General features: G+C 67.2%; 789 protein-coding genes, 18 tRNA genes, 9 pseudogenes and 2 riboswitches (1 of these 818 cut by a window edge). Of the genes and pseudogenes, 344 read left to right on the forward strand and 472 right to left on the reverse strand.

What is annotated here, in order from left to right; genetic code table 11:
- Window positions 1–507: 507 nt before the first annotated feature.
- The 4 genes from AC3IRM_RS08765 to AC3IRM_RS08780 all read right to left on the reverse strand — a co-directional run bounded on the left by AC3IRM_RS08765 (window position 508) and on the right by AC3IRM_RS08780 (window position 5,487).
- A complete protein-coding gene (locus tag AC3IRM_RS08765; protein ID WP_489205793.1) occupies window positions 508–2,484 on the reverse strand; it encodes an LTA synthase family protein in 1,977 nt (658 codons plus the stop codon).
- A 245-nt stretch (window positions 2,485–2,729) separates the two neighbouring features.
- Window positions 2,730–4,394, reverse strand: coding sequence for a phosphoethanolamine transferase (locus AC3IRM_RS08770; RefSeq protein ID WP_489202807.1), 1,665 nt, complete (start codon window positions 4,392–4,394; stop codon window positions 2,730–2,732).
- Window positions 4,391–5,068, reverse strand: a complete 678-nt coding sequence (locus tag AC3IRM_RS08775) for a phosphatase PAP2 family protein (protein WP_489202808.1) — start codon at window positions 5,066–5,068, stop codon at window positions 4,391–4,393. The genes AC3IRM_RS08770 and AC3IRM_RS08775 overlap by 4 nt, the downstream gene beginning before the upstream one ends.
- A gap of 71 nt (window positions 5,069–5,139) precedes the next feature.
- Window positions 5,140–5,487 carry a diacylglycerol kinase gene (locus AC3IRM_RS08780; RefSeq protein ID WP_489202809.1) on the reverse strand — a complete coding sequence of 116 codons (348 nt, stop codon included), beginning with the start codon at window positions 5,485–5,487 and terminating at the stop codon, window positions 5,140–5,142.
- 206 nt (window positions 5,488–5,693) lie between these two features.
- Between AC3IRM_RS08780 and AC3IRM_RS08785 the strand changes: the two genes are divergently transcribed.
- Both AC3IRM_RS08785 and AC3IRM_RS08790 read left to right on the forward strand, forming a co-directional pair.
- Window positions 5,694–6,374 carry a response regulator transcription factor gene (locus AC3IRM_RS08785; protein WP_489202810.1) on the forward strand — a complete coding sequence of 227 codons (681 nt, stop codon included), beginning with the start codon at window positions 5,694–5,696 and terminating at the stop codon, window positions 6,372–6,374.
- Window positions 6,367–7,647, forward strand: coding sequence for a sensor histidine kinase (locus AC3IRM_RS08790; RefSeq protein WP_489205886.1), 1,281 nt, complete (start codon window positions 6,367–6,369; stop codon window positions 7,645–7,647). The genes AC3IRM_RS08785 and AC3IRM_RS08790 overlap by 8 nt, the downstream gene beginning before the upstream one ends.
- 27 nt (window positions 7,648–7,674) lie before the next feature.
- On the opposite strand, the gene AC3IRM_RS08795 is transcribed toward AC3IRM_RS08790, so the two are convergent.
- The 9 genes from AC3IRM_RS08795 to AC3IRM_RS08835 all read right to left on the reverse strand — a co-directional run bounded on the left by AC3IRM_RS08795 (window position 7,675) and on the right by AC3IRM_RS08835 (window position 19,310).
- Window positions 7,675–10,173: a heavy metal translocating P-type ATPase gene (locus tag AC3IRM_RS08795; protein ID WP_489202811.1), complete on the reverse strand. Its 2,499-nt coding sequence runs from the start codon at window positions 10,171–10,173 to the stop codon at window positions 7,675–7,677.
- 52 nt (window positions 10,174–10,225) lie between these two features.
- On the reverse strand, window positions 10,226–10,849 hold the full coding sequence (locus AC3IRM_RS08800) for a cation efflux transmembrane domain-containing protein (RefSeq protein WP_489202812.1): 624 nt from the start codon (window positions 10,847–10,849) through the stop codon (window positions 10,226–10,228).
- On the reverse strand, window positions 10,846–14,070 hold the full coding sequence (locus AC3IRM_RS08805; protein WP_489202813.1) for an efflux RND transporter permease subunit: 3,225 nt from the start codon (window positions 14,068–14,070) through the stop codon (window positions 10,846–10,848). The genes AC3IRM_RS08800 and AC3IRM_RS08805 overlap by 4 nt, the downstream gene beginning before the upstream one ends.
- 9 nt (window positions 14,071–14,079) lie before the next feature.
- A complete protein-coding gene (locus AC3IRM_RS08810; RefSeq protein ID WP_489202814.1) occupies window positions 14,080–15,288 on the reverse strand; it encodes an efflux RND transporter periplasmic adaptor subunit in 1,209 nt (402 codons plus the stop codon).
- Entirely contained in the window at window positions 15,285–16,538 is a 1,254-nt protein-coding gene (locus AC3IRM_RS08815) for a TolC family protein (RefSeq protein WP_489202815.1), read from the reverse strand. The genes AC3IRM_RS08810 and AC3IRM_RS08815 overlap by 4 nt, the downstream gene beginning before the upstream one ends.
- 58 nt (window positions 16,539–16,596) lie before the next feature.
- Window positions 16,597–16,905, reverse strand: coding sequence for a hypothetical protein (locus AC3IRM_RS08820; protein WP_489202816.1), 309 nt, complete (start codon window positions 16,903–16,905; stop codon window positions 16,597–16,599).
- Between the two features lie 245 nt (window positions 16,906–17,150).
- A complete protein-coding gene (locus AC3IRM_RS08825; protein ID WP_489202817.1) occupies window positions 17,151–18,140 on the reverse strand; it encodes an arsenic resistance protein in 990 nt (329 codons plus the stop codon).
- Window positions 18,141–18,298: 158 nt separating this feature from the next.
- A complete protein-coding gene (locus AC3IRM_RS08830) occupies window positions 18,299–18,952 on the reverse strand; it encodes a histidine phosphatase family protein (RefSeq protein WP_489202818.1) in 654 nt (217 codons plus the stop codon).
- 10 nt (window positions 18,953–18,962) lie between these two features.
- Window positions 18,963–19,310, reverse strand: a complete 348-nt coding sequence (locus AC3IRM_RS08835) for a helix-turn-helix domain-containing protein (RefSeq protein WP_489202819.1) — start codon at window positions 19,308–19,310, stop codon at window positions 18,963–18,965.
- A gap of 80 nt (window positions 19,311–19,390) precedes the next feature.
- Between AC3IRM_RS08835 and AC3IRM_RS08840 the strand changes: the two genes are divergently transcribed.
- Window positions 19,391–19,720, forward strand: a complete 330-nt coding sequence (locus AC3IRM_RS08840; protein ID WP_489202820.1) for a hypothetical protein — start codon at window positions 19,391–19,393, stop codon at window positions 19,718–19,720.
- 39 nt (window positions 19,721–19,759) lie between these two features.
- Here the strand turns inward: AC3IRM_RS08840 and AC3IRM_RS08845 are convergent, their stop codons facing one another.
- Window positions 19,760–20,881: a hypothetical protein gene (locus AC3IRM_RS08845; RefSeq protein WP_489202821.1), complete on the reverse strand. Its 1,122-nt coding sequence runs from the start codon at window positions 20,879–20,881 to the stop codon at window positions 19,760–19,762.
- A gap of 2 nt (window positions 20,882–20,883) precedes the next feature.
- Here AC3IRM_RS08845 and AC3IRM_RS08850 point away from each other — a divergent pair, with 2 nt between their 5' ends.
- From AC3IRM_RS08850 to AC3IRM_RS08870, 5 genes and pseudogenes are all read left to right on the forward strand, one after another.
- Window positions 20,884–21,156, forward strand: a complete 273-nt coding sequence (locus AC3IRM_RS08850; RefSeq protein WP_489202822.1) for a hypothetical protein — start codon at window positions 20,884–20,886, stop codon at window positions 21,154–21,156.
- Between the two features lie 454 nt (window positions 21,157–21,610).
- Entirely contained in the window at window positions 21,611–23,380 is a 1,770-nt protein-coding gene (locus tag AC3IRM_RS08855) for a transposase (RefSeq protein WP_489202823.1), read from the forward strand.
- Between the two features lie 5 nt (window positions 23,381–23,385).
- Window positions 23,386–24,303 carry a TniB family NTP-binding protein gene (locus AC3IRM_RS08860; RefSeq protein WP_489202824.1) on the forward strand — a complete coding sequence of 306 codons (918 nt, stop codon included), beginning with the start codon at window positions 23,386–23,388 and terminating at the stop codon, window positions 24,301–24,303.
- Window positions 24,296–24,682: pseudogene (locus AC3IRM_RS08865) on the forward strand (TniQ family protein); the annotation flags it as partial. The gene AC3IRM_RS08860 and the pseudogene AC3IRM_RS08865, both read left to right, overlap by 8 nt.
- A gap of 57 nt (window positions 24,683–24,739) precedes the next feature.
- Window positions 24,740–25,168 carry a hypothetical protein gene (locus tag AC3IRM_RS08870; protein WP_489205969.1) on the forward strand — a complete coding sequence of 143 codons (429 nt, stop codon included), beginning with the start codon at window positions 24,740–24,742 and terminating at the stop codon, window positions 25,166–25,168.
- A 576-nt stretch (window positions 25,169–25,744) separates the two neighbouring features.
- Here AC3IRM_RS08870 and AC3IRM_RS08875 read toward each other — a convergent pair.
- The 5 genes from AC3IRM_RS08875 to ppsR all read right to left on the reverse strand — a co-directional run bounded on the left by AC3IRM_RS08875 (window position 25,745) and on the right by ppsR (window position 30,010).
- A complete protein-coding gene (locus AC3IRM_RS08875) occupies window positions 25,745–27,871 on the reverse strand; it encodes a M3 family metallopeptidase (RefSeq protein ID WP_489202825.1) in 2,127 nt (708 codons plus the stop codon).
- A 409-nt stretch (window positions 27,872–28,280) separates the two neighbouring features.
- Window positions 28,281–28,356 (reverse strand) — tRNA-Glu (locus AC3IRM_RS08880).
- A gap of 51 nt (window positions 28,357–28,407) precedes the next feature.
- Window positions 28,408–28,483, reverse strand: a tRNA-Ala gene (locus AC3IRM_RS08885).
- 95 nt (window positions 28,484–28,578) lie between these two features.
- On the reverse strand, window positions 28,579–29,088 hold the full coding sequence (locus AC3IRM_RS08890) for a DUF1249 domain-containing protein (RefSeq protein ID WP_489202826.1): 510 nt from the start codon (window positions 29,086–29,088) through the stop codon (window positions 28,579–28,581).
- Window positions 29,089–29,188: 100 nt separating this feature from the next.
- Window positions 29,189–30,010, reverse strand: coding sequence for a posphoenolpyruvate synthetase regulatory kinase/phosphorylase PpsR (ppsR, locus tag AC3IRM_RS08895; RefSeq protein ID WP_489202827.1), 822 nt, complete (start codon window positions 30,008–30,010; stop codon window positions 29,189–29,191).
- Between the two features lie 114 nt (window positions 30,011–30,124).
- Here ppsR and ppsA point away from each other — a divergent pair, with 114 nt between their 5' ends.
- A complete protein-coding gene (gene ppsA / locus AC3IRM_RS08900) occupies window positions 30,125–32,509 on the forward strand; it encodes a phosphoenolpyruvate synthase (protein ID WP_489202828.1) in 2,385 nt (794 codons plus the stop codon).
- Between the two features lie 123 nt (window positions 32,510–32,632).
- Window positions 32,633–33,505 (forward strand): mechanosensitive ion channel family protein, encoded by an 873-nt coding sequence (locus AC3IRM_RS08905; RefSeq protein WP_489202829.1) that lies wholly within the window; start codon window positions 32,633–32,635, stop codon window positions 33,503–33,505.
- Between the two features lie 33 nt (window positions 33,506–33,538).
- Here the strand turns inward: AC3IRM_RS08905 and orn are convergent, their stop codons facing one another.
- On the reverse strand, window positions 33,539–34,108 hold the full coding sequence (gene orn / locus AC3IRM_RS08910) for an oligoribonuclease (protein WP_489202830.1): 570 nt from the start codon (window positions 34,106–34,108) through the stop codon (window positions 33,539–33,541).
- A 100-nt stretch (window positions 34,109–34,208) separates the two neighbouring features.
- Between orn and AC3IRM_RS08915 the strand changes: the two genes are divergently transcribed.
- Window positions 34,209–34,676: a DUF2721 domain-containing protein gene (locus tag AC3IRM_RS08915; protein ID WP_489202831.1), complete on the forward strand. Its 468-nt coding sequence runs from the start codon at window positions 34,209–34,211 to the stop codon at window positions 34,674–34,676.
- Between the two features lie 44 nt (window positions 34,677–34,720).
- Here the strand turns inward: AC3IRM_RS08915 and tadA are convergent, their stop codons facing one another.
- From tadA to AC3IRM_RS08945, 6 genes are all read right to left on the reverse strand, one after another.
- Window positions 34,721–35,194 (reverse strand): tRNA adenosine(34) deaminase TadA, encoded by a 474-nt coding sequence (tadA, locus tag AC3IRM_RS08920; protein ID WP_489202832.1) that lies wholly within the window; start codon window positions 35,192–35,194, stop codon window positions 34,721–34,723.
- Window positions 35,191–35,964 (reverse strand): NYN domain-containing protein, encoded by a 774-nt coding sequence (locus AC3IRM_RS08925; protein WP_489202833.1) that lies wholly within the window; start codon window positions 35,962–35,964, stop codon window positions 35,191–35,193. Before AC3IRM_RS08925 ends, tadA begins: the two co-directional genes overlap by 4 nt.
- 68 nt (window positions 35,965–36,032) lie before the next feature.
- Window positions 36,033–36,581: an NADPH-dependent FMN reductase gene (locus AC3IRM_RS08930; protein WP_489202834.1), complete on the reverse strand. Its 549-nt coding sequence runs from the start codon at window positions 36,579–36,581 to the stop codon at window positions 36,033–36,035.
- An 81-nt stretch (window positions 36,582–36,662) separates the two neighbouring features.
- Entirely contained in the window at window positions 36,663–38,213 is a 1,551-nt protein-coding gene (locus tag AC3IRM_RS08935) for a cryptochrome/photolyase family protein (protein ID WP_489202835.1), read from the reverse strand.
- Window positions 38,206–38,400, reverse strand: a complete 195-nt coding sequence (locus tag AC3IRM_RS08940) for a DUF2256 domain-containing protein (protein ID WP_489202836.1) — start codon at window positions 38,398–38,400, stop codon at window positions 38,206–38,208. Before AC3IRM_RS08940 ends, AC3IRM_RS08935 begins: the two co-directional genes overlap by 8 nt.
- Window positions 38,401–38,524: 124 nt before the next feature.
- Window positions 38,525–39,418, reverse strand: coding sequence for a LysR family transcriptional regulator (locus AC3IRM_RS08945; protein ID WP_489202837.1), 894 nt, complete (start codon window positions 39,416–39,418; stop codon window positions 38,525–38,527).
- 352 nt (window positions 39,419–39,770) lie between these two features.
- Between AC3IRM_RS08945 and AC3IRM_RS08950 the strand changes: the two genes are divergently transcribed.
- From AC3IRM_RS08950 to AC3IRM_RS08975, 6 genes are all read left to right on the forward strand, one after another.
- Window positions 39,771–41,021: a thiamine pyrophosphate-dependent enzyme gene (locus AC3IRM_RS08950; RefSeq protein WP_489202838.1), complete on the forward strand. Its 1,251-nt coding sequence runs from the start codon at window positions 39,771–39,773 to the stop codon at window positions 41,019–41,021.
- A gap of 2 nt (window positions 41,022–41,023) precedes the next feature.
- Entirely contained in the window at window positions 41,024–42,061 is a 1,038-nt protein-coding gene (locus AC3IRM_RS08955; protein ID WP_489202839.1) for an alpha-ketoacid dehydrogenase subunit beta, read from the forward strand.
- A gap of 3 nt (window positions 42,062–42,064) precedes the next feature.
- Window positions 42,065–43,411: a dihydrolipoamide acetyltransferase family protein gene (locus tag AC3IRM_RS08960; protein ID WP_489202840.1), complete on the forward strand. Its 1,347-nt coding sequence runs from the start codon at window positions 42,065–42,067 to the stop codon at window positions 43,409–43,411.
- A gap of 3 nt (window positions 43,412–43,414) precedes the next feature.
- Window positions 43,415–44,827 (forward strand): dihydrolipoyl dehydrogenase, encoded by a 1,413-nt coding sequence (gene lpdA / locus AC3IRM_RS08965; RefSeq protein WP_489202841.1) that lies wholly within the window; start codon window positions 43,415–43,417, stop codon window positions 44,825–44,827.
- 11 nt (window positions 44,828–44,838) lie between these two features.
- Window positions 44,839–45,936: a branched-chain amino acid aminotransferase gene (locus AC3IRM_RS08970; protein ID WP_489202842.1), complete on the forward strand. Its 1,098-nt coding sequence runs from the start codon at window positions 44,839–44,841 to the stop codon at window positions 45,934–45,936.
- 252 nt (window positions 45,937–46,188) lie between these two features.
- Window positions 46,189–46,605 carry an H-NS histone family protein gene (locus AC3IRM_RS08975; protein WP_489202843.1) on the forward strand — a complete coding sequence of 139 codons (417 nt, stop codon included), beginning with the start codon at window positions 46,189–46,191 and terminating at the stop codon, window positions 46,603–46,605.
- A 34-nt stretch (window positions 46,606–46,639) separates the two neighbouring features.
- On the opposite strand, the gene AC3IRM_RS08980 is transcribed toward AC3IRM_RS08975, so the two are convergent.
- Genes AC3IRM_RS08980 through AC3IRM_RS09000 form a run of 5 tightly spaced genes read right to left on the reverse strand, consistent with a single transcriptional unit; the run spans window position 46,640 to window position 53,196 of the window.
- Window positions 46,640–47,542, reverse strand: coding sequence for a hydroxymethylglutaryl-CoA lyase (locus AC3IRM_RS08980; RefSeq protein WP_489202844.1), 903 nt, complete (start codon window positions 47,540–47,542; stop codon window positions 46,640–46,642).
- On the reverse strand, window positions 47,539–49,605 hold the full coding sequence (locus AC3IRM_RS08985; protein WP_489202845.1) for an acetyl/propionyl/methylcrotonyl-CoA carboxylase subunit alpha: 2,067 nt from the start codon (window positions 49,603–49,605) through the stop codon (window positions 47,539–47,541). Before AC3IRM_RS08985 ends, AC3IRM_RS08980 begins: the two co-directional genes overlap by 4 nt.
- Window positions 49,602–50,390, reverse strand: coding sequence for an enoyl-CoA hydratase-related protein (locus tag AC3IRM_RS08990; RefSeq protein ID WP_489202846.1), 789 nt, complete (start codon window positions 50,388–50,390; stop codon window positions 49,602–49,604). The genes AC3IRM_RS08985 and AC3IRM_RS08990 overlap by 4 nt, the downstream gene beginning before the upstream one ends.
- 23 nt (window positions 50,391–50,413) lie before the next feature.
- Complete coding sequence (locus AC3IRM_RS08995) at window positions 50,414–52,021, reverse strand: carboxyl transferase domain-containing protein (protein ID WP_489202847.1); 1,608 nt, start codon at window positions 52,019–52,021, stop codon at window positions 50,414–50,416.
- A gap of 11 nt (window positions 52,022–52,032) precedes the next feature.
- Entirely contained in the window at window positions 52,033–53,196 is a 1,164-nt protein-coding gene (locus AC3IRM_RS09000; RefSeq protein WP_489202848.1) for an isovaleryl-CoA dehydrogenase, read from the reverse strand.
- A gap of 131 nt (window positions 53,197–53,327) precedes the next feature.
- Here AC3IRM_RS09000 and AC3IRM_RS09005 point away from each other — a divergent pair, with 131 nt between their 5' ends.
- Window positions 53,328–53,942: a TetR/AcrR family transcriptional regulator gene (locus tag AC3IRM_RS09005; RefSeq protein ID WP_489202849.1), complete on the forward strand. Its 615-nt coding sequence runs from the start codon at window positions 53,328–53,330 to the stop codon at window positions 53,940–53,942.
- A gap of 244 nt (window positions 53,943–54,186) precedes the next feature.
- Here the strand turns inward: AC3IRM_RS09005 and AC3IRM_RS09010 are convergent, their stop codons facing one another.
- From AC3IRM_RS09010 to AC3IRM_RS09030, 5 genes are all read right to left on the reverse strand, one after another.
- Window positions 54,187–55,038, reverse strand: coding sequence for a hypothetical protein (locus AC3IRM_RS09010; RefSeq protein ID WP_489202850.1), 852 nt, complete (start codon window positions 55,036–55,038; stop codon window positions 54,187–54,189).
- Between the two features lie 79 nt (window positions 55,039–55,117).
- Complete coding sequence (locus tag AC3IRM_RS09015; RefSeq protein ID WP_489202851.1) at window positions 55,118–56,425, reverse strand: type II toxin-antitoxin system HipA family toxin; 1,308 nt, start codon at window positions 56,423–56,425, stop codon at window positions 55,118–55,120.
- On the reverse strand, window positions 56,422–56,805 hold the full coding sequence (locus tag AC3IRM_RS09020; protein WP_489202852.1) for a helix-turn-helix domain-containing protein: 384 nt from the start codon (window positions 56,803–56,805) through the stop codon (window positions 56,422–56,424). Before AC3IRM_RS09020 ends, AC3IRM_RS09015 begins: the two co-directional genes overlap by 4 nt.
- A gap of 304 nt (window positions 56,806–57,109) precedes the next feature.
- Entirely contained in the window at window positions 57,110–58,354 is a 1,245-nt protein-coding gene (locus tag AC3IRM_RS09025) for a DUF418 domain-containing protein (RefSeq protein WP_489202853.1), read from the reverse strand.
- 25 nt (window positions 58,355–58,379) lie between these two features.
- On the reverse strand, window positions 58,380–58,937 hold the full coding sequence (locus AC3IRM_RS09030; RefSeq protein ID WP_489202854.1) for a TetR/AcrR family transcriptional regulator: 558 nt from the start codon (window positions 58,935–58,937) through the stop codon (window positions 58,380–58,382).
- Between the two features lie 414 nt (window positions 58,938–59,351).
- Here AC3IRM_RS09030 and AC3IRM_RS09035 point away from each other — a divergent pair, with 414 nt between their 5' ends.
- From AC3IRM_RS09035 to AC3IRM_RS09050, 4 genes are all read left to right on the forward strand, one after another.
- Window positions 59,352–60,095 (forward strand): GntR family transcriptional regulator, encoded by a 744-nt coding sequence (locus AC3IRM_RS09035; protein ID WP_489202855.1) that lies wholly within the window; start codon window positions 59,352–59,354, stop codon window positions 60,093–60,095.
- Between the two features lie 154 nt (window positions 60,096–60,249).
- Window positions 60,250–60,396, forward strand: coding sequence for a benenodin family lasso peptide (locus AC3IRM_RS09040; protein ID WP_465074482.1), 147 nt, complete (start codon window positions 60,250–60,252; stop codon window positions 60,394–60,396).
- A gap of 48 nt (window positions 60,397–60,444) precedes the next feature.
- Window positions 60,445–61,122, forward strand: coding sequence for a lasso peptide biosynthesis B2 protein (locus tag AC3IRM_RS09045; RefSeq protein ID WP_489202856.1), 678 nt, complete (start codon window positions 60,445–60,447; stop codon window positions 61,120–61,122).
- Window positions 61,122–62,873 (forward strand): asparagine synthase-related protein, encoded by a 1,752-nt coding sequence (locus AC3IRM_RS09050; RefSeq protein WP_489202857.1) that lies wholly within the window; start codon window positions 61,122–61,124, stop codon window positions 62,871–62,873. The genes AC3IRM_RS09045 and AC3IRM_RS09050 overlap by 1 nt, the downstream gene beginning before the upstream one ends.
- On the opposite strand, the gene AC3IRM_RS09055 is transcribed toward AC3IRM_RS09050, so the two are convergent.
- Window positions 62,859–64,892, reverse strand: a complete 2,034-nt coding sequence (locus AC3IRM_RS09055) for an Atxe2 family lasso peptide isopeptidase (protein ID WP_489202858.1) — start codon at window positions 64,890–64,892, stop codon at window positions 62,859–62,861. The genes AC3IRM_RS09050 and AC3IRM_RS09055 overlap by 15 nt on opposite strands.
- Window positions 64,893–65,001: 109 nt before the next feature.
- Window positions 65,002–67,317, reverse strand: a complete 2,316-nt coding sequence (locus tag AC3IRM_RS09060) for a TonB-dependent receptor plug domain-containing protein (protein ID WP_489202859.1) — start codon at window positions 67,315–67,317, stop codon at window positions 65,002–65,004.
- Window positions 67,318–67,697: 380 nt separating this feature from the next.
- Between AC3IRM_RS09060 and AC3IRM_RS09065 the strand changes: the two genes are divergently transcribed.
- The 6 genes from AC3IRM_RS09065 to AC3IRM_RS09090 all read left to right on the forward strand — a co-directional run bounded on the left by AC3IRM_RS09065 (window position 67,698) and on the right by AC3IRM_RS09090 (window position 75,999).
- Entirely contained in the window at window positions 67,698–67,964 is a 267-nt protein-coding gene (locus tag AC3IRM_RS09065; RefSeq protein WP_489202860.1) for a helix-turn-helix domain-containing protein, read from the forward strand.
- Between the two features lie 92 nt (window positions 67,965–68,056).
- Window positions 68,057–68,308 (forward strand): helix-turn-helix domain-containing protein, encoded by a 252-nt coding sequence (locus tag AC3IRM_RS09070; protein ID WP_489202861.1) that lies wholly within the window; start codon window positions 68,057–68,059, stop codon window positions 68,306–68,308.
- Window positions 68,309–68,879: 571 nt separating this feature from the next.
- Window positions 68,880–71,705: a tellurite resistance TerB family protein gene (locus tag AC3IRM_RS09075; RefSeq protein ID WP_489202862.1), complete on the forward strand. Its 2,826-nt coding sequence runs from the start codon at window positions 68,880–68,882 to the stop codon at window positions 71,703–71,705.
- On the forward strand, window positions 71,702–73,000 hold the full coding sequence (locus AC3IRM_RS09080) for an ATP-binding protein (RefSeq protein WP_489202863.1): 1,299 nt from the start codon (window positions 71,702–71,704) through the stop codon (window positions 72,998–73,000). The genes AC3IRM_RS09075 and AC3IRM_RS09080 overlap by 4 nt, the downstream gene beginning before the upstream one ends.
- A gap of 1 nt (window position 73,001) precedes the next feature.
- Entirely contained in the window at window positions 73,002–75,212 is a 2,211-nt protein-coding gene (locus AC3IRM_RS09085; protein WP_489205887.1) for a DEAD/DEAH box helicase, read from the forward strand.
- Window positions 75,202–75,999 (forward strand): hypothetical protein, encoded by a 798-nt coding sequence (locus AC3IRM_RS09090; RefSeq protein ID WP_489202864.1) that lies wholly within the window; start codon window positions 75,202–75,204, stop codon window positions 75,997–75,999. The genes AC3IRM_RS09085 and AC3IRM_RS09090 overlap by 11 nt, the downstream gene beginning before the upstream one ends.
- A gap of 143 nt (window positions 76,000–76,142) precedes the next feature.
- On the opposite strand, the pseudogene AC3IRM_RS09095 reads toward AC3IRM_RS09090, so the two are convergent.
- From AC3IRM_RS09095 to folD, 6 genes and pseudogenes are all read right to left on the reverse strand, one after another.
- Window positions 76,143–76,610 (reverse strand): annotated as a pseudogene (locus AC3IRM_RS09095) (GMP synthase (glutamine-hydrolyzing)); the annotation flags it as partial.
- 76 nt (window positions 76,611–76,686) lie between these two features.
- Window positions 76,687–77,940 carry a HipA domain-containing protein gene (locus AC3IRM_RS09100; protein WP_489202865.1) on the reverse strand — a complete coding sequence of 418 codons (1,254 nt, stop codon included), beginning with the start codon at window positions 77,938–77,940 and terminating at the stop codon, window positions 76,687–76,689.
- Complete coding sequence (locus AC3IRM_RS09105; RefSeq protein WP_489202866.1) at window positions 77,937–78,182, reverse strand: helix-turn-helix domain-containing protein; 246 nt, start codon at window positions 78,180–78,182, stop codon at window positions 77,937–77,939. The genes AC3IRM_RS09100 and AC3IRM_RS09105 overlap by 4 nt, the downstream gene beginning before the upstream one ends.
- 184 nt (window positions 78,183–78,366) lie before the next feature.
- On the reverse strand, window positions 78,367–79,971 hold the full coding sequence (gene guaA, locus AC3IRM_RS09110; protein WP_489202867.1) for a glutamine-hydrolyzing GMP synthase: 1,605 nt from the start codon (window positions 79,969–79,971) through the stop codon (window positions 78,367–78,369).
- A gap of 247 nt (window positions 79,972–80,218) precedes the next feature.
- The gene (gene guaB, locus AC3IRM_RS09115) at window positions 80,219–81,676 is read right to left on the reverse strand and encodes an IMP dehydrogenase (protein ID WP_489202868.1); all 1,458 of its coding nucleotides are present in this window, start codon (window positions 81,674–81,676) and stop codon (window positions 80,219–80,221) included.
- Between the two features lie 117 nt (window positions 81,677–81,793).
- Window positions 81,794–82,669: a bifunctional methylenetetrahydrofolate dehydrogenase/methenyltetrahydrofolate cyclohydrolase FolD gene (gene folD, locus AC3IRM_RS09120; protein WP_310235217.1), complete on the reverse strand. Its 876-nt coding sequence runs from the start codon at window positions 82,667–82,669 to the stop codon at window positions 81,794–81,796.
- A gap of 194 nt (window positions 82,670–82,863) precedes the next feature.
- On the opposite strand from folD, the gene AC3IRM_RS09125 reads away from it, so the two are divergent.
- The gene (locus tag AC3IRM_RS09125) at window positions 82,864–83,190 is read left to right on the forward strand and encodes a DUF1244 domain-containing protein (RefSeq protein ID WP_489202869.1); all 327 of its coding nucleotides are present in this window, start codon (window positions 82,864–82,866) and stop codon (window positions 83,188–83,190) included.
- A gap of 217 nt (window positions 83,191–83,407) precedes the next feature.
- Here AC3IRM_RS09125 and htpX read toward each other — a convergent pair whose 3' ends face one another.
- Window positions 83,408–84,313, reverse strand: coding sequence for a protease HtpX (gene htpX / locus AC3IRM_RS09130; protein WP_489202870.1), 906 nt, complete (start codon window positions 84,311–84,313; stop codon window positions 83,408–83,410).
- A gap of 119 nt (window positions 84,314–84,432) precedes the next feature.
- Between htpX and gluQRS the strand changes: the two genes are divergently transcribed.
- The 4 genes from gluQRS to AC3IRM_RS09150 all read left to right on the forward strand — a co-directional run bounded on the left by gluQRS (window position 84,433) and on the right by AC3IRM_RS09150 (window position 87,837).
- Entirely contained in the window at window positions 84,433–85,368 is a 936-nt protein-coding gene (gluQRS, locus tag AC3IRM_RS09135; RefSeq protein WP_489202871.1) for a tRNA glutamyl-Q(34) synthetase GluQRS, read from the forward strand.
- A 52-nt stretch (window positions 85,369–85,420) separates the two neighbouring features.
- Window positions 85,421–86,161 carry an acetoacetyl-CoA reductase gene (gene phbB / locus AC3IRM_RS09140; protein WP_489202872.1) on the forward strand — a complete coding sequence of 247 codons (741 nt, stop codon included), beginning with the start codon at window positions 85,421–85,423 and terminating at the stop codon, window positions 86,159–86,161.
- Window positions 86,162–86,318: 157 nt separating this feature from the next.
- Complete coding sequence (phaR, locus tag AC3IRM_RS09145) at window positions 86,319–86,810, forward strand: polyhydroxyalkanoate synthesis repressor PhaR (RefSeq protein WP_310235209.1); 492 nt, start codon at window positions 86,319–86,321, stop codon at window positions 86,808–86,810.
- Window positions 86,811–87,090: 280 nt separating this feature from the next.
- The gene (locus tag AC3IRM_RS09150) at window positions 87,091–87,837 is read left to right on the forward strand and encodes a beta-ketoacyl-ACP reductase (RefSeq protein ID WP_489202873.1); all 747 of its coding nucleotides are present in this window, start codon (window positions 87,091–87,093) and stop codon (window positions 87,835–87,837) included.
- 73 nt (window positions 87,838–87,910) lie between these two features.
- Here the strand turns inward: AC3IRM_RS09150 and AC3IRM_RS09155 are convergent, their stop codons facing one another.
- Genes AC3IRM_RS09155 through AC3IRM_RS09165 form a run of 3 tightly spaced genes read right to left on the reverse strand, consistent with a single transcriptional unit; the run spans window position 87,911 to window position 91,171 of the window.
- Window positions 87,911–88,339, reverse strand: a complete 429-nt coding sequence (locus AC3IRM_RS09155) for a hypothetical protein (protein ID WP_310235204.1) — start codon at window positions 88,337–88,339, stop codon at window positions 87,911–87,913.
- Window positions 88,340–88,387: 48 nt separating this feature from the next.
- A complete protein-coding gene (locus tag AC3IRM_RS09160; protein WP_489202874.1) occupies window positions 88,388–89,311 on the reverse strand; it encodes a M48 family metallopeptidase in 924 nt (307 codons plus the stop codon).
- Between the two features lie 33 nt (window positions 89,312–89,344).
- Complete coding sequence (locus AC3IRM_RS09165; protein ID WP_489202875.1) at window positions 89,345–91,171, reverse strand: formylglycine-generating enzyme family protein; 1,827 nt, start codon at window positions 91,169–91,171, stop codon at window positions 89,345–89,347.
- Window positions 91,172–91,280: 109 nt separating this feature from the next.
- Between AC3IRM_RS09165 and rnd the strand changes: the two genes are divergently transcribed.
- Together rnd and AC3IRM_RS09175 are read left to right on the forward strand one after the other, a co-directional pair.
- Window positions 91,281–92,408, forward strand: coding sequence for a ribonuclease D (rnd, locus tag AC3IRM_RS09170; RefSeq protein ID WP_489202876.1), 1,128 nt, complete (start codon window positions 91,281–91,283; stop codon window positions 92,406–92,408).
- 16 nt (window positions 92,409–92,424) lie between these two features.
- Window positions 92,425–92,500: transfer RNA gene (locus AC3IRM_RS09175), tRNA-Ala, on the forward strand.
- A gap of 69 nt (window positions 92,501–92,569) precedes the next feature.
- Here the strand turns inward: AC3IRM_RS09175 and AC3IRM_RS09180 are convergent.
- Window positions 92,570–92,956, reverse strand: a complete 387-nt coding sequence (locus AC3IRM_RS09180) for a DUF6165 family protein (RefSeq protein ID WP_489202877.1) — start codon at window positions 92,954–92,956, stop codon at window positions 92,570–92,572.
- Window positions 92,957–93,167: 211 nt separating this feature from the next.
- Between AC3IRM_RS09180 and AC3IRM_RS09185 the strand changes: the two genes are divergently transcribed.
- Entirely contained in the window at window positions 93,168–93,722 is a 555-nt protein-coding gene (locus AC3IRM_RS09185; RefSeq protein WP_489205888.1) for a mechanosensitive ion channel domain-containing protein, read from the forward strand.
- Between the two features lie 15 nt (window positions 93,723–93,737).
- Here AC3IRM_RS09185 and AC3IRM_RS09190 read toward each other — a convergent pair whose 3' ends face one another.
- From AC3IRM_RS09190 to AC3IRM_RS09200, 3 genes are all read right to left on the reverse strand, one after another.
- Window positions 93,738–94,085 (reverse strand): RidA family protein, encoded by a 348-nt coding sequence (locus AC3IRM_RS09190; protein ID WP_489202878.1) that lies wholly within the window; start codon window positions 94,083–94,085, stop codon window positions 93,738–93,740.
- Between the two features lie 72 nt (window positions 94,086–94,157).
- A complete protein-coding gene (locus AC3IRM_RS09195; RefSeq protein WP_489202879.1) occupies window positions 94,158–95,198 on the reverse strand; it encodes an AI-2E family transporter in 1,041 nt (346 codons plus the stop codon).
- 81 nt (window positions 95,199–95,279) lie between these two features.
- A complete protein-coding gene (locus AC3IRM_RS09200; RefSeq protein WP_310235195.1) occupies window positions 95,280–95,543 on the reverse strand; it encodes a DksA/TraR family C4-type zinc finger protein in 264 nt (87 codons plus the stop codon).
- 117 nt (window positions 95,544–95,660) lie between these two features.
- Here AC3IRM_RS09200 and AC3IRM_RS09205 point away from each other — a divergent pair, with 117 nt between their 5' ends.
- The gene (locus tag AC3IRM_RS09205; protein WP_489202880.1) at window positions 95,661–95,999 is read left to right on the forward strand and encodes a VOC family protein; all 339 of its coding nucleotides are present in this window, start codon (window positions 95,661–95,663) and stop codon (window positions 95,997–95,999) included.
- Window position 96,000: 1 nt separating this feature from the next.
- Complete coding sequence (locus AC3IRM_RS09210; RefSeq protein WP_489202881.1) at window positions 96,001–97,251, forward strand: TIGR03862 family flavoprotein; 1,251 nt, start codon at window positions 96,001–96,003, stop codon at window positions 97,249–97,251.
- A 142-nt stretch (window positions 97,252–97,393) separates the two neighbouring features.
- Here the strand turns inward: AC3IRM_RS09210 and AC3IRM_RS09215 are convergent, their stop codons facing one another.
- The 4 genes from AC3IRM_RS09215 to AC3IRM_RS09230 form a co-directional block, all read right to left on the reverse strand.
- Entirely contained in the window at window positions 97,394–98,293 is a 900-nt protein-coding gene (locus tag AC3IRM_RS09215) for a pseudouridine synthase (protein ID WP_489202882.1), read from the reverse strand.
- Between the two features lie 15 nt (window positions 98,294–98,308).
- A complete protein-coding gene (locus AC3IRM_RS09220) occupies window positions 98,309–99,166 on the reverse strand; it encodes a PA4780 family RIO1-like protein kinase (RefSeq protein ID WP_489202883.1) in 858 nt (285 codons plus the stop codon).
- Window positions 99,167–99,251: 85 nt separating this feature from the next.
- The gene (locus AC3IRM_RS09225; protein WP_489202884.1) at window positions 99,252–101,405 is read right to left on the reverse strand and encodes a S46 family peptidase; all 2,154 of its coding nucleotides are present in this window, start codon (window positions 101,403–101,405) and stop codon (window positions 99,252–99,254) included.
- Window positions 101,406–101,751: 346 nt separating this feature from the next.
- Window positions 101,752–102,303, reverse strand: coding sequence for a YaeQ family protein (locus tag AC3IRM_RS09230; RefSeq protein ID WP_489202885.1), 552 nt, complete (start codon window positions 102,301–102,303; stop codon window positions 101,752–101,754).
- A 108-nt stretch (window positions 102,304–102,411) separates the two neighbouring features.
- On the opposite strand from AC3IRM_RS09230, the gene AC3IRM_RS09235 reads away from it, so the two are divergent.
- From AC3IRM_RS09235 to AC3IRM_RS09245, 3 genes are read left to right on the forward strand one after another with little or no spacing between them, the layout of a single operon-like run.
- Complete coding sequence (locus AC3IRM_RS09235; RefSeq protein WP_489202886.1) at window positions 102,412–103,260, forward strand: N-formylglutamate amidohydrolase; 849 nt, start codon at window positions 102,412–102,414, stop codon at window positions 103,258–103,260.
- Window positions 103,257–104,471, forward strand: coding sequence for a peptidase MATCAP family protein (locus AC3IRM_RS09240; protein ID WP_489202887.1), 1,215 nt, complete (start codon window positions 103,257–103,259; stop codon window positions 104,469–104,471). The genes AC3IRM_RS09235 and AC3IRM_RS09240 overlap by 4 nt, the downstream gene beginning before the upstream one ends.
- Window positions 104,468–105,532 (forward strand): ATP-grasp domain-containing protein, encoded by a 1,065-nt coding sequence (locus AC3IRM_RS09245; RefSeq protein WP_489202888.1) that lies wholly within the window; start codon window positions 104,468–104,470, stop codon window positions 105,530–105,532. Before AC3IRM_RS09240 ends, AC3IRM_RS09245 begins: the two co-directional genes overlap by 4 nt.
- Window positions 105,533–105,705: 173 nt before the next feature.
- Here the strand turns inward: AC3IRM_RS09245 and AC3IRM_RS09250 are convergent, their stop codons facing one another.
- A complete protein-coding gene (locus tag AC3IRM_RS09250) occupies window positions 105,706–108,036 on the reverse strand; it encodes an FdhF/YdeP family oxidoreductase (RefSeq protein ID WP_489202889.1) in 2,331 nt (776 codons plus the stop codon).
- Window positions 108,037–108,152: 116 nt separating this feature from the next.
- Here AC3IRM_RS09250 and AC3IRM_RS09255 point away from each other — a divergent pair, with 116 nt between their 5' ends.
- Window positions 108,153–108,332, forward strand: a complete 180-nt coding sequence (locus AC3IRM_RS09255) for a CPXCG motif-containing cysteine-rich protein (protein WP_159681730.1) — start codon at window positions 108,153–108,155, stop codon at window positions 108,330–108,332.
- Window positions 108,333–108,339: 7 nt separating this feature from the next.
- On the opposite strand, the gene AC3IRM_RS09260 is transcribed toward AC3IRM_RS09255, so the two are convergent.
- Window positions 108,340–108,546: a hypothetical protein gene (locus tag AC3IRM_RS09260; RefSeq protein ID WP_489202890.1), complete on the reverse strand. Its 207-nt coding sequence runs from the start codon at window positions 108,544–108,546 to the stop codon at window positions 108,340–108,342.
- A gap of 179 nt (window positions 108,547–108,725) precedes the next feature.
- Between AC3IRM_RS09260 and AC3IRM_RS09265 the strand changes: the two genes are divergently transcribed.
- Window positions 108,726–109,466, forward strand: a complete 741-nt coding sequence (locus AC3IRM_RS09265; protein WP_489202891.1) for a Crp/Fnr family transcriptional regulator — start codon at window positions 108,726–108,728, stop codon at window positions 109,464–109,466.
- A gap of 100 nt (window positions 109,467–109,566) precedes the next feature.
- Window positions 109,567–109,854, forward strand: coding sequence for a DUF3247 family protein (locus tag AC3IRM_RS09270; protein ID WP_489202892.1), 288 nt, complete (start codon window positions 109,567–109,569; stop codon window positions 109,852–109,854).
- A gap of 97 nt (window positions 109,855–109,951) precedes the next feature.
- Here the strand turns inward: AC3IRM_RS09270 and AC3IRM_RS09275 are convergent, their stop codons facing one another.
- Complete coding sequence (locus tag AC3IRM_RS09275; RefSeq protein WP_489202893.1) at window positions 109,952–110,728, reverse strand: hypothetical protein; 777 nt, start codon at window positions 110,726–110,728, stop codon at window positions 109,952–109,954.
- Window positions 110,729–110,941: 213 nt separating this feature from the next.
- Here AC3IRM_RS09275 and AC3IRM_RS09280 point away from each other — a divergent pair, with 213 nt between their 5' ends.
- The 5 genes from AC3IRM_RS09280 (at window position 110,942) to AC3IRM_RS09300 (ending at window position 117,332) form a co-directional block, all read left to right on the forward strand.
- The gene (locus tag AC3IRM_RS09280; protein WP_489205889.1) at window positions 110,942–112,210 is read left to right on the forward strand and encodes an MFS transporter; all 1,269 of its coding nucleotides are present in this window, start codon (window positions 110,942–110,944) and stop codon (window positions 112,208–112,210) included.
- Window positions 112,207–114,549 carry a glucosylglycerol-phosphate synthase gene (gene ggpS, locus AC3IRM_RS09285; RefSeq protein WP_489202894.1) on the forward strand — a complete coding sequence of 781 codons (2,343 nt, stop codon included), beginning with the start codon at window positions 112,207–112,209 and terminating at the stop codon, window positions 114,547–114,549. Before AC3IRM_RS09280 ends, ggpS begins: the two co-directional genes overlap by 4 nt.
- Window positions 114,550–114,904: 355 nt before the next feature.
- Window positions 114,905–115,321 carry an MliC family protein gene (locus AC3IRM_RS09290; RefSeq protein ID WP_489202895.1) on the forward strand — a complete coding sequence of 139 codons (417 nt, stop codon included), beginning with the start codon at window positions 114,905–114,907 and terminating at the stop codon, window positions 115,319–115,321.
- Window positions 115,322–115,422: 101 nt separating this feature from the next.
- A complete protein-coding gene (locus tag AC3IRM_RS09295) occupies window positions 115,423–115,818 on the forward strand; it encodes an MliC family protein (protein ID WP_489202896.1) in 396 nt (131 codons plus the stop codon).
- 209 nt (window positions 115,819–116,027) lie between these two features.
- The gene (locus AC3IRM_RS09300) at window positions 116,028–117,332 is read left to right on the forward strand and encodes a short-chain fatty acid transporter (RefSeq protein ID WP_489202897.1); all 1,305 of its coding nucleotides are present in this window, start codon (window positions 116,028–116,030) and stop codon (window positions 117,330–117,332) included.
- Window positions 117,333–117,380: 48 nt separating this feature from the next.
- Here the strand turns inward: AC3IRM_RS09300 and AC3IRM_RS09305 are convergent, their stop codons facing one another.
- The 4 genes from AC3IRM_RS09305 to AC3IRM_RS09320 all read right to left on the reverse strand — a co-directional run bounded on the left by AC3IRM_RS09305 (window position 117,381) and on the right by AC3IRM_RS09320 (window position 120,038).
- Window positions 117,381–118,751 (reverse strand): amidohydrolase family protein, encoded by a 1,371-nt coding sequence (locus AC3IRM_RS09305; RefSeq protein ID WP_489202898.1) that lies wholly within the window; start codon window positions 118,749–118,751, stop codon window positions 117,381–117,383.
- On the reverse strand, window positions 118,748–118,993 hold the full coding sequence (locus AC3IRM_RS09310) for a DUF2789 domain-containing protein (RefSeq protein ID WP_489202899.1): 246 nt from the start codon (window positions 118,991–118,993) through the stop codon (window positions 118,748–118,750). The genes AC3IRM_RS09305 and AC3IRM_RS09310 overlap by 4 nt, the downstream gene beginning before the upstream one ends.
- Before the next feature lie 141 nt (window positions 118,994–119,134).
- Window positions 119,135–119,311, reverse strand: coding sequence for a DUF1328 domain-containing protein (locus tag AC3IRM_RS09315; RefSeq protein WP_310235146.1), 177 nt, complete (start codon window positions 119,309–119,311; stop codon window positions 119,135–119,137).
- Between the two features lie 100 nt (window positions 119,312–119,411).
- Window positions 119,412–120,038: a DUF998 domain-containing protein gene (locus AC3IRM_RS09320; RefSeq protein ID WP_489202900.1), complete on the reverse strand. Its 627-nt coding sequence runs from the start codon at window positions 120,036–120,038 to the stop codon at window positions 119,412–119,414.
- 105 nt (window positions 120,039–120,143) lie between these two features.
- Here AC3IRM_RS09320 and AC3IRM_RS09325 point away from each other — a divergent pair, with 105 nt between their 5' ends.
- The 6 genes from AC3IRM_RS09325 (at window position 120,144) to AC3IRM_RS09350 (ending at window position 123,942) form a co-directional block, all read left to right on the forward strand.
- On the forward strand, window positions 120,144–121,190 hold the full coding sequence (locus tag AC3IRM_RS09325) for an ROK family protein (protein ID WP_489202901.1): 1,047 nt from the start codon (window positions 120,144–120,146) through the stop codon (window positions 121,188–121,190).
- Between the two features lie 159 nt (window positions 121,191–121,349).
- Entirely contained in the window at window positions 121,350–122,018 is a 669-nt protein-coding gene (locus tag AC3IRM_RS09330) for a class I SAM-dependent methyltransferase (protein WP_489202902.1), read from the forward strand.
- Window positions 122,015–122,317, forward strand: coding sequence for a YkgJ family cysteine cluster protein (locus AC3IRM_RS09335; protein ID WP_489202903.1), 303 nt, complete (start codon window positions 122,015–122,017; stop codon window positions 122,315–122,317). The genes AC3IRM_RS09330 and AC3IRM_RS09335 overlap by 4 nt, the downstream gene beginning before the upstream one ends.
- 13 nt (window positions 122,318–122,330) lie before the next feature.
- Entirely contained in the window at window positions 122,331–122,576 is a 246-nt protein-coding gene (locus AC3IRM_RS09340) for a hypothetical protein (protein ID WP_489202904.1), read from the forward strand.
- Between the two features lie 80 nt (window positions 122,577–122,656).
- Entirely contained in the window at window positions 122,657–123,457 is an 801-nt protein-coding gene (locus AC3IRM_RS09345; RefSeq protein WP_489202905.1) for an SDR family oxidoreductase, read from the forward strand.
- A gap of 119 nt (window positions 123,458–123,576) precedes the next feature.
- Window positions 123,577–123,942, forward strand: coding sequence for a glycine zipper 2TM domain-containing protein (locus tag AC3IRM_RS09350; RefSeq protein ID WP_489202906.1), 366 nt, complete (start codon window positions 123,577–123,579; stop codon window positions 123,940–123,942).
- A 77-nt stretch (window positions 123,943–124,019) separates the two neighbouring features.
- Here the strand turns inward: AC3IRM_RS09350 and AC3IRM_RS09355 are convergent, their stop codons facing one another.
- A complete protein-coding gene (locus tag AC3IRM_RS09355) occupies window positions 124,020–124,556 on the reverse strand; it encodes a DUF2058 domain-containing protein (protein ID WP_489202907.1) in 537 nt (178 codons plus the stop codon).
- Between the two features lie 29 nt (window positions 124,557–124,585).
- Between AC3IRM_RS09355 and AC3IRM_RS09360 the strand changes: the two genes are divergently transcribed.
- From AC3IRM_RS09360 to AC3IRM_RS09380, 5 genes are all read left to right on the forward strand, one after another.
- A complete protein-coding gene (locus AC3IRM_RS09360; RefSeq protein WP_489202908.1) occupies window positions 124,586–125,137 on the forward strand; it encodes a M48 metallopeptidase family protein in 552 nt (183 codons plus the stop codon).
- 131 nt (window positions 125,138–125,268) lie between these two features.
- Window positions 125,269–125,868 carry a nitroreductase family protein gene (locus AC3IRM_RS09365; protein WP_489202909.1) on the forward strand — a complete coding sequence of 200 codons (600 nt, stop codon included), beginning with the start codon at window positions 125,269–125,271 and terminating at the stop codon, window positions 125,866–125,868.
- Between the two features lie 72 nt (window positions 125,869–125,940).
- Complete coding sequence (locus AC3IRM_RS09370; RefSeq protein WP_489202910.1) at window positions 125,941–127,761, forward strand: DUF885 domain-containing protein; 1,821 nt, start codon at window positions 125,941–125,943, stop codon at window positions 127,759–127,761.
- Between the two features lie 83 nt (window positions 127,762–127,844).
- The gene (locus AC3IRM_RS09375; RefSeq protein ID WP_489202911.1) at window positions 127,845–129,446 is read left to right on the forward strand and encodes an AbgT family transporter; all 1,602 of its coding nucleotides are present in this window, start codon (window positions 127,845–127,847) and stop codon (window positions 129,444–129,446) included.
- Between the two features lie 89 nt (window positions 129,447–129,535).
- On the forward strand, window positions 129,536–129,946 hold the full coding sequence (locus AC3IRM_RS09380; protein WP_489202912.1) for an OsmC family protein: 411 nt from the start codon (window positions 129,536–129,538) through the stop codon (window positions 129,944–129,946).
- A gap of 63 nt (window positions 129,947–130,009) precedes the next feature.
- Here AC3IRM_RS09380 and AC3IRM_RS09385 read toward each other — a convergent pair whose 3' ends face one another.
- Both AC3IRM_RS09385 and AC3IRM_RS09390 read right to left on the reverse strand, forming a co-directional pair.
- On the reverse strand, window positions 130,010–132,139 hold the full coding sequence (locus AC3IRM_RS09385; RefSeq protein WP_489202913.1) for a M13 family metallopeptidase: 2,130 nt from the start codon (window positions 132,137–132,139) through the stop codon (window positions 130,010–130,012).
- Window positions 132,140–132,321: 182 nt separating this feature from the next.
- Window positions 132,322–133,389 carry a D-hexose-6-phosphate mutarotase gene (locus AC3IRM_RS09390; RefSeq protein WP_489202914.1) on the reverse strand — a complete coding sequence of 356 codons (1,068 nt, stop codon included), beginning with the start codon at window positions 133,387–133,389 and terminating at the stop codon, window positions 132,322–132,324.
- 145 nt (window positions 133,390–133,534) lie between these two features.
- On the opposite strand from AC3IRM_RS09390, the gene AC3IRM_RS09395 reads away from it, so the two are divergent.
- Window positions 133,535–134,539 carry an MBL fold metallo-hydrolase gene (locus AC3IRM_RS09395; RefSeq protein ID WP_489202915.1) on the forward strand — a complete coding sequence of 335 codons (1,005 nt, stop codon included), beginning with the start codon at window positions 133,535–133,537 and terminating at the stop codon, window positions 134,537–134,539.
- Window positions 134,540–134,549: 10 nt separating this feature from the next.
- On the opposite strand, the gene AC3IRM_RS09400 is transcribed toward AC3IRM_RS09395, so the two are convergent.
- Window positions 134,550–135,566, reverse strand: a complete 1,017-nt coding sequence (locus AC3IRM_RS09400) for a LysR family transcriptional regulator (protein ID WP_489202916.1) — start codon at window positions 135,564–135,566, stop codon at window positions 134,550–134,552.
- Between AC3IRM_RS09400 and AC3IRM_RS09405 the strand changes: the two genes are divergently transcribed.
- Together AC3IRM_RS09405 and AC3IRM_RS09410 are read left to right on the forward strand one after the other, a co-directional pair.
- The gene (locus AC3IRM_RS09405) at window positions 135,565–136,266 is read left to right on the forward strand and encodes a pirin family protein (protein WP_489202917.1); all 702 of its coding nucleotides are present in this window, start codon (window positions 135,565–135,567) and stop codon (window positions 136,264–136,266) included. The genes AC3IRM_RS09400 and AC3IRM_RS09405 overlap by 2 nt on opposite strands.
- A gap of 244 nt (window positions 136,267–136,510) precedes the next feature.
- Window positions 136,511–137,872 (forward strand): glycoside hydrolase family 16 protein, encoded by a 1,362-nt coding sequence (locus tag AC3IRM_RS09410; RefSeq protein WP_489202918.1) that lies wholly within the window; start codon window positions 136,511–136,513, stop codon window positions 137,870–137,872.
- Window positions 137,873–137,906: 34 nt separating this feature from the next.
- On the opposite strand, the gene AC3IRM_RS09415 is transcribed toward AC3IRM_RS09410, so the two are convergent.
- Window positions 137,907–138,866: a glutaminase gene (locus AC3IRM_RS09415; RefSeq protein WP_489202919.1), complete on the reverse strand. Its 960-nt coding sequence runs from the start codon at window positions 138,864–138,866 to the stop codon at window positions 137,907–137,909.
- 81 nt (window positions 138,867–138,947) lie between these two features.
- Window positions 138,948–142,058 (reverse strand): discoidin domain-containing protein, encoded by a 3,111-nt coding sequence (locus AC3IRM_RS09420; protein ID WP_489202920.1) that lies wholly within the window; start codon window positions 142,056–142,058, stop codon window positions 138,948–138,950.
- A gap of 256 nt (window positions 142,059–142,314) precedes the next feature.
- Here AC3IRM_RS09420 and AC3IRM_RS09425 point away from each other — a divergent pair, with 256 nt between their 5' ends.
- Window positions 142,315–143,277: a glutathione S-transferase family protein gene (locus AC3IRM_RS09425; RefSeq protein ID WP_489202921.1), complete on the forward strand. Its 963-nt coding sequence runs from the start codon at window positions 142,315–142,317 to the stop codon at window positions 143,275–143,277.
- A gap of 19 nt (window positions 143,278–143,296) precedes the next feature.
- Here the strand turns inward: AC3IRM_RS09425 and gloA2 are convergent, their stop codons facing one another.
- Both gloA2 and AC3IRM_RS09435 read right to left on the reverse strand, forming a co-directional pair.
- On the reverse strand, window positions 143,297–143,692 hold the full coding sequence (gene gloA2, locus AC3IRM_RS09430; RefSeq protein WP_489202922.1) for an SMU1112c/YaeR family gloxylase I-like metalloprotein: 396 nt from the start codon (window positions 143,690–143,692) through the stop codon (window positions 143,297–143,299).
- A 2-nt stretch (window positions 143,693–143,694) separates the two neighbouring features.
- Window positions 143,695–144,597, reverse strand: coding sequence for a dienelactone hydrolase family protein (locus tag AC3IRM_RS09435; protein WP_489202923.1), 903 nt, complete (start codon window positions 144,595–144,597; stop codon window positions 143,695–143,697).
- 206 nt (window positions 144,598–144,803) lie between these two features.
- Here AC3IRM_RS09435 and AC3IRM_RS09440 point away from each other — a divergent pair, with 206 nt between their 5' ends.
- A complete protein-coding gene (locus AC3IRM_RS09440) occupies window positions 144,804–147,599 on the forward strand; it encodes a TonB-dependent receptor (protein WP_489202924.1) in 2,796 nt (931 codons plus the stop codon).
- 275 nt (window positions 147,600–147,874) lie between these two features.
- Here AC3IRM_RS09440 and AC3IRM_RS09445 read toward each other — a convergent pair whose 3' ends face one another.
- Both AC3IRM_RS09445 and AC3IRM_RS09450 read right to left on the reverse strand, forming a co-directional pair.
- Entirely contained in the window at window positions 147,875–148,795 is a 921-nt protein-coding gene (locus AC3IRM_RS09445; protein WP_489202925.1) for a M14 family metallopeptidase, read from the reverse strand.
- 60 nt (window positions 148,796–148,855) lie between these two features.
- On the reverse strand, window positions 148,856–151,606 hold the full coding sequence (locus AC3IRM_RS09450; RefSeq protein ID WP_489205890.1) for an EAL domain-containing protein: 2,751 nt from the start codon (window positions 151,604–151,606) through the stop codon (window positions 148,856–148,858).
- A 283-nt stretch (window positions 151,607–151,889) separates the two neighbouring features.
- Between AC3IRM_RS09450 and AC3IRM_RS09455 the strand changes: the two genes are divergently transcribed.
- The 4 genes from AC3IRM_RS09455 (at window position 151,890) to AC3IRM_RS09470 (ending at window position 155,928) form a co-directional block, all read left to right on the forward strand.
- Window positions 151,890–152,459: an RNA polymerase sigma factor gene (locus tag AC3IRM_RS09455; RefSeq protein WP_489202926.1), complete on the forward strand. Its 570-nt coding sequence runs from the start codon at window positions 151,890–151,892 to the stop codon at window positions 152,457–152,459.
- A gap of 105 nt (window positions 152,460–152,564) precedes the next feature.
- Window positions 152,565–153,560: a hypothetical protein gene (locus tag AC3IRM_RS09460; protein WP_489202927.1), complete on the forward strand. Its 996-nt coding sequence runs from the start codon at window positions 152,565–152,567 to the stop codon at window positions 153,558–153,560.
- The gene (locus AC3IRM_RS09465) at window positions 153,560–154,150 is read left to right on the forward strand and encodes an IMPACT family protein (RefSeq protein ID WP_489202928.1); all 591 of its coding nucleotides are present in this window, start codon (window positions 153,560–153,562) and stop codon (window positions 154,148–154,150) included. The genes AC3IRM_RS09460 and AC3IRM_RS09465 overlap by 1 nt, the downstream gene beginning before the upstream one ends.
- A complete protein-coding gene (locus AC3IRM_RS09470) occupies window positions 154,150–155,928 on the forward strand; it encodes an ABC transporter transmembrane domain-containing protein (RefSeq protein ID WP_489202929.1) in 1,779 nt (592 codons plus the stop codon). Before AC3IRM_RS09465 ends, AC3IRM_RS09470 begins: the two co-directional genes overlap by 1 nt.
- 806 nt (window positions 155,929–156,734) lie before the next feature.
- Here the strand turns inward: AC3IRM_RS09470 and AC3IRM_RS09475 are convergent.
- From AC3IRM_RS09475 to AC3IRM_RS09485, 3 genes are all read right to left on the reverse strand, one after another.
- The gene (locus AC3IRM_RS09475) at window positions 156,735–157,982 is read right to left on the reverse strand and encodes an FAD-dependent oxidoreductase (protein ID WP_489202930.1); all 1,248 of its coding nucleotides are present in this window, start codon (window positions 157,980–157,982) and stop codon (window positions 156,735–156,737) included.
- 129 nt (window positions 157,983–158,111) lie between these two features.
- On the reverse strand, window positions 158,112–161,312 hold the full coding sequence (locus AC3IRM_RS09480; RefSeq protein WP_489202931.1) for a multidrug efflux RND transporter permease subunit: 3,201 nt from the start codon (window positions 161,310–161,312) through the stop codon (window positions 158,112–158,114).
- A 6-nt stretch (window positions 161,313–161,318) separates the two neighbouring features.
- The gene (locus AC3IRM_RS09485; RefSeq protein ID WP_489202932.1) at window positions 161,319–162,581 is read right to left on the reverse strand and encodes an efflux RND transporter periplasmic adaptor subunit; all 1,263 of its coding nucleotides are present in this window, start codon (window positions 162,579–162,581) and stop codon (window positions 161,319–161,321) included.
- Window positions 162,582–162,792: 211 nt separating this feature from the next.
- Here AC3IRM_RS09485 and AC3IRM_RS09490 point away from each other — a divergent pair, with 211 nt between their 5' ends.
- The 3 genes from AC3IRM_RS09490 to AC3IRM_RS09500 all read left to right on the forward strand — a co-directional run bounded on the left by AC3IRM_RS09490 (window position 162,793) and on the right by AC3IRM_RS09500 (window position 168,051).
- Window positions 162,793–163,566: a TetR/AcrR family transcriptional regulator gene (locus AC3IRM_RS09490; protein ID WP_489202933.1), complete on the forward strand. Its 774-nt coding sequence runs from the start codon at window positions 162,793–162,795 to the stop codon at window positions 163,564–163,566.
- A gap of 12 nt (window positions 163,567–163,578) precedes the next feature.
- Entirely contained in the window at window positions 163,579–164,781 is a 1,203-nt protein-coding gene (locus AC3IRM_RS09495) for an efflux RND transporter periplasmic adaptor subunit (protein WP_489202934.1), read from the forward strand.
- Window positions 164,782–164,871: 90 nt separating this feature from the next.
- Window positions 164,872–168,051: an efflux RND transporter permease subunit gene (locus tag AC3IRM_RS09500; protein WP_489202935.1), complete on the forward strand. Its 3,180-nt coding sequence runs from the start codon at window positions 164,872–164,874 to the stop codon at window positions 168,049–168,051.
- A gap of 112 nt (window positions 168,052–168,163) precedes the next feature.
- Here the strand turns inward: AC3IRM_RS09500 and bioD are convergent, their stop codons facing one another.
- Entirely contained in the window at window positions 168,164–168,850 is a 687-nt protein-coding gene (gene bioD, locus AC3IRM_RS09505) for a dethiobiotin synthase (protein WP_489202936.1), read from the reverse strand.
- Between the two features lie 132 nt (window positions 168,851–168,982).
- On the opposite strand from bioD, the gene AC3IRM_RS09510 reads away from it, so the two are divergent.
- The 9 genes from AC3IRM_RS09510 to AC3IRM_RS09550 all read left to right on the forward strand — a co-directional run bounded on the left by AC3IRM_RS09510 (window position 168,983) and on the right by AC3IRM_RS09550 (window position 180,846).
- A complete protein-coding gene (locus AC3IRM_RS09510; RefSeq protein ID WP_310150004.1) occupies window positions 168,983–169,465 on the forward strand; it encodes a GAF domain-containing protein in 483 nt (160 codons plus the stop codon).
- A complete protein-coding gene (locus AC3IRM_RS09515; RefSeq protein WP_489202937.1) occupies window positions 169,462–169,836 on the forward strand; it encodes a TfoX/Sxy family protein in 375 nt (124 codons plus the stop codon). The genes AC3IRM_RS09510 and AC3IRM_RS09515 overlap by 4 nt, the downstream gene beginning before the upstream one ends.
- Before the next feature lie 50 nt (window positions 169,837–169,886).
- Window positions 169,887–170,105: riboswitch (cobalamin riboswitch) on the forward strand.
- A 124-nt stretch (window positions 170,106–170,229) separates the two neighbouring features.
- Entirely contained in the window at window positions 170,230–172,101 is a 1,872-nt protein-coding gene (gene btuB / locus AC3IRM_RS09520) for a TonB-dependent vitamin B12 receptor (RefSeq protein ID WP_489202938.1), read from the forward strand.
- A gap of 186 nt (window positions 172,102–172,287) precedes the next feature.
- Window positions 172,288–172,995: a TorF family putative porin gene (locus tag AC3IRM_RS09525; RefSeq protein ID WP_489202939.1), complete on the forward strand. Its 708-nt coding sequence runs from the start codon at window positions 172,288–172,290 to the stop codon at window positions 172,993–172,995.
- Between the two features lie 41 nt (window positions 172,996–173,036).
- Window positions 173,037–174,746: a potassium-transporting ATPase subunit KdpA gene (kdpA, locus tag AC3IRM_RS09530; RefSeq protein ID WP_489202940.1), complete on the forward strand. Its 1,710-nt coding sequence runs from the start codon at window positions 173,037–173,039 to the stop codon at window positions 174,744–174,746.
- A gap of 5 nt (window positions 174,747–174,751) precedes the next feature.
- Window positions 174,752–176,818 carry a potassium-transporting ATPase subunit KdpB gene (gene kdpB, locus AC3IRM_RS09535; RefSeq protein ID WP_489202941.1) on the forward strand — a complete coding sequence of 689 codons (2,067 nt, stop codon included), beginning with the start codon at window positions 174,752–174,754 and terminating at the stop codon, window positions 176,816–176,818.
- Between the two features lie 3 nt (window positions 176,819–176,821).
- A complete protein-coding gene (gene kdpC / locus AC3IRM_RS09540) occupies window positions 176,822–177,448 on the forward strand; it encodes a potassium-transporting ATPase subunit KdpC (RefSeq protein WP_489202942.1) in 627 nt (208 codons plus the stop codon).
- A gap of 4 nt (window positions 177,449–177,452) precedes the next feature.
- Window positions 177,453–180,137, forward strand: a complete 2,685-nt coding sequence (locus tag AC3IRM_RS09545; RefSeq protein WP_489202943.1) for an ATP-binding protein — start codon at window positions 177,453–177,455, stop codon at window positions 180,135–180,137.
- Window positions 180,130–180,846, forward strand: a complete 717-nt coding sequence (locus AC3IRM_RS09550; RefSeq protein ID WP_489202944.1) for a response regulator — start codon at window positions 180,130–180,132, stop codon at window positions 180,844–180,846. Before AC3IRM_RS09545 ends, AC3IRM_RS09550 begins: the two co-directional genes overlap by 8 nt.
- A gap of 59 nt (window positions 180,847–180,905) precedes the next feature.
- Here AC3IRM_RS09550 and AC3IRM_RS09555 read toward each other — a convergent pair whose 3' ends face one another.
- The 7 genes from AC3IRM_RS09555 to AC3IRM_RS09585 all read right to left on the reverse strand — a co-directional run bounded on the left by AC3IRM_RS09555 (window position 180,906) and on the right by AC3IRM_RS09585 (window position 188,199).
- On the reverse strand, window positions 180,906–181,661 hold the full coding sequence (locus AC3IRM_RS09555; RefSeq protein WP_489202945.1) for an S-methyl-5'-thioinosine phosphorylase: 756 nt from the start codon (window positions 181,659–181,661) through the stop codon (window positions 180,906–180,908).
- 152 nt (window positions 181,662–181,813) lie between these two features.
- Window positions 181,814–182,374: a hypoxanthine-guanine phosphoribosyltransferase gene (locus tag AC3IRM_RS09560; RefSeq protein WP_489202946.1), complete on the reverse strand. Its 561-nt coding sequence runs from the start codon at window positions 182,372–182,374 to the stop codon at window positions 181,814–181,816.
- Window positions 182,371–183,357: a beta-N-acetylhexosaminidase gene (gene nagZ, locus AC3IRM_RS09565; RefSeq protein ID WP_489202947.1), complete on the reverse strand. Its 987-nt coding sequence runs from the start codon at window positions 183,355–183,357 to the stop codon at window positions 182,371–182,373. The genes AC3IRM_RS09560 and nagZ overlap by 4 nt, the downstream gene beginning before the upstream one ends.
- 204 nt (window positions 183,358–183,561) lie before the next feature.
- Window positions 183,562–184,065 (reverse strand): CYTH domain-containing protein, encoded by a 504-nt coding sequence (locus AC3IRM_RS09570; protein ID WP_489202948.1) that lies wholly within the window; start codon window positions 184,063–184,065, stop codon window positions 183,562–183,564.
- A 7-nt stretch (window positions 184,066–184,072) separates the two neighbouring features.
- Window positions 184,073–185,410, reverse strand: a complete 1,338-nt coding sequence (gene rlmD / locus AC3IRM_RS09575) for a 23S rRNA (uracil(1939)-C(5))-methyltransferase RlmD (RefSeq protein WP_489205891.1) — start codon at window positions 185,408–185,410, stop codon at window positions 184,073–184,075.
- A gap of 128 nt (window positions 185,411–185,538) precedes the next feature.
- Window positions 185,539–186,138, reverse strand: a complete 600-nt coding sequence (locus AC3IRM_RS09580; protein ID WP_489202949.1) for a YdbL family probable chaperone protein — start codon at window positions 186,136–186,138, stop codon at window positions 185,539–185,541.
- A 33-nt stretch (window positions 186,139–186,171) separates the two neighbouring features.
- A complete protein-coding gene (locus AC3IRM_RS09585; RefSeq protein ID WP_489202950.1) occupies window positions 186,172–188,199 on the reverse strand; it encodes a translocation/assembly module TamB domain-containing protein in 2,028 nt (675 codons plus the stop codon).
- A gap of 32 nt (window positions 188,200–188,231) precedes the next feature.
- Here AC3IRM_RS09585 and AC3IRM_RS09590 point away from each other — a divergent pair, with 32 nt between their 5' ends.
- On the forward strand, window positions 188,232–188,975 hold the full coding sequence (locus AC3IRM_RS09590; RefSeq protein WP_489202951.1) for a response regulator: 744 nt from the start codon (window positions 188,232–188,234) through the stop codon (window positions 188,973–188,975).
- A gap of 3 nt (window positions 188,976–188,978) precedes the next feature.
- Here the strand turns inward: AC3IRM_RS09590 and recO are convergent, their stop codons facing one another.
- The 10 genes from recO to rpoE form a co-directional block, all read right to left on the reverse strand.
- Window positions 188,979–189,695, reverse strand: coding sequence for a DNA repair protein RecO (gene recO / locus AC3IRM_RS09595; protein ID WP_489202952.1), 717 nt, complete (start codon window positions 189,693–189,695; stop codon window positions 188,979–188,981).
- Between the two features lie 18 nt (window positions 189,696–189,713).
- Entirely contained in the window at window positions 189,714–190,151 is a 438-nt protein-coding gene (locus tag AC3IRM_RS09600; RefSeq protein ID WP_489202953.1) for a GFA family protein, read from the reverse strand.
- 12 nt (window positions 190,152–190,163) lie between these two features.
- On the reverse strand, window positions 190,164–191,069 hold the full coding sequence (era, locus tag AC3IRM_RS09605; protein ID WP_489202954.1) for a GTPase Era: 906 nt from the start codon (window positions 191,067–191,069) through the stop codon (window positions 190,164–190,166).
- 64 nt (window positions 191,070–191,133) lie between these two features.
- A complete protein-coding gene (gene rnc / locus AC3IRM_RS09610; RefSeq protein WP_489202955.1) occupies window positions 191,134–191,817 on the reverse strand; it encodes a ribonuclease III in 684 nt (227 codons plus the stop codon).
- The gene (locus AC3IRM_RS09615) at window positions 191,801–192,181 is read right to left on the reverse strand and encodes a DUF4845 domain-containing protein (protein ID WP_489202956.1); all 381 of its coding nucleotides are present in this window, start codon (window positions 192,179–192,181) and stop codon (window positions 191,801–191,803) included. The genes rnc and AC3IRM_RS09615 overlap by 17 nt, the downstream gene beginning before the upstream one ends.
- Before the next feature lie 28 nt (window positions 192,182–192,209).
- Window positions 192,210–193,004 carry a signal peptidase I gene (lepB, locus tag AC3IRM_RS09620; RefSeq protein WP_489202957.1) on the reverse strand — a complete coding sequence of 265 codons (795 nt, stop codon included), beginning with the start codon at window positions 193,002–193,004 and terminating at the stop codon, window positions 192,210–192,212.
- Between the two features lie 60 nt (window positions 193,005–193,064).
- Complete coding sequence (gene lepA, locus AC3IRM_RS09625) at window positions 193,065–194,861, reverse strand: translation elongation factor 4 (RefSeq protein ID WP_489205892.1); 1,797 nt, start codon at window positions 194,859–194,861, stop codon at window positions 193,065–193,067.
- Window positions 194,862–195,050: 189 nt separating this feature from the next.
- Window positions 195,051–196,595, reverse strand: coding sequence for a Do family serine endopeptidase (locus AC3IRM_RS09630; RefSeq protein WP_489205893.1), 1,545 nt, complete (start codon window positions 196,593–196,595; stop codon window positions 195,051–195,053).
- Between the two features lie 96 nt (window positions 196,596–196,691).
- On the reverse strand, window positions 196,692–197,639 hold the full coding sequence (locus AC3IRM_RS09635) for a sigma-E factor negative regulatory protein (protein WP_489202958.1): 948 nt from the start codon (window positions 197,637–197,639) through the stop codon (window positions 196,692–196,694).
- On the reverse strand, window positions 197,636–198,262 hold the full coding sequence (rpoE, locus tag AC3IRM_RS09640) for an RNA polymerase sigma factor RpoE (RefSeq protein WP_489202959.1): 627 nt from the start codon (window positions 198,260–198,262) through the stop codon (window positions 197,636–197,638). Before rpoE ends, AC3IRM_RS09635 begins: the two co-directional genes overlap by 4 nt.
- Window positions 198,263–198,537: 275 nt before the next feature.
- Here rpoE and AC3IRM_RS09645 point away from each other — a divergent pair, with 275 nt between their 5' ends.
- Window positions 198,538–200,619: a 3-hydroxyacyl-CoA dehydrogenase NAD-binding domain-containing protein gene (locus tag AC3IRM_RS09645; protein WP_489202960.1), complete on the forward strand. Its 2,082-nt coding sequence runs from the start codon at window positions 198,538–198,540 to the stop codon at window positions 200,617–200,619.
- A 153-nt stretch (window positions 200,620–200,772) separates the two neighbouring features.
- On the opposite strand, the gene AC3IRM_RS09650 is transcribed toward AC3IRM_RS09645, so the two are convergent.
- On the reverse strand, window positions 200,773–201,351 hold the full coding sequence (locus AC3IRM_RS09650; RefSeq protein WP_489202961.1) for a TetR/AcrR family transcriptional regulator: 579 nt from the start codon (window positions 201,349–201,351) through the stop codon (window positions 200,773–200,775).
- A 78-nt stretch (window positions 201,352–201,429) separates the two neighbouring features.
- Between AC3IRM_RS09650 and AC3IRM_RS09655 the strand changes: the two genes are divergently transcribed.
- A complete protein-coding gene (locus AC3IRM_RS09655; RefSeq protein WP_489202962.1) occupies window positions 201,430–201,693 on the forward strand; it encodes a hypothetical protein in 264 nt (87 codons plus the stop codon).
- 44 nt (window positions 201,694–201,737) lie between these two features.
- Here AC3IRM_RS09655 and AC3IRM_RS09660 read toward each other — a convergent pair whose 3' ends face one another.
- The 4 genes from AC3IRM_RS09660 to mltG are packed head-to-tail and all read right to left on the reverse strand — an operon-like array spanning window position 201,738 to window position 204,865.
- Window positions 201,738–202,097: a PilZ domain-containing protein gene (locus AC3IRM_RS09660; protein WP_232134856.1), complete on the reverse strand. Its 360-nt coding sequence runs from the start codon at window positions 202,095–202,097 to the stop codon at window positions 201,738–201,740.
- Window positions 202,098–202,119: 22 nt separating this feature from the next.
- On the reverse strand, window positions 202,120–203,052 hold the full coding sequence (locus AC3IRM_RS09665; RefSeq protein WP_489202963.1) for a DNA polymerase III subunit delta': 933 nt from the start codon (window positions 203,050–203,052) through the stop codon (window positions 202,120–202,122).
- Window positions 203,049–203,690, reverse strand: a complete 642-nt coding sequence (gene tmk, locus AC3IRM_RS09670; RefSeq protein WP_489202964.1) for a dTMP kinase — start codon at window positions 203,688–203,690, stop codon at window positions 203,049–203,051. Before tmk ends, AC3IRM_RS09665 begins: the two co-directional genes overlap by 4 nt.
- The gene (gene mltG / locus AC3IRM_RS09675) at window positions 203,687–204,865 is read right to left on the reverse strand and encodes an endolytic transglycosylase MltG (RefSeq protein WP_489202965.1); all 1,179 of its coding nucleotides are present in this window, start codon (window positions 204,863–204,865) and stop codon (window positions 203,687–203,689) included. The genes tmk and mltG overlap by 4 nt, the downstream gene beginning before the upstream one ends.
- Window positions 204,866–204,996: 131 nt before the next feature.
- Between mltG and AC3IRM_RS09680 the strand changes: the two genes are divergently transcribed.
- Window positions 204,997–205,332 carry a hypothetical protein gene (locus AC3IRM_RS09680; RefSeq protein ID WP_489202966.1) on the forward strand — a complete coding sequence of 112 codons (336 nt, stop codon included), beginning with the start codon at window positions 204,997–204,999 and terminating at the stop codon, window positions 205,330–205,332.
- A 77-nt stretch (window positions 205,333–205,409) separates the two neighbouring features.
- Here AC3IRM_RS09680 and AC3IRM_RS09685 read toward each other — a convergent pair whose 3' ends face one another.
- From AC3IRM_RS09685 to AC3IRM_RS09700, 4 genes are all read right to left on the reverse strand, one after another.
- Window positions 205,410–206,759, reverse strand: a complete 1,350-nt coding sequence (locus AC3IRM_RS09685; protein ID WP_489202967.1) for an aminodeoxychorismate synthase component I — start codon at window positions 206,757–206,759, stop codon at window positions 205,410–205,412.
- Window positions 206,760–206,795: 36 nt separating this feature from the next.
- Window positions 206,796–208,682 carry an ATP-binding cassette domain-containing protein gene (locus AC3IRM_RS09690; protein WP_489202968.1) on the reverse strand — a complete coding sequence of 629 codons (1,887 nt, stop codon included), beginning with the start codon at window positions 208,680–208,682 and terminating at the stop codon, window positions 206,796–206,798.
- Between the two features lie 376 nt (window positions 208,683–209,058).
- Window positions 209,059–210,657: a protein adenylyltransferase SelO gene (locus AC3IRM_RS09695; RefSeq protein WP_489202969.1), complete on the reverse strand. Its 1,599-nt coding sequence runs from the start codon at window positions 210,655–210,657 to the stop codon at window positions 209,059–209,061.
- The gene (locus AC3IRM_RS09700) at window positions 210,654–211,328 is read right to left on the reverse strand and encodes a glutathione S-transferase (RefSeq protein WP_489202970.1); all 675 of its coding nucleotides are present in this window, start codon (window positions 211,326–211,328) and stop codon (window positions 210,654–210,656) included. Before AC3IRM_RS09700 ends, AC3IRM_RS09695 begins: the two co-directional genes overlap by 4 nt.
- A 212-nt stretch (window positions 211,329–211,540) precedes the next feature.
- Here AC3IRM_RS09700 and AC3IRM_RS09705 point away from each other — a divergent pair, with 212 nt between their 5' ends.
- On the forward strand, window positions 211,541–213,388 hold the full coding sequence (locus tag AC3IRM_RS09705) for a DEAD/DEAH box helicase (RefSeq protein WP_489202971.1): 1,848 nt from the start codon (window positions 211,541–211,543) through the stop codon (window positions 213,386–213,388).
- Window positions 213,389–213,676: 288 nt separating this feature from the next.
- Window positions 213,677–214,432, forward strand: a complete 756-nt coding sequence (locus AC3IRM_RS09710) for a type 1 glutamine amidotransferase (RefSeq protein WP_489202972.1) — start codon at window positions 213,677–213,679, stop codon at window positions 214,430–214,432.
- Between the two features lie 101 nt (window positions 214,433–214,533).
- Here AC3IRM_RS09710 and AC3IRM_RS09715 read toward each other — a convergent pair whose 3' ends face one another.
- From AC3IRM_RS09715 to AC3IRM_RS09770, 12 genes are all read right to left on the reverse strand, one after another.
- Window positions 214,534–214,755 (reverse strand): hypothetical protein, encoded by a 222-nt coding sequence (locus AC3IRM_RS09715; protein WP_489202973.1) that lies wholly within the window; start codon window positions 214,753–214,755, stop codon window positions 214,534–214,536.
- Window positions 214,752–215,501 (reverse strand): sulfurtransferase, encoded by a 750-nt coding sequence (locus AC3IRM_RS09720; RefSeq protein WP_489202974.1) that lies wholly within the window; start codon window positions 215,499–215,501, stop codon window positions 214,752–214,754. The genes AC3IRM_RS09715 and AC3IRM_RS09720 overlap by 4 nt, the downstream gene beginning before the upstream one ends.
- Window positions 215,502–215,740: 239 nt before the next feature.
- Window positions 215,741–217,318 (reverse strand): leucyl aminopeptidase, encoded by a 1,578-nt coding sequence (locus AC3IRM_RS09725; protein ID WP_489202975.1) that lies wholly within the window; start codon window positions 217,316–217,318, stop codon window positions 215,741–215,743.
- 300 nt (window positions 217,319–217,618) lie between these two features.
- Window positions 217,619–217,834: a hypothetical protein gene (locus AC3IRM_RS09730; RefSeq protein WP_489202976.1), complete on the reverse strand. Its 216-nt coding sequence runs from the start codon at window positions 217,832–217,834 to the stop codon at window positions 217,619–217,621.
- 127 nt (window positions 217,835–217,961) lie between these two features.
- On the reverse strand, window positions 217,962–218,327 hold the full coding sequence (locus tag AC3IRM_RS09735; RefSeq protein ID WP_489202977.1) for a DUF6164 family protein: 366 nt from the start codon (window positions 218,325–218,327) through the stop codon (window positions 217,962–217,964).
- Window positions 218,328–218,380: 53 nt separating this feature from the next.
- The gene (locus tag AC3IRM_RS09740) at window positions 218,381–219,010 is read right to left on the reverse strand and encodes an HD domain-containing protein (protein ID WP_489202978.1); all 630 of its coding nucleotides are present in this window, start codon (window positions 219,008–219,010) and stop codon (window positions 218,381–218,383) included.
- 3 nt (window positions 219,011–219,013) lie between these two features.
- Window positions 219,014–219,475, reverse strand: a complete 462-nt coding sequence (locus tag AC3IRM_RS09745; RefSeq protein WP_489202979.1) for a DMT family transporter — start codon at window positions 219,473–219,475, stop codon at window positions 219,014–219,016.
- A 29-nt stretch (window positions 219,476–219,504) separates the two neighbouring features.
- Window positions 219,505–220,800: an MFS transporter gene (locus tag AC3IRM_RS09750; protein ID WP_489202980.1), complete on the reverse strand. Its 1,296-nt coding sequence runs from the start codon at window positions 220,798–220,800 to the stop codon at window positions 219,505–219,507.
- A 224-nt stretch (window positions 220,801–221,024) separates the two neighbouring features.
- Window positions 221,025–221,474, reverse strand: a complete 450-nt coding sequence (locus tag AC3IRM_RS09755) for a PA2169 family four-helix-bundle protein (RefSeq protein ID WP_489202981.1) — start codon at window positions 221,472–221,474, stop codon at window positions 221,025–221,027.
- Window positions 221,475–221,965: 491 nt separating this feature from the next.
- Window positions 221,966–224,014 (reverse strand): alpha/beta hydrolase family protein, encoded by a 2,049-nt coding sequence (locus AC3IRM_RS09760; protein ID WP_489202982.1) that lies wholly within the window; start codon window positions 224,012–224,014, stop codon window positions 221,966–221,968.
- 270 nt (window positions 224,015–224,284) lie between these two features.
- On the reverse strand, window positions 224,285–225,082 hold the full coding sequence (locus AC3IRM_RS09765; RefSeq protein ID WP_489202983.1) for a spermine/spermidine synthase domain-containing protein: 798 nt from the start codon (window positions 225,080–225,082) through the stop codon (window positions 224,285–224,287).
- Window positions 225,083–225,087: 5 nt separating this feature from the next.
- A complete protein-coding gene (locus tag AC3IRM_RS09770) occupies window positions 225,088–225,993 on the reverse strand; it encodes a 5'-nucleotidase (RefSeq protein ID WP_489202984.1) in 906 nt (301 codons plus the stop codon).
- Between the two features lie 189 nt (window positions 225,994–226,182).
- On the opposite strand from AC3IRM_RS09770, the gene AC3IRM_RS09775 reads away from it, so the two are divergent.
- Window positions 226,183–227,298: an alpha/beta fold hydrolase gene (locus AC3IRM_RS09775; protein WP_489202985.1), complete on the forward strand. Its 1,116-nt coding sequence runs from the start codon at window positions 226,183–226,185 to the stop codon at window positions 227,296–227,298.
- A 6-nt stretch (window positions 227,299–227,304) separates the two neighbouring features.
- Here AC3IRM_RS09775 and AC3IRM_RS09780 read toward each other — a convergent pair whose 3' ends face one another.
- The 3 genes from AC3IRM_RS09780 to AC3IRM_RS09790 all read right to left on the reverse strand — a co-directional run bounded on the left by AC3IRM_RS09780 (window position 227,305) and on the right by AC3IRM_RS09790 (window position 234,567).
- The gene (locus tag AC3IRM_RS09780; protein ID WP_489202986.1) at window positions 227,305–228,093 is read right to left on the reverse strand and encodes an NAD kinase; all 789 of its coding nucleotides are present in this window, start codon (window positions 228,091–228,093) and stop codon (window positions 227,305–227,307) included.
- Between the two features lie 145 nt (window positions 228,094–228,238).
- Entirely contained in the window at window positions 228,239–233,239 is a 5,001-nt protein-coding gene (locus tag AC3IRM_RS09785) for an NAD-glutamate dehydrogenase (RefSeq protein ID WP_489202987.1), read from the reverse strand.
- Between the two features lie 179 nt (window positions 233,240–233,418).
- Window positions 233,419–234,567 carry an acyl-CoA dehydrogenase family protein gene (locus tag AC3IRM_RS09790; RefSeq protein ID WP_489205894.1) on the reverse strand — a complete coding sequence of 383 codons (1,149 nt, stop codon included), beginning with the start codon at window positions 234,565–234,567 and terminating at the stop codon, window positions 233,419–233,421.
- Window positions 234,568–234,821: 254 nt separating this feature from the next.
- Between AC3IRM_RS09790 and AC3IRM_RS09795 the strand changes: the two genes are divergently transcribed.
- The 4 genes from AC3IRM_RS09795 (at window position 234,822) to AC3IRM_RS09810 (ending at window position 241,129) form a co-directional block, all read left to right on the forward strand.
- Window positions 234,822–235,751 carry an ArsR/SmtB family transcription factor gene (locus AC3IRM_RS09795; protein WP_489202988.1) on the forward strand — a complete coding sequence of 310 codons (930 nt, stop codon included), beginning with the start codon at window positions 234,822–234,824 and terminating at the stop codon, window positions 235,749–235,751.
- Complete coding sequence (locus tag AC3IRM_RS09800; RefSeq protein WP_489202989.1) at window positions 235,748–236,845, forward strand: homocysteine S-methyltransferase family protein; 1,098 nt, start codon at window positions 235,748–235,750, stop codon at window positions 236,843–236,845. The genes AC3IRM_RS09795 and AC3IRM_RS09800 overlap by 4 nt, the downstream gene beginning before the upstream one ends.
- A gap of 103 nt (window positions 236,846–236,948) precedes the next feature.
- A complete protein-coding gene (gene metH, locus AC3IRM_RS09805; protein ID WP_489202990.1) occupies window positions 236,949–239,627 on the forward strand; it encodes a methionine synthase in 2,679 nt (892 codons plus the stop codon).
- 80 nt (window positions 239,628–239,707) lie between these two features.
- Entirely contained in the window at window positions 239,708–241,129 is a 1,422-nt protein-coding gene (locus tag AC3IRM_RS09810; protein WP_489202991.1) for an amidohydrolase family protein, read from the forward strand.
- Window positions 241,130–241,186: 57 nt separating this feature from the next.
- Here the strand turns inward: AC3IRM_RS09810 and AC3IRM_RS09815 are convergent, their stop codons facing one another.
- From AC3IRM_RS09815 to AC3IRM_RS09840, 6 genes are all read right to left on the reverse strand, one after another.
- On the reverse strand, window positions 241,187–241,942 hold the full coding sequence (locus tag AC3IRM_RS09815) for a transporter (RefSeq protein WP_489202992.1): 756 nt from the start codon (window positions 241,940–241,942) through the stop codon (window positions 241,187–241,189).
- An 8-nt stretch (window positions 241,943–241,950) separates the two neighbouring features.
- The gene (locus AC3IRM_RS09820; protein ID WP_489202993.1) at window positions 241,951–242,652 is read right to left on the reverse strand and encodes a DUF2058 domain-containing protein; all 702 of its coding nucleotides are present in this window, start codon (window positions 242,650–242,652) and stop codon (window positions 241,951–241,953) included.
- Window positions 242,653–242,663: 11 nt separating this feature from the next.
- A complete protein-coding gene (locus AC3IRM_RS09825) occupies window positions 242,664–242,891 on the reverse strand; it encodes a SlyX family protein (RefSeq protein WP_159678866.1) in 228 nt (75 codons plus the stop codon).
- Window positions 242,892–242,943: 52 nt separating this feature from the next.
- Window positions 242,944–243,711, reverse strand: coding sequence for a BamJ family beta-barrel-assembly machinery protein (bamJ, locus tag AC3IRM_RS09830; protein WP_489202994.1), 768 nt, complete (start codon window positions 243,709–243,711; stop codon window positions 242,944–242,946).
- 76 nt (window positions 243,712–243,787) lie between these two features.
- Entirely contained in the window at window positions 243,788–244,708 is a 921-nt protein-coding gene (locus AC3IRM_RS09835; RefSeq protein WP_489202995.1) for an FKBP-type peptidyl-prolyl cis-trans isomerase, read from the reverse strand.
- Window positions 244,709–244,793: 85 nt separating this feature from the next.
- Window positions 244,794–245,384, reverse strand: coding sequence for a glutathione peroxidase (locus tag AC3IRM_RS09840; protein WP_489202996.1), 591 nt, complete (start codon window positions 245,382–245,384; stop codon window positions 244,794–244,796).
- 132 nt (window positions 245,385–245,516) lie between these two features.
- Between AC3IRM_RS09840 and AC3IRM_RS09845 the strand changes: the two genes are divergently transcribed.
- The 7 genes from AC3IRM_RS09845 (at window position 245,517) to AC3IRM_RS09875 (ending at window position 250,519) form a co-directional block, all read left to right on the forward strand.
- Window positions 245,517–245,789, forward strand: a complete 273-nt coding sequence (locus AC3IRM_RS09845; protein ID WP_489202997.1) for a hypothetical protein — start codon at window positions 245,517–245,519, stop codon at window positions 245,787–245,789.
- A gap of 4 nt (window positions 245,790–245,793) precedes the next feature.
- Window positions 245,794–246,165 carry a GntR family transcriptional regulator gene (locus tag AC3IRM_RS09850; protein WP_489202998.1) on the forward strand — a complete coding sequence of 124 codons (372 nt, stop codon included), beginning with the start codon at window positions 245,794–245,796 and terminating at the stop codon, window positions 246,163–246,165.
- Window positions 246,162–247,037 carry an ABC transporter ATP-binding protein gene (locus tag AC3IRM_RS09855; RefSeq protein ID WP_489202999.1) on the forward strand — a complete coding sequence of 292 codons (876 nt, stop codon included), beginning with the start codon at window positions 246,162–246,164 and terminating at the stop codon, window positions 247,035–247,037. Before AC3IRM_RS09850 ends, AC3IRM_RS09855 begins: the two co-directional genes overlap by 4 nt.
- Window positions 247,034–248,080 carry a hypothetical protein gene (locus AC3IRM_RS09860; RefSeq protein ID WP_489203000.1) on the forward strand — a complete coding sequence of 349 codons (1,047 nt, stop codon included), beginning with the start codon at window positions 247,034–247,036 and terminating at the stop codon, window positions 248,078–248,080. The genes AC3IRM_RS09855 and AC3IRM_RS09860 overlap by 4 nt, the downstream gene beginning before the upstream one ends.
- A gap of 45 nt (window positions 248,081–248,125) precedes the next feature.
- Window positions 248,126–248,788: a hypothetical protein gene (locus AC3IRM_RS09865; RefSeq protein ID WP_489203001.1), complete on the forward strand. Its 663-nt coding sequence runs from the start codon at window positions 248,126–248,128 to the stop codon at window positions 248,786–248,788.
- Window positions 248,789–248,906: 118 nt separating this feature from the next.
- Window positions 248,907–249,761, forward strand: a complete 855-nt coding sequence (locus tag AC3IRM_RS09870; RefSeq protein ID WP_489203002.1) for a DUF4097 family beta strand repeat-containing protein — start codon at window positions 248,907–248,909, stop codon at window positions 249,759–249,761.
- A gap of 26 nt (window positions 249,762–249,787) precedes the next feature.
- On the forward strand, window positions 249,788–250,519 hold the full coding sequence (locus tag AC3IRM_RS09875) for a YggN family protein (protein WP_489203003.1): 732 nt from the start codon (window positions 249,788–249,790) through the stop codon (window positions 250,517–250,519).
- Between the two features lie 139 nt (window positions 250,520–250,658).
- On the opposite strand, the gene AC3IRM_RS09880 is transcribed toward AC3IRM_RS09875, so the two are convergent.
- A complete protein-coding gene (locus AC3IRM_RS09880) occupies window positions 250,659–252,071 on the reverse strand; it encodes a class II fumarate hydratase (RefSeq protein ID WP_489203004.1) in 1,413 nt (470 codons plus the stop codon).
- Between the two features lie 121 nt (window positions 252,072–252,192).
- Here AC3IRM_RS09880 and purB point away from each other — a divergent pair, with 121 nt between their 5' ends.
- The 11 genes from purB to AC3IRM_RS09935 all read left to right on the forward strand — a co-directional run bounded on the left by purB (window position 252,193) and on the right by AC3IRM_RS09935 (window position 265,631).
- Window positions 252,193–253,575 (forward strand): adenylosuccinate lyase, encoded by a 1,383-nt coding sequence (purB, locus tag AC3IRM_RS09885; RefSeq protein ID WP_489203005.1) that lies wholly within the window; start codon window positions 252,193–252,195, stop codon window positions 253,573–253,575.
- Between the two features lie 185 nt (window positions 253,576–253,760).
- The gene (locus AC3IRM_RS09890) at window positions 253,761–254,765 is read left to right on the forward strand and encodes a mannosyltransferase family protein (RefSeq protein ID WP_489203006.1); all 1,005 of its coding nucleotides are present in this window, start codon (window positions 253,761–253,763) and stop codon (window positions 254,763–254,765) included.
- Between the two features lie 137 nt (window positions 254,766–254,902).
- Window positions 254,903–256,123, forward strand: coding sequence for a JmjC domain-containing protein (locus AC3IRM_RS09895; RefSeq protein ID WP_489203007.1), 1,221 nt, complete (start codon window positions 254,903–254,905; stop codon window positions 256,121–256,123).
- Window positions 256,120–257,031 (forward strand): GNAT family N-acetyltransferase, encoded by a 912-nt coding sequence (locus AC3IRM_RS09900; protein WP_489203008.1) that lies wholly within the window; start codon window positions 256,120–256,122, stop codon window positions 257,029–257,031. Before AC3IRM_RS09895 ends, AC3IRM_RS09900 begins: the two co-directional genes overlap by 4 nt.
- 198 nt (window positions 257,032–257,229) lie before the next feature.
- The gene (locus AC3IRM_RS09905) at window positions 257,230–260,070 is read left to right on the forward strand and encodes a 2-oxoglutarate dehydrogenase E1 component (RefSeq protein WP_489203009.1); all 2,841 of its coding nucleotides are present in this window, start codon (window positions 257,230–257,232) and stop codon (window positions 260,068–260,070) included.
- 57 nt (window positions 260,071–260,127) lie between these two features.
- A complete protein-coding gene (gene sucB, locus AC3IRM_RS09910) occupies window positions 260,128–261,366 on the forward strand; it encodes a dihydrolipoyllysine-residue succinyltransferase (RefSeq protein WP_489203010.1) in 1,239 nt (412 codons plus the stop codon).
- Window positions 261,367–261,483: 117 nt separating this feature from the next.
- On the forward strand, window positions 261,484–262,920 hold the full coding sequence (gene lpdA, locus AC3IRM_RS09915) for a dihydrolipoyl dehydrogenase (RefSeq protein WP_489203011.1): 1,437 nt from the start codon (window positions 261,484–261,486) through the stop codon (window positions 262,918–262,920).
- A 116-nt stretch (window positions 262,921–263,036) separates the two neighbouring features.
- The gene (locus tag AC3IRM_RS09920; RefSeq protein ID WP_489203012.1) at window positions 263,037–263,630 is read left to right on the forward strand and encodes an LOG family protein; all 594 of its coding nucleotides are present in this window, start codon (window positions 263,037–263,039) and stop codon (window positions 263,628–263,630) included.
- A 251-nt stretch (window positions 263,631–263,881) separates the two neighbouring features.
- The gene (locus tag AC3IRM_RS09925) at window positions 263,882–264,175 is read left to right on the forward strand and encodes a GIY-YIG nuclease family protein (RefSeq protein ID WP_489203013.1); all 294 of its coding nucleotides are present in this window, start codon (window positions 263,882–263,884) and stop codon (window positions 264,173–264,175) included.
- Window positions 264,176–264,191: 16 nt separating this feature from the next.
- Window positions 264,192–265,184, forward strand: coding sequence for an acrylyl-CoA reductase family protein (locus tag AC3IRM_RS09930; RefSeq protein WP_489203014.1), 993 nt, complete (start codon window positions 264,192–264,194; stop codon window positions 265,182–265,184).
- A gap of 66 nt (window positions 265,185–265,250) precedes the next feature.
- Entirely contained in the window at window positions 265,251–265,631 is a 381-nt protein-coding gene (locus tag AC3IRM_RS09935) for a response regulator (RefSeq protein WP_489203015.1), read from the forward strand.
- A gap of 204 nt (window positions 265,632–265,835) precedes the next feature.
- Here the strand turns inward: AC3IRM_RS09935 and AC3IRM_RS09940 are convergent, their stop codons facing one another.
- A complete protein-coding gene (locus AC3IRM_RS09940; protein ID WP_489205895.1) occupies window positions 265,836–266,741 on the reverse strand; it encodes a DnaJ C-terminal domain-containing protein in 906 nt (301 codons plus the stop codon).
- A gap of 152 nt (window positions 266,742–266,893) precedes the next feature.
- On the reverse strand, window positions 266,894–267,400 hold the full coding sequence (locus tag AC3IRM_RS09945; RefSeq protein ID WP_489203016.1) for an Hsp20/alpha crystallin family protein: 507 nt from the start codon (window positions 267,398–267,400) through the stop codon (window positions 266,894–266,896).
- 140 nt (window positions 267,401–267,540) lie between these two features.
- Here AC3IRM_RS09945 and AC3IRM_RS09950 point away from each other — a divergent pair, with 140 nt between their 5' ends.
- Window positions 267,541–268,020: a peroxiredoxin gene (locus AC3IRM_RS09950; protein ID WP_489203017.1), complete on the forward strand. Its 480-nt coding sequence runs from the start codon at window positions 267,541–267,543 to the stop codon at window positions 268,018–268,020.
- A gap of 385 nt (window positions 268,021–268,405) precedes the next feature.
- On the opposite strand, the gene pbpC is transcribed toward AC3IRM_RS09950, so the two are convergent.
- The 12 genes and pseudogenes from pbpC to AC3IRM_RS10010 form a co-directional block, all read right to left on the reverse strand.
- Complete coding sequence (gene pbpC, locus AC3IRM_RS09955; protein WP_489203018.1) at window positions 268,406–270,838, reverse strand: penicillin-binding protein 1C; 2,433 nt, start codon at window positions 270,836–270,838, stop codon at window positions 268,406–268,408.
- Between the two features lie 60 nt (window positions 270,839–270,898).
- A complete protein-coding gene (locus tag AC3IRM_RS09960) occupies window positions 270,899–275,791 on the reverse strand; it encodes an alpha-2-macroglobulin family protein (RefSeq protein WP_489205896.1) in 4,893 nt (1,630 codons plus the stop codon).
- 396 nt (window positions 275,792–276,187) lie between these two features.
- Entirely contained in the window at window positions 276,188–278,899 is a 2,712-nt protein-coding gene (gene gyrA / locus AC3IRM_RS09965) for a DNA gyrase subunit A (RefSeq protein ID WP_489203019.1), read from the reverse strand.
- A 247-nt stretch (window positions 278,900–279,146) separates the two neighbouring features.
- Window positions 279,147–280,208 (reverse strand): S-methyl-5-thioribose-1-phosphate isomerase, encoded by a 1,062-nt coding sequence (mtnA, locus tag AC3IRM_RS09970; protein WP_489203020.1) that lies wholly within the window; start codon window positions 280,206–280,208, stop codon window positions 279,147–279,149.
- A gap of 188 nt (window positions 280,209–280,396) precedes the next feature.
- Window positions 280,397–280,801 (reverse strand): hypothetical protein, encoded by a 405-nt coding sequence (locus AC3IRM_RS09975; RefSeq protein ID WP_489203021.1) that lies wholly within the window; start codon window positions 280,799–280,801, stop codon window positions 280,397–280,399.
- A gap of 446 nt (window positions 280,802–281,247) precedes the next feature.
- A complete protein-coding gene (gene epmA / locus AC3IRM_RS09980) occupies window positions 281,248–282,213 on the reverse strand; it encodes an EF-P lysine aminoacylase EpmA (RefSeq protein WP_489205897.1) in 966 nt (321 codons plus the stop codon).
- 8 nt (window positions 282,214–282,221) lie between these two features.
- A complete protein-coding gene (gene ligA, locus AC3IRM_RS09985) occupies window positions 282,222–284,726 on the reverse strand; it encodes an NAD-dependent DNA ligase LigA (RefSeq protein WP_489203022.1) in 2,505 nt (834 codons plus the stop codon).
- A 244-nt stretch (window positions 284,727–284,970) separates the two neighbouring features.
- A pseudogene (gene fosX / locus AC3IRM_RS09990) lies at window positions 284,971–285,402 on the reverse strand (FosX/FosE/FosI family fosfomycin resistance hydrolase); the annotation flags it as partial.
- 49 nt (window positions 285,403–285,451) lie between these two features.
- Window positions 285,452–285,967, reverse strand: coding sequence for a nucleotidyltransferase family protein (locus AC3IRM_RS09995; RefSeq protein ID WP_489203023.1), 516 nt, complete (start codon window positions 285,965–285,967; stop codon window positions 285,452–285,454).
- A gap of 209 nt (window positions 285,968–286,176) precedes the next feature.
- A complete protein-coding gene (gene zipA, locus AC3IRM_RS10000) occupies window positions 286,177–286,929 on the reverse strand; it encodes a cell division protein ZipA (RefSeq protein ID WP_310234501.1) in 753 nt (250 codons plus the stop codon).
- A 79-nt stretch (window positions 286,930–287,008) separates the two neighbouring features.
- Window positions 287,009–290,521, reverse strand: coding sequence for a chromosome segregation protein SMC (smc, locus tag AC3IRM_RS10005; protein ID WP_489203024.1), 3,513 nt, complete (start codon window positions 290,519–290,521; stop codon window positions 287,009–287,011).
- Between the two features lie 368 nt (window positions 290,522–290,889).
- Complete coding sequence (locus tag AC3IRM_RS10010; protein WP_489203025.1) at window positions 290,890–291,987, reverse strand: ABC transporter ATP-binding protein; 1,098 nt, start codon at window positions 291,985–291,987, stop codon at window positions 290,890–290,892.
- Window positions 291,988–292,298: 311 nt separating this feature from the next.
- On the opposite strand from AC3IRM_RS10010, the gene zwf reads away from it, so the two are divergent.
- From zwf to AC3IRM_RS10040, 6 genes are all read left to right on the forward strand, one after another.
- On the forward strand, window positions 292,299–293,720 hold the full coding sequence (gene zwf, locus AC3IRM_RS10015) for a glucose-6-phosphate dehydrogenase (RefSeq protein WP_489203026.1): 1,422 nt from the start codon (window positions 292,299–292,301) through the stop codon (window positions 293,718–293,720).
- Window positions 293,717–294,715, forward strand: coding sequence for a glucokinase (gene glk / locus AC3IRM_RS10020; RefSeq protein WP_489203027.1), 999 nt, complete (start codon window positions 293,717–293,719; stop codon window positions 294,713–294,715). Before zwf ends, glk begins: the two co-directional genes overlap by 4 nt.
- A gap of 56 nt (window positions 294,716–294,771) precedes the next feature.
- Window positions 294,772–295,464, forward strand: a complete 693-nt coding sequence (gene pgl / locus AC3IRM_RS10025; RefSeq protein ID WP_489203028.1) for a 6-phosphogluconolactonase — start codon at window positions 294,772–294,774, stop codon at window positions 295,462–295,464.
- Between the two features lie 88 nt (window positions 295,465–295,552).
- Window positions 295,553–297,469 (forward strand): phosphogluconate dehydratase, encoded by a 1,917-nt coding sequence (gene edd, locus AC3IRM_RS10030; RefSeq protein WP_489203029.1) that lies wholly within the window; start codon window positions 295,553–295,555, stop codon window positions 297,467–297,469.
- Between the two features lie 4 nt (window positions 297,470–297,473).
- The gene (locus tag AC3IRM_RS10035; protein ID WP_489203030.1) at window positions 297,474–298,142 is read left to right on the forward strand and encodes a bifunctional 4-hydroxy-2-oxoglutarate aldolase/2-dehydro-3-deoxy-phosphogluconate aldolase; all 669 of its coding nucleotides are present in this window, start codon (window positions 297,474–297,476) and stop codon (window positions 298,140–298,142) included.
- A 312-nt stretch (window positions 298,143–298,454) separates the two neighbouring features.
- Entirely contained in the window at window positions 298,455–301,634 is a 3,180-nt protein-coding gene (locus tag AC3IRM_RS10040) for a discoidin domain-containing protein (protein WP_489203031.1), read from the forward strand.
- Between the two features lie 21 nt (window positions 301,635–301,655).
- Here the strand turns inward: AC3IRM_RS10040 and AC3IRM_RS10045 are convergent, their stop codons facing one another.
- The 9 genes from AC3IRM_RS10045 to AC3IRM_RS10085 form a co-directional block, all read right to left on the reverse strand.
- Complete coding sequence (locus AC3IRM_RS10045) at window positions 301,656–303,842, reverse strand: beta-glucosidase family protein (protein WP_489205898.1); 2,187 nt, start codon at window positions 303,840–303,842, stop codon at window positions 301,656–301,658.
- 171 nt (window positions 303,843–304,013) lie between these two features.
- Entirely contained in the window at window positions 304,014–307,271 is a 3,258-nt protein-coding gene (locus AC3IRM_RS10050; protein WP_489203032.1) for a discoidin domain-containing protein, read from the reverse strand.
- 302 nt (window positions 307,272–307,573) lie between these two features.
- Window positions 307,574–308,425, reverse strand: coding sequence for a carbohydrate ABC transporter permease (locus AC3IRM_RS10055; protein ID WP_489203033.1), 852 nt, complete (start codon window positions 308,423–308,425; stop codon window positions 307,574–307,576).
- On the reverse strand, window positions 308,422–309,300 hold the full coding sequence (locus AC3IRM_RS10060) for a carbohydrate ABC transporter permease (protein WP_489203034.1): 879 nt from the start codon (window positions 309,298–309,300) through the stop codon (window positions 308,422–308,424). The genes AC3IRM_RS10055 and AC3IRM_RS10060 overlap by 4 nt, the downstream gene beginning before the upstream one ends.
- Complete coding sequence (locus tag AC3IRM_RS10065; protein ID WP_489205899.1) at window positions 309,290–310,624, reverse strand: sugar ABC transporter substrate-binding protein; 1,335 nt, start codon at window positions 310,622–310,624, stop codon at window positions 309,290–309,292. Before AC3IRM_RS10065 ends, AC3IRM_RS10060 begins: the two co-directional genes overlap by 11 nt.
- Before the next feature lie 40 nt (window positions 310,625–310,664).
- Entirely contained in the window at window positions 310,665–312,332 is a 1,668-nt protein-coding gene (locus AC3IRM_RS10070; protein ID WP_489203035.1) for a glucoamylase family protein, read from the reverse strand.
- 87 nt (window positions 312,333–312,419) lie between these two features.
- A complete protein-coding gene (locus AC3IRM_RS10075; protein ID WP_489203036.1) occupies window positions 312,420–315,455 on the reverse strand; it encodes a TonB-dependent receptor in 3,036 nt (1,011 codons plus the stop codon).
- A gap of 213 nt (window positions 315,456–315,668) precedes the next feature.
- Window positions 315,669–316,709, reverse strand: a complete 1,041-nt coding sequence (locus AC3IRM_RS10080) for a LacI family DNA-binding transcriptional regulator (protein WP_489203037.1) — start codon at window positions 316,707–316,709, stop codon at window positions 315,669–315,671.
- 143 nt (window positions 316,710–316,852) lie between these two features.
- The gene (locus AC3IRM_RS10085) at window positions 316,853–317,152 is read right to left on the reverse strand and encodes a YciI family protein (protein WP_489205900.1); all 300 of its coding nucleotides are present in this window, start codon (window positions 317,150–317,152) and stop codon (window positions 316,853–316,855) included.
- Window positions 317,153–317,542: 390 nt separating this feature from the next.
- On the opposite strand from AC3IRM_RS10085, the gene AC3IRM_RS10090 reads away from it, so the two are divergent.
- The 5 genes and pseudogenes from AC3IRM_RS10090 to AC3IRM_RS10110 all read left to right on the forward strand — a co-directional run bounded on the left by AC3IRM_RS10090 (window position 317,543) and on the right by AC3IRM_RS10110 (window position 322,791).
- The gene (locus tag AC3IRM_RS10090; protein WP_489203038.1) at window positions 317,543–318,448 is read left to right on the forward strand and encodes a segregation and condensation protein A; all 906 of its coding nucleotides are present in this window, start codon (window positions 317,543–317,545) and stop codon (window positions 318,446–318,448) included.
- Between the two features lie 28 nt (window positions 318,449–318,476).
- Window positions 318,477–319,343: pseudogene (scpB, locus tag AC3IRM_RS10095) on the forward strand (SMC-Scp complex subunit ScpB); the annotation flags it as partial.
- Window positions 319,344–319,351: 8 nt separating this feature from the next.
- On the forward strand, window positions 319,352–321,016 hold the full coding sequence (locus tag AC3IRM_RS10100; RefSeq protein WP_489203039.1) for a pseudouridine synthase: 1,665 nt from the start codon (window positions 319,352–319,354) through the stop codon (window positions 321,014–321,016).
- Window positions 321,017–321,140: 124 nt separating this feature from the next.
- Window positions 321,141–321,590, forward strand: coding sequence for a PaaI family thioesterase (locus AC3IRM_RS10105; RefSeq protein WP_489203040.1), 450 nt, complete (start codon window positions 321,141–321,143; stop codon window positions 321,588–321,590).
- A gap of 88 nt (window positions 321,591–321,678) precedes the next feature.
- A complete protein-coding gene (locus AC3IRM_RS10110) occupies window positions 321,679–322,791 on the forward strand; it encodes an NAD(P)/FAD-dependent oxidoreductase (protein ID WP_489203041.1) in 1,113 nt (370 codons plus the stop codon).
- A gap of 92 nt (window positions 322,792–322,883) precedes the next feature.
- On the opposite strand, the gene AC3IRM_RS10115 is transcribed toward AC3IRM_RS10110, so the two are convergent.
- Window positions 322,884–324,017 carry a fatty acid desaturase family protein gene (locus AC3IRM_RS10115; RefSeq protein ID WP_489203042.1) on the reverse strand — a complete coding sequence of 378 codons (1,134 nt, stop codon included), beginning with the start codon at window positions 324,015–324,017 and terminating at the stop codon, window positions 322,884–322,886.
- Window positions 324,018–324,061: 44 nt separating this feature from the next.
- Window positions 324,062–325,150, reverse strand: a complete 1,089-nt coding sequence (locus AC3IRM_RS10120; protein ID WP_489203043.1) for a ferredoxin reductase — start codon at window positions 325,148–325,150, stop codon at window positions 324,062–324,064.
- A gap of 112 nt (window positions 325,151–325,262) precedes the next feature.
- Between AC3IRM_RS10120 and fabR the strand changes: the two genes are divergently transcribed.
- Window positions 325,263–325,940, forward strand: a complete 678-nt coding sequence (fabR, locus tag AC3IRM_RS10125; protein WP_489203044.1) for an HTH-type transcriptional repressor FabR — start codon at window positions 325,263–325,265, stop codon at window positions 325,938–325,940.
- A gap of 422 nt (window positions 325,941–326,362) precedes the next feature.
- Here the strand turns inward: fabR and AC3IRM_RS10130 are convergent, their stop codons facing one another.
- Window positions 326,363–327,160, reverse strand: coding sequence for an amidohydrolase (locus AC3IRM_RS10130; protein WP_489203045.1), 798 nt, complete (start codon window positions 327,158–327,160; stop codon window positions 326,363–326,365).
- Window positions 327,161–327,317: 157 nt separating this feature from the next.
- Between AC3IRM_RS10130 and AC3IRM_RS10135 the strand changes: the two genes are divergently transcribed.
- A complete protein-coding gene (locus tag AC3IRM_RS10135) occupies window positions 327,318–327,776 on the forward strand; it encodes a hemerythrin domain-containing protein (protein ID WP_489203046.1) in 459 nt (152 codons plus the stop codon).
- 141 nt (window positions 327,777–327,917) lie between these two features.
- On the opposite strand, the gene AC3IRM_RS10140 is transcribed toward AC3IRM_RS10135, so the two are convergent.
- The gene (locus AC3IRM_RS10140) at window positions 327,918–329,714 is read right to left on the reverse strand and encodes a DUF885 domain-containing protein (protein ID WP_489203047.1); all 1,797 of its coding nucleotides are present in this window, start codon (window positions 329,712–329,714) and stop codon (window positions 327,918–327,920) included.
- Window positions 329,715–330,251: 537 nt separating this feature from the next.
- On the opposite strand from AC3IRM_RS10140, the gene AC3IRM_RS10145 reads away from it, so the two are divergent.
- From AC3IRM_RS10145 to paoC, 4 genes are all read left to right on the forward strand, one after another.
- Window positions 330,252–331,286 carry an XdhC family protein gene (locus AC3IRM_RS10145; protein ID WP_489203048.1) on the forward strand — a complete coding sequence of 345 codons (1,035 nt, stop codon included), beginning with the start codon at window positions 330,252–330,254 and terminating at the stop codon, window positions 331,284–331,286.
- Between the two features lie 113 nt (window positions 331,287–331,399).
- Window positions 331,400–332,044: an aldehyde dehydrogenase iron-sulfur subunit PaoA gene (paoA, locus tag AC3IRM_RS10150; RefSeq protein WP_489203049.1), complete on the forward strand. Its 645-nt coding sequence runs from the start codon at window positions 331,400–331,402 to the stop codon at window positions 332,042–332,044.
- Window positions 332,041–333,000, forward strand: a complete 960-nt coding sequence (locus tag AC3IRM_RS10155; protein ID WP_489203050.1) for an FAD binding domain-containing protein — start codon at window positions 332,041–332,043, stop codon at window positions 332,998–333,000. Before paoA ends, AC3IRM_RS10155 begins: the two co-directional genes overlap by 4 nt.
- On the forward strand, window positions 332,997–335,198 hold the full coding sequence (gene paoC, locus AC3IRM_RS10160; RefSeq protein ID WP_489203051.1) for an aldehyde oxidoreductase molybdenum-binding subunit PaoC: 2,202 nt from the start codon (window positions 332,997–332,999) through the stop codon (window positions 335,196–335,198). Before AC3IRM_RS10155 ends, paoC begins: the two co-directional genes overlap by 4 nt.
- A 421-nt stretch (window positions 335,199–335,619) precedes the next feature.
- Here paoC and AC3IRM_RS10165 read toward each other — a convergent pair whose 3' ends face one another.
- Both AC3IRM_RS10165 and AC3IRM_RS10170 read right to left on the reverse strand, forming a co-directional pair.
- Window positions 335,620–335,925, reverse strand: coding sequence for a UBP-type zinc finger domain-containing protein (locus tag AC3IRM_RS10165; RefSeq protein WP_489203052.1), 306 nt, complete (start codon window positions 335,923–335,925; stop codon window positions 335,620–335,622).
- Entirely contained in the window at window positions 335,925–337,634 is a 1,710-nt protein-coding gene (locus AC3IRM_RS10170; protein WP_489203053.1) for an FAD-dependent oxidoreductase, read from the reverse strand. The genes AC3IRM_RS10165 and AC3IRM_RS10170 overlap by 1 nt, the downstream gene beginning before the upstream one ends.
- Window positions 337,635–337,933: 299 nt before the next feature.
- Between AC3IRM_RS10170 and AC3IRM_RS10175 the strand changes: the two genes are divergently transcribed.
- On the forward strand, window positions 337,934–339,646 hold the full coding sequence (locus tag AC3IRM_RS10175; RefSeq protein ID WP_489203054.1) for a sensor domain-containing diguanylate cyclase: 1,713 nt from the start codon (window positions 337,934–337,936) through the stop codon (window positions 339,644–339,646).
- Between the two features lie 32 nt (window positions 339,647–339,678).
- On the opposite strand, the gene AC3IRM_RS10180 is transcribed toward AC3IRM_RS10175, so the two are convergent.
- Window positions 339,679–340,605 carry a LysR family transcriptional regulator gene (locus tag AC3IRM_RS10180; protein WP_489203055.1) on the reverse strand — a complete coding sequence of 309 codons (927 nt, stop codon included), beginning with the start codon at window positions 340,603–340,605 and terminating at the stop codon, window positions 339,679–339,681.
- A 136-nt stretch (window positions 340,606–340,741) separates the two neighbouring features.
- Here AC3IRM_RS10180 and AC3IRM_RS10185 point away from each other — a divergent pair, with 136 nt between their 5' ends.
- Window positions 340,742–341,146, forward strand: a complete 405-nt coding sequence (locus AC3IRM_RS10185) for a RidA family protein (RefSeq protein ID WP_489203056.1) — start codon at window positions 340,742–340,744, stop codon at window positions 341,144–341,146.
- A 298-nt stretch (window positions 341,147–341,444) separates the two neighbouring features.
- Here the strand turns inward: AC3IRM_RS10185 and AC3IRM_RS10190 are convergent, their stop codons facing one another.
- Together AC3IRM_RS10190 and AC3IRM_RS10195 are read right to left on the reverse strand one after the other, a co-directional pair.
- Entirely contained in the window at window positions 341,445–342,869 is a 1,425-nt protein-coding gene (locus tag AC3IRM_RS10190) for a PQQ-dependent sugar dehydrogenase (RefSeq protein WP_489203057.1), read from the reverse strand.
- Entirely contained in the window at window positions 342,866–343,306 is a 441-nt protein-coding gene (locus tag AC3IRM_RS10195) for a DUF2231 domain-containing protein (RefSeq protein ID WP_489203058.1), read from the reverse strand. Before AC3IRM_RS10195 ends, AC3IRM_RS10190 begins: the two co-directional genes overlap by 4 nt.
- Before the next feature lie 365 nt (window positions 343,307–343,671).
- Here AC3IRM_RS10195 and AC3IRM_RS10200 point away from each other — a divergent pair, with 365 nt between their 5' ends.
- The 4 genes from AC3IRM_RS10200 to AC3IRM_RS10215 all read left to right on the forward strand — a co-directional run bounded on the left by AC3IRM_RS10200 (window position 343,672) and on the right by AC3IRM_RS10215 (window position 347,681).
- A complete protein-coding gene (locus tag AC3IRM_RS10200; RefSeq protein WP_489203059.1) occupies window positions 343,672–344,400 on the forward strand; it encodes a formate/nitrite transporter family protein in 729 nt (242 codons plus the stop codon).
- A 255-nt stretch (window positions 344,401–344,655) separates the two neighbouring features.
- Window positions 344,656–345,063, forward strand: a complete 408-nt coding sequence (locus tag AC3IRM_RS10205; RefSeq protein ID WP_489203060.1) for a DUF2946 family protein — start codon at window positions 344,656–344,658, stop codon at window positions 345,061–345,063.
- Window positions 345,064–345,174: 111 nt separating this feature from the next.
- On the forward strand, window positions 345,175–345,393 hold the full coding sequence (locus AC3IRM_RS10210) for a hypothetical protein (RefSeq protein WP_489203061.1): 219 nt from the start codon (window positions 345,175–345,177) through the stop codon (window positions 345,391–345,393).
- Between the two features lie 110 nt (window positions 345,394–345,503).
- Window positions 345,504–347,681, forward strand: a complete 2,178-nt coding sequence (locus AC3IRM_RS10215; RefSeq protein WP_489203062.1) for a TonB-dependent receptor — start codon at window positions 345,504–345,506, stop codon at window positions 347,679–347,681.
- A gap of 71 nt (window positions 347,682–347,752) precedes the next feature.
- Here the strand turns inward: AC3IRM_RS10215 and AC3IRM_RS10220 are convergent, their stop codons facing one another.
- The 12 genes from AC3IRM_RS10220 to rlmE all read right to left on the reverse strand — a co-directional run bounded on the left by AC3IRM_RS10220 (window position 347,753) and on the right by rlmE (window position 362,598).
- Window positions 347,753–348,946, reverse strand: coding sequence for a cation:proton antiporter (locus AC3IRM_RS10220; protein ID WP_489203063.1), 1,194 nt, complete (start codon window positions 348,944–348,946; stop codon window positions 347,753–347,755).
- A gap of 311 nt (window positions 348,947–349,257) precedes the next feature.
- Window positions 349,258–350,550, reverse strand: coding sequence for an adenylosuccinate synthase (locus AC3IRM_RS10225; RefSeq protein ID WP_489203064.1), 1,293 nt, complete (start codon window positions 350,548–350,550; stop codon window positions 349,258–349,260).
- Window positions 350,551–351,405: 855 nt separating this feature from the next.
- On the reverse strand, window positions 351,406–351,591 hold the full coding sequence (locus AC3IRM_RS10230) for a DUF2065 domain-containing protein (RefSeq protein WP_489203065.1): 186 nt from the start codon (window positions 351,589–351,591) through the stop codon (window positions 351,406–351,408).
- A gap of 13 nt (window positions 351,592–351,604) precedes the next feature.
- A complete protein-coding gene (gene hflC, locus AC3IRM_RS10235) occupies window positions 351,605–352,468 on the reverse strand; it encodes a protease modulator HflC (RefSeq protein WP_489203066.1) in 864 nt (287 codons plus the stop codon).
- Window positions 352,465–353,655 (reverse strand): FtsH protease activity modulator HflK, encoded by a 1,191-nt coding sequence (gene hflK / locus AC3IRM_RS10240; RefSeq protein ID WP_489203067.1) that lies wholly within the window; start codon window positions 353,653–353,655, stop codon window positions 352,465–352,467. Before hflK ends, hflC begins: the two co-directional genes overlap by 4 nt.
- Before the next feature lie 187 nt (window positions 353,656–353,842).
- Window positions 353,843–355,162 (reverse strand): ribosome rescue GTPase HflX, encoded by a 1,320-nt coding sequence (gene hflX / locus AC3IRM_RS10245; RefSeq protein ID WP_489203068.1) that lies wholly within the window; start codon window positions 355,160–355,162, stop codon window positions 353,843–353,845.
- Between the two features lie 18 nt (window positions 355,163–355,180).
- Window positions 355,181–355,456, reverse strand: a complete 276-nt coding sequence (hfq, locus tag AC3IRM_RS10250) for an RNA chaperone Hfq (RefSeq protein ID WP_310234610.1) — start codon at window positions 355,454–355,456, stop codon at window positions 355,181–355,183.
- Window positions 355,457–355,812: 356 nt separating this feature from the next.
- Window positions 355,813–356,730: a tRNA (adenosine(37)-N6)-dimethylallyltransferase MiaA gene (miaA, locus tag AC3IRM_RS10255; RefSeq protein ID WP_489203069.1), complete on the reverse strand. Its 918-nt coding sequence runs from the start codon at window positions 356,728–356,730 to the stop codon at window positions 355,813–355,815.
- Between the two features lie 74 nt (window positions 356,731–356,804).
- The gene (gene putP / locus AC3IRM_RS10260) at window positions 356,805–358,316 is read right to left on the reverse strand and encodes a sodium/proline symporter PutP (protein ID WP_489203070.1); all 1,512 of its coding nucleotides are present in this window, start codon (window positions 358,314–358,316) and stop codon (window positions 356,805–356,807) included.
- Between the two features lie 291 nt (window positions 358,317–358,607).
- Window positions 358,608–359,507, reverse strand: coding sequence for a dihydropteroate synthase (folP, locus tag AC3IRM_RS10265; protein ID WP_489203071.1), 900 nt, complete (start codon window positions 359,505–359,507; stop codon window positions 358,608–358,610).
- Window positions 359,508–359,988: 481 nt separating this feature from the next.
- The gene (ftsH, locus tag AC3IRM_RS10270) at window positions 359,989–361,914 is read right to left on the reverse strand and encodes an ATP-dependent zinc metalloprotease FtsH (protein ID WP_489203072.1); all 1,926 of its coding nucleotides are present in this window, start codon (window positions 361,912–361,914) and stop codon (window positions 359,989–359,991) included.
- Between the two features lie 51 nt (window positions 361,915–361,965).
- The gene (gene rlmE, locus AC3IRM_RS10275; protein WP_489205901.1) at window positions 361,966–362,598 is read right to left on the reverse strand and encodes a 23S rRNA (uridine(2552)-2'-O)-methyltransferase RlmE; all 633 of its coding nucleotides are present in this window, start codon (window positions 362,596–362,598) and stop codon (window positions 361,966–361,968) included.
- A gap of 81 nt (window positions 362,599–362,679) precedes the next feature.
- Between rlmE and yhbY the strand changes: the two genes are divergently transcribed.
- Together yhbY and AC3IRM_RS10285 are read left to right on the forward strand one after the other, a co-directional pair.
- Window positions 362,680–362,985, forward strand: a complete 306-nt coding sequence (yhbY, locus tag AC3IRM_RS10280; RefSeq protein WP_489203073.1) for a ribosome assembly RNA-binding protein YhbY — start codon at window positions 362,680–362,682, stop codon at window positions 362,983–362,985.
- A gap of 18 nt (window positions 362,986–363,003) precedes the next feature.
- Entirely contained in the window at window positions 363,004–363,399 is a 396-nt protein-coding gene (locus AC3IRM_RS10285; protein ID WP_489203074.1) for an Mth938-like domain-containing protein, read from the forward strand.
- A gap of 411 nt (window positions 363,400–363,810) precedes the next feature.
- On the opposite strand, the gene AC3IRM_RS10290 is transcribed toward AC3IRM_RS10285, so the two are convergent.
- The 4 genes from AC3IRM_RS10290 to surE are packed head-to-tail and all read right to left on the reverse strand — an operon-like array spanning window position 363,811 to window position 366,609.
- On the reverse strand, window positions 363,811–364,554 hold the full coding sequence (locus AC3IRM_RS10290) for a peptidoglycan DD-metalloendopeptidase family protein (RefSeq protein WP_489203075.1): 744 nt from the start codon (window positions 364,552–364,554) through the stop codon (window positions 363,811–363,813).
- Window positions 364,551–365,135 (reverse strand): YqaA family protein, encoded by a 585-nt coding sequence (locus AC3IRM_RS10295; protein ID WP_489203076.1) that lies wholly within the window; start codon window positions 365,133–365,135, stop codon window positions 364,551–364,553. Before AC3IRM_RS10295 ends, AC3IRM_RS10290 begins: the two co-directional genes overlap by 4 nt.
- A complete protein-coding gene (locus AC3IRM_RS10300) occupies window positions 365,135–365,830 on the reverse strand; it encodes a protein-L-isoaspartate(D-aspartate) O-methyltransferase (RefSeq protein ID WP_489203077.1) in 696 nt (231 codons plus the stop codon). Before AC3IRM_RS10300 ends, AC3IRM_RS10295 begins: the two co-directional genes overlap by 1 nt.
- Window positions 365,827–366,609 (reverse strand): 5'/3'-nucleotidase SurE, encoded by a 783-nt coding sequence (surE, locus tag AC3IRM_RS10305; RefSeq protein WP_489203078.1) that lies wholly within the window; start codon window positions 366,607–366,609, stop codon window positions 365,827–365,829. The genes AC3IRM_RS10300 and surE overlap by 4 nt, the downstream gene beginning before the upstream one ends.
- Window positions 366,610–366,732: 123 nt before the next feature.
- On the opposite strand from surE, the gene AC3IRM_RS10310 reads away from it, so the two are divergent.
- The gene (locus tag AC3IRM_RS10310; RefSeq protein ID WP_489203079.1) at window positions 366,733–367,299 is read left to right on the forward strand and encodes a Smr/MutS family protein; all 567 of its coding nucleotides are present in this window, start codon (window positions 366,733–366,735) and stop codon (window positions 367,297–367,299) included.
- 156 nt (window positions 367,300–367,455) lie between these two features.
- Here the strand turns inward: AC3IRM_RS10310 and lon are convergent, their stop codons facing one another.
- The 9 genes from lon to AC3IRM_RS10355 form a co-directional block, all read right to left on the reverse strand.
- Window positions 367,456–369,909, reverse strand: coding sequence for an endopeptidase La (lon, locus tag AC3IRM_RS10315; protein WP_489203080.1), 2,454 nt, complete (start codon window positions 369,907–369,909; stop codon window positions 367,456–367,458).
- Window positions 369,910–370,129: 220 nt separating this feature from the next.
- Window positions 370,130–371,416, reverse strand: a complete 1,287-nt coding sequence (gene clpX, locus AC3IRM_RS10320; RefSeq protein ID WP_489203081.1) for an ATP-dependent Clp protease ATP-binding subunit ClpX — start codon at window positions 371,414–371,416, stop codon at window positions 370,130–370,132.
- A 113-nt stretch (window positions 371,417–371,529) separates the two neighbouring features.
- Window positions 371,530–372,156: an ATP-dependent Clp endopeptidase proteolytic subunit ClpP gene (clpP, locus tag AC3IRM_RS10325; RefSeq protein WP_310234627.1), complete on the reverse strand. Its 627-nt coding sequence runs from the start codon at window positions 372,154–372,156 to the stop codon at window positions 371,530–371,532.
- A 59-nt stretch (window positions 372,157–372,215) separates the two neighbouring features.
- Window positions 372,216–373,523: a trigger factor gene (gene tig, locus AC3IRM_RS10330; RefSeq protein ID WP_489203082.1), complete on the reverse strand. Its 1,308-nt coding sequence runs from the start codon at window positions 373,521–373,523 to the stop codon at window positions 372,216–372,218.
- Between the two features lie 283 nt (window positions 373,524–373,806).
- Window positions 373,807–373,891 (reverse strand) — tRNA-Leu (locus AC3IRM_RS10335).
- Window positions 373,892–374,153: 262 nt separating this feature from the next.
- Window positions 374,154–374,229 (reverse strand) — tRNA-Lys (locus AC3IRM_RS10340).
- 75 nt (window positions 374,230–374,304) lie between these two features.
- Window positions 374,305–374,381, reverse strand: a tRNA-His gene (locus tag AC3IRM_RS10345).
- A 30-nt stretch (window positions 374,382–374,411) separates the two neighbouring features.
- A tRNA-Arg gene (locus AC3IRM_RS10350) sits at window positions 374,412–374,488 on the reverse strand.
- A gap of 35 nt (window positions 374,489–374,523) precedes the next feature.
- Window positions 374,524–374,600, reverse strand: a tRNA-Pro gene (locus AC3IRM_RS10355).
- A 157-nt stretch (window positions 374,601–374,757) separates the two neighbouring features.
- Here AC3IRM_RS10355 and AC3IRM_RS10360 point away from each other — a divergent pair.
- On the forward strand, window positions 374,758–375,519 hold the full coding sequence (locus AC3IRM_RS10360; RefSeq protein WP_489203083.1) for a Bax inhibitor-1/YccA family protein: 762 nt from the start codon (window positions 374,758–374,760) through the stop codon (window positions 375,517–375,519).
- A gap of 75 nt (window positions 375,520–375,594) precedes the next feature.
- Here AC3IRM_RS10360 and AC3IRM_RS10365 read toward each other — a convergent pair whose 3' ends face one another.
- From AC3IRM_RS10365 to grxC, 4 genes are all read right to left on the reverse strand, one after another.
- Window positions 375,595–376,926: a Na+/H+ antiporter NhaC family protein gene (locus AC3IRM_RS10365; protein WP_489203084.1), complete on the reverse strand. Its 1,332-nt coding sequence runs from the start codon at window positions 376,924–376,926 to the stop codon at window positions 375,595–375,597.
- A gap of 164 nt (window positions 376,927–377,090) precedes the next feature.
- Window positions 377,091–378,098 (reverse strand): isocitrate dehydrogenase, encoded by a 1,008-nt coding sequence (locus AC3IRM_RS10370; RefSeq protein WP_489203085.1) that lies wholly within the window; start codon window positions 378,096–378,098, stop codon window positions 377,091–377,093.
- Between the two features lie 165 nt (window positions 378,099–378,263).
- The gene (locus AC3IRM_RS10375; protein WP_489203086.1) at window positions 378,264–378,656 is read right to left on the reverse strand and encodes a carboxymuconolactone decarboxylase family protein; all 393 of its coding nucleotides are present in this window, start codon (window positions 378,654–378,656) and stop codon (window positions 378,264–378,266) included.
- Window positions 378,653–378,901 (reverse strand): glutaredoxin 3, encoded by a 249-nt coding sequence (gene grxC / locus AC3IRM_RS10380; protein ID WP_489205902.1) that lies wholly within the window; start codon window positions 378,899–378,901, stop codon window positions 378,653–378,655. Before grxC ends, AC3IRM_RS10375 begins: the two co-directional genes overlap by 4 nt.
- A gap of 213 nt (window positions 378,902–379,114) precedes the next feature.
- Here grxC and AC3IRM_RS10385 point away from each other — a divergent pair, with 213 nt between their 5' ends.
- The 7 genes from AC3IRM_RS10385 (at window position 379,115) to AC3IRM_RS10415 (ending at window position 389,266) form a co-directional block, all read left to right on the forward strand.
- Window positions 379,115–380,788 carry a M48 family metalloprotease gene (locus tag AC3IRM_RS10385; protein WP_489203087.1) on the forward strand — a complete coding sequence of 558 codons (1,674 nt, stop codon included), beginning with the start codon at window positions 379,115–379,117 and terminating at the stop codon, window positions 380,786–380,788.
- A 205-nt stretch (window positions 380,789–380,993) separates the two neighbouring features.
- Window positions 380,994–381,683 carry a phosphate regulon transcriptional regulator PhoB gene (gene phoB, locus AC3IRM_RS10390; RefSeq protein ID WP_232138165.1) on the forward strand — a complete coding sequence of 230 codons (690 nt, stop codon included), beginning with the start codon at window positions 380,994–380,996 and terminating at the stop codon, window positions 381,681–381,683.
- Between the two features lie 616 nt (window positions 381,684–382,299).
- Window positions 382,300–383,628, forward strand: coding sequence for a phosphate regulon sensor histidine kinase PhoR (phoR, locus tag AC3IRM_RS10395; protein WP_489203088.1), 1,329 nt, complete (start codon window positions 382,300–382,302; stop codon window positions 383,626–383,628).
- A complete protein-coding gene (gene ppk1, locus AC3IRM_RS10400) occupies window positions 383,625–385,757 on the forward strand; it encodes a polyphosphate kinase 1 (protein ID WP_489203089.1) in 2,133 nt (710 codons plus the stop codon). Before phoR ends, ppk1 begins: the two co-directional genes overlap by 4 nt.
- Before the next feature lie 80 nt (window positions 385,758–385,837).
- Window positions 385,838–387,382, forward strand: a complete 1,545-nt coding sequence (gene ppx, locus AC3IRM_RS10405; RefSeq protein WP_489203090.1) for an exopolyphosphatase — start codon at window positions 385,838–385,840, stop codon at window positions 387,380–387,382.
- A 176-nt stretch (window positions 387,383–387,558) separates the two neighbouring features.
- Window positions 387,559–388,749, forward strand: a complete 1,191-nt coding sequence (locus tag AC3IRM_RS10410; protein WP_489203091.1) for a glycosyltransferase family 4 protein — start codon at window positions 387,559–387,561, stop codon at window positions 388,747–388,749.
- Complete coding sequence (locus AC3IRM_RS10415) at window positions 388,730–389,266, forward strand: phosphatase PAP2 family protein (protein ID WP_489203092.1); 537 nt, start codon at window positions 388,730–388,732, stop codon at window positions 389,264–389,266. Before AC3IRM_RS10410 ends, AC3IRM_RS10415 begins: the two co-directional genes overlap by 20 nt.
- Window positions 389,267–389,537: 271 nt before the next feature.
- Here AC3IRM_RS10415 and AC3IRM_RS10420 read toward each other — a convergent pair whose 3' ends face one another.
- From AC3IRM_RS10420 to AC3IRM_RS10450, 7 genes are all read right to left on the reverse strand, one after another.
- A complete protein-coding gene (locus tag AC3IRM_RS10420) occupies window positions 389,538–389,663 on the reverse strand; it encodes a hypothetical protein (RefSeq protein WP_489203093.1) in 126 nt (41 codons plus the stop codon).
- A gap of 221 nt (window positions 389,664–389,884) precedes the next feature.
- The gene (locus AC3IRM_RS10425; protein WP_489203094.1) at window positions 389,885–390,778 is read right to left on the reverse strand and encodes a carbon-nitrogen hydrolase family protein; all 894 of its coding nucleotides are present in this window, start codon (window positions 390,776–390,778) and stop codon (window positions 389,885–389,887) included.
- On the reverse strand, window positions 390,775–391,383 hold the full coding sequence (locus AC3IRM_RS10430) for a GNAT family N-acetyltransferase (protein ID WP_489205903.1): 609 nt from the start codon (window positions 391,381–391,383) through the stop codon (window positions 390,775–390,777). Before AC3IRM_RS10430 ends, AC3IRM_RS10425 begins: the two co-directional genes overlap by 4 nt.
- 99 nt (window positions 391,384–391,482) lie before the next feature.
- On the reverse strand, window positions 391,483–392,859 hold the full coding sequence (gene creD, locus AC3IRM_RS10435) for a cell envelope integrity protein CreD (RefSeq protein ID WP_489203095.1): 1,377 nt from the start codon (window positions 392,857–392,859) through the stop codon (window positions 391,483–391,485).
- A gap of 84 nt (window positions 392,860–392,943) precedes the next feature.
- Window positions 392,944–394,371 (reverse strand): two-component system sensor histidine kinase CreC, encoded by a 1,428-nt coding sequence (gene creC / locus AC3IRM_RS10440; protein ID WP_489203096.1) that lies wholly within the window; start codon window positions 394,369–394,371, stop codon window positions 392,944–392,946.
- 1 nt (window position 394,372) lies between these two features.
- Complete coding sequence (gene creB / locus AC3IRM_RS10445; RefSeq protein ID WP_489203097.1) at window positions 394,373–395,053, reverse strand: two-component system response regulator CreB; 681 nt, start codon at window positions 395,051–395,053, stop codon at window positions 394,373–394,375.
- A gap of 65 nt (window positions 395,054–395,118) precedes the next feature.
- Window positions 395,119–395,526: a hypothetical protein gene (locus AC3IRM_RS10450; protein WP_489203098.1), complete on the reverse strand. Its 408-nt coding sequence runs from the start codon at window positions 395,524–395,526 to the stop codon at window positions 395,119–395,121.
- 151 nt (window positions 395,527–395,677) lie between these two features.
- On the opposite strand from AC3IRM_RS10450, the gene AC3IRM_RS10455 reads away from it, so the two are divergent.
- The 3 genes from AC3IRM_RS10455 (at window position 395,678) to mfd (ending at window position 400,908) form a co-directional block, all read left to right on the forward strand.
- Complete coding sequence (locus AC3IRM_RS10455) at window positions 395,678–396,535, forward strand: 23S rRNA (adenine(2030)-N(6))-methyltransferase RlmJ (protein WP_489205904.1); 858 nt, start codon at window positions 395,678–395,680, stop codon at window positions 396,533–396,535.
- 121 nt (window positions 396,536–396,656) lie between these two features.
- Entirely contained in the window at window positions 396,657–397,232 is a 576-nt protein-coding gene (locus tag AC3IRM_RS10460) for a GNAT family N-acetyltransferase (RefSeq protein ID WP_310234665.1), read from the forward strand.
- A gap of 157 nt (window positions 397,233–397,389) precedes the next feature.
- Entirely contained in the window at window positions 397,390–400,908 is a 3,519-nt protein-coding gene (mfd, locus tag AC3IRM_RS10465; protein WP_489205905.1) for a transcription-repair coupling factor, read from the forward strand.
- A 94-nt stretch (window positions 400,909–401,002) separates the two neighbouring features.
- Here the strand turns inward: mfd and AC3IRM_RS10470 are convergent, their stop codons facing one another.
- From AC3IRM_RS10470 to AC3IRM_RS10480, 3 genes are all read right to left on the reverse strand, one after another.
- Complete coding sequence (locus AC3IRM_RS10470) at window positions 401,003–401,491, reverse strand: NUDIX hydrolase (RefSeq protein ID WP_489203099.1); 489 nt, start codon at window positions 401,489–401,491, stop codon at window positions 401,003–401,005.
- A 60-nt stretch (window positions 401,492–401,551) separates the two neighbouring features.
- Complete coding sequence (locus tag AC3IRM_RS10475; protein ID WP_489203100.1) at window positions 401,552–404,887, reverse strand: PAS-domain containing protein; 3,336 nt, start codon at window positions 404,885–404,887, stop codon at window positions 401,552–401,554.
- Window positions 404,888–405,053: 166 nt separating this feature from the next.
- A complete protein-coding gene (locus AC3IRM_RS10480) occupies window positions 405,054–407,312 on the reverse strand; it encodes a TonB-dependent receptor (RefSeq protein WP_489203101.1) in 2,259 nt (752 codons plus the stop codon).
- A gap of 168 nt (window positions 407,313–407,480) precedes the next feature.
- Between AC3IRM_RS10480 and AC3IRM_RS10485 the strand changes: the two genes are divergently transcribed.
- Window positions 407,481–408,878: a GntP family permease gene (locus AC3IRM_RS10485; protein ID WP_489203102.1), complete on the forward strand. Its 1,398-nt coding sequence runs from the start codon at window positions 407,481–407,483 to the stop codon at window positions 408,876–408,878.
- Between the two features lie 6 nt (window positions 408,879–408,884).
- Here AC3IRM_RS10485 and trxC read toward each other — a convergent pair whose 3' ends face one another.
- From trxC to map, 6 genes are all read right to left on the reverse strand, one after another.
- The gene (gene trxC / locus AC3IRM_RS10490) at window positions 408,885–409,319 is read right to left on the reverse strand and encodes a thioredoxin TrxC (protein ID WP_489203103.1); all 435 of its coding nucleotides are present in this window, start codon (window positions 409,317–409,319) and stop codon (window positions 408,885–408,887) included.
- 57 nt (window positions 409,320–409,376) lie between these two features.
- A complete protein-coding gene (dapE, locus tag AC3IRM_RS10495; protein WP_489203104.1) occupies window positions 409,377–410,513 on the reverse strand; it encodes a succinyl-diaminopimelate desuccinylase in 1,137 nt (378 codons plus the stop codon).
- Between the two features lie 107 nt (window positions 410,514–410,620).
- On the reverse strand, window positions 410,621–410,980 hold the full coding sequence (locus tag AC3IRM_RS10500; protein ID WP_489203105.1) for a Spx/MgsR family RNA polymerase-binding regulatory protein: 360 nt from the start codon (window positions 410,978–410,980) through the stop codon (window positions 410,621–410,623).
- Between the two features lie 5 nt (window positions 410,981–410,985).
- Window positions 410,986–411,819, reverse strand: a complete 834-nt coding sequence (gene dapD / locus AC3IRM_RS10505; RefSeq protein ID WP_489203106.1) for a 2,3,4,5-tetrahydropyridine-2,6-dicarboxylate N-succinyltransferase — start codon at window positions 411,817–411,819, stop codon at window positions 410,986–410,988.
- Window positions 411,820–411,847: 28 nt separating this feature from the next.
- Entirely contained in the window at window positions 411,848–414,460 is a 2,613-nt protein-coding gene (gene glnD / locus AC3IRM_RS10510; RefSeq protein WP_489203107.1) for a [protein-PII] uridylyltransferase, read from the reverse strand.
- Between the two features lies 1 nt (window position 414,461).
- Complete coding sequence (gene map / locus AC3IRM_RS10515) at window positions 414,462–415,244, reverse strand: type I methionyl aminopeptidase (RefSeq protein WP_310234694.1); 783 nt, start codon at window positions 415,242–415,244, stop codon at window positions 414,462–414,464.
- A gap of 562 nt (window positions 415,245–415,806) precedes the next feature.
- Between map and rpsB the strand changes: the two genes are divergently transcribed.
- Window positions 415,807–416,625 carry a 30S ribosomal protein S2 gene (gene rpsB / locus AC3IRM_RS10520; RefSeq protein ID WP_489203108.1) on the forward strand — a complete coding sequence of 273 codons (819 nt, stop codon included), beginning with the start codon at window positions 415,807–415,809 and terminating at the stop codon, window positions 416,623–416,625.
- 131 nt (window positions 416,626–416,756) lie between these two features.
- On the forward strand, window positions 416,757–417,635 hold the full coding sequence (gene tsf / locus AC3IRM_RS10525) for a translation elongation factor Ts (RefSeq protein WP_489203109.1): 879 nt from the start codon (window positions 416,757–416,759) through the stop codon (window positions 417,633–417,635).
- A 347-nt stretch (window positions 417,636–417,982) separates the two neighbouring features.
- Here tsf and galU read toward each other — a convergent pair whose 3' ends face one another.
- From galU to cmk, 7 genes are all read right to left on the reverse strand, one after another.
- Window positions 417,983–418,885, reverse strand: coding sequence for a UTP--glucose-1-phosphate uridylyltransferase GalU (gene galU, locus AC3IRM_RS10530; RefSeq protein ID WP_489203110.1), 903 nt, complete (start codon window positions 418,883–418,885; stop codon window positions 417,983–417,985).
- A complete protein-coding gene (locus AC3IRM_RS10535; RefSeq protein WP_489203111.1) occupies window positions 418,882–420,792 on the reverse strand; it encodes a polysaccharide biosynthesis protein in 1,911 nt (636 codons plus the stop codon). The genes galU and AC3IRM_RS10535 overlap by 4 nt, the downstream gene beginning before the upstream one ends.
- Window positions 420,793–420,804: 12 nt before the next feature.
- Complete coding sequence (locus tag AC3IRM_RS10540; RefSeq protein WP_489203112.1) at window positions 420,805–421,800, reverse strand: MraY family glycosyltransferase; 996 nt, start codon at window positions 421,798–421,800, stop codon at window positions 420,805–420,807.
- A 6-nt stretch (window positions 421,801–421,806) separates the two neighbouring features.
- A complete protein-coding gene (lapB, locus tag AC3IRM_RS10545) occupies window positions 421,807–422,985 on the reverse strand; it encodes a lipopolysaccharide assembly protein LapB (RefSeq protein ID WP_489203113.1) in 1,179 nt (392 codons plus the stop codon).
- Between the two features lie 182 nt (window positions 422,986–423,167).
- Window positions 423,168–423,470, reverse strand: a complete 303-nt coding sequence (locus AC3IRM_RS10550; protein ID WP_096009334.1) for an integration host factor subunit beta — start codon at window positions 423,468–423,470, stop codon at window positions 423,168–423,170.
- Window positions 423,471–423,533: 63 nt separating this feature from the next.
- Entirely contained in the window at window positions 423,534–425,222 is a 1,689-nt protein-coding gene (gene rpsA, locus AC3IRM_RS10555) for a 30S ribosomal protein S1 (RefSeq protein WP_489203114.1), read from the reverse strand.
- A gap of 256 nt (window positions 425,223–425,478) precedes the next feature.
- Window positions 425,479–426,156 carry a (d)CMP kinase gene (gene cmk, locus AC3IRM_RS10560; protein WP_489203115.1) on the reverse strand — a complete coding sequence of 226 codons (678 nt, stop codon included), beginning with the start codon at window positions 426,154–426,156 and terminating at the stop codon, window positions 425,479–425,481.
- Between the two features lie 117 nt (window positions 426,157–426,273).
- Between cmk and ykgO the strand changes: the two genes are divergently transcribed.
- From ykgO to AC3IRM_RS10590, 6 genes are all read left to right on the forward strand, one after another.
- The gene (gene ykgO / locus AC3IRM_RS10565) at window positions 426,274–426,399 is read left to right on the forward strand and encodes a type B 50S ribosomal protein L36 (RefSeq protein ID WP_005913193.1); all 126 of its coding nucleotides are present in this window, start codon (window positions 426,274–426,276) and stop codon (window positions 426,397–426,399) included.
- A gap of 183 nt (window positions 426,400–426,582) precedes the next feature.
- Complete coding sequence (locus tag AC3IRM_RS10570; RefSeq protein WP_489203116.1) at window positions 426,583–426,924, forward strand: hypothetical protein; 342 nt, start codon at window positions 426,583–426,585, stop codon at window positions 426,922–426,924.
- Between the two features lie 4 nt (window positions 426,925–426,928).
- Entirely contained in the window at window positions 426,929–427,984 is a 1,056-nt protein-coding gene (locus AC3IRM_RS10575) for an agmatine deiminase family protein (protein ID WP_489203117.1), read from the forward strand.
- Window positions 427,985–428,199: 215 nt separating this feature from the next.
- Window positions 428,200–429,102, forward strand: a complete 903-nt coding sequence (locus tag AC3IRM_RS10580) for a carbon-nitrogen hydrolase (protein WP_489203118.1) — start codon at window positions 428,200–428,202, stop codon at window positions 429,100–429,102.
- A gap of 4 nt (window positions 429,103–429,106) precedes the next feature.
- Window positions 429,107–429,637, forward strand: a complete 531-nt coding sequence (locus AC3IRM_RS10585) for a GNAT family N-acetyltransferase (protein WP_489203119.1) — start codon at window positions 429,107–429,109, stop codon at window positions 429,635–429,637.
- Window positions 429,638–429,653: 16 nt separating this feature from the next.
- Window positions 429,654–430,874: a TraB/GumN family protein gene (locus AC3IRM_RS10590; protein WP_489205906.1), complete on the forward strand. Its 1,221-nt coding sequence runs from the start codon at window positions 429,654–429,656 to the stop codon at window positions 430,872–430,874.
- Window positions 430,875–431,641: 767 nt separating this feature from the next.
- Here AC3IRM_RS10590 and AC3IRM_RS10595 read toward each other — a convergent pair.
- Genes AC3IRM_RS10595 through AC3IRM_RS10605 form a run of 3 tightly spaced genes read right to left on the reverse strand, consistent with a single transcriptional unit; the run spans window position 431,642 to window position 439,349 of the window.
- Complete coding sequence (locus AC3IRM_RS10595) at window positions 431,642–434,725, reverse strand: efflux RND transporter permease subunit (protein ID WP_489203120.1); 3,084 nt, start codon at window positions 434,723–434,725, stop codon at window positions 431,642–431,644.
- A complete protein-coding gene (locus AC3IRM_RS10600) occupies window positions 434,722–438,228 on the reverse strand; it encodes an efflux RND transporter permease subunit (RefSeq protein ID WP_489203121.1) in 3,507 nt (1,168 codons plus the stop codon). Before AC3IRM_RS10600 ends, AC3IRM_RS10595 begins: the two co-directional genes overlap by 4 nt.
- Window positions 438,228–439,349 carry an efflux RND transporter periplasmic adaptor subunit gene (locus AC3IRM_RS10605; RefSeq protein WP_489203122.1) on the reverse strand — a complete coding sequence of 374 codons (1,122 nt, stop codon included), beginning with the start codon at window positions 439,347–439,349 and terminating at the stop codon, window positions 438,228–438,230. Before AC3IRM_RS10605 ends, AC3IRM_RS10600 begins: the two co-directional genes overlap by 1 nt.
- Window positions 439,350–439,600: 251 nt before the next feature.
- Between AC3IRM_RS10605 and AC3IRM_RS10610 the strand changes: the two genes are divergently transcribed.
- Both AC3IRM_RS10610 and AC3IRM_RS10615 read left to right on the forward strand, forming a co-directional pair.
- Complete coding sequence (locus AC3IRM_RS10610) at window positions 439,601–439,990, forward strand: c-type cytochrome (protein ID WP_489203123.1); 390 nt, start codon at window positions 439,601–439,603, stop codon at window positions 439,988–439,990.
- An 8-nt stretch (window positions 439,991–439,998) separates the two neighbouring features.
- Complete coding sequence (locus AC3IRM_RS10615) at window positions 439,999–440,424, forward strand: c-type cytochrome (RefSeq protein ID WP_489203124.1); 426 nt, start codon at window positions 439,999–440,001, stop codon at window positions 440,422–440,424.
- Between the two features lie 909 nt (window positions 440,425–441,333).
- Here the strand turns inward: AC3IRM_RS10615 and AC3IRM_RS10620 are convergent.
- Window positions 441,334–442,944, reverse strand: coding sequence for a hypothetical protein (locus AC3IRM_RS10620; RefSeq protein ID WP_489203125.1), 1,611 nt, complete (start codon window positions 442,942–442,944; stop codon window positions 441,334–441,336).
- A 28-nt stretch (window positions 442,945–442,972) separates the two neighbouring features.
- Window positions 442,973–443,566, reverse strand: coding sequence for an NfuA family Fe-S biogenesis protein (locus AC3IRM_RS10625; RefSeq protein ID WP_489203126.1), 594 nt, complete (start codon window positions 443,564–443,566; stop codon window positions 442,973–442,975).
- Between the two features lie 86 nt (window positions 443,567–443,652).
- Here AC3IRM_RS10625 and AC3IRM_RS10630 point away from each other — a divergent pair, with 86 nt between their 5' ends.
- A complete protein-coding gene (locus AC3IRM_RS10630) occupies window positions 443,653–443,994 on the forward strand; it encodes a 4a-hydroxytetrahydrobiopterin dehydratase (protein ID WP_489203127.1) in 342 nt (113 codons plus the stop codon).
- 67 nt (window positions 443,995–444,061) lie between these two features.
- Here AC3IRM_RS10630 and AC3IRM_RS10635 read toward each other — a convergent pair whose 3' ends face one another.
- A complete protein-coding gene (locus AC3IRM_RS10635; protein ID WP_489205907.1) occupies window positions 444,062–445,027 on the reverse strand; it encodes an RluA family pseudouridine synthase in 966 nt (321 codons plus the stop codon).
- Between the two features lie 400 nt (window positions 445,028–445,427).
- Here AC3IRM_RS10635 and AC3IRM_RS10640 point away from each other — a divergent pair, with 400 nt between their 5' ends.
- Window positions 445,428–448,721: an Rne/Rng family ribonuclease gene (locus AC3IRM_RS10640; protein ID WP_489203128.1), complete on the forward strand. Its 3,294-nt coding sequence runs from the start codon at window positions 445,428–445,430 to the stop codon at window positions 448,719–448,721.
- A gap of 144 nt (window positions 448,722–448,865) precedes the next feature.
- Here the strand turns inward: AC3IRM_RS10640 and AC3IRM_RS10645 are convergent, their stop codons facing one another.
- The 3 genes from AC3IRM_RS10645 to AC3IRM_RS10655 all read right to left on the reverse strand — a co-directional run bounded on the left by AC3IRM_RS10645 (window position 448,866) and on the right by AC3IRM_RS10655 (window position 451,443).
- Window positions 448,866–449,513 carry a response regulator gene (locus AC3IRM_RS10645; protein WP_489203129.1) on the reverse strand — a complete coding sequence of 216 codons (648 nt, stop codon included), beginning with the start codon at window positions 449,511–449,513 and terminating at the stop codon, window positions 448,866–448,868.
- A gap of 89 nt (window positions 449,514–449,602) precedes the next feature.
- Window positions 449,603–450,196, reverse strand: a complete 594-nt coding sequence (locus tag AC3IRM_RS10650; protein WP_489203130.1) for an SCO family protein — start codon at window positions 450,194–450,196, stop codon at window positions 449,603–449,605.
- A gap of 101 nt (window positions 450,197–450,297) precedes the next feature.
- Entirely contained in the window at window positions 450,298–451,443 is a 1,146-nt protein-coding gene (locus AC3IRM_RS10655; protein ID WP_489203131.1) for a pyridoxal phosphate-dependent aminotransferase, read from the reverse strand.
- A 72-nt stretch (window positions 451,444–451,515) separates the two neighbouring features.
- Between AC3IRM_RS10655 and AC3IRM_RS10660 the strand changes: the two genes are divergently transcribed.
- The 13 genes from AC3IRM_RS10660 (at window position 451,516) to AC3IRM_RS10720 (ending at window position 462,728) form a co-directional block, all read left to right on the forward strand.
- Window positions 451,516–451,998: a DUF3293 domain-containing protein gene (locus AC3IRM_RS10660; protein ID WP_489203132.1), complete on the forward strand. Its 483-nt coding sequence runs from the start codon at window positions 451,516–451,518 to the stop codon at window positions 451,996–451,998.
- 73 nt (window positions 451,999–452,071) lie between these two features.
- Window positions 452,072–452,713 (forward strand): heme ABC exporter ATP-binding protein CcmA, encoded by a 642-nt coding sequence (gene ccmA, locus AC3IRM_RS10665; RefSeq protein WP_489203133.1) that lies wholly within the window; start codon window positions 452,072–452,074, stop codon window positions 452,711–452,713.
- On the forward strand, window positions 452,710–453,396 hold the full coding sequence (gene ccmB / locus AC3IRM_RS10670) for a heme exporter protein CcmB (protein WP_489203134.1): 687 nt from the start codon (window positions 452,710–452,712) through the stop codon (window positions 453,394–453,396). The genes ccmA and ccmB overlap by 4 nt, the downstream gene beginning before the upstream one ends.
- A 136-nt stretch (window positions 453,397–453,532) precedes the next feature.
- Window positions 453,533–454,291, forward strand: coding sequence for a heme ABC transporter permease (locus AC3IRM_RS10675; RefSeq protein ID WP_489203135.1), 759 nt, complete (start codon window positions 453,533–453,535; stop codon window positions 454,289–454,291).
- Window positions 454,288–454,467 carry a heme exporter protein CcmD gene (gene ccmD, locus AC3IRM_RS10680; RefSeq protein ID WP_489203136.1) on the forward strand — a complete coding sequence of 60 codons (180 nt, stop codon included), beginning with the start codon at window positions 454,288–454,290 and terminating at the stop codon, window positions 454,465–454,467. The genes AC3IRM_RS10675 and ccmD overlap by 4 nt, the downstream gene beginning before the upstream one ends.
- Window positions 454,464–454,946 (forward strand): cytochrome c maturation protein CcmE, encoded by a 483-nt coding sequence (gene ccmE / locus AC3IRM_RS10685; RefSeq protein ID WP_310152918.1) that lies wholly within the window; start codon window positions 454,464–454,466, stop codon window positions 454,944–454,946. The genes ccmD and ccmE overlap by 4 nt, the downstream gene beginning before the upstream one ends.
- Window positions 454,947–454,982: 36 nt before the next feature.
- Window positions 454,983–456,908, forward strand: a complete 1,926-nt coding sequence (locus AC3IRM_RS10690; protein WP_489203137.1) for a heme lyase CcmF/NrfE family subunit — start codon at window positions 454,983–454,985, stop codon at window positions 456,906–456,908.
- Window positions 456,905–457,462 (forward strand): DsbE family thiol:disulfide interchange protein, encoded by a 558-nt coding sequence (locus AC3IRM_RS10695; protein ID WP_489203138.1) that lies wholly within the window; start codon window positions 456,905–456,907, stop codon window positions 457,460–457,462. Before AC3IRM_RS10690 ends, AC3IRM_RS10695 begins: the two co-directional genes overlap by 4 nt.
- Window positions 457,459–457,902 carry a cytochrome c-type biogenesis protein gene (locus AC3IRM_RS10700; protein ID WP_489203139.1) on the forward strand — a complete coding sequence of 148 codons (444 nt, stop codon included), beginning with the start codon at window positions 457,459–457,461 and terminating at the stop codon, window positions 457,900–457,902. The genes AC3IRM_RS10695 and AC3IRM_RS10700 overlap by 4 nt, the downstream gene beginning before the upstream one ends.
- The gene (locus AC3IRM_RS10705; protein WP_489203140.1) at window positions 457,902–458,912 is read left to right on the forward strand and encodes a tetratricopeptide repeat protein; all 1,011 of its coding nucleotides are present in this window, start codon (window positions 457,902–457,904) and stop codon (window positions 458,910–458,912) included. The genes AC3IRM_RS10700 and AC3IRM_RS10705 overlap by 1 nt, the downstream gene beginning before the upstream one ends.
- A gap of 103 nt (window positions 458,913–459,015) precedes the next feature.
- A complete protein-coding gene (metX, locus tag AC3IRM_RS10710; RefSeq protein ID WP_489203141.1) occupies window positions 459,016–460,158 on the forward strand; it encodes a homoserine O-acetyltransferase MetX in 1,143 nt (380 codons plus the stop codon).
- Between the two features lie 9 nt (window positions 460,159–460,167).
- A complete protein-coding gene (locus AC3IRM_RS10715; RefSeq protein WP_489203142.1) occupies window positions 460,168–460,773 on the forward strand; it encodes a cysteine dioxygenase family protein in 606 nt (201 codons plus the stop codon).
- A 119-nt stretch (window positions 460,774–460,892) separates the two neighbouring features.
- Entirely contained in the window at window positions 460,893–462,728 is a 1,836-nt protein-coding gene (locus AC3IRM_RS10720) for a DUF885 domain-containing protein (RefSeq protein WP_489203143.1), read from the forward strand.
- A gap of 13 nt (window positions 462,729–462,741) precedes the next feature.
- Here AC3IRM_RS10720 and AC3IRM_RS10725 read toward each other — a convergent pair whose 3' ends face one another.
- Window positions 462,742–463,284: a hypothetical protein gene (locus AC3IRM_RS10725; RefSeq protein WP_489203144.1), complete on the reverse strand. Its 543-nt coding sequence runs from the start codon at window positions 463,282–463,284 to the stop codon at window positions 462,742–462,744.
- Between the two features lie 121 nt (window positions 463,285–463,405).
- On the opposite strand from AC3IRM_RS10725, the gene AC3IRM_RS10730 reads away from it, so the two are divergent.
- Together AC3IRM_RS10730 and AC3IRM_RS10735 are read left to right on the forward strand one after the other, a co-directional pair.
- A tRNA-Leu gene (locus AC3IRM_RS10730) sits at window positions 463,406–463,491 on the forward strand.
- 108 nt (window positions 463,492–463,599) lie between these two features.
- Complete coding sequence (locus tag AC3IRM_RS10735) at window positions 463,600–464,400, forward strand: NRDE family protein (RefSeq protein WP_489203145.1); 801 nt, start codon at window positions 463,600–463,602, stop codon at window positions 464,398–464,400.
- 145 nt (window positions 464,401–464,545) lie between these two features.
- On the opposite strand, the gene AC3IRM_RS10740 is transcribed toward AC3IRM_RS10735, so the two are convergent.
- The 6 genes from AC3IRM_RS10740 to AC3IRM_RS10765 form a co-directional block, all read right to left on the reverse strand.
- Complete coding sequence (locus AC3IRM_RS10740) at window positions 464,546–465,028, reverse strand: hypothetical protein (protein WP_489203146.1); 483 nt, start codon at window positions 465,026–465,028, stop codon at window positions 464,546–464,548.
- Window positions 465,029–465,237: 209 nt separating this feature from the next.
- Complete coding sequence (locus AC3IRM_RS10745) at window positions 465,238–465,678, reverse strand: hypothetical protein (RefSeq protein WP_489203147.1); 441 nt, start codon at window positions 465,676–465,678, stop codon at window positions 465,238–465,240.
- Between the two features lie 8 nt (window positions 465,679–465,686).
- Window positions 465,687–465,884 carry a PspC domain-containing protein gene (locus AC3IRM_RS10750; RefSeq protein WP_489203148.1) on the reverse strand — a complete coding sequence of 66 codons (198 nt, stop codon included), beginning with the start codon at window positions 465,882–465,884 and terminating at the stop codon, window positions 465,687–465,689.
- A 28-nt stretch (window positions 465,885–465,912) separates the two neighbouring features.
- The gene (gene phaC / locus AC3IRM_RS10755) at window positions 465,913–466,980 is read right to left on the reverse strand and encodes a class III poly(R)-hydroxyalkanoic acid synthase subunit PhaC (protein WP_489203149.1); all 1,068 of its coding nucleotides are present in this window, start codon (window positions 466,978–466,980) and stop codon (window positions 465,913–465,915) included.
- 2 nt (window positions 466,981–466,982) lie between these two features.
- Complete coding sequence (phaE, locus tag AC3IRM_RS10760; protein WP_489203150.1) at window positions 466,983–468,542, reverse strand: class III poly(R)-hydroxyalkanoic acid synthase subunit PhaE; 1,560 nt, start codon at window positions 468,540–468,542, stop codon at window positions 466,983–466,985.
- Window positions 468,543–468,568: 26 nt separating this feature from the next.
- Complete coding sequence (locus tag AC3IRM_RS10765) at window positions 468,569–469,189, reverse strand: CDP-alcohol phosphatidyltransferase family protein (RefSeq protein WP_489203151.1); 621 nt, start codon at window positions 469,187–469,189, stop codon at window positions 468,569–468,571.
- Between the two features lie 118 nt (window positions 469,190–469,307).
- Here AC3IRM_RS10765 and AC3IRM_RS10770 point away from each other — a divergent pair, with 118 nt between their 5' ends.
- Genes AC3IRM_RS10770 through AC3IRM_RS10800 form a run of 7 tightly spaced genes read left to right on the forward strand, consistent with a single transcriptional unit; the run spans window position 469,308 to window position 472,972 of the window.
- Window positions 469,308–470,159 carry an SPFH domain-containing protein gene (locus AC3IRM_RS10770; RefSeq protein WP_489203152.1) on the forward strand — a complete coding sequence of 284 codons (852 nt, stop codon included), beginning with the start codon at window positions 469,308–469,310 and terminating at the stop codon, window positions 470,157–470,159.
- The gene (locus tag AC3IRM_RS10775) at window positions 470,159–470,500 is read left to right on the forward strand and encodes a hypothetical protein (RefSeq protein WP_489203153.1); all 342 of its coding nucleotides are present in this window, start codon (window positions 470,159–470,161) and stop codon (window positions 470,498–470,500) included. The genes AC3IRM_RS10770 and AC3IRM_RS10775 overlap by 1 nt, the downstream gene beginning before the upstream one ends.
- Window positions 470,497–470,688, forward strand: coding sequence for a type II toxin-antitoxin system antitoxin (locus tag AC3IRM_RS10780; RefSeq protein WP_489203154.1), 192 nt, complete (start codon window positions 470,497–470,499; stop codon window positions 470,686–470,688). Before AC3IRM_RS10775 ends, AC3IRM_RS10780 begins: the two co-directional genes overlap by 4 nt.
- The gene (locus tag AC3IRM_RS10785) at window positions 470,681–470,860 is read left to right on the forward strand and encodes a DUF4177 domain-containing protein (protein WP_489203155.1); all 180 of its coding nucleotides are present in this window, start codon (window positions 470,681–470,683) and stop codon (window positions 470,858–470,860) included. Before AC3IRM_RS10780 ends, AC3IRM_RS10785 begins: the two co-directional genes overlap by 8 nt.
- On the forward strand, window positions 470,857–471,684 hold the full coding sequence (locus tag AC3IRM_RS10790; protein ID WP_489203156.1) for a CPBP family glutamic-type intramembrane protease: 828 nt from the start codon (window positions 470,857–470,859) through the stop codon (window positions 471,682–471,684). The genes AC3IRM_RS10785 and AC3IRM_RS10790 overlap by 4 nt, the downstream gene beginning before the upstream one ends.
- A gap of 57 nt (window positions 471,685–471,741) precedes the next feature.
- Window positions 471,742–472,131: a DUF3887 domain-containing protein gene (locus tag AC3IRM_RS10795; RefSeq protein WP_489203157.1), complete on the forward strand. Its 390-nt coding sequence runs from the start codon at window positions 471,742–471,744 to the stop codon at window positions 472,129–472,131.
- A gap of 31 nt (window positions 472,132–472,162) precedes the next feature.
- Window positions 472,163–472,972 (forward strand): M15 family metallopeptidase, encoded by an 810-nt coding sequence (locus tag AC3IRM_RS10800; RefSeq protein ID WP_489203158.1) that lies wholly within the window; start codon window positions 472,163–472,165, stop codon window positions 472,970–472,972.
- A gap of 19 nt (window positions 472,973–472,991) precedes the next feature.
- Here the strand turns inward: AC3IRM_RS10800 and AC3IRM_RS10805 are convergent, their stop codons facing one another.
- The 5 genes and pseudogenes from AC3IRM_RS10805 to AC3IRM_RS10825 form a co-directional block, all read right to left on the reverse strand.
- Window positions 472,992–473,363 carry a DUF423 domain-containing protein gene (locus AC3IRM_RS10805; RefSeq protein ID WP_489203159.1) on the reverse strand — a complete coding sequence of 124 codons (372 nt, stop codon included), beginning with the start codon at window positions 473,361–473,363 and terminating at the stop codon, window positions 472,992–472,994.
- A gap of 214 nt (window positions 473,364–473,577) precedes the next feature.
- Window positions 473,578–474,732, reverse strand: a pseudogene (locus AC3IRM_RS10810) (polyketide cyclase); the annotation flags it as partial.
- A 441-nt stretch (window positions 474,733–475,173) separates the two neighbouring features.
- A pseudogene (locus AC3IRM_RS10815) lies at window positions 475,174–475,239 on the reverse strand (transcriptional regulator); the annotation flags it as partial.
- A 152-nt stretch (window positions 475,240–475,391) separates the two neighbouring features.
- Complete coding sequence (locus AC3IRM_RS10820; RefSeq protein ID WP_489203160.1) at window positions 475,392–476,033, reverse strand: response regulator; 642 nt, start codon at window positions 476,031–476,033, stop codon at window positions 475,392–475,394.
- 19 nt (window positions 476,034–476,052) lie between these two features.
- A complete protein-coding gene (locus AC3IRM_RS10825; RefSeq protein ID WP_489203161.1) occupies window positions 476,053–477,267 on the reverse strand; it encodes a sensor histidine kinase in 1,215 nt (404 codons plus the stop codon).
- Between the two features lie 178 nt (window positions 477,268–477,445).
- On the opposite strand from AC3IRM_RS10825, the gene AC3IRM_RS10830 reads away from it, so the two are divergent.
- From AC3IRM_RS10830 to AC3IRM_RS10850, 5 genes are read left to right on the forward strand one after another with little or no spacing between them, the layout of a single operon-like run.
- The gene (locus AC3IRM_RS10830; protein ID WP_489203162.1) at window positions 477,446–478,039 is read left to right on the forward strand and encodes a GNAT family N-acetyltransferase; all 594 of its coding nucleotides are present in this window, start codon (window positions 477,446–477,448) and stop codon (window positions 478,037–478,039) included.
- Complete coding sequence (gene minC / locus AC3IRM_RS10835) at window positions 478,039–478,818, forward strand: septum site-determining protein MinC (protein WP_489203163.1); 780 nt, start codon at window positions 478,039–478,041, stop codon at window positions 478,816–478,818. The genes AC3IRM_RS10830 and minC overlap by 1 nt, the downstream gene beginning before the upstream one ends.
- A gap of 24 nt (window positions 478,819–478,842) precedes the next feature.
- Window positions 478,843–479,652, forward strand: a complete 810-nt coding sequence (minD, locus tag AC3IRM_RS10840) for a septum site-determining protein MinD (protein WP_232137697.1) — start codon at window positions 478,843–478,845, stop codon at window positions 479,650–479,652.
- A 2-nt stretch (window positions 479,653–479,654) separates the two neighbouring features.
- A complete protein-coding gene (gene minE, locus AC3IRM_RS10845; RefSeq protein WP_310234822.1) occupies window positions 479,655–479,918 on the forward strand; it encodes a cell division topological specificity factor MinE in 264 nt (87 codons plus the stop codon).
- Between the two features lie 27 nt (window positions 479,919–479,945).
- A complete protein-coding gene (locus tag AC3IRM_RS10850) occupies window positions 479,946–480,425 on the forward strand; it encodes a hypothetical protein (protein WP_489205908.1) in 480 nt (159 codons plus the stop codon).
- 31 nt (window positions 480,426–480,456) lie between these two features.
- Here AC3IRM_RS10850 and AC3IRM_RS10855 read toward each other — a convergent pair whose 3' ends face one another.
- Entirely contained in the window at window positions 480,457–481,002 is a 546-nt protein-coding gene (locus AC3IRM_RS10855; RefSeq protein ID WP_489203164.1) for a hypothetical protein, read from the reverse strand.
- A gap of 159 nt (window positions 481,003–481,161) precedes the next feature.
- Here AC3IRM_RS10855 and AC3IRM_RS10860 point away from each other — a divergent pair, with 159 nt between their 5' ends.
- Window positions 481,162–483,156, forward strand: coding sequence for a M2 family metallopeptidase (locus AC3IRM_RS10860; protein WP_489203165.1), 1,995 nt, complete (start codon window positions 481,162–481,164; stop codon window positions 483,154–483,156).
- Window positions 483,157–483,226: 70 nt separating this feature from the next.
- Here the strand turns inward: AC3IRM_RS10860 and AC3IRM_RS10865 are convergent, their stop codons facing one another.
- Entirely contained in the window at window positions 483,227–484,480 is a 1,254-nt protein-coding gene (locus AC3IRM_RS10865; protein ID WP_489203166.1) for a multidrug effflux MFS transporter, read from the reverse strand.
- A gap of 340 nt (window positions 484,481–484,820) precedes the next feature.
- Window positions 484,821–484,926, forward strand: a riboswitch (glycine riboswitch).
- An 87-nt stretch (window positions 484,927–485,013) separates the two neighbouring features.
- On the opposite strand from AC3IRM_RS10865, the gene gcvP reads away from it, so the two are divergent.
- The 18 genes from gcvP (at window position 485,014) to AC3IRM_RS10955 (ending at window position 509,147) form a co-directional block, all read left to right on the forward strand.
- Window positions 485,014–487,902 (forward strand): aminomethyl-transferring glycine dehydrogenase, encoded by a 2,889-nt coding sequence (gcvP, locus tag AC3IRM_RS10870; protein WP_489203167.1) that lies wholly within the window; start codon window positions 485,014–485,016, stop codon window positions 487,900–487,902.
- Between the two features lie 190 nt (window positions 487,903–488,092).
- Window positions 488,093–490,150, forward strand: coding sequence for a putative bifunctional diguanylate cyclase/phosphodiesterase (locus AC3IRM_RS10875; protein ID WP_489203168.1), 2,058 nt, complete (start codon window positions 488,093–488,095; stop codon window positions 490,148–490,150).
- A 290-nt stretch (window positions 490,151–490,440) separates the two neighbouring features.
- Window positions 490,441–490,722 (forward strand): hypothetical protein, encoded by a 282-nt coding sequence (locus tag AC3IRM_RS10880; protein ID WP_489203169.1) that lies wholly within the window; start codon window positions 490,441–490,443, stop codon window positions 490,720–490,722.
- A gap of 399 nt (window positions 490,723–491,121) precedes the next feature.
- Window positions 491,122–491,850: a UMP kinase gene (gene pyrH, locus AC3IRM_RS10885; protein ID WP_159678555.1), complete on the forward strand. Its 729-nt coding sequence runs from the start codon at window positions 491,122–491,124 to the stop codon at window positions 491,848–491,850.
- 103 nt (window positions 491,851–491,953) lie between these two features.
- On the forward strand, window positions 491,954–492,511 hold the full coding sequence (gene frr / locus AC3IRM_RS10890; protein WP_310152824.1) for a ribosome recycling factor: 558 nt from the start codon (window positions 491,954–491,956) through the stop codon (window positions 492,509–492,511).
- A gap of 19 nt (window positions 492,512–492,530) precedes the next feature.
- On the forward strand, window positions 492,531–493,301 hold the full coding sequence (gene uppS / locus AC3IRM_RS10895) for a polyprenyl diphosphate synthase (RefSeq protein ID WP_489203170.1): 771 nt from the start codon (window positions 492,531–492,533) through the stop codon (window positions 493,299–493,301).
- A complete protein-coding gene (locus AC3IRM_RS10900; RefSeq protein WP_489203171.1) occupies window positions 493,298–494,137 on the forward strand; it encodes a phosphatidate cytidylyltransferase in 840 nt (279 codons plus the stop codon). The genes uppS and AC3IRM_RS10900 overlap by 4 nt, the downstream gene beginning before the upstream one ends.
- Before the next feature lie 34 nt (window positions 494,138–494,171).
- Complete coding sequence (gene dxr, locus AC3IRM_RS10905; RefSeq protein ID WP_489205909.1) at window positions 494,172–495,359, forward strand: 1-deoxy-D-xylulose-5-phosphate reductoisomerase; 1,188 nt, start codon at window positions 494,172–494,174, stop codon at window positions 495,357–495,359.
- Between the two features lie 9 nt (window positions 495,360–495,368).
- Entirely contained in the window at window positions 495,369–496,733 is a 1,365-nt protein-coding gene (gene rseP, locus AC3IRM_RS10910) for an RIP metalloprotease RseP (protein ID WP_489203172.1), read from the forward strand.
- 67 nt (window positions 496,734–496,800) lie between these two features.
- Complete coding sequence (bamA, locus tag AC3IRM_RS10915; protein WP_489203173.1) at window positions 496,801–499,359, forward strand: outer membrane protein assembly factor BamA; 2,559 nt, start codon at window positions 496,801–496,803, stop codon at window positions 499,357–499,359.
- A gap of 13 nt (window positions 499,360–499,372) precedes the next feature.
- Window positions 499,373–500,404 (forward strand): UDP-3-O-(3-hydroxymyristoyl)glucosamine N-acyltransferase, encoded by a 1,032-nt coding sequence (lpxD, locus tag AC3IRM_RS10920; protein ID WP_489203174.1) that lies wholly within the window; start codon window positions 499,373–499,375, stop codon window positions 500,402–500,404.
- Complete coding sequence (gene fabZ, locus AC3IRM_RS10925; protein ID WP_310234863.1) at window positions 500,401–500,856, forward strand: 3-hydroxyacyl-ACP dehydratase FabZ; 456 nt, start codon at window positions 500,401–500,403, stop codon at window positions 500,854–500,856. The genes lpxD and fabZ overlap by 4 nt, the downstream gene beginning before the upstream one ends.
- A gap of 1 nt (window position 500,857) precedes the next feature.
- The gene (gene lpxA, locus AC3IRM_RS10930) at window positions 500,858–501,643 is read left to right on the forward strand and encodes an acyl-ACP--UDP-N-acetylglucosamine O-acyltransferase (RefSeq protein WP_489203175.1); all 786 of its coding nucleotides are present in this window, start codon (window positions 500,858–500,860) and stop codon (window positions 501,641–501,643) included.
- 51 nt (window positions 501,644–501,694) lie between these two features.
- Window positions 501,695–502,918, forward strand: a complete 1,224-nt coding sequence (lpxB, locus tag AC3IRM_RS10935; RefSeq protein ID WP_489203176.1) for a lipid-A-disaccharide synthase — start codon at window positions 501,695–501,697, stop codon at window positions 502,916–502,918.
- Window positions 502,915–503,556: a ribonuclease HII gene (gene rnhB, locus AC3IRM_RS10940; RefSeq protein WP_489203177.1), complete on the forward strand. Its 642-nt coding sequence runs from the start codon at window positions 502,915–502,917 to the stop codon at window positions 503,554–503,556. The genes lpxB and rnhB overlap by 4 nt, the downstream gene beginning before the upstream one ends.
- Window positions 503,557–503,701: 145 nt before the next feature.
- Window positions 503,702–507,232: a DNA polymerase III subunit alpha gene (dnaE, locus tag AC3IRM_RS10945; RefSeq protein ID WP_489203178.1), complete on the forward strand. Its 3,531-nt coding sequence runs from the start codon at window positions 503,702–503,704 to the stop codon at window positions 507,230–507,232.
- A 191-nt stretch (window positions 507,233–507,423) separates the two neighbouring features.
- A complete protein-coding gene (locus tag AC3IRM_RS10950) occupies window positions 507,424–508,383 on the forward strand; it encodes an acetyl-CoA carboxylase carboxyltransferase subunit alpha (RefSeq protein ID WP_489203179.1) in 960 nt (319 codons plus the stop codon).
- Between the two features lie 89 nt (window positions 508,384–508,472).
- The gene (locus AC3IRM_RS10955; RefSeq protein WP_489203180.1) at window positions 508,473–509,147 is read left to right on the forward strand and encodes a DUF4919 domain-containing protein; all 675 of its coding nucleotides are present in this window, start codon (window positions 508,473–508,475) and stop codon (window positions 509,145–509,147) included.
- A gap of 6 nt (window positions 509,148–509,153) precedes the next feature.
- On the opposite strand, the gene AC3IRM_RS10960 is transcribed toward AC3IRM_RS10955, so the two are convergent.
- Window positions 509,154–510,215, reverse strand: a complete 1,062-nt coding sequence (locus AC3IRM_RS10960; RefSeq protein WP_489203181.1) for an NADH:flavin oxidoreductase/NADH oxidase — start codon at window positions 510,213–510,215, stop codon at window positions 509,154–509,156.
- A gap of 149 nt (window positions 510,216–510,364) precedes the next feature.
- On the opposite strand from AC3IRM_RS10960, the gene tilS reads away from it, so the two are divergent.
- Genes tilS through AC3IRM_RS10975 form a run of 3 tightly spaced genes read left to right on the forward strand, consistent with a single transcriptional unit; the run spans window position 510,365 to window position 512,867 of the window.
- Window positions 510,365–511,693: a tRNA lysidine(34) synthetase TilS gene (gene tilS / locus AC3IRM_RS10965; RefSeq protein WP_489203182.1), complete on the forward strand. Its 1,329-nt coding sequence runs from the start codon at window positions 510,365–510,367 to the stop codon at window positions 511,691–511,693.
- Between the two features lie 9 nt (window positions 511,694–511,702).
- Window positions 511,703–511,975: an exodeoxyribonuclease VII small subunit gene (locus AC3IRM_RS10970; RefSeq protein ID WP_489203183.1), complete on the forward strand. Its 273-nt coding sequence runs from the start codon at window positions 511,703–511,705 to the stop codon at window positions 511,973–511,975.
- Entirely contained in the window at window positions 511,968–512,867 is a 900-nt protein-coding gene (locus AC3IRM_RS10975; protein ID WP_489203184.1) for a polyprenyl synthetase family protein, read from the forward strand. The genes AC3IRM_RS10970 and AC3IRM_RS10975 overlap by 8 nt, the downstream gene beginning before the upstream one ends.
- A 195-nt stretch (window positions 512,868–513,062) precedes the next feature.
- Here AC3IRM_RS10975 and AC3IRM_RS10980 read toward each other — a convergent pair whose 3' ends face one another.
- From AC3IRM_RS10980 to pmbA, 3 genes are all read right to left on the reverse strand, one after another.
- Window positions 513,063–513,509, reverse strand: a complete 447-nt coding sequence (locus AC3IRM_RS10980; RefSeq protein WP_489203185.1) for a DUF4870 domain-containing protein — start codon at window positions 513,507–513,509, stop codon at window positions 513,063–513,065.
- Window positions 513,510–513,660: 151 nt separating this feature from the next.
- Window positions 513,661–514,071 (reverse strand): DUF4870 domain-containing protein, encoded by a 411-nt coding sequence (locus tag AC3IRM_RS10985; RefSeq protein ID WP_489203186.1) that lies wholly within the window; start codon window positions 514,069–514,071, stop codon window positions 513,661–513,663.
- Between the two features lie 90 nt (window positions 514,072–514,161).
- The gene (pmbA, locus tag AC3IRM_RS10990; RefSeq protein WP_489203187.1) at window positions 514,162–515,544 is read right to left on the reverse strand and encodes a metalloprotease PmbA; all 1,383 of its coding nucleotides are present in this window, start codon (window positions 515,542–515,544) and stop codon (window positions 514,162–514,164) included.
- A gap of 23 nt (window positions 515,545–515,567) precedes the next feature.
- Between pmbA and yjgA the strand changes: the two genes are divergently transcribed.
- The gene (gene yjgA, locus AC3IRM_RS10995) at window positions 515,568–516,176 is read left to right on the forward strand and encodes a ribosome biogenesis factor YjgA (protein ID WP_489203188.1); all 609 of its coding nucleotides are present in this window, start codon (window positions 515,568–515,570) and stop codon (window positions 516,174–516,176) included.
- Window positions 516,177–516,279: 103 nt separating this feature from the next.
- Here the strand turns inward: yjgA and tldD are convergent, their stop codons facing one another.
- The 4 genes from tldD to AC3IRM_RS11015 all read right to left on the reverse strand — a co-directional run bounded on the left by tldD (window position 516,280) and on the right by AC3IRM_RS11015 (window position 523,891).
- On the reverse strand, window positions 516,280–517,743 hold the full coding sequence (gene tldD, locus AC3IRM_RS11000; RefSeq protein WP_489203189.1) for a metalloprotease TldD: 1,464 nt from the start codon (window positions 517,741–517,743) through the stop codon (window positions 516,280–516,282).
- Between the two features lie 78 nt (window positions 517,744–517,821).
- Window positions 517,822–521,703 carry a YhdP family protein gene (locus tag AC3IRM_RS11005; RefSeq protein WP_489203190.1) on the reverse strand — a complete coding sequence of 1,294 codons (3,882 nt, stop codon included), beginning with the start codon at window positions 521,701–521,703 and terminating at the stop codon, window positions 517,822–517,824.
- A 51-nt stretch (window positions 521,704–521,754) separates the two neighbouring features.
- Window positions 521,755–523,275, reverse strand: coding sequence for a ribonuclease G (rng, locus tag AC3IRM_RS11010; protein WP_489203191.1), 1,521 nt, complete (start codon window positions 523,273–523,275; stop codon window positions 521,755–521,757).
- Between the two features lie 7 nt (window positions 523,276–523,282).
- Window positions 523,283–523,891 carry a Maf family protein gene (locus tag AC3IRM_RS11015; RefSeq protein ID WP_489203192.1) on the reverse strand — a complete coding sequence of 203 codons (609 nt, stop codon included), beginning with the start codon at window positions 523,889–523,891 and terminating at the stop codon, window positions 523,283–523,285.
- 119 nt (window positions 523,892–524,010) lie between these two features.
- On the opposite strand from AC3IRM_RS11015, the gene AC3IRM_RS11020 reads away from it, so the two are divergent.
- From AC3IRM_RS11020 to AC3IRM_RS11030, 3 genes are all read left to right on the forward strand, one after another.
- Complete coding sequence (locus AC3IRM_RS11020; RefSeq protein ID WP_489203193.1) at window positions 524,011–524,742, forward strand: SIMPL domain-containing protein; 732 nt, start codon at window positions 524,011–524,013, stop codon at window positions 524,740–524,742.
- Between the two features lies 1 nt (window position 524,743).
- Window positions 524,744–524,917, forward strand: coding sequence for a hypothetical protein (locus AC3IRM_RS11025; RefSeq protein WP_489203194.1), 174 nt, complete (start codon window positions 524,744–524,746; stop codon window positions 524,915–524,917).
- Between the two features lie 423 nt (window positions 524,918–525,340).
- A complete protein-coding gene (locus AC3IRM_RS11030; protein WP_489203195.1) occupies window positions 525,341–526,006 on the forward strand; it encodes an energy transducer TonB in 666 nt (221 codons plus the stop codon).
- A gap of 311 nt (window positions 526,007–526,317) precedes the next feature.
- Here AC3IRM_RS11030 and rlmH read toward each other — a convergent pair whose 3' ends face one another.
- The 6 genes from rlmH to leuS form a co-directional block, all read right to left on the reverse strand.
- On the reverse strand, window positions 526,318–526,788 hold the full coding sequence (rlmH, locus tag AC3IRM_RS11035) for a 23S rRNA (pseudouridine(1915)-N(3))-methyltransferase RlmH (protein ID WP_310234925.1): 471 nt from the start codon (window positions 526,786–526,788) through the stop codon (window positions 526,318–526,320).
- A 39-nt stretch (window positions 526,789–526,827) separates the two neighbouring features.
- Entirely contained in the window at window positions 526,828–527,241 is a 414-nt protein-coding gene (gene rsfS, locus AC3IRM_RS11040; protein WP_489203196.1) for a ribosome silencing factor, read from the reverse strand.
- 28 nt (window positions 527,242–527,269) lie between these two features.
- Window positions 527,270–527,932 (reverse strand): nicotinate-nucleotide adenylyltransferase, encoded by a 663-nt coding sequence (nadD, locus tag AC3IRM_RS11045; RefSeq protein ID WP_489203197.1) that lies wholly within the window; start codon window positions 527,930–527,932, stop codon window positions 527,270–527,272.
- A gap of 6 nt (window positions 527,933–527,938) precedes the next feature.
- Window positions 527,939–528,985, reverse strand: a complete 1,047-nt coding sequence (holA, locus tag AC3IRM_RS11050) for a DNA polymerase III subunit delta (RefSeq protein WP_489203198.1) — start codon at window positions 528,983–528,985, stop codon at window positions 527,939–527,941.
- Between the two features lie 31 nt (window positions 528,986–529,016).
- On the reverse strand, window positions 529,017–529,547 hold the full coding sequence (locus AC3IRM_RS11055) for an LPS-assembly lipoprotein LptE (protein WP_489203199.1): 531 nt from the start codon (window positions 529,545–529,547) through the stop codon (window positions 529,017–529,019).
- A gap of 66 nt (window positions 529,548–529,613) precedes the next feature.
- Window positions 529,614–532,367 (reverse strand): leucine--tRNA ligase, encoded by a 2,754-nt coding sequence (gene leuS, locus AC3IRM_RS11060; protein ID WP_489203200.1) that lies wholly within the window; start codon window positions 532,365–532,367, stop codon window positions 529,614–529,616.
- Between leuS and AC3IRM_RS11065 the strand changes: the two genes are divergently transcribed.
- Together AC3IRM_RS11065 and AC3IRM_RS11070 are read left to right on the forward strand one after the other, a co-directional pair.
- Window positions 532,358–534,172 carry a diguanylate cyclase gene (locus tag AC3IRM_RS11065; protein ID WP_489203201.1) on the forward strand — a complete coding sequence of 605 codons (1,815 nt, stop codon included), beginning with the start codon at window positions 532,358–532,360 and terminating at the stop codon, window positions 534,170–534,172. The two genes, leuS and AC3IRM_RS11065, sit on opposite strands and share 10 nt — an antisense overlap.
- A gap of 65 nt (window positions 534,173–534,237) precedes the next feature.
- Window positions 534,238–535,557, forward strand: coding sequence for a metal-dependent hydrolase family protein (locus AC3IRM_RS11070; protein ID WP_489203202.1), 1,320 nt, complete (start codon window positions 534,238–534,240; stop codon window positions 535,555–535,557).
- 103 nt (window positions 535,558–535,660) lie between these two features.
- Here the strand turns inward: AC3IRM_RS11070 and AC3IRM_RS11075 are convergent, their stop codons facing one another.
- From AC3IRM_RS11075 to AC3IRM_RS11085, 3 genes are read right to left on the reverse strand one after another with little or no spacing between them, the layout of a single operon-like run.
- Window positions 535,661–536,230, reverse strand: coding sequence for a hypothetical protein (locus tag AC3IRM_RS11075; protein WP_489203203.1), 570 nt, complete (start codon window positions 536,228–536,230; stop codon window positions 535,661–535,663).
- On the reverse strand, window positions 536,227–536,439 hold the full coding sequence (locus tag AC3IRM_RS11080) for a helix-turn-helix transcriptional regulator (RefSeq protein ID WP_489203204.1): 213 nt from the start codon (window positions 536,437–536,439) through the stop codon (window positions 536,227–536,229). The genes AC3IRM_RS11075 and AC3IRM_RS11080 overlap by 4 nt, the downstream gene beginning before the upstream one ends.
- Before the next feature lie 10 nt (window positions 536,440–536,449).
- Entirely contained in the window at window positions 536,450–537,097 is a 648-nt protein-coding gene (locus tag AC3IRM_RS11085; protein WP_489203205.1) for a hypothetical protein, read from the reverse strand.
- A 147-nt stretch (window positions 537,098–537,244) separates the two neighbouring features.
- On the opposite strand from AC3IRM_RS11085, the gene trxA reads away from it, so the two are divergent.
- Window positions 537,245–538,126 (forward strand): thioredoxin, encoded by an 882-nt coding sequence (trxA, locus tag AC3IRM_RS11090; RefSeq protein WP_489203206.1) that lies wholly within the window; start codon window positions 537,245–537,247, stop codon window positions 538,124–538,126.
- Between the two features lie 73 nt (window positions 538,127–538,199).
- Entirely contained in the window at window positions 538,200–538,682 is a 483-nt protein-coding gene (locus AC3IRM_RS11095; RefSeq protein ID WP_489203207.1) for a DUF4442 domain-containing protein, read from the forward strand.
- Here AC3IRM_RS11095 and AC3IRM_RS11100 read toward each other — a convergent pair.
- Window positions 538,649–540,139, reverse strand: a complete 1,491-nt coding sequence (locus AC3IRM_RS11100; RefSeq protein ID WP_489203208.1) for a hypothetical protein — start codon at window positions 540,137–540,139, stop codon at window positions 538,649–538,651. The genes AC3IRM_RS11095 and AC3IRM_RS11100 overlap by 34 nt on opposite strands.
- A 64-nt stretch (window positions 540,140–540,203) precedes the next feature.
- Here AC3IRM_RS11100 and AC3IRM_RS11105 point away from each other — a divergent pair, with 64 nt between their 5' ends.
- From AC3IRM_RS11105 to AC3IRM_RS11130, 6 genes are all read left to right on the forward strand, one after another.
- Entirely contained in the window at window positions 540,204–541,907 is a 1,704-nt protein-coding gene (locus AC3IRM_RS11105) for an NAD(P)/FAD-dependent oxidoreductase (protein WP_489203209.1), read from the forward strand.
- 148 nt (window positions 541,908–542,055) lie between these two features.
- Complete coding sequence (locus tag AC3IRM_RS11110) at window positions 542,056–544,137, forward strand: protein kinase domain-containing protein (RefSeq protein ID WP_489203210.1); 2,082 nt, start codon at window positions 542,056–542,058, stop codon at window positions 544,135–544,137.
- Window positions 544,138–544,248: 111 nt separating this feature from the next.
- Window positions 544,249–544,938, forward strand: coding sequence for a DUF502 domain-containing protein (locus AC3IRM_RS11115; RefSeq protein WP_489203211.1), 690 nt, complete (start codon window positions 544,249–544,251; stop codon window positions 544,936–544,938).
- Between the two features lie 75 nt (window positions 544,939–545,013).
- On the forward strand, window positions 545,014–546,894 hold the full coding sequence (locus AC3IRM_RS11120; protein ID WP_489203212.1) for a DUF885 domain-containing protein: 1,881 nt from the start codon (window positions 545,014–545,016) through the stop codon (window positions 546,892–546,894).
- Between the two features lie 474 nt (window positions 546,895–547,368).
- Window positions 547,369–547,785, forward strand: a complete 417-nt coding sequence (locus tag AC3IRM_RS11125) for a hypothetical protein (protein ID WP_489203213.1) — start codon at window positions 547,369–547,371, stop codon at window positions 547,783–547,785.
- Window positions 547,786–547,800: 15 nt separating this feature from the next.
- Complete coding sequence (locus tag AC3IRM_RS11130; protein WP_489203214.1) at window positions 547,801–548,679, forward strand: bile acid:sodium symporter family protein; 879 nt, start codon at window positions 547,801–547,803, stop codon at window positions 548,677–548,679.
- A 254-nt stretch (window positions 548,680–548,933) separates the two neighbouring features.
- Here the strand turns inward: AC3IRM_RS11130 and AC3IRM_RS11135 are convergent, their stop codons facing one another.
- The 3 genes from AC3IRM_RS11135 to AC3IRM_RS11145 form a co-directional block, all read right to left on the reverse strand.
- Entirely contained in the window at window positions 548,934–550,403 is a 1,470-nt protein-coding gene (locus AC3IRM_RS11135) for a M16 family metallopeptidase (protein ID WP_489203215.1), read from the reverse strand.
- 10 nt (window positions 550,404–550,413) lie between these two features.
- Window positions 550,414–551,835 (reverse strand): M16 family metallopeptidase, encoded by a 1,422-nt coding sequence (locus AC3IRM_RS11140; RefSeq protein ID WP_489203216.1) that lies wholly within the window; start codon window positions 551,833–551,835, stop codon window positions 550,414–550,416.
- A 139-nt stretch (window positions 551,836–551,974) separates the two neighbouring features.
- Window positions 551,975–553,270, reverse strand: coding sequence for a dicarboxylate/amino acid:cation symporter (locus AC3IRM_RS11145; RefSeq protein WP_489203217.1), 1,296 nt, complete (start codon window positions 553,268–553,270; stop codon window positions 551,975–551,977).
- Between the two features lie 218 nt (window positions 553,271–553,488).
- Between AC3IRM_RS11145 and AC3IRM_RS11150 the strand changes: the two genes are divergently transcribed.
- The 4 genes from AC3IRM_RS11150 to AC3IRM_RS11165 all read left to right on the forward strand — a co-directional run bounded on the left by AC3IRM_RS11150 (window position 553,489) and on the right by AC3IRM_RS11165 (window position 559,078).
- Window positions 553,489–555,189, forward strand: a complete 1,701-nt coding sequence (locus AC3IRM_RS11150) for an alkaline phosphatase family protein (protein WP_489203218.1) — start codon at window positions 553,489–553,491, stop codon at window positions 555,187–555,189.
- Between the two features lie 151 nt (window positions 555,190–555,340).
- A complete protein-coding gene (locus AC3IRM_RS11155; RefSeq protein WP_489203219.1) occupies window positions 555,341–556,126 on the forward strand; it encodes a 3-hydroxybutyrate dehydrogenase in 786 nt (261 codons plus the stop codon).
- Complete coding sequence (locus tag AC3IRM_RS11160) at window positions 556,123–557,301, forward strand: patatin-like phospholipase family protein (RefSeq protein ID WP_489203220.1); 1,179 nt, start codon at window positions 556,123–556,125, stop codon at window positions 557,299–557,301. The genes AC3IRM_RS11155 and AC3IRM_RS11160 overlap by 4 nt, the downstream gene beginning before the upstream one ends.
- Window positions 557,302–557,407: 106 nt before the next feature.
- Window positions 557,408–559,078 carry a GGDEF domain-containing protein gene (locus AC3IRM_RS11165; protein ID WP_489203221.1) on the forward strand — a complete coding sequence of 557 codons (1,671 nt, stop codon included), beginning with the start codon at window positions 557,408–557,410 and terminating at the stop codon, window positions 559,076–559,078.
- Window positions 559,079–559,096: 18 nt separating this feature from the next.
- On the opposite strand, the gene AC3IRM_RS11170 is transcribed toward AC3IRM_RS11165, so the two are convergent.
- Complete coding sequence (locus AC3IRM_RS11170) at window positions 559,097–559,555, reverse strand: CopD family protein (RefSeq protein WP_489203222.1); 459 nt, start codon at window positions 559,553–559,555, stop codon at window positions 559,097–559,099.
- Between the two features lie 139 nt (window positions 559,556–559,694).
- Between AC3IRM_RS11170 and AC3IRM_RS11175 the strand changes: the two genes are divergently transcribed.
- Window positions 559,695–560,285 (forward strand): class I SAM-dependent DNA methyltransferase, encoded by a 591-nt coding sequence (locus AC3IRM_RS11175; protein ID WP_489203223.1) that lies wholly within the window; start codon window positions 559,695–559,697, stop codon window positions 560,283–560,285.
- A gap of 96 nt (window positions 560,286–560,381) precedes the next feature.
- Window positions 560,382–561,722, forward strand: a complete 1,341-nt coding sequence (locus AC3IRM_RS11180) for a polyhydroxyalkanoate depolymerase (protein WP_489203224.1) — start codon at window positions 560,382–560,384, stop codon at window positions 561,720–561,722.
- Window positions 561,723–561,813: 91 nt separating this feature from the next.
- Here the strand turns inward: AC3IRM_RS11180 and AC3IRM_RS11185 are convergent, their stop codons facing one another.
- Together AC3IRM_RS11185 and AC3IRM_RS11190 are read right to left on the reverse strand one after the other, a co-directional pair.
- Window positions 561,814–562,755 carry a sensor domain-containing protein gene (locus AC3IRM_RS11185; RefSeq protein WP_489203225.1) on the reverse strand — a complete coding sequence of 314 codons (942 nt, stop codon included), beginning with the start codon at window positions 562,753–562,755 and terminating at the stop codon, window positions 561,814–561,816.
- A complete protein-coding gene (locus AC3IRM_RS11190; protein WP_489203226.1) occupies window positions 562,752–563,126 on the reverse strand; it encodes a PadR family transcriptional regulator in 375 nt (124 codons plus the stop codon). Before AC3IRM_RS11190 ends, AC3IRM_RS11185 begins: the two co-directional genes overlap by 4 nt.
- Window positions 563,127–563,247: 121 nt before the next feature.
- Between AC3IRM_RS11190 and AC3IRM_RS11195 the strand changes: the two genes are divergently transcribed.
- Both AC3IRM_RS11195 and AC3IRM_RS11200 read left to right on the forward strand, forming a co-directional pair.
- Window positions 563,248–564,186 carry a peptidylprolyl isomerase gene (locus AC3IRM_RS11195; RefSeq protein WP_489203227.1) on the forward strand — a complete coding sequence of 313 codons (939 nt, stop codon included), beginning with the start codon at window positions 563,248–563,250 and terminating at the stop codon, window positions 564,184–564,186.
- 5 nt (window positions 564,187–564,191) lie between these two features.
- Window positions 564,192–564,713 carry a GNAT family N-acetyltransferase gene (locus AC3IRM_RS11200; protein ID WP_489203228.1) on the forward strand — a complete coding sequence of 174 codons (522 nt, stop codon included), beginning with the start codon at window positions 564,192–564,194 and terminating at the stop codon, window positions 564,711–564,713.
- On the opposite strand, the gene speG is transcribed toward AC3IRM_RS11200, so the two are convergent.
- Window positions 564,714–565,286 carry a spermidine N1-acetyltransferase gene (gene speG / locus AC3IRM_RS11205; protein WP_489203229.1) on the reverse strand — a complete coding sequence of 191 codons (573 nt, stop codon included), beginning with the start codon at window positions 565,284–565,286 and terminating at the stop codon, window positions 564,714–564,716.
- A 106-nt stretch (window positions 565,287–565,392) separates the two neighbouring features.
- Between speG and AC3IRM_RS11210 the strand changes: the two genes are divergently transcribed.
- Window positions 565,393–565,689: a hypothetical protein gene (locus AC3IRM_RS11210; protein ID WP_232137791.1), complete on the forward strand. Its 297-nt coding sequence runs from the start codon at window positions 565,393–565,395 to the stop codon at window positions 565,687–565,689.
- A 7-nt stretch (window positions 565,690–565,696) separates the two neighbouring features.
- On the opposite strand, the gene AC3IRM_RS11215 is transcribed toward AC3IRM_RS11210, so the two are convergent.
- From AC3IRM_RS11215 to AC3IRM_RS11235, 5 genes are read right to left on the reverse strand one after another with little or no spacing between them, the layout of a single operon-like run.
- Window positions 565,697–566,479 carry a sulfite exporter TauE/SafE family protein gene (locus AC3IRM_RS11215; RefSeq protein WP_489203230.1) on the reverse strand — a complete coding sequence of 261 codons (783 nt, stop codon included), beginning with the start codon at window positions 566,477–566,479 and terminating at the stop codon, window positions 565,697–565,699.
- Between the two features lie 5 nt (window positions 566,480–566,484).
- A complete protein-coding gene (locus AC3IRM_RS11220) occupies window positions 566,485–566,946 on the reverse strand; it encodes a protein tyrosine phosphatase family protein (RefSeq protein WP_489203231.1) in 462 nt (153 codons plus the stop codon).
- A 16-nt stretch (window positions 566,947–566,962) separates the two neighbouring features.
- Window positions 566,963–567,376: a DUF6691 family protein gene (locus tag AC3IRM_RS11225; RefSeq protein WP_489203232.1), complete on the reverse strand. Its 414-nt coding sequence runs from the start codon at window positions 567,374–567,376 to the stop codon at window positions 566,963–566,965.
- The gene (locus tag AC3IRM_RS11230; RefSeq protein ID WP_489205910.1) at window positions 567,373–567,795 is read right to left on the reverse strand and encodes a YeeE/YedE family protein; all 423 of its coding nucleotides are present in this window, start codon (window positions 567,793–567,795) and stop codon (window positions 567,373–567,375) included. The genes AC3IRM_RS11225 and AC3IRM_RS11230 overlap by 4 nt, the downstream gene beginning before the upstream one ends.
- Before the next feature lie 11 nt (window positions 567,796–567,806).
- A complete protein-coding gene (locus tag AC3IRM_RS11235) occupies window positions 567,807–568,763 on the reverse strand; it encodes an MBL fold metallo-hydrolase (protein WP_489203233.1) in 957 nt (318 codons plus the stop codon).
- A 129-nt stretch (window positions 568,764–568,892) separates the two neighbouring features.
- Here AC3IRM_RS11235 and AC3IRM_RS11240 point away from each other — a divergent pair, with 129 nt between their 5' ends.
- The gene (locus AC3IRM_RS11240; protein ID WP_489203234.1) at window positions 568,893–569,540 is read left to right on the forward strand and encodes a peroxiredoxin; all 648 of its coding nucleotides are present in this window, start codon (window positions 568,893–568,895) and stop codon (window positions 569,538–569,540) included.
- Between the two features lie 26 nt (window positions 569,541–569,566).
- Window positions 569,567–569,845, forward strand: a pseudogene (locus tag AC3IRM_RS11245) (metalloregulator ArsR/SmtB family transcription factor); the annotation flags it as partial.
- 303 nt (window positions 569,846–570,148) lie between these two features.
- Here AC3IRM_RS11245 and AC3IRM_RS11250 read toward each other — a convergent pair.
- The 12 genes from AC3IRM_RS11250 to AC3IRM_RS11305 all read right to left on the reverse strand — a co-directional run bounded on the left by AC3IRM_RS11250 (window position 570,149) and on the right by AC3IRM_RS11305 (window position 585,976).
- Window positions 570,149–571,096: an aldo/keto reductase gene (locus tag AC3IRM_RS11250; protein ID WP_489203235.1), complete on the reverse strand. Its 948-nt coding sequence runs from the start codon at window positions 571,094–571,096 to the stop codon at window positions 570,149–570,151.
- A gap of 157 nt (window positions 571,097–571,253) precedes the next feature.
- Complete coding sequence (locus tag AC3IRM_RS11255; RefSeq protein WP_489203236.1) at window positions 571,254–571,961, reverse strand: DUF4349 domain-containing protein; 708 nt, start codon at window positions 571,959–571,961, stop codon at window positions 571,254–571,256.
- An 89-nt stretch (window positions 571,962–572,050) separates the two neighbouring features.
- A complete protein-coding gene (locus AC3IRM_RS11260) occupies window positions 572,051–572,395 on the reverse strand; it encodes a GFA family protein (RefSeq protein ID WP_489203237.1) in 345 nt (114 codons plus the stop codon).
- Window positions 572,396–572,422: 27 nt separating this feature from the next.
- On the reverse strand, window positions 572,423–574,237 hold the full coding sequence (locus AC3IRM_RS11265) for a carboxypeptidase regulatory-like domain-containing protein (RefSeq protein ID WP_489203238.1): 1,815 nt from the start codon (window positions 574,235–574,237) through the stop codon (window positions 572,423–572,425).
- Window positions 574,234–576,489 carry a hypothetical protein gene (locus tag AC3IRM_RS11270; protein WP_489203239.1) on the reverse strand — a complete coding sequence of 752 codons (2,256 nt, stop codon included), beginning with the start codon at window positions 576,487–576,489 and terminating at the stop codon, window positions 574,234–574,236. Before AC3IRM_RS11270 ends, AC3IRM_RS11265 begins: the two co-directional genes overlap by 4 nt.
- Complete coding sequence (locus AC3IRM_RS11275; RefSeq protein WP_489203240.1) at window positions 576,480–577,634, reverse strand: BatA domain-containing protein; 1,155 nt, start codon at window positions 577,632–577,634, stop codon at window positions 576,480–576,482. The genes AC3IRM_RS11270 and AC3IRM_RS11275 overlap by 10 nt, the downstream gene beginning before the upstream one ends.
- Complete coding sequence (locus AC3IRM_RS11280) at window positions 577,631–578,560, reverse strand: DUF58 domain-containing protein (RefSeq protein WP_489203241.1); 930 nt, start codon at window positions 578,558–578,560, stop codon at window positions 577,631–577,633. The genes AC3IRM_RS11275 and AC3IRM_RS11280 overlap by 4 nt, the downstream gene beginning before the upstream one ends.
- A gap of 8 nt (window positions 578,561–578,568) precedes the next feature.
- Window positions 578,569–579,570: an AAA family ATPase gene (locus AC3IRM_RS11285; protein WP_489203242.1), complete on the reverse strand. Its 1,002-nt coding sequence runs from the start codon at window positions 579,568–579,570 to the stop codon at window positions 578,569–578,571.
- Between the two features lie 52 nt (window positions 579,571–579,622).
- Window positions 579,623–580,321, reverse strand: a complete 699-nt coding sequence (locus AC3IRM_RS11290) for a DUF4159 domain-containing protein (protein WP_489203243.1) — start codon at window positions 580,319–580,321, stop codon at window positions 579,623–579,625.
- A gap of 578 nt (window positions 580,322–580,899) precedes the next feature.
- Window positions 580,900–582,234, reverse strand: coding sequence for a TldD/PmbA family protein (locus AC3IRM_RS11295; protein WP_489203244.1), 1,335 nt, complete (start codon window positions 582,232–582,234; stop codon window positions 580,900–580,902).
- A gap of 12 nt (window positions 582,235–582,246) precedes the next feature.
- The gene (locus AC3IRM_RS11300) at window positions 582,247–583,881 is read right to left on the reverse strand and encodes a TldD/PmbA family protein (protein WP_489203245.1); all 1,635 of its coding nucleotides are present in this window, start codon (window positions 583,879–583,881) and stop codon (window positions 582,247–582,249) included.
- Window positions 583,882–584,344: 463 nt separating this feature from the next.
- The gene (locus tag AC3IRM_RS11305) at window positions 584,345–585,976 is read right to left on the reverse strand and encodes a TldD/PmbA family protein (protein ID WP_489203246.1); all 1,632 of its coding nucleotides are present in this window, start codon (window positions 585,974–585,976) and stop codon (window positions 584,345–584,347) included.
- A 249-nt stretch (window positions 585,977–586,225) separates the two neighbouring features.
- Between AC3IRM_RS11305 and AC3IRM_RS11310 the strand changes: the two genes are divergently transcribed.
- Both AC3IRM_RS11310 and AC3IRM_RS11315 read left to right on the forward strand, forming a co-directional pair.
- Complete coding sequence (locus AC3IRM_RS11310) at window positions 586,226–588,037, forward strand: DUF885 domain-containing protein (RefSeq protein ID WP_489203247.1); 1,812 nt, start codon at window positions 586,226–586,228, stop codon at window positions 588,035–588,037.
- 372 nt (window positions 588,038–588,409) lie between these two features.
- Window positions 588,410–590,077 carry an alpha/beta hydrolase gene (locus AC3IRM_RS11315; protein ID WP_489203248.1) on the forward strand — a complete coding sequence of 556 codons (1,668 nt, stop codon included), beginning with the start codon at window positions 588,410–588,412 and terminating at the stop codon, window positions 590,075–590,077.
- A 197-nt stretch (window positions 590,078–590,274) separates the two neighbouring features.
- Here the strand turns inward: AC3IRM_RS11315 and AC3IRM_RS11320 are convergent, their stop codons facing one another.
- From AC3IRM_RS11320 to AC3IRM_RS11335, 4 genes are all read right to left on the reverse strand, one after another.
- Window positions 590,275–590,625, reverse strand: coding sequence for a DUF190 domain-containing protein (locus tag AC3IRM_RS11320; RefSeq protein WP_489203249.1), 351 nt, complete (start codon window positions 590,623–590,625; stop codon window positions 590,275–590,277).
- Entirely contained in the window at window positions 590,625–591,035 is a 411-nt protein-coding gene (locus AC3IRM_RS11325) for a fluoride efflux transporter FluC (RefSeq protein WP_489203250.1), read from the reverse strand. Before AC3IRM_RS11325 ends, AC3IRM_RS11320 begins: the two co-directional genes overlap by 1 nt.
- Window positions 591,032–591,436: a fluoride efflux transporter CrcB gene (gene crcB / locus AC3IRM_RS11330; protein WP_489203251.1), complete on the reverse strand. Its 405-nt coding sequence runs from the start codon at window positions 591,434–591,436 to the stop codon at window positions 591,032–591,034. Before crcB ends, AC3IRM_RS11325 begins: the two co-directional genes overlap by 4 nt.
- 277 nt (window positions 591,437–591,713) lie before the next feature.
- Window positions 591,714–592,790: a substrate-binding domain-containing protein gene (locus tag AC3IRM_RS11335; protein WP_489203252.1), complete on the reverse strand. Its 1,077-nt coding sequence runs from the start codon at window positions 592,788–592,790 to the stop codon at window positions 591,714–591,716.
- Window positions 592,791–592,997: 207 nt separating this feature from the next.
- Here AC3IRM_RS11335 and AC3IRM_RS11340 point away from each other — a divergent pair, with 207 nt between their 5' ends.
- From AC3IRM_RS11340 to AC3IRM_RS11355, 4 genes are read left to right on the forward strand one after another with little or no spacing between them, the layout of a single operon-like run.
- Window positions 592,998–594,683, forward strand: coding sequence for an OFA family MFS transporter (locus AC3IRM_RS11340; RefSeq protein ID WP_489203253.1), 1,686 nt, complete (start codon window positions 592,998–593,000; stop codon window positions 594,681–594,683).
- 52 nt (window positions 594,684–594,735) lie between these two features.
- Window positions 594,736–595,623, forward strand: coding sequence for a formate dehydrogenase accessory sulfurtransferase FdhD (gene fdhD, locus AC3IRM_RS11345; protein WP_489203254.1), 888 nt, complete (start codon window positions 594,736–594,738; stop codon window positions 595,621–595,623).
- The gene (locus AC3IRM_RS11350; RefSeq protein WP_489203255.1) at window positions 595,620–597,974 is read left to right on the forward strand and encodes an FdhF/YdeP family oxidoreductase; all 2,355 of its coding nucleotides are present in this window, start codon (window positions 595,620–595,622) and stop codon (window positions 597,972–597,974) included. Before fdhD ends, AC3IRM_RS11350 begins: the two co-directional genes overlap by 4 nt.
- The gene (locus AC3IRM_RS11355) at window positions 597,964–598,242 is read left to right on the forward strand and encodes a hypothetical protein (protein WP_489203256.1); all 279 of its coding nucleotides are present in this window, start codon (window positions 597,964–597,966) and stop codon (window positions 598,240–598,242) included. Before AC3IRM_RS11350 ends, AC3IRM_RS11355 begins: the two co-directional genes overlap by 11 nt.
- A 532-nt stretch (window positions 598,243–598,774) precedes the next feature.
- On the opposite strand, the gene AC3IRM_RS11360 is transcribed toward AC3IRM_RS11355, so the two are convergent.
- The 6 genes from AC3IRM_RS11360 to AC3IRM_RS11385 form a co-directional block, all read right to left on the reverse strand.
- Window positions 598,775–599,134: a VOC family protein gene (locus AC3IRM_RS11360; RefSeq protein WP_489203257.1), complete on the reverse strand. Its 360-nt coding sequence runs from the start codon at window positions 599,132–599,134 to the stop codon at window positions 598,775–598,777.
- A 77-nt stretch (window positions 599,135–599,211) separates the two neighbouring features.
- Window positions 599,212–599,649: a nucleotide triphosphate diphosphatase NUDT15 gene (locus AC3IRM_RS11365; RefSeq protein ID WP_489203258.1), complete on the reverse strand. Its 438-nt coding sequence runs from the start codon at window positions 599,647–599,649 to the stop codon at window positions 599,212–599,214.
- A 348-nt stretch (window positions 599,650–599,997) separates the two neighbouring features.
- Window positions 599,998–600,831, reverse strand: coding sequence for an aldose epimerase family protein (locus tag AC3IRM_RS11370; protein WP_489203259.1), 834 nt, complete (start codon window positions 600,829–600,831; stop codon window positions 599,998–600,000).
- Window positions 600,821–601,873, reverse strand: coding sequence for a glycoside hydrolase family 43 protein (locus AC3IRM_RS11375; protein ID WP_489203260.1), 1,053 nt, complete (start codon window positions 601,871–601,873; stop codon window positions 600,821–600,823). The genes AC3IRM_RS11370 and AC3IRM_RS11375 overlap by 11 nt, the downstream gene beginning before the upstream one ends.
- A complete protein-coding gene (locus tag AC3IRM_RS11380; RefSeq protein ID WP_489203261.1) occupies window positions 601,870–603,372 on the reverse strand; it encodes an MFS transporter in 1,503 nt (500 codons plus the stop codon). The genes AC3IRM_RS11375 and AC3IRM_RS11380 overlap by 4 nt, the downstream gene beginning before the upstream one ends.
- A gap of 201 nt (window positions 603,373–603,573) precedes the next feature.
- Complete coding sequence (locus AC3IRM_RS11385; protein ID WP_489203262.1) at window positions 603,574–603,957, reverse strand: hypothetical protein; 384 nt, start codon at window positions 603,955–603,957, stop codon at window positions 603,574–603,576.
- A 571-nt stretch (window positions 603,958–604,528) separates the two neighbouring features.
- On the opposite strand from AC3IRM_RS11385, the gene AC3IRM_RS11390 reads away from it, so the two are divergent.
- The gene (locus AC3IRM_RS11390; RefSeq protein ID WP_489203263.1) at window positions 604,529–605,563 is read left to right on the forward strand and encodes an endo-1,4-beta-xylanase; all 1,035 of its coding nucleotides are present in this window, start codon (window positions 604,529–604,531) and stop codon (window positions 605,561–605,563) included.
- 553 nt (window positions 605,564–606,116) lie between these two features.
- Here the strand turns inward: AC3IRM_RS11390 and AC3IRM_RS11395 are convergent.
- The 4 genes and pseudogenes from AC3IRM_RS11395 to AC3IRM_RS11410 all read right to left on the reverse strand — a co-directional run bounded on the left by AC3IRM_RS11395 (window position 606,117) and on the right by AC3IRM_RS11410 (window position 612,746).
- Window positions 606,117–607,817 carry a glycoside hydrolase family 43 protein gene (locus tag AC3IRM_RS11395; RefSeq protein WP_489205911.1) on the reverse strand — a complete coding sequence of 567 codons (1,701 nt, stop codon included), beginning with the start codon at window positions 607,815–607,817 and terminating at the stop codon, window positions 606,117–606,119.
- Window positions 607,818–608,000: 183 nt separating this feature from the next.
- A pseudogene (locus AC3IRM_RS11400) lies at window positions 608,001–608,393 on the reverse strand (hypothetical protein); the annotation flags it as partial.
- A gap of 160 nt (window positions 608,394–608,553) precedes the next feature.
- Window positions 608,554–610,470, reverse strand: coding sequence for a sialate O-acetylesterase (locus AC3IRM_RS11405; RefSeq protein ID WP_489205912.1), 1,917 nt, complete (start codon window positions 610,468–610,470; stop codon window positions 608,554–608,556).
- A gap of 71 nt (window positions 610,471–610,541) precedes the next feature.
- Window positions 610,542–612,746 carry an alpha-glucuronidase family glycosyl hydrolase gene (locus AC3IRM_RS11410; protein WP_489203264.1) on the reverse strand — a complete coding sequence of 735 codons (2,205 nt, stop codon included), beginning with the start codon at window positions 612,744–612,746 and terminating at the stop codon, window positions 610,542–610,544.
- A gap of 101 nt (window positions 612,747–612,847) precedes the next feature.
- Between AC3IRM_RS11410 and AC3IRM_RS11415 the strand changes: the two genes are divergently transcribed.
- Window positions 612,848–613,909: a LacI family DNA-binding transcriptional regulator gene (locus tag AC3IRM_RS11415; protein WP_489203265.1), complete on the forward strand. Its 1,062-nt coding sequence runs from the start codon at window positions 612,848–612,850 to the stop codon at window positions 613,907–613,909.
- A 90-nt stretch (window positions 613,910–613,999) separates the two neighbouring features.
- On the opposite strand, the gene xylA is transcribed toward AC3IRM_RS11415, so the two are convergent.
- The 9 genes from xylA to AC3IRM_RS11460 form a co-directional block, all read right to left on the reverse strand.
- On the reverse strand, window positions 614,000–615,334 hold the full coding sequence (gene xylA / locus AC3IRM_RS11420) for a xylose isomerase (RefSeq protein ID WP_489203266.1): 1,335 nt from the start codon (window positions 615,332–615,334) through the stop codon (window positions 614,000–614,002).
- A 76-nt stretch (window positions 615,335–615,410) separates the two neighbouring features.
- On the reverse strand, window positions 615,411–616,919 hold the full coding sequence (gene xylB, locus AC3IRM_RS11425; protein ID WP_489203267.1) for a xylulokinase: 1,509 nt from the start codon (window positions 616,917–616,919) through the stop codon (window positions 615,411–615,413).
- Between the two features lie 423 nt (window positions 616,920–617,342).
- On the reverse strand, window positions 617,343–618,107 hold the full coding sequence (locus AC3IRM_RS11430) for a 2,3-dihydro-2,3-dihydroxybenzoate dehydrogenase (protein ID WP_489203268.1): 765 nt from the start codon (window positions 618,105–618,107) through the stop codon (window positions 617,343–617,345).
- Window positions 618,108–618,249: 142 nt separating this feature from the next.
- Window positions 618,250–622,170: an amino acid adenylation domain-containing protein gene (locus tag AC3IRM_RS11435; protein ID WP_489203269.1), complete on the reverse strand. Its 3,921-nt coding sequence runs from the start codon at window positions 622,168–622,170 to the stop codon at window positions 618,250–618,252.
- Window positions 622,167–622,433, reverse strand: a complete 267-nt coding sequence (locus AC3IRM_RS11440) for a phosphopantetheine-binding protein (protein ID WP_489203270.1) — start codon at window positions 622,431–622,433, stop codon at window positions 622,167–622,169. Before AC3IRM_RS11440 ends, AC3IRM_RS11435 begins: the two co-directional genes overlap by 4 nt.
- On the reverse strand, window positions 622,430–623,065 hold the full coding sequence (locus tag AC3IRM_RS11445; protein WP_489203271.1) for an isochorismatase family protein: 636 nt from the start codon (window positions 623,063–623,065) through the stop codon (window positions 622,430–622,432). Before AC3IRM_RS11445 ends, AC3IRM_RS11440 begins: the two co-directional genes overlap by 4 nt.
- Window positions 623,065–624,714 (reverse strand): (2,3-dihydroxybenzoyl)adenylate synthase, encoded by a 1,650-nt coding sequence (locus tag AC3IRM_RS11450; protein WP_489203272.1) that lies wholly within the window; start codon window positions 624,712–624,714, stop codon window positions 623,065–623,067. Before AC3IRM_RS11450 ends, AC3IRM_RS11445 begins: the two co-directional genes overlap by 1 nt.
- Window positions 624,715–624,739: 25 nt before the next feature.
- Window positions 624,740–625,906, reverse strand: coding sequence for an isochorismate synthase (locus AC3IRM_RS11455; protein WP_489203273.1), 1,167 nt, complete (start codon window positions 625,904–625,906; stop codon window positions 624,740–624,742).
- Entirely contained in the window at window positions 625,903–627,111 is a 1,209-nt protein-coding gene (locus tag AC3IRM_RS11460) for an MFS transporter (protein ID WP_489203274.1), read from the reverse strand. Before AC3IRM_RS11460 ends, AC3IRM_RS11455 begins: the two co-directional genes overlap by 4 nt.
- Before the next feature lie 265 nt (window positions 627,112–627,376).
- On the opposite strand from AC3IRM_RS11460, the gene AC3IRM_RS11465 reads away from it, so the two are divergent.
- The 8 genes from AC3IRM_RS11465 to AC3IRM_RS11500 all read left to right on the forward strand — a co-directional run bounded on the left by AC3IRM_RS11465 (window position 627,377) and on the right by AC3IRM_RS11500 (window position 637,275).
- Complete coding sequence (locus AC3IRM_RS11465; protein WP_489203275.1) at window positions 627,377–629,653, forward strand: TonB-dependent siderophore receptor; 2,277 nt, start codon at window positions 627,377–627,379, stop codon at window positions 629,651–629,653.
- A gap of 125 nt (window positions 629,654–629,778) precedes the next feature.
- Window positions 629,779–630,810: an alpha/beta hydrolase gene (locus tag AC3IRM_RS11470; RefSeq protein ID WP_489203276.1), complete on the forward strand. Its 1,032-nt coding sequence runs from the start codon at window positions 629,779–629,781 to the stop codon at window positions 630,808–630,810.
- Window positions 630,807–632,132, forward strand: a complete 1,326-nt coding sequence (locus AC3IRM_RS11475) for a class I SAM-dependent methyltransferase (RefSeq protein WP_489203277.1) — start codon at window positions 630,807–630,809, stop codon at window positions 632,130–632,132. Before AC3IRM_RS11470 ends, AC3IRM_RS11475 begins: the two co-directional genes overlap by 4 nt.
- 98 nt (window positions 632,133–632,230) lie before the next feature.
- Entirely contained in the window at window positions 632,231–633,613 is a 1,383-nt protein-coding gene (locus AC3IRM_RS11480) for a Vgb family protein (RefSeq protein ID WP_489203278.1), read from the forward strand.
- 67 nt (window positions 633,614–633,680) lie between these two features.
- Entirely contained in the window at window positions 633,681–634,727 is a 1,047-nt protein-coding gene (locus AC3IRM_RS11485) for a heme/hemin ABC transporter substrate-binding protein (protein WP_489203279.1), read from the forward strand.
- Window positions 634,724–635,779, forward strand: a complete 1,056-nt coding sequence (locus AC3IRM_RS11490; RefSeq protein WP_489203280.1) for a FecCD family ABC transporter permease — start codon at window positions 634,724–634,726, stop codon at window positions 635,777–635,779. The genes AC3IRM_RS11485 and AC3IRM_RS11490 overlap by 4 nt, the downstream gene beginning before the upstream one ends.
- Entirely contained in the window at window positions 635,776–636,579 is an 804-nt protein-coding gene (locus tag AC3IRM_RS11495; protein WP_489203281.1) for a heme ABC transporter ATP-binding protein, read from the forward strand. Before AC3IRM_RS11490 ends, AC3IRM_RS11495 begins: the two co-directional genes overlap by 4 nt.
- 276 nt (window positions 636,580–636,855) lie before the next feature.
- Entirely contained in the window at window positions 636,856–637,275 is a 420-nt protein-coding gene (locus AC3IRM_RS11500; RefSeq protein WP_489203282.1) for a VOC family protein, read from the forward strand.
- A 54-nt stretch (window positions 637,276–637,329) separates the two neighbouring features.
- Here AC3IRM_RS11500 and AC3IRM_RS11505 read toward each other — a convergent pair whose 3' ends face one another.
- Together AC3IRM_RS11505 and purE are read right to left on the reverse strand one after the other, a co-directional pair.
- Window positions 637,330–638,475, reverse strand: coding sequence for a 5-(carboxyamino)imidazole ribonucleotide synthase (locus AC3IRM_RS11505; RefSeq protein WP_489203283.1), 1,146 nt, complete (start codon window positions 638,473–638,475; stop codon window positions 637,330–637,332).
- A gap of 79 nt (window positions 638,476–638,554) precedes the next feature.
- Window positions 638,555–639,058, reverse strand: coding sequence for a 5-(carboxyamino)imidazole ribonucleotide mutase (gene purE / locus AC3IRM_RS11510; protein WP_489203284.1), 504 nt, complete (start codon window positions 639,056–639,058; stop codon window positions 638,555–638,557).
- A 123-nt stretch (window positions 639,059–639,181) separates the two neighbouring features.
- Between purE and AC3IRM_RS11515 the strand changes: the two genes are divergently transcribed.
- Window positions 639,182–639,451 carry a Trm112 family protein gene (locus AC3IRM_RS11515; RefSeq protein ID WP_489203285.1) on the forward strand — a complete coding sequence of 90 codons (270 nt, stop codon included), beginning with the start codon at window positions 639,182–639,184 and terminating at the stop codon, window positions 639,449–639,451.
- Window positions 639,448–640,320: a carboxylating nicotinate-nucleotide diphosphorylase gene (gene nadC, locus AC3IRM_RS11520; RefSeq protein ID WP_489203286.1), complete on the forward strand. Its 873-nt coding sequence runs from the start codon at window positions 639,448–639,450 to the stop codon at window positions 640,318–640,320. The genes AC3IRM_RS11515 and nadC overlap by 4 nt, the downstream gene beginning before the upstream one ends.
- A gap of 50 nt (window positions 640,321–640,370) precedes the next feature.
- Here nadC and AC3IRM_RS11525 read toward each other — a convergent pair whose 3' ends face one another.
- Entirely contained in the window at window positions 640,371–640,550 is a 180-nt protein-coding gene (locus AC3IRM_RS11525) for a hypothetical protein (protein ID WP_489203287.1), read from the reverse strand.
- Here AC3IRM_RS11525 and AC3IRM_RS11530 point away from each other — a divergent pair.
- Entirely contained in the window at window positions 640,549–640,860 is a 312-nt protein-coding gene (locus AC3IRM_RS11530; protein WP_489203288.1) for a DUF3301 domain-containing protein, read from the forward strand. The two genes, AC3IRM_RS11525 and AC3IRM_RS11530, sit on opposite strands and share 2 nt — an antisense overlap.
- A 57-nt stretch (window positions 640,861–640,917) precedes the next feature.
- Here AC3IRM_RS11530 and AC3IRM_RS11535 read toward each other — a convergent pair whose 3' ends face one another.
- From AC3IRM_RS11535 to AC3IRM_RS11560, 6 genes are all read right to left on the reverse strand, one after another.
- Window positions 640,918–641,406 carry a ClpXP protease specificity-enhancing factor gene (locus tag AC3IRM_RS11535; RefSeq protein ID WP_489203289.1) on the reverse strand — a complete coding sequence of 163 codons (489 nt, stop codon included), beginning with the start codon at window positions 641,404–641,406 and terminating at the stop codon, window positions 640,918–640,920.
- A gap of 67 nt (window positions 641,407–641,473) precedes the next feature.
- Complete coding sequence (locus AC3IRM_RS11540) at window positions 641,474–642,094, reverse strand: glutathione S-transferase N-terminal domain-containing protein (RefSeq protein WP_310155478.1); 621 nt, start codon at window positions 642,092–642,094, stop codon at window positions 641,474–641,476.
- A 181-nt stretch (window positions 642,095–642,275) separates the two neighbouring features.
- Window positions 642,276–643,034: a cytochrome c1 gene (locus AC3IRM_RS11545; RefSeq protein WP_489203290.1), complete on the reverse strand. Its 759-nt coding sequence runs from the start codon at window positions 643,032–643,034 to the stop codon at window positions 642,276–642,278.
- The gene (locus tag AC3IRM_RS11550; protein WP_489203291.1) at window positions 643,027–644,286 is read right to left on the reverse strand and encodes a cytochrome b; all 1,260 of its coding nucleotides are present in this window, start codon (window positions 644,284–644,286) and stop codon (window positions 643,027–643,029) included. The genes AC3IRM_RS11545 and AC3IRM_RS11550 overlap by 8 nt, the downstream gene beginning before the upstream one ends.
- On the reverse strand, window positions 644,286–644,921 hold the full coding sequence (gene petA, locus AC3IRM_RS11555; protein ID WP_489203292.1) for a ubiquinol-cytochrome c reductase iron-sulfur subunit: 636 nt from the start codon (window positions 644,919–644,921) through the stop codon (window positions 644,286–644,288). Before petA ends, AC3IRM_RS11550 begins: the two co-directional genes overlap by 1 nt.
- Window positions 644,922–645,081: 160 nt before the next feature.
- Window positions 645,082–646,038 carry a lytic transglycosylase domain-containing protein gene (locus tag AC3IRM_RS11560; RefSeq protein WP_489203293.1) on the reverse strand — a complete coding sequence of 319 codons (957 nt, stop codon included), beginning with the start codon at window positions 646,036–646,038 and terminating at the stop codon, window positions 645,082–645,084.
- A 167-nt stretch (window positions 646,039–646,205) separates the two neighbouring features.
- On the opposite strand from AC3IRM_RS11560, the gene miaB reads away from it, so the two are divergent.
- The 7 genes from miaB (at window position 646,206) to AC3IRM_RS11595 (ending at window position 654,658) form a co-directional block, all read left to right on the forward strand.
- On the forward strand, window positions 646,206–647,621 hold the full coding sequence (gene miaB / locus AC3IRM_RS11565; protein WP_489203294.1) for a tRNA (N6-isopentenyl adenosine(37)-C2)-methylthiotransferase MiaB: 1,416 nt from the start codon (window positions 646,206–646,208) through the stop codon (window positions 647,619–647,621).
- Between the two features lie 78 nt (window positions 647,622–647,699).
- The gene (locus AC3IRM_RS11570) at window positions 647,700–648,686 is read left to right on the forward strand and encodes a PhoH family protein (RefSeq protein WP_489203295.1); all 987 of its coding nucleotides are present in this window, start codon (window positions 647,700–647,702) and stop codon (window positions 648,684–648,686) included.
- Window positions 648,683–649,171, forward strand: a complete 489-nt coding sequence (gene ybeY, locus AC3IRM_RS11575) for an rRNA maturation RNase YbeY (protein WP_489203296.1) — start codon at window positions 648,683–648,685, stop codon at window positions 649,169–649,171. The genes AC3IRM_RS11570 and ybeY overlap by 4 nt, the downstream gene beginning before the upstream one ends.
- A 73-nt stretch (window positions 649,172–649,244) precedes the next feature.
- Entirely contained in the window at window positions 649,245–650,114 is an 870-nt protein-coding gene (locus AC3IRM_RS11580) for a CorC family transporter (RefSeq protein WP_489203297.1), read from the forward strand.
- The gene (locus AC3IRM_RS11585; protein ID WP_489203298.1) at window positions 650,101–651,318 is read left to right on the forward strand and encodes a lipoprotein N-acyltransferase Lnb domain-containing protein; all 1,218 of its coding nucleotides are present in this window, start codon (window positions 650,101–650,103) and stop codon (window positions 651,316–651,318) included. Before AC3IRM_RS11580 ends, AC3IRM_RS11585 begins: the two co-directional genes overlap by 14 nt.
- 167 nt (window positions 651,319–651,485) lie before the next feature.
- Window positions 651,486–653,525 carry a glycoside hydrolase family 97 protein gene (locus AC3IRM_RS11590; RefSeq protein WP_489203299.1) on the forward strand — a complete coding sequence of 680 codons (2,040 nt, stop codon included), beginning with the start codon at window positions 651,486–651,488 and terminating at the stop codon, window positions 653,523–653,525.
- Window positions 653,526–653,641: 116 nt separating this feature from the next.
- The gene (locus AC3IRM_RS11595; RefSeq protein ID WP_489203300.1) at window positions 653,642–654,658 is read left to right on the forward strand and encodes a magnesium and cobalt transport protein CorA; all 1,017 of its coding nucleotides are present in this window, start codon (window positions 653,642–653,644) and stop codon (window positions 654,656–654,658) included.
- Between the two features lie 16 nt (window positions 654,659–654,674).
- Here AC3IRM_RS11595 and AC3IRM_RS11600 read toward each other — a convergent pair whose 3' ends face one another.
- The 7 genes from AC3IRM_RS11600 to AC3IRM_RS11630 form a co-directional block, all read right to left on the reverse strand.
- Window positions 654,675–655,310 (reverse strand): exopolysaccharide biosynthesis protein, encoded by a 636-nt coding sequence (locus AC3IRM_RS11600; RefSeq protein ID WP_489203301.1) that lies wholly within the window; start codon window positions 655,308–655,310, stop codon window positions 654,675–654,677.
- On the reverse strand, window positions 655,307–656,347 hold the full coding sequence (locus AC3IRM_RS11605) for an ArsA family ATPase (RefSeq protein ID WP_489203302.1): 1,041 nt from the start codon (window positions 656,345–656,347) through the stop codon (window positions 655,307–655,309). Before AC3IRM_RS11605 ends, AC3IRM_RS11600 begins: the two co-directional genes overlap by 4 nt.
- Window positions 656,338–656,619 carry a cory-CC-star protein gene (locus AC3IRM_RS11610; protein ID WP_489203303.1) on the reverse strand — a complete coding sequence of 94 codons (282 nt, stop codon included), beginning with the start codon at window positions 656,617–656,619 and terminating at the stop codon, window positions 656,338–656,340. The genes AC3IRM_RS11605 and AC3IRM_RS11610 overlap by 10 nt, the downstream gene beginning before the upstream one ends.
- On the reverse strand, window positions 656,616–658,286 hold the full coding sequence (locus AC3IRM_RS11615) for a carbon starvation CstA family protein (RefSeq protein ID WP_489203304.1): 1,671 nt from the start codon (window positions 658,284–658,286) through the stop codon (window positions 656,616–656,618). Before AC3IRM_RS11615 ends, AC3IRM_RS11610 begins: the two co-directional genes overlap by 4 nt.
- 270 nt (window positions 658,287–658,556) lie before the next feature.
- The gene (locus tag AC3IRM_RS11620; protein ID WP_489203305.1) at window positions 658,557–659,813 is read right to left on the reverse strand and encodes a DUF819 family protein; all 1,257 of its coding nucleotides are present in this window, start codon (window positions 659,811–659,813) and stop codon (window positions 658,557–658,559) included.
- 78 nt (window positions 659,814–659,891) lie between these two features.
- On the reverse strand, window positions 659,892–661,997 hold the full coding sequence (locus tag AC3IRM_RS11625; protein WP_489203306.1) for a dipeptidyl-peptidase 5: 2,106 nt from the start codon (window positions 661,995–661,997) through the stop codon (window positions 659,892–659,894).
- Window positions 661,998–662,069: 72 nt separating this feature from the next.
- Entirely contained in the window at window positions 662,070–664,037 is a 1,968-nt protein-coding gene (locus tag AC3IRM_RS11630; protein ID WP_489203307.1) for a S9 family peptidase, read from the reverse strand.
- Window positions 664,038–664,206: 169 nt separating this feature from the next.
- On the opposite strand from AC3IRM_RS11630, the gene AC3IRM_RS11635 reads away from it, so the two are divergent.
- Window positions 664,207–665,934: a peptide MFS transporter gene (locus AC3IRM_RS11635; RefSeq protein WP_489203308.1), complete on the forward strand. Its 1,728-nt coding sequence runs from the start codon at window positions 664,207–664,209 to the stop codon at window positions 665,932–665,934.
- 98 nt (window positions 665,935–666,032) lie between these two features.
- Here AC3IRM_RS11635 and AC3IRM_RS11640 read toward each other — a convergent pair whose 3' ends face one another.
- Window positions 666,033–666,557: a single-stranded DNA-binding protein gene (locus tag AC3IRM_RS11640; RefSeq protein WP_489203309.1), complete on the reverse strand. Its 525-nt coding sequence runs from the start codon at window positions 666,555–666,557 to the stop codon at window positions 666,033–666,035.
- A gap of 172 nt (window positions 666,558–666,729) precedes the next feature.
- Here AC3IRM_RS11640 and AC3IRM_RS11645 point away from each other — a divergent pair, with 172 nt between their 5' ends.
- Entirely contained in the window at window positions 666,730–667,728 is a 999-nt protein-coding gene (locus AC3IRM_RS11645) for a polyprenyl synthetase family protein (RefSeq protein ID WP_489203310.1), read from the forward strand.
- A gap of 338 nt (window positions 667,729–668,066) precedes the next feature.
- Here AC3IRM_RS11645 and AC3IRM_RS11650 read toward each other — a convergent pair whose 3' ends face one another.
- From AC3IRM_RS11650 to AC3IRM_RS11665, 4 genes are all read right to left on the reverse strand, one after another.
- Window positions 668,067–668,291 (reverse strand): hypothetical protein, encoded by a 225-nt coding sequence (locus AC3IRM_RS11650; RefSeq protein WP_489203311.1) that lies wholly within the window; start codon window positions 668,289–668,291, stop codon window positions 668,067–668,069.
- Between the two features lie 120 nt (window positions 668,292–668,411).
- Complete coding sequence (murD, locus tag AC3IRM_RS11655; protein WP_489203312.1) at window positions 668,412–669,824, reverse strand: UDP-N-acetylmuramoyl-L-alanine--D-glutamate ligase; 1,413 nt, start codon at window positions 669,822–669,824, stop codon at window positions 668,412–668,414.
- The gene (gene murL, locus AC3IRM_RS11660) at window positions 669,805–671,181 is read right to left on the reverse strand and encodes a UDP-N-acetyl-alpha-D-muramoyl-L-alanyl-L-glutamate epimerase (RefSeq protein WP_489203313.1); all 1,377 of its coding nucleotides are present in this window, start codon (window positions 671,179–671,181) and stop codon (window positions 669,805–669,807) included. The genes murD and murL overlap by 20 nt, the downstream gene beginning before the upstream one ends.
- Complete coding sequence (locus AC3IRM_RS11665; protein ID WP_489203314.1) at window positions 671,178–673,769, reverse strand: bifunctional aspartate kinase/diaminopimelate decarboxylase; 2,592 nt, start codon at window positions 673,767–673,769, stop codon at window positions 671,178–671,180. Before AC3IRM_RS11665 ends, murL begins: the two co-directional genes overlap by 4 nt.
- Before the next feature lie 109 nt (window positions 673,770–673,878).
- On the opposite strand from AC3IRM_RS11665, the gene AC3IRM_RS11670 reads away from it, so the two are divergent.
- Window positions 673,879–674,751: a PhzF family phenazine biosynthesis protein gene (locus AC3IRM_RS11670; RefSeq protein ID WP_489203315.1), complete on the forward strand. Its 873-nt coding sequence runs from the start codon at window positions 673,879–673,881 to the stop codon at window positions 674,749–674,751.
- A 247-nt stretch (window positions 674,752–674,998) separates the two neighbouring features.
- A complete protein-coding gene (locus AC3IRM_RS11675) occupies window positions 674,999–675,877 on the forward strand; it encodes a PhzF family phenazine biosynthesis protein (RefSeq protein ID WP_489203316.1) in 879 nt (292 codons plus the stop codon).
- 141 nt (window positions 675,878–676,018) lie between these two features.
- On the opposite strand, the gene AC3IRM_RS11680 is transcribed toward AC3IRM_RS11675, so the two are convergent.
- Window positions 676,019–676,453 (reverse strand): OsmC family protein, encoded by a 435-nt coding sequence (locus tag AC3IRM_RS11680; protein WP_489203317.1) that lies wholly within the window; start codon window positions 676,451–676,453, stop codon window positions 676,019–676,021.
- A 115-nt stretch (window positions 676,454–676,568) separates the two neighbouring features.
- On the opposite strand from AC3IRM_RS11680, the gene AC3IRM_RS11685 reads away from it, so the two are divergent.
- From AC3IRM_RS11685 to AC3IRM_RS11720, 8 genes are all read left to right on the forward strand, one after another.
- Window positions 676,569–676,979: a DUF2784 domain-containing protein gene (locus AC3IRM_RS11685; protein ID WP_489203318.1), complete on the forward strand. Its 411-nt coding sequence runs from the start codon at window positions 676,569–676,571 to the stop codon at window positions 676,977–676,979.
- 133 nt (window positions 676,980–677,112) lie between these two features.
- A complete protein-coding gene (locus AC3IRM_RS11690; protein WP_159678313.1) occupies window positions 677,113–677,517 on the forward strand; it encodes an HU family DNA-binding protein in 405 nt (134 codons plus the stop codon).
- Between the two features lie 273 nt (window positions 677,518–677,790).
- On the forward strand, window positions 677,791–678,432 hold the full coding sequence (locus AC3IRM_RS11695) for a tellurite resistance TerB family protein (protein ID WP_489203319.1): 642 nt from the start codon (window positions 677,791–677,793) through the stop codon (window positions 678,430–678,432).
- Window positions 678,433–678,537: 105 nt separating this feature from the next.
- Window positions 678,538–679,179, forward strand: a complete 642-nt coding sequence (locus AC3IRM_RS11700; protein ID WP_489203320.1) for a M23 family metallopeptidase — start codon at window positions 678,538–678,540, stop codon at window positions 679,177–679,179.
- Window positions 679,180–679,221: 42 nt separating this feature from the next.
- Window positions 679,222–679,767: a hypothetical protein gene (locus AC3IRM_RS11705; RefSeq protein ID WP_489203321.1), complete on the forward strand. Its 546-nt coding sequence runs from the start codon at window positions 679,222–679,224 to the stop codon at window positions 679,765–679,767.
- A 37-nt stretch (window positions 679,768–679,804) separates the two neighbouring features.
- On the forward strand, window positions 679,805–680,239 hold the full coding sequence (locus tag AC3IRM_RS11710) for a hypothetical protein (protein ID WP_489203322.1): 435 nt from the start codon (window positions 679,805–679,807) through the stop codon (window positions 680,237–680,239).
- A 71-nt stretch (window positions 680,240–680,310) separates the two neighbouring features.
- Window positions 680,311–680,871 (forward strand): DUF1439 domain-containing protein, encoded by a 561-nt coding sequence (locus AC3IRM_RS11715; RefSeq protein WP_489203323.1) that lies wholly within the window; start codon window positions 680,311–680,313, stop codon window positions 680,869–680,871.
- Complete coding sequence (locus tag AC3IRM_RS11720) at window positions 680,861–681,571, forward strand: hypothetical protein (protein WP_489203324.1); 711 nt, start codon at window positions 680,861–680,863, stop codon at window positions 681,569–681,571. The genes AC3IRM_RS11715 and AC3IRM_RS11720 overlap by 11 nt, the downstream gene beginning before the upstream one ends.
- A gap of 177 nt (window positions 681,572–681,748) precedes the next feature.
- Here AC3IRM_RS11720 and AC3IRM_RS11725 read toward each other — a convergent pair whose 3' ends face one another.
- Complete coding sequence (locus AC3IRM_RS11725; RefSeq protein WP_489203325.1) at window positions 681,749–682,243, reverse strand: SET domain-containing protein; 495 nt, start codon at window positions 682,241–682,243, stop codon at window positions 681,749–681,751.
- Window positions 682,244–682,427: 184 nt separating this feature from the next.
- Between AC3IRM_RS11725 and AC3IRM_RS11730 the strand changes: the two genes are divergently transcribed.
- The 8 genes from AC3IRM_RS11730 (at window position 682,428) to AC3IRM_RS11765 (ending at window position 691,824) form a co-directional block, all read left to right on the forward strand.
- Window positions 682,428–682,895, forward strand: coding sequence for an SUF system Fe-S cluster assembly regulator (locus AC3IRM_RS11730; RefSeq protein WP_489205913.1), 468 nt, complete (start codon window positions 682,428–682,430; stop codon window positions 682,893–682,895).
- A 16-nt stretch (window positions 682,896–682,911) separates the two neighbouring features.
- Window positions 682,912–684,369 carry a Fe-S cluster assembly protein SufB gene (gene sufB / locus AC3IRM_RS11735; protein ID WP_489203326.1) on the forward strand — a complete coding sequence of 486 codons (1,458 nt, stop codon included), beginning with the start codon at window positions 682,912–682,914 and terminating at the stop codon, window positions 684,367–684,369.
- A gap of 111 nt (window positions 684,370–684,480) precedes the next feature.
- Window positions 684,481–685,245, forward strand: coding sequence for a Fe-S cluster assembly ATPase SufC (gene sufC / locus AC3IRM_RS11740; protein ID WP_489203327.1), 765 nt, complete (start codon window positions 684,481–684,483; stop codon window positions 685,243–685,245).
- Window positions 685,245–686,489: a Fe-S cluster assembly protein SufD gene (gene sufD / locus AC3IRM_RS11745; RefSeq protein WP_489203328.1), complete on the forward strand. Its 1,245-nt coding sequence runs from the start codon at window positions 685,245–685,247 to the stop codon at window positions 686,487–686,489. The genes sufC and sufD overlap by 1 nt, the downstream gene beginning before the upstream one ends.
- The gene (locus AC3IRM_RS11750; protein WP_489203329.1) at window positions 686,486–687,769 is read left to right on the forward strand and encodes a cysteine desulfurase; all 1,284 of its coding nucleotides are present in this window, start codon (window positions 686,486–686,488) and stop codon (window positions 687,767–687,769) included. Before sufD ends, AC3IRM_RS11750 begins: the two co-directional genes overlap by 4 nt.
- Before the next feature lie 112 nt (window positions 687,770–687,881).
- Window positions 687,882–688,421: a GNAT family N-acetyltransferase gene (locus AC3IRM_RS11755; RefSeq protein WP_489203330.1), complete on the forward strand. Its 540-nt coding sequence runs from the start codon at window positions 687,882–687,884 to the stop codon at window positions 688,419–688,421.
- The gene (locus AC3IRM_RS11760; RefSeq protein WP_489203331.1) at window positions 688,418–688,753 is read left to right on the forward strand and encodes a non-heme iron oxygenase ferredoxin subunit; all 336 of its coding nucleotides are present in this window, start codon (window positions 688,418–688,420) and stop codon (window positions 688,751–688,753) included. Before AC3IRM_RS11755 ends, AC3IRM_RS11760 begins: the two co-directional genes overlap by 4 nt.
- Window positions 688,754–689,421: 668 nt before the next feature.
- The gene (locus AC3IRM_RS11765; protein ID WP_489203332.1) at window positions 689,422–691,824 is read left to right on the forward strand and encodes a TonB-dependent receptor domain-containing protein; all 2,403 of its coding nucleotides are present in this window, start codon (window positions 689,422–689,424) and stop codon (window positions 691,822–691,824) included.
- 121 nt (window positions 691,825–691,945) lie between these two features.
- On the opposite strand, the gene AC3IRM_RS11770 is transcribed toward AC3IRM_RS11765, so the two are convergent.
- The gene (locus AC3IRM_RS11770) at window positions 691,946–692,566 is read right to left on the reverse strand and encodes a HutD/Ves family protein (protein ID WP_489203333.1); all 621 of its coding nucleotides are present in this window, start codon (window positions 692,564–692,566) and stop codon (window positions 691,946–691,948) included.
- Between the two features lie 440 nt (window positions 692,567–693,006).
- Complete coding sequence (locus AC3IRM_RS11775; RefSeq protein WP_489203334.1) at window positions 693,007–693,363, reverse strand: ComEA family DNA-binding protein; 357 nt, start codon at window positions 693,361–693,363, stop codon at window positions 693,007–693,009.
- A 207-nt stretch (window positions 693,364–693,570) separates the two neighbouring features.
- Here AC3IRM_RS11775 and AC3IRM_RS11780 point away from each other — a divergent pair, with 207 nt between their 5' ends.
- Window positions 693,571–695,091 (forward strand): M20 family metallopeptidase, encoded by a 1,521-nt coding sequence (locus tag AC3IRM_RS11780; protein ID WP_489203335.1) that lies wholly within the window; start codon window positions 693,571–693,573, stop codon window positions 695,089–695,091.
- A gap of 105 nt (window positions 695,092–695,196) precedes the next feature.
- On the forward strand, window positions 695,197–696,192 hold the full coding sequence (locus AC3IRM_RS11785; protein ID WP_489203336.1) for a sulfate ABC transporter substrate-binding protein: 996 nt from the start codon (window positions 695,197–695,199) through the stop codon (window positions 696,190–696,192).
- Window positions 696,193–696,781: 589 nt separating this feature from the next.
- Here AC3IRM_RS11785 and AC3IRM_RS11790 read toward each other — a convergent pair.
- Window positions 696,782–696,857 (reverse strand) — tRNA-Phe (locus tag AC3IRM_RS11790).
- A 153-nt stretch (window positions 696,858–697,010) separates the two neighbouring features.
- Between AC3IRM_RS11790 and AC3IRM_RS11795 the strand changes: the two genes are divergently transcribed.
- The 5 genes from AC3IRM_RS11795 to dxs all read left to right on the forward strand — a co-directional run bounded on the left by AC3IRM_RS11795 (window position 697,011) and on the right by dxs (window position 703,340).
- Window positions 697,011–697,484, forward strand: a complete 474-nt coding sequence (locus tag AC3IRM_RS11795; RefSeq protein ID WP_489203337.1) for an LEA type 2 family protein — start codon at window positions 697,011–697,013, stop codon at window positions 697,482–697,484.
- A 52-nt stretch (window positions 697,485–697,536) separates the two neighbouring features.
- Window positions 697,537–699,327, forward strand: coding sequence for an acyl-CoA dehydrogenase C-terminal domain-containing protein (locus AC3IRM_RS11800; protein ID WP_489203338.1), 1,791 nt, complete (start codon window positions 697,537–697,539; stop codon window positions 699,325–699,327).
- 94 nt (window positions 699,328–699,421) lie between these two features.
- Window positions 699,422–700,081 carry an HNH endonuclease gene (locus AC3IRM_RS11805; RefSeq protein ID WP_489205914.1) on the forward strand — a complete coding sequence of 220 codons (660 nt, stop codon included), beginning with the start codon at window positions 699,422–699,424 and terminating at the stop codon, window positions 700,079–700,081.
- A gap of 100 nt (window positions 700,082–700,181) precedes the next feature.
- A complete protein-coding gene (locus tag AC3IRM_RS11810; protein ID WP_489203339.1) occupies window positions 700,182–701,354 on the forward strand; it encodes a hypothetical protein in 1,173 nt (390 codons plus the stop codon).
- Window positions 701,355–701,426: 72 nt separating this feature from the next.
- A complete protein-coding gene (gene dxs, locus AC3IRM_RS11815; protein WP_489203340.1) occupies window positions 701,427–703,340 on the forward strand; it encodes a 1-deoxy-D-xylulose-5-phosphate synthase in 1,914 nt (637 codons plus the stop codon).
- Between the two features lie 51 nt (window positions 703,341–703,391).
- Here the strand turns inward: dxs and AC3IRM_RS11820 are convergent, their stop codons facing one another.
- Window positions 703,392–704,588, reverse strand: coding sequence for a TraB/GumN family protein (locus tag AC3IRM_RS11820; protein ID WP_489203341.1), 1,197 nt, complete (start codon window positions 704,586–704,588; stop codon window positions 703,392–703,394).
- Between the two features lie 102 nt (window positions 704,589–704,690).
- Here AC3IRM_RS11820 and AC3IRM_RS11825 point away from each other — a divergent pair, with 102 nt between their 5' ends.
- Complete coding sequence (locus AC3IRM_RS11825) at window positions 704,691–704,858, forward strand: hypothetical protein (RefSeq protein ID WP_489203342.1); 168 nt, start codon at window positions 704,691–704,693, stop codon at window positions 704,856–704,858.
- A gap of 72 nt (window positions 704,859–704,930) precedes the next feature.
- Here AC3IRM_RS11825 and AC3IRM_RS11830 read toward each other — a convergent pair.
- From AC3IRM_RS11830 to thrS, 9 genes are all read right to left on the reverse strand, one after another.
- Window positions 704,931–705,007 (reverse strand) — tRNA-Pro (locus AC3IRM_RS11830).
- Window positions 705,008–705,065: 58 nt separating this feature from the next.
- Window positions 705,066–705,422 (reverse strand): MerR family transcriptional regulator, encoded by a 357-nt coding sequence (locus AC3IRM_RS11835; RefSeq protein ID WP_096209477.1) that lies wholly within the window; start codon window positions 705,420–705,422, stop codon window positions 705,066–705,068.
- Entirely contained in the window at window positions 705,415–705,726 is a 312-nt protein-coding gene (locus AC3IRM_RS11840) for an integration host factor subunit alpha (protein ID WP_232114670.1), read from the reverse strand. Before AC3IRM_RS11840 ends, AC3IRM_RS11835 begins: the two co-directional genes overlap by 8 nt.
- A gap of 22 nt (window positions 705,727–705,748) precedes the next feature.
- Window positions 705,749–708,124 carry a phenylalanine--tRNA ligase subunit beta gene (gene pheT, locus AC3IRM_RS11845; RefSeq protein ID WP_489203343.1) on the reverse strand — a complete coding sequence of 792 codons (2,376 nt, stop codon included), beginning with the start codon at window positions 708,122–708,124 and terminating at the stop codon, window positions 705,749–705,751.
- A gap of 88 nt (window positions 708,125–708,212) precedes the next feature.
- Window positions 708,213–709,208: a phenylalanine--tRNA ligase subunit alpha gene (gene pheS, locus AC3IRM_RS11850; RefSeq protein WP_489203344.1), complete on the reverse strand. Its 996-nt coding sequence runs from the start codon at window positions 709,206–709,208 to the stop codon at window positions 708,213–708,215.
- A 147-nt stretch (window positions 709,209–709,355) separates the two neighbouring features.
- Entirely contained in the window at window positions 709,356–709,715 is a 360-nt protein-coding gene (rplT, locus tag AC3IRM_RS11855; RefSeq protein WP_159678264.1) for a 50S ribosomal protein L20, read from the reverse strand.
- A 10-nt stretch (window positions 709,716–709,725) separates the two neighbouring features.
- On the reverse strand, window positions 709,726–709,923 hold the full coding sequence (gene rpmI / locus AC3IRM_RS11860; RefSeq protein ID WP_310154803.1) for a 50S ribosomal protein L35: 198 nt from the start codon (window positions 709,921–709,923) through the stop codon (window positions 709,726–709,728).
- 378 nt (window positions 709,924–710,301) lie between these two features.
- Window positions 710,302–710,850, reverse strand: a complete 549-nt coding sequence (gene infC / locus AC3IRM_RS11865) for a translation initiation factor IF-3 (protein WP_310154800.1) — start codon at window positions 710,848–710,850, stop codon at window positions 710,302–710,304.
- A 66-nt stretch (window positions 710,851–710,916) separates the two neighbouring features.
- Window positions 710,917–712,824, reverse strand: a complete 1,908-nt coding sequence (thrS, locus tag AC3IRM_RS11870) for a threonine--tRNA ligase (RefSeq protein WP_489203345.1) — start codon at window positions 712,822–712,824, stop codon at window positions 710,917–710,919.
- Window positions 712,825–713,222: 398 nt separating this feature from the next.
- Between thrS and AC3IRM_RS11875 the strand changes: the two genes are divergently transcribed.
- Window positions 713,223–714,260 (forward strand): LacI family DNA-binding transcriptional regulator, encoded by a 1,038-nt coding sequence (locus AC3IRM_RS11875; RefSeq protein ID WP_489203346.1) that lies wholly within the window; start codon window positions 713,223–713,225, stop codon window positions 714,258–714,260.
- Between the two features lie 63 nt (window positions 714,261–714,323).
- Here the strand turns inward: AC3IRM_RS11875 and AC3IRM_RS11880 are convergent, their stop codons facing one another.
- Together AC3IRM_RS11880 and AC3IRM_RS11885 are read right to left on the reverse strand one after the other, a co-directional pair.
- The gene (locus AC3IRM_RS11880; protein ID WP_489203347.1) at window positions 714,324–716,057 is read right to left on the reverse strand and encodes an alpha-amylase family glycosyl hydrolase; all 1,734 of its coding nucleotides are present in this window, start codon (window positions 716,055–716,057) and stop codon (window positions 714,324–714,326) included.
- Window positions 716,058–716,079: 22 nt separating this feature from the next.
- Window positions 716,080–717,567, reverse strand: a complete 1,488-nt coding sequence (locus tag AC3IRM_RS11885) for an MFS transporter (protein WP_489203348.1) — start codon at window positions 717,565–717,567, stop codon at window positions 716,080–716,082.
- Between the two features lie 198 nt (window positions 717,568–717,765).
- Here AC3IRM_RS11885 and AC3IRM_RS11890 point away from each other — a divergent pair, with 198 nt between their 5' ends.
- Window positions 717,766–719,382, forward strand: a complete 1,617-nt coding sequence (locus tag AC3IRM_RS11890; protein WP_489203349.1) for an alpha-glucosidase — start codon at window positions 717,766–717,768, stop codon at window positions 719,380–719,382.
- A gap of 6 nt (window positions 719,383–719,388) precedes the next feature.
- Here the strand turns inward: AC3IRM_RS11890 and AC3IRM_RS11895 are convergent, their stop codons facing one another.
- Window positions 719,389–720,321, reverse strand: a complete 933-nt coding sequence (locus AC3IRM_RS11895; protein WP_489203350.1) for an oxygenase MpaB family protein — start codon at window positions 720,319–720,321, stop codon at window positions 719,389–719,391.
- 318 nt (window positions 720,322–720,639) lie between these two features.
- Between AC3IRM_RS11895 and AC3IRM_RS11900 the strand changes: the two genes are divergently transcribed.
- The gene (locus AC3IRM_RS11900; RefSeq protein WP_489203351.1) at window positions 720,640–723,387 is read left to right on the forward strand and encodes a TonB-dependent receptor; all 2,748 of its coding nucleotides are present in this window, start codon (window positions 720,640–720,642) and stop codon (window positions 723,385–723,387) included.
- Between the two features lie 57 nt (window positions 723,388–723,444).
- On the opposite strand, the gene AC3IRM_RS11905 is transcribed toward AC3IRM_RS11900, so the two are convergent.
- The 4 genes from AC3IRM_RS11905 to uvrB all read right to left on the reverse strand — a co-directional run bounded on the left by AC3IRM_RS11905 (window position 723,445) and on the right by uvrB (window position 734,908).
- Window positions 723,445–723,669: a hypothetical protein gene (locus AC3IRM_RS11905; protein WP_489203352.1), complete on the reverse strand. Its 225-nt coding sequence runs from the start codon at window positions 723,667–723,669 to the stop codon at window positions 723,445–723,447.
- Window positions 723,669–732,404 carry a glycoside hydrolase family 94 protein gene (locus tag AC3IRM_RS11910; protein WP_489203353.1) on the reverse strand — a complete coding sequence of 2,912 codons (8,736 nt, stop codon included), beginning with the start codon at window positions 732,402–732,404 and terminating at the stop codon, window positions 723,669–723,671. The genes AC3IRM_RS11905 and AC3IRM_RS11910 overlap by 1 nt, the downstream gene beginning before the upstream one ends.
- A 337-nt stretch (window positions 732,405–732,741) precedes the next feature.
- Window positions 732,742–732,816, reverse strand: a tRNA-Val gene (locus AC3IRM_RS11915).
- A gap of 58 nt (window positions 732,817–732,874) precedes the next feature.
- Complete coding sequence (gene uvrB, locus AC3IRM_RS11920; RefSeq protein WP_489203354.1) at window positions 732,875–734,908, reverse strand: excinuclease ABC subunit UvrB; 2,034 nt, start codon at window positions 734,906–734,908, stop codon at window positions 732,875–732,877.
- Window positions 734,909–735,428: 520 nt separating this feature from the next.
- On the opposite strand from uvrB, the gene AC3IRM_RS11925 reads away from it, so the two are divergent.
- Together AC3IRM_RS11925 and AC3IRM_RS11930 are read left to right on the forward strand one after the other, a co-directional pair.
- Window positions 735,429–735,977, forward strand: coding sequence for a GspH/FimT family pseudopilin (locus AC3IRM_RS11925; RefSeq protein WP_489203355.1), 549 nt, complete (start codon window positions 735,429–735,431; stop codon window positions 735,975–735,977).
- A gap of 147 nt (window positions 735,978–736,124) precedes the next feature.
- Window positions 736,125–736,201 (forward strand) — tRNA-Asn (locus AC3IRM_RS11930).
- A gap of 59 nt (window positions 736,202–736,260) precedes the next feature.
- Here AC3IRM_RS11930 and AC3IRM_RS11935 read toward each other — a convergent pair.
- From AC3IRM_RS11935 to AC3IRM_RS11985, 11 genes are all read right to left on the reverse strand, one after another.
- The gene (locus AC3IRM_RS11935; RefSeq protein ID WP_489205915.1) at window positions 736,261–736,644 is read right to left on the reverse strand and encodes a type IV pilin protein; all 384 of its coding nucleotides are present in this window, start codon (window positions 736,642–736,644) and stop codon (window positions 736,261–736,263) included.
- 68 nt (window positions 736,645–736,712) lie between these two features.
- Complete coding sequence (locus tag AC3IRM_RS11940; RefSeq protein ID WP_489203356.1) at window positions 736,713–740,552, reverse strand: pilus assembly protein; 3,840 nt, start codon at window positions 740,550–740,552, stop codon at window positions 736,713–736,715.
- A 10-nt stretch (window positions 740,553–740,562) separates the two neighbouring features.
- Entirely contained in the window at window positions 740,563–741,066 is a 504-nt protein-coding gene (locus tag AC3IRM_RS11945) for a pilus assembly PilX family protein (protein WP_489203357.1), read from the reverse strand.
- Window position 741,067: 1 nt separating this feature from the next.
- Window positions 741,068–742,162, reverse strand: a complete 1,095-nt coding sequence (locus AC3IRM_RS11950) for a PilW family protein (protein ID WP_489203358.1) — start codon at window positions 742,160–742,162, stop codon at window positions 741,068–741,070.
- Between the two features lie 44 nt (window positions 742,163–742,206).
- Window positions 742,207–742,668, reverse strand: coding sequence for a type IV pilus modification protein PilV (gene pilV, locus AC3IRM_RS11955; RefSeq protein WP_489203359.1), 462 nt, complete (start codon window positions 742,666–742,668; stop codon window positions 742,207–742,209).
- Window positions 742,665–743,156, reverse strand: a complete 492-nt coding sequence (locus AC3IRM_RS11960; RefSeq protein WP_489203360.1) for a GspH/FimT family pseudopilin — start codon at window positions 743,154–743,156, stop codon at window positions 742,665–742,667. Before AC3IRM_RS11960 ends, pilV begins: the two co-directional genes overlap by 4 nt.
- A gap of 168 nt (window positions 743,157–743,324) precedes the next feature.
- The gene (ppnN, locus tag AC3IRM_RS11965) at window positions 743,325–744,713 is read right to left on the reverse strand and encodes a nucleotide 5'-monophosphate nucleosidase PpnN (RefSeq protein ID WP_489203361.1); all 1,389 of its coding nucleotides are present in this window, start codon (window positions 744,711–744,713) and stop codon (window positions 743,325–743,327) included.
- A gap of 106 nt (window positions 744,714–744,819) precedes the next feature.
- On the reverse strand, window positions 744,820–748,035 hold the full coding sequence (locus AC3IRM_RS11970) for a TonB-dependent receptor (protein WP_489203362.1): 3,216 nt from the start codon (window positions 748,033–748,035) through the stop codon (window positions 744,820–744,822).
- A gap of 256 nt (window positions 748,036–748,291) precedes the next feature.
- Window positions 748,292–748,894 (reverse strand): YhgN family NAAT transporter, encoded by a 603-nt coding sequence (locus AC3IRM_RS11975; protein ID WP_489203363.1) that lies wholly within the window; start codon window positions 748,892–748,894, stop codon window positions 748,292–748,294.
- Window positions 748,891–749,649, reverse strand: coding sequence for an SDR family NAD(P)-dependent oxidoreductase (locus tag AC3IRM_RS11980; RefSeq protein ID WP_489203364.1), 759 nt, complete (start codon window positions 749,647–749,649; stop codon window positions 748,891–748,893). Before AC3IRM_RS11980 ends, AC3IRM_RS11975 begins: the two co-directional genes overlap by 4 nt.
- Window positions 749,646–749,909 (reverse strand): glutaredoxin family protein, encoded by a 264-nt coding sequence (locus AC3IRM_RS11985; RefSeq protein WP_489205916.1) that lies wholly within the window; start codon window positions 749,907–749,909, stop codon window positions 749,646–749,648. Before AC3IRM_RS11985 ends, AC3IRM_RS11980 begins: the two co-directional genes overlap by 4 nt.
- A gap of 164 nt (window positions 749,910–750,073) precedes the next feature.
- On the opposite strand from AC3IRM_RS11985, the gene AC3IRM_RS11990 reads away from it, so the two are divergent.
- Window positions 750,074–750,661, forward strand: coding sequence for a superoxide dismutase (locus AC3IRM_RS11990; RefSeq protein ID WP_489203365.1), 588 nt, complete (start codon window positions 750,074–750,076; stop codon window positions 750,659–750,661).
- A 67-nt stretch (window positions 750,662–750,728) separates the two neighbouring features.
- Here the strand turns inward: AC3IRM_RS11990 and AC3IRM_RS11995 are convergent, their stop codons facing one another.
- Complete coding sequence (locus AC3IRM_RS11995; RefSeq protein ID WP_489203366.1) at window positions 750,729–751,967, reverse strand: putative bifunctional diguanylate cyclase/phosphodiesterase; 1,239 nt, start codon at window positions 751,965–751,967, stop codon at window positions 750,729–750,731.
- Between the two features lie 19 nt (window positions 751,968–751,986).
- Window positions 751,987–753,249: an HD-GYP domain-containing protein gene (locus AC3IRM_RS12000; protein WP_489203367.1), complete on the reverse strand. Its 1,263-nt coding sequence runs from the start codon at window positions 753,247–753,249 to the stop codon at window positions 751,987–751,989.
- Window positions 753,250–753,674: 425 nt separating this feature from the next.
- Here AC3IRM_RS12000 and AC3IRM_RS12005 point away from each other — a divergent pair, with 425 nt between their 5' ends.
- The 3 genes from AC3IRM_RS12005 (at window position 753,675) to AC3IRM_RS12015 (ending at window position 756,828) form a co-directional block, all read left to right on the forward strand.
- Complete coding sequence (locus AC3IRM_RS12005) at window positions 753,675–754,490, forward strand: aldo/keto reductase (RefSeq protein WP_489203368.1); 816 nt, start codon at window positions 753,675–753,677, stop codon at window positions 754,488–754,490.
- Between the two features lie 12 nt (window positions 754,491–754,502).
- Complete coding sequence (locus tag AC3IRM_RS12010) at window positions 754,503–755,822, forward strand: NTP/NDP exchange transporter (RefSeq protein ID WP_489203369.1); 1,320 nt, start codon at window positions 754,503–754,505, stop codon at window positions 755,820–755,822.
- A 64-nt stretch (window positions 755,823–755,886) separates the two neighbouring features.
- On the forward strand, window positions 755,887–756,828 hold the full coding sequence (locus AC3IRM_RS12015) for a DMT family transporter (protein WP_489203370.1): 942 nt from the start codon (window positions 755,887–755,889) through the stop codon (window positions 756,826–756,828).
- 195 nt (window positions 756,829–757,023) lie between these two features.
- On the opposite strand, the gene AC3IRM_RS12020 is transcribed toward AC3IRM_RS12015, so the two are convergent.
- Window positions 757,024–758,094: a GGDEF domain-containing protein gene (locus AC3IRM_RS12020; protein ID WP_489203371.1), complete on the reverse strand. Its 1,071-nt coding sequence runs from the start codon at window positions 758,092–758,094 to the stop codon at window positions 757,024–757,026.
- Window positions 758,095–758,293: 199 nt separating this feature from the next.
- On the opposite strand from AC3IRM_RS12020, the gene AC3IRM_RS12025 reads away from it, so the two are divergent.
- The gene (locus AC3IRM_RS12025; protein WP_489203372.1) at window positions 758,294–758,518 is read left to right on the forward strand and encodes an RNA-binding S4 domain-containing protein; all 225 of its coding nucleotides are present in this window, start codon (window positions 758,294–758,296) and stop codon (window positions 758,516–758,518) included.
- A 67-nt stretch (window positions 758,519–758,585) separates the two neighbouring features.
- On the opposite strand, the gene AC3IRM_RS12030 is transcribed toward AC3IRM_RS12025, so the two are convergent.
- Window positions 758,586–759,092: a DUF4019 domain-containing protein gene (locus AC3IRM_RS12030; RefSeq protein WP_489203373.1), complete on the reverse strand. Its 507-nt coding sequence runs from the start codon at window positions 759,090–759,092 to the stop codon at window positions 758,586–758,588.
- Window positions 759,093–759,268: 176 nt separating this feature from the next.
- Here AC3IRM_RS12030 and AC3IRM_RS12035 point away from each other — a divergent pair, with 176 nt between their 5' ends.
- On the forward strand, window positions 759,269–759,604 hold the full coding sequence (locus AC3IRM_RS12035) for a hypothetical protein (RefSeq protein WP_489203374.1): 336 nt from the start codon (window positions 759,269–759,271) through the stop codon (window positions 759,602–759,604).
- Between the two features lie 7 nt (window positions 759,605–759,611).
- On the forward strand, window positions 759,612–761,282 hold the full coding sequence (locus tag AC3IRM_RS12040; RefSeq protein WP_489203375.1) for a DUF2207 domain-containing protein: 1,671 nt from the start codon (window positions 759,612–759,614) through the stop codon (window positions 761,280–761,282).
- Between the two features lie 77 nt (window positions 761,283–761,359).
- On the opposite strand, the gene soxR is transcribed toward AC3IRM_RS12040, so the two are convergent.
- A complete protein-coding gene (gene soxR / locus AC3IRM_RS12045) occupies window positions 761,360–761,815 on the reverse strand; it encodes a redox-sensitive transcriptional activator SoxR (RefSeq protein ID WP_489203376.1) in 456 nt (151 codons plus the stop codon).
- A gap of 68 nt (window positions 761,816–761,883) precedes the next feature.
- Here soxR and AC3IRM_RS12050 point away from each other — a divergent pair, with 68 nt between their 5' ends.
- Together AC3IRM_RS12050 and AC3IRM_RS12055 are read left to right on the forward strand one after the other, a co-directional pair.
- A complete protein-coding gene (locus AC3IRM_RS12050) occupies window positions 761,884–762,915 on the forward strand; it encodes a quinone oxidoreductase family protein (RefSeq protein WP_489203377.1) in 1,032 nt (343 codons plus the stop codon).
- A gap of 101 nt (window positions 762,916–763,016) precedes the next feature.
- Window positions 763,017–764,849: an ABC transporter ATP-binding protein gene (locus AC3IRM_RS12055; protein WP_489203378.1), complete on the forward strand. Its 1,833-nt coding sequence runs from the start codon at window positions 763,017–763,019 to the stop codon at window positions 764,847–764,849.
- Window positions 764,850–765,338: 489 nt separating this feature from the next.
- Here the strand turns inward: AC3IRM_RS12055 and AC3IRM_RS12060 are convergent, their stop codons facing one another.
- From AC3IRM_RS12060 to AC3IRM_RS12085, 6 genes are all read right to left on the reverse strand, one after another.
- Window positions 765,339–766,613: a COG3904 family protein gene (locus AC3IRM_RS12060; protein ID WP_489203379.1), complete on the reverse strand. Its 1,275-nt coding sequence runs from the start codon at window positions 766,611–766,613 to the stop codon at window positions 765,339–765,341.
- Window positions 766,614–766,761: 148 nt separating this feature from the next.
- Entirely contained in the window at window positions 766,762–767,760 is a 999-nt protein-coding gene (locus AC3IRM_RS12065; protein ID WP_489203380.1) for an alpha/beta fold hydrolase, read from the reverse strand.
- Window positions 767,761–767,923: 163 nt separating this feature from the next.
- Complete coding sequence (locus AC3IRM_RS12070) at window positions 767,924–768,601, reverse strand: SAM-dependent methyltransferase (RefSeq protein WP_489203381.1); 678 nt, start codon at window positions 768,599–768,601, stop codon at window positions 767,924–767,926.
- The gene (locus AC3IRM_RS12075) at window positions 768,598–769,956 is read right to left on the reverse strand and encodes an APC family permease (RefSeq protein WP_489203382.1); all 1,359 of its coding nucleotides are present in this window, start codon (window positions 769,954–769,956) and stop codon (window positions 768,598–768,600) included. Before AC3IRM_RS12075 ends, AC3IRM_RS12070 begins: the two co-directional genes overlap by 4 nt.
- A gap of 227 nt (window positions 769,957–770,183) precedes the next feature.
- Window positions 770,184–771,119, reverse strand: a complete 936-nt coding sequence (locus AC3IRM_RS12080; protein ID WP_489203383.1) for a ribonuclease H-like domain-containing protein — start codon at window positions 771,117–771,119, stop codon at window positions 770,184–770,186.
- Window positions 771,116–773,545 carry a DEAD/DEAH box helicase gene (locus tag AC3IRM_RS12085; RefSeq protein ID WP_489203384.1) on the reverse strand — a complete coding sequence of 810 codons (2,430 nt, stop codon included), beginning with the start codon at window positions 773,543–773,545 and terminating at the stop codon, window positions 771,116–771,118. Before AC3IRM_RS12085 ends, AC3IRM_RS12080 begins: the two co-directional genes overlap by 4 nt.
- 157 nt (window positions 773,546–773,702) lie before the next feature.
- On the opposite strand from AC3IRM_RS12085, the gene AC3IRM_RS12090 reads away from it, so the two are divergent.
- From AC3IRM_RS12090 to AC3IRM_RS12105, 4 genes are all read left to right on the forward strand, one after another.
- Window positions 773,703–774,242, forward strand: a complete 540-nt coding sequence (locus AC3IRM_RS12090; RefSeq protein ID WP_489203385.1) for a type 1 glutamine amidotransferase domain-containing protein — start codon at window positions 773,703–773,705, stop codon at window positions 774,240–774,242.
- A gap of 20 nt (window positions 774,243–774,262) precedes the next feature.
- Window positions 774,263–774,655 carry an MAPEG family protein gene (locus AC3IRM_RS12095; protein ID WP_489203386.1) on the forward strand — a complete coding sequence of 131 codons (393 nt, stop codon included), beginning with the start codon at window positions 774,263–774,265 and terminating at the stop codon, window positions 774,653–774,655.
- Window positions 774,656–774,850: 195 nt separating this feature from the next.
- Window positions 774,851–775,087 carry a hypothetical protein gene (locus AC3IRM_RS12100; protein ID WP_489203387.1) on the forward strand — a complete coding sequence of 79 codons (237 nt, stop codon included), beginning with the start codon at window positions 774,851–774,853 and terminating at the stop codon, window positions 775,085–775,087.
- Window positions 775,088–775,597: 510 nt separating this feature from the next.
- Window positions 775,598–778,621, forward strand: coding sequence for a TonB-dependent receptor plug domain-containing protein (locus AC3IRM_RS12105; protein ID WP_489203388.1), 3,024 nt, complete (start codon window positions 775,598–775,600; stop codon window positions 778,619–778,621).
- Window positions 778,622–778,808: 187 nt separating this feature from the next.
- On the opposite strand, the gene AC3IRM_RS12110 is transcribed toward AC3IRM_RS12105, so the two are convergent.
- The 3 genes from AC3IRM_RS12110 to AC3IRM_RS12120 form a co-directional block, all read right to left on the reverse strand.
- The gene (locus AC3IRM_RS12110) at window positions 778,809–780,449 is read right to left on the reverse strand and encodes an EAL domain-containing protein (RefSeq protein ID WP_489203389.1); all 1,641 of its coding nucleotides are present in this window, start codon (window positions 780,447–780,449) and stop codon (window positions 778,809–778,811) included.
- A 396-nt stretch (window positions 780,450–780,845) separates the two neighbouring features.
- Complete coding sequence (locus AC3IRM_RS12115) at window positions 780,846–781,073, reverse strand: hypothetical protein (RefSeq protein ID WP_489203390.1); 228 nt, start codon at window positions 781,071–781,073, stop codon at window positions 780,846–780,848.
- A 136-nt stretch (window positions 781,074–781,209) separates the two neighbouring features.
- Window positions 781,210–781,989, reverse strand: coding sequence for a MauE/DoxX family redox-associated membrane protein (locus tag AC3IRM_RS12120; protein WP_489203391.1), 780 nt, complete (start codon window positions 781,987–781,989; stop codon window positions 781,210–781,212).
- Window positions 781,990–782,077: 88 nt separating this feature from the next.
- Here AC3IRM_RS12120 and AC3IRM_RS12125 point away from each other — a divergent pair, with 88 nt between their 5' ends.
- Complete coding sequence (locus AC3IRM_RS12125) at window positions 782,078–782,470, forward strand: MerR family transcriptional regulator (RefSeq protein ID WP_489205917.1); 393 nt, start codon at window positions 782,078–782,080, stop codon at window positions 782,468–782,470.
- 139 nt (window positions 782,471–782,609) lie between these two features.
- Window positions 782,610–782,981 (forward strand): DUF1428 domain-containing protein, encoded by a 372-nt coding sequence (locus AC3IRM_RS12130; RefSeq protein ID WP_489203392.1) that lies wholly within the window; start codon window positions 782,610–782,612, stop codon window positions 782,979–782,981.
- A gap of 93 nt (window positions 782,982–783,074) precedes the next feature.
- Here AC3IRM_RS12130 and AC3IRM_RS12135 read toward each other — a convergent pair whose 3' ends face one another.
- Together AC3IRM_RS12135 and AC3IRM_RS12140 are read right to left on the reverse strand one after the other, a co-directional pair.
- Entirely contained in the window at window positions 783,075–783,899 is an 825-nt protein-coding gene (locus AC3IRM_RS12135; protein ID WP_489203393.1) for a hypothetical protein, read from the reverse strand.
- A 117-nt stretch (window positions 783,900–784,016) separates the two neighbouring features.
- Window positions 784,017–784,619 (reverse strand): MgtC/SapB family protein, encoded by a 603-nt coding sequence (locus AC3IRM_RS12140; RefSeq protein WP_489203394.1) that lies wholly within the window; start codon window positions 784,617–784,619, stop codon window positions 784,017–784,019.
- A gap of 142 nt (window positions 784,620–784,761) precedes the next feature.
- On the opposite strand from AC3IRM_RS12140, the gene AC3IRM_RS12145 reads away from it, so the two are divergent.
- Window positions 784,762–785,874, forward strand: coding sequence for an alkene reductase (locus tag AC3IRM_RS12145; protein ID WP_489203395.1), 1,113 nt, complete (start codon window positions 784,762–784,764; stop codon window positions 785,872–785,874).
- Between the two features lie 53 nt (window positions 785,875–785,927).
- On the opposite strand, the gene AC3IRM_RS12150 is transcribed toward AC3IRM_RS12145, so the two are convergent.
- Together AC3IRM_RS12150 and AC3IRM_RS12155 are read right to left on the reverse strand one after the other, a co-directional pair.
- Window positions 785,928–786,314, reverse strand: a complete 387-nt coding sequence (locus AC3IRM_RS12150; RefSeq protein WP_489203396.1) for a hypothetical protein — start codon at window positions 786,312–786,314, stop codon at window positions 785,928–785,930.
- Window positions 786,315–786,421: 107 nt separating this feature from the next.
- Window positions 786,422–786,784 carry a hypothetical protein gene (locus AC3IRM_RS12155; protein ID WP_489203397.1) on the reverse strand — a complete coding sequence of 121 codons (363 nt, stop codon included), beginning with the start codon at window positions 786,782–786,784 and terminating at the stop codon, window positions 786,422–786,424.
- 325 nt (window positions 786,785–787,109) lie between these two features.
- On the opposite strand from AC3IRM_RS12155, the gene AC3IRM_RS12160 reads away from it, so the two are divergent.
- From AC3IRM_RS12160 to AC3IRM_RS12175, 4 genes are all read left to right on the forward strand, one after another.
- A complete protein-coding gene (locus AC3IRM_RS12160) occupies window positions 787,110–788,231 on the forward strand; it encodes a calcium/sodium antiporter (RefSeq protein ID WP_489203398.1) in 1,122 nt (373 codons plus the stop codon).
- A 233-nt stretch (window positions 788,232–788,464) separates the two neighbouring features.
- Entirely contained in the window at window positions 788,465–788,854 is a 390-nt protein-coding gene (locus AC3IRM_RS12165) for a BlaI/MecI/CopY family transcriptional regulator (RefSeq protein WP_489203399.1), read from the forward strand.
- A gap of 1 nt (window position 788,855) precedes the next feature.
- Window positions 788,856–790,658 carry a M56 family metallopeptidase gene (locus AC3IRM_RS12170; RefSeq protein ID WP_489203400.1) on the forward strand — a complete coding sequence of 601 codons (1,803 nt, stop codon included), beginning with the start codon at window positions 788,856–788,858 and terminating at the stop codon, window positions 790,656–790,658.
- Window positions 790,659–790,684: 26 nt separating this feature from the next.
- On the forward strand, window positions 790,685–792,883 hold the full coding sequence (locus AC3IRM_RS12175; RefSeq protein WP_489203401.1) for a M13 family metallopeptidase: 2,199 nt from the start codon (window positions 790,685–790,687) through the stop codon (window positions 792,881–792,883).
- Window positions 792,884–792,895: 12 nt separating this feature from the next.
- Here the strand turns inward: AC3IRM_RS12175 and AC3IRM_RS12180 are convergent, their stop codons facing one another.
- From AC3IRM_RS12180 to AC3IRM_RS12200, 5 genes are all read right to left on the reverse strand, one after another.
- Window positions 792,896–794,056: an AAA family ATPase gene (locus AC3IRM_RS12180; protein WP_489203402.1), complete on the reverse strand. Its 1,161-nt coding sequence runs from the start codon at window positions 794,054–794,056 to the stop codon at window positions 792,896–792,898.
- 34 nt (window positions 794,057–794,090) lie between these two features.
- Window positions 794,091–795,128 carry an SMP-30/gluconolactonase/LRE family protein gene (locus AC3IRM_RS12185; RefSeq protein ID WP_489203403.1) on the reverse strand — a complete coding sequence of 346 codons (1,038 nt, stop codon included), beginning with the start codon at window positions 795,126–795,128 and terminating at the stop codon, window positions 794,091–794,093.
- A gap of 75 nt (window positions 795,129–795,203) precedes the next feature.
- On the reverse strand, window positions 795,204–795,869 hold the full coding sequence (locus AC3IRM_RS12190) for a ChrR family anti-sigma-E factor (RefSeq protein WP_489203404.1): 666 nt from the start codon (window positions 795,867–795,869) through the stop codon (window positions 795,204–795,206).
- Complete coding sequence (locus AC3IRM_RS12195) at window positions 795,866–796,504, reverse strand: sigma-70 family RNA polymerase sigma factor (protein ID WP_489203405.1); 639 nt, start codon at window positions 796,502–796,504, stop codon at window positions 795,866–795,868. Before AC3IRM_RS12195 ends, AC3IRM_RS12190 begins: the two co-directional genes overlap by 4 nt.
- A gap of 439 nt (window positions 796,505–796,943) precedes the next feature.
- On the reverse strand, window positions 796,944–798,317 hold the full coding sequence (locus AC3IRM_RS12200; RefSeq protein WP_489203406.1) for an MFS transporter: 1,374 nt from the start codon (window positions 798,315–798,317) through the stop codon (window positions 796,944–796,946).
- A gap of 225 nt (window positions 798,318–798,542) precedes the next feature.
- Here AC3IRM_RS12200 and AC3IRM_RS12205 point away from each other — a divergent pair, with 225 nt between their 5' ends.
- The 3 genes from AC3IRM_RS12205 to AC3IRM_RS12215 all read left to right on the forward strand — a co-directional run bounded on the left by AC3IRM_RS12205 (window position 798,543) and on the right by AC3IRM_RS12215 (window position 801,261).
- Window positions 798,543–799,040 carry an RNA polymerase sigma factor gene (locus AC3IRM_RS12205; RefSeq protein WP_489203407.1) on the forward strand — a complete coding sequence of 166 codons (498 nt, stop codon included), beginning with the start codon at window positions 798,543–798,545 and terminating at the stop codon, window positions 799,038–799,040.
- Window positions 799,041–799,050: 10 nt separating this feature from the next.
- Entirely contained in the window at window positions 799,051–799,707 is a 657-nt protein-coding gene (locus AC3IRM_RS12210) for a hypothetical protein (RefSeq protein ID WP_489203408.1), read from the forward strand.
- A gap of 390 nt (window positions 799,708–800,097) precedes the next feature.
- Window positions 800,098–801,261: a zinc-dependent alcohol dehydrogenase gene (locus AC3IRM_RS12215; protein ID WP_489203409.1), complete on the forward strand. Its 1,164-nt coding sequence runs from the start codon at window positions 800,098–800,100 to the stop codon at window positions 801,259–801,261.
- Window positions 801,262–801,336: 75 nt separating this feature from the next.
- Here the strand turns inward: AC3IRM_RS12215 and AC3IRM_RS12220 are convergent, their stop codons facing one another.
- From AC3IRM_RS12220 to AC3IRM_RS12240, 5 genes are all read right to left on the reverse strand, one after another.
- Complete coding sequence (locus tag AC3IRM_RS12220; RefSeq protein ID WP_489203410.1) at window positions 801,337–802,314, reverse strand: hypothetical protein; 978 nt, start codon at window positions 802,312–802,314, stop codon at window positions 801,337–801,339.
- A gap of 92 nt (window positions 802,315–802,406) precedes the next feature.
- Complete coding sequence (msrB, locus tag AC3IRM_RS12225) at window positions 802,407–802,871, reverse strand: peptide-methionine (R)-S-oxide reductase MsrB (RefSeq protein ID WP_489203411.1); 465 nt, start codon at window positions 802,869–802,871, stop codon at window positions 802,407–802,409.
- Between the two features lie 68 nt (window positions 802,872–802,939).
- Entirely contained in the window at window positions 802,940–803,512 is a 573-nt protein-coding gene (locus tag AC3IRM_RS12230) for a hypothetical protein (protein WP_489203412.1), read from the reverse strand.
- 117 nt (window positions 803,513–803,629) lie between these two features.
- On the reverse strand, window positions 803,630–806,440 hold the full coding sequence (locus AC3IRM_RS12235) for a PAS domain-containing hybrid sensor histidine kinase/response regulator (protein ID WP_489203413.1): 2,811 nt from the start codon (window positions 806,438–806,440) through the stop codon (window positions 803,630–803,632).
- A 224-nt stretch (window positions 806,441–806,664) separates the two neighbouring features.
- A complete protein-coding gene (locus AC3IRM_RS12240) occupies window positions 806,665–807,312 on the reverse strand; it encodes a Pr6Pr family membrane protein (RefSeq protein ID WP_489203414.1) in 648 nt (215 codons plus the stop codon).
- Window positions 807,313–807,519: 207 nt separating this feature from the next.
- On the opposite strand from AC3IRM_RS12240, the gene copM reads away from it, so the two are divergent.
- Entirely contained in the window at window positions 807,520–807,966 is a 447-nt protein-coding gene (gene copM, locus AC3IRM_RS12245; RefSeq protein WP_489203415.1) for a CopM family metallochaperone, read from the forward strand.
- 83 nt (window positions 807,967–808,049) lie between these two features.
- On the forward strand, window positions 808,050–808,958 hold the full coding sequence (locus AC3IRM_RS12250) for an alpha/beta hydrolase family protein (protein WP_489203416.1): 909 nt from the start codon (window positions 808,050–808,052) through the stop codon (window positions 808,956–808,958).
- Window positions 808,959–808,981: 23 nt separating this feature from the next.
- Here the strand turns inward: AC3IRM_RS12250 and AC3IRM_RS12255 are convergent, their stop codons facing one another.
- The 3 genes from AC3IRM_RS12255 to AC3IRM_RS12265 form a co-directional block, all read right to left on the reverse strand.
- Window positions 808,982–810,451 carry an amidohydrolase family protein gene (locus tag AC3IRM_RS12255; RefSeq protein ID WP_489203417.1) on the reverse strand — a complete coding sequence of 490 codons (1,470 nt, stop codon included), beginning with the start codon at window positions 810,449–810,451 and terminating at the stop codon, window positions 808,982–808,984.
- A 501-nt stretch (window positions 810,452–810,952) separates the two neighbouring features.
- A complete protein-coding gene (locus AC3IRM_RS12260; RefSeq protein WP_489203418.1) occupies window positions 810,953–811,669 on the reverse strand; it encodes a hypothetical protein in 717 nt (238 codons plus the stop codon).
- Between the two features lie 369 nt (window positions 811,670–812,038).
- The gene (locus tag AC3IRM_RS12265; protein ID WP_489203419.1) at window positions 812,039–812,467 is read right to left on the reverse strand and encodes a bleomycin resistance protein; all 429 of its coding nucleotides are present in this window, start codon (window positions 812,465–812,467) and stop codon (window positions 812,039–812,041) included.
- 123 nt (window positions 812,468–812,590) lie between these two features.
- On the opposite strand from AC3IRM_RS12265, the gene AC3IRM_RS12270 reads away from it, so the two are divergent.
- On the forward strand, window positions 812,591–812,755 hold the full coding sequence (locus tag AC3IRM_RS12270) for a hypothetical protein (RefSeq protein ID WP_489203420.1): 165 nt from the start codon (window positions 812,591–812,593) through the stop codon (window positions 812,753–812,755).
- Between the two features lie 383 nt (window positions 812,756–813,138).
- Here the strand turns inward: AC3IRM_RS12270 and AC3IRM_RS12275 are convergent, their stop codons facing one another.
- From AC3IRM_RS12275 to hutU, 4 genes are all read right to left on the reverse strand, one after another.
- Complete coding sequence (locus AC3IRM_RS12275; protein ID WP_489203421.1) at window positions 813,139–814,281, reverse strand: hypothetical protein; 1,143 nt, start codon at window positions 814,279–814,281, stop codon at window positions 813,139–813,141.
- A gap of 132 nt (window positions 814,282–814,413) precedes the next feature.
- Window positions 814,414–815,022, reverse strand: coding sequence for a hypothetical protein (locus AC3IRM_RS12280; RefSeq protein ID WP_489203422.1), 609 nt, complete (start codon window positions 815,020–815,022; stop codon window positions 814,414–814,416).
- 233 nt (window positions 815,023–815,255) lie between these two features.
- Entirely contained in the window at window positions 815,256–815,939 is a 684-nt protein-coding gene (locus AC3IRM_RS12285) for a DsbA family oxidoreductase (protein ID WP_489203423.1), read from the reverse strand.
- Window positions 815,936–817,615 carry a urocanate hydratase gene (gene hutU, locus AC3IRM_RS12290; protein ID WP_489205918.1) on the reverse strand — a complete coding sequence of 560 codons (1,680 nt, stop codon included), beginning with the start codon at window positions 817,613–817,615 and terminating at the stop codon, window positions 815,936–815,938. The genes AC3IRM_RS12285 and hutU overlap by 4 nt, the downstream gene beginning before the upstream one ends.
- Before the next feature lie 277 nt (window positions 817,616–817,892).
- On the opposite strand from hutU, the gene AC3IRM_RS12295 reads away from it, so the two are divergent.
- On the forward strand, window positions 817,893–818,495 hold the full coding sequence (locus tag AC3IRM_RS12295) for a ThuA domain-containing protein (protein WP_489203424.1): 603 nt from the start codon (window positions 817,893–817,895) through the stop codon (window positions 818,493–818,495).
- A gap of 72 nt (window positions 818,496–818,567) precedes the next feature.
- On the opposite strand, the gene AC3IRM_RS12300 is transcribed toward AC3IRM_RS12295, so the two are convergent.
- Window positions 818,568–818,888, reverse strand: a complete 321-nt coding sequence (locus AC3IRM_RS12300; protein WP_489203425.1) for a hypothetical protein — start codon at window positions 818,886–818,888, stop codon at window positions 818,568–818,570.
- Window positions 818,889–819,049: 161 nt separating this feature from the next.
- On the opposite strand from AC3IRM_RS12300, the gene AC3IRM_RS12305 reads away from it, so the two are divergent.
- From AC3IRM_RS12305 to AC3IRM_RS12315, 3 genes are all read left to right on the forward strand, one after another.
- Window positions 819,050–820,327, forward strand: coding sequence for an alkaline phosphatase family protein (locus AC3IRM_RS12305; protein ID WP_489203426.1), 1,278 nt, complete (start codon window positions 819,050–819,052; stop codon window positions 820,325–820,327).
- 314 nt (window positions 820,328–820,641) lie between these two features.
- Entirely contained in the window at window positions 820,642–822,183 is a 1,542-nt protein-coding gene (locus tag AC3IRM_RS12310) for an AlkA N-terminal domain-containing protein (protein ID WP_489203427.1), read from the forward strand.
- A complete protein-coding gene (locus tag AC3IRM_RS12315; protein WP_489203428.1) occupies window positions 822,180–822,695 on the forward strand; it encodes a methylated-DNA--[protein]-cysteine S-methyltransferase in 516 nt (171 codons plus the stop codon). The genes AC3IRM_RS12310 and AC3IRM_RS12315 overlap by 4 nt, the downstream gene beginning before the upstream one ends.
- Before the next feature lie 18 nt (window positions 822,696–822,713).
- Here AC3IRM_RS12315 and AC3IRM_RS12320 read toward each other — a convergent pair whose 3' ends face one another.
- From AC3IRM_RS12320 to AC3IRM_RS12335, 4 genes are all read right to left on the reverse strand, one after another.
- Window positions 822,714–823,481, reverse strand: coding sequence for a LytR/AlgR family response regulator transcription factor (locus AC3IRM_RS12320; protein WP_489203429.1), 768 nt, complete (start codon window positions 823,479–823,481; stop codon window positions 822,714–822,716).
- Window positions 823,478–824,713, reverse strand: a complete 1,236-nt coding sequence (locus AC3IRM_RS12325; protein ID WP_489203430.1) for a sensor histidine kinase — start codon at window positions 824,711–824,713, stop codon at window positions 823,478–823,480. The genes AC3IRM_RS12320 and AC3IRM_RS12325 overlap by 4 nt, the downstream gene beginning before the upstream one ends.
- Before the next feature lie 4 nt (window positions 824,714–824,717).
- Window positions 824,718–826,361, reverse strand: coding sequence for a serine hydrolase (locus tag AC3IRM_RS12330; RefSeq protein WP_489203431.1), 1,644 nt, complete (start codon window positions 826,359–826,361; stop codon window positions 824,718–824,720).
- A 142-nt stretch (window positions 826,362–826,503) separates the two neighbouring features.
- A complete protein-coding gene (locus AC3IRM_RS12335) occupies window positions 826,504–827,751 on the reverse strand; it encodes a formimidoylglutamate deiminase (RefSeq protein ID WP_489203432.1) in 1,248 nt (415 codons plus the stop codon).
- 61 nt (window positions 827,752–827,812) lie between these two features.
- On the opposite strand from AC3IRM_RS12335, the gene AC3IRM_RS12340 reads away from it, so the two are divergent.
- Window positions 827,813–828,001, forward strand: coding sequence for a hypothetical protein (locus AC3IRM_RS12340; protein ID WP_489203433.1), 189 nt, complete (start codon window positions 827,813–827,815; stop codon window positions 827,999–828,001).
- A complete protein-coding gene (hutI, locus tag AC3IRM_RS12345; protein WP_489203434.1) occupies window positions 827,991–829,211 on the forward strand; it encodes an imidazolonepropionase in 1,221 nt (406 codons plus the stop codon). Before AC3IRM_RS12340 ends, hutI begins: the two co-directional genes overlap by 11 nt.
- Before the next feature lie 70 nt (window positions 829,212–829,281).
- On the opposite strand, the gene AC3IRM_RS12350 is transcribed toward hutI, so the two are convergent.
- Both AC3IRM_RS12350 and AC3IRM_RS12355 read right to left on the reverse strand, forming a co-directional pair.
- Window positions 829,282–829,464 (reverse strand): 30S ribosomal protein THX, encoded by a 183-nt coding sequence (locus tag AC3IRM_RS12350; protein ID WP_232134518.1) that lies wholly within the window; start codon window positions 829,462–829,464, stop codon window positions 829,282–829,284.
- A 106-nt stretch (window positions 829,465–829,570) separates the two neighbouring features.
- Window positions 829,571–829,966, reverse strand: coding sequence for a MerC domain-containing protein (locus AC3IRM_RS12355; RefSeq protein WP_489203435.1), 396 nt, complete (start codon window positions 829,964–829,966; stop codon window positions 829,571–829,573).
- A gap of 74 nt (window positions 829,967–830,040) precedes the next feature.
- Here AC3IRM_RS12355 and AC3IRM_RS12360 point away from each other — a divergent pair, with 74 nt between their 5' ends.
- The 3 genes from AC3IRM_RS12360 (at window position 830,041) to AC3IRM_RS12370 (ending at window position 834,211) form a co-directional block, all read left to right on the forward strand.
- Window positions 830,041–832,248 carry a TonB-dependent receptor gene (locus AC3IRM_RS12360; RefSeq protein ID WP_489203436.1) on the forward strand — a complete coding sequence of 736 codons (2,208 nt, stop codon included), beginning with the start codon at window positions 830,041–830,043 and terminating at the stop codon, window positions 832,246–832,248.
- A gap of 179 nt (window positions 832,249–832,427) precedes the next feature.
- The gene (locus AC3IRM_RS12365) at window positions 832,428–832,973 is read left to right on the forward strand and encodes a MarR family winged helix-turn-helix transcriptional regulator (protein WP_489203437.1); all 546 of its coding nucleotides are present in this window, start codon (window positions 832,428–832,430) and stop codon (window positions 832,971–832,973) included.
- A complete protein-coding gene (locus tag AC3IRM_RS12370; protein WP_489203438.1) occupies window positions 832,970–834,211 on the forward strand; it encodes an MFS transporter in 1,242 nt (413 codons plus the stop codon). The genes AC3IRM_RS12365 and AC3IRM_RS12370 overlap by 4 nt, the downstream gene beginning before the upstream one ends.
- A 34-nt stretch (window positions 834,212–834,245) precedes the next feature.
- On the opposite strand, the gene AC3IRM_RS12375 is transcribed toward AC3IRM_RS12370, so the two are convergent.
- Together AC3IRM_RS12375 and gltX are read right to left on the reverse strand one after the other, a co-directional pair.
- Window positions 834,246–834,746 carry a transcriptional repressor gene (locus AC3IRM_RS12375; RefSeq protein ID WP_232134513.1) on the reverse strand — a complete coding sequence of 167 codons (501 nt, stop codon included), beginning with the start codon at window positions 834,744–834,746 and terminating at the stop codon, window positions 834,246–834,248.
- Between the two features lie 745 nt (window positions 834,747–835,491).
- Entirely contained in the window at window positions 835,492–836,904 is a 1,413-nt protein-coding gene (gltX, locus tag AC3IRM_RS12380) for a glutamate--tRNA ligase (RefSeq protein ID WP_489203439.1), read from the reverse strand.
- Window positions 836,905–836,984: 80 nt separating this feature from the next.
- On the opposite strand from gltX, the gene lpxH reads away from it, so the two are divergent.
- On the forward strand, window positions 836,985–837,731 hold the full coding sequence (lpxH, locus tag AC3IRM_RS12385; protein WP_489203440.1) for a UDP-2,3-diacylglucosamine diphosphatase: 747 nt from the start codon (window positions 836,985–836,987) through the stop codon (window positions 837,729–837,731).
- Between the two features lie 90 nt (window positions 837,732–837,821).
- On the opposite strand, the gene AC3IRM_RS12390 is transcribed toward lpxH, so the two are convergent.
- The 7 genes from AC3IRM_RS12390 to AC3IRM_RS12420 all read right to left on the reverse strand — a co-directional run bounded on the left by AC3IRM_RS12390 (window position 837,822) and on the right by AC3IRM_RS12420 (window position 845,893).
- Window positions 837,822–838,652, reverse strand: a complete 831-nt coding sequence (locus tag AC3IRM_RS12390; RefSeq protein WP_489203441.1) for a ferritin-like domain-containing protein — start codon at window positions 838,650–838,652, stop codon at window positions 837,822–837,824.
- Entirely contained in the window at window positions 838,649–840,115 is a 1,467-nt protein-coding gene (gene purF / locus AC3IRM_RS12395; protein WP_489203442.1) for an amidophosphoribosyltransferase, read from the reverse strand. The genes AC3IRM_RS12390 and purF overlap by 4 nt, the downstream gene beginning before the upstream one ends.
- Window positions 840,116–840,187: 72 nt before the next feature.
- Window positions 840,188–841,201, reverse strand: a complete 1,014-nt coding sequence (locus AC3IRM_RS12400) for an SPOR domain-containing protein (RefSeq protein ID WP_489203443.1) — start codon at window positions 841,199–841,201, stop codon at window positions 840,188–840,190.
- A 55-nt stretch (window positions 841,202–841,256) separates the two neighbouring features.
- Window positions 841,257–842,528 (reverse strand): bifunctional tetrahydrofolate synthase/dihydrofolate synthase, encoded by a 1,272-nt coding sequence (gene folC / locus AC3IRM_RS12405; protein ID WP_489203444.1) that lies wholly within the window; start codon window positions 842,526–842,528, stop codon window positions 841,257–841,259.
- 14 nt (window positions 842,529–842,542) lie between these two features.
- Window positions 842,543–842,995, reverse strand: coding sequence for an energy transducer TonB (locus AC3IRM_RS12410; RefSeq protein ID WP_489203445.1), 453 nt, complete (start codon window positions 842,993–842,995; stop codon window positions 842,543–842,545).
- Window positions 842,992–843,636, reverse strand: coding sequence for a histidine phosphatase family protein (locus AC3IRM_RS12415; RefSeq protein ID WP_489203446.1), 645 nt, complete (start codon window positions 843,634–843,636; stop codon window positions 842,992–842,994). Before AC3IRM_RS12415 ends, AC3IRM_RS12410 begins: the two co-directional genes overlap by 4 nt.
- Window positions 843,637–843,805: 169 nt before the next feature.
- Window positions 843,806–845,893 carry a S46 family peptidase gene (locus AC3IRM_RS12420; RefSeq protein ID WP_489205919.1) on the reverse strand — a complete coding sequence of 696 codons (2,088 nt, stop codon included), beginning with the start codon at window positions 845,891–845,893 and terminating at the stop codon, window positions 843,806–843,808.
- A 237-nt stretch (window positions 845,894–846,130) separates the two neighbouring features.
- On the opposite strand from AC3IRM_RS12420, the gene tdh reads away from it, so the two are divergent.
- The 4 genes from tdh (at window position 846,131) to AC3IRM_RS12440 (ending at window position 850,055) form a co-directional block, all read left to right on the forward strand.
- The gene (gene tdh / locus AC3IRM_RS12425) at window positions 846,131–847,165 is read left to right on the forward strand and encodes an L-threonine 3-dehydrogenase (protein WP_489203447.1); all 1,035 of its coding nucleotides are present in this window, start codon (window positions 846,131–846,133) and stop codon (window positions 847,163–847,165) included.
- Between the two features lie 65 nt (window positions 847,166–847,230).
- On the forward strand, window positions 847,231–848,286 hold the full coding sequence (locus tag AC3IRM_RS12430) for a hypothetical protein (protein ID WP_489203448.1): 1,056 nt from the start codon (window positions 847,231–847,233) through the stop codon (window positions 848,284–848,286).
- Window positions 848,287–848,317: 31 nt separating this feature from the next.
- The gene (kbl, locus tag AC3IRM_RS12435; protein WP_489203449.1) at window positions 848,318–849,511 is read left to right on the forward strand and encodes a glycine C-acetyltransferase; all 1,194 of its coding nucleotides are present in this window, start codon (window positions 848,318–848,320) and stop codon (window positions 849,509–849,511) included.
- A gap of 148 nt (window positions 849,512–849,659) precedes the next feature.
- A complete protein-coding gene (locus AC3IRM_RS12440; RefSeq protein WP_489203450.1) occupies window positions 849,660–850,055 on the forward strand; it encodes an HNH endonuclease in 396 nt (131 codons plus the stop codon).
- On the opposite strand, the gene AC3IRM_RS12445 is transcribed toward AC3IRM_RS12440, so the two are convergent.
- The 4 genes from AC3IRM_RS12445 to AC3IRM_RS12460 form a co-directional block, all read right to left on the reverse strand.
- Window positions 850,015–850,785 carry a pseudouridine synthase gene (locus tag AC3IRM_RS12445; RefSeq protein WP_489203451.1) on the reverse strand — a complete coding sequence of 257 codons (771 nt, stop codon included), beginning with the start codon at window positions 850,783–850,785 and terminating at the stop codon, window positions 850,015–850,017. The genes AC3IRM_RS12440 and AC3IRM_RS12445 overlap by 41 nt on opposite strands.
- Window positions 850,786–850,843: 58 nt before the next feature.
- Window positions 850,844–851,344, reverse strand: a complete 501-nt coding sequence (locus AC3IRM_RS12450; RefSeq protein ID WP_489203452.1) for a hypothetical protein — start codon at window positions 851,342–851,344, stop codon at window positions 850,844–850,846.
- A 245-nt stretch (window positions 851,345–851,589) separates the two neighbouring features.
- On the reverse strand, window positions 851,590–852,663 hold the full coding sequence (locus tag AC3IRM_RS12455) for an OmpA family protein (RefSeq protein ID WP_489203453.1): 1,074 nt from the start codon (window positions 852,661–852,663) through the stop codon (window positions 851,590–851,592).
- Between the two features lie 305 nt (window positions 852,664–852,968).
- Window positions 852,969–853,898 carry a LysR family transcriptional regulator gene (locus tag AC3IRM_RS12460; protein WP_489203454.1) on the reverse strand — a complete coding sequence of 310 codons (930 nt, stop codon included), beginning with the start codon at window positions 853,896–853,898 and terminating at the stop codon, window positions 852,969–852,971.
- A 105-nt stretch (window positions 853,899–854,003) separates the two neighbouring features.
- On the opposite strand from AC3IRM_RS12460, the gene AC3IRM_RS12465 reads away from it, so the two are divergent.
- Window positions 854,004–855,023 carry a zinc-binding alcohol dehydrogenase family protein gene (locus AC3IRM_RS12465; RefSeq protein WP_489203455.1) on the forward strand — a complete coding sequence of 340 codons (1,020 nt, stop codon included), beginning with the start codon at window positions 854,004–854,006 and terminating at the stop codon, window positions 855,021–855,023.
- 174 nt (window positions 855,024–855,197) lie between these two features.
- Here the strand turns inward: AC3IRM_RS12465 and AC3IRM_RS12470 are convergent, their stop codons facing one another.
- The 3 genes from AC3IRM_RS12470 to AC3IRM_RS12480 are packed head-to-tail and all read right to left on the reverse strand — an operon-like array spanning window position 855,198 to window position 860,015.
- Window positions 855,198–858,008 (reverse strand): AAA family ATPase, encoded by a 2,811-nt coding sequence (locus tag AC3IRM_RS12470; RefSeq protein WP_489203456.1) that lies wholly within the window; start codon window positions 858,006–858,008, stop codon window positions 855,198–855,200.
- Window positions 858,001–858,723, reverse strand: a complete 723-nt coding sequence (locus AC3IRM_RS12475; protein ID WP_489203457.1) for a hypothetical protein — start codon at window positions 858,721–858,723, stop codon at window positions 858,001–858,003. The genes AC3IRM_RS12470 and AC3IRM_RS12475 overlap by 8 nt, the downstream gene beginning before the upstream one ends.
- A complete protein-coding gene (locus tag AC3IRM_RS12480; RefSeq protein WP_489203458.1) occupies window positions 858,720–860,015 on the reverse strand; it encodes a hypothetical protein in 1,296 nt (431 codons plus the stop codon). The genes AC3IRM_RS12475 and AC3IRM_RS12480 overlap by 4 nt, the downstream gene beginning before the upstream one ends.
- Window positions 860,016–860,033: 18 nt before the next feature.
- Between AC3IRM_RS12480 and AC3IRM_RS12485 the strand changes: the two genes are divergently transcribed.
- From AC3IRM_RS12485 to AC3IRM_RS12500, 4 genes are all read left to right on the forward strand, one after another.
- Complete coding sequence (locus AC3IRM_RS12485) at window positions 860,034–860,210, forward strand: hypothetical protein (RefSeq protein WP_489203459.1); 177 nt, start codon at window positions 860,034–860,036, stop codon at window positions 860,208–860,210.
- 92 nt (window positions 860,211–860,302) lie between these two features.
- The gene (locus AC3IRM_RS12490) at window positions 860,303–862,348 is read left to right on the forward strand and encodes an oxidoreductase (protein WP_489203460.1); all 2,046 of its coding nucleotides are present in this window, start codon (window positions 860,303–860,305) and stop codon (window positions 862,346–862,348) included.
- Window positions 862,349–862,720: 372 nt separating this feature from the next.
- Window positions 862,721–863,200: a cell wall hydrolase gene (locus tag AC3IRM_RS12495; RefSeq protein ID WP_489203461.1), complete on the forward strand. Its 480-nt coding sequence runs from the start codon at window positions 862,721–862,723 to the stop codon at window positions 863,198–863,200.
- 76 nt (window positions 863,201–863,276) lie between these two features.
- Window positions 863,277–863,891 carry a glutathione S-transferase family protein gene (locus AC3IRM_RS12500; protein WP_489203462.1) on the forward strand — a complete coding sequence of 205 codons (615 nt, stop codon included), beginning with the start codon at window positions 863,277–863,279 and terminating at the stop codon, window positions 863,889–863,891.
- 90 nt (window positions 863,892–863,981) lie between these two features.
- Here the strand turns inward: AC3IRM_RS12500 and prpF are convergent, their stop codons facing one another.
- The 5 genes and pseudogenes from prpF to prpB all read right to left on the reverse strand — a co-directional run bounded on the left by prpF (window position 863,982) and on the right by prpB (window position 870,559).
- Entirely contained in the window at window positions 863,982–865,178 is a 1,197-nt protein-coding gene (gene prpF, locus AC3IRM_RS12505) for a 2-methylaconitate cis-trans isomerase PrpF (protein WP_489205920.1), read from the reverse strand.
- Window positions 865,179–865,316: 138 nt separating this feature from the next.
- A pseudogene (locus AC3IRM_RS12510) lies at window positions 865,317–865,538 on the reverse strand (DUF559 domain-containing protein); the annotation flags it as partial.
- A gap of 89 nt (window positions 865,539–865,627) precedes the next feature.
- Window positions 865,628–868,225: a Fe/S-dependent 2-methylisocitrate dehydratase AcnD gene (gene acnD / locus AC3IRM_RS12515; protein WP_489203463.1), complete on the reverse strand. Its 2,598-nt coding sequence runs from the start codon at window positions 868,223–868,225 to the stop codon at window positions 865,628–865,630.
- Between the two features lie 233 nt (window positions 868,226–868,458).
- Window positions 868,459–869,619 (reverse strand): bifunctional 2-methylcitrate synthase/citrate synthase, encoded by a 1,161-nt coding sequence (gene prpC / locus AC3IRM_RS12520; RefSeq protein ID WP_394004264.1) that lies wholly within the window; start codon window positions 869,617–869,619, stop codon window positions 868,459–868,461.
- Window positions 869,620–869,671: 52 nt separating this feature from the next.
- Window positions 869,672–870,559 (reverse strand): methylisocitrate lyase, encoded by an 888-nt coding sequence (gene prpB, locus AC3IRM_RS12525; RefSeq protein WP_489203464.1) that lies wholly within the window; start codon window positions 870,557–870,559, stop codon window positions 869,672–869,674.
- A 128-nt stretch (window positions 870,560–870,687) separates the two neighbouring features.
- Here prpB and AC3IRM_RS12530 point away from each other — a divergent pair, with 128 nt between their 5' ends.
- Window positions 870,688–871,881, forward strand: a complete 1,194-nt coding sequence (locus AC3IRM_RS12530; protein WP_489203465.1) for a citrate synthase family protein — start codon at window positions 870,688–870,690, stop codon at window positions 871,879–871,881.
- Window positions 871,882–871,966: 85 nt separating this feature from the next.
- Here AC3IRM_RS12530 and prpE read toward each other — a convergent pair whose 3' ends face one another.
- From prpE to AC3IRM_RS12555, 5 genes are all read right to left on the reverse strand, one after another.
- Window positions 871,967–873,868 (reverse strand): propionate--CoA ligase, encoded by a 1,902-nt coding sequence (gene prpE / locus AC3IRM_RS12535; RefSeq protein ID WP_489203466.1) that lies wholly within the window; start codon window positions 873,866–873,868, stop codon window positions 871,967–871,969.
- A gap of 148 nt (window positions 873,869–874,016) precedes the next feature.
- Window positions 874,017–875,003, reverse strand: coding sequence for a malate dehydrogenase (locus AC3IRM_RS12540; RefSeq protein ID WP_489203467.1), 987 nt, complete (start codon window positions 875,001–875,003; stop codon window positions 874,017–874,019).
- Between the two features lie 68 nt (window positions 875,004–875,071).
- Window positions 875,072–876,271: an aminotransferase class I/II-fold pyridoxal phosphate-dependent enzyme gene (locus AC3IRM_RS12545; RefSeq protein WP_489203468.1), complete on the reverse strand. Its 1,200-nt coding sequence runs from the start codon at window positions 876,269–876,271 to the stop codon at window positions 875,072–875,074.
- A 115-nt stretch (window positions 876,272–876,386) separates the two neighbouring features.
- Window positions 876,387–877,169, reverse strand: a complete 783-nt coding sequence (locus AC3IRM_RS12550) for a hypothetical protein (RefSeq protein WP_489203469.1) — start codon at window positions 877,167–877,169, stop codon at window positions 876,387–876,389.
- 52 nt (window positions 877,170–877,221) lie between these two features.
- On the reverse strand, window positions 877,222–877,716 hold the full coding sequence (locus AC3IRM_RS12555) for a peptidylprolyl isomerase (RefSeq protein ID WP_489203470.1): 495 nt from the start codon (window positions 877,714–877,716) through the stop codon (window positions 877,222–877,224).
- A gap of 184 nt (window positions 877,717–877,900) precedes the next feature.
- Between AC3IRM_RS12555 and typA the strand changes: the two genes are divergently transcribed.
- The 4 genes from typA to AC3IRM_RS12575 all read left to right on the forward strand — a co-directional run bounded on the left by typA (window position 877,901) and on the right by AC3IRM_RS12575 (window position 881,370).
- Window positions 877,901–879,730: a translational GTPase TypA gene (gene typA, locus AC3IRM_RS12560; RefSeq protein ID WP_489203471.1), complete on the forward strand. Its 1,830-nt coding sequence runs from the start codon at window positions 877,901–877,903 to the stop codon at window positions 879,728–879,730.
- Window positions 879,731–879,789: 59 nt separating this feature from the next.
- Window positions 879,790–880,311 (forward strand): 2'-5' RNA ligase family protein, encoded by a 522-nt coding sequence (locus tag AC3IRM_RS12565; RefSeq protein ID WP_489205921.1) that lies wholly within the window; start codon window positions 879,790–879,792, stop codon window positions 880,309–880,311.
- The gene (locus AC3IRM_RS12570) at window positions 880,311–880,769 is read left to right on the forward strand and encodes a DUF2127 domain-containing protein (RefSeq protein ID WP_489203472.1); all 459 of its coding nucleotides are present in this window, start codon (window positions 880,311–880,313) and stop codon (window positions 880,767–880,769) included. Before AC3IRM_RS12565 ends, AC3IRM_RS12570 begins: the two co-directional genes overlap by 1 nt.
- 70 nt (window positions 880,770–880,839) lie before the next feature.
- Window positions 880,840–881,370: a hypothetical protein gene (locus AC3IRM_RS12575; RefSeq protein WP_489203473.1), complete on the forward strand. Its 531-nt coding sequence runs from the start codon at window positions 880,840–880,842 to the stop codon at window positions 881,368–881,370.
- Here the strand turns inward: AC3IRM_RS12575 and AC3IRM_RS12580 are convergent, their stop codons facing one another.
- The 53 genes from AC3IRM_RS12580 to lolB form a co-directional block, all read right to left on the reverse strand.
- Window positions 881,371–882,774, reverse strand: coding sequence for a class II 3-deoxy-7-phosphoheptulonate synthase (locus tag AC3IRM_RS12580; RefSeq protein ID WP_489203474.1), 1,404 nt, complete (start codon window positions 882,772–882,774; stop codon window positions 881,371–881,373). It abuts the gene before it with no gap.
- Window positions 882,775–882,842: 68 nt separating this feature from the next.
- Window positions 882,843–883,343 carry a disulfide bond formation protein B gene (locus AC3IRM_RS12585; RefSeq protein WP_489203475.1) on the reverse strand — a complete coding sequence of 167 codons (501 nt, stop codon included), beginning with the start codon at window positions 883,341–883,343 and terminating at the stop codon, window positions 882,843–882,845.
- A 130-nt stretch (window positions 883,344–883,473) separates the two neighbouring features.
- Complete coding sequence (gene rplQ / locus AC3IRM_RS12590) at window positions 883,474–883,854, reverse strand: 50S ribosomal protein L17 (RefSeq protein WP_159679865.1); 381 nt, start codon at window positions 883,852–883,854, stop codon at window positions 883,474–883,476.
- A gap of 268 nt (window positions 883,855–884,122) precedes the next feature.
- Window positions 884,123–885,121 carry a DNA-directed RNA polymerase subunit alpha gene (locus tag AC3IRM_RS12595; protein ID WP_310236754.1) on the reverse strand — a complete coding sequence of 333 codons (999 nt, stop codon included), beginning with the start codon at window positions 885,119–885,121 and terminating at the stop codon, window positions 884,123–884,125.
- Window positions 885,122–885,176: 55 nt separating this feature from the next.
- Complete coding sequence (rpsD, locus tag AC3IRM_RS12600; protein WP_159679869.1) at window positions 885,177–885,812, reverse strand: 30S ribosomal protein S4; 636 nt, start codon at window positions 885,810–885,812, stop codon at window positions 885,177–885,179.
- 14 nt (window positions 885,813–885,826) lie between these two features.
- The gene (gene rpsK / locus AC3IRM_RS12605) at window positions 885,827–886,219 is read right to left on the reverse strand and encodes a 30S ribosomal protein S11 (protein ID WP_096297427.1); all 393 of its coding nucleotides are present in this window, start codon (window positions 886,217–886,219) and stop codon (window positions 885,827–885,829) included.
- A gap of 11 nt (window positions 886,220–886,230) precedes the next feature.
- A complete protein-coding gene (gene rpsM / locus AC3IRM_RS12610; RefSeq protein WP_232134471.1) occupies window positions 886,231–886,587 on the reverse strand; it encodes a 30S ribosomal protein S13 in 357 nt (118 codons plus the stop codon).
- Window positions 886,588–886,972: 385 nt separating this feature from the next.
- Complete coding sequence (secY, locus tag AC3IRM_RS12615; protein WP_489203476.1) at window positions 886,973–888,349, reverse strand: preprotein translocase subunit SecY; 1,377 nt, start codon at window positions 888,347–888,349, stop codon at window positions 886,973–886,975.
- Between the two features lie 5 nt (window positions 888,350–888,354).
- Complete coding sequence (gene rplO / locus AC3IRM_RS12620; protein ID WP_430539740.1) at window positions 888,355–888,789, reverse strand: 50S ribosomal protein L15; 435 nt, start codon at window positions 888,787–888,789, stop codon at window positions 888,355–888,357.
- 5 nt (window positions 888,790–888,794) lie between these two features.
- The gene (gene rpmD / locus AC3IRM_RS12625; protein ID WP_310236752.1) at window positions 888,795–888,992 is read right to left on the reverse strand and encodes a 50S ribosomal protein L30; all 198 of its coding nucleotides are present in this window, start codon (window positions 888,990–888,992) and stop codon (window positions 888,795–888,797) included.
- Window positions 888,985–889,518, reverse strand: coding sequence for a 30S ribosomal protein S5 (gene rpsE / locus AC3IRM_RS12630; RefSeq protein ID WP_310236750.1), 534 nt, complete (start codon window positions 889,516–889,518; stop codon window positions 888,985–888,987). The genes rpmD and rpsE overlap by 8 nt, the downstream gene beginning before the upstream one ends.
- Window positions 889,519–889,685: 167 nt before the next feature.
- On the reverse strand, window positions 889,686–890,042 hold the full coding sequence (gene rplR, locus AC3IRM_RS12635) for a 50S ribosomal protein L18 (protein ID WP_310150831.1): 357 nt from the start codon (window positions 890,040–890,042) through the stop codon (window positions 889,686–889,688).
- Between the two features lie 29 nt (window positions 890,043–890,071).
- Window positions 890,072–890,599, reverse strand: a complete 528-nt coding sequence (rplF, locus tag AC3IRM_RS12640; RefSeq protein ID WP_310150828.1) for a 50S ribosomal protein L6 — start codon at window positions 890,597–890,599, stop codon at window positions 890,072–890,074.
- Between the two features lie 14 nt (window positions 890,600–890,613).
- Window positions 890,614–891,009, reverse strand: a complete 396-nt coding sequence (rpsH, locus tag AC3IRM_RS12645) for a 30S ribosomal protein S8 (RefSeq protein ID WP_310150826.1) — start codon at window positions 891,007–891,009, stop codon at window positions 890,614–890,616.
- 141 nt (window positions 891,010–891,150) lie between these two features.
- Window positions 891,151–891,456, reverse strand: a complete 306-nt coding sequence (gene rpsN / locus AC3IRM_RS12650; protein ID WP_232134464.1) for a 30S ribosomal protein S14 — start codon at window positions 891,454–891,456, stop codon at window positions 891,151–891,153.
- Between the two features lie 18 nt (window positions 891,457–891,474).
- Window positions 891,475–892,017: a 50S ribosomal protein L5 gene (rplE, locus tag AC3IRM_RS12655; protein WP_232115894.1), complete on the reverse strand. Its 543-nt coding sequence runs from the start codon at window positions 892,015–892,017 to the stop codon at window positions 891,475–891,477.
- A 10-nt stretch (window positions 892,018–892,027) separates the two neighbouring features.
- Window positions 892,028–892,345, reverse strand: a complete 318-nt coding sequence (gene rplX, locus AC3IRM_RS12660) for a 50S ribosomal protein L24 (protein WP_310150822.1) — start codon at window positions 892,343–892,345, stop codon at window positions 892,028–892,030.
- Between the two features lie 14 nt (window positions 892,346–892,359).
- Window positions 892,360–892,728, reverse strand: coding sequence for a 50S ribosomal protein L14 (gene rplN / locus AC3IRM_RS12665; RefSeq protein ID WP_055246849.1), 369 nt, complete (start codon window positions 892,726–892,728; stop codon window positions 892,360–892,362).
- A gap of 15 nt (window positions 892,729–892,743) precedes the next feature.
- Window positions 892,744–893,004: a 30S ribosomal protein S17 gene (gene rpsQ / locus AC3IRM_RS12670; RefSeq protein WP_150928979.1), complete on the reverse strand. Its 261-nt coding sequence runs from the start codon at window positions 893,002–893,004 to the stop codon at window positions 892,744–892,746.
- A gap of 10 nt (window positions 893,005–893,014) precedes the next feature.
- Window positions 893,015–893,203 (reverse strand): 50S ribosomal protein L29, encoded by a 189-nt coding sequence (gene rpmC, locus AC3IRM_RS12675; RefSeq protein WP_159679895.1) that lies wholly within the window; start codon window positions 893,201–893,203, stop codon window positions 893,015–893,017.
- The gene (gene rplP / locus AC3IRM_RS12680; RefSeq protein WP_232115896.1) at window positions 893,203–893,616 is read right to left on the reverse strand and encodes a 50S ribosomal protein L16; all 414 of its coding nucleotides are present in this window, start codon (window positions 893,614–893,616) and stop codon (window positions 893,203–893,205) included. The genes rpmC and rplP overlap by 1 nt, the downstream gene beginning before the upstream one ends.
- Window positions 893,617–893,618: 2 nt before the next feature.
- The gene (gene rpsC / locus AC3IRM_RS12685) at window positions 893,619–894,359 is read right to left on the reverse strand and encodes a 30S ribosomal protein S3 (protein WP_310236748.1); all 741 of its coding nucleotides are present in this window, start codon (window positions 894,357–894,359) and stop codon (window positions 893,619–893,621) included.
- 1 nt (window position 894,360) lies between these two features.
- Window positions 894,361–894,753 (reverse strand): 50S ribosomal protein L22, encoded by a 393-nt coding sequence (gene rplV / locus AC3IRM_RS12690; RefSeq protein ID WP_232134462.1) that lies wholly within the window; start codon window positions 894,751–894,753, stop codon window positions 894,361–894,363.
- Between the two features lie 10 nt (window positions 894,754–894,763).
- Complete coding sequence (gene rpsS, locus AC3IRM_RS12695) at window positions 894,764–895,036, reverse strand: 30S ribosomal protein S19 (protein ID WP_232115897.1); 273 nt, start codon at window positions 895,034–895,036, stop codon at window positions 894,764–894,766.
- A gap of 6 nt (window positions 895,037–895,042) precedes the next feature.
- On the reverse strand, window positions 895,043–895,870 hold the full coding sequence (rplB, locus tag AC3IRM_RS12700; protein WP_159679901.1) for a 50S ribosomal protein L2: 828 nt from the start codon (window positions 895,868–895,870) through the stop codon (window positions 895,043–895,045).
- Between the two features lie 10 nt (window positions 895,871–895,880).
- Window positions 895,881–896,180, reverse strand: coding sequence for a 50S ribosomal protein L23 (gene rplW, locus AC3IRM_RS12705; RefSeq protein ID WP_232134460.1), 300 nt, complete (start codon window positions 896,178–896,180; stop codon window positions 895,881–895,883).
- Window positions 896,177–896,782: a 50S ribosomal protein L4 gene (gene rplD, locus AC3IRM_RS12710; protein WP_310150806.1), complete on the reverse strand. Its 606-nt coding sequence runs from the start codon at window positions 896,780–896,782 to the stop codon at window positions 896,177–896,179. Before rplD ends, rplW begins: the two co-directional genes overlap by 4 nt.
- Before the next feature lie 11 nt (window positions 896,783–896,793).
- Window positions 896,794–897,447: a 50S ribosomal protein L3 gene (gene rplC, locus AC3IRM_RS12715; protein ID WP_310150803.1), complete on the reverse strand. Its 654-nt coding sequence runs from the start codon at window positions 897,445–897,447 to the stop codon at window positions 896,794–896,796.
- 10 nt (window positions 897,448–897,457) lie between these two features.
- On the reverse strand, window positions 897,458–897,769 hold the full coding sequence (rpsJ, locus tag AC3IRM_RS12720; protein ID WP_047137645.1) for a 30S ribosomal protein S10: 312 nt from the start codon (window positions 897,767–897,769) through the stop codon (window positions 897,458–897,460).
- Between the two features lie 541 nt (window positions 897,770–898,310).
- Window positions 898,311–899,501, reverse strand: a complete 1,191-nt coding sequence (gene tuf / locus AC3IRM_RS12725; RefSeq protein ID WP_489203477.1) for an elongation factor Tu — start codon at window positions 899,499–899,501, stop codon at window positions 898,311–898,313.
- A 94-nt stretch (window positions 899,502–899,595) separates the two neighbouring features.
- Window positions 899,596–901,722, reverse strand: a complete 2,127-nt coding sequence (gene fusA / locus AC3IRM_RS12730; RefSeq protein ID WP_489203478.1) for an elongation factor G — start codon at window positions 901,720–901,722, stop codon at window positions 899,596–899,598.
- Between the two features lie 183 nt (window positions 901,723–901,905).
- The gene (gene rpsG, locus AC3IRM_RS12735; protein ID WP_232115252.1) at window positions 901,906–902,373 is read right to left on the reverse strand and encodes a 30S ribosomal protein S7; all 468 of its coding nucleotides are present in this window, start codon (window positions 902,371–902,373) and stop codon (window positions 901,906–901,908) included.
- A 10-nt stretch (window positions 902,374–902,383) separates the two neighbouring features.
- Complete coding sequence (rpsL, locus tag AC3IRM_RS12740; protein ID WP_101924969.1) at window positions 902,384–902,758, reverse strand: 30S ribosomal protein S12; 375 nt, start codon at window positions 902,756–902,758, stop codon at window positions 902,384–902,386.
- A 256-nt stretch (window positions 902,759–903,014) separates the two neighbouring features.
- Window positions 903,015–907,289 carry a DNA-directed RNA polymerase subunit beta' gene (gene rpoC / locus AC3IRM_RS12745; RefSeq protein ID WP_489203479.1) on the reverse strand — a complete coding sequence of 1,425 codons (4,275 nt, stop codon included), beginning with the start codon at window positions 907,287–907,289 and terminating at the stop codon, window positions 903,015–903,017.
- 88 nt (window positions 907,290–907,377) lie between these two features.
- Window positions 907,378–911,565: a DNA-directed RNA polymerase subunit beta gene (gene rpoB, locus AC3IRM_RS12750; RefSeq protein WP_489203480.1), complete on the reverse strand. Its 4,188-nt coding sequence runs from the start codon at window positions 911,563–911,565 to the stop codon at window positions 907,378–907,380.
- Between the two features lie 243 nt (window positions 911,566–911,808).
- Window positions 911,809–912,180 (reverse strand): 50S ribosomal protein L7/L12, encoded by a 372-nt coding sequence (gene rplL / locus AC3IRM_RS12755; RefSeq protein WP_096297402.1) that lies wholly within the window; start codon window positions 912,178–912,180, stop codon window positions 911,809–911,811.
- 57 nt (window positions 912,181–912,237) lie between these two features.
- Window positions 912,238–912,777, reverse strand: a complete 540-nt coding sequence (gene rplJ / locus AC3IRM_RS12760; protein WP_310238738.1) for a 50S ribosomal protein L10 — start codon at window positions 912,775–912,777, stop codon at window positions 912,238–912,240.
- Between the two features lie 373 nt (window positions 912,778–913,150).
- A complete protein-coding gene (gene rplA, locus AC3IRM_RS12765) occupies window positions 913,151–913,852 on the reverse strand; it encodes a 50S ribosomal protein L1 (RefSeq protein ID WP_489203481.1) in 702 nt (233 codons plus the stop codon).
- 4 nt (window positions 913,853–913,856) lie between these two features.
- Window positions 913,857–914,285, reverse strand: a complete 429-nt coding sequence (gene rplK, locus AC3IRM_RS12770) for a 50S ribosomal protein L11 (RefSeq protein WP_055246815.1) — start codon at window positions 914,283–914,285, stop codon at window positions 913,857–913,859.
- A 201-nt stretch (window positions 914,286–914,486) separates the two neighbouring features.
- Window positions 914,487–915,059 (reverse strand): transcription termination/antitermination protein NusG, encoded by a 573-nt coding sequence (gene nusG / locus AC3IRM_RS12775; RefSeq protein WP_310150752.1) that lies wholly within the window; start codon window positions 915,057–915,059, stop codon window positions 914,487–914,489.
- 16 nt (window positions 915,060–915,075) lie between these two features.
- A complete protein-coding gene (gene secE, locus AC3IRM_RS12780; RefSeq protein WP_310151218.1) occupies window positions 915,076–915,456 on the reverse strand; it encodes a preprotein translocase subunit SecE in 381 nt (126 codons plus the stop codon).
- A gap of 84 nt (window positions 915,457–915,540) precedes the next feature.
- A tRNA-Trp gene (locus AC3IRM_RS12785) sits at window positions 915,541–915,616 on the reverse strand.
- 176 nt (window positions 915,617–915,792) lie between these two features.
- Window positions 915,793–916,983 (reverse strand): elongation factor Tu, encoded by a 1,191-nt coding sequence (gene tuf, locus AC3IRM_RS12790; protein ID WP_232148027.1) that lies wholly within the window; start codon window positions 916,981–916,983, stop codon window positions 915,793–915,795.
- Between the two features lie 79 nt (window positions 916,984–917,062).
- Window positions 917,063–917,138 (reverse strand) — tRNA-Thr (locus AC3IRM_RS12795).
- 35 nt (window positions 917,139–917,173) lie between these two features.
- A tRNA-Gly gene (locus AC3IRM_RS12800) sits at window positions 917,174–917,247 on the reverse strand.
- A gap of 63 nt (window positions 917,248–917,310) precedes the next feature.
- Window positions 917,311–917,396: transfer RNA gene (locus AC3IRM_RS12805), tRNA-Tyr, on the reverse strand.
- Between the two features lie 251 nt (window positions 917,397–917,647).
- Window positions 917,648–918,739 (reverse strand): redox-regulated ATPase YchF, encoded by a 1,092-nt coding sequence (ychF, locus tag AC3IRM_RS12810; protein WP_489203482.1) that lies wholly within the window; start codon window positions 918,737–918,739, stop codon window positions 917,648–917,650.
- A gap of 88 nt (window positions 918,740–918,827) precedes the next feature.
- Window positions 918,828–919,409 (reverse strand): aminoacyl-tRNA hydrolase, encoded by a 582-nt coding sequence (pth, locus tag AC3IRM_RS12815; protein ID WP_489203483.1) that lies wholly within the window; start codon window positions 919,407–919,409, stop codon window positions 918,828–918,830.
- Between the two features lie 45 nt (window positions 919,410–919,454).
- The gene (locus AC3IRM_RS12820; RefSeq protein WP_489203484.1) at window positions 919,455–920,114 is read right to left on the reverse strand and encodes a 50S ribosomal protein L25/general stress protein Ctc; all 660 of its coding nucleotides are present in this window, start codon (window positions 920,112–920,114) and stop codon (window positions 919,455–919,457) included.
- An 83-nt stretch (window positions 920,115–920,197) separates the two neighbouring features.
- Window positions 920,198–921,157 (reverse strand): ribose-phosphate diphosphokinase, encoded by a 960-nt coding sequence (locus AC3IRM_RS12825; RefSeq protein WP_489203485.1) that lies wholly within the window; start codon window positions 921,155–921,157, stop codon window positions 920,198–920,200.
- 76 nt (window positions 921,158–921,233) lie between these two features.
- Window positions 921,234–921,306, reverse strand: a tRNA-Gln gene (locus AC3IRM_RS12830).
- A 69-nt stretch (window positions 921,307–921,375) separates the two neighbouring features.
- Window positions 921,376–922,248 (reverse strand): 4-(cytidine 5'-diphospho)-2-C-methyl-D-erythritol kinase, encoded by an 873-nt coding sequence (gene ispE, locus AC3IRM_RS12835; RefSeq protein WP_489203486.1) that lies wholly within the window; start codon window positions 922,246–922,248, stop codon window positions 921,376–921,378.
- Window positions 922,245–922,746, reverse strand: partial view of a lipoprotein insertase outer membrane protein LolB gene (gene lolB, locus AC3IRM_RS12840; protein ID WP_489203487.1) — the 3' portion only. The gene runs 176 nt beyond the window's last position; 502 of the gene's 678 nt are visible here — the last part of the coding sequence; the start codon falls outside the window, past its right edge; it ends in the stop codon at window positions 922,245–922,247. Before lolB ends, ispE begins: the two co-directional genes overlap by 4 nt.

Consider the following 922,746-nt stretch of genomic DNA (forward strand, 5'->3'; position numbering starts at 1 on the left):
CGCATCAGTCAGATCGATTACCCTCCCCACGCTTGAACGGCCGCCAATTGGCGGCGCGTCAAATTCGTCGAGGCTGTATTCGCGAGACCAGCCCGGCTTACGCGCTCGAACTCGGACTCTTTGGCCCGTCTCGGCGCAAATGCGTCCGTGCCGTTTGCGGCATCTCGCCGCGCGGATTTCGACCTTTCATCAGATCTCTTTGACGTGCGCCCACCTCAACCTGTTGGATTTTCGCGATGACCTGCGTCTCCATACGCATCGGTCTTCTTGGCTGAGAGATGACACCGAAAAGCTGCCCGGGCGCCGTCGGATCAGCTAGGGGCTCCATCCGCAGGTCCCTTGAATCCTACTTGCCCCATCGGAAGTCGCTCATCAAGCAGCCGTCCTTTGCGTTCACTTCAAATAGACACCCCAAAGCAATTCCGCCCAGTTGAGTCAATCGCCCGACACAGATCGCGGCCCGCGACAGGTCGCGATGAACTCCTTCAAGAAGCCCTCTCAGAAGACCTAAGGCACGCTGATCTTCGTTTGCCCTCCAGTTCGATACCAGCCTCTCTCATAGGAAACCGTTCCCCACATCGCAATCTGAAAGGCATCCTTGGCAAGCTGCGCGTCGAATGAATCTGCGCGTTGAGTGCCGCCTTGCGGGGTGTACTGGAACTGTGTCGGAGCCTGGCCTGGCTGGAGGATTGCGACTGAACTCCCTCTCATCAATGCAAAGTTGTTGTCATACTGCATCATTGCTCGCCCAGGCACGAGCTTTTGAAGGTCGTTGAGATCTTGGCCGGTCATCGGCGTCTGCACGTCAATGCCGATCAGCGACAGGAGCGTTGGTGGAAGATCGATCTGGCTCACGATCCGCCCGTCTCGGCGCGGAGCAATGTCCGCCCCGAGGATCACGCCGGGGATGTGGAAGTTATCGATCGGAACAAGGTCGCGGCCAAAAGCGCGCGAATCGTGATCCGCAACGATGAGGAATACAGTGTCCTCCCAATAGCCAGCCGCCTTCGCCTGGTCGAAAAATTTGCCGAGAGCGTAGTCGGCATACTTCGCGGCGTTGTTGCGTGTGGCTTTGGGTTTTTCGTACAGATCAATTCTTCCGTCTGGAAACTCGAAGGGATCATGATTGCTTGAGGTGAAGACAAAGCCGAAGAAAGGCTTGCCCTCTTGGTGCAGCCTGACGAACTCACGATTCGCGTTGTCGAGCAGATCTTCGTCGGAGACGCCCCAAGATCCAACGAATGTTGGATCCTTGTAGTCCTTACGATCAATCACGCGTTCAAATCCATTTGACAGGAAGAACCCTCGCATGTTGTCAAAGTGGCTCTCTCCGCCGTAGTAAAATGTGGTGTCGTAGCCCTCTCGCTTTAGTGCATCTGCGATCGTGAAGAAGTTCTGCTGACTGAGCGGCTGCTTGACAACGGCCTGCGAGGGCGTCGGGGTGAAGCCGGTGAGTACGGCCTCGATCCCTCTGACGGAGCGAGTTCCAGTCGCGTACAAGCGCTCGAAGAACCAGCCCTCTGCGCCAAGTCGATCCAAGTTGGGCGTAAGTGGGCGCCCCCCAAGGCTACCGACAAACTGCGCGCCGAGGCTCTCTTCGAGAATGATCACAAGATTGCGAGGCTTCCCCTTGAAGGTGGGGGCGCGGCTAAAGAGGAGTGGCGGCGAGGATTGGGCTACAACCAAGCCCTGAGCGTTTGCTCGCTCGAGCGCTGCGGAGATCAGTTCCTCGTCACTCGCATCCCCATAGATACGAGCGCCCACATCCGATTTGAGCCAGTCTCGCATCGCAAATGCCACCGAGTAAAACGAGTTGAGTGGCAGAGTGTTGACCGTTGCGTTACCTGAGAACGCGAGCATCGCTGGATTCATCGGCCGGTGGCCTAGAGTGGATCGGATGCCCATGGCCACCAGAACAAGCAACGCAGCCGCCAGGATCAAACGCGCGATCCACGAAGTCTCCGCTGTCAAGCTGTGCGTCAGCACGCTCGCGGCCAGCCGCCAGGAGGCCCAGAAAGCAAGAAGCGTCACCAGCAGCACGATGATGCTGGATTCCAGGTGACCTTTGCGAAGGGTCGAAAGCACCTCTCTTGGGTAGATCAGATACTCGATAAAGGTTCGATTCGGCCGCAGGCCATACTCCTGCATGAAGGTCGGGGTAGCGGCTTCAAGAAGCACCAGAACTGTGATCGTCACTGCAAGCCAGAGCGTCATCGAGAGCTGGAACCACCTGCTACGGACGACCAGGTCTGGCAGCACCAGATACAGACAGGCCGCAATTCCCAAGAACATGCACATCGTCGCGACGTCCACGCGTAAGCCCTGCACTAGCACGCGCAGCCATCCTTCCGCTTCGCTGACAGCGCTTGCATGCCACACGGCGAGGCCGATGCGGGATAGAGAGAGCGAAGCCAGCCCCACCCCGAAGAAGATCAAGAACGGTGCGATCCGAAGCACCGTTGCCTTTCCTGTTTGAAGCAGCATCACGACTCCACTCGGTCTGCTGCTGCGCGCGACGTGCTCGCATTCCTCTGTGCCGACCGGACCGAAATGATCCATTCGGTCCGGTCGGAAGTAAGTCGGAATAAGGGATCGGAACCGTTAATCAGCCCACAGAGCCTCGCGACTCGCGCGCTACGCACCCGGTCTGCGATCACACTCGGCGACCCCAGATGCCCTATCGAGGCATCTTGGGCCGTGGTGTGGTGTCTGCCGTGTGCAGTCTCGCCTCAGGCGCCAGATCGCTTGCTTCTACAGCTCGAGAAGATGTCCTTCTCTTCTTTGTAAGCCGAGGTCTGGACGTCGAAGTAGCTGAGAACCGTATGGAACACGTTGTCGTGTGTTCGCGGCGCAGACGCCTGAGATCGAAGGCACTGCACATCGATACCGGTGCTCGTCTCGGCCCCCGGCGACATCCACATCACCATCGGAACATCTACCTGCTGCGAGGGCGCGATCGAGTAAGGGGCGCCATGCAGATACAGACCGTACTCCCCTAGCGACTCGCCATGATCTGACACATACAGAAAGGCGCCGTCGTGCGTGCTTTGTGACTGCACGACGTCCAGTGTCTTGGCGAGGAATGCGTCTGTGTAGCCAATCGCGTTGTCGTATGCGTTGACGATCTGCTCGCTCGTGCAGCGACTGAGTTCAGATGTCCTGCAAACAGGCTTGAACCGTTCAAACTCTGCCGGGTACCTCTCGAAGTAGTTAGGCCCGTGATTTCCCAGTTGGTGGAGCACAACGACCATGTCGCCTGGCGTCGCCTGAATTCGAGACGCCAGATCCCGCAACAAGATCTCGTCAAGACACCGACCGTTCGTGCAGAGCTCTGGAGCCATGGCAGCATCCATTCGCTCAATCCCAGTTCCATCGCAAACGCCTTTGCACCCCGACTGGTTGTCTCGCCACTGCACGGCGATGCCCACTCGCTTCAAAACATCGAGAAGCGACTCGGAGCTTCGGATCTTCTGCTTATCGTAGTTCTCGCGACCGCTTTCAGAGAACATGCAGGGGAGCGACACCTCAGTGCTTGTGCCGCACGCCTTCACCTTCGAGAAATTGATCACGTCGCGCCCGGCCAACTGGGGTGTGGTCTGCCGCGCATAGCCGCTCAAACCCCAATTTTCAGAGCGGACAGTCTCGCCAACAACCATCACAAGCAGCCGTGGCTTGCGGGAAGCTCCATCGTTCGCCACGCGCGCATCCTCAGCTATCCTATGCCGCTCGCTCGGCTGGCCATTTCTCTCCTCAGCAAGCGCGCGCACAAGAGAGACGATGTAGTTGCCTGGCGTAATCTGATACCGAAGGGCGTGATCGACCCGGACCATTGCGAAGATGCCCTGTGAGGAGATCGCAATAGCCAGCAGCGCCAGCAGGCCCATCGCACCGAGGAACACGGAGCGTCGCAAGAGCCCCGCTTTCAACGACCGCGGGCGCACTCGGATCCAGTTGATCAATGCCGCCGGGGCAACGCCGAAGATCGCGACGTGAACAAGCATGCCAAGCGAGATCAGTTCACGACTCTCGACGAAGTCAGTCTTTAAGACGTTGTTGATCATCTCAACGTCGAACAAGATCGCGTAGCGGCTCATGTAATAGGTCGCAAACCCCGTGGTGATCAGCAGGACCGTCAGAAGCGGCTTGATCGTGCGCCTGGTTGCGAAGATTCCGATGAGTAGCGCATGCAAGGCGAACACGGCGACGAAGAACGACGCCATGAGGCCTGGCGTCGCGCCGTTCTTGACCAGGCTTTGCCAGAACATGGTGTTGCAGGCAACCACAAAGTAAAAGCACACGATCGAAATCAGTGCTTCTGAGGAGATTTCGGGCCTATCAACGGGTCGCCCAAGCGTCAGAACTGAGGTGGTGCGCTTTTGAAGATATGCATTCATGGCGTGTGATTCACTGCAATGGGCTGGGTCATCTGATCGGCAGCCCGCACCGGATACGCGACTGCGGGAACCCGCGCGCGCATAAGCCAAAGACGCGCAGAGACCGACGCGACCGTCCAGCTGATCACCAGAGTCCAGAGGTCGTGGGAGAGAAAGTGAGCCCCACGCAGCTGTTGCGAGACGCCAAAGATCACGCCGAGGGAAAGGCCGAATCCGAGCCCCCAAAGCCGCCAGCGAGGCGCCGATGCTTGAAGGGCGAAGTAGAGAGCGACCCAGCCATAGCCCGCGCTGGCATGGCCGGCTGGGAAACATGCGGCCGCCGCCATCGAGGCGGGTCTCGTCGTGAGTAGGCCGATGTCGGCCCTGTCTCCGCCGTATCTGATCAAATCCCAAGGGCAATCTATCCCTGTCTGCCCTTTGAGTAGCGCAACGAGCAGAGCGGATAGGACAGATGTGGCGAGTAGGTATGAGAGCGGTTGTCGCCACTTTCGGTGCACCGCACCTGACCATGTCATTGCCCAAGCGAGCGCAGCCACAAGCCAGCACAGGATGCTAAAGCGCTTGCCCCACGTGTGGATCAGTGTCGAGGTCAGCCAACCATCACGCGCGCTCCACGTGTTTCCCTGAGCGCTGTAGAGAAGATCTGCGATTGCCTGATCGCCGCCAAGGAACATGAGCGGGACCGTGGCGAGCGCTGCCGCGCCTAGCACCAAGGCGATAGCCTGGGGCGAGGTGGATTCCAGTCTCACAACACGATGGCCCAAGTGGCCCCGTGGACCACGAGGCTCACAGTGACCGCGGCGGACCCGGCATCCTTCGCCTTTTTGCTGAGCGCGTGCCACTCGGGGCCGACGCGATCCACGACTGCCTCGATGCCTGTGTTCAGCAGCTCGGTGATCAGGATCAACCCGAGTGTCGCGACCAGCACTGCGCGCGCGAAAGCCGTGAGATCCAAAGCGAAGATCAAGGCAATGGCGACAATCGCCAGAACGATCTCCTGGCGGAACGCAGCCTCGCTGCGAAAGGTATCTACCAAACCATGCCAGGAGTTACGGCTGGCCAGAATGAGGCGCCTCGCGCCTGTCGGCTTCATCACGTGCATCGCTGTTCTCTCACCTGTGCTTTCCTTGGGCGGGCGCAGGATCCGGCGCTCAGCGTCGGAGAGAAGTCAGAAACAGGTTTGAAGATGATTAAAGGCCGAGCAAGCTCAGAAAGAAGCCTAAAAATCAGTCATTCTTAGCTGGCGGATGCCGTTCTGGAGAGGCATCCTGTGGCGGATTTCCCGCTTGGAGGTTGTGGATGAAGCTACTTGTCGTCGAGGACCATCAGCCGCTGGTGGCGAACCTCTTCAACTACTTCGAGCCACGCGGCTTCCATCTCGATGCGGCACCTGACGGCCTTGTAGGTCTTCATCTGGCGGTGAGTCAGGTCTATGACGTCATCGTCTTGGATTGGATGCTGCCTCGGCTCGATGGTCCGACTGTCCTGAGGTCCATTCGGGACAGAAATATTGAAACGCCCGTTCTGATGCTCACGGCGCGAGATCAGATACCCGACAAGATCGTAGGGTTCCGAGCAGGCGCGGATGACTATCTGACCAAGCCTTGCGACCTCAGGGAGCTTGAGGTGCGTCTCGAAGCCCTGGTCGCGCGCGTGCGCGGTCGAAGCAAGCCGCGTGAGCTCGTGGTGGGCGACCTGCAGTTCGATCTTCAGACTCTCGAAGTCAGGCGAGGCGGAAGATTGCTCCACCTTTTTCCGGCGTCACGCAAGCTGCTTGAGGTGATGCTCTTGGCGAGTCCTGCTGCGGTCAGTCGGCAGCAGCTTGAACACGCGCTGTGGGGCGACAGCCCACCAGATCGCGACATGCTCCGATCACATATCTACGAGCTTCGCCGCAGCGTTGATGGAGACAATCCCAAGAAGCTGATCCACACCATCCCACGTGTTGGTTATCGAATCGCGGTGTCCAATGATCCGTAAGCGCATGAGCTTGGAAAGACAGATCACGCTCGGCTTGATCATCTATAGCGTTCTACTCTCCGTTGCCGTTTTCGCGCACGGATTGCTTGTGAACGAACGCGCCGAGCGGTTGGTATGGGAGGCGATGCTGGATGTAGAGATGGACAATTTCGTAGCGCGCCAGGTCGAAGATCCCGGGCATCGCTGGCGAAACAACGGGAAACTCAATTTCTACGCCGACAACAGCACCGGCAACTCAGTGCCGCCATCTGTTGCTGGCCTAGACGTCGGTCTTCACGACAACGTCTTCTTCAACGAAAACGAATGGGTCGTACAAGTCAAGGAGCGCGCAGGCGTCAAGTATGTTCTCGCGCTGGACATTGACGGCTTTGAACACCTTGAGTGGCAGCTTGTAAAGCCCGTGATCGCTTCGTCCGTCATGATGGTCTTGATCTTGGCAGTGCTGACATTCATAGGCGCGAGGTTCCTCTCTGGCCCCTTGCGCCGAGTTGCGCAGAGCATCTCTGAGCTCGAGCCCGAACAGCGAGGACAACAGCTCGTGGTAGATCGCCGATCAAGCGCAGAGCTGCAGGTGATCGCGGAGTCTCTCAATGACTATTTGTCTCGCAACGATCAGTTCGTAGAGCGCGAGCAGATCTTCATCAACACCACCAGCCATGAGCTCAGGACCCCGATCGCTGTCATCAAGGGAGCTGCGGAGATTGCACTCGCGGATGGCGAACTGTCCCCAACGTCCAAGCTGCAGCTGCTGCGGATCGAATCCACGACGCGCGATGTCGAGCAGCTTGTGTCCTTGCTACTCGTTCTGGCGAAGGATCCAGACCGCGTTCAAAAAGCCAGCGAACGCTTCAGGTTGGATGAGTTGCTCCCTGTGATCGTCAACGATCACCGTTATCTGTGCGAGGAGAAGGACTTGGAGCTGTCCCTGGCACAACTTCCCAACTGCTCGATCGTTGGTCCCGAGATGGTCGTCCGTGCGTCGATTGGAAATCTGATTCGCAATGCAATCGAAAACAGTAATCGGGGCGTCATTCGTATCTCACTCAGTGAGTCTGCCGAAGTTCGGATCGAAGATCCTGGCCACGGCATGACCCCTGAGGAAATCAGCGCCATCTATGCGCGGGTTGCACGAGGGCTTGTATCGAGAGGCGGGGGCATCGGCCTGGCGCTCATCGCGCGACTCTGCAAGCACTTGGGTTGGACACTCACATTCCACCGCCTCCAAGGCCGGGGAACGGTTGCCGTCCTCGACCTGGGTTTGATGCAGAAGTAGTCGACCGGGCGCACGCAAATCCTAGATCTAACTTGCCCAATCTCGATCCTTGTAGGCAAGTAGGCGCAATGCGTTGAACACAACCAGCAGCGTCGATCCCTCGTGTATCGCGACTGCTGGACCGATCCCAAGTCCAAAGATCGTTGCGGGCACCAGGAACGCCACGATCCCCAAGCTGACGTACACATTTTGACGTATCACTCTGCGCGTCGTGCGGCTCAAACCGACTGCGAAGGGAAGATGCCGCAGATCGTCTGCCATCAGCGCGACATCCGCCGTCTCGAGAGCGACGTCCGATCCCGCCGCTCCCATCGCCACCCCCACGGTGGCGTTCGCCATTGCTGGAGCATCGTTGACACCGTCGCCGACCATCGCGATAGGCCCCTGTGCTCTGAGCTTCTTGACGGCCTCCACCTTGTCGTCGGGCATGAGACCACCGATGGCTTCATCCAAACCGACGTCGCTTGCGATCGCATCAGCCACCTTCTGATGGTCGCCTGAGATCATGATCATTCGCTTTAGGCCCATGTCGCGAAGACGATCCAGCGTCTCCGCGGCCCCTGCCCGAGCGGTGTCCAGCAGCCCGATGACGCCAAGATCCCGGTCGCCGATTCGAACTGCCATCGTGGTGCGTCCATTTTGGCGCAGACCTTCCAGCGACGCCGCTGTGCTTTCGGACAGCGCAGGGACGCCGCCCGAGCCAAACATCTCCGCCTTGCCGATCCAGACGGTCTGGTCTTCAATCGTCGCCGTGACGCCCTGTCCAATCAGGCTCCTGAGGTCCGTGGCAATCGGCAACACCTTCTCGCCTATCCGGTCGCGCCCGTCTTTCGCGATCGCTGCTGCCAATGGGTGGTCGCTCAATGATTCGACGGCGACCGCAATTGCAAGAAGCTCGTCTTCCGCAACGCCTTCCGCCGCAAGCACGTCAGTGATCCGAGGCCGTCCTTCGGTCAAGGTGCCTGTTTTATCGAAAGCAATGGACGTCAGTGAGCCAAGTTCTTCAAGGGGAGCGCCGCCCTTGATGAGCACGCCGCCACGGGCTGCTCTGGCGATGCCCGACAGAACTGCGCTTGGGGTCGCGATTGCCAAAGCGCAGGGGCTCGCGGCCACCAGCACTGCCATCGCTCTGTAAAAGCTGTCTCGGAAGGGCTCGTCAACAACGACCCATGCGAAGAGAAGTAGTCCCGCCAGAGCGAGAACGGCGGGGACGAAGATTCTTTCGAACTTGTCGGTCAAGCGCTGGGTCGGGGACTTCCTCGTCTCGGCCTCGCTCACCATTTTGACCACGCGTGCCAGCGCCGAGTCGCTGGACCGCCGCGTGACCTCGACCTCCATCGCACCGCTACCGTTGATCGTGCCAGCGAACACGCGAGCGCTTGCGTCAATCGAATCAGGCCTGGCACGGGCGGTTTCGGCACTGGCGACGGGCACTTTGTCGACGGGGATGCTCTCACCCGTGACCGGCGCCTGGTTCACGCTGGACGAGCCCAAAACAACAAAGCCATCGGCTGCGAGTCGCTCGTTTGGCTTCACCAGCACGATGTCGCCTACTTCGAGCGCATCTACATCGATCTCCATCGCTTGGCCGTTGCGTCGCACAGTCGCGACATCGGGCGCCAAATCAGCGAGCGCCTCGATCGCACGCTTGGCGCGCCCCATCGCATAGTGCTCGAGTGCATGACCCAAGCTAAAGAGGAACAACAAAAGAGCGCCCTCAGCCCATGAGCCGAGCGCAGCCGCACCTGCCGCGGCTACAAGCATCAGGGTGTCGATCTCAAAGCGCTTCAACCTGAGGTTCTCGATAGCCTCTCTCAGGGTGTAGCTGCCACCGAAGAAGTAGGCGACGATGAAAAGCGCAGTTGGGACCCACCCCGGCGCTGTGGAGAACTTCTCGATCAAGAACCCGGCGAGCAGTGCGGCGCCGCAGCTAAGCGCGAAGATGAGCTCGGTGTTCGCGCCCAACAGGCCACCGTGCTTGTGTGAGCGCTCAGCCTCGCCAGATGGATGCTTGTGGTCGTGATCTTCGGCGCGCTGAACAGAAGTCCGCGCAGCTTTCGGCTGCTGACTCTTCCCGAGTTCATCATTCATTGTGAGCACCTGCATCTTGGAAAGTGCTTCTAGAAGCTGATGCTCACTGACGAGCTCACGGTCGAACTCGATACGAACATAGCCGGCCGCACTCGCTTCAGCTTCGACGACCCCCTCAAGCTTTGAGAGGGCCTCCGATACCGTTATCGCTTTGCGCTGATGGGTAATGCCATCGACCGTCCACAGCACATGTCCGTAGCGCGCACTGATGGCCGCGCCCAAGGAGGCAACCCCTTTCTGAAGCTCTTCAAGGCTGATACTTTCGGGATCGAAATGGACGCAGACCTCGCGCGCGACCGCGCCGCTTTGAAGATGGACCTCCTTGACACCTCGGATTCGGCCGATCTCGGACAAAAGTCGCCGCACGCACCCATCATCTTCGTCAGCGATTGATGGCAGCAATACTTGAAGTTGAATTCTTAGCTTGACGGTCATGACACAGACTCCTCGGAGCTAGATTTCCATCCACTGGATGGGGCCGGATGAATTACTTGTTTCGCTCGTTGAAACCAGGTTGCTTGGGCGGAGCAGCACGCGACGCAGCCCCGCCTCGAACGCTGGCGATAATCTCGATCCCGCTATTCATCGCAACCGCCGCCACCAATGCGCTCAGGAGAAGATCTGGCCATGGCGAGCCGAGCAGGATCACAAGTGCACCTGCGACGAACAGCCCACTCGTTGATGCAAAGTCGTAGTAGCTGAACGTCATAGCCGCGCGGACATTGATGTCGTCCGATCGAAGGCTTTGAAGCTGCTTCATGCACCAGTAGTTGATCAGTGCCGCGGCCAGTGCAAATAGCATCATCACAGACCCCATGGGCTCGGTTCCAAAAAACCCTCGCCTCAACACGTCTGCGATGATCGCGCCTGCCATACCGAGCAGTGCGATACCTGAGAGCGCTGCGACGCGTCGCTTCCATATCCGGCGCTGATCAACTGCCAGCAGGCTCAGCAGGTAGATCGCTGAGTTCGAGAATGACTCCAGCGCATTGGCAAACAATGCACTGGAGTCCGACGCCCAACCCGCTACTCCCATCCCGGCGAACAGTGCGAAGTTCAGAAGCAGGACTCTCCTCAGGACCTGCTTCTGATGCGCCAGGGGAGCGCTCACGTCACATGGCGCTTTGGCCGATGTGCCGTAGCGCGTGCTGCGAACGTCGGCAAGACAAGCAGGGTCAGCACCGTCGCGGTGATCAGTCCGCCAATCACAACCGTGGCAAGCGGCTTTTGCACCTCAGCGCCGGCGCCGGACGCAATCGCCATCGGGATGAAGCCCACAATCGCGACAAGCGCGGTCGTCAGCACGGCGCGCAGTCTGCTTCCCGCACCGAGAATTGCGGCGTCGAACGGATTTTCGCCCGCAGTCAGCCGCTCCCGGATTGCCTGCATGAGCACAAGTCCGTTCAAGGTCGCGACGCCCGAAACCGCGATGAACCCGACCGCTGCGGACACCGAGAACGGCATCCCGCGCAAGAGGAGAGCAAGGGCACCGCCGACCAGGGCGAGTGGGACACAGGCAAAGACGAGGGCTGCCTCGCGTGCTGTGCCCAAGGCCATGTAGAGCAAGACCCCGATCAGCAGGAAGACCACAGGCACCACCAGCGCCAGTCGGGCTTCTGCACGCTGCAGATTCTCGAACTGTCCGCCCCAAGTGAGATAGACAGCTGGCGGAAGCGATACATCACCAACTGCGGCCTGCGCCTCTTGCACAAAGCCCCCCAGATCCCGCCCACGCACGTTGGCCTGCACCACAATGCGCCGGCTGCCGTTGTTACGGCTGATCTGGTTCGGTCCTTCGCTCACCGAGATCTGTGCAACCGACGCGAGCGGCACCACCGTGCCGTTTGGCGCCATGATGGGCAACGAAGACAAGCGGCTTGGGTCATTCCGACTCTCCTCGTCGAACCGAACCACAACGTCAAATCGGCGATCGCCTTCGAAGATACGACCCGACGAAGTTCCGCCGACAGCGGTTGCAAGTGCCTCGCTTACGTCTGCCGCTGTCAAGCCGTATTGAGCTGCCGCGGCATGATCGACGCGGACCGTCAATGTCGGAAGTCCAGACACCTGTTCGACACGCACGTCTGCAGCGCCATCTACGCTTCGCAACTTCAGCGCGACCTGATCGGCTACGCCTTGGAGCACTTCGAAATCATCTCCGAACACCATGACTGCCAAGTCGGTACGAACGCCAGAGATCAGTTCATTGAATCGCAGTTCGATCGGCTGACTGAACTCGAACGCATTGCCAATCTGCTCGCCCGCAATGCCCTCAAATCGCTGCACCAGCTCCTCTTTTGGCAAGCTCTTGTCAGGCCACTCGGAACGCGGCTTGAGCATAATCACGCTATCGGAGATGTTCGGCGGCATCGGATCGATTGCGGCCTCCGCTGTGCCCGTTCTCGAAAAGATTGTTTCGACCTCAGGCTCTTGGCTCAGGCGCTTCTCCAAGGCAAGCTGCATTGCGACCGATTGTTCGATCGACGTGGACGGAACACGCAGCGCCTGCATCGCAAGATTTCCCTCGTCCAGCTGAGGCATGAACTCGCGCCCCAGCGACATGAAGGAAGCAACGCCCACAGCAAGCATCATCAGCGCACCGACGAGCACCGCCATGGGCTGACCCACTGCCTTGCGGATAACGGGCTCAGTTCTCGTCCGCACGAAACGGATGATCTTGGTCTCATGCTCCCCGTCATGCGCGTCATGCCCATCCGATTTCGGGACGAACTTCGGCTCGCGCACGAACAGCGCGGCCATAGCAGGCACGAAAGTGAAAGAGAAGATGAAGGCACCCACGAGCGCCAACATGAAGGTCGCCGCCATCGGCTGGAAGGTCTTTCCTTCCACGCCTTGAAGCGTGAGGATCGGCGCGAACACCAGAAGGATGATGATCTGACCGAACGCGGCAGGCCGAGCCATCTTGCGGGCCGCTTTGATCGCGACGCCCAGGCGCTCACCCGCAGACAGTCGTCGTCCGAGCTCAGCCTGCTTTTGCCCAAGCATCAGCAGCGTCGCCTCGACTACGATCACGGCACCGTCAACAAGAATGCCGAAGTCCAGCGCACCCAAGCTCATCAAGTTGCCGCTGATGCCAAACCGATTCATTCCGATCACGGCGAAGAGGAACGAGAGCGGAATGACGAGCGCTGTGATTGCGGCTGCACGAATGTTGCCGAGCAGGAGAAACAGAACCACCACCACCAGCAGCGCACCTTCGGTCAGGTTCTTCGCCACCGTTTTGATGGTCGAGTTCACCAGAACGCTGCGATCGAGCACCGGCTCGGCCACGATGCTGGGTGGAAGCGATTTGTTGACCTCTGCCAGCCGCTCAGCCGCAGCCTGCGCGACTGTGCGGCTGTTGCCGCTGGCAATCATCAGCGCAGTGCCAAGGACCGCCTCGTGGCCGTCCCGGGTGGCGGCGCCAAGGCGAGGCGCGCGCCCGATCTCCACGCGCGCTACGTCGCCGACGCGGACCACGAGACCGTTGCGATTCACCACGGGGGCTTGCGCAAGGTCATCGACAGTTTCGGCCAGCGCATCGGCTCGGACGATCAGTCCCTCCCCTGCGCGTTGAACGAACCCTGCGCCTGCCTGCACATTGGATCGTTCAAGAGCAAGCACGAGATCGTTGACGCCCAGCCCATACGCCGCCAGCCGCTCGGCGTCGGGTCGAACCGCATACTCTTTGACGTATCCACCGACGGTGTCCACGCCCGCAAGTCCCGACGTCGAACGCATCTGCGGCGCGACGATCCAGTCTTGAACCGTGCGCAGATATGTGGCGCGCTCCTCGGGCGTGCTTAGACGATCGCCCTCTGGGGTCAAGTAGGTTTCATCTGCCTGCCAACCCGCGGCGCCGGGCTCTGCGACTGCTTTCGGGTCGAAAGGAGCAAAGTCGACCGTCCACATCAAAACCTCGCCTAGGCCCGTCGTAACTGGCGACATGACCGGCGTGACGTCGTCGGGAAGTTCCTCTTGGACTTCCCGCATTCGCTCGGCAACCTGCTGCCTCGCAAAGTAGATGTCAGTCTTGTCTGTGAAAATCGCCGTGACTTGTGAGAATCCGTTGCGGGACAGCGAACGGGTACTCGTTAGCCCTGGAATTCCAGCAAGAGCAGTCTCTAGTGGGTAGGTCACCTGCCGCTCGATCTGGCCCGGTGCGAGCGCAGGCGCGATGGTATTGATCTGCACTTGCCGGTTCGTAATATCCGGCACAGCATCGATGGGCAGCTGGCTGAGTTGATAGAGCCCGTATGACGCAATGAGCGCGGCTGTGAAGACCACCGCCCATCGAAATCGGACTGCTGTTTCGATCAGGATCTTGAACATTGGCAGTCCTCAGTGACCGTGCTCGGCTTCGCCCTTGGCGAGTTCCGCTTTGAGCAGGAAGGCATTAGTTGCAGCGATACGCTCATCGCCCGTCAGACCATTGAGAATCTCAATGCGTCCACCGGCGCGGCGACCCGCCAGCACTTGGGTCATGCGAAAGCCGTTGTCCTGCGACACGAAGACGACGGCGTTGCCCTCGACGGTTTGCACGGCGTCCGCAGGCACAGTCAACGCTTGCCCATCGCCGCTCGAGACCACGATTCCCGCCACGGGTGAGCCTGCCGGTGGCAGCGTCCCGGTCTCGGGTCGTGCTCGAATGACCGCCATACCGCCCTGCTCGTTCACATCTGCGGCCACGCCGGTAACGAGCGCGGTGAACGCCCCGGACGGACCACTGACATCGATGCGCGTCCCAGCGGTCACCAGCGTGGCCAGCATCGGGGGCGCAGAGAAGACCAGCTCGGTCTGGGAAGGATCGGCGACATTCGCGACGATCTCCCCTGCGTTCACAAACCCGCCAGGCGTCACCTGGACTGCGCTCACGACGCCGGCTACGGGACTGGTGATCGTGATGCGCCCATTCGCATCAGGCGTTCCAGCGGCTCGCGTCTGCGCCGAGGCTGCGCGAGCGGCGGCGTCTGCGGCGAGCGATCGTGCGCGTGAGCTTTCGAGCTCCTGACGCGCAACGACGCCTTGGGTGACGAGCGCTTCGTCGCGCTTGAAGACGGCCCTCGCAGCTTCAGCTTCTGCTCTTGCCGCATCAGCAGCCGCACGCATGGTCGCTGCCTCGCCACTGACCAGAACAGCCAGCGGCTGCCCTTCACTCACGCTGGTTCCCGGCGACACGATGACCCGCTCAACGCGCCCCCCGATTGCCGCAGCGACCGCGGCGCGTGCGCCAATGCTGGACTCCACACGCCCGCTCAATCGGGTTTCGGCACCGCCGCCCCGACCAACGCTGGCGACGGTGATTCCAGACGCTTCGATTTGCTGTGCCGTCAGCGCGACGAGACCTTCTTCTTCGGACTCCCCCTCTTCGCCATGATCTGCATGGTCATCTGCTGCGCCGGCCCTTTCTTCAGAGTGGCCATCGTCCTCGGAATGAGACGTGCCGCTTTCGGTCGGAATACCAGTGGTGACTTTGGCGATACCGAAACCTGCGGCAAGCGCAACGGCGAGAGCAGCAGCCAGAGTCAAGCGACGAGTGTTCGTGTTCATTGTGGTTCTCCAAACGGTGCTCGGCTTTCCAAGCTCGCGAGTTCAATTTCGGCGGAGACGCGCGCAAAGCGCGCATCCAGTGCGGAGTTACGTGCGCCCACCAGAGCCGCGCGCGTGCTTCGCAGTTCCAGCTGAGAGATTCGACCGGAATCAAATCCCAAGCGGGCGAGACGGTAGGCCTCCTCTGCCGCACGAACGCCATCGTCGGCCGCGCGCGCGCGGGTGGCGGATGCAGAGAGCATTGCTTCAGCAGCCAGGCGATCGGCCTGCACCTCTTGTCTTTGGGTCTCCAGGCGCGCTTCTGCAGCGCGCTGGTCAGCGAATGCCGCTCGAATTCCACCGCGATTCCGGTCAAACAGCGGGACAGTCAGGCTGAGCCCAACCGTCAACGCGCGCTCCCCACTCTCGCGCATGCGTTGCTGACCGAGCGACGCGTTGATGTCGGGCCGTGCGCGCCGCTGCTCAACGGTGATTTTGCGGGTCGCAGTTTCAAGCTCCGCCTGCGCAATTCGCTCGCTCAACGTCGTTTCCGTGTGCCGACCATGCGGCTCCAGTGCGCGATCGAGAAGACTGTCCTCAATGCGATCAACCGGCTCAATCATGGCAATGGTTGACAGTCGGGCGAACGCTGCCTCCCTGACCGCCTTGGCTTCATCCAACGCCGCCCGCGCGGCCTCGGCTTCACTCGCCGCCTGCACGCCTCTAAGGGCCGCCTCGCGCCCTGCCTCAACCAGCAGCGAGACAGCCCGGGCATCCTGCTCAGTCAGAGCGAGTGCTTCGACAGCCAGCTCATATCGGCGCTCAGCAGCTTCTGCCTGGGCGTAGACCAGCGCAAGGCGACCCGCCGCATTCCAACGCATCTGCTCACTTCGCAGCCCAATCGCGTCCGCCTCTGATCGCGCAGCACGCACCCGTGCACTGCGCTGTCCGAACAGCTCCAGCGGCTGAGACACAGAGAAGGTGGCATCGCCGTTTCCGGTCCCGCGATAAGGGCCAGAACCATAGATGTTTTCGACTTCTGCGCCAATCGTGGGATTGGGCAGAGCTCGAGCTTGATGCGCTCGGGCTTCCGCCGCGTCAGAGAGTGCGGACGCTTCAAGCGACGCAGGCATCTCACTAAGACGTAATGCAAGAACTTCATAAGAGGGCGCAGCCGTTCCGGTCTGCGAGGCCCAAACGGGCACAGCGCAGAGTGCGGCGGCCACGGCCAGTACGACCGCTTTAAGCGGTCGTCCAAGCAGCATGGACATGTGTCACTCCAGAATTGATTGAGACGTGGGATTGCCGGCAAAAAGCCGGTCGGTCACGTCACGCCCGGGGAGGGCGAATCAATCCGTCGGACACGTCAAGAAAGCGGCGGCTGTCGCCGTAGGACAGCAGCGATCCGCCCGAGAAGACCACGGGCATGCCTACCACGCCAATCGGGACACTCGCAGTCGAGTGATGGCAGTGGTTGTGGGCGCACGAAGCATGATTGCCGTCAGCGGAATCGGAAGCGTCGCCGGCGTCGACCACGCTGCTACCGTCTTCCAACGCCGCGTGTGACGGTGACGTCTCAAATGCACAGGTCAAAGCCTCGGACAGAGGCACGAGAACCATCACCGCGATGAGCAGCATGGCGATCGTGCGACTCATCTTGTGGAAGGCCCTATACATGTCTCCAAGTATTCTGATCAGGGAACAGGTACACAATTACATTTCGTCAGTTGCAGGTGAACCAGCCGACCCACGTCAACTTCTATTCAGCATTTGTAAATTTTGATCGTAACGTGGCTTTTATCCGCACCTGTTCATTTATCCACGCCTGTTCATTGTTTGGTTTCGGTCGAAAGCGGTGTGCTGCTCTCCGCGGTATAAATGCCTCAGCTGTACGGTGAGCGCGGCCGACTCACACTCGCGCCAAAACGTGGCAGCACCCTGATGTAAATCAGTTCGCTGATCAGCTCGACCACTGTCTGAGTGACGATTACGGCCGGGATCAATGGAAGTGCACCAGGTATGGCAAGTCCTAAGGGGAGGACCACGAGTGAATTGCGTGTGCCGGCACTGAAGGCGACAGATCGGCCTTGTTCTGGAGAGAGGTCTGATGCACGCGCGACGATCCAGCCGAGCAGCGGAGCTATGACGGCGTAGATCACATAGATCGGCACAACCTGCTTTACGGCGCTCAGCGCGGATCCGAGTTGCGGCGCAACCGCCGCAATGACCGCATACAGGACGACAGCGGTTGCCGGCACAGGCAGGATGCCCAGTCCCTCGACGACACGCGCACCGGCCCTCGTGCGCGTCCCCCATGCCTGGCAGATCGCCGCGAGTGCCAAGGGTGCTGCAATCAGCCAGATGAACGCATGCAGGAAAGGGCGCCACTGAACCAGTCCTTCCGCAGCGTCGCCCATGAATACCCGCAGGTACAATGGCAACAACAGCATCTGCAGTCCCAGCAACAGAGGTGTGGAGGCCAGCAGCGATTTCGCATCCGCCTTGCCCAGATGCGCGAAGGTTACGACATAGTCGATACAGGGCGTCAGCAGCACCAGAAGGATGCCGATCCGTACCATCGGGTCGCTCGGCAGCCACGGCAGCAGCACTGCGACGAACACAGGCACAACGAGAAAATTGGTCAGCAGCAACGCGGCGAGGAACCGCAAGTTCGAAAGCGCACGACCCAGCTCGATCAGTGGAACCTGCAGGAACGTCACGAACAGCATTACAGCCAAAAGAGGCTCGATAGCAGTGGAGAGTCCATCGGTATCGCTTCTCGCCCACGCGGTTGCACCAGCCATCGCTATCGCAAGGAAGTAGATCGCCAACTGGCGATCTTCAAGTGAGCTGCGAATGGATGTCAGATTCATGCGTTGCCATCGGCCGGGCCTAGCTAGCCCTTCAGAGAATTATCGCTATCTAGGCGACATCGAGCGAGGAGGTGGTTTTAGGTCTGCTTCTGGCCGAAAGCGGATATCCGCCCTACCCTCGACAAACATCCCCAATCATCGAGCACACGACCTAAATTTTAGGCGGCTCGACTTGGCGCATGGCCGGCTGGCTCCGCATACCCAAACACCCATTGCCCTGGCCTCAACTCGCGCACCACGTAAACAACACCGTTGGGCAAGGGAAGCCCGGATTGGAAGCGACGGAAGCTGCGCATATCGTCAGATGTGTTGAGGGGAAAGCCCAACAACTGCCAAGAGAGCATGCCTATCCAGATTCCGTGACCGAAGCAGACGCTGTTGTCAGGCAGCGATGTCAACGAGTGCGTCGTGAACGCTTTCACGCGGTCAGCGAAGGCGTCGAAGGTCTCCGCGTCCTTGCCCAACTGCATATGCGGATTGGCTTGGTGCCAGAATTTGTCTGCAATCGGCCTGCGTTGCGACTGATTCATTCCGGAAATCAATGTCGGATCGATCATGTCGAATTCGTGAAGGAGCGGTTGAAGCTCAACTTCAATTGCAGACCTATCAGCGTATGGCTTCGCGGTGTCAACCGCCCGCAGGAACGGAGACGACAGAATTCTGGCAGGTCGAGCCGGCAGACGATTGGCCAGTTCGATGGCTTGGAGGCGTCCTGCGTCCGTCAGTGGGATGTCCGCATGCCGCATTGTTATCCCGCCGGCATTGGACTGGCTTTCTCCATGCCGGACGAAAAAGACGCTGCGGGCTCCCATGGACTTCGAACTACTTGCCAGCAATGACCGGCTGCTCAGCCAGCTTCAACAGCTCCCGCTTTTGGGTCTTGCTGAGGCCGTTCCAGCGCAGAAGCAGCTTGGCGAGAATTTCGTCTTCGGTGTACAGAAAGGCAGGATGAACACCCAACGCTCCGGCGAGCTTTCGGACCGTTTCCGCGCGTGGTTCGTGGACACCGCGCTCGTACTGGTTGACGCGAGGGCTCGCCACATCGGGCTCCATACCGGCCAAAGCTCCAAGCTGAGCCTGCGACAGTCCCGCGCGCTTGCGGGCTTCAGCCAGTCTCCGGGCAAAGATTGGATGCGGGGATTCTGACACCGGGCCTCCTAGGGTTCGCACCGTAGGATGGCGTAAGCGTCTGCCCTTTCACACTAAGATACTCTTAGTATTGGGTCAAGAACCCGAGGATCCGACACTCCATGGGCTTGTATCTGGTGGACCCCGATCACGGCATTGCCATCGAAGTTCCCCTGCCAGGCTCGCAAGAGCGCGCTCTGGCCATGCAGTGGGATCGCCTGAAAGAACCTGATGCGCGTGAGCGCTTCAGCGCGAGATTTGCCAAGCATCTGACAAGCGCAATATCGGAAGCGATGGACTGGGACATCAAGGCACCGACAGGAGCGCAGTTGGCCTACGCTCTCGTCCTCTCGCGAAAGCTGCAAACCGAGATTCCACCCATTGCCATGTCTTCCCGGCTAGAGATGGCGCTGTTCATCGACAGGGCATCCGCCCGCCTCCGCGATGGTTGACTTGAATGCGGCTCAGGCAAGCTTCATGCGCCCGAACGCCTACCCCGGATTTCGGAAGACATGATCTGGCGGAAAGCGCACACACTTTCCGCTTCGCAGGACGGATCTGCCCCATTCGCATCTGACATTGTTCATCGCCACGAAATCGAGAGCAGCACTACCGGCTTCTTCAGGTGGCATGATCAGTTTGAGACGCGGCCCAAGGCCATACATCAGGTCAAAGCCGAAGTCGAACTCCAACAGCCGTCGTAGCTGACGAGTGTTGCCGACCAGAGAGAATCCCGGCTTGCCGGCAGCATGCTGCTGCAATGCTGTCCGTCTGAGCCAGACCGCCTGTTCGTGGAGCACACCGGCGTCGAGATCCATGGCGAACGCGCGATTTTCTGCCATCGGGAAGATATTCCTGATGAAAAATTCAAAGAGCTCGATTGCAATGAATTTCAACGGCGATCCCACTGCAGCCATCAAAAGGGTTCGGTGCAGCGACTGTCCGATGGTGAATGCTCGCGATCTGTCACCAGTCGCATGAGCATCGCGCAGCAAGACCACAGTGGCCGCCAACGAGTGCAGGCCCGCTTCTCCTTGCAGAATCTTCAGTGAAACTCCGAGGGATCGGCGACGCACGTACAGGCCTTTCGCCAGCGCTTCCCCCTCGAAAACGGCACTCTGGATCCTCGGGCGCAGGCTTCTCAGCACTGCGTCACCACCACCCCCTTCCAGTGATTCGGTGGCATCAAGTGCACGCCATGCCGGGCTCGCGATCATCTCCTCTGAGCCTGGAACCTTCATGGCACTCGCCCGCACCGTCTCTGGACCAGGCAGATGCCGGCCTGCGGCGTACTTCGCCCAGAGATTGTTGTGGTGAAGCCCCTTCTTGTAGGTGTTGGGCTGAATCAACTGACCGAGGCCGTATGCCGTCGCACATCCTAGCTGCGCACGCAATGCTTCGAACCATAGGCCGACTCGCAGTACATCGAGCGCCCTGCGCGCGGACTTGGGCTGGCCAGCATCAGCATGCCGAACTAGCTGCTTCAGACGTGTGTCACCGTAGAACTTAAGGCGATTCATTGGCTTGGACGCAGTGCGCGGGCGAAGAACTAGAGTAACGATGTCGCTCGTTGTTCCCTGTGGGCCGAAATCCTGGCAACGGTTACGCTCCATGCGTGACCGACCGTGACCAGCCAACAGATTCTCTCGCCATCGCACTGCAGCAGGACTTGTTGCAGCTCTACGGACCGGTCATCGGTCAAGACGATCTGCGCCGGGCGTTGGGGTATGCCTCCCTCGGCGGGTTCCGACAGGCGTTGGCCCGGGGCGTGCTCCCGGTACCTGTGTTCGCCATTCCTCATCGAAGAGGCAAGTACGCCCTGACCAAGGACGTTGCCTGGTGGCTCGCGGCGCTGCGGCGCCAGGCCTCTCCACCCGCGACTGCTTGAGACGTCACAGATGAACGCCACGGACGGAATGGGCGGGCATGTCGGCACATGCGAAAGGGGCAGCCCTCGGCAGGCCGGCTGACCGAATCAATCGAACGAAGAAGGAGCCGCCGATGAGCGAATGAAATCCCGTCGCTCAGAACAAAGTGGGCCCCGCACGCCAATGCGGGGCCCAGTTGCTGCAAACGGATTCGAGGCCGTTGCGGCCATGTTCCGAGCACCCTCCGACGAAGTCAAGTTCCCCTGTCCTGTCCATACAGGACGGGAGATATCCGATCACGCCGGTCGCTCGCCGAGAGGCCGGCAGGGAGAGCTCAATGCCTGTCCACACCTGCGCCCGGCATCTGCCGGACTCTTCAACGACCCCTGCAAGCTGGCAAATCCGGATCCGGCCCGGCGACCGCGCTGAAAACTTACGGCCAGCACGAGACGCCGACACTGAGGGAGTTGCCTAATGAGCCTCCTGTTGAAAGTGGGAACCGTCTGCGTGTCCAAGGGACGCGTAATCCAGATCGACGGTGTCAATTCGATTTCGCACGTCGACGCGCGGGACATGGGTAGCGGGGAGATGATCTCCGTTCCGATCTCCCAGATTGAATCACTACCCCTTCCTGCCCATGGCCGGGAGGCCGGAACAATTCATGAGGCCGAATGGCGGAGGTGCACCGAGCTCGCCAAGGACCTGAGCGTCTACGTCGACCACAGGACAGTTCCCCGCGCTGTACTGGCAAAGCTGGCAGAGCGGCATGGCATCAGTATTCGCCAACTCCAGCGCATCCGAGCTGCCTTCCAACAGGCTCCCCGCGCCAGCACCCTGGCCAGAAACTCCGGCGGGCGACCGCGTGGACTCAGTAGACTTGATCCTCGCGTCGACGCGTTGATTCGGCACGCCATCGCCAAGCACTACATGCTGCGCGAGCAGCCGCCCAAGGAGCATGTCGTGGTCCGTGTTCGGTCCATGGCGCGACGACTCCAGCTGCCGATACCTTCACGCAAGGCCATCTTGCTGCGCTTGAGCCAAGAGCTCGGTGTCGCCGCGGACATGGCGCGGGAAGGTGGCCCCTCCGCTCGACAGAAATGGCGGCCACGAACGGGTGGATTGTGTGTCGGCAAGCATCTTGACCTTATCCAGATCGATCACACCCGCGCCGACGTCATGGTGCTGAGCGAAGATCGTTGCGCGGTGCTGGGTCGTCCATGGATCACCTTGGCGATCGATGTCGCGACTCGCTGTGTACTTGGAATGTACATCTCGATGGACGCGCCCTCCTCCGTTTCGGTTTCGCTGTGCATCGAACATTCCGCGCTGCCGAAGCCTGAGAACGCCGGCGATCCCGGAGTCTGGCCAATGTACGGAAAGCCGAAAAAGCTCCTCGTCGACAACGGCAAGGATTTCCGCAGTCTGGCGCTCGAGCGCGGTTGCGACGAACATCAGATCGAGCTCGCATGGCGCCCTGTCAGGACACCGCACTACGGAGGACACATCGAGCGTCTCATCGGCACGCTCATGAAGATTGCGCACCTTCTGCCGGGCACGACTTTCAGCAACATCAGGGAACGCGGAAGCTATGACAGCGAGGCCAAGGCCACGCTCACGCTGGACGAGTTCCGGCAATGGATGACGCAGAAGATCTGCAGGTTCTACCACCAGCGCATCCACCGCACGCTCGGATTGCCGCCTATTGTCGCGTGGGAGCGCAGCCTCACTGACGCGGCTGGAAACCTCAGCAGTCCACCCTTGGTTGCGCGGCCGATGGAGTTCCGCATGGATTTCCTACCTTTCGAGATGCGGCTTGTCCGTCGAACCGGTATCGAGCTCCGAGGTTCGCGCTACTGGCACCATGATCTGGCGACGATGCTCAACTCGGACGGCCCGGTACGAGTGCGATACGACCCAAGAGACCCAAGATCAGTCTGGGTGAGACGTTCGGATGGGGTCCTGGTTACAGCAGACCTGATCGGTGGTCGTGCGACAGATCCTTCCTGCAACAGGCGATTGCATCGGGATACACGAGCCAGGATCGACGCTGAGACAGACAAGGGCTTTGAGGTCACCGACAGCATCGAGCTCAATGCCAAAGAAGCCACCAGACAGGCCCGCCGCGGCAAACGCCTGGAAAAGCCTTCAGCAGTCATGCGCGGTGCGCCCCTGATGGATCCGGCTCCGGCAGACCCTGTGACCCCACCCAACCGAGCCGCCATCCGACTCGAAGAGTGGGACTGACGAACATGGGCAACTTCCACCACCTCGATCCCAGTGCTCGCGATCAGCTCGATCTGCCTGCCGAGGAGCGGGCCGGCCGCATGCTTGTCGAACGCTTCATCATGCATGAGCGCCTCGTCCCGGTTCTCGACCACATCGAATTCCTCATCCGCATGCCGGCCCAGACGAGAGCCAACGGACTCGTAGTCTCCGGAAAACCTGGATCGGGAAAGACCATGCTCTCTCGAGCCATTCTTCGCAGGTACCCGCCAACACCAGCAGCAATCGGCAGAGGAGCTAGCCAACCCGTTCTGGCGATCAACATGACCAACGCCCGGGAAGCCAAAACGCTCTATAGCCGGATACTGGCCAGGTTCGGAGTTCCCGAGCCCAGTCGCTACTCTGGAAGCGAACGGGAACGCATGGTGCTCAAGCTCTGCCGTGCTGCGAATCTCAAGCTGCTCGTTGTCGATGAAATCCAGGACATCCTGACCACAACGGCACGTCAGCAGCGGATTGCGCTGGACACCATCAAGTTCTTGATGAACGAACTGTCGTTGCCGATCCTGATACTTGGGACATCTCATGCACCCGCGGCGATGCAGGTCGATGAGCACTTGAACGCCAGGTTCAAGTACCGAGAGTTGCCATTGTGGACGCGCGACGCATACCTGAAGAACTTCCTCGATGCGCTAGAGAAAGTACTTCCGTTGCGAAAGCCTTCCCATCTCTCGTCGCCGACTCTGTCGACAGAGTTGATCCGGCTCTCGAAGGGTATTCTTCAGGCGGTCGTACAACTCGTGACCCATGCGGCAGCACATGCCGTCGAGTCGGGTGATGACCAGATCACGACGGCCCTCCTGGAGCGGGCCATGTTCGAACCACCGCTGGCCGCCGCAAGGCAAGCCGCGGTGCAGGCCGAGCTAAGGCAGGTCGATGGCTGAGGTGGAGCCTGCCCTTCAGCGCTGGTGGATCCAACCTCCGTTGCCGGATGAAACATTGCGCTCGGTCGTTAACCGAGCCGCTGAGCTCTACGAATGTCCGCCCACGCGTCTCTGGGAATGCTTGAACTGGGACGATCCGCAACCCTTCGGCGAGGTCGAGTCGCCCTCTGTCGAAACGCTGCGCAGGATGGCTGCTGCGATCGGAATGCGGGCACCGGATCTCTCAGCACACCGTCTGCCCCACGCACCTTGGCTTCTGGCACCGCTGGCGGACGAGGTCTATTGCCCCATGTGCTGGGACGAAGACCAACGCCGAGGAGATCCCCTGTGGACCCGTCGCAGCTGGAGGCGGGTTCTGTGCACGCGCTGCCCGACTCATGACTGCGCGCTCCATCTCAGGCCTGAGCATCGGGCTAAGTGGTCTGCGCCCCGTGCCTTGGACCTCCCGGCCTTAGCGGAGCACGAGCAACGGATACTCGAGTTGATCGGGGCATTCGGCGAAACCTTGGAGCGCAGCCTCTACGCAGGAGAGCCCTGGCCTGAAGACCTGCGCGGTAGTCCTCACATTGCCCGCCAGATGCTCCTCAAGGTGAGCTTCAACATGAACACAGTTAGGGACCTTCCTCTGACCAAGTGTGTCCAAACCAGCGGGAACATGGCGAGGTATATCCACGGCCCCCTGCACAATCAGGAGCCCATCAAGGCGCTGCGATGGGATGCCTACCGGAAGATCGCCGACCCCGCGATTCGGCGCGCAAGTCTGTGGATTACGGCGTGGGAACTCATGCGCGAGCGTCCTGACGACCTCTCACCTGGTTGGAGCAGGCTCCCGTCCCATGTCGAGGACATGATCTGGCGCAAATAACGAACTCGTGACATCGGTGCGACTTTGTCGAGCTTTGCTTCCTCCGATACCACGGCGCGAACTTCGACCCTGCTCCTTAACCGCGACGCGGTCCGACATCTTGCAGCGTGAAGCGCTCGAACCGTCGAGCAATTTTCATCACAATTTCAGGAGGTTAGGTTGCCGGATCTCTCGGCGCCATGGTTAAGGGGTCGCCGACAGCGTTGCTGCCGCACCTCCGCTCGATCCAGCTGATCCAGAGTACAAGCCGCTGCTCCGGACCTGATCAGGTTCGCTCCTACGAAGCAGCCCGTGTGCGGTACCGGTGGTTCGCTGCGCACATCAAGGCTTGCGGTTGCCGCACGGATCTGATCACGTCGCTGCACATCGCCCCGATCGACTCTGCCGACTGCAGAAACCGGTGACCGCAGATCAGATCAGCCTGCGGTCACCAGATCCACGCGTTTCCGAAGATCGGGCCGGTTACGTTCGACCGGCCCGGGATTCGCCGCCCGTTGGGACTGCAGCACGGTGCGCAACGGGCGACCCGGAGTATCGGATCGCCCTCGCCTCACGCTTCGGCGAACAACGCCTCTGTCACTTCAGCCCGCGGTTGCGCAGCAGTGCGTCGGCGGTCGGCATGCGGCCGCGGAACGCCTCGTAGCTTTCGGCCGGGTCGCGGGTGTTGCCGACCTCGTAGACCTCGCGGCGCAGCTTGGCCGCCAGCGTCGGATCGAACACGTCGCCGGCTTCCTTGAACGCGTCGAAGCCGTCGGCATCCATCGCCTCGGCCCAGGTGTAGGCGTAGTAGCTCGCCGAATAACCGCCGTCGAAGATGTGGCTGAAGTGCGGCAGACGGTGACGCATGCCGATCTCCTCAGGCACGCCCAACTCGCGCAGCTGCGCGGCTTCCCACGTGCGCGCTTCGAAGTCCTGTGGCAGTTCGGTCATCTGGTGGAGGCGCATGTCCAGAATCGCCGACGAGAGCTGCTGCACGGTCAGGAAGCCCTGGTTGAAGGTCTGCGCCTTCAGCAGCGACTCGAGCATCGCCTCCGGCATCGGCTCGCCTTCCGCGTTGCGGGCATGCGCGCGGAGGATCGTCGGCTCGGTGATCCAGTGTTCGTACACCTGCGAGGGAAATTCGACGAAGTCACGCGGCACGGCCGTGCCCGACAGGCTGGGATAACGCGCCGTCGACAACAGCCCGTGCAGGCCGTGACCGAACTCGTGGAACAGGGTCTGCGCCTCGTCCAGCGAGATCAGCGCCCGCTCGCCGCTCGCCGGCGGCGTGATGTTCTGGTTGTTGACGACGATCGGGCTGTCGCCGAGCAGACCATTGGGTACGCGGATGCTGTTCATCCAGGCACCCGGGCGTTTGGTCGGCCGTGCGAACCAGTCGGCGTAGAACAGACCGACCTTCCGCCCATCGGCTTCGCGGATTTCGAACACCCGCACGCCATCGGCATACACCGGAATGTCGGTACGCTCGTGCGCGGTCAGTCCGAACAGCTTCTGCGTGGTCTCGAACATCGCATCGACGATGCCGTCGAGTGGCATGTACTGCTTGACCTCGCCTTCGTCGAGCGCGAACCGTTCGCGGCGCACCTGCTCGGCGTAATAGCGCCAGTCCCAGGGCTGGACATCGGTGACCCCGTCCTTCGCAGCCAGCGCTTCGATGTCGCGCAATTCTTCCTGCGCGCGCACCAGTGCCGGCTGGTACACCGCCGTCAGCAGCTCCATCGCGGCGTCGGTGGTCTTGGCCATCGAGTCCTGGAGCACATAGTCCGCATGGCTCGGCGCGCCCATCAGTTCGGCGCGCTCGATGCGCAGCGTGACGAGCTTGGTGATCTCGTCGCTGGTGTTGTTGGCGTTGTCGTTGTCGCCGCGGAACGTGAAGGCACGCCAGATCTTCTCGCGTGCTTCACGATTCGGCGCCGCCGTCAGGAACGGCTCGGCGGCCGAACGCGTCGCCGGGAACAGGTACTGCCCGGGCTTGCCGGCCGCTTCGGCCGCCGCAGCCGCGGCACCGGTCTGGTCGGCTGGAAGACCTTCGATCTCGGCCGCGCTCAGCAGCACGTCGTTGGCCTTCTGATCGGCGAGCAGCTTCTGACCGAACGCCACGCCCAGATTGGCGAGTTCCTCGTTGATTGCGGCCACGCGCGTGCGCGCCTCGGGCGACAGCGCGGCGCCCGCGCGCACGAAACGGCGGTGGGTTTCTTCCAGCAGACGCGTCTGCTCCGGTGTCAGCCCCAGCTGCGCGCGCGTGGTGTAGAGCGTGTCCACGCGCTTGAACAGCGCCTGGTCGAGCATGGTCTCGTTGGACAGGCGCGCCAGCTTCGGCGCCACGTTCTTCTGGATCGCCTGGTTGGCCGGCGTCGCGTCGGCCGAAGCCACGGTGAAGAAAGTGCTCGAGACGCGGGACAGCTGCCGCCCTGCACGTTCCATTGCCTCGATCGTGTTCTCGAACGTCGGCGCCGCCGGATCGTTGGCGATGCGCTGGCTCTCGGCACGCGCGTCGGCGATCGCCAGGTCGAACGCCGGCTCGTAATGCTCGGGCCGGATGCGGTCGTACGGCGGTACCCCGTCGGGGGTGTCCCATGCCGCCGTCAGCGGATTGGCGGCCTGTTCCGCACGTGTTTCGACGGATTGCGCTGCGCTCGGCAGGCTGCTGGCCAGAAGCGTCGCCGCGATCGCGGTGGAGAGAAGGCACGCACGTAGAACCATAGTGTTGCTCCGAAGCTGGACGTCACGAGTGGCATCGATCCGACAGCGCGGACCGAAGGTTATTCCTGTGAATTTATAACATTCTGTGTGCGCGACGCCATGTGCGCGTACTGCGGAACACAGTGGCGAGCTGGTGCCCCGCTGCCCTGCTCCCCGGACAGTTCGACGTACGAGCGCGCTGATGCGAGACAGGGTTGCGCATGCGATCGACTGAGTCGCGCGCAAGCACGCGCCTGCAGAACGTCAGGTCGGCGTATTCGCGCGGGCAGCCCGCACTTTCCAGTGGCGGCGGCACTCGCGCATGCACCGGCGTCGCGCCGGAGGGTGATCTGCGTCATCAACGCCGCATTCCGAAACACGCACACAGCAAAACGGGCAGCTCTTGCGAGCTGCCCGTGTGCTTGAAAAGTGGCGTCCCCACGGGGATTCGAACCCCGGTGTCCACCGTGAAAGGGTGGTGTCCTAGGCCTCTAGACGATGGGGACGCAGAAACCTGCATCATTCTATCGATCGGCCTTTGATCGACAGACAAATTGTGGTGGAGCCAGGCGGGATCGAACCGCCGACCTCCTGCATGCCATGCAGGCGCTCTCCCAGCTGAGCTATGGCCCCACGTTTGGGAGCGCGAAAGTGTAGTGTTCCGTGTCGGCAACGTCAACAGAATTTCGCACTTCCTTCGTTCGCTCCGATTCGTTCCGGGGAACGTCTCAGCCGGTGGCGCCGGCCTTGCTGCGATCGAGCCGCGCATCATCCTGATTTGGACGCAGGCTTGCAAGCCCATGTCCCTGATCGTCGAGATACTGCAGCCACTTTCCGAGGAAAGTGTTCATGCGTAGACGATGATCGACCACTTCCTCCGGCGGCGGAAACATGCCGATCACGTCCTGCCAGCGGCGGCCGACATAGCAATGCGTCGCCTCGACCTGCCCTGCATCCCGGTACAGACGCAGATGCGCGGACGGGTCGGGTTCGCCGGTCACCGGATCGAGCATTGCGTAGCTCAGGCGCAGTTGCGTCGTGTACGGATGCTGCTCGATGACGTCGAGAAACACCGGCAGCGCGCCTGGCACGTCGGACCGGAAGCGTCCGGGTGCGAGGCTCGCGGGATCGAACAGGCGCACCAGGCGCTTGTGGTTCTCCGCGTACAGCGCCATCAGCCAGCCGAACCGGCCCATCGAAGGGACGCGTGGGCGGCGGCGGGTCAGGACTTTTTCCATGGATCGATGCTACATCCGCAGCGATGAATCCGTCAGGATCGAACACAGTCGCTTGGGATGGGATTCGGGGCCTGCAGGCCCCATCTCCGGCGCGACCGCTTCAATACATCACGCGCTCGATGCCCAGTGTCGACAGCACCTTGCTCGAGATCTCCTCGATCGACGTGTGCGTGGTGCTCAGCGACGGCATGCGCTCGGCGCGGAACAACGCCTCGGCCGCGCTCACTTCGTGCTTGCAGGTCTCCAGCTTCGCGTACCGCGAGTTCGGCCGGCGTTCCTGACGGATCTGCGCCAGACGCACCGGGTCGATCGTCAATCCGAACAGCTTGGCCCGGTGCGCGCGCAGTCGCGGCGGCAGGCGGTCGTGCTCGAGGTCTTCTTCCGTCAGCGGATAGTTCGCCGCGCGCACGCCGTGATGCAGCGCCAGGTATACGCAGGTCGGCGTCTTGCCCGCGCGCGATACCGCGACCAGGATCACGTCGGCCTCGTCGTAGTTCGTCGCCATGCCGTCGTCGTGGGTCAGCGCGAAGTTCATCGCGTTGATGCGGCGATGGTAGGTCTCGAAATCGACCATGCCGTGCGCGCGGCCGACGCGCGATTCGCGTGTCTCCAGCAGCTCGCGCTCCAGCGGTTCGATGAAAGGCGCGAACACATCGAGCACCAGGGCCCCGCTCTCTCCGAGCACCAGCGCCAGGCCGGTGTCGACGCAGGAACTGATGACGATCGGGCGCACGCCCATCGCCTCGCCGCGCGCGCGGATCAAGGCCGCGACTTCGCGCGCGCGAGTCTCGTTGTCGACGAACGGAATCCGGTTGGTACTGAACTGCGTGCCGCTGAACTGGGTGAGCAGGCTGTGGCCGATGGTTTCGGCGGTGATGCCTGTGCCGTCGGACACGTAGAACACCGGGCGGGGACTGGACATGCGGGCTCCGGAAGTCACGTGACGAGCGCCGCGGCGCCCGGGAAGGCTAAAATAGCCGTTCGATGCCGGGCCTGCCCGACCTCCTTCTCGATCAACGCGACACGGAGTCTCACCTTGAGCGCCAACATCCTGTGGCTGCATGACCTGCGCCTGTCCGACCTCGCCCAGGTCGGCGGCAAGAACTCGTCCCTCGGCGAGATGATCGGCAACCTCGCCAAGCTCGGCGTATCGGTGCCCGGCGGTTTCGCCACCACGGCGGATGCATTCAAGGCGTTCATCGCCCACAACGACCTGCACCAGCGCATCTTCGATCGCCTGGCGCCGCTGGACGTCGAAGACGTCGGTGCGCTGACCGCGGCCGGCAAGGAAATCCGCGGCTGGGTCATCGACGCGCCGCTGCAGCCCGATCTGGATGCCGACATCCGCACCGCCTACGAGAAGCTGGCGGCGGAGAACGGCGGCGGCGACATCGCGGTCGCCGTGCGTTCGTCGGCGACCGCCGAGGATCTGCCCGATGCCTCGTTCGCCGGCCAGCAGGAGACGTTCCTCAACGTCACCGGCGCCGACGACGTGGTGGTCAAGGTCAAGGAAGTCTTCGCCTCGCTCTACAACGACCGCGCGATCGCCTACCGCGTGCACCACGGCTTCAAGCACGAGGACGTGTTCCTGTCATCGGGCGTGCAGCTGATGGTGCGTTCGGACATCGGCGCCTCGGGCGTGCTGTTCACGCTCGACACCGAGTCCGGCTTCCGTGACGTGGTGTTCGTGACGTCCAGCTTCGGCCTCGGCGAGATGGTCGTCCAAGGCGCGGTGAACCCGGACGAGTTCTACGTCTACAAGCCCACGCTGCGCGCCGGCAAGCCGGCGATCCTGCGTCGCGGCATCGGCAGCAAGCAGCTGCGCATGGTCTATTCCGACGTGCCCGGCGAGCGTGTGCGCATCGAAGACACGCCGGCCGACCTGCGCGATACGTTCTCGATCACCGACGAAGACGTGCAGGAACTCTCGCGACAGGCGCTGATCATCGAGGAGCACTACAAGCGCCCGATGGACATCGAATGGGCGAAGGACGGTGCCAGCGGCAAGCTGTTCATCGTGCAGGCACGCCCGGAAACGGTGAAGTCGCGCGCCAAGAACACCCAGATCGAGCGCTTCTCGCTCGAACAGCGTGGCGAGGTGGTCTGCGAAGGCCGTGCGATCGGCCAGAAGATCGGTGCCGGCGTCGCGCGCGTGGTGCGTTCGCTCGACGACATGAGCCGCGTGCAGCCCGGTGATGTGCTCGTCGCCGACATGACCGATCCCGACTGGGAGCCGGTGATGAAGCGCGCTTCGGCGATCGTCACGAATCGCGGCGGCCGGACCTGCCACGCGGCGATCATCGCCCGCGAACTCGGTGTGCCGGCCGTCGTCGGCACCGGCAATGCGCTGGAGACCATCGAAGACGGCCAGGAAGTCACGATCAGCTGCGCCGAAGGCGACACCGGTTTCATCTACAGCGGCATCCTGCCGTTCGAGCGCATCACGACCGATCTGACCTCGATGCCCGAGGCGCCGCTGAAGATCATGATGAATGTCGCCAACCCCGAGCGCGCGTTCGACTTCGGCCAGCTGCCCAACGCCGGCATCGGCCTGGCGCGTCTGGAGATGATCATCGCCGCGCACATCGGCGTGCATCCCAACGCCCTGCTCGAGTACGACAAGCAGGACGCCGAGACGAAGAAGAAGATCGACGCCAAGACCATCGGTTACGGCAGCCCGGTCGACTTCTACGTCAACCGTCTTGCCGAAGGCATCGCCACGCTGACCGCGTCGGTGGCCCCGAACCCGGTGATCGTGCGCCTGTCGGACTTCAAGTCCAACGAGTACGCGAACCTGATCGGCGGCAAGCGCTACGAGCCGGAAGAAGAGAACCCGATGATCGGCTTCCGCGGCGCCAGCCGCTACGTCGATCCGTCGTTCACCGAAGCCTTCGCGCTCGAATGCCGCGCGGTGCTCAAGGTCCGCAACGACATGGGCCTGGAGAACCTCTGGGTGATGATCCCGTTCGTGCGCACGCTCGACGAAGGCCGTCGGGTCATCGAGGTGTTGGAGAAGAACGGCATCAAGCGCGGCGAGAACGGCCTGAAGATCATCATGATGTGCGAGCTGCCTTCGAACGCGCTGATGGCCGACGAGTTCCTCGACATCTTCGACGGCTTCTCGATCGGCTCCAACGATCTGACCCAGCTCACGCTCGGTCTGGATCGCGATTCGTCGGTGGTCGCCCATCTGTTCGACGAGCGCGACCCTGCGGTCAAGAAGCTGCTGTCGATGGCGATCAAGGCCGCGCGCGCCAAGGGCAAGTACATCGGCATCTGCGGTCAGGGCCCGAGCGACCATCCGGATCTCGCGCAGTGGCTGATGGACGAAGGCATCGAATCGGTGTCGCTCAATCCCGACACCGTCGTCGACACCTGGCTCAAGCTCGCGAAGTCGAAGGCGAAGCAGTCCGCGGCCTGAGACGACGTGCTGTTAATGCCGCATCGGCCAGTCTGATGCGGTCCACGAGCCCCGCTCCGGCGGGGCTCGTGCGTTTCAGGGCCGCGGTGTACGGGCCCGCTCGACCCGAATGGAGGGAAACGCGTGTTTCAATTCGAATCCGTGCACTGGAACCAGTTGCTGGTCCTGTGGGGCCCCACGTTGTTGAAGGCCGCCGCGGTCATGCTGGTCGGCATGTGGCTCGCGCGCCGGCTCAGCGGCATGGTGCCTGCCGCCCTCACCCGCTTCGGTTTCGATCCGATGCTGGGCAATTTCCTGCGCAACATCGCCTACATCGCCGCCGTGGTGGTCGTGGTCGTGGTCGCGCTCGGTACGCTGGGTGTGCAGACCGCGCCACTGCTCGCGGTCATCGGCACCGCCGGCCTCGCGATCGGCCTCGCGCTCAAGGATTCGCTGTCCAACATCGCCTCGGGCGTGATGCTGGTGACGTTGCGTCCCTTCCATGTCGGCGATGTCGTGACGATCGCGGGCCAGACCGGCACCGTGCGCGAAGTGCGCATTTTCCAGAGCGTGGTGGAAGGTGCGGACCGGCAGCTGCACACCATCCCCAACAACCTGATCACCTCCGACGTGATCACCAATCTGACGACCCAGGGCATCCGTCGCGTGGAACTGGTGATCGGCATCGGCTATGGCGACGACATCGAGCAGGCGCGCACCGTGGCGCTGGAGCAGGTGCGCGCCGATGCGCGCGTGCTCGAGGAGCCGGGCGCCGATGCGGTGGTCTACGAACTCGGCGACAACGCCGTGAACCTGGGGATCCGCTGTTTCGTGAAGTCGTCGGACTGGTTCGGCACCAAGACGACCCTGCTCGAACGCATCAAGACCGCCTACGATGGGGCGGGCATCAGCATTCCCTACCCGCAGCGCGATACCCACCTGTATCTCTACGACGGCGACGGCAAGCGGGCGTCGCTCCCGGCGCCTGCGCTGCGCGACGATGCGGTCGTTCGCTGACGCGCTGTCCGGCTGACCCGGTGGTGCAGTCTGTCAGGCCGTCGGTGACGCCAGCGCCGCCATATGCCGGCGGTAGTGGCGGAGCTCGTCGATCGAATCGCGCACATCGCTGAGCGCGGTGTGCGCAGAGTGCTTGGTGAAGCCCGCCAGCACCTGCGGCGCCCAACGGCGCGCAAGTTCCTTGATCGTGCTGACGTCGAGATTGCGGTAGTGGAAGAACTGCTCCAGCGCCGGCATCTGCCGGTGCAGGAACCGGCGGTCCTGGCAGATCGAGTTGCCGCACATCGGCGACTTGCCCGGCGCGGCCCACTGCTCGAGGAATTCCAGCGTGCGCGCCTGCGCTTCGGCCAGTCCCACGCCCTGCTCCAGCGAGCGCTGCCACAGGCCTGAGCGACGATGCTGGCTGCGGTTCCAGTCGTCCATCGCTTCCAGCACATCGAGCGGCTGCACGATCGCCAGCTCCGGGCCTTCGGCGAGCACGTTGAGTTCGGCGTCGGTGACGATGGTGGCGATCTCGAGAATCCGGTCGTGGTCGGTATCCAGTCCGGTCATTTCCAGATCGATCCAGATCAGCCGGCCCTCGATGGCCTTGTCGGCATTCATGCGTGCATTCGCCTTACGCGGAGTGACGGCGCATGATATCGCAGCCGCCGCTGCCGCCAGGTCCGCAGTGTTCCCTTCCCAGATGCTGTCCAATCCCGCCTTGACGCACTACGCCATTCTCACTGCGATGCTCGCCCCGGCGTTCTTCCTGACCGCCACTGCCTCGCTGCTCGGATCCGCGAATGCGCGTCTCGCCCGTGTCATCGATCGCACCCGCTCGCTGCTGCGTGATCTGGCCGAAGACGAAGGCAACGATCCCGAAGACCGTCGCGTGCTCGAAGCGCGCATCGCGCTGCAGCGTCGGCGCAGCCGCATCATCCTGCGCGGCAGCCAGTTGCTGTACGTGGCGATCAGTTGCTTCGTCGGCACCAGCCTGACGGTCGCAGGCGATTCCCTGCTCGATCACCGCTTCGAACAGGCGCCGACCCTGCTCGCCTGCCTCGGCGTGCTGGCGATGTTCGCGGCCAGCCTGCTGCTGGCGCGCGAGGCCTCGATGGCCGTGCACGCGGTCAACGAGGAAATGGACGATGCGCATCGCAGGGCGAACCGGCGCAGTCCGTTGATCTGAGCGTGTTCTGCGCCTTCCCCTGCTCTCGGGGGAGGGCTTGAAAGTTACCGCGGCGGCAGGCCGCGCTTGCGGCGGAAATAGTTCGTCAGCATCGGTCCGGCGACATCGGCCAGGACGCCGCCGGTGACCTCGATGCGATGGTTGTGGCGCGGATCGCCGAGCACATCGAACACGCTGCCTGCAGCGCCCGTCTTCGGATCGAATGCGCCGAATACGACCCGCGCGACGCGTGCGTGGATCATCGCCATCGCGCACATCGCACAGGGTTCGAGCGTCACGTACAGCGTGCAGCCGATCAGCCGGTGATTGCCGAGCGCGCTGCCTGCGCGCCGCATCGCGACGATCTCGGCATGCGCGCTGGGATCGTGCTCGGCGATGTTGCGGTTCCAGCCCTCGCCGATCACGGCGCCATCCGCGCTCACGACCAGTGCGCCGACCGGAATCTCGTCGTCCTCGCGCATCGCGCGCTCGGCGAGGGCCAGGGCACGCGTCATCCAGAGTACGTCGGTTTCGCTCATGCGGGCTCCGCAAGGGGCTTCGCAAGACTGACGCGCCAATGCCCGCCCACTGCCTGTTCAAGCCGCAGCAGGTCGTAGGTGCGGAGCATGTCCAGAAGACCGGAGTGCCCGTACGACTTCGGCGAGAACGAAGGATCGGTTCGACGCAGATAGTGGCCGAGAGACCCTAGGTCAACTCTCCCCTCAGAGGTGTCACCCGTCATCAGAACCACGGCATCGACAACGAAGCGCGGGCGTCGCTTAGGAGGCGGCTTTGCGCTATTCGTCTCGGTCGAGGGGGATTCTGCCGTCGCCGCCGCATGTTCCGGCAGCTCCACCGAATCAGAATCTGTAATGCCCCCGTCGTTCGACGCCGACCATTCGGAAAAGTGGTCACTGGCATTGCGAAGCGCCTGCGGTGTCTTGGTTTCGCCGACGATGCTGACCATCGAGCCGCGCTCGCGCAATTTGCGGCACAGGTAAGCGAAATCAGAGTCGCTCGTGACGAGGCAGAAGGTATCCACCTTTTCGTCGAACAACAGTTCCAGCGCATCCAGTGCTAAGGCGATGTCAGCCGTGTTTTTGCCGCTTGCGTACTGAAATTGAAGACACGGCGTGAACGCCTGCTGCACCAGCTTTTCCTGCCAACGGTGATTCAGCGTCGCAGGATTCCCATAGCCGCGGCGCACGACCACACGCCCGAACTGCGCTGCAAATCGCAGGGCATGTTCGAGGATGCCGGGCGGCACGTTGTCGCAGTCAACGAGCACACCAACGCGTGATTCCTTCATTTCATGGGGTATGCCCAATTGCCGTCTCCCTTCAGCACCACCGTGGCACCACGTAACGATTGCGCGTTTCAGCCGATCGAGGCGGCGAAATCCGCGACGAAAGCAGCCAACTGCCCGCGGACTTTCTCGTCCTGCAGCGTGCCGTCTTCGCCAAAGGCCTGGCCCGCGCGCGAGACCAGCAGTCGACCGCCCGCCCACTGTCGGCACCCGAGCGTGCGCAGCACCGGCAGCCACGCGGTCTGCGCCAGGATCGTCCCGAAGCCGCCGAGCGACGCGCCGATGACGGCGACGGGGCGATCACCGAACAACGCGGGAATGCCGCTGCCGGGACGCGACAGCCAGTCGATCGCGTTCTTGAACACGCCAGGGATGCCGTTGTTGTACTCGGGCGTCACCAGCAACAGGCCGTCAGACGCGAGGATCTGCGCCTTCAGCGTATCGACCGCTTCGGGAATGCCATCGCGCGCTTCGACGTCCCCGTCGTAGAGCGGAATGCCGTGCAGCGTGGCGGCGTCGATGGCCAGGTCGTCGGACGCGAATCCCTGCGCGGCGCGCAGCAGGCCAGTGTTGTAGGAGGCGGCGCGCAGGCTGCCGGAAATGCCGAGAATCCTGACCAATTCGCACCTCGCCGTCGCGTTGGCGGCGCTGTGCCGCAGTCCGGCGGCGACTTTACCGCAGGCGCGATCGCAGGGCGCGGCTCAGCGTGAATCGCGGCGCCACTGCGCGGCTTCCTCGCCGATCAGATCGCGCTCCGCCGCGTCCAGCCGTTCCAGGCTACGCACCTGCTGCGCGGTACGCGGATTGGCGGCCAGCAGCGCTTCGTGGCGCAGCATGAAATCCCAGTACAGCCGCGTGTACGGACAGGCCTGCGCGCCGGTGCGCTGGCCCGGATCGAATGGACACCGGCCGCAATAACTGCCGGCGCTCATGCGTTCGATGTAGCGGCCGCTGGCGATGTAGGGCTTGCTCGACATCAACCCGCCGTCGGCGAACTGGCTCATGCCGAGCACGTTGGGCATCTCGACCCATTCCACCGCATCGACGTAGACGGCGAGAAACCAGCGGTGCACCTGCGCCGGCTCCACGCCCAGCAGTTGCGCGTACAGGCCGATGACCATCAGCCGCTGGATGTGGTGGGCGTAGCCGAGGTCGAGCGTCTGCCGCAGGGCGTCGGCCAGGCACGGCATCGGCGCCTCGCCCGTCCAGTAGAAGCCGGGCAGATCGCCGCTCGCCTGCAACGCATTCGATTCCGCGTAGCGCGGCATCTGCGTCCAGTACACACCGCGCACGTATTCGCGCCAGCCGAGGATCTGGCGGATGTAGCCCTCCGCCGCCGCCAGCGGCGCCCTGCCCGCGCGCCATGCGGCTTCGACCGCGTCGACGACTTCCCGTGGATGCAGCAGCTTGAGATTCAGCGCCGACGCGATCTGCGAATGCCACAACCACGGCGCGTCCGGCCACAGCGCGTCCTGCCAGCGGCCGAAGGCCGGCAGTCGTGCTTCGATGAAGTGCTCGAGCGCATGCAAGGCCTGCGCCCGGGTGACCGGCCAGGCGAAGGCCTCCAGACTGCCGGGGTGATCGGCAAAACGTGTGCGCACCAGATCGAGCACCTCGCGCGTGATCGCATCGGGTTCCACCTGCGGTGGTCCGGGCACGACGCCCGGCCCCTGCGCATCGAACGGCGCGCGATTGTCGGTATCGAAGTTCCAGCGGTCGCCCGCGGGCGCGTCGCCGTCCATCAGCACGCGATGCGTGCGGCGCATGGACCGGTAAAAGGTTTCGAGCCGGATTTCGGGCTGCCCACGCGCCCATGCGGCGAATGCGCGGACATCGCAATAGAAGTGCCGGTCCGGTTCGATGACCAGTTGGACGCCCGCGGCCGACGTCGCATCGCGGATCGCCTGCAGCACGCGCCAGTCGCCCGGCGCCGTCATCCGCACCGTCTGCGGCCGCAGGCGGGCGATCGCCGCGGCCAGTTCCGCGCCGAGGGCGCCGCGGTTCTCCGGATCGTCGAGCGTGCGGTAGTCGACCGTCCAGCCATGCGTACGCCGGTCCTGCGCGAAGTGCCGCATCGCGCTCAGGAACAGCGCGGTCCGCATCTTCGTCGACCACACATGGGTGGATTCTTCGGCGACCTCCGCCATCCAGACGACATCGCACGCCGGGTCGCAGCCATCGAATGCGGCCGCGGACGGATCGAGCTGGTCGCCGAGCACGACGACGAGATGGCGCAGCCGGGAATCAGCCATCGCGCGATGTCTCCGGCGTGATTGCAGCGCGCTTGTTGCGCCGGCAGCGCTCCGAGCAGTAGCGCACCTCGTCCCAGGTCTTCGCCCACGCGCGGCGCCAGGTCATCGTGCGGCCGCAGACCGCGCAGGGTTTGCTGGGCAGACAGGCCTTGTTGCCGGCGAACTCGCCCTTGCGCTTGCGTGACATCGCTACCCCGCCCTGTCCGTGCAACGACGCGATGGTGCGGAGTTGTGTCGCAGCGCCTGCGATTGACCGGGTGCCCGACGCTCGCACGCCGCGCCGCCGCTGCGGGTCGCTGGACCCTGCGTGCTCAAGCGCTGCATGCGAACACCAGGAACTGGTGCAGCGCTTCCGCCGGCGTGGACAACGCGTCGTCGGGCCGCCAGACCAGACCGACTTCCATCGGCGGGATCGAGTCGTCCAGCGTACGCACGTCGATCCGCCGCCCTTCCAGCGACCACGGCCGGTAGACCATGTCCGACAGGATGCTCACCCCGAAGCCATAGGCGACCAGCCCGCGCAGCGCTTCCAGCGACGAGGTGCGGAAGGCCACGTTGGGCTCGCGCTGCACCGACTGCCAGTAGCGCAGCGCCGAGGCTTCGCCCTCGTCCACCTTCAGCATGATGTAGGGATGCGCCGCCACATCGGCCAGCCCGATCACCGGCAGTGCGGCAAGCGGATGCGATTCGGCCAGCCACAGCTGCCGGCGCGAGCGGATCAGCAACTGCCGCTTCAGCGTGTAGGGCTCGACCATGTTGGAGATGATGCAGAGCCCGAAGTCGAGCGCGCCCTCGGCCACGCCGCGTTCGATCTCGACCCGGTCCATGTCGATCAGGTCGATCTCCACCAGCGGGTAGGAGCGCTTGAACCGGGCCAGCAGGCTGGGCAGGAAGTAGCCCAGCACCGTGTAGGACGCGCCCACCCGCACGGTGCCGGCCAGCGTGTTGGCCAGGAACATCGGTTCGCTGAGCGCGTCCTGCAGGGTGTCGAGGATGTGGCGCACGTGCTGGTGGAAGCGATGGCCTTCCGCGGTCAGCGCCACGCCGTGCGGCATCCGGTCGAACAGGCGCAGGCCCAGCAGGGTCTCCAGCTGGGCGACCGCGGTGGTGATCACCGACTGCGACACGTGCAGCTTGCGCGCAGCCTGGGAGAACTGCCCCAGCTCCGCGGCTTCGGCGAAGTAGCGCAACTGGCGAAGTGACATGTTGGCGGGAATCTGCACGGCGGCCTCCCTCGGACCCCGGGTATCTGAATAAACGATACCTCATAGTCAATTAAACAAATTTACGATGCAGGGTCGCGCCCGTAGACTTCACTGCTGGCGGACTGCGTCACCGTCCATGCCGCCTCGAAAGCCGCGGGCCGACGCCCGCACGACCGGGAGAAGCGTTCTTTGTACCGTGCCCCGTTCCGTCCCCGCCTGCGCGCGCAGCCTGCGCGTGCCTGCCCGACGCACGCGGCTCCGGCCCCTGCCCGTTCCGCCTTCGCCATCGCCTGCGCCCCCCGCCGCCGGCATGCCTGCAGCTCCATGACCCATGCCCAGCGAGGCCCCTGACATGTCCACATCCCAGAATCCGGCCGCGACCGAACCCTTGCGGTTGCACGTGCCCGAGCCGAGTGCCCGCCCGGGCCAGGCCACCGACTTCTCCTATCTGCAGCTCACCCCGGCCGGCAGCGTCGACAAGCCCGCGATGGACGTGACCGCCCAGCAGACCATGCCAATGACCCGGCAGCTGATCCGCGTGCTCGACGACAACGGCGACGCCGTCGGTCCGTGGGCCGCCGAAATCGACGACGACGTGCTGCTGCGCGCGATGCACGCGATGCTCAAGACCCGCGCATTCGACGCGCGCATGCTGATCGCGCAGCGCCAGAAGAAGACCTCGTTCTACATCCAGTGCACGGGCGAGGAAGCCATCGCGGTCGGCCAGACGCTGGCGCTGCGCGACGGCGACATGCAGTTCCCGACCTATCGCCAGCAGGGCATCCTGATCGTCAAGGACGTGCCGCTGGTCAGCATGATGTGCCAGATCCTGTCGAACGCCGCCGACCCGCTGAAGGGCCGCCAGCTGCCGATCATGTATTCGTACAAGGACGCCGGCTTTTTCTCGATCTCCGGCAACCTGACTACCCAGTACATCCAGGCCGTGGGCTGGGCGATGGCCTCGGCGATCAAGGGCGACACCAAGATCGCGACCGCGTGGGTCGGGGACGGCGCGACCGCCGAAGGCGACTTCCACGCCGCGCTGGTGTTCGCGCATGTCTACCGCGCGCCGGTGATCCTCAACGTGGTCAACAACCAGTGGGCGATCTCGACGTTCCAGGCGATCGCCGGCGGCGAGAACACCACCTTCGCCGCGCGCGGCGCCGCCTACGGCATTCCGTCGCTGCGTGTGGACGGCAACGATCTGCTGGCCGTGTACGCCGCCTCGCGCTGGGCCGCCGAACGTGCGCGCAACAATCTCGGCTCGACGATGATCGAGTGGGTGACCTACCGCGCCGGTCCGCACTCGACGTCGGACGATCCGTCCAAGTACCGCCCGGCCGACGACGCCCAGCACTTCCCGCTCGGTGATCCGATCGACCGACTCAAGGCACACCTGGTCAAGCGCGGCCTGTGGAGCGACGAACAGCACGAGAAAGTCCGCGCCGAACTCGACGCCGAAGTCTCGCGTGCGTTGAAGGAAGCGGAAACCCACGGTCTGCTCGGCAGCGACAACCGTCCCGGCGCGGCCGACATGTTCAACGACGTCTACAAGGAGCTGCCCGAACACCTGCGTCGCCAGCGCCAGCAGTTGGGAGTTTGAAGATGAGTGAGACCCAGACCAACGGCGGATCGCCGATGACGATGATCCAGGCGCTGCGCTCGGCGATGGACGTGATGCTGGAGCGCGACGACAACGTCGTTGTGTTCGGCGAGGACGTCGGCTACTTCGGCGGCGTGTTCCGCTGCACCGACGGCCTGCAGGCCAAGTACGGCAAGCAGCGCGTGTTCGACGCGCCGATTTCCGAGAGCGGCATCGCCGGCGCGGCGATCGGCATGGCGGCCTACGGCCTGCGCCCGGTCGCCGAGATCCAGTTCGCCGACTACATCTATCCGGCCTACGACCAGATCGTGTCCGAGGCCGCGCGCCTGCGCTATCGCTCGGGCGGCATGTTCACCTCGTCGCTGGTGTTCCGCACGCCCTGCGGCGGCGGCATCTACGGTGGCCAGACGCACAGCCAGAGCCCGGAGGCGATCTTCGCCCACGTGGCCGGCCTGCGCACGGTGATGCCGTCCAACCCGTACGACGCCAAGGGCCTGTTGATCGCCTCGATCGAGAACGATGATCCGGTGATCTTCCTCGAGCCCAAGCGCCTCTACAACGGCCCGTTCGACGGCCACCACGACCGCCCGGTCGTCGCCTGGTCCAAGCACAGCGACAACCTGGTGCCGGAAGGTTATTACAGCGTGCCGCTGGACAAGGCCGCCATCGTCCGCGAAGGCAAGGCGGTCACGATCCTGACCTACGGCACCACCGTGTGGGTGGCGCAGGCTGCGGCCGAGGACGCCGGCATCGACGCCGAGGTCATCGACCTGCGCAGCCTGTGGCCGCTGGATCTCGACGCGATCACCGAGTCGGTGAAGAAGACCGGCCGCTGCATCGTGCTGCACGAGGCCACGCGCACCTGCGGCTTCGGCGCCGAGCTGGTCGCGCTGGTGCAGGAGCACTGCTTCTATCACCTGCAGGCACCGGTCGAGCGCGTCACCGGCTGGGACACCCCCTATCCGCATGCGCAGGAATGGGACTACTTCCCGGGCCCGGCCCGGGTCATCGAAGCGTTGCAGCGCGTGCTGGAGGACTGAGCCATGGGACATCACGTCATCAAGATGCCGGACATCGGCGAAGGCATCGCCGAAGTCGAAGTGATCGCCTGGAAGGTCGAAGTCGGCGGCCAGGTCGCCGAGGACGAAATCGTGGCCGAGGTCATGACCGACAAGGCCATGGTCGAGATCCCCTCGCCCGTCGCAGGCACGGTCGTCTCGCTGGGCGGCAAGCCCGGCGAAATGATGGCCGTCGGCAGCGAGCTGATCCGCCTCGAAGTCGAAGGCGCCGGCAATGCTGCGTCGGCCGGCGCGCCGGCTGCGGCGAAGCCTGCCGAAGCCGCTGCCGAGCCCAAGGCCGAAGCGCCGAAGCCGGCTGTTGAAGCAAAGCCGGCACCGGCTGCAGAAGCCAAGCCCGCCGCCGCGCCTGCGAAAGCCGCAGCGCCTGCACCGGCCGCAAAGTCCGACGCGCGTGGCGCGGTCACCAACAGCGTGCTCGCTGCCGGCGAACAGCCGCTGGCCTCGCCTGCCGTGCGTCGCCGGGCCTGGGATCTGGGCATCGAGCTGCGCTACGTGCCGGCGACCGGTCCGGGCGGCCGCATCCTGCACGCCGATCTCGACGCCTACGCCGAGGCCGGCGGCAAGGCGCAGCCGGTCGGCGGTGGCGCGGGCGGCAGCAGCTACGCGCGTCGCACCGGCGAAGAGCAGGTGCCGATCATGGGCCTGCGCCGCAAGATCGCGCAGAAGATGCAGCAGTCGTGGTCGAACATTCCGCACATCACCTATGTGGAAGAGATCGACGTCACCGAAGTCGAGGTGCTGCGCGCCAGGCTCAACGACCGCTGGGGCAAGACGCGCGGCAAGCTCACCCTGCTGCCCTTGCTGGCACGCGCGGTGGTGCTCGCGGCACGCGACTTCCCGCAGATGAACGCCCGGTTCGATGACGAAGCCAACATCGTCACCCGCTACGAGGGTGTGCAGCTCGGCATCGCGACGCAGAGCGCGGTGGGCCTGTCGGTGCCGGTGATCGCGCATGCCGAATCGCTGGACCTGTGGCAGACCGCCGCCGAGATCGGGCGTCTCGCCGCCGCCGTGCGCGAAGGCAAGGCGACCCGCGATGAGCTGTCCGGTTCAACCATCACCATCAGCAGCCTCGGCCCGGTCGGCGGCGTGGTGTCGACGCCGATCATCAACCACCCGGAAGTGGCGATCGTCGGCGTCAACCGCATCATCGAACGTCCGATGTTCCGCGAAGGCCAGGTCGTCGCGCGCAAGCTGATGAACCTCTCGTCCTCGTTCGACCATCGCATCGTCGACGGCATGGACGCGGCCGAATTCGTGCAGGCGATCCGTCAGCGCCTGGAAACCCCTGCACTGCTGTTCGTGGAGTAATTGATGAGCCAGACCCAGACCATCGAAACCCAGCTGCTGGTCATCGGCGGCGGACCCGGCGGTTACATCGCCGGCATCCGCGCCGGCCAGCTCGGCGTCAAGACCATCGTCGTCGAAGGCGTCAATGCGGGCGGCACCTGCCTCAACATCGGCTGTATTCCGTCCAAGGCGCTGATCCATGCCGCCGAGGAATTCGCCAAGGTCGCGAGCTATGCGGCCGGCACGTCCCCGCTCGGCATCAGCGTGCAGGCGCCGGCGCTGGATCTGGTCAAGACCGTCGAGTGGAAGGCCGGTATCGTCAAGAAGCTCACCGGCGGCGTCAGCGCACTGCTGAAGAAGAACGGCGCGCAGTTGATCAAGGGCTGGGCGACGATCGTCGACGGCAAGACCGTCGAAGTCGCGGGCGCCGGTGAAGACGGCGGCGCGCTGCGCATCAAGTGCGAGCACCTGCTGCTGGCGACGGGTTCGGACGTCGTCGAGCTGCCGTTCCTGCCGTTCGGCGGCAAGGTGATCTCCTCGACCGAGGCGCTGTCGCCGACCGCGCTGCCGAAGCAGTTGATCGTCGTCGGTGGCGGCTACATCGGCCTGGAACTCGGCACCGCCTACCGCAAGCTCGGCTGCGAAGTCACCGTGGTCGAAGCACAGGACCGCATCCTGCCGGCCTACGACGCCGAGCTGACCAAGCCGGTCGCCACCCACCTGCAGAAGGCGGGCGTCAAGGTGCTGACCAGCCACAGCGTGCTGGGCCTGACCGATGGCGGCGCGCTGCGTGTGCGCGACCCCGACGGCACCGAGCTCACCCTCGATGCCGACCAGATCCTGGTCGCGGTCGGCCGTCGTCCGAAGACCGACGGCTTCAATCTCGAATCGCTGGGTCTCGATCTCGCCGGCAAGGCGATCAAGATCGACGACCAGTGCAAGACCTCGATGCGCAATGTCTGGGCGATCGGCGATGTCGCCGGTGAGCCGATGCTGGCGCACCGCGCGATGGCGCAGGGCGAACTGGTGGCCGAAGTGGTCAGCGGCAAGAAGCGCCACTTCATGCCGGCAGCGATTCCGGCGGTGTGCTTCACCGATCCGGAAGTCGTCGTCGTCGGCCTGTCGCCGGACGAAGCCAAGGCCCAGGGCATCGAGATCAAGACCTCGATGTTCCCGTTCGCGGCCAACGGCCGCGCGATGTCGCTGGAATCGACGGACGGCTTCGTGCGCGTGGTCGCGCGTGCGAACGATCACCGCATCCTCGGTTGGCAGGCGGTCGGCGTGCAGGTGTCGGAACTGTCGATCGCGTTCGTGCAGTCCATCGAGATGGGCGCGACGCTCGAAGACATCGCCGGTACCATCCATCCCCACCCGACGCTGGGCGAAGCCGTGCAGGAAGCCGCACTCCGCGCACTCGGCCACGCCCTGCACATCTGAGTGCCCCGCGCATGACTGACGCCACGTTCCCGACCTTCCGCCACGTCCCCTCGCAGCAGGCGCGCGCGCAGGCCGACCGCGAGAAGATCCTTGCCGATCCCGGTTTCGGTGTGCATTTCACCGATCACATGGTCGCCATCGACTGGACCGTCGAAGACGGCTGGCACGACGCGCACGTGCGCCCTTACGGCCCGCTGACGTTCTCGCCCGCCGCCGCCGTGCTGCATTACGGCCAGGAAATCTTCGAAGGCATGAAGGCGTTCCGGCATGCCGACGGTTCGGTATGGACCTTCCGTCCGGAGTCCAACGGCCGTCGCCTGCAGCACTCGGCCCGCCGCATGGCGCTGCCGGAACTGCCGGTGGACCTGTTCGTCGAATCGATCAAGCAGCTGGTCCAGGCGGACGAAGCCTGGGTGCCGGGCGGCGGCGAGTCGAGCCTGTACATCCGGCCCTTCATGATCGCCAACGAGGATTTCCTCGGCGTGCGCCCCGCGCGTCGCGTGGCGTACTACGTGATCGCCAGCCCCGCGGGCGCCTATTTCAAGGGCGGCATCAAGCCGGTCTCGATCTGGCTCTCGCGCGACTACGCACGCGCAGGGCGAGGTGGCACGGGTTCGGCGAAGTGCGGCGGCAACTACGCGTCGTCGCTGCTGCCGCAGCGCGAGGCCGTCGAGAACGGCTGCGCGCAGGTGCTGTTCCTCGACGCGGAAACCAATAAGTACGTCGAAGAGCTCGGCGGCATGAACGTGTTCCTGGTGCTCAAGGACGGCAGCGTCGTCACCCCGTCGCTGACCGGCAGCATTCTCGAGGGCATCACCCGCGACAGCGTGATCCAGCTGCTGCGCGATCGCGGCCACACCGTGACCGAGCGCCGCGTCGAGATCACCGAGTGGATCGAAGGCGTGCGCTCGGGCGAGATCGCCGAGGTTTTCGCCTGCGGCACCGCGGCCAGCATCTCGCCGATCGGTGTGCTCAAGGGCCACGATTTCAGCGTCGGCGATGCGGATGCGCAGCCGGGCGAACTCACGATGGCGATCCGCAAGGACCTGCTCGACATCCAGTACGGCCGCGCGCCGGACCGGCATGGCTGGCTGACGCGCCTGGTCTGATCCATCGCTTCATTGGATAAGAAAGCGGCCCGCATTGCGGGCCGTTTTTCTGTGTGGTGCGTGCGCCACCCGGGCACGTTCCCAAGCTGCCCACGCTGACCGGCGCGGTCGCGGCGCGGGCCTTCGAAGCGTGGTCGGAGCCCGGCTCGCGCAGGCGATCCAGCCGGGCACAGGATCGAGACTGTCGTGCGTGTCAGCTTCCACACGAATCATGTGTTGACAGCGCGACGGGGCGGCCCGAGGCTCGCCGGCATGAAGATCGATGTCGATGCACTCACCCTTCGCGAGCTCGATGCGCTGCTGGTCGCTGCCGAGCGACGGAAAACGCTGCTGGCCAGCCGTCGCCCCGCCGCCGTCGTGCGCACCGCACTGATCGCATATGCCGAGTCGCAGGGCTACGCGATCGACGAACTCATCGACGTCGCGTCGCCGGCGCCCGCCGCCCGCAGGCCCGCGAAGAAGCAGAAGCGCGCGAAGGCGGCGGTGAAGTATCGCGACCCGCAGAACAGGCGGAACACCTGGTCCGGTCGTGGCCGGATGCCGCGCTGGCTCGCAGAGAAGACGAAGCGTGGCCAGAGCGCCGCGGACTTCCTCATCCCGGGCCTCGCCCGACCGACTGCGAAGAAGCGCAGTCCGATCGGACAGCGGACCGTCTACAAGCAGGGCTGACCCCCGGCGACCCTGCCGCGGCAGGCCGGTCGGATCAGGCCGCCGCGTTCGCCAGGGCCACCGTCGCGAGCTTGCTGGCCGGCTTGCGGCCCAGTTCGCCGCTGATCCACACCGCGGTGTCGGTCACGGCCGGCAGATCGATGCCGGTCCGCAGCCCCAGGCCGTCGAGCATGTACAGCAGATCCTCGGTGGCGAGGTTGCCGCTGGCGCCCTTCGCGTACGGGCAACCGCCGAGACCGCCGACCGCGCTGTCGACCACGCGCACGCCGGCTTCCAGACAGGCCAGCACATTCGCCAGCGCCTGACCGTAGGTGTCGTGGAAGTGCACGGCGAGCTGCGCCATCGGCACGGCCTGCGCGCAGGCCAGCAGCATCTCGCGTGCCTTCGCCGGCGTGCCGACGCCGATGGTGTCGCCGAGCGAGATCTCCTCGCAGCCCATCGCGTGCAAGGCGCCGGCGACGCGCACGACATCGGCGAGCGGCACATGGCCCTGGTAGGGACAGCCGAGCACGGTCGACACGTAGCCGCGCACCGAGACACCCGCAGCGCGTGCCTGTTCGACGACCGGCGTCAGCCGCTCGAGCGAACCGTCGACATCGATGTTGGTGTTCTTGAGATTGAACGCGTCCGAGGCCGCGGTGAATACCGCGATGTGGCGCCCGCCGGCGGCCAGCGCCCGCTCCAGGCCCTTCGCGTTCGGCACCAGCACCGGATAGGCGATGCCGTCACAGCGCTGGATGCCGGCGAGCACCTCTTCGGCATCGGCCAGCTGCGGCACCCACTTCGGGCTGACGAAGCTGGTGGCCTCGACGACCTGGAAACCGCAGGCCGACAGCCGGTCGATCAACGCGATCTTGGTCGCGGCCGGCACAAGCGTTTTCTCGTTCTGCAGCCCGTCGCGCGGGCCCACTTCGACGACGCGGACGAAGTCACTCATGCCGCCGACTCCGCATCGCCTTCGACGAAATCGACCAGCACGGCGCCGTCGGCGACCAGATCGCCCTGTTTCGCGAGGAACGCCTTGACCACGCCGTCGTGCGGCGCCTGCAGCGTGTGTTCCATCTTCATCGCCTCCATCACCAGCAGCGGCGTGCCCTTGGTAATCGGCGTGCCGACCGGCGCCAGCAGTTCGACGATGCGGCCCGGCATCGGCGCGATCACGGCGCCGGCGTGCGCTTCGGCGCCCGCGTGTCGATGCAGCGGATCGACGTGTTCGAACATGAAACGGTCCTCGCCGCGATACAGCACCACCTGACTGCCCTGCACCAGCACGTCGACGTTGCGACGCACACCGTCGAGGGCGGCGGTCAGCGTCGGTGCGGACCATGCGACGGTCGCGCTCTGCATCGGTGACCCATCGAAGCCGACACTCAGGCCGTCGCGGTCCTGGCGCACGGCGAGCCGGCGGGTCTGTCTGTTCGCCGACAACTCGATGAAGCGTGCGGCGTGGGCGTCGAGGCGCCAGCCGTCGGCGATGGCCCAAGGGGAAGCCGCCCTCACCCCTGCCCCTCTCCCTGAGGGAGCGGGGTTGGAAGTCGCGTTGTCTTTCGCCGCTTGCGAGTGCGCCCACAGACCGAGCGCGGCCAGCATCCACGCCGCGTCGTCGGCTTCGGGCAACGGCGCCAGCAGCGTGTCGATCTCGCGTGCGACGAGGCCGGTATCCAGACGCGCGGCGGAGAAATCCGCCTGGCGCGCGAGGCGGCCGAGGAATACCGCATTGGTGGTCACGCCGACGACGCGCACCGCATCGATGGTCTGGCGCAGACGCTGCAGGGCGCGCGGACGGTCCTCGTCCCAGACGATCAGCTTGGCGATCATCGGGTCGTACCACGGGCTGATCGCGTCGCCCTGCTCCACGCCGGTGTCGATGCGCACATGCGCGCTCGTTTCGGGAAACTGCATGACCTGCAGCGTGCCGGTCGACGGCAGAAAACCCTTCAACGCGTCCTCTGCATACAGACGCGCTTCGATCGCGTGTCCGCGATGGTGGATCTGATCCTGACGCAGCGGCAGCGCCTGACCGGCGGCCGCGCGCAACTGCCATTCGACGAGATCGATGCCGGTGACCAGCTCGGTGACCGGATGTTCCACCTGCAGCCGGGTGTTCATTTCCATGAAATGGAAGTCACCGCCCTCGCCGACGATGAACTCGATCGTGCCGGCGCCGATGTAATCGACCGCGCGCGCGGCGGCGACCGCTGCCTGTGCCATCGCCTCGCGCTGCGCGTCGCTCAGTTCGGGCGCGGGCGCTTCTTCAAGCACCTTTTGATGCCGGCGCTGCACCGAGCAATCACGCTCGAACAGATGCACCACGTTGCCGTGGCTGTCGCCGAAGACCTGCATCTCCACGTGGCGCGGCCGCACGATGTAGCGCTCGATCAGCACGCGCGCATCACCGAACGAACTCTCGGCCTCGCGCTGGCAGGACAGCAGTGCCGCGGCGAAGTCCTCGCTTTTCTCGACCAGACGCATGCCCTTGCCGCCACCGCCGGCGCTGGCCTTGATCAGCACCGGGTAGCGGATCTCGTCGGCCTGCTGCTGCAGGAACGCGGGGTCCTGGTTGTCGCCGTGATAGCCCGGCGTCACCGGCACACCGGCGGCCTGCATCAACGCCTTGGCTTCGCGCTTGTCGCCCATCGCCTGGATCGACGACGGCTTCGGGCCGATGAAGACCACGCCCGCATCGGCGCAGGCCTGCGCGAAGGCGGCGTTCTCGGACAGGAAGCCGTAGCCGGGATGGATCGCCTGCGCACCGGTGCGGCGTGCAGCGTCGAGCAGCTTGTCGGCGCGCAGATAACTCTCGCGCGCCGCCGAGGGACCGATGTGCACGGCCTCTTCGGCCAGACGCACATGGCGCGCATTGCGGTCGGCGTCGGAATACACCGCCACGGTGCGGATGCCGAGCCGGCGACAGGTCGCGATGATGCGACACGCGATCTCGCCACGATTGGCGATCAGCACGGTGTCGAACAGCGCACCTTCGGAAATTCCAGTGGTCATCGGGCGTCCTTTGCGCGGCGCGCGGACAGAAACGCATCCAGTCGCGTGCGGGCTTCGTCGGTGGCGCGGATGTCGGCGATGCGCGCGGCGGTGTCGGCGATCAGCGCATCGCCGATGGTCTGGCCATCGAGATCGCGGATCAGCCGCTTGGACTGCGCCTGTGCATTCGGGCCGCCCTGCGCCAGCGCCTGCACCAGCGCGTCGATCGCGGCATCGAGCGCGTCGTCGGCGACGACTTCATGCACCAGCCCGATCTCATAGGCCTTCGCCGGCTGGATCAGTTCGGCAGTGAGGAAATAACGCGCAGCCTGGCGCGGGCCGATCGCGCGCAGCACGTACGGGCCGATGGTCGCGGGAATCAGTCCGAACTTGACCTCGGACGTCGCGAACACCGCCTTGTCGCTGGCAACCGCGATGTCGCAGGCAGCGACCAGACCCAGCCCGCCACCGATCGCCGCGCCATGGACGCGCGCGATCGTCGGCTTCGGCAATTCCGCCAGGCGGCGCAGCATGCGCGCCAGTGCTTCGGCTTCATCGCGATTGCGGGCCACGTCGTAATCGGCCGCGCGACGCATCCAGTCGAGATCGGCGCCGGCGGAAAAACTGCGGCCGCGGCCGGCCAGCACGACGACGCGCACGCTGTCATCGGTGCCCAGCGTCTGCAGGCCGCGATCGAGCGCATCGATCAGGTGTTCGTCGAACGCGTTGTGCCGCTCGGGGCGATCCATCCACAAGGTCGCCACGGCGCCGTTGCGTTCGATCCCGATGTTCGGTGTGTCGGTCATTGCGGTGTCCTCGTCGCGCCCGGTCACATCCGGAAGATGCCGAACTTGGTTTCTTCGTTCGGTGCGTTCAATGCCGCCGACAGGGCCAGCCCCAATGCGCGTCGGGTCTTGGCCGGATCGATGATGCCGTCGTCCCACAGCCGCGCACTGGCGTAGTACGGATGCCCCTGCTGCTCGAACTGTTCGCGGATCGGCGCCTTGAACGCGTCCTCGTCTTCCGCAGACCACGTGCCGCCCTTGGCTTCGATACCGTCGCGACGCACGGTGGCCAGCACGCCGGCCGCCTGCTCGCCGCCCATCACGCCGATGCGGGCGTTGGGCCACATCCACAAAAAGCGCGGCGAATACGCGCGGCCGTTCATGCCGTAATTGCCGGCGCCGAAACTGCCGCCGATGACGACGGTGAACTTCGGCACCTTCGCGCAGGCGACCGCCGTGACCAGCTTCGCGCCATCCCGCGCGATGCCGCCGTTCTCGTACTTCTTGCCGACCATGAAGCCGGTGATGTTCTGCAGGAACAGCAGCGGAATGCCGCGCCTGGCGCACAACTCGACGAAGTGCGCGCCCTTGAGCGCGCTCTCGGAAAACAGGATGCCGTTGTTGGCGACGATGCCGATCGGATAGCCGTGCAGATGCGCGAAGCCGGTGACCAGCGTGGTGCCGTAGCGCGCCTTGAACTCGTCGAAGCGCGAGCCGTCGACGAGTCGCGCGATGACTTCGCGCACGTCGTAGGGCTTGCGCGTATCGGCCGGGATCACGCCGTAGAGTTCTTCGGCCGGATACAGCGGTTCTTCCGACGGCTGCGTCAGCAGCTCGCCCTGCTTGCGCCAGTTGAGGGACGCCACGATGTCGCGCACGCGCGCCAGCGCATCCAGATCGTCTTCGGCGAAATGATCGGCCACGCCGGAGATGCGCGTGTGCACATCGGCGCCGCCCAGCGATTCGGCGTCCACTTCTTCGCCGGTCGCGGCCTTCACCAGCGGCGGACCGCCAAGGAAGATCGTGCCCTGTTCCTTGACGATCACCGTCTCGTCGCTCATCGCCGGCACGTAGGCGCCGCCTGCGGTGCACGAGCCCATCACGCAGGCGATCTGCGGAATGCCCTGCGCTGAGAGATTCGCCTGGTTGTAGAAGATGCGGCCGAAATGGTCGCGGTCCGGGAACACCTCGTCCTGCATCGGCAGGAACGCGCCGCCGGAGTCGACCAGATAGATGCACGGCAGACGGTTCTGCTGCGCGATCTCCTGCGCACGCAGATGCTTCTTCACCGTGATCGGGTAATAGGTGCCGCCCTTCACCGTCGCATCGTTGGCGACGATCATGCATTCGACGCCGCTGACCAGACCGATGCCCGCGACGACGCCCGCGCTTGGCACTTCGCCGCCGTACATGCCGTGCGCCGCCATCGGCGCGACCTCGAGGAACGGCGTGCCGGGATCGATCAGTGCATCGATGCGATCGCGCACCAGTAGCTTGCCGCGCTTGCGGTGCTTCTCGCGCGCCGCTTCGCTGCCACCCTGGGCGATGCGCGCGTGCGTGGCGCGCAGATCGTCGAGCGCCGTCTGCATCGCGGCGGCGTTGGTCTGGAAACTCTCACCGGCCGGATCGATCCGGCTCTGCAGGATGGCCATCGGTGCGCGCCTCAGCTGGTCTGGCGGAACAGTTCGCGGCCGATCAGCATGCGCCGGATCTCCGACGTGCCCGCGCCGATCTCGTAGAGCTTGGCGTCGCGCCACAGCCGGCCCGCCGGGTACTCGTTGATGTAGCCGTTGCCGCCCAGTGCCTGGATCGCCTCACCGGCCAGCCACGTGGCCTTCTCGGCGGCGTAGAGGATCACGCCGGCCGCATCCTGGCGGGTGATCTTGCCGGCGTCGGCCGCCTTCGCCACCGCGTACACATAGGCGCGGCAGGCGTTGTAGGCGACGTACATGTCGGCGATCTTGCCCTGCATCAGCTGGAAGTTGCCGATCGCCTCGCCGAACTGGTGGCGCTCGTGCACGTACGGCAGCACCGTATCGAGGCCCGCGGCCATCAGGCCCAGCGGACCGCCCGCCAGCACCAGGCGTTCGTAGTCGAGGCCGGACATCAGCACCTTGACGCCGCCGCCTACTTCGCCGAGCACGTTCTCGACCGGCACCTCGCAATCCTCGAACACCAGCTCGCAGGTATCCGACGAACGCATGCCCAGCTTGTCGAGCTTCTGCGCGGTCGAGAAGCCCTTGAAGCCCTTCTCGATGATGAAGGTGGTGATGCCCTTCGGGCCGGCGTCGGGATCGGTCTTGGCGTAGACCACCAGCACGTCGGCGGTCGGGCCGTTGGTGATCCACATCTTGTTGCCGTTGAGCACGTAGCGGTCGCCGCGCAGTTCGGCGCGCAGCTTCATGCCCACCACGTCCGAGCCCGCGCCCGGCTCGCTCATCGCCAGCGCGCCCACGTGTTCGCCGCTGCAGAGCTTCGGCAGGTAGTGCTGCTTCTGCGCCTCGCTGGCGTTCTTGCGCAGCTGGTTGAGGCACAGGTTGGAGTGCGCGCCGTAGGACAGGCCGATGCCGCCCGAGGCGCGCGAGATCTCTTCCATTGCGACCACGTGGGCCAGATAGCCGAGGCCCGTGCCGCCGTATTGCTCCTCGACGGTGATGCCCAGCAGGCCCTGCGCGCCGAGCTTGGTCCACAGCGCGTGCGGGAACACGTTGTCCTCGTCGGCACGCGTGGCGAGGGGCGCGATCTCCTGCGCGGCGAAGTCCTGCACGGACTCGCGGATCATCTCGATCTCTTCGCCGAGTTGGAAATCGATGGACGGAATACGCATGCTGGACTCCAGGTTCCCGGGGACGACGACCCGCAAGGCAGCACGCCTGCGCGGTGGTCCTGATGGCACAGGCTAGCGGGTTCCGGGCAAGAATTGAACTAACATTCAAGAATTGAACCGAGGATCACGTTTTGAGCTACCGGCGTTCGGACCTGATGGAAGAGCGGATGACCCGCAACCGTGAGCGGATCGTCCACGCCGCGCGCACGCTGGTGTCCGTGGGCGGCTTCCGCGAGGCCCAGGTGGCGGCCGTCGCCGCCGAGGCCGGCGTCTCGACCGGGCTGATCTACCGCTACTTCCCGTCCAAGACGGAACTGTTCGTCGAAGTGCTGACCGTCGCCATCGACGCCGAGATCGTGATCCTGCGCAGCGCGGCCGCCGGCCACACCGACGCCCGCGACCAGCTGGGCGCCGCCATCGAAGCCTTCGTGCGCCGCGCCCTCGCCGGCCCGGCGCTGGCCTACGCCTTCATCGCCGAGCCCGTGGACCCCGAAGTGGACGCCGAACGTATCCGCGGCCGCCGCCGCTTCGGCGAAGTCTTCCGCGACATCCTGCTGGCCGGCATCGAACGCAAGGAATTCCCCGCCCAGGACGCCGACGTCACCGCCGCCTGCATCGTTGGCGCGTTCACCGAAGCGCTGGTCGGGCCGGTGGCGCCGATTCTCAGAGAGAAGACGGCGGGACCGGCGCAGCTGGTGGAGTCGATCCGCGAGGTGTGTTTGCGCGCGGCGGGGACGGTCGGATAGCTGCGACCTTGACCGTGGCCTAGTTAACTCAAAAAAGTGAACCTGGGGCCGTTACTCGCGCCGGCGCACTTCAAGCAATCATGGCGATTGCGATCGCTAGGCTCTGATTGCCTCGCTGCGCCGAAGTGCGAGGTCGACGCCAGCAAGCGCTGTTTGACGTGTGAAATCTCAGGTTTTGGTTGGAAGTGAGCATTGATGGCGAGAGCGCCTCGTTGCGAGAGCGCAGCTGCCTGAAACGAGCACCTTACAAATTTCCGCAGTTCTCATAGAACTCGTCTTCCGTCATCTGGCGAGATCCAAACGCTCCGCGATACAGCGCATTCGCTTTTGCATCCGCTTCGGCAAACTCTGTCAGCGTCAAACCAGCGCCGTACTCGGCAGCGTCTTGAGCGAAGCCTGACCGAAAGTTCGGATCGTGAGCACCGAGCTCCATGAGTCGCGACCAGAGATAGCGGCTCTCCTTGGACAGCGTGACTGCGGTCTGCACTCCGTGATGCGCCCGCTGCGCGTTGTAAGCCGCCAGCACCATCGGCCAAGAGCCGTTCGCGATCTCGCGGTCGATGAAGCTACGCGCGTAGCGGGCGTAGTTGCGGTTGAGAAAGGGATAGACCGATCCTGGTATGTCGAGCGGGCTCCATGAGCTCGAGACAAAGCAAACCGCTGCCGTCCTGCTCCCGTCGAGCGCCGCCGCGAGGGTGGCGTTGTAGAACTGCCAATTCGCATCCGGTACCGAGACCTCGCGCATCCAGTGTTCGCAGCCGGCATCTCCTGCGGCGATGACCGCCTGGCTGCGCTCGAACATCCGTCGTTCCATCGGCGGCATCGCCGTCACAGCGCCCGGGTTGTTGAAAATGCTCCCGGGATCGTCCCGGTTTCGCTCGTAGTGCACCTTGAGCCGCCAATAAGCAGAGCAGCGCTGCAAGAACTCAAACTTCGCCCGCGTGGACCTCACGTCAGTGGGGAGTCCTCGCAGGTCAATCGCGCCGGTGAGATCTTCCTGCTGAGGCGGTACCGGTGGCCCGTCTGCGGCGACGCTTGCCCCGCCCAGCAGCACGCAGCAAAGAAGGGCGAGCCTCAGTTTCTTGGACAGCTTCATGCGTTGCTCTCTAGGCACGGACACAGGTGCATCTTGTGTCCGCTACAGCGGCAGGGAACCGATACTTCGGTGTGGGCCGTCATCGGCCCACGATGCCGAGCCGTAGGCTGCGCTGGATCGCCGCCGCCATGCGCTCGTCGACCCCCGCCTGCTCGGCGAACCGCATCCACCGGTCGACCTGCGCGTGCACCTCGTCGATCACCGCCCGCGCCCGCGGAGGTTTGAAGCCGCAGAACACGCCGAACCGCACCAGATCATCGAGCTCGAAATGATCGCGCTTGCCGTTGAGGCTCATCTGGTGCTGGTGGGTCCAGCTGCCGTCCGGGTTGTAGGCGTAGCTCACGTCGAAGGCCGGCGCCAGCCGCCACTCGCCCGCGCGGTTCATCAGGAAGGCGATGTTCTTGACGTGGTCGTCCTGGTTGCGGATCAACACGTTCAACACCGCACGGCGGAACTGCTGTTCGACATCCATCGACGGCAGTCCCAGCCTGCGAATGGTCTCCACGGCCTGCTCGTACGAGTAGGCGCCGGCCGCATTGAAATCGAAATGCCGCATCGCCGCCAGCGACTGCATATGCAACTTGCGGCCGCTGGCACTGCGGTCGAAGCGACGGGTCATGAAGTGCGCCCGCCCGCCCTCGCGGTGGACGCGGCATTCGCTCATGTCGATCCCGGCGGCCACGGCCAGCAGGTGGAAGCCGTATTCCACCAGGCCGAAGCCCTGGGGATCGGCCAGTTCCTTGTCGCGATTGCCGGAAATGCCGTCGAACTTCAGCAGCCAGTACGAGAACCCCTCCCCCGCCTTGACCTGTCCGGAGCGGAACTCCCCGCTCTGCGGGTTCCAGGCCAGGATCGCCTTGGCGCGCGCACCGCCTGCCGAGGTCCCCACGCGCAGGATGTCCTCCAGCGCTTCCTGGTCGTCCTCGCCGCCCAGCACGCCGGCCAGTTGCCCGCGGTGATTGAGCACGTCGTTGGCCAGGCGGGTGAGCGCATCGATGTCGACCGGGCGCGATCGCCCCGCCACGCCGGCCAGCATCGGATGGAACTCGAGCGCGCCCATGCCGCGGGTGCCGATGTAGCACAGCCGCTCGACCGGATTGAACTTGCCTGCCGCCCGGCCCTGCGCCACCAGCCAGGCATCGATCAGCGCATTGCCGAACTTGTCCGGCAACGCGTCGGCCAGCATGCCGGGCAGTCCCTTGAAGGCCTCCCGGGGCAGGCCCGGAAACTCGTAGGGTTCTTCACGCAGCGGCATCTCCACCGGCGCGAGCTGGATGCCGCTGTCGACGAACTCCGGCATGTACTGGAACGCCGCCACCCCGCGATCGGCCAGCCAGCTCACCGCGCCAATATCGCGCCCCCAGAGCCGTACGGTCGCATCGGTCACGCGCCCGTCTCCTCGGCGTCGCCATCGCCCTCGTCACCCCAGGCCCAGTCCGTCGCCTTGGGCGGCGTCTGCGTGTCGCGCGCACGGCGACGCTCGCGGCCGCCGTGTCGGACCCGCTCGACCGGCCGCACGGCCGGATCCGGCAGGCTGTCCAGCAGGCGCCCGTCCAGGCCGAGCACCGCGAGCACCCGCAGCAAGGTGTTCACCGAGGTGTTCTCACCCGACTCCAGTCGCTTGATACTGCTGACCGACGCCCCCGCCTCCCGGGCCAGATGTGCCTGAGTGAGGTTGCGGCCCAGCCGCAAGCCGGCCAGCCGTGCGCCGAGAGTGCGCTGGATCACCTCCGGTGATGGCATCACGTTTTTGGGATAGCGGCTCACATCAGGACCCTTGAGCGCGGAATTGCGTCCTCGGGATCATATAAGATCTTTTACTGAATATCATAAATAGTTCACATATGAACCCTTATAGGCTTTTCAGTAGTTAAGAGCTTAGATAAGAGCTAAATACTTCTGGGACCAAGGTCGCGCAACGCTCCGCTAACGCCACCATGTCCGACCCGCCGCGGACGCGTGGAGCGCGCCACGAGCGTCTTGCCGTTGACATTCGGCATCTACTTCAGCCGGCATCGCAGCCAACGTGACCATTCACGCAGCGAATCGTCACCGCGACGCGGGACCCACGCTACCGGCTCCGGACCTGTTCAGCCTCCGCCTCGGCCGATGCGAGCGCCGGCGGGCGATGGCGAATGCCGCCGTAGCTCAATCGCCGCCACAGCCACTCCACCGGGCCGATGCTGAAGCGCGCCAACCACCAGCGGCTGCTGATCACCTGCATAGCGAACAGCAGCACGCCCAGCGCCAGCGCCAGGTCGAGCGGCATCCGCCCGTACTGGCCCAGACCGAAGCCGTAGAAGATCCACGTGCAGACCAGCGACTGCAGCAGGTATTGGGTTAGTGCCATGCGACCGAGCGGCGCGAACACACCCAGCCACACGCGCCAGCGCGATCGCTGCAGCAGCAACAGGATGCCGGCCGCGTAGCCCAGTGTCAGCGCGAACTTGGCGAAGAAGAACGTCGCCTTGATCAAGATCCGCAGCGGCTGCAGTGCAAGCTGATTCACCCAGGCATGCAGCGCCTCCTGCGGCACCGCGTTGGCCACCAGCCCGAAGCTGAAGCAGATCACGAAGACCTGCCGCAGCCGGCGCCGATGCGCGTCCGGCGCGGAAAGCCATCCGGCCTTCCAGGCCGCAACGCCGACGATGAAGAACGGCGCCAGGATGACCAAGCGATTGGCGATACGCATCGGGCCGATGACATACAGCGTTTCCCACAATCGGTATTGCAGGGCCTCGAGCCACCCACCTTGCCCGTAGTGCTCGAGAGCAAGGGTATGGATTTGCGCAGGCGGCAGATCCGTTGCAAGCGCCAGCATCGGCCCGGCAATCACCGCCGAGACGATCAGCACCACCGGGATCGCCCACAGCACCCTGCCGGCCGGCAGCCGCAGGAAGGGCAGAACCATCAAGCTGATCAGTGCGTAGTCGAGCAGGATGTCGACGTTCCACAACAAGAACGTGTGCAGGCTGCCCAACAGGCCGAGCACCGCGCTGCGACGCAGTGCAAACGGCCAGAGCGACTGCCCCTTGTCGAACGCACGATCGGCCTGGATGGCGAGGCCGGCACCGAACAGGATCGACAGCAGCGCCGCCGCCTTATTCTCCAACAGCACCCTAACGAGGTCGCCGGCCCAGCCACCGAAGTCTCCCAGCGGATAGGCGACCCCGGCTTGCCGCGCCAAATCGGCACCGCAGAAGTAACCGATATTGACCAGCAGCACGCCGAACAAGGCCAGACCGCGCAGCACATCCAACTGCAACAACCGTTCGCCGCGAGCGACCGGATCTTGCGACGCAACTTTCGCAGACATAAAAACTCTTCAGTAAGACACTGACTCAGTTCGCCGGCGCGATGCCGAGCACGCGCGCCGCCATGTTTTTTGCCCGCGTGGCAGGGGTCGGATTTCCCTCGCGAACCGCGGTGACCACGGCCCCGTCGAACAGCAGCATGAGATCGCTGGCCGCGCTTTCGTCCAGCCCGGCCGCTCGCAACAAACGGGCGAAGTAGGCCTCAAAGCGGTGCTTGTGCGCAGCCGCAGCCCGATGCAGTGGGTGGCTGGGCGGCGGCGTCTCGGCGATGGTGTTGAGGAAGGCGCAACCGCGGTAGTCGGGGCTGGCCAGGCGCATCGCCAAGGCGTCGAACACTGCCAGCGGCCGCAGATTTGCATCGGGCGCCAAGCGCTCGACCTCCTGCTCGAACCAGGCGCAGAGTCGTTCGTCGCGCCGCTCCAGCACTGCCAACGCCAAACCTTCCTTTGACTGAAAGTGCCGATAGAAGCTCATGCGGGCGACGTCCGCGGTGCTGATGATGGCGTCCACGCCGACCGCCTGAATCCCCTGCCGATAGAAGAGATTTGTGGCGACATCCAGGATGCGCTCGCGAACCTTGCTCATGATCACTCCGGCGGTGGATGTGCCGCGGATGATATAGACCGATCGGTATCATTTCAAGTCGAGCGCAGGCCCACGACATAGCAAAGAGCAGGCGTGGCATCGCGTTTGGCTTGGCTGGCCCGGCGCCTGAAATCAGGCGGGTGACGCGCTGGTGGCAAAGGTCCAGGCCTTGGCGTGGATCGCGCTGATCCTAGCCATCACGGTGTACGCGGGGCCGGGCCAAACGTTTTATCGGTGTGCTGCTGCCCTTAGTGGCGGGAAGGGATGCCCAGGGTTGCGAAGCGATCAGTAGGAATCTCCTGAAATTCCATCTTTCGGGCGAGCTCTCGCAGTACTTTCTGAACTTCGTCTTCTGGCCGAAAGCGGACATCAAGCAGCGTGATCGAGAGTTTCCGATCGCGAATAAATCCCGACTTGCTGCCGAATGATTGCAAAACGGGAGCGAAGCCGAGGCTCCGACGGCGCGCGTTGCGGCATGGTCACGCATCTGTAATATCGACCGCAGGACCTGGGGTATCGCTGACATGGAGAGCCGCGATGATCGCGAGCCAGTCGAAAGGAGCGCGCCTGTACGGACAGATCCGTCGTGCGTTGCAATGCGGGCGCTTCGCGCCCGGTGAGCGGCTCGAGCCGGCCACGCTGGCCAACGAGTTCGGCGCCAGTCTCACGCCAGTCCGCTTCGCGCTGCATCAGCTCAGTGGCGAACGACTGATCGTTGACAGGGGACGCGACGGGTTCCACATGCCCTTGCCTACCGAGGCCGCGTTGCGCGCGCTCTACGAGTGGATGGAAACCCAGCTGATGGCGGCGCTCGATTACGGCGCGGTGCCCAATGGCACGCGGCAGCGGGACCTGGATACGCAGGACAGCATGGCAAAAGCCACCTGGCAGCTGTTCGACACCATTGCGCGGCGGACGCCGCAGCCGGAGTTGTACATCGCGACGCGGAACGCCAACGATCGACTCGCCCCGATCCGCACCGCGAAACGCACGCTCGTCGCTGACGCACGCGCGGAGCTGGCAGACCTCATCGATGCGTGGGAGCGTGCGGAGATTCCGCATCTGAAATGCGCACTGCGCGCCTACCACGCGCGTCGCCGCAAGCTCGTGCCGGCGACTGTGCACTTGTTGACCGAAGCACGCGACACGCTGCACTGACGCGTTCGCACCATGCACGAACGTGTATACGACGCGCCTCACACTTCCAGGTAATACAGAAAGTACACAACAAGAATCAATTGAAAATTACGTTTCCGCGTCTCGACACTCGGCTCGTCATGGAATCGCCATGACACAACCCGAGGAGACTGAGATGGATACGAACGACACCACCACCCGCACCGCGGCCCCGGTTGCGGTCATCGAGCTCGGCGTGGCCAGCATCGAGACCCAGGGCATCGTGGGCATGCAGAACGAAGAGTTGGGCTTCACGCCCGCACTGGGCATCTCCGCCGACTGACCGGCAGGGCGCGCCGAAAGGCGCGCCCTTTGTCTCGGATCGACCGACATGTCCTATCGAATTGCAAACGCAGTGTCGTACTGCGAGATCGACGGTCAGCTGATCTTCCTCGATCTCGAATCAGACCGGTACTTCCGTCTTTCAGAAGCGCTGGAGTGCAGGTTTCGAACATTCGTGCAGACCGGGGAAACGTCTTCGAAAGCACTCGCCGAACTGGCGAAACACCGGGTTCTGGTCGACGCTCAAGATGGTGAAATACTTCCCCAATCCTTCACTCTCGCAAAGCCGCATCGCAGCGCGCTTGAGCGGGACGATTCGTCTGGACGTACGGCTCTACTCGCAGTTCCCGAAGTCGCAGCAGTCGTCGCGCACGTGCGGGGTCAGCTGCGTTCCCAGCGCGTGCCGCTCCTTGGCCTGATTGCCAGAGCATCAGCGTATCGCCAACGCCACACGGGTCATCGGCGAGGCCTGAGCAGCGAGGCCGATCTCCTGCGCGCAGTCGCTGCTTTCACGCGTGCCCGCCTTCTCGTTCCCATCGAGCCGCGCTGTTTGTTGGATTCGCTTTCGCTCCTGCGCTTCCTCGCACGACGGGGCCTGCACGCGCATTTGGTCTTCGGCGTCTCGACGGATCCTTTCGCAGCGCATTGCTGGCTGCAAAGCGGCAATCTCGTCCTCAACGACTCGGTGGGCAACGTCATGGCCCACATCCCGATCCGGACAGTCTGATGGGATATCGCTATCACGCTTGCGTGACCGGCTCGGGTACCGAAGCGACCCGGCCAGAGACGAACCCTGCCGCCGCGGAAGCCCTCGGTCGCGCAGGCCTGCAGCTGCAGCATGCGTCGGAATCGGTCTCCATCTTCACCGCACCAGAGACGCCGGTCCTGCGTCTGCAGCAAGGCATAGTTATCGGCCACATCTTCCTGCGATGTGGTCGGCCTGCCACAGCCGACGACCTCCTGCATTCGCTCGATGCCGATGCCCTCGCCTCTTACTTGCTTTCGCAATGCTGGGGCGACTACCTCCTGCTGTGCCCTTCCAGCGACTCGCCACACCTGATGGTTATGCGAGAGCCATCGGGCGGCGTGCCGTGCGTCTACGCGAGCGGGAACGGGCTCGGAATCGTGACGTCCGACATCACGCTGTGTGGTGCCTTCGGCGTTTCGCGCAGTGAGATCGACTGGGATTTCATTGCGCAGTCGCTCGTCTTTCCACATGTCAAAACCGTGCGTACCGGCCTCAAGCACGTCAACGAGCTCCTGCCAGGCACATCTCTTCTGCTTACCCCGGATGCCGCGGCGGTGCGTGAAGTCTGGTCACCTTGGGCGTTCGTCGAGCGCGGGCATCGGCACAACGTGCTGGGAGATGCCGCTGACGATGTCCGTTCCGCTGTGCAAACCGTGGTGGCGGCCTGGGCAGATGCGGATAGGTCCGTGCTGCTGGAGCTCTCCGGCGGCCTCGACTCATCGATCGTGGCGACTTGCCTCCGCGACACGGATGCCGAGCTCATGTGCTTCAACCTCAGCACGCCCGTGCCCGGTGCGGACGAACAGCAGTACGCCGAACTCATGGCGTCCGAGCTGGCCGTTCCTCTGCGCCTAGGCACCTTGAGGTTCGAAGACGCAGCATTTTCGTTTGCCCTGCCCCCACACACCGCCAGCCCGGGTGTGGCGGCTCTGCAGCACGCTGTCGATCAGACCATGGAGCGCGCAGCCGAATTGTTCGGGACGGGTAGCTTCTTCTCCGGTGGCGGCGGTGACACCGTCTTCGGTTACCTCCGAAGCGCGGCGCCCGCAGCCGATGCCTACCGGGAACGTGGGCTTGCGGCAGGGCTCGCGGCGACCCGGGATCTTTCAAGGCTCCACCAATGCACGTTCTGGAAAGCGGGTCGCCTGACACTGAGAAAGCTGCGGCGTCCGCCGCGGTCGGCGCTCATGGAAGACAGAAGCTTCATCCACGCAAGCGTTGCCCCTGGACGCCCTACCCCGCACCCATGGACCGTGCCGCCGGCTCGCGCCTACGCCGGCGACATCGAGCGGATCAGCGACCTCGCGGGCACCCAGATTTTTCGGGACATCACACTCCGCGGCACCAAGCGTTGGATGCGGCTTCCCCTGCTCTCGCAGCCCGTCGTGGAAGCCTGTCTGCGGACGCCGTCCTGGATGTGGATCGCAGGCGGCCGGAACCGCGCTGTAGCTCGCGCCGCTTTCGCTGACCAGTTGCCAGCGTCCATCCTCGATCGACGCAGCAAAGGCTCGTTCGCTGCCTACTCGGGCGCGGTATACCGTCGCAGCAAGCAAGGGATGCGGACCTTTCTGCTCGACGGCCAGCTGCGCGAGCGCGCTCTGCTGGATGTGCCGGCACTTGAGGCCTACTTCGACGCCGAGCTCGCCGCCCGCGATACATCGTTCATGCGGATCTTCGTCCTGTGCATGGTCGAAAACTGGGTGCGCAACCGAACGTCACCGATCAGGTGAGCGATGCGCCACATGAGCGCGCGCCTGCGCTTCCCGCATTCCGCGCCAGATGGCGTACTGCGCAGCTTTTGCCGGCGCATCGTCTTCGACATCCAGCAACCAGAAGCGGAACCAGTCCAGATTGCGCTGGTACACCGCGAGCTTGTGACGCGGCTGGAACTTCTGGTGCGGCTCGTTGGGGAACACGTAGAGATCCGCCCGCTGCTCCCGAAGCAGTGGGACCGTGTAGTCCAAGGCGTACAGATATTCCTGCTCCGGGATCTGCATCAGCACCGGCGCGCGGATGCGATCGAGGTTCAAGGCTGGCGACAGCTGCGCCCAACGTCCTGGCGTCTCGCCCGGCGCGCCCAGTTGCCAGATGCCTTGCAGGCCGGCCGTAAACGCATCGCCTTTCAGGCTGCCCATCAGATAGTAGTTGTACGAAACCACCGGCGACGCCACTGAGACCGCCGATATCCGGTCGGAATGCATGGCCGCCCACAGCGTGATCGCGCTGCCGAGACTGAGTCCGCCCATCCCAATGCGCTCGGGATCGATCGCGCCCTGCGCCGCCAGCAGATCGATCACCGCTTCCACCGCGCCCAACGTTTGCTCGTATAGCGCCACACGGTCCGGCAGACGCACGTGGTGCTGGTTGATGCACAGCGCAGAGATGCCATTGGCCGCAAGCGACGCCAGCGGCCACTCGTCGCCCATGCCGCCGCGCAGAAAGCCCGGGCAGGTGTAGTACGCGATGAACAGCGGCGGCGGCCTGCCGGCCCGATCGGGCGCGGCAAACAGCTGGCCGGTAAACACGTCGCCGTGCGCATCGGTCCAGCGCAGCAGCGTGGCCGGCGTGCGCGCTGCGATGTCCTGGGCGAGTGCCAGATTGGGATCGAACAACACCCGCCGCGCGCCCGTCTCCAGATCGATCCGCTCCAGCCTCGGCGGCCGATCGGCTTCCGAGGTGACACACGCGAGCGTCCCGGTCGACGCCGCGCATTGGCTGCGGCTGTCCCGGCCGCCGCTCACCAGCCCGCGTGTGGCGACAACCTCGCGCACCTCATCACTGACCACGTTCCACGCGAAGATCGATTGCGCCAGGCCCTCGAGCGGATCCGTCACCGTCAACAGGATTTGGTCGCTGGCCGGACGCCATTGCACCGACGTGATCGCCTTACCTGTGCACATCTCGGTCTCGCAGATCAGCTCGGATCCGGCGCCGCGCCGCGGACGCATCGACAGCGCAACGCCCACCGCCGTGCGACGCAGCACTGCGATACGCGGGCCAACGCGTTCTTCGGCCACATGCGTCGGCACGCCCTCGCCTTCCGCCACGTCCTCAACCATGAGCGGCGCGGAAGGCGCTTTCGTGGGAGCGACCCCAGCGTCCGGATCCCGCAAGTCGAGCGTCTTCCATCGATCGGGGACCGTGGCCAGCAACCCGCCCCGATCGAACCAGACACCGCCGTATCGCTGCGTCGCTGGCCGGCCCTCCAGCAAGCCGGATCGGAACAGCGGCTGCCCCACCGGTACGGACGCATCCACACGGATGCCGAGGTCGTACTCACGTTGCTCGGCGTCGGCTACCGCCCCGCGTGTGGCGCCCACGCTGTACGTCAGCGTGGCGCCGTCCTGGCCCAGCATGAAGGAACGCACGTCGGCAGGATCGTGCGTCAGTGCCTGGCTACCTGCACCATCCGCGGCAGCGCGCCACACATCGATCCGGCCATCGTGCAGAGCGCGGTAGTAGATCCAGCGTCCATCCGGCGACCATGCGGCATCCGGTGGCACAGGATTGCCTGCCGAATCACGGAGCGGCACGCCGCCATCGGCCACACGCCGGGGTGGCCCGCCGTCCATCGATTGCACGTACCACGTGGTGTCGTACGTGTTGCGCTCGACGCTCGCCTGCTCGACGCGAAATGCCACGCGCGATCCATCGGGCGACATGACGGGCGTGCCGAAGTCGACGACTTCCAGCAACCTGCGCGGCGCGACGTCCGCAGCAAGTGCTTGGCCACACGCAGCAAACAGCACGCATGCCGCCCCCAGCCCGCGCCAATGGCGCCGAAGCGGTCGCCCAAGGGCGTGCCCAAACGGCGCGCCCCCGCCCAAACCGAAGCTTCCAAGCCTCTTCATCACCACCTCAGAAATGCTTGGAGACGGAGACGCTCACGAACCGACCGATAGCGGAGTAGTTCGTGGAGTCAAAGGGCACATGCAAGCTGTTGAGCGTTGTGTGGAGCGGCGGTGCGCGGTTGAGCAGGTTCTGCGCCGAAAGCGACAGCTCCAGCCCCGACCATGCGCCCGGCCGCTCGCTGGCAAAGCGCAGCGTGGCGTCCCAGGTGGTGAACGAGGCCGTCTTCTCGTCGTCCGCAGTGTTGGTCACGCCGCCGGTGTAGTTGGCGAACGTCGATGCTGAGAAGCCGCCCACCGCCCACACACCACCGAGCCGCGCATTGACCCTGGCCGGATTGAACAGCACGCCCGACAGCCCGTAGGCCGCCTGCCCTGCCGCGCTCTGCTGGGAACTGTCCAGCCAGCTGCCCGAGCCACGCAGCGTCAATCGCCCTGCGCCCAGGTCCATCCTGTACGAGCCCGACAGGTCCAGGCCGCGAATCCGCTGCCGCGCCACGTTGACGTATTCCGCGCGCACCAGTGCCACCACATTGCCGGGCACATAGGGCGCGCCCGCCACGTTGTAGAACGCATCCGCCGAACCGATGACCGCCTGCAGCTCGGCCGCACTCGGCGCACGCTGGACGAACTGGGCATACAGCGGGTTGCGTAGTGCCTGCGCGTAGTCAGTGACCGGCTGGACCACGCGGTCGGTGTAATCGATGTCGAACCAGGTCAGTTCCAACTCCAGGTTCGGTGCCGCCACAGGGTGGAACGCCACCGACGCCGTGAGCGTGCGTGCCCGCTCGGGATCCAGATCCGGATTGCCGCCGCCCAGCACCAGCGCGGTCGCGCCAGCAGGCGCACCCACCGCGCCCAGCGTCGGCGCCGTGTACAGCACCGCCTGCCGGTCCCAGTGTTGCTGGAACAGCGTGGGCGTCTTGAACGAGCGTCCCCACGACGACTTCAGCGTGACATCCGCGCTCGGCGCGTACACCAGGCCCAGCTTCGGCGTGGTCACCCGACCGAAGCTGTCGTAGTCCTCGCTGCGAAGCGCGGCCGTGGCCTCGAGCCGGCGCACGCCGGTGACCGCCATCGCCGGCCCGATGACAGGCAGGCTGAGTTCGGCATACGCAAACCGGCTGGCATCCCTCCCTTCCGTCGTCGCGGTGCCCGTGAGGTAGTTCGCATGCAGGAAGTCGTTCGAGCGGTACCCCGCCCCCACTGCCACACGCGCCTCGCCACCCCGCATCGCAAGCAGCGGCCCTTCCCCGCCCACCTCATACGCACGGCTTTCGTTGCAGTAGCAGTCGTTCGTCCTGAGCACCGCGTCGGCATCGGGGAACACACGCGTCTCGAACTGCTCGCGCTCATCCCGGCCCCACGTGGCGCCGGCCCACAGCGTCCAATCCCCCAGGCCGTGGAACTCCACCGTTGGTGAGAGCAAGTGCGCCGTCGTCCTCGGCGCAAACGCGTGGTAATAGTTCACCGCCGCTGACGGCCAGTTGGCGTAGCGCTGGTCGCGGCGCGTGCGCAGCGCATCCAAGCGCACATCCACGGATTCGCCAATGGACTGATGCAGGCTCAGCAGCCCGCTCTGCAGTTCACTGCCGGGATACAAGGTGGTGGGTGGGCGCAGCTGCCGGGTGTAGTCGCGCTCGGCCGCATGGATGGGATCGACCGTGCTGTCCTTGAACGCCGCGATGAACCCACCGCTCGACCACGCCGCACCCGCGGTGACGGTGTAATCCCGTGTGCCCAATCCACCATCCGCCGTGTCGCCATAGCGGGCACCCACCCGCACGCCCTCGTAATCGCGCCGCAGGATCACATTGCCCACGCCGGCCACCGCATCCGAGCCGTAGATGGCGGATGCGCCATCGGCCACCACTTCAATGCGCTCCACCGCCTCCACCGGAATGGCGCTGATGTCCACGGTCTGCACGAAGCCGCCGTAGGTCATGCGCCGGCCATTGAGCAGCGTGAGCGTGGCATCCGGACCCAGCCCACGCAGATTCAAGGACGAGCCTCCGGTGATGTTCTGGTTGGCCAGCCCACCCGAACCCGTGGACGCGCCCGCCGCCACGCCCGGGTTCTGCCCGCCGCCGAAGTTCTGCGGGATGCTGCGGATGACCTCGCCGAGATCCTTGAAGCCCTCTTCCCGAATGCTCTCGATTCCGATGGTCACGACTGGAGAAGGCGTCACACCGCCACGGATGCGGGTGCCGGTGACTTGAATCGTGTCGAGTTGAATCGCGTCGGCGTCTGTCGTCTCTTCTTCTCGCTGCGGGTCAAAAACGCTGGCCTGCTGTGCTGCCGCTGCAGGAGCGACGAGGACTGACATTGCCGCAACGATCGCGATCGTAAGTGCGTTCGGCTTCTGCCTGTCCTTCCATGGATATCCGTGCCCCAGCGATCGGTAATCAGGCAGTGCAGGCCATTTCAATGCAGCTACCGCCAGACGAATGCCCTCCCCCTCCGCTGTCTGCACTCCTGAGCCGAATCTTGAGGCGATCCCTCGCTTGTTACCCACCCTGTCCCAAAGCATGCGGCATCTCCGTTGCTGTCTATGCGTCCGCGCGGGCATCTGGAGGGCGCCATAAGGAATGCTCTGCCCGGCAAGTAGACACACGTCGGGACGCCCTGCGACGGATCGTATCCGTTTTTCGGATATTTGAAAAGCAGATATAGCTTCGGTGTGGCCTTCAACTTAGGACGCCACAAATGGGTAAGAAATCTGTCTATCGGCCAGAGAACAAAGTCCTCACCACGCTCCTTCGCGAAATTCGCAAAGAAGCCGACCTCGATCAATCGGAGCTGGCTGAGCTGCTGGATCGCCCCCAGTCATACGTGAGTAGCGTTGAACGAGGGCAACGCCGACTCGACCTACTACAGCTGCGGGACCATTGCATGCACTGTGGTCTGGACCTCGCGGCTTTCGTCGGAAGGTTTGAAGACGCCGTTGTTGAAGCGAACCAGCCGCTCCCATAAATCGAGCTCTACAGCGGCATCTATGCATCCGTTTTTCGGATAACGGAAAACCAGATATACGGTTCGTGCGGCCTTTCTATCTGTGATGCCGCATGTCTCCGAAGTCTATCCACAAGCCTGAGTACCAGGTGCTGCTTGAGTTGCTTCGGGAAATGCGGGTCAAGGCCGGCCTGACACAGACGGAGCTGTCAGTCGCACTGGATCGGCCTCAGTCCTACGTGAGCGACGTCGAGCGCGGTGTAAGGCGGCTGGATCTGCTTCAGCTGCGTGAATACTGCGCCGCCTGCAAGAGGGATCTCACCGGCTTCGTGCGGCGGTTCGAGAAGGACATCGGTTCGGTCTGATTTCCGTTTCCGGTTTCGGTCCAATTCAAAGACCTACGTAGACCACCCACGCCGCAGACCTCAACAGACAGAGCCCCGTTTCCGGGGCTCTGGTCGTCGGCCTGACTCAAAGCGACTGCCTCCAGGAACCCGGGGCGGTTCGCAGCCCTCTGACGAGCTCTTTCAAAAATTTCGCAACGGCCGCTTTGAGACTTTCAAGATGTTGGCGACAGGCATGCGCTGCGGGACTGGGTGAACCCAACCCTGGTCTATGATTGAGCTTCACGGATGGAAGCCGCGCTACCTAAGGCATCGGCAGGGGGAGATTGTGGCAAAGGGATCGTCGGGGGGCGGGCTTTTGGTGGTCGTCGCTGGCCTTGTTCTGATCGCGGCGATACCGACCGAGATTTGGATCGCGCTAGCCGCCCTGGCCCTGCTTGGGGTCGCATTTTACTACGCGCCGCGAATCTGGAATTCGCGGCCGAAACGCGCCCTTCGATCAGCGTCCCAAGCGAGGGAGCTGACCCTTGCCGAACTCACAGCGAAGAATGCAGTGTCCTCCCCCCGACGCCGGCCGCCGGCAGGTCTGACGATGACGATTCGCCAAGCGCAGTCCCAAGCGCTGCCATTGGCTGAGGAAATTCTTGGCCCCGAGAGCCTTTCTCGACCAACTGTGCTGGCGCCCAATGCGTTGGGCGAGAAAACGACTGTCGGCGAGGATGAGTCAGTCGCTCACAGGTCGTTGAGCGCAGCTTTGCGCGCGAGGGAGCAGCAACTGTCACGAGAACGAGTCGTCAGCGCAAACAGGCAGCGGGCCGAAGAAGCGCGAGCTGCTCATCCACAACGAATGTCCGTTTCTTTGGCACCCGCTCCCGCGTCGAAGTCCACACACCTGCATTCCGAATCGAGATCGGTCAATGAACTGTCGGACGTCGCGCTGGCGCAAATGGAACCTGATCGTCTCTGTACGGCAGATACCGACGCGGCAACACGGGCCATGTCCACGTGGGAACTTGCTCGGGAGGAAGCGGCCCGCTTGAATCGCCAGCGCGCTGCAGAGCTTCGCGCCAAGCTCCCGGTGGTGCCGATCATGGCAACGACATCCGCCGCGCCTCCGACTGAGGCCAAGCATCCACCGGCTTTGCCGTCTGAGCGATTGCATGCAGCTGTAGCTACGAGTGATCTGCAGGAGGAAACGGCGATCAAGCCGCACGCTGCCAACAGTTCGTCAACGGGCCTTTCCCTTCGTGGCGCCTTAGCTTCAATTCGAAGCGCGCTCGGCCCAGGCGTCGCCTCCGACCGAGCGCCCGATGCAGAAAGGCTTTACACCGCCAGGTCGACTGCGCCGGCCCCGCCCTCCTTCGCATTGCCAAAGCCGCCACCGGGTCTGGCTAGGACGCGGTGGCATGGCCCGGGCGAAGCCGTCAGCGTAGCCGGCTTCGATATTCCTGACGGCATGCTCTACGTGGGCACGCGACTTCATACAACCAACGGGAGAGTCGAGCCCGCCCTGATCGATCCAACGCTTCGGGTCGGGCGTAAACGGGCCGACGTGAACACAGCTTATTGGCCGAGCTACGACGAGCTGAGCCCAGAGGGCCGCTTCGGCTATCTCGACTGGCTCGCGGGCGGACGCTCTGATCCCGAGGGCGACATCAGCTTCGTACTGCTGTTCTTCTTCGGAATCGAGCGCCGAGTGCTTTTGGACGGCCGAGACCAGCCCTCCACGAAGTCGGAATGGCCTGCTCTCCTTATCGAGCTGCGTCGGCTGATCCAGCTCTACGGGGAAAAATCCGATCACTTCACGCGCTACGCCGCGGAGCTTCTGAGCTGGATGGAGCTCGACAGCGTGCCCGAACAGCTTTACGCCAAGCCCGTGCCAGAGTTTCCGCGCACTTATGAGTTGCCGCACTACCTGCGCCTTGCGCTCGGCCAAGCGTCGGTCGATCGACAGCCCATCCCCCCGCAGCTTGCCCTAGCTTGGATACGACTTAGTCCCGACGTCTATTTACGAACTGCAGCTACGCGATGCCCCGTGGAATTCACCCACCTGTTCGAGCTTCGCTATGCAGAGCGCATGGGCGCTGGACTCGTCCTACCGAAGAACCGCACCAAGCTGAAAATGGTGTATCAGCCCGCGTCGCGCGCCTTGTCTGGCGCTCGTGTGACGCGGGATTTTGGGGACATCCCGGACGTTACCGCGATGACCAAGCCGATGCAGCGTTTACGCGAAATTGCGGACGCCTGCACGGAGGAGCTTGGTTCATATAGCCGCTTAATCGGCAAGGACGCATCAAACGCCCATTCGCTTGAAGGGCGCCTCGCCCTGCCTCAAGCGCTTTGGCCTGAGTCCATCAGAGTGCGCCTCGCAGCGCTCAGAGCAGAGATGCAAGAGGGACGCGCGGCTAGGATGCTGAGCGAGGTTGCCGGCCTCCTCGGTGCCGCGCGACAACCTTTAACGCGCGACCGCGTCCGCGCGCTTGCCCGTGCTCTGGAGAGTGAAGGAATTGGCATGGAGCCACACGTCTTGGCTGGCGCGAAAGCCCCCGGTGCAGCCGATACGGTGGTGCTATTTGAACTCACTACGCACACGCCCGCGCAGGGACCCTGTGCGGAGTTTCAAACGGCTGCCCTGACCTTGCAGCTTGCGTCTGCGATGGCGCAGGCAGACGGAGAGTTCAATGCTCGGGAAGTCGCGCATCTGCGGGCTGAAATCGCAGCCTGGTCGCACCTTTCCGATTCTGACCGCACGCGGCTTGGGGCACATTTGGATTGGCTGGCGCTCGACCCTCCAACTGTTGCGGCACTAAAGAAGAAGCTTGAGCCACTTCCAGCCGACTCGCGCCAGACGATTGCGCGCTTCATGGCGACGCTTGCACAAGCGGACGGCTTTGTGTCGCCGGACGAGGTCAAACTCTTGGAGCGTGTTTACAAGCTTCTCGGCGTCGATGCCGGCCGAGTGTTTAGCGATATCCACGCCGCGGTACCTGGAGGAGCCTCAGCGCCACTGTCCACACAGCGTGCGGAGACGGAAGGCTTTCGCCTCGACCGTTCGCGTATCGAAGCGCTTCAACGCGACACTGAGCGCGTGTCGGCACTGCTGTCGACCATTTTCGTGGAAGAGGCCCCGCCAGCGCCTTCCCCGCCCCCGGAGGCTGAGCCCGAAGCGCTGACGCCTGTGAACGCGACCCTGATGGGGCTGGACGCTGCGAACGATGCTCTCCTTCGCCTTCTTCTCTCCCGCCCCACGTGGACAAGGTCGGAACTCGAAGATGCGGCTGCCGATCTCGACCTGATGCTCGACGGTGCGCTCGAACAGATCAACGAAGCCGCATTTGAAGCCTTTGATGAGCCGCTCATCGAAGGCGAAGACCCGGTTGAAATCAATCCACACATCTTGGAGCAGTTGTCCGCATGAGCACATCGATCCGCCCCAGAGAGCGAGACGCCGTGATCCAGTCCTTGCGCGCAGGCGTTGTGCCGCGCGCGGGTCAACATCTGATCCAGGTCGGGCGCGTCCGCGAGGTCGAAACGCTCGTTGGCGACATCGATCGCGTTGCCGACGGCGGCTCATCGTTTCGTTTTGTGATTGGCGAATATGGCGCCGGCAAGACCTTCTTTCTGAACCTCATCCGTGCAGTTGCCTTGGAGCGCCGGCTCGTCGTAATGACGGCTGACCTCAACCCTGATCGGCGGCTCCACGCCTCAGGCGGCCAGGCGCGCTCTCTTTACGCCGAGCTCGTGCGCAACACCGCGACGCGCACGAAACCAGACGGCGGCGCGCTGCCGGGCGTCGTCGAGCGCTTCATCGCAACTGCTAAGTCTGAGGGCACGGCCTCAGGCCGATCTACGGAGGACGTCATCCGCGAGAAGTTGGGTCAACTGACTGAGCTTGTGAACGGCTACGACTTCGCCGATGTGATCGCTGCATACTGCCGCGGGGTCGAAGAGGGTCAGGAGCAGCTCAAATCGGACGCCGTCCGCTGGCTGCGCGGAGAGTTCTCAACGCGCACCGATGCGCGAGCCGCACTTGGCGTGCGCTCGATCGTCGACGACGCTAGCGTGTACGACCAGCTCAAACTGATGGCGCGCTTTGTGCGGCTTGCGGGCTTTGGCGGACTTTTGGTGTGTCTGGATGAGATGGTGAACATCTACAAGCTCGCCAACTCCCAGGCCCGCAACTCCAACTACGAGCAGCTGCTTCGGATGCTCAATGACTCGCTGCAAGGCAATGCCGTGGGCCTTGGCTTCGTGCTCGGCGGGACGCCCGAATTTTTGCTGGACACCCGGCGCGGCGTTTACAGCTACGCGGCGCTGCAAGGTCGCCTCGCGCAAAACACCTTCGCCGTGGACGGCCTCGTCGATTTCAGCGGTCCCGTGGTGCGTCTGTCGGCGCTGACGGCAGAGGACTTTTATCTACTGCTCTCCAAGATCCGGCACGTTTATGCGGGTGGCTTGGCGGATCGCTACCTACTGCCGGATGACGCGGTCGAGGGCTTCATGGCGCACTGCGCGAGCCGCGTCGGGGACGCCTTTTTCCGCACGCCTCGCACGACAATTACGTCCTTCATCAACCTCCTCGCAGTGCTTGAGCAAAACCCCGGCGCGAACTGGGCGCAGATGCTCGGGCAAATCGAGGTGGAGGCAGACGGGGGAGCCCAACAGGACCTTACCGTTGACCCTGACGACGAACTCGCGTCCTTCAAGCTCTGACGTGGCCGCTTCCTCTGCATTTCTCCTGCTCGACGAGCGGATCCAACGCTTTCTATGGTCCGAAGGCTGGGGCGCGCTGCGCGCGGTCCAGGAACTTGCCATCCCGCCCGTTCTGGCGGCCGACCGCGACGTCATCATTGCCGCGAGTACTGCATCCGGCAAAACGGAGGCGGCGTTCCTCCCGGCACTGACGCGAATCCTATCGGAAAAAGATCCAGGGCTAATCGTCTATGTCAGCCCCCTCAAAGCTCTGATCAACGATCAGTTCTTACGACTTGACCGTCTTTGCGAGAACCTCGATGTGCCCGTCTGGCCGTGGCATGGTGACATTGGTGCCTCAGGCAAAAAAAAATTCGCTAAGGACCCCCAAGGCGTTCTTCTGATCACGCCCGAATCCCTTGAAGCGCTGCTCTGCAACCGCGGGACCGGCGTTGCAGGACTGTTTCGGTATGTGCGCTACGTGATTGTTGACGAGCTGCACGCTTTCATCGGCAGCGAGCGCGGCAAGCAGCTTCAGTCCCTCATACACCGCATCGAAACCGTGCTGGACCGCGCTGTACCGCGGATCGGTTTATCCGCCACGCTTGGGGATATGGCCCTCGCAGCGCGCTTTCTGCGCAGCGATCGCCCAGTCGATGTGATCGATGTTCCCTCGGGCGGCAATGAGCTCAAAGTCCTGATCAAAGGCTTTGAGGAAGCCGCCGTGCCCCCGAGTGAAGACGGTTCCGAGCAGGAGTCTCGCGCGCCCGTCGAGATTGCTCGGCATCTCTTTATCGCGCTGCGCGGCACCAACAACTTGGTGTTCCCGAACTCCCGGCGTGAAGTCGAGCGCTACAGCCACCTCCTCTCGGGCCTGTGCGAGGAACAGCGTCTTCCGAATGAGTTCTGGCCGCACCACGGCAACCTGTCGAAAGAAATACGCTTTGAAACCGAGGCTGCCTTGAAGCAGCGCGAACGTGCCGCCACTGCTGTGTGCACCAGCACCTTGGAGCTCGGCATCGACATTGGCGCTGTCAAAAGTGTGTGCCAGATCGGCACGCCCCCGTCGGTCGCCAGCCTGCGCCAGAGGCTTGGGCGTTCGGGCCGGCGGGAAGGTGAGCCTGCGATCCTGAGGGGCTACGTGATCGAAGAGGCGCTTGTGGCAAAGTCTCCGCTCGCAACTCAGCTGCGCCTTTCAACCGTACAGTCCGCCGCGACAGTCTCGCTCCTGATCGATCGGTGGTTCGAACCACCCAAGATCGAGGGCGCGCACCTTTCGACCCTGATCCAGCAGCTCCTCTCCACCATTGCTCAGTACGGCGGCCTGATGGCGGGAGACGCGTATCGTCTCCTTTGTGCCCCGCACGCGCCGTTTTCAAGTGTCTCCCCACAGGCATTCGCCGACCTGCTTCGACACCTCGGCACGCAGGAAATACTGATCCAGGACAGCTCGGGTCTTCTCCTGCATGGTCGTGTAGGCGACAAGCTGGTGAACCATTACTCTTTCTACGCGGCCTTTGCCTCTGACGAGGAGTTCCGCATCGTCTCGGGCAGCCGCACTCTCGGCACCCTGCCGATCAGCCAGATGCTGACGGCAGGGCAACGTATTCTCTTTGGCGGACGGACCTGGCTCGTTGAAAGCGTCGATGAGCCGCAGAAGACGATCTTTGTGGCGCCTGCGAAGGGCGGCGCGCCACCGCTGTTTAGCGGGGGCGCGGGCCGGGTGCACACTCAGGTGCGCCAACGGATGCGGGAAATCTACCTTTGCACTGCGTCGCTCGGCTTTCTGGATCAGGCGGCGCAACGGTTCGTCGACGAGGGGCGGTCGACCTTCACCGCGCTGGATCTTCCGCGCCAAGATGTTGTCGATCAGGGCGGGAGCATCCTGATCACCACCTGGCTCGGGGACGACGCGAATGAAGCGTTGGTCTGTCTGCTGGCGAAGCGCGGCCTCATCGCCTCAACCGACGCGCTGGGCGTTGAAATCATAAAGGGAGAGCGCAGCGCTGATGAAATCGAGCGCGTACTCGCCGAGCTCGCCCGGAGTGCGGTGCCGAGCATCGATGAGCTGTTGGAAGGCGCGAAAAACCTCTCGCGGCAGAAATGGGATTGGCTGCTGTCTCCATCCCTTCTCAAACTCAGCTATGCAACATTGAACCTCGACATGCCAGAGGCATATGGCTGGCTACGGGGTCGAACACAAGGCACGACGCAGCATGCCAATGTCCACTGATACCAATTCGGCAGACCAACCAGCGTCCGCCCCCGCTGCGTCACTGCAACCCGTGCGCGCCCCACGCCTTACGATTGCAGTCGAAATCCTCACCAAGCTAGTGCTTTTTGGAGGCCCGGCCTTCTACGTCATGGGGCGAATGTTCGCAGAGAGCTATTGGTCGACTCTCGGCATCCCCTCAAGCCTGATGGGCGCAAGCGCTGAGGACTACATCTACTTTGGTTTCTTCGTTGTAACGAAGGGTGTCTTGACCGCGCTTTCGCCGCTCGGGTCATGGACGGTGGTTGTATCGTTTCTCGCGCCGTTCATTGCGCTCGCGCTTCTAACCGGCGCGATATGGGTGTTCGAGAAGCTCAAGACTTGGGCTGCCAGGCAGGCGGAGAGAGCTGCGTCGGTGAGCGGGACGCTCTTTTCGAGGAAGGGCGATGATGCAAGCGCCCTGAGGAAAGCAGCCGCGATTTACGAAGTGATCAATTTCTGGCTCCTGATCTTCCTGGTCAGTTCACTCGCGCTACTTTTGCCGGTCGTCACGTCCCTGTGGGCTGGGAAACATAGTGCGCAGACACTCATTTCCAAGCTCGAGAGAGGTGATGGAAATTTTTTGACTGTTCTCATCCAGACATCAACCCCGCACCACGCCCGGCTGATCGAGTGCCGCGAAAGCTTCTGCACCATCTACCGAAATCGCAGCCTGTCAGTAGCACCAATGGACTCAATCGTCTGGCACGGTGAAGAACCAGTAAAGCTCGGCAAGCTCAAGCGAGAAAATCCAATGGTTTCTCGATAAACAGTTCGGTCCCGCATCTTTCTCTACGCGATCGAGAGAGAATTAATCGGGCAGGAGCGCCTCCGTCAAGCGGCCGGCCAAAGTAATCGGCTAGTTCGCGAAGAACTTCATCAGCAATGCGTTCCAGCAGGCGTGGTCTGCATCTACTCCCACTCAATCGTCGCCGGCGGCTTCCCGCTGATGTCGTAGACCACGCGCGAGACCCCGCGGACTTCGTTGATGATCCGGTTCGAGACGCGGCCGAGGAAGTCGTACGGCAGGTGCGCCCAGTGGGCGGTCATGAAGTCGATGGTCTCCACGGCGCGCAGCGAGATCACCCACTCATACGCGCGGGCGTCGCCGACGACGCCGACGGACTTGACCGGCAGGAATACGGCGAAGGCCTGGCTGGTCTTGTCGTAGAGATCGGCCTTGCGCAGTTCTTCGATGAAGATGTGGTCGGCCTTGGCCAGGATCTCGGCGTACTCGGCCTTGACCTCGCCGAGGATGCGCACGCCCAGGCCCGGGCCCGGGCCCGGGAACGGGTGGCGGTAGACCATTTCGCGCGGCAGGCCGAGTTCGAGGCCGAGCCTGCGCACTTCGTCCTTGAACAGCTCGGGCGGCGGTTCCACATGCTGCGTCTTCGGACGTGACGCGCCGTGTGACAAGCCGTCGCGCACGCACGCAGCCGCCTATGCGAGGAGACCACTATTTCAACTGCCGGGCCATATCCGCGATCGGCCCATGCACGATCTGACGCAACAGGCGCGCTTCGCCCGGCAAGGTGCTTGCTTCCGTTCGATCGAGCAACTGCGCCGCGGCGGGCAGGATTGCATCGACCAGCGTCTGCACGTGCCGGGCGGCCACACGTTCGGGCACGCCGAGTGCGGCCGCGAATGCCAGCACGTGCGCCCGCCGGATGCGTGCCAGTTTCTGCTCGCCTCCGGTGGGAATGACACTCTCCGAACTGCCCCAACCCCCTTCCACATAGATGGCGGTACTGAGCAGGTCGTAATGCGGTGCCAGCTCGATACCCGCCGAAGTTACCAGCGCGCTGAGATTCTTGAGGTGCGCGTCGCCGTTGCCGATCATCAGGTTGAAACAGTGCCAGCGCAGCAGGGCGAGACGCGTCGCGCCGGGACGCCTGCACAGATCGATCAATTCGACCAGACGCTCGACGCTTGCCTGCGAGTACTTGTAGATGCGATCGAGCGACAGCAGCTGGCAGGCATCGAGCGCGTGAAGCCTGCGCGCGTCGAGGCCGTCGCCCACCCGGTCAAAGCGGCGGACCAGATAGACGGGCTCCGGCACGCGACGCAGTGCGACGCTCGGCACCGGCAGACCGCAGGCATGAGCCAGCTGCATGCAGAACCATTCGTTGGCGGCGCTGTGCGGGTAATCGTCCCGGCGCTCGTGATCAGGCTTGAGCAGATGGCTGGAGGCCGCACGCCCAACCGGCTCCCACAGTTGCTCGTCGAGCTCGACCACCGGAAGCTTGTGCTGCGCGCCGGCCAGCGACATGCGCTTGGGTGCAGCATGGTCCAGCGGCACACGCGGCAGGTTGCGGATGCGCGCGGAAAGTTCGGCATCGGCCAGAGGCCTGAGTTGCGCTTCGGCGAGCGTCTGGCCGGCTGACAGCAGCGTCAATGCGCCGGCCGATTCCGGCCCGAAACGCGTCAGCAGCCCGAAGGCGTCTGCTGCATCGAGGCCTGCATCCCGAGCGAGCAGAGTTCGCGCGCCTTCTTCGGGCAACAGGTTGTCGAAGAACCATTGCACCGGGCGATGGCTCGCGCCGTCGATCAGTTCACCCTCCGCCCTTGGTAGGCCTGGCGCGAGGTCGAAGCCGCTTGCTTGCCACGCAGGGTCGTAGGCCAGTGCCCAGACGTTGCCCTGTTCGCGCAGTTCACCGACCCGGCGCTCGTCCAGCAGAAGCTCGAGACGGCGGGCTGTCCGTGTGCTCATGGCGATCCAGACTCGGGGGGCAGATCAAGTGGCAGGTCCACACGGATCTCGATGCCCAGCTCGCGTAACACCGCGAACAGCCGCCCCCACTGCACGGACTCCTTGCCGCGCTCGACATCGCCGAGGAACACATGGCTCGCCCCTACCAAAGCAGCCAGATCATCCTGCCGCATCCCCTGCGACTTGCGGACAGCCCGTATCCACTGCCCGATCTCGCCGGCCGTTTCCAACTTGATCTGCATCGCGCACCTCGAAATCTAAGCAGTAGCTTAGATTATGCAAAGGCGGCCCGGCCGGCGCAAGAAATATAAGCCGCAGCTTAGAACGCGCATCCAATCAGATGATTTGCGCGCAGTGGCGCATCGACGCTTTAGATTCTGGTGGCATGCGCGCCAGTGTGCATTCAGGGCGTTGTGGAACCTCGCCCTACTCCCACTCGATGGTCGCCGGGGGCTTCCCACTAATGTCGTAGACCACGCGCGAGACGCCGCGGACTTCGTTGATGATCCGGTTCGAGACGCGACCGAGGAAGTCGTACGGCAGGTGCGCCCAGTGGGCGGTCATGAAGTCGATGGTCTCGACGGCGCGCAGCGAGATCACCCACTCGTAGGCGCGGGCGTCGCCGACCACGCCGACGGACTTGACCGGCAGGAACACAGCGAAGGCCTGGCTGGTCTTGTCGTAGAGGTCGGCGCGCCGCAGTTCTTCGATGAAGATGTGGTCGGCCTTGGCCAGGATCTCGGCGTACTCGGCCTTGACCTCGCCGAGGATACGCACGCCCAGGCCCGGGCCCGGGAACGGGTGGCGGTAGACCATCTCGCGCGGCAGGCCGAGTTCGACGCCCAGGCGCCGCACTTCGTCCTTGAACAGCTCGCGCAGCGGCTCGACCAGGCCCATCTTCATGTGCTCGGGCAGGCCGCCGACGTTGTGGTGGCTCTTGATGACGTGGGCCTTGCCGGTCTTGCTGCCGGCCGACTCGATGACGTCGGGATAGATGGTGCCCTGCGCCAGCCACTTGGCATTGCTGAGCTTGTTGGACTCTTCGTCGAAGATCTCGACGAACAGGTTGCCGATGATCTTGCGCTTGGCTTCCGGATCGCTCACGCCTGCGAGCGCGCTGAAGTAGCGGTCGCGCGCGTCGACGCGGATCACGCGCACACCCAGGCCATGCGAGCTGGAGGCATCGGCGAAGGTCGTCATGACCTGGTCGCCCTCGCCCAGCCGCAGCAGGCCGGTGTCGACGAAGACGCAGGTCAGCTGTGTGCCGATGGCCTTGTGCAGCAGCGCGGCGACGACAGAGGAATCCACGCCGCCCGACAGGCCGAGGATCACCTCGTCGCTGCCCACCTGCTCGCGCACGCGCGCGATCTGGTCGTCGATGATGTTGGCCGCGGTCCACAGCGTGGCGCAGCCGCAGATGTCGACGACGAAGCGGCGCAGCAGCGCGAGGCCCTGCTTGGTGTGCGTGACTTCGGGATGGAACTGCACGCCGTACCAGCGCTTGGCCTCGTTGGCGAACGCGGCCACCGGCACGCGGTCGGTGCTGGCGGTGACGGTGAACTCTGGAGGCGCTGCGCTGACGTGGTCGCCGTGGCTCATCCACACGTCGAGACGCTGGGCGCCGGCGTGATCGCTGAGGCCTTCGAACAGGCTGTCCCTGGCGACGATGGCGACTTCGGCGTGGCCGTACTCGCGCGCGTCAGCGGCTTCGGTCTCACCGCCCAGCTGCTTGGCCATCGTCTGCATGCCGTAGCAGATGCCCAGCAGCGGCAAGCCGGCATCGAACACCTGCTGCGGTGCGCGCGGGGAGCCGTGTTCGGTGGTCGATTCCGGGCCGCCCGACAGGATGATGCCCTTGGGCGCGAATGCGGCGATCTCGGCCGGATCGTGGTCCCAGGCCCAGATTTCGCAGTAGACGCCCAGCTCGCGGATGCGGCGGGCGATCAGCTGCGTGTACTGCGCGCCGAAGTCGAGGATCAGGATTTTGTCGTCGTGGAGGTTCGGGGTCGGTGATTCGGAAACGCCGGTCATGTGTGCCTCAATTCAATCTGATGTTTGTCGAATCACGGATTGCTCAGCCTGTTTTGCCGTCATTCCCGCGCAGGCGGGAACCCAGGGACTTTTGTGCTGCACTGACGCAGTGCTGGACGGTGAATCAAGAGCAAAGTCCATGGATTCCCGCCTGCGCGGGAATGACGGGGCATAGGGAAGCGGACGGGCGACTGGATCTGCTTTTCCGAATCCCCTATCCCAACTCTCCAATCCCGCCAGGCGGGCCTCAACCCGCCTGGTAGTTCGGCGGCTGCTTGGTGATCGTGACGTCGTGCACGTGGCTCTCGCGCTGGCCGGCGCCGGTGATCTTCACGAACTTGGGCTGGGTGCGCATGTCTTCGATCGTCGCGCAGCCCACGTAGCCCATGGTCGCGCGCAGGCCGCCGGCGAGCTGGTGGATGATGCCGCCGAGCGCGCCGCGGTACGGCACGCGGCCTTCGATGCCTTCGGGGACGAGCTTGTCGGCGTCCGACGAGTCCTGGAAGTAGCGGTCCTTGGAGCCCTGCTCCATCGCACCCAGCGAGCCCATGCCGCGATAGCTTTTGTAGCTGCGGCCCTGGAACAGTTCCACCTCGCCCGGGGCTTCTTCGGTGCCGGCGAACAGGCCGCCGATCATCACAGTCGATGCGCCGGCGACGAGCGCCTTGCCGATGTCGCCCGAGTAGCGGATGCCGCCGTCGGCGATCAGCGGGATGCGGTCCTGCAGGGCCTCGGCGACCATGTCGATCGCGGTGACCTGCGGCACGCCCACGCCCGCGACCACGCGCGTGGTGCAGATCGAACCCGGGCCCACGCCCACTTTCACTGCGTCCGCGCCGGCATCTTCGAGCGCCTTGGCCGCGTCGCCGGTGACGATGTTGCCGCCGATCACCTGCACCTGCGGGTAGGTCTTCTTGACCCAGTTCACGCGGTCGAGCACGCCCTGCGAATGGCCGTGCGCGGTGTCGACGATGATCACGTCGACGCCCGCCGCGACCAGCGCTTCGACGCGCGCCTCGGTGTCGCCGCCCACGCCCACCGCGGCGCCGACCAGCAGTTGCTCGTCGGCATCCTTGGCGGCGTTGGGGTTGTCGTGCGCTTTCTGGATGTCCTTGACCGTGATCAGGCCACGCAGCGCGAAATCGTCGTTGACGACCAGGATCTTCTCGATGCGGTGCTTGTGCAGCAGCGCCAGTACTTCGGTGTCACTGGCGCCTTCGCGCACGGTGATCAGGCGGTCCTGCTTGGTCATCACGTTGCGGACCGGATCGTCGAGCTTGGTCTCGAAGCGCAGGTCGCGCCCGGTGACGATGCCGACCAGCTTGGTGCCGTCGACGACCGGCACGCCGGAGATGTTGCGCGCGCGGGTGAGGCGCAGGACCTCGGCGATGGTGGTGTCCGGGCCGACGGTGAAGGGCTCGCGGATCACGCCGGCTTCGAAATTCTTGACCTTCGAGACCTCGGCGGCCTGACGCTCGACGCTGAGATTCTTGTGGACGATACCGATGCCGCCGAGCTGGGCCATCGCGATCGCGAGGCGGGCTTCGGTGACGGTGTCCATCGCCGCGGAGATGATCGGCAGGTTCAGGCGCAGGTCGCGCGTCAGGCGGGTGGCGAGCCGTACATCCTTGGGCAGGATCAAGGAGTGGGCTGGGACGAGCGATACGTCGTCGTACGTGAGTGCTTCGGCCTGGATGCGCAGCATGTGGGGCGCCGGGGAGGAGAAGCGCGCCATTCTAGCGCGTTTGGCCCGTTTACGCTGGCAACACAGCGGTTCGTCGACGCGCCTGTGCGTGGGTCGCCAGGCCCGGCGCGGCCGGGATCAGTGCGCGGCTTCGGCGGCTTCCAGCGTGTTCTGCATCAGCGTGGCGACGGTCATCGGCCCCACCCCGCCCGGCACCGGCGTGATCCAGCTGGCGCGCTGCGCGGCCGCGGCAAAGCCCACATCGCCGACCAGGCGTCCATCGTCAGTGCGGTTGATGCCGACATCGATAACCACCGCGCCCTGCTTCACCCAGTCGCCCGGAATCAGCGACGGCCGCCCGACCGCGACGACCAGGATGTCGGCCTCGCCCACGTGCCGGCGCAGCACGTCCGGCGGGGTGAAGCGGTGGCAGGTGGTCACGGTGCAGCCGGCGATCATCAGTTCCAGCGCCATCGGGCGGCCGACGTGATTGCTCACGCCGACGATGGTCGCGCTGGCGCCGCGCACCGGGCGATCGGTGTAGGCCAGCAGCGTGGTGATGCCGCGCGGCGTGCACGGGCGCAGGCCGAACTGGCGCAGCGCGAGGCGGCCGACGTTCTCGGGGTGGAAACCGTCGACGTCCTTGCGCGGATCGATGCGATGGATGATGTGGGTCGCATCCGGAATGCCCGGCAGCGGCAGCTGTACGAGGATGCCGTGCACGGCGGGATCGGCGTTGAGCCGGTCGATCAGTGCGATCAGTTCGTCTTCGCTGGTGCCCACGGGCAGATCGAAATCGAAGGCCTGGATGCCGACCTTTTCCGCTGCCCGGCGCTTGTTGCGCACGTAGGACTGCGAGGCGGGATCGCCGCCCACCAGCACGACCGCAAGCCCCGGGCGCGAACCGCCGGCCGCGACACGCGCATCCACGCGCACGCGCAGTTGGTCGAGCAAGGTGTCGGCAATGCGCTTGCCGTCGAGGATGCGGGCCGGGGTGGGATCAGCGGCGGTCATGCGGAGGTCGTGCGGCGTGAGGGCGGCTATTGTCGCCGATTCGGCTGCCCCTTGTAGGAGCGCGCTCGCGCGCGATGCGGTGATGTCGGGAATGCCCTTCGCGCGCAAGCGCGCTCCTACAGGGGGCGTGGTGTTGCTTGCGGGGGCGCCGGGACGCCCCGATGCTGTGGGGCTTCCCGCACCTGGATTTCTTCATGGCCGATGCCACCCCCACCCTGTCCGACGACGCCCGCACCCGAATCGAAGCCGCCGCATTCCGGCGCCTGCTCGCGCACCTCAACGAGGCGCGTCCGGATGTGCAGAACATTGATCTGATGATCCTGTCCGGCTTCTGCCGGAACTGTCTGGCGGACTGGTACCGCGATGCGGCGAATGCCGAGGGCGCGGCGATGGACAAGGCGGCTGCGCGCGAGGCGGTTTACGGGATGCCGTTTGCGCAGTGGAAGTCACAGCATCAGAAGGATGCGACGCCGGAGCAGCTGGCGGCGTTCAAGGCGGCGCAGGAGAAGCACGCGAGCTGATCTGACGGCCCCCTACCGTCATTCCGGCGAAGGCCGGAATCCAGCGACTTGGGGATTGCCGCTGAAAGGCACTGGATTCCGGCTTTCGCCGGAATGACGGGTTCTGGGAATGACCAGCCCCTAACGCGCGCTTGGCCGGAATGAGCCAAACAAAATGACGGAAACAAAAAGCCCGCCTTTCGGCGGGCTTTCGCTTGGATCAGTGCGGACCGATGGATCAGGCCACAATCCCCTGACGCACCGAGTCGCGGCTCGGCGGCGCATTACGCAGCGCGGAGATGCGCTCGTCCAGTGGCGGGTGGCTCATCAGCAGCTTCTTGAGGCCCGTGCCCACGCCACCGCTGATGCCGAACGCGGCAATGGTCTTGGGCATCGTGCTCTGGCCGTAGGTCTGGGCCAGGCGCTCGAGGGCGGCGATCATCTTTTCGCGGCCGGCCAGTGCAGCGCCGCCTTCGTCTGCGCGGAACTCGCGGTAGCGCGAGAACCACATCGCGATCATCGAGGCGAACAGGCCGAAGATCATGTCCAGCACGAACACGATCGCGAAATACGCGATGCCGCCACCGCCATTGTCGCGGCCGCCGTTGAGGTAGCCGTCGATCGCGCGGCCGACCACGCGTGCCAGGAAGATCACGAAGGTGTTGAGCACGCCCTGCAGCAGCGTCATCGTCACCATGTCGCCGTTGGCGACGTGCGCGACCTCATGGCCCAGCACGGCTTCGGCCTCGTCGCGGGTCATCGAACGCAGCAGACCCGTGGACACCGCGACCAGCGCGTTGTTGCGGTTGGCGCCGGTGGCGAACGCGTTGATCTCGGGCGCGTCGTAGATGGCGACCTCGGGCATGCCGATGCCGGCCTGTTCGGCCTGCCGACGCACGGTGTTGACCAGCCAGCGTTCGGACTCGTCGCGCGGGTCCTTGATGACGTAGGCGCCGGTCGCGCGCTTGGCGGACCATTTCGAGATCGCCAGAGTGAAGAACGCGCCGCCGAACCCGAACAGGGCCGCGAACACGAACAGACCACCGTAGGTGGACGGGTTGATGCCGAAGATCGCCATGACGATGCTGACCAGCGCGAGCACGGCGAGGTTGGTGGCGATGAGAAGACCGAAACGCTTGAACATTGGGTACCTTGAGTCCGGATGACGCCTGCGCCAGGCGGAGATGGAAACGTGACGCGACAATCTGCGTGCACGGGCGTCCGATTTCAATTCGGCAGCGTGCAAGGCACAGTGGCGACCCCATGACAGTTCATGTGCCAGACAGTTTGACGCACACACGCGACGCGCCTGCGTATCGCGGGCGTTACGCGCCCTCGCCCACCGGTCCATTGCACGCCGGCTCGCTGCTGGCTGCGCTCGGCAGCTGGGTGATGGCGCGCCAGGCGCACGGGACGTGGGCAGTGCGCATCGAAGATGTCGATCGTCTGCGCGAAGTCGCCGGCGCGGCGCAGGGACAGCTGGCGACGTTGCAAGCGTTCGGCTTGCAGCACGATGGGCCTGTGCTCGTGCAGAGCACACGCGATGCCCGCTATGCCGCGGTCGTCGACGATCTGCTCGCGCGCGGCCATGCCTTCGTCTGCCATTGCAGCCGCGCCGATCTCGCAGCGACCGGCGGCCGTCATCTCGGCGTCTGTAGTGCAAGCGGCACGCGACCGGATCCCGCGATCCGCTTGCGTGTGCCGCCCGGCACGACGATCGAATTCGTCGATGCGATCCGCGGCCGGCAGCTGCAGCAAGTCGATGTCGACGTCGGTGATTTCGTGTTGCGGCGCGCCGATGGGTTCTGGGCGTATCAGCTCGCGGTCGTCGTCGACGATGGCGACCAGGGCATCACCGACGTGGTGCGCGGCGCCGACCTGCTCGACTCCACCGCGCGGCAGATTCTGCTGCAACGCATGCTCGGCCTGCCGACGCCGCGCTACGCGCACCTGCCGCTGCTGATCGATGCAGACGGGCGCAAGCTGTCGAAGTCCGAACAGGCGATTCCCGTCGATGCACAAGACCCGATGCCTGCGTTGCGATTGGTGTGGGATGCACTTGGACAGCAGCCGCTCGCAGCAGACGCGCCAGCGGATTTTCTCGCGCGCGCCGTCGAGCGTTTCGACAGCGCATGCGTGCCGATACACGACGCCGTGATTGCTGCGTCGCACAACACTGCTGACATCGACGGTGCATAGACTGCAAAACCCCGCTGCCGCACTGGCAGCACACCCCACAGACGAGGACGGCATGAGCGGACGCGTGGCATTGGTGACCGGTGGCACCGGCGGTATCGGAACGGCAATCGTGAAGCGACTGGCCGACAACGGCTATCGGGTGGCGACGAACTATCGCAACGCCGAGAAGGCGCAGGCCTGGCAGGCGCAGATGCGCGATGCCGGCTATGAGATCGCGATCGCCTCGGGTGACGTGTCGGATCACGAAGACGCGGAGAAGATGGTGCGCGATGTCGAAGCGCAGCTCGGTCCGATCGACATTCTGATCAACAACGCCGGCATTACCCGCGACGGCACGTTCCACAAGATGCACGCGCTGCAGTGGCAGGACGTCATCAACACCAATCTCAATTCGGTTTACAACGTCACGCGCCCGGTCATCGAAGGCATGCGCGAGCGCAAGTGGGGCCGGATCATCCAGATCAGCTCGATCAACGGCCTCAAGGGCCAGTACGGCCAGGCGAACTACGCCGCGGCCAAGGCCGGCATGCACGGCTTCACGATTTCGCTGGCGCGCGAGAACGCCAAGCTCGGCATCACCGTCAACACGGTGTCGCCCGGTTACGTCGCCACCGACATGGTGATGGCGGTGCCGGAAGAAGTCCGCGCGAAGATCGCGGCCGATATTCCGACCGGTCGCCTGGGACGTCCGGAGGAAATCGCGTATGCGGTGAACTTCCTGGTTGCCGACGAAGCCGCGTGGATCACCGGCTCGAATCTCGACATCAACGGCGGTCACCACATGGGTTGGTGATCCGGTCCGCGCATCGCGCGCGGCCATCCCGCACCGTACGTGCGAGGACGGTCCGCGGCGCGACGCGGGGGCGCCCTGTTCAGCCCCTGCGTCCAGTTGCGCACCCCATCACGCTACGCCATGCTGCGCGGCACCAAAGGATCAGAGTCTTGGCTTCATGAGCAATGCCGTGCGCATCATCAAGAAGTACCCGAACCGTCGCCTCTACGATACGGAAATCTCCAGCTACATCACGATCGAGGACGTCCGCCAGCTGATCGTCGACGGCGAGGACTTCGAAGTCCGCGACGCCAAGAGCGGCACCGACATCACCCGCTCGGTGCTGCTGCAGATCATTTCCGAGCACGAGTCCGACGGTGAGCCGGTCCTGTCGACCCAGCTGCTGAGCCAGATCATCCGCTTCTACGGCGATTCGATGCAGGGCTTCATGGGCAACTATCTCGAACGCTCGATGCAGACCTTCCTCGACCAGCAGCAGCAGTTCCGCCAGCAGATGGGCGGCCTGCTCGGCCAGACGCCGTGGACGATGATGAACCAGCTGACCGAGCGCAATCTCGAGCTGTGGAAGGAATTCCAGAAGACGATGGTCCCCGGCGCGGCGCCGAGCGCCAAGCCTGCCGATCGCGACCCGCCCAAGCGCGGGCGCTGAGTTTTTCTACCGCTTCGAGACGACAATCCAGGTAGTCATTCCCGCCCCGGCCGTCATTCCCGCGAAAGCGGGAATCCAAGGACTTGGCTCTCCGTTTGCATTACGTGCGGGTTTCTCCGCTACGTCTTTGTGAAGCGATGTTCCAACGCTCCATCGGCATTCTTTCGATCTGTACGAAAGTCCCTGGATTCCCGCTTTCGCGGGAATGACGGGGCCTGATGACGTCGTGATCTGAGGGCGAGACCCACCTACCGCCGCTCAAATCCGTCAGGACACACCCATGCACAACCCTCCTCGCATCGCCATCGTCACCGGTGGCCTCGGCGGAATCGGCCGCGCCATCTGCAAGCAGCTTGCCGAACGCGGCATCCAGGTCGTCGCAGCCGATCTGCCCGCGGATACCGCGCGTCTTGATGCCTTCGCAGCCGACATGGCCGGGCTGCCGGTGACCACGATCGCCGTCGACGTGGGTGATGCCGAGTCCTGCGCGGCCGCGATCCGGGACGTCGAGACGCGTCACGGCCGGATCGACATCCTGGTCAACGCGGCCGGCATCACCCGTGACGCGACGTTGCGCAAGATGGACGCCGCGCAGTGGGACGACGTGCTGCGCATCAATCTCGACAGCGCGTTCCATCTGTGCCGCGCTGCGGTCGAGGGCATGGTCGCGCGCGGCTTCGGCCGCATCGTCAACATCAGTTCGGTCAGTGGCCAGACGGGCAACTTCGGCCAGACCAACTACGCCGCCGCCAAGGCCGGCCTGCACGGCTTCACGATGTCGCTGGCGCGCGAGGTCGCGGCCAAGGGCATCACCGTCAACAGCCTGTCGCCGGGCTACGTCGAAACCCCGATGACCTCGAAGATGCCGCCCGAAGTGCTTGCCCGCACCATCGCCGGCGTGCCGGTCGGCCGCGTGGGCCAACCGGACGACATCGCGCGCGCGGTCGTTTTTCTGACCACAGACGATGCCAGTTACATCACCGGCATCAACCTGCCGGTCAACGGTGGTCTGCTGATGGGGTTCTGAGCGCACACCCGGGACTGTCAAGCGGGATTCCCGAAGGGACGGGAGTGCGTCTCGCGTTACTCCGTGCTCCCCTCTAAAACGCGTTCTCGACGGCGCTTGGGTCATAGGGCGAGCAGTCGCCGTCAAATGTCCCACCAGGGCCGGACACCCTGATCTCACCATGCACGCGATCTATTCTCACGCGTGTAGAGCCCCACAAGCCTAGCCGGTAGCCTGCGCTTATCTCCGATCTATCGACTTTGACGTCACGCAGGGGAACCCAGGTGGCGACCGGGTTGAATCCACCTACCATCTGGCGGGGGATCTGGATTTCAGCGCCGCCTTCGTTGATGTGCACGTACAGATGGGCGTTGTACCCCACGTGGTCGCTGCGAAGGCCGCTTCCCTCACACGCCAGGTTGAGAGCAAAGGGCTGCTGGTTGCCCGACTCCTGCGCTTGTGAGAACTGGGGGATTGCGAGGGCTGTCACGAATGTCGAAGCGAGCAGATAAACGGTTCTCATAAACGTTCCTTGTTGGTTGAGGTCTGTACGCGTTTTACGTCGTTGAGTTCAAAGGGCTGACACCGCACCGCCCTGCGCGTCTTCGCAGAACTTCGCGCGGTATTCCATCGCCTTGGGCATCAGCGAGTCCAGCGTCTGGATGCGGGTGCCGGGATTGGGATGCGTGGACGAGAATTCCGGCGGCGCCTGGCCACCGCTGGCCGCGGACATGCGTTCCCAAAGCGGCACGGCTTCGCGGGGATCGAAGCACGCGGCGGCGGCGAGCATCAGGCCGATGTTGTCGGCCTCCGTTTCGTGCTTGCGGGCATACGGCAGCAGATAGCCGTAGCCCATCGCGGCCATCGCCATCTGTTGCTGCTGCGGGTCCATGCCGCTCATCGCGCCGGCCATCTGTCCGACCTGGGTCAGCTTCTGCTGGGCCATGCGCTGCGCGCCGTGGCGCAGCAGGGCGTGCGCGATCTCGTGCCCCATCACGATCGCCAGCGCGTCCGCGTTTTCGGCCACGGGAATGAGGCCGGTGTAGACCGCCATCTTGCCGCCCGGCAGGCAGAACGCGTTGGCCTGGTCGGACTCCAGCACGTTGACCTCCCAGTCGAAACTCTCCGAAAACCGCGTGGGCTCCAGCCCGTGCTCACGGGCGAGCTCGGCCTCGACCACATCGACCTTGGCGATCAGGCGTTCGGCGATCAGGCGGACCTCTTTCGAGATCTCGCTGTCGGGATCGACCGGGCGCTCCTGGCCCAGGATTTCCTGGTAGGCCTCAAGGCCCAGCGCCTTCTCCTGATCCACATCGAGCGCGCGGTCGATCAGCACGGTCTCGCCGGTGACCGGGTCGACGCTCTGGTTGGAGAAGTAGTAGTACGCGCCGTAGCCCGCGAACAGCAACAGCACAATGAAACGCATGCCGAAGCGGCGACGCGGTGCGCGGCCGGGCTGGCGACGGTCACCGCCGCCGAAAGGATTCTGTCGCATGCCATCTCCCCAGGCCGGTCCCCCGGCACACAGTCAAAGTTCGCGCACCACACGGAAACCGAGTCGTGCGTTTGTCGTATCCACCTGCGCCAGCGCCCGCCAGCTGGTGCGGGTCTGCGCCGGTGAACTGGCCCACGACCCGCCCCGGATCACCTGGTTGCGGCAGCCCGGGTTCACCCAGGCAGAGCCGTCCTTGGGCGCGCGCCGGTAGTTCTCGTGCCAGCAATCGGCCATCCACTCGCTGACATTGCCGGCAAGATCGTGCACGCCCCACGTGTTCGGCGTGAAGCTGCCCACCGGCGCAGGTCCCCAGTAGCCGTCCTCGTAACCGGGGAACGCATTGCCCCAGCTGCGGCCACCGGGCGAGCGGTCCAGCGCGCCGGTCATGTTGCCGGCGCCATCGGGCGGCGTGCCCTCGCCCCAGGGATAGCGTTCGGCGGTGCCGTTGCGGAAGGCGTATTCGAACTCGGCCTCGCTCGGCAACCGGTAACGGCGGCCGCTCTGTGTCGTCAGCCAGTCGACATACGCCTGGGCGTCCTTGGCGCTGACGTGCAGCACCGGCATCGTGTCGCCGGCGGGACGGCCGATGTAGTCCGAGCGCCAGTCGACGTTGCTGCGCCGGAGGAAATTGCCGGTGCGTTCGTCGTAGGCCATCGAGAAGCCGCGGCGCACCGCGCGCGCCTGGTAGCCGGTGGCGTCGACGAACCGGCGGAACTCGCCGACCGACACCTCGCGCACGCCCATCGCGAAGCCGCGCTCGAAACGCACACCATGGCGTGGGGTCTCGTTGTCCTCGGCGTCGGCATCGCCGGGCAGCGCGCCCATCATGAAACCGCCATGCGGCAGCACGACCACCTGTGGACCGCGTGCGCCGCCTTCGAGCGCATCGGTGAAGACCTGGCCGGGGCGGAAGTCGCCGTAGTGCACGGTGCGGTCGATGCGATCGCGCAGATCGTTGACCACAGGGTCGCCCGGCGTTGCGATGCCGATGATCTGCGCCAGCCGTTCGCGGGCGATCGCCACGCCGCCGATCGCGGGCAGGGCCTCGACGCCCTCGTCCCGCAGCCGGCGGATGTGCGCCGCGCGCATCCGCTCGAGCCTCTGTTCGGCATCGCCGACGGTCGGAAACCCGGGCCGGATGGTGGTGGCATAGGCCAGCCAGCGCGTCGCGCCAGAATAGTCGGCCGCGTCGGCGGCGACTTCGGCGCGGCGGATCATCGCGCTCTCGACCGCGGCCATGCCCTGCAGGGCGCGCGGCTGGCCGGGGCGCAGCGCCGCCGCCTCGCGGAACAGGGCAAGTGCACCCCCACCCGTCTCGCCCAGCGCGCCGGCCTGCAGTTCGCGTTCTGCGGCGCGGTTGAGCTCCCAGAGCCGGTCGCTCTCGTCCACGCGTTCGAGATAACGCACCACCGGCTCGTCGCCTGCCGCGAGATAGCGCGCGACCGCGGCGAAGTCGTGCGCGGCGCGCATGCCGGCGATCGAGTCCAGTTCATCGGCTTCCAGCAGCGCTTGTGCGCCGAGCGCGAGCAGCCGGGTCTGTGCGCGGCGCAGGCCGGCGCGCGCCGCGGGTTCGCTGTCAGGGCGCTGGGCCAGTGCGAGATACAGCGGAATCGCCGACGTGGGTGTCGCGTAGAGATCGTCTGCCTCCAGCGCCGCACGCGCCTGCGCCAGGGCATCGGCTTCGCCGTCTTCGGCGATGGCCACCGGCGGTGGCGTCCAGTTGAGTTCCGGCACCGCCGCGTCGTCACCGGTGATGGTCACGCTGCCGTCGCCGGGCGTGATTTCGCTGTCGGAGCGGTCGCCCCTGCAGCCAGCCAGCACGAGCAGGCCCAACAGGCCGACGACGACAATACTGCGCAAACCGGGCTCCCTGGACCACATCGCGCCAGATTAAGCCATCGCGACCGTGGCGGCGATGCGACAGCGCTGGCGATTGCCGCCACCGGCCCGCGCCGCTAGGCTTCCGCGGATGTCATCTCCCAATTCCTCCTGGATCGACGATCCAGCGATCCTGCGGGCCCGCCTGCCCGACGCCCCCTGCCGAGTCGGCCTGGATACCGAGTTCATCCGCGAACGCACCTTCTGGCCGCAGCTCGCGCTGGTCCAGATCGCGATCGAGAGTGCCGACGGCATCGAGGTGCTGCTGGTCGATCCGCTGGCACCCGGCATCGCCGAGTCGCTGCGGCCGCTGCTGGCCGACCCCTCGATTCTCAAGATCATGCACAGCGCCAGCGAGGACCTCGTCGCCTTCGGCCACGCCTGTGGCGCGGTGCCTGCCCCGCTGTTCGATACCCAGATCGCCGCCGCGCTGTCGGGCACCGGCGCGGGCATGGGCTATCAGCGGCTGGTGCAGGAGACGCTCGGCGTCGCACTGGCCAAGGGCGAGACGCGTTCGGACTGGTTGCGTCGTCCGCTGTCTGCGACCCAGCTCGAATACGCGGTCGACGATGTCGCGCATCTGTTCGCCCTTCACGATGTGCTCGCCGGCAAGCTCGATGCGCTCGACCGCGCGGACTGGCTGGTCGAGGACTGCGCGCGACTCGTCGCCACCGCCGGCAACATGGACGGCGACCGCTGGCCGCAACTCGGCGGCCGCGCCGGTCTGTTTCTCGACGCCGACGCGCAGCGCCGTCTCGCGCGTCTGCTGCGTTGGCGCGAGACCTACGCACGTGCCACCGATCGGCCACGCAACTGGATCCTCGACAACGAGCTTGCCACCCTGCTCGCGCGTGATCCGCCTGCGGACACGTCAGCGCTGCAGCAACGGCTCGATGCGCATCCCAAGGCGCCGCGCAAACTCACCCAGGTGATCTGGCAGGCCCTGACCACCGAGCTCCCGGACGAAGCCGAGATGCCGCTGTCGAGCGGCGAAGAACCCGACCGCAAGCAGCTCAAGCGTCTGCAGCAGGCGGTTGCCGTGCGCAGCGCGGAGATCGGCCTGCCCGATGGCGTACTCGCGTCACGCAAGTGGCTCGAAGCGCTGGTCGAAGGTGCCGACTGGCCGGGCGCATTGTCGGGCTGGCGTCGCGGTCAGCTGGAACCGGCGCTGGCGCCGTTGCTCGACAGGGCTGGCGAGCCTGCAGCGGGGACCGTATAATCGCCACGCATCATGTGGGGCCATAGCTCAGCTGGGAGAGCGCGTCGTTCGCATCGACGAGGTCAGGAGTTCGATCCTCCTTGGCTCCACCACTCGATACCGCAGAAAAGCCAGGACCCAGTCCTGGCTTTTCTGCTTTCAGGACGCGGCGTTCGCGTCCATCAGGCGCGGTACTGCTTCTCTTCGACGAAGCGCGAGCCGGCCAGCCGGTTGATCGTGTTCTTGATCTCGACGCGGTCGCCGTTGTGCCGCGCGACCGCGCGTGCGAGCGCGACGAACTCGTCGCCGAAATCCTGCGCGGCTTCTTTTGCGCGCAGCGCGTCCTGCACGTCCCACATGCGGGTGTTGGCTTCGCGCAGTGCGGTCTTGAGTTCGACCATCTCGGGCTGTTTCTCCGCCAGCGGCGCCCACAGTGGCAGCAGGTCGTCGAGTTCGGTGCGGACGTTCGCCAGCTTCTGCGCGTCGCCGATGCGTTCGGACTTGATCTCGAGGATGGTGATCTTGTCGGCGAGTTCGCCGATCGACACCGGAACCAGAAGCGTGCTCACGGGATGTCCTCTTCGCGCAGGTCGGGGGCCGGACATGGTAACGCGGCGCTGAAGGCGCTTCAGCCAGAGCGCATACGGCGCAGGCCGGACCGCAGCGCATGCTGCGTCGCGTCGTAAACTTGGCGACGGCGCGATCGGCGTCGAACGTGGAACTGCCGTGCGCTTCGAGGACCGCCTGCCCGTGTGGCTGCATGACTGGCTCGACATCGTCATGCCGATCGGCCAGATCCTGCTGATCCTGCTCGCCGCCTGGCTGCTGCGGCTGCTGGTGCGCCGTGTCATCGAGCGCGTCGGGCATCGCTACACGTTGCCGGCCGAAGCCGTGGTCGGCGGTCGCCGCGTGGCCTCGTTCCTGATCTACGCGGGTGCGCTGCTGCTGATCCTCGAACGCATGGGCGTGTCCGGCACGGTGCTGTGGACAGCGTTCACCGGCTTCGCGGCGGTGGCGGCAGTGGCGTTCTTTGCGGCGTGGAGCGTGCTGTCGAACATCTTCTGCACGATGCTCATCCTCACCACGCGTCCGTTCCGGCTCTACGACCATGTGGAACTGCTGGAGAACGGCGAGAAGCCCGGCCTGCGCGGCCAGGTAGTCGACATCAACCTCGTCTACACGACGCTGCGCGAGACCGACGACGGCGACGGCGCGGGCACATGTCTGCAGATTCCCAACAGCCTGTTCTTCCAGCGTGCGCTGCGCCGCTGGCGTGGCGGCGCCCTGCCCGCGGCGCGCGGTCGGGGCACTGCAGGCGATGCGCTCGACGTCTGACGCGCCGGGGACTGCTCAGGCCAATGCGGCGGTCACGATGATCTCGATGCGCCAGCCCGGATCGGCCAGGCGTGCTTCGATCGTCGCGCGCGCCGGCGCCTGACCCGGCACCACCCAGCGGTCCCATTCGGCATTCATGCCAGCGAAATCGGCGATGTCGGCGAGCACGACCTGCGCCTGGAGGATCCGCGTCTTGTCGGTGCCGGCCTGCGCGAGCAGCGCATCGATGGCCTCCAGCACCTCGCGCGTCTGCGTGCCGATGTCGGCGCCACTGGTCTCGGGCACCTGCCCGGCGCAATAGACGATGTTGTTGCAGATCGTGGCCTCGGACATGCGCGGGCCTGCGTCGATGCGCTGGATCATGGGAGTGCCTCGGGTGTGGGGCACCCATGCTGGACGGCGCGCGCGTCGACGACAAGCCGCAGCGCGTTCGTATCAGCTGCGCTCACCCGGCACCGCGGTCTCGCCGCCGAGCAGCTCGCGCACGTAGAGCCGCTTGACCAGCACGTAGACGACCACGGTCAGTGGCGCCGCCAGCAGCAGCCCGGTCACGCCCTGCAGGCTGCCGAAGATCACCAGCGAAAACAGCAGCAGCGCGGGCGGCAGTTCGACGGCGCGTTGCTGGATCAGCGGCTGCAGCAGGTTGCTCTCCAGCTGCTGCAGCACCACGTACAGCGCGATCGTCGCGAAGCCCACCTGCGGGCTGACGGTGAACGCCAGCAGGATGCCGGGAATGGCGGCGACGATCGGCCCGATGATCGGCACGAAATCCAGCAGGAAGGCGATCAGCGCGAGGGCGAACGCGGCCGGCACACCCAGCAGCCAGAGGCCGATACCGGTCAGCACACCGACCACGAGCATCGCGACGAGCTGCCCACCGAGCCAGAGCCGAAGCGCGCGGCCGCTGGACTCGAGCGCATCTGTCGCCGCCGCCTTCGCCGATGGCGGCACCAGATGCAGCAGCCCGTTGCGGTACATCTCGGGCTGCGCGGCGATGTAGATCGCACCGACCAGCACCAGGAACATGTCGAGCGTGCCGCTGGAGACCGTCATCGCGATCGCGCCCGCACCCGTCGCGATCCGGCCCATGTTGTCGCGGACCCGATCGAGCTGCTCCTGGACCAGACTGCCCACGCTGGTCTCGCCGAGCCATTGCTGGAACTGCGCATATGCCGCCGGGAGGGTCTCGGTGAGCGTGGCGAGTTCGCGCGTGGCCTGCGCGCCGAACATCCACAGCAACATGCCCAGGCCACCGACCAGCACGACCAGCACGATCGCCAGCGCCAAGCCATGCGGCATCGGCACGAATCGGCGCAGCAGTCCCGACAGCGACAGCAGCAGCGCAGCGACGACGATCGCGCCGAACACGAGCATGAAAACCGGCGTCAGCGCCCAGCACAGCACCAGCACCGTGAGCAGCGCGAGGACGATCAGAACTTGACGGGTGAAGAACGCGAGATCCTGCGTCGCGGGCATGGTCGATCCGGTGTAAAGGGAAGCCGCGTCGCAACGCGGCGCCCTTTGTCCCATACCGTGCGTGCAAGCCCGGTGGAGCGCTCAGCGCAGTTGGCTGTCCTTGCTGCCGCGCCGGTTGTAGCCGCTGTGCGCATCGTCATCGTCGTGCGCGGCCTGACACGCCACGCACAGACGTACGCCGGGCACAGCCTGGCGACGCGCCTCTGGAATTGGCGCATCGCATTCTTCGCAGTGGGTGAGGCCCGGCCCGCTGCGCAGCTGGCTGCGGGCCCGTTCGATCGCGTCTTTCACCGTGGCGTCGATCTGGTCCTGCACCGCGCCATCGCCTGCCCAACCCGTGGCCATGACGGCCTCCTGCATGTCGCGTGTGATCAGTGCATCGACGCTAGCAGGCGTCGCGTTGACCCGGGATGATCGGCGGCCCCGGTCATAATGGCGTCGATTCCGCTCGAGGACCCCCGCATGGCCCTGACCCTGCTGCTGCGCTGCACCGATCTCGAACGCACGCGCGCGTTCTACGCCGGCCTGCCCGGCTTCACCGTCGCTCCGTCCGATGGCGACACGCTGACCGTGACCGGCCACGGCGCGCGCGTGGTGTTCACCGCCGCCGATCTCTGGCACCGCGCGCCCACATTGACCGGCACGCTGTACTTCACCGTTGCCGACATCGACGCCTGCTTCGCCCAGGTGCAGGGCCGTGCGCAGCTCGCGTGGTCGCTGCAGGACATGCCCTACGGCGCCCGCGAGTTCGGCATCGTCGACTGCAACGGCTACATCCTGGCGTTCCAGCAAGGCGCCTGACATGTCGGATGCACGTCCCCCGCGTCTCGCCATCGTCGGTGGCGGGCCTGCCGGCCTGTTCGCCGCGGAGCGCGCGCGGGCGGCGGGTCTGGATGTCGATCTGTTCGAAGCCAAAGGCTCGGTCGGACGCAAGTTCCTGATCGCCGGCAAGGGCGGCCTGAACCTCACCCACTCCGAGCCGCGACCCGCCTTCGATGCGCGCTACGGCGCGCGCGACACGGCGGTGGGTGGCTGGCTCGACCGTTTCGACGCGCAGGCGCTGCGCGACTGGGCCGCGGCGCGCGGCGTGCCGACCTTCGTCGGCAGTTCCGGGCGGGTGTTCCCCGAGGATCTCAAGGCCGCCCCGCTGCTGCGCGGCTGGGTGCGGCAGCTGCGCGAGGACGGCGTGCGCTTCCATGTGCAGCATCGCTGGACCGGCTGGGACGACAGCGGCGCGCTGGTGTTCGAGACGCCGGATGGCGGCGTGCGCCATGTCGCCGACGCCACGCTGCTTGCGATGGGCGGGGCCAGCTGGCCGGAACTCGGTTCCGATGGTCGCTGGCAGCCGGTGCTGTCTGCGCGCGGTGTCGACGTGGCGCCGCTGCTGCCGGCGAACTGCGGCTTCGATGTTGGCTGGAGCGCGCATCTCGCCGAGCGTCACGCCGGCGCGCCACTGAAACCGGTGGTGCTGCATTGGACCGGGCTAGACGGCACGCCGCATGCGCTGCAGGGCGAATGCGTGCTAACGACCACGGGCATCGAAGGCAGCGCGATCTACGCGATCTCGGGCACGCTGCGCGACACGATCGCGCGGGACGGCAGCGCGCTGCTCGAACTGGACCTGGCGCCGGGGCGTGATCTCGCGCGCCTGCAGGTCGATCTGTCACGCCCGCGCGTACGCCGCAGCATCGGCGAGCATCTGCGTCGGGCGACCGGGCTCGATGCCGCGAAGACCGCGTTGCTGTTCGAACTGCTCGATCGCGCCACACTCGATGATCCGTCACGCGTGGCGGCGGCGATCAAGCGTCTGCCGCTGCGGCTGCAGGCACCGCGCCCGATTGCCGAAGCGATCAGCAGCGCAGGCGGCGTGCGCCTGGAGGCGACCGGCGACGCGTTGATGCTCGATGCCCTGCCCGGCGTGTTCGTCGCCGGCGAGATGCTGGACTGGGAAGCGCCGACCGGCGGCTACCTGCTGACCGCGTGCTGGGCGAGTGCCGCAGTCGCGGTGGACGGTGTGCTGGCGTGGGTGCGGCGCGACGTGGGCGCTGCCTGAGCAAGGCTGGGCATGCCACAGGTTGAGCGGTTTTGCGTGTGCAGCCCGTTGGCGCGCAAGCGCGCTCCTGCAACGCCGGTTCCCTGCAGGCGCGGCCGTGGCCGCGATGCGTTCGGGTGACCGCGTGAGCCTGGTGGCCGATCTAATCCAGCGCGTCCAGAAGCCCGAATCCCGATTCGAAACGACGCGGACGTCCATCGAGCGGATCGTCGAAAACGAGCGCGCGCGCCAGCAACTGCAGCGGCGGCCGCGTTTCGTCAGCGTCGTCCTGCAGCATCGGATACCAGGGGTCATACAGGATCGGCGCGCCGAGTGCGGCCATATGGACGCGCAGCTGGTGCTTGCGTCCGCTGACCGGGGACAGCGCATAGCGCCAGAGTCTGGCGCCACGTTCGCGCACGTCGATGTGGGTCTCGCTGTTCGGCGCGCCGTTGGTCTCGCACATGCGGAAGAACGGGTCTCCGCGTTCGATGCGGCTGCGGCGCGTGAGCGGAAAGACGAGATCCGCCAATGGCGGCGCCAGCGCTTCATAGGTTTTGCGGATGCGCGACTCGCGGAACAGCGCCTGATAGCGTGCGCGACTCCGGGGATCGGCAGAGAACAGCACCAGGCCGGCCGTGCCGCGATCGATCCGGTGTAGCGGCACGAGATCCGGATTGCCGAGCGTCGCCACCAGCCGCGTCAACAGCGTCTGGGTGACGAAGGCGCCGGTGGGCGCGACCGGCAGACCGTGCGGCTTGTCGGCGACCACCAGATGCGCGTCGACATGCAGGATGCGTTCGGCCGCTTCGACCACCGGCTCATCGACGACTTCCCGGTAGTAGCCGATTTCGGCGCCGACGCGATGCGGCGTCTCCAGCGTGATCGGTTCACCCTGCGCGTCGAGCACCCTGCCCCGTGCGATGCGATCCCGCCACGTCGCAGCATCGACGTTCGGAAAGTGTGCAACCAGCGCATCGAACACGGTGCGCCACGCGCCCGGCGGCAACTGCAACCGGCTCGCCGGCACGCCGCCCTGCAGCGGGAACCGCGGGCGGCTCATGCGATCGCCGCGACGTCAGTCGGCCGCATCGGCCTCTTCGCGGCCCTGCTGGCGGATCACCGCCTCCTGGCGCGCATCCTCGATCGACCACAGGATCGCGCCCGTGTCGGCCTTGCGGGTATCGAACACGAACCGTCCGGTCAGCGGCGAATCGGCCTGCAGGTCGCCGGCCTCGTACAGCGCCCACATCTCTTCGCCGTAATGCGTATCGGCGATTTCCGGGGCGAAGCGCGCCAGCGTGTCGCGGATGTTGTGCACGTCGCGCAGCAGCATCTCCCGCGCGGAATTGTTGCCGGCCGCACTGACGACCTGCGGAAAATCGATCAGCACCGGGCCGTCGGGCGTCGCCAGCACGTTGTACTCGGACAGATCGCCGTGGACCATGCCCAGCACCAGCATGCGCACCACATCGCGCACCAGCATCAGATGCCACTCGCGGGCCTGCTCCGGCTCAAGGTCCACATCAGCCAGACGCGGCGCGCTGAAGCCCTCGGCATCGGTGACCAGATCCATCAGCAGCACGCCGTGGAAGAAGCCGTGAGGCTGCGGCACGCGCACGCCGGCATCGGCCAGCGCATAGAGGGCGTCGACCTCGGTGGTCTTCCACGCGGCTTCCTGCTCGCGGCGGCCGAACTTGGTCGCCTTGCCCATCGCACGCTGTTCGCGGCTGCCGCGGGCCTTGCGACCTTCCTGGTACTGCACGCGGGCCTGGAAACTGCGCTGCGCCATGTCCTTGTAGACCTTTGCGCAACGCACCTCGTCGCCGACCTGGACGACGTAGACCGAGGCCTCCTTGCCGCTCTTGAGCGGTCGCAGGACGGCATCGATGATGCCGTCCTCGATCAGTGGCTGCAGTCCCTGCGGGATCTTCATGGCACGGTGGGCTTTCTGGATTGGCCTGACATTGTGCGGCCTGCGCCGGTCGCGCGCCCGAACGTCACCCGACCGGAGACCGCCGTCATCGCGCCGGCAACCCCATTTCCTCGAGCAATGCCGGCGCCGGGTAGACCTTCGCCATCAGCCAGCGCATGTAACGCATGTCGACGTGGATCGCGCGCTTGTAGCGCGGGTCGAACCACCAGCTGGCGCTGACCGACTCCCAGTTGCTGTCGAAGTTCAGGCCGACCAGCTCACCGCGCGCATTGAGCACCGGCGAACCGGAGTTGCCGCCGGTGGTGTCGAGATTGGTCAGGAAGTTGACCGGCTGGGTGCCGAGCGAGGCTTCGGCGGTGCCTTCGAAATCGCCCCTGTCGATCGCATCGAGCAGCGGTTGCGGCGCGTCGAACGGTACCTGTCCAGTGTTTTTCTCGACGATGCCGGCGACCGTGGTCACCGGCGCGAACGCCACCGCGTCGCGCGGTGCCAGCGCTTCGACCTTGCCGTAGCTCACGCGCAGCGTGCCGTTGGCGTCGGGGTAGACCGCGCGCCCCTGCTGCGCGCGCCATGCGAACAGGGCGCGCATGTACGCCGGGCGCAGCCGCAGCTGTTCGCCTTCGCGGGTCTTGCGCGCATCTTCCGCATCGAGCTGGGCGGCGACCAGCTGCGCGGCCAGCGCGAGCAGCGGATCGTCGGCCAGCGGACGGCCGGCGCGTGCATCGGCGAAGCGCGAGAGCCGCTCGGTCTCCTCGCCCAATGTCGTGCGCGCATAGACTGTGTCCAGCGCCGCCTTCAGCGACTCGGGCGTGCGCCCAAACGCGGCATCGAAGGCCGGCAGGCGCTGCGCGTCCGGCAACTGCTGGTAGCGGCCGACCAGCACCGACAGCAGTGCCTTCTCCGCCGACGGCGCGTAGCGCCGCTGTGCCTGACGCAGCACGCCTTCGATCAACGCATGGTCGCGCTGCTGGTAGCCGGTCTCGCGCGCGGCATCCTCGCCCTTCGCCGATTCGATGCGCAGGCGTTCGAGCAGCAGCGCCGAGCGCAGCAGCTGGGTCTGGCTGGCGACCAGTGTCAGCAGCTGGTCGCGTGCGGCTGCGGCATCGGCCTGGCCGAGGATCGTCTCCAACGCGGCGATGTCGGTCGCGTCGTCGCCCGTGGTCGCGGCCAACATTGCAGTCTCGTCCTCGCCGCGCAGGCGTACCGCGTCGCTGCGCAGCAGACCTTCGAGTTCGCCGGCGGCGCGCTTGCGGTTGTTCTTCAGCGACTGCAGCTGCGAGGCGTAGCGCGTGCGGATGTCGGCGTCATCCGCGCCGGCGGTCTCGACCGCGTCGATCAGCGCATCGAACACCGCCACGCGCTGCGGCAATACGCGTGCGACCTGGGCGTCGAATTCGGCCGCGGTGCGATGCCGGAACGTCGTGCCCGGATAACCGGCCAGCATCGCGTAATCGCCTGCGTGCAGGCCGCCGCGCGCGATCTGCAGGTGCGCCGGCGGCGCGTACGGCACGTTGTCGGCGCTGTAGTCGGCCGGCTTACCGTCGCGGCCCACATAGGCGCGTAGCAGGGTGAAATCGCCGGTGTGGCGCGGCCACATGAAATTGTCGATCTCGTCGCCGTAGTTGCCGATCGCACGCGGCGGCGCATAGACCAGGCGCACGTCGCGCAGCTCCAGCTGGCGGATACGGTAGAAATCGGTGCCGTAGTACATGTTGGCGACGCTGCAACGCACCTCGCCCGACTGCTCACACTCGGCCACGATGCGCTTGCCGGCGGCGTCCACCGCATCGAAATACGCGCGACCGGTCTTGCCACGTGCTTCGGCCAGTACTTCGTCGGTGACCTTGTCGAAACCGACCGTCACCAGCACACGGAAATCGGGATTCGAGGGACGCTCGTCGGCGCGGCCGTCCGCGATGAAGCCGTCGTCGATGATGTTGCGCTCGGCGCTGCTGTTGTACTGGATCACGCCATAGGCGACATGGTGATTGGTCAGCAGCAGACCCGAATCGGACACGAAGGCGCCGGTGCCGCCGCCGACCTTGACCACGGCGCTGAGCGGCGGCGCGGTGACATCGGCCAATGCGTCGGCGCGACCGCGGAAGCCGGCGTCGCGCATCGGCTTGGCGATGTCGGGCAACTGGGTCGGCATCCACATGCCTTCGTCGGCGTGAGCAGTCACGGCAGACAGTGCGAGGCCTGCAGCAAGTGCGGCGGTGACGGGACGGCGAAGCGGCATGCGGGATTTCCTGCGAACGAGGCGAGACGCGACCTTAGCCATCGGCTGCGGCCGGGGCAACGGCCCGAGGTCATGGCGGCGCGCGTCCAGGGTGAGACGGGCTTGCGCTGCGCATGCTTTTTTTCCTTCCCCCTCCGGGGGAAGAGCCTGCCCCGTACTTGATACGGGGTGCCAGGAGAGCCTGCCCCCGCGAAGGCGGGGGGCGGATGAGGGTGCTTTGGGGCTTCACCTGTAAAGCCCCGCCCTCACCCGACGCGCTTCGCGCGTCGACCCCGGATCAGGTCCGGGGCAGGCTCTCTCCCGGAGGGAGAGGTGCTGGCATCGAGACAGCTGGAAAAGATGCGAATCAGCTCTCCGCCGGACGCACCCGCCAGACCGGCGTCATCGTGACGGTCTCCGACTCGCTCATCAGTTGCAGTTCGCCGTCCTGGATCATCGCAGTCAGGCGCATGCTCCGCTGCAGCAGGCCGACCGCCTCTTCGATCTTCGCCGGGTCGAGATCGACCACGGTGAGGTTCTTCAGGCGGGTCAGCGAATTCGCGATCCGGTCCCACCAGATCTGCGCCGCGTTGCCGCTGTAGTTCACCACCACGACCTGGCGCGCGCGTCCGCTGGCCTTGCGGATGCGGCTGTCGTCCGGCTGGCCGAGATCGATCCACTGTTCGATGTCGCCGGTGTAATCGCGGCGCCACAGATCGGGTTCTTCCTCGTTGCTGAGGCCGCGGCCGAATTCCAGACGTTCGTCGGCGAACAGCGCGAAGGTGATCAGCCGCACCATCAGACGCGCTTCGGTCTCCGATGGATGCTGCGCCAGCACCAGGTCGTGCGAGGCATAGTAATGCCGGTCCATGTCGGTGACCTGGAGTTCGGCTTTGTAAACGGTGGCCTTGGGCGCCATGAGGAAGGCTCTGCGCGAGGGAGGCGCGATTGTAGGTTAAACAGTCGTCAAGGCCGGGCACCGATGTGGTCACGACCGCATCATTCCCGGATTGCGAGCATGCGCGCCATGCCTGATTTACGCCGTCCCGCCCCCGCCCCGCTGTTCTCCGACACCACGCCGCCAGCGTTGCTCGAGCGCGTCGACGCCTGGGATCTCGCCGTTGCCGACGGTCCGGTCATCGCGACCGCGATCCACGACGGCCACGCATTGCGTCCTTCGCTGCGATCACGCGTCGCGCTCGACGACGATGCGCGCTGGCGCGAGGAGGACCCCCTCACCAGTCTGCTGACCCAGGTGGGCGACACCCGCCTGCGGGTGCGCCAGTCGCGCTTCGAGGTGGATCTCAACCGCGCCCGCGCTGAAGCCGTCTACACCGCCCCCGAGGCTGCCTGGGGCCTGGAGGTGTGGAAGGCGCCGCTCGAAGAAGTAGAGCACGAGACTTCGCTCGCGCTGCACGACCGCTTCTACGACATGGTCGGCGAGTTGATTGATCGCACCGTCGATCGTTGGGGCAGCGCGTTGCTGATCGACATCCACAGCTACAACCATCGCCGCGACGGGCCGGACGCGCCGCCTGCCTCGCAGGATGCCAACCCCGATATCGAACTGGGCATCACCACCCTCGATCCCGACCGCTGGGGCGATACCGCCCGGCGCTTCGCAAATGTGCTGCGCCGCCATCCGGTGCGCGGCGTGTTGCCGGATGTGCGTTGCAATGTGCGCTTTCCAACCGGCGGCCACTTTCCGGAATGGGTCTACGCGCACTGGGGCGATCGGGTCTGCACGATCTCGCCGGAATACAAAAAGATCTTCATGGACGAATGGAGCGGTCAGGCGGATATCTCCGCGCTGTACGCCCTGCGCGACGGCCTGTCACACGCGGTCGACGCCGTGCGTCCGGAGTTTCTCAAGTGAGCGCGGGTGTTGCCCGGCGGCCGGTCGCCCGACCGTTGCCGCCGGTGGCTGCACACGTGGACGCTTCGCTGGCCGCGCTCGATGCGCGTCTCGACTGGCTGCTCGCCCTGTCGCCGCTCGATGGTGTGGGCCTGTGGGATACGTTCGAGTCGTCCGGCCGCACGATCGAACCGACGCTGCGTTATGTCGACCTCGACACCGACTTGGTACAGACGCGTCAGACGCTCGATGCGCTGCCCGTCGCGGAGATCGAATCGCCTGCGTTGCAAGCCCTGCTCGCCGAGAAGCAGGGCGAACTCGGCCGCATGATCGATCTGGTCGAGCAGCGCGACCAGCCGGGCTTCGTCGACGCCAGTGAGGCGCTGTTCGGCGCAGTGGAGCCGGAGCTGGTCGATCTGGCGCAGCGTATTCTCGCGACCGTCGGCAGCAGCGAACCGCTGACTGCGGATTGCGGTATCGATGAAGTCCGCAGCCAGGTCGACGCCGAGATCGCCTGGTATCGCGCGCAGGCGCCGGACTTCCATATCGACGTCGTCGTCGATACCGACATCAGTTCGATGCTGATGGTCTCGCACGGCACGTTCTACATCGACGGCAACATCCGCCTGCCGAGGGCGCGCGTGCAGCCGTTGATCCAGCACGAAATCGGCACCCACGTGGTCACGCGGCACAACGGGCGACAGCAGGCGTTGCGCCAGCTTGAAGTCGGTCTGGCGCACTACGATCCGATGCAGGAAGGCCTGGGCGTGCTCGGCGAATTCCTCGCCGGCTATCTGCCCGGCGAACGCCTGCGCATTCTGGCCGCGCGCGTGGTCGCGACCTCGATGGCCGCGAACGGCGAGCAACTGCCGGCGATCTTCGCCTGCCTGCATGAAGCCCACGAAATGCCCACCGACGATGCCTTTGATGTCGCGGTCCGCGCGCGGCGCGGCGGCGGCCTCACCAAGGACGCGGTGTATCTGCGTGGCCTTCGCGATCTGCTGGCTTACCTGGAAGCGGGTGGAGAGTTCGACGCCCTCTTCCTCGGCAAGTTCGCGCTGCCGCAACTCGAGCTGCTGGAGGCACTGATCGACGACGGATGGATCGTGCCGCCCGCGCTGCTGCCCCGCTACACCACGCACGACGATTTCCGCAGCCGTCTCGACGCCTGCCGGCGCACCCCGATCGAACGCCTCTTCCACACACACCGCACCCCGGAGCACGCTGCATGACAGACGGACACCCCCTGCGTTTCGGCTTTGTCGTCAACGACGTCGATACCGAGCAGGACAACTACACCACGATCCGTCTAGCCCGCCGCGCCCTCTCGCGCGGCCATGAGATCGCACTGATCGGCCTTGCCGATTTCACCTATGACGCCGACGGCACCGTGCGTGCCTGTGCCCACATGCCCTGCGGCCAGGACTATGCCGACGATGCGGCATTGCTGGCCGACCTGCAGTCCGACGGCTGCCCGACCGAACGCATCTCCGTCGATGATCTCGACGTGCTGATGCTGCGCAGCGATCCCGCCGACGAGATGGTCGAGCGCCCCTGGGCGCCGGGCAGCGGCTTGCTGTTCGCGCAACTCAGTGCACTCAAGCGGGCGCTGGTCGTGAACGACCCGATGCATCTGACCGATGCGTCCAACAAGACCTACTTCCAGCATTTCCCCGAGGACGTCCGGCCGGTCACCTGCATCAGCCGGGATGTCGAGGAGATCAAGGCCTTCATCGAAGCGCGCGAAGGCTACGGCGTCATCAAGCCGCTGCAGGGTTCGGGCGGCCAGAGCGTCTTCGTGGTCACGCCCGAGAGCGGCGGTAACCTCAACCAGATGATCGACGCGGTACTGCGCGACGGCTACGCGATCGCGCAGGAATATCTGCCCAAGGCAAAAGACGGCGATCTGCGCCTGCTGATGCTCAACGGCCGCCCGCTCGAAGTCGACGGCACCTACGCCTGCATCCGCCGCTACAACGACAGTGGCGACGCGCGCAGCAACATCAGCGCCGGCGGGAAGTACGAGATGGCCAAGCCCGACGCCGACGCCCTCCGGCTGGCCGAGCTGGTCGCGCCCAAGCTGATCCGCGACGGGATGTATTTCGTCGGCCTCGACATCGTCGGCGACAAGCTGATGGAAGTGAATGTCGACACGCCCGGCGGCATCAACATGCTCGAAGAGCTGACCGGTCTCGATTTCTCCGGGCGCATCCTCGACGACCTCGAGCGCAAGCTGCGCCTGCGCAAGCACTACGGCAGGACGCTCAGCAACGTCGAACTGGCGATGCTGTAACTGGCGCGCTGCGCCTCAGATCCGGTTGGCGACCTCGATGAGGCCGCCACTCGGAATCACGGGCATGCAGCGACAGGATCGGCTGGACGCCCTTTCGCGTGGCGACGGCCCTTGTTCGGTGCGGAGCGGCCGCAGCGCAGCGCCGCATGTGCATCTGACGTGGTCGACGAGGCTCAACCCGGCGCAGGCCCTGCAGGCACCGGTGCGTGGCCGCCCCGCACCACACGCACCGGGACCGACTTGCCTGCGGGCACGTGACTGTCGATCGCATGGTGCGAGACCGGGATCAGCGGATTGCATTCCGGATAGTAGGCCGCGATGCAGCCGCGCGGAATGCGATATGGAATCGCGCGCAGTCCGCCGACCTCGCGGACCTCGGCATCCCCGTCAAAGTCAGCGGCGAGCGTGATCTGCTCTCCGTCGGCGAGCCCCAGCTCGGCGATGTCCTCGGCATTCATCAGGACAACGCGGCGGGTGCCATCGATGCCACGGAAGCGGTCGTGATACCCGTAGACAGTGGTGTTGAACTGGTCGTTGCTACGCACCGTCAGCAGGCGATAGCGCCCTGCCCGGTCTTCGAACCCGGTCGCGCAGAGTACGTCGGGCACATGGAACTCGGCCTTGCCGCTCTCGGTGGACCAGCGGCGTTCGCGCGCAGCGACCGGGCGCGGAAAACCGCCCGGCGTATGCAGGCGTGCGTTGAAGTCCCTGAACTGGTCGGGATAGGTCGCCTCGATCGCGTCGCGCACCCGCGCGTAATCGTCGACCCAGGCCTGCCAGGGCGCACAGGCCGCCCGCTCCGGCGGCAGGATCGCCTGCGCCAGTGCGGCGACGATCGCTGGCTCCGAGCGCAGCATCGGGCCAGCCGGCGGACTGTTGCCGAACGAAGCGTGGATGCAGGTCGTGCTGTCCTCGATGCTGACGTGCTGCGCGACCCCGCCCTGCACGTCCTCCTCGATCCGCCCCAGGCACGGCAGCAGCAGGGTCTCGCGACCGCACAGCAGATGGTTGCGGTTGAGATGCGTGGCGATCTGCAGGCTCAACGCGAGTCCCTGCCAGGCCGGTTCCAGCCGACCGGTATCGGGCGCGGCACGGGAAAAATTGCCGCCGAGACCGATGAAGGCTTCGACGCTGCCGTCGAGAATGCCCTCCACCGTCCCGACTGTATCGAGCCCCTTTTCGCGCGGCGGCTCGAAACCATATTGCGCGGCGAGTGTGTCGAGCGGCACGAGCTCGGGCTTCTCGGAAATACCGACCGTGCGCTGCCCCTGCACGTTCGAATGCCCGCGCACCGGGCAGATGCCGGCGCCCGGGCGGCCGACATTGCCACGCATCAGGGCGAGGTTGCAGACCATGCGTACGTTGTCGACGCCGTGGCGATGCTGGGTCAGACCCATGCCGTAGATCAGGATCGACGACTCGGCCCGGGCGTACACCCCGGCGACGCCTTCGATGTCGGCGCGCGACAGTCCGCTCTCGCGTTCGATCTCGGTCCAGTCTGCCGCCCGCAGCCACGCTTCGAATGCGTCGAAGCCGTGGGTGTGGGTCTCGATGAAACCGACATCGAGCACGCGCGCGCGCCCTTCCGTCTGCGCCGCATCGTCGAGATCGAGCAAGGCACGCGCCAGGCCCTGCATCAGCGCGATGTCGCCGCCGGCGCGTACCGGAAAGTAGGCGTTGCTGATCCGCGTCGACGCGCCGGTGACCATCGCCAGCGGTTCCTGCGGATTGGTGAAGCGCTCCCAGCCGCGTTCGTACAGGGGATTGAACGTGATGATCTCGGCGCCGCGGCGCGCGGCTTCCTGCAAGGGATGCAGCATGCGCGGGCTGTTGACGCCGACGTTCTGGCCGAACGAAAGGATGCAGTCGGTGTGCTCGAAGTCTTCCAGCAACACCGTGCCCACGGGCACGCCGATGCTGCGCGGCAGACCGACCGACGTGCTTTCGTGACACATGTTGGAGCTGTCGGGCAGATTGTTGTTGCCGTAGAGCCGCGCCAGCAGGCCGTACATGTAGGAGGTTTCGAGCGATGCGCGGCCGGACGCGTAGAACACGGCGCGCTCGGGTGCCATGCCGCGCATCACGCCGCCGGCGATCGCGAAGGCCTCGTCCCAGGACACCGGTACATAGTGATCGCTGGCAGCGTCGTATCGCATCGGCTCGACCAGCCGGCCTGCGGCCTCGAGATCGTGGTCGGCCCAGGTCAGCAGTTCGGTCACGGTGTGCTTCGCGAAGAACGCGGCATCGGCGCGACGGGTGTCGAGCTCCCACATCGTGGCCTTCGCGCCGTTTTCGCAGAACTCGGCGGTGTGCGGCTCGGCCGGCTTGGCCCACGAACAACTGACGCAGGCGAACCCGTCGATCTTGTTCTGGCGTTGCAGCTGCCGGGCGCCTTCGATCGTCTGCGCGCCATCACCGGTGCCGTAACGCAGCAGCGACTTCACCGACCCCCAACCGCCTGCAGGTGCCTCGTACGGCTTGAAGGTGGGGTGCGACTCGGTCATGACGGGCTCCTGCTTCAACGCTGGGAATCAAGCGCTTACCGTCGCCCAGCGCGCCTGCCCTCGACGTGAAGCCGTTGCTCACGGTGCCCCCACGCGGCCGTCCACATGATCGACGCATGCAGGATGTCGCCAAATTGCGCTGCCCCTGGTGCGGGGAACGGTTCGAAACGCTGGTCGACGCCAGCGTCGGCGACGCGGACTATGTCGAGGATTGCCCCGTGTGTTGTCGGCCCATCGAAATGCACCTGGCCGTCGACGACGATGGCATCCGGCTAGACGCCGGGCGCGAGGACTGACCTGCCTTCAGGCGTGATCGGGCCCGACAGGGGTCAGTTCCCAGAATGTGCGCACGAGGGGCGCCGCATCGTCCCAGTCCACCTCGGGATTGCGCCGCAGCCGGATCCAGCCCTCGCGCAACTGCGCCTCGCAGTCGCTCCAGGCGCGATCGCCCAGGTACTCCCGCGACATCTGTCCATAGACCCGGCACAACTCGACGTCATCTGCGTTCACGCCGATACCCCTGTTGAGCGTAGTGTTGCGAAGCCTCCTGACACCGGCATCGCGTCGACAGCATGTGAACGGCACGCATACAGGTCTGTTCGCTAACGCACGTAGTGCATTCAGCTGTATGCGCGTTGCCGTACATACGGCGCCGCATTCAGCCGGGAAAATCCATACTCGTTCATCCGATGGACCTTTCGCTGCGCATGAAGAAGAAAGCGCCCTGGGCGCCGCTCAATGGATTGCTGCAGGACCTGCCCGACGATGTCTGCGACCGCGTCGGTGACGAAGTCCAGCTGGTCGACATGCCGGCCGGCAAGGTGCTGCACGAAGCCAATGTGGCCCAGACGACCATCTACTTCCCGCGTGAGGGCATCGTGTCGCTGATGTACGCCCTTGAGAGTGGCGACACCAGCGAATTCGCGATGGTCGGCAACGAGGGCATGGTCGGCGTGGGCCTGCTGACAGGCGCGCGCAGCGTGCCGACGCGCGCGGTGGTCAAGGTCGGCGGCGAAGCGCTGGCCCTGCGCGGCGAGTTCGCGGTCCGCGAATTCCAGCGTGGCGGCGCGTTCCAGGAAATCCTGCTGCGCTATTTCCAGGCGTTGATCACCCATACCGCGATGACCGGCGTCTGCAACCGCCACCACACCGTCGACAAGCAGCTCTCGCGCTGGCTACTGCTGGTCAACGACCGGGTCGGCTCCGTCGAGATCAAGATGACCCAGGAGCAGATCGCGCATCTGCTGGGCGTGCGCCGCGAGGGCATCACCGAGGCCGCGCGGCGGCTGCAGGAAGAAGGCTGCATCCGCTACAGCCGCGGGGTGATCCAGGTGCTGGATCGCGAATGCCTGGCGGCACGCACCTGCGAGTGCTACGGCGTTGTGCGGACCGAGTACGACCGTCTGCTACGCCCTGCGCTCGACAGCTGAGTCGCTCGGGCGCCGGTGTCGGGGGCCTCTTGCCTTCCGTCCTCACGGTCTGTTGCGCGGGTGGCGCGAGCATAGGCGTCCGTCACCGGAGAAGCCGTCCATGAGTCAGACACCGCCACGCATCTTCACCAGCCGCGAGGATCTCGAAGCGATCGAGCGGCGCATCGTTCTGCTCGACGACGAGGCCCGGGTGCGGGTCACGCTGGACGACGGTGCCGTTGTCGAGGGCACGGTGTCCGCCCGGCCGACGCTGGAGATTTTCCGGAACAGCGATGGCGACGAAGGCCACAACGCGCGCTTGCGGCTCGACGATCTGGAACATCCGGACACCCCGCACTACCTCTGGGTGGGCGACGTGCGCGACATCGAGCAGCTGGGCGCAGCCTGAGGTCGTCACAACGCTGCGCGTGCGGGCCTGAAAGCAGCCATCGGCTGCCGGCGAATTGGGTCTGGGACACATGCACGCGCGTCAGCCGCGTTGACGTTCAACCCTCGCAGCGCACGCGGCGGGTGACATTGCCCGCCGCGTCCTCGACCAGCAGCACATCGGCCCCGTCGAGGGTCAGTGTCCGTGTCTCGTTCCAGGTGTCACCTTCGCCCTCGTACCGGCCTTCGAGGTGGACCGTGTCGGCATCAGGCGTCCGCACCATCACCGGTGTCACCGTGCTCTCGTAGAAGCGCAGCAACTCGGGCTCGATGTGCAGCACCAGGTCGCTGCCGTCCGATCCGCAGGCCTCTGCGCTGGCGTCCCAATGTCCCAGAAAGCGCGCAGGCATCGCGGTCGATGCGGAGGTGTCGCCCATTTCGTCCGGTGGGGTCGGCGGCGGCATGGACGCAGGCCGCGCGCAGCCGCGGAACGGGCCGCGACCATCGATCGTCAACAGGCCGGTCATCGGGAAGCGGGCTCCGGACATATCGTCTTCGCAGCGCATGCGGCGCACGATCACGACGATGTCGCCGGTCGCGTCGGCGGCATCCAGGCGCAGGCCGTCCGCGGTCATCGAACTGCGCACGTCCGGGAACAAGCGGCCGGCTTCGTCCGGACCGCTCAGCACGATCGCACCCCGCTCGAAGCGCGCCTGCCAGAAGGGTTCGTTGGTCAACACGACCACGTCCTCTTCTGCGTCTGCATCCGCGCGCGGTGTCGTGGGGCCTGGCGCAGGTATCGCGCCATCGGCGGCGTCCGCTGACGTCGCGTCGGGTTGGCAGCCGGCCATCAACAGCACGGCGGGCAGCAGCAGTCGGAACGCATGGATTCGCATGACAGGTCATCTCTCGGATCGGCTGCCACAGCTTCGCCCGACGCGTGTTCATTTTTGGTCACGTCATCCGTGACCGGGCGCAAGCGCATGATTGCAATAGGGTTTTCGCTGCAATGCAGCATCCGGACGAGCTGTCGATAACCGGTGAAAATATTCAATATTTTCAATATGTTATAGTTACACACCTTCGCTGCATGCCGTGGAGGTTCCGCCATTCCAGTCGTCCGTAATCTCGCCGCGCTGCTCGTCGGTGTCGCCCTGCTGCTGATGGGCAGCGGGCTGCTCGGGACGTTGCTGGCCGTGCGCGGCGGTCTCGAGGGCTTCAGTGACCAGACGCTTGGCCTGATCATGTCCGGCTACTTCGTCGGCTTCTTCCTCGGCACTTACCTCGCGCCTGGGCTGATCCAGCGCATCGGCCACATCCGCGCCTTCGCGTTCTATGCGGCGCTGTGCGCGGCGGCGATCCTGCTGCATCCGATCTTCATCGATCCCTGGGCCTGGGCCGCGCTGCGGGTGATCACCGGCATCGCGCTGGTCGGTCTGTACACGGTCATCGAAAGCTGGCTCAACGTCGAGGCGCCGCCGGAAAAGCGCAGCCAGGTCTTCGCGGTCTACATGGCGGTGAACCTGCTGGCACTGGCGGCCGGGCAATGGTTGATCGGCTTCCAGGATCCCGCGTCGTTCGCACTTTTCAGCATCGTCGCGATCCTGATCTGCCTGGCGGCGCTGCCGGTGGTCGCCAGCCGCATGACCCAGCCGACGTTGCCGGTCGTGCCGCGCCTGGCATTGGCCGCGCTGTGGCGCACCGCGCCTGCGGCGGCCACGGGCGCACTCCTGGCCGGTGTGGCGATGGGGGGCTTCTGGGGCATGGGCGCGGTCTATGCAGCAGGCGTGGGCCTCGATCTGCAGGGCATCGCGTCGCTGATGAGCGCGACGATCCTCGGCGGTGCGCTGCTGCAGTGGCCGATCGGTCGCCTCTCCGACGGTGGCGACCGGCGCACGACACTGGCCCTGATCTGCGCGGCAGCCGCGCTGATCGGTGTGGCGATGATGTTCGCCGGCGATCGTTCGCAGCTGGCGCTGTTCGGCCTGTTCTTCCTGTTCGGTGGCGTGGCGTTCGCGATCTATCCGATCTGCGTCGCGCACCTGCTCGATCACCTGCCGACCGAGGACACGCTGTCGGGCTGTTCCAGCCTCCTGCTGCTCAACGGCGTCGGCTCGGCGATCGGCCCGGCGATCGTCGGCTTTGCGATGTCGCGCTTCGGCCCGACCGCCCTGCCCGCCTCGTTCGCGCTGATTCTCGGGGCGCTCGCGCTCATCGCCGCCGGTCGCCGCCTGCTGCGCCAGCGCGACAACGACCATCCGTCGGTCTTCCATCCGATGCTGCGCACCACGCCGTCCGCGCTCGAACTGCTGCCTGAAACCGGCCCCGCACCCGAGGGCCCCGACCTTTCCGATCCACATCACAAGGACCCACATTGACTCAGGAAACGACCACACCCGACCTCACACCCGCCAATACCCCGTTCGTGCCGCGACTGATGCTCGCGACCGACCTCGACGGCACCTTTCTCGCCGGCTCTCCCGCGCACCGCCAGCAGCTCTACCGCCTGGTCGACCGCCATCCCGAGATCCGCCTGACCTTCGTCACCGGCCGCGGCCTCGAAGCCGTCATGCCGCTGCTGTCCGATCCCAGCCTGCCGCGTCCCGACTACGTGATCTGCGATGTCGGCGGCACCGTCGTCGACGGCCACACGTTGCAGCCGATCCAGCCCCTGCAGACGCGCATCGACCGTCGCTGGCCGGGCGAGCGCGCCGTGGCCGATGCGATGGCCGGCTTCGCCGGTCTTGTGCGCCAGGACGTGCCGCAGGAACGCCGCTGCTCCTACTTCTGTGAGCCCGAAGCGCTGGCCGATGTGCGCGGCGATATCGAAGCCACCGCCCGCAAGCTCGGCTGTTCGGTGCTGTATTCGGCCGACCGCTATCTAGACATCCTCCCGCCCGACACCGACAAGGGCCGCACGCTCGCCGCGCTCGCCGATCATCTGGAACTGCCGCGCGAGCGCGTGCTCGTCGCCGGCGACACGCTCAACGACCTGTCGATGTACACCTCCGGGTTCCAAGGCGTGTGCGTGGGTGAATCGGAGCCGGCGCTCGTCAAGGCCACCGACCAGCTGTCCAACGTGTTTCATGCCCAGGCGCCGGGTTGCGGCGGCATCCTCGAGGCGATCACGCACTTCGACCTGCTCGACGCCGACGATCCGCATCTGCGCAAGACCGCCGAGCCCGCCACCGGCCAGTCGGATCTGGTGATGGTCTATCACCGCTTGCCATACGAGGAATACGTGGAAGACGGCCAGCGCAAGCGCCGGCGCCCGACCTCGCCCAACGGCATCATTCCCAGCCTGCTCGGCTTCTTCGGCAGCGGCCAGAAAGGCTCCTGGGTCGCGTGGAGCGTAGATGACCCGAAGCTCGGCAAGTTCGAGACACGCACACCCGTCGATGCCGACGCCTATCCCAACCTCACCGTCGCCCGCGTGCCGCTGACCCACAGCGAGGTGGACGCGTTCTACAAGCGGTTCTCGAAGGAAGCGTTCTGGCCGATGCTGCACACCTTCTGGGAACGTGCGCGTTTTAACGAGGACGACTGGAAGATCTATCTGCGCGTGAACCGCAAGTTCGCCGAGGCCACCGCCGCCGAAGCCGCGCCCGGGGCGACGGTCTGGCTGCACGACTACAACCTGTGGATGGTGCCTGCCTACCTGCGCGAACTGCGTCCGGACGTGCGCATCGCATTCTTCCACCACACTTACTTCCCGTCCGCCGACGTGTTCAACGTGGTGCCGTGGCGCCGCGAAATCCTCGGCAGCCTGCTGCAGTGCGACTACATCGGCTTTCACATCCCGCGCCAGGTCGAGAACTTCGTCGACGTGGTGCGCGGCGCGATGCCCACTGAAGTGCTGAAGCGCGAAGGCTGCGCCCCGCGGTTCCTGACCTACGGCTGCGCGGTGGGCATGGACGAGATGAGTACGCGCATCCGTGTCGGCGACCGCGAAGTGGGCCTCGGCGCGCACCCGGTCGGCACCGATCTCAAGCGCATCGAGACCGGGCTGGCACATCCGCGGGTGCGTGTGCGGCTGGAGCAGATCCGCCGCGAATTCTCCGGTCGCAAGCTAGTGCTGTCGGTCGAGCGTCTCGACTACACCAAGGGCACGCTCGAGAAGCTGCTCGCCTTCGAACGCCTGCTCGGTGAACAGCCCGACCTGCGCGGCAAGGTCACGCTATTGATGGTGTGCGTGCCGGCGGCGAAGGAGATGACCGTCTATCAGGAGCTGCAGACGCAGATCGAGCAGGCGGTGGGCCGGATCAACGGCCGCCACGCGATGCTGGACTGGTCGCCGGTGCGGTTCTTCGCCCGCGGCCTGCCGTTCGAGGAAGTGCTGGCGCACTACGCGGCCGCCGATGTGATGTGGATCACGCCGCTGCGTGACGGCCTGAACCTGGTCGCCAAGGAATTCGTGGCAGCGCACGGCATCGAGGGCTCGTCAGGCACGCTGGTACTGTCGGAATTCGCCGGTGCGGCCGCCGAACTCAAGGGCGCGGTGCTGACCAATCCGCACGACCTGACGGATCTCGTCGCCGGCCTGCGGCAGGCGCTGTCGATGCCGGAGCACGAAGCCGTCGGCCGGCAGCGCCAACTGTTCGACATCGTCCGCTATTACGACGTCGAACGCTGGGGCCGTGATTTCCTCGAAGCCGTCGACACCGCCGGCAGCGGCGCCGACCAGCATCGCTACGCGATGCGCGGCCTCGCGGCCTGATCGGATGCAGGGGCGCTTCGTGCAGGCATGTACGAAGCGCGTTCGCGTGTTGCATCGGCATTCGCGCTCTTTCGTTGGCAGCGCATTCCAGCCCTGGCATCGCGTGCCGGAATAAACGCATGCATCCAGTACCTGTCCCTTCGAGAGAGATCGTCGGGTGCGGGATATCGAGAGGCAGTCGTCGATCGGCATCTTCGCGCGAACCTTTGACACGATGGGTTTCGTTGCGCTTTACCCATCCTCCGAGCAGCACAGGCCTCGCTTACGACAACGCCACCCTCCGTTCACCGCACCTTCCCTAGCCTGCAGTCACCTGTCGGCACCACGCCGTCGCCCGACTCGAAGAGGACGCCCTATGCGCGCAGCACCCGCAACCGCTCTCCTGCTCACGTTGGCCCTGGCCGCATGTGGCGGTGAATCGACACCCGCATCGCCGGCCACGGACACGCCACCGCCTCCTGCCGCTACCGCTGCGGAAGAAGCACCGCCCACCGGCTCGCTCGCCGCGCGCGAAGCCGAGACCGCGCCGTCGAACACGATCAACTACGACTGCGAAGGCACGCGCATCACGCTCGCGCAGGAAGGCGAAGGCGATGACGCCCGGGTGCAGTTCGTCGTCGACGGCGTGACATTGGATCTGCCGCGCGCGGAGACCGCACAAGGCGATCGTTTCGCCGATGCCGACGGCAACGTGTTCTGGAGCCACGGCACCGACGAGGCGCGTCTGACTCTGCAGGGCCAGCACGAACGCAACTGCGTGCGCGTCTACTGACGCATTCGCCCATTCATCGCCTCCGTGTGCCGGAGGCGATATCCTCGGTCTGCTCTCCCCGCCCCCACGCGTCGATCGATCCCCAAGGCAAGGAGACGACCATGCGCTGGTTTGCACCTGGATTCACCGTGGCCATTGGCCTGTCGCTGGCGGCCTGTTCGCCGGCCGAAGCACCCACCGTCGATGATTCGCCTACGCCGCCGGTGGCCGAGAATACCGACGCCGCGACGCCGGATTCCGGATCGCCCGCACCGCAGGTGATCCATTACGACTGCGAAGGCACGCCCGTGGATGCCACGTTCGATGGCCATGGCCAGGTCAGTGTCGCGGTCGGCGGCGACCACCATGTGCTGCGTACCGAAGACGGGCCGACCGGGACCAAGTACATGGACGAAGCCGGCGTGGTGTTGTGGACGCGAGGCGGACACGACGCGCTGTTGACGCGTCCCGATCATCCCGACCGCATCTGTACCGGCGCGCCCGCCGCACCGCTCTGAGCTGAAGGCTCGCGTGCGTGCATCCGCGCGCACGCGTTCGCCACGCCCTCTCTCGAGCGACGCGCACGGTTGAATCGCGCAAGCGTCTTCCTGCATCACGCACGACGCTTCGCACCGCGACGCGGCCGGCAGCAGTAGACCATCGTCCAGCAGGCATGCCGGTGCTGCACCGCTAAGCTGCGCGGTCGTTTCCCACGCCGGTACCCACCATGTTCCAGCGCGCCACGCGCCTGTCCGTTCGGCTCGTCGAACGGTTCCTGCCCGATGCCTACGTCTTCGTCCTGATCTTCACCGCGCTGGCCGCCATCGCCGCCCTGGCGATCGAACAGACGTCGCCGCTCGAACTCGTCCGCTACTGGGGCACCGGCTTCTGGGAACTGCTCGGCTTTTCCATGCAGATGCTGCTGGTCCTGGTGACCGGCTTCATTCTCGCCAAGACTCCGCCGGTCAAGCGCGGCCTGACGTGGATGGCCTCGCGTTGCCGCACGCCGAAGACCGCGATTGTCGTGGTGACCCTCGTCGCGATGGCCGCCAACTGGATCAATTGGGGTTTCGGACTCGTCATCGGCGCGCTGTTCGCCCGTGAAGTGGCGCGCTTCGTGAAAGTGGATTACCGGTTGCTGGTGGCGAGCGCCTATTCGGGCTTCGTCATCTGGCACGGCGGCCTGTCGGGTTCGATCCCGCTGACGATCGCCACCGAAGGCCATTTCATGCAGGCGGCCATCGGACTGATTCCGGCATCGGACACCATCTTCGCGCCCTTCAATCTGCTGATCATCGGGCTGCTGGTGATCGCGATCCCGCTGATCAACCGCGCAATGACGCCGAGCGATCAGGACGCGGTGCTGTTCACGCCGCCCGAAGACCCGGAACCGCCAGTGCTCGCGCGCGACTCGAGCCCGGCCGAACGCCTCGAGCACAGCGGGATCCTATCGGTCGCGGTGGGCATCGCCGGCCTGGTGTTCCTCGCCGATCATTTCATCGCCGGCGGCGGACTCAATCTCAACATCGTCAATTACGGCTTCCTGATGCTCGGCATCGTGCTGCATCGCACGCCGGCGCGCCTGCTCGCGGCGCTGCAGGAAGCGATCAAGGGCGGCGCCGGCATCGTGATCCAGTTCCCGTTCTATGCCGGCATCATGGCGATCCTCGTCGGCTCCGGGCTGGCGACGACAATGTCGGGATGGTTTGCGTCCTTCGCCAGCGCAGACACACTGCCTGTGCTGACGTTCCTGTCGGCGGGCCTGATCAACATGTTCGTGCCGTCCGGGGGCGGCCAGTGGGCCGTGCAGGCGCCGGTGATGATCCCGGCGGCGCAGGCGCTGGGCGCCGATCTGCCGCGCGTGGCGATGGCCGTGGCCTGGGGCGATGCGTGGACCAGCATGCTGCAGCCGTTCTTCGCCCTGCCACTGCTCGCCATCGCTGGGCTCAAGATCAAGGACATCATGGGGTATTGCCTGATGGTGCTGTTCGCATCGGGCGCGATCATCAGCCTGGTGTTTCTGCTGTTCTGATCGATCCGTGCAGGTCCGCCGCGCGACAGGCGCGCGGCGGGTCGCCGGTCACTCCGCGTGGCGCTCGGCAATCTCCGACAGGCGCGCGTCGAGTGCTTCGCGCGGCCACCAGCGACCGCGCGCCATGACGCCGAGCGGCGTCTGCGCATGCGACAGGTCCTCGCGCGGATCACCCGCAAGGAGCACCAGATCCGCACGACGGCCAACTTCGACAGTGCCGAATGCATCGGGCGTGCCCAGCGCCTGCGCCGCATTGCGCGTGCCGGTGACCAGCACGTCGTAAGGCGTCAGACCCGAGGCCTGCATCATCGCCATCTCGCGATGGATGGAGAAACCCGGCACGTTGAAAAACTGCGGGGCGTCGGAACCGAGCACGATCGGCGCACCGCCGTCGTGCAAGGCCTTCAGCAGCTCGCGGCGCAGCGTGACGAGTGCCTGCGCTGCGTCCGGCTGGAAGGTCTCGCGCGCCGCGTATTCGTGCTTGGCGCGGCGCCAGCGTTCGCGCTCCGACGCCGGCATGTAACGCATCTCCGGCCACTGCAGCATCGCCTCGGCCGTCTCCGTCGAGGCCATGTGTTCGACCAGGGTCAGCGTCGGCACATTCCAGGTCCCGGCAGCACGGGTCCACGTGACGGCGTCTTCGATCCGCCCACGCTCGACCCACTGCACCCAGCCGCTGCCGAACCAGCCCGCTTCGCGATCACCGGTGTCGGTCCCCGGCGGCACCAGGAATTCCACGTAGCGGTCGAAATGATCGATCGAGGCCTGCTTCGCGTCGAGCGCCACCTCGAGCGGCACGCCGTCCGGGATATGACCGGCGAACGGAATGCCTACTTCATCGGCCGTCTCGGCCATCCGCGGATACGCATCGGCAGGAATACTGCCGATCTTGACCAGGTCGAATCCGGCGGCGTGATGCGCGCGTACGTCCCGTGCAGCCGCGTCGGCATCCTCGCTGCGCAACCACGGACTGGCCACGACCATCGTCGGACCATTGACCTCACCGCGTTCGATGCGCGCGCGCAGTTCGGGATGCGAGACATCGCCCGACATGTTGCGCACCAGGGTCACGCCGTTGGCGAGATACAGATCGAGCGTGTCCTGCACATAGGCGGGATCGTCGCCGCCAGGCACGTGCCCATGGAACTCCGCCAGTCCGGGCATCAGCACCCGGCCCTCTCCGGCAATGCGCGTGGCGTCGTCGGGCACATCGACGCTGGCGCTCGGGCCGACGGCGACGATGCGTCCATCGCGGACCAGGACCGTCTGTGATTCCAGGCGGACATCGCGATCCATCGGCAGCACGTCGACATCGACGAATGCGAAAGCGCCTGCAGTGCCTGCATCGCCGGTCGACTGGGCGTGCGCGGCCCCCGCCAACAGCAACGTGGACGCGGCGAGACCCTGCAACCACCTCATGTGGACGGACGCGCGTGCAGCGCGACATTGAGCTGGTCGATCACGACGATCCAGTCGGCGTCCTCGATGCGCTCCTCGCGCAGCAGCTGCGCTTGCGACTCGGTCCAGAACGGCGCTCCTTCCAGTCGCATGTCGTCGGGCAACGGCCCATGCGCGGCGATGAAGGCACGGATCGAGGCCTCGTCGTTCGGGAGGCCCAGCTGGGCGAAGAGTTCTGAAAACGGATGGACGGTCGATTCCACGGTGCACTCCAGGTTGGTCGTGCAACGAGCCTAACGCGGCCCACGTCAACGCAGGCGCAGGCGCTGCTCGTGTGCGGATCCCGGAAACGCGAACCGCCCGGCAAGCGGGCGGTTCGGTCGACACAGATGAAGCTGCGCGGGCTAACGGACGACTTTTTTCGCCACCGTCAGGCCCAGCACGAACAGGACGACGGCGATGATGACCGCGGCCCAGAACAGGAACTTCGCAATGCCCATCGCGCCACCGGCGACACCGCTGAAACCCAGCGCGCCGGCGACGAGGCCGATGACGGCGAAAATGATGGCCCACTTGATCATGAAACGTTCTCCTTGCGGGGCGACGCGAGCACGCGTCGCCAGTGACGAAATCTTCCGCCGGGCCTGGTGCGCAGCACGTGAACGCAACACGCGCGTCGCTTCAGCGCAGACGCATCGCCAGCAAGCGCAGGACGCAGACCATCCAGCCGAGAATCAGCACGATCACGGACTTCTGCGCGAGCCCACGTGGTGCCTCGCGCCACGCAGCCAGGATCCACACCGACGCAAAACACAGCAACGCCCAAGGCAATGCCCAGCGCGCCGTCCGCCGCCACGCCGGATCGCGCAGGAACCCGAGCGCCTGGACCACCATGCCGGTCGTCGCGAACAGGAACGCGCCCTGCGCGGACACGCCATGGATCAAACCTTCCAGCGAACGGTCCACGCCCGGCATGTCCATCCACGCGTAGGCGGTGATCGACAGCGACATGCCCGCGAGCACGAACAGCAGCAGCGCCGCAACGCTTCGCGCCTGTGGTGCATGCGCTTCGCGCAGCGCCCAGCCCAGCGCGACCATGCCGACGCCGAGCGCGACGTAAGCGATCTGCAGCAGCGGACCCCAGTCGCCGATCAGATACAGACTCATCTGGCTGGCGACCGGATCGAGTTCGGGGCGCAACAGGTGCAGCGCGACCGCCGCGGTGACGAACACAGCGAGACTCGCGGCCGCGATGTGGTGCGCGCGACGGATCGCCGGGTGTTGCGTGGTGTCGGGGTGTTCGGACATCGGGAAACGGGGGTCTGAAGATCGCGACGCATGCTACCGGAGCCGTCACGTTCCGCTACCCGCCCAGCCGTGACGATGCGGGACACTCCGCAAGCCTGTGCCCCGATGCCGCGCGATACCCGCAACCGCCACGCCGCGATCCGCCTCCCCGATCTACGCATCGACAGCTGCAATCTGCCGTTGCGGGATCCAGACGGCGACGGATTCCTCGGCGATCGCGCGAGCCAGACGGCGTTCCGGCGCTTTCTCGACGCACGACGCCGGCACCACTTCACCGGACGCCGCGATCCCTTCGGCCGCACGGCGACGCACGCGATCCCGAAAAGCGAGATCGACCTGGTGCTGGTCGGTGGCGACGCCGATGCTGCGCATCTCGTGCATGCGGCGGTCGAGGATCACGCGCACCAGCTCGCGGGCGTGGTGCGTGGATTTCTGGCAACCGAGGAGTGGCACGGGGTGCGTCGCATCGTCATCGGCGGCGGTTTTCCGGGCAGCCGCGTGGGCGCGCTGTCGGCCCGCCGCGCTGCGCGTCTGCTCAAGCTCGCACGCAGCGGCGTGGACCTGTCGCTGCTGCGCCACGATGGCGACGACGCCGGGCTGCTCGGCTGGGTGCCGCTGGCACCCGCGGTGACGCATCGACACGACGCGTTCCTCGCCGTCGATATCGGCGGCACCAACATCCGCTGCGGCATCGTGGCGCCGCATCTCGATGAGCGCGACGACGGCAGCCGCGCGCGGGTCCTGGAGCGCAGCCAGTGGCGGCACGCCACCGAATCGCCGGATCGAGAGGATGCGGTGGTCCGCATGGCGGCCATGCTCAACGGACTGATCGCACACGCACGCACGCTCGGCCTGCGGCTCTCGCCCTTCGTCGGTATTGCGTGTCCGGGGCAGATCGACCTCGACGGCCGCATCCTGCACGGCGCGCAGAACCTGCCGGGCGACTGGGAGGCCGAGGATTTCCTGCTGGCGGATGCGCTGCAGTCAAGGCTGGACCGCATCGGCAACCGCGCACCGAGGGTGCTGCTGCACAACGACGCCGTGGTGCAGGGGCTCAGCGAGCGACCTCGCATGCTCGCTGTCGAGCGCTGGGGCGTGCTGACCATCGGCACCGGGCTCGGCAACGCCAGCTACACCAACCACCGCGGCTGAACCGGCCCGAGGCCCTTGGGCCGGTCCGGGGCGTCCGGATGCTATGCTCGATTCTCGGGCCGCGCCCGATCCGTGCGCTCCGCGCGACCTGAGCCGTCGCCCGCCTCGCTTTCTCTCCCGCGTGACCGCCCCTCGAGGGCTCCGCTCACAGGAAGCTTCGTGCCCGGTTACTCCACACGTATCGTGACCGTCCAGGTCGGTGGCCATGACTACCGCCTGCGCGTCCTCGGCGACCTGCAGCAGTTCGCCGATCCCGATGGTCATGGTGCGGATCTGGGGATTTCGTCGGCGCAGTGGTCGCTGTTCGGCCAGGTGTGGCCCTCCGGCCGCCTGCTCGCGCAGACGATGGAACGTGCGGATGTGGCGGGCAAACGTATTCTCGAGACCGGTTGCGGTCTCGCATTGTCGAGTCTGGTGCTCCAGCGTCGTGGCGCGATCATCGTCGCGTCCGATGTGCACCCGCTCGCCGAAGGATTTCTCGCCTACAACGCGGCGCTCAACGCGTTGGATGCGGTGCACTACCGGCAGATGCGCTGGGACGTCGAACTCACCACGCTCGGTCGGTTCGACATGATCATCGCGTCCGACGTGCTCTACGAACGGGCGCACGCGGCGCTGCTGGCGGATGTGGTCGAGCGCTATGCGCAGCCGATCGCCGAGATCGTGATCAGCGATCCCGGCCGCGGCAACAGCGCGGCCCTGAGCCGGCTGCTCGATGCGCAGGGCTTCTCGCTGCACGAGTCGCGCGCGGGCATCGACAACGACGCCGCCGCGTTGCCGCGCGGCCGCCTGCTGCACTACCGCCGCGGCATGGGGCGCCTGCAATGAGCGAGCGCGCCGACTGCGACCGTTGCGATGCCGTGTGTTGCCGCCTCACGGTGGTGCTGCAACCGGGCGACGCTGTCCCGGAACGTTTCACCGATGTCACCGACGCCGGACTGCCGGTCATGGCGCGTGACGAGGAAGGCTGGTGCGTCGCCATCGACAGTGCCCGCATGTGTTGTTCGATTTACGAAAGCCGTCCTGACGTCTGCCGACGTTTCGTCATGGATGGTCCTTACTGCCGCGACATCCGTGCCGATTACATCGAGCGTGGCAGTCGCGGTATCCCGCTGGCGATGTATTGACGGAGTCCACCGGATGTCCAGACCCAAAACCCCGAGTCCCCCGCAGTCCGACACGCGTCACCTGTTCGCAGGCGCACGCAAACCCAACGAGCGTGGCGCATCGCTGACCAGCGACCGCATCGCCGATGATCTGGCCTCGTTCCGCAAGTCGGGCGGCAAGATCGAAGTGCTTGGCAACACGCGCACACTGACCCGTATCGACGGACCTGCGGTGCCGCCGCCGGTCGAAGCCGCGCCGCGCAAGCGCCGCGCGAGCTGATTGCCGCGCCGTCGTCCTGACGACGGCGCGTCGATCCACGTGTCCCTAATGTGTCGGCCTGTCTTCCAGGAGCCGCCCGCATGTCGCTGACGCCGCCGATCCGGCCTTTCGATGCAACGCCCCTGCGCGATCGCGTGGTGCTCGTCACCGGCGGCGCGCAGGGCATCGGACGCGGCATCGCGCAGGCAGTGCTGGGCGCAGGCGGACGCGTGGTCATCGGTGATCTCGACCGTGATGCAGGCAAAGCCTGTCTCGCGGAATGGGACGTGGGCGATCGCGCACGCTTCCTGCCGCTCGACGTGTCGCGCGAAGCCTCGGTGCGGACATTCGCAACCCGAGCACTGGCGGCGTTCGGTCGCATCGACGGTCTCGTCAACAATGCCGGCCCGGCCGACCCGGTGATCGATGACGTGTCGACGCTGTCGCTGCTCGACTGGCGTCGGTTTATCGACAGCCATCTGACCGGCACCTTCCTGTGCAGCAAGCACGCCCTGCCTGCCTTGCGCGAAGCGCGCGGCGCCATCGTCAACATCGCCTCCAGCCGGGTGCTGCAATCCGAGCCACATACCGAAGCCTATGCATCGGCAAAGGGTGGCGTGGTCGGGTTCACCCATGCGCTGGCGATCAGCGAAGGGCCGCAAGTGCGGGTCAATGCGATCAGCCCGGGCTGGATCGTCACCGACGACTGGCGCAAGCCGGCGGCGCGACGCACGCCGAAACTCTCGAAGCGCGATCACGCCCAGCACCCCGTGGGACGTGCCGGCGTGCCCGGCGACATCGGCGCACTGGCAGTGCATCTGCTTTCGGACGCCGCGGCGTTCATCACGGGTCAGAACATCGTGGTCGATGGCGGCATGACGCGGACGATGCAGTACGCGTGACGTCGGCGTCACGCTGCGCCCCCGGTGCTGAACCGCTGCCCTGGGTTCCCACGTTTTTCACCTGCGATTGCCCGCACGGCTGCAAGGATGCAGGTCTGTCATCCGCACGGAGAACACCCATGAAGCCGATCCGCACCCTGCTCGCCCTTGGCCTGCTCTCACTGGCCGGCACGACGCTCGTCCACGCCCAGACCTATGGCCCCGAGGACGAGGGACGCCGCTTCAACGACGGCAGCCGTGTGGTCTGCGACGACGTCGAAGTCCAGCGCAACACCAGCGATCCGAATCGCGTCGGCGGCACCGCTGCAGGCGCCGTGATCGGTGGTCTGGTCGGCAACCAGATCGGCAGCGGCAGTGGTCGCAAGATCGCGACGGTGGGTGGCGCTGTCGCAGGTGGCGCGATCGGCCGCAACGTGCAGGGCAATCGCCAGGAAGCGAACGGCAATCGCGTCGTCGAAACCCGCTGCGAACGCGTGCGTCGCTGAATCTGGAACACGCGTTCTGGAAGTTCGATCACCCGGACGGGTCGGCCATATGCCGGCCCGTTCGCGTATGCGCCGTATTACCAGACCAGATCGTCCGGCACCGCGTACCTGGGATCGTCGTAGTCGTCGTCGCTGCCCTGCCCTGACGCGCCGTCCGCATGATCGAGCACGATCGCCCGAGGATCACGTTCGCGCACACGCGCCACGACGGCGCGCGGCAGCAGCACGAAGCTGCCGTCGAGCCGTGCGATCACCAGCGCGCCGCTGGCCAGCTGGCGCGCCTGGGCGTCATCGACCACGACGTTGCGGATGCCGCCGTCGACATCGAACCGGTAGGCACGCTCGCCGGTCGACCTGACCTGGTTGTCGACGATCAGTTGGCGCGCCTGGCTGCGACGCTCGCGTTCGCGCGCTTCCTCGTTGCGCGCCTGCGCGAGCGCGCGGTCGCGCTCGGCCTTTTCCTGCCGCACGCGCTCGACCTCGCGCTGCGATTCGGTCTTCGCCGTGGGCTGTTTGCCGTGTCGCGCCTTCGTCTGCTCGCGCGCGATTTCAGCCACCTTGCCCTTCTTGACCAGGCCGGCCTTCAACAGCTGTTCCTGCAGCGGATTGCGCATGCCTCATCGTCCACGGTGTTCGGACGTCGATGATACCGGCTGCGCGATGCCCGCTCCGGCGCTATGGTGCCGCGATGGATCCCCTGCCCTACCTCGCCGGCTATCCGTCCGACGTCCAGATGCGTGTGCGTGCGCTGCGCGACACAGGGCGCCTCGGCGATTATCTCGCCCGGCGCTATCCCGACCCGCACGCGGTCCGCAACGATCGCCAGCTCTACGACTATGTGCAGGCGCTCAAGGACCGGTATCTGCGCCAGTCCACGCCGCTGCACAAGGCGATCTACGACGGCAAACTGCAGGTGCTCAAACACGCCCTGGGCACGCATACGACGGTGTCCCGCGTGCAGGGTGGACGGTTGAAGGCGAATCGCGAGATCCGCATCGCCAGCGTGTTCCGCGAGGCGCCCGCCGCGTTCCTCGAAATGATCGTGGTGCATGAACTGGCGCATCTGAAGGAAAGCGACCACAACCGCGCCTTCTACAAACTGTGCACGCACATGTCGCCGGATTACCACCAGCTCGAATTCGATCTGCGGCTGTATCTGATGCACCAGGACACCGCTTCGAAGACAGCTGGCTGAACGCGACGCGCGACATGCGCGCGAATGCAACGATCCTTCCCGATTCTTCGGGTCGTTCCACCCATGGTGTGGATGCAGACTTGTGAACAGGCCGCCTTCGCGGCACCGATCCGTCCACCACGAGTCCGACCATGTCCAACACCTTCATCGCCGCCGCCACCCGTCGCCGTAGCCAGTACGCCCTCGGCAAGGCGCTGCCGCTGTCGCAGGCCGACACCACCGCGCTGATCCAGGAAGCCGTGCGTCAGGCCCCCTCCTCGTTCAACTCGCAGAGCTCGCGCGCCGTGATCCTGTTCGGCGATGCGAGCCTGAAATTCTGGGGCTTCGTCGAGGACGCGCTGCGCAAGATCGTGCCGGCCGATGGATTCGCCGACACCAAGGCCAAGCTCGACAGTTTCGCTGCCGGTGCGGGCACGGTGTTGTTCTACGAGGACACTGCGACGGTCCAGGCGCTGCAGGAGAAGTTCCCGCTCTACGCCGACAACTTCCCGGTGTGGTCCGAGCATTCGAGCGGCATCGCGCAGTACGCCGTGTGGACCGCGCTGGCCGAAGCGGACATCGGCGCGAGCCTGCAGCACTACAACCCGCTGCCCGACGCTGCCGTCGCAGCCGAGTGGGATCTCCCGCCGACGTGGCGCCTGCGCGCGCAGATGCCGTTCGGTTCGCACGAAGCCGGTTTCGGCGAGAAGACCTTCATCGACGACGCCATCCGGTTCCGCGTGCACGGCTGATCCCCGCCGTGCGCTCCGGTCATTGGCAGGCCCTGCGTAGAATCGCAGGGCCTTGCCTCGTCTGGAGTTCCGATGCGCCTGCCGATCCGTCCCGCGTCTCTCGCGCTTGCGCTGGGCGCCTGCCTGCTCACCGCATGCGCACCTGCGCCACGTGGTGAATCGAGCGATGCAAGCGCGACCGTCGAATCAACGACCCAAGCCGCAACCTTCTTCGAACGCTTCACCGACGAGTGGATGCGACGCCAGCCCTCGGCCTCGACCGCGAGCCGTTACTTCGGCGACGCCGAACAGGCGCGCATGGATCGCGAACTCACGCCGCAGACGCAGGCGTTCAGGGCTGAGACCCTCGCGCTCGCCCAGCGCGGCCTGACAGAACTGTCCGCGCTCGATCGCACGTCGATGCGCGACGTCGACCGCGTGTCCGCCGAACTGATGGACTGGCAGTTGCACAGCCTCATCGAAGGCGATCGCTTTGATGACTACGGCTTTCCGCTGCAGCAGTTCAGCGGCGCCAACGTCAATCTGCCGAATCTGATGACGGTCGTGCATCCGCTGCGCAGCGCCGCCGATGCCGACAGCTATCTCTCACGCCTCTCGCAGTTCGAGGCGCGGATGGACGAGTCCACCGCCCGCGCATCGGAACTCGCGGCGCGCGACGTGTTGCCGCCCCGCTTCATCGTCGAGGCGACCATTGCCCAGATGCGTCGCTTCATCGCCGATACGCCCGCGCGCAATCCGCTGGTGGCGACGTTCGACACGCGCCTGCAAACGGTCGAATCCATCGATGCGCCCACCCGTACGGCGCTCGTCGACAGAGCGACGGCGCTGGTGGAAAGCGGCGTGTATCCCGCGTGGTCACGCGCGATCGCGGAACTCGAACGCCAGCTGCCACGCACAACCGACGACGCCGGTCTGTGGCGTTTCCCCGACGGCGCGGAAGCTTACGCGTACCAACTGCGGCGTTTCACATCGACCGCGCTGAGCGCCGAGGAGATCCACGCGATCGGCTTGCGCGAAGTCGCGCGTATCGAAGCGGAGATGGACACCATCCTGCGTTCGATCGGCCGCACCGACGGCAGCGTCGAAGCGAGGCTCAGGCAACTCCGAATCGATCTCGCGTATCCGGATGATGACACCGGCCGCGCCGCGATCATGGCCGACATCGACACGATGATGCGCGACGCCGAACGCCGTAGCGATGCGCTGTTCGACATCCGTCCGCGCTCGGCGGTGATCGCCCAGCCCTATCCCGAATACCGCTGGGACAGCGCCGCCGCGAGCTACACCGCGCCGCCGCTCGACGGTTCACGCCCGGGCGTCTACCAGATGCCGTTGCGCAAGGACCGCCTGACCCGCTTCGGCCTGCGCACGCTGGTCTATCACGAGACCGTGCCCGGTCATCATTTCCAGGTTGCACTGTCGGTCGAAAATCCTGCGTTGCCGAAGTTCCGCCAGACCCGCGCGCTGGGCGGCATCTCCGCCTTCAGCGAAGGCTGGGCGCTGTACGCCGAGCGCCTCGCAGCCGAGGAAGGCTGGTACGAAAGCGATCCCGAAGGCCGCCTGGGCCAGCTCGATGCCGAGCTGTTCCGCGCCCGCCGCCTCGTGGTCGACACCGGCCTGCATGCGATGCGCTGGACGCGCCAGCAGGCGATCGACTACGGCATTCCCGCATCGGAAGTCGACCGCTACGTGGTCATGCCCGGCCAGGCCACGTCCTACATGATCGGCCAGCTGGAAATCGTGCGCCTGCGCGACAAGGCGCGTGAAGCGCTCGGCGATCGTTTCGATCCGCGCGCCTTCCACAACCGCGTGCTGCTGACCGGGGTCGTGCCACTGGAACTGCTGGAGCGCGAGGTGGACGACTTCATCGCGCAGGCGGCCGCGAGCGACTGAGGCCCGACGGACGCGCCCCGGCCTGCCGGGAGCGCGTCCGCAACGCTTGCTAGACTGTCCGGCCACTCGAGACGGCAGGCACGATGACTCCACGCAAGGCGGCTGGTTCCTCGTCTCCTCCTCCGCGCAGCGCCATCACGCGGCTGCTCAACGGCGTCGAGTTTCTGGGCAACCTGTTGCCACACCCGGTCACGCTGTTCGCGCTGCTCGCGCTGTCGATCGTGCTGCTGTCGGGGATTCTCGGCGCCTATGGCGTGTCGGTTCCCGATCCACGTCCCGTGGGCTCCAGCGGGCGCGCCGACGACGGGATCATCCGGGTCATCAGCCTGCTCGATGCCGAGGGGCTGCGCCGCATCGTCACCGGCCTGGTGACCAATTTCACCTCGTTCGTGCCGCTGGGCACGGTGCTAGTCGCGATGCTGGGCGTCGGCATTGCCGAGCGCTCCGGTCTGCTGACCGCTGCGATCAAGCAGCTGGTGCTCGGCGCGCCGAAGAGTCTGGTGACGGTGGTGGTGGTGTTCGCCGCGATCCTGTCCAACACGGCGTCGGAAATGGGCTACGTGGTGGTGATACCGCTGGCTGCGGCGATCTTCCACGCGCTGGGGCGTCATCCATTGGCGGGTCTGGCTGCCGCGTTCGCCGGCGTGTCGGGCGGCTACAGCGCCAACCTGCTGATCGGCACCGTCGATCCGCTGCTGGCCGGCATCACCCAGGAAGCGGCGCGGCTGATCGACCCCGCCTACGAGGTGCATGCGGCAGTCAACTGGTACTTCATGATCGCCAGCACCTTCGCCGTGACCGCGATGGGCTGGTTCGTGACCACCTACATCGTCGAACCCAAGCTGGGCGCCTTCGACCCGAAAGATCTCGATCCGGACGCCGAGCCGGTGAACATGGATCCGCTGGCCGCCCGGGAACGCCGGGCACTGATGTGGGCCGGTCTCGCGGCGCTGCTCGTCGCGGCAGGTATCGCCGCGCTGGTGGTCCCGTCGAACGGCGCGCTGCGCCTGCCGGGCATCGAGGACACGCTGGGCAGCCTGCGCCCGTTCCTGACCGGCATCGTGGTGCTGGTGGCGGTGTTCTTCGCGGTCGCCGGCATCGTCTACGGCGCGCTCACCGGTTCGATCCGCAACGATCGCGACGTCATCGACGCGATGGCGAAATCGATGGGTACGCTGAGCTTGTACATCGTGCTGGTGTTCTTCGCCGCGCAGTTCGTCGCGTTCTTCAACTGGACCCAGCTGGGCCAGGTGATGGCGGTGCTCGGCTCCAGTCTGCTGGAGTCGATCGGCCTGACCGGGCCGCTGGTGTTCCTGGCCTTCATCGCCCTGTGCGGACTGATCAACCTCTCGTTGGGCTCGGCCTCGGCGCAGTGGGCGGTGACCGCGCCGATCTTCGTGCCGATGCTGATGCTGGTGGGTTACAGCCCCGAAGTGATCCAGGCGGCCTACCGCATCGGCGATTCGGTGACCAATCTGATCACGCCGATGATGAGTTACTTCGGTCTGATCATGGCCTTCGCCGCGCGCTACAAACGCGACCTGGGCGTGGGTACGCTGATCGCGATGATGCTGCCTTATTCGATCGTGTTCTTCTTCGGCTGGACACTGTTGTTCTTCGTCTGGGTGTTCGTGCTCGGGCTGCCGGTCGGGCCGGGTGCGCCGACCTACTACACGCCGGGCTGAGCGCGGCCTTCGGCTGACGGTCTACCCCTGCGCGTGGCAGTCTGAGGCGACGACGGCCACGGCGGCCGTTTTGATCTGGAGCCCTGCTGATGACTGCGCGCGCCCGACTCATTGCACGCACCGACGGTGCCGGTTTTCGCATCGCGCTGGAAGACGAGGCCGGTCATCGGTGGTCGGCCGATGAGCCGGCGTCGCTGGGTGGCGACGATACCGGTCCGACACCCGATCATCTGCTGCTGTCGGCACTGGGCGCCTGCACCGCGATCACGTTGCGCATGTACGCCGCACGCAAGCAGTGGCCGCTGGAGGGCGTCGACGTCGCACTCGTGCTCGATCCGGATGGCAAGCCGATCGTCGGTGCCGACATCGCGCGTCGGATCACCTTGCGCGGGCCGCTCGATGCGGAGCAGCGCGAGCGTTTGTTGCAGATCGCCAATGCCTGTCCGGTGCACAAGCTGCTGACCGGCGAGGTCCGGATCGCGAGCACGCTGAACGACTGAGTCCGCATAAAAAAAAGGGCCGGAAATCCCGGCCCTTTCTTCTCGCTCAGCGATCCGCGTGGATCACCAGATGCGGACGCGATCTTCCGGTGCGATCCACAGTGCGTCCTGCGCGGTGATGTCGAACGCGTCGTACCACGCGTCGACGTTGCGCAGCGGCGCGAACGCGCGGATGTGCCCCGGCGAATGCGTGCCGTTGACCAGCTGCTGACGCAGTGCGTCGTCACGCCACAGGGTGCGCCACACCTGCGCCCAACCCATGAACAGGCGCTGCTCGCCGCTGAAGCCGTCGAGCTCCGGCGCCGGCTTGCCGTCGAGCGAACGGCGGTAGGCCTCGAGCGCGATCGTGATGCCGCCGAGGTCACCGATGTTCTCGCCCATCGCGACCTTGCCGTTGATGTGCATGCCCGGCAGCTGCGGGAACTCGTAAGCCTCGTACTGGGCGCCGAGCTTGGCCGCCTGGGCTTCGAACTTCGCCGCGTCCTCGGCCGTCCACCAGTCGCGCAGCACGCCTTCGCCGTCGGACTTGCGGCCCTGGTCGTCGAAGCCGTGGATGATCTCGTGGCCGATCACGCCGCCGATGGCGCCGTAGTTGACCGCCGGATCGGCATCGGGATCGAAGAACGGCGGCTGCAGGATCGCGGCCGGGAACACGATCTCGTTCTTGACCGAGTTGTAGTAGGCGTTGACGGTCTGCGGCGTCATGCCCCACTCGCCCTTGTCGACCTGCTGGCCGAGACGGTTGCGGCGGTAGTCCCATTCGAACGCCATCGAACGCTCGGCATTGCCGAACACGTCGCCACGCGCGACCTGCAGGCCGCTGTAGTCACGCCAAGTATCCGGATGGCCGATCTTCAGACCGAAGCCTTCCAGCTTCTTGTGCGCCTCGGCCTTGGTCTCGGCGCCCATCCAGTCGAGCTGGTCCAGACGCGCTCCCATCGCCACCTTCACGTTGGCGACCAGTTCGTCCATCTTGGCCTTGGAATCGGCCGGGAAATACAGCTGTACGTAGTCGCGGCCGATCGCCTCGCCCATCGTGTTCTCGGCGAACGACACGCCGCGCTTCCAGCGCTCCTGCTCCTCGGGCTGGCCCGACAGGAACTTGTTGCGGAATTCGAAGCGGGCATCCGAGAACGCCTTCGACAGCAACGGCGACGCGCTGTCGATGGTGCCGAACGCCTGCCAGGCCTGCAGCGTGGCGATGTCGGTCTCGCCGAAGATCGCCGCCAGCTTCGGAATGGCGGTGCTCTGGCGCACGACGGCGCGCGGCGCCTGCGGCACGCCGGCCGCGGCGAAGTACGTGGCCCACGGGAAGCCCGGCGCGGTGGTCTCGAACGCGGACAGCTCGACCGGGTTGTAGGTCTTGTCACGGTCACGGCTTTCGGCGCGCGTCCAGTGCGCTTCGGCGATCTTCGTTTCCAGCGCGAGGATGGCTTCGGCGTTCTGCTGCGGGTTCTCCCAGCCGCCGAGCTCGAGCATCTGCGCGATGTAGGCCTGGTAGCGCTCGCGCTGCGGCGCAAAGTTCTCGCGCAGGTACATTTCGCGATCGCCGAGGCCGAGGCCCGACTGGCTCATGTACAGCGTGTAGCGATCGGGATCGCGCTGGTCGTCGGACACGCCCAGGCCGAAGAAGCTGCGGCCGAAGTCGCCCTGGCTTTCGCCCATCAGGGTGGCGAGCGCCTCACGGTCGGTGGCGGCGCGGATCGCCGCCAGCTTCGGCTCGAGCGGCTTCGCGCCCAGCGATTCGATCGCCGACTCGTCCATGAAACCGGCATACAGTGCGGCGACCTTGGCCTGGTCTCCATCGGTGGCGGGATCGCCGGTCGGATACCCCTCGACCAGCTGACGCACGCGCGCCTCGGACAGATCGCGCAGCACGAGGAACGCGCCGTAGCTCGACTTGTCGGACGGAATCTCGGTGTTCTCGGCCCACTTGCCGCTGACGTAGCGGAAGAAGTCCTCGCCCGGCCGCACGCTGGTGTCCATGCCGGCGGTGTCGATGCCCCAGGTGCCCATGCGCTTGGCCGCGACCGTCGCTTCGGCGCTGCCGCCTGCGGACGTGTCGGCCTGGAACAGCGACTGCAGCTGGCACAGGTCGTCGAGGCAGGCGTGCTCGTGGTCGTGGGCAATAGCGGACGAGGCCGCCATCGTCAGCGCGACGGCGGTGGCCGCGGACAGCAGGGTCTTCTTCAAGGTCGATCTCCGGGAATTCGTTTTCGGGTCCGGGGCCGCAGTTGCACGCGAAACCGGTCACCCAGCATACCGGCCCGGGCGTGCACGCCGCCCTGACCTGGACCCAACGAATGGCACTCGCGGTAATGGAAATCGCGGGGTCGACGCGCGGATTTCACATCCGGAGAGGAATTCCCGAAGATTCAGCCGCGCGGCAGGACCCGGACGCGTTGGGTCAGGATGTGCGTCTGTCCAGGCGCCAGACGGACGATATCCGGTCCGGCGTTCGCAGCTTCCAGACACAGGAACCCGCGCCAGGCGCCGTTGTTCATGTCGCTGCTGCGTTCCGCTGACGCCTCGCCCGGGTTCCACACCACGAGCGTGCGGCTGCCCGAGGTCGTGAGCTCGATGCGCCGGTCGAGACCGGGATCGTCGAGGCTGTAGCGTCCGCCGGCACCGGCATAGATGTAGTCGCTGCGACCCGGATCACGGGTGTCGTCCAGCACCCAGTCGCCGATCTGCGTGTGCGCAGCGTAGCCATCGTTCTTGTCGAGGAAGCGCAGGCCGTCGAGGCTGTCGACGCGCACCTGCGCGACGTTCGACACGCGGAAATAGCTGTGCAGCGCCTGGGTGAACGCCACCGGCACATCGCCGGTGTTGGTGGTTTCGAGCGTCTGCTCGAGCGCGGCGCCGATGCGCAGATGCATGCGCAGGTCCAGGCCGAGGTCTGCGTAGCGCGGCGGCGCGAGCGTCAGCGACATGCTGCCGTCGGCATCGCGCGACACGTCGACGAGCTGCCAGCGGACCGTGCGGACGAACCCGTGCGACGGTACATCGTCGCCCTGCCCCTGGCGCCCGAAGAACGGCCACACCACCGGCACACCGCCGCGGATCGCGGCCGGCGCGGCGGCGAGCCGCGGCGACAGCCACAAGAGGTCTTCGCCGCCGGCCGGCACGTATGACAGCAGATGGCCGCCGTGGAGCGCGATCGCCGCGCGTGCATCCGCGGTCTCGACCAGCACCGCCGGATAGCCGGCGAACGTGCCGATCCGCACGCCGTCGACGTCCGGCGCTGTGATGTCTGTCTTCGGTGACGCGGCGGCGGACACTTGATCCGTGTAGCGCGCCGGCGTCGTGAAACGGGTTTCCGTGAAGGCTGCAGCGTCGGTCATGGCATCGGTGTCTGGCGGGGAGAGGGTCGAGCGGCCCGCCACGCACCCGGCGAGCGCGGCGATCAGGCAGGGCAGCAACAGGCGGATGGCAACGCGCATGGCAGGGCTCGTGGGAAACCGGCGCAGGGTAACGCACGACATGCGGCCAGCATCGCGGATCCGGCAACACGGTGTGCCGGAATCGATGCGTGGATGAGTGCCGTGGCGACCTAAGCTGCAGGTCCGGTCCTGCCGAGCCACCGCCATGACACTGCGCCCCGTTCTGCTGCTGAGCCTGCTGCTGTCCGCCGCCGTTCCCGCCTTCGCCGAGAACGGCGCGCCGAAGATCACCGTGCTCTACGACGCCTTCGGCGACGACGCTGCGCTGGAGAAGGACTGGGGATTCGCTGCGCTGATCGAGGTCGAGGGCCAGCGCATCCTGTTCGACACCGGCAACGATGCCGAGACGTTCCGCCGCAACGTCACGGCGAAAGGTGTGGATCTGGCGGATCTCGACATGGTGGTGATGTCGCATCGCCATGCCGACCACATGGCGGGTCTGTCGGTCGTGCTCGAAGCCAATCCGGACGTCGCCATCCACGCGCCGCAGGAGGGTTTCGGCATCTACGGCTCGTCGCTGCCGTCGAGCTTCTACCGCAAGGACGACTCCCTGCCGGCGCGCATGCGCTACTTCGACGGCACGCCGCCCGAGACCCTGAATTTCGGCAGCGCCTGGTCCGGCGCGAAGCTGCAGCCGATTGCGCAGACCACTGAAATCGCGCCGGGCGTCTGGGCGATCGCGACCGTCTCAGACGTACCCGGCACGCGCGAACTGCGCGAGCTGTCGCTGGCCGTGCGCACGCCGCAAGGCCTGTTGCTGGTCGTCGGCTGCTCGCATCCGGGGCTGCCGGTGATCGTCGCCGAGGCGGCGAGGCTCGACCCCGACATCCACCTCGTGATCGGCGGGTTCCACTACGTCAATGCCGATGACGCGGCGATTGCCGGCGTCGTCGAAGCGCTGGCCCCCTACGACATCGACTTCATCGCACCCGGCCATTGCACCGGCGAGGCCACGTTCGCGGCGCTGCAGCGGGCCTATGGCGATCGCTATCTCTACGCGGGTCTGGGTGCCACGCTGGTGCTCGACAGCGCCGCGGGCCCGGACCGTCCACGCGGCGCGGCGGCGGTGTTCGACGATGCGGCGCGGACCGCCTATCGCGCCCTCGCGCTGCGCGGCGACCACGTGCACGACCACAGCGCCGGACGCTGAGGCGGCAACGTCACTCACCCGAGGCCCACGGCGCCTGCGCGAGCTTGCGGGCGAGATGGTCGACCAGCGCCTGCACGCGCGCCGGTCGTCCGCGGCCGGGCGGCATGACCACATGCACCGCGATCTCCGGCGGCTGCCAGCCGGGCAGCGCGACCTCGAGCGCGCCACGGCGCAGTTCGCGCCACACCAGAAACTCCGGCTGCAGCGCGAGCCCGGCGCCGGCCAGCAGCGCCGGCGTCAGCGCCTCGGCATTGTTGGCCCGCAGCACCGACGGCACGCCCACGGAGTAATCGCCATGCCGCGCATGGTGGAAACGCCAGGCGGCGCCGGAGCGTGCATAGGCGTAGGTCAGGCCGCGATGCGCGCCCAGATCGCGTGGATGTTTCGGCCGCCCCACGCGATCGAAGTACGCCGGTGCGCCGACCAGCAGGATGCGCACGCCGCACAGCCGGCGCGCGACGAGGCTGGAATCTTCCAGCGTGCCGATACGCAGCGCGAGATCGAAGCCGCCGCCGACGATGTCGACGGTCTCGTCGCTGAGCGCGAGTTCCAGCGTCACGTCCGGGAATTTCGTCATGAAAGCCGGCAGCAGCGGTGCCACATGGGCGACACCGAACGACATCGGCGCGGCCATGCGCACGTGTCCACGCGGGCTGACGGCCTGCGCGGTCACGGACGCCTCGACCGCTTCGCCCTCGGCCAACAAGCGACTTGCACGTTCCACAGCCGCTTCTCCGGCCGCGGTCAAGGTCATCCGACGCGAAGTGCGGTGCAGCAACGGCGTGCCGATGCGTTTCTCCAGCCGTGCGATGGCTTTCGAGACCGTCGGCTGGGTGATGCCCAGCGCCTCGGCCGTCGCCGCGAACGAGCCGAATTCCGCGACGCGCGCGAAGATCGCCCAGGCTTCGAGATCGGGAAGCTGCATGACAACGAAAATGGAATGAATGGTGTTCCATTCTTTCCGTTCCCAGCATGATGCGCAAGGCGTAACGTGGCGCCATTCCCGACACGCACTGGAGATCGACATGATCGAACGCCGCCCCTTCGATACCCTCGGCGCCGCGAACCACGGCTGGCTCGACGCGCACCACCACTTTTCGTTCGCGAGCTACCACGAGCCGGCGCGCATGGGCTGGGGCGCGTTGCGGGTGTGGAACGACGATCTGATCGCGCCGCGCACCGGCTTTCCGCCGCATCCGCATTCGGACATGGAGATCATCACCTATGTCCGCGAAGGAGCGATCAGCCACAAGGACAACCTCGGCAATGCCGGCCGCACCGGCGCAGGCGACGTGCAGGTGATGAGTGCCGGCACCGGCATCCAGCACGCCGAATACAACATGGAAGACGAGCAGACCCGCATCTTCCAGATCTGGATCATTCCCGATGCACGCGGCGGCGCGCCGGCCTGGGGCACCAAGCCGTTTCCGAAGGATGCGCGCAGTGGTGACTTCATCGCGCTCGCCAGCGGCTTCGACGGCGACGACGATGCCCTGCCGATCCGCGCCGCCGCGCGCGTGCTCGGTGCGACACTCAAGGCTGGCGACACCGCCGAGTACGCGTTCGCCGATGGACGTCTCGGTTATCTGGTGCCGGCATCGGGCGCAGTCGAGATCAACGGCACGCGCATCGAGGCGCGCGATGGCGCGGCCATCCGCGACGAAACGGTGATCCGCGTGACGGCGATCGAAGACGCGGAGCTGGTGCTGGTCGATACCGCGCCGTAAGCGCGTCATCCGGTCTCACCGTGTCGCGTGTGCTGTGCGACGCCCTCGCCCACCGATGCTGCATCCGCAGCATCGGCGGTTCTGTATGCGCGTGATTTCACAGGGCGCAAACTTAATTCCGTGACTGCATGCCCCGAACGGCATATCGGCGCGGCGAGGTTTTGACAGCGTTGTCAATCGACGGCAGCGTCGGTACCGGTCCAGCGCAGGGGGTGGGCCACAACCCATCACGCAAGGAGCCCACATGGATCGCACGTCCCTCATCGCCCTTCCGATTGCCGCCTGCGTCGGCCTCGCCGCACTCGCCCTGCCCGCTTCCGTGCAGGCGCAGGCACCGGTCTGGGAAGAGAATTTCAACGGCAGTTCGATCGACGGCAACACCTGGACCTACGACGTCGGCACCGGCTGCCAGATCGGCATCTGCGGCTGGGGCAACAGCGAGCTGCAGTACTACACCAGCCGTCCGGAGAACGCGCGCGTCGAGAACGGCAATCTCGTCATCGAAGCGCGTCGCGAGAATTTCGAGGGCAGCCCCTTCACCTCGGCGCGCCTGAAGACCGAAGGCCGTGTGCACTTCAAGTACGGCACGCTGGAGGCGCGCATCAAGACGCCGGAAGCCGGCAACGGCCTCTGGCCGGCGTACTGGATGCTCGGCGCGATCGGCGTGTGGCCCGACCGGGGCGAGATCGACATCATGGAGATCGGCCACGTCGACGGCATCGCGGCCGGCATGGCGAACCGCCGGGTCGGCGGCGCGGTGCACTGGAACTACGGCGGCGGCCATGCCAGTCACGGCGATTTCGCGGATTTCCCGACGGATCTGCATGACGACTACCGCACCTACCGCATGACCTGGGATCCGGAATTCATCCGCGTCACGGTGGACGGCCTGCAGTACTTCGAGATGGCGATCTCCGACATCGAAGGCGCCTCGCTGCACGAATTCCACCAGCCGCATTTCCTGCTGCTCAATCTCGCGGTCGGCGGCACCTACACCGGCATTTCGGATCCGAACGGCATCACCGCGCCACTGCCCGGCCGGATGCTCGTCGACTGGATCCGGCTCTACCAGGACCATCCCGACAGCGAGCTGCAGATCGGCGGCGACAGTGCCGTGCCGGCGGGTCGCTTCGGTGTCTACTCCGAACAGGGCAGCCTGGCCGGCGCGCTGGATTTCGGCAGCGACGCGGACCTGTTCGTCTGGAACAATCTCGCGCCGATCAGCGCCGCGCCATTCGAAGGCAACGAGGCGATGGCGTTCCGCGCGAGCGCCGGGCAATGGTTCGGTCTGGGCATCCTGACCGAATACCGGAACATGAGCGCCTACGCAGGTGGTTCCTTGAAGTTCCATATGCGCACGACGACGTCGTCGACGTTCAAGATCGGCATCAACACCTCGTTCGGTGACAGCTGGGTCGACTTCGCTGCAGGCGGGGCGAACTACGGTCTCGTCCGCGACGGGCAGTGGCACGAGGTCACGATCCCCTTCAGTGCCTTCTACAATCTGGACCTGCATGCGGTGAAACAGATGTTCATGGTCGTCGCCGACCCGCCGGCGCAGGACGTCGAATTGTTCATCGACAACGTCTACTACCAGAGCCCGTGAGTCGCCCGGCCGGGCGCGGTACGCCGCGCCCGGCTTAGAACACCGACAGACCCGTCAGCCGGGTGAAGCGATGCAAGGCGTAGCCGCCGAGCAGTGAATTGCCCTTCTCGTCGAGCGCCGGCGACCAGACGCACAGGTTCAGCACGTGCGGCACCACCGCGACGATGCCGCCGCCGACGCCGCTCTTGGCCGGCAGGCCCACATGGAACGCGAATTCGCCGGCAGCGTCGTAGGTGCCGCAGGTCATCATCACCGCGTTGGTGCGCCGGGCGCGCTCGATGCTGGTCACCTGCTCGCCCGATGACGGGCATCTGCCGCGGTCGGCGAGAAACTGCAGGCTGCGCGCGAGATCGATGCAGTTCATCTTCAAGGCGCACTGGAAGTAGTAGAAATCCAGCACCGCCTGCACGTCGTTCTTGATGTTGCCGAAGCTGCGGATGAAATTGGCCAGAGCCACGTTGCGGTAGCCGCTCTTGCGCTCCGACTCCCAGATCTCGTCGTCGCGGCCGATCTCCGCATTGCCCGAGCGCTCGCGCATGAACTGCAGCAGCGCGGCCTCCGGATCGTCGTAGTGCGACAGGATCACGTCGGCGACGACGATCGCGCCGGCATTGATGAAGGGATTACGCGGGATGCCGCTCTCGTGCTCGAGCTGGATCAACGAATTGAACGGGTCGCCCGACGGCTCGCGGCCGACCCGCTTCCACAGGTCGTCGCCGGCCTTGTCGAGCGCAAGCGTCAGCGTATGCACCTTGGAGATGCTCTGGATCGAAAACGGCGCATGTGCTTCCCCGACGGTGTGGATGTCGCCATCGAGCGTCGCGACCGCCATGCCGAAGGTGTCGGGCGACACCGACGCCAGTGCGGGGATGTAGTCGGCAACCTTGCCCTTGTGCTCGCCGAAGCGTTCGCGGACTTCGGCGTGGATCGTTCGCAGGATCTCCGGAATGTCGTGGCGCCCAAGGTCATGCGGGTTCTGCGGAGGGCTGCGCATGTCGACTCGGCTTGAAATACGGGCGTGCAGCATGGCGATGCGGGTGTGACCGTGCGGTCACAGTCGCGCACCTCAGTCGGCTCACCACTCCGCTTCAAGCCTGCGGAACGTTGCCGGCAACGTGATGCCCTTCGCGTCGTAGTCGTGGGCTTCGACACCGTCGATGCGCACGAGTTGTGGCCGTGTGCGCTGCGGCCATGCGAGATGCACCGTGCTGCCTGCGCGCAATCCGTCGCCGAGTTCGATATCGAGTCGGCCGGCATCGCCACGCGCCTGCAGGGTCAGCGGTCCGTAGGCCGTCGGCAATGCATCGAGGCGCAGGCCTTCACCCGCCAACCAGTCGGTCGGCGTGCCGGGCAACAGCTGCAGCACGGTGTCCTCTTCGCGCATCAACATGCCGAACACCGCCCGCGCGTACTCCGCCCCGATCCAGGTGTGCGGCATGTCACCGAGATAGCGCGGGAACCGCAGCCGCGAATGCACCACCTCGCCCCAGACATGCCAGGGCTGTGGACGCCGGTCTTCGAACATGCGCGAGAGCATCTCCCAGGCCGCCTCCGGCTGGTCGAGGTGCACGAAGGTCAGCACATTGCGCAGTTCGTAGGGCGAATACGCATACAGCGCATCGGGTCCAGCATTGCGCCGGAAATCGGCGAGATAGCGATCGAACGTCGTGCGCAGCGCATCGGCCGGCAGCAGGTCCTGCTGACCGGTGGGGTCGAGTGCGATCGAGACGCTGGTCGGATCGTTGCCGCCCAGATCGGCGGCCGCCGGCACGGTGTCCTGACCACTCCATGCCATGGTCGCGCGGATCGATGCGGCCACATCGGTGCGCAGCGCGTCGTATTGCGCGCGCGCCCAGGCGGCGGTCTGCGCATCGCCCAGCTGCTCGGCGAGCCATGCGCCGTCGTGCCAGCCCTTGAGCGCCCAGTAGTCGTCCCAGTAGCTGTGTGTCGGACTGGAATAGCCCTCGTGGCTGATCGACGGCGCGATGATGCCGCGAAAGCGCGCCGGCGCCGGCGCATCGGCCATGTAACCGGGCACCAGCGTGCGTTCGCGCAGGGTCTGCAGGAAGCGCATCGCCGACGTCACCTGCGGCAGGTAGTCGCGCACGGTCTCGGGACCGCCGTCGAGGCGGGCGACATCGGCCACCAGCGCGATGTACTGGCCCTGCGCGTCGAACTCGATATCCGAGCCGTAGCCGGTGAACAGCGTGCCGTCGTCGTTGATGATCGGCGAGACCAGCCCCGATTCGCGCACCGCGTGATCGGTGTACCAGCGCAGGAAATCGCGGGCCACCTCGGCCTGCCCCATGCGCAGCAGCACGGCGGCTGTGGCGGCGCCGTCGCGGATGAAGGAGCGGTCGTAGTTGCGCGGTCCCGGCTGCATCGCCTGACCGGTGCGGTTGATCAGCATATACGCCGCCTGCGTGCGCAGCGCATCGATCATCTCGGTATCGGGCAAGGCGATGTGCACGTCGCCCAAGCGTGCGCGCCAGTCGTCGGCGACGCGCACGGCCAGTGCATCGAAGCTCGCGTCGGGTGTCGCCGCGACGCGTAGCGATGCCGGCACCAGCGCGGGCGCTTCCGGCAGCGGGCCGTCGTTGCGGTCCGTGCGCGTGATGCCCAGCGGAAACGCAATCACGACGGATTCGCTCGCACCGGGCGCGAGGCGCATGCGATAGCCGAGCAGCGAGGCAGCCAGGCCGGCATCGTCATGCGCGGACATGGCGTCAGGCGCGGTACCGGCCGCGGCATGCGGGGTGAGTTCCGTCGCCCCGTCTTCGCCGAACGGCGCCGCGCCCTGATGGGTCGGCGGCGTCAGCGATGTCAGCAGCGTGCGGTCGTTGACGCGGACTGCAGTGCCGAGCGGATCAGGTGCAATGGCGATATCGCGTATCGGCGACAGCCCACCGTTCTGCCACGGCGGATTCATCTGCATCGGTCGCACCAGCAGCGACAGCGTGCCGTCGACCGCGGTAGCGCCGCGATTCGTTACGCGATGCCGCAGCAACGTGACCGGCTGGCCGTCGAGCGTGGTGGTGAAGGTCTCGCTGCGCACCGCGATGTCCGGTGTCGCGGTCCACTCGACCGCCGGCATCGGCATCCAGCGCTCGCGCAGTGTGTGCACCGGCGTACCGCCCGCTGCGCTGGCCGCGCCGCGCGCATCGCGCCAGATGGCCTGGACCAGCGGCGCGCCCTTCCAGGCTTCGAGGTTGCCCCACTCGTCGAAGATCGATTTCTGCAGGCCACCGTGTACACCGACGACCGTCCAGTAGGTCTGCTGCATGCGCAACGACGGTGGAAACAGCGCAGCGGTTCCACGCGCGGCGGCGGCCTGGTAGGCGCGCATCGGTGTCATCACCTCGCCAGGACCGAGCAGGCGCAGTCGCGCGACGGCCGGGGGCGCGCCATCGCCGGCGGAGACGCGAACGCGGAGCGCACGCGCATCCAGCGCCACCGCACTGGCGAGCGTGGACATCCCGCCGTCGCCCGGAAACGGATCGCGCGCCACGACCTGCCACTCGCCCGCGGCATCGCGTGCCTCCAGCGTCGCGCCACTGCGCGTACCGGCCCATTCGACGCGCACACCGGCAGTGGGCTGCGGCGAGGCGAACGACAGTGAGACGATGCCGGCATTGCCGTTCATTGCGACCGGTACCGGGGCGCCGTCCTTGCGCCAGACGCGCGCATTGTCGGGATCGTCCAGGCCGGCGATCCGTGCGGCTTCGGCGACCGGCAGCGGTTCGAATTCGAAGACAGAGACGCCCCAGTCGGACGTTTTCGGCAGCGCCGCCAGCCGCAGCCAGCGCGCACGCACCGGCGCGAAGAACAGGGTTTCGACCCCGCCCAGCGAATCCGGCTGCACGTGCACGTCGCGCCAGTCACCTTCATGCTCGGCGGCCTGCAGCACGAAGCCTTCGGGATTGGCGAGATCCCATCGGATCCGCACGCCGCCGATGTCGCTCGCCCGGCCCAGATCCACCTGGAACCAGTGGCCGGCGCTGAATGCGCCGCCGGTCTTGGTCGCGAAATCACCGTCGATCAGATGCTCGATCGCCTCGGCCTGGACCTGCGTCGACGAGCTCGTCGCCGTCCACGCCGCACGCGGCGGCAAGCCCTCCTGCGCATGTGCCGACACGCCGACCAGCGCATACACCAATCCACACAGCCACCGCACCCGGTTTCGCATCGTCGCTCCGCGCTGTATCCGCACGCCCTCCCCAGGGTCGCGACGCCGGCACATGGGCCGTCGCGACCGGAGCGTAACCGTTTTCAGTCGCTATTTGCACAGCCCTGCCGGAGGGTCGAGGCACCGGATGAGCGTGTCACCAACAGCGTTGCACGGCGCGCTGCGCGCGCGCCCGGGGACATGGTCTTGACCCCGGATGCGCGAGTCTTGGCCATGGCGCGCGTCGCGCTGCAATCGCATACAGGACATCCACCACATGGGCATGCTGATCGAGGGACGCTGGGAATCCGATGACGACAAGCTCGTCGGGGACGACGGTGCGCTGAAACGGCCCGATTCGGTGTTCCGCAACTGGATCACGCCCGACGGCACGCCCGGCCCGACCGGACAAGGCGGATTTGCCGCCGAACCCGGCCGCTATCACCTCTATGTGGCGCGCGCCTGTCCGTGGGCGCATCGCGCGACGCTGTTCCGCGAGCTCAAGGGGTTGCAGCCGATGATCGGCCTGTCCGTCACCCACTGGCTGATGGCCGACGACGGCTGGACCTTCGCCACCGGCCCCGGTGTGATCGCAGATCCCCTGTACGGCGCCGAGACCGTCTGGCAACTCTACGTGCGCGCCGATCCCCACTACACCGGTCGCGTGACCGTGCCGGTGCTGTGGGACACGCAACGCGAAACCATCGTCAGCAACGAATCCGCCGACATCATCCGCATGTTCAACAGCGCGTTCGACGGCGTCGGCGCCACCCCCGGCGACTACGCACCGGCGGCGCTGCTCGGCGAGATCGATGCGCTCAACGACCGCATCTACGACGGACTCAACAACGGCGTCTACAAGGCCGGCTTCGCGACCAGCCAATCCGCCTACGACGCGGCGGTGCGGGGCGTGTTCGACACCCTCGACTGGCTGGAATCGCATCTGTCCGGACGCACCTGGCTGTGCGGCGACGTGCAGACCGAGGCCGACTGGCGGCTGTTCACCACCCTGCTCCGCTTCGACGCGGTCTACCACGGGCATTTCAAGTGCAATCTGCGGCAGCTCCGCGACTACCCCGGACTGCTGGCCTATACCCAGCGGCTGTATGCCGAACCCGCAGTCGCGCCGACGGTGGACTTCGATCACATCCGTCGTCACTACTACCAGAGCCATCGCCAGATCAATCCGACCGGCATCGTGCCGGCGGGTCCTGAGCCGGTATTTCCCGCCGCGTCCTGAGCCGGGCGCGCCCGCAGGTTCAGGCCACCGCCGGCACTTCATAGAATTCCAGCGGCAAGCCGTCGGGATCGGCGAAGAACACGAAGCGTCGTCCGGTGTAGGGATCGACGCGCACCGGTTCCAGCGCCACGCCGTGCGCGTTCAAGCGCGAACACGCGGCCTCGATGCCGTCGACGGCGAACGCAAGATGGCGCAGGCCGCGGGCCTCTGGCCAGGACGGCCGCGGCGGTGCGTCGGGAAACGAGAAGAGCTCCACCTGGCCGCCATCCGGCAGCGCGAGATCGAGCTTCCACGATCGCCGTTCCTCGCGGTAATGCTCGGCCAGCACCTGCAGGCCGAGCGTCTCGACATAGAACGCCTTGGAGACCGCGTAATCGCTGCAGATCACCGCGACGTGGTGGATGCCGCGCAGCATCGTCAGGCAGGTGCCTTGAGCGTGCGTGCGAACAGCGCCAGCATCTTCGACCAGGCGTCCTTGGCAGCGGCTTCGTCATAGCGCGGCGTGGTGTCGTTGTTGAAGCCGTGTTCGGTATCGGCAGGCTGGTGCAGCGCGAATGTCTTGCCGGCTGCCTGCAACGCGGCTTCATAGTCCGGCCATTGCGCGTTGACGCGCGCATCGTTGGACGCCAGTACCACCAGGAGTTCGGCCGCGATCTTCGGCACGTCCTCCAGCGGCGCCGCCGGTCCGTAGAACGGTACGGCTGCGCGCAGCGTCGGCAGCTGCGTCGCCAGCCAGTTGGCCATGCCGCCGCCGTAGCAGAAGCCGACCACGCCGAGGCGGCCATTGCCGCCGTCGATCGCCTGCAACCAGCCCGCGGCAGCCAGGAAGTCCTGCTGCGCCTTGTCCTGATCGAGCGTGGCGAACAGGGCGCGCGCGGCGTCTTCTTCGCCCGGGTAGCCGCCCTTGGCAAACAGCGCATCCGGTGCGAATGCGATGTAGCCCTCGAGCGCGATGCGGCGTGCGACATCCTCGATATGTGGGTTGAGTCCGCGGTTCTCGTGGACCACCAGGACCAGCGGCAGCGGACCGTCCGCTCCGGCCGGGCGCGCGAGATAGCCGCGGCCGCGGCCGTTCCCTCTGGGCGCGTCGAATTCGACGTGGCGCGTCTGCAGGCGCGCGTCGTCCGGTGCGATCTGCTGCGCCCGCGCGAACTGCGGACTCAGTGCGGCGAGCAGACCCGCCGCGCCTGCGGCGCCGGCGATGCGTCCCGCGCGGCTGAGGAATCCGCGGCGATCGATCGCCCCGTGCACATAGTCGTCGAACAGGGCGAGCACATCGGGATCGAAGTCGCGTGCGGTCTGTTTTGGCGGTGTGGCCATGGCGTGCTCCAGCGGTCGGGTTGGCCCTGGATGGTAATCGCCGCGCGTGTCGCAAGGCGTGCGACCGCCGTGACGCTGCGCTGCACCGCAACAAAACTTCAATACATCCTCGCTAGCCTCCGGCCCCGGTCGCACGTCGGCCCATCGCGTCGGGTGCAAGCGCACCGCGCGCGCTCGTCCATTCGTCTCCAAGGGGAACACCTGGCATGAAGTCCTTCCACCCGGCGCGCCGCGCGTCCGGGCCGCGCCCGCGCTGCCTGAGCCGCAGCATCCGTTTCCTTCTCGTCGGCGGCATGGCCGCCATGCCGACGCTCGCCCTCGCGCAGGACGCGCCGGCAGCCGACGACATCCGGGCACTGGACGCCGTCTCGGTCACCGGCAGCTACAGCCGCAGCCTCGAGCAGGCCGTCGACCTGAAGCGCGACAACGTGGGCTTCTCCGATTCCATCGTGGCCACCGACGTCGCCGATTTCCCCGAACAGAACCTCGCCGAGGCGCTGCAGCGCATGCCCGGCGTGACCATCGAGCGCAACAAGGGCCTGGGCTCGCGCGTCAACGTGCGCGGTCTGCCGTCCGATTACACCCACGTGTCGATCAACGATCTCGCCACGGCCTCGGGCAGCGGCGGCCGCGAGGTCGAGTTCGACATCTTCGCGTCCGAGATCATCCAGCAGGTCACAGTGCAGAAATCGCCGACCGCGGCCGACGAGGAAGGCGGCATCGCCGGCTCGGTGAAGATCTCCACCGCGCGTCCGTTCGACTACAGCACGCGCCAGCTGGTCGGTTCGGTCGAGGGCGCGCACAACTCGATCTCCGAAGAGATCGATCCCAAGCTCTCCTTCCTCGCTGCCGACACCTGGGGTAACTGGGGCGCGCTGGTGTCGTTCTCGACCGCCAAGCGCACCAATCGCACCGACGCGACCTCGGGCATCAACTTCCGTCCGATGTCGCGCTTCCTCGGCGCTTCCGGCGTGCGCGGCGAGCAGGCAGAAGCGGTGATCGAGCGCGACACAGGCCGCGAGATCGGCAACCGCAACGACACTGCCGAATCCAACCTGATCGTGTTCCAGGACAAGGTCGGCGACCGCGTCTTCCTCAACGAGCAGGACAAGTGGGGCGCGACGGGTTCGCTGCAGTTCAAGCCCGGCAACGATTTCAGCCTGACCTTCGACGCACTGGTCGGCGGCTACGATTCCAACGAGGACGAGTACGACGCGGCGGCGTATTCCGCTTCCAGCCGCAGCACGCTGGAAACGATCCACGAATACGACGACACCACGCTGGCCCAGCACGGCATCCTGGTGCTGCGCGACGTGTCGTACACCGCCACCCAGCACGAATTCCTGAGCAAGGAGCGGCGCAACGAGACCGATTTCCGCCAGTACAGCGCGGCGCTCGACTGGCGCGGCGACACCTGGACCATCGATGCGCTGCTCGGCTACTCCGGCGCGAAGAAGTCGCTGGACTACGCGAACCTCAAGCACGTCGCCTACGCGCCGTCGCGCACGCGCTGGAACGGCAACAGCGGTGAGACCATCCCGAGCGCGTCGTCGAACGGATTCGACATGTACAACTCGCCGGAACGCTATCTCTTCGAGGCCTACGAGACCACGCTCGAGCGGATCACCGACGACAAATACGCCGCCCAGGTCAACATCGCCAAGACGTTCGATCTTGCGTTCCTGCCGGCGCTGCGCAGCGTGCAGTTCGGCGCACGCCACACCGACAAGTCGAAAGCGCGCGAATACGGCGAAGCCAAGATCGGCGGGCCGTCGGCCGGCGACAACAGCTGGGTCAATACGCGCACGCTGGCCGACAGCCAGCTGCGGCCGATCGGCGACATCGTGCCCGGCGGCGCCTACACCGCGCGCGATCTCGACTGGCAGATGGCCTCCAACGCCTATGCGCGCGACACGTTCCGGTATGCGGGTTTTTCCACGCCGTTCGACGACGCCCAGTACTACCGTGTCGACGAGCGGGCCACGGCGCTGTACCTGATGACGGACGTCGCGTTCGATCTGGGCCCCGTACCGGTCGACATCAATGCGGGCGTGCGTTATGTCGATACCTCGGTGACGTCGTTCGGCTATCACCCGGTGCAGAACCCCGACGGCAGCACCGGCTACACCGACACGCCGATCTCGATGGACGGCAGCTACAGCGACGTGTTGCCGAGTGTCAACCTCACCGCCGAACTGCGCGACGGCCTGCTGCTGCGCGCCGCGGCGTCGCAGACGCTGATCCGCCCGGCGATGACCGACATCGCCTACAAGCGCACCGCGAGCTGGAGCTCCTATCGCTTCACCGACGGCAACCCGGCGCTGAAGCCGACCTATGCCGACCAGTGGGAAGTGGGTCTGGAGCAGTACCTCGACAATGGCGGCCTGCTGGCGGCGTCTTACTTCCGCAAGAAGATCGACGGCGTGGTGATCAACGCGCTGACCGGCGTGGTCGAGGATGTGCCGGTCTACAACGCCAACGGCACGCTCAACGGCATCTACGACTTCGACGTCTACCAGCCCGTCAACGCGGCGGGCGCGTACGAGGTCGACGGCGTCGAGCTCATCGCGCAGCTGCCGCTGACGATGCTGCATCCGGCGCTGGAAGGCTTCGGCATCAACGCCAACTACACGATGCTCGAAAGCTCGCTGGCCGGCGAATCCGATCTCGGCATCCAGACGTCGATGCCGGGCCTGGCGGAGAAGACCTGGAACCTCACCGCGTACTACGAGAACGACCGCTTCGACGCCCGCGTGTCCTACAACCACAAGAGCGAATACGTGGAATCGATCGGCTACAACATGTATCCGATCTACCGCGATGCCTACGGCCAGCTCGACGTGTCGATCGGTGTGCGTCTGGCCCAGAACCTCAAGCTGAGCCTCAAGGGCATCAATCTGACCGACGAGGCGACGACCGGCTACACCATGGACCCGTCGTTCCCGACGATGTACGAGCTGTCGGGCCGCCGGATCTCGCTGGGACTCCGCGCGGATTTCTGATTCGCTGGACGTATGCGCGGCACGAAAAAAATGGCCACCGCTCGCGGTGGCCTTTCTTTTTTTGCTTATTGCTCTTGAAACAAGTCCGGTTGATGCAGGAGGCGTGGAGGATCAGTCGAACCGGGCCGCATGGGAATCTGTTCCCTTCCCCCGCCGCGGGGAAGGTCTACGAAGCGCGGGGTGCTTTTTCAGACTGGGCGGCCTGGTGCCGCCTGCCTGCTCGCCTTCGGTACACCCGGAGTCGCACGACCGACACCGTCCATCCACTCCGACGCTCAGCGATGGGCCAGGGCGTAGTCCAATGCCGAGACGATCGAGGCGACCTGCGCGGCGTTGCATTCGGCCGGGGTGGTGCGGGGGCTGTCGGGATAGACCTCGGTCGTGGTCACGTAGCGCGCGCCGGTGATGCCGGCGCACAGGCCGAGCTCGGCGACCGGATACTCGATGACGCCGTGGGCGACGACGGGGGAGCCGATCATCTGGCCGTCGGCATCGGCCGGCGCGATATGCGTCACCTGCTCCACCGCGGCGATTACCGCCTGCTGGAATCCAGGCTGCGGGCGTTCGCTGTCGTCGACCAGATAGAAACCGTCGGGAATGCCACCCGGCTCGAACGCCACGCCATCGCGCGCGGCGAGCGCGGGCCGGAACTCGGATTCGTCGGTGTCGGTGGTTTCGTGCAGATCCACATGGACCAGCACCCGGCCGCGCAACGGGGCGAGCAGCGCGACCAGCGCCGCAGATTCCCGGGCCGGGCTGCCCGCGCGGAACGACCGGTTCGGATCGATCGCATCGATGTTCCAGCGCTGCACATGTTCGTAGCCCCAGGGACTGACGCAGGGCACGACCAGCAGATTGATCCGCCCGGCGTACCCGGCAGCGGACTGTTCGACGAATTCCAGCGCGCCGACGATGCCGCTAGTCTCGTAGCCGTGCACGCCGCCGGTGACCACGCCGACGGGCAGATCCCGGCTCCAGTCGCGACTGCGGATCGCGAGCAGCGGATAGCGGCGGCCGCCGGCTTCGAGCGTGTCGTAGGTTTCGATGTCGAAGCGATCGCGCAAGGCCTCGACGCGTGTCACGACATCGTCGGCGTGGCTGCGATGCCGGACATGACTTGCCCGCCACTGCGCGCGTTCGGCATCGCCCCAGGGCTGGCCGGGCGTGCCGATCGGATAGGACGTGGTCTGCTGCATGGCGTACTCCGGCGTTTGAAAAATCGCCGGCACTCTAGCACCGCATCGGCTCTGGTCCGATCAGAGCGGCGCGGGTCGCCCGTACAGATAGCCCTGCCCGTACTGGCAGCCGAGCTCGTCGAGCATGTCGCGCTGTGCCTGGGTTTCCACGCCTTCGGCAATCGTGTCGATGCCGAGCGTGCCGGCAAGCGCGAGGATCGCGCGGACCAGGGCCAGACTCTCGGCGTGCAGGTCGCTGCCCAGACCCTGTACGAAGCTCTGGTCGATCTTCAGCGCCTGGATCGGGAAGCGATGCAGATACGACAGCGCCGAGAAACCGGTGCCGAAATCGTCCAGCAGCGCCAGCACGCCCCGCTCGCGCAGCAGGCTGAGCATGCGCAGCGCTCGCGGCGCATCGTCGAGCAACGCGACTTCGGTGATCTCGATGCGCAGGCGCGACGGATCGGCGCCGGCCCCGTCCACCAGCAGCATCAGTCGCTCGACGAAATCGTCGGAGCGGAAATGGCGCGGCGAGACGTTGATCGACACATAGCCGGGCGCGTCCAGCGTCGCCATCATGCCGATGACCTTGCGGTACATCAGCCAGTCGACCTGTTCGATCAGGCCGCTGTCCTCGCCTACGCCGATGAAGTCGGCAGGCGGCAGGATGCCGTGGAGTTCGTGGCGCCAGCGCAGCAACGCCTCATGGCCGATCACCGCACCGTCGGACAGGCGCACGATCGGCTGGAAGAACGGCTCGAACGCATCCTGCAGGATCGCGCGACGCAGATCGGCCTCGAGATCCAGCAGGCGCGTGGCCTCGGCGCGCATGGCCTCGTCGAAGCGTTCGCTGCGATCACGGCCGCAGGCCTTGGCGCGATACATCGCCGCGTCCGCATCCCGCAGCAGACCGTCGCCATCGGCGCCGGGATGCGACATCGCGATGCCGATGCTGCCCGATGGATACAGCTCGCGTCCGGCGACCCACATCGGCCGTGCCAGCGTCGCCAGCAATGCCGCTGCCATCGTGTCGGCAACGCATGCGTCATCGACCCCGCCGAGCACCAGCGCGAATTCGTCGCCGCCGAGACGCGCGGCCATGTCCTGCGGCCCGAGCAGCGCGGAGATCCGCTGCGCGATCTCGACCAGCATCGCGTCGCCAGCCGCGTGGCCGACGCTGTCGTTGACGAGCTTGAAGCGGTCGAGGTCGAGGAACAGCACCGCGAATGGTTCCTGCCGGCTTTCGGAGGACGCGAGCGCGGCATTGAGGCGTTCGAGCAGCTGCACGCGATTGGGCAGCCCGGTCAACGGATCGTGCCGCGCCTGGTGCACCAGGCGCTGCTGCGCACGCACACGCTCGCCGATCTGCGCACGCAGTTCGCGGTTCGCCTCCTCCAGCTCACGCGTGCGGGCATCGACGCGGAACTCGAGTTCGGTGTGGGCGGCTTTGAGCGCTTCCTGCGCGCGCTTGCGCTCCAGTGCGCTGTCGATGTGGTGCGCGACGAAGGTCAGCAGGGCCTGGTCGCTGTGCGTGAACGCGATTTCCGGATCGTAGCTCTGCACCGCGATGGCACCGACCGGGCGACCATCCCGGCTCAACGGCACGCCCAGCCAGCACTGCGCCTGGGTACCGCGACTCTGCAGTTCGCCGCTGGCTTCCAGCAGCGCAATGCCCTCACGTCGTGCGAGCAGCGGCTCGCCGCTGTCGATCACGTATTCGGTGAGGCCGTTGGCCCGATCGCGCGGACGACGCGCGGCGTCCCGTTCGTCGACCGAATACGGAAACTCGATGCGCTGCCCGTCAGGGCTCAGCATCGCGATGTAGAAGTTGCGGGCGTACAGCAGCTCGCCGACGATCGCATGCAGGTCTGCATAGAAGCGCTCGACGCTGCCGGCAGCGACCGACAGTTCGCTGATGCGGTACAGCGCACGCTGCAGACGCTCGGCGCGCGCGCGTTCGGCGATCTGCGCCTGCAGGCCGAAGTTCGCCTCCTGCAATTCCTGGGTGCGCGAGTCCACCCGCCGCTCCAGCTCCGCATGCGCCTGCTTGCGGTCGAGCGCGGTGAGGATGTGCTGGGCGACGAATTCCAGCAGCGCCCGGTCATCCTGGCTGTAGCGGTCGGGCCGGTCGTAGCTCTGCACGACGATCGCGCCACAGACCCGGCCGTCGCGACGCAGCGGAACCCCCAGCCAATCGGCGCTGTCGGGCCCGTGCAGCAGGTTGCCGTCGTCGACACCATGCGTCCGTCGCAGCTGCGCCGACGGGCCCAGCATCGGCTGCCCGGCACGCAACAGCGCGATCGTCAGGCTGTTGGGCATCTCGCTGACATGCAGTTCCTGCTCGGGATCGGCGGTCCAGGGATCGTGCGCATCGACGAAATACAGGAACCGCAGTGTCTCGCTGAGGTCGTCATAGAGCACGATGTAGAAATTCTCGGCGGTCATCAGCGTGCCGACGACGGCGTGGATCCGCGCCAGCACCTCACCCATCTCCAAGGCGGAACCGGCAAGGTCGGCGATCTCGTACAGCGCCTGCTGCAGCCGTTCCGAGCGCTGCAGCGTCGCGACGATGTGCTCGGTGATCAGCGCTTCGAGCCCGCTGCGCATGGCGTCGGCGGCCAGTCGCGCCCACGCGTCGCGCAGCGCTTGGTCGGCAGCCGCATCGAAGGCGACCGCGATGCGCACGTCGCCTCGGACTGCGTGCTGCACGCCGATACCGGGGGCCATCACGCCTGGATCGTCGAGCGCAGCTGTTGCGATCTCACGCAGCACGCTGCCCGCGTCATCCGCATGGATCACCCCGCGGCCGCTCAAGGTGCACCGCCAAGCCATCGCGATCGCCAGGCCGGTCGGCGCGGTGGCCAGGATCTCGCGCGCACGCGTCGCCGCATCGACAGGCGGGGGGCGGGGAAAGTCGATGGCGTGGCGGCGGTCGGGCACGGGGCGTTGGCGGATCCTGGCTGACGCGAGCATAACCAAATCGTCACATCGACCCGCAACTTGACCCCATCGTCGCCCTCGGGACGTTCGCGTTTCCATGCACGCGACCGTCTCACCAGCGCTTCCTGGCCGACTGGCCTTCCCGGCCCCGTCCCCAGCACGTAACCTGCAGCGCATGCCCGACATCGCCAGCCAGCAGGAGCCGACCGGCGACGATGCCCTGATGCAGGCATGGGTCGCAGGGGATGTGGCGGCATTCGAGACGCTCTACCGCCGGCATCGCGAGAAGCTCTACCGGTTTCTCGTACGCCAGCTGCGCAACGGGGCGCTGGCCGACGAGATCTTCCAGGACATCTGGCAACGCGTGATCGCCGCGCGCGCCGACTGGCGACCCGATGCGATGTTCACGACGTGGCTGTATCGCATCGCCCACAATCGGCTCGCCGATCACTGGCGTGCGGCGCAGCATCGACCGCCGCCGCCCGAGGATGCGGACCTGCGCACCGCGCGGATCGTCGATCCCGATTCGCCCGAGCGGCAGTTGTCCGCCTTCGAACAGCGGCGCCGCTTGCAGCTCGCGCTGGCATCGTTGCCGGAGGAGCAACGTGAGGTCGTGCTGCTGCGGCTGGAACAGGAACTGACGCTGGAGGAGATCGGCACGATCACCGGCGTCGGCCGCGAAACCGTGAAGTCGCGCCTGCGCTACGCGATGGACAAACTGCGAGCACAGCTCCTAAGAGATTGATATGAATAATTTTTCTTATGAGGTGTGTGCCAGAATTTTGTATGTGTGCCATCGCCAGCGGAAACATCGTTATCCGATGGACAAACTGCGCACGCTGCTGAGCCCATGAACCGACCCGACCGCGAACCGCTGACACCCGAAGAACGCCTGCTGGCCGATCGCCTGTTACGCGACGGCAGTGCCGTGTCGCCGTCGGCCGCGCTGGACGCGGCGATCCTGGGTGCTGCGCGAAACGCCTCGGGCGCAGCGCCTGCGCAGACACGCGCCGCCATCGCGCACAGGACTGTGTCCCCGCGCCGCCGTCGTTGGCCGTTCGCGGCCGGCATCGCCGCATCGCTGGCATTGGCGGTCGGCATCGCATGGCAATTGCGCCCGGTGCCCGACAGCGAAATGCGAGCGGCGTCCGAGATACCTGCAGCTGCAGTTGCACCTGCTGCAGCCACCGCGCCAGCCCCGGAAGTGTTGCGGTCCCGCGAGGTCGCGCCACCGCCGCTCGCCGACTCCGCGCCGCTGCCCGCGCAAGCCACGACCGACGTTCCGGCGCCTGCAGCGCCCGCGGCCGACGAAACGCCCCCTGCCGCGTCGATACGCAACGAGACGGTGGCCACCGAGTCCGCGGACATCGCGTCTTCCGCTGCGGCTGCGAACGTGCCGGCACCGGTCGAGCGATCGACCGCGTTCGGCGCGGAGATGCATCCGGCCGTCTCGCCGCCACCACCGCCACCACCGCCGGCGATCCCTGCGTCCGCGCCCTCCGTGCCAGCACCGCCGCCGGCCCCACCCTCGCCGCCCTCTCCCGTGCAGGCGCCTGCCGAATCAGCGGCGCGTCGCGCGGCGCCGACTGCGCCGGCGCCGGCGGCTGCGCGACAGACGCGGGCGGACTCGCAGGCCTTGATGCTCGAATCGATCGACGACGGTCCCGACGACGGCGATCCGCCCGCGTCGGCCGATGCACCCGAAGTCCGCGCCGCATGGCTGGCCCGCGTGCGGGAGCTGCTCGATGCCGGCCGAATCACCGAGGCCAAGGCGAGCCTGGCCGAGTTCCACCGCCGGCACCCCCAGTCCGAACTGCCGCCGGACCTGCGCGCGTTGCTGGACTGATGCCGCTCGACACCCTGGCCGGGCCGGTCGACCACACGCTCGAGGTCAAACACAGTCGCTTCATCGCGCACGCGGCGCCGGTCGATGATGCCGACGGCGCCGCCGCGTTCATGCAGCAGGTGCATGTGGCCGATGCCACCCACAACTGCTGGGCCTGGCGCACCGGCGATCAATACCGCTCCAGCGACGATGGCGAGCCGGCCGGCACGGCCGGTCGCCCGATCCTTGCCGCGATCGATGGCCAGGGTTTCGACCGCGTCGCGGTCGTGGTCGTGCGCTGGTACGGCGGCATCAAGCTCGGCGCTGGCGGGCTTGTCCGTGCCTACGGCGGCTGCGCAGCCGAATGCCTGCGTACTGCGCCCCGCGTCGCGCTGGTCGAGATGGCGACGCTGCGCCTGCATGCGCCGTTCGACGCGATCGGCAGCGTGCACGCCGCGCTGCCGGGCGCCTTCGCGGTCAAACGCGAAGAAACCTTCGACGCTCACGGCGTGGCATTGGTGCTGGAGCTGCCGGCCGATCGCGTCGACGACTTGAAAACCCGCCTGCGCGATGCCACCCGTGACCGGGTCCGCATCGACGACAATGGCTGATGGCATTCCAATCCCCCCGCTCAACGCCTGACGCCGGCGAACCGAAGGCGCGCATCGGCGCGCTCAAGACCCTGTGGCCGTTCGTGATGCGCCAGCGCGGCCTGTTCGCCGCCTGGATGGTCGCGCTCGCGCTGTCGTCGGCCGCGACGCTGAGCCTGCCGATGGCGGTCAAGCAGATGATCGACCACGGTTTCACCGGCGGCGACCAGATCGACCAGGCGTTCGCGCTGCTGCTGCTCGTCGCGATCGCGCTGGCGGTGTTCACCGCGGCGCGGTTCTTCTTCGTCTCGCTGCTCGGCGAGCGTGTCGTCGCTGACCTGCGCAACCGGCTCTACGGTCATCTGCTCGATCTCGACCAGACTTTCTTCGAGCAGACCCGCAGCGGTGATCTGGTTTCAAGGCTGAGCGCGGACACCGAACTGTTGCGCGCGGTCGTGGGTTCGACGATGTCGGTCGCGCTGCGCAGCACGGTGATGGTGATCGGCAGCGTCGCGATGCTGGTGGTCACCAGTCCGCGGCTCGCGGCATTCACCCTGATCGGCATTCCGCTGTTCGTGCTGCCGCTGGTGCTGGGCGGGCGCAAGCTGGCGAAGATCTCGCGCCAGAGTCAGGACCGCGTGGCCGATGCCAATGCGCTGGCCAACGAGACGCTGACCGCCATCCGCACCGTGCAGGCGCATGCGCGCGAACCTTGGGAGCGCGGACGCTTCGGCGATGCGGTCGCGCAGTCGGTCGCCACCGCGCGTCGGCGGATCGGCCTGCAGTCGATCATCACCGCGATCGCGATCACGCTCATCTTCGGCGCGGTGACGGTGGTGCTGTGGTCGGGCGCCCACGACGTCATCGAAGGCCGCATGACCGCCGGCACGCTGGGCCAGTTCGTGCTCTACGCGCTGTTCGGCGCAGGATCGGTCGGCGCACTTGCGGAAGTGTGGAACGAGCTGCAACGCGCCGCCGGCGGCATGGGCCGGATCGGCGAGCTGCTGGTCGAGCACCCCGGCATCCGCGCGCCGGACGCGCCGGCCACGCTGCAGGAACCCGTGCGCGGCGAACTGCGCTTCGAAGACGTGCGGTTCCACTATCCCTCGCGCCCGGATGCGCCTGCGCTGGAGCATTTCAACCTACATGTCGCACCCGGCGAGACCGTCGCCCTGGTCGGCCCGTCCGGCGCCGGCAAAAGTACGGTGCTGTCGCTGCTGCTGCGTTTCCATGACCCTGCCGAAGGCACGGTGTCGATCGACGGTGTCGACATCCGCGGGCTCGATCCCGCCGCGCTGCGCGACCATCTCGCGCTGGTGCCGCAGTCGCCGACCATCTTCGCCACGACTGCGCGCGAGAACATCCGTTATGGCCGCCTTGATGCCAGCAATGCCGACATCGAAGCGGCAGCGAGCGCCGCGGAAGCCGATGCCTTCATCCGGGAACTGCCCGAGGGCTACGACGCCCAGCTCGGCGAGCGCGGCGCGCGGCTGTCTGGCGGCCAGCAGCAGCGCATCGCGATCGCCCGCGCGCTGCTGCGCGACGCGCCGGTGCTGCTGCTCGACGAAGCGACCTCCGCGCTCGATGCGCAAAGCGAGTTCGCGGTGCAGGAAGCGCTGGCGCGGCTGATGGAAGGCCGCACGACGCTGGTCATCGCGCATCGGCTCGCGACGATCCTCAAGGCCGATCGCATCGTGGTCATGGATCGCGGCCGCATCGTCGCCCAGGGCACGCATGCGGATCTGCTGGCGCAGGGTGGGCTTTACGCCGAGCTGGCGCGGTTGCAGTTCATCGATTGAGGTGTAGGAGCGCGCTTGCGCGCGATGGGCGTTCTGGGCAAGACCTCTTCGCGCGCAAGCGCGCTCCTACACGTGGCTTTGGCTTTGGGTTTGGCTTTGGCCTTTGCTTCTCGCGTTGGCTTTTGATTTGAATCGAGCCGTAAAGCGAGCCGAGCATCGCAGGGCGGCGGGGTCGAAGAGCAGCCCATGTCTGAGCGCAGCGAGTTTGGGCTGCGTGCCCCGTCGTCCGAGAAGCGCAGGGGACCGCCGCGGCTGTATCGCGGCGGATCGCGTCCGGCGAAGACGGTTTGACTCGCGCCTTTGGCGCTCGCCCTTCGGGCCGGCTTTGCCGTTCGCCAGTGCATTCGCACTGTCGTGCTTACTTTTGCCAAGACAAAAGTAAGCCGCGCGACAGCGCGGAAGCCCTGTACTTGATCTTCGCTCTGCGAGCGATTCGTCTGGCGAATATGGATATCTAACGCCAAGGCTGAAGCAGAGTGCAGGGCTTTCGCCTGCTGCGCGTGCGAGTCCCTTTTGGATGGACCCAAAAGGAACCAAAAGGTCCCTTCGCCGGACGCGAGCCGACGCGATGAAGCCGCGTCGGTGCCCTCCGCTCCTCGCCTGACGCGGCACGCAGCCCAAACTCGCTGCGCTCAGACATGGGCTGCTCTTCGGCCACGCCAGGCTCCGGTGCTCGGCTCGCTCTACGGCTCGATTCAAATCAAACGCTGAAAACCAAAACTAAAGCCAAAGCAGAAGCAGAAGCCCAAAGCCCAAAGCCCAAAGCCCAAAGCGTGCGCAACAACGAAAGCCAGGAAGAGGCGCAACTACTTCGTAGAAACCCCGGACACCCGAAACGCTCCCAACGCATCCACAAACGCCGGCTCCAGCGCCATCGACCCGAACACCCCCTGCTGCGTGCCACTGAGCACCCGCAGCATGTGCCCGCGCCCGCCCGGCAGATTCCCCATCGGCCGGAACGCCACATCGCGCGCCTTCGCGATCACGTCGCGCTCGGACTGGAACACCGGCGTCAGCCAGCGGCTCCAGAACTGGTAGATCGCCACGTGCCGGCGACGCACGCGGGCATACGTGCTCAACGCATCCGCAAGTGCTTCCGCGCGCAAGGCATCACGCAAGGCTTCGGCATCGAGCAGGGCCATGTTGACGCCCTGCCCCAGTTGCGGACTCATCGCATGCGCGGCGTCGCCGAGCAGCACCCAGCGGCCGCGATGCCACTGCGTCAGCGTGACATCGCGATAGGTCGCGCGCGCCAGTTGCGCATGCGTGGTGGTGGCGCTGAGCAAGCGCGACGCCTCGGGCCAGATCGATGTCACCGTGTCGCGCCAGTGGTCGAGCGCCGTGGACTGCCAGCCGTCGAAGGCCGCGACCGGCAGACTCCAGAAGAAGCTGAGCCGTGGAGTCGCATCGCCCGGGCGGGTGCCGACCGGCAGCAGGCCGATCATCCGGCGCGCGGCGACATAGCGTTGCCGGAGTTCATTCAAGTGTGGCCAGCCGTCGGCGTCGAGCAGGCACCACAGCGCACCCCAGGGATACACCACGTCGCGACGCACGCCACCGAGTCGGCAGCGCAGACGCGAGGCAGCGCCGTCGGCCGCGAGCACCAGATCGAACGGACCGTGCCGGCCGCCATCGGCGTCGCACAGCCAGCGGTCGTCGGTGTCGTCCGGACCTTCGATCGTGACGCCGGCATGCAGCCGCACATCGTCGCTGCGCGCCTGGTCGAGGATCGCGAACAGTGCACCGCGCTGCAGTCCGATGCCGCACAGGCGCGGGTCGAGACCCGCATATCGCATGTCCATGACCGAGCGGCCGCAGGGTGTTTCGCCATACAGGCGCTCGACGCGCGCGCCATGCGCCAGCAACGCATCGAGCAGTCCCATGCGCCACAGCACCTGCAGCCCGGTGGGCTGCAGCAGGAAACCGGCACCGACCGGTCCCGGCTCGGGCGCACGTTCGAAGACCTCGATGCGATGGCCGTCGCGTGCCAGTAAGACCGCCGCGGCCTGTCCTGCTGTGCCGTAACCGACGATGGCGATACGCAGTGGCGTCATGGGGGCTCCGTTGCGGGTCGTCAGCATACCGGGGCGTCCACAGATCCGGCAGCGACCGAAGCGCGCGCCACACATGCAAAGGGCCGCCCTGTTGCCGGGGCGGCCCTTGCAGATCGAACGGGGACGCGGTCAGTGCGCCGGTCGTTCGTCGCCATCCTTTTCCAGACGGTGATCGCGCTCACGGGCATCCGCGAGACGCGGATCCGGCTCGTCGAGTTTGTCGCCCAGAACGCGCCGGACGATGATGAAGAACACCGGGATCAGCAGCAGGCCGAGGAACGTGGCGAACAGCATGCCGCCGATGACGCCGGTGGCCAGTGCATGACGTGCGCTTGAACCCGCGCCGCTCGACAGCGCCATCGGCGTGACGCCCATGATGAAGGCGAACGAGGTCATCAGGATCGGGCGGAAACGCAGGTTCGCCGCATCCACCGTCGCATCGCGCAACGTCTTGCCTTCCTTGTACTGCTGCACCGCGAATTCCACGATCAGGATCGCGTTCTTCGCCGCCAGACCGATCACGGTCACCATGCCGATCTTGAAGAAGATGTCGTTCGACAGACCCGGACGCAGCATCGTGAAGACCACCGCGCCGAGGATGCCCAGCGGCACCACCAGCAAGACCGCGACCGGAATCGACCAGCTCTCGTACAGCGCGGCCAGACACAGGAACACCACGACCACCGACAGCAGCAGCAGCAGCGTCGCCGTGTTGCCCGCGATGATCTCCTGGTAGGACATGCCCGCCCAGTCGTAGCCGAAACCTTCCGGCAGTTCGTTCTCGACGATCTCTTCCATCGCCGCCATCGCTTCGCCGGTACTGCGGCCGGGCGCCTGCGAACCGACGATGTTGATCGCCGAATAGCCGTTGTAGCGCGTCAGCGACGGCGTGCTGGCGCCCCACTCCGGATTCACCACCGTGCTCAGCGGAATCATCGTCGGCGTGCCGTCGGCATTGGTCGACATCGCACTCGGCGTGTAGAAGCGGCCGATCGAGCCCGGATCGGTGCGGTACTGCGCGTCGGCCTGCATGTTGACGCGCTTGATGCGCCCGTCGGACACGTAGTCGTTGACGTATACCGGCGCCAGCATCAGCTGGATCGCACTGTAGATGTCGGTGACCGACAGCCCCATCGACTGTGCCTGCACGCGATCGACATGCAGCTGCAGCTGCGGCGCATCTTCCAGCGTGTTCGGGCGCACGCCCTGCAGGACGTCGGTCTTCTGCGCTGCCGCGCCCAGCAGCTGGTTGCGTGCCTGCTGCAGCGCTGCGTTGCCGGCACCGGTGCGGTCCTGCAGATACATGTCGAAGCCGCCGAACTGGCCCAAGCCCTGCACCGTCGGCAGGTTCACGACGAAGATCGTCGCATCCTGCACGCCCTGCAGCGCGCCGTTGGCTTCACCGAGGAACTGGTTGATGTCGGCGTCGCGGTCGGCCCAGTCCTTGAGCTTGATGAAGCCCATGCCGACGTTCTCGCCCTGGCCGACGAAGCTGAAGCCCGCGACCTGCAGCATCGCTTCGTACGACGGGTTCTGCTCCAGGCGCGCGCGCACATCCTCGAACACCGCGTTGGTGCGCTGCAGGGTCGAGCCCGGCGGCAGCTGCACGATCGCCAGCGCATAGCCCTGATCTTCCTCGGGCACGAAGCTCGACGGCAGACGGATGTAGAGGAACGCACAGACCACGCACAGCACCGCGAACACCGCCATCCAGCGCGGCGCGTGCCGCACGGCGCTGCCGATGTGGCCGACGTAGGTCCGGTTGACCTTGTCGTAGTACTTGTTGAACGTGCGCACGACGATGTTGCTCTTGCGCTCGCCCGGCGGCGCATGCTGCTTGAGGAACGTCGCGCACAACGCCGGCGTGAAGCCGAGGGCGAGGAACGCCGAGAAACCCATCGAAATCGCGATCGTGATCGCGAACTGCTTGTAGATTTCGCCCGACGCGCCGCCCTGCAGGGCGCTCGGAATGAAAACGGCGGCCAGCACCACGGTGATCGCGACCACCGCCCCGGTGATCTGGTCCATCGCCTTCATCGTCGCTTCGCGTGGCGGCAGATGCTCCTCCGCCATGATGCGTTCGACATTCTCGATGACCACGATCGCGTCATCGACCACGATGCCGATCGCCAGCACCATCGCGAACAGGGTCAGCTGGTTGATCGTGTAGCCCAGCATGCTCAGGCCGAGGAACGTGCCGAGCAGCGCGATCGGGATCACCAGCGTCGGAATGATGGTCGCGCGCAGGTTCTGCAGGAACAGCAGCATCACTAGGAACACGAGCACCACTGCCTCGATCAGGGTCACGATGACTTCCTTGATCGACAGCGTGACGAACGTGGTGGTGTCGTAGGGCTTGAACCACTCGATGCCCTGCGGGAACGAGGGCTGCAGTTCGTCCATGCGCGCTTCCACGGCCCCGGCCACGGTCAGCGCATTGGCGCCGGGCAGCAGCTGGATCGCGAATGCGCCGGTGGCCTGGCCGTTGTACTTGGTGTCGAAACCGTAGCCGGACGCGCCGATCTCCACCCGCGCGACATCCTTCAGGCGCACGGTCGCGCCTTCACTGTCAGCGCGCAGGATGATGTTCTCGAACTGCTCGGGCGTGCTGAAACGGCCTTCGGCCGAGACGGTTGCGGTGAACCCCTGGCCTGCCGGCGCCGGATCGGAACCGACCGAGCCGGCAGCGAACTGCACGTTCTGCCCGCGCACCGCGGCCATGACCTGGGTGGCCGACATGCCGTAGCCCTGCAGCTGGTCCGGGTTGAGCCAGATGTTCATGGCGTACTCGGAACCGAACTGCTGGGTGCTGCCGACGCCGGGCACGCGCGCGATCTGCTCGAGCACGCGCGAGCCGATCAGGTCGTTGAGCTGGTTGCGGCTGACCGACGGATCGTCCGATCGCAGACCCACCACCATCAGGAAGCCGGCGTTGGCCTTGGCCACGACGACGCCCTGCTGCACCACCTCACTGGGCAGACGCGGCGTCGCCAACGACACCTTATTTTGCACCTGCACCTGCGCGATGTCCGCGTCGGTACCGGTCTCGAACGTCAGGGTGACGCTGGCGCGGCCCGAGGAACTCGACGTCGAGCTGAAGTACAGCAGGTTGTCGATGCCGGTGAGCTGCTGCTCGATGACCTGGGTCACCGCGCGCTCTGTGGTGTCGGCGCTGGCGCCGGGATAGGTCGCCGAGACGGTGACCTGCGGCGGTGCGACGCTCGGATACGACTCCACGCCCATGTTCAGCAGCGAGATCACGCCCGCGAGCGAAATCAGGATGGAGACGACCCAGGCGAAGACCGGATGGTTGATGAAGAACTTGGGCATGGCGGATCAGTCCTGCGTGTCGTTCGCAGCGGGTGCCTGACCGGCGCCTTCCTGGGCCGGAGCCGCCGTGGCGGCTTCGCTCGCTGCGGGCGCGGCGGCCTCGCCTGCGGGCTGGGCCGCGGGCGCTGCCCCTGTCTCACCGCCGGGAACCGCGGGAGCCTGGGCCTGCTCGGGCGTCCACGGCTTCGGCACGACCACCGCATCGGGACGCGCCTTCGGCACGCCGCTGACGATCACGCGATCCCCGGCCGCCAGACCTTCGGTGATGACCCACTGGCCATCCTGCGCACGGTCGGTACGGACCGGCTTGCGGACCACTTTGTCGCCTTCGCCCGCCACCAGCACGTAGGCCGTGTTGGCATCACGCAGCACCGCAGCCTGCGGCACCAGATACACACCGCTCTGCTGGCCCATGTTCGCGCGCAGCGTCACATAGACGCCGGGCAGCAGGCGCCGGTCCGGATTGGGGACCGTCGCGCGCAGCTGGATCGCGCCCGATGCCGGGTCGACCACATCACCGGAGAAGTCCAGCGTCGCCAGCTGGTCGTGCACCGAGCCGTCGGCGAGGACGATCTCGACCTGGCCGCCACCGGCGCCCTGGTCGAGCGACATCGCGCGGATGCGATTGAACTCGGCGGCGCTGATCGAGAAATTGATGTACAGCGGATCGATCTGGTCGACGGTGGTGAGCAACGTCGAATCGCCCTGCCCGACCAGAGCGCCTTCGGTCAGCTGCTGTTTGCCGGCGCGGCCGGAGATCGGCGCACGCACGGTCGCGTAGCCGAGATTGATCTGCGCGGTCTGGGTGGACGCGCGGGCCGCCTGCAGGGCGGCTTCCGCGCTGCGCTCGGCGGCCAGCGCATTGTCGAGATCGGCCTTGGAGATGAAGTTCGTCGGCGCGAGCTGGCGGGCGCGGTCGGCGGCACTCTTGGCGTTGATCGCGTTGGCCTGAGCCTGCGCCTGCGCACCCTGTGCGGTTCCGAGCGCAGCCTGCAGCTGGGCAGGATCGATCCGGAACAACACGTCGCCTTCCTGCACGTCGCTGCCTTCCTGGTAGACGCGACGTTCGAGCACGCCCGGCACGCGGGCGCGCACGTCGGCACTGCGGAACGGCGCCAGTCGCCCGACCAGCTCCTGTTCCAGCGCAATGCTCGTCGGCTGCACGGTCAGCACGCCTACTTCCGGCGGAGGCGGCGCGGCCTGCTCCTCTTGTTGACCGCAGGCGGAAAGTGCCGCGGCGAGCACGGCAATGGAGAGAAGTCGGCGCATGGGGGATGACCTGGGAGAGGTGGGACGGGATTTACTATACCGGTCAGTATAGCTAATTCAGATTGCGCTTCGCACCGTGACGGAAGTCATTGGCGCCGTCGTCAGGCGCGATGCTCTGTTGCATGCGATGCGGGCCCGGTGAAATCGAACCTTGCTCACGGAATGAACCGGGTTCATAATCCGCGCCGCTCCCGTTCCATTCAGGTTCCAGATGACGCTCCTGTCCCCCGCCGTGGCACGTCGCCAGCGCGAGATTCTCGCGCGGGAACGCACCCTGCTCGACACCGCCCAGGCGCAGATCCAGCGCGACGGACTGCTGTCGCTGCAGATGGCACGCGTGGCGGAGGAATGCGGCTATGCGATCGGCACGCTCTACAAGCATTTCGCCAGCAAGGAAGACCTGCTGGTCGCACTCGCCACGCGCAACAGCTTCGACCGCGTCGAACTGTTCGAGCGCGCAGCGAAGTGGAACGGCCCGACGCGCGAACGCATGCTTGCAGTCGTGCTCGCCGACATGCTGATCATCCGCGAGCAACCCGAGCACTTCCGCCTTGCCCAGTTCGTCTGGACCGACGTGGTCTGGGGCGCGGCCTCGGTCGAAAGCCGGCGGCGTGCGCTGGCCGCTTGCGAGCCACTGGCCACGCTGATCGACGGCATCGTCGCCGAGGGACGTGCACGCGGTGAACTGCCTGCGTCGGCGCTGCCCGATGGCGCGCTGACGATGGGGCCCTGGATGATGACCGTCGGCATGCACGCGCTCGTGCAGCAGCAGGGCCTGGTGGACACCGCCGTGACCGGCGATCCCTACCGCCTGCTGATCCGCCAGCTGCAGTACCTGTTCAACGGCTACGGCTGGCAACCGCTCATCGACGCCGAGGACGATGCCGCGCTCGACGCGCTGATCGCTCGCGTCAGCCGCGCCGTCTTCGATACCGACTGGTCGAGCATCACGCCCGACCTGCCCCCTACCCTTCCTCTTTCCTGACGGAAACCGCCCATGTCCAGGACCGAAACCCAGCCCGCAGCGCGCAAACCGCGTCCCCGCTTGCGGATGATCGTGATGCTGATCCTCGTCGCCGTGATTTTCGGCGGGGTCTTTCTTGCCAAGGCCCTGATGGGCAAGGGCATGAACGACTTCTTCGACAACATGCCGCAGCCGCCGGTCGCGATCACGACCTTCGAGGCCGCGCAGCAGTCGTGGTCGACACCGCTGGAAGCGGTCGGCACGCTGGTCGCGGTCAACGGCACCGATGTCACGACCGAGGCCGGCGGCGTGGTCCGCAAGCTGTCGTTCGAGCCCGGCCAGCCGGTCAAGGCCGGCACCGTGCTGGTGGAACTCAACACCGACAACGAACTCGCGGTGCTGCGCTCGAGCGAAGCCGCCGCCAAGCTCGCCGTCGTGCAGCGCGATCGCTGGCGCGAGCTCGGCGAGACGCAGCTGGTGTCGAAGGCCGAGGTCGAGGAACGCGCGACGCAGGCGGCGACGTCGCTTGCCCAGGTCGAGGCGCAGCGCGCCCTGATCGCGCAGAAGACCATTCGTGCACCGTTCGACGGCGTGCTGGGCATCCGCAAGGTCAACCTCGGCCAGTTCGTCTCGCCGGGCACGCCGATCGTCAGCCTGCAGCAGCTCGATCCGATCTTCCTCGACTTCACCCTGCCCGAGCAGCAGTTGCCGTTGATCAACACCGGCGCTACGCTGCAGGCGGTCGTCGATTCGCTGCCCGGCGAACAGTTCGAAGGCACGATCACCGCGATCGAGCCTTCCGTCGACGCCGGTACGCGCAACTTCATGGTGCAGGCGACGTTGTCGAACGCCGATGGCAAGCTGCGCCCGGGTGCGTTCGCACGCGTCGGCCTCGCGGTCGGTGGCGAACAGGATGTCGTGGTGATTCCGCAGACCGCGGTGACCTTCAATCCCTACGGGAACGCGGTGTACGTGGTGTCCGAGCAGCCGGTCGATCCGGAAGCGCCCAGGGCCGAAGGCGAGGACGCGCAGCAGGGCCCGACCCTGATCGTGCGCCAGCGCTTCATCAAGACCGGCGCGACCCGCGGCGACCTGATCGCCGTGACCGAAGGCCTCAAGCCAGGCGAACGCGTCGCGACCAGCGGCCTGCTGAAGCTGCGCAACGATGCTGTCGTGACGATCAACAACAAGGTGCAGCCGAGCGCCGACGCCGCGCCGACGCCTGAGAACCGCTGATCGCGATCGCCGCTTCCTGATCGATGTGTCCGGGCGCCCTGCGTCCGCCCCGCTCCCTGACCCGCGCGACACCGCGCGGGGGAGACCGAGATGAAATTCACCGACATCTTCATCCGTAAACCCGTGCTGGCGATGGTCGTCAGCCTCTTCATCCTGCTGTTCGGCCTGCGCGCGTTCTCCGAACTCAACGTGCGCCAGTACCCCGAGCTGCAGAATGCGGTCGTCAACATCAGCACCACGTACTTCGGCGCCGACGCCGACCTGATCCAGGGCTTCATCACGACGCCGCTGGAACGCGAGGTCGCGAGCGCCGAGGGCATCGACTACCTCACCTCGACCAGCTCGGCCGGCGTCAGCGTCATCCAGGCCTACATCCGTCTGGACTACGACCCGAACGAAGCGCTTACGCAGATCGCGGCCAAGGTCAACAAGCTGCGCAGCGAACTGCCGGCCGAATCGGAAGACCCGGTCATCGACCTGCAGCAGGGGCAGCAGGTCGCGGCGATGTACGTCTCGTTCGCCAGCGACGCGCTCAACGACAACCAGATCACCGACTACCTCACCCGCGCCGTCGAACCGACGATCGCGACGATCCCCGGCGTGCAGCGCGCCGAGATCATGGGACCTGGCTCGTTCGCGATGCGCGTGTGGCTCAAGCCCGATCGCATGACCGCGCTCGGCGTCACCGCGAGCGACGTATCGACCGCGCTGCAGTCCAACAACGTGCTGTCCGCGCTCGGCTCCACCAAGGGCCAGATGGTCTCGGTCGACCTGACCGCGCGCACCGACCTGCGCACGCCCGAGGAGTTCCGTGCGCTCGTCGTGCGCGAAGCCGATGGCGCGATCGTGCGGCTCGGCGACATCGCCGATGTCGTGCTGGGTTCGGAGAACTACGGCTCGTCGGTCCGCATCAACGGCGCCGCGGCGACGTTCATGGGCATCTATGTCTCGCCGGATGCGAACGCGCTGGACGTGATCGCCGAGGTGCGCAAGGCCTGGGACAACGAGATCGTCCCGCAGCTGCCCGAAGGCATCGAAGCGACGATTCCCTACGACAGCACCGAATCGATCCAGGACGGCATCAACGAGGTCATCCGCACGATCATCGAGGCGGTGATCATCGTCATCGTGGTGATCTACCTGTTCCTCGGCTCGTTGCGCAGCGTGCTGATTCCGGCGGTCACCGTGCCGCTGTCGCTGGTCGGCGCGCTGTTCCTGATGCTGCTGATGGGGTTCACGATCAACCTGCTGACCCTGCTCGCCATGGTGCTGGCGATCGGGATCGTGGTCGACGACGCGATCATCGTGCTGGAGAACATCCACCGCCACATCGAGGAAGGCATGACACCGCACGACGCCGCGATCCGCGGCGCACGCGAGCTGGCGTGGCCGGTGGTCGCGATGACCACGACGCTGATCGCGGTGTACCTGCCGATCGGGTTCCAGGGCGGCCTGACCGGCGTGCTGTTCACCGAGTTCGCGTTCACGCTGGCGGGCGCGGTGTTCCTGTCGGGCATCATCGCGCTGACGCTCACGCCGATGATGTGCGCCAAGATCCTCAAGCCGCATGGCGAGCAGAGCAAGAGCCGGCTCGAGAAATGGCTAGACCGTCGCTTCGACTGGCTGCAGCAGGGCTACCAGCGCAGGCTGCACGGCGCGCTGCAGACGCGCGCCGTGATCCTGACCTTCGGCGGCATCGTGCTGGTCTCGTGCGTGTTCCTCTACATCGGCGCGCCCAAGGAACCGGCGCCGCCGGAAGACGAGGGCTTCGTGTTCGCGATCGGCAGCGCCGATGCGGCGAGCACGCTCGATTACGTGGAGAGCTACACCGAAGAGATGACCGCGGTCGTCGAGCAGATTCCGGAGATCAACGACTTCTTCCTGTTCAACGGCGGCATGGGCGGCATGGGTGGCAGCAACAGCGCGATGGGTGGCTTCGTCATGAAGCCCTGGAGCCAGCGCGACCGCTCGACCAACCAGATCCTGCAGCAGGACCTGCAGCCCAAGCTCGCCGAGATCACCGGTCTGAACATCTTCGCGCTGGTGCCGCCGTCGCTGCCGTCGGCCGGTGGTGACGGTGGTGGCGAGTTCCTGATCGGCGGTATCGGCTCGCTGGAGCAGTTGTCGGAAATCGCCGACGAAGTCGTCGCGCGGGCGCAGGCCAGCAGTCGCTTCATCTTCCTCGACAAGGATCTGAAGATCGACAAGCCGCGCGTGGAGGTACAGATCGACCGCGACAAGGCGGCGCTCCTCGGCATCGACATGCGCACGCTGGCCGCCGACATGAGCGCGCTGCTGGCCGGCGGTTACGTCAACCGCTTCGCGATGCAGAACCGCTCCTACCGCGTGATCCCGCAGGTGCAGCGCAGCGACCGGCTCAACGCCGAGCAGCTGGGCAACTACTACACCCGCACCCGCGACGGCGACCTGATTCCGCTGTCGACGGTGATCTCGTTCAAGGAGAGCGCGCAGCCACAATCGCTCAAGCGCTTCCAGCAGCTCAACGCGGTGGGCATCACCTTCGCGCCGCGTCCCGGCGTGACCAAGGGCGAGGCGCTGCGCGTGCTCGACGAGATCGCCGCCGAGGTGCTGCCGCAGGGCTACAGCGTGGACTACGCCGGCGAGTCGCGGCAGTTCAAGCAGGAAGGTACGACGATGCTGATCACCCTCGCCTTCGCGCTGGTGATCATCTTCCTGGTACTGGCCGCGCAGTTCGAGAGCTTCCGTGACGCGTTGATCATGCTGGCCACCGTGCCCATGGCGATCAGTGGCGCGCTGCTGGTACTCAATGCGCTGGCATTGCTGTCGGGCGTGCTGCAGTTCGCCGGCATCGAGGCATTCCCCGGCATGTCGATCAACATCTACACGCAGGTGGGCCTGGTGACGCTGGTCGGCGTGATCTCCAAGCACGGCATCCTGATCGTGGAATTCGCGAACAAGCTGCAGGTCAACGAAGGCGTGCCGAAGGCCGAGGCCATCGAACGCGCCGCGGCGATCCGTCTGCGCCCGGTGCTGATGACGACGGCCGCGCTGGTGTTCGCGATGGTGCCGCTGCTGATCGCCAGCGGTCCCGGCGCCGCAGCGCGTTTCTCGATGGGTCTGGTGATCGCCGCCGGCATGTCGATCGGCACCGCGTTCACCCTGTTCGTGCTGCCGGCGTTCTATCTGCTGCTGGCCCGCGACCACAGCCATGACCGCGATGCGACCGAGGTACAGCAGGCGGACCGTCGGGACGGTGACGATCTGGAACCGGCACCGCAGGGGCACTGAGTTCCGGCGACAGGTGACACGGACAAGGCGCGACTTCGGTCGCGCCTTTTTCTTCGGGTGAGTCGAGTTGGATCAGATGGCTTGATGGATCCGCTGCGCTTCGTGCAACTCGCTAGAGGGTCGCGACCCACGCCGCATCGAGCGACAACGTCGCAGGCGGATCGCGCCCGTCCGCGACGAACGGCAACACCCCCAGACACGGTGCCGGCAAGGCGTCCGTCAGCAGGCCGACGTAATCGTCCGCCCGCGCGAAGTCCGGATCGATGCGGTTGCCGATCCACCCGACCAGCCGGCAGCCGTCCGCCTTGATCGCGCGCGCGGTTAGTCGCGCATGACTCAGGCAGCCGAGCTTCAAGCCGACGACCAGCACCACGGCGCCGCCGAGCTGCCGCGCGAGATCCTGGTGTTCGAGTCCCTCGGCGAGCGGCGCATCCCAACCGCCGGCGCCTTCGACCAGTACCACGTCCGCATTCGATGCGAGCCGCGCATGCGCGGCATACAGCTCCGCGACGTCGACCGTCACACCGGCCGCGATCGCAGCCAACGTCGGCGCCGTGGGTTCGGGCAGTGCGACCGGATTGATGTCGCCGTAGTCGGGCCGCGGATGACTGGCCGCCTGCAGGGCGAGAGCGTCTTCGTTGCGCCAGCGCCCGTCGATCCAGTCGCATCCACTGGCGACCGGTTTCATGCCGACCGCGCGGAGACCGTTGGCGCGCAGTGCATGCAGCAAGGCCACGCTCGAATGGGTCTTGCCGATGCCGGTGTCCGTACCGGTGACCAGGACACTGCGCGCGCTCATGCGAATTCCGGCGCCATGCGCTGCATTCCGGGATGTGTGGCCTGCACGCCGCGCAGGCGGAGCCCGTCCGCATCGCGCGGCAGCGCTTCGAGTCCGCCAGGCCCCTGCGGGGCCGCTGCTACACTTCGCGGCATGTTCACTTCATCTCCCCTGACCGGCTCCAAGGCCGAACAGTATGCCGCGCTGGCGGCACAGGCACGGGCGCTGCTGCACGGCGAACGCGATGCGATCGCCAATGCGGCGAACCTGTCGGCGCTCGTCTATCACGCGCTGCCCGACCTCAACTGGGTGGGCTTCTACCTGTTCGACGGCACCGAACTCGTGGTCGGCCCGTTCCAGGGTCTGCCGGCCTGCGTGCGCATTCCACTCGACAAGGGCGTCTGCGGCGCCGCGGCGCGTACGCGCGAGACACAGCGCATCGACGATGTGCATGCGTTTCCCGGCCACATCGCCTGCGACAGCGCCTCGCGTTCGGAACTGGTCGTCCCGCTGTATATCGGCGAGCGCCTGATCGGCGTGTTCGACATCGACAGTCCGGTGCCGGCGCGTTTCGACGTTGAAGACCAGACCGGTATCGAGTCCCTCGCTGCCGCCTATCTCGAATCGATGCAATGACCGCACCGACGCCCCTGAAGCTGCGCAACATCGGCCCCAAGTCCGCGGCCTGGCTGCGCCAGGTCGGCCTGCGCACGCGCGAGGATCTGGAAGCGGCCGGCGCGGTGGACGCGTTCGTCAAAGTGCGGCGCGCGGGCTTCAAGCCCAGCCTCAACCTGCTGTATTCGCTGGAAGGCGCCCTGCTCGACTGCCATTGGCAGGACGTGCCCGAAACGCGTCGCGTGCAACTGGTCGAAGCCGCGGAGGCCGCGACCGCCCTGCTCCCCGATCCGCGCGCGCGCCAGGCCGCCGGACCGGTGACGACGACCGTCAGTGAAACGTTCGAGTCCGAGTCTCCGCTGGACAGCCTGTTCGACCGCCGCGACGACTGACCGCACCACCGGCGCGCACCGCCCGCGCCCGCAGCCCCGCGCTCACGTACAATCCGCGCCAGCTTCATGGTGACCCGCCGGCGCTCTGCCGTCCGGGTTGAAACGGGAAGCCGGTGACGCGCGTATGCGCCAGTCCGGCACTGCCCCCGCAACGGTAAGCGTGTTCAAGGCATCGCATCCGCCACTGTGCTTCGGCACGGGAAGGCGCGACGCCCGGGAGAACTCTCCCACGCGCGAGTCCGGAGACCGGCCACGAAGTCTTCCTCGATTGCGATGCGGCGGGCATTGCGGCGGCGTTCCGGACGGCTTGTGCGCGTCCGGCCGGCAGCCGTGTCCGTCCTCGCGATCTCCCGACACACCGCGTGCGTGGGTGCACGCGACCAGGAGACTGCAATGCCGTTCCGTACTCTGACCGTGGCGATCGTCGCCGCACTCGCATCCCCGATCGCCGCAGCGGCGACCGCCGCCGACGCGCGCGATCTCGACACCGTGCTCGTCACCGCCAACCGCGCCGAAAGCACGCTCGGCGACACCATCGTGCCAGCCCAGGTCATCGACCGCGCCGAGATCGAACGCACCCAGGCGCGGGACCTGCCCGAACTGCTGCGCGGCCGCGCCGGCATCCAGATCGCCAACCAGGGCGGTCCGGGCAAGCTCAGCTCGGTGTTCATGCGCGGCAGCGAGTCCGACCACGTGCTGGTGCTCGTCGATGGCGTGCGCATCGGCTCGGCGACCGCCGGACTGGCGTCGTTCCAGGACATCCCGGTCGACCAGATCGAGCGCATCGAAATCGTCCGCGGCCCGCGCTCCAGCCTGTACGGCTCGGAAGCGATCGGCGGCGTCATCCAGATCTTCACCCGCCGCAACACCGGTGCAGTCCGCCCGCACGCGCGTGTCGGGGTGGGCAGCCAGAACCTGCGCGAAGCCAGCGCCGGCCTCGGCGGCCGCACCGGCCGCGGCTGGTTCGGTGTCGACGCGGCGTTCCAGCGCACCGATGGCATCGACAGCTGCCGCGGTTCGGGCACGCTGTTCCAGGGCTGCTTCGTCGACGAGCCCGACCGCGACGGTTATCGCAATCGTTCGCTCAATGCACGCGGCGGCGTCGAACTCACGCAGGGTCTGACGCTCGAAGGCAACGTGCTCCATGCCGACGCGTTCAACGAGTACGACGGCAGCGTGTTCGGCGGCAACGAGGCGAACAACATCCAGCAGGTGGCCGGCGGCAAGCTCAGCTATGCGCCGTCCGAGGTGGTCACGCTGACCGCGCAGGCCGGCCGGGCCTACGACAAGTCGAGCACCTACTTCCGCGACATCGACGCGGGCACGCGCGTCGATGTCGGCCAGATCGACACACGCCGCGATACCGCCTCGCTGCAGGCCGACTTCGGTCTGGCGCCGACCCAGCGCTTCTCGCTCGGCTTCGACTGGATGTCCGACAACATCGAAAGCGATACCGCCTACGCCTTGACCGCGCGCAACAATTTCGCGGTGTTCTCCGACTACACGGCGCGTTTCGGCGCGCACCGCGTGCAGGCCGGTGTGCGTCACGACGACAACGAGCAGTTCGGCGGCCATACCACCGGCAGCCTCGGCTGGGGTCTGGATTTCGACCACGGCCTGCGACTCAACGCCAGCGCCGCCACCAGCTTCAAGGCGCCGACGTTCAACGATCTCTACTTCCCGTTCGGCAGCGGCAATCCGGATCTCGAGCCGGAGCGCGCGAAGACCGCCAACCTCGGACTCGCCCAGTACCGCGATACGTGGAACTGGTCGATCAATGCCTTCGAGAGCCGGGTCGACGATCTGATCTTCCTCGACAGCAACTTCGTCCCGCAGAACATCCAGCAAGCCCGGATCCGCGGCGCCGAACTGACGTTCGCGACCACGCTCGCCGGCTTCGACCTGTCGACCGAGCTGAGCCACGTCGATCCACGCGACCGCAGCGATAGCGCCAACAACGGCAACCTGCTTGCCCGTCGTGCGCGCAACAGTGGCCGTCTCGACATCGACCGCAGCCTGGGCGACTTCCGCATCGGCACCACGTTGCGCGCCAGCAGCAGCCGCTTCGACAACGCCACCAACACCGTGCGCGTCGCCGGTCACGGCACGCTGGACCTGCGCGCGGCGTGGGCATTCAACCCCGACTGGACGCTGGAAGCCCGCGCGACCAACGTGCTCGACAAGGATTACGAGACCATCGCGTGGTACTACCAGGCCGGCCGCGAGTACGGTCTGTCGCTGCGCTGGTCGCCGACCGCGCGCTGACCCAGCCGCGGCGCACGCCGCATTCGACTTGATCCCACACGGCCGTCGCATGACGGCCGTGTGCGTGTCAGGCCGCAGGTTTTACGGCGAATTTACGCTGCAGCCTGGAGCGTCGCATGGAGACTTTATGCGGCCCGGGCGGACCATGCGCGGCATCGGCGGAACGCTTCCGCCCGGGATACCCGCATGTCCACCCGTTCGTCCCTGCGAAGCGCCTCCGGCCTCGCCCTCTGTGCGCTGGCGCTGTCGACTGCCCCATCCGTGCAGGCCAGCGACTTCAGCGGCACCGCCGCACTCACCACCGACTACGTCTGGCGCGGCACTTCGCAGAGCAACGAAGATCCTGCTGTCCAGGCCGGCTTCAAGGTTGCCGGCGTTTCGGGCGTCTACGCCCAGGTCTGGGGGTCCAGCGTCGAATTCGCGCCGGAGACCCGCGCGTCGACCGAGTTCGATCTCGTCGCCGGCTGGTCGGGCGCGCTGTCCGATGCCTGGGCGCTGGACGTCAATCTGACGCGCTATGTCTATCCCTCGGCGACGGTCGATCTCGACTGGACCGAAGCCAACGCGACGGTGACCTTGCACGAGCGCTACTGGCTGCAGGTCGGGCATTCGCGTGATGCACTCGCCAGCGATACGGCCGGCACCTACGCCCAGCTCGGCGCGCGCTGGCCGCTGACCGACACGGTCCGCATCGAAGCTGCGGCCGGGCACTACTGGCTGGCGGGCGACAGCGGCTACGACGATTACGCGCACGCGCAGCTGGGCGCGGTGTGGGCGCTCGCGTCGCCTGTCGAACTGCGCGTGACGCTCCATGATACCGATTCGAGCGCCGTGCGCGCGTTCCCCGGTCTCGCCGGCACCTGCGTCGAAGCTGCGCTGCAGGCGTCGTTCTGAGCGCCGCGGCGCTTCTTCCTTTCCGCTGACGGATCACCGCCATGATCGAATTCTTCACCGTCCTCGGCCTTGCGCTTGCGCTCGGCTGGCCGCTGGGCCGTTATCTCGCCGCCGTACTGCGCGGTGGCCCGCTTCCGGGCGACCGCTTCTTCGGGATCATCGAGCGTCCGGTCTATCGCCTGCTCGGCGTCGACCCCGCGCGCGGCATGGACTGGAAGCACTACGCGCTGGCGTTTCTCGCCAGCAACGCCGTGCTCGGCGCGCTGGTCTGGGGTCTGCTGATGACCCAGGCCTGGCTGCTGCTCAATCCCAACGCGGCGCCCAACATGTCGTGGGACCTTGCCCTGCATACGGCGGTGTCGTTCCTGACCAACACCAACCAGCAGCACTATTCCGGCCAGGCGCAGCTGTCGTATCTCGCGCACATGGCCGGCATTGTCGGCCTGCAGGTGGTCACGCCGATGATGGGCCTTGCGCTGGTCGCGGCGACGCTGCGCGCGTTCTTCGGCGGACGCGATCGCGACGCACACGGCGTCGCGCGTGGCGGCGTGGCCGACGTCGGCAACTACTGGGCCGATGTCTTACGGCCGGCTGTGCGCGTGCTGCTGCCGCTGGCTGTGCTGTGGAGCGTGCTGCTGACCGGTCAGGGCGTGCCGGCGACGCTGTCGGGCGGGCCCGAGGCGACGCCGGTCGATGCGAGCGCCGGCATGGAGACGCAGAAGATTCCGCTCGGCCCGGTCGCGGCGATGGTCGCGGTCAAGCAGCTCGGCACCAACGGCGGCGGCTGGTACGGCCCCAACAGCAGCGTGCCGCTGGAGAACCCCACGCCGTTTTCCAACTGGCTGGAGACGCTGGCGCTTATCCTGCTGCCGGTCGCTGTCGCCTGCATGATCGGGCCGTTCACAGGGCGTCGGCGACTGACGCCGCTGGTACTCGGCACGATGCTGGCGATGTCGCTCGCATCCGCGGGCATGGCGGTGTGGTCGGAATCCGCGTCGCCGACGTCCACGGATGTCGCGCTGATGGAAGGCAAGGAAGTCCGCAACGGCGCCGCGCCCTCCGCGATGTGGGCGGCGCTCACCACGCAGACCTCGAACGGCTCAGTCAATGCGATGCACGACTCGCTGGCGCCGCTGACCGGCCTCGTCACGCTGTCGAACATGCTGATCAACGCGATCTGGGGCGGCATCGGCTGCGGACTGCAACAGTTCCTGGTCTATCTGCTGCTGGCGGTCTTCGTCGCCGGACTGATGACCGGACGCACGCCGGAACTGTTCGGTCGCAAGATCGAGGCGCCCGAGGTGCGCCTGCTCGCCGTGCTGGTGCTGTTGCAGCCGGTGGTGCTGCTCGGGCTCACCGCGCTGACGCTGGCGGTGCCGGCCTGGACCGGCAACAGCAATCCTGGCTTCCACGGCATCAGCCAGGTGTTCTACGAGTACGTGTCGGCGTTCGCCAACAACGGCTCCGGCTTCGAGGGCCTGGACGATGCGACGCGATGGTGGAACGTTTCGGCAAGCGCCGTGCTCGCGCTCGGTCGCTACCCCGCGCTGCTGCTGCCGCTGGCGATCGCCGCGATGCTCGGTGCCAAGCGCGCCGCGCCGGAAAGCGCGGGCACGCTGCGGATCGAGACACCGACCTTCGCGCTGACCCTGATCGCCATCGTCGTGATCCTCACCCTTCTCCAGTTCATGCCGGTCCTGGTCCTCGGCCCCGTGGCCGACCACCTCGCGCTGGCCGCCATTGCCGGATGATCCAGATGCCTCCTCTCGCCGACACCGCCGCGCCGACGCGCGGCACCAATCCCCGCCTGTTCGATGCAGCCATCCTGCGCAGCGCATCGGTCGACGCGTTCCGCAAGCTGTCGCCGCGCCACGCGCTGCGCAACCCGGTGATGGCCGTGGTCTGGCTGGGCACCGTGCTGACCGGCGCCCTGACCATCTTCGGCTACGCCGCGCCTGCGATGGGCGGCAGCATCACCGCGGTGCTCGCGCTGACCGTGCTGTTCGCGAACTTCGCCGAAGCCATGGCCGAGGCCCGCGGTCGCGGCCAGGCCGCATCGCTGCGGCGTGCGCGCCAGGACCTCGTCGCGCGTCGTCTGGCCGGCGAGGCCGAAGGCGCCGCGGAAACCCGGGTGCCCGCCGCGGAGCTGAAGCCGGGCGACCTCGTGGCCGTGTCGGCCGGCGAACTGATTCCTGCCGACGGCGAGATCCTGCGCGGCGTCGCCACGATCAACGAGGCCGCGGTCACCGGCGAGTCCGCGCCGGTGCTGCGCGAAGCCGGGACCGACCGCTCCGGCGTGATCGGCGGCACCAAGGTGCTGTCGGACGCGATCGTCGTGCGGGTCACGGTCGAGGCGGGACACAGCTTCCTCGACCGCATGATCGCGCTGGTCGAAGGCGCCAACCGCCAGAAGACGCCGAACGAGATCGCACTCGGGCTGCTGCTGACGACGATGACGCTGACGTTCCTCGTCGTCGTGCTGACGCTGCCGGCGATCGCGGGCTTCGTCGGCGTGCGGCTGGATCCGGTGCTGCTCATCGCGCTGCTGGTGTGCCTGATCCCCACGACGATCGGCGCGCTGCTGCCGGCGATCGGCATCGCCGGCATGAACCGCGCGCTGTCGGCGAACGTGCTGGCGAAGTCCGGCAAGGCGGTCGAACTGGCCGGCGACGTCGATGTGCTGCTGCTCGACAAGACCGGCACCATCACCTACGGCGACCGCCAGGCGACCGCATTCCATGCGCTGGCCGGCATCGATCCGGACGCCCTGCGCGATGCCGCATTGCTGTCGTCGCTGGCCGACCCGACGCCGGAGGGCAAGTCGATCGTCGCGCTCGCGCGTCGGCCCGGTGAGGCGATCGAAGCGCCGGCGGATGCACGCTTCGTCGCGTTCACCGCGCAGACGCGGATGTCGGGCGTCGATCTCGGGGACGCGGGCGCGCCGCGACGGATCCGCAAGGGCGCGCTCGATGCGATCCTCGCGCACGTCCAGGCGCTCGGCGGCCAGCCGTCGCACGAACTGCGCGCGCGCGTCGAACAGGTCGCGCGCGGTGGCGCCACGCCGCTGGTCGTCGCCGACGGGGCGCACGTGCTCGGCGTCGTCGAACTGTCGGATGTGGTCAAGACCGGCATCCGCGAGAAGTTCGCGCAGCTGCGGGCGATGGGCATCCGCACGGTGATGATCACCGGCGACAACCCGCTGACCGCGGCGGCGATCGCGGCCGAGGCCGGCGTCGACGACTACATCGCCGAGGCCCGGCCGGAAGACAAGCTCGCGCGCATCCGCAGCGAACAGGCCGCCGGCCGGCTGGTGGCGATGGTCGGCGACGGCACCAACGACGCGCCCGCGCTCGCGCAGGCCGACGTCGGCCTGGCGATGAACTCCGGCACCCAGGCGGCCAAGGAGGCAGGCAACATGGTTGACCTGGATTCCGACCCGGCCAAGCTGCTGCGCGTGGTCGAGGTCGGCAAGCAGCAGCTGATCACCCGCGGCGCGCTGACGACGTTCTCACTGGCGAACGACGTGTCGAAGTACTTCGCGATCCTGCCGGCACTGTTCGCCGCGGCGATTCCGCAGATGGCCGCGCTCGACGTCATGCGGCTGTCGAGCCCGGGCAACGCGGTGCTCGCGGCGCTGATCTTCAACGCGCTGGTGATCCCGATGCTGATTCCGCTGGCGCTGCGCGGCGTGCGTTTCCGCGCCGGCAGCGCGACCGCCCTGCTGCGCCGGAACATGCTGGTCTTCGGCCTCGGCGGCGTGCTGCTGCCATTCGCCGCGATCAAGCTCATCGACCTCGCGCTTGCCGCCATTTTCGGTTCCTGAGGAATGCCCATGTCCACCGTTCCCTCGCTTTCCCTGTCGGCATCGCGTCCACGCGGTCTGCTGCGCGCGGCTTGCGGTCTCGCCGCGGTCACCCTGCTCGGCTTCGGGCTGCTGTATTCGCTTGCTGCCACCACGCTCGGCGGACTGCTGTTCCCCGCGCAGGCGCAAGGCAGTCTGATTGAGCGCGAAGGCCGCATCGTCGGCTCGGCGCTGGTCGCGCAGCCGTTCGTCGATGCCCGCTATTTCATGCCGCGGCCGTCGGCCGCCGGCTACGACCCGATGGCACTCGCCGGCAGCAACCAGGCGCGCACGAATCCGGACCTGCGCGCGACGATCGCGGCCGCGGTCGACGAGGTCGCCGCGCGCGAAGGCATCGACGCGCGTGACGTCCCCGGCGACCTCGTGACCCGCTCGGGCAGCGGCATCGATCCGCATGTCAGTCCGGACGCCGCGCGCGTGCAGGTCGCCCGCGTCGCGCGGACACGCGGTCTCGCGGTCGCCGACGTCGAGCGTCTGGTCGACGCCCACACCGCCGGACCGCAGTTCGGCATGCTCGGCGCGCCACGCGTGAACGTACTGGCCTTGAACCTCGCGCTCGATGCGCAGGCCGGCGGGCGCGGCGCAGAATAGTGCGATGACCGACGACCGCGACGCCCGGGCCGATGCCCTGCTGGCCGATACCCGACGCCGCGAGTCGAACGGACGGCTGACGGTGTTCCTCGGCGCGGCGCCCGGCGTCGGCAAGACCTACGCGATGCTGTCGCGCGCGCGGGAGTTGCGCGCGACCGGTGTCGACGTCGTCGTCGGCCTGGTGGAAACCCACGGACGCGCGGACACCGCGGCGCTGCTCGATGGTCTGGAGCAGCTGCCGCGTCGCCAGATCACCTACCAGGGCCGCATGCTGGACGATCTGGATGTCGATGCCGTGCTCGCGCGTCGCCCGGCGCTGGTGCTGGTCGACGAGCTCGCCCACCGCAACGTGCCCGGCAGCCGCCACGAGCGCCGCTGGCAGGACGTCGTCGACCTGCTCGATGCCGGCATCGACGTCTGCACCACGGTCAACATCCAGCATCTGGAAAGCCTCAACGACGTCGTTCACCGCATCACCGGCGTGCGCGTCACCGAGACCGTGCCCGATGCGCTGTTCGACCGGCTGCGTGACATCCGGCTGGTCGACCTGCCACCGGCGGAGCTGATCGAGCGGCTCAAGGCCGGCAAGGTCTACCTGCCCGACCAGGCGACGCGTGCGCTGCAGGCGTTCTTCTCGCCCTCGAACCTCGCCGCGCTGCGCGAACTGGCGATGCAGACCGCGGCCGACCGCGTCGATGCCGACCTGCGCGGCACCCAGGCGGCACGCGGACTGCCGGGTTTCGCGCTGCGGCGCACGGTGCTGGTCGCGATCGATGGCCTCGGGACCTCCGAATACCTCGTGCGCGCGGGCCGCCGGATCGCCGAGCGGCGCGATGCGCCGTGGCGCGTGGTGACCGTCGATGCAGGCGGTCGCGGCGATGCGGCGCGCCAGCTCGAACTCGATCAGGCCTTCGCACTCGCGCGCAGTCTGGGCGCCGAGACCGACGTGCTGCACGGCAGCCGCATTGCCGATGCGCTGCTCGAACATGCGGAACGCATCGGCGCGTCGACGATCGTCGTCGGCCGCACGCGCGAGCGGCCGTTCGCACGCATGGTCAACCGCACGCTGACCCAGCGACTGCTGCAGCAGGGCGCGCGCCACGAACTGGTCATCATCGGCACGCCGGACGCGCGGGCGAAAGCGCGTCGGCGCCGACGCATCGGCGAGGCGGCCTTCGGCGCGCGCGACATCGGCCTGCCGCTGCTCGCGACCGCACTGGCCATCGGCTTCGGCTGGCTGGCGCAGCGCGTTGCCGGTCTCGACGACCTGTCGATGGTGTTCATCGTCGCCGTCGTCGTCGTCGCCGCGCAGGCGCGCATGGCCGCGGCGATGACCACCGCCGTGCTGTGCTTCGTCAGCTACAACTTCTTCTTCATCGAGCCGCGCTTCACGTTCCAGATCAGCGCGCACCGCGGCGTGGTCACGGTCGTGCTGTTTCTCGCTGCGGCCCTCGTCGCCGGGCGGCTCGCTGCGCGATTGCGCGAACAGGTGCTGGCCTTGCGCGCGGCCAACACGCACGCGACCGGCCTGCAGGCGCTGGGCCGGCAGCTGGCGGGTGCAGCCGATCTCGGCGAAGTGGTGGCGGCCGGACGCAACGCGCTCGCGCGGGCGCTCGATGCGGAGGCATGGCTGCGCATCGGCGACGTGGATGCAGCGGCCCAGTGGCCCGACGGTCTCGACCCGGCCGCGGTCGACTGGACGCTGCGACACGGGCAGCCGGCCGGCCGCTTCACCGATACGCTGTCGGCGTCGCGCTGGTGGCTGCTGCCGCTGCGCGCGGGCAGCGAGACCCTCGGCGTCGCGGCGCTGCGCTTCCCGGAGTCGCGCAACCGGCTCGGCCTCGAACAGCATCGACTGGCCCAGGCGATGGCCGACGACATCGCCCAGGCCGCGCTGCGCACGCGACTGGTCGCCGATCTCGAAGGCGCGCGTGTCTCGAACGAAACCGAGCGCCTGCGCTCGGCGCTGCTGTCGTCGGTGTCGCACGACCTGCGCTCTCCGCTGGCGTCGATGATCGGCTCGGCCAGCAGCCTGGTCGGCTACAGCGACACGATGGACGCGACCGATCGCCGAGCCCTGCTCGACACCATCGTGCTCGAGGGCGAACGGCTCGATCGCTACATCCAAAACCTGCTCGACATGACCCGTCTCGGCCATGAGGGTCTGGCGCTCAACCGCGACTGGATCGGCGTCGACGAACTGGTCGGCGCGGCCGTCGGTCGCCTGCGTCGCTATCAGCCCGAGATCGTGGTGAAGAGCGACGTGCCCGCGAGCCTGCCGCCGCTGTGGGTGCATCCGGCGCTGGTCGAACAGGCGCTGTTCAACGTGCTGGAGAACGCGGCGAAGTTCTCGCCGTCCGGCGCGCCTGTGCGGATCGAGGCGCGTCGTATCGCATCGCCAGAACCGGGCGATGCCCGCGACTGGCTGCGCATCGATGTCGTCGACGCGGGACCGGGCATTCCCGAGGACGAGCGCAGCCGGATCTTCGACATGTTCTACAGCGTCGAACGTGGCGATCGCGGTCGCAAGGGAACGGGTCTGGGCCTGACGATCTGTCAGGGCATGATCGGCGCACACGGCGGCGCCGTCTCGGCGCTGCGCGGCCCGGGCGGCACGGGTACGCTGGTCCGCATCGAACTGCCGATGCAGCGTCCGACCGGACCGGAGCATGACGCCCCCCATGAATGACGCAACGTCCGCAAGCGCCGCGCGCATTCTCGTCGTCGACGACGAGCCGCAGATCCGCCGCTTCCTCGACATCAGCCTGCGCGCGCAGGGCTGGCGCGTCGCACTGGCCGAAACCGGCGCACAGGCGCTGGACACCCTCGCCCGCGACGGCGCGGACCTCGTCGTGCTGGACATCGGCCTGCCCGACATGGACGGTCATGCCGTATTGCGTGCGATCCGCGACTGGTCGCAGGTGCCCGTGGTGATGCTGTCGGTGCGCAGCGACGAAGGCGGCAAAGTCGCCGCCCTCGATGCCGGCGCCAACGATTACGTGACCAAACCCTTCGGCACCCAGGAGCTCATGGCCCGCGTGCGCGCGTTGCTGCGGTTGCAGGCGCAATCGCCGGACGCGCTGCCTGTCTTCGACGACGGTCACCTGCGCATCGATCTCGCGCGTCGCGAAGTGGTCCTCGACGGTGCGACGCTCGTGCTCTCGCGCAAGGAATTCGCACTGCTGTCGCTGTTGTTGCGCAACGCCGGTCGCGTCATCACGCAGCCCCAGCTGCTGCGCGAAATCTGGGGGCCGACCCACACCGACGACGCGCACTACGTGCGCATCCTGGTCGGCAAGCTGCGCCAGAAGCTGGGCGACGACGCGGCGCAACCACGCTACATCGCCACCGAACCCGGCGTCGGCCTGCGCTTCGTCGAGTCCGATCGCCGCCCATGAAAAAGCCCCGCGCTTGCGGGGCTTTCGATCCGGGCACACACGTCGCGCAGCCCTGGTAGTCAGCCCGCGAGCACCGCCCGCAACAGCGGCGGAATGCCGGACGACGCGGCGGCAACATTGTCGAGCACGTCCTCGAAGGTGATCACCTCGTCCACCTGTGGGCCGGCGCCCGCCGCCCAGTTGGCGACGATCGCCAGGCACGCGTAATCGAGCCCCAGTTCGCGCGCCAGACCCGCCTCCGGCATGCCGGTCATCCCGACCAGATCGCAGCCGTCGCGACGCATGCGCGCGATTTCGGCGCGTGTCTCCAATCGCGGCCCCTGGGTCGCGCCGTAACAGCCGCCATCGACCAGCGTCACACCGACCGATGCCGCCGCATCGAGCACGCGCCTGCGCAGCGTCGGCGTATACGGATCGCCGAAGTCGACGTGCAGCACCTCGGTGCCCTCTTCCTCGCAGTAAGTCGACACCCTGCCCCAGGTGTAGTCGATCAACTGGTCAGGACACGCCAGCACGCGCGGTCCGAAGCGCTCGGTGATGCCGCCCACCGTATTGAGGGCCAGGACCCGCGTCGCCCCCAGCGCCTGCAACGCCGAAAGGTTCGCCCGGTAGTTCACCCGGTGCGGCGGCACCGAATGCCCCTCGCCATGCCGCGCGAGAAACGCGACGCGCTTGCCGTCGAGCGTCCCCACCCGCACCGGACCCGACAGCGCGCCGTAGCGTGTGACCGGCTGGTGCGGCTCCACGTCCTGCAGGTCGGCCAACTGGTAGAGGCCGGTACCGCCGATGACGGCGAGATCGATGTCGAGGTGCATGGGGGTTCTCGCAATGAGGATGGGGCCGGGACGAAAGTGTCCTCCGACCTACCTTAGAACGGCGGCAAAGGGCGTCAGACGGGCAAATCAATACTCGATTCCGAGTGTGACGCGGCATCGGCCAATGGCAAAGCCGCAATGCGCTCAGCCAGTCACTCCGCCAGAGCGTAGATCCCGGGCAGATTCCGGCCCTGCTCATGGAAATCCATGCCGTAGCCGAATACATACCGGTCCGGCACTTCGACGCCGACATAGTCAGCTTCGACGCCGTCCACGCCGCGGTCGTGGACCTTGACCGCGAGCACGGCGACGCGGACGTCAGCCGCGCCCTGGTCTTCGACCCACTGCCGCACGGCCTTGAGGGTGTGGCCTTCGTCGAGGATGTCGTCCACCAGCAGCACGCGGCGGCCCTGCAGCGCGGTCGCGGGGCGATGCAGCCAGGCGAGGCCCGAGCCGGTGGTGTTGCCGCGGTAGCGGGTGGCGTGCAGATAGTCGAACTCGAGATCGACTTCGTTCTCGCCGATCGCGAACGCGAGCTGCGTGGCGAACGGCATGCCGCCGTGCATGATCGTGATGTAGACCGGCGGCACGTCGTCATCGCCGTACTCGTCGGCGATCTCTTCGGCCATCGTCTCGATGGCGTCTTCGAGCGCGTCGCGGTCGAACAGCAGGTCGGCAGTGTCGATCACGTCGTCGAGGCGTGGGACGTTCATGCGATGTCTCCAGTGCGGGGGGCGGACGCGTCGCCGGCGAGCGCGCCGTCCCAGCCGAGCGGACCGCGTCCGATCAGGCCGGTCAGGGCCATGGTGTTGAGGGCGCGGCCTTCGACCGCGGCCAGCGATTCAGCAACGAGCTCCGGATGGCATACGAGCACGACATCGCAACCGGCGTCGAGGTGCGCATCGACGCGCGACTTGATGCCGCCAGCGGAAAACGCCGCGGCCATGCCGATGTCGTCGGAGAACACGACACCGCGGAAGCCCATCTGTTCGCGCAGGATGGTGTTGATCCACAGCGGCGAATAGCCGGCCGGCTCCGGCGCGACCTGCGGGTAGACCACATGGGCCAGCATCACGGCATCGGCGCCGGCATCGAGGCCGGCGACGAACGGCACCAGATCGTGCGCGCGGATGGCATCGAGACTACGGTTGTCGACCGCGTCGTCGAAATGCGTGTCCTCGCGCACCGAGCCGTGACCCGGGAAGTGCTTGAGCGTTGCGGCCATACCGGCCTCGTGCATGCCTTCGACATAGGCACGCGTGAGCGCTGCGACGATTCGAGGATCCTCGGAAAACGAGCGATCCCCGATCGCGAGATTGCCGTGGCCCACATCCACCACCGGCGCGAAGCTCAGATCGACGCCGCTGGCGCGCACTTCCTGCGCCATCAAACGCGCATGCGCACGCGACGCGGCCATCGCAGCATCAGGATCGGCGAGATACTGCGCGCCGAAACCGGCGAGCGACGGCAGTTCGGAATAACCGTCCTGGAAGCGCTGCACGCGGCCGCCTTCCTGGTCCACGCAGACCAGCTGCGGACGCGGGGCGGCCTCGCGGATCGCGGCCGAGAGTTCGGCGATCTGCGCGCGCGAAGCGAAGTTGCGCTTGAACAGGATCACGCCGGCGCAGGCATCGTGCTGCAGCCAGTCGCGCTCCTGCGCGGTGAGTTCGGTGCCGGCGACGCCGATCACGAGCATTGCGGACCTCTCCATCGAACACGCCCCATGGCGCGGACGGGCATTGTCGCAGATGCGGGCGCGCGTGCCGTCGAGCGAGGCGGCGTGTTCAGTCGCAGTCGGAGACTCGCGACGGATGCCGCTGCCCGCGCGCCACGCATCGCTCGGCGCGGTGCTTCAGCTCGGCTTCGCGCACCACCCAGCCGCGCGGTCCGAAGGCATCGGTCAGCCGCGTTCCGCCGGGTCCCAGCGCGAGAACGGATGTGCGGCCAGCGCGAGGTTGAAATAGCGCTGGTGCGCGGTGACTTCGGCGCCCAGCCAGTCGGGCCGATCGAAGGCTTCGTCGGCGTCGTCGAGTTCGATCTCGGCGACCACGAGACCGGCGTTGTCGCCGAGGAACTCATCGACTTCCCACAGATGCGCGCCGTGGCGCACGAGGTGCCGGCGCTTCTCCACCAGCCCACCGACGCACAGCTTCAGCAACGCCTGCGCATCGTCGACCGGCAGCGGCAGCTCGAACTCCTGCCTCGTGGTGCCGGCCTCGCGCGACTTGATGTTGAGGAAGGCAACATCGCCCTCGAGTCGCACGCGCACCGATGCGTTCTGCGCGCCACTGGCGATCGACGCGGCATCGTTGAGATAGCCCTGCGCCATCGGCACCACCATATGCGCGGCCGCGCGCCAGGCATCGGATGCGACGAGGAATTTGCGTTCGATCTCGATGCCCATGCGGTCCTCAGCGTTTCTCGAACAGGGCGATGGATTCGACGTGCGCGGTCTGCGGGAACATGTCCATGACACCCGCATCCGAGAGCGTCCAGCCACGCTCGTTGACCAGGTAGCCCGCATCGCGCGCCAGCGAGGCCGGGTGGCAACTGACATAAACAATGCGCTTGAAGCGTTCCAGCGGCAGCTGGCGCAGCACATCGATCGCGCCCGAGCGCGGCGGATCGAGCAGCAGTTTGTCGAAGCCCTGCCGCATCCACGACGCGCTGCGCTGGTCCTGGGTGAGATCGGCGGCATGGAACTGGGCGTTGAGAAGTCCGTTGTGCACCGCGTTCTCCTTCGCCCGCGCCACCAGACCGGCCTCGCCTTCCACGCCGACGACCTCGCGCACGCGGCGCGCCAGCGGCAATGTGAAATTGCCCAGGCCGCAGAACAGATCGAGCACGCGGTCGTCGGGCTGCACATCGAGCAGTTCGAGCGTGCGCGCGATCATCGTCCGGTTGAGGCCGGCATTGACCTGGATGAAATCCAGCGGCCTGAACTTCAGTTCGATGTCCCAGTCTTCAAGCCGGAACGACAGCGCCGGCGCTTCCGGCCACAGCGCATGCACGCTGTCGTTGCCGCCGGGCTGCAGGAAGATCGCCATGCGGTGCTGCTGGCCGAACGCGAGCAGCGCTGCCACATCGGATTCGATCAGCGGCTGCAGATGGCGGAACACCAGCGCGACGCCGTCGAAATCGGGACGCGGATCGCCGGCGATGAACTCGATCTGCGGGATCGTGCTGCGCGCGTCCATGCCGTCGACGAGCTGCGCGAGGGCCGGGATGATCGCGGCGATCGGCGCGATCACCGTGTGACATTCCTGCAGATCGGCGACGAAGCGCGGATCGCGCTCACGGAAGCCCACCAGCGTCTTGTCCTTCTTCTCCACGCGCTTGACCGAGAACCGGCCCTTGCGGCGGTAACCCCAGGCGCGATCGACCATCGGCGCCATCCACCGCTTCGGCGTGACGTGGCCGATCCGCTCGAAGTTCTCGCGCAGCACCCGGTCTTTCGCGACGATCTGCTGCTCGGCGTCGAGATGCTGGAGCACACAGCCGCCACAGGTCCCGAAATGCGGACAGCGCGGCGCGATGCGATGTTCGGAGGCGCGCAGCACCTCGAGCGTCACCGCCTCGTCGAAACTGCGCGAACGCGCGAAGCGCTGGGCGATGACCTGCTCGCCCGGCAGCGCGCCGGTCACGAACAGCGCCTTGCCATCGGGCAAGCGCGCCACGCCACGGCCGTCGTGGGTGAGGTTGAGGACTTCGACCTCGAAAGGGGTCTGATCGAGACGTTTACGGGCCACGTGGCGAAGGCTGCGGGCAGAGGGCCGCGTATTGTCGCAGATGCGGTGCGCGCCCCGCTCCTCGCCTGCGATGCCAGGAAACAGGCCGCCCGGAGGCGGCCTGTTCGAAGCAGGTGTCGATGTGCGCCTTACTTCTGCATCCAGCTCCCACCCTGCTGATACCACCAGCCCGGACGCGCACTCGAAATCCACTGGCGCGCGAACACGTCGCGGATCTGCGACTCCCACTCGGGATGGCCGTTGGCGACCGCGATCTCGCGATACACGGCCTGGCGGTCGCGATTGTCGTCGGCGACCGCGGAGTTCACCGCGACGCGATCCTTGATCGGCAGCTGCGAGGCGTCGCGCACGACGATCGTGCCGTTGCCGCCGAAGCCCAGCGCGCCGGAATCGAAATGGGGGCGCAGGGTGCCGTTGAAGCGCTGCTCCATGCGTGCCTGGATCGCCTGGATCGCCGGCGTGCGAATGCTGATATCGGGGGACTGTGCCTGCGCGCTGCCGATGCCGATCAACATCCAGGGATCGAAGCGCTGCATGGTCTGCGCCATGCCGCCGCCGGGCACGCTCGCAGGCGGCGTCTCGGTCGCGGGCGCCTGATCGCCGATCACGTTCTCGACGAACTCGCGCGCCGCTTCCTTGGCCTCGGCAGCGGGAAAATACACATTGATCGTCACGCAGGCGGTCAACGCCAGTGCGGCCACGGCCGGCAAACCCATCCAACGCGTCATCGACACTCTCCAGTCAGACATTCGGGGCGCCGGTCATTCGATGACCGGCGCGACATCACCACCTGCGGCGGCTGCGAGGCGCTCGACGAGCACAGGCCAGTCGACGTCCCGGTTGAAACCCACGACGTTCAGACGCGGCAGGCCGGCACCTTCGACGATAGTAAAGGCGTTGACCTCTGAACGCAGGCCGCCCATCCGGCAGACCGCGTTTTGCAGACGGCACGAAATCCCGATGCCGCGATAACCGAAATCGTCGAACAGCGCGATTGCCCTGCCCTGCAAGGTCGTCACGAACGACGCGTCGCCGACACTGGAGATGTCCTGCACGGCGCGCTGGCTGATGCGCTGGCGCACGCCCGGGGCGCGCTCGGTGTGCAGCTCTGCATCGAAAGCGGTCGCGTTCCAATCCACCAGACGCAGGCCGTTGATACGCCCGTGCAGGCGCCCCTCGATGCTGCCGAAGCCAAACACGCCGGTCAGCGCATGCAGATCCAGCGACGACAGGGCGAGATCACCGGTCACTGTCGGCAGGACGCCGAACGGTCGCTCGATGGCCAGCGACGACACATCGATGCGGCCGTCGAACAGGGTCATCGACAGCCCACCGTCGAAATCGATGCGGTTGTCGGCATAACGCACCGTCGGAATCACGCCGCCCAGCGTGCCTTCAAAGGCAGGCCAGTCGAGCGATTGCGCAAGTACGCCCACATCCAGCGCATCGAGGCGGAGCGCGGTCTGCATGCGCAGGCCGGTATCACCCGTCGGCGGCTGCAGCTGCAGCGATTCGAAACCGATCTCGCCGCCGAGGAACGAGAACGCGACCGGCTCGCGCAGGCGCAACATGCCGCCCCCGCTTTCCAGGCTCCAAGCCGCGGCGTCGAACGGCATGCCGTAGAGCGCCCCGCCGCGCCAGGCGAAAGCGCTGCGCACAGGGGTCGACGCGGAGTAGCGGACGGTGCCGTCGAGCCGGTCAAGCCGGAAGCGGCCGTCGGCGTCGCCGATATCGAGCCGGCGCAGTGCGATGTCCGCGCTGCGCAAGGTCGCGTCGTCGAGCATCACACCTGCACGAAAGCCCCCGGACAGCGACAGCCCCGGGACGCCGGCGAGTCCCAGCCAGCCGGAGAGATAACGGCCGGGCAACGCCGTGGCGTCGTCACTGGCCAGCGTGAGCGCCAGCGCGCCGATGCCGAAGTCCGGCGTCAGGCGCGCATTGCCATCGACGCGCAAGCTGTCTCCGTCGCGCCAGGCCAACCGCGACAGCGACCAGTCGCCCTCACCGACGCGCGTCATGTCCATGCCGATGCCGACCGGCGTCTCCGGCAACGACACGTAGGCGTTGCCGAACAGCAGTTCGCCGCCGCGCAGGCTGCCCTCGATGCGCGCATCCAGTGCGTCGTTGGGCAAGGACAGGCGCACTGCGAGATCGCCATCGATATCGCCGGCGGCGATGCTGCCGTCCTCGGTTTCCAGGGCCAACCCCGCGATCGCGAGGTCCGCCTCCACGCGCAACGGGCTGCCGGAGGGCGTGTCGATCCGGACCGTCCCGTCCAGTGTGCCGCCCGTCAGGCGCGCGGACGTCCAGCCTGCGCGCAATAACGCATCGACCCAGGCAGCCGGCACGCGCCGCAGATCGATCCGGGTCGCGTCGGGTCTTGCCGCGCTGCGCGTCAGGCCGACCCGCGCGCCGCCGTCCGACAATGCAGCCGAGGTGGTCGCCGCATCGAGCGAAATCGCCAGCTGCAGCGGCGCTCCACGCCCGGTGCGCAGCGGACCGTCACAGCGCCAACGGACATCGTCGCCTGCGACTTCGCGCCGTAACGGGCAGCGCCAGTCCACATCACGGAAGCGCCAGCCCAGGCCACCGGCATCGAGGTCCGCTGCCTGCAGTCGCAGCCGGCCATCCGGGGCTCCGGCCGGCCAGTCCAGCGTCAGGTGCACGTCGCGCAGTTGCATGCCGGCTGCTTCGACCTTCGCGATCCGCGCCTGCATGGACTGCGCGTGCGCCGCAACCGGCACACAGGCGAGAAACAGCGTTAGGATCGTGGTAACGGGGCGCGGCATCGCCGCAGGATACCCGCCACATCGAGGACGCGATGAATCGATTGCTGCTGGTCGAGGACGACCCCACAAGCCGCAGTTTCCTGCAAGCCGCAAGTGCCGCACTGCCCGCCGAAGTCGATACCGCCGATTCGGTCGAAGCCGCGTACGCACTGGCCACCGTGAATACCTACGACGCCTGGCTGATCGACGCCAACCTGCCCGACGGCACTGGAGGCGGGCTGCTGGCCCGTCTACGCGCCGAGGGTCGATCCACGCCTGCCATCGCGCACACCGCAGCACGCGAACGCCGGGAGCTCGACGCGTTGCGTGCTGCGGGATTTGCGCTTGCGATCAGCAAGCCCGTGGCGGCTGAGGCCTGGCTGGGCGCGATCCGCCGGGTGCTGGTCCCGCGCTCGGATGCGTCGCGCCTGGGCGGGGGCGCCGCGCCGCTGCCCGACGCGCGGCGCAGTGGCGAAGCCCCTCTGTGGAACGGCGAAACCGCGCTCGCCGCGGTCGGCGGCGACATCCGTAACGTGCGCGGCCTGCGCGATCTCTTCGTCGGCGAACTCGACACCACCCGCTCGCGGATTGCGGCAGCTGCGACTGTGGGCGATGCGTCCTCGATCCGGGGTGACCTGCATCGTCTGCGCGCCGGCTGCGGCTTCGTCGGTGCAGAGCGCCTCGGGCTGGCGGCGCGGGTGCTGCATATCGATCCAACATCGGCAAGTGCGCTGCAGAGCTTTCTCGAGACGCTCGACGCCACACGCACGAGCGCGAACGTGACGAGGCCTGCCTGACGCTCAACGCCGTGACAGGTTCGTGGCCAGCTCCCAGGATTTCAGCCCACGCGATCCGAGGTGGTGCGAGAGCACCGCGCGCAGTGCACGTCGCAGGCTGGCCATGTCGGCAGCCTCCGGCGCGATGTCAGCCGCGAGCGCCAGCAGCGCATGGCCCGTTGCGGCGGCACTGCGATCCGTGGCCTCCCCATCGCGCTGCAAACGACGCGGGCCATGCTCGGGATCCAGCCGATAGCGCGCAGCCGGCTCGATGTCGTTGCCGTCGCCATCGACATCGCATGCGAAACCCACACCGATCGCATCGAGCAGATCCCGCTCGAACCGGCGCAGCGTCCAGGCCAGGCCCTCCCCCGCGAGCCGCTGCCGCACACGCGAAAACGCCTCGTAGAGTTCCGGCGCCGGGTCCTGTCGCGGCGCGAGCCGCAGCACCAGTTCGCTGATGTAGAAACCCGCGAGCATCGCATCACCGGTGAGCCTGGGCGCCGCGTCGAGCGCTTCGGCCGAATGCAGCTGGGCCAGTTCACCGCGCAGCATCGCGGTCAGGCGGATGTGCTGCAGCGGCTGAAGCGCCGCACGCAGCACGTGCCTCTTCGGTCCCTGCACGCCACGGGCGACCAGTCCCAGGCGGCCGTGATCGAGGCTCAGCACCTCGACCAGCAGGCTCGTCTCGCGCCATGGGCGCGCATGCAGCACAAACGCCGGCTGGTCCTCGATGCGCACCGTCTGCCGCGACTCGCGTCAGCCAACGCCGATACGGGCGAAGAACGCCTCGCCGGTCAGATGTTCGTCCGCCCCGTCGAGTGCATACCACTGCGGCTTGGCGTCGATGAAGATTTCGGATTCGAAGTGCGCACCTGGAATCGCATCGAACAGACCGGCCGCGACGTAATGCTGATCGTCACCGGTGGTGCGGAAAAACAGACTGCTGCCGCAGGCGCCGCAGAATACGCGCTCGGCCCAGTCCGAGGATGCGAACCTGCGCACCAGCGCGTCACCGGTTTCGATCCGCAGGTCCTCGCCCGCTGGCAGCACCATCGCCGGACCGCCATGCCAGCGGCGACAGGCTCCGCAATGGCAGGCGTGCACGGCGTGCACATTGCCTGGCACGCTGAGCGCGACGCCACCGCACAGACAATGCCCGTGCAGGCGGCCGACGTCGTCGGCAGCTTCGCTCATGCGCGCGCGCTCCTAGTCACCGTAGCCGAGCGCCTTGAGCGCGGCTTCGTCGTCGGACCAGCCTTCGCGCACGCGCACCCAGGTCTCCAAAAACACCTTGGCATCGAACAGACGTTCCATGCCCATGCGCGCCTTGGTGCTGATGTCCTTGAGCCGGGTGCCGGCCTTGCCGATGACGATCGCCTTCTGGCCCTCGCGCTCCACCCAGATCACCGCGCCGATGCGCAGCATCGTGCCGTCGAGGGCGAAGCTCTCGATCTCGACCGTGGTCGCATACGGCAGTTCGTTACCCAGCTGACGCATCAGCTGCTCGCGCACCAGTTCGCCGGCCAGGAAGCGCTGGCTCTTGTCGGTGATCTCGTCTTCGCCGAACAGCGCGTCCTGCGCCGGTATCAGCGGAAACACGGTCGACTTCAGCTGTTCCAGACCCTTGCGCTTGAGCGCGGACAGCGGCACGACGCCGGCGAAATCGCGGCCTTCGGTGACCTTCTGCAGATACGGCAGCAGCGCCGTCTTGTCCTTGATCCGGTCGACCTGGTTGACGACCAGCACCACCGGCACGCCGGCCTCGTGAAGGGCGTCGAATGCCAGGCTGTCCTCGTCGTCCCAGCGGCCGGCGACGACCACCAGCAACGCGGCATCGACACCTTCCAGCGCACCGCGCGCGGCGCGGTTCATGATGCGGTTCATCGCCCGCTTCTGCTCGTGGTGGATACCGGGGGTGTCGACCAGCATCAGCTGGCCTTCCGGAAACGTCGCGATGCCGAGCAGACGATGGCGCGTGGTCTGCGGACGGTTGGAGACGATGCTCACCTTGGCGCCCACGAGGGCGTTGACCAGGGTGGACTTGCCGACATTGGGTCGGCCGATGACGGCGACGTAGCCGGCATGGTGGGGCGTGGTGTGGGGTTCGGTCATGCCGGCATTCTACGGAAATGCCGGTGGCGCGACGCGGAAACAGTGTCGGGCGTCTCGCGGACGGTCAGCCCGGACCTTCGAGCTGGCCCATCACCGCTTCCGCGGCCTGCTGCTCGGCCGCCCGGCGCGAACTGCCCTGCCCTTCGGCCGCGACGCCAGCGTCGCTGAGCGCGCAGCGGACCAAGAAGGTCTTGGCATGTTCCTCGCCGCTTTCCGACAGCAGTTCGTAGACCGGCAGGGCCTTCTGCCGCCCCTGCAGCCACTCCTGCAGGCGGGTCTTGGCGTCCTTGGCGACGCGGCCGCTGGCCAGCGCGACCATGGTCTTCTCGAACAGCGGCAGCACCACGTCGCGACAGGTCTCGAGGCCGGCGTCGAGATAGATCGCAGCGATCACCGCTTCGAGCGCGTCGGACAGGATCGAGTCGCGCCGGTGCCCGCCGGACTTGAGCTCCCCCGCGCCCAGCACCAGCCGCGCGCCGAGGTCGAGTTCGCGTGCCACCGCGGCCAACGAGGACTCGCGCACCAGCTCGGCACGGGCACGGGTGAGCGTGCCTTCGTCGGCAGTCGGCCAGCGGGCGTACAGGGATTCGGCGACCAGCGCGCCGAGCACGGCGTCGCCCAGGAACTCCAGCCGTTCGTTGTGCGGGGCGCCGGCGCTGCGATGCGTCAGCGCCTGGATCAGCAGGTCGGGATCACGAAAAACGTGCCCGGCGAACCGACCCTGCTGCCGGTCAAATTCCGTCGCCACCGCGGGTCAGCATCTGGGTCGCGTGGAACTTGCCCACGACGTCGAGGTTGAACACCAGCGGACGACGCACTTCGTACTGCACATCCATCTGCCAGCCGTTGTCGGCGCGGCGGATCTTCACGTTCTCGGGCTTCACGTTCTCCGAGTAGCTGATGTACAGCCGGCGGAAGAACAGGTCCTGGATACGGGCCGGATCGGACGCGGCGGTGCCCGGCTCGCTGGCCAGCCCCTTGAGCGCGGTCTTGACGCTGTAGTACTCCGAGTACATCGGAAACAGCTTCATGCCGACATAGGCGAAGAAACCGACGACTGCCAGGACGATGATGAATCCCAGCAGGGTGATGCCGCGTTGCGTGCGTTTCATGGACGTCCCCTCGAGCCGATGCCGTTGGTCACTTGATGCTCTGACCGATTCTTCCCCAGTCGACCCAGCCCGGCGCGGCGGTATCGACGTTCATCCAGATCAGGAACGCCTTGCCACGCAACTGGGTCTCGGGAAGCGTACCCCAGAAGCGGCCGTCATCGCTGCGGTCGCGGTTGTCACCCATGACGAAATAATGGCCCTGCGGCACGTGGAACGTGCCCTCGCCCAGATGGAACGGCGCGGCCTGGTCGATGTGCAGGATGTCGTGGCTGCGGCCCGGCATCTGCTCGGTGTAGAGCGAGGCGCCGGTCATTTCCGCGCCACGGCCCACGCCCTCGTAGGCGCCCACGCGCGTGTAGTCGAAGGACGTGCCGTTGACGAACACGACGTTGTCCCGGAACTCCACCGTGTCACCCGGCAGGCCGATGACGCGCTTGATCCAGTCCTGGTCCGGGTGCTGCGGCGGACGGAACACCACCACGTCGCCGCGCGCCGGCTCACCGATGTCGATCACCTTCTTGTTGGTGATCGGCAGGCGAATGCCGTAGCTGAACTTGTTGACCAGGATGAAATCGCCGATCAGCAGCGTCGGCATCATTGAACTGGACGGAATACGGAACGGCTCCGACACGAAGCTGCGCAGGATCAGCACGACGAACAGCACCGGGAAGAAGGCCTTCGCGTAATCGACGACGATCGGTTCCTTTTCCTCGAGCAGTCCGGCGCGGCGCGCGCGCGCCTTGGCCAGCACCAGCTTGTCGAGCAGCCAGATGACGCCGGTCAGCAGCGTCAGCACGACCAGGGCGGTCTCAAACCATTTCATGCAGCATCCTCGGACACGGGATCGGACGGCCGCGCTGGGCCGCCGCTATGAAAACACGAATCAGGACTCGCGCGACGTGCTCAGCACCGCAAGGAAGGCTTCCTGCGGGATCTCCACGCGGCCGACCTGCTTCATGCGCTTCTTGCCTTCCTTCTGCTTTTCCAGAAGCTTCTTCTTGCGCGAGATGTCGCCGCCGTAGCACTTGGCCAGCACGTTCTTGCGCAGCGCCTTGACCGTGGTCCGGGCGATGACCTGCGCGCCGATCGCGGCCTGGATCGCCACGTCGAACTGCTGGCGCGGAATCAGTTCCTTCATCTTCTCGGTCAGCTCGCGGCCACGGCGGTCGGCGTGGCTGCGGTGCACGATCAACGACAGTGCGTCGACCTTGTCGCCGTTGATGAGTGTGTCGACGCGCACGAACGGGCCGGCATCAAAGCGTACGAAGTGGTAGTCCAGTGAGGCGTAGCCGCGACTTGCGGACTTGAGCTTGTCGAAGAAATCGAGCACCACCTCGGCCATCGGCAGTTCGTAGCTGATCTGCACCTGGCTGGCGAGGTACTGGATGCCGATCTGCATGCCGCGCTTGTCTTCGCAGAGCTTGATGATCGCGCCGATGTAGGCCTCGGGCGTGAGGATGTTGGCGCGGATGATCGGCTCGCGCACTTCCTGGATCAGGTTCGCCTGGGGCAGCTTGGCCGGGTTGTCCAGCGGCATCACTTCGCCGTCGGTCTTGAGCACCTCGTAGATCACCGTCGGCGCGGTGCTGATGAGGTCGAGGTCGTACTCGCGCTCCAGACGCTCCTGCACGATCTCCATGTGCAGCATGCCCAGGAACCCGCAGCGGAAGCCGAACCCCATGGCTTCCGAGCTTTCGGGCTCGAAACGCAGCGCGGCGTCGTTGAGGCGCAGCTTGTCGAGCGCTTCGCGCAGGTCCGGGAAATCCTCGGCATTCACCGGGAACAGACCGGCGAACACGCGCGGCTGCATCTCCTGGAAGCCGGCCAGCGGCTTGTCGGCGGGCTTCGCGGCCAGGGTCAGCGTGTCGCCAACCGGCGCGCCGTGCACGTCCTTGATCGACGCGGTGATCCAGCCCACTTCGCCTGCGCGCAGCGCCGGCAATTCCTTGCGCTTGGGCGTGAACACACCGACCTTGTCGACGTCGTGCGTGCGTCCGGTCGACATCACCAGGATCTTGCTCTTGGGCGTGATCTCGCCCTGCATCACGCGCACGAGCGACACCACACCCAGATAGTTGTCGAACCAGGAGTCGATGATCAGCGCCTGCAGGCGATCGGTGTCGCGCGGTTTGGGCGGCGGGATGCGATGCACGATCGCCTCGAGCACCTCTTCCACGTTGAGCCCGGTCTTGGCGCTCACCGCGACGGCGTCTTCGGCATCGATGCCGATCACCGCTTCGATTTCGGCCTTGGCCTTGTCGATGTCGGCCGTCGGCAGGTCGATCTTGTTGAGCACCGGAATCACTTCCAGACCCTGCTCGATCGCCGTATAGCAGTTGGCGACCGACTGCGCTTCCACGCCCTGCGCCGCGTCCACCACCAGCAGCGCGCCTTCGCACGCGGCCAGCGAGCGGCTGACCTCGTAGGAGAAGTCGACGTGGCCGGGCGTGTCGATGAAGTTCAGATGGTAGATCTGCCCGTCGCGCGCCTTGTACGGCAGCGACACCGACTGCGCCTTGATCGTGATGCCGCGCTCGCGCTCGATCGGATTCGAGTCGAGCACCTGCGCTTCCATCTCGCGCGCCTGGAGGCCGCCACAGATCTGGATGATGCGATCGGCGAGCGTCGACTTGCCGTGGTCGACGTGGGCGATGATGGAGAAGTTGCGGATGTTCCGCATCGGATCGTGGGTCATTGGGCGGCGGCCGGGCCGTCGTCGAAAAGGTAACGGGCGATTATCGCACAGCACCCGCGTCGCACGCGGCTGGCGGATCAGACCGGGTGGGCCGTTCACCGCGGACGCCGGCGTGCGTACGAAAACGGCCCGCGCAATGCGCGGGCCGTTGATTTCGCACACCGGGGCACCGGATCAGCGTTCGGCGGTTTCCGGCACCGATACCGCGCGGTACTGGGTGGCGCCGCCGCGTCCGCGGACCAGCAGCATCACCGTATCGCCCGGCTTGACGCTCTGCAGCGCCCGGTCGAGCGCGGCCGCACTGCCCACCGGCGTGCGACCGACACGCAGGATCACGTCGCCCTGCGCGATGCCGGCATTCGCCGCAGCGCCGCGCCCGGCGTTGGTGACCAGCACCCCTTCATCGCCCGCAAGACCGAACTGGCGCCGCTGGGCCGCGTCGAGATCGCGCCCGGTCAGGCCCAGCGGGTTGCCGCTCGAAGCCGACGCGGACGACGGCGACTGCTCTGCGCGTGCCGAAGACGATGCCGTGCTCGAATCGAGCGCGGTCAAGGTGACGTCGAAATCGCGCGTCCGGCCTTCGCGCAGCACGCGCATGCGCACCTTGGTGCCCGGGGTCTTGCCCCCGACCAGCGGCGGCAGTTCGCTCGATGCGATGATCTCGGTGCCGTCGACCGCGCGGATCACGTCGCCCGGCTCGATGCCGGCCCGCTGCGCAGGGCTGCCCGGCAGCACCTCCTGCACCAGCGCGCCCTTGGTATCGGGCAGCTTGAAGCCGGCTGCGACCTCCGAGGTCACATTGGAGACCTGCACACCGAGCGAGCCGCGCTGCACGCTGCCGGTCTGCTTGATCTGCTCGGCCACGTTCGCCGCCAGATCGATCGGGATCGCGAAGCTCACGCCCATGTAGCCGCCGGAGTTGCTGAAGATCTGCGAATTGATACCGATCACTTCGCCCGACACATTCAGCAGCGGACCGCCGGAGTTGCCCTGGTTGATCGGCACGTCGGTCTGGATGAAGGGTACGTAGCGCTGGTCGGCATACTGGTTGGAGCGCGCCACCGCGCTGACGATACCGGCGGTCACCGACTGTTCGAAGCCGAACGGCGAGCCGATCGCGACCGCCCACTGGCCGGGTTTGACGCTGGCGCCGTTGCCGAAGCGGAGCGTCGGCAGGCCGGTGGCGTCGATCTTCAGCACTGCGACATCGGATTCGGCATCGCTGCCGACCACCTTCGCAGTGAACTCGCGACGGTCCGACAACCGCACCTTCACTTCTTCAGCGCCGTCCACGACGTGATGGTTGGTTAGCAGATAGCCATCGGCCGAGATGATGAAACCGGTGCCCATCGAGGTACCGCGCGGCGCATTCCCGCCGCGGCCCGGACCACCCGGTCCGCCGGGCATTTCGAAACCCGGGCCGAAGAAGCGTCGGAAGATCTCGGGAATCTGCGCGTCGTCGGGCATCTGCTGGCCGCGCGCCTGCCGCGCGCCGATCGTCGATTCGATGCTGACGACGGCCGGGGCCACGCGCTCGACCAGACGGGTGAAATCGGGCAAGCCCGAGACCAGCGGCGCTTCGGGCGTCGACGACACGCTGGCCGCGGCATCGGCCGGCGTCTGCGCGCCGGACTGCGCGGTGGCGCTCGGCAGGAGGAATGCGGTGGTGCCGGCCGAGAGCACGGCCACAAGCGACACCGCGAGCAGGGACTTCTTCATCGAGGACATGACGGACTCTGAGGGGAATGTGCGATGCGCCAGGACGCGGCGGCTAGACGTGGCCGCGCATCTGGACCGAAAGCGTGCCGATACGACTCAGGGCACCGCGCGCAGCTGCGGGCGCGCGGCGTCGGCGGGATCGACCGGGAAGCTCGGCAGCACGGTGCTGCCCGATGCCTGCGGCGCATCCCATGAGGGCGCGGCGAACGCGCCGCCGTAGCGCACCGAGAAGCTGCTGTTGGCCGACAGCGACGAGGCCTTCGGCCAAGGGCGCGAGACGGCAGACGCTTCCGGCAGACCGGTCGCGATCACCGACGTCGTCGCCAGCGCACGCGTCGGCGATGCAGACGCATCGTTCGCGACAGCCGGACGCGGCGACGCGGACGCGACCATGCGCGATTCCGGCGCCTGGCGCGTATTGCGCAACGCGGCGCGCTGCGACTGGCCGCGCGAAGCACGATCAGCGCTGTTGCGACGCGGCACTTCGGCCACTGCCAACGCGGCGGCGCCGGCGACCGCAGCCGTGGCTTCGATCGGCGACGCGGCCACGAGCGCGGAGGCATCGGCGGTTGCATCCTGCGCGTTCGACGTCGCGGGCACGGCAGGCGCGGTATCGGCGACCATCGGCAGCACGTCGTCCGTGTCATCGAACGAGGCGCCCGGGCGACCGACGAACAGCGCCACCAGCGCGACGGATGCCGCCAACGCGGCCCCGCCACCCCAGCGCAACAGACGCGGTCGCCTTGTCGCCGCCACCGGTGCGATCACCACATCGCCAGCAGCAATGCCGCGCGCGACACGATCGGCGAAATCCGGCGGCAGCAGCGAGACCTGGCGGCCCCGCAACACATCACCGCAGACCTGCCAGCGCTCGAAGCAGCCGGACAGCTCCGCATCGTGCTCGAGCCGGCGGCGCAGGAAGCGCGCCTGGTCCTGTGACAGCTCGCCATCGAGCATCGTCGACAACTGCTGGCGGTGGAACCGCTCGAGCTTGTCGGGATCGGGGCCGATCTGCAGGGTGTCGATATCGTCGGCAGTGTTCATCGGGTCACGCGCTCCACTTGTGTCTGGTTGTCCATCAAAGGCCGCAGTTCGCGATCGATCGCCTCGCGTGCCCGGAAGATCCGGGAACGCACGGTGCCGATCGGACAGCCCATGCGTTCGGCGATTTCGTCGTAACTCAGGCCGTCCACTTCGCGCAGGTTGATCGCCACCCGGAGTTCCTCGGGCAGCGCTTCGACCGCGCGCATGACCGTTTGTTCCAGCTGCTGGCGCATCAGCTCACGCTCGGGCGTATCGCTGTCGCGCAGGCGGATGCCGCTGTCGAAATGCTCGGCGTCCTCGATGTCGATGTCGTCGGTCGGCGGACGGCGGTTATGTGCCACCAGATGGTTCTTCGCGGTGTTGACCGCGATCCGGTGCAGCCAGGTATAGAACTGCGCATCGCCGCGGAAGTTCCCCATCGCGCGATAGGCGCGGATGAAGGTTTCCTGGGCGACGTCCTGGACTTCACTCCAGTCGGAGACATAGCGCCCGATCAGCGCCGCGATCCGGTGCTGGTACTTGCGCACCAGCAGATCGAAGGCCGCGGTGTCGCCCGCCTGCACCCGCTTGACCAGTTCCTCGTCCAGTTGAATGCGCTCCTGGCTGTGGTGTTCTTCGACCATCGGGCCGGATCTCCTTGGGGACACCCGGCCTGGCTCGGGTAGTTAGGACAGGTCACTGCGCGAAAAGTTCCGTCACAGGCGGTGTGGCATCGTCGCCGCGTCACCGTGCTGCCTGTTCTTGGGGCGGCGCCCGCGCCCTGCAAGACGTGGATGCGCTCCAATCGCCGGCGCACGCGGCGATCGATTCAAACGCAGCTTTCAAGCGCCGATTTGACGGCGTCGAAGCAACCTCGGGATCATAGGCAGATCCCACATCCCTACAAGAATGGTGTCGTATGTTCGCAGGCCTCGACGGGCTTCGCTTCAGTCATTGGCAAGCCGAGCCACGCGAAGACGGTGTGCTCGTGCTGTCCTTCGACCGCGCCGACGAATCGGTCAACACCTTCGCGCAGGATGTGCTGATCGAGCTCGATGCCCTGCTCGAACGCCTCGCGCTCGATCCGCCGAAGGCGCTGGTCATCCGCTCGGCCAAGGCCAAGGGCTTCATCGCCGGCGCCGACATCCGTGAATTCCAGGCGTTCGATGCCAAGGGCACGATCGGCGATTCGATCCGCCGCGGCCAGATGACATTCCAGCGCCTCGCCGAGCTGCGCTGCCCGACGGTCGCCGCGATCCACGGCTTCTGCATGGGCGGCGGCACCGAGATCGCGCTGGCCTGCGACTACCGCGTCGCCAGCGATGATCCGTCGACGAAGATCGGCCTGCCCGAAGTCAAGCTCGGCATCTATCCCGGCTGGGGTGGCAGCGTGCGCCTGCCGAGGCTCGTCGGTGCACCCGCCGCGTTCGACATGATGCTCACCGGTCGCGCGCTGTCGGCGAAGGCCGCACGCGGCATCGGTCTGGTCGACAAGGTCGTCGAGCCGGCGCTGATCGTGGATGCGGCAATCGCGCTGGCGCTCCGCGGCACCACGCGTCCGTTCAAGCAGCGCTTTATGGGCTGGGCGACGAACCTGTGGCCAGTGCGCCAGGCGCTGGCGCCGGTGCTGGTCAAGCAGGTCGCGCGCAAGGCGAAGAAGCAGCACTACCCTGCCCCTTACGCGATGATCGAAACCTGGCGCCGCGCGTCCGGCGATACCCGCAGCCTGCTGGACGCCGAACGCAAGTCCGTGGTCAAGCTCGCCGGCACGCCTACCGCCCGCAATCTCACCCGTGTTTTCTTCCTGATGGAGCGCCTCAAGGGACTCGGTGGCAAGGCCGCGAGCGGCCTGGCGCCCATCCGGCGCGTGCATGTGATCGGTGCCGGCGTGATGGGCGGCGATATCGCCGCGTGGTCGGCCTACAAGGGCTTCGACGTCACGCTGCAGGACCGCGAGCAGCCGTTCATCGACAAGGCGCAGGCGCGTGCAGCGACGCTGTTCGAAAAGAAGGTCAAGGATCCCGCGAAGCGTCCGGAGGTCGCTGCGCGCCTGCGCTCGGATCTCGCCGGCGACGGCATCACCGATGCCGATCTGGTGATCGAAGCGATCGTCGAGAATGCGGACGCCAAGCGCAGCCTCTATGCCGATGTCGAACCGCGGTTGCCTGCGGGCGCGCTGCTGACCACCAACACCTCGTCGATTCCGCTCGATGAACTGCGCAGCGGCGTGCAGCGTCCGGGACAGTTCGCCGGCCTGCACTACTTCAATCCGGTTGCGTCGATGCCGCTGGTCGAGATCGTCCACCACGACGGCGTCGACGAGGTCACCGCGCAGCGTCTGGCCGCGTTCTGCAAGGCGATCGACAAGCTCCCCGTACCGGTCGCCGGCACGCCGGGTTTCCTGGTCAACCGCCTGCTGTTTCCGTACATGCTCGAAGCCGCGAGCGCCTATGCCGAAGGCATTCCGGGCAAGGCGATCGACAAGGCCGCCGTCGACTTCGGCATGCCGATGGGGCCGATCGAACTGATCGACACCGTCGGCCTCGATGTCGCATCGGGCGTCGGCCAGGAACTCGCGCCGTTCCTCGGCCTGCGCATCCCCGCGTCGCTGGCCACGCCGCCCGAACCGGGCCAGCGCGGCAAGAAAGACGGCCAGGGCCTCTACACCTGGGTCGAAGGCAAGGCGCAGAAGCCCGACCTGCCGAAGGACTACAAGGCGCCGGAGGATCTGCAGGATCGTCTGATCCTGCCGCTGCTCAACGAGGCCGTGGCCGCGCTGCACGACGGCGTGGTCGCCGATGCCGATCTGCTCGATGCGGGCGTGATCTTCGGCACCGGCTTTGCGCCGTTCCGCGGTGGCCCGATCCAGTACATCCGCGAGACCGGCGCCGACGTCATCGTCGAGCGACTCCGCACGCTGCAGGCGCGCCATGGCGACCGCTTCGCACCGCGTCCCGGCTGGGACAGCCCGGCGCTGCAGGCGGTTCCGCGCAACGCCTGACTCCAGGTAAAGAGGCCGCGCTGGCACAAGCGCGGCCTGTTTCTGCACAAGCGCGCGCGAAGGGCTGCCCGGACGCTCTGCCCGTACTCACGCCTTCGGATCCATCTGCCCTGCTCAATCGCCGCGACGACAACACGCGCGTCAGCGGCGACATCAGCCCGGATGCTTCGCCGCCAGCGCCGCGGCCCGCGACTCCAGCGCTGCTATCAGCGCCGCACGCTCCGACGTGGTCAGGTCCAGCATTTCGAACGCATCGCCGAAGAACAGCCCGTCGAACGCGAGCGTGACCAGCAACGCCTCGACGAAATCCGGTCCCAGCTTGCGCAGCCGCTGCGCATGGACGCCTGCGTACTGCCGCGGCGAGTCCATCAGCTCGGGTGTGTTGACCGCCGCCGCAATAAAGGATTGCGTCGCCTTCGGACCGTGCAGGCGCTTGGCCTCCAGCCCCTGACGCTGCGCATGCACGAATGCCTGCAGATAACCGCCGGGCGTTGCGGGAAACATGGTTTCAGCCAGCTCGAGATCGCGCTGATGCTGGTCCATATGGTGTTCGACGACACCCTTTAACAGCAGATCCTTGCTCGCGAAGTGGTACAGCAGCCCGCCCTTGCTGACCCCCGCCTCGGCAGCGACGGCGTCGAGGGTGAGATGGGCGGCACCGACACGATCGGATACGGCGAGCGCCGCATCGAGGATGCGCGCGCGGGCGTCGCTGCGGGGCTTGCGGGTCATGGATGGACGTCTTGACGGGAAGTCGTGAATTCTAGACTATACCGTCCAGCCGGTTTAGTTAACCTGAAGGATCTCTCCATGCATGGCTTTCCGAACCCGTCGAGCCGCGAGTCTTTCCAGATAGCGGCGACAGCGCCGGATGCGTATGCGGCGATGGGCTGGATCGAAGCATTCTCGGAGCTCGCGCAGATGGCGATCGCCGAGGAAGACGACGAAGGTCTGCGTCGTGGTTACGAAGACGAACTGCTGCGACGCGCGGTCTATCTGCGTGCGGCGGGCCTGTTCGATATCGTGGAGATCAGGCATCCCGCTTTGCGCGCGATGCTCGACGACGCGCGCTGAGCGCATCGGAGTGAACTCGAGCCCGCGCAATGCGGACAACGGACTCACATCGTGTGGGTCGACTTCTCGGACTGCAGGGTGCCCGCGAGCAGCGTCTCGATCCGGTTCTTGACCGCCTCGCCTTCCGGCGTGTCGGCGAATTGCACCCCAACGCCTGCGGTGCGGTTGCCCTGCGCGCCGGCCGGCGTCACCCACACCACCTTGCCGGCGGTCGGCAGGCGATCGCTGGATTCGGGCAGCGTGAGCAGCAGGAACACCTCGTCGCCGAGGAAGTAGCGTTTGGGCGTCGGCACGAAGATGCCACCGTGCTTGAGATAGGACATGTACGCGTTGTACAGCGCGGCCTTGTCCTTGACGGCGAGCGACAGGATGCCCTGTCGTGCCCCAGCAGCGGTTGCACTCATGGTTCGGTTTCCAGCGAAGAAGTCAGTTGCGGGCGACGGTGCCGCGCCAGGCCAGCAGCAGCTCGGCGATGGCGAGATCGGCGCGTACCGTGGTCCTCAGTAGATCACGTGTGCGGTTGGCGGCGTCGAACCACGCGGCCAGCTTCCCGATTCCCGCGACATCGGTCAAGCCGGATGCGCGGGCGAGCGCAAGATCTGCGGCATGCGCGACGCGCTCCGATGCATCCTCGCCGCCCGCCCAACGCTGCGCGGTGGCGACGACAGGCAGATCGCCCTTCGCCACGCCGGCGAGATCCTTGGCCACCTCGCGCCGCAAGGCCATGCCGCCGCCGTCGAGCCATTCGGCGGCAAGGCCGGGATGCCCACGCGCGGCGTCCAGCGCTTCCACAGCGTCCGCTTCGCGGTGGCCACGCCCTGCAAGCCAGGCCAGCGCTTCCTCGCGCGGCGGCAGGCGGAACTCGACGCGCTGGCAGCGGCTGCGGATCGTTGCCGGCAGGCGCAGCGGATTGGCCGCCACCAGCCAGAGGTGGCGGCCCGGCTGCGGCTCCTCGAGCGTCTTCAGCAGCGCATTGCAGGCGGAGGTATTGACCGCACCCGCCGGATCGACGATCGCGACCTGCGCGCTGCCGTACTGCGGGGTCAGCGACAGCTTCGCCGAGAGTTCCCGAATCTGGTCGATGACGATCTCGGTGCGCAGCTTGGTGCCGTCCTTGGTCGGCACGAACGACACCGCATGGAAATCAGGATGCGTGCCGGCTGCGAGCAGCTGCGCGCTGCGCACCTCGCGATCGAGGCCGAGCACGTGCGCGGCGAGCGCATCGGCGACAGCGCGCTTGCCGAGACGCGCCGGTCCACAGAACAGCAGTGCATGGCCGAGCCGGCCGCTGTCGAGCGCGCTGCGCACCTGCTCAAAGATGCGCGCCTGCCAGGGCGCGAAGACGGGCTGCGCGCTCATGCCACCACCCGCGCCGCGTGCAGTGCCTGCACCGCATCCGCTGCGACGACATCGGCTGCGCGCGTCGCATCGATGACGCGGATGCGCTGCGGATCGGCCTGCGCGCGCGCCAGGAATACAGTGCGCACGCGCTCGAAGAATGCGTCCTGCTCCGCTTCGATGCGATCGGGAAACGCATCGCGTCCACGCGCGCGTTCGCGCCCCTGCGCCACGCCGAGATCGAGCAGCAGGGTGATCGCCGGCGCGATGCCGACATGCGCGGCTTCGAGCGCGGCGATACGCGCCGGATCGATGCCCCGACCACCGCCCTGGTAGGCATAGCTGGAATCGGTGAAGCGGTCGCTGATGACCCAGGCGCCGCGCTCAAGCGCGGGCAGGATGGTCTCCTGCACATGCTGGGCGCGTGCGGCGAACACCAGCAGCAGTTCGGTGTCCGGGCGTGCAGGTTCATGGCCGGGATCGAGCAGCAGGCCGCGGATCAGTTCCGCGAGCGGCGTGCCGCCGGGCTCTCGCGTACACACCACCTTGTGTCCATCGACGGCCAGCGCGTCACGCAGGGCGCGCAGCACCGTGGTCTTGCCGGCACCCTCGCCGCCTTCGATCGTCACGAAGCGCGGATACGTTCGCAATGCGCTCACTCGTCGCCGTCCGCTGCGCCGGTGGCCGCTTCCACTTCGATCGCATTCGGCGGCGCGGCGTCGCCGCCCGCGGCCGCTTCGGCCGCATTGCCACTGCTGGCATCGCCCTGTCCGAACTTCGAACGGTAGCGACGCACGTATTCGCGCACCGCGACGTTGTGCGCCGCGTAAGTCGGCGAGAACACATGACGGCCGCTGCCGTCACCGACCGCGACGAAATACAGCGCATCGCCATCGGCAGGATGCGTGGCCGCGTGGATCGCGGCGGCACCGGCCATCGCGATCGGCGTCGGCGGCAGGCCGTCGCGGGTGTAGGTGTTGTAGGGCGTGTCGGTCTGCAGGTCGCTGCGCCGGATGTTCCCGTCGTAGGCAGTACCCATGCCATAGATCACGGTGGGATCGGTCTGCAGCCGCATCCCGATCTTCAGGCGCCGATTGAACACGCCCGAGATCGCCGGACGTTCTTCGGCAATGCCGGTTTCCTTCTCGATGATCGAGGCCAGCACCAGCACCTGCTCGCGGTCCTTCAGCTCGAGACCTTCGGCGCGCGATTCCCAGGCGCGGTCGACCGCGGTCTCCAGTGCGGCATTCGCGCGGCGCAGCAGATCCACGTCACTGTCGCCGGTGGTGTAGAGATAGGTCTCGGGCAGAAAGCGGCCCTCGGGATGCACGCCGGGCTTGCCGAGTGCATCCATCAGCGCGGCGTCGTCGATGTCCTGAAGCGTCTGCACCAAGGGCGTCGCACGGCCGAGCGCGGCGCGCAGCTCGCGGATGTTCCAGCCTTCGACGATCGTGAAGCGGTGATGGATCACCTTGCCGTCGCGCATGCGCACCAGCAGCTCGCGCGGGGTCGTCTTCGGATCGAGCGGATACTCGCCGACCTGGATGCGCGCATCGGCGCCCAGCTCGCGCGCCAACAGGCGCCACTCGAGTTCGTGCCCCTCCACTGCGCCCGCCTCGCGTAGACGGCCGAGCACGCGCTGGAACGAGTCGCCGCGCGCGACCACCAGCGTGCCGTCGGTCGACAGTCCCGCCAGCGGTGTGTCAGCAAAACGGCTGTAGCGCGCATGCAGGAACCAGGCGGACAGACCAGCCACCAGCGCGACGATCACGAGCCCGCCCAGCAGGATCTTGCCGATACGGCGACGGGGACGTGGCGGTGCGGAGTCGGTCATGGGCGGCGTGAACCGTCGATGCGGAAAGGGCGTGCAGGATACCGTGGCCGGCGGAAGGCCATGCAAGGCATGGCCGTTGGGCGCGGCTTCCCGCGTCTGTGACGGAGACAGACATCCACGCGGAGCGCGCCATGCAGCAGACCCGGATCACGGGCTACCAGGTGATGTATTCGGCCAACCGTTTCCCGCCGCGCATCTGGCTGCACGGCGACAGCGGCTCGATCGGTCAGCTGGTCTTCCATGCCAACGGCGAAACGCTGCCCGAGGACGCCATCCAGGGGGTGGCGCCATCACTGCATTACCACCTCGACGATTTCCACAACGCGCTCGACGTATTGCGCAACGAAAGTCCGGTCTGGCTGCTGTACTCGGGCAGCGGCGGCGGTTATGAGAACGGCTTGCGGACGGACTTGGAAGGCGCCGGCGAAGGCGAGCCGCGACTGCGTGCGCTGGCGCGGATCGACTGACGCGGGCGTGGGGGCGCGCGCGTGCGCGGTACGACTCGATCCGGATTGCAATCGCGCGCAAGCGCGCTCCCACGGAATCAGCCGGAGAAGCCGAGTGCCCGCAGCGTGCCACGCGCCTTGGCCCGTGTTTCATCCAGCTCACGGTCCGGCTCGGAGTCCGCGACGATGCCGGCGCCGGTGCGGAAGCGTGCGGTGTCGCCCTCGACTTCCGCACTCCGGATCAAGATATTCAGATCCAGGTCGCCATCCCGATTGAGCCAGCCCATCGCGCCCGTGTAGGCGCCGCGGCCCTGCTCTTCGAGCTCGGCGATGATCTGCATGCAGCGCACTTTGGGGCAACCGGTGATGGTGCCGCCCGGAAACACCGCGGCGATCGTGCGACCCGGCGTCGCATCGGCGCGCAGACGACCGCGCACGTTGCTGACGATGTGGTGCACGTGGGCGTAACTCTCCACGCACATCAGTTCGTCGACCTCGACGCTGCCCGGCACACAGACGCGACCCAGGTCATTGCGTTCGAGATCGACCAGCATCACGTGCTCGGCGCGTTCCTTCGGATGGCCGACGAGTTCCTGCACACGGGCGGCATCGTCGTCGCCGTCGAAGCGCGCACGGGTACCGGCGATCGGGCGTGTTTCGACCAGATCGCCGCGCACCGAAACGAGCCGCTCCGGCGACGCGCTGGCGACTGCCCAGCCATCGCCCTGCAACAGGCCGGCGAACGGCGCCGGATTGTGTTCGCGTAGACGTGCATACAGGGCGGTCGGGTCGAGCGCGCCACCGAAGCGCGCCTGCCAGCCGCGCGACAGGTTCGCCTGGAATACGTCGCCGGCCGCGAGGTAGTCGAGCACGCGGCGCACACCATCGGTGAATCGCGCAGGCGCGTCCTCGTCGAGCGTTTCAGGCGCAGACCACGTGGAGGAAGACGCGACCGGCGCGCCCGCTGCTGCGACGAGTTCGTCGAGCAACGCGTCCGCACCGGCTTCGGCGACGGCGACGCATTCGCCGGTCACGTGATCACGCAGCACCGCGGCCGGGCAGCGCCAGGCCACGGCGACCGGCAGGCCACCGACGGCGTCTGGCAGCTTCAGCACCGGCTCGACCTGCCCCGCCAGCTCATACCCGAGATACAGCGCCCAGCCGCCGCGGAACGGCCAGCGCGGTGCGTCGCGCGACGTGCGCAGCTGCGACCACGCGGCATCGAGTGCCGCGAGAAAATCGCCATCGACGATCGCGCCCGCGGCGTCACGCGTGACGCCGTCGACATCCAGCTGCAGGCGCGTCCCGTCGGTCGCCAGCAGCAGGTCCCAGCGCGCATGCGCGGTGCCGTGCGCGACCGACTGCAGCAGCAGCGGATGACGCGCGGGCGCGGCGCGTTGCAGCGCCAGCAGGTCGGTCTCGGCAGGCAGCGGACATGTGATCAGCACGGCGGCGTTTCCAGTGGGCCGCGTACGCGGCGGCGATCAGGCGTCGAGTTCGGTCCAGCGCAGGTAGGCCACATCGAGCGCGGCCTGCGCGGCCTGCAACTGCTGCCCGTGCGCGGCGATGGCCTCGGCGTCGCGCTGGTAGAACGTCGGCGCGTGCATGTCGGCGGTCAGACGCGCGACGTCCGCTTCCAGCTGCTCGATACGGGCCGGCAGCAGGTCGAGTTCGCGCTGGTCCTTGTAGCTGAGCTTGCGCCTGGCGACCGGCGCCGGCGTCGCCGGCGCGGCAGTCGCCGCGGCCGTGACTGCAGCCTTCGGTGCGAGCGTCGTGCCCGGCAACGCCGCGCCCGGTTGCGGCCGCTGGCGCAGCCAGTCTTCGTAGCCGCCGATGTACTCGCCGACGCGGCCCTCGCCTTCCATCACCAGGGTCGAAGTCACCACGTTGTCGAGGAAGTCGCGGTCATGACTGACCAGCAGCAGCGTGCCGGGATAGTCGCCCAGCAGCTCTTCCAGCAGTTCCAGGGTTTCGACATCGAGATCGTTGGTCGGTTCGTCCATCACCAGCAGGTTCGACGGCTGCGCGAACAGCTTGGCCAGCAGCAGACGGTTGCGCTCGCCGCCCGACAGCCGGGTGATGGGCGCACGCGCGCGTTCCGGCGTGAACAGGAAGTCCTGCAGGTAACCGATCACGTGCTTGCGCGTGCCGTTGATCTCGACGAAATCCTGACCTTCGGCGACGTTCTCCAGCGCGTTCCAGTCCTCGCGCAGCGTCGCGCGATACTGGTCGAAGTAGGCGATCTGCAGCTGGGTGCCGGTCTTGACCTCGCCCGCCTGCGGCTGCAGTTCACCGAGCAGCAATTTGAGCAGCGTGGTCTTGCCGGTGCCGTTGGCGCCGATCAGGCCGATGCGGTCGCCGCGGAAGATCGTCGTCGAGAAGTTCTCGATCAGCGTGCGCTCACCGAACGAGAACGAGACGTCCTGCATCTCGACGACCTTCTTGCCCGACGCATTCGCCGAGGCAGCGGCCATGCGCACATTGCCCGTCAGGTCACGACGCTGACTGCGCTCCAGGCGCATCGCCTTGAGCCGTCGCACGCGGCCTTCGTCGCGGGTACGGCGGGCCTTGATGCCCTGACGGATCCAGACTTCCTCCTGCGCCAGCATCTTGTCGAAGCGCTGCTGCTCCTGGGCTTCGGCGTGCAAGCGCTCCTCGCGGCGGCGCACGTAGTTGTCCCAGTCGCCGGGCCAGCTGGTCAGCCCACCGCGCTCGATCTCGACGATCCGCGTCGCCAGTGCGCGCAGGAAGCGCCGGTCGTGGGTCACGAACACCAGCGCGCCGGGCCACTGCTTGAGGAAGCCTTCGAGCCAGTCGATCGCGGCGATGTCGAGGTGGTTGGTCGGCTCGTCGAGCAGCAGGATGTCGGGCGCCGACACGACCGCGCGCGCCAGCAGCACGCGCCGCTTCATGCCGCCCGACAACCTGGTGAACGCCGCATCGCCATCGAGCTGCAGACGTTCCAGCACTTCGGTCACGCGCTGGTCGATCCGCCAGCCGTCGAGTGCTTCGACGCGCGCCTGCACATCGGCGAGCGCGTCGTAGTCTTCCGCATGCAGCAGCCGGTGATACTCGGCCAGCGCCGCGCCGGCATCGCCGAGGCCACCGGCGACCACGTCGTAGACACTGCCGTCCGCGCCCGCAGGCACTTCCTGCTCGAGCCGCGTGACGCGCACGCCCTGCTCGCGACGGATCTCGCCATCATCGGGTTTGAGCTCGCCATCGATCAGGCGCATCAGGGTGGACTTGCCGGCACCGTTTCGGCCGATCAGCGCAATCCGCTCGCCGCGTTCGATCGAAAGCTCGACACCGTCCAGCAGCAAGGGTCCGCCGACGCTGTAGTCGACGTCATTCAAGGTCATCAAAGGCATCCGGGCATTCTACCGGGTCGGGGTGGTTCGGATGCGGGTACTGCAAGCCGGAAACGAAAGTTGCGCCGAGCCGCGGGTCGATCGCCGACGCGCAAGTCTCGCCCCATGCGGAGAATCGAGCCCCTCTCCCTCTGGGGTGAAGCGGCACGATTGCGAGCCATTGGCTCGCGTGCCGATAAACGCGCTCGCGGCGACGCGAGGGCCGGGGCCTGGAGCGGGAGTTGGGGTGAGGGCACGCGGACGCGTCGCCGAACGTGAAAAGGCAGATCCCGCGAGAGCCCCGTCCCTCACCCCACCATCGGCATCCGCTGGTGGTCCTCCCCTCTCCCCGAGGGAGGGGGCGTATGCGTTCCGCCTGCGGCGAAACATCAACGCATCAGGAACTGCACGACAGCATCGAACACCCCGCCTTCTTCCGCGCCCAATCCGGCCGCTTGCCGGCGAACGCTTCGCTGCCGGGTTGTTCGTCATACGGCCGACGCATGACATCCAGCAGTTCGACGATGCCCGACGGATCGCCGGCCTCGGCGCGATCGATCGCCTGCTGCGCCAGATGGTTGCGCATCACGAAGCGCGGATTCGCCGCATGCATCCGGATACGCCGCGTCTCGCCCGTCTCGCCCGCTTCCTGCAATCGGCCCGCGTAGTCGGTGAGCCAGGCGTCGAACTCGATCTGCACGGCAGTACGTTTCGCGGCGTCATAGAACGCTTCGGCCACCACCTCCAGCGACGGCGCCGCCGGGTCGAGATCCGCCAGCCCGCGGAAGAACAGCGTCATGTCGACCTCGCCCGCCTGCAGCAGACCGTGCAGGCGCTGCATGCGTTGGACATCGTCGTCGCGGCAGTCGGGCAATCCGAGCTTCGCGGCGATGGTCTCGCGATCCAGCCGTGCATAGGTCTCGGCATACGCATCCAGCCCGGCCTGCAGCGGCGCGACATCTCCGAACAGTGGCGCAAGTGCCTGGGCAAGACGGCCCAGGTTCCAGTGCGCGACGCGCGGCTGCCAGCCGAAGCGGTAGCGGCGGCCCTGGGCGTCGGTCGTGTTGGGCGTCCAGTCCGGATCAAAGTCGTCGACCCAGCCGTAGGGGCCATAGTCGATCGTCAAACCGAGGATCGACATGTTGTCGGTGTTCATCACGCCATGCACGAACCCGACCCGCATCCAGCCGGCGATCATCACGGCGGTGCGCGTGCAGACCTCGGCGAACCAGGCGCCGTACAGCGCCTCGCCCTCGCCCGTCAGATGCGGGAAATCGCGGGCGGTGGTGAAGTCCACCAGCTGCCGCAGCAGCGCGACATCGCCTCGCGCGGACGGCAGTTCGAAGTGGCCGAAGCGGATGAACGACGGGGCGACCCGGCAGACGATCGCGCCGGGCTCGGGTGCGGCATTGCCGTCGTAGAACATGTCGCGCATTACTGCGTCGCCGGTGCCGACCAGCGACAGCGCCCGCGTGGTGGGCACGCCCAGATGGTGCATGGCCTCGCTGCACAGGAACTCGCGCACCGACGAGCGCAGCACCGCGCGGCCGTCGGCGGTGCGCGAATACGGCGTCGGGCCGGCGCCCTTGAGTTGCAGTTCCCAGCGTCGTCCGTCCGCAGCGAGGCCTTCGCCCAGTGTGATCGCACGGCCGTCGCCGAGCTGCCCGGCCCAGTGACCGAACTGGTGACCGCCGTAGTTCGAGGCATACGGTTTCATGTCGGGCACCAGCGCGTTGCCGCCGAACACCGCCGCAAACTCGGGAGAGGCGACGGTGTCGGCATCGAAACCGAGCGCGTCGGCCATCTCCGCCGAGTACGCCAGCAGGCGCGGACGTGCCACCGGCGTGGGCAGCACCGGCGACCACAGCGCGCCCTCGACCTGCCTGCGTCGCGCACCGGCTTCCGGATCGCCCGGCAGCGCTTGGACGAAGCGGTTGTCGAGGCGCAGCGTGTGCGCGAGCGGCGCCGAGGCCGGCACCTGCTGGGCCTCGGTCATCGACCCAGCTCGAACGGACCGCCCGTTTCCAGCGCCCGCTGATAGGCCGGCCGCGCATGGATGCGCTCGACGAAACGGCGGATGTTGGGCCCCACGCGTTCGGCGGCGCGCACGACGGCCGCTTCCAGCGGAAAACTCATCTGGATGTCGGCCGCGGTGAAGCGGTCGCTTGCGAACCACTGGTAGGCACCGAGCTCACGCTCGACGTAGTCCAGATGGGTCTGCAACTGCGGGCCGACGAAGGCCTGCATCGCCTTGTCGGCGATCCCCCGCGCGATGGGCCTGGCGAAGAACGGCATCGGCGCGCTGCGCAGGCGCCCGAACACCAGCGACATCAGCAACGGCGGCATCGCCGAGCCTTCGGCGTAATGCAGCCACTGGCGATACCGCAGGCGCTCGTCCTCGTCCTCCGGGGATGGCGACAGCGTGTGATCAGGATCGAACCGCTCGACCAGCGCCTCGATGATCGCGCCCGATTCGACCAACCTGCGCCCGTCCATCTCGAGCACCGGCGATTTGCCGAGCGGATGGACGTCGCGCAGGGCCTGCGGCGCCAGCATGGTCTTGGGATCGCGGGCGTAGCGCACCACTTCGTAGGGCTGACCGAGCTCTTCCAGCAGCCAGAGCACGCGCTGCGAGCGGGAGTTGTTCAGATGGTGCACGCGGATCATGGGCGGACTCGAGGCGGAATGCCGTCCATGATGGGGGCGGCATCGGCCCGACCGAAGCGTCCTCGCATCGGCGCGTGTGCATCCGTTACCGCATGTGAATGGCAGGCATCGGCGCTCACGCACTCCGCCCGGCGCGACTGCGGCGTCGCGGCCCGCCCGCTACACTATGCGGTTCCCCGACCGGCCCTGCCGGCGCTAAAAGAGACCGAATCATGAGCGCCGAGTCGCCCATCACGCCTGCCGATGCCCCCAAGTTCACCGATCTCGCGCTGCCCGAGACCCTGCTGCGGGCACTGACCGCAGTCGGCTACGAGTCGCCGTCGCCGATCCAGGCCGCGACCATTCCGCCGCTGCTCGAAGGCCGCGACCTGCTGGGCCAGGCCCAGACCGGTACCGGCAAGACCGCCGCGTTCGCGCTGCCCGTGCTGGCGCGCATCGATCCCGCCCAGCGCAAGCCGCAGGCGCTGGTGCTCGCGCCGACGCGCGAACTGGCGATCCAGGTGGCCGAAGCCTTCCAGAAGTACGCGGCCTTCATGCCCGGCTTCCACGTGCTGCCGATCTACGGCGGCCAGGGGTACGCCCAGCAGCTGAGCGCGCTCAAGCGCGGCGTGCAGGTGATCGTCGGCACGCCCGGCCGGGTCATCGACCACCTCGAGCGCGGCTCGCTGGACCTGTCCGAACTGCGCGCCCTGGTGCTCGACGAAGCCGATGAGATGCTGCGCATGGGCTTCATCGACGACGTCGAGGCGGTGTTGAAGAAGACGCCGGAGACGCGTCAGGTCGCGCTGTTCTCGGCGACGATGCCGAGCCAGATCAAGCGCATCGCCCAGACCTATCTGAAGAATCCCGTCGAGATCGCGATCAAGGCGACCACGACGACGGCCGCCAACATCCGCCAGCGCTACTGGATGGTCAGCGGCGTCAACAAGCTCGACGCGCTGACGCGCATTCTCGAGGCCGAACCGTTCGACGCGATGATCATCTTCGCGCGCACCAAGCTGGCGACCGAGGAACTGGCGCAGAAGCTGGCGGCGCGCGGCCTGTCGGCAGCCGCGATCAATGGCGATCTTGACCAGAAGCAGCGCGAGCGTGCGATCCAGAACCTCAAGGACGGCCGCCTCGACGTGCTGGTGGCGACCGACGTCGCCGCGCGTGGCCTGGACGTGGACCGCATCAGCCACGTGCTGAACTACGACATTCCCTACGACACCGAGAGCTACGTCCACCGCATCGGCCGCACCGGCCGCGCGGGTCGCAGTGGCGAGGCGATCCTGTTCGTCGCCCCGCGCGAACGCGGCATGCTCGGCGCGATCGAGCGCGCGACGCGGCAGAAGATCGAGCAGATGCAGCTGCCGAGCGTCGAGATCGTCAACGAGGCGCGCGTGTCGAAGTTCCTCGAGAAGATCACCGGCGCGCTTGAAAGCAGCGAGCTGGGCATGTTCCGCGAGCTGATCGAACGCTACGAGCGCGAGCACAACGTGCCGGCGGCGGAGATCGCCGCTGCGCTGGCCAAGGTGGTCCAGGGCAACACGCCGCTGCTGCTGGAGCCGCCGCGCAAGCCGGACAAGCCCGCGTTCGAGCGTGAGTTCGTCGAGCGTCCGGGTGGCCGCGAGGCGTCGCGCACGGCGCGCGAACCGCGTGAGCCCCGCGAACCGCGCGCCCCGCGTCCCGATACCGGTCCGCGGGATCCCGATGTCGGCATGGAGACCTTCCGCATCGAGGTCGGCTACGTGCACGGCGTGCAGCCGGGCAACATCGTCGGCGCGATCGCCAACGAGGCGGATCTCGAAAGCAAGTTCATCGGCCGCATCGACATCCGCGACGACTACAGCCTGGTCGACCTGCCGGAAGGCATGCCCCGCGAGTTGCTGGAGCACCTGAAGAAGGTCCGCGTCGGCGGTCAGCCGATCCGCATCCGCCGGGCCGAAGACGCCGACATGACCGCGGCTCCGCCGCGCGCGAAGCGCCCGTTCGGCGCCAAGCCGCCGGGCCACAAGCCGGGCGGATTCAAGCCGGGCGGCCCGCGCAAGGGTCCGCCGCCGCGTCGCGATCCGCGCTGAGTCTCCAGCTCCGCGCATCGTGGTCGTCATTCAGGCGATCTTTTCAACGGACGAATGTCCGGTCACGCCGGAATCCAGTGACGCTCTGCCTTCCGCAAGGTCCGGGACACTGGATCCCGGCCTACGTCGGGATGACGGAGTCGGCGTCCCGAGGTTTGGCTTTCAGCAGGGTTTCAAGCCTTGGAGCCCGGCTTGACCGGGCACTCGTCTATGAAAGCCGACGGACGACGAGCAAGGAGATCAGGTCGAGCAGCAAGGCGCCGCTCGACCGTGTCCTAGAATCCCCCCATGCCCCGCATCCTTGTCTTCCAGCACGTCGCCGCCGAACCGCTGGGCACGCTCGATCCCTTGATCCGCAGGCGCGGGCATCGCATCCGTTTCGTCAATTTCGAACGCGAACCCCACGCGCAACCGAATGTGGACCGCTATCGCGGCCTGGTGGTGCTCGGCGGGCCGATGAATGTCGAGGAGCGCGGCGCGCGCCCACACCTGCTGACCGAGTTGCGTGCGATCGAACGCATGCTCGAACTCGGCCGGCCGGTGCTCGGCATCTGCCTTGGCGCGCAGTTGCTTGCGCACGTGCTCGGCGCGCCGGTGCGGCGGATCGAACGTCCCGAAATCGGCTGGTATCCGCTGCTGACGACCGAGGCAGGCCAGACCGATCCCGTGCTCGCGCCACTCGGCGCCGCATCGCCGGTGTTCCAGTGGCACGGGCGCCACTTCGAAGTGCCGTCGACGGCAGTGCATCTGGCCCGAACCGACAGCTGCGAACAACAGGCCTTCCGCTACGGCGACAGCGCCTACGGTTTCCAGTTCCATCTGGAAATGGATGCACCCCTGATCGAACGCTGGCTGGCGACGCCGGCATATCGCGACGAGCTCGCGGCCTCCGGCCTGCCGCACGACGACGCCGCGATCCGCGCACTGACGCAGACCCATATCGCCCCGATGCAGGCGCAGGCCGAAGCGGTGTTCAACAATTTCCTCGATCTCGTCGGCCGTCCCGACCGCCGCTTCGTGCTGCCGTCGCGCGAGTTCGGCTGACGCGTCGGCTTCTGCAGGAGCGCGCGCGATGGGCCTTCGTCGGGACAGCCCGATCGCGCGCGCGCTCCTACAGACGCGGGCAGTGCATCGCCAGCTGATGTCTACGGAAGCTTGAGTTCCGGCATCGGTACGTCCGGCAGGCGCACATCCGGCCCCAGCACATGGAACAGCTCACCCAGCGTCGGCCAGCCGAATATGGGGGCGAGCCACCAGTAGGCGGCGATCACGATCAGCACCGTGACGATCAGACGCAGCACGACGCCGGCGACCTTGAAGGCCAGCCAGATCCCGAGGATCACCAGCACGAAGCCGAGCCAGGTCATGCCGGCACGCCTTCGCGCAGCGGTTGCAGTTGCGGATCCAGCGCCACACGATCGTCGAAGACGAAACAGCGCCCGTCGTAACCGAAACCACCGACCTGCTCGAAATACCCGAGGATGCCGCCGTCGAGCTGCAGCACGTTGTCCATGCCGTCGGCACGCATCCACAGCGCGGCCTTTTCGCAACGGATGCCGCCGGTGCAGAAACTCACCACCGTCGCATCGCGCAGCGTCTCGCGATGCGGCGCGAGAGCATCGGGCAGCTCGGTGAAGTTGTCGATCGGCAGCGTCAGTGCATCCTTGAACGTACCGAATCCGAATTCCTCGCGATTGCGCGTGTCGAGCAGCACGAGACGCTTGCCGGCATCGTCATGGCCCTGCGCGATCCAGCGCGCCAGCGTGTCGGGCGCCACATCCGGCGCGCGCGCCGGTGCACCCAGCGGCATGGCTTCGGATCTGCGGAAACTTATGATTTCCGGCTTGACCTTGACCTTCAGCCGCGCGAACGGCACCGCGTCACTGCGGCTGCGCTTGACCTGCAGCCTCGCGAACCGCGCGTCACCGCGCACGGTCTCGATCAGCGTATCGATGGCATCGACGCCGCCGGCGAGAAACAGATTGATGCCCTCCGGAGCGACGAGCACCGTACCGCGCAGCTCGCCCGCCTCGGCCAACGCGCGCAGCCACGCGGCGACCGCATCGGGCTCGTCGATGGCGACGAAGTGGTAGGCAGCGAGGTTGTCGATCATGGACGCAATTGTAGCGGCGACCCGCTATGGAGCTGGCGCTCCTCCGCTCGCGGGAGAGGGTCGGGTGGGGGCAACCTTCAGGTCGAGGCGCGGTGCCGGAGCGAAGGAACGCCCTGTGATGCGACGAGCCGACCCCTGAGGGCGCCCCCATCACGGCCTTCCTCACGTGAAGAGCGCAATGCCCCGAACGCGGAGGACGGCCCCCGGCCGCGCGCATGCGGATTGCGCGCGACGGTCGATCACTGCTCGTAATTGTCCCGCACGAACCGGTCGAACAAGCGCACGCCGTACGCCGACGCACCGGATGGCGTCGTCGACAGCTCCTCGCCATCACGCCAGGCCATGCCGGCGATATCGAGATGCGCCCAGGCACGGCCCGCATCGATCCACTCGCCGATGAAATGCGCCGCGGTGCCGGAGCCGGGACGTCCGCCACCGTTGCGCATGTCGGCGATCGGCGATTCGAGCATCTTGCCGTAGCCCGGATGCAACGGCATGCGCCACACCGGCTCGCCCGATGCGTCGCCAGCGGCTGCCAACTGCGCAGCGAGTGCGTCGTCGCGGGTGAACAGACCGGCATAGTCGTTGCCCAGCGCGGTGACGATGGCGCCGGTCAACGTCGCGATATCGACGATCACGCGCGGATTGTCCTGACGCTGCACGTACCAGAGCGCATCGACGAGCACCATGCGGCCTTCGGCATCCGTGCTGATGACCTCGTAGGTCTTGCCGGCCGCAGTGCGGATCACGTCACCCGGTCGCGTGGCCGTGCCGGAAGGCATGTTTTCGGCGAGTGCAACCGCCGCGATCGCGTTGACCGCCGCGCCACGTCCGGCCAGCGCGAGCACCGCGCCGGTCGCGCTCGCGGCGCCGGTCATGTCGTATTTCATGCGCCACATGTTCTCGCCGGGCTTGATCGAAATGCCGCCGGTATCGAATGTGATGCCCTTGCCGACGAACGCGACCGGCGCCTCGCCGCGCGCACCACCGCTGTAGCGCACCACCATCATCCGAGGTGGACGTGCACTGCCCTGCCCGACCGCCAGGATGCTGCCCATGCCCAGGCGCTCCATCGCGGGGACGTCGAGCACCTCGATGCTGACATTCGGCTTGCCGGCGAATGCTGCGCGGGTGCGCTCGACGAAGGTTTCGGGATAGATCGCGTTCGCCGGCTCGGTCACCAGGTCACGCGCGAACGCCACGCCTTCGGCCACTGCTTTCAGGTCGCCATCCCAGGCCTGCGACGCCGCAGCGCCCTCGGCGCTGCGCACCACGAGCATGCCCTCACCCGCACGCGAGGTGTCGACGTCCTGCGTCGTTCTGTATTTGTCGAAGCGGTACTCCCCCAGCGCGGCGCCAAACGCGAGGCGTGCGGCCGCGCCGGTTTCGCTGCCTTCCCAGACCACGTCGATCCGGGGCGCCTTGCTGCGTGCGGCGAAGCGACCGATGCGTCCGCCCACATCCTCGATGCGGCGCGCGTCGGGCGTACCCGTGCCGGTCCCGACCAACAGCACGCGGTCGTAGCCTGCGATACCCGGAAGGTCCAGCTGGCTGTCGGCCTTGCCGCTGAACCCGGCTGCCGTGATCGCTCGCGTCAGAGCGCGCTGGCTGCCGGCGTCGATGCGGGCGAACGCGCCATCCCGGGTGCCGCCTTCCGCGACCTCCGGAACCGGCAGCACCAGCGTGCCGGCTTCCGGTGTCCCGGCGCTCTCGAAGCGGATCTCGCGTTGCGCCTCGGCCGGCATGGCAGCGAATGCGGCGATCAGGACAATCGGGGCGGCGAGCAAGGTGTGCGATGGCGTGCGACGTGAACGCATGGAATCTCCGGGGCGATGGTCAGGTCTGCCGCGCGTCTGCGCGGGCAACCATCGACCTTAACAAGCCCCCACGCACCCGGGCCGTGCCGATCGTCATGTCTCTACCCCGTGGCGCCCGTTCAGCACGATTCGCTCCGAACGGTGGCGGGTGGCCCAAGCCGCCCGCAGCTTCGCGGTATCGCGCGGCTCCGGTACGGGATGCAGATCCCTCGTGCGAAGCCTGTCCGGCAGACGGACCAGGAGTTCGGGCGCATCCCGGCGCCTGCACAGGCCACCGCCGTCCCCGCCACACGACCGCACTCAGCTTTTGGACGCCCCGTCCTTTGCGACGTGCTTGCTGGCCCACATGTTGTCGACGAGATTCGGATAGCGGCGACCGGCCTCGTCGGCGCGCTGGCGGGCCCGGTTCTTCTGCGCGTCGGTCAGAGTCCCACGCACCGCACCCGCCTTCGGATTCGGACGGGTCCATGGCTTGGTTTTCGGCTTGGGATGCGATCGGTCAGGGGGCGTCGTCATGGGCTCGTCCTGGTTGCCCGCCCCCGCCTGGCGACATGGCGTCGGCCCAGGCGGTCACGGACAGGCGTGCAGTCTTGCGTGGCGTCTGTTCGCGCGGGGTGACGCGTGCGCAGACAGCAGACGCCTCTCAGCGCGAAAGCATATAGCCGGGCACCGCCATGAAGCCGATCAGGAACACGATCGCGATCACGATCAGCACCACCCGCTTCGGATCGTTGCGCACGATGTCGCCGAAGGTCTCGGCAGTGCCGTCACGTTCGGCCTGCGTCTGGGCGGCCTTTGCTCTCGCCTGACGACCCTTCTGGTACTCGGCCATCAGCGCCTTCGCGCGCGGCAGATCGTCGTTCTCGCGCAGCCAGATGCCACCCAGCGAGATGCCGAACGGACTCGGACGGGTCTGGTACCAGGGAATACCCGCCTCTTCGAGAAACGCGCACACGTCGGCGGCCTCGTCGTCGGGCACGTAGCGCAGATTGAGCAGCAGTTTCGCCATGTGGACATGATACCGGCATGGCTGTCCGCAGGCGCGCGCCCACCCGGCCGCCTTCAGCGTTTGGTGGTGACCGCGCGGCGCAGGTTGTGGCGGGCGCGTGCGTCCAGGCGCGCATGGAATCCATCGTCGAGATAGATACGGGGCCGCGCGAGCAGCGATTTCAGGAACCGCCGCCGGTTCACCGCATACAGCCAGCGCGGCACATGCCGGTACTCGGCGGCGATGCCGCGATCGTAGGCATCGAAGGCTGCATCGTCGGCTGCGAGGATCGCCATGTCGCAGTCGAGGAACCGGCGCGCGTCGTCGCCATTCGGATCGTCGGAGAAGTCTTCTTGCGACAGCTGGCCGTGACGCGCGGTCAGACGGACGAGGTGCGCGACGCGCGCCACGTCGAGGCCGACGCCAGGCAGCCAGCGTGCGATGGATTCGACCGCGAGATCCGCCGAGCGCGCTTCGTTGTCGCCGGCGCGCGCGTCGTAGATCGCATCGTGATACAGGATCGCCAGCCGCACCTCGTCCGGCTGCGACCAGCCGTCGCGCGCGGACACCTCGTCGAAATGCCGCAACAAGGTCTCGACGTGTCCGAAGTTGTGATAGGCACGCGGTGGTGATGCATACGCGGATTCGAGCGCAGCCTGCATCGCGGCCGGCAACGGAAACACCGTGTGCCCGGGACCCGACATGGTCTACCCCACCTGCCAGGGACGCACGACCAGCAAGGCGCCGATGCCGACCAGCAACGCGCCAACCACCCGCATCGTATCGACAGGACGTGACTGCACCAGGACGCCGTAATGATCGAGCAACAGCGAACCGACCAGTTGCCCGGCGACGATCAGACAGATCATCCCGGCTGCGCCGAGCCGCGGCACCAGCAAAGTGCCGCAGAACACGAACACCGCGCCGATCAGTCCACCACACCACAGCCAGGGCGGCAGCGTGGTCAGCGTCCGCATCGACGGGAGCGGCGTGCGCGTGACCAGCAGCACGAGCGCGAGCGCAAGGGTTCCGACCGCGAACGACAGGAAGGATGCGAACAACGCGCCTTCGGTCAGCACACCGACGCGTGCATTGAGCAGTGCCTGAAACGGCAGCAGCATGCCCACGAGCACGGCGACGACGATGCTCAGCAGCAGCCAGTGATGCATGCGCGACTCCGCAGTGAGGGCGGACCAGTCTAGCGCCCGGCCGGGAGATCGCCTGGTGCGCCATCGCGCGGTAGCGTCCACAGGGCGATGAAACTCAGGACCGCCGCGCCCGCGAGATACCCGCCCACCGACGCCAGGCCATGCCGGTCGCCCAGCCAGGTCGCGATGTAGGGCGCCAGCGAGGCGCCGAAGATGCCGGCCAGATTGAATGCCAGCGACGCGCCGGTGTAGCGCACGGCGGTGGGAAACTGCTCGGCCAGCAGCGTGCCGACCGGGCCGTAGGTCAGGCCCATCAGGCCGAGCCCGATCATCAGGAACGCGAGCGTGGCGATGTGACTGCCGGCGACGAACAGCGGCGCGAAACACAGGCCGAACACCGCGATGCCGGCGCTGGCGATCAGCATCGCGCGGCGGCGCCCGAAGCGGTCGGCATACAGTGCGGAAATCGGGATCGTGGCCGCGAAACAGACCACGCCGGCGAGCTGCAGCATCAGAAAATGCTCACGCGAATAGCCGAGTCGCGACGTCCCCCAGCTCAACGCGAACACCGTCATGAGATAGAACAGCACGAACGTCGCCAGCGCCAGCAGCGTGCCCACGACGACCCCGCGCCACTGGTTGACCAGCACGTCGTGCATGGGCAAGCGCACACGTGCGCCCTGGTCGAGCACCTTCTGGAAATCCGGGGTTTCGGTGATGCGCAAGCGTACCCACAGCCCGACCAGCACCAGCACCGCGCTGGCCAGGAACGGAATGCGCCAGCCCCAGGCGAAGAACGCGTCGTCGCTCATCACTTCGGTCAGTACGAGGAAGATCGCCGTCGACAGGAAAAAGCCGAGCGGCGCACCGAGCTGCGGAAACATGCCGTACCAGGCGCGCTTGCCGGGTGGTGCGTTCTCGGTGGCCAGCAGCACTGCCCCGCCCCATTCGCCACCCAGTCCCAACCCCTGGCCGAACCGGCACAGCGCGAGCAGCAGCGGCGCGGCGACACCGATCTGCGCATAGGTCGGCAGCAGGCCGATCACGACCGTCGAGATGCCCATCGTCAGCAGGGCTGCGACCAGCGTCGCCTTGCGACCGACGCGGTCACCGTAGTGGCCGAACACCGCCGAGCCGATCGGCCGCGCGAAGAATGCGAGCGCGAATGTCGCCAGGGACTGCAGCGTGGCCGATGCGGGGTCGGCCGACGGGAAGAACAGCTTGGGGAACACCAGCACCGCGGCGGTCGCGTAGATGTAGAAATCGAAGAACTCGATCGTTGTACCGATCAGGCTGGCGAACAGCACACGCCCCTTGGCAGGCGCTGCGGCGACGGGTGCGGTCATCGGAATTCGCGAAACGGGGCAGCCGGCGATTCTGCCATTCGGGCCACCGTTCCTCGACCGTTGCGTCGGCAACCTGTGACGGGCCGACGCGTGCATTCCGAACGCGGCACGCCGCGTCCGGTGCCGCCTCGCCAAGCGCGCAGATCGCGTTTCGAGGGCCCACAAAAAACGGGCCGGTCATGGACCGGCCCGTCGGGCGACACGAATGCCGCTGGATGCCTGGATTACTTGGCGTTCTTCATCGCAAGCTTACGGGTGCGCATCACGTCATGACATGCACGCACTTCCGGCATCAGGCGCACGACGACATCACGGGCGGCAGGCGGGGTGTCGGCATCGCGCGACGCCTCGTCGAACGCTTCGAGCAGACGGTCTTCCGACTCTTCGAGCTCGGCGACATAACCGTATTCCTTGTCGCCCAGCGTCGCACGGACCTTGCCGTACATCTGCTGCATGCTACCGACGAACGTACCGGAATCTTCCGGCTTGCCACCCGCTGCCTGCACGGCCGCGCTGAGTTCGCTGACGATCTGCGACTTGGTGGTCGCGATGCGCGCGAACAGCGTCTTCAGCTCGGCGTCGTCGACCTTCTGTGCGGCCTCTTCGTAGAAATCCTTGCCGTCGCGGGCAATGGCGATCAGATCGTTGAGGGTATGCGCAGTCTTGTTGGACATGAGGTTCTCCATTCGGGGAAATCAGGGGGGCGGCGTACCGCTGCCGCATCGTCCGGGCGCCGGCCGGACAAGGCCGGTGTCGCGAATCGCGACCGGGAATGCCGTGGCGCGGATCGATGGGAAGGACGATATCGAGGCTGCGGGCAACGACGCGTGACGCGCAGGCGACGGTGGCGTGAACGCAGCGCGTGTTGGTCCTGATGACCGCATGCACGCTGAATGTCCGCGAGCGGGATCCAAGGCGTGTCCAGCGCCCGGAACCCTTTCAGGTTTTGAACGGGTGGATGTGCGAATGACGTGTGGCGAGAGGGACGGGATTTCGCTGCGCGCGACCCAGCCGACGAAGCCTGATGGAATCTGAAGATCACCATGGATCCCAACTTCCGTCGGGACGACGGCCAGGGATTTTCAGAGGCCGCACGGTTCTTGCGCCACAAGAAAGCCGCGCCGGACACCCGGCGCAGCTTCATGGGAATCAACGTGATCGGACCTCAGCGCTTGCTGCCCTGCGCCGGCAACGCGTAGTCGATCTCGTATGCCGGCGGCTCGCCGCCGGGACCCTTGAGGTAATGCGTCATCCATTGCATCAGGCGCAGCGAGTAATCGTACCGCGATGCACCGCGGCTGTTGCCATGACCTTCGCCCGGGTACAGCACCAGACGCACCGGCGCCTGCCCGGCGAGCTGCAGGTAGCGGTACATCATGTAGGACTGCATCACCGGCACGCGCGGATCGGCTTCGCCATGCAGGATCAGCGTCGGCGTGCGCGACTTCTGTGCATGCGTGATCGGGCTGGTCTGGCGGTACATCTCCGGGCTTTCCCACGGCCAGGTCTGCATGTGCACGTTGTACTGCTCGTAGGGGATGTCGCCCGTGGTGACCAGGCTCGCCTGATCGGAGATGCCGACGAACATCACCGAGGCCGCGAAGCGTTCGCTGTAGTACGTCGCGCCCCAGGCACTCGCGTAGCCACCATAGGAGCCGCCGGTGATGCCCACCTTGTCGCGGTCCACCAGGCCGGTCTCGACCAGATGATCGACGCCGTCGACGACATCGTCGAACTCCTCCATGCCCGGACGACCGTGCCCCAGCTTGGAGAATGCGACGCCGCGTCCGGTGCTCGACCGGTAGTTCGGAAAAAACGACGCGAAACCCTGCGCGGCAGCGACCTGCGCTGGCTGCGAATAGCCGTTGAGCCAGGCGTTCGAGAAGTGCGACTCCGGACCGCCGTGCACGACCAGGATCAACGGCACGCGCGCATTGCCGCGACGCTCCAGCGGATGCACCAGCAGGCCTTCGAGTTCGAGACCGTCGCGCGCGGTGTAGCGCACGATTTCCTGGCGTGCGAGACGCACATCCTTGAGCCACGGATTGCTGTCGGTCAGCCGGCGCGCTTCGCCCGCGCCCGAAGCCAGATGGAACACTTCGGACGGATGCGTCGGATCGCTGCCGACCAGCGCGATGTCGCCGCGTGGCGACACGCTCAGGCCCATGTGCACCGGGCCGCCCGCCGCCAGCACGGTGCGTTGGATGCCGCCATCGACCTGGATCTCGCCGACCCGGCTCTGCACGCCTTCATGGCTGAGGAATACCAGCGTCGTCGCGTCGCGCCAGGCGACGCCGCGCACGTGGCCTTCGAGACCCGGCAGCAGATCGCGCTGGGCGCCGCCGTCGCGACCGACCACCGTCAGGCGACCTTCACTCGGATCATTCTTGTCTTCGGCGGAGATGATCGCCAGATGGGCACCGTCCGGACTCCAGGCCATGTCGCCGAGCTTGCCGGGATTGTCGACCCGGCCGAGCTCGCGGCCTTCGACCGAATAGATGCGCACGCGCGCCTCGACCATGGTGTCGTCGGTGAGCTGGCGCGGCGTGACCACGACGGCCAGGCGATCGCCTGCCGGGCTCCACCGCACCGCCTGCACGCTGCCCTCGATGTCGATGCGGCGCGGCTCGGCCTCAGCGCCGAGTTCCGCGATCCACAGTTCGATCGGCCGCCAGTCTTCTTCGTAGACCTTCTGCGAGAAGCCCTTGTCGCGCAGCGCCTTGCGCGCGTCGCTTTCGCGCTGCGCCGACAAGACTGCGGCGCGGCGGCCATCCGGGGAGAGGTCGTAGCTGGAAATGTCACCGGCGAGCTTCACCACGCGGGTCGATTCGCCGCCACGCAACGGAATCGTGTACAGCCCGCGGGTCTCGTCGCCTTCGCGCTTGGACAGATACGCCACGCGCTGGCCGTCGGGCAGCCAGCGCGGCGACGCCACATCGACCTTGCCGGTGATGAAGCCGCGGGTGTTGCCGCTGCGGTCGACGAAGTGGAGTTCGGTGCGCGCCGGACCGTCGGGATCGACGCCCAGCGTGCGCGGCACCGACAGGATGTACGCGACCTCCTGACCGTCCGGACTGATCTGCGCCTGGGTGACGGCGCGTGTCTGCGCGACCTGTTCGAGCGTCATCCCGCCCGTCGTCGTGGCCGCGCCCGCGAGCGGCGCGCCGGTGGCCAGCACGAGCGCGCAGGCGAGTGTCCGGATCCATGTGTGCATTCGGTTTCCCCGTGAACGGTTGCAGTCGACGGGCGACTTTGCAGGGGAATGGACGGGGGTGCAATGTCGCGGCGGGCATCCGCCCGTGTCAGCCGCGCTTCACGTGGGTCTCCGCATCCCGTCATCCCGGCGAAAGCCGGGATCCAGTGACTGCGAGGCGATGTAGCCGTGGACTGCTGACCTGGAGTGGTACCGCACGATACTGGTACGCAGCACGTCGCTGGATCCCGGCTTCCGCCGGGATGACGGTTTCTTTTTCCCGGGTCTGGTCTACCGCCCCGTTACCGTCCGATGCCGCACCATCCGCACCGCCATCCGCGGAAACACCTCCGGCAGCAACGACCGCACCGACATCGGCACGCGCGTCGTAAGGGCTTCCGCATCCAGTACCGGCAACGCACCGCGCCAGGCAAACGCAACCCGGTTGCTCATCTTCGGCTCGTCGACGACGAGCACATGATCGGCGCCGAACGCGGCGCGCAGTTTCTCCACGTGCGTTTCAGGATCGCGGACGTAGAGGTTGCAGGCCATGACGCCGGATGCGGTCAGTGCATCGCGGCAGGCGTCGTAGAACCCCTGTGTGGAGAGCTCGGCGGGAATGCCGTGTTCGTCGTAGCCGTCGACCAGCAGCACGTCGAAACGGCCACGGCGCTCCGCGACGAAGCGCACGCCGTCATCGACGACGACCGACAGCCGCGCATCGTCGTCGGGGATGCCGAACGCGCCACGCAGCGCGACCACGTGCGGATTGTTCTCGACGACCTCGATGCGCGTGCCGGGCAGCTGCCGGTACGCGAACTTCACCTGCGAACCACCACCGAGCCCCACCATGCCGAGCACGCCCGGCGCCGGCTGCCACAGCAGCGCGGCGAACATGGTGCGGGTGTAGTCGATTAGCAGACGATCCGGATCGTTGCCGACCATGCGGCTCTGGGTCTGCCGACGCACGAACTGCAGCGACACGAAGCCGTCGTGCTCGCGTACGTAGGGCTTGCGCGGACCCGAGGCGCCACCGCGCAGCCGGTCGATCCAGCGGCCCAGCCGGCCGCGTCCGTTCGTGCCCGTCATCGTGCTCAGCGGTTCGACCAGCCGTGCGGCACGTGGCCGGCGGCGACGTGCGGGCGCGCGGAGTCGATGTTGTGCTGCGAATCATCGAAGAAGATGTCGGCGCCGAATGCATCGAGGAACGGGCCCTTCGGGCGACCGCCGAGGAACAGCGCTTCGTCCAGACGCACGCCCCAGGCGCGCAGCGTGCGGATCACCCGTTCATGCGCGGGCGCAGAGCGCGCGGTGACCAGCGCGGTGCGGATCGGCGCGTCCTTGCCCGGTGGATACGCGGCCTGCAGATCGTGCAGCGCCGACAGAAAGCCCCGGAACGGACCGCCCGCCATCTCTTCGCGTGCGCGTTCGCGCTCGTGCTTGTGGAATGCGTCGAGGCCGCCCTCCTGCGAGAGACGTTCGCCCTCGTCGCCGAAGATGACCGCGTCGCCGTCGAATGCGATCCGCAACTGGTCATTGCGATGCGCCGGCGCGCGCGCCGGGATGATCGTCGCGGCGGCGACCCCGTTCTCCAGTGCGCGACGCACCGAGTCCGGATTCGCCGACAGGAACAACTGGGTGCCGAAGGGCTTGATATAGGGCCAGGTCGGCTCGCCGGAGGTAAAGGTCGCGCGGGTGATGCCCAGATTGTGGTGCTGGATGGAATTGAAGATCCGAAGCCCGCTGTCGGCCGAATTGCGCGACAGCAGGATCACCTCGACGTGCGGGGCATCGGGGGGGGCGTCGATGTTCAGGGCCAGCAGCTTGCGCACCAGCGGAAACGCGATGCCCGGCTCGAGGACATCGTCCTCATGGGCACGCTGGTGCTCGGCGTAGGCGTCGATGCCTTGCGCCTCGAACACGGCATGGCTGTCCTCGAGATCGAACAGGGCGCGCGTGGTGATCGCGACGGTGAGCGTGGGCACGGACAGATCGGGCATGGCGGATCGCAGGTCGATGGGGGCGGCGGTGCCCGGAGAGGCGTCGACGGTACGAAGACCGTGAAGCGGCGGGAACAGCCTGTGCGAATTATGCGCGATCCCGGCACACGGGCCCCTGACCAACGGCACTGGGCCGTGAGCGCCTGCGGGCGCAGCGTGGATTCCAGCCTGTGTCACGAGGAACACCCCATGCCCCTGGTCCGCCTATGTGCCCTCGCCCTGCTCGCGTTTCCGCTGTGCGCGGCTGCCGTTACGCCCGATGACGACCCCTATGCAGACGCCCGCGGCATTGTCCGCGACCTGCAGCGCATCGTGGCGCCGTCCGGCGTGCAGGACACGCACACGCTGCGCATCGGCGGCATCGACCAGGTGATCACGGTACGCGGCATGGATCGCGCCAATCCGATCCTGCTCTATCTCCACGGCGGACCGGCGGCGCCGATGATGCCGGCCTCCTGGACGTTCCAGAAGCCGTGGGAGGACTACTTCACCGTCGTGCAATGGGACCAGCGCGCCGCTGGACGCACGCTGCGCGCAAACGATGCCGATGCCGTCGCGCCGACGATCGGGATCGATCGCTACGTCAGTGATGCGATCGAACTGATCGACTGGCTGCGCAGCACCTATGGCAAGCGCAAGGTGATCCTGGTCGGCCACAGCTGGGGCACGGTGGTCGGCATGCGTGTGCTGGCCGACAAGCCCGAATGGCTGTATGCCTACGTGGGTATCGGCCAGATCATCCATCCCTGGACCGACGAGACCATCGGTTACGCACATGCGCTCGAGGCCGCGCGCGCCGAAAGCAACGACGCCGCAGTCAGCGAGCTCGAAGCGCTGGCGCCCTATCCGGGCACAGATCTGCGCAACGGTCGCATCGATGCCCAGCGCAAGTGGGTCATCCACTACGGCGGCCACAGCGCGTACCGCGACAGTTCGGCCTACTACTTCCGCGCGCAGCGCCTGTCGCCCGATTACACGCCTGAAGACCGGCGCGCGATCGCCGCCGGCAGCGCGCTCACGCTCGACCGCATTCTCGGCGAGTGGCGCAGCGTCGATTTCCGCGGCCTGCAACGCGTGCAGGCGCCGGTAGTGATGCTGCTGGGCCGGCACGATCTCACCACGCCTTCGCAGCCGGTCGCCGACTGGCTGGCTGCTGTCGACGCGCCATTCAAGCATGCGGCGTGGTTCCAGCACTCCGCGCACTTCGCCCCGATCGAAGAACCGGGGCGCACCTTGATGACGCTGGTACAGCGTGTACGTCCGCTCGCAGTCGCCGTCGGCGATGGTGCGCCGCTGGTGGACTGACGCCGCTCAGACCACGAACTGTTCGCTGAGGATCCGCTCTTCGAGATTGTGCTCGGCGTCGAACAGCAGGGTCACGGTGCGCTCGCGCGACTCGTGGATGGTGACCTCGACGACATCGCGCACTTCATGCGAATCCGCGGTCACGCTGACCGGGCGCTTGTAGGGATCGAGCACACGGAAGCGTACTTCGGTTTCGGCGCGCAGGATCGCGCCCCGCCAGCGCCGGGGCCGGAACGGCGCGATCGGCGTCAATGCGACGACGCCCGCGCCCAGCGGCAGGATCGGTCCGTGCGCGGAGAAGTTGTAGGCGGTGCTGCCGGCTGCGGTCGACAGGATCACGCCGTCGGCGACGAGCTCCTCCAGACGGGTGACGCCATTGAGATCGATCTGCAGATGCGCGGCCTGGCGCGTCTGCCGGAGAAGCGCGACCTCGTTGTAGGCGAGCGACGTGACCGTCGCGCCCGATTCGGTCTCGGTGCGCATTTCCAGTGGTCGCAGCACCGCAGGTTCGGCTGCTGCGATGCGCGCCAGCAGGTCGGAGCCCGATGCGGGATCGTCCTGCCGGTAGTGATTCATCAGAAAGCCAACGGTCCCCAGCTTCATGCCGTAGACCGGTTTGCCCAGCTGTCCATGGCGATGCAGCGTCTGCAGCATGAAGCCGTCGCCGCCGAGCGGGACCAGCACATCGGCGGACTCGGGATCACACTGCCCGTGCAGGCCGGTCAGCACCGAGAGGGCGCGTTGCGCCTCCTCGGCCTGGCTGGCGATGAAAGCGATGCGGGGCGTTGAGGTCATCGGCGGGCCGGTGCGTGAACGTCGGCGCGCAGCTTAGCGCAGGCGCTGTAGCGGGATGTCGCGTGTACGGCCTGCCGCAGCCGAACCCCGCTCCGAAACGGAGCGGGGTTCGCGCACGAAGCGGGCAGCCGCACGCGCAACCGGATCAGCTGCGCTGCACCAGTTGCGACACGCGCTGCACTGCGACCGAGACGGTCGGATAGTCCAGCGACTTCTGCGTGGCGAGTTCGCCAAGCATCGCCAGCGTGAAGCGCAATGCGGCATCGTCGCGTTCCAGCCACGCCTGCACCTTGGCTTCCGGCGTCGTGCCCGGCATCGACAGCACCTGCGAGACCAGTGCGCGATGCTGCTGACCGAGTTCCTCGCGCAGCACGCCACGCGCGACCGCGTGCCAACGGCCGTCGACTTCCAGCGCATCGATCTGCGCCGTGAGCCAGGGCAGATTCAGCGCTTCACCGAGGCGGAAGTGCAGACGCGCCACATCGACCGGCTTCTGCTTGCGCTCGCTGGCGACCTCGATGATGTCCCAGGCCGCTTCCAGATACGGCAGCGCCGCCAGCTCGATCGCGAGCGACTTCGGCACGCCCTTCTCAATCCATGTCTGCAGGCTCGCGTCGTGTTCGGCGCGCTGGACGTCGGCGATGATCTTGCTGCCGTCGCGGATGGCGTGGAATCCGTCGTGGTAGCGCTCGACCGCGGTGGTGATGTCCGGGATCGCCCCAGGGCGCGCCAGTAGCCAGCGCGTGAACGCACGCTGCAGATTCCAGATCACCTGCAGCGCATCGACCTGCACCGATTCCGGCACCTGGCCATCGAGCGCATCGATCTGGCCCCACAGCGCACGGGCTTCGATCGTTTCGCGCGTGATCGTGAACGCCTTGGCGACTTCACCCGGGCCCCGACCACTGTCTTCCTGCATGCGCAGCAGGAACGTCGCGCCCATGCGGTTGATCATCGTGTTGGTGACCGCGGTCGCGATGATCTCGCGCTTGAGGCGATGGCCTTCCATCAGCTCCGCGTACTTCTTCTGCAGCGGCTGCGGGAAGTAGCGCTGCAACTCCCGCGACAGATACGGATCTTCCGGGATGTCGGAATCGAGCATCTGGTCGAACGCGACCAGCTTCGAGTACGACAGCAGCACCGACAGTTCGGGACGCGTCAGACCCAGACCCTTGGTCTTGCGCTCGGCGATCTCGGCATCGGACGGCAGGAACTCGATCTGGCGATCCAGCAGACCCTGCGATTCCAGCGTGCGGATGAAGTGCTGCTTGGACCCCAGGCGCGAGACGCTCATGCGCTCCATCAGGCTCAGCGCCTGGTTCTGGCGGTAGTTGTCCCACAGCACCAGACCGGCGACCTCCTCGGTCATCGACGCCAGCAGCTTGTTGCGCGCGGGCAGCTTCATCCTGCCGTCCTGCACCAGCGCATTGAGCAGGATCTTGATGTTGACCTCATGGTCGGACGTGTCCACGCCGGCCGAGTTGTCGATGAAGTCGGTATTGAGCAGCACGCCGTGCAGCGCGGCCTCGATGCGGCCGAGCTGGGTCAGACCCAGGTTGCCGCCCTCGCCCACCACCTTGCAGCGCAGGTCGCGGCCGTCGACGCGCAGTGCATTGTTGGCGCGGTCGCCGACGTCGGCATGCGTTTCGCTGGACGACTTCACGTAGGTACCGATACCGCCGTTCCACAGCAGATCGACCGGCGCGCGCAGGATCGCCGACATCAACTCGTTCGGACTGATCGACGTCGCATCGCCTTCGATGCCCAGCGCTTCGCGGGCCTCGGCCGACAGCGGAATCGACTTCGCGCTGCGCGACCACACACCGCCGCCCTTGGCGATCAGGGACGTGTCGTAGTCCTCCCAGCTCGAACGCGGGATCGCGAACATGCGCTGGCGTTCAGCGAACGAACGCGCGGCATCCGGGTTCGGATCGATGAAGATGTGGCGGTGGTCGAACGCGGCGACCAGGCGGATGTGTTCGCTCAGCAGCATGCCGTTGCCGAACACGTCACCTGACATGTCGCCGACGCCCACGCAGGTGAAGTCCTCGGTCTGCGAGTTGCGGTTCATCGCGCGGAAGTGGCGCTTGACCGATTCCCACGCGCCGCGCGCGGTGATGCCCATGCCCTTGTGGTCGTAGCCGACCGAACCGCCGGAGGCGAACGCATCGTCGAGCCAGAAGCCGTGCTCGCGGGCAATGCCGTTGGCGATGTCGGAGAACGTCGCGGTGCCCTTGTCGGCGGCGACGACGAGATAGGGATCGTTGTCGTCGTGACGCACGACATCGCGCGGCGGCACGATCTCGCCTTCGACGATGTTGTCGGTGATCTGCAGCAGGCCGTTGATGAAGAGCGTGTAGCAGGCGACGCCTTCGGCGAACTGCGCGTCGCGATCACCGCCGGCGGGCGGACGCTTGACGATGAAGCCGCCCTTCGAACCGACCGGCACGATGACCGTGTTCTTGACCATCTGCGCCTTGACCAGACCCAGCACCTCGGTGCGGAAATCCTCGCGCCGGTCCGACCAGCGCAGGCCACCACGCGCGACCGGGCCGAAGCGCAGGTGGATGCCTTCCACGCGCGGACCGTAGACGAAGATCTCGCGGTACGGGCGCGGCTTCGGCAGTTCAGGCACGCGCGCCGAATCGAACTTGAAGCTGATCGTGTCGAGCAGGCCGTTGTCGCGGTTCTTCTGGTAGTAGCTGGTGCGCAGCGTGGCGTCGATGACGGCGAGATAGCTGCGCAGGATGCGGTCCTCGTCGAGGCTGGACACCCGATCGAGCAGCCCCTTGAGCGCCGCGCGTGCGGCGTCGTACTGCGCGTCGCGGTCGCTGCCACGGGCCTCGAGCAAGGGCTGCAGCGTCGTCAGCGTCGCATCGTCGTTGCCGCTCAGCGCCTGCAACTGGACAGCGAACGCGTCGCGGCCGGTCTGGATTTGGGCCCGGCTCTCGGTGCCCGTCGCCGGGTCGAAGCGCGATTCGAACACTTCCACCAACAGACGCGCCAGCAGCGGGTAACGGCCCAGCGTGTCTTCGACGTAGGCCTGCGAGAACGGCACACCGACCTGCAGCAGGTACTTGCAGTAGCCGCGCAGCATCGAGATCTGGCGCCAGTCCAGATCGGCGCCCAGCACGAGGCGGTTGAAGCCGTCGTTCTCGGCATCGCCGCGCCACACGCGGTCGAAGGCTTCCGTGAACGCTTCGGCGCGCGCCTCGACGTCGATCGCACCGACCGTGGCCTCGACGTAGAAGTCCTGCAGGAACAGCGTCGTACCGTCGACTTCGATCCGGGTGGGATGTTCGGCGATCACGCGCAGGCCGAGGTTTTCCATCACCGGCAGCACGTCCGACAGGGGGATGTGCGCATCGCGGCGATAGAGCTTGAAGTGCAGCACCGACTCACCGGTGGTCGGCAGCGGCTGGCTGTAGAAGCTGAGCTGCAGCGCGTCGCTTTCGGCGGTCGCGGCCAGCTTCTCGACGTCGGTCGCGGCCGCGGCCGGCGACGCGAACTCGATGTAGGCCGGCGTGAGGGCGCGTCCGAAGCGGCCGGCCAGGCGCAGGCCGTCGGCCTCGCCGTGACGGCGCACGAGTTCGTCGCGCAGATCGTCCTGCCAGTTGCGCACGATCGCCTGCAACGCCTGCTCCAACGCCGGCTGGTCGATATCGGCCGCGACGCCCGCGCGCGGACGCACGATCAGATGCAGCTGCGCCAGCGGCGATTCGCCGAGCACCACGCTAGCATCCACGTGATCAGCCTGCATGACTTCGCGCAGCAGCTGCTCGATGCGGTGACGCACATCGGTATTGAAGCGGTCGCGCGGAATGTAGACCAGCACCGAATAGAAACGGCCGTAGCGGTCCTTGCGCAGGAACAGACGGCTGCGCACACGCTCCTGCAGACCGAGAATACCGGTGCCGAGGCGGAACAGTTCGTCGGGCGTCGACTGGAACAGCTCGTCGCGGGGCAGCGTTTCGAGCAGATGCTTGAGCGCCTTGCCGCTGTGGCCGGTCGGCTTCAGACCGGATTCGGTCATCACGTGCTCGAAGCGCTCGCGCACCAGCGGGATGTCCCACGGGCGGCGCGTGTAGGCACTCGACGTGTACAGGCCGAGGAAGCGCTGCTCGCTGACGACATTGCCGGCGTCGTCGTAGCCGAGGATGCCGATGTAGTCCATGTAACCGGGGCGGTGCACGGTCGAACGCGCACTGGTTTTGGTCAGGATCAGCGCGTCGATCAGACCTTCGCGGCGCAGCGCATCGGCGCCGAGTTCGCTGACCGGACGCGACTTCACCGCGCCGGGCGTGCGCAGCAGGCCCATGCCGCTGTCGGGCACCGCCTCGAGACGCGCGTCGTCACCCTTGCGCCGGACCTTGTAGGCGCGATAGCCGAAGAACGTGAAGTGGTCGCTCGCGGCCCATCGCAGGAATTCCTGCGCTTCCTCGCGGCTCGATTCGGACACCGGAATCTTCTGCGAGTCCAGATCGGTCGCCATCTGCAGCATCTTCTCGCGCATCGCCGGCCAGTCGGCGACGATCACCCGCACGTCGTCGAGCACACCGCGCACCAGCGCTTCGATGCGCGCATTCTCTTCCGGCGTCTGCCGGTCGATTTCCAGATGCATCACCGATTCAGCATCGCCCTCGCCCACGCCGGTCAGCCGACCAGCGCGGTCGCGCGCGATCGACAGCACCGGATGGCCCAGCACGTGCACGCCGATGCCCTGCTCGGCCAGCGCCATCGTCACCGAGTCGACGAGGAACGGCATATCGTCGTTGACGACCTGCAGCACCGTGTGCGGCGATTCCCAGCCGTGGGTTCTCATCACCGGGTTGAACAGGCGCACGTTCGCCGTGCCCGGCTTGCGCTTGCCGGCGAAGTCGAAGAGATCCGCGGCGAGCGCGGCCCAGCCGTCGGCGTTGTGCAGGGGGAGTTCGTCCTCGGTCATGCGCCGGTAGAACGCCTGGGCGAACGCGCTGGCGTCGGCATGCGCGGCCTTGCCGGCGCGGCGACGCACGGCATCGAAGATCGGGTCGAGCAATCCGGTGCCGGCGCGGCGTGGCGGCACGGGCAGCACGCTGGCCGACTTCTTGGATTTCGCAGGCGCGGCGGCCGCGGCGGATTTACCTGTCTTGCGGGATGAGGTCATGACGACAAACGTTCCGATGCAATGAGGCCCGCGTTTTCACGCGGGCCGACGGGAAGGAATCTCTCAATACAACGCGGCCGCAGGTGCGACCGGGTCGGGAACCACCGACGCCGCGCGGCCACGGGGGCGGCGCAGGCGACGGACACACGCGATGCTGGCGTGGAGAAGCGGCATGCGGATCAGCGCAGGCCGGTCTCGTTGCGGGCGATGACCAGACGCTGGATCTCGCTGGTGCCTTCGTAGATCTCGGTGATCTTGGCATCGCGGAAGTACCGTTCGATCGGCATCTCCTTCGAATAGCCCATGCCACCGTGGATCTGCAGCGCCTGATGGGTGATCCACATGGCGGCTTCCGATGCGGTGAGCTTGGCGATCGCCGCCTCGTTGCTGAAACGCTTGCCCTCGCCCTTGAGCCAGGCCGCGCGCAGCGTGAGCAGCAACGACGCGTCGAGCTTGCACTTCATGTCGGCGATCTTGGCCTGCGTCATCTGGAACGCGCCGATCGGCTGGCCGAAAGCCTTGCGCTCCTTCACATAGGCGACGGTCGCCTCGTAGGCGGCACGGGCGATGCCGATGGCCTGCGAGGCGATGCCGATGCGGCCCGCGTCGAGCACGCCCATCGCGATCTTGAAGCCCTGGCCTTCCTCGCCGAGCACGTCTTCGGCACGGGCGACGTAGTCCTGGAACTCGATCTCGCAGGTCGCCGACGCGCGGATGCCGAGCTTGGGTTCGGTCTTGCCGCGGTGGAAGCCGTCGCGGCTGCCGTCGACCAGGAACGCGGTGATGCCGCGCGCGCCCTTGTCGGGCTCGGTCACCGCGAACAGCACGAAGTACTTCGCGACCGGGCCGGACGTGATCCAGCTCTTCTTGCCGTTGATCACGTAGCTGCCGTCGGCCTGCTTCACTGCGCGGCATTTCATCGCGGTGGCGTCGGAGCCGGACTGCGGTTCGGTCAGCGCGAACGCGCCGATCTCGCGACCTTCGGCGATCGCGCGCACGTATTCCTGCTTCTGCGCCTCGGTGCCGTGGGTCAGGATCCCGTTGCAGAACAGCGAGTTGTTGACCGACATGATGGTCGAGTGCGCAGCATCGGCCGCGGCCACCTCGATCATCGCCAGTACGTAGGAGATCGGATCCATGCCAGCGCCGCCGTAGGCGTCGGAGACCTCGATGCCCATCAGGCCATTCTCGCCAAGCACGCGCATGTTCTCGACCGGAAATTCACCAGTCCGATCGTGATGCTCGGCGCTGGGGGCGATCTTTTCCTGTGCGATCCGGCGCGCGATGTCCTGGATCATCAACTGCTCTTCGCTGAAACCGAACTCCACGGCGTGCAACTCCTGCTCGAAAACGATCCGGTGATTGTAACGTTTCAACCCGGTAAAACACCCGACAAGCCGGTGGCGCACTGCAGCATGAATCGCCCGGAAACACCGTGCGGCGGGCACCGGCAGGGGCCGTGCAAACGGTGTATGTCCGCGCCCTCGCAACGTGAGGGCCGCATGACGGTGCGCGCGTGGAACCTTGACCCCGACGCTGCGCACGCCGACAATTATCTCTATATCGCGATATGGAGATATTGATGGATCTGGAGGCCTGGTCCGCGCGCCTGAAGGTGCTTGCCGACCCCACGCGTGTCCGCCTGCTCGCCCTGCTCGAAGTCGAAGAGCTCACCGTAGCCGAGCTGTCCTCGATCACCCGCCTCGCCCAGCCGCGCGTGTCCACCCATCTGGCGCGACTCAAGGAAGCCAACCTGGTGCGCGACCGCCGCGCCGGTGTGTCCGCCTACTACCGCTTCGACGATGCCGCGCTCGATCCCGCGCAGCGCGCGCTCTGGCAGGCATTGTCGACCGGCAGCGATGACCCGCTGCTGCGCCAGGATGCCGAGCGCACGCCGGCGGTACTGGCGACACGCGCCGCCGACCAGAGCTGGGCCGACACCGTGGCCGGCGACATGGAGCGGCACTACTCGCCGGGCCGCACCTGGGAGGCGCTGGCACGCTCCGCGCTGCCGCTCCTGGAGACGGGCGACGTGCTCGACATCGCGTCCGGCGATGGCGTGCTCGCCGAACTGCTGGCGCCGCATGCAAACCGCTATGTCTGTCTCGATGCCAGCCGACGGGTCGTCGCGGCGTCGGCCGAACGGCTGAAGCGCTTCTCCAACGTCGAGGTGCGCGAAGGCGACATGCATGCCCTGCCCTTCGACGACGCCAGTTTCGATCTCGTCGTGCTGATGCACGCACTGACCTACGCGACCAAGCCCGCGCAGGCCGTCACCGAAGCCGCGCGCGTGCTGCGACCGGGCGGCCGTCTGCTGCTGTCGAGCCTCGACCGCCACGGCCACGAGACCGCAGTGCAGGCCTACGGCCACGCCAACCTCGGCTTCCCGGACAAGGAACTGCGCCGCTTCGTCACCAGGGCGGGGCTCGAGATCCACAGCGCGGAGACCGTCACCCGGGAAAAGCGCCCGCCGCATTTCCAGGTGATTTCGATCATCGCGAGAAAACCTTGAGCAGCTGGCTGCATCCTGAACGCGTCGCCGCGCTGGACGCGGCGCTGGCGCAGCGCATCCTCGTGCTCGACGGGGCGATGGGCACGATGATCCAGCGCCACGAGCTCACCGAAGCCGATTACCGCGGTGAGCGCTTCGCGCAAGGCTACGACGCGCTGCATGCGGCGGAAGGTCACGCGCATGGCACCGGCTGCGGCTGCGAAAGCCACGACCAGCGCGGCAACAACGACCTGCTCACGCTCACACGGCCCGACATCATCCAGGGCATCCACGCCGATTACCTCGCCGCGGGCGCGGACATCGTCGAGACCAATACCTTCAACTCGACGGCGGTCTCGCTGGCCGACTATCACCTGCAGCACCTCGTCCACGAGCTCAACCGGACAGGCGCGGCGCTGGCGCGCGCAGCCTGCGACGCCCAGCAGGCGCAGACGCCGGACCGCCCGCGCTTCGTCGCCGGCATCCTCGGCCCGACCAGCCGCACCGCGTCGATCAGCCCGGACGTCAACGATCCCGGCTACCGCGCGGTGACCTTCGACGAACTCGTCGCGATCTACCGCGACGCCGCGCACGGCCTGATCGACGGCGGCGCCGACATCCTGATGGTCGAGACCGTGTTCGACACGCTCAACGCCAAGGCCGCGCTGTACGCGATCGAAACCGTGTTCGACGACCGCGGCGGCCGGCTGCCGGTGATGATCTCCGGCACGATCACCGACGCCTCCGGCCGCACGCTCTCGGGCCAGACCGCGGAGGCGTTCTGGTACTCGCTGCAGCACGCACGTCCGCATGCGGTGGGTCTCAATTGCGCGCTGGGCGCGAAGGACCTGCGCCCCCACGTCGAGACGCTGTCGCAGGTCGCGCAGACCTATGTGTCGTGTCATCCCAATGCCGGCCTGCCGAACGCGTTCGGCGGCTACGACGAGACCCCCGAGGACATGGCCGAAGTGCTGCACGAATTCGCGACCGCCGGTCTGCTCAACATCGTCGGCGGCTGCTGCGGTACCTCGCCCGACCACATCCGCGCGATCGCCGAGGCGGTGCGCGATGTCACGCCGCGTGTACCGGGGCGCGCGCAGGAGGCAGCGGCATGACAGGCACGCGCACATCCTCCGTAGGCGCACGCTCGCGCGCGAAGACGCTCTGCCATGAAGGCCCGATCGCGCGCGGGCGCGCGCCTGCACCGGGAGAGGCCGTATGAGCCGCCACATGCGCCTGTCCGGTCTCGAGCCGCTGATCGTCACCCCGGAGCTGCTCTTCATCAATGTCGGCGAGCGCACCAACGTCACCGGCTCGGCGGCGTTCCGCAAGCTGATCAAGGAAAACCGTTATCCGGAAGCCGTCGAGGTCGCGCGCCAGCAGGTCGAAGGCGGCGCGCAGATCCTCGACGTCAACATGGATGAAGGCATGCTCGATTCCGAGCATGCGATGACCACCTTCCTCAACCTGATTGCCGCCGAGCCCGACATCGCGCGCATCCCGGTGATGGTCGACTCCTCGAAGTGGACCGTCATCGAGGCCGGCCTGAAATGTCTCCAGGGCAAGGGCGTGGTCAATTCGATCTCGCTCAAGGAGGGCGAAGCCGCGTTCCTCGAACAGGCGCGCAAGGTGCTGCGTTACGGCGCGGCGGTCGTGGTCATGGCCTTCGACGAGGTCGGCCAGGCCGACACGAAAGACCGCAAGGTCGAGATATGCACCCGCGCCTATAAGTTGCTGACCGAAGTCGTCGGGTTCCCGCCCGAGGACATCATCTTCGACCCCAACATCTTCGCGATCGCCACCGGCATCGCCGAACACGACAACTACGCGGTCGACTTCATCGAAGCCACGCGCGAGATCAAGGCCACGCTGCCGCATTGCCACGTCTCGGGCGGGGTCTCCAACGTGTCGTTCTCGTTCCGTGGCAACGAGGTCGTGCGCCAGGCGATCCATGCGGTGTTCCTGTTCCACGCGATCCGGGCCGGCATGGATTTCGGCATCGTCAATGCCGGCGCGATGCCGATCGTCGATGACCTCGATCCCGAACTGCGCGACTGCGTCGAGGACGTGGTGCTCAACCGCCGCAGCGACTCGACCGAGCGCCTGCTCGATCTCGCCGAGCGCTACAAGGGCAAGAAAGGCGCGGCCCACGTCGAGAACACTGCTTGGCGCGAGGCGCCGGTGCAGCAGCGGCTCACCCACGCGCTGGTGCACGGCATCGACCAGTACGTGGTCGAGGACACCGAGGAAGCGCGGCAGTCGTTCACGCGGCCGCTGGACGTCATCGAAGGCCCGCTGATGGCCGGCATGAACGTCGTCGGCGATCTGTTCGGCGCCGGCAAGATGTTCCTGCCGCAGGTGGTCAAGTCCGCGCGTGTGATGAAGAAGGCGGTCGCCTATCTGTTGCCTTACATCGAAGCCGAGAAGCTGCGCACCGGCGACGCCGGCAAGAACAACGGCCGCGTGCTGATGGCGACGGTCAAGGGCGATGTGCACGACATCGGCAAGAACATCGTCGGCGTGGTACTGGCCTGCAACAACTTCGAGGTCGTCGACCTCGGCGTCATGGTCGCCACGCAGACCATCCTCGACAAGGCCCGTGAGGTGCAGGCGGACGTCATCGGCCTGTCCGGGCTGATCACGCCGTCACTGGAAGAAATGAGCCACGTCGCCCGCGAGATGAAGCGCCAGGGCTTCGAGACGCCACTGCTGATCGGCGGCGCGACGACCTCACGCGCGCACACCGCGCTGAAGATCGCGCCGCATTACGCCTCGCCAACGGTCTGGGTGAAGGATGCCTCGCGCGCGGTCGGCGTGGTGCAGTCGCTGATCAGCCCGGAACTGCGGGGCGCTTTCGTCGCCGCCAACGATGCCGACTACGCCGAGATTCGCCAGCGCCACGCGAATCGTGGCGACGCCAAGCGACTGGTGTCGCTGGCGAAAGCCCGCGCGCAGCGCTTCGACGGCGACTGGGGCCAGTACACGCCACCCACGCCCAACAGGCCGGGCGTGCATGTGTTCGACGACTATCCGCTTGAGGATCTGGTCCAGATCATCGACTGGACGCCGTTCTTCAACGCCTGGGAACTGTTCGGAAAGTACCCGGCGATCCTGGGCGACGATGTCGTCGGCCCGCAGGCCACCGAATTGTTCAAAGATGCGCAGGCGATGCTGCGCCGGATCGTCGACGAGAAATGGCTGACCGCAAAGGCCGTGTTCGGGCTGTGGCCGGCACACAGTGTCGGCGACGACGTCGTGCTGCAACACGAAGACGGTGAAGCCACCCTGCACTTCCTCCGCCAGCAGGTCGACAAGCCGGTCGAGCGCCCGGACTTCTGTCTGGCCGACTTCATCGCCCCGAAGGACAGCGGCGTCGAGGACTGGATCGGCGCGTTCGCGGTCACCGCCGGCATCGGCATCGAGCCGCACGTCGCCCGCTTCGAAGCCGCGCACGACGACTACAACGCGATCCTGCTCAAGGCACTGGCCGATCGTCTGGCCGAAGCGCTGGCCGAGCGGCTGCACCAGCGCGTGCGTACCGATTACTGGGGCTACGCCACCGATGAAAGCCTCGACAACGACGCGCTGATCGCCGAGAAGTACCGCGGCATCCGACCGGCCCCCGGCTACCCGGCGTGCCCGGAACACAGCGAGAAGGGCCGGTTGTTCGAACTGCTGGATGCGACCGCGCACACCAGCATGACGCTGACCGAAAGCTTCGCGATGCTGCCGACGGCGGCAGTGTCGGGCTACTACTTCAGCCACCCGAAGAGCCAGTATTTCGTCGTAGGCCGTGTCTCCAAGGAACAGGCGCAGGACTACGCCAAGCGCAAGCACGCCACGCTCGCGCAGGTCGAACGCTGGCTCGCGTCGAACCTCGACTACGACCCGGAATAGCGACGCGCGCAGGCATGGACACACGACCGCCACCCGGCGGTCGGTAGGCTGTTGCGTCCTCCACGAAACAGGACGCACGCATGTCCCGACGCCCCGGCGCACTCGTCGCGCTCGCCGCCACGGCCTGCCTCGCCGCCTGCAGCGGCCCTGCACAGGACTCCGCCAACGCTGACGCATCCGCCACGCGCGATGCAGACACCGGCGTGATTGTCGTCGACAACGCCCGCGTGTTCGACGGCGTGCGCGATCTGGGCGAAGTCTCACTGGTGATCCGTGACGGCCTGATCGAACGCATCGCCGAGCCGGGTGCGAACGATCTGCCCGAAGGCGCCGAGCGCATCGACCATCGCGGCCGCTTCATCATTCCCGGCCTGGTCAACGATCACGCGCACGTCGGCAACACCCGCGGCACCGAGCACGGCGACCGTTTCTACACGCAGGACCATGTCTCGGCCGATCTGCGCCAGTTCCAGGCTTACGGCATCACCACGGTCGCGTCGCTGGGCATGAACGGCAGTGCGTTCGGCGAGATCCGCACTGCGATCAATGCCGATCCGATGCTCGGCGCCCAGCTCTACGGGGCCGGTGGCGGCGTCGGCACACCCGACGGCGCACCGCCGGCTGCAAACATGGGCCTGTCGGACGATCCCGTCGCACGTCCCGTTGACGCCGAAGGTGCCCGCGCCGCGGTGCGCGCGCAGGCCGAATCGGGCGTGGATCTGATCAAGCTCTGGGTCGACGATCTCGGAGGCAAGTCACCGCAGATGACGCCCGAGGTCTACAAGGCCGCGATCGAGGAAGCGCATCGCCACGACCTGCTGGTCGCCGCGCACATCCATGATCTGGCGCCGGCCGCCGATCTGGTCGCCAGCGGCGTCGACATCATCGCCCACGGCATCCGCGACCAGGCGATCGGCGCGCCGCTCGTCGCGGCGATGAAAACGGCGGGCACCGGCTACATCGCCACGCTGCAGATCGACGAAGCGAACTACATCTACGCCGAGCAGCCGGACTGGCTGGACACGCCGTTCCTGCGCAATGCCCTGCCCGCCTCGGTGCGCGCGCAATGGTCGGATGCGGCATGGCGCGACAAGAAACTCGCCGATCCGGCGACGCAGAGCCATCGCGACGCGCTGGCGGTGAATCTCGCGAACCTGTCGACGCTGCGCGAGGCCGGCGTGCGCATCGGCTTCGGCACCGACGCCGGCGCGCTGCCGCATCGCGTGCCGGGCTTCGCCGAGCATCGCGAACTGGAGCTGATGGTCGAGCGGGCCGGTTTCAGCCCCGAGCAGGCGCTGGTCGTCGCCACGAGCGCGGCTGCGCAGCTGCTGCGCTTCGACGATCGCGGTCTGCTGCAGCCGGGCAAGCGCGCTGATTTCGTCCTGCTGTCGGCCGATCCGCTGACCGACATCCGCAACACGCGCAGCATCGAAGCCGTCTGGCAGGCGGGTCGAAAGGTCGCAGGCCCCGTTGCCGACTACGATCCGCAGGCGCGGGACTGATGCAGGCCCCGTCGCGACCCGCACTTCAGCGCGTGTCGCGGCGATCGTGCGGACCCGTCAGGGCAACAGGAAGGACACGCCGAAGCCGCCGGTCCAGTCGTCTTCGTCGTCGGCGAACCCGCGCAGCACCGAGAGGTCCAGCTGCACCGCAGGCGCGACGCGCCAGGTGATGCCGGTGCCCAGCGCGCGTGAGCGCTGCGCCCCGGTGCCGAGCCCTGCTTCGACGTACGCGCCGAGGGTCTCGGTCGCCAGGAGCGCGTAACTCGGTGAGACGGTCCAGCCAGTGCCGTTCTCGTCGCGCGTGCCGTTGACGTAGAACGCGAGGTCGCCGGTCGCGACGCTGACGCCGAGATCCTGCTGCGCGCGTTCGGCGCGGATGTCGGGTGCGCCGGTCAGCACGCCCTGCCGCGCAAGCAACGCCCACTGCGTGTTGTCGCTCGATCCCGGCAACACCCATTTCAGCGCGACGCCGCTGTCGCCGCCGCCGTGCACGTGCTCGCGTGCATCCGCGCTGCGCGTGCGTTCCCACACGCGGCTGTCACTGCCGAGCTGCAATTCGAGATCCGCGCCCAGGCCTACGCGCAACACACTCGTGGCGGCGTAGCGCGTGGTGCGCACCCCGTCGCTGTCGTCATGTCCGATATCGGGTAGGCCCTGCTCCCAGGCGATCTGCCCGGGCGCCAGTACCGATGGCGAAAAGCCGATACCGGGCCGGTCGAACTCGACCCCGGCCGCGTCCTGGGCCTGCGCAGTGGCGCAGGCGAACGCAAGCATGACGGCCGTGCCCGCACGCATCACATGACGCGCAGGCATGGACGACATCACCAGACGAGGTCGTCCGGCACCTGGTACTTCGGATCGCTGTAGGGATCGTCCGCGGCAGGCGCATTCGGATCGATGCGCAGCGCCACCGACGGCGCGAAGATCGCACCGGCTTCTTCCAGCACCGCAGCGGTCACCAGCATGTAGCGGCCGTTGAGCTGCACGACGCCGAGTTCGCCGGCGTTGAGCGCTTTGAGCTGGGCCTCGTCGACATGGATGCGCTTGATCTTGCCGCCGTATTCGAAGTGGCGGGCGATCTCGGCTTCTTTGATGTTGAGCGACTTGTCGGCCAGGAACACTTCCAGCTTCGCGCGCGCTTCGCGGCGCAGACGGGCCTCTTCCTGCTTCACCCGCTCGGCCTCGATGCGCTCGTCCTTCTCGCGCTGGGCACGGATGGCGAACGCCTTGGCCAAATCGATGTCTTCGCGTGGCGGGCGCTTGCCCGGCGCTGCGGCGCGGCGATCGGTGTTCGGACGCGGTTTGCCGTCGTTGCGTGCTGCGCCAGTGTTGCGGGCCTGCGGACGCGCGGCGGCATCGCCACGCGGCGCGCCGCCCTTGCCATCAGCGGCGCGGCCGGCGGGACGTGGGCCTCGACGGTCATCAGGCCGCGGACGACGGTCGTCGCGACGGGGCTTGGGCGCAGCCGGGGCCGGCGCCTTGAATCCGAGGCCGAGCAACTGGTCGCGGAGGGTATCGGTCATTGCGGTCGACCTCAGTAATGCGGGGGCGGCGGTTCTTCCGACGCATCGGGGAACTGCACGGTGCGCGCCTGGCGCAGGTCGTCCATCATCCGGCGCAGCAACCCGGTCTGGGCGCTGAGCTCGAGTCGCGCCTGTGCCAGTGCGTCGTTGAGCTCGCCGATGGTCTGTTCCTGGAACGCGAGACGCGTTTCCAGTTCGGTGACGCGCGATTCCAGCGCGTCATGTCCGGTGTCATTCATTGCATTCTCGATGGACCGGCGCGCCGCACGGAGCGGCGCACCGGCCAGGGTCTTACTTGACGATGTCCTGCAGCTCGACTTCGAACACCAGCGCCTGGTTCGGACCGATCGGACCCGAGCCCATCTCGCCGTAACCCAGCGCTGCCGGGATCCACAGCTCGTACTTGCTGCCGACCGGCATCAGCTGCAGGCCTTCCTGCCAGCCCGGCACGACCTGGTTGAGCGCGAACTGCGCCGGCTCGCCACGATCGATCGAGCTGTCGAAGGTCTCGCCGTTGAGCAGCGTGCCCTTGTAATGCACGCGCACGGTGTCGTTCGGGCCCGGCTTGGCGCCGGTGCCTTCGGTGATCACGCGGTACTGGAGGCCCGACGCGGTGGTCTGCACGCCTTCACGCTTGCCGTTTTCGGCGAGGAACGTCTCGGCCTCGGCGGCATTGGTCTTGGCCTTCTCCTGCATCTCGGCCACCTGCTTGGCCTGCATGCGCTCGCCGAACTTCTGCATCACGCCCATGGCCTGCTCGTCGCTGATCTCGACGGCCTTGTCGTCGAGCGTCTCGCTGATCGCGCGCTGCAGCGTCTTGACGTCGATCTCGTCCTTGATCTGCTTGAGCTGCTCGCCCATCTGGTTGCCGATGATGTAGCTGATCTGCTCACGCTCGCCCTTGAGGCCGGCGATCTCGCCTTCCCCGGCGGCGGCCGTATCGGCTGCGGCGCCTTCGACCGGCTTGCCGGTCTCCTTGTCGATCGGCTTGCAGGCGATCATCGCCAGCGGCAGGACGGCGACGAGGCCGACGATGGCGAGGCGCTTGGTGTTCTTCATGCGGTCAAAACTCCGGGATAAGAGGATCTGGAACGGACGGTCGCGCGTGGCGGCCGGCGGGAGGGAAAGCGGTTGTCTAGAGGATGTCGATCAGTTCGACATCGAACACGAGCGTCGAGTTGGCGGGAATGCTCGGCGGACTGCCGCGCATGCCGTAGGCCAGCTCGCCGGGAATCCAGAACCGGTACTTGCCGCCGATCGGCATCAGCTGCAGACCCTCGGTCCAGCCTGCGATGACCTGGCCGAGACCGAACTCGGCCGGCTCGCCGCGGCTGTAGGAACTGTCGAACTCGGTGCCGTCGAGCAGCGTGCCGCGATAGTGCACACGCACGCGGTCGCTGGCGCGCGGACGCGGACCCAGCCCCTGCTTCTCCACGCTGTACTGGAGGCCGGACGCCGTCGCGAACACCCCCGGCTTGCCGCGGTTGGCGGTCATGAAGGCGATGCCGGCCTGGCGGTTGTCGTCCGCGGCGCGCGCGGTGCGCAGCTGGCTACGGGTGATCATGGCCTGGCGCACCTGCGTGATCTCGTCGGCGGCCAGCGTCGGCGGCTTGCCGTCGACCGTGTCGCGGACCCCGCGCATCAGTGGTGCGATGGCGATCTCGTCGCGCATCGCGGCCAGCGAACGGCCGACATCGGCGCCGAGCATCTGGCCGACCTTGGCACGATCCACCGCAGGCGGTTCGCTGCCCGGCGGCATGCCCGGCACGGGTCGACCGCTGCGCGACGCGACGCGCTGCGCCAGCGCCTGGCCGATGCGCTGGGTTTCCGCCTGGTCCAGCGCGGGCGGCTGGCCGGCGAGCGCGGCCGTCACCGCCGCCTCGAACGCGGCCAGATCGAGGTCGGGCGTCACCTGGGCCAGTTGCGCGGCCATGTCCATGCCGACCACATAGCTGCTCCTGTCGCGATCGGTGCCTTCGGCGGCCACGGCCAGCGCGGCGACCGGTGCCAGCAGCAACGCAAGGGCTGCGGCACGCATCTGATTCAACATCCGCATGATTCTCCTGCCCCGGATGCGGGGCGATGCAGCCGGCTATTGTCGCGGGCGCACGGCGGCGGAGCAATCGCGCCCGCCGCGGGCTTCAGCGAGCGGCCGGCCTCGGCGCGGCGAGTGCCCGGTCGATCGCGGCCAGGATCTCCGGGTCGTCCGGCTTCGTGCGGCTGCCCCACTGGCCGAGCACCCGACCGTCGCGGCCGACCAGATACTTGTGGAAGTTCCACTGCGGTGCCTGCCCGGTGGCCGCGGCCAGCTGCTTGTACATGGGCGTGGCCTCGGGGCCGACCACATGCACTTTCTGGAACATCGGGAATTTCACGCCATAGGTCAGCGTGCAGAACTCCTGGATTGCCGCTTCGTCTTCGAACTCCTGCTCCCGGAAGTCGCCCGACGGGAAGCCCAGCACCGCAAAACCGCGCGGGCGCAGGCGCGCATGCATCGCTTCGAGTGCTTCGTATTGCGGGGTGAAACCGCACTTGCTGGCGGTATTGACGATCAGCACCACGTCGCCGCCGTAGGCGCTGCGCAGATCCACGGTCTCGCGGACCGCCAGCTGGCGGAACTGGTGATCCAGTACCCCACGCGGCGATGCGGGCGCCTGCCCGAAGGCCGCACCTGTAGCGAGAGCCAGTCCCACCATCAGCGCCGCGCGCTGGAACCACCGATTGCCACGCATGTCCGGGTCTCCTGCACAGGCGCTCACCTGTGCCATCAGTTGGGTAGAAAATTTCTGCAGGACGCGTTGACACCTGCTGCGGTGGTGTTATAGTCACCTACAACACCTACCCACTAGAGCAGGACGGTCCTCATGAACCGCAGGCTCCACACCCCGATCATCGCATGCACCGCCGCCGCCCTGGCGCTTTCGGCCGGCCTGCTGTTCGCCGCTACGGCGCCGGCCGCCGGCGAGACCCCACCGCCGGCCATGGCAGCCGCTGCCAAGGCCCGCGTACAGGCCGAACGCGCTGCGACGACGACCGACATCGAAGCGGAGACCCCGCGTCCCCGCGCCCGCCGCGCGCGCAGCGGCTTCGCCCTGCCGTACTTCTCGTTCGCGCGGGGCGCTGGTGGAAGGAGCTGAGGCCATGGCCAATATCGAATGGAGCGACGGTGCTCCCATCTACCGCCAGCTGAAGGAACGCGTCATCGCGATGATGCTCGACGGCGTCCTGAAGCCCGGCGACGCGCTGCCCTCGGTGCGCCAAGTGGCCGCCGACTACCAGCTCAACCCCATCACCGTCTCCCGCGCCTACCAGGAACTCGCCGACGAGGCGCTGGTGGAGAAGCGCCGCGGCCTGGGCATGTTCGTCACCGAGGAAGCTTCGAAGAAGCTACGCACCAGCGAGCGCGAGCGCTTCCTGCAGGACGAATGGCCGCAGGTGGTGGAACGGATCGAACGCCTGGGGCTGTCGACCCGGGACCTGCTGCAATCCATCGGCAATGGAGCCAACGAATGAACGCCGTCATCGACACCCCGGTGATCACCTCTCGCAACCTCACCAAGACCTACAAGGGCGCGCGTGCGCTCGACGGCACCAGCTTCCAGATTCCGGCCGGCCGCATCGTCGGCCTGATCGGCCCCAACGGCGCCGGCAAGACCACCGCATTGAAGGCGCTGCTGGGGCTGATCCGGTTCGACGGCGAGATGTCGGTGCTGGGCCGCGATCCACGCACCGAACGCGACGCACTGATGAACGATGTCTGCTTCATCGCCGACGTCGCGGTGCTGCCGCGCTGGATGCGGGTACGTGACGCGATCGATTTCGTCGAAGGCGTGCATCCCCGTTTCGACCGCGCCCGTTGCGAGCGCTTTCTCGCCAATACCAAGCTCGGCCCGAAGCAGCGTGTCCGCGAGATGTCCAAGGGCATGATCGTGCAGCTGCACCTGGCCCTGGTGATGGCGATCGACGCGAAGCTGCTGGTGCTCGACGAGCCGACGCTCGGCCTCGACATCCTCTACCGCAAGCAGTTCTACCAGCGCCTGCTGGAGGACTACTTCGACGAGCAGAAGACGATCATCGTCACCACGCACCAGGTCGAGGAGATCGAGCACATCCTCACCGACGTGCTCTTCATCCAGAACGGCAGGATCGTGCTGGACGCGCCGATGGACGATGTCGGCGAGCGCTTCGTCGAAGTCCTAGTGAACGCCGAACACCTCGACGCCGCGCGCGCGCACCGCCCGCTCGACGAGCGCGCCCTGCCCTTCGGCAAGACCGTGATGCTGTTCGACAACGTGCCCGTTTCCACCCTGTCGACGTACGGCGAAACCCGCACCCCGGGCCTGGCCGACCTGTTCGTGGCCACGATGAAAGGAGCCTACGCATGAATGCCGCCGCCGAACCCGTGGACACACCGGTCCCGTCCCGCACGTTCGCAGCCACCCACCCGACCAGCCGATTCCGCCTGCTGCTGCGGCGCGAATACTGGGAGCACCGGGGCGGCATCTTCTGGGCGCCGATGATCGCCGGCGGCATTTCGCTGCTGCTGTCGATCGGCCTGCTGATCGCCGGCATCGTGTTCGCCCACAAGGCGGTCGCCGAGGGCAATCTGGTCCAGCACAACGGCGTGACCATCAACGGGCTGGATCTGGGTACGCTTGCCCAGCAATTGACCAGCGATGATCTCTACCAACTGTCGGAAGGCCTCACATACACCTTGGCCTTGTCCTCGACCTGGCCGTTCCTGGTGATGATCTTCGTGGCCTTCTTCTACTGCCTCGGCGCGCTCTACGACGACCGCCGCGACCGCAGCGTGCTGTTCTGGAAGTCGCTGCCGATCTCCGATACAGCGACCGTGCTGTCGAAGGTCGTGACGGCGACGCTCATGATCCCGCTGTTCGCCACCGCGTTCGCCATCCTCATCATGTTCGCGTTCCTGATTGCTCTGAGCATTGCCGCGGCGGCGCATGGCGCCAACCCGTTCCCGCTGCTCTGGGGCAATGGCGCGGTGTTTCTGCTGGGCGGTCACTTCCTGGCGGCGATCCCGGTGTACGCGGCCTGGATGTTCCCCACTGTCGGCTGGCTGCTGCTGTGCTCGGCCTGGGCCAAGAGCAAGCCTTTCCTGTGGGCGCTGCTGATCCCGCTGGCCCTGGGCGTCGCGACATCGATGACCGGCCTGCTCCAGGTGATCGGCCTGGAGCGCCACTGGCTCTGGGGCAACGTGATCTCGCGGATGCTGCTGGGCACGGTGCCCGTGACCCACCGCGACCTGGGTCTCCTGCAGTCCGGCTCTCTGCCGACCAGCGAGCTCTTCTCGCTCTCCGGCCTCTACAGCAACTTCGCCGCGCCTTCGATGTGGATCGGGATCCTCGCCGGCGCCGTGATGATCGCGATCGCCATCCGCCTGCGCCGCTGGCGCGAAGAAGGCTGAGTCCACCCGTTTTTCTCCCGACCCTACTGATTCTGGAGACAACCCATGAAAGTTGCAGCTGTCACCGCATTCGCCCTTGCCCTGTGTTTGCCGATAGCTGCATGGTCGGCGCCGCCCGAAACCGGCGGCGTGCGGGAAGAGATCCGCCGGGATCTGGAAGACGCCCGTCGTGACATCCGCACCGATCTCGCCAAGGCCCGCGCCGAGCTCGATACCGAAAACCTCGATGTCGCCAACAGCCTGCAGATCCACGGCGACGGACGCCGCAAGGCGAAAACGGAGCCGAAGTTGCCGAAGGCCGAGATCACGCCGCAGGGCGATTTCCTGATCGAAGGCGAGGCCGTCGCCATCGACAGCAGCCAGCGGCGTCAATTGCTCGGCTACCGGCGCATGGTCATCGAGATCGCGAAAGCCGGCATCGACATCGGTGAGGTCAGCGCGCTGGCAGCCGTGGACTCCGTCGACCGCGGCGTGTTCTCGCTGATGGTCGGTGCGATGACCGGCAGTCTGGAGCGGCGCATCGAGCGCACCGTGCGCAATACCGTCGGCCCCGGCGTGCTGCTGATCTGCGACCGAATGCCCGCCCTGCGGGACGCCCAGCAGCAGCTGGCCAGCGATCTGCCGGCGTTCCGGCCCTATGCGCGTCTCGAAGCGCAGGACGCGGACAGCTGTCGCAACGAAGTCCGCCGCGAGTTCGCGGGGCGCTGAGGCCACGCAAGTCGGACGACTCGCGCACGCCCATCGATTCAGGTTAGCGTCAGCCACCACGCACGCCTCGGCCCTGCAATGACGCAGGCCGGCCACTTCGCCAGGGAGTTTTTTCGCTATGACGTCAGCCATCTCCGCTCGCCCGCTGTTCGCCATGCTCATCGCCGCATCGCTGGCACTGCCGTTCGCGGCGCAGGCCGACGACAGCCCGAAGTGCCGTCACAGCCAGCCCCGCGATCTGGCCCTGCAGCTCGACGGCGTGCGCACCGTGCGGTTCGAGATCGGCAACAGCAAGTTGCGCGTCGACGGCGCCGAGCGTCCGGACGCCACCCTGCGTGGCCGCGCGTGCGCGTCGAGCGAGGCCATGCTCGCCTCGCTGGTGCTCGAGCAGAAGCGCGACGGGGATACGCTGACCGTCAGCCTGCGCCGCAGCTCCGATTCGACGGGGTGGATGGGCAACCAGTACGCCTACCTGGACCTCTCCGGCCAGGTGCCCGCGAGCGCACTGGTGCAGACGGTGGTGGGGTCTGGCGACGCCTGGGTGACCGGCGTCGCGGCTGCGAGCGCGGATGTGGGGTCCGGCGACGCGGAACTGCGCCGCATCGACGGCCGGGCGACCGCAAAGGTCGGCTCGGGCGACATCACGATCGAGGATGCCGGTGAGCTGAAGGTGCTGTCGATCGGCTCGGGCGACGTCGAAGCACGTGGCGTCCGCGGCCCGGTCGAGGTCGGCAGCATCGGGTCGGGCGACTTCAAGCTCGAGGGTGCCGGTGGCGACGTCCGCATCGGCAGCCTCGGCTCCGGCGACATCGACCTGCGCGACGTGCAGGGCAACGTGCGTGTCGGCTCGATCGGATCGGGCGATGTCGATGCACGCGGCATCAGCGGCGATCTCGAAGTGGTCGCCAAGGGCAGCGGCGGGATCTCGCACCGTGATGTCCGCGGCACCGTCAGCGTACCCAGCAGACGTTGAATCCTTTCAAGATCCGGAGTCCGATGATGAAGACCCTGCCGTTCCGCGCAATTCCCCTGGTCCTGCTGCTCGCCTGCGCAGGCGTGCTGACCGCCTGCGGTCGAGACGATGCGCCGCCCTCGGCAGCGAGTGGCGACACCGCGACCGCGCCGGTCGAAGAAGGTTTCGTCGCCCGGACGACACGCCGCGCGCTGGAAACGGCGCGCAAGGATCTGGTCGAGAACAACATCAGCGTGGGGGGCACGGGCGGCGGCCTGAACGTCAATGGTTTCCGCTTCGGCGGCGACGACAGCCGCACCTCCGGACTTCCCAAAGCCGAGATCAGCCCGGCGGGCGACTTCCTGGTCGACGGCAAGACGATCGAGATCGACGGCGCGCAACGCGAGCTGCTGCTGGCGCATCGCAGCAACATCATTGCAATCGCGGACGCCGGCATCACGATCGGCATCCAGGGCGCCCAGCTCGGCGCGGAAGCCGCCAAGGGTGCAATCGCCAGCGCGCTGTCGGGCAAGTCCGCGGAGTTCGAGCAGCGCATGGAAGCCGAGGGCGCGAAGATCGAAGCCGAGGCCGACAAGCTGTGCGACCGTCTGCCGGCCCTGCTCGCCTCGCAACAGGCGCTGGCGGCTGCACTGCCCGCCTTCGAGCCCTACGCAAAGATGGACGCGACCGACGTCGATGACTGCCGCAAGGAGACGGTCGTCCGTGGCGACGACGAGGCCGCGGAAGCGGATGCCGCCGCGGATCCGGCAACGCGCTGATTCGGGAGGCGCGTTCGTGCGCGATGCGGTCTTCTACAGAGATCCTCATCGCGCGCGAGCGCGCTCCTACAGTGGGAGTTTCGTCAGATAACGAATCCGACAGCAGAAGACCGGCCCTGGGCCGGTCTTTTTACTGGCGTCAGCCGCCGCTGGCGCCTGCGTGGATACCGCCTTTGGTCAGTTCGGCGGGATCGAGCAGGGTGTCGAGTTCGGCATCCGACAGGCCGCTGTCCTCGCGGGCGATGTCGAGCACCGGGCGCTGCTCCTTGTAGGCGCGCTTGGCGATCGCCGCAGCCTTCTCGTACCCGATGATCGGATTGAGCGCGGTGACCAGAATCGGGTTGCGCGCAAGCGCCGCGTCGACGTTCTCACGGCGCACCTTGAGCCCGGCGATCGCGTCGTCGGCCAGCAGCCGGGTGACGTTCGACAGCAACTGGATCGACTCGAGCAGGTTCGCCGCGATCAGCGGCAGCGCGACGTTGAGCTGGAAGTTGCCGGTCTGCCCGGCGACGGTGATCGCGGCGTGGTGGCCGATCACCTGAGCGGCGACCATGACGGTGGCTTCGGGTATCACCGGATTGACCTTGCCCGGCATGATCGAGCTGCCCGGCTGCAGCGCCGGCAGTTCGATCTCACCGAGACCGCCGAGCGGCCCGGAATTCATCCAGCGCAGGTCGTTGGCGATCTTGATCAGCGCGACCGCGAGTGCATTGAGCTGCCCGGACAGCTCGACGGCGTCGTCCTGGGACGCGATGCCCTCGAACTTGTCTTCGGCGGAATCGAAGCGCGTACGGGTCAGCGTCGAAAGTGCACGCGCGACCTTCTTCCCGAACTGCGGATGCGCGTTGATGCCGGTGCCGATCGCGGTGCCGCCGATCGGCAGACGCCGCAGGCGCTTGAGCGTGTCGCCCAGGCGCGCCTCGGCCGATGCCAACTGCGACGACCACGCGCCGAACTCCTGCGCGAAGGTCAGCGGCATCGCGTCCATCAGATGCGTGCGCCCGGTCTTGACCACCTTGCCGAGCGCGCGGCCGCGCTTGTCGATCGTGCGACGCAGGTGCTTGAGCGCCGGCAACAGGTCTTCGACGACGGCGAGTTGCGCCGACACCCGGATCGCCGTCGGCACCACGTCGTTCGAACTCTGGGCCAGATTGACGTGGTCGTTGGGATGCACCTTGCGCGCGGCGGTCGAGGCCAGGGTCGCGATGACCTCGTTGGCATTCATGTTCGACGAGGTGCCGGAACCGGTCTGGTAGATATCGACGGGGAAATGCGCATCGTGCTTGCCGTCGGCGACTTCGAGCGCGGCGGCGCGGATCGCCTTGCCGGACTTCTCCGGCAACAGGCCGAGGCCCGCGTTGACCTCGGCAGCGGCGGCTTTGACCAGGCCCAGCGCACGGATGAAACCGCGCGGCATCGGGCGGCCGGAAATCGGGAAGTTCTGCACCGCGCGCTGCGTCTGCGCGCCCCACAGGGCGTCGGCGGGGACCTGCAGCTCGCCCATGCTGTCGTGTTCGGTACGGAACGCATTCGCGTCGTTGGTCTTGCGCATCGATTCGGCTCCAGGAGGGGGAATGACTCGGCTGGCACGGTCGCTGGCGTTGTGGCGGCAGGATACGCGAGGGTTGTACAGGCTAAAATGACGACTTCGCCCGCTGCGCCCCACGCCTCCCATGTCCGACACTCAGAAGACCGAAGCCGCCCTGCTCGCCCTGTCGCCGCTCGACGGCCGCTACGCCACCAAGGTCGATGCGCTGCGTCCGATCTTCTCGGAATACGGCCTGATCCGCGCCCGCGTGCGGGTGGAGATCGAATGGCTGCTGGCGCTGGGCGACGAGCCGGGCATCGTGGAGCTGCCCGCGTTCGACGATGCGCAGCGCGCCCGCCTGAAGTCGCTGGCGAAGGATTTCTCGGTCAGTGATGCCGCGCGCGTCAAGGCGATCGAGCGCACCACCAACCACGACGTCAAGGCGGTCGAATATTTCATCAAGGAACAGCTCAAGGACGACGCCTCGCTGGCGCCGTCGCTGGAGTTCGTGCATTTCGCATGCACCAGCGAGGACATCAACAATCTGTCCTACGCGTTGATGCTGGCCGAAGCGCGCCGCACGGTGCTGCTGCCGACGCTCGATACACTGATCCAGACGCTGCGCACGATGGCGCACGACCACGCGGCGTTGCCGCTGCTGTCGCGCACGCACGGCCAGACCGCATCGCCGTCGACGGTCGGCAAGGAGCTGGCCAACGTCGTCGCACGTCTGCAGCGCCAGAGCGAACTGCTGTGGGAGGTCGCACTGACCGGCAAGATCAACGGCGCCGTCGGCAACTACAACGCGCACGTCGTCTCGTACCCCGATGTCGACTGGCCGGCGTTCGCGCAGCGCTTCGTCGAATCGCTGGGCATCGAATTCAATCCCTACACCACCCAGATCGAGCCGCACGACTGCGTGGCCGAGATCAGCGACGTGCACAAGCGCATCAACACGATCGGCGTCGATCTGTGCCGCGACATCTGGGGCTACATCTCGCTGGGCTACTTCAAGCAGGCCCTCAAGGAAGGCGAAGTCGGCAGCTCGACGATGCCGCACAAGGTCAATCCGATCGACTTCGAGAACGCCGAGGGCAACTTCGGCATCGCCAATGCGCTGTTCGAGCATTTCGCCGCCAAGTTGCCGATCAGCCGCTGGCAGCGCGACCTCACCGATTCCACTGTGCTGCGCGCGCTGGGCACCGCGTTCGGCCACACCCTGATCGCACTCGATGCGCTGCAGCGTGGCCTCGGCAAGCTCAGCGTCAATCCCGAGCGCCTCGCCGCCGACCTCGACGCCTCGTGGGAAGTGCTGGCCGAAGCCGTGCAGACGGTGATGCGCCGCCACGGCCTGCCCAATCCCTACGAGCAGCTCAAGGCGCTGACCCGCGGCCAGGGCATCACCGCCGAGTCGATGCGCAGCTTCGTCGACGGGCTCGACCTGCCGGCCGACGACAAGGCGCGCCTGCGCAACTTGGTGCCCGCCGGCTACACCGGGCTGGCCGAAGCTCTGGCACGGAAACTGTGACGATCACTACAAAGCGTTTCTTAACGGTACCGATCGAGCCTGAGTCTATCGCTGACTGGCGGCATGCTATCAAGGCCGCCTTACTTGCGTTTGTCCTCTCGCGTGTTGTCGTGCTACTCAGTGCGGGCTTTGCAGTGGCTGTCTCGCAACAGTGGGAGCCGAACGGCGCCCAGGACGGAGTCTGGTTGTTCGATTCCGCCTCACGCGAGACGCTTCAGAAGCGGGTCGTTGGCAACGACGCGGCTTGGTATCTCTCGATTGCCCAGTCGGGCTATGAAACGCGTACGTTCGACGTTTCGCAACAGGCGAACTGGGCCTTTTTCCCGCTGCACCCGTTGGCGTGGGGCGTCCTGATCCGCATAGGTATCGATCCCGCGGTAGGAGGGATGGTGCTGGCACACCTCTTTCTTCTGCTGGGGCTGTTCCAACTGCACCGCTGGACCCAGCTGATCCGCGATCGCGCTACCGCAGACCGGGCTGTGCTCTGCCTGGCGCTCTTCCCTACGGCGTACTTCTTTTCTTTGCCGTGGACCGAATCGCTGTTCTTGCTGCTTTCGGCAAGCGCTCTAATCGCCATCTCGCGTTCTTATCTTGGCAGTGCCTCGTTGTGGGGCGCTCTACTATCTGCCACGCGGCCAACCGGTGTACTGATGGCGGGTGTGATCTGGTGGGAAGGGCGCCGAACCAATCGATTTCAGACACTGCCGGTCTGGGTACTTTCTGCACTTGCTAGCCTGGGCTTGTTGCTTTTCATGGGTTGGCTGTGGTTACGGACTGGAAACCCACTGGCATTCGTGGAGATTCAAACGGCTTGGGGACGTGGTGGAGGTAGCATTGCAACCCCTTTCCTTCAATGGGCTGCAACACCACTTCAAGTCGCCGAACAATGGAACATGCGTTTGATCAATGGCGGTGCGCTTGTCCTCGCGTTGGCGGCTGCTGTTTGGTTGTGGCGAAACTCGAGCCGAGCGCTCGCTCTGTTTGTCATTCTTACCGTACTGGCACCTTGGTCGACCGGGACTTTGATAAGCATGGGCCGCTACGTCCTAACGTGCCTGCCGGTCTTCCTGGTCTTGGCATGTTGGCTGGACAAACCATGGTTGATGATGTCTTGGATAATCTTAAGTACTCTTATGCTTTCGCTTATGAGCGGGTGGTTTGCGCTCGGCTTCAGTTTCGCAGGCGCTTGACTTTCGCATTCGCTTTCTACGCACCTGAAATGCTTTCTAGCTAGAGCTTTCAGATATCTGGCGGGCCCGACTGGAGATTGGTACGAACTCAACTCGCGCACCCTTGCCGTTGTCGTTTTCGCGTAGGCTCCCCGCCCATGAGCAGAGCCCGCCTCCCCTTCGAAATCGACGCCCGCGCATTCGCCGGCGATGGCCCGCTGGGCATGCCGCCTGCGCAGTTCCTGCGCGACTACTGGCAGAAGCGCCCGTTGCTGATCCGCAACGCGTTCCCGGACTTCGAGACGCCGTTGCAGCCCGAGGATCTGGCCGGCCTGGCCTGTGAGGACGTCGCGCTGTCGCGGCTGATCCGCCACGACCGCAGCCGCGATGGCTGGCAGGTCGAGACCGGCCCCTTCGACGAGGACCTGTTTCCCGGGCTCGGCGACCGCGACTGGACGCTGCTGGTGCAGGACGTCGACAAGTGGGACGCCGACGTCGCCGCGCTGCTGCCGCATTTCGCATTTCTGCCGCGCTGGCGCATCGACGACATCATGGTCAGCTTCGCCGCGACCGGCGGCTCGGTCGGCGCGCACGTCGACCAGTACGACGTCTTCCTGCTGCAGGGCCAGGGCCATCGGCGCTGGCAGATCGACGCCTCGGATGCGATGGGCCGCGGCGTGCCGCCGCAGGATTTCCGCGACGATGTCGAACTGCGCCTGCTGCGCACGTTCGCGCCGACCCACGAGTGGGTGCTCGGCCCCGGCGACATGCTGTACCTGCCGCCGATGGTGCCGCACCACGGTGTGGCCGAAAATCCCTGCCTGACGTTCTCGGTGGGCATGCGCGCGCCGTCGGTCAGCGAGCTGATGGGCGACTACATCGACACGCTGGCCGCAGACGCCGACGAATCGATGCGCTATCACGACGAGACCCTGCAGCCGCCGGCCGACCCGAACGAGATCGACGCCGACGCGATGGCACGCGTGGTCGAGGCGCTCAACGTGATGCGCATGAAGGACCCCGATCGTCTCGGCGACTGGTTCGGCAGCTTCATCACCGGCTACCGCAATGCGCAGCAGGTGGTCTCGGGGGGCGACGTGCCGCCGCGCATCGAACTCGAATGGCTGCTCTCGCAGGGCCAGGCCGTGCTGCACCGCAATCCCTTCACCCGGATGGCCTGGCGCCAGGCCGCGAGCGGCGCGCGGTTGTTCGTGTCGGGCACCGCGTGGCCGCTGTCGCTGCGCGATGCACGCACGCTGGCCGCCGAATCACGGATCGACGGACGCGCGTATGCCGCGCTGTCGGGTACGGGTCGCGATACGCTGCTCGACCTGCTGGCCGAGGGCCACTACACCCTGCTGGACGCCGAGGACGCATGAGCGCGGCGGCGCCCTTCCGGGTCGCCGTCGTCACCGATGCCGCTGACCTGGCGTCGGCGCATGCGGTGCGCACGGCCGTGTTCGTCGACGAACAGGGCGTGCCGCCCGAACTCGAACGCGATGCGCTCGATGCCCTGAGCCAGCACGTGCTGGCGACCGCCTTCGACGGCGCCCCGATCGGCGCCGGACGCATCGCGCCCGACGGCCGCATCGGCCGGCTCGCCGTCCGCGGTGACTGGCGCGGTCGCGGCGTCGGCGCGGCGATGCTGCGTGCGCTGCTCGATGCCGCCCGCGATGCCGGTCTGCGGGAAACCTATCTGCATGCGCAACTCCAGGCGATGGCGGTGTACGCGCGCGCCGGGTTCATCGCCGAAGGTGCGCGCTACGAGGAAGCGGGCATCGCCCATCGCACGATGCGTCGTGTCGCCGGCGCAACGTTCCCCGTCGAAGACCTCCAGACCGCGATCGATGCAACGGTGACCCTGGTCTCCGCCGCTCGGCGCTCGGTCTGGCTGCGGACGCGCGATCTCGATCCCGGTCTTTACGACCATCCTGATGTCCTGGCCGCGCTGCGTGGCCTGGCCACCGCGCGCCGCGGTGTCCAGATACAGGTGCTGTTGCAGGACCCCGTGACCCTGCAGCGGCGCGGTTCCGCCGTGCTGGCGATGGCGCAGAGGCTGAGCAGCGCCTTCGTGTTCCGCGCGGTGGAAGATCCGGTGGACCGCGAGTTCGCCGGCGCATTCCTGGTCAACGACGCCGGCGGCCTCCATGTCCGCCCGCTGGGACATCGCGTCGACGGCGAAGTCGCGACCGACCTGCCGGGACGCGCGCGCCAGCTCGCCCAGCAGTTCGCGCCGGTGTGGGAACGTTCACGCATCTGCAACGAGTTCCGCGCACTGGGCATCTGAGCTGTTTTGCGCCGTTCCGGCGTGCGCGGGACGCGGTCGGAACACCTCGTCGCGACGGCCGCGGCGCGCCTCGATGGTGCATCGCGGCGAACGACCCGCGTATACTCTCGGGCGTCGTTTCGCGCCAGATCCCGCCTGTTTTCCGGAGATCGCTCCGGGTCAGCCCTGCCCTTTCCAAACGAGCACGAATCACCCGACGTGGACAGTCTCCTGAAGCAGTTTGCGCAGTCCTCCCAGTTCGGCGCCAATGCCGCCTTTATCGAAGACCTGTACGAGCAGTACCTCGTCGATCCCGACAGCGTCGGTTCGGACTGGAAGCGCTGGTTCGATGCTTTCAAGGGTCGTGAAGCCGGCGATGTCCCCCATTCCGCAGTGGTGTCGGCCGTGGCCGAAGCCGGTCGCAAAGCGCTCCGCGGCGTTGTCGAGTCGACGCCCGGCGCTGCCGGCGACGAACGCGAACGCCATGTCGGTCGCCTGATCACGGCATACCGCTCGCGCGGCCATCTGGGCGCCAAGCTCGATCCGCTGGATCTGGCGCCGCCGCTCAATCCGCCGGATCTGGGCCTGCCCTTCCACCAGCTCACCGATGCCGACCTCGACGACGAGTTCAGCACGGGCGGCGTGGGCGGCCAGCCGCGGATGAAGCTGCGCGACCTGCTCGCGCTGCTCAAGACCACCTACTCCAGCCAGATCGGCGCGGAGTTCATGCACATCCCCGACTTCGAACAGCGCAGCTGGCTCTACCAGCGCCTCGAAGCGGCCGGTGGCCGTTTCGCACGCAGCGAAACGGAGAAGAAGCGCATCCTCGAGCGCCTGACCGCGGCCGAGGGTCTCGAGCGCTACCTGCATACCAAGTACGTCGGTCAGAAGCGCTTCTCGCTCGAAGGCGGCGACGCGCTGATTCCGCTGCTCGACAGCGTGATCCAGCGCGCCGGCAAGGAAGGCGTCAAGGACATCGTGATCGGCATGGCCCATCGCGGCCGTCTCAACGTGCTGGTCAACGCGATGGGCAAGAGCCCGCGCATCCTGTTCGACGAATTCGAAGGCAAGTTCGATCACCACGACAGCGATCGCGCCCACACCGGCGACGTGAAGTACCACATGGGCTTCTCGGCCGATCTGACCACGCCCGGCGGCCCGGTTCACCTGGCGCTGGCGTTCAACCCGTCGCATCTGGAAATCGTCAACCCGGTGGTCGCCGGCAGCGTGCGTTCGCGTCAGCACCGTCGCCGCGACACCGAGCGCAAGCTCGTGCTGCCGGTGCTGCTGCACGGCGACGCGGCTTTCGCCGGCCAGGGCGTCAACATGGAACTGTTCCAGATGTCGCAGGCCCGCGGTTTCGCGGTCGGCGGCACGGTGCACGTGGTCATCAACAACCAGGTCGGCTTCACGACCAGCGACCTGCAGGATGCGCGCTCCACGCTGTATTGCACGGATGTCGCCAAGATGGTCGGCGCGCCCATCCTGCACGTGAACGCGGACGACCCGGAAGCGGTCGTGTTCTGCGCCGAACTCGCCTACGACTTCCGCCAGCAGTTCGGCAAGGACGTGGTCATCGATCTCGTCTGCTACCGCCGCCACGGCCACAACGAGGCCGACGAGCCGGCCGCGACCCAGCCGCTGATGTACCAGGTGATCCGCAAGCACAAGACGCCGCGCGAGCTCTACACCGCGCAGCTGGTGGCCGAAGGCGTGCTGGACGAAGCGGCGGCCAAGGCGGTGGTCGACAGTTACCGCGACAAGCTCGATGCAGGCGAAGTCACGGTCGAGCTGGCCGACGCCAAGCCGAGCGATTACGAACTGACGATCGACTGGGATCCCTATCTCGCCGGCCGCCTGACCGACACGCTCGACACCACGGTGTCGGTCGAAACGCTCAAGGCGCTGGCGACCCGGATCACCACGCTGCCCGACACCATCACGCTGCAGGCCCGCGTCGCCAAGATCTACGACGACCGCCGCAAGATGGCGCGCGGCGAGCAGGCCGGTGACTGGGGCTTTGCCGAGAATCTCGCCTACGCCACCCTGCTCGACGCCGGCCACCGTCTGCGCCTGGTGGGCCAGGACAGCGGTCGCGGCACGTTCTTCCACCGTCATGCGGTGCTGCACGACCAGAAGAGCGGAGAGCACTACATGCCGCTGCGCGAGCTGGTGCAGAACCCCGAAGACGCGACGATCATCGACTCGCTGCTCAGCGAGGAAGCGGTCATGGCGTTCGAGTACGGCTACGCATCGTCGGAGCCGGGCACGCTGTGCATCTGGGAGGGCCAGTTCGGCGATTTCGCCAATGGCGCCCAGGTGGTCATCGACCAGTTCCTGTCGTCGGGTGAAGCCAAGTGGGATCGCCTGTGCGGTCTGGCGCTGTTCCTGCCGCACGGCTACGAAGGCCAGGGCCCCGAGCACAGTTCGGCGCGTCTTGAGCGCTTCCTGCAGCTGTGCGCGCTCGACAACATGATGGTCTGCGTGCCGACCACGCCGGCGCAGGCCTTCCACATGATCCGTCGCCAGCTGTGCATGACCACGCGCAAGCCGCTGGTGGTGATGACGCCGAAGTCGCTGCTGCGCCACAAGCTGGCCGTGTCCTCGCTCGAGGAACTGGCCAACGGCGAGTTCCAGCACCTGATCCCCGACACCGACGCCGACCCGAAAAAGGTCACGCGTGTGGTGGCGTGTTCGGGCAAGGTCTATTACGACCTGCTGGAAGAAGCCCGCAAGCAGGCGCTCGACAACGTCGCACTGCTGCGCGTGGAACAGCTGTATCCGTTCCCGCGCGAACTGCTGGCCGCCGAGCTCAAGCGCTTCCCGAAGGCCACCGAGGTGGTCTGGTGCCAGGAAGAGCCGCAGAACCAGGGCGCCTGGTACCAGATCAAGCATCACCTCGAGTTCTGCTCCGGGCCCAAGCAGTCGGTGCATTACGCCGGTCGCGCACGTTCGCCCTCGCCCGCCGTCGGTCATTTCAACGACCACGTCGCCGAGCAGACGCAGCTCATCGCCGATGCGCTGGTCAACGATCTCGCCGGCAAGGTGCTCGCCGAGTAATCCGGCGCGCACCCCGCTCACCTATTTCCCACATTCAACGCTTTTCCAGGAAGCCACATGGCCACTGAAATCAAAGTCCCGGTCCTGCCCGAATCCGTCTCCGACGCGACCATCGCCACCTGGCACAAGAAGGCCGGCGATGCGGTCAAGCGCGACGAGAATCTCGTCGACCTGGAGACCGACAAGGTCGTCCTCGAAGTCCCGTCGACCGTTGACGGCGTGCTGAAGGAAATCAAGTTCGAAGAAGGCGCGACGGTCAACAGCGCGCAGGTCATCGCGATCATCGAGGAAGGTGCCACCGCCGAAGCGCCGGCCGCCGAATCGGGCGCCCAGGACAAGGAAGCACCAGCCGCCGGTGCCGAGGAAGTGCAGCCGAAGTCGGAAGCCAAGAAGGCCGACGACCAGGCGCCGGCCTCGACCAAGCCGCAGACCGCATCGGGCAAGAACGACGGCCTGCCGCCGGGTGCGCGCTTCACCGCCGAGTCCAAGGGCATCGACGCCTCGCAGGTCGAAGGCACCGGCCGCCGCGGCGCGGTGACCAAGGAAGACCTGCTGAACTACGCCTCGGGCAAGACCCCGGGCGTGTCCGGCGGCGCGCGTCCGGAAGAGCGTGTGCCGATGACCCGCATCCGCAAGACCATCGCCGCGCGTCTGATGCAGTCGAAGGAATCCATCGCGATGCTGACCTCGTTCAACGAGGTGAATCTCGGCAAGGTAATGGCGCTGCGCAAGGAGCTCGGCGAGCAATTCCAGAAGGACTACGGCATCAAGCTCGGTTTCATGAGCTTCTTCGCCAAGGCCGCCGCCAATGCGCTGGCCAAGTATCCGGTGGTGAACGCCTCGGTCGACGGCAACGACATCATCTATCACGGCTACGCCGACATCTCGGTCGCCATCTCGACCGATCGCGGCCTGGTGACGCCGGTGCTGCGCAACGTCGAGCGCCAGGGCTTCGCTGAAATCGAGCAGGGCATCGCCGATTTCGCCAAGAAGGCGCGCGACGGCAAGCTGGGTCTGGACGATCTGCAGGGCGGCACGTTCACGATCACCAACGGCGGCACCTTCGGCTCGCTGATGTCGACGCCGATCGTCAACCCGCCGCAGTCGGCGATCCTGGGTATGCACGCCATCAAGGAGCGCGCCATCGTCGAGAACGGCCAGGTGATCGCCGCGCCGATGATGTATCTGGCGCTGTCCTACGACCACCGCATCATCGACGGCAAGGACGCGGTGCTGTTCCTGGTCGACATCAAGAACCAGCTGGAAAACCCGCACCGCATGCTGCTCGGCATGTGATGCGCCGCGACCCCCTCCACGGAGGGGGTTCGCACTTGTGGCGCCCGCGCCGCACCCCCAAATTCGCCGCATCGGCATCCTGCCCGTCCCGGCAGGCATCGAAAGAAGGAATTCCCTATGGCTGAACAATTCGACGTCGTCGTCATCGGTGCCGGCCCGGCCGGTTACCACGCCGCCATCCGCGCTGCGCAGCTCGGCAAGAAGGTCGCCTGCATCGACGCTGCGCTGGGCAAGGACGGCAAGCCGGCGCTCGGCGGCACCTGCCTGCGTGTGGGCTGCATTCCGTCGAAGGCGCTGCTCGATTCCTCGCGCCAGTTCTGGAACATGGGCCACATCTTTGGCGACCACGGCATCAGCTTCAAGGACGCGAAGATCGACGTCGAAGCGATGATCGGCCGCAAGGACAAGATCGTGAAGCAGTTCACCGGCGGCATCGCGATGCTGTTCAAGGCGAACAAGGTCACGCCGTACTACGGCTTCGCCACGCTGCATGCCGATCGCCTGGTCAAGGTGGCGCAGCACGACGGCACCGAGATCGAACTGACCGGCGCCAACGTGATCATCGCGGCCGGTTCGGATTCGATCGAACTGCCGTTCGCGAAGTTCGACGGCGACACCATCGTCGACAACGTCGGCGGCCTGGACTTCACCGAAGTGCCCAAGCGTCTGGCGGTCATCGGCGCCGGCGTCATCGGTCTCGAGCTCGGCAGCGTGTGGAAGCGTCTCGGCGCCGAGGTCACGATCCTCGAAGCCATGCCCGACTTCCTCGCACTGGCGGACGCCGAAGTGGGCAAGGTCGCGCTCAAGGAATTCAGGAAGCAGGGCCTCGACATCAAGCTCGGCGCCAAGGTCTCCAAGACCGAAATCACCGGCAAGGGCAAGAAGAAGGAAGTCGTGGTCAGCTATGCCGACAAGGATGGCGAGCAGACGATCACCGTCGACAAGCTGCTGGTCGCCGTGGGCCGCAAGGCTGCGAGCAAGGGCCTGCTGGCTGAAGGTTCGGGCGTGAAGCTCAACGAGCGCGGCCAGATCGAAGTCGATGCGCACTGCCACACCGGCGTGGACGGCGTGTGGGCGGTCGGTGACTGCGTGCGCGGCCCCATGCTCGCGCACAAGGGCTTCGAGGAAGGCATCGCGGTGGCGGAGCTGATCGCCGGCCTGCCGGGCCACGTCAACTTCGACACGATTCCGTGGGTCATCTACACCGAGCCGGAGCTCGCCTGGGTGGGCAAGACCGAGCAGCAGCTCAAGGACGAAGGCATCCCGTACAAGGCGGGCAGCTTCCCGTTCGCCGCCAACGGCCGTGCGGTCGCGATGATCGAGGCGACCGGCTTCGTGAAGGTGCTTGCGCACGCCGAGACCGACCGCGTGCTGGGCATGCACCTCGTGGGCGCGAACGTTTCCGAGCTCGTGCACGAAGGCGTGTTGACGATGGAGTTCAGCGGCTCGGCCGACGACCTCGCCCGCATCTGCCACGCGCATCCCTCGCTGTCGGAAGTGGTGCACGACGCGGCGATGGCGGTCGACAAGCGGTCGATCCACAAGGCGAACTGAGTTCCATCGCCCTGACCTGAGAAGGCTCCGCCCAGGCGGAGCCTTCCTGCTTTCCGGCCCGGCAAACCGTCTGCGCGACAGCGGGCGATCACCTCCGACTACAAGGACATCTGCGCATGAAATCGATCTGCGTCTATTGCGGTTCCAATGCCGGCAGCAAGCCCGTCTACGCCGAACGCGCGATGGCGCTGGGCGACCGCCTCGCGAAGGACGGCCTGCGCCTGGTCTACGGCGGCGGCAACGTCGGCCTGATGGGCACCGTCGCCAACGCCGTGCTCGATGCCGGCGGCCAGGTCACCGGCGTGATCCCGCAGCAGCTCGCCGATTGGGAAGTCGCGCATCGCGGCCTGACCGAACTCGAGATCGTCGATTCGATGCATGCGCGCAAGATGCGCATGTTCGAACTCTCCGACGGCTTCGTCACCCTGCCCGGCGGTTTCGGCACGATGGAAGAAATCTTCGAGATGCTGACCTGGCGCCAGCTGGGCATCGGCAACAAGCCCTGCGCCTTTCTCGATGTCGACGGGTTCTATGCGCCGCTGATCGGCATGATCGATCGTATGGTCGAGGAACGTTTCCTGCACCCCGACCAGCGTGCGGACCTCTGGTACGGCAGCGACATCGACGAGATGCTGGCGTGGATGCGGGCGTACGAGCCGGCGCAGGCGAGCAAGTGGATCGACGAGAAGCGGCGGAGTGTTGTTAGATAGGTTGTCTGCGGCCCGGTCAAAGACGGTAGCCCGCCGCTTCGATTCGAAGGCGCTGGATCCCGGCGTGCGCCGGGATGACGAGCAAGAAAAAAGGTGGCCAAAGCCTCAGCGCACACGGCCTCAGCGGAATGACGGCGGAGAAGCCTGACGCTCACATGCACCGTCGTCCCGGCGCACGCCGGGATCCAGCGACTTACCGCACAGCTGCCCGCTGACTAGCATCAAGCAACGATGCACCACCGAGCGAGCGAATGCGGGAACGGATTCCCTGCGTCTACATCTTGGCGAGCGGCCGCAACGGCACGCTGTATATCGGTGTCACCTCAGACATCTTGCAGCGCGTTTGGCAACACAGAACTGGTCTGGTCGCCGGCTTCACCCGGCAACACCGCATCCACATCCTGGTTTGGTACGAAGTCCACGAGACGATGGAATCCGCGATCGCACGCGAGAAAGCGGTCAAGGAATGGAAGCGTGACTGGAAGCTTGCACTGATTGAGGACGCCAATCCGTACTGGCACGACCTGTATCCTCACCTCATCTGACACACGAGGTTTCCGGATGTCCATCCCCGACCGTTTCGACGCCTTCCGTATCCACAACGACGACGCCGGTTACCGCAGCGGCATCGAGCAGATCGCCATCGACGATCTGGCCGATGGCGAGATCGACATCGCGGTCGCGCATTCGTCGGTGAACTTCAAGGACGCGCTCGCGGGCACCGGCAAGGGCAAGATCCTGCGGCGCTTTCCGCTGGTCGGCGGTATCGATGTCGCCGGGCATGTCGTCGCCTCGCGCGACCCGGCGTTCAAGGAAGGCGACGCGGTGCTCGTCACCGGCAGTGGCCTGTCCGAGACACGCGACGGCGGTTACACGCGCTATGCGCGCATCGAGTCGAAATGGGCAGTCCCCCTGCCCGCGGGGCTGAGCCTGCGCGAAAGCATGATCCTCGGCACCGCCGGATTCACCGCCGCGCTCGCGTTGTTGCGCATGCACGAGAACCGGCAGACGCCCGCGCTCGGCCCGCTCGCGGTGACCGGCGCGACCGGCGGTGTCGGCTCGCTCGCGGTCGACATCTTCAGCAGCGCGGGTTTCGAAGTGCACGCAGTCAGCGGCAAGACCGAGCACGCGAATTATCTGAAAACGATCGGCGCGTCCGAAGTGCTCGGTCGCGATGCGCTGGGCACGACGCGCCCGATGGAGTCCGCGCGTTTCGGTGGCGGGCTCGACAACGTCGGCGGCCCGATGCTGGTCAGCCTGCTCGCGCAGACGGTGCCCTACGGCAACGTGGCCAGCGCCGGGCTCGCCGCGAGTGCAGAACTCGACGCGACGGTCATGCCCTTCATCATCCGCGGCGTATCGCTGCTGGGCGTGGCATCGGCGGGCACGCTGCGCGATGTGCGCGACGCAGTCTGGCAGCATCTCGCCAGCGACTGGAAGCCGCGCCATCTCGATGCGATCTGCACGCGCGAGGTCGGCCTGTCGGAATTGCCGGCTGTATTCGACACGATGCTCGGCGGCGGCTCGTTCGGGCGGACGCTCGTCACGCTTTGATATCACCTGCGCACGCGTGCGCTGAATGCGCCGCTAGAATCGCAGACGTCATATCAGGGGGAATCCATGGCACGTATTTTGATCGTGGACGACTCGCCGTCCCAGTTGATGGGCATCCGGCGGATCGTGGAAAAGCTCGGCCATGAGGCATTGACCGCGGAGGACGGCCAGGCCGGCGTCGACGCGGCCAAACGCGAGTTGCCGGACCTGATCCTGATGGACGTGGTGATGCCGAACCTCAACGGGTTCCAGGCGACGCGTTCGATCACCCGTGAGCCGACGACCGCACATATTCCGGTCATCCTGGTGACCACGAAGGACCAGGACACCGACCGCGTCTGGGGCATGCGTCAGGGCGCGAAGGCCTACCTCACCAAGCCCTTCAGTGAAGTCGAGCTGTCGGACGCGATTCTCAAGACGATCGGGGGCGGTGCGCCGGCCGCTTGAATCGTCGCTGGCTTAGGTGGGGCGCCTCGGCTCTCGCCCAGGCGCACCTTGTAGCCCATCTTGATCGTCGTGATTGAAAGAGAACGGCGACTTCGAGACAGGTCCCGGCTCGGCAATAGGTTCGTCTGTTGAAAGCGCTGGGATGACGATAGGCGCACGCGCCAACGGACAAGCCAGACGCTACGTCGACGCTTTCGCGTCAGCTCACTTCTTCCCCATCGCGAACGCATCGCGCAGCGCCTCGTAGGCCGCGATCTGTTGCATGTCCTTCGCCACCGGCGCCTGGATCTCCAGTTCGACGATCTGGTCGCCGTCCGGTGCACCGCCTGTGCCCGGCAATCCGCGACCGCGCAGGCGTAACTTGCGTCCGGCTTCGGAACTGGCCGGGATCTTCAGGTCGACATGACCGCCGAGCGTTGCGACGCTGATCGTCGCACCGAGCGCGGCATCCCATGGCGCGATCGGCAGCGTGTGGATGATGTTGCGGCCATCGACCTCGAAATCCGGATGCGCGGCGTATTCGATTTCCAGCAGCAGGTCACCGCCCTGCTGGCCCTGGCGCGGCAGACGCACGATCTGCCCCGGACGGATGCCGCGCGGAATTCTGACCTCGAAGGTCTTGCCCATCACCGGCACGCGCACGCTGTCGCCGCGGTGGATGGTCTCCAGCGTCACCGCGAGTCGCGCGCGCGTGTCGCCGCGCGGCTGCGGTCCGCCGCGACCGGGCTGTTGCGGACCGGCATAACCACCGGCGCGCCGGCCGAACATCTGTTCGAAGAAATCGCTGAAACCGCCGCCCGCGCCACCGCCGGCGAAGATCTCGTCGAAATCCACACCGCCCGGCCCGCCGCCGAAGCCGCCCGGAGGCGGTTGCACCTCGTCGCCCGGCCGATAGCCACGCGCGCGGAGCTGGTCGTAGGCCTTGCGCTTTTCCGGGTCGCGCAGCGCCTCGTAGGCCTCGTTGATCGACTTGAACGTGTCTTCCGCACCCGGCTCCTTGCTGACATCGGGGTGGAATTTGCGCGCGAGCCGGCGATACGCGGTCTTGATCTCCGCATCGCCTGCATTGGGCTCGACGCCGAGAATTCCGTAGTAATCCTTGAACTGCATGTGTTTGACGTCCAGTGCGGGCGCAAGCCCGTCAGGCATTCAACGCCACGATCGGCGACGGCCCGCAGGATACCCGCAGGCCGTCGTGACGTCGTGGTTGCCGCGGCCGCCCGATGCGCGGCCACCGCGGATCGACAGTTGCGGGTCGACCTTTACTGGCGCGTGCCCCCCTCCGGCGCTGCGCCGACCTGGATGCGCCGCGGCGTGGATTCGGCACGCTTGGGGATGCTGATCTCCAGCACGCCGTGGTGACCGCTCGCGGTGATCGCGTCTGCATCGGCGCTGTCGGGTAGCGTGAAACGACGATGGAAACGCCCGGTGGTGCGCTCGAGGCGCGAGAACCGGACCTCGTTGGCTTCACCATCTGCCGCATCACCGATGGCCGGCGCGCGCTCGCCCTTCAGGCTCAGCACACCCTTGTCCATCCAGATCTCGACCTGCGCCGGATCGATGCCCGGCAGGTCGGCCAGGATCACGAACCGCGAGCGCTCCTCGCGGATGTCGACGCGGGGCGTCCATTCGCTGGTGACGACCGACGACGCGTCGGCATCGCCGTGGACGAACTGCTGCAGGAACTGGCGCATCTCCTCGTGCAGACGCGGCGAAGTGCCCTGACCCGGCTGGCGAGCGGTGTTGGTGCGGAATGCTTCATGGCGCATGGAATGACTCCGATCTGGGGGCGGCACCGTAGGCCGCGATGTGCCCGATCTGGGATCGGCCGCACGGCTTTCAAGCATCGCCACGACCTCACGCCATGAGCGGCTAGACTTCCATTCACCCTCCCCCGGACCGCACCCACATGACCATCCAGATCGGCGACACGATCCCCGAAGTCACGCTCAAGCACATCCACGACGGCGTGCGCGTTATCGACACACCAACGCTGTTCACCGGCAAGCAGGTTGTCCTGTTCGCCGTGCCCGGCGCGTTCACGCCGACCTGCTCTGAACATCACCTGCCCGGCTTCGTCGAACACTTCGAGACATTCCGCAAGCGCGGCATCGACGTCATCTGCATCGCGGTCAACGATCCCTTCGTCATGCAGGCCTGGGGCGAAAGCGCGGGCGTGCCGGATGGCCTGCAGATGGTCTCCGACGGCAACGGCGACCTGGTCAAGGCGATGGGCCTGGAGATGGATGCCAGCGCCTACGGCATGGGCCTGCGCGCGAAGCGCTTCGCGCTGTATGCCGACGACGGCGTGGTCAAGCAGCTCTTCGTCGAATCGCCGGGCGAGTTCAAGGTGTCGTCGGCGGAGCATGTGCTAGCGAACCTCGGGTGAGTGTTGGCGAACGCTGCAGGCAAAGAAGTCGCTGAGATCGAAGTCGCCGGGTCCCGGCCTGCGCCGGGACGACGTGTCGAGAGAACGTCGCCCCGGCGCAGGCCGGGTCCAGCGACTTGAGCGAGATCTTCGACACGCTTCAAAGCAACATCTTCAAACGCAGATGGATCTCGGATCGTGCCCCCAGCGGTTCTCAACAGACGGACGTCTGGTCGAGCTGGGGCCCATCCTGATCCTGGCGAATGTGTGGGGAAGCAGAATGACCCGCCATCCGGCTGTTGAACAGCGTGTCCAGCGTGCGCTGGGATAACGGTTTCGGCGTTGATTGAAGCGGATGATTGTCTGCGCTGATTGCACGCTGGAGCCAGGGCGGTTTCGAGTGTGCCTACTCCGCCACCCGGAAATCCACGCTGCGCCACGCGCCGTCATCCGCGAGCGCGGTCAGCGTGTGTGCGCCCGGCGTATCGAACTCGTGCCGCAGCCATTGCGTCCCACGCGTCTCGCCGATCCATCGCCCATTGAGCAACCATTGCACGCGCCCCTCGCTGCCGAGCGCGCGCAACTGCAGGCGCACGCCGTGGGTACTGTTCGGTGGCCGCGCCAACAGCGTGCCGGGCGTCAGACCTTCGATGTGCAGCGCTTCAGACGCGTCACGTCCGTCGGGGACGCAGTCGGGTGCCAGCGCAGGCAGTCTGGACGCCTGGCGCGTGGTGTCCGATAGCCATGGCGCAACCAGCGCTGGCCATCGGGCGACCTCGGCGCTGCGTCGCAGGTGCGGTGCGCTGCAGTCCGCCGACAGACGCAGCCCACTGCCCGCATCGACATCGAAGCGCACGATGCCCGCGCCCCAGCGGTTTGCATCCCGCTCCGCCAGTGTCGGTGGCACATTGCCGTCGAGCGTCCAGGCATCACGTCGGCGTTGGCAGAGCGCATCGGTCTGCGTGTCCGCGGCGGTGCCGAGCGGCCAGCAAATTTCGACCTCGCGCACGTTGCCCGGTGGCGGCGCACGTACGGCATCGCTGCGGTCGCGAGGCAGGCTGTCGACGGTCTCGAACAGCAGCGGCAATGCGGTCACTGCACCGTACTGGCCCGGCAGCGGCGTGCCGTCCGGCCGTCCGACCCAGACGCCAACGGTGTAGCGATGCGTACCGCCGATCGCCCAGGCATCGCGGTAGCCGTAGCTGGTGCCGGTCTTCCACGACACGCGCGGGCGGGCGCCGGTGTCGAAGGTCTCGATGCGCTCGCCCGGGCGCGGATTCGATTCGAGGATCTCACGCACGATCCAGGCCGCGCCCGGCGACATCAGCCGGCGTTCGACCAGCGGAGACTCGGGCGTCAGGCGCACACGGCCGGCGATGCCATTGCGATGCAACGCGGCGTGGGCGCCGACCAGCTGCTCCAGCGTCGCCCCGGTGCCACCGAGAATCAGCGACAGGTTCGGCGCCGCGCCACGCGGAAAGCGCAGCGTGACGCCGGCGTTGTCGAGCCGCGCCGCGAAGCGTGCGGGCCCCACGCGATCGAGCAGATCGACCGCGGGCACGTTGAGCGACAGCCGCAATGCGTCGTCCGCCGCGACCGGGCCGTTGAACGCGGCATCGAAGTTGCCGGGGCGGTAGCCGTCGAAGGACTGTGGCGCATCGCTCATCAGGCTGCCGGAATGGATCAGGCCGTCATCGAGCGCCATGCCATAGAGGAACGGCTTGAGCGTGGACCCCGGCGATCGCCACGCGCGGACCATGTCGACATGCCCGAGCCGCGCGCGATCGCCGAACGCCACCGAACCGACATAGGCCTGCGCCTCCAGCGTGCGGTTGTCGACGACCAGCAACGCGGCCGACGTGCGCTCGGGCAGTTGCGAGAAGTAACTCGAGACGCGCTGCTCGAGCACGCGTTGCAGACCGATGTCGATCGTCGACACGATGCGCGCCTGCCGCGGGGCGGATTCGCGCAGGCGCTGCGCAAGCAGGGCGGCGTGCATCGGCTGGCGCAGGCTGCGTGCGACGACCGCTTCGACCTTGGCGTCGTCGACCTCGGCGCGCGACCACACGCCCAGCGTCGCCATGCGTTCGAGCACCTTGTCGCGTGCCGCCCGTGCGGCCTCGGGTTCGCGATCCGGGCGCAGCCGGCTCGGCGCCTGCGGCAACACCGCAAGCAGCGCGGCCTCGGCATGCGAAAGCTGCGCGGCCGACTTGCCGAGATAGGCCCAGCTCGCGGCCTCCACGCCTTCGATCGTGCCGCCGAACGGTGCGCGCGTCAGATACAGCGCGAGGATCTCGTCCTTGGACAGATGCGCTTCCAGCTGCACCGCGCGCAGCATCTGCACGAACTTCCCGCTCACGGTGCGGCCGCGCGGCTGCGGATCGAGGATGCGCGCGACCTGCATCGTCAGCGTCGAGCCACCAGAGACGATGCGCCCGCCCCGCGTCCACTGCCCGGCGGCGCGTGCGAGCGCCCAGGGATTGATGCCCGGATGCCGCCGGAACCAGCGATCCTCATAACCGAGCAGCGCCTGCAGATACAGCGGCGACACCGTGTCCGGCGTGGCTGGATGCCGCCAGACGCCGTCGGCGTCGGCGAACGCGCGCAACGGCGTGCCGTCACGTGCGACCACGACGACGCTGGTGTCGGCGCGTGTCGGCAGTTGCGGTGAGAATGCGAGATCGAGTGCCAGCAGCGTCAGCAGAAGGGTGACCGTGCCCCAGCGCAACCATGGCGCGACGCCGCGCCACACCTGCCCTGCCCGGTTGCGCCGTTTCGCACCTGCGTCAATCAAGGCGCTGGATTCCCGCCTACGCGGGAATGACGGCGGAGAGGACATGCATCTCCACCGTCATGTATCCGCAGAGGGCAATCCCGCAGACGCCGTCGAACGGACCGTTCAAGGCTGCACCACCGTGATCCGCGCCGGCACCGAGGTACCCACGCCGCGCAACTGCGGCCGGTACATGTCCTCGACCAGCGGGGGCGGCGCGGTGTACATGCCCGGGCTCACCGCACGTACGAGGTAGAACACGCGCGCGGTGCGGCCGCTGTCGAGCTTGAGCGCGGCGACGTAGCGGTCGTCGCGGTATTCCTCGTGCTGCACCGTCGCCGCACTGCCGCGCTCGGTGATCCGGATGCCGTCGACGACCACATCCGCCCACTGCTTCGCATCGCCCAGGTTGAAGTTCTCGACCTCCAGGCCCGCCGGCAGCAGGTCGGTCAGCAGCGCGTCGGGCATGTCGCGGTCGGCGACGACCGAGAGCGCGACGATCAGCGCTTCGCCCTCCTTCAGCGGTCCCGGCGTCCACGGCTTGCCGTCGGTGCCGTAGAGCCGGCGCTCGACCTTGAGCACGCTGGCATCGGCGGCTGGCGCCTGGCGCGGCACGCCGGCGACGTCGATGCTGCCGTACATCGGCGGCTCACCCTGCGGCGTGAAGCGCACGCCGCGGCGCAGGCCGGCCTCGTCGTAGGCGCGGCCGACAATCGTCGCGGGCGCCACGGCCTCGTCCACGTCGCCTTCGCGCAGCGTGCCGCCGACACGCTTGCGCTGGTCGGACGACAAGGCACGGCCGAGGCGCGCGAGCGCGATCTGCTCCTGCGTGCTGAGGTACATCCAGCCGCGGTTGCGACGCACATCGACCTCGCGACCGATGTCGACCGCGCGCGCGTCGAACGCGGGCTTCGCCACGCCGCGCTCGTGGGTCAGCGCGATCATCAGCGAGGAGTCGCGCAACGGCGTGCCGTAGTCCCACAGGTAGCCCGGACGATCGCCCTTGAAGTCGAACCCGGCCTGCACCGCCCGCTCGCCACGCGCCTTGTCGCCCTGCAGCGACAGCGCGAGGCCCAGGTGCACCAGCGGCAGGCCGCTGAGCGTGCGGCCACGGTCGTTGTCGTAGAGCGCGCGCAGCGTGCCCAGCGGCGCACGGTTCACGCGTGCCAGCACGTAGCCCGCGTAGGCGCGATACGCGAAGCGCAGATGCTCGCGGTGGTCCTGGCCGTAGAACTCGTTGCCGCCCGAGAGCAGATCCTCGCCGAGGCGCTCCAGCGATTTCTGCAACACAACGTCTGGCACCGAGAATCCGGCATCGCGCGCGTCGAGCAGGAACTCGACGATGTACGGGGTCAGCATCGGATTGACGTAGCCGTCGCTGCCCCACATCGAGAAGTGCCCGGTGCCGACCTGCATCGATGCGAGGCGCCCGAACGCGGCCTCGACGAACTGCCGGCGCTTGGCCGCATCCACGCCCTGGATGCCGAGCATCGACACCGTGGCATCGTCGAGCTGCAGCGCTGCGTAGCCGCGGCTGGTGGTCTGTTCCGCGCAGCCATAGGGGTACGACAGCGCACCGGTGATCGCCGCCGCGAACGGAATCGGTGGCAGCGCGCTGACGGTGAAGCGCGCGTTGACCGAACCGGCCATCAGGCCATCCATCAGGCCGGTATCCAGCGTCACCGGTGTCGCGCCGTCGAGCACGCGGGTGCTCGAACGCAGCATTGCCGGCCACGCCGGACGCACCGGCAGGTCGTAACTGCGATCCACACGGACGCCACTACCGTTCACGCGCACGCGCACCTTGGCGACGGTGTAGCCCTCCTGCGCGGTCAGCTGAAAGCTCAACGTGGTCTTGCCGTCGACGCCCAGTTCCACCTTGCGGCTGCCCCCGCCGATCGCCAGCGGGCCGACGCCGTCGACGCGCACGTCGAAGCTGCCGGCGCGCCCGCTGAAGTTGCTCAGATCCAGCGTCACCGTGCTGGTGTCACCCGGCGCCATGACCCGCGGCATGCTGGCCTCGGCCACCAGAGGCGCGCGCACGACGGTTTCGACATCGCGGCTGCCGTAGCGATCCGCCGACCACACCAGCGCGGAGACCCGCAACGTGCCGTTGAAGTCAGGCAGCTGCAGCGGTACGCGCGCATTGCCGCGCGCATCGAGCTTCACCGGCCCCGCGAACAGATCGACCGTCTGCACGCGCGCGGTCGGACGCCGCGCCTGCGGCAACGCGGCCAGCGGCGCATCACCGCCGAAGCGCAGGCGCGCGGTGCCGCCTTCGAAACTCTCGATCACCCGGCCGTAGAGATCAAAGGCATCCACGCCGAACCGGCGCTGCGCGAAGAAATGCGTCCAGGCATCGGGCACCGGGAAGCGGGTGATGTTGAGGATGCCGACATCCACCGCCGACACGGTGACCCAGGCGTCCTGCCCGGCCAGCTGCGGCGCGCTGACGGTGACCTGCATCGGGACTTCGGGGCGCGTGAGTTCCGGCGCCTTCAGGCCGACGGCGACACGTCGCTCGCGACGCTCCATCGGCACATGCGCCACGCCGACCGCGCGCGCCGGCGTGACCGTGCTGGTGGCGCTGCCGCCACGGAAGACCAGCGCCGTCACGTAGACATCGTGCCGCTCCCAGTCCTCGGTGACCGGGATGTCGTACGTGCTGCCCGGCTTGGCGTCGATCTCGTGCAGGTAAAGCATGCGGTCGCTTTCGACCATCAGCAGGCCCTTGCCCGGATGCGGCGGCGTCACCGTCACGCGCATCGTGTCGCCAGCGCGATAGCCCGCCTTGTCGAGCGCGACCTTGACCTTGTCCGGGCGCGCGTCGAGGCCGCGGTTGCCGTCGTCCCAGCTCCAGCCGGCGCGGAACGGATAGCGCGACACCAGCTTCGTCGCCGGATCCTCGACATCGATACGGTATTCGCCCCACTCCACCGGGAAATCGAAACGCGTGGCATCGCTGCCGGCATCGAGCGTGCGCGTCTCCACCGTCTCGAAGCGACGCGTGAACTCGTAACGCCAGCCGGCATCGTCGTTGCGCCAGTGGTAATCGCGATGCTCGCGGATCAACGACACCTTGAGCCCCGCCTGCGGCCGCGGCTTGCCGTCGGCGCCGACGCGGGTCAGTTCGAAGCGCGCGTTGGTGTTGGGATCGGCGCCATCGCCGGGTTCGAACAGCGGACGCACGCCGACCAGCGCGTCGGCCGGCCACAGCACGCGCTTGAGCGTGCGGTTGACGCTGCGCCCACCGGTCTCGTACAGGCTGCCGGACACGATCGCGGCGATCGGCGTTGTGGGCCTGGCTTCTTCCGGCAACGGAATGTCCGTCGTCAGGCGACCCTGCGCATCGAATGTGCCTTCAAAGACATCCTTGGCCTCGCGCGGCAGGTCGACCGTCGCATCGCCGAATACGAAACCGGGAAGGCCTTCGAGCGGCGAACGCTCCACGGCCAGCGCCAGGCGCGCGGTGAACCGGTTGCCGCTGGCCGGCGCGCCGTAGAGATAGGCGCCAGTCGCCTGCAGCTTCAGGGGCTCACCCGGTCGCAATGTTGCCTGCGCATCGAGATCAAGCTTCATGCGCTCGGGCAGGAACTCCTCGATGCGCAACGTCATGCCCTGCACGGCCTCGCGCGCGGCAGGATCGGTGCGGAATTCGACGCGCCAGCTCCCGGTAGGCGCATCGACCGGAATCTCGCGCTCGAACCGGAAGTAGCCGCTCTCGCCCGGCTCGACGCGGGTTTCGAAGAAGGTCTTGCCGTCGGGCTGACGCAGGCGCGCAAACAAAGACTGCGAGCGACCGTCCTTCGCCGCAACCGGTCGCCCATCCTGATCGCGCAGCAACGCCGACACGCGCACGGTTTCGCCGGGGCGGTAGAGATCGCGACCCGACCACGCGAACACGTCGAACCAGGCCTGTTCGCGGCCGCTGACCGCGAACTCCGACAGGTCCAGCGCGGGCTGGTTGAACGGCAGCAACGACACATCGCTGCCGCGGCTGGCGACGAGCACGTGGCCGGCGTCCAGCGCGTAATCGAGCATCGCGTTGCCCTTGGCATCGGAGCTGGCGCGGTAGACGGTCGCGCCTTTCGCGTCGAGCACCTTCAGCTCGGCGCTGCCGATCGGCGCGCCGTTGTGCAGCGACGCGGTATGCACGAACAGCTTCTCGCCGTAGGCGCGCGCGTGCAGGCCGATGTCGCTGACGGTGAAGAACGCCGTTTCGTACTGATCGGCGAACGCGCCGGCGCGCTTCATCACCGCGAAGTACAGACCCGGCTGCTGCAACTCGCGGATCTCCTGCAACGGCAGATAGGTCAGCACGCGTTCGTTGCGCGCGCCGTCGATCGCGAAGCGGTTGACGTAGACCGGCTTGGCCAGCTTCGACAATGGCGTGTTCTCGCCCCAGCGGTTGTCCAGTTCCCAGCTGCCGCGGCGGCCGCCGCGCTGGTACTGGGTCAGGAATGCAGGCAGGGAGTCGTCGTCGACGCGCAGGAATTCGACATCCACCTCGGTCACGTTGATCGAGACGATCGGCAGGCCGCGCGACTCCTTGGCAGGCAGCACGCTGCCCTGCGAAGCGAAGCCGACAACCGGGTCGAGTTCGCCGGTGAACACCTTGCGTTCGACATCGGCGCCGAGCGTGTCGCCGCCTGCCGAGGCCAGTTTGGCGGACAGGCGCACGGTGTAATCGCGGTTCGCTTCGACATGCGGGAAACGCAGAATCCTGGCGTCGTCATCGAGCGTCCAGCTGCCCTCGCGGGCGGCGCCGTCGGCGAAGGTCACCAGCGCGTCGAAATCCTGCGTGCCGACGAGCGGTTCGGAGAATTCGAGCGCCAGCGCCAGTGCACCGTCGCGCTGGTCGGGGAACGCACGCACCAGGCCGAAGCCTTCGATCGTCTCGCGATCGGTCTGGATCGCCTCGCCACTGACACCGGGCGTCTGACCGGTTGGCTCGCGCTTGCACGCCGCCAGCCCGAACGCGAGGAGCAGGACGGTCAGGCCTGCCAGCAGATGGCGCATGCGCAGCGATGCGCGTTCGGTTCCGAAGGACATCCGCTGTGCTCCGATGGGCGTTGGCCGCGAGTATAGGCCGCGGGTGCGGCGTTCCGGGGGCAGTCGATGTGTGGACAGCGTGCCGTTTCGGCGCGGCGTCGGGTCAGGGTTCGGATGCCTCCGGGTGGCGCGGCGGGCGCATTGAATTCCTCGGCAACCGGGGGTCGCGCGGGCGTCTGCCCTCACCGCAATCCCCCCTCCGCACACAGCCAGTGGCGCGCAAGTCTGTCTCCCCACCCCACAGGGCGCGGGGCCCGTCCCACCGTTCGATTCGTCGGTCGCTCGCTCGCGACGATGCGTGTCGGGAACATCCGCAAAAAAAAGGGCCGGCAATGCCGGCCCTTTTTCATCACTCGAAACGGATCAGGCGTCAGGCGACGCGCTCGTTGCATCCGTCGTCGGCGTCTCGCCCGGCGGCAGTGCATCGATGTCGTCATCGCTGACGTCGACGATCGAGCCGTCCACGCGCTCGATGCCCTGCAGGCGCTCGTCCTTGGACACGCGCATCAGGGTCACGCCCTGGGTGTTGCGGCCCACGCGCGCGATCTCCGAGGCGCGGGTACGCACGAGCGTGCCGCCATTGGAGATCAGCAGCACTTCGTCGTGGTTGCGCAGCAGCACCGCGCCGACCAGCGGACCATTGCGGTCGGTGGTCTGGATACCGATGACGCCCTGCGTGCCACGCCCCTTGCGCGGGTATTCCGACAACGGCGTGCGCTTGCCGTAGCCGTTCTCGGTCGCGGTGAGGATGTAGGGAATGTCGTCGCCCGCACCGGTTTCGACCGCGACGTCGCCGGCCGTCGTCTCGATACCCGTGTCTTCGACGGCGTCCTCGGATTCGTCCTCGATGCCGCCGGCGCTCTCGGACACGATCAGGCTGACCACCTGCTCGCCCTTCGTCAGACGGATGCCGCGCACGCCGCCGGCGGTACGGCCCATCGAACGCACGCGGTCCTCACCGAAGCGCACCGTCTTGCCGTTCGACGCGAACAGCAGGACGTCCTTGTCGCCATCGGTCAGCGCCACGCCGATCAGCGCATCGCCCTCGTCGAGACGGATCGCGATCTTGCCGCGCGCCAGGCGATAGGCGAATTCGGTGAGCGGCGTCTTCTTGACCGTGCCCGCACGGGTGGCGAAGAACACGAACTGGTCGGCGGCGTACTCGCGCACCGGCACCACGGCCTGGACCTTCTCGTTGGCTTCCAGCGGGATCCAGTTGATGATCGGACGGCCGCGCGCATTCGGGCCGGCATCGGGCAACTGGTGCACCGGCAGCCAGAACACGCGGCCCGCGCTGGTGAATGTCAGCAGCGTGTCGTGCGTGTTGACCAGCCACAGCTGCTCGATGAAATCCTCGTCCTTCGTCGCTGCCGCGTTGCGGCCGCGGCCACCGCGCTTCTGCGCGCGATAGGCGCTGACCGGCTGACGCTTGGCGTAGCCGGAATGCGACAGCGTGACCACCACGTCCTCGGGCGCGATGAGGTCGAGGATGTCGAGATCCTCCTCACTGGCGCGGATCTCGCTGCGGCGCGCATCACCGAACTCTTCCTTGACGTTGCGCAGCTCGGTGCGGATGACGTCCAGCAGCACGTCCGGGTTCTCGAGGATTTCGATGAGGCCGCGGATCGCCTCCAGCAGCAGCTTGTATTCGTCTGTGAGGCGGTCCTGCTCCAGCCCGGTCAGGCGATGCAGACGCATCTCGAGGATCTGCTGCGCCTGGACCTCGGTCAGCTGGTAGCGGCCGTCGATGAGGCCGACGCCATCGGGCAGATCCTCCGGACGCGACGCCTCGGCACCGGCTGCGCCGAGCAGCGAGCCCACCAGCCCGGCTTCCCAGCGCCGGGCGAGCATCCGCTCCTTGGCGACCTGCGGATTCTCGGACGTCTTGATCAGCTCGATCATCTCGTCGATGTTCGCGAGCGCGACCGTCAGGCCTTCGAGGATGTGGGCGCGTGCACGCGCCTTGCGCAGCTCGAAGATCGTCCGGCGCGTGACCACCTCACGGCGGTGACGGACGAAGGCTTCGAGGATCTGCTTGAGGTTCAGCAGCTGCGGGCGGCCGTCGACCAGCGCCACCATGTTGATGCCGAACACCGACTCCATCTGCGTCTGCGAATAGAGGTTGTTGAGCACGACATCGGCCGAGTCGCCGCGCTTGATCTCGATGTAGATGCGCATGCCGTCCTTGTCGGACTCGTCGCGCAGCTCGCTGATGCCTTCGAGCTTCTTTTCCTTCACCAGCTCGGCGATCTTCTCGATCAGCCGCGCCTTGTTGACCTGGTAGGGAATCTCGGTGACCGCAATCGCCTCACGGCCGTTGTCCGCGACTTCGATATCGGCACGTGCACGCATGCGCACGCGGCCACGGCCGGTGCGGTACGCCAGATGGATGCCGCCGACGCCGTTGATGATGCCCGCGGTCGGAAAATCGGGGCCGGGGATGTATTCCATCAACCCGTCGATATCGATTTCGGGATTGTCGATCAATGCGACCAGCGCATCGATGACCTCGCCGAGGTTGTGCGGCGGGATGTTGGTCGCCATGCCGACCGCGATACCCGCCGAACCGTTGACCAGCAGGTTCGGGAACCGGGTCGGCATGACCGTCGGCTCGCTTTCCTTCTCGTCGTAATTGAGCTGGAAATTGACCGTTTCCTTGTCGATGTCGGCCATCAGCTCGTGGCTGAGGCGCGACATGCGCGACTCGGTGTAACGCATCGCCGCTGCGGAATCGCCGTCGACCGAACCGAAGTTGCCCTGGCCGTCGACCAGCATGTAGCGCAGCGAGAACGGCTGGGCCATGCGCACCAGCGTGTCGTACACCGACTGGTCGCCATGCGGGTGGTACTTGCCGATGACGTCACCGACGATACGCGCCGACTTGAAGTACGCCTTGTTGCTGTGCGCGCCGAGCTCGTGCATCGCGAACAGCACGCGACGGTGGACCGGCTTGAGGCCATCGCGGACGTCGGGGAGTGCGCGTCCCACGATCACGCTCATCGCGTAATCGAGGTAGCTGCGGCGCATCTCGTCTTCGAGGTTGACGGGGATGATTTCTTTCGCGGAATCGACCATCTAGAGGGTTTGCATCCTGTCTACGCGGTCCGGATTTCCGGCGCTGGGCGCAAGGCACCAACGCGGCGCGTACCGGCCGCCGGCAACGCGATCAAAACGACAGGAAATGTTAGCACAAAAGCGGCCCTCACAGGCCGCCTTTCCGACGCAAAAACAATCACTTGCGCGAGTTCGAAGTCGTGCTTTCCGGCGAATGCAGTGCAGGCAGCGAATGACGCGCATGCACGCGCATCACAGTCCGCGGGCATCAGGCCTTGAACAGCGCCTGCATCGAGGCGGTGGACGGTCGTTCGACGACGCCCTGTTCGGTCACGATCGCATCGATCAGCTCGCCCGGCGTCACGTCGAACACCGGATTCCAGGCCTGGATGCCTTCGGCCACGGTGCGCGTGCCGCCGATGCCGAACAGCTCGCCCGGATCGCGCTGCTCGATCTCGATCAGATCGCCCGATGCGGTGTCCATGTCGACGGTCGACGACGGCGCGACCACCATGAACTTGACGCCGTGGTGCCGCGCGGCAATGGCCAGCTGATAAGTGCCGATCTTGTTCGCGGTATCGCCGTTCGCGCAGATGCGATCGGCGCCGACCACGATCCACTGCACCGCGCCGGTCTTCATCAGATGCGCAGCTGCGGAATCGGCGATCAGCGTCGCGTCGATGCCGTCCTGCTGCAGCTCCCACACCGTCAGGCGCGCGCCCTGCAACCACGGCCGCGTCTCGCCGGCGAACACCTTGCCGATGCGTCCCTGCGCCATGCCCGCGCGGATCACGCCCAGCGCGGTCCCGAAGCCAGCCGTCGCCAGCGAGCCGGTATTGCAATGGGTCATGACGCCACTGCCGGGCGCGATCAGTTCCGCGCCGAGCGCGCCCATGAGCCGGTTCGCCGCGAGATCTTCTTCGGCGATCGCCTGTGCCTCACGCGCCAGCACCTCACGCCAGTCGGCGCCCGATGTCGCCAGCACACGCCGCATCCGCGCCAGCGCCCAGGCCAGATTCACCGCCGTCGGCCGCGCGGCATTGAGCCGCTGCAACGCCGGCTCGAGCTTCATCAGCGCCGTCTCACCGTCGTCCGCCTCGATGTCGCGCGCGCCCAGCACCGCGCCCCATGCCGCCGCGATGCCGATCGCCGGCGCGCCGCGTACCGTCAGCGCATGGATCGCCTGCGCGACCTCGTCGCTGGTGGTGCAGGACACGTGCTCGACGACGAACGGCAGTTTCCGCTGGTCCAGTAGTTCGAGCGTGTCGCCTGTCCAGAGGATCGGGCGGATGTGGTCGTAGCGGTCGAAATCGAGGGGGGATGTGATCATGGGGGCATTGTAAATCGGGGATGTTGGATTGCTGTTGTTGGGATTGATGTGGCCTCATGCGCTTAATGCTGCTTGTGCGCGCGCTCGTCGAAGAGGCCTACAGCCAGCTTGCAGAATCCGTCATCCCCGCGGCTTTCAACAGACGTACGTCTGGTCAGGCGGGAATCCATCTTGATCTTGTTTTAGTCTCAGATTCGGCTCCAGCTCCCCGCGTTGGCTTTGGCGTTGGCTTTGGCTTTGGCTTTGGCTTTCGCCTTGGCCTTGGCCTTGGCTTCTTGCTTCGGCTTTTGATTTGAATCGAGCCGTAGAGCGAGCCGAGCATCGCAGGGCGGCGGGGTCGAAGAGCAGCCCATGTCTGAGCGTAGCGAGTTTGGGCTGCGTGCCCCGCTGCCCGAGAAGCGCAGGGAACCGCCGCGGCTGTATCGCGGCGGATCGCGTCCGGCGAAGACGGTTTTGCTTACTTTTGCCAAGACAAAAGTAAGCCGCGCGACAGCGCGGAAGCCCTGTACTTGATCTTCGCGAAGCGAGCGTTTCGCTTCAGAGCGCGTAGCGCCAATGGGGAAGCCAAGGCCAGGGCCGAAAAGCTCAAGCAAGTGCGGGGCTTTCGCCCGCTGCGCGTGCGAGTCCCTTTTGGATGGACCCAAAAGGAACCAAAAGGTCCCTTCGCCGGACGCGAGCCGATGCGATACAGCCGCATCGGTCCCCTCCGCTCCTCGCCTGACGCGGCACGCAGCCCAAACTCGCTGCGCTCAGACATGGGCTGCTCTTCGGCCACGCCAGGCTCCGGTGCTCGGCTCGCTCTACGGCTCGATTCAAGTCAAAAGCACGGGCAAAAGCAGAGGCCACAGCCACAGCGACAGCGACAGCCACAGCCGAAGACGAAGCCGAAGCCGAAGCCGAAGCCGAAGCCGAAGCCGAAGCCGAAGCCGAAGCCAGATCAGTATCCAGATGGATGCCCGACTTACCAGACACGCGTCTGTCGAAAAACGCGGCTATGAAGACAATGGATTCCCGGAGCTAAACACAGGCGCGCATGCCGCTAGGCCCGCACAAAATCGAATGCGACCACATCGGCGATCCGCCCCGTCCCCAACATCGCCATCATCAAACGATCGACTCCCAGCGCCACACCCGCGCAATCCGGGAATCCCGAATCCAGCGCGGCCAGCAAGGCCTCATCGATTGCCGGCAACGCATCACCCCGCGACCCACGCACCGCATGATCCCGCTCGAAGCGCGCGCGTTGCTCCGCGACGTCTGCGAGTTCGTGATAGCCGTTGGCGAGTTCCAGCGCCCCGAGATACAGCTCGAAGCGCTCGGCCACCGGGACGCCCTCGCGATCGGCGATGCGCGCGAGCATGCATTGCGAGGCCGGGTAGTCGTGAACGACGAGGATCCGGTCGACGGGATTCGCCGGCTGGATGCGATGCGTCATCAGCAGGTCCAGCCAGTCGTCGCGGGTGAGGCCTTCGGGATCGATCTGCACGCTACCGAGCGCCGCCTGCAGTTCGGCGTCGGACGCGGTCACCGGATCGAGGCCCAGCGCGTCCAGATACAGGGCGCGGTACGTCGTCTGCATCACCTCCGCACGCCGGTCGACAAGCGCGAGTGCGCCCTGCACGAGGTCAACCGTTTCGTCGGCCAATCGATGCTGGTCCCAGCCGACGCGATACCACTCCAGCATCGTGAATTCGGGATTGTGGCGGCCGCCGGCTTCGCCGTCGCGGAACACGCGTCCGAGCTCGTAGCAGTCGCCAAAGCCGGCGGCGAGCAGGCGCTTGAGCGGGAACTCGGGCGACGTGCGCAGCCAACGTGTGCGCGGGCCGGCCGACACGTGCCCGCCGAACTCCGTGCGGAAACTGGCGACATTCGGGTCGGTGTTGCCGGCCTGCGAGAGCATGGGCGTCTCGACTTCAGGCACGCAGCGTTCGGCGAAGAAGCCGCGCAACGTCGTGTTGAGCCGCGCGCGCAGGCGCAGGGTGTCGAAGCTCGCAGAGGGCAGCATCGAAAGACTCACGCCTGCGACTCGAGAAACGCGAGCAGCGCCGCTTCGTCCCAGATCTCGATCCCGAGTTCCTGCGCCTTCGTCAGCTTCGAGCCGGCGGCTTCACCGGCGACGACCAGCGAGGTCTTCTTCGACACGCTGCCGGCGATCTTCGCGCCCAGCGCTTCGAGCTGCTCGCCCGCGGCGTCCCGGGTCATCGCCTCCAGGCTGCCGGTCAGCACGACGGTCTTGCCGTCGAGCGGACCCGTTGCCTTCATGACTTTCGCGGGCGCCGCCTCCAGCAGGCGGCGCATTGCGGCATCGCCGGCACGCAATTCGGCCAAAGCATCCGCATCGGCGAGGAATGCCGAGAGATTGTCCGCGCCTGCGGACGAAAGGCCGGCGCCGGTCCAGCCGCTGGCGTTCGCGCGCAACAGCGCGTCGAGCGAGCCGTAGGTGTCGGCAAGGCGCTCGGCGCTCTTGCCGCCGAGCTTGTCGACCGGCAGCGTCGACAGCAGGTGGGCAAGGCCGAGCCGCTCGCGCAGCGCCGCCGATGGCGCGGCCTCATCGGTGAACGTGATGCCGGCCGCGCGCAGCGCATCGACGACCTCGACATTGCCGGGCTGCTCGAAGAATGTCGCGATCGAGCGCGCGACTTCCCCGCCGATGTCGGGCAGCGCCTGCAGCAGCACGGCGGGCGTCGTACGCACGAAGTCGAGCGTGCCCAGCCACTGCGCGAGCGATTTGGCCGTCGTTTCGCCCAGATGCGGAATGCCGAGTGCGAACAGGAAACGCGGCAGCGTGGTCGTGCGGCTGGCGTCGATGCCGGCAACGAGGTTCTCGGCCCATTTAGTCGCGAGCTTGCCGCCAGTCTCGACCGTCAGATGCACGCGCAGGAACGCAGCGTCCTTCCATACCGGCGACTCCTGTGCCAGCACCCGCTCGCCCTCCGAATCGAGTGCCAGGGCACCCTTGCTGTCGGAGATCGCCTGCGCGAAATCCGCCGCCGTCGCCGCATCGAGCGCGGCCTTCATACGCACCAGGTCCTCGACCGTCAGCGCGAACAGATCCGCCGGCGAATGCACGAAACCGAACTCGACCAGCGCCTCGGCCTGCTTGTCGCCGAGGCCTTCGATGTCCATCGCGCGCCGCGATGCGAAATGGCGCACGGCTTCCTTGCGCTGCGCGGAACAGGTCAAACCGCCGGTACAGCGCCACGCGGACGCGCCCTCCTCGCGCACCAACTCCGAGCCACAGACCGGGCACGTGGCCGGCATCGTCCATTCGACCGTGCCGGCAGGTCGCCGCTCCTCGATCACGCGCACGATCTCGGGAATCACGTCGCCGGCGCGGCGCACGATCACGGTGTCGCCTTCGCGCACGTCGAGACGACGGATCTGGTCTTCGTTGTGCAGCGTCGCATTGGTGACCGTGACACCGGCCACCTGCACCGGCTCGAGCCGCGCGACCGGGGTGATCGCACCGGTGCGGCCGACCTGCACCTCGATCGCGCGCAGCACGGTGGACTGCTCCTGCGCCGGAAACTTGTGGGCCAGCGCCCAGCGTGGCGCGCGGGAGACGAAGCCCATCGTCGCCTGCTGATCGAAGCCGTCGAGCTTGTAGACCACGCCGTCGATGTCGTACGGCAGCGTGTCGCGCGCCTGGCCGATGCGGCGGAAATAGGCGATCAGCCCGTCGAAGCCGACCGCCGTGTCGAACTCGGGCGCGACCGGAAAACCGAAGTCGCGCAGCAGCGCGAGCGTCTGTGAATGCGTTTCGGGCAGTTCGAGCCCGCGCACCTCACCGACCGAATAGGCGAAGAACGCCAGCGGCCGCCGGCGCGTGACCGCGGGATCGAGCTGGCGCAGCGAGCCCGCCGCGCCATTGCGCGGATTGGCCAGCAACTTCTCGTTGTTCTCGAGCGCCTTCGCATTCCACGCTTCAAAGGCCTTGCGCGGCATGTAGATCTCGCCGCGCACTTCCAGCGCTGCCGGGGGCGGCGTGCCGATATCGCGCAGCTTCAACGGTACCGCGCGCACCTGGCGCAGGTTGGCGGTGACGTTCTCACCCGTGCTGCCATCGCCGCGCGTCGCGCCCTGCACGAATACGCCGTCTTCGTAGCGCAGGCTGATCGCCAGGCCGTCGAGCTTGGGTTCGACCGAGAACACCGGCGCTTCGAGGTCGAGCTTCTGCTCGATGCGGCGCTCGAAATCGGCGACCTCGGCGTAGCGCGTGCGGTCATCGGCATCGTCGGCGACGCCCGCGGTCTCGAAGGCGTTGGCCAGCGACAGCATCGGGATCGCATGGGTGACTTCAGGGAAACCGCCATCGGGTCGCGCACCGACGGTGCGTGTCGGCGAGTCGTCGCTGGCGAGCTCGGGATGCGCGGCTTCCAGCGCTTCGAGTTCGCGCAGCAGGGCGTCGTAATCGGCGTCCGGGATCGACGGATCATCGAGCACGTAATAGCGGTGATTGGCGTCTTCGATCAGCGCGCGCAGCTCGGCGACGCGCTCGGCGGGAGATGGCTTTGGCATGGGCGAATTGTAGGACGGCGGCGTTCCCGCAGTCGTTTGCCCTCCCGCAGTCGTTTGCCCTCACCCCAACCCCTCTCCCAAAGGGAGAGGGGCTTCAAGGCGCAACGCTCGCCGGATCCAACCCCTCTGGGGCTGAACGCGCAACGCTCGCCTGGTCGAGCCCCTCTCCCTTCGGGGTGAGGAGACATGTTTGCGAGCCACTGGCTCGCATGTCTTCGAACGCCCTCGCGGCAACGCGAGGGCTGGGGCGCGGAGCGGGGGTTGGGGTGAGGGCCGCGCGATACGCCTGCAATCGCGACGCTAGCGTGCCGGTGTGCAGTTCGAACAGATGGTTGTCGAAATCGTGGAAATACAGCGACTCGCCCTCGCCCTCGATCCGGGGGCGCGGGGGGCGGATGTCGACACCGATCCGCTCGAGCCGCACGCGGTAGTCGGGCAGGTCTCCCGCGGCGACCTGGAACGCGACGTGGCGATAGCTGCGCTCAGCGGGCGGCTCGCCCTCCATCGTCGCGATCCACACGCCGCCGAGCACGAAGAACTTCTCGCGTGAAAGCGAATGTGGTCGATCGCCGCTGTCGTAGACCTCACGCGCGCCGAGCCCCTCGACCAGCAGGCGGGCCGTGCGGTCGAGGTCATGGACGACGAAGGTCAGATGGCTGATGCCGGTGATCGACATCGCGCGATCATGCCGCATCCAGCAACCGGGCGCGCCGGGTGGTTTGCAGCTATGCGTCGAAGACGCGCACCCGGGGCCAGCGCTCGGCATAACGTTTCTGCATCGTGCGCATCCGGTACGTCGCCACATCGACCCGCGCCGGGTTGCGTCGGACCACCATTCCCAACAGGTCGTCGAGACCGTACGGCGTGATGAGTCTCAGGTCGTCACGGGCATCCAGCCACACGCCCACGCTGGTCGCAAACTCCGGCCAGGAAGCCACCGCTTCGTGCAATGAAGCGAGCGGCGCGACCGCGTGACCGAAATGCCTCTCGAACCAACGGTGCACACATGCCTGATTGGTGACCTCCCAAGGCGCGATGCTCAGTCGCGGCAGACGGTGCTGGAGATCGCGGTCACGTTGCGGCGCCGAGTGGGAGGCGTCGAACCAGGCAAGGTCGATGCCCGAAAGCGCGGACGGCTGCGCATGCCCGTGCAGCGTGTCCCACACCAGGTTGCGAAGCGCACCGGCGCCGATGCACCAGACGGGAAGATCAAGCGCGCGCGCCGCACGGAGTGCTTCCATGAACCAAGCGCTGTTCGAGACGATTCCCAGCACGCACCGCTCGGCGTCACCGGCCGGGTCATGGTCGATGGGCTTCGAAACTGCGGGGTTTCTTTCAGGGGCCACGTTGTCCCCCGATCAAGACGCGAACGGAACGCGCATGGGCAACAGGTCTCGTCCAACAGAGGAGCACAACCTATCGAGCGACTCGCACCTGTGCGTACGCAGCCCTACCAGCGCGGGCTGCGGGTCACCGCGGGCACGTCGTGTTCGCGGTCCCAGCTGCGCAGTTCGTCGCGCAGGCCGGCGATGCGCTGACGGCCCAGGGCGTTGCGCTGTTCGTCGAGCAGCACGCCGTCGAGCAGTTCGGCCATGCGCTCGGCGGTGGGCAGCATCGCGTCCCAGGCGTCGAGGGCGCGGACCGGCGCCGGCAGGGTCAGGAAGAACGCGATGGCCGGGGTTTCGAGACCCTGGATCTCGCTCATGTCGAAGCTGCCGGGGCTGCGGATATTGGCGACACTGAAGATCGGGCCGCGCTCGGGATGTCCGTCGACGAGGCGATGGAACACGTTCATATGGCCATAGGTCAGACCGGCCTTCTCGGCAGCGACCACGATGTCCGGGCCGCGCAGCACGTTGCCGGCGCGCGCGGCGATGTAGAGCGTCACGATCTTGTCGAAATCGTCGCTGGTGCGCTTGCCGAGTTCGCTGTTGGGCGAGACGGCGCCGACCGTCTGGTCGAGCAGGTCCATCTCCGCCTGCACCGCGTCGGTGTCGCCTTCGGCACGTGGCACGCCAGCCTCGCCGAGATCCTGTTCCAGCTGCGCGCCGAGCGTGGGCTCCAGGCGCTGCTCGCGATCGTCGGTGCTGGCGACGCGGCGACCCTGCCCGTTGCGCGGGCGGGTGCCGAAATACCACATGGCGCCCATCAGCAGCAGGCCTGCGACCAGGATTCCGATACGCATCATCCAGTCGTCGGTCATTCGCGGTGTTCTCCTTCGGGGGCGTTCATTATGCGCAGGCGCCGGGCACGTTGGGCATGACGGCACATGATGACAGTCTCTAGGCGGCGCCGGCCAGTCGCGCGGCTTCGGCCAGATCGACCGAGACCAGCCGGCTCACGCCGGGCTCGCGCATGGTCACGCCGCTGAGCTGCGAAGCCGCTTCCATCGTCGCCTTGTTGTGGCTGACGAACAGGAACTGCACCTGCTCGCTCATCTCGCGCACCATCGCGGTGAAGCGGCCGACGTTGGCCTCGTCCAGCGGCGCGTCCACCTCGTCGAGCAGGCAGAACGGCGCCGGATTGAGCTGGAAGATCGAGAACACCAGCGCGACCGCGGTCATCGCCTTCTCACCGCCGGACAGCAGCGAGATGTTCGACACACGCTTGCCGGGTGGGCGCGCCATGATCGCCACGCCGGTATCGAGCAGATCCTCGCCGGTCAGTTCCAGGTAGGCGTGACCGCCACCGAACAGGCGCGGATACAGCGCCTGCACGCCGGCGTTGACCTTGTCGAAGGTGTCCTTGAAGCGGCCACGGGTCTCACGGTCAATCTTGCGGATCGCCTCTTCCAGCGTGTCGAGCGCAGAAGTGAGGTCGGCGTCCTGCGCGTCGAGGTATTCCTTGCGCTGCGCGGCTTCGGCGTGTTCCGCGATCGCGGCGAGATTCACCGGTTCCAGACGGCGCAGGCGCGCGTCGAAGTCGGTGACGATCTTTTCCCAGTCCTTGGCATTCGCCGCGTCCTCGAGACCGTTCAACACCTCGTCGACGACGAACCCGCCCTCGACCACCTGCGCGGCCAGTTGGTCGGCGGCGATCACCAGCGCCTGCTGGTCGAGGCGGCGCTGGCCGATCGCTTCGCGCTGGGTCAGCGCCTGCGCGTCGCGCTGCTGGCGGACCTGCTCGAAGGTGCGCAGCTCGTTGTCCACGCCTTCGAGTGCGGAGCGCGCTTCGGCCAGCGCGCGCTCGGTGCGCACGCGTTCTTCGAGTGCGACCTGGCGCTGCTGCTCCAGCGTGTCGACCGGCGAATCGCCCGTCGCCAGCTGCGCCGACAGTTCGCCGAGGCGGCTGTCGATCTGGCCACGCTGGCCACCCATGCGCGCGAGCGCCTGGGTCAGCGAGGTGATCTGGGCGCGCTGGGATTCGATCGTCAGCGCCAGCGCATGCGCCGTGTCGCGCGATTCGCGCGCGGCCGAACGCAGCTGGTCGCGGGCTTCGACCAGACCGCGACGCTCGGCTTCGAGCGCCGCGCGCGCGGCCTCGAAATCACCCATGCGCTCGACGGCGTCTTCCAGCCGGCCGCGTGCGTCGCGCGCCTGCTTGGCCGCGGTGTCGAGGGTTTCGTGCAACTGGGCGAGATCGGTGTCGATGCGTTCGATGCGGTTGCGCGCGGCTTCCACCCGTCCCTGCTGGCTCTGCACCTGGCCGGCGAGTTCGGAGACGGCGCGGTGCGCGACATACAGCGCGCGCTGCGCTTCCTCGCGCTGCTGCTCGACGCTGAGCAGCTGTTCGCGGCCCTGCGCGATGCGCGCTTCGAGCCCCTGTTCCTGTTCCTGCAACGTCGCGATCGTCTCGCGAAGCGTCTGGATCTCGCGTTCGCGCAGCAATGCACCCTGCTTCGCCGCGCCCGAGCGCGACACGCGCACCCAGCCCGCGCCAAGGCGCTCGCCGCTGCGGGTGATCACCGAATCGCCGTCGCTCAAGCCTGCCTGCAGCGCGCGCGCTTCGGCCAGGGTCTCAGTGACGTGCAGACGCGCGAGCAGCCGGCGGATCGCCAGCGGGCCCTGCACCTTGGCCGCCAGCGAGGTCGGCGCGAAGGCCTCATCGCCGGTCTCACCCGACACGAGCGCCAGACGGCTTTCGCCCAGTTCGCCGAGCGCATCGATGAGTTCGGCCGGCACGCCGTCACCGTCAACCAGCACACCTTCGATCAGCTGGCCGAGCGCGCTTTCGACTGCAAATTCCCAGCCCAACTCCACCCGCAGCCGCTCGCCGACACGCGCAGACGAATCGAGTCCACGCTGGCGCAGCCATTCGACCGCCGCGCCCTGCTCCTGGCCCAGCGCGGCGTTCTGCAGGGTTTCCAGTGATGAAAGGCGGCCGCGTGCTTCCTGCGCCTGCTTGCGCACGACGGACAGTTCTTCCTGCGCGCCGCGCTGTGCGTCCTGCAGATCGACCGCCGCGGCCTTGCGCGTTTCCAGGTCGTCGCCGAGCGTGTCGAGCGCGGCCTTCTGCTCGTCATGGCGGATCTGCAGATCGGCGAAGGTCTCGCTCAGCGCTTCGAGATCGATGCCGCCGCGCTCGGCCTGCAACTGCTCGCGCCGGCGGTCGGCCTCGAGCGACTGCTTGTCCAGGTAATCGACGCGGGTGCGCTCGACGTCGCCTTCGCGGGCCGCCTCGCTCTGCTCGCGATTGTGGGTGTCCCAGCGCGTCTGCCAGTCGGCGAGCGCGATTTCGGCCTCACGCAGCGTGTCCTGACGCACGGCATCGTCGTCCTGCAACTGCGCGAGCTGCGGTTCGGCGTCGGCAATGCTCGCGTGCAGGGTGTCGAGTCGCAGCTGGTCCTGGTCGATGTGTTCGCCGATCTCGGCCAGCTGCGCCTGCGCTTCGTCGCGGGCCTTGAGCAGGCGCGCCGACAGCTCGCGCTGATGCTGGATCTGCTGCTCGACACGGGCCAGCGCGCCGCTGACCTCGTAACTTTCGGCTTGCGCGCGGTTGAGGGCTTCGCTCGCCTCGTGGCGACGCTCGCGACCGGTTTCCAGCTCGCGCTCGGCTTCGCGCTGCTCGGCGATGATCTGCTCGAGCTTGGTTTCTTCCTGGGCCAGTCCTTCGCGCAGCGCGCGCAGGCGCGAATCGAGCGTGCGCCATTCCAGCGCCTTCCACTCGGCGTCGCGGATCTTCCGCTCGGCCTGGATCGCGGTGTATTGCTCGGCCTGCTTGGCCTGCCGCGCAAGATGTTGCAGCTGCTTGCCCACTTCCTCGCGCAGATCGCTGAGGCGGTCGAGGTTTTCGCGGGTGTGGCGAATGCGGGTCTCGGTTTCCTTGCGGCGCTCTTTGTACTTGGAGATGCCGGCCGCCTCTTCCAGATAGACGCGCAGTTCTTCGGGCTTGGCGTCGATGATCTGGCTGATCATGCCCTGCTCGATGATCGAGTAGCTGCGCGGCCCCAAACCGGTGCCGAGGAACAGATCGGTGATGTCGCGGCGGCGGCATTTGGTGCCGTTGAGGTAGTAACCGCTCTGCCCGTCGCGGCTGACGGTGCGCTTGACCGAGATCTCGTTGAACGCGGCGAACTCGCCGGCGATCGTGTGATCGGAGTTGTCGAACACCAGTTCGACCATCGCCTGCGACACCGGCTTGCGGGCGGTGGAGCCGGCGAAGATCACGTCGGTCAGCGAGTCACCACGCAGGCGGCTGGCCGAAGATTCGCCCATCACCCAGCGCACCGCGTCGATGATGTTCGACTTGCCGCAACCGTTGGGCCCCACCACGCCGGTCATGTTGGTCGGCAGGTGCAGCGTGGTCGGATCGACGAAGGATTTGAAACCGGCGAGCTTGATCGTGGACAGGCGCATGCGGGCTTTGGTGGCCTCTTGGCGCCCGTCAGGGCGCGATGGATGACGGATAGCGTGTCATGCGATACGCGAAATTTCCATCGCAAGCGGTTGATTCCACAAGCACGGAGCGCCGCTCGCGCGCGCAAGCGGTCAGTATAGCGAGAGTTCCGGCGCGGTGAATTCCCAGCCCTTCTCCCTTTGGGAGAAGGGCCCCGGAGGGCGGATGAGGCTGCTTTTGAACGCCTCAAGGTAGAGCCTCAACCCTCTCCCGACGCGCCATGCGCGTCGACCCCGGATCAGGTCCGCGGCAGGCTCCCTCCCAGAGAGAGAGGTCGGACCCTGCTTGAACGGGGCGCGTGACGGCTTACCGTTCGACGAGTCGAGGCTCAACCCGCCCGCTGAATCAACCGCTCGCCGCTCTCGACATCGAACACATGCACGCGGCCGACCGGAATCGTCAGCGCCAGGGCCTCCCCCGGCACCGGCACGCGGTCGGGCGGCAGACGTGCGATCAGGGCGTGCGTGCCCAGGCGCAGGTTGACGAAGACTTCGCTGCCGACCGGCTCCACCACTTCGACCACCGGCGACAGCACTGCATCGGCGTCGGTCGCGGGCAGCAGATGTTCGGGGCGGATGCCCAGATCGACGGTGCGGCCATCCCAGTCGGCCGGGAAGCCCGCATCGCCGAGTGCGAGCGTGATGCCCTCGCCGGCGTCGAAGGCCCAACCGCCCCCGCTGTGTGCCAGCGATCCGCGCAGCACGTTCATCGCCGGGCTGCCGAGGAAGGTGGCAACGAACAGGTTCGCCGGCCGCTCGTACAACGCCATCGGCGTGTCGATCTGCTGGATGTGGCCGTCCTTGAGCACGACGATGCGCTGGCCCAGCGTCATCGCCTCGATCTGGTCGTGGGTGACGTAGATCATCGTCGTGCCCAGCTTGCGGTGCAGCCGGGCGATCTCGACGCGCATGCCGCTGCGCAACTTCGCATCGAGGTTGGACAGCGGCTCGTCGAGCAGGAACACCTGCGGCTGGCGCACCAGCGCGCGGCCCAGGGCGACGCGCTGGCGCTGGCCGCCCGAGAGCTGGCCGGGCTTGCGATCGAGCACCTGGTCGAGTTCGAGCACCTGCGCGGCTTCGTCCACGCGCGCGGCGATCTCGGTCTTCGACTGGCCGCGCAGCTTCAGCCCGAACGCGAGGTTCTCGGCCACGCTCATGTGCGGGTACAGCGCATAGCTCTGGAACACCATCGCGATGTCGCGGTCCTTCGGCGCGATGTCGTTGACCACGCGCTCGCCGATCTTCAGCGTGCCGTCGCTGATCGCCTCCAGCCCCGCGACCATGCGCAGCAGCGTGGACTTGCCGCAGCCCGAGGGACCGACGAGCACCAGCAGCTCGCCATCGGCGACCTCGAACGTCGCGCCGGCCACACCGACGAAACCGTTGGGGTAGACCTTTCGTACCGCGTCGAACCGCACCTGTGCCATGCACGCTCCCGTGAGTCGCAAATCCGTCGTGGACCGAATCGTGGCGCCGGTTGCGTGAACCGCGCGCCGTGATGCATTTGCGCTATTCTGGCATGTAATCGTTTCCAATCCAGCCGGCGCACGTGTGGGAGGCACAGCGTGGTGCAACGATCGACCGGATCCACCTCCGTACGAGGCGCATTACCCGCGTCGATTGACAGCGCTGGACATCCCCGGCTTGATGCCTCGATATCGTGGACGTTGCGATCGGCACACCTCCGGCGACACACTCCGTGATTCCCTATCCCGAACCCGAGACGGCCCCGGCGCCCATGCACGATTCCCTGCTGTTGTTCGGCGCCACTGGTGACCTGGCGCAACGCTACCTGTTCCCGTCCCTGCTGCATCTGCAGCGCGACCGGTTGCTGCCGGACAACTTCCGCGTGATCGCGATCGCGCGCAGCGAGCACGACGACGCCAGCTTTCGCGACTGGCTGCGCGAGCGCCTCGGCGACGAGTACGACACCTCGCTGGTCGACGAGCTGCTGCGCCGGATCCAGTACGTGCCCGTGGACCTCGGTGATGCGGACGCGATGGCGGCCGCCTTGTCGCGCTTCGCCGACCGTCCGACGGTCAGCTATCTGTCGACGCCGCCGAACCTGTTCGCATCCGCCTGCCGCGGGCTCAAGGCTGCCGGCCTGCTGGAAGCGCCGTCGCGGCTGGTGCTGGAGAAGCCGATCGGCCACGACCTGGCCAGCGCGCAGGAAATCGACGCGACGCTGAAGTCGGCGCTCGACGAGTCGCGGATCTTCCGCATCGACCATTACCTGGGCAAGGCGCCGGTGCAGAACCTGCTCGCGCTGCGCCTGGGCAACACCCTGTTCGAGGCGACCTGGGAACGGCGCTGGATCGAGTCGGTCGACATCATCGTCGCCGAGACCGCCGGCGTGGACGGCCGCGAGGGCTACTACGCGGATTACGGCGCGCTGCGCGACATGGTGCAGAACCACATGCTGCAGTTGCTGGCGCTGATCGCGATGGAGCCGCCGGCGGCGATGGATACCGACAGCATCCGCGAAGAGAAGAAGAAGGTGCTGCGCGCATTGCGACCGATGACCGCCGCCGATGCCGCGGCCGACAGCGTGCGCGGCCGCTACGCGCCCGGCGTGGTCGACGGCCAGGCCGTGCAGGGCTTCAAGCATGGCGGTCATGACGACGTGGAGACCTTCGTCGGCCTGCGCGCCTGGATCGACAACTGGCGCTGGGCCGGCGTGCCGTTCCGCCTGGTCACCGGCAAGCGCATGCCCTCGCGCACCACCGAGGTCGTGGTGACGTTCAAGCCTGTCACGCACTGGCTGTTCGGCCCGGGTGAGCGCAAGCGCGCCCGCGCCAACCAGTTGCGGGTGCGCCTGCAGCCGGAAGAGACGATCGAGCTCGGCCTGATGGGCAGCCTCGCCGCGTCCGAATGGGCCGCCAACGAACTGCAACCGATGTCGCTGGACCTGGCGATGCTGCCGCCCAAGCGCCGCATCGCCTACGAGCGCCTGATGATCGATGCGCTCAAGGGCGACCAGACGCTGTTCGTGCGCGACGACGAAGTCGAGGCCGCGTGGCGCTGGATCGACAGCGTGAGCGCCGCGTGGCGCGAGGCCGGCACGCCGGTGCGCGACTATCCGGCCGGCAGCTGGGGGCCGGTGGAAGCACAGCCGTTCCTGCCGCGCACGCTGACCACCCACAACGGGCGCAAATCGTGACGGCTGCGCTCGCCCTGCTCGCCGACATCGGCGGCACCAATGCGCGCTTCGCACTGGCCGATACCGCCAGTCCGACGCCGCTGCAGCTCGATACGATCCAGGTCTTCCCGGTCTCCGACTTCCCGTCACTGGCGGATGCAGCGCTGCACTACCTGCAGCAGACCGGTCACGACGGCAAAGCGCCGTTGCCACGCGCCGTGCTCGCCGTCGCCGGCCGCGTGGACGGTGACGATGCGCGCATCACCAACCACCCCTGGGTGATCTCGCGCACGCGCACCCGGCAGCGCCTCGGCATCGAAGACGTCGTGCTGACCAATGATTTCGCCGCCCAGGCGATGGCGATTCCGCTGCTGCAGCCCGGCGATTTCAGCGCCATCGGCGGCGTGCCGTGGTCGGTGCCGAAGGATCCGGGCGGTCCCTGCACCTATGCGGTGATCGGGCCCGGTACGGGCCTGGGCGTGGGTGGCCTGGTGATCCGCGACGGCCGGCACTACCCGCTGGAAACCGAAGGCGGCCACGTCAGCTTTCCGCCCGGCACGCCGGAGGAGACCGCGATCCTCGAACGCCTGTCGGCACAGTTCGGCCGCGTGTCCAACGAACGCCTGATCTGCGGTCCCGGCCTGGTCAACATCCACCGCGCACTGAGCGAGATCGCCGGTGTCGATCCCGGACCGATGCAGCCGGCCGATATCACCGCACGCGCAAAGGATGGCGATTCCCGCTGCGCGCGCGCGGTCGACGTGTTCTGCGCGGTCTTCGGTGCGATCGCCGGTGATCTCGTGCTGACGCTCGGCGCCTGGGACGGGGTGTTCCTCACCGGTGGCCTGGTGCCGAAGATGCTCGACTCGATCCGACATTCGGGCTTCCGCCAGCGCTTCGAACACAAGGGCCGCTTCTCCCCGAACATGGGGCGCGTGCCCTCCGTCGCAGTGCTGCATCCGCATGCCGGCCTGCTCGGCGCTGCCGCGATCGCCACGCGCAGGGCTGCCGCATGACACCGACCGGCGCCCCGGCCTTTGGCATCGCAGGCGGAATCGGCGACGATGGACGCATGCAACTGCACGCCTACGAATCGGCGACCCAATGGACCTGGGGCGCCGCGATCGCGATTTCCTCCGCCATTGCCCGCGACCTGGAACAGAAGCCGCGTGCGCGGCTGTTGCTCTCGGGCGGCAAGACGCCGGGGCCGGTGTACGCGGCGCTGTCGAAATCACCGCTCGCCTGGGACCGCGTCGATGTGGCGCTGGTCGACGAGCGCTGGTTGCTGCCCGACGATCCCGACAGCAATGCGCGCCTGCTGCGCGAGACGCTGATCCAGAACAAGGCGCAGAAGGCGCGGCTGGAAACCCTCACGCGCGCCGGTCGTCCCTTCGACGAGGCGGTCGCCACCGCCAACCTCCACGCGCGCCAGCCTGCGGGCGTGGTCGTGCTGGGCATGGGCGACGACGGGCACACCGCGTCGCTGTTTCCCGGCATGGTCGACCTCGAGTCGGCGCTGGCGTCCACGGCGCCCTACGTCGGCGTCGATGCCGGCGGCAGTCCCGGCGCAGGCAGCTGGCAACGGCGGATCAGCCTGACGCCTGCGGGCCTGGCACCCGCACACACCCGCATCCTGCTGATCCGCGGCGAGAAGAAGCGCGCCCTGCTCGATCGCCTGATGCAGAGCGACGACGCCACCGAGTTCCCCGCACGGATCGCCTTCACCACGCCGGGCGCCACGCTGCACGTCCACTGGTGCCCGTGACGCGCGCCCTGTTCGACCGTTGCGCGCAGTGCGATCCGCGCGCCCCCGCCCATCCCCCGGGCGCCCGTTCCTCTCATCGCCGCCGCCCATGAGCCTGCATCCCGTCGTCCATTCCGTCACCGAACGCATCCGCAAGCGCAGCGCGCCATCGCGCCAGGCCTATCTCGAAGGCATCGCGCGCATGCGCGATGAAGGACCGCTGCGCGGTCACCTGAGTTGCGCCAACCTCGCGCACGGCTTCGCCGCGTGCGGGCCGGTCGACAAGTCCCGCCTGCGCAACGGGCCGACTGCGAACCTCGGCATCGTCACCGCGTACAACGACATGCTGTCGGCGCACCAGCCCTACGAGCCGTATCCGGAATTCATCCGCGAGACCGCGCGTGCGCTCGGCCACACCGCGCAGGTCGCGGGCGGCGTACCGGCAATGTGCGACGGCGTGACCCAGGGCCGCGCGGGCATGGAGCTGTCGCTGTTCTCGCGCGACGTCATCGCCCAGGCCACCGCGATCGCGCTGTCGCACGACATGTTCGACAGCAGCGTGTATCTGGGCATCTGCGACAAGATCGTGCCGGGCCTGCTGATCGGTGCGCTGGCCTACGGCCATCTGCCGGCGATCTTCATTCCCGGTGGCCCGATGACGCCCGGCGTGCCGAACAAGACCAAGGCCGAGGTGCGCGAGCGTTACGCCGCCGGCGAGGCCACGCGCGAGGAACTGCTGGAGGTCGAATCGGCCTCCTATCACGGCCCCGGCACCTGCACCTTCTACGGCACCGCGAATTCCAACCAGACCCTGCTCGAGGCCATGGGCGTGCAGTTGCCCAGTGCGGCCTTCATCAATCCGGGCACGCCGCTGCGCGAGGCCTTTACCCGTGAAGCGGTCGAACGTGCGCTGTCGATCACCGCGCTCGGCGACGACTATCGTCCGCTGGGCCAGCTGATCGACGAACGCGCGATCGTCAACGCCGTCGCGATGCTGATGGCCACCGGCGGCTCGACCAACCACACCATCCACTGGATCGCGGTCGCGCGCGCGGCCGGCATCGTGCTGACCTGGGACGACATGGACCAGCTGTCGCAGGCCGTGCCGCTTCTGGCGCGCGTGTACCCGAACGGCGAAGCCGACGTGAATCGCTATCACGCGGCTGGCGGCAACGCCTACGTGTTCCGTGAACTGCTTGACGCCGGCCTGATGCACGGCGATCTGCCGACGATCGTCGACGGGGGCATGGCCCGCTACGGCGAGGAGCCCAAACTCGAGGGCGACCGGATCCGCTACGAACCCGGCCCGACGGTCAGCGGCGACCCCGGCGTGCTACGTCCGGTCTCCGCACCGTTCGAAGCACAGGGCGGCCTGCGCCTGCTGCGCGGCAACCTCGGTCGCTCGCTGATCAAGCTGTCGGCGGTGAAGCCGGAATTCCGCAGCATCGAAGCGCCGGCTGTCGTGGTCGATGCGCCGCAGGCACTGAACCGCCTGCACGCAGCCGGGGCCTTGCCGCAGGACTTCGTCGCCGTCGTGCGCTACCAGGGCCCGAAGGCCAACGGCATGCCCGAACTGCATTCGCTGGCGCCGCTGCTGGGCATGCTGCAGAACCAGGGCCGGCGCGTCGCGCTGGTGACCGACGGTCGTCTGTCGGGCGCGTCGGGCAAGATTCCAGCCGCGATCCACATGACACCCGAAGCCGCGCGCGGCGGACCGCTGGCCTTCGTGCGCGAAGGCGACATCATCCGCCTCGACGGCGAGGCCGGCACGCTGGAAGCGCTGGTCGATCCGGCCGAATGGCAGGCCCGCATCGCCGCGCCGGATACCGCGCCCGCACCCACCGACCACGGCCGCAATCTGTTCGGCTTCAACCGCGCGAACGTGTCGCCGGCCGACCAGGGCGCGCTGTCGATCTCCTGCGGCCCGGCCACCACCGACGGCAGCGCGTGGCACTACGATGCCGAATACGACCTGGGCGCCGATGCAGCAGCGCTCGATGCGCCACACGATTCCAAGGACGCCTGACACGATGACTTCCATTGCTTCCATGCAGGACCGCCAGGCGCGGGCCGCCGAACATCTGCGCAAGGCCGGCGTGCTGCCGGTGATCACCGTGCACACGCTCGACGAGGCACGCGCGATCGCCGATGCGCTGCTCGAAGGCGGCTTGAACACGCTCGAACTCACCCTGCGCACGCCGGTCGCGATCGACGCACTGGCGATGCTCAAGCGCGAGCGTCCGGACATCGTCATCGGCGCCGGCACCATCCTCAACGCCGACAACATCCGCGCCTCGATCGACGCCGGCGCGGACTTCCTGGTCACGCCCGGCACGCCGCCGGCGCTCGCCGATGCACTGGCCGAAGCCGATATTCCGGTGGTGCCCGGCGCCGCCACGCCGACCGAATTCATGGCACTGCGCGAGCGCGGCTTCCGCAACTGCAAGCTGTTCCCGGCCAGCGCGGTCGGCGGTCTGGCAATGCTCAAGGGGCTCGCCGGCCCGCTGCACGACATGCGCTTCTGCCCGACCGGCGGCATTTCCGAATCCAACGCCGCCGAATTCCTGGCCCAGCCGAACGTGCTGTGCATCGGCGGCTCGTGGATGCTCGACAAGGGCTGGCTGGAAGTGGGCGACTACGGCCGGGTGCGCGAGACCGCGGCGCGTGCGGCCCAGATCGTGCGGGACGTCCGGGGCTGAGGAACCGGAGCGCCGCGGCGAGGCCGGCCTGACGGCTTTGCGCGATGGCCTGCACCACGCCGGTCGTCATCCCGGCGGTTTTCAACAGACGAATGTCTGGTCAAGCCGGGATCCAGTGACTCGAGCTGCCGCAGGGTGACCAGCCAGTCGCCGTCGAGACGCGTTTCCGGCCTGCGCCATGCCGACGGTACGCCGGCCTCTACCTGGATTGCGCCGGTCGATCGACGCGAATCTGCATCCGCATCGCAATGCAGCATGTAACCGGTTCCAGCCAGTGATAGCGTCCGCTCTCCAGTCGCTGACCACGCATGCATGATCATCAGACCCCGGCGCCCTGACGCCCGTCTCCAGACCCGTCGTCACCGCCTCCACGCTGCGCCGCGCCTGCTGGGTGCCCTGCTCGGCCTTGCCGTGACTGCGGCCACTGCAGCGCCGCTGCCGCCGCGCGGCGCGTGGACCGCATCGGCGTCCTCGACGCAGGTCGATGCGCTCGCCCCGCAGCACGCCATCGACGGCGACCGCACGACGCGCTGGGGCGGTTCCTTTCTGCCCGGGCACTGGTTCCAGGTGGATCTTGGGCAACCGGCCGACGTCGGCGGCGTCACGATCCTCTGGGACAGCGGCTTCCCGGTGCGCTGGACGCTCGAGACCTCGCTCGATGGAACGCGATGGGACGTGGCCTACATGAGTACCGACTCGCGCGGCGACACCGACACGATCGTGTTTCCCGCGCGCAGTGCCCGCTATGTCCGCATCGCCAGCCCGTCGAAATCCTCCGACTGGGCGACGTCGATCTTCGAGTTCGAGCCGCTCGCCGCGGACGCGGCGCCGCGCCTGTCCGGGCTCTCCGCTGACGTGGACGGCGCGACGCTGTTCGCCGTCGACGCGGCGCCGGCCACCGTCGAGGCCGCGGGCGCTGCGCCGGGCACCCGCCAGCTCGATGTCGCGCTGCCGCGCGCCGATGCGATCGCCGGGCTCGAAGTCTGGTGGGACGGTCCCCGCAACGGCGCAACGCTCGAAGCGCGCGATGCCGACGGTCGCTGGACCGTGCTGGCCGAAGATCCCGGCCGCGACGGCACGCGCTCGTGGCTCGCGGCCGGGGCGCCGCTATCGCCAACCGCCTTGCGCCTCGTCGTCGGCGAGGTCGACGGGCGTGCGCCGGGAATCGCCCGGTTGCGTCTGCTCGGCCCGAAACAGCTGCTGACGCCGACCCGGCGCTACGAGATCGTCGCCTCGCGCACGCACGGCGCGCTGTTCCCGTCGTCGCTGCACCAGCAGCAGGTTTACTGGACGGCGCTCGGCATTCCCGCCGGGCGGCAGAAATCGCTGCTCGACGAATACGGCAATCTCGAGCCCTTCAAGGGCGGCCCGATGCTGCAGGCCGTGTGGCGCGGCAGCGACGGCCAGGCGCGCGTCGCCGACAACGATCCGCAGCGTCGCCATGCCCTGCGCGCGCAGTGGATGCCGATGCCCTCGGTCGAGTGGCAGGGCCAGCGCGATCTGAGGATCCGCAACGAGGCCTTCGCGCTGGAGCAGAACGGGCAGCCGGTGACGCTGATGCGCTACCGCCTGCACAACACGGGCCGGCGGCCGGTCGAGGGCACGTTGTCGCTGCTGGTGCGCCCGCTGCAGGTCAATCCGCCGTGGCAGCACGGCGGCTGGTCGCCGATCCGGCAGATCGCGATCGACGAAACCGCCGGCCATACGCGCGTGCGTGTCGACGGCCGCACGTTGCTGGCCTCGATGACGCCGGTCGGCGCGGCCGGCGCTGCGCCGTTCGGTGCGCACGGCGAGACCGAGATCACCGCCGCTGCGGCGCGCGGCACGCCACCGGCCACGCGCGAAGCATCGGACGCCGCGGGACTCGCCGCCGGCATGCTCGCGTATCCGGTGCGGGTGGCGCCGGGCGCCACGCAGGACATCGTGATCGCATTGCCGCTGGGGAACACGGCGCTCGACCCGTCCAAGGGCGAACTGACCGAGCCGCCGGCGCTGGATCTCGCCGCGCTCACCGGCGATGCCGCGACGCCCTCGGACGCATTCGATGCGCAAGCCGCGCGCATCGCCGCCGGCTGGACAGATCGCTTCGACACCTTCGACATCCGCCTGCCGGAGCAGGACCTCGTCGACATGCTGCGCGCGCAGGCGGCGTACATGCTGGTCAACCAGACCGGTCCGGCGATGCAGCCAGGCCCGCGCAACTACAACCGCTCGTTCCTGCGCGACGGCGCGGCGACGGCCACGGCGCTGCTGCGTCTGGGCCAGCCGAAGATCGCGCGCGACTACCTGCGCTGGTACACCGATCACGCGCTCAACCCCAACGGCATGATCTCGCCGATCCTCAACGAGGACGGCAGCATCAACCGCGGCTTCGGCTCGGACATCGAGTACGACAGCCAGGGCCAGTACATCCAGCTCGTCGCCGACGTGGCGCGTCTCGATGGCGGCCCCGAAACAGTGCGCGAATACCTGCCGGCGGTGACCGCGGCGATGCGGTTCCTGCAGGAGCTGCGCGAACGCACGCTGGTGGCGGGTTACATGGGCACGCATCCGTCGCCAGAACGCTTTCGCGGCATCCTCGCGCCGTCGATCAGCCACGAAGGCTATTCCACGCCGACGCACAGCTACTGGGACGATTTCTACGGCATCAAGGGCTGGCACGACGGTGCCTGGCTGGCCGATGCGCTAGGCGATGCGAAGACCGCGGACTGGGCGCGCGAACAGGGACGTCTGCTGTCGGATTCGGTGGCCGCGTCGCTGCGCGCGACCATCGCGTGGAAGGGCATCGACTTCATTCCGTCGTCGGCCGATCTCGGCGACAGCGACCCGACCAGCGTCTCGATCGCGCTCGATCCCACCGGCGCGCGACACGTCCTGCCCGAGCGCGAACTGCGCACCACCTTCGACCGCTACCTGGCCAGGCAGTTCGGCGACCGCACCGCGCCCGATGCGCTGTGGGCCTACACGCCCTACGAACTGCGTAACGTGCTGACCTTCGTGCATCTCGACCGGCCCGGCGACGCGCAGACCGTGCTCGACGGCCTGCTGGCCGACCGCCGCCCCCTCGCATGGCAGATGTGGCCCGAAGTCGTGCATTCGCGGCCGCGCTACCCCGGCTACATCGGCGACATGCCGCATACGTGGATCGGCGCGGAGTACGCCCGCACGCTGATCGGCCTGCTGCTGCACGAAGGCGACGACGGCCTGCAACTGCTGCCCGGCGCGCCCCAGGCCTGGCTCGACGGCGACGGTTTGTCGGTGCGGGCGCTGCCGACCGCTTACGGTCCGCTGACGATGGCGGCGAAACAGACCGGGACGCGGCTCGAGATCACGCTCGAGGACGGGCTGCAGGATGCGCTGCCCGTGCAGGTGATGTGGCCGAACCGCACGCGGCCGACCGCGGTCGTGGTCGATGGTCGCGCGGTCGACGACTTCGATGCGCGCGGCGTGCGCCTGTCGAAGCCGTTCCGGAGCCTCGAAGCGCGCTGGTAGGCCAGCGCCCCTCGCGCGTCGTCAATCCAGACGACGCGCCGGCAGCGTCAGCGCGGCGCGCGCGCCTGCGTCGGTGGCCGACTGTCCGAGGACGACGGTGTAGTCGCCGGCAGCGATCCGCCAGCTGCGGTCGTCCGGGTGGTAGTCCGCGAACAGGCGCGGCGCCAGCGCGACTTCCACCTCGCGGGTTTCGCCCGGCTGCAGTTCGACGCGGTCCCAGCCGGCCAGGCGCAGCGGCGTGGCGTGGCCCTGCGGCAGATGCACGTAGAGCTGCGGCACGACGGCGCCGGCACGTTCGCCGGTGTTGCGCACGCTGAAGCGCGCAGTGATGCGGGTCCCGTCCGCGCGGACCTGCAACCCCGACATCGCGAACGTCGTGTACGACAGGCCGTGACCGAATGCGTAGCGCGGGGTCAGGCCCTTCGCTGCGAACCAGCGGTAGCCGACGTTGGCACCTTCGATGTCGTAGTCGATCGTGTCTTCAGGTTTTTCCGCCGGATTGAAGCCGAGCCCGGGAATCGTGGGCCGCGGCAGTTGCGAGACGTCGACCGGCCAGGTCACCGGCAGATGTCCGGATGGATTGGCCGCGCCGGTCAGCAGCCGCGCGATGGCTTCGCCACCACGAATGCCCGGATACCAGGCCTGCAGTACACCGGGCACCGCATCGAGCCACGGCAGCTCGACCGGGCCATTGGTCTGCAGCACGACCACGCTGCGCGGGTTGGCCGCGGCGACGGCGGCGATCAACGCGTCCTGTCCGTCGGGCAGGCGCATGTCCGGCAGGTCGACCGACTCGGCGGCCCACTGCGTCGCGAACACGATGGCGACATCGGCCTCGCGCGCGAGACACGCAGCGGCGGCGCGATCGCGACCGTCGGCATAGTCGATGCGCGCATCCGGCAGTGCTTCGCGCAACGCGTGCAGCGGCGAGGACGGCTGGAACATCACCGGCCCCGGCCAGGTCGTCGGCTGCAGCCCGGTGACGGCACTGGTGCCGCGCGAGGTCCAGCCGACCATCGACGAACCCCCGCCGGCAATCACGCCCGTGTCAGCGTGTCCGCCGATCACCGCGATGCGGCGCACGCCGGGCGCGAGCGGCAGCACGCCGTTCTCGTTGCGCAACAGCACCGCGCCGGCTTCCGCCGTGCGCTGGGCGACATCGGATCCCATCGCATCGAGCGCGGCATCCACCGGCTGACGCTGTGGCGGGTGCTCGAACGCGCCGACGGCGATGAAGCTGCGCAGGATGCGGTGGACCATGTCGTCGAGCCGCGCCTGCGGCACGACGCCGGCGCCGACCGCCATGCGGAGTGGCACGTCGAAATACACGGCCTTGTCGAAGACCTCGCCCGCCGACTGCTGGTCGAGACCGGCGTTCGCCGCCTTCGAGGCGCTGTGCACGCCGCCCCAGTCCGACATCACGTAGCCGGGGTAGCGCCAGTCGCGCTTGAGCACGTTGTTGAGCAGTTCGTCGTGCTCGCAGCCGTAGGTGCCGTTGATGCGGTTGTAGCTGCACATCACCGCGCCGGGCCGGCCCGTCTCGATCGCGACATGGAACGCGAGCAGATCGGATTCGTGCATCGCGCGATCAGCGATCTCCGCGCTGTGGAAATTGCGCGCGGTTTCCATGTCGTTGAGCGCGTAGTGCTTCATCGTCGACAGCACGTGCTGCGACTGCACGCCGCGAATGGATTCGCCGACCAGGGTGCCGGCGAGCAGCGGGTCTTCCCCGGCGTATTCGAAGTTGCGGCCGTTGCGCGGATCGCGCTGCAGGTTGACGCTGCCGGCCAGCAGCACGTTGAAGCCCTGCCGCCAGGCCTCGCGCCCCATGGTCTCGCCGCCCTTGAACGCGATCTCGCGGCTCCAGGTCGATGCGGTCATCGGGCCCGACGGCATTGCGGTGGCGTGATCGCCCGCGCGCGCGCCGCCGGGATTGGTCACGCCGAGGCCGGCATCGACCAGCCCCTGCGCCGGAATGCCCAGGCGTGGAATCGGCGCCACGTAACCGGCAGCGGTGAGCGCCTCTTCAGGCTTCTTCTCGCCGATCGCGAAACGGCTGCGGATCAGCGCGAACTTCTCGTCCTGCGTCATCGCCGCAACCAGCAACGCGGCGCGCGCGTCCGGCGACTTGTCGGCATCCATCCACGGTTGCGCACTGGTCGCGTCCTGCGCGAACGCGGGCGCGGCCACCAGCAACGCGCACACCAGGATGCGCGTCGATGTCCGGGTATTCATCGAACTCCCCTCCCCTCGAATGTGGTGCAGGCGCGGCCCATGCGCGCGACCGGTCCAGCGTGGAGAACCCGTCGCAGCCATGCGCCGCGCCTGTGAATCAATCCGCTGCGGGTGCGCCTATGTGCACCCGCAACGTGTCGTGTCTCAACCCGCGCCTGCGATCCGCACCTTCGCGCCCGCGCGGGTGATGCGCAGTTCGTTGCCGTCCCACTTCGCGGCCTGGCCGTCGATCGTCGTCGCGCCCGGCACGCTTTCATACGGCCACTGCAGCACCAGACCGCCCGCCGGCAGACCGCTGCCGGCCGCAATATCGAGCAGCAACGCATCGCCGTCACGACGCAGCGAATAGCCGACGGTGCCCTGCGGCGTCCGCATGCCGCGCAGCGCGACGCCTTCGTTCAACCAGTCCGCGGGCACCCCCGCTGCCAGCACCAGGCTGTCATCGACTTCGCGCACGTAGGCGAACATGTCCAGCGCGGAGCGCACGAAATCCGAGCCCACCCAGGCGTGCGGCAGATCGCCGAGGAAGAACGGTGTGCGCGGCGTCGGCGTCACGACTTCGCCCCACTGGTTCCACGGCTGCGGCGCGCGATGGCCGAAGAACCACTCGCGCACCTCGGTCGCACGCTCGCGCCAGCCCAGACGCACGAACGCGGCGACGTTGCGCCACTCGTAGGGCGTGTAGTCCTTCCACGGCTCGCGGCCGTCGCGGCGATCGGTGAACTTGGTCCAGTAGCGCTCGAAGGTGTTGGTCAGCAGCGGCTCGGGCAGACGCCCCTGCTCGCCGCCGGGTGCGAGCGCGATCGTCGTCGAAGTCGCATCGAAATCGCCGAGCTCGGCAGCGCCCGGCAGGAAGTCGATGCCGTGCTGCTCGGCAGCGCTGCGCAGCGAGGCGTCGAGGTCGACGCGGAATTCGTCACGCGACGCGGCCATGCGCCTGGCGTCTTCCGGCTTGCCCAGCGCTTCGGCGATCTCCACCGCATCCTTGTAGCCGCGCAGCGCCCAGAAGTTGTCCCAGTACGAATGCATCGGCTTGGCCGAGTAGCCTTCGTGACTGATCGAGGCCGGCATCATGCCGTAGAACGCCGCGTTGAGTTTGCGGTTCTCCTCGGTGCGCTCGCTGGCACGCAGTTCTTCCATGTAGGTGTACGCGCCGAGCACGTGCGGCCACATCTTCTGCAGGAAGGCGTCGTCGCCGGTGTAGCGCCAGTATTCGGCGATGTTGAAGATCAGCTCGCCGTGACTGTCGTTCTCCGGTACCGGATCGCTGCCGCGGTCATCGACGCAGCACGGCACCTTGCCGTTGTCGAACTGGTACGGCGCGTACCACTCCACGTAGTCCTTGACGACTTCCGGGCGGCCCATGCGCAGCAGGCCTTCTGAGATCATCGCGCCGTCGCGGATCCAGCTGCGCGCATACGAACGCGTGCCCGGCTGCAGACGCGGTCCGATGCGCGAGATCAGCATGTGCGCCAGCGACGTGCGCAGCGTGTCGGCCAGATCCTTGCCGGCGGCCGGCACGTCGAAGCCCACTTCGTCGAGCTTGCCGCGCCACTCGCCCGCCACCGCGTCCTGCATCGACTGCGCGTTCCAGTTCGCCGGCGCATTCGTCATGTCGCCGGTCATCGGAATCAGCAGATCGAATTCGCGCGACTCGCCCGGCGCCAGACGCACCGTGTAGACCATCGCGCCGGACGCGAACGCCTGCGGATCCTCGACTTCGGTCGTCGTCGGCCAGGTGCCGGTCGCCAGGTGCTCGACGTCCATGCCGGCGTCGAACGTGGTCGCGAACGCGGCCTGCGCCGGCTGACGCGCGAACACGCGCGGCGTGCCGTCGACGCGCACGCCGTCGGTGGTGACTGCGAGCTGGCGCAGCGGGCTGACGCCGCCGGTGATGTTGAGGAACTGGGTCGGCGGATTGACCTGCATCGGTCGCACTGCGAGTGCGAGCTGGTAGTCGCGCGCCTCGCCGCCGGGATTGCTGAGCCGATAGCGCGCGACCAGCTGCGAATCCTCCGGCGTGCCCCGGGCGAAGCCGGTCACGCGCAGCTGCAGCGCATCGTGGGTCCAGTCGACGCTCGGGATCGGCAGGTAGTCGTCCTGCAGGGTCTGCGCGATCTGCGCGTCCGCCCAGGTCACCAGCGTGTCGCCGACGCGCACGAAGGGTTCGATCGAAAACCCGCCAGCGGCGACTTCGATCGCACCGTCCTCGCCGATCAGGCCCTGCTGCAGGCCGCCGTCGATGCCGAGGATCGTCCAGTACGCCTGTTCGCCACTGAAACCGCGCGGGAACTGGCCCTTGGGCCGGTCGGCCGCGACGGCTTCGAGTACATCGTTCGGATGTTCGGACATGCCCAGCGGCTGCACCGCGACCTCCGCCAGCGAGAAGCCGACGGCCGGACCCTCGCGCAGATCGAGACCGATGTAGCGCGCCTCGGCTTCCGGCAGCGCCAGCCAGTCGATGTCGCCGTTGCCTTCGGTCACCTCGCGCACCTGGGTCCACTGCTCGCCGTCAGCGGACAGCGACACGGCGTAGCTCGAGGCGTGACGACCCGGCTGCCACTGCAGGCGCAGTCCGCCGAACTCGCGCACCGAGCCGAGATCGAGCACCACGTTCTGCGGCGCCGCGGCGGTGGTCCACGCACTCTCCGCGTTGCCGTCGACGACGTTGTCCACGCCGTCAGGCGTCGTGGTCGACGCGGCGCTGGCGGTCAACGGCGAAGTGTCGTCGGGCGGCAGGGCCTCGAACGTGAGCTGGTCGAAACAGACCGTGCCCTTGCCGCCGGCGTTGTTGTAGATCGTGAACTCGAGCTTTTCGGTCGCGCGCAGCGTTTTGTCCGGCTCCGGACCCCAGGCCTTGTCGATGTGGCGCTTGCGGTAACGGACGTCGGTCCACTCGGTCGGGAAGTCGTACTTCGGCCGGTTGACCCACCACACGTTGTCGCCGCTGGCGTCGACGACCTTGAACTGCAGATCGTTGGCCGGCGACTCGCCGCGCATGCGGAATGCGAAGCGGTAGTTCTCCGGATATTCCATCCTGATATCGCGCTGGATGCCGACATGCCCGGACACGCCGTTGTAGTCGTAGTCCAGACACAACGCCTTGCCGCCGTCGACATCGACCTGGCGCAGCGTGCCGGTCACCTGGTTCGAGGTCACGACGGTCCACGTCGATGGATCATCGAAGTCGTCGAGGATGCGGATGCCCTCGCCCGCTGCAGGCGCGGCGGCGTCGCCGGTCGGCGACGGAGAGACGTTGCAGGCCGCGAGCGCGGCGGTCAGCGCGGCGATGCCGGCAACGCGTGGGATGCGGGAACGGTCGGACGACGCGATGGCGACGTCAGCCAGCGTCATGTCGGTGTCGGCAGGCGCGCGAACGGCGCGGGTGTCGAGGATCTTCATGCGGTGCGGTGGCTCCGTGGTTCGATTCGGGTGTTGCGGTTTGAACTGTTGCTGCGCATTCGCGCGATGTGGCGATGTTGTCGTGCTGGGACTGCCTCGAAACGCAAGTCACACGAGACATTCCCGCTGCCATCCATGGCGCGATAGCAACGGCTCCGGGAAGCCCTGCCCGGCCGGTCCGGCCTCGCGTAGCACGCGAGGCGTTCGGACATGGCGCGAGGCAATGCCTCGCAAGCGCCACGCCCTCACCCCTGGCCGGGCGTTCGCCGACGCGCGAACCATCGGTTCGCAAGCGCGTCGGCTCACCCTTTCACGCTGCCGAGCAGCAGGCCCTGGATGTAGTAGCGCTGCAACGCGAGGAACAGCAGCAGCACCGGAATCACGGTGACAACGGCGCCGGCCATCATCATCTCGACATCCTGGATGTGCTCGCGCGACAACGCGGCCAGCGCGACCGGCAGCGTGTAGTTGCTCTGGTCGGTCAGCACGATGAGCGGCCACATGAAGTCGTTCCACGCGGCCATGAAGGTGAAGATGGTCAGCGTCACCAGGACCGGCTTGAGCATCGGCAGCACGATCTGGAAGAAGATCCGCATCTCGCCGGCGCCGTCGATGCGCGCAGCTTCGAGCAGTTCGTCGGGAATCGAACGCGCGTACTGGCGCACGAGGAAGATGCCGAACACCGTCGCCAGACCGGGGATGACGACCGCACCGAAACTGTTGACCAGGCCCAGGCCCTTCATCATCAGGAACAGCGGCAGCATCGCCACCTGGGCGGGGATCACCAGCGCGGCGAGCAGGATCTGGAAGATCCGCTCACGGCCCTTGAAGCGCAGCTTGGCGAACGCGTAGCCGGCCATCGTATTGATCAGCAACGCGCCGAGGGTGATCGCGGCCGAGATCATCAGGCTGTTGGCGAAGTAGCGACCCATGCCGGCGCGTGCGAACAGCGCGTGGTAGTTGTCGAAGGACATCGCCGACGGCAACAGCGGTGGCGGAAAACCGCTGGCTTCGCCGGTCGGCATGAACGAGACCGACAGCATCCAGGCCAGCGGCGCAAGCGCGACGACCGCCAGTGCGACCAGCGCGCCGTTGACCGCCCAGGCCGACCAGCGCGTTGCGCCGACTTCGTGATACGCCGCGATCCGGCTCATACCAGCTCCCGCTTGCGCCCGAAGCGCAGCAGCAATGTGGTGACGCCGAGGATGATGAGGAACAGCATGAACGCCACTGCCGATGCGCGGCCGAGGTTCCACCACATGAAACCTTCCTCGTACATGAAGTACAGCACGCTGACCGTGCTCTGCAGCGGGTCGCCCCGCGTCATCACATAGGGCTCGGCGAACAGCTGGAAGTAACCGGACACGGTGATCACCGCGACCACCAGCAGCACCGGGCCGAGCATCGGCAGCGTGACGTGCACGAACTGCTTCCAGCGCGAGGCGCCGTCGATACGCGCGGCCTCGTACAGGTCTTCGGGAATCGCGGCGAGGCCGGCGATGAAGATCACCATGTTGTAGCCAAAGTTCTTCCACACCGCGAACAGGATGATCGTCGGCATGGCCCACGCCGGATCGCCCAGCCAGTCGACCGGCGCGATGCCGAGGTGGCCGAGTGCCCAGTTCACCAGGCCGTAGCTGGTGTGGAACAGATAGCGCCAGATCACCGCGACCGCGACCAGCGTCGTCACCACCGGCGCGAACAACGCCGTGCGGAACAGACCCTTGAAGCGCGCAGCCTTGGCGTTGAGCAGCAACGCGGCGCCGAGCGAGACGCCGATCGACAGCGGCACGCCGATGACGACGAAGTACGCCGTATTGCCGAGCGATTTCCAGAACAGCGGCGTCTGCAGCAGGTCGAAATAATTGCCGAGCGCGACGAAGCGCAGGTTCGACATGTCCGACAGCGCGTAGAGGTCGAAGTCGGTCAGGCTCAGCAGCAACGCCGACGCGACCGGAATGCCGAAGAAGATGCCGAGCACGATCAGGGCCGGCCCGGCGAAGATCCAGCCAGCGGTACTAGCGCGCATGGACGTCACTCCGGTCAGTGGCGTGCGGTCCATCGCTCGCACCGACGCGCTCGCCTTCCTGCGCTTCGCGCTCACGCACCCAGCGACGTTTCTCGAGCAGCGTGTCCACGCGCGCGTCGAGCGCCTGCAGCGCCTCGTCCTGCGCCATGCCACCGCGCACCACACGCTCGCTCATCAGGCGCATCTCCTGCACGATCCGCTCCCACTCCAGCACCTTGGGCGTGGGCTCGACGCGTTCGAGCTGGTCGCGGAACGCCTGCGCATACGGGTCCTCGCGCAACTGCGGGAATTCCCAGGTGCTGCGACGCGGCGGCAGGTTGCCGATCATCGCGTGGAAACGCTGCTGGATCTCCGGCCGCGACAGGAATTCCATCAGCTGCCAGCTCGCGTCCTTGTTCGGCGAGTCGCGGAACATCACCAGCGACGTGCCACCCGCGATGCCCGCACCCGGACCGTCCGGACCCGGAAGCGGCGCGGTGCCCCACTGGTCCTGCAGCTCGGCCGGCATGCGGTCGCGGAACTCGCGGATGTTCCAGGGGCCGGACACGTAGAACGAGAAGAAGCCGCGGCCGAATTCGTCCCAGACGTTGGAGATCTGGGTTTCCGACATCCGCGGCGCCCAGCCCTGCTCGAACATGTTGGTATAGAAGCCCAGCGCGCGGGTGAAACCCGGGCTCGTGAAGTTGCCGCGGCTGTCGTCGTCGCGCAGCAACGGATCGCGCTGCTGCAGGCCGAACGACAGCAGTTGCTCGAACTCGTTGAGCGGCAGCATCACGGCGTAGCGCTCCGGGCCGACATGCGCCTTGACCGCGGCCATCGCGGTCTCCCACTCCTGCCACGTGCGCGGCAGCGTTTCGACACCGGCCGCGGCCAGAATGTCCTTGCGATAGAAGATCAGGCGCGTGTCGATGTACCACGGCACACCCAGCAGGGTGTCGTCGACGACATTGGTGTGCCAGATGCCCGGAAAGTAATCGGATTCTTCGATGACATCGGAGGCATCGACGCGCGACTGCAACGGCTCCAGCGCGCCGAGCACCGCGAACTCCGGCACCCAGGTGTTGCCGAGCTGGCAGATGTCGGGCAGAGCATCGGCCGCGAATGCGGTCAGCAGCTTCTCGTGCGCGGAGGTCCAGGGAATCTGCTGGATCTCGACCCGGATGTCCGGATGCTCGCGCTCGAACTCACGCACCAGCTCCGACACGACCTCGGCCTCGCGACCCATTGCCCAGAAGCGGACGACGGTCTGCTCGTCGCGCCGCGCGCAGCCTGCAAGCAATACGAGCGCGAGCAACAGGCAGACGAGCCGCGCCGCCGCGGGGATACGGCGGGCGCCAGGATCGCGTCGGAAGGCACGCAAGGCCTTACTCCGCCGGAACCGGGTCGGAGGCCCGTGCCGGCGCCGGTGCGGGCGAGCGGCCATCGCGGTCAGGACGCTGGTTCGCCGCGCGCGACTCGGCGATGCCCATCGAACGCGCCATCGCCGCCTCGGTATCCGGCGGGCCGGAATCCTTGGGCTCGTCCTCGCCGGCGAGCCAGCCGCCGGTGAAGCCCGCGCGTTCCAGACCCGCGCGGATGTAGGGGTTCTTCTTCATCACGTTCCAGACGAAGTCGTTCCGGTAGTTCGCGATCATCGCCAGGATCGGGCCCTGGTCGATGGCGATGTAGTCGCTGGCCACCCAGCCCTTGCCCGGCACGATGCGGCCGGTCTTCAGCGGCACGTCCTCGTAGGTGAAGCTCGGATTGAACGAGTCGAGGAAGCCGTAGCTCGAATACAGATAGTCACCATAGCGACGATGCATCTCCTCGGTCGCCGGAATCACGATCTCCGGCGCGAACGCGATCGACGCGACGGCGGCGGTCGGGGCGATGGTGCCGTCGTCGAACGCGACATCGAGGCCTGCGCCACGGGCGCTGTAGTGACGGAACTCGCGCTGCTCGCCGTTGAAGTCCTGGTCGGTACGCTGCGGTCCGTCGCTGGCGGTCAGACCCCAGACGTTCTCGCCGTACTCCTTCCAGCCCATCGGATTGTCGATCGCGTACTGGCGTTGTGCGTATGTCGCGCGACGGCTGTTCTCGAAGTAATCGATGCCGCGGCGACGCATGTAATCGTCACGGATGCCGCGGAAATCCACCCACACGTGCGTGTACTGGTGACCGAAGTGCGGCGCGAAGCTCAGGTACTCCTGGCCGCGGAACACGCCCCAGGACTTGTCGTAGGTGCGCGTCCACACTTCCCACGCTTCCGGTCCGACCGGATGCGTCGGCGAACCCAGCGCGAGGATGTAGACCAGCATCGCCTCGTCGTAGCCGGTCCAGTCGTGCTCGATGAAGCCGCTCTCGGGATACCAGCCCATCGAGATCAGCGGCGCGCGCTGCTGCAGGAACGGCCAGCGCACATTGCGGTAGAGCTGGTCGGCGAGCTTGCGGATCTCCGCCTCGCGCGGATCGTCGCGGTCGTAATACGACTGCGCGAACAGCACGCCCATCATCATCAGGCCGGTGTCGACGCTCGACAGTTCCACCCACGGCTCGAAGCGGTGGCCATCCTGCATGTCGATGAAGTGATAGAAGAAGCCCTGGTGACCACCGGTCCCGGTGGCCTGCGGGCCCATCTTCACGTCCCGGAAGAACTTCAAGGTGGTCAGCGTGCGATCCACCGCCTGCGTGCGGCTCACCCACCCGCGCTCGATCCCGATCGGATACGCGGTCAGCGCGTAGCCCACTGCGGCGACGCTGGAGAACGGACGCGACGGGAACCGGTCGGGCGTCAGACCGTTGACCTCGTTGGTCGTGTCCCAGAAGTACTGGAACGTGCGCCGTTCGATGTCGGCGAACAGCGGCGGCAGCTCCGGTGGCCCCTTCACCTCTTCCTCCACCGGCACAGCCACCTCCGGCACCTGCTCGATCGGCCCCGGTTTGGGCGGCGGGACATCCGGTTCGGCGGGTGCCTGATTGCCGCAGCCGGCCAGGAACAACGCGGCGAGCGCGACGGAGATCAGGAGTTGGAACGCACGGTGACGGGATTGCATCGTGAAGGAAACCTCGCGCTGAAATCGTTTACAGGGGCCAGTATAAAACTGCCGGTCGCCCGAAGGGGACCGGCAGCGGGGGATACCTTAAAAGTCGATACCGAAGGACAGCTTGAAGGTCCGCGTCGGCAGCAGGATTTCATTGCCGCTACGCGAACCAAAGTTCTCGTTGACGGTGAGTTGCGCGTCGTCGATGCCCCATCCACCGCGGTTCAGGTCGTACTGGTTCCAGTTGCGCCAGTTGAACGCATTGAGCACGTCGGCCCGCACCTTGAACGACAGATCCGTGCCGGTATCCCAGCGACGCTCGAGCGAGAAGTCGAACTGCTTGAAACCGAACGTGCCGTCCGGCGTATAGGGGTCGTAGAAGCAGTACGGATTTCCCGGTGCCGGGTCGGCGATGCAGTTGGTGGCATTGCGCGGCGTCGGACTCGCGACGATCAGCTTGGCACTGAAGGTGGTCTGCCACGGCAACTCGTAGATGCCGGAGAGCACCAGGCGATGCTTGGCCAGACCGGTCGAGCGATAGGAGCGCTGGTCCACGCGCGAGCCGTCGAAATAGAACGACTCTCCGTTCGATGCGTCCGAACGATTCTCTTCGGCATCGCTGAACGTGTACGCGACGTTGAATCCCCAACCCGAATCTTCGGTGTAGGGCTTGTCGAACGAAAGCAGCAACGAGTTGAGGTTGTACTCGATGCCGTTGTCACCAAGGATCAGGTTGCCGTAACCGGGAATGGGCTGATTGAACGGCACGCCGCCCCAGGTCGCATCCGGAGCGCCCGGGACACGGTGGAAGCTGCCGTCCTCGTACCGGTTGCCGAGACGGAAATAGATGCCATCTCGGCTGCGGATATGCGCGACCGTCGCCGAGGTGCTCCAGTTGTGCCCCATCACCATCCACTGGCTGCGGATACCGAGGCTGAACTGGTCGGAGTACGGTGTCTTCAGATCATTGTTCAGCGCGTACACCTCACCACCCGAGCGGGGGTTTGCAGCCGTGTACGCATCGATCCCCGCCTGGGTCAGCAGCGCCGGATCGAAGGGCACACAGTTCGACGCGGTCGCCGAATCACAGGGGTGCAGGGGCGTGTCGAACCGGATCTCGTAGCCCGTGAACGCACCACCGTAGTACTCGCGCGCCATCTGGTCGAAGATGTTGCGATCGTATGCCCGGCCGGCACCACCGAAGAGCACGTGGGTTTCATCGCCACTCAGGTCGTAGGAGAAGCCGAGGCGCGGCTGCCATGCGTTTTTCCGGTTCTTGCGGTTCTGGCCGGTGCTGATGAAATCCTCGCGGTTGTAATCGGCATTGTCGAGATTGCTCCAGCCGCGGATTGCCGCCGCGATACCCGGGTCCAGCACATTGTCCGTGTAACTGGGATTGTCCTCGTAGTCCCAGCGCAGGCCGAGATTGAGCGTCAGGCGGTCAGTGGCTTCCCAGTCGTCCTGGATGTAGATGCCGAACTGCTTGTTGCTCGATTCCACATTCGGATTGCGGCCCTCGAGCGGTGCGGAGAACGTGATGCGGTAGGGCTGCGTCAGACCTTCATTGACGTCGTAGAAGTACTGCGGGAACGGCGGGTTCTGCTGGAAGGCGTTGAGGTCCACCTGCTTGTACTTCACACCCATCTTGATGGTGTGCCCCTCCCATCCGAAGAACGTCAGGTCATTCTGAAAGCCGACGCCGCGCTGGCCCTTGTCCTGGAAGGTCGGGCCGCCGCCAATGTTGAGCACGCCCAGATCGAGCACGGCCGGATTGTTGGGATCGATGATCGTGTAACGCAGGCCGGGTGCCGCCGTCACGGGCACCGGGTTGTAGGCGGCCTCTTCGAACGTGATGTGGGCATCGTTCAACCAGTTCGTGCTGCTGAACTGGTAGCGCAGGTCTGCGCGCGTCTCGTCATTGGTGAAGTTGGTCGCGAACGACGGCGTGCTGATGTCGTTGCCGGGACTGATGGAATCCTCATCCCGGTAGCGCAGCGACAGTTCGATCAGATGGGCTTCCGCGAGCTGCAGGCTGAGCTTGCCGAAATAGAGATCCTGGTTGAACGGCACGCTGTATCCGCCGTAGAGGCTGGCGAGATCGGCCGGGAGCAACGACGGGTCGAACACCGTCGGCGGCCGCGTGTCCTTCGGCACCACAAAGTCTTTGGCGTCGTAGGCAAAGAAAAAGTGCAGGCGATCCTGGATGATCGGACCGCCGAAGGTCACGCCGTACTGCTCGGTCACCTGCTTCTGCTGCACACCATCCTGGATCTCGCGCGGCGTCCTTGCGCTCCATTCGTCCGCAGTGCGGTCCCAGAAGAAGCTGCCACTGAAGTCATTGGTGCCCGACTTGGTCACCGCAGTCACGGCCGCGCTGCTGATCTGGTCGTACTCGGCCTTGTAGTTCGAGGTGATGACCTTGTACTCGCCGATCGCCGACTGCGGGAACGGGTTGCCGCGGCTGTCGTCCTGACCGGTGATGCCACCTGGCGTCACGTAGTTCTTCTGGCCGACACCATCGATGAAGACATTGATGTTGCTCGATCCCTGCGCACCGCTGCGCAGCTGCGACTCGGTGCCGTTGGGCGAGTTGACGAACTGCATGCCCGGCACGGTGTCGGCGAAGGCAAGGAAGTTGCGCGAGTTCTGCGGCAGGGATTCGATCTGCTTCTGCGATACGTAGGTCGCGATTTCAGACGTCTTGGTTTCCACCAGTACGTCGGCGGTGACCGTCACCGCATCCAGATCCGTGGCTTCTCCTGCCGGCGCAGCTTCGGCGACACCGCCTACACCCAGGTTGAGCGTGGCGGTCTGGCCGATCGCGACGGTCACCGTCTGCGACGTGCTTTGCCCGTTCGCTTCGACCTGCAGTCGATACGTGCCCGGCGTCAGACCCGCGAGGTTGTAGTTGCCGTTCGCGGTCACGCCCACGCTGCGGCTCAGACCGGTGGCCGTGTTCACGGCCGTGATGCGCGCATCGGTCGCGGGCGTGGAGTCCACCATCACCTGGCCGCGGATGGTGGCGGACGTCGACTGCGCCATCAGCGCGGGCGCCGCCATCGCCAGGCAGCCGCCCAGCGCGAGACTGAGAAGTGAACGCGAGAAGGCGCGCGGCCGGGTGTCGGTGTGTGTCATGTCGTCGGTCTCTATCAGGGGATATTGGTTCGAACGGCGGATCTGCCGTCCCGTGTGCCGCAACGCGGCGGTGTCACCTCGAACGTCCGTCGGAAAGACCGAAGACACGCTCGCCCACGCGCGACGTCACCCGTGTGCCCCTGCACACACGATGATCGATCGGTATCGGACTTGATGTCATGCGACCCCTCCCAAGGCGCTGACGTCGACCGGTCATGACCGGGTCGACGGCTCTCCACTGGACGATGGTGATGCGGCCTTGCCACTCGAATCACGGATCACGAGTACGGGCGCCAGCAAGGCCACATTCGCCCCCTTGCTTTCGGCCGTTGCCGAGTCGATCTCCAGCAATGCCTTCAACGCGCGCGCGCCCAGTTCAGCGATGTCGACGCGCATCGTCGTTAGCGATGGGTGAACATAGCGTGCAAGCGGGATATCGTCGAAGCCTACAACTGCGATCTCCGCCGGCGTGCGCACACCGCCGCGACCGAGTGCATACAGACAGCCGATCGCCATCATGTCGTTGGCCGCGAACACCGCGTCGGGACGCGTCTCGAGTGCAAGCAACGCCTGCCCTGCGCGATGGCCGGAGTCCTCGTCGAACTGGCCCGGCAATTCCCACGGGGTGAAAGCGTCGCCCGCGGCAGCCAGTGCATCGCGATAACCGCGTTTGCGTTCGCGTGCGTCGTCGTTGTCTTCGGGGCCGTCGATGAAGGCGATGCGCTTGTACCCCGCGTCGATAAGATGCGTGACCATCGCCCGCGCGCCACCGTAATTGTCGATACCCACCGAAAGCTGCGGCCGACCCTGCGCGGCGTTGATCAGCACCATCGGCAGGCTGGCGTCGACGTTGCGTTCGAGGAAATCGACATCGTGCACGTAGGGCGACATCAGCAGCAGGCCGTCGACGCGTCCGCGCATCGCGCGCAGTGCAGCGCCCTGCTCTTCCGGGTTGCCGTGATAGCTGGAGACCAGCAGATGCTGGCCGCGCGTACGCGCCACCTGGTCGATGCCGCGCATCAGTTCGGAGAAGAATTCGCCATGCAGGTCAGGCAACACGACGCCGACGGTCTGGGTGCGCCGGCTGCTGAGACTGCGCGCGGCGTGGTGCGGGCTGTAGCGGAGTTCGGCAGCGACGGCGAACACGCGCTCGCGCACCGCCTCGGCGACGTTCTGGTGGCCGTTGAGCGCGCGCGATACGGTCGCGACCGACACCCCGGCCGCCTTGGCCACATCCTTGATCGTCACGCTCAAACCGCATCCTCCCGCTTCCGCGATGGGCCGGACTGTAAGCGTTTCCACAGCGTCATGTAAACCGGATGTAACAACCAATCGATGCTGCACTGCACTATATCTGCAGCGATCTGCGGCCTATTCCGCCGATCGTGCGATCGCGCTCACGGCAGCACCTGACGGAACGGACGGACGTCCACCCGCACGTACACGCCTGCATCCACATACGGATCGGCATCCGCCCAGGCGCGCGCGTCGGCCAGCGAATCGAATTCGGCGATGACGATGCTGCCGCTGAAGCCCGCCGGGCCCGGGTCCTCGGCGTCGATCGCAGGACACGGCCCGGCCAGCAGCAGCCGTCCCGCATCACGCAATGCGAGCAGCCGCGCGAGATGCGCCGGTCGCGCTTGCGCGCGGCGCGCGAGCACGTCTTCGCCGTCATAGCCTTCGATCGCGTACCACATGGGCATCCCCGTCCGTTCGTGAGGCGCGCAGTGTAGCGAGCGCACCCGCTGGACAGCTCCCGCAGGCACCGCGTACTCTGTGCACCAGCATCCGGCCAGTTCGCCGCCCGTCACGTCTCCAGACGCTGCCGCACGCGGTCGCCCCACCGGCCCGGTCCAACGCCCTTCCGATCCACGCGCCTGCCCCGCATGCAGACGCGCTTCGCGCTTGGCGACGACCGACCCAGACGAAGATGTTACGCAGCACCGTTGTCCCCGCGCCGGCCCGAGCCGCGCAACCGACCGGATCCGCTTCCCGCGGCCCGCCGAGCCGTCGCCCCGCCCTGCCAGCGATCCACTGCCCGTGATCCATTCTCCGCGCCCGAGCGCCACGCCGCTGTTGCCTATCGAATGACACAGCCTGCATCCGACGCCAAGGCGTCCGCCATTGCCGCCCAGCCGCAGCAGCAGGAATTCCCGCTGGCGCTGGTGCATGGTCAGCCGGTGCTGCAGATCCCGCAGGATCTGTACATCCCGCCGGACGCGCTGGAAGTCATCCTCGATGCGTTCGAGGGCCCGCTCGACCTGCTGCTCTACCTCATCCGCCGCCAGAACCTCGACATCCTCGACATCCCCGTCGCCGACATCACCAAGCAGTACGTCGCCTACATCGGCGTGATGCAGGAACTGCGGTTCGAACTCGCCGCCGAATATCTGGTGATGGCCGCGATCCTGGCCGAGATCAAATCGCGGATGCTGCTGCCGCGGCCGCCGGTCGACGAACTCGACGAAGGCGATCCGCGCGCCGAGCTGGTGAGACGGCTGCAGGAGTACGAACGTTTCAAGCAGGCGGCCGAAGACATCGACCGCCTGCCGCGCCAGGATCGCGACACCGCGCCGGCGCAGGCCACGCTGCCCGAGCGCACGATCAACCGCGATCCGCCGCCGGTCGATCTGCGCGAGATGCTGCTGGCGCTGCACGATGTGCTCAAGCGCGCCGAGCTGTTCACCGGCCATGCGATCCGTCGCGATGCATTGAGCGTGCGCCAGCGCATGGGCGAAGTGCTGACCCGCCTTACCGGCGGTCATTTCCACCGCTTCGAGTCGCTGTTCGAACCCGAGGAAGGCCGGCTGGGCGTCGTGGTGACGTTCCTGTCGATCCTCGAGCTCACCAAGGAACGCCTGCTCGACATCGTGCAGGAGGCGCCGCTGGCGCCGATCTACATCAAGTCGTTAGCCGATGCCGACGGCGCCGCGCCCCCGACCACCTTCTCCAGCGAGTTCGACGATGACGTTCCCGAACCCGCCCAGTCCTGACCACCGACCGGATCTCCAGACAATCCCGATGGACCAGACCTTCATCAACCGCATCGTCGAGGCCGCCCTGCTCGCCTCCTCGCAGCCGCTGACCGTGGCGCAGCTCGAAACGCTGTTCACGCTCGACGAGCCCGCACCCGAGGGCAGCCTCAAGCAGGCGCTCGTCGACCTGCAGGCCGCGTGCGCCGAGCGCGGTGTGGAACTGGTGGAGCTGGCCTCGGGCTGGCGCTACCAGGTGCGCGGCGACGTGCACGGCTGGGTGTCCCGGCTGTGGACCGAACGCCAGACCAAGTACACGCGCGCCACGCTGGAGACCCTGGCGCTGATCGCCTATCGCCAGCCGATCACCCGCGGCGAGATCGAGCAGGTGCGTGGCGTGGCGACCAACAGCAACATCATCAAGGCGCTCGAGGAGCGCGAATGGATCCGCGTCGTCGGCCACCGCGACATGCCCGGGCGTCCGGAGTTGCTCGGCACCACCAAGGGCTTTCTCGATTACTTCGGCCTGCGGCGTCTCGACGACCTGCCGCCGCTGTCCGAACTCAAGGATTTCGCCGAGCTGGATCCGCAGTTGCGCTTCGCCGGCACCGAGGTCGCCGACCGCACGGTGGGCGGTCTCGCGTCGGCAGATGATGCCGCGGCGAACGACGCGGCGGATGATGCCGATGTCGATCCCGACGACACCGACGACACCGACGACGGCAGCCAGATCACCGACGACGACGTTCCGCGCGATGTGCAGGACGCCGAAGCAGTACCCGGAGACGACGACGGCGAGACCGCCGGCGACGCATCCGAAGACGCCACCCAGACCCCGTCGGACATCCCGTCCGACGACGACACCGCAACACCCAACGCACAAGACGCCCTCGCCGTAGACGGCGACAGCGACCGGAGCCATTCATGACGCAACAACGCAATTCCGACAAACCCGCCCGTTCCCCGCTGTCGCTCAAGCGCGGCGAAGCTCCGGCCGCGGATGCCGCGCCCAGGCTCGAGGAACGCCTGCACAAGGTGCTGGCCCAGGCCGGCCTCGGCTCGCGCCGCGCGCTCGAGCAGCGCATCGCCGACGGTCTGGTCAAGGTCAACGGTGAAGTCGCCCAGACCGGCATGTCGATCAAGGGCAGCGACCGCATCGAGCTCGACGGCAAGGTGTTCGTCGCCAGTGCGCTGACCGAACCGGCGCGCGTGCTGATCTACAACAAGCCCGAAGGCGAAGTCACCACACGCGAAGATCCCGAAGGTCGCCCGACGATCTTCGAGGCCCTGCCCGCGCTCAAGGGTGCGCGCTGGATCGCGGTCGGCCGCCTCGACATCAACACCACCGGCTTGCTGCTGCTGACCACCGACGGCGAACTCGCGAATGCGATGATGCATCCGTCGTATGAAGTCGAACGCGAGTATGTGTGCCGCGTACGCGCGCCCGAGGGCGAGGAAACGGTGTCGGACAAGCTCGTCGACCGCCTCAAGCGCGGCGTCGCGCTGGAAGACGGCCCGGCCAAGTTCGACGAGATCGAACGCATCGGCGGTACCGATTCGCACGACTGGTTCCAGGTGCTGCTCAAGGAAGGCCGCAACCGCGAAGTGCGCCGCCTGTGGGAATCGCAGGGCTGCCAGGTCAGCCGCCTCAAGCGCGTGCGCTACGGCCAGGTGACGCTGCCGCAGCCGCTGCTGCGCGGCCAGTCGCAGGAGCTGCCCGAGACGCAGGTCGAAGCCCTGCGCAAGGAGCTCAAGCTCGAGGAAGGCCCGCCGCCGGCGTTGACGCTGCAGCCGGTCATCGGCCAGCGCAAGGCCACGAAGGCGACCGTGCATCTGGGCAAGGGCGCGGGCAAGGCCTACGTCAACGGCCAGAACAGCGGCGCCGATGAAGGACGCGAGCTGCGTCGTTTCGACAACGTCCGCGAAGATCGCGGCCGTGGCCGCGGCGGCCCGCGCAAGCCGCACGGCGGCCTGACGGTCAGCGGCGACGCCGCGGCCAAGCAGTCGCAGAAGCCGTTCAAGCAGCGCGCCGACAAGGGCTCGCGCGCCCTGCCCGAAGGCAATCCTGCTGCGTTCCGCAGCTGGTACGTGCCCGACGGCGTGGAGACCGGCCCCACCGGGCATCGCAATGCGGACGGCCGCGGCCCCAAGAAGCCCTACGGCGGCGCAGGCGGTCCCGGCGGCGCGAAGAAGCGCGGTCCGGGTGGTCCGGGCGGCGGCGGTCAGGGTCCGCGCGGTGCAGGCGGCGGTGGTCCGCGTGGTCCGGGCGGTGGCGGTGGCGGCGGACAGACGCCGTGGGCGTCACGTCCTGCCGGTGGCGGTGGTGGTCCGGGTCGCCCGCGTGCGCCTTACGGCCATCCCGACAGCGCGCCGAGCTTTCCGTCCGACCACGCCAATCCGGGCAGCTTCAATCCCAATGCCGGTCCCCGCGGTCCGCGTCCGGGCGGTGGCAATCGCGGCCCGAAGGGTCCGGGTGGCCCCGGCGCGCGTGGCCCCGGTGGTCCCGGCGGCGGCAACCGTGGTCCGGGCGGACGTCCGCCGGGCGGCGGCAACCGTGGCCCGCGCAGCGGCGGTGGCGGCGGTCGCTGATCGCACGCACTGGAACTGTGTCGACACACGGGGCCTTCGGGCCCCGTGTGCGTTTGTAGATGCATGGACCTCTGTGGAGCGCGCTTGCGCGCTTCTACACTCTTTGCTCCATCCAGGAGTGCCCATGGTCACCACCGGCGACGCCATCAACGATCTGATCCGCGCGAACGCGCCGGCGGCGATGCACGCCATGCTGCCGCCGCCATGCCTGCTCGACATGCAGGGCGCGTTCCTCGAATACGAAGACGGCGTGCGCATGTCGCTGCGCTTTCCGGTGCTGGCGCGCTACCGCAATCCGATGGGCAACATGCAGGGCGGCTTCATCGTCGCCGCGCTCGACAACACGCTCGGGCCGTTCTCGTATCTGATCGCACCGCCCAGCGTCACCGCAACGCTCAACACGCAATACCTGCGGCCGGTCGCGCCGGACACGCCACACATCATCTGCGAAGCGCGTCTGGTCGCGCGCACGCGCAATGTGCTGCACCTCGCGGCGGAAGCGCGCAGCGAAGACGGCAAGGTGTTCGTGCTGTGTCAGGCCACGCAGCAGATCCTGCCGCCGCGCAGCGCCTGAGACTTCATACCCGCTTCACCGCGGCGCCATCGGTACTCCATCCGTGCGGCCGACACTGGCGCCTCGCTCGCGGATGGAGGCACCAGGTTTGGACGATTACGCACGATTCGATTGGGACCTCGTGGTGGTGGGCGCGAGCTTCGCCGGCGCGGCATGCGCGCTCGCCGCGCGCGAGGCAGGACTGCGGGTGTGTGTGCTCGAGCGCAAGCACGATCCCGGCATCCGCCTGCACACGACCGGCATCATCGTCGCCGAGGCGTTCTCGCAGACGCGGCTCGGTCGCATGCCGCCGGCGCTGTATCGCAAGGTGCCGCGCGTCCAGCTGTATGCGCCGAGTCTGGACAGCCTGCAATTGCAGGCAGACGACTACGCGTTCCTGACCACCGATACGCCGAACGTGTTGCGTTGGCTGGCCGACGAGATGCGCGAGGCCGGCGTCGACCTGCGACTGATGCAGTCGTTCACCGATGCGCGCCGCGAAGGCACCGGCTGGCAGATCGCAGGGCTCGGCAGCGCGCGCTGGCTGGTCGGCGCCGACGGGGCGAAATCACGCGTGGCGCAGCGCGCCGGTCTCGGTCTGGTCGACGCGTTTCTGTATGGCGTCGAGCATGAGTTCCACGGCGCGGCATTGGCCGAGCCCGATGCCCTGCACTGCTTCATCAGCCGCACGCTCGCGCCCGGCTACATCGGCTGGGCGGCGCAGTCGCCGACGGGCGTGCAGCTGGGACTCGCATTCCGGCACCGCCCGGATCGCCACGGCGTGCCGGATATCGCTGGCTTGCGCGCACGCATCGGCGAACGCCTCGGGTTGCCGTCGACACTGCAGCCCGATGCCACGCGCGCGGGCCTGATTCCCTGCGGCGGTCCGGTCCAGCGCCTCGCCGCGCCGGGCGTGATCCTCACCGGCGATGCGGCCGGCATCGTCTCGCCACTGACCGCGGGTGGCATCCACTCGGCCTGGGCGCATGGCGAGGCGATCGGCCTTGCGATCGCGCAGCACCGGATCGGCGCCGCGATCGCGCCGGAACAGATGGCCGAGTGCGCAGCGCCGCGCTTCCGCGTGAAGCGCTGCCTGCGCTGGGCCTTCGATCATCTGCAGATTGACTGGCCGGTGAACCTGCTCCTGCATTCGCCGCTGCTGCGTCGCGCGGCCGAACAGGTGTATTTCCATCGTCGCGGTCGACGGCGCACATCGGTCTGATGTCGCCGGAGATGCACATACGAAAACGCGCCCGCCAGAGCGGACGCGTTTCGAGGGCAAGGCGCGCTGTGATCGCGCGCTGCGGCGATGGATCAGGCGGCCTGCAACTCGCCCGACGGCGCCCGACGGCGCGGGCGGCTCGGGAACGCGTGGCGCAGGATGCGCCAGGTCACTTCGCCGAACTGGCGCGGCAGCGAACCCGTGTTGTACGGCTGGCCGTAGCGCTTGCAGATCTCGCGCACTTCGACCGAGAGCGCGGCGTAGCGATGCGCCGGCACGTCGGGGAAGAAGTGATGCTCGATCTGGTGGCTCAGGTTGCCGGTCAGCAGGTTCATGACCTTGCCGCCGCCGATGTTCGACGAACCGCGCAGCTGACGCATGTACCAGTGGCCGCGCGACTCGTTGCGGATGCTGTCCTTCGGGAAGGTCTCGACATCGGCGGTGAAGTGGCCACAGAAGATCACCACATAGGTCCACACGTTGCGGATTCCGTTGGCGGCCAGATTACCCAGCAGCACCGGCAGGAAGAAGGGACCGGCCAGCAACGGGAAGATCACATAGTCCCGCAGCATCAGGCGCCCCATCTTGCGGCCGACCGGCGCGAAATCGCGCGCCAGCTTGCCCTTGGGCATTTTGCCGGCGAAGAAACGGCCGAGCTTGAGCTCCTGGATCGCCACGCCCCACTGGAAGTACAGCGCGAACACCACCGCGATCACCGGCTGCATCAGATAGAACGGGCGCCAGCGCTGCTCGGGAAAGATGCGCAGCAGGCCGTAGCCGATGTCGTCGTCCATGCCGCGGACGTTGGTGTAGGTGTGGTGGCGGAAATTATGCGAATGGCGCCAGTTGTCGCCGGTCGCGACGATGTCCCACTCGTACTTGTTGCTGTCGAGTTCGGGATCGTGCATCCAGTCGTACTGGCCGTGCATGACGTTGTGGCCGACTTCCATGTTCTCGAGGATCTTGGCCAGCGCCAGGAACACCACGCCGGCGATACAAGCCGGCCACAGCAGCCACGGCACGAACGCGCCGCCGATCGCACCGACGAACAGCAGGCCGCGGCCGAGCACCGCGCAGTAGCGGACCCAGCGCACGACACGGCGGATATAGGCAGCGTCGACTTTGCCGACCTGCGCCATCGTGCGCGTGTGCAACGCATCGAGCTCGGCGCCGAAGGCATCGAGTTCCTGCAAGGAGAGGCGGCGCGTGGCAGTGAGCTTGGACATGACGGCTCCGGTACTGGAAGCGGGGTGTTTCGAAACGGTGTGGTTCAAAGATCGAGCACGAGGTCCGACACGGCGCTGCTGATGCACAGCTTCAGCGCGGCCGTCGCCTCGGTGTTGGCAGCGCCGGTGCGCAGATCGCGCGTGGCGCCGGACGCCTTGCCGCAGGCGCAGGTGTTGCAGATGCCCATGCGGCACCCGTACTTCGGCTTCAGACCTTCGGCTTCCAGGGCCTGCAGCAGCGGTACGCCGCGCTGCAGTTGCAGGGCGCGGCCGCTGCGCGCGAGACGCACTTCGACCGTGCCGCTGTCGTCGGTCTGCGGACGCGGCGGCGGGGTGAACGCTTCGGTACGCAGCAGGGGGACGCGGCCTTCGACGAGCTCGGTCGCGGTCGTCACGAACCCGCCGGGGCCGCAGGCGAATACCTGGCGGGTCGCGAGATCGGGCACCAGCGCGTCGAGCAGTCCGGCATCGATACGACCGGCGGCTTCATCGTCCGCCACCGCGGCCTCGCGTGTCAGCACGAAACGCACATCGAAACCGGCATGGCGCGCGGCCAGCGCGCGCAGTTCGTCGACGAAACACAGTTCGGCGCGCGTGCGCGCCCAGTAGACCAGCGTCACCGGCACCGGCATGCCCTGCCCGGCCAGCTGGCGGACCAGCGCCATCAACGGCGTGACACCACTGCCGGCGGCGAGAAACAGCCAGGCGCCATCGACCTTGGCCGGCAACACCAGATCGCCGAACGCCGGACCGATGTCGAACACGTCACCGCGGCGCGCGGACGCCAGCAGATGGCGGCTCATGCGGCCCTCGTCCACGCCCTTGACCGTCACCGTGATGCGGCCGTCGGCCGCGACCGGCGCATCGAGGCTGTAGCTGCGCGTGATCCGCACGCCCTCGATATCGGCGGTCAGATTCACGTGCTGACCCGCCTGCGCGCCCGCCCAGTGGCGGTTGGGCTTCAGCGTCAGCGTGACCGCATTCGCTGCGGCCGGCGCGTGTGCCACCACGCGGGCCAGCGGACGCTCCCAGCTCCAGGTCGGATGCAGGCGCTGCGCCCAGAAATCGAACACGGGCGGCACGACGAACGGCGTGGCGAGCCTGCGCAGGCGGCTGCGGCGGGACGGCTTCATGGGGTGGACTGTCGACATGGGAACGACTGTACACCTATCCGCACAGCCGTGTATACACTTGTACATTAATGGACACTGCTATGCTGGCCGCCCAGTGTCCAGACGGCCGACCGTGACCGCCCGCACCCTCGCATCAGACAGCGGCGACCCCGGCCAGAGCTCCGTAGACGGCCAGGCCGGTCGCAAACCCACGATCGTCCGCGAGGACCTGATCGCCGCCGCCCTGCGCCTCACCGGCGCCCACCGCAGCGTTTCGACGCTGAGCCTGCGTGAAGTGGCGCGCGAGGCCGGCATTGCGCCGAACAGCTTCTATCGCCAGTTCCACGACATGGACGAACTCGCGGTCGCCCTGATCGAACTGGCGGGCGAATCCCTGCGCAACATCGTCGGCGACGCCCGCAAGCGTGCGGTCGCCGGCCGCAGCATCGTCCGCGGCTCGCTCGAAGCGTTCATGGAACGCCTGCGCGCCGATGACAAGCTGCTGCACGTGCTGCTGCGCGAAGGCACGGTCGGCTCGGACGCGTTCAAGCGCGCGGTCGACCGCCAGCTGCAGTTCTTCGAAGTCGAACTGCGCGCCGACCTGGTGCGCATCGCCGCTGCCCAGGGCATGGTCTTCCACGAGCCGGGCCTGGTCGCGCGTGCGATCACCCGGCTGGTGTTCGCAATGGGCGGTACCGCCCTGGATTCGCCGCCCGAGCGCGACGAAGCACTGGTCGACGAGCTCTCGCACATGATCCGGATGCTGCTGCGCGGCGCGCACGCGATGGGGAAGGTGAAGGGCGCGCGGTGAAGTTCGGTCGTTGATCCGTCTTTGTGTCCAGAGACTCTGAAGCGCGGGATCAGCTGTCAGAGGCGGCACCGTCGTCCCAGCGCACGCTGGAAACGCTTTTTCTTCGACAGACGGATGACTAGCCCCCTATTTGATCTTCGTGCCATTCGCGGGCGCTCGGTCAATTCGACCGCCGCCCCGGCGCAGGCCGGGGCCCAGTGACTTTCGACGTGGGACACGGACAACTTCCGCGATCGGCACGCTGCACGGAAGTCAAAATGGGTCCCAGCTTGACCAGACGTTCGTCTGTTGAAAGCCGCTGCGTCGACGGATTTCTGGGTCTGGCAATCTCACTCGAAGTCACTGGGCCCCGGCCTGCGCCGGGGCGACGATGCTCAATCATTCCGCCAGACATCAGCTTTAGCGGATTGAAGCAGCAACCCTCAAAGAATCTCGAACCTGTCCGCATCCAGCATCGCCGGAAAATGGTCCCGGTGCGCCCGCAGCTGTTCTGCCGACAGCGTGGTCGTCGAGACCACTTCCTCGTCCATCGACTCGCTCAGCGGCTGACCCAGCATGTCCAGCACCGCGCTGTCGCCCGAATACGCCAGCCCGTTGCCATCAGAGCCCACGCGATTGACGCCGACGACGTAACTGAGGTTCTCGATCGCGCGCGCGCGCAGCAGGGTCTTCCACGCATACGCCCGCGCCGCCGGCCAGTTGGCGACGAAGAGCTGCAGATCGAAATCCAGCCCGCTCGGCCGCTCCACATCGAAGCGGTTGCGGCAGAACACCGGGAAACGCAGGTCGTAGCAGACCTGCGGATTGATCCGCCAGCCCTTCCACTCGACCGTCAGACGATCACGGCCGGCGGCGTAGCGCTTGTGTTCGTTCGCGTAACGGAACAGATGGCGTTTGTCGTAGTACTGCAACTCGCCATCCGGCGTCGCCCACAGCATGCGGTTGTAGACGCCGTCGCCATCGCGCAGCTGCACGCTGCCGGTGACCGCGGCGTCGAGCGCGACCGCCTGTGCGCGGATCCACGCGACTGTCGGGCCGTCCATGTCCTCGGCGCGATCGATCGCGTCGTTGCTGAAGCCGCTGGTGAAGGTCTCGGGCAGCACGACCAGATCGGTCAGTCCATGCAGCGGCGCGATGAGGTCACCGTAATAGGCGCGATTGCCCGCCGGGTCGTGCCAGAGGGTGGCGCCCTGGACGGTGGAGACGCGAAGGTTCTGCATGGCGGCTTCCTGTGGATCGCATGCGCGCGACCGATGTCGGGATTCTCGGTGTTGCCCGCCGCACGCTCAAGCGCAGGAGTGCTGCGTAGAACTGTGAACACGGACTCCACCCGCCACGGCCTAACGTGCGCGCAAGTCGCCTGCCCCGGAGTCCGCCATGCCCGAAACCATCTACGACGCCCTGCGCGAAAGCCACGAACGGCAGCGCTCGCTGTGCCGCAAGCTGCTGCGCGCGCCACCGCATACGGCGCGCCGCGTCGAACTCTTCACCGACCTGCGCATCGAGCTCGCCGCGCATGCTGCCGCCGAAGAACGCTTCCTCTACGCGCCGATCCTGATGCATGACGCCGGCCTCGACGCGTCGCGCCACGCGCTGCACGAGCACCACGAGATGGACGAACTCGTCGAGGACCTGCAGACCCGCGACCACGCCGGCGCCGGGTGGATGGCGAAGGCCAGGCAGTTGTCGGAGAAGGTGCACCACCACCTGCGCGAGGAGGAACGCAAGTTCTTCCAGGTCTCGGGCAAACTGCTGACCGATGCCCAGAAAACCCGCGCGGCGCAGCGTTACCGCCGCGACCACGCGCGCATGGAAAAGAAGCTGCGAGAGGCGTGATCGTCGCCGGACCTTGAGCGCGTCGTAAGGGGTCGAAACCCCACGACCACGCGCGGTGTGCTGCCAATGCAAGGCACCGCGCGTGGCACGGGATCCGGGCAGCGCAGTCGAAGATCGCGACGCGCATGCCCGGCACCGGTATCAGCCCGACGTCCTGCCCGCAGCCTTCTGCTCGGCGATGAAGCGACGCACCTCTTCTTCCAGCACCGGCAGCGGCACCGAGCCCAGGTTGAGGATGGTGTCGTGGAACGGTCGCTGGTCGAACGCCGGGCCGAGTTCGCGTTCGGCTTCGGCGCGCAGGTCGAGGATGGTGCGATAGCCGATGTAGTACGACAGCGCCTGGCCCGGCCAGGAGATGTAGCGGTCCACCTCGGTCACGACGTCGTGCTTCGCGAGCGCGGTGTGGCTGGCGAGGTAATCGATCGCCCGCTCCCGGCTCCAGCCGTACTCGTGCAGGCCGGTATCGATGACCAGTCGCGCGGCGCGCCACATCTCGAAGGTCAGCCGGCCGAATTCTTCATACGGCGTTTCGTAGATGCCCATGCGCGTGCCGAGCCACTCGGTGTACAGACCCCAGCCTTCGCCGTAGCCGGAGAAGTAGGTCTGCTGGCGGAAGTCCGGCCGCGCCGGCGCTTCGAGCGCGAGCGCGGCCTGGAAGCTGTGGCCGGGCGCGCATTCGTGCAGCACCAGCGCCGGCAGGTTGTACAGCGGGCGCGACGGCAGGTCGTAGGTGTTGAAGAAGCAGGCGTCCAGGCCGCCGCGTCCCGAGGTGTAGATCGGTGCGATGTCGTCGGCGACCGGCAGGATCGTGAAACGGTAGCGCGGCAGCGTGCCCACCACGTACTGCAGCTGGCCGTCGATCTTCTTGGCGATCAGCGAGGCCTCGCCCAGCAGTTCGCGCGGGGTCCTGGCGTAGAACTTCGGATCGGTGCGCAGGTAGTCGATGAAGGCCGGCAGGTCGCCTTCGAACCCGGCGCGGCCCATCACCTCGCGCATCTCCGCGGTGATGCGTTCGACCTCGGCCAGACCGAAGTCGTGGATCTCGCGCGCGGTCATCTCGCGGGTGACGTACTCGCGGATCTGGGTCTGGTAGAACGCGCGCCCGTCAGGCAGATCGCTGGCGGCGATGGTCGTGCGCGTGCGCGGCAGGTACTCGCTGCGGATGAAGGTGAGCAGCTTGGCGTATGCCGGAATCGTCTGCTCCAGCACCACCCGCCGGCCTGCCTCGCGCAGCTGCGCGCGCACGGGCTCGGGAATCGTATTGGGAATGCGGTCGAAGGTGACCAGCAGCGGATTCGTCTCACCGGTCAGCACATAGGACTCGAGCGTCTTGTCGCGGCCTTCCAGCGTCGCGCGCGGCACGCTCCAGCCACGTTCCAGGCCGGTTTCCATGTTCGCGATCTGCTCGTCGAAATAGCGCGGCACGTCGGACAGGCGGCCGATGAAGCGGCGCCAGTCGGCCTCGGTCTGGAACGGCTGGCGCGGGTTGATGCCGCCCCAGAAGAAGCTGTCGCTGTTGAACGGCGCTTCAAACGTGCGCCAGCGCGCACTGGCCTCGCTGGCCTCGATCGAGGTGCGGAACACCGCGGCATTGATCCGCTCTTCGCGGCCCAGCTGCTCGAGCGGAATGGCGTCGAGCGCGTCGAGCGCCGCCTTCCAGTAGTCCGCGCGCCGCGCCCAGGCTTCAGGCGTCACAGACGGCAGCTTGTCACTGCTTTGCCAGCGCCCGTCGACCTTCTCGCGCACAAACTCGGCCTGGCGCCACTCCCACTCGCGCGTGTAGAGATCGCGCAGCGCGGTTTCGGCGGCATTCGCCGGCGGCGCCAGCACCGGCGCGGGCGACTCCTGCGCGAGCACGGGCGACGCAATGCCGAGGGCGAGCGATACGGACAGCACGAGGCGGGACAGCGTCATATGACGACGCGGGGCGAAGGACATCAGCGACTCCTGGAAAGCGGTGGTGGTCGTGTCGGCCCGGACGTGAGACGCGGGCGATCCCGCAAGAATGCCGGGAATGAGTCTGGCGTGCATGCGCTGCGCTGTGCCGAGTGCGTCGGATGCGGTGGCTGTTTCGCAGAGAACAGCCCTCACCCCAACCCCTCTACCCCGGCGGGCACGTAGTCCGGGAGGGAGAGGGGCTCGGTCAATGCGGTCGAGGCGTTTGCGGCGCACGACGAGCAGCCGGCTTCGAGCCCCTCTCCCTTTGGGGTGAGGCGGCACGCTTGCGAGCCATTGGTTCGCGTGGCGGCGAACGCGCTTGCGGCAACGCGAGGGCTGGGGCGCGGAGCGGGGGTTGGGTGAGGGCAAACGTCCACGAATCACCGACACCGATCAACCATCCAGTCCACACAACACTCACGACCCACCACACACTCTTTCACTGAACTGCCCGGAATCTCCAATGGCCAGCCCCACGCCAGCCACGCACTCGCCTTCTGAAACCCACGCCACCGCGCGCGGCACCTCGTGATGGCGGTGGACACATCCGTTGTCGCCGCGAATGCCGCGGCGCTGCACAGACCCGCGCCGGTCTTCGCCGAAGGCAATCCCGGCGCGGTGCTGCAGGCCGGGCTCGACGCGTTGTCCGACGGCGGCAGGCCGGTGCTCGCACTTGTCGTCGAGACCGAAGGTTCCACCTACGCCTCCCCCGGCGCACTCGCGCTGTTCGGTGATGGGCCACATGTGGGCTGGATCAGTGGCGGCTGTCTGGAGCCGGAGATCGCGCGTGTCGCGTCCGTCGCCGGCGAAGCAGGCCGCATCGAGTGGCTGGAGATCGACACGACCGACGACAGTGCGCTGTTCTCGGGCAGCGCAGTCGGCTGTCGCGGGCGGCAGATGCTGGCGCTGTTGCCTCTGGCAGCCCTGGGGAACGCGTCGGATGCGCTCGCCGCCTGGCTCGAAGGCGGTCAGGGATTGGAAATCGCGCTGGCGCGCAGCGGCCGTTTCGACTGCCGGCTGGGCACGCGCGCGTGGTCGTGGACGCTGCCGGTCGGCGCGTTGCCGCAGGGCGCGACGCGTGATTGGACATTGACCGTGCAGCGCGCGCCCGAGGTGTTGATCCTGGGCGCAGGCCCGGAAACGCCGACCCTGATGCCCCTGCTGCGATCGCTGGGCTGGCGCGTGACGGTCGCCGAGCGGCGTGCCCGCTGGCGCGACGCGGCCGGTCCGGGCCCAGACCTGCTCGACCTGTCTCCCGGCGACGCGGTAGCCGCGCACCGGCATGCCGACGTCGCTCTGGTCATGCACCACGGCTTCGAATCCGATCTCGAAGCTCTCGGCGCGCTGGCAGGTTCGCCGGTTCCCTTCATCGGCCTGCTCGGGCCGGAGAGGCGCCGGGACGACCTCTGCATGCTGCTGCGACCCGGCCAGCGCGATGCGCTGCAGGGCCGCCTGCATGCCCCTGTCGGTGCGCCCCGGTGCGGACGCGGGCCGGAAGCGATCGCCCTGAGCATCGCCACCCAGCTGCAGCAGTGGCGCGGCGCCCGCAGTCACGCACACACGTCTCCATGACCGGGCGCCACGTCCGGCTGCGTTGACCGCACCACAACACACCCACCCGCATGCTCCTGCTACGCACGTCCGTGTGACCCCGCCAGCCCATCGAGCCAGCCAGAGGAATGTCCATGTCTCCCCTCACCCGCCGGGAACTGTTGAAGGCCGGCGCCGCGTCGGCCGGCGCAGTCGCCATGCCCGCCGTCGCCCAGGCCGCCAATGCCGCGACCACGCCCACGCCGTTGCGCCCGCCCGTCCGCCAGCGCGTCTCGCTGGAGGTCAACGGCGAAACCGTCGAGCGTGAAGTCGACACGCGCACCACGCTGCTCGATTTCCTGCGCGAGGAACTGCACCTCACCGGCACCAAGAAGGGGTGCGATCACGGCCAGTGCGGCGCGTGCACGGCGATCGTCGACGGCCGCCGCATCAACACCTGCCTGAGCCTGGCGGTGATGAATGCCGGCGCGAAGGTCACGACCATCGAGGGCCTCGGCACGCCGGACAGGCTGCATCCGATGCAGGCCGCGTTCGTCAAGCACGACGGTTTCCAGTGCGGCTACTGCACGCCGGGCCAGATCTGCTCGGCGGTCGCGGTGCTCGGCGAGATCCGCGATGGCATTCCGAGCCACGTCACCGCCGATCTCACTGCACGTCCCGCGGTCAACGGCAGCGAGATCCGCGAGCGCATGAGCGGCAACCTGTGCCGCTGCGGCGCGTACGCGAACATCCTCGATGCGATCGAAGACGTCGCCGGCACCTCGGGAGCACGCGCATGAAGGCCTTCGAATTCGAACGCGCGGACTCGCCCGCGGCCGCCGCCGCAGCCGCTGCGCGCAATCCCGGTGCGAAGTTCATCGCAGGTGGCACCAATCTGCTCGACCTGATGAAGCTGGAGATCGAAACGCCGACCCATCTGGTCGACGTCAACGGACTGTCGCTCGACACGATCGAGAAAAGCGACGAGGGCGGCCTGCGGATCGGCGCACTCGTGCGCAATACCGATCTCGCCGCGGACGCTCGCGTGCGCAAAGACTATCCACTGCTGTCGCGCGCCCTGCTCGCCGGGGCGTCCGGCCAGTTGCGCAACCGGGCGACCACCGCCGGCAACCTGCTGCAGCGCACGCGTTGCCCCTATTTCTACGACACCGATCAGGCCTGCAACAAGCGCCTGCCCGGCAGCGGCTGCGGCGCGATCGAAGGCTACAGCCGGCAGCTCGCGGTCATCGGCGGCAGCGCCGACTGCATCGCCACGCATCCCGGCGACATGGCGGTCGCGATGCGCGCCCTCGATGCCGTGGTCGAAACCGTCAAGGCCGACGGCCAGGCGCGTCGGATCGCACTCGATGATTTCTACCTCGCGCCCGGCAACACGCCGCAGCGCGAGACGGTGCTCGAAGCCGGCGAACTGATCACCGCGATCGTGCTGCCGCCGCCGGTCGGCGGCCGCCAGATCTACCGCAAGGTTCGCGACCGCGCTTCATACGCGTTCGCGCTGGTGTCGGTGGCCGCCATCGTGCAGCGCGACGGCAGCGGACGCGTGGTCGTCGGCGGTGTGGCACACAGGCCCTGGCAGAGCGATGCCGCCGACGCCGAACTGCCGCGCGGTGCCAAGGCCGTCGCGGCGCGTCTGTTCGAGGGCGCGAGCCCCACTGAAGACAACCGGTTCAAGCTGCTGCTCGCCGAGCGCACCATCGCCGCGGCCCTGGCCGAAGCACAGGAGGCCACGTCATGAAGTTCGACACGCCCGCAGGCCAGAACCCGATCGACGCGATGCGCGTCGTCGGCCAGCCGCTCGACCGCATCGACGGTCCGCACAAGGTCACCGGCACTGCGCATTACGCCTACGAGTGGCACGACGTCACCGAACGCGCGGCCTACGGTCACGTCATCGGTGCCGGGATCGCAAAGGGCCGGATCGCGTCCATCGGCACGAGCGCGGCCGAACGCGCGCCGGGCGTCCTCGCGGTCGTCACCGCGCAGAACGCTGGCAAGCTCGGCCAGGGCCGCATGAACACCGCGAAGCTGCTCGGTGGCCCCGAGATCCAGCACTACCACCAGGCGATCGCGCTGGTGGTCGCCGAGACCTTCGAGCAGGCACGCGCCGCCGCATCGCTGGTGCGCGTGGCGTATACCCGCAGCCGTGGTCGCTTTTCGCTGGAAGCCGAGAAGGACAACGCGGTGAAGCCGCAGGGCGGCGACACACCGGCTGATACCGCCGTCGGCGATTTCGATGCCGCGTTCGCATCGGCGGAAGTCACGCTCGACGAGACCTACACCACGCCCGACCAGTCGCACGCGATGATGGAGCCGATGGCCTCGCTCGCCGAATGGCATGGCGACAAGGTCACGATCTGGACCTCGAACCAGATGATCGCCTGGGGCAAGGGCGACGTCGCCCGCACGCTCGGCATCGCGCCGGACAAAGTGCGTCTGGTATCGCCGTACATTGGCGGCGGCTTCGGCGGCAAGCTCTTCGTGCGCGCCGATGCCGTGCTCGCCGCGCTGGGTGCGAGGGCCGCCAAGCGCGCGGTCAAGGTCGCACTGCACCGCCCGCTGATCGCCAACAACACGACGCACCGCCCGGCCACGTTGCAGCGCATCCGCATCGGCGCCAACAAGGACGGTCGCATCACCGCGATGGGCCACGAGAGCTGGTCCGGTGATCTGGAAGGCGGCGGACCGGAGGTCGCGGTACAGCAGACACGTCTGCTCTACGCGGGCGAACACCGCATGAGCAAGATGCGCCTGGCCACGCTCGACCTGCCCGAGGGCAATGCGATGCGTGCGCCCGGCGAGACGCCCGGCATGATGGCGCTGGAAATCGCCATCGACGAGATCGCCGACAAGCTCGGCATGGATCCGGTCGAATTCCGTATCCGCAACGACACCCAGGTGGATCCGGAAAAGCCCGAGCGTCCGTTCTCGCAGCGCCAGCTGGTCGAGTGCCTGCGCCAGGGTGCCGAGAAGTTCGGCTGGAATGCGCGCAAGGCGCACGGCAGCGTGCGTGACGGTCGCTGGCTGGTCGGCATGGGCGTGGCGGCTGGTTTCCGCAACGCGCCGGTGATGAAATCCGGCGCGCGTGTGCGGCTTGATGGCGCCGGCCACGTCACCGTGGAAACCGACATGACCGACATCGGCACCGGCAGCTACACGATCATCGCGCAGACCGCGGCCGAAACGCTGGGCCTGCCGATCGAAGCGATCGACGTGAGACTTGGCGACTCCGACTTCCCCATATCGGCCGGCTCCGGTGGCCAGTGGGGTGCAAACAGTGCGACAGCCGGCGTCTACGCCGCCTGCATGAAGCTGCGCGAGGTCGTGGCGACGAAGCTCGAGCTCGATCCCGCGACGGCCGAGTTCGCGGACGGCAAGGTCAGCGCCGGTGGCAAGTCGGTCGCGCTCGCAGACGCCGCGGGCGATGGACAGTTGGTCGTCGAAGACGCGATCGAATTCGGCGATCTCGACAAGCAGAAAGTGCTGGGCACGTTCGCCGCGCATTTCGTCGAGGTCGGCGTGGACATGCACACCGGGGAAACCCGCGTGCGTCGCATGCTGTCAGTGGCCGCCGCCGGGCGCATCCTCAATCCCAAGCAGGCGCGCAGCCAGATGATCGGCGCAATGACGATGGGCGTCGGCGCCGCATTGAGCGAAGAACTCGCCGTCGATACGACCATGGGCTTCTTCGTCAATCACGATCTCGCCGGCTATGAAGTACCGGTGCACGCCGACATCCCGGTGCAGGAGGTCGTGTTCCTCGACGAGGCCGACGCGGACAGCTCGCCGATGAAGGCCAAGGGCGTGGGTGAGCTGGGCCTGTGCGGCGTGCCGGCCGCGATCGCCAATGCGATCCACAACGCCACCGGCGTGCGGGTGCGCGAGTATCCGATCACGCTGGAGAAGGTGATCGGCGGTCTGCCGGATATCGCCTGAGGCGAATCCGCTCTGGTTGCCCCTCTCCCCAGAGGAGAGGGGCTGGGATGCGGGCGATGCTCTCTTGATGCCGGACGTTCGGCTAGCGTGCGGCACGAGTCAACACGCATGCAATCTGCTCGTCGAACAGGGCAGATGCGTTCAACTCGAACGCCGTGGGCTTGAACGTCTGACGGCTGCGCGCAGTGTCGAAGCGCCCTGACGGCCCTCTGTCCTCGCCCGACGCGCTTCGCGCGTCGACCTCTCCTGGACGCGAGGCGCACCGATTCCTGGGAGCGCGCGATGCTCCGTTTTCGGATGTAGATCGGCAGGCACGTGGCTTCAGAAACACCGCTCGCCCGCAACGCGCAACGCGCATCGCGAGCCGACACCGGAACACCGACGGCCTGCTTGAGGTCTTCGCCGCGCCCGACGCCCTCAGCTACACATAGCGTGGAATCGGCCCGCGCTGCGGTGTCCGGTCCGGCAGGTCGACTTCCATCGCATCGATGAAACACCAGCCCCAGCCTTCCGGCGGATCGTAGCCTTCGATGATCGGGTGGCCCGTGGCGTGGTGGTGTGCGGTTGCGTGCCGGTGCGGAGAATCGTCGCAACACCCGACATGGCCACAACTGCGACACAGGCGCAGGCGCACCCAGGGGCTGTGGATCGCCAGACATTCCACGCATCCGCGTGCACTCGGCACGACGGTGGCGATGGTGTCGAGATGGCTGCAGTCGTTGGCCATCAGGCGATCACCTTCTCTCGAGAATCGGATCGTGCAACCTCTTCGGCCGCGTCCAGATACTGGTGGATCTGCGCGACCACGGCGGCGCCTTCGCCGACAGCTGCCGCCACGCGTTTGACCGAGCCCGCGCGCACGTCCCCGATCGCGAACACGCCGGGGCGATCGGTCTGCAAAGAGGTGGAGCGCCCCGGCCCTGCGCCGTCGACGCCGGTGGTCACGAAGCCGGCGTGATCCAGCGCGACGCATCCGGTCAGCCAGGCCGTATTGGGATCCGCGCCGACGAACAGGAATACATGGCGCAGATCGCAGTGATGGGTCTCGCCGGATTCCCGATCGCGATACGTCGCGCCGACCAGACCTCGCCCGGCATCGCCTTCCAGCGTGACCAGTTCGGTGCGCGTGTGCAGCACCACGTTCGGCAGCGCCTGGATGCGATCGATCAGATAGCGCGACATCGAAGCCTCCAGCCCGGCGCCGCGTACGACCAGGTGCAGCGTCTTCACCTTCGGCGCGAGGAACACGACCGCCTGCCCGGCGGAGTTGCCGGCGCCGATCAGCGCGACCTCCTCGCCCTCGCACAGACGCGCTTCGACCGGCGAGGCCCAGTACGACACGCCCGCGCCTTCGAACAGCGCCAGGTTCTCGATCTCCGGCCGCCGGTAGCGCGCGCCGGACGCGATGACCACCGCACGTGCGCGCACAACCTCGCCCGAAGTCAGATGTAGCGCGTGCGTCACCGTTCCAGTGCCCGCAGCGTCATCGCCGCCGCAGGCGAGCGTCGCGACTTCCAGTGGGATGGCGAGCTCGGCGCCGAACTTCAGCGCCTGGTTGTAGGCACGTCCGGCGAGTGCCTGTCCTGAGATGCCGGTTGGAAAGCCGAGGTAGTTCTCGATCCGCGCCGATGCGCCCGCCTGCCCCCCGATCGCACGCTGATCGAGCACGATTACCGACAGGCCTTCCGAGGCGGCATACACCGCCGCCGCCAGTCCCGCCGGGCCTGCCCCGACGATCGCCACGTCGTGCACTGCATCCGGGTCGAGTTCCGGCGTCATGCCCAGGCAGGTCGCGGCTTCCGCAGTGCCGGGCCGCTTGAGCACCGTGCCGTTGGGGCAGATCAACAGCGGCAGATCGCCGGGCTGGATGCCCAGCCGCTCGACGATTTCGCGCCCTTCCTCGCCGTCGGCATCGAGCAGTGTGTTGGGATATCCGTTGCGGGTGAGAAAGCCCTGCAGCGCGGTCACGTGCGCGTCCCCGGGCAGGCCGACCAGCACCGAGCCCGAGGCATCGCTTTCGATCAACCCGACGCGCCGCAGGATCAACGCCCGCATTACGATTTCGCCCAGCTCGGCGGTGCCCACCACCAGCGCCCGCAGGTGCGCGGCGTCGATCGGGACCGCCGTGCAGCCACCGTCCGCCGCCTGCCCGGCCGCCAGAGACGCGCGGCCGGCAAGCTGGCTCACCTCGCCGGTGAACTGGCCCGGGCCCTGCGTGGTGATCGGCTTCTCGTGCCCTAGCCCGTCGCGGCGCACCACATCGATCGCGCCGTCGAGCACCAGCCACACCGGCGCGTCGCGATCGCCGACATCGAACAGTACTTCGCCGCCCGCGCAGCTCCGCGGCGGACCGCTGGCGAAGCGACGCGCGGTCGCGATCTGGGCGGCATCGAGGACGGGGAACATCTGGTGAAGACGATCGTCGGCAAGCGCCATTGGCGAGATCCGGGTTGAGCCGGTTGCATCATGCGCCTGCGCTTTGAACACGGATAGCGCACCCGCTGAAGCCCGCTCGAAGACTCCTGCGACGAGCGCGACCACCGCGCCTGCTGAACGATCGGCCCGGAGTCCGCGCCCGCCTCACCTGCATAGGCGCATGCTGCTGAAATCGGCGCCAGGCTGGCCTTTGTCCAGACGCGCACCTCCTCGATTCCCCCCGCAGCGCATGTCGCCTGCGGCTTCATGCTGCACAGCCTGGCGAAATTGCCTCGCTCACCGTTCAGGCGCACTTTTCGATGTCGTCATTGCTTCTCCCATCCGGTCGTCCACACGCGCTCGTCGGAAGTGCGCTGCTTTGGACCGCACTCTCGCTGCTGGCCGTCTGGTGCGCGGAGATCTTCGTCGTGGGCTCGCCGCCGGTGACCCTGTTCTGGCCGGCCTCAGGCATCGCGTTCGCCGCAGTCGTCGGACTGGGCCTGCGCTGGGCGCTGCTGTTGCCGGTCGCCCTGCTGATCGCACACGCGACCTTTGCGCCAGTGCCCGCCGGCTTCCTCCCGTTCTCGGTACTGAGCAATCTGGCGGGCGCTCTGGCCGGCGCGGCCTTCCTGCGCATCGCGGGCACTTACAGCGCGGAGCGGGCAGCGAGTGTCTACGGCATCCTCGGCGGCGCACTGGCCATGGTGATGGTCTCGGCGGCGATCGGCACGCTCGGCCTGATCCGCTGGAACATGGTGCCGGCCGCCGCCGCAGGAGCCGCCTACATGAAGTGGGTGTTGAGCAACTTGCTGGGAATCGCGTGCGTCGCGCCTCCTCTGCTCCTGGTGCTGCAGACACGCCTGCACGCGCTGGCGGATATGCCGCCGCGGTCGGCCTACGCATCACCGACAGAACACGGCCTGTGGCTGCTGGTGGGCGCCCAGGCCTATCTGTTCCTGCACTGGGTGGGTTCGCAGGCCAGTCACTATCCGCTCGGCATCACCGCGATTCCGCTCGCGCTGCTCGTATGGAGTGCATTCCGATTCAGTCGTCTGTGGACAGCGACAGCGACCCTGGTCGCGGTATCGGTCGTGACATCGCTGCTGGGGCTGGGACTGGCTGCCTATCGGCCGCCCTCGACCACGCTCGACACCCTGTTGCTGCTTGGACTGCTCAATCTGTTCGCGATCCTCCCGCTGATGTTGATGGAAACGATCCATGTGCAGCGGGTCGGGGCGATCCGCTCGGCGCGACAGTTGGCCGAAGCTACGCGCATCCGTCAGGCGGAGCTGGAAAGCTTGGTCGCCGAGCGTACGCGCCAGCTCGACGCGGCCAATCGCCGGCTCGAGGCGATCAGTCAGACCGACACGCTCACCGGCCTGCGCAACCGGCGCTATGTCTCGCGCCAGTTGCCGCTTGATCTCGCGTTCTACGAGCGCGAGACGCAACTGCCGCACGCGCCACAGCAGGCGCTGTATTTCGCACTGGTGGACATCGATCACTTCAAGCGGATCAACGACCGCCTCGGGCACCGTGCAGGTGACGAAGTGCTGCAGCAGTTCGCCAAGCTCCTCGCCGGCCTGATCCGCAGCGGCGACTATGCGGTGCGTTGGGGCGGCGAGGAGTTCCTCCTGGTCTTGCGGCCGATGCCGCCGGCGTCAGTGGCGCTGCTGGGTGGACGCATCTGCGCGCAGGTTGCCGGACACGCTTTCGAAGTGACTGGACATCCGCCGCTGTCGCTCACGTGTTCGGTCGGGTTCTCGCAACGCGCGCCTTCGGATAGCACTACCGGTCTGCCGTGGAAGCAGACGATCGAAATCGCGGACGCCGCGCTGTATTGGGTCAAGCACAACGGACGCAACAACTGGGCCTTGCTGCAACCCGCCGCCGACGTACCGGCCGGCCTGCTGGTGGACCGCATCAGGGACGGCGCCCAGGCCGCGATCGATGAAGGCATCGCTTTGTTGAGTCACGGCGCTGGCGATCTTCGTCCGGACGCGGACGATACGACGTCGATCGCCCACGTCGTCTGACAGATCGCTGCTTGGCCCACCCAGTGGCACGTTTATGTGCGCGGACGCTGCAACACGGGTGCATGCACGTCCATCAGCTCGACGATCCAGTCGATGAACACCCGCAGCTTCGCGCTGACGTGGCGGTTCGGCGGAAACGCGACATGCATCGGCATCGGATCGAGCGTCCAGTCCTCGAACAATGTCACCAGCTCGCCGCTCGCGACATGCGGCCTGGCCATGTAGGCGGGCAGCCACAGCACGCCCAAGCCGGCCAGCCCCGCGGCGAGGTAGGCATTGCCGTCATCCAGCGCCACGACGTAACGTCCCTGCGCCTGCAGCCGCTCGTCGCCGCGATGCATGGTGTACGGCAGGGCCTTGCCCGTGCGCGCCCACAGAAACCCGACGATACGGTGATGCGTGTCTTCCAGTTCCCGCGGATGGGTGGGCGTGCCCATGCGCTGCAGATACCCAGGCGCTGCATGCACGCCCAGTTGCAGGTCGCCGACATGCCGCGCGATCAGCGACTGGTCGGTGATCGTGCCACCACGCACCACGCAGTCCACGTTCTCGCCGATCAGGTCCACGCGCCGGTCGCTGACGCCCAGATCCAGCTGGATGTCCGGGTAGCGTGTGTGGAAGTCCGGCAGTGCCGGCACCAGGATCATGCGCGCGAACGGGCTGGGCACATCCACGCGCAGCCGGCCGCGCGGCGCGGCCGACGCACTCGACAGGCTGGTCTCGGCATCGTCGATGTCGGCCAGCAGGCGTACCACGCGCTCGTAGTAGGCCGCGCCATCGGCGGTCACGTTGACCTGCCGCGTCGTGCGGTTGAGCAACTTCACCCGCAGCCGAGCCTCGAGCTGTTGCACCAGCTGGGTCACCGTGGTGCGGCTCATGTGCAGCGTGTCGGCTGCCTTGGTGAAGCTGCCCGCCTCCACCACGCGCGCGAACGCCTGCATCGCATCGAAACGGTCCATCGGCAATCCAGTTGCGAACGATTGTTTGGATTCTACGAACAGTGCTGGACAGGACCGCGTGTTTATCGCGGGGATGCGTGTCCGCAGACTGCACGTCTCGCAATCGTTCGGGCCCTTCGCCCCATTGGAGAATTCCATGGCTACACGTGACGTCGTCTTCCCCGCCGGCCGCCACGCGCTGTACGAGAAGCACCGCTATTCGCCTGCGGTCCGCTCCGACGGCTTCCTGTTCGTTTCCGGCCAGGTCGGCAGCCGCGAAGACGGCTCACCCGAGCCGGACTTCGAGCAACAGGTACGCCGCGCGTTCGAGAACCTCGACGCCGTGCTTGCCGCGGCGGGCGCCACCTTCGACGACGTCGTCGACGTCACCTTCTTCATCGTCGATCCCGGGACCCGCTTCGAGCGCGCCTGGAATATCGTGCCCGAGTACTGGGGTGAGGCCCCGTTTCCGACCGCGACGGTCGTGGGCGTGACGTGGCTCGCTGGCTTCGATTTCGAGATCAAGGTGGTGGCGAAGCTGCCGGAACGTGCTGCTGGCTGATCGGTGTGATACGCCCGGCGCGCAACTCGGGCAGACATCGCGCCAGCCGCACCGTCATCCCGGAACAAGCGGGACGTGCTTCACGACAGCGCGTGGCGCTGGTCATCCAGCGACTCCGCCTAGAGATGCAAAAATCGTCTTGATGATTCTGCTCGTCGTTCGACGCGTGCAGAGGCACTGGCTCCCGGCGTTCGCCGGGATGACGCGCACGCATGGCGTGCCTTCCTGTTGCGCATCGAAGTCTGCAAAACAAAGGGCCCTTTCGGGCCCTGTGTCATTCACAGCATGACGAACGCACTCAGCCCGCAGGCGGCGTCGCTCCCGACGGAGCCTGCGCCGCCGCCGGTGCGGGCGCAGTCTCGGTGGTCGCCGGCGTGGCCTGTGCAGCAGGCGCCCCCGGTGCGCCACCCGTCGGGGTGATCCGCCAGATGGTGTTGGCCAGATCGTCCGCCACCAGCAATGCACCGCGCGGATCGACCGTCACGCCGACCGGGCGACCGCGCGCCTTGCCGTCCTCACCGAGGAAGCCTGTGGCGAAGTCGATCGCTTCGCCCGACGGCTTGCCGTCGCGGAACGGCACGAACGAGACCTTGTAGCCCACCGGCGGATTGCGGTTCCAGCTGCCGTGCTGGCCCACGAACACACCATTTGCGAACTGCGCGCCCATCGCAGGCGTCGAGAACGCGACGCCCAGCGCGGCGACGTGCGAGCCCAGCGCGAAGTCCGGCGTGATCGCGGAAGCGACCTTCTCCGGCTTCTGCGGACGCACGCGGTCATCGACGTTCTGGCCCCAGTAGCTGTAGGGCCAGCCATAGAAGCCGCCCGGTCGCACACTGGTCAGATAGTCGGGCACCAATTCGTCGCCGATCTCGTCACGTTCGTTGACCACCGCCCACAGCTGGTCCATGCCCGGCTGCATCGCCAGCGCGGTCGGGTTGCGCAGGCCGGTCGCGAACACGCGATGGAAACCGGTGGCCGCTTCGACCTGCCAGACCATCGCGCGGCTCTCTTCCACTGCCAGGCCGCGCTCGGTGATGTTGCTGTCCGAACCGATACCGACGAACAGATAACGACCATCCGCACTGATCGTCAGCGCCTTGGTCCAGTGGTGGTTGATCGCCGCCGGCAGCCTGGTGATCTCCTGTGGCGCGGCGCCTGCGTTCACTGCACCTTCCGTGTAGGCGAAGCGCAGCAGCGCATCCTGCGTGGCGACATAGATCGAATCATTGCCGAAGGCCAGGCCGTAGGGCGCATCGAGATTGTCGGCGAACACCGAGCGGTTCTCGTAGACGCCGTCGCCGTCGGTATCGCGCAGCAGGGTCAGACGGTTGCCGCTCTCGACCTGCGTGTTGCCACGTGCCTTGATCATGCCGGCGATGATGTCCTTCGGCGTGAGCTTCGGCGCCCGGCCGCCGCGGCCTTCGGCCACGAGGATGTCGCCGTTGGGCAGCACCAGCATCTGGCGCGGGATCAGCAGGTTGTCCGCGATCGGCGCGATCTCGTAACCCTCCGGCACCGTCGGCAGCTGATCGCCCCACTCGGCCGGCAACGAGATCTTCAGGGTCGGGAACAGACCGCGCTGCGGCTTCGGCAGATCCGGCGACGGGCCCACATACGTTTCATCCGGCGTGCCACCGCAGGCTACGAGCGCGATCGCCAGCGCGGGCACCAGCGCACGGGCCAGCAGCGCGGACTTCGGACGCTTGGAGTGAAGACGGTTCATGGCAGCACCTCCCGACGGCGCAAGGTGCCGCCGAGCGCGAACCACAGGCTCGCGCCGATCGACAGCACGCACAGCACCGACCACACCAGCGCCTGCGGCATTTTCTGCCAGGCATCCATGGCATGGACCAGCGAATTGAGAAAGCCGAGCAAGCAGGTCAGCGCCAGCAGTCCGACATAGATGAAACGGGTTCGCGTACGCGCAGTCGGCGTCAGCAGCGATACCAGCGCCCAGACCAGGGCAATGACCGCGAACACCATCGCGCCGACCAGCAGCCAGGACGCGAAGTTGGTCCACTGGATCTCGTAGGAGCGTGCATAGGCGATATCGGCGATCAGCGCGCCCAGGAACAGCGGGAATGCACTGCCGGCGAGCAGCAGGTGCAACGGGTGCAGCGGCCGGTACGGCTGCGTCACGATTACGGGATGTGTATCCATCGGAGATCTCGTTATAGACAGGGGACCACGCGCGCCGGTCGACGACGTGGTGCACCCGCAACACTGATCCATCGCCGCGCAAGGCCTAGTGAATGCGGCTGCAAGACTGTGGTGAATTCTGGGCGCGCCGACCCGCAAGCCGTACGCCATGTCGGCGTCGATCGACGCACGACACGCCCGCATGCCCTGCAACCCGATGCCATGTCGTCGCCGCCCGCTTCACCGGGCGTTGCGTATAGCTGGACGTTCTTCCGGATGGATGCGCCCACCTGGCCGACACCTCGCCTGCCATCGCAGCGCCCGAGAACATCGCGACCGCGATCTCCGACACCTGCGTCGAGAAAGCCGCGCTACCCGCAGGCAAGATGATCGGCCTCGGCATGTTCGCCGGCGCCTATATCGGCGTCGGCAGTCTCCTTGCCGTGCTGATCGGCGCGGGCGCGAACGACCTGCCCTACGGCCTTGCACAGGCCGCCGCCGGCATCGGCTTCGCGCTCGGGCTGATCCTCGTGCTGCTGGCGGGCGCCGAACTGTTTACCGGCAACACGCTGATGACCCTGCCGCTCGCCCAACGCCGTCTCCGCCCCGGCCAACTGCTGCGCGCATGGAGCCTCGTGTGGCTCGCCAACCTCATGGGCGCCCTGCTGCTGGTACTGCTCGCCATCGTCGCCGGCCTGCACCTCGCCGGCGACGGGGCATTCGCCACGTCCGCGATCGAACTCGCCGCAGAGAAAGCCTCGAAATCCGCCAGCAGCATCGTCGCCAGCGGCATCCTCGCGAACATGCTGGTGTGTCTGGCGGTATGGATGGCCGCCGGCGGGAAATCCGCCATCGACAAGGTCGCCGTCATCGTGCCGCCCGTCGCGGCGTTCGTCGCCCTGGGGCTGGAGCATTCGATCGCGAACATGTCGCTGCTGCCGCTGGGCCTGCTGGCGCAGATGGCGACCGGTGCGGAGCTGCCGGCCGGACTGTCGTGGAGCGCGGCAGTCATCAACCTGGTGTGGTCGACGCTGGGGAACATCATCGGCGGCGGCGGGATCGGGCTCGCGTACTGGGCGATCTATCTGCGCGATAAACCCAGGGTCGCGACGTAGCCGCGCGTGACGCGCTCGCTTCTCACTTCCCCGCAAGCGCGCGTCATCGCCGGATCGGCAGCATCGTCCGTGCTCCCGCAGATCGCGAATCGTCGGCATATGCATACAGGACAACCTGCATCCCCTGCGGGATCGGAGCGTCTGCATCGCGCGGTAGATCCAACAGCGCGCTGCATATGCATGCGACGATTCGTCGCAGCCCTGCGGACATGCGTCCTGTCGCCAACGCGCTGCACGTCCCTCTAGACTGTGTCGATGATCGTCGACCGCCCGCTCCGGCAAGCGTTCGCATGGCTGTCGCTGACGGCCGTGCTGCTGCTCGCGTTGCTGCCCTCCATCGGTCGTTTGGCGCATGCACAGGACGCGTCGCCGCGGATGATCCTGATGGAGATGTGCACGATGGGCAGCGACACGCTGATCAGCATCGTCGATCCCCATAGCCTGCTCGACGACGCCGCGCCGCAGCCGGCACCGTCTCAGCACCCCGACATGCAGGACTGCGGCTACTGCCCGCTGCTCGCCACCGCGCTGCTTGCAGTGATGTGGTTCGCGGTCGCGCGCCTGCTGCCCGTGACGCACCGCGCCCCTGGCGCGCGCGTATGCCGCCTTACGCAACGCCATCCCTGCGGACTCGGCTCGCGCGGCCCACCACTGGCGGCCTGAAGCGCGTCCGGCCTGCCGGAACGCGTCGCCACGCCGGTCCACCGGGACCGGCATCTCCACATGTGACGCACGCGCGCCTGCGTGCATGGCGCTGCCGTGCCGCACGTGCCCATGGGTGCCGACATGTCATTTCCGATTTCGCTGCGACGCCGCGTCGCGTACGGCGCGCCGCGTGCCGTCATCTGCCATCGCCTTCCGCTGCTCGCGCTCGTCACTGCGGCGTTTGTCAGTCCCGAGTTCGAACGGCACACGCCGGGCAGCCAGCCCGGCGTCTGCCATGTCCAGGGCGATCCGCGCTCGACCGATGCGGGTCTGGAGTGGCACCTGTGATCGACAGCCGCAACGCATGCCCGCGTTCGCATCTGCAGGCGACGGTTCGCCCCGCCTGCCCCGCACGCCATTCGCACCTCCCTCTTTCCTCCGGAACAGGTCTTCACTCCATGCACAATCCGCCTCGACGCCTGGCCGTGGCCATCGGCTGCCTGCTGCTCCCCGGCGCGGTGTCCATCGCGCAATCCCAGACGCCCGCCACCGATCCCGCGACCACCCTCGACGGGATCCAGGTGCGCGGCGTGCGCTCGACGCTGGACCGCGATGCCACCGGCGCCTCGCGCCTGCAGGTGACGGACCGCGAGACACCCGCATCGGTATTCCGCATCGACCGGGACACGCTCGATGCACGTGGCGTGCGCTCCACCCAGGAAACGCTGTTTGCGATTCCCGGACTGGTCGTCGCATCGCCGCCGGGCAACGGCAACACCGTGACGTGGCGCGGTTTTTCCGGCGCGCAGATCACCCAGCTGTTCAACGGCATCGACGTCAAGTACGCGTCGATCGCCGCCCGGCCGGTCGACGCGTGGATCTACGAGCGCGTGGAAGCGATCGGCGGACCGTCGAGCTTTCTCTACGGCGCCGGCGCGGTGGGCGGGTCCATCAACTACGTCACCCGCACCGCCGACTTCGACACCGATGCCATCGGCGGTCTCGCCAGCCTGGGTTCTGACGAGAGCCGCGTGCTGGCGGCCGGCATGAACCACCGCTTCGCCACGGGTGAAACGGCGCACGCCCTCCGGCTCGACGCCGCCTACAGTGCACGCAACGGCTGGGTCGATGCCGAGCGTCGCGAAGGCTGGACGCTCGCCACCTCGCTGGCCTCGAGGCTGACGCCAACGCTCACCCATACGCTGGCGCTCGAATACCAGAACGAAGACAACCGGCGCGTGTACTGGGGCTCGCCGGCGGTCGTGGGACCGAGGGGCCGCCTCGACGCACTGCCCGGCAGTGTCGGCCGCAACTACAACGTCGGCGACGGCTTCTACGCGCAGGCGGTGGCCTGGGGGCGCTCGGTGCTGGAATGGGACGGCGGCGACTTCGGCCGGATCGTCAACACGCTCTATCACTACGACGCGCTGCGCGATTACCGCAACGTCGAGACCTACCGATGGGATCCCGTGCGCGGCGGCGTGGCGCGGTCGGGCGTCCTGCAGCAGCGGCACGACCAGCAGGTGACCGGCAACCGGACCGACTGGCATCGCACGGGTACCCTGGCCGGACTGCCGTCGCAGTGGACCGCCGGCGCCGAACTGAGCCACAACCGGCAGACGCGGTTCCCACAGTCGATCGGCGGCGAAATCGATCTGGTGCCGGTCGATGCGCGCACGCCCGGCTTCTTCTTCGACATTCCCGGCACATCGCCCGGGTACGTGCCCGGTGCGACGAACCGTGTGCGGACGGCGGCCGTATCGGCGGAGAACCTCACGCGCTTCGGCACGCGGTTCGCGCTGATGACGGGGCTGCGTCACGAGCGGATCGATCTGGACGTGACCAACAGGCGAGCGCCGACCGCGACCAATCCCGCACGCTTTGCCCGCGACTACGCGTCGACGACAGGCCGAGTCGGCCTGACTGCCGAGCTCACGCCGGCGAGCAACGTCTACGTGCAGGTCAGCACGGCGGCGGATCCGCCGGCGGGCATCCTCTCCACTGCGGGGTTCTCGGCGCTGCGCGATTTCGATCTCAGTCGCGGCCGCCAGCTCGAAGCTGGCGCCAAGACCGACTTCGCCCAGGGGCTCGGAACCGCGACGCTGGCGGCGTACCGCATCGTGCGCGAGAACCTCGCCATCACCGATCCCGACAATCCGGGCCAGACGCTGCCGGTCGGCCAGCAATCGGCGCGCGGGGTGGAAGCCACGCTCGATATCCGCCCCTGGCAGGCGCTGCACGTGCAGGCGAACCTGGGCTGGGTGGATGCGCGGCTCGACGACTTCTTCGAGACGGTCGCCGGCGCGCCGGTTTCGCGCGCAGGCAACCGGCCTTCCAACACCCCGTCGCGCGTGGGCAATCTCTGGATCGACTACGCGCTCTCACCGCGCTGGTCGATCGGCGGCGACCTGCGCGCCGTCGCTGCCCGCTATACCGATAACGCCAACACACTCGAGACGGCCGGCTACACGCTGTGGGGCGCGCACCTGCGCTGGCGTCCCACGCCGCAGCTGGCGGTCACCCTGCGTGGCCGCAACCTCGGCAACCGGACCTACGTGATGCACGCGATCGGCACACAGATGGTCTACCTCGGCGAGCCCCGGACCCTCGATCTCGAACTGCGGGCTGCCTTCTGAGCGGCGCCAGGCATCGTCGACCCTGTGTCTGCGGCCAACCGGCAGGCGCTGCGGATTGCGCAGGTCGCTCCCTACGTCGCGGCCATCTTCCGCAGCCGCGGCGTCGCCATCGGAATGGTCAGCATCGTGCTCATCACCGCCATCAGCAGCAGCGCGGTGAACGTGGCGCTGGAGATGATGGCTTTGTCGAGCAGGATGTTGGCGAAGATGATCATGATCAGCGCCTTGGTCTGCAGCAGCCAGCCGATCAGCGACGCTTCGCCGGGCTTCCACTTCAGGATGCGGCCGGCCATGTGCACGCCCGCGAGCTTGCCGGCCACCGAGGCCACCAGCAGCACGATGGCCGCGATGAAGACCGTGGCGCCGCCCACGCTCCATTCGGTGCGCAGGCCGGTGCTGAGGAAGAACACCGGCATCATCACCAGCAGCACGTTGTGGCGCAGGCGGTCCATGTCGGCCTGGTCGAACCAGTCCCCGTCGATGACCACGCCGGCCAGGAACGCGCCCACCATGAAATGCAGGCCCGACCAGTCCGCGCCGAACGCGCAGACCGCCAGCCAGACCAGCATCACGTACCAGCGGTCGCGCTCCGGGATGGCACGCATCAGGCGCCGGAACAGCACGCAGGCCACCGCGAACGCCAGCAGGAACCCCACTTGGCGGCCGATGCGCTCCCAGTCCACCAGCACCAGCGCCAGCACGCCCCAGATGGCGATGTCGTCGAGGCTGGCGTAGCGCAGGATGCGCTGGCCCACGGGCTGACGCAGGATGTCGAGCTTCTCCATCAGCAGGATCAGGATCGGCAGCGCGGTCACCGCGCAGGCCATGCCGACGCCGACGATGAACTGCCAGTTCGCGCCGTCGATGCCGATCCAGCCCGGGAAGCGCAGCAGGCCGATCGCCGCCAGCGCGCCGAACACCAGCGGCACACCGAGTGCGAGGCCCGCGGTGATCCCGCTCTCGCGGCGATTGGTCCAGGCCTTGCTCAGATCCAGCTCGATGCCGGCGATCAGCACGAACAGCATCACCGCCCATGCGCCCAGGCCATTGAGGATGGTCACCACATCCGGGGTGAACACGAACGCGTAATAGCCGGGAAACGCCGCGCCGAGGATGCCCGGCCCGAGCACGATGCCGGTGATGATCTGCACCACGACCAGCGGCGCGAAATAGTCCGTGCGGCCGAACCGCCAGATCAGGAACGGGACGCAGAAGATGATCGCCATCGCGATCAGGAACACTTCCATGGTGGTGACGGCATGCATCGGGGGGTCGTCCTGGCCTGGCCGCGATCTGCGGACGGCGAAGTATGGGGAACCAAGTGGACCGCCGCCAAGTGCGGATCACACGTCACGAATGTGCGGCTCCTGACCGGTCGATGGACAGCCCGGTTTCGATGCGCTGCCGATCAGATAAGGGGATCGCGCAAGACAGGCGGTGTGATCGAGATGACCCTGTTGTTCCGCAGTGTGAAGCCGCGGCTCCACATCGACGAAAAGGCCCCGCTTGTGTGCGCCGCACTACGCAAGAAAAACCCCGCTTGCGCGGGGTTTCTTCGGACCAGAAAACGCCTGGATCAGGCGAACGGATCCTGCAGCACCATCGTGTGCGCACGGTCGGGGCCGGTGCTGACGATGCTGATCGGGCAGCCGGCCAGCTCTTCCAGTGCACGCAGATAGGCGCGTGCGGCGGCGGGCAGCTTGTCCCACTCGGTGATGCCGTGGGTGGTCTCTTCCCAGCCCGGGAACTCGAGGTAGACCGGCGTGCACTCGTCCCAGCCGGCGGCGTCGAGCGGCGCGTACTCGGTGCGCTTGCCGCGGTATTCGTAGGCGATGCAGATCTTCAGCGTCTTCATGCCGTCGAGCACGTCGAGCTTGGTGATGCACAGGCCGGAGATGCCGTTGATGGCGACAGCGCGCTTGAGCGCGACGATGTCCATCCAGCCGCAACGACGCGGGCGGCCGGTGGACGCGCCGTATTCCTGGCCGCGGTCGCGGATGCCCTGGCCGATCTCGTCGTCGAGTTCGGTCGGGAACGGGCCACCACCCACGCGCGTCGCATACGCCTTGGCGATGCCGAGCACGTAGTCGATCGCGTCCGCGCCCACGCCCGCACCGGCCAGTGCGCCACCGACGGTGGTGTTGGAGCTGGTGACATAGGGATAGGTGCCGTGGTCGATGTCGAGCAGTGCGCCCTGCGCGCCTTCGAACAACACGCGCTTGCCCTGCTTGCGCAGGTCGTGAAGGATGCCGGCCACGTCGGACTTCATCGGCTCGACGTAATCGCCGAACGCCAAAGCTTCGTCGTAGGTCTTCTGGAAGTCGATCGCTTCGCCGCCGAGATACTTGGTCAGCACGAAGTTGTGGTAGTCGAGCGCGGTGCGCAGCAGTTCTTCGAGCTGCTTGGGGTAATGCAGGTCGGCCACGCGGATGCCGCGACGCGCCACCTTGTCTTCGTACGCCGGGCCGATACCGCGGCCGGTGGTGCCGATGGCCTTGCCGCCGGCAGCCTTCTCGCGGGCCTGATCGAGGGCGATGTGGTACGGCATGATCAGCGGCGTGGCCGGGCTGATCTTCAGGCGCGAACGCACTTCGACACCGGCGGCTTCGAGTTCGCCGATTTCCTTGATCAGCGCAGCCGGGCTGAGCACCACGCCGTTGCCGATCAGGCACAGCGCGTCGTCGCGGAGGATGCCCGAGGGAATGAGGTGGAGGACGGTCTTCTTGCCGGCGATCACCAGCGTATGGCCGGCGTTGTGGCCGCCCTGGAAGCGCACGACGGCGCCGATGTCCTGCGTGAGCAGGTCGACGATCTTGCCCTTGCCCTCATCGCCCCACTGGGCGCCGATTACGACGACTGACTGACCCATCTCGTGACTCCTGGTTCGCATTGCGGCCATCGGGGCCGCAGAAAGGGACCGGCCAGCCTTGCGCGGGGATTGGACGCTCCATCGGGGAGACGACCGCCTCGCAGGGCCGGACACGGAAAAAGCCGGCAGTCCCCTCATGCGAGATGGCCCGTCCGGCTTTTCCGCATTATCCGGATAAGGGGTGACGGGGGCCACCTGTTTGTGGGGCGTGTTCACGGGGTTGGAAGGTTCGTCGGTAGCGCCCGACCCTCACCCGACGCGCAAAGCGCACCGGCCTCTCCCGGAGGGAGAGGCGTTGGGTTCGGACGTGCGTGATGTTCCAGCGGACTCTGGATTCAAGATTGCTGACATATGCAGCCACCCGTTGAGCCCCTCTCCCCCGGGCGAGGAGTTGGGGTGAGGGCTGACGCGCGCGGGAAAGCTCGAAGTCGCAGCCGGATTGCCGCTGTTGGACTACCGATCTACAACGCCTCTACGCGACGGGCCTCTGTCCTTCCCGAAATGGGTGCGTGTCGCCCGTTCCACGCAAAGGCGCTGGGTCCCGACGTTCGCCGGGACGACCATCACCGGCACGGACGAGCGACGACCAGACGCGTGAACGAAACGTCGCCCCAGCGGTCTTCAGCGACGCATGCCTGGTGAAGCTGGGCCCCATTTCGATTTATCTCGAAGCGCGGGCGGCGAGCGGCAGGATCCAGATGGATCCCAGCGTTCGCTGGGATGACGATCAGAAATGCGCCGGGATGACGACGGGGGGCGAAGCCGCTTCAGTGGAACGCGCTGAAGGCCGATCCGGAAGCAGTCCGTGAACTGCCCTCTTGCCAGCTCAACCGCCACAGGGGGAATCCCACCCCATCAACCCCGCACGAAATACAGCGCAACCATCCCCGCCGCCAGGACCCCTGCGCCGATGCGGCGCAGTGTGGTGGTGGGCATCGTGAGCATCTGTTCGGCGTTGCGCTTCCAGAAGCCGGGGATGGCGAACAGGATCAGGCCTTCGAGTACGAACACCAGGCACAAGGCCGCCCACAGATCCGACATCAGGCGCACACCATCAACGATCGCTGCGCATGTACTGCAGGAAGGGATCGTTGCGCTCGAGCACGATCACGCTGTCGCCCTTCTCGAACGCGGCGCGGTAAGCCTCGAGGCTGCGCTGGAACGCGTAGAACGCCGGGTCGCGGTTCGCGGCCTCGCCGTAGATGCGGGTGGCTTCGGCGTCGCCTTCACCGCGCAGGGTCTGCGCGTCGCGTTCGGCTTCGGCAAGGATCACGGTCTGCTCGCGGTCAGCCTGGCCGCGGATCGCGCGGGCGCGTTCCTCACCTTCGGCGCGCAGTCGCGTGGCCACTTCCTGTCGCTCGGCGCGCATGCGGTTGTAGACCTGCTGGATCACCTGGCTGTCGGTCGGCAGGTCGATCTGCTTCAGACGGATGTCGATGATGCGCATGCCCAGCGACTTGGCCGCTTCGTTGATGCCCGGCAGCTGGCGCTCGACGAACTCCGAACGGTTGCCCGAGACGAGTTCGGTCAGCGTGCTGGCGTTGATCTCGTTACGCAGCGAGTTCTTGATGATCGGCTCGAGGCGCAGGTTGGCATCGGACTCGTTGCCGGACGTGGCGCGGTAGAACGCGGCGACGTCGCTGATGGCGACGATGGCCACGAAGTCCACGCTGACGTCCTTGCGCTCGGAGGTCAGCGAGCGCTCGGGCGAGAACGCGCTGGCGTTGAAGCGGCGGTCGAACACGCGCGCCGATTCGATCAGCGGCACCTTGAAGTGCAGACCCGGGCCGATGTCGGTCCGCGCGACGCGGCCGAGGTTGAGCACCAGGGCCACCTGTCCTTCACGGACCACGTAGACCGAGCCCATCAGGCCCAGCAGCACGATGATGATCAGCGGAATGACGAAGTTGAGTCTCATCGGGTGGCTCCTTCACGCGACGGGCGCGGCAGAGCGCGCGCGGGCGCTTCCGGCATCGCGGTGCTGTTGCTGCTGTTGCGTGTGGCCTCGACGGAGGGCGACAGCACCTCCGGCGGGATCAGCGAAGGCGCGGCTTGACCACCCGCGCCCTGCCCAGCCATCGGCACGTAGATCAGCTGGCGGCCGTCGCCACCAACGACGATGCGGTTGTCGGCCAGCACGCTCTGCACGGTTTCCAGCCACAGACGCTTGCGGGTCACGTCCTGGGCGCCGGCATAGGCATCGACCAGCAGCGAGAAGCGGGTCGCGTCACCGGTGGCGCGGGCGATCTCGGCGGTCTTGTAGCCCTCGGCCTGTGAACGCACACGCTCGGATTCACCGCGCGCCTCGGGCACGATCTTGGCCGCGTAGGCGCCGGCTTCCTTGACCAGCTGCTCGTTCATCTGCTGCGCGCTGTTGACGGCGTCGAATGCGTCCTTGACCTCTTCCGGTGGACGCGCGTCCTGCAGGTTGAGTTCGTTGACGAACAGGCCGGTGCGGTAGCTGTCGAGCGAGGCCTGCAAGGAGGTCTGCGCCGCGGTCGAGATCGGACCACGCGCATTGAGCGCGGCGTCCAGATTCACACGACCGATCTGTTCGCGGACCGCGCTGAGCGCGGTCTGCTCGAGCATCTCGCGGGCGTTGCGGGTGCCGAACAGGTACTGCACGGCATCACCGACGCGGTACTGCACGTTGAACGACACGATGACGATGTTCTCGTCGCGGGTCAGCACCGGCACGGTGTTGCTGAAGGACTGGACCGTGGTCGCATCGACCTTGGTCACGCGCTCGACCGGCCACGGCAGCTTGAAGTTCGGACCCGGCTGCATGACGCGGGCGACCTGGCCGAAGCGCAGCACCACGCCGCGCTGGGTTTCACCCACCAGCACGAAACAGTTGAGCAACAGCACGATGACCACGACGACCGCGATCCAGCGCAGCGGATTGCCGCCACCGAAACCACCACCGAAGAGCCCGCGGAACTGGTCGAGGATGCGGTCGAAACCACCGCCACCACCACCGCGTCCTCCACGTCCACCACCGCCGGTCCGGCGTGGCGGCCACGGATTGCGTTCGCCCTGACTTCCGGAATCCTTGCGGTCCGGAGAATCCTTGTCCTTGTTGTTGCCGGGAATGTTCCAGGCCATGCCTGCTCCAGTTCTGGGCGCGCAGCCTGCGTCGGCGGCGGCGCGGGGGTCGCATAGTCTAACCGGCTCGCGCCTGTCGCAGGCCACGCACCGGAGGTCATGCCGGGAATACCCGCGGGAGCGGCCTTTTGCGCTCGGGGCTCCAGGGGGAAGCCGCGACGCGCGCAAGCGCGCTCCCACAGATCAATCAGATGGTGTCGTCTTCGTCCGGAGGCAAGAGCGCGCGCAGCGGTTCGCCGTCCGTCTGCGAAGCCAGGCGCGCGGCGTCCGCATGGGCGAGGTCCACCTGCAGCAGCCAGCCGGACTCGTCGAGCGTTTCCTCGCGCACGCCTTCCAGCGCATGCAGGCGGGCATGCAGGCGACCGGATTCGGGCGGCAGACGCACTTCGCCGCTCACCCGGCGGATGCCCAGCCGGCGCGCCAGCGCCTGCGACAGCAGGTCGAGACCGAGCCCGTCCCGCGCGGAAATCCACACGCTCTCGCGCACGGCGTCATCGGCCAGCGCATTCGGATCCTGGTCGTAGCGCGGCGTCGCGCCTTCGATGCGGTCGATCTTGTTGAACACCAGCAGCTGCGGCAGGTCGCCCGCGCCGATCTCGGTCAGCACGGCATCGACCTGGGCGATACGCTCGTTCCGCAGCGGGTCGGCGGCGTCGATGATGTGCAGCAGCAGGTCGGCCTCGCGCGCTTCGCTCAGGGTGGAGCGGAAGGCGGCGACGAGCTCATGCGGCAGGTCGCGGACGAAGCCGACCGTATCGGCCAGCACCACGCTGCCGCCGGACAGGTCGACGCGGCGCACGGTGGGATCCAGCGTGGCGAACAACTGGTCGGCCGCGTAGGCATCGGCGCCCGACAGTGTGTTGAACAGCGTCGACTTGCCGGCGTTGGTGTAGCCCACCAGCGCCACGCGCGGCATTTCGCTGCGCACGCGCGCACGGCGCATCTGGGTGCGCTGCACTTCCACCTTGTCCAGGCGCGCCTGCAGCTGTTCGAGCCGCTTCTGCAGCAGCCGGCGGTCGGTCTCGAGCTGGGTTTCACCCGGGCCGCGCAGGCCGATCGAACCACCGCGCTGCCGTTCCAGATGGGTCCAGCCGCGTACCAGGCGCGTGGCCATGTGGCGCAGCTGCGCCAGCTCGACCTGCAGCTTGCCTTCGTGGCTGCGGGCGCGCTGGGCGAAGATGTCGAGGATCAGGCCGGTGCGGTCGACGACGCGGCGCTCGAGAAATTTCTCGAGGTTGCGTTCCTGACCCGGCGTGAGCCGATGATTGACCAGCACCAGATCGGCGCCGGTCGCCTCGGCCGCGGCCTTGACCTCGTCGAGCTTGCCGCTGCCGAACAGCGTCGCGGCATTGGGCTTGTCGATGCGGGCCGGAATGACCGCGGCGACGCGGGCACCGGCCGAGCGGGCGAGTTCCGAAAATTCTTCCAGCGCGCCTTCGTCGGCCGGGCCATGCGAATGCGGCTGGATCAGCAGCGCGTTTTCACCCTTGCGGGAGCGTTCGAACAAAAGAGTTCACACCTCGGGTCAGTCGGTGGTCTCGGGCGCTTCGTCCTCGCCTTCACCGGACTGGACGAACCCGCCGCCTGGCACCACACGCACATTGCGGGCCGGCACCACGGTGGAGATGGCATGTTTGTAGACCATCTGGCTCACGGTATTGCGCAGCAACACCACGAACTGGTCGAACGATTCGACCGTGCCCTGCAGTTTGATGCCATTGACGAGGTAAATCGAGACGGGCACACGCTCGCGGCGCAGTGCGTTCAGGAAAGGATCCTGCAAGGATTGCCCCTTGGACATGGTGTTTCCCCAGCGTAGTTGTTGTTCTGATGACCTGTTGGCCGGGCCATCGCCCGCTCCCCGGACGACGACCGGCCGATGTTACACAACCGCGATGCGGTCTGTGCGCGATCACCGGGGGCGATTGCTGTGCGGAATCGGGGATTCGTGACGGTGAAGGCGGATGCGGCGCCAGGCCTCGAAGCTTCTGACACCCTCCCCCGCTCGCGGGGGAGGATTCGGAGGGGGTGAAGCCTCAGGCGCAACAGATCCGGAACCCGTGGGGTTGATGGATCGCACGAAGACGCTTCTTATTCCATTGACGGAGTGCGCCCACCCGGACCGCCCCTCCATGAGGAAAGGCTTGAGCCCCCTGCTCACCCCAGAAACGCAGCCACTTCCGCATCCAGCGCGTCGCGCTGCGTGGCCGGATCGAACCAGCGCGCAGCCCCCCGACCGCGCAACCAGGTGAACTGACGCTTCGCCAGCTGCCGGGTCGCGGCAATTCCGCGCTCACGGAAATCTTCGGCAGTTCCCCGCCCGTCCAGAAATTCCCAGGCCTGCCGATATCCCACTGCCCGGATCGCCGGCAGTTCCAGCGGCGCGGCATGCGCCTGCAACTGCGGCAGCGCGCGCAACGCACGCACCTCGTCGAGAAAGCCGGCGGCGAGCATGGCGTCGAATCGGGTGGCGATGCGCGCGTGCAGGGTCGCCCGTTCGGGCGGCGCGATCGCCAGCGCCAGGACCCGCGCCGGAAATGGCGGCGACTCGGACGGGCGTTTCTGCCATTCGCTGATCGGAATGCCGGTCAGTCGATGCACTTCGAGCGCGCGCTGGATCCGCTGCGCATCGCCGGTCTTGATGCGCACGGCGGCGTCGGGGTCCAGCGTCGCCAGGCGCGCATGCAGCGCTGGCCAGCCGAGTGCGGCAGCCTCGGCGGCGATGGCCGCGCGCGTGTCGGGATCGGCTTCCGGCATCGGCGAGAGGCCATCGAGCAAGGCGGCGAAGTACAGGCCCGTACCACCGGCGAGAATCGGCACGCGACCACGGTGCAGGATGTCCTCGACCGCGGCACGCGCATCGTGCGCGAACTCGGCGGCGGAGTACGTCTGCCAGGGTTCGCGCAGATCGAGCATGTGGTGCGGCACGCGCGCGCGCTCACCCGCATCCGGCTTGGCCGCACCGATCTCGAGCCCGCGATACACCAGCGCCGAATCGACGCTGACGATCTCACCTCCGAACCGCTCCGCCCAGTCGAGCGCGAGCGCGGTCTTGCCGGAGGCCGTCGGGCCCATCAGGGCGATGGCGCGGGGGTGTCGGCGACTGATCACGTTCGAGGTTGCCAGGCCATACGGCTTTTCCTTCCCCCTCAGTACCCCGTCTCCTTCAACGACAGCTGCACCTGCGCATGTGTGGCCTGCACCGCCGCCGACGGGGCACGGCCCAGCAGACTCACGACGACGATCGCCAGCGCCGCAGACAGGAAGCCCGGAATGATCTCGTAGAGCCCGGAATCCATGCGGTTGACCATGATCTCCTTCCAGAAGATCACCATCGCCGCGCCGGTCAACATGCCGGCAATCGCGCCATTTCGGGTCATGCGCTTCCAGAACAGCGCCAGCAGCAGCACCGGACCGAACGCTGAGCCGAAACCGGCCCACGCGTACGAGACCAGGCCCAGCACGCGGCTCTCGGGATCACGCGCCATCCAGATCGCGACCAGCGCCACCATCAGCACGCTCATGCGGCCCACCCACACCAGCTCGCCCTGCGAAGCCTGCTTGCGGAAGAAGCCGCGATACAGGTCTTCCGACAGCACGCTGGAGCACACCAGCAGCTGGCTCGACAGCGTACTCATCACCGCGGCCAGGATCGCCGCGAGGATGATGCCGGCGACCCACGGATTGAACAGCAGTTCGACCAGCGTGATGAAGACGCGCTCGGAGTTCTGCAGCACGGGCGCCGCCTGGTCCGGGTGCGCCTCGAAGTAGGCAATGCCGAAGAAGCCCACCGACATCGCGCCGATCATGCACAACGTCATCCAGCCCATCGCGATCCGGCGCGCCGTGGGGATGGTGTGCACGCTGTGCGCCGCCATGAAACGCACCAGGATGTGCGGCTGGCCGAAGTAGCCGAGCGCCCAGCCGAGCAGCGATACGATGCCGATGACGCCGAGGTTGCCGCCGCGGAACCAGTCGAGCTGGAGCGGATCGTTCGCCCGGATCAGGTCGACGCTGGCGTCGAAGCCGCCTGTATGCATGAAGACCAGGATCGGCGCGAGCAGCAACGCGAACATCATCATCACGCCCTGCGCGACATCGGTCCAGCTGACCGCCAGAAAGCCGCCGATCAGCGTGTAAAGCACGGTGACCGATGCACCCAGGAAGATCGCCTGGCCGTAGCTCATCCCGAACACGCTTTCGAACAGACGGGCGCCGGCGACCACGCCGGACGCGCAGTAGATGGCGAAGAAGACCAGGATCACGAGCGCGGTGAACACGCGCAGGATGCGGCTGCGGTCGTCGAAGCGATTGGTCAGGAAGTCCGGCAGTGTCAGCGCGTTGCCGGTGCGCTCGGTGTACACGCGCAGCGGCCCGGCCACGAAACGCCAGTTGAGATACGCCCCGAGCAGCAGGCCGACTGCGATCCACGCCTCGGACACGCCACTGAGGAAGATCGCGCCCGGCAGGCCCATCATCAGCCAGCCGCTCATGTCCGAGGCACCGGCCGAGAGCGCGGTGACGCCCGGACCCAGGCTGCGGCCGCCGATGATGTAGTCGTCGAAGTTCTTGGTCCGGCGCCAGGCCACGATACCGATCACGACCATCACCGCCAGGTAGACGAGGAACATGACGACGGTCGGCGTATTGGATCTGAGCACGGGGCCTCCTGGACTGGATCGCGACACGGAAAACGCCGCAGCGACTGCCACGGCGGTGCGCCAGCCTAACGCAGCGCCGCGCTGCGGTCAGTCGCGCGTATGCGCAGTGCCGCCAGCGCTGCGCGTGTCGGCGAGCCGCGGCGATCGGCTGCGGCACCGCGCACAACGGCCTCAAGCCGCGTGCGGACGGCTGCCCCCGGGCATTGACCGCGCCCGGCGCGCGGCGACGGCATCGAGCGTGCGGACTTGCTTTGCAATGCACCACCCGCTCACGTTCGGGAACGCCGTGGGTCAGGCGTCGTCGGGCCAGCTGATCGCGGGCTTCGGCGTCGCGGCACGCGGCGTCGGCACCGCGACCACCGCGGACAGGATCCTCAGCGCGTCGACCGTCTCCGCGACGTCGTGCACGCGCAGGATGCGTGCGCCGTTCTGCGCGGCGATGAGATGCGCGGCCACCGACCCGGCAACGCGCTCGGCCGGCACCTCGCGTCCGGTCAGCTCGCCGATGCTGCGCTTGCGCGACAGCCCGGCGAGTACCGGCACACCGAGTTCGACGAAGCGCGACAACTGCGCCAGCAGCGCCATGTTGTGGGCCGTGGTCTTGCCGAAGCCGAATCCCGGATCGACGATGATGCGCTTCTTGTCGATACCCGCCATTTCCGCGGAAAAAATCCGCTCGGCGAGGAAGCGGTGCACCTCGCCGACGACATCGTCGTATTCCGGTGCTGTCTGCATGTCACGCGGTTCGCCAAGCATGTGCATCAGCACCACCGGCACGCCCAGCGACGCCGCGGCCTCGAGCGCACCGTCGCGGCGCAGGCCGTAGACATCGTTGATCAGGCCCGCGCCCGCAGCGACGGCGGCGCGCATGACGTCCGGCTTGGACGTGTCGATGCTGATCGGCACCGTCGTGCGCGCGAGCAGACCTTCGATCACCGGCACCACACGTCGCAGTTCTTCTTCGACCGACACCGCGTCCGCACCCGGACGCGTGGATTCGCCGCCGACGTCGAGAATGTCGGCACCCGCGTCCGCCAGCCGCACGCCGTGCGCGATCGCCGCATCGGCGCTGTCGTGCGCACCGCCGTCGGAGAACGAATCGGGTGTGACATTGACGATGCCCATCACGCGCGGGCGATCGAGCCGCAGGACGCGGCCATTGCAGTCGAGCTGCGGAGCGGTGTCGAACATCAGCGCATCTCCTCGCGACCGTCGCGCGCGGCCGTCGCCATGCAGCAACGCACACCCGACCGCGCACGGGGGGACACGCCGTTCGCACGTCTCTCCCAGAGTCCAATCGGCAGCTGGGGCTTCCGGGTTGGCGGGTTCGGTTCTGACATCGCCTGCTCCAGGTCGGAATACGTCAGTGCAGACTCTGGCGACTCGCCAGCGCCATCGCAAGCGTGACGACACGCAAGCGTTGAATGCGCGCGCACTGCCACGGGAACAGCGCATTCGGCTTGTCTCGAACCGCTCTGATCGACGGACCCCGGGACATCGCGCCTCCCATCGTGTCGTCCGCTGCAGCGTGGCCCGCAGCCGTATCAACGCACGTCGCGAACACGACCGAACGCGAGGCGTCGCTGCGCGCCCCGCTCTCCTGCGGCGCACAGCGGCAGAAACGCAGAAGGCCGGGATTGCGCCCGGCCTTCTGGTGACACCTGCGTTGCGATCAGGCCTGTTCGGCCGGACCACCGATCGGCGGCTGCAGCGGGCGGTTGCCGCCCTTGTCGCCGCTGTCGTCGTTCTTGTCAGCGTTCGACTTTGCCCAGCCCATCGGCGGCGGCGGATCGCGGCCTTCCATGATCGCATCGATCTGCGGCACGTCGATGGTCTCGTACTCGAGCAGCAGCTTGGACATCGCATGCAGCTTGTCGATGTTCGCGGTCAGCAGCTCGGTTGTGCGCTCGTAGGCCTTGTCGAGGATCGTGCGCACGACCTCGTCGATACGCCGCGCAGTATCGTCGGAGACCGACTTGTGCTGGGTGACCGAACGGCCGAGAAACACCTCGTCGTCCTCTTCGCCATAGGCGATCGGGCCGAGTTCGTCGGATAGGCCCCACTTGGTGACCATGTTGCGGGCCATCTTGGTCGCACGCTCGATATCGTTCGATGCGCCGGTGGTGACCTTGTCGCCGCCGAAGATCAGTTCCTCCGCGACGCGGCCGCCGTACAAGGAGCACAGCTGCGATTCGATCGCCACGCGGTTCATCGAATAGCGGTCGCCTTCCGGCAGATACATCGTGACGCCAAGGGCACGGCCTCGCGGAATGATCGTGACCTTGTAGACCGGGTCGTGCTCGGGCACGAGGCGACCGACGATCGCGTGGCCGGCCTCGTGATAGGCGGTCAGCGTCTTCTCGTCCTCGCTCATCGCCATCGAACGGCGCTCGGCGCCCATCAGGATCTTGTCGCGGGCGCGGTCGAAGTGGTCCATACGGACCTCTTTGCCGTTCTCGCGCGCGGCGAACAACGCCGCCTCGTTGACCAGGTTCGCCAGGTCCGCGCCGGAGAAGCCGGGCGTGCCACGGGCAACGATGAGCGGCTGCACGTCTTCGTCCAGCGGCACCTTGCGCATGTGGACCTTGAGGATCTGCTCGCGACCCTTGACGTCCGGCAGGCCCACGACGACCTGGCGGTCGAAACGGCCCGGACGCAGCAGCGCGGGATCGAGCACGTCGGGGCGGTTGGTCGCGGCGACCACGATCACGCCCTCGCCGCCTTCGAAGCCGTCCATCTCGACCAGCAACTGGTTCAGCGTCTGCTCGCGCTCGTCATGCCCGCCGCCGAGACCGGCGCCGCGATGACGACCGACGGCGTCGATCTCGTCGATGAAGATGATGCACGGCGCCTGCTTCTTGGCCTGTTCGAACATGTCGCGCACGCGGCTGGCGCCGACGCCGACGAACATCTCGACGAAGTCCGAGCCGGAGATCGAGAAGAACGGGACCTTGGCTTCGCCGGCGATCGCCTTGGCGAGCAGCGTCTTGCCGGTGCCGGGCGGGCCGACCATCAGCACGCCGCGCGGAATCTTGCCGCCGAGTTTCTGGAAGCGCGAGGGATCGCGCAGGAACTCGACCAGCTCCGACACTTCTTCCTTGGCCTCGTCGCAACCGGCGACGTCGGCGAAGGTGATCTTGGTCTGCTCCTCGTTGAGCAGCTTCGCACGGGACTTGCCGAAGGACATCGCGCCCTTGCCGCCGCCCTGCTGCATCTGCCGCATCATGAAGAACCAGAAACCGATAATCAGCGCGACGGGCAGCAGCTGGATCAGGATGTAACCCAGCGAAATACCACTCGACGGCGGCGCCTGCTCGATCGCGACATTGTGGTTCATCAGGTCGTCGATCATGCGATCGTCGCGACGCGGGGCGATGACCGTGCCGCTCTGGCCGCCCTTGCTCTGGAACGTGATGGTGCGCTCGTCCTCGGCGATCTTCACCGAGCCGATCTGGTCGCGACGGACCTGTTCCATGAACTGCGAGTACTGGACGTCCTGCCCGCCTGCGCCGGTTCTGGGGCTGAAGCTCTGGAAGATCACCATCAGTACGACGGCGACGACCACCCAGAGCAGCAGATTCTTGACCAGATCGTTCATGTTTCGGGGTTCTCGTGAAGAGTTCGGTGGAGCGTTTGAATCGGCTTCATGCTACTTCATCGTCGCCAGCTTGCCCTGCGCCAGCGCATAGACTTCCGGCGAACGCTGCCGGGATGCAGCCGGCTTGCGGATCGACAGCTTCGTGTAACGCCGCCGCAGATTGCGCACGTAATCATCGAACTCGGTGCCCTGGAACAGTTTGATCAGGAACGTACCGCCGGTGCGCAGGTGGTTGTCCGCGAAATCCATCGCCAGTTCCGCCAGGTGCATCGCGCGGGGCTGATCAACTGCATCGATCCCACTCTTGTTGGGGGCCATGTCGGACAACACAAGGTCCACCTGCTGCCCGCCGAGGGTGGATTCGAGCAGCGAGAGGACCGCATCCTCGCGAAAATCCCCGTGAAGGAACTCCACGCCGGCCAGTGAAGGCATGTCGAGGATGTCGAGCGCGATCACCCGCCCGGAGTCGCCCAGCGCCTGCCGGACCCATTGCGACCAGCCGCCGGGCGCGGCGCCCAGATCGACCACGACCATGCCCGGCTTGAGCAGGCGGTCGCGTTCGACCAGCTCCTCGAGCTTGTAGGCGGCGCGCGAACGCAGGCCGTCCTTCTGGGCCTTCTTCACGAAGGGATCGGAGAAATGTTCTTTCAGCCAGCGCTGGCTGCTTTTGCTGCGGGAGGCCATCAACGGCTCGGGTGCGGGACAGGTGCGTCCGGTGGCCATGATATCCTGCCCACCGCTTTCATTTCCCCGATCGGTTCATCCATGAGTAATGCCCTGACCGCTGCCCAGACCCGTTTTCTGCGCGGCCAGGCCCATGGCATCAAGGCCATGTTGCAGGTAGGCGGCAAGGGCATCACCGAAGCGCTGATCGCCGAAATCGATGCGGCGCTCGAGCATCACGAACTGATCAAGGTGAAGGTGGGTGCGTCGGACCGCGACGACCGCGACGCGATGATCGCCGACATTGCCGGACGCACCGATTCGGCACTGGTGCAGCGTATCGGCCACGTGGCGATCCTGTATCGCCAGAGCAAGGACCGCCGCCAGATCGTCCTGCCGCGCGCCTGACCGCACGACGGGCGCCGCATGCAGCTCAATCTCGAATCGCCCGACTTCGACTACGTCCTGCGCGGCGCTGACGGGCGCCTGGCGCTGGTCAACGATCGCCGCCTGACCCGGAGTTTCATCGTCGCCCCGCGCAGCCTCGTCGAGGACTGGCCGGTCACCGACGTCCGCAGCCTGGATGTCGCGGCCCTCGATCCGGTGCTGGCGCTTGCGCCGGAAGTGGTGCTGCTCGGCACCGGCGAGACCCAGGGCTTCCCGCCGCCTGCCACCATGGCCGCCTGCCTGTCGCGCGGCATCGGACTCGAAGCCATGACCAACGCTGCCGCGGCGCGCACGTTCAATGTGCTGGCAGGAGAAGGCCGGCGCGTGGTCGCGGCGTTCGTGCTGGTCGAACGCGATGCAGCGTCGGACGCGTAGAGCGCTCAAGTCACCGTCGCGACGCTCCACAAGACGCGCGTCTCCGGGCGCAAAGCACTGACGGGGCGAAGCCGGGTCCCTGCCCGCATCCATCTCAACAGCAGAGCAGCTGTTCATTGCTTCGGCTTTGCGCGTGATCGCGCAGCTCCGGCAAAAATCGAAATGGACAACAGCGTGACCAGACATTCGTCTGTTTGAAGCCGCTGGGGCGGCGGATCGAAGAGGTCTGGGGCCTGATCGTCACCTCGCCCGCCCAGTCGACACCCCGGCAGATCCGTCAGCGGATCGACCGGCTTGCCGTTGTAGTGGGTGAGACGATGTCGCTTGCGGTCCGCAGGACCGCAGCATCGGTGAACGCCCGGCGAGCGGCGCCGTGCCGGGGATCCGCCCATGTGGGCGGCAGGCAGAGAGTCAGCGCGCCGGCAGATACGTCAGCGGATCGACCGGCTTGCCGTTGTAGCGAATCTCGAAATGCAGCATGTCGCGCGCGGCGCCGGTACGGCCGAGTTCCGCGATCTGCTGCCCGGCGCGCACGCGCTCGCCTTCGTTGACGCGGCGCGTCCGGTTGTGGCCGTAGGCGGTCAGCCACTGCTCGTCGTGCTTGACGATGATCAGTTCACCGTAGCCGACCAGGCCGGCACCCGAGTAGACGACCACGCCGTCGGCGGCCGCGTTGACGGCCTGACCGGGCGTGCCGGCGATGTCGATGCCCTGCTTCGTCGGATCGTTGCCGACGTAGCGGCCGACGATCTGGCCGTCGGTCGGCCACTGCCAGCGGAACGGGCTGCGCACAGGCGCGGCAGCGGGTGCCTGCGGCGCAGTCTGCGTGGGTCGTACCGCTGGCCGCTGGGCGGTCGCGCTGCCGGAGCTGGCGGGTCGCGCCGGCGCTGCGTTGCCGCCACCGGGATACAGGCGCAGGCGCTGGCCGGGGTAGATCGTGTACGGGGCGCGGATGTTGTTCCAGGTCGCCAGGTCGAGCGCGCTGATGCCGTTGCTGGTCGCGAGCCGGTAGAGCGTGTCGCCGCGCTGCACAGTCACCGCCTGACCGGGGCGAGGCGTCGACGTCGGCGCACTGCTGCCGCCCTCGCGGACCACCGTACTGGTGCCGCAGGCCGACAACAGTCCCACTGCGAGCCACACCGCCAGCTTCCTCATCCACGCATCTCCAACCAGACCAGTCCAACGACCACCAGACCCACCATCAACCAGCCGAGCCATTCGATGTAGCGCTTGAGCATCGGCTCCAGCTTCGGACCGCCCCACGCCATCAGCCCGGCGACGAGGAAGAACCGCGCGCCCCGTCCGAGCAACGAGCCGGCCACGAACGGTAGCAGTCCCACACCGAGCGAACCCGACGCGATCGTGAACACCTTGTACGGGATCGGGGTGAATCCCGCGATGAACACGAACAGCAGTCCATGCGTGACAAACAGTGCCTGGATGTTCTCGAACGCCGGCTGCCAGCCCATGCGCACGACCCATGGCCACACCAGATCCAGCGCGAAATGACCGATGAGATAACCCAGCAGGCCGCCCGCCACGGAACCGAGCGTGCACAACAGCGCATAGCGCCACCACGACTTCGGCTTGGCCAGCGACATCGGCGCGAGCATCACGTCCGGCGGAATCGGGAAAACCACGGATTCGGCGGCGCTCATCAGGGTGAGGTAACGCGGTGCGTGGCGGTGGCGCGCCCACGAGAGCACGGTGTCGTACATCCTTGCAAACAACTGCATCAGTCCACGTATCCCGACAACAAGGGCACAAATGCGACTGCAGCGACGTCCTGCTGCTCGATCTGCCCGTCGGCGTGCTTGCGCAACACCAGCAGGCGCTGCGCACCCGGTGCACCGACCGGCGCGACGAGGGTGCCGCCCGGCGCCAGTTGCTCGGTCAGCGCTTCGACGAGCGCAGGGCCGGCCGCGGTGACGATGATGGCGTCGAACGGGCCGTTCTCCGGCCAGCCGATGCGGCCGTCATCGTGCTTGCTGCGCACGTTGAGGCCCAGCGAGCGGAAACGCTTGCGCGCAATGCGCAGCAGTTCGCCGATACGCTCGACGGTGTGCACTTCGATCCCGAGCGCGGCGAGGATCGTGGCCTGGTAGCCGGAACCGGTGCCCACTTCGAGCACCTTGCCGGGCATGCCGTTCGCGAGCAGCGCTTCGGTCATCCGCGCGACCACCCAGGGCTGCGAAATCGTCTGGCCATGACCGATCGGCAGCGCGGTGTCTTCATAGGCGCGCGTGGCCAGCGCCTCGTCGACGAACAGATGCCGCGGCACGGTGCGGATGGCGTTGAGTACGCGCTCATCGGAAATGCCACCGCCCGGATGCGCACCGTCTCGCAGGCGTTCGATCAGCCGGTCGCGCACGCGTTGCGAGGTCATCCCGACCCCCACTGCTTCGGGCTGCAGGCGCATCCGCGCCGTCACGCCTGGGTCGCCTTGAGGTCCGCTTCGAGGCCGCCGACCCAGCTGGCGACATGTTCGAGCGCCTGGTAACGCGTGAGGTCGACGTGGATCGGCGTGATCGCGATGTGCTGGGTGCGCACGGCATGGAAGTCGGTACCGGGGCCGGCGTCCTGCTCCGGACCGGCGGCCCCGATCCACCACCAGGTGCGGCCGCGCGGATCGTCGATCGAGGTGCAGGGTTCTGCGCGATGGCGGTTACCCAGCCGCGTGACCTCGAAGCCGGCGAGTTCGTCCCACGGCACATCCGGCACGTTGACGTTGAGGATGGTGTCGGCGGGCAGCGGGTCAGCCTTCAGGCGCGCGACGATTTCGACCGCGGCGCGCGCGGCGGTTTCGTAGTGCTGGCCGTCATGGTTGCGCGTGACCAGCGACATCGCCACCGCAGGCAGACCGAGAAAACGCCCTTCCATCGCGGCGGCCACGGTGCCCGAATAGATCACGTCGTCGCCGAGATTGGCGGTGTTGTTGATCCCCGACACCACGATGTCCGGCTCGAGCTCGAGCAGACCGGTGATCGCGACATGCACGCAGTCGGTGGGCGTGCCATGCACGCGCCAGGTGCAGGCATCGACCTGCACGGTGCGCAGCGGCATGTCGAGCGTGAGCGAATTGCTCGCGCCGGAGCGGTCGCGATCGGGTGCGACGACGAGCACCTCGTGGCCGGCGTCACGCAGACCCTGGGCGAGAATCCGGATGCCGGGGGCGTCGACGCCGTCGTCGTTACTGACCAGTACGCGCATGGATCGTTCTAGAGGCCCCGAGCCGTCGGACAAGGCCCACATGATACCGGATGCATCTCCCCCACCCCAGTTCGGATGCGGCGTAAGACTGCAAGCGGGCACGCGCGCCGCTACGCTAGCGTCATGCAACGAGGACGCCATCGCCCTGATCCACCTGCAGCGCCGTCCGAAGACGACGATGCCGCGCTGTTCCGCAATGCGATCGGTCCGGTCCGCGAACTGCCGGCCGCGCCTCTGCCGCCGCAGACACCGAAGCCGCGCCCGTCGACACGCATGGCCGAACGCGACGATGCGGAGGCGCGCAGCGAGTTCAGGCAACTGCTCGACGGCCCGTTGCTGGGCGGCGGCGACACGATGCAGTACCGGCGCGACGAGATCTCGCCGCGCGTGCTGCGTCGCCTCGGACGCGGCGAATACGCCGCGCAGGAAGAGCTCGACCTGCACCACAGCGATGCGAATCAGGCGAGCGCACTGCTGCGGCTGTTCCTGCGCGACGCGATCGATGCGGGCGTGGGCTGCGTGCGCGTGATCCACGGCAAGGGACTGAACTCCTCGCCCGAGGCACCGATCCTCAAGAACCTCGTCGATCGCCTGCTGCGGCAACGTGCCGACGTACTCGCCTTCCACAGCGCACCCGGCGGCCAGGGCGGCGCCGGCGCGGTGCTGGTGTTGCTGCGGCCGCGGCGCTGAGCGCTGGAAGCGCCGAAGCGTACGGGCACAGTCGGCTCGCGCACCTGGCGGCGGTTGTGACAGCCAGGTAGTTGCACGTTCCTCGTGAGCCCACTCCCAAAACAGAAAGGCTGCAGTCGCCTGCAGCCTGTCCTTGCACCCTGAGCCTGTCGCGCGTCAGTGCTTGACGCGCGTCCGCTTGGCGCCTTCTGCGCGCGGTACGACCTTGCGCGTGGTCTTGCGTTCGACCTTCTGTCCGGGCGGCGGCGGCAGAGGACGTTCCAGCGCCAGATCCAGCACCTCGTCGATGTACTTCACCGGCATGATCTTCATGCCGTCGGTGACGTTCTTCGGGATATCGGCCAGGTCCTTGCGGTTCTCCTCGGGGATGATCACGGTCTTGATACCGCCGCGCAGCGCGGCCAGCAGCTTTTCCTTGAGCCCGCCGATCGCGGTGACGCGGCCACGCAACGTGATCTCGCCGGTCATCGCCACGTCCGCGCGCACCGGAATCTTGGTCAGCAGCGACACCAGCGTCGTCGCCATCGCGATGCCCGCGCTCGGTCCATCCTTCGGCGTCGCGCCATCGGGCACGTGCACATGGATGTCGTGCTTCTGCAGCACTTCGAGTTCGACGCCCAGACGCTCGGCGCGCGACCGCACGACCGACATCGCCGCCGACGCCGACTCCTTCATCACGTCGCCGAGCTGGCCGGTGAGGATGAGCTGGCCCTTGCCCGGCACCTGCGTGGCTTCGATCTGCAGCAAATCGCCGCCGACTTCCGTCCACGCCAGGCCCGTGACCAGACCGATCTCGTTGTCCTGCTCGGCGCGACCGAAATCGAAGCGCTGCACGCCCAGGTACTTGTCGAGATTCTTCTCGGTGACCTTGACCGTCTTGATGCCCTTGGCCTTGCCCTTGCCCACGGCGACCGGTCCGGCAAGCGCGATCTCCTTCACCACCTTGCGGCAGATCTTGGCGATTTCCCGCTCGAGGTTGCGCACGCCCGATTCGCGCGTGTAGTAGCGCACGATGTCGCGCACCGCGCCTTCGGACACGGTCAGCTCTTCGGCCTTCAGCCCGTTCGCCTTCAGCTGCTTGGGCAGCAGGTAACGCGTGGCGATATTGAGCTTCTCTTCCTCGGTGTAACCCGGAATCCGGATCACTTCCATGCGGTCGAGCAGCGGACCGGGGATGTTGAGCGAGTTGGACGTCGCCACGAACATCACTTCCGACAGGTCCATGTCGACCTCGAGGTAGTGATCGTTGAAGGTGTGGTTCTGTTCCGGATCGAGCACTTCCAGCAGCGCCGATGCCGGATCGCCGCGGAAATCCATCGACATCTTGTCGATCTCGTCGAGCAGGAACAGCGGGTTCTTGGTGCCGACCTTGTTCATGCTCTGCACGATGCGGCCCGGCATCGAGCCGACATACGTACGGCGATGACCGCGGATCTCGGCCTCGTCACGCACGCCGCCCAGCGCCATGCGGGTGAACTTGCGGTTCGTCGCCTTCGCGATCGACTGGCCGAGCGAGGTCTTGCCCACGCCGGGCGGACCGACGAGGCACAGGATCGCGCCCTTCATCTGCTTCACGCGCGTCTGTACCGCGAGGTATTCGAGGATGCGTTCCTTGACCTTTTCCAGACCGTAATGGTCAGCGTCGAGCACATCCTGCGCGGACTTCAGATCCTTGCGCACCTTGCTGCGCTTCTTCCACGGCACACCGAGCAGCCAGTCGAGGTAATTGCGCACGACCGACGCTTCGGCCGACATCGGCGGCATCTGCTTGAGCTTGTTGAACTCGGCCCTGGCCTTCGCTTCGACGGCCTTGGGCATACCGGCTTCGGCAATCTTGCGCGCGATCTCGTCGATGTCGCTGGGCGCATCGTCAATCTCGCCCAGTTCCTTCTGGATCGCCTTCATCTGCTCGTTGAGGTAGTACTCGCGCTGCGACTTCTCCATCTGCGACTTCACGCGGCCGCGGATGCGCTTCTCCATCTGCTGCACGTCGATCTCGCCGTCGACAAAGCCGACCAGCAGTTCAAGGCGATCGGCGGTGTCGGTCGCTTCCAGCAGACGCTGCTTGTCGGCCAGACGCACGCCCAGGTGCGCGGCGATGGTATCGGCCAGACGCGCGGAATCATCGATGCCGGCCAGCGTCTGCAACAGCTCGGGCGGCAGCTTGCGGTTGGTCTTGACGTACTGCTCGAACAGGCTCATCAAAGAGCGCGCGATGGCCTCGACTTCACGCGGCTCACGCGATTCGAGCGGCGCGATCGCCACGCCACTGCCGGCCAGTGCGCCGTCGTTGTCGCGGATGTCGCGCAGCCTGACCCGCTCGGTGCCCTCGACCAGGACCTTGATCGTGCCGTCGGGCAGCTTCAGCAGCTGCAGCACGGTCGCCAGCGTGCCGATCTCGTAGAGATCGTCGGCAGTCGGATCGTCGGTTTCGGCCGACTTCTGCGCCACCAGCAGGATGCGCTTGTCGGCCTCCATCGCCAGATCGAGCGCGCGGATGGACTTGTCGCGGCCGACGAACAGCGGGATGACCATGTGCGGGAACACCACGACGTCGCGCAGCGGCAGGACCGGCAGTTCGTGGGTTTCGGGAGTGCTGCGTGGGGGCATCGTCGTTCCTCGGTGTGGCGCCGTCCGGCAGGACGGCCCTGGCGGCCGTACGGTCGCCTGCCCCCGTTTATGGGGCGGGTCCGGCCGGGATGCAAGCGCGTCTGAAGCGCCAGAGACAGAAGCGCCGCGGGCCCGAAGGCACGCGGCGCGTCGTGAAGCGGTCTGCGTCTGGAAAACGGAGAATGGCACGCTGCCGGAACGTTTCGTTCCGGCGGTCGACTCAGTCGCCGGACGCGACCTTCTGCTCGGTGGCAGGGGTTTCGTAGATCAGATACGGCTCGGATTTGTGTTCGATGACCGACTCGTCGACGACCACCTTGCTGACGTTCTCCAGCGACGGCAGGTCGTACATCGTATCGAGCAGCACCGATTCAACGATCGTCCGCAGGCCGCGCGCGCCGGTCTTGCGCTTGATCGCCTTCTTGGCGATCGCGGCGAGCGCGTCCGGGCGGAACTCCAGTTCGACACCTTCCATCTCGAACAGCTTCTTGAACTGCTTGCTGATCGCGTTCTTGGGTTCGGTGAGGATCTGGATCAGCGCGGTCTCGTCGAGTTCCTCGAGCGTCGCCACAACCGGCAGACGGCCGACGAACTCCGGAATCAGGCCGAACTTGATCAGATCTTCCGGCTCGACATCCGCCAGCACCTTGCCGACTTCCGCCTTGCGCTCGGAACTCTTGAGCTTGGCGCCGAAACCGATGCCGCTGGCATCGGTACTGCGCGCCTGGATCACCTTGTCGAGACCGGCAAACGCACCGCCGACGATGAACAGGATGTTCTTGGTGTCGACCTGCAGGAATTCCTGCTGCGGGTGCTTGCGACCACCCTGCGGCGGCACGCTGGCGACCGTGCCTTCGATCAGCTTGAGCAGCGCCTGCTGCACGCCTTCACCCGAGACGTCGCGCGTGATCGACGGGTTCTCGCTCTTGCGCGAAATCTTGTCGATCTCGTCGATGTAGACGATGCCCTGCTGCGCCTTCTCGGCGTCGTAGTCGCACTTCTGCAGCAGCTTCTGGATGATGTTCTCGACGTCCTCACCGACGTAACCGGCTTCGGTCAGCGTCGTGGCGTCGGCCATCGTGAACGGCACATTGAGCAGGCGCGCCAGCGTTTCGGCCAGCAGCGTCTTGCCCGAGCCGGTCGGCCCGATCAGCAGGATGTTCGACTTCGCAAGCTCGACCTCGTCGTTCTTGCTACGGCTCTCGATGCGCTTGTAGTGGTTGTAGACCGCCACCGCCAGCGTCTTCTTGGCCCGTCGCTGGCCGATGACGTACTGGTCGAGCACTTCGAGGATCTCGCGCGGCTTGGGCAGCGAGCTGCGCGCCGACTGCGCCTTCTCCTCGAGTTCCTCACGGATGATGTCGTTGCAGAGCTCGACACACTCATCGCAGATGAACACGCTGGGACCCGCAATCAGCTTGCGCACCTCATGCTGGCTCTTTCCACAGAAAGAGCAGTAGAGGATTTTGTTGCTGTCGCCGGAACGACCCTGACGGTCTTCGCTCATGCCTTGGCCAAATCTGTATTGCGGTTTCGTTTCGAGAATAGCACAGCGCCCGGCGCCTCCAACCGGAGGGCGCCGTCACACATATGCATGCTGGATCAAGCGTTTAGCGACAATCAGGCAGCGGTGATCGAGTCTTCGGGACGGCGCTCGAGCACCTGGTCGACCAGACCGTACTCGCGCGCAGCCTGCGCGCTCTTGAAGTTGTCGCGTTCGGTGTCGCGAGCGATCGTCTCGAGCGGCTGGCCGGTGTGGTGGGCCATGATCTCGTTCAGGCGCTGCTTCATCGACAGGATTTCGCGGGCGTGGATATCGATATCCGTCGCCTGGCCTTGGAAGCCGCCGAGCGGCTGGTGGATCATCACGCGCGAGTTCGGCAACGCATAGCGCTTGCCCGCCGCGCCCGCCGACAGCAGCAGCGCGCCCATGCTGGCCGCCTGGCCGATGCAGATCGTGCTCACGTCCGGCTTGATGAACTGCATGGTGTCGTAGATCGCCATGCCCGCAGTGACGATGCCGCCGGGCGAGTTGATGTACAGGTTGATGTCCTTCTCGGGGTTTTCCGCCTCGAGGAACAGCAACTGGGCGACGATCACGTTCGCCATGTGGTCGTCGATGCCGCCGACGAGGAAGATCACGCGCTCCTTCAACAGGCGCGAATAGATGTCGTACGCGCGCTCGCCGCGGCTGGTCTGCTCGACCACCATCGGCACCAGGTTGAGGGCTTTCGTCTCGATGCTCATCAATCAATTCCCGTCGGTGGAGCGTCCGGCCCACATGGGCCGGACGGGGTGCGCGTGGCTCAGCCCTGCGGGCCGATCGCGTCCTGGAAGCTCATCGACTGCTCGGTGTGCTTGGCGCGCTCGGCGATCCAGTCGATCACCTGCTCTTCCATCACACGGTTCTGCAGACCCGACATCAGCTGGGGGTCGTTGCGGTACATCTCAATGACCTGCTGCGGCTCTTCATAGGTCGAGGCGATCAGACGCATGGTCTCGTTCACGCGCTTGGGGTCGAGCTTGAGCTGGTTGCGACGGGCGACTTCACCGACCAGCAGGCCGACGAGCACGCGCTTGCGCGCCGGCTCGAGGAACTCGTTGTGTGCGTCTTCGGCGACGGTCGGGTTCTGGCCGTTGCGACGGGCCTGCTCGACGGTCTGGCGCAGCAGCGACTTCGCCTCGGACTCGACCAGCTTCGGCGGCAGTTCGACGTGCGCGAAGGCGGCGACCAGCTGCTCGCCCACTTCACGCCGCAGACGGTTCATCAGCGCGCCCTTGAGCTCGCGCTCCAGGTTGCTGCGGATTTCGGTGCGGAACTGCGCCATCTCGCCGCTCTTGACGCCGAAGCTGCGGATGAAGGCCTGGTCGACGTCCGGCAGGTGCTGCTCGGACACCTGCTCGACCTTGACGTGCACGGTGGCCCGCTTGCCGGCCAGCTGCGGCACGCGCCAGTCGGCGGGGAAGTTGACCTCGATCGCCTTCTCGTCGCCCTTGGCCAGACCGGTCAGCGCGTCCTCGATCTCCGGGTACATCGCGCCCGAGCCGAGCACGGTGACGCCACGCTCGGCGCCTTCGGCCGGCAGACGTTCGTCGCCGATCTGCGACCAGGTCTCGACATCGACCGCGTCTCCCTTCTGCGCGCCGCGCGTGACCGCGCTCCAGCTGCGGCGCTGCAGGCGCAGGTTCTCGATCATGCGATCGATGTCGTCTTCCGCCACTTCGGCGGTGTGGCGCACGACTTCGAGCGTCTCGAGGTCGATGGAACCGAAGTCCGGCACGATCTCGAAGGTCGCGGTGAACGCGAGTTCGCCCTCGCCCGCTTCGCCTTCAGGCGCGATGCGCGGCTGGCCGGCGATCTGCAGTTCGTTCTCGCGAATAGCCTGGTCGAAACCTTCGCGCAGCAGACGATCCAGCTCTTCGGCACGGACCTGCTCGCCGAAGCGCTGCTCGACGACCTTGGCCGGCACCTTGCCCGGACGGAAGCCCTTGAGACGGGTGGTCCGCGCGATCTCGCGCAGACGGCCACCGACCTGGGTGTCCAGGCGTTCGGACGGCACGCGGAACGTCATCTTCCGTTCCAGGCTACCCAGCGATTCGACCGAAACTTGCATATCCACTCCTGCGCTTGCGGACGGTGCCGCATGACATCTGACTGTTGGGAATTGAGTTCTGTGCTCTGCCGGCCACCACCTCGACGAGGCGTGCGACGGAACGGACTAGTTTGGCGGATTCGGGACCTGACCGCCACCGCCGCGGGCGCACCCGCCTCGAAAGCGCCATCTCCAGTGTCGAGACACCGTAGCCGGTGGAAATGCCGGCGCGCCCCGCCTGCGGTCGCGAAGCCACCATGCAACCGGCCATGGCCGCCACCGCTGGGCGGCGCATCCTCAAGACTGGTGCGAAAGGGGGGACTCGAACCCCCACGCCTTGCGGCACTGGTACCTAAAACCAGGGCGTCTACCAATTCCGCCACTTTCGCTCTATCCGCCCGCCATTAACGGGCCGCGGCATCTTAGACGATCACCGCGCGCGCCCGCACCCCGACGGCGCGAGACAGCCGTGGCAGGAACTCGCCGCACGCGCCGCACAAGAAGGCCGTGGCACGCGGCGCACTGCATCCCCTGCTTGCACCAGGCGCGCTGCGCATGGCCGGACCTGTGCAGCAGGCGAACCGCAGATTCGAATCCCTCGCAAACGCCAGAAACGAAAACGCCCGGCCGAAGCCGGGCGTTTCGTGGAACTGGTGGGCCGTCAAGGATTCGAACCTTGGACCTATTGATTAAGAGTCAACTGCTCTACCAACTGAGCTAACGGCCCGATGAAGCGGGCGCGCATTGTAATAAAACTTTGCGCGCTTGGGCAACACTTTTCGAGTGCTGCCCGGTGAAGCAATGGGGTGGAAGACGGGATTTGAACCCGCGACCCCCGGAATCACAATCCGGTGCTCTAACCAACTGAGCTACATCCACCACAGCAAACTTGTCTCGTACCACGGGACGTGGCGCGCCCGACAGGAATCGAACCTGTAACCCCCGACTTAGAAGGTCGGTGCTCTATCCGGTTGAGCTACGGGCGCCAGTGCGTCGAATGATAAACGCGGCTGGTACCCGTTGGTCGGGGTAGAGGGATTCGAACCCCCGACATCCTGCTCCCAAAGCAGGCGCGCTACCAGACTGCGCTATACCCCGCCGGAACAAGCGGTCGAACCTGACCCCGACACGGCTAGGACCGTACGAAGGGCGCAATTGTACGACCGACGCGCGCGCTGTCAATGCAGTGCAGCATACGGATGCAGGTGTATCCTCCTGTCCGATCCGAATCCATGGACAGACAGGGGCTTACACCATGCGTAGCGGCAATCCCGCACTGAAGGAATCCACCTTCCTCGATCTCGCCAGCGGCAGCGTCGTTTCACGCGACAGCGAGGCGATGACCCTCAACGGCACCGTCAACAAGACCGGCTTTCTGCTGCTGTTGACGATCCTCACCGCCGCCTTCGCCTGGTCGCAGGTCGAATTCGGCGCCGACGGCCGTCCGCAGCCCGGCTTCGGCATCTACATGTGGGGCGGCCTGATCGGCGGCTTCATTCTGGCGATGGTCACGGTGTTCAAGAAGGAATGGGCGCCGGTCACCGCACCTGCCTACGCGCTGGTCGAGGGCTTCTTCCTCGGTGCGATCTCGGCCATGTACAACTTCATGTACGAAGGCATCGTGTTGCAGGCGGTGATGCTCACCTTCGGCACGCTGTTCGCGCTGCTGTTCGCCTATCGCACCGGCCTGATCAAGGCGACCGAGAACTTCAAGCTGGGCGTCGTGGCCGCGACTGGCGGCATTGCGCTGGTGTATCTGGCGACGATCGCGCTGGGCTTCTTCGGCATCTCGATTCCGCTGATCCACGAGTCGGGCCTGGTCGGCATCGGCTTCAGCCTGTTCGTGATTGTCATCGCCGCGCTGAACCTGGTGCTGGACTTCGATTTCATCGAAACCGGCGTCGAACAGGGCGCGCCGAAGTACATGGAGTGGTATGGCGCATTCGGCCTGATGGTCACGCTGGTGTGGCTGTACATCGAGTTCCTGCGCCTGCTGTCGAAGCTCCAGCAGCGCTGAGTCAACACTGCTGCACAACGCAGAAGACGCCCGCATCGGGCGCCTTCTGCGTTTTTAAGGCTCTGGGGGAACGTATTAGCTCCGTGTCGTCGGCACCTCGAGGGCGCCGGCATCCTTGCGCCCCGGCCACAGCATGAAACCGATCGCCACCGCACCCAGCAGCCAGCAGTAGTGCACGCTGCCGGCGAGCGCGAGCGGTGAGACCGACGCCAGCGAGGCGGCCAGCAGGATCTGCGCGCCGTATGGCAGCACGCCTTGCGCGACGCAGGCGAAGATGTCGAGCACGCTGGCAGCACGCCGCGGGCTGATGCCGTGCTTCTCGGCGATATCGCGGGCAACGCTGCCGCTGACGAGGATCGCGACGGTATTGTTGGCGGTGAACACGTCGGCCGCGGTGGAAAGCGCGGCAATGCTGAACTCCCCCGAACGCCGCCCGCGCCGCCCGCGCGCGAATGTCGCGATCCGCTGCGCCAGCCAGTCGAGACCGCCGCTGGCCTTGGTCAGCGCGCCGAGGCCGCCGATCAGCAGCGACAGCAGCAGGATCTCGACCATGCCTTCGAATCCGCTCCAGATATCGCCGACGAACGGCACCACGCCGTAGTCGTCGGCGAACGCCAGACCGAAAGCGCCGGCCAGCACGATGCCCACGCCCAGGACGATCAGCACGTTGACGCCGGCCAGCGCGAGCGCCAGCACGATCACGTACGGCAGCACCAGCCACGCGGAGCCGGTGGGCTCGGCTTCGATCGGCGATGCGCCGCCCAGCATGCCGAGCAGGCCCATCGTGGCCAGCGCTGCAGGCACCGCAATCCTGAAATTCTCGCTGAACTTGTCGCGCATCTGCGCGCCCTGGGTGCGGGTCGCCGCGATCGTGGTATCGGAGATCACAGACAGGTTGTCGCCGAACATCGCGCCGCCGATCACCGCCCCGACCACCAACGCCTCCTGGAGGCCGGAGGCCTGCGCGACGCCGAGCGCAATAGGCACCACCGCCGCGATCGTGCCCATCGACGAGCCGATGGCGAGCGAGATGAGACCGGAGAGCAGAAACAGGCCGGGCAGGATCAGCGGCGCGGGAATCGAAGACAGGCCGATCGAGACCACTGCATCGACAGCACCGATCGCACTGGACACATACGCGAATGCGCCCGCCAGCAGGAAGATCAGACACATCAGCACGATGTTGGGATCGCCCATGCCCCGCAGCAGGATGTCACCGGCCTGCAGGCCACGGCGGTGCGCGATCCATGCGGCGAGTGCCAGCGCGGGCAGGATCGCGACCGGCGCGCGCAGCTGGTAGAAACCCATGGGTTCGCCCTGCGCGGTGAAATACAGGCCGGCGCCGAAGAACAGCATGAGAAACAGCAGCAGGGGGGTCAGCGCGACTGCACTGGGGCGGACGGTCATGCGCGGAATTCCGGAGCGACGATGCGTGCCCGCATTGTGCGCACGATGCGTCGGCCCGTCATGACGACCAGCAGGATGGCCTGAAACGAAAAACGGGACGCCGTAGCGTCCCGTTCCCGTCATCGCGCCACCGGTGGACGACGCGCATGGACTCCAGGCGTGCCTTACAGGCGCGCCGCGATCGCTTTGGCGAACGCCATCGTGTTGCCGGTGCCGCCGAGGTCCGGCGTCACGCCGTCCTTGGCTTCGAGCGTGGCGACGATCGCCTTGCGCAGGCGCTCGCCCTGCTCGGGCATCGCGAGATGGTCGAGCATCTGCGCGGCGGCGAGCAGCAGCGCACACGGGTTGGCGACGCCCTTGCCGGCGATGTCGGGTGCCGAGCCGTGCACGGCCTCGAAGATCGCCGCATCGGTACCGATGTTCGCGCCCGGGGCCAGACCCAGACCGCCGACGAGGCCGGCGCACAGGTCGGAGATGATGTCGCCGAACAGGTTCGTCGTCACGATGATGTCGAACTGCTCGGGACGCATCACCAGCTGCATGCAGGTGTTGTCGACGATCATCTCGTTGGCTTCGATGTCCGGGTACTCGGCCGCCACTTCACGCGCGACCTTCAGGAACAGGCCCGAGGTGCTCTTGAGGATGTTGGCCTTGTGGACGATCGTGACCTTCTTGCGACCGGTCTTGCGCGCCAGCTCGAACGCGTAGCGCACGATGCGGTCCGAGCCCTTGCGGGTGATGCGCGTGATCGACACCGCGGTCTCGCCATCGGCCGAGGTTTCCTGGCCTTCGCTGATGTACGAACCTTCGGTGTTCTCGCGGATCGTGATCAGGTTCACGCCGCTGTCGAAGCGCGAGCGCGTATTCGGGAACGAGGTTGCCGGACGCACGTTGGCGTAGAGGTCGAACTGGCGACGCAGTTCCACGTTGATCGAGCTGAAACCGCCGCCGACCGGCGTGGTCAGCGGGCTCTTGAGCGCGACCGCGTTGCGGCGGATCGATTCGAGCGTCGCAGCCGGCAGCAGTTCGCCGTGCTTCTCGAGCGCCATCAGGCCCGCGTCCGCGTCTTCGTAGGTGAGGCCGAGCTGCATCGCGTCGAGCACGTGCAGCGTCGCGTCCATGATCTCCGGGCCGATGCCGTCGCCGCGGATGACCGTAATCGTGTGCGTCATGTGGGGTGGGATTCCGTGCGCAGGGACGACGCGCAATGCGCGGCGTCGGGTGAAGGGGAAACCCGCCCATTATGCCCGAGGCGCCCCGCCCCACCCAAACCCGGGCCTGTCCGCACACGATCGCGGCATCACGGAGCGCGCATCCGGCGCGCCCCGCAGCGGCACTCAGTCGTGCGCGTGCTCCGCCGGTGCACCGGTTTCGCCCTGCTCCAGACGGTCGAGAAAATCGACCGCGCGGCGCATGTGCGGGATCACGATGCTGCCGCCGACGACGAGGCCCACGGAAAAGGTCTCGAACAGCTCTTCGCGGGTCGCGCCGGCCTCCTTGCACTGCGCCACGTGGTAGCTGATGCAGTCGTCGCAACGCAGCACCATCGACGCGACCAGGCCCAGCAGTTCCTTGGTCTTGAGATCCAGCGCGCCCGCCTGGTAGGTCTGCGTGTCGAGCGCAAAGAACCGGCGCACGACCTGGTTGGGCTCGGCCAGAATGCGCTCGTTCATGCGCTTGCGGAATGCGCTGAACTCGGCGACGCGATCGCCCTCGCTGTCGCCGCTCATGCGCCCGCGCCCTGCATCAGCGGCAGGAAACCGCCCCTGCGATGCAGCGCCATCATGTCGTCATAGCCGCCGACATGCGTGTCGCCGACGAAGATCTGCGGCACGCTCGTGCGACGTGCGCGCGCCATCATCCGCTCACGCTCTGCCACGTCGAGGTCGATGCGGACCTCGCGCCATTCGAGTCCCTGGCTCTTGAGAAATGTCTTGGCAGCCATGCAATAGCCGCAGATCGCGCTGGTGTACATGACGATTTCCGGCACGGCGCCGGTCGATGCGGAAACAGGGGAATCGGGGCTCACGGCACTCTCCGGAAACTTGTGGGGCGATTGTCGGTCAGATGGGGGTACGTCGCCGTGTTTTCCATCCGAAGCCACTGCCCGCGCCCTTAACAAGGCATTCATGCCTGCCCCGCCTGCCACCGGCATGCTGCACCTTCGCTGCCTCAACCGAACGAGCCGATGCGCCGAGCCCACATTCCACATCGCAGTGCACGCGTTGCCCTGCTGCCGACGATGACGGCCCTGGTGCTGGCGACGGCTGCGGTGACTGCGCCGGCGCAGGACACCCGCCTGCCGGACATCGGCTCATCCGCCGGCGCGGTTCTCAGCCCGGCGAAGCAGTCGGAGTACGGCCAGATGCTGCTGGCGCAGCTGCGCCACTACGACTACGTGCTCGAGGACCCGCTGGTGGACGGCTGGCTGCGGACGACCGGCAACCGGCTGGCCTCGTCGAGCGATCTGCCACAGCAGCCTTTCACGTTCTTCATGATGCGCGACCGCAGCATCAACGCGTTCGCCACGCTTGGCGGCTACATCGGCATGAACGCCGGCCTGGTACTGGCCGCCGAGAGCGAGGACGAGGTGGCCGCTGTGCTCGCGCACGAGGTCGCCCACGTCACACAGTCGCACGTCCTGCGCGGCGTCGAGCGCGCGCAGCGCGACCAGATGCCGATGCTGCTGGCGATGCTCGGCGCGATCGCCGTCGCCTCGCAGAGCGGGAGCAATTCTTCCGACGATGCCGCGATGGCGGTGATCGCCGGCGCGCAGGGTCTCGCGCTGCAGCGCCAGATCGACTACACGCGTTCCAACGAATCCGAAGCCGACCGGCTCGGTATCCGCACCCTGTCGCGCGCCGGTTACGACCCCGAAGGCATGGCCTCGATGTTCGAGCGCATGCAGGCGGTGTCGCGCACCAACCAGGGCGGCGACCGCGAACGCCTGCCCGACTATCTGCGCACCCACCCGGTGACCACGACGCGCATCAGCGAGGCACGCGACCGCGCCGAGCGGATGGACCGCGACACCGTGCAGGTCACGACCACGACGCCCGAGGGGTCGCGCACCGAACGGGTGGCGGTGAACGCTGGTGCCGGGGCGCCTTCGCGCGGCTTCGGCAACCCGATGCTGCCGGTGGACCTGCGTCTGCCGGCGAATGCGATAGGCGGCATCGACAGCACCCAGTTCGGCTGGGCACGCGAACGCCTGCGGGTGCTGAGCGCCAACACGCCCGCGCAGGCAGTGCGCGAATACGAGGCCATGCGCCGCAACGGCGCACTGACCGACGCACAGCGCTACGGTCTCGCCGTCGCCCGCCAACGCTTGAACGAATTCGATGCCGCGGGCAAGGCGTACGCGGAATTGCTGGCCGAGTACCCGGGCGACGTGTGGCTGACGCTGGGTGTTGCCGAGATCGATGCCCGTGCGGGCCGTACGGCGGCTGCAGACCAGCGCTTCGAGAATCTGATCGACCGGATGCCGCGGAATCCGGCCGTGGTGCTGACCTATGCCGCGGCACTTGCCGAACGCAACACGCCTGAGGCCGGCCTGCGCGCACAGGCGATCCTGCGACCGCTACTGAACGCTTCCGGCGGCGACCCGGCTTTCCAGCGTGCCTTCGCCCGCGCCAGCGAGACCGCCGGCGATCCGGTCCGTGCAGGCGAGGCCTGGGCCGAGGCGGCCGTGCTCGGCGGACGCCCCGAGCAGGCGCTGATCCAGCTCAATACGCTGAAGAAACGCGAGGACCTCGACTATTACGCCCGCACCCGCATCGACGCGCGGATCGCCGCGATCACCCCGACGGTGCTGGAACTGCGTCGACAGGGCATCCGCGACGAGGATCTGCGGCGGCGGTGATCCAGGTTCGCCCGCTTTGGCACCGTGCGTCGCGATGCCATCGTCCTACGCGTGCGCGCCCGTCTTTCCCAAGACAAGACGTGCTCTTGCTTGGGTGCCGCGTCCTCCGGCACTAGCCCTGCATGACACCGGGCCACCCCTGTCGCCAAACCGTCACAAAACTGTCGTGTAATGGCGTCATCCCCCCGGCGCTATGGACAGATCCATGCAGAAACGCATCCTCATCGTCGATGACGAACCGGCGATCCGCGACATGGTGGCCTTCGCGCTGCGCAAGGGCGAGTTCGAACCGATGCACGCCGGCGACGCCCGCGAGGCGCAGTCGGCGATCGTCGACCGGGTACCGGACCTGATCCTGCTCGACTGGATGCTGCCGGGCACAAGCGGCCTGGAACTTGCCCGCCGCTGGCGCAAGGATGCGTTGACCCGCGATATCCCGATCATCATGCTCACCGCCCGCGGCGAAGAGAACGACCGCGTCGGCGGTCTTGAAGCCGGCGTTGACGACTACGTGGTCAAGCCGTTTTCGGCCCGCGAACTGCTGGCCCGCATCCGCGCGGTCATGCGCCGCGCCCGCGACGACGACGAGGACGGCAGCGTGACCGTCGGCGCCCTGCGCATCGACGGCGCCGCACACCGCGTGTTCGCCAGCGACGCGCCGGTGACGATCGGACCGACCGAGTACCGCCTGCTGCATTTCTTCATGACCCATCCCGAACGCGTCTACAGCCGCTCGCAGCTGCTCGACCATGTGTGGGGCGGCAGCGTCTACGTCGAGGAACGCACGGTGGACGTGCACATCCGCCGGCTGCGCAAGACGCTCGAACCGAGTGCGCTGGATGGGATGGTGCAGACGGTGCGGGGGTCGGGGTATCGATTCTCGGCGTCGGTGTAAGGGACGCTCCAGCCGACCTGCTTGCGCTTTTGACTCTCGAAACGCAGCTGTGCAGATCGAACACCCGGAGGGCGGCGGGCATGGATGCCCGCCGTTTTCCAACCGAGCCAGGATGGCGAGTCGGAAAATTCCGGAACGAACGAATGACCGGATTTGCATCGTCGGGGAGACGCTTTTCTTTGGTTCCGTTTCTTTTGGGGTCAACCAGAAGAAATGAACTCGGCCGCGCCAGCGGACGAAAGCGGTTGACGCTGCTTTTCGCTTCGCTGCTTACGGCAAAACACAGATCAAACGCTTCCACTCGCCTCGCGGCGAGCGGGTTCATTTCTTTTGCTGGCCCAAAAGAAACGGAACCAAAGAAAACGGCCTCCCCGACACGTCCACAGCCCGCGGCGGCAGGTGCAACGGGATTTTCCGACTCGGCATCCTGCCTCGGTCGGAAAACGCCGCCCATCCTTGGGCGGCGCCCTCCGGGTCAGCGTTGTATGCGGGGCGTTCTGTTTCAAGTAACGGCAACCTCGACAGCAACAGCAACAGCAACAGCAACAGCAAAGCACCCTCAACATCCTGATTTACTACGCCAACCTGTCACCTGACATTGCCTAGACTCCACGACATGCCGCCTCGTATCCACGCCGCCTGGACCCGCACGCTGGTGCAGCTTGTCGCTGTACTCGGCGTGGCGGCTGTACTGGGCGCGATCGCGGGGCATGTGTGGATGGCGCTGGCGATCGCGGCGCTGGGCGTGCTGGTCTGGCACTACTGGAAGCTCTATGACCTGCTGACGCGCCTGACCTCGCGCAGCCGTGTGCCGCCGCCGCAGGGAGACGGCGTCTGGCAGGAGACCGATCGCATGCTGCACCGTGGACAACAGGACATGCGCGCACGCAAGCGGCGTCTGATCGCGATGCTGCGCGCGTACCGCGCCGTGGCGGCCGCACTGCCCGATGCGGTGGTCGTGGTGGAGCGCAACAGCCAGCGCATCCAGTGGTTCAACCGCGCAGCGACCAGCCTGCTGGGGCTGCAGATGCCGCGCGATGTGGGCAAGCCGGTGGGCGACATGCTGCAGCCGCTACCGGTCGCGCACTGGCTGGCGCAAGGGCGCCGCGCCGAGCCGATGCTCGATGTCCCCTCGCCGCACTCCTCCGGCACGCGCCTGGAGCTGCGGCTGATTCCATACTCCGAAGATCTGTGGCTGCTGCTCGCCCGCGACGTCACCCGGATCATGAAGCTCGAGCAGATGCGCCGCGATTTCGTCGCCAATGTCTCGCACGAGCTGCGCACGCCGCTGACCGTCGTCCACGGCTATCTCGACATGCTCGATCCGGCCGAGCAGCCCGAGTGGGCGCCGATGCTGGCCGAAATGCAGAACCAGTCGCAGCGCATGACCCAGCTGGTCGAGGACCTGCTCACGCTGTCGCGCCTCGAGGCGCAGGAGAGCGTCGGCGACGAGAGCGTCTCGATGGCCTCGATGCTGGCCTCGCTGCGGCGAGAACTCGAAGTGCTGAGTCAGGGTCGGCACACCATCTCGGTCGAGGACACCTCGCCCACCGATCTCATCGGCTCGACCCGCGAGCTGCACAGCGCGTTCTCGAATCTCGTCAGCAATGCCGTGCGCTACACGCCCGCCGGTGGCCGCATCACGATCCGCTACGCGCCACTCGCCGGTGGCGGTGTGGCGCTTTCTGTCGAGGACACCGGCTACGGCATTCCGGCCACGCACCTGCCGCGCATCACCGAACGCTTCTATCGCGTCTCGACCAGCCGCTCGCGCGAGTCCGGCGGCACCGGCCTCGGCCTCGCCATCGTCAAGCACGTGCTGCACCTGCATCAGGCACGACTCGAGATCGAGAGCGAGGTCGGCGCCGGCAGCCGCTTCGCCTGTCATTTCACCGCCGAGCGCGTCCGCGCCCGTGACACCCAGTATTTCGGAGCCACCGCATGAGCGCCGCCCGCCCCCGCGTCCACACATCCACGAAATCCACGCGTGGCCTGGAACCCGAGGTTCTCGCAGATCCGATCGATCCGCTGCGCGACCCCGCGCTGTACCTCAACCGCGAACTGTCGCAGCTGGACTTCAACTTCCGCGTGCTGGCGCAGGCGCAGGACGAGTCCGTACCGCTGCTCGAGCGCCTGAAGTATCTGTGCATCGCCTGCACCAACCTCGACGAGTTCTTCGAGATTCGCGCAGCGACGATGCACCACGCGCAGGATTTCGGTGTGCCGCTGCCGCCCGACGGGCTGACCCCGGCCACGGTGCTCAAACGCATCCACGAGCGCACCGCGCAGCTGGTCGAGGCGCAGTATTCGTGCTGGAACCAGGTGCTGCGGCCGGCGATGTCCGAAGCCGGCGTGCGCGTACTGGGTCGTGACCAGTGGACCGCGCGTCAGACCCGTTGGCTGCGCGCCTACTTCCGTGACGAAGTGATGCCGGTGCTGTCGCCGCTGGGGCTGGATCCCGCGCACCCGTTCCCGAAGATCCTCAACAAGTCGCTCAACATCGTCGTCGTGCTCAAGGGCAAGGATGCTTTCGGCCGCGTGGGCAACCTCGCCATCGTGCGCGCCCCACGCTCGCTGCCGCGCATCATCCAGCTGCCCGAGAGCATTTCCGGCGGCGAATACGACTTCGTGTTCCTGTCGTCGGTGCTGTCGGAGTTCGTGCATGAGCTGTTCCCCGGCATGGACGTCAAGGGCGCCTACCAGTTCCGCGTGACCCGCAATTCGGAACTGATCGTCGACGACGAGGAAGTCGAGAACCTCGCCCTCGCCCTGCGCGACGAGCTGGCAGGCCGCGGCTATCTGCGGGCGATGCGGCTGGAGATTTCGGCCAAGTGTCCGAAGCCGATCGTGCGCACGCTGCTGCAGAATTTCGACCTGCCCGAGAACGCGGTCTATCGCATCGACGGGCCGGTGAACCTCAACCGCATCAGTCAGATCTTCGACCTGGTGCAGCGACCGGACCTGAAGTTCCCGACCTTCCAGCAGCGGATGCCCAAGGGTACCGATGCGATGTTCGAACTCATCGCCGACGGCGACATCCTGCTGCACCATCCCTTCGATTCGTTCGCCCCGGTGCTGGAGCTGATCAAGCAGGCCGCCGAAGACCCGAACGTGCTGGCGATCAAGCAGACGCTGTACCGCACCGGCAAGGACTCGGGCATCGTCGAACACCTGATCCAGGCGGCGCGCAACGGCAAGGACGTCACCGTCGTCGTCGAACTGCGCGCGCGCTTCGACGAGGAAGCCAACCTGGGCCTGGCCGACCGGCTGCAGGAAGCGGGTGTGCAGGTGGTCTATGGCGTGGTCGGCTACAAGACCCACGCCAAGATGCTGCTGGTGGTGCGCCGCGAAGGCCGCAAGCTGCGCCGCTACGTGCATCTGGGTACCGGCAACTACCACGCCGGCACCGCGCGGGCGTACACCGACTTCGGCCTGCTGACGACCGATCCGGACATCAGCAACGACGTGCACCTGCTGTTCCAGCAGATGTCGGGCCTGGCGCCGGCGATCGGGCTCAAGCGACTGCTGCAGTCGCCCTTCACCCTGCACGCCGGGGTGATCGCACGTATCGAGCGCGAGACCGCGCATGTGAAGGCCGGGCGGCCGGGGCGCATCGTCGCCAAGATGAACGCCCTCAACGAACCGCAGGTGATGCGTGCGTTGTACGTGGCCTCGCAGGCCGGGGTGCAGATCGACCTGATTATCCGCGGCGCGTGCGCGCTGCGACCCGGCGTGCCGGGCGTGTCGGAGAACATCCGCGTGCGCTCGATCGTCGGCCGCTTCCTCGAACACCACCGCGTGTACTGGTTCGCCAACGACGGCGACCCGGACCTGTTCTGCGCCAGCGCCGACTGGCTGGAGCGCAACCTGCTGCGTCGCGTGGAAACCGGGTTCCCCATCCTCGACCCGGACATCGCGGTACGCGTGCGCAGCGAGTCGCTGGACAACTATCTGGCCGACAACGTCAATGCCTGGGAACTGCGAGAGGACGGCAGCTACGTCAAGATCGTGCCCGATGGCGACACGATGCCGCACTCCGCGCAAGGCTGGCTGCTCGCGCACCTGTGCGGCTGAGCGGGGCGACCGGCATGCATTAACATGCGCGCTCCCCCAACGCCGCGGGCGCGCCTTGCGCCGCGGCATCCAGGAACGCCATGACCGGTCATGACACGCTCGCGCTCGCCGACGCACTGACGGCACCGCTCGAGGATGGCGAGATGCTCGCCGCGATCGACCTGGGGTCCAACAGTTTCCACATGGTCGTGGCCCGCTACACGCTGGGGCAGTTGCGCGTCGTGGATCGGCTGCGCGAAACGGTGCGCATGGCGGAAGGCCTCGATGGCCGCGGGGGTCTCACGCCCGAAGTGCGCCAGCGTGCGCTGCAGTGCCTGTCCCGCTTCGGCCAGCGCATTCGCGACATCCCGCCGCAGCGTGTGCGCGCGCTGGCCACCAACACCGTGCGCCGGCTTTCCGCGCCACAGGCATTCCTGGTACCGGCGGAAACTGCGCTGGGTCATGCGATCGAAGTGATCTCGGGCCGCGAGGAAGCGCGTCTGATCTATCTGGGGGTTTCGCACGCGCAGCCGCCGAAACCCGGTGAGCGCCGGCTGGTGATCGACATCGGCGGCGGCTCGACCGAATGCATCATTGGCAGCGGCCTCGACGCGCTGGAACGCGAGAGTCTGCAGATCGGCTGCGTCGCCAGCACGCGACGGTTCTTTCCCGGCGGCAAGCTGTCGAAGAAGCGCTGGCGGGAGGCGTTGGCAGAGGTCTCGGCGGAATTCCAGCAGTTCGCCAGTACCTATCGCGCGCTCGGCTGGCAGGAAGTGGTCGGCGCCTCCGGCACCAACAAGGCCATCGGCGAAATCTGCGCGGCGATGAAGCTCACCAAGGGCGCGGTGACCGCGCAGGCGTTGCCGATCGTGCGCGACACCCTGCTGCAGGCCGGGCACATCGATGCGATCCACCTGCCCGGTCTGTCGGATGACCGTCGCCCGATCATCGCCGGCGGCGTGTTGGTGCTGGAAGCCGCGTTCCAGGTGCTCGGCATCGACCGCATGCAGGTCAGCAAAGCGGCCATGCGCGAAGGTGTGCTGCGCGACATGCTGGGCCGCGGCGGCAGCGACGATCCCCGCGAAAGCTCGATCGCTGCGCTCGAGCAGCGCTACGGTATCGACCAGGCGCAGGCGACGCAGGTGGAGACGACCGCGCTGCGGCTGTTCGACCAGGTCGCGCGCAGCTGGAATCTCGACGGCGACAACCTGCGCATGCTGGCCTGGGCCGCGCGCGTGCACGAACTGGGGCTGGTGATCGCCCATAGCCAGTACCACGTGCATGGCGCCTATGTGCTCGAACACTCGGACATCGCCGGCTTCTCGCGTCAGGAGCAACAATTCCTGGCGACGCTGGTACGTTGCCAGCGGCGCAAAGTCGGCAAGTCCGCGTTCGAGGCCCTGCCCGACCGCCTGCTGCTGCCGGCCCGCCGCACCGCCGCGCTGCTGCGTCTGGCAGTGCTGCTGCACCGCAGCCATGAGGCCGAGGAAATTCCGCATCTGCACGCCAGCGCCGATGGCCCGCTGCTGCAGTTGCGTCTGCCGCGCCAGTGGCTCGAGGCGCGTCCGCTGCTGCGGACTGATCTGGAGGGCGAGCCCGACGACATGGCCGCGCTGGGCATCACGCTGGCACTCACCGCGGACTGAGTGCCCGCGGGTCAGTTGTGGGCGTGCGCTTGCGCGCGACGCGGCTGCCCCGCTGGACCCCATCGCGCGCAAGCGCGCTCCCACGCGGCCACGCTGTCACCGAAGCGTCAAACCCCGGTCATCGGAGCGGCATCGTCCGCGCCCAAGCTGTCCACAACCAGCGACCGGACCGAACGATGCGCTACGCGATCGTCACCGATACGTACACGCCCGATATCAACGGCGTGGCCCTGACGCTGCAATCCTATGTCCGCGGCCTGCGCGCGCGGGGACACGCGGTCGAGGTGATCCGCTCCGCCCGCGCCGGCGAACCGCCGGGTGGAGATGCGCAATCGCTGCGCATCCGCGGCATGCGCGTGCCTCGCTATCCAGGCTTGCGGCTCGCCTTGCCGGCCGGCCGGCAACTGCGTGCACGCTGGCGCGCCGCCCGCCCAGACGCCATCTACGTTGCAACCGAGGGCCCACTGGGCTGGTCCGCGCTCAATGCCGCGCAGGCGCTCGACATCCCGGTGGTCACCGCGCTGCACACGCGCTTCGACCTCTACATGGGTGCCTACGGTGTGCCGTGGCTGCAGCCGGCTGCGCTGTCGTGGATGCGCCGCTTCCACGCGCGCGCCGACGCGACGCTCGTAGCGACGCGCGCGCTCGCACTCGAACTGCGCGAGGCCGGGATCGGCCATCCGGTGGTGCTCTCGCGCGCGGTCGACTGCGCACAGTTCGATCCGGCGCGCCGCGACGCGGGACTGCGTGCGCAGTGGGGCGTCGACGACAGCGGCCTCGTCGCGATCCATGTCGGTCGCATCGCCGCCGAGAAGAACCTGGGCCTCGCAGTGCGTGCGTTTCGCGCGTTGCAGGCAGAACATACCGACGCGCGCATGGTGTTCGTCGGCGACGGCCCTGAGCGCAACGCGCTGCAGGCCGCGAATCCGGATTTCATATTCAGCGGCTCGCAGCGCGGCGACGACCTCGGCCGGCACTTCGCCAGCGCCGACCTGTTCCTGTTTCCCAGCCGCAGCGAGACCTTCGGCAACGTGGTGCTCGAGTCGATGGCCTGCGGCGTGCCGCAGGTCGCTTTCGACCACGGCGCGGCGACCGAGCACCTGTGCGACGGGTTCCAGGGCGTCCGCATCGCCGGCGACGACGAAGATGCATTCGTCGCCGCTGCGGTGGCGTTGGCACGCGATCCGTCCACGCGGCGCGCGATGGGCCTGGCCGGTCGCGAAGCCATGCGTCGCCTGACGCCCAGGCACGTCGCCGACGATCTCGACGCGCTGCTGGCCGGCCTGCGTGGCGGCGCGCCCGATGCGCGCATACCGCTTTCCGCCCCGACCGATGCCGAGGATGCCGATGGACGCGCCGCCGCGTAGCCGACTGCTCCACCACGACACCGGCTGGTGCCTGCGCGCCAACCGCGCCTGCACCCGACTCTGGATCCGCCGCTACTTCTCGACGGTCAGCCGCCTCGGCGACGGCGTGTTCTGGTACCTGCTGATGGCCGCGCTGGTGCTGGTCGACGGTTTCGACGGTCTGGTCGCCGCGACGCACATGGCCGCCACCGGCGCGGTCGCCCTGCTGCTCTACAAAACCCTCAAGCGCTGGACGAAACGTCCCCGCCCCTTCGCCGCCGACGGCCGCATCCGCGCGTGGGTCGCCCCGCTCGACGAGTTCAGTTTTCCGTCCGGCCACACCCTGCACGCCGTGTCGTTCTCGATCGTCGCGGTGGCGTGGTATCCGGTGCTCGCCGGGGTGCTGGTGCCGTTCGCGGCGAGTGTGGCGGTGTCGCGGGTGGTGCTGGGCCTGCACTATCCGAGTGATGTGCTGGCGGCGACGGCGATTGGCAGCGTGTTGGGGACTGTTTCGTTGTGGTGTGTTGGTGTCATCTGATTCGGCGCCTGGCGTTTGGCTGGTCGGCTGTCGCTTCACCATAACGCAGGACGCTCCAGCAAAGTGTGCCGACCCGTAGGGCGCCGCCCATGGATGGGCGGCGTTTTCCGACCGAGGCAGGATGCCGAGTCGGAAAATCCCTGTGTACAAAAAGCCGCGGGCTGTGGACGTGGCGGGGAGACGTTTTTCTTCGGTTCCGTTTCTTTGACTCGCATCTTCGATGCTCGCCCCTTCGGGGCCGGCCGCGCCGTTCGCGCTGCGCGCGTGGGCGTCAACCAAAAGAGATGAACTCGGCCGCGTCAGCGGACGAAAGCGTCTGACGTTGCTGTTCCGCTTCGCGCTCACGGCGAGAAGCAAGATCAAACGCTTCCACTCGCCTTGCGGCGAGCGGGTTCATTTCTTTTGCTGGCCCAAAAGAAACGGAACCAAAGAAAAGGGCCAGCCCCGAGGAAGCTCATCCGGCGTGTCATTTGTTCCGGCATTTTTCGACTCGCCATCCTGGCTCGGTCGAAAAACGCCGCACATCCAGGTGCGGCGCCCTACGGGTGTTCAAGTCGTGGCATCGCCTGATCGAAGATCAGAAGCGAGTCTCTCGCGCGACTGGCGCGGGTGCGAGCGCTAAGCGGGCGAATCGAACGACGACAACACCGCCCGCGCCAAGGCCGGCCTTACCTGCCCCACCCAATCCCGGTCATTGTCGACCTGCGCATCCACACGCGCAGCTTCCAGTGCGTCGACATCGACGTCCGCGATCGCCCAGACATCCGTATTCCCCGTCTCGACCAGCACCCCGTCCGACGGGAACCCCACATCCATCGGCGCGAACAGGCCCGCGCGGCCCGTATTGACGTCGAGGATCGGCGTCCAGGGCGCTTCGCCCGCCGTCACCGACTGGACGACGAAACAGCGGTTCTCCAGCGCGCGTGCCAGGCAGCCCACGCGCACGCGCGTCGCACCTGCATCGGTGTCGGTGCAGCTGGGCACCAACAGCAGCCGCGCGCCGGCCTCCCACTGCGTGCGCGCCGGCAGCGGGAACTCGATGTCGTAGCAGACCGCGATGCCGGCGCGCACGCCGCCGAGGTCGAAGACCTTCAGCGTGTCGCCCGGTTCGATCACGCCGGTCTGTTTCTCGAAGCCGGTCAGCTGCAGCTTGTCCTGCCAGCCGTGACCGCCCGCCGGCGAGAACAGGTCGGCGCGATTGCGGTAGCGGCCATCGCCGATGTCGAGCAGAAACGAACCGGCGACGATATGCATGCCGGTGTCGCGGGCGATCCCTGCGAACAGCGCGAGCCAGTCGCCGCGGTAGCGCTGGACCGCCGCCATGGAGGCGAGCGTGCCGGCGCGCACGCTGTCGTCGAAGGTCGCGGCCAGTTCCAGTGCGAGGTATTCCGGCAGCACCGCGACCTGCGCACCCAGCGCGGCGGCGTCGCCGAGCAGGCGTCTCTGGTGCGCGGCGAAGGCGTCGAAATCCGGCGGCATGCCGATCGCATAGCGTGCGGCGGCGACCCTCATGCACGCGCCTCCAGCGGACGGGTCCAGAAGGTCATCGGATGCGCCACATCGCCGACATCGACTTCGTTCCAGCGCAGCAACATGGTCATGCCCGGCTGCCGCACATAGCCGCGTTTGTGCCAGAACACCTCGTTGTCGTGATGCGCGCCGGGCCGACGCGGATCGTGTTCGGCGCGATCGACAGCGGCGAAGGCGGTCAGATCGAAATCGCCAAGCGCGCGCGCATGTGCCTCGCGCAGATCGAAGAACCGGTGACCGATCCCGTGTCCGCGCCATTGCGGCAGCAGCAGCGATTCGCCGAAATAGAACACGCGGTCGACCGCGACATCCTGATCGACGAACGGCGCCTGGAACTCGGCCGTGTCGTCGGCCAGCGGCAGGCCGGTCGACGCGCCGACAACGGTGTCGCCGTCGAAGGCCAGCACGAACACGCTGCGCGGCGAGCGCGCATACGCGGCCAGGTAAGCGCGCTCATAGTCGGCGTCGCCCGCATACAGATAAGGCCAGTCGCGGAACACGGTCATGCGCAACTGCGCGACCGCCTCGAGCCAGGGCTGCAGGGCATCGCCGGACAGCGCGCGCACGGTGGGAGCTGAAGACGTCATGGCGGGAGTTTCGCATGGGTGCAGTCGGCGCTTCGTCTGCACCACGGAACGCAGCGTGGCCGCAGGCAGGCCGGCGGCCACGTGCACAGAACCGTTCGATCAACGCGGCGGCAAGGGCGGCGGCGCCGTCGGCGTGGCCGCGACCTGGTACCAGTCCACCCGGCGCGTCACCAGCATGATCGCCGCAAGGATCGCGAACAGCAGGCCGGCGCCCAGCACCAGCGCGTTGTCCTCCGAGACCAGCAACCCGTACAGCGCCGCGTAGAGCAGGCCCAGTCCGGCCGCGAAGCCCAGTCCGCGCGCCCGGCTGTGCAGTACCGCACTCAGATACACGCCGATCAGACTGATACAGGCGCCGCTGGCGGCGAGGTAGGCCCGGTCGAATGCGATGTGTTCCGACAGGCCGAGCAGCAGCAGGAAGAAGATCGCCAGCGCCAGCCCCACCAGTCCGTACTGGATCGCGTGGATGCGCAGGCCCCGCAGCATCTCGAACATGAAGAATGCGGTGAAGGTCAGCAGCACGAAGACAATGCCGTACTTGCTGGCGCGGTCGGCCCGTGTGTACGCATCCACCGGGTCGACCAGCGAGATGCCGAGCACGTCGACGCCCGCGTCGCCGTGTCCGCGCAGCAGCGACGCGGTGTGGGATTCGGCACGCGTGCCGTTGCGGTACTGCAGCTGCGCGTCACTGGCCAGCGAGGACACCGCCCACTCCGCGTGAAAGCCGTGGTTGCCGACCTCACGGGCGCGCGGCAGGAAGCGGCCGTTGAACTGCGGATGCGGCCATGCGGAATCGAGGGTCACCCGGTTCTCGTCGGCCAACGGCACGACGGCCAGCGTCTCGGCGCCGGTCAGTTCGAAGTCCAGCACCGTGCGCAGGCGCAGCGGCGCGCCAGCCAGTGCCGGCCCAGCAAGCACACCATGTACGCCGCTGCCACCGTCGGCACCCGCGCCCTGGTGCAGCGCGATGCCGGCGCCATCGATCCGCAGGCGCGGCGTGCCGCGCAGGCCACGCACATCCGCGACCGTATAACCGACCCACGGCGTCCCGATGCGGCGCGGCGGCAGACCTTCGGCATCGTCGGGAAGCCGCACGTCGAAGTCCGCGGAGAGCTGCCCACCGAGCGCGTACATGCGGACGTCGTGCAGGCCGAGCTGGCGCAGATATGGCGACATGGTCCCCGTCATCTCCATGGTTTTGGGAAAGAACGTCCAGGTGCCGGTGCGGTCGCGCCAGACGCGGCCGGTCGGCTGGCCCTGGGCATCGGTCTGTTCCACTTCCACGCGTTCGGTGTAGGGCACGACGAGAACCGGCGCGCTCAAGGTCTGCGCGCCCGCCTCGCTCGAGGCAATGCGTGCGACCGCGGCCGCGCGGTGCTGCTCGCGGTCGTGGATCACGGCGCGGATCAGCACCAGCGGTATCAGGATCGCCAGGCTCAGCCCGGCGATGATCAGGATCTTCAGCATCAGTCGCATCGCGACGCTCCTTGTTGGGGTGCGCGCAGACTGCGCCGCGTCCGTGGTGGCACGCGGTGGGCTGTGTGAAGCGGAGAAGAAGTCTCAGTCGGCGACGGACAGTGGCAGTTCGACGGTCGCCAGCGTGCCGCCGCCATCGCGGTGCTCCAGACTCACGGCGCCGCCATGCAGGGCCGCAACCTCGGCCGCGAACGCCAGGCCCAGACCGCTGCTGCGGCTGCGGCCACCCGGGCGCGGCAGCGAGAAGAAGCGTTCGAAGACGCGCGGCAGCGCGTAATCCGGCACACCCGGTCCGCGATCAGCCACGACGATCTGCAGCAGCCCGCCATCGCGGCGAGCCGTGACGTCGACCACGCCTTCGGCCGGCGAGAAATCACAGGCGTTGTCGACGAGGTTCGACAGCAGTTGCCGGAGCAGGAAGGCGTCGCCGCGGATGTGCAGTCCGGCGGCGTCCCCGGAGTCGACCTGCACCTGCACGCCGCCATCCGCGAACGGCGCGACGGCCGCGTCGATCAGGGTGCGCACGTCGATATCGGCCGGCTGCTCGATCCGTTGGCGATGTTCCACCGCCGCCAGTGCCAGCAGCTTGTCGATCATCTGCGCCATGCGCTCGCTCTGCTCGCGCACGCTGGTCGCGAAGCGCGCGCGGTCGGCGTCCGGCAAGGGCGATTCGAGCAGTTCCGAGGCGCCGCGCACCGCCGCCAGCGGCGCTTTCAGTTCGTGGGTCAGCGCGTGCACGTAGCGCTCGACGTACTGCTTGCCCTCGAGCCGCTCGCGCATCGTTTCCAGCGCGCGGCCGAGATCGGCGAACTCGCCGGCGGCATCCGGCAGCGTCGCGCGCTCGCCTGCCGTGACCTTGTCGGCGTAGCGGCGCAGGCCACCGAGCTGGCGCGACAGCCACCACGCCGCGAGCAGCCCGACCGCCAGCGCGGTGCCCAGCAGCAGGAATCCCCAGCGCAGGATGGTGCGCTCGCTGCGGGCGATGAAGGGCGCGATCGCGCTGTTGGGTTTGGCCACCGTCAGCACGCCGATGACGCGGTTGCCGTCGCGGATCGGCGCGGCGACGTGCATCACCGAGGTGCTGTCGTCGGTGGGATCACTGCGTGTGGACCGCGCGCCGTACTGCCCGCGCAGCGTCAGCAGCACATCGTTCCAGCGCGAGTAGTCCCGGCCGAGATCGCGGCCCGCCGAATCGAACACCACGATGCCGTCGGCATCCGTGACGTAGACGCGGTACTCGGCCTGCGTCTTGCGGAAGCCCCAGATGTTGCCGCCGATATCGCGTTCGCGCAGCGCGCGCACGCGAGTGGCGAAGCGGCCGTCGTCGATGCGCCCGGCGAGGAAATCGTCCGTCGCCAGTTCGGCGAGCACGTTGGCGGTATCGGCCAGTGTGTCTTCCATCGCCTGGCGGACACCCGGCTTGATCTCCTGGGTGAAGACGCGCATCAACAGGAACGCCGCCAGCGCGACGATCAGGAAATAGCCCAGCAGGATGCGCAGGCCGATGCGCACCTCAGTCGAGATCCAGCGAATAGCCGATGCCGCGATGCGTGCGCAGCGGATCCACCTCGGGCGCGACCGCGCGCAGCTTGCCGCGCAGGGTCTTCACGTGGGTATCCACGGTGCGGTCTCCACTGTCGAGGGCATCGCCCCACACCCGCTCCATCAACTGCATGCGCGACAGCACCGCACCCGGCCGCGCCAGCAGCGCGGCGAGCAGACCGTACTCGTAGCGTGTGAGATCGAGCGCATGTCCGTGATAGCGGATACGCCGGCCTTCGTCATCGTGCTCGAATGCGCCGATGCGCTTCGATTCGGGCGTTGCCGTATCGGGCACGCCGCGACGCAGGACCACACGCACCCGCGCGACCAGCTCGCGCAGCGAGAAGGGTTTGGCGATGTAGTCATCGGCCCCGAGATCGAAGCCGAGCACGCGCTCCGATTCCGCCGCCTGCGCGGTCAGGAAGATCACCGGCAGCGGCGTACCCCTACGCAGTTCCCCGCACAGCGCGAAGCCGCTGATGTCCGGCAGGCCGACATCGAGGATCGCCAGATCGAAGGCGGTTTCGAGCACTGCCGCCCGCGCCTGCTGCCCGTCGAGGCAGTGGCGCACCGTGTGGCCGTCGGCCTGCAGCGCATAGACCACGGTCTCGGCGATCGCGATTTCGTCCTCGACCAGCAAAATTCGCGACATCGTCGAAGAGGCTCGCGCAGATCAGTGTGGAATGGTCGACGCATGCCGCGGCCGGAAGCGGCGCATCACAGCGTCATCTGCGGAATCGGCGTGCTTCTGGGAATGTCGCGACGGCTGGAATCGCCGAAGCAGCTACAACCCGAGCCGACGTTCCACTGCGTCAGGACGTCTTGCGCGTCCACCTTGAAGTTCTGCGTGCAATCCCAGTTCTTCCACGTGACGATTCTTGAACCGTCCCGATTCTCGAATGTGGAAGACGGCGAGCCCCAATCCGCCACAATCTCTTCCAGACTGGATCCGACCCAAGACGCCATATTATCGTTGATGGTCCTCACTCGGGGGCCAAACAGCATCTTCGTCGTTGTGCCTTCGCAGACGCCCAGACCTTTGCCATCACTGGCGAAGGCCACAGCCCCTACCGATCCAAGCAGCGCAATTCCAACCAGAATTCCTGCAATTCCACGAGATGCCATATTCCATCCTCCATGACAGGCGACAAGCCGGCCTGTGCGCGATCTTCCGCGCTTCAGTTGTCCGGCTCAAGCACCGCGCTTGGAGACGGGTATGTACAACTCGCTACCAGCGCTTTCGTTATCTGCCCCGCCAACCGGCAACCTTGACACCATGAACTACCAACACGCCTTCCACGCCGGCAACCATGCCGATGTCCTCAAGCATCTCGTGCTGCTCGCGATCTGCGATGCGCTGACCGCCAAACCCGCGCCCTGCTTCGCGCTCGACACCCACGCGGGCGGCGGTGTCTATCGCTTGCGCGAGGAGCGCGCCCGGCGCACGGGCGAAGCCGACGACGGCATCAGCCTGCTGCTGGCCACGGCGCCGAAGCAGCCGCTGATCGCGCGCTATCTCGCGGCGGTCAACGCCTGCCGGGCCGAGCACGGCGCGGATGCCTACCCGGGTTCGCCGTGGTTGCTGGCCCATGCGCTGCGCGAGCAGGACCGGATCGCCTGTTGCGAGACCGAGCTCGCCGCCGCGGGCGCATTGCGCCGTGCACTCGGCAGCGATCCGAGGGTGGCCATCCACAGCGGCGATGGCTATGCGGCATTCAAGTCGCTGTTGCCGCCGAAGATCGGCGATCAGCGCTTCAATCGCGGCCTGGTGCTGGTCGACCCGCCCTACGAGGCGCAGGCCGCGGAGTTCGAAATCGCGCTCAAGGCGATGCGCGAGGGCCTGGCGCGTTGGCCGCAGGGCATCCAGATGCTGTGGTATCCGATCAAGCAGCGCCGCACGCTGACGCCGTTCCTGCGCTCGGCCGCCAAGCTGCAAACCAAGTCCTCGTTGCTGGTCGAACTGCTGGTCCGCGCCGACGATTCGCCGTTGCGCATGAATGGCAGCGGCCTGTTGATCCTCGATCCGCCGTGGCAGCTGGCGACCGCGCTCGCCCCGGCGCTCGACGCGCTCAAGCAGGCGATTGGCGAGACCGGGGCTGACACCCGGCTTCACTGGCTGCGCGAACCGGCCTGAACGCCGGCGGTCGGAGCGGAGGATGAATGGGGTAACTTCGCGCAGTGGCCGCGGTGCCTTCACGGTTCGTGAATAGACCCTGCGGGTAAGGTCGCCCATACCCGTTCAGACCCCACTCTCGATGACTGCACGCAACAGACTCCCGCCGTGGCACGAGGAAATCCGCCTCGCCAATGGCCGCCAGGTGCTGATCCGCCCGATCCGTCCCGCCGATGCCGAACCGCTGCGTGCGTCGTTCGCGTTGCTCGAGCCCGATGAAGTGCGGCAGCGTTTTCTATACGCAAAGGCGGAGCTCTCGCCTGAAACGGCGAACCGCCTGACCCAACCGAATCCGAAGTCCGAGTTCGTGCTGGTTGCCGCCGAGCCCTACACCCCGGGTGATGCCCTGGTCGGCGCCGTGGCCCGCGCCGCCGTGCTGCCCGGCACGCGCCAGGCCGAGTTCCATATCCTGGTCAGCCATTACGTGGCCGGCATGGGCCTGGGCCGGCACATGCTCCGGCGCCTGGTGCGCTGGGCCAAGGGCAAGCGACTGGAGCGTATCTTCGGCGACGTGCTGGAGGAGAACGAGCCGATGCTCGCGCTCGCCAAGTCGCTGAGCTTCCAGCAGCAGGCCGTCGACACGCCCGGCATGGTCCGGGTGTCGCTGGAACTCAAGCGCCAAGTCGTCGACACCACGCCCAACGTGCGCCTGGGCTGACAGCCTGAGGCCGCCGCGCCGGTCTGCTCCGGCGCGGTCGCGGTGGCACCGTCGCAGTTGTTGCGACGCGCTCGTCTAGAATTCGTTCCCTGATTTGCGCCGGCCCTTTGGCTTTCGGCGCTGTTGTTGTTTTGTGCTCCGCCATCCGGACTTCTTCATGCCGCACGCTGTCATCGCTTCGCCCCCCCTGCCCACCGCCGGTCACGCACGCGCCTGGTGGCGCGCGCCCGCCAGCCGCAGCGCGCTGGCGTGGGCGGTGCTGCAGGCGGCGCGCACGCATGACGGACCACTGCTGCTGGTGGCCCGCGACAATCACGGCGCGCAACAGCTCGAGCACGATCTGCGCACGCTCGGCGGAACAGACGCCGATCTGCCGGTGGTGCCGTTCCCCGACTGGGAAACCCTGCCCTACGACCGCTTCAGCCCGCACCCGGACATCGTGTCGCAGCGCCTCGCCGCGTTGCACCGCCTGCCGTCGCTGAAGCGCGGCATCGTCGTGGTGCCCGTGCAGACGCTGATGCAACGACTCGCCCCGGTGCGGCACGTCGCGGGTGCCAGCTTCGATCTGGACGTCGGTCAGACACTGGATCTCGACGCCGAAAAACGCCGGCTCGAAAGCGCCGGCTACGCGCACGTGCCGCAGGTCCACGATCCGGGCGACTTCGCCGTGCGCGGCGGTCTGCTCGACGTCTACCCGATGGGCGCCGACCAGCCCTATCGCATCGAGTTGTTCGACGACGCGATCGAGACCATCCGCGCCTTCGATCCCGAATCCCAGCGTTCGCTCGACAAGATCGCCGCGCTGCGCATGCTGCCCGGCCGCGAGGTCCCGCTGGACGACGCCGCGACGGCGCGCGCGATGGACACCCTGCGCGAGCGCTTCGACATCGACACCCGCCGCAGCGGTCTGTACCAGGACCTCAAGGCCGGCGCCGCGCCGGCTGGCATCGAGTACTACCTGCCGCTGTTCTTCGAAGCGCCGCGACGCACCCTGCTCAACAAGGGCGAAGCGCCACTGTCGACGGCGACGCTGTTCGACTACCTGCCGGCGAACACACTGCCGGTCATCGACACCGGCGCCTCGCCGGCGAGCGACCATTTCTGGACGCAGCAGGTGTTGCACCGCTACGACCAGCTGCGCCACGACATCGAACGCCCGCTGCTGCCGCCGACCGAGCTGTGGCTGACGCCCGACGCGCTGCGCGAGCGCCTCAACCAGGGCGCGCGCGTCGAGGTCTGCGACGCCGAACATCCGCGCCACGCGCAGGCATCCGCGCTCGGCGACCAGCCGGCGCCCGATCTGCCCCTGGCCGCACGCGACCACACCCCGGCCGATGCGCTGGTGCGCTTCCTCGGCAGCTATCCGGGCCGCGTGCTGATCGCCGCCGATTCGGCCGGCCGCCGCGAGGCGCTGCTGGAAATCCTGCACGCGGGCAAATTGCGGCCGTCGGTGCTGCAAGACTTCCCGACGTTCGTCGCCGATGACGACGCGACATTCGCGGTCGCGATCGCGCCGCTCGACAACGGCTTCGCCATCGATGCGCCGCAGCTGACCGTGCTCACGGAGCGCCAGCTGTTCCCGGAACGCGCCGCGCAGCCGCGTCGCCGCAAGCGCGCCGCGCGCGACCCCGAAAGCATCATCCGCGACCTCGGCGAACTCAGCGAAGGCGCGCCGATCGTGCACGAGGATCACGGCGTCGGTCGCTATCGCGGACTCGTCGTGCTCGAAGCCGGTGGCCAGCCGGGCGAATACCTCGACATCGAATACGCCAAGGGCGACCGCCTGTACGTGCCGGTGTCGCAGCTGCATCTGGTCAACCGCTATTCGGGCGCGTCGCCGGAGACCGCGCCGCTGCATTCGCTCGGCGGCGAAGCCTGGACCAAGGCGCGCAAGAAGGCCGCCGACAAGGTCCGCGATGTCGCTGCCGAACTGCTGGAAATCCAGGCCAAGCGCCAGGCGCGCGCCGGCCTTGCGCTGGAAGTCGACCGCACGATGTACGAGCCGTTCGCGGCCGCATTCCCGTTCGAGGAAACGCCGGATCAACACGCTGCCATCGAGGCAATGATCCGCGACCTCGGTTCCAGCCAGCCGATGGACCGCGTGGTCTGCGGCGACGTGGGCTTCGGCAAGACCGAAGTCGCCGTGCGCGCGGCCTTCGTCGCCGCCGCGGCCGGCAAGCAGGTCGCGGTGCTGGTGCCGACCACGCTGCTCGCCGAACAGCACTACCGCACAATGGCCGACCGCTTCGCCGACTGGCCGATCCGCGTCGAAGTGCTGTCGCGCTTCAAGAGCACCAAGGAGATCAAGACCGAGATCGGCAAGATCGCCGACGGCACGCTCGACGTCATCGTCGGCACGCACCGCCTGCTGCAGCCGGACGTGAAGTTCAAGGATCTGGGCCTGGTCATCGTCGACGAGGAGCAGCGCTTCGGCGTGCGCCAGAAGGAAGCGCTGAAAGCGCTGCGCGCGAACGTGCATCTGCTCACCCTGACTGCGACGCCGATCCCGCGCACGCTCAACATGGCGATGGCCGGCCTGCGCGACCTGTCGATCATCGCCACGCCGCCCGCGCATCGCCTCGCGGTGCAGACCTTCGTCGTGCCCTGGGACGATGCGCAGCTGCGCGAAGCCTTCCAGCGCGAGCTCAGCCGCGGCGGCCAGGTGTATTTCCTGCACAACGATGTCGAGAGCATCGGCCGCATGCAGCGCGAGCTGGAAGAACTCGTGCCCGAAGCGCGCATCGGCATCGCCCACGGCCAGATGCCCGAGCGCGAGCTCGAGAAGGTGATGCTGGATTTCAACAAGCAGCGCTTCAATGTGCTGCTGTGCTCGACGATCATCGAATCGGGCATCGACATTCCCAATGCCAACACGATCATCATCAATCGTGCCGACAAGTTCGGCCTCGCGCAGCTGCATCAGCTGCGCGGCCGCGTCGGTCGCTCGCACCATCGCGCCTATGCGTATCTGGTGATACCGGATCAGCGTTCGATCAGCAGTGATGCGAAGAAGCGGCTGGAGGCCATCGCGTCGATGGACGAACTCGGCGCAGGCTTCACCCTGTCGACCCACGATCTGGAAATCCGCGGCGCCGGCGAACTGCTCGGCGAAGGCCAGAGCGGGCAGATGGCCGAGGTCGGGTTCAGCCTCTACACCGAGCTGCTGGAACGCGCGGTGCGCAGCATCAAGCAGGGCAAGCTGCCCGATGCCGACGACGTGGACGCGCGCGGCGCCGATATCGAGCTGCACGTGCCCGCACTGATCCCCGAGGACTACCTGCCCGACGTGCATACACGCCTGATGCTCTACAAGCGCATCAGCAGCGCGCGCGACATCGACAAGCTGCGCGAGCTGCAGGTCGAGATGATCGACCGCTTCGGCTTGCTGCCCGATCCCGCCAAGCATCTGTTCCAGATCGCCGATCTCAAGCTGCAGGCGACGACGCTTGGCCTTCGCAAGCTGGATCTGGGCGACAAGGGCGGCCGCGTGCAGTTCGTCGAGAAGCCCAGGGTCGATCCGATGGCGGTGATCCGCCTGATCCAGGGACAGCCCAAGCACTACAGGATGGATGGGCCCGACAAGCTGCGCATCACGCTGGAGTTGCCCGACGCGGAGACGCGTATCCAGGCAGCGCGTGGGTTGCTGATCGCCCTGGCGCCTTCAGGCGAACGTTGATCGCCGCTGCGCCGTCGGCATACGGCCGCGAGCGCGGAGGATCCATGGGGATTGCCTGTTCGCGCGCGAGCGCGCTCCGATGGCGCATTCGGCCTCAGAGTCGCGAGAACGACCACGACTGCATGCGCCCGTCGCGGTACGGCATCACGCCGTGGAATGCGCGCGGGTCGGCGTCGAACACCAACGGCAGGAACTGGCGGTCGCCTTCCCACAGCGGCAGATCGAGGATGCGGTCCACATCGATCCATTCCAGCGTGCCTTCCGGATTCGAGGTCATCGGTGTGCCCTCGAACGCCTCGATGACGAACAGAAAGCCCAGCCAGTCCTCACCCTGCTTGCCGAAGCCGGGCCAGCTGATCGTCCCGCGCAGCGTCATCGCCTCGCAGGTGATGCCGGCCTCTTCCATGATCTCGCGGCGCATGCCGGCGACGACGTCCTCGTCCGGTTCGACCTTGCCGCCGAGACCGTTGTACTTGCCGAGATGATGATCGCCGGGCCGCGCATTGCGATGGATCATCAGCACCTGGCGGCGGTCGGGCGAGAGCACGTAGCCGAGGGTGGCGACGATCGGGGTGTAGGGCATCGGGAGACGGTCGAGGACTTGGGAAGCCGACCATTGTAGCGAGCGGGTCGACTGCGGCCTTCAGCCGCGCATCGCGCGCATGCGATCCAGCACCGACTTCAGCGCAAGGGGCCGCACCGGCTTGGGCAACAGCGACAACCCGGTGGCGAGCGCATCGCTGCGGACCGCGCCGGTGTCGTCGGCGCTGACGATCAGCGTCGGCCGCTCGCCGAAGCACGCGGTCAATCGCGTGTGCAGCGCGATGCCGGTGTCGCCGGCATCAAGGTGGTAGTCGAACACCCACAGGTCGGCCGGCCTCTGCGCGAGCGCACGCGCGGCCGCATCACTGTCGGCGACCGCATCGACACTGCAGCCCCAGCCCCGCAGCAGGGTCGCCAGTGCGGCAAGCGCAGCGGGATCGTTGTCGACGACCAGCACGCGCGCGCCGGCGAGTCCCGCGCGGGTCGGCGGCGGCGCGGCACGATCGGCGCGCGCGGCGGCAAGCGTGATGGAGAACACCGTGCCCTGCCCGATGCGGCTGCGCAGTGCGATCGGCGCCTGCAGCAGGTGCGCGATGCGATCCGCGATCGCGAGACCCAGCCCGAGCCCCTGCCCGGACGCGCCTTCGCCGCGGCGGAACTCCTCGAAGATCAGCGCCTGCTGCGCGTCCGGAATGCCGGGCCCGGTGTCGTGGACTTCAATGCTCACCTGCCCGCGCACGCGGCGCACGCCGATCAGCACGCCGCCGCGCGGCGTGTAGCGCACTGCATTGCCGAGGAAGTTCTGCAGCACGCGCCGCAGCAGTTGCGGATCGCTGTCGACCCAGGCGCGGCTGCGCACATGACGGAATGCCAGTCCACGCTCGGCTGCGAGCGCGGCGAACTCGGAGGCCAACGGTTCCAGCACTTCGGCCAGCGGGAACGCGCGCGGCTGCGGCACCAGACCGCCGGCTTCCAGTCGCGACATGTCGAACAGGCCGGTCAGCAGATCGCTGGTCGAATCCAGTGCACCGCGGATCTGCCGCAGGCGCGGTTCCACGTCGCCCGGCAGCTGCTGCGACAGCGCATCGGTGAACAGCTGCGCGGCGTGCAAGGGTTGCATCAGGTCGTGCCCGACGGCGGTCAGGAAGCGGGTCTTGGCGAGGTTCGCGCGCTCGGCCTCGCGACGCGCCTGGTCGAGGCTGTCGGTGCGCTCGGCGACGCGCTGCTCCAGCGTCTCGTTCGACAGTCGCAAGGCGTGTTCGGTACGGCGGAACGCGGTGACATCGGTGAAGGTCGCGACGAAGCCGCCGCCGGGCATGGTGTTGCCGCGGATCTCGATGACCTGCCCACCCGCCAGCGTGCGCTCGGCGACGTAGGGCGTGCCGGCGCGCATGTGGCGCAGGCGCTTGTCCACCTCGGCCTCGACATCGACCGGGCCGATCAGGCCGCTGCCGACGTTGTGCCGCACCAGCGCCGCGACTTCGACGCCCACGCGCAGCAACGAGGCCGGATAGCCGAACAGCTCCGCGTAGCGCGCATTCCAGGCGACGAGGCGCAATTGTTCGTCGACGACGCTGATGCCCTGGGTCATGTTCTCCAGTGCGGCTTCGAGCACGCGCTGGTTGAAGCGCAGATCCTGCGAGGCCTCGCCGACGATCGCCGCGACGGTGTCGAAATCCGGGCCCGCATCGCGGCGCGCGGCATCGAGCAGCAGTCGCGCGGAGGCCGCGCCGAGCACGGCCGAGAGTTCGCGCTCCATCCGCGCCTGCACGCGTCGCGGTACCGGACCCTGCGCCGGCGCGTCCTGCAGCAGTTCGTCGACGCGCGCGCCCGCCAGAAAACGCCGGCCGGCGCTCGCGAGCGTCTGCCGGCTCGCGCCGGGGCGACGCCGACGCGCGGCCGCATCGTCGGGCGAGTGGCGCAGCGACAGCAGCAATGTGAGCGCGACGCCGACGAACAGGCTCGCACCGACCGCGCGCCCGAGCCGGCTCCAGCCGGTCAGTCCGAACAGGCCATCGGGCGACAGCCACGCAAGCCCTGCAGGCCAGGCCAGCAGCCAGGTCGACGCGTCGCCGGCGAGCATCGGGACCAGCATCACCCAGGCCCAGGCGGCGAACGCCGCGAGCACACCGAGCAGCGCGGCGAACGGCGGCGTCTGTGGGCGCAGCACCGCGAAGCCGAGCGCGGGCACCAGCGTGGCCAGCGCCGAGAACGAGACCGCGCCGACATCGGCCAGCGCATCGTTGCCGCTGACCATGCGGCTGTAGATCCAGCCGAGCAGCATGATCGCAACGATCACCCCACGCCGCAGCATCAGCAGCGCGCCGCGATGATCGTCGCCGTCGCCGCGCGACCACGCGCCGCGCAGCAGGCCCGGCGCGAACCAGTGGTTGCCGATCATCAGGCTCAGCGTCAGCGTGCTGACGATGACCATGCCGGTCGCCGCGCTCAGGCCGCCGAGGAACACCACCAGCGCGAGCCCTTCCTGCCCCATCGCCAATGGCAGCGCGAGCGCGTACATGTCCGACGACACCGAATCGCCGAGCAATGCACTGCCCGCGCGTGCCAGCGGCAGCATCGGCAGCGCGATCAGCAGCAGGTACAGCGGAAAGCGCCAGCGCGCCGCGCGCACATGCGATTCGTCGCGGCATTCCACGACCCCGACATGGAACTGGTGCGGCATGATGCACATCGCCGCGGCGCCCAGCACCACGAGTGGCACGAATCCACTGGCGCCACCGACCGGCAGTGTGACGACAGGCGACGACGCGAGTTCGGGCAGACCGCGCAATCCGAACCAGACGAACAGGCCCAGCGCGAGCATCGCCGCGAGCTTGAACACCGACTCGAAGGCCATCGCCAGCACGAGGCCACGGTTGTGTCCCGCGGCGCTCGCGCGGCGCGTGCCGAACAGCATCGTGAACAGCGCCATCGCCAGCGCGACGTACAGCGCACTGTCCTGCCACGGCGCGACCACGTCCGCCAGCGCCCGCGGACGGCCGAGCAGCGTGGCGTAGCTCATCGCCACCGCCTTGAGCTGCAGCGCGATGTAGGGCACCAGACCCAGGGCGACGACCAGTGTCACCGTCGCCGCCAGCCAGGCATCACGCCCGAGTCGCGAGGCGATCAGATCCGCCAGTGAGGTCGCGTTGCTGTCGCGCGCCAGCCGCACCAGACGCAGCAGCACCGGCCAGGCCAGCAGGTGGAACAGGATCGCGCCGAGGAAGGTCGGCGGCAACGGCCAGCCGTAGCGGGCGGCCTGGGTGACCGTGCCGTAGAAGGTCCACGAGGTGCAGTGCACCGCGAGCGAAAGCACGTAGATATCGCGCCAGCGCGAGCCGAGCGCATGGGGATGCCGCTCGCCATACACGGCGGCCGCGAACATCGCGGCCAGCCACAGGCCGACCGCTGCAACGACGACGCCGACACTCAACATGCCGGGAGCCGCAGACGCGTTGTCGATGCCGATTCCGATGTCACAACGTGACTGTCCCCCAGGTCGCCGGCGAGCATAGCGCAGCGCGGGCTGTGGTCCGGACGCACGAAGGCCGCCCGCAGGCGGCCTCCGCTTCCAGCATCCGACACGTCCGGACCGCGACGCGTCAGAAGTTGTAGCGCACCGACACGTACCAGTTGCGCGGCCAGCCGTAGTACGCGGTCTGGATGTTGCCGACGCTGGCGAACTCCTGGCCTTCGACCTTGTAGGTCTTGTCGGTCAGGTTGCGCACGCCGGCGCGCACCTGCCACACGTACTGCGGCGAATCCCAGACGCCGTAGGCGCCGACCAGGGTGTAGGCGTCCTGGCTGAGGTTGACGCGGTTGTCGACCGACAGCCAGGTGTCACTGCGATACGAAACATCGCCGCCCACGCTGACCTGGCCGCCGTTGGCGAGCGGGAAGCCGTGCTGCAGGGCCACGCGCGCGGTCCATTCCGGCGAGAACGGCACGTGGTCGTGGTTGACGCTGGGATCGAAGCCCGGGAACGCCGGATCGAGACGGAAATCCTCGAAGGATTTGTACTGCGCATCGAGATAGCCGACCTGCGCGCTGAGCGTGGTGGTCTCGCCGAGCAGCGCCATGCCCTCGAACTCGATGCCCTTGATCTCGAGCTCGGCGGCATTGAGCACCGGGAACGTGCCGACGTCCTGCGATACGCGCGCCTGGAAATCCTTGTACTCGCTCCAGAACGCGGCGACGCTGCCGCGCAGGCGATTGTCCGACGAGCTGCCCTTCATGCCGACTTCATAGGTCCAGACGAACTCGGGATCGAAGTCGGGCGCCGCCGCGTCGGCCGCAGTGTTGGCGCGGCCGTTGAAGCCGCCCGACTTGAAGCCGCGGTTCGCCGAGACGTAGCCCATCAGGTTGTCGGAAAACGCCTTCTGCAGGCTCACCGACGGCGTCCATGCGGTCCAGCTCTTCTTCGCGCTGAAGGCCACGGTTTCGCCGAGCGCGGTGAACGGCACGCCCCAGAACGTGCTGGTACTGCGGTCGTAGTCCTTGGTGTCGCGCGTCCAGCGCAGGCCGGCGGCCAGCGTCCAAGTCGGCACGAACTCCCAGTTAGCATGGGCGAACGCGGCGATGCTCTCGGTGCTGAGGTCGTCGCCGATCGTGCGCAGGAACGAGATCGGCACGCCGGCGAACGCGAACAGATCATCCGCGTAGGCCTCCTGGTAGGACGGCACGTCCTCCTTCATGTAGTACGCGCCGAATGTGGTCTGCAGGTTGCGGCCGTTGTCGAGCTGCAGCTGGAATTCCTGGCTGAACTGGTTCTGGTCCAGCGCGACCAGCACGTCGCCGAGCTCGAACTCGGAGGCGTCGATGTCGATGAAGGACCGCGTTTCCAGCTCGCGATACGAGGTGATGCTCTTGAACAGCGCGGCATCGCTGAGGTCCCACTCGGCGGCCAGCGATACACCGGAGTGCTTCAGCTCCTGCCCCTGGTCGGGGCCGAACGACGTGCGCGCGGTGAAGTCGAACTCGCCGGTCGGCGCGGGCAGCAGCGTCACCGTGCCCAGCGCGAGGTCGGTCCGGCGCAGCGGCGCGGTCGGCTGACCGAGCGACAGCGCGGCATCCTGCCTGGTGTGGTCGATCGACAACGTCGCGCGGAACGCGTCGGTCGGCTGGAACGCGATCTTGGCGCGCAGCGCGCGGGTGTCGTCGTCGTTGTAGTGCCGGCCGGTGTCGCGGTCGCGGATGAAGCCGTCGTGGTTGAGCCAGGCGCCGGCGAAGCTGGCCGCGACGGTGTCGCTGAGCTGGCCGGAGACATAGAAGCGACCCTCGGCGCGGCCGTGGTCGCCGCCGGTCAGTTCGACCGCGCCGCCGCTGTCGTCGAAGGGATTCTTGGTCGTGACCTTGATCGCGCCGCCGGTCGAATTCTTGCCGTACAGCGTGCCCTGCGGGCCGCGCAACACTTCCACCTGCTGCACGTCGAACAGCGAGAACAGCGCACCGTTGATGCGCGAGTAGTAGACGTCGTCGACGTACAGGCCCACGCCGGGATCGAAGGTCTGCAGCGCGTCGGGCTGGCCGATGCCGCGGATGAAGGCGTTGACGCTGTTGGCCGAACCGCGGCCCTGCACGATGTTGAGGTTCGGCACGGCGCCCTGCAGGCCGTCGATGTTGTTGGCCTGCAGGTCTTTCAGCTGTTCCTCGCCGAAGGCGCTGACCGCAACCGGCACGTCCTGGATCGATTCGCTGCGGCGACGCGCGGTCACGGTGATCGCATCGAGCGTGGTCGCGGAACTGCCGGCCTGCGTCTGCGTCGCCGGCTCGGCGGTCTGCTGCGCGTGCACCGCAGGCACGGACAGGCCGAAACCGACGGCCAGACTCAGGGCGGTATGCCGGATGGTGTTGCGCTTCATTGTGTCCCCTCCCACGGGTCGCATGTGTGCGGCACGGTGCCGCTCGAACGCAAGACTAGGGAGTACAGGCGGCGCGCGGCATCGTACCTTCGGACAATGGCCGCCGGTCCATCGGCAAGCCGACACTGCGGACCGTCCGGCCATGCGGCCGCCGCAATCGTGGAACCGATGGACTTTCTGATCGTACTGGGCGCGCTGGTGTTTCTGATGGTGGTCGCCTACCGCGGCTACAGCGTGATCCTGTTCGCACCGATCGCGGCGATGGGGGCGGTGCTGCTGACCGACCCGACGCTGGTCGCGCCGATGTTCACCGGTCTGTTCATGGACAAGATGGTGGGCTTCCTGAAACTGTATTTCCCGGTGTTCCTGCTGGGTGCGGTGTTCGGCAAGCTGATCGAGATCTCGGGATTCTCGAAATCGATCGTCGCCGCGACCATCCGGCTGTTCGGGCCGAAGCAGGCGCTGATGTCGATCGTCGTGGTCTGCGCGCTGCTGACCTACGGCGGGGTCTCGCTGTTCGTGGTCGTGTTCGCGGTCTACCCCTTTGCCGCCGAGCTGTTCCGGCAGGGCGACATTCCCAAACGCCTGATCCCGGGCACGATCGCGCTCGGTGCGTTCACCTTCACGATGATGGCGCTGCCGGGGACGCCGCAGATCCAGAACATCATCCCGACCGCGTTTTTCGGCACCGACTCCTGGGCCGCCCCTGTGCTGGGCACGCTCGGGTCGGTACTGATCTTCGCCACCGGCATGCTCTATCTGGAATGGCGCCGCCGCGCAGCGGCCGCGGCGGGCGAAGGCTACGGGGTGGACCTGCGCAACGAACCCGAACCATTCATCGGTGATCGTCTGGCCCATCCCCTGGTCGCATTGCTGCCACTGCTGCTGGTGGGCATCGCCAATAAAGTGTTCACCATGGCGATCCCGCAGCTCTACGGCAGCAGCCATGCGTTCCCGTCGTCGGCCATGCAGGATGCGGTCCCGGTGGTGCAGGAGATCTCCCGCATCGCAGCGATCTGGGCGGTCCAGGGGGCCTTGCTGGTGGGCATCGTCGCGGTGCTCGTGCTGGCATGGCGTCCGGTGCGGGCGAAGTTTGCCGAAGGCAGCCGCACGGCGGTGGGTGGGGCGTTGCTGGCATCGATGAACACCGCATCCGAGTACGGTTTCGGCGCCGTCATCGCGGCCCTGCCCGGCTTCCTGCTGGTCGCCAACTCGCTCAACTCGATCCCCGACCCGCTGGTCAACGAGGCGGTCACGGTCACCGCGCTGGCCGGCATCACCGGCTCGGCTTCAGGCGGCATGAGCATCGCGCTGGCCGCGATGGCCGAGAGCTTCATCGCCAACGCGCAGGCAGCGGGCATTCCGATGGACGTGCTGCACCGGGTGGCGGCGATGGCCTCGGGCGGCATGGACACGCTGCCGCACAACGGCGCGGTGATCACCCTGCTCGCGGTCACCGGTCTCACGCATCGCCAGTCCTACAAGGACATCTTCGCGATCACGTTGATCAGCACCGCCGCGGTGTTCGCGGTGATCGCGCTGCACTACCTGACCGGCTGGGTTTGACGCCGATCACCGCACCTGGCGCGCGAACTGCACGATCGCCTGCTGCGACAGCGCGCCGGACTGGCGGGCGATCTCGCGCCCGCCCGCAAACAGCACCAGAGTCGGAATGCTGCGGATATGGAAGCGTCCGCCCAGCACCGGCTCGGCTTCGGTATCGACCTTGGCCAGCACGATCTGCGGCGTGAGCTGCGCAGCGGCCTGCTCGAACGCAGGCGCCATCGTCCGGCACGGCCCGCACCACGGCGCCCAGAAGTCCACCAGCAGTGGCAGGTCCGACTGCAGCGCATGTGCGTCGAAGCTGCCCGCGGTCAACGCGATCGGGTGCCCCGGCAGCAACGCGGTATGGCAACGGCCGCAGGTCGGCGCTTCCGACAGACGTGCCTGCGGCACGCGGTTGCGGGTGTGGCACTGCGGGCAGGCGACGATGGCGGTATCGGTCATGGCGTCCTTCCTTTTTGCGCAGCGTGCAGGTGCGTGCGTCGACGCACGGGCAAGGCCTCAACCCGCGTCGGGCAGCAGCCGCGCGATGAGCGCTTCATAGAGATCGGGCAGCGCGTCGAGATCGGCGACGCGGATGTGTTCGTCGACCTGGTGGATGCTGGCGTTGACCGGCCCGATCTCGATGCACTGCGCACCCAGCGGCGCGATGAAGCGCGCATCCGAGGTCCCGCCGCCCGTGCTTTCTTCGGGCGACGCACCCGCGAAGGTCGTCAGCACTTCACGTGCCGCGGCGCGCAGCGGGCCCTCCGGCGTGTAGAACGGTTCGCCGCTGCGGTGCCAGGCGAGCGTGTAGTCGAGCCCGTGGCGGTCCAGCAACTCCGCGATCTCCGTCTCCAACTTCGGTGCATCCCAGTGCGGCGTGTAGCGCAGGTTGAACTGCACGGTCGCAGTGCCGGGAATGACGTTGGTCGCGCCGGTGCCGGCGGAGATGTTGCTGATCTGCAGGCTGGTCGGCGGGAAGGACTCGAAGCCATCATCCCAGCGTCGCGCGACGAGTTCGGCCAGCGCCGGCGCCACGTCGTGAATCGGGTTGCGCGCCTTGTCCGGATAGGCCACATGCCCCTGCACGCCATGCACCGTCAGCGTCGCCGACAGACTGCCGCGCCGGCCCACGCGCAACAGATCGCCGAGCGTTGCGGTGGACGAAGGTTCACCGGTGATGCACCAGTCGATGCGCGTGCCGCGCTCGGCGAACGTCCGCGCGACGCGGCGCACACCATCGATCGCCTCGCCTTCTTCGTCGGAGGTCAGCAGCAATGCGAGCGTGCCGCTGTGCTCGGGATGCGCGGCGACGAATCGTTCGGCCGCGACCACGAACGCCGCGACGCCGCTTTTCATGTCCGCCGCGCCGCGGCCGTAGAGCACGCCATCGCGGATCTCGGGCGCGAACGGATCGGACGTCCACGCCTCGACCGGCCCGCTCGGCACCACGTCGGTATGGCCGAGCAACACCAGCACCGGCCCGCCCTGCCCGTGCGTGGCCCAGAGATTGTCCACCTCGCCGTGACGCATCGATTCGATGGTGAAACCCGCAGCCTGCAGACGGGCGATGATCAGCGCCTGGCAGCCGGCGTCGTCGGGCGTCACCGACTTGCGTGCGATCAGGTCACGGGTGAGATCGAGGACGTCGGTCATGGAACTCTCGTGTAGGAGCGCGCTCGCGCGCGAAGAGGCTTTGCCGGGACCGCACCATCGCGCGCAAGCGCGCTCCTACAGGGTGGCTCTGCCGCACGCCATCTGCATCAGTCGATGCCGAAGCGCTTCTTGAAGCCATTGTCGGAAAAGCCCTGGCTGATCTCACCGTCGTCGGTGACCACCAGCGGACGCCGGATCAGCTGCGGATACTCGCGCAGCAGCAGCTTCCACTCGGCATCGCTGGCCGCGGCCTTGCGGTTGTCCGGCAGCTGACGCCAGGTCGTCGAGGACTTGTTGACCATCGCCTCGAAGCCACCGAGCTTGCCGGCCCATTCGACCAGCGTTTCGGGCGTCGGCTTGGCATCGCGGTAATCGACGAATGCGTGCGCGACGCCGAAGCGGTCGAGCCACTTCGTCGCCTTCCTGCAGGTATCGCAGTTCTTGAGGCCGTAGACGGTGGTGGTCATGGCGCTCAGTCCGCCAGGCCACGCAGCAGATCGTTGACGCTGGTCTTGCTGCGGGTTTTCTCGTCGACCTGCTTGACGATCACCGCGCAGTACAGCGAATGGGATCCATCCTGGGCCGGCAGCTGGCCGGAGACGACGACGCTGCCCGGCGGCACGTAACCGTAGCTGACTTCGCCGGTCGCGCGGTTGTAGATGCGGGTCGACTGGCCGAGGAACACGCCCATGCCGATCACGCTGTGGTGGCCGACGACGACGCCCTCGACGACTTCCGAACGCGCGCCGATGAAGCAGTGGTCTTCGATGATCGTCGGGCTGGCCTGCAGCGGTTCCAGCACGCCGCCGATGCCGGCACCGCCCGACAGATGCACGTGCTTGCCGATCTGCGCGCAGGAGCCGACCGTCGCCCAGGTGTCGACCATCGTGCCCTCACCGACATACGCGCCGATGTTGACGAAGCTCGGCATCAGCACGACATCGCGGCCGAAATAGGTGCCACGGCGCACGGCCGCACCCGGCACCACGCGCACACCGGCCGCCTTGAACTTGGCCTCGTCATAGCCGGCAAAACGTGGCTCGACCTTGTCCCAGAACGGCGCCGGCTGCGCATCGACGACGGCCATGTCGTTGGTGCGGAAATACAGCAGCACCGCCTTCTTCAGCCATTCGTTGACCTGCCAGCCGCCGTTGCCATCGGGTTGTGCGACGCGCAGCTCACCCGACTCCAGCCCCTGCATCGCCTGCTCCACGGCCGGTTTGACGGCATCAAAGATCTCGGCAGCGGTCAGTTCGGCGCGACGCGCGAACGCGTCTTCGATGGTGCTCTGCAGGGTGCTGGTCATGACGGGACTTCGTGGGGAAAACGGGGCGTTATCGTGCCACGTCGCCGTCGATCGAGGCGAGCAGCGCCGTGCGCAGCGCGTCCTGCGCATCTTCATCGAGCAGGTGGCCGGCGTTGTCGCTGAGACGGAACACGTCCTCGACACGCTCACCGAACGTCGCAACGCGCGCGTCGTGCACGCGCACGCCATGCTGGCGCAGCTCGTGGGCGACATCGGCCAGCAGGCCGGGGCGGTCGGTGCAGACGAGGCTGAAGACCGTGTGCCGGCCATCGGCGCTGGCATTGAATTCGATGCGCGGCGGTACGCGGAAATGCCGCAGGTGCCGGGGCTGCGCGCGGCGTGCGGGGCGCAGGTCCATCGAGCCGGTGAGGGCCATGGTGAGCGTGCGCTCGATCGAGGCGAGTTCGAGATTCTGTCTCGCATCGGCCGGCAGCACCTGGAACACGTCGAAGATCGTACCCGCAGGGCCGTCCAGCGCGCGTGCCTGCTGGATCACCAGACCCAGGCGGTCGAGGGTGATGACGATGGCCGAGAACAGGCCGTCGCGATCCGGCGAATGCACGAAGACTTCGAGCGCCTGCGCGCCAGCGGCCAGCCTGCGCACGCGCACGACGACATCGCCGTCCACGGTGTCGCGCAGGCCCAGCGCCTGCCAGACCACCTGGTCGGCACGGCCGCGCAGAAAGCTCTCCTGCGGAATGCGCGTGAACAGGGCATCGGCCTCCGTATCGTTGACGCCGTGCGCCGACAGCAGGCCGCGCGCGCGATCACGTGCCTCGGCGATGCGCTCGACGGCGGCCACCGGATTCTCCAGCCCGCGCCGAAGCGCAAGCCGTGTCGCGCTGCGCAGATCGGTCAGCAGCCGGTCCTTCCATGCATTCCAGAGTTTCGGCGAAGTACCCGCGATGTCGGCGCAGGTCAGCAGGTAGAGGTAATCGAGGCGCTCACGGTCGGCGACTTCGGTCGCGAACTTGTGGATCACCGCGGGGTCGGAGATGTCGAGCTTCTGCGCGCTGGTCGACATCAGCAGATGACGCTTGACCAGCCATTCGACGAGCGCGGTATCGGGCTCGCTGAGGCCGTGACCTTCGCAGAACTCGCGCGCATCCACCGCGCCCAGCTCGGAATGATCGCCGCCGCGGCCCTTGGCGATGTCGTGGAACAGTCCTGCGATCAGCAGCAGTTCCGGCTTGCGCAGCTGCGGCCAGACTTCGTGCGCGCTGGAGAAGCGCTCGTCCGGCGCCTCGGACGCGAAGCTGGCGATATTGCGCAGTACCGCGAGCGTGTGCTGGTCGACGGTGTAGACGTGGAACAGATCGAACTGCATGCGCCCGGTCACGTTCGCGAACTCGGGAATCCACACGCCCAGCACGCCCAGCCGCGCCATGCGTTCGAGCGTGCGTACGGGAATCGGGCCCCGCAGCAGACCGAGGAACTGCTCGCGCAGTTCGGCAGAGGCGGTACGCCACGATGGCAGCGCATGCAGCGATTCGGCCAGCGCGCGCGCGGTCTGCGAATGCAGGCCGCGCAATTCCTGGTGATCGGCCCACATCGCGAACAGGTCGAACACGCGGGCGATGTCACCGCCCGGCCAGACGTCGTCGCGTGCGACCAGATAGCCGCGCTGGCTGCCGAATTCGGCATCGAGCGGCTGCAGCGTGCCCTCGCCCTCGATCTGCTCCTCGAAACGCTGCAGCAGGCGTTCGCTGATCCGCTGCACCACCGAGGCGCTGCGGTAGAACTCCTGCATCATCTTCTCGACGAGCGGGTTGTCAGCGGCCTCGACGTGATGCAGGCGCGCGGCCAGGGCTTTCTGGTAGTCGAAACGCAGGCGCTCTTCTGCCTTGCCGGCGACCAGATGCAGGCCGAAACGCAGCCGCGACAGCGTGCGGCGCTCGCGCTCGAGCGTCGCGTGTTCGTCGACGCCCAGCTGGCCCAGCGCGATCAGTTCCTCGGTGCCGTAGACGCCCAGCACACGCCGCGCCATCCAGCGCAGGTTTTGGACATCGCGCAGGCCGCCGGGGCCGTCCTTGATGTTGGGTTCGAGATTGTCGGCCGTGTCGCCATAACGTGCGTGGCGCATCTCGAGTTCGCGGCGCTTGGCGTGGAAGAAATCGTCCGCCGGCCAGACCCTGGTATCGGCGATCGCGTCCATCAACGCACGCACCTCGCCGATATTGGCCAGCAGTGGGCGCGCTTCCAGCAACGCGGTCAGCACGGTCACATCGTCGGCGGCGCGCGTGCACTCCTCGAAGCTGCGGACCGCATGACCGACCGGCAAGCCGAAGTCCCACAGCAGTGCGAGCATGCGGCCCAGCGCTTCGGCGTGCTCGGTCTGCGCCTGCGGCGTGGCGATGACCAGCAGATCGATGTCGGAATGCGGAAACAGTTCGCCGCGCCCATAACCACCGACCGCGAACAGCGCCAGCGGTGCATCGCCGGGAATAGAGCGTGCCCAGGCCTTGCGCACCCATCCGTCGACGGCATTGGCGCGCGCGGCGAGCAGACGGTCGATGTGCTGGCCCGAATCGAAGCCCTGCGCAAGACGTGCATCGTGCGCGGCGAGCGCTGCACGCGCCTCCGCCACCCAAGTCGTGTCGTCGCTGTCGGCGCCGGGGACCTGGGCGGTGCGCTCGGCCACGTCAGAGAAACGCGTCGTTGTCGTCGCCGGGGATACGGGTCAGCACGTCCACGCCATCGGCGGTGACCGCGACCGTGTGCTCCCACTGCGCGGACAGCTTCCGGTCCTTGGTGACGACGGTCCAGCCGTCGGGCAACACCTTGGTGAAGCGCGTGCCTTCGTTGATCATCGGCTCGATCGTGAAGGTCATGCCTTCCTTGAGCACCACGCCGGCGCCCGGCGTGCCGTAGTGCAGCACCTGCGGTTCGTCGTGGTAGACCTTGCCGATGCCGTGGCCGCAGTACTCGCGCACCACGCTGAAACGCTCGCCTTCCGCGTACTTCTGGATCGCGTGACCGACATCGCCCAGCGTCGCGCCCGGCTTCACCTCACGGATGCCGCGCCACATCGCCTCGCGGGTCACCTCGACCAGACGCCGCGCCATCACCGACGGCGTGCCGACGAAGTACATCCGGCTGGTATCACCATGCCAACCGTCCTTGATGACGGTGACGTCGATATTGATGATGTCGCCGTCCTTGAGCACCTTGGCGTCATTCGGGATGCCGTGGCAGATGACGTTGTTGGCCGAGATGCACGTCGTCTTGGGATAGCCCTTGTAGCCGACGTTGGCCGGAATCGCGCCCTGGACCCGGATGATGTGGTCGTAGCAGATGCGGTCCAGTTCCTCGGTCGTCACGCCCGGCTTCACATGCGGGGCGACGATCTGCAGCACCTCGGCCGCCAGCCGGCCGGCCACGCGCATCTTCTCGATTTCTTCGGGCGTCTTGGTGTGGATACTCATGGCGGCATTATCGCCGAATTGAGCGCACGAGGGGCGACTGAGCGCTCAACATCCGCGATCTCCAGCAGAGCTTCGATCGCATCAAACGGAACGGCTCCGTATGACGCCCGTGTCTGCAGGCTCACATCGCGCCGGCCCACCGTACGCATTTACTGCATGAATTTCCGGATGTACGCATCAATGGGGCGCGGTAGACGCGAGGCCTGCGGTCCGACATACGCGGTCCTCTTGCTGGAGCCACCCGCCCACCTCGTGCCGCATGCACGTTTCGCAAAGCAACAGTCCGAGCCGCGTCCGCATGCGCGCCCGGCACCTGGGGCCTGTCGCACCCACCCGCGATGACTGCTACAATTCTGCTACTGTGCGGGGTGACCCGCCGCAGATGCCGGGCGTCACCGGTAAATACACACCTGCTGCAATGTCCCGTGCCGGGGTGCCTCGAATGAGGTTCGGTCACGGAGGCGGCAGGGAGGCCCAACCCCGGAACCACTGCCCCGCCCCGCGCGGCGCAACCGCCCAAACCTATTCCGTGGCGGCCGGTTCCACTGTCAGGAGTTCCACCATGCCCCAGATCACCATGCGCCAGATGCTCGAAGCCGGTGTCCACTTCGGCCACCAGACCCGTTACTGGAACCCGAAGATGGGCCCGTACATCTTCGGTGCGCGCGGCAAGATCCACATCATCAACCTCGAGAAGACCGTTCCGCTGTTCAACGACGCGATGAACTTCATCTCGGGTATCGCGCAGAAGCGCGGCATGATCCTGTTCATCGGCACCAAGCGCAGCGCGCGCGAAGCGATCAAGGAAGAAGCCGAGCGTTGCGGCATGCCGTTCATGACCCAGCGCTGGCTGGGCGGCACGCTGACCAACTTCGCCACGGTGAAGAAGTCGGTGTCGCGCCTGAAGGAACTGGAAGCTGCCGAAACAGACGGCACCTTCGACAAGCTGGTCAAGCACGAAGTGCTGGGCCTGCGCCGCGAACGCGAGAAGCTGGAAGCCTCGCTGGGCGGCATCAAGGAAATGAACCGTCTGCCCGACGCACTGTTCGTCATCGACATCGGCCATGAAGACATCGCCATCAAGGAAGCCAAGAAGCTCGGCATCCCGGTGATCGCGGTGGTCGACACGAACTACGATCCGGCCCTGGTCGACTACGCGATTCCGGGCAACGACGACGCCATCCGCGCCGTGCAGCTGTATGCGAACGCCGCGGCTGACGCCGTGCTCGAAGGCAAGGCTGCGACGCCGAGTGCGGCGACCGTGCGTGAGGAGGAGTTCGTCGAAGGTGGCGAGAAGCCGGCCCGTGCGCCGCGTGGCAAGAAGACCGAAGACGCCGCCCCGGCCGCACCTGCAGCACCTGCAGCACCTGCAGCCGAGTAACCGCCGCGACATGCGGCCGCCCCATGCTGGGCGGCCGCGCATCACGCCTTGCGCGGGTGATCCCGCCATCGCGTCGATTCCGTGAGGCGGGCCACGGCCCGCACGACATTCCCCGAATTCAGAGGTCTCCAATGGAAATCACCGCATCCCTGGTCAAGGAACTGCGCGAGCGCACCGGCGCCGGCATGATGGAGTGCAAGAAGGCACTCAGCGAAACCGGCGGCAACATCGACGCCGCCGCCGAGGCGCTGCGCAAGTCCGGCCTGGCCAAGGCCGACAAGAAGGCCGACCGCATCGCTGCCGAGGGCCGCATTGCTGCCGCGCAGAACGACAGCGTCGCCGTGCTGGTCGAGATCAACTCCGAGACCGACTTCGTCGCCAAGGATGACAACTTCCTGCGCTTCACCGACGTCGTCGCCCAGACCGCGCTGGCCTCCGGAGCCGCCGATGCCGACGCGCTGAAGGCTGCGAAGGTCGAGTCCGGCGACACGATCGAGGAAACCCGCGCCGCGGTGATCTCCAAGGTCGGCGAGAACGTGCAGATCCGTCGCCTGGTCCGTGTCGAGAGCGCGAACAACGTCGCCGCGTATGTGCACGGCGGCCGTATCGGCGTGCTGGTCGAGCTCAAGGGCGGCGATGTCGACCTCGCGCGCGGCCTGGCGATGCACGTCGCGGCGATGAACCCGCCCTACAACAAGGCGAGCGATGTCCCGACCGATTTCGTCGAAAAGGAAAAGGAAATCGAGCTGGCCAAGATGTCCGAGAAGGACAAGAGCAAGCCGGCCGACATCCTCGAGAAGATCATCAGCGGCAAGATGAGCAAGATCGTCAACGAGGTCACGCTGTACGGCCAGCCCTACGTGCTCGACACCGACAAGACCGTCGAAGCCGTGCTGAAGGCAGCCGGCGCCGAAGTCATCGGCTTCCAGCGTCTGGCAGTCGGCGAAGGCATCGAGAAGGTGGTCGAGGACTACGCCGCCGAAGTGATGAAGCAGGCCGGCCTGGCCTGATTCGCCTCGCACCCGTCGGCGCCGCGGCGTCGACAGTGTGGTCTGACTGAAGAACGCGCTCGCAAGGGCGCGTTTCTTTTTGTGTGCGATCGGATCGGTGTCGCCCCGGTCCAATAGCAGCGTGGGCGGCAAGCGATTCGGGCCAACCGTCGGTAGACGCATGCCATGCATCTGCCGCCCCTGGCATCTCCGGCCTGCCTGTTTCGCCGGGTGCCGCTGCCGGTGGTCACGCATTTCGCGTCGCCAACAGACGCCTCGCCGTGCGTGTGCACCCACGCTTCGAGGGACTGCGTTACGAAAACGCCCGGCCGGAGCCGGGCATTCGGATCAACTTGCGGCTGCCCACATCACTCGAGCTCGCGCACTCCGAGCTCCTCGAGCGCGTTGCGCATCAGTACCGCGGCCGGTTCGCTGAGCTTCTCGTTGTCGAGCGCGTAGCGGATCGTCGCCTCGATCAGTCCGAGATGCGTACCGCAGTCGAAGCGGACACCCTTGAACCGGTACGCATGCACGGGCTGCTCGGCGAGCAGCGCCGCGATCGCGTCGGTCAACTGGATCTCGCCGCCCGCCCCCGGTTTGGTGTTCTCGAGCAGCTCGAAGATGCGCCCGTCGAGCACATAGCGGCCCACCACTGCCAGCGTGCTGGGGGCGTCCTCGGGCCTGGGCTTCTCGACCATGGCATGGATGCGCCCGTGGCGGCCCTCGAACGCGTCGGTTGCGACGATGCCGTAGCTGGCCGTCTGCTCGCGCGCGACGTCCTGTACCGCGATCATGCTCGCGCCGGTCGCTTCATGCGCATCCGCCATCTGCCGCAGTGCGCCTGCGCCGTCGCGGTTCCAAAGAAGATCGTCGGGCAGCATCACCGCAAACGGCTCGTCCCCGATCACGGCACGTGCGCACAGCACCGCGTGGCCAAGACCACGCGCTTCGGGCTGGGTCACGAAAATCGCCTGCACGCCGTCCGGCAGCGGACGCCGGACTTTTTCGAGAAGTTCGTGCTTGCCCGCCGCTTCGAGACGATCTTCGAGCTCGTAGGCCTTGTCGAAGTAATCGCCGATGGCGTGCTTGTAGCGGTTGGTCACGAACACCAGCGTATCGCAGCCCGCCTCGATCGCCTCGTCCACCGCGTATTGGATCAGGGGACGATCGACGATGGGCAGCATTTCCTTCGGCACCGTCTTCGTCGCCGGCAGGAAGCGCGTACCGAGCCCTGCAACGGGAAAAACGGCCTTCCGGATTCTCTGCGTCATGGTTGTCTCGCGTGTCGTGGTGGGAAGGCGACGATCGTCGCACCCCCGTTGTGTGTGGACCGCGATTGCAAAGGCGCGAATTCGGGCACCGCTTCGCGCAACGAAGCGGCGAGCAGCTCCAGGTCGTAGCGCGCGACGCCGTCCGACAGCTTGACCAGAGCCGTCGCGAGCCGCTCCGCGTGCACGGTCCGCGCTTCCGCGAGCAGGATTTTGGGATGCGTGGTGGGACGATACCGCTCGTCCGCATGGAACAGTGTCTCGTGCAGCTTCTCGCCCGGGCGCAAGCCGGAATAGACGATCGCGACGTCCTGGTCGGGGTGCTTGCCCGCCAACCGGATCATCTGCTCCGCAAGCAGGCGGATCGAGACGGGTTCGCCCATGTCGAGCGTATAGACCGCCTGGGCGGAACCGATCGCCACCGATTGCATGATCAGCTGGCAGGCCTCGGGGATCGTCATGAAGTATCGCGTGACCTCGGGATCGGTCACGGTCACCGGCCCGCCGCGACGGATCTGCTCCCGGAACAGCGGCACCACGCTGCCCGCCGAGTCGAGGACATTGCCGAAGCGTACGGTGATGAAGTCCGTAGCCGCGCCGACAGCCAGATCCTGGCAGACCATTTCGGCCAGTCGCTTGGTCGCGCCGAGCACGTTGACCGGATCGACCGCCTTGTCGGTGGAAATCAGTACGAACGTACCGACCTTGTGCGCAATCGCCGCACGGGCGACGGTGCGCGTCGCAAGCACGTTGTTGCGCACGCCCTCGCGCAGCTGGGCTTCGAGCACAGGGACCTGCTTGTACGCTGCTGCGTGGAACACGGCATCGGGCGCAGAGAGTCGCATTGCATGTTCGATCACGGCTGCGTCTCCACAGTCGCCCAGCACCGGCACCAGTACGATCCGTGGAAAATCACGGCGCAATTCGCTTTCGATGCGGGTCAGCGCCAGCTCATCCATCTCCATCAGGGTGATCTGCGCGGTGCCATTGCGCGCGCACTGGCGACACAGTTCCGATCCGATCGATCCACCGGCGCCGGTCACCAGCACACTGCGTCCCCGCAGCCACGCACGGATCGCCTTCCAGTCGGGCATGACCGGCTTGCGACCGAGCAGATCCTCGATCGCGACCTCTTTGAGCTCGCCCGGCAGCGAGCGTCCCTCAAGCAGATCGTCGAGCTTGGGTACGGTGCGGAACGGAAGCCCGGTCCGCTCACAGGCCTCGACCACCTTGCGCATTGCCACGGCGTCTGCGGAAGGCATGGCGATCACGAGCAGCTTGGCGGCAGTCTCGGGCGCCAGCTTCTCAAGCTCCTGAATCTTGCCCAGCACCGGAACGCCCTGCAGCTGGCTGCCACGCAGTTTGGGGGCATCGTCGAGGAAGCCGACGGGATCGTAGGCCCCTGTCCTGCGCAGATCTCGCACCAGCGTCTCCCCGGCCTGCCCGGCTCCGAGGATCAGCACCCTGACTGCGGAGTGGCTCGTCCGCGTCATGCCGTGATCCTTCCAAGCGCGATACAGCAGCCTGGGCATGCCCAGCAAGGCCGCGAGCAGCAAGGGGTAGGTGATCAGGACGGTTCGGGGAACCAGATTCAGCCGGTTGTAGACGAACAACACCAGCATGATCGAGAGCAGGCCCAGCACCGAAGCCTTCACGATGTTCATCAGATCGGGCACGCTGGCGAACCGCCAGACACCGCGATACAGACCGACGCGCCAGAAAATCAGGCCCTGCGCCATCAGGATCAATGCGATTTCGGCCGACCAGAACGCAAACGTCGGCGCGCTTTCCATCACCGAATGACGGAACTGGTGGAGGCCGATCCAGCACAGCCACACCATCGCCAGATCGTGGAGCACGACGGCCACACGTGGCCCCAGAACACCGATTCTGGTCTTGAGGTCAATCATCCAGTCGCTTCCCTACGACAGGCGCATCCGGCGTGTATGCCGGATACGGAATGTGAGCCAGATGGTGACACCGAGGAGATACCACGTGGCGAAGGCTCCGATGATAACGGGTTGCTGCGCGCCTGCCATCCAGGTGGCGACCAGGATCGACAACAGCGTCCAGGCGGCATAAGCGCCTGTCACGACGGCGTGGGCGTGCCCCGCCTGCACACACCGCTGGTACATATGCTGTACGTGCGGCGTCCACCACCGTTCGCCGCGGATCATGCGGGACAGTAATGTCAAAGCCGCGTCAATCACGAAGGCGCTGACCGGAAGCAGCCACAGCAGCGACGCCACGGGATCAGGCGCCGGCGCGAGCGCGATCAGACAGGCCGCCAGATAACCCAGCGCACCGCTGCCGACGTCACCGAGAAAGATCCGGGCCTTTGGACAATTGAACGGCAGAAAGCCAGCGCAGGCTGCGGCGAAGATGCAGGCCAACAGGGCGCCGCCGCCGGTCAGCCCAAGCAGCAACAAGCCCAACGCGACCAGAATCGCCTGTGTGGACGCCAGACCGTCGATCCCATCCATGAAGTTCCAGACATTGATCAGGCCCAGCGCAAGTGCAGAAACAACGATCGCCCACCACAGGGGCTGGCCGGCCCACACAACACCGACGGCAAGGAGCGCGGCCGCGAGGACATGCACGGCCAGGCGGCCCCAGGGCGACAGCGGCCGGTGATCGTCGATCCAGCCGATGGTCGCCACCAGCGCCAGGCCACAGGCGCCGAGCAGTAGCACGGGCGACATGCCGGCGCCTGCGGAGCCGAGCCAGATCATCGAAGGCAAGACGACCGCGACGATCGCAATGCCCCCACCGCGAGGCGTGGCAACCGTGTGACTCCGCCGCTCGCCCGGCGCGTCGACCAGTCGCCGGGACAGCGCATAACGACGCGCAAGCGCGGTCAGCGCGCAGGCGACCAGCAACGCGGCGGCACACAGGGCCGCCACGGGGAACGAAGACACGGACACTCAGACCACGGCGTAGTTGAGCAGCGGCTTGATCGTGCCCCACTCCTTGCAGCTCGGGCACTGCCAATGGTGGCTGCGCGCGCCGAAGCCGCACTGCTTGCAGCGATAGCTGGGATTGCGCACCAGCAGCTGCTCGGTGATCAGGCGCAGTTCCTGCAGTGTGCCGACGTGATCGACACCGTCGGCCAGGGTCAGATCGATCAACGCCGCTTCGCCGCGCACGGACGGCCGGTCCTTGAGCTGCCGCGCGAGATAGGTGCGTGCCGCGCGCACGCCCTCCTCCTGTTCGACCAGTCGCGTCAGCGCCAGCACCGGCGCGACGCCCTTGTAGTGCTCGGTCATCTGCGACAGGAAGTTGCGCGCACCCGGCACGTCACCGACCCGCTCATATGCAGCCAGCAACGGCGCGAGAATCTCGGGCAGGAAGTCGGTGTCATGACGTGCGGCGCGCTCGAATGCGCGAATGGCCGCGGCATCATTGCCGGCGTCGATTTCGATGCGCCCTTCCAGAATGCCGGCACGGACCGACCCCGAATCCGCGGCGTAGGCCCGCTGCACCGCGCTGCGTGCGCCGTCGGTATCGCCCGCCGAACGCAGACGATCGGCGAGTTCGCATTCGAACTGTGCGATCAGCTTGCCCATCGGCTCGCCGGTCGCCGTCTCGTAGCGCGTGGCGTTCTCGATCGCCTTCTGCCAGTCACGCTCGGACTGGTAGATGCCGATCAGGTGGCGCAACGCCTGCGGCGCACGCTGGTCGATCCGCGCGAGATCGGAGAACACCGTCTCCGCGCGATCGAGCAGACCGGACTTCATGTAATCCTCGCCCAGCGCAAGCAGCGCCTGGACCTTCTGCTGGTCGTTGAGATCGGGGCGCTGCACCAGTCCCTGATGCAGACGGATCGCCCGATCCACTTCGCCGCGGCGACGGAACAGATGTCCGAGCGCGACCTGGGTTTCGAAGGTGTCCTTGTCGAGTTCCGCGATATGCAGGAACAATTCGATGGCCTTGTCGGGCTGCTCGTTGAGCAGGTAGTTCAGGCCGCGGAAATAGGTCGTCGACAGGCGGCTGACCTGGGTATCGCTGTGGCGCTCGCCGCCGCGGCGACCGATCACCCAGCCGCTCAGGGCCGCGATCGGCAGCAGCAGGAAGAACCAGAACCACTCGGTCACAAACGCCATGGATCACGCTCCATCGATGGATCGGCCGCGAACGCGCGACCCGGGCCGGCGATGGACATCAAAGCGCGATACGCGCCCCGCCGACGGTGCGTCGACGATCCTACCCGCTTGCCGATCCTGCACGCCAACCATGCGGCGATCCGCAGCGGGCGTGGAAAAGAATATGGGACCGCGGTGGGCGGTCAGTCTTCGGCCGGCATCGGCTGTACGTCGCTGACGCGATCGCGCAGTTCCTTGCCCGGCTTGAAATGCGGCACATGCTTGCCCGGAAGCGCGACGGCATCGCCGGTCTTCGGGTTGCGTCCGGTGCGCGGCGGACGGAAATGCAGCGAAAAGCTGCCGAAACCACGGACCTCGATCCGATCGCCGGCCGCCAGGGCACCGCCCATCATTTCGAGCATGGCCTTGACCGCAAGGTCGACGTCCTCGCCCTTGAGATGCGCCTGGCGCTGGGTCAGCAGTTCGATGAGTTCCGACTTCGTCATGTCTCGTGCTTGCAGATGCGACAGCGCCGACCCGGGGAATGCCCGGGCCGGCGCCGCATGGGCTTACTCGCCCTTGTTGCCCAGCTGCTCGCGCAGCAGCGCGCCCAGCTTGGTGGTGCCGCTCGACGCTTCCGATGCCTGCTTGTTGTACTCGGCCAGGGTCTCGGCGGTTTCCGCCTCGTCCTTCGCCTTGATCGACAGCTGCAGGACGCGGGTCTTGCGGTCGACGCCGAAGTACTTGGCCTCGATTTCCTGACCGACCTTCAGGTGCTGGCTGGCGTCGTCGATGCGCTGGTCGCTGATGTCGCGCGCCTGTACATAGCCTTCCACGCCTTCACCCAGATCAACGACGGCGCCCTTGGCATCGACTTCCTTGACGGTACCGGTGACCTTCGAACCGCGCGGTGTGGTCGCCATGAACTGACCCATCGGGTCCTGCTCAAGCTGCTTGACGCCCAGCGAGATGCGCTCGCGCTCCGGATCGACCGCCAGCACGACGGCTTCGACGGTGTCGCCCTTCTTGAACGCGCGTGCCACGTCTTCGCCGGTGGAGTTCCACGCGATGTCCGACAGGTGGATCAGGCCGTCGATACCGCCGTCTAGGCCGATGAAGATGCCGAAGTCGGTGATCGACTTGATCTGGCCGTCGACCTTGTCGCCCTTCTTGTGGATGGCCGCGAAGGTTTCCCACGGGTTCGAGGTGACCTGCTTGATGCCCAGCGAGATGCGGCGACGCTCTTCGTCGACGTCGAGCACCATGACCTCGAGTTCGTCACCGACCTGCACCACCTTGGACGGGTTGACGTTCTTGTTGGTCCAGTCCATTTCGGACACGTGCACCAGACCTTCGACGCCCGGCTCGATCTCGACGAACGCGCCGTAATCGGTGACGTTGGAGACCTTGCCGAACACGCGGGTGTTGGACGGGTAACGGCGGGCGATGTTGTCCCACGGATCCTCGCCCAGCTGCTTCAGGCCGAGGCTGACGCGGTTGCGCTCGCGGTCGTACTTCAGCACGCGGACGTCGAGCTCGGCGCCCACTTCCACGACTTCGGACGGATGGCGCACGCGCTTCCAGGCCATGTCGGTGATGTGCAGCAGGCCGTCGATGCCGCCGAGGTCAACGAACGCGCCGTAATCGGTCAGGTTCTTGACGACGCCCTTGAGCACCGCGCCCTCGACCAGCTTCTCCATCAGCTGCTCGCGCTCTTCCGAGTGCTCGCTCTCGACAACCGCGCGGCGCGAGACGACGACGTTATTGCGCTTGCGGTCCAGCTTGATCAGCTTGAACTCGAGTTCCTTGCCTTCCAGGTACACCGGGTCGCGCACCGGGCGCACGTCCACCAGCGAACCCGGCAGGAACGCGCGGACGTCCTTGATGTCGACGGTGAAGCCGCCCTTGACCTTGCCGCTGATGCGGCCGGTGATGGTCTCGTTCTTCTCGAGGGCTTCCTCGAGTTCGTCCCACACCATCGAGCGCTTGGCCTTCTCGCGCGACAGCACGGTCTCGCCGAAGCCGTTCTCGAGGGAATCCAGCGCCACCTTGACGGAGTCGCCGATGGCGATGTCGATCTCGCCGGCGTCGTTACGGAACTGCTCGATCGGCACGATGCCTTCCGACTTCAGGCCGGCGTTGATCACGACCACGTCGGTGCGCACGTCGACGACGATGCCGGTGACGATGGAGCCTGGCTTGAGCTTGGCCAGATTGGTCTGGCTGGCTTCGAACAGTTCTGCGAATGATTCGGTCATTGGTAAATACCTGGTTGACTCAGACTGCGTGGCGGCGCCTTGTCAGCGCGGAATGCCGGCAGTCCACCCGTTGGTCGGCCGTCGCGGGATTGCAGGGCCGTGAGTGTTGAGGTGAACGGACCGCCGGCCGGAACGCTCTCCGGACGGCGACATGGGTGCAGCGGTACAGCGATGGAACGTCACACTTTCCAACAACGCCGAAGCAGCCCGAAATGGACCACCCCGGCTTGCGACAAACGCCCGACCCCGGATCGGATCAGGCGTGGCGTGCAGGCAGCAATGCAAGCACCCGTTCGACGACGGTTTCGATGCCCTGACCGGTGGTATCGATACGGACGGCATCTTCGGCCGGCCGCAACGGCGCCACCGCACGGTTGGCATCGCGGGCGTCGCGGGCGAGGATCTCGCGCAGCAGACCGTCCATTGTCACCGAAACCCCCTTGTTCTTCAACTGCTTATAGCGGCGATCCGCTCGTTCCTCCGCGCTCGCCGTCAGGAAGACCTTCCAGCCCGCATCCGGGAAGATCACCGTGCCCATGTCGCGGCCGTCCGCGACCAGGCCCGGCGCCACCCTGAATGCACGTTGCCGGTCCTTGAGCGCAGCGCGGACCTCCGGAATCGCGGCAATGGCCGACGCAGCCGCGCCCGCGGTTTCGGTGCGCAGCTCGTCGGTGGCGTCGTGGCCGTTGACCAGCACGCGCAGTTCGTCACCGCGCTCGTCGAACGTGATGGTGGTATCGAAGGTGCAGCGCACCAGGGCGCCGCCGTCATCGAGATCCAGATCGGCCCAGCCCGCGGCGACCCCGACTGCGCGGTACAGCGCACCGGAATCGAGATAATGCCAACCCAGCTGCTGCGCGACCGCGCGGCTGATGGTGCCCTTGCCGGAACCCGAGGGCCCGTCGATCGTCAAAACCGGCACCGTCGCCGTCATCTGCATCTCCTGCGCCGGGGCCCTGTCCGCGGGCGAACACCCAAGCGCTTGAATCGTGGGGGAAAGAGCCGCTAGAATAGCCGGCTTGCTGTTTGTATCCCATCCCAGAGGTTCACCATGAAGGTCCTGTCGTCCCTGAAGTCGGCGAAGACCCGCCACCGCGATTGCAAGGTAGTGCGTCGCCGCGGCAAGGTCTTCGTGATCTGCAAGTCCAACCCGCGTTTCAAGGCGCGTCAGCGCTGAAAACGCGTTGCGGCCGCGCAAGCGGCGCGCACGCGAGAAAGGCCGCAGCGATGCGGCCTTTCTTCGTTTGGGGCGCTTCTCGCATCGCGTCGGCATCGCCGTCGCGCGAATTCTGATAAACAGGCGCGTGCGCCCTGTCGGCGCCCTCGCCATCCATCGCTGTCCTGCCCAGGAGTCACCGCCATGTCGCGTTCCTTTGCTTCGATCCTCGCAGGTACCGCGCTGAGCTGCGCGCTGCTCGCCAGTCTGCCCGCTTCCGCAGACACGCTGCTTGTCGACCGCACCAAGCAGCCTGCCGGTGCGGCTGTGCCGACGCGTGGTATGTCGATGGCGGACGTGGAAGCCCGGTTTGGCGTGCCGAGCGAGCGCATGGACCCGCGTGGCGGCCAGAAGCGCCAGTGGCCGACGATCAACCGCTGGGTCTATCCCACCTTCACTGTCTATTTCGAGCGGAACCGGGTCATCGACACCGTCGCCAACCGCGCCACGGCGTCGGAGATCGGCCCCAAGCCCGCCATCCGTTGAGTCCATGACCGAACACGCATTGCGCTTCCCCGCGGAGTGGGAACCCCAGTCCGCGATCCTGATCGCCTGGCCGAACGAAGACACCGACTGGGCCGCGCGCCTGGGCGAGGTCGAAGACACGTACATCGCGCTGGTCGCGGCGATCACCCGCTTCCAGCCGGTGGTGATCTGTGTGCCGGACGAGGACATCCAGAGTTACGCCTACGTGCGCCTGGCGTCGAATCGCATCGACATGACGCGCGTGCGCTTTGTCGAAGCGGCGTACGACGACACCTGGCTGCGTGATTCCGGCCCGATCTCGCTGCGCCGTGGCGACGCCGCGTTCCTGCTCAACGATTTCCGCTTCACCGGCTGGGGTGGCAAGTTCGATGCGAGCCAGGACGATCTGCTGGTCGGTCATCTGCATGCAGCCGGGGTGTTCGCCGACGACGCGCGGCGACGCGAGATCGACTTCGCGCTCGAAGGCGGTGCGATCGAGACCGACGGCGCCGGCACGCTGCTGACAACCTGGCGCTGCCTGCACGAACGTCATCCCGACGCGTCCCGCGAAGCGCTGACCGCGAAGCTGTCCGACTGGCTCGCGCAGGATCGCGTGCTGTGGCTCGACCACGGCTATCTGGAGGGCGACGACACCGATGCGCACATCGACACTCTCGCCCGCTTCGCGCCAGACGATGCGATCGTGTTCCAGGCCTGTGACGACGTCACTGATCCGCACCACGCCGAACTGCAGGCGATGGCCGACGAGATCGCCGCGCTGCGCACCCGCGACGGCGCGCCGTATCGGCTGTTCCCGCTGCCGTGGGCGCAGCCGGTACTCGACAACGGGCGCCGCCTCGCCGCGAGCTACGCGAACTATCTGATTCTCAATGGCGCGGTGCTGATGCCGGCCTACGGCGACCCTGCTGACGACGCGGCGGCGGCCGTGCTCGCGCAGGCGCATCCCGGTCGCGAGATCGTGCAGGTGCCGTGCCGACCGCTGATCTGGCAGAACGGCAGTCTGCATTGCATCACCATGCAGCTGCCCGCTGGCCTGCTGCGGGACGCGTTGCCCGTCTGACGGCGGGAGGACGCCCGGCGTTCGCGAATCGGACTCGGGTGCCGGCTCGGTCATCAAGTGCCCGCCCCCGACGCCGGCGCGTCTCCCCTGCCCAACGTGCTCGCGTCGCACGCGATGGATTGCACTGCTCGCGATGCGTTCGTGCATTCCATCGTTTATCTGCCCGCACGCAGCGGCGCGTTAGCATTGTTGCCATCCCCCGAGGGTTCGAATCCATGTCCCGCAAGACCACGTTGCCTGTCGCGCTGATCCAGGAGCGCGCCGTCATCGACCAGGGCGCCGGCAATGCCGACGCCAACCTGTCGTTGATCGAATCGCGCGTCGCCGAAGCCGCCAGGCAGGGTGCGAAGCTTGTACTGCTGCAGGAGCTGCACAACGGTGCCTACTTCTGCCAGCACGAGTCGGTTGATGAGTTCGATCTCGCGGAGCCGATTCCCGGCCCGAGTACCGAGCGTCTCGCCACGCTGGCGAAGCAGCACAAGGTCGTGCTGGTCAGCTCGCTGTTCGAACGCCGCGCGGCTGGGCTCTACCACAACACCGGTGTGGTCTTCGACGCGGACGGCAGCACGGCGGGCAAGTATCGCAAGATGCACATCCCCGACGATCCGGGCTTCTACGAGAAGTTCTATTTCACGCCGGGCGATATCGGCTTCAAGCCGATCGACACCTCGGTCGGCCGGCTCGGCCTGCTCGTCTGCTGGGACCAGTGGTATCCGGAAGCCGCGCGCCTGATGGCGCTGGCGGGCGCGGATCTGCTGCTGTATCCGACTGCGATCGGCTGGGATCCGACCGACGTCGACGACGAGAAAACGCGCCAGCGCGATGCCTGGATCCTCAGCCACCGCGGACACGCGGTCGCGAACGGGTTGCCAGTGCTGTCGTGCAACCGCGTCGGCCACGAGCCTTCGCCGATCGGTGCGTCCGGTATCGATTTCTGGGGCAACAGCCATGTGCTCGGGCCGCAGGGCGAGTTCCTCGCACAAGCGGGCACCGAGCCGACCGTGCTGAGCTGCGAAGTGGATCTGGGCCGCAGCGAGCACGTGCGTCGCATCTGGCCATTCCTGCGCGACCGCCGCATCGACGCCTATGGCGATCTGCTCAAGCGCTACATCGATTGATCCGATGCCGCTCGAGCTTCGCGACGCCGTCGACGCCGATTTCGATGCCATTGCCGCGCTCTATGCCGGCGAAGTCGCGGGCGGCGTGGCGACGTTCGAGTACGACGCGCCCGATGCCGTCGACATGCGACGCCGCTGGTCGAACGTCACCGCGGCCGGCTATCCCTACATCGTCGCGACCCGCGACGGCGCCTTCGCCGGTTACGCGTACGCGGGCGGATTCCGCGCCCGCATCGGATACCGCTTCACGGTCGAGAGCTCGGTCTATGTCGAGCACGCACAGCGCGGCCTCGGCACCGGCCGCCTGCTGATGGAGCGATTGATCGCACTGTGTCAGCAGCGTGGCTACCGGCAGATGATGGCGGTGATCGGACCGCCAACGGACGGGCCTTCGGTGCAGTTCCACCAGCGCCTTGGATTTACGACTGTCGGCGTGCTGCCCGGCGTCGGCCGCAAACACGGACGCTGGCTCGACGCCACTCTCATGCAGCGCGTCCTCGGCGACGGCGCCGCCACTCCTCCTGAAGACGAATGACCCGATGACCGAACCGATGACCGGCGCGACGCCGCCTCCTGCCGCCACGTCCTGGCAGTCGCAGCCGCATGCGATCGTCGAGCGCGACGGTGTGCGCTACACCCTGCTCGGTACCGCGCATGTCTCACGGGTCAGTGTGGAAGCGGTCGAGGATGCGATCGGCAGCGGCGCATTCGACGCGGTCGCCGTCGAACTCGATGCGCAGCGTCTGCAGGCCATCAGTGATCCCGACGCACTGGCGAAGCTCAATCTCGTCGACGTGATCCGCAAGGGCCGCGTCGCCCTGTTCGCCGCCAATCTCGCGTTGGCCGCGTACCAGCGTCGCCTTGCCGAACAGCTCGGCATCGAACCGGGCGCCGAACTCAAGCGCGCGGTCGCGTTGGCCGACGAACGCGATCTGCCGGTTGCGCTGATCGACCGTGATGTCGGCCTGACGTTCAAGCGCGCGTCGAAGAAACTCGGCTTCTTCGGCCGCATGAAACTGATCGGCAGCCTGCTCGGCGGCCTCATGGCTTCCGACGAACTCGGCGAAGAGGAGATCGAGAAGCTCAAGCAGGGCGACATGCTCGAATCGAGCTTCGGCGAATTCGCCAAGAGCAGTCCCCAGCTCTACGAGGCGATCATCGCCGAGCGCGATCGCTACATGGCCGCCAAGCTGCGGGAACATTCCGGGGATGCGCGCGAAGTGCTGGCCGTGGTCGGCGCCGGTCATCTCGCCGGACTGGCGCGGCATCTCGCCGACGACGTGCAGGCGCCCGCCACCACGACGGCCGAACTCGAGCACGCGCCCAAGGGAACGAGCATCCGCTGGGTCATGACCGCGATCACGTTGGCGATCCTGGCGATGATCGGCTGGGGTTATTACCAGGGCGGCGCCGAGCTCGGCCGCCAGCTGGTCAAGGAATGGATCGTCATCACCGCCGGCTTCGCTGCACTCGGCGCCCTGGCTGCGCTGTCGCATCCGCTTGGCATCCTCGCCGCCGCGATCGCCGCGCCGCTCAAGCCGATCCGACCGCCGGGCATCTCGCCCGGTTTGTTCAGCGGACTGGTCGAGGCCTACCTGCGCAAACCGGCCTACAGCGATTTCATGTCGCTGCGCGACGACGCTGGCACGGTCCGCGGCTGGTACCGCAACCGCGTCTCGCGCACGTTGCTGAGCTTTCTGCTGGCCAATATCGGGTCGAGCATCGGGGTGTGGGTGGCGGGTTTGCGGATTGCCGGCAAGGTGCTCAGCTGAGGAGCGATTTTGGCGCTTGAGTGACAGCGGAAGGCTTAGGCGCCGCTCTAGCGGAGCGCCTGGTCTTTGCAGGCGTGGGTCTGGTTTTTGGCTTCGCTTTTGCTTTTGCTTTTGCTTTGGCTTTGGCCTTGGCACTTGCACTGGCTCTTGATCTGAATCGAGCCGTAGAGCGAGCCGAGCACCGGAGCCTGGCGTGGCCGAAGAGCAGCCCATGTCTGAGCGCAGCGAGTTTGGGCTGCGTGCCGCGTCAGGCGAGGAGCGGAGGGCACCGACGCGGCTTCATCGCGTCGGCTCGCGTCCGGCGAAGGTACCTTTTGGTTCCTTTTGGGTCCATCCAAAAGGGACTCGCACGCGTAGCGGGCGAAAGCTCTGCACTTGCTTCGGCTTCTCAACCTTAGCGTTGGATTTTGATGCGGCCGCCATACGAAATGCTTTAAGAGCGAAGATCAAGTACAGGGCTTCCGCGCTGTCGCGCGGCTTACTTTTGTCTTGGCAAAAGTAAGCAAAACCGTCTTCGCCGGACGCGATCCGCCGCGATACAGCCGCGGCGGTCCCCTGTGCTTCTCGGACGACGGGGCACGCAGCCCAAACTCGCTGCGCTCAGACATGGGCTGCTCTTCGACCCCGCCGCCCTGCGATGCTCGGCTCGCTTTACGGCTCGATTGACATCAAGGGCTAAAAGCCAGAAGCAAATCAAAAGCCAAAACCAGAGCCAAGGCAAGAAGATATCTAGCGCCCGGCCGGGCGCCAGATGCTGAAAAGGCCTCTCAGCCTGCCGTAGCAGCAGTCTCGCCCCGAACACCCCGCGCCCGCCGGATCAACCGCGCGGTGCCATGCCGCATGTCGTCGAGGATCGCGTAGATCGTCGGCAGGAACAGCAGGCTGACCACGGTCGAGAAGGCCAGGCCGCCCGCCACCGCGCGCGCCATCGGCGAGTAGGCCAGGCCGCCCAGCACCACGGTGTCGCTGAGCGAGATCGGGATCATCGCCAGGATCGCCGTGCCCATCGTCATCAGGATCGGGCGCAGGCGTTCGCGGCTGCCTTCGACCAGGGCATCGATACGCGGCATGCCGCGCCGTCGCAAGTTGTTGATGTGCTCGACCATGATGATGCCGTTGTTCACCACCACCCCCATCAGCACGAGAATGCCGATGAAGGCCATCACTGTGAACGAGGTACCGGTGAGCCAGAACAGCCAGAACACGCCGAACACCGAGAACACCACGCAGCTCATGATCGCCGCCGGGAACAGCAGCGATTCGAACACCGCCGCCATCACCACGTAGATCATGATCACCGCGATCAGCAAATTGAACACCATCTGCCGGCTGGCTTCGGCGTCGTCCTCGAATCCGCTGCCGGAGAACGTGTAGCCGTACCCCGCCGGGAACGGGACCGATTCCAGCGTCTGTTCGAGTGCCTTGCGCGCGTCGGGCATCGTGGTGTCGCCGGCGAGGTTGGCCTGCAGCGTCAGCGAAGTCTGTCGGTCGGCGCGCGTGATCCGGCTGGCCGACGGTTCGACGCGCATGTCCACCAGGCTCGTCAGCGGCACGCTGCGACCGTCGGGCGCTCGCACCATGAAGCTGGCGATGTCGGCTTCATTGAACTGCTCGGCGCCGGCGAAGCGCACCCAGACCGGCACTTCTTCCTCGCCCCGGCGGAACTCGCGGAGCTGGCTGCCACGCAGCGCCAGACCGACGAAGCTCGACACCTGCTCGGCGCTGAAGCCGAACGCCGCCGCGCGATCGCGATCGACCCGGATGTTGAGCTCCTGGTTGAGGTCGCCCGCGTCCACACGGACATCGCGCAATGCCGGATTGGCGGCCAGGATCGGGATCACGCCGTCTGCGATCTCGCGCAGCACCTGGGTCGAATCGCCGACCAGCTGCACCTGCACGCCCTGGCTCGCACCGCCACCGCCGCCCTGCCCCGCGCTGCCACGGACGCCGACTTCCGCGCGGGCCGACTTGGGCAGCGCCGCGCTGATCGTTTCGGTCAGCGCCTTGGTGTCGCCGACCGAATCCTCGAAGGTGATCATCGTGCCGGAATCGCCACCCTCTCCGAACCAGGAATAGAGCTGCTTGATCCGGTAGGCCTCGCGGTTCTCGTCGAGAAAGGTCTCGAACCGGAGCACCTCGTCGGAGCGCTGCTGCAGGTTGTAACTGCCCTTCCACTGGTAATAGAGCTGGATCTCCTTGCCGCCGCTGCCGTCGCCGAACATGTCGAACTTGGTCTGCGTCATCGGCACCAGACTCACCACCACCACCAGCAGGATGGAGGCCACGGTCATGCCCCGATGCTCCAGCGACCAGCGCAGCACGCGTGCGTAGCGGCGCTGCATGCGGGCGATCACGCCATTCGGACTGGCGACGGCCGGCGGCGTTTTCATCCGGGCCGACATCATCGGAATCAGGCTCACCGCGACCAGCCACGATGCCAGCAGCGACACCGAGATGGTGATCGCCAGCTGGGTCATGAAGATGCTGATCTGGTTGGTCTCGCCCAGCAGGTTCGGCACGAACACGATGCAGTGGCACAGCGTGCCCGCCGACAGCGCGATCGCGACGTGACGGGTCCCCAGCACGGACGCCAGCCACGGCTGATCGGGCATGCGTTCGCGCTCCTGGTAGATGCTCTCCACCACGACGACCGCGTTGTCGACCAGCATGCCGACCGCGAGCAGCAGACCCATCAGCGACAGCACGTTGAGCGTGACGTCGAAGAAGTGCATGAAGCCGAGCGTGATGATGAAACAGATCGGAATCGCCAGCGTCACCATCAAGGTGGATGGCCAGTGGCGCAGGAAGAAGTACAGCACGATGATCGACAGCACCAGGCCGATCGCGCCGGCCTCCACCAGCTCCATCAGCGAGGACGTCACCTCCTCGCCCATGTTCTGGGTGACCTTGACGTCGATGTCCTCCAGCCCCGGCTCACTGCGTGCGCTGTCGACTTCCGCCAGCACGGTCCGCGCGACCTCGACGAGGTTGGCGTCACGCTCCTTGTAGATTTCCAGACCCACCGCCGCGCGGCCGTCCAGACGTCGTCCGTAGTCCATGCGCTGCGGCCGCAGGCGCACGTCCGCGACATCCGACAGGCGTAGACCCTGCTGGTTGATGACCAGATCACGTAGTTGCTGCAGATCGTCAAGCTCACCGATCGGCTGCACGCGCAGTCGCTGCCCGCCATCGAGGATCTGCCCCGCCGACACCGAGAAATTCATCGCCCGCAGGCGTGTGGCCAAAGCATTGAGCTCGATGCCGTGCGCCGTCAGGCGGTCGGGCTGCACCGCGATCTCGACCTCGTTCGGCGCCGCGCCGCTGATCTCCACGCGCGCCACGCCGGGCACACGCTCGAGCCTGCGCTTGAGCTGGCGGTCGATGAGTTCGTAGCTGCCGGACAGATCGACATTCGCCGCCAGTCGCAGCCGCAGCACAGGCTGATCGCTGGTCGAGAACTTCTGCACGAAGTAGCGGCGGAAGTCGTCGGGGAGATCGCTGCGGATCGCATCGATCCGCTCCCGCGCCTCGGACGCGCTGATCGCGATGTCTCGATCCCAGTCGCTGAACTCGAGGATCACGAACGCACCATCGGATGCCGCCTGACCGCGCATGCGCTTGATGCCGCTCATCGTCGCCAGCGTTTCTTCCGCGGGGCGCAGCAGATTCTGCTCGGCCTCGGCCGGCGTCGAGCCGGTGTAGGGCAACTGCACGAACAGAAACGGCGCCGAGATATCCGGCAGCGCCTCCAGCGGCAGGCGCACCGACGCGATGAGGCCGATCACCACCATCGAGATGAAGCACATGATGGTGGTGACCGGACGCCGCAGGCTCAGCTCGGCGATGCTCATGTCGCGCTGGCCTCCGCATCGGGGCGATCGGCGGCGGCGCCCAGACGCGCACGTCGGCCACGTTCGGCGTAGTAAGCATCGGGCTTGCGATCCAGCAGGTCGTAGACGACCGGGATCACCAGAAGCGTCAGCACCGTCGATACCGCAAGCCCGCCCATGACCACGATCGCCATCGGCGAGCGCACCTCGGCGCCATCACCGAACGCGAGTGCCAGCGGGAGGAAGCCGAACAGCGTCGACAGCGTGGTCATGATGATCGGCCGCAGGCGCGAGCGTGCCCCGTCCACCAGGGCATCGCGCTTGGCCACGCCGGCTTCGCGCAGCTGGTTGACCTTGTCGATCAGGATGATCGCGTTCTTCACGACAAGACCGACCATCAGGATCAACCCGATGAACGCGACCACCGAAATCGTATTGCCGGTGAGCAGCAAGGCGCCGATCGCACCGACCATCGCAAGCGGGATGGTGAACAGGATCACGAAGGGATGCAGCAGCGATTCGAACTGCGATGCCATCACCAGGTAGACAAGGAAGATCGCCAGCGCGAACGCCATCAGCAGCGAACGCATCGATTCGGCGAGTTCCTCGCCCTGGCCGCCGATGTGCAGGCCGACTTCCGGTCCGAGCGGATTCTCCGACACCATCTGCCGCACTTCCTCCATCGCAGTGCCGAGATCGATCCCGCGCAGGTTGGCCGAGACGACCGCCACGCGTACCTGGTCGGCGCGATGGATCTCGCTCGGGCCCACGGTCGCGACGACGTCGGCCACCGAGTCGAGCCGCACCGGCGAGGCGCTGCCGGGATTGACGATCAGGTTGCGGATGCGGTCGACCGAATCACGTTCGTTCTCCTGCGCGCGCACCAGCACGTCGATCTTGCGGTCGCGGAAGTTGTAGCGCGTGGCGACCTCGCCGCGGACTGCGCGCACCACCGCATCGGCGATCTGCCGCGTGGTCAGGCCGAACGCGCCCGCACGCTCCTGGTCGAACACGATCTGGATCTCGGGAAAGCCCTGCTCCACCGTGCTCTTGACGTCGGCGTAGTGCGGATTGGCCCGCAGCAGTTCGGTCATGCGCTGGCCGGCCCTGGCCAGTCCATCGAGATCCTGGCCGCGCAGCTCGATTTCCAGCGGCGTCGAGAAGCTGAAGATCTGCGGCCGTGCGAAGTCGACCTGGACGCCCGGATACTGCTGCATGGTGCCGCGCAGGCGTTCGGTCTGCCGGGCTTCGAATTCGCGACTGCCGCCGCCGCTCATGACGATGCTCAGCTTGCCGATGTTCTCGCCGCTTTCCGTCGGATTCGCATCCAGCCGCGTGCCGCTGCCGCTCACGCCGAACAGCAGTTCGACGCCGTCGTCGCCGGCATGCGCCTGCTGCACCTCGCGCATGATGCGGTCGGTCTCGCGCAGCGGCGTGCCAGGCGGCAGTTTGGCCGTCATCTCGAAGCGGTCCTGGGCGAGCTGCGGGATCAGATCGGTGCCGAGCAACGGCACCGCCAGCATGCTGACCAGAAACACCGCGGTCGCCGTGCCCAGCACCAGCCAAGGACGTCCGAGCGCGGCCGGCAGCAGCTTCAGATAGCGGCGTTCGGCGCGGTTATACGGCGACATCGCCAGATCGCTCGCACGACCCATGACCCGGCCGGTCCCGCCCGACACGAAGCGCCACGCGCGCACGACCGCCCAGGCGATCCCGAACAGTACGCCCCGGAACCCGGCGCCGATGCCACGCCCCGTCGCCGCGAACGGCTTCTGCCAGCGGCTGTCCGGACGCCACTGCGGATGCGGCGCCTCTTCCGGAAACGCCATTGGCGGGCGGCCCTTGAGCGACGCCATCATCGGAATCAGCGTCAATGCGACGAGCATCGATACACCGACCGCGATCGCGATCGTCATCGCCTGGTCGCGGAACAGCTGACCGGCAATGCCTTCGACGAACACCAGCGGCAGGAACACGGCGATGATCGTCAAGGTCGATGCGACGACGGCCATGCCCACTTCCCGGGTACCGGTGATCGCGGCCTCCAGAATCCCCAGTCCGCGTTCGCGTGCCTTGGCGATGCTCTCGAGCACGACGATCGAATCGTCGATCACCAGACCGGTCGCCAGCGCCAGCCCGCCCAGTGACATGACGTTGAGGCTCAGCCCCAGCTGGTCCATGAAGAAAAAGGTGGTGATGATCGAAATCGGCAGCGACAGGCTGACGACCAGCGTGCTCCAGCCGTTGCGCAGGAACAGGAAGATGATCAGCACGGCCAGCGTGCCGCCGATCAATGCATCGGTGCGCACGTCGTGGATCGCGGCGCGCACGAACTTCGACTGGTCGTCGACCACGGTCAGCGTCATGTCCGGCGGCAGTTCCTTGCGGATCGCGTCCAGTCGTGCCTGCACCGCGTCGGCGGTCGAGACGGTATTCGCGTCACCTTCCTTGTAGATCGCCAGTTCCACCGCTTCGGCGCCGCCGAGCCGGATGATGCTTTCGCGTTCCTTGAAGCCCTGCCGCACGGTGGCGACATCGCGCAGGCGGATCGCGCGGCCAGCGCCTATCGTCGAACTGTCCGCGCCCGATGCGCTCTGCACCGATGCCGCGGCCGCCAGCACCGCCTGCGAACCGCTCGCGGCCGCGATCGCCGCCATCTGCTGCGCCGCGCTCGCGGCGCCGTCGTCGCCACCCGATTGCGTGGCGACCAGCATCTCGCCGATCTGCTCGACGCTCGAGAACTGGTTCACCGTGCGCACGAGATAGCGCTGCGTGCCCTGGTCGAGGCGGCCGCCGGAGAGATTGATGTTCTCCTGTTGCAGCCGCTGGATGACGTTCTCGATCGGCAGACCGATGCGCGCCATCTGCTGCAGGTCGAGCTCGACCTGGACCTCGTCCTCGAAGCCGCCGCCGACCTTGACCGCAGCGACGCCCACGACGGGCTCGATCTTCTTTTTCAGGTCGTCGTCGGCGTAGCGACGCATCCGCGTGAGTTCATCGACCGCATCGCCCTTGTCGCCGGCGGTCAGCGCGAGGCGCAGGATCGGTTCGGTCGAGGGGTTGAAGCGCAGCAGCACCGGCGGCGTGACCTCGAGCGGCAGCTGCAGCGTCTCGAGCTTGTCGCGCACTTCGAGGCCGGCCTGGTCCATGTCGGTGCCCCAGGCGAATTCCAGCACCACATCGCTCTGGCCGGTGCGCGAGATCGAGCGCAGCTTGCGCACGCCTTTGACCACACCGACGGCTTCCTCGACCGGCTCGCTGACCAGCGTCTCGATCTCGGACGGCGCCGCACCGGTGTACTCGGTGCGCACCGTCAGCGTGGGATAGCTGAGATCGGGCAGCAGATTGACCTTGAGGTTGGTCAGCGCGATGAGACCGAACAGCATCATGCTGATCGCCACCATCCACACCGTCACCCGGCGACGCGTGGAGAACTCGACGAGATCGAACCGACCCGAAGGCGCGGCGTGCGGATCCATGGCCGGGCCGTCGCCGACAGGGCCGTCATGGGGCGCGCCGGCCATTACCGCGCGTCGCTCTTGGCGTCGGCGGCGGGCGTCGCGGCGACGGGTGCATCACCCACCACCTGCACCGCACTGCCTTCACGCAGCGCGACCTTGCCGGCGGTCACCACGGGGTCGCCTTCTTCGAGACCGCTGCGCACCTCGATCAGATTGCCGTCGATGTAGCCCAGTTCGACCGGCACGCGTATCGCCTTGCCGTCTCGCACGGTATACACCGCGGTCTCGTCACCTTCGTCGAGCAGCGCGCTGCGCGGAATCACCAACGCGTCGGTGCGCTGGTCGTAATCGACGTGGATGCGGCCGAACATGCCGGCGCGCAGCAATTCGTTGCCTTCAAATGCGGTCACCACTCGGAACGTGCCGCTGCGCGATTCGACGATCGGCGCCACGCGCTCGACCACGCCCTCGAAGCTTTCGCCCGGTAGCGCATCCACCTGCAGACGCACCGGCTGGCCACGCTTGAGCACGCGCAGTTCGCGCTCGGGCACATTGAGCGTGGCCTCGATGCGGGCGTTGTCGACGATGCTGAAGATCGGTGTATTGATCTGCACGAAGTTGCCGGTGCGGATCATCCGCTGGGAGATCACACCGGCAATCGGCGCGGTCACCGTGGTGTAGGAAAGTTCGAGCTGCGCCATCTCGTGCTGCGCGCGCGCCGTGTCGAGATCGAACTTGATCTGATCCAGATCATTGGCGCTGATCATCTGCTGGCCCACCAGCTGCTGCGCGCGACGGTAGCTGTTCTCCAGCTTGCCCATCGTCGCGCGGCTCTGCACGACCGCGAGGCGAGCGCGGTCGGGATCGAGCCGCACCAGCGGCTGACCGGCGCGGACCGTGTCGCCTTCCTCGACCAGCACGTCGAGCGCAATTCCAGAGGTCTTGGCAACCACGTCCGCGCCGCGCGGCACCTCCAGCGCAGCCGTGCCCACGTAACTGGCCGCCACACTGCGGCGCACGACCGCTTCGGTTTCCACGGGCACTGGGGCGGGCGCGCTGTCGCCAGGCTTGGCCTCGGCATCGCCTCCTCCGCCTTTGCATGCAGACAGGCCAAGGGCGGCAGACACGAGAATGACGCCAGTCAGGACGCGTCCCGCGGACGCGAAAGCATGCGGTGTGGACATGTGGATTCGATGGACCCCTACGGTGTTGTAGCAAGGTATATCACCAGTGCATGACGTTGAATGCGCCATAGGTCATGGTGACCTCCGGTGCAGACGGGCCTGGTGTCGATGTTGCAGTGCGTTGGGTTTGCGACGCAGCCGTGGCTATACTGGCCCGGTTGTGCACCGGTTCATGCAGCGAACGCTGTTCGTCCCGGCACATCGCGCTCCCCAGACAGCACTTTAAGCCATTCAGGATTGCGGAAAACCCGATGACGCGACTGCTGATGCTCGCCGCCTGCCTCGTTCTTGCAACGCCGCTCCCGAGCGCATCCGCTCAGGATGCGCCCGCACCTGCCACCCCGGCTGCACCCGCGGCCGAAGCGGCTGCCGCCAATGCGCCGCTGGCCGGCAATGCAGAGACCGGTCGTCAGCTGACCTACACCTGCCAGGGCTGTCATGGCGTGGACGGCTATCGCAACGTCTATCCGCACTACCACGTGCCCAAGATCGGCGGGCAGTCTCCCGAATATCTGGTCAACGCGTTGCACGAATACAAGCGCGGCACCCGTCGTCACCCGACGATGCAGGCGCAGGCGCAGAGCTTCACCGACCAGGACATCGCCGACATTGCCGCCTTCCTTTCGGAACTGACCAAGTGAGCGGCGCCATGATCCGTCCGGTCCGTACCCTGCCCGTGCTTTTGATCGCCGGCCTGCTGGCCGCCTGCGGTGGCCAGTCGCACGACCCCGAAGCCCAGCCTGCGCGCAGCTCGTCCGCCGGCCTGCCTTCCGGCACGGTCGACGCCGGCGAGCAGGCTGCAAACGTCAAGAGCGCGGCGACCGGCCAGACCTGTATCGACTGCCACGGCGCCGGCGGCAACGCGCCGATCGATCCGACGTATCCGAAGATCGGGGGCCAGTTCCGCGACTACCTCGCGCATTCGCTGCAGGCCTATCGCGACGGCGACCGCGAGCACGCGCTGATGTCGCAGCAGGCGACGGGCCTGAGCGATCAGCAGATCGCCGATCTCGCCGCGTACTTTGCGGCGCAGCCGAGCCAGCTGCGCGACCTGCGTGGGGCGCACGACCGCTGAGCGGATTTCGGCGGCGCTGTTTGCGCGCCGCTTGATGGCGGCGCGTCCGTTTCGACGGGCACGCGCCTGTCTCGCCCCGAGGGGCTTTTGTTGAGTGGATCTGACCAGGCTTTCTGCCTGGTTCTGTTTCGTGCGTGTGTCTTTCTGCTCTTGCCCGGCGGCTTTGGCTTCTGGCTCTTGATCTGAAATCGAGCCGTAGAGCGAGCCGAGCACCGGAGCCTGGCGGGGCCGAAGAGCAGCCCATGTCTGAGCGCAGCGAGTTTGGGCTGCGTGCCGCGTCAGGCGAGGAGCGGAGGGCACCGACGCGGCTTCATCGCGTCGGCTCGCGTCCGGCGAAGACGGTTTTGCTTACTTTTGCCAAGACAAAAGTAAGCCGCGCGACAGCGCGGAAGCCCTGTCCTTGATCTTCGCTCCTGTGGTTGATTCTTTTTTTCTCGGAACATCAGGGTCGCAAAGCGACGGGCGAAGAAGCTTGAGCAAGTGCAAGGCTTTCGCCCGCTGCGCGTGCGAGTCCCTTTTGGATGGACCCAAAAGGAACCAAAAGGTCCCTTCGCCGGACGCGATCCGCCGCGATACAGCCGCGGCGGTCCCCTGCGCTTCTTGAGCGACGGGGCACGCAGCCCAAACTCGCTGCGCTCAGACATGGGCTGCTCTTCGACCCCGCCGCCCTGCGATGCTCGGCTCGCTTTACGGCTCGATTCAGATCAAAAGCTGGAAGCCGAAGCCGAAGCCAGAGCCAGAGCCAGAACAAAACGCCGGCACAAGCAGAAACGGACGCGGCGCGCGAAGTCCATGGACTGACCAGCCATTCGGCTGTTGAAAAACGCTTCCGCCTGCACGGGAGTGACGACGGCAGAGCGATACGCGCACAGGAGGCACGACGTCACCCATGCGCCGCCCACAGATCAATCAGCCGCCAAGGCTGTCCTGATCTTCCTGCAGCTCCGGCTTCCACGGCACATCCGGCGGCGGCCGGCCGTCGGTTTCCACGTCCTGCATGTTCGGATCGGTGATGCCGCAGCCGCCGCCGAATGCCAGCAGCGCGACATTGCACTGGAGGGTCTTGCTCGTGCCCGGGATCGGAATCAGCACGGTCTTGATGCTGCGCCGCACCCATTCCTCCAGCAGGGTTTCGCTGGGCGTCCAGAAGCGGTCGAAACTCGTGGGCTCGTAGTCGGTCGGCGGTCGCTTGAGCCACGTGCCTTCGCGGTCGATACGTGCGAAATCCTCGGTGATCGTGCCCGGTGGCAGTCCACCGCCGACCCGACCATCCCCCGCAAGACGCGGGCGCCCGTCCGCGCCGAGCAGGCCGGACGGACTGCCGGGCTGGCCGCCCTCGCGCGCGGTGGCGCCATCGCCCCAGTCGTCGGCGGCGCGAGTCGAGCGCGCGGCGCCTGGCGGCGCACCGGTACGGGCACCGGCTCCTGCTGTCGGGTTCGGCGCAGGCGCGCGCGTGCCTGGCGGCGCGGGTGTCGGCGGACGCGGGGACGGTGTGGCTGCGACAGGTGCAGCAGGCGCCGGCGATTGGGCCGCAGGCGCAGGAGCAGGTGCTTCGCGCATGGGCACCGCGCGTTCGCGCGCCACCACGTCGGCGATCTGTCGCGTCGGAACCTCCGGCGCATCGACGACGACCGATGGCGCCTCTCGCGTCGGCAGACGCAAGGTCTCGGTCGGCTGCGGCACGCTGAGATCGCGAACTGCGACCTCGACCTCGCGCTGCTGCGCGGTGACTTCGGCCAGCGGCGCAGGCGTGCGCAATGCAGGGATCTCGACGGCCTGCAGTTGCGCCTCCGGCACCTGGCGATCGCGCACGGCGACTTCGGGCACCGCGCCGGGACGCGGCGGTGGCAGGGTGAACTCGATATCCGGCACCGGCGTCTGCGTGACCTGCAACACCTGCTCGGTCGGCTCGACGGGTTCGGTCGCGACCACCGCGTCCTGCGCAGTGGACGTGTCCCGCGGTGCGGTCGGCGCGGGTTGCGCGTTCGCCGGTGCAGGTGTGGCGGTCGGCGCCGGCGGCAGTTGCACAACCGTGACCGGCACCGGCTCGCCTTCCTCACCACGCCCCGCGTCCTCGGGCGTGCCGTCACCGATGAAGACGACCTGCACCACCTGCTGTTCGCCCTGCGCGACCGGTGCCGGGGCTGCAAAATGTGCCTGGGTCAGCAACAGCAGACCACTCACCCAGAGCAGTTGCGCCAGCAGCGCGAGCGCCATCGACACGCGCTTCGGACCCCGGTGGTCCTGGGGCTCGGGCTCCCAGCGCGGATGCAGCAGGCTGATCCAGGCAGCCAACGCGTTCTTCGGCACGCGCCCCTTGCGCCGCGGTGGCGCAGGCCTTGCGGCGAGGACCGCGACGATCGCTTCAGCGGTTGCGCCGGTCACCGCACCGACGCGCGCGCGCATCGCGTCGAACCAGCGTGTCCAGCCTGCGGGAAACCCCTCGGGTGCGTCTTCGGGCCGGATCGAACGGCGCCGACGACGGCGCAATACGTCGATCAGTTCGGTCGCAGTGAACATCCGGGAGCGGACGCCGGTGCCGGAGAAATCAGGCCGCGTCGCGCGGCATGTAGGGCGCGTCGCCGGTGTCGTGATCGGTCGCATCACGAACCGCGGTCACGCCCGGCGCCTTGTCCATCAGCGTCTTTTCGATGCCCTGCTTCAGCGTGACATCGACCAGCCCGCAGCCGTGGCAGCCGCCGCCGAAGCGCAGGACGACAACGCCTTCGGCGGTCACTTCCTGCACGCTGACATGACCGCGGTGCTGGGCCAGCTGCGGATTGATCTCCTGCTCGACCACCCAGCGCACGCGCTCGACCAGCGAGGCGGCTTCCGGTGGCGCCTCGCCCTTGATCCTGGGCGCGCGGATCTGCAGCTGACCGCCGGTCGCGCGGCTTTCGTAATCGATCTCCGCGCCATCGAGATACGGCACGCTCGGCGCATCGAGCCACAAGGTGAATCCGTCGCAATCGATGGCCCACTCGTCGCCCTGCAGGTCGTCGCTGCCCGCGAACTCCAGGCGCACGTCCGCCCGCGGCGTCCCGGCATGCACGGCCGACAGCCGCACGCCCAAGCCTGGCAGCGTCTCGCGCTCGATCAGCTTGCGGAAATGCGTCTGCGCAGTTTCGGAGATGTTGATCATGCGGCGTATTCTAGCGGGCCTGCGTGCCGGCACGTGGCCGTGCCCGTCTGCCGCATGAACGCCTTTCGCGCCTCCTGGAGCCCCGCATGTCCGACCTGACGCCCCTCGCCCAGACCCACTGTATTCCCCGCCGCGGCGACGACCACCGCCTGTCCGAAGCGCGCGTGCGCGAGCTGCTGCCGCAAGTGCCCGGATGGAGCCTCGCAGAAGACGGCCAGGCACTGACGCGTACCTTCCGCTTCGATGACTACCACCGCACGATGGCGTTCGTGAACGCGCTGGCCTTCATCGCCCATCGCGAAGACCACCATCCCGACCTCGGCGTCCATTACGACCGTGCCGAAGTCCGCTACTCCACGCATGATGTCGGCGGCCTCAGCGAGAACGACTTCATTTGTGCGGCCAAGGCCGACCAGCTGGTCGCATAGCACCGCAAGCCAGCCCGGGCGCGTCGCATGCGCGACGCGTGCGGCCGGACGCCCTGCGCTCGTCGCATCAACGCAACCGGTCGAGCGCCTCGCGCAGGTCGTCGGCCAGCGGCGCATTGAGCACATAGGCCTCGCCGTCGTCGAGGGTGAACTCCAGTGACGCGGCGTGCAGGAACAGGCGGCGCAGGCCGATCTGCTCCCGCATGCGCTTGTTCACCTCCACATCGCCGTACTTGTCGTCGCCGGCGACCGGATGGCCGATGTGCTGGGCGTGGACGCGGATCTGGTGGGTGCGGCCGGTCTCAATCCGGACTTCGCAGTACGACTGCCCGCCGCGCCGCTCGAGCACGCCGAAATGACTCAGCGAGACCTTGCCCTGGGGATTGACCTGCACGTGGCGCTCGCCGCCCTGACGCAGACCGACGTGCAGCGGCGCGTCCACACTCATCGTGCCGTCGGGCATGCGCCCGGCCAGCAGTGTCAGATAACGCTTGCGGATGCCGGCGCCGTGATCCTCGCGCAGCAGCGCCTGCAGCTGGGTCAGGGCCGACCGCTTCTTCGACAGCACCATCAGGCCCGAGGTGTCGCGGTCGAGGCGGTGCACCAGTTCCAGCGGCTGGTTCGGCCGCAACGCGCGTAGGGTTTCGATGACCCCGAAGCTGATTCCGCTGCCGCCGTGGCTGGCGATCCCGCTTGGCTTGCTGATCGCGAGCAACCGCGCGTCCTCGAACACGATGCTGGCATCCATCGCCGCCAGCAGTCCCTTGGAGGGCGTCCCGACCTCGCCGGACGTGTCCAGCCGGACGGGCGGAATCCGCACCTCGTCGCCGGCATCGAGCTTGCGCTCGGGCTTGGCGCGCCCGCCGTTCACACGGACCTGCCCGCTGCGCACGATCTTGTAGATGATCGACCGCGGCGCGCCCTTGAGCTGGCCGAGGAGGAAATTGTCGAGACGCTGGCCGTCGCGATCGTCCGGAACCCGGACCAGTCGCACGCCACCGCCGCCGGCGGAGCCGGAACCGTTGTCAGTCATCGTCGCCTGTTTATCTGGTACACTCGGGCCGCGATCTAAGGTGCTGATTTCTTTGAAAGAACACGGGCCAAAAGCCTGCCTTTCAAAGGCTTCCGGACAGTGCGCGGCCACCGCCCCAGGGGCGGCCATGTTAGCGGCTGTACGGCAGCACCGGCCATCGCCCGATGCCTGGCATCGGCGCTGAACACGTCCCGCGCGACGTTCGCGACCGCCCAACACCGGTCGCAAGCGGTCCGCGGCCTGCACTACCCAGACAAATCAAGAGCGCTCCCGCGGCCCGCCGTGGTGTCGTAGCGCTGGACAATCCGGTTCGTCGCTGCGCGTGCGCGGCGGCTTCAGGCTTCATCCAGGCGAAACGCCCCGGCGTTCCGCGCGTGAGAGCGCGCAAGGAAACGCAACCATGAAGCGCATGCTGATCAACGCGACGCAGGCAGAAGAACTGCGCGTCGCCATCGTTGATGGCCAGTCCCTGTACGACATCGACATCGAACAGCCGTCCAGGGAACAGAAGAAGTCCAACATCTACAAGGGCCGCATCACCCGGATCGAGCCCTCGCTCGAAGCCGCATTCATAGAATATGGCGCCGCCCGCCACGGCTTCCTGCCGCTGAAGGAAGTCTCCCGCGATTACTTCCAGGCCGGCGCCGACCCGAACAAGGGCTCGATCAAGGAGCTGCTGCGCGAGGGCCAGGAAGTCGTCGTGCAAGTGGACAAGGAGGAGCGCGGCAACAAGGGCGCCGCCCTGACCACGTTCATCTCCCTGGCCGGCCGTTACATGGTGCTGATGCCGAACTCGCCGACCGCCGGTGGCGTGTCGCGCCGGATCGAGGGCGAGGACCGCGCCGAGCTGAAGAAGGCGATGGACGCGCTCGACATTCCGGACGAGATGGGCGTGATCATCCGCACAGCCGGTGTCGGCCGTGATGCCGAAGAGCTGCAGTGGGACCTCGATTACCTGCTGAGCATCTGGCGTGCGATCGCCGAAGCCGCGCTGAGCAAGCCTTCGCCGTTCCTGATCTACCAGGAATCGCGCCTGATCACCCGTGCCCTGCGCGACTACATGCGTGCCGATATCGCCGAGATCCTCGTCGATACGCCGGAGATGTACGCCGAGGCGAAGGAATTCGTCGAGCAGGTGATGCCGCACAACCTGCGCAAGCTCAAGCACTACACCGACGACGTGCCGCTGTTCAACCGTTACCAGATCGAGTCGCAGATCGAGAGCGCCTACGAGCGCACCGTGCGTCTGCCGTCCGGCGGCGCGCTGGTCATCGACCAGACCGAAGCGCTGACCGCGATCGACGTCAACTCCGCCCGCGCCACCAAGGGCGGCGACATCGAAGAAACCGCGTTCAACACCAACCTGGAAGCGGCCGAGGAAGTCGCCCGTCAGCTGCGCCTGCGTGACCTGGGCGGCCTGGTGGTCATCGACTTCATCGACATGTCGTCGAACAAGCATCAGCGCGACGTCGAGAACAAGCTGCAGAATGCGCTCAAGTACGACCGCGCCCGCGTGCAGCAGAACAAGATCTCGAAGTTCGGCCTGCTGGAGATGAGCCGGCAGCGCCTGCGCGCGTCGCTGGGCGAGTCGAGTCAGATCGTCTGCCCGCGCTGCGAAGGCCACGGCCGCATGCGCAGCATCGAGTCGCTGTCGCTGTCGATCATCCGCGTCGCCGAAGAGCACGCGATGAAGGACAACACCGGACAGGTGCTGGTGCAGGCGCCGGTCGAGATCGCGAACTACCTGCTCAACGAGAAGCGCAGCGCGCTCGAGGAAATCGAGAAGCGGCATGCCGCGCCGATCATCATCGTCGCCGACGAGCAGCTCTACACGCCGCACTACGAGGTCTCGCGCATCCGCGAAAACGAGCTCGGCGAGGAGACTGCCCGTCCGAGCTACCAGCGCGGCACGCCGCGTCGCGTAGCGACGATCGCGCTGAGCAAGAACAACCTCAACGTGCCGCCGCCGGCCGTCACCAATGTGCGTCCGACGCAGCCCGCGCCGGTGCGTGAGCCGAAGCCCGAAGCGGCTGCACCGACGCCGGCCCCGGTGCCGACGCCGGCGCCCCGACCTGCAGCCGTGGCACCCGTCGCGACCGGTGGCGTCATGGGATGGCTCAAGTCGCTGTTCGCACCTTCGGAACCCGCGAAGCCTGCTGCCTCCGCGCACGGCGAGCGTGCGCCGCGCACCGAAGGTGCGTCGCGCGGTGACAACCGCGGCGATCGCAATGAACGTGGCGGTCGCAACGGCGGCCAGCGCCGCGACCGTCGTGGTGGCCGGCAGAGTCAGGGCGGCTCGAACCAGATGCCTGCCCCGAACGAGACCAGGCCTGCGTCGGCTGCACAGCCGGCGCGCGACGATGCGCAGCGGGACGCGCGTCGTGATCCCGCCGCCGCCGCCGTCGCCGATGCCGGCGCCCGCAAGGACCGGCAGCAGGAACGCCGTCAGCGTCAGAAGCAGCGTGGCCCGCGCCAGAAGACCGAAGGCGAAGCGACCGAGGCACAGGCGGCGATCGCGGTTGCCGCGCCGGTTGCCGGGGCTTCGATCGAAGTGCCGAGCATCACCCAGCCCAGCGCCCAGCAGGCCGCGCCGGCAGCCTCGACCGACAGCGCACCCGTCGCCGTCCGCCCGCACGCTGCGCCGCGCCACGAGGCAACACTAGCCAGTGCTGAAGCGGACACGGATGCGGATGCTGACGACATCAACGACGCCAACGACACCAGCGCGTCCGATGCCGATGGCAATGGCGAACCCGGCGACGACGATGGCAGCAACGCTCGTCGCCGTCGCGGTCGTCGCGGTGGTCGCCGTCGTCGTCGTGGCAAGGCCGGCGACGGCGCTGCGGGCGACGAGACCTCGCTGGACAGCGATGAGGCGGGTGAGGACGACCCGATCGCCGCCACCGGTCACGGCCAGCCCGAGTTCGATTTCGACGACCTGCCTGCACCCGTTGCGGAACCGCGCGCACCTGCTGCGCAGGACACCCGACATGCCGCCACCGCTGCTGTCGTGGTGACAAACCCGCTCGCGCAGCCATCGAACGATGTCGCGCCGCCGGCCGTCGAGACGCCGCAGCCCGCGCCGCAGGTCGACGCGTCGACGGCGGCGGCACCGGCGCCAGTCGAGGAGGCCGAAGCACCGCAGGCTGCGTTCGAGGACGCATCACCGGTTGCGGTTGCCGAGGTACGCATGCAGCAGCCCGCGACCGACGCGCAAGCTGACGCAGCCGCAGTGACGCCGGCGCAGGTTGCAGCACCGGCCGACACCGCGGCAGACGATGCCGAGCATGCAGCGCGCATGGTCGTGTCGGGCGAGAAGAGCGAGTCGGTCACCCCCGCCTCGCGCACCGAGCCTGACTTCGTCGCGGAAGCACCGCAGGCATTCGCCCCGGCGGCCGAAGCGGGCCGCACCACGGCGCAGCTCGACGCCCCGCCCGCTGCGCCTACCGCGCCGGTGACCCAGGGCCTGTTCGACGCGCCTGCATCGGCCGTCGCAGGTGTCGACGAAGCGCCTTCGGCCGAGCCGGAAACGGCTGGCGTTGCGCACGGCAACGCGGCGCTGCCGGATGACGGGACGGCGCCGTCAGGCGATCCCGCGTTCGCTGAGACAGTCGACTCCGAACTCGACGACGACGAGCCGGAATCGGACTACCGCAATGATCCACGCTTGCGGTCGCGCTCCAGCGACGCCTGAGGCGCTGCGCAGCGCCACGAAAAACCCCGGCTTCGGCCGGGGTTTTTTTTTGGCGTCCTCCGCTGTTGCTGCGAACGAGACGCTTCGCGGCAGCGACGGCAGCGACGGCAGCGACGGCAGCGACGACCGCGCATGAAACGCGCTCTAGATCGCGAGCTCCACCGGCGCGACGCGGTACTGGCTCGCCAGGCGCGCCAGCGCGATCGAATCCTGGATCTGCAGCTTCTCGAACAGCCGCGATTTGTGCGTGTTGACGGTCTTGGCGCTGAGGCTCAGACGTCGCGCGATGTCTTCCTGGCGCAGGCCCTGCAAGAGCAGCATCGCCACTTCCATCTCACGTGGCGACAGTGCATCGAACGGCGTCTCGTTGCCGCCGATGCCCGAGAGCGCGAGATTCTGCGCGATATTGCTCGCGAGATAACGCCGTCCACGGGCGACATCGCGCACCGCGCGTACGAGTTCCGCGGCATTGCCCCCCTTGCCCACGTAACCGGAGGCACCGGCTTCGATCATGCGGCGCGGCATGGGCCCGTCCTCGAGAATCGACACCACGATCACCCGGGTCTCCGGCTGCCCGCGCACCACGCGCTCGGTGACCTCGAGCCCGCTGACGCCCGGCAGATGCAGATCGCACAGCACGATGTCGGGCTTGAGCTTGCGGATCAGCGGCAAGGCCTCCTCGCCGCTTTCGGCTTCTCCCACCACTTCGATGTCCGCTTCGCCGGCGAGGATCATGCGCATGCCGGTGCGGACGAGCGCATGGTCGTCGACCATGAACACGCGAATCGTCATCCCTGTTTCTCCATTCCCTTGCCACCCCTGGGTCCGAGGCTACGCTGCGCAGGAGACGAATCGCAAGTCGGAAAACGCTGACTGGCTCGTCAGCCCGCGGCGTGCGCAGGCGTCATCGCCAGTCGGATGTCGTCGACCATCGCATCGGCGGGCTGGTCATACTGGAACGCGAGACGTAAACGCCCGTCGGGACCGATGAGGTAATTCACCATCGTGTGATCCATCGCATACGACGAACTCGTCGGTACTTCGCGATACGTCACGCGAAACGATTGGGCCGCGAGTCGCGTCTGCATGTCGTCGCCGCGCAGCGCGATGATGTCGCCGCCGAACGCGCCGACGTACTGCTCGAGGATCTCGCCGGTGTCGCGCTTCGGATCCACGGTGACGAATACGATCTGCAGCCGCTCGCCATCTTCGCCGAGTGCGCGACGGATCTGCGAAGCCTTCAGCAAGCTGGTCGGGCAGACCTCTGGGCAGTGCGTGTAACCGAACGACAGCAATACGTAACGCCCGCGGAAATCACCGAGGCTGCGTGGCTGCCCCTGCGTGTCCTGCAGATCGAGGCTGCGTCCATACGGCACTCCGGTCAGGTCGGTGCCCGTATACGGCCCGGCCGGCGGCGCGCTGCAACCCGCGAGCAGCAGGATGGACACGGCGATGATGAAGAGTCGGACGGACATGGTCGGAAGCGGCGGTCGGAGACGGGCGCGCACGGTGCACGACGCCAGTCTAGCGGCGTGTCACTGAAGGTCCGCCGCGACCGATCGTCGCAGCGCAACCTTCAGAGCGCGCGCAGGCGATCGATGGCTGCGTCCAGGGTTGCATCGTTCTTGGCGAAACACAGCCGCGCCAGGCGCTGGCCCGCTGGCGGCTGCGCGTAGAATGGCGACAGTGGTATCGCGGCGACCCCCTTCTCGATCGTCAGCCAACGACAGAAGTCGACGTCGTCGAGATCACTGACCGCCGAGTAGTCGACCAGCTGGAAGTAGCCGCCGGGCACCGGCAGGCACTTCAGCCGCGTGGTCGCCAGCTGCGCGGCGAAGGCGTCGCGCTTGGCCTGGTAGAACGCGCCGAGCTGCTCGTAGTGTCCGGGTTCTTCGCGCAACATCTCCGCGAACGCATGCTGCGCCGGCGCGAACGTGCAGAACACGTTGTACTGGTGCACCTTGCGGAACTCGGCGCTCAGCGCGGCCGGCGCGATGCAGTAGCCGAGCTTCCAGCCGGTACAGTGGTAGGTCTTGCCGAAGCTCGAGACGACGAATGCACGCTCGCGCAGTTCCGGCCAGCGCAACGCGGACTCGTGGCGCGCGCCATCGAACACGATGTGCTCGTAGACCTCGTCCGACAGCAGATAGATGCCGGTGCCCTGCAGCAGCCCGGCGATCGCCTGCATGTCGGCTGCGCCAAGCATCGCGCCCGACGGGTTGTGTGGGCTGTTGATGATCAACATGCGCGTCTTCGACGTGACCGCATCGCGCACGCGCTGCCAGTCGGGCGCGAACGTGGCCGGATCCAGCGGCACGTGCACGGCCACGGCGCCGGCCAGTTCGATCGCCGGCTCATAACAGTCGTAGGCGGGGTCGAGGACGATGACCTCCTCGCCTGCGCGCACGACGGCATGGATCGCATTGAACACCGCTTCGGTGGCACCACTGGTGACGGTGATCTCCGCATCGGCGTCGGGCAGATGTCCGTACACGCGTTCGGTCTTCCCCGCGATCGCCTGCCGCAGCGCCGGAATCCCGGTCATCGGGGCATACTGGTTGTGGCCGGCGCGCATGGCTGCGGCGAGTGCGTCGACCAGGCGCTGCGGCACGTCGAAATCGGGGAAGCCCTGACCGAGGTTGACGGCGCCGTGTTCGGCCGCCAGTTGAGACATGACGGTGAAGATCGTGGTGCCGACCCTGGGGAGTTTGGTCCGGATCATCGCCTGCATGCCGTTGGGGGATCTGAGGGGCCACGAGTGTACGGACGCGGACAACGGGGATAAACCGCCGCCATGAACAACCAGCATCCCATCGACGACACCCGCCTGATCGCGCTGCTGCACGCCTATCTCGATGCCCGGTATCGCTGGCAGCACCGCGACGACTGGCACGACATCGTGATCGGACTGCCGACGCCCGGCCTCGACCTGCGCTACCCCGACGCCGCCGGCTATGGGCTCGTCTCGGCGTGGAATCCGATGTCGGTCGCGCGCCCGCCGACCGAGAACCGCCGCTCGGACAAGGCGCTCGAGGCGGAGCTGAGCGCACTCGGCCTGCCGCACATGCCCGCCTTCGCCAGCGCCACCGACCGCAGCTGGCGCGAACCGAGCTGGATCGTGTTCGGCATGGAAGCCGACGCCTTCGACGCACTCGCCCAGCGCTACGGGCAGCTCGGCACGCTGTGGTGGCCGCGCGAGACCTCGGTGCGCCTGCGTATGTACGCCAAGCGGCCTGCGGGCCTCGAAGGCGACCAGCACGTCGACTGGCTGCGCTGACGCAAATCGCGTCGCTGCGGATAGGATGGCCGCGCGACCGGCTGGGTCGCGCCCACGGGCCCGTCGTCGCCGCATGTCCGAATCCGCTGCCGTCCCACCGCTGCTCGCTGCACGCGGCCTGTGCTTCCTCCGCGATGAGCGGCCGGTGTTCGGACCGCTCGATTTCGATGTCGCATCCGGCGAAGCCCTGCTCGTGCAGGGCGGCAACGGCGCGGGCAAGACCACGCTGCTGCGCGTGCTGGCCGGGCTGCTGGAAGCCGACAGTGGCACGGTCGAAGTCAGCGGGACGCCGGTTGCGCGTGCGATGCGCGCCGGCGCGATGGCCTATCTGGGCCATCTTCCCGGGCTGAAGGCCGATCTCGACGCAGTCGAGAATCTCGACTTCCTCGCCCGTCTGCAGGGGCGGCGCGACAGCCAGACCGCCGAGCGCGCGCTCGCACTGGTCGGGCTCGCCGCGCAGGCGCACCTGCTGGTGCGGCAGATGTCGGCCGGACAGAAGAAGCGCCTGTCGCTGGCGCGGCTTTGGATGTCGCCGGCACCGCTGTGGCTGCTCGACGAACCCTATGCGAACCTGGACCTGCAGGGCATCGAACTGGTCAACCGCATGGTTCGGGCCCAGCTCGAAGACGGTGGCGCGGCCCTGGTGACCACGCACGGCGCCTACGCCGCGCCGCCGGTACGCACCCGCGAACTGCGGCTGGACGCGGCCGCATGAGCGCGACACCGACCCTGCCCGGCAGCGCGGCAGCGCTGATCGCACGCGACCTGCGCCTGCTGTGGCGCAGGCGCGGCGATGCCTTGCAGCCGGCGCTGTTCGCCCTGCTGGTCGTGGTGCTGTTCGCACTGGCGCTTGGCAACGCGCCCGCAACGTTGCGCGCCGTGGCGCCGGGCGTGCTGTGGGTCGCGGCGGTGCTGGCGGGCCTGCTCGCCCTCGACACGCTGTTCCGCGGCGACGCCGAGGACGGCTCGCTCGAACAGTGGATGCTCAGCCCCGTGCCGCTGGCCTGGCTGGTGCTGGTGCGCACCGCGGTGCACTGGGCGACGACGACGCTGCCATTGCTGGTCGCCACCCCGCTGCTGGCCGAGCTGCTGGGCCTGCCGCGCGCGCAGTTGCCGGTGCTGCTGGCCGGCCTCGCGCTGGGTACGCCGCTGCTGAGCCTGCTCGGCGCGGTGGTCGCGGCGCTGACCATCGGCATGCGCCGTTCCGGTATCCTGCTGGCACTGTTGGCCCTGCCCCTGTACGTTCCGGTGCTGGTGTTCGGTGCCGGCAGCGTCGCGATCGCGGCGCAGGGGCATGATCCCTCCGGCGGGCTGTTGCTGCTCGCCGCGGGCCTTGTCGCCGCGCTCGTGCTGGCACCCGTCGCTGCGGCGACCGCCATCCGCATCGCACTCAATTGACCGGCCCCGCGACGGGTCTGGAGGGCCCCGTCGCCGACGTGCAATCCGTCCCGCAACGCCGCGCAACGCCCGCGACCGCATGCCCGTCATGCGCGCGCCGAGACCGCAAGCCCGCCACGCCCGCACGCCTCGCCGAATGAATCCTGTCCTTCGCTGGTTCCATCAACTCGGTTCTCCCCCCACCTTCGACCGCTTCGCGCGGCGCTGGGCGCCGTGGGCCTTCGGCCTCGGTCTGGTGACGATGGCGGTCGGCCTGTACGGCGCGCTGTACGTGGTGCCGGCCGATTACCAGCAGGGCGACAGCTTCCGCATCCTCTACATCCATGTGCCGAGCGCGTGGATGAGCCTGGCCGTGTTCGCGGCCATGGCGATCTACGCCGCGATCGCACTGGTCTGGCGGATCAAGCTCTGCGAGATCCTCGCGATGGCCTGCGCGCCGATTGGCGCCGCGTTCACCGTGATCACGCTCGCCACCGGCTCGATCTGGGGCCGGCCGATGTGGGGCACGTGGTGGGACTGGGACCCGCGCCTGACCACCGAGCTGATCCTGCTGTTCCTGTATCTGGGCGTGATCGGCCTCTATCACGCGATTGAGGACCGCCGCACCGCTGCACGCGCGGCCGGGCTGCTGGCGATCGTCGGCGTCGTGCTGCTGCCGGTGATCCGCTATTCCGTGGTGTGGTGGGACTCGCTGCACCAGGGCCAGACGATCCGCGTGTTCGGCGAATCGAGCATCGACGGCAGCATGCTGTGGCCGCTGGTGTGGACGGTGGTCGGCACCAAGTTCTGGTTCGTCGGCTCGCTGCTGGCGCGCGCGCGGGCCGACAACCTGCGCCGCGAAGCCGGCAAGGACTGGGTGCGGGCGCTGGCCGCACCCATCGGAGACCGTGCATGAGTTATATCGAATACGTCGTCGCCGCCTACGCGGTGTTCGCCGCCGTGCTGGCCTGGGATTTCGTGGCGCCGCGCATCCGCACCGCGCACCTGCTGCGCGCGGTGCGTCTGGTGGCCGCGCGTCGGGTGGCGGCGACGGTCGTGGCCGCTGACGATTCCGCGGAGCTGCGCCGATGAATCCGGTCCGCCGCCGCCGTCTGCTGTTCGTGGTCGCGATCGTCGCGGCCAGTGCGCTGTCGATGACGCTGATCGCGTTCGCACTGCAGCGCAACGTGTCCTATCTCTACACGCCGCACGAAGTGCTGGGCGGGATTGCCGGCGCCGCGGTGTCGTCGGGCGAAGCGCGGTTCCGGTTGGGCGGCATGGTGGCCGGCGACTCGTTCTCGCGCGCCGAAGGTTCAATGGAGGCGCGCTTCCGGGTCACCGACGGCGATGCCGAACTGCCGGTGCGCTACACCGGTCTGCTGCCGGATCTGTTCCGCGAACACCAGGCGGTGATCGCCACAGGGCGCATGGACGGCGACACCTTCGTCGCCGAGCAGGTGCTCGCGCGCCACGACGAGACCTACGTGCCCAAGGAAGTCGCCGACAAGATGGGCCTGGCGCACGACCGCCACGGCATCGTGACGCCAGCCGACACGGACGCTGCGCAGTGATCGAAGTGGTGCGTGGCGCGCATGCCGGAGTCGCCGATGCTGCCTGAGATCGGCCAGATCGCGCTGTTGCTGGCGCTGGTCGCAGCGACGCTGCAGACAGTGCTGCCCCTGCTCGGCGCGCATCGCGGTCTCGCGCCGTGGATGGCGACCGCACGGCCCGCCGCGTATGCGCAATGGGCGCTGACGCTGATCGCGTGGGCCATTCTGACGGCCGCGTTCGTGCAACAGGATTTCTCGGTGCGCTACGTCGCCGAGAACTCCAACTCGCTGTTGCCGATGGTCTACCGCTTCACCGCGGTCTGGGGCGGCCATGAAGGTTCGCTGCTGCTGTGGGTGTTCGTGCTGGCCTGCTGGAACGCCGCGGTCGCATGGTTCTCGCGCTCGCTGCCAGATGTGGTGCTGGCGCGCGTGCTTAGCGTAATGGGCATGGTGTGCCTGGGCTTTCTTGCCTTCCTGATCTTCACCAGCAACCCGTTCGAACGCATTCTGCCGATGCCACTGGAAGGCCGCGATCTGAACCCGCTGCTGCAGGATCCGGGGATGATCGTGCACCCGCCGATGCTCTATATCGGCTACTCGGGTTTCATGGTGCCGTTCGCGTTCGCGATCGCCGCGTTGCTCGACGGCAAGGTCGACGCGCACTGGCTGCGCTGGACGCGGCCCTGGACCAACGTGTCGTGGGCGTTCCTGACGATCGGCATCGCGCTCGGTTCGTGGTGGGCGTATTACGAACTCGGCTGGGGCGGCTGGTGGTTCTGGGATCCGGTCGAGAACGCGAGCTTCATGCCGTGGCTCGCCGGCGCGGCGCTGATCCATTCCCAGGCCGTCACCGAAAAACGCGGCAGCTTCCACGGCTGGACGCTGCTGCTGGCGATCGCGACGTTCTCGCTGTCGCTGCTGGGCGCATTCCTCGTGCGCTCGGGCGTACTCACAAGCGTGCACAGCTTCGCCGCCGATCCGACGCGCGGACTCTTCATCCTGGTGTTCCTCGGCCTCGTCGTCGGCGGTTCGCTGCTGCTGTACGCACTGCGCGCGCCGGACGGCCGTGATGGCAAGCCGTTCGCCGCGACCTCGCGCGAAACGCTGCTGCTCGCCAACAACCTGCTGCTGGTCGCGGCCTGCGCGATGGTGCTGCTGGGCACGCTGTATCCGCTGCTGGCGGATGCGCTGGATCTTGGGAAGATTTCGGTCGGCCCGCCCTACTTCGGCCTGCTGTTCCTGCTGCTGATGGCGCCGCTGATACTGCTGTTGCCGTTCGGGCCGCTGACGCGCTGGCAGAACGAGGACATGAAGCGACCGCTGCGCATGCTGCTGCCGTGGGCAGCGCTCGCGCTGATCGCGGCGACCCTCGCGTTCTTCACCGCGCCGCAGGGGCCGTGGAAGGTCGCGATGGGCGTGGCGGGTGCAGTCTGGGTGGCAGGCGGCACCGCACGGTTCGTGTGGACGCGCCTGCGCGCGCCGGGCGGCCGCATGGGCGCGGAGATGACCGGCATGGTGCTCGGACATCTGGGCATCTCGGTGTTCCTGATCGGCGCGCTGCTGGTGGAAGGCCTCAACGTGCAGCGTGAGGTCGCGCTGCTGCCGGGCCAGTCGCTGGAGATCGGCCGCGATGCCTTCGTGCTCGACAGCGTCGCGCATCACGTCGGCCCGAACTACGAATCCGATCGCGGCACGGTGCGCATGCTGCGGGGCGACCGGCTGGTGACTACGCTGCATCCCGAGAAGCGCACCTACGCCAGCGGCGGCCAGGTGATGACCGAGACGGCGATCCGTCCCGGCGCCTTGCGCGATGTCTATGTCGCGCTCGGCGAACCCCTGGGCGGTGGCGCCTGGGCGCTGCGCGTACACGTCAAACCTTTCGTGCGCTGGGTCTGGGCAGGGGCGTTCCTGATGGCGCTGGGCGGTTTCGTCACGGCCGCCGACCGCCGGTTCCGCCGCCCACGCCGGGAGAAGACCGCTTGAGCACGCCCCGCGCCTCGCGCGCACGTTGGCTGCCGCTGGCCGCCTTCGGCGTAATCCTCGCGCTGCTGGCGGCCGGCGTGTGGCTGAGCCGCGATCCCGATCGTGACGCCCTGCCGTCGCCGTTGATCGGCAAACCGGCGCCCGCGTTCCGCCTGCCGGTGCTCGGCGCACCCGATCAGCGGGTCACGCAGGACGACCTGCGCGGCGCACCGTATCTGCTCAACGTGTGGGGCAGCTGGTGCCCGGGTTGCCGCGAGGAACACGCTGTCGTCAATGCGTTCGCGAAGACCGGCCGCGTGCGCGTGGTGGGCTTCAACTGGAAGGACGAGCCCGAAGACGCGACGCGCTGGCTCGCGCAGTTCGGCAATCCCTACGACCTCGTGCTGGCCGACTACGACGGCAAGGCCGCGATCGACTGGGGCATCTACGGCGCGCCGGAAACCTTCCTCGTCGATGGCGACGGCATGATTGTGTGGAAGCATGTCGGTCCGATGACCGAGGCCACCATCCGCGAACAGCTCATGCCGCACGTCGAACGACTGGAGGCGCTGTGATCCGCGCGCTGTTGCTCGCGTTGCTGCTGTGTCTGGCCTGGCCGCAGGTGGCCCACGCGCAGGTCGCGGTCGACGCCGCGCCGCTGCGCTTCGAAGACACGGCCGAGGAACGACGCTTCCACAAGCTCGTCGCCGAACTGCGCTGCGTGATGTGCCAGAACCAGTCGCTGGCCGATTCCAATGCGCAGATCGCCCACGACCTGCGCCGCGAAGTGCTGACCCTGATGCGCCAGGGCAACGACGATGCGGCGATCAAGGCGCATCTGGTCGCGCGCTACGGCGAATTCGTGCTGTATCGCCCGCAGGTCGGCCCATCGACGTGGCTGCTGTGGTTCGGACCGCTGCTGTTGCTCGGCGCCGGAGGCCTTGTGATCTGGCGCGTCGTCGCCTCGCGCCGACAGGCCGCGCCGCTGCCACCCGACGATACGGAGACGTGGTGATGCTGCTGTTCGTCGTGCTCGCGATCGTGCTGACGCTGGCGACCGTGGTCGCCCTGACCTGGGGATTGCGCCGGGGCGCGTCGCGGGTCGCGCTCGCGGTGACCCTGCTGGTGCCGGTGCTCGTGGCCGGCATGTACATGCTGGTCGGCACGCCACAGGCGCTCGATCCCGCCGAGCTTGCAGCACCCGATTCACTGGACGATGCGATCGCGCGGCTGGAAATCGACCTGCAGCGCGATCCACGGCAGCCCGAAGGCTGGCTGCTGCTGGGCCGCGCGTATGCGGGACTCGAACGCTTCGATGACGCGCGCGACGCGCTCGCACGCGCGGCGAAACTCATGCCAGAGGACGACGCCGTACAGGTCGAAGCTGCCCAGGCCAGCGCACGCGCGGCGCCGGATCGGCGCTTCGATGCCGCCGCGGTGCAGACACTGCGCGACGTGCTCGCGCGCACTCCCGACCATCAGCATGCGCGCTGGTATCTGGGTATCGCCCAGCGCCAGGCCGGCGACGATGCGGGCGCGGTGGCGACGTGGACACCGTTGCTGCCGCTGCTCGATGGCGCCGCCGCCGATGCGCTGCGCACACAGATCGCAGTCGCGCGCACCGCTGCCGGCATGCCGACGGACACCGCATCGCAAACCACAGAAGTGGCGCCCGCCGGCGCACATTCGGTGCGCGTCCGCGTGCGACTCGATCCTGATGTCGCCACCCTGCCCGGCGACGCGACGGTGTTCGTCATCGCCCGCCAACCCGGCGGCCCGCCGATGCCGGTCGCCGTACAGCGCCACCCGGTCTCCGCGCTGCCGCTGGACATCGTGCTGGGCGACGGCGACAGCCCGATGCCGACGCAACCGCTGTCCGCGCTCGATGCGGTCGAGATCGTCGCGCGCATCTCGCGCAGTGGCGATGCGTCGCGTAGCGAGGGCGATCTCGAATCCGCGCCGGTGCGGGTGACGCTGCCGACGGACGCGCCGGTCGACGTGACTGTCAGCGCGACGCGGCCTTGAAGCCCGCGCTTGGTTGCCCTCTTCCCGGTGCAACCGTGATCATGGCCGTCCTCCTCTACCCCGGACTCCGGGTAATCGCGCGCAAGCGCGCTCCTACAGCACGATGACCGAATTCATCCCGCCGGGCAGCCGGTTTGTCGATCTGACCTCGCCGTTTCCGATGAAGCGCGGGGGCGCGCTGCGTGGCGCACGCATGGCCTTCGAGACCTGGGGCACGCTCGACGCCGCGCGCGGCAACGCGATTCTGATCGTCACTGGCCTCTCGCCCGATGCGCACGCCGCCAGCCACGCCGACGACGCCACGCCCGGCTGGTGGGAGGCGATGCTCGGCCCCGGCAAACCGATCGACACCGATCGCTGGTTCGTGGTCTGCGTGAACTCGCTGGGCAGTTGCAAGGGATCGACCGGACCGGCCTCGGTCGACCCTGAGACCGGTGCGCCCTACCGGCTCGCGTTCCCGGACCTGTCGATCGAAGACGGCGCCGATGCCGCCGCGCATGTCGTCGCGTCGCTCGGCATCGACCGCCTGGCCTGCGTGATCGGCAATTCGATGGGCGGCATGACCGCACTCGCGCTGCTCGCGCGCTTTCCGGGACTCGCGCGCACCCACATCAACATCTGCGGCGCGGCGCGTGCGCTGCCGTTCTCGATCGCGATCCGTTCGCTGCAGCGCGAGGCGATCCGCCTCGATCCAATGTGGCAGGGCGGCGCCTACACCGAGGCGGCGTATCCCGAAAGTGGCATGCGCATGGCGCGCAAGCTCGGCGTGATCACGTACCGCTCCGCGCTGGAATGGGACGGGCGTTTCGGTCGCGTGCGCCTCGAATCGGACCGCCGCGAGGACGACGAGCCCTTCGGCCTCGAGTTCGAAGTCGAGAGCTACCTCGAAGGTCATGCGCGCCGCTTCGTGCGCCGCTTCGATCCCAACTGCTATCTGTATCTCAGCCGTTCGATGGACTGGTTCGACATTGGCGAGAGCTGCGGCGGCAGCAGCGATGACGGACTGGCCACCCTGCGCATCGAACGCGCGCTCGCGATCGGCGTGCATACCGACATCCTGTTCCCGCTGCAGCAGCAACAGCAGATCGCCGACGGCCTGCGCGCGGGCGGTGTCGACGCGACCTTCCTGCCGCTGGAATCGCCGCAGGGTCACGACGCCTTCCTCGTCGACATCGCGCGTTTCGGCCCGGCGGTCGCGGACTTCCTTGCTGCACTGCCGCCTGCAACCGCCGAGGCCGCGGGCTAGACTGCAGCGATGCGTTTCGAATCCCCTGTGACCGATCCACCCGACATCCCCTTCGCGGGCCGCGATCGCCTGATCGCCGCGGTCGATGCCGCCGTCGTGGCCGGTGACGACCATGCCGTTACCAGCGCGCTGCGTAGCGCCATGTGCGCCTTGATCCGCGATCCCGCCGTCGAACTGCCTGCGTGCACGCAGTTGCCGGTCGACGGCCACTACGCGCGCCGTGAGCTCTACCGCAGTCCGGCGCACGGCTACAGCGTCGTCGCGATGACCTGGGCCCCGGGTCAGGGCACGCCGATCCACGACCACGACGGCCTGTGGTGCGTGGAAGGCATCTGGCGCGGCGCGCTGGAAATCGCCCAGTACGAACTGCTCGAATCCGATGGCGAGCGCTTCCGGTTCCGCGCGGCCTCGGGCATGCAGGCCGGCGTCGGCAGCGCCGGGAGCCTGATTCCACCGCACGAGTACCACACGATCCGCAACGCGAGCCGCGATGCGGTCGCCGTGTCGCTGCATGTCTACCAGGCACCGATCATGCATTGCGCGCGCTTCCGTCCCGAAGCGGACGACTGGTATCTGCGTTACGACGCTTCGCTGGTGGTCGATACCGTCGACTGAGCATTGCGTCCCACGCATCCGCGTGAACGTGAACAGGCAGGCGCATCCTGCGACCCCAGCCGCTACAGTGACCCGGCGCTCCCTCTGTTTCTCCGTCGAGGCCGATGACCCGATCGCTGTTGACCGCCTCTCTGGCGATGTTGCTTGCCGCCTGCGGCCAGTCTCCCAACGTGCCTGATGCCGACGGCCGCGCTGTCGATGCGCTGGTCGACGCGCAGTTCGATGCATTACTCGCCAACGATCCCGAAGCGATGACCGTGCTCGGCATCGACAATCCGGATTCGCGGCTCGCTGCCGGCCGGCTGACGGACGCGTCCCTGGTCCATCGCGCAGAACTGCGCAGCACGCTCGACGCCAATCTCGCCGCGCTCGACGATATCGACGACGCTGCCTTCGCGCCGCAGCAGCAGCGCACGCTGGAGATGGCACGCTGGTTCTACCGCAGTCAGGCCGACCTGCTCCGGTTCGACTGGGCGCCGGCCTGGTTGCCGCTACGCACGAATCTCTACGCCGTCGACCAGCTGTCGAGTGTTCCGATGTCGCTGCCGGGCTTCTTCGAGAGCGCGCAGCCGGTGACCGGCGCGGCCGACGCACGCAACTATGTCGCGCGCCTGCACGCGGTGGCGAGCAAGCTCGACCAGGTGCGGGACAACCTCGATCTCCAGGCACGCCACGGCGTCGTGCCGCCGCGCATCGCGCTCGAAGGCGCCGCGTTGCAGATGCGCGATCTGGTGCGCGCGGGCGTGGACGCCAGTCCTTTCGTGAATGCGTTTGCCCGCAAGCTGGACGACGCGGAGGGCATCAACGCTGCGCTGCGTGAGGAGCTGCTGCGCGACGCGCGCGGCGCGATCGAGGACGCCGCGTTGCCTGCCTACGCGCGACTCCTCGCCCGCATCGAAGCTGCCATCGCCACACAGGAAGCCGACGCGGGTGTCTGGTCCCTGCCGGACGGCGACGACTATTACGCCGCTGCGCTCCGCTGGAATACCGGCGTCGGTATCGACGCGACCCAGCTGCACGCCCTCGGCCACGACGAGGTCAGCCGGATCCGCGGCGAGATGGCAGCGATCGTTCGCGACCGCTTGCCCTTGCGCGATGTCGACACGCCGCAGGACGCCAGCGGCGGCGACGCGGCCACAGCGGCTGACGTCGAACTAACGGACGAAGCGCGGGAGGCGTTGCGGGCGCGGGTCCAAGCGCGCGTGGATACGATCGAAGCGCGCCTGCCCGGCTTTTTCGACGCACTGCCGACCCAGCCGCTCGACGTCCAGCTTGCGCCTCCCGGTGCCACCGGTACGGCGGCCGTCTATTACATTCCACCTGGCGGGGACGTCCGCCCCGGCACGCTGATGATTGATGTCGCCCAGGTGCGTGCCCTGCCGGAAGGCGGCCTGCCGACGCTCGTCTACCACAACGGTCTGCCTGGCCATCATCTGCAGGTTGGTCTCGCACAGGCGCATGTCGCGCTGCCGCGCCTCCGGCGCAGTCTCGCCCCGACCGCATTCACCGAAGGTTGGGCGATGTATGCCGAGCGGCTCGCGGTGGAGATGGGCGTCTACGACGATGATCCACAGGGCGATCTCGGCCGCCTGCGCGCCGAGCTCCTGCACGCCGCGCGACTGGTCGTCGATACGGGGCTGCACTCCGAACGCTGGAGCCTGGCGCAGGCGCAGACCTACCTGCGCGACGTCGCCGGCATGAGCGAGGCGCAGGCACGCAGCGAGGCGCAGCGCCAGCTGGTGCGTCCGGGCCGCGCGTGCGCACACACGGTGGGCCTGCATACCCTGCTCGCGCTGCGCGGGCATGCACGGCAGTCTTTGAAAGAGCGATTTGACCTGCGCGCCTTCCACGGCGTGCTGCTCGATAACGGCGCCTTGCCACTGGATGTGGTTTCAAGCGCAGTCGATGCGTGGATCGCCGTGTCGAAAATCGAGGACGGGGGTGGCGCTGGCTGATCCAGCCCGACCCTCAATCGGACACGAGCCGCGCCACCTCGACACGGAGGGTCCGGCCCCCCTCGATCAGCCAGGCGCGGCCTTCGACGATGATGCCGTCGCCGACATGCGCCTGTTCGACAAGACCGTCCTCGACGGCGCCGCCGGACGCGGCATCGAAACGGACCTGTTCCGGCATCCGCGACACCGGTTGCGGGACATCGGGACGCAGCGCAGGCGCCTGGCCCTCGACATCCGACACCATGTAGCCGTTCGGGCACGGCGCCCGCACGCAGCGGATGTTGCTCAGATGCACGCGGAACACGCCCTCGGCCAGGCGCACCTGGCCGTTTGGCTGAGACGGGACGGTATTCCCGCCCGGTGGCACCGCGAGTTCGCGTTCCGCGACAGGCTCCGGATCGGCGATACGCGACGCCGGCTGACTCATGCAGGCGGCTGCAGCCAGAGGCAGCAGCATCGCGAACAGGATCCGCACACGGCGCGCACGCGTAGTGGACAGGCCCGGTCGCGCAGGCATCCAGGCCGCTTCCGGATGCGGCGTCGTTCGATCGTGCATGTCCCCTCCCGGGCTCCCGGCCCTGCGCCGGCACGCGCATGATGCCGCCCCGCATGTTTGGAGAACGCAAAGACGGCGGGATTCAGGCTGCGCCGCGCTTCCGCTATACTCCGGCGTCCGTGCCGGAGTGGCGGAATGGTAGACGCAGCGGACTCAAAATCCGCCGCCCTTAAAAGCGTGCGGGTTCGAGTCCCGCCTCCGGTACCAGTCGACGGCCCGCGCATGCGGGCCGTTGCCGTTTTCAGGGTCATCGAAACGATGCGGCGCTGCGTGGAGGTCCCGTCACACAGCGGACCGCTCGGCTAGCATTGGTCCATGTGCCTGATCGCCATCGCCTGGAAGACCCGTCCCGACCTGCCGCTCGCATTGATCGCCAATCGCGACGAATTCCACGCGCGCCCGAGCGCCCCTGCTTCATTCGATCCACGGGCCTCCGACGTTTACGGTGGCCGCGACCTCGTGCAGGGCGGCAGCTGGCTGCTGGCCTCGTCGCGGCGTCGGCTGGCAGCGGTGACCAACGTGCGCGCAGGCGCCGCACCCGAAACGGCTGCGCGGTCGCGTGGCTGGCTGGTGCGCGATTTCGTGCATGGCACTGCGTCCGGTGGCGACTTCGCGCAGGGCCTGTCCACAACGGCTCAGGACTACGGCCGCTTCAATCTGCTGGTCTGGGATGGCGATGCGCTGTGGTTCGCCAGCAATCATCCGCGCTTCGATGCCGCGCCGGTTGCGCCGGGTCTGCATGCGATGTCGAACGGCGCCTTCGACGCGCCATGGCCGAAGAGCACTGCGGCGACGCGGACGCTGGCGGACTGGCTGGACACGACTGCGTCCAGTACATCGCTTGCGTCGATCGACCATGTAGCGCTGGAGCCATTATTCGCCGGACTGCGTGACACGCGAACCGCGCCGGATACCACGTTGCCCGATACGGGTGTCGGGCTCGCGCTGGAGCGGCGGCTGTCCCCGGCATTCATCGAAGATCCGCGGTATGGGACGCGGTGCAGCAGTGTCGTGCTGGTGGATCAGGACGGCGTGTTGCTCAGCGAGCGGCGCTTCGATGCTGCGGGTGAGGCAATCGATACCTCGCACCAGCGGTTGAAGACGCGAACACCGTAAAGCCCAAGCTCCTGGCGCAAGGGCTCGATCACACCAACTCCGTCGCTACATGTGCCCCCAAGGGCGCAACGCCCCGCGTGTGGGAGTGGCGCTGCCGATGCGCGCAGATCACGTGCCGTCGAGCATACCGATGACGCCGATGACTTCAGTTCGACGTGGCCTCGCACCGCACCGGTGCATCGTTCTCCAGCGCCTGCTCCCAGCCATTAGGACTGCGCGTGGCAACGGTGTTGTTGATGCAGCTTTCGCTCTCGCCCGCCTGACGGGCGGTCATTGGACCCGACAGTCGACGCCCGGTATCGCTGGCAGGTAATGCGGTCGCCGATGGCGCGCCCTCGCTGTCGGGCTCGGCGAGCATGGCCGCATCTGGATTCGGTGGCGCGACGACAGGCGCAGGTGGCGCGACCTGTTCCGGCACTACAGGCGCGGGTTCGACCGGCGCGGCCATCTCGACGGGCGCTGTGTTCACCGACGCCGCCACCTGCTCGGCAATCGCAGGTGGCGCGTCGTTGAAGCGGTCGCGCAACATGCCGCCGATGGCATCGGCAACCAGGCTGCCGACCATCACCGCGAGCGCGATCGGCAGGAAGAAGGCCCAGGGGGATACGGCTTCACGGTCGTAGCGCATGGTCGGCTCCAGAAACCTCAGGGACACACCGGCATATCGACAGGCCGGATAGATGAAGCACGAGTCTGCCGGATTTACGCGACCCGCCGCGTTTTCCTTAGGGAAGCGCCAATGGCTGGACCCGCGCTTTCCGGTCTTGCCGCCACGCTGGGCGCGCCGCGCGGGACCGCCATCGAGCCGTCAACACCATCGAACGCCCGTCGACATGATCAAGGACGCGGCCACGGCCACCAGCCGCGACCGGTCAGAGCATAACGATCCGCCGCGCGTTCGAACCGGTTGCGCACGCTCACGCCACCGAACAGCAGATACAGCGGCAGGAACAGCGGGCCGAGCACCATGTACTGGTAGACGTGTGCGCGCTCGTGGTCGGCAAGCCGGATCGGCGCGTCCTCGCACCACGCGGCGCGGTGCGCGTAGGTCGTACAGCGCACATCGAGCGAATCGCCGGTGTGCAGGATCACGTTGCCGAAGGTGATCGCCCCACCCGGTCCCCAGGGCCAGCGGTCGAACACCAGGGCGAGGTCGGCGCGCCGCCAGCGGCAGTGCGCGCCGAACGGCAGGCCTGCCAGGCCGCCGACGAGTCCGATCAAGGTATTGGGCAGCGTCCACGCCGCACCGAGCACCAGCCCTGCGCCGCGCACCGCCATGCGCACGTTCAGCCCTCGCCTTCCGGCATCAGCATCCACAACAGCAGATAGACGAGCAGACCGGGAAACGCGGCCGACACCACCGAAACGATCACGAACAGCGCGCGCACAACGGTGGGATTCCAGTCGAATCGACGGGCGATGCCGCCGGCGACACCCGCGAGCACGCGGTCCTCGCGCGTGCGGCTCAAGGTGGGCGACGCCATCAGCGCCTGCGCCTGAAGTGCGGGCGCATCATGCGCGCTGCGCCAGCCAGTCGTGGATCGCCGACGGCACCTGGGTCTGCGCGCGTCCCGACACATAGATGCCGATGTGCCCGCCGCGGAACGACAGTTCCGAATAGTCCTGCGTGCCGACGAGCCCGCGCAGCGCGCGTGACGCGTCCGGCGGCACCAGATGGTCCTGCTCGGCGAAGATGTTGAGCACCGGCATCTCGACCAGCCCCAGATGCACTTCGCGGTCGCCGATGACGATGCCGCCGTTGACGAAGCCGTTGCCCTGGTAGAACTGCTTGATGTACTGGCGGAAGGTCTCGCCGGCCTGGTCGGGCGAATCGAAGATCCACTTCTCCATGCGCAGGAAATCCTCGAGCGCCGGCGCATCGTCGAGGATGTCGACCACACCGACGTACTTCTGCACCAGCAGGCGCCACGGCTTCAGCGTGAGGTAGCACGCATTCATCATGTCGGCCGGCACGTTGCCGAGCGTGTCGACGAACAGGTCGACATCGAGATCGCGCGTCCAGTGGGCGAGCATGTTGTCGTCGGTGTGGAAATCCACCGGCGTGACCATCGTGATCAGATTGCGCACGCGCTCGGGATGCAGCGCGGCGTAGCTCAATGCGAACGTGCCGCCCTGGCAGATGCCGAGCAGGTTGATTGAATCGAGTCCGGCGCTGCGACGCAGATGATCCACCGCGCCACCAAGGAAGCGTTCGATGTAATCCTCGAGCATCAGGAAGCGGTCGGAGCGGTCCGGATAGCCCCAGTCGAGGATGTAGACATCCTCGCCGCGCTCCAGCAACCCCTTCACGATCGACCGGTTGTGCTGCAGGTCGACCATGTACGGCCGGTTGACCAATGCATAGGCGATCAGCAGCGGCACGCGCGCGGTCGGCGCTTTTTCGCCGATGAAGCGGTACAGCACGACCTTGCCGTCGCGCCAGACTTCCTGCTTGGTCGTCGCGCCGTAATCGAAATCACCCACCTCGCGCAACGTGCGCAGGCTGGCACCGAGTTTCTGCTGGACGCGCGTCGCTTCCTCGGCGATGCGGTCGGGCGTGATGTGCAGTGGTCCGGTCATGGTCAGCGCGTCCCTTTACGCGACTTTCTGCTTTTGCCCTGCAGCGGCTCGGGCGCCTGCGGAATCGGCGAGATGAAGCCGAGGTTGGGCAGACTGGCGACGCGGCTCGGCGTACGCGCGGCCTTGCGCGTGGCGCGCGCCGGCGCGGCGGGCGTCTTCGCTGTACGACGGGGGGATCGCGTACTGCGCGGCGTGGTCTTCGCGGCCGCGGCCGGACTGCGACGCCGGCTCGCGGATGCGGAGCGCGACTTCGCTGCCGGCTCGGGCTTCGATGCGGCTGTCTTCGCGGGGGTTTTTTTCGCAACGGCTTTCTTCGCCGAAGCGACTTTGCGTTGAGGCGTTTTCGTGACCGCGCGCTTGGCTGTGACTTTCCTTCCGGCGACCTTCTTCGCCGCTGTCTTCTTCACTGCCGACTTCTTCGCAGGCGCTTTCCCCACCGCTGCCCGCTTCGCGGCCGGCTTTACCGGCGCCGCGCTGTCTGCCCCGACGCCGGGGTTGGAAGACACATGACCGGGCGCCGCCGTCGTCACGACACGCGTCGGACCCGCAGGACGACGCGGCGGTGCGCTCGATGTGGCGGCTGCAGGCGCGCCCGCGCCATCGACCGCATCAAGCCGGTCACGCACACGGCGCAGCGCACGCTCGAGGTCGGCGATCTTGCGGTGCGCGCCATCGAGTTCGGTGCGCGTCGGCAGGTCGAGCACGCGGCAGGCCTGTTCCACCTCGCGCTGCACGGCCTGGCGCAGACGCATCTGGCCGCCGACCATGTCGGCATAGGCCTTGCGGAACGCAGGCGACAGCGCGACCTCGCCATAGGCCTCCTCGGCCGCGTCGATCCACATGTCGAACAGCGCCCGCGGCGTCTCGATCGGCGTCGCCGGATCGCGCGTGGCGAGCTTGCGTTCGAAGATGCCGAACGCAGCCGTCGAGGCCTGCATCAGCAGCGTCTGGTAACCCTGCTGGCTGCGCTGGTGCTCGGCGAACGCACGGCCGAGGTGCTGCCAACGCTCCTGGTGCTCGCGTGTCAGGCCGAAGGTCGGGAGCGCGAACGCATCGCGCCCACCGCTGCCCATCGCCGGGCTTGCACCCGCCGCGTCGAGCCAGGGCTTGAGCCGCTGCAGCCACGTCTCCCATCCCTCGATGCCCGGCCCGTGCAGGCTGCCGAACATCGACCCGACGGGATTGCCACCCATGGCTTCGCGCCACGCCGCGGTGATCGCCTCGGGCGAGGCTTCGCGGCCCACGAATCCGGCCGCGACGCGCTGCATCTGCTCAAGCCACGGCCCGGCCATAGACTGGAATTGCCGCAGTGCATCGGTGCCAGCGTCAGGCGTCTGTGCGCCGCCCTTGAACCACTGCGAAGGATCGCCCCAAGGCGTGGTCCCTGCATTCGGCGGCGCGGCACCCGTTGGATTCCACGCATTGCCCGGCATCGTGCGCTGCAAGGCGTCACGCCATGTATCCCAGTAGCGGCGCGCGAGGCGCTCCAGATCCGCGCCCTGCGCGTCCGGTCCCTGTCCCATGTTGAACATCGTCGACTCCTGCGAACCGTGTTCGATCATAACAACGCCTTGCGGCGCCGGTCGTTTCAGAACTTCGGAATGCGCAGCGTCTTGCTGACCATCATCGCGCCGGACGCGGCGAACACCAGCACGAGCGGATGCAGCAGCCAGGGACCGAGGCGGATCTCGCCCAGCCACAAGGCATCGCCGATCTGGCCCTGCCACGCCGCGACGGCGAGCAGGATCACCAGCAGCAGGCTCGACGGAATCGGCGTGCCCTCGAAGAACTTCACCTTGTCGCTGCCCTGCGACAGGGTTTCGGCGGTCACGTTGTAGCGCGCGAGACGGCTGACACCGCAGCAGACGAAGCCGGCGAGCACCAGCACGTCCCAGCCGCCCTGCATGCCGCAGGCGTAGGCCAGCGCGGCCGGTGCGACACCGAACGAGATCACGTCGGCCAGCGAATCGAGTTCCCGTCCCAGCGTGGACGCGACTTTGCGCCAGCGCGCGACTCGGCCGTCGAGCGCATCGAAGACGAACGCCAGCGGAATCAGAGCCATGCCCACGAGCAGATCGCGCACGCTGCCGTCCTGCAGATAGCGCATCGCCGCGAACACCGCACCGGTACCGCAGAAGGCGTTGCCCAGCGTGAACCAGTCGGCCAGCTGGAAGTCGCGGAGCATCGAGAAGTGGCGGGGTCGGGACATGGGGAATCCAGTAGGTGGCGTGGCGTGATGGTGCAGGCCCGGCCCATGCGGTTACGTGAGTGTTGACATCAAGATATCAATTCGATATCAAACTCGAAACCCACTCGAGGATGCCGCGATGCAAGAGAACCCGATCCGATCCCTGCCCGGCATCCCGGTCCTGCTGGGCCAGCTGGTGCTCCTGGCACTGTGCGCGTGGACGCTGACGACTGGCGGCGGCGCCTTGCCGATCGTCGCGATCATCGTCGCGCTGGCAACCGCGTTCACCCTGATCGGCCACTACATGATCGAACCCAACCAGGCCGCGGTGCTGAGCCTGTTCGGCAAGTACGTCGGTACGGTCAAGGACGCCGGCCTGCGCTGGAACAATCCCTTCCTCACCAAGAAGAAGGTGTCCTTGCGCGTGCGCAACTTCGAGAGCGGCCGGCTCAAGGTCAACGAGCTCGAAGGCAGCCCGATCGAGATCGCCGCGGTCATTGTCTGGCGCGTCGTCGATTCGGCCGAGGCCGTGTTCAACGTCGACGACTACGAGAGCTTCGTGCACATCCAGTCCGAGGCGGCGCTGCGCGCGATGGCGACCGCCTATCCCTACGACCAGCACGAGGACGACCAGATCTCGCTGCGCAGCCATCCCACCGAGATCTCCGATCGCCTCAAGGAACACCTCGACGAGCGCCTGACCGCGGCCGGCGTCGACGTGCTCGACGCGCGCATCAGCCACCTCGCCTACGCGCCGGAGATCGCCCACGCGATGCTGCAGCGCCAGCAGGCGAACGCGGTCATCGCCGCGCGCACGCGCATCGTCGCCGGCGCGGTCGGCATGGTCGAGATGGCGCTGGCGGAACTGGAGAAGAGCGGCGTGGTCACGCTGGACGAGGAGCGCAAGGCGTCGATGGTCAGCAATCTGCTGGTCGTGCTGTGCAGCGATCGTGGCACCCAGCCGATCGTCAACACCGGCTCGCTGTACTGATGGCCCCGCATCACATCGCAGCGCTGGTGTTCGCACTGATGGCGGTACCGGCTTTCGTCTCGGCGCGCTGGCTGGTGCAGGGCCGTCTGCCGCTGTCGAGCGGCAGCGGCGGCATGACCGTGCGCGACAAGGCCGTGCTCGACAACAGACTCGCGCGGCTGCTGCGGATGATCGGCCTGGCGATGCTGGCCACCGCGCTCGGCCTCGTGCTGTGGGGCGATCAGGAACGTCGCCTGCTTGCGTTGATCGTGGTGATGTTCTTCGCCGTCAACGGCCTCGCTGTCGCGTGCATCTTCACTGTCGCCAGCGCCAAGCGTCGCGCGCGCGGAGGCGGCGGGTGACCGAGAAAAAGGCCTATCCGCTGCGCATCAACGCCGCGATTCTCGCGGCTGTACAGCGCTGGGCCGACGACGATCTGCGCAGTGCGAACGCGCAGATCGAGTTCCTCCTGCGCGATGCGCTGAGACGTGCGGGCCGTATTGCCCCTGCAACCGAACCAGAACCGTCCAAGGACTCCGACCATGAGTGATCGCTGGCAGTACAAGGTGCACGAGATCAAGCCGGGCTTCCTCGGCGCCATCAAGTCGAACCAGATCGAGGACAGCCTGCAGACGCTCGGCCTGCAGGGCTGGGAACTCGTCAGCGTGGTGCACCTGTCTGCGATGACGCCCACGCTGCTGTTCCTCAAGCGCCGCGCATGAGCATCGCCGTGACCCCGCCGCGTCCGCGGCAGGACCTGCGCATCGCGGTGCTGCTTGCCGCTGCTGGCGCCGTCGCCACGCTCGCCGTGATTCCGTATCTGCTGCAGATCGATCCGGCGCGCATGACCGGCGACGGGGCGATCGCACTGCCGGCGCTGGTCGCGATCCAGGCGATGTCGATGTTCATCCTGTGCGCGCTGCTCGCGTGGGCAGGCCTGCGCATGGGGCACCGCGTCGGCCTCGGCGCACCCTTGCTGCAACACTGGGTCAGCCGGCATGGCGGAGCGCAGCTACGCGATCGCAAGCCCTGGCAGGCGATCGGACTCGGTGTCGCCGCCGCCATCGCGATTCTCGTGCTGTCGCGGGTGTTCGATCCGCTGCTGTTGCCCGCGACAGAGGTCCAGATGACCGACATCGCGGGCGCGCGCAGTGCGCTGTACGGCCTGATGGCCTCGTTCTACGGCGGCATCGTCGAAGAACTGCAGCTGCGTCTGTTCCTGATGACGCTGATTGCGTGGGCGGCGACCTGGCTGTTGCGCAGGCGCTCGGGCTTCGACGGGACGCTGTCGCCGCGCGTGGCCTGGGCCGCAATCCTGATCGCGGCGCTGCTGTTCGGGCTGGGCCATCTGCCGACGGCGTCGATGGTCTGGGGCCTGGATGCCGGCGTCGTCGTGCGCACGCTGCTGCTCAACGGCATCGGCGGCGCCGTGTTCGGCTGGCTGTACTGGAAGCGCGGTTTCGAGATGGCCGTGTTGTCGCACTTCGCCGCGGACCTTGTCCTGCATGCACTGGTTCCCCTGCTGCTGCCACAGGGTGTGCTGTAGGAAACGGGCATGCTTCAATCGCACTTCATCCCGTATTGCCGACGAAAGGACTCGATCATGCGTACCCGTTCAATGCTGCTCGCCGCTCTGCTCTGCGTCACCACGGGCAGCGCGATTGCCCAGGCCGCGACCCGCGATGCCGAAGCCACCGCCAGCCGCGTGCTCGACCAGCTGGACGCCGGCGATTACGCCGCAGTCACCGCGACGTTCGACCCGCAGATGACCGCCGCACTCAGCGTCGACGCCCTGCGCCAGGTGCAAACGCAGATCGAAGCCGCCGGCCCGGTCACGTCACGCGACGCGCCACAGGTCACGCAGCAACAGGGCATGAAGGTCGTGGTCACGCGCGTCCATCGGGCACAGGCGAGTCTCGATGCGACCGTCGCGCTCGACGCCGAAGGTCGCGTGGCCGGGCTGCATTTCGCACCGGTCGCCGCGACACCCTGACGACCCGGACCGGCGCGCTAAGCTGCACGGTATGCACGTCAAGCCGTCGTCCCGCTTCCTGTTCAACACGCCCGACATCGAACTCTGGCCCGCGGCCCTGCTGCGTGCGCGCAGCAATCGCGACGCACGCGTGCTGTCGCGTGCAACGCAGGTCCTGCGACGCAAACGCGATGGCGCGTATCTCGCCGCCGTGCTGCCGGAAGGCGTCGTCGGCCTGATGCCGCGCTGGCAGCGCGAGCCCGGTATCGACGACGCCCTGGACTTGCTCGATGCCGGCGCACTGCACGCGCCTGGAACCGCCGCACCGGATCTGCCGTTGTCGCAGGTCGAAGCCCGACTCGATGCACTGGGCCTCGACGCCGACACTTACGCCGCGCGCACCGGCCTCGATCTCGTCGCCGAACCGGCATGGCTGGCGTTCGCGGGCCTGGACCGCTATCGCCGCCCGCTGTGGCTGGAGACGGAGACCGCGCGTGCCTGGCAGACGCTGCACGCCTCGGCTGCACGCGACGACATCACACTCGACGCGGTGTCGGGCTATCGCAGCCACGATTACCAGCTGGGCATCTTCGATCGCAAACGCGCGCGCGGCCTGCCGCTCGACGCGATCCTCGCGGTCAATGCCGCGCCCGGTTACAGCGAACATCACGCCGGCTGCGCCTTGGACATCAGCGCGCCGGGCGAGCCGCCGGCTGAAGAAACCTTCGAGAAGACCGCGGCATTCGAGTGGCTGACGCGCCACGCCGCCGATCACGGATTCACGATGAGTTACCCGCGCGACAATCCGCACGGCCTCGTCTACGAGCCCTGGCACTGGCGATACCGGGCCGCCGTCGACTGACCGATCTTGCGCTGAGCGATCAGCGCCGCACTGCAGCCACGGCCTGCAACAGCCAGCCCAGCATCGTCAGCATGCCCCCCCAGGGCGCGAAGAACGACGGCCCGCCGAACAGATGGCGCGACACCAGCGCGCCGCCGAACAGCAACGTGCCGGCCAGCAAAGCGACCAGCGAAGCGAGTTCGAGCGTGCCGCGCACGGCGCGAGCCAGCAGCGCGAGCGCGATGCCATGACCGAAGGCGAACACCGCCGCCGTCTGCAGCGCGGCGCGCGCATCCCCATCGACGGCGTGCGACGCGTAGGCCGACAGCCCGACCGACGCGCCCGCCAGCAGTGCGCCGGCTGCGACAAGTCCGCCGATGTGCCGTGAACTGCGAGTCGACCCGATCCTCATTGCAGTCTCCGATGCCGCCACAACGGCGCTATAGCCGACCGTATCGCCGTGAAACAGCAGCCCTGAAACGACACACGCCGCATCCCGGGGGATGCGGCGTGCGATGCACAACCAGCGCGGATGCGCCTGCTTACTCGGCCGGAGCCGCCGCAGGTGCCTCGGCCGGCGCCGGCGCCGCTGCGGGCGCCGCTGCAGCAGGTGCCGCATTCGGATCACGCAGCGTCCAGAACACCTCGAACTCACCGTTCTCGGTGAACGCGGTATCGATCCCGTTGACGTAGTTCTCGTACGGACGGTCGGTGACTTCGTAGCCCTGCGTCAGCGCCCAGGCGCGGACTGCATTGCGGACATTGTCCAGCTCGGCCATGAAGCCCTTGTAGTTCGCCTTGGCGACGCGGGCGCGCGGCACGAACATCGACTTCACCGGACCCATCAGCTCCAGACCGGTGATCTCGACGGCGTCAGTGGTCGATGCGGCGACTGGCGGCGCGGCGGCAGCAGTCTCTTCACCCTCGCCCTCGACAGCGGCCGGTGCGACAGGCGCGGCCGGACCGGTGCCCCTCTTGCGGACCGGCATCGCGATGTCGAACGTATAGGTCTCGCGGCCCAGCTCGGTGGTGATGATGCGCAGCGGACCGGCAGCTTCGAGGTTGTTGGCGGCCATGGTGCGGTTCATCCACTCCACGTTGGCCTTCATCGAGTCCTGGATGACCTGGTTGTTGCGCTCGACCGCACCGGCTGCGACGACCAGCAGATTTTCGGCCGGACGCTCCGTGGCGGTCAGGTTGGCCAGCGTGCTGCCTTCGGCGCGGTAATCGACGTTCGGCACGGCGGCCAGCATGTTGGTCAGACGACCCAGGCCCAGCTTGATGCCATCACCGACGTTGCGGCTGACATACAGACCGGCGAAGCGGCCTAGCAGATCCCAGCCGTAATCGACGCTGTAAGTCTGGGTGATTTCGATGTTGCGGTTGTTGCGACCGGTCGGCCTCAACGTGAAGGTGGTCTGCTTGTTGTCGCCGCGCGTCGGGTTCTCGACCGCATAGACCACGCGGGTGCCCGGATCGGACTCAACGATCTCCCAGCTGCCGTCGCCGACGCGCTTGAGGGACGAGCTGTAATCGATGCGGGCACCGACGCCAGCTTCGGGACCGGACACCTTGAGCTCGGCGTTCGGGTCGTAGGCGGTAACCGGCGACCAGTCCTTGAAGCGGAGCACGCTGTTGAGCGTGTCGAACACGATCGTCTGGCGGCGGTTGGTTTCCGCTGATTCGGTCAGGGTGCGGCTGGAGGGAAGCAGTACGGCCACCACGAGAAACAGCACGGCGACGATGACGCAAGAAATCAGCAGTTCGAGCAGACGGGTCATTCAGAGTTCTCCAGGACCAAATCCGGCCTGAGGCGGCACAGACCGGCAATCGTATCAAGTTGCGTGTTACCGGGCGAGTCTATTCAAGCATCGATGCAAGGGCCTGCCCGGTGTACCGGATGCGCGCCCGCGAATGCCCCCGTCGCGCCAGGGTCGGCACATTCAGCAAGTCGGTGTCGGCATCCGGTGAAGCATCCATGACGTCGGCGTGGCAGGAGACTCCGCCTGGCCCGCAGCTGGAGACCGCCTGCCAATCCGCACGCCTTTCGCGTGGCGCGCGGAGTTGCGCTCAGAAAAGCTGTAGTTCGAAAGCCCTGAGTGCGACGCGGATGCGGTCGCGCACGCCGAGCTTGGACAGGGTGAAGACGCCCCGCTTGCGAGGCACCGCCTCGCGGGGCGGACGCACGCCCGTCGCGCTGCGACGGGCCGGCCATCCTGCCGTCAGACCAGTTGCAATTCGAAGGCCTTGAGCACGGCGCGGGTGCGGTCGCGTACGCCGAGCTTGGATCAAACAAGCTGCAATTCGAAGGCCTTGAGTACGGCACGGGTGCGGTCGCGTACGCCGAGCTTGGACAGGGTAAGGACGCCCCGCTTGCGAGGCACCGCCTCGCGGGGCGGACGAACGCCCGTCGCGCTGCGACGGGCCGGCCATCCTGCCGTCAGACGAGTTGCAGCTCGAAGGCCTTGAGCACGGCCCGGGTGCGGTCACGCACGCCGAGCTTGGACAGGATGTTCGACACGTGGTTCTTGATCGTGCCCTCGGCCACGCCCAGCGAATTGGCGATTTCCTTGTTGGAAAAACCACCGGCCATCAGTCGCAGGATTTCGGTCTCGCGATCTGTCAGCGGGTCCGGCTTGTCGAGACTGACGAACTCGTTCCGCATCTGTTCCAGACCCGTCAGCAGGCGTTGGGTCACGGCCGGCTGTACCAGCGAACCGCCGCCGGCCACGGTGCGGATCGCGCCGACCAGCTGGTCCAGGGAGACATCCTTGAGCAGATAGCCCTTGGCGCCCGCCTTGAGGCCAGCGAGCACCAGCTGATCGTCGTCGAACGTGGTCAGGATGATCGTCGGCGGCAGCGTGCCCGCGCGCGACAGCGCCTGGATGGCTTCCAGCCCCGACATCGCAGGCATGCGCATGTCCATCAGCACGACATCGGGCTTGACCTGGGGAATCGTCTCGACCGCCTGACGGCCATCGGACGCCTCGGCGATCACCTCGATGCCGCCATCGAGCGCGAGCAGCGAGCGGATGCCCTGGCGCACCAGGGTCTGGTCATCGACCAGGCAGACTCGGATCATGGTGCCTCCCATTGCGGATTCATGCCGGCGACTGCGCTTCGCCCCGGCGCGCAGCATCGCGCAGCACGGTCGCATCCGCCAGCGGCAGTTCCAGCTTCAAGACGAAACCGCGGTCGGGCGCGGTTTCAACGTGCAAGGTGCCGCCGTAGGCGGCCAGTCGCTCGCGCATGCCGGTCAGGCCGTTGCCGATCCGCGCCGCCTCGGCACCGCGACCGTCGTCGCGCGCGTCGACGCGGATCGTGTCGCGGTCCTGGCTGTAGCGCAGGCGCAGCAGGCTCGCGCCGGAATGGCGCACGGCATTGGTGATGATCTCCTGCGTGCAGCGCAGCAGCACGTGCGCGCGCTCGGGGTCGTCGACAACGAACTGCACCGGCAACTGCATGTCGACCTGCAGGCTGGGCACGTGCTCGGCAAGCGGCAGCAGGGTTGCGCGCATATCGATCGCATCGTCGTCGCGCAGCTGGCTCACCGCTTCGCGCACGTCGCTGAGCAGCAGCTTCGCGAGCGTCTGCGCCTGCCCCACATGCTCCTGCGCCTGGCCGCTGGCGAGATGGCTGGCGATCTCGAGGTTGAGGCTCAAGGCCGTGAGGTGGTGGCCCAGCAGATCGTGCAGCTCTCGCGAGATGCGGGTGCGTTCGTTGACGCGCACGCTCTCGGCCAGCAAGGCGCGTGTAGCGCGCAGTTCCGCATTGAGCCGGCGCTGCTCCTCGCGCGCCTGCGCCTGCTGGTGGGCGACAAAGCCTGTGACGAATGCGAAGCCGGTGAAACCGACGTACAGCACCGCCTGCAACACCGCCTCGGGCCAGGTGAAATCCAACCCGCGCACGTAGACCGGCACGATGACGAACTCGCAGGCCACCAGCAGCGCCACGCCCACCCAGAGCGGCAACAGCCACGGCAACACACAGGCTACGACCATCAGCAGGATGCTGCCCAGACCGCTCTGGCTGTAGTAGCTGATCGCGATCGCGCTGCCCGCCAGCAGCAGCACCAGAAGATGGTCCAGCGCGCGGATCCGGCGCTCTCCCAGCCCGCGGGTCAGCCAGGCATAGCTCAAGCCGAACACCGCCCAGGCGGCCCAGGTCGGCCAGCTGTCGAGCGCCAGGCGCATGCCCCCATCGCTCAGTTGCTCGACCGGCGCCAACGACAGCATCAACAGCGGCAGGCCGATCACTGCCCAGGTGAACAGGCCGGCGATGCGCAGCAGACGATTGTGGTTCAGATCACGGAGCATGCCGGCATGTTAGGCACATGTGCGCGATTACGGACGGGCCTGAAGTCATGCAGGCAACCTCGTCGCCGGTCGCCCGTCGATCCCCGGCATGCAATAATCCCGGCCTGTGCGACGCGCAGCGGCAGGAGCGCCGCGACCGGTCGTCTCGCGCGTTCATCGGTAGTCTCTGGAGTCTGGAATGTCGATCGTCGTCCGCGACGTGCATGCGCACGAGCTGGATTCCATCCTCGAACTCAACAACGCCGCCGGTCCCTCGATCCTGCCGCTGGATGCGGTCCGTCTCCGCCATCTACACGACACCGCGGAGTACTTCCGGGTCGCCGAACGTGATTCGGTGATGGTGGGATTTCTGATCGGCTTCGGTGCCGGCAGCGGCCACGAGAGCAGCAACTTCCGCTGGTTCGAATCCCACTATCCCGATTTCTTCTATATCGACCGCGTCGTGGTCGCCAGCCGCCGCCGTGGCGGTGGCGTGGGGCGCGCGTTCTACGCCGATGTGCAAAGTTACGCCGAGGTGCGCCATCCGCTGCTGACCTGCGAGGTGTTCCTCGAACACGACAACGATCCGGTCCGCCTGTTCCACGGGAGCTTCGGTTTCCGTGAGGTCGGCCAGCACGTGATGCCGGGAAGCGGCATCCGCGCGTCGATGCTGGTCAAGGACCTGTGCAGCTATCCCTGGGTGCGCGAAACCTACGGCGGCGCGCTGCCCGACGAACCCTGGCTGGGCCGCCCCCGCGTGCCCGCCCGCACCCCCGAGGAGACGAAAGCCTGATGGCGTCCCGCCCTGCCCCCACGGCCGATTTCGAACCGGCCGGCGAACTGAAGATCGGCCAGGTGGGCATCGCCAACCTGCGCGTACGCACGCTCGATGTCGCCCGGCTGGCCGAAGAAATGCGCAGCCGCGTCACGCGTGCGCCCAAGCTCTTCGACCGCGCTGCCGTGATCCTGGATTTCGGCGGCCTGGCGGAACTGCCCGACCCGACCACCGCACACGCGCTGATCGACGCGCTGCGCGACGCCGGCGCGCTGCCCGTCGCCCTGGCCTGGGGCAGCCCGGCCAACGCAGCGCTCGCCGAAGCGCTGGATCTGCCGGTGCTGTCGAAGTTCCGCGCGCAATACGAAAACGCCGACGCGGCGCCTGCCCCTGCCCCCTCGCGCGCCGCGGCGGCACCGGAACCCGCTGCGCCGCAGCCTGCGGCACCGGCAGCGGCGACCGCCGCGGAACCGGGCCTGGTGCAGGCGTCGGCCGTGCGCTCGGGCCAGCAGCTCTATGCCCAGAACCGCGACCTGACCGTGCTGTCTTCGGTCGGTGCCGGCGCCGAGGTCATCGCCGACGGTTCCATCCACATTTACGGCCCGTTGCGCGGCCGTGCACTGGCAGGCGCACAGGGCAGCAAGACTGCGCGTATCTTCTGCCGCAGTTTCCACGCCGAACTGGTCGCAGTAGCGGGCCATTACAAAGTGCTGGACGATATTCCCCGCGAACTCCATGGCAAGGCCGTCCAGGTCTGGCTGGAGCATGACGAATTGAAGATCGCCGCACTCGAGTGACGGCGACATACCAGGAGATGTGTTTTGGCTGAAATCATCGTAGTCACCTCGGGCAAGGGCGGCGTCGGCAAGACCACCAGCAGCGCGAGCATCGCCATCGGCCTCGCCCGTCAGGGCAAGCGCACGGCGGTCGTCGACTTCGACGTGGGCCTGCGCAACCTCGACCTGATCATGGGCTGCGAGCGTCGCGTGGTGTACGACCTGGTCAACGTGGTGCAGGGCGAAGCCTCGCTCAAGCAGGCGCTGATCAAGGACAAGCGCTTCGACAACCTCTACGTGCTGGCCGCGTCGCAGACCCGCGACAAGGACGCGCTGACCACCGAAGGCGTGGAGCGCGTGCTCAAGGAACTCGCCGACGACGGCTTCGAGTACATCGTCTGTGACTCGCCCGCGGGCATCGAGAAGGGCGCGTTCCTGGCGATGTATTTCGCCGACCGCGCCGTCGTGGTCGTCAACCCGGAAGTCTCGTCGGTGCGCGACTCCGACCGCGTCATCGGCCTGCTGCAGTCCAAGACCCGCCGCGCCGAGAACGGCGAGCGCGTGCAGGAGCACCTGCTGCTGACCCGCTACAGCCCGGCGCGCGTGGAGACCGGTGAGATGCTGTCGATCACCGACGTCGAAGAAGTGCTGGGCCTGAAGACGATCGGCGTGATTCCCGAATCCGGCGACGTGCTCAACGCGTCCAACAAGGGCGAGCCGGTGATCCTGTCGGCCGAGTCGAACGCAGGCCAGGCCTACGACGACGCGGTCGCACGCCTGCTGGGCCAGGAGCGCCCGATGCGCTTCACCACCACCGACAAGAAGGGCTTCTTCAGCAAGCTGTTCGGAGGCTGATCATGGGTATGTTCGATTTCCTCAAGCCGAAGAAGAACACCGCCTCGATCGCGAAGGACCGGTTGCGCATCATCGTGGCGCAGGAGCGGAACAATCGCGGCGCCCCCGATTACCTGCCGCTGCTGCAGCGCGAGCTGCTCGAGGTGATCCGCAAGTACGTCAGCATCGACGTCGACGCGGTCAAGGTGGACCTGGTCAAGGACGGCGACCACGACGTGCTGGACATCTCGGTCGCGCTGCCCGAAGAGCGTCAAGCCACTGCCTGAGCCACACGGGTGGATGCGCAACGCACGATCGAGGCGCCGGACGCGGCCGGACCTGTGCTGTGTCTGGCCGACATCGGCTTCGACGCGCCGGCCGCCCTGCTCGCCCGTTACGGACTGACCCTGCATCGCGTGCCCGACGGCGCGCCGATTCCGGGCAGTTACTGGGGGGCGCCGGAGGCCGGCATCATCGGTACCGACGTGCATGCGCGTGGCGACACGCCGGTGCATTCGCTGCTGCACGAGGCCGGTCATCTGATCGTGCTGCCGCCCGAGCGCCGCGCCGCCGTGCATACCGATGCGACCGATTCGGTCGAGGAAGAAGACGCGACCTGCTATCTGCAGATCGTGCTGGCCGATGCGTTGCCCGGTGTCGGCTGCGATCGTCTGATGGCGGACATGGACACCTGGGGCTACACCTTCCGCCTCGGCTCGACGCGCGCGTGGTTCGAGCAGGACGCGGAAGATGCGCGCGCGTGGCTGCTCGCGCGGGATCTGTTGCCGCGCTGACGCCGACCTCGCCTCCGGCAAAATGCACGGCTCAGGGCAGCGTGCGCATCTCGCGTTCGGCATCGGGCGACTTGGCGTCCGCCCATTGCCCGATCGTCGCGAGCGCGCCGGAAGGCGCAGGCCGGCTTGCCGACACGAAGGTCGTCAGGACCGGTTGGCGCGAACAGCCCACGCGCGAGGGCGTGGTTTCCGCGCAACGAAAACGCAGCATGGCCGCCGCAAGCACGGTGCGCGTTTCCGCGTCGTAGACGACCGCCCCCTTTTCCATGCAGCTGTGCTGGCGACACCCGGCGTGCAGGATCCGACCGCCGCCCAGATCCCACGCCCGCGTGGCTCGCCGGTCATCGCCATCGGGAATGCCCAGCACCTCCCACATCTGCGCCAGCACCGGGCCGTCGGAATACAGATAGGCCGCACGCGCGTCGCCAAAAAATGCAGCCATAGCGTCGCTCGCGAACTCCGGAACCGGTCGGGCACCATGTGGCTGCGCCAGCACTGTCCCCGTCAGACTCGATCCGCAGACGATGAGTGCGCAGCTGATGAACAAGCGGACGCAACGGCTTCGGTACGCCAGCATGGCGGGGACTCCTGTCGTGGTCTGCGCCCACCGGATGCGACACAGACGGGTGGTCCTGATCTTCGATACCCACGTTATGACATGTCCACGCGGACGTCACTTGCGGGCATGGACACGCCGCACTAGCCTCCTCGTTCCCTAGCTGACCGGAAGCTGTCCGTGACTCATCGCCACGCCCTGCTCGCCCTTGCCGTGGCCGCGAGCCTGACGCTCGCCGGCTGCAACCGTTCCGAATCGCCCGATACCGCTGCGCCGGCAGGCGGCACTGCTGCGCCCGCAGGCGAGACCGCCGACCAGTTCATCGCCCGCGTCAACGAGGAAGTCAGGGCGTTGATGCCGGAGCTGACCGCCTCGCAGTGGCTGTCGGCGACCTATATCAACGACGACAGCCAGTTGCTGGCCGCGAAGTACAACGAGCGCTATCTCGCCCAGCTCAACAGCTGGATCGAACAGGCGCGCAAGTTCGAAGGCCAGCAGATGTCGCCCGAGACCGCGCGCGCGATCAACCTGCTCAAGCTCGGCGCGTCGATGCCGCCGCCGCGCAATCCCGAACACCTCGCCGAGCTCACCCGCATCGCATCGAAGATGGAAGGCACCTACGGCGCCGGCCAGTACTGCACCGGCGAGGGTGAGGCCCGCCGTTGCCGCCAGCTCGGCGCGCTCGAGGACGTGCTGCGCACCAGCCGCGACTACGACGCGCAGCTCGACGCCTGGCAGGGCTGGCACAGCATCGCCCAGCCGATGCGCGGCGACTACACGCGCTTCGTCGAACTGGTCAACGAGGGCGCACGCGATCTCGGCTTCGCCGATGCCGGCGAGGCCTGGCGCTCGGGCTACGACATGCCGCCGGCCGAACTCGCCGCCGAGACCGATCGCCTGTGGGGCCAGGTCAAGCCGCTGTACGAACAACTGCACTGCTACACCCGTGCACGCATGGATGCCCGGTATCCGGGCCGCGGCACCGTCGACGGCGGGCTGTTGCCTGCACACCTGATGGGCAACATGTGGCAGCAGGACTGGGGCAATCTGTGGGACGTGCTGCAGCCCTACCCCAATGCCGGCGATCTCGACATCACCGGCGCCCTGGAGAAGAACTACCAGGTGCTGCTCAACGAGCGCATGGTCAAGGAGAACGCGCTGATCGACTCCGATCGCCGCACCGAGGTCGCGCACGCCGCGCAGCTCGACAACGCCAAGCGCATGAACGAGCGCGCACAGGATTTCTACGTGTCGCTGGGCATGCCCACACTGCCCGAGAGCTACTGGACCAAGACCCAGTTCATCAAGCCGCGCGACCGCGACGTGGTCTGCCACGCCAGCGCCTGGGACATGAACATGGCCGGCGACGTGCGCACCAAGATGTGCACCAAACCGAACGAGGAAGACTTCACAACGATCTACCACGAGCTCGGCCACGTCTATTACTACCTGGCCTACAACGGCCGTCCGCCGCTGTTCCAGAACGGCGCGCACGACGGCTTCCACGAGGCGATCGGCGACACCATCGTGCTGGCGATGACGCCGCAGTACCTGCAGTCGATCGGCCTGGTCGGCGAGCAGACGCAGTCGCAGGAATCGCTGGTCAACTCGCAGATGCGCATGGCCCTGGCCAAGGTCGCGTTCATGCCGTTCGGCCTGATGATCGACCGCTGGCGCTGGGGCGTGTTCGACGGCTCGATCACGCCGCAGAACTACAACGCTGCGTGGTGGTCACTGAAGGCGCAGTACCAGGGCGTCGCCCCGGCGACCGCGCGCGGCGAGGAGTTCTTCGACGCCGGCGCCAAGTACCATGTGCCGGGCAATACGCCGTACACGCGCTACTTCCTGTCGCACGTGCTGCAGTTCCAGTTCTACAAGGCGCTGTGCGATGCGTCGGGCCACACCGGGCCGCTGTACGAATGCAGCTTCTACGGCAACAAGGCCGCCGGCGAGAAGTTCTGGGCGATGCTCGAGAAGGGCAACAGCCAGCCGTGGCAGCAGACGCTCAAGGAGCTGACCGGCGGCGAGCAGATGGACGCCGCACCGGTGCTCGAATACTTCGCGCCGCTGCAGACCTGGTTGACCGAGCAGAACGAGGGCCGCAGCTGCGGATGGACGGCGCCGGCCACGGCCCAGTCGCCGGCGCCTGCACCCGCGGCTCCGCCCCGGGGCTGAGCTCAGCTCGCGCACGCGCAAGGGCCGGCAATCTGCCGGCCCTTTTTCCATGGTGGCGGCAGCCGCACGCCTACATCTGGTCGGTCGGCTCCAGCGCTGCCGGGTCGCGCGGACAGGCCGGCGGCGGCGAGGTGCCGCGCGACAGCTCCCAGCGCCAGAACATCCAGCCGACCAGCATGAACGCCGCCGACGTCGCCGCGAGCAGCACGGGCTGGTGGCTGACCAGCGGCGACAGCAGACCGGCGACCGCGGCATTGAGCACCAGTCCCGTAAAGGCCTGCAGCGAAGACGCCGAGCCGCGCTGACGCGGGTACATGTCGAGGATCGCGAGCGTGAGAATCGGAAACGTCAACGCGATGCCGAAGGAATTGAGCATCGCCGGCATCACCGCCCACGGAATCGCGGGCTGGTCGACCAGCAGGTTGTAGGCGACGTTCAAGGCCACTGCGACGCCGCTGCAGGCGAAGCCGATATTCGCCAGCCGCGTGCCGGTGATGCGCCCCGCCGCACGCCCGGACACCCAGGAGCCGATCATCATGCCGCTGATCATCGGCACGAAGAACCAGCCGAACTGACGCTCGTTGAGCCCCAGCACATCGACGACGAACACCGGCGTCGAGGCGATGTAAAGGAACAGCGCCGAGAAATTGAATGCACCCGCCGCGGCGATGCGCTGGAAGCGGCTGTTGACGAAGATCGCCGTGTAATCAGCCAGCAACCGCCGCGGCGCCAGCGAGATCCGGTGCTCGCGCGGATGGGTTTCCGGCAGCCACAGCCAGACCACGACCAGCAACACCAGCGAGAACGCGACCAGGAACCAGAAGATCAGCGGCCAGCGGCCCCAGCCCAGCAGCCAGCCGCCGATGATCGGCGCGATCGCGGGCGCGATGCTGAAGATCATCATGACCTGGCTCATCAGCCGCTGCGCATCGTCGCCCTGCAGCACGTCGCGGATCACCGCGCGGCCGACGATCAGGCCCACGCCGGCCGACAACCCCTGCAGTGCGCGGAACCACAGCAGCGTGGTCAGATCGGTCGACAGCGCGCAGCCCACCGACGCCAGTACGAACACCGCCAGGCCGCCGAGGATCACCGCGCGCCGGCCGATCGCATCCGACAGCGGCCCGTGCACGATGCTCATCAGCGCGTAGGCGATCAGATACACCGCGATCGTCTGCTGCATCGCCGCCGGATCGGCATCCAGGTCGCCGCCCATCGCCGGGAACGCCGGGAAGATCGTGTCGATCGAGAACGGGCCGAACATCGCCAGGCCCGCCAGCAGCAGCGCCAGGGTGCGGATCGACGGCATGCGCGGCTGTCTCATGCGCGCACCCGCAAGGCGCCTGCGGCGACGGCTGCAACACGAAGCGCCGGCACGCAGGCGACGGCAGGACAACAGGATTCGGACATCGGGACACCGGCAGACGTCCGTATTCACGGACCGGGCGCGGCGCAGAGGCCGCTTCGAAGCGCGACATCATAGGCCGGCCGGTGCGCGTGCTCCGGCAACGGCGCGTTCCGTCCGGGCGCAAGCGGCACGCGCGGGCGCGCGGAGTGGCCGGTATACTGCGCCGCGTATGCAGTGGGAGAAGCGGGCGCTCCTCGTGAGTGTCCCTGCCGTAGGCGCAACCGCCCGGAATCGCTCAGGCCCAGTACCGCTGCAGCGGCAACACTCTGGAGAGACCGGAGGCCCGTAGGGCACACCCGGCGCCGAAGGGGCACGAAGCGCACCGCTTCCAAACTCTCAGGCAAAAGGACAGAGGGGCAACGCGGAAGACCGGCGGTCTTCGGCCCTGTCGTCCGCGACGCGGATCGACATGGATCTGCGCCGGCATTCCTGACGCCCGCCCCTTCCGGATGCCCGCCATGACCGCTTCGACCCTGCGCGACCTCGAACACCCCTCGGCCTTCGTCGAGCGCCATATCGGCCCGAACGACGCCGAGATCGCCCACATGCTCGAGGTCGTCGGCCACGATTCGCTCGATGCGATGACCGACGCGATCGTGCCCGGCAGCATCGCCTCGCGCAGCCCGCTCGCCCTGCCCGACGCGATGACCGAGGTCGACGCGCTGGCGAAGATCCGCGGCGTGGCCAAGCAGAACACCGTGCTGCGCAGCGTCATCGGCCAGGGCTACTACGGCACGCACACGCCGAACGTCATCCTGCGCAACATCCTCGAGAACCCGGCCTGGTACACGGCCTACACGCCCTACCAGGCGGAGATCTCGCAGGGCCGCATGGAAGCGCTGATCAACTTCCAGACCATGGTCACCGACCTGACCGGCATGGACATCGCCAATGCCTCGCTGCTCGACGAGGCGACCGCCGCGGCCGAGGCGATGACGCTGGCCAAGCGCTCGGCGAAGTCGAAGTCCAACGTGTTCTTCGTCGCCGACGACGTGCATCCGCAGACGCTCGACGTGCTGCGCACCCGCGCCGACGGCCTCGGCATCGAGCTGCTGATCGGCCCCGCTGCCGACGCCAGGGACGCCGACACCTACGGCGTGCTGCTGCAGTATCCGAACACCTTCGGTCGCATCGACGACCACGCTGCCGTGGCCGAGGCCGTGCACGCGCGCGGCGGCGTCGTCGCGGTCGCGACCGACCTGCTCGCGCTGACCCTGATCCAGGCCCCGGGCCGCTGGGGCGCCGACATCGTCGTGGGCAACTCGCAGCGCTTCGGCGTGCCGTTCGGCTTCGGCGGCCCGCACGCCGGCTTCATGGCCTGTCGCGACGCCTACAAGCGCTCGATGCCGGGCCGCCTGATCGGTGTGTCGGTCGACGCCGCAGGCAACCAGGCCTATCGCCTGACGCTGCAGACGCGCGAGCAGCACATCCGCCGCGAGAAGGCGACGTCGAACATCTGCACCGCGCAGGTGCTGCTGGCGGTGATGGCGTCGATGTACGCCGTCTACCACGGCCCCGACGGCCTGACCCGCATCGCCCGCCGCACGCACCGCTTCGCGTCGATCCTCGCCGCCGCGCTCGGCAAGGCCGGCGTCACGGTCGGCGACGCGTTCTTCGACACGCTGCACGTGACAGGCGTCGACGCCGATGCGCTGCACGCCAAGGCGCGCGATGCCGGCTTCAACCTGCGCGCGATCGACGGCAGCTCGCTCGGCATCAGCCTCGACGAGACCACGACGCGCGACGAAGTCGTCGCGCTGGCGAAGCTGTTCGGCGCGCACGCCGACATCGAAGCACTCGACGCCGCGACCGCCGATGCGCTGCCGACGACGCTCGCGCGCGACACGCAGTTCATGACCCACCCGGTGTTCAACACCCACCACAGCGAACACGAACTGCTGCGCTATATGCGCACCCTGGCTGATCGCGATCTGGCGATGGACCGCACGATGATCCCGCTGGGCTCGTGCACGATGAAGCTCAACGCGACCGCCGAGATGATCCCGGTCACGTGGCCCGAGTTCGCCAACATCCATCCCCTGGCGCCGGCCGACCAGACCGCGGGCTACACCGAACTGATCGACGGCCTGGAAGCGATGCTGGTCGAGATCACCGGCTACGACGCGGTGAGCTTCCAGCCCAATTCCGGCGCGCAGGGCGAGTTCGCCGGCCTGCTCGCGATCCGCGCCTACCAGCAGGCGCAGGGCCAGGGCCATCGCGACATCTGCCTGATTCCCGAATCCGCGCATGGCACCAATCCCGCATCGGCGCAGATGGTCGGCATGACCGTGGTCGTGACCCGCTGCGACAAGGACGGCAACGTCGACATCGACGACATCCGCGCCAAGGCCGAGAAGTACTCCGATCGCCTGGCCGCGCTGATGATCACCTACCCGTCCACGCACGGCGTGTTCGAGGAGGACGTGGTCGCGATCTGCGACATCGTCCACCAGCACGGCGGCCAGGTGTACACGGACGGCGCCAACATGAACGCCCTGGTCGGCGTGGCGAAGCCGGGCAAGTGGGGCTCGGACGTCAGCCACCTGAACCTGCACAAGACCTTCTGCATTCCGCACGGCGGCGGCGGCCCGGGCGTCGGCCCGTGCGCGGTGAAGTCGCATCTGGCGCCTTACCTGCCGCGCGCGCTCGGCGGCGACGGCGCGGTCGGCATGGTGTCGGCGGCCACGTTCGGCTCGGCCTCGATCCTGCCGATCAGCTGGATGTACATCGCGATGATGGGCGCCGACGGCCTGCGCCGCGCCACCCAGGTCGCGCTGCTCAACGCCAACTACGTGGCCAGGCGCCTGGCGCCGCATTACCCGACGCTCTATACCGGCCGCAACGATCTCGTCGCGCACGAATGCATCCTCGACCTGCGCCCGATCAAGGACGCGACCGGCATCAGCGCCGAGGACGTGGCCAAGCGGCTGATCGATTTCGGCTTCCACGCGCCGACGCTGAGCTTCCCGGTCTCGGGCACGCTGATGGTGGAACCGACCGAAAGCGAATCGCTGCACGAGCTCGACCGCTTCATCGACGCGATGATCCAGATCCGGGACGAAATCCGCGCGATCGAGGACGGCCGCCTGGACCGCGACGACAACCCGCTCAAGCACGCGCCGCACACCGCGATGCAGGTCACCGCCAGCGAGTGGACCCACGCCTACCCGCGCGAACTGGCTGCGTTCCCGCTGGCGACGCTGCGCCATACCAAGTACTGGCCGCCGGTCGCGCGCGTCGACAACGTGCACGGCGACAAGAACGTGTTCTGCAGCTGCATTCCGATCGGCTCGGCCGAAGACGAGCCCGAGGCCTTCAGCGAGCCGGACGTCGTCTGACCGACTGCAGACGGCCTGTTCCGGCCGGCCGATCTGCCAACTGCGTCACAACCTGACCCGGCCGTATGGCCGGGTCTTATATTTGCGCAGGTTGTTCAGGCTGCACCCGCACCCGGAGGGATGTCGACAGCGTCGCGCATTGGCACGGCGGTTGCTTTCGAGATGCAGCCCCCCCTCCGGTCCAGTCCGCATGCTCGTCGGCACCTACAACCCGCTGCTTGTCGTCGTTTCGTATGTGGTGGCCGTGTTCGCCTCCTATGTTGCCCTCGACATGGCCGGACGCATCGCCGCGAGCGACGGCTGGGCGTCGCGCAGCTGGCTGGTCGGCGGTGCGATCGCAATGGGCTTCGGCATCTGGTCGATGCACTTCCTCGGCATGCTGGCGTTCGAGCTGCCGATTCCGCAGGGTTATGACCTCGCAGTCACGCTGTACTCGCTGCTGATCGCGATCTGCAGCTCCGCCTATGCGCTCAATGTGATCTCCGGTCGCGATCTGCCTGGACGCAAGCTCTGCGTCGCGGCGCTGATCCTCGGCGCCGGTATCGCCGCCATGCACTACGTCGGCATGGAAGCGATGCGCATGCAGCCGGGCATCGACTACCACGCGGGCTGGTTCGCCCTGTCGATCGTGATCGCGATCGTCGCCGCCGGCGCGGCGCTTTGGATCGCGTTCTCGCTGCGTCGAGAAGGCACCGGCGTGCTGCGCGCCCGCGGCCTGGCAGCCCTGGTCATGGGCGTGGCGGTGGTGGGGATGCACTACACGGGCATGGCCGCGGCGCGCTTTCCAGAAGGCAGCATCTGCGGCGCGGCGATCGCAGGCGGCATCTCGCCACAATGGCTGGCGAGCCTGGTCGGCGCCACGACGTTCGCGATTCTCGGCATGGCGCTCACGACCTCGATCCTGGACCGGCGCCTGCAGGAGCGCACCACCCTGCTCAGCGACTCGCTCAAGAAAGCGAACCAGGAACTGACGTATCTCGCCCTGCACGACAACCTGACCAAATTGCCGAATCGCCTGTTGCTCGAGGACAGGCTCGAACACGCGATCCGCCGAGCGGTCCGCAACGGCCATCGGTTCGCGCTGCTGTTCGTCGATCTCGACGGCTTCAAGGCCGTCAACGATGCCTACGGCCATCCGGTGGGCGACCGCCTGCTGCTTCAGGTCGCGCGACATCTCGATGCGGAGATCCGTGCCGAAGACACGCTGGCGCGCCTGGGCGGCGACGAGTTCGTGGTCGTCGCCGACATCAGCGACCCGGGCGATGCCGCAACGCTTGCCGAGAAACTGCTGCAGACGGTGGCGATGCCGGTACAGATCGAAGGCGGCGATCTCCACGTGACCGGCAGCATCGGCGTGGCGATCTTCGGCGCCGACGGCACCAATGCGCGCGAACTGATGGCGAACGCCGACGCGGCGATGTATTCGGCCAAGGACCAGGGGCGCAACGCCTACTGCTTCTTCGAGCCGTCGATGAACCGCGGTGCCCACGCCGAGCTTGCCCTCGTGCAGGACCTGCGCCGGGCGCTGGCGCTGGACCAGTTCACGCTCAACTACCAGCCCAAGTTGCGTGCGCCGGACGGCCCGCTGGTCGGCGTCGAGGCGCTGCTGCGCTGGCACCATCCCGAGCGCGGGCTGGTGATGCCGGACACGTTCATTCCGTTGGCCGAGAAGACCGGACTGATCCTCGAGATCGGCCGCTGGGTCATCCACGAGGCCTGCCGCCAGTTGATGGAATGGCGCGCGCTCGGGCGCGAGGTGCCGACGGTGTCGGTCAATCTGTCGGCGACCCAGTTCCGCTCGCCCGGCCTGCTCGGCAAGATCAAGGAAGCGCTGGCGCGGTACAGCATGCCACCGTCGTCGCTGGTGCTGGAAATCACCGAATCGACCGCGATGCACGACCCCGAAGCGAGCATGGTGATCCTGCAACGGCTGTCGGCGCTGGGCGTGCAGATCTCGATCGACGATTTCGGCACCGGCTATTCCAGCCTGTTGTACCTCAAGCGGTTGCCGGCCAGCGAACTCAAGATCGATCGCGCGTTCGTCAAGGATCTGGTTGCCGGCAGCGAGGACGCCGCGATCGTCTCGGCAATCATCGCGCTCGGCCGCACGCTCAACCTGTCGGTGATTGCCGAAGGCGTGGAGACTGCCGCCCAGCAGCACCTGCTGACCGAACTGGGGTGCACCTCGCTGCAGGGCTTCCACTTCGGCATGCCCGGCGACGCCGCCACGATCGGCGCACGCCTGTAGCGGCGCGCAGCCCGTCGATCGTCATCGGTCGCACCGAGGCCTGCTCGCCACCCCGGGCGCGGAGCCGGTGGGCTGCGCGGCGGGCGCGATGACCTCTGCGATGGAGCGAGGGTTCAAGGCGGTGCGCGAGGCGCGTGCGTCACCTCGCCACGCGCGCGTCGCGATCGTCGGACGGATGCCAGCGCAGCAGCGCGCCCGCAGCGATCGCGCGACGTCGTGCACCTGCGGGGTTCACGATCCGTGGGCACCGGTTGCGCCACGGTCGGGGTCCACAGCAGGAGATCGACCCCGTGTCCTCCAAGACGCCCCAATCGGAAAATGCACCCGACCAGCCACAGCAGGCGGATCATGTGGCGGTCAACGACCGCAAAGCGTCGCGCGGCGATGACTTCGCAGACGACAACAACCGCTCCGCAGAAGGCAACGATGCCGCGCTGATCTCCGGCCCGAGCTTCGAACGCCGCGTCCACAGCGACGGCACCGTCGAGGGTGTGCAACCCGGGACAGAAGACGACGATGCCCAGACCAGTGCTGATCACGCATCCGACCGGAATGCAGCTGGCACTTCGTAACCCGCGCGGAATCGCGTGCCGGGCGCCCGGGTGCCGGCTTCATTTCCCAGGGCAGTGACGCTGTCGGCGCTCCTGTCCATGCGTCCCGGCTGTGCGATGCCGCCGAATGCGGCCCCGGTTGCACACGTCCAGTGATTCGATTGGGAAATCCCGTGCACAGACATTGCCGGGAATGCGGTCGCCCGCCTGCACACCTGGGACGCCGGGCGCGCCTGGCTGGGGACCACGCAGTTGTGTCGCGCTGCACGTGACCATTCTCACCCACCGCGACATGCGGTGATCAGATGCGTCCACTGTCGCGATCACCGGTGCCCGGCGAGGCGAACATGACGGGCGGTTCGCGCACGGCCAGCGTCGATCCCCTAGAATCCGCACCGTCCTCGCCCCCGGAGTCATCGCATGTCGTCTGCCCCTCTCGCCTACCGCCGCGTCCTGCTCAAGTTGTCCGGCGAGGCCCTGATGGGCGACGAGGATTACGGCATCGATCCCAAGGTCATCGGCCGCCTGGCCGATGAAGTAATCGAAGCGCAGAAGGCCGGCGCCGAAGTCGGTCTGGTCATCGGCGGCGGCAACATCTTCCGCGGTGCCGGCCTGGCCGCAGCCGGCATGGACCGGGTGACCGGTGACCAGATGGGCATGCTGGCGACCGTCATCAACGCGCTGGCCATGCAGGACGCGCTGGAAAAGCGCGGCGCGCGCGCCCGCGTCATGAGCGCGATCAAAATCAACGACGTCTGCGAGGACTACATCCGCCGTCGTGCGATCCGCCATCTGGAAAAGGGCCGCATCGCGATCTTTGCCGCCGGCGTCGGCAGCCCCTTCTTCACCACCGACTCGGGCGCTGCACTGCGCGGCATCGAGATCGGCGCGGATCTGCTGCTGAAGGCGACCAAGGTCGACGGTGTCTACGATGCCGATCCCAAGAAGGTGCCGGATGCCAAACGTTACGATCGCCTGACCTATGACGACGTGCTGCGCCAGGGCCTCGAAGTCATGGACACCGCGGCGTTCGCGCTCGCGCGCGACTCGGATCTGCCGCTGCGCATCTTCGACATGAGCCAGGCCGGCGTGCTGCTGCGTATCCTGCGCGGCGAGCCGATCGGCACGCTGGTGCAGGGCCGCAGCTGAGTCCCTTCCGCGCGGCCCCGCGCCGCGCTGCAACAACCCCCGGCCCCGTCGCCGGTCCCGGACGCTTATAATCGTCCGATTCGCACACGGACCGGGGCTGCCAATGCTCAACGACATCAAGAAAGACACCCAGACCCGCATGGCCAAGAGCGTCGAAGCGCTCAAGCACACGCTGGTCAAGGTACGGACCGGGCGCGCGTCCACCGCCCTGGTCGACAACATCAAGGTCAATTACCACGGTTCGGACATGCCGCTGAATCAGGTCGCCAGCGTGGTGGTGTCCGACGCCCGCTCGCTGATGATCACGCCGTGGGAAAAGCAGATCGTCGGCGCGATCGAGAAGGCGATCCTCGGCTCAGACCTCGGTCTGACCCCGAACACCGCCGGCACGACGATCCGCCTCAACCTGCCCGCGCTGACCGAAGAACGCCGCCGTGACCTGTCGAAGGTCGTGCACAGCGAGGGCGAGGACAGCAAGGTCGCCATCCGCAACATCCGCCGCGATGCCAACCAGCAGATCAAGGAACTCCTGAAGGAGAAGCTGATCTCCGAGGACGACGAGCGCCGCAGCGAGGACGAGATCCAGAAGATCACCGACGCGGCGATCAAGGATGTCGACGAGGTGGTCAAGGCCAAGGAACAGGAACTGATGTCGGTCTGACGGCCTGGCCGCAGTCCGCATGAACGCTCCGATTCCGAGCGGGCACGTCCCGCGCCACATCGCCGTCATCATGGACGGCAACGGGCGCTGGGCGGCGCGCCGCAAGCGTCCGCGTGCGATCGGCCACCGTGCCGGCGCACGCACCGTGAATCTCTGCATCGACTTCTGCCTCGATCGCGGCGTCGACGTACTCACCCTGTTCGCGTTCTCCAGCGAAAACTGGGGCCGCCCCGACGAAGAAGTCGGGGCGCTGATGAAGCTGTTTCTCGGCGCGCTCGACCGTGAAGTCGGCGAGCTGCACCGGCGCGGCGTGCGGCTGCGTTTCATCGGTGAGCGCAGCCGCTTCAGCGAAGGCATTCGCGGCCGAATGGCGGCGGCGGAAGCCCTGACCGCCGGCAATACACGACTGACCCTGGCGGTTGCAGCAAGTTACGGCGGGCGCCAGGACATCGCGCAAGCCGCGCGTTCGCTGGCCGAGGATGTCGCGGCCGGCAGGTTGCGCCCCGATCAGATCGACGAGGCCGCGCTCGGGGCCCGCGTGGCGCTGGCCGATCTGCCGGCACCGGATCTTTTCATCCGCACCGGCGGGGACCTGCGCATCAGCAATTTCCTGCTGTGGCAGCTCGCCTACACCGAACTGTGGTTCACCGAGACGCTGTGGCCCGAACTCGGGGTCGCGGAACTCGAGCAGGCACTCCAGGTCTACGCTTCGCGCGAGCGACGCTTCGGGCTGACGGGCGAGCAGATCGCCACCGCACACGACGCATCGCCCGGGGAGGGCCACCCATGACATCCACCCGCATCCTCGCGGCCCTGCTGATGGCGCCTGTCGCCATCGCCGCCGTACTGCTGCTCAACACGCCCTGGATGGCCGCGGTCTCGGCGATCATCTTCCTCGCTGCGCTGTGGGAATGGCTGCGCCTGACCGACATCGACGACACGCTCGCGCGGACCGCGCTGCTGGCGCTGAACCTGTTACTGATGGTGGCGATCGTCTGGGCCTCGGCGACCGGCGGCGGTTCGCTGGTGCTGCTGAAGATCCTGGCGATGATCGGTGTCGGCTGGTGGCTGCTGGCGACGCTGTGGCTGCGCTACTACGACTTCGCTTCCGATCACGACACCAAGGCGCGGGTATTCAAGCTCGCCGCGGGCACTCTGGCGGTAATTCCGGCCTGGGCCGCGCTGTGCGTGATACACGCCGGCGAAAACGGCGGCCACGGCAATCGCTGGTTGCTGCTGGCGCTGGCGATCGTCTGGGCCACCGACACCGGCGCGTACTTCGCGGGTCGCAAGTTCGGCAAGCACAAGCTCGCGCCGCGCATCAGCCCGAACAAGACCGTCGAAGGTCTTGCGGGAGGCGTGGTGGCAGGGGTCGTCGTTGCCGTCGCATTCGCACCGCTGGCAGGGGCGACCACCGCGCAGTTGCCGCTGGTCGCGCTGGTCGCGGTGCTGACGGTGCTGGCATCGGTGGTCGGCGATCTGTTCGAAAGCCTGCTCAAGCGACACGTCGGCGCCAAGGATTCGGGCACGTTGATTCCCGGCCATGGCGGCGTGCTCGATCGCCTCGACAGCGTGCTGGCGGCGCTGCCGGTGTTCGCGTTCGGCCAGATCTGGCTCGGCTTCTGATGATGCAGCCCGTACTCCCATGTCACGGCCGGACATGCCGCGCATGATCCGCAAGGTCGCGGTGTTCGGTGCCACCGGTTCGATCGGCACCTCGGCGCTGGACGTCATCGCCCGGCACCCCGATCGCCTGCGCGCGAGCGTGCTGGCGGCAGGCCGCAATGTCGATGCCCTGGTCACGCTGTGCGTGGCGCATCGACCGGATCATGCGGTGATCGCCGATCCGACGCTGCTCGACGCCTTGGCGGCCGCATTGTGCGATGCCGGCCTCGACACCACGCCGCATGCCGGCATGCCCGCCCTCGACGCGCTCGCCAGCGATGCCGACGTCAGCGACACCGTCGTCGCCGCGATCGTCGGCGCGGCCGGGCTCGACTCCACGCTCGCCGCGCTCCGCGCCGGCAAGCGCGTGCTGCTGGCCAACAAGGAATCGCTGGTGCTGGCGGGCGCGCTGATGATGCAGGCCGCGCGCGACGCGGGCGCCACCATCGTGCCGATCGACAGCGAGCACAACGCGATCCACCAGTGCCTGCCCGCCGACGGCGACTGCAGCGGTGTGGCGCGCATCATCCTGACCGCATCCGGCGGCCCGTTCCGCGGCCGAGATCGCGCCTCGTTGGCCGACGTGACGCCGACCCAGGCGGTCGCGCATCCGAAGTGGTCGATGGGGCCGAAGATCTCGGTCGACTCCGCCACGCTGATGAACAAGGGGCTGGAACTGATCGAGGCGCACCATCTGTTCGCAATGCCGGCCGAGCGCCTCGACGTGCTGGTCCATCCGCAGAGCCTCGTGCACTCCTTCGTCGAATTCATCGACGGTTCCACCCTGGCGCAGCTCGGATTGCCCGACATGCGCACCGCGCTCGCCGTCGGGCTTGGATATCCGGATCGCATCGCATCCGGTGTGGCGGGCCTGGACCTGCTCGGCCACGGCCGCCTCGATTTCGAGGCGCCGGATACCGACGCATTTCCCTGCCTGGCGCTGGCACGCGGCGCATTGGCCGCTGGCGGCACCGCGCCTGCGCTGCTGAACGCGGCGAACGAAGTGGCGGTTTCAGCGTTTCTTCAGGGGCGACTGCGTTTTCTAGCCATTCCCACGCTGGTCGAGCACGTACTCGACACGCTTCCCGCCGCCGACGCGGCGTCGCTGGCCGTGCTGCGCGATGCCGATGCACGCGCGCGCAGTGTCGCCACCCACGCGATCGAATCCGGTGCCATCCATTGAACAAGCGTGATGTCTGAATTTGTCGGCTCGGTGTGGTGGCTGATCGTCAGCCTCGGCGTGCTGGTGACCTTCCACGAGTTCGGCCACTACTGGGTCGCGCGCCGCTGTGGCGTGCGCGTGCTGCGGTTCTCGGTCGGCTTCGGCCGCGCGCTATGGTCGCGTCGTGGCAGGGACGGCACGGTCTACCAGATCGCGATGATCCCGCTGGGCGGCTACGTCAAGATGCTCGACGAACGCGAGAGCCCGGTGCCGGAAGCCGAAGCGCACGAGGCCTTCAACCGCGCATCGGTATGGAAGCGGATCGCCATCGTCGCAGCCGGTCCGGTCGCCAACCTGATCCTGTGCGTCGCGCTGCTGTGGGCGATGTTCGTGATCGGCCGTCCCGATTACGCACCCGTCGTCGGCCAGGCCAGCGGCATCGCCGAAACCTCGGGGATGCGCGCCGGCGACCACATCGACGCCGTCGGTGATCGAGAGACGCCGACCTGGATGGAGGTGCAGCTGGCACTGCTGCCCGCCGCGCTCGACCGGGAAGACGTCACGCTGCGCGTGACCGACGAACGCGACCGCGAGATCACCCGCGAGCTGCGTCTGTCCGAGCTGCCCGCCGACTTCGACCAGCGGCGCATCACGACCGCGATCGGCCTGTGGCCGCAGCATCTGCTGCTGCCCGCGGTCGTGGGCAGCGTCGCACCGGATTCCGCCGCATGGGGCGTGCTGGCTGAAGGCGACCGGCTGACCGCCATCGACGGCAGCCAGGTGCGCGTGTTCGAGGACATCGGCCCGCTGGTGCAGAGGCTGGGCGACCGCGGCGGCCAGGCGATGGTCGAAGTGGAACGCGACGGCGAGCGCCTCGCGCTGGAGATCACACCCAGGCGCATGGAACTGCCCGAGGGTCGCGGCGAGTACTGGGCCTTCGGCATCGCGCCGCCGCGTGATCTTCCGATGCCGCCGAAGAACGCGATGCAGCAGTACAGCGTGCTTGCGGCTGTGCCGGCGGCGTTCCATGAGGTGGGCCACCTGACGGGCCAGCTGGTGGGCATGATCGGTCGCGCCTTCAGCGGCCGCGTCGCGATCGAAAACACGGTCGCCGGCCCGATCACGATTGCCCGCGCGGCCAATACCTATGCCGGTCAGGGGCCCGCGTGGTACCTGACGATCCTCGCACTGTTGTCCCTGAGCCTGGCGATCCTGAACCTCCTCCCCATCCCGCTGCTGGATGGGGGGCACCTGTTGTATTACCTTATCGAGTTGGTCAAAGGCAGCCCGGTCAGCGAGCGCGCGATGGTGGCCGGGCAATATGTCGGCCTGGCCCTGCTGGCCAGCCTGATGGGCCTGGCGTTCTACAACGACATCCTCCAACTCGTGCGCTGACACCTGTCCCGACCCGGATTCCGCCGCACCCACCGCGCCGGAACCACTCCCCTACCCGGATTCAAAGATGACGCGAATGCCTGACCGCCGCTTGCTTGCCCTCGCCCTTGCCACGGTGATCGCCGCGCCGGCGTGGGCCCAGACGGCCGCGAACGCACCTGCCGCCGCGCCGACGCCCGCCGAACTGCCTCCGCTGGCGCCGTCCAGCGCCAGCAGCTTCACGGTCAGCGACATCCGTGTCGATGGCCTGCAGCGTATCGGCGCGGGCACGGTGTTCACCTACCTGCCGGTCGAGCGTGGCGATACCGTCAATCCGACCCGGATCAGCGATTCGGTCCGCGCGCTCTACCGCACGGGCTTCTTCGAGGACATCCAGGTGGCGCGTCAGGGCGACATCCTCGTGTTCACCGTGACCGAGCGCCCGGCGATCAACCGCCTGACGCTGACCGGCAATAAGGACATCAAGACCGAGGACCTGACCAAGGGCCTGACCGAGATCGGCCTGTCCGAGGGCGAGACTTTCGACCGCCTCGACCTCGACCGCGTGACCCAGGAACTGGTGCGCCAGTACAACAACCGCGGCAAGTACAACGTCAAGATCACTCCGACCGTCTCGCGCCTCGATCGCAACCGCGTCGACATCGCGATCAACGTCGAAGAAGGCAAGGCGGCCAAGATCCGCCACATCAACATCATTGGCAACGAGACCTATGACCTCGACACGCTGACCGACAGCTGGGAATCGGGCGAGTCGAACTGGCTCAGCTGGTACCGCCGCGACGACCAGTACTCGCGCGAGAAGCTCGAGGGTGACCGCGAGAAGCTGCACAACTTCTACCTCGACCGGGGCTACATCGATTTCAGCGAGGACAGCGTCCAGGTCTCGATCAGCCCCGACAAGGCCGACATGTTCATCACCGCCGGCGTCACCGAAGGCGAGATCTACAAGGTGTCGGACGTGCAGATCACCGGCGATACGGTGCTGCCTAAGGAGGAGATCGAGAGCCGCGTGTTCGTGCAGAAGGACCAGGTGTTCTCGCGCGCACTGCTGGAACTCAGCTCCGATGCGATCGTCGCAACGCTCGGCAACATCGGCTACGCCTTCGCGCAGGTGAATCCGATTCCGGAAGTCGACCGCGAGAACCGCACCGTCTCGATCAATCTCCAGGTCGTACCGGGCCCGCGCGTCCAGGTGCGCCGCGTCCAGTTCAAGGGCAACAGCCGCACATCCGACGAAGTGATGCGCCGCGAAATGCGCCAGTTCGAAGGCAGCTGGTATTCGCAGGCCGCGGTCGACCGCTCCAAGGTCCGCTTGCAGCGCCTGGGCTACTTCGAATCGGGCAGCGTCAATGTCGAGAGCCAGCCGGTACCCGGCAGCAATGACGAAGTGGACGTGGTGTTCAGCGTCACCGAGACGACGTCGGGCAGCTTCACCTTCGGTCTCGGCTATTCGCAGCTGGCAGGCCTCACGACCTCGGTGCAGTTGTCGCAGAACAACTTCCTCGGCAGCGGCAACCGGGTGTCTGTGGAAGCGCAGCGCAACGTCTATCTGCAGCGCTACTCGTTCTCCTTCATGAACCCGTACTTCACCGACGGCGGCATGTCGCTGGGCTACAACCTGTGGTGGCGCGAGTTCGACAATTCCGAGTTCAACACTGCGCAATACTCGTCGACCAGCGCCGCGGCGCAGACTGTCCTCGGGATCCCGCTGACCGAGAACGACTCGATTTCGCTGCTGCTCGGTATCGACCGCAACCAGATCTTCACGTTCCGCGGTTCGTCGCCCGAATCGATCGTCGACTATGTCGACGCATTCGGCACACGCACCTTCCACGCCTGGCGCAGCGAGCTCGCCTGGGCGCGCGACACACGCAACGACTTCCTGCAGCCGACCCGGGGCATGATGCAGCGCGTGTCACTTGAAGCCACGCTGCCCGGCTCGACCGCCGAGTACTACAAGCTCAACTACGAAATCTCCAAGTACTGGCCGATCAACCGCCACCTGGTGCTCAACACGCGCGCCGAGCTCGGCTACGGCGACAGCTACGGCGACGATGTCGTGCGCAACGTCTGCTTCACCCCGTCGACATTCGTGGACAGCGACGGCGACGGCGTGGTCGACACGGAAGTGCCGGGCGCAGCGCCCAGCGACCCCTGCGATCCGACGTCGAACGATTATCTCCGCACGATCACCGCCAGCGGCCTGCCGTTCTACGAGAACTTCTACGCAGGCGGTCCCCGCTCGGTGCGCGGCTTCCGCGACAACACCCTGGGGCCGCGTGAAACGGCGTTCAACAGCTCGTTCCTGCAGCCCATCGGCGGCGCGGTCAAGACGATCGGCTCGGCGGAAATGTTCTTCCCCTCGCTGATCAAGTCGCCGGCCGCGCGCGTCTCCGCCTTCGTCGACTTCGGCAACGTCTACAAGGACGTCGACAGCTGGGATGCGAAGGAACTGCGCGCTTCGGCGGGCGTCGCGCTGATGTGGCGCGCACCGGTTGGTCCGATCTCGATCAGCTACTCGTATCCGCTGCGCCAGCAGAAGGAAGTGCGCGGTGGCGCGGGTGATCTGATCAAGCAGGGCGACGAAATCGAGCGTCTGCAGTTCACCTTCGGCGGCGCGTTCTGATCCAGCGCGACCGATGACCGACACGCAGCAGCCCCGCCATACCGCCGAAGCGCTCGCGCAGCGCTTCGGCCTGGTCGTCCACGGTGTATCGGACACTTCGGTGTCCGGCGTTGCGACGCTCGCCGGCGCCACGCGCGACCAGCTCGCGTTCCTGTCCAACCCGCGTTATCGCCCCCAGCTCGCCGACACCGCCGCCGGCATCGTGGTGCTGCGCGAGGCCGATGCGGAAGGCTACGCGGGCACGGCACTGATCGCGAAGGATCCCTACGTCGCCTACGCGAAGATCGCCGCGTTGTTCGAACCGTCCAGCGATGCACCCGTGGGCATCCACGCCTCCGCCGTGGTCGATCCCTCCGCGCGCGTCGATCCCAGCGCGTCGATCGGCCCGCACGTCAGCATCGGCGCGCGCAGCGTGATCGGCGCCGGTGCGACGCTCGGCGCGGGTTGCGCGGTCGGCGAGGACTGCGTCGTCGGCGAGGGCAGCCGGCTGGTTGCACGCGTGACACTGGTCACGCGCGTGCGTCTGGGTGCCCGCGTGACCATCCATCCCGGCGCGGTACTGGGTTCGGAAGGCTTCGGTCTGGCGATGGACGCCGGGCGCTGGATCAATGTGCCGCAGCTCGGCGGCGTGGTGATCGGCGACGACTGCGACATCGGCGCCAATACGACGATCGATCGCGGCGCACTCGAAGACACGACGCTGGCCGAAGGCGTGCGCCTCGACAATCTGATCCAGATCGGACACAACGTGCGCATCGGCGCGCACACCGCGATCGCGGGCTGCGTCGGCATCGCCGGCAGTACGAAAATAGGCAGCTACTGCCTGCTGGCAGGCAAGGTCGGCGTCGCCGGTCACCTTGAAATCTGCGACAAGGTCGTCGTCCACGCGATGACGATGGTGTCCGCATCCATCACCGAGCCCGGCGAGTATTCCGCCGGCATTCCTGCCCAGCCCACGCGCGAGTGGCGGAAGAATGCCGTGCGGATCCGCCAGCTCGATTCGCTCGCGCGCCGCGTCACGGCGCTCGGGAAGGGGGAACCATGACAGACCCGATCACGCTGCCGATCTACATCGACGGCGTCCACAAGCTGCTGCCGCACCGCTATCCGTTCCTGCTCGTCGACCGTGTCGTCGAGTTCGAGCATGGCAAGCGCGTGCTCTGTTACAAGAACGTCTCGGCGAACGAGGAGTTCTTCCAGGGCCACTTTCCCGGGCAGCCGGTGATGCCGGGCGTACTCGTCGTCGAGGCGATGGCGCAGGCCGGCGGCATCCTGACCCACCTGACCAAGGGCAAGGACTGCGAAGGCAACCTGTCGTATCTGGTCAAGGTCGATGCGGCGAAGTTCTCGCGCATGGTGGTGCCGGGCGATCGTCTCGAACTCGAGGTCACGATCAAGCGCGAGATCCGCAACATGACCATGTACAGCGGCATCGCGCGCGTGGACGGCGAACAGGCGGCCTGCGCGGAGATCCTCTGCGCCGAGGTTCCGCGCTGACATGGGCGCTGCGCAGGTCCATCCCAGCGCGGTCGTCGATCCCGGCGCGACGCTGGGCGAGGACGTGCGCATCGGTGCGTTCACGCTGATCGGAGCGGACGTCGAGATCGGCGCCGGCACCATCGTCGGGCCGCATTCCAGCATCCACGGGCCGACGCGCATCGGCCGCGAGAACCACATCCATGGCCATGCCGCGATCGGCGGCGAGCCGCAGGACAAGAAGTTCGCGGGCGAACGCGCGGAACTGGTCATCGGCGACCGCAACACGATCCGCGAATTCGTCACGATCAACCGCGGCACCGGCGACGGTGGCGGCATCACCCACGTCGGCGACGACAACTGGTTCCTCGCCTATACCCACGTCGCGCACGACTGCGTCGTCGGCAACCGATGTGTGTTCTCGAACAACGCCACGCTGGCCGGCCACGTCACCGTCGGCGACCACGTGATCCTCAGCGGCTTCGTCGGCATCCACCAGTTCTGCCGGATCGGCGCGCACGCGTTCATCGGCATGGGCGCCTTCGTCAACGGCGACGTGCCACCGTTCGTCATGGTGGCGCAGGACGGCTACGGCCGACCGCGCGGCATCAATGCCGAGGGGCTGAAGCGGCGCGGCTTCGATGCCGCGCGTACCTCCGCGATCAAGCGCGCCTACCGCGCGCTGTATGTCTCCGGCGATTCGCTGGCGGATGCACGTGTGCGTCTGGCCGAGATGGCAGTGGACAGCGACGATGTCCGCACGTTCCTGGATTTCATCGACGCAGGCGATCGTCCGCTGTTGCGTTGACCTCGTCCGCGGCACGACGATCTGTCGATGCCGCACAATGACGCCGTGTCCATGACTGCGCCCGCTTCCGTTTCCCTGATACCCGGCAGCCCATCCGGTGCGCCGTTGCGCATCGCGCTCGTCGCCGGGGAGGCGTCCGGCGATCTGCTCGGCGCAGGTCTGATCGAACAGCTGCGCGCGCGCTATCCGCAGGCGACGTTCGCCGGCGTCGGCGGCGATGCGATGCGCGCGGCCGGCATGGAGACGTGGCACGACGCCTCCGAACTCGCAGTCATGGGGCTGTCGGAAGTGCTGCGGCATCTGCCGCGCCTGCTCAAGCTGCGCAGGACGCTGCGCGCGCACCTGCTCGACTGGCAGCCCGATGTCTTCATCGGCATCGACGCACCCGACTTCAATCTCGGTCTGGAGCGCACGCTCAAGGACCGCGGCATCCGCACCGTGCATTACGTGAGTCCGTCGATCTGGGCCTGGCGGCAGGGACGCGCTGCGAAGATCGGCCGCAGCGCCGATCTCGTGCTGTGCCTGTTTCCGATGGAGCCGCCGATCTACGCCACCCATGGTGTCGATGCGCGCTTCGTCGGCCATCCGCTGGCGGAAATGCTGGCGCTCGAACCGGACCGTGCTGCGGCGCGCGATGCGCTCGGACTGCCGCAGGACGCGCCCGTGCTCGCGGTGCTGCCGGGTTCGCGCCTGGGCGAAATCTCGCGGCTCGGCGAGGTGTTCCTGGAGGCCGCCGCGCGTGTCGCCGGCGCGCTGCCCGGTTTGCGCATCGTCGTGCCGGCCGCGAATGCCGGTTGCCGCGCTGCGATCGACGCGCTGCTCGCGCAACCGCGCTTCACAGCCCTCGATGTGCAGGTACTCGACGGTCAGGCGCGTGCCGCCATGGTCGCCAGTGATGTGGTGCTGCTCGCCTCGGGCACGGCGACGCTGGAAGCGTTGCTGGCCAAACGGCCGATGGTCGTCGGCTACCGCATCGCGCCGAGCACGGCGTTTCTGGTGCGCCTCTTCAAACTGATGCAGGTCGATCGCTTCTCGCTGCCGAACGTGCTCGCCGGCCGTTTGATCGCGCCGGAGTTCATGCAGGAAGACTGCACGCCCGAGAACCTGTCGGCTGCGGTGCTGCACTGGTTCCGTGATCCGGCCGCGGCCGATGCACTGCAGCCGGTCTATCTCGATCTGCATCTGCAGCTGCGCCAGGGCGCGTCGGCCACCGCGGCAGATGCCGTCCTGCGTCTGGCCGTGCCCGCCCTGCCCGCACCGGCGCAGACACCGTGACCCGTCGCCTGCGCATCGCAGGTGTCGACGAGGCCGGGCGTGGTCCCTTGGCCGGACCGGTCGTGGTCGCGGCGGTGATCCTGCATCCGAAGCGTCCGATCGATGGCCTCGACGATTCCAAGAAGCTGACCGAGAAACGCCGCGAGGCGCTGTACCCGCAGATCGTCGAGCGGGCGCTCGCGTGGCGCGTCGAATTCGTCGATGTCGAGGAAATCGATCGCATCAACATTTTCCAGGCGACGATGATCGGCATGGCGCGCGCGGTGCAGGCGCTGGCGCCGGCGGCCGAACGCGTGCTGATCGACGGCAACCGCCTGCCACGCGGCCTGCCCTGCCCCGCACGCGCGATCATCGGCGGCGACGCGCTCGAGCAATCGATCATGGCGGCGTCGATCCTCGCCAAGGTCGCGCGCGATCGCGCAATGGTCGAACTGCACGCAGCGTTTCCCGATTACGGTTTCGACCGGCACAAGGGCTACGGCGCGCCGACGCACCTCGCCGCGCTGCTCGCGCACGGCCCCTGCGTGCATCACCGTCGCAGCTTCGCGCCGGTGGCGCGCTTGTTGCCCGAGGCCGTGTCGGACGTCATCGCCGAACCCGCGACCGCGGACCTGTTCGCCGAGCCGTTGCCGGCCTGACCGCAGCGCGTGGAAGCCCGCGACTGAACCGTTTCCCGGCGGCCGCCATGCACCCGCCGCGCCAGAGCGCGACCCGTCCCCTGTCAAGCCTTGTCCGTCCCCCGCCCCGGCCCTAACCTGACCCTCCGGTCGCCACGCCCACGCAATGTCCGCCCGCTTCGCCCATCTGCACGTCCACAGCGAATACTCGCTCTCCGATTCGACGATCCGGATCAAGGAGCTGGTCAAACGCTGCGCCGCGCTCGACCAGCCGTCGGTGGCGCTGACCGACCGCAACAACCTGTTCGCGCTGGTGAAGTTCTACAAGGCGGCCGAAGGTGCCGGCATCAAGCCGGTGATGGGCGCCGACATCTCGCTCGCCGAAGGCGACGAACCGGCCTCGACGCTGACCCTGCTGTGCCGCGACCACGACGGCTATCTGTCGCTGTCGCGCCTGCTCACGCGCGCGTGGATGGAAGGCCATCGCACCGATGGCGTCGTCGTGCGGCCGGACTGGCTTCGCGAGGCGAATACCGGCCTGTTCGCGATCGCCGGCCGACACGGCCCGGCGGCGAAGCTGCTCACCGGTGGCCGCGACGATCTCGCTCGGCACTGGTACGCGCAATGGCGCGAGGTGTTCGACGACCGCCTGTTCCTGCAGCTCTCCCGCTGCGGCTTCGACGACGAGGCCGTGCACAACGCGCTCGCGCTGCAGGTGTCCTCCGATCTCTCGCTGCCGGTGATCGCCGGCAACGACGTGCGCTTCCTCGATGCCGAGGGTTTCGACGCGCACGAAGCGCGCGTGTGCATTTCCACCGGCCGCGTGCTCGACGATCCGCGTCGCCCGAAGCTCTACACGCGCGAGCAGTACCTGAAGTCGGCCGACGAGATGGCCGCGCTGTTTTCCGATGTGCCCGACGCGATCGACAACACGCTCGCGCTCGCGCAGCGCTGCAATCTCGAACTGCGGCTGGGCACCTACTATCTGCCGGCCTATCCGGTGCCCGACGAGCACACGCTCGACACCTGGATCCGCGCGCAGTCGCACGAGGGTCTGGTCGAGCGTCTGGCGAAGTACCCGATCGCGCCGGGGCATACGCGCGAAAGCTACATCGAGCGTCTCGACATCGAGCTCGACGTCATCTGCAAGATGGGGTTTCCGGGCTACTTCCTGATCGTCTCGGACTTCATCAAATGGGCCAAGGAACACGACATCCCGGTCGGTCCGGGGCGTGGTTCGGGCGCCGGCTCGCTGGTCGCGTGGGCGCTGAAGATCACCGATATCGATCCGCTGCCCTACGACCTGCTGTTCGAGCGCTTCCTCAATCCCGAACGCGTGTCGATGCCCGACTTCGACATCGACTTCTGCATGGACCGTCGCGACGAGGTCATCGACTACGTCGCCGCGAAGTACGGCCGTGACCGCGTCAGCCAGATCATCACCTACGGCACCATGGCCGCGAAGGCCGTGGTGCGCGATACCGGCCGCGTGCTCGGCTATCCCTACGGCATGGTCGACGGCATTTCCAAGCTGGTGCCACCGACGCTGGGCATCGGTCTGGAGGACGCACTGGGGCGCACCGACAAGTCGCGCAGCGACGATGCCTGGCGCTCCGATGAACTGATCGCGCGCTACAACGACGAGGACGACGTCCGCGACCTGCTCGATCTCGCCCTGCAGCTCGAGGACCTGACCCGCAACGCCGGCAAGCACGCCGGCGGCGTGGTGATCGCGCCCTCGCCGCTCAGCGATTTCTGCCCGCTGTACGCGGAACACGACGAAGGCAACCGGGGCCGTAACCCGGTCACCCAGTTCGACAAGGACGACGTCGAGACGATCGGCCTGGTGAAGTTCGACTTCCTCGGCCTGCGCACGCTCACGATCATCGACTGGGCGGTCAAGGCGATCAACGCGCGCCGCGCCGCGGCCGGCGAAGATCCGCTCGACATCGCCGCGCTGCCGCTAGACGACGTGGAGAGCTACAAGCTGTTCGCGCGTGGCGACACGGTCGCGGTGTTCCAGTTCGAATCGCGCGGCATGCGCGAGCTGCTCAAGCGCGCACAGCCCGACACCTTCGAGGACATCATCGCGCTCGCCGCCCTGTTCCGGCCCGGCCCGCTGGGCTCGGGGATGGACAAGGAATGGGTCGACCGCAAGCACGGCCGCACGGACGTGAGCTACCCGCACCCGTCGCTGGAGCCGGTGCTCTCGCCCACCTACGGCGTCATCGTCTACCAGGAACAGGTGATGCAGATCGCCCAGGTCCTGGCCGGCTATTCGCTGGGCGGCGCCGACCTGCTGCGCCGCGCGATGGGCAAGAAGAAGGCCGAGGAAATGGCCAAGGAGCGCGCCAAGTTCGAGGCGGGCTCGGCCGAAAACGGCGTCGACCCGCGGGTCGCGACGCAGATCTTCGACCTGATGGAAAAATTCGCCGAGTACGGCTTCAACAAGTCGCACTCGGCCGCCTATGCGCTGGTCGCCTACCAGACCGCATGGCTGAAGGTGCATTACCCGGCCGAGTTCATGGCCGCGGTGCTGTCCTCGGACATGGACAACACCGACAAGGTCACCGGCTTTCTGACCGAAGCGCGGACGATGGGCCTGGACGTGCTGCCGCCCGACGTCAATGCGTCGGCCTACATGTTCGAGGCGATCGATCCGCAGACCATCCGCTACGGCCTGGGCGCAGTGAAGGGCGTCGGCCGCGGCGCCTGCGAGAACATCGTCGAAGCCCGTGTGCAGGCGGGTGTGTTCCCCGACCTGCTTGACTTCTGCCGGCGCGTCGATTCCTCGCGCCTCAACAAGCGCACGCTCGAAGCACTGATCAATGCGGGCGCGATGGATGCGCTGGGCAAGAACCGGGCATCGCTGATGCTGCAGTTGCCCGAAGCGCTGAAAGCGACCGACCAGCTCACCCGCAACCGCAACGCCGGCATCGTCGACATGTTCGGCAGCAGCGTCGGCGACAGCGATGCGCTGCACATCGATCTGCCCGAATGCGAGGAATGGCCGCTCAAGCAGAAGCTCGACGGCGAACGCGACACGCTCGGCCATTACCTCAGCGGTCATCCGCTCGATCCGTATCGCGATGAGCTGCAGGCGCTGGTCGGCACCGATCTGGGCCAGCTCGACAGCCTGTGGGCGGCGCGCGACCAGAAGGGCGGCGGCAACAGCTGGCGGCCGGAAACCCAGGTCATCATCGCCGGGCAGGTCGGCGCGATGCGCAAGCGCGGCGACTCGCAGGCCTTCGTGCTGCTGGAAGACGGCCGCGGCCGGCTAGAATGCGGCTTCTTCGCCGATGCCAGCAGCGAGTACGCGCATCTGCTGACGCGCGACCGCATCCTGATCGTCGAGGGCGGCCTGCGCGAGGACGAGTTCAGTGGCGGCTTCGCGTTGCGCGTGAAGCGCTGCTGGGATTTCCACACCGTGTGTCCGGAACATGCGCGCCGGCTGTCGCTGCGCCTGGACCTGCGGGTGCCCGGCACGCTGGCGCGCGTGGAACAGGTGCTGGCCCAGCACCGCCCCGGCAAGACGCCGCTGCGTCTGGATCTGCTGCTGGAGACCGGCAGCGCCGGCACGCTGGACGTCAACGGGGCGCACTCGGTCCGTGTGGACGCCGAACTGCCCGGCACCCTGCGCGCCCAGGCCGGCGTGCGCATCGCCCGGCTGGACATCGCCAAGCCCTGGGCGAACTGACGGCCTGCTGGCGAGACGTCCGGCTTCGCAACATCCGTCAACATGCGGCGATCTGCGATCCAGACGCCCTCGTACGGCCCCAACGGGCGCTCTCCGCTAGACTGTCGCCCTTTCCGGCTCCGGCCGGGCCCGCGTGGCGCAGTGCGCCCGGGTCCGCACCGCGGTCGCCTCCCAATGGACGGCTTTCCCGAATGAATCCGAATTACCTCGACTTCGAACAGCCCATCGCCGATCTCGAAGCGAAGATCCAGGAACTGCGCCAGGCCAGCGACGGCCCGGCGGTCAACATCGACGCCGAACTCGCCACGCTGCGCGACAAGCTGCGCAAGCGCACCGCGCACATCTTCCGCGACCTCACGCCCTGGCAGGTGTCGCAGCTCGCGCGTCACCCGCAGCGCCCGTACACCAACGACTACATCCGCAGCATCTGCGACGAGTTCGAGGAACTGGCCGGCGACCGCGCCTATGCCGACGATGCCGCGATCGTCGGTGGTCTCGGCCGCATCGACGGCCGCAGCGTGGTGATCATCGGGCACCAGAAGGGCCGCGATACCAAGACCAAGGTGCGTCGCAATTTCGGCATGCCGCGTCCCGAGGGGTATCGCAAGGCGCTGCGTCTGATGAAGATGGCCGAGCGCTTCAAGCTGCCGCTGCTGACCTTCATCGACACGCCCGGCGCCTACCCGGGCATCGGCGCGGAAGAACGGGGCCAGTCCGAAGCCATCGCCCGCAATCTGCTGGAGATGGCCGAACTCAAGACGCCGATCCTCTGCACCGTGATCGGCGAAGGCGGCTCGGGTGGCGCGCTGGCGATCGGCGTCGGCGACCGCACCCTGATGCTCGAGTACAGCACCTACTCGGTGATCTCGCCGGAAGGCTGCGCGTCGATCCTGTGGAAGGATGCCGGCAAGGCGCGCGACGCCGCCGAGCAGCTCGGCCTGACTGCCAAGCGGCTCAAGTCGCTGGGCCTGGTCGACAAGGTGGTGCGCGAGCCGATCGGCGGCGCGCACCGCAATCCGCGCCAGACCGCGACGCGCCTCAAGGCCGTGCTGATGAACGAACTCGACCAGCTGGAACAGCTGCCGGTCGAGACGCTGCTGCAGCGCCGCTACGAGCGCCTGCGCAGCTACGGGGCGTACGAGGCGGCCTGAGGGCGTAGTCCGCGTCGGCGTCCGGCCCTTCAACGGTTCTTTCGGGGCGCGTGGCAGACTCGCCGTTCACTCGACGAATGGATGCCTCGATGGAAACGCGCACCTCTGCCCACCGTGGCCGACTGTCTGCCCTGTCCCTTGCCCTGGTGCTGTGCGTCGTTACGGCGACCACGACCGCCGCGGCTGACGACACCACTCGCGAGGTCGCAGCCCGCGCGCCCGCGCTGGCAGGTGCCGTGCGGTCAGCCTGCACCGCGATCACCAGTGTCTCCGGCCGGTCACCGCTCGAAATCGAAAGCGCGATCCGCGACGCACGCGCCGCCGTTGGCACAGCGGTGACCTCCGAGGCGACCGTGCGTGCCGCCGCGCCCATCCTTGCGGCGCTGGCAGAACGCATCGGAGATCTGGACCGGGTGCCATCGCTGCAGTTGCAGATGCTGCGCAACGCGCTTGCCAACAGTGCCGACGATCGCGAACGCCTGATCGAAGGACGGGCATTTACGCACGCGCTGCTGCAGCACATCGACGGCAGCGGCGACGGCGCGACACCCGCGACCGCTTGGCATCCGTGTCTCGTCAGCAACGAGTACGTTTTCGTGCAACAGGTCCTGCGGGCGCGCGATGTCACCCAGCAGGCATTGGTGCACGAAGATGGACGGCACTACGACAAACTCACCCTGACGATGGGCGATGGCAGCACGCGCGAGGTGTTCTTCGACATCACCGATGTCTTCACCCGCAACGCCGAGGCGCTGACGCGCTGACCAGCCTCACCACGCGCGCAGGTACTGGTCCGGCGTCTCGATCTCGACGCCGAGCTCGCGCGCCGCGCGACGCGGGAAATACGGATCGCGCAGCAGTTCGCGTGCCAGCAGCACGAGGTCGGCATCGCCGTCGGCGACGATGCGCTCGGCCTGCGCCGGCGTCGTGATCAGACCCACCGCGCCGGTCGCGATACCGACGTCTTCGCGGATGCGGCGCGCGAACGGCACTTGGTAATCCGGAACCGCTTCGATCGACTGCAGCGGCGAGAGGCCACCGCTCGAGGTATCGACAAGGTCCACGCCGCGATCCTTGAGCAGGCGCGCCAGTTCCACGCTCTGCCCGATATCCCAGCCGCCCTCGACCCAGTCACTCGCCGAGATGCGCACCCACAGCGGCAGGCGCTCGGGCCAGACGCCGCGCACCGCGTCGACCACGTCGAGCACCACGCGCACACGATTGTCGAAACTGCCGCCCCAGGCGTCATCGCGCGTGTTCGACAGCGGCGACAGGAACTGGTGCAGCAGATAGCCGTGCGCGGCGTGCAGTTCGGCGACCTCGAAGCCGGCATCGAGTGCGCGCACCGCGCCCGCACGGAAATCCTCGACCACCTGCGCGATGCCGGCCGCGTCGAGCGCCCGCGGCGACGGATAGTCCGCGTTGTAGGCCAGCGCCGACGGCGCGACCACCTGCCAGCCACCATCGGCGACCGGCACCGCGCTGCGTCCGCGCCACGGCGCGAACGTGCTGGCCTTGCGCCCGGCATGCGCCAGCTGGATCGCCGGCGCCGCGCCCTGCGCGCGGATGAAGTGCGCGATCGGCGCCCAGGCCTGCGCCTGCGCCTCGTTCCAGATGCCGGCGTCCTGCGGCGAGATCCGGCCCTCGGGCGAGACTGCGCACGCCTCGGTCATCACCAGTCCCGCGCCCCCTACGGCGCGGCTGCCCAGATGCACGCGGTGCCACTCGTCTGGCAGGCCATCGACAGACGCGTACTGGCACATCGGCGACACCGCGATGCGGTTGCGCAGCGTCAGGTCACGCTGGCGGAACGGGGTGAACAGGGCGGACATGCGGGAACTTCCTGCGGATGCGATCCGCGACTGTAGGCTGCGGGCGGACGCGCGAACACCGCACCACCGGATCGCTGCATCGCGTGGATGCGCGCTCCCCACCGCAGCACGGAAACCGCGGCGCCGGCCGGCCTCGCTACCATGGCCGCATGTCGATCGAACTGCCGCTGCCGGACCTGCCGCCCGATGCCCACGGCCGCATCGTCGTCGGCTTCAGCGGCGGACTGGATTCCGGCGCGCTTGTGCACGCACTCGCGCTCACGCCGGCGTTGCGCACGCGCGGGCTGCGCGCCGTGCATGTGCATCACGGTCTCCAGGCCGGCGCAGACGATTGGGCCGCGCACTGCGTGACGGCCTGCGCACGTCTCGAGTTGCCATGCAGCGTGGTTCATGTCGACGTGCCGCGTGACAGCGGCGAAGGTCTCGAAGCCGCGGCACGTGCCGCGCGCCACGCCGCGTTCGCCGCGCAACTGGAGCCGGGCGATGTCCTCGCCCTCGCCCACCACCGGGACGACCAGGCCGAAACCGTGCTGCTGCGTGCACTGCGCGCGTCGGGGTCGGATGGCCTCGCCGCGATGCGTCCATTGCGCCGGTTCGCGAACGGCTGGCTGTGGCGGCCTCTGCTCGCGCTGCCTCGTGCGCAGTTGCAGGCCTATGCGCAGGCGCATGGTCTGCACTGGATCGAGGACCCGAGCAACGCCGCGGACGACGCCGACCGCAATTTCCTGCGCAATCGCGTGATGCCCCTGCTGCGCACGCGTTGGCCGCATGCGGATGCGGCGCTGTCGACGGTCGCCACCTTGCAGGCCGACACCAGCGCCCTGCTCGCTGCCGGCGACGACGATGCGCTGGCGACAGCGAGAACACACGACCCGGCGGTGTTGCGACTCGATGCGCTGCGCGCGCTCCCAGCGGCACGACGCGCACGCGCGCTGCGCCTCTGGATCGACACACTTGGACTGCCTCCGCTGCCGGCGCGCGCCATCGACTGGTGCAACGCCGACCTCGAGACCGGCCGCGCTGATCGCGTGCCCTGCGTCGACTGGGCCCGACACCGCCTGCAGCGCTGGCGCGGGCTGCTGCAGGCCGCGCCGATCCGGATGCCGCTGGATGCCGGCCTCACCGCGCGGTGGGATGGCGGCGCACCGCTGCAGCTGCCCGACGGCGGCCGGCTGTGGCTCAACGGACCGACGGATGATCGCGCGTGGACCGTCCGCGCCCGCCAGGGCGGCGAGCGCATCCGCCTGCCCGGCCGCGCCCACACGCACGCGCTCAAGCACGTGCTGCAGTCGCTCGGCGTGCCGCCCTGGGTCCGCGCCCATCTTCCGGTTCTGTTCGATACCGACGGCCAGGTGCTGGCCGCGGGCGATCTCGCCTTCGACGCCGGCTTCGATACCTGGCTGCGCGAGGGCGGCCGCCACCTGCACTGGTCGCCGCCCGGCGCCATGCACACGGTGCCGCGCGCGCCGATCGCTTAAAATCCGCAGATGCCGAAAAAACCCGCAGCTACCGAAACCAGTCCCGTCGCCGACTTCGAGAACGCCCTGACCCAGCTCGAAACGCTGGTCGAGCGCATGGAAGGCGGCGAGCTGAGTCTCGAAGAATCGCTGGGCGCCTACGAGCGCGGTGTCGGCCTGTACCGGCGCTGCCAGCAGGCGCTCGAAGACGCCGAGCTGCGCGTGAAGCTGCTCAGCGATCCCGCAGCGCCCGAACGCGCGCAGCCCTTCGGCGACGCCGCGGTCGACGATTCCGATGCCTGATTCGGCGAGCGACACCGCCGCGCTGATCGAGGCCTGGCGTGCACGGACCGACGCCACGCTGCAGCAGGCACTCGACACCGTCACCGACAGCGAGCCGCGTCTGCATGCGGCGATGAGGCATGCGGTCCTGCTGGGTGGCAAGCGCATGCGTCCGCTGCTGGTCCACGCAACGGCGCACGCATTCGGTGCGCCGTCTGCCGCCGCCGATGCCGCGGCCGCTGCGGTCGAGCTTGTGCACGCCTACTCTCTGGTCCACGACGACCTGCCGGCGATGGACGACGACGCCCTGCGTCGTGGGCAGCCGACCGTGCATGTCGCCTTCGACGAAGCGACCGCGATCCTCGCAGGCGATGCGCTGCAGACGCTCGCGTTCTCGTTGCTCGCCGAGGCGCCGCTGGCCGCCGAAGTGCGCCTTGGGATGGTCGCGACGCTCGCGCGTGCGTCCGGTGCGAACGGCATGTGTGGCGGCCAGGCGCTTGATCTGGCGGCAACCGGTGACGGTGGCTCGATCGGCGTGGCCGCACTCGAACGCCTGCATGCGATGAAGACCGGCGCGCTGCTACGCGCGGCCGTTGCACTCGGTGCGCTCGCGGCCGGCGTCGATGCAGGCACGCGCGCGCGTCTGGATGATTTCGCCGGTGCGCTGGGCCTGGCGTTCCAGATCCGCGACGATCTGCTCGACATCGAAGGCGACAGCGCGACGCTCGGCAAGACCGCCGGCAAGGACGTCGCCCAGGACAAGGCGACGTTCCCCGCGCTCATCGGTGCCGATGCCTCGCGCGCGCGTCTCGATGCACTCGCGACGCGCATGGATGAGGCGCTCGCTCCGTTCGGCGAGGCCGTCGTCCCGCTGGCCGCACTTGGCCGCCGCGCGATCGAACGCGATCACTGAAGCGACGCGTTTGCCGCACCGCAGGATGGGTCGCGCGCAGCCACATCCATCGTTGCTTTCCTGACGCTCGCTGCGGCGATCAGCGGCGTCAGGTCACGCGCGCTCGCGTTCCAGCCTCGCCAAACTGTCTGGCATCAGGACGATGGGGTTCGCTGCGCTCGACCCATCCTACGAAGCACGTCGCGAGTCGCGACCTCAGCGGCCGAAGAACCGGATCGTCAGCGGGTGTGCATAGTGTTCGCCGTTCAAGGCGCGCACTGCGGCAACGATGCTGCTGACCAGCCACAGCAATGCGAGTCCGCAGGCCGCGGCGACCAGCAACAGGCCGGCCGGCAGCGTCACGATCGCGCCGATGCCCAGCGTCAGCACGGTCGCGCCGAGCAGGGCGATGCCCGTCACGACGATCGCGCAGGCGTAGAGGCACATGCTCAGATGGAAGTTCAGTGCCTCGCGCGCATGGTCGGCCACGAAGGCGTCGTCGTCGCGCTTGGCCAGATAGACCACACCAGCCACGAGCGCGCCGGCCACACCCGACACCCAGCTCGTCAGCAGGGCGAGCACCAGCGCGCCGATGTGCATCGCCGCCGCCCAGTTGCGGCTGTCGCTGGCGGGCAGGGTCTGCGGGAAGGATGCGGTCTGCATGGGACACCTCCGGTCGGGGATCGTGGCTTCAGCCTGCCCGCGCGTCGCGTCCGGCGCCAGACGCGGAGGTCACCCGGACTTCCGGCACCCCCGAACGCGACAGGCCCCGACGCGGACGCCGGGGCCTGTGCGGTACGGCAACGCCGATTGCTTACTTGATCAGACGCAGCGCGAAGGGGTAGCGGTAAGCCACGCCTTCGTTCGCCTTCATGCCGCCGATGATGGTCAGCACCAGCCAGGCGATGCCGATCAGGACACCGAGCGGCACGGTCAGCAGCGCACCGATGCCGAAGGTCACCAGCGTGATCAGGAACAGCACCACGCCAACCAGCAGCAGGGTGATATTGAAGTTCAGCGCCTCGCGCGCCTGGTCGGCAGCGAAGGGCATGGTGTCCTTCTTGATCAGCCAGATCACCAGCGGACCGACGATGTTGCCGATGCCACCTGTGAACAGGCCGGTCAGCGCGGACAGATGACCGAACAGGCCCCACTGGCGCTCTTCCGAAGACGCGACGCCGGCGGGGGGAGGCGATGCAGTGGTGTACTTGTCGAACTCGCTCATGCGGGACGCCTCGGGTTGGGTGAAAGGATCAGGCCATGGCCTTGCGGCGCACTGTTCAGGGATGCGGCACCACCGTCAAGTGCGGAAACGTCAGTCGCCGCCGGCAACGGTCATGCGCCCGAGCAGGATCGAGCCGGTGCGCACGTGCGAACGCGGGTCGATGTCGCTGCCCACGGCCTCGATGGTGGCGAACATCTGTTTCAGACTGCCGGCGATGGTGATGCCATCGACCGCGTGGCGGATCTCGCCGCCTTCGACCCAGAAGCCCGAAGCGCCGCGCGAGTAATCGCCGGTCACCGCATTGACGCCCTGCCCCATCAGGCCAGTGACCAGCAGGCCGCGATCCATGCCGCGCAGCAGATCGTCGAGGCCGCCGGCGTTGGCGGGAATCTCGAGGTTGTGCACGCCGCCGGCATTGCCGGTGGTCTGCAGGCCGAGCTTGCGCGCCGAATAGCTCCCGAGCACATAGCGTTGCAGTACGCCCGCCTCGATCAACGGGGACTCGCGCGTGGCCACGCCTTCGGCGTCATAGGCCGAAGACTGGAAACCGCGCTCGAGGAACGGGCGCTCATGGATGCCGAACCACTCGGGGAACAGCTGCGTGCCGACGCTGTCGAGCAGAAAGCTCGCGCGGCGGTACAGCGCGCCGCCGGACACCGCGCCCAGCAGGTGTCCGATCAGCGAACGCGCGACCTCCGCCTGGAACAGCACCGGATAGCTGCCGGTCGCGAGCGGCCGCGGGTCCAGTCGCGCGAGGGTGCGCTCGGCGGCGCGGCGACCGATCGAGGCCGGCGCTTCGAGATCGGACTGCGCCAGCGCCACGCTGTACCAGCCCTCGCGCTGCATGTGTTCGCCTTCGCCCGCGATCAGCGCGCAGCCGATGCTGTGGTGACTGCCGCGCTCGGCGCCGACGAAGCCGTGGCTGTTGGCGTAGACGCTCAGGCCCTTCGAGGTGCTGACCGAGGCGCCATCGGAATTGGCGATGCGCGAATCGGCATCGCGGCCGGCCGCCTCGCAGGCCAGCGCAAGATCCACCGCGGCGTCCGCGTCCAGCATCCAGGGGTGCCAGGCGTCGTATTCGGGAAAGCGACCGTCCGGGCCAGGGCGCGCCATCAGGTCGGCATCGGCGAGGCCCGAAGCCGCGTCGTCTTCGGTGAAGCGCGCGATCGCGCAGGCCTGATCGACCGTCGCGGCGAGGCTGTCCTCGCGCAGATCGGCAGTGCTGGCGGTGCCCTTGCGCTTGCCGAAGTAGATGGTCACGCCGATGCCGCGATCACGCGTGGACTCGACGGTTTCGACCTCGCCCATGCGCACATTGACGCTCAGACCCGCGTCTTCCGAGCAGGACACCTCGGCCTGGGTGGCGCCGGCGGCGCGGCAGCGGTCGAGCAGGCGCTGGGACAGCGCGGCCAGTGCGTCGAGACGGACGGCCGAATCGTCGGCCGGATGAACGTCGATCAAGGCGTGGGACATGGGCAATGACTTATCCTGTTGCAATGAGAGGCATAGACGAAGAATCGGGCGAGTACCTGGGCCCCAGCCGCAAGCAGAACCGGCGCGAAGCGCTGGAAGTGCTGTCGCTGGCCGACGACCTGGCCGCACTGTCCGAAAACCAGCTGGGCAAACTGCCCATTCCCGAAGGCCTGCTGACGCACATCGCCGATGCGCGGCGCATCACGTCGCACATCGCGCGCAAGCGACAGCTGGCGTTCCTCGCCAAACAGATGCGCCGCGAGAGCGACGAGACGCTGGAAGCGATCCGCGACGCGATGGATGCCGGCGGCACCGCCGCACGCGTCGAGACCGCCCAGTTGCACCGCGCCGAAGCCTGGCGCACGCGCCTGCTCGACGATGGCGACGTGGCACTGGCCGAACTGCTCGATGCGTACCCGGAGGCCGATCGCCAGCGCCTGCGCCAGCTGGTGCGCAATGCACTGGCCGAGCGCGCGAAGAACAAGCCGCCGGCCGCCTTCCGCGAACTGTTCCGCGAACTGCGCGGCGTGTTCGCGGCAGCATCGCTGGCGGCGGGCGAAGACGCTGCGGCTGAAGAAGAGCGCAAAGCGGACGAGGCTGACGAACCCGGCAACGGCGACGACGCGCGCTGAGTGCCATCCGCCGTCATTCCCGCGCACGCGGGGATGACAGATCTGACGGCGGGCAGCCTCAATCCGTTCCGACTCCCGTTACCCGAATCCCGCACGCCGGCTCTCAAGCCTGCGTGCCGCCGACGGTCAGCTGGTCGATCAGCAGATGCGGCTGGCCCACGCCGACCGGCACGCTCTGCCCGTCCTTGCCGCAGACCCCGACGCCTTCGTCCAGCGCCATGTCGTGGCCGATCATGCGCACGCGCTGCATCGTCTCCGGACCGTTGCCGATCAGCGTCGCGCCCTTGACCGGCGCGGTGATCCTGCCGTCTTCGATCAGATAGGCCTCGGTCGCCGAGAACACGTACTTGCCGTTGGTGATGTCGACCTGGCCACCGCCGAAATTCACCGCGTACAGCCCTTTCTTGACCGATCGGATCATGTCCTGCGGATCGTCCTGCCCGGCCAGCATGTAGGTGTTGGTCATCCGCGGCATCACCAGATGCGCGAAGGATTCGCGGCGGCCGTTGCCCGTCGCCGCGACGCCCATCAGGCGCGCATTGAGCGTGTCCTGCATGTAGCCGGTCAGCACGCCATCCTCGATCAGCGTCGTGCAGTGGGTGGGCGTGCCCTCGTCGTCGATGTTGAGCGAACCGCGGCGGCCGGCGAGCGTGCCGTCGTCGACGATGGTCACGCCTTTCGACGCGACGCGCTGGCCGATGCGGCCCGCATAAGTGCTGGTGCCCTTGCGCGCGAAATCGCCTTCGAGGCCGTGGCCGACCGCTTCGTGCAGCAGCACGCCCGGCCAGCCGGCGCCGAGCACGACCGGCATGGTGCCGGCCGGCGCGTCGATCGCTTCGAGATTCACCAGTGCCTGGCGCAGCGCCTCGCGCGCGAAGCGCTCCGGCTTGCCGTCGCCGAGGAGTTCTTCGTACGAGTAGCGCCCGCCGTAGCCCGAGTAGCCGGATTCGCGGCGGCCGTTGTGTTCCACCAGCACCTGGATGTTGAGCCGCACCAGCGGCCGCACGTCGCCGGCGAGCACGCCATCGCTGCGTGCGACCAGCACCGTGTCGACACCGCCTGACAGGCTGACCATCACCTGCTGCACGCGCGGATCGGCGGCACGCAGCAGGCGATCGACGCGGCGCAGCGCTTCGACCTTCGCCTCGCTGCCGAGCGCATCGATCGGGTCCTGCGCCGGATACAGGTCGTGGGCACGGGTGCGCGCCAGTGCGAGCGGCGCATGTGCGCGGCCATCGCGGGCGATCGCACGCGCCGACTGCGCCGCGCCCAGCAGCGCGACCGCATCGATGTCGTCGGAGTACGCGAAGCCGGTTTTCTCGCCGCTGATCGCACGTACGCCGACGCCCTGCTCGATCGCATGCGAACCGCTCTTGACGATGCCGTCCTCGACCGCCCAGCTCTCGCGACGCGAGTGCTGGAAATACAGGTCACCGAAATCGATGCCGGGACCGAGCAAGGCGGAGAACGCGCGGTCGAGGCCGGAGGTATCGAGACCGGCGGGCAGCAGCAGGCGGGATTCGGCCAGCGCGAGCGCGCCGCCGGAAGAAACGGGAGATTCGGACATCCGACAAGTGTGGGGGCAAAGCCGCCGATGGCAAGCCGGAACTGAACGCGCAGACACGCGTTTTGGCGGGAAAACGCTTCAGTCTGCCGATTGCGAGCCCGTCGAAGGGGCCGTCGCCGGTTGCGCGGCGTCGCGCCGCTCGACCACGTCCACCTTGGGGTCCTGCCAGGGACCGCTGACGTGATAGTTGCGTGCGCCCATCTCCGCCAGGGGCTTGCGCAGCACTGCATTCGCGACCGCGCCCACCGCGGCGCCGACCGGCCCCAACGTGAGTGCACCGACCGCTGGCAGCAGGTTGCCGGTCTTGGGCAGCACCTCGATGTCCTGATCGTGCGTGCGCGCAGCGAGATCGGCGCTGCCGCGGATGCGGATCTCCGCCGCCGGCCCGTCGATGACGAGATTGTCGCCACGCGCGGTGCCATTGCCGAACCGGATGTCACCGGCGATGCGGTTGAAGCCGAATCCCTTGCTGAAGAAATCCCGGAAATCGAGCATCAGGCGGCGCGGTAGCTCGGCGACGCTCAGCAGGCCCAGCACGCGGCCCGCGCCCGGCTCCACTTCGACCAGTTGCCCGTCGCGCAGCGCGATCTTCATCGCACCTTCGAGCTGCGCGACCTGGAACGCGTTCGGCGCGCCCGGCCAGGCCGCATCGAACTCCACGCGCCCCTGACCACCGACGATGCTGCCGGCGAAGCCGAGCCCCGAGGCAAGCCGGCCGAAGTTCTCGCTATCCACCTGGGCCTGGAACGCGGTGCGCGCCGCCGCGCCGCGTCCGGTCCAGCGACCGGTCACATCGATGCGGTGGTCCGGTGCACGGACCTCCAGACGTTCGACCGCCAGGCCGCCTGGAATGCGACGCGAGGCGGCGTCGACGCGGCCCAGCAGCACGGCGCCGTAGCGCAGATCGTCGATCGCGAGCTGGATTGGCGGCACCGATGCGGGATCGAGCGCGTCGTCGACCGGCGTCGATGCCGGCACCCGCGTGATCACGGGCGCAGTCGGCGCGGCGACCGCCACGGCGTCCGGCTTCGGCGCGGGCGCCGGCCAGTGCAGACGTTGCAGCGCGATCGCAACCGGCGCGCCGTCGGCATCGGGAATCCGCACGTCGCCAACCAGCGCAGCGCCGTCGAGCCGCAGGTCGGTGCCGGCATCGCGACGCGCGGCAGTGATGCGGGTCTGGCCGAGACGGCCACCGGCCAGCCGCAGGTCGGCCGTGGTCACGTCGACCTGCTGCAGCGCCAGACCGTCGCCATTGCCGCCCGCGCCCATCAGACCGATCCAGTCGAGCACGTCGACCACCGGCGTGCGCCCGAAAACGACGATGCCAGCCGCCGGCGCCGCGTTGTCAACGCGCGCCTGGCCCATGTCCACACGGATACCGGCACGCGCGCCGCTGGTGCGCGCACGCACCGCGAGCCGATTACCGAAGCCGACCAGCACATCGCCGGTGCCGAACGGCAGCGGTGCTTCGATGGTCGTGCGCAGCGCGCGCGCGGCCGGTTTGTCGAGCGGCGCCGGCAGTCGCAGCGTCGTGCCGACGAGATCGGACCGCAGCAGCAGACGCGCGGCAGGTGCGCCGGCGACCGGCGCATTCGGCACGGCGACCTGCACCTGCCACGGCGCGCGGCCGCGCACGTGCGGACGCAGCCACGCGAGATCCGGCGCGCGTGCCAGCAGCGCGTTGGCATCGAGCGGCATGTCGAGTTCGCCCTCGAAGGCATTGGCCCGCAGGCGCACATGGCCGGGGCCTGCGCGCAGCGCGAGCGACCCGGCCTGCCCATCCTGGTGCGCATCGAGCGCGTCGGCGTGGAATCCCGACTGGTCGAACGCCACCTGGCCGCGCATGTGGTCGAACGCGAGATCGAACCGCGATTCGCGCATCGCCACGCCTTCCAGCTTCACTTCGCCGTCGAGCCGCATCGGCGCGCCATGGCCTGCGGCGACCGACACCTCGACCTGCGCCGGGCCCGAGACCTCCAACGCATCCAGCGTCTCGGCGTGCGCGTCCTGGAAGGGACTCTGCCGCAGCAGCGCAAGCAACTGTTTCGTATCGGCCTGCGCCGCCGCAGACACTTCCACCGGCGTCTGTCCGTAGTTGCGGATACCGGCGACGACGTCGTGCAGCGGCACGCCGGCCAGTTCACCTGTCGACGGCTCGAGTCGGAACCCGTCGTTGATGAAACGCACATGGCCGCCGAGCCTGGTCACCGCCGGCCACTCGCTCTGGAAGCGGATGGTCGCGTCGGCGATATCGCCTTCGGCGAAGAACACGCCGCGTCGATCCTTGCCTCCCTCGCCGCCGAAGGGCCAGTCGTCGAGATCGCCGGCGACGATGCCGCGGCCATTGCGCACGGTGCCGGCGACCAGCGCCATATCCAGCCATTCGCGCGCGGCGACCGGCATCGTGTGATGGACCCAGAACTTCTTCGCGACCGGAATCTGCGCCGCGTCGACATCGGCCGCCAGATCCAGTCGCGGCCGCGTGCCGTCGCCGTCGAACGACAGACCGCCACGCGCATCGACGGCGTAACCGTCGCCTTCCACACGCAGGCCCGGCGTCTGGATGCGCCACGCGCCACCATCGCGCCAGCCGGCGATCTCGCCGTCGAGCCGCAGCGGGTGCGGCACACCGAAACCGGACGGCCAATCGAACACCAGGCGCGCATCGGGATCTGGGCGGAACACCACCCCCTGCCCGTCGCCGATCACGGTGCCGCCGAGGCCCTGCAGGCCCGGACGATCCGCCACCGGTGAGAATCCGAAATCCTCGATCCTCGCCGACACCCGCACCGACCCGCCGGCGCGTGCGGCGAAGTCGACATCGGACAGCACCGCGTGCGGCGCGGCCGCCTGCAGCCAGGTGCGTAATGAGGGCGTCACGCCATCGCCGAGCGCGGCCAGCGCGATCAGTGGCGCCACCTCGACACGATCCGCGTGCATCGCCCAGTGCTGCCCGCCGGCGAGCACGAGACCGTCGAGCACCTGCTCGCGGCCCTGTTGCGTCACGCGCAACGTCGGCGCGTCGAGCCGCCAGTCGCCATCTGCATGCGTCCAGTGCAGACGCGCGGTCGCACCGTCGAACACGACCGTCGGCGCATCGCCTGCAGCCTGCGCCACGTCGCCGGCGCGTTGCAGCGACAGGGTATCGAGCGTCACGTCGCCGGTGATCGCCTCGACCTTGCGCGCGCGCAGGTCGAGCCATGCCGTGACGCGACCATGCCCTTCGCGGATCGCCACGCCACTGGGCGCGAGCAATGGCGACCACAGCAGCAGATCGTTGCGCGGCATCGCGATATAAGCGCGGCCATCGCCCTGTGCGCGCAGCAGTTCGAGGCGCAGATCCAGCGGCGCGGCACCGGTATCGACCCAGGCGCGCGCCGCAGCGCGGACACGACGCCGGTCGACCTGCATGCGCAGATCCACGCGCGGCAAGGTGTGTGCGATCGACAGCGACGGCGCATTGATCGTCAGCCGTGCATCGACGACCTGCAGCTCGCCCAGGCCCTGCAGCGCATCGAGTGGATCTTCTTCGGCATGCGCCGCGCCCGGCAGGCCGCGCACCTGCCAGCTGCCGTCGTCATTGCGCTGCAGCGTCAGCTCGATGCCGTGCAGCCGCAGTTCGGTCAGCGAGCGCCCGGGCAGCAGGCCCGAATACTGCGCGACCTGGATTTCGGCCGTGCCGATCGGCACCGCGGCGTCGGGATCCCCGATGCGCAGGCCGGTGACGCGCAGCAGCGGACCACGACGCGTCCACGACGCATCGAGCGTGTCGAACGCCACCGGACGCCCGGCGCGCTCGCCGAGCCACGAGGCGACCGTCTGCGGATTGCGTTCGAGCCAGGGCAGCGCGAGCTGCGCCGCCACGACCGCCACCAGCGCCATCGTGACCAGCACCGCGGCGACGAGGTACCACGCGCTGCGCCGCACGCGGTGCAGGCGCGTCGCCCAGGTTGCGGTCATGCGCGTGCCCACCCGGCATGGGCCGGGTGCGCGAGCCGCACGTGTTGGCGGTCAGAGCAGCACAACGTCGAACTGGTCCTGCAGGTACTGGTCGTCGGACTGGAAACGGATCGCCTTGCCGAGGAACTCCTCCAGCTCGACGACTGCCGCCGACTCCTCGTCGGTGATCGTAGACACGACCTTCGGGGACGCGATCACCAGCAGGCGCTCGGCCTCGAACTGGCGCACCGCGCGCACGATCTCGCGGAAGATCTCGTAGGTCACGGTTTCGATCGTCTTGACGATGCCCCGGCCGTTGCAGGCCGTGCAGGCCTCGCCCAGCTGACGCTCCAGACTCTCGACGGTGCGCTTTCGGGTCATCTCGACCAGACCCAGCGGGGAGAAGTCGTAGACCGTGGTCTTGGCGTGGTCCTTGGCCAGCGATTTCTCCAGCGTGCGCAGCACCTGTCGCTTGTGCTCGGCGTCCACCATGTCGATGAAGTCGATGATGATGATCCCGCCCAGGTTGCGCAGGCGCAGCTGGCGCGCAACTGCCTGCGCGGCCTCGAGGTTGGTGCGGTACACCGTCTCCTCGAGATTGCGCTGGCCGAGAAACGAACCGGTATTGACGTCCACCGTGGTCATCGCCTCGGTCTGGTCGATGACCAGATAGCCGCCGGACTTCAGCGGCACGTCCTTCTTCAGCGCCCGCTGGATCTCGTCCTCGACGCCATACAGATCGAAGATCGGTCGCGCGCCGGTGTAGCACTCGATACGGTCGACCAGGCGCGCCTGTTCGGCCGGACCCGGCGCCGGGAGGTACTGGGCGGCGAAGATGCAGAGCTTCTCGTAGGTATCGCGGGAATCGACTTTGACCTTGTCGACATCACGGCGCATCAGGTCGCGCACCGCGCGCATCGGCAGCGTCAGATCCTCGTAGACGCAGGCCCCCACGCGCGAATCGCCGGTGGTGTGCCCGATCAGTGCCCAGGCGCGCTGCAGGTAGGCGATGTCCTCGGCCAGGGCCTCGGCGCTCTGCCCTTCCGCGTTGGTGCGCACGATGTAGCCGTGGCCACCGGTCGCCGCGGCCAGTTCGGACACCAGCGTCTTCAGCCGTGTGCGCTCGACGTCGTCCTCGATGCGCGCCGACACGCCCACCACGCGCGACTGCGGCAGCAGCACGAGATAACGCGAGGGAATGCTGATCTGGGTGGTCAGGCGCGCACCCTTGGTCCCGATCGGGTCCTTGACCACCTGCACCACGATGTCCTGCCCGTCGCGCAGCAGCTCGGTGACCGGCAGCGTCGGCGCGCCCGACGGGAACAGGCTGTCTCCGCCGCCCTCGCCATCGTTGCCGGTCTGCGGCGGCCGCATCACGTCATTGGCGTGCAGGAACGCCGCGCGCTCCAGGCCGATGTCGACGAAGGCCGCCTGCATGCCCGGCATGACCCGCTGCACCTTGCCCTTGTAGATGTTGCCCACCACGCCGCGCCGCCAGCCGCGTTCGATGTGCAGCTCCTGCAGCATGCCGTTCTCGACCACTGCCACGCGGGTTTCGCGCGGCGTCACGTTGATCAGGATTTCTTCGGACATCTGCGGGTCACGCCTTGTGGTCGTGGGTGGCGAAGGGCTGCGGCTGCAGTCCGAACGATCGCAGCAGCGCTGCGGTCTGCTGCAGCGGCAACCCGATCACACCCGAATGGCTGCCGGTCATGCGCGTGACGAACAGCTCCGCGCCGCCCTGGATCGCGTATGCACCGGCCTTGCCATGCGGCTCGCCGCTGGCGACGTACGCCGCGATCGTGTCCGAATCGAGTACGTCGAAGGTGACCTCGGTGACAACCACCGCGTCGATCTGCCGGCCGACGGCGGCCAGTACCACGGCCGAGATCACCTGGTGTGTACGGCCCGACAGCGCCTGCAGCATGCGGGTGGCATCGGCATCGTCGCGCGGTTTGCCGAACACGACGCCGTCAAGCACGACTTCGGTGTCGGCGCCGAGCACGACCGCATCATCGGGTTCGCCGGATTCCGCGAGCGCCCGCAGCCCGGCACGCGCCTTGTCGGCGGCAACGCGCAGCACGTACTCGGCAGCAGATTCGCCGGGATCCTGGACCTCGGGTACGTCGACATCGACCCGCCCGAAGGGCAGTCCGAGACGGGCCAGGAGATCGCGACGGCGGGGAGATTGCGAAGCCAGATGCAGCATCGGGAAAGGATACCGTGCGGGCGCTGCCCGACCGTCCGCTGAACCCGGTTGACCCCGGTCCGGCTCACGGGCCGTTCACCGGTGCGTGCCGACCCTTGTTCATCTCACTGGAGCTTCAAATGCACCTGATCCCCCGCCCTCTGCTGCTCGCCTGCGGCCTCGCCCTCGGAACCTTCTCAATGACCGCAAGTGCACAGCCCGCCACGCACCAGGCCGCGCCCAGTGACGGGACATTACTGTCGATTTCAGCGCAGGCCGAAGCCAGCCGCGCACCCGATATCGCGACGCTGTCGACCGGCGTCGTGACCCAGGCCGCCGATGCCAATGCCGCGATGCGCGCCAACGCCGAGCAGATGTCCACGCTGATGGGCGCGATCAAGGCGGCCGGCATCGCCGAGCGCGACGTGCAGACTTCGGGCATCAACCTCAGCCCGCAATACCGCTACGCCGAGAACCAGCCGCCGGTGATCACCGGCTACCAGGCCAGCAATACGGTCAACCTCAAGGTCCGCGACATCGGCAAGCTGGGCCAGGTGCTCGACGCCCTGGTGGCGAGTGGCGCCAACCAGATCAATGGCCCGACGTTCGAGATCGAAGACGCGGAAGGCGTGCAGGACCTGGCGCGCGGCGAGGCGCTGAAGAAGGCGCAGCAGCGCGCCGAGGTCTACGCGGCCTCGCTGGGCATGCGCGTGCGCCGCATCGTCAGCATCAGCGAGGGCGGTGGTTTCCAGCCGCCGCGTCCGATGATGGCGATGCGCGCGGTGCAACAGGACAGCATGGCCACCTCGGTTTCACCTGGCGAAACCACGCTGTCCGCCAATCTCGACGTTGTTTTCGAACTGGGACGCTGACATGAGCCAGAACAGGACCACCCCCGAACCGCCGACGAAGCCCGGCCAGAACCCCGGTTACCCGGAGAAGAACCCGACCGACAAGGGCGATGCCCAGCAGCCGGCCGATACCGGTGAGCACAATCCCGACGAGGGCGGCCTCGACCGCGAGCCGGAGAACATGCCGGAGGATTGATCCATCGCGATCGAATGCGTCGACAGGGCCCGCCATGTGCGGGCCCTGTCATATGCGGATTGTGCTGGAGGATTGATTGCCTGGCCTTCGAATCGCCATGCGTTACCGACCGATGGGTTCCGCTGCTCTACCCACCCTGCGGATGGGCCGGACGCGCGATCCGTGCGTTCTCGGGATGGATCGAGGGCAGCCAAGCCCCTCACCTTTGTTCAACACTCAAACGCACCGCCAATCCCGCGCACGCATCCGTTCGTCGGCACAGGCTTGTCGACCTGCCGCATTCGGCGCAGGTTCGAACCGAACGATGCGACGGCGCGGCTGGCCTTCGACCCCATGGCCACCGCTGCCACGTTGACGCTTCCACGGGCCATCCGGCCCGCACACAGGAGGTGGTGCATGGTGCTGCAGCCCATTGGTCCCCGCATGCGCGGACCCGTCCACGAACGGTCGCGTCCCGATGCCGTGCGCATCGTCGGACTCAGCGGCACCCTCGCCCTCAACGCCATGCTGTTCATGGTCCTGCTGGTGCCGGCCAGTCGCGACGCACTCGAATACGCCCTGCCGGAGCGCAAGCAGGAGTTCAACTGGATCACCCCCCTCGCGCCGAAGCCCGAACTGCCACCCGAACGGGTCGAGGTGGTGCAACCGCGCAGCACGCCGTCACCGGTCGTGCCGAGACAGACGATGCCGCGGATCGCACCGGTCGAGGCCGCGGTCGTCGTCGATGCCGGCACCCTGCCCGCCTTGCCGACGATCGCAGGCCCGCCAGCGGATGTTGCGCCTGCGGTGCGCGATACCACGCCGATGTCCGGCATCGCCCTGCAGTACGCGAATGCGCCGGCGCCCGACTATCCGCGCGGCGCGCTGATGGCCGGGGCGGAGGGCGTGGTGCTGCTGGAGATCCACGTCGGTCGCGATGGCCGCCCCATGGACGTGCGCCTCCACCGCAGCAGCGGCAACCGCGAACTCGATCGCGCCGCGATGCGTCACGTGCAGCGGCACTGGACGTTCCAGCCGGCGATGCGCGATGGCGCGCCAGTGGAGGCGATCGGGCTGGTGCCGATCGCGTTCAATCTGTCGCAGGGATAAGACGTGCCTGCGCCCAGCCCGATTCGCATCGTGTTCCAGCGAGCGGGCACCGAACACCTCTCCCCCGGGGGAGAGGTCCACGCGCTTCGCCTCGGGTGAGGGCTGGGTCGCAGGGATGCCCGACGGGCAGCTTCTTCCAAAGGAGCAGAAACCAAACAGGGCACTGCCCGTCATTGCGGCGGCTTTCGACTGTCGCGTGTCTGGTCGAGCCGGAATGACGCGTTTACATCTCGCGGAGGGCACCGCACGCACGCCGCATCCAGACACAGCCCCTCCGATCAATCAGATCGAAGCGTGGCAGCTCACCAGCCCTAGGCCCGGTGATACGGATGATTCGCCAGCATCGCCGCCGCGCGATACACCTGCTCGGCCAGCACCAGACGCACCAACATGTGCGGCAGCGTCAACGGGCCCAGCGACCAGCGCTCGTCGGCGCGTGCGAGGGCCTCCGGCGCGTGGCCTTCCGGTCCGCCGATCAGGAACGCGAGATCCCGCCCCTGCATGCGCCAGTGCTCGAGGCGCTGCGCCAGGTCTTCGGAAGAATGCAGCCGGCCACGACCATCCAGTGCGATCACCAGCGCATCGCGCGGAATCGCGGCCAGTACGCGCGCGCCTTCGTCGGACATTGCGCGCACGGTGTCTCGACCCTTGCCGCGCAGACCGGGCTCGACTTCGATCAGATCCAGCGGCAGCCAGTGCGACAGCCGCTTGCGGTACTCGGCGAAACCCTCGGCCACCCACGCGGGGGCGCGCTCGCCGACGGCGATCAGTTTCGCTTTCATGTCGTCTGTCGTCCCGACGAAGGTGCCGGGACGCCGCGATCAGGCATCGCGACGCGGGCCGCGCTCGTCGTCCGGCGGCTGGTCGCCGACGGTCCACAGACGCTCGAGTGCATAGAACTCGCGTACACGCGGCAGCATCACGTGGACGACGACGTCGCCCAGATCGACCAGCACCCACTCGGCCTCGCGCTCGCCTTCGACGCCCAGCGGCTGGCAGCCGAGCTTCTTGGCGTGCTTGACGACTTCGTCGGCGATCGACTTGACGTGCCGGCTGGACGTGCCCGACGCGATGACCATGAAATCGCAGACGCTGCTGCGACCGCGCACATCGATGTCGATGACGTCGACGGCCTTGATTTCTGCGACGGCCGCGCGGGCCACTTCCAGCAGCGCGTCCGGGGACGGCGGCGGCTCGGGCAGGCGGGTCTTGATGACGTGTGCGGGATTGGACAAGGGTCTGGCTCTGAAAGTGCGGCGGAAATTATAGCGGAGCGCGGGCCGCCACCCCGTACAACCCCTTCTCGTGGATGAATGCGGCCACGCGTGGCGGCAGGCATTCCGCGGTGGAAGCGCCTGCGGCGAGAAGCGCGCGCACCGCCGTTGCCGAGACATGCGACAGCGGCTGATGTAGCCGCAGCACCCGCCCCGCAGGCTGCGACTGCAGGTCCGCCGGCAACCGGGTCCAGCGGCCCTGCAGTGCCTCGGCGAGTTCGGTTGGCAGTGCTGCGTCGAGCGCACTGCCCGGTCGCTCGGCGACGACCAGATGCGCGAGCGCCAACAGATCCCGCCAGCGATGCCAGCCTGGCAGGCCCAGCACACTGTCTGCGCCCACCAACCAGGCAAGCGGCTTCGCGGGGCCGAGTTCGCCGCGCAGCTCGGCCAGCGTGTCGACGGTGTAGCTGCGACCCTCGCGTTCGAGCTCACGGCGGTCGAGCACGAGACCCGGCACGCCCGCGATTGCAAGCGCAACCATCGCCGCGCGCGTCGCGCCGTCGGCGCCGGGCGGCGCGCGATGCGGCGGATCTCCGGCCGGCATCAGGTGCACGGTGCAGTCCAGCGCGTCACGCGCGGCACAGGCGATCGCCAGATGCCCGTTGTGGATCGGATCGAAGGTGCCGCCGTAGACGAGGTGCAGCGCCGTCATGGGCGGTCAGGCGGCCAGCAGGGCGCCCGCGCGCGCGTCGGCGACGGCGACCAGCAGGCGCTCCAGCGCAAGCCAGCCGTCGACGGGATCCACGCCCCAGCGACCCCGACCCTTCGCGATACGGTCGACGCGCCCGGCTTCAGCGACGAAGCGTACCCAGCGCGCTTCGGGATGCCGCTGCAGCGCCCGCCGGTAGCCCGCCTGGCGTGCGTCCCAGATGCGCTGCGCCTTGAATTCGTTGGCCATATTGCCGCCACGGGCCTGCACCTGCGCCAGCTGCGCGGCCCGCGCGAGTTCCATGACCACCATGCCCATCAGCGCCGGAATCGCCGCGCCCTCGGCACGCAGACCGGCGAGCATGCGCACCACCTGGGCGGGCTGGCCGTTGAGCGTCGCGTCGAGCAGGCGGAAGACGTCGAAGCGCGCGGCATCGGCGACCAGCGCCTGCATGCGCGGCCCGTCGAGCGTGCTGCCATCGGCCAGCAGCGCGAGCTTGTCGACTTCCTGCGCGGCGGCCAGCAGATTGCCGTCGACGCGCTCGGACAGCTGCTGCACGGCGGCGCGGTCGGCCAGCACGTTGCGACTGCGCAGGCGCGCCTCGATCCAGCCCTCCAGTTCGTGCGGTTTGACCTGCCAGGCGACGACCAGATGCCCGATGCCGGTGATCGCCTCGCTCCACTTGCCGCCGTGCTGCCGGCTCCACTCGCCGCCGGTGACCAGCAAGGTGACGTCCGGCGGCGGATCGGCGCAGAAGCCACTGATGACCGCGGCGCCATCCTTGCCGGGCTTGGTGGTCGGCAGGCGGATTTCGACCAGACGTCGCGATGCGAACAGGCTCGGCGCCCGGAACGTGGCTTCGACCGCGTTCCAGTCGATGTCGCGGCCTTCGGGTTCGAACACCTCGCGCTCCGTGACGCCCTGCTCGCGCGCGGCGGCGCGCACGGCATCGGCGGCTTCGAGCACGCGCAACGGCTCGGGACCGGCGATCAGATACGCGGGGCGCAGCGGCTCGCGGGCGAGCTGCGCGGGCAGGCGTTCGGGCGTCAGTTCCACGACAAGGGCGCGCCGGTGACGAGCGCCCGCATCACTCGGCTGAGCGGAGCTGCGGGTTGCGGAACACGGCGTCGATGCGACGGATGATCGACGCGGTCATCTCGCGCTCGAGCTCACGCGACAGCAGTTCGCGTTCCGAATCGGCACCGATCGAGTCTGCAGGCGGCGCGAGATAGTCGCGGGCGAGTTCGATCGCCTGCTGCGGGATGACGTCACGGCCGTCGGCATCGCGCATCGAGAACACCACCGCATAGCGCAATGTGTATTCCTGCGCGCGGCCCTGGGCGTCGAGGCTCGCCGGCAACGCAGCCCAACGCTCGGACTGGATGTTGAGCGTTGCGACACCCGTCGCGTCGGGATCGGCGATCTCGGCACCGGCAGCGGCCAGCGCGCGCTCGACCGAGCGTGCCAGGCGGCTGTAGGGGTCGCTGGACACGATGTCGACCGGGCCGAGATTCGGCGGCAGCGTCAGCGCATTGCGCAGGTGGAAGCCGCAGGCGGACAGCGTCAGCACGAGGGTGACGAGGGCCAGGGGCAGGAAAACCGGTCGGAGGATGCGCATGGGCGGAGTCTGGACGAGGGGGACAGGGCCGGCAAGCGCCGCGCTCGGCGCGCGGCGATACAAGGTTCAGCCGGCGACGATGTTGACGATCTTGCCCGGCACGACGATGACCTTGCGCACCGTCAGGTCGCTGAGGAACTTCGCGACATTCGGGTCGGCGAGCGCCATCGCTTCGATCGCATCCTTCGGCAGGTCGACCGCGACCTCGATGGTGCCGCGCAGCTTACCGTTGACCTGGATCGCCAGCGTCACCGCGTCGCGCTGCAGCGCGGCCGGGTCGGCCTGCGGGAAGCTCTGGTCCTCGAGCAGCGTTTCGGCATGGCCCAGCACCTGCCACAGCGTGTGCGCGATGTGCGGGGTGATCGGGTTGAGCAGCAGCACGATGGTCTCGAACGTCTCCTGGCGCAGCGCGCGCGCATTCGCATCCATCTCGTCGAACTTGCCGACATGGTTCAGCAGCTCCATCACCGCGGCGATCGCGGTGTTGAAGCTGTGGCGGCGACCGTAGTCGTCGCCGACCTTCTGGATCGCCTCGTGCAGCTGGCGACGCAGGGTCTTCTGCGCGGGCGTGGCCGCACCGACGTCGAACGCGCCGGCCTCACCGCCCTGCACATGCTTCTGCACCTGGTTCCACAACCGGCGCAGGAAGCGCGACATGCCTTCGACGCCGGCCTCGTTCCACTCCAGCGACTGTTCGGGCGGGGCGGCGAACATCGAGAACAGGCGCACCGTGTCGGCGCCGTACTTACCGATCATCGACTGCGGGTCGACGCCGTTGTTCTTCGACTTGGACATCTTCTCGGTGCCGCCGATCTGCACCGGCTGGCCGTCTAGCTTCGAGGTCGCGCCGGTGATCCGGCCCTTGTCGTCGCGGACGATCTCGACGTCGGCCGGGTTGATCCAGTCCTTGCCGCCGTTGTCGAGTTCCCGATAGAACGTGTCGGCGATGACCATGCCTTGGGTCAGCAGGTTGATCACCGGCTCGTCGCTGCGCACCAGGCCTTCGTCGCGCATCAGGCGGTGGTAGAAGCGGAAATACAGCAGGTGCAGGATCGCGTGCTCGATGCCACCGATGTACTGGTCGACCGGCGTCCAGTAGTCGGCCCGTTCGTCGACCATGTCGGCCGCGCCCGGCGAGGTGTAGCGCGCGGTGTACCAGCTCGACTCCATGAAGGTGTCGAAGGTGTCGGTCTCGCGCTCGGCCGCGCCGCCACAGGTCGGGCACGTGGTCCTGCGCCACTCGGGATTGGACTTGATCGGCGACTGCACGACACCCGGGTTCGCGAACGCGTCCTCGACGTCTTCGGGCAGCAGCACGGGCAGCTGGTCCTCGGGCACCGGCACCGCGCCGCAGCCGTCGCAATAGATCACCGGGATCGGGCATCCCCAGTAGCGCTGGCGGCTGACGCCCCAGTCGCGCAGGCGGAAGTTGACCTTGCGGTTGCCGCGCCCTTCCCCTTCGAATCGGGCGGCCAAGGCGTCGAGCGCCTGCTGGAAATCCAACCCGTCGAATTCGCCGGAATTCACCAGCCAGCCGCGGTCGGTGTAGGCACCTTCTTCGGCGATGCGACGCTCGAAGGACTCGACGACCTGCACCGCCGCGCCGGTGTCGTAGACATCCAGCGACGCGCCGCCGCCAAGCGCGGACTGCATCGGATCGCTGTGCGTGATGCGGTCGCGGCCGATTTCCTGTAGCGCGTCGCGGACCTCGTCGGGCACCACCACCATCTTGATCGGCAGGCCGTAGGCCTTGGCGAATTCCCAGTCGCGCTGGTCGTGGCCGGGCACGGCCATGACCGCGCCGGTGCCGTAACCCATCAGCACGAAGTTGGCGACCCAGACCGGGATCTCCTCGCCGGTGACCGGGTGGATCGCACGCAGGCCGGTGTCCATGCCGCGCTTGACCTGGGTTTCCAGCTCCGCCTCGGACACGCCGCCCTGGCGCAGGTCGGCGATGAATTCCGCCAGATCCGCATCGCGCTCGGCGGCGCGCATCGCCAGCGGATGCTCGGCGGCGACCGACACGAACGTCACGCCCATCAGCGTGTCGGGGCGCGTGGTGTAGACGGCGAGCGTCTCGTCGCTGCCGGCCACGTCGAACGCGAACTCCAGGCCTTCGCTGCGACCGATCCAGTTGCGCTGCATGGTCTTGACCGAGTCAGGCCAGCCGCCCAGCGTGTCCAGGCCATCGAGCAGTTCCTGCGCGTAGGCGGTGATCTTGAGGAACCACTGCGGGATCTCGCGCTTCTCCACGACCGCGCCGGAGCGCCAGCCGCGGCCGTCGATGACCTGTTCATTGGCGAGCACGGTCTGGTCGACCGGATCCCAGTTGACGACCGAGTTGCGGCGGTAGGCCAGGCCCTTCTTCATCAGGCGCACGAACATGCGCTGCTCGTGGACGTAGTAGTCCGGCGCGCAGGTCGCGAACTCGCGGCTCCAGTCGATCGCATAGCCCAGCGACTGCAGCTGGCTGCGCATGTGGTCGATGTTGGCGTAGGTCCACTTGGCCGGCGCGGTCGCGTTCTTGATCGCGGCGTTCTCGGCCGGCAGGCCGAACGCGTCCCACCCCATCGGCTGCAGCACGTTCTTGCCGGTCATGCGCTGGTAGCGGCTGATGACGTCGCTGAGCGTGTAGTTGCGCACGTGGCCCATGTGCAGCGCGCCGGACGGGTACGGCAGCATCGACAGGCAGTAGTACTTCGGCTTGTCGGCCCGCTCGGTGACCTCGAACGCGCGGGTCGAGGTCCAGAACCGCTGGGCGTCGGATTCCACCGGCGTGGGCTGATAGGCGTTGGGATCGACGACGACAGGTGTGGACACGGCAATCCGCGGGTTCTGGGGGCAACGGGTTAGACTATCCCAGCACGACGCGCTTCGCCACGCTCGTCGACGCGTATTTCCGTCCATCAGGGTTCCCGCAAGACATGCCGATGCCGCGTCGCCGTGTATTCCGAATCCTGATCGTGCTGCTCGCTGCGGCCCTGATCGCGGCTTCCGCGGCCGCGTCGATCCGACAGCTGCGTACGCTCGATTCCGCAAGCCACTGGCTGACCCACAGTTACCAGGTTATCAATCTGCTCGAGATGACCGAAGGTGCGTTGTACGCCGCAGAGGCCAGTGCGCGTGGGTATCGCATCGCCAGCCGTCCGGCTTTCCGCGACCGTTACTACGTCGCGATCCTCAGCGCCCGCGAGAACGGCCGGCAACTCGTCGCGCTGACGGCGGACAACCCCCAGCAGCAGCAGCGTGCACGCGCGCACGAGGCGGCGGTGCTGGAACAGATCGAGGCGATCCAGATCCTGCTCGATCCGCCGTCCGTCGATGCACTGGATGCCGCAGCGCTCAATCTGCGGATCGACGCCAGCCTCGCCCGTGTGGATCGCATTCGTGCGCTCGGCCAGGAGATCGCCGATACCGAAACCGGGCTGCTGCGCGAGCGCCGGGCCCAGCTCGAGCGGGAGACCCGCTATCTGGCCTACGCGGTCGCCTCCGCCCTCGCCACCGCGCTCGCGCTGATGGCGTTCTTCTCCTGGAGCCTGCTGCGCGAGAACCGCAGAACGCGCGCTCTGGAACGCCAGGCCCGTACCAGCGCGCAGGGTATGGCGGTGACCATGGCCTCGATCGACCGCCTGTCCGGGCAGCGCCATCACATGAGCCGCTACGTCGGCCTGCTGCAAAGTTGCGACACCGTTCCTGAAATCATGCACGTCTCGATCTCGGTGCTGCAGACCCTCCTGCCCGGCGTGAGCGGACACTGCTACCTGTTGCGCGCGTCGCAGAACTTCTATGCGAGCACCGCGGTGTTCGGCAATGCCGTCGTCAGCTCCACCGACAGCCTGGCGGCCCAGCAGTGCTGGGCCCTGCGTCGCGGCCAGCCCTATCACCTGCCCGCCGGCGACTCGGGACTTCGCTGCGGCCACATCGATGCCGAAGCGGGACTGGATCACGTGTCCACCCTGTGCGTGCCCCTGATCGCGCACGGCAGCACCATCGGCCTGCTGCATGTCAGCGGCCCGCCGCGCGGCGAGGACGACAACGATCTGGAGCTGGTGAATCAGATCGCCGAGCAGTTGAGCCTGGCGATCGCCAACCAGCAACTGCGCGACACACTGCGGATCCAGTCGCTGCGCGATCCACTGACGAGTCTGTTCAACCGCCGCTACCTCGAAGAGAGCTTCGCGCGGGAGCTGCAGCGGTGCGAGCGCAGGGGTCTCCCTCTGTCGGTGCTGATGCTCGACGTGGACCATTTCAAGCGCTTCAACGACACCCATGGCCACGCCGCGGGCGACGCCCTGCTTGCGCTGGTGGGACGCCTGATCCAGAGCGGTGTCCGTGTCGACGACATCGCGTGCCGCTACGGCGGCGAGGAGTTCATCGTGGTGATGCCGGAACTCGACGCACAGGCCGCCTGCACACGTGCCGAAGACATCCGCCGCGCCGTTGGCACGGCCACCGTGCAGCATGCCGGTCGTGTCCTGGGGCCGGTTTCGATATCGATCGGCGTGGCCACGCTCCCCGAAGACGGCGCCACGCCTGAACTGCTGCAGCAGATGGCCGATGCCACGCTCTATCGCGCCAAGGCCGAGGGGCGGGATCGGGTGCTGCACGCGTCCTACGCGGACTGAGCGGGCAGCGCACGGCGGGCGGGCGTGCTTCAATGCGCCGGTCATCCACTCCAGGGCCGGCCCACATGCGACTTCGACGTTCCCGCCTAACGGCTGCATGTCTCGCGCTGCTCGCCGTGCCTGCCGCATTGCCCGCAGCGAACACCGCCCTGCAATGCGAGCGGCTGTTCGATGCCCGGGCCGGGCAGGTTCTCGGCGCGCACACGATTGTCGTCGCGGACGGCCGTATCGAACGCGTGGTCGGCGGACAGGTGGCGCCCGCAGGCTACACGGTGATCCCGCTCGCGGGTCGCACCTGCATGCCGGGCTGGACCGATCTGCACGTGCACCTGGGTTCGCAGTCGAGCCCGGCGAGCTACTCGGAAGGCTTCCGTCTGGATCCTGTGGACTACGCGTTCCGCGCGGTTGGCTACGCCGAGAAGACGCTATCGGCCGGCTTCACCACCGTGCGCGATCTCGGCGGCGAAGTGAGTCCGCACCTGCGCGACGCGATCAACCAGGGCCTGGTGCCGGGACCGCGCATCTTCGCCGCCGGCAAGTCGATCGCGACGACCGGCGGGCACGCCGATCCGAGCAACGGCTACAACTCGATGCTCTCGCATCTGCTCGGTCCGCCCGGCCCGACAGAAGGCGTCATCAACTCGGTCGACGACGCGCGCCAGGCCGTTCGCCAGCGCTACAAGGAAGGCAGCGACGTCATCAAGATCACCGCGACCGGCGGCGTGCTGAGCTATGCGCGCAGCGGCGATGCGCCGCAGTTCACCGTCGACGAGGTGCAGGCGATCGTCGACACCGCCAAGGACTACGGCTATCGCGTCGCCGCGCACGCGCACGGCACCGAAGGCATGAAGCGTGCAGTGCTGGCCGGGGTGACCAGCATCGAGCACGGCACGCACATGGACGACGAAGTCATGCGGCTGATGAAGCAGCGGGGCACCTGGTATGTGCCGACGATCTATGCCGGCCGCTTCGTCGCCGACAAGGCGAAGGAGCCGGGCTACTTCCCGGAAGTCGTGCGCCCGAAGGCGGCGACGATCGGTGCGCAGATCCAGGACACCGCCGCGCGTGCGTATCGCGCCGGCGTGCCGATCGCGTTCGGCACCGACCAGGGCGTGGGCCCGCACGGCGACAACGCGCGCGAATTCCTCTACATGGTCGAAGCCGGCATTCCGGCGGCGTACGCGTTGCAGTCGGCGACGCTGCATGCAGCGACCGTGCTCGGTGTCGACGACCAGGGCGTCATCGAGTCCGGCAAGCGTGCCGACATCATCGCGATGCCGGGCGATCCGGTCGCCGACATCAATGCGGTGATGGGTGTCGATTTCGTCATGGCGGCCGGTCGCGTGCATCGCAGCCCGGACGCGGATGGCACCGCGGACGATTAAACCACGCAAAAGCGCTCCCTGTAGGAGCGCGCTTGCGCGCGATGGGCGCTGCCTATGGAGCCGCATCGCGCGCAAGCGCGCTCCTACAATGAACGTCCTGACATCATCGTACGGTCGGCACGCGCCACGCCAGCAGCAACGTCCAGCTCCACCAGCACACCAGCACCACGCGCGCACCGAGCTGATCGCCGAACAGCGACGGCACCAGCAGGCACAGCGCCACCAGCGCGCAGATGACCAGCGACGGCCAGCGCACCGCACGCAGCGCGATGCCCGCCATCAGCGCGCCCGCGCCGAACGCCAGGTTCCAGACCATCCATGCCGTGGCATGCCAGCGGCTGGCACCGGCATCGAGTTCGTTCGGATCCAGGGTCCAGACGCCCTGCGCCGCGAACGCCAACGCGGCCAGCAGCCACAGGCGCAGCGCAATGCCGGCGCCGAGCCCTTCGTTAGGCAACACCTCGCGCAGACGCAGCGCGGCGAACGCGACAACGAGACCTGGCCCGATCCACGCCAGCAGATTGAACAGCCACGCCAGCGGCATGCCGCGCGCGCCGGACCACGCCAGCGGCGCGCCCGCAGGCACGGCGGTCATCACCGCGAACACCAGCAGGGCCAGCAATGTGCAGGCATGCGCGCCCGCGACCATCGGGAGCAGACGCGCGCCGTTCACGCCGCCCAACGGAACACCCCCTCGACACCGACGCCGAACGTCCGCGCGATCCGGAACGCGAGTTCCAGCGACGGCGCATAGCGCCCCGCCTCCAGCGCGATGATGGTCTGCCGGGTGACCTGGCAGGCATCCGCCAGCGCCTGCTGGGTCATCTCGCCGTTCTCGAAGCGCAGCCGGCGGATCTCGTTGGAAATGGGGGTGCCGGTCATCGCAAGCGGCTCATCTACGGTCCTTCCAGTACAGCAGTGCTGCGCGCCATTGCCCGATCCCGTTGGCAACGAACAGTAGTGCGAACACGGCTGCCACAGTGGCCCGCGCATCGAGGTCAACGTCCGCGTGCGTGGAAGCAAATGCATAGAGGGCAGCGCCCGTCACGATCAGCGCCTCGGTCGCTCGCTTCGCCCAACGTGTGCCTTCTGCCTGGATGACGCGATCACGCTCGTCTTCCACGACGCCGCGATGCCGCGACCTCGCTGCCAGACGTCGTTTTCGAAAAGCGGGCGCCACCACCACTGCAACGCCGTACGAGAACAACATCAGATAGGGCCACCAGCCATTCCCGAGGGTTCCCGCCGCAATCATCTGCAGGAAAATCACGCCGGCAAGAAAGCCTTGGGTCAGGTACCAGGCATCGCTTTCGGCCGGCGAGGGGCCTTCTCCCTCGGCCGACAGCCGCGTGCTTCGCCACGCCAGACTCGCGACGTACACCAGGAGCACCAGCACGGGTCCAAGCGTCAGCGCCCGGCCAGCTGGATCCCTCGCCACGAACAGGATGCCGAAGCCGAGACACAAGGCCGTCGGCCAGACTGCGGAAAAGGCAGAGACCTTCCTCGCCGCGCTGATGACGGGGACGCCCGAGATTTCCATCCTGTCGACTCCGTTCGAAGCAAAGTAAAAAATACCTTACATCGAGCATCCGCCATGTCAACTATTTTTGACATGGTTGTATCCTGCGCATCCGTCGCCATCCTTCGGGATCGCGCACGGCGCACTCCCTCTTCAACGGACTTCCGCATGCTCCTCGATGGCAACGCCCCCGCTCCCGCTGCCCTGCCCCATGTCTTCGACGCGACCACGGCGACCTTCGAGACCGAGGTGTTGCAGGCGTCGTTGCAGACTCCGGTCCTGATCGATTTCTGGGCCGAATGGTGCGGCCCGTGCAAGTCGCTGGGGCCGGTGCTGGAAAAGCTGGCCGCCGAATACAACGGCGCGTTCGTGCTGGCCAAGGTCGATGTCGACAAGGAGCAGCAGATCGCGGCCGCGTTCCAGATCCGCTCGGTGCCGACGGTGTTCCTGCTGATCGGTGGCCAGCCGGTCGACGGCTTTCCGGGCGCGCTGCCCGAGGGCGAGATCCGCGCGTTCCTGAAGAAGCACGGCATCGAGCCGGCCGAGGGCGTCGTCGAAGACGCCGAACCCGCGCCGCTGGACCCGGTTGCCGAAGTCGCGCGTCTGCGCGAGGCGGTCGTCGCCGCGCCGGACAAGGCCGAACTCAAGCTCGACCTCGCACTCGCCCTGCTGCAGACCGGCGCGACGCAGGAAGCCGAGACGCTGCTGGATGGTCTGCCGGCGAACCTCGCCACCGACGACCGCGCGGTCAAGGCGCGTGCGCGTCTGGGCTTCGCCACCGTGCTGGCCGGCGCACCGTCGACCGAAGCGCTGCAGGCGGCGATCGAGGCCGATGCCGGCGATCTGCGCGCGCGTCATCTGCTCGGCGTGCAGCACATCGTCGCCGGCGCCACCGAAGCCGGCCTCGAACAGTTCATCGAACTGCTGCGCCGCGACCGCGATTTCGACGACGGCCTGCCGCGCAAGGCGCTGATCGATGCATTCCGCATCATCGAAGATGCCGAGCTCGTCGGCCGCTACCGCCGCAAGATGGCATCGCTGCTGTTCTGATCCGGCGCGCCTCCGGGCGTCTCCGTACAGCGGCGCATGGCAAGATCGGCGTCCCCTCGCCGATCGCCCGCCCATGACGCCACGCCGCTTCCGCCTGCTGATGAACCTGTGGCCGCCGTTCCTGTTTTCGGGCATCCGCGTGACCCGGATCGACGATGGCTTCCGGCATGCGCGCGTCGAACTGCGCCAGCGCTGGTTCAACCGCAACTACGTCGGCACGCATTTCGGCGGCAGCCTGTTCGCGATGACCGATCCGTTCTGGATGATCATGACGCTGCGGGCGCTGGGCAAGGACCACGTGGTCTGGGACAAGGCCGGCGAAATCGAGTTCATCCGCCCCGGCCGCGGCACCGTGCACGCGGCCTTCGATCTCGACGACGCGACGGTCGAGGCGATCCGCACCGTCACCGCCGACGGCAGCAAACATCTGCACTGGTTCACCACCGACGTGCTCGACGCCTCGGGCGAACTGGTCGCCCGCGTGCGCAAGCAGGTCTACGTGCGCCGCAAGCGGCGCAGCGGTCAGTCCGAGGTTGTGGTCGATTCGACGAGATAGGGCGGCAGCGGCAGCGACCAGGTCGCGCCGCGGCTCATGTTGTACCCGGTGTCGTATTGCGCGATCTCCAGCGAACGCCCGTCCGCGGTGACTGTGATGTCGCGCGCCGGACTGCGCAGGTCGCCCGGGCGACGCGCGAGGCGTTCGGCGAGCGTCCCGGTATCGGGCTCGTCGCGCAGCCAGGCGAGCGTTGCGAGGAGTTGCAGGCGCGCGCGGTGGTCCAGCGCCCGATTGGCATAGTGCACGTATCCATCTCCCGTGTCGGCGAGGGCGCATCCGAGGCTGTTCGCGACGCATTCGATGCGCTGCCAGGCGGGCCGGGGCGAGGCTGTCGCAACGAGTGGCGCGTCGTGCTGCAGCGTTTCCACGCCTACCAGGCAGGGGGCTGCCATCTGTTCGGCGATCAACGCGCGGAAACTGTCTGGCTGGAACACCAGCCAGGCCCACGGATCGGCCGCATACGTGTGGCGCGCAGACCGGACGAACCCCGTGCTCCATGCGAGTTCGCCGCGCATCGCGGGGCAGATCGAGGCTTCGTCGGCCGCCGGTGACGCAAGCGCGCGCTCGCAGTTCGCCGGCAGTGGCATGTCGCGCGGCATTTCCGCCAGCATGCTCGCCAGCAGGGCGCCATAGCCGTTGGTGGCCAATGCGGTCCCAGACGTCTGCACGATCAGCGTGTCGCTGTTCGCGCCGATGCGGCGCAGCGTTGCGAAGTCCCGACAGGTGGCCTCCAACGCCTCTGCCCGTTCACCGCTTACGAATTGCACCGCATGCGCAGTGACGGGCCAGGCCAACAGGGTCCACGGCTGGAGCGGGGACCTGTGGTCGGGTGGAATGCGCGATGCATGATGGCCGTATGCCGACAGCGCTTCGACACGCTCGATCAACCGGGCATTGGCCTGCACCAGTGCCGCGTAGCCCTCGAATGCGGACGACACTTTGGCCAGACAGCCTGAGCCGCCTGCACTGCAGGGCTCGACCGCGCCACGCACGGGTTTCAGCTCCGGATATCGACTGGCGGCGCTGGTGAATACCAGCGGACCACCTGGTTCGCGCAGCGCCTCGGCCAGCGCCTGCATGTCCGCATCCGCGACCGCGGTGATCTCCGCCTCGGGCACGTCATACGGCAACACCCAGATCGCATCGAAGGCATTGCGTCCTTCGAACGTGTTCGGCGCTTCCAGCAGTTCCAGTGCCGCGCGCTGCGCCGGCGTCGGTCCACGCACTTTCGACCATGTCCACAGCGCTGCAAGCACCAGCACCACGACCAGCAACCCCAAGCCCAACCGCTTCAACCAGCCCATTCCCGACTCCCCTGATTCGCATCCTGCGGACCGGCAGTCTGCCATTTCGACCGGCATGTCTGCGACTGCTCGACGGGCAGACCAGCGCCGTGTCCAGAGGCGCGACAGGTATCCTGTGCGCCGCGCCAGACCCTGCCCGGACGCGCGAAGCACCCGTTCCCATGCGTGCAGTACGCAACTCGCAGACCCACGCCCGCCTCCACCGCCCTGAATGCCGATGCTCCGACTCACCGACCTCAAATTGCCCCTCGACCACGACGATGCCGCGCTGCCCGCGGCGATCATCGCGCGCCTGGGCATCCATGCCGACGAGCTCACCGGTTTCACTGTGGCCAAGCGCAGCTACGACGCGCGCCGTCGCGGCGCGATCGTGCTGATCTATTCGGTCGATGTCGAGACGCCGCGCGAGGCCGATATCCTGCAGCGGCTGGAACTCGATCCCGAGGCGGCAGCGGCAGGTGAGCAGGGCGATGGCGCCGTGGCCAGCGGCAGCGGCAAGGTCGGCCCGTCACCGGACACCTCGTACCGGTTTGTCGCACGCGCGAGCGATGCCCTGCCGCTGCGCCCGCTGGTCATCGGCACGGGGCCCTGCGGCCTGTTCGCAGCCCTGGTGCTCGCGCAGATGGGGTTCCGCCCGATCGTGCTGGAACGCGGCAAGGCCGTGCGCGAGCGCACGGCGGACACGTTCGGGCTGTGGCGGAAGAAGGTCCTGAATCCCGAGTCCAACGTGCAGTTCGGCGAAGGCGGCGCCGGCACGTTCTCCGATGGCAAGCTCTACAGCCAGATTTCCGACAAGCGCCACCACGGCCGCAAGGTGCTGACCGAATTCGTCGCGGCCGGTGCGCCGGAGGAAATCCTCTACGTCAGCAAACCGCATATCGGCACGTTCCGGCTGGTGTCGATGGTCGAGCACATGCGCGCGACCATCGAATCGCTGGGCGGTGAGATCCGATTCTCCAGCCGCGTCGACGATCTGCTGGTCGAATCCGATGCCGACGGCGTGCGGCACGTGCGCGGCGTGACACTCGCAGATGGCGAGGCGATCCGCAGCGACCACGTGGTCATGGCGCTGGGCCACAGCGCGCGCGACACCTTCGCGATGCTGCACACGCGCGGCGTGTTTCTCGAAGCGAAGCCGTTCTCGATCGGTTTCCGCATCGAGCACCCGCAATCGCTGGTCGATGCCGCGCGCTTCGGCCCGCAGGCCGGCCATCCGCTACTGGGCGCGGCCGACTACAAGCTGGTGCACCACGCCCGCAACGGCCGCTCGGTCTACAGCTTCTGCATGTGCCCGGGCGGCACCGTGGTGGCCGCGGCCAGCGAACCCGGGCGCGTGGTGACCAACGGCATGAGCCAGTACTCGCGCAACGAGCGCAATGCGAACGCGGCGATCGTGGTCGGCATCACGCCCGAGGATTTCCTGCCCTACGCACCGCAAGGCGGGCCGCTCGCCGGCATCGCCCTGCAACGGCACTGGGAGTCGAATGCCTTCGTGCTCGGCGGTGGCGAGTACGAAGCACCGGGACAACTGGTCGGCGATCTGCTCGCCGGGCGCCCGTCGGGTGCACTGGGCAGCGTGGTGCCGTCGTACACGCCCGGCGTGCGCCTGGGCGATCTGTCGAACGCATTGCCCGAGTACGCGATCACCGCGATCCGCGAAGCCCTGCCGGCATTCGACCGGCAGCTGCGCGGCTTCGCGATGCACGATGCGCTGCTGACCGGCGTGGAGACACGCACCTCGTCACCGTTGCGCATCACCCGCCATGCCGATGGCCAGAGCTTGAACACGCGTGGGCTGTTTCCGGCCGGCGAAGGCGCAGGCTACGCGGGCGGCATCCTGTCGGCGGGCGTCGACGGCATCAAGGCGGCCGAATCGGTGGCCATGGCGATGGTCGCAGCCGGACACGCACGCGCGGCCTGATCGCGCGCGGCCTGCATCCGCCCGCACCACGCGCTGCGTACCCATCGATCACACTGGACGCATCGCAGACCGCGGACCGCAGGCGCGCCACGCATCACACCGTTTTCCGTCGCGCCGTCGCTATGCTGTGCGACGCACAGGGGGAACCATGCCGCATACGCCAACCGGGCCCGATTCGACGGTCTTTCCGGACATCGCCGGTTACCGGTTGCTGCGTGTCATCGGACACGGCGGCATGGCCACGGTCTATCTCGGCACGCAGCTGTCGCTGGGGCGTGACGTGGCGATCAAGGTCATGCTGCCCGAGGCGCTCGCCGACGAGGTGAGCCGCCGACGCTTCGAGAACGAAGCGCGCACCATTGCCAGGCTCGAGCATCCCAACATCGTCGGCATCCACGAGGTCGGCCGCACCGAGGACGGGCTGCCGTGGTACGCCATGCCCCATCTGCCGCACGGCCATCTGGGCAGTCGTGACCTCACCGGCGACCACGCCCGCGTGCGCGACGTGCTGCGCGCCCTGCTCTCCGCCCTGGCGTATGCGCATGCGCGTGGCGTGATCCATCGCGACGTCAAGGCCGAGAACGTGCTGTTCGACGAGGCCGACCGGCCGCTGCTGGCGGATTTCGGCATCGCCCTGCGTCGCGGCTACGGCACGCGCGTCACCATGGTCGGGCTGGCCGTCGGCAGCACCGCCTACATGGCACCGGAGCAGGCGCGCGGCCAGCAGGTCGACTTCCGCGCCGATCTCTACAGCGTCGGCGTACTGGCCTGGGAAATGCTCAACGGCAGTCTTCCGTACCAGGGCGAAGACGCACTGTCGATGGCGATCGCCCACACCCAGAATCCGATTCCACGGCTCGCCCCGCCGCTACGCCACTGGCAGCGCTTCATCGATCGCGCGCTGGCGAAATCGCCTGGCCGTCGCTTCGCCGATGCCAACCAGATGCTGGCGGCGCTGGCGCAGGTGCCGCAGCGCGACGGCAAGCGCGAGCCGGTCGTCACCGCCACCTTCCGTCGCCTGGGCGAAGGCGCGCGTCGCGTCGGCAACGGCGCGCGACGGGTATCGCCGATGCTGTGGATCCCGGCTGTGCTCGTGGTCGCGGCCGGGATCGGGTTCCTGCTGCGCCCAATGCAGGTACCGGGCGCCGATACGGCCGCCTCCGGTCAGTCGCGCGTCGCGGGAAGCGGAAACGCACCGGTCGATGCCGAAGGCCTGGCCTACGACGATGCACGCACGCCGGTCGCCGAGGCCACACCTGAACCGGCGACGCCGCAGGCTGCGCCGGTTTCGGCGTCCGACCGCCATCTCGGCGAGGCGGAACGCCAGCTGCGCGCTGGCCGGTTGGCTGCGCCCGTCGGCGCGAACGCGTTCGAGTCGCTGACGCGCGCCTGGCAGGCCGATCGCGAGCATCTGCGATTCGCGCCCCTGTCCGCACGCGCCATCGATGCGGCCGGTGCGCGCGCCATCGCGTCGATCGCCAAGGGCGACCACGGCAACGCGGCCTCGCTGCTGACCGCGGCGCGCCAGCATGCGATCGCGACCGGACAGGCGGATGGCGATCCGATGCGCCGGTTGCGCACACGCGTCGACGACGCGCTCGAAACGCATATCGGCCAGGCGGTCACCGATGTCGATCGCGGCGAAGCGGTCGCGAGCCTGGCCTCGGCCGAAGCCGTGGGCCTCGATGCCGCCGCAACCGCGCGCCTGCGCCGCCAGGCCATGACCATTCCCGATGTCACCGCACTCGCTGCCAGCGTCGCTGGCGGTGCGCGCGTGGTCCGCAGCAGCGATGGCGTCTACGCGATTTCCAATGCACCCGTGAGCCGTGCGGATTACGCCGCGTTCGTTGCCGCCACCGGCCACAAGTCGGCCTCGTGCCGCGCGCGCGGCTCGGTGCTGCGGGCCCTGTCTTCGAAGGACTGGGAGGACCCCGGGTTCGAGCAGTCGCCTTCCGATCCGGTGGTCTGCGTGTCCTGGCACGACGCGGTGGAGTACGCGCGCTGGCGCAGCGAGCGCGAGGGCCGCAGCATCGTCGTCGCATCGACCGCGCAGGGCGCGAATGTCGCCACGCGCGCCACCGGCCCCGCCGAATGGCGCAGCGATTGCGCAGCGGCCTGCAAGGACCGCGTCGCAGCAGGCCGCAGCCAGCGCGACGAACTGGCCAGCCGGGCGCTCGATCCGCGCCGTGGATACGACGATGTCGGCTTCCGGCTCGCGCACCTGCCCTGACGCGCGTCCGATCCGCGCAACACCGTCCGCTGTCACACGCACGCGCCCACGCTTCCGCGGTACAGGTGCCGGGCGCATCATGTCCGGCCCCATCACCCCACGCGGATTCCAATGAGTGCCCACACCCTGGGCGGACGCCTGCAGCGTCTGTTCCTCACCGGCCTGCTGACCCTGCTGCCGATCTGGCTGACCTGGATCGTCGTCAAGTTCGTCTTCGTCCTGCTTTCCGACATCAGCACGCCCTGGGTCGCGCCGCTGGCGCACAGGATCGCTGCAGGCTTCCCCAATTCTCTGGGCTGGGCCAACGCCGCGTCCGTGCAGGCGACCATCGCGCTGCTGGCGACCATCGCGCTGATCCTCGGCGTGGGCTGGCTCGCGCGCCGGGTCATCGGCCAGCGAATGCTGTCGTGGGTCGACGTGCTGGTCCGCCGCATTCCGCTGGCGAACGTGATCTATTCCAGCGCGCGCAAACTGCTCGACATCCTGCAGACCAAGCCCGACGGCACCCAGCGCGTCGTGTTGATCGACTTTCCGCATCCCGGCATGAAGTCGGTCGGCTTCGTCACCCGGGTGATCCGCGAACAGGGCACCGGACGCGAACTCGCCGCGGTGTACGTGCCCACCACGCCCAACCCGACGTCGGGCTATCTGGAAATCGTGCCGCTGGAGAAGATCACGCCGACCGACTGGACCGTCGACCAGGCGATGAGTTTCATCATCTCGGGCGGCGCCGTCGCACCGGACACGATTCCGTTCGATCCGCCGCGGGCCACGCCCGCCGAAGACGCGCCGTCGCCTTGAGCACGTGACCTCCGGCCCTTGCCACCGGCGCACAGGGTTCGACAGCATCGACACGCACACTTTCTGGAGCATCACATGAAGCAGCCGCTCGTCCTCGCCATCGCTGTCGCCATCGCCGCCGGCGGCGGACTCGCCGGCTGCAACCGCGATGCCCCCGCGCAGGCGTCGGCCGCCACCATCGCCGACGTGCCGGTCGAGGATGCGGCCGCGCGTGCCGCGCGGCTGACCACGCTCTATGCCGAGTACTGGGAAGAACTGCTCAAGCTCAACCCGATCCAGGCGACCTTCCAGGGCGATGCGCGCTACAACGACCAGTTGCCGGATTTCGGCAGCGCCGAGTACCGCGAACAGGTCCGCAGCTTCAACGAGCGCTGGCTGAAAACCGTCGAAGCGGTCGGCAGTGAAGGTCTGGCCGGGCAGGATCTGCTGAGCTACCGGATCTTCGTGCAGGAGCGTCGCAACGCGCTCGACGCCGAGCGCTTCCCGTCGTGGATGATGCCGGTCAACCAGATGGGCAGCATCGTCAGCTACGTCGTGCTGCTGGGCTCGGGCACCAACGCGCAGCCGTTCGCGACCGTGGCCGACTACGAGGCCTGGCTGCGCCGTGCCGCGCGCGTGCCCGTACTGCTCGACACCGAGATCGCCAACATGCAGGCCGGCATCGAGGCCAATGTGGTGCAGCCGCGCGTTGTGATGGAGAAGGTGCTGCCGCAGTTCGACGCAATCCTCGTCGACGACGTGGAGAAGAGCCCGTTCTGGGGCCCGGTCGAGAAATTCCCGGATGGCATCTCCGACGCAGACCGCGAGCGCTTGACCGCCGCATTCCGCACGCTGATCACCGATCAACTCAACCCGGCGATCCGGCGCCAGCGCGACTTCATCGCCAACACGTACATCCCGAGCGCGCGCGACAGCGTCGGCCTCGACGCCCTGCCCGACGGCATGGCCTGGTATGCGTTCTCGGCGAAACAGCAGACGACCTCCGACCTGACGCCCGAGGCGATCCACCAGATCGGGCTGGACGAAGTGGCGCGCATCCACGAGCAGATCCGCGGCGTCATGGCGGAAACGCAGTTCGAAGGCTCGCTGCAGGATTTCTTCCGTTTCATGCAGACCGACCGCCGGTTCGAGTTCCGCTCCGAGGACCAGCTGCTCGCGCACTACCGGGCCATCGAGCAGAAGATCGAGGCCAAGGTGCCCGAGCTGTTCTCGCTGACGCCCAAGGCCGGTTTCGAGATCCGGCCCGTGGAAGCGTTCCGCGCCGAATCCGCGGCGGGCGGCTCCTACATGTCGCCCAGCGAGGACGGCAGCCGGCCCGGCATCTTCTACGTCAACACGTTCGATCTGCCGACGCGCAAACGCTGGGACGCCGAAGACCTGTTCCTGCACGAAGCGATCCCGGGCCACCATTTCCAGCTGGCGCTGCAGCAGGAGCTGACGGACCTGCCCGCGTTCCGCCGCTTCGGTGGCGAGACCGCCTACATCGAAGGCTGGGGCCTCTACGCCGAGAGCCTGGGCAAGGAGCTCGGCCTCTACACCGATCCCTATGACTACTTCGGGCGCCTGCAGGGCGAACTGTGGCGCGCGGTGCGGCTGGTCGTCGACACCGGCCTGCACAGCAAGGGCTGGACGCGCCAGCAGGTGCTCGACTACATGTTCGAGAATTCCTCGGTCAGCGAGCCGGACGCGATCGCCGAGGCCGAGCGCTACATCGCGTGGCCCGGCCAGGCGCTGGCGTACAAGATCGGCGAGCTCAAGATCCAGGAGCTGCGCAAGCGCAGCGAGGCCGCGCTGGGCGACGCGTTCGACATCCGGGAATTCCACGCCGAAGTGCTGAAGGACGGCGCGCTGCCATTGCCGCTGCTGGACGCGAAGATCGACGCGTGGATCGCGGCGCAGCGCGGGCGGATCGATGACCAGCCGATCACGACGGCGCCGGCGGGGGTGGCGTCGTAAGGCGGATCTCTCGAGCGCGGACTCGATTGCGGGTGCACTGACAGCCCATGTTGGTTTCCAGTGCGTCGAACCAGCGAACGCTGGAAGAGCTTTTCAACAGCACACAGTGCTGGTCACCCATTTTCGCTATCAGCCAAGATCAAGATGGCCCAGCATCCGCTGAAGCGACAGGACTCGGGTAGTCCTGTACTCCCCTGGATTTCCTGGACGCAGACCGCGCTTCAGTTTCCCTGGCAGCTGACGGAGCCAATTGCCTGCTTTTCTGTATTGAAGCGCAAGTCACTGGATCCCGGCTTTCGCCGGGATGACAGAACCTTTCAACATCGTCATCCCGGCGAAAGCCGGGATCCAGTGACTTCAGCCTTGCGCTCGGTCGCAGAGCTTCTCAGACAACACGCGCCTCCTGCCGCACCGCCGCTTGCCCTCCTCCACCCACCGCGCGATGCTGCAGCCCGTTCTCGCTGGGGAGGCGCCATGATCCGCACGATGTTCTCGGTGATGCTCGGCATGGTCGTCGCCATGATGGTGATGCTCGGGCTGGAGTTCGTCGGTTCGTGGATGTTTCCGATACCCGCCGGCCAACTCGCCAACGAGGCCGACCTGGCCGAGATCGTCGCGAACGCGCCGACCGGCAAGCTCGTCTGGGTGCTGCTGGGCTGGCTCCTCGCTGCGGTCTGCGGCGGCTGGGTCGCGGCGCGGCTCGCGCGCGTACGCCGGATCAGCGCCGCGATCGCGGTCGGCGTGCTGATCGTGCTCGGCGTGATCGGCAATGCCTGGATGTTGCCGCATCCGCTGTGGATGACACTGCTCGGCGTGATCGGTCCGATCCCGCTCGCCTGGTGCGGGGGCCGGCTCGCGCTGCGGCGCGATCGCGCCGACGCGCCCGCCTAGGACACAGGACGTTCCATGCAGGCTTCGCTGCTGACCACACTGCTGTTGCCGCTCGCCCTCGGCGTGATCATGTTCGGACTCGGGCTCGGCCTGACGCTCGACGATTTCCGCCGTGTCGCGCGCTATCCGCGCGCCGTGTTGATCGGTCTCGCCTTGCAGATCGGCATCCTGCCCTGGGCTGCACTCGGACTTGCGCTGCTGTTCCGGCTGCCGCCCGAGCTCGCGGTCGGCCTGATGCTGCTGGCGGCATCGCCGGGTGGCGCGACGGCGAACATCTACAGCCACATCGCGCGCGGCGACGTGGCACTCAACATCACCCTGACCGCGGTCAACAGCGTGCTGTGCCTGCTCACGCTGCCGATCATCCTCAACCTGTCGCTGGAATTCTTCCTCGGCGCCGGCCAGTACGTGCCGCCGCCGACGCGCAAGATCGTCGAGGTCGCGCTGATCATCCTGCTGCCGGTCAGCATCGGCATGCTGGTGCGCGCGTTCGCGACCGGCTTCGCGTCGCGGATGGAGAAGCCGATCCGCCTGCTGTCGGTGGTCGTGCTCGCGCTGCTGATCGTCGCAGCCGTCGCCAGCACCTGGGACACGCTGCTCGCCTACTTCGCCGCGGTCGGCATCGCCTGCCTGCTGTTCAATCTCGTCAGCATGGGCGTCGGCTACGCGGCGCCGCGGGCGCTGAAGTTGCCGCGCCGGCAGGCGATCGCGATCGCGATGGAGATCGGCATCCACAACGGCACGCTGGCGATCTTCATCGCGCTCAGCGTGCTCGGCAACGCAACGATGTCGGCACCGGCCGCGGTCTACAGCCTGCTGATGTTCTTCACCGCCGCGATCTTCGCCGCGTGGCTCAACCGGCGCGGTGCCAGCGCGCCCGACGCGGCCGCCTGAGGCGGCTGCAGACCACGCCGCGCGGCGGGCTGGCGGCCTGTCTGGACGGCGTCCGCCTCTCAGTTCCGGACCCCGCTTCCTGCAGGCAGATCCCGCGACCGGCGCGGCCAAGGACGATCCGCGTTCGTCCGACGTGACCGGTGTCAGCGCGATCGACGATGGCGTGGAGGTCGCTGCACGCCCGCCGGATTCCGGCGCCGCGCGAAAAAAAGCCCCGCATGTGCGGGGCCTGTGTCATCACGGGATGTCCGGACTCACTCGCCGCTGCCGAAGGTCCCGTAGGTCTTCAGCTGCTCGGCGACCGCCGCATCGCCGACCACGACGATACTCTGCTGCTTCGGGTCGAAGAACTCGCGCGCGACCGACTGCACCTGCGCCGCGGTCACCGCGTTGGCCTTTTCGACGTAGCTGCTGAGGTAATCGGCCGGACGACCCAGCACCCAGTTCGACGCCAGCGCCGACGCGACCGCACCCTGCAACTGGTTCTGGAACAGGTAGGTGCCGGCGGTGAACCGCTTGGCGCGCAGCAGTTCGTCCGCGTCGACGGTCACGCTGCGCATCTGCTCGAACTCCTTGAAGAACTCGCCGATCGCAGCCCCGGTGACTTCGTTGCGCACGTCGGCCTGGGCCTGGAACACGCCCCCTTCCGCGCGCAGGCCGAAGCTGCTGCCGGCGCCGTAGGTGTAGCCCTTGTCCTCGCGCAGATTGCGCATCAGCCGGCTGTCGAAACCGCCGCCGAGGATCGTATTGGCAAGCGCGGCGGGGATCGCGCGGTCGTCGTCCGCGTCGAACGCCGGACGGCCGATGCGGACCGCCGACTGCACGCTGCCGGCGCGCGGGACCAGCACGAACTGCGGACCGGCGGGGTAGTCCGGCGCGGCGACGTCGGCCACCGTGGTGTCCGTGCCGCGCCAGTCACCGAATGCCGACTGCGCCAACGCCATCGCCTGCCGCTCCGTCACCGGGCCGGCGATCACCAGCAGCGCACGTTCGGGATGGAAGCGGGCGCCGTGCGCAGCCACCAGTCCATCAACCTCCGTACCTTCGATCCCAGCCTCGGTCGGCAGCGTATTGCCGTAGGGATGCGCGCCGAACAGCACGCGCCCCATCGCCCGATTGGCCTGGTAGGCGGGCTGCGCCTGCATCGCCTTGAGACCCTGCAGCGCATTGGTCTTGGCCAATTGCACTTCGTTGGCCGGGAATGCCGGATTGCGCACCACGTCCGCGAACACCGCCGACAGCGGCTCCGCCGACGACGACAGTCCGGACGCGGTGACGAACAGGCCGTCGCTGCTGGCGCTCGCGCCGATCGATGCACCGAGGCGCTGCAGTTCCTCGGCGATCTGCACCGAGCTGCGCGTCGCGGTGCCCTCCTGCAGCAGGCCGGCGAGCAGGTTCGACATGCCCGGCAACGCAGCGGGATCGCTGGCCAGTCCGCCGCGTACGGCGAGCACGTAGTCGACCTTCGGCAGGCCGCCCTGGCGCGGCAGCACCCAGACGGTCAGCCCGTTGTCGAGCCGGCGTTCGATCAGGCCCAGTTCGGGCAGCGGCTTGTCGGCGCCGTAGTCCGGCAGGCCGGCGGGAAGTTCGGTGGGCGGCGGTGTGGCCGGCGGCGCGCCGGGTGCAGCGGGCTGCTGCGCGTATGCGGCGCTCGCGAACAGGCAGGCGCCGAGCGCCAGGGCGAGCGGACGCAGGGCGCGGCTCGAAATGTAGTGGGTATCCATGTCGATCTCCTCAGTCCTGCGCCGGTGCGGCGGCGGGCACCGGTGCGGCCGGCGGGGCGATACCGCGCGCAGGCGCCATCGCGGCCGGCACGCGGTCGATGACGGTGCGGTTGGCATCGGTCAGATAGGTCCTGGCCACGCGCTGCACGTCGGCGACGGTCACCGCCTGCACCCACTCGGGCACCTGGTTGAGCGTCTCGGCGTCGCCCCACAGCAGCTGCGCCTTGGCGAGCTCGTCGGCGCGCGAGATGAAGGGCTCGAGGCCGTTGACGTAGTCGGCCAGCAGCTTGGTCTTGGCGGCGGCCAGCGTTTCGGCCGGCACACCCTCGGCGACGATGCGCGCGACTTCTTCGTTGACCGCGCCCAGCACCGCGTCCGGCTCGACATTGGGCTTGTACAGCGCGAACAGGGTCATCAGCGTCGGACCGTCGAAGTCCCAGGCATGGCCCAGCGGCCAGCCCAGCCCACCGTCGATGTTGAGCAGCTGCTCGCGGCCCTTGACCAGTCCCTGGTACAGGCGCGAGGCGTCGCCGCCGGCCAGCAGCTGCGACAGCACCGCCATCGGCGCATGGTCGGGCGTCCCGCGTGCAGGCATCTTCCAGCCGACGGCGAGCGCGGGCACCTGCGCCAGGGCGTCGGCCTGCGCCTCGCGCCGGCCTTCGGTGTTCAGCGGCTCGGACACGTCCGGACGCGCGGGCGTGGCGCGCGACGGAATGTCGCCGAAATACGCCTCGACCATCGCGAAGGCCTCGGCCGGCGAGATGTCACCCACGATGCCGATCACCGCGTTGTTCGGGCCGTAGTAGTCGCGATGGAAGGCTTCGACATCGGCGAGCGTCGCGCCCTCGAGATCCTTGAAGCTGCCATAGCCGTCGTGCGCGTTCGCCCACTTGGTGAACGCGAGGCGGTTGATGTCGAACACGAAGAACAGCCCGTAGGGCTGGTTCTGCACGTTGACGCGGATCTCTTCCTTGACCACGTCCTGCTGGTTTTTGAGGTTCTCGGGCGAGAAGTCGAGCGTCTTCATGCGGTCCGCTTCGAGCCACAGGATCGGCGCAAGCGCGGACACCGGCGCGGTCTCGATGTAGTTCGTGTAGTCGGGACGCGTGGAGCCGTTGAGCCGGCCACCGCCGCCCTGGATCACGCGGTCGAACGTGCCCTTGGGCGCGGTCGGCGTGCCCTGGAACATCAGATGCTCGAACAGGTGGGCGAAGCCGGTGCGGTTCTCGGGCTCGAGGCGCATGCCCACGTGATAGACCACGCTGACACCCACCGTGGGTGAACTGCGGTCCTCGGAGACGACGACGGTCAGGCCGTTGTCGAGCTTCTTGGTTTCGATCGGCAGACGCCAGTCGGCCTGCTGCGCGGCCGCGGGCGCGGCCAGCATCGCGAGCAGCACGCATGTGCCACCCAGTCCTGCGAGTCGTTTCATGGTCGGTTCCCTGTCCGCCCCGCTCCCCGGGGCACGAACCCCGACTATAAGGTGCGGCGCGACGGCTGCGCGTGCCGGTGGTCACGCGCAACGCGACGTCGGCGTGGACGCTGCTGCACCCTGTCGGCGGGCAGACGCCCTACTGCTTGCGCGTCTCGACGTCCGCGTCCACGTCGTCCAGTCCGACGTTGCTGCGCGCCGATTCATAGATCTCACGGTCCAGCAGCCCGGTCTCGCGCGCCACCAGCACCGGCACCAGCATCTGCCCGGTGACGTTGGTCATCGTGCGCATCATGTCGAGGATGCGGTCGATCGCGAGCAGCAGTCCGAGACCTTCGAGCGGCAGGCCGGCCGCCGACAGCACCACCGTCGCCATGACCACCGCCGTACCCGGCACGCCGGCGGTGCCGAAGCTGCCGAGCACCGAGGCCAGCAGGATCGCCGCGTACTGGGCAAAGCTCAGTTCGATCCCGAAATACTGGGCGATGAAGACCGACGCGAGCGTGGGATAGATCGCGCCGCAGCCATCCATCTTGATCGTCGCACCCAGCGGCACAGCGAACGCGGCGTAATCGCGGTTGACCCCGAGGTTGTGGGTCACGCTGCGCAGCGCGACCGGCATCGACGCCAGACTCGACGAGCTGACGAAGGCGACCTGCATACCGGGCGCCGCGCCGCGAAAGAACTTCAGCGGGTTGAGTCCGTGCGCCAGCAGCAAGCCGCCGTAGACGAAGACGATGTGCACAGCGCAGGCGACATACAGCGCGATGACGAAGCTGCCGAGTGGGAGCAGCTTCTCGAAGCCGTAGGTGCCGACCAGCGCGGCGATCAGCCCGAAGGTGCCGATCGGTGTGATCTCCAGTACGAAGCGCGTGACCTGGATCATCGCGTCGGACGCCTGCCCGACCAGCGCGCGCAAGGCCGCGACGCGCTCACCGAGCTTGACCAGCGCGAAACCGAGTAGCCCGGCGAAGAAGATCACCTGCAGGATGTTGCCGTTCGACAGCGCCGCGAACGGATTGGTCGGCACCACATTGAGCAGCACCTCGACCGGCGTGGGAACTTCGCGCGGCGTGTAATCGGCTGCAGGGATCAGCGAGCCCGCCTCGATGCTCAGCCCCGGATTGAAGGTGTAGGCGACGGCGAACCCCACGCCGACCGCGAGCACGGCGGTCGCGGCGAACCAGCCGAAGGTGCGGCCACCGAGCGCGGCGATCGACTGCTGCCCGTGCAGCGCGGCCACTGCGTTGATCACCGCGAAGAACACCAGCGGCACCGCGATCATGCGGATCAGATTCACGTACAGCGTGCCCAGCGGCTGCAGCCACGTGCCGGCCGCCGGTCCCATCAGCCAGCCGACCAGCGCCCCGAGCACGAACGCGCCCAGCACCCGCTGCCAGAACGGAATCCGGAACCACCAGGCCAGAGCTTTCATTCGAAGAGTGTCCGCGACTTCAACCGGCGACGATACGTGACGCCATCCATGCTGGCGATGCCGGCACCGGGACGCCAGCGTCCCATATCCGGAACGCTGGAAGCTGGGTTAGCGCCTCCATCTTGCGTCACGCGAACGTGGCCGGCATGGGCCCGCCGCGAAGCTGCAATGCACGGCGGGCATAATTGCGCGGCGTTTCTACTGGAATCCCCTGCCCCATGCGTGTTCTGACCGCAGGCCTCGCCTGCTCGCTGACCCTGCTCTGCGCCGCCTGCGCATCCACCCACACTCCGGCTCCCGGCCAGATCCGCCCGATCGACGTACCGACTGCGGCCTCGCGCGCTGACGAGACTGCGTCGTGGTGGTACCGCAGCGGCGCCGCACGCGCAGCGGGCAACGGCGCGATGGACGGCAATGCCAAGAACGTCATCGTGTTCCTGGGGGATGGCATGAGCCTGACCACGGTCGCGGCGGCGCGCATTCTCGAAGGCCAGCGGCTGGGCGGCAGCGGCGAGGAGCACCAGCTGAGCTGGGAACATTTCCCGCATACCGGGCTGTCCAAGACCTACAACACCGATTCGCAGACGCCAGACTCGGCCGGCACGATGACCGCGATCGTGGCCGGCGTGAAATCGCATATGGGCGCGATCGGGGTGTCGTCGGGCAACCGTTTCGACTGCGCCGACAGCCGGCAGCGTCACGTGCAGTCCTGGCTGCGCCTGGCGGACGATGCCGGCCTCGCCACCGGCGTGGTCACCACCGCGCGGCTGACCCATGCCACGCCAGCCGCGACCTATGCGCATTCGCCGGATCGCAACTGGGAGAACGACACCGATCTGCCCGAGGCGGCCCGGGCGGCAGGCTGCCGCGACATCGCCCAGCAGATCCTGGACTTCCCGTCCGGCAAGGGCCCGCGCGTGCTGCTGGGGGGCGGCCGCGGCGAGTTCCTGCCGGTGACCGAGCGCGATCCCGAACACGCCGACAAGGTCGGCCAGCGCCTCGACGGCCGCAACCTCCCGGCCGAATGGCTGGCGGCCAATCCGGGCGGCGCCTATGTCTGGAACACCACGCAGCTGCGCGCGGCCGCGGATGCCGACGCCGTGCTCGGCCTGTTCGAGTACGACCACATGCAGTACGAACACGACCGCGACCAGGGCGACACCGGCGAGCCGGACCTCGCCGAGATGACTCGCGTCGCGATCGAGCGGCTATCGCGCGACGGCAAGGGCTACGTGCTGCTGGTCGAAAGCGGTCGCATCGACCACGCCAATCACGAGGGCAACGCCTTCCGCGCGCTCGACGAGACGGTTGCGATGTCGCGCGCGGTGCAGGCCGCCGCCGAGGCGACCTCGGCCGACGACACGCTGATCCTCGTGACTGCCGACCATTCGCATACGCTGAACTTCGTTGGCTACCCGACGCGTGGCAACCCGATCCTCGGCAAGGTGCGCGGCCGGGTCAGCGAGGACGACGACCCGAACGCCTATGCGCTCGACGCGACCGGCCTGCCCTACACGACGCTGTCCTACGCCAACGGCCCGGGCTACACCGGCGCCAGCAACCAGCAGCCCGCGGGTCCGAAGACCCATCACCACCAGCCCAGCGGATTCTCGCCCGCCAGCGGTCGCCCGGACCTGCGCGAAGTCGATACCGAGCACCCGGATTTCATGCAGGAAGCGCTGGTGCCGATGAAGAGCGAAACCCACGGCGGCGATGACGTCGGCATCTGGGCGCGCGGCCCCGGCAGCGAAGCGGTGCGCGGCACGGTCGAGCAGAACGTGATCTATCACCTGATCGTCCAGGCCACGCCGGCGCTGCGTGCGCAGCTGTGCGCCACCGGCCACTGCAACGCCGACGGCGTGCCGGTGGAACTGCCGGTGATGACGCCGGTGGATGCGCCGGTGCGCGCCGCCGACTGAAGTCGACGCCATTGATCCGTACGCGATCGGCGCGCGCCATCGCGTACGGAGCGTTCCACGCGAGGATCCCGCATCGTCCGAAGGTACGACACGCCCTGTCGCATCGAGCAGCTAAGCTGGCCGCATCCCCATTCGAAGCGGAGCGGCACCCATGAATCGACTCGACGGCAAGGTCTGCGTGGTCACCGGCGCGGCCAGCGGCATCGGCAAGCGCATCGCCGAGGTCTACGCCCAGGCCGGCGGCAAGGTCGTCATCGCCGACCTCAAGCTCGACGCGGCCGAAGCCACCGCCACCGAGATCCGCAACGCCGGCGGCGACGCACTGGCCGTGGCGGTGGACGTCACCGACGAGGCCCAGGTCGTCGACGGCATCGCGAAGGCCGTCGCGCATTACGGTCAGGTCGACGTGCTGGTGTCGAACGCCGGCATCCAGATCGTCAACAAGATCACCGATTTCAGCTACGCCGACTGGAAGAAGATGCTCGCCATCCATCTCGACGGCGCCTTCCTGACCACGCGCGAGTGCCTGCGCGACATGGAAACGCGCAAGACCGGCGGCGCGATCATCTACATGGGCTCGGTGCATTCGCACGCCGCGTCCAAGCTCAAGGCACCCTACGTCACCGCCAAGCACGGCCTGCTGGGACTCGCCCGCACGGTCGCGAAAGAAGCCGCGGCCTACGGCGTTCGCGCCAATGTGATCTGCCCGGGCTTCGTACGCACGCCGCTGGTCGACAAGCAGATTCCCGAACAGGCGAAGGAGCTGGGCATCAGTGAGGACGAGGTGATCCGCGACGTCATGCTCAAGGACACCGTGGATGGCGAGTTCACGACCGTCGACGACGTGGCCAATGTTGCGCTGATGCTGGCCGCCTTCGAGACCAACGCGCTGACCGGCCAGAGCCTCGTCGTGAGCCACGGCTGGTACATGCAGTGACCGACGCCGCGATCCGCCGGCACGTCGCACGCTATCCCACCGTCGCTCTGGTGCTGCAGGGCGGCGGCGCGCTCGGCGCCTACCAGTGCGGCGTGTACGAGCGCCTGCACGAGGCCGGCATCGCGCCGAACTGGTTCGCCGGCATTTCCATCGGCGCGATCAACGCGGCGATCCTCGCCGGCAACGCGCCGGAGGACCGGGTCGCGCAACTGCAGGCGTTCTGGCACACGATCACCGAGCCTGCAGGGCCGATGTCGCTGCCGGCGCTGGCGATCCGCACCGCGATCGCCGGCCTGCCCGAAGACCCGGCGCTGCTGTCGTGGGCGCGCGGCATGAGCGCGATGGGCGCGATGCTGCAGGGACAGCGCGGCTTCTTCGAAGCGCGACCCATCTCTCCGTTCCTCGTACCCGGCGACGGCAGCGAGGCCGCCACGAGCTTCTACGACACCGCGCCGCTGCGCGAGACGCTGTTGCGCTTCGTCGATTTCGACCGCATCAACCGCGACCACAGCGTGCGCCTGACCGTTGGTGCGACCAGCGTGACCCGTGGCAACTTCCGCTACTTCGACAGTGCGCTGGAAGCCATCTGCGTCGAGCACATCCTCGCGTCGGGCGCGTTGCCGCCGGCGTTTCCGGCCGTCGAGATCGATGGCGAGCCCTACTGGGACGGCGGCATCGTGTCCAACACGCCGCTGGAATACATCCTCGACTGCCGGCCGCACGAGGACACACTGGCGTTCCAGGTCGACCTGTGGAGCGCGCGCGGCGCGGCGCCGCAATCGGTCCTCGACGTGCTCGAGCGCATGAAGGACATCCGTTTCTCCAGCCGCACGCGCCATGGCACCCGCATGGTCGAGATGGCCCAGACCTTGCGCACCTCGCTCAAGGAACTGATCGAGCATCTGCCCGGGCGCAAGCTGCCCGCGCATCTCGAAGCGTCCCTGTCGCCTTATCTCGACGATCGCGTGTTCAACGTGATCCACCTGATCTACCAGACCAAGGCGCACGAGCAGCAGAACAAGGATTACGCCTTCGGCCACATCCCGCTGCGCGAGCACTGGGACAGCGGTCGGCGCGACATGGACCGCACGCTGCAGCACGCGACGTGGTTCGACCTGCCCGACCGCGACGTCGGCGTCGCCACCCATGACGTGCACCGCACACCGGAGACCTGACGCGCCCGGCTGCGACCTGCGGCCCGCGGACAGGACCGGTGCGCTGGCGCGATACTTGCATCCGGCACACGGGGGCATGCGCCCGTACTGATCTGGAATGCGGGCGATGCTTGAACGAGGAATGCACGGCCTGGTGTGGCGGTGCCTGCTGCTGATGGGACTGCTGGTGGTCGGCCTGGGGCCGGCGCTCGCGGACGAGACCCGGCGCGCCGAGGGCTATCTCGTCGGCGGCGCGCCGACCAGCGAAGGCACGCCGATGCGCGCCTGCGATCCCGCCCTCGTCGAGGGCCTGTACACGATCGAGATTCCGGCGCCCGACGGCGGCTGGTCCGGCGTGCCGCAGGCGGTGAACGTCTTCAACGTCTTCGCCGGTGAAGTAATGGTCGGGCTCGGCGACCGGGTGATCTGCGGTCGCATGCATGACGCCCGCACGCGCGATTCGCGGTTCCGGGCGGGCGTGGGCATCGTGGTCGTGCCGCAGGCCGGCACCCGCGATCCGGTACGTGTGGGCTGGGTGCCGCCGGTGAAACCGCACTGGATTCCGACCGTCCGCATCGGCGGTCCCAGCCCGGTACAGCAGGAAGACACCCTGCGGCTCGTGTTGCGCACGGCCTGCCTGGCGATCGCACTCGCGCTCGCGTTCTCCGCGCTGATGGGATTCGTCGGCGCACGAGAACGCACGTTTCTCGGCCATGTGGCGATGTGCCTGGGGCTGCTGCTCTGGCAGACCACGTTGAACGGCCTGGGCGGCTATCCCCAGCCCTGGCTGCCCGTGGGCGATCGCGAGGCCTGGTGGCAGGTCGCGTGCACCGCATTCGGGTTTGCCGCCGTGCTTTACGGGATCTCGAGCCAGGCCGACGTGGGCGGCCGCTGGCCCCGCATCCGTCCGCTCATGCGGTGGAGCGTGCGTCTGTTCCTCGCGGTCGGCGTGCTGGTGCCGCTGTTGCCGGGCAGCGCGCTGCGCAGCGCGTGGTGGCTGATCGACAACGCATTCTTCTTCGCGGCGCTTGGACTGGTGGCGGTGGCAGCCGCTTCTCTGCTGCGCGGCGAACGCCGGTCTTTTGCGGCGATCGTCGCGACCCTGCCGCTGCTGGCGCTGTTCACGCCGCCCGTCGCGTCGAGCACTTTGGTGACCGAGTACCGCGTCGAGATCATCCAGCTGGTGCTCACCTGGTTCCTGATCGTCATGGCTTACACGCTGACCAACCGCTATGGGCGGCTGCGCGCGCAGCGCGACGCGCTGCGTCAGCTGGCCGATACCGATGGCCTGACCGGTCTGCCGAACCGGCGCGCCGGACTCGCGCGCCTGGACCGGTGCTTCGCCGACGCCCGGCGCAACGGCACGGCGCTGTCGGTCGGCTTCGTCGACGTGGACCTGTTCAAGCGCATCAACGACACCCACGGCCACGATGCGGGCGACCGGGTGCTCGTCGCCGTCGCCGGCGCACTGGTCGCCGACGTGCGCTCGCACGACGACATCGTGCGCATGGGTGGCGAAGAGTTCCTCGTCCTGTTGCCTGGCGTCGACAGCGCCGAAGCGCGGGCGCGCCTGGAGGGGATGCGGCGCCGGATCGCGGCACTGGCACCGGATCTGCGCATGCCCGGCCTGCAACTCAGCGCCAGCATCGGACTGGCAACGCGGATCGCGGCGGACACCGAACCGGTGGCGCTGCTGCGCCGCGCGGACGATGCGATGTACCGCGCCAAGCACGCCGGACGGAATCAGGTGGCCGACGATCGGATGTCGCCGCGCGATCCCTTGCACGCGGCGCGCTGACGCTGCGCGGAGATCCGGTCAGAACGGCTTGGCGAGCACCAGCCACACCACGCCGACCAGCAGCAGCACCGGGATCTCGTTGAACCAGCGCAGCGCCTTCGTCGATGGCAGCGAACGACCCTTGTCGACCCCCTTGAGCCAGCGACCGGCCATCACGTAGTGCACGACCAGCAGCACGACCAGCCCCAGCTTGGCATGCAGCCAGCCGGCGCCGCTGCCCATCGGCGCCATCGTCGGGAAGTCGGTGATGAACGTGTAGCCCATCCACAGCACCACACCCAGCCCCAGCGCCAGACCGAGCATCACGTGACCGAAGCGGTACAGGCGACGGCCCATCAGGACCAGGCGCGCGCGCACGTCGACAGTCTCGCCGGCCTCGACGAGGTTGATGAGAATGCGCGGCAGATAGAACGCGGCGGCGACCCACGCCATCACGAAGACGAGGTGGAAGGTCTTGACCCACAGATAGGCTTGCATCGCGTTTGGCTCCCTCGGCTGAGGGGCAAGGATCGCACGCCCACGCATCGGGTCCGCACGTGACGCATGGGCCGCGACGCTGTGTCGCAGCCGGCGACAGCACCTAGAATGCGCGTCCCCGCAGAGTTCCGGCCCCTCGATGTCCAAACAATACGACCGCGCCTATTTCGACCGCTGGTACCGCGCCGGTGACATCGGCGGGGCCGCGCGCCTCACGCGCAAGGTCGCACTTGCGGTCGCGACGGCCGAGTACCACCTGGAGCGTCCGCTGCGCACCGTGCTCGACATCGGCGCCGGCGAGGGCGCGTGGCGCGCGCCGCTGCTCAAGTTGCGCCCCAAGGTGCAGTACCTGGGTTTCGACGCCAGCGACTACGCCGTGTCGCGCTTCGGCCGGGCGCGCAATCTGCACCACGCGCGCTTCGCCGACTTCGAGATGCTGCGGCCCTGCCCGCCGGTGGATCTGCTGATCTGCAGTGATGTGCTGCACTACCTCGAGACCCGCGAACTCGACCGCGGCCTGCCGGGCCTGGCCGCACTCACCGGCGGTGTCGCGTTCCTCGAGTGCTTTACCCGCGAAGACGGCGCCGAGGGGGACGACGATGGCTTCAAGCAACGCCCCGCCCGCTTCTACCGCACGCGCTTTGCCGATGCCGGCTTCCGCGCTCTGGGCTCGCAGTGCTGGCTGTCGCCGCAACTGGCAGGACACGCAACCGCGCTCGAAACCGCCTGATCGCGGGTGTTCACCGGCCTGAACCTCCGTCTTGCCGCCAGTCGGCGCTGCACGGGGGATACGCTATGCTGCGCCGCAGCAACCCCACTGACCGGAATGCCGATGCTGTACTACCAACTGCACGAGATGGGCCGCGCCTGGATGAAGCCGTGGACGCTGCTGGCCGACGCGAACGCCAAGGCGTTCGGCGCCGACAGCACCTGGCTGTCCAACCTGCCCGGTTCCGAGCAGCTCTCGGCCGCCAACGAGCTGCTGTACCGCATCGGCAAGGACTACGAGAAGCCGGCGTTCGACATCCACGCCGTAGAGAACGACGACAACGACCGCACCTATCCGGTCGTACAGCTCGACGCGCTGGTGAAGCCGTTCTGCAAGCTGCTGCGCTTCAAGCGCTATACCGACGACCCGGCGCATCTCGACGTCATCAAGGCGCAGCCCACCGTGCTCGTCGTCGCCCCGTTGTCAGGCCATCATTCCACGCTGCTGCGCGACACCGTGCGCACGCTGCTGCGCGACCACAAGGTCTACGTGACCGACTGGATCGACGCCCGCATGGTGCCGGCCGATGCCGGTGCGTTTTCGCTCGACGACTACATCGCCTACATCGAGGACTTCATCCGCCACATCGGCGCCGAAGATCTGCATGTGGTCAGCGTCTGCCAGCCGACCGTGCCGGTACTCGCGGCGGTGTCGCTGATGGCCGGGCGTGGCGAGACCACGCCGCGTTCGCTGGTGATGATGGGCGGTCCGATCGACACCCGCGAGTCGCCGACTGCGGTCAACAACCTCGCGACCGAAAAGCCGCACGCCTGGTTCGAGCAGAACGTGATCCACCCGGTGCCGATGAACTATCCCGGCCGCGGCCGCCTGGTGTATCCGGGCTTCCTGCAGCACATGGGTTTCATGGCGATGAATCCCGAGCGCCACCTCGAATCGCACTGGGATTTCTATCGCGACCTGGTCAAGGGCGACGACGACGACGCGCAGTCGCACCGCCGCTTCTACGACGAGTACAACGCCGTGCTCGACATGCCGGCCGAGTACTACCTCGACACGATCCGGGTGGTGTTCCAGCAGCATCTGCTGCCGCGCGGCGAATGGATCGTGGCAGGCGAACGCGTGGATCCGTCCAAGATCACCGGCACCGCGCTGCTGACGATCGAGGGCGAGCTCGACGACATCTCCGGCGAAGGCCAGACCCGCGCCGCGCACACCCTGTGCACCGGCGTCTCCGAATCCCACCGCGCGCATCTCACCGTCGAGGGCGCCGGCCATTACGGCATCTTCAGCGGTCGCCGCTGGCGCACCCAGGTCTATCCGCAGGTGCGTGCGTTCATCGCCTCGCACGCGCAGGACGCAAGCCCGGCGAAAGCGGCGCCAGTCGCGAAAACCGCGCGCAAGAAAGCTGCAAAGCGGTCGACGAAGAAACCGACCTGATCACGCGCGCCACGCAGGCGCGGATCACGCAAACAAAAGGCGCGCCGGTTTCGACCGGCGCGCCTTTTTCGTGGATCGGAAAACCGATTGCTCAGCTGTACTGCGCGGTCTTCACCAGCAGGTGCTTGGCGATGCTGCCGTGCATGCGGCCGATGCCGCGGAACAGATGCAGGCTCGCGAACAGGACCAGCACGCCGGTGACCAGCAGCAAGGGGGTTGCGAGCAACGGGAACGAGGTCGACAGCCCCCCGCCGGGCGCCCAGTTCAGCACCGACCAGCCGAACTCGTTCACGCCGGAGGTCGCGATCCCCGTCCACACCAGCAGCGGTGCGGCGATCATGCTCAGCGACAGCGACAGCAGGGTCACGTTGATCGTGAAGTAGACGATGCCCAGCGGCAGCATCAGCAGCAGATAGAGCAGCGTGCTCCAGGTGCGTGCGTCGGTGAACATGTCGCCGATGCGCTGCAGCCAGTTGCGTCCCCGCACCGAGTACAGCGGCCTGCGCGGCATGCGCTCGCCGAGCATCACTTCAACCAGCCGCCCTTCGACCAGCGACAGCAGCCGCACCGATCCGAAGAACAGGATCAGCAGCGGAATGCCGATCAGCACGACGACCAGACTCAAGGACACCGACAGGCCGGTGACGACCCAGGTGAAGTAGAAGATGCCGGTCGCCAGCGACAGCACCATGTAGAACATCGACGCGTAGGTACGCGGATCGGCGGCGACGCCGAAGAAGCGCCCGATCAGCGACGTGCGCGGCGTCGGCGCCGGCGGCCGCAGCGCGGTCTGCACCTTGACCTCGGTGTCGCGGTAGATGTCGGCCACTTCGTCCGGCGCACCGTAGCTCGACGCGACCGATGCGATGACCTCGGCTTCCGAGCGGCCCGTTTGTTCGGCCAGTTCCGAGCGCAGGTACTCCTCGGCGTCGTAGAGCGCGTCCTGCACGAGTGCGGGATCCGCGCCGGTAAGCGCGACGCGTAACTGTTCCAGGTACTCGGGGATGCTTTGCGGTGGGCGGTGCATATTCATTCGCGTATCCCCTCCAGGACGGCGTCGACGGAATCCCGTGTGGCCCGCCAGGCGGCGGTCCACTGCTGCAGGGTGATCCGCCCTGCCTCGGTGATGCGGTAATAACGGCGCGGCGGTCCGGCCACGGACGGTTCGACATGGCTGTCGAGCTGGCCGGCGGCACTGAGGTTGCGCAGCACCGGGTACAGCGCGCTCTGTTTGCCGCTGAGCACGCCGTCGAGCGATTCGAGGCGCTTGGCGATCTGGTAGCCGTACATCGGCTCGGCCGCGCTGCCCAACACCGCCAGCAACGCCAGCGACACCGTGCCCGCGCTCAGTTCCTTCTGGAACTTGCGCAGTTGCAGATCGCTATCATCCGGGGCGTCGGCCATGGGCCACCTCCACTAGGTTGATCCAGATACTAGTGCGGACTTCGCTATAGCGGATGTGCCGGTAGTCACGCCGGCCATCGACTCGGCCACAATCGGGTCTGTCTTTCCGGGGAATCCATCCATGCGCCAGCTGTCGCGCCACGCCTTGTCCGCCACTCTCGCCGCCTGCGTGCTCGCGCTGGCCGGCTGCGCCACGTCCGGCGCGCCGACCGCCGTCGAAACCCGCTCCACGCAGGCGCTGCTCGATGCGTCCACGCCGGCGGACTGGCGCACACCCGACCCGGCCAACCTGCTGTACATGGACCTCGACGGCGGCCGCGTGGTGATCGAGCTGGCGCCGGCGTTCGCGCCCGAGCACGTCGCCAACATCCGCACCCTCGCCCGCGGCGGCTTCTGGGACGGGCTCACCCTGTACCGCTCGCAGGACAACTTCGTCGTGCAGTTCGGCGACATCACCGAAGAAGGTGTGCCGGGCCGCCCGATCGGCAGCGCGCGGGCGAGCCTGCCGGCGGAATTCGACCGCGCGTCTGCCGGCCTCGCCTTCCACGCATTGCCCGATCCCGATGGCTGGGCGGCGCAGGCGGGGTTCGCCGACGGCTTCCCGGCCGCGCGCGACGACCGCAGCGGCAATGGCCGCGCCTGGCTCGCGCACTGCTACGGCACGCTGGGCGCGGGCCGTGACATGGCGCCCGATTCGAGCAACGGCACCGAGCTCTACGTCGTCACCGGCCAGTCGCCGCGCCAGCTCGACCGCAACATCACCACGGTCGGCCGCGTGCTGCAGGGCATGGAACTGCTGAGCGTGCTGCCGCGCGGCACCGGCCCGCTGGGCTTCTACGAAGACCCGAAACAGCGCGCGCCGATCCGCCGCATCCGCCTCGCCTCCGAAGTGCCTGCGGCCGAGCGCACGCCGCTGCAGGTGCTGCGCACCGATACACCGCTGTTCGACGCCGTGGTGGAATCACGCCGCAACCGCCGCGACGACTGGTACGTGCAGCCGGCCGGCCACATCGACCTGTGCAACATCAGCGTGCCGGTGCGCACCCCGCCCGCAGGCTGAGCACGATGCGGATCGAAACCGGACGCCTGCTGCTGCGCCCGCACGCGATCGAGGACTTCGACGCGCTGGGGGCGATGATCCGCGACCCCGAGGTGATGCGGCACATCACCTCGACCGTGCCCAGCGACGAGGACGTCTGGAACCGGCTGCTGCGCTACATCGGCCACTGGACCGCGTTCGGCTTCGGCATCTTCGCGGTCATCGAGCGTGAGACCGGTCGCACGATCGGCAGCGTCGGGTTTGCGGATTTCCGCCGCGGGCTGGGCGATTCGTTCTCCGCATCGCCCGAAGGCGCCTGGCTGTTCGCCAGGCAAGCCCACGGCCGCGGCATCGCCTCCGAGGCCACGCAGGCGATGCACGCCTGGTTCGACGCACAGCCCTTCGGCGGGCGCAGCGTGTGCATCATCAATCCGGACAACGCGCCGTCGCGGAAGTTGGCCGGCAAGCTCGGCTACGTCGAGACCGGACCGACGCAGTACCACGGCGAGACCACGCTGACTTTCGAACGCCTGCGCCCGCGCGCCTGATCAGGCGTCCCGCCGGCTGTCGTCGCTGCCCAGCGCCTGGTGCTGGAACAGGCACATGCGGATCGCGCTGCGATAGCGGCCGTCGCTGAAGAACTCATCGACCAGCACACCTTCGCGCTGGAAGCCCAGCGATTCGTAGACGTGGATCGCGGCGGCGTTGTCCACGTCGACCAGCAGGAACAGCTTGTAGAGATTGAGCACGCGGAACGCGTAGGCGATCGCCAGCGATGTCGCGGGGCGCGCATAGCCGCGGCCCTGGTGCGCGGGCGAGATCATGATCGCGAACTCGGCGCGCCGGTGCAGGTGGTCGATCTCGACCAGCTCCACCATGCCCACACGCGTGTGGCTGCCGTCCTCGACGATGAAGCGCCGTTCGCTCTGGTCGTGGATGTGCTTGCGGAACAGTTCCTCGAGCTCGACGAAGGACTCGTAGGGCTCTTCGAACCAGTAGCTCATCACCGTGCGGTTGTTGTTGAGCTCATGGACGAAATGCAGGTCGCCGCGTTCGAGCGGGCGCAGCAACACCGGCGGTTGTTCTTCGGACGTGGCCGGTCTGGACGCGGTCGCATTCATGGGCATGAGCCTACGCCTCGCCGATGACAGATGCGTGGTGTCGTCACGTCGGCTTTCCGTTTCGCTGCCTAGCCTGCACGCCATCCCGCCCCACAAGGACACCGACATGCCCATGCTCCGCATCCGCCTCACCGGCAGCGACGACACCGCACGCGCGGTGATCAATCTGCTGTCCAGCGTGGAAGGCATCGAACACGTCGAAGAGATAGACGACCTGATGCCGCACATGGACGATGCCGACTCCAGCTCCGCCGGTCTCAGCGATGTCGCCGGACCGAAGATGCACGAGATCGAAGTCGAGGTCGGCAACCCGTCGACCGAGCGCAAGGTGCGCGAAGCGATCGAAGCGCTGGCGTTTGATCTCGACGCCGTCGTCGAGTTCGAGACCGAAGAAGAAGGCTGAGCCGACCTCAGCCGATCAATGCGCGCGCACTGCGCACCAGCATGTACAGCGCGACCGCGAAGATCAGCCCCGCGAACACCCGATTGAGCGCGCCGCGCGAGCGCGACAGGCGCGTCGCCAGCGACGCGCCGAACAGCCCGCCCAGCAGGCCGCCGCCGACGAACACGCCGGCCAGCGTCCAGTCGATGAGCCCCGACCGCGCATAGTTGAGCGCGGTCGTCAGACCGAATGCGGTCACCGCGACCAGGGAACTGCCGATCGCCAGCAGCATCGGCATGCGCGTCGCGGCGACCAGCCCGGGCACGATCAGAAACCCGCCCCCGATGCCGAAGAACCCGGACAGCGCACCGGCAAGCCCACCGAACCCGGCCAGGCGCGGCGCCGTCCTGCGGTCCAGACGCACATCCGCATTGCCGCCCTCGCCGCGTCCGCGCAGCATCAGCGCACCGACGACCAGCATCAGCAGCGCGAACAGCAGCAACAGCTTCTGTCCATCGATCGCCTTGCCCAGCGACGACCCGCCGTAGGCACCGATCACGCCGGCCGCCGCGAACACCAGCGCGCAGCGCCAGCGCACGTTGCCGCGACGCGCATGGTTGCCGAGATTCATCGCCGCGTTGGCCGCCACCGCGAGCGCGCTGGTGCCGATCGCCACGTGGGGATTGTCGACGCCGACCACGTAGACCATCAACGGCACGGCGAGGATCGAGCCACCACCGCCGACGAGTCCAAGCGTGAAGCCGACCAGCACGCCCGACAGGCCGCCCAGGAGCAGGTGCAGGACATCCATCGGCGTCAGCCGTCCACGCCGTCGGGCACCGCGGGTCCGGCGACGGCGGCCGTCGCCTCCAACCGTGGGCGGATGCCGGCGAGGTCGTATCCGGCGCGCCGCGCATCGTCGAGCACCTCGTCGACGGCACGCCGACGCACCTGCCCCAGCGCCCACAGCGTGGCAGAGCGGGTCCCGGTCCGGCAGAACGCGAGCACCGGTCCGCTCGCCTGCGCGAGCGCCGCGTCGAACGCGTCCACGTCGGCCGCGCCGATCGCACTGCCGACCACCGGCTGGTGGACGAACGCCAGGCCATGCCGGCGCGCTTCGGCAGCGAGTGCGGCGGTCTCGGGCTGGTCTTCGGCTTCGCCATCGGGCCGGTTGCCGATCAGCGTGGTGAACCCTGCCTCGGCGATCGCGGGGATGTCGTTGAGGGCGATCTGCGGGGCGACCGACAACCGGTCATCGAGCTGGGCGTAAACAGGCATCGGGATCCCTCCGGGATCAGGCGGGCGCATGCAGCGCGCGATGAAGGGCCATGCCGGCGAGCATGGCGGCGGCGAATGCGAGAAACGGCCACTGCAGCGTGGCGAGGGCCGCGATTGCCGGCCCGGGGCACAGGCCAACCAGGCCCCAGCCGATGCCGAACAGCGCGGCGCCGCCGAGCAGGCGCGCATCGATGCGCCGGTTGTCCGGCACATGGAAGGCCGCCGCCGCGAGCGGGCGCTGCCGACGGCGGCGCCAGGCGTAGGCCAAGGTCGAAGGCACGAGCGCCGAGCCCATCACCAGCGCCAGCGCCGGATCCCAGTCGCCGGCGACGTCCAGGAACGCCAGCACGCGCGCGGGATTGACCATGTCCGAGACCACCAGGCCCACGCCGAACAGCAGGCCGCAGAGCAGCGCGATCCCGCGGGTCATACGCCACCGCCGATCGCGTGTCGCACGACGAAGACGGTCAGCGCCGCGGTGGCCATGAAGATGCCGGTGGCCGCCAGCGAGCGCGGTGACAGCCGGGCCAGGCCGCAGACGCCGTGGCCGCTGGTGCAGCCGGATCCCAATCGCGTGCCGTAGCCGACCAGCAGCCCGCCGGCGACCAGCAGCGGCCACGACGTGGTGACCTCGAACGCGGGCGTGCGGATCCAGGCCATCGCGGCGACCGTGCCGCCGAGCAGCCCGGCGACGAACAGCGCCGACTGCACGCGCGCACCGCCGGGGCCGAGGCCGGTCGCAGCCGCCAACATGCCGGAGACGCCCATGACCCGGCCGGCGGCGATCAGATACAACGCCGCCGCGATGCCGATCATCAACCCGCCGGCGACCGGCCAGCCCCAGTGCAGCGCGGCGACACTCACAGCGCGTCCACCGGCAGCTTGAGGTAGCGCACGCCGTTGTCCTCGGGCTCGGGCAGATGGCCGCCGCGCATGTTCACCTGCACCGACGGCAGGATCAGTTTCGGCATCGGCAGGGTGGCGTCGCGGGCCTCGCGCATGGCGACGAACGCGTCCTCGGACACGCCGTCGCGCACATGCACATTGCCGGTGCGCTGCGCGCCGATCGTGGTCTCCCAGGCGAACGCATCGCGTCCCGGCGCCTTGTAGTCGTGGCACAAGAACACGCGGGCCGCGTCGGGCAGTGCGAGCAGGCGGTGGATCGAGCGATACAGCGTGGCCGCATCGCCGCCGGGAAAGTCGCAGCGCGCGGTGCCGTAGTCGGGCATGAACAGCGTGTCCCCAGGGAACACCGCATCGCCGATCACGTACGCCATGCAGGCCGGCGTATGGCCCGGCACATGCAGCGCGACGGCCTCGAGCCCACCGATGCGGAAGCGGTCGCCGTCGGCGAACAGCTGGTCGAACTGGCTGCCGTCGCGCGCGAAGCGCGTGCCGGCGTTGAAGATCTTGCCGAACACCTCCTGCACCGTGGTGATGTGCGCGCCGATCGCGAGCCGCCCGCCGACGCGCGCCTGCAGCAGCGGCGCAGCAGACAGGTGGTCCGCGTGGGCATGGGTCTCCAGCAGCCATTCGACCGTCAGGCCGTGGTCGCCGATGAACTCGACCAGGCGGCTTGCGGAGTCGTCGCCGGTCCGGCCGCTGGGCGCGTCGAAGTCGAGCACGCTGTCGACGATCGCGCAGGCCGTGCTGTCCGGGTCGCGCACCACGTGGCTCACCGTGAACGTGGCCTCGTCGAAGAACGAGGCGACCACCGGAGGCGTGCGCCCGCCCGCCAGGGCCTGCTCCACCCGTGCGCGCGCCGCAGCGAGGGGTGCGTCCGGGGTGGCGGTCGAGGGCACGACGGGCTGCGACATGACACGGACTCCAGAAGAATTGCCGTTAAATTTTCATAGTTTGCGAAAGTATGCAAGTATGGATGCGTGACATCGACATCCTGCCCGCTCGGCTTTAGCGTGGGCCGCCTCCGGAACCGCACATTGCCCATGCCCGACCTCCCTGCCTCGCCCGCCCATTCGCCCCTGCGTCTGCACGAGCCGGCGCCCGCATTCCGCGCCCGCACCACACAGGGCGACATTGCGCTGGAGGACTATCGCGGCCGTTGGGTATTGCTGTTCTCGCACCCGGCCGACTTCACCCCGGTGTGCACCAGTGAATTCATCGCCTTCGCCCGCGCCCAGGCGGGTTTCGACGCGCTGGACTGCGCGCTGCTCGCGTTGTCGGTAGACGGCCTGTTCTCGCACCTCGCGTGGCTGCGCGACATCCAGCAGCGCTTCGGCATCACGATCGGGTTTCCGGTGATCGAAGACCCGTCGATGGCGATCGCGTGCGGCTACGGCATGGTCGATCCCGCTGCAGGCGACAGCGCGACGACGCGCGTGACCTACGTGATCGACCCCCAGGGCATCGTGCGCGCGATGAACTGGTATCCGATGGAGGTCGGTCGTTCGGTCGAGGAACTGCTGCGGCTGGTCACCGCGTTGCAGACCGCCGACCGCGAGCGCGCTTCCACCCCGGAAGGCTGGCAGCCCGGCGATCGTCTGCTCGAGCCCGTGCCGCTGGACGCCGACACCGCTCTCGCCGTGCAGCCGGCCGACGACGAGGCCTGGTACTTCCGTTGGCGGGCGCCATGAGCATGCCGAGCGCGGACCTGGAGGCGATGAAGGCGCAGGTGCCCGAGGTCGCCGAACTGCTGCGCATGATCGCCACGCCCACGCGGCTGCTGTTGCTGTGCCAGATCGCTCAGGGCGAACCGTCCGTGGCCGAACTCGAGCGTGACCTGGGACTGCGCCAGCCGGGCCTGTCCCAGCAGCTGGCCGAACTGCGCCGCTTCGATCTGGTCAAGACCCGGCGCGAATCACGCTCGATCCACTACTCGATCGCCGACCCGCGCATGCGCACCCTGCTCGGCGCGCTGCACGCAATCTTCTGCGGCGATGGGGCGGGATTGCCGGCGCTGGGCGCCGAATCACTGGCCGAGCCGGTGCGTGTCCCGGCGCCGTCAACCCAGGCGGCACGCTTCGCCCGGGTCGTGAGGTGAGCCGCGCGCCACGTACGGCAGACCAGCCCGCCGTTCGGCATGCAGCCTCAACGACGGTCGTGTGGCATGTGGCGGAGCCAGGCCGCGCGTAAAGGGCTCATGCGCCGCCACTGCGCATCGCGGGTGCGGCGGCCAGGGCGATGCTCGCGATCCACCGACATCCACGCGGCGATGTGCCGGGCGGATGCGGACCGGAGTGCATCAAACGCTCGGCAAACCCTCGATCAGGGTCGCCATGCGTTCGCGCTGCGCGGCATCGGGCAGACGCCCACGGCCCGCACCCAGGTTGTCGATCAGGTTCGAGGCGCGGCTGGTCGCCGGCGTGACGCAGGTGACCGCGGGGTGCGAGAGGACGAACTTCAGGAAGAACTGCCCCCAGCTGGCCGCATCGAATTCCGCGGCCCAGTCCGGGACCGGCATCTCGCCCACGCGCTGCCATAGCCGCGTGCGACCGAACGGCGCATAGACCAGCACGCCGATGCCGCGCTCGGCAGCCAGCGGCAGGATCGTCTCTTCGACATCCCGGTTGTCGACCGCGTAGTCGACGCCGATGAAGTCCAGCGGCTCGTTGCGCATCGTCTCGATCAGCTTCGGATACGCCGGCTTGCTGGTCGAGGTGACACCGATGTAGCGCACGCGCTTGGCCTCTTTCAGTTCCTTGAGGATGCCGAGCTGGGTCGGAATATCGCCCAGGTTGTGCACCTGGATCAGATCGATCGTGTCTCGGCCGAGGCGCGAGAACGAGGCTTCGATCTGCGCGCGCGCCGCAGCCGGATCGGCCTTCGCATCCGCTTCGCGACCGGCGACATTGACCTTGGTCGCCCAGAACACCCGATCGGCAATGCCGAGGTCCTGCACCGCCCTGCCGGCGACTTCTTCCGAAGCGCCGTAGCTGGGCGCGGTGTCGAACACCGCGCCGCCCTCGTCGATCAAGGTACGCAGCACGGCATTGAGCGCGGACGCGTCTTCGCGCGCGGTCGACGAGAACGTGGCCGAACTGCCGAGACCGACGACGGGAATGCGCTGGCCGCTCGACGGAATCGGGCGCGTCAGCATCGGCGCGGGCGTGGCGGCGAACAGCGTGCCGGGCAATGCCAGCGACAGGCCGGCACCGAGTGAGAGTTTCAGGGCATCGCGACGGGTGACCATGGCGTCCTCCTTGCATGGATGGCGCAGGCCGGGCCTGCGTCGTGAACCGGTGCGGTGTCCGCAATTGCGCTGCGCGCCCGGAATGCCGGCATGACATGCGGCGTACCGAGTCTGCAATAGCCCGGCGTGTCGGGCAACCGACGCGCACGCCAGGCGATCAACCGTGGCGGCGACGCCGCCACAGCGCGCGCAGCACGAGGAACAGCGCGAATCCAGCGATTCCCAACGGCAGCAGGAACGCGGTCGCGCGAATCGTCCACGCAGTGCCGACCGCGAGCGTGCCGCCGAACTCGCGGAACGCCATCGCGATCTCGCTCCGGCCCTGTTCGCCGTCACGCGCGCGCAGCTGCACGGTCAGCAGTTGTGTATCGATGCGACGACGGTGCTGCGCACCATCGCGACGCGCGGCCTCGATCTGCGCTTCGGTCGCAGCGATCCGCTCCGACAACGCGATCATGTCGGCCACCGACAGATCGCGTCGCGACTCGAACGCCTGCAGCCGAGTCATTTCCTTCTTCAGCCGGTCCTGCTCGGTGGTGTTGTCGCGCACGACGACCGCGAGATCCTCGGCGCGCGTGCTGCGCTCGCCGGCCTCCCCGCCCTCGCCCGCCAGCGCGATCATCGGCTCGATGCCCGCAGGCGCCATGCGCAGCACCGCGCGCGCCGACGGCCGATCTCCGGCGGACTGCTGCGCTTCGATCAGCGTGCACGCACCGAAGCGGGCATCGCGGCACGCGGCCTGGATCGCCTGCAGGCGCGGCAGGATGGTGTCGCGGTCGAGTTGCACGCCGACGCTGTGTTCGTAGGCCAGCAACGCGCCTTCGGAATCCGCGGTCGGCGCGCTGCCCGCTTCCGCATAGGCCATGCCGTTTGCATCCGTGCTGGGGTCAGAACAGCCGCTCGCCAGCGCAGCCGCCACCAGGACCGCAGAGGTCCAACGCAGTCGCGCACGCGTCACAGGCTGGCTCCATCAATCTGCACGACCTTCAGCGACGCAAGATCGATTCCGTCGACGCAACGCACATTGACGCAGGCCATCTGCGCACCGTCCGGACCGACGCCGCGGCTGTAGGGCGCGATGCCGCAGGTCCCGCAGAAGTGGTGCGCGATGTTGTCGGTGTTGAAGCGATAGGTCTGCGGCGCGCCGCTGCCGGTTTCGCGCAGTGCGTCGGCGGCTGCGAATGCCAGCAGGCCGCCGCGCCGTCGGCACATCGAGCAATTGCAGTCGTAGGCCTCGGCGATGTCGCCGTCCAGTTCGAACGCCAGGCTGCCGCAGTGGCAGCGCCCCGTATGCGCCATCGTCGTCTCTCCGGTTGTGCGGCGGGATTATGCGCTTCGTGCGGGCCCGGGCAGCTGCTGACGCCCCGCGCGCGCGCGACCCAATGCCCACAGCGCAGCAGTGACGCACAGCCAGGCCAGCAGCCACGGCCAGGCGCGGCCCGGACGTGTCGCCGTCATCGTGTCGGGCGTCGTGTCCGATGCGCGCACCAGCGCCTGCGTCGCACGCTGCAGTGCGGCGATGTGCAGGCCTGCGGCGGCCTCTTCGGCGCGGACCAGGACCGGCCAGCTGCCGGAGGCCGATTCGATGCGATGCCATCCGGCCACCGTCGGCCAGATGCCGGCGCACCCGTTCGCCGCGGGATCGGGCACGGGCGCGGATGTCGTGCCGTCGGGCGCATGGAGGCGCGCGTCGGCCTCCAGCCCGCAGATCATCGAACGCGTGCCCACACGGAATTCGCCTTCGAAACGCGGCAGCTGCAAGTCACCGGCGCGGGCGAGCGTTTCCGCCCAGCCACTCCACAGGCCGGCGTGCAGATCCACGCGGCCGGCCAGCGGAAGCTGCCAGCTGTCGGCGAGCGTGACCACACCGATGCGCCCCTGCCCTGCCGCCTGCCACCGCATCATTCCGGACGGCCCATCGCCAGGCGCCGGTGCGCCGCCCGACAGCGGCAGATACGCGAGCGTCGGCGCCGCTTCACCGGCCAGCAACGGATCGAAGGGTGCATCGTCGCTGCCCGGCCCCATCCAGGCGCGCAGCCGCGCGACATCGTCCGGGCCGACGTCCGGTTCCCAGTCGACGGCGCGCCCCGTCTCGATCGTCAGCCCGGCGCCGCGCAGCCAGCCACGCAGCGCTGCAGACGGCGCCTGTGGCGCATGGATCAGCAGGCCCAGCCCACCCCGCACGGCGGTCAGCAACGACGCACGCGCGCTGGCGCCGAGGCCATCCCAGGCGCGCGTGTCGAGCAGCACCAGATCCAGCTGCGCGAGCGATGTGGCATCGAAGGCAGGCGCATCGCCCACGCCCGCACCGCCACCGAAGGTCGTACGCCAGCGCAAGGCGAGACCCGCATCCTCGGCCCAGCGACGCAGCGCCCGCATGTCCGGATTCGGCGATCCCGCGATCAGCAGCACGCGCACCGGCGCGGCCGCATCGACGATCACCGGCACCTGCACGCGCTCGATCTCGCGCGCGTTCGCGTCGTGCACGACGACATCGAACAGGGTCGCGCCCGCATCGCGCGTGGTCGCGTCCAGCCGGAAACGTCCGGTGTCGTCAACCTCCGCGGTCGACACGACACGCCCCGCGGGATCCAGCAGCGAGACGCGTGCCGCGTCGACTCCCGCGACGCGGCCGCGCACTTCGAAGCGCGAGCCCGCACCGATCGGCTCCGGCGCACCGAGTTCGACAAGCCCCGCAGGCGTTTCGGCAGGCACGAACGCGAGCGCACGACCATCGACCGAATCGCGATCACGTGCTTCGAGTCCATGACCGACGACGACCAGTGCGCGGGCATCGGGATGCCGACGCAACGCGGTCGCGAGATCCGGCATGCGTTCGATGCCCGGCGGCACGTCGCCGGACTCGGGCAAGGCGACGCCGACCTCGGCCGCCGGCACCGCAAGCCCGGCCGCACCCGCGGTCAGCACGGCCAGCGTGCCGCGCTCGACCGCAACGGGCGGCGGCAACAGGCCGCGATACAGCAGGCCTGTCGACACCATGGTCAACGCGACGAGCGCGCTCGTGCGCCACACGGCCGGACGTGCGTCGGGCGTCGCACGCAGATGTCCGATGACCAGTCGCAGCACCGCGAGCGCGGCACCGACGGCAAGCACGGTGAGCAGCCAGCGATCCGGGCTCATGGCGCGTCCTCCTGCAATGCATCGAGGTACCGTGCGCCCATCGCATCGGGCGATGCGCGCCGTGCGGGTGCAGGCAGCGGTCGCTGCAGCACGCGCCACAACTGTCCGCGCAAGGCCTGCCGGCAATCCACGCAGGCCGCGTCGCGTCGCAACGCATCGACGGCGGCGAGCAACGCGAGCGGATCGTCGACCTGGCGCGGATGCGCCTGCGCCCAGCCGATCAATGCGTCCAGATCCGGCGCATCGTTCCAGGCGAGCGCGCGCCAGGCATTCGCGGGCGCGGCGTCGGACTCCACGTCCGGCGCCGGCACGGCGCGCGGCGCGATGCCGTCGCGGTCGCCACCGAGGCGTCGCGTCGGATCGACGGGCGGCAACGACGAGCCCACCCGCGCCAGATAGATGCGATCGGCTTCCTGTACCTGCTTGATCAGTTCGAGGGCGCGGTTGGCGTGCGGCAGTGCCTCGCGCGGCGCGGCCTGGCGCAGGTGCAGTTCCGACTGCCACATCGCCTGCAGCGCGCCGCGCAGGATCTCGCGCGTCTTCGGATCGAGCAGCGTCGCCGCTTCCGGCAGGTCGTGGGTGTGGCCGAACGTCGCCAGCACGTCGTCGGCGCGACCGAAGGTCATGGCGTCCTGCGGTGCGTGGTCGTGATCGTGGTCGTCGTGCGCGGCCGCGCCCTGCGGCGCGGACGCGTCGTGCGCGTGGTCGTCATCGGCGTGCGCGTGATCATCGTCCGCCTCCACCGCGGGCGCGTCGGTCTGGCCGAAGTCGTCGATCGGCAGCGGCTTGCGCGGCGGTGGCGGTGGCGGCGGCGCTTGCGCATCGGCGGTGGGTGGCGCACGCGGCCCGCCTTCCGATTCCTCACCGAGGAACTGGCCGTAGCGCAGGCGCAGGATGCGCTGGTCGACGCCGAGTGCATCCGAGCGTCCTTCGAAGACGTTGCGCTCGATGCGCGGCTGTTCCGCGATCAGGGCTTCGGCATCGATGATGATCTGGCGCTGGCTGCGGAAATAGGCGGGCAACACGTCGCGTGCGAGTCCTTCGAGCCCGTCCGCATCGACCGGCGCCGGCGGCGGCCAGCGCAGGATCAGGCTGGCGCTGCGGGCGCGTTGCGGAGCCGGCGCGCGGTTGTCGCGCACTTCGAGCTGGGCGACGAGATCGCCGCCCTCTTCCAGCCCCAGCGCGACCGGATCGAGCGTGGTCGCGAACGTCATCGCGCGCGCATCGCCGCGGCCGCGCAGCGGCATCGTGCGGTCCTCGAACGTGATCGCCTCGCCACTGCCACGCGTGACCGTGATCCGCAGCTGCGCGTCAGCCGCAACGCCGTGATCGTCGATCGCTTCGAACGCCAGCGCCCAGGCGCGCTGTCCGCGCGCGTAGGTCGACAGGGTCTCTTCCGGCGTCCGCACGCGCACCTCGGGCGGCCGGTCCGGCACCGCGTCCAGTCGCCAGGGCTGCGCGCGCGCCAGGATGTGGTCGGTGTCGCCATCGACGGCGATGCGGTACAGCCAGGGCTGGTCGAGCCGCAGCGTCGCCACCCAGTTCTCGCCATCGCGGACGAACGCGATCTCGCTGTCATCGTGCAGCCGCAGCGCCACACGCTGCGGCTGCGGGGCGAAGCGCAACGTCCAGCGCAACGTCGCGCCCGCGGGCGCCTGTGCGTCGAGTCCGGTCTGGGTGCGCACTGCCTGGCCGGTGTAGGCCGGCGCATCGATCCGCAGCGATTGCGATTGCAGGACCGGCGTGCCGTCCACCGCAGCGGAAGCCGACACCGCACGTGTCTGCGTGTCCGCGTGCGGCGTGATCGGCGGCCACCACACGGCAGCGGCGATCAGGACCGCGCCGGCCACCCAGGCAGCCGCGATCGCGCGCGTCGGCAACGGTGCGGGTGCAGGCACCCACGGTGTCGCCGCGAGACGTGCCAGCAGACGCGACTGCTGCAACCGCTGCAGCGCACCGAGCGCCTCGGGGCGTGCGAACACCAGCGCGGCGCTGTCGTCCATGTCGGCGCGATCCGCGTCCAGGCTGCGGGTCAGCCAGGCACGATCGAAGCGCGCCGCACGCCGCGACGCCAGCCACGCGACGGTCGCCAGTCCCGCCAGCGCGAGGCCGGCCGCGAGCGGCACGCCCGCGAGTCGCCACCCCAGCACTGCGATGCCCGCGACCAGCGGCAGCGCACGCAGCAGCACGATCGCGATTGCGCGACGGCGCGCGGCGCCCAGCGTGCGGGACAGCTGCGCGGTCACGCCCATGCCGACCGGTTCCGACGCGGCGCTGCGGCCATCCAGCGCTCCAGCGCGAAGACCAGCGCGGCGAGCAAGGCCCACCACGGCCGCAGATCGCGCGGTGTCGGCGCCCAGGCATCGGCACCGTTCGACGGTGTCAGATCCGCTGCGGCGATGCGTTGCGGCGCAGGCAGCGGCTGCAGCAGGTCGCGCAGGCGCGACGGGAATCCGGGATCCAGCAGGACGGGCATCGTCGCCGGATCAACGGCCTGCGCGAAACGCACGCAGATCGCCTCGCCGCAGGCGGCGCGTTCGAACAACGCGGCGCCTGCGGCGCCCTGCCGGACCGGCTGCCAGTCGATCGCGTCGCGCGGTACGGCCGGGCCCAGCAGCAGCACGCGACCACCCGTTTGCGCACGCAACGCGGCCGGCGGCGCGGTATCGCCCCACCACACGGGAGTCGCATCCGCGCGCGGCGCTTCGTCTGCATCAGCGATGCGCAGCGCGTCGGCATCCTCCGGGCGCCACGCGCGTGCAACGGCGCGCAGCACACGCAGTGCCGGATCATCGGCGGCGATGCCGAAGACATCGAGACGTGGCGGCGGGACCGGCGCCACGTCCACGTCGGTTCCGCTGCCCGCCACGATCTGCCAGTCGACCGGCCGCGACAGCACGATGCGTCCACCGTCGGCGCCATCGATCGTGTCGGGCACCCGCACGGTCAACGCGGTCCCGGGCGGCGCGGTCATGTCCAGCTCGCGCAGCAGGCTGGCGACACTGGCGCCGTCGCGTGCCGGCGCGGATTCGCGCCCTATTTCGGGAAACCCTGGCGCCAGCCAGCGTGGCGCCGGCGCGCCATCTTCGGCACGCGGCAGCGCTGCGTCGGCGACGCCGGGCACGACGACGGTCCAGCGCGCCGGCGCGGTTTCGCCGTGCAGGACCGGCCACGCCAGCCAGACCGCGAGCAGTGCCAGCAGCAGCAGCCGCACCAGCAGCAGCGACCAGTCGTCGAACCGCAGGCGACGTCGCGGTTTCGGCCGCTCGCGCAGCCAGCGCAACGCGGCGAAGGGCGTGGGTCGCGTCGCATCGCGCCGCGCCAGATGCAGCAACAGCGGCAACAACAACGCGATCAACGCTGCGAGCGCAGCTGGCGCGAGCAGACCGACACTCATGACGCGCGATCGCCGAACAGCGTGCTGAGGACGGATTCCGGCGGCGTGTCGATCACATGCGTGGCGAAGCGGATGCCGGCTCCGGAGAATCGCGCCGCCAGCGCGTGTCGCGCGGCCTCGAAGCGCGCGAGGTAATCGGCGCGCAGCGCAGGACCATCGCCGAGCAGCGACTCGCCGGCCTCCGGTTCGACGAAGCGACGTCCATCGCGGAACGGGAAATCGCGCTCGTCCGCGGTCAGCACCTGCAGGGCGAGCACGTCGCGACCCGCATTGGCGAGCTGGACCAGTTGCTCGACCGCGGCCTCATCGAACCAGTCACCGATCGCGACGACAAGGTCGCCACGTCCGATGCGTCCCCAAGCGGGCGCCAGCGCCTTCGCATCCGGCCATTCGCCGCTCGGCCGCACCGCAGCCAGCGCATGCCGCAGCCGGTCACGCTGGCGCGGCCCGGTGCCTGGCGTGACCAGCGCGACGCCCGCACCGCCGCACAGCACCAGACCGCAGGCATCGCCCTGACGCTGCGCGATCTCGTAGACGCAGGTCGCCAGCAGCCGTGCGACATCGAAGCGCGTGCGCGGCGGCAAGGCTTCGTCGGTCTGGGTCATCGATGCCGTGGTGTCGAGCAGCACCCACGCACGCACCGGGCTCTCGCGCTCGGCTTCTCGGACGAAGAACCTGTCGCTGCGCGCGTAGAGCTTCCAGTCGATCTGCCGCGGCTCGTCGCCGGACTCGTAGGCGCGGTACTGCGCGAACTCCAGTCCGCTGCCGCGGTTGCGGCTCGCGTGATGGCCGATGCCCTGTCGTCCCAGTGCGTGGCGCGGCCGCAGGCGCAGCGTCGCCAGCAGCGACCGCAACGCAGGCGACAGCATGTCGCCATCGGCGTCGGCCACCGGCGTTCCGGGTGCGTCGGGTCCCGCAGTCGCCATCGCGGCGATCAGCGCGCCGGCGCGGGCAAGGCGCGCAACAGGCCGGCGATCACCGCATCGGCATCGATCTGCGCCGCTTCGGCCGCGAACGACAGCACCAGACGATGGCGCAGCACGGGCGCGAGCAGGGCCGCGACATCCTCGCGCGTCGCCGCGAGCCGGCCCTGCAGCAGCGCGCGCGCCTTCGCTGCGAGCACCAGCGACTGGCCCGCACGCGGACCCGCGCCCCAGCGCACGTACTCGCGCACGATCTCCGGCGCGCCCTCGCCCGGACGCGTCGCACGCACCAGTGCGGTGATCCAGGCCAGCAGGTCCTCGCTCACGTGCACCTGGCGCACCAGCGCCTGCAGCGCGAGCACCGCCTCGGCGCCCATCACCCGCGGCACCTCGGCCTCGGCCGTGCCGGTGGTGCGCGCGAGGATCGCCTGCTCTTCGTCGACATCGGGATAGCCGAGCGCGACGTGCAGCAGGAAACGATCGAGCTGCGCTTCGGGCAGCGGATAGGTGCCGGCCTGTTCGATCGGATTCTGCGTCGCCAACACGAAGAACGGCCGCGGCAACGCACGAGTCACGCCGGCATGGCTGACCGTGCGTTCGGCCATCGCCTCCAGCAACGCGGCCTGGGTCTTGGGCGGCGTGCGGTTGAGCTCGTCGGCCAGCAGCAGCTGGGTGAACACCGGGCCTTCCTGGAAGCGGAAGTGGCGCTTGCCGGTGCCGTGATCTTCCTCGAGCAGTTCGGTGCCGAGCAGATCGCTGGGCATCAGGTCGGGCGTGAACTGCACGCGCCGGAAGCCGAGATCGAGCGCCTGCCCCAGCGTGCGCACCAGCAAGGTCTTGCCGAGGCCCGGCACGCCTTCGAGCAGCACGTGACCGCCCGCGAGCAGCGCGACCAGCAGCTGTTCGACGACATCGGCCTGGCCGACGACCGCGCGCCCGATCGCGGCGCGCAGCGCATCGAGTTCGGCGAGGCGCGCCTGCAGGTCGGCTTCGGTGGGGGCTGTCTCGGTCATGCGTGCCTCGAAAAATGCGGGTGTGGGCGCGCGCCCACGACAGAAATGCCGGTCATGCGCTCAACGCATACATGACGATGTTGACCGCGAACTTGGTGTTGTCCTCGGCCAGGAAACGCTTGTTGCGCCAGTCGTAGTCCCACTCGCAGCCGTAATCCTTGTTGCTGTAGAGCACGGCCAGGCGCCCGTCGATCGTGATGCCCTTGAGATAGTCGTGCACCAGATCGTCGCCCCAGCCGTTGAGCTCGAAGCTCGTCGCCGGGGGCCCATCCGGGAACTGGAAGAAGCTGCGGTAGAGCGCATGATTGTTCGGCAGCTTCCGCAACGCCGACGCGCCGAAGATCGCGGCCATCTGCGCCTCGAACGATTTGGCGAACAGGCCGTCAATGTCGTGGTTGCAGTCATCGACGAACACGAAGCCGCCACCTCGCACGTAGCGCTCGAAGTTGCGCCGCTCGGCCGGACTGAACTCGACCAGTTTGTGTCCCGCCAGATAGCAGAACGGCGATGCCAGCATCTTCGGATCCGACAGCGCGACGACCCGCTCCTCCGGATCGACCCGCAGGCTGGTGTAATCGATCAGCGACGTGATGACGTTGGACGGCATCCGCTGGTCTACATCCCAGTTGCCCGACTCGTAGCGCAGGCGGGTGAACCAGAAGTCGTAGCGGGCCGATTGGGCCTCGAGTGGTGGCAGCGCGAGCGTTGCGGCGCTGGCGAGCAACAGTTGTAAGGACTGGCGGCGATTCATCGTGCGCGCGACTTCGCAGGGCCGGGGTACTCGCTTTGGCTTTGGCTTTGGCTTTGGCTTTGCAATGAATGGTCAATGCAGGACGCAGACCCGTAGGGCGCCGCACATGGATGTGCGGCGTTTTTCGACCGAGCCATGGATGGCGAGTCGAAAAATCCCGGAACGAATGACTCGCCCTGACGCTGTGGTCGGGGCTGGCCCTTTTCTTTGGTTCCGTTTCTTTTGGGCCAGCAAAAGAAATGAACCCGCTCGCCGCAAGGCGAGTGGAAGCGTTTGACTTTTCTCCTCTCGCCGGAAGCAAAAGCAAACGCGAAAATCCAACGCTTTCGTCCGCTAACGCGACCGAGTTCATTTCTTTTGGTAAGCGCCAAAAGAAACGAAACCAAAGAAAAGCGCTTCCCCGACACGTCCACAGCCCGCGGCGTCGCGTGCACCGGGATTTTCCGACTCGGCATCCTGCCTCGGTCGGAAAACGCCGGCCATCCATGGCCGGCGCCTTTCGGGTCTGCAAACTGCACTGCGTGCGTCACGGCGAGCAGAAGCCTCGTGCTATCCGACGGCGCGAGTGCGCAACGTCCTCAGACCGCATCCGACAACGACGTGAACGTGAAATCCCTGAGCCGCATCGGCGGCAGCATCATCACCATCGACGACTCGTCGCCACCCACCCGCACCGGTCGGCCCAGCTCGTCGATGTTGTTGAGCATGATCACCGGCGATTCGTTGAAGCGGAAATTCTTGACCGGGTGCTTGATCTCGCCGTTCTCGATGTAGAACGTGCCGTCGCGGGTGAGACCGGTCAGCAGCACGGTCTGCGGATCGACCATGCGGATGTACCAGGTGCGCGTGACCAGGATGCCGCGATCGGTGCCACGGATCAGATCGGCGGTCGTGCCCTCGCCGCCCGACATCAGCAAATTGCCCGGTCGACCGACCGCGCGCTTGCCCTGCTGCTGCGCCCAGAAGCGCGAGTAGTCGAGGTTGGCGATCTTGCCGTTCTCGATGATCGGCATTTGCTCGCGCGGCAGACCTTCGCCGTCCCACGGCATCACCGCCGCTTCCGGGTGCCACGGGTCGGCGACGATGTTCACCCGCGGGTCGTAGACCTGCTCGCCCAGCTTGTTGCCGCCGCCGCGCTTGGACAGGAAGCTGCGCCCCTCATCCGCGGTACGCGCGTCGAAGAACCGCATCATGAAACTGATCAGGCCCGCGGCCGCCGCCGGCTCCAGGATCACGGTGTACTTGCCCGGCTCCAGCGCCTTGGCCTCGGCCGAATCGCTGGCCTTGCGCATCGCCACGCGCACGTCGCGTTCGGCGTTGAACGCGCTGGCGTCCTTGAGGTTGCGGCCGACCCAGCCGGAACCACGACCGTCTTCGGTGCGCACGGTGCAGGTGTAGTTGAAGTTGGTCGCCTGCTGGTAGCCGAAGTTGCCGTTGCTGTTGGCGAAGGCGACGAAGTTCTTGCCGTCGTCGAGGAAGCCCGCCGCGATGAGGTTCTCGGCGCGGCACGGGGTGATGGAACCGGCCGCGACCTGTGCGCGGAATTCCGGGGTGATCGCAGCCGTCGATTCGCTGAAGGTCGGGCTGGGCCGGTACTCCTGCTTGCCGATCGCCGGCAGGAATTCCGGGTTTTCCGGCGCGAGGCGTGCGAGGTCTTCGGCGCGCTTGACCACGCTGCGCAGCGAGGCCTCGTCGAAGGCGTTGATGCTGGCCGTGCCGACGCGCTTGCCGAACGCGACCTGCACCGCGAGCTCGGCGTTGCTGACGATGCCGCTGGTCGACACGTTGTTGAGCGCGAAGCGGATGTTGCCGTCGACGGAGCCGGCCAGCGTGGCCGTGCATTCGTCGGCGGTGGACAGGGCGACGGTCTTTTCGAGGATCTCGCGCGCCTGGGCTTCGGTGAAGATGGTCATGTTGGAGTCTCCTTAGCCGAGCGAACGCGCGGTATTGATCACGTTGATGCCGTCGAAGCGGGCGGTGGACGAGCCGTGCGAGACCGCCGAGACCTGGCTCGGCTGGCCCTTGCCGTCGAAGAACGAGCCGCCGAGGCGGTAATCGCTTTCGTCGCAGATCGCGGTGCAGGCGTTCCAGAACTCCGGGGTGCGGATCTGATAGGCCACGTCCTCGATCATGCCGGTGATCGCACCGTCCTTGATCTCGTAGAACAGCTGGCCGCCGAATTGCGCGTTGTAGCGCTGCTGGTCGATCGAGAACGAGCCGTCGCCGATGATGTAGATGCCGTTCTCGACGTCCTTGATCATGTCCGCGACGCTCAGCTTGGCCTTGCCCGGCGCCAGCGAGACGTTGGGCATGCGCTGGAACTGCACGCTCGACCACGAATCGGCATAGCAGCAGCCGTCGGATTCGGTCTTGCCGAGGATGTGGGCCTGGTCGCGGATCGCCTGGTAATCGACCAGCTTGCCGTCGGTGATCATGTTCCAGCGCTTGGTCGCCACGCCTTCGTCGTCATAGCCCACGGCGCCGAGGCTGCCTTCCTGGGTCTTGTCGGCGAACACGGTGACGATGTCGCTGCCGTACTGGAAGCGCTGCTCGCGCTTGTCGAGCGTGGCGAAGCTGGTGCCGGCGTAGTTGGCCTCGTAACCGAGCACGCGGTCGAGTTCGAGCGGATGACCGATCGCCTCGTGGATCGTGAGCCAGGTGTGCGAGGGGTCGAGCACCAGGTCGTAGCGACCGGGCTTGACCGACGGCGCCTTGAGCTTCTCCTGCGCCTGGCGGGCCGCGGCGATCGCGTCCTCGCGCATGTCGTAGGACTTGCTGTAGTTGGTCACGCCATTGGGCGAGACGATCTTGCCCGACGCCGCGCCGTCCAGATATTCGTAGCCCATGCCCATCGGCGAGGACAGCCCGCTGCGGGTGCGGAACTTGCCGCTGGCCTTGTCGATCGCGGTGACCGTCATCGGCGCCCAGATGCGGTGCACGTCCTGGTCGATGTAGGACCCGTCGGTGCTGGCGAAGTACTTCTGCTCGTTGACCAAGAACAGCGTCGAATTGACGAAGCTCGCGCCCGCACCCATCGCCGCGGCGTTGACGCCGAGCAGCAGTTCCACCTTCTCGGCCACCGGCACTTCCATGCCGTTCTTGGTGATCGGCGTGCGCCATGAGGCTTCGCCGACGCCCTTGACCGGCGCCAGCTGCACGGGCGCCGTCTGCACCTTCGAGTTCGCCATCGCGATCGCCGTCGCCTGGCGCGCGGCTTCGGCCACGCCCTGCTCGGTCAGTGTGTTGGTCGCCGCAAAGCCCCAGGCCCCGCCCGCGATCACGCGCACGCCGACACCGATCGACTCGGTGCTGACGACGTTCTGCACCTTGTCCTCGCGTGTCATCACGAACTGGCGCAGGTAGCGGCCGACGCGGACATCGCAATAGGTGGCGCCCGCGGACGTCGCGGCATTGAGGCCGGCATCGGCGAGTCGCTTCTTGAAGCCGAGGTCGAGCGTGGACACCAGCTGCTCGGCGGCGATGACCCGGCCGAAGACGGCAGGCAGCATCAGGCCGCCCGCGCCGACACCAGCGAGGGCGAGGAAGTCGCGTCTATGCAAGGGAGCTCTCCGGAGAACGGGTCCGCAGCGGCGCTCGCCACGGACGGGGTTGAAGGCGGCTTCGCGTCCTGCGGGGCCACCCCGATTCTTGACGCGATGCGGGCGAAAGGTCCAGTGACTTTCGGCACAGGCGCGTGTGACGGGGGTCGCTGGGCGCTGTGTCGCGGTCGATGCGTTGGAGATGACCGCTTGGATCGAGCGGAGATGTTTTGCACTTCGTCACTGCCTGCCCTCACCCGACGCGCTGCGCGCGTCGACCTCTCCCGGAGGGAGAGGTGCTGGATCATGCGATGCGCTCAGCGCGTCGTGGAAGTAGCGAAAAGCCTAACCTACGCACGGACTGAGCCCCTCTCCCTCGGGGAGAGGGGTTGGGGTGAGGGCAGACGACCGCATCAATGCGGACTTCTGCTAGCAGCATGGGTTTCGCTCCGCTCTACCCATCCTGCGAAGCGCGTTGCACGCCTCAAATATTCCGCGCCGTATTGATGATGTTGATGCCGTCGAAACGTGTCGTCGCCGAGCCGTGCGACACCGCAGAGACCTGGCTCGGCTGGCCCTTGCCGTCGAAGAACGAGCCGCCCAAGCGGAAGTCGCGTTCGTCGCAGATCGCCGAGCAGGCGTTCCAGAACTCCGGCGTGCGGATCTGGTAGGCCGCGTCTTCGACCATGCCGGCGATCTCGCCGTTCTTGATCTCGTAGTACAGCTGCCCGCCGAACTGCGCGTTGTAGCGCTGCTGGTCGATCGAGTACGAGCCGCGGCCGTGGATGTAGAGGCCGCGCTCGACGCCGGCAATCATCTCCTTGACCGTCAGCGGCGCTTTGCCCGGCGCCAGCGAGACATTGGGCATGCGCTGGAACTGCACGCTCGACCATGCGTCCGCATAGCTGCAGCCATCGGACTCGGTCTTGCCGAGGATGTGCGCCTGGTCGCGCGTGGTCTGGTAGTCGACGAGGATGCCGTTCTTGACCAGATCCCAGCGCTTGCACTGCACGCCCTCGTCGTCGTAACCGACCGCGCCGAGGCTGCCCGGCTGGGTCTTGTCGGCGAAGAAATTGACGATGTCGCTGCCCCAGCGATAGCCCTCGTCGCGCTTGTCGAGCGTGGCGAAACTGGTGCCGGCGTAGTTGGCCTCGTAGCCCAGTACGCGGTCGAGTTCGAGCGGGTGACCGACGTTCTCGTGGATGGTCAAAAACAGGTTCGACGGGTCGAGCACGAGGTCGTAGCGCCCCGGCTGCACCGACGGCGCGGACAGCTTTTCGCGCGCCTGACGCGCCGCGGCCGCGGCATCGGCGCGCATGTCGTAGGCCTGTCCGTAGGCGATCACGCCGCCCGGCAGCTCGAAGCGCTGCGCGGAATCGGGCGTGAGGTATTCGTAACCCAGGCCCATCGGACCGGCGAGACCGTCGCGCGTGCGGAACTTGCCACTGGCCTTGTCGACGGCGGTGACGGTGAACGGCGCCCAGATCCGGTGCACGTCCTGATCGATATAGGAGCCGTCGGTGCTGGCGAAGTACTTCTGCTCGTTGACCAGGAACAGCCGCGAGCTCACGAAGTCCGCGCCTTCGGCAGTCGCCGCCGCGTTGACGTCCATCAGCAGGGCGACCTTTTCCTCCAGCGGCACTGCCATGCCGTTGCGGCGCACGGGCGTGGCCCATGACACTTCGCCGACGCCGCGCACCGGGGCCAGTTGCACCGGCGCGGTCTGGATGCGCGCATTGGCCTTGGCGATCGCCAGCGCCTGACGTGTGGCTTCGGCAATCCCGTCTGGATCGAGCGATCGCGTGGCCGCGAACCCCCAGGCGCCGTTGGCGATGACGCGGATGCCGACACCGGTCGATTCCTCGTTGACCACGTTCTCGACCCGCGTCTCGCGGGTCATCACATACTGGCGCAGGTAGCGACCGATGCGGACATCGCAATAGCTGCCCCCGCCGTCGCGCGAGGCCTGCAGCGCCACGTCGGCGAGCCGCTTCTTGAGCGCCGGATCGAGCGTACTGGTCAGCTCTTCCGCCGCGATCGCGCGGCCGATGCCACCGGGCAACAACAGGCTGCCGAGCCCGATTCCACCGTAGGCCATGAAGTCACGACGCCGCATTCCACTCTCCCCGCGGCGATGGCCGCACACCGCCCGATTCTTCGGTGCGCAAGGTGCATGCGTCAAATCAGGATTGCGTTCCAGCCCGTGTGGCAGCGCGATTGCGCGCGATGTGGCTTCATCGGCAAAGGCCACATCGCGCGCGAGCGCGCTTCTACGGGCGCGACGCGTTCCGCCACCATCGGCACATGCGGGGCGACCAGGGCGCCTCTATGCTTGCCCGCTGTCCCATACCCGGAAAACCGCCGCATGCGTCGTTCCCTGCTCGCTGTCGCCGTGCTCACCGCCGCCCTCGCCGGCTGCAACCGTGAGGCGCCGACCACGCCCGCCACCACGCAGGACGGCGCGACCGCCACTGCGCCGTCGCGGGCCGACGCCGCATTCGCCGACCTGTCGAAGCGCTTCCTCGACGAGTCGATGCGAATGTCGCCGATCTCGGCCACGCAGATCGGCGATCACCGCTTCGATTCCGAGGTCGACGATCTCTCCGCGGCCGGCCGCCAGGCGGGGCTCGACTTCAACCGCCGTTACCTGACCGAACTCGACGCGATCGATCTGGCCCAGCTCTCGCGCGACAACCATGTCGATGCGCTGATCCTGAAGAACACGCTCGAATACGGCCTCTGGGACACCGAGACGCTGCAGAGCTGGGCCTGGGATCCGCAGATGTACAGCGGCCTGGCCGGCGGCGCGATCTACACCCTGATGGCGCGCGAGTTCGCGCCGATGCCCGAGCGCCTGAAGTCGGCGACCGCGCGCATGGAGAAGATCCCGACAATCCTCGCCCAGGCGCGCGAGAACCTCGACCCCGCGCGCGTGCCCGCGACCCATGCGCGCACCGTCGCCGCGCAGAACAAGGGCGTGCTGTCGCTGATCGAAACCTTCATCACGCCCAACGCCGACCAGTTGCAGGGCGAAGACCGGACGCGTCTCGACGCCGCGGTGGAGACGCTGCGCGCCGCGGTAGACGAACACCAGACCTGGCTCGACGGCACGCTGGTGCCGAACGCAAAGGGCGAGTTCCGCGTCGGCGCCGACATCTACGACCAGAAGCTCAAGTTCGCGCTCAATTCCTCGCTCAGCCGCCAGGACATCCGCCAGCGCGCGGAAGCCGAACTCGTGCGCATCCGCGACGAGATGTATGTCGTCGCCCAGGCCGTGCTGAAGGATCGCGAAGGTGCACCGGAAACCCCGGCGCAGCCGAGCGAGGACCAGCGCCAGGCGGCGATCGAAGCGGCGATGGAAGTCGCCTACGCCGACAAGCCGGGCCGCGACGAGGTCGTCGATTTCGCCAAGCACACGCTGGACGTCGCGACCGAATTCACCCGCCAGCACGACCTGGTCACGGTCCCCGACGATCCGGTCAAGATCATCCTGATGCCGGAATTCCAGCGCGGCGTCGCGGTTGCCTACTGCGATTCGCCGGGACCGCTCGACAAGGGCCTGGACACCTATTACGCGATCTCGCCGATCCCCGACGACTGGGACGACGGCCAGGTCGATTCGTTCCTGCGCGAATACAACAAGCACATGATCCACGTACTGACGATCCACGAGGCGATGCCCGGCCATTACCTCGAAGGCGCGCATTCGGCGAATCACCCGTCGACGCTGCGCGCGGTGTTCCGCTCGGGCCCGTTCGCAGAAGGCTGGGCGGTCTACACCGAGCGGATGATGGCCGACGCCGGTTACGCCGACAACGATCCACTGTTCCGCCTGATGCAGCTGAAGTTCTATGCGCGCGCCGTCGCCAACGCGATCCTCGACCAGGGCGTGCACGTCGACAACTGGACCAAGGAACAGGCGATGGACCTGATGGTCCGCCAGACCTTCCAGCAGACCAGCGAAGCCGAAGGCAAGTGGATCCGCGCGCAGCTGTCGTCCACACAGCTCGCCACCTACTTCGTCGGCGCGCAGGAACACTTCGACGCGCGCAAGGCAGCAGAAGCCAAGGCTGGCGAGGCGTTCAACCTCAAGCAGTACCACGACGCCATGCTCGCCCAGGGCGCGCCGCCGGTACGCTTCGCGCGTCAGCTGATGCTGGACGAGACGATCGAGTAAGCGACTGGTTCTCGAATCGCTGACCGCAAGGTGACGTCGCCCCGGCGCACGCCGGGGTCCAGTGACTCGAATCCGGAACTCCCGATAGAGGCGCTGGCGAAACCCACGACTGCGCGGTGAGCGATCACGGCCAGCAGGTACCGCGGCGTCGTCGCCCCAGCGGAAGCTGGGGCCCATTTTGATCTCCCTCCCGGCAGGAGGATCAAAACGGCGCCCAGCATGGCCAGACGTGCGTCTCTTGAAGGCTCCCGGGACAACGGAGCCGGAGAATTCGCAGACTCGGCAGGCGCAGCAAGGAGCTTCAAGCGCCCCATGTTGCGCTTGGCACGATCACTTTCCAGGTTGTGAAAGCACCCGCGATATCATCGCGCCATGCCCACACGCGCCTCGCTCCGCCACGCCGCCGCTCGCATGCTCGATCCGCTGTGCAGCATGGGCCTGTGGCTCGGCACGCTGTGCTTCGCCGCATCGCTGACGCCCAGTCTGATTCCGCGCGATGCGCTGCTGCAGGGCGTGTTGTCGGGCATCGCGTTCGCGGCCGGCTACGGCGTCGGCGTGCTGATGCGGTGGCTGTGGATCTTTCTCGGCCTGCCGCGGCTGCGCGATCTGGCGATCGGGCGTGTCGCGACCGGCCTGGCGGTGGTCGTCTGCGCGGCGATGGTGATCGTGTTCCTGACGCAGGCGTCCGGCTGGCAGAACGACATCCGCGCGCGCATGGGCATGGAGGCGGTGGCGAGTGCGCGTCCGTTCTTCGTCGGTCTGGTGGCGGGCGGTGTCGCCCTGGTGCTGTTGCTGCTCGGCCGGATCTTCGGCGGCGTGGTGTACGTGCTCTCGCAGCGCCTGGGCCGGCATCTGCCACGGCGCGTGTCGTTGATCGTCAGCGTCGCGCTCGCGGGCCTGCTGTTCTGGGGCATCGGCAACGGCATCGTGTTCGAAGCCGGTCTGCGTGCACTGGATTCGTCGTACCGGCAGCTCGATGCCGTCGTCGACACCGCGCTCGAGCCGCCGCTGGACCCGTTGAAGACCGGCAGCGAGGCGTCGTTGATCGGCTGGTCCGGGCTCGGCCGCATGGGCCGCGCGGCGGTCGCCGCCGGTCCGACGCAGGCCGAGATCGAAGCACTGACCGGCCAACCCGCGCAGGCGCCGCTGCGCGTCTACGTGGGCCTCAATTCCGCACCCGACATCCGCGCGCGTGCCGAGCTCGCACTGGCCGAGATGATCCGCGTCGGCGCGTTCGAGCGTTCGACCCTGGTGATCAACACGCCGACCGGCACCGGCTGGCTCGACCCTGCAAGCCAGAAGGCGCTGGAATACCTGCAGCGCGGCGATGTGGCGACGGTCTCGATGCAGTACTCGTATCTCGCCAGTTGGCTGGCGTTGATGGTCGACCCCACCTATGGCGCGGATTCGGCGCGCGCGTTGTTCGCCGCCGTGCACGGCCACTGGCGCACGCTGCCGCGCGACCGGCGTCCGCGCCTGTATCTGCACGGCCTGAGCCTGGGCGCGCTGAACTCCGATCTGTCGGTCGATCTGTTCGACATCCTGGGCGAGCCTTTCGACGGCGCGCTGTGGGCCGGCCCGCCGTTCCCCAGCCGCACCTGGCGCCACGCGACACTCGGGCGCGATCCGCAAACGCCGGCATGGCGACCGCGCTACGGCGACGGCTCGGTCGTGCGCTTCGTGACCCAGGACGGCGCGCCTGCCGGCAATGCTCCATGGGGCGGCACGCGCATCGTCTATCTGCAGTATCCGAGCGATCCGATCACGTTCTTCGAAGCGGGATCGGCGCTACGTCGGCCTGCATGGCTGTCCGGGCCGCGTGCGGATGACGTCTCCGATTCGCTGCACTGGTTTCCGATGGTGACGTTCCTGCAACTGGGCATGGACATGGCGGTCGCGACCTCGACGCCGACCGGTTACGGGCATGTATTCGCGGCGGAGGATTACGTCGATGCGTGGATCGCGACGACGGCCCCGGATGGATGGGATGCGCCGGCGGTGGCGGCGTTGAAGGCCAGGCTGGCGAAAGAGGGGCTGTAGCGGCGCGCCTGCCGCTTACACGGAGCAGACGTGCAACGGGAACTCCAAATGCAGGCTCGTCCGATCCGCGAAGGCGGCTTGCGCCCAGGTCGGAATACGTCGCACCAGCCCGATTCGAAGCCGCGCAGCGCGGTGATCGCGGCGATACCCTCAAGCCTCTGCGATTCTGTCAGGTGTGCGCATTGCGCGCCCATCCGTCAATCAGCGGGATGCGGCGCCGGTACCTCGCGATGAAGTCGCTGGACCGGCGTCAGCGTGACCACGCAGCGGTCGAGCATCGGCTCGATCCGGTCGAGGAAGCGCTCGATCGCTTCGGGCGTGTCCACCAGTTCGACGATCAGTGGCAGATCCTCGGACAGGCGCAGGATCTTGCCGGTATGCAGGTGGCTGGTGTGGCCATACCCCAGCGCAGCGCGCAGCACCGTGGCGCCCGCGATGCCGAGTTCGCGCGCCTTGAGCACGACGGCCTCGTACAGCGGCTTGCCATCGAAGGTCTCGGCTTCGCCGACGAAGATCCGTAGCGATGTGCCCGGGGTGGTCTGTCTCATCACAAAGTCTCCTGGAGACGGTTGAGTCGCGCGCCGACCGCATGGCCGCCCCACACCGCCAGCAGCCACGCGCTGATCGAGACGGCGAGATTGAGGCCGGCCAATGCCAACGCGCCCGCCTCGACAAGGTAGAGCGTTTCCAGGCTGAAGACCGAAAACGTCGTGAAGCCGCCGCAGAACCCTGCCAGCAGGAACTGACGCTGCTCAGGCGTGGCGAAGATCCGGCCGCCGGGTTCGGTCACTGCGGCGAACAGGCCGATGAGAAACGAACCGACCACATTGACCGTCAAGGTGCCCCAGGGAAAGCCCGGGCCCAGCCATTCGAGTGCCGCCACCGAGCAGCCAAAACGCGCGACCGCGCCCAGCGCGCTGCCGAGCATCACCGCGAGATAGGCACGCCCGGTACTCATCCCCGGCCCCAGACCTGCAGCATCAGCAGATACCCTGCCGACACCGCGGCCAGGCAGCCGATCAGCGATGCGGCGACATTGCCCACGGCGCGTGCGTGTTCGCCGTCGCGCAACAGCGCCAGCGTCTGCAGCGAGAACGAGGACACGGTGGTGTAGCTGCCGAGCACGCCGATCACCAGCCCGGTCCACAGCGACGCATGGAGTACGGCATGTCCGGGGCGGTCGGTCAGCAACGCAGCCAGCACGCCGATCGCGAATGCGCCACTCAGGTTGACCACGAGCGTGCCCCAGGGAAAGGTCTCGCCGATCCGGCGCGCAACCAGGCCCGACAGCCAGAACCGCGCCGCGCCGCCGAGGGCACCCCCGATCGCGACTCCCATGAGCTGCAGCGCCCAGTGCATGGCGTCTCCTGTGGACGGATCGTCCGCGCGCCGCCCGGACGGACAGCGCCGCCGCACACTACGTGCGACGCGGACGGGTGGCAAGCCGGCATGCCCTGGTCGCGAACAGGCGGGGTAAGCGCGCCCAGCGCAGGCGCCCGGGTCGGACTGAAACCGCCGCAATACACGCCTCGGACCATGCGTGCGCGCCTGCCGCACGCGAATCCACCGCATGCCTGTCCCGAACTATCGCGCCCGCTGCGTCGTGTCGATCCGCCCCGACCGCATCTCGCCGCCACTACATGCGCGCCGACGCGAACGCTTCGCCCAGCGTCTGCACGTTGCCGCAGTAGCTCGGGTCGTAGCCCGGCAGCAGTCCGAGCGCGCGCCGGAAGCGATCGCTGCGCAGCAGCGTCAGCAGGTCGACCAGCCGGCCGGCGTCGAGCATGTCGCTGTGGCACAGGAAGAAATAGTGCTCGGTGATCAGCGGGAAGAAATCCAGTCCGTACTTGCGCGCCGGCGGTTCCAGCGCGAAGCCGACATCCGCCAGGCCGCTGGCGACATAGGCCGACACGGCCGCGTGGGTGAGCTCTTCGACATCGCAGGCGCGGATGCGTTCGAATGCGATGCCGTGGCGCGCGAGCATTGCCTCGAGCAACAACCGCGTGCCCGAGCCGGGCTGCCGGTGGATCATGCGGATGTCCGGGCGCTCGAGGTCCTGCAGCGTGTGGATGGCGCGCGGATTGCCGGGCGCGAGCACCAGGCCCTGCCGACGCATCGCCAGATGGATCACACGGTCGGCGTCGAGATCGAGACGGTCGCGGTAGTGCGCGAACAGCACCGGTTCCAGTTCCCCGATCGGCAGGTGCAGGCCGGCGACGTCGCAGGCACCGCTGCGCAGCGCAACCAGCGCGTCATCGGGACTGCGGTACTTGAGATCCAGCGCGAGGCCGGCCTCGGCCATCGTGCGGCGCAGCGTTTCCACGCCGAAGCCGTGCGAGGCATGGATGCGCAGTGGTGTGGCGTGCGCGCTGACCGTGCGCTCGAGCTCGGCTTCGAGTTCGGTCGCCAGGCTGTCGAGCATCGGCGACAGGCGCGCGGCGATGCGGCTGTCGGCCCAGACCAACCGTTCGCCGATCGCCGTCAGACGTGCGCCGCGGCCGCGGGTCATGCGCAGCAGCGGCTGGCCGAAGACCTCGCGCGCATCCTGCAGCTGTCCCCACGCATAGCGATAGGACAGGCCGACCTTGCGCGCCGCCGCAGCCAGCGAGCCGGTGGCGCGGACCGCGATCAACAGTTCGACCAGGTGCGAGGGCAGTGTTGCGCCGGCGCTGTTCTCCAGTTCCCAGCGCGGCTGGATGCGGACCTTGTACATGCGCGATTCCCTTCGAACCTGCTGCAGCGCAGTGCGCACACGCCGCAGGTTCAATATGTTCTTGAAAGCCGGATATTCGACTATTGAACCTAGCGGAACAAGCGTCGCGAGGGTACCGTTGCGACGCTTTGTCGCAGCCAATATGTCTCCAGAAACATAACTGCGCAGCGATATCCAGAGTTCGGCACATCGACCCGGGGAGGATTCATGGCCACCAGTTCCGCAGCGACACAGCCCACCAGCAGCGCCCGCGAAGGCAGCCTGCTGTCGAAAGAACGCATCATCGCCAGGCCCGGTTTCAACCGCTGGCTGGTGCCGCCGGCCGCCCTGGCGATCCATCTGTGCATCGGCATGGCCTACGGCTTCAGCGTGTTCTGGCTGCCGTTGTCCAAGGCGGTCGGCATCGATGCCGCCATCGCCTGCGGCCCCGACATGGGCTTCTTCGCCCGCATCACCTCGGCCAGCTGCGACTGGAACATCAGCGAGCTGCAGTGGATGTACACGCTGTTCTTCGTGTTGCTGGGGTGTTCGGCCGCGATCTGGGGCGGCTGGCTGGAACGCGTCGGCCCGCGCAAGGCCGGCTTCGTCGCCGCGCTGTGCTGGTGCGGCGGCCTGCTGATCTCCGCGCTCGGCGTGCATCTGCACCAGATCTGGATGCTGTGGCTGGGTTCGGGCGTGATCGGCGGCATCGGTCTGGGCCTGGGCTACATCTCGCCGGTGTCGACGCTGATCAAGTGGTTCCCGGACCGCCGCGGCATGGCGACCGGCATGGCGATCATGGGTTTCGGCGGCGGTGCGCTGATCGGCAGCCCGCTGGCCGACATGCTGATGCGCCACTTCGCCACCCCGACCTCGGTCGGCGTGAAGGAAACCTTCCTGGTGATGGCCGCGGCCTACTTCGTCTTCATGATGGCCGGCGCGTTCGGCTACCGCGTACCGCCGACCGGCTGGAAGCCCAAGGGCTGGACGCCGCCGCCGGCGAAGGACAACGCGATGATCACCCAGGGCCACGTGCACGTGAAGCGCGTCTGGGGCATTCCGCAGTTCTGGCTGGTGTGGGCGGTCCTGTGCCTCAACGTGTCGGCCGGTATCGGCGTGCTGGGTCTGGCCTCGCCGATGCTGCAGGAGATGTTCGGTGGCCGCCTGATCGGTCTCGATATCGGCTTCGGTGATCTGAGCACCGAACAGCTGTCGGCCATCGCCGCGATCGCCGCGGGCTTCGTCGGCATGCTGAGCCTGGCGAACATCATCGGCCGCTTCTTCTGGGCCTCGATGTCGGACAAGTTCGGCCGCAAGGTCACCTACTCGATTTTCTTCGTGCTCGGCATCGCGCTCTACGCCGCCGCGCCGACGCTCGGCAATGCGGGTTCGATCGCGCTGTTCGTCGCGGCGTTCTGCGTGATCCTGTCGATGTACGGCGGCGGTTTCGCCACCGTGCCGGCGTATCTGGCCGATCTGTTCGGCACCCAGCACGTCGGCGCGATCCACGGCCGCCTGCTGACCGCCTGGGCGACGGCCGGCATCCTCGGCCCCTTCGTCATCGGCTACATGCGCGAGTACCAGCTGGGCCTGGGCATGCCGCCGTCGCAGGTCTACAACACCACGATGTACATCCTCGCCGGCATGCTGGTCCTGGGCCTGATCTGCAACCTGCTGGTGCGTCCGGTCAACGCGAAATACTTCATGTCGCCCGAGGAACTCGCCCACGAGAAGCAGCTGGCGCACGAGAAGGTCGATGCATCGGGCAAGTCGCTGGTGTCGCAGGACGAGATGGACCGCATCGGCGCAGGTGGCAACCCGGCACTGGTGGCGTTCTGCTGGGCCGCGGTCGGCATTCCGCTCGCCTTCGGCATCTGGAAAACGCTGGAAAAAGCCCTGGTGTTGTTTACCTGAGGCATGACGCAGGACCGGCGGCCGCTCACGCAGTCGTCGGTACCCTCCTGACATGACACGTTCCCACGACAGCGATCTCCATGCGGACCCGACGACTGCCGGCGCAGTGCGCCGTCCGGTCGAACGCTGGCGCGACGGCGCAGTGCGCCAGGTCGACGACCACGTGGCCGAGGAAGTGCCGGTGGCCTTCGTCTACAACGAGGTGCCGTTCGCGGTGATGATGGCAACGCCCGCGGATCTCGAGGATTTCGCGCGGGGTTTCGCGATCAGCGAAGGCATCGTCGTTGCACCCGGCGATGTGGCGATCGAAGGCGTCGAACATTTCATCGAAGGCATCGAGATCCGTCTGCGGATTCCCGATGCGCGCGCCGAGGCATTGGCCTTGCGTCGCCGCAGCATGAGCGGCCGCAGTGGCTGCGGCGTCTGCGGCAGCGAACTGCTGGAAGCCGCGTTGCGTTATCCGGCTCCGGTCACGACCGATGTCCGCGTATCACCCGAATCACTCTCACGTGCATTGCGCGCACTGCGCGATGCGCAATCAATCGCCGCGCTCACCGGCGCGACGCATGCGGCCGGCTGGGCCTCGCTCGACGGCACGCTGCAGATCGCACGCGAAGATGTCGGTCGCCACAACGCGCTCGACAAACTGATCGGCGCGCTGCACACCGATGATTTCGATCCCGCAAATGGTTTTCTCGTCGTCACCAGCCGCGCCAGTTATGAAATGGCGATGAAGGCGGCCAGCGTCGGCATCGCATTGATGGCGGCGATATCCGCGCCGACCGCGCTGGCGATCTCGCTGGCGCAGCGCGCCCACCTCACCCTGATCGGTTTTGCCCGCGACGACGGGCACGCCGTGTACACCCACGCGCAGCGGCTGCTCCCCCCGTCGGCGACATCGCCGGCTGCCGCGCGCCCAGGCAGGAATTCCGCACCATGAGCAACGACACGATCCGCAAGTACGACGGCCCCGCCGGTGGCTGGGGCGCGCTCAAAAGCGTGGCCAGGCACCTGAGCGAACAGAAGATCGCGGTCAGCGGCGCCAAGACCCTCCTGCGCGCCAACCAGCCCGACGGCTTCGACTGCCCCGGCTGCGCCTGGCCCGACCGCGACCACACCTCGACCTTCGAGTTCTGCGAGAACGGCGCCAAGGCCGTGGCCGCGGAAGCGACGAAGTTCCGCGCCGGTCCCGAGCTGTTCGCCAAGTACACGGTGACGCAGCTCGCCGAATACAGCGACTACTGGCTGGAACAGCAGGGCCGCCTGACCACACCGATGCGCTACGACGCGGCCACCGATCACTACGTACCGGTGAGCTGGGACGAGGCACTCGGGCTGGTCGCCCAGCACTTGAATGCCCTGCCCTCGCCCGACAACGCGATCTTCTACACCTCGGGCCGTACCTCGAACGAGGCCGCATTCCTCTACCAGCTGTTCGTGCGCGAATACGGCACCAACAATTTCCCCGACTGCTCGAACATGTGCCACGAGTCGTCCGGCACCGCGCTGAAGAAGCAGATCGGCGTCGGCAAGGGCACAGTCTCACTGCACGATTTCCAACTGGCCGACGGCATTTTCATCTTCGGCCAGAACCCGGGCACCAACCATCCGCGCATGTTGGGTGAGCTGCGCGAGGCGGCGAAGCGCGGCGCGAAGATCGTCTCGTTCAATCCGCTGCGCGAGCGCGGGCTGGAACGCTTCGCCGATCCGCAGGACAAGCTGGAGATGGCGACCTATGGCTCGACGCAGATCTCGTCGGACTACTTCCAGCTCAAGATCGGCGGCGATCTCGCCGCGGTGAAGGGCATGATCAAGCACGTGCTGGAGCGCGACATCGAGGTCACCGGCAACGGCGGCGCGACGTTGCTCGACCAGGCGTTCATCACCGAGCACACGACCGGTTTCGACGCGTTCGCCGGCGACGTGCTGGCCGAGCCGTGGGACGTGATCATCGAGGAATCCGGACTCGACGAAGCGCAGATCCGCCGCGCCGGCGAGCTGTATCTGTCCTGCGAGCGCGTGATCCTGTGCTGGGGCATGGGCATCACCCAGCACAAGCATTCGGTCGCGACGATCAACGTGTTGACGAATCTGCTGCTGCTGCGCGGCAACCTGGGCCGTCCCGGCGCCGGCGCGTGCCCCGTGCGCGGCCACAGCAACGTGCAGGGCGACCGCACGATGATGATCTACGAGAAGCCGCCGGTCGCCTTTCTCGACCGCATCCGCGACGTGTTCGGCTTCGAGCCGCCGCGCGAGGATGGCTTCGATACCGTCGGTGCGATCGAGGCGATGCTCGACGGCCGCGGCCAGGTGTTCTTCGGCATGGGCGGCAACTTCGCCATCGCCACGCCCGACTCCGACGCCACCGCGCGCGGCCTGCGCAACTGCGCACTGACCGCGCACGTGACGACCAAGCTCAACCGCAGTCATCTGATCCACGGCAAGGACGCGCTGATCCTGCCGTGCCTGGGGCGTACCGAAATCGACATCCAGGCCGGTGGCCCGCAGGGCGTGACCGTCGAGGATTCGATGAGCATGGTGCACCTGTCGTCGGGCATCAATCCGCCGGCGTCCGACACGCTGCTGTCGGAACCGGCGATCGTCGCGTGTCTCGCACACGCCACGCTCGGCGCACGATCGAAGATCGACTGGCTGGGCGCAATCGGGGATTACGACCGCATCCGCGACATGATCGCGATGACGTTTGAAGACTTCCACGACTTCAACACCCGCGTGCGCGTGCCCGGCGGCTTCCGTCTTTCCAACACCGCGCGCGATCGCAAATGGGCGAACCCCGCCGGCAAGGCGGTGTTCTTCGCCTGCCCGGTGCCCACCGACAATCCGATCCACCGCGCACGCCGCATGCACGGCACGCAACCGGTCTTCACGCTGGCGACCACGCGCTCGCACGACCAGTACAACACTACGATCTACGGCCTCGACGACCGTTACCGCGGCGTGTTCGGCGAGCGCCGCGTGCTGTTCGCGCATGCCGACGACATCGCCGCGCTGGGGATGAACGCCGGCGACTGGGTGGATCTGGAGAGCATCTGCGAGGACGGCGTGCGCAGGCAGGCGCCTCGCTTCCTGCTCGTCGAGTACAACATCCCGCGCGGATGCCTGGCGGCGTATTACCCAGAGACCAACCCACTGGTGCCACTGTCGAGCTTCGCCGACGAATCGCGGACGCCGACGTCGAAGTCGGTGCCGGTCATCGTCACCCCGCACGTCGCCGATGTCGGCGCGCACATGCCGCGCCAGCGCGACATCCCCGCCGCCGTTGTCCGCTGACGAAGCCCTGCTGCAGGCGCTGCTGACCGAACTGGCAGCAGTGCCGGACGGCATGTCGCTGCCGCGGCTGTGCAAGCGGCTGGGCATCCGCATGAGCGTGCTGCTGCGCACTCTGGCCTACCTGGGTGATGAACGCATCGGCGATGCGCAGGGACCCGGTTGGGTGCGCACGGTCGAGGACGGCGCGCGAACACTCGCACACCTCACCGACCGCGGGCGCGCCGTTGCGATGTCGCTGGTGGATCCGGACGACAGGCCGGCGCATTGATGCCGGTACGGTGTCCGCTTGCGCTTGACCGCGTCGAACTGGAGGGTTGCCGAAGCGTTGTCCACACCGGGTGTGGACGGTCTGCTGACAAAGGTGTGGATAAGCCTCGCGAACCCGCTCCGCCGGCGGCCCGGAAGCAGCTGGTCAATCTTTCACCACCGGCGTCTTGCGGACGCCAGGTCAGTCTTGACCCGCGCAGCGCAACGTGCATGCGGGCAGTGAGCGCGCGACGTCGCACAGCGCGCATCGAAATTGACAGCCGGCGCCGCCGAATCAACGCGACGCAAGCTGCACATGTTCCACATACGAACGTGCTTGACGCGCGGCCATCCAGGCGCCCGGCGCCGGTTGTCCACACCGGGTGTGGATGCTCTGATGACAAAGGTGTGGATAAGCGCCGCGAGGCCGCCTCGGAAGCGACCTGGTTCGATGCGATCAAAAAATCACCACGCGCGCATCCCCGATGAAAACGTCCACTTGATCCGCGCAATCGGATATGCACTTGCGACGTTCGATCGGGTGGATGCCTCGATCAAGCCGACGGATCCGACCACACCGCGAACTCGTTGCCGCTGGGCTCGGCGAAATGGAAACGACGGCCGCCCGGAAACTCGAACACCGGCTTGAGGATCGTGCCACCCGCCGCTTCGACCTTCGCCAGCGTCTCTTCGATGCGTGCGCTGTAGAAGACCAGCAGCGCACTGCCCGCTTCGCTGCGCGCCTGCAGGTCGGCGCGGTAGAAGCCGCCGTCGAGCCCCTGGTTCGCGAACGCGACGTAATCGGGCCCGTAGTCCTCGAAGGTCCAGTCGAACGCCTGCGCGAAGAAGCGCTTTGTCGCGTCCAGATCGCGGGCGGGGAATTCAACGTAGTCGAGCTTTGCGTGGATGGGCATGGCGGCGTGCTCAGGGAGAGAACGGCAGATCATGCCGCATCGCATCCGTGCGAGCAGACGCGCGCATTGAAGAATCCTCAGGCGACGCCTGCGGGCACGAAGCCGGAGTCGTGAAGCGTCTGCAAGGGCGCGAACAGGGGCCGCGGCAGATCGGCCCATCGGAACCAGTGCCAGCCCAGACACTTGCCAGGTTCGAGCGCCACCGGGTCACCGTTCGCCCTGGCAGTGACGAACAGGGTGACGTAGTGACGGCCCTCGGCGATGAACATATCGCTCGTGTACGGCGCAGCTGCGATGTCGTGTATCGCGAGACCGGTTTCCTCCAGCACTTCGCGCCGCGCGCAATCGGCGACCGTTTCGCCGAACTCCAGATGCCCACCCGGCAAGGCCCAGGTGGCCGCGCCATGCGCGCCGGCACGTTCGCCGAGCAGCACGTTCCCGTCGCGGACGATGATCACGCCGACGCCCACGCGTATCGTTTGCGACTCATCACTCATCTGACCGCCTTCGTCCAACGCGCCGGTGTGGAATCGACCAAAGGATACGGGCTACGGTGGTGGCAGCGGCGTAGGCCGCCACCGTCGGCTTCGCACATCCCCGTCATGCGGCGCTGCGGACATCATGCGCGGCGAACCGGGCCTCCCCAGTGCCGCGAGACTGGCAGTATCTTCGCGACGGTAACGCCGCGCCCAGGTGAGCTGGCACCCGACTTGATCGCCTGGCGCGTGTCTGCGTCGTGCGATAGCTGCGGCAGCAACGGACCAGATGCGCGCCCTGCCGTCGAAGCAGACCAGGTTGATCGCAATCGCAGCATCGCCATGTGGTCTTTCCTTGATGCCGCTGCTGCTGCTGCCGCGAGGCCATCACGCGTGACGCGCACCCCACGCCATCTCGAACCACCGCGACAGGCGCGCGCCTGCCTCGAGCCGTGACGGCTCCAGATTGAACCCATCGGGCGGGCCGCTCTGCGGCTCGATGCAGGTCGCATGCGGGGGCACGTCGTAGACAACCCAGTGACTGCAGTCCGAGCTCAGCTGCAGACGTTGGCCCTCGCGATGCAGCACCGCGCCGTCGGCACCGACGAAACAGTCGTCCCACGGCGGCGTCGGAATCGGCCCCAGCGGCAGCGTCGCAAGGCCCTCGGCATCGCGCGGGTACACCTGCGCCGGCGCGAATTCCACACGGTCCGGCTTGCGGAACCAGGGATGCCAGCCGATGACCGCGGGCATTGCATCCTGTCCCGCATCCAGGCGCAGCGTCAGACGCAGGCGTCGCGGCGTGAGCCGGATCGTCTGACGCACCGCTCCGCCGAACGGCCAGCGCGCATCGCGCGGCAGTCGCAGCGCCAGCACGATGCAGTCGGCGGTCTGCAGTTCGACCGTCCATGGCAGCGCGAAGCCGACGCCATGGATCGCATGCCCGCCGAGATTGGGCGTCAATGCATGGTCGCGCCCGTCGAACCGGAAGCTGCCGTCCCGCACCCGCCCGGCCCACGGCACCATCGGGTAGCAGCCCCAGGCGATCGTGCCCGGATGCCCGTCTTCGGGACCGATCAGCTGCGGCGCGCCGTCGTGGACGATCTGCGCGATACGACCGCCCGCCTCGGGCGCGACGATGACCGACAGCGTGCCGCAGGCGATGCGCAGCAACCGCCCGGCTGCGAGTGGCGCCAGCGCGGCGTCGGGCTCAGCCGCCATAAGGATCGATCGTGCGGATCTGTCCTGTCTCGTCGTGATGCAGCTCGGTCACCTTGACCGTGCGCAGATGGGTCACGCCGCCCGAGTGCAAGGCATCGTGGTAGTACAGCCACCAGCGGCCATCGAACTCGACGATGGAATGGTGCGTGGTCCAGCCGACCACCGGCTCGAGGATCACGCCCTGATAGGTAAACGGACCGTACGGGCTGTCGCCCACCGCGTAGCACAGCAGATGCGTGTTGCCGGTCGAATAGGAGAAGTAGTACTTGCCCGCATGCCTATGCACCCACGGGCCTTCGAAGAAGCGGCGTGTGTCGTCGTCGGCGCGCAGCGGCACTCCGTGTTCGTCGAGGATCAGCACCTCGCGCGTGGGCTCATCGAGTTCGAGCATGTCCTCGCGCAGCCGCCCCACCCGTGCGCCCAATGCGGGCGCACCACCGACGGGTTCTTCGTGTGCAGTGTCGCGCACGTTGTCGCGGTACTTCTGCAACTGGCCGCCCCAGATGCCGCCGAAGTACAGGTAATGCACGCCGTCGTCGTCGTAGACCGCCGGATCGATCGAGTACGTGCCGGCCATCGCCTCGGGTTGCGGAATGAACGGGCCTTCCGGCCGCTCTCCGACCGCCACACCGATCCGGAAGATGTCGTCGGTGTCCTTGGCCGGGAAATAGAAGTAGTAGCGCCCATCGCGACACGCGGCGTCCGGTGCCCACATCTGGCGCACCGCCCAGGGCACGTCGCGCACGTGCAGGGCGACGCCGCAATCGACGGCCTCGCTGTCGGGCGCGTCCATGCGCAGCACGTGGTAATCCTCCATGCCGAAATGCCCGCCTTCGTCGTCGAACGGCTTGCCGGCATCGATGTCGTGCGAGGGGTAGACGTAGACGCGGCCTTCGAACACGTGTGCCGAGGGATCGGCGGTGTAGAGATGGGTCACCAGCGGTGGCGAGATCGCGCGGGCGGCCAGCAGCTCGAGTTCGGCCGACAGCGCTTCGTCTCCGGGCGCGGACGCCGGGGGCGGTGGCGTGGGATGCGCGCTCATACGGCCTCCACGCCTGCACGCAGACGGCGCTCGGCAAGCTCACGCTCCAGGCGCGACTCCATGGTCCGGTCGATCCGGTAGAAGAACAGCAACCCGACCGCGAGCAGGAACGGCGTCGCGCAATACAGGCTGATCGCCAGGCGAATGCCATCGACGACCGGCGCCGATTGCGCGCCGCCGCCGGTCTCGTAGCCGTACCGCGCGAGAATCGCCGCGACCAGCGCGCCGCCGATGCTGAGCCCGACTTTCAGGCCGCAGATCATCGCGGAGAAGATGATTGCCGTCGCGCGCCGGTTGTTTTGCCACTCGGAATAGTCGGCGACGTCGGCGATCATCGCCCACAGCAACGGGATGGTGATGCCGTAGAAGAAGCCGTGCAGGATCTGCGAGCCGAAGACCAGCCAGATCGCATCGGGCGGGTAGACGTAGAACGCCAGCACGAACAGCGTCGACACGAACAGCGCGCCACCGAACACATCCCGTTTGCCGAACCGCTCCGCCAGCGGTCGCGACAGGCCGATGCCGAGGATCATGAAGACGATGCCGCCGGCATTGAACAGGCTGAAGGCCGAGGTCGGCGCGTCTTCCGGCCACTGGAATCCGGCCAGGCCCACGCCGGTCAACGTCGCGTTGAGCCCCCCGATGAAGCTGTTGAAACCGGTGCCCTGCAGGAACGCAGCGAGCGCCGCCGCATCGAGGTAGTACTGGAAGTAGTAGATCGTCATGCCGCCCTTCAGCGCCAGGGTGACGAACACCAGCACGGTCAGCGTCAGCATGATCAGCCAGGGCCGGTTGTGCACGAGATCGGTCAGGTCCTGGCGCACACCGGACGACTGCGCCGCCGTCGGCACGATGCGCTCGCGTGTGGTCAGGAACGTGATCAGGAAGAATACGGTGCCGACGATGGCGAAGATCGTCATCACCTGTTCGAAGCCGCGCACCCGGTCGCCATCACCGAGGATCAGCACCATCGGCAGCAGCAGCACCTGGATCACGAACTGCGCCACCATCACTGCGACGAAGCGGTAGGACGACAGGCTGTTGCGCTGGTCCATGTTGCCGGTCAGCACCCCGCTCAGCGCCGAATACGGGAGGTTGTTGGCACCGTAGACCAGCACCAGCAGGGTGTAGGTCACCAGTGCATAGACGACCTTGCCGCGCTCGCCGAGGTCCGGCGTGCTGAAGGCCAGCAGCGACAGCACGCCGAACGGCACGGCGGTCCACAGGATCCACGGCCGGAACTTGCCCCAGCGCGTGCGGGTGCGGTCGGCCAGCAGGCCGATGATCGGCGTGAACACGAACGCGCCGAGCAGGCCGACGACGAAGATGATCGTCGCCGCCGTGGCGGCAGGCAGTTCGTAGACATCGGTGTAGAAGAACGCCAGATACGTGACCAGCGTCTGGAAGATCAGGTTGGCGGCGAGATCGCCAAGGCTGTAGCCGACCTTCTCGCGGACGGACAGCACCTCGGACACGCTGGGCGGAAGCACGGGATTCATTGCGGAGGAAGATCCGGTGTGGAGGCGGCCGATGCCGACGTTGCGTCAAGGACCCGGGTACGTCCACCGACGGTCATCCGCCACCGCAGGAACTGCGGCGCCGGTGGCACGTCGATGGGCGTGACGCGAGGAGAACACGATCCGCCCCGGCGCCGGAGCGCCGGGACAGACCGTGGGGAGGCAGGCACAACGGGACCCGGTTCAGAACGTGCTCCGGATACCGATGGTGTGCAGAGTGCCGGGGGCGCAGGGCATGTCGAGATCGACCTCGTGGCTCTGCTGGGTGGCATCGAGGTCGATCAATGCCTTCGCCACAGATGCAACCTCGACCGCCGCCGAGGCGAAGCGGCTGCCCGGACCGCGGATCGCTGTGTCCAGGCCTTTGCCGCTGACGTCGCTGTTCGAGTGGAGAGCCGGGATACGGATCAACCGTTCACCGACGCGGGCGTCCAGGCACCTGCCAGGCTCCTCGACGAAATTCGAATCGGTGAAGCCGGTGGAATCCGGTTTCGCGTCCGTCGCGAACTGCAGGCCCGGGCGATACCCGGTGATCGACACCGTATCGCGCGGAGTGAGCTGTGGCATGGCCGCAGTGTCGTGTGCCTGCGACGCTCTGGGCTGCGGCGCGAGCACCGGAACCTGTGGACGTTGCGCGAGCGTGGAAGTGCTGGACAGACCTGGAACCGCCAGGCTCGACGCATGCGACAACGCGACTCGTGTGACGTGGATTTGCACCGCACCCCCTCCCAATCCTCGTGTTGGACTGCTCAGGTCCCAGCAGCGCACCGGCAGCCGGATTCGCCTGATCCTGTTCCCGCAGCGCGCCGACCAACCTATCCAACACGAGGTGTATTTAAAGGTAGCGCTATCATTCTGGCTGTGCACGCTGCGAAGCAGCATTTGCGGCTCCACCTCTTCGAATCGCAATACTTCCTTTCCTTGCAGTCTTTTCTCCGATTCGCCTCGCGATCCCACCCGCTGTGACGCAGTGCAGAACGCGCATCACAAAAGGCTGTGCTAGTGATAGCGCTATCACCAATGGCGCCGCAGCTGCAGCGGGCTGATCCGGACACTGCACCGCGCGGCTGGACCGCCCCACGACACTGCAACGCGCGTGGACGCGCGTCCGCAACGCACCCACCCGGAGGAAGTCACGATGAGGCACATCCCGATACCGCTGTTCGCTGCACTGTCGCTGGCACTCACCGCCTGCGGAGACCGCCCTGCGGTCACGCCCGCGCCTGTCTCCACCGCGACGGTCGCGCCCGCTTCCACCGCCCTCGCCCACGGCCTGGACCGGTTTCTCGGTAGCGCGCACAGCCCGCTGCAGGCCGAAGGCTTCACCGGTTACTGGAACAAGGTCACGCCGGAAAACGGCGGCAAGTGGGGCGAGGTGGAGGCCGAGCGCGACGTCATGCACTGGGATGAACTCGACGCCGCCTGGCGCGTCGCACAGGACAACGAGCTGCCGTTTCAGATGCACGTGATGGTGTGGGGCAACCAGCAGCCGGAATGGATGGAGACCCTGCCCCCTGAGGAGCAGCGCGCCGAGATCGAGGAATGGTTCGCCGCCGTGGCGGAACGCTATCCGGGCATCGACATTGTCGAAGTGGTCAACGAGCCGCTCAACGACCCGCCGTCGAAGGACGACGAAGGCGGCGGCAACTACATCGAGGCACTGGGCGGTGACGGCGCCAGCGGTTGGGACTGGATTCTCGAATCCTTCCGACTCGCGCGCCGGCATTTCCCCGATTCGAAGCTGATGCTCAACGAGTACAGCGTGACCAACAGCGAGGACGCGACGCGGCGCTATCTGGAAATCGTGCGCCTGCTGCAGGCAGAAGACCTGATCGACGTGATCGGCGTGCAGGGCCATGCGTTCGCCACCACCGAGGAAACGGCGATGGACGTGCATCGCGTCAACCTCGATGCGCTGGGCGCGACCGGCCTGCCGGTGCACGTGACCGAGTTCGATCTCGACGGTGTCGACGACGCCGTGCAGCTGGCCAGTTACCAGCGCGTGTTCCCGGTGTTCTGGGAGCACCCCGCCGTCGAAGGCATGACGCTGTGGGGGTTTCGCCGCGGCCTGTGGCGCGACGAACAGGGCGCCTATCTGATCCGGGAGGATGGCAGCGAACGCCCGGCATTGCAGTGGCTGCGCACGTATGTGCGCAGGGAAGTCACGCGATGACGCGGTTGTAGAAACGCGGACCGGGCCGCCGGGAACGCCTCGCCGCGCGCAAGTGCGCGTCTGCGGGTGCCCCGTGTGTGCTGGCGCTGCTCTGTTTGCACCACCGCACGCCCGCGACCGCGCGCACGCCGCGGTCCATGCGCGGGGCCATGCCCGACGCGTTCGCGCTGATCGATCACGGACGTCCGGGGCCGGTCCTGTTCGACGACGCCGATTTCCCCGGCGTTACCTGGAATCTGCGGACGGATCTCACCGCCATGGCAGGGCGGGATGCCGCTCCTACGCATGTGGGTGTGCCAGCTGATCCTGCGTCACGGGCGCCATGTTCTATGTCCTGCAATGTGGGCCGCGCGTTCCAGGCACACGAACCGTTGACCGCAACTCTCGCCGACGAGATGGGCGCCGTCATCGGTACCCGTCAGCACGAAGCGATGAGGCGCTCGCACGTCGAATGGTCGAGGCTCGGTCTCTGTCTTCGGCTGCGCAGATCAAATCGCGCAGCAGCGACGCCCGCGCGATCTCCGGCGACAGCGCGGCGACCGTCGCGGCAGCATCATCGCTCGTCGCGCGCGTAAGGCCCGAGGGTCACGCCGACGAATCCGCCCGCATCGTCAGTGCTGAGCATGGTCGCGTCGGCGCCCTCCAGCAGCGGCTGCCAGTCACCGTCATCGGCCGCGAACGCGAACGCGATCTCGCCCTCGTCGCCCGAGATCCGCAGGCGCAGCGCATCGGCGGCTGCCACCATGCGTGTGGCCAGCACCTCGACCGGCGCGCCCTCACCCTTGGCGCGTTCGACGAACAGTTGCAGCGCGTCGTCCGCTTCGCGACGTGCGCCGACGACGTACCAGTGGTTGCCGCTCTGGAACGCCGCGAGGCCTGCGGCGACACCTTGCGCCGGCGGCGCGAGTGCGGTGCTCGCCTCGAAGACCAGATGCTGCTGGCGGCGGCCGATGAACGATGGATTGCCCAGCGTCTCGAGCCCCTCGCGCAGCGGATGGATGGCCAGCCTGCCGGGGTGCGACGCCAGGTCGGCCCAGTCGCGCTTCGGCACGCGCACGAACATCCACTCGCGCCCAAGCTGCGGCCCGTCGAACCCGTCTCGCCAGGTGAAGTTGCCCGACATCGGCGCCTGGTCGGCGCTGCGCGTCATCCACGACGGCGCCGGCAGCGTGTACGGAATGGTCTCGCCCAGCGGCAGGATCGTCGGCCAGCCGTCCTTCCAGGTCACCGGCAGCAGGAAGGTCTCGCGGCCGGTGTTGTACTGGCGCACGTCGTAATTGCGGCTGGCGAGGAACACCGCCCACCAGTTGCCGTCCGGGCCTTCGACCATGTCGACGTGGCCGGCATTCGTGATCGGCAGGTCGCGATCAGCCGGCAGGTCGCGCTGGGTCAGGATCGGATTGTGCTCGTACGGGATGTAGGGCCCCCAGACATCGCGGCTGCGCAGCACCACCTGCGAATGCTGCGGCCCGGTGCCGCCCTCCGCGTTCGACAGCACGTACCAGCCGTCGACCTTGTAGATGTGCGGGCCCTCGATCCAGATCGGGTTCTCTTCCGGCTTCACGCCGCCGTCGACCAGCACCTTGCGCGGCCCGAACGGCTTCAGGGTCTCGATATCGATCGCCTGCAGCCAGATCGCGCGGTGGCCGTCGTAGCGCACCGGGCCCTCGGGTTCGTCGTTGTTGAGGATGTAGGCGCGGCCGTCGTCGTCGAAGAACAGCGAGGGATCGATGCCGCCGATGCCCGGCAACCACACCGGGTCCGACCATGGGCCCGCGGGATCGGTCGCGGTGACGATGAAGTTGCCGCCCGCATCGACCGAGGTGTTGACCACGTAGAAGGTGCCGTCGCGGTACTCGATCGTCGGCGCGAACACGCCGCGCGACAGGCCGAGGCCGTCGAAGTCGAGCTGGCCGGGCCGATGGATGGCGCTGCCGACCTGCGTCCAGTGCACCAGGTCCTCGCTCTCGAACACCGGGATGCCGGGGAAGTAGGTGAACGTGGAATGCACCATGTAGAACCTGCCGCGTGCGGCGACGATGCTCGGATCGGAATGGAAGCCGGCGAGGATCGGATTGCGGAAGTGGCCGTCGGGCAGCGGCATCTCGAACGCGCGATCCCGGCCGGAGTATTCGAACCAGTCGAACAGCACGGGCGCCGCGGCGTCGGCCCGCAATTCGGCGGCGTCAGATGCCGGCGTCTGCGCGAATGTGCTGCTGCCCGCCATGGTCGACATCGCGACGAGCGCAGCCATCACGAGCGCATGCACGCGCGTGCGCCGCAGTGTCCGTGGCGTTCGAAAGGCGCACGGGCAGCGCGACGCGCTGCGTTCGTTGCAGAGCCTCGGCATCTTGTCGCCGCACCACACGCCACTGCCGTTCGCCGTCCATACCGCATGCGTCTTCGATCGCTTCATTCCGGTCTCCTCCATGTCGCTACGCGTCCACATCGCGCCGTCCTCGAGACGGCCGAACGGCAGCTGTTTCGGGTTGCAGGGATACGTTGCAGCCAATACGTCATCGACCTCCACGCCGTGGCCCGGCGTGTCGCCAAGCTGCATGCGGCCGGCGCGGAACGTGGTCGCGCGGGAACACCGCGTGGGCCTCGTCGCTGTGGAACATGTGCTGCCGGCTGCCGAAGTTTCGATGCAGGCGCCGACCGCATCAGCGGCCTCGGCGATGTCGCGGCTGTTGGCGTGCGGGTTGACCAGCGCGCCTTCAGACGAGCGGCCACCGCACAACTCATACAGCGGCAGGCCGGCCATCCTGCCGAGGATCTCCCGCTGCGCGAGATCGACCGCGGCGATCGCAGTCTTCATCACCGGCCCGCGGCAGTCGGCGATGACCCGCGCCTCGATGATCCCGCGACCGCGGCTCGAGCTGTGGGGACTTGCATCGTGGGAACGGAATATCGGCATCGTGGCTCCAGGCGCGATCGTGCGGAGGATCTGGACGGAACAGTTGCGCGGCGTGCGGGGGCACCGCACGACTTCAGCGGATCTCGATCTCGAACGGGCCAGCGGGCTGGTCCGTGGCATCGAACAGGTTGACCAGCGGCGCGTCGGCCCAGGCATGGCGCACCCGCGTCGGCGCCGGGCCATCATCGACGTGCAGACGCACCCGGTGACCGTCGAGCCGCGCGTCGACGAAGCGGCAACTGTCCGCTGCCGCACCGCACAGCTCGAAGCCGACCGGTCCGGCGGCGCCGTGCGCGAGCAGACGGCCCTCGACATCCGCGAACGTCACCACGACATCTCCACCCGCGCGGCGCGCGTGCCGCGGCACCGGCCCGGACGCTGCGATTGCCTCCCCGTAGACCGCATGCCGGGCCGCCCGCGCGAGGCGTTTGCCGAGCACCTGTTTGTTCGGCGGATGGATGTCGTAGCGATCGCCGATGTCGATCGTCACCGCGAGCGCGTTGTGTGGATCGCTGGCAACAGCGCGTTGCGCCTCGCGCAGCGCGGCCCAGTCGCTGTCGCCGGGCGCGTCGACGGGCGTGCCGTAATTGGCCAGCTGGACGACGAGGAACGGCAGCTCGGGATTCCCGAAGCGGCCGCGCCAGTCGTCGCGCAGGCCGCGCAGCAGCCCGGCGTAGGCATCGGCTTCGAAGGTATTGGATTCGCCCTGGTACCAGAGCATGCCGCGCAGGCGCATGCCCGACAGCGGCGCGATCATGCCGTTGAACAGTGTCGACAGCCCGGCCGCCGACTGCCACGGCGCCCGCGGCGGCGCGCCTACCGCGTTCGGCACGATGCGATAGCGCCACCCGCCGTCGAGCGGCACCGTGCTGCCGTCGGCGAACTGCAGCGCATGCGCGGACGCCGGGCCGGCCAGTCCGCCCTCGCGATAGGTGTCGAGCACGTTGACGACGACGTGGTTCTCGCCGGCGCGCAGCAGGCGCTGCGGCAAGTCGTACGCGCGCGGCGTGCCGGCGCCGTAGGTGCTGCCGACAGCGCGACCATTGACCCAGGTGGTGTCCATCTCGTCGGCGGGCCCGAGGATGAGGGTCGCCCGCTGCGTGGCCTGCGCCTCGGTCAGCGAGACCTGTGTGCGGTACCAGAGCATGCCGTCGAACGCGGCGAGCTCCGCCACGCCCCAGCGCTCCCAGGCGCCGAGATCGCGCGGCGCATCGCGCCAGTCCGACCCGCTGGCGTCGCCGTCCCAGGGCCGGTCGTCATCGGCGATGCCCGGACGTTGCCGCCACCAGTCGATCCAGACCTCACCCCAGCGCGCGAGCGCGGCCTCGGGATCGGTGGCGTACAGCGCCAGCACGTCGAGTTCCGCATCGAATCCGCTCCCGGCGCGCAGCGCGTCGGCGCTGGTCCAGGCCTGGATGCGCGAACCGCCCCAGGCCGCATTGACCAGGCCCATCGGCACGTCGACCGTCTGCTGCAACTCGCGCGCGAAGTAGTAGCAGGCAGCGGAGAAGTCGCGGATCGAGTCGGGGGTGACGGTGTGCCAGCGCGTGTCGGCGCCGAAGGTCGCCTGCGGTGCCGGGTGGCCGGCCTGCGGCACGGTCAGCAGACGGATCGTGTCATTGGCCGCGCCGGCGATCTCGGCACCGGCGTCGAGCGAGCGCCAGACCTGCAGTTCCATGTTCGACTGGCCGGCGCACAACCACACGTCGCCGACCATCACGTCTTCGACCGTGCGCGTGACGTCGCCGGCGCGCGCCTGCAGCCGGTGAGGCCCGCCGGCCGGCAATGCCGGCAGTTCGACCTGCCATCGCCCCCCGGCATCGGCCCGCGCGCGGCGCTGTTGCCGCGCCAGGGTGATCTCAACGGACGCGCCCGGCGTGGCCTCGCCCCAGATGCGGATCGGCTTGCCGCGCTGGAGCACCGCGTGGTCCTGGAACAGCGGATGCAGCAGCGCAGCGCCGGCCTCGTCGGCCATCGCCGGCGCGAACATCGCGAAACCGAGCAGCAGCGCCACCAGTCCGAGGCGCGCCGGTCGACACGCCAGGGGAGCATATGTGCGGATCACTGCGTGTCTCCCGGCGCATGCGGAAATTCCAGCGCCTTGTAATGGTCAAGCGGATGCGGCGGCGGCGCGGCACCCGCCGGCAAGGGACGACCGGACATCGACTGGAAGTAGGCAACGCTGGCATCGCGCCACCATTGCGCCTCGTTCTGCTGGATCGCGAGGAACGCGGCGACCTGCGCATGGCGCTCGCCATCGACGCGGCCGTCGAGCCCGGCCCAGGTCGCGCGCATGTCGCGCACGGTGTCGACGCCGCGGTCGTAGCGCAGCACCAGTTCGTCCCACAGCGGACGCCCGCTGCGCATCGGGTGGTCCCAGGACACGTGGTGGAACCACAGCAGGAATTCCTCGGGCGTGCGCGCCACATCGTCGAAGACCTCGGCCACCGGCGGCGTGTACTGCGAGACCGCATCGCTACCCCGCCGGGTGCGGTCGAAGCCGATGCCGTTCGCGTCGGCGCGATGGAAATACACCGACGTCCAGTCCGCGCGCGGACCGCCTTCGACCCACGGTCCCGGGCCGTAATGGTGGCCGCGGCCCATCACGTGATGCAGGCCCAGCGCGCCGGTGTAGTCCACCACCGCCTCGCGCGAGGCCATCATCATGCCGACGACGGGCTCGACGACCGCCGGATCGTTGGAGAACGTCATCCGCGTCCACTCGACGGCGATGTCGCGCGACGCCAGGTCCGGATTCCACGCAAGGCGCCCGAACACGTACCAGTTGGCCTGGTCGAAATGCGAGCCGCTCCAGTTGCGGTCGCTGCCGATGTTGGCGACACCGGCGATGCCGGTCAGTGCGTGGCCGTCGAGCGAGCCGTCGATCACCCGCGCGACGGTCGAGCCCGGCCCCTGCACATGGGTGTCGGCGTCCAGCACGTCTTCGTACAGCGGGCCCTTGTAGGCCAGATGCGTCGAGAAGCCGAGGTACTCCTTGGTGATCTGGAATTCCATCATCAGCGGCGTCTTCGGCATTGCGCCGAACAACGGATGGAAGGGCTCGCGCGGCTGGAAATCGATCGGCCCGTTCTTCACCTGCACCAGCACGTTGTCGCGGAAGCTGCCGTCGAGCGGCACGAACTCGTTCCAGGCCTGCTTGGCGCGGTCCACGGGCTCCTCGTCGGAATAGACGAACGCCCGCCACATCACGATGCCGCCGTGCGGCGCGACCGCATCGGCCAGCATGTTGGCGCCGTCGGCATGGCTGCGGCCGTAGTCCTGCGGGCCGGGCTGGCCTTCCGAATTTGCCTTGACCAGAAAGCCCCCGAAGTCGGGAATCAGCGCGTAGACCTCGTCGGCCTTCGTCTTCCACCAGCGCTGCACGTCGGCATCGAGCGGATCGGCCGTCGCGAGACCGCCGATCTCCATCGGTGCACTGAAGCGCGCGCTCAGATGGACCTTCATGCCGTAGGGCCGCAGCACGCCGGCGATCGCCGCAACTTTCTCCAGGTACATCGGCGTCAGCACGTCAGCGTTGGCGTTGACGTTGTTGAGCACGGTGCCGTTGATGCCGATCGAGGCATTGGCGCGCGCGTAATCGGTGTAGCGCGGGTCCAGCCAGCCCGGCAGGCGGTGCCAGTCCCAGATCGACTGACCGGCGTAACCGCGTTCGACGTAGCGGTCGAGATCGTCCCAGTGGTTGAGCACGCGCACCGCGATGCGCGGTGCTTCGCGGATGTCGAGGTCGCGCATCGGCTGTCCGGTCTGCAGCAGGCGCAGCAGATGGAAGCTGCCGTACAGCGCGCCGACATCGGTATTGGCGGCGACGACCGTCGTCGCGTGACCGCCGACGTCGGCGCTGCGGATGCGGTAGCCCTCCTCGCCCAGCCCGTCGAGGTCGAGGGCCAGGCGCGCGATCTGCGGTGAAGAAGCCGGCGTGCCGACCAGCAGTGCACCTGCGCGCGTCACTGCATCGTCGATCCTCGGCGTCGCACCCTGCAGACCGGTCAGGCCGCGCTGCAGTTCGTCACGCGTGGACGCCTGCACCCCGGCACGCCCGCCCGTCACAAGCTGGGTGACCCGGCCCGCGGTTGGACCAGCCGCGATCGCATCGGACGCCGCATAGCGCAACCACAGCGCGTAACCGTCCTCGGCCTGCACGGCAGGCATCGCGACCAGCAGCAGCGCCGCGCACACACCCGGTGCCCACGTCCTGAGGGCGCGGATGCACGTCAGGTCGCCGCCATGACGGGTTAGCGTTAACATCCGTGACCTATGGATTCCCGCCCCGGAACCGGCTTTCATGCACGTGGGCCCGCGCCAGACGCCGGGCTCCATCCATCGCCTGGCGATTGAAGGAAGGACCGTTGGAGAAACCCAAGAAATCGGTGCGCCGCAAGACCCGCGGCGTCACCATCGCCGAGGTCGCCGAGCTCGCCGGCGTGTCGCCGATGACGATCTCCCGCGTCGTCAACGGCCAGGGCAAGGTCCGCGACGCCACGCGCGAACGGGTCATGCGCGCGGTGCAGGCGCTGAACTACACACCCAACCTCGCCGCCAGTTCGCTGGCCGCAGCCCAGCACCTGCGCATCGCGCTGGTCTACACCAATCCCAGCGGCGCCTATCTGCGCGAACTGCTGCTCGGCCTGCTGCGCGTGGCCTCGGGCACCGCGATCCAGCTGGTCATCGACTACTGGGACGAACTGGACGCCGACGCCGAGCGCAAGTCCGCGCGTGCACTCGCCAAGCGCGTCGACGGGGTGATCCTGCCGCCGCCGCTGTGCGAATCGAAAGCCGCGGTGAACGAGTTCGTGCGCGCCGGTGTGCCGGTGGTCGCGATCGCGTCCGGCCATTTCAGCGACGACATCTCCTGTGTGCGCGTCGACGAATTCCGCGCCGCCAAGGAGATCACCGGGCATCTGATCGAACACGGTCACACCCGCATCGCCTGCATCAAGGGCGGCACCTATCTCAGCGCGACCGCGCGGCGCTTCGAAGGCTTCAAGGCGGCGCTGGACGACGCCGGCATCACCCTCGACGCGTCGCTCGTCCAGCAAGGCGACTACACCTATCGATCCGGGCTGGCGGCGGCCGAAGCGCTGTTGTCGCTGCGCAAGCCGCCGACCGCGATTTTCGCCAGCAACGACGACATGGCCGCCGCGGCGATCTCGGTCGCCCACCGGCGCGGCCTCGACGTGCCACGTCACCTGTCGGTCGTCGGCTTCGACGACAGCTCGGCCGCGACCACGGTCTGGCCGGAGCTGACCACGATCAACCAGCCGATCGAGGCGATGACCAACACCGCGATCGAGGTGCTGGTGCGCGGCATCCGCCGCAACGACGCCAGCACGCGCGTGCTCGCCGACCACGTGATCGCCCACCGGTTGATCGTGCGCGATTCGGTCGCGCGCCCGCCCCGCTCGAAGTGAGCACCGCGGTGCGCGGATCCGGGCCGCCGTGCGCGCGGACATCGGTCCGGTATGTGCGCGGGCGGCCCGTGGCGTCATGCGGTCCGGCCCTCAGCGCAGCAGGTACTGGTTGAGCAGATTCTCGTAGGCCTCCTGGCGGCCGCTGCGCTGCTGCGGCTCGCCGGCCTTCGACGCGATGCCGTGCAGATCGGCCAGCGACAGGCGGCCGGCTTCGAACGCCTGGCCATCGCCGGAATCGAAGCTCGCGTAGCGTTCCTTGCGCCACTGTTCCCACGGGGATTTCTCGAGCAGCGCGTGCGCGACTTCCAGGCCACGCGCGAACGCGTCCATGCCGCCGATGTGGGCGATGAACAGGTCTTCCATGTCGGTGGACTCGCGGCGCGGCTTGGCGTCGAAGTTCAGACCGCCTTCCAGCCCGCCCTGGCGCAGCACCACCAGCATCGCGCCGACGGTGTCGTAGAGATCGGTCGGGAACTGGTCGGTGTCCCAGCCGTTCTGCGCATTGCCGCGGTTGGCGTCGATGCTGCCGAGCAGTCCGTGATCGCTGGCCACCTGCAGGTCGTGCTCGAACGTGTGGCCCGACAGCGTGGCGTGGTTGGCCTCGATGTTGAGCTTGAAGTCCTTATCGAGGCCATGTTCCTTGAGGAAGCCGGCGACGGTCGCGCTGTCGAAATCGTACTGGTGCTTCATCGGCTCCATCGGCTTGGGTTCGATGAGGAAATTGCCCTTGAGCCCGATGCTGCGGCCGTAGTCGCGGGCCATCGTCAGGAACCGTGCGAAGTGGGACAGCTCGCGCTTCATGTCCGTGTTGTGCAGGCTGGCGTAGCCCTCGCGGCCGCCCCAGAACACGTAGTGCTCGCCGCCCAGTTCGACGGTCGCGTCGAGCGCGGCCTTGACCTGCACCGCCGCGCGCGCGACCACCGCGAAGTCCGGATTGGTCGAAGCACCGTTCATGTAGCGCGGATGCGAGAACAGGTTCGCCGTGCCCCACAGCAGCTGCATGCCGGTCGCCTGCTGGCGCTCCTTGGCCAGCGCCACCATGTGCTTGAGGTTCTTCTCGTATTCGCCGATGTCGTCGGCATCCGGCGACAGGTCGATGTCGTGGAAGCACCAGTACGGCACGCCGAGCTTGGTGAAGAACTCGAACGCCGCGTCGAGCTTGGCTTCGGCCGCGGCCAGCGGCGCGCCGCCGTCCCACGGAAAGCGCCGCGTGCCCGGGCCGAACGGGTCCTGGCCCGAATTGCAGAACGTGTGCCAGTAGCACACCGCGAAGCGCAGGTGCTCGGCCATCGTCTTGCCGCCGATGCGGCGGTCGGCCTCATAGACCTTGAACGCGAGCGGATTGTCCGACTCGCGGCCTTCGAAGGGGATCGTGCCGATGCCGCCGAAGTATTCGCGGCCGCCGATGAAATGCTGTGCGCTCATGTGGGGTTCTCGTGCAGTGCGTGGAAAGAGGTGTGGTCAGCGTGGTCGCATGTGGAACGCGTCCGCGCGCATCAGGTCATGACGATGGCGACGGCGCGGCGTAGAGCGGACGCACCGCGTCCAGATGCCGCAGGAAGCGCTGGTAGGCGGGCTGGTAGGCGCGCACGCGCTCCGGATCGGGCGTGCATGCGAGCGACGCATCGACCGCGACATGCGCGGCGGCGACCTCGGCCAGCGTGCTCGCATCGCCCTGCGCGCGTTGCAGCGACCACAGCGCCTGCAGCGCGGCGCCGAACGCGGCGCTCTCGACCTGCGCGGGCACATCGACCGGACAATCGAACACGTCGGCCACCATCTGCCGCCAGGCCGCGCTGTTGGCGCCGCCGCCGGTCAACGCGATGCGGTCGAACCGCATGCCGGCGCCGACGAAGGCGTCGTAGCCGTAGCGCAGGCTGTAGGTCGCGCCTTCCATCGCCGCGCGATAGACGTGCGCCTCACGCATGTTGTGCGCGCCGAGTCCGGCCAGCACGCCCTTGCCCAGCGGCAGGTCGGGCGTGCGCTCGCCGTTGAGGAACGGCAGGAAGGTCAGGCCGTCGGCGCCGGGCGGCGTCGCCGCGATGCGCGCATCGCCGTCGCGCGTGCTGAAGCCGAACATCTTCGCGACCTGCTCGGTGACCACGGTGCAGTTCATCGTGCAGATCAATGGCAGCCAGCCGCCGCTCGACGAGCAGAACGCGGCCCACGCGCCGCCGTCATCGACGATCGGCCGGTCGGCGTAAGCGAACAGCGTGCCGGAGGTGCCGAGGCTCATCGTGAGCCGACCTTCGGCCACGCAGCCGGTGCCGATCGCGGCCATCATGTTGTCGCCGCCGCCGGCCGCGATGCGTGTGCCGGCCGACAGGCCCAGTTCGCTCGCGATCGCAGCCGATACCGGGAACAGTGCATCGGGCTCGACCAGCGGCGGCAGGCACTCGGCCAGATCGCGCGCGGCGTCGGTCGCCTCGAGCATCGCGGTCGACCAGGTGCGCGTGCGCACGTCGAGCCAGCCGGTGCCGGAGGCATCGCCATGCTCGCACCAGCGCTCGCCGGTGAGTACGAAATTCAGATAGTCGTGCGGCAGCAGGATCGTAGCGAGCTTCGCGTAGACCTCGGGCCGGTGCTTGCGCGTCCACGGCAGCTTGGACGCGGTGTAACCGGCGAGGATCGGATTGCCGGCCACTTCGATGCTGCGCGCCGCGCCGCCCACCGCCTCCATGATCTCGCCGCATTCGGCGCTGGTGCTGGTGTCGCACCACAGCTTGGCCGGGCCCAGCACCTCGCCCGCCGCGTCGACCGGCACGAAGCCGTGCTGCTGGCCGGAGACGCCCAGCGCTTCGATGCGATGACGGATGCCGACATCGACGGCGTTGAAGCAGTCGCGCATCGCGTCGACCCACGCAGCCGGGTGCTGTTCGCGACTGCCGTCCTCACCGCTGATCAGATCGAGCGGTGCACTCGCACTGGCGATCACCCGGCGCGCTTCGGCGTCGTAGACCACCAGCTTGACGCTCTGGGTGCCCGCATCGAGCCCGGCGACGACGGTCACGGCACCACCGTCCGGCCAATAAAGTTAGCGCTAACATTCAACGGGGTAAAAAAAAGGAGGCTCACTGGAACGTCTGGCGACATGGGTGCGGTCGGTGGAGATCGACGATGGCTGCACTCTAGCAGCAGTTCGAAAAATGGCTTGCTGCGCTGCGGAAAGCGCGATGCATCCAGCGCATTGCGGCGCCGGACCCCGCCGAGGTGATGCGGCGCATGATCTGTGCGGACGCACTCTCTGCCCCGTCCAGCCTGACTAACCCACGAGGCGCTGCAGCAATCGCATCACTGCCAGGATGTTTCCGCGGATGCCGCGGCCGCCGACGTCCCCCTGCAAGCGCGTGCCGGCCCGCCGCGCCCTCGTGATCGCGTGCCAAAGGCTTCGACACGCACCGTGCAGACCGCGCGCGCCACGACACGGCCGAGGTCAGCCGCGCAGCGTCGCCCCACCGTCGACGTAGAGATCGCTCATCGCGATATGCCCGGCCTGGTCGGACAGTAGGAACATCACCGCATTCGCGATGTCCTCGGGCTCGGCCAGCTTGCCCAGCGGAATGCCGCTCTTGAAGGTCTCCAGCGTGCCGGCGATCGTGCGCGCCTCGCCACCGGCGTCGCTCCACATGCCGGTCTGCATCGGCGTGCGCGTCGAGCCGGGCGCGACGATATTGCAGCGGATGCCGAGCGGCGCGAGCTCGAGACCGAGGCAGCGCACGAACATCGTCGTCGCGGCCTTGGACGCGGCGTAGGCCGCCATGTTCTGGCGCGGGATGCCGGCGGCGTTGGAACTGACCGTCACCATCGCGCCGCGACGGCGCGGCGCCATCACGCGGGCCAGAGCCTGGGACACGTGGAACACGCCATCGGTGTTGACCGCGAACGTGCGGCGCCACTCTTCCGCTGTGAGGTCGAGGACCGGTGCGGTAGACAGCACGCCTGCCACATTGACGGCGAGATCGATCGGACCGATGTCCGCCTCGACCTGCGCCACCCGCGCGTCGACGGCGTCGGCGTCAGTCACATCGAGCGCGCACGCATGCATGCGCGGGCTGTCGCGATCGATCACCGGAGCGGCGCGATCGGTCGCCACCACCGTCGCGCCGCTCGCATGCAGCAATCGCACGACCGCAGCACCGATACCGCCCGCGGCGCCGGTGACGAGCGCGATCTTTCCGTCGAAGCCTGTGAGTTGCATTGGGATGTCCCGGATCGGTGATGGCGGCGGTCTTCGGGCGCGCGTTCGGTATCACGACGCGCCCGCCCGACCGCAATTGTAGAAGCGCGCTTGCGCGCGATGTGGCGCTACCGGGAACGCTTCATCGCGCGCAAGCGCGCTCCTACATCCTGTCGTAGGCCGCCAGACGCACATCGAGCAGTGGCGCGATGCGCGCGGTGGCGTCGCGGCCCGTAAGTTCGGCGTGCAGGAATGGCAGCTCGATCGAATCGACATGCGCGGCGTGATCGGCCCACAGCGAAGACTGCAGCTGTGGACGGTCGGCATGATCATTGCCGGCGCGGACGTGCAGCAGCGTGCCGTCGAAGCGTGCGTGGTGATGCAGGCGCACCAGGCGGTTGGTGTCGGTGACCGCGCGCACGACGCCGTCGAGTACCGCGCCCGGCAGGTTGCCGAGCGCGCTGTCGCCGCGGCGCAGGAACTCGACGATGGCCGCGCGCGTCTGCAGCTGCGGGTACGCGTCCGGGTCGTAGCCTGCGATCGCCAGCAACGCGCGCAAGGCGGCGATCGCATCAGGCTCGGGTTCTGCACGCCAGACCTCGGCCGGATACGCGTCGAGCAGCGCGAGCACGCCGATCTCGCGGCCGAGGCTGCGCAGGCGCACCGCCATCGCCTGGGCGAGGATGCCGCCGACCGACCAGCCGAGCAGATGCACGGGGCCGTCTGGCTGCAGGGCGACGACGCGTTCGGCGTACTCGGTCGCCAACGCGTCGATGCTGCCGGGCAGCGCCTGGTCCAGATCGAGCGCCGGCGACTGCAGGCCGAACACGCTGCGCACAGGTGACAACGCACGTGCGAGATCGCGGTAGCACCAGGCGATGCCGCCGGCCGGATGCACGACGAACAGCGGCGCCCGAGATGGCGCGCCCTGTGCGAGCGCGATCACCGGCGCCAGGCCGTGATCGGGATCGTCGCCCTCGCCCGCGTCGAGCGCGGCGGCGAGCCCTTCGACAGTGGGGGTGGCGAACAGTGCGCCGAGACCCGGATCGCGGCCGAAGCGCTGCTGGATCGCGAGCAGCAGATGCACGGCGAGCAGCGAATCGCCACCGAGCGCGAAGAAGTCAGCGTCCGCACCGATGCGCTCGATCCCGAGGGCCTCGGCGAACAGCGCAGCAAGCGCGGTCTCGGTGGCGCTGCGCGGTGCAACGAAGACACCGGCTTCGACCGCGGGTGCCGGCAATGCATCGCGGTCGAGCTTGCCGTTCGCGGTGACCGGCCAATCGGCAAGCGCGACGAAGGCCGACGGCACCATGTAGTCCGGCAGTTGCGCAGCGACGGATGCGCGCAATGCCGCCGCATCGAAATCGGCACTCGGCTGCAGGTACCCGACCAGCCGCCGGTCACCGGCGCGATCCTCGCGCACGATGACGGCCGCCTGCGATGCGAACCCGCTGGCGACAATCGCGGCCTCGATCTCGCCCAGCTCGATGCGCAGGCCACGCAGCTTGACCTGGTGATCGCTGCGGCCGAGGAATTCGACCGCGCCATCCTCGCGCCAGCGCGCGAGATCGCCGGTACGGTAGATCCGTTCGCCCGGCAGATGCGGATCGTCGAGAAAGCGCTCGGCAGTCAGATCGTCGCGACCCAGATAGCCGCGCGCGAGCTGCACGCCACCGAGGTACAGGTCGCCGACGACGCCCGGCGGCAGCGGGCGCATGCGCGCGTCGAGCACGTACAGCCGCGTGTTCCAGACCGGGAAGCCGATCGGCACCGGACGCGAGCTGTCGTCTGCACTCGCGGGCCAGTAGCTGACGTCGACCGCGGCTTCGGTCGGGCCGTAGAGGTTGTGCAGTTCCGCATCAAATGTCGCGTGGAAGCGATCGCGCAGGTCGGCATCGAGGGCTTCGCCACTGACGAAGACGCGGCGCGTCGAAATCCCCCGCGCCTCGGGCGCTGCAAGGAACGCGGCCAGCATCGACGGCACGAAATGCAGTGTCGTGATAGCGGTCTCGCGGATCAGCCGCGCGATCGCGACCGGATCGCGGTGCGCGTCTGGCGGCGCGATTACCAGCGTAGCGCCGGCCAGCAATGGCAGGAAGAACTCCCAGACCGACACGTCGAACGTGGCCGGTGTCTTCTGCAGGATGCGGTCGGACGTGTCGATGCCGTAGTGCGCGCGCATCCACTCGAGGCGGTTGACGATCGCGCGATGCTCGACGACGACACCCTTGGGCGCGCCGGTCGAGCCCGAGGTGTAGATGACGTAGGCCGCGTGCTCCGGCACGACGACCGGCAGCGCGGTGTCGTCTGCGGTCTGCGGCCAGTCACGCGGTGCCAGACGCGGCACATCGTCCGACCAGTCGATGCCGTCCTCATCCAGCGCGAGCAGCGCGACCGGCTGCGCGGACTGCAGGATGCGTGCACGCCGATCCATCGGATGCGCCAGATCCATCGGCAGATACGCAGCACCGGCGCGAAGCACGGCGACCAGCGCGACGACCAGTTCGATCGATCGCGGCAATGCGACCGCGACCACGGTGTCGGCATTCGCGCCGCGCGCACACAGCGCCTGCGCGAGCGCGCGACTGCGGGTGTCGAGATCGCGATAGGTCAGTGTCTCGCCTTCGAACACCAGTGCTGGCGCATCGGGCGTCGCCGCCATCGACGCTTCGATCAGCGCAGTCAGCGTCGTGTCGGGCACCGGATGCGCGGTGGCGTTGAAGTCGAACAGCGTGCGCGTGGCTTCCTCAGGTGTGGCCAGCGGTACGTCGTCTAGACGGGCGTCCGCTTGCAATGCGCATGCGAACGCCTTCATGAGAAACGTGCGTAGCCGTGTCGCATGCGCGGCAACCTCGGCTGGCGCGTACAGATCGGGATTGGCCTCGATCTCGAGATCGAGCGCCTGCACGCCATCGCCGCGGAAGCCCAGCGTGATGTCGTCGACCGGCCCGGTGGCGAGGATTTCCATCGACGCGCGGGCACCGGTCAGCACCGTCGGCCGATAGAACGGCTGCACGTTGATCAGCGGACCATGCAGACGGCGCTGGCCGCCGATCAGGCCGAGATCGCGCCGCAGCTGTTCGCCGCGGTAGCGGCCATGGCGGCGCCCGCGCAGCAGTGCGCGGATCATCGTCTGCATGAAGTCCGCGATGTTTGCATCCGGCAGCGCGGGCACGCGCAGCGGCAGCACGTTCATGACCATCGCCGGCACGCGCGCGGACGCGCTGCCGAGGCGGCCCATGAACGGCACACCGACGACCGCCTCGCCCTGCCCGCCGAAGCGCTGGCAGTAGGCGGCGGTGAGTGCGGTCAGCACGTCCGGCCAGGGCTGGCCGAGCGCGGTCGCCGCGCGTGCGAGGCCGTTGCGGAAATCCACATCGAGCGATTCCACATGACGCAGGCAATCGGGCGCGGCATGGGCGAAGCCACCGCCCAGACCCGACGCGGCCGGCATCCCGGCAAGCGTCTCCTGCCAGTACGTCGCATCGGCCGCGCGCTTGTCGGACGCGCGATAGGTCGCGTCCTCGGCCAGCACGCCGTCGAGCGGCGCGAAGGCCGAACCCGCAGATGCATCGGCATACAACGCGCAGACGCGCTCGGTCAGCAGCGCCATACCGTAACCGTCGGTCGACAGGTGATGCACGCGCAGATACCAGGCGAACCGGTCGCCGCCGAGCACGTACAGGCGTTGCAGTGCCAGATGGTCGCGCGCGGGGTCGACCGGCGTCAGGCGATCACGGCTCATCGCCGCGCGCGCGGCGGCTTCGGAGTCGGGCTCGCTCGACAGGTCGACGACCTCAAGATGCGGCGCGTGACCCGCGTCGACCCACTGGATCGGGCCCTCGGCGGTCTCGCGCATGCGCAAGGCGAGCGAAGGCGCCTCGTCGGCGGACTGGTTTGCCGCGCGCACGAAGGCCGCGACATCCAGCGCGCCATCGATCCACAGCGCATGCGCGGTGTTGAATGCCGGGTTGTCCGGCGCCAGCCGCTGCGCATACCAGAGGCCGGCCTGCGCTTCGGTCAGCGGCCAGACCGTTCCCGACGCGACGGCATCGGCTTCGACAGGAGACGCCGTCGCGGTCATCCGTCAGCAGGCGTGTCGCGCTGCAGGCCCTGCACCACCTGCCACCAGCCGGCGAGCGTGGTGTGCTCGGCGAGCTGCGAGAACTCCAGCGCGATGCCGTGCTCGCCCCAGGCCATCACAAGACCCAGCACGCGCATCGAATCGAGGCCGAGATCCATGAGATTGTCGTCGTCACGCACGTCCTCCGGCGCTTCGCCGACGAGCTTGGCGACATCGGTGCGCATGCGCTCGAGGGTCAACGGGCCGGTGCGATCGGTGGTCATGACAGCAGTTCCAGAAGTCGGTCGGTGGTCAGCGGCACGCCGCAAGTGCGCGCGATCCAGTGCAGCGCGAGGTCGTGGTCGGCGCGCGAGAAATCGGCGATCGCGTCGGCGACGACGAAGGTTTCGATGTCGCGCTGGAAGGCCTCGGTCGCCGTCGAGAGCACGCCGATGTGCGCGTAAACGCCGGTGATCAGCAGCTGGTCGCGGCCGCGCGCGCGCATCAGCGTATCGAGGTTGCTGCGCTGGAAAGCGCTGTAGCGGTGCTTGACCAGCACGTGGTCGCCATCGGCCGGTGCCAGCGCATCGACGATGGTTTCGTGTTCGGCGCTCGCCTGCATGCCCGGGCCCCACAGATCGGCCTGCAGGCCGCGATCCCGCCGGTCCTGGTTGCCGCGCTGCGCGGTGTAGAACACCGGGATGCCGGCGCTGCGGCAATGCGCGAGCAGGCGCGTGAGGTTCCGGACCGCGGGCGCCAGCGGCGCGTCGTCCTGCGCGAATGCGGCGAGGAAGTAGCGCTGCATGTCGTGGACGAGCAACGCCGCGCGGGTTGTCTCGGGCGTCCATTGGCCGTGCGCGGCCGGGAGTTCGGCGGCGGTGGGCAGCGGGTATGGTGCGATCTTCGGCAGGCCCATCAGTCGGCGTCCCTTTGTTCTTCGAGGAAGCGCGCACGCAACTGCCCCCGCAGTTCCCGCCGGCTGATCTTGCCCACCGCCGTGGTGTCGAAGGCATCGACGAACACGACCTGATCCGGCACCTTGAACGCCGCAAGTCCACGTCCACGCACCCAGGCCTTGAGCTCGGCCGGACGCGGCTTCGTATCGCCCGGAATCACGAACGCGCAGCTGCGCTCGCCGAGGAATTCGTCGGGGATCGACACCACCGCCGCATCGAACACCTGCGGGTGCGCGAGCAGGTGATCCTCGATCTCCTCGGCCGAGATCTTCTCGCCGGCGCGGTTGATGTGGTCGGTCGCCCTGCCCTGCACGATCAGATGCCCGCTGGGCAGGCGCTGCACCATGTCGCCAGTGCGGTAGAAGCCGTCGTCGGTGAACGAGCGTGCATTCGCCGCGTCGTCGTTGTGGTAGCCGCGGATCGTGTACGGACCGCGTGTCAGCAGATGGCCGATCGTGCCGTCGGCGACCGGCGCACCCGAATCGTCGACCACCAGCACTTCGTCGTCGGCGCTGATCGGTCGGCCCTGGGTGGTCAGCACAATCTCGTCGGCATCGTCGAGCCGCGTGTAGTTCACCAGGCCCTCGGCCATGCCGAACACCTGCTGCAGCGTGCAGCCCAGGCCCGCGACGACGCGTCGCGCGGCTTCGGGCACGAGCTTGGCGCCGCCGACCTGCAGCACCTGCAGGCTCGACAGATCGAACGCCGTCTTGCCTGCCGCGTCGGCCCACAGCAGCGCCAGCGGCGGCACCAGGCCGACACAGGTCACGCGCTCGCGTGCGATCAGCGGGAATGCAGCATCAGGCCCCGGCCCGGGACTCAGCACCACGCGCGCGCCGGCGTACAGCGCGCCGAAGAAACCGGGCGAACTCATGGGAAAGTTGTGCGCGGCCGGCAGCGCGACCATGTAGACGCTGTCCGCATCGATCCCGCACAGGGCGTTGCTGGCGCGAAAACTGTAGATGTAGTCGTCATGCGTGCGCGGGATCAGCTTCGACAGGCCGGTGCTGCCGCCGGAAATCTGCAGGAACGCGACCGACTGCGGATCGGGATCGCCGGGCAGCGCATCGCGCGGACCGTCGAGCGACGAGATCGACACGAATTCGGCCGCATCGCCGACCAAGAACACATGCCGCACCGCCGGCACCTCGGCCTGCAGGTCGCGCGCGAGCGTGCGGTAGTCGAAGGCATCCAGGCGTTCGGCGCAGACGAAGGCGCTGGCCTCGGCCTTGCGCGCGAAGTGCGCGACCTCGGTCAGCCGGTGCGCGGGCAACGCGTACACCGGCACCAGCTGCGCGCGGAACAGGGCGCAGACCACGGCGATGAATTCCGGCATGTTGCCCAGTTGCACGACCACGCGGTCGCCGGGCGCCAGGCCCTGCGCGAGCAGGCCTGCGGCAATGCGCTCGGCTTCGGCCCACAGCTGCGCGTAGGTCCAGCGCGTCTCGCCACCGACGACGGCGATGCTGTCGGCGAAACGCGTCGCGCGTTCGCGCAGGAAACCGGGGAAGGTTTCGCCGCGCCAGTACCCGGCAGCGCGATAGCGCGCGACGAATTCGTCGGGCCACGTCTGCCGCAGCGGCACGGTGTGTCGGAGTGCATCGGTCATGCGAAACGGGTGTCCTGGTGGGGCGTCAAGCCGCGCGGGCATCGTCGATGCCGAGCGCATTGCGCAGGGCCATGAACTTCGCTGCGGTCTCGTCGACCTCGAGCGCGGGCTGCGAGTCGGCCACGATACCGGCCCCGGCGAACAGATGCATCGCGTGACCCTGCACGCGCGCGCAGCGGATCGCCACGTACCAGTCGCCGTCGCCCGAGGCGTCGGTCCAGCCCACCGCGCCGGCATAGAAGCCGCGATCGAAAGGTTCAAGTTCGCGGATCGCCTGCAACGCCTGCAGACGCGGTGTGCCACAGACCGCGGGCGTGGGATGCAGCACGCCGGCGAGCATCGCCGACGAGATGTCGTCGCGCTTCAGCGTGCCGGTGATGCGCGTCGCGAGATGCCACATCGTCGCAGTTGCATGCAGCGACGGCCGCGGCGGCGGCTGCAGCTGGCTGCACAGCGGCGCGAGGCCGTCGAGGATCGCTTCGACGACGAAGCGGTGCTCGTGGAGGTCCTTGTCGGAGGCCAACAGCGCATCGGTGCGCAAGCGGTCTTCGGCCGCGTTCCCGACCCGCCGCGCCGAACCGGCCAGCGGATGTGACACCACCGCGCGGCCGCGACGCGACACCAGCAACTCGGGCGTCGCCCCGACCAACCAGGCAGGCGCATCGCCGGACGCGACCGGCAGCGGCACGACATAGGTGGTCACGCTGGCGTCGCTGCCAAGCCGGACCGCCAGCACGTTCGGATCGATCGGCGCCGCGCTTTCCACACGCAGGCCACGCGCGAGTACGACCTTGCGCAGCGCGTCGTCACCCGCAGGGGCTTCGCGCAGCCTGGCCACGCAGCGTGCAACCGCATCGGCGTAGTCGGCGGCCGGCGGCAGTTCCGCCGCGACCAGCAACGGCCCGAGCGTCGAGAGTGCCGCACCGCTCGCGGACGCGGAGATGCGCGCCGGCTGATACAGCGCATCGTCATGATGCGGATCGAACGGCAACGCGCCGACCAGCAGGTCCGGCCCGATGCGCGGCGCGGCGAAGAACGCGGCGACGCGTTCGCCGAGCGTCGCCGCAGGCCCGGACGGCAGCCGGGCCTGGAGGCCGTCGGTCGCCAGCCGCCGGTCCGGTGCGTGCAGCCGGAACAGGCTGGCGATGTCGCCAGTCGAATCGCGCACTTCGATGGCGCGGGCCGCGCTCATGCCTGCCGCCTCGCGTGCAGCGCTGCGAACAGCGACAAGCCGACGAGGACCACGCCGACGCAGACATACGGCGCTGCCGGCGACCAGCGATACAGCAGCGTGCCGAGCAGCGGACCAGCGACCATGCCCATGCCCTGCACCGACGCGACCGTGCCTGCGGCGGCGCCCTGCTCGTGCGACTCCACCGAGTCGGCGGAGAGCGCCTGGAAGGACGGAAACACGAACCCCATGCCGAACGCCGCGACGCCGTAGGCGAGCAGCAATTGCCACTCCATGACGACCAGCGCCGAGGACGCGAACCCGAGGCCTGACACCAGCGCGCCGATGGTGATCCAGCGCGCCGGCGGCACCGTCTTGAAGCGCATCACCAGTGACTGGGCGAGGATCAAGCCGATGCCCACCGCAGTCAGCGCGAGACCCGCGACGCGCGCGCCTTCGGCCGGTGACAGCTGCAAGCGGTCGATCGCGAAGAAGCCGACCACGACCTGGGCGATGCTCACCGACGCCATCGCCGCGAAGACCGCGCACAGGGGCAAGCGCAGCCGCTGATCGGCATACGGGAGCGTCGGCCGGGGGCCGGCCCGCCCCGCGTCGGCCCGCGTTGTATCGGGCAGCCGGCTCCACACGACCGCCAGCGACAGCAAGGGCAGCGCGGAGGCGATGTACAGCGTGAACGCGATGCCATGCGGCGCGATCCAGCCCGCGGCAGCCGGGCCGACCACCATGCCGACGGCGCTGGCGGTGCCGAGTTTGGCCATCGCCGCGCTGCGTACGCCTGCGGGCATCTCGTCGGCGATGGTCGCCATCGCGGTCGGGGACACGGCGGCCCAGAACAGGCCGATCAGCGCGCGCGTGGCGACCAGCATCGCCACCGACACCAGCACCGCCGGCGGCGCGCGCAGCGCCGAATCCACGAAGACCGCCATCACGATATAGACGATGGCGTAGCCGGCCAGGCCGATCAGCAGGACGCGGCGGCGTCCGATCCGGTCGCTCAGCCGGCCCCAGCGCCGCGCCGACAGGATCAGCAGCACGCCGGCTGCGCTGACCGACAGACCGGCATGCCACTCGGCCAGCCCCAGCAGGCGGACGATCGGCCCCACCACCGCGACGAACGCCATCATCGCCATCGTGCCGACGAACACGGTGAACACCAGCGCCGGCAGGGCGGACGCAGTCGGGCGCGCAGTGGTCGCAGTGTGCATCGGGGTCTCGGTCGGCGGGCGCCGGCGGCGGCGCGGCAGGCGGTGCGCGAGTGCTGCTTCAGGGACAGCGATCGGCGCGCAAATGATAACAGGTCGCATTTGCGGACGGCCAGCGAGACCCGCCGGAACGATTCATTCCAGCCCGAACCTGTTATTGAGAATAATTCGCATTCATTTTACTATTCGCGAACGTCGTCCAGTGACGCCCTTCCCCAAGTCACCGCCTGCCGCCGCCATGGCGAGTTACCAGCGCCGGAGTTTCCGCATGTCGTCCGCCCCCCTGCAGCGCACCGCCCTGTCCGCCTCGATCGCCCTGTTGTTGTCTGCCCCCGCGCTGGCGCAAAGCGTGTCCGACGAAACCAGCCGAGATGCCGTGGAGCTCGATACCGTCCGCGTCACCGCCGAAGCCATCGCCCGGCAGGCGCTGGGCACCTCGGTCATCACCGTGGAAGACATCGAGCGCCGCCCGCCGGCCAACGATCTGTCCGAGCTGATCCGCACCATGCCGGGCGTGAATCTCACCGGGAACAGCTCGTCGGGGCAGTACGGCAACAACCGCCAGATCGACCTGCGCGGCATGGGCCCGGAGAACACCCTGATCCTGGTCGACGGCAAGCCGGTCGGCTCGCGCGATTCGATCCGCATGGGCCGCAGCGGCGAGCGCAACACCCGCGGCGACACCAACTGGGTGCCGGCCGAGGCGGTCGAGCGCATCGAAGTGCTGCGCGGCCCGGCAGCGGCACGCTACGGCTCCGGCGCCTCGGGCGGCGTGGTCAACATCATCACCAGGCGCCCGACCGGCGATCTCACCGGTTCACTGAGTCTGTTCGGCCAGGTGCCGCAGCACGGCGAGGAAGGCGGCAGCCAGCGCGCCGGCGTGACCCTGAGCGGCCCGCTGACCGACGCGCTGTCTTTCCGCATCTACGGCAACCTCAACAAGACCGATGCCGATTCGCTCGACCTCAACGCCGACTACCTGACTGATGCCGGCGTGACCCCGCCCGCCGGCCGCGAAGGCGTGCGCAACAAGGACGTCAACGCCCTGCTGCGCTGGGACATCAGCGAGGCGCACGTGGTCGAGTTCGAAGCCGGCACCAGCCGACAGGGCAACATCTTTGCCGGCGACCGCGCAGTGAGCCTCGACGGCACGCCGCTGATCACCGAGCTCGCCGAACAGGGCGCCGAGACCAACCGCATGTACCGCAACAGCGGCGCGGTCACCCATCGCGGCCGCTGGGGCGATGCGTCCTCGCGCGTCACGCTCGCGTTCGAAGGCACCAACAACACCCGCCTCAACGAAGGCCTGGCCGGCGGACCGGAAGGCTCGATCGGCAGCGCGACCGCATCGTCGACCTCGCGCCTGCGCAACTACGCGGTCGATGGCGAGGTGAGTCTGCCGACGACCATCGGCGCGACCGAACACATCTGGACGGTCGGCTTCGAGCATCGCGACAGCGAACTGGAAGACCCGTATTCGGTGTCGCAATCGGGCGGCAACGGCGGCGGCATCCCGGGCCTCGACCCGGACCGCGGCGGCGGCAAGGCCGATGCGCAGACGTCGGCTGTGTTCGTCGAGGACAACATCTACGCCGGCGAGCGCTGGATCGTGACGCCGGGTGTGCGCTTCGATCACCACAGCCAATTCGGCAACAACGCCAGTCCCAGCCTCAACGTGCAGTTCTCGCTGGGCGAGGACCTCAAGCTCAAGGGCGGCGTGGCGCGCGCATTCAAGGCGCCCAACCTGTACCAGTCCAATCCGAACTACCTGTACTACACGATGGGCAACGGCTGCCCCGACAACTTCGCGAGCTTGGGTTCGGGCTGCTACGTCCTCGGCAACGCGGATCTCGACGCGGAAACCAGCCTCAACAAGGAAATCGGCATCGAGTGGGCGCCGGTCTCCGGCCACCATGCGTCGCTGACCTACTTCCACAACGACTACAAGGACAAGGTGGTCGCCGGCTTCACGCCGGTCGGGCAGACGCCCGGCGTCCCCGGCGCGCAGCCGGTGCCGCCGGCGCGCATCTTCCAGTGGGAGAACGCGCCCGCGGCCGTGGTGTCGGGACTGGAGGGCAACGTCAACATTCCACTGATCGGCAAGCGCGGCAACGTGCTGAAGTGGAACAACAACGTCACCTACATGATCGAGAACGAGAACAAGGTGACCGGGCAGCCGCTGTCGGTGATTCCGGAATACACCGTCAACACCTCGCTCGACTGGCAGGCCACCGAAGCGCTGTCGCTGCTGCTGACCGGCACGTTCTACGGCCGCCAGGAACCGGCAACGCGCGACATCAACAATGACGACCGCTGCGACGAGGCAGGCGCCGACTGTGTGTCGGTGCGCCAGGTGCGCGACCCCTACACCGTCTGGGGCATCGGTGCCCGCTACCGCATCACGCCGACGGTGAGCCTGGGCGGCGGCGTCAACAACCTGCTCGACAAGCGGCTGTTCCGCGAGTCGAACAGCCAGTACGCGGGCGCGGCGACCTACAACGAGCCGGGCCGGTCCTACTACGTCAGCATGAATATCGGTTTCTGATGCAGCGCGGCCCCTGGGGCCGCACCCGACCGGACCGTCCCCGGTCCGACCTCCATTCCCTGACGATCTGGACGCATCCGGCCCGTCGCACGAAGATCGGAACCCCGCACGCCACGATGCCCCGCATGCCTATTCGCACATCCTCCGCCCCCCGCCCGTTGCGCCTGGCCACGCTCGCCGCGACCGCCGGCCTGCTGTTCGCGCTGCAGGCCGTGCCCCAGGCCGCGTCCGCGCAGCAGCGCGATCCGACCCGGTCGATCGGAGAGACCGTCGCCAGCCAGCCCTCGTCGCATTACGCGTTCAAACGATTCGAGGTGCACAGCGCCGACGGACAGCGGACGTGGCGCGTCCACATCGCGGCGCCGAAGGGTGCGGCGCCCGACGGCGGTTGGCCCGCGTTCTGGATGCTCGACGGCAATGCCGCGCTGATCGAATTCGACGAGGCGCTGCTGGCCGAACTCGCCGCGCAGCCCGTGCCGCATGCGCTGGTGTTCGTCGGCTACGCCAACGACCTGCGCATCGATTCGGAAGCGCGCACGCGCGACTACACGCCGTTCGCCGGCGAGCGGCCGGTGCGCGAGGGCGGCATGATCACCGGTGGTGGCGGCGCGGATGCGCTGCTCGAAGTCATCGAGCGGCAGGTGCGACCCGAAGTCGAGCGCCGCGTCGCGACCGACCCGGCGCAGCAGACGCTGTGGGGCCATTCGCTGGCAGGCCTGTTCGCGCTGCATGTGCTCTACACCCGCACCGGCGCGTTCGACACCTATGCCGCCGGCAGCCCGTCGCTGTGGTGGGGTGACGGCGCCATGTTGGGCGCACCGGAGCAGCGCTTCGTCGAACACAACGCCGGCCGTCACGCCCGCGTGCTGCTCGGCCTCGGCCAGGGCGAGCGCGAGGTCACGCACCGCGACCTGTCGGATCCGCGCGTGCAGGTGCACCTGCGCCGGATCCAGGCGGCGCCGGCGGACTCGGCTGAAAAGCTCGCGCAGCGGCTGTCGGACGTCGACGGCCTGCAGGTCGAATACCGCGAGTTCCCCGCGCTGACCCACGGCCCGATGTTCCGCGCGTCGCTGATGTGGGCGCTGCACGCGGTCACCGGCATTGCCGACCACAGCGACACCCCCAGCCGCGCCGACGGCGTGGACCCGAACCGGTGAGCGCGGTCGCGATGGACATCGACGGCTATGTGGCGGATACCGATGCCGCCTACCCGATGCATTTCCATCGCGAACAGATGCCGGCGTGGCTGCACGCCACCGCCACGGCGCTGGGTTTCCGCGCGCCCGATCCTGCGCGGCCCTATCGCTGGTGCGAGCTCGGCAGTGGCGCCGGGCTCACCGCGCTGGTCGCCGCGGCCTGCAATCCGTCGGGGCGGTTCACCGCCGTCGATGCGAATGCGGCGCAGATCGCCCGCGCCCGCGGCATCGCCGAACGTGCGGGCCTGGCCAATCTCGAATTCGTCCACGCCCACCTCCTCGAGTACGCGACGGACAGCGGTGAATCCTTCGACTTCATCGTCTCGCACGGGCTGTGGGCCTGGGTGTCGGATGCGGTGCGCAAGGCGATCCTCGACATCGTGGAGCGCCGCCTCGCGCCCGGCAGCCTGCTCGAACTCGGCTACATGAGCCATCCCGGCGCGTCGCAGCTGCAGGGCGCGCAGCGTCTGCTGTACGAGGCCGGCCGCCATCTCGAAGGCGATGCGCCAGCGCGCGTCGGCGCGGCACTGTCGCTGCTGCGCGATCTCGCCGACGGCGGTGCCGGGTTCTTCGCCGAACATCCGGGCGCGGCGCGCCAGCTCGATGCGATGGAACGCGAGCCCGCCGGCTACATCGCCCACGAATTCCTCGGCGCGCACTGGCAGCCGCAGCACGTCGCCGACGTGATCCGCGCGTTCGCCGACGTGAGCTGCGGTTTTCTCGGAAGCGCGACGCCGATCGAGAACATCGATGCGCTGTCGATCCCCGGCGCGCTGCAGGCACGGGTGCGGACGCTGCCGCCCGGACCTCTGGCCGAAACCGCACGCGATCTCGCCCGCAACCAGAGCCTGCGCCGCGATCTGTTCCAGCGCGGCGCACAGCGGCTCGACGACGCCGCGCATCTCGACGCACTCGATGCGCTGGTGTTCGCCGCCCTGCCCGGCGCGCCGGCGGCGCTCACCGGCGATCTGCGCTTCGACACGCGTATCGGCCCGGTGACCGGCGCCCGCGAACTCTTCGCGCCGGTGCTCGACGCATTGGCGCAGGGCCCGCAATCGTTCGCGACGCTGCGGACGCTGGCGCCTTACGACGCGACGCCCGGCCTGCTCAACCAGGCGCTGCAGGCGCTGACGTGGGCCGGCTTCGCGCATGCCTGCCTGCCGGCCAGCCGCGACACTTCGGCCGACGCGCTGGCGCGTCAACTGTCTCCACTTCCCGGCGTTCCCGCACTGGCGCTGTTGCCGGCGATCGGGTCCGCCGCTGTACGCCAGGTGCCGCGATGACCCATATCGCTCTTCCAGCCCACGCTGTCCCCGCTCGTCGCACCGAGTCCTTCCGGCGATACGCAACGCCGGTCAAATCCACGCTCCAGGAGTTCGTCATGCAAAAGCTGTCCTCGCGTCGTCTGCGCCTTGCCGCGCTGTCCATCGCCCTGTGCGCCGCCGTCGGCGCCGCGGGTGCGCAGGACTTCGGCCAGCCGGATCCCGACTTCAAGGGCGCCGTGCGCGCCGCCAGCCCGGTGATCAAGGCCGGTGATTCGGTCGACATGACCGGCCAGGGCTTCAAGCCCGGCCAGGCGGTGACGCTGCTGCGCGGCGAGAGCGTGCTCAATGCCAGTCCGTGGACAGCCGATGCCGAGGGCCGGGTCAGCGGCCAGGTCCAGGTGCCGGCCGACGCGGCCGTCGGTCGCCACCCGGTGGTCGTGCGCGTCGCCAACCCGGATGCCGCCGCCGTGATCGAAATGAAGGTCTCCAAAGACGTGCCGCTGTCGGGCGCCGAGCGCTATGACGTGACCACCAACAAGCTGGTGCAGGGCCTGTACCAGGTCGCGCACAGCCAGGCGTCGAACGCGCTGTTCGTCACGGCCGCGGTCGGCCGGCCGCCGGTCACCCAGTCGGAGCTGCTCAAGCTCGATCCGGAGACGCTGGAGATCACCGCGCGCGTGACCCCGGCGCAGATCGAAGGCCAGACCGACGGTCGCGTCTACGCGGTCTATGGCATCGCCGTCGACGACGCCAACGGCAACGTCTGGGTGACCAACACCCGTGACGACTCGGTGGCCGTGTATCGCCAGTCGGACCTGTCGCTGGTCAAACAGTTCGACAAGGGCGTGCTCCCGCACGGCCGCGACATCGTCGTGGACACCAGGGACAACCGCGTGTGGGCCAGCGGTTTCGGTGGCGGCAAGTTCGTGGCTTTCGATGCGAAGACGCTCGAGGTGGTGCAGGACCTGACGGTGCCTTCGGAAGTGCGCGGCGAGGAATTCGGTCCGATGGCGCTGACCGTCGATCCGGTGGGCGGCAAGCTCTATTCGGTGGGCCTGTCGACCGGTGAGGTGGTGGTGCTCGATGGCGCCACCGGCGCAGTGGACAGGATGTTCCGCTTCCCCACGATCAATGGCGGCATCGGTGTCGCGATCGATCCCGTGGGCCGCCGCCTCTACGTCACGGCGCAGGGCAGCGACAACCTGGTGATCGCCAACGCCGACACCGGCGAAGTGCTGCACGACGTCTACGTGGGCGCGGGCGCGGTGTATGTCGCGTTCGATCCGCACAGCCAGCTCGCCTATGTCGCGAGCCGCGGCGCCGGCACGATCACCGCCGTGGACGCGAACGGCACCATCGTCGCCAATCTCGACGGCGGCACGTTCCCCAACCATGTGCTGCCGGTCGGCAACGGCACGGTGTACGCGATCAACAAGTCGCGCGGCGCCGAGGATGTCGACGGCGACCAGATCCGTCGGATCACGCCGAAAACCAACTAAAATCGGTGCCTCGCAGCGGCCGGACCCGGTCCGGCCGCTGCTTTTTTTTGCCGCGATGGAATTGAAGATGTCCGCACGCCGCGTCCATGTCCCGCTGATTCTCACCCTCGCCTGCGCGCTGGCGGCGTGTGCGCCGGCGCCCGAGGTGGCACCGTCCGGCGATGCATCCGTGCAGGCCGATGAAGCCGCCTTGCCCGACGGCTGGTTGCGCATCGCCGGCACCGACATTCCACGCGTCGCGCGTTCGCAGCAGGATCTGCCCGTCACCGTGCGTTCCGACGACGGCGTCGAGGTGACGGTCACCGACACCGCGCGCACGATCGTCGGCAACGACGACATCGTGATGGTCATGGATTCGCTGGGCCTGTCCGACCAGGTGTTCGCGGCGCCGACCAACGCCGTCACCGAGACCGGCCGCAATGCGCAACACCATTTCCTGTTCAACCGAACGACGGGCGTCGAAGGCATCCTCAGCCTCGACGGCACCCTGTTCGTCGGCAACAGCCTGCGCCGCCACGGCAAGCTCGCGCAGCCGCTGCGCGACGCCGGACAGACGCTGGTGATCGTCGACGAGCTGCAGCCGATCCCCGACAAGGTGCGCAAGCTCGCGGCGGTGTTCGGCCATGCCGACGAAGGCGAGCAGCTCGCCACGCAGGTGCAGCAACAGCTCGACGAGGCCGCGCGCATCGCGGCCACCCATACGCGCAAGCCGCGCGTGATCCACATTTCCGCGACCGGTGGCGGCGGTGCCCCGACCGTGGGCGGTGCCGACACCGCTGCCGCGGTGCTGATCCGCCTGGCCGGCGGCATCAATGTCGGCGACGAAGCCAAGGTGTCCAACTACTCCCAGCTCAGCAACGAGGGCATCGTCGCCGTCGAGCCGGAGGTGATCCTCGTCAGCGAAGACGACCTGCGCGTGTTCGGCGGCGCCGACGGCCTGTGGAAGGCGTATCCGTCGCTGGCGCAGACGCCCGCCGGTTTCGCCAACCGCGTGTGGGTGATGCCCGATACGCAGCTCAAGGTGAGCAGCATCGGCGGCGGCGCCGGCGCGGTCGCACTGGCACAGGCGCTGTCCACCCTGGCCGCCGAACTCGACGCCGCGCCCGGCGCATGAGCGGCGCCGCGGCACGACGCACAGGCCTCGTCCGGCGACCGCCGGGCGGGCTGTTGTTCGTCGGCATGCTGGCGCTGCTGGTGGTCCTGATCGTGCTGTCGTTCGGCATCGGTCCGCTGCGCATTCCGCCGGGCGACGTGATCCACGTGATCGCACACAAGCTGGGCCTGGCCGATGCCGGAAGCTTGAGCCAGCGCGACATCTCGGTGGTGTGGAACCTGCGCGTGCCGCGTGCGCTGCTGGCGGTGATCGTCGGCGCGTCACTGGCGATGGCCGGCGCCGGTCTGCAGGGCCTGTTCGGCAATCCGCTGGCCGACCCCGGCATCGTCGGCGTGACCCACGGCGCGGCGCTCGGCGCGGTCGCCGCGATCGTGATCGGCGCGACCGCATTCGGCGCCTGGACGATTCCGGTCGCCGCGTTCCTGGGCGGCGCTGCAACGACGACGCTGATCTATGTGCTCGCCCGGCCCGACCGCGGCACCGGCACCGCGACCCTGCTGCTGGTCGGCATCGCGATCGCGGCCGCATGTTCGGCGGCGATCGGCTTCTTCACCTATATCGCCGATGCCGACGAGCTGCAGTCGCTGGTGTTCTGGCAGATGGGTTCGCTGGCGATGGCGAACTGGAATTCGATGCTGGCCGCCCTGCCCGCCTTCGCGCTCGGCGCGGTGGCGCTGCGCGCGCTCGCCACGCCGCTCGACATGCTCGCGCTCGGCGAGCGCCAGGCGCAGCACATCGGTCTGGACGTCAAACGCGCACGGCTGATGCTGATCGCGGTCTGCGCCTTGCTGGTCGGCTCGGCGGTCGCGTTCGCCGGCGTGGTCGGGTTCGTCGGTCTCGTCGTGCCGCATTTCGTGCGCCTGCTCGCAGGCCCGGGCCACCGCTGGCTGATCCCGCTGTCGGCGGTCGCCGGCGGCCTGCTGATCGTCGTCGCCGACACCGCCGCACGCAGTCTCGATCCGCCGTCGGAAATTCCGCTCGGCCTGTTCTCGGCCGCGCTCGGTGCGCCGTTCTTCCTGTGGCTGGTGCTCCGTCGCAAGGGCGCCGCATGAGCCACGACGCCGCCGACGCTGGGCAGGACGTGCTCGCGCTCGACGGCGTGAGCGTGCGCATCGACGGCCGCGCGATTCTCGACGCGGTCGATCTGCGCTTCGCGCGCGGCACGCTGACCGCACTGGTCGGCCCCAACGGCGCCGGCAAGTCGACCCTGCTCGCGGTCGCCAGCGGCGATCTCGTGCCGGCCGCCGGCCGCGTGCGCCTGTCGGGCGCCGAACTGCGCGACTGGAAGGCGCGACCACTCGCCCGCGAGCGCAGCGTGCTGCCGCAGGATCACGCCGTGCGTTTCGGCTTCAGCGTGCGCGAAGTCGTCGCGATGGGCCGGCTGCCGCATGCACCCGATCCGGACGCAGACGGCCGCATCGTCGATGCAGCGCTCACCTCGGCCGACGTGGTGCATTTCGAAGGCCGCGACGTGCAGACGCTGTCCGGCGGTGAAGCCTCGCGCACCGCGTTCGCCCGCGTGCTGGCGCAGACCACACCCGTCGTCTTCCTCGACGAACCCACCGCCGCGCTCGACCTGCAGCACCAGGAAGCCGTGCTGCGCATCGCACGTGGTCTGGCCGACGACGGCGCCTGCGTGATCGTCGTGCTGCACGATCTGAATCTGGCCGCCGGTCACGCCGACCGCATCGTGATGCTGCATGGCGGCCGCGTAGCCGCCGACGGCAGCCCGCGCGAGGTGCTGACCCAGGCGACGATCGAGCGTGTCTACGCGCAGCCGGTGCTGGTGCTCGAACACCCGACCCGCGGCGTGCCGCTGGTCGTCAGCGACGATCCGCGTTCGGCGAATTGAGTTCACCCGCTCTGCGCGACTGATTGGTCGCGAACTATTCAATTCTCGGCCACGCGGTGCGTTTCGCCATGCACCAGCACAGGACGGTATCCGTCGCTCGGCCTGCGCCAGGCTGCGGCATCAGAGCCCCTCTTCCGGGAGAGCGGTTGGGGTGAGGGTGTTCTTCGCGATCCAGCGTCCGATCGCGCGATGCGCTTCACTTGGCGTCTTTCGCCCCCCAGCGCATCATCGGGTCACCCCCGCCCGATCCGACGCATCCCGTCCCGGAGGCCCGCGATGCCCACGTCCGCCGGTTCCACCATCATTCCCTGCCTGCGCTACGACGACGCCCCGCACATGATCGACTGGCTGTGCGATGCCTTCGGCTTCGAGGTGCAGGCCGTCCACGCCGAGGGCCCGACCGTCCACCACGCGCAACTGGTGTTCGGCGGCGGCATGCTGATGCTCGGCTCGACGCAGCGCGACAGCACGTGGGGCGATCTGATCACCCAGCCGCGCGACATCGGTGGCCGCACCACGCAGAGTCCCTGTGTCGTCGTCGCCGACCCGGATGCGCACTACGTACGCGCGAAGGCCGCGGGCGCCGAAATCGTGCAGGACATCGCCGACCAGCCCTACGGCGGCCGCGGCTATTCCTGTCGCGACCCGGAAGGCCACCTGTGGTGGTTCGGCAGCTACGACCCTTGGTCTGCCTGAGGTTCTGACCCTGTGGGTGCGCGCTCGCGCGCGAGCGCGCGCCCACACAAGCGATCAAGCGTCGCGCAGACGCGCCACCACCGGCGCCACCTGCGCCTGGCGGCCCAGCGCTTCGCCGACATCCGCCAGCCGCTGCGCCAGTGCCTCGGCCTCGTCGGCGCGCAGCGTCGCGTGGCCGACCTTGCGACCATCACGCGATTGCTTGCCGTAGTCGTGCCAGTGCCCGCCCGCCGCCGACAGCACCGGCGCGGCATCAGGCATCTCGCCGATCCAGTTGAGCATGCTGGCCACGCCCCGCACGGCGGTGTCGCCGAGCGGCAGGCCCAGCACCGCACGCAGATGGTTCTGGAACTGCGAGGTCTCGGCGCCCTCGATCGTCCAGTGGCCGGAGTTGTGGACGCGCGGCGCGAGTTCGTTGGCGAGCAGTTCGCCGTCGCGGCAGAACAGTTCGAGCGCGAACACACCCACGTAGCCCAGACGCTCGGCGATCGCGCGCGCATGCGACAGCGCGGTCGTATGCAGCGAGGCATCGACGCGCGCAGGCGCCAGGCTCGCCGACAGCACGCCGTCGACATGCCAGTTCTCGGTCAGCGGCCAGGCGCGGAATTCGCCATCACGACCACGCACGGCCACGACGCTAAGTTCGCGCTGGAACGCGACGAAGCCCTCGAGGATCAGGCCCACCGTGTCGGCCTGCGCGCCGAGCGCATCCCACGCCGCATCGACATCCGCCGTCGACTTGATCCGGAACTGGCCCTTGCCGTCGTACCCCAGCCGCCGCGTCTTGAGGATGCACGGCGTGCCGATGCGGGCGACCGCATCGTCGAGCTGCACGCGCGTGGCGACGTCCGCGAAATCCGGCACCGGAATATCGAGTTCGCGGAACAGTGTCTTCTCGGCGAGCCGGTCCTGGGTCAGCGCCAGCGCGCCGGGGTTGGGAAACACCGGTACGCGCTCGGCGAGCCAGTGCGCGCTCTCGGCCGGCACGTTTTCGAAATCGAAGGTCGCGACGTCTACCCTGGCGGCGAGTTCGGCCAGCGCCGCCTCGTCGCGGTAGTCACCCACCAGCAGCGGTGCGAACTGGCCCGCGCAGGCATCGTCTGCGGTATCCATCACCAGGAACCGCAGACCCAGCGGCGCGCCCGACAGCGCGAGCATGCGGGCGAGCTGACCGCCGCCCAGAATTCCAACGGTGGTCATGCGTGTGTCCGATCAAGCGATGCGAAAGTCCTCCCCCGCTCACGGGGGAAGCAGAAGAGCCGCGCGTCAGTTCCGACACTCACCGCCGCGGGTCGTCGTTGCCGACGACGTCGTCAGTCTGACGCTGGCGGAACTCGGCCAGCGCAGCGGCCACCGTCGCGTCGTCGGCCGCGAGCATCGCCGCCGCGAACAGCGCCGCATTGGCGGCGCCCGCATTGCCGATCGCGAACGTCGCCACCGGGATGCCGGCTGGCATCTGCACGATCGACAGCAGCGAATCCATGCCGTTGAGCGCCTTGGACTGCACCGGCACGCCGAGCACCGGCACCGCGGTCTTCGACGCCAGCATGCCCGGCAGATGCGCCGCGCCGCCGGCACCGGCGATGATCGCGCGCAGGCCGCGCGACTGCGCGCTGGCCGCATATTCGAACAGCACGTCGGGCGTTCGATGGGCGGACACCACGCGGACTTCGTGGGACACGCCGAGCTGTTCGAGCTTCTGCGCGGCGTGCTGCATCGTGTCCCAGTCGGATCGCGATCCCATCACGATGCCGACCTTCGGCGGTACGGAACTGGCGGTCATTAGGGGGTCCCCGGCCACAAAGACGCATTTTATCCGTCCCGGCCGCATCGTGCGCGTGCAGCGGCAGCCCGAGGCCGAATGCTACCCTTCCGGTCCGCTCACCACGCCCGCACAAGACCGCCCATGGACCGCAAGCTGCTCGATATTCTCGTCTGCCCCGCCAGCCGCCAGCCGCTCGCGCTGCTCGATGCAGCGGGACTCGATGCGCTCAATGCAGCCATTGCCGCGGGCTCGGCGCGCCGCGAAGACGGCGCCGCGCAGGCCGGCCCGGTGCGCGAAGCGCTGATCACCCATGATCGCAAGCGTGTCTACCGCGTCGACGACGGCATTCCGGTGCTGCTGGTCGAGGAAGCCATTGCCACTGGGCAGATTCCCGACTTCCCGAAGGCATGAGCGGACCCGACCGCTTCGATATTCCGCACGCGGCGGTCGCGGCCAACGTCGCGACCGCGCTCGCCGAGGACATCGGCAGTGGCGACGTCACCGCGGCGCTGCTGCCCGATCACGACGACGTCGCCTATCTGCTGTGCAAGGAAGACGCCGTGGTCTGCGGGCGCCCCTGGTTCGATGCCTGCCATCGCGCGCTCGATCCTGACGTGCGCATCGACTGGCGCGTGGCCGAGGGTGCGCACGTCACCGCAGGCACCGTGCTCGCGACCCTGCAGGGACGTGCCCGCACGCTGGTCAGCGCGGAGCGCACCTCGCTCAACTTCATGCAGACACTGAGCGCGACGGCGAGCACTACCGCGCGCCACGTCGCCGCTGTTTACGGCACCGGCACGCGCATCTTCGACACCCGCAAGACCCTGCCGGGCCTGCGGTTGGCGCAGAAGTACGCGGTGCGTGTCGGCGGTGGGTACAACCATCGCATCGGGCTCTACGACACGGTGATGCTCAAGGAAAACCACGTGCGCGCGGCCGGCGGCATTGCAGCGGCGGTCGAGTCCGCACGGGCACATTCTCCGCGCCTGCCGCTGGTGATCGAAGTGGAAACGCTGGACGAACTGCGCGCTGCGCTCGATGCGGGCTGCACCCGCGTGCTGATCGACGACTTCGATGCCGCAACGCGCCGCGAAGCCGTGCGCATTGCCCGCGCCGCGCCCTACGACGGACGCATTCCGCTGGAAGTCTCGGGCAGTGTGGATCTCGATGGTCTGCGCGCGATCGCCGAGGACGGCGTGGACTTCGTCTCGATCGGCGGGCTCACCAAGCATGTCCACGCCATCGATCTGTCACTCAAGCTCGGCCCGCCGCCGGGCTGACCGCCACGCGCGCGCGAACGTTTTGCAACGCGGCCGCTGAATCTTGCGTCTCACGAAATGCCGATTCGATGGCGCACCGACGCGTCGACGACGAGCCGACGGAAATCACCGTTCGCGCCAAGCCCCTGGATGCGCGCCAATGCAGGCATCGCCGCGCCCGCACTTGTAACCACGCGCTGCCGCCGCCACAGTTCGCGCATGCCCGACTTTCCGACAATGATCTTCGTCATGCTGGCTGCGTTCGCTGCATTCCAGTGGTGGAGCAGCGCGCGCGCAGCCGCCGAGCGCGCCGGACAACTCGGGCGCGATGCCTGCGAACGCGCAGGCGTGCAATGGCTGGATCAGGCGGTCCACGCGCACTCCATGCGGCTGCGCCGCGGCGACGATGGCCGTCTGCGCATCGAGCGCAGCTTCCGCTTCGAATATTCGGAGGACGGTGTGCAGCGCCATATCGGACATCTGGTGCTGCGCGGCGAACAGCTGGTCGCCTTCAGCGGCCCGACCCGCCCGCAGCCAGTGCCGATCCACTGGACGAACTGAGCGCCGGGGGACCAGGGCAATCGCCCTGGACGAACTGAATTTGCAGAGGCTCCGCCGCTACTTCACGACCCGCAGATGTCCGCGACGCGGTTCGGGCGGCGTATCTCCATCCGGCGGATCATCGGGGCCACCAGCATCGCCGTTGCCGTCGTCTTCCACGGCATGCAGGGAAGGCGCGCTTTCTTCCGCGTCGTCGCGGACTTCGCCTGACCCGACGATCTCCTCCGGCAGTGCCATCCCCTGCCCGGTTTCACGCGCATAGATGGCGAGTACCGCGCCCACCGGCACCATCACCGACTGGCTGACACCACCGAACCGTGCGGAGAACCGGACGCTGTCGTTGTCCATTTCCAGACGGCCGACCGCGCGGTCGGCGACGTTGAGCACGATACGACCATCCTTGACCGCATGCGCTGGCACGCGCACGCCCGGCTGCCGCGCATCGACGAGGATGTGCGGCGTCATGCCGTTGTCGGCAATCCACTCGTAGAGCGCCCGCAGCAAGTACGGGCGATGGCTGGTCATCGGGGGTGTGCTGTCCGTCATGCGCGACAGTTTATCCGGTCATACCGTCGTTCAGACGTACAGGGCTGAACACAACGGGCATCGCGGTTTATTCGGGCAGCGCGCGCAGCTGCCGCTCCTGCGGCGTGAGGCTGCGGACAAAGCCGGGGCTCCGGAAAATCCGGTTGCCGTAGTCCTCGATCGCCTTGCCGCCATCCTTGGGCAGCGGGATGTCGAGCGCCTGCAGGCGCCAGACGATCGGCGCCACCGCGCAGTCGGCGAGGCTCATTTCCGTGTTGAGGAAAAACTTGCTGGCCTTGAACAGCGGCACCGCCGCGGTGACCAGTTCCTTCAGCCGCTTGCGGCCGCTCTCGGCCTGGGCCTTGTTGCCCATCTGGATGGCCTGCACCTGCGGCACCCAGTCATGCTCGATACGCAGCATCGCCAGGCGCAGGCGCGCACGCGACAACGGGTCGACCGGCATCAGCGGCGGATGCGGATAGCGCTCGTCGAGATACTCGCTGACCACGCTGGCGGCATAGAGCACCAGATCGCGCTCCACCAGGGTCGGCACGGAGTGGTAGGGGTTGAGATCGATCAGATCCTCGGGAGGATTCTGGGCATCCACCGGGACCATGTCGTAGTTCACGCCCTTGGCGGCCAGTACTAGGCGCGCACGGTGACACAGCACATCATCGACAGAAGAAAACAGCGTCAGCACGTTTCGCATGAATGCACCCACGGCCGTCGCCCGGCCTGTCCGGAGGCTGGAGTCCGCCAGCCCGGTGACGCCGACTGCTGCTCGCAGACGGTTATCGCGGTTCTTTCGAGTCTCGCATTTCCCTGCGCCGGACAGCAATGGCCGGGCGGCTCGCTGGAACGCCTGGGGCCGGAGCCACAGGCGCAATCGATCAGTGGACGTCGCGCCAGTATTCCTGTTTCAGCAGCCACGCCAGAAAGGTCAACAGCGTCAGGAACAGCAGCACCCAGACGCCAAGCTGCTGCCGCTTGAGCGCGGCCGGTTCGCCGGCATATTCCAGAAACGCCGTGATGTCGCGAACGGTCTGGTCGAACTGGCGCGCATCCTGGCTGCCGGGCGTGCCCAGTTCCAGATGCGCCACCACAGGCTCGCCGGTGTCGTCGACTTCGCCGTGCACCGGACGCTGCAGGCCCTGCATCTCCCACAGCGGGTTGGGCATCGATGCGTTCGGGAACAGCGTGTTGTTCCAGCCCAGCGGACGGCTTTCGTCGAGGTAGAACGACTTGAGGTAGGTGAAGACCCAGTCGCTGCCACGCACGCGGGTGATCAGGCTGAGATCTGGCGGCGCCTGGCCGAACCACTGCGCGCCGTGCTCGGCGGTCATCGACGACACGATGTGCTCGCCGTAGGCCGCGCCGGTGAGGTTGAGGTTGTTCATCACCTCGTCCTCGGTCAGGCCCAGGTCCTCGGCCATACGCGAGTAGCGCATGAATTTCAGCGAGTGGCAGCCGGCGCAGTAGTTCATGTAGAGCTGCGCGCCGCGCTGCAGCGAAGCGCGGTCACCGATGTCGGTGCCGGCCTGCTCGACCGGGCCACCGGCAGCGGCCAAAGCGCCGAACGACAGCAGCAGGCCGGCGAGAGCGGTGGCGATGCGCGCAAAGAACATGCGGGCGAAGGCGTGGTCAGTCATGCATCGTCACCCGTTCCGGAACTGCCTTGGTCCGGTCGAGCTTGGTCCAGACCGGCATCGTGATGAAGAACGCGAAATAGAGGAACGTCAGAACGCGGCCGATGATCGTCTCGACCGGATCGGTACCGGGACCGGCGCCGATCTTGCCCAGCCAGACGAAGCACACGACCAGCATCGCGAGCATGATCTTCGTGATCGGGCCGCGGTAGCGATGCGAGCGCACCTTGCAGCGGTCCAGCCACGGCACCAGGAACAGGATCGCGATCGCGCCGAACATCACCAGCACGCCACTGAGCTTGTGCGGCACCACGCGCAACATCGCGTAGTAGGGCGTGTAGTACCAGACCGGCTTGATGTGCTCGGGCGTGACCAGGCGATTGGCCTCGGTGAAGTTGTCGTGCTCGAGGAACCAGCCGCCGAACGCCGGCGCGAAGAAGATGATGAAGGCCGCGATGATCAGGAAGCAGCAGACGTAGAAGCCGTCCTTGACCGTGTAGTACGGATGGAACGGGATGCCATCTGCGGGCGCGGTCTCCGACCAGCGGTTCCCCTTCGGGCCCTTCTTGATGTCAACGCCTTCCGGATTGTTCGAACCCACCTCGTGCAGCGCACCCAGGTGCAGCACGACCAGCAGCAGCAGCACGAGCGGCAACGCGATCACGTGCAGGGCGAAGAAGCGGTTGAGCGTGGCGTCGGAGGGCAGGTAGTCGCCCATGATCCACTCGGTCAGCCCGTTGCCGATCACCGGAATCGCGCCGAACAACGAGATGATGACCTTCGCGCCCCAGAACGACATCTGGCCCCACGGCAGCACGTAACCGAGGAAAGCCTCGGCCATCAGTACCAGGTAGATCAGCATGCCGAGGATCCACACCAGCTCGCGCGGCTTCTTGTAACTGCCGTACATCAGGCCGCGGAACATGTGGATGTAGACCACGATGAAGAAGAGCGACGCGCCGGTGGAGTGCATGTAGCGGATCAGCCAGCCCCACTCCACGTCGCGCATGATGTATTCGACCGAGGCGAAGGCTTCCGTCGCGCTGGGCTTGTAGTGCATCGTCAGGAAGATGCCGGTCAGGATCTGGTTGACCAGCACCACCAGCGACAGCACGCCGAAGATGTACCAGATATTGAAATTCTTCGGCGCGTAGTACTCGGTCATGTGCTTGCGGTACATCGGCATCAAAGCCGGTGCCCGCTCGGTGACCCAGTTGAAGACGCCGTTGGCGCCGCGGACGAGGACGTTGGCCATCAGACGGCTCCCTCCGGATCGACGCCGATGACGAGCGTGTTGTCGTCGGCATAGTGGTGCGGCGGCACGAGCAGGTTCGTCGGGGCGGGCACGCCGTCGTAGACACGGCCGGCCATGTCGAACTTCGACTTGTGGCAGGGGCAGAAGTAGCCGCCCTTCCAGTTGGCGTCGAACGGCGCCGGACGGATCTCGGCGACCATTTCCGGCGCACAGCCCAGATGCGTGCACAGACCGACCAGCACCGAGATGTCAGCCTTGATCGAGCGCAGCTCGGGGTTCGCCTCCAGCACGTATGCCGGCTGCTGATCCGGATTCCCGGATTCGGGATCCTTGAGCATGCCGTCGAGCGTCGGCAGCGCTTCGAGGATCGCCTTGGAGCGCTTCACGACCCAGATCGGCTGTCCGCGCCATTCGGCCACCAGCCGCTGGCCCTCCTGCAGCGCGCTGATGTCCACGGTCACGGGCGCACCGGCGAGCTTGGCCCGGGCGCTTGGATTCCATGACTTGATGAACGGGATCGCGGTCACGCCTGCGCCCACCGCTCCCACGACGAGGGTACTGGCGGTCAGGAACCGACGCCGCCCCTCATTGACTGGACCATCCCCACCAGGCCCGCTCACCGCTTCATCGACCATCCGGTACCCCGCCCTCTTTCGGTAGCTGTTGCGTACTGGCTGCCACGGACCGTTTCGCCCGAACAGGACGGATGGCCGCATATATATAGAGAAGCCCGAGTGTAACGGAACGCTGAATCGACCGACAATCGATTTACCGTCGCCACGTGCAGGCCGCGACTCAGCGACTGGCGAGTTGCCCACGATACCGGTCCGCCAGCGTGCCGACCCGGACCACGTAACGCTGGGTCTCGGCATACGGCGGCACGCCGCCGTGGCGCTGCACAGCGCCTTCGCCGGCGTTGTAACCAGCCGCGGCAAGGGTGAGATCCCCGTTGAAACGCTTCAGCAGCCATGCGAGGTACTCGACGCCGCCGCGGATGTTCTGCTCGGGATCGAACGCGTTGACCACACCGAAACGCGCTGCGGTGGCCGGCATCAGCTGCATCAGCCCCTGGGCGCCGGCGCGCGAGAGCGCATTGGGGTTGAACGCGGACTCGGCATGCATGATCGCGCGGACGATCGCTTCCTCGACCCCGAATTCGCGAGACGCGCGCGCGACTTCGTCACGATAGGCGTTCTCGTTGAGCCGCACGTTGCCGAAGTTCACGCCCGGCGCCGCGCCGCAGGCGTAGCAGGTCTCGAAGAAGCTGTAGCGGATCGTGCGGACCGCGGCGACCTGGGCGCCACCGGCCGGGCGGCTGCTGCTGTAGTGGCGCACGCCATCCTTCACATACGAATAGACCTGACCCTGCTGCAAACGCCGCTGGTTGCTGCCCTGCTGCGGCCGAGGAGCCGGTCGCGGCGTCGGCGCTGCGGTGGCGGCGGCCACCGGCTTGACCGGTGCGGTTGCGGATGCGGGCGTGACGCCCATGAAGGTCGCGGGCGCGCCACTGTCGATATTTGCCGGTGCCGCGGCGGGCGTGGGCGTTGCGGCTGCCGGGCGCGATGCGCGCGTGCCGCTGGAACGCGGCGCTGCAGGCGCACTGCTGACGAGCCGGCAGCTGGCGCCGCTCACGCGCTTGCTGACGTACTGCGGGATGCCGTCGCCGGAATCGCAGCGATACAGCGTACTGCCGGCAACCGGAAAGGCCGCCAGCAGACCGAGTACCGCGATGAGTCCCCATCCCCGTTTCACGATGCGGAGTGTCCGATGTTCGGCGCCGGTTGCCAAGCCCTTGATTGTGAAAGGTGCCACCGGCGCTCGGATGCGCGCACACGGACGCGGGTGGTGCGCTTGCCGGTACACTGCCCGCCCCATTCCAGCCATCCGGCCCGGACTCAACGCCGCGCCCCGGACACGCCATGACCCAGACCGTTTCTGCGGCGCCGAGCGCGCCTGTTTCCGACCTCTCTGTCGCCGCTGCCTCGCCTGCCCCTGCACCGCGGGGAAAACTCTTCATCCAGACCCACGGCTGCCAGATGAACGAGTACGACTCGGCCAAGATGGCCGACGTGCTCGCGGCCAGCGATGGCCTGGAGCTGACCGACAACGTCGAGGAAGCGGATGTCGTCCTCGTCAACACCTGCTCCATCCGCGAGAAGGCGCAGGAGAAGGTCTTCAGCCAACTGGGCCGCTGGAAGGCACTGAAGAAAGACGGCAAGCCGGTGCTGATCGGCGTCGGCGGCTGCGTGGCCTCGCAGGAGGGCGAGGCGATCGTCAAGCGCGCGCCCTTCGTGGACCTGGTGTTCGGCCCGCAGACCCTGCATCGCCTGCCCGAACTGATCCGCGCCAAGCGCGAGACCGGCCTGCCGCAGGTCGACATCAGCTTTCCGGAAATCGAGAAGTTCGACCGCCTGCCCGAGCCGCGCGCCGAAGGCCCGAGCGCGTTCGTGTCGATCATGGAAGGCTGTTCGAAGTACTGCTCGTTCTGCGTGGTGCCCTACACGCGCGGTGAGGAAGTCAGCCGGCCGTTCGAGGACGTGCTCGTCGAGGTCGTGCAACTGGCCAGCCAGGGCGTGCGCGAGATCAATCTGCTGGGCCAGAACGTCAACGCCTACCGCGGCCCGATGGGCGACGGCGAGATCGCGGACCTCGGCCTGCTGATCCGCACCATCGCCGAGATCGACGGCGTCGACCGCATCCGCTTCACCACCTCGCACCCGCTGGAGTTCTCCGACTCGCTGGTCGAGGCCTATCGCGATGTGCCGCAACTGGCGAACTACCTGCATCTGCCGGTGCAGTCCGGCAGCGACCGGATCCTGTCGGCGATGAAGCGCGGCTACACCGCGCTCGAGTTCAAACAGAAGATCCGCAAGCTGCGTGCAGTGCGTCCTGACATTTCGATCAGCTCCGATTTCATCGTCGGCTTTCCCGGCGAAACCGAGGCGGATTTCGAGAAGACGATGAAGCTGATCGAGGACGTCGGCTTCGACCAGTCGTTCTCCTTCATCTACTCGCGGCGGCCCGGCACGCCTGCCTCGGATCTCGAGGATTCGGTGACCCAGGAAGAAAAGCACGCGCGACTGTCGCGTCTGCAGGCACATATCAATGCCTATGCCACCGGGATTTCCGAACGCATGGTCGGCAGCGTGCAGACCGTGCTGGTCGAAGGCCCGTCCCGCAAGGATCCGGCCGAATTGACCGGCAAGACCGAGAACATGCGTTCGGTGAACTTCCCGGCACCGGCGCGCCTGATCGGCCAGTTCGTCGATGTCGAAATCACCGCCGCATTGAGTAATTCGCTGCGCGGCCGGATCGTGCTGCGCGAAACCCGCTGAACCACACGGATACGGCCGCACCGGGTCGCGGGACCTCTTACACGTCCGCGCATCGCGGCCCTCGCTAGAATCCGCGCCATGACCAGCACACTGCCCGAACGTACCTTCCTGCTCGAGCCCGCGGACTCCGAGCGCCTGTCCAATCTCGCCGGCCCCTTCGACGGCCATCTGCGCCAGATCGAGCTGCGCCTGGGCGTGGAGATCGCCAACCGCGGCAACATCTTCCGCGTCACCGGGCGCGACGAGACCATGCTCGACCGCACCGAGAAGCTGCTCAAGGCGTTGTATGCAGAGAGCGAGGGCGAGGTGCTCGACAGCCATGCGATCAACCTGCGGCTGAGCCCGGCGAACGTGGATGAGGACTACACGCCGCAGGAGGTCTCGGTGCGGGTCAAACGCGGCACCATCCGCGGGCGTGGTGCGAACCAGGCCAAGTATCTGCACAAGATCACCGGCCACGACATCAATTTCGGCGTCGGACCGGCGGGTACCGGCAAGACCTTCCTCGCCGTGGCGATGGCGGTCGAGGCGCTCAACGAGGCCAAGGTCCAGCGGTTGATCCTGGTACGGCCTGCGGTCGAGGCCGGCGAGAAGCTCGGCTTCCTGCCCGGCGATCTCACCCAGAAGGTCGATCCCTATCTGCGCCCGCTCTACGACGCGCTCTACGAGATGCTCGGCGTGGAGAAAGTGGCCAAACTGCTGGAACGCAACGTCATCGAGATCGCACCGCTGGCCTACATGCGCGGCCGCACGCTCAACGATGCGTTCGTGATTCTCGACGAGGCGCAGAACACCACGATCGAGCAGATGAAGATGTTCCTGACCCGGCTGGGTTTCGGATCGACCGCGGTCGTGACCGGCGACCTCACCCAGATCGATCTGCCCAAGCATGTGAAATCCGGCCTGCGCGATGCGATCGAAGTGCTGCACGAGGTCGAGGGCGTCAGCTTCACGTTCTTCGAAGCGCGCGATGTCGTGCGTCATCCACTGGTCGCGCGCATCGTCACCGCCTACGAGCGGCGCGACGCGGCCGACACGGCCACCGGCCCGGCGGCGCGCGTATGACGCAAGGCCCCACCCGCCTCGATGTCGCGATCGGCTATGCACTGCCGCGCAAAGGCCTGCCTGCTGCGGCGAGTTTCCGGAAATGGTCGGCCGCCGCACTGGCCGGGCGCATCCGCGAGGCGGATCTGGCGATCCGGATCGTCGACGAGGACGAGGGTCGCGCGCTGAACCGTCATTACCGCGGCAAGGACTACGCGACCAACGTGCTGAGCTTCCCCGCCGACCTGCCGGAGGGCCTGCCCGAAGGGTTCCATCTGCCGCTGCTCGGCGATCTGGTGCTGTGCGCACCGGTTGTCGCGCGCGAGGCCGCAGAACAGGCCAAGTCCTTGAATGCGCATTACGCGCATCTCACCGTCCATGGCGCGCTGCATCTGCTGGGCTGGGATCACGAGGACGACAAGGACGCCGAGGCGATGGAGCAGCTGGAGCGCGAGATCCTAGCGGGCCTCGGCATCGACGACCCCTACGCCGGCGAGCTGCGCTGACAGGCGCCGCAACAGCGGCCTGATAGACTCCAAACAAGGCCCATCCGGGCGATTTGCGAACAAGCACCACGCCATGTCCGAGGACGACAGTCGACCTTCCCCCGCCCCCGAACCCCAGGAGCGCCGCCGCGGCTGGCTCGAGCGCCTGAGTTCCGCGATTTCCGGTGAGCCGAGCAACCGCGAGGACCTCGTGGAACTGCTCCGCGACACCCACGCCGACGGCCTGATCGATGCCGATACGCTGCGCATGTTCGAAGGCGCACTGGGCATTTCCAGCAAGACCGTCGGCGACGTGATGGTCCCGCGCGCACAGATGGTCGCGCTGCCCGCCGATGCACCGTTTCTCGAACTGATGAAGCAGGTCGTCGAGTCCGGCCATTCGCGTTTCCCGGTACACGGCGACGACAAGGACGAGATTCTCGGCATTCTGCTGGCCAAGGATCTGCTGCGCGGTGTCGTGGCCGACAACGGCCCCGGCTCGATCCACGAGCTGCTGCGTCCGGCGGTGCTGATTCCCGAATCCAAGAAGCTCAACGTGCTGCTGCGTGAGTTCCGCCTGTCACGCAACCACATGGCGATCGTCATCGACGAATACGGCGGTGTCGGCGGCCTGGTGACGATCGAGGATGTCCTCGAGGAAATCGTCGGCGAGATCGACGACGAACACGACGATGCCGAGGATCCGAACGCCCTGATCTCTGCCCAGGCCGACGGCCAGTTCGCGGTCAGCGCACTGACCCCGATCTCGGATTTCAACGAGCGCTTCGGCTCCGATTTCGACGATGCCGAATACGACACAATCGGGGGCGTGATCACCGGTGCGATCGGGCATCTGCCCGAGGTCGGCGAGGAACTCACGCTGGGCCGCTTCGCGTTCCGCGTGACCGATGCCGACTCGCGGCGCCTGCATGCGCTGCACGTCAGCGTGCATGCCGAAGCCTAACCTGCTGCCCGGGCCGATACACGTGTTCGCGCGTGCGCTGGCCCTGCTGCTGTGCCTGGTGCTGTCGCCGTTGGTCGCAACTGCGCAGGACGGCGGGGCGCCGCGCATCGGCGTGGCGACGATGCAGCCGGGCGACGTGTTCTTCGAACGTTTCGGCCACAACGCACTGGTCGTCGACGATCCCGCCGAGCCGGTACCGCTGTCGTACAACTTCGGATTCTTCGATCCGAACGAGCCGGACTTCGTGCCGCGCTTCATCCGCGGCGACATGCGCTACATGCTCGCCGCCCTGCCGCTGGCCGACGATCTCGCCTACTACCGCGACGTCGGCCGCGGCGTGTCGATCCAGTGGCTGGATCTCGACCCGGTGCAGGCGCGTACGCTCGCCGCGGCGCTGGCCGAGAACGCGAAGCCCGAGAACGCGCACTACCGCTACGACTACTTCACCGACAACTGCTCCACCCGCGTGCGCGACGCCATCGACACCACGCTCGGCGGCGCGCTGCGCAGCCAGCTGCAGGGCCGATCGCGCGGCAACACCTATAGGGGCGATGCGGTACGGCTGGCCTCGCCTGCGCCGTGGATGTGGCTGGGTTTCGACATCGGCCTGGGCCCGTCCGCGGATCGACCGAACGCCTTGTGGGAAGACGCCTTCGTGCCGATGCGGCTGGCCGACGCACTGCGCAGCGCGCGCAACGTCGATGGACGTCCACTGGTGTCGGGCGAGCAGATCATCGTCCCGCACACGCAGGCCCCGGAACCTGTCGAGCGCGCGCGCCTGCTGTGGCCGTGGCTGGTGGCCGGCCTGGCACTGGGCGTCGCCATCCTCGTCGCCGGTCGTTTCGCGCCGCGTGCATTGGCGACGATCGCCTTGCCGTTCTGGACGGTCAGCGCCCTGCTCGGCGGCGTGATGCTGTTCCTGTGGCTGGGCACCGAACACGGCTTTGCCTGGCGCAACCACAATTTGCTGCTGTTCAATCCGCTGTGCCTGCTGCTGCTGCCCGGCGGCTGGCGCATCGCACGCGGCCGCGCGCCGGGTGCGTTGTTCGGCTGGGTGCTGGCCACCGTGCTGCTATGCGGAATCGCCGCGCTGTTCCTGCACTGGCTGCCGGTGCTGCCGCAGCGCAATGCCGCGTGGCTGTCGTTGCTGATGCCGGCGCACGTGGCGTTGTGGTGCGCGTTCCGCAAGCGGCGAGCCGTGTAGGAGCGCGCTTGCGCGCGGCGGCTCTTCCCGGGAAAGCCCCATCGCGCGCAAGCGCGCTCCTGCACGGGCTTGGCTCGCTGCATACGTATGCAGCCGAGCCACGCGGAATGCGCGTGCAAGAATCCGGACGAACATACGATCGATCGCGCCTGGGAGGGTGCCGCACGATGTCGAACCGTCTTGCCGGATTGCTGGCCGCGCTGCTGCCGCTCGCCACCTTCGCCGCATCTGCCGCTGAGCCGCGCACAAGCGCGCGCATCGCATCGCCGGATGCCCGGATCACCGTCGAGGTCACGACCGACAACGAGGGCCGCGCCAGCTACGCGGTCAGTCGCGATGGCCGTCCGGTGATCGCGCCGTCACGACTGGGCCTGATGTTCACCGACACGCGCAAGTTCGAGCGCAATCTGGCGATCGCCGACCAGACCACGCGAGCGTACGACGAACGGTGGGAACAGCCCTGGGGCGAGCGCCGGCAGATGCGCGACCACCACAACGAACTGCGCGTCACGCTGGCCGAAACCGCCGGGCCCAAGCGCCGCTTCGACGTGGTGTTCCGGGTGTTCGACGACGGCGTCGGCTTCCGCTACGACGTGCCGAAGCAGCCCGGGCTCGATCGCCTGTCGATCGCCGAGGAACTGACCGAATTCGAGATCGCCGACGCCGCGACCGCGTGGTGGATTCCCGCGTTCGAGTGGAACCGCGAGGAGTACATCTATCACCGCACGCCGGTCGAGGAGGTCGGCCAGGCGCAGACGCCGATCACCCTGCGCACCGCCGACGGCTTGCACCTGTCGATCCACGAGGCCGCGCTGGTCGACTATTCGGGCATGAATCTCGCGCGCGTCGACGGGCGCCGCTTCCGCGCCGCGCTGACGCCCGGCATCGGCGCGGCGAAGGTCGAAGTGGCCACGCCGTTCGCGACGCCCTGGCGCACGATCCAGATCAGTGATCGCGCCGGCGGGCTGGTCGAATCGGGCCTGATCCTCAACCTCAACGCACCCAACGCGCTCGGTGACGTGTCCTGGGTGCGGCCGATGAAATACGTCGGCATCTGGTGGGAGATGCACCTCGACCGCAAGACCTGGGCATCAGGGCCCAAGCACGGCGCGACGACCGCGCACGCGATCCGCCACATCGACTTCGCGGCCGAGAACGGCTTCGGCGGCGTGCTGGTCGAAGGTTGGAACATCGGCTGGGACGGCGACTGGTTCGGCAACGGCGAGACCTTCAGCTTCACCCGGCCCTACCCCGATTTCGACATCGACGCGGTGACCCGCCATGCGCGCGAGAAGGGCGTGACCCTGATCGGCCATCACGAAACTTCGGGCCACGCCGCGCATTACGAAGCCCAGCTCGACGACGCGATGGCGCTCTACGGCCGCCTCGGCGTGCAGGCGGTCAAGACCGGCTATGTCGCCGACGCGGGCCAGGCCAAGGTGCGGGGCGACGACGGCGCGCTGCATTACGCCTGGCATGAAGGCCAGTCGATGGTGCGTCACCACCAGCGTGTCGTGGAGGCCGCTGCGCAGCACCGCATCAGTGTCAACCCGCACGAACCGGTCAAGGACACCGGCCTGCGCCGCACGTATCCCAACCTCGTCACCCGCGAAGGCGCGCGCGGCATGGAATACAACGCCTGGGGCCAGCCGGGCAATCCGCCCGGACACGAGGCCACGCTGGTCTACACGCGCCTGCTCGCCGGGCCGATGGACTTCACGCCGGGCATCTTCGGCATGGACACCAAATCGGGCACGCCGATGGCGACGACGCTGGCCAAGCAGCTGGCGCTCTACGTGGTGATCTACAGCCCGCTGCAGATGGCCGCCGACCTGCTGGAGCATTACGAATCACGTCCCGAGGCGTTCCAGTTCGTCCGCGACGTGCCGGTGGACTGGGACGAGACGCGCGCGCTCGACGGCGCGATCGGCGAGTACGCGGTGATCGCGCGCCGCGAGCGCGGTGGCGACGACTGGTACCTGGGCGCGGTGACCGACGACACGGCGCGCACCGTCGCCCTGCCGCTGGACTTCCTCGAATCCGGCCGACGCTACACCGCCCGGATCTACCGCGACGGCGAGGGTGCGGGCTGGCGGACGGATCCGCATGCGATCGCGATCGAGTCGCGTGAAGTCGGCGCAGGCGACACGCTGACGATCGAGATGGCACCGGGCGGCGGCCAGGCGGTGCGGTTCGTCGCGCTCTGAGCTGTAGGCGCGCGCTTGCGCGCGATAGGGCGTTCTCCGGGAAAAGCCCATTGCGCAAGCGCGCGCCTGCACAAACAAGCCTTGTCCGAATGTGTCCGCTGGCGGACGATGACGCGATGCAGACCTCTCCCGATTCCGTGCCCGCCAGCGATACCGACAACCCCACTTGCGTGGTGAACTGCGCGGTCTACGGCCCCGACGGGAAGCGCGACATCCTGCTCGACGACATCAGCGACGTGCTCGGCGTCGACGACGGCAGCTTCGTCTGGATCGGGCTGTTCGAGCCGGAAGCCGATGTACTGGCACAGCTGCAGGCCGAGTTCTGCCTGCACGATCTGGCGATCGAGGACGCCGGCAAGGCGCACCAGCGGCCGAAGATCGAGGCCTACGGCGATTCGCTGTTCATCGTCGCCAACACCGCGCAGGCGATCGACGAGCGCATCGCCTACGGCGAGACCCATATCTTCCTCGGCGCACGCTATCTGGTGACCGTGCGCCACGGGGCGTCGCTGTCGTATGCGCCGGCGCGGCAGCGCGTCGAACGCGAACCCGAACTGCTGGCGATGGGCGCACCGGCGGCGCTGTACGCCGTGCTGGACGCGATCGTCGACAACTATCTGCCGATCGTCGACGACTTCAAGGCGACGCTCAACGCACTCGAAAACGACATCATCAGCGAGCAGTTCCATCGCGGCATCGTGATCCGGCTCTACCAGCTCAAACGCGAACTGACCTATATGCGCGTCGCGGTGACGCCGCTGCAGGACGTGCTTTCGCAACTGGTGCGCAGCAGCAGCCCGTTGATTCCGAATGAAGCCAAGCTCTACATCCGCGACGTGCTCGACCACTCGGTGCGCATCAACGAGACCATCGACGCGATCCGCGACATCCTCGGCACCGCGCTCGGCGTCAACCAGGCGCTGGTGACCCTGACCCAGGGCGAGATCGTCAAGAAGCTGGGCGCCTGGGCCGCCCTGCTGGCTGCGCCGACGCTGATCACCAGCTGGTACGGCATGAACTTCCACGACATGCCCGAGCTCGACGAGCGCTATGCGTATCCGCTGCTGATCGGCGGCGTGGGCGTGGTGATGATCGTGCTCTACCGGATGTTCAAGAAGGCGCGCTGGCTGTAGCCACGTGCCTGGCGCCTCAAGCCGGCCAGAAGCGCACGAACAGCTCGCGGATCGCCAGACCACCGCCACCGATCAGGATGGCGAAATAGACCATCGTCAGCACGTTGGCGACATGGCCCAGCAATACCATCAGACCGTCGCGCTGCAGCAGGCCCATCGCCAGGCACATCAGGGCGACGCCGGGAATCGTGTTGCTGAAGGGAATGAAGCCGAACGGCGCCATCAGCAGCACCGCGCCGAGCACCAGCGCGCTGTCGTTGACCAGTCCCATCGCGCGGCCATCGGTCAACCGCGACAGGCGTCCGGGCTTCGTGATGCGTTCCAGACGGCGGACCCAGGTCAGGCCTGTATCGAGCGCGCCGCGCAGGCGGCCTGCCGGTACCGTGCGACGACGTACCGCGCCCGGCAGCCACAGCGCGCGCCCGGCCATGCGGGCGAAACCGATCAGCACGATCACCGCGCCGAACACGGTGCTGACACCCGGGATCGACACCGGAATCAGGAACACCAGGGTCAGCAGGATCACCAGCAGCAGCATGCCCTGCGTGCCGAGTTCATCGACCAGCGGGCCGACCTGCACGTCGCCGTCAGGCAGCCGCGCGATCAACGACAGCAGCTGCTCGCGCAGTGACGCGCCGGCGGGCGGCGTCACGTCGAAGCCGGTTGGGCAGGCGGAATGGTCACAGATGGGTTCACGTCAGATCCAAGCAGGGCACCGAAGGCATCAAGCGCGTCCATGCCGACCACATCAGTGGCCAGCAGCGGGACTTCCTGCAGCGGCAACGCCGGCAGAGCCTCGCGCAGCGCCAGCAGATGCACCGCTTCCTGCCGATGCCGGGTGGCGAGGAACGGCCCGGCATTGTGCGGTGAGCGCTTGTTGACCACCAGTCCGGCGACATCGATGCCGGCGCGTGCGAGCTGCGCCTGCAGCTCGATCGTCTCCAGCACCGGAAGACGCTCGGCAGCCAACACGATGAAGAACGCCGTGCACTGCGCATCGGCCAGGACATTGCGCAGGTGTTCGAAACGATGGCGGCGCCGGTGCAGCAGGCTGCGGATCGCCTGGTCGCGATCGGCCGGCGTGGCCGAGGGCGTCTCGCCGCCCAGTGCACGCCCGCCGATGCCGTCGTCCCGACCGAGATTGCGCAGCGCGGCGCCGAAGCGTTCGCTCTTGGCCTGCCGTTTCAGCAGGCCCTCGGTCCAGGCGCTCAGCATTTCAGGCAACGCCATCAGCCGCGCCGTATGGCCTGAGGGCGCGGTATCGAAGACCAGCAGGTCGTAGCTGTGCAATCCGTCGTGGACCAGCTCGGCGATGCGCTCCAGCAGCGCCGCTTCATGCATGCCGGGCGCATCCTGCGACAGGGCTAGATGCCGGCCGACTTCTCCTGCCAGATGCGGCGGCATCAGCCGGCGCAAAGCATCACCCACCTGCTGGAGATGCGCGGCGACGGTCGCGTCGGGATCGATCTCGATCGCGTCCAGACGCTCGGTCAAGGTGCGCGGCTCGGGGCCGACATCGCATTGCCACAGATGGCCCAGGTTGTGGGCCGGGTCGGTCGACACCAGCAGCACGCGGCGGCCCGCACGCGCCTGCGACAACGCGAGCGCCGAGGCCACCGAGGTCTTGCCCACCCCACCCTTGCCACCCACGAACACCACGCGTCGCGCCGCGGTGGTGCTCAGCAGCATGAAATATGGTCCAGCGGCGAGCGCTCCAGGCCCATCCTGCGGTGCCAGTCGTGGAAGCGCTCGTACATCGCCGGCATCAGTTCGAGCGTGTAGTAACCGACCGGATTGGGCACGCCCAGCGATTCGGAGAACACCATCAGCATGAAGAGGTCCTCCTCGTCACGCTGCGCGCGGGCGAAGGTGCGGCGGTACGGCGTCATGTAGAACTCGCGCAGGCCCGCCGAGAGACGGGCGAGCGCGGTAGGCGCCGCAGGTGCGCCCGGATCGGTCACGCGTCGGCGGCCCCATCACGGACTTCGCGGCCCTGACGCATCGCGACGGCAGCCTCGAAGGCCACCCACACCGCCGCGATCAGGATCACGATGTCCATGGCCAGCAGCAGCCACTTGCCGTCGTTGTAGAACGTGCCCAACTGCACGACCAGTGCGTAGACCGACATGATCATCAGGAACACCATCGGGATGCCGGTCAGCCAGGGATTGCGGCCCTTGCGGATCAGGATGACGGTGATGATCGCCAGGGTCAGCGCCGCGAGCAGCTGGTTGGTGGTGCCGAACAACGGCCAGATCACCATGCCGCCGCTGCCGCCACTGCCCGCGCCGAACGCGAGTGCCAGACACACGGCCAGGGCGATCACGGTGCCGAGGATCGTGCCGACCTTGAAGCCCGCCAGCTCGGCCGCTTCCTGCACGACATAGCGCTGCAGGCGCAGGCCGGTGTCCATGGTGGTGGCGGCGAACAGGATCGCCATCGTCGCCAGCAGCGTGGCGCCGAGATTCTCCGGCAGACCCAGGCCTGCGGTGATCAGCGCTTCGCCGCCGTTGACGAAGGCGGTGACGTTGCCACCGCCGAAGCTGCTGTAGACCGTCTGCCAGTCGACCAGGGTCGCGAAGCCCGCGGTGCAGCAGATGATGGCCGCCAGCGACAGCATGCCCTCGCCGACCGCGCCGAAGTAGCCGACGAAGCGCGCGTCGGTTTCCTTGTCGAGCTGCTTGGAGGTGGTACCGGAGGCGACCATGCCGTGGAAGCCGGAGATCGCGCCGCAGGCGATGGTGACGAACAGCAGCGGGACGATGCTCGGCGTGCCCGCGGGCACGGCCGTGTTGAAGGCCGGCGCGACGATCGTCGGCGAGGCGATCAGCACCGCGGCATAGAGGATGCCCAGGCCGATGAACAGCTGCAGGCCGTTGATGTAGTCGCGCGGCTGCAGCAGCACCCACACCGGCAGCAGCGAGGCGATGCCGGCGTAGGTGAACAGCAGCACGATCCAGGTGGAATTCGCATTCATGCCCAGCACCGTCTCGGGCAGCACGACCGGGTACATGCTGCCGAGCCAGATCAGCGCATACAGCACCACGACGCCGATGATCGACGGCCACAGCAGGCCCATCTTGAAGCGGTAGATGGCCTGGCCGATGAGCAACGCCACCACGATCGCGCCCCAGACCGGGATCACCGAGGTCGGCGTGGACACCAGCAGATTCGAGATCACGACCGCGAACGCGGCGTTGACCATCAGCAGCAGCAGGAAGATGACGACCAGGAACAGGTTGCGGCCGCGGCGGCCGATGTAGCTGCCGCTGAGCATGCCCATCGACTGGCCCTTGTTGCGCACGCTGGCCCACAGCGCGCCGAAGTCGTGCATGCCGGCAAAGAACACCGTGCCGAACACCACCCAGAGGAACGCGGGGCCCCAGCCCCAGATGACCGCGATCGCGGGACCGACGATCGGCGCCGCACCAGCCACCGAGGTGAAATGATGGCCCCACAGCACGAACTTGTTGGTCGGCACGTAGTCCACGCCGTCGCGCATGGTGTGCGCGGGCGTCGGGAAATCGGCATCGAGCCGGTAGATCTTTTCGGCAATGAACTTCGAATAGAAGAAGTAGCCGAGCGCCATGATCGTCAGGCCAACGACCAACAATACGATCGCATTCATCTGTGACATCCCCTTGCCGTGTGCGGTGAAACGACCGCCGTGCGGGGAGGATCGCCGCTGGCGCCTGCGGAGGGAAGGCCCCGAGGGCCGATATCACCCGCGGCTACGACTAAAGTCTGAGCCCGAGGCCGCCACTGGGCCCGGATCGGCGCCGGCTCGATACGGCGCAGGCGTTCTCACTCCAGACGCGCCCGGCACGGTGTTGGACGTGAATGCACACAGACGGACGCGATCGTGACCTGCTGCATCTGCAGGCCACAGGTCAGGTCCTCAAGCGCCGGCCATCACCCGCAGGATCTGTCCGACGAAGTACGCGATCAGCGTGCCGGTGGCATAACCGACCGTGCCCAGCAGCACGCCTACCGGCGCCAATGACGGATGGAAGGCCGCGGCGATCACCGGTGCAGACGCGGCAGCGCCGACGTTGCCCATCGAACCGACGCCGACGTAGAACATCGGTGCGCGCACCAGCCGCGCCGCGCCCCAGATCACCAGCACGTGCACGGCCATCCAGATCGCGCCGATGGCGAGCAGTTCCGGCCGGTCGGCGAGCTTGAGGAAATCCATCTGCATGCCGATGCAGGCGATCAGGAAGTACAGGAAGACGGTGCCGATCTTCGAAGCGCCCGCACTTTCGAGCCGACGCGCGCGAGTGAAGCTGAGCAGCAATCCGGCGAGTGTGGCGATCACCACCACCCAGACGAACGCGGAGTCGAGACTGAAGCGCGCCGCCCAGTCGTAACGCGCGAACCACGCGGCCAGCGGGTTGGAAATCGCATGCGCCAGCCCGACCAGGCCGAAGGCCACCGCGACGATGATCATCAGATCGGTCAGCGTCGGGATGCGGGCGTTCTCGGATTCAAAGGCCGCGATCCTTGCCTTCATCTCGTCGATGGCGCGGGTGTCGGCGCCCGAGCGCGCGTCGATCTGCGCCGAGCGGTTGGCGACGAACAGCAGCGTCGCCATCAGCGCACTGGCCATCGCGACGTCGACGACCGCGAACTGGCCGAACAGCGTGGCATCGACCTCGTAGACCTCGCGCATCGCGACCATGTTCGCGCCGCCGCCGATCCAGCTGCCGGCGAGCGCCGCCATGCCTTTCCAGGTATCGCCGGCGACCGCGGCAGGCCACACCCATTCCATCAGCTGGAACGACACGATCGCGCCGAGCACGATGCCGACGGTGCCAGCGACATAGACGAACACCAGCTTCGGCCCCAGCCTGATGATGCCCTTGAGGTCGATCGACAGCGTCAGCAGCACCAGAGCGGCCGGCAGCAGCACCCGGCTGGCGATCGGGTTGTAGAGGCTGTTGGTCTCGCCGTCGATCAGGCCGACGGTGTTGTAGAACGCCGGGACGAAGTAGCACAGCAGCAATGCCGGCACCCAGGTGAAGAACTTTTTCCAGAACGGCGTCGGCCCGCTAGCCAGCCAGAAAATCACGCCGAGGGTCGCGGCCAGCAGTCCGAACAGGACGATGTCGCTGGTGATCAGCGCGGTGGAGATGTCGAGCGATTCGGGCGCCATCGAGGCGGTCTCCAGTTGGGATGCTTGGGCGCGATGCAGAACGGCCGGCTTGCGCCGGCCGTTCCTCGGACGTCCCGGTTATTCGCCGATGTGCTGCTTGAGCCAGGCGTTGACCGTGTCATGCCACAGCACGCTGTTGTGCGGCTGAAGCACCCAGTGATTCTCGTCGGGGAAGACCAGCAGTTTCGACTCGACGCCCTTGCGCTGCAGCGCGGTGAACGACGACAGGCTCTGGTCGACAGGCACCCGGAAGTCGTTCTGCCCGGCGACCACCAGCGTGGGGGTCACCCACTTCTCGATATGCCGCGCCGGATTGAACTTCTCGTAGGCACGCGGATTGGCTGCCACGGTGCCGCCGAACTCCCATTCGGTGAACCACAGTTCCTCGGTCACCAGCCCCATGGAGCGCGTGTCGAACACGCCGTTGTGATTGACGAGGCACTTGAAGGGCGCGTTGCCGCGCCGGTCGAACCAGTTGCCGGCAAGCCAGTTGACCATGTAGCCGCCGTAGCTCGCGCCGAGCGCGCAGGCGCGGTCGCCGTCGAGGAACGCGTACTGCTGCTGCGCGGCCGCCCAGCCCTTCTGCAGATCCTCGAGCGGCTTGCCGCCCCAGTCGCCGCTGATGGCATCGGTGAACGCCTGACCGTAGCCGGTCGAGCCGTGGAAATCGATCATCACCACCGCATAGCCCTGCCCCGCATACGTCTGCGGATTCCAGCGGTAGCTCCAGCCGTTGCCGAAGCTGCCCTGCGGACCGCCGTGTATCAGGAACGCGACCGGATAGGTCTGGCCTTCCTGGTAGTTCCACGGCTTGACCACGTAGCCGTAGACGGTCTCGTTGCCGGCGCCCTTGAAGGAAAACTGCTCGTAGTCGCCGAACGCGACACCAGGCAGACGCTCGGCCGTAGTGGGCGTGATCTGGCGCAGCTGCGTGTCGGCGCCCAGCGACTGCAGCGAGCCGGTATAGAGCGTATCGCCGCTCTGGATCGTGTTGCGGGTCAGCGCGACGGTGTCGCCGGCAATCGCGAACGAGGAGATCGAACCGTCGGCGATGAGCTTCGTCACGTCACCGCTGGCGACATCGACGCGGAACAGCGGATATTCGCCGGTGTCCTGCGCGGCGACGTAGAGCGCGCTGCCATCGGCGGACGGCGTGACGCTGCTCGGCGAGCGATCCCACTGCGGCGCGATCTCGCGCGTCTGGCCGCTGGCGACGTCCATCGCCATCAACGCGTAGCGATCGGCCTCGAAGCCCGGGCGCTTCATCGCGCGATAGAACAGCGTCGCGCCGTCCTCACTGAAGACCGGGCCGCTATCCCAGGCCGGATTGGCGCTGGTGAGGTTCACCGGCGCTGCCTCGCCGGCGGCGTCGATGCGGTAGAGATCGAAGTTGGTCGACCACGGCGCCTCGCGCCCGGCCACCTTGACGCTCGCGACGACCGAGCGGCCGTCCGGCGCCCAGGTGTAGTCATCGGCGCCGCCGAAGGGCTTGGACGGGATGTCGCCTTCCAGTTCATGACCCAGCGCGCGCGCCGTCGTGACCGCGCGTGCGCGCGCAGCCGGCAGGTCGGCCACGAACAGGCGGCTCATCGTGCCGTCCTTCCAGGTGTCCCAGAGACGCACGAACAGCTGGTCGTAGACCACGCCGCTGGTCTTGGCGTCCTTGTTCTCAGCGAGCTTCTGCTTCGTGCACGCGAGATCCGCAGCGCAGTCGCCGAAGGTGTCGGCGCTGAACGCGACGCGCGCACCATCGGGCGCCACCTGGTAGCTGCCGATGTCGACCGCGACGTCGGTCAGCTGCCGCGGGGTGCCGCCGGCCAGCGGTATCGAGAACAGCTGCGCGCTGCCGTTCTTGCTGCTGAGGAAGTAGACGGTCTGGCCGTCGGCCGACAGCGTCGGCGAGTTCACGTTCCAACCCGCCGGCGTCAGCCGCTTGGGCGGCGCCATGTCGCGGGTCAGCAGGTTGCGCGTGTACAGCGCGGTCTCGGCCTTGCCCGAATCGAAGTCCAGCGTGCGCTGGGCGAACACCAGCTGGCGACCGTCGGCGGTCAGCAGCGGCGCGGAGACACGGTCCAGCTGGACCAGATCGCGAACGTCGAGCCCGCGCGCGGCCTCACGCTCCTGGGCAACGGCCGGCAACGCGGCAAGCAGGCACAAAGGCAACAGCGCGAGGCGCAGGGACATGGCAGGGCTCCGTACAAAGAGCCCGAATGGTAGGCCGGCGCCGCGATGCTGGCAAAGCGGCGCCGGCGTCCCTCACTGCGCGGCGCGTTCGCCGCCCAGATGCGTGGCCAGGAAGTCGAGCAGCTTGGTGTAGTAAGTGCGGCGGTTCTCCGGCTTGTAGAAGCCGTGGCCCTCGTTGGCGACGTAGAGCGTCTCCACCGGCACATTGGCTGCGCGCAGCGCGCGTTCCATGCTGCGGGTGTGGCCGACCGGCGCGACTTCGTCCTTGCCGCCTGCCACCAGCAGGACGGGGCTCCGGATCTGCGCCGCGCGCTGGGTCGGCGACGCGGCCGCCAGCGCCTGCGCGTCCGCGCCGACCCACTCGTCGAACCAGGTCCGCATCCAGGCAGCGCCGCGACGGTCGTCGTTGCGCATCATCGGCAGGTCGTAGACGCCGACATAGCCGGCGGCGCATCGATACATCTCCGGCTCGCGCGCCGCGCCCATCATCGCCGCGTACGCGCCATAGCTGCCGCCGTAAATGCAGATACGGTCCTGCGTGGTGTGCCCCTGTTCGATCGCCCAGCGGGTCGCATCGGTCAGGTCGTCCTGCATCTTGCCGCCCCACTCCCGGGCGCCAGCCTGCATGAAACTTCGGCCATATCCCCCGGATCCACGGTAGTTCACCTGCAGGACTGCGTAGCCGGCTTTCGCGAGCAACTGCGTTTCCGGATCGAACGCCCAGGCGTCCGAAATGCCGAACGGCCCGCCATGCGGCACCACGACGAGCGGCAGCGGTTGTCCGGCAGGCGCACCAGCGGGACGGGTCAGATACCCGTGGACGGTGAGGCCGTCACGTGCGCGGATCGCCACGGGCGCCATGGGGCTCATCTGCTCGGGATCGATCCCGGCGCGACGTGCCAGCACAAAATCGGCCTTCTTCTCGCGTGCGTCGTAGGTGTAGAAACTCCCGGGGTCACGATCGCTGGTGGCGAGCAGGAGCTTGGTGTTGGCGTCACGCGTCGACGAGGCGACACCGATCTCGTGACCGGGAAATGCCTGTTCGAACATGCGGAACAGGCGCGCGTCGTCCGATTCGGGCTCGAAAAATGCCATCCGTGGCGCCGCGCCCGGATAGCGCACGCCGATCGCGACCTCGGTGCCGGGCCGGTAGAGGATCTCCGGGTCGACGGCTTCGTCGCGCAGCAGTTCCCGTCGGTCGCGGGAGGCGATATCCATCGCGACAATCGCGTCCGGACCCGATGGCTGGGTGACCTGCAGATAGGCGGTGGTGCCGTCCTGCGAAAACCCGACCGGATACTCGATCCGGCCGGACGTGCCCTGGTGGTTCAGCAGCTCCCAGTCGGCGCCGCGGTTGGCGCGGTAATACAGCTGGCTCAGGTTGTCGCTGCGCGAACCGACCGCGAAGCGGACCTCGCCCTGGTGATCGGTCACGAACCGCGCCTGGTTCACCGGCACTGTGGCGACCGTGACGCGACGGCCGCTGTAGACATCCATCCGGTCGACACGGGTGAACGGATCTCCACCGAACGGCGAGACGGCCACCAGCACGTTGCGCGGATCATCCGGCAGCATGTCGATGGGCCACGCGAACACGCGCTCTTCTTTCGGACCGCTGCGGATGTTGGTGCCGAGCCCGGAGTTCTGCACGCGATAGCCGACCAGCAACTGGGCGCGCGAGCCGTCGGCATTCATCGCATAGAGTTCGCCGGTGGAGGCCGGATAGTCACGCATGCCCAAGCGCTGGGCGAGACCGAACATCAGGCGGTCCTCCTTCGCCCACCAGAAATCGGCAATGTGCGTATTTGCCGGCAACTGGAAACTGCCGACGACGCTGCGGTCGCTCCGGTTGAGGATGGCGATCACCGAGCGGTCCTCGGCCGGCAGGGTCGCCGCGAGAAAACGCCCGTCGGGTGAAATCTTCAGATCGAGGATGCCTTCATCCTGGATGAAGGGCGTCAGGTCGACCTGCGCATGCAGGGCGGGCGCGCCCAGGCAGGACAACGCGATACACACAGACAGCAGTCCCTTGCGGACCATACGAACTCCCGGTTTCCATTCCGTACCCCGACCATCGAAGACGCTCTCCCCGAGCACGGCGGCCTCCATCCTATCCATGGGGGTGCCACCGGAAAACCCCGTCGCGCGGGCCCACGCGGAATTCCGCCTCGACCCTATACTCGCGCCTTCGCCCGCCCGGATCACGGCATTGAGCGCTGTCACCGCTTCTGCCGCCGCGCCGCACGCAGACTTTCTGGGCCACCCCAAAGGTGTCTTCGTCTGCTTCTTCACCGAGATGTGGGAGCGCTTCTCGTTCTACGGAATGAAGGCGCTTCTGCTGCTCTACATCCTCAAGTACCACCTGTTCGGCGACGACGCCGGCTTCGATCTGCTCGGCGCCTACGGCGGTCTGGTGTACGCGGTGCCGGTGATCGGCGGCCTGCTGGCCGACCGCTATCTGGGGATGCGCAAGGCGGTGGTGCTGGGCGGCGTGCTGCTGGTGCTCGGCCATCTGGGCATGGCCTACGAAGGCGAGCAGGCGCGCATCGTCGATGGCATCGTGGTGCGCGACGAAGGCGCGCTGCAGGTGTTTTACCTGTCGCTTGCGCTGATCATCATGGGCGTCGGGTTCCTGAAGCCGAACATCTCGACGATTGTCGGCAAGCTGTACGCACCCGAGGATCCGCGTCGCGATTCCGGGTTCACGCTGTTCTATGCCGGCATCAACGTCGGCGCGCTGTTCGCGAGTCTGGTGTGCGCGTTCCTGGGCGAGACCTACGGCTGGAAGTACGGCTTCGGCGCGGCCGGTATCGGCATGATCGCCGGGCTGATCGTCTTCATCTGGGGCCAGAAGTATCTCTACGGACTCGCCGAGCCGAATGACCCGGCAAAGCTGCGCGAACGCGTCGGCCCGCTGTCGCGCGAGTGGTGGATCTACGCCGGCAGTGTCGCCGGCGCGCTGCTGGTCTGGCAGCTGATCCAGCGCACCTGGACCGTGCACGGCGCGATGCATCTGATCGCGGCAGCGCTCGCGGTGTGGTTCATCTGGTTCCTCGTGCGCCACTGCACGAAATTCGAACGCCAGCAGATGCTGGCGCTGGTGCTGCTGATCATTGGCGTGCTGATCTTCTTCACTCTCTACGAGCAGACCTACGGTTCATGGGTCACGTTCACCGACCGCATGCTGACCAACGATCTGTTCGGCCTGACGCCCGGCGATTACCAGCCAGGCATTCCCTGGGCGATCTTCGCGCTCGTCAGCAGCCCGGTCCTGATGGTCACCGCGCTGCGCGCCAGCGATCGCGGCAACGGCGGGCTGGCGAAGACGGCGGTCATCGCGATGGTCGTCGCGCTGGCGATCGCGCTGGTCCACGACGTGGTGCTGGTGCCGCAGACCGCGGGCTCGCTGACCTTTCTCGGCGCGTTCTTCATCGTCGTGCTGGCGCCGATCTTCTCGTGGCTGTGGCCGTGGCTGGACCGCCGCGGGCTCAACCCGAGCAAGCCGGCGAAGATGGCGATCGGCCTGGTGTTCGCCGGCCTCGCCTTCGTGCCGCTGATGCTGGCTGCGCAATCGGCCGGCAGCGGCGTGCTCGCCAGCGTGTGGTGGCTGGTGCTGGCGTACTTCCTGCTGGAACTGGGCGAGATGTGCCTGTCGCCGATCGGCCTGTCGGCGGTGACCCAGCTGTCGGTCGCGCGCGTCGTCGGCCTGATGATGGGCGCGTTCTGGCTGGCGACCGCGTACTCGGAAGTGCTGGCCGCGCAGTTCGGCAAGCTGACCTCGATGGAGGTGCTCGAGGGCGAGACCTTCGACATGGCGGTCGCGGCCACCCGTTACGGCGATCTGTTCCAGCTGATGCTGTGGATCGGCGTCGGCTCCGGCATCGCCTACTTTGTGCTCTCGCCCCTGGTGCGGCGCTGGATGCACGGGGTGCGCTGAGGCGGCACCCGGCGCGCGTTCGCGACGTCGTTCCCTGAAATGCAGAACCCCCGATCGCTCGGGGGTTCGTGCACTACATTACGCGACGCGAAGTCCGATCAGAACGGGATGTCGTCGTCCGAGAAATCGTCCATCGGCGCGGGACGCTGCTGCTGCGGCGCCGACTGGCGCGACGGCGCGGGGCCACGCTGCTGCGGGGCATCGCCGCCACCGCCGCCGCCGGCCGCACGCTGCGGACGATTGCCGCGCTCGTAATTGCCGCCGCCACCGCCTCCACCACCGCCGTCACCACGACCGCCGAGCATCTGCATCTCGTTGGCGACGATGTCGGTCGTGTACTTCTCCACACCGTCCTGGCCGGTGTACTTGTCGTAGCGGATCTCGCCTTCGACATAGCACTGGCTGCCCTTGCGCAAGTACTCGCCAGCGATCTCGCCGAGCTTGCCGAAGAACACCACGCGGTGCCATTCGGTGCGCTCCTGCTTGTTGCCATCCTTGTCGTTGCGCACGCTGGTCGTGGCCAGGCTGATGCGGGTCACGGCCATGCCGCCCTGGGTGTACTTGGTGTCGGGGTCGTTGCCGAGATTGCCGACCAGGATGACTTTGTTGACGCCGCGGGCCATGGGAATTCCTTGGATTGCACCGGCTTGCGGGCCGGCGTGATGGATTTCGACATCACAGTATAAAGCGCCCTGCCCCTGCCGTCCGGGCGGTCCGCATGCAGCGATGGGTGGCATCCGCACGCCGCCGTCGGGCGTTGCCTATAATTCCGGGTCTGCCTGTCCCGGATTCTGCATGAACAACGTCGCCCTCCCGGCCGCCCGCCTCGACCTGCCGGCGATCCAGGCCCTCGCCGCCGGCGACATGGCGGCCATCGACGCCTTGATCCGCGACCGGCTGGCCTCCGACGTGGTGCTGATCAACCAGGTTGCCGAACACATCGTCTCGGCGGGCGGCAAGCGCCTGCGGCCGATGCTGGTGATGCTGGCCGGCCGCGCCACCGGCACCATCGGCGCCGAGCACCACCAGCTGGCGGCGATCGTCGAGTTCATCCACACCTCGACCCTGCTGCACGACGACGTGGTCGACGAATCCGACCTGCGCCGCGGCCGCAGCACCGCCAACGCGATCTGGGGCAACGCGGCCAGCGTGCTGGTCGGCGATTTCCTGTACTCGCGCAGCTTCCAGCTGATGGTCGAACTCGACCGCATGCCGGTGATGCGCATCCTCGCCGACACCACCAACCGCATTGCCGAGGGCGAGGTGCTGCAACTGCTGCACGTGCGCAACCCGGATACCGACGAGGCCGCCTACCTCAACGTCATCGAGCGCAAGACCGCGGTGCTGTTCGCCGCCGGCACGAAGCTCGGCGCACTGGCGTCCGGCGCGGACGCGGCCACGCAACAGGCGCTCTACGACTACGGCATGCAGTTGGGCTACGCGTTCCAGATCGCTGACGACGTGCTCGACTATTCGGGCGACGCCGACGCGCTGGGCAAGAACCTCGGCGACGATCTCGCCGAAGGCAAGGCCACGCTGCCGCTGATCCACGCGATGGCGCAGGCCACGCCCGAGCTGCGCGCGCGTCTGCGCACCATCGTCGAAACCGGCGATACCGATGCGCTGCCCGAAGTGCTGGCCGCGATCGACGCCGCCGGCAGCCTCGACTACAGCCGCGCCCGCGCACTCGCATACGCCGAAGCAGCCGAACGCGCGCTTGTCGCACTCGGCGACAACGACGCCGTCGCCGCACTGCGGGGACTTGCGCGCTACGCGGTCGAACGCGGGCACTGATCAACTCGTGTTTCCCGGGCGCGTGTCCTGATCGCAGCGCCTTTCATCCTGCCTGTAGGAGCGCGCTCGCGCGCGATGGCGCTTTACCGGGACAGCCACTCGCGCGCAAGCGCGCTCCTACAGGTGTGCGGATGCAGGCACACAAACGCGCTGAAGGCCTCGGGTTCACAGGGTGCTCGACTGATCGCAGTCGACCATCCAACCAGGATCAATACCGTTCAGCGATCGAGATCGAAGGCCCATCGCCACGCGCACAGCATTCTCGCCATCCATTCCTGTAGGAGCGCGCTCGCGCGCGATGGGGCTTTACCGGGACTGCCACTCGCGCGCGAGCGCTCTTACCGGAGTACGGCTGCGGCGGTGATGAGTACGCCCGCGATCAGCGCCAGCAGGATCGCCACCCCGCCTGACCGCGCGAGGTTGACCGTCCAGCCGAGCGCCTTCGGATATTTCGGCACCAAGATGCGGCTGTCACCAGCCGCGCGATAGAGGCCCAGCCAGCGCGGGCCGATCCAGTGGACGGGGTCCGCCCATGCACGTGCATTGCGCTCACGCTCTTCCATGCCGTTCCCACGTTTCGTCCAGGAACTCCAGCGTGCGGGACCTCGTCCGCTCGGGTGACCCGGTGCGACGAACGCGGGTCTGCGCCGGACGAATCGCCGCTGCCGCCGACACGCTGGCCGTCAGGCGATGCCGATGCCCGGAATCGCCGTGATCGCATCCGGATCGAAGCCGCCCAGTGCGGCGACGTGCCGCCCGCGCGCGGTGTAGTCGCGGTACGCACCGAAGCTGGGCGCGCCGGGCGACAGCAGCAGCACGCCCTCGCCGTCCAGCGTTGCGCGCGCCTGTGCGATCGCCGACTCGAGATCATCGGCCGCGGACAACTGGAAGCCGGCGTCACGTGCGACCGGTGCCAGCAGATCGAAGATGCGCGGCCCGTTCTGACCCATGGTCACGATCGCGTGCGGTGCGCCCGTGCGCATCGCGTCGGCGAACGCCTGCCAGTCGAGACCGCGGTCGTGGCCGCCGACCAGCAACGCGACGCGTTGATCGCGATAGACATCGAGCGCGGCGAGACTTGCGTGCGGCGTCGTGCTGATCGAATCGTTGACCCACAGCACGCCATCGCGCGTGCCCAGCGGCTGCAGGCGATGCGGCAGCGGTACGAAACCGGCGGCGGCCGCCGCCAGCGGCGCGGCGTCGATGCCCAGGGCTTCGATCGCAGTCAGCACACCGCAGAGATTGCCGCGGTTGTGCCGGCCCGGCAGCGGTAGACCGGATGTTTCCAGCACCGCCGTGTTGCCGCGGTGCAGAACGTCACCGCGCAGATGCCAGCCTTCGGGCGTGCCGAACCAGCGGATCTCGCTGTCCGGCAGCACCAGCGCGGCGAGCCGCGGGTCCTCGGCATTGAGCACGGCGATGCGCGGGCGCGCACGGGTCAACAGCGCCAGCTTGTCATCGACGTACCGCGCCTCGCTGCCGTGCCAGTCGAGATGTTCGGGAAAGATGTTGGTGACGACCGCGATATCAGGCCGCACGCCGCCGGTGGCGACATCGCCGGTCTGGTAGCTCGACAATTCGATCGCCCAGACGTCGGCCTGCGCATCGAGCAGCTCCAGCAGTGGCAGGCCGATGTTGCCGGCCAGCGCGGTCCGCAGGCCCTGCGCACGCAGCAGATGCGCGAGCAGCGCGGTGGTCGTGCTCTTGCCCTTGGTGCCGGTGACGCAGACCGTGCCGGCCGCGACTTCACCGGGCGCGGCGCGCGAAGCGAACCACAGCGCGCTGCCGCCGACGAACCGTGTGCCCTGCGCCGCGGCGGCCATCGCATGCGGCGAGTACGGGCTGATGCCGGGCGACTTCACGACAACCGCGCAAGCCGACAGCCGCGCGGCGTCGATGCCGGTGTCGCAGGTCAGCAGCGGATCGCCGAGCGTCGCCGCATCGTTGGCTTCTTCGGCGTTGCAGAACAGGATCAGCGGCAGCGCCGGCGCGCGGCTGCGGATCGCGCGCCAGGCGGCACAACCTTCGCGGCCCCAGCCCCACAACGCGACGCGGCCGCCACCCGCCGCGATTTCCTCAAGCTGCGAGATGCGCACGCAGGCGATCCCACAGCGCGTCGGGAATGCGGTGTGTGTCGTCCTCGACCATCAGCAGGCTGGCGACATCCAGTTCGTCCGCGTCGAGCTGCGGTGCAATCAGCTGCGCGAAGCGCGCGACGATCGCGTCCTCGCGCCACTCCGGGCGCTTCGCCAGCGCCGCCATCGCCGCGCGCGATTCGCGGCCTTCGCCGACGCATTCGAACGGCTTGTGGTCCCGGTACTCGAGCAAGGCGTCGTAACCCGGCACCTGCGTGGCGTCGTCGAGCAGGTTCCGCCCGAAGATCGACACCAGACGCGGCTTGGGCATGAACGGCGCGAGTGCCAGAAACACGAAGTGGCACTTCGGGCAGATACCGCACCAGCGGTTCACCGGCCGCTCGCCGAGCAGATGGAAATTGCGGTTGCAGCTCGAGAAATGCGCGTCGTAGCGATCGGTCTTCGCGAACTGGCGCGCGACCGCGAGTTCCGACAGTGGCCGCAGCAGCGAGTAGTAATTCAGGTCCGCAGCGACGCGCGCCTGCACGTGATCGCCGAACGCGCGTTCGAACGCCCAGCCTTTCGACCACTGGTGGTTCACTTCGCGCGTTTCGCCTCCCGACGCGTCCTTGATCAGGCTGCCATAGCTGGCCGAGCGCTCGTTGGAGAACACCACTTGATCCACGCCGTGCAGCACCGCGGCCAGCACGAGGATCGCCGAGTTGATCGCGGTGACCGGGATGTGCCCGTTCCACGCACCCTGGCGGTTGTACTCGAACAATTCCGGTGCGATCTGCCGACCGATGTTGAGCGTCGGCAGGCCGGTGCGCTCGGCGCAGACGCGGATCAGCTGCGAGCCGCCGATCCAGCTGACGGTCTGTTCGATGCCCAGCCCGCGCAATGCTTCGATCGACACCAGCGAATCCTTGCCGCCGCCGATGGCGACCAGCGCATGCGTCCGCAGGTCGAGCGCGGGCGCGTCTGCGCTCGCGGCCGCGTCATGCGGAAACCGGATCTTCCCGTGCAGATCCAGCCCGTTGCGATACGCGAACTCGCCGAGCCCGTGCACGTACACGTCATCGAGCAGCGCCGCGGTGTCGGCGTCGATCGCGTAGCCTTCGATGCGGATGTCCGTCGGCACCGCGGCTTTGTAATAGCTGACGCCGGCGATCAGATGCAGCAGGCGCAGCGCCTGCGTCGCGGCTTCAGCGCGCGCGGCATCGAGTTCGAACGGCGCACCCGGCACCGTCACGGTTTCGATCAGCTCCGGGCCGTCATCGAAGGCGTAGCGCAGGCGCGCGACACCGGTCGCGGCGTCGAGGTCGCAATCGATGAAGCGGAAGCTGCGGACCGAACTGCGGTCGAAGACAACACTCATTCCAGAACATCCTGCTGCGGCAGCTGCCGCAGGTTGTAGGTATTGGCCATGACGAAGCCGTAGGCGCCGGCGTCGGCGATCAGAACGGTGTCGCCTTCGCGGGTCGCGGCCGGCAGGCGGCGGCGCGTGCCGAAGACGTCGCTCGATTCGCAGATCGGCCCGACGATCTCGACCGTCGTCTCGTCCGCATCGTCGAGCCGCGTCAGGTTGTGGATGCCGTGCCAGGCGTCGTACAGCGCCGGCCGCATCAGGCTGTGCATGCCGGCATCGACACCGACGCGGCGCGTGCCGAGCTTGTCGACGACCTGGGTGACGGTGGTCAGCAGCACGCCGGCTTCGGCGACGAGGTAGCGCCCCGGTTCGATCGCCAGGCGATAGCGCGGGTATTCGGCCTTGATCGCCGCCAGGCCCGCGGCCCAGGCCGGAATGTCGAACGGCACGTCGTCGGGGCGATACGGAATCGGCAGACCGCCGCCGATGTCGATCGTGTCGACGGTGCCGACCGCATCGGCGAACCCGGCCAGTTCCGCGTAGACCTCGCGCCAGTGCGCGACGGTCTCGATGCCGCTGCCCAGATGCGCGTGGATGCCGGTGATCCGCGCATCGACCTCTTCGGCGGCAATCAGGAACGCATCGAACGCGCCGAGCGGCAGGCCGAACTTCGACGCCGCGCCGCCGGTGACGACTTTCGCGTGGTGGCCGTCACCGCGACCCAGATCGAGACGCAGCCACAGGTCGCGGCCGCGGAAGACCTCGGGCCAGTTGCGCAGCGCTTCGACATTGTCGACGGTCACCGTGACGCCGCGCGCGTACGCGGCCGCGTACTCGATACGCGGCGCAAAGCTCGGCGTGAACAGCACGCGAGACGGATCGAGATCCGGCAACACCGCGAACACGTGTTCGAGCTCGCCCTGCGATACGCATTCCAGACCGAAGCCGGCATCGACCAGGGTGCGCAGGATCGCCGGATGCGGATTGGCCTTGATCGCGAAGAAGCGGCGATCGATCGCATCCGCCGTCGACAACGCAGCGGCGCGCTCGCGCACCGTCGGCAGGTGATAGACGTAGTGCGGCCGGCCGGGCTCGGCCAGCGCCAGCAGCGATTCGCGCGCGCCCTGCCACCACTGCGGCGCGCGTTCGCGACGGCCGTGCGCGATCTCGCGCCAGCTCGGGCCGAACACTGTGTCGTCATGGACCGGCATCGCGCCGCTGTCGATCAGCTCGGCATGCAGCACCGGCAGCAGACCGTCGGCGTCGGCCTCGTCGATGACGAAGGTCAGGTTGAGATCGTTCGACGACTGCGAGATCAGGTGCACACGTTCCTTGCCGAACGTGGCCCAGACATCCGAGAGCTTGTGCAGCAGCGAACGCATGCCGCGGCCGACCAGGGTGATCGCCGCGCACGGCGCGATGACCTTGACCCGGCAGATCTCGGCCAGATCGTCGGAGAGTCGCGCCAGCACATCGGTGCTGACCAGGTTCTCGCTGGGATCCAGCGACACGGTGACGTTGGTCTCCGACGATCCGATCAGATCGACCGACAGACCGTGGCGCTTGAAGCGCTCGAACACGTCGGCGAGAAAGCCGACCTGCTGCCACATGCCGATGCCTTCCATCGACACCAGCACGATGCCGTTGCGGCGGCTGATCGCCTTGACGCCCGGCACCGGTTCGGCGCTCGCATCGATCGCGGTACCGGGCAGGTCCGGACGCTCGGTGTCGAGGATCGCCATCGGCACGCCGCCATCGCGGCAGGGCTTGATCGAACGCGGATGCAGCACCTTGGCGCCGGTGGTCGCGATCTCCTGCGCCTCGGCGTAGTCCAGCCGGGTGAGCAGGCGCGCGTCGGGCACGTCGCGCGGATTGGCGCTGAACATGCCCGGCACGTCGGTCCAGATTTCGACGCGGCGTGCGCCGAGCAGCGCACCGAAGTACGCCGCAGAGGTGTCCGAGCCACCGCGGCCGAGGATCGCCGTGCCGCCATCGCCGTGCCGGGCGATGAACCCCTGGGTCAGCAGCATCCGCGGCGCCTGCGCCGCGAACCGCGCGCGCCAGTCGCCGTCAGGTTCGCGATTGCAGTTCACCGACAGGCGCGAGGCCCAGTCGCTCTGGTTCGGCAGCGCCACCGCTTCCAGCCAGTCGCGCGCATCGCACCAGCCGAAGTCCAGGCCCTGCGCCGCGAGATAGGCCGCGCCGATCGTCGAGGACAGCAGCTCGCCCTGCCCCAGCACTTCGGCCTGCCAGTCGAGCGTGCGCGTTGCCGCGCGAGCATCGTTGGCCAGCGCCTGCAGGGCGGCGAGGCGCGCGCCGAGCACCGCATCGGCATCCAGATCGAGCTCGGCGACGAACGCGCGATGCCGGTCGACGAGCGCGGCGACGCGCACGGCCGAATCCGCGGCGCCATCGGCGATCGCGGTCAGCTCGTTGGTCACGCCCGACAGTGCAGACACCACGACCAGCACGCGTGCACCGTGCTCGTCGGCCCGGCGTTTCGCCAGCCGGCCGATGGTGTCCCAGCGGTGGCGACGCGACACCGAAGTGCCGCCGAACTTGAGCACGATCCAGCGATCGTCGGAGGGTGAGGACATCGAGGTGGGGTCTCGGATGGAGGGAGCGGCAGGCGCGGCAGGCCGATGACCATGGCCACGCGCGCGGTGACCGGCGATTCTAAAGCAACCTCCCCCCCGGATATGCCAGATGCCCAGCCGCCGCTACCTGCAACTCGACGTGTTCGCCGACCGGCCAGGGGCCGGCAACCCGCTCGGCGTGGTGGTCGATGCCGACGGGCTCGACTGCGCCGCGATGCAGGCCATCGCAAATTGGACCAACCTGTCGGAAACCATCTTCCTGCTGCCGCCCGATGCCGACGCGGATTACCGCGTGCGCATCTTCACGCCGCGCCAGGAGCTGCCCTTCGCCGGTCATCCCAGCGTCGGCGCGGCCTGGGCGGCGCTCGATCAGGGCCTGGCGACACCGCATTCCGGCGCACTGGTGCAGCAATGCGCGGCCGGTCTGCTGCCGGTGCGCATCGACAGTCGCGAGGGCCACACGCTGCCCAGCGTGCGCGCACCTCACGCCGTGCATTGCGCGTCCCCTGATGGCGCCGAGTCCCAGCTCGACGCCGTGCTGCAGGCGCTCGGCGCGACCCACCCACCGCACGCGCTGCTCGACAACGGCCCGCGCTGGTGGTGCGTGGATCTGGGCACGTCCACTGTCGTGCGGACGCTCGTGCCGCCGCTGGCGGAGATCGCAGCACTGTGTCTTGCCAGCGATGCCGTGGGCCTCGCAGTCTGCGGGCGCAGTGCGGATTCCGATCATGCGCTCGCAGTGCGCGCATTTTGCCCCGCCGATGGCATTCCCGAGGACCCGGTCACCGGTAGCGCGAATGCCGCGATCGGCGCATGGCTGTACAAGGATCAGGCCGGGGAGGGCCGCGTGGTCCGCTACGTCGCCAGCCAGGGTCGGGAGATGGGTCGCGATGGCCGCGTCGAGGTCGAAATCGACCCGGCCGGCGAGGTCTGGATCGGCGGCGCGGTGCAGGCGGTGATCCGCGGGACATTCGACTGGTGAGACCCTGCGCCGAGTCCTGCTGCGCCTGCCAGCTGACGCGCGAGCGGTGCTCGAAGCTGACGTCGCAAGACGGCGCCTGACAACGCCCGCCGCTGGCCCGGCGGGTGGCTCGCGCCGCCAATGCGCACGTACGCGCGTACGCGCCGTTTCCTGTGCTCCGCCACGCGCCGTCTGTCGGCGCTCGCGACGGACTTTGGGCAGGGGCCAAGCGGGCCGCTACACTGTCGCGCCGCACGACGCCCCCGCCATGACTTCCCGCCGTTTCGTCCAGGTGGACGTATTCGCCGACCGGCCCGGTGCCGGCAATCCACTGGCCGTGGTGCTCGATGCCGAGGGCCTCGACGATGCCACGATGCAGGCCATCGCCCGCTGGACGCGCTTGCCCGAGACCACGTTCGTGTTCCCGGCCGCGTCCGACGACGCCAGCTACGGCATCCGCATGTTCTCGCCGCGCCGCGAAGTGCCGTTCGCCGGTCATCCGAGCGTCGGCACCGCGCACGTCGTGCTCGAAGCCGGGCTCGCCACACCGCGCGATGGCCTGCTGGTGCAGGACGGCATCGCCGGCAAGCTGCCGCTGGAAGTCGTGGGCGACGGCGAAACCCGCACGATCGCCGTGCGCACGCCACGCGCGTCGGTCGTCGAGACCGCATCGGCGGAGGATCCGCGTCTGCGTGACGCACTCGCCGCGATGCCACTCGGCGACCTGCCGCCCGTGCTGATGGATGGCGGTCGCCGCTGGTGGCTGGCCGAGCTCGCGAGCGAAGCCGAGCTGCGCGCGGCGACGCCGGACTGGACTGCGATCGGCGCACTCGCCGAGGCGACCGGCAGCATGGGTCTGTGCGCATTCGCGCGCTCCAATGACCCGGTGCATCACCTCGCGGTCCGCGCCTTCGTCGGGTCGACCGGACACTTCGAGGACGCCGCCTCCGGCGCCGCGAACGCGACCCTGGCTGCATGGTTGGCCGAGCGCGATGCCCTGCCCGGCAGCGATGGCCGCTACCGCATCAGCCAGGGCCGCGAAGTCGGCCACGACGCGATCATCGAACTGCACGTCGATGGCAACGGCGATGTCTGGTCCGGTGGTCGTGTGCAGACCGTCGTGCGCGGGACGATCGACTGGCGCTGAGCGCGCTCCCACATGCAGTTCAAACACCCGCTGGATCGACATGCCTGCGGTCTTGCATGAGCTGCCCCGCATGCGTGACACCGCAGACGGCAGACATGAAAACGCCGCGCCGGTTGCCCGACGCGGCGTCATTTGCCGCACTCAGCCTTCGAGTTCGGCGTCCAGCGACAGCGGCACGGCCGAAAGCGCCTTCGACACCGGGCAGTTCTGCTTGGCGTCGTCGGCGATCTCGCGGAACTTTGCCGCGTCAATACCCGGCACCCTGGCGCGGGTCTTCAGCCGGATCGAACTGATCTGCGGACCGCCATCCATCGACAGGTCGACGTCGGCGCGCGTGTCCAGCGATTCGGGCGGAAAGCCCGCCTCGGTGAGCTTGGCCGACAGCGCCATCGTGAAGCAGCCTGCGTGCGCAGCGGCGATCAGTTCCTCGGGATTGGTGCCTTTCTCGTCGCCGAATCGGCTGCTGAACGCATAGCGTGTATCCGACATCAGACCGCTCTGCGGCGTCGACAGCGTGCCCTTGCCGGACTTCAGATCACCGGACCAGTGGGCGGTGGCGTGACGGGCAATACCCATATGCGTGCTCCTCGAGAGTTGGACCGTGAACACTAGCCCCCCATCCGTTACGCGCGCGTCCGTGTGATGCGGCGCAGCACCTGCACTCGAGAGGCGGATGCAAGATGATCCGGCCATGACGCTCTCACCGTCTCTTGCAGCCCTCCTCGCGGATGCCGTGCTCGCAGTCCATGTGGGCATTGCGGGATTCGTCGTCAGCGTGACGCTCGCCCTCCTGGTCGGCGGCCCGCTCGGTTGGCGCTGGGTACGGCGCCGCTGGCTGCGCTGGCTGCACGTCGCACTGGTGGTGGTGATCGCGCTGCAGGCCTGGCTCGGGCGTCTATGCCCGCTGACGATCTGGGAACAGTGGCTGCGCACACGCGCCGGACAGCAGACCTACAACGAATCCTTCGTCGCCTACTGGTTATCGAACGTGCTGTTTTTCGAGGCCCCGTGGTGGACATTCGTCGCCGCCTACACCGTGCTCGCCCTCGTGGTCGCCGGCGCCTGGGTGCTGTGGCCGCCGCGCCGTGGCACTTCGCGATAGACCCGGGAAACGCAAAAGCCCTGTTTTTTTGCGGTTTCCTATTGGCGCACGTGCCACGATGCCCTACATTCCGCTAGCCGGCTCGCTCGGCCCGGACAACTTAATCATCACTCGACGAGGGAACCACACGCTCATGGCAACGAAGAAGGCCCCCACCAAGAAAGCCCCGGCCAAGAAGGCTGCTGCGCCGAAGAAGGCCGCCGCCGCAAAGCCGGCAGCACCGAAGCCGATCAAGGAAGCCCTGAGCAAGTCGGGCCTGGTCGCACACATCGCCGAATCCACCGGCGTCGTGGCAAAGGACGTGCGTGCGGTGTTCGCAGCGCTCGAAGGCGCCGTGCACGGCTCGATCAGCAAGAAGGGCGCGGGTTCGTTCACGCTTCCCGGCCTGCTGAAGATCACGTCGGTCAGCGTGCCGGCCAAGCCGAAGCGCAAGGGCATCAACCCCTTCACCAAGGAAGAGCAGTGGTTCGCCGCCAAGCCCGCCTCGGTCAAGGTCAAGGTGCGCCCGCTCAAGAAGCTCAAGGACGCCGCTGCCTGATTCCAGGCGTCATGCGTCTTTCGATCGGGACGGCCTTGGCCGTCCCGATTTCGTTTGCGGACATGCCTGACGGCGAGGCCGCCAGATCGCGGCCTCGCGTGGCGACGCATCCGATGGCCGCTTCGGGATCCCAGCCGCTCTCGAGCCGTATCGAACGCGCCACCGATCCAGGGTGCTGAACGATTCGCATGCCGGCCCGAGGCGTGCACATCCGGTGAACGTCTCCCGCCGCATGCTCGGCGCCGTTTTCTCCCGACCGATGGATATCGAACGATGAGCTTCCAGGGTTTTCTCAATCATCTGCTTACCTCGCAGGCCGGCGGCAAACCCGGCAGCAGCCTGCTCAACGCGGATTTCGGCAAGGGCGCTGCCACCGGTGGCGCGCTGGGCCTGCTGCTCGGCAAGAACAGGAAGACGCGCAAGGTCGCGACGTATGGCGGCCTCGCGGCGATCGGCGTCATGGCATACAAGGCCTACGGTGATTACCAGAAGCAGCAGGCCGGTGCGTCTGTCGCGCCGCCGCAGACGGTCGATCGCCTGCCCGCGCCGCAGGTGGACATCCACAGCCAGGCGATCCTCAAGGCGCTGGTCGCCGCCGCGAAGGCCGACGGCCATATCGACGCGCGCGAGCGCGAGGTCATCGAAGGCGAGTTCAAGCGCATCGACGAAGGCGCCGACGTCCAGCGCTGGCTGCATGCGGAGCTGGAGAAGCCGCTCGATCCTGCCGAAGTCGCCAGCGCCGCGACCACGCCCGAGATCGCCTCGGAGATGTATCTGGCGAGCGTGCTCGTCGCCGACGAGACCAGCTTCATGGAACGCAGCTATCTCGACGAGCTCGCGCGCCAGCTCAAGCTCGCGCCCGAACTCAAGACGCGGCTCGAACAGGAAGTAAAGGCGAATACAGAGGAGCGCTGATCCCGCGTCGCGGGTCCGGAACGGCCTGCCCTGTGCAGGCCGTTCTGCGTTGGACAATGCGCCACGCTGACTCCGGCTTCGCGCCCGGCCTGCGACCCTGACCACATGTCAGAGTCCGATCCCACACCGAATTCCACACCACCCGTTGCGCCGGCACAGGCCCGCAAGCCGCGTCGCGACTACACACCGCAGCTACGCGCCACGCTCGGCTTCGTGTTCTGGGCTGGCTTGTTTGCCGCCGCCGGCTACTGGGCCTGGCATCAGCCGTTCATGGCGAAACCGCGCGCGATCGCCACGCTGTCCGCGGCGCCTGCGCCGGAATCGTTGCCGATGCCGGTCGACGGCGTGCGCGCCTCACGCGTGGCCGATACCTACGGCGCGCCGCGCGGCCGCGACCGCCAGCACGAAGGCGTCGACATCTTCGCGCCGCGCGGCACGCCGGTGCGCAGCACCACCGATGGGCTCGTCGTCGGCGTGCGCGACAGCGGCCTGGGCGGCAAGCAGGTCTGGGTGATGGGACCGGGACGGCAGCGTCATTACTACGCCCATCTCGATGGATTCGCGGACCTGCTGGAAGTGGGCGATCTGGTCCGGCCCGGCGATGCGTTGGGCGTCGTCGGCGACACCGGCAATGCGCGCGGCACGCCGCCGCATCTGCACTACGGTGTCTACGCCAGCGACGGCGCGTTCGATCCGCTGCCGCTGCTGCGCGCGCACGGTGCCGACAACGGCGACGCGGCGCGCTAGCATCCGCGCAATGCCGCGTTTGCGGCGCACCGGAAGAGCCGGATGTCGCATCGCACCTGGTGGCTGGTCATCGCGACCATCGTCCTGCTCGGCATTGCCGTTGCGGTGCAGGAAGGCCTGCGTCGCAACGCGGACGACCTGGCGCCACGCGATTCGTCGTCCGCAGCCGCGCCTGATGGATCACGCGCATCGCCCGACGCGGCGACTGCGGTCGCGAACGCCGAACTGCGCGCAGCGCACGATGCCGCGATGCGTGACGCCGTCTCGGCCGTGCACGCCTATCTCGCCGCACTGTTCAAGGACGATCGCAGCGAGGCGGATGCGTTCTGGATCCACGGCCGTCCGGCGACGCAGGGGGAAGCCGACCTGCGCATGCTCGAGCGCGTGACCGGGCTGCGCGTCGACAACCAGCGGCCGCAGCCACTCGACGCAGCGCCCGTGCCCATGACGTTGCGCATCCCCGTGCATCTGCGCATTGGCGGACAGGGGCCGCTGCGCCGCTACAGCGGGCATTACGATCTGCGCCGCGAAGGCGGGACCTGGCGCATCACCGCAGCGTCCATCGATCCGTCACCCGCGCAACGCTAACCTGATCCGCGCGATGCGCCTTCTCGGACACACTGCAATGGACAAACGGTTCTGGATCTGCGGCTTCACGATCTCCGCCACCGCCCTGGCGCTGGGCTTCTTCGTGCACGGCCTGCTGCTGCGTGACGACTATCTCGCCCTCGCCCATCTGTTCCGTCCGCAGACGGACGCGAACGCGCTTGTCGGCTGGATCCTGCTCGCCTACGTCTCGTTAGGGCTCGCGATGACCTGGCTCTATCGCTGGCTGCCGCCGCCGCATCGCAGCAAGCGCTGGCACGGCGCGCGCTTCGGCCTCGCGATCGCACTGGTCTCCTTCGTGCCCTGGCATCTGCTCGCGCACGCGGGCCAGCCGTTTCCACTGGCGCTGTCGCTGAAGCAGATCGTCTTCGACGTGATCGCGATGATGCTGCTCGGTCTGCTGCTCGCGTGGCTGCAGCCGCACCGCCGGCCGTTGGCGCCGGCGCCGGACTGAACTGATACGCCGCTAATCCCGTATTCACGGCACCTGCGTAGGGTGCCTCCATCGTCGTTCCGGAGCGTGCCATGCGCCGTCCCCTGCACTTGTCCGCCGCAGCCCTGCTGCTGCTCGTCGTCACCGCCTGTACGTCGCTCGGTGTGGTCTCGGCCTGGCTCAACGACCAGGTGGCCTTCACCACGCCGCAGCTGCAACGCCAGCTCGACACGCGCTTTCCGCGCACCTTCGACAAGCTCGGCGGCCTGGTCTCGGTCACGCTCGACAATCCGCGCCTGACGATTCCGCAGGGCGATCGCCGGCTGCGTCTCGACTTCGATCTCGGCGTCGGCAGTGTGGCCCCGGATGATCGCCCCGGCCGTCTCTCACTGGTCAGCGGGCTGCGCTACGACCCCGCGAGCCGCGGCCTGCATCTCGAAGACCCCGAACTGCTGCAGTTCGATCTGCCCGGCTCCAACGCCCTGCTCAAGGGCGGCGCGCGCGGCATCGTCAACAGTCTGCTGTCGGAGTACGCGCGCAGCGAGCCGGTCTATCGCCTCGACGATGATCTGCTGTCGAAGCTGCCATCGGGCAAGCGCATCGGCAACGTCGACATCACCGATGGCCGCGTGGTGGTGCACCTTGCGCGCTGACCGTCGCTTCGTGCGGCCCGGCGCGGCGCTCGCGATCACCTTCGCGCTGGTGTGCGCGCTTGGTGGCTGTGGTCGTGATGGAGACCGCGCCGATGCCGCGACTGCCGGCCAGGCGGCCGACGGTCCGCTGCCACAGCCGCAACAGAACGCAGGCGGCGTCACCGGCCTGAGTGGCGCCCCGGGCCCCGGCAATATCCCGCTCGGCGGCGAGCAGGCGCTGCCTGAAGCCGGCGTCGAAGAAAGCGCGCTGCTGCCGCTCGAGGACAATCCGGAAACCGGTCTGGCCGGCGTGCCGGGTGACACCGCGTTCCAAGCCCCGGAGCCGACGCCCGAGGAAGCGGCGGCCGTGATCCGCACTTACTACGCTGCGATCAACGCCCTGGATTACCCGCGCGCCTACATGCTGTGGTCCGACGGCGGCCGCGCGAGCGGGCAATCCCCCGAACAGTTCGCGGCCGGCTACGGCGACACGTCGGTGGTGATGGTCGATATCGGCGCGCCGGGACCGGTCGATGCCGCCGTCGGCTCGCGCTTCGTCGAGATTCCGGTGTCGCTGCGCGCGCAGCAGACCGACGGCAGCAGCCGCCGATTCGAAGGCCGTTATGTGCTGCGCCGCGCGATGGTGGACGGCGCCAGCGATGTGCAGCGCACCTGGCGGATCGCGTCCGCGGATCTGCGGGAAGTGTCTTCGGCGCCGTGATGTTCAACCCCCTCTCCCCTTGGGAGAGGGGGTTGGGGTGAGGGCGCTTTTTGCGGGTAGGGCAAGAGGTACTCGATAAAGCCCCAGCCCTCACCCCACCATCGGCATCCGCCGATGGTCCTCCCCTCCCCCTGAGGGGGAGGGGCATACGCGTCTTCCGCTACGCGGAAGACAACATTATTTCTTGGGCTGCAGCATCGTGCCGGTGCACTTCTTCGAACCACACCGACAGCCCCAGAGCTTCTTGAGCTTCGGTGTGTGCCGATCGGCGAGGGTGATGCCGTAGTTGTAGGCCAGTTCCTCGCCCGCTGCGATGTCGCGCGTCGCTTCGATGAAGACCTTGTCTTTGTGCCGGCGCTCCTTCGGATCCTCCTGCACCACCGCTTCGCAGTTCGGTGCGCAGCTGTGGTTGATCCAGCGCGCGATGTTGCCGCCCTCGTTCGCGTCGATCACGTAATCGTCGTTGAGCGTGAACAGGAAGGTGTGGCCGTCCTCGTCGATGTCGCCGTACTGGGAATCGACGTCCTCGTGCGTGCGCAGCAGGCCCTTGTAGCGGACGATCCGCTCGCCCTTGGCGATGGCCTCGGTGGCGAACACGCCATTGCCGTGGATGCTCGACAGACGCGCCTCGATCTTCTTCCGCGTCTTGGGCTTCTTCGGCGTCTTGGGCATTGCGGATTCCATGGCGGAGTGAGCCCGCATTGTGGCCAACAAGCCGGCGACCCGCCAGCGTGCACGCGGCGCCGGCACGCGATGCGATGAACGCAAGCCGCCGGTCTCATTGAGCTGCCGGACCCAAAAGCGTACAATTTTGGTCCGCTTTCCAACGACGCTCGTCCGGTCGCCCCCGCCCGCCATGCTCCGTGTCACCAAGCTCACCGATTACGCCACCGTCGTGCTGACCGTGCTGGCCGCACGGCCGGAGACGGTCATGAGTGCGGCCGACCTGGCGGATCAGGCCGGGCTCGAGTCACCGACGGTCAGCAAGCTGCTCAAGCCGCTGGCACAGGCCGGTCTTGTCGAGGGCTTTCGCGGCACCAACGGCGGCTATCGGCTGGCGCGTGCGGCCGCGGCGATCAGCCTGGTCGAGATCGTCGAAGCCATGGAAGGTCCGCTGGCGATGACCGAGTGCAGCCTGCACGACGGCCAGTGCGGCATTTCCGCCAAATGCGGCGTGCGCACCAACTGGTTGCGCATCAACGACGTCGTCGCCAATGCGCTGCGCAGCGTGACGCTGGCGCAGATGCTCGGTGATGCACGCGCCACCCCCCTTTCCACCGAAGCCGACGCGAAGCGTATCGACGCCCGCCTCGCTTCCGCATAGACAGTAGGCAGCCCCCATGGCCACCGACATCGCAGAACCGATTGCGAACGCAGAAATCCACGAGCAGCTCGGCCGTCGCTACGACGCCGGCTTCGTCACCGACATCGAATCCGACAGCTTTCCGCCGGGTCTCGACGAGGACGTCGTCCGCGCGTTGTCGGCGAAGAAGGAAGAGCCCGAATGGATGACCGAATGGCGCTTGGCGGCTTACCGCCACTGGCTGACCATGCCGGTGCCGCACTGGGCCAAGCTGTCGATCGCGCCGATCGATTTCCAGTCGGTCAGCTACTACTCCGCGCCCAAGGCCAAGTACGCCTCGCTCGACGACGTGCCGCAGGAACTGCTCGACACCTACGACAAGCTCGGCGTGCCGCTGCATGAGCGCGCGCGGCTCGCCGGCGTCGCCGTCGACGCGGTGTTCGATTCGGTCTCGGTCGGTACGACGTTCAAGAAGGAACTCGCCGAGAAGGGCGTGATCTTCTGCTCGATGTCCGAGGCGATCACCGATCATCCGGAACTGGTGAAGCAGTATCTCGGCAGCGTGGTGCCGGTCGGCGACAACTATTTCGCCGCGCTGAATTCAGCCGTGTTCTCCGATGGCAGCTTCGTCTTCATTCCCAAGGGCGTGCGTTGCCCGATGGAACTGAGCACCTACTTCCGTATCAACGCCGGCCACACCGGCCAGTTCGAGCGCACGCTGATCATCTGCGAGGACAAGGCCTACGTGTCCTACCTCGAAGGCTGCACCGCGCCAATGCGCGACGAGAACCAGCTGCATGCGGCGGTCGTCGAACTGGTCGCGCTGGAAGACGCCGAGATCAAGTATTCGACGGTGCAGAACTGGTACCCCGGCGACGAGAACGGCAAGGGCGGCATCTACAATTTCGTGACCAAGCGCGCGGAATGCCGCGGCGACCGCAGCCGCGTGGTCTGGGCGCAGGTCGAAACCGGTTCTGCGATCACCTGGAAGTACCCGTCCTGCGTGCTGCTCGGCGACGACTCGAGCGGCGAGTTCCACTCGGTCGCGCTGACCCATCATCGTCAGCAGGCCGACACCGGCACCAAGATGATCCACGTCGGCAAGCGCACCAAGTCGAAGATCGTCAGCAAGGGCATCAGCGCCGGTCGCGGGCAGAACACCTATCGCGGCCTGGTCAAGATCGGCGCGGGCGCCGAGGGTGCGCGCAACTACACCCAGTGCGATTCGCTGCTGATCGGCAAGCAGTGCGGCGCGCACACGTTCCCGTATATCGAGGTCAAGCACCCCGGTGCGACCGTCGAGCACGAGGCCACCACCTCGAAGATCAGCGACGACCAGCTGTTCTATTGCCGCACGCGCGGCATCAGCGAAGAAGACGCGGTCAGCCTGATCGTCGACGGCTTCTGCAAGCAGGTGTTCCGCGAACTGCCGATGGAGTTCGCCGTCGAGGCCAAGAAGCTGCTCGACGTGTCGCTGGAAGGTTCGGTCGGCTGACGCCCACCGAACCTTCGGGATTCGGGATTGAGGATTGGGGATTCGCAAGAACCCAACCGCAGTCCGATTCCCCGCTTTTTCCGAATCCCCAATCCCGAATTTCAAATCCCTATGCTCAATATCGACAACCTGCACGCCTCCATCAACGAGCGCGAAATCCTCAAGGGCCTTTCGCTGCACGTGAAGCCGGGCGAAGTCCACGCGATCATGGGGCCCAACGGCGCCGGCAAGTCGACGCTGGGCAACCTGCTCGCCGGTCGCGACGGGTACGAGGTCACCAACGGCACGGTCGCGTTCCAGGGCCAGGACCTGCTGGCGCTCGAACCCGAAGAGCGCGCCGCGGCAGGCGTGTTTCTGGCGTTCCAGTATCCGGTCGAGATTCCGGGCGTGAACAACACCTACTTCCTGCGCAGCGCGCTCAACGCGCAGCGCAAGGCGCGCGGTGAGGAAGAACTCGATTCGATGCAGTTCCTCAAGCTGGTGCGCGAGAAGCTGGCCGTGCTGCATCTCGACGACCGACTGCTGCATCGCGGCGTCAACGAAGGTTTCTCGGGCGGCGAGAAGAAGCGCAACGAGATCTTCCAGCTGGCCGTGCTCGAGCCGAAGCTGGCGATCCTCGACGAGACCGACTCCGGCCTCGACATCGATGCCCTGAAGAACGTTGCCGACGGCGTCAATGCGCTGCGTTCGAAAGAGCGCGCCTTCATCGTGATCACGCACTACCAGCGCCTGCTCGACTACATCAAGCCGGATGTCGTGCACGTGCTGGCCGACGGCCGCATCGTGCAGACCGGCGGGCCGGAACTTGCGCTGCAGCTCGAAGAGAAGGGCTACACCTGGATCAAGGACCGCGTTGCGCCGGAGACCGCCGTCTGATGAGTGCCCTGCTCGACTCTCTCGCCGCCGGCTTCGATGGCGACGCCGCACGTCGCGCGGCCCTCGACGCGACGCTCGCGACCGGCCTGCCGGGTCCGCGCAGCGAAGCCTGGAAATACACCTCGCTGCGCGCACTCGAGCGTCGCAGCTTCGTCGCGCCGCAGGGCGATGGCGACTCCGCCGTGGATGCCGGGCTGTTGGCAGGGATTCCCGCGCCGCGTCTGGTCTTCGTCAACGGCCGCCTGTCTGCAGCGCTGTCCGACACGGGCGCCGTCGCATCGGGCCTGACGATTGGCACGCTGGCCGATGCCGGCACACTGCCTGGAATCGACAACCGCGACGACGCCGTGTTCGCCCGCCTCAACGGCGCGCTCGCGCGCGACGGCGCTTCGGTTTCCGTCGATGCCGGTATCCGCATCGACGCGCCCGTGCATCTGGTGTTCGTCGGCGCACCTGCCGAGGGCGACCTTGCCTGGCATCTGCGCCACCACGTCACGCTCGGCGAAGGCGCGTCGCTGACCCTGGTCGAGCATCACCTCGACGCCGGCGCGCACCGCCATCTCGACAACACCGTGATCTCGGTGCGCGTCGCCGACCGCGCCGAGCTGCACCACGTCCGCCTGCAGCATCGCGGCAATGGCGCGACCAGTTTCCTGCGTACCGATGCCGAACTGCAGGCCGCATCGGTCTATACCCGCGTCGATGTCGAGGCCGGCGGCGCGCTGTCGCGTCACGAACTCGATGTACGCCTGCTCGGCGACGACGCGCGCCTGACCGCAAACGGCGTGCTGCTGGCGGGTGGCCGTGCGCACGTCGACACGCGCCTGGGTATCCGCCACATCGCCAGGAACACCGCCTGCGAGCTCAAATGGCGCGGCATCGGCGACCAGCGCGGTCGCGTCGTGTTCCATGGCGGCATCACCATCGATGCCGGCGCCGACGGTACCGACGCGCGCCTGTCGAACAAGAACCTGCTGCTGTCGCCCACGGCCGAGATCGACACCCAGCCGGTGCTGGTGATCCACGCCGACGAGGTGCAGGCCGCGCATGGCGCGACGGTCGGCCAGCTCGATCCGGACGCCTTGTTCTATCTGCGTTCGCGCGGCCTGCCGGCGCCCGACGCCCAGCGCCTGCTGACCGCCGCGTTCGTGCGCGAGCCGCTGTCGACGATCACCGACCCCGCGCTGCGTGCACACGCCGAAGCCGGCCTCGATCGCGTGCTGTCGGGGCTCGCGCTCGTATGAGCGCCACGCTGCCGCCGCTGACGCCGCCGTTCGATGCGCCCAGCGCGCCGGTCGCGCACGACGGCAGCATCGACTGGGCGTCCGTGCGCGCCGATTTTCCGCTGCTGCTGCGCGAGGTGCACGGCAAGCCGCTGCTCTATTTCGACAACGCCAACACCGGCCAGAAGCCGGCGGCGGTGATCGAAGCTGTCGATGGCTATTACCGGCGGCAGAACGCCAACGTCAGCCGCGCCGTGCACCAGCTCGGCACCGAGGCGACCGAGGCCTATGAAGGCACGCGCACGAAGCTTGCGCGGTTCCTCAATGTGCGCAGCGATGAACTCGTGCTGTGCAGCGGCACGACGTTCGCAATCAATCTGGTCGCCTATTCCTGGGCGCTGCCGCGGCTGAAGGCCGGCGACACGATCCTTGTCTCGCGCATGGAGCATCACGCCAACATCGTGCCGTGGCAGCTCGTCGCCGAGCGCACCGGTGCGAGCGTGCGCGTGGCCGAGATTCTCGAGGACGGCACGCTCGACCTCGACGCGCTGCGCCGCGCGATGACGCCCGACGTCAAACTGCTCGCACTGACCCACGTCTCCAACGTGCTCGGTACAGTGAACCCGGTCCGCGAGATCTGCCGCGACGCGCGCAAGCGCGGCATCGTCACCGTCATCGACGGCTCCCAGGCCGTGCCGCATCGCCGCGTCGATGTCGCCGCGCTCGGCTGCGATTTCTATGCCTTCACCGGCCACAAGATGTGTGGCCCGACCGGCACCGGCGCGCTGTGGGCGCGCCGCGAGCATCTGCAGGCCATGCCGCCGTTCCTCGGCGGCGGCGAGATGATCAAGGAAGTCAGCTTCGAGAAGACGGTCTACAACGACCCGCCGCATCGCTTCGAAGCCGGCACGCCGAACATCGCCGGCTTCGTCGGACTCGGCGCCGCGGTCGACTATCTCGACCGGCTCGGCATGGACCACGTCGAACGCCGCGAGGCCGAGTTGCTCGCGCACCTCACCGAGTCGCTGCAGCAGATCGACGGCCTACGCATCTTCGGCACCGCGCCGGACAAGGCCGCGGTCGTGTCGTTCCTCGTCGAGGGCGCGCACGCGCACGATCTCGCCACCCTGCTGGATCTCGAAGGCATCGCGATCCGCTCCGGCCAGCACTGCGCGCATCCGCTTCTGCAGTTCTACGGCGTCGCCGCCACCTGCCGCGCCTCGCCCGCGTTCTACAACACGCACGAGGAGGTCGACGCCTTCGTCGCCGCGCTGCGCAAGGTGCGCCTGCTGCTGGCGTGACGCGGCGCCTGCGCACCTGCAACGCAGCCTGAGAAGCCGCCACCATGACTCCGCGCGCGCAGTCGCGTAGCCAGCGCGGGATAATGCGGGCGTCACGACTTCTACCGCCGCCATGTCCGCTCCCGTGTTCCGCACCGCTTCGCCTCTCGATGTCCCCGCCCTCGTCAACCTGGTGACGTCCGCGTACCGCGGCGAATCCAGCCGTAGCGGCTGGACCACGGAAGCCGACCTGCTCGATGGCGCGCGGATCGATCCCGATGTACTGGCGCGCGACATCGTCCGTCCCGACAGCCGCGTCGTCGTGATCGATGGCGCAGACGGTCGCCCACTCGCCTGCGCGCACGTCGCGATCGAGGATGGTTTCGGCTACTTCGGCATGTTCGCGGTCGACCCCACGCTGCAGGGCCGGGGCACCGGCGATGCGCTGCTGCGCGAATGCGAGCGCATCGCCCGCGACGAATGGCGTGTGCCCGGCATGCGCATGGCCGTCATCGACGTGCGCGACGCGCTGATCGCCTTCTACGTGCGCCGTGGCTACCGCCGCACTGGCATCCACAAGCCGTTTCCCTACGGCGACACCCGCTTCGGCATGCCGCTTCGCGAGGACCTGCGTTTCGAGGTCCTGGAGAAGACTTTTGGAGTTGCACCATGAGCGAAACCTGGACCTTCGTCTGCGCCACTGCCGAGCTGTTGCCGGGTGAGATGCGCACCACCTTCGATGAGATCACCAGCGTGCCGATCATCGTCTTCAACCTCGACGGCGATCTCTACGCGCTCGAGGACCAGTGCAGCCACGAGGACTTCGGACTGTCGAGCGGCGGCGCGTTCGATGCGGCCCAGGGCACCATCGAATGCGTGCTGCACGGGGCGAAGTTCGACGTGCGTGACGGCCGTGCCCTGTGTGCGCCCGCATACGAGCCGGTGGCGAAGTTCCCGACCAAGGTCGAACACGGCGGCGTCTGGACACGCGACGACCGCGACTGAAGCACCGCGTGCAGCACGCGCCGGAATGCGCTGCGAAACCCGATAAACGGAATCGTTAACTTTTGCGTTCGAGAATCATTCTCGGTTAAGATCCCATGACCGGGCGACGTAGCCCGCATGGGACGCGTGCGTGCCGCAGGGCATCGGACTACTGAATACACCGCTCCGCGCCTGTCTGCGGACGGGTGCCTGCCGGGTGCCCGCCCTGCCGATCGCCGCACTGTGTCTGCTGCTCTGGGCGGCCACTCTCGCACCTGCCACGGCCGACGCAAGCCTACCGACGGATGCTGCCGCGCAGGCGCTGACGGAACGCGGGGGCGAGACACCGCCGCCGGACGACCTCACTCACCTGCCACCAGCATCCAGCCGCGCGGCATCACGGTTGCCGGCACCGCGTGCCAACGATGGATGCGCTGCGACAGCTCCGTGCGCCCCGCCTGCATCGCCGCGTCGACCGCAGGCGTGTCGAGCGCGTCATACCCCGCGCCCGCCGCGTCAGGCCAGGCGCCGCTTCCAGCACCGTGGCCGCGCACCCCCGCGCTGACCGACCTGCCTGCCGCACGTCCTCCCAGAAGACGCGACGTCGCGCGGTCTGTCGCACGTCCACCCGTTCCCAACTCCGGCCAGCCGACGCCAAGCCGCGCCCCGACTCCGCCCACGAGATCTCCATGACCCGTCTCCCGAACCGTCGTCCGCTCGCGCTCGCGCTGCTGGGCCTGCTGTCCGCACCTGCCCTCGCCGAGACCGCGCCGGCCAGCGGCCCCACCGACTTCGACACCATCGTCGTGACCGCCGCCGGCTTCGAGCAGAAGCTCACCGACGCGCCCGCGAGCATCAGCGTCATCACCCAGGAAGACCTGACCAAGCGTCCGTACATGACGCTGCTCGACGCTGTGCGCGACATCGAAGGCATCGACGTCGGCGAGACGCGCGACAAGACGGGCCAGGGGTCCATCTCGATGCGCGGCATGGGCTCGGACTACACGCTGATCCTCGTCGACGGCAAGCGCCAGAACAATCACGGCGACATCTACCCGAACAACTTCGGCGGCAACCAGTTCAACCACATTCCACCGCTCGACGCGATCGAACGCATCGAGGTCATCCGCGGTCCCGCGTCCACTCTGTACGGCGCGGACGCGATGGGCGGCGTCATCAACATCATCACCAAGAAGGTGCTCGATGCCTGGCATGGCTCGGCGACGGTCAGCCGTTCGTTCGAGGACAGCGAGTTCGGCGATGACACCACGGTCGACGCCTTCGTCACCGGCCCACTCGTGCCGGGTGTACTCAACCTCAGCGCGCGTGCCAGCTGGTATGACCGCGATGCGTCGAACCCCGTCTATGCGCCGGTCACCGATCCCGACGGCGTGGAGCGGGCACGTCCGCTTGGCTTCGGTGGCGGCGGCAAGACCGTCGACAACACCAACAAGGCCGGTGGTATCACGTTGGCCTGGATGCCAACCCAGAACCAGAGCCTGACGCTGGACTACGACACCTCGCGCCAGGAATACGACAACGCGATCCGGATCAACGACCAGGGTGTCGAGGAATATCCGGTCGGCACCGTCGACACCATCAACAGCATCTTCACCGCCGGCAACTACTGCCTCGGCGCCGCCGGTGCGAACGCGAATGCCTGCCGATCCAATGGCGGTACCTGGGCGCGGCGCGCCAATCCGCGCGTGGGCTATGGCGCAGTGCAGGAATTCACCCGTGATGCCTGGTCGCTGACCCATGAAGGCCGCTGGGATTTCGGCAACAGCTTCGTGTCGCTGTCGCACGTGGCGACCAACAACGACGGCCGCACGATGCCGTTCACCGTGGACGAGCGCGCCGAACTGCTGCGGATGATCGACGGCACCGGCCCTTACGCCGGACTGTCGCTGGCCGAGCGTCGTGCCTTGGCGGAATCGACGTTCCTGCCGCGTCCCAAGCGCACGCTCGAGAGCGCGCAGTACACGCTCGACGCCAAGCTCGATATTCCGTTCCAGCTGGCCGGCGACCACACCGCCGTGCTCGGCGCGCAGGTGATCCAGGGCGAACTGACCGACGGCATCTTCGGCATCGAAAGCGGCACGCCGGGCCTAAAGCAGGAACACAACATGTACTCGCTGTTCGCCGAGGACACCTGGTACATCACCGAGCCGTTCGCGCTGACTGCCGGCCTGCGCTGGGACGATCACGAGATCTTCGGCAACCATCTGAGCCCGCGCCTGTACGGCGTCTACACGATCAGTCCCCAGTGGACAGTCAAGGGCGGCGTGAGTACCGGCTTCAAGACGCCCAAGACCACCCAGCTCTACGACGGTGTGATCGGCTTTGGTGCGCAGGGCACGCTGCCAATGTTCGGCAACCCGGATCTGCAGCCCGAGACCAGTACCAGCACCGAGCTAGCGGTCTACTGGCAGAGCCCAGACGGCCACAACTTCAACCTGACCCTGTTCCACAACAGCTTCGACGACAAGATCGCGTCCCAGTCCTGTGGTCCGGGCACCACGCTCACCTGCACCAGCGCCGGCGAGTTCGCCGACATCGGTTACGCGTCGAGCAGCAGGACGGTCAACATCGACGAGGTGGTGATCCAGGGCGCGGAAGTCGCCGGTCGCTGGCAGATCAGCGAGGCATTCGGCTTCCGCGCGAACTACACCTTCACCGACAGCGAGCAGAAGAGCGGCAGCGAGGCAGGTCTCCCGCTCGGCAACAGCGCGCGCCACATGGCCAACGCCACGCTGGACTGGCAGGCGAGCGAGCGTTTCAACCTGTTCCTGACCGCGGAAGCCCGATCCAAGCGCTACCGGGGCCTGCACGCGATCACCGGCGAAGTGCTGACGTATAAGGATTACGAGGTGCTGCACCTGGGCGCGTCGTTCAAGCTCAACGAGTCGATCACGTTCAACGGCCGGATCAACAACCTGCTCGATCGCGATTTCACCACCTACGACACGGAGTTCCGGGAACTCGATGGCAGCCCGGGCTTCGACGGGACCGAAGAGATCCTCTACTACGACCACTACAACAACAAGGACAAGGCCCGCGGTCTCTGGCTGAGCGTCAACATCCGCTTCTGACAGTTCCGATGCGACGTCCTGTGTACGGCGGCGCCCTCGCTGGCCTGGACATCACGCGACCGCGCCGACGACGTCTGCGCGGATACGTCCAGAATCACCAAGGCATCCCGAAGCGCTCGGGTCACTCCGCAGCTGCGACGGGCAGGAACCGGGCCAGCAGCACTTCGCCGGCGCCGTCGAGCGCATGATGGCAGCGCCCGTCCGGCGCTCGCAGCAGCAGGGAGTCGCCGCGCTCGAGTGCATGCCGCCCGGCCTCCCGGAGATGCGCGTGTCCGGTCAGTACGTGCACCAGCCAGCACTCCCCGGGATCCACGAACACGACCATCGTGCCCACCAACGGCCGATGCCAGGTCGAAACGTCCACGCGATCCGGACGCCACATGAGATTGATCGCGCTGACGCCGGGGCCGACCGGCTCGCCATGCAGCGCCCGATCGCCTGCGAAGCGCAGTCGGGCATGGGGCGGCTGCAAGTTGCAAACCTCGCCGTCGTCGAACCGCAGCGTCAGCCCGTCGCCAGTGAGCAGCATCAGTTCACGCTCGACGCCTTCGAACCGGGAGAACGCAGAGGTCAGCTCGATTTCTGCGACCGACAAACGCCAGGCCCACGCATCCTCGCCAGAACTGGATTCGACATGGATTTCCCGGGTCCAGCCCAGATCATTGCGCCAACGCAGACGCCGGGCGTCTTGCGCATCGAGCCTCTGGATGGACGAAGACGGACCGGCCGACTGGGCATTCATGAACGAATTCTAGAACGTTGGAACCAGAAACTCCGCGCCAGCGCCATTCCGGCCAGCCCGGCGGAGCCTGCGAAACCGACTGGCTACGGAACGCGGAAACCGCCGTCGCAGCGCCGCAGCGCCGCAGCGCGGGCGTTGCCCCGCGCGCGGACAGAGTCGCCGTCGCGCTGGATGGACGTTCAACCATCACGGCTCCGTCCCACTCGAATCGGACGGGTGCACGCACCGGGAGAAGTCGTTCTGTGGCACGCGGACAGACTTCAGGATCGATCACAATCCGCTTGGACACCCGCCTTCAGAAACAGGATCGCCCGCTTTGCATCCAATGCAAAGCGGGCGACGAATACGTCCCTGTAGCGGCATCCTGCCGGTCCCGTGGAGCGTCCTGCTCCTCGTCTGGCGCTAGCACATCCTGTGCAGACGTCAGCGGTGGGTCGAAGTCAGCGCAGTTGCGCTGCTCCCTTGTTCCCGGCGGCGGGCGGGCTCGGTGCCCGCGCCGCACCTGCCTGCGACCCGGCGGCGCCCACATCGATGCGCTCGACGTTCTGCTCGACGGTCCGCAATCCGATGCCCCTCACCTGCGCCAGCTGTTCGGCGCTTCGGAACGGTCCGTTCTCATCCCTGTAGGCCACGATGGCTTCTGCCTTGGCCTGTCCCACGTTGTGCAGCACGCGTGCCAGCGTGGCTGCATCGGCAGTATTGATGTTGACCTTCTCGGCGCTTTCGTTTGCGAGTGCGGTACCTGCCAACAGCAGCGAAAGGCACAGCGACGCAAGCACGGCTCGGATCGACTTCATGTCCTAACTCCTTGGTATTGGGTGGAATCCATTCCCGACTGGCGATTCATTCGTCCTTGCCGGTATTGCCAGTCTTCCCAACACCACGCAGACAGAGTATCCGCGCGCCCGCTGGGCCGTAGCCAGCCGAAGGCCCGAGCGACTGTAGGAAAATTCCTACACGGGCGTCCGCGATAGAATCAGGGTTTGCGCACACTGGAAAACCGAATGGACAGCAGCCAGACCGACCGATTCGTCGGCACCAAGTGGGACGACGAAATCGTCCCCCAGCTCGTCGAGTACATCCGGATCCCGAATAAATCGCCGATGTTCGATGCCGACTGGGTCGCCAACGGACACATGGAGCGCGCCGTCGAACTGATGTCGACCTGGGCGCAGGCCCAGTCGATCCCCGGCATGGTGCTGGAGGTGGTCCGCCTCGACGGCCGCACCCCGCTGATCTTCATCGAGATTCCCGCAGCCAACGGGGGTAGTGACGACGATTGCGTGCTGCTCTACGGCCATCTCGACAAGCAGCCGGAGATGACCGGCTGGGACGACGATCTCGGCCCATGGAAGCCGGTGCTGCGCGACGGCAAGCTGTACGGCCGCGGTGGCGCCGACGACGGCTACGCGATCTATGGCTCGCTGACCGCGATCCTGGCGCTGCACGAGCAGGGCCTGCCGCATGCCCGCTGCGTGGTCTTGATCGAGGCCTGCGAGGAGTCCGGCAGCTACGATCTGCCGGCCTATGTCGACCACCTCGCCGATCGCATCGGCAAGCCTTCGCTGGTGGTGTGTCTGGACTCGGGCTGCGGCAACTACGAGCAGCTGTGGTGCACGACCTCGCTGCGCGGTCTCGCCGGCGGCAATCTGACGGTCAAGGTGCTCGACGAAGGCGTGCACTCGGGCGATGCGTCCGGCGTGGTGCCGTCGAGCTTCCGCCTGCTGCGCCAGTTGCTGTCGCGGATCGAGGACGAGATGACCGGGCGCATCCTGGTAGACGGGCTGCATGCCGACATTCCGGCAGAACGCCTCGACCAGGCGCGTCGCGCGGCGGAGGTGCTCGATACCGCGATCTACGACAAGTTCCCCTTGACCGGCGCGCTCGAGCCGATGTTTCCGAGGACCCCGGATGGTCACGTCTCGGAAGACCTGTCGGAACTGGTGCTCAACCGCACCTGGCGCCCGGCGCTGTCGGTGACCGGCGTCGACGGCATTCCGTCGCTGCAGTCGGCCGGCAACGTGCTCCGGCCGCATACGGCGGTGAAGCTCTCGCTGCGCCTGCCGCCGACCGTCGACGGCAAACGCGCCGGTGAACTGCTGCAGGAAGCCCTGCTGGCCGATCCGCCGAACGGTGCAACCGTGACCCTGGTGCTGGAGAAGGCCGCAACCGGCTGGAATGCGCCGGCGATGTCGCCGTGGCTCGCGAAGGCGATCGACGATGCAAGCCAGGCCTTCTTCGACAAGCCGGCGATGTACATGGGCGAAGGCGGCTCGATTCCGTTCATGGGCATGCTCGGCGAGAAGTTCCCCGGCGCGCAGTTCATGATCACCGGCGTGCTCGGCCCGCACTCCAATGCGCATGGTCCCAACGAGTTCCTGCACATCGAGATGGGCAAGCGTGTCACCAGTTGCGTCGCGCGCGTGATCACCGAGCACCACCACGCGGGCCAGCGCGGCGAGACCACCGGTGCGGCGGTCGTGGCCGACAGCGGCACACGGCACGGCGACCACGGCTGCTGCTGAGGGCGGCGGCGTGCCGGCGGATCCGCTGGCCGCGGCGGTTGCGACAGGTGTCCCGGCCGCCACGTAAAGTGGCGGTGAGGCCACCCACGGAGTCTGGCGATGGCGATGCGTTCGATCACTTTTCTGCTGTGTCTCGCGTTGCCGGTACTCGCATCGGCAGACGACCTCGTTCTCCGCAACGCCTCCTACGACCCGACGCGCGAGTTCTACGTCGACTACAACCGCATGTTTGCGGCCAGTTGGCGGCAACGCAGTGGTGACGATGTCGAGGTGCTGCAGTCACATGGCGGCTCCGGCGCGCAGGCCGATGCGCTGATCTCGGGCGAGCCGGCGGACGTCGTGACGCTCGCGCTCGCCGCCGACGTTGACCGGATCGCGTCCGCTGGGCTGCTCCGTGCGGACTGGCGTGACCGGCTGCCGCACGACAGCGTGCCTTACACCTCCACCGTGGTCTTGCTCGTGCGCAAGGGCAATCCCAGGCGCATCGCTGACTGGGGCGATCTGGTCGGCGACGTCGCCGTGATCACCGCGGATCCGAAGACATCCGGCGTCGCGCGCTGGAGCTATCTCGCTGCCTGGACCTGGGCAGCGCAAACCTATCGCGACGGCGGATCCGTGCTGGGCTATATGCGAAAGCTCTACGCCAATGTGCCGGTGCTCGATCAAGGCGCCCGTGGAGCGCGCGACACCTTCGTCGAGCGTGGTACCGGCGATGTATTGCTGACCTGGGAAAACGAGGCGCTACGCGTGCTGGCCGATCCGCAGACCAGTCAGGCGTTCGAGATCGTCTATCCGAGCATCAGTATCCGCGCCGAGCCGGTGGTCGCGGTCGTCGACCACTACGCCGATGCGCGCGGCATGCACGCAGTGGCCGACGCCTATGTGGACATGCTGTACACACCGGCCGCACAACGGCTGGTCACGCAGCACCACTTTCGTCCTGTCCGGCGCGAAGGCGTCCCGGCTTCGCAGTTGGCGCGGTTCCGCCCAGTGGCCATGGTCACTGTCGACGACGCATTCGGCGGCTGGTCGAAGGCGCAAGCCACGCATTTCGCCGACGGCGGACTGTACGACCGCTTCCGCGCTGCGCCAGCGCGCTGAGTTCGAAACACGTTTGGCGCAGGCGTCGTCCAGCCAACCCAGCAAGTCCGCGCGCGCTCATCAGAACGTCGACCGCAGCGAACACGCGATCACGCACGCCATCCGCGCGCAGCAACTGGCGATCCACAACGCCAGGCCAGGATCGCGACGCGCACGGTTGGGTGATCGTCTCCGGATGCCGGTCCGAAACCGCAGATGCCCAAATGGAATACGCGCTCCGCGGCGCACCCCTGGAACGTGCAAGAGTCACCGCCGAATTGCGCGAGCACGAACAGCCTGACGTGCCTTTGCGCTCGAAACAGCGCCGCTTGCAGGGAACCGCGAATAGCGGAGGCCTGGGCGCGATGCCGGGATCGTCCCGTACCGCATACGACGATCCAAAGCGCTGGGGCCAAAGGCCGCAAGACGATTGGCCTGCAGCCCCACGACCTGAGCGAAGACGAACATGTGGCACGTGCTCGGTCTCGCACAATCTCAACGGCAGGCGGCACGAACCCGTGATCGCCCCGCAACCGCGCGCCGATGAGGAAATTGCGAAGGCCGAGAACGCAAAAGGCCCGCACTTGGCGGGCCCTTTACCTTGTCGCAATGGTGGCCGGGGAGGGAATCGAACCCCCGACACGGGGATTTTCAATCCCCTGCTCTACCAACTGAGCTACCCGGCCACTGCGGGAGGCGCATGATACGGGGCAGGCTCGCGGACGGCAACCGTTTTTCGAAAACTCGTGTCGCACGCCGCGTCCCGGGCTGTTCCAGGCGGCGGTCAGCGACCGGCGACGCGTTAAGATCGGCCTCCACCCGCAACCGGAGCGCCGCGCATGAAACCGTGGAAACTGCTGACGATCCTGCTGATGGCCGGCGCCCTTGCTGCCTGCGTGACCGGACAACGTCGCGTGTCCGAACCCACCGCGAGTCTTCAGCAGTTGAGCGTCGGTGCCGACGGCAGCTGGTCCATCGATCTGCGCCTGCAGAACTACAGCAGCATCCCCATGCGCTTCGAATCGCTCCGCTTCGTGCTCTCGGTCGACGGGGAATCGGCCGGCACGATCGACGCCTCGCCGGCGCTGACGATCGGCCCGGAATCGGCCGACATCCTGAGCCTCACACTCGTGCCGTCGCCGGAAGGCCGGCTGCATGCAGCTGACGCGCTCGCCGCGGCCCGCGCGCTGCCCTACCGGCTCGACGGCACCATCCGCGCCGCGCCCGACGACCGTGGCAGCGCCCGGGACTACACCGTACGTCGCGACAGCACGCTGGCCCCCGTGCCCGGCCTGCCCGGCGTGATGCGCTGATGCCATCACTTTCCTTCACAGATCCGAACACGCACCCGAGACAGCCTGACGCATGAGCACCTACCACGCCCCGTTGAACGACATCCGCTTCGCGCTGCACGACGTGCTGCAGGTCGAGTCCCTGTTCTCCACACTCGGCTTCGACGACGCCAACCGCGAGACCGTCGACGCCGTGCTCGACGAGTGTGCGCGCCTGTGCGAGGGCGTGCTCGCCCCGCTCAACAGAATCGGCGACGAGCAGGGCGTTCGCTTCGACAAGGCTACCGGCGCAGTCACCACGCCCGACGGCTTCAAGGCCGCCTACGATCAGTTCGTTGAAGGCGGCTGGACCGGCATGAGTGCACCAACCGAGTTCGGCGGCATGAACATGCCGCACGCGATCGGCATCTGTCTGGAGGAAATGATCGACGCCGCGAACCTCGCCTGGAGCAACTTTCCATTGCTGTCGCACGGCGCGGTCAATGCATTGCGCCACCACGGCGAGGACTGGCAGAAGGAAGTCTTCCTCAAGCCGCTGATCGCCGGCACCTGGACCGGCACCATGTGCCTGACCGAGCCGCAGTGCGGCACGGATCTGGGACTGCTCAAGACCCGAGCCGAGCCGGTCGGGGAAGACACCTATGCGATCACCGGCACCAAGATCTTCATCACCGCCGGCGAGCACGATCTCACCGACAACATCGTGCACCTGGTGCTGGCCCGCCTGCCCGACGCACCAGAAGGCAGCCGGGGCATTTCGCTGTTTGTCGTGCCGAAGGTCCGCGTGGCCCGCGACGGCACCGTCGGCGAGCGCAACGCCGTCCGCTGCGGCGCTGTCGAGCACAAGATGGGTATCCACGGGTCCGCGACCTGTGTGATGAACTTCGACGGCGCACAGGGGTATCTCGTCGGTCAGCCGCACAAGGGTCTGATGGCGATGTTTACGATGATGAACACTGCCCGCCTCGGCGTCGGCGTGCAGGGACTGGGTCTCGCCTCGCGCGCTTACGAGAACGCGCTGCGTTATGCACGCGAACGGCTGCAGTCGCGTGCGCTGTCGGGCCCGAAGCTGCCGTCGAAGCCTGCCGACCCGATTCTCGTGCAGCCCGATGTGCGCCGCATGCTGCTGACCTGCAAGGCGCTGACCGAAGGCGGCCGTCTGCTGGCGTACCACGCCGGTTCGCTGGTGGACAGCGCTGAGCTCGCCGCCGAGGACGCCGCGCGCAAGGAGGCCGACGACCTGCTGGGCTTCCTGACCCCGATCGTCAAAGGCTGCCTGACCGAATGGGGCAACGAGTGCACCTACCATGCGCTGCAGTGTTTCGGTGGCCACGGCTACATCGCCGAGCACGGCATCGAGCAGCTGTCACGTGACGCGCGCATCACCACGCTCTACGAGGGCACGACCGGCATCCAGGCACTGGACCTGATGGGCCGCAAGACCCTGCAGCTGCAGGGCGCGGGCCTGCGCGTGTTCCTCGGCATGATCGAGCGTTTCTGCTTCGAACACGCGAATGATGCGTCGCTCACCGAATTCATCGAACCGCTGCGCGCCAAAGCCGGCGAGTGGCAGGCACTGACGCGTTCGATCGCAGAGCGCGCCGCGGCTGATCCCGAGGAGATCGGCGCAGCGGCCTACGATTACCTGTTCTTCTCCGGCTACGTGGCGCTGGCCTACTGGTGGGCGCGCAGCGTCGCGGTGGCCGATGGGTCTTCGCGGCCGGAGACCTTCAAAGCCGGCAAGCGCGAGACCGCACGCTTCTATTTCACGCGTATTCTGCCGCGCACCCTGACGCACGCAGCGGCGATCGCCAGTGGTCCCGCCTCGCTGCTGTCGATCGCCGACGAAGCGCTCGACAGCTGAGGGCTGCATGCACGTCGCGACTGCCGCCGGGCATCGCGACGTGCATGCAATCCGTTGCACAAAGTGTCATCGATCGGGTATATGCTCGAACGTAATGGAGGCAAACAGAGCGATCACACGCCTGATCCCCACCGGCGCTGCAAACGCGCTGGACGCCGGAGCCTCCCCCGCACCTTCTGATCACGTCCCGCGTCGCGACGCAGTTCGCCTGCTCGCACTCGACGCGCATGGCCGTGCGCTCAACTGGATCAGCTGGCAGGACGCCGCGTGTCTGTATGCGCGTGGCGCGGTCGCCTGGACGCTAGGCGACCCTTGCATGACGGTGCATGGCGGCATGTGCCGCGCGACCGGTCAGCAAAGCCGCATGGATCTGCATCCGATCATCGCCGGTCGCAGCCATGTCCGCCCCAGCGCGACCGACCCGACGCCAGCGCTGACCAACACCGCGCTGTTCGCCCGCGACCACCAGCTGTGTCTTTACTGCGGTCGCCGCGCCGGTCGGCAGACGCTGACACGCGACCACGTCGAACCTCTGTCGCGCGGTGGCCTGGATATCTGGGAGAACGTGGTCACCGCGTGCTTCCATTGCAATTCGCGCAAGGGGGCGCGCACGCCACAGGAGGCTTCGATGCCGTTGCTGGCGGTGCCGTTCCGTCCGAGCTGGATCGAGCATCTGATCCTCAGCAACCGCAACATCCTCGCCGATCAGATGGCGTTCCTCAGCACCCATCTGCCACGCCGCGATCGGGGGTGATATCTGCGGGCTGCGCGTCGCGTGCGCTGCACAGCATCGGCTGCACTCGATACACTCCAGCGACGGCGCATGTCGCGCAACGTGGCCCGGTATTCCCTGCATGACCCTGACGATCTCCCTGAGCGGAATGGACACCGCCACTGAAACTGCATTGCGTGCAGCGTTCGCCGGTGCCAACGCCCAACTCGGCGAGTCCTTCCTGCTGGTGCCCGAGTCCGATGCCGAACACGTCATCGTCGACATGGACAGCATGTACGGCCCCATGAGCTGGCTGCGCCTGCACGCGGCAGGCAAACAGATCGTCGGCCTGACGTCCGCGCCGCGCGTGCAGACCCATTTCCGGCTTGGACGTCCGTTCGACGACAACGCGATGGTCGCGCTGCTGCGTGAAATCGCCGCCACGCAGGACGTCGCGCTGGGTGCAGGGCCGTCGACGACGGCGCCCTCCTCGGATGTGCCGGCGGTCGCGGCAGTTGCCGAGTGGGCCGCGCCAGCGCGCGATCCGCGCGAGGCGCCTGTCGTCTCGGCGGCACCTGACGATGCACCCGTGACGACGGCGCCGACTGCGGCGCCTGAGCCGACGCAGACCGACAACGCAGCGACCGTCGCCACACTGCACGTCACCGAGTCGACAGCCGAACCGATGACGCAGTCGACAGTCGAACCCGCGCTCGAGCCTGCACCGGAACCGGAGCCGGAGCCCGAACGTGCCCTGCCCTTCGCGGCCTGGGTCGGTGCTGGCGTACTGCGCGGGCGCCGCCGGTATCGCAGCAATACCGGACCGACGCTGTGGCTCGATTTCGATGCGCAGCAGTACCACGGCCCCTCGACGCTCAAGCCGCTGAGCCAGTATTTCGATGGCCCGATCGAACGGGATGCGATCGAAGCCGTCGATGACGCGACCTGGTCGCGCGAGGCCCTGGCGTCCGGCACGGCCCAGCCACTCCAGCGCCTGGTGTGGCTGGGTGGCCTATTGGACGGAGATGGCACGCTGTCGCCCGCGCATGATCCCGATGCGCGCTACCAGCTGAACAAATGGCCGCAGACCGAGCGGGAGTACCCCCGGCATTTCCGCATCGCCACGGCGATGATGAAGGGGCCGGCGACGCTCGACGAAATCGTCGCCGCAAGCGGTTTGCCCGCAGAGGACGTCATCCGGTTCGTGAACGCGAACCTCGCCACAGGGTATGCCGAGCCGTTCATCGAAGCGCCCGAAGTGGTCGACACACCCGTGCGTCCGGGCGGCTTCTTCTCCCGTCTGCGCGGCCGCTGAACGGGCAACTCGACCGCGCATCGATGACAGATCGGTGACGCCAGCGAAGGGGGCGCGGCGTACAATTGGGGGATGATCGACTCCACGCGCTATCCGCGCCTCGCGCGCATCGACGCGCCGTCCGACCTCCGCCAGTTCGACGAATCCGAACTGCCCGCGATCGCCGACGAGCTGCGCGCCTATCTCATCGAATCCGTCGGCAAGAGCGGCGGCCATTTCGGCGCCGGCCTTGGCGTGATCGAGCTCACGACCGTCCTGCATTATCTCTACGACACGCCGTACGACCGCGTGGTCTGGGACGTCGGCCATCAGACCTATCCGCACAAGATCCTGACCGGCCGCCGCGACCGCATCCACACCGTCAAGCAGAAGGACGGTGTAGCGCCGTTCCCCAAGCGCGAAGAGTCCGAGTACGACACCTTCGGCGTCGGCCATTCGTCGACCTCGATCTCCGCCGCGCTGGGCATGGCGATCGCCAACGCCCAGGCCGGCAACGACCGCCGAGTGGTCGCGGTGATCGGCGACGGCGCGATGACCGCCGGCATGGTCTATGAAGCGCTCAATCACGCAGGCGGCATGGAACCCGAGCCCGACGTGCTGGTGGTGCTCAACGACAACCGCATGTCGATCAGCGAGGCCGTCGGCGGACTGACCAAGATGCTCGGCCGGGCGACCGGCAACCGTACGCTCAACGCACTGCGCGAGAGTGGCAAGAAGCTGCTCGGCGACAAGAACAATCCGACCGCGAAGTTCGTGCGCCGTTGGGAAGAACACTGGAAGGGCATGTTCGTCCCCTCCACGCTCTTCGAGGAAATGGGTTTCCACTACACCGGCCCGATCGACGGTCATGACGTCAAGGCACTGGTCGAGACGCTGAAGACGCTCAAGGGCCTGAAGGGGCCCCAGCTGCTGCACGTCATCACGACCAAGGGCAAGGGGTACGAACTCGCCGAAGGCGACCAGATCGGCTACCACGCCGTGTCGCCGTTCGACCCCGTCAAGGGCCTGGTCGCCAAGGCCGGCGCCAGGAAGCCCACCTATACCGACGTGTTCGGCGACTGGATCTGCGACATGGCCGCGGCTGATCCCCTGCTGCTCGGCATCACGCCGGCGATGCGCGAGGGCTCGGGTCTCGTGCGTTTCAGCAAGGAATACCCGACGCGCTACTTCGACACCGCCATCGCCGAGCAGCACGCGGTGACGCTGGCCGCGGGCATGGCCTGCGAAGGTGCCAAGCCGGTCGTCGCAATCTATTCGACCTTTCTGCAGCGCGCCTACGACCAGTTGGTCCACGACGTCGCCGTGCAGAAGCTCGACGTGCTGTTCGCGATCGATCGCGGCGGCGTCGTCGGTCCGGACGGCGCCACGCATGCCGGCAATCTCGACCTGAGCTTCCTGCGCTGCGTGCCGAACATGGTGGTCATGGCGCCGGCCGACGAGAACGAGTGCCGCACGATGCTGACGACGGGCTTCCGTCACGAAGGCCCGGCAGCGGTGCGCTACCCGCGTGGCACCGGCCCCGGTGTCGCAATCGACACCCGGCTTGAGACCCTGCCGATCGGCAAGGCGGAAATGCGCCGTCGCGGCGCGCGGATTGCGCTGCTGGCGTTCGGTGCGATCGTGCCGGCGGCCGAGGTGGTGGCCGACGAACTTGATCTCACCCTGGTCAACATGCGCTTCGTGCGCCCGCTCGACCGCGCACTGCTACTGGAACTGACGAAGACCCACGATGGTTTCGTGACGCTGGAAGACAACGTGGTCGCCGGCGGCGCCGGTTCGGGTGTCGCCGAACTGCTCAATGCCGAAGGCGTCACCATGCCGATGCTGCACCTTGGTCTGCCGGATGCGTTCCAGCATCACGCCAGCCGCGAAGACCTGCTCGCGGAAGCAGGACTCGATCCTGCAGGCATCCGCGCTGCCGTGCTCACGCGTTGGCCGGATCTGGCAGCGCGACCTGCCGCCGGTGTGCAGGCCGCGACAGGCTGAGTCACCGAAGCGAAGCGCCGGACAGCCTCGAAGCTGTCCAGCGCACGCGGATCAGGGCGTAGCGGCGTCGGTGCCCTCTGCGTCACCGTCTTCGATCGTGTCCACCTCGTCCGGCGCGAGCACCGCATCCACGCGGGGTCGCAATGCGGCGAGATAGCCCGCAGTGCCCAGCAGATCGTTGACCGACAGCGTCGCGAACGACACCGGATGCGCGTCAAGCGCCTGTTCGGCCGCCGCCACCCAATGCGCCCGGACCCGCGCTTCGAGATCATCGAGACCGCGCTTGCGCGCGGTGTCGGTCTGTAGAAAGGACGACATGCAGGCCTGCAGCTGGCTGCCCTGCCCGGCCGTCGCCCGCAGTACATCGAGATCGCCGACGGCCCAGGCATTTGCACGCGCGGCGACCTGCGGCAGCCCCCGCTCGATGACGTCGAGCGTCTCGCGCAGGCAGGTCACGTCCTCGGGCTTCATGCCTTCCTTGCGGAACTCGGCGAGCGCCGCGCGCGGATCGTCGATCTTGACCTCGAGCGTCGTTGGCGTCAGTTTCATGCCGCGCGCTTTGAGGACACCGTCGAGCACCGGCGTGATGACGCCGCCCTCGCGCAGTCCATTGGCGTCGAGCGCGGCGCGATACAGCTCGTACACCGCGATCTGCGGCCGCTTCCGTTCGATCCCCCGATCGCGCCCGATGTAACGCTGCTTGAGCGCCGACCAGCGCTGGTAGACATCCGCCGGCAACAGTTCGTCCAGCGTGGCGCCGTCGGGATTTCTTGCTGCGCGCATCGCTGCCGGCAGCATCGTCAGGCCCCGGAAGATGCCGATATCCGAGCCCACCCGCACGCCCGGCGGGCCGAGCACCACGCCGGCTTCGGCGAGCACCTCGCGGACCTCGTCCGATCGCCAGGTCATGGCCTTGGGCAGGGGCGATTGCGTGCCGAGAATATAGAGCGTGTGTTCGCCGCGCCGCACCCGCCACAGGCCGGGGCCGGGCTGCACACCGGTGACGACGACGGTATCCATATCGCGAACATCTGATGAATCGGACTGTGTGGCGGGCGCGGACCGGATCGCTGCAGCATCCTGCGCGTCCACACTGGGGATCGTCAGAATCGCTGCCATTGCGACCGCAAAGGCCGCAACACCAAACCGCTTGTCCATAAGCCTGATCCGTTCAAGAAAATGAAGAACGAGCATACGAAGCAGCCTTCGGAATTGCGCATGACCTTGGGCACAGCTCTGGCTTTCCATTCAGCATGGATGGAGCGCAGTCGATTGGTTCCGGTCGACACAACCACCCCCCGCCCACACCGGCATCGGTAAGGTGCGGCATCCATTCAACGGAAGACCGTCATGACGATCGACAACGATCAGCGCCGCATCCTGCGCGACATCGACACGACGACACAGATCACCGAATCCGAGACCGACTGGGCCGTCAATGCAGGGTATGCCGTGCTCGCCGAGGACGGCGATATCGATCTCACGAAGGAAGGTCGCGCGCTGCTCGATGCGAGCTGACGCTCGCCACTGACTTGCCTACAAACAGAACGGCCCGCGCTTGCGCACGGGCCGTTCGGATGTCGCATGTGTTGGTCGGGGTAGCCGGATTTGAACCGACGACCACTTGTCCCCCAGACAAGTGCGCTACCAGGCTGCGCTATACCCCGTAATCTGGAAATTATACCGTCTGGCGGGCGATTCGCCCATCCATGTTGTGCGGCGCGCTCAGCGCTTCAGCAACTGGAGCACGTCCTCGAGTTCCATGCGCACCTGTCGCACGATCTGGTTGCTGAGCGCGGACTCCTGCTTGGCGCCCTCGCCTTCGAGGCGAAGGCGCGCACCGCCGATGGTGTATCCCTGCTCGTAGAGCAGGCCGCGGATCTGCCGCACCATCAGCACGTCGTGGCGTTGGTAGTAGCGTCGGTTGCCGCGGCGCTTGACCGGTTCGAGACTCGGAAACTCGGTTTCCCAGTAGCGCAGCACGTGCGGCTTGACATCGCACAGCTCGCTGACCTCGCCGATGGTGAAGTAGCGCTTCGCCGGAATCGGCGGAAGTTCTCGGTTGCTGCCCGGGTCAAGCATGGGCCGCGCCCACCGAGCCGGTATAGGCCTCGACACGTTCCTTGAGCTTCTGACCCGGGCGGAACGTCACCACCGTGCGCGCGGAGATCGGAATCTCCTCACCAGTCTTGGGGTTGCGGCCCGGGCGCTCGTTCTTGCGGCGCAAGTCGAAGTTGCCGAAGCCCGACAGCTTGACCTGACGGCCCTGCTGCAACGCATCGCGAAGCACGTCAAAAAAGGCATCCACGAATTCCTTCGCCTCGCGCTTGTTCAAGCCGACTTCCTCATAGAGCTTCTCGGCCATGTCCGCCTTCGTCAGTGCCACGCAGCAATCCCCCTGTGAGGCCTCAGCCCCGGATCTTCGCGTCGTGTTCGCGCGCGAGCGCAGCCACCACGTCCGCAACGACAGCATCGACATCGCGATCAGTCAGAGTGCGTGATTTTTCCTGCAGAATCAAGCCCATGGCGAGACTCCTGAACCCGGTTTCGACCCCCTGACCCGCATAACGGTCGAACAGGCGCACGTCGGCCAGCAGCGGACCGGCGGACGCACGTACGGTGCGCTCCAGCGTCGACCAGTCGACCGACTCGGGCGCGACAATCGCCAGATCGCGGCGCACCGAGGGAAACTTCGACAGCCCCGCCACGCGTGGCAGCGGACGAACCTGCAGCGCCGCCGCATCGAGCTCGAACGCCACGACCGGCACGTCGATGTCCAGCGCGCGCAGCAGGCGCGGATGCAGCTCGCCAATCCAGCCCACGCGCGCGCCGTCGCGCAACACGTCGGCCGAGCGGCCGGGATGCCCGTGAGGCGCGGTTGAACGCGCAAACGTCAGATGGGCGCCAGCGACTGCGGCCAGCGCTTCGAGATCACCCTTGAGATCGAAGTAATCAACCGGGCGCGTTGCATCGCCCCACTGCTCGGCGCGGGCATCGCCGGCAATCGCGGCGGCCACGCGCAAGGTCTCGACGGGCGCGGCGCCGACAGTATCCGCCTGCGCGAAAACCTTGCCGAGTTCGAACAGGCGCACGCGTTCCTGCTGACGCGACAGGTTGCGAGCGAGTGTGGATACCAGCCCCGGCAGCAATGCGGTGCGCATGACGCCGAGCTCGGCGCTCAGCGGATTCGCCAGCGGCACGCTGCCAGCATCCGCCTGCCAGGCCACGAGCAGCGACGCATCGACGAAGGCGAAGTTGACCGCCTCCAGGCAATCGCGCGCGACCATCTGCCGGCGCAGTTCGGCCTCGGCCACGCGGGTTTCACTGGGCGCGGCGATGCGCGTCGCGCCACCGGGCAGCGTGGTCGGCACGCGGTCGTATCCGTGGATGCGCACGACCTCTTCGATCAGATCTTCTTCGATCGCGAGATCGAAGCGGCGCGTCGGCGCGGTGACCTGCCAGCCTTCGCTATCGGCGACGACGGTGAGCCCCAGCGCGCGCAGGATGCGTTCGATCTCCGCATCGTCAACGGTCAGGCCGAGCACCCGCGTCACGCGTGCGCGACGCAGCGCGATCGTGCGCGGCTGCGCGAGATGCGCAGCGAGTTCGGCAGCGGTCACCGGACCGGCGCTGCCGCCGGCGACGTCGAGAATCAAGCGCGTCGCGTATTCGATCGCAGTCCGCGGCAGTTCCGGATCCACGCCGCGCTCGAATCGGTGCGCAGCATCCGTGTGCAGGCCGAGGCGGCGGCTGCGGCCGATGATCGCGTCCGGGGCGAAGTGCGCGGACTCGAGGAACACGTTGCGGGTGCCGTCGGTCACGCGCGTGTCGAAACCGCCCATCACGCCGGCAAGCGCGACGACGCGGTCCGCATCGGTGATCGCGAGGAACTGCTCGTCCAGCGCCACGTCGCGACCGTCGAGCAGCTTGAGCGTCTCGCCCTTGCGCGCACGCCGCACGCCGACCGGGCCGGTGAGCAGGTCGCGATCGAATGCATGCATCGGCTGGCCGAGTTCGAGCATCACGTACTGGGTGACGTCGACGAGAAAGCTGACCGGCCGGATGCCACTGCGGCGCAGACGTTCCGCCATCCACGACGGCGTCGGACGCGTCGCATCGATGCCTTCGATCACACGACCGAGATAACGCGGCGCATCGGCGCCCGCGTGGAGAGCGATCTGCAGCGATGCCTCCGATGTCGCCGCCACCGCGGGCGCATCGAGCGCGACGACTTCGCTGCCGCACGCGGCGGCGACATCGAACGCGATCCCGCGGATGCCGAAGCAGTCGGCACGGTTCGGCGTGAGCTTGAGCTCGATGGTGGCGTCGGGCAGTCCGAGATACCCGGCCAGCGGCGCGCCTATCGGCGCATCGTCGGGCAGTTCGAGCAGGCCGGATGCATCGGCATCGATGCCGAGCTCCCTGGCCGAGCACAGCATGCCGTTGGAATCGACGCCGCGCAGTTGCGCGGCCTGGATCGTCAACGTGCCGACGGTCGTGCCGATCAATGCCAATGGCGCGACCAGGCCTGGACGGGCGTTCGGCGCACCGCAGACGATCTGCAGCATCTGTCCGCCGACATCGACCTGACAGACCTGCAGACGGTCGGCTTCGGGATGCTTCTCCGCCGAGACGATGCGCGCGACGACAACGCCATCGAGCGTCTCGCCCAGTGGCGTGATCTCCTCGACCTCCAGGCCGATCGCGGTCAGCGTCGCCGCCAGCTTGTCACGGGTGGCATCGGTCTTGACGTGCTGGCGCAGCCAGTTCTCGGAAAATTTCATGGCGCTCTCTTGGAATCGTCGTCCCGGCACTGCGGGACCTGTTCGCTACGGATGACGCGGAGAAGATGCAGGCACGACGCGCCTGGACTTACGCGAACTGGCGCAGGAAGCGCACGTCATTGTCGAAAAACGCGCGCAGATCGTCGACGCCATAACGCAGCATCGCAAAGCGCTCGACGCCGAGACCGAAGGCGAAGCCGGTATAGCGCTCGGGATCGATGCCGACGGCCTTCAGCACGTTCGGGTGGACCATGCCGCAGCCCAGCACCTCGAGCCAGCGCGTGCTGCCGTCGGCCTGCTGCCAGGCGATGTCGACTTCGGCGCCGGGTTCGACGAACGGGAAATAGCTGGGGCGGAAACGCATCTCGAAATCGCGCTCGAAGAACGCACGCACGAATTCGCTCAGCGTGCCCTTGAGATCGGCGAACGTCGCGTGCTCGTCGACCAGCAGACCTTCCACCTGGTGGAACATCGGCGAGTGCGTCTGGTCGCTGTCGGAGCGGTAGACCTTGCCGGCGGCGATCATGCGCAGCGGCGGCGCGTGCTCGCCCATGTAGCGCACCTGCACGCCGGAAGTGTGCGTGCGCAGCAGCCGGCCGTCGCCGAAGTAGAACGTGTCGTGCATCGCGCGCGCAGGATGGTGCGGCGGAAAGTTCAGTGCTTCGAAGTTGTGCCAGTCGTCCTCGATCTCGGGACCGTCGGCGAGCTCGTAACCCAGGCGGCCGAAGATGTCGGCGATGCGCTCGAGCGTGCGGCTGATCGGATGCACGCCACCGCGCGCACCGCTGCGGCCCGGCAAGGTGACGTCGATGGTCTGCGAGGACAGCTTCGCATCGAGCGCGATGTCATCCAGCGCGATCTTGCGCGTCGACAGCGCGGCACTAATGACATCGCGCGCGCGGTTGATCGCCTCGCCGGCGGCCTTGCGCTGGTCGCCAGGCAATGCGCCCAGCGCCTTGAGCTGCGCGGTGATGCTGCCGCTCTTGCCGAGCAGCCCGACGCGCAGTGTTTCGAGCGCCTCGGGGGTGGTGGCGGCCTCGATATCGGCAAGCGCCTGGTTCGAAAGGGAGTCGATTTCGCTCATCGCACTGCGGGCCCGTCGCTGATGGAGAAATGTCGCGCCCGGAATATCCGGCGCCACAAACAACAATGGGGAAGGACTTGCGCCCTTCCCCACGTGACCGCCGGACGGATCCGGCGGCAGTACCGCGTTACGGTGGAGACGACGGCCTCAGGCCGCCAGCGCGCCCTTAGCCTTCTCGGCGAGCGCGGCAAAGCCGGTTGCATCGTTGACCGCGAGATCAGCCAGGATCTTGCGATCCAGGGTGATGCCGGCCTTGAGCAGACCGTTCATGAAGCGGCTGTAGCTGATGCCGTTCAGACGTGCGGCCGCGTTGATACGCGTGATCCACAGCGAACGGAAATCGCGCTTCTTGAGCTTGCGACCGATGTACGCGTACTGGCCGGCCTTGATGACGGCCTGCTTGGCGACGCGGAAGACCTTGCGGCGGGCGTTGTAGTAGCCCTTCGCGCGGCCGAGAACCTTCTTGTGACGGCGGCGTGCCTGCACACCACGTTTGACTCGTGCCATTGTTCAGTCCTCAGAGATACGGAAGCATGCGATCGAGACGGCCGCTGTCTGACGCGCAGATGATGTTCGTCTGCCGGAGACCGCGTTTCCGCTTGGTCGTTTTCTTCGTGAGGATGTGGCTACGGTTTGCGTGGCCGGCCTTGTACTTGCCGGACGCCGTCTTCCGGAACCGCTTGGCGGCGCCCCGGTGCGTCTTGATCTTGGGCATTGCGAGAGTCCTTGTGGGATACGAGTACTGACTGGGCGGTGGCTGGCGCCACGCTTTCCGTCCTGCCCATGCCGGTTTTAAGCCTTTGATCCCACGAGGGAATCCAGGCGGGTCCTGGATGAATCTGCCACCCCAGTGGACCGGGGAGCCGCGCATTATGCCGTGCGGGGATTCGGCTTGCAAATCATCGGCTTGGCGAAGGCGTCGGCCGATCGCCTCGACTGACCGCAACAGGTGGCATTGAACACGTTCCAGCAGTCGACTCTTCCGACCCCACTACTGCGCCAATCAGAAACTGAAAGAGGCGCCTTGTGGCGCCCCTTCGACCCGGGCCCCTTCCGGAAAAGAGGCCAGAGGCAATCCCCGCGAAGCGCGGGATTACTTCTTCTTGGGCGCGATCATCATCACCATCTGCCGGCCTTCGAGGCGCGGACGCGATTCAATGACGATGTCCTCACCCAGGTCGGCCTCGATGCGCGACGCCATCTCGCGACCCAGTTCCTGGTGGCTCATCTCGCGGCCACGGAAGCGGATATTGACCTTGATCTTGTCGCCGTCCTCGAGGAACCCGCGCATCTTGCGCAGCTTGATCTGGTAGTCGCCTTCATCGGTGACGGGCCGGAACTTGAGTTCCTTGATTTCCTGTTGCTTGGTCTTCTTCTTGGCTTCGTTCGCCTTCTTCTGAAGGTCGAACTTGAACTTGCCGAAGTCCATGATCTTGCAGACCGGCGGATCCGCGTTCGGCTGGATTTCCACCAGATCCAGAGCTTCATCCTCAGCCGCCTTCAGCGCTTCTTCGCGCGTCAGGATGCCGAGCATTTCTCCGTCCGAACCAATCACACGCACCCGCGGTACGCGGATGTCCTGGTTGCGCCGATTCTGCTTGTTGTCAGGGGTGCTAATACTGCGATCTCCAATGTGGAACATACCGCCGGTTCGTCAACCAACGGGGCGACCGGCGCGATCCATGATGGACCCGCGCCGGTGAAGAACTCATGCTGCCGCGTGTTCGGCGCGAAGGCGTGAAACGAAGTCGTCGATCGGCATCGTACCCAGATCTTCCCCGGAGCGCGTCCGAACGGCGATGGCGCCGGTTTCCTTCTCGCGGTCCCCGACCACGATCAGATACGGCACCCGCTGCAGCGTGTGCTCGCGGATCTTATAGCCGATCTTTTCGTTCCGCAAATCGGCCTCGATGCGGACCCCTTGATTTGCAAGGGATTTCCGAACCTGCTCGACGAAATCGGCCTGGGCGTCGGTGATATTCATCACCACCGCCTGCACCGGCGACAGCCAGGCGGGGAACGCACCGGCGTGGTGCTCGATCAGGATGCCGATGAAACGCTCCATCGAGCCGACGATCGCGCGGTGCAGCATCACCGGCACCTGCTTCTGGCTGTGCTCGTCGACGTATTCCGCGCCCAGGCGGCCCGGCATCATGAAATCGACCTGCATCGTGCCCAGCTGCCAGGTGCGGCCGATCGCGTCCTTGAGGTGATACTCGATCTTCGGGCCGTAGAACGCGCCCTCGCCCGGCAGCTCTTCCCACGCGACGCCGCAGGCCGACAGCGCATTGCGCAGCGCGGCTTCGGCCTTGTCCCAGGTCGCGTCATCGCCGAGGCGCGATTCGGGCCGCAGCGCGATCTTGATCTGGATCTCGTCGAAGCCGAAGTGCGTGTAGACGCTGAGCGCCTGCTGGTGGAACGCGGTCACTTCGGATTCGATCTGCGATTCGGTGCAGAACACGTGGCCGTCGTCCTGGGTGAAACCGCGCACGCGCAGGATGCCGTGCAGCGCGCCCGAGGGCTCGTTGCGATGGCAGCTGCCGAACTCGCCGTAGCGGATCGGCAGGTCGCGGTAGCTGTGCAGGCCCTGGTTGAAGATCTGCACGTGGCCCGGGCAGTTCATCGGCTTCACCGCATACGTGCGCTTCTCCGACTCGGTGAAGAACATGTTGTCCTTGTAGTTGTCCCAGTGGCCGGACTTCTGCCACAGCGACACGTCGAGGATCTGCGGGCAGCGCACCTCGCCATAGCCGCTGTCGCGGTAGACGCCGCGCATGTGCTGCTCGACGACCTGCCACAGCGCCCAGCCCTTCGGGTGCCAGAACACCAGGCCCGGCGCTTCCTCCTGCAGGTGGAAGAGTTCCTGCTGCTTGCCGATGCGGCGATGGTCGCGCTTCTCGGCTTCCTCGATGCGCTGGATGTAGGCCTTGAGCTGCTTGGAATCCGCCCACGCGGTGCCGTAGATGCGCTGCAGCTGCTCGTTCTTGGAATCGCCGCGCCAGTACGCGCCGGAGATGCGCGTGAGCTTGAAGGCCTTGAGGAAACGCGTATTCGGCACGTGCGGGCCGCGGCACATGTCGACGTATTCCTGATGATGGTAGAGACCCATCTGGGTGATGTCGGCGGACATGTCGTCGATCAGGCGCAGCTTGTAGTCCTCGCCGCGGGCCTTGAAGGTCTCGATGACCTCGGCGCGCGGCGTCATCTTCTTGATGACGTCGTACTCGGTGTCGACCAGCTCGGCCATGCGCGTCTCGATCGCGGCCATGTCCTCGGGCGTGAACGGGCGCTCGCTGTAGATGTCGTAGTAGAAGCCGTCGTCGATGACCGGACCGATGACCATCTTCGCGTCCGGATACAGCTGCTTGACCGCATGGCCGACCAGGTGCGCACAGGAGTGGCGGATGATCTCGACGCCTTCGGCGTCCTTCGGGGTCAGGATCTGCAGCGTCGCGTCATGATCGATGACATCGGAGGCGTCGACCTGGCGGCCGTCGACCTTGCCGGCGACGGTGGCCTTGGCCAGTCCCGGGCCGATCGACTGGGCGACCTCAAGGACGGAAACGGGCTGTTCGAATTCGCGGCGGCTGCCGTCGGGGAGCGTGATCGTGATCATGGCGAGAACCGGGATTGGGAATGAGGGGTCGGGGATCCGGAATGGTGGCAATTCGGTACGTTCAATCCGAACCCCCACGCCAGAAATCCGCATAGCCGCTTGGCGGCCATAAAAAAAGCGCCGCGAGGGCGCCTGATGGCACACCCGGGAACGGTCAGCGATGGGCGGTGGTAGTGCTCATGTCGCACGCTCGGCCGGCGGGGTCGCGGGCCACCTGTTCCTGATGGAGCGGAGCGGCCGATTCTAGCCGAGAACGCCGGCCTGCGGGCCCAGGGCGCCGGGGGCGCCCGATAGACGGCCGGATTGTGGCCCCCCGACCTCTACGCGCCGCAGCCGGACAAAGAACCAACCGCCGCGTGGCATCATCGATCGAGCTCCCGCCGCCCTGCGCAGCCCCGATGACGATCAAAGGCAAGCCGACGTCCCTGGACATCGCCCACATCGCCGGGGTGTCACAGCCCACGGTGTCGAGGGCGCTGCGCGGACATCCGTCCGTGAACCCGGAGACGCGCGAGCGCATTCTGGCGATCGCGCGCGAGCTCAACTACAAGGTCGACAAAAACGCGTCCAACCTCCGTCGGCAGCAGTCGGGCACGCTGGCACTGCTGCTGTTCGAGGATCCGACCAGCGACCAGTCGCACATCAATCCGTTCTTCCTGCCGATGCTCGGCTCGATCACCCGCGCCTGCGCGCGACACGGCCAGGACCTGCTGATCTCGTTCCAGCAACTGTCCGACGACTGGCACGCCGATTACGGTGACAGCCACAAGGCCGACGGGCTCATTCTCCTCGGCTACGGCGACTACCTCGCCTACCAGGGCAAGCTGCGCACGCTGGTCGAACAGGGCACGCAGTTCGTGCGTTGGGGCGCGGTGCTGCCCGAGCAGCCCGGCATCTCCATCGGCTGCGACAACATGGGCGGCGGCGCGCTGGTCGGCGCGCATCTCGCGGACCTCGGTCATCGACGTATCGCGTTTCTCGGCGATGCGTCGAGTCGCTATCCGGAATTCCTGGACCGTTGGCTCGGCTGCGAGTCCGCGCTGCAGGCACGCGGCCTGCCGATGGAACGGGCGCTGCAGGTCGATGCGGAGAGCGCAGAGGATTCGGGCCACGCCGCGGCGACCGAGCTGTTGCGCCGCGGTCTGCCGTTCGATGCCGTGTTCGCAGCCAGCGATCTCATCGCGATCGGTGCGATGCACGCGTTCGCCGAGCACGGCCTGCGGATGCCCGAGGACATCGCGATCGCCGGGTTCGACGACATCCCCGCCGCGCGCATGACGACGCCGGCCTTGACGACGGTCGTACAGGACACGATCAAGGCCGGCGAACTGCTGGTGGACACGCTGATGCGACTGGTCGTGGGCGAGCCGGCGGAAAGCCTGCGCATGCCGACGTCGCTGGTGGTGCGCGAATCGACCGACAAACGCACGTCATAGGTGCGCGCCGGCAGACGAATGGGGCCTGCCGCGCCCACGCCGTAGCGCGCGCCTGCAGTGCAATTACTCTGCGTCGGGGCCACCGAGGCGCGCGGCCATCAGCGCCTGCAGCCGTTCCCGGAGCGCCACGGGCACCGCGACGTCTTCGCGGAGAAGTACCCGCACACCATGCGCGGGCACGTCGATCGACGCGCCGCCGTCCACCGCCACCGGACCGTCACCGAGTGCATCACGCCACTCGCCATCGGCGACCTGCGTCGCGTCCAGCGTGGCGCGCCAGGGTGCGTCGCCCTTGTTGAGCAGCACCAGCGCGGTCTGACATGCGTCGCTGTCGTCGAGTACGCGATAGAACGCGGCGTGGTCGCCTTCTAGATCGACGACCAGCTGCAGCCCGCGCTGCAGGGCGGGCGTATCGCGGCGCAGGGTCGCGATGCGGGTCAGCGCGGTGTGGATCGGACTCTGCGCGCCGGCGTCGACACGGGCCTGTCCGTAGTACGCGCGATTGCCGGCGTGCTCGGCGCGGCCGCGCATGAAGCCGGTTTCCGAACCGTAGTAGACAACCGGAATGCCACGCGCGGTGAACAGCCAGTTGTGGGCGTCGATGAAGCCGGAATCGCTGGCCGCCATGCGCGGCATGTCGTGGTTGTCGTAGAACGTCGCCAGGTCATAGGGATTGGCATAGGGCCCACGCTCGAGATGCAGCGCCGGCGCGAGGCGTTCGAAGCCGGCATCGCCCGCGAAGACCTCGTCCATCGCCTGCTTCATCGGGAAGTCGAGCACGCTCACCCCACCGTTGCGTGCCCAGGTGTGCTCGGCGATCTTGTCGGCGTTGTAGTCGAAGGCTTCGCCGAACATGAAGAAGCCCGGGTGCCGGCTGCGGATGCGATCGGAAAAACGCTTCCAGAATGCATGTGGCATCCAGGCGATGGTGTCGATGCGGAACGCGTCGGCGCCCTGCCCGATCCATTGCTCGTAGGCGCCGGCGAGATACTCGAAGACCACCGGATTGGCGGCGTCGAAATCGGAGAGCTGGGCGAGGTTGCCGTCGAAGATCGAACCGGTCTTGCCATCCACCACGCCGGTCGCGTTGTAGAAGGCGTGCAGCGGATTGCCCTTGGGATCGAGCTGCTGCGGCGGCAGGTTCTGGTGATCGGCGATCAGGCGTCCCTCGGCGTCGAAGATCTGGCCGAAGCCGGGCTGCGCCTCGGGCATCGTCCACGACGGCGCGCCATGGTTGCCGACGATGTCGAGCACGGTCTTCAGTCCGGCGGCGCGCATGCCATCGGTGAAACCGCGGAAATCGAGGTCGGCGCTCGGCAGGTGCTCGTCGACACGGTAGAAGTTCGTGCCCCAGTAACCGTGGTAGCCGGTCTTGCCGCGATCCGTCAGCGAGCTGCCGCATTCGACCGGGTCGCCTCCGGTGAAGGCTTCATCCGGGTTGTCGACGATCGGCGTGATCCACACCGCGCCGAAGCCCATGTCGCGGATGTAGCCGGCGTTGTCGAGCACACCGCGGAAGTCGCCGCCGAGATACCCGATATTGCCGTCGATGCCGTCGGGGCAGCGCACGGGAATGTCGAACGTGCGATGCGCGCCACCCTGGTCGCGACGATCGTTGGACGTGTCGCCATTGACGAAGCGGTCGGTGACGACGAAGTAGACCGCGTGCGCAGCGAAGGGCTCGCGCGTGCCGTACAGACCCTCCTGATCGGCCACCTGCCCCGTCCGGACAGCGCCCGCGGAACTGCAGCCCGCACACAGCAGCGCGGCAATGGCGACGGTCGAGGCTCGGGTCATGCGGAAACTCCTGTAGTGGATGTCATCGTGCGGCCTGTTCCGACAGTGGCCGCGAGACGCGTAGTGCGAACAGTCCGGCGATCGCCAGGCTCGCACCGCCGAGCATCAGCACGCGCATCGGCGCGCCGCCGAACACGTGGCCGAGCAGGAAGCCCAGTGTGCTGACCGCGACCAGCTGCGGAATGACGATGAAGAAATTGAAGATGCCCATGTACACGCCCATCTTGTGCGCGGGCAGGCTGTCGGACAGCAGCGCATACGGCAGCGAGAGGATCGAGGCCCAGGCGAAGCCGACACCGGCCATCGACAGCAGCAGCCACTGCGGATCGCGGATGAAGGCGATCGACACCAGGCCCGCGCCGCCCAGCCACAGGTTCACCAGATGGGTCATGCGCAGACCGAGCACGCGCGCCATCCACGGAATCGCGACTGCCGCGAGTGCGGCGAAGCCGTTGTAGGCGGCGAACAGCACACCCACCCAGTTCGCACCTTCGTTGTAGGCGGCCGACTGCGGGTCGGTGGTGCCGTAATGGGTCTGCGCGACGGCGGCGGTGGTGTAGATCCACATCGCGAACAGGCCGAACCACGAGAAGAACTGCACGATGGCGAGCTGGCGCATCGTCGTCGGCATCGCATGGAGGTCGCCGGCGATCGCGGCGACCATGCCGTCGCCGCGCACCGCCGCGAACTGCCGCAGCAATCCGTAGGCCAAGGGCAGTGCGGCGAGGACATAGAGCATGCGGTCCCAGCCCATCGACCAGACCAGGGCGACACCGGCGATGCCGACCAGCAGCCACGGCAGGCCCCCGGTGGCCGACGGCACGGGCACATCGGCGCCAGCGACGGTGCCCGGCGGATACGCATCGTCGAATGCGGCCAGCGCCTCGGGCGGATACTCGCGCGTGCGCAGCACCGTCCACAGCACCGCGCCGAGCAGCACAGCGCCGCCGAAATAGAACGCGTAGCGCACGGTGTCGGGGACTTCGCCAGGGCCGGCGGTATTGGCGACGCCGAACTTCGCCAGCACAAACGGCAAGGCGCTCGCGACGACCGAGCCGACGCCGATGAAGAAGCTCTGCATCGCGTAGCCGCTGGGCCGCTGCTTCGGCGCCAGCTGGTCGCCGACGAAGGCGCGGAACGGTTCCATCGACACGTTGAGCGAGGCGTCGAGCACCCACAGCGTGCCGGCGGCGATCCACAGCGCGGGCGAGTTCGGCATCACCAGCAGTGCCGCGGTGGAGAAGATCGCGCCCCACAGGAAGTACGGGCGACGACGGCCGAGACGCGTCCAGGTGCGGTCGGAGAAATAGCCGATCACCGGCTGCACCAGCAGGCCGGTCAGGGGCGCGGCGATCCACAGACCGGGCACCTGCTCCATGTCCGCGCCCAGCGTCTGGAAGATACGGCTGACGTTGGCGTTCTGCAGAGCGAATCCGAACTGGATGCCCAGAAAGCCGAAACACATGTTCCAGATCTGCCAGAACGACAGCTGCGGTTTCGCGTTGCGCATGTGCTGCGACTCCCCTCCCAAGGACCGCTGCCCGCACCAACGCCGGTGCGTGCATGGCTGCATGGTAGCGAGCGTCTCGCGGCGCGCCGCGAACTGCATACGTATTCATCGCATGCGATCGCATTGCGCGCTTTCCCGGGCCCTGTGCGATGCACTACTTTCGCTCCGCGCCCTGTCCGGCGCGCGACGAGATCTGCGATGAGCGAAAGTCCCTGGTGGCGCGGCGCGGTGATCTACCAGATCTATCCGCGCAGCTTCATGGACAGCGATGGCGATGGCGTGGGCGACCTGCCCGGCATCATCGCGCGCCTCGACCACGTCGCCTCGCTCGGCGTCGATGCGATCTGGGTGTCGCCGTTCTTCCGCTCGCCGATGGCAGACTTCGGCTACGACATCGCCGACCAGTGCGACGTCGACCCGATGTTCGGCACGCTGGCCGACTTCGATGCGCTGCTGGCCAAGGCGCATGCGCTGGGCCTGAAGGTGATGATCGACCAGGTCTTCAGCCACACCTCGAACGCCCACGACTGGTTCCGCGAAAGCCGCGAATCGCGCGACAACCCGAAGGCCGACTGGTACGTGTGGGCGGATGCGAAGCCCGATGGCACGCCGCCGAACAACTGGCTCTCGATCTTCGGCGGCCCGGCGTGGAAGTGGGAGCCGCGGCGCCGGCAGTACTACCTGCACAATTTCCTGTCGAGCCAGCCCGACCTCAATTTCCACAATCCCGACGTGCAGCAGGCGACGCTCGACTACGTGCGCTTCTGGCTCGACCGCGGCGTCGACGGCTTCCGGCTCGATTCGATCAACTTCTGCTTCCACGACGCGCAGCTGCGCGACAACCCGCCCAAGCCCGAAGCGCTGCGCATCGGCCGCGGTTTCTCGCCCGACAATCCCTACGCGTTCCAGTACCACCACTACAACAACACGCAGCCGGAGAACATCGGCTTCATCGAACGCCTGCGCGTGCTCATGGACGGCTACACCGACGTCGCCGCGCTCGGCGAGATCTCCTCGGAGGACTCGCTGGCGACGACCGCCGAGTACACCGGCCCCGGCCGGCTCCACATGGGCTACAGCTTCGAGCTGCTGGTCGAAGACTTCAGCGCCGGCTATATCCGCGACACCGTGCAGCGGCTCGAAAGCGCGATGGACGGCTGGCCGTGCTGGGCGATCTCCAATCACGACGTCGTCCGTGCGGTCACGCGCTGGGGCGGCGGCGACGCCGGCGCGGCGTTCGCGATCCAGATGATCGCGCTGGTCTGCACGCTGCGTGGTTCGGTGTGTCTCTACCAGGGCGAGGAGCTCGGCCTGACCGAAGCGGACGTGCCGTTCGAGGCGCTGCGCGACCCCTACGGCATTACCTTCTGGCCGAACTTCAAGGGCCGCGACGGCTGCCGCACGCCGATGCCGTGGACCGCCGATGCCGACGCCGGCTTCTCGACCGGTACGCCCTGGCTGCCGATTCCCGAAGCGCATCGCACGATGAGCGTCGCGGCGCAGGACGCCGATGCGGACTCCGTGCTCGCCCATGCCCGCCGCTTCCTGCAGTGGCGCCGTACGCAGCCCGCGCTGCGCACCGGCAGCATCGATTTCCTCGACACGCCTGAGCCGGTGCTGGCCTTCGTGCGCGAGCAGGATGACGTGCAGGTGCTCGTCGCGTTCAACCTCTCGGCATCGCCGGTCGAATGGCGTGTCACGCAGGACGCGCAGCCGCTGTCGGGCCATGGCCTGCCGATGGGCGAACTGCACGATGGTGTCCTGCGCCTGCCTGCGCACGGCGTGTACGTCGCAACACTGGACGCCGACGACTGAGCCGGATCAGCCGTCGGTCTTCGGTGCCTGTGACCACGTGCGCAGGATCGACGGTGACACCCCGACACGTCTGCAGGCGCGCGCACCTGCGCCATCCGGCAACGCAATGTGGAACAGCGGCGCCAGGCCGCGCAAGGCCCGGGCGCAGGCACGGTGGCGGGCACGCTGCAGCGTGGTGATGCCGAGCATCCGCTCGGCCCAGGGCGGCAGCAGCGCAGCGCCAGCGCCGAGGAAGAGACCGCGGGAGATTGCCGCGCCGGGGACCGGCAGGCGGATCTGCGCCAGCACCTCGAGCACTTCACGCGCGCGGCCGTCGTAGCGCAATGCAGGCCGCATCGAATCGAAGTACGCGGCCATTCCGCCGCGGTCGGCGGGAATCTCGATCGCGCCCAGCGCGGCGGCCACGCGTTGGCCTTCGGCGTAGTAACGATCCTGCGCCCAGCCGGGCGTTTCGACGCCGGAATAGGCGCGAAAGCCCTGCAGGAACGCGTAGGCCTCGCTGGCATGCACCCAGGACAGCAGGGCCGGATCGTCTGCCGCATACGGCAGGCCGTCTGCAGTGGTGCCGCGGACGTGCGCGTGGATGGTGCGCACGCGCGCGATCAGCCGGTCGGCCTGCACAGTGCCGGCGAACGACGTGCCGGCGACGAAACCGGTGGTGCGGCGCAGACGGCCGACGAGATCGTTGCGGAAATCCGAGTGGTCCCAGACACCGGCCAGCACCTGCGGATGCAAGGCCTGCAGCATCAGCGCACAGAGGCCGCCGGCGAGCATGCCCGGGAAATCCGCATGCACCCGCCAGGTCGCGCTGTCGGGTCCGAACAGGCCCGGATCGCCGGGCGGCGCGTCGTAATCGATACCGCTCTGCCCGCGCGGGAACACGCCCAGCACCCAGTGGCGGAGTGCGGCGGCGAGTGGTGCGGTCAGGGGCGCGGGCATGCAGCAATGCTAGCCGAGCGGACGCGTCGGACGGATCACCGGTCGCCGCGCTGTCTGCCGGGAGGCACGCGTTCCGGCCGCCGGATGCGCGCGCGCGGCATGGTCCGTGCTGCCTCCCGCGCACCGTTCGACAGGCGTCGCGACCCGCGCGATGACATCGTTGCGATCGTCACGCAATGAATACGTATGCAGTGCGCGTTGCGCCTCCGGACTCGCGACTACCATGGCCGCGACCCGCTCCACGCCTGCCCTGACGGGTGCATGGACGGCTACAAACGCAGCAACACAGCTGTCCGCTGGACACCCTTGGGAGGGGAGATGTCGAAGCTCGATCGCAACCTGCTCAGTGCCGCACTGTCGTCGGCACTGCTGATGCTCGCCGCTGGCGCGCACGCACAGACCACCACCAATTCCTCGAACACCGCCACCGCGGACGAGGCCACCGAACTCGATGCGGTGAAGGTCACCGGCATCCGTCGCGGCATCGAGAGCGCGATTTCGATCAAGCGAGACGCCACGCAGATCGTCGAGGCGGTCTCCGCCGAAGACATCGGCAAGCTGCCCGACGTCAGCATCGCCGAATCCATCGCACGACTGCCCGGCGTGTCCGCGCAGCGTGTCGCCGGCCGCGCGCAGGTGATCAGCGTCCGCGGCCTGTCGCCCGACTTCGCCACCACCCTGCTCAACGGCCGCGAGATGGTCAGCACCGGCGACAACCGCAGCGTCGAATTCGACCAGTACCCGTCCGAACTCGTCAGTGGCGTGACCGTCTACAAGACCCCCGACGCCGGCCTGTTCGGCCAGGGCCTGTCGGGCACGCTGGACATGCAGACGGTGCGGCCGCTGAACTTCAACGAATCGGTGATCACGCTCAACGGCCGCTACCAGCGCAACTCGCTGGGCGAAGCGGCGAAGACCGATCCTTACGGCAACCGCATCAGCGGCAGCTGGATCGGCCAGTCCGCCGATCGCCGCTTCGGCTTCTCGATCGGCTACTCGCACAGCGACACGCCGATCCAGGAAAACCAGGTCGGCCTCTACGAGCCGTGGAAAACCGACGCACGTCCCGGGCTGGCCGAGGGCACCTGGGCGACCGACGGCATGAAGGCGTTGCGCCGGACCGGTTACACCAAGCGCGACGGTGTCATGGCGACGCTGCAGTTCCGCCCGTCGAACGCGTGGACCAGCACGCTCGACGTGTTCCACTCGCGCGCCGAGCAGGAAGACACCGCGAACCAGTTCGAGGTGAACACCCAGTTCAACGGCTCGTTCCCCTGCAATCCCGAGTGCGTCTACAGCAACGTGCGCACCAGCGAGAACGGCAGCTTCGCCGGCGGCACGCTGACCGGCGTCTATCCGCTGGTCCGCGGCATGTACAACCGTCGCGAAGACCGCATCTCGGCGGCGGGCTGGAGCAACGAGTTCAACTTCGAGTCGGCGCGTCTGTTCACGGACATCAGCTGGTCGAAGGCCAAGCGTTCGGAACTCAGCCTGGAAAACAACGCCCAGCGCCTGCCCAATCCGTCGCTCGACACGATCGAGATCGACATCCGCAGCAACGATTTCACCCAGCTCGCCCCGGGCCTGGACTATTCCGATCCCGAGCGACTGTTCCTGACCAACACCATCTACGGCTCGGGCTACGGCAAAACGCCGCAGGTCGAGGACGAGCTCAAGGCTGCGCGGATCGGTCTCACCCTGCCCGCCCCCGGCTCGATCACGTGGCTCTCGGAGTTCGACTTCGGCCTCAACCACACCGACCGCGAGAAGTCCAAGCGCCAGCCCGAGGGCAACATCAACCTGGGCCCGCAGGGCGACACCGCGATCGCCAATGACCTGCAGTACGGGCTCGTCGATCTGGGCTTCGCCGGCGTGGGCTACATCCCCGCCTGGAACGTGCCGGCCGCGGTCGACCGTTACATGGTGTTCGAGCCCACCGAGGATCTGGATTACCTGATCCCCAAAGCCTGGACGGTCAGCGAGAAGATCACCAGCGCGTTCGCGCGCGCCAACCTCAGCACCGAATGGGGCGCGGCCACGGTCACCGGCAACGTCGGCGTGCAGATCCAGCGCGTCGACCAGTCGTCGGCGTCGCGCTATTTCGATTCGACCCAGCCGGCCGGCAGCAACGTGCGTCCGTTCGAATCCGGCAAGACCTACACCGATGTGCTGCCGAGCATGAACCTCGCGTTCCAGCTGCCGAACGAGCACACGGTGCGCGTGGGCCTGGCCGAGCAGGTGGCGCGTCCGCGCGTGGACCAGTTGCGATCGTCGCTGGAGTTCGGTGTCGACGAGAGCACCGGACGCCCGGGCGGCAGCGGCGGCAATCCGCTGCTCGATCCGTGGCGCGCGTATGCGTTCGACGTGTCGTGGGAGAAGTACTTCGGCAACCGCGCTTACGTGGCCGCCGCGTTCTTCTACAAGGACCTGCGCACCTACATCTACACGCAGACCGTCGACGACTACGACTTCTCCGCGTTCGTCGCCAGCTACATGCCGCGTCCCGGCACGCCGCCGGTGCAGAACATCGGCAACTTCACCGCGCCGCAGAACGGTGAGGGCGGGACGCTGCGGGGTCTCGAATTGACAGCGTCGCTGCCGTTCGACCTGTGGACCGAGTCGCTGCGCGGTTTCGGCATCGTGGCCAGTGCCAGCTTCAACGACAGCAGCATCCAGATCTTCGACCCCGAAAGCGCCAACAGCGTCGGCAGCGGCCCGATCGATCTGCCGGGCCTGTCGAAGCGCGTCTACAACCTGACGGCGTACTACGAGCGCGACGGTTTTGAAGCACGCGTCAGCCAGCGTCGGCGTTCGGACTTCATCGGCGAGATCGGCAACTTCGACGGTGCACGCACGCTGCGCTACGTCGTCGGCGAGAACATCACCGACGCGCAGATCAGCTACAGCTTCGGCGACGGGTCCTCGTTCGACGGCCTGACCCTGCTGCTGCAGGCCAACAACCTCACCAACGAGGCGTATCGCACCTACGCCGGCACGCGCGACCGTCCGCTCGAGAACCTCGAATGGGGCCGCACGTATCTGCTGGGTCTGAATTACCGGTTCTGACGCCGGCGCATCACGCAAACCGGAAAAGGGCGGCCCGCAGGCCGCCCTTTTTTTCGTTCAACGACGGCCAGGTCGCACGCAGCCCGCGTCGCCGAGCATCGCTTCGAGCCGATCCTGCACCGCCGCCCGTTCGCCGTCGTCGCGTGCCCGCGCGAGGATCTTCGCCGACAGCGCATCGAACTGTGGCCAGAACGCATCCCGCGCGCGCAACTTCTCGCGCCAGACGGGAATCATGCCGGCCAGTGCGTCGAGGGCGCTCTCGAGTTCGATGCGCAGTCCCATCAGCCGACTCCGCCAGCCGGACGCCGCGGCCAGTGCAACACCACCTCGTGCACCGCGTCCCCGGTGTGCAGCGCGATCTGCAGATCGGCTTGCACCTCACCGTCGAGCATGAGCTGCGGCGTGTCCGCGTCACTGCGCGTGACTTCGATGCGATACACCGCCGCGCCGTGGCGCAGCTGCATCCGGTAGCCGGGCCAGTCGTCGGGAATACAGGGCTCGATGCGCAGTGTGTCACCGCGACGCTGCAGGCCCAGCAGCGATTCGCTGAGCAGGCGATACATCCAGCCCGCCGAGCCGGTGTACCAGGTCCAGCCGCCACGTCCGACATGCGGTGCGACGCCGTAGACGTCGGCCGCCATCACGTAGGGCTCGACCTTGTAGACCGCTGTGCCGGCCGCGTCCTCGGCGTGGTGCACCGGATTGATCATCCGCGCGAGTTCCCAGGCGCGCTCGCGATCATCGAGCGCGGCAAAGGCCATCGCCGTCCATACCGCCGCGTGCGTGTACTGGCCGCCGTTCTCGCGCACACCGGGCACGTAGCCGCGTATGTAGCCGGGGTCGTGCGCGGTCTTGTCGAACGGCGGATCCAGCAGCTGGATCAGGCCGGCCTCGCGCTTGACCAGATGCGTGTCGAGTGCCGTCATCGCCTGGCGCGCGCGCGCAGGTTCGGCAGCGCCCGACAGCACAGACCAGCTCTGCGAGATCGAATCGATCCGGCATTCGTCGCTGGACTGCGAGCCGATCGGCGTGCCGTCGTCGAACCACGCGCGCCGGTACCAACCGCCGTCCCAGGCCTCGGCTTCCAGATTCCCCTGCAGGCGTTCCGCAGCGGCGACGCAGGTGGCTGCGAACGTCGCGTCGCCGCGCGCCTCGGCAACCGGGATGAAGCGCTGGAGCACATCGTAGAGGAAGAACCCGAGCCAGACGCTTTCGCCGCGGCCGGCCTCGCCGACCCGGTTCATGCCGTCGTTCCAGTCGCCGGTGCCGATCAGCGGCAGCCCGCGGGCGCCGAGCAACGACATGCCCCGCTCAAGCGCGAGGACGCAGTGGTCGTAGAAGGACTGCACGCGGCCCGAGGGCACCGGCAGGTCGTAATACGACTCCTCGTCGGCATTGACCAGCCGGCCCTCGATGAAGCCGACACGTTCGTCGAGCACGCTGTCGTCGCCGGTCACGTCCAGATAGCGACAGGCCGCAAGCGGCAACCACAGGTAGTCGTCCGAGCAGCGTGTACGCACGCCACGGTCGGCAGGCGGATGCCACCAGTGCATCACATCGCCCTGCGGGAACTGGTGCGCCGCACTGAGCAGCAGGTGCGCACGGGTCAGCGCCGGCATCGCGTGCACGGTCGCCATCGTGTCCTGCAGCTGGTCACGGAACCCGAATGCGCCGCCGGACTGGTAGTAGCCGCTGCGCGCCACGTAGCGGCAGGCCAGCGTCTGGTACAGCAGCCAGCCGTTGACCAGCAGGTCGGTCGCCGGCTCCGGCGTCTCCACCCGCACCGTACCGAGCGTCTGCAGCCAGTGCAGGCGTACGCCGTCGAGCGCGTCATGCGCCGGCATCGAGCCGCGCAGCGCGTGCGCCAGCTGCAGCGCGGCATGCATGTCGTCACCCATACCGAGCCGGAACACCGTTTCCGTCGCCTGATCCGGCGCGAGGTCGACGTGCACCTGGATCGCCGTGCACGGGTCGAGACCCGCCCCGAGGCGGCCGGACAGACGCTCGCGACGCAGTGCATCGGGCGCCTGCAGGCTGCCGTTGCGGCCCAGGAACTCGGTGCGATCGCCAGTGAACGTGCGCCGGTCCCCATCGACGTCGAAAAACGCCACACGCCCGCCGAACTCGGTGTTGTAGGGATTGCGCGCAGTGAGCACACCGGTCGCGGCATCCCGCTCGGTCACGACGTGCATCTGTGACTTCACCCGGATGTCGCCGAGCACCCACTCGACGTAACCGGTGGCCGACAGTCGGCGCGGGCGACCCGACAGGTTGCGCAACTTCAGCACCGAGAACTTCACCGCATCGCGCAGGCCGACGTAGATCCACAGTTCACTGGCGATCCCGTCCTCGACATGCTCGTAGACGCTGTAGCCGAAACCGTGACGTGTGCGGTACGCGCCCCGTCCGCGCATCGGCAACGGCATCGGCGACCACACGTGGCCGCTCTCCTCGTCACGCAGGTAGAACGCCTCGCCGCCGGTGTCCGACACCGGATCGTTGTGCCACGGCGTCAGCCGGAACTCGTGCGCGTTCTCGAACCAGGTGTAGCCGGGTCCGCTTTCGCTGACCACGCTGCCCAGCCTGGGATTGGCCATCACGTTGGACCACGGCGCGGGCGTGGTCGCGGCGTCGTCGAGCACGATCACGTACTCGCGGCCGTCGGCGGCAAACGCGCCCAGGCCATTGTCGAACAGCAACGCCTCGGCGACCTTTTCGAACGGCCACGGATCCTCCTCGGACGCCGCGGCGTCGCGCAGCGGCGGCAGGCCGTAGAGTCCGGCAGCCTGCAGACCTGCCGCGACGGCGCCATCGTCGTCCTGCGCGCGGACGGACGTATGGCTTGCGACCAGCAGCGGCACCACGCGCTCTGGCGCCGCATGGCGGGCCACCTGCGCGGCCAGGGTGCCGTACTGGTCACCGACGATCACCCGTGCCACCGACTGGATCAGGATGCGGTCTTCCTGCGAGATCTGCTGCGCGGGCCGCACGAAGATGCCGCCCGGGCGATCGAGCACGTTGCCTTCCGGGCCCGCCGAGACGAGTCCGAGGATCTGTTCCTGCAACTCCTGCCGGTAGCCGACCTGGTCCTCGTTCCAGATGACGAGGTCGACCTGCAGTCCCTTCAGACGCCAGTACGCGTGCGCCTGGACCATCTGCCGGACCAGTTCGATGTTCTCCGCATGGGCGATCTGCACCAGCACGATCGGCAGGTCGCCCGAGATCGCATGACCCCACAGGCCGGACTGCCCACGCCGGTTCTGCAGCAGCACGGCGCTGTCGGCGCGCAGGAACGGATGCGCGAACGTCAGCAGGCCCGCGACACGCTCGTAGAGCTGCGCGTCGCCCTGGGTGGCGTTGATCTGCCGGCGTACGACCTGGCTGTGGGTCCACGCGAGATCGAACACCCGGTCGGCGAGGCGCCGGTCGCGATACTTGTCCAGCAGCGCCGCGCAGGCATCGCGATCGCTGCCGACCCCGGTGACCAGATCGAGCACCGCGGTCTGCTCCGGCGCCAACGTTACCCGCACGCGGATCGCGACCACCGGATCGAGCACCGAACCGGCGCTGTCGGACAGCAGTCCCGACCGGCGCATCGCCAGCGGATCGCGCGGCGTCAGGCCGCGACCGATGAAACGCGCACGATCGGTTTCGTAGGAGATGGCGTCGATGTCGGCATCGTGCGCGGCGACGAGGTGGAACATCCACGGCGGGATTTCATCGTGCGCGCGAGGGCGGCGCGTGCACAGCAGCGCCTGCTTGTCGCGCACGATCTCGGTCTGCACGAACAGATTGCTGAAGGCCGGGTGCAGTTCGTCTGCGATCGCCGGCGCCAGCACCACCTCGGCATAGGTCGTGATCTCGATGGTCCGCGGACGCCGCGACCGGTTGCTCAGCCGCAGGCGCCGCAACTCGATGTCGTCTTCGGCCGAGATCGCGATCTCGAGATGCGTCTCGACCCCGCGCCTGCGGCCGCGGAATTCGGCCTTCGCGTCGGAGAAGATCGCTTCGTAGTGCTCCACCGGCACGCAGGTCGGCTGGTACGCGGCCGACCACACATCGTCGTTCTCGACATCGCGCAGATAGCAGAAGCTGCCCCAGTGGTCGCGGGTCCCGTCCTCACGCCAGCGCACCACCGCCATGTCGTGCTGCCGCAGGTAGCCGCCGCCGGCACTGGTGAGCAGCGCATGCATGCGACCGTTCGACAGCATCTGGACCGCGGGTCGTGTGGTTTCGGGCGTCCGGAATACGCGCAACTGGGTTTCGTCGCCGCCGCCACTGCTGCGCACGCCGACCGACTCGACCTCGTGCGGCAGGAATACGCCGGTCCGAGGCACGCGCTCCTGCAACAGCAGCAGCGTGGCCTGGAATTCGGCATCGGCGGTGAAACGCTTCTGCATCGGCTGCTCGTGCAACAGATGGTCGAGTGCGAGAAAGCCCATGCCCTGGTGATGCGCCATGAACGACCGGACCACTGCATGCGTCTGACCGCGCGGCAGGCGCGAGGCCGTGTAGTCGATCGCCTCGAACAGCCCGAAACGCCCGGAGAACCCGGCGCCATCGAGCCGTTGCAGGTTCTGCGTTGCCGCCTCGGGCGCGACCATCAGCGCCATCATCGTCGCGTACGGCGCGATCACCAGATCCTCGCCGAGTCCGCGCTTGAGCCCGAGTCCCGGCACGCCGAACGCGCGGTACTGGTAGTTCATCCGCGTATCGACGGTGTTGTAGCCGGATTCCGAAATGCCCCAGGGCACGTCATGCTGACGGCCGTAGGCGATCTGGGCCTGTACCGCGTGGCGCGCGGTCTGGTCGAGCAGCGTGTCCGGATAGCTCGGCATCACCAGCTGCGGCATCAGGTACTCGAACATCGAGCCGCTCCACGACAGCAGCGTCGGGTCACCATCGACCTCGGTCAGCAACCGGCCCAGTGCGAACCACGTGTCCTGGGGCAGCTGGCCCTGCGCGACCGCGACGAAACTGCACAGCCGCGCTTCCGAGGCGAGCAGATCGTAGTGCCCCTGATCGAGGCGCCGGTTGTCGACGTCGTAGCCGATCGACAGCAGATGACGCGCGCGGTCGTAGAGGAAGCCGTACTCCATCAGCGAGAACTGGCCGGCGACGTGGGCCAGCCGTTCCAGTTCGTGGACCTGCGCGCAGGCCCACGCGCGCACATCGGACGCGTTGCCCGGCGCGCAGAGCATGCGCAGCGACGGCACGCCGTCTTCGGACGCAGCGCCTTGTATCGCCGCATGGGGCGCCGGCAGACACGCGCGCAGTGCCTGGCCGGCGTGCGCACATGCATCGATCAGGCGCGCCGCCCAATGGGCCGGTGCGTCTTCCAGCGGATCATAGGTATCGGCCGGCGGCGACAGCGCGGCGAGCGGCATTGCCAGCGCGGCAAGCGCGTCGATGGTGGCCAGCGCATCGCCGAGCGTCTCCGGTGGCGTTGTCCGGGCGAGCACGAGACGCGATTCGAACGCATCGATGGCGACGTCCCACGCCGGATCCGCATGACTCTGCGCCTCGTAGAGTTCGCGCAGCACGCCCAGCGTGTGGGCCAGACCGGCAAACGTCTGCGGCGCGAGCACCGGCGCGTCGATCAGGCCCAGCAGGCCCTGGCGCAGCGTGAGCAGATGGCCCGCCAGGTTGCCGCTGTCGACGCTGGAGATGTAGCGCGGCTGCAACGGCGCCAGCGTCTCGGTGTCGTACCAGTTGTAGAAATGCCCGCGGTGGCGCTCCATGCGGTCGAGCGTGGCGAACACGCGTTGGGTGCGCGCCATCACGGCGCCGGTCTGCAGATACCCGAAGTCCCACGCGCCGAGATTGGCGAGCAGCGACAGGCCGATATTGGTCGGTGACGTGCGGCGTGCGACGACCAGCGACGGATGCTCCTGGACGTTGTCGGGCGGCAGCCAGTGGTCTTCCTCCCGGATGTTGACCTCGAAGAACGCCCAGGTGCGCCGCGCGAGGCGGCCGAGGAAGTCCAGTTGCACCGGCGACAGCTGCGCGCTGCGCTGCGGTGGCGCGCGGCCCAGCCACGCCATCAACAGAGGAGAAACCGACCACAGCAGCAACATCGGACCGGCGACCCACAGAGCGCCGGGATTCGTCCGCATCACCAGCAGCCCGATCAGCAGCGACAGGACCGGCGCGCCCCACATCGCGCGCAGCTCTGCGGCCATGCCGCTGCCGAGCGCACGCTCGACCTCGCTGGACGGATTCCACTGCAGCAGGTGCCGGCGACTGACCAGCGTGCGCCACAACGTCAGCGCGATTGCCGACAGGCTGAACATTGCTTCGTACGGCAGGCACGCGAAGTTCACGACCGCGCGCACCAGGCCGCGACCGGTCGCATCGCCGACCTGCAGCAGGTGCGTATCGAAGCCCATGTCCGCGGGCTTCGACAGCAGATCACGCAACGCCGGGATCAGCACCGGCGCGAAGAACACCGTCAGCAGCCAGAACGTCCACGCCAGTGGCGCGGTGAGTGTCGTCCAGCCGAACACCAGCAGCGCGAGCGTGGCCGCGGGCACCAGACTGCGGCGCAGGTTGTCGATCAGCTTGCCGCGCGACAGCCAGGACAGCGGATTGCGGACGCGGCCTTCTTGCGCGGTCGGGACCCACGGCATCACCCACGGCAGCAGCTGCCAGTCGCCGCGGATCCAGCGATGGCGGCGCTTGACGTCGGCGGCGTAGCGGGCGGGATAGTCCTCGTACAGGCGCACGTCGCTGACCAGGCCGGCCCGCGCGTGGCAGCCTTCGAGCAGGTCGTGGCTGAGGATGCGGTTGTCGGGAAAGCGGCCATGCAAGGCCTGCTCGAACGCGTCGATGTCATAGATGCCCTTGCCGACGAAGGAGCCTTCGCCGAACAGGTCCTGATAGACGTCCGACACCGTGCGCGTGTAGGGATCGATGCCCGGCTCGCTGCCGTACATGCGTGCGTAGCGGCTGATCCGCCTGCCACTGAAACTGCTGCCCACGCTCGGCTGCAGGATGCCGTAGCCGCGGGTCACGCGGTTGCGCTTCGGATCGAACACCGCGCGGTTGAGCGGGTGCGCCAGCGTGCCGACGAAGGCGCGCGCGGCATCGCGCGGCAGTCGCGTGTCGGTGTCGAGCGTGATCACGTAGCGCACGTTGGCCAGCACGTCGGTGCGGCCCACGATCTGCTGGAACGCACCCGTGCCGGCGCCGCGAAGAAAGCCATTCAACGCCGCGAGCTTGCCGCGTTTGCGTTCCTCTCCGATCCAGCGCCCCTCGCCCGCATTCCAGGTACGCGGCCGGTGGAACAGGAAAAAGCGATCGCCGCCGGGCGCCGGGCTGTCGGCGAGATAGCGCTGGTTGAGGCCGGCGATCAGCGCCGCGGCGTGGGCCAGCACGGCCGCATCCCCGGGCAGGGTCTGCGCATCGGCATCGAGATCGTCGCTGAGCAATGCGAAGTGCAGATGCGCATCGCGATTGGCCAGAAAGCGCACTTCCAGCCCCTCGACCAGCGCCTCGACCGTGGCGATGTCGCCGAACATGCAGGGCACAACGACCAGCGTGCGCTCGCTCGCCGGCAAACCGAGCGAGAAATCCAGGCGCGGCAGCGGCTTGGGCGCGACGATGACCGTCGCGAGCCAGTTGGTCAGCGCAATGCCGAGCTCGCTGAAGACCAGCAGACCCAGCAGGATCAGCGCCCAGGCGGGTGCCCAGGACACGGTATGGGCGCCCGACTGTCCGAGCAGCCCGGTCGTTGCGAGTGCGACCACAACGGCGATCAGTGACAGATAGACCGGCAGGGGCACGGTGCGCGGCGCCAGGCGTGCCTTGCGGCGTCCGTGCGCCGCCGCCAGTGTCGACAGGGTGCGGTCGATGCCGTCATCGACCAGGTAGTAACCGACGTGCGCCTCGATGCGCTCGGCCGGATGCGCCTGCGCCAGCTGCACAGTCGTCTGCGCGACCTCCACCTCGCTGGCGCCGGTGCGCCGGGCGATCGTCTCGACGGCGTGGCGGTAGTGATCGCGGGTGGCGAAATCCATCAGCCCGTAGGTCGCCCCCGGATCCCCCCGCAGCGTCGCATCGACGAGGCTCATGGTCTCGACGTATTCGCGCCAATCCATGTTCGCAAGGAAGCGGAGGCTGCCGATGCTGTTGCCGATCGACACCTGGTCGGCTGCCTGCTGCTGGCTTTCCGCGTGGACCAGCGCATCGATGCGCAAGCCGCTGTCGGTCAGCCACTGCTCGATCCACGTCAGCGGCAGCGACAGCAGCGCGCCGCGCCCATGCAGGCCGCGCGTCAGCTCCGCGACGAACGCACCGGTCGCGGGGGGCTGACTGCGCGCCATATCGGCGACCACCAGCACCACGTCCTTCGGCGATCCGGTGGCGGTGGCGTTGAGCTCTTCGGCCCATCGCCGGGCGCGGCGGTGATCGCGGCCATCGCGGATCACGCGGGCGGCCATGCGGCGCAGGTTCTCGAGCACTGCCAGCCGCAACATGATGGGAATCGCCCACAGTTCGCCCAGCGTCAATGGCGTGACCAGCTGATAGGCGGCGACGAAACGGCTGAGCGTGACCGCATCGACCTGTCCGTCGCCATGCGCAACTGCTTCCATCGCCAGGTCGTAGACCCGAGGGAATCCGGCCGATGCGCCCTGCGACAGTGCTGGCAGTTCACGGCTGTAGCCCTTCGGCAGATGGCGACGTGCCAGCCGCACCTGTTCTTCGATCAGGTGGTAGTTGTCGAGCAGCCATTCGCCGGCCGGCGTGATGCGGATATCGTCGCGGACCATCAGCGACAGGAACGTGCGCGCATCCTCGAGCAGCGCCGCGTTCTCGCTCAGGCGCGCAAGCAGTCGATCGGGAACGCGTCCAGCATGGATGCGATGCGTAAGCGCGAGCGCCCTGCCGTGGAGTTCCATCTGCTCGGCGCTGAAGAGCTGCGCGCGCAGCGGTGCCTCCGACTCGAGATCGGCGGATGTCACAGGAGAAGAGAACTGGCCGAACCGGCGGCGCAAGCGCAACCAGCGGCGGGACATCCTCGAAGCAGCGTGCATGGAGGATCCTGTCAAGCCGACGGCCTGCTTGCCGCTAGGTTGCGCCTCGACCGCGCGCGCCGGCGTGATGACGGTGCGCATGCGCACTCTAACACCGTATCGACTGCGCCCGCAGACCCGCACGCTGGACGATCGCGCGTCGCGCGCCGACTCGAACGGCAGATACGGGAATGCCGCCGCGCATCGGTCTTCAGAAATTCAAAGCGGAATCGACATGACGGGGCGCTCGGCCAACCCGGCGTCATAACAGCGTGAGGCGAATCTCGATCCACGCTGATGCTTCGGTACCACCCCACCCTGCTGCATCAAGGGTTCGAGGTGGTGGGCGGTACAGGGTTCGAACCTGTGACCCCTACCATGTCAAGGTAGTGCTCTACCGCTGAGCTAACCGCCCGAAGGGTGCGAATCATACACCGGATTCGCGCGTTGTCGAATACCCCACGCGCAAATTTCTATCGGACCAGGCTCGCATCCTTGATCTGGCGGATCTGGTCGCGGATCCGGCCCGCGGCTTCGAACTCCAGATCACGCGCGTGCTGGTACATCTGCTGCTCCAGCGCCTTCAGCCGCGAGGCCAGCTTCTCGGGTGACAGCGCGGCATAATCTTCGGCGGGTTCGGCGACCTTGCGGCTCTTGCCACGCCCCTTCTTCTCCGTTTCGGGCTCGGCGCGGGCACCTTCCATGATGTCGTCGATCGCGCGCGCCACCGATGTCGGCGTGATGCCGTGCTCGGTGTTGTACTCGACCTGCTTGACGCGGCGACGATCGGTCTCGTCGAGCGCCATCTGCATCGAATTGGTGACCCGGTCGGCGTAGAGGATCGCCTTGCCGCGCAGGTTGCGTGCCGCCCGGCCGATGGTCTGGATCAGCGAACCGCCCGAGCGCAGGAAGCCTTCCTTGTCGGCATCGAGGATCGCGACCAGCGACACCTCCGGCATGTCCAGGCCCTCGCGCAGCAGGTTGATGCCGACCAGCACGTCGAACTTGCCCAGCCGCAGGTCGCGGATGATCTCGACGCGCTCGACGGTGTCGATGTCCGAATGCAGGTAACGCACCTTGACGTCGTGCTCGCCGAGGTACTCGGTGAGGTTCTCGGCCATGCGCTTGGTCAGCACCGTGATCAGCACGCGGTCGCCCATCTCGACCCGCTCGCGGATCTCGCCGAGCACGTCGTCGACCTGGCTCGCGACCGGGCGGATCTCGACCTCCGGGTCGATCAGGCCGGTCGGGCGCACCACCAGTTCGGTGATCTGCCCTTCCGACTTCTCCAGTTCGTACTTGCCTGGCGTGGCCGACACGAAGATCGCGCGCGGCGCACGGCCCTCCCATTCCTCGAACTTCAGCGGCCGGTTGTCCATCGCAGACGGCAGCCGGAACCCGAAGTTCACCAGCGTTTCCTTCCGCGCGCGGTCACCCTTGTACATCGCACCGATCTGCGGAACGGTCACGTGCGACTCGTCGACGACCAGCAGCGCATCCGGCGGCAGATAGTCGAACAGACACGGCGGCGCCTCGCCCGGCATACGCCCGGTCAGATGACGCGAGTAGTTCTCCACGCCGTTGCAGTAGCCGACCTCGGCCATCATTTCGAGATCGAACTGGGTGCGCTGCTGCAGCCGCTGGGCCTCGAGCAGCTTGCCCTCGGCGTAGAACTGCTCCAGCCGTGGCGGCAGCTCGGCCTTGATCGCGTTGATCGCCTCGTGCGTGGTCCGGCGCGTGGTGACGTAGTGCGACTTCGGATAGATGGTGTAGCGCGGCAGGGTGCGCTTGGTCTCGCCGGTGAGCGGATCGAACTGGGTGATGCGTTCGATCTCGCCATCGAACAACTCGATCCGCAGCGCATCCATCTCCGACTCCGCCGGGTGGATGTCGATGACCTCGCCGCGCACGCGATACGTACCGCGCCGCAGCTCGGTGTCGTTGCGGCTGTATTGCATCTCGGTCAAACGCCGGATCAGCTCGCGCTGGTCGATGCGCTCACCGCGCACCATATGCAGCACCATCCGGAAGTATTCGTTCGGATCGCCCAGGCCGTAGATCGCCGACACCGAGCACACCACGATCGCGTCGCGCCGCTCGAGCAGCGCCTTCGTCGCCGACAGGCGCATCTGTTCGATGTGCTCGTTCACCGAACTATCCTTCTCGATGTACGTATCCGACGACGGCACATAGGCCTCGGGCTGGTAGTAGTCGTAATAGCTGACGAAGTACTCCACCGCGTTGTGCGGAAAGAACGACTTGAACTCGCCGTAGAGCTGCGCCGCCAGCGTCTTGTTCGGCGCCATCACCAGCGTCGGCTTCTGCACCCGCTGGATCACGTTGGCGATCGTGTAGGTCTTGCCCGAACCGGTGACGCCGAGCAGCGTCTGATGCGCCAGCCCGGCGTCGAAACCGTCGACCAGCTTCTCGATCGCCTGCGGCTGATCGCCCGCCGGCTTGTAGGGCGAGACCAGCTGGAATGCGGCGGGATGGATGACTTCGTTCATGAGGCAAGGCGATCCGAGAAGCACGGGACATGGGGACGGAAGCGCCCGGCGACAACAGAAGTGCCGCACATCACCGGGACATGGTCAGGGCGCGGACATCGTTGTGACGCGGCTGCCCACGATAGCAGTGGGCGGTTTCCGACCTCCGCATTGGACGCAGCCCGGCTGCAGTGGCCCGCCAACAAGCGGAATCTGGATGCCCTGCAGGGTTGCAGGTAACCGGTGCAGGAGCTGAGACGACACACGCGACCGGCGGGACGGAGCCGATCGCAATCGCGTCGTGGAGGCGCCCGCCCAGCGACAGGACAAGGATGTCCTCATGCGTCAGCACGACGGTTCCATACGCCCGCGACCCTCGCCGTGTCGAGATCGGCCCGGCTCGCGATCCAGCGGCGGGCCTGCGGACTCGCCTGAGAGCAGGATCGGGCCACGCTCAAGGCAGGCACTGGCGATTCTCGAAGCGGCATCGGATGCACCCCGCCGCACGTCCATGCCCAAGCCATCGAGTCCGTGTATTCGCATGTCCAAGCGGAGCATGACCGGGGCACCAAAGGCGCGCGGCCTCACGCTGGTCGAACTGATAACGACAGTCGCAATTCTCACCTTGCTCGGCACCTTCGGCGTCACCGCCTTCAGTGATGTGCTGGCCCGCTATCGCGTGCAGAGCGCATTGCACCTGATCAGCACCGATCTTGCGATGGCACGCAACACTGCCATCACGCGCCGCGGTCCAATCGTGGCCTGCCCAGGCGACGCACTCCATGGCTGCCGCTCGGACGCCGACTGGAGTGCAGGCTGGATCGTGTTCATGGATCCGGACGGAAATCGCCGACCCGACAATGCAGCAGATCTGCTGCGCGTGGCGGATGCGCCGTCCGGCGCCCCGGGCACGGTGCGCCTGGTCTCAACCCGTTCCTATGTCCGGTATCAGCGCGACGGCCGCAGCGCGGGCACCAACCTGACCATCAACGTCTGCCGCGCCGACCTGCTGGGCGGCCAAGTTGTCGTGAACAACCTTGGACGTATCCGCAGTTCACGCCCCGCCACGGATCGGCCGTGCCCGTTCTAAGGCCGGTTAGAGGTGATGCCCAGTTGGCGCGCCTGCCGCGCATTTCGCATGGCGGATCGCAGCGACGCGCGCCTCGCGCAGTCGATTCCAAAAAGTGGCGACGCAATGCTTGACCCGTGCCGACAACCGACTAGAATGTGCGTCCCCGCCCGAATAGCTCAGCCGGTTAGAGCACTTGACTGTTAATCAGGGGGTCGTTGGTTCGAGTCCAACTTCGGGCGCCAAGATCAAAAAAAGCCGCGGAGCAATCCGCGGCTTTTTTATGTCCAGTGCGTCATGCGTCTCACCAGCAGTCGGCGAGCGCCCCCGTCCCGGTTTCGGTTTTCACGCCAGTGTTCGACAGACCCAAGGTCCCACACCGGGTGTCCTGGGTTTGCGCGCCCTGCGGCGTCGCGGTCAGCGTGAACGTATTGACGCCCTCGACGTGAGTGATCGAGTACGCCGCCGTACCGCCCGTCGCGGGAGATGCAACTGCGCCATTCGCCGCGCCCGTCGCGGCCAACCAGAAGCCCACATACGTGTTGTTGACGGTATGGAATCGCTCGTAACGTTGCGCAAGTTCGACCATATCGGCCTTGACCTGCGCCCGCTTGGACTTGCGCACCGCGTCCTGGTAGCTGGGATATGCGATCGACGCGAGAATCGCGACGACTGCCACGACAATCATCAATTCGATCAAGGTGAAGCCGCGTACGCGGCGTACCGCGATGCGAACAGGTGTTGACGAAAACTTGCTCACTGGATCTGCCTCCAGGACTGACGTCCACAAGGACGCTTGAGATACATCGTCGGCGCACCGGCGACCTGCACAATCATCGAGCATTGGGCGTCGAGCGCAGCGTCGAGCTCGGCCGCTGTCGCAGCCGCCCCGAGCGGCGCGAGACGCGGGGCGCTGAAGATCGCGACGTCTTTCACTGGCGCTGTACCCTGCGTGTTCAACGAAAGCGCGCCAGTTCCGGTACCGGGCGACGGACCCTGCGGCGTATCGAACGAGACGTTCGACAGCCCTGCCGCCCCCGTCAATGCGCTGAGTCCGTAAAGCCAGTTGGCGCCCTCCACGCTGCACTGCAACGCGCTTACGGGTGCATAGGTCGGCATGAACACGATGCCGCTGTCTACGCGCGGATAGCCGACGAAACGCTCACCCGCGGGCAGATCAAGACGCCACCCGAGGCTTCCGGCGCCAGGCACGTTCGAGGATGTACTGCGGATTCCCGCAGCCGTGGTCCCGATGGTCTGTACGACGAGATTGGCCCGCGTCGCCGTCACGCTCGGCTGGCCGGACGCAACATCCAGCACACCGTAGAGCGATTGCAGCGTGGTATCGGACGGATCGTTGTCGAACGAAAAGCTGCCCGTTCCGAAATACAGCATCACGCCACCATTCCGGCCCGTTGCAGCCGTGATGCCACCCAAAATTGGCTGACGTGTCCCGTTCTCGGGCCCGCTGGTGTAGGGCATCGTTGTGAAGACGGGCGTGGTCGGATTACTGACCACACCGCCGGGCACAAGTGCTGCCGGCCGCAGATCGAACTTCCAGATGGCACCCTTCTGATCCGCCGCGTACACCGTATCGGCGAGGCCGTCGCGCCCTGGAACGTTCAGGCTGTTGTCGGGTGCGCTGCGAAAACGATCGAGCGCCACGAGGTTGCCGAGTCCATTACTCCCTGCCGGGGCACCCGCTTCCGTCGCCTCCAGCATCCGGATCGTGGGATTGCCGGTGTTGATGTCGACCATGAACAGCACAGCCTTGCCGCTGTCACTGTTGTAGCCGTTGCCGAAGATCGCGCGCCAGACGATATCGCCCGCACCCGCGCCCGTTCGCACCGGCACGATGACCGGGCGTCCCAGAACGTGGCCGATGTTGTTGCGGACGGCGGCATTCCCATTGAACTGGTTGATTTCCCAAAGCCGATCTGCGGCGTCGAAGGCTCCGTCCGGGCGAGACACATCCTTGACATCAAGCGCGAAGACACCCTTTGCACCAGCGCCGGTCGACCCCACGAGTACCGTGCTCCAGGCGCCGCCGTAGCGTGCGTCGGACACCACCAGTGGACCGTCCACGAAATAGCGATGCTGGAACCGCTGGTCGCCACTGGCCGCAGGATCGTAGGGAAACAACAGATTGCCCATGTGGCCGAGCACCGAGCGCGGTATGAAGCCGAACTGCTCCACGCCGCTGTCAGTCCCTGTCACGCGACCGTCGAAACCGTGCAGCATTCCGTCGTTCGCACCGGCGAACACCATCGTCCGCCGGAACTCCGCGCTCGCGCTGTTCGCCTTCGCGGTCTTGTAGGTTCCGTAGGAACTCCCCAACGTGCCCGGGAGGGACTGGTAACCATAATCGTCGGTCGGCGCGCTGATCACCGGCGAGCCATTGACGATGTCGCCCAGACGGGTCGTACGGAAGCGGAGGCGACCGTTGGCATTGCGATCCACTTCCAGACTCTGATCGCCCTTGAGGTAGCTCACCGCCTCGGTCAACGTAAGAGTCGCGGCAGCACCGCCCAGATTTTCAAGCGTCGGTTGCGTGCATCGCGACATTCCAGGCACGGGGTTGTCGCACAACCGGGCAAGCGAAGCGACATTCGTCGGATTGAAGAGCCTTGCAGAACCGTCGTCCGCCCCGAACCAGACGTTCCGGTCCGATGCCTGCGGCAGGCGATCACTCGCTTCCCACGCATTGTTGAACGAAACGACGCCTGTGCTCGGATTGACCGTCACCGACTGCGCCGTCAACGTGCTGTACCAGTCAGTGCCCTCGTTACGCGCTTCGTAGAAAGGAAAGACCGAAAGCGACCCGGTGCCGATTCTTGCACCCGTGAGCGCGATGCTGCCCGCAGGGGACTGACCGGCGCTTACCGAAGCCAAAACGCGACGCATCGCAGCGGTGATCAATGCGGGCGACGTCGCGTTGATCATCTCGCCTCTGGTGTTGAGCGTCGCATGCCACATCTCGTCGACAGCGCGCGGCACGAGATCCTGGCGCGCGCCCCACGTCGGCGGCGTGAGGTAGGGATCGGGAATGAGCTTTGCCGAATCAGTGGGATCAGGCAGGTAGGTGACTCCGAACTGTTCGCCAAGCGTGCCGAGCACGATGCCGTAGAAATTCATGTGCAGGTTTCGGCGGCAGTCCAGCCTGCGTTGTTCCGGCGTCGGGAGCAGCGGAGGCGCCGGAACACTGTCGCATGCCGTCGGCACCGGCACCGAATTGGTTTCGAGCGCAGGTAGCAGACTGTTGTTGTAGTAGGGAATCACGATGTCGGCCATCGTGTTCGCAACGTTGTCGGCGAACGGCGGGCCCAGTGCAGCATCGAGATTTCCGACCGTCGGGCTGGCAGCGTCGTTGATGTAGCCGTCGGTAAAGAGCATGCCGGCGTTCCGCTGACAGCTCAGCCTGATCGGCCGGCCCGCATCCGTCCGCTGGAACTGCTGGCCGAGATACTGCGCCGCCAGACGGCTCGGCGTGCTTCCGGTTGCACGCATCTGCACGACATCGTCGAACAGGGACTGCTTCGCGGTCTCGCTCGACATGTCACGCATGGTGACGTTGCGGCGGTCATTGATGCGGAACCAGCCGACCGTCATGTTCTTGGTGTCTACGAGCGCGTTGAGAATGCCGCCGATGAGGCCTTCGCGACGCGTCCTGTAGAACGTGAACCAGTTGGCGAAGTTCTGGATGGCTGCGTTGTACTGGTCGTCGGACGCGAAATTGACCCGCCGGATCTCATACTTGTAAAGCACGCCGGGTCGTCCGCCTTGCGGATCGGTTACGGCTACCGGCGCAGCCGAGTAGCCGTACGCGGCAGGAAGCGAAGCGGGATCTTCAAGGTAGAAGGTCGCGGGGAAAAACGAGAAATGCAGATCGCAGTTCTGCGTGATTCTCCGCTCGTCCGGCAACGTCGCGTAGTCGGCGCCCGTGTTGATGTTGCCACCTGCCGCGTTGCAGGTGCCGCGCACGCGGGTATTTGCGGGAAGAATCATCCCCTGCCGGACCTGGAAGCGCCAGTTGTTGACGGTCGATTCGACCGCAGCCGTCAGGTCCAGAGTGCCCCCGATTCGACCATTCGCACCTGCCGGGCGCGGATCCAGGGTCGCGGCCGTAGCGGTGGTGGTCGCGTAATCCGCACCATTCGCGCGTTTCCACGTGGGATAACTCAACCGCGGGTCGAAATAGCCGGCGTTGACGTCCGGCGACCTGGCGAAACCGAAGGCGTCGATCGGCGGGATCGCCGCTCCGCCGTCACGTCCGTAATTCGGAAAAACGTAGTAGTAGCGCTCGTTGACGCCATCGTAGCCGCGCGGAACGCTTCCGTTGTAGAACGTACCGCTGGCGGCGTCGTTGCTCTGCCAGCCAAACACACCATCACGCGTGTTGTTGAGGTTCTCCCACAACATCGAGCCGGAGTCATCGAGTGCCATGATGAAAGCCGGCGGAATCTGCCGCTGCACGTTCAAGGGCTGCTGCGCGAGTGTGCCCTGCCCCTGCACGGCCATCACGGAATGCAGGAAGTAGGCGCTGCCGGCGAGAATAAGCGCCGTGGCACCGGCGTAGAGTTTTGTGCGGCCTTTCATGGCGCTGCCCTCACGGCCTGAAGATGGTGTCGATGACGGCCTGCGCCGTCGGATTGGCGGGGTCATCCACGCGGAACGCGGTGACCTGGTAGATCGGATTCGGGTCTTCGTTGACGGCGCCGCCCATATCGAGCGTGGAATTGCCCGAAATGCACGGCCCGATCAATCGCGCATTGACCGCGTCTGTTTCGGCAAACGAACGCCCTGCGGCCCAGTTGCCTGGATCGAAACCCGTGTCGCAGGACTGGATGTCGGCAGCGACAACCGCATCGCAGCCGGCGGTCGATGTGCGGTTGATCATGTCTTCCAGCGCGCACTCGGCGCTGCGCGTCAGCGCCTCGGTTTCCTGGAATGCCAGATTCACCGCGCGGTAGTTGGAGGACATGCGCTCCTGCAGGCCGGCCACCTGCATGCCGACGATGCCGAGCAGCGCCAGCAGCACGAGCATGATGAGCGCGATGTAGAGGACGGCGCCGCGCTGGCGACGTGGGGGCGGTGATCGGAAGCGGGCCATCTCAGTTTCCATAGAGGCGGTTGCGCATGGCGATGGTGCTTTCGTAGCCGAAGCGGTATCGGGTATCGGCCGCATCTGCAGGCGTGAACGTCACGCCGAGCACGCTACGGCCCACAGTCGCCTGCCCGGCTGCCGCGCGATCGGGACTGCTGGCCAGCACGCCGAGGCGTACGGCGCCGACCGAGCGCCATGCGGGCTCGGTCGTGGCCATTGCCGAAGGACGGACGAAATTGCCGACGTACCCGCTCGGCGACTCGGCCGGCATCGCGCCACTGTTGCGATCGAGGCCGAGCTGGAGCTGCAGGCTTTCGATGCCCTCCACCAGTTCTTCGGGAGCTGCATACGAGCCATTGGTGTTGGAGCGCGCCCGCCAGAGCGAGCGTCCTCCTGCAGTCCCCGCCCGGACGAAGTACACCACCGACTCCAACCGGTAGAGCATGGTCTGGCCCGCGGGCTGCGGTGTGAAGCGATCGAGCACAGCGTTCACTGTGACGGTGCGGGCCGCTTCGTTCGTGGCGGCCGGCAGGAATAGATCGACGAAGCTGCAGTCGGCCAGGCCAAACATCGTCGGGTTTACCACCCCGCCCTGCGTCAAGGCGCCCCATCGGCCGTTTGCCACAGTGATCGTGGACGTTGTCCCGGAGACCGCGATGGTCTCGACGGCCGCGCCTTCGCTGGCAAGGAATCGGAGCTGCAGCACGTCGCTTCCAGGAAGCGGGTTCAGCAATGCCACCGCATTGGGAAGCGCAGGCGTCCAGGTACTGGCGGCGGTTCCCAGATTCATGGTCGACGCCGATGTTTTGGTCGCCTCATAGGCCTGGATGCCCAGCGGAAAGTTGACGCCCGAATTGGCACCCGCGCTGCCCGCCGGCACACGGTTGAGCAGCGCACCGACATTCTGCAGATGCGCCTGGTCATTGACGCAGCCCATGTGACCGACCATGCGCAGGTCACGCTGGATGAAATCGATCGCGAAGCGGCCGTTTTCCTGCACGCGGGACACGCCCTCGGACAGCTGGTAGGCAGTACGCGACGCGGAGAACACGCGCGCCAGACCAAGGATCAGAAATGTGCCGATCGCCAGCGCGATCATCATTTCGATCAGCGAGACGCCCCGTGCGTGGTGGGGAGTTGAAAACCTCACAGCTGCGTCCTCGCGGTGAACTCGGTGGCGTTTTCGGTCGCGACTGCGCTGCGCTCGCCCCAGCGCAGCGTCACCGTCGCCACACCCGACGCGTTGTAGGTGACCGTGGCCCGCGTTGACGGACCAAGCGAGTTGAAGACCTGGCAGCGCCACGTGGCGATGCCTCGGGCCACGGCGTCAGTGGCCGCTGGCGGGTTGCAGGCAGCAGCGGTGAGGCTGTCCGCTGCAAAGCCAGCCGTCGTGTACTGGGCCGCGGACAGCCGGTTGGTCCGCATCTGGTCCAGCAGGCTGTAAGCCAGATTCGTCGCCAGCGTGCGGTTGTTGGCGCTCTGGGTGTAGCGGAGGTTCGTGGTCTGCAGCAGGGCGAAACCGAGCAGCCCGATCGCGAGCACAACGATGGCGATCAGCACCTCGATCATCGAAAAGCCCCTCTGGGCGCCCGGTGCCTTGCGGATCATGGACAGGTCCCCCGCACCACGGAGGTGCCGCCGGTGGCCCTCACGGTGAAATTGCGCACCAGCGGCGCATTGGCGGGACATTCCGCAGATGCGAGCTGCAGCGTGCGTTGCGCCCCAATCAGGAAGCCGCGCTGATCGAACCGGACATCGAAGTTTGCTGCGCCGACAGGTGCAGTGATGGCGACACGCGGCTTCGCCTGCGAATAGCGGACCACCCGATCACCCGCGCCGGCGTTGAGCGCGCCATTTCCGTTGACGTCGATCCAGACGATCCACCCCTGGTCCCAGGCTGTGCCGGTGCAGGCTGTGCCGTTGTTGCTGGTGCAGACGTGCGCGCCACCCGGGCTGCGAATCGCTTCTGAACGCGCAAGCGCGAACGATGCGATGAGCTCATTCGTGGTCGTTGCGACCCGGTTCGAACGCATCGTCGCTTCGAAGCTGGGAAACGCGATGGCTGCCAGGATCGCGACGACCGCGACCGTGACCATCAACTCCACCAGTGTGAATCCCCTCGCTCGCATGCCGCTTCCGCCCGCCGCCGGTACGTCCGGCGTTCCCCATGGCGCAGTCTAGCCAGCGCCGTCCGTCCTTCAAGCGGCGGCGGACGGACGGTCGACAGAAGACGATGAACGCGAAGATTGCGCCGCCGGGCGGGGTCAGGCGACCACTTCGTAGCAGGGCCTGTAGTCACCCGCGATCTTCATGCGCCGCTGCTCCACGAACGCGCGCAGCAACGCATCGAGCGACTGCATGATGTCGCGGTCGCCGTTGATGCGGAACGGGCCGAACTCCTCGACGCGGCGCAGGCCGTCTTCCTTGACGTTGCCGGCGACGATGCCGGAGAACGCGCGGCGCAGGTCGGCGGCGAGTTCGTGCGGTGGCCGGCCGTGGTGCAGGTCGAGCGCGGCCATGGCTTCGTGCGTCGGCACGAACGGCTGCTGGAGATCGAGTGGGATCGACAGCGACCAGTTGAAGTAGAACGAATCCTTGTGCGCGACCCGGTATTCCTTGACCTTGCGGATGCCGGCCGACATGCGACGCGCGACCTGCTCGGGATCGGCCACGATGATCTCGTAGCGAGAGACGGCTTCGTCGCCGAGGGTCAACCGGATGAACTGGTCGATCTGCTCGAAGTACGGCGCCGACGCGGTCGGGCCGGTCAGGATGAAGGGGAACGGGATGTCGCGGTTCTCTTCCTGCAGCAGCAGGCCCAGCAGATAGAGGATTTCTTCCGCCGTGCCCACACCGCCGGGGAACACGATGATGCCGTGGCCGAGGCGCACGAACGATTCGAGACGCTTCTCGATGTCCGGCATGATCACCAGCTGGTTGACGATCGGGTTCGGCGACTCGGCCGCGATGATGCCCGGCTCGGTGATGCCGATGTAACGCGCGGGGTACTGACGTTGCTTGGCATGGGCGACGTTGGCGCCCTTCATCGGCCCCTTCATCGCACCCGGGCCGCAGCCGGTGCAGATATCCATGCCGCGCAGACCGAGCTCGTAGCCGACCAGCTTTGTGTAGTCGTACTCGACACGGTTGATCGAGTGTCCGCCCCAGCAGACCACCATGTTCGGGTCGCCGGGCTGCAGCAGGCGGGCATTGCGCAGCAGGCCGAAGACGGCGTTGGTGATGCCCGACGAGGTCTCGAGATCGGTCGCGTATTCCGGGCCGAGTTCGATCGCGGTGTAGGCGAGATCGCGCACGACTGCGAACAGCAGCTCGGCGACGCCGCGGATGATCTGGCCATCGACGAAGGCCATCGCCGGCGCGTTCACCAGCTCGATCCGGATGCCGCGATCCTGCTGCAGCACCTGGATGTCGAAGTCGGGGTACAGCTCCTGCGCCGCGCGTGGATCGTCGGACGCGCTGCCGCTGGTCAGCACGGCGAGCGCGCATCGACGCAGCAGATCGTGCATGCCGCCCGTGGACGCATCCTTCAGACGGGCGACTTCATCGCGGGACAGCACGTCCAGACCACCGCGCGGATAGACGTAGGCATTCACTGTGGGCAGCGCCGTCGCCGCCCCGGTCTCGTTGCTCATTCTTCTTCGCTTTTCGTATGGGTGCGGCACTGTAGCGCAGGACCCCGCACATAAGAAAACGGCCGGGTTTCCCCGGCCGTTCTCAGATTACCGTGAACTCAATGGATCAGAACTTGTAGCGGAAGCTGAGCTGCGCGGCCCAGCGGGAAATGCCACGGTCGTCGTAGATGTTCGCAGTGTCCGGGGTGTTGAAGCGGTAGCGGTACTTGCCGTCCGCATCCAGGCCGCCGTACTCGACGATGCCCTTCATTGCCGGGAAGCCCACCTCTTCGACACGACCCCAGTCCTTGTTGATCAGATTGCCGACATTGAGGATGTCCAGTGCAATCTCGGCCTTGTTCCCGTTGAAGAAGCCCGGGAATTCCTGCGAGATGCGGATGTCGAACTGGTTGACCCATTCGTTGCGCGCGGCATTGCGGCCGGCGATCTGGCCCTTGTGTGAACGCAGGTATTCGTCGCCATCGACGTATGCCCAGAACGCGGCCTCTTCCGTTGCGTTGGCGAAGCTCACGTCGCCAGGACCGGTCGGGATGTACAGCAGATCGTTGACACGACCGTCGCCGTTGGCATCGTTGTCGAAGGTATAGCTGAACGGACGACCCGAGCGGCCTTCGTAGAACATCGCCACCGAGGTGTTGTTGTCACCGAAGAACGCACGCTTCCAGGTCAGCGCGGCCGAGAAGCGGTCGCGGATCTCGTAGTTGGAGCGCGAAGCAACCGCCTCGTTCGCCTGGAACACCGCAGTGTTGCCGAGCTGCGAACCGGACGTCGAGCTGGTCAGCGCGCTGACTTCGGTGGCGTAGGTGTAGGTGTAGGCCAGCTGCCACGACCAGTCGCTGTCGTTGAACGGCTTGTTGAGCGCGAACGTGTACTGCTGGCTCTCACCCTCGTCGGTGGGGCGGGCGATGATCACGTTGGTGAATTCGGGCCTGCGACCCGCACGCGCGTTGACGCCGGTGCCGACGCCCTGCTGGTTCCAGCTTGCCGTGTTGTAACCCGCCGGATTCCAGTACAGAAGACGCCCGTCCTGGCCAACGCGGCTCGAAGCACCGAGATTCAGTTCCTGGTAGTAGATCGCTTCCTTGACCTGGGTCCAGACGCCCTCGGCGGACGCAACGACGCCCCAGATCGGCAGCTCGGTATCGAACGCCAGGTTCGCCTTCCACACTGCGGGCTGGCCCAGAGCGGGATCGATGAAGTCGATCGCCTCGGCGCCGGAACCGAACGCGTTCGGCGGACACGGACGACCGTTCTGGCTGACCAGCGCGCACTGGGCGGCCGGATCCGGGCTGAAGCCGTTGAAACCCTGCGTCGCAGTAAACAGGTAATCAACGTAGGCTTCGCGGCCGTAGTTCGAGAAGCCATTCGAGAGCCACACGCTTGCAGCCGCACCCTGGAACAGACCCACGCCGCCGCGCAGCTGCGTCGGCAGTTCGCTGTCGAAGGTGTAGTTGAAGCCGGCGCGCGGCTGGAACAGGCCATTACCGTCGATGGTCTGGCTGTTGTCGAAGCCGAAGGCGGCGAACGCGCGCGGGTTGTAGAACGGCGAGCCGCTGACGCGCGGCTCGTCGTAACGCACGCCGAGATTCAACGTCAGGTTGTAGTTGATCGCCCACGAATCCTGCAGGAACAGCCCGACATTCTTCAGCCCGAAGATCGCAGCCATGTTGTTCGGATCGCCTTCGCGCGGATAGAACAGCTGGTAGGTACTGGCGCGACCCGCCTCGAAATCGGCAATGCTGAGGTAGTTGTACACGCCATTGAGGCGACGACCGTACAGATTGTAGATATCGTTGTCTTCGTAATCGAAGCCGAACTTCAGCGTGTGATCACCGAGGAACAGATTACCGGCGAAGAACGCGTTCCAGGTCTTGGTGCCGACCTCGTTGACGTGGGTGTTTTCTTCGGTACCCAGGTTCAGCGTGTTGTTGCCGATACGGACCGAGATCGCCGGCAGATTGGCCAGCGGCACGCGCGGCACGAAGTAGTCACGGTACGAAACCTTGAACTCCGTCGAGAAGCGGTCGTTCCAGTCACTGAACAATTGCGCGGTCGAGGTCTCGACCTCGTAGCTCTTGGTGTAGTGGTAGGTGTTGAGAGCCAGAGCGCTGTTGGTGAAGCCCTGCAGGTAGGCCTGGTTCTGCTCAGACTTGGCGTAGCGGAAGCTTGCACGATGGTTATCGTTGATGTTCCAGTCGATCTTGAGGCCATATTCCTCGGACTCGGTGTCGAGCGGAGGAAGCACCAGCGAACCGGCATCGAAGCCCCAGGTGTTGCGGGCGATGCCGATCACGCGGTCGATGTCGCCCTGGGAAATGCCGACGATATTGCTGGCGCCGGAGCCGATCGGGCCGAAGCTGGAGTTGCCGATGAACAGGTTCTTACCTGTGTACTTCTCGTAGTTCGCGAAGAAGAACAGCCGATCCTTGATGATCGGGCCACCGAAGGTCACGCCGTAGGTGTTCTCGCTGTCGAACAGCACCGGACGCACATCGTTCTGGTTCTTGCCCGACCAGTCGTTGTCACGGTAGATACCGTAGACGGTGCCGCCAAAGGTATTCGTGCCCGACTTGGTGACCGCGTTGATCACGCCGCCCACACCACCGGAAATCGTGACGTCATAGTTGGCCACGTCCACGGCGATTTCATCGATGGTGTCCATCGAGAACGGCTGACGAGGTGCTGCCAGACCGTTGGATTCCAGGCCGAAGGTGTCGCCGCTGTTGATGCCGTCGACGCGGATCGCGTTGTAGCGCGGGTTCTGACCGCCGATCGAGATCTCGTTGCGGCCCTTGTCGGTCTGCGACACGCGCGGGTCGAGGCGAGCGTAGTCCTGCAGCGTACGGCTGATCGAGGGCAGCGATTCGAGCTGGTCACTCGTCACGTTGGTGCCGGTGCCCATCTTGTTGGCGCTGAAGATTTCCGAGCCGCCGCCGATTGCCGTCACCGCCACAGTCTGCAACGTGGTCATGTCACCGGTCAGCGCCGTGTTGACGGTGTTGACCTGGTTGAGATTCAGGTAAACGTTGTCTTCTGTCCGCGTGCCCTCGCCTGCCTTGGTCACGGTGATCGAGTACGGACCACCCACGCGCAGGCCGCGTGCGTTGTAACGGCCACTCGCATCCGTCGTGGCGCGGCTGACAGTGCCGGACTCGGTGTGCACGATGGTCACGTCTGCGCCGGTCACCGGGGCGCCGCCTGCCCCTGTCACCTGGCCGCCGACACCGGCGGAGGTGCTCTGCGCGAACGCGGGAGCAGCTGCAAGGGCGACGATCAGGCCGAGCGACAGCTTGGAGAGTCGGGCGCGATGCGAGTGGTTCATGGGTTTTATAGCCTCGATGCGTAGAGTGCGGCGCGCGCCGGATGGCGGGCGACGATCAGGTCTTGAAACAAGAATGGGGGCCCCACCACAGCCCTCGGGCGAAGCGCTGCGGTTAACAACAGGTTAACACGGTAACCAACGCGTATGACAGTGCCATGACAGTTCCCGCGTCACGCAACTCACTGACCACATTGATATTTATGACCAGCGCGAGCAATCGGACGTAAGTCCTTGTCTCGACTCGGTCACGCCGGCCTCACATAGGCGCGAGGCCGGTCCTGAGGTAGCTCACCAGGCCGTCGAGCAGCATCTGGACGGAGATCGCGACCAGCAACATGCCCATCAGCCGCTCGATCGCGGTCAAGGCACGCGCACCGAGCAGTTTGTAGAGATAGGTGGCCGAAAACAGGATCGCTGCCGTCGCGCCCCAGGCGATGAGCAGCGCGAGGCTCCATTCGCCGAGCCGATCGGGTTCGTTGCTGCCCATCAGCATGACCGCCGCCATGCCGGACGGCCCGGCGACCAGCGGAATCGCCATCGGCACGATGAAGGGCTCGCCGTCTGGAATCTCGCCCATCAACCCCTCCGGCGGCGGGAAGATCATGCGGATGCCGATCAGGAACAGCACGATGCCGCCGGCGATCGCGACCGATTCCTGGCGCAGGTGCATGACTTCGAGCGCGTATTTGCCCGCCCACAGGAACAGCATCAGCACCACGAGTGCGATGAGCAGTTCGCGGGCCAGCACGATGCGCTGCCGCTGTGGCGTGAGCCGACGCAGCATGCTCAGGAACACCGGAATGTTGCCCAGCGGATCCAGGATCAGGAACAGCAACAGCGCGGCCGAGGCGATGGTCATGCGGGAGACGCTCCATCGGGCGACCAGAGCCGACCGCGGTGCGCTGCGCCGGCGGGCGACAGCAGTTGCACGCACTGGGCTGCGACCTCGACCGGCGGCCGCGCGACGCGGTCTTCGGCTTCGACATGCGCTCTGGCGCGCAGCGGCGTGCGCATCGGCGGCGGCAGCAGACCACTGACGCGCACCGGTGCATCGCCGAGTTCGTCCTGCAGCATGCCGACCAGCGCGGACAGGCCTGCCTGGGCCAGCCCGTAACCGCCCCAGTAGGCGCCTGTCGTACGCGCCGGATCATCGATCGCGAACACCACCGCCCCGTCGCCCGAGTGGCGCAGCAGGGGCAGGCAGGCCTGGGTCAGCCACCAGCGCGCGGTGAGGTTGACGTGCAGCGCGCGTGCGAACGCAGCCGGATCGGTCAGTTCGAGCGGCGTCAGGCCATCGAAGGACGCGGCGACGTGCAGGATGCCGTCGAGCCGGCCGAATTCCGCTTCGATGCGTGCGGCGAGTTCGGCATGATCGTCCGGCGTGGCGCCTTCGAGATCGAGCGGATACAGCGCGGGCGCGGCACCGGTCTTCTGCAGACGGTCATGCAACCGGTTGAGTTTGGGCACGCGCCGACCCAGCAGGACCAGCGACGCACCCGCCTCGGCGCAGCCGAGTGACGCCGCTTCGCCGAGTCCACCGGCGGCGCCGACCACGAGCACGACGCGCCCGGCCAACGCGCCCGGCAGACCGGCCGATCCAGCCTGCGCGCTCACGCGTCGAGGACCTCGGTGACCATGCGGGACAGCTCGCCCGACTCGTGCAGCTCGAGCGTGATGTCGCAGCCGCCGATCAGCTCGCCATGGATGAAGAGCTGCGGGAACGTGGGCCAGTTCGAGAAACGCGGCAGGTTGGCGCGGATCTCAGGCGCCTCGAGCACGTTGATCGTGCGGTAGTGCTCGGCCCCGGCCTCGCGCAGCGCCGCCACGGTGCGGCTGGAAAATCCGCACATCGGAAACTGCGGCGTGCCCTTCATGAACAATACGATCGCGTGACCGTCGATTTCGGCCTGGATGTCTTCGAGGATCGACACGGTGACGCTCCCTGTAGACCACACCGCGCGACGTCGCCGGCGGGGATCGGGTTTCGGAATTGGTGCATTCTATCGCGTCGCCGCCATCGACCACCGGACCGACGTCCATGCCCCTCGAACTCGCCCCGCTGCCCTACGACCGCACCGCGCTGGAGCCGCATTTGTCGGGCGACACGCTCGACCAGCATCACGGCCATCTGCAGCGCGCGCATCTGGAGCAGCTCAATGCCCTGCTGACGGGCACCGACCTGGCGGATGCGCCACTCGAAGCGATCGTCCGCAAGGCGCAGGGCGCCGCGTTCGATCATGCCGCGCAGGCCTGGAACAACAGCTTCTACTGGCACTCGCTCAAGCCGTCTGCAGCGGGCGGTGGTGGCGAGCCGAAGGGCCGCCTTGCGGAGGCGATTACGCGCCAGTTCGGAGACTTCGCCGGATTCCGTGCGCGTTTCGATGCACTGACCCTGTCGACGTTCGGCGCCGGCTGGGTCTGGCTGCTGCAGCGCCCCGACGGCCGACTCGCGCTGGCGGCGACCGCGAACGCGGCCACGCCGATCACCGGCCAGGACACGCCACTGCTGGCGATCTCCTTGTGGGAACACGCCTGGTATCTCGACTACCGCGACAACCGGCAGAAATATCTCGAAGCGTTCTGGCAACTGGTGAACTGGGACGCGGTGGCGGCGCGCCTGCGGTGACGGCTGCCCGCTCGTCCTGCAGCCTACGCGCCGCAAGGGCGCATGCACGGCCGTATCGCCGCACCCGCTAGCGGTCGAGCGCGCGCCGGACCACGTCGTCGGCCGGCGCCGGCCGTCCGATCAGATAACCTTGCACGGCGTCGCAGCGCGCGTCGCGCAACAGGGCGAGCGTCGCCTCGTCCTCGATGCCTTCAGCCACGACCACGAGGCCGAGGTCATGTGCAAGCTCGATCATCGTACCGACGATCCTGTGCGCCCGGGGATCCCCGACCATGTCGCGGATGAAGCTGCGGTCGATCTTGATCGCATCGACCGGCAAGCGCCGCAGGTAGGCGAGCGACGAATAGCCGGTGCCGAAATCGTCGATCGCGATCCGCACGCCGCCTTCGCGCAACTGGCCCAGCAGATGACTGCAGCGTTCCATGTCGCGCATCAGCGCGCTTTCGGTGATCTCGAAAACCAGTGCTTCGCCGGGCACGTTCCACAGGCGCAGCAGATCGAGGACCTGGTCGACGAATCCCGGCAGCTGCAGCGCAACGGCCGACAGGTTGATCGAGATCCGGGTCACCTGTCCCGCCGTGCGCAGGGCCGCGAGATGGCGTAATGCGACGTTGACGTTCCAGCGGGTCAGCTCGCCGATCGTGCCACCGCGTTCGGCGACATCGATAAAAACGTCGGGCGGGATATGTCCGAGCTGCGGATGTGTCCACCGCGACAGGGCTTCATAGCCGTGGACGCGGCGACCGGGCAGTGCTGCGATCGGTTGCAGATACACGGACAGCTGATTGTCCGCGATCGCCGCCCGCAGATCCTCGTGCAACGTGTCGAGTGGAATCCGCGGCGCCTTCCAGAACGCAAACCGTTCCACGACGTCCACCGCCGCGTCGCAGGCCCGGTCGGCGCGCCGGCACAGCAGCTCCGCGTCATCGCTGTCTTCCGGCCCCATCGCGATACCGGCCACAACGGTCGGCTGTGCCCGCTGCCCGCCGAAGTCGAGCGGCTGTTGCAGGGCACGCACGAACTTGGCCGCGCCGAGCGCGGCGTGCGAGCGGCCGCGCAATGCGGGCAGCAACACCAGGAAATCATGCGCGCCGATCCGGATGACACGGTCGCCGGGGCGTACCGCCGCTTCCAGCGCGGCCTGCATCGCATGGCCCAGCGCCTCGCCGGCCGCATACCCCAAGGTGAGCTCGATCTCGCGTACGCGCTGCGCGCGCAGCACGAGCACGCCGAGCGGCGCATCCGGACGTACCGTCTGCTGCAGACATGCGGCCACTTCGGCCAGCACCGTGGCGTGGTTCAGCACCTGGGATACCGGGGCCGTGTCACAGGAACAGGTCGACCGGGTCGAGGCCGTAGGCGCCCGGTGCGAGAGCGCTGGCGATCCGCACCGCATCATCGCTGTGCGCCCGTACCATCAGGTCGATCGAGTGGAACCGCGACAGAACCTGCTTGTCGGGTCCGGTCAATACCATCACCCGCGGCTGCAGCCGGCGCGCGGCGTTCTGCGCAGTCACGATCGCCACCTCGCCACTGCTCAGCTCCACAAGCGCACCGATCGGATACACGCTCATGCACTGCATGAACTGCTCGACGATCTCGGCGGCGAACTGGCTGCCGCGCCCGCGGTAGAGGGACTGCAGCGCGACATGCTGGGCCACTGCAGACTGATGGGAGCGTTCGCTGGTCATCGCATCATAGGCATCGACCACGGCGGCGATGCGACCCAGCAAAGGGATCGCATCACCTTCAAGCCGGCGCGGATACCCGCTGCCATCGACCCGTTCGTGATGTGTGCGGATCATGTCGCGAACGTGCTCGGGCACGGCGCCGCCTGCATCGACGAGCGCCAGGCCCTCTTCGACATGTGCCTGCATCCGTCGACGCTCGTCATCGCTATACACGGCCGTGGTACCGAGCAAGGCCGGATCCAGTCGCAACTTTCCGATATCGAGCAACAGCGCACCGCTGGCCAGGTCGACCAGCAAGGTCTGCGGCAATCCGACATGGCGTCCGAACGCGGCGGCGAGTGCGCTGCACGACAACGCATGCCGGTACTCGTAGTCACCGCGCGCGCGCAGCGCATCCAGCCACAGAAACGCATCTGCATTGCGCACCAAACTGCGCACCATCGGTTCGACCGCGCTGCGGACCTCCTCCGCGGCGACCGCGCGACCCTCGCGGACGTCGTCGAGCACGCGCCCGGCGAACCTGGCGACCTGCGCGTGCGCCTCGCGCGCCTGCTCAAGCTCCTGCTCGAACTCCACGCGTTCGGGGTAGACCGTCGTGCCCTGCAGCGCGGCGATCTCGTCGTTTCCATAGCTGCGCCAGCGCAGCGTCGGCGGCGCGGCGGGCTTGGCGGGCGCGTGATCCAGCAGCTGCAATCCCACGCCAGACGGCGCCAGGCCACGCTGGATATCGACGAAGACATGCCGGCACAGGCTCGCCAGCATGTGGATATCGTCCGCCGACTCGATCGTGAGCCCCTGCAATAGGAACGGCGTGCCCTCCCAAGGCCGATCCAGGCGGCACACATACATGCCCACTTCCAGCTCATGCACCGCGAGCTTGCGTTCGTCCAGCGTCATCGTTGCATTGGCCCTCCCGGGCCACGACCCGACCACCCCCAAGGTTTTGCCGTTGCGGTCGCTCATGGATGGGCGATGCACGCTGCGGCAAACCGGCGTGAGGGGTCAGATCCGGCCGGGCGCACAGCGTACAGGCTGTCTCCGTCGTTGCCGCGTCGTGACCTCGGGATCTTTCGATTCGGACCGGAAATGTCAAACGCGACCCACGCCGTCGAGGGACCCGAACCGACAGACCGCCTATGATCGGAAGCCGAGCCGATGCAGGAGCCTCCGCCATGCCGTCCCGTCGCCGTTTTCTCAGCACAGCCTCGCTCGCAGCCGCTGGGCTCGTCCTGGCGCCGCTTGCCGCCTGCAGTCGCGAATCCGCCGCGCCACCCGCGCCAGGGCCGGTCCCCGGCGCCGCGCCGCCGAACGCAGGCGGGCTGATGACCCGCGCCATTCCCTCGACAGGCGAAACCGTACCGGCGATCGGCGCGGGCACCTCCGGCAGCTACGAGATCGCGCTGGACTCGCCGGATTTCGCCCGCCTGCAGGAGACCATCCAGGTCTTCTTCGACGGCGGCGCGACGCTCTTCGATACCTCGCCCAATTACACCAATGCCGATGAAGTGCTCGGCGCCCTGCTCGCCGCCGGCGGCTGGCGCGACCGCTGCTTCCTGGCGACCAAGATCGCCGCCGACGATCGCGCTGCGATGGAGGCGCAGTGGGCGCAGAGCCAGCGCCGCCTGCAGACCGATCACGTCGAACTGCTGCAGGTCCACAACCTGCGCGCACTCGACATCGCCTGGCCGTACGCGCAGCAGCTGAAGGACGCCGGCGCGACGAAGTACATCGGCCTCACCCACTATCTCGAAAGCGGGCACGCGGCCCTGGTCGACGCGATGCGCGCGCTTCGCCCGGACTTCGTGCAGGTCAACTATTCGGTCAACGCCCCGCAGGCTGCGCAGACCGTGCTGCCGGTCGCCCAGGAGCTCGGGATCGCGGTATTGATCAACCGGGCGTTCGACGACGGCAAGCTGTTCGCGCGCGTCACTGACACGGTGCTGCCGGACTGGTCTGCCGAAGTCGGCGTGACGACCTGGTCGCAGATGTTCCTGAAGTTCGCGATCAGCCATCCGGCGGTGACCGCGGTGATCCCGGCCACCGGCCGTCCCGACCGACAGGCCGACCAGCTGCGCGCTGGCACGGGCCCCTTGCTGAGCGAGGCGCAGCAGGCCGAGCTCGTCGCGCAGTTCGCCTGACGGACGGCCACGATGACCACCAGCAGGATCGCGGATCTGTTCAACCTGCGCCGCGGCGAGGCTGCGCCGGTGCTCGTGGCAGGCCTGTTCTTCTTCTGCATCCTGAGCGCGCTGATGATGCTGCGGCCGGCGCGGGACGCGCTGGGCATGGAGCGTGGTCTCGACAGCGTGCGCTGGCTGTTCATCGGCACGGCGGTGGTCACGTTGCTGGTCAATCCGGTATTCGGCTGGCTGGTCGCGCGGCTGCGGCGGTTGCACTTCATCTCGGCGACCTACGCGTTCTTCGCGCTGAGTCTGGTCGGCTTCTGGGCGCTGCTGGTGTTCGCGCCCGGCGCAGTCGGCGCGCGCAGCGGCCAGGTGTTCTATGTCTGGTTCAGCGTCTTCAACCTGTTCGTGACGATGGTGTTCTGGGCACTGCTGGCCGATCGCTTCAGCAGTGATCAGGCCAAGCGCCTGTTCGCCTTGATCGCGGTCGGCGGCACGCTCGGCGCGATCTTCGGTCCCTGGCTCGCCGCGCGACTGGCGGAGCCGCTGGGCACGCCGGTGCTGCTGCTGGTGGCCGCCGCGTTTCTCGGGGTGTCGATCGCGCTGGCCTGGTGGCTGGTGCGGCTGCGGACCGACGGGCCGCGCGATGCACAGCTGCAGGACCAGGAAGCCGTCCGCATCGGCGGTAGCGCGCTGGCCGGCATTCGCGCGGTGTTCGCGTCGCGCTATCTGATGGGCATCGCCGGCTACGTGGTGATCATGACCATCGTCGCGACCTTCATCTACTTCACCCGCCTGCAGATGGTGGCCGCCGCGGAAACCGACCTCGACGCGCGTACCGGCCTGCTCGGCAACATCGACATGTGGACCCAGATCGCGGTGCTGGTGCTGCAGGTCACGCTGACCGGACACATCATCCGCCGGCTTGGACTGGCATTCGCACTGGCGCTGTTGCCGATCGCGATGGCGGTCGGCTTCATCGGCCTGGCGATCTACGGCTCGTTCCTGGTGCTGATCCTGCTCGAAGCGACGAACCGGGCGATCCAGCGCGGCCTCACCCGTCCCGCGCGCGAAACCCTGTTCACCGTCGTCGGCCGCGAGGACAAATACAAGGCCAAGGCCTTCATCGACACCTTCGTCTATCGCGTCGGCGACGTGGTCGGCGCGCAGACCGAGGGCGTGCTCGGGCGGCTGGGGATGGCGCTCGGGGGCCTGGTCAGTGTGGTCGTGCCGCTGGCACTCGTGTGGGCCGCGCTGGGTATCTGGCTGGGCCGGGCGCAGCAACGGCAGGCGGACCTGGAATCGCCCCGCTCGACCTCGGACGGGACCACCGCACCGCGGCGCTGACCGACGTCCGCCCGCAGCGGACACCGGCGATGGATAATGCGCGCCCTTGCCGGCGCCCTCTCCGATGCAGCCCACGACGAAAGCCCACTGGCAGATCCACTTCTGCGTCCTGCTGTGGGGCTTCACCGCCATCCTCGGCAAGCTCATCACCCTGCCCGCGCTCCCGCTGGTGTGGTGGCGGATGCTGCTGGTCGCCGGCACGCTGATGCTGCTGCCGCGGGTGTGGCGCGGCGTGCGCGCGCTGCCGCCGCGCCTGCTGCTGGCCTACGCCGGCGTCGGCGCGCTGGTCGCGCTGCACTGGCTCACGTTCTACGGCGCGGTGAAACTCGCCAATGCGTCTGTCGCGGCGACCTGCATGGCGCTGGCGACGGTGTTCATCGCGCTGATCGAGCCGCTGGTCGCACGCAGCCGCTTCTCGTGGCGCGAACTCGCGCTCGGCGTCGCCGTGCTGCCGGGCGTGGCGCTGGTAGTCGGCGGCATTCCGGACGGTATGCGGATCGGGGTGGCGGTCGGCGCCCTGTCGGCGCTGTTCGTCGCCTGCTTCGGTTCGTTGAACAAGCGCCTGGTCGAGCGTGCCGATCCGCTGACCGTCACCGCGCTCGAACTCGGCGCCGGCACGCTGACGCTGACCCTGCTCGCGCCGCTGATGCCACTGTTGTTTCCGGCCTTTGCCGGCAGCCTGCTCACGCTGCCCAGCCTGCAGGACGGCGCGTATCTGCTGCTGCTCGCGTTCGCCTGCACGCTGCTGCCGTTCGCCCTGTCTCTGGTGGCGCTGCGCTACATGAGCGCGTTCGCCGCGCAGCTGGCAGTGAATCTGGAACCGGTCTACGCGATCGCACTCGCCATCGTGCTGCTCGGCGAACAGCACGAACTCACCCCGCGCTTCTACGCGGGCGTGGCGATCATCCTCGCCGCAGTGCTGGTGTACCCGCTGCTGACACGGCCGGGGCGCATCGTGCATCCGGAGAATCTTGCCGCCGGCGAAGCCAAGCAGATCGTGGACTGAGGGTCCCCGGCACACTGCGGTACGCAGTCCATACGTGGAGCGCAGCGGAGCCATCGCCCTGCCTGCGCTATGCAGGCGTTCAACGCGATCAACACGATCCCGGCATGCAACCGAAAGAATTCCGGGCGATGGACCGCGGCACGGCATTGATCGATTTCGCCGCGCGCCTCCCCTGCTGCGGTGCGATGCGCAGACTCAGGCCGACGTGCAGACCCGGTCGCGTCCCGCACGCTTGGCCTGATACAGCGCCTGGTCCGCGCGCTTGAGCAGCGAGGACGCGTCTTCGCCGTCCTGCAATGCGGCGACGCCGATACTGATCGTCACCGGCAGTCCGGTCGGCATCGCCGCGACCGCTTCGCGCAGGTATTCCGATTCGCGCGCCGCATCCGCCAGCACACGGTCCGGCAGCAGACGTACGAACTCCTCGCCGCCGTAGCGCGCGACGCGCCCGCGCGCCGCTTCGGTCGACAGCAATACCGCGCCCAAGGACTGCAGGACGCGGTCGCCTTCGGCATGGCCGTGCAGATCGTTGATCGATTTGAAGTGGTCGATGTCGACGATGGAAACAGACAGCGGGCTGCCGAGCGTATGCGCCTGGGTGATCGCCTGCTCCAGCGTGCGCGAGAATGCACGGCGATTCGCGAGGCCTGTCAACGGGTCGGTCAACGACTGTTCCGCGAGATCCGCGTTCTGGTGCTCCAGTTCCTGCTGGTAGTGCAGCAGTTGCTCTTCGTACCAGGCGCGCTCGTCGAGCTGCAGATGCAAGTCGCAGCTGACACGGTGCAGTTCCATCAGTCGCGAGGCTTGTCGCGACAGGGCCTCCAGCGCAGTGCGCTGCGCGGGACCGAGTTCGCGTGGCTTGTCGTCGAGCACACAGAACGTGCCCAGCGGCTGGCCGTCCGCCGCGCGCAGTGGCGCGCCTGCGTAGAACCGGATTCGCAACCCGCCGGTCACCATCGGGTTGCCACTGAAGCGCGGGTCCCGACGTGCATCGGGCACCACCAGCGTCTGCGTGGGATCGAGGATCGCATGCGCGCAGAACGCTTCCTCCCTGGAGCTCTCGCTGCCTTCGACGCCCTGCGCCGACTTGAACCACTGGCGATCGTGGTCGATCAGCGTGATGAGCGCCATCGGAACATCGCAGATCGCCGCAGCGATCGCGACCAGATCGTCATAGGCGTCCTCTCGCGGCGTATCGAGGATCCGGTAGGCGTCGAGCGCGGCCTGTCGCGCTGACTCGTCGGCTGGCATCGGCGGTCGGATCATCGGTAGAAGGCGCCTGCGTGGCGCAAACGGCGGGCAGCCATCGCGTTGCTTCTCGGTGGACAATGCACACGGTAACGCACGCGCGACGCACATGCCTGACACGCCACCGTACCGGTCGCGAAGCGTGGCCCGCGATGCGGGCTACCCGGTGCAGCGATCCGATCGTCGATACTGGTAGCCCCGAACGCGAGACCGACCGATGCCCGCGCCAATCGATTTTCCGCTGGAACGCGACCACGTCGAACTCAACCAGTTGCTTAAGCTCGCGGGCCTGTGCGACAGCGGCGGCGCCGGCAAGGCGATCGTCGCCAGCGGTGCGGTGTTCGTCGATGGCGAGGTCGAACTGCGCAAAACCTGCAAGATCCGCGCGAACCAGACCGTCGAACTCGACGGACAGGTGATCCGCGTCGTCGCTGCAGGGTGATCTGGACACGCGGACACACGAACGGCGCCCGCAGGCGCCGTCCGGCAACACCCAATCGAATGTCGGCTCAGCGGACGCTGTAGCCCGACACGCGCCAGGTGCGGTCCTCGTCGAGACGGAAAGACACCAGTTCGCGCACGGCCTGCGGCTGGCTGGCGAAGGTGGTCGGCGACGCGACATTGATGTAGATGCCTTCCGGCACGGCTTCACCGGCGCGGAACTGCGAACGGCTGACTACGGGCTGGTCACGCTTGGTCGGCGCACCGAGCCGGTTGCGGTCGATGTTGAGCTGCTGCACGAATTCATCGCGCGTCACCGCGCTCTTCATCGTCGTCGACGCGCCGTCCCAGACCTCACCCGCACGGTTGCCGTCGATCATCTGCATCACCTGCAGGGCGGCGGCGCCCATCTCGGCATCCTGTCGCGCGACCTGCGCCTGCTGCTCGGGCGTGAGCTGCTGCTGGGCGGTCGCGCCCTGCTGGGCGGCGGGCTGCGCAGCCGGCTGCTGTGCACTTGCAGTGGAAGCGAAGGCGACCAGCAGAGCGGCCGACAGCGACAGGCGTAGGGTGTTCATAATCGTGAAGTTCCTCGCAGAACTGCTTGAAGTGGACCGAGTGTACGCATTGCATCCCGGCCGGCAAGCGCGTGCAGACCCGAGGTGGCCATCCCGCACCGAGCGGGTATGCTCGGGCGCTTCCCTGCTTCCGCAAGGTCCATGGATCGAGCCCGGGACATCGCAGGCGGTCGTCGATGACGACCATCCCCATCGGCGCGCTGCCGCTCGCATTCCTGCTGGCGTGGACGGTCGTCGTCCTCAACCGCCTGGTGCGCCGGCGCAACCAGGGGCGGACCGCGTGGTTCGACATCGATGTGCAGCGGATGCGCCGCCCCGAACTGCTGCCGCAGCCCGTCAGCGCGGTGCAGGCCTGTGCGGGTCACGAACGCGCGGGCGCCGTGCGGAACGACGCGGTGCGGCGCGTGCCCGCTACGATCGTCGCGCGCGCGTCGCGCGCGCGACGGGCATCGGTCCGGCCGCGTGCTTCCAGGCCAGGGCTGACAGCGGTCAGGTGGTGCCCGTGGAGATGACGCGCTGATGCGGTTTGCGCTTCTGCTGCTTGTCTGTCTCGCGATGCCTGCTTGGGCGCAGGAGCGGATCCTCCGTCACGACGTCGACGTGCGCGTGCTTGCCGACGGTCGTCTGGATGTCACCGAGCGCATCGAACTGCGTGCAGAAGGCCGCACCTTCCGCCACGGACTCATCCGCGATTTCCCGCTCCGCTATCGCGATCCTCACGGCGATCACGTCGTCACCGACCTGCAGGTACAGGATGTACTGCGCGATGGCCGCGTCGAACCCTGGCGGATCGAACGCGTCGGCCGCGCGCTGCGCCTGTACACCGGCGACACTAGCCACCTGAAGATGCCATCGCAGCCGGTCTACACGCTGCACTACCGCACGACGCGGCAACCCGTCTTCAGCGAGACACAGGATGTGCTGTCACTCAACGCGATCGGCAGTGACCAGGCGGTGCCGGTCGAACAGGGCACGGTGACGGTGACATTGCCGAGAGCCGTCGCGGTCGACACGCTGCAGGCCTCGGGCGTCACCGGTGCTGCCGGCCGCGACTTCCATGTCGCGCTGTCTGCCGCGGGCACTGCCCGCTGGACGCTCGCCCGGCCGCTGCAGCCGCATGAAGGCCTGCACGTGCGACTGGCATTCCCCAAGGGCGTGATCGCCGCGCCGGCCAAGCGGCAGCGGGCACTGTGGTGGCTGCAGGACCATGCCGGCCTGATCTTCGCGCTGGTCGGGCTCTGCCTGCTGTCGGCGTACTGCGTGCTGCGCTGGCGGCGGGTCCGCCACCCGCAACCGCTGGGGGCAGTGCCCGATCGGCCCGAGCCACCCGCCGGCTTTTCGCCCGCGGGCCTGCGCTATCTGCGCCGCATGCGCTACGACGCGCGCTGCTTCACGGCGGACCTGCTGGCCAGCGCAGTCGACGATCACCTGTGCATCCATCGCCAGCCACAGGGCACGCGCACCGGCTGGCGGATCGCGCGCACGCACGAAGGCGCGCAGACCCTGCCGACAATGGAGCAACGCGCGCAACTGACGGCATTGCTGCCCGGAGCAGATGACGCGGTGGACCTGCGCAGCCGCGAGCAGGCGCGGATCGCCCATGCCTGCAAAGCGCATGAAGCCGCGTTGCGCAAACGCTTCGTGCCGGCGATGTTCCGCGCGCACGGCGGCAGCATCCTCGGCGCGCTGGCAGTTGCGATCACGACCGCAGGGCCGTCGCTGGTGCTGGCCTGGCATTCGCCGGCGCTGCCGTGGACGGTTGTGGCCGTCGTGATGATGGCACCGGTGCTGCTCGCGTTCGCCCTGCTGGTGCGCACGCCGACCACGGAAGGCCGGCGGCTGCTGGAGCAGGCGGAAGGTCTGCGTCGATATCTGGCCGGCGCCGACCGGACTGGACGCCGTCACGGCGACGGACCGGCCGGTCCAGCGCTGGACGCCGCACGCTATGTGCGGCTGCTGCCGTTCGCGGTGGCGCTCGATGTCGAGGACGCCTGGACGAAAGCGTTCGCCGCGCAGGTCGGCGACGGACCTGCGATCGAAGCGGTCGCGGGCATCGGTTGGTATCGCGGACTCGCAGTCACCGATCTCGCGCGTTTCAGCCGCTCGATGGGCGACAGCCTTGCGGCGCGGATTGCCGCATCGGCGCATCCGAAGACGCAGCGGCGGAGCGCCAGGCTAGCCCGGACCTGAGGAGTGGCTGCGGGCGCGCGTTTGCGCGCGGATGCGGCGTGACCGGAGAACCGGCTTCGCGCGTGTTCGTACGGGCATCAAGCCTCGAGATACCGCGCGCCGGGGCCGCTTGCGCCGGCGACATCCTCGGGATTGCGCAGCGGACAGGCTTTCAGCGACAGGCAGCCGCAGCCGATACAGCCGTCGAGCTGGTCACGCAGGCGCGTGAGCTGGTCGATGCGCGCCTCCAGCTCCGTGCGCCAGCGACGCGACAGCCGTGTCCAGTCCGCGGTGGTCGGCGTGCGGCCATCAGGCAACGTATCCAGCGCCTCACGTATCGAGGCCAGCGGAATGCCGGCGCGCTGCGCGACCTTGATGATCGCCACGCGCCGCAGCACCTCGCGGCCGTAACGACGCTGGTTGCCGGCGTTGCGGCCGCCGTGGATCAGCCCCTGACGCTCGTAGAAATGCAGCGCCGAGACCGCCACGCCACTGCGCGCAGCCAGCTCGCCGACCGACAGCACTTCGTCCGCACGTCGTGCACGCGTCACCATGACTTGACCTCAACATTGGTTGAGGTCATAGCCTGCGCGCCAATCCCCCTGCTGTCCATGGCCGACCGATGACCTTCGACGATTCCACACTTCACGCCGCCTACGGTTCCGAAGACCTCAGCGTGACCGGGGCGACGCTGGACGAGACCATGCTCGCCCTCGCCTTCGAGCGCTTCGGCGGGCCCGAGGTGCTGTCCCTGGTCGAGCGACCGATTCCGCTGCCCGGCGCGGGGCAAGTGCTTGTACGCGTGCTGTCGGCAGGCTTCGGCCCCTGGGACGTGCTGGAGCGCGAAGGCGCGCTGGCACCGTCCGCTGCCGGCGTGCCGGTGTTTCCGTATGTACCCGGCGCAGAAGGTGCGGGCACGGTCGTGGAAGTCGGCGCAGGCGTGCAGCGTCTGCGCGAAGGCGACCGGGTCTGCGGACTGCTGCCGCTGCGCAGTCCCAAGCACGGCTTCCACGCACAGTTCGTCGTCGTCGACGCGGACCATCTGTGGCCGGTGCCGCCGCGCCTCACGTTGCCGCAGGCGGCCGCACTGCCGGTCGACGGCGGCCTGGCGATGCACGCGGTCGCGGTCGCATTGGCGCTGGGTCCGGGGGATACCGCGCTGGTGTTCGGGGCCAGCGGCGGCATCGGCCACATGGCGCTGCAGTTTGCGCGGCAGCGCGGCGCGCGCGTGCTGGCGGTGGCGTCGGGCGCCGACGGCGTGGCACTGGCCGAACGACTCGGCGCGGACATGACCATCGACGGCCGACGCCACGCACTGGCGCCGGCCCTGCGGATCTTCGCGCCCGACGGCCTCGACGCCGCGCTGCTGACCGCGAGCACGCCGGACGCCGGCACGATCGTCGATGCGCTTCGCGCCGGCGGTCGCATTGCCTGGCCGCGTGGCGTCCCGGCGCCGCCGGCGCGCGACGACATTGCCGCATCGGCATTCGGCGCCGGCGCCGGCGCGCGCCAGGTCCATGCAGCCTGCCGCGCCGCGGCGCGCGGACCATTCCATCTGCATATCGACGCACGCTTCCCGCTGGCCGACGCAGCCGCCGCCGCGCGCGCGATCGAACGTCATCATCTCGGCCGTATCGTGCTCGACGTGCCCTGATCGCACGCAGCGTTCGCAGCGCGTCGCGCCAGCCGCGACCGCCATCGCCGACAATAGGCGACCTATCCCCGCGCGCCTGCCGCGCTGCCACTGGATTCCCCATGCTTCGCTGGTTCGAAAACCGCATCGATCCCTTCCCGCCGTCGATCCCGACCCAGCCGCCAACGACGCTGTTCGCGTTCTGCATGCACTACGTGCGCGGCAGCGGCCGCTGGCTGCTGCTGATGGCGGCGTTCACCGCGCTCATTGCGGTGGCCGAGGTCGCGCTCTACGCCTATGTCGGTTCGCTCGTCGACCGCCTGACCTCGCATACGCCTGAAACCTTCATGGCGGCCGAGGGGGGACGACTGGTCTTGATGGCCGTACTGGTGCTGATCGCCCTGCCCCTGCTGACCTGGTTCAACACCATGGTCATCCACCAGACCCTGCTCGGGAACTTCCCGATGCGGATCCGCTGGAACGTGCATCGCTATCTGCTGCGGCAGTCGATGAGCTACTTCCAGGAAGAGTTCGCCGGGCGCATCGCGACCAAGCTGATGCAGACCTCGCTGGCCGTGCGCGAAACCGTGATCAAGCTGCTGGATGTCGGCAACTACGTCATCGTGTATTTCACCGGCGCGATCATCGTCGCCGCCGCGGCCGACTGGCGGATGATGCTGCCGTTCATTGGTTGGTTGCTGCTCTACGGCGCGCTGATGTGGCGCTTCGTGCCGCAGCTGAGCCGCATCTCTGAGAAACAGGCGGACGCACGCTCGGTGATGACCGGACGCATCGTCGACAGCTACACCAACATCGCGACCGTCAAGCTGTTCTCGCATTCGCAGCGCGAGCAGGCCTACGCGCGCGAGGCGATGGACGGCTTCCTGCAGACCGTGCACCGGCAGATGCGCCTGGTGACCATCGTCAACGTCTGCAACTACGTGCTGAACATGCTGCTGGTCGCCTCCGTCGCAGGCCTGGGCCTGTGGCTGTGGCACGGGGGTGCGATCAGCACCGGCTCGATCGCCGTGGGTCTGGCGCTGGCGCTGCGCATGCTCGGCATGTCCCAGTGGATCATGTGGGAGCTGTCGTCGCTGTTCGAGAACATCGGCACGGTGCGCGACGGCATCAATTCGATTTCGCTCGCACCGACCGTCGAGGACGAGGCGGACGCACCGCCGCTGGCGAAGATCGCCGGCGACATCCGCTTCGAACACGTCGACTTCCACTACGGCCAGAACGACCGCAGCGTCATCGAAGACCTCGACCTGCACGTACGGCCCGGCGAGAAGATCGGCCTGGTCGGGCGTTCGGGCGCCGGCAAGTCCACCCTGGTGAATCTGCTGCTGCGGTTCTACGACCGCGAAGCCGGCACCATCCGCATCGACGGTACCGACATCGCGACGATCGAACAGGATTCGCTGCGCGCGCAGATCGGCATGGTCACCCAGGACACCTCGCTGCTGCATCGTTCGGTGCGCGACAACATCCTCTACGGCCGCCCGGATGCGAGCGAAGCCGAGATGATCGAAGCGGCCAGGCGCGCCGAGGCGCACGAGTTCATCCAGACGCTGAGCGATGCCAAGGGCCGCATCGGCTACGACGCGCATGTGGGCGAGCGCGGCGTCAAACTCTCCGGCGGGCAGCGCCAGCGCATCGCCATCGCCCGTGTGTTGTTGAAGAACGCCCCGATCCTCGTGCTCGACGAAGCGACATCGGCGCTGGACTCCGAGGCAGAAGCCGCGATCCAGGAGAATCTCTACCGGCTGATGCAGGGCAAGACCGTCATCGCGATCGCCCATCGTCTGTCGACGATCGCGGCCATGGACCGGCTGATCGTCATGGACCGCGGCCGCATCGTCGAACAGGGCACGCACGAGGCGCTGGTCGCCGGCGACGGTGTGTACGCGCAGCTGTGGAAGCGGCAGTCGGGCGGGTTTCTGGCGGAGGGGTGAGGCGTTGGCGCAGCCCGCCTATCGAAACCCTAAGCGCCATCGTGTCGAGCCCCTCTGGGGTGAGGTGGCACGCATACGAGCCACTGGCGCGCGTGCCGACGAACGCCATCTCGGCAACGCGAGGGCCGGGCGCAGAGCGAGAGTTGGGGTGAGAAAGACAGGTCGCGAAAATCTTCGAGCGCCAGCGACTTGAGCCCCTCTCCCTCAGGGAGAGGGGTTGGGGTGAGGGAAGCAGGTCGTGGATCTCCGAAGGCGGCCCTAGGCCTTTTCACGTAAGACTGGTCGACCCCCGCCCTCGCCCGACGCGCTCCGCGCGTCGACCCCGGATCAAGTCCGGGGCAGGCTCTCTCCCAAACGGAAAGGTGCTCAGTTCATCGCGGCCGTCTGAACCCTGAGCCTGCGGTCTTCAAGCAGTTCTTCGAGATAGATGCCATTCCCACAGCCTGGCTCCACCGCCACGCCTGGATCAGCGCGAACCCCCTGCGCCGATCACGGAACAGGCGCCTCCGCCTCTTCATCGGCTGCCGCATCGCCCTCGTCCGCGGGCTCGCCCGCAGCACGCGATTCGGCAGAGACGGCCGCAGGTGCAGGCGCCGGTGTCGCACGCGTCGGCGCTACAGGACGGGCAGCCGGACGCGGCTCCCCCACAGGCACGCCGAGAATGCGCAGCCGACTGGCATTACCCGCCGCTGCGGTCAAAGCACCCACCAGATCGAACTCCGACAGCGGACTCTCGCTCGGACACTGCGCATCCGGGAAGCCGAACTTGCCGCGCAGCTCGAGGCCGCAGCCCGCCATCTGCTCGACGTCGCGGTCGGGCGCGTTGCACGTCGTGTCGAACGCACGCGCATATGCGTCGCGACGGGCGACGAAGTCCTGGCCGCACTTGCGCATCAGGCGCAGGCGATCGAGATCGTCCTGGGCCGGGTTCACCCCGTCGAGGCCATACAGCTTGAGTTCGTCCGGCGTGAGAATGCGCAGGCTGCGGTTGGGCACGGCCATCATCAGATCGGCGACCGCGACTGCGGCGCCATTGCGCTCCAGGTAATCGCGCACGCGGCCGTAGACCGCACGCAGTTCGCGATTGAGTTCGGCACGGGTCGACGCACTGGAGCTCATGCGGATGATGCGGTGGATGCCGACGCGCCCGCCGATCAGACGGGTGTCGCCGCCCGCCAGCACGAACACGCAGGAGCTGTGACACACCGCGCCTTCGCGCACCCAGATCGTCCAGCGCGTCTCGGCGATCACGTCGCCGGCGCGGATGGCCTCCTCGACCATGCCGCCGCTGGAGTCGATGTCGAGCACCCGCTTGTTCATCGACAGTTCGTCGGCGACGAACGCGAGGCGCTTCATCAGCCGGGTGAAGTCTTCCGTGACCCGACCCTTGAAGCGCAACCGGAACACGCCACGTTCGGCGCAGTCCGCCATCGCCTCGCGCAGCGCATCCTGGTCGAACGCGGTCAGCGGCGTGCCGTCGCCGGCATTGGCGTAGTCGAGTTCGCAGCTGATCGACGCCGTGCCATCCGTCAGGGTCATCACCGCCGACCAGTCCACACCGCCCGTGTCGGGCTCGGCGACCGGCACCGCAGGCACGGCGTCGACATCGACGGGTGCGCTGCTGACCGCCCCACCCTCCTCCGGGCTCGCGACCTCGACCGTTTCGATCGGCGGCGCCGTGTTCTCCGCGGCGCGCTGGCAGGCCGCCAGCGCGATGCAGGCAGTCAACAACAGCGGCAATGGCAGGCGGCGCCGGATCGACATCGGGGAACAGGTCCTGTGGGCAGTGACGCGCTGCGCGCGACGATAGTCGACAGTCTAGGGGCTGTGCCCGGTACCGGACGAATGCGGAATGAATGTCGACCCGTCGCGCGCGCCGGGCATCCCGGACGTCTCGCCCACTGTCCGGCCGTCAGCGCCGCGCGAGCCCACGCAGCAGCGCGGCATGGAACTCGTCCGGCGCCTCGACCTGCGGCGAATGACCCAGCGCCGGGAACTCGACCAGCTGTGCATCGGGAATGGACTCGGCGGCCTTGCGTCCCAGCACCGGGTAATCCCCCAGCCGCGCGGCCACCGTTTCCGGCGCGCGGTTGGCGCCGGGCGCCGTGCGGTCCTTGCCCCCGATCATCAACAGCGTGGGCACGCGCAGCGCCGGAAATTCGTGGACGACCGGCTGGGTGAACACCATCTCGGACGTCTGCGCCTGGTTCCAGGCGACGATCTCGCGATCAGGACCGGCGTACATACCCGCGAGCATGTCGACCCAGCGGTCGTAGCGCGGCGCCCACTGGCCGTCGTAGTAGAACTTCAGCTGGTAGGCCTTGATGCTGTCGAACGTGGTCTTGCGCTCACCCTCGGCCATCGTGTCGATACTCGCGTACGGCACGCCCTCGGCCTGCCAATCCTCCAGGCCGATCGGATTGACCAGCACCAGTTGCGCGACCGCGTCGGGATACTGCAGCGCGTAGCGCGTGGCCAGCATGCCGCCCATCGAATGCCCGATCAGCACCGGGCGCTCGACACCGAGCGCCTCAAGCAGCCCGTGCGTGTTCGCCGCCAACTGCGCGAACGAGAACTGGTAGCCGCGCGGCTTGGTCGAACCGCAGAAGCCGATCTGGTCCGGCGCGATCACCCGCCAGCCGGCTTCGACCAGCACGGTGATCGTGTCGTCCCAGGTCGGTCCGCAGAAATTCTTGCCGTGCAGCAGCACCGCCGTGCGTCCATTGCCCGCGCCCTCGGGTCGCACGTCCATGTACGCCATCGACAGCGCCTGTCCCTGCGAGTCCAACGCGTATGACTGGCGCGGGTGCGGATAGTCGAAGCCCTGCAGCTCGCCGCCGTAGGGCGATGCGGACACGGACGTGGCCGACAGCGCGGCGAGCGACAGGACATACGAAGCAATGCGGGTCATCTGCGCGGTCTCTTGCAGGGGCAACGATCATGGTATCGCGCCGCCGGCGGACGACCGGCAGAGCGCAGCGGGCGCAAACCTGTTCGACGCCCCTCGCGCGCGCCGTCGAGCGGCGAGTGGTAGCGCGCGTCAGCAGGCAAGCAGCAGGACGTCGGGCCGGTGCTCAGCGCTCGGGCACGGTCCACAGATAGATGCGGGTGCCGTCGATTTCCTGGGTCTGCTCGGGTTCCCACTGGTCGGCCATGTCGAAGGCGTGGCTGACGATGCGGGTACCCGGCTTCAGTTCCGCCAGCAGCTTGGGGCGCAGCTTCACGTTGAGGCTCTGCAGCAGATAGAGCGTGACCACGCTGGCTTCGCTGATGTCTTCTTCGAACAGATCGGCTTCCTTGAACGTCACCAGCTCGGTGACGCCTGCCGTTTCCGCGTTCGCATTCGCCTCGCGCACGCGCACTGGATTGATGTCGATGCCGACGCCGCGCACGCCGAAGCGCTGGGCCGCGGCGATCGGAATGCGGCCATCGCCAGAGCCCAGGTCGTAGAGCACATCGCCTTCTTTGACGCCGGCGAGGTTGAGCATCGCGTCGACGACAGGTTCGGGCGTCGGCACGTAGATCACGTCGGGCTCGCGCGACGGCGCGGGCGCACCCTCGGCGTACGGCGAATCGGGACCGATAGCGGCGGTGACGGTGTGCGTGGTGTTCATTGCAGGGTCGTCGTCCACTGCCGCCGAACTCGTGGCGCTGCCGTCGACCGGTTCATAGGCGTTGACCGCCTGGTCGGCGCAGGCCAGCAGGAACGGGGCGCAGATGGCGAGTGCGAGCAGGGTCTTCTTCGACTTCATGACGGTGTCTCCTCGGAAAGCGGGATCGGTTTGAACAGCAACAGCAGCAGGCCGCCCACCGCGAGCACGGCAACGCCGACAAGCGCCCCGCGACCGGTGTAGGCCAGACTGGAATACAGCAGATAGGCGCTGGTTGCGCAGAACAGCAGCGGCAGCACCGGATACAACGGCACGCGGAACGGCCGCGGCAGATCGGGATCGCGTCGGCGCAGCACGAACAGCGAAATGCCGACCAGCAGGAAGAACAGCCAGAACACCGGCGCCGTGTACTCCACCGCCACCTCGAAACCGTCGCGCGCAAACGCACCGAGCGTGACCAGTGCAAGCGCCAGCACCCCCTGGGTGATGATCGCCGCGCGCGGCGTGCCACTGCGTGCGTCCCAACGGCCGATGAAACCGAGCGCGGGGAAGTCGCGGCCGACGGCGTATACGCTGCGCGCGCCGGTGATCATCGTCGCGTTCGCCGAGGTCAACGCCGCAGCGACGACGATCGCACTCATCAACATCGCGCCGGTCGGCCCGAACACGCGCCCCATGACCTCGGCCGCGACGGCGTTGTGTTCGGCCATGCCGCCCAGGCCCAGCACCCGCAGGTACGCCAGGTTCACCAGCACGTACAGCGCGGCGATCGCGATCAGGCTCAGGATCAGCACGCGCGGCATCCATTTCTTCGCATCGCGCACTTCGGAGGTCACGTAGACCGCCTCGTTCCAGCCGCCGTAGGTCAGCAGCACGAACACAAGGATCAGGCCGATCGCACTGTCGCCGCCACTGCCCGGAATCGGCGCGATATCGGTCGGCGCGAACCACAGTCCGGCCACGATGATGACCAGCACGCCGACGATCTCGGTGATCGTCAGCCATGTCTGCACCGTGGCGCCCTGCCGCGTGCCGATCCAGTTGATCGCGGTCAGACCGATCACCGCGGCCGCGGCGTAGAGCGCCGACGACCATGGGCCCAGGTCGAACAGCTGCGCCATGTAGTCGCCGACGATGAAACACAACAGCGCGATCGAACCGGTCTGGATCACCGACACGCGCGCCCAGGCAAACAGGAACGCGGGGCGCGGGCCGTAGGCGCGTCGCAGATAGGTGTAGTCGCCGCCGGCCTGCGGATAGGTGGTCGCGAGTTCGGCGTAGCACAGCGCGCCGATGATCGACAGGATGCCGCCCACCACCCAGGCCGCGAGCATGACGAATTCACTTCCGGACGCGCCGGCAATCAACGAGGGCGTGCGGAAGATGCCGGCACCGACAACGACGCCGATGGTGATCGCGAACGCATCGCGCGCACGGAGGGTGGCACGCGGTGGCACTGGGTCGGCCGTCGCAGGCCGGCGTTCGCGTATATCCATGGGGCTCCAGAGTGGCGCGGCACCTCGCTGCCGGTCGGCGAGCGATTCGGAACTGCTGGGCCTAACGATTCAAGCATTCTCGCGATGCGGAGCACGTGAACGCGAGCTGCGTTGACCCTGCAGGAGCGCGCTTGCGCGCGATACGGCTTTGCCGGGAATGCCGCTTCGCGCAACCGCGCTCCTACAGGCGCAGATCTGTGCGCCGGCAATCCGCCGCCCGGGTCGACTCAGTCGAAGACCCAATCCGTCACTGGAGCGTCCACCGCGTCCGGCACGACTACCGTATCGACCGCCGCCTCGTCGCGCATCGCCTCCAGTACACCGAACAGGCTGCGCAGGTCCTGTGCGTTATGCAGCCCCACGCGGCGCAGCTTGTCCGCGCTGCCGCCGCGCAGATAGTCCAGCCAGGCCGCGGGCGCTTCGCTGCCAGGCAGGTCGTCCTCGCGCAGTACGCCGAGCAGTTCGCGCTCGACCGTCGCCAACTTGCAGTTCGCCCATACGCCGCGATAGCGGCGCCGCACCGGATGCAGCAGGTCGACATGGCGCAGTTCGATCAACGGATCGCGCAGGCGGGCGAGGCGATAGCGGGTGGTCAGCAAGGGCCGGTCGTAGCTGCGGCCGTTGTAGCTGACCAGCACGCTCGACGGGCGCAGCCATGTCGAGAACGTCTTCAGCATCTCGCGCTCCGCGCCAAGCGTGGTGATGCACAGCTGGCGGATGCGCAACCGCCCCTCGACGAAATCGGCCGCGCCGATCATGAAGGCACGCGTGCCGGTGCCGCCGGCGAGGCCGGTGGTCTCGGTGTCGAAGGCCAGCAGATCGGTTCGCCGTGCAGGTTCGTGGCGGATGTCGTAGAGCGCGAGTTCGCCGTCGTCGTGGGGCCACGCCGCGGTCTGCTCCAGATAGCGCAGACCGGGGGCGATCTCCTCCCCGGGCAGCGCGCGATCGACCGGTCCGGACGGGCGCTTCGCGGGCGTGGGCACGCGCAGCTTCATCAGTTTGCGCAATTGCGCGACGACGTCCTCCGGTGAACGTGCACCATCGGCGCGTGGCCACTGTGCGCGCGTTGCAGTCGTCGGCATCGGCGGCGTCGGGGTCACCGACGGCAACGCCGTCCCGGCCTGGCTGCGCAACAGGCCGAGGCGTTTGGCCAACGCGCTCATGCGGGCAGCTGCGGCGCGTGCGCCAGCAATTCGATCACGCGCGCAGCGAGCTGGCGCGGCGTGCGTTCGGCATCTTCTTCCGAGGCGAGGATCGGACCGACGCAGGCCGGGCACCCGGCGCGGCAACTGCATGAATCAACCAGCGCCGCGGCCTGCGCCAGCAGTTCGTCACGACGCTCGTACAGCGGCGACGACAGGCCCACACCGCCGGGGTAGTTGTCGTAGAGATACAGCGTGGGCGTGAACCGGGCGATGCCCTCGAAATCCAGCGCAGCGCCATCGCCATCGCGCAACTGGCCGCGGCCGCGCTGGTCGGCGGTCGCGAACCACGTGCCGTCGCCACTGCCCACCGCCTTCTGCAGATCGCGGCTCTCCGCCATCACCGCGACCTGCGCGACCAGGTGCAGCGCATACGACGCGCCGAGAAAACCATCGAGCGCCTCGTGGCGCGCATCGAACGCGCGGTCCAGCGCCTGCTGCGGCAACTGCCACCACACCGCACTCGTATGCAGCTCCTGGTCGGGCAGGTTCACCGGCCCGTAACCGATGTTCTCGTGGGTGTGGAAGCGGATCTTCTTGTAGCCCGACACGCGCCGCACCACGTGCACTTCGCCCAGATGCGCACTGCCCTGCCCGGCATCGGCCTGTTCCTCGTCGTCGAGGACTTTCAGCTTGGTGTAGTCGATCGCGTCGGTGTAGTAGTCGACCTGGGTGCGGGTGACGTAGGCCTTGCGGCCCTCCCAGTCGAGACGCTCCACCTGGAAGGGCTCGGACTGGATCATGTGGATCGCGCCCTCGTACAGCGTGAGCGCGGCGGCCGAATAATCGACCTCGGCGATGATCGTCTGTCGCCCGTCGGTGCGGTCGACGACGACGAAGTTGCCGTCGGCCACCGAGCGCAGGTTCACCGCCTGCGCCGGATAGCTGTCGGCGATCCACTCCCAGCGGTCGCCCTCGTGATGCAGCACGCCGGATTCGGCGAGCACTTCCAGCCACGGCAATGGTGCGACCGGGCCGAAGCCGTCGCCATCGACGAACGGCAGCTCGAACGCGGCGCAGCGGATGTGGTCGAGCAGGATCAGCGGCTGGTCGGGTTCGATGCGCGCGTGCTCGGGATTGGCCTCGGCGAAGAATTCCGGATGGCGCACCACGTACTGGTCCATCGGCTCGGAGCTCGCCACCAGCACGCCGACCGAGGGTTGCTGCCGGCGCCCGGCGCGGCCGAAGCGCTGCCACGTCGCCGAAATGCTGCCGGGATAGCCGTTGAGCACCACGACATCGAGACTGCCGATATCGACACCGAGTTCCAGCGCCGAGGTGCTGACGATGCCGTCGATGCTGCCCGCGCGCATCTCGCGCTCCGCCGCGCGACGCTCGGTCGGCAGATAGCCGCCGCGGTAGGCGCGAATGCGCTTGGGCTTGCGCGGGTCGTGGTCGAAGACTTCCTTGAGGTACTTGGTCAGCACCTCGACCATCAGCCGCGTCTGGCAGAACACCAGGGTCTTGAGGCCCGCGCGGATCGCCATGCGCGCGATGCGGTTGGACTGCGAGCGCGCGGATGCGCGCAGGCCGAGATCCGGATTGACCACAGGCGGGTTCCACAGCAGCACGTGCTTGTCGCCGCGCGGCGCACCGGATTCGAGAATCGCCTCCAGCGCGGCGTTATCCACTTCCACCAGCGCGCGGCCGTGCTCGCGTGCATTGCCGATCGTCGCCGAGCACAGGACGAACTGCGGGGTCACGCCGTAGAACGCACACACGCGCTTGAGCCGGCGGATCACATTGGCGACATGCGAGCCGAACACGCCGCGGTAGGTGTGGATCTCGTCGATCACCACATAGCGCAGGTTCTCGAAGAACTGCGCCCACTTGGTGTGATGCGGCAGGATCGCCTGGTGCAGCATGTCGGGATTGCTGACCACGATGTCGCCGTTGATGCGGATCGCCTGGCGCGCGTCGCCCGGCGTGTCACCGTCGAAAGTCGCCGCGCGCAGGCCCAGTTCGCCGGCCTTGTTGAGCTCCAGCAGTTCGGCCACCTGATCCTGCGCCAGCGCCTTCGTCGGAAACAGGTACAGCGCCTTGCTGCGCGCGGTGATCGCGGCCGACAGCACCGGCAGCGTGTAGCACAAGGATTTTCCCGAAGCGGTCGGGGTCGCGACGACCAGATGGCGACCGGCCTGGGTCGCGGCCCAGGCCTCCGCCTGATGGCGATACAGCCGGTCGATGCCGCGGCTGCGCAGCGCGCGTGCCAGCGCCTCGGGCACGTCGTCGGGCAAGGGCGCGTAGTCGCCGGCCTGCCCGGGCAGCAGCAAGGTGCCGGTGACGCGGCCCGGATATTTCGCCGCGAGCTTCGTCGCCAGCGCGCTGCCTGACACGGCGTCGCCAGTGGTCGCCAGTGCTTGCGCAGGCTTGAGGATCGCGTTCAAGGGCCTGCTCCGGCGCTTTCGATATCGGGGCGCAAGCGTGGCCGCGGCGCGTCTCACCAGACGAGACTGCAGGCTCACACGCAGCGAACGGCCGCTTCACGGCGGAGGTACCCGGCCTCGCCCAGCATCGTCGTTCCATTCCCCCGGAGACACCCCGATGCAGAACCTCGACGGCAAGAAGATCGCCATCCTCGCCACCGATGGCTTCGAACAGTCCGAACTCGAGCAGCCGCTCAAGGCGCTCAAGGAGGCAGGCGCACATGTCGACGTCATCTCGCCCGGCGATGCCAGCGCGATCAAGGGCTGGGACCAGAAGGACTGGGGCCGCAGCGTCGACGTCGACGTTGCCCTGTCCAAGGCCGATCCCGGCAGCTACGACGCCCTGGTGCTGCCAGGCGGCCAGATGAATCCGGATGTGCTGCGCGCAGACAAGGACGCCGTGGCATTCGTGCGGGCGTTCGGCGATGCCGGCAAGCCGGTCGCCGCGATCTGTCACGGGCCGTGGCTGCTGGTCGAAAGCGGCCTGGCGAAGGGCCGCAAGGTGACCTCGTGGCCTTCGGTGAAGACCGATCTGGTCAATGCGGGCGCACACTGGGAAGATTCGGAGGTCGTCGTCGACGGCAACCTGATCACCAGCCGCAAGCCGGATGACATTCCGGCGTTCAACGAAGCGATCGCGAAAGCGGTCGCAGGCTGACACCCTGAGGAGTTGAGACGATGACGATCGAACTGCAGATGCTGGGCTGGGCGATCGTCCTCGGTCTCGTCTACATCGGTGTCGCCGCCGCATTCGCAACCGCGCAACGCGGCGTGCGCTGGAACGCGGGCAATCGCGACAGCGCCGACACCCCGCCGCTGACGGGCGCCGCGGTGCGCACCGCGGCTGCGAGCCGCAACTTCCTCGAAACGTTTCCGCTGTTCGCTGCCGCAGTGCTCGCCGTCGTGTTCGCGGGTCGCGCGGATGCCGGCACTGCGCTCGGCGCGCAGGTCTACTTCTGGGCGCGCGTCGCTTATCTGCCGATCTACGCCATCGGTATTCCCTATCTGCGCAGCGTCGTGTGGGTGCTGTCGCTATGGGGCACGATCCAGATCATCAAACCGCTGTTCTGAGGTGCGCCGCAACATCGCGCTTGCCTGACTGCGCACATCCGACTCTCCACTTTCGTGACAGCTCCTGCCTGCACCGCGACACGTCGCGACCGGCGCTGAACGCGGATGCGTTGTCATCGAAATCCACTGTGCGATTCACGGGAAAGAGACGAATCGGGCCGTAGCCTGCGCGCTCCCTACCGGCAGTACCCTCGCATGAAGCACGACTCGGACCGCACCCTCGTGATCTCGCTCGGCCGCAACGGCCGCGCGTCGTATCCCGAACGTCCCTGGGAAGACATCGAGCCCGTGCTGCGTCGCATGTGGGAGTTCGATGGCCGGCTGCGTGCATGGCACGACGTGCGCGCGGAAGTGCAGGCCGCGTGGCGCGCCAGTGACGATCTCGTCCCGCCGCGCAATCGCCGTGCGCTCGAGCGCAGCCGCGCCGCCTGAATCTGTTGTCGCGCATGCGGGATGCGTGGCGGCCTTGAGCCGCGCCCGACGAGCCTCTTGTCGCAGCTCGCAGGCCCCGTCTTATCCTAGCGTGTCTTGCCTTGACGCCCGGCGGATTGCCACCCCGCTAGCCGCACCGCGCGCGTCGATTCTCCACGTGATCGGCACAGGCCCCACCTGAACAGGTTTCGCGAGGCAGCCCGCGCCCCGTCCGTCCCTGCGTCTGTCGCAACGCCGCGTGTTCAGCCCCGCGGCTCCCGCCCGGTCTCCACGTTCCGCCCCCACCTTCCGGCGCGCTGGCGGACAGCTTGATTCGTTCCGGATCAATACTTTGCGCAACGTGGCGGATCGCTTGGCCCGTCTTCACGGTAAATTTTTCCGTAACACCAGTTTTATTATTTTTTAACGGCGTATAGGATCGGCCGGTCAGTCCCGTCAGATGGGTTCCATCCAACCGGGAAGTTCTGGCACCAGGGGATTTACGAACGCATTCATTGTGGAGAGAGAGAGATGGCTTTGAAGACGACCAAATTGCGTGATGCGATCTCATTCGCACTCGTAGTCGGCGCCGCAGTCGGGGGCGTCGCGCACGCTCAGGGCGTGCCTGCCACCAGCAACACCACCGAGGGTGCCACGAACCTCGACCGCATCCAGGTGACCGGATCGCGCATCCGCCAGGTCGATACCGAAACCGCACAGCCGGTGCTGCTGATCGATCGCGCCGCGATCGAGCGCCAGGGCTTTCAGTCGGTCGCCGATATCCTTCAGAACATCTCCGCAGCAGGTGCACCGCCGATCAGCCGCGCCTCGCCGCTGTCGGCTGGTGAAGCCGCGGGCGGTACCTACATCAGCCTCCGCAACCTCGGCGCCGAGCGCACCCTGGTGCTGGTCAACGGCCGTCGCATGCCGATCACCACGAGCGGTCTGGCCGATATCTCGGCGATCCCGGCGGTCGCGGTCGAGCGCATCGAAGTCCTGAAGGATGGCGCATCGTCGATCTATGGCTCCGACGCGATCGGCGGCGTCGTCAACATCATCACCCGCACCAATTACGAAGGCGCATCAGCGTCCGCGTACTACGGCCAGTACGGCGAAGGCGACGGCGCGATCACCAAGGGTGACTTCGTCATGGGCTTCTCGAGCGACCGTGGTTCGGTCACCATCGCAGCCGAGTGGGGCAAGGAAGACGAGGTCGCGGCCAGCGATCGTCCGTACAGCGCGTTCCCGCGCTCGGATCTGCATCCGACCGATGCCTGGACGACGGTCGGACAGATCGGCGGGTTCCAGCCGCTTTACAGCCAGCGCGCGCTGTTTCCCCAGTTCACCTTCCCGGCTCCGACCGCGACCAACCCGAATCCCGCAGGCCCCCGCGTCGTGCTTCGCGATGGTGGCGACCCGCGCAATCCTGCCGATTACATCCTGCAGAACCAGAACATCGGCGGTTGCACCGCTGCCGGTTGTACGCCTGGATCCACGCTGCACAAGTCGAACACGAACGAGCAGACCGACCTCCGTACGCCCATCGAGCGCCGCGGCCTGTTCGTCGACACGAACTACGATCTGACCGACAGCATCCGTCTGCGCAGCAACTTCCTGTACAGCTATCGTGATTCGCAGCGCACGGTCGCCGGCTATCCGATGCAGGCGGCCTCGTTCGGGACTCCGATGTCCGCGCAGAGCTACTTCAACCCGGCCGGATCGACGATCAGCAACTGGTGGCGTCGTACGTGGGAAGTCCCGCGCGTCAGCCGCGCCGAGCAGACGACCTACCGCTTCGCGACTGCGCTCGAAGGCAGCTTCGAGGTCGGTGAGCGGTTCTTCGACTGGGACGCGGGCTATCAGTTCTCGAAGAGCAACTCCCTCCAGTCCTCGTACGGCAATCTCAATCTGACGCGCACCCGACTGGCTGTCGGTCCGTCCTACGTCAACGCACAGGGCCAGCTCGTGTGCGGAACACCGGCCACCGGCACCGCTGCGGCGACCGTGATCGCGGGCTGCGTGCCGTTCAACCCCTTCGTGCCGTTCGGCGTCGAAGGCCCCGGCGGTCTGACCAACAACAAGGCGTTGCAGGACTACCTGTTCCAGGAAGAGCACGCGACCGGCGAAACCAAGACCGAAGTCTTCAACGCCAATATCGCGGGCTCGGTGTTCACTTTGCCGGCGGGCGACCTCGGCTTTGCCGTCGGCGTCGAGTCGCGCAAGGAGAGCGGTACTTTCATACCGGACGCGCTTGCGGTGACGGGTGAATCCACCAACCTCGCGTCGGGTCCGACCGGTGGCAGCTACCGCGTCAACGAGGTCTATGCGGAACTCGAAGTGCCGGTGCTGGCTGACCTGCCGTTCGCGCAGGAACTGACGCTGAGCCTCGCCAGCCGTTATTCCGATTACGACACCTTCGGCGACACGACCAACAACAAGCTTGGCATCAAGTGGAAGCCGATCGACTCCCTGCTGCTGCGCGGCACGGTGGCCGACGGCTTCCGCGCGCCGACCATTGCCAATCTGTTCGGCGGCGGCTCGCAGACGTTCGCGTCGTTCACTGATCCGTGCGACACCAACTTCGGCAGCTCGACGCCGGGTTCGACGACCCGTGCCAACTGCGTTGCCGCGTTGGGCGCCCTCGCGAACAGCTACCGCCAGATCGGCCAGGGCTTCAATCCGGTCAACACCGCGAACTCGCAGACGCCGGTCGCCTTCACCCAGGGTTCGAATCCACTGCTGACGCCGGAAGTCTCGGCGTCGCAGACGATCGGCGCCGTGTGGAGCCCGACGTTCGTCGAAGGCCTGAACATTGCGCTCGACTGGTGGAAGATCCGCATCGCCGAAACGATCGTCCAGGACTCGCCGACCGCCATCCTCAACGACTGCTACATCAACGGCATCACCAGCCGCTGCTCGCCGCAGTTGTTCACCCGTGATGCCGCCCAGGGCTATGTCAACTTCATGCAGTACGGCAACCGCAACGCCGGTTTCCGCAAGGCGGAAGGTTTCGACTTCGACGTGTCCTATCGCTGGGGCACCGACTACGGCAACTTCGCGTTCACGTCCAACAGCACGTATACCGCCAAGGACTACTTCGTCAGCACGAACGATCCGCGTCTCGCGCTCTCGGGCGTCGGGTTCACCAGCCAGTTCCGCATCCGCTCCAATACCGGCGTGAGCTGGGATATGGGTGATTTCGGCGTGACCTGGGGCGCACGTTTCTACTCGTCGATGAAGGAAAACTGCACCTATGTGCTCTCCGGTTCAACCGAACCGAATCTCGAGTGCAACGAGATCGTCATCGCTCCGAACGGAAACCTGACGGGCACAACGAGCCAGATCTACCGCCGCAAGCGCACCGGCTCGGTGACGTTCAACGACGTGCAGATCCGCTACAACGCGCCGTGGGATGCCACGATCTCGATCGGCGCGAACAATGTGTTCGAAAAGGTTGGCCCGGTCATGTACACGCAGCCGAGCTCGAACACCTCGTACTACGGTGGCTTCGACATCGGTCGCTTCATGTACATGCGCTACACCCAGCGTTTCTGATCGACATGCTGTAACCGCGACATGAGCACGGCCCCGAAAGGGGCCGTGCTTTTTTATGGATATCCATCCAGTGAGCGCGATCGCCAGCCGAGGTGACGCCCGTGGGCATGACGGCTTTCCCTTGCAAGGCGCGCGCCCCCTACGAGCGCGTCTGCTCAAGGGCTCGCGCTGCGACCCCGGCTTTGACTCAGCGTGTCCGTGTGTCCAGCAGCGCACGCAGCTCCACCGCCGGCATCGGTCGGCCGAACAGCCAGCCCTGCGCATAGAGCGGATAGTCGATCGCACGCAGCCATTCCCGCTGTGCGTCGGTCTCAACGCCTTCGATCACGACCTGCAACCCAAGCGTGCGTGCAAGTTCGATGATCTGCGGGACCAGACTCACCTTGACCGCATCCGTCCCGATGGTGCGGGTAAACGAGCGATCGATCTTCAGCGCGTGCACATCCAGTTCGGCCAGATACGCGAGGCTGGAATAGCCGGTGCCGAAGTCGTCGATGTAGACGTGATGGCCGAGTTCGCGCAGGCGCTTCGTGCCCGAGACGGCGATGTCGCGGGCAGTCGTGGAGTGCTCGGTGAGTTCAATGCCGATGCGTTCGCGGGCGATGCCGGCGGCGTCCAGCGTGTGCGCCATGCCGGCGTGGAAGCGGCTGTTGTCGAGGTCGGCGGCAGAGATGTTGACGTTGATGCGGAACTCTCCGGGCGCGGTCAGCAGATCACCGAAGTCGCTGGCCACCCGACGCAGCACCAGTTGGGTGATGCGGCCGATGCTACCGTTCTCCTCCGCGATCGGAATGAAGCGCGCGGGCGGCACCATGCGGCCATCGTGATCGCGCCAGCGCACGAGGGCTTCGGCGCCGACCAGTGCCCCGTCGGAGATGCGCACGACAGGCTGGTACTCGACCTCGAGCGCGTCCTGCCTGATCGCACGCGCCAGCCGGCCCTCCACCGAATGCCGGCGCAGGTGCGCCAGCAGCAACGCCAACCCGACCGCGGCGCCCGCGCCCGCGCCGAGCACCGTGCATACCAGCAGCAGCGGCCACTGGCTGTCGGACAGCGCAGCCTTCGACAGCGTGCTGGCGACGCAGAGGTCGCGTTGCGGCGCGCACATCGGGTAGATCAGCATCCCGTCGCGATCGAGCGCACGCCCGGCGTGCAGCGCTGCCGCATCGAGTGGCATCGACGCACCGTAGACCGGCAGGTAACGCCCCTCGCCATCCGCGTAGCCCACGGTGAAACCGATGTCGGCTGCAGGCCGCAGGCGGAACGCGAGCGGATCCAGAATCACCCGCGTGTCGCCCATCGAAAGCACCGGCGCGCGGCTGCCGCTGGCAAGCAGTTGCAGTTCCGTCGTGGTGACCTGCAGGCCGTCGCGGGTCTCCAGTTGCGGCGGCTCCACCGCCGCGGGCACGCGCAGACGGAACAGGCTGGCGGTGCAGCGCAGCTGTCCGTCCTCCACGCGGCCGATGTCCTTGATGTAGTACGTGCGGTAGACCGCCTCGCGCATCTGCGCGAACTCGCGATCCGAACACCGCGCCTGCGGCTGCCGGTTGAAGGTGTCGATGACCAGACGGGACTCTACGTCCAGTTCAATGGCGCGCTCCAGGAGCATCGTGGCGTGACTGCCCAGATGCTCTTGCGCGATGTGCACCACCACCTTCCAGGACACGAATGCGGCCAGCAACGCACCTGCGAGTGCGCACCCGGCGATCGTCGCCATGCGGAGAATCCGCCGTCCTGTCGCCTGAGCGTCGTCCACCTCGCGTCCCCCGACTGGACCGCGTCCGGCGGCCATCCGCCGCAATATAGCGGGCGCGGGGGCGTCGTTCATCGCGCCGGATTGACATGCTTTCGCCAGCGGCCTGACGTGCGCACACGCAGGCAACAGTGCGCTTCGCCGTGAGACGGCTGCTGCGCGCGTCCGTGCGGCTGTCGAACGCACCCGCGATGTCGAATGATTGCGCGGTCACGATGCACGTCGGTACGCCAATGGACGGGCGGCGTGTCCCACATGCGCAACCGGCGATCCACCCGCGAATCGACTTCGATGACCGGGCCGGTCTGCCGGCCCCGGAACTCGAAAACGGGCAGTGCGATCCACGCGCCGATCACAATGCCATGCGTGTTCCGACGTTGACCGCAGGGCTTCCGGCGCGGCGAATGGCGAGCCGGCGCCCCGGGACAATCCTCTTTGCAGCACGGGCCGGCATTGCCGGCCCGTCCCGTGTCAGCGGCGATACACCGCTGCGTTGATGCAGGAGAAGATGCTGACCACGAACCAGCCGAACGGCAGCAGCGACACCGTGAGCAGCCAGGTGATCGCGAACGCGATGCACGCGGCGGCGAACCAGAGGATCGCCGAAAAAATCCGGCCCTGCACCAGCTGGCCCAGGCCGGGAATGAAGAAACTGCAGATCGCGGCGATGACGTTGCCAGCCGAACCCTGTGCGCTCATGGAGATGCTCCGAACAATCGATGTAGGCGACGATGGTCGCGCAGAAATCTGAATGCGGACGTGAAGGCGATCCGGTCGGGTGTGCAGATGCTGCAAGAGGGAAATGCATCCGCACCCGACGCAACAGCCATACGATTCACATCGCCGCGTGCAGGCCCGGCCACAGCACGGGGGCCAGCAGCATCCAGATCGCCATCGCGACCATCATCAGGTTCTCGGTCAGCGACACGAAGCCCAGCGGCACGTTGCTGCCGCCACCGACGCAGGCGCATTTGAGCGTGCGCTTCTCGATGTAGACGGCCTTGAACACCGACACCGCGCCGATGCCGCCGATCACCAGCGCCAGGGGCGCTGAGAACCACGTCAAGGCGCCGGCGAGCATCAGCACGCCGGCCAGCCCTTCGGCAAAGGGATACAGCGTGGCGTATGGCACCCAGCGCTTCGCCAGCAGGTCGTAGTTGAGGAACATGCTGGAGAAGGTCTGCACGTCCTGCAGTTTCAGCAGCGCCAGCACGCACATGCTCAGGGCGACGAACCACTCCGCTGCGCGCACGGTCAGTACGGACCCGTACACCGCGTACGACAGTGCGAGCGCCATCAACGCGGTCATCGCGAACAGCGCGGCGACCGGTCGATACGTCGTCGCCTTCGGATCGCGCACCTTCAGGCCGAGGAACCTGCGCAGATCGTCATGGCCGCCGATCCGCACGCCGTCGATGAACACCTGCGGCGTGGTCTTGACGTCGTGGGCGGCCTTGAACGCATCGGTGGCCTCGCGCGTGTCCAGCCAGTGGTCTTCGACTTCGTAGCCATGGCTGCGCAGCAGGTGCCGCGCCTTCAGGCCGAACGGACAGACATGGCCGGGCATCACCATGCGATGGAGCACCGCGCGCGGTCGGCTGGTGGACATCGTCATCGCAATCTCCTCGGGTGGACGCCTTGCCGGCATCGGATACCGTCCTGTATACCGGCCGTACCATGGTACGGAGTCAAGCGTGGACACAATGACCATCTCCGTATTGGCGGATGCGGGTGGTGTCGGGGTCGAGACCGTGCGCTTCTACCAGCGCCGCGGCCTGCTGGACACGCCGGCGCGCGGCGCGGGCATCCGTCGCTACGGCGCAGCTGATCTGCGCCGGCTGCGTTTCATCCGCAGCGCGCAGGCGGCCGGCTTCACGCTCGACGGCATCGCCGAGCTGCTGGCCCTCGATGCCACGCAGGACCGCAAACGCGTGCGCAGTCTGGCCACCGGACGCATCGCCGCGCTCGATGCGCGCATCGCCGAACTGCAGCAGGCCCGCGATGCGCTTGCCACCCTGGCACACCGATGCGGCCGCGGTGGTCGTGGCCCCTGCCCGATCCTGGGCGCGTTCGATACGCAGACGGGTGACGCCTAAGCGCCTCCGGGCGCAGGAACGGCTGAATACACGGCGGCCGCATGTCGAAACGCGCCGCCCTGCGGCGTCGTTCTCCAGGAAAACTGCAGCACGGTGCTGTAGTGCACCCGCGCATCCGCGCCCCGTCAGGAGTTCCGCCATGTCCTACATCGATGGTTTCGTCATCGCCGTGCCAACGGCCAACAAACAGAAGTTCGTCGACCACGCCATCAGCGGCGATGCATTCTTCATGGAGCTAGGCGCCACGCGCGTGCTCGAGTGCTGGGCCGACGATGTGCCCGACGGCACGCTCACCGATTTCCGCAAGGCGGTGCAGGCCAAGGACGACGAGACGGTGGTGTTCTCGTGGATCGAATGGCCGGACAAGGTGACGCGCGATGCCGCGTTCGCGAAGATGATGGACGGCAGCGATCCGCGCATGGATCCGCAGAAGAACCCGATGCCGTTCGACGGCAAACGGATGATCTATGGCGGGTTCGCGCCGGTGGTGGAGCTTGGAACGAGGGGCTGAGAGTGGTGGGCTTCCGATGTCGTCGCGGATGAGCGCCCACTTCAAAAAAAAGGGCGCGCCTGATGGCGCGCCCTTTCGTCATCGATCGCAGGCTCAGCCGACGCGGAACCTGTCCGTGTCGTCACGGCCGCTGTTCTCGCGGATATAGCTGCCGCCACCGCTGTAGCGGTCATGCGAGACATACGCATCCTGCACTGCCGCCTTCGCGCGGTCCCAGTCCAGCGGAGAATCGCCACGGCGGTTCGCCCAGTCGCTTTCCAGCTCGGCCGCCAGGCTGTCATCCCATGCACGGTCCGCATGGCGGGTACGCGCGTAGGCGCCGTAGCGGTAGGCCGGCTGGTAATGGGTGTAATCCGCGTCGGCTTCACGATACGGCGCGCGCTCGAAGGCATCGGCGTAGTACTTGTCACTGCGCTCGTACAGGTCGTAGGTACGGTCCGTACGGTCCCAGGCGTCCCGCACTGCGGGTCGCGCGTCGTCCCACGCCAGACGCGATTCGCCACGCGCCGATTCCCATTCCTTCTGCAACGATGCTTCCGACGCGCCCCAGTCGCGGGTGCGATCGGCTTCGCGCGCCTGCAGGCCGAAGCCGTAGGCCGGCGCGTAGTCGCGATCGTAATCGTGGTCTGCCTTGACGTAGTCGCGTTCACGATGCGCATCACGCCAGTATTCGGTCTCGCCCGTCGGATCGATGCGCTCGGCCACACCCTTGCCGACGGCCGCGCCTGCAATTACGCCAATGGCTGCACCAATCAAGGTGCCCACCGGACCGAACACGGTGCCCGCCGCAGCGCCTGCGGCAACGCCACCCGCAGTGCCACCAAGACCGACACCCACCGGATGTGCGCCGGGAGTCTTGCTGATGGGATCGCGATTGAGGTCGCGCCCACCGTCCTGGATTTCGTCTTTGTTGCTCATCTGGGGGAATCTCCGCTTCGTGGGTTTGAAGGCCCACCGTGCGTTGCGCCAGATGAAACCGCCGTCGCGAAACCCCTAATAGGCGGTGGAACCATTCAGACCCGCATTGCGTGGACGTCACTCGTCGGGATGCATGTCTCCGCCGTCCGGGGGATCCCTGCGCTGCAATCGCGGCACTGCGCCGACGACGACCAGGGCCATCACCGTCGTCACCAGCGCGATCATTTCCTGACCCATGCCCGCCGCCATGCCGATCGCCGCGGTCATCCAGACGCCAGCGGCTGTCGTGAGGCCCTCGACGCGCTCGCCCTTGTCGAGTTTCAGGATCGCACCGGCGCCGAGAAACCCGATGCCCGACACGACCCCCTGCATCACGCGCGTGACGTCGCTGCCCTCGATACCGCTGAGCAGCGGCGCAAGAACGAACAGTGCCGATCCGATCGACACTAGGATGTGCGTCTTCAATCCTGCCGCGCGACCTTTCTGCTCACGCTCCCAGCCGACCATGCCGCCGAGCACCGCCGCGACCAGCACGCGCACCACGATGGTCGTCGCGGTGTCCACATCCGGCAGTGCAAGTTCGCGCGTGACTGCGGCGCCGATCTGCTCCAGCACGCTCATTGCGGCATCGCCGCGAACTGGAGGATATGGGCACACCCGGTGGGCGGTTGCGGCATCGGAGACAGGCTCGGAATCGGGGCAATGGACGCTAACGTCCATCCGGTCGGCCCGCGGTGATGACAGTCAGATGACAGTTCCGCGCACATGCGCAACGGAGCGTCCCGCTTCCCCGCCCCCTGCCCCGCTTGAAAAGCGTCCCTGCGCCCAGCAGGTCAGGCGCTCACCGACTGGAACCTTCCCGATGCCCACCCTGTTCGATCCTCTCACCGCCGGCGCGCTGTCGCTCGCCAACCGCATCGTCATGGCGCCGCTGACCCGCAACCGCTCGCCCGACGCGATTCCGCAGCCGCGCACTGCGCTCTATTACGCGCAGCGCGCGACCGCAGGCCTGCTGGTCACGGAGGCGACCGCGATCTCCCACCAGGGTCAGGGTTATGCGGACGTGCCGGGGCTGTACGCGCCCGAGCAGATCGACGGCTGGCGTCGCGTCACCGATGCCGTGCATGCCGAGGGCGGCCGGATCGTCGTGCAGCTGTGGCACGTCGGCCGGATCTCGCACACCTCGCTGCAGCCCGACGGCCAGGCGCCGGTCGCGCCGTCGGCGATCACGGCCAAGAGCAAGACCTTCATCCATGACGCCGACGGCAATGGCACCTTCGTCGAGACGTCCACGCCGCGCGCGCTCGAGCTCGACGAACTGCCCGGCATCGTCGAGGACTACCGTCGCGCCGCGCGCGCCGCGATCGATGCCGGCTTCGATGGCGTTGAAGTCCACGCCGCGAACGGCTATCTGATCGACCAGTTCCTGCGCAGTGGCAGCAATACGCGAACGGATGCCTATGGCGGCAGCATCGAGAACCGTGTGCGCTTCCTCGGCGAGGTCATGCGCGCCGTGGTCGATGAGATCGGTGGCGATCGCACCGGCATCCGCATCTCGACGGTCACCCCTGCCAATGATGCGCACGACCCAGACCCGCAGCCGCTGTTCGCACATGTCGTCGAACTGCTGGCGCCGCTCGGTTTGGCGTTCGTGCACATCATCGAAGGCGCGACCGGTGGCGAGCGGGACTACACACAGGGCGACGCACCGTTCGACTACGCCGCGCTCAAGGCGACATACGCGAACGCCGGGGGCACCGGCGCCTGGATCGTCAACAACGATTACGACAAGGCCGAGGCGGAAGCAGCGGTCGCGTCCGGTCACGCCGATGCGGTGGCTTTCGGCCGGCCCTTCATCGCGAATCCGGATCTGGTGCGACGCCTGCGCGAAGACGCGCCGCTCAACACGCCTGATCAGGCGACGTTCTACGGCGGCGGCGACGCCGGCTATACGGACTATCCGACGCTCGACTGAGGTCGGCATGCGCGCCGCCGGTTATCGGCGGCGCGCTTCTTTCAGGGAACCGCTTACGGACGCGGGATCGGCGCGGTCTGGAATTCCTGACCGGTCACCGGATCGCGTGCACGGCCCGGCACCACCTCCTGCGCACCGGGCACGATGCGGCCCTGTGCGTCACGCACCTGCGTGGGCATGGCACGTGGCGTGACCGGCTGGCTTGCCGGGGTGGCCGGCTGGGGTCGCACCTGCGGCGCCGGCCCGGTCGACGGAATCGTCCCGGGTGGCTGACCGCGCTGCGAAGGCGTGGCCGGCACGGATGGCGTCGCAGGCATCGCAGCGGGCTGTGTCGCGGGACGTGCGGGCGTGGTCGGCTGCTGAAGCTGCTGTGCGAACGCCGGTACAGATGCAAGTGCAAGCAGCATCGGCACACCAAGCTTGAAGATGGGACGGGTCATGACGCCTCCGGGGCGTGAGTGAAGCCCGACCCTATGTCCCCGGTTATGCAGGTGCCATGAAGGGCCCGCGGTCATCGCCCGGAACCACGCCGGGCGATGCGCGTCGTTCAGTCGACGCAGATGGTCGAAGCGACGCCGTCGCGCACGCGCTGCTGGCAGCCGAAGGGGTTGGTGTCCACGCTGCACGCGCCGCCGACCTGTGCGCCGTCAGTCGTGCCTTCCGGAGCGATGCACTGGCCCTCGCATTGCTGGCTGTCGCTGCAGGCCTTGCCGGCATCGGTGGTCTGGCGCAGGCACTGCTTGACCGGCGCGCGGCCGAGCTGGGTCCATTCGCCACCGACGCGGTTGCAGTCTGCTTCGTGGGTGACGGTCGCCTTGTCGGGACCTGCATGGGTGGACGGCCGTTCGGCAGGCGCCGCACAGGCGACGAGGGTGGCGGCGAACAGCAGCGGGACGATGCGTTTGAACATGAAGACATCCGCGACAGGAGGGGTGCGCGAGTGTAGCGACGACTGCGTGAAGCGCCTGACCGCCAGCCGCAAGAGCCGGGCGTTGCGTCGGCAATAACGGGCGCGAACGGATGGCGTGATACACGCCGGCGCGGCCGGACTGGCGTGCATGTGCACTGCAGGCGGGCGGCGTGGGCGTGTTGAAACGGCAGCCGCCCGGCATCGACGGCACGATCGGCGCAGACCGCCTTCCGCCTGTACACGCTGTCCCACACGCACGCCCCTAAGATGCTCGCGCTCGACGATCACCCGCCTCCGCTCTCCGCCCTCTCGCCCGGGATCTTCCATGCTCAACGTGTTGCTGTTCATCGCCGGTCTCATCGCCCTGGTCAGCGGCGCTGAACTCCTCGTGCGCGGCGCCTCGCGCCTAGCGCTTTCGTTCGGCATCTCGCCGCTCGTCGTCGGGCTGACGATCGTCGCCTTCGGCACCAGCGCACCGGAGATGGCCGTCTCGGCCGGCGCGGTGCTCGGCGGGCAGACCGATCTCGCCGTCGGCAACGTGGTGGGCAGCAACATCTTCAACGTGCTGTTCGTGCTGGGCATCAGCGCGCTGATTGCGCCGCTGGTGGTGCATCGGCAGGTCATCCGCCAGGAGGTGCCGATCCTGATCGGTGGCTCGCTCCTGCTGGCGATCCTCAGCCTCGACGGCCGTCTGACGCTGTTCGACGGCGGACTGCTGCTGGGTCTGCTGATCGCCTACACCGTGTTCCTCATCGTGCAGTCGCGACGCGAGACCCTCGCCGAAGCCGCACACGCCGGTGACGGGGGCGCAGCGACGCCGAACGCATACGACACCGAGTTCCAGGCACCCCGCGCCGGCGCTTGGGATGCGCGGCTGCCCGTGCAACTGGTCCTGATCGTCGTCGGCCTGGGCCTGCTGGTGCTGGGATCGAACTGGCTGGTGACCGCGGCCGTCGCCTTCGCAACAGCGCTGGGTGTCAGCGATGTCGTGATCGGGCTGACCATCGTCGCCGCGGGCACGTCGATGCCCGAAGTCGCGACCTCGATCGCCGCCGCGATCAAGGGCGAGCGCGACATCGCCGTCGGCAATGCGATCGGCAGCAGCACGTTCAACATCCTCGGCTGTCTGGGCCTGTCGGGTCTGCTGGCCGGGAGCGCCGGGCTGGTGGTGCCGCCGGCGCTGCTTGCGTTCGATATCTGGGTCATGGTGGCCGTGGCGCTGGCCTGCCTGCCGATCTTCCTGTCCGGTCGCGAAATCGCACGCTGGGAAGGCGGCGTGTTCCTCGCCTACTACGTGGCTTACGTCAGCTACCTGATCCTCGCCGCGCAATCGCACGCCGCGCTGCCCGCATTCTCCAACGTGATGATGGGCTTTGTGGTGCCACTGACGGTGATCACGCTGGTGGTCGTGCTGATCCGGCGACCGGCGGACGCACGCACGCACTGAGGCTTGCGCCTGCACGGCATCCGGAGGCCGGGGCTCCCTCGCGATACGGGTGCGCGCAAGCGCGCCGGCGGATCCGTCCTCCGTCGTCGTCCGGATGCGGACATCGTCACCGCGCGTGCCAGGCGTTCCCGTGCCGCACGTGCCATCCGCATACCACATAGGCCTTCCGGCCTATTGACTACAGCTGTCGTCAGGTAGACGATTGCTGACACGTGTAGTCACAGAGCGATGCCATGCCGAAGAAGACGATCGGGGACCAGGAACTGGCCCTGCTGCAGTACCTCGATGAAGCCGGGCCCTCCACCGTCGGCGAAGTCGCCGCCGCGTTCGGCGAAACCCGCGGCCTGGCCCGCTCCACCGTGCTCACGATGATGGAGCGCCTGCGCGCGAAGGCCTATCTGCGCCGCAGCCAGGCCGGCGGCGGCGCCTACCGCTATGCGCCCACCACCGGCCAGGACGAGGTGGTGCGCAGCGCGGTCGGCAGTTTCGTCGAGAAGACGCTGCAGGGCTCGGTGTCCCCGTTCGTGGCCTGGATGTCGGAACGCAAGGAGGTCAGCGACGACGAACTCGCCGAACTCGAGGCGCTGGTCGCCAATCTGCAATCCAAGCGGAAGGAGCGTTGAGATGGCCCTCGAACTGATCAGCGACATCCTGCTGCCGCGCCTGCTGGCGACCGGCGTGCAGTCCACGGTTCTGGTCGCGGTGGTGTGGGCGCTGTGCCGGTTCGTGCCGCGCCTGTCCCCGGCGACGCGCTGCTGGTTGTGGTGGCTGGTCGCGCTGCAGCTGCTGGTCGGCCTGGCGTGGTCGAGCCCGATGGCACTTCCGGTGCTGCCCGCGGAGGCCGTGCAGCCTGCGGTGCAGATCGCGCAGGTCGCACCTGCCGCGGCCCGGGATGCCTCCATCGTATTCGCGCCCATGACGCCCCCGGCCGCATCGCCAGCATGGTCGTGGCCACTGGCGCTGGCCGTGGCATGGCTGCTGGGCCTCAGCGTGATGGTCACGCGCAGCCTGCGCGGCGGCCTCGCCACGCGCCGCCTGCTGCGCACGTCCGCGCCCTGCCGCGACCGCAGCCTGCTGCATGCGCTCGCCCTTGCCGCCGAGGCACACGGCCTGCGTGCACCGCCGCGTCTGCGCCTGTCCGACGCGATCGATTCGCCGCAGCTCGTCGGTCCGTGGCGTCCGGTGCTGCTGCTGCCTGCGCACCATGCGGACTCGATGCAGCCCGATGAACTCGACATGGCGCTGACCCACGAACTGGTGCATCTGCAGCGCCGGGACCTGTGGCTCGGCCTCATGCCGGCTCTCGCGCAACACCTGTTCTTCTTCCATCCCCTCGCCCATCTGGCCGCGCGCGAGTACGGCCTGAGCCGCGAAGCCGCCTGCGATGCCGCCGTGCTCGAAGGCAACCGTCACTGCGCACGCCAGTACGGGCAGCTGTTGCTGCGCCTCGGCGTCGCGCCACGTCCCTGCGCCGGGCTGGCCAGTGCCTCGCCCGACTTCACCCTGCTCAAGCGGAGACTCACCATGCTGCAGACCACTTCGTCCCTGCCGCGCGTCGTCGCGGTGCTGATGACCGTCGCGATCGGCGTCGTCGGCGTCATGCCGTATCGCCTGACCGCCGCGACGCCCGCCGTGGCGGTGGAACCACCGGCACCGGCCGCGCGTCCGGCAGCTCTACCGGCGCCGGTGCCGCCGCGCGCGTCGACGACAACTGCGACGGCCGCCACCTACAACGGCGTGCTGGCCGATCCGGCCGACATGCCCGAGCCACCCGCACCGCCAGCGCCGCCCGCGCCGGTCGCCCCGACCGCACCCGTCGCGCCGCCCGCGCCGCCGGAACCCCCGACCGGCGCCTTGCGCGGCACCTTCACCCTCGGTACGCAGCGCGGCGAGAACGCATTCGTGCTGATCGACGACGACCACAGCATCGCGGTCAGCGCCACGTCCGATCTGCGCGAAGCCCAGGCATTACGTCATGGCGATGCACCGGTGCTGTGGATGCGCCGCGGCGATGCGCGCTACGTGGTGCGCGACCGCGCCACGATCGAAGCGATCCGCAACGCGTACGCCGAAGTGACCGCGCTCGGCGCAGCGCAGGGCGAACTCGGCGCACGCCAGGGCACGCTCGGTGGGCAGCAGGGCACGCTGGGCGCACGCCAGGCGGAGATCGCGGTGCAGGCCGCGCAACGCGCACTCGCCGACGTCAACGTCCGCGCAACCGTCGATGCGAGCGTCAGTGCCGCGCTGGAAACCCAGCAGGCCGGCATGCAGGCGGAGATGCAGCGCCTTGCCACGCAGCAGGTGGCGCTCGCACGCGAGCAGACCGCGCTCGCGACGCGCCAGCAGACCGCCAGTGCGCGCGCCGAACGCGAAGCCCGTGCACTGATGGACGCGGCAATCCGCAACGGTCTGATCGAACGGCTCTGAGTCCTGAGGTCCGCGCGGCGCAGCCGATGGCGGCGCCGCAACCCGACACGCCCTGCACCATCGGCCTGACGCCACAGGCCGGTGGTGATCACGTGCGCGACTGCCTGCCTGCGGCGCAGCCACGACACATCTTCCCGGAGCAGCCCGTGCCCGCATTTCGCACGCCGCCAGACCTGAATCACGTGCGACGCCGACTGTGCGCAGGTCTCGCACTGGTGCCACTGGCCGTCGCGACAGAGCGCGCAACCGCAAGTCCGGGCGCGCAGACGGCCGGTGACTGGGGCATCGATCTCGCACACATGCGGCCCCGGATCTCGCCGGGCGACGACTTCTACACCTACGTCAACAAAGGGTGGCTGGAGACTGCACACCGTCCTGCCGGCTACACGCAATACAACGAATTGAACGCCATGTTCCTGCGCACGCAGGCGCGCATCAGCGCGATCATCGAAGACGCAGTGGCGCAGTCGCCGCGCAGCAGCAAACTCGCCGATCTCTACACCAGTTACGTGGACGTCGCGGCGATCGACCGCGCGGGGCTGCAGCCGATCCAGGCGGACCTGGACGCGATCATGGCGATCAATACTCCCGAGGGCGTCGCCGCGTGGATGGCGCATCCGATGTCGCACACCATCGTCGGTACCTACGTGTTCCGCGATGCCGGCGATACCCGGCGCAGCCTGCTGCATCTCGACCAGCAGGTCGCCAACGGCCGCGTCGTGGGCCTGCCGCGAGCGAGCCAGTACGTGCTGACCGACGCCACCAGCGCGACGCAACGCGCGGCCTACGTTGACTACATCGCGCAGACGCTGGCGCGCGCCGGCATCGAGAACGGCGCCGCCCGCGGCGCGGCTGTGCTCGCACTGGAGACGCGTCTCTCCGCGGTGCAGTGGAACGCCGAATTGCTGCGGGACCGCAGACGCAACTACCACCCGATGCCGGTGTCGGAACTCGATGCCTATGCGCCCGGCTTCCCGTGGTCCTCGTATCTCGCAGCGACCGGCCATCCGCCCGTCGAGACCATCGTGCTCAACACGGACACGGCGATCCGCGATTGCGCAGCGATCTTCGCCGGGACGCCGGTGGACACATGGCGCGCGTATCTCGCCTTCCACTGGATCCACAACCACGCGCACCTGCTGCCGACGGCCTATCAGGACGCGAGCTTCCAGTTCTACGGCACGACGCTGGCCGGCCAGACCACCCGGCGATCGCGCGCGGACCGCGGCATCCAGTTCGTCAGCCAGAATCTTCCGGAACTGGTGGGGGCGCGATACGTCGCACAGTTCTTCCGGCCTGAAAGCCGCGCCGCGATCGACGCGATGTCGCCCTTCATGAAACAGGCCTTCCGCACGCGTATCGAGACTACGGACTGGCTGGACGCCGACACGCGCGCGACCGCACTGGCGAAGATCGACGCGATGGGACTTCGGCTCGGCTATCCGGATGATCTGCGCGATTACGCCGACGTCGACATTTCGCCAGTCGATCCCATCGGCAACCTCCATCGCCTGCTCGCCGCCAGGGTTGCGCTGGAGTCGCGGCATCTCGTGGATCCCGCGCTGCCATACCGCTGGCATCTGCCGCCGCAGTCGGTGGATGGCAGTTTCAGTCCGCAACTCAATGTAGTGACGTTTCCGGCCGGCCTGCTGCAGGCGCCCGCATTCGATGCGACGGCCGACGCCGCGGTGAACTTCGGCGCGATCGGCGCCGTGCTCGGCCATGAGATGGCGCACGGTTTCGACGATCAGGGCTCGCGCTTCGACGACCAGGGCACTCTGCGCGACTGGTGGACGCCCGCGACACGCGCCGCGTTCGATGCGCGCACCGCGGTGCTCGTCGCGCAGTTCGACGCGTATGAACCGCTGCCCGGCGCGCATCTCGATGGACGCCGCAGTCTCGGCGAGAACCTGTCGGATCTGGTCGGCGTGACCATCGCGCTCGATGCCTATCGTCTTTACGCCACAGCGCACGGCATCGACATCCGCGCAACGCGCGACGGCTTCACTGGCGAGCAGCGCTTCTTTCTCGGATGGGCGCAGCTGTGGCGCTGTCTCGACAGCGAGGCCGCGCTGAAATCCGACATCGAGCAGGGCTACCACTCGCCCGCGCGCTACCGGGTCAACGGTGTCGTGCGGAATCTGCAGGCCTGGTACGACGCGTTCGACGTGCGCGAAGGCAACGCCCTGTTCGCCGCGCCATCGGCGCGCGTGTCGATCTGGTGAACCGTTACCGCCTCAGCGATCCGGCCAGTGCCAGGCCGGCGCGTCCAGCATCCCCTGCCCGTCGATCGTCGTCTGGCTGTCGCGTTTGACCAGCTGGACCGGATTGCAGTCCGGGCTCTGTTCCAGCGCCGCGATCAGCCGTGTCGCGTGCGAGACCACCCAGACCTGGGTGCGTTGCGAGGCGCCGGCGATCAGCCGCGCCAGTGCCGGCAGCAGATCGGGATGCAGGCTGGTCTCGGGCTCGTTGAGCACCATCAGCGGCGGCGGGCGCGGGGTGTGCAGCGCGGCGATCCACAGCAGATAGCGCAGCGTGCCGTCCGACAGCTCGGCGGCCGACAGCGGCCGCAGCAATCCGTGCTGGCGGAACTGCAGCGAGAAGCGCCCGCCTTCCACCAGTACCTCGACGCGCGCGCCGGGGAACGCATCGGCGACTGCGGCATCCAGCGCGTCGACATCGCCGACCTCGCGGATCGTCGCCCAGGCGGCGGCGAGATCATGACCGTCGTGACTGAGCACCGGCGTGCGCGTGCCGAGTTGCGGCAGCCGCGCCGGCGCATCGGCATCGGCGCGGAAGTGATCGTAGAAGCGCCAGCCGCGGATCGTCTCGCGCAGCTGCAACACTTCCGGTGCATTGCGCGGATCGGCGATCTGGCCGAACAGACTCTCGAACGGATTCAGATGCTCTCCGGCCACGCGCCATTGGCGACCATCGCGCACGCGCACCAGTGCGCCGCGGCGATCGACCAGCGTGTTGCCCTGACGCAGGAACGGCCCGCCCCAGATCACCTCGCGCTTGATCTCGGGATCCTGCGCGAACAGCGATTGCGAGGGCACCGGCAGCCCGAGATCGATCGCATAGCCGAAGTCATCGCCGGCGAAGCCCAGCTTCAGCGACACCGGCTGCTGACGCGGCCCGCCTTCGATCGGCACCTCGCCGCGGCGCATGCGCGCACTGGGTGTTTCCGGCCCGGCCCACAACGTGGACCGCAGACCGCCCTCGCGCGCCAGCGCCGACACCACGCCGCCCTGCGCGGTGTCGGCGAGCAGGCGCAGCGCGCGATACAGGCTGGACTTGCCGCTGCCGTTGGCGCCGGTGACGAGGTTCAAGCGCCCCATCGGTACGACCAGCGTGTGCAGCGAACGGTAGTGGGCGATGGCGAGCGTGGTGAGCATGGCCGCGGCAGCGCAGGACGGGACGCGTGTTCTATCAGCGCGCGGTCGCAGGCCCTGCGATCTGCAGACGCACGCGCGCCAGGAGGCCGTTCGACGTCATGTACAGCGTGCGCCCGTCATCACCGAACGCGACGTTGGCGACCGGGCCGCCGGTCTCGATCCGTCCCAGGCGCGTGCCGTCCGCTGCGAACACCAGCACACCGCCCGGCCCGGTCGCGAACAGGGTGCCGTCGGCGGCGACGGCCATGCCGTCGGGCAGGCCCGGCGCGTCGTCGCCGACCAGATCACCGGCATCGGCGAACACTCGGCGTGAGGTCACCGCGCCTTCGGCATCGAGGGCATAGGCCATCCAGATCGCACGTTGTGGATCGGAATTGGCGACATACAACGTGCGTTCGTCGGGCGACAGTGCGATGCCGTTGGGGCGCGTGAGGCCGTCGTCGAGCAGGTGCACGCGGCCGTCGGGATCGAGCCGGTAGACGCCGTTGAACGGCAATTCCTTGACCGGCGAGTCGTCGAGATCCTTGAGCCCGTAAGGCGGATCGGTGAAGAAGATCGCGCCGTCGCTGCGGCGTACGACATCGTTGGGACTGTTGAAGCGGCGCCCATCGAAGTCGCGCGCCAATGTCGTCTTGCCCTGCGTCGCCAGGTCCAGGCGCTCGACGCTGCGGCTGCCGGAATCGGCCATCAGCACAGTCCCGTCAGGCTCGACGAACAATCCGTTGGCACCTGCTTCGCGCAAGGCCTCGGTATCGCTGCCGGCATAGCCTGACGGCTCGAGGAACACCGACAGGCCGTCGGCTTCGGACCATCGATGGATCCGGTTCTCCGGCACGTCGGTGAACAGCAGATACCCGCCGTCCGCGATCCATGCCGGACCTTCGGCCCAGGTAAAGCCCTCGGCCAGGCGCTCGACGCGCGCATCCGGCGCGACAACCGTATCGAATGCCGCCGCGTACGCGGTCAATCCGCCGATCGCGGGACGCTCATTGCTCGACATCGAACCGCCGCTCGCGCAGCCGCCCAGCAGGGCGGCGCACAACAGGCTGGAGAAGGGACGGAAGGGCTGCATCGGCGGGCCTCGTACGGAGTCGGGCCACACAGCCTGCCACGCCTGGCGCCAGGAGTTCGCGCACGTTCGCTCGGGTCAGAGGCGCAATACCGACTGCATCGCCCGCGCGATCCAGCCGCTGAACTGCATCGGCGCGTCGGATGCGGCCACGCAGATGCACGGCACGCCATGGCTCGTGACCGGTTGATGCTCTGTCTCGTGGTCGAGATCGGCGACATCGCCTGGGCCGAAATGGCCGAGTACATCGTCGTAGGCGCCGCGCAGGATCAGGGTCAGCTCGTTGTTGCCGTGGCTGTGCATCGGCATGCGCTTGCCCGACGCGGTGCGCAACATCAGCAGCTGCGCGCCGAGCGCCGTGTCCTGCGCGCGCAACAGATGGATGCCCGGACCGACCGCACGCCAGCGCAGCGTGGAATAACGATCGCCGAACCAGGGCCTCAACGGCGTGGGCAGCAGATCGGGATCGGCATGCACCGGCGCCGCAGACATACGGGATGGCGGCACGACGGCCTCGCCTTCCAGCCGCGCGCGGAACGTATCGCGCGCCGAGGCAGACAGCGGTGCGCCCTCCTGCTGCTCGATCAAACGCGCGCCGATCGCGTCCGCCGCGGCCAGCTGCCCGCGACAGGTCGCGCACAGTTCCAGGTGACTGGCGACGACGGCCGCGAAGGCCACCGGCAATGCACCGGCCGAGTAGCCGATGAGCGTGGCGTGGTCGAGATGGCGCGACGGCACGTTCATGCCTCGCCTCCCAGCCCGCGACGGAGTTTGGCGAACGCGCGCCGCAACGTGGATTTCACCGAGCCCAGCGGCATGCCGAGCTCGTTCGAGATCTCCGAGTGGCTCTTGGATTCGAGATAGGACATGCGGATCAGGCGTGCCTGACCCGCAGGCAGCGCGTCGATCGCGCGTCCCAGCCCGACGTGATCGGCGAACGCTTCCGGCCCGCTCGCGCCGACCTCGCCGTCGTCGTCCTGCAGCAGGTCGATGTCGTCGGGCCAGGCGGTCGCGGACGCGCCGCGACGCAGCGAATCGATATGCAGATTGCGCGCGATGCGGAACAGCCAGGTGCCGAGGCTGGCACGGCTCGCGTCGAACGAGCGCGCCCGCCGCCACAACCGCAGCATCGCTTCCTGCACCAGATCCTCGGCCTGCGCCGGTCCGACACCCTGCCCCAGCAGATAGCGCTTCAGGCGCGGCGCGAAATGGTCGTAGATCCGCATGAAACAGTCGACATCGGCGCTCGCGGCGACGCGCGTCATCTGCTCGGACCAGAACACCGCGTCTGACGTCGGATCGGCAAGAGGCTTGGACATGCGCACTGCCCCGTGCAGGGGCGTGACCTTGGTGACGGCGATGACGGGTAGATTGGGCATGGCGCCGTGTGCGAGGTGTGCAGGCGGGAACAGGAAGTCATACGCCCCAGGGGTGCGATTGGATGCTCCTGCGTCCGCTCCACCGGCCACGGCGGCGCGGCACCGGCGATTGTGCCCGATCCGCACGGGCAGCTCGCATGTGCGCGGCTGCAGTACAGCCATCGGCAGGCCCTGTCCGGCCGCGCCACGGCCCCGCCGCGCGTCCCCCAATGCGGTCTCGCTCAAAGCGTCCGGATGCCGTGACGCCGGCTGTCTCCCGATACCGATATTCCCGCCGGACCGGTCTCGATCCAGCCCGGCCCGGTGCACACGTGCCAGACCGCCCGCGCCCTGACAGCGCTGCGCGAGCCGGACGTGCGGATGAGCGCCTGACCGGCATACCCGACCTGACAGTCACCCGCGCCGACATATGGCGCGCTTGGCTTCCGGAACCTCGTAATCAGCCGCGCCCGGCGATCCGCTCGCGCATATGCGCTTCGTCGTCGAGCCAGTTCTGGTCCTTGTTCTTCAGGAAGAAGACGTAGACCACCAGCGAGACCGCGATGATGGCGGTGGCGTACACGGCGAACGTGACCACCTGGTCGGACTTCAGCGCCGCCTGGTACAGCAGCGGCGCGGTACCGCCGAAGGCCGAGTTCGCCAGCGCGTAGCCCAGGCCCACGCCCAGCGCACGGATGTGCGTGGGGAACAGTTCCGCCTTCACCACCGCGTTGATCGATGTGTAGCCGGTGAGGATGATGAAACCGATGCCCAGGATGACGAAGGCCGACAGCGCGCTGGTCTGCTGCGGCAGCGCCGTCACCAGATACCAGGTGTAGAGCACGCCGCCGATGCCGAAGAACACCAGCAGGCTCTTGCGGCCCACGCTGTCCGACAGCCAGCCGCCGAGCGGCTGCAGCACCATCAGGAACGTCAGCAGGCCGAGGTTGATCAGCGTGCCCACCATGACGTCGTCTCCGGCGAACGCGGTCTGGATCATCTTCGGACCGTTGACCGAATACGTGTAGAACGCGACCGTGCCGCCGGCAGTGATCAGGAAACACAGCAGCAGCGGACGCCACTGGTTGACGAACAGCTCACGGATCGAGCCCGACGCCTGCGCGCCGCCGGTCTTGGCGGCCTGGATCGAATCCGACTCCAGCGATTCGTCCATCGTGCGACGCAGCCAGAACACCACGATCGCCGCGAGGCCGCCGATGCCGAACGCCACGCGCCAGCCCCACTGGGAAATCTGCGCGGTGTCAAGCATCAGCAGCATCGCCAGCAGCGTCGCCTGCGCCAGCACGTGGCCGCCGACCAGGGTCACGTAGTGGAACGAGGACAGGAAACCGCGCCGCCCGGGAATCGCCGCCTCCGACATGTAGGTCGCACTGGCGCCGTACTCGCCGCCGGTCGCGAAGCCCTGGATCAGGCGCGCGATCAGCAGCAGCACTGCCGCCCAGATGCCGATCTGCTCGGCGGTCGGGCTGATTGCGATCAGGAACGAACAGCCGGCCATCACCGACACGGACACCGTCAGCGCCAGGCGCCGGCCGTAGCGGTCGGCGAAGCGGCCGAAGTACCACGCGCCGATCGGGCGCATCAGGAAGGTCGCCGCGAAGATCGCCCACACGTACAGCGTGGAGTTCTTGTCGTCGGGCGAGAAGAACTGCGACTCGAAGTACACCGCGAACACCGAGTAGACGTAGACGTCGAACCACTCGACCAGGTTGCCGGCCGAACCCTTGAGCGTGTTCGACACGGACCGGCGCAGGCTGGCCGGTCGGGCCGCGCTGGGCGCGGCGGGTGAAACGGCGGAGCTCGAAGCGGTCATCGTCGGGAGCCTGCGTGGGGGCAAGGAGCGCGAGTATAGGCACCGGAACAGGCGTGATCGCCGTCGATAGCGAAGAGGTATTAGACGGTCGCCGCGCGTGTTGCGCGGCCGGTTGCGCCGTGTGGACCGCCGACGTCCCGGCACGATCGTAGTGTCGTGTGATATCCGTCGCCTCCGCGCGAACCACCTCATGACCGGTTCGACACGGACTTCATGGACACCCCGATGCCACCCGCGCACGACCGCGCCGCATTCACCCGCCTGCTGCAGGATCACCACGGCATCGTCGCGACTGTGGCGGCGAGCTACTGCCGCGATCCGCACGACCGCGCCGATCTCGCCCAGGACATCGCCGTGCAGCTGTGGCGGGCGTGGCCGAAATACGATCCGGCCAAGGCCTTCAGCACCTGGATGTACCGGATCGCGCTGAACGTGGCGATCAGCGCGGTGCGCAGCGCAACCGTGCGCCATCGTCACGCGGTGCCCCTCGACACCACCCTGCACGAACTCGCCGATCCAGCGCCGCGCGACCCGCAGGTCGAGCAGCAGGTCCGTGCCCTGCACCGCTTCATCCACGCCCAGGCACCGCTCGACCGCGCCCTGCTGCTGCTCTATCTCGACGACCGCAGCCACCGCGACATCGCCGAGATCCTCGGCCTGTCCGAGACCAATGTCGCCACCAAGATCAGCCGGCTGCGCCAGCGCATCCGCACCGAACTCTAGAGGACCCGCCATGGAACCCGATGACCTGAAGACCGCCTGGCAGTCGCTGGAAGCCCGCATGGCCCGCAGCGACGCGGTGCAACTCGCCCTGCTGCGGGAAACCCGGATGGCGCGGGCCAAAAGCCAACTGCGCCCGCTAAAGGTCGGCCATTGGCTGCAACTCGAACTGGGCTTGGGCCTGATCGTGCTCGGCGTCGCCTGCTGGACCCGCAACACGGATGTCGCCGGGCTGCTCATCGCCGGCATCGCGGTACATGCATTCGGCGTGCTGACGATGCTGGGCGCAGCCGCGATGCTGGTCCTCTCGATACGCATCGACTACGCCGCGCCGGTGCTCACGATCCAGCGTCAGCTGGCGACTTTGCTGCGCGTCCATGCCTTCAACGCTGGCGTCTGCGGCGCGCCGTGGTGGGTCATGTGGCTGCTGGTCGTGGTCGCATTCGCCGGTCTCGGCGATGCACAGATGCCAGGCCCCACACCGGCCTGGATCACCTGGAGCCTGGTCATCGGCGGCGCCGGCCTCGCGGCGACCTGGTTCTACGCCTGGCGCAACCGCGCACGTCTGCTCACTCGAAAAGATGGTCCGATCAATTGCGCAGACGGCGCAGGCGGCATCCGCCGAAGCCAGCGTCTGCTCGACGAGATCGCTGCGTTCGAGGCCGATTGAGTGCAGAACGCCTGGAGCCAAACGGAGACGACAAGCACCTCTCCCTCCGGGAGAGAGCCTGCCCCGGACTCGATCCGGGGTCGACGCGCGAAGCGCGTCGGGTGAGGGTCCGCAACCACGCCTGCGGTAAAAGCTCACGCACATCCTCAGCAACCCGCGCATTCCGGCAATAGAGCAAGCAGCGTCCGCGCATTCATCCGAAGGCGTTTCAAGAACGATGCATGGATCGGTGCGCGTTCCAGTGCGACCGCCATCCGCGACCCATCGCGATCCCAGCCGCTTCCGCCCATCCGCCTCATCGCCAACATCACGCCACCGCGATCTCTGCGTCACGTGGCCCTGTCATCGCGCCGCGCCTCATAGGCGTCCCCCATTGCCCAGGACTCCACGATGAAAGCGCTCACCTATCACGGCAGCAAAGATGTCCGCGTCGACACCGTGCCCGACCCGGTGCTGCAGGAGGCCGACGACATCCTGCTGCGTGTCACCGCGACCGCGATCTGCGGCTCCGACCTGCATCTGTTCCGCGGCAAGATTCCCGAGCTGCACAAGGGCGACATCCTCGGACACGAGTTCATGGGCATCGTCGAGGACGTCGGTAAGGATGTGACCAACGTGCGCAAGGGCGATCGTGTGGTGATCCCGTTCGTCATCGCCTGCGGCGACTGCTTCCACTGCCGCCTGGCCGAATTCTCCGCATGCGAAACCACCAATACGGGCACCGGCGCCGCACTCAATGCCAAGGGCATGCGCCCGCCGGCGGCGCTGTTCGGCTTCAGCCATCTCTACGGCGGCATCCCGGGCGGCCAGGCGGAATACGTCCGCGTGCCCAAGAGCAACGTCGGCCCGATCGTCGTGCCCGATGCGCTGCCCGACGAGCAGGTGCTGTTCCTGTCCGACATCCTGCCGACCGGCTACCAGGCCGTGCTCAATGCGCGCGTCACCAGGGGCTCGACCGTGGCGATCTTCGGTGCAGGTCCTGTCGGCCTGATGGCGGCGGCGTGCGCGAAGATGCTGGGCGCCGAGCGCATCTTCATGATCGACCGCTACCAGTACCGCCTCGACTTCGCAGTCGCCACCTACGGCGTCATTCCGATCAACTTCGAGGAGACCGACGATCCGGCGGAGGAGATCATTTCGCAGACCAACGGTCGCGGCGTCGACGCGACGATCGATGCGGTGGGCTTCGAGGCCAAGGGCAGCAAGGTCGACACCATCGCCACCCAGCTCAAGCTCGAAGGCAGCAGCGGCGCCGCGCTGCGCCAGTGCATCGCCGCGACGCGCCGTGCCGGCACCGTCAGCGTGCCGGGCGTGTATGCCGGCTTCATCCACGGCTTCATGTTCGGCGACGCCTTCGACAAGGGCCTGCGTTTCGAGATGGGCCAGACCAACGTGCAGAAGTACATGCCCGAATTGCTGGAACACATCGGCGAAGGCCGCCTGCAGCCCGACGTCATCATTTCGCACCGCATGGCGCTGGCCGATGCAGCCAAGGGCTACGAGATCTTCGACGGCAAGGAAGATGCCTGCCGCAAGGTCGTGCTGACGCCCTGAGCGCAGGCGACCATCGCGTCCGCAACGCCCGTGACGACATGCGTTGCGGGTGTGGATGACGGCCGTGCGGCGCACTCAGGCCAGGGGGAGTGGCTGCGTCGCGCGGGACAGCCGGTCGTGCAGGTCCATCACCCGTCCCGCGCGCGGGTCGATGGCGTCCGGACCGAAGGCGCGCACGAAGCGACACGCCGCGAAACCCGCCCCCTTCGTCTCGTAGTCGGCAATCCAGTCCAGTCGCGCGGGCATTCGGGCCTGCGCCCGCGACCACGCCGCCGACCGCGGCTTGATGTGACGCTTGATACCGATGCGCCACGGTTTGGGCGTCAGCCGCGCGCGGAAGCAGTGCTGCAGCCGGCACATCGTCGCGTAGAGGCGGTCCGCTGCCAGCGCCGCGAACAGCCGGTCCACATCGGGCTCGTGCGGCGCGAACGTGCGGTGCACCACCAGCACGCGCAGGCCCTTGGGCGTGCGATAGGCACGCAGGTGCCAGTCGGGATTCGCGTCCGCGAAGCCGGCGACACGTGCGATCGCCCGCGCCTCGGCGCCCCCGTCCCGATCGAACGCCCGGCGTCGGAACGCCAGCGTGATCCTGTTCGCCAGCACCAGCAATGCGACCGCGAGGCCCACGGCCAGGCGCCAGTCCATCGCCATCGCAGCGACCGCGGTCACGCCGATCAGCAGCAACGCGACCACGGACATCGGCAGCGTCCAACCCGACGGTCTTGCCTCGAAATCCATGTCGGCGAACAGCACGTCGGGCGTGTTGAGACACAGCGCGCCGTAGCTGTTGCGGGTGATCACCACGTCCCCGTCGCGCGCCACGATCTCCTCGCGGATCGGCACGCCCAGCGCGCCGTAGCTGGTCAGCGGTTCGCGCCGCGGCAACGTCTCGCCTGCGAGCACCGCCTCGAAGGCATCTTGCGCGCGCGATTCCGCGTGCGCCTGCGCGGCCGCCTCGCTGTCGTCCGACCAGCCGAAGCGCCGCACCGTGACGCTGCGCCCCTGATGCCGCGTATGGCGGCGCGCCTCCGCCCAGTATTCCGGAACGATCAAATTCCACTCCCCGATGCCCCCTGCAGGCGCGGATTGTCGCCCGCGCCCGCGGCGGCGTCATCGGGGCCGCCGTGCGCGCCGGCGGCGCCGCGTCAGGCGGTCCCGGCTTCCACGCCGCCGCGCTGCAGGGGATCAGGCAACGGGGTCGCCGCATCGACGAACGACAGCGAGACCGAATTAAGGCAGTGGCGCTCGTAGGTCGGCGGCGGACCGTCGGGGAAGATGTGGCCCAGATGGCTGCCGCAGCGCGCGCAGACCTCTTCGACGCGGATCATGCCGTGGCTGGTATCGCGCACGCGGCCGATGTGCGCCTCGTCGTACGGCGCGAAGAAGCTCGGCCAGCCGGTGCCGGAATCGAACTTCGCGCTCGAGCGGAACAGCGGCAGCGCGCACAGGCGGCAGCAGTACGTGCCCTCACGCTTGTTGTCGAGGAACACGCCGCAGAACGGCGCCTCGGTGCCGTGCTGCAGCAGCACGCGGCGTTCGTCGGCGGACAGACCGGCTTCCAGCGTGGTGCGCTGCTCGGCGGACGGCGGGGTGAGATCGAAACGGCTCATGGGGATTCCGGCGTGGACGTCAGACAACACAACATGGCGACGCAGGCGCCGCCGCACAACCCGCCGCGTCAGCGCGCAGCAGCGTCTGGACGCACCCGGCGCCAGGCGTGACGCACGAGCGGATAGACGCCCAGATGCGCGAACGCCGACACCGTCGCCACGACGCCGCCGACCAGCAACGGCAGCACCGCGCCGAAGACGAAGGTCATCGCCAGCACGAAACCCAGCAAGCACTCGGCGCGATAGGCAGGCAGCAACAGACCCAGTACGAACGCCGACAGCAGCACCGTGGCGGCGCCGTTCTCCAGGCCGCCGACGAAGGCCAGCGACAGCGCCGCGCCGAACGTCGCGGCCACGCCGAATCCGACCAGCGCGCCACGCAGCACGCGGCGCCTGTCGATCTGGCGCTCCATGCGACCCGCCACGCGACCGGAAACGAACCAGGCCATCGCCGGCAACAGCAGCAGCCCCCAGCCGTTCCAGACCGCGGGCAGGTCCGGACGCGCGAGCAGATGGTGGCTGACGATGCCGCCGTGCAGATGCTCGAAGGCCAGATGGGCCGCTTCCGCCAGCAGCACCGCGAGCGTCAGTGCGATCCGCCAGCCGCGCATGCGTGCCGCGCGCGGGGGAACTTGCGTCATGTGGCCGTCTGCGCGCATCGGAGCATCCCCGTCGATTCGCGTCCGACTCTACGGGTCACCGCACACGCGCGCATCCGGCATTCGCCACCGTGACTTCCGGCGGTCAGCGGTCAGCGCTCAGCGCCCGGCGCCGGGATCTGTGCCGAGCACAGCGCCCACGCGCACGGCCAGTGCGTCGACGGTGAAGGGTTTGCCGATCAACTGGACACCCGGCGCGAGCACGCCGTCCTGGACCAGCGTGTTGCGGCTGTTGCCAGTGGTGAAGAGGACTTTGAGATCGGGCCGGCGTTTCAGCGCGGCGTCGGCCAGCTGGCGCCCGTTGACCTCGGGCATCACCACGTCGGTGAACAGCAGCACGATCTCCGGATGTGCATCGAGCAGCTGCAGTGCCGTGGCCGCGCCGTCCGCGGCGAGCACGCGATAGCCCAGTTCGGTCAGCGCATCGGTCGAGAACTGGCGCACCGCCGGCTCGTCGTCCACCACCAGCACGCATTCCTGTCGACCGCGCGGCAGCGCCACGCCGCCCTGCGCTGGCGGCGCAACGGCGTCGAACTCGCCGACCAGACGCGGCAGATACAGCTTCACCACCGTGCCCCGCCCCACTTCCGACACCATGCGCACATGGCCCGCCGATTGCCGCGCGAAGCCATACACCTGCGACAGGCCGAGGCCGGTGCCCTTGCCGACCTTCTTGGTCGTATAGAACGGGTCGAAGGCCTTGGCCATCACCTCCGGTGACATGCCGCTGCCGTCGTCGGACACGCTGACCAGCACGTACTCGCCGGGCGGCACGCCGTGCAGCACGGCGGCCTCGCCGGCATCCAGACGGCAGTTGCCCGTGGCGATGGTGAGCCGGCCGCCGCCCGGCATCGCATCGCGCGCGTTCACCGCCAGATTGAGGATCACGTTCTCCATCTGGTTGGCGTCGACGTGCGTGTACCACACCGCATCCTCCAGCCGGGTATCCAGCCGCACGCTGCTGCCCAGCGAATGCGTCAGCAGATCCAGCATGCCGGCGAGCAGCCGGTTCGCATCCACCGGCACCGGCTGCAGCGGCTGCTGCCGCGAGAAGGCGAGCAGCCGCTGGGTCAGTTGCGCGGCGCGGTTCGCACCGTCGATCGCCATGTCGATGTAACGCCGCACGCGCGGTTCGGGATGGTCTTTCAACCGCGACGCGAGCAGATCCAGCGGCCCCACGACCGCCGCCAGCATGTTGTTGAAATCGTGCGCGATGCCGCCGGTCAACTGGCCCACCGCTTCCATCTTCTGGCTCTGGCGCAGCGCGTCTTCCACGCGTGTGCGCTCGGCGACTTCCGCCAGCACGCGGCTTTCCAGCTGTTCGTTCAATTCCTGCAGGCGGGCATCGGCGCGCTTGCGCGCGGTCACGTCGCTGGCCACGCCGAGCACGCGCACGCAGCGGTCGCCTTCGAACAGGCCGCGTCCCTTGGCCGCGACCCAGCGCTCCACGCCGTCCTCCTTGCCGATGGTCCGGTACTCCACGTCGTAGAGCGCGCGCCGGTCGGGATCGGCCGCCGCTTCGAACGCGGCGGTGGTGGCCTCGCGATCCTGCGGGTGCAGGCCGTCGTAGAAATCCTGAAGCGAGACCGGCACCCCGGGCGAGATGCCGAACATCGCCCGGGTGCGCGGCGACCAGATCAGCGCGTCGTGCACCAGGTCGACATCCCAGAAGCCCAGATCGCCGGCTTCGGTCGCCAGACGCAGCCGCTCTTCGCTCTGTGTCAGCGCCGCCTCGGCGATCCTGCGCGCCGACAGGTCCAGCATCGCGCCGATCATGCGCACCGGCGCGCCCGTGGCGTCACGCAGTACCGTGCCGCGATCGAACACCGCCGCGTAGCTGCCATCGACGCGACGGAACCGGTACTCGTCGGTCCAGACCGAGCCGTCGCCCGCGATGACCTCGTGGATGCGGGTATCGATGCGGGCGCGATCGTCGGGATGGATATGGTCGAGCCACCAGGCCGCATCGGTCTCGGTCTCGGTGTGGCCGAACAGCGTGGTCAGCGCCTCGTTCCAGATCACGTGGCCATCGGCGATGCGCCAGTCCCAGATCGCATCGTTGGTCGCACGCGCGGCGAGGCGGTAGCGCTCTTCGACTTCCAGATGACGCGCCTCCGCAGCCTTGCGGTCGGTGATGTCCAGCGAGGTGCCGACCAGGCCGATGACCTGCCCGACGGCGTCGCGCAGCGGCGCCTTCGTCGACAGCCACCAGGCACGTCGCCCATCGGCGAAGCTCACCGCTTCCTCGATCTGCTCCGCCTGCCCGCTGGCCATGATGCGTTCGTCGGTGGCCATCACCGCTGCGGCCTGGGTGGCGTCGCCCAGGAACTCCGCATCGGTGCGGCCGACATAGTCCTCCAGCGGCTTTCCGATCAACTCGCTCGTGGCCCGGTTGGCGAGCATGACCCGGCCCTGCCGGTCCTTGGCGTAGACCACGCCAGGCGCGGCATCGATGAACGAGCGCAGCAGCGTCTGCGCCTGGTCGCGCTCGGCCTCGATGCGCCTGCGCTCCTCGATGTCGATCAGCACACCGGGAAAACCGACCGCGTTGCCGTTCGCGTCCAGATCGACCCGGCCGATTGCTTCGATCCACCGGTACTGCCGGTCCGTGCCCAGCGTCCGGTAGGCATGTGCGTAGCGACCGCCACGGCGGACCGCATCGGCGATCGCCGCCGCCACGCCCGGGCGATCGTCGGGATGCACGTAGTCGAGGATGTGTTCCAGTTCGAGCGCGTCGCGCGCGACGGATGGATCCAGACCGAATGCCTCGGCCAGCGCGTCGTCGATGGTCACCCGGTTGTGCGGCACATCCCAGAACCACGTACCGACGATCGCGCCGGCGGCCAGGGCCATCTCGACACGTTCCGCATCGCGGACGCGTTGCAGGTCATCGGATTGCGAAGCGTCCATGCGGGGCCCGGCCGGGATCGAAGAGAGCCTGCATTCTCCCGCATCGGGGCGGAAACCGACGTGCGATAGCGAACGCCGCCCGTGGAACACCTGGACCTTCGAGTCCGCGCGGCATCAACCGTGTTGGCGCGATCAGCCGCGCATGCCACCGCCGCGGCGACGGCCGTCAGCTTGCACGCCGGTCGCCATTGACGATGGCGCGTTCCAGACGCGCGGCGGCGAGATCACCTGCCGCCGTCCCAGGCCGCGCGCGCCGTCGCCCGCGTGCGCCACGCGGCCATCGCCAGCACCACGACACCGAGCACCAGGAAACACACCAGCAGGCCCAGCATGTTGAGCAGCACCTGCCGGTAGCCGAGCGCGGCGACATCGATGAAAGGGTACGGATAACTGCCCAGCACCGCGCCGCGCACCACGGCATAGATGCCGTAACCGATCGGATACAGGCACCAGAGCAGCGGCAGGCGCAGGTCGAAGCGCGTGACCGGAGGCCAGGCCGTCCAGCAGGCGAGCGTCGCAAGCGGCACGATGTAATGCAGGATCACGTCCGCCACCAATTGCAGCCCCTGCGGCGCCCAGACATGCCGCAGCAGCAGGTGATAGCCGATGCCCACGGCCAGGATCGCCGTCGTCGCGCATCCCGCCACCAGCGCGGAGCCGAACGCATGCCCGGGCCGACGATCACCCGCCAGCAGCGGCAGCGTCGCCACCAGTGCCACGAAGAGATTGCTCAGCACGGTGAAGTACCCAAGGAACGCGATCACGCCGTCGACTGCCGTCCTGCCGTTCGCCTGCGCCAGCGCGATCGACAGGCCGAACTGCACCACCACGCCCGACCAAGCGACCACGGCCAATGCCGCCCAGGCGCGCATAGCCCATCTGCTGTGCGTCATACGCCCTCCCCGTGAAGACGACTCGCGAGACCGGGCGTCGCCCGATCTCCGAATCGCGGCACCTCGCAGCGCCACCCGGCGATCGTACTGCGCACCCGCGCGCGCCAGGACGTGCCGCGCGATTGGACAAGGGCCGAGGACGCCGGGCATGGTGTCGCCCTCCCCGCACACCCGAGGACAGTGTCCATGCGCCTGATTCCCCTGCTCGCGATCACCGCCCTGCTCACCGCCTGCGCGCCCGATGGCGCCGACACCGCGCCCGCGAACGCCGCCGACGCGACGCCGCCCGAAGCGGCCGCGGCCGCGCCCGCGACCGCCGCAAACGAAACCGCGAGTCCGTCCACGCTGGCCTACCAGCGCGTCAACGACACCATGCACGCCGGCATGGGCGCCGGCTTCACCGGCGACGCCGATGTCGATTTCATGCGCGGCATGATTCCGCACCACCAGGGCGCCATCGACATGGCCCATGTCGCGCTCGAACACGGCACCGACCCGGAAGTGCGCGCCCTCGCGCAGCAGGTCATCGCCGCGCAGGAAACCGAGATCGCGCAGATGCAGCGCTGGCTGCAGGAGCGCGGCGTCGCCGTCGACGCATCGGCCGCGGATGCGGGCGCGCACGACCATCACTGACGGCGCGCGCGTGCGCTGCGATTGCGGACGACAGGCGTGCAGTGCGTGAATCCGGCACCACCCGGCACCGCAGGCGGCACGGCATGACGCACGACATCGGCGCACGGCTGCGCGAGCGACTCGGGCTCGCCCCGCCTGCGCCCGTCGCGTTCGAGCGCGGCGACGTGACCGCGTTCGACGGCTACACCCGTCAGCGCATCGAATACCGCGGCCTCGAAGGCGACACCATTCCGGCATTTCTGTTCACGCCCACGGCGCAACCCGCCGAGGGCGGCGTCGTGGTCTTCCACCAGCACAACGGCGAGTTCCACTTCGGCAAGAGCGAAATCGCCGGCATCGTGGGCAGCCCGTTCCAGGCCTTCGGTCCCGCGCTCGCGCGTCGCGGCCTCGCCGTGCTCGCACCGGACGCCCTGACGTTCGAGGATCGCCGCGGCCAGGTCCACGGCGTCGAGCCGCACTACTACGACTGGCTGCAGCACTACAGCGCCATGAGCTACCGCCTGCTCGACGGCGACACGCTGATGCGCAAGGGCCTCGACGACGCCCAGCGCGCGCTGAGCGTCCTGATCGATGCGGCCGAAGTGGACGCACGCCGCGTCGGCATCGCCGGCCACTCCTACGGCGGCTACACCGCGCTGTACCACGCCGCCGTCGACCCGCGCTGCCGCTTCGCCTGCATCAGCGGCGCGATCTGCAGCATTGACACCCGACGCCGCGAAGAGACCGGCATCACCCTGTTCGAAGCGGTGCCCGGCCTCGCGCAGATGGTGGACACGCACGACGTGCTGTCGGCCATCGGACCGCGTCCGACGCTGGTTGTGTCGGGAAGCGAGGACAAATACTCACGCGATGCGGATCAGGTTGTGGCGAAGGTCACCGGGGACTTCATCACCGAGCTCCGCGTCGAGCGCGGGCACGCGCTCGATCAGGAACGATTCGATGCGATCGTCGAGTGGCTTGCTGGCCGCGTGTCCAACACAGTCGACAAGTGAACCTCGCACCGCCAGTTTGCGTCTCAACTCAGTAGCTTCATCTCGAGCACACGCAATAACGACCGTATAAAGGATGTGTCCCCGGCAGCGTCCTTAAGCTCAGCGAGCCTGCCTTCATCCAGCCATTTCCCGTCGATCATTACGCCCACGGGCGACTCCACAGAACCTATCTGCTTCAGCGGATCGCCAGAAAGCAACACGAGATTGGCCCGGTAACCCGGCGCGATCACGCCAGTCCGCTCGAACCCCAGGGCTTTTGCACTCACGCGCGTGGCGGCGGCAAGTGCGTCATGCGGCAACAGCCCTGCCTCTACCAGAAGCGCCAGTTCTTCTGCCAGCGAAGCGCCGGGAATGATGCCAAAGCTGCCACTGTCTGTTCCGGCGATTAAAGGCACGCCCGCCTCATGAAGCAACCGTGTCGCCGTCAGGAAGAACGCCGCATGCGGACCCTCGTATTCGGATGGATCGACGCTACTCCAGTACTGTTCCGAGTCTTTTGAGAACAATTGTGTCAGCGGGTTGATCGTCTCGGAGCCTGGCCGATCCAGATACGCGCCCTGTGATTCCGCTATGAGCACCAGCCTCTTGTGGGCGATGAGCGTTGGCGTCACGACTTCCCCGGAGGCGGCGAGCACACCAGCAAGCTCACCCATGCTTTTCTCATCGAGGTTATCTCGGAGCCCGTGCCAGACGATCGTTTCGATATGCTCAAGCGTTGTCAGTCCGCGCCCGAGAGATGCCTCCCACGGCAGGTCGAAGGGCTTGTCGCGGGGAATTCCGGGAACGCGCACTCCCTCGGGAGAATGACCCGCCACGGTCACGCCAAGCCGGCCCGCCTCATCGAGAATTCCATCAAATGCGTCTCGTGTGAGATTCGAATAGATCTTCAGCGCCCGGTATCCCGACGCGTGTTGCTTGCGGACTGCGGCGCGACCTTCGTCCGCCGTCGTGACGGTCTGCTGCAGCACGTTCTCGTTGGGCCCGCGGCCGTTGAGGATCCGACCTGTCGTGATCAGATCCGGCCCGAGCAGTGCGCCTGATGCGATGCGCTCCGACAGGCGCAGGTGAAACGGATACCCCGACATGTTGCGCACGCCGGTTACGCCGTGGGCGAGATAGCCGGCCAGTTCCGCCTCGTCGTTGAGGTGGATGTGCGCATCGATCAGTCCGGGAATCAGCGTGTAGCCACGGCCATCCACAACTGGCACGCCGTCAGGTGCGCGCAGCTCGCCCGCCGCGCCGATTTCGACGATTCGATCGCCCATCACAAGCACTGCGCGCGCATCCTCGGCGTCGGGGGCGTCGCGAACCATGGAAACCAGCCGCACATTGTCGAGCAACACGCCTGCGGGTTGAGCCCGATCCCTAGTCAATGCGTCGGGAAGGTCGTTGACGACATACCAGAGACTTGCAGCGGGGATTACTGCTGCGAAAACGATCCCGATACCAACGCGCCTCAGCTTTGTGTTCTTCGTAATCTGCAACTCGCGCACCTAGCTGTGATTGGAGCCCCGAAAGGACGATGCACATGGGACGCGCAAAACGCAAAGGTCGCGCTCGCCCACCTGGTGCATGTCAAACAACTCCCGGCTCTTCTTGGCTGATGGCGGTGGTGACGGCAGAGTCTGTACCACCTAGCCGGCGCCCACAGCGGCCCGCCTCACCCTCTCGAACTAACTGAACCTGGAACCGTTAATTTCTGGGCAACGAACTGTGCGCCAGCGACACTTGGCGCCATCGCTGCGACAGAGGGCGCGACGATGCACGCCTGCGCCGGGCGCACTGCAAAGAGCATGACGAGAAACAGGCTTGCAACAACAGCAAACCCGTTCTGCTTTCCGCTTCGGCCGCGCAACATCAACATCAAACTCTCTCAGCTCGGTCACATCGCACGTGGTCGCATTTAACTGAACCTGACACGGTTACCGAGCAAAGAATTACTTGTTCAGAGGGTCCCTAGATGTGGCCGAACCGGCGAGGTGTGCAGCGTGAGGTCAAGAATCGGAAGCTGGGTTCTCAGGTGCCAGCGGGAACGGCGTCAGTTCCATGAATTCGCGGATCTTCCGGTCGCGCTCAGCAATCACAGATTCGCGAGTGCGTCGAGTTCCGTCCTGAATATTGACCTCCAGAGCAGAGAGAGTATCGCGTTGACGATCGATCGACTCGGAGAGTTGCTGAAACTGCGCAAGCATGGTCGCCAAAGAAAACGTCGCAGAAACTGCGTCGACCTCCGCTTCTTCTTGCGTGACATTCGCTGCCAAGACACCCATTTGATCCCACCACGAAAGCACGTCGAGAAGCCGCATCGCGATGTGCGGAGGAAAGCTGTCAAGGGCGCCTGCCTGCCGTCGAAGAAGGACCAAGTGTTCCTTAAAGATGGAGGTCTGATTCAGTTCGGAGAATGCTTCGAACGGCCGGACATCCCTCAAGGCAGGCGTCAGAGCGCCAATCGTGTGGTTAAGGCTGTTTTGAGCGCGCCGCAACTCAAGCTCAAAGGTGATCGCCCACGTCGCAGCTTGCTGCCTCCGCAGCAAATCCTGCCTGGACCAATCGTCGTCTCGCAGCTGGACCGTTCGCTTATGTTCCTTGTCGCTGGAGCGAAGGGCCACCCACACAGCCCATACGGTTGCACCGGCTGCTATGACAGACACGACAACGGCAGCCCAATCGGCGACGTTGCCCCAGTCGGCTGCAAGTGGACATGCGGGCATTTCGCTTCCTTGCGATTCGTAGTTGAAGAGATCTAAGTATGGCTGGACGAACGCTGCCTGTCCCCACACCCCACGTCGCCGGTGAGCGCGATCCGCTCGAATTGTTGGCCAGGCTGGCCGGCGTCACCAGCTACCGCGTGCCTGTGCGGGGGGGGGCGCAGCAGCCGGCCCACGTTGGAGGCCAGCGACTTCGCCGCCGCACTGGGCTACATGCGCTCGCCGTTGGTATTAACTGAACCTGGAACCGTTACCGAAAAACAGTAAAAGCGACCTTCCTTTGCTCACAAAAATTCCGCTGCTGTCCCTTTCACTGAGCCTGGAACCGTTAACCAAGTCGAGCCGCGAAGCGGCTTCGGCTTGAACGATTGGCTAGGCTGCACTGCGCTGACCAAGATCCTGCACAAAACGAAGTAAGAAACCATCAGGATCTTGGACGAGGAACTCGCGCTGGCCCTTTTCGGCATCTGTAGCTACGCGATACCACGAATCTTTGACGCTCCGAAATAGGATGACGTTGAGCGAAAGCAGTGCGGAAAGTACCTGCCCGACATCTGGAACCTCAATCTGGAAGTTGATGCCTCGGCCGAACGGTTTGTCTAGGGGCTCCACATTCCAACCTGCACCATGCCGCTGCTCAAGCATGAGCTGGGCGCGTCCAAGCTCAAGGTACGCGAAAGGCGGATATTCGCGGCGATGTCGCACACTGAAGCCGGCTGCTTGGTAAAAACGCAGAGACTCTTCGAGTGACGTGACCGTCAGTTCGGGAACTAGCGGACTCCAATAAGCTACTTCTGCCATATTTCGCGCTAGTTAAAGCCTATCCGTGGAACCTCAAGTCTACTGGACCTGGAGTCCTTACCGCTTCCACGCCCGCTCACGAAAATCGAACTCGATAAGTGAACCTGGCACCGTTATCGGGTCGTGTCGGGCACCGAGGACAAATACTCGCGCGATGCGGATCAGGTGGTGGCCAGGGTGGCTGGAGACTTCATCACCGAGCTGCGCGTCGAGCGTGGGCATGCGCTCGATCAGGGAAGATTCGATGCGATTGTCGAGTGGATTGTCGGCCGCGTGCCGCAACAGTGACGTCGATCAACTGGCGCACGCGTTGCTACTTAGCCCTCTCAGAACAAGCAGCCCAAGTTGGTGAACCTGACCCCGTTAGCTTGCTTGTGCGAAACACGGGCTTAACCAAACCCGCGCTCCACAGACACTTGCCTGGCTCCAATGGGGAGCGCAGACGAGACACAACCATGGCAAAGGCAGCAAGCGGCGGTAAGGGCGGAAATGGTGGCGGGCAGGGCAGCGGTGGCGGTAGCAAGCCGTCGGGGCGTCCCGCCGGTCAGGGGAACGCAGGTGGCTGGCCGTCTACCGTTCCCCGTGGAGTATCCGGTGGTAACCGCAGCAACGCCCCGGCACGCAAGCCCTGAGTCCTGGGCGCGGGCAGCGGGTGGCAACGCCCGCTTGCCTCAGCGTCCAGCTAGAAGCCAACCTGGCACCGGCACGCCAGAAGACTTCACAGGGAAGAAGTGCTGGACCCGCCGCGCCCAGGTATCCAAGTACGCCCGTCGCCAGCCCATACGGTCCAAGTGCCCCGGCACACGCCTGTGCTGCCCCAGGAGCAAGCTCAGCAGGTGCGCAGCGACGAGATAGGGATCTACGAAGTCCTCGGCCATCTGCGCCAGCTCGTAGGACTCTGGGTCTGACTTCCCATCGAGAACCTGAGATCCAACGAGCAGATGGAAGGCCCCACGGGTCATCGGATGTTTTCCGCTCCGTAGGCCACGAATGAAACGGGCTCCATCACTGCCTAACGAGAGCGCTCCGGATCGATCAGCCTGCGCCCCCATATCCGCAATCGACGGTTGCTCGTCTGGCCAACTTCCTCGACGTGCTCGATGTCCAGCCACACCCACGAAATCCACCAACCGGGCGATAGGATCGTTGGGACGGTAGCGTTTCCGCTCCTCGGCCTCAGGCTCCGCCAGCAGCACAGCGAAACGAGGCAGACCATTGAAGGCATCGAAGCCGGGGACACGACAATTCCACTGAGCAATTTCGTGATCCACTGCCGCAAGAAAGTTCAGCGCCATATGTGCTCGCCGGGTGTACGCACGTATCAAAAATGCCCGCGCGTCGTCATCCATTTCCTGCTCAAGGTGGCTCAGCCCTGACACGTAAAGCGTCTGGCAGAAGTCTGGCCCCAGCTCCGACTCAGGCCCAATCTCTGCTGCGAAGCCTTGCCCATCGTTCGCATCGTTGAGCTGGCACAAGCGCCGATCGGACGCATCCAGCTTGCGCAACAGATCTCGCGTGGCAGGTGCCGCACCATCGAGCAGCCCGAGCATGTACACCATCATCGCGCTGATGCCTTCCTCAGGCATGCCTGCGATAAGCGCCGCCCGCTCTTCGTCCGTGGTGTCGCGCTTGACCATCATGCGCAGCAGCAGTGAGTCCGCATGTGCCTGGACTTCCTCTCGTCGTTGCTGCCACACCACATAGCCACGTCCACGCTGATACGTCATTCGGCTTATGCCCGTGGCGTGCTCAAAAAAAGCAGCCGGCGACTTGCCGTTGAGACGTTGAGCCACCTCGATGTGGAGTGCGAACAACAAGGCAATGCTCAGGCTGCGAAAGGGTACGCAGTCTGCATCTTGCGGAGTGGGCATCACAACTCACACTGAGCCGCGACGTCCCCCAAAAATTAAGCCGAGCCGCGGAGGGGCATCGGCTTGAACGAACTGTCAGATCTGCAGACCGTGTGCTGCAAATCTCCTGCGGAGTAGTAAGAACGCCAATGGCGCTTCAAGCAGGTGGGTGTCTGACACGATTTGAAACCGTTGGAAAGCGATCTTGATGCGCTCCGCACACGCTCCAGCATCGTCTAAGTGCTCTGTGTAGTCTCGACGCTCAACACCGCAATCAAAGAAGTGAGACTTGTCAAAGTCCCAGAAATGCTCATCCCCTCCGTCATAGCTTTCTTTGATGGGTCTCCACCACGGAACCTGCACAAAATCTCGAAGCTCTTTGTAGGCGCTGAGAATTCTGATGAGTTCGGCTTTGTAGTACTTGCGGAGTGGCCCGGAGAAGCGAACGGAGTCCGCATTGTTATCAAGGTCGCTCTGCAAGATGGAGAACGGCTCGAACTCCTTGCAGTTCACAAGGCGACGTTGATAGATGTGCGGCTCTAGATCAGTGACGACTTGCTCTGGTAGGAGCCTCTTAATCTGATCGGCTCGCTCCTGATCCCGCTTGAACTTGCTATCGAACACCGGGCGAAGAAAAGCGAACACTCCGGCGAGCGATCCAATCGCGAAGAAGAGTTCTTTTAGGGATGACCAGGAAACGTCCATGCAGATCTAACTATAAGTACAGCTCAAAGACTACGAGATGCGGGGCCTGAACGCGCGATGTTCGCCTCCGTCCACTTGGGGCTGAAAACAAGATCAACGTCTTGCACCCCTTTGGGCTGCCCAGCCCGGACTTCACGATCTGTGCTTATCGCACAAAGCGCGTGCCACTGCATATCGAACAATCCGCGGTTTCCCCTGACTGCTGGCGCCGGTGACGATAGGGGCATTCGCTTCTAGCTCGCGTCGGCAGCGCCCCCACCCACCTTCCCCGTCAGAATCTCCCCCAACGCCCGCTCAAACACATCCACCGGCTGTCCACCCGAAATCAGGTGCTGCTGGTCGATGATGACTGCCGGCACGCTGTTGATGCCGCTGCGGATGAAGAACTGCTCTTCGGCGCGCACGGCGTCGGCGTATTCGTCCGACGCGAGGATCGCGGCGGCGCGCTCGACGTCCAGCCCCACGTTGGCCGCGATGCGCACCAGCGTCGCGTGGTCGCTGACGTTCTCGCCATCGCCGTGATATGCCTGCAGCAGCGCGCGTTTGAGATCGCGTTGCCGGCCTGCGATACCGGCCCAGTGCAGCAGGCGATGGGCGTCGAAGGTATTCCAGGTGCGCAGGCGGTCGCCGAAAGCGAACCCGACCTCGGCACCGCGGCCTTTGATGTTGGCGCGGGCGGCGGCCAGTTGCTCGGGCGACATGCCGTATTTGCGGGTCAGGTGCTCGGCGATGTCCTCGCCTTCCGGCGCCATCTGCGGATTGAGTTCGAAGGGGCGCACGTGGAATTCGACGTCGACGTTCGCCGGCAGACGTTCGAGTGCCTGTTCGAGTGCGGCCAGGCCGATGGCGCACCAGGGGCAGACGATGTCGGAGACGAAATCGATGCGCAGCGGCACGCGGTCCGAGGCGGCGTTCATGCCTGCACCATCGGCAGCTTGAGGCCCTGCTCTTTCGCGCAGGCCTTGGCGATCTCGTAACCGGCATCGGCATGGCGCATGACGCCGGTGCCGGGGTCGTTCCACAGCACGCGGGCGATGCGCTTGTCGGCTTCTACCGTGCCATCGCAGACGATGACCACGCCCGAGTGCTGCGAGTAGCCCATGCCGACGCCGCCGCCGTGATGCAGGCTCACCCAGGTGGCACCGCCAGCGACGTTGAGCATGGCGTTGAGCAGCGGCCAGTCGCTGACGGCATCAGAGCCGTCCTGCATGGCTTCGGTCTCGCGATTCGGCGAGGCGACCGAGCCGGAATCGAGATGGTCGCGGCCGATGACGATCGGCGCTTTCAGTTCGCCATTGCGCACCATCTCGTTGAAGGCGAGGCCCAGCTTGTCGCGCAGGCCCAGCCCCACCCAGCAGATGCGAGCGGGCAGGCCCTGAAAGGCGATGCGCTCGCTGGCCATGTCGAGCCAGCGATGCAGGTGCGGATCATCCGGGATGAGTTCCTTGACCTTGGCATCGGTCTTCGCGATGTCCTCGGGATCGCCGCTCAGCGCGACCCAGCGGAACGGGCCGATGCCGCGGCAGAACAGCGGGCGCACATAGGCCGGCACGAACCCGGGGAAATCGAAGGCGTTGGCGCAGCCTTCGTCCTTGGCCATCTGGCGGATGTTGTTGCCGTAGTCGACGGTGGGAATGCCGGCAGCGTGGAAGGCGAGCATGGCTTCGACGTGCACGCGCATGGACTGCTTGGCGGCGTCGCGCACCTTCTCGGGATTGGCCAACTGCTCGGCGATCCACTGCTCGACGCTCCAGCCGATCGGCAGATAGCCGTGCACCGGGTCGTGCGCGCTGGTCTGGTCGGTCACGCAATCCGGGCGCACGCCGCGCTTCACCAGTTCCGGCAGCACTTCGGCCGCATTGCCCAGCAGTGCGATGGATTTCGCTTCGCCGGCCTGGGTGTATCGGGCGATCCGCGTGAGCGCGTCGTCGAGATCGGTGGCCTGCTCGTCGACGTAGCGCGTCTTGATGCGGAAATCGATGCGGCTCTGCTGGCATTCGATAGTGAGGCTGCACGCACCGGCGAGGCTCGCGGCCAGCGGCTGCGCGCCGCCCATTCCCCCGAGGCCGGCGGTGAGGATCCACTTGCCGGTGAGATCGCCGCCGTAGTGCTGGCGGCCCATCTCGACGAACGTCTCGTAAGTGCCCTGCACGATGCCCTGGCTGCCGATGTAGATCCAACTGCCTGCGGTCATCTGGCCGTACATCATCAGGCCCTTGCGATCGAGCTCGTGGAAGTGCTCCCACGTGGCCCAGTGCGGCACGAGGTTGGAATTGGCGATCAGCACCCGCGGCGCATCGGCATGCGTGCGGAACACGCCGACCGGCTTGCCGGACTGCACCAGCAGGGTCTCGTCGTCGCCGAGGGTCTTCAACGATTCGACGATGGCGTCATAGCAGGCCCAGTCGCGCGCGGCGCGGCCGATGCCGCCGTAGACGACGAGGTCTTCCGGACGTTCGGCCACTTCGGGGTCGAGATTGTTCATCAGCATGCGCAGCGGCGCTTCGGTGAGCCAGGAGCGGCAGCTGAGTTCGGTGCCGCGCGGCGCGCGGATGACGCGCAACGGGTCGTGGCGCGAAGCGGTGTCGGACATGGCGGCGCGTTCCTGCAATGACGATGCGGCGATTATCGCACCGCGCCACGCGTCGGCCTGACGCGCCGCGGCGTGAGCCGGACCGGGCACGACGGCTAAGCTGCGACGCATGAAGCTGATCCCCTGCGCGTTTGCCCTCGCCCTGCCCGCCGCGCTCGGCGCGTGCACGTCCACCTCGCCCACGCCCACGGCACATGCGGCATCCGATGCCGATGGCGCGCCGCCGCGCGTGCTGGTGTTCACGCGCACGGCGGGGTTCCGCCACGATTCGATCCCCGTGACGATCGAGACGCTGCGCGCGCTCGGCACCACCGCCGGCCTGACGATCGAGACGACCGAAGACCCGATGCGTTTCGACGACGCAACGCTGGCCGGCTATCGCGCTATCGTCTTCGCCCACACCACGCGCGAGGTACTGGACCCGTCGCAGCAGGCGGCTTTCGAACGCTATGTCGCGAGCGGCGGTGGCTTCATGGGCGTGCACGCGGCAGCCGACAGCGGCTACACCTGGCCGTGGTACGGCGAGCTGGTCGGTGCGTGGTTCGCGCGGCATCCCGAAGGGCTGCAGTCGGTGCGCGTGGTGTTCGAAGACGGCGCCGGACCGGATGGGCTGGAAGAGTGGCGCGTCACCGACGAGATCTACGACTACCGGCGCAACCCGCGGCCGCACGTGCGCGTGACCGCATCGATCGATCCGGCGTCGCACCCCGATGGCGGCATGGGCGACGACCATCCGATCGCCTGGTGCCACACGCGTGCCGGCGGTCGCGCCTGGTACACCGGGCTGGGCCACGACGCGGCGTTGTATGCCGATCCGGTGTTCCGCGCGCAACTGCTGCGCGGCCTGCTGTGGACGACCGGGCGCAGCGACGCCTGCTGAGTCCGGGCTGGCACCGCGGATACGAAAACGCCCGGCCGAAGCCGGGCGTTCTGCGTCGCGCGTGCGCGCACCTCAGTTGATCGAAGGATCCAGCCGGCGCAGCGCGTCCTTGACGTCGACCGAACCGGTGCGGTCGATGTCCTCGCGCGTGTAGACCCGGCCACCACCCGTGGTGCATTCCTGCTCGGCGCGCCTGGAACGCGCGTTGCGGGCTGCAGTGATGCGCGAGCCGGTCTCGCGGATGCAGAAACGATCCGAGGCACTGGCGCGTTGGCCGCGGTCGCGCGCGGATTCCTCTTCCTCTTCTTCCTGCTGCTGCGCGTGCGCCACCTGGGAAACCGCACCGAACGCGAGGCCGGCGAAGATCGCCGCCGTCCACCATGCATGCTTCATGTCGCACCTCCCGGTGCAGTTGAACAGTGCGTCCACGATACGCGCGATGCAGGGCGGCGTGGTCTGCGGGCCATGAATGGCCAGCCGGCGTGCCCGCGTCGTTGGGCGTTGCTTCATGCGCCTGACTGCGAGGCGTCATGTGCCGCCGGTATCCTGTACGCATGCCTCGAACTACCCGTCTGCGCGCCTGCGCCCTGCTCCCGTTGTTGCTGTTGACCGCCTGCGCCACGGTCGATCCCGCCGCCCGATCCACCGCCTCCGACGCCCCTGCGCCGACGGCCGAAGCCCGTCCGACCCTGCTGCTGGTGTCGCTCGACGGTCTGCGGCCCGACTATCTGGGCCGCGGCGAAACCCCGCATCTCGACGCGCTGGCGCGCGGCGGCGTGCAGGCGTGGATGCGGCCGTCGTATCCCTCGCTGACATTCCCGAACCACTACACGCTGGTCACCGGCCTGCGCCCCGACCGCCATGGCCTGATCCACAACTCGATGGTGGACGCGACGCTCGGCGATTTCCGGTTGTCGGACCGGGAGGCGGTGGGCAACGGCGCCTGGTACGGCGATGGCGAACCGCTGTGGGTGACGGCCGAGGACGCGGGCCTGCGCACGGCGACGCTGTCTTGGCCCGGCAGCGAGGCGCCTGTGCACGGCGTGCGTCCGACGCGCTGGTATCCGTTCGACGAGACACGTCCACTCGACACGCGCGTGGACACGTTGCTCGGCTGGCTGTCAGAAGCCGACGCCACACGCCCCGCGTTCGCCACGCTCTACCTCGAACACACCGATTCGGCCGGCCACCACTACGGTCCGGACTCGCCGCAGCTGCATGAGGCGCTGCAGGCCGTGGATGCGGCCGTCGGACGTCTGGTCGCGGGACTGCGCGCGCGTGGGCTGCAGGACCGGGTGAATCTGGTCGTGGTGTCCGATCACGGCATGGCCGAAGTGCCGCCGGGCCAGGCGATCGCGGTCGAGGACATGGTCACGCTGGAAGAGGCGCGCGTGACCTCGACCGGCCAGGTGATCGGCATCGTGCCCAATCCCGGCTTCGAGACGCAGGTGGCACGCAAGCTGCTCGGCGCGCACGCGCAGTACGACTGCTGGCACAAGGGCGACATGCCGGCGCGCTGGAAGTTCGGCACCCATCCGCGCGTGCCGCCGATCGTCTGCCAGATGCACATGGGCTGGGACGCCGTGCCGCGCGACGCGCTAGCCCGGCGCCCCGCACACGCCCGCGGCTCGCACGGATACGACCCCGCCCTGCCGGAGATGCGCGCGGTGTTCATCGCGAATGGACCGGCGTTCCGCAGCGGCGTCACGCTGGAGGGGTTCGACAATGTCGACCTGTATCCGATGCTCGCGCGGCTGATCGGGGTGACGCCGGCGGAGCACGACGGCGATGCGGAAACGCTGGTGCCGGCGTTGCGGGATGGGGTGCGGTAACGCGGGATTGGTGCGCTGGTTCGGGTCGGTTGCGGATGCCGCTGCATGCCGGGCCGTGAGTGATCGCGAATTGCGCGTTCGATGCGAGCGTCTGCCCTCACCCCAACCCCTCTCCCCGAGGGAGAGGGGCTCGGTTGGCTGCGGCGATACGCATTCGCAGCTGCCCGTAGATCACTGATCGATCGCGGCGCGCTTTAAGCCCCTCTCCCTCCGGGAGAGGGGTTGGGGTGAGGGCCGACGCTCGCGACACGCCCACAGCATTCATGTCCGAATCCGGCCAGTCACCATCCGCGCCCGGTGCTAGCCTGCATCGCATGTCCCCGCCCCTGCCCGCCTCCGACATCTGCGAACAGGCGCGCCTGAGTCGCGACGCGCGTTTCGATGGGCTGTTCTTCACCGCGGTGCGCACGACCGGGATCTACTGCCGGCCGGTATGCCCGGCGCCTGCGCCGAAGGCCAGCAACGTCGCCTACTACCCGAACGCCGCCGCAGCCGAAGCCGCAGGCTTTCGTCCCTGTCTGCGGTGCCGGCCGGAACTGTCGCCCTCGGATGGCCATTGGCATCGCGGCGACGATCTCGTCGCGCGGGCCTTGGCCTTGATCGACCAGGGCGCGTTGAATGAGGCACCGCTGGCATCGCTCGCCGAGCGGCTGCACATCGGCGAACGCCAGCTGCGGCGGCTGTTCGTCGAGCGCCTGGGCGCAGCGCCGGTCGGTGTGCACGGCACACGGCGTCTGCTGTTCGCCAAGCAGCTGCTGACCGAAACCGCGTTGCCGATCACCGAGGTCGCGCTCGCCGCCGGCTTCAACAGCGTGCGGCGCTTCAATACGGTGTTCCAGGATGCGTACCGCATGCCGCCGCGCGACCTGCGCAAGGCGCCGCGCGAATCCACCGGCGATGCACTGACACTGCGCCTCGCCTATCGACCGCCTTACGACCTGCCGGCGATGCTGGAGTTCCTGCGCGGGCGCGCGTTGCCGGGCATCGAGGTCGTCGACGCGGTTGCCTACACCCGCGTGACCGGCACTGCGGATGCACCGGGCTGGTTGCGCGTGCGTGCGTGGCCCGGCACGCGCGGCGAGCCCGCACCGGATGCGCTGCGCCTGGAACTGCACGGGTGCGCCCCCTCGCAATTGCAGGACACCGTGCAACGTGTCCGGCGGATGTTCGATCTCGACGCGGACCCGCACACGATCGCCGCGCATCTCGGCCACGATGCGCGACTGGCGCCGCTCCTGCGTGCGCGGCCCGGCCTGCGCCTGCCCAGCGGATGGGACGGCTTCGAGATCGCGGTGCGCGCGGTGATCGGCCAGCAGGTCAGCGTGGCCGCCGCGCGCACGCTGACTGCGCGGCTGTCGCAACGCTTCGGCACGGCGTTGCCGGAGGCGTTCGCCGCACAGGGATTCGCGCATCTGTTCCCGATGCCGGAGATGCTCGTCGACGCCGACTTCGATGGCATCGGCCTGATCGGCAGCCGCATCGCGACGATCCGCGCCATCGCCGCCGCGCTGCTCGACGGACGCGTGGATTTCGATCGCGCGCGCACGCTCGACGACTTCGTCGAACGCTGGGTCGCCCTGCCGGGTATCGGCCCGTGGACCGCGCAGTACATCGCGCTGCGCGCGCTCGGACATCCCGATGCGTTTCCCGCCGAGGATCTGGTGCTGCAGAAGATGCTGCCGACCGACGGCACACGCATGACGGCAAACGCGTTGCGCGCGCACGCGGAGGCCTGGCGCCCATGGCGCGGCTACGCGGTCTTCCATCTGTGGCGCGAAGCGTCTGCATCCACGCCGGCGCGCGCCGCGACCCCGGCGCGCTCGCGCACCCGTTCCACCCGGAGTCCATCGCCATGAGCCCCACCACACCCCAGGTGTTGACCCGCACCATCGACAGCCCGGTCGGCCCGCTGTTTCTCGCCGCGTCCGACGCCGGCCTGCACGCGGTGGAGTTCGCCGGGCACCGGCATCCGGTGCCCCGCGGTGATGATTGGCGCGATGGCGCGCATCCGGTGCTCGATGCCGCCGCGCAGCAACTGGGCGAGTATTTCGCCGGCACACGGCGAGCCTTCGATCTGCCGTTCGCCGCGCGCGGCACGCCGTTCCAGCAACAGGTCTGGGCCGCGCTGACGGGCATTCCCTACGGCGCAACCGCCAGCTACATCGAACTCGCCCGCATGGTCCGCAAGCCCAGCGCCAGCCGCGCGGTCGGCGCCGCGAACGGCCGCAATCCGCTGTCGATCGTCGTGCCGTGCCATCGCGTCATCGGCGCCAGCGGCGCACTGACCGGCTTCGGCGGTGGCCTGCCGACCAAAGAATTCCTGTTGACGCTCGAAGGCGCGTGGCCGCGCGCGGACCGCCTGCTGTAGGCGCGCCCGCGGCCACCCCTACATCCCACGGAACCGGTGCACGAACGCCGCACTCACCGGCAGCGATTCGCGATGTCCGCGCAGTTCGATCCGCGCCTTGCCCAGCTCGTCGCGGCGCACGCGGTCGATCGTCGAGACCCGCACCACGGTGCCGCGATGCACCTGCCAGAACACATCCGGGTCGAGTCCGGCCAGCAGGTCCTTCACCGGGGTGCGGATCAGCGCCTCGCCGTCCGCGGTGACCACGCGCACGTACTTGTCCTGCGCCTGGAAGAACAGCACGTCGTCGATGCCGATCATGCGCACGTGGTCGCCGATGCTCGCGCTGATCCAGCGGATCTGACGTTCGCCGGCCGGGCGCAGCCGCGCTTCGAGATCGTCGACCAGCGCCTGCAGGTCGTCCGCCGCCGGCTGCGCGAGACGTGCCTGCAGGCGCTCGACGGCGACGCGCAGCCGCGCCTCGGTCACCGGCTTGAGCAGGTAGTCGACGGCGCCCGCCTCGAACGCGCGGATGGCGTACTCGTCATAGGCCGTTGTAAACACCACCAGACCGCCACCGGCCACGACGGCACGCGCGACATCGAGTCCGCCGACGCCGGGCATGCGGATGTCGAGAAACGCGATGCGCGGGCGGTGTTCGGCCGCGGCCTGCAGCGCCGCGATGCCGTCCTCGCAGGCGGCGATGACCTCCAGTGCCGGCCATGCGGCGTCGAGCATCTCCAGCAATGCCGCGCGTTGCGGTGCTTCGTCTTCGGCAATCAGTGCGGTGACAGCTGTATCGCTCATGCAGGCACATCCAGTGGCGTGCGGATCTCGGCTTCGGCACCGCCGCCTGCCGCACCGGTCAGTTGCAGCGACGCGCGCGGACCGAAGCGTGTCGCCAGTTGATCGCGGACGTTCGCCAACCCCATGCCGCCGCCGACACCCGGCTGCAGGCCGGCGCCATCGTCGCGCACGTTGACGTGCAGCGAGGCGTCAGCGCGCCATGCGCGGATCGCGATGTGGCCTGCGCCGGGCCTGGGCTCGATCCCGTGCTTCACCGCGTTCTCGACCAGCGTGATCAGCAGCAGCGGCGGATACGGCAACGCGCGCAGTCCGTCGTCGACTTCGACCGTGTACCGCAGACGGTCCGCCGTGCGCAGCCGCATCAGCTCGAGATAGTGCGTGCACAGATCCAGTTGTTCGCCCAGCGTCGAGCGCAGCGCCAGTTCGCCATCGCGCAGACGCGGAATCGTCGCGCGCAGGTAATCGACCAGCGCATCGAGCGTCGCCTCGGCGCGCGCCGCGTCCTGACGCACCAGTGCACGGACCGAGGCCAGCGTGTTGAACAGGAAGTGGGGCTCGACCTGCGCCTGCAATGCGCCGAGTCGCAGGTCGGATTCGCGCTTGTGCGCCTGCATCGTGGCGAGTTCGATGCGGTGCCGGCTCTCGGCAAGACGCCGCTGCTCGCTGAAGTAGGCGCGCAGGGCAGCGCCACCCCCCAACAGACCGTAGATGCAGACGACGGTCAGCACCTGGATGGCGATTGCGCCGGAGCGCGCGGCGCCGGATGCGTACTGCGCACGCACGGCGTCCAGGTCGTAGGGCGCCTTGCCCATCTCGGCCACCATGAACGCGTCGATCCGGGTACTCGCCCAGCGATCGGCGAAGTAGGACAACGCGATCCCGACGCACAACGACAGCACCACGAAGGTCCGTTCGCGCCGCAACGGCAGGCGCAGATGCCGCACGCAGGTCGCCAGCAATGGGCCGGCCGAGGTCATCAGCACGAACGCGACGAACATGTAGGCCGACGCGGTCACTGCACCGACCACAGTCACCGGGCCGATCAACGCGCCCAACAGCGTCAACAGCGAGAAACCCAGGATCACGCTGCCGAACAGCAGCGTGCGGCCGACGAGCCAGGGCGCGCTGAAGACCGGATAGCGGCGGTAGCGCGTCCACAGGAAGCCGCCGCCGACCGCGACATCGTCGGGCAGCGGCTGGCGAAGCGTCACGGCGTCGGTGCGCATCGACATGCCCTCAGTCACGTTCGCCGCGCATGACCTGACCGCCCTGATGCAGCTCGAGCGATGTCACCTTGTTGTCAGCGTCGCGATTGAAGTGCAGCTCGATGCCGAAGGCCGGCGCGGCGAAGCGGTCGGTGCCGGTCGCGTCGAGCGGAAATGCGCCCTGCCCGGTCGCCTGCGCGCGCAGGCGGCCGCCGTTCGCGTCGACCTTCAGCACGAAACCCGGCATCAGGGTGTAGTCGCCTGCGTAGTCGGCAAGCGGCACATCGGCGGCCGGCGCAGCCGGGGACGCGTCATCCGCGACACGCGTCGCGACGATCGCGCCACCGCCTTGATGCCAGACGAAGCTGTAGCTGCCATCGGCCGCACGTTTCGGCGACAGCAACGCGTCGAACTGGATGGGAAAGAAATCGCCTGCGTCGTCGTAGCCCAACTCGAATAGCGGCTGGCCGGCGGGATGGATCGTCAGCGTGTCACCCTTGCGCGCCAGCTCGACCTGCATGCCGGCGCCGAGCTGCCAAGTGCCCACCAGCCCGTCTACCAGATCCGACGGTGGTGTCGCCAGTTTGCGCGGCTTGCCGAGGGGCGCCGAGGGGTCAAGCAGATGTGCGCCCAGACTGCCGAGACCACCGAGCGCGGTCAGCGCCGTGTCCGACAGGATCACCACGCCGCGCTTACGTGCAGGATCGAACCCGACCAGCGACGAGAAGCCGCCTGTGCCGCCCTCGTGCATCAGCACGTCGCGACCGGCCAGCGGCGCGATCATCCAGTTCATCGCCACCGGTGGCTGTTGCGACACCGGTTGCTGGGTGCGCTGCAACGCGGCGAGTACGGGCGCGGCCGCTGCGCTCTCCGCCTGGCCGAGCTGCGCCTGGACGTAGCGGACCATGTCGTCGAGCGTGGCGCGCACGCCGCCGACGCCGGCCATGTCACCGGGAATCGTCCAGGCCGGCGTCGCGCTGCCGTTGGACAGATGCCCCGCAGCCGCACGCACGCCGTCGGGGCGCTGCGCGATGTAGGCGTGGTCCATGCCGAGCGGCGCGAACAGCTGCGCATCGATCAGGGCTTCAAACGGCTGGCCGGCGCGCTGCGCGACGGCATACGACAGCAGCATCGACGCGAAGTTGGAGTACTCGAACTGCGCGCCGGGTGCGCGCGTCAGGGTGACGTCGCCCAGCGAGGCGAGCAGCGTTTCCGGCGTCAGCGCGGCGTAGGGATCGGCGGGATCGGTGATCGGCATCCGCGCCGGCAGCGCAGGCAGGCCGGACGTGTGGGTGACCACGTGGCGCAGCAGGATCGGCTGACCTTCGAATGTCGGCACCGGCGTACCCGCGGGCAGCCAGGCCGACAGCGGATCATCGAGCGACGCCTTGCCCTCGGCGATCAGCTGCGCGAGCGACGCGGCGGTCATCGTCTTGCTGACCGAGCCGATCTCGAATGCGCTGTCGGCGCCGATGCGCGGGTTCGCCGTGCCGTCGGCGCAGCGATACGTCCGCGCCACGGTGTCGCCATCGACGCGCGCGACCGCGAAGCAGGCGCCGGTGCGGTCACCGGCCAGGCGCTGGTCGACGATACCGGCCAGTTCGCTGTCGGACATCGCTGCTGCGCCGCCGCTGACGGCGAGCATCGCGGCGAGGGTCAATACGTTGGGCAACATGCGGATCTCCTGTCCTCGGGAAGGTCACCATGCTGTGGCGACGGCGCGGCCTGTGCACGGGTTTGCGACGAACCATCCGATCCGGCGGATGGATCGCCTGTCGACGCGCCGGCCCGCAACACCGTCCGGTGCCGCGCGCGGATCAATCGGCCAGCAGTCGCCGTATCGCGTCCGCGTAGTCATCCGCGGCGTCCTCGTGCAGCGTATGGCGCCCATCGGCGACGACCTGCCGCCCGGCCACATGCACCTCGCGCACCAGTGGACGGTTGCCGGCGAATACCCAGCGGTCGAGCAGGTCGCGGTCCGTCGCGCCGGCGAGCAGCGGTGTGTCGGCGTCGAGCACGACCGCGTCGTCGTGGGCAACGAAGCCGGTGGATGCGGCGGCGCTTGCCTGCACGCCTGCGAACAGCGTCGCGCCCACGCTGGGCGTGTCGTGTGCGACCCCGACATTGCGACGCTGCGTGACGAGACGTTGCCCGTACTCGAGCCAGCGCAGTTCCTCGACCGGCGAGACCGAGATGTGCGAATCCGAACCGATGCCCCAGGCGCCGCCGGCATCGAGGTAATCGCGCAACGGAAACAGGCCGTCACCGAGATTGGCCTCCGTCGTCGGACACAGCGCGACGGTCGCGCCACTGCGGGCGATACCGGTCACTTCCGCATCGTCGAGGTGAGTCGCGTGCACCAGCGTCCAGCGCGCGTCGACCGGTGCGTTGCCGAGCAGCCAGGCCACCGGGCGCGCACCGCGCAGCGCGATGCATTCGTCGACCTCGGGCACCTGCTCGGCGATATGGATGTGCATGCGCGCATCACCCGGCAATGCTGCCAGCACGGCGTGCATCGCATCGGGCGGCACGGCGCGCAGGCTGTGCAGCGCGCAGCCGACACGCAGCATGGCGTCCTGGCGGGCGTGCAGATCGGCGAACAGCCGCAGATAGCCGTCGACGTCGTGGCCGAAGCGCTGCTGGCGTTCGCCGAGCGGCCGTCCGTCGAACCCGCCGGTCATGTACAGCACCGGCAACAGTGTCAGACGGATGCCGGTCGCGCGCGCAGCCTCGATCAATGCATCGGCCATCGCGCTGGCAGGCGCGTACGGCGCGCCGTCGGGGGCGTGGTGCACGTAATGGAATTCGCAGACGGTCGTGTAACCCGCTTCCAGCATCTCGACGTAGAGCTGCGTGGCAACTGCGCGCAGGCTGTCGGGATCGAAGCGTCCCGCCATGCGATACATCGTCTCGCGCCAGGTCCAGAACGAATCGGCGGGATCGGTCTGCACTTCGGCCAAGCCGGCCATCGCCCGCTGGAACGCATGCGAATGCAGGTTCGCGATACCGGGCAGACGCCAGCCTGCGGGCGTGCGCTCGGCGTGGCGCGCGGGAACATCGTGCATCGGGCCGGCTCCTCGAAAACGTGTGCGGTAGGCTAGCCGGTCTTCCGCCCGGGAACATCCGATGTCCTCGACGTACCTCATGCAGCTGGTCGCTGCGAGCCTCGTAGTCGGCGGGATCGCCGGCTGGATCGGTGTCCGGATGCTCGGCAGGCGCCGCTCGGCCGACGGTCTTCCGGTGGACCGCCACAGACCGCGCAAGCAACACGAAGGCGCGGACTACAACGGCGGTGGCGGCAACGATGGCGACTGAATCCTGGGACGGCCTGCTGCTGGGCGCGACGCTCGCCACGCTGGCCGACGACGCAGGCTACGGCCTGATCGAAGACGGTGCGCTCGGCTGGCGCGCTGGCGTGATCGTCTACGCGGGCCCCCGCAGCGGACTGCCCACGGACGCAGAAGACAACGCCGATCTCGTCGTCGAAACCGATGGCCTGGTGACGCCCGGCCTCATCGACTGCCACACGCACGCGGTGTTCGCAGGCAACCGCGCCGCCGAATTCGAGCAGCGCCTGCAGGGCGCGAGCTACGAGGAGATCGCACGCGCCGGCGGCGGCATCGTCTCGACGGTACGCGCGGTGCGCAATGCCGATGAGGACACGTTGCTCGCGCAGTCGTTGCCGCGCGCCCGTGCACTGGTGGCCGATGGCGCGACGACTTTGGAGATCAAGTCCGGTTACGGCCTCGACTTCGACAACGAACGCAAGATGCTGCGCGTCGCGCGGCGCATCGGCGAGGTGCTCGGCATCAGCGTGCGCACGACATTCCTGGGCGCGCATGCGCTGCCACCGGAGTTCGCGGGCCGCGGTGATGCCTACATCGACGCGGTCTGCGAGTGGTTGCCGCGCCTGCACGAGGAAGGCCTGGTCGATGCCGTCGATGCGTTCGCCGAGCGCATCGCCTTCAGCATCGATCAGACGCGACGGGTGTTCGAGGTTGCGCGCAAGCTCGGCCTGCCGGTGAAGCTGCACGCCGACCAGCTCAGCGACGGCGCAGGCGCTGCGCTGGTGGCCGAATTCGGCGGTTTGTCCGCGGATCATGTCGAACACACCTCGCCCGCCGGCGTCGCCGCGATGGCCGCAGCCGGCACGGTCGCGGTGCTGCTGCCCGGCGCGTTCCACGTGCTGCGCGAGACCACGCTGCCGCCGCTCGATGCGTTCCGCGCGGCGGGCGTGCCGATGGCGGTCGCGACCGATTGCAATCCCGGCACGTCGCCCTTGCTGTCGCTGCGCCAGGCGATGCAGCTGGCCTGTACGCATTTCCGGTTGACTCCGGAGGACGCGCTACGCGGTGCGACGGTGCATGCGGCGCGCGCGCTCGGCCTGTCCGATCGCGGGCGACTGGCCGTGGGCCAGCGCGCCGATTTCGCCTGCTGGCACCTCGCGCAACCGGCCGAACTCGTCTACTGGCTCGGCGGCCCGTTGCTCGCGATGTCGTTCGCCGGCGGCAAGCGCCTGGTCTGAGGCCGAGCGTTCCCTGAAACGCGAAAGCCCCGCGGAGGCGGGGCTTTCGACGCGCGGCGGGACCTGGAACTCAGGCCTTCTTCGCGACGGCCTTCTTCGCCGGTGCCTTGGCGACGGTCTTGCTGCCGGCGGCCTTCTTCACGACCGGTGCGGTCGCGGTGCCGGTGGCCTTGATCAGGCCCTTCGAGCGGCTGTTGCCGTAGCTCGAGTTGTAGCGCTTGCCCTTGAGGGTCTTGCGGTCGCCCTTACCCATTTCTGTGCTCCTGGAGTGCTGCGTGTTGAATTCGTGTGGCGCGTTGTGCGCCGCCAGGGCGCACAGGACCGCGGATTCTAGCACGCGACCCGATTCCCGAAGGCGCTCAGCGCCCCGCGCGGGCGTGGGTCAGACGCAGGTTCAGCAGGTGCGCGCCGGCCAGCAGCAGGCCGCCGATGGTCATCACCACCGCGTGGGTGATGGTGTGATCGTGCAGGTGCGTGAACGAGCCGGCCCACACCAGCGCCAGACCCGGAACCAGCAGCGCCCAGGCGTGGAATGCACGGTGCCGGCGCCAGCCCAAGGTCAATGTGGTCGCGCCCAGCAGCGTGGCGAACACGACGAAGGCCTGGTCGATATCGACCCAGCCACCCACGTTCAGACCGAATGCCGGCAGCAACGCCAGCGCCACCGGCAGCAGCGCGCAGTGGACCGCACACAGGAACGACGCGGCGAAACCGACGCGATCTGCGCGTTGCAGGGTGGAATTGTGTGCAGGCATGTCTTTTGGGGGGTGCGGGGATTTGCGTAACATTATAACATTCCCTCTTCGCCCACCAGTGTACTGCATCCGCAATGACCAGAAGCCGCCGTTCCGCCCCCGTCCCCACCCGCCTCGCCATCGCCGTCGCACTGCTGCTGCCGGCCGCCGCGTTCGCCCAGACGACCAGCCAGACCCACGCCCATCCCACCACGCTCGACCGCGTGCAGGTCACCGCCACACCGCTCGGCGGCGATGCCGAAGATCTCGCGCATCCGGTGGAGGTCCTGTATGGAGACGCGCTGGAAGACCGCAAGGCTGGCAACCTCGGCGACACCGTGTCATCGCTGCCGGGCGTGCAGAGCGGCTCGTTCGGCACCGGCGTCGGCCGGCCGATCATCCGCGGCCAGGAAGGCCCGCGCGTGCAGGTGCTCTCGGGCGGTATCGGCAGCATGGATGCCTCCACGGTCAGCGCCGACCACGCCGTGAGCATCGAACCCTTCCTCGCCGACCAGATCGAGGTACTCAAGGGCCCGGCCAACCTCCTGTACGGCAGCGGCGCGATCGGCGGTGCGGTCAACGTGGTCGACGGCCGTATCGCACGCGAAGTGCCGGATCGCCCCCTCAGCGGCCGCGCCGAACTGCGCGCAGGCAGCGGCAATGACGAGCGCAGCGGCATGTTCCGCCTCGACGGCGTCAGCGGCGACAACCTGGTGCTGCATGTCGACGGCCTGATCCGCAACACCGGCGACTTCGACATCCCGGGTTTCGCGCAGGTGCCGGAGGATCACGACCATGATCACGACCACGACCATGATCATGCGGACGAAGAAGAGAACGCCTTCGGCACGCTGCCCAACAGCTCGATCCGCACGCGCGCGGGCGCGGTCGGCGCCACGTACTTCGGCGAGCGCGGGCACCTGGGCGTTGCCCTCAGCACGTACCGCACCAACTACGGCCTGCCGGATGGCGCGCACGAGCACTCGGAAGAGGGCGGACACGATCATGGCGACGCTCATGATCACGACCACGACCACGACGAGGAAGAACACGACCATGGCTCGGTGCGCATCGATATGGTGCAGAACCGCGTCGACCTGAAGGGCGGCATCTACAACCCGCTGCCGTTCCTCAGCGCCTTGAACGTGCGCGCGGCTTACAACGACTACGAGCACGTGGAACTCGAGGGCGATGAGATCGGCACGCGCTTCACCAACAAGGGCACCGAGGCGCGTATCGAAGCGGTGCAGAACACGTTCAACGGCTGGAACGGCGCGTTCGGCCTGCAGATCGGACACGTCGATTTCAGTGCGGTCGGTGACGAGGCCTTCGTGCCGCCGAGCGTGACCGACACGCTCGGCCTGTTCGTCGTGCAGGAGAAGGAATTCGGACCGGTGAAGCTGGAGCTCGGCGGTCGCCATGAGCGCGTGGAGATCGATCCGGCCGATGGTGACTCGCGCACGTTCGATGCCAGCAGCCTGTCGGGTGCGGCGATCTGGCACCTGACGGACGTGTTCGACCTGCGCTTCGGCGCCGACGTATCGGGGCGCGCACCGACCAACGAGGAGCTGTTCGCCGCCGGCCCGCATATCGCCACGCGTTCGATCGAGATCGGCGACGCGGACCTCGACACCGAGCGCGGCCAGCGCCTGGAAGTCGGCGTGCACGCGCACACCGATCGCGTCGAGTTCAAGGCGGCCGTCTACCAGACACAGTTCAAGCGCTTCACCTACCTCGCCGACACCGGCGTGGTCGAAGACGATCTGCCCGTGCGCCTGTGGACGCAGGGCGATGCGACGTTCCGCGGCGCGGAAGCGGAAGCGAAGTTCCATCTGCTCGAATCGGATGCGGGGGATTTCGACCTGCGCGTGTTCGGCGATGTCGTGCGCGCGGAACTCGACGGCAGCGGCACCCGTACGGTGCAGTTCGCGGTGCCGCACGGCGACCATGCGCACAACTACGAGACCGAGATTGCGCTGGGCGGTGACCTGCCGCGCATCGCCCCCTCGCGCATCGGTGCCGACCTCAACTGGACCCTGGGCGGCTGGCGCGCGAACGTCGGCGCGATGCGCTACCAGAAGCAGGATCGCGTGGCCGCGCTCGAAGAACCGAGCCCCGGCTACACGCTGGTCAATGCCGGTGTCGCCTGGCGCGTCGGCGAAGCGGATGGCACCCAGTGGGAGCTGTTCCTCGATGGTCGCAACCTGACCGACCAGGAAGCCCGCCCGCACACGTCGCTACTACGCGATTTCGCGCCGTTGCCCGGCCGCACCATTGCCGGCGGCATCCGAGTCTACTTCTGACCGTACATGTCCTGACCGGCATGCATTGACCGGTTTCCGTTCTCTCCAGTGACGCGTGCGTCACCGCCCCGCCCCGGTCTCCGGTGCGGGGCTTTTTATGTGATGGCAACAGCCTTGCCCGTGCACTGCCTTTGGGTTAGCGCGCACTCGCACGCGATGTCATTTCCAAAAAAAACCTCGTGCCGCGCCATCCCATTCACTGCGCGAGCATCCAACCCGACGAATACATCCAATTAGGTGTATATACATTCAAAAAATCCATGCAGATACACGCGATGACAGATCCCGCACTTGCCGCGCTTTCGATTCCCGCCTTCGGCTGCAGCTGCTATCGCCTGCGCAAGCTGACTCGGCTGATGACCCAGCGTTACGATCAGGCACTGGCGCCCGCTGGCGTCAACGTGAACCAGTACGCGATCCTGCGGCGCGCGGAACACGAACCGCACGCAATCGGCGCGCTCGCCGATACGCTCGGCATGGAGCGCAGCACGCTCAGTCGCGATCTGAAACATCTGGTCGAAGCGGGATGGATCCGGCTCATTGCATCGAAGACCGACGCTCGCCAGCGACGCGTCGCGTTGACGCCTCGCGGCAGACGCGTGATCGCAAAGGCGGAGCCCCTGTGGCGCGCCACGCAGTCGGGGGTCGAGCAACAGATGGGCGTCGACGCAATCGGACGTCTGCACGAAGCGCTCGATCTGGCAACCGGGCACCTGACAGCATGAGCACGCACGCGGCGTCTGCCCCATTACGCTGGTGGCCGCTGGTACTGGCCGCGACCGCGATGATGATGATCACGATGGGTATCCGGCAGTCGCTGGGCCTGTTCGTGCAACCGATCGCTGCCGACACGGGCCTGGGCATCGCCGCGATCAGTTTCGCGCTGGCCGTTGGCCAGTTCGTCTGGGGCGCGGTGCAGCCGGTGTTCGGCGCGATCGCCGACCAGCGCGGCAGTGGCCGCGTGCTGGTGTTCGGCGGCGTGCTGCTGGTGACCGGCATGGCCGCTGCACCGTTCTTCGCCTCCGAATGGGGCCTGCTGCTGACACTCGGCCTGATCAGCGCGGCCGGCGCGGGCGCGGGCAGCTTTTCGATCCTGATCGGCAGCACCGCACGCGTGATCCCGGCGGAGAGGCGCTCGATGGCTTCGGGTGTGGTCAATGCCGGCGGCTCCTTCGGGCAGTTCCTCTACGCGCCATTCGCGACCGCGATGATCGGCGCGTTCGGCTGGGCCGCCGCTGCCTGGGCTATGGCGGCGACCGCGCTGGCGACGCTGCCGCTGGCCTGGCCCCTGCGTCGTCGCAAATTGCCGCCAGCGGCGCCGGGTGCGGCCCTGCCGATCACGGAGGACGGCATCGGCCTGCGCGCGCAACTGCGCATCGCACTGCGCGACCGCAGCTACTGGCTGCTGCATCTGGGCTTCTTCACCTGCGGCTTCCACATCGCCTTTCTGGTTACGCATCTGCCGACCGAAATCGCGATGTGCGGCCTGTCGGCGGGCGTGTCGGCGATGGCGCTGTCTCTGATCGGACTGTTCAACATCGTCGGCAGCATCGGCGCCGGCTGGCTGGGCCAGCGCTACCGCATGAAGTGGCTGCTGACCGCGATCTACGCCAGCCGGGCGCTGATGATCTTCATCTATGTGCTGTCACCGCCGACACCGACGACTTTCATGCTCTTCGCAATCGGCCTGGGCATGACGTGGCTGGCGACCGTGCCGCCGACAGCGGGCATCGTCGGCAAACTGTTCGGTCCGCGCTATCTCGCGACGCTGTTCGGCCTGACCCTGCTCTCGCACCAGACCGGCGCGTTCTTCGGCGCGTGGCTGGGCGGCGTCGCGGTCGCGAAGACCGGCTCCTATCTGTGGGTCTGGTACGCCGACATGGCGCTGGCACTGCTGGCGGCCGCGTCCAATCTGCCGATCCGCGAAGCGAGGCTGCCGAAGCGCGTGCCTGTCGCGATCTGAGCCTTCGACAGCTGGCAGTCACGGACCAGGGCGTTCAGTCCGCCGCGGCGTCCGCGCACTGCGCGCAGAGGCCATGGACTTCCAACGTCTGCGCCTGCGGCACGAACCCCAGCGCGCGGGCGCGCTCGTCAAGCGACGCGACGACCGCCTCATCTTCCAGCTCCACGGCGCTGTGGCAGCGGTCGCAGATCAGGAACGGCACCGAATGCTGCGCCGTGCTCGGGTGGTGGCACGCCACGAAGGCATTGACCGACTGCAGCTTGTGGATGAAACCGTTGGCCAGCAGGAAATCCAGCGCGCGATATACCGTCGGCGGCGCCGCAGCGCCCGGCCCGTCGCCCTCGCGCACCTGGTCGAGCAGATCGTAGGCCTTGAGCGGTTTGCCGGCCTTGGCGATCAACCCGAGCACGTAGGCCCGGATCGGCGTCAGGCGTAGGCCGCGTTCGCTCGAGGCATGCTCCACCGCGCGTATGAAGCTCGCGGCGTCATCGACGTGGTGATGCGGATCCGTGCAGGTGTGGTCGTGCTTGGCCATCCGTCCATGATGGGTGCGAGGGGGCACTGACTCAAGCGTGCTTGACTCGCTGCCTGGGGATTCGCACTTCCGCTTCAGGTCTCGGCCCGACTGCTCGACAGATATCGTTCTGTCAGTCCTTGGAGATCAACGGCTTTGCTCGGCTTCTGCTCGGCTTTTGCCGCTGCTCTTCCACGACGGCAGGCTGAGTTCTCAAACCCGAAGGGCGCCGCACAGGGATGTGCGGCGTTTTCCGACCGAGGCGGGATGCCGAGTCGGAGAATCCCGGACCGCGTGCCGCCGCGGGCTTCGGACGTGTCGGGGAGACGTTTTTCTTTGGTTCCGTTTCTTTTGGCGTCAACCAAAAGAAATGAACTCGGCCGCGTCAGCGGACGAAAGCGTTTGACGCTGCTGTTCGTTTCGCTGCCTGAGGCAATAGGCAAGATCAAACGCTTCCACTCGCCTTGCGGCGAGCGGGTTCATTTCTTTTGCTGGCCCAAAAGAAACGGAACCAAAGAAAAGGGCCAGCCCCGACGAAGCAAATCCGGCGTGTCATTTGTTCCGGGATTTTTCGACTCGCCATCCTGGCTCGGTCGGAAAACGCCGCACATCCATGTGCGGCGCCCTACGGGTCTACGCTCTGCGTTGGCACTTCCCTGAAAAGCAGAGCGCCGCTGACAGCGAACGGTCGGACCCGGATCGATGAACAACACACGCCGGAAAGAGGCGAAGTGCACGCAAAAAAAAAATCCAGAGCGACGCAGCCTCAGACCGCCCCCCCCTCCGGAATCATCCCGATCGCCACATCGATCCGCGCCAGCGCTTCCTCACGTCCCGCCAGATACACCGTATGTCCGATATCCGGGCTCACCTGCGTGCCGGTGATCGCCACACGTAGCGGCTGCGCGACCTTGCCCATGCCCAGACCGAGCGTCTCGACGGTCTCGCGGAACGCCGCGTCGATCGCTTCGACATTCCACTCCGGCAGCGCGGCGAAACGCGCGCGCACGTCAGCCAGCGGTGCGCGGGCTTCCGCCTTCAGATGCTTGGCGACCGCCTTCTCGTCGTAGGCTGCAATCGGGCGATACCAGACCGCCGCGCGCTCGGACATTTCCTTGAGCGTCTGCACGCGATCGCGCAACGCGATGACGACATCGGCCGGCGCCGGGCCTGCCGAGAGGTCGTAGCCGTCATTGCGCAGATGCCATTCCAGATGCGCGGCGACCGCAGCCGGATCGTCGGACTTCAGGTACTGCTGGTTGAGCCAGCCGAGCTTGGCCATGTCGAGGCGCGCGGCCTTGGCGTTGACGTCCTTGAGGTCGAACAGCTGCTGCATCTCGGTGATCGAGAAGATCTCCTGGTCGCCATGCGACCAGCCCAGGCGCACGAGATAGTTCAGCAGCGCGTGCGGCAGATAGCCGGCATCGCGGTACTGCATGACGTCGGCGGCGCCGGTGCGTTTGGACAACTTGGCGCCCTGCTCGTCGAGGATCATCGGCAGATGCGAGAACGCCGGCACGTCGGCGCCGAGCGCGCGGTAGATGTTGATCTGCCGCGGCGTGTTGTTGACGTGGTCGTCGCCGCGCACGACATCGGTGATGCCCATGTCCAGATCGTCGACAACGACGGCGAAGTTGTAGGTCGCATAGCCGTCGGGGCGGAATATCACCAGATCGTCGAGTTCGCTGTTGGCGATCTCGATGCGGCCTTTGACCTTGTCTTCCCAGACCACGGTGCCTTCGAGCGGATTCTTCAGGCGGATCACGCGGTTCGGATCGTCGCGCTTCGGCTCGTTGCGCTCCCGGTACGCGCCGTTGTAGCGCGGCTTGTCGCCCGCGGCCATCGCGGACTCGCGCATCGCGTCGAGTTCGGCTTTCGATTCGTAGGCGTAATAGGCCTTGCCGTCGGCGACCAGCTGCTCGGCGACTTCGGCATACCGGTCCAGCCGGTGGGTCTGGTAGATCGGGCCTTCGTCGTAGCCCAGGCCCAGCCACTCCATCGCTTCGAGGATCGCGTCGATCGCGGCCTGGGTGCTGCGCTCGCGGTCAGTGTCTTCGATGCGCAGCACGAACTCGCCACCGCGGCGCCGCGCCTCCAGCCAGCAGTACAGCGCGGTGCGCGCGCCGCCGATGTGCAGATAGCCGGTGGGACTGGGGGCGAAACGGGTGCGGCAGGACATGCGCGGAACTCGGCGTAGGGACAGTGCGCATTCTAACCGGCGCGTCCGGCCGGCCCCGGCGGCCGGATTACAATGGCGCCATGACGACGCTTTTCATCTCCGACCTGCATCTGGATCCGGCGCGTCCGGAGATCACCGCGCTGTTCCTCGCGTTCCTGGACGGCGAAGCCCGCAGCGCGGATGCGCTGTACGTGCTCGGCGATCTGTTCGAGTCGTGGGTCGGCGATGACGATCCGTCCGAAGCCGGCGCGCAGGTCGCCCAGCGTCTGGCCGCGTTGTCGGCCGCGGGCGTGCCAGTCGCGTTCATGCACGGCAACCGCGATTTCCTGGTCGGCCACGACTACACACGTCGCGCGGGCATGACCTTGCTGCCCGATCCTGCGGTGATCACGCTTTACGGCCGCCCGGTGCTGCTGACGCACGGCGATCTGCTGTGCACCGGCGATGTCGAATACCAGGCGGTGCGCAACCAGGTGCGCGATCCTGCGTGGCAGGCGCACATGCTCGCGCAGCCGCTGCAGGCGCGGCTTGCGTTCGCCCAGCACGCGCGCGATGCCAGTCAGGCGCGCGCGGCCACGTTGCGCGGCGACGGCACGATGGAATCCGTCACCGATGTGGCGCCGGCGACGGTCGAGGACTGGTTCACGCGCTACGGCGTCGACACGATGATCCACGGTCATACGCATCGGCCCGCGATCCATGACCTGCAGGTTGCCGGTCGGGAGTGCCGGCGTATCGTGCTGGGCGACTGGTTCGAACAGGGCTCGGTACTGCGCGCGTATAGCGACGGGCGGCTGGAACTGTCGGCGCTGTCTCGCGAGCCGTAATCGCAGCAGCACCGCTGTAGGAGCGCGCTTGCGCGCGATGGGCAGGACCGGAACAGCCCTTCGCGCGCAAGCGCGCTCCTACACGAAGCGTCAGCGTTCGGCTATGGCCTGCAAAGCCGCGAGCTCTTCTTCGCTGAATCCCGCCGCGGCGCGTGCGTCGATATTGAACGGACCGTGCAGTACGGCGCGCGCGTACTCGGACAGCAGGTCGCGGAACGTCGATTCGGGCTGCACGCCGCGGCGTTCGCAGAACCAGCGGAACCAGCGGCTGCCGGCGGCGACGTGCGCGACTTCCTCGCGCAGGATCACTTCGAGCACGCCGACGGTCTCGAGATCGCCGAGCGAACGCAGCTTCACGATCATGCCCGGCGTGACGTCCAGCCCGCGCGCCTCGAGCACGCGCGGCACCAACGCCATGCGTGCCATGCCGTCGTGCGCGGTCTTCTCGCACATCTCCCACAGGCCGTTGTGCGCGTCGAAGTCGCCGTAGTCGAAACCGAGGTCGCGCAGACGATCGCGCAGCAGCACGAAATGCCGCGCCTCGTCGGCAGCGACCGACACCCAGTCGGCGTAATACGCGTCCGGCAGGTCGCGGAAGCGATAGACCGCGTCCCAGCCGAGATCGATCGCGTTGAGTTCGATGTGTGCGATTGCATGGATGAAGGCCGCACGGCCTTCGTCACTGCCGAAACCGCGGCGCGGCAGTTCGCGTGGATGCACGAGTTTCGGACGTTCGGGGCGCCCAGGCATGCCGATCGGTTCGGGGGCGGGCGCGTTCGCGTCGAACGGCAGCGCGCCCTCGCGAAACCGGCGCGCGTAGGCACCGGTCAGCGCGATCTTGTCATCGGGATCGCACGCATCCAGGCAGTGGCGCGCAGCCGCGAACAGATCCGCGGCATCCGCGACCACGGCCTTATTCACGCGCGGCGCTTCTTCTTCGCGTCGTCGCTGCGCAGCTGCTGCAGGCGCTCGAAGTATCCCGCTTCGATGCCGGTGACGTACTCACCGCTGAAGCAGGAACTGTCGAACCGGCGCTCGGGAAATTTCGGGCCGGCGACGGCGGTTTCGAGATCGGCGAGATCCTGATAGATCAGCCAGTCGCAGCCGAGGAATGCCTCGATCTCTTTTTCGGTGCGGTTGTGCGCGACCAGCTCGTCGACCGACGGCATATCGATGCCGTAGATGTTCGGGTGGCGCACCGGCGGCGCGGCCGAGGCGAGATACACCTTCTTGGCGCCGGCATCGCGCGCCATCTGCACGATCTGCTTGGACGTGGTGCCGCGCACGATCGAATCGTCGACCAGCAGCACCACACGGTTGCGGAATTCCAGCGGGATCGGATTGAGCTTGCGCTTGACCGACTTCGCGCGCTCGCCCTGCCCCGGCATGATGAAGGTGCGACCGACGTAGCGGTTCTTGATGAAGCCCTCGCGGTACTTCACGCCGAGCGTGTTGGAGATCTCCAGCGCCGCGTCGCGCGAGGTGTCCGGAATCGGAATCACCGTGTCGATGTCGTGGTCGGGGCGCAGCCGCAGGATCTTCTCGCCCAGGGTCACGCCCATGCGCATGCGCGCCTTGTGCACCGAGATGTTCTCGATCATCGAGTCCGGGCGCGCGAAGTACACATATTCGAAGATGCACGGCGCATGCGGCTGCTGCGGCGCGCACTCGCGGTGATGCAGTTCGCCGCGCGGCGTGATCACGATGCCCTCGCCCGGCTCGACGTCGCGCAGGTGTTCGAAGCCGAGGATGTCGAGCGCGACCGACTCCGAGGCCACCGCGTACTCGGTGCCCTCGGCAGTTTCGCGCTTGCCCAGCACCAGAGGCCGGATGCCGTGCGGATCACGGAAGGCGATCAGGCCCAGGCCCAGCACCGTCGCGACCACCGCGTAGCCGCCCTTGGCGCGGCGGTTGACGCCTTCGACGGCACGGAACGCGGCCTCGGGCGTCAGCGCCTTCTCGCGGTCCAGCTCATGCGCGAACACGTTGAGCAGCACTTCGGAATCCGAATCGGTGTTGACGTTGCGGCGGTCGGTTTCGAACACCTGCTGGCGCAGCTGGTCGGTGTTGACCAGGTTGCCGTTGTGGGCGAGCGCGATGCCGTAAGGCGAGTTGACGTAGAACGGCTGCGCCTCGTCGTGGCCCTCGCTGCCGGCGGTGGGATAGCGGCAGTGGCCGATGCCCACGCGCCCCTGCAGCAGATCCATCGCCTTGGTGTCGAACACGTCGCGCACCAGGCCGTTGCCCTTGTGCACGCGCATCACGGTGCCGCTGGAGACGGCGATGCCGGCGGCGTCCTGCCCGCGGTGCTGCAGCACCGTCAGGCCGTCGTACAACGCGGCTGCGACTTCAGAGGTTCCGACAATCCCGACGATCCCGCACATGTTCGATTTCCAGTTCTGCTTGAGGCGCGCGGACGCGCCGGTATGAAGTGTGGGACGACTGCGCGGCGCCGGTCAGGGGTGCGAGCGGACCATGCCGTCGACGCCCACCGCACTGCGGACGCGCGTCTTGAGCTGGTCGGCCTCGCCGCGCGTCGCGACCGGACCGGCCTTGACCCGGGTCAGGCGGCCCTTGTCGGTGTCGACCGCATCGGTGAACGCGGTGATGCCGGCGCCTCGCAGACGATCGCGCAGACGGTCGGCCTCGGCCGCATTGCTGAAGGCGCCCAGTTGCACGACGAAACTGGTGCCGGAGGTGGGTGCCGCTGCGGCCGGGGCCGGCGCCGGCGGCGCTGGCGTCGCGGCAGGCGCGGTCTGCGCCGGCGGCGTGCGCGCCGGTGGGGTGTCTGGCAGCTGTTCGGTGGTCGGCGCCGCGGGCGTCTGCGCGGCAGTCGGACGCGAGGCAGCCGGTGCAGCCGGCGCCGGTGTGTCCGGGCGCGGCACGTCCGGTCGGGCACCCGCGTCGAGCGCGACCACGCGCGGGGTCACGTCATCGCGCACCTGCGCCGCACGCACGCGGACGATCTCGGCATCGGCACGGTTGGCATACGGCCCCAGGCGCACGCGCTGGGCCGGCTTGCCGTTGAGCGTGAAGCCTTCGCGGTAGCCGCGCAGGCCGGACTCGCCGAGCTGGCGCAGGATCGCCTCGGCATCGGCCTCGCTGGCGAACGCGGCGTAATGCACGGCGTAGCCGCCGCCGGCGACGGTCGCGGGCAGCGGGTTGTCCTGTTCGGCGGTGTCCACGGTCGGCAGCGCGCTGCCGTCGGGACGTGTGGCGGCGGGCGCGGCGGGCGCGGCTTCCGACAACGGTACGCCGGCCAGTGCACCGCCCGCGCGCGCCGGTGGCGGCGCGATCAGCGGCAGGTCGACGGTCTTGTAGTCGCCGTTCGGCGCATCGGGTACGTCGAAGGACATGTCAGGGAGGCCGCTCGCGGGCGCCGGGCCCTTGATCAGCATCGGCAGAAAAATGACCGCGAGCGCGATCAGCACGGCGGCGCCGATCAGGCGTTGTTTCAATGCAGGCGACATGCGGGATCCGGACACGGGTGCCACGCAAATTATACGCGCCGTACCGCCCTGCTTCTTAACGCCTGCCCTGCAACACCTGCAGGGCGGCCGCGGCGGCGTGGAACGTGCCGAACACCAGCACGCGGTCACCGGGGGCGGCCCCGGAGAATGCAGCGGCCAGCGCCGTCTCGACGTCGATGTGCTCGCTGACACCGTCCTTCAGCACGGCAGACAGGCGTGCGTGCAGCACTGAAGCGTCCTGCCCGCGCGCGCCGGCGACGGTGGATCCCGCCAGATGCCAGTGCGCGATCGATGGCGCGAGCGCCTCGGCCACCCCGGCAGCGTCCTTGTCCACGAGCGCGGCATACACCGCCAAGGTGCGGCCATTCGCCGGCGCCGCGATCAGCCAGTCGGCCAGCGCCTGTGCCGCCTGCGGGTTGTGCGCGACATCGACGACGATCTCCACGCCGGCTCGCTCGAAGCGCTGCAGACGGCCGGCCACCGTCGCGCCGGCGATCCCGGATGCGAGCGCTGCATCGTCGAGATCGCGATCCAGCGCGCGGATCGCGGCGATCGCCACCGCCGCATTGCGCAATTGCACCGGCGCTGCCAATGCGGGCATCGGCAGCTCGACTTCGAAGCCGACTTCCCGCCAAGTCCAGGTGCCCTCATCCGTCGGCGCGTACAGGAAATCGCTACCGCCGCGGACCGCGACCGCGCCGATGCGATAGGCGTGTCGCAACACACTCGCGGGCGGATCGGTATCGCCGACGATCAACGGCTTCCACGCACGCGCGATGCCGGCCTTTTCCAGCCCGATGGTTTCGAGGTCATCGCCGAGCCAGTCCTGGTGATCGAGCCCAACCGTGGTGATCACCGCGACGTCTGGCTCGACGATGTTGACCGCATCGAGCCGGCCGCCGAGGCCGACTTCGAGCACGGCCAGATCCAGCCCCGCACGCGCGAACAGCCACAGCGCGGCCAGCGTCCCGGTCTCGAAATAGGTCAGCGGTGTGTCGCCACGCGCGGCCTCGACGGCCTCGAACGCGTCCACCAGCGCGGCGTCGTCGGCATCGCGTCCATCGATGCGCACACGCTCGTTGTAGGCCAGCAGATGCGGCGAGGTGTACGCGCCCACGCGCCAACCCGCCGCGCGCGCGATCGCCTCGACGAACGCGACCGTCGAGCCCTTGCCGTTGGTACCGGCAATCGTGATCACCTGCGCCGCGGGACGCCCGCAGCCCATGCGCGCGTACACAGCGCCGACGCGGTCGAGACCCATCTCGATCTCGGTCGGGTGGCGCGCTTCGATGCGCGCGAGCCAGTCTTTCAGGTGGGAAGCAGCCATGGGTACATCCGGTTTCAGGGCGCGGCATCGCAAGATTGGGGTCGCAGCTGGAAATCGCGTCCTCTCGGCATGCCGACCGTGGTCGCCACCGTCTCACGACGCCCAGGCGATCGATCGAAGCGGAACCGGAGTGAAGTCGGCTGCGGACGTCCTTCCTTGATCCTCGGTGCGAACCGCCAGGTACGGATCGCTTCTACGACGCTGCGATCAAAGCGATCGGAACCGCTCGAGTCGATCAGTTCCACGCCGGACAAACGGCCGCTTGCGTCGATCTCGACGTCGGCAGTCGCAGACAACGCACGATCATCCCGAGAGTCACGGCCCTGCGGAACCTCAGGAAACGCGCCGCAACGATAACTCGCTTCCACCCAGCTGCCGATGTCGTATGACGATGCCGCAAGCGGCGCCGCCGCCGCCAACAAGGCGCCAACGCATAGCGTTGCGACAGCTGGCGTTTTTCTGCTCATAACGCCCGATGGACCGCCTCGCCGAAGAACGCGGTGTGATGCGCACAATCATTGAGGCGCACGACATCGAGATGATCGACGTCCGGACCTTCGAGCAGATTCAACGTCGTCGGTGCCTGGCGGAACGTCCACAGCCGCGACAGCGGAATGCCGAGCACGCGACACAGGATCACGCGGTTCACGGCGTCGTGGGCGACGATCAACGCCGTGTCATCCGGGCCGAGGCCGTCGACAGCGCGCGCGAACGCCGGCCAGGCACGGTCGAACACCTGCTGCAGCGATTCGCCACCGGGCATCTGCACGGTATCGGGCGCGTCGCGCCAGGCGGCCAGGCGGTCGGGATCGCGTTCGCGGATTTCGCTGGCCAGCAGACCTTCCCAGGTGCCGTGGGCGATTTCGGCAAGGCCCGGATCCGTGGCCAGCGTGGACGCCCGCGCCGCGCCGAGTGCGAGCCGCGCGGTGCGATCGGCGCGCGAGAGCGGCGAAGCGACCGCGCGATCGATACGGACATCGGCCAGACGCGCGCCCAGCAGCGTGGCCTGACGCTCACCGGTGTCCGACAACGGGATGTCTTCCTGTCCCTGGTAGCGGCCTTCGGCGTTCCACGGCGTTTCGCCGTGGCGGGCGAGCAGGATTCTCATCGCGCGATTCCTCGAATGGGGACGTCCGGCGATGCCGGCGGCACAGTTTACGGGAGGGCGGCGCCGCAGCGCCCCGGTCTCCCGTCTCCCGGCAGGCGCGAACGCGCCCGCGTGCTGCGCAGGATGCACGGCGCCGCCGGCGCATTCGCCGGCAGCGCGACGAGATGCCTCAGCGCGCCGAGGCGCCCATTTCCTGCAGCAGGCGCGGCGCGGGATCGACTTCCTGCATCACCCAGCGGATGTAGCGCTGGTCGACCGAGATCGTGCGCGTCATCGCCGGGTCGAACACCCAGTTCGACACCACGGCTTCCCAGGTCATGTCGAACAGCAGACCCGTCAGGCGACCATCGGCATCGAGCACCGGCGAGCCGGAATTGCCACCGGTGACGTCGAGGTCGGACAGGAAGTTGACCGGCACGCTGCGCAGGCGACGATCGGCCAGGCCGCCATCGCGACGCGCGGCGATCGCGTCGAGCTGCGCCTTGGGCGCATCGAAAGGTTCGGTGCCGGTGGCCTTGGGCGGAATCTCTTCCAGACGCGTGAACGGCGTCTGCTGCGCGCCGGCGAGATTGGTGTAGCCGACGACATTGCCGAAGGTGATGCGCAGCGACGAATTGGCGTCGGGATACACGGCCTCCTTGCGGCCGGCGCGGTAATCGGCGACGGCCTGCAGATAGGTCGGACGCAGCTGCAGCAGGTCGCCGGCGCGGGCCTTGGCCGCGAGTTCGATCTGCAGCAGTTCCGGCGTCACCGCCGCGGCGTACATCAGCGCAGGATCGCGGCTGCGCAGGAATTCGTGACGGTCGGCCGCGAACCACTTCAGACGCTCATCACTGTTGCCCAGGGTGCTGCGCTGCAGACGATCGAGCGCGCGATCGATCGCGGCCGCGTCGTTGCCGCCCAGCCAGGTATCGATCGCCTGGATGCGCTGCTCGGGCGGCAGCTGGATGTACTGCAGCAGCGCATAGCGCGTGAGTTCGCGATCCATCTCCGGCACGAAGCGACGGTCCATCTGCTTGAGGCCGCCTTCGATCGCAGGCTGGTCACGCTGCTGATAGCCCTGCTCGCGCATCGCGTCGGGCTTTTCCTTTTCCATCGACAGCCGGTACAGACGATTGGCGGTCGACAGCAGGCCACTGTTGTCGAGCAGCGACAGCACCAGATCACGCTCGCGCGTGGCCTTGGCCTGCGCCTCCAGCGCGACGATTTTCGCGTGCGCATCGAGCGCGGCTGCGCCGTCATCGCCACGGCTGCGCAGCCACTCGAGTACCGCCGCTTCCTCGGACTGCTTGCGCGCCAGCGCGCCGATGCGCTCGAAACCCTGCAGCTGCCCCTCGTAGTTCTTCAGCGTGTTCTGCCAGCCGCGCACCGCACTGGCGTAGCGCACGTCGATTTCGGGATCCGCCTTGCCACGCGTTTCGACCAGATCGATCAACGCGCGGTAATGACGGCCGATCTGCGGATACCGCCAGGCGATGGTTTCGGAGAATTCGTCGGCGAACGCGTAGCGGCTGGTGCGGCCCGGATAGCCGGGGACCATAACGAAATCGTTTTCGCGCAGCGGCTTGTCGGCCAGGCGCAGAAAACGCTGCGGGGTATAGGGGATGTTGTCCTCGGCGTACTCGGCCGGCCGCCCGTCGCGGCCGACGTAGGCGCGGTAGAACGCGAAGTCACCGGTGTGGCGCGGCCACATCCAGTTGTCGACGTCGCCGCCGAAGCTGCCGATGCCGCCCGCCGGTGCGTAGACCAGGCGCACGTCGCGGATCTCGAGGTTGCGGAACAGCCGGTAGCTGTTGCCGCCGAGGAAGCTGTACAGGCGGCAGCGGTACGCGGCATCGGCCTCGCAGCGCGCAACGAGGGTCTTCTCGATCGTGTCGAGCGCGGTCGTGCGGCCCAGGCCATCGGGCGCGGCGTCGATCGCGGCGCGGACTTCGGCGGTCACGTCCTGGATGCTGTCGAGGGCGTAGATGCGCGCATTCGGGCCGGCGGAAATCTCGTCGCCCAGTGCCGCGGCATTGAAGCCGTCGCGCATCAGGTTGTTCTCGGGGGTCGAATTCAGCTGGATCGCGCCGTAGGCGCAGTGGTGGTTGGTCAGCACCAGGCCCTGCGGCGAGACGAAGCTCGCGGTACAGCCGCCCAGCGAGACCACGGCGCCCAACGGGTCGCCGGTCAGATCGGCCAGACGGTTCGGATCCAGCTTCAACCCGGCCTTGCGCAGCGCCGGCGCGATGTCCGGCAACTGTTGCGGCACCCACATGCCCTCGCCCGCCATCACCGCCGGCGCACTGCAACTGAAGAAGACGCCCAGCAGCGTCGTGGCCAGTAACGGATGGCGCATGGTGGTCCTGTGGATCGTGACGGGGGGCCAAGTCTAGCCAACCCGCCGGTCCGGCGCAGGCCAACGCCGGCTGGCTGACGTGCGGGTGCAGCACGGCCGCGACGGGAGCGCCCCGTATAATCGCCGGCTCTTTCCGCCACCGGCAGACACGACACAATGGCCCAGACAATGAAGGCGCTGGTCAAGCGCGACGCGACCAAGGGCATCTGGATGGCGGAGGTGCCGGTGCCGGCGCCGGGCCCGAACGATGTGCTGATCCGCGTCGAGAAGGCCGCGATCTGCGGCACCGACCTGCACATCTACCTGTGGGACGAGTGGAGCCAGCGCACGATCACGCCGGGCCTGGTCATCGGCCACGAGTTCGTCGGCCGCATCGTCGAGCTGGGTTCGGCGGTGACCGGTTACACCGTCGGCCAGCGCGTGTCCGCCGAAGGCCATCTGGTCTGTGGCCACTGCCGCAACTGCCGCGCAGGCCGCCCCCACCTGTGTCCGAACACCGTCGGCATCGGCGTCACCCGCAACGGCGCGTTCGCCGAATACGTGGTGATGCCGGCGACCAATCTGTGGCCGATCCCCGACCAGATTCCGAGCGAACTGGCCGCGTTCTTCGATCCCTACGGCAACGCCGCGCATTGCGCGCTGGAATTCGACGTCGTCGGCGAGGACGTGCTGATCACCGGCGCCGGTCCGATCGGCGTGATGGCCGCGGGCATCTGCAAGCACATCGGCGCGCGCAACGTGGTGGTCACCGACGTCAACGACTTCCGCCTCAAGCTCGCCGCCGACATGGGTGCCACGCGCGTGGTCAACGTGTCGAACACCTCGCTCAAGGACGTCATGAAGGACCTGCACATGGAGGGCTTCGACGTGGGTCTGGAAATGAGCGGCAACCCGGTCGCGTTCAACGACATGCTCGACTGCATGTACCACGGCGGCAAGGTCGCGCTGCTCGGCATCCTGCCCAAGGGCGCGGGCATCGACTGGGACCGGATCATCTTCAAGGGCCTCACCGTGCAGGGTATCTACGGCCGGAAGATGTACGAGACCTGGTACAAGATGACCCAGCTCGTGCTGTCGGGCTTCCCGCTCGGCAAGGTGCTCAGCCACCAGCTGCCGGCCGACGAGTTCCAGAAGGGATTCGACCTGATGGAGTCGGGCAAGTCTGGCAAGGTGGTGCTCGACTGGCGTTGATGCCGGGTGGCCTGTCGGCTGGCGCAACGCCAGCTGATGGACCAGCAAGCAGCGCTTTGACACGTGTGTCGGGCGCCGACCCATCGGGTGCCAAGCCGCGCCCTCTACCAGGGAAGGTTCAAATGCGTATCGCCAGTTTGTGTCTGCTGTCCGCTTGCCTGTTGGCCACAACGGCTATCGCCGCAAGCGATCCCACCTGCCCTGACGTAGACGTGCCGCCGGCCCCCGTCTGCATCGCGACGCCGCATGGTCTGGCCTACGCCGACAGCGAAGAAGAGGCCAGCGGCGCAGCACGGGCACTGAGCGACGCCGCCCAGCGATTCGCAGGCTACTTCGGACGCGCGCCGACCGGCGCACTCGTGTTGAGCGCGACGTTCGACCCGCTGGTCGCCCGCGAGTTCGCACAAACGCACGGACTGGAATTCGGGCAGGTCTGGTTGCCGGCAAGCGCCAACCGCGCCATGACCGAACGCGCCTTGCGCCAGTCCGGCCTGCCACGTGCGCAGATCCAGCGTGCGCTCGCAGGCGCGGCTACACAGGACGAGAGCACGCTGCGGCACGAAGTGGGTCACGCGATGTATGCCGCGCTCTACTGGCCAGACGCGATTGGAACGCGCGATGAGCGATACGGCACGCCGGCGCCCGACTGGCTGGACGAAGCGTCCGCCATTCTGATGGAAGGCCCTGAGAGCCAAGCGAAATACGCTGCGATGTTCCTAGGCGTTGCCAACCGCAATCCGCGATCGACACCGTCGTTGGCAGATTTCGTCGCGTCGGAACATCCAGTCCGTTCGACGGCACTGGCAAGCGCACTTGCGCGCGGACCGAAGTCCGCGTCGGGCGTACAGATGGTGACGGTCGGCGGAAGTGAGGACTTTCCCGGTCTCGATACGTTCTACGGGCAGTCGGTGCTGCTGGGCTATTTCCTCACCGAAACCAGCGGTGACACGCGGATCCTCGCACCGATCAGCATCGCCATCGCCGGTGGCGCCACGTTCGAGGACTGGCTCGCGCGTGAGGGCGTAGGCCACGGCCTGCCTGGCAGCATGGACGCGCTCGAGACATCCTGGACCGCATGGCTCGAACAGCTTCGCAACACAGCCGCCAGACGCTCCAAGTAGAATTACGGGCCCGAATCAGAAGGCGCCCGACATGTCCAATACCCAGCGCTACGCCGACACCCTCGACGAGATCCGCGACGCCGGGTTGTTCAAGTCCGAGCGCGTGATCATCGGCCCGCAGTCGGCCGAGATCACGCTGGAGGACGGCCGCACGGTGCTGAACTTTTGCGCCAACAACTATCTGGGCCTGGCTGACCATCCGGACATCATCGCCGCGGCGAAGAACGCACTCGACACGCACGGCTTCGGCATGGCGTCGGTGCGCTTCATCTGTGGCACGCAGGATCTGCACAAGCAACTCGAACAGACCATTGCGGACTTCTTCGGCAAGGAAGACACCATCCTCTACGCCGCGTGCTTCGACGCGAATGGCGGCCTGTTCGAGCCGCTGCTGGGCGAACACGACGCGGTCATCAGCGATGCGCTCAACCACGCCTCGATCATCGACGGCGTGCGTCTGTGCAAGGCCAAGCGCTACCGCTACGCGAACTGCGACATGGCGGATCTCGAGGCGCAGCTGAAGCAGGCGCGGGCCGACGGCGCACAGACGATCCTGATCACCACCGACGGCGTGTTCTCGATGGACGGCTACATCGCGCCGCTCGACGAGATCACCGCGCTGGCCTCGAAGTACGACGCGCTCGTGCACATCGACGAATGCCACGCGACCGGTTTCCTCGGCGAAACCGGTCGCGGCTCGGCGGAAGTGAAAGGCGTGCTGGAGAAGATCGACATCGTCACCGGCACGCTCGGCAAGGCCATGGGCGGCGCGCTCGGCGGGTTTACCACCGCGAAGCGCGAGGTCATCGAACTGCTGCGCCAGCGCTCACGCCCGTACCTGTTCTCGAACTCGCTGCCGCCGCACGTGGTGGCCGCCGGTATCAAGGCGTTCGAGATGCTCGACGCCGCCGGCGACCTGCGCACGCAGCTGGTCGAGAACACCCGCTATTTCCGCGAGCAGATGACCGCCGCCGGCTTCGACGTGCGCCCCGGCGTGCATCCGATCAGTCCGGTGATGCTCTACGACGCCAAGCTCGCGCAGCGCTTCGCGGAACGGTTGCTCGAAGAAGGCATCTACGCGATCGGCTTCTTCTTCCCGGTCGTCGCGAAAGAGCAGGCGCGGATCCGCACCCAGATCAGCGCCGCGCACACGCGCGAACACCTGGACCGCGCGATCGATGCCTTCACCCGCATCGGGCATGAGCTGGGCGTGCTGAAGGCCTGAAAACGTGTCCAACGTCCTGCTGCGCTTACCATCTGGCGCGCGTGCGGTGCTCGAAATGCGCACGTACTTCAACCTACGCTGCGCTTTCTCCGCTCCGCCCCGCGCCACCTGGCTGCGCTCGCGGCGTACGTTGATCAGGTTCTGAGCAATGCGTGCCGCACTGCGACGGCGCCTGCTGCACGCGGCGCAGACCGATGCCCTCGCCGTTCTCGACAATGGCATCTGGTCGACGCGTTGCCTGCATTGCCGCAGCGCATTGCAGGTACGCGACGACGGCGAGCCGCTGGGGCTCGCGACACTCGAACATGTGGTGCCACAGGCCTGGTTCGGTCGACGCGCCGCGGCGGCATTGACCGCGCAGGTCGGCGACGATGCGGACGATTCACGCAACCTCGCGCTCGCCTGCGCACGCTGTAATCACGACAAGGGCAAGGGTCACGACGCACGGGGGCCCGGCGACGTACGAGCACGCGAAGTCGTTGCAGCCTTGCTCGCCACGCGGCTCAGCCGGTGGCGGGATCCGATGGCGGCGCCAGGGCGCTGATTTCGCAGGCCGTCAACGGACGCCACGCGCCCTTGGCCAGATCGCCCAGCACGAGATCGCCGATCGCGACGCGTACCAGCCGCAGCACGCCCAGATCATGCGCAGCGAGCAGTCGACGGATCTGCCGGTTGCGCCCCTCGTCGAGCACGATCTCGAGCCAGGCGTTGCGCTCGCCATGGCGCAGCATGCGTGCGGACGCGGCCTGCAGGCGCTCCCCCGCATCGTCGACGCCAAGCACCAGCGCTTCGAGCAGCGCGTCATCGGGCAGCCCGTCGACCTGTACGTGATAGGTCTTCTGTGGTCCCTGCGCCGGATCGGTCACGCGCGCGGCCCAAGCCGGATCGCTGGTGAACAGCAGCAGGCCTTCGCTGGCCTTGTCGAGCCGGCCGACGGGCGCGATCCAACCCAACTCCGCGCCATCGAAGCATCGATAGACCGTGTCGCGGCCATGCTCGTCGCGTGCAGTAGTCACCAGACCGCGAGGCTTGTTGAGCACGAGATAGTGATGACTGGTCGCGCGCGCCGCGTCGCCATCGAGCACGATGTCGCGGTCTTCGAGTGCCACGGGGAATTCCGGATCCCGCACGATCCTTCCTGCGACCCGCACACGCCCCTGTCGAACCCGACGCTCGGCTTCGCTGCGCGAACACAGCCCACGCTTGGACAGCACGCGCGCAAGGCCATAACGCGGCGGACGTACGATGCGTTTCAAGACGCGAGTCCTCGACATGCGAACGGCCCGCTTCCGCGGGCCGTCGTGATGTCGTCTGTGCAGAACGACGCGCCGATCATTCGACGGGCGGTGTCTCGCCGGGAGGCGCGGTGTCCACCGCTGCAGGTGCAGCCGGCGCACTTGTATCGGCGCGACGGCTGCCGACCGTGTAGCCGTTGGCCTTGATCCATGCATCGAAATCGTCGGCGGTCATGCGCTTGCCGCCCTGGGTCATGTTGAACCGGTAAGGCGTGTTGTCGAACTCGGTCTGCTTCACGTACGCGGCCGGATCATTGGCGCTGACAGCGCCGGCAGCCGGTGCTGCCATCGCGACGTTCTGGCACTTCTCGATCTCGAGACGCAGCACGACCTGCTCCGCGGACTGCGCTTCGTCGTAGGCGCGGGCGAGCACTGCGCTGGTACCGAGCCGGTACGTCGGTGCGGCAAGTTCGGGCGAAACCGGCTCGAGCACGGTTGCCTGGACCGGATGCGCGGTGCGAGTGTCGAGAGTGCTGCAGTCGGCGGCATGGCCGGCGAGTGGCAGTGCCAGCAAGGGCAACAGAAACAAGGCACGCATGAGACACAATCCCCGAGGTCGAATTGGCCTGAAGTGTAGGCGGCAAGTACACGCCACACAAGGAAAAAATGTGCATCCGCGCATTCACGCTGATGCCTGATCAGCGCATCCCCCAGGACCGGTGCCGGCGACTGCGGAAATGTCCCGCACTCGCATCGAGTATCGGGTCGCGAAACACATCCAGAGCCCCACAAACAGAAAGCCCGGCACGAGGCCGGGCTTTCTGGTGTTACAACCGGACGTTCTTAGTTCTGAACGTTCAGCTCGGTGCGGCGGTTGCGCGCACGGCCTTCCGGGTTGTCCGAACCATCAGCATTGGTGTTCGGCGCGATCGGACGGCTCTCGCCGTAACCGGTCGGACCCACCAGACGGTCGGACATGATGCCGTTGCTGGCAAGGTGGTCGTAGACCGCCTTGGCGCGACGCTCGGACAGACGCTGGTTGTAGGCGTCGGTACCGACCGAGTCGGTGTGACCAGCGACTTCAACGCGCAGCTCCGGGTAACGCTTCAGGATCTCGACGGCTTCGTTGAGGATTGCCACCGCGTCAGGACGCAGCGTCGCACGGTCGAAGTCGAAGTTGACACCATTCAGATCGATGGTGATCGGAGCCGGCGGAGCCGGAGCCGGGGCCGGAGCCGGCGGCGGCGGCGGCGGCGCCGGCGGAGCCGGCGGAGCCGGCGGCGGGCCGAGCGGAATCACGACGCCGACCGAAGCCATCACGTCACCGAAGTAGCTCTCTTCCGAGTTGTGCGGATAGCCCGCCCAATCACGCGAACCGTTCGCAGCGACGCTGTTGTCGTCGAAATCAGCGCGGTAGGCGATTTCGGCACGGACGGCAACGCGCTTGTCGAAGGTGGTCTGCAGACCGGCACCGACCTTGGCAGCGAAGTTACCTTCCTCGCGCTGACCCGGCGAATTCGTGCTCGGGAACGCATCGAACTCTTCTTCCGAACGCTGGTAGCCAACGCCGGCCAGCAGGTACGGGTTCCAGCCACGGCCTTCAGAGATGAAGTGGTAGCGGAAATCGACCGAGATGCCGTACTGGCTCCAGTTCAGGTCGTTGTTGGCGCCTTCGACCGAGCTGTCGAAACCGGGGTTCTGGTAGTTCAGCTCACCGTCGACCGACCAGTTGGGGCTGATGAACTTACCCATGCCCAGCGTGACGAACGGGGTGTCGTCCGTGCGGCGATCATTTGCCTGGAAGTTGAAGCCGGCCGAGCTGGTGAGGTACCAGCGGTCGTCGAACTCCTGGGCGCTGGCGTGACCCGCCAGACCAAGACCGCCGAGCAGCGCGGCGCAGAGGAGTTTCTTGTTCATTTTTGTTCAGCTCCTTAAATAAGGGGGAATGCGTCGTGGCATCGGGTTGAGGCGTCAAACGCACACGCCTTGCACATAGCCTAAAGTCAGCAGCGTGAAGACGTTGTTAACACTAACATAACGGTTGTAAGCGTCCTACATGCCGCTGCCGGGTATTCATCCGGGCTTTGGTTTGGTCAGGAACCCCAACGGGGCGGGATTGTCGTGAAGGAGATGTGCGCGTGGCGTCAAGAACGCATTCCGCCTTTCAGCGTCCGCCTGAGCTCGAATCGACGTGTTTTTTCGAGAACGCACCGTGACGCGAACTAATAAGCCTGCGTGCCATCCGCGCGCCACTGTGGAACTGACGCGAATTCCGTCTGGAGAAAGGCGACGAATGCGCGCGTTCTCGGCGGCACGAAGATGCGGTCGGGCATCACGGCGTGGATTCCGGTGACCGGCGGCGCATGCGTCGGAAGTACACGCGCGAGGCGCCCGGCATGCAGGTCGTCGGCCACGTGCCAGAGCGCGTGCATGGCGATGCCGACGCCGGCCAGCGCTGCATCGCGCAGTACTTCTCCGAGATTGCTTTCCAGAGTCCCCCCGACGCGGACGGTCGTTTCCGCGCCCGTGCCGTCGAGCAATTGCCACCGATCCTGGCGGCCCCGACTCCCGACCAGGACCAGGCAATCGTGCGCAAGCAGATCTTCAGGCGCGGCCGGCACGCCTCTGCGCGCCAGGTAGTCAGGCGACGCGACGAGCACACGTGGATTGGCCGCGATCTGTCGTCCGACGAGTTGGGAGTCGTCGAGATCGCCGATCCGGATCGCGAGATCGAATCCTTCGCGGACGAGGTCGACCTGCAAATCGCTCATATGCACGCTGAGCTGCAGGCCCGGATGCGCAGCGAGAAACCGCGGCAGGCGCGGCGACACGTGCTGACGGCCGAACGATGCCGACATCGTGACCCGCAGCGTGCCGCCGACCGCCTGTCCGCCGCTTTCGCGCAGGCTGCCGGCGAGGCCGTCGAACGCTTCGACCAGCGCACGCCCCTCGCCCGCCAGCCGCAGGCCTTCGGGCGTGGGATGCAGGCGCCGCGTGGTCCGATGCAGCAGACGCACACCCAGCGCGTCCTCCAGCCGCTTCAGACGCTGGCTTGCCAGTGCCGGCGACATGTCGAGGCTGCGCGCGGCGGCGCTGATCGAGCCGGTGTCGAGCACGCGCAGGAACAGGGCGATGTCGCCGATGCGATCCATCGATTCGCAAGAATCACTTGAAGGTGATTGGCGATTCTATCGCTATCGACCGCAAGCCGACGGATCGACAATGCAGAGGCCGCTCCACATCCCCGAGGACCCACCATGAAAGCCGTTGCCCTGACCCGCTACCTTCCGATCGACGATCCGCAGTCGCTGCAGGACGTGGAACTCGATCTGCCCGAGCCCGGCCCGCAAGACCTGCGCGTGCGCATCAAGGCGGTGTCGGTGAATCCGGTCGACACCAAAGTGCGTGCGCCGAAGCCGCAGACCGAGTCGAGTCCCAAGGTCCTGGGTTACGACGCGGCCGGTGTGATCGACGCGATCGGCAGCGAGGTCATCGGCTTCGAAGTCGGTGATGCCGTGTACTACGCGGGCGACATCACCCGCCCCGGCAGCAACGCCGAATTCCAGCTGGTCGACGCGCGCATCGCCGCGAAGAAGCCGAACTCGCTCGACTTCGCCCAGGCCGCTGCCCTGCCCCTGACCGCGATCACCGCATGGGAGCTGCTGTTCCAGCGCATGCCGTTCGATATCGATGGCGGCGGCGCGGGCAAGACGCTGCTGGTCATCGCCGGCGCCGGCGGGGTCGGCTCGATCGCGATCCAGCTGGCGAAGCTGGCCGGTTTCACCGTGATCGCCACCGCGTCGCGCATGGAGACCATCGCGTGGTGCCGGATCATGGGCGCCGACCATGTTATCGACCATCGCGAAGACCTCGCGCCGCAACTCCAGGCGCTGGGCTTCGAGACCGTCGATGCCGCGCTCAACCTCGCCGATACCGACCGGTACTGGGATGCGCTGGGCGAACTGCTGGCGCCGCAGGGCCATGTCGGCCTGATCGTCGAGCCGGCCGGCGCGCTGAAGATCGGCGATCCCTACAAGGCCAAGTGCATCGGCATCCATTGGGAACTGATGTTCACGCGCTCGCGTTTCCGCACCCCGGACATGGACGAACAGGGCAAGATCCTCGCGCGCGTCGCGGAATTGATCGACACCGGTTCGCTGCGCGGCACGCTGTCGGACATGCTGTCGCCGATCAACGCGGACACCATGCGCGAAGCGCATCGTCGTCTCGAATCCGGCGCCACGATCGGCAAGCTGGTGGTCGCCGGCTGGCCGTGAGCCGCGCGATCTGACGCCGCAGAGCTGAGGCTCGTATCGCCTGTCGGACCCGCGCCCGGGTCGGACAGGCTTTCTTGTGTCGAAGCGCTGGAATTCTCGAAGCGTCGACTGCCCTGATCGCCCGGCATGCCACGGGCGATCCGCTGTCCATCCTCCGGTGCATTGCGCGTGCGATTACGCCGCGCTGTTCACCGCATCCGTCCGATCGCGCTTCAGAACGGCGACCGGTTCCGCCCAGGCACTGCCTGCGCGCCGCTTGCTGGTGGCCAGCACCAGATCCGACGGCTCGAACACATTGAGGTTGTGGGTGATCGGCGTGGTCAGGATGTACTGCGCGTCCGTGCTGCGCAGGAAGCGGCCGACCTTCTCGATATTGGCGACGTCGAGATGCGCGAACGGTTCGTCGATGAAGACGAAGCCGCCCGGCTGGTCCTCGTCGCGCAGCAGTGCGACCAGCAGCAGCAGCGATTTCATCACCTGCTGGCCGCCGGACGCCTCGCCGTCGTCGAGGCCGATCCAGCCCTTGCGGTCGAAATCGAACCGCACGGTGAGCCCGGCCTGCGCAAGCGCGACATCCTCGTTCGCCAGTTCCGGCATGCCGACATCGACACCGATGCCGGCGAGCTCACCGAGCGCGGTGAGGTTCTTGCGGTAGCGGCGTACAGTCGCGCGCAGCACGTTGATGTAGGCGCCACGCGCGTCCTCGGTGAGACGGCGCGCGCGGTGCAGATGCGCCTCGCGCTTGCCGATCGCCGCTTCGAGTGCGTCGTGGTCGGCGGCGAACTTGTCGCGCATCGTCACGCAGGCGGCGTCCTCGACGAAGCTGCCGCGTGCGAGCCGCTCGTCGATGCGTTCGAGTTCGCGCCGCACCGCGCCTGCGCTCTCATACGCATCGCGCGCCTCGCGCAACGCGTCGCGCGTGCGCCATGCAGCCGGCATGCGCGCACGCCGCTTGCGGAAATCGACCAGACGCTGCACCAGCACCACGCGCTCCTGCGCGATCTGGCTGCCGCGGTCGCGCAGTTCCTGCGCCAGCGTGCGCAGTTCGCCCGCGCGCGTGGCGGCGGCAATGCTGCCGTCCTTGTCGAGCCGCTCGCAGGCATCCAGCGCAGCGCGCGCGTCGGTCAGCGATTCGGCGGCGGCCTGCGCGGCCTCTGCCAGCGCCGGCAGGCGCGATTGCGCATCGGCGAACTCGGCCGCGCGCGTCACCAGTTCCTGCCCGGCATCGAGACCGAGCAGGCGCGACTGCGCCGCATCGACCTCGCGACCCAGCGCGGTCAGCGCGTCCTCGCGTGCCTGCGCGCGCTCCTGCAATGCGATGGCTTCGGCATGCAGCGACGCGAGCCGCGCCTCGCGCGCACCGGTACCGAAGTGATGCTGGCCGCCGCCGATGTGCCGACCGCCGCGGTGCTCGCGCAGATAGCCTTGCGCGGTGATCCAGTCCTGGCCCTTGGGCAGACGCTGGCCGGCTTCGACATCGGCGACGCGCTGTACGCGATCGAGCTGGCGCGGCAGCCACGCGGGCGGATCGGCATTGAAGCGCACGACCTCGAGCAGCGAGCCACGCGTCGCCGGACTGGCCGGCGCGCGTTCGGCGACGACGAAATGCCGGTACTGCAGGCGCTCGCCGAGCCGCCAGGCCTCACGCGCGTCCTTCGCCGAGTCGAGTACCAGCAGATGCCGGTACGGCGCAAGAACGGCCTCGAGCGCGACCGCCCATTGCGGATCGGCGATCTCGACCAGTTCGGTGAGCACCGCATGGCCGATGTCGGCACGATCCAGCGCGGCGCGGAACTCGCGCTCGAAGGGTTCGACGACGCGGCCGCCGCCGCGCAGCGCGGCCACCTGGGCGGCGATCTCGCCACTCCGCGTACGATCGCGTTCGGCCTCGAGGCGCAGCTCGGCCTGGCGACGCCGGCCCTGCTCGACCTCGCGGCTGAGCGCGTCGACATCCGCGCCGCCGCGTGCCGCCTGCAGACGCGCGAGTTCGTCATGGCGTCGCACCAGTTGCTCGGCGTCGCGCGCCTGATCGCGTGCGCCGGTGAACCGCGTCTCGGCCGACTTCAACGCCGCGCGGGCATCGACGATCGACTGCTGGAGGCCGGCGCGCGCGTCGATCGCCGCCGCGTCTTCGGCCTGCAGCGCAGCGTGCGCCTCGTGACGTTCGCGCAGGCTGCGGCGCAGGCCGGTAAGCCGCGGCTTCGCGCCATCGATGGTCGCGCGCAGGTCGGCCAGTTCGACCTTCGGCGCGATTTCCGCTTCCAGCATCTGCCGCTGGTTGCGCAGCGCCATGCCGTCTTCGTACGAACGCACATCGGCGCGCGACGATTCCAGCCGCATGTGCAGCTCGGTCAGTCCCTGCTGGAGTTCGGCGATTTCCTTGTCGATGTCGAACTGCTCGGCGCGGGCGCGCTGGTAGTCATCCATCACCGCCTTGTCCTCGAACACGTCGAAGACGAGTTGCAGAAGTTCGCGCGGCGAGAGCTGGCACAGCTTGTCGGTGGCGCCCTGCTCGAGCGTCAGCACGCGGCAGATCGCGCGGCTCAGGCCGGCACCGGCGAGCCGCACGCGGTAGTCACGCACGCCCAGCCATTCGCCACCGGCGTCGAGCGCTTCCACCGGCACGTCGCCGGCGACGATCTGGTAGTCGCGCGTCCAGTCGCCGCCGCGTTTGCGTACGCGGCAGGCGATCGTCACCTGCTCGTCCATGCACGGGAAGAACGCGCGGCGGCCGCGTCGATCGACCGGATTGCTGACCACCGCCCGCAGCCACGCGAACGGCTTGCCGTTGTGGCGCAGATAGGTCTTGTAGTCGCGCGCCATGTCGCGATCGTCGATCGCCAGCAGCGTGCGCAACGCGTCGAGCAGCGTGGTCTTGCCGGAACCGTTCGGCCCGACGACGGTGATGATCGAGGCATCCAGCGGCAGCGAATAACGCTGCCAGTAGTCCCAGTGCACGACTTCGATACTGCGGAATTCAAACATCGGCCTGCGCCTCTCCGGTCGTCCCGGTGTCGTGGGTCATGTCGTCCAGGCCATCGGCGTCTTCCACGTCCAGCCCTCGACCGACGCGACTCTCCGCGATCACGTGCGCCAGCGCGCCGTCCATCACCCGGCTGGCGATGCGCTCGTAGTCGAACGCGAGATCCAGCAGCGGACCTTCATGGATCCGCTCCTTGCGTCGGGCGATGAATCCCTGCCGCTGCAGCGTGCCGAGATTCATGTGGATGCGGCCCTTGCCGCCGAGCTGCGCGCCGAAGTCTGCGAGCAGGGTGCGTTCGTTGACCGGCTCGACGACTTCCGCGCCGACCGGCACCGGCTTGAGCTCGGCGAACATCTGCTCCTGGTCCTGCGCCAGATCGGTCTGCTGGCGCGCGATCTGACGCTGGCGCTTGGGCAGCACCAGCAGCGACCACAGCACCACCAGCAACGCGAGTGCATCGCGGCTGAGCTGCAGATTGCTCGCGGCCCAGGCATCGCTGTGGCCGAACACGTCGGCCTCGTGCTGACGCGCGATGCCGACGGCGACGTGCGCCGCGTACGGATGTTCGAGCAGGCGCAGGCCGGCGGCGGCGAGACGGCGGTCGATGTCCTCGCGCAGCTCGGCGTCGACCAGCATCTGGCGCACGGCGCGATCTTCGCGCGGCAGCCAGCGCTCGGCCAGCAGCCGCGCGATCAGGGAAGCGGTGGAGTCGGTCATGCGGTCTTCTTGCGTCGTGCGGGTGCCGGCGGCGTGCCGGTCTCCGCGGAAGGTGTGGCAGCGCGTCGACGCCGCGGCGCGGGCGCAGCGGCTGGCGCGTTGTCGACGTCGTCGGTGATGCCGTGCGCGGTCATGTCGGGCATGTCGATGTCGGCTGCCACCTCGTCGTCGATGCCCGCGGGCAGCAGACGCCCACGGCTCATCAATGCGACACCGGCGCGGTCGATGCGTTCGTATGCAGCGTCGACGCGCCACTGCATCGGCAACTGCGCGAGCCGCGCACTGACGCCGCTGCGGTTTTCCGCGCCGGCATCGCCGATCAGGCCCAGCAGCGACAGGCGGTACGCGCTGACCGCGAAACTGTCCTGCGGTACCCAGTCGCCGAGCGGCGCGGCCACATCGAGCGCAGTGAGCTGGTCGAGCCATTGCGCGGCGTGCGCGTAGTCGTCGGCGGCGACCGGTGCCTGCAGGTCTTCGGGCGCATCGCACGGGGGCGGCAGGCCGGCATCGGCGGCCGCTTCGCGCTCGCGCTCGACGAGTTCGTACTCGGCGACATCCAGCGCGATCGGCCCCAGCACGAACGCCGGTTGCGGCGCGATGGTCAGCGCGTCGGTGGCCATGTCGGCGAGCGCCGCCGGATCGCAGGCGCGCAGGAAGCGGTTGACGTCCGACGACGACAAGCCGCTCGCGCCCAGATGCACGCGATGCCGGTCGAGCTGGTTCAGGGCGCGCTGGAACACCGAGGCCTGGCGCAGCATCGCGCTCTGCGCGCGACCGATCTGCTGCGCGGCGCGATGCGTGGCGACGTCCAGATCGTCGTCGGCCGCGATCGCTCGGATCAGCTCGGTGCCCTTCTCCACCCAGTGCCAGACCGACTGCAGCGTGTCGGCGGCCTGGCGGATGCGGTGCTCCGAACCGCTGAGCACGGCCTGGTCGAAATCCTCGCGCAGTTCGTTGAGCCGCGACAGCAGATGCTGCAGGTCCGCAGCGCCGACCTTGCCGACTGCCTGGCCGGCGGCGAGCTGCGCAGTGACATAGGCCAGTTCGTCGCCCTCGGCATTGAACTGCACCAGAAGACCCAGCGCCGACAGCGCCTGGCGGCCGACCGGGCTGATGCGGTAGCGCTGGCTGTGCGCGTCCCAGGCGAGCAGACCGTTGTCGCGCAGGCGGCCGATGACGGTCTCGAATTTTACCGGGTCGAGGAATGCGAAGTGTTCGCGCAGTTCCTGCGGCGACCAGTCCGGCGCATCGCCGCGCTCGCCGATCGCGCGCAGCACCAGCAGCCGTACCATCACGATCTCCTCGCCGCCGTGGAACAGCGTCGAGAACGCACGCAGCTGCTCGCGCGCCGCCAGCAGCGGATGCAGGTCCGGCAGATCGGCGGCGACGATGCCGTCGCGCAGGTAATCCTGAAAAGGTTGGATGGCAGCCGTCCCTGGTGCGGGCGCGACATGTTCGGGGCGCGGCCCGGCACTGGCAACTCTTGACAGCGCGCGCGTCGCCGCCTGCGTGCGCCGCGCTTGCCCGCACGCGGCTTTCCCGGCACGCTGGTCAATCCATACGCACGCGTATCCAGACCATGACGCCAGCCTCCGGCCAGCCCGTCGCCGCTTCCTATCCGCATCTGCTGGCGCCGCTCGATCTCGGCTTCACGACCTTGCGCAACCGCGTGCTGATGGGCTCGATGCACACCGGTCTCGAAGATCGCGCGGCGGATTTCCCCAAGCTTGCGCGCTATTTCGCCGAGCGCGCCGAAGGCGGTGTCGGCCTGATCGTCACCGGCGGCTTCTCGCCCGACATCGCCGGCTGGCTCAAGCCCTTCGGCGGCAAGCTCTCCTGGCGCTGGGAAACGCGTCGGCACCGGCAGGTCACCGAAGCGGTGCACGGCCACGACGCGAAGATCTGCCTGCAGCTGCTGCACGCCGGCCGCTACGGCTATCACCCGCTCCAGGTCGCGCCGAGCCGGATCAAGGCGCCGATCAACCCGTTCACCCCGCGGGCGCTGTCGGCGCGCGGCGTCGAGCGCACGATCGATGCCTACGCGCATGCCGCGAAGCTCGCCCGCGAGGCCGGCTACGACGGGGTCGAAGTGATGGGCAGCGAGGGCTATCTGATTAACCAGTTCCTCAGCCGCCGCACCAATGCGCGTGACGACGCCTGGGGCGGCGACACCGCGCAGCGCATGCGGTTCGCGACCGAGATCGTGCGCCGCGTGCGTGCAGCCGCGGGCGACGATTTCATCATCGTCTACCGCCTGTCGATGCTGGAACTGGTGCCGGACGGCTCGGCCTGGGACGACATCGTGCAGCAGGCCCGCGCCGTCGAAGCAGCCGGCGCGACGCTGATCAACACCGGCATCGGCTGGCACGAGGCGCGCGTGCCGACGATCGCCACCTCGGTACCGCGCGCCGCGTTCGCCGGCGTTACCGCGAAGCTGCGGCCGCACGTGTCGCTGCCGCTGATCGCGACCAACCGCATCAACATGCCCGACGTCGCCGAGCGCATTCTCGCCAGCGGCGCAGCGGACATGGTGTCGATGGCGCGGCCGCTGCTGGCCGATCCGCAGTGGGTCGCCAAGGCGCGCGCCGGCACGCCCGAGCGCATCAATACCTGCATCGCCTGCAACCAGGCCTGCCTCGACCACGTGTTCCAGAACCGAACCGCGAGCTGCCTGGTGAATCCGCGCGCGTGCGCGGAGACCGAACTCAACTATTTCCCGGCGGCGAATCCGCTGCGCGTGGCCGTTGTCGGCGCCGGCCCGGCGGGTCTCGCCTGTGCGACGGTCGCGGCGCAACGCGGTCACGCGGTCACGCTGTTCGATGCCGCGGCCGAGATCGGCGGCCAGTTCAATCTCGCCCGACGCATCCCCGGCAAGGAAGAGTTCGACGAGACCTTGCGCTACTTCCGCAACCGTCTGGTCGAGACCGGTGTCGACGTGCGCCTGTCGACGCCCGTCGCGGCACCAGATCTCGCCGGGTTCGATGTCGTGGTACTGGCGACGGGCGTGGTGCCGCGTGCGGTCGACTTCCCGGGCCGCGACCATTCCAAAGTGGTCGGCTATGTCGACGTCATCGAAGGCCGCGTCGTGCCGGGCGCGCGCGTGGCGATCATCGGCGCCGGTGGTATCGGTTTCGACGTCGGCGAATTCCTGGTCGAGCACATCGGACAGTCGCCGAGCCTCGATACCGGCGCGTGGATGCGCGAATGGGGCATCGATCCGACCTTCGAACAGCCCGGTGGCCTGGTGCCGGCCGCGCCCGCACCACCGGCGCGCAAGCTGTGGCTGCTGCAGCGCAGCCCCGGCCGCCCGGGCGCGCGGCTCGGCAAGACCACCGGCTGGATCCATCGCAGCACGCTCAAGGCCAAAGGCGTGACGATGCTCGGCGGCGTCGAGTATCTCGGTGTCGACGATACGGGCCTGCGGATCCGCGTCGATGACGCAGAGCAGACGCTCGACGTCGATCACGTGGTGATCTGCGCCGGTCAGGAACCGCGTCGCGATCTGCTCGATGCCCTGCAGACGAGTGGCACGGTCGTGCATCTGATCGGCGGCGCGGATGTGGCCGCCGAGCTCGATGCCAAGCGCGCGATCGCGCAGGCCAGTCGTCTCGCAGCGCATCTCTGAAAAGAACGTCGTCCTGTTCAGGTTCCGGATTCGACCCCTCGGACGCGGTTGCGACCGCGCCACGACCGCGGTAAACCTGAATACGCGGCGTCAGGCAGGACGACCAGCCACACAAGTGGCGCCGGCGCCAGTGCCCCGTATTCACGTTTGATTCGAAAAACCGGGGCTACCGTGCCGTCTCTTCGTTCCGCCGCCTTCGGTGGAACACCGGCCCGACCCGCCTTCTGCGGACTTCGGTGCCCGGGCGATCAAGCGCACCACAGAGTCCGCCGCCCTCCCCAATACGCCATGCCGGTCTCCGCAGTCGTCTGCGTGTCTTCCGTAAGGAGGACGACGACGTGCGGCCCGGCGCAACGCAGCAAGGAGTCGTTGATGAAACTTGAATGGGTGATGTGGCTGGCCTCCGTGCTGCCGCCCCCCGCCGCCGATTCGCTCTGTCTGAGCACGACGGTGTACCTGGAAGCCCGCGACCAGTCCGTCCGCGGGCAGGAAGCCGTCGCCGAGGTGGCCCTGCGCCGCCAGGAGAGCGGCCTGTGGGGCGAGTCGATGTGCGAGGTGGTGACCGCCCGCAAGCAGTTCGCGCCGACGATCCTGTCGCCGAACACCAAGCTCGCCAACACCAATGCCTGGACCCGCGCGGTCAGCGTGGCGCTGGAGTCGGAGCGCAACTGGTCGCTGCCGCCCGAGCAGCGCCGTCAGGTGGTGCCCGGCGCGAGTCACTTCATGGCCCATGCGATCGCGGCGCCGTCCTGGCGCACCGCGCACCAGGTCGCGACGATCGGCGACCACACCTTCCTGCGCGTGCAGTCGCTGCGCCCGGCCCGTCCGTCGAACGACAGCGGGCGCGGCTGAGTCCACGCCACGTCGCCGGCTTCCCCGCCCGCGACGCCCGGCGCATGATGGCGACCCGTTCACCATCAGGATCGCCATGCGCATTCTCTACACCAAGCCCGGCGCCTGCTCGCTGGCCGACCACATCGTGCTGCAGTGGATCGGCGCACCGTTCGAAGCGCGCGTCGTCGACGCGACGCAGATGAAGGAAGCCGCGTTCCTCGCACTCAATCCCGCAGGCGCAGTGCCGGTGCTGGTGGAAGGCGACTGGGTGCTGACCCAGAACGCCGCGATCCTCGGCTATCTGGCCGACCGACATCCCGACGCGAAGCTCGGTGGTGACGGTTCGCCGCAAGGACGCGCCGAGGTCAACCGCTGGCTGGCGCTGCTCAACGCCGATTTGCACCCGGCCTTCCATCCGCTGTTCGGAAGTACCAAATATCTGGAAGACGCGGACGTCGTCGACCGCACGCGCAAGCATGCGATGCAGAAGATCCGCAGTCATTACGAGCGCCTCGATGCGCAGCTCGCCGGCCGCGACTACCTCGTGGGCACGCGTTCGATCGCCGATCCGTATCTGTTCGTGACCCTGCAGTGGGCCAAGCGCCTGAAGCTCGATCTGGGCGGCCTGGACAACCTGCATGCGTTCGACGCGCGCATGCTCGCCGACGACGGCGTTCGCGCGGCGATGACGGCCGAAGGCCTGATCTGATCGACCTGTTCGACCAGCGCGTCGCCTCAGTGCGGCGCGCCGGTTCGAAGGGCCGCGGCTCGCGCGCATGCGCCGCCGACTCCGCTGGAATCAGCCCAGCGTGTCGCCCGGCACGCGGATCGCGCCTTCCATCAGCACGCGTGCCGAGCGCGACATGATGGCCTTGGCGACGGTCCACTGGCCGTCCACTTCCACGGCTTCGGCGCCGACGCGCAAGGTGCCGGAGGGATGGCCGAAGCGCACCGACGTACGTGCGCCACCGCCCGCGGCCAGATTCACCAGCGTGCCGGGAATCGCGGCCGCGGTGCCGATCGCGACCGCGGCCGTGCCCATCATCGCGTGATGCAGCTTGCCCATCGACAGCGCGCGCACCAGCAGATCGACATCGCCTGCCGCGATCGCCTTGCCGCTCGACACCACGTGATCATGCGGCGGCGCGACGAACGCGACCTTGGGCGTGTGCTGGCGCTTCGACGCCTCGGAGACAGCGTTGATGAGCCCCATGCGCACGGCGCCGTGCGCGCGGATCGTCTCGAACATCGCGAGCGCCTTCGCGTCGCCATTGATCGCATCCTGCAGCTCGGCGCCGGTATACCCGATCGAATCAGCGTCGACGAAGATCGTCGGAATACCGGCATTGATCATCGTGGCGCGCAGCGTGCCGACACCCGGTACGTCGAGATCGTCAACGAGATGGCCGGTGGGGAACATCGCACCGCCGCCCTCGCCCTCGCCTTCATCGGCGGGATCGACGAACTCCAGCACGATCTCCGCCGCCGGGAACGTCACGCCGTCGAGCTCGAAATCACCGGTCTCCTGCACCTGCCCGTCGGCGACCGGCACGTGCACGATGATGGTCTTGCCGATGTTCGCCTGCCACACGCGCACCGCGACGGTGCCCTCGCGCGGAATGCGCGCGGCTTCGATGAAGCCATTGGCGATCGCGAACGGGCCGACCGCTGTACTGAGGTTGCCGCAGTTGCCGCTCCAGTCGACGAACGCGCTGTCGATCGACACCTGGCCGTAGAGATAGTCGACGTCGTGATCCGGCACCGACGCGGGCCCGATGATCACGCACTTGCTGGTCGACGAGGTCGCGCCGCCCATGCCATCCGTGTGCTTGGCGTAAGGATCGGGCGAGCCGATCACGCGCATCAGCAATGCATCGCGCGCGGGACCGGGCACCTGCGCAGCGGCGGGCAGGTCTTCGAGGCCGAAGAACACGCCCTTCGAGGTGCCGCCGCGCATGTAGGTGGCGGGGATGCGGAGTTGGGGAGCAAGGGTCATGACGTTCACTCGCTTTGTTTTGGCTTGTCTCCCCTCTCCCCTTGCGGGAGAGGGGTCGGGGGAGAGGGGGGCTTTCCGCAATGCATTCCAGATCGCGTCGAGCACAGACTCGGTGCGCTGCAGGATGTCGTCGTTCCAGAAGCGCAGCACTTGGAAGCCTTGCTCTCCCAACCATGCGTCGCGAGCTACGTCTTTCAGCGATTCGACGTGCTGGCCGCCATCTGCTTCTACGATCACACGCGCACTGAAATGCACGAAGTCGACGACGTAAGAACCGATCGGCTGCTGGCGGCGGAACTTCTGCCCCTCGAAGCGGTGGGCGCGGAGATGACGCCAGAGCAATTGCTCGGCGTCGGTCATGTTTCGACGCAGCTGTTTAGCGAATGCGCGTTGATCCACTTCCCCTCTCCCCAACCCCTCTCCCGCAAGGGGAGAGGGGCTTAAAAACCTCAGGCCGCCTTCGAAGACTCCAGAAAATCCTGCGCGAACCGCTGCAGCACACCACCGGCTTCGTAGATCGAGACTTCTTCCGCAGTATCGAGACGGCAGATCACCGGCACCGACAGCTGGGTGCCGTCCTGGCGGTGGATCAACAATGTCAGCATCGCGCGCGGGGTGCGATCGCCGGTGACGTCGAAGGTTTCGGTGCCGTCGATGCCGAGCGTCAGACGGGTCACGCCCGGCTGGAACTCCAGCGGCAGCACGCCCATGCCGATCAGGTTGGTGCGGTGGATGCGCTCGAAGCCTTCGGCCACGATCGCCTCCACGCCCGCGAGACGCACGCCCTTGGCCGCCCAGTCGCGTGAGCTGCCCTGGCCGTAGTCCGCGCCGGCGATGATCACCAGCGGCTGCTTGCGTTCCATGTAGGTTTCGATCGCCTCCCACATGCGCACGACCTGTCCCTCCGGTTCGATGCGCGCCAGCGAGCCCTGGCGCACCGTGCCGTCGACGATCGCCATTTCGTTGACGAGTTTCGGATTGGCGAACGTGGCGCGCTGCGCCGTCAGATGGTCGCCGCGATGGGTGGCGTAGGAATTGAAGTCCTCTTCCGGCACGCCCATCTTCGCGAGGTACTCGCCGGCCGCGCTGTCGGCCATGATCGCGTTCGACGGCGACAGGTGATCGGTGGTGATGTTGTCGCCGAGCACCGCGAGCGGACGCATGCCGGTCATGGTGCGGGCACCGGCCAGCGCGCCTTCCCAGTACGGCGGACGGCGGATGTAGGTGCTCATCTCGCGCCAGTCGTACAGCGGCGCGACGCGCTCGCCGGTGTCGACGTGCAGCTTGAACATCGGGCCGTAGACGGCGCGGAACTGTTCGGGCTTGACGCTGGCCTTGACCACCGCGTCGATCTCTTCATCCGACGGCCAGAGATCCTTGAGCGTCACCGCATTCCCGTCGTGATCGATGCCGAGCACGTCCTTCTCGATGTCGAAGCGCACGGTGCCGGCGATCGCATAGGCGATGACCAGCGGCGGCGACGCGAGGAAGGCCTGCTTGGCGTAGGGATGGATGCGGCCGTCGAAGTTGCGGTTGCCGCTGAGCACGGCGGTCGCGTACAGATCGCGGTCGATGATCTCCTGCTGGATCGCGGGATCCAGCGCGCCGCTCATGCCGTTGCAGGTGGTGCAGGCGAACGCGACGATGCCGAAGCCGAGCTGCTCGAGATCCGGCAGCAGGCCGCTCTCTTCGAGATACAGCTGCACCGCCTTGGAACCCGGCGCGAGCGAACTCTTGACCCAGGGCTTGCGCGTCAGGCCGCGCGCATTCGCGTTGCGCGCCAGCAGCGCGGCGGCGATGACGTTGCGCGGGTTCGATGTATTCGTGCAGCTGGTGATCGCGGCGATGATCACCGCGCCGTCGGGCATCGTGCCGTCGGTCGGCATCTCCCACGCGCCGGCGATGCCGCTGGCGGCGAGATCGCTGGTCGCCACGCGCTTGTGCGGGTTCGACGGGCCCGCCATGTTGCGCACCACGCTCGACAGGTCGAAGTGCAGCGTGCGCACGTACTCGGCGCTGGCGAGCGCATCGGCCCACAGGCCGGCGGCCTTGGCATAGCTTTCGACCAGTGCGACCTGCGTGTCTTCGCGGCCGGTCAGACGCAGGTAGTCGAGTGTGTTGTCGTCGATGAAGAACATCGCCGCGGTTGCGCCGTACTCGGGCGCCATGTTGGAAATCGTCGCGCGATCGCCGACCGACAGCGCGGCCGCGCCCGGACCGCGGAATTCCAGATACGCGCCAACGACCTTCGACTTGCGCAGGAACTCCGTGAGCGCCAGCACGACGTCGGTCGCGGTGATGCCCGGGCCGGGACGGCCTGCGAGTTCGACGCCGACGATCTCCGGCGTACGCATCCACGACGCGCGGCCGAGCATGACGTTCTCGGCTTCGAGCCCGCCAACGCCGATCGCGATCACGCCCAGCGCATCGACGTGCGGCGTGTGGCTGTCGGTGCCGACGCAGGTGTCCGGAAACGCGACGCCGTCCTGGACGTAAACCACCGGCGACATTTTCTCCAGATTGATCTGGTGCATGATCCCGTTGCCCGGCGGAATCACTTCCACGTTGTGGAAGGCGAGCTTGGTCCAGTCGATGAAGTGGAAACGGTCGGCATTGCGACGGTCTTCGATGGTCCTGTTCTTCGCGAACGCATCCGGGTCATAGCCGCCGCATTCCACCGCCAGCGAGTGATCGACAATCAGCTGCACCGGGACGACCGGATTGACCTTCGCGGGATCACCGCCCTGGTCGGCGATCGCATCGCGCAGACCGGCGAGATCCACCAGCGCGGTCTGGCCGAGGATGTCGTGGCAGACCACGCGCGCCGGATACCACGGGAAGTCGATGTCCTGACGCAGCTCGATCAGCTGGCGCAGCGCGTCGTCGAGCTGCGCCGGCTCGCAGCGCCGCACCAGGTTCTCGGCGTGCACGCGCGCGGTGTAGGACATGCGGTCGTAGGCGCCGGGCGCGAGCGCGTCGACGGCCGCGCGCGCGTCGAACCAGTCGAGTTGCGTGCCGGGAAGGGGTTTACGGTGCTGGCTGTTCATGGCTGGCGTTCGGAAGAGAAGGGATTTTTAGCGCTCGTCATTCCCGCGCAGGCGGGAATCCAGAGACTTTCGCAATATGTGTTCGACGTCGAAGCACTCATCAGCTGATAGGTCGTCGAAAAACGCTTGCTCCTTCGCGGGAGTGACGAACAAAATCGAAGTCGCTGGATTCCCGCTTTCGCGGGAATGACGGGCCTTTGTCCCCGCGCATGCGGGAACAGTTCAGGACAGGCTTACTTGCGTTCTGCGATCGGCACGAACGCCTGATCCTCCGGACCGGTGTAGTGCGCGCTCGGACGGATGATCTTGCCGTCGATGCGCTGCTCGATGACGTGCGCGCTCCAGCCGGCGGTACGGGCGATGACGAACAGCGGGGTGAACATCGCCGTCGGCACGCCCATCATGTGGTAGCTCACTGCACTGAACCAGTCGAGGTTGGGGAACATCTTCTTGATGTCCCACATCACTGTCTCCAGGCGCTCGGCGATGTCGTACATCTTGCGGCTGCCGACTTCGTCCGACAGTTCTTTGGCGACCTGCTTGATGACCTCGTTGCGCGGATCGCTGACGGTGTAGACCGGGTGGCCGAAGCCGATGATCACTTCCTTCTTCTCCACGCGCGCCTTGATGTCGGCTTCCGCTTCATCCGGCGTGTCGTAGCGCTTCTGCACTTCGAACGCGACTTCGTTCGCGCCGCCGTGCTTGGGGCCACGCAGCGCGCCGATGCCGCCGGTGATCGCGCTGTGCATGTCACTGCCGGTGCCGGCGATGACGCGGCAGGCGAAGGTCGATGCGTTGAACTCGTGCTCCGCGTACAGGATCAGCGAGGTGTGCATCGCCTTGACCCAGGATTCGCGCGGCTCGTGACCATGCAGCAGGTGCAGGAAGTGCCCGCCGATCGAATCGTCATCGGTCTCGACGTCGATCGCGCGACCGTTGTGGCTCCAGTGGTACCAGTACAGCAGCATCGAACCCAGCGAGGCCATCAGCTTGTCGGCAATGTCGCGCGCGCCCGGATGGTTGTGGTCGTCCTTCTCCGGCTGCACGCAGCCGAGCACCGACACGCCGGTGCGCATGACGTCCATCGGATGCGCCGACGGCGGCAGTTCCTCGAGCGCGGACTTCACCGCCGCCGGGATGCCGCGCAGGGATTTCAGCTTGGCCTTGTAGCCGCGCAATTCCGCTTCGGTCGGCAGCTTGCCGTGGACCAGCAGATAGGCGATTTCCTCGAACTCGCTGGTGCGCGCCAGATCGAGAATGTCGTAGCCGCGATAGTGCAGATCGTTGCCGCTGCGGCCGACGGTGCACAGCGCGGTGTTGCCGGCGGCCGTGCCGCTCAGCGCGACGGACTTCTTCGGCTTGAAGCCGGGGGCGGTGGTGGCGGTGTCGCTCATCTGGAATCTCCGTTGGATGCCCGCGGGCACGGATGGAAAGATCGGGAGTCGTTTACTGCTTGTTGGATGCGAACAGCGCGTCCAGGCGCTGTTCGAACGCGTGATAGCCGATGCGCTCGTAGAGTTCCTCGCGGGTCTGCATGGTCTCGACGACGGCCTGCTGCGAACCGTCGCGACGCACCGCGGTGTACACCGCTTCGGCGGCCTTGTTCGCGGCACGGAATGCCGACAGCGGGAACAGCTGGATCGCGACGCCCGCAGACGCCAGTTCGTCGCGGGAGAACAGCGGCGTGGCACCGAACTCGGTGATGTTGGCGAGCACCGGCACTTTGACCGCATCGACGAAGCGGCGATAGGTGTCGAGGTCGTAGGCGGCCTCGGCGAAGATGCCGTCGGCGCCGGCTTCGACGCAGGCGACGGCGCGTTCGATCGCAGCGTCCACACCGTCGACCTGGATCGCATCGGTGCGCGCGATCAGGAAGAAGTCCGGATCGGTCTTCGCATCGGCCGCAGCCTTGACCCGGTCGACCATCTCGCCCTGCGACACGATCTCCTTGCCGGGACGATGGCCGCAGCGCTTGGCGCCGACCTGGTCTTCGATATGGCACGCCGCCGCGCCGGCCTTGATCAGCGACTTCACCGTGCGCTCGATGTTGAACGCGCTCGCACCGAAGCCGGTATCGATATCGACCAGCAGCGGCAGGTCGCAGACGTCGGTGATGCGGCGCACGTCGATCAGCACATCCTCGAGCGTATTGATGCCCAGGTCCGGCAGACCCAGCGAGCCCGCGGCCACGCCGCCGCCCGACAGATAGATCGCCTGGAAGCCGGCGCGCTTGGCCAGCAGCGCGTGGTTGGCGTTGATCGCGCCGATCACCTGCAGCGGCGATTCGGCGGCGAGCGCGGCGCGGAATTTCGCGCCTGCGGAAAGCGTGGTCATGGATGCGACTCCGGAGCTGCGGTGTACCGCGATGGCGTGCAATCTGGCACCATCCGAATGGTTGATCAATCTTGATCGAATCAATCAATACATCGGGATTCACTGTGAATGCGAACGATGGCGACCTGATGTCCGCGGCGCAGGCCTGCGCCGCGCTCGGCATCAGCACCGCGACGCTCTACGCCTATGTCAGCCGGGGCCTGCTCGAATCGCGCCCCGGCGCCGACCATCGCAGCCGCGTGTACCTGCGCCAGGACGTCGAACGTCTGACCCAGCGCAAGCGCGCAGGCCGTGGCGCGGCGCGGGGTGCGGCCCAGAGTCTTGACCGTGGCCTGCCGGTGATGGAAACGCGGATCTCGCTGATCCGGCCCGACAGTCCGTACTACCGCGGGCGCTCCGCGGTCGCGATGGTGCGCAGCGGCGCGACGCTCGAAGACACCGCACGCCTGCTCTGGGATTGCGGTGATACCGATCCCTTCGACGCCGCGATCAGCGACTGGCCCACGCGCGTCGCCGCGATTGCTGGCGATGCCACGCTGCCGCCGATCGAACGCGCGATGGCGGTGATCCCGCTGCTCGCGCCGGACCTGCGGCATTCGCTGAGCGCCGCGCCCGCAGCCAAGCGCGGCGTCGCGGCGACGCTGCTGCGCCAGAACGCAGCGCTGCTAGTCGCCGGCACGCCGGATGCGCGCCCCGTCCACGCGCTACTCGCCGATGCCTGGCGTCCCGGCGATGCCGCATTCGCCGAGCTCGTGCGCGCGGCGCTGGTGCTGTGCGCGGACCACGAACTCAACGTGTCGGCCTTCGCCGCGCGCGTGGTCGCCTCCACCGGCGCGCATCTGCACGCGACGGTCTGCGCGGGACTCGCGGCGCTGTCCGGCCCACGTCATGGCGGCGCCACGGCGCGCGCGCATGCGCTGATCCGCGAAGCCTGCGATGCGCCCTCGCCCGCCGCCTTCGTCGCCGAGCGCTGGCAACGCGGCGACGACCTGCCCGGCTTCCACCACGTGCTGTATCCCGATGGCGATCCTCGCGCGGCCGAAGTGCTGGCGATGTTGCGCGCGCGCCACGCGGGCGATGCACGCATGCAGCAGGTCGAAGCGGTGCTGGGTTCCGCCGCCGAGACCAGCGGCCGCCATCCCAACATCGACGGCATGCTCGCGGCGATCTGTTTCGTGCACGGCCTGCCGGCGACGCCGGCGCTGTGCATGTTCGCCGCCGGCCGGCTTGCCGGCTGGCTGGCACATGCGCTGGAGCAGCAGGAACTCGGCACGCTGATCCGTCCGCGCGCGCATTACAGCGGCGTCGCGCCGGCGGAATGACGATAGACGTGTAGGAGCGCGCTGGCGCGACGAGACGTTCCCGCAAACGCACGTCGCGCGCGAGCGCGTTCCTGCATGCACACGATCAGCCCGCGTCCGCGCCCCGCGCCAGCACGCGGCGCACTTCCTCCAGCGCATTGGGATCATCGAGCGTCGACAGATCTCCCGGATCGCGCGATTCGGCCAGCGCCTGCAACGAACGCCGCAGCAGCTTGCCCGAACGCGTCTTCGGCAAGGCGTTGACCACGTAGACCCGCGCCGGCCGCGCGACGGCGCCGAGCTGGTCGGCGACGGCGCGCATCATCTCGCCGGCCGTCGCGTGCTGCGCGTCGGCATCGACCGATGCCTGCTTCAGCGTCACGAACACGATCGGCACCTGGCCCTTCAGTTCGTCGGCGACGCCGATCACCGCGGCCTCGGCGACGGCCGGATGACTCGACACCGCCTCCTCGATCTCGCGCGTGCCGAGGCGATGGCCGGCGACATTGATGACATCGTCGGTGCGGCCGAGGATGAAGGTGTAGCCGTCCTCGTCCTGGATGGCCCAGTCGAGCGAGCTGTAGAGCAGTTCCGTGAAGTGCGAGAAGTAACTCGACAGGAAGCGCGCATCGTCCTTCCACACCGTGGTCACGCAGCCCGGGGGCAGCGGCGGCTGGATCACCAGCACGCCCTTGGTGCCGGGTGGCACCCGCTCGCCGGTGGTTTCATCGATCACGCGCAGGTCGTAGCCCGGCGTCGGCAGGCCGGGCGAGCCGAACTTGACGGGTTTCATCTCCACACCCGGCATCAGTGCCAGCACCGGCCAGCCGGTTTCGGTCTGCCAGTAGTTGTCGATGATCTTGGTGCCGCCGAGGCCTGCGCTGATCCAGCTCGCGGTCGGCTCATCGAGGGGCTCGCCGGCCAGGAACAGGTATTCGAGTTTCGACAGGTCGTACTGCGTCAGGAATTTCGCATCCTGTTTCTTCAGTACGCGGATCGCGGTTGGCGACGAGAACATCGTACGCACGCCGTAGTCGGCGCAGATCTTCCACCAGATGCCGCCATCGGGACTGGTCGGCAGTCCTTCATAGAGGATGACCGTCGCGCCGGCGATCAGCGGGCCGTAGACGTTGTACGAATGCCCGACCGCCCAGCCCACGTCGGACGTGGTGAACATCACCTGCCCCGGGCGGATGTCGTAGATCGACCACATCGACAGCGCCATCGCCACCGCATACCCGCCGACATCGCGCTGCACGCCCTTGGGCTTGCCGGTGGTGCCGGAGGTGTAGAGCAGGTAGCTGGGCTCGTTGGATTCCAGCCATGCCACCGGCACGTCGGTGCCGGCGTGTTGTGCGCGGATGGTCGCGTAATCGACGTCGCGTCCTTCGATACGCGTGTAGCCGGGATCGAGTCCGCGGTCGACGATCAGCACGTGCGGCGGCGGGGATGTCGTCTCCGCACATGCGGCATCGATCAGCGGCTTGTAGGGAATCGTCTTGCCGCCGCGGCTGCCGGCATCTGCGGCGATCAGCAGCTTGGGCGCGGCATCGTCGATGCGCAGCGCGAGGTTGTGCGCAGCGAATCCGCCGAAGACCACCGAGTGCACCGCGCCGATCCGCGCACAGGCCAGCATCGCGAACGCGGCCTCGGCCATGTTCGGCATGTAGATGACCACGCGATCGCCACGGCTGACACCCAGCACCTTGAGCACCGCGGCGAAGTCGTTGACCTCGCGATACAGCTGCGCGTAGGTGATCTCACGCGTCTCGTTGGTTTCGGTCGAGATCGCGACGAGCGCCAGCTGATCGCCGCGCGCCTCGAGATGCCGGTCGACGGCGTTGTAGCAGAGGTTGGTCTCGCCACCCGCGAACCACTTGCGGAACGGCGGATTCGAATAGTCGAGGATCCGCTCGGGCGTCTTGTGCCAGTGGATCGCCTGCGCCTGTTCGCCCCAGAACCCTTCGGGGTCTTCGATGGAGCGGCGGTGGAAGTCCTCGTAGCGCATGGCGGCATTCCCGGTGGCGAATCCCGAGGCTAGTCCTCGCGCGGAAAGGACGCGTTACGACAATGGTCTACCCCGCGCTTTTCGCCGGACGCGCGCCCACGAAAAAGCCGGGCACATGGCCCGGCTTTTTCTCGCCACTCTACAGGGCTCAGCTGAGCAGATGCGCCACGCCGCTGCGCTCTTCCTCGAGCTCGGCCAGGGTCTTGTCGATGGCCTTCTGGCTGAAGTCGTCGACTTCGATGTCCTTGACCAGCGTGTACTCGCCATTCTCGGTGGTCACCGCGAAGCCGAAGATCACGCCTTCGGGAATGCCGTAGCTGCCGTCGGACGGCACGCCCATCGTCACCCACTTGCCGTTGCTGCCCAGCACCCAGTCGTGGATATGGTCGATGGCGGCGTTGGCGGCGGACGCGGCCGAGGACAGGCCACGGGCTTCGATGATCGCCGCGCCGCGCTTGCCGACCTGCGGAATGAAGGTGTTGGCGTTCCAGTCGGCGTCGTTGACCTTGTCCTTCAGGTTCTGGCCGTTCGCGGTCGCGAAGCGGTAGTCCGGGTACATGGTCGGGCTGTGGTTGCCCCACACGATCAGGCCTTCGATGTCGCCCACGGCCACGTCGGCCTTGGTCGCCAGCTGGCTCAGCGCGCGGTTGTGGTCGAGGCGCAGCATCGCGGTGAAGTTGCGCGGGTTGAGATCCGGCGCCGACTTCATGGCGATGTAGGCATTGGTATTGGCCGGGTTGCCGACCACCAGCACCTTGACGTCACGCGAGGCGACCTTGTTCAGCGCCGCGCCCTGCGCGGTGAAGATCTTGGCGTTCTCGAGCAGCAGGTCCTTGCGCTCCATGCCCGGGCCGCGCGGACGCGCACCGACCAGCAGGGCGATGTCGGCGTCCTTGAACGCGACTTCCGGATCGTCGGTGCCGACGACATCGGCCAGCAGCGGGAACGCGCAATCCTCGAGCTCCATGATCACGCCCTTCAGCGCGGCCTGTGCCTTGTCGATCGGCAGTTCGAGCAGCTGCAGGATCACCGGCTGGTCCTTGCCCAGCATTTCGCCGGAGGCGATCCGGAACAGCAGCGCATAGCCGATCTGGCCGGCAGCGCCGGTCACGGCAACACGGACGGGCTTCTTCATCGTCAATCCTCTCGTTCGTTCAAACGGTCACGTGGGTGGGTAGCATCCGGTCGGCGGGGGCCGGCCGGTCAAGTCAGCTCCGCGAAGAATTCGCGGATGCGGGCCAGCCCGGGCGCGAGCTGCGCTTCGGGACAGGTGTAGCTGATGCGCAATGCGCGCGGCTCGCCGAACGCCGAGCCCGGCACGCAGGCCACGCCCTTGGTTTCGAGCAGCGCATTGCACAGGTCGACGTCGCTCTCGATGCGGATGTCGCCATGCGACTTGCCGAAGGCGACGCTGATGTCGGGAAACACATAGAACGCGCCGGCGGGTTTCGGGCAGACCACGCCCGGAATTTCGGCCAGCGCCGCCATCACCACGTCGCGACGCGCCTGGAATTCGGCGCATTTCGCCGTCGGCACATCCTGCGGGCCGGACAGCGCGGCGACCGCGGCGGCCGTCACCACTTCCGGCACATTGGTGATGTGATTGGAGTTCATCGTCGCGAAGGCTTTTGCAACGTTCTCGGGCCCCGCCAGCAGGCCGACGCGCCAGCCCGGCATGCCGTAGGTCTTGGACAGCGAGTCGACGAAGATCGTGCGCTCGCGCAGTTCCGGACGCGCCTGCACCACGTTGTGGTAGCCGACGCCGTCGAACACCATCCGGTTGTAGATGTCGTCGGTGATGATCCAGGTATCGGGATGGCGCACCAGCACGTCAGCCAGCGCGGCGATCTCGTCGCGCGTGTAGACCATGCCGGTCGGGTTCGACGGATTGTTGAACAGGAAGACCCTGGGCTTCTTCGACAGCGCGGCATCGAGCTGCGCCGGCGTGAGCTTGTAGTCCTGCTCGGGCGGACACGGCAGCAACTGGATGTCGGCGCCGACGATCTGCGCGATGTCCAGATACGTCGTCCAGTAGGGCGTTGCGAACGCGAAACCGTCGCCTTCGTCGAGCAGCACTTCGGCCAGCGTGTAAAGGATGTGCTTGGCCCCGATGCCGCTGGCGCAGTGGGCGCGGGTATAGCCCGGCAGGCCGATGCGGTCGAGATGGCCGATGAACGCGTCGAGCAGCGCATCGCTGCCGCGGTTGCTGCCGTACTGCCCGCTGTCGTGGTCGAGCGCCTCGCGCGCCGCCGCATAGACGTGCGGGCCGGGCAGAAAATTCGGCACGCCGATCGAGAAGCTGATGATGTCCCGCCCTTCGGCCTTCAGGCGCTTCGCCTTTTCGGCGACCTGCATGATGGCGCTGGGCTTGGCGCGAGCGGTCCGCGCGGCGAGCTGGGGCATCGGGAACTCTCGTTTCAGAGCGGCGGGAATGCGGCGGAACCGCTGATTTTCGGCGGCAGATGGTACCACGCACCCCTGTGGCGACCGCCGGGGCGGCGGGCTGCGAGACGCGGTTTCAAAGGTAGTCGAGCACGTCGCCGAGGTCGTAGTTGTCGTCGAAATAGGTCTGCCACTGCGCGTAGGCGTCGCGCAGACACTCGGCGGTCCTGCAGGCATCGAGCTGCTTCACCACGGCGGCCGCGGTGCGGTCGCCATCGGGGTATCGCGCCGACAACTCGACCAGCTGCGTACGCAGGCTTCGATCGAGCTCAGCGAACTCGATCTCGCTGCAGGCCAGCGTCGCCCGCAGGCTGTCCGCCGGGGCGTCGCCGCCGCACGCCACTGCCTCCGGCAGCACTTCGGCCTGGCGGATCGCCAGCACGAGTTCCTGGTGATCACGCTCGGTCAGCCGACGCACGAAGCCCAGCGTCTCGACCTGTCCCTGCGCCCAGGTGACCCGCAACGTGAAGCCGGCCCCGGGCATCGCGTCCTGCACCTTGCGCAGGGTCACCGTCTCATCCGGCCCGTTCTCGCGGGTGACGCGGAAGGCCAGCGTCTGGTTGCCCACATCGACATCCTCGACCGCGCCTGCAAGCCAGACACCATCGCGCAGGATCCGCAGTCCATACGCGTCCTGCCATTGGATGGCGTAGATCGTTTCGGCGTCGTCGCCCTGCGAGCGGCCGGTGCTCCAGATGCCGTCGAGGCTGCGCTCGAGATCCTGCGTCTGCGGCGTGTCCGCCAAATCCGGGCCCACGCTGTCGATGCCGGCATCAGGCGCAGAAGGCCCGCAACCGGACAGCAGGCCGACGCCCAGCGCCAACACCAGACCGCACCACCACGTGCCGTTCGAGGCCATTCCATTCCCCCAAAGAAAACAGGCCGGCGAGTGGCCGGCCTGTCGGTGTCGCTTACGCAGCGAGTGTCTTGTTCCACTCGGCGACGCGATCGGCCTTCGCCGCCAGCGCGGCGTCGACGTCGCCCTCGATCTTGATGGACTTGATCGCGTCGCCCTGCTTCACCGCGTCCACGATGTCCAGGCCTTCGGTGACCTTGCCGAACACGGTGTGCTTGCCGTCCAGCCAGTCGGTCTTGATGTGGGTGATGAAGAACTGGCTGCCATTGGTGTTCGGGCCCGCGTTCGCCATGGACAGCACGCCACGGTCGTGCTTGACGCCGTTGTTGGTCTCGTCTTCGAACTTGTAGCCCGGGCCACCGCGGCCGGAGCCTTCGGGACAGCCGCCCTGGATCATGAAGTCCGGGATCACGCGGTGGAAGCTGAGACCGTCGTAGAACCCGCGCTGGGCGAGGTTGACGAAGTTGGCCACGGTCAGCGGCGCCTTGTCGGCGTGCAGCTCGACCTTGATCTGGCCACGGTCGGTATCGAATACAGCGTTCAGGGACATGGGAAATCCTGGTTGAAGGGACAATCATCGGCGCACCGACGAACCCGCGACATGCGGCCTCTCGCGACCGGTTTCAAGCGGTGTTTGGGCGGCCCCGCCATGCGGCAGCGCAACACGCTATAATGCGGGGCTCTTTCACTGACTCTTGTGCGCCCCGGTCTTCGACTCTGGCGCAGCCTTGCCCATGTCCATCGAACGCCTGCGCAATATCGCCATCGTCGCCCACGTCGACCATGGCAAGACCACCCTCGTCGACTGCCTGCTGAAGCAGTCGGGCACCCTGTCCGAGCGCACCGTGCTTGCCGAGCGCGTGATGGACAGCAACGACCAGGAAAAGGAACGTGGCATCACGATCCTCGCCAAGAACACGGCGATCACCTGGAACGGCAACCGCATCAACATCGTCGACACCCCGGGCCACGCCGACTTCGGCGGCGAGGTCGAGCGCGTGCTGTCGATGGTGGACACCGTGCTGATCCTGGTCGACGCGATGGACGGCCCGATGCCGCAGACGCGCTTCGTGACCCAGAAGGCGTTCGCGATGGGCTTCAAGCCGATCGTCGTCGTCAACAAGATCGACCGCCCGGGCGCGCGCCCGGACTGGGTGATTGACCAGGTGTTCGATCTGTTCGACAAGCTGGGCGCGACCAACGAGCAGCTCGACTTCCCGATCGTCTATGCCTCGGCGCTGCATGGGTACGCGAGCCTCGACGATGCCGCGCGTTCGGGCGACATGACCCCGTTGTACGAAGCGATCATGCAGCATGCGCCGGCGCCGGAAGTGGATCCGGACGGTCCCTTCCAGATGCGCATCAGCCAGCTGGACTACAACAATTTCGTGGGCGTGATCGGCATCGGCCGCATCCAGCGCGGCGCCCTGAAGAAGAACATGCCGGTCTCGGTCATCAGCCGTGAAGGCAAGAAGCGCCAGGGCAAGGTGATGCAGGTGCTGGGCTTCCTGGGTCTGGAGCGCATCGAGCAGGACACTGCCGAGGCCGGCGACATCGTCGCCATCTCCGGCATCCAGGACCTGACGATTTCCGACACGGTCTGCGCCCTGGATACCCCGGAAGCGCTGCCTGCACTGACCGTTGACGAGCCCACCATCTCGATGACCTTCCAGGTCAACAACTCGCCGTTCGCAGGCAACAAGGATCTGTCCGGCGGCAAGTTCCTGACCAGCCGCCAGCTGAAGGATCGCCTTGAGCGCGAGACCGTGCACAACGTGGCGCTGAAGGTCGAGCAGCTGGAAGACGCGGACAAGTTCCTGGTGTCCGGCCGCGGCGAACTGCATCTCTCGGTGCTGATCGAGAACATGCGCCGCGAAGGCTTTGAACTGGCCGTGTCGCGCCCGGAAGTCATCATCAAGGAGATCGACGGCCAGCAGATGGAGCCGATCGAGCAGCTGGTGGTCGACGTCGAAGAGCAGCACCAGGGCGGCGTGATGGAGAAGCTCGGCATCCGCAAGGGCCAGCTGAAGAACATGGAGTCGGACGGCAAGGGACGCGTGCGTCTGGACTACGAGATCCCGGCACGTGGCCTGATCGGCTTCCAGAACGAGTTCAAGACCCTGACCCAGGGCGGCGGCCTGTTGTTCCACGTGTTCGACCGCTACGGCCCGAAGGAAACCGGTGCGATCGCCAAGCGCCTGAACGGCGTGATGATCGCCAATGCGCCGGGCGCCACGCCGGCCTACTCGCTCGGCCCGTTGCAGGAACGCGGCAAGCTGTTCGCCGCCGAGGGCGACAACGTGTATGAGGGTCAGCTGGTCGGTATCCACTCCAAGGACAACGACCTGACCGTCAACGCGATCAAGACCAAGCCGCTGACCAACATGCGCGCCTCGGGCAAGGACGATGCCATCGCGCTGACCCCGGCGATCAAGTTCTCGCTGGAACAGGCTCTGGACTTCATCGATGACGACGAGCTGGTCGAAGTTACGCCGAAGGAAATCCGCCTGCGCAAGAAGTTCCTGACCGAGAGCGATCGCAAGCGCGCGTCCCGCGCAGCGTGAGCCAGGCGCTGTTCCCGGCGTGGCGGCCCAGTGCCGACGGCCGGGCGGTGCTCGCGACGGTGTTGCACCGTTTGCAGGAGGCGCGTCCATCGGACGCGCCTTCTTTGCAACTGCGGCGCGCCGACCAGTGGCACGTCACGCTCTGTTTCGTGAGTGAGACCGCCGGCCCCGTGGTCGCACCGGCGCTTCTGGATGCGTTCGCCGACGCGGCAACCCGGATTCCGCCACACCGCTTCACCCTCGAACGTCTCGCCTACTGGCGCCACTCCGGCGCGGTCGTCGCGTTGCCGGCGCCCTGCCCTGCACTGCAGGCCCTGTGCGATGCGAGCCATGACGCAGCCCGCCGCGCGGGTACCGCGCCCATGGAGCGGACCACGCGGCCGCATGTCACGCTCGCGTTCCTCGAACGGGGACTGCCGCCGCAGACGTGGCTCGACACGGCAGACTGCGGCGCCGATAGCCTCGACGTCGACAGATTCGAATTGCTGTTCAATCCCGGTGGCCGCTACGACGCGCTCGGCGCGTGGCCATTGACCGGCGCGGCATTGCCCGCGCCACCCCGACAGGACGCCCTGTTCTGATGACCGACGATCGCATCGACACCCACAAAGGCCTGCGCGCGATCGCGCTGTTCGAAGCCGGCAAGGGCGTCATTGCCCTGCTCGTCGCCGGCGCGCTGGCGGCGATCGGCCCGGACGCCCTGCAGCACGAGCTCGAACGCGTACTCGCGCGCTTCGGCGTCGATGCCGAGCGCAGCGGCACCGCGATGCTCGATGCGATCACACCGGAACGGCTGCACATCGCCATCGGCGTGGCGGTGATCTACGCCGTCATGCGCCTGTTCGAAGGCTGGGGCCTGTGGCGCCATCGCGCGTGGGCGTCCTGGCTGGGCGTGATCGGCGCGGCCGCGTATCTGCCGTTCGAGATCTATGCGCTGTGGCAGCACCCGGACTGGATGACCTGGGGTGTTTTCCTGCTCAACCTGATGATCGTGCTGGTGCTCGCGCGCGATCTGCGCCGACGCCGCAGCGCGGCCTGATCCCATCGCCACCGGCAACCGCGTCGCCAGACTGGTGTGACGGCACTCCGCCTCACGCCAGGACGCGACGATGACGACCGCCTTCCCCGTTTCCCGTGGTGCGCGTTGCGCGCTCGCGTTGCTGCTGGCAAGCGCCTGCGGCACGCTGCAGGCCGCCGATACGCTGGAAGCGCGCAACGCCGCGGCCGGACTGGTGATGACGCACGGCATGTTCGTCGACGTCACGCTGGGGCAGTGGTGCGGCGCATTACCCGCGCCGGACGGCCCGAGCGCCCGGGCGGCGCATGCCGGCTGGGAACGCCGCAACGCCGAGCCCTTCCTCGTCGGCAGCCTGTGGATCCATGCCCTGGGCGAGACCGTTGCCACGCGCATGGGCGACGCCGCTGGCGTGCAGTTCCATGCGCAGCGCAAGGCCGAGTTCGGGGACGCCGTCGCGCGCATGCAGCAGGCGCTGTTCGCGGACGGCAAGGTGACGCGGGTCGACTGCGCCCGCATCACCGACGCGGTGGACGCGGGCACGTTCGATGTCTCGAGCAATCCCGACGTCTCCGAAACCTTCCGCCGGATGGGCGCCGAACTCCAGCAGCGCCGCGCGGATTGATCAGGCGGTCACGCCCGACGCGCGGCCCACCTGCACCTGCTTGCGCACGATCAGCATCGCGGTCTCCAACGCCTGTTCGTAGTTCAGGCGCGGATCGACCTGGCTCTTGTAGGCGCGCTCGAGATCGGTCTCGGTCAACGCCCGCGCGCCGCCCATGCACTCGGTGACGTCTTCGCCGGTGAGTTCCAGATGCACACCGCCCAAGCGCGTGCCGGCCGCGGCGTGCAGATCGAACGCCTGCTCGATCTCGCTGCGGATGTTGTCGAAGCGGCGCGTCTTGTAGCCGTTGCTGGTCGACTCGGTATTGCCGTGCATCGGATCGCAGATCCACAGCACGCGACGGCCCGAGCGGCGTACTGCGTCGAGCAATGCCGGCAGGCGCTCGGCGACCTGGGTCGCGCCCATGCGGTGGATCAGGCTCAGGCGGCCCGGCTCGTCGTCTGGATTGAGTACATCGATCAGGCGCAGCAGTTCGTCCGCCGTCGACGTCGGGCCGACCTTGACGCCGATCGGATTGCGCAGCCCGCGGAAATACTCGACGTGCGCGCCGTCGAGTGCAGCAGTGCGCACGCCGATCCACGGAAAATGCGTGCTGAGATTGAACCAGCCCCACTGGCGCGGCACCTGACGCGTGTTCGCTTCCTCGTAAGGCAGCAGCAGCGCTTCGTGCGAGGTGTAGAAATCGACGCGATTGAGGTTGTGCACCTGCGTGCCGGCCAGCGTCTCCATGAAACGCACGGCGTCGCCGAGACCCGAGACCATGCGCTGGTATTCCTCGGCCAGCGGCGATTCGCCCACCCACTCCAGTCCCCAGTATTCGGGATGGTGCAGATCCGCGAAGCCACCGTCGATCAGCGAGCGCACGAAATTCATCGTCATCGCCGAACGCGCATGCGCGCGCACCATGCGGCGCGGGTCTGGAATCCGGGCTTCGGGCGTAAACGCCGGCGCATTGACCACGTCGCCGCGGTAACAAGGCAGGGTCACGCCATCCCGGGTTTCGGTGTCGGCCGAACGCGGCTTCGCGTACTGGCCGGCGAACCGGCCCACGCGCACCACCGGCAGGCGCATGCCGTGCACGAGCACCAGGCTCATCTGCAGCAGCACCTTGAGCCGGTTGGAGATGACGTCGGAGGTGCAGTCGCCGAAGTTCTCGGCGCAGTCGCCGCCCTGCAACAGGAACCGCCGACCCTCCTGGGCTTCGGCCAGTTGCTGCTTGAGGCTGAGGATCTCCCACGAGGTCACCAGCGGTGGCAATGCGCGCAACTCTTCCTGCACGGCAGCCAGGGCGGCCTGATCGGGATAGGTCGGCAGCTGTTTGGCCGGGCGCGTGCGCCAGCTCTCCGGCTGCCAGTTCTCGGGCAGGTTCACGGGATGCAGGCTGCGCTCAATGGACGACGACATGGGGTGTTCCTCTCGCGGGCGGCCATCATCGCAGTTTGCTGCCCTGCGTCAATTTCGGCCGCAACCGCTCAGCGGCGTGTACGCAGGCCGGCGAACAGTGCGAGCGCGGCCAGCAGCAGGAACCACACCAGGCTCCAGGCCGGCATCGACAGGCCGAGGAACGTCCAGTCGACGGTGCCGCAGTCGCCGGAGCCGGTCAGCACCTTCTGGATCAGCGTGGGCGTGTCCATGGTTTCGCGCATGAAGGCGAACGGCGCGCCGCAGGTCGCGAAGCCGGGTGGATGCATCTGCAGCCATACGTGACGTCCGGCGATACCGATGCCGACCGTGGCGGCTGCGAAGCCCAGCAGGCCGTAGGTCGTACGGCCGCCGCGTCCGCGCGGTGCGTGGATGCCGGCGATCAACAACACCACACCGAGCGCCGCGAAGGCCAGTCGCTGGAAGATGCACAGCGGACACGGTTCGAGCCCCCACTGCAGCTGCGAGTAGATCGCGAAACCGATCAGGGCAAAGCAGGCGACGGCGCCGACGAGCATCAGCGTGCGGAACGACCAGCGGACAGGATTCATGGGCAGACCGTCGATAGGGTGTCGCGATTATCGTCCCGCACCGCGCAAACAAAAACCCCGGCAAGTGCCGGGGCTTCGTTCCATCGATCACGGGAACCTGCGCAACTGGCGCAGGTCGTCACGATGCGGATTACTCGGCTTCGACCGACGCCTGCGGGCGATCGACCAGCTCGACATACGCCATCGGCGCGTTGTCGCCGGCGCGGAAGCCGCACTTGAGAATGCGCAGGTAGCCGCCCGGACGCGCGCTGTAGCGCGGACCGACGGTGGTGAACAGCGTGCCGACGGCTTCCTTGTCGCGCAGACGCGCGAAAGCGAGACGACGGTTGGCGACGCTGTCGACCTTGCCGAGGGTGATCAGGGGCTCTGCGACGCGGCGCAGTTCCTTGGCCTTCGGCAGGGTCGTCTTGATGAGTTCGCTCTTGATCAGCGAAGCGGCCATGTTGCGGAACATCGCTTCACGATGGGCGCTGGTGCGGTTGAACTTGCGTCCGGCTTTCTGGTGGCGCATGGCATGGATCCTTCAGATAGGAATGGTGGGTCTGTGTGCAGCGTTGTCGCCGTCCTGGCGTTGGAACTTGGACTGCGGATGGTCCGGAACCGGTCGTCCTTCACCGGCAACGCCGCGGGCTTCTGCCCGTCGGCGCGGTCTTGCATACATCTAAATACAGATCGGGAGCCGCGGCTCGCGCCGCGTTTGCACCCCCGGCCCGGCAAAGCACGCCGGGCGTTCACATCCCGCAACCGATGCCTGACGGCATCGGCTGCACACGGGATGCTTAACCAAGCATGCCGTGAGCGGACACGCCGGTCGGCGGCCAGTTCTCGAGCTTCATGCCCAGTGCCAGGCCGCGCTGCGCCAGGACTTCCTTGATCTCGGTCAGCGACTTCTTGCCGAGGTTCGGGGTCTTGAGCAGTTCGACTTCGGTCTTCTGGATCAGATCGCCGATGTAATAGATGCTCTCGGCCTTGAGGCAATTGGCCGAACGCACCGTCAGCTCCAGATCGTCGATCGGACGCAGCAGGATCGGGTCGACGCCCGGTGCCTGCGGCTTCGCCGCGCCGCGATCGCGGTGCGTGAAGTCGCCGAACACCGACAGCTGATCGGTGAGGATGTCGGCGGCGGTGCGCACGGCTTCCTCGGCATCGATCGTGCCGTTGGTCTCGATGTCCAGGACCAACTTGTCGAGGTCGGTACGCTGCTCGACGCGCGCCGCTTCGACCTCATAGGCCACGCGACGCACCGGCGAGAACGACGCGTCCAGCATCAGGCGACCGATGGCGCGGGTCTCCTCGTCCGGACGACGACGTGCGGAAGCCGGCTGATAGCCGAAACCGCGCTCGATCTTCAGACGCATGTTGATCGACGCGTCCTTGGTCAGGTGGCAGATGATGTGCTCGCCGTTGAGGATCTCGACGTTGTGGTCGGTCTTGATATCGGCGGCCGTCACGACGCCCGCGCCCGTCTTCGACAGCGACAGCGTGGACGCTTCGCCGGTGCCCATGCGGATGGCGACGTCCTTGAGGTTCAGCAGGACTTCCAGCACGTCTTCCTGCAGGCCCTCGATGGTGCTGTACTCGTGCAGCACGCCGTCGATCTCGACTTCCGTAATCGCGAAGCCCGGAATCGACGACAGGAGCACGCGACGCAGGGCATTGCCCAGCGTGTGCCCATACCCGCGCTCCAGCGGCTCGATCACGACCTTCGCGCGGTTGCCCGCGAGACGTTCGATCTGAGGGCCGCGGGGACGCAGGACCTGGTTGGCGGTAGCCGTCATGTGTGTGTGTCTCCTGAGGACCGCCGCGCTTTCCACGCGGCGGCACCTGGTTGAATTACTTCGAGTACAGCTCGACGATCAGCGCTTCGTTGATATCCGCCGGCAGATCGGCACGATCTGGGACGGACTTGAACACACCACTGAACGCCTTGGAGTCGACTTCGACCCACGACGGGGACAGATCCATCGTCGACCACACGGTGAGCGCTTCCTGCACGCGAAGCTGCTTCTGTGCCTTCTCCGACAGTGCGATCGCGTCGCCTGCCTTGACCTGGTACGACGGCAGATTCACCGACTGGCCATTGACCGTGACACCACGGTGCGACACCAGCTGGCGCGCGGCCGGACGGGTCACCGCGAAGCCCATGCGGTAGATGACGTTGTCGAGGCGCGTCTCGAGGAGCTGCAGCAGGTTTTCACCCGTGTTGCCCTTCTTGTTCGACGCCTTCTTGTAGTAGTTGCGGAACTGACGTTCGAGCAGACCGTAGATACGCTTGACCTTCTGCTTCTCGCGAAGCTGGGTGGCGTAATCGGACAGCTTGCTGCGACGCGCGCCGGTACCGGCACCGTGCTGGCCGGGCTTCTGCTCCAGCTTGCACTTCGAGTCGAGCGCGCGGGTCGGGCTCTTGAGGGAGAGGTCGGCGCCTTCACGGCGCGCGAGCTTACAGGTAGGACCGATGTAACGAGCCATTTCTTATCGCTCCTTTAGACGCGACGCTTCTTCGGCGGGCGGCATCCGTTGTGCGGGATGGGCGTCACGTCGATGATGTTGATGATCTTGTAGCCCACGTTGTTCAGCGAGCGCACGGCCGACTCACGACCCGGACCCGGGCCCTTGATGCGGACTTCAAGCGACTTGACGCCGTAGTCGAGGGCGGCCTTGCCGGCCTTCTCTGCGGCGACCTGGGCTGCGAACGGGGTCGACTTGCGCGAGCCGCGGAAACCCGCGCCTCCCGAGGTCGCCCACGAGAGCGCGTTGCCCTGGCGGTCGGTGATCGTGATGATCGTGTTGTTGAACGAAGCGTGGACATGCGCGATGCCGTCGGTGACGACGCGCTTGATCTTCTTCTTGGTCTTGGTAGCTGCGGGCTTGGCCATGGCTGTGCTCCTTACTTCCTGATGGCCTTGCGCGGACCCTTACGGGTGCGTGCATTGGTCCGGGTGCGCTGGCCACGCAGCGGGAGACCACGACGGTGACGCAGGCCGCGGTAGCACGACAGGTCCATCAGACGCTTGATGGCCATGCCGACTTCGCGACGCAGGTCGCCCTCGACCACGTACTTGCCGACTTCCGAGCGCAGACGCTCGACTTCCGGTTCGGACAGATCGCGGATCTTCGTGGTCGAGGTCACGCCTGCGGCTTCGCAGACCTTCTTCGAACGGGTACGGCCAATGCCGAAAATGCTTTGAAGCCCAACCCAGACATGCTTCTGGGCAGGCAGGTTCACACCTGCAATACGCGCCATGCGCGGATCTCCAACTGGTTTGCTGCCAGGGGTTCAATCCCGGCAAAAGGGAACAAGAAATAATAGCAGGGCCTCGTGGTTTCAGGAAGCCCACGGCGCCAAGGCGCCAGTGAACCCGGCATGGGGAGCGTGCCCATGCTCCGGCGACAGTCCAGGACCGGCAGCTTTCGGGAACGATCTCCCTCGCCTGCCCCGCTCGCTACTCTGGCGTGCGGATCTTCCTGGACCACTCGCACACGAGACCGCCGTACGAGTCGCCCATCTGAAGTCCGGCGCGTAGGTCCGGACTTCGTGCACTGCCCCATCGGACGGTGCGATGCGACATGGGGAGTGCCCATGCCGCGAGAACATTGCCGGACGACCGTCAAGGCGGCCCGGCGGAACATCAACGGCCGGTGAGGCCGCCCCCGCTGCGCGAACCCTTGAGGTTCGACTTCTTCAGCAGGCTTTCGTACTGGTGCGACATCAGATGCGACTGGACCTGCGCAATGAAGTCCATGATCACCACCACCACGATCAGCAGCGACGTGCCGCCGAAGTGGAAGGAGCTGCCGAATTCGGCGCGCATGAACTCCGGCAGCAGGCAGACCAGGACCAGATAGGCCGCGCCGACTGCCGTGAGGCGGGTCAGCACACCGTCGATGTAATCCGCGGTCGCCTTGCCCGGACGGATGCCCGGAATCAGCGCGCCCGACTTCTTGAGGTTGTCGGCCGTTTCCTGGCTGTTGAATACCAGCGCGGTGTAGAAGAACGCGAAGCCCGCGATCAGACCACCGAACAGCAGCACATACAGGGGCTCGCCGGGCGAGATCGCCTGCGCCATGCGCTGCAGCATCTGCTGCCAGCCGCTCGACGACGAAGCTTCACCGAACCACGTGGTGACCGTTGCCGGGAACATGATGATCGAGGACGCGAAGATCGCCGGAATCACGCCTGCCATGTTGAGCTTGAGCGGCAGGAACGAGCTCTGGTTCATGTACGCGTTGCGACCACCCTGACGACGCGCGTAGTTGACCGTGATCCGGCGCTGGCCACGCTCGACGAACACCACGAAGAACACCGCCGCCAGCACCACGATCACCAGCAGGATCGCCGCGATCGGGCTCATGTCTCCGCTGCGCAGCGAATCGAACGTACCCAGCACGGCGCCCGGCAGACCCGCCACGATGCCGGCGAAGATGATCAGCGACACACCGTTGCCGATGCCGCGCTCGGTGACCTGCTCGCCCAACCACACCAGGAACATGGTGCCCGCGGTGAGCGCGATGATCGCGGTCAGTACGAAGCCCATACCCGGCGCGTAGACGACCGGGATGCCGTTGTTCGCACCCGAGCTCTGCAACGCCACAGCGATACCCGCCGACTGGAACACCGCCAGCGGAATCGCACCGATACGCGACCACTGGGTGATCCTGCGCCGGCCCGACTCGCCTTCCTTCTGGATGGCTTTCAGGCTGGGCACGACCTGCACCAGCAGCTGCATCACGATCGACGCCGAGATGTACGGAATCACGTTCAATGCGAACAGGCTGAAACGCGACAGGGCGCCACCGGAGAACATGTTGAACATGTCCACGATGGTGCCTTCCTGCCGCTCCATCAGCTGCAGCATGGCTTCGGGATTGACGCCCGGCACCGGGATGAAACACCCGATGCGGTAGACGACGAGAGCACCGAGCACGAACAGCAGGCGCTGGCGGAGCTCGGTGAATTTACCGAGCCCGGCGCCGACCCCACCCATTGCGCTGCCGCTTCGCGACATCCGGCTTACTCCTCGACCTTGCCGCCAGCGGCTTCGATCGCCGCGCGGGCACCGGCCGTGGCGAGCACGCCCTTGAGCACGAGCTTCTTGCTGATCTCGCCCTTGAGGACGATCTTCGCGCGCTTGGCGGTGCTGGGCACCAGCTTGGCGGCACGCAGCGCGGCGAAGTCGACGTCACCGTCGAGCTTGTCGAGCTGATAGAGCATCACTTCGGCGGTGTCGAGCTTCAGCTTGGAGCGGAAACCGACCTTCGGCAGACGCTTGCGCAGCGGCATCTGGCCGCCTTCGAAGCCGGCCTTGATCTTGCCCTTGCCCGAGCGCGCGAACGAACCCTTGTGGCCGCGGCCGGCAGTCTTGCCCAGGCCCGAACCGATACCGCGACCGACGCGCGTGCGCTCGGTGCGGGCGCCCTGTGCGGGCTTGAGAGAATTGAGCTTCATTTCGATTATTCCTCGACCTGGACCAGGTAGTGGACCTTGTTGATCAGGCCACGGACCTGCGGGCTGTCCTTCAGTTCACGCACGTCGTTGAGCTTGCCCAGACCGAGTGCTTTCACCGAAAGGCGGTGCTTGGCCTGCGAACCCCGCAGACCCTTGACCAGACGCACCTTGACGGTGCCGCCGGTGGATTCCTTCTTAGCCATTGATCAGGTCCTCCACCTTCTTGCCGCGCTTGGCAGCGATCTGCGCCGGCGAGTGCATTTCGTTGAGGCCGCGGATCGTGGCGCGCACGAGGTTGATCGGATTACGCGAACCGACGGCCTTGGCCAGCACGTCCTTGACGCCGACGGCTTCGAGCACGGCGCGCATCGCGCCACCGGCGATCACGCCGGTACCCTCGGAGGCAGGCTGCATGAACACATTCGCGGCGCCGTGGCGCGACTTGACCGTGTGCCACAGCGTGCTGCCGTTGAGATCAACGGTCTTCTGGTTCTTGCGGGCCTGCTCCATCGATTTCTGGATCGCGACCGGCACTTCGCGCGCCTTGCCGTAACCGAAGCCGACCTTGCCGTTGCCGTCGCCGACGACCGTCAGCGCGGTGAACGTGAACTGGCGACCGCCCTTGACGGTCTTGCTGACGCGGTTGACCGTGATCAGCTTCTCGATCATGCCGTCGTCGAGCTCTTCGCGATCGCGACCGCGACCGCGGTTATCCCTTTCGTTTGCCATCTGGATTGCCTGTATTGATAAGAGGATGCACGGCTTGTGCCGCTTGGAGTTGGGAAGCGGATCGGTGAAACGCGGACGCGGCACAAAAGGCCGCGGGCGCCCGGCACACCCTGTGCCGGCAGGTCAGGCGACACCGGGCACGAGGCCCGGCGGCGACAGCGTTCGAATCAGAACTGCAGACCACCCTCGCGGGCAGCGTCGGCGAGTGCCTTGATACGACCGTGGTAGCGGTAGCCCGAGCGGTCGAATGCGACCTTCTCGATACCCGCGGCCTTGGCCTTCTCTGCAATCGCACGACCCACCGCGGTGGCGGCGTCGGCGTTCTTGCCGTTCTTCAGGCCGTCCTTGACGTCGGCCTGGGTGGTGTTGGCAGCCGCCAGCACCTTGGAACCATCCGAATTGAACAGCTGGGCGTAGATGTGCTGGCCGGTGCGCAGCACCGACAGGCGCGGCACGCCGAGGACACGGATGTGCGAACGCGTGGTCTTGGCGCGGCGCAGGCGGGCGTTGTTCTTGATGCTCATGATCTTGATCCCCGGGAAGCGGATGGGCCTTAGGCCTTCTTGGCTTCCTTGCGAATGATGGTTTCGTCGGAGTACTTCACGCCCTTGCCCTTGTACGGCTCCGGCGGACGGAATCCGCGGATCTTGGCGGCGACCTGACCGACGAGCTGCTTGTCTGCACCCTGGACCAGGATCTCGGTCTGGGTGGGCGTGGTCAGCGTGATGCCTTCCGGCGCCTGGAACACGACGGGGTGCGAGAAACCGAGCGAGAGGTTCAGGTCCTTGCCCTGGACCGCTGCGCGGTAGCCGACGCCGACCAGCTCGAGCTTGCGCTCGAAGCCCTGCGACACGCCGTGCACCATGTTCGCGACGATCGCGCGCAGGGTGCCGGTGAGCGGAATCTGCGACGGATCATTCGCCGAAAGCAGCGCATTGCCGTCTTCGATGGTGATCTCGATATCCGACGGCTTGATGAGCGTCAGAGTGCCCTTCGGGCCCTTCACGCTGACCAGCTCGGGCTGGATGTTGAGCTCGACGCCCTTCGGAAGGGCAATCGGCTTCTTGGCAACTCGGGACATTGTGCGTTACTCCCTTAAGCCACGAAGCACAGGACTTCACCGCCGACACCGTGCTGGCGTGCCTGCGCGTCGGTCATGATGCCCTTCGAGGTGGAGATGATGGACACGCCCAGGCCGTTGAGGACCTTCGGCAGCGCGTCCTTGCCGCGGTACTGACGCAGACCCGAGCGCGAGAAACGCTTCAGGGTCTCGATGACCGGACGGCCTTCGTAATACTTGAGAACGATCTCGAGCTCGGCCTTGGCGCCGTTCTCGGTCACGCGGAAATCGCTGATGTAACCCTCGTCCTTCAGGACGGTGGCGATTGCGACCTTGATCTTGGACGAGGGCATCGCCGCCGTCTGCTTGCCAACTGCTGCCGCATTTCGAATGCGGACCAGCATGTCGGCGATGGGATCAGTCATGCTCATGATGATTACCTTCTGAGTGCACCGATATCCGCTTGCGCGAACACTAGTTTTTGACCCGCACGGATTTCGGGCGGGGTACAACGTGAGGGCCGGTATTCTACAGGTCCGGCGCGCAAACGCCAGACCTGCAGAGCGACGCTCTTACCAGCTTGCCTTGCGCAGACCGGGCACGTCGCCGCGCATGGTGGCTTCGCGCAGCTTGTTGCGGCCGAGGCCGAACTTGCTGTAGACGGCACGCGGGCGGCCGGACAGCGCGCAACGCGTGGTCTGGCGCGCCGGCGACGAGTCGCGCGGCAGCTTCTGCAGCTTGTTGACTGCGTCAGCCTTTTCTTCGTAACCGGCGGTCGGGCTGCTGATGATCTTCTTCAGCGCCTCACGCTTTTCGGCGTGCTGCTTGGCCAGCTTCTTGCGCTTGACCTCGCGGTTGATCATGGACGTCTTTGCCATAAATGCTCTGCCTTCGGATCAGTTGCGGAACGGGAAGCGGAAGGCTTCCAGCAGGGCCTTGGCTTCTTCGTTGGTACGGGCGGTCGTGGTGATGGCGATGTCCATACCGCGGATCGCGTCGACGGCGTCGAAGTCGATTTCCGGGAAGATGATCTGTTCCTTCACGCCCATGTTGTAGTTGCCGCGGCCGTCGAACGACCGGGCCGAGACACCACGGAAGTCGCGGACGCGCGGCAGCGCGACGTTGACCAGGCGATCGAAGAACTCGTACATGCCATTGCGACGCAGCGTGACCTTGCAGCCGATCGGCCAGCCATCGCGGATCTTGAACGAGGCCACCGACACGCGCGACTTGGTCACCAGCGGCTTCTGGCCGCTGATCTTGGCCATGTCGGCAGTCGCGTTCTCGAGCACCTTCTTGTTCGCGGCAGCTTCGCCCACGCCCATGTTGATGGTGATCTTGCTCAGGCGCGGGACCTGCATGATGTTGGCGTAACCGAACTGCTCCATGAGCTTCGGTACCACCTCATCCTTGTAGAACTGTTCCAGACGGGTCGTCATTTTTGCATCCTCAGGCGTCGAGCGCCTCACCGCTCGAGCGGAACACGCGCAGCGTGCGTCCATCCTCGAGCTTCTTGGTTCCAATGCGCTCGCCCTTGCCGGTGGCAGGGTTGAACGGCATCACGTTCGAAGCATGAATCGGCGCTTCGCGCTCGACCACGCCGCCTGCCTGACCCGCCTGCGGGTTCGGCTTGGTGTGGCGCTTGACGATATTGATGTTCGAGACGACGACCTTCTCGCCGATCACGCGCACCACGTCACCGCGCTTGCCCTTGTCCTTGCCGGCGATCACGATCACGTGGTCGCCCTTCTTGATTCGATTAGCCATTTTCGTTTCTCCGCTCAGAGCACTTCAGGCGCGAGCGAGACGATCTTCATGAACTTCTCGGAACGCAGTTCACGGGTCACGGGCCCGAAGATGCGGGTGCCGATCGGCTCCTGCTTGTTGTTGAGCAACACCGCGGCATTGCCGTCGAAGCGGATCAACGAACCGTCGGCGCGACGCACACCCTTGCGGGTACGCACCACGACGGCGTCATAGACTTCGCCCTTCTTGACCTTGCCACGCGGAATCGCTTCCTTGATCGACACCTTGATGATGTCGCCGATGCCGGCGTAACGGCGCTTCGAGCCGCCCAGCACCTTGATGCACATCACTTCCTTGGCACCGCTGTTGTCCGCCACATCGAGGTGGCTCTGCATCTGGATCATGGTATGCCCTCCTCGTTATTCGGCGGCGCGCGTGACGATTTCAGCCACGCGCCAGTTCTTGGTCTTGGACATCGGTGCAATCTCGACAACCTTTACCAGGTCGCCTTCCTGACACGCGTTTTCGGCATCGTGGGCATGGAGCTTGGTCGAACGCTTGATGTACTTGCCGTACAACGCGTGCTTGACCTGACGCTCCACCAGCACGGTGACGGTCTTGTCCATCTTGTTGCTGACCACGCGGCCCTGGACCGTACGCTGCTTCTTTTCGGTATTCATGGTCGGGTCCTTACTTCTTCTGACCGATCAGGGTGTTGACGCGCGCAATCTCGCGGCGCACCCGACGGGTGTCATGCGTCTTGGTCAGCTGGCCAGTGGCCTTCTGCATGCGGAGCGAGAAACGCTCCTTGTGCAGCTCGAGGAGATGCGACTGCAAATCCTCGACCGACTTCTCGCGGAGTTCCTTCGTCGTAGCCATCAGCGCACCGTCCGGGTCACGAATTGGGTGGTGACCGACAGCTTCGCGGCGGCCAGGCGGAACGCTTCACGCGCCACCTCCTCCTCGACACCCTCGATCTCGAAGATCATGCGGCCGGGCTGGATCTGCGCGACCCAGTACTCGACGCTGCCCTTGCCTGAGCCCATTCGGACTTCGATCGGCTTCTTGGTGATCGGCTTGTCCGGGAACACGCGGATCCACATCTTGCCGCCGCGCTTGACGTGACGGCTGATGGAACGACGACCGGCTTCGATCTGACGTGCGGTCAGCTGGCCGGTCGCAGTGGACCGCAGGCCGAACTCGCCGAAGCTGACTGCGTTGCCGCTCCACGCCAGGCCGTCGTTACGGCCCTTGTGCATCTTGCGGTATTTGGTTCGCTTGGGTTGCAACATGATTAGTCCCTCGCCTCGCGCTCGCGACGCGGACCCCGACGATCGCGGTCATTGCGATCACCACGGTCTCCGCCACGCGGCGTGTCGTCCTGCTTCTCCTGGCCCACCTGGCTGAAATCGAAGATTTCGCCCTTGTAGATCCAGGTCTTGATGCCGATGATCCCGTAGGTCGTCTTGGCTTCGGCAAAGCCGTAGTCGACGTCGGCGCGGAGGGTGTGCAACGGCACGCGGCCTTCGCGGTACCACTCCGAACGCGCGATCTCGGCGCCGTTGAGGCGGCCGGCGACGTTGACCTTGATGCCCAGCGCGCCGAGGCGCATCGCGTTACCGACAGCGCGCTTCATCGCGCGGCGGAACATGATGCGGCGCTCGAGCTGCTGCGCGATCGACTCGGCGACCAGCTGCGCGTCGAGTTCCGGCTTGCGGACTTCGGTGACGTTGATGTGCGCCGGAACGCCCATCATGTCGCTGACGTCCTTGCGGAGCTTCTCGATGTCCTCGCCGCGCTTGCCGATCACCACGCCCGGACGGGCGGTGTGGATCGTCACGCGCGCCGTCTTCGCCGGTCGCTCGATCAGGATCTTGCTGATGCCGGCCGAGGCGAGACGCTTGCGCAGCATCTCGCGGACCTTCAGGTCAGCGACGAGGTAGTCGGCGTATTCCTTCTTGCCGGCGTACCACTTGGAATTCCAGTCTTTGGAGATACCCAGACGGAAGCCGATGGGATGAACTTTGTGACCCATATTACTTGCCCTCTCCCACGACGACGGTGATGTGGCTGGTGCGCTTGAGGATGCGGGTACCGCGTCCCTTTGCGCGCGCCATGAAGCGCTTCAGCGTCGGACCTTCGTCGACCGTGATGGTGGCGATCGTGAGCTCGTCGACGTCCGCGCCAGCGTTGTTCTCGGCGTTGGCGATGGCCGACTCGACGACCTTCTTGATCATGTGAGCGGCTTTCTTGTCCGAGAACTTCAGCAGGCCGACGGCGCGCTCGACCGGCAGACCACGGACCTGGTCAGCGACCAGACGTGCCTTCTGCGGCGAGATGCGCGCGGTGCGAAGGATCGCGGTGCGCTTGTTGACCTCGGTGCGAGCGCGCTTCTGCTCTTCGAGGCGGGCTTTCGTTGCCTTGTCCATTGTGCGCTCCTTACCTGCCCGACTTCTTGTCGCCGCCGTGACCCTTGAAGGTCCGCGTCAACGCGAATTCGCCGAGCTTGTGGCCAACCATGTTCTCGTTGACCAGCACCGGGACGTGGTTCTTGCCGTTGTGAATGGCGATGGTGAAACCGATCATGTCCGGCAGGACCATCGAGCGACGCGACCAGGTCTTGATCGGCTTCTTGGTGTTGGAACCCGCGGCTTCCACCTTCTTGACGAGGTGATGGTCGACGAAGGGACCCTTCTTGAGTGAACGTGCCATGGTCTATCAGCTCCTGCGATCGCGCACGATGAACTGCTGCGTCCGCTTGTTATGGCGGGTCTTGTAGCCCTTGGTCGGGACACCCCAGGGCGTAACCGGATGCGGGTTGCCCTGACCGGCCTTGGCTTCACCACCGCCGTGCGGATGGTCGACCGGGTTCATGGCCGCGCCGCGGACGGTCGGCTTGACGCCGCGCCAGCGCTTCGCACCGGCCTTGCCCAGCTTCTCGAGGCTGTGCTCGTCGTTGCTGACCTCGCCGATCGTGGCGCGGCACTCGGACGGCACGCGACGCACTTCGCCCGAACGCAGACGCACGGTGGCGTAGACGCCTTCGCGCGACACCAGCTGCACGCCGGCACCGGCGGCGCGCGCGATCTGCGCACCCTTGCCCGGCTTCATTTCGATGCAGTGGATCGTCGAACCGACCGGGATGTTGCGCAGCGGCAGCGTGTTGCCCGTCTTGATCGGGGCGTCCGAACCGGAGATCACCTGATCGCCGGCCTTCAGGCCCTTCGGCGCGATGATGTAACGGCGCTCGCCGTCGACATAGCACAGCAGCGCGATGTGGGCGGTACGGTTCGGGTCATACTCGATGCGCTCGACGCGCGCCGGAATGCCTTCCTTGTCCCGCTTGAAATCGACGATGCGGTAGTGCTGCTTGTGGCCACCACCGATGTGACGGGTGGTGATGCGGCCGTGGTGGTTGCGACCACCGGTGTTGGTCTTCTTCTCGACCAGCGCAGCGTGCGGCGCACCCTTGTGCAGATCGGGGTGCACGACGCGGACCGCGGAACGGCGGCCGGGCGAAGTGGGCTTGAACTTCATCAATGGCATCGGGGCTTCCTCAGACCTTCGCGTTCATGACGTCGATCGACTGGCCATCGGCCAGCTTCACGTAGGCCTTGCGCCAGTCGCCGCGGGTGCCCTGGCGCTGACGGAAGGACTTGTTCTTGCCCTTCACGTTCAACACGTTGACAGCCTCGACCTTGACGTCGAACAGCTTCTCGATCGCGGCCTTGATGTCGGCCTTGGTGGCGACCGTCGACACTTCGAACGCGTACTGGTTGGACACTTCCTGCAGGCGCGCGGTCTTTTCGGACACACGCGGCGCACGGATCACTTCATAGAGCTTGGCGTCGTTCATGCCAGCCACTCCTCGATCTTCTTCACCGCATCGGTGGTGATCAGCACGGTATCGGCGCCGACCAGCGCGACCGGATCCAGGCCCTGCACGTCGCGGATCTCGACGTACGGCAGGTTGCGTGCCGACAGGTACAGGTGCTCGGACGCGTCCTCGGTCACGATCAGCGGGCGCTTGCCCAGATCGAATTCCTTGAGCTTGGCGACCATGCCGCTGGTCTTCGTCTCGGACAGGTCGAACGTCTCGACGACCGTCAGACGGCCCTGGCGGTTGAGCTCGGACAGGATCGCCGACATCGCCGCGCGGTACATCTTGCGGTTGACCTTCTGCTCGAAGCTGCGCGGCTTGGCCGCGAAGGTCACGCCACCGCCGACGAAGATCGGAGCCGTCAGCGCGCCGTGACGCGCACCGCCGCCCTTCTGCTTCTTCGACTTCTTGGTGGTGCCGCGGACTTCCGAACGCGTCTTCTGCGCCTTGGTGCCAGCGCGACCGGCGTTGCGATAGGCAACGACGACCTGGTGGACCAGGTTTTCGCTGAAGTCGCGGCCGAAGACTTCGTCGGAGACCGACAGCTTCGTGCTGCTGTTGTTGATTGCGAGTTCCATCGTGCTACTCCTTATGCCTTGCTCGACGGACGCACGATCACGTCGCCACCCGGCGCGCCAGGTACGGCGCCCTTGACGGCGATCAGGCCGCGCTCGGCGTCGACCTGCACGATCTGCAGGCGCTGCGTGGTCTGCACGTCGGCACCCATGTGACCGGACATCTTCTTGCCCGGAAACACGCGACCCGGCGTCTGGCGCTGACCGAGCGAACCCGGCTGGCGGTGCGACAGCGAGTTACCGTGCGTCGCGTCGCCCATCTTGAAGTTCCAGCGCTTGATCGTGCCCTGGAAGCCCTTGCCCTTCGTGACGCCCTGGACGTCGACGATCTGGCCCACTTCGAAGATGTCGGCCTTGATCTCGCCACCGACATTGAAGTCGGCGATCTTGTCGTCGGCCACGCGGAGTTCCCACAGACCACGACCGGCTTCGACCTTCGCCTTGGCGAGGTGACCGGTTTCCGGCTTGTTGAGCAGCGATGCACGCTTGACGCCCGCGGTGACCTGCACGGCGCTGTAGCCGTCGGTGTCCACGGTCTTGATCTGGGTAATACGGTTGGGGGTCGCCTCGATCAGCGTCACCGGCACGGACTTGCCGTCTTCGGTGAACACTCGGCTCATGCCGGCCTTGCGGCCGACGATGCCCAACGAATGAATCTTCGCGGTCATGGTGCGGTCCTCAGGTCAGCTTGATCTGGACGTCGACGCCGGCTGCAAGCTCAAGCTTCATCAGCGCGTCAACGGTCTTGTCGTTCGGGTCGACGATATCCAGCACACGCTTGTGCGTGCGGGTCTCGTACTGGTCACGCGCATCCTTGTCGACGTGCGGCGACGTCAGGATGGTGTAACGCTCGATCTTGGTCGGCAGCGGGATCGGGCCGCGCACCTGTGCACCGGTACGCTTCGCGGTCTCGACGATCTCGCTTGCCGAGCGATCGATCAGGCGGTGATCGAATGCCTTGAGGCGGATCCGGATTTTTTGGTCCGTCATGACGGAAATATCCTTGGTTGAAAGAGCGACGGGCCTGCGGCTGGGTGCGCAGAACCCCATTGATTCGTGGCTGTCCGAGGCATTCACCCGCGCCCCGGGGCCGTTCCCTGTAAAACAAAAGGCAGACCGGTTTCCCGATCCGCCCAGACCACAGAAATTCAGACGCGGTGATCCGCTCCATCCCTTCGTGCTCCGGACATTTCCGGAACGGGTGGAGCACAGCCTCGCGACATTTCCGTGTCTGGCGAAGACGAGGGCATCCTGCACCTCATTTCGCGATTTCGCGGACATCCGAAGAAGGCCTGTCCGCGAGGGTCTTGCATCATAGCGGGCATCGAGGGGCGGGCGCAAGCCCTGCCCTTCGAGAACCGGACGGATCGGCTGGACCGGTCCGTTTTTTGATCGTCATTCCCTAAAAAGCGGGGATCCAGAGACTTCTACCGCCGACATCCGCATGAAAGCCTGGAAGCCGCTGGATCCCCGCTTTCGCGGGGATGACGTCTTGGCAGCCGAGCGCGCTAGGCGCGCTCGGGCCAATACGTCACTTGATGATCTTGGCCACCACGCCGGCGCCGACGGTACGACCGCCTTCGCGGATCGCGAAGCGCAGGCCTTCGTCCATCGCCACCGGGTTGATCAGCGTGACCACCATCTTCACGTTGTCGCCCGGCATCACCATCTCGGTGCCTTCCGGCAGTTCACACGCACCCGTGATGTCGGTCGTGCGGAAGTAGAACTGCGGACGGTAGCCCTTGAAGAACGGCGTGTGACGGCCACCCTCGTCCTTCGACAGGACATAGACTTCGGCTTCGAACTCGGTGTGCGGCTTGATCGAACCCGGCTTGGCCAGCACCTGGCCACGCTCGACGTCGTCACGCTTGGTGCCGCGCAGCAGCAGACCGGCGTTGTCGCCCGCCTGGCCCTGGTCGAGCAGCTTGCGGAACATCTCGACGCCCGTGACGGTCGTCTTCTGCACCGGACGGATACCGACGATTTCGATTTCTTCGCCGACCTTGATGATGCCGCGCTCGATACGACCGGTCACGACCGTGCCGCGGCCCGAGATCGAGAACACGTCTTCGACCGGCATCAGGAATGCCTTGTCGACGTCGCGCTCCGGCTCCGGGATGAAGGTGTCGAGGGCGTCGACCAGCTTCAGGATCGACGGCACGCCGATGTCGCTCTGGTCGCCTTCCAGCGCCAGACGGGCCGAGCCGTGGATGATCGGGGTGTCGTCGCCCGGGAAGTCGTACTTCGACAGCAGCTCGCGCACTTCCATCTCGACCAGCTCGAGCAGCTCGGCGTCGTCGACCATGTCGGCCTTGTTCAGGAACACGACGATGTGCGGCACGCCGACCTGACGCGAGAGCAGGATGTGCTCGCGGGTCTGCGGCATCGGGCCGTCAGCGGCCGAACACACCAGGATCGCGCCGTCCATCTGCGCAGCGCCGGTGATCATGTTCTTGACGTAGTCGGCGTGACCCGGGCAATCGACGTGTGCGTAGTGACGCACGGCCGATTCGTATTCCACGTGCGCCGTCGAGATCGTGATGCCGCGCGCCTTCTCTTCCGGCGCCGCGTCGATCTGGTCGTAGCCCTTGAACTCGCCGCCGAAACGCTCCGCACCGATCTTCGTCAGCGCCGCGGTCAGCGTCGTCTTGCCGTGGTCAACGTGACCAATCGTGCCCACGTTCACGTGGGGCTTGGTGCGCTCGAACTTACCCTTTGCCATGGTGATTCACCTTTCTATCTATTGATTCGGGATTGGAAACTGGGATCCGGAATTCCGGCACCGCATGGCGGCGCCGGACTCCAATCCCGAGGGATTACTTCTTGATCACGGTCTCGGCGATGTTCGTCGGCGCTTCCGCGTAGTGATCGAACTCCATCGAGAACGTCGCGCGGCCCTGGGACATCGAGCGCAGCGTCGTCGCATAGCCGAACATTTCACCCAGCGGGATCATCGCGTTGATGATCTTGCCCGACGGGCTGTCGTCCTGGCCCTGCAGGATGCCGCGACGACGGCTGACGTCGCCCATCACGTCGCCGAGGTAATCCTCGGGGCTGACGATCTCGACCTTCATCATCGGCTCGAGCAGCACCGGGCTCGCCTTCACGAAGCCCTGCTTGAACGCCATCGACGACGCGAGCTTGAACGCCATTTCCGACGAGTCGACGTCGTGGTACGAGCCGAACACCAACTTGACCTTGACGCCCACGACCGGGAAGCCGGCGATCGGACCACTGGTGATCGTCTCGCGGATGCCCTTCTCGACCGACGGGATGAATTCCTTCGGAATCACGCCACCGGTGATGTCGTTGATGAAGAGGAAATCGTCCTTGATGTCGCCAGCCAGCTTCGGATCAGCACGATCCTCAGCGGTCAGCGGCGAGAGCTCGATCACGACGTGACCGTACTGACCCTTACCACCAGACTGCTTGGCATGCTTGTAGTCCGACTTCACGTCGCTGGTGCGGATCGTTTCGCGATACGCGACCTGCGGCTTGCCGACATTGGCCTCGACGTTGAACTCGCGCTTCATGCGGTCGACGATGATGTCCAGGTGCAGCTCGCCCATGCCGGCGATGATCGTCTGGCCGGATTCCTCGTCGGTACGCACGCGGAAGGACGGATCTTCCTGCGCCAGGCGACCGAGCGCGAGGCCCATCTTCTCCTGGTCCGACTTGGTCTTCGGTTCGACCGCCATCGAGATGACGGGCTCCGGGAAGATCATGCGCTCGAGCGTGATGATGTGATCCTGCGCGCACAGCGTGTCGCCGGTGGTCACGTCCTTCAGGCCGACAGCCGCGGCGATGTCGCCCGCCCGTACTTCCTTGATCTCTTCGCGGTTGTTGGAGTGCATCTGCAGGATGCGACCCACGCGCTCCTTCTTCGACTTGACCGGGTTGTACACCTGGTCGCCGGCATTGAGCACGCCCGAGTAGACGCGGAAGAACGTCAGCGAACCCACGAACGGATCCGTCATGATCTTGAACGCCAGCGCCGAGAACGGCGCCTTGTCGTCGGCGGTCCGGGTGTCTTCCTTCTCGTCGTCGTCGATGCCCTGCACCGGCGGACGGTCTGACGGCGACGGCAGCAACTGGATCACGCCATCGAGCATCGCCTGGACGCCCTTGTTCTTGAACGCCGTGCCGCAGAACACCGGCACGATCTCGACCTTCAGGGTGCGCTCGCGCAAGCCGGAGATGATTTCTTCTTCGGTCAGCTCGCCTTCGTTGAGGTACTTGTCCATCAACGCTTCGTTGGCTTCGGCCGCAGCTTCGACCATGAACGCACGCGCGTCATTGGACTCGTCGAGCAGGTTCGCCGGAATGTCGCGGTACTCGAACGTCGTGCCCTGCGAAGCGGTGTCCCAATGGATCGCCTTCATCTTGAGCAGATCGACAACGCCCTCGAAACCTTCCTCGGCGCCGATCGGCACCTGCATCGGCACGGCGTACGCGCCGAGACGCGCCTTCAGCTGGTCGACGACCTTGTTGAAGTTCGCACCGGTGCGATCCATCTTGTTGACGAACGCGAGGCGCGGCACCGAATACTTGTTGGCCTGGCGCCACACGGTCTCGGACTGCGGCTGCACGCCACCGACCGCGCACAGCACGAACACCGCGCCGTCGAGCACGCGCAGGCTGCGCTCGACTTCGATCGTGAAGTCGACGTGGCCGGGGGTGTCGATGATGTTGAAGCGGTGCTCGGGCAGCGACTTGTCCATGCCCTTCCAGAACGCCGTGGTGGCCGCCGAGGTGATGGTGATGCCGCGTTCCTGCTCCTGCTCCATCCAGTCCATGGTGGCGGCGCCATCGTGCACTTCACCGATCTTGTGGCTGACGCCGGTGTAGAACAGGATGCGCTCGGAGGTCGTGGTCTTGCCGGCATCGATGTGGGCCATGATGCCGAAGTTGCGGTAGCGTTCGATGGGTGTCGTGCGAGCCACGTCGGTTTCTCGTATTGAATGGCGAAGTCCCGCTGGAACACGGTGCCTTCGCGATGGAATCGCTTGAATGGACGAATGCCGCCTTGCGGCGGCCTTCGGATCCTGCGTGCGGTCTGTGACCGCCTGGAGGCACCTGGATGGTGCCGACGGGCCCCGGAATCAACCGGGACCCGCGGGAGCCGCTTACCAGCGGTAGTGCGCGAACGCCTTGTTGGCGTCGGCCATGCGGTGGGTTTCTTCGCGCTTCTTGATCGCGCCACCACGGTTTTCGGACGCGTCGATCAGCTCGGCAGCCAACTTGCGCGGCATGGTGTTCTCGCCGCGCTTGCGCGCCGACTCGATCAGCCAGCGCATTGCCAGTGCCATGCGACGCGAGGCGCGCACTTCGACCGGCACCTGGTACGTGGCACCACCGACGCGGCGCGACTTCACTTCGACGGCCGGCGAGATGTTGCCCAGCGCCTTCTCGACGAGCTCGAGCGGGTTGCCGTTCTTCTCGCTGATGACGTCCATGGCGCCGTAGACGATCTTTTCAGCGATCGACTTCTTGCCACTCTTCATGACCATGTTGATGAAGCGCGCGATCGTGTCGCTGTGGTGCTTCGGGTCGGGCAGCACGGAACGCTGCGGGGTATTTCCTTTACGCGACATTGTCTATTCCTCAGCCCTTCGGACGCTTGGTGCCGTACTTCGAACGGCTCTGCTTGCGCTTCGCCACGCCGGAGGCGTCGAGCGAACCGCGCACGGTGTGGTAACGCACGCCCGGGAGGTCCTTGACGCGACCGCCGCGGATCAGCACCACGCTGTGCTCCTGCAGGTTGTGGCCTTCGCCGCCGATGTACGAAATCACTTCGTAACCGTTGGTCAGGCGCACCTTGGCGACCTTGCGAAGCGCGGAGTTCGGCTTCTTCGGGGTCGTGGTGTACACGCGGGTGCAGACGCCACGGCGCTGCGGGCAGTTCGCCAGTGCGGGCGAAGTGCTCTTGTAGGTTTCGGGGCTGCGCGGCTTCCGCACCAGCTGGTTGATCGTTGCCATCAGGTCTCGGGTCTTTGGTTCGGGCCGGAGCCCGGTGAAAACGAAGACAGACGGTAAGGCCGCCTGTCAGACGAAAAAGTATAGCCCGCGCTGACGGGTACCGTCAACGCGGGTCATACCGCCGCTGGCGCGCCCACGAGGGGCGCAACCCGGCATACAACGTCTCCCGTCCATCCTGGACCGAATACGAGCCGCGTCCTGCGCCTCTTTTCGGAGTCTGGGTGGCCCACGAGGGGCCACCAAATTGGGTGCAATCTTAGCGTGCTTCGCCGTCGTTGTCAGCCGTCGGCGTCACCGGTGCATCTTCGAGCATCACCTGCTCCGGCGCAGCCGGTGCAGCGACGACTTCGGCTTCGGCCTTTGCCGTGCTGCTGCCCGACAGTGCGTCCATTTCCGAGTCGGTCAGGCCGGAAGCGGCGCGACGACGACGGGCGTGGTACGCCAGACCGGTACCGGCCGGGATCAGACGACCCACGATCACGTTTTCCTTCAGACCGCGCAGGCTGTCGCGCGTGCCGCGGACGGCCGCCTCGGTGAGCACGCGGGTGGTCTCCTGGAACGACGCGGCCGAGATGAACGACTCTGTGGCCAGCGATGCCTTGGTGATACCCAGCAGGACCGGATCGAACTTCGCCGGCAACTCGTTCTTGGCGAGATGCTTGACGTTGTCCTCGATCACGCGCTGACGCTCGACCTGCTCACCGTTGAGGAAGCGGCTGTCGCCCTGATCGGTGATCTCGACCTTGCGCAGCATCTGGCGAACGATCACCTCGATGTGCTTGTCGTTGATCTTCACGCCCTGCAGGCGGTAGACGTCCTGGATTTCCTTGGTCAGATAGGACGCGAGTTCCTCGACGCCCTTCAGACGCAGGATGTCCTGCGGACCCGGCTCGCCGTCGACGACCGTTTCGCCCTTCTCCACGTGCTCGCCTTCGAACACGATGATCTGGCGGTACTTCGGGATCAGCTCTTCGTGATCGACACCGTCGGTGCCCTTGATGATCAGACGCTGCTTGCCCTTGGTGTCCTTGCCGAAGCTGACGATGCCGGAGATCTCGGCGAGGATCGCCTGGTCCTTCGGCTTGCGCGCTTCGAACAGGTCGGCCACGCGCGGCAGACCACCGGTGATGTCGCGGGTCTTCGACGCTTCCTGCGGCACCTTGGTCACCACGTCGCCCACGCCGACGGGGTCGCCGTCCTGCAGGTTGACGATCGAGCGCGGCGGCAGCAGGTACTGCGCCGGCAGGTCGGTGCCCGGAATGTTGAGGTCGTTGCCCTTGTCATCGACGATGCGGACGATCGGACGCAGATCCTTGCCCATCGAGCCGCGACGCTTGGGATCGGTGATCTCGCGCGACGCCAGGCCGGTCAGGTCGTCGGTCTTCTCGATGACGGTGATGCCGTCGACGAAGTCCACGAAGCGGATGAAGCCCGCGACTTCCGACACGATCGGGTGGTTATGCGGATCCCAGTTCGAGACGGTCTGGCCGGCCTTGATCGCATCGCCGTCGTTGACGGTGATGGTCGCGCCGTAGGGCAGCTTGTAACGCTCGCGCTCGCGGCCGTGGCCGTCGAGCACCGAGAGTTCACCCGAGCGCGAGACCGCGACCAGGTTGCCGCTCTCGTGCTTGACGTGCTTGAGGTTGTTGAACTTGATCGAGCCGGTGGTCTTGACCGTCACGTTGTCGATGGCGGCCGCACGCGACGCCGCACCACCGATGTGGAACGTACGCATGGTCAGCTGCGTGCCGGGCTCGCCGATCGACTGCGCAGCGACGACGCCGACGGCCTCGCCCTGGTTGACCAGGTGGCCGCGGCCGAGGTCACGGCCGTAGCAGCTGGCGCAGACGCCGAAGCCGGCTTCGCAGGTGATGGTCGAACGGACCTGGATCGACTGCACACCAGCCTCTTCGAGGCGCTGCACCCACTGCTCGTCGAGCAGCGTGTTGCGGGTGACGATCGGATCCTCGTCGTTGCCCGGCAGGAACACGTCCTCGGCCACGACACGACCCAGCACGCGGTCGCGCAAGGGCTCGACCACATCGCCGCCTTCGACGATCGGGGTCATGGTCAGACCGTCCATCGTGCCGCAGTCGACTTCGGTGATCACCACGTCCTGCGCCACGTCGACGAGACGACGGGTCAGGTAACCGGAGTTCGCGGTCTTGAGCGCGGTATCGGCCAGACCCTTACGGGCACCGTGGGTGGAGTTGAAGTATTCCTGGACGTTCAGGCCTTCGCGGAAGTTCGCGATGATCGGCGTCTCGATGATCGAGCCGTCCGGCTTGGCCATCAGGCCGCGCATACCGGCCAGCTGACGAATCTGCGCCTGCGAACCACGCGCACCGGAGTCGGCCATGATGTAAAGCGAGTTCATCGACTTCTGATCGATGGTCTCGCCCTTGGCATTGAGCACCTTCTCGGTACCGATGGTGTCCATCATCGCCTTGGCGATGCGCTCGTTCGTGCGCGACCAGATGTCGACGACCTTGTTGTAGCGCTCGCCGGCGGTGACCAGGCCCGACTGGTACTGCTGCTGGATTTCCAGCACCTCGGCCTCGGCCTCGACCAGGATGCCGGCCTTCTCGGTCGGGATGGTCATGTCGTTGATGCCGATCGACACGCCCGCACGCGTCGCGTTGCCGAAGCCGGTGTACATCAGCTTGTCGGCGAACACGACCGTGTCCTTGAGACCCAGACGGCGGTAGCAGGCGTTGATCAGGCGCGAGATGTTCTTCTTGTTGAGCTCGACGTTGGCCAGTTCGAACGGCAGGCCCTCGGGCATGATCTCAAGCAGCAGTGCACGACCCACGCTCGTATCGACGATCGAGGTCACCTGCTCACGCGAGCCGTCCTCGCTGATCACGGTCTGCTTGATGCGGACCTTGATCTTCGCGTGCAGGCCGGCGGCCTTGTTGTCGAACGCACGCCGCACTTCGGCGATGTTCGCGAAGATCATGCCTTCGCCCGGGATGTTCTCCAGGGCGCGCGTCATGTAGTACAGACCGAGCACGACGTCTTGCGACGGCACGATGATCGGCTCGCCGTTGGCGGGCGAGAGGATGTTGTTCGACGCCATCATCAGGGCACGCGCTTCGAGCTGGGCTTCCAGCGACAGCGGCACGTGGACCGCCATCTGGTCACCGTCGAAGTCGGCGTTGAACGCGGTACAGACCAGCGGATGCAGCTGGATCGCCTTGCCTTCAATCAGCACCGGCTCGAACGCCTGGATGCCCAGACGGTGCAGCGTCGGCGCGCGGTTGAGCAGCACCGGGTGCTCGCGGATCACCTCTTCGAGGATGTCCCACACCTCGGCCTCTTCGCGCTCGACGAGCTTCTTGGCGGCCTTGATCGTCGTGGCGAGGCCACGGCGCTGCAGCTTGGCGAAGATGAAGGGCTTGAACAGCTCGAGCGCCATCTTCTTCGGCAGGCCGCACTCGTGCAGGCGCAGCGTCGGGCCGACCACGATGACCGAACGGCCCGAGTAGTCGACGCGCTTGCCCAGCAAGTTCTGGCGGAAGCGGCCCTGCTTGCCCTTGATCATGTCGGCGAGCGACTTGAGCGGGCGCTTGTTGGTACCGGTGATCGCACGGCCACGACGGCCGTTGTCCATCAACGCATCGACCGATTCCTGGAGCATGCGCTTCTCGTTGCGCACGATGATGTCGGGCGCATTGAGTTCGAGCAGGCGACGCAGGCGGTTGTTGCGGTTGATGACGCGGCGGTACAGATCGTTGAGATCCGAGGTCGCGAAGCGGCCACCGTCCAGCGGGACCAGCGGACGCAGGTCCGGCGGCAGCACCGGCAGCACGGTCATGATCATCCACTCGGGACGGTTGCCCGACTCGATGAAGGCCTCGACCAGCTTGATCCGCTTGGTCAGACGCTTGAGCTTGGTTTCCGAACCCGTAGCGGCGATCTCTTCCTTCAGGCGGACCATTTCGGCCTGTAGGTCGATCGTGCGCAGCAGGTCATAGACCGCCTCGGCGCCCATTGCGGCGTCGAAGTCGTCGCCGTGTTCCTGGCGCATCTGCATGTACTGCTCTTCGTTGAGCAGCTGGCTGCGCTCGAGCGGGGTCAGGCCCGGCTCGGTCACGACGAACGCTTCGAAGTACAGGATGCGTTCGATGTCACGCAGGGTCATGTCCAGCATCAGGCCGATGCGGCTGGGCAGCGACTTGAGGAACCAGATGTGCGCGACCGGCGAGGCCAGGTCGATGTGACCCATGCGCTCGCGGCGCACCTTGGCCAGCGTGACTTCGGTGCCGCACTTCTCGCACACAACGCCGCGGTGCTTCATGCGCTTGTACTTGCCGCACAGGCACTCGTAGTCCTTGATCGGACCGAAAATCGCGGCGCAGAACAGGCCGTCACGCTCGGGCTTGAACGTGCGGTAGTTGATGGTCTCGGGCTTCTTCACTTCGCCGAACGACCACGAACGGATCAGGTCCGGGCTGGCGAGCGCGATCTTGATCGCATCGAAGTCCGGAATCTGGCGCGGCTGGTTGAAGAGATTGAGCAGGTCTTTCATGTCTTTACTCCGGGAAAGGGGAACCTGGGCAGTGTTGGATCGGTGTCGCGCGCGGCACGCTCACGCGCCGCGCGTCGGACGTCCTGCCTCAGTGCTCCTCCAGCTCCATGTTGATCGCCAGCGAACGGATTTCCTTGACCAGCACGTTGAAGGACTCGGGCATGCCCGCGACCATCTCGTGTTCGCCGTCGACGATGTTCTTGTACATCTGGTTGCGGCCCTGCACGTCGTCGGACTTCACCGTCAGCATTTCCTGCAGGGTGTAGGCCGCGCCGTAGGCTTCCAGCGCCCAGACTTCCATTTCGCCGAAGCGCTGGCCGCCGAACTGCGCCTTGCCGCCCAGCGGCTGCTGGGTGACGAGCGAGTACGGACCGGTCGAACGCGCGTGCATCTTGTCGTCCACCAGGTGGTTGAGCTTGAGCATGTGCATGTAGCCCACGGTCACTTCACGCTCGAACGCCTCGCCGGTGCGGCCGTCGAACAGACGGTGCTGACCACTGGTCGGCATGTCCGCCAGTTCAAGCATCGCCTTGATCTCCGACTCCGCCGCGCCGTCGAACACCGGGGTGGCCATCGGCACACCGTCGGTCAGATTGCCGGCCAGCTTCAGCAGTTCCTCGTCACTGAACTGCGACAGGTCGACGCGCTGTGCGAACGTCGCCTTGTCGTGGTTGTAGATCTGGTCGAGGAAGCTGCGCAGCTCGGTCACCTTGGCCTGCGCGTCGAGCATCCGCTGGATCTTCTCGCCGAGCCCCTTGGCCGCAAGGCCCAGATGCACTTCGAGAATCTGGCCGATGTTCATACGTGACGGCACGCCCAGCGGGTTCAACACGATGTCGACCGTGTTGCCGTTGGCCATGTGCGGCATGTCCTGCACAGGCACGATGGTCGACACGACACCCTTGTTGCCGTGGCGGCCGGCCATCTTGTCGCCCGGCTGGATGCGACGCTTCACGGCCAAGTAGACCTTGACCATCTTCAGCACGCCCGGTGCGAGGTCGTCGCCCTGGGTGATCTTGCCGCGCTTGTCGGCGAAGCGCTTCTCGAACTCCTTCTGGTGCGCGTCGATCTGCTTCTGCGCACGTTCGATCGCGTCGGCTGCGTCCTCGTCCTTCATGCGGATCTGGAACCAGTCGGACTTCTTCAGGCCGTCGAGCACCAGCGAGCTGACCGTGTCGCCCTTCTTCAGGCCCGGACCGCCATTGGCGACCTTGCCCTGGATCTGCGAACGCAGACGCGCATAGATCGCGCTTTCGAGGATGCGGAACTGGTCGTCGAAGTCCTTCTTGACGCGCTTGATCTCGGACTCTTCGATCTGCTTGGCGCGCTTGTCCTTCTCGATGCCGTCGCGGGTGAAGACCTGCACGTCGATGACGGTGCCGTCCATGCCCGGCGGCACGCGCAACGAGCTGTCCTTCACGTCGGACGCCTTCTCACCGAAGATCGCACGCAGCAGCTTCTCTTCCGGGGTCAGCTGGCTCTCGCCCTTCGGCGTGACCTTGCCGACCAGGATGTCGCCGGCGCGGACTTCCGCACCGATGTACACCACGCCGGATTCGTCGAGACGGTTGAGCGCGTTCTCGGACACGTTCGGGATGTCTGCGGAGATTTCCTCCGGTCCCAGCTTCGTGTCGCGGGCGACCGCGGTCATTTCCTCGATGTGGATCGTCGTGTAACGGTCTTCCTTGACGACGCGCTCCGACAGCAGGATCGAGTCTTCGAAGTTGTAGCCGTTCCACGGCATGAACGCGACGAGCATGTTCTGACCCAGCGCCAGCTCGCCGATGTCGGTCGAGGGACCGTCGGCCAGCACGTCGCCGCGCGCGACCACGTCACCGACGACGACCAGCGGACGCTGGTTGATGCAGGTGTTCTGGTTGGAACGCGTGTACTTGATCAGGTTGTAGATGTCGACGCCGGCATCGTGCTCGCCGGAGATCTCTTCTTCATGCACCTTGACCACGACGCGGCCGGCGTCGATCTGCTCGATCACGCCGCCACGGCGGGCGTTCACGGTCACGCCCGAGTCGCGCGCCACGGCGCGCTCGATACCGGTACCGACCAGCGGCTTCTGCGCACGCAGCGTCGGCACGGCCTGGCGCTGCATGTTGGCGCCCATCAGTGCGCGGTTCGCGTCATCGTGCTCGAGGAACGGCACGAGCGCGGCAGCGACCGACACGGTCTGCATCGGCGAGACGTCCATGTAATGGATTTCCGCCGGCGGCTTGAGCAGCGACTCGCCCTGGAAGCGGCAGTCGACGAACTGCTGCGTCATCGTGCCCTTGTCGTCCTGGACGGCATTGGCCTGTGCGATGACGTAGTCGTTCTCTTCGATCGCCGACAGGTATTCGATGTCGTCGGTGACGCGGCTGTCGATGACCTTGCGGTACGGGGTCTCAAGGAAGCCGTACCGGTTGGTGCGCGCGAACGTCGCCAGCGAGTTGATCAGACCGATGTTCGGGCCTTCCGGCGTTTCGATGGTGCAGACGCGGCCGTAATGCGTGGGATGCACGTCGCGCACTTCGAAGCCGGCGCGCTCGCGGGTCAGACCGCCGGGCCCCAGGGCCGAGACGCGACGCTTGTGCGTGACTTCCGACAGCGGGTTGTTCTGGTCCATGAACTGCGACAGCTGCGAGGAGCCGAAGAATTCCTTGACCGCCGCCGCGACTGGCTTGGCGTTGATCAGCTCCTGCGGGGTCAGGCCATCGGCCTCGGCCATCGTCAGGCGCTCGCGCACGGCGCGCTCGACGCGGACCAGGCCCACGCGGAACACGTTCTCGGCCATTTCACCGACCGAACGCACGCGGCGGTTGCCGAGGTGGTCGATGTCGTCGACGACGCCGCGACCGTTGCGGATCTCGGTCAGCACGCGGATGACATCGAGGATGTCGGACGTCTGGCCGAACTCGCCGCGCAGGCGCACCGAATCCTCGTCCTTGCGCTCGGCGAAGTACTTCGCGTCGTAAAGCACCGACGCGCCTTCGGTTTCCTTGCGGCCCAGGCGACGGTTGAACTTCATGCGGCCGACGCCGGAGACGTCGTAGCGCTCGAACGTGAAGAACAGATTGTGGAACAGGTTCTGCGCGGCGTCCTTGGTCGGCGGCTCGCCGGGACGCATCATGCGGTAGATCTCGACCAGCGCGTCGAGCTGCGTCTTGGTCGAGTCGATGCGCAGGGTGTTCGACAGGTACGGACCGCGATCGAGATCGTTGACCCAGATCGTGCCGATGGTCTCGATCGACGCCTTGCGCAGCGCCTCGAGGGTCTCGAGCGTGATCTCGTCGTTCGCGGTCGCGACCAGCTCACCGGTCGCCGGGTCGATCACGTCGTGCGACAGGATCTGGCCGACCATGTAGTCGTCCGGCACGGCCAGCGCGGTGATGCCGGCGGCCTCGAGCTGCTTGACGTGACGCGCGGTGATGCGCTTGCCGGCTTCGACGATGACCTTCTCGCCGTCGAGCAGGTCGAAGTTCAGCGTTTCACCACGCAGACGCTCCGACACCAGCTCCAGCTGCACGCCCTCGCCTTCCGGCAGGATGTGGTAGCTGTTGATGTCGAAGAACTCGTTGAGCATCTCTTCGTTGTTGTAGCCGAGCGCGCGCAGCAGCACCGACACCGGCAGCTTGCGACGGCGGTCGATACGGGTGAACAGCGCGTCCTTCGGGTCGAACTCGAAGTCGAGCCAGGAACCGCGGTACGGAATGATGCGGGCGCTGTAGAGCAGCTTGCCCGAGCTGTGCGTCTTGCCGCGGTCGTGGTCGAAGAACACGCCCGGCGAGCGGTGCAGCTGCGAGACGATGACGCGCTCGGTGCCGTTGATGATGAAGGTGCCGTTCTCGGTCATGAGCGGAATCTCGCCCATGTAGACCTCCTGCTCCTTCACGTACTTGATGGCCTTCTGCGACGACTCGCGGTCGTAGATCACCAGGCGCACGGTCACGCGCAGCGGGGCGCCGTAGCTCAGGCCACGGTTGCGGCATTCGCGCTCGTCGAACACGGGCTCGCCGAGCTTGTAGCCGACGTATTCGAGTGCGGCGTAGCCGTTGTAGCTGACGATCGGGAACACCGACTTCAGCGCGGCATGCAGGCCACGGTCCTCACGCTTGGTGGGATCGCGGTCGGCCTGCAGGAATTCGCGGTAGGAATCGACCTGGATGGCCAGCAGGAACGGCACCTCGAGAATCTCGCGGCGCTTGCCGAAGTTCTTGCGGATGCGCTTCTTCTCGGTGAACGAGTAGGTCTGCTGCTGGCTCGACGGGAGCTGGGACGTCGTCATGGAAGTACGCCTCGTTGGATCGGATGGGATCGACGTGCGATCCGGTACATGGAGCTGTCACTGGGTAGTCGCTGGTATTGCCGGCACCAGCACGCCATCTCCCGCTACTACCCACTGACAACTGCGTCAGTTGTCGTGTTGCGTGTTCGCTCGGTCGCCCGATTTCAGGAACGACCAAGGGCCGGGAGCTTTCGCCCCCGGCCCTGGTGCATCGCAAGCATGTGCTGCGATGCCAAGTGCCGCTTACTTGATTTCGACGGTCGCGCCTGCGGCCTCGAGATCCTTCTTGATCTTCTCGGCTTCTTCCTTCGTGGCGCCTTCCTTGACGTCCTTCGGTGCGCCTTCGACCAGGTCCTTGGCTTCCTTCAGACCCAGGCCGGTGATGGCGCGGACGACCTTGATGGCCTCGACCTTCTTCTCGCCGGCAGCCTTCAGCACGACGGTGAACTCGGTCTGCTCTTCGACAGCGGCAGCCGGGCCGGCAGCAGCAGCCGCGGCGACCGGAGCAGCGGCGGAGACGCCGAACTTCTCTTCGATGGCCTTGACCAGCTCCATCACTTCCATCAGGGACTTCTCGGCGATGGCGTCGACGATCTGTTCGTTGGTAAGGGACATTGTGATTACCTTTGAAAAATTTTCTGGGATAGGTTTCGTTGAACCGACAGGCCGGGCTTAAGCCGTTTCGGCCGTCTCGGCTGCTGCGTCCGCGGGTGCTTCGTCGCCACCACCCTGCTTGTCGCCGACGGCCTTGACGGCACGGGCGAACATCGCAGCGGGTTCGGACAGCACGCGGGCCAGCATCGACAGTGCCTGCTCGAGCGTCGGCAGCGATGCCAGCACGTCCACGTGGCTGGCCGGATACAGCTGACCTTCCATGACGACGAGCTTCGGCACCAGCTTGCTGTTGTCTTTCGCGAATTCCTTGATCAGGCGACCGGCTGCGCCGGGCTCCTCGGTCGAGAACGCATACAGCAGAGGGCCCACCAGCGAGTCCTTCGAGCACTCGTAGCTGGTACCTTCCACCGCGCGTGCGGCCAGGGTGTTCTTGACAACGCGCAAGTACACACCGGTCTCACGAGCCTTCTTGCGCATCGCGGTCATCTGACTGACCGTGGTGCCCACGTACTCGGCAGCAATCAGGGAGTGGGCGTTCGCGGCGACTTCTGCCAGCTCCGCGACAACTTCCTGCTTCTGGGACAGATTGAGAGCCATTCATCACTCCTCATTGTGAACTCCGCTCACGGCTCCTGCCGCTTGCGGTCCTGAGCGGCTTCCGTCCTGGAGGCCGGGGATGCACGAAGCATCCCGGTGGTGGCCTTCTGCCTGGTTGACGGACGTCGGACCAGAAAACTTCAGAAGGGCATCACCATCTACGCAGGCCTGTCGGTGCAAGCACCTCGGGATTAAGCGGTCTCGATCATCGGTGGCGGCGATTCCCTGCCAGTTCGAGCATCCCTGCCCGTCGCCACTCCGACCTCCACCGCGCCTGCGGTCTTTGACGGCGCCGCACCGGACCGTCGGTCCGTTGCGATGCCCCCAAATCGCGTCGCCCCGCAAGCGGGACGGCGCGCTTATTGCGTTTCGATCAGCGTGCGATGGTCAGCGACGACTGGTCGATGGCGACACCCGGACCCATGGTCGAGCTCACCGAGATCTTCTGCAGGTACTGGCCCTTGGCGGTGGCCGGCTTGGCCTTCACCAGATCGGCCAGCAGCGCCTGCAGGTTTTCCTTCAGCTTCTCCGCATCGAAGTCGGCCTTGCCGATCGTGCAGTGGATGATGCCGGCCTTGTCGGTGCGGTAACGGACCTGGCCGCCCTTCGCATTCTTGACGGCCTCGCCCGGGTTCGCGGACACGGTGCCGACCTTCGGGTTCGGCATCAGGCCGCGCGGACCCAGCACCGTACCGAGCTTGCCGACCACGCGCATCGCGTCCGGCGTCGCGATCACGACGTCGTAGTTGATATCGCCTGCCTGCATCTTCTCGGCCAGATCATCCATGCCGACGATGTCGGCGCCGGCGGCCAGGGCTTCGTCGGCCTTGGCACCGGCGGGCGCGAACACCGCGACGCGGACGCTCTTGCCGGTGCCCTGCGGCAGCACGGTCGAACCGCGCACCTGCTGGTCGGACTTGCGCGCGTCGACGCCGAGGCGGACGGCGACGTCCACGGCTTCGGCGAACTTGGCGCTGCTGTTGTCCTTGACGATCTTCAGGGCTTCATCGATCGCGTAGTTCTTGCCCGGCTGCACGGCAGCCTGGATGCTCTTCTGTCGCTTGGTCTGTGCCATGGTCTCAGCCCTCCACCGTCAGGCCCATCGAACGGGCGGAACCCGCGATGGTGCGCACTGCCGCTTCCAGCTCGGCCGCCGTCAGATCGGCTTCCTTCGCCTTGGCGATTTCTTCGAGCTGCGCGCGCGTCACCTTGCCCACCTTTTCGGTGTTGGGACGCTTGGAGCCCGAGGCCACACCCGCCGCCTTCTTCAGCAGCACCGATGCCGGCGTGCTCTTGGTGATGAAGGTGAAGGTACGGTCCGAGTAGGCCGTGATGATGACCGGCGTCGGCAGACCCGGCTCGAGCTTGGAAGTCGCTGCGTTGAACGCCTTGCAGAACTCCATGATGTTCAGGCCGCGCTGACCCAGCGCAGGACCGACCGGCGGCGAGGGGTTGGCCTGACCGGCCTTGACCTGCAGCTTGATGTAACCGACGACTTTCTTCGCCATTGTCTTCTTCTCTCCGGGTGCAAGCGCCTGGAATCAGGCTCCCCATCGTTCCGGGAATACACGTGTCCCGGATTCACGTTGTCCATCTCGCGCGAAAGGCCGCCCATACGGCGGCCTGTGCGGATGTCTGGCGCAGCCAGACAGTGAGCCGCGCACTATAGCAGGGTTTCGCGCGCCCGTCACAGACGGGCGCAGCGGGGTTCAGGCCTTCTCGACCTGCCCGAATTCCAGTTCGACCGGGGTCGAACGGCCGAAGATCAGCACTGCGACACGCAGGCGGCTCTTCTCGTAGTTGATTTCCTCGACCACGCCGTTGAAGTCGTTGAACGGGCCATCGGTCACGCGGACCATCTGGCCCGGCTCGAAGAGCACCTTCGGACGCGGCTTCTCGACGCCTTCCTGCACGCGATCGAGAATCACGGCGGCTTCTTCGTCGCGGATCGGCAGCGGACGATCGGCGGTACCGCCGATGAAGCCCATCACCTTCGGCGTTTCCTTGACCAGATGCCAACTCTCGTTGTCCATGCGCGGGATACCGCCCTCGTCCGAGGTCAGGATCTGCACCAGGACATAGCCCGGGAAGAATTTGCGCTCAGAGCGGCGCTTCTGCCCGGCGCGCATCTCGATCACTTCCTCGGTCGGCACCAGCACGTCGCCGAACTTGTCCTGCATTTCAGTGCGCACGATGCGATCGCGCAGCGCCTGAGCCACCGACTTCTCGAAGCCGGAATAGGCATGCACGACGTACCAGCGCTTGACGCCTTCGGTTTCCATCTGAATCGTTACTCCGTCACTGCCTCAGAACGAGGCGGATCAGCCACTGGATGATCTGGTCGAAGCCGGCCAGGATCAGGCTGATAATCGCCACGGCGATGATCACGATCCAGGTCAGGCGAATCGCCTCCTGGCGCGTCGGCCAGACGACCTTGCGCATCTCGAAGCGGGTCTCCGAGAAGAAATCACGGGTCTTGTGACCCTTGTCCGTCGTCAGGAAGACCGCGGTCGCGCCTACGACGCACAAAGCGACGATGATGCTGCGCACCGGCGTGGCCAGCTGCGCCTGGAACCAGTAAAAGGCAAACACGCCGGCGACAACGAGCAGGATCGCGGCGGCGTACTTGGCGAGGTCCGTCGAAGACGCACCCTTGGATTGTTCAACTCTGCTGTTCAATTCCCGGCGACTCATCGGTTTGCGACTGCTCGGTTGACGGGGCGGATCAAGATGCGTCCGGACCCGCGCGGACAACTCCGCGAATGGCACGCCAGGAGGGACTCGAACCCCCAACCTGCGGTTTTGGAGACCGCTGCTCTGCCAATTGAGCTACTGGCGTACGGATTGGAACAACAACCGGCTTCGGACACCCTTAGACGGCGAAGGCGGACCGGGGTTCCGGCCCGCCTTGTCGCGGCCTCGACGGGGTTGGCACCCTGCAGAAACCACTGTATCCCGGCTCACGCCGGAATGAACGCCGGCCCGGGTGTGCAGTTGCACACCCGGGCCGTCGGATCACTTGATGATCTTGGCCACCACGCCGGCGCCGACGGTACGGCCGCCTTCGCGGATCGCGAAACGCAGGCCTTCGTCCATCGCCACCGGGTTGATCAGCGTGACCACCATCTTCACGTTGTCGCCCGGCATCACCATCTCGGTGCCTTCCGGCAGTTCACACGCGCCCGTGATGTCGGTCGTGCGGAAGTAGAACTGCGGACGGTAGCCCTTGAAGAACGGCGTGTGACGGCCGCCTTCGTCTTTCGACAGGACATAGACTTCGGCCTCGAACTCGGTGTGCGGCTTGATCGAACCCGGCTTGGCCAGCACCTGGCCACGCTCGACGTCGTCACGCTTGGTGCCGCGCAGCAGCAGACCGGCGTTGTCGCCTGCCTGCCCCTGGTCGAGCAGCTTGCGGAACATCTCGACGCCCGTGACGGTCGTCTTCTGCACCGGACGGATACCGACGATTTCGATTTCTTCGCCGACCTTGATGATGCCGCGCTCGATACGACCGGTCACGACCGTGCCGCGGCCCGAGATCGAGAACACGTCTTCGACCGGCATCAGGAATGCCTTGTCGACGTCGCGCTCCGGCTCCGGGATGAAGGTGTCGAGGGCGTCGACCAGCTTCAGGATCGACGGCACGCCGATCTCGCTCTGGTCGCCTTCCAGCGCCAGACGGGCCGAGCCGTGGATGATCGGGGTGTCGTCGCCCGGGAAGTCGTACTTCGACAGCAGCTCACGCACTTCCATCTCGACCAGCTCGAGCAGCTCGGCGTCGTCGACCATGTCGGCCTTGTTCAGGAACACGACGATGTGCGGCACGCCGACCTGACGCGAGAGCAGGATGTGCTCGCGGGTCTGCGGCATCGGGCCGTCTGCAGCCGAACACACCAGAATCGCGCCGTCCATCTGCGCAGCGCCGGTGATCATGTTCTTGACGTAGTCGGCGTGACCCGGGCAATCGACGTGTGCGTAGTGACGCACGGCCGATTCGTATTCCACGTGCGCCGTCGAGATCGTGATGCCGCGCGCCTTCTCTTCCGGCGCCGCGTCGATCTGGTCGTAGCCCTTGAACTCGCCGCCGAAACGCTCCGCACCGATCTTCGTCAGCGCCGCGGTCAGCGTCGTCTTGCCGTGGTCAACGTGACCAATCGTGCCCACGTTCACGTGGGGCTTGGTGCGCTCGAACTTACCCTTTGCCATGGCTGCTCTGTCTCGAAATCTGGTGAGGTGGTGACTGCGTGCCGCGTCGGATCCGCACTGGAAGCGGACCCGCGGAGGATGGTGCTCACGAAAGGAATCGAACCTTCGACCTCCTCCTTACCAAGGAGGTGCTCTACCGACTGAGCTACGTGAGCAACGATGTGGAACTGGGGAACTATGGAACGTTCAATGGAGCGGGAGAAGGGAATCGAACCCTCGTAATCAGTTTGGAAAACTGAGGTTCTACCATTGAACTACTCCCGCACCGGGACCCGCCTACCGCATTACAACCTGTCGCACTGCACTTGTTTCCACCACATCGAAAGATGGTGGAGGGAGGTGGATTCGAACCACCGAAGGCGTAAGCCAGCAGATTTACAGTCTGCCCCCGTTGGCCGCTTGGGTATCCCTCCGGCGCTTTCGTGTTGCCGGTGAAAACAGCCCGCGATTTTGGGGCCAGTTCCCGGTTCTGTCAACGCCGGAAGGCGCTGGATTTCACCGGACCCGCTGCGTGGCCAATGACCTGTGCAGACGGGCGCGCATCTTAACCGGCCCAGCGCCCGGGCGCCATGGCCACGTGTGCGATCCGATGGCATTTGCCCGCATTTCCCTTACAGGAGGCGCCCGCAGGCGCCTCTTGCTCGACGGTCCCGACCGCAAGCGATCAGACGTTGAAACGGAAATGCATCACGTCACCGTCCTTGACGATGTACTCCTTGCCTTCGAGGCGCCATTTGCCGGCTTCCTTCGCGGCGGATTCGCCGTTGTAGCGGATGAAGTCGTCATAGCCGACCACTTCGGCGCGGATGAACCCCTTCTCGAAGTCGGTATGGATGACAGCGGCCGCCTGTGGCGCGGTCGCGCCGATCTTGACCGTCCACGCGCGCACTTCCTTGACGCCCGCGGTGAAGTAGGTCTGCAGGGTCAACAGGCCGTACGCCGCGCGGATCACACGATTCAGTCCAGGCTCGTCGAGCCCCAGATCGGTCAGGAACGCGTCGCGGTCCGCGTCGTCGAGCTGCGAGAGTTCTTCTTCGATCGCCGCCGACACCGGCACCACTTCGGCGCCCTCGCCCACCGCGCGTGCACGCACGGCGTCGAGGTGCGGATTGTTCTCGAATCCATCCTCGAGCACGTTGGCGATGTACAGCACGGGCTTCGCGGTCAGCAGGAACAGGTCGCGGATCGCCGCGTTGTCGTCGTCGGACAGTTTCAGCGCGCGCACCGGCTGGCCGTCGGCCAGGCCCTTGTGCACGCGACCGAGCACTTCGGCGCGGATCTTCGCGTCCTTGTCGCCGGTCTTGGCCGACCGCTCGGCGCGCTGCAGCGCGCGCTCGACGGAGTCCAAGTCGGCCAGCGCCAGCTCGGTATCGATGGTCTCGATATCGGCGATCGGGTCGACCTTGTTGTTGACGTGGATGACGTCGGGATTCTCGAAGCAGCGCACGACATGCGTGATCGCGTCGACCTCGCGGATGTGCGACAGGAACTTGTTGCCCAGGCCCTCACCACTGGCCGCGCCCGCGACGAGGCCGGCGATGTCGACGAACTCGACCGCCGTCGGCAGCACCTTCTGCGGCTTGACGATCGCCGCCAGCGCGTTGAGGCGCAGATCCGGCACCGGCACGATGCCGACGTTCGGCTCGATGGTGCAGAACGGGAAGTTGGCCGCGGCGATGCCCGCCTTGGTCAGCGCATTGAAGAGGGTCGACTTGCCGACGTTCGGCAGGCCGACGATGCCGCATTTGATGCCCATTGCTGTGTCCGTGATCCGTGATTCGGGATTCGTGATTGATGATTCGCACGCAGATCGCGCCTTCGAACCACCAATCACCAATCACCAATTACGGCTTCACCGTGTGCAGCTTCGTCATCGCATCCATGAAGTTGCCGTCCATCGCGAGGGGCAGAACGTCGATCGCAGCATCGACCGCGCGGCCGATCAGAATGTCGTCGTCAGCGTTCGCGCGGCCCAGCACCCACGGCGTGACCTTGTCCTTGCTGCCCGGATGCCCGATGCCGATGCGCAGCCGGTGGAAGCGACCGTGGCCGAGCAATTGCATCGTGTCGCGCAGTCCGTTCTGGCCCCCATGCCCGCCGTCGAACTTGAGTCGGGCGGTGCCGGGTGGCAGATCCAGTTCGTCGTGCGCCAGCAGCGCCTGCTCGGGTTCGAATTTCCAGAATCGCAGCGCGGCGGTGACCGACTTGCCGCTGAGATTCATGAAGGTGGCCGGCTTCAGCAGCCAGACCGGCTGACCGGCGATGTCGATCTTCGCGGTCTCGCCGAACAGCTTGCTGTCGAGCCGGAACGACGCGCCCGCCCTGGCGGCGAGTTCGTCGACAAAACGGAACCCGGCGTTGTGCCGGGTCCGTGCATATTCGGGACCGGGATTGCCCAGCCCGACGATCAGTCGCAGTCCTGCCATCGATACGGCAACGCAGGCGCGCCCGAAGACGCGCCCGCGCGACGATTACTCGTCGTCCTTCGCGGCCTTGGTGGCCGGGACATCGGCCGACGCCTCGTCGGTCTCTTCTTCCGGCTCGGCTTCCACGCGGCCGTGCTTGGCGACGACGACGGCGACGTCGTGGTCCGCGCCCAGCGCCAGCTCGGGGATCTCGACACCCTTCGGCAGCTTGACCTGCGACAGGTGGACGATGTCGCCCACGACCATCTCACCGAGATCGATCTCGATGAACTCCGGCAGATCGCCCGGCAGGCAGGTCACGGTGACTTCGTTGAGCTCGTGCGTGATCACGACGTCGGCAGCCTTGCCGGCCGGCGAGGTGTCTTCGTTGAGGAAGTGCAGCGGCACGGCGGTGCGGATGGTCTCGTTCGCGTTCACGCGCTGGAAGTCCAGGTGCATGATCTGCTGCTTGAACGGATGGCGCTGCATGTCACGCAGCAGCACCTTCTGGACGTCGCCGTTGAGGCTCAGGTCGAGGATCGAGGCGTAGAACCACTCGTGCTGGCTGGCGAGCCAGACATCGTTGTGGCTCAGCTCGATGCTGACGGGCTTGAGGTCGCCGCCGTAGACGACGGCAGGCACGTTGCCGGCAAGACGGAGGCGGCGGCTCGCACCCTTCCCCTCGTCTTCGCGGCGCTGCACCTTGATTTCATGCGTGGTAGCCATTTTCTGTATTCACTTTTCTGGATTGATACCGCCTCGCGGCGGTGAAGCGTCTCGTCCGCGACCAGACGAGACGTTGCAGCAGGTCAGTCGACGTAGAGCGAACTGACCGATTCTCCGAACGCGATCCGGCGGATCGTCTCGGCCAGCAGCTCGGCGACACTGAGCTGGCGGATACGCGTGCAATTGCGCGCGGCCTCCGATAGCGGGATGGTGTCGGTGACCACCATCTCGTCGAGCTGCGATTTGTTGAGGTTGTCGATCGCCGGGCCCGACAGCACCGCGTGGGTGCAGTAGGCGACGACCTTGGTGGCGCCCTGCGCCTTCAGCGCGGCGGCCGCGGCGCACAGCGTGCCGGCGGTGTCGACGATGTCGTCGACCAGCACGCAGGTCTTGCCGCTCACATCGCCGATGATGTTCATCACCGTGGAGACGTTGGCGCGCGGACGGCGCTTGTCGATGATCGCCAGGTCCGCATCGTCGAGGCGCTTGGCGATCGCACGGGCGCGCACCACGCCACCCACGTCGGGCGAAACCACAACCATGTTGTCGGTGCCGTGCGCGCGCCAGATATCGGCCAGCAGCAGCGGCGAGGCGTAGACGTTGTCGACCGGAATGTCGAAGAAGCCCTGGATCTGGTCGGCGTGCAGGTCGATCGTCAGCACCCGGTCGGCGCCGGCGGCGGTGACCATCTTCGCCACGACCTTCGCAGTGATCGGCACGCGCGTCGAACGCAGGCGGCGATCCTGGCGCGAGTAGCCGAAGTACGGAATCACCGCGGTCACACTGGACACCGAGGCGCGCTTGAGCGCGTCGATCAGCACCAGCAGTTCCATCAGGTTCTCGGCCGACGGCGCGCAGGTCGGCTGGATCACGAAGACATCCTGCCGACGCACGTTCTCTTCGATCTCGACCTGCACCTCGCCATCGGAGAACGTCGACACCAGCGCCTTGCCCTGGCGCACGCCGAGTTCGCGGCATACGGCCTTGGCCAGCGGGCGGTTCGAGTTACCCGAGAAGATCAGGAGATTGCGTTCTTCTTTCATGTCTGCAGTTCCGCGTCGCTCTGACCGAGCGGATGGAGGAGTGGCCGTGCCGGCACGTGTGAACCGGTACGGATATCAGGGGCGGCAGGATTCGAACCTGCGAATGCCGGGATCAAAACCCGGTGCCTTAACCACTTGGCGACGCCCCTAGAAAGCGGTGATTCGTGGCTGCCGATTCGGGAAATGCGTTCCGAATCGACAGCCACCAGCCACCGCCCTCAACCTCCCGCTTCGAGCGCATCCAGCAGCGGCGAGCGCGCCGCGCCGCCGACCACGCGGGACGACACACGCGACGCGACCTGCGCCAGCGCGGCCTCGGCGGATTCGCGCGTGGCGAACTCGACGAAGCAGCCGCTGCCCGTCCCGGTCAGCCGCGGCGTTCCGACCTCTGCAAGCACCTGGAAGACCGCCTCGACGGCGGGTTCGCGGCAACGCAGGACCGGCTCGAACGCGTTGCCGAGCAATGCACCTGAAACGAAGTCCGCCATTGTCGCGGGTGCAGCATTTCGCGTCAATTCAGGGGCCTGGAACAAGCCCGCGGTATTCACGTGAACCCCGGGATCGGCGAGCAGATACCACGCAGGCGGCAGGTCGATCGGAACGAGCGACTCCCCGATCCCTTCGGCCCATGCGTTGCGACCGCGGACGAAGACCGGCACATCGGCGCCCAGCGCGAGTCCCAGCGCCGCCAAGCGGTCCTTTCCGAGGTCGAGGCGCCACAGATGATCGAGCGCGCGCAGGACCGTGGCGGCGTCAGAAGAACCGCCGCCAAGACCAGCCCCGGACGGAATTCGCTTTTCGACGCCGATGTCGACACCTTGCGCCACATTCGCTTCTTTTTGAAGCAGAAGCGCCGCCCGCACGACGAGATCATCCGCCTCGGCGAGGCCAGGCACGGAATCGCCGATCCGGCGGATCCGGCCATCGGCGCGCGCCCGCAGACGGATCGTGTCGCCCCAGTCGAGCATCCGGAACACGGTCTGCAGCGCGTGATAGCCGTCATCGCGGCGGCCCGTGATACGCAGGAACAGGTTCAGCTTGGCCGGCGCCGGCCAGGTCGACCAGCCGGCCTCTGGTTTCACGCCGCTCATGGCGTCAACGGCGGGTCTGCGGCGTCGACGGGCGACCAGCTGTCCACGATGAGGCGGACGCGCGCATCGCCGCGCTGCGCGTTGATGCGGATCGGCAACGCGGGCACAGCGCCTGCGTCAGGCGCGGGCTGCCATTCCAGGTAATCGATGGTCCAGCCGTCCTGCTGCACGCGCGCCAGCCGGCCGCCGGCGTCGAACGCGACCTCGGCAGGGCCGGACACAGCGACATCGGCCCGCGCGCCGGCAGCCCAGGCGGCCATCGCGGCGACGGGAATCTCGAAGCCGGTAGCCTCGCGCAGCAACAGACCGACATCGGCGCCCTCGCGCGGGCCACCCTCCAAGCCGTCGATGCGCGCGCCTTGCGGACCGCCCTGCAACTGCCAGCTCTGCCGGGTGACGGGCGCGCTCAAGGTCACGCGATAGTCGCCGCCGGTCTGCAGCCATTCGATGCGTCCGCTGCCGCCATCGCGTCCATTGGACATCGCCACGCGGCCGTTG

Source organism: Luteimonas sp. KH_071 (genome assembly GCF_057838005.1).

Bases quoted from the DNA above. Each gene is read 5' to 3' on its own strand.
- AC3IRM_RS09760 (WP_489202982.1), bottom strand. From the start codon at position 224,014: ATGCACACATGGATCCGGACACTCGCCTGCGCGCTCGTGCTGGCCACC.
- AC3IRM_RS10420 (WP_489203093.1), bottom strand. From the start codon at position 389,663: ATGAACCCGCTCGCCGCAAGGCGAGTGGAAGCGTTTGATCTTGCTTCT.
- gcvP (WP_489203167.1), top strand. From the start codon at position 485,014: ATGCCCGCCATGACCGCTTCGACCCTGCGCGACCTCGAACACCCCTCG.
- AC3IRM_RS11785 (WP_489203336.1), top strand. From the start codon at position 695,197: ATGCGTTCGATCACTTTTCTGCTGTGTCTCGCGTTGCCGGTACTCGCA.
- rplA (WP_489203481.1), bottom strand. From the start codon at position 913,852: ATGGCACAGACCAAGCGACAGAAGAGCATCCAGGCTGCCGTGCAGCCG.
- AC3IRM_RS11925 (WP_489203355.1), top strand. From the start codon at position 735,429: ATGTCCAAGCGGAGCATGACCGGGGCACCAAAGGCGCGCGGCCTCACG.
- AC3IRM_RS09300 (WP_489202897.1), top strand. From the start codon at position 116,028: ATGTTCCAGCGCGCCACGCGCCTGTCCGTTCGGCTCGTCGAACGGTTC.
- prpB (WP_489203464.1), bottom strand. From the start codon at position 870,559: ATGACCACGCTTTCCGCAGGCGCGAAATTCCGCGCCGCGCTCGCCGCC.
- AC3IRM_RS10980 (WP_489203185.1), bottom strand. From the start codon at position 513,509: ATGCAGACCGCATCCTTCCCGCAGACCCTGCCCGCCAGCGACAGCCGC.
- AC3IRM_RS11320 (WP_489203249.1), bottom strand. From the start codon at position 590,625: ATGAGACAGACCACCCCGGGCACATCGCTACGGATCTTCGTCGGCGAA.
- AC3IRM_RS10580 (WP_489203118.1), top strand. From the start codon at position 428,200: ATGTCCCGCAAGACCACGTTGCCTGTCGCGCTGATCCAGGAGCGCGCC.
- AC3IRM_RS09030 (WP_489202854.1), bottom strand. From the start codon at position 58,937: ATGAGCAAGGTTCGCGAGCGCATCCTGGATGTCGCCACAAATCTCTTC.
- AC3IRM_RS12415 (WP_489203446.1), bottom strand. From the start codon at position 843,636: ATGAGAATCCTGCTCGCCCGCCACGGCGAAACGCCGTGGAACGCCGAA.
- AC3IRM_RS11055 (WP_489203199.1), bottom strand. From the start codon at position 529,547: ATGCGCATCCTCCGACCGGTTTTCCTGCCCCTGGCCCTCGTCACCCTC.
- AC3IRM_RS11535 (WP_489203289.1), bottom strand. From the start codon at position 641,406: ATGACGGACAGCACACCCCCGATGACCAGCCATCGCCCGTACTTGCTG.
- AC3IRM_RS12475 (WP_489203457.1), bottom strand. From the start codon at position 858,723: ATGACCGACTCCACCGCTTCCCTGATCGCGCGGCTGCTGGCCGAGCGC.
- AC3IRM_RS11430 (WP_489203268.1), bottom strand. From the start codon at position 618,107: ATGCAACTCACAGGCTTCGACGGAAAGATCGCGCTCGTCACCGGCGCC.
- AC3IRM_RS11125 (WP_489203213.1), top strand. From the start codon at position 547,369: ATGATCCGCACGATGTTCTCGGTGATGCTCGGCATGGTCGTCGCCATG.
- AC3IRM_RS09930 (WP_489203014.1), top strand. From the start codon at position 264,192: ATGTCCATCCCCGACCGTTTCGACGCCTTCCGTATCCACAACGACGAC.
- AC3IRM_RS09715 (WP_489202973.1), bottom strand. From the start codon at position 214,755: ATGACCTGGCTCGGCTTCGTGCTGGTGATCCTCGGGATCTGGCTGGCC.
- AC3IRM_RS10070 (WP_489203035.1), bottom strand. From the start codon at position 312,332: ATGCAATCCCGTCACCGTGCGTTCCAACTCCTGATCTCCGTCGCGCTC.
- AC3IRM_RS08785 (WP_489202810.1), top strand. From the start codon at position 5,694: ATGAAGCTACTTGTCGTCGAGGACCATCAGCCGCTGGTGGCGAACCTC.
- nadC (WP_489203286.1), top strand. From the start codon at position 639,448: ATGAGCGGACCCGACCGCTTCGATATTCCGCACGCGGCGGTCGCGGCC.
- AC3IRM_RS10220 (WP_489203063.1), bottom strand. From the start codon at position 348,946: ATGCATGCCGTCACCACCATGGAAGTGTTCCTGATCGCGATGGCGATC.
- AC3IRM_RS10060 (WP_489203034.1), bottom strand. From the start codon at position 309,300: ATGCGCGCTAGTACCGCTGGCTGGATCTTCGCCGGGCCGGCCCTGATC.
- AC3IRM_RS11640 (WP_489203309.1), bottom strand. From the start codon at position 666,557: ATGGCCCGCGGCGTCAACAAAGTCATCCTGGTCGGCAATCTCGGCAAC.
- AC3IRM_RS11795 (WP_489203337.1), top strand. From the start codon at position 697,011: ATGAAACCGTGGAAACTGCTGACGATCCTGCTGATGGCCGGCGCCCTT.
- ybeY (WP_489203296.1), top strand. From the start codon at position 648,683: ATGACGCAAGGCCCCACCCGCCTCGATGTCGCGATCGGCTATGCACTG.
- AC3IRM_RS08775 (WP_489202808.1), bottom strand. From the start codon at position 5,068: ATGTTCCTTGGCGGCGATCAGGCAATCGCAGATCTTCTCTACAGCGCT.
- AC3IRM_RS12375 (WP_232134513.1), bottom strand. From the start codon at position 834,746: ATGGCCAAGCACGACCACACCTGCACGGATCCGCATCACCACGTCGAT.
- clpX (WP_489203081.1), bottom strand. From the start codon at position 371,416: ATGAGCGAAGACCGTCAGGGTCGTTCCGGCGACAGCAACAAAATCCTC.
- AC3IRM_RS11405 (WP_489205912.1), bottom strand. From the start codon at position 610,470: ATGTTCGCGCCGGCGATGGCCGACGAGGCCGGCGCTGCGCTGCTGCAT.
- AC3IRM_RS12555 (WP_489203470.1), bottom strand. From the start codon at position 877,716: ATGTCCCTGAACGCTGTATTCGATACCGACCGTGGCCAGATCAAGGTC.
- AC3IRM_RS12820 (WP_489203484.1), bottom strand. From the start codon at position 920,114: ATGGCTACCACGCATGAAATCAAGGTGCAGCGCCGCGAAGACGAGGGG.
- AC3IRM_RS09560 (WP_489202946.1), bottom strand. From the start codon at position 182,374: ATGAACGTCCCACGCCTCGACGACGTGATCGACACTGCCGACCTGCTG.
- AC3IRM_RS09370 (WP_489202910.1), top strand. From the start codon at position 125,941: ATGCGCCTGCCGATCCGTCCCGCGTCTCTCGCGCTTGCGCTGGGCGCC.
- AC3IRM_RS09010 (WP_489202850.1), bottom strand. From the start codon at position 55,038: ATGAAGCTGTCCAAGAAACTGAGGCTCGCCCTTCTTTGCTGCGTGCTG.
- AC3IRM_RS12230 (WP_489203412.1), bottom strand. From the start codon at position 803,512: ATGACGCAAGTTCCCCCGCGCGCGGCACGCATGCGCGGCTGGCGGATC.
- lpxD (WP_489203174.1), top strand. From the start codon at position 499,373: ATGACCGACACGCAGCAGCCCCGCCATACCGCCGAAGCGCTCGCGCAG.
- AC3IRM_RS11130 (WP_489203214.1), top strand. From the start codon at position 547,801: ATGCAGGCTTCGCTGCTGACCACACTGCTGTTGCCGCTCGCCCTCGGC.
- AC3IRM_RS11325 (WP_489203250.1), bottom strand. From the start codon at position 591,035: ATGAGTACCGGGCGTGCCTATCTCGCGGTGATGCTCGGCAGCGCGCTG.
- AC3IRM_RS09490 (WP_489202933.1), top strand. From the start codon at position 162,793: ATGACGCTCCTGTCCCCCGCCGTGGCACGTCGCCAGCGCGAGATTCTC.
- AC3IRM_RS09160 (WP_489202874.1), bottom strand. From the start codon at position 89,311: ATGCGACAGAATCCTTTCGGCGGCGGTGACCGTCGCCAGCCCGGCCGC.
- AC3IRM_RS08770 (WP_489202807.1), bottom strand. From the start codon at position 4,394: ATGAATGCATATCTTCAAAAGCGCACCACCTCAGTTCTGACGCTTGGG.
- AC3IRM_RS09765 (WP_489202983.1), bottom strand. From the start codon at position 225,082: ATGACGGGCACGAACGGACGCGGCCGGCTGGGCCGCTGGATCGACCGG.
- AC3IRM_RS10430 (WP_489205903.1), bottom strand. From the start codon at position 391,383: ATGACGTCTTCAGCTCCCACCGTGCGCGCGCTGTCCGGCGATGCCCTG.
- AC3IRM_RS11945 (WP_489203357.1), bottom strand. From the start codon at position 741,066: ATGGCCCGCTTCCGATCACCGCCCCCACGTCGCCAGCGCGGCGCCGTC.
- AC3IRM_RS10740 (WP_489203146.1), bottom strand. From the start codon at position 465,028: ATGCGCTACGACCGTGAAGCCGTATCCCCCTGGGCCTTCTTCCTGCCG.
- AC3IRM_RS12010 (WP_489203369.1), top strand. From the start codon at position 754,503: ATGACCACCAGCAGGATCGCGGATCTGTTCAACCTGCGCCGCGGCGAG.
- rpsL (WP_101924969.1), bottom strand. From the start codon at position 902,758: ATGGCAACGATCAACCAGCTGGTGCGGAAGCCGCGCAGCCCCGAAACC.
- AC3IRM_RS11515 (WP_489203285.1), top strand. From the start codon at position 639,182: ATGGACCGCAAGCTGCTCGATATTCTCGTCTGCCCCGCCAGCCGCCAG.
- AC3IRM_RS11285 (WP_489203242.1), bottom strand. From the start codon at position 579,570: ATGACCGAGACAGCCCCCACCGAAGCCGACCTGCAGGCGCGCCTCGCC.
- AC3IRM_RS09065 (WP_489202860.1), top strand. From the start codon at position 67,698: ATGGGTAAGAAATCTGTCTATCGGCCAGAGAACAAAGTCCTCACCACG.
- AC3IRM_RS09650 (WP_489202961.1), bottom strand. From the start codon at position 201,351: ATGACCCGCAAGCCCCGCAGCGACGCCCGCGCGCGCATCCTCGATGCG.
- AC3IRM_RS09195 (WP_489202879.1), bottom strand. From the start codon at position 95,198: ATGCCCGCGACGCAGGATCTCGCGTTCTTCACCCGTCAAGTTCTGATC.
- AC3IRM_RS08980 (WP_489202844.1), bottom strand. From the start codon at position 47,542: ATGAGTGACTTCGTCCGCGTCGTCGAAGTGGGCCCGCGCGACGGGCTG.
- AC3IRM_RS11485 (WP_489203279.1), top strand. From the start codon at position 633,681: ATGTCCGCACGCCGCGTCCATGTCCCGCTGATTCTCACCCTCGCCTGC.
- ppx (WP_489203090.1), top strand. From the start codon at position 385,838: ATGACCGGTCATGACACGCTCGCGCTCGCCGACGCACTGACGGCACCG.
- AC3IRM_RS11760 (WP_489203331.1), top strand. From the start codon at position 688,418: ATGAGCGAAACCTGGACCTTCGTCTGCGCCACTGCCGAGCTGTTGCCG.
- hflK (WP_489203067.1), bottom strand. From the start codon at position 353,655: ATGGCCTGGAACATTCCCGGCAACAACAAGGACAAGGATTCTCCGGAC.
- lon (WP_489203080.1), bottom strand. From the start codon at position 369,909: ATGCCCCCACGCAGCACTCCCGAAACCCACGAACTGCCGGTCCTGCCG.
- AC3IRM_RS08890 (WP_489202826.1), bottom strand. From the start codon at position 29,088: ATGGAAAAAGTCCTGACCCGCCGCCGCCCACGCGTCCCTTCGATGGGC.
- dxs (WP_489203340.1), top strand. From the start codon at position 701,427: ATGATCGACTCCACGCGCTATCCGCGCCTCGCGCGCATCGACGCGCCG.
- AC3IRM_RS09925 (WP_489203013.1), top strand. From the start codon at position 263,882: ATGCGGGAACGGATTCCCTGCGTCTACATCTTGGCGAGCGGCCGCAAC.
- AC3IRM_RS11490 (WP_489203280.1), top strand. From the start codon at position 634,724: ATGAGCGGCGCCGCGGCACGACGCACAGGCCTCGTCCGGCGACCGCCG.
- AC3IRM_RS09045 (WP_489202856.1), top strand. From the start codon at position 60,445: ATGTCCTATCGAATTGCAAACGCAGTGTCGTACTGCGAGATCGACGGT.
- AC3IRM_RS09710 (WP_489202972.1), top strand. From the start codon at position 213,677: ATGCCCCGCATCCTTGTCTTCCAGCACGTCGCCGCCGAACCGCTGGGC.
- AC3IRM_RS10975 (WP_489203184.1), top strand. From the start codon at position 511,968: ATGCCTGATTCGGCGAGCGACACCGCCGCGCTGATCGAGGCCTGGCGT.
- AC3IRM_RS10285 (WP_489203074.1), top strand. From the start codon at position 363,004: ATGCAGCTCAATCTCGAATCGCCCGACTTCGACTACGTCCTGCGCGGC.
- rplX (WP_310150822.1), bottom strand. From the start codon at position 892,345: ATGGCTAATCGAATCAAGAAGGGCGACCACGTGATCGTGATCGCCGGC.
- AC3IRM_RS09325 (WP_489202901.1), top strand. From the start codon at position 120,144: ATGCCGCGCGATACCCGCAACCGCCACGCCGCGATCCGCCTCCCCGAT.
- AC3IRM_RS11030 (WP_489203195.1), top strand. From the start codon at position 525,341: ATGCGCGGACCCGTCCACGAACGGTCGCGTCCCGATGCCGTGCGCATC.
- AC3IRM_RS09315 (WP_310235146.1), bottom strand. From the start codon at position 119,311: ATGATCAAGTGGGCCATCATTTTCGCCGTCATCGGCCTCGTCGCCGGC.
- AC3IRM_RS09920 (WP_489203012.1), top strand. From the start codon at position 263,037: ATGAAATCGATCTGCGTCTATTGCGGTTCCAATGCCGGCAGCAAGCCC.
- AC3IRM_RS11085 (WP_489203205.1), bottom strand. From the start codon at position 537,097: ATGGAAATCTCGGGCGTCCCCGTCATCAGCGCGGCGAGGAAGGTCTCT.
- pilV (WP_489203359.1), bottom strand. From the start codon at position 742,668: ATGATCCGCAAGGCACCGGGCGCCCAGAGGGGCTTTTCGATGATCGAG.
- yjgA (WP_489203188.1), top strand. From the start codon at position 515,568: ATGAGAGGCATAGACGAAGAATCGGGCGAGTACCTGGGCCCCAGCCGC.
- tig (WP_489203082.1), bottom strand. From the start codon at position 373,523: ATGCAAGTTTCGGTCGAATCGCTGGGTAGCCTGGAACGGAAGATGACG.
- bioD (WP_489202936.1), bottom strand. From the start codon at position 168,850: ATGAGCGCGCGCAGTGTCCTGGTCACCGGTACGGACACCGGCATCGGC.
- ispE (WP_489203486.1), bottom strand. From the start codon at position 922,248: ATGAGCGGCGTGAAACCAGAGGCCGGCTGGTCGACCTGGCCGGCGCCG.
- AC3IRM_RS11990 (WP_489203365.1), top strand. From the start codon at position 750,074: ATGCCCCTCGAACTCGCCCCGCTGCCCTACGACCGCACCGCGCTGGAG.
- AC3IRM_RS10640 (WP_489203128.1), top strand. From the start codon at position 445,428: ATGAAGCGCATGCTGATCAACGCGACGCAGGCAGAAGAACTGCGCGTC.
- AC3IRM_RS09825 (WP_159678866.1), bottom strand. From the start codon at position 242,891: ATGAATGACACCGGACATGACGCGCTGGAATCGCGCGTCACCGAACTG.
- copM (WP_489203415.1), top strand. From the start codon at position 807,520: ATGCGCCTGATTCCCCTGCTCGCGATCACCGCCCTGCTCACCGCCTGC.
- AC3IRM_RS10745 (WP_489203147.1), bottom strand. From the start codon at position 465,678: ATGGCGGTGCGCGGCGCAGGGCTGGTGCTCGGTGCGGCGTGGACGCTG.
- AC3IRM_RS12215 (WP_489203409.1), top strand. From the start codon at position 800,098: ATGAAAGCGCTCACCTATCACGGCAGCAAAGATGTCCGCGTCGACACC.
- ychF (WP_489203482.1), bottom strand. From the start codon at position 918,739: ATGGGCATCAAATGCGGCATCGTCGGCCTGCCGAACGTCGGCAAGTCG.
- AC3IRM_RS09440 (WP_489202924.1), top strand. From the start codon at position 144,804: ATGAAGTCCTTCCACCCGGCGCGCCGCGCGTCCGGGCCGCGCCCGCGC.
- tdh (WP_489203447.1), top strand. From the start codon at position 846,131: ATGGCCCAGACAATGAAGGCGCTGGTCAAGCGCGACGCGACCAAGGGC.
- AC3IRM_RS11730 (WP_489205913.1), top strand. From the start codon at position 682,428: ATGCTCCGTGTCACCAAGCTCACCGATTACGCCACCGTCGTGCTGACC.
- AC3IRM_RS09745 (WP_489202979.1), bottom strand. From the start codon at position 219,475: ATGCATCACTGGCTGCTGCTGAGCATCGTCGTCGCCGTGCTCGTGGGC.
- purF (WP_489203442.1), bottom strand. From the start codon at position 840,115: ATGTGCGGGATCGTCGGGATTGTCGGAACCTCTGAAGTCGCAGCCGCG.
- AC3IRM_RS09995 (WP_489203023.1), bottom strand. From the start codon at position 285,967: ATGGAAGCACTCCGTGCGGCGCGCGCGCTTGATCTTCCCGTCTGGTGC.
- gltX (WP_489203439.1), bottom strand. From the start codon at position 836,904: ATGTCCTGCCGCACCCGTTTCGCCCCCAGTCCCACCGGCTATCTGCAC.
- AC3IRM_RS08960 (WP_489202840.1), top strand. From the start codon at position 42,065: ATGGGACATCACGTCATCAAGATGCCGGACATCGGCGAAGGCATCGCC.
- AC3IRM_RS09845 (WP_489202997.1), top strand. From the start codon at position 245,517: ATGAACCGCAGGCTCCACACCCCGATCATCGCATGCACCGCCGCCGCC.
- AC3IRM_RS10205 (WP_489203060.1), top strand. From the start codon at position 344,656: ATGATCGTCGACCGCCCGCTCCGGCAAGCGTTCGCATGGCTGTCGCTG.
- AC3IRM_RS11220 (WP_489203231.1), bottom strand. From the start codon at position 566,946: ATGCCTGTTTACGCCCAGCTCGATGACCGGTTGTCGGTCGCCCCGCAG.
- AC3IRM_RS10615 (WP_489203124.1), top strand. From the start codon at position 439,999: ATGATCCGTCCGGTCCGTACCCTGCCCGTGCTTTTGATCGCCGGCCTG.
- AC3IRM_RS11685 (WP_489203318.1), top strand. From the start codon at position 676,569: ATGACGCTCTCACCGTCTCTTGCAGCCCTCCTCGCGGATGCCGTGCTC.
- AC3IRM_RS12455 (WP_489203453.1), bottom strand. From the start codon at position 852,663: ATGAACAAGAAACTCCTCTGCGCCGCGCTGCTCGGCGGTCTTGGTCTG.
- AC3IRM_RS12265 (WP_489203419.1), bottom strand. From the start codon at position 812,467: ATGGCAGAAGTAGCTTATTGGAGTCCGCTAGTTCCCGAACTGACGGTC.
- AC3IRM_RS12280 (WP_489203422.1), bottom strand. From the start codon at position 815,022: ATGGACGTTTCCTGGTCATCCCTAAAAGAACTCTTCTTCGCGATTGGA.
- AC3IRM_RS10600 (WP_489203121.1), bottom strand. From the start codon at position 438,228: ATGGCCGGCGCGCCCCATGACGGCCCTGTCGGCGACGGCCCGGCCATG.
- AC3IRM_RS11280 (WP_489203241.1), bottom strand. From the start codon at position 578,560: ATGGCGACTGCGGGACCCGACGCACCCGGAACGCCGGTGGCCGACGCC.
- AC3IRM_RS09785 (WP_489202987.1), bottom strand. From the start codon at position 233,239: ATGACCTCATCCCGCAAGACAGGTAAATCCGCCGCGGCCGCCGCGCCT.
- trxA (WP_489203206.1), top strand. From the start codon at position 537,245: ATGCTCCTCGATGGCAACGCCCCCGCTCCCGCTGCCCTGCCCCATGTC.
- hflC (WP_489203066.1), bottom strand. From the start codon at position 352,468: ATGAGACTCAACTTCGTCATTCCGCTGATCATCATCGTGCTGCTGGGC.
- AC3IRM_RS12040 (WP_489203375.1), top strand. From the start codon at position 759,612: ATGCGGTTTGCGCTTCTGCTGCTTGTCTGTCTCGCGATGCCTGCTTGG.
- AC3IRM_RS09815 (WP_489202992.1), bottom strand. From the start codon at position 241,942: ATGCCTGCGCGTCATGTGATGCGTGCGGGCACGGCCGTCATGCTTGCG.
- lpdA (WP_489203011.1), top strand. From the start codon at position 261,484: ATGGCTGAACAATTCGACGTCGTCGTCATCGGTGCCGGCCCGGCCGGT.
- AC3IRM_RS11395 (WP_489205911.1), bottom strand. From the start codon at position 607,817: ATGGCTGCGCTCGTCGCGATGTCGACCATGGCGGGCAGCAGCACATTC.
- AC3IRM_RS09770 (WP_489202984.1), bottom strand. From the start codon at position 225,993: ATGCCCGATCTGTCCGTGCCCACGCTCACCGTCGCGATCACCACGCGC.
- AC3IRM_RS09185 (WP_489205888.1), top strand. From the start codon at position 93,168: ATGCCGATCGGCCAGATCCTGCTGATCCTGCTCGCCGCCTGGCTGCTG.
- AC3IRM_RS09210 (WP_489202881.1), top strand. From the start codon at position 96,001: ATGTCGGATGCACGTCCCCCGCGTCTCGCCATCGTCGGTGGCGGGCCT.
- AC3IRM_RS08945 (WP_489202837.1), bottom strand. From the start codon at position 39,418: ATGTCACTTCGCCAGTTGCGCTACTTCGCCGAAGCCGCGGAGCTGGGG.
- AC3IRM_RS09730 (WP_489202976.1), bottom strand. From the start codon at position 217,834: ATGACGACGCCCCCTGACCGATCGCATCCCAAGCCGAAAACCAAGCCA.
- AC3IRM_RS11800 (WP_489203338.1), top strand. From the start codon at position 697,537: ATGAGCACCTACCACGCCCCGTTGAACGACATCCGCTTCGCGCTGCAC.
- AC3IRM_RS09200 (WP_310235195.1), bottom strand. From the start codon at position 95,543: ATGGCCACGGGTTGGGCAGGCGATGGCGCGGTGCAGGACCAGATCGAC.
- AC3IRM_RS10180 (WP_489203055.1), bottom strand. From the start codon at position 340,605: ATGGACCGTTTCGATGCGATGCAGGCGTTCGCGCGCGTGGTGGAGGCG.
- AC3IRM_RS09255 (WP_159681730.1), top strand. From the start codon at position 108,153: ATGCAGGATGTCGCCAAATTGCGCTGCCCCTGGTGCGGGGAACGGTTC.
- nagZ (WP_489202947.1), bottom strand. From the start codon at position 183,357: ATGCTCGTGATCGGCGTCGCCGGCACCGAACTCACCGCGCAGGAGCGC.
- rplP (WP_232115896.1), bottom strand. From the start codon at position 893,616: ATGTTGCAACCCAAGCGAACCAAATACCGCAAGATGCACAAGGGCCGT.
- AC3IRM_RS11155 (WP_489203219.1), top strand. From the start codon at position 555,341: ATGAATCGACTCGACGGCAAGGTCTGCGTGGTCACCGGCGCGGCCAGC.
- AC3IRM_RS11665 (WP_489203314.1), bottom strand. From the start codon at position 673,769: ATGTCCTCACCCTCCGACGATCGCTGGATCGTGCTCAAGTTCGGCGGC.
- AC3IRM_RS12325 (WP_489203430.1), bottom strand. From the start codon at position 824,713: ATGTCGATGCGCACCGACGCCGTGACGCTTCGCCAGCCGCTGCCCGAC.
- rpsN (WP_232134464.1), bottom strand. From the start codon at position 891,456: ATGGCAAAGACGTCCATGATCAACCGCGAGGTCAAGCGCAAGAAGCTG.
- AC3IRM_RS10650 (WP_489203130.1), bottom strand. From the start codon at position 450,196: ATGTCCGTCCGACTCTTCATCATCGCCGTGTCCATCCTGCTGCTCGCG.
- AC3IRM_RS09555 (WP_489202945.1), bottom strand. From the start codon at position 181,661: ATGCACCTCGACATCGATCTCGCCGTCATCGGCGGTACCGGCCTCTAC.
- rplR (WP_310150831.1), bottom strand. From the start codon at position 890,042: ATGAGCATCAAGAACAACGCCCGCCTGCGCCGCGCCAAGACCACGCGT.
- AC3IRM_RS10360 (WP_489203083.1), top strand. From the start codon at position 374,758: ATGCGTAGCGGCAATCCCGCACTGAAGGAATCCACCTTCCTCGATCTC.
- AC3IRM_RS09070 (WP_489202861.1), top strand. From the start codon at position 68,057: ATGTCTCCGAAGTCTATCCACAAGCCTGAGTACCAGGTGCTGCTTGAG.
- AC3IRM_RS10500 (WP_489203105.1), bottom strand. From the start codon at position 410,980: ATGACCACCACCGTCTACGGCCTCAAGAACTGCGATACCTGCAGGAAG.
- AC3IRM_RS09350 (WP_489202906.1), top strand. From the start codon at position 123,577: ATGAAGCCGATCCGCACCCTGCTCGCCCTTGGCCTGCTCTCACTGGCC.
- AC3IRM_RS12100 (WP_489203387.1), top strand. From the start codon at position 774,851: ATGAAGCACGACTCGGACCGCACCCTCGTGATCTCGCTCGGCCGCAAC.
- bamJ (WP_489202994.1), bottom strand. From the start codon at position 243,711: ATGAAGAACACCAAGCGCCTCGCCATCGTCGGCCTCGTCGCCGTCCTG.
- AC3IRM_RS10375 (WP_489203086.1), bottom strand. From the start codon at position 378,656: ATGAGCGGCGACAGCGAGGGCGATCGCGTCGCCGAGTTCAGCGCATTC.
- AC3IRM_RS09645 (WP_489202960.1), top strand. From the start codon at position 198,538: ATGTTCGCAGGCCTCGACGGGCTTCGCTTCAGTCATTGGCAAGCCGAG.
- AC3IRM_RS08805 (WP_489202813.1), bottom strand. From the start codon at position 14,070: ATGTTCAAGATCCTGATCGAAACAGCAGTCCGATTTCGATGGGCGGTG.
- AC3IRM_RS12530 (WP_489203465.1), top strand. From the start codon at position 870,688: ATGTCCGCGGCGCAGGCCTGCGCCGCGCTCGGCATCAGCACCGCGACG.
- miaB (WP_489203294.1), top strand. From the start codon at position 646,206: ATGACCCAGACCGTTTCTGCGGCGCCGAGCGCGCCTGTTTCCGACCTC.
- AC3IRM_RS11775 (WP_489203334.1), bottom strand. From the start codon at position 693,363: ATGAAGTCGATCCGAGCCGTGCTTGCGTCGCTGTGCCTTTCGCTGCTG.
- acnD (WP_489203463.1), bottom strand. From the start codon at position 868,225: ATGAACAGCCAGCACCGTAAACCCCTTCCCGGCACGCAACTCGACTGG.
- AC3IRM_RS10165 (WP_489203052.1), bottom strand. From the start codon at position 335,925: ATGGCCAACGACTGCAGCCATCTCGACACCATCGCCACCGTCGTGCCG.
- AC3IRM_RS10460 (WP_310234665.1), top strand. From the start codon at position 396,657: ATGACTGCACGCAACAGACTCCCGCCGTGGCACGAGGAAATCCGCCTC.
- AC3IRM_RS09335 (WP_489202903.1), top strand. From the start codon at position 122,015: ATGAGCGAGCGCGCCGACTGCGACCGTTGCGATGCCGTGTGTTGCCGC.
- AC3IRM_RS10455 (WP_489205904.1), top strand. From the start codon at position 395,678: ATGAACTACCAACACGCCTTCCACGCCGGCAACCATGCCGATGTCCTC.
- AC3IRM_RS12015 (WP_489203370.1), top strand. From the start codon at position 755,887: ATGCAGCCCACGACGAAAGCCCACTGGCAGATCCACTTCTGCGTCCTG.
- AC3IRM_RS09865 (WP_489203001.1), top strand. From the start codon at position 248,126: ATGAAAGTTGCAGCTGTCACCGCATTCGCCCTTGCCCTGTGTTTGCCG.
- kbl (WP_489203449.1), top strand. From the start codon at position 848,318: ATGTCCAATACCCAGCGCTACGCCGACACCCTCGACGAGATCCGCGAC.
- AC3IRM_RS08970 (WP_489202842.1), top strand. From the start codon at position 44,839: ATGACTGACGCCACGTTCCCGACCTTCCGCCACGTCCCCTCGCAGCAG.
- ccmE (WP_310152918.1), top strand. From the start codon at position 454,464: ATGAATCCGGTCCGCCGCCGCCGTCTGCTGTTCGTGGTCGCGATCGTC.
- AC3IRM_RS11590 (WP_489203299.1), top strand. From the start codon at position 651,486: ATGTCGAACCGTCTTGCCGGATTGCTGGCCGCGCTGCTGCCGCTCGCC.
- AC3IRM_RS12185 (WP_489203403.1), bottom strand. From the start codon at position 795,128: ATGCAGCCCTTCCGTCCCTTCTCCAGCCTGTTGTGCGCCGCCCTGCTG.
- xylA (WP_489203266.1), bottom strand. From the start codon at position 615,334: ATGAGCGCACAGCATTTCATCGGCGGCCGCGAATACTTCGGCGGCATC.
- AC3IRM_RS09125 (WP_489202869.1), top strand. From the start codon at position 82,864: ATGGCCGATGCCACCCCCACCCTGTCCGACGACGCCCGCACCCGAATC.
- pmbA (WP_489203187.1), bottom strand. From the start codon at position 515,544: ATGTCCCACGCCTTGATCGACGTTCATCCGGCCGACGATTCGGCCGTC.
- AC3IRM_RS09935 (WP_489203015.1), top strand. From the start codon at position 265,251: ATGGCACGTATTTTGATCGTGGACGACTCGCCGTCCCAGTTGATGGGC.
- tuf (WP_489203477.1), bottom strand. From the start codon at position 899,501: ATGGCAAAGGGTAAGTTCGAGCGCACCAAGCCCCACGTGAACGTGGGC.
- fabZ (WP_310234863.1), top strand. From the start codon at position 500,401: ATGACAGACCCGATCACGCTGCCGATCTACATCGACGGCGTCCACAAG.
- AC3IRM_RS10830 (WP_489203162.1), top strand. From the start codon at position 477,446: ATGTCGATCGTCGTCCGCGACGTGCATGCGCACGAGCTGGATTCCATC.
- AC3IRM_RS11625 (WP_489203306.1), bottom strand. From the start codon at position 661,997: ATGTCCCTGCGCCTCGCGCTGTTGCCTTTGTGCCTGCTTGCCGCGTTG.
- AC3IRM_RS10100 (WP_489203039.1), top strand. From the start codon at position 319,352: ATGACGCAACAACGCAATTCCGACAAACCCGCCCGTTCCCCGCTGTCG.
- AC3IRM_RS10610 (WP_489203123.1), top strand. From the start codon at position 439,601: ATGACGCGACTGCTGATGCTCGCCGCCTGCCTCGTTCTTGCAACGCCG.
- AC3IRM_RS10210 (WP_489203061.1), top strand. From the start codon at position 345,175: ATGGGTGCCGACATGTCATTTCCGATTTCGCTGCGACGCCGCGTCGCG.
- AC3IRM_RS11235 (WP_489203233.1), bottom strand. From the start codon at position 568,763: ATGTCGCAGCCCGTCGTGCCCTCGACCGCCACCCCGGACGCACCCCTC.
- AC3IRM_RS11495 (WP_489203281.1), top strand. From the start codon at position 635,776: ATGAGCCACGACGCCGCCGACGCTGGGCAGGACGTGCTCGCGCTCGAC.
- AC3IRM_RS08810 (WP_489202814.1), bottom strand. From the start codon at position 15,288: ATGAACACGAACACTCGTCGCTTGACTCTGGCTGCTGCTCTCGCCGTT.
- AC3IRM_RS11305 (WP_489203246.1), bottom strand. From the start codon at position 585,976: ATGCGGCGTCGTGACTTCATGGCCTACGGTGGAATCGGGCTCGGCAGC.
- AC3IRM_RS09485 (WP_489202932.1), bottom strand. From the start codon at position 162,581: ATGCGCCGACTTCTCTCCATTGCCGTGCTCGCCGCGGCACTTTCCGCC.
- rpoC (WP_489203479.1), bottom strand. From the start codon at position 907,289: ATGAAAGACCTGCTCAATCTCTTCAACCAGCCGCGCCAGATTCCGGAC.
- rpsE (WP_310236750.1), bottom strand. From the start codon at position 889,518: ATGGCAAACGAAAGGGATAACCGCGGTCGCGGTCGCGATCGCGAAGAG.
- creD (WP_489203095.1), bottom strand. From the start codon at position 392,859: ATGCGACTGATGCTGAAGATCCTGATCATCGCCGGGCTGAGCCTGGCG.
- AC3IRM_RS11500 (WP_489203282.1), top strand. From the start codon at position 636,856: ATGCCCACGTCCGCCGGTTCCACCATCATTCCCTGCCTGCGCTACGAC.
- AC3IRM_RS11545 (WP_489203290.1), bottom strand. From the start codon at position 643,034: ATGACTGACCACGCCTTCGCCCGCATGTTCTTTGCGCGCATCGCCACC.
- speG (WP_489203229.1), bottom strand. From the start codon at position 565,286: ATGAATGCGACCGCGTCCAGACCGGCCACGTCCGAAGAACAACCGCCG.
- AC3IRM_RS11270 (WP_489203239.1), bottom strand. From the start codon at position 576,489: ATGGGCGTGACCGCGCAGCTGTCCCGCACGCTGGGCGCCGCGCGCCGT.
- AC3IRM_RS09230 (WP_489202885.1), bottom strand. From the start codon at position 102,303: ATGGCGCCCAAGGCCACCGTTTACAAAGCCGAACTCCAGGTCACCGAC.
- AC3IRM_RS11470 (WP_489203276.1), top strand. From the start codon at position 629,779: ATGCCTATTCGCACATCCTCCGCCCCCCGCCCGTTGCGCCTGGCCACG.
- AC3IRM_RS09660 (WP_232134856.1), bottom strand. From the start codon at position 202,097: ATGAGTGCAACCGCTGCTGGGGCACGACAGGGCATCCTGTCGCTCGCC.
- AC3IRM_RS11180 (WP_489203224.1), top strand. From the start codon at position 560,382: ATGCCGATGCTGTACTACCAACTGCACGAGATGGGCCGCGCCTGGATG.
- AC3IRM_RS10290 (WP_489203075.1), bottom strand. From the start codon at position 364,554: ATGAGGAAGCTGGCGGTGTGGCTCGCAGTGGGACTGTTGTCGGCCTGC.
- nusG (WP_310150752.1), bottom strand. From the start codon at position 915,059: ATGGAAACCGAAGGCGTCAAGCGCTGGTACGTCGTGCATGCCTATTCC.
- thrS (WP_489203345.1), bottom strand. From the start codon at position 712,824: ATGATCACGATCACGCTCCCCGACGGCAGCCGCCGCGAATTCGAACAG.
- AC3IRM_RS12570 (WP_489203472.1), top strand. From the start codon at position 880,311: ATGACCGACGATCGCATCGACACCCACAAAGGCCTGCGCGCGATCGCG.
- AC3IRM_RS10535 (WP_489203111.1), bottom strand. From the start codon at position 420,792: ATGATTGACCTCAAGACCAGAATCGGTGTTCTGGGGCCACGTGTGGCC.
- AC3IRM_RS10175 (WP_489203054.1), top strand. From the start codon at position 337,934: ATGTCGTCATTGCTTCTCCCATCCGGTCGTCCACACGCGCTCGTCGGA.
- dapD (WP_489203106.1), bottom strand. From the start codon at position 411,819: ATGACCAGCACCCTGCAGAGCACCATCGAAGACGCGTTCGCGCGTCGC.
- AC3IRM_RS11120 (WP_489203212.1), top strand. From the start codon at position 545,014: ATGAAGCAGCCGCTCGTCCTCGCCATCGCTGTCGCCATCGCCGCCGGC.
- AC3IRM_RS11015 (WP_489203192.1), bottom strand. From the start codon at position 523,891: ATGCTGCATCTGGCTTCGCAATCTCCCCGCCGTCGCGATCTCCTGGCC.
- prpC (WP_394004264.1), bottom strand. From the start codon at position 869,619: ATGAGCGACACCGCCACCACCGCCCCCGGCTTCAAGCCGAAGAAGTCC.
- AC3IRM_RS10570 (WP_489203116.1), top strand. From the start codon at position 426,583: ATGTCGCGTTCCTTTGCTTCGATCCTCGCAGGTACCGCGCTGAGCTGC.
- AC3IRM_RS10585 (WP_489203119.1), top strand. From the start codon at position 429,107: ATGCCGCTCGAGCTTCGCGACGCCGTCGACGCCGATTTCGATGCCATT.
- AC3IRM_RS10085 (WP_489205900.1), bottom strand. From the start codon at position 317,152: ATGTGGTACGCGATCGAAGGCTATGACGGCGAAGACGTGCTCGCGCGC.
- AC3IRM_RS11005 (WP_489203190.1), bottom strand. From the start codon at position 521,703: ATGACCGCAACCTGGGCGACGCGCCTGCACCGCGTGCGGCGCAGCGCG.
- rpsA (WP_489203114.1), bottom strand. From the start codon at position 425,222: ATGACCGAATCATTCGCAGAACTGTTCGAAGCCAGCCAGACCAATCTG.
- AC3IRM_RS08935 (WP_489202835.1), bottom strand. From the start codon at position 38,213: ATGGCTGATTCCCGGCTGCGCCATCTCGTCGTCGTGCTCGGCGACCAG.
- yhbY (WP_489203073.1), top strand. From the start codon at position 362,680: ATGAGTAATGCCCTGACCGCTGCCCAGACCCGTTTTCTGCGCGGCCAG.
- AC3IRM_RS09580 (WP_489202949.1), bottom strand. From the start codon at position 186,138: ATGACGCGTTGGATGGGTTTGCCGGCCGTGGCCGCACTGGCGTTGACC.
- AC3IRM_RS12310 (WP_489203427.1), top strand. From the start codon at position 820,642: ATGTCCCCGCCCCTGCCCGCCTCCGACATCTGCGAACAGGCGCGCCTG.
- pbpC (WP_489203018.1), bottom strand. From the start codon at position 270,838: ATGTCCTCTCCGCCGTCATTCCCGCGTAGGCGGGAATCCAGCGCCTTG.
- AC3IRM_RS09270 (WP_489202892.1), top strand. From the start codon at position 109,567: ATGAGTCAGACACCGCCACGCATCTTCACCAGCCGCGAGGATCTCGAA.
- gluQRS (WP_489202871.1), top strand. From the start codon at position 84,433: ATGACAGTTCATGTGCCAGACAGTTTGACGCACACACGCGACGCGCCT.
- AC3IRM_RS11940 (WP_489203356.1), bottom strand. From the start codon at position 740,552: ATGAAAGGCCGCACAAAACTCTACGCCGGTGCCACGGCGCTTATTCTC.
- pheT (WP_489203343.1), bottom strand. From the start codon at position 708,124: ATGAAATTTTCCGAGAACTGGCTGCGCCAGCACGTCAAGACCGATGCC.
- secY (WP_489203476.1), bottom strand. From the start codon at position 888,349: ATGTCGCGAAGCGGCAGCGCAATGGGTGGGGTCGGCGCCGGGCTCGGT.
- AC3IRM_RS11755 (WP_489203330.1), top strand. From the start codon at position 687,882: ATGTCCGCTCCCGTGTTCCGCACCGCTTCGCCTCTCGATGTCCCCGCC.
- AC3IRM_RS08855 (WP_489202823.1), top strand. From the start codon at position 21,611: ATGAGCCTCCTGTTGAAAGTGGGAACCGTCTGCGTGTCCAAGGGACGC.
- surE (WP_489203078.1), bottom strand. From the start codon at position 366,609: ATGCGCGTACTGGTCAGTAACGACGACGGCGTCGACGCCCCCGGCATC.
- AC3IRM_RS11080 (WP_489203204.1), bottom strand. From the start codon at position 536,439: ATGACCGGCACCCCCATTTCCAACGAGATCCGCCGGCTGCGCTTCGAG.
- AC3IRM_RS11185 (WP_489203225.1), bottom strand. From the start codon at position 562,755: ATGAATATGCACCGCCCACCGCAAAGCATCCCCGAGTACCTGGAACAG.
- AC3IRM_RS12410 (WP_489203445.1), bottom strand. From the start codon at position 842,995: ATGAGCAGAAAAACGCCAGCTGTCGCAACGCTATGCGTTGGCGCCTTG.
- AC3IRM_RS12060 (WP_489203379.1), bottom strand. From the start codon at position 766,613: ATGTCGATCCGGCGCCGCCTGCCATTGCCGCTGTTGTTGACTGCCTGC.
- AC3IRM_RS11820 (WP_489203341.1), bottom strand. From the start codon at position 704,588: ATGGAAAGCCAGAGCTGTGCCCAAGGTCATGCGCAATTCCGAAGGCTG.
- ccmA (WP_489203133.1), top strand. From the start codon at position 452,072: ATGTCCGAATCCGCTGCCGTCCCACCGCTGCTCGCTGCACGCGGCCTG.
- AC3IRM_RS10690 (WP_489203137.1), top strand. From the start codon at position 454,983: ATGCTGCCTGAGATCGGCCAGATCGCGCTGTTGCTGGCGCTGGTCGCA.
- AC3IRM_RS08925 (WP_489202833.1), bottom strand. From the start codon at position 35,964: ATGAAGGAATCACGCGTTGGTGTGCTCGTTGACTGCGACAACGTGCCG.
- AC3IRM_RS10825 (WP_489203161.1), bottom strand. From the start codon at position 477,267: ATGCTCCGTGATCTGAACCACAATCGTCTGCTGCGCATCGCCGGCCTG.
- AC3IRM_RS10655 (WP_489203131.1), bottom strand. From the start codon at position 451,443: ATGATCCGGACCAAACTCCCCAGGGTCGGCACCACGATCTTCACCGTC.
- AC3IRM_RS12320 (WP_489203429.1), bottom strand. From the start codon at position 823,481: ATGAGCGATACAGCTGTCACCGCACTGATTGCCGAAGACGAAGCACCG.
- sufC (WP_489203327.1), top strand. From the start codon at position 684,481: ATGCTCAATATCGACAACCTGCACGCCTCCATCAACGAGCGCGAAATC.
- AC3IRM_RS12440 (WP_489203450.1), top strand. From the start codon at position 849,660: ATGCGTGCCGCACTGCGACGGCGCCTGCTGCACGCGGCGCAGACCGAT.
- AC3IRM_RS12460 (WP_489203454.1), bottom strand. From the start codon at position 853,898: ATGGATCGCATCGGCGACATCGCCCTGTTCCTGCGCGTGCTCGACACC.
- AC3IRM_RS10195 (WP_489203058.1), bottom strand. From the start codon at position 343,306: ATGGATACACATCCCGTAATCGTGACGCAGCCGTACCGGCCGCTGCAC.
- phaC (WP_489203149.1), bottom strand. From the start codon at position 466,980: ATGACCGGACCACTGCACATCACGCCCGACCGCATCGCCGAGGAAGCG.
- AC3IRM_RS10230 (WP_489203065.1), bottom strand. From the start codon at position 351,591: ATGTCGGATCTGTGGGCGGCCTTGTGCCTGGTGTTCGTACTCGAAGGC.
- AC3IRM_RS12140 (WP_489203394.1), bottom strand. From the start codon at position 784,619: ATGGACGTTAGCGTCCATTGCCCCGATTCCGAGCCTGTCTCCGATGCC.
- AC3IRM_RS09615 (WP_489202956.1), bottom strand. From the start codon at position 192,181: ATGAAACGCACGCAACGCGGCATCACCCTGCTGGGATTCATCATCGTC.
- AC3IRM_RS09445 (WP_489202925.1), bottom strand. From the start codon at position 148,795: ATGCAGCAGACCACGTCCTATCCGATCGGCACGCCCGGCCAGCCCTGG.
- AC3IRM_RS12080 (WP_489203383.1), bottom strand. From the start codon at position 771,119: ATGAGCGCGTTGGCCAAACGCCTCGGCCTGTTGCGCAGCCAGGCCGGG.
- ykgO (WP_005913193.1), top strand. From the start codon at position 426,274: ATGAAGGTCCTGTCGTCCCTGAAGTCGGCGAAGACCCGCCACCGCGAT.
- AC3IRM_RS09870 (WP_489203002.1), top strand. From the start codon at position 248,907: ATGACGTCAGCCATCTCCGCTCGCCCGCTGTTCGCCATGCTCATCGCC.
- AC3IRM_RS09750 (WP_489202980.1), bottom strand. From the start codon at position 220,800: ATGACCGCACCCGTCGCCGCAGCGCCTGCCAAGGGGCGTGTGCTGTTC.
- AC3IRM_RS11455 (WP_489203273.1), bottom strand. From the start codon at position 625,906: ATGAGCGCGGCCCGCGCCATCGAAGTGCGCGATTCGACTGGCGACATC.
- AC3IRM_RS08995 (WP_489202847.1), bottom strand. From the start codon at position 52,021: ATGGCCATCCTGCAGAGCCGGATCGATCCGGCCGGTGAGAGTTTCCAG.
- rpsH (WP_310150826.1), bottom strand. From the start codon at position 891,009: ATGAGCATGACTGATCCCATCGCCGACATGCTGGTCCGCATTCGAAAT.
- AC3IRM_RS10955 (WP_489203180.1), top strand. From the start codon at position 508,473: ATGGAAACGCGCACCTCTGCCCACCGTGGCCGACTGTCTGCCCTGTCC.
- AC3IRM_RS09510 (WP_310150004.1), top strand. From the start codon at position 168,983: ATGTTCACTTCATCTCCCCTGACCGGCTCCAAGGCCGAACAGTATGCC.
- AC3IRM_RS12025 (WP_489203372.1), top strand. From the start codon at position 758,294: ATGCCCGCGCCAATCGATTTTCCGCTGGAACGCGACCACGTCGAACTC.
- AC3IRM_RS12305 (WP_489203426.1), top strand. From the start codon at position 819,050: ATGCCTCGAACTACCCGTCTGCGCGCCTGCGCCCTGCTCCCGTTGTTG.
- AC3IRM_RS09495 (WP_489202934.1), top strand. From the start codon at position 163,579: ATGTCCAGGACCGAAACCCAGCCCGCAGCGCGCAAACCGCGTCCCCGC.
- AC3IRM_RS10855 (WP_489203164.1), bottom strand. From the start codon at position 481,002: ATGCTGGCGTACCGAAGCCGTTGCGTCCGCTTGTTCATCAGCTGCGCA.
- AC3IRM_RS12330 (WP_489203431.1), bottom strand. From the start codon at position 826,361: ATGTTGCCCAACGTATTGACCCTCGCCGCGATGCTCGCCGTCAGCGGC.
- AC3IRM_RS08860 (WP_489202824.1), top strand. From the start codon at position 23,386: ATGGGCAACTTCCACCACCTCGATCCCAGTGCTCGCGATCAGCTCGAT.
- AC3IRM_RS09940 (WP_489205895.1), bottom strand. From the start codon at position 266,741: ATGCAGTTCAAGGATTACTACGGAATTCTCGGCGTCGAGCCCAATGCA.
- AC3IRM_RS09880 (WP_489203004.1), bottom strand. From the start codon at position 252,071: ATGCGCAAGACCAACGACGCGAATGCGTTCCGTACCGAACACGACAGC.
- rpmC (WP_159679895.1), bottom strand. From the start codon at position 893,203: ATGGCTACGACGAAGGAACTCCGCGAGAAGTCGGTCGAGGATTTGCAG.
- AC3IRM_RS11200 (WP_489203228.1), top strand. From the start codon at position 564,192: ATGCGGATCGAAACCGGACGCCTGCTGCTGCGCCCGCACGCGATCGAG.
- AC3IRM_RS09720 (WP_489202974.1), bottom strand. From the start codon at position 215,501: ATGATCGACAACCTCGCTGCCTACCACTTCGTCGCCATCGACGAGCCC.
- AC3IRM_RS12470 (WP_489203456.1), bottom strand. From the start codon at position 858,008: ATGTTTGAATTCCGCAGTATCGAAGTCGTGCACTGGGACTACTGGCAG.
- dapE (WP_489203104.1), bottom strand. From the start codon at position 410,513: ATGACCGACGTCCTCGATCTCACCCGTGACCTGATCGCACGCAAGTCG.
- lpxH (WP_489203440.1), top strand. From the start codon at position 836,985: ATGACGACGCTTTTCATCTCCGACCTGCATCTGGATCCGGCGCGTCCG.
- AC3IRM_RS11440 (WP_489203270.1), bottom strand. From the start codon at position 622,433: ATGACCACCGATCGCACCGGCCCGTTGACCCTCGAGCGCATGCGCACC.
- AC3IRM_RS09775 (WP_489202985.1), top strand. From the start codon at position 226,183: ATGCCCCTGGTCCGCCTATGTGCCCTCGCCCTGCTCGCGTTTCCGCTG.
- AC3IRM_RS09400 (WP_489202916.1), bottom strand. From the start codon at position 135,566: ATGTCGATCTCCAGTGCGTGTCGGGAATGGCGCCACGTTACGCCTTGC.
- AC3IRM_RS09275 (WP_489202893.1), bottom strand. From the start codon at position 110,728: ATGCGAATCCATGCGTTCCGACTGCTGCTGCCCGCCGTGCTGTTGATG.
- AC3IRM_RS09835 (WP_489202995.1), bottom strand. From the start codon at position 244,708: ATGCGGATGTTGAATCAGATGCGTGCCGCAGCCCTTGCGTTGCTGCTG.
- AC3IRM_RS11805 (WP_489205914.1), top strand. From the start codon at position 699,422: ATGGAGGCAAACAGAGCGATCACACGCCTGATCCCCACCGGCGCTGCA.
- AC3IRM_RS09435 (WP_489202923.1), bottom strand. From the start codon at position 144,597: ATGGCCACACCGCCAAAACAGACCGCACGCGACTTCGATCCCGATGTG.
- AC3IRM_RS12150 (WP_489203396.1), bottom strand. From the start codon at position 786,314: ATGACCCGTCCCATCTTCAAGCTTGGTGTGCCGATGCTGCTTGCACTT.
- fdhD (WP_489203254.1), top strand. From the start codon at position 594,736: ATGACACGTTCCCACGACAGCGATCTCCATGCGGACCCGACGACTGCC.
- AC3IRM_RS08875 (WP_489202825.1), bottom strand. From the start codon at position 27,871: ATGGTTCTACGTGCGTGCCTTCTCTCCACCGCGATCGCGGCGACGCTT.
- rplT (WP_159678264.1), bottom strand. From the start codon at position 709,715: ATGGCACGAGTCAAACGTGGTGTGCAGGCACGCCGCCGTCACAAGAAG.
- AC3IRM_RS11580 (WP_489203297.1), top strand. From the start codon at position 649,245: ATGTCCGAGGACGACAGTCGACCTTCCCCCGCCCCCGAACCCCAGGAG.
- AC3IRM_RS11885 (WP_489203348.1), bottom strand. From the start codon at position 717,567: ATGCGCAACGCGAAACCGCAGCTGTCGTTCTGGCAGATCTGGAACATG.
- dxr (WP_489205909.1), top strand. From the start codon at position 494,172: ATGCCGCGCATGATCCGCAAGGTCGCGGTGTTCGGTGCCACCGGTTCG.
- rplO (WP_430539740.1), bottom strand. From the start codon at position 888,789: ATGAAGCTCAATTCTCTCAAGCCCGCACAGGGCGCCCGCACCGAGCGC.
- AC3IRM_RS09215 (WP_489202882.1), bottom strand. From the start codon at position 98,293: ATGAGCCGCCCGCGGTTCCCGCTGCAGGGCGGCGTGCCGGCGAGCCGG.
- AC3IRM_RS11910 (WP_489203353.1), bottom strand. From the start codon at position 732,404: ATGTCCCGCCGCTGGTTGCGCTTGCGCCGCCGGTTCGGCCAGTTCTCT.
- AC3IRM_RS11540 (WP_310155478.1), bottom strand. From the start codon at position 642,094: ATGCGAAACGTGCTGACGCTGTTTTCTTCTGTCGATGATGTGCTGTGT.
- AC3IRM_RS09000 (WP_489202848.1), bottom strand. From the start codon at position 53,196: ATGCGTATTCCGTCCATCGATTTCCAACTCGGCGAAGAGATCGAGATG.
- rpsG (WP_232115252.1), bottom strand. From the start codon at position 902,373: ATGTCGCGTAAAGGAAATACCCCGCAGCGTTCCGTGCTGCCCGACCCG.
- AC3IRM_RS10140 (WP_489203047.1), bottom strand. From the start codon at position 329,714: ATGTCCTTCGCCCCGCGTCGTCATATGACGCTGTCCCGCCTCGTGCTG.
- AC3IRM_RS12315 (WP_489203428.1), top strand. From the start codon at position 822,180: ATGAGCCCCACCACACCCCAGGTGTTGACCCGCACCATCGACAGCCCG.
- AC3IRM_RS12350 (WP_232134518.1), bottom strand. From the start codon at position 829,464: ATGGGTAAGGGCGACCGCAAGACCCTCAAGGGCAAGCGCTACAACTCG.
- AC3IRM_RS09635 (WP_489202958.1), bottom strand. From the start codon at position 197,639: ATGAACACTGCCGACGATATCGACACCCTGCAGATCGGCCCCGATCCC.
- AC3IRM_RS11650 (WP_489203311.1), bottom strand. From the start codon at position 668,291: ATGGAAGAGCGTGAGCGCAATGCACGTGCATGGGCGGACCCCGTCCAC.
- AC3IRM_RS10765 (WP_489203151.1), bottom strand. From the start codon at position 469,189: ATGTCCCGACCCCGCCACTTCTCGATGCTCCGCGACTTCCAGCTGGCC.
- rlmE (WP_489205901.1), bottom strand. From the start codon at position 362,598: ATGGCCTCCCGCAGCAAAAGCAGCCAGCGCTGGCTGAAAGAACATTTC.
- AC3IRM_RS12370 (WP_489203438.1), top strand. From the start codon at position 832,970: ATGAGCACGCACGCGGCGTCTGCCCCATTACGCTGGTGGCCGCTGGTA.
- tsf (WP_489203109.1), top strand. From the start codon at position 416,757: ATGGAAATCACCGCATCCCTGGTCAAGGAACTGCGCGAGCGCACCGGC.
- phoB (WP_232138165.1), top strand. From the start codon at position 380,994: ATGCAGAAACGCATCCTCATCGTCGATGACGAACCGGCGATCCGCGAC.
- AC3IRM_RS11150 (WP_489203218.1), top strand. From the start codon at position 553,489: ATGCGTGTTCTGACCGCAGGCCTCGCCTGCTCGCTGACCCTGCTCTGC.
- minE (WP_310234822.1), top strand. From the start codon at position 479,655: ATGGGTATGTTCGATTTCCTCAAGCCGAAGAAGAACACCGCCTCGATC.
- AC3IRM_RS10075 (WP_489203036.1), bottom strand. From the start codon at position 315,455: ATGACACACACCGACACCCGGCCGCGCGCCTTCTCGCGTTCACTTCTC.
- mltG (WP_489202965.1), bottom strand. From the start codon at position 204,865: ATGACCGACTCCGCACCGCCACGTCCCCGTCGCCGTATCGGCAAGATC.
- AC3IRM_RS10985 (WP_489203186.1), bottom strand. From the start codon at position 514,071: ATGAGCGAGTTCGACAAGTACACCACTGCATCGCCTCCCCCCGCCGGC.
- AC3IRM_RS09050 (WP_489202857.1), top strand. From the start codon at position 61,122: ATGGGATATCGCTATCACGCTTGCGTGACCGGCTCGGGTACCGAAGCG.
- AC3IRM_RS12155 (WP_489203397.1), bottom strand. From the start codon at position 786,784: ATGTTCAAACGCATCGTCCCGCTGCTGTTCGCCGCCACCCTCGTCGCC.
- folD (WP_310235217.1), bottom strand. From the start codon at position 82,669: ATGACCGCCGCTGATCCCACCCCGGCCCGCATCCTCGACGGCAAGCGC.
- AC3IRM_RS09740 (WP_489202978.1), bottom strand. From the start codon at position 219,010: ATGTCGGGTCCCGGGCACACGGTGTTTCCGTTGCCGGCCGCGATGCAG.
- AC3IRM_RS09570 (WP_489202948.1), bottom strand. From the start codon at position 184,065: ATGGGCATCGAGATCGAACGCAAATTCCTCGTCGCATCCGATGCCTGG.
- rplW (WP_232134460.1), bottom strand. From the start codon at position 896,180: ATGAACGACGCCAAGCTCTATGAAGTGATCCGTGCGCCGCGTGTGTCC.
- AC3IRM_RS12090 (WP_489203385.1), top strand. From the start codon at position 773,703: ATGCAGAACCTCGACGGCAAGAAGATCGCCATCCTCGCCACCGATGGC.
- AC3IRM_RS10575 (WP_489203117.1), top strand. From the start codon at position 426,929: ATGACCGAACACGCATTGCGCTTCCCCGCGGAGTGGGAACCCCAGTCC.
- AC3IRM_RS11530 (WP_489203288.1), top strand. From the start codon at position 640,549: ATGCTGGCTGCGTTCGCTGCATTCCAGTGGTGGAGCAGCGCGCGCGCA.
- AC3IRM_RS12465 (WP_489203455.1), top strand. From the start codon at position 854,004: ATGAAAGCCGTTGCCCTGACCCGCTACCTTCCGATCGACGATCCGCAG.
- AC3IRM_RS12300 (WP_489203425.1), bottom strand. From the start codon at position 818,888: ATGAAGCATGCATGGTGGACGGCGGCGATCTTCGCCGGCCTCGCGTTC.
- AC3IRM_RS09100 (WP_489202865.1), bottom strand. From the start codon at position 77,940: ATGAGCACACGGACAGCCCGCCGTCTCGAGCTTCTGCTGGACGAGCGC.
- ccmD (WP_489203136.1), top strand. From the start codon at position 454,288: ATGAGTTATATCGAATACGTCGTCGCCGCCTACGCGGTGTTCGCCGCC.
- AC3IRM_RS10295 (WP_489203076.1), bottom strand. From the start codon at position 365,135: ATGCAGTTGTTTGCAAGGATGTACGACACCGTGCTCTCGTGGGCGCGC.
- prpE (WP_489203466.1), bottom strand. From the start codon at position 873,868: ATGCGCTACGAGGACTTCCACCGCCGCTCCATCGAAGACCCCGAAGGG.
- AC3IRM_RS09585 (WP_489202950.1), bottom strand. From the start codon at position 188,199: ATGCCGCGCCCCGTTACCACGATCCTAACGCTGTTTCTCGCCTGTGTG.
- AC3IRM_RS11880 (WP_489203347.1), bottom strand. From the start codon at position 716,057: ATGACCCGAGCCTCGACCGTCGCCATTGCCGCGCTGCTGTGTGCGGGC.
- bamA (WP_489203173.1), top strand. From the start codon at position 496,801: ATGACGCGAATGCCTGACCGCCGCTTGCTTGCCCTCGCCCTTGCCACG.
- AC3IRM_RS08955 (WP_489202839.1), top strand. From the start codon at position 41,024: ATGAGTGAGACCCAGACCAACGGCGGATCGCCGATGACGATGATCCAG.
- AC3IRM_RS10785 (WP_489203155.1), top strand. From the start codon at position 470,681: ATGAGTGATCGCTGGCAGTACAAGGTGCACGAGATCAAGCCGGGCTTC.
- rplE (WP_232115894.1), bottom strand. From the start codon at position 892,017: ATGACGACCCGTCTGGAACAGTTCTACAAGGATGAGGTGGTACCGAAG.
- AC3IRM_RS11390 (WP_489203263.1), top strand. From the start codon at position 604,529: ATGAGGCACATCCCGATACCGCTGTTCGCTGCACTGTCGCTGGCACTC.
- AC3IRM_RS12105 (WP_489203388.1), top strand. From the start codon at position 775,598: ATGGCTTTGAAGACGACCAAATTGCGTGATGCGATCTCATTCGCACTC.
- AC3IRM_RS10470 (WP_489203099.1), bottom strand. From the start codon at position 401,491: ATGCCCTACACCCCGATCGTCGCCACCCTCGGCTACGTGCTCTCGCCC.
- AC3IRM_RS11570 (WP_489203295.1), top strand. From the start codon at position 647,700: ATGACCAGCACACTGCCCGAACGTACCTTCCTGCTCGAGCCCGCGGAC.
- AC3IRM_RS10620 (WP_489203125.1), bottom strand. From the start codon at position 442,944: ATGTTCACTGCGACCGAACTGATCGACGTATTGCGCCGTCGTCGGCGC.
- AC3IRM_RS10705 (WP_489203140.1), top strand. From the start codon at position 457,902: ATGCTGCTGTTCGTCGTGCTCGCGATCGTGCTGACGCTGGCGACCGTG.
- AC3IRM_RS09755 (WP_489202981.1), bottom strand. From the start codon at position 221,474: ATGTCCAACAAGACTGCGCATACCCTCAACGATCTGATCGCCATTGCC.
- AC3IRM_RS09705 (WP_489202971.1), top strand. From the start codon at position 211,541: ATGAGCGCCGAGTCGCCCATCACGCCTGCCGATGCCCCCAAGTTCACC.
- rplV (WP_232134462.1), bottom strand. From the start codon at position 894,753: ATGGACAAGGCAACGAAAGCCCGCCTCGAAGAGCAGAAGCGCGCTCGC.
- guaB (WP_489202868.1), bottom strand. From the start codon at position 81,676: ATGCTGCGCATCCAGGCCGAAGCACTCACGTACGACGACGTATCGCTC.
- AC3IRM_RS09525 (WP_489202939.1), top strand. From the start codon at position 172,288: ATGTCCACCCGTTCGTCCCTGCGAAGCGCCTCCGGCCTCGCCCTCTGT.
- AC3IRM_RS09545 (WP_489202943.1), top strand. From the start codon at position 177,453: ATGACCGACGACCGCGACGCCCGGGCCGATGCCCTGCTGGCCGATACC.
- AC3IRM_RS09395 (WP_489202915.1), top strand. From the start codon at position 133,535: ATGACACTGCGCCCCGTTCTGCTGCTGAGCCTGCTGCTGTCCGCCGCC.
- rplB (WP_159679901.1), bottom strand. From the start codon at position 895,870: ATGCCATTGATGAAGTTCAAGCCCACTTCGCCCGGCCGCCGTTCCGCG.
- AC3IRM_RS12540 (WP_489203467.1), bottom strand. From the start codon at position 875,003: ATGAAGAAGCCCGTCCGTGTTGCCGTGACCGGCGCTGCCGGCCAGATC.
- AC3IRM_RS11460 (WP_489203274.1), bottom strand. From the start codon at position 627,111: ATGCACACTGCGACCACTGCGCGCCCGACTGCGTCCGCCCTGCCGGCG.
- AC3IRM_RS09360 (WP_489202908.1), top strand. From the start codon at position 124,586: ATGATACCGGCTGCGCGATGCCCGCTCCGGCGCTATGGTGCCGCGATG.
- AC3IRM_RS10715 (WP_489203142.1), top strand. From the start codon at position 460,168: ATGCGTTTCGAATCCCCTGTGACCGATCCACCCGACATCCCCTTCGCG.
- kdpA (WP_489202940.1), top strand. From the start codon at position 173,037: ATGATCGAATTCTTCACCGTCCTCGGCCTTGCGCTTGCGCTCGGCTGG.
- AC3IRM_RS10120 (WP_489203043.1), bottom strand. From the start codon at position 325,150: ATGAAGCCGTCCCGCCGCAGCCGCCTGCGCAGGCTCGCCACGCCGTTC.
- prpF (WP_489205920.1), bottom strand. From the start codon at position 865,178: ATGACCCTTGCTCCCCAACTCCGCATCCCCGCCACCTACATGCGCGGC.
- AC3IRM_RS12250 (WP_489203416.1), top strand. From the start codon at position 808,050: ATGACGCACGACATCGGCGCACGGCTGCGCGAGCGACTCGGGCTCGCC.
- rplJ (WP_310238738.1), bottom strand. From the start codon at position 912,777: ATGGCTCTCAATCTGTCCCAGAAGCAGGAAGTTGTCGCGGAGCTGGCA.
- AC3IRM_RS10055 (WP_489203033.1), bottom strand. From the start codon at position 308,425: ATGAGCCGGATCGCGGCGTATCACGAAGTCGGCGCAACGCGCTGGTCG.
- uppS (WP_489203170.1), top strand. From the start codon at position 492,531: ATGAACGCTCCGATTCCGAGCGGGCACGTCCCGCGCCACATCGCCGTC.
- AC3IRM_RS11250 (WP_489203235.1), bottom strand. From the start codon at position 571,096: ATGGTCACCCGTCGCGATGCCCTGAAACTCTCACTCGGTGCCGGCCTG.
- purE (WP_489203284.1), bottom strand. From the start codon at position 639,058: ATGACCGCCAGTTCCGTACCGCCGAAGGTCGGCATCGTGATGGGATCG.
- AC3IRM_RS10050 (WP_489203032.1), bottom strand. From the start codon at position 307,271: ATGAAGATCCTCGACACCCGCGCCGTTCGCGCGCCTGCCGACACCGAC.
- AC3IRM_RS12585 (WP_489203475.1), bottom strand. From the start codon at position 883,343: ATGAATCCTGTCCGCTGGTCGTTCCGCACGCTGATGCTCGTCGGCGCC.
- AC3IRM_RS09405 (WP_489202917.1), top strand. From the start codon at position 135,565: ATGATCGAACGCCGCCCCTTCGATACCCTCGGCGCCGCGAACCACGGC.
- AC3IRM_RS12070 (WP_489203381.1), bottom strand. From the start codon at position 768,601: ATGAAGTCGAAGAAGACCCTGCTCGCACTCGCCATCTGCGCCCCGTTC.
- AC3IRM_RS08975 (WP_489202843.1), top strand. From the start codon at position 46,189: ATGAAGATCGATGTCGATGCACTCACCCTTCGCGAGCTCGATGCGCTG.
- AC3IRM_RS11975 (WP_489203363.1), bottom strand. From the start codon at position 748,894: ATGACCATCGCCTCGGCCGCGCTGTTGCTGTTCCTGATCCTGGATCCG.
- AC3IRM_RS12490 (WP_489203460.1), top strand. From the start codon at position 860,303: ATGACGCCAGCCTCCGGCCAGCCCGTCGCCGCTTCCTATCCGCATCTG.
- map (WP_310234694.1), bottom strand. From the start codon at position 415,244: ATGAGTATCCACACCAAGACGCCCGAAGAAATCGAGAAGATGCGCGTG.
- AC3IRM_RS09855 (WP_489202999.1), top strand. From the start codon at position 246,162: ATGAACGCCGTCATCGACACCCCGGTGATCACCTCTCGCAACCTCACC.
- AC3IRM_RS11435 (WP_489203269.1), bottom strand. From the start codon at position 622,170: ATGACCGCGACGGCGTCTCCTGTCGAAGCCGATGCCGTCGCGTCGGGA.
- AC3IRM_RS11835 (WP_096209477.1), bottom strand. From the start codon at position 705,422: ATGCTTGACCCGGGCAGCAACCGAGAACTTCCGCCGATTCCGGCGAAG.
- phoR (WP_489203088.1), top strand. From the start codon at position 382,300: ATGCCGCCTCGTATCCACGCCGCCTGGACCCGCACGCTGGTGCAGCTT.
- AC3IRM_RS11195 (WP_489203227.1), top strand. From the start codon at position 563,248: ATGCGCCAGCTGTCGCGCCACGCCTTGTCCGCCACTCTCGCCGCCTGC.
- AC3IRM_RS09415 (WP_489202919.1), bottom strand. From the start codon at position 138,866: ATGCGCAGCCCTCCGCAGAACCCGCATGACCTTGGGCGCCACGACATT.
- AC3IRM_RS11595 (WP_489203300.1), top strand. From the start codon at position 653,642: ATGCAGACCTCTCCCGATTCCGTGCCCGCCAGCGATACCGACAACCCC.
- soxR (WP_489203376.1), bottom strand. From the start codon at position 761,815: ATGGTGACGCGTGCACGACGTGCGGACGAAGTGCTGTCGGTCGGCGAG.
- AC3IRM_RS12180 (WP_489203402.1), bottom strand. From the start codon at position 794,056: ATGCTCACCACGCTCGCCATCGCCCACTACCGTTCGCTGCACACGCTG.
- murL (WP_489203313.1), bottom strand. From the start codon at position 671,181: ATGAGTGTTGTCTTCGACCGCAGTTCGGTCCGCAGCTTCCGCTTCATC.
- AC3IRM_RS09290 (WP_489202895.1), top strand. From the start codon at position 114,905: ATGCGCGCAGCACCCGCAACCGCTCTCCTGCTCACGTTGGCCCTGGCC.
- pth (WP_489203483.1), bottom strand. From the start codon at position 919,409: ATGGCAGGACTGCGACTGATCGTCGGGCTGGGCAATCCCGGTCCCGAA.
- AC3IRM_RS10215 (WP_489203062.1), top strand. From the start codon at position 345,504: ATGCACAATCCGCCTCGACGCCTGGCCGTGGCCATCGGCTGCCTGCTG.
- AC3IRM_RS09465 (WP_489202928.1), top strand. From the start codon at position 153,560: ATGCCGCTCGACACCCTGGCCGGGCCGGTCGACCACACGCTCGAGGTC.
- AC3IRM_RS12400 (WP_489203443.1), bottom strand. From the start codon at position 841,201: ATGTCGCCTGCATTGAAACAACGCCTGATCGGCGCCGCCGTGCTGATC.
- AC3IRM_RS12235 (WP_489203413.1), bottom strand. From the start codon at position 806,440: ATGGACGCTTCGCAATCCGATGACCTGCAACGCGTCCGCGATGCGGAA.
- era (WP_489202954.1), bottom strand. From the start codon at position 191,069: ATGACCGAACCCCACACCACGCCCCACCATGCCGGCTACGTCGCCGTC.
- AC3IRM_RS10770 (WP_489203152.1), top strand. From the start codon at position 469,308: ATGCAAGAGAACCCGATCCGATCCCTGCCCGGCATCCCGGTCCTGCTG.
- AC3IRM_RS11985 (WP_489205916.1), bottom strand. From the start codon at position 749,909: ATGAAGGGCACGCCGCAGTTTCCGATGTGCGGATTTTCCAGCCGCACC.
- AC3IRM_RS11890 (WP_489203349.1), top strand. From the start codon at position 717,766: ATGAGCGAAAGTCCCTGGTGGCGCGGCGCGGTGATCTACCAGATCTAT.
- AC3IRM_RS09895 (WP_489203007.1), top strand. From the start codon at position 254,903: ATGAGCAGAGCCCGCCTCCCCTTCGAAATCGACGCCCGCGCATTCGCC.
- AC3IRM_RS09665 (WP_489202963.1), bottom strand. From the start codon at position 203,052: ATGAGCGCGCAGCCCGTCTTCGCGCCCTGGCAGGCGCGCATCTTTGAG.
- AC3IRM_RS11970 (WP_489203362.1), bottom strand. From the start codon at position 748,035: ATGAACCACTCGCATCGCGCCCGACTCTCCAAGCTGTCGCTCGGCCTG.
- AC3IRM_RS10775 (WP_489203153.1), top strand. From the start codon at position 470,159: ATGGCCCCGCATCACATCGCAGCGCTGGTGTTCGCACTGATGGCGGTA.
- AC3IRM_RS08830 (WP_489202818.1), bottom strand. From the start codon at position 18,952: ATGGGAGCCCGCAGCGTCTTTTTCGTCCGGCATGGAGAAAGCCAGTCC.
- AC3IRM_RS12480 (WP_489203458.1), bottom strand. From the start codon at position 860,015: ATGGTACGGCTGCTGGTGCTGCGCGCGATCGGCGAGCGCGGCGATGCG.
- AC3IRM_RS11445 (WP_489203271.1), bottom strand. From the start codon at position 623,065: ATGGGCCTGCCGAAGATCGCACCATACCCGCTGCCCACCGCCGCCGAA.
- AC3IRM_RS09680 (WP_489202966.1), top strand. From the start codon at position 204,997: ATGCAGCAGACCCGGATCACGGGCTACCAGGTGATGTATTCGGCCAAC.
- AC3IRM_RS10475 (WP_489203100.1), bottom strand. From the start codon at position 404,887: ATGTTGAGTGTCGGCGTCGTCGTTGCAGCGGTCGGCCTGTGGCTGGCC.
- tldD (WP_489203189.1), bottom strand. From the start codon at position 517,743: ATGTCCGAATCTCCCGTTTCTTCCGGCGGCGCGCTCGCGCTGGCCGAA.
- AC3IRM_RS08820 (WP_489202816.1), bottom strand. From the start codon at position 16,905: ATGCTGCTCATCGCGGTGATGGTTCTCGTGCCTCTGTCCGAGGCTTTG.
- AC3IRM_RS08985 (WP_489202845.1), bottom strand. From the start codon at position 49,605: ATGACCACTGGAATTTCCGAAGGTGCGCTGTTCGACACCGTGCTGATC.
- mtnA (WP_489203020.1), bottom strand. From the start codon at position 280,208: ATGATCACATCCCCCCTCGATTTCGACCGCTACGACCACATCCGCCCG.
- AC3IRM_RS11360 (WP_489203257.1), bottom strand. From the start codon at position 599,134: ATGCCCATCCACGCAAAGCTCGACTACGTTGAATTCCCCGCCCGCGAT.
- btuB (WP_489202938.1), top strand. From the start codon at position 170,230: ATGCCGTTCCGTACTCTGACCGTGGCGATCGTCGCCGCACTCGCATCC.
- AC3IRM_RS09850 (WP_489202998.1), top strand. From the start codon at position 245,794: ATGGCCAATATCGAATGGAGCGACGGTGCTCCCATCTACCGCCAGCTG.
- rplQ (WP_159679865.1), bottom strand. From the start codon at position 883,854: ATGCGCCACCAGAAAGCCGGACGCAAGTTCAACCGCACCAGCGCCCAT.
- AC3IRM_RS11190 (WP_489203226.1), bottom strand. From the start codon at position 563,126: ATGGCCGACGCCCCGGATGATAGCGATCTGCAACTGCGCAAGTTCCAG.
- AC3IRM_RS09220 (WP_489202883.1), bottom strand. From the start codon at position 99,166: ATGAAGATCCCGCAGGGACTGCAGCCACTGATCGAGGACGGCATCATC.
- lepB (WP_489202957.1), bottom strand. From the start codon at position 193,004: ATGAAATGGTTTGAGACCGCCCTGGTCGTGCTGACGCTGCTGACCGGC.
- AC3IRM_RS12545 (WP_489203468.1), bottom strand. From the start codon at position 876,271: ATGCCCCAGCTCGCCGCGCGGACCGCTCGCGCCAAGCCCAGCGCCATC.
- AC3IRM_RS10950 (WP_489203179.1), top strand. From the start codon at position 507,424: ATGAATCCGAATTACCTCGACTTCGAACAGCCCATCGCCGATCTCGAA.
- AC3IRM_RS10820 (WP_489203160.1), bottom strand. From the start codon at position 476,033: ATGATCCGAGTCTGCCTGGTCGATGACCAGACCCTGGTGCGCCAGGGC.
- AC3IRM_RS09480 (WP_489202931.1), bottom strand. From the start codon at position 161,312: ATGCCCAAGTTCTTCATCAACCATCCGGTCTTCGCCTGGGTCGTCTCC.
- AC3IRM_RS11725 (WP_489203325.1), bottom strand. From the start codon at position 682,243: ATGCCCAAGACGCCGAAGAAGCCCAAGACGCGGAAGAAGATCGAGGCG.
- AC3IRM_RS11290 (WP_489203243.1), bottom strand. From the start codon at position 580,321: ATGAATCGCCGCCAGTCCTTACAACTGTTGCTCGCCAGCGCCGCAACG.
- AC3IRM_RS12065 (WP_489203380.1), bottom strand. From the start codon at position 767,760: ATGACCCGCATTGCTTCGTATGTCCTGTCGCTCGCCGCGCTGTCGGCC.
- minC (WP_489203163.1), top strand. From the start codon at position 478,039: ATGGCGTCCCGCCCTGCCCCCACGGCCGATTTCGAACCGGCCGGCGAA.
- AC3IRM_RS11375 (WP_489203260.1), bottom strand. From the start codon at position 601,873: ATGAGCGCGCATCCCACGCCACCGCCCCCGGCGTCCGCGCCCGGAGAC.
- AC3IRM_RS09840 (WP_489202996.1), bottom strand. From the start codon at position 245,384: ATGCGTGGCAATCGGTGGTTCCAGCGCGCGGCGCTGATGGTGGGACTG.
- lapB (WP_489203113.1), bottom strand. From the start codon at position 422,985: ATGGCGTTTGTGACCGAGTGGTTCTGGTTCTTCCTGCTGCTGCCGATC.
- AC3IRM_RS10900 (WP_489203171.1), top strand. From the start codon at position 493,298: ATGACATCCACCCGCATCCTCGCGGCCCTGCTGATGGCGCCTGTCGCC.
- AC3IRM_RS08845 (WP_489202821.1), bottom strand. From the start codon at position 20,881: ATGGAGCGTAACCGTTGCCAGGATTTCGGCCCACAGGGAACAACGAGC.
- AC3IRM_RS12340 (WP_489203433.1), top strand. From the start codon at position 827,813: ATGTCCTCGACGTACCTCATGCAGCTGGTCGCTGCGAGCCTCGTAGTC.
- AC3IRM_RS11480 (WP_489203278.1), top strand. From the start codon at position 632,231: ATGCAAAAGCTGTCCTCGCGTCGTCTGCGCCTTGCCGCGCTGTCCATC.
- AC3IRM_RS08815 (WP_489202815.1), bottom strand. From the start codon at position 16,538: ATGTCCATGCTGCTTGGACGACCGCTTAAAGCGGTCGTACTGGCCGTG.
- AC3IRM_RS09225 (WP_489202884.1), bottom strand. From the start codon at position 101,405: ATGCCGCTTCGCCGTCCCGTCACCGCCGCACTTGCTGCAGGCCTCGCA.
- AC3IRM_RS11255 (WP_489203236.1), bottom strand. From the start codon at position 571,961: ATGGCCTATGCGGAAGCGGGCAGCGCGCCGACCGCGGATTCCGAAGGC.
- AC3IRM_RS09265 (WP_489202891.1), top strand. From the start codon at position 108,726: ATGGACCTTTCGCTGCGCATGAAGAAGAAAGCGCCCTGGGCGCCGCTC.
- AC3IRM_RS11825 (WP_489203342.1), top strand. From the start codon at position 704,691: ATGACGATCGACAACGATCAGCGCCGCATCCTGCGCGACATCGACACG.
- tilS (WP_489203182.1), top strand. From the start codon at position 510,365: ATGTCGATCGAACTGCCGCTGCCGGACCTGCCGCCCGATGCCCACGGC.
- AC3IRM_RS11905 (WP_489203352.1), bottom strand. From the start codon at position 723,669: ATGGGACTGCGCATCGAACTCGAGAGCGCCCTCGACGCACTGGCCGGC.
- AC3IRM_RS09420 (WP_489202920.1), bottom strand. From the start codon at position 142,058: ATGCGAAACCGGGTGCGGTGGCTGTGTGGATTGGTGTATGCGCTGGTC.
- AC3IRM_RS11380 (WP_489203261.1), bottom strand. From the start codon at position 603,372: ATGAATCCCGTGCTTCCGCCCAGCGTGTCCGAGGTGCTGTCCGTCCGC.
- rpsM (WP_232134471.1), bottom strand. From the start codon at position 886,587: ATGGCGCGTATTGCAGGTGTGAACCTGCCTGCCCAGAAGCATGTCTGG.
- AC3IRM_RS09860 (WP_489203000.1), top strand. From the start codon at position 247,034: ATGAATGCCGCCGCCGAACCCGTGGACACACCGGTCCCGTCCCGCACG.
- AC3IRM_RS09700 (WP_489202970.1), bottom strand. From the start codon at position 211,328: ATGATCCGCGTGCACCATCTGAACAACTCCCGCTCGCAGCGCGTGCTC.
- AC3IRM_RS09655 (WP_489202962.1), top strand. From the start codon at position 201,430: ATGCATGGCTTTCCGAACCCGTCGAGCCGCGAGTCTTTCCAGATAGCG.
- grxC (WP_489205902.1), bottom strand. From the start codon at position 378,901: ATGTACACCAGCGCGATCTGCGGCTATTGCATGGCTGCCAAGACATTT.
- AC3IRM_RS10135 (WP_489203046.1), top strand. From the start codon at position 327,318: ATGCCCGAAACCATCTACGACGCCCTGCGCGAAAGCCACGAACGGCAG.
- ppsR (WP_489202827.1), bottom strand. From the start codon at position 30,010: ATGTCCAGTCCCCGCCCGGTGTTCTACGTGTCCGACGGCACAGGCATC.
- AC3IRM_RS10595 (WP_489203120.1), bottom strand. From the start codon at position 434,725: ATGAGCATCGCCGAGCTGAGCCTGCGGCGTCCGGTCACCACCATCATG.
- AC3IRM_RS11115 (WP_489203211.1), top strand. From the start codon at position 544,249: ATGAGTGCCCACACCCTGGGCGGACGCCTGCAGCGTCTGTTCCTCACC.
- pheS (WP_489203344.1), bottom strand. From the start codon at position 709,208: ATGAGCGAAATCGACTCCCTTTCGAACCAGGCGCTTGCCGATATCGAG.
- AC3IRM_RS09375 (WP_489202911.1), top strand. From the start codon at position 127,845: ATGACTCCACGCAAGGCGGCTGGTTCCTCGTCTCCTCCTCCGCGCAGC.
- AC3IRM_RS09810 (WP_489202991.1), top strand. From the start codon at position 239,708: ATGTCCCGACGCCCCGGCGCACTCGTCGCGCTCGCCGCCACGGCCTGC.
- AC3IRM_RS09080 (WP_489202863.1), top strand. From the start codon at position 71,702: ATGAGCACATCGATCCGCCCCAGAGAGCGAGACGCCGTGATCCAGTCC.
- AC3IRM_RS09600 (WP_489202953.1), bottom strand. From the start codon at position 190,151: ATGAGCGAAGCTGCCGACGACGTCGGCCGCCTGCACGGGCATTGTCTG.
- AC3IRM_RS10635 (WP_489205907.1), bottom strand. From the start codon at position 445,027: ATGACTGACAACGGTTCCGGCTCCGCCGGCGGCGGTGGCGTGCGACTG.
- AC3IRM_RS12285 (WP_489203423.1), bottom strand. From the start codon at position 815,939: ATGAACGCCGCCTCGGACCGCGTGCCGCTGCGCATCGATTTCGTCTCC.
- AC3IRM_RS09945 (WP_489203016.1), bottom strand. From the start codon at position 267,400: ATGCGCCATGAAGCATTCCGCACCAACACCGCTCGCCAGCCGGGTCAG.
- pgl (WP_489203028.1), top strand. From the start codon at position 294,772: ATGCAACTGCACGCCTACGAATCGGCGACCCAATGGACCTGGGGCGCC.
- AC3IRM_RS10725 (WP_489203144.1), bottom strand. From the start codon at position 463,284: ATGCACGATCGAACGACGCCGCATCCGGAAGCGGCCTGGATGCCTGCG.
- AC3IRM_RS09040 (WP_465074482.1), top strand. From the start codon at position 60,250: ATGGATACGAACGACACCACCACCCGCACCGCGGCCCCGGTTGCGGTC.
- AC3IRM_RS11275 (WP_489203240.1), bottom strand. From the start codon at position 577,634: ATGAGTGTCGGTCTGCTCGCGCCAGCTGCGCTCGCAGCGTTGATCGCG.
- AC3IRM_RS12030 (WP_489203373.1), bottom strand. From the start codon at position 759,092: ATGAACACCCTACGCCTGTCGCTGTCGGCCGCTCTGCTGGTCGCCTTC.
- paoC (WP_489203051.1), top strand. From the start codon at position 332,997: ATGAAGTTCGACACGCCCGCAGGCCAGAACCCGATCGACGCGATGCGC.
- AC3IRM_RS10865 (WP_489203166.1), bottom strand. From the start codon at position 484,480: ATGAGACAGCCGCGCATGCCGTCGATCCGCACCCTGGCGCTGCTGCTG.
- AC3IRM_RS12495 (WP_489203461.1), top strand. From the start codon at position 862,721: ATGAAACTTGAATGGGTGATGTGGCTGGCCTCCGTGCTGCCGCCCCCC.
- petA (WP_489203292.1), bottom strand. From the start codon at position 644,921: ATGGTCGATGAAGCGGTGAGCGGGCCTGGTGGGGATGGTCCAGTCAAT.
- AC3IRM_RS09205 (WP_489202880.1), top strand. From the start codon at position 95,661: ATGGCCCTGACCCTGCTGCTGCGCTGCACCGATCTCGAACGCACGCGC.
- AC3IRM_RS11265 (WP_489203238.1), bottom strand. From the start codon at position 574,237: ATGAGCCCGGATCGCTGGCTGCTCACCGTGCTTGCCGTCGGTGCCGCG.
- AC3IRM_RS10960 (WP_489203181.1), bottom strand. From the start codon at position 510,215: ATGTCCGCCCTGTTCACCCCGTTCCGCCAGCGTGACCTGACGCTGCGC.
- nadD (WP_489203197.1), bottom strand. From the start codon at position 527,932: ATGACGGCGCTGCACCTCGTCTACGGCGGCACCTTCGATCCGATCCAC.
- AC3IRM_RS10170 (WP_489203053.1), bottom strand. From the start codon at position 337,634: ATGGCGCTTGCCGACGATCGTCTTCACCAGATGTTCCCCGTCCTCGAT.
- guaA (WP_489202867.1), bottom strand. From the start codon at position 79,971: ATGACCGGCGTTTCCGAATCACCGACCCCGAACCTCCACGACGACAAA.
- AC3IRM_RS12445 (WP_489203451.1), bottom strand. From the start codon at position 850,785: ATGTCGAGGACTCGCGTCTTGAAACGCATCGTACGTCCGCCGCGTTAT.
- pyrH (WP_159678555.1), top strand. From the start codon at position 491,122: ATGTCGTCTGCCCCTCTCGCCTACCGCCGCGTCCTGCTCAAGTTGTCC.
- AC3IRM_RS10040 (WP_489203031.1), top strand. From the start codon at position 298,455: ATGATCATCAGACCCCGGCGCCCTGACGCCCGTCTCCAGACCCGTCGT.
- AC3IRM_RS10365 (WP_489203084.1), bottom strand. From the start codon at position 376,926: ATGACCGTCCGCCCCAGTGCAGTCGCGCTGACCCCCCTGCTGCTGTTT.
- AC3IRM_RS12005 (WP_489203368.1), top strand. From the start codon at position 753,675: ATGACCCGCGCCATTCCCTCGACAGGCGAAACCGTACCGGCGATCGGC.
- AC3IRM_RS09410 (WP_489202918.1), top strand. From the start codon at position 136,511: ATGGATCGCACGTCCCTCATCGCCCTTCCGATTGCCGCCTGCGTCGGC.
- AC3IRM_RS11700 (WP_489203320.1), top strand. From the start codon at position 678,538: ATGTCAGAGTCCGATCCCACACCGAATTCCACACCACCCGTTGCGCCG.
- AC3IRM_RS10630 (WP_489203127.1), top strand. From the start codon at position 443,653: ATGTCCGACCTGACGCCCCTCGCCCAGACCCACTGTATTCCCCGCCGC.
- phbB (WP_489202872.1), top strand. From the start codon at position 85,421: ATGAGCGGACGCGTGGCATTGGTGACCGGTGGCACCGGCGGTATCGGA.
- AC3IRM_RS09235 (WP_489202886.1), top strand. From the start codon at position 102,412: ATGCCTGATTTACGCCGTCCCGCCCCCGCCCCGCTGTTCTCCGACACC.
- AC3IRM_RS12000 (WP_489203367.1), bottom strand. From the start codon at position 753,249: ATGACGCTGGACGAACGCAAGCTCGCGGTGCATGAGCTGGAAGTGGGC.
- AC3IRM_RS12500 (WP_489203462.1), top strand. From the start codon at position 863,277: ATGCGCATTCTCTACACCAAGCCCGGCGCCTGCTCGCTGGCCGACCAC.
- AC3IRM_RS09450 (WP_489205890.1), bottom strand. From the start codon at position 151,606: ATGGCTTGGCGGTGCACCTTGAGCGGCCGCGGGGTGATCCATGCGGAT.
- AC3IRM_RS10805 (WP_489203159.1), bottom strand. From the start codon at position 473,363: ATGAGGATCGGGTCGACTCGCAGTTCACGGCACATCGGCGGACTTGTC.
- AC3IRM_RS12580 (WP_489203474.1), bottom strand. From the start codon at position 882,774: ATGTCGTCGTCCATTGAGCGCAGCCTGCATCCCGTGAACCTGCCCGAG.
- rpoB (WP_489203480.1), bottom strand. From the start codon at position 911,565: ATGACGACGTCCCAGCTCCCGTCGAGCCAGCAGCAGACCTACTCGTTC.
- zwf (WP_489203026.1), top strand. From the start codon at position 292,299: ATGCACGATTCCCTGCTGTTGTTCGGCGCCACTGGTGACCTGGCGCAA.
- purB (WP_489203005.1), top strand. From the start codon at position 252,193: ATGTCCGACACTCAGAAGACCGAAGCCGCCCTGCTCGCCCTGTCGCCG.
- AC3IRM_RS12190 (WP_489203404.1), bottom strand. From the start codon at position 795,869: ATGAACGTGCCGTCGCGCCATCTCGACCACGCCACGCTCATCGGCTAC.
- AC3IRM_RS10190 (WP_489203057.1), bottom strand. From the start codon at position 342,869: ATGAACCGTCTTCACTCCAAGCGTCCGAAGTCCGCGCTGCTGGCCCGT.
- sufB (WP_489203326.1), top strand. From the start codon at position 682,912: ATGGCCACCGACATCGCAGAACCGATTGCGAACGCAGAAATCCACGAG.
- AC3IRM_RS12175 (WP_489203401.1), top strand. From the start codon at position 790,685: ATGGCGGCGCCGCAACCCGACACGCCCTGCACCATCGGCCTGACGCCA.
- AC3IRM_RS09590 (WP_489202951.1), top strand. From the start codon at position 188,232: ATGAATCGATTGCTGCTGGTCGAGGACGACCCCACAAGCCGCAGTTTC.
- AC3IRM_RS12125 (WP_489205917.1), top strand. From the start codon at position 782,078: ATGACCATCTCCGTATTGGCGGATGCGGGTGGTGTCGGGGTCGAGACC.
- AC3IRM_RS10090 (WP_489203038.1), top strand. From the start codon at position 317,543: ATGACACAGCCTGCATCCGACGCCAAGGCGTCCGCCATTGCCGCCCAG.
- AC3IRM_RS12210 (WP_489203408.1), top strand. From the start codon at position 799,051: ATGGAACCCGATGACCTGAAGACCGCCTGGCAGTCGCTGGAAGCCCGC.
- AC3IRM_RS12240 (WP_489203414.1), bottom strand. From the start codon at position 807,312: ATGCGCGCCTGGGCGGCATTGGCCGTGGTCGCTTGGTCGGGCGTGGTG.
- rnd (WP_489202876.1), top strand. From the start codon at position 91,281: ATGTCATCTCCCAATTCCTCCTGGATCGACGATCCAGCGATCCTGCGG.
- AC3IRM_RS09105 (WP_489202866.1), bottom strand. From the start codon at position 78,182: ATGCAGATCAAGTTGGAAACGGCCGGCGAGATCGGGCAGTGGATACGG.
- AC3IRM_RS08795 (WP_489202811.1), bottom strand. From the start codon at position 10,173: ATGACCGTCAAGCTAAGAATTCAACTTCAAGTATTGCTGCCATCAATC.
- AC3IRM_RS11335 (WP_489203252.1), bottom strand. From the start codon at position 592,790: ATGTACAAGGTCCGCATCCAGCCGCGCTGGGAACTGGAGAACAGCGCC.
- AC3IRM_RS08940 (WP_489202836.1), bottom strand. From the start codon at position 38,400: ATGTCACGCAAGCGCAAGGGCGAGTTCGCCGGCAACAAGGCCTGTCTG.
- lpxA (WP_489203175.1), top strand. From the start codon at position 500,858: ATGGGCGCTGCGCAGGTCCATCCCAGCGCGGTCGTCGATCCCGGCGCG.
- AC3IRM_RS11170 (WP_489203222.1), bottom strand. From the start codon at position 559,555: ATGCAAGCCTATCTGTGGGTCAAGACCTTCCACCTCGTCTTCGTGATG.
- miaA (WP_489203069.1), bottom strand. From the start codon at position 356,730: ATGGGCCCGACGGCCTCCGGCAAGACCGCGCTCGCGCTCGACTGGGCG.
- AC3IRM_RS12145 (WP_489203395.1), top strand. From the start codon at position 784,762: ATGCCCACCCTGTTCGATCCTCTCACCGCCGGCGCGCTGTCGCTCGCC.
- ccmB (WP_489203134.1), top strand. From the start codon at position 452,710: ATGAGCGCGACACCGACCCTGCCCGGCAGCGCGGCAGCGCTGATCGCA.
- AC3IRM_RS11135 (WP_489203215.1), bottom strand. From the start codon at position 550,403: ATGGATACCCACTACATTTCGAGCCGCGCCCTGCGTCCGCTCGCCCTG.
- AC3IRM_RS09190 (WP_489202878.1), bottom strand. From the start codon at position 94,085: ATGATCCAGCGCATCGACGCAGGCCCGCGCATGTCCGAGGCCACGATC.
- AC3IRM_RS11605 (WP_489203302.1), bottom strand. From the start codon at position 656,347: ATGCTGCTGAGCACCACCGCGGCGCGACGCGTGGTGTTCGTGGGTGGC.
- rng (WP_489203191.1), bottom strand. From the start codon at position 523,275: ATGTCCGAAGAAATCCTGATCAACGTGACGCCGCGCGAAACCCGCGTG.
- AC3IRM_RS12075 (WP_489203382.1), bottom strand. From the start codon at position 769,956: ATGGATATACGCGAACGCCGGCCTGCGACGGCCGACCCAGTGCCACCG.
- AC3IRM_RS08950 (WP_489202838.1), top strand. From the start codon at position 39,771: ATGTCCACATCCCAGAATCCGGCCGCGACCGAACCCTTGCGGTTGCAC.
- AC3IRM_RS09475 (WP_489202930.1), bottom strand. From the start codon at position 157,982: ATGACGCCACTGCGTATCGCCATCGTCGGTTACGGCACAGCAGGACAG.
- orn (WP_489202830.1), bottom strand. From the start codon at position 34,108: ATGAATGCCGACAAGGCCATCGAGGGCCGGCTGATCTGGATCGATCTG.
- AC3IRM_RS11525 (WP_489203287.1), bottom strand. From the start codon at position 640,550: ATGACGAAGATCATTGTCGGAAAGTCGGGCATGCGCGAACTGTGGCGG.
- AC3IRM_RS09090 (WP_489202864.1), top strand. From the start codon at position 75,202: ATGTCCACTGATACCAATTCGGCAGACCAACCAGCGTCCGCCCCCGCT.
- AC3IRM_RS09500 (WP_489202935.1), top strand. From the start codon at position 164,872: ATGAAATTCACCGACATCTTCATCCGTAAACCCGTGCTGGCGATGGTC.
- AC3IRM_RS12195 (WP_489203405.1), bottom strand. From the start codon at position 796,504: ATGCCCAATCTACCCGTCATCGCCGTCACCAAGGTCACGCCCCTGCAC.
- AC3IRM_RS10750 (WP_489203148.1), bottom strand. From the start codon at position 465,884: ATGGCGTCGCCCACCTTGAGCCGCACGCGCGAGGACCGCGTGCTCGCG.
- AC3IRM_RS12110 (WP_489203389.1), bottom strand. From the start codon at position 780,449: ATGAACGACGCCCCCGCGCCCGCTATATTGCGGCGGATGGCCGCCGGA.
- AC3IRM_RS11630 (WP_489203307.1), bottom strand. From the start codon at position 664,037: ATGGTCCGCAAGGGACTGCTGTCTGTGTGTATCGCGTTGTCCTGCCTG.
- AC3IRM_RS12160 (WP_489203398.1), top strand. From the start codon at position 787,110: ATGCTCAACGTGTTGCTGTTCATCGCCGGTCTCATCGCCCTGGTCAGC.
- AC3IRM_RS09250 (WP_489202889.1), bottom strand. From the start codon at position 108,036: ATGACCGAGTCGCACCCCACCTTCAAGCCGTACGAGGCACCTGCAGGC.
- AC3IRM_RS10795 (WP_489203157.1), top strand. From the start codon at position 471,742: ATGCGTACCCGTTCAATGCTGCTCGCCGCTCTGCTCTGCGTCACCACG.
- AC3IRM_RS11145 (WP_489203217.1), bottom strand. From the start codon at position 553,270: ATGAAAGCTCTGGCCTGGTGGTTCCGGATTCCGTTCTGGCAGCGGGTG.
- tuf (WP_232148027.1), bottom strand. From the start codon at position 916,983: ATGGCAAAGGGTAAGTTCGAGCGCACCAAGCCCCACGTGAACGTGGGC.
- AC3IRM_RS09025 (WP_489202853.1), bottom strand. From the start codon at position 58,354: ATGTCTGCGAAAGTTGCGTCGCAAGATCCGGTCGCTCGCGGCGAACGG.
- AC3IRM_RS08780 (WP_489202809.1), bottom strand. From the start codon at position 5,487: ATGAAGCCGACAGGCGCGAGGCGCCTCATTCTGGCCAGCCGTAACTCC.
- rseP (WP_489203172.1), top strand. From the start codon at position 495,369: ATGTCTGAATTTGTCGGCTCGGTGTGGTGGCTGATCGTCAGCCTCGGC.
- AC3IRM_RS11715 (WP_489203323.1), top strand. From the start codon at position 680,311: ATGCGCCGTCCCCTGCACTTGTCCGCCGCAGCCCTGCTGCTGCTCGTC.
- metH (WP_489202990.1), top strand. From the start codon at position 236,949: ATGAGCCGCCACATGCGCCTGTCCGGTCTCGAGCCGCTGATCGTCACC.
- AC3IRM_RS10415 (WP_489203092.1), top strand. From the start codon at position 388,730: ATGGACGCGCCGCCGCGTAGCCGACTGCTCCACCACGACACCGGCTGG.
- rpsS (WP_232115897.1), bottom strand. From the start codon at position 895,036: ATGGCACGTTCACTCAAGAAGGGTCCCTTCGTCGACCATCACCTCGTC.
- phaR (WP_310235209.1), top strand. From the start codon at position 86,319: ATGAGCAATGCCGTGCGCATCATCAAGAAGTACCCGAACCGTCGCCTC.
- AC3IRM_RS12165 (WP_489203399.1), top strand. From the start codon at position 788,465: ATGCCGAAGAAGACGATCGGGGACCAGGAACTGGCCCTGCTGCAGTAC.
- AC3IRM_RS11620 (WP_489203305.1), bottom strand. From the start codon at position 659,813: ATGGCGCCCGAATCGCTCGACATCTCCACCGCGCTGATCACCAGCGAC.
- rpsD (WP_159679869.1), bottom strand. From the start codon at position 885,812: ATGGCTCGTTACATCGGTCCTACCTGTAAGCTCGCGCGCCGTGAAGGC.
- AC3IRM_RS12335 (WP_489203432.1), bottom strand. From the start codon at position 827,751: ATGCACGATGTTCCCGCGCGCCACGCCGAGCGCACGCCCGCAGGCTGG.
- infC (WP_310154800.1), bottom strand. From the start codon at position 710,850: ATGTTCCACATTGGAGATCGCAGTATTAGCACCCCTGACAACAAGCAG.
- crcB (WP_489203251.1), bottom strand. From the start codon at position 591,436: ATGCACTGGGCGCTGCAGCTCATGGGAGTCGCGATCGGGGGTGCCCTC.
- AC3IRM_RS10010 (WP_489203025.1), bottom strand. From the start codon at position 291,987: ATGGCACAGGTGCGGTTCGACGCGGTACGAAAGGTCTACCCCAACGGT.
- dnaE (WP_489203178.1), top strand. From the start codon at position 503,702: ATGTCCGCCCGCTTCGCCCATCTGCACGTCCACAGCGAATACTCGCTC.
- uvrB (WP_489203354.1), bottom strand. From the start codon at position 734,908: ATGAACGAAGTCATCCATCCCGCCGCATTCCAGCTGGTCTCGCCCTAC.
- ppk1 (WP_489203089.1), top strand. From the start codon at position 383,625: ATGAGCGCCGCCCGCCCCCGCGTCCACACATCCACGAAATCCACGCGT.
- hutU (WP_489205918.1), bottom strand. From the start codon at position 817,615: ATGTCCGACACCGCTTCGCGCCACGACCCGTTGCGCGTCATCCGCGCG.
- AC3IRM_RS12200 (WP_489203406.1), bottom strand. From the start codon at position 798,317: ATGACCGCTTCGAGCTCCGCCGTTTCACCCGCCGCGCCCAGCGCGGCC.
- AC3IRM_RS10410 (WP_489203091.1), top strand. From the start codon at position 387,559: ATGCGCTACGCGATCGTCACCGATACGTACACGCCCGATATCAACGGC.
- AC3IRM_RS09780 (WP_489202986.1), bottom strand. From the start codon at position 228,093: ATGACCTCAACGCCCCGCATCGCTTTCATCGCCAGCCAGGCCGAGGAG.
- AC3IRM_RS11310 (WP_489203247.1), top strand. From the start codon at position 586,226: ATGCGTCGTTCCCTGCTCGCTGTCGCCGTGCTCACCGCCGCCCTCGCC.
- mfd (WP_489205905.1), top strand. From the start codon at position 397,390: ATGCCGCACGCTGTCATCGCTTCGCCCCCCCTGCCCACCGCCGGTCAC.
- AC3IRM_RS10130 (WP_489203045.1), bottom strand. From the start codon at position 327,160: ATGCAGAACCTTCGCGTCTCCACCGTCCAGGGCGCCACCCTCTGGCAC.
- AC3IRM_RS10225 (WP_489203064.1), bottom strand. From the start codon at position 350,550: ATGGGTCAGTCAGTCGTCGTAATCGGCGCCCAGTGGGGCGATGAGGGC.
- rplN (WP_055246849.1), bottom strand. From the start codon at position 892,728: ATGATCCAGATGCAGAGCCACCTCGATGTGGCGGACAACAGCGGTGCC.
- AC3IRM_RS12135 (WP_489203393.1), bottom strand. From the start codon at position 783,899: ATGAGCAACAAAGACGAAATCCAGGACGGTGGGCGCGACCTCAATCGC.
- AC3IRM_RS11585 (WP_489203298.1), top strand. From the start codon at position 650,101: ATGCCGAAGCCTAACCTGCTGCCCGGGCCGATACACGTGTTCGCGCGT.
- AC3IRM_RS11340 (WP_489203253.1), top strand. From the start codon at position 592,998: ATGGCCACCAGTTCCGCAGCGACACAGCCCACCAGCAGCGCCCGCGAA.
- gyrA (WP_489203019.1), bottom strand. From the start codon at position 278,899: ATGGTCGATTCCGCGAAAGAAATCATCCCCGTCAACCTCGAAGACGAG.
- AC3IRM_RS11465 (WP_489203275.1), top strand. From the start codon at position 627,377: ATGTCGTCCGCCCCCCTGCAGCGCACCGCCCTGTCCGCCTCGATCGCC.
- kdpB (WP_489202941.1), top strand. From the start codon at position 174,752: ATGCCTCCTCTCGCCGACACCGCCGCGCCGACGCGCGGCACCAATCCC.
- AC3IRM_RS09695 (WP_489202969.1), bottom strand. From the start codon at position 210,657: ATGACCGAGGCCCAGCAGGTGCCGGCCTCGGCGCCGCTCGCGCACACG.
- AC3IRM_RS11750 (WP_489203329.1), top strand. From the start codon at position 686,486: ATGAGCGCCACGCTGCCGCCGCTGACGCCGCCGTTCGATGCGCCCAGC.
- AC3IRM_RS10185 (WP_489203056.1), top strand. From the start codon at position 340,742: ATGGCTACACGTGACGTCGTCTTCCCCGCCGGCCGCCACGCGCTGTAC.
- sufD (WP_489203328.1), top strand. From the start codon at position 685,245: ATGAGTGCCCTGCTCGACTCTCTCGCCGCCGGCTTCGATGGCGACGCC.
- AC3IRM_RS09305 (WP_489202898.1), bottom strand. From the start codon at position 118,751: ATGAGGTGGTTGCAGGGTCTCGCCGCGTCCACGTTGCTGTTGGCGGGG.
- AC3IRM_RS08825 (WP_489202817.1), bottom strand. From the start codon at position 18,140: ATGAATCTGACATCCATTCGCAGCTCACTTGAAGATCGCCAGTTGGCG.
- AC3IRM_RS12825 (WP_489203485.1), bottom strand. From the start codon at position 921,157: ATGAAAGAAGAACGCAATCTCCTGATCTTCTCGGGTAACTCGAACCGC.
- AC3IRM_RS11765 (WP_489203332.1), top strand. From the start codon at position 689,422: ATGACCCGTCTCCCGAACCGTCGTCCGCTCGCGCTCGCGCTGCTGGGC.
- lpxB (WP_489203176.1), top strand. From the start codon at position 501,695: ATGACTGCGCCCGCTTCCGTTTCCCTGATACCCGGCAGCCCATCCGGT.
- AC3IRM_RS11140 (WP_489203216.1), bottom strand. From the start codon at position 551,835: ATGAAACGACTCGCAGGACTGGGTGGCACATGCGTGCTGCTCGCGATG.
- zipA (WP_310234501.1), bottom strand. From the start codon at position 286,929: ATGACCGACGACTGGATGATGCGTATCGGAATCCTGGTCGCAGGCCTG.
- msrB (WP_489203411.1), bottom strand. From the start codon at position 802,871: ATGAGCCGTTTCGATCTCACCCCGCCGTCCGCCGAGCAGCGCACCACG.
- lpdA (WP_489202841.1), top strand. From the start codon at position 43,415: ATGAGCCAGACCCAGACCATCGAAACCCAGCTGCTGGTCATCGGCGGC.
- AC3IRM_RS11950 (WP_489203358.1), bottom strand. From the start codon at position 742,162: ATGATGATCGCGCTGGCGATCGGCACATTTCTGATCCTTGGTCTGGCG.
- AC3IRM_RS10485 (WP_489203102.1), top strand. From the start codon at position 407,481: ATGGACTTTCTGATCGTACTGGGCGCGCTGGTGTTTCTGATGGTGGTC.
- AC3IRM_RS12595 (WP_310236754.1), bottom strand. From the start codon at position 885,121: ATGACGGCTACCGCCAACCAGGTCCTGCGTCCCCGCGGCCCTCAGATC.
- AC3IRM_RS12130 (WP_489203392.1), top strand. From the start codon at position 782,610: ATGTCCTACATCGATGGTTTCGTCATCGCCGTGCCAACGGCCAACAAA.
- AC3IRM_RS09900 (WP_489203008.1), top strand. From the start codon at position 256,120: ATGAGCGCGGCGGCGCCCTTCCGGGTCGCCGTCGTCACCGATGCCGCT.
- phaE (WP_489203150.1), bottom strand. From the start codon at position 468,542: ATGATCGAACACGGTTCGCAGGAGTCGACGATGTTCAACATGGGACAG.
- AC3IRM_RS11240 (WP_489203234.1), top strand. From the start codon at position 568,893: ATGCCCGACCTCCCTGCCTCGCCCGCCCATTCGCCCCTGCGTCTGCAC.
- rplL (WP_096297402.1), bottom strand. From the start codon at position 912,180: ATGTCCCTTACCAACGAACAGATCGTCGACGCCATCGCCGAGAAGTCC.
- AC3IRM_RS11780 (WP_489203335.1), top strand. From the start codon at position 693,571: ATGGACAGCAGCCAGACCGACCGATTCGTCGGCACCAAGTGGGACGAC.
- AC3IRM_RS11110 (WP_489203210.1), top strand. From the start codon at position 542,056: ATGCCGCATACGCCAACCGGGCCCGATTCGACGGTCTTTCCGGACATC.
- AC3IRM_RS12260 (WP_489203418.1), bottom strand. From the start codon at position 811,669: ATGCCCGCATGTCCACTTGCAGCCGACTGGGGCAACGTCGCCGATTGG.
- edd (WP_489203029.1), top strand. From the start codon at position 295,553: ATGAGCCTGCATCCCGTCGTCCATTCCGTCACCGAACGCATCCGCAAG.
- metX (WP_489203141.1), top strand. From the start codon at position 459,016: ATGACCGAATTCATCCCGCCGGGCAGCCGGTTTGTCGATCTGACCTCG.
- AC3IRM_RS11210 (WP_232137791.1), top strand. From the start codon at position 565,393: ATGCCCATGCTCCGCATCCGCCTCACCGGCAGCGACGACACCGCACGC.
- AC3IRM_RS12120 (WP_489203391.1), bottom strand. From the start codon at position 781,989: ATGACGATGTCCACCAGCCGACCGCGCGCGGTGCTCCATCGCATGGTG.
- AC3IRM_RS10035 (WP_489203030.1), top strand. From the start codon at position 297,474: ATGACTTCCATTGCTTCCATGCAGGACCGCCAGGCGCGGGCCGCCGAA.
- AC3IRM_RS12355 (WP_489203435.1), bottom strand. From the start codon at position 829,966: ATGCCTGCACACAATTCCACCCTGCAACGCGCAGATCGCGTCGGTTTC.
- AC3IRM_RS10605 (WP_489203122.1), bottom strand. From the start codon at position 439,349: ATGTCCACACCGCATGCTTTCGCGTCCGCGGGACGCGTCCTGACTGGC.
- AC3IRM_RS09060 (WP_489202859.1), bottom strand. From the start codon at position 67,317: ATGTCAGTCCTCGTCGCTCCTGCAGCGGCAGCACAGCAGGCCAGCGTT.
- AC3IRM_RS11350 (WP_489203255.1), top strand. From the start codon at position 595,620: ATGAGCAACGACACGATCCGCAAGTACGACGGCCCCGCCGGTGGCTGG.
- AC3IRM_RS10425 (WP_489203094.1), bottom strand. From the start codon at position 390,778: ATGAGGGTCGCCGCCGCACGCTATGCGATCGGCATGCCGCCGGATTTC.
- AC3IRM_RS11670 (WP_489203315.1), top strand. From the start codon at position 673,879: ATGCCCAGCCGCCGCTACCTGCAACTCGACGTGTTCGCCGACCGGCCA.
- AC3IRM_RS09245 (WP_489202888.1), top strand. From the start codon at position 104,468: ATGACAGACGGACACCCCCTGCGTTTCGGCTTTGTCGTCAACGACGTC.
- AC3IRM_RS11770 (WP_489203333.1), bottom strand. From the start codon at position 692,566: ATGAATGCCCAGTCGGCCGGTCCGTCTTCGTCCATCCAGAGGCTCGAT.
- ligA (WP_489203022.1), bottom strand. From the start codon at position 284,726: ATGCCAAAGCCATCTCCCGCCGAGCGCGTCGCCGAGCTGCGCGCGCTG.
- AC3IRM_RS10735 (WP_489203145.1), top strand. From the start codon at position 463,600: ATGTGCCTGATCGCCATCGCCTGGAAGACCCGTCCCGACCTGCCGCTC.
- AC3IRM_RS09735 (WP_489202977.1), bottom strand. From the start codon at position 218,327: ATGGCGAAACTGCTGCTCAATCTGCGCTACGTGCCCGACGACGAGGCC.
- lepA (WP_489205892.1), bottom strand. From the start codon at position 194,861: ATGCGGAACATCCGCAACTTCTCCATCATCGCCCACGTCGACCACGGC.
- AC3IRM_RS11020 (WP_489203193.1), top strand. From the start codon at position 524,011: ATGCACCTGATCCCCCGCCCTCTGCTGCTCGCCTGCGGCCTCGCCCTC.
- AC3IRM_RS12055 (WP_489203378.1), top strand. From the start codon at position 763,017: ATGCTTCGCTGGTTCGAAAACCGCATCGATCCCTTCCCGCCGTCGATC.
- AC3IRM_RS11105 (WP_489203209.1), top strand. From the start codon at position 540,204: ATGCTCCGACTCACCGACCTCAAATTGCCCCTCGACCACGACGATGCC.
- AC3IRM_RS09725 (WP_489202975.1), bottom strand. From the start codon at position 217,318: ATGCGTTCACGTCGCACGCCATCGCACACCTTGCTCGCCGCCCCGATT.
- AC3IRM_RS11645 (WP_489203310.1), top strand. From the start codon at position 666,730: ATGAACAACGTCGCCCTCCCGGCCGCCCGCCTCGACCTGCCGGCGATC.
- rplD (WP_310150806.1), bottom strand. From the start codon at position 896,782: ATGGAACTCGCAATCAACAACAGCAGCACGAAGCTGTCGGTCTCCGAC.
- rplF (WP_310150828.1), bottom strand. From the start codon at position 890,599: ATGTCCCGAGTTGCCAAGAAGCCGATTGCCCTTCCGAAGGGCGTCGAG.
- rpmD (WP_310236752.1), bottom strand. From the start codon at position 888,992: ATGGCTAAGAAGGAATCCACCGGCGGCACCGTCAAGGTGCGTCTGGTC.
- AC3IRM_RS10790 (WP_489203156.1), top strand. From the start codon at position 470,857: ATGAGCATCGCCGTGACCCCGCCGCGTCCGCGGCAGGACCTGCGCATC.
- AC3IRM_RS12575 (WP_489203473.1), top strand. From the start codon at position 880,840: ATGACGACCGCCTTCCCCGTTTCCCGTGGTGCGCGTTGCGCGCTCGCG.
- AC3IRM_RS11215 (WP_489203230.1), bottom strand. From the start codon at position 566,479: ATGGATGTCCTGCACCTGCTCCTGGGCGGCCTGTCGGGCGTGCTGGTC.
- AC3IRM_RS11070 (WP_489203202.1), top strand. From the start codon at position 534,238: ATGCGACTTCGACGTTCCCGCCTAACGGCTGCATGTCTCGCGCTGCTC.
- epmA (WP_489205897.1), bottom strand. From the start codon at position 282,213: ATGCTGCCCTCTGCGAGCTTCGACACCCTGCGCCTGCGCGCGCGGCTC.
- AC3IRM_RS12360 (WP_489203436.1), top strand. From the start codon at position 830,041: ATGACCAGAAGCCGCCGTTCCGCCCCCGTCCCCACCCGCCTCGCCATC.
- AC3IRM_RS12035 (WP_489203374.1), top strand. From the start codon at position 759,269: ATGACGACCATCCCCATCGGCGCGCTGCCGCTCGCATTCCTGCTGGCG.
- AC3IRM_RS10645 (WP_489203129.1), bottom strand. From the start codon at position 449,513: ATGACGATTCGCGTGTTCATGGTCGACGACCATGCGCTCGTCCGCACC.
- AC3IRM_RS08765 (WP_489205793.1), bottom strand. From the start codon at position 2,484: ATGCTGCTTCAAACAGGAAAGGCAACGGTGCTTCGGATCGCACCGTTC.
- AC3IRM_RS10155 (WP_489203050.1), top strand. From the start codon at position 332,041: ATGAAGGCCTTCGAATTCGAACGCGCGGACTCGCCCGCGGCCGCCGCC.
- sucB (WP_489203010.1), top strand. From the start codon at position 260,128: ATGGCCACTGAAATCAAAGTCCCGGTCCTGCCCGAATCCGTCTCCGAC.
- kdpC (WP_489202942.1), top strand. From the start codon at position 176,822: ATGCCCATGTCCACCGTTCCCTCGCTTTCCCTGTCGGCATCGCGTCCA.
- AC3IRM_RS11680 (WP_489203317.1), bottom strand. From the start codon at position 676,453: ATGGGTATTGCCCGTCACGCCACCGCCCACTGGTCCGGTGATCTGAAG.
- AC3IRM_RS12020 (WP_489203371.1), bottom strand. From the start codon at position 758,094: ATGATCCGACCGCCGATGCCAGCCGACGAGTCAGCGCGACAGGCCGCG.
- AC3IRM_RS11385 (WP_489203262.1), bottom strand. From the start codon at position 603,957: ATGCCACAGCTCACTCCGCGCGATACGGTGTCGATCACCGGGTATCGC.
- AC3IRM_RS09425 (WP_489202921.1), top strand. From the start codon at position 142,315: ATGGGCATGCTGATCGAGGGACGCTGGGAATCCGATGACGACAAGCTC.
- AC3IRM_RS11295 (WP_489203244.1), bottom strand. From the start codon at position 582,234: ATGACCATCTTCACCGAAGCCCAGGCGCGCGAGATCCTCGAAAAGACC.
- AC3IRM_RS10590 (WP_489205906.1), top strand. From the start codon at position 429,654: ATGACCGGCGCGACGCCGCCTCCTGCCGCCACGTCCTGGCAGTCGCAG.
- AC3IRM_RS10970 (WP_489203183.1), top strand. From the start codon at position 511,703: ATGCCGAAAAAACCCGCAGCTACCGAAACCAGTCCCGTCGCCGACTTC.
- AC3IRM_RS11370 (WP_489203259.1), bottom strand. From the start codon at position 600,831: ATGGCGGCTGAGCCCGACGCCGCGCTGGCGCCACTCGCAGCCGGGCGG.
- galU (WP_489203110.1), bottom strand. From the start codon at position 418,885: ATGACGCAGAGAATCCGGAAGGCCGTTTTTCCCGTTGCAGGGCTCGGT.
- AC3IRM_RS10105 (WP_489203040.1), top strand. From the start codon at position 321,141: ATGGTCACCACCGGCGACGCCATCAACGATCTGATCCGCGCGAACGCG.
- AC3IRM_RS09950 (WP_489203017.1), top strand. From the start codon at position 267,541: ATGACCATCCAGATCGGCGACACGATCCCCGAAGTCACGCTCAAGCAC.
- AC3IRM_RS11175 (WP_489203223.1), top strand. From the start codon at position 559,695: ATGTCCAAACAATACGACCGCGCCTATTTCGACCGCTGGTACCGCGCC.
- AC3IRM_RS09455 (WP_489202926.1), top strand. From the start codon at position 151,890: ATGCCCGACATCGCCAGCCAGCAGGAGCCGACCGGCGACGATGCCCTG.
- AC3IRM_RS09960 (WP_489205896.1), bottom strand. From the start codon at position 275,791: ATGCGCCATCTGCTGGCAGGCCTGACCGTCCTGCTCCTCGCGTTCGGG.
- AC3IRM_RS09155 (WP_310235204.1), bottom strand. From the start codon at position 88,339: ATGAGAACCGTTTATCTGCTCGCTTCGACATTCGTGACAGCCCTCGCA.
- AC3IRM_RS10550 (WP_096009334.1), bottom strand. From the start codon at position 423,470: ATGACGAAGTCGGAACTCATCGAACTGCTGACCCAGCGCCAGGCGCAT.
- hutI (WP_489203434.1), top strand. From the start codon at position 827,991: ATGGCGACTGAATCCTGGGACGGCCTGCTGCTGGGCGCGACGCTCGCC.
- AC3IRM_RS11505 (WP_489203283.1), bottom strand. From the start codon at position 638,475: ATGACCACCGTTGGAATTCTGGGCGGCGGTCAGCTCGCCCGCATGCTC.
- AC3IRM_RS09630 (WP_489205893.1), bottom strand. From the start codon at position 196,595: ATGAAGAAGTCCCTGCTCGCGGTGTCGCTTGTGGCCGTGCTCTCGGCC.
- AC3IRM_RS11550 (WP_489203291.1), bottom strand. From the start codon at position 644,286: ATGGCCAACGTCCTCGTCCGCGGCGCCAACGGCGTCTTCAACTGGGTC.
- AC3IRM_RS09320 (WP_489202900.1), bottom strand. From the start codon at position 120,038: ATGTCCGAACACCCCGACACCACGCAACACCCGGCGATCCGTCGCGCG.
- ftsH (WP_489203072.1), bottom strand. From the start codon at position 361,914: ATGAACGATCTGGTCAAGAATCTGCTGCTCTGGGTGGTCGTCGCCGTC.
- AC3IRM_RS11900 (WP_489203351.1), top strand. From the start codon at position 720,640: ATGTCGAAGCTCGATCGCAACCTGCTCAGTGCCGCACTGTCGTCGGCA.
- hfq (WP_310234610.1), bottom strand. From the start codon at position 355,456: ATGTCCAAGGGGCAATCCTTGCAGGATCCTTTCCTGAACGCACTGCGC.
- AC3IRM_RS09340 (WP_489202904.1), top strand. From the start codon at position 122,331: ATGTCCAGACCCAAAACCCCGAGTCCCCCGCAGTCCGACACGCGTCAC.
- rpsJ (WP_047137645.1), bottom strand. From the start codon at position 897,769: ATGACGGACCAAAAAATCCGGATCCGCCTCAAGGCATTCGATCACCGC.
- AC3IRM_RS11315 (WP_489203248.1), top strand. From the start codon at position 588,410: ATGCCCACACGCGCCTCGCTCCGCCACGCCGCCGCTCGCATGCTCGAT.
- AC3IRM_RS12550 (WP_489203469.1), bottom strand. From the start codon at position 877,169: ATGGCCTCGAACGGCACGTGGTGGTGCGGTCTGGTGTTGGCGCTGGGC.
- AC3IRM_RS11225 (WP_489203232.1), bottom strand. From the start codon at position 567,376: ATGACCCGCGGGATCGCGCTGCTCTGCGGCCTGCTGTTCGGCGTGGGC.
- AC3IRM_RS10660 (WP_489203132.1), top strand. From the start codon at position 451,516: ATGAACAACCAGCATCCCATCGACGACACCCGCCTGATCGCGCTGCTG.
- clpP (WP_310234627.1), bottom strand. From the start codon at position 372,156: ATGAGCATCGAGACGAAAGCCCTCAACCTGGTGCCGATGGTGGTCGAG.
- AC3IRM_RS11165 (WP_489203221.1), top strand. From the start codon at position 557,408: ATGCTTGAACGAGGAATGCACGGCCTGGTGTGGCGGTGCCTGCTGCTG.
- AC3IRM_RS09365 (WP_489202909.1), top strand. From the start codon at position 125,269: ATGTCCAACACCTTCATCGCCGCCGCCACCCGTCGCCGTAGCCAGTAC.
- AC3IRM_RS11260 (WP_489203237.1), bottom strand. From the start codon at position 572,395: ATGGCGCATACGGGGCGCTGCCACTGCGGCAGCCTGGCGTTCGAACTG.
- AC3IRM_RS10480 (WP_489203101.1), bottom strand. From the start codon at position 407,312: ATGAAGCGCAACACCATCCGGCATACCGCCCTGAGTCTGGCCGTCGGT.
- AC3IRM_RS09460 (WP_489202927.1), top strand. From the start codon at position 152,565: ATGAACCGACCCGACCGCGAACCGCTGACACCCGAAGAACGCCTGCTG.
- AC3IRM_RS09390 (WP_489202914.1), bottom strand. From the start codon at position 133,389: ATGCGCGTTGCCATCCGCCTGTTGCTGCCCTGCCTGATCGCCGCGCTC.
- AC3IRM_RS11675 (WP_489203316.1), top strand. From the start codon at position 674,999: ATGACTTCCCGCCGTTTCGTCCAGGTGGACGTATTCGCCGACCGGCCC.
- folC (WP_489203444.1), bottom strand. From the start codon at position 842,528: ATGGCTGCTTCCCACCTGAAAGACTGGCTCGCGCGCATCGAAGCGCGC.
- AC3IRM_RS12050 (WP_489203377.1), top strand. From the start codon at position 761,884: ATGACCTTCGACGATTCCACACTTCACGCCGCCTACGGTTCCGAAGAC.
- trxC (WP_489203103.1), bottom strand. From the start codon at position 409,319: ATGACCGATACCGCCATCGTCGCCTGCCCGCAGTGCCACACCCGCAAC.
- AC3IRM_RS11935 (WP_489205915.1), bottom strand. From the start codon at position 736,644: ATGATTGTCGTGGCAGTCGTCGCGATTCTCGCGTCGATCGCATATCCC.
- ppnN (WP_489203361.1), bottom strand. From the start codon at position 744,713: ATGAGCAACGAGACCGGGGCGGCGACGGCGCTGCCCACAGTGAATGCC.
- AC3IRM_RS09690 (WP_489202968.1), bottom strand. From the start codon at position 208,682: ATGCCTTTGATGACCTTGAATGACGTCGACTACAGCGTCGGCGGACCC.
- AC3IRM_RS11875 (WP_489203346.1), top strand. From the start codon at position 713,223: ATGACGATCAAAGGCAAGCCGACGTCCCTGGACATCGCCCACATCGCC.
- AC3IRM_RS09820 (WP_489202993.1), bottom strand. From the start codon at position 242,652: ATGACCGATACCCTCCGCGACCAGTTGCTCGGCCTCGGATTCAAGGCG.
- rplC (WP_310150803.1), bottom strand. From the start codon at position 897,447: ATGACCGCGAAGATTCATTCGTTGGGCATCGTCGGCCGCAAGGCCGGC.
- AC3IRM_RS11895 (WP_489203350.1), bottom strand. From the start codon at position 720,321: ATGCCCGCGCCCCTGACCGCACCACTCGCCGCCGCACTCCGCCACTGG.
- rplK (WP_055246815.1), bottom strand. From the start codon at position 914,285: ATGGCGAAGAAAGTCGTCGGTTACATCAAGCTGCAGGTCAAGGCCGGT.
- AC3IRM_RS08990 (WP_489202846.1), bottom strand. From the start codon at position 50,390: ATGACCGACACACCGAACATCGGGATCGAACGCAACGGCGCCGTGGCG.
- smc (WP_489203024.1), bottom strand. From the start codon at position 290,521: ATGCGCCTGTCCACGATCAAGCTCGCCGGTTTCAAATCCTTCGTCGAT.
- AC3IRM_RS09345 (WP_489202905.1), top strand. From the start codon at position 122,657: ATGTCGCTGACGCCGCCGATCCGGCCTTTCGATGCAACGCCCCTGCGC.
- AC3IRM_RS11960 (WP_489203360.1), bottom strand. From the start codon at position 743,156: ATGGTCACGGTCGCGGTCGTCGCGATCCTGGCAGCCATCGCGTTTCCC.
- AC3IRM_RS10625 (WP_489203126.1), bottom strand. From the start codon at position 443,566: ATGATCAACATCTCCGAAACTGCGCAGACGCATTTCCGCAAGCTGATC.
- AC3IRM_RS12450 (WP_489203452.1), bottom strand. From the start codon at position 851,344: ATGCGTGCCTTGTTTCTGTTGCCCTTGCTGGCACTGCCACTCGCCGGC.
- creB (WP_489203097.1), bottom strand. From the start codon at position 395,053: ATGTCGCGAATTTTGCTGGTCGAGGACGAAATCGCGATCGCCGAGACC.
- AC3IRM_RS09550 (WP_489202944.1), top strand. From the start codon at position 180,130: ATGAATGACGCAACGTCCGCAAGCGCCGCGCGCATTCTCGTCGTCGAC.
- AC3IRM_RS12420 (WP_489205919.1), bottom strand. From the start codon at position 845,893: ATGTGGGTGCCGCAACAGTTGCCGGACATCGCGCCGGCGCTGCGCAAG.
- AC3IRM_RS08840 (WP_489202820.1), top strand. From the start codon at position 19,391: ATGGGCTTGTATCTGGTGGACCCCGATCACGGCATTGCCATCGAAGTT.
- AC3IRM_RS10800 (WP_489203158.1), top strand. From the start codon at position 472,163: ATGCACGTCAAGCCGTCGTCCCGCTTCCTGTTCAACACGCCCGACATC.
- AC3IRM_RS09295 (WP_489202896.1), top strand. From the start codon at position 115,423: ATGCGCTGGTTTGCACCTGGATTCACCGTGGCCATTGGCCTGTCGCTG.
- AC3IRM_RS10450 (WP_489203098.1), bottom strand. From the start codon at position 395,526: ATGGCATCTCGTGGAATTGCAGGAATTCTGGTTGGAATTGCGCTGCTT.
- AC3IRM_RS11810 (WP_489203339.1), top strand. From the start codon at position 700,182: ATGACCCTGACGATCTCCCTGAGCGGAATGGACACCGCCACTGAAACT.
- frr (WP_310152824.1), top strand. From the start codon at position 491,954: ATGCTCAACGACATCAAGAAAGACACCCAGACCCGCATGGCCAAGAGC.
- AC3IRM_RS11690 (WP_159678313.1), top strand. From the start codon at position 677,113: ATGGCAACGAAGAAGGCCCCCACCAAGAAAGCCCCGGCCAAGAAGGCT.
- gloA2 (WP_489202922.1), bottom strand. From the start codon at position 143,692: ATGCTGCGCGGCATCCACCACGTCGCGGTGATCTGCAGCGATTACGCG.
- rpsK (WP_096297427.1), bottom strand. From the start codon at position 886,219: ATGGCCAAGCCCGCAGCTACCAAGACCAAGAAGAAGATCAAGCGCGTC.
- rpsB (WP_489203108.1), top strand. From the start codon at position 415,807: ATGCCCCAGATCACCATGCGCCAGATGCTCGAAGCCGGTGTCCACTTC.
- AC3IRM_RS11695 (WP_489203319.1), top strand. From the start codon at position 677,791: ATGAGCTTCCAGGGTTTTCTCAATCATCTGCTTACCTCGCAGGCCGGC.
- AC3IRM_RS11025 (WP_489203194.1), top strand. From the start codon at position 524,744: ATGAGCCAGAACAGGACCACCCCCGAACCGCCGACGAAGCCCGGCCAG.
- AC3IRM_RS09470 (WP_489202929.1), top strand. From the start codon at position 154,150: ATGGCATTCCAATCCCCCCGCTCAACGCCTGACGCCGGCGAACCGAAG.
- AC3IRM_RS11095 (WP_489203207.1), top strand. From the start codon at position 538,200: ATGACGCCACGCCGCTTCCGCCTGCTGATGAACCTGTGGCCGCCGTTC.
- folP (WP_489203071.1), bottom strand. From the start codon at position 359,507: ATGTTCGACACCGCTCCGCAGCTCGACTGCAATGGCCGCGTCCTGCGG.
- AC3IRM_RS10385 (WP_489203087.1), top strand. From the start codon at position 379,115: ATGCGCCGAGCCCACATTCCACATCGCAGTGCACGCGTTGCCCTGCTG.
- rpmI (WP_310154803.1), bottom strand. From the start codon at position 709,923: ATGCCCAAGATCAAGACGCACCGGGGCGCCGCCAAGCGGTTCCGGAAG.
- htpX (WP_489202870.1), bottom strand. From the start codon at position 84,313: ATGTTCAAGCGTTTCGGTCTTCTCATCGCCACCAACCTCGCCGTGCTC.
- AC3IRM_RS11450 (WP_489203272.1), bottom strand. From the start codon at position 624,714: ATGACCGATGCACTCCGACACACCGTGCCGCTGCGGCAGACGTGGCCC.
- rlmH (WP_310234925.1), bottom strand. From the start codon at position 526,788: ATGAAAGCGAAACTGATCGCCGTCGGCGAGCGCGCCCCCGCGTGGGTG.
- AC3IRM_RS11710 (WP_489203322.1), top strand. From the start codon at position 679,805: ATGGACAAACGGTTCTGGATCTGCGGCTTCACGATCTCCGCCACCGCC.
- typA (WP_489203471.1), top strand. From the start codon at position 877,901: ATGTCCATCGAACGCCTGCGCAATATCGCCATCGTCGCCCACGTCGAC.
- AC3IRM_RS10370 (WP_489203085.1), bottom strand. From the start codon at position 378,098: ATGACGCACACGATTACGGTCATCCGCGGCGACGGCATCGGCCCGGAG.
- AC3IRM_RS11615 (WP_489203304.1), bottom strand. From the start codon at position 658,286: ATGAATGCGATCGTATTGTTGGTCGTTGGCCTGACGATCATGGCGCTC.
- paoA (WP_489203049.1), top strand. From the start codon at position 331,400: ATGTCTCCCCTCACCCGCCGGGAACTGTTGAAGGCCGGCGCCGCGTCG.
- AC3IRM_RS12115 (WP_489203390.1), bottom strand. From the start codon at position 781,073: ATGAGCGCACAGGGTTCGGCTGGCAACGTCATCGCCGCGATCTGCAGT.
- AC3IRM_RS09515 (WP_489202937.1), top strand. From the start codon at position 169,462: ATGACCGCACCGACGCCCCTGAAGCTGCGCAACATCGGCCCCAAGTCC.
- AC3IRM_RS12170 (WP_489203400.1), top strand. From the start codon at position 788,856: ATGGCCCTCGAACTGATCAGCGACATCCTGCTGCCGCGCCTGCTGGCG.
- tadA (WP_489202832.1), bottom strand. From the start codon at position 35,194: ATGAGCGAAACCGACGTACTCTGGATGACGCGTGCCCTGGCCCTCGCC.
- AC3IRM_RS12205 (WP_489203407.1), top strand. From the start codon at position 798,543: ATGCCACCCGCGCACGACCGCGCCGCATTCACCCGCCTGCTGCAGGAT.
- AC3IRM_RS11410 (WP_489203264.1), bottom strand. From the start codon at position 612,746: ATGTTAACGCTAACCCGTCATGGCGGCGACCTGACGTGCATCCGCGCC.
- rpsQ (WP_150928979.1), bottom strand. From the start codon at position 893,004: ATGAATACCGAAAAGAAGCAGCGTACGGTCCAGGGCCGCGTGGTCAGC.
- rpsC (WP_310236748.1), bottom strand. From the start codon at position 894,359: ATGGGTCACAAAGTTCATCCCATCGGCTTCCGTCTGGGTATCTCCAAA.
- AC3IRM_RS09380 (WP_489202912.1), top strand. From the start codon at position 129,536: ATGACTGCGCGCGCCCGACTCATTGCACGCACCGACGGTGCCGGTTTT.
- cmk (WP_489203115.1), bottom strand. From the start codon at position 426,156: ATGACGGCGACGGTGCCGGTTTTGACGATCGACGGGCCCTCGGGTTCC.
- rpoE (WP_489202959.1), bottom strand. From the start codon at position 198,262: ATGGTCGAAGAACACCACAGCCAGGAGCGCATTCAACTGGACGAGGAA.
- AC3IRM_RS09875 (WP_489203003.1), top strand. From the start codon at position 249,788: ATGAAGACCCTGCCGTTCCGCGCAATTCCCCTGGTCCTGCTGCTCGCC.
- AC3IRM_RS10875 (WP_489203168.1), top strand. From the start codon at position 488,093: ATGCTCGTCGGCACCTACAACCCGCTGCTTGTCGTCGTTTCGTATGTG.
- AC3IRM_RS10115 (WP_489203042.1), bottom strand. From the start codon at position 324,017: ATGTCCAAGCTCACTGCCACGCGCCGCCTCTCCTTGCAGGAACTCGAT.
- AC3IRM_RS12095 (WP_489203386.1), top strand. From the start codon at position 774,263: ATGACGATCGAACTGCAGATGCTGGGCTGGGCGATCGTCCTCGGTCTC.
- AC3IRM_RS11705 (WP_489203321.1), top strand. From the start codon at position 679,222: ATGTCGCATCGCACCTGGTGGCTGGTCATCGCGACCATCGTCCTGCTC.
- AC3IRM_RS10200 (WP_489203059.1), top strand. From the start codon at position 343,672: ATGATCGGCCTCGGCATGTTCGCCGGCGCCTATATCGGCGTCGGCAGT.
- AC3IRM_RS09355 (WP_489202907.1), bottom strand. From the start codon at position 124,556: ATGCGCAATCCGCTGCAGGAACAGCTGTTGAAGGCCGGCCTGGTCAAG.
- AC3IRM_RS10310 (WP_489203079.1), top strand. From the start codon at position 366,733: ATGCAACGAGGACGCCATCGCCCTGATCCACCTGCAGCGCCGTCCGAA.
- AC3IRM_RS09795 (WP_489202988.1), top strand. From the start codon at position 234,822: ATGGATCTGGAGGCCTGGTCCGCGCGCCTGAAGGTGCTTGCCGACCCC.
- AC3IRM_RS09075 (WP_489202862.1), top strand. From the start codon at position 68,880: ATGACGATTCGCCAAGCGCAGTCCCAAGCGCTGCCATTGGCTGAGGAA.
- AC3IRM_RS10675 (WP_489203135.1), top strand. From the start codon at position 453,533: ATGAATCCTGTCCTTCGCTGGTTCCATCAACTCGGTTCTCCCCCCACC.
- AC3IRM_RS09150 (WP_489202873.1), top strand. From the start codon at position 87,091: ATGCACAACCCTCCTCGCATCGCCATCGTCACCGGTGGCCTCGGCGGA.